823 protein-coding genes, 22 tRNA genes, 3 rRNA genes, 1 other RNA gene, 5 pseudogenes and 1 riboswitch (1 of these 855 only partly in view) are annotated in these 905,337 nt (G+C 68.3%); of the genes and pseudogenes, 318 read left to right on the forward strand and 536 right to left on the reverse strand.

Annotation, left to right across the window (positions count from 1 at the left end; genetic code table 11):
- From ACKI2N_RS10250 to ACKI2N_RS10260, 3 genes and pseudogenes are all read right to left on the reverse strand, one after another.
- On the reverse strand, positions 1-180 hold the 5' end (the start) of the coding sequence (locus ACKI2N_RS10250; RefSeq protein WP_420997977.1) for a glutamine amidotransferase. 534 nt of this gene lie to the left of the window's left edge; only the first 180 of its 714 coding nucleotides appear in the window; it begins with the start codon at positions 178-180; the stop codon falls past the left edge of the window.
- A gap of 100 nt (positions 181-280) precedes the next feature.
- Positions 281-2,746 (reverse strand): annotated as a pseudogene (locus tag ACKI2N_RS10255) (penicillin acylase family protein).
- A gap of 300 nt (positions 2,747-3,046) precedes the next feature.
- A complete protein-coding gene (locus ACKI2N_RS10260; RefSeq protein ID WP_420997978.1) occupies positions 3,047-4,480 on the reverse strand; it encodes an aldehyde dehydrogenase family protein in 1,434 nt (477 codons plus the stop codon).
- A gap of 206 nt (positions 4,481-4,686) precedes the next feature.
- Here ACKI2N_RS10260 and ACKI2N_RS10265 point away from each other — a divergent pair, with 206 nt between their 5' ends.
- On the forward strand, positions 4,687-5,295 hold the full coding sequence (locus ACKI2N_RS10265; RefSeq protein ID WP_420997979.1) for a hypothetical protein: 609 nt from the start codon (positions 4,687-4,689) through the stop codon (positions 5,293-5,295).
- Between the two features lie 109 nt (positions 5,296-5,404).
- Here the strand turns inward: ACKI2N_RS10265 and ACKI2N_RS10270 are convergent, their stop codons facing one another.
- From ACKI2N_RS10270 to ACKI2N_RS10295, 6 genes are all read right to left on the reverse strand, one after another.
- A complete protein-coding gene (locus ACKI2N_RS10270; RefSeq protein WP_420997980.1) occupies positions 5,405-7,027 on the reverse strand; it encodes an ABC-F family ATPase in 1,623 nt (540 codons plus the stop codon).
- 226 nt (positions 7,028-7,253) lie between these two features.
- Positions 7,254-8,249: a muramoyltetrapeptide carboxypeptidase gene (gene ldcA, locus ACKI2N_RS10275; protein WP_420997981.1), complete on the reverse strand. Its 996-nt coding sequence runs from the start codon at positions 8,247-8,249 to the stop codon at positions 7,254-7,256.
- Positions 8,246-8,902, reverse strand: a complete 657-nt coding sequence (gene tadA / locus ACKI2N_RS10280; RefSeq protein WP_420998031.1) for a tRNA adenosine(34) deaminase TadA — start codon at positions 8,900-8,902, stop codon at positions 8,246-8,248. Before tadA ends, ldcA begins: the two co-directional genes overlap by 4 nt.
- A gap of 28 nt (positions 8,903-8,930) precedes the next feature.
- Complete coding sequence (queD, locus tag ACKI2N_RS10285) at positions 8,931-9,407, reverse strand: 6-carboxytetrahydropterin synthase QueD (RefSeq protein ID WP_420997982.1); 477 nt, start codon at positions 9,405-9,407, stop codon at positions 8,931-8,933.
- A 100-nt stretch (positions 9,408-9,507) separates the two neighbouring features.
- Complete coding sequence (queE, locus tag ACKI2N_RS10290) at positions 9,508-10,155, reverse strand: 7-carboxy-7-deazaguanine synthase (RefSeq protein ID WP_420997983.1); 648 nt, start codon at positions 10,153-10,155, stop codon at positions 9,508-9,510.
- A 329-nt stretch (positions 10,156-10,484) separates the two neighbouring features.
- Positions 10,485-11,390, reverse strand: a complete 906-nt coding sequence (locus ACKI2N_RS10295; protein ID WP_420997984.1) for a LysR substrate-binding domain-containing protein — start codon at positions 11,388-11,390, stop codon at positions 10,485-10,487.
- Positions 11,391-11,497: 107 nt separating this feature from the next.
- Here ACKI2N_RS10295 and ACKI2N_RS10300 point away from each other — a divergent pair, with 107 nt between their 5' ends.
- Positions 11,498-12,700 (forward strand): MFS transporter, encoded by a 1,203-nt coding sequence (locus ACKI2N_RS10300; protein ID WP_420997985.1) that lies wholly within the window; start codon positions 11,498-11,500, stop codon positions 12,698-12,700.
- 85 nt (positions 12,701-12,785) lie between these two features.
- Here the strand turns inward: ACKI2N_RS10300 and ACKI2N_RS10305 are convergent, their stop codons facing one another.
- Complete coding sequence (locus tag ACKI2N_RS10305; protein ID WP_420997986.1) at positions 12,786-13,292, reverse strand: DUF1993 domain-containing protein; 507 nt, start codon at positions 13,290-13,292, stop codon at positions 12,786-12,788.
- A gap of 142 nt (positions 13,293-13,434) precedes the next feature.
- The gene (locus tag ACKI2N_RS10310) at positions 13,435-14,424 is read right to left on the reverse strand and encodes an aldo/keto reductase (protein ID WP_420997987.1); all 990 of its coding nucleotides are present in this window, start codon (positions 14,422-14,424) and stop codon (positions 13,435-13,437) included.
- Positions 14,425-14,769: 345 nt separating this feature from the next.
- On the opposite strand from ACKI2N_RS10310, the gene ACKI2N_RS10315 reads away from it, so the two are divergent.
- On the forward strand, positions 14,770-15,171 hold the full coding sequence (locus tag ACKI2N_RS10315; protein ID WP_420997988.1) for a hypothetical protein: 402 nt from the start codon (positions 14,770-14,772) through the stop codon (positions 15,169-15,171).
- A gap of 37 nt (positions 15,172-15,208) precedes the next feature.
- Here ACKI2N_RS10315 and ACKI2N_RS10320 read toward each other — a convergent pair whose 3' ends face one another.
- The gene (locus tag ACKI2N_RS10320; RefSeq protein WP_420997989.1) at positions 15,209-16,213 is read right to left on the reverse strand and encodes an NADP-dependent oxidoreductase; all 1,005 of its coding nucleotides are present in this window, start codon (positions 16,211-16,213) and stop codon (positions 15,209-15,211) included.
- Between the two features lie 152 nt (positions 16,214-16,365).
- Between ACKI2N_RS10320 and ACKI2N_RS10325 the strand changes: the two genes are divergently transcribed.
- Positions 16,366-16,944 (forward strand): TetR/AcrR family transcriptional regulator, encoded by a 579-nt coding sequence (locus tag ACKI2N_RS10325; RefSeq protein ID WP_420997990.1) that lies wholly within the window; start codon positions 16,366-16,368, stop codon positions 16,942-16,944.
- Here the strand turns inward: ACKI2N_RS10325 and ACKI2N_RS10330 are convergent.
- The gene (locus ACKI2N_RS10330) at positions 16,941-17,873 is read right to left on the reverse strand and encodes a LysR substrate-binding domain-containing protein (protein WP_420997991.1); all 933 of its coding nucleotides are present in this window, start codon (positions 17,871-17,873) and stop codon (positions 16,941-16,943) included. The genes ACKI2N_RS10325 and ACKI2N_RS10330 overlap by 4 nt on opposite strands.
- Positions 17,874-18,004: 131 nt before the next feature.
- Here ACKI2N_RS10330 and ACKI2N_RS10335 point away from each other — a divergent pair, with 131 nt between their 5' ends.
- Positions 18,005-18,760 carry an SDR family NAD(P)-dependent oxidoreductase gene (locus tag ACKI2N_RS10335; protein ID WP_420998032.1) on the forward strand — a complete coding sequence of 252 codons (756 nt, stop codon included), beginning with the start codon at positions 18,005-18,007 and terminating at the stop codon, positions 18,758-18,760.
- 80 nt (positions 18,761-18,840) lie between these two features.
- Here ACKI2N_RS10335 and ACKI2N_RS10340 read toward each other — a convergent pair whose 3' ends face one another.
- Positions 18,841-19,431, reverse strand: a complete 591-nt coding sequence (locus ACKI2N_RS10340; protein ID WP_420997992.1) for a TetR/AcrR family transcriptional regulator — start codon at positions 19,429-19,431, stop codon at positions 18,841-18,843.
- 125 nt (positions 19,432-19,556) lie between these two features.
- Between ACKI2N_RS10340 and ACKI2N_RS10345 the strand changes: the two genes are divergently transcribed.
- The 3 genes from ACKI2N_RS10345 to ACKI2N_RS10355 are packed head-to-tail and all read left to right on the forward strand — an operon-like array spanning position 19,557 to position 22,352.
- Positions 19,557-20,789, forward strand: a complete 1,233-nt coding sequence (locus tag ACKI2N_RS10345; protein ID WP_420997993.1) for an MFS transporter — start codon at positions 19,557-19,559, stop codon at positions 20,787-20,789.
- Positions 20,786-21,553 (forward strand): SDR family oxidoreductase, encoded by a 768-nt coding sequence (locus ACKI2N_RS10350; RefSeq protein WP_420997994.1) that lies wholly within the window; start codon positions 20,786-20,788, stop codon positions 21,551-21,553. The genes ACKI2N_RS10345 and ACKI2N_RS10350 overlap by 4 nt, the downstream gene beginning before the upstream one ends.
- 40 nt (positions 21,554-21,593) lie before the next feature.
- Complete coding sequence (locus ACKI2N_RS10355; RefSeq protein ID WP_420997995.1) at positions 21,594-22,352, forward strand: SDR family NAD(P)-dependent oxidoreductase; 759 nt, start codon at positions 21,594-21,596, stop codon at positions 22,350-22,352.
- Here the strand turns inward: ACKI2N_RS10355 and ACKI2N_RS10360 are convergent.
- Entirely contained in the window at positions 22,342-22,809 is a 468-nt protein-coding gene (locus tag ACKI2N_RS10360) for a 2'-5' RNA ligase family protein (RefSeq protein WP_420997996.1), read from the reverse strand. The two genes, ACKI2N_RS10355 and ACKI2N_RS10360, sit on opposite strands and share 11 nt — an antisense overlap.
- An 86-nt stretch (positions 22,810-22,895) precedes the next feature.
- Between ACKI2N_RS10360 and ACKI2N_RS10365 the strand changes: the two genes are divergently transcribed.
- Positions 22,896-23,843 carry a GlxA family transcriptional regulator gene (locus ACKI2N_RS10365; RefSeq protein ID WP_420998033.1) on the forward strand — a complete coding sequence of 316 codons (948 nt, stop codon included), beginning with the start codon at positions 22,896-22,898 and terminating at the stop codon, positions 23,841-23,843.
- A 119-nt stretch (positions 23,844-23,962) separates the two neighbouring features.
- On the opposite strand, the gene ACKI2N_RS10370 is transcribed toward ACKI2N_RS10365, so the two are convergent.
- From ACKI2N_RS10370 to guaB, 7 genes are all read right to left on the reverse strand, one after another.
- Complete coding sequence (locus ACKI2N_RS10370; RefSeq protein ID WP_420997997.1) at positions 23,963-24,664, reverse strand: DJ-1/PfpI family protein; 702 nt, start codon at positions 24,662-24,664, stop codon at positions 23,963-23,965.
- A gap of 143 nt (positions 24,665-24,807) precedes the next feature.
- Positions 24,808-25,272 carry a YybH family protein gene (locus ACKI2N_RS10375; RefSeq protein ID WP_420997998.1) on the reverse strand — a complete coding sequence of 155 codons (465 nt, stop codon included), beginning with the start codon at positions 25,270-25,272 and terminating at the stop codon, positions 24,808-24,810.
- A gap of 129 nt (positions 25,273-25,401) precedes the next feature.
- Complete coding sequence (locus ACKI2N_RS10380; RefSeq protein WP_420997999.1) at positions 25,402-26,256, reverse strand: DJ-1/PfpI family protein; 855 nt, start codon at positions 26,254-26,256, stop codon at positions 25,402-25,404.
- Between the two features lie 151 nt (positions 26,257-26,407).
- A complete protein-coding gene (locus ACKI2N_RS10385; RefSeq protein ID WP_420998000.1) occupies positions 26,408-27,154 on the reverse strand; it encodes an SDR family oxidoreductase in 747 nt (248 codons plus the stop codon).
- Between the two features lie 927 nt (positions 27,155-28,081).
- On the reverse strand, positions 28,082-29,701 hold the full coding sequence (guaA, locus tag ACKI2N_RS10390; RefSeq protein ID WP_420998001.1) for a glutamine-hydrolyzing GMP synthase: 1,620 nt from the start codon (positions 29,699-29,701) through the stop codon (positions 28,082-28,084).
- Positions 29,676-30,287, reverse strand: coding sequence for a hypothetical protein (locus ACKI2N_RS10395; protein ID WP_420998003.1), 612 nt, complete (start codon positions 30,285-30,287; stop codon positions 29,676-29,678). Before ACKI2N_RS10395 ends, guaA begins: the two co-directional genes overlap by 26 nt.
- 152 nt (positions 30,288-30,439) lie before the next feature.
- Positions 30,440-31,903 carry an IMP dehydrogenase gene (gene guaB, locus ACKI2N_RS10400; RefSeq protein WP_420998004.1) on the reverse strand — a complete coding sequence of 488 codons (1,464 nt, stop codon included), beginning with the start codon at positions 31,901-31,903 and terminating at the stop codon, positions 30,440-30,442.
- 122 nt (positions 31,904-32,025) lie between these two features.
- Here guaB and ACKI2N_RS10405 point away from each other — a divergent pair, with 122 nt between their 5' ends.
- Both ACKI2N_RS10405 and ACKI2N_RS10410 read left to right on the forward strand, forming a co-directional pair.
- A complete protein-coding gene (locus tag ACKI2N_RS10405) occupies positions 32,026-32,985 on the forward strand; it encodes a DMT family transporter (protein ID WP_420998005.1) in 960 nt (319 codons plus the stop codon).
- Positions 32,986-33,083: 98 nt separating this feature from the next.
- Positions 33,084-33,665 (forward strand): DUF4124 domain-containing protein, encoded by a 582-nt coding sequence (locus tag ACKI2N_RS10410; protein ID WP_420998006.1) that lies wholly within the window; start codon positions 33,084-33,086, stop codon positions 33,663-33,665.
- 25 nt (positions 33,666-33,690) lie between these two features.
- Here ACKI2N_RS10410 and ACKI2N_RS10415 read toward each other — a convergent pair whose 3' ends face one another.
- Together ACKI2N_RS10415 and ACKI2N_RS10420 are read right to left on the reverse strand one after the other, a co-directional pair.
- Positions 33,691-34,053 carry an RnfH family protein gene (locus ACKI2N_RS10415; RefSeq protein WP_420998007.1) on the reverse strand — a complete coding sequence of 121 codons (363 nt, stop codon included), beginning with the start codon at positions 34,051-34,053 and terminating at the stop codon, positions 33,691-33,693.
- Positions 34,040-34,477 carry a type II toxin-antitoxin system RatA family toxin gene (locus ACKI2N_RS10420; protein ID WP_420998008.1) on the reverse strand — a complete coding sequence of 146 codons (438 nt, stop codon included), beginning with the start codon at positions 34,475-34,477 and terminating at the stop codon, positions 34,040-34,042. The genes ACKI2N_RS10415 and ACKI2N_RS10420 overlap by 14 nt, the downstream gene beginning before the upstream one ends.
- Positions 34,478-34,743: 266 nt before the next feature.
- Between ACKI2N_RS10420 and smpB the strand changes: the two genes are divergently transcribed.
- Entirely contained in the window at positions 34,744-35,196 is a 453-nt protein-coding gene (gene smpB, locus ACKI2N_RS10425) for an SsrA-binding protein SmpB (RefSeq protein ID WP_420998009.1), read from the forward strand.
- Between the two features lie 92 nt (positions 35,197-35,288).
- Here smpB and ACKI2N_RS10430 read toward each other — a convergent pair whose 3' ends face one another.
- The 3 genes from ACKI2N_RS10430 to ppsA all read right to left on the reverse strand — a co-directional run bounded on the left by ACKI2N_RS10430 (position 35,289) and on the right by ppsA (position 39,239).
- The gene (locus ACKI2N_RS10430; RefSeq protein WP_420998010.1) at positions 35,289-36,215 is read right to left on the reverse strand and encodes an SPFH domain-containing protein; all 927 of its coding nucleotides are present in this window, start codon (positions 36,213-36,215) and stop codon (positions 35,289-35,291) included.
- Between the two features lie 68 nt (positions 36,216-36,283).
- On the reverse strand, positions 36,284-36,709 hold the full coding sequence (locus ACKI2N_RS10435) for an NfeD family protein (protein WP_420998011.1): 426 nt from the start codon (positions 36,707-36,709) through the stop codon (positions 36,284-36,286).
- Positions 36,710-36,854: 145 nt separating this feature from the next.
- Entirely contained in the window at positions 36,855-39,239 is a 2,385-nt protein-coding gene (gene ppsA / locus ACKI2N_RS10440) for a phosphoenolpyruvate synthase (RefSeq protein WP_420998012.1), read from the reverse strand.
- A gap of 279 nt (positions 39,240-39,518) precedes the next feature.
- Here ppsA and ppsR point away from each other — a divergent pair, with 279 nt between their 5' ends.
- Positions 39,519-40,412: a posphoenolpyruvate synthetase regulatory kinase/phosphorylase PpsR gene (ppsR, locus tag ACKI2N_RS10445; RefSeq protein ID WP_420998013.1), complete on the forward strand. Its 894-nt coding sequence runs from the start codon at positions 39,519-39,521 to the stop codon at positions 40,410-40,412.
- Between the two features lie 18 nt (positions 40,413-40,430).
- On the opposite strand, the gene ACKI2N_RS10450 is transcribed toward ppsR, so the two are convergent.
- The 16 genes from ACKI2N_RS10450 to rpsB all read right to left on the reverse strand — a co-directional run bounded on the left by ACKI2N_RS10450 (position 40,431) and on the right by rpsB (position 56,800).
- Entirely contained in the window at positions 40,431-41,213 is a 783-nt protein-coding gene (locus tag ACKI2N_RS10450; protein ID WP_420998014.1) for a TrmH family RNA methyltransferase, read from the reverse strand.
- Positions 41,210-41,950, reverse strand: coding sequence for a ribonuclease HII (gene rnhB, locus ACKI2N_RS10455; protein ID WP_420998015.1), 741 nt, complete (start codon positions 41,948-41,950; stop codon positions 41,210-41,212). Before rnhB ends, ACKI2N_RS10450 begins: the two co-directional genes overlap by 4 nt.
- Positions 41,950-43,167, reverse strand: a complete 1,218-nt coding sequence (gene lpxB / locus ACKI2N_RS10460) for a lipid-A-disaccharide synthase (RefSeq protein ID WP_420998016.1) — start codon at positions 43,165-43,167, stop codon at positions 41,950-41,952. The genes rnhB and lpxB overlap by 1 nt, the downstream gene beginning before the upstream one ends.
- 14 nt (positions 43,168-43,181) lie before the next feature.
- Entirely contained in the window at positions 43,182-43,985 is an 804-nt protein-coding gene (gene lpxA / locus ACKI2N_RS10465; protein ID WP_420998017.1) for an acyl-ACP--UDP-N-acetylglucosamine O-acyltransferase, read from the reverse strand.
- A 150-nt stretch (positions 43,986-44,135) separates the two neighbouring features.
- Complete coding sequence (gene fabZ, locus ACKI2N_RS10470; protein ID WP_420998018.1) at positions 44,136-44,585, reverse strand: 3-hydroxyacyl-ACP dehydratase FabZ; 450 nt, start codon at positions 44,583-44,585, stop codon at positions 44,136-44,138.
- The gene (gene lpxD, locus ACKI2N_RS10475; protein WP_420998019.1) at positions 44,582-45,685 is read right to left on the reverse strand and encodes a UDP-3-O-(3-hydroxymyristoyl)glucosamine N-acyltransferase; all 1,104 of its coding nucleotides are present in this window, start codon (positions 45,683-45,685) and stop codon (positions 44,582-44,584) included. Before lpxD ends, fabZ begins: the two co-directional genes overlap by 4 nt.
- Before the next feature lie 40 nt (positions 45,686-45,725).
- Positions 45,726-46,259, reverse strand: a complete 534-nt coding sequence (locus ACKI2N_RS10480; protein WP_420998020.1) for an OmpH family outer membrane protein — start codon at positions 46,257-46,259, stop codon at positions 45,726-45,728.
- Positions 46,260-46,336: 77 nt separating this feature from the next.
- Positions 46,337-48,670 carry an outer membrane protein assembly factor BamA gene (bamA, locus tag ACKI2N_RS10485; protein WP_420998021.1) on the reverse strand — a complete coding sequence of 778 codons (2,334 nt, stop codon included), beginning with the start codon at positions 48,668-48,670 and terminating at the stop codon, positions 46,337-46,339.
- Positions 48,671-48,766: 96 nt separating this feature from the next.
- Positions 48,767-50,158 (reverse strand): RIP metalloprotease RseP, encoded by a 1,392-nt coding sequence (rseP, locus tag ACKI2N_RS10490; RefSeq protein WP_420998022.1) that lies wholly within the window; start codon positions 50,156-50,158, stop codon positions 48,767-48,769.
- A 156-nt stretch (positions 50,159-50,314) separates the two neighbouring features.
- Positions 50,315-51,493, reverse strand: coding sequence for a 1-deoxy-D-xylulose-5-phosphate reductoisomerase (ispC, locus tag ACKI2N_RS10495; protein WP_420998023.1), 1,179 nt, complete (start codon positions 51,491-51,493; stop codon positions 50,315-50,317).
- 11 nt (positions 51,494-51,504) lie between these two features.
- On the reverse strand, positions 51,505-52,326 hold the full coding sequence (locus ACKI2N_RS10500) for a phosphatidate cytidylyltransferase (RefSeq protein WP_420998024.1): 822 nt from the start codon (positions 52,324-52,326) through the stop codon (positions 51,505-51,507).
- 48 nt (positions 52,327-52,374) lie between these two features.
- Positions 52,375-53,148, reverse strand: coding sequence for an isoprenyl transferase (locus ACKI2N_RS10505; protein ID WP_420998025.1), 774 nt, complete (start codon positions 53,146-53,148; stop codon positions 52,375-52,377).
- Between the two features lie 53 nt (positions 53,149-53,201).
- Complete coding sequence (gene frr, locus ACKI2N_RS10510; protein ID WP_420998026.1) at positions 53,202-53,762, reverse strand: ribosome recycling factor; 561 nt, start codon at positions 53,760-53,762, stop codon at positions 53,202-53,204.
- A 124-nt stretch (positions 53,763-53,886) separates the two neighbouring features.
- Positions 53,887-54,597: a UMP kinase gene (gene pyrH / locus ACKI2N_RS10515; RefSeq protein WP_035814253.1), complete on the reverse strand. Its 711-nt coding sequence runs from the start codon at positions 54,595-54,597 to the stop codon at positions 53,887-53,889.
- 328 nt (positions 54,598-54,925) lie between these two features.
- Complete coding sequence (gene tsf / locus ACKI2N_RS10520; protein WP_420998027.1) at positions 54,926-55,804, reverse strand: translation elongation factor Ts; 879 nt, start codon at positions 55,802-55,804, stop codon at positions 54,926-54,928.
- A 252-nt stretch (positions 55,805-56,056) separates the two neighbouring features.
- On the reverse strand, positions 56,057-56,800 hold the full coding sequence (gene rpsB, locus ACKI2N_RS10525; RefSeq protein ID WP_020203946.1) for a 30S ribosomal protein S2: 744 nt from the start codon (positions 56,798-56,800) through the stop codon (positions 56,057-56,059).
- A 423-nt stretch (positions 56,801-57,223) separates the two neighbouring features.
- Here rpsB and map point away from each other — a divergent pair, with 423 nt between their 5' ends.
- From map to ACKI2N_RS10540, 3 genes are all read left to right on the forward strand, one after another.
- Positions 57,224-58,042, forward strand: a complete 819-nt coding sequence (map, locus tag ACKI2N_RS10530) for a type I methionyl aminopeptidase (protein ID WP_426989579.1) — start codon at positions 57,224-57,226, stop codon at positions 58,040-58,042.
- 70 nt (positions 58,043-58,112) lie between these two features.
- Positions 58,113-60,698 (forward strand): [protein-PII] uridylyltransferase, encoded by a 2,586-nt coding sequence (locus tag ACKI2N_RS10535; RefSeq protein WP_420998034.1) that lies wholly within the window; start codon positions 58,113-58,115, stop codon positions 60,696-60,698.
- Between the two features lie 23 nt (positions 60,699-60,721).
- The gene (locus tag ACKI2N_RS10540) at positions 60,722-62,371 is read left to right on the forward strand and encodes a pseudouridine synthase (protein ID WP_426989581.1); all 1,650 of its coding nucleotides are present in this window, start codon (positions 60,722-60,724) and stop codon (positions 62,369-62,371) included.
- A gap of 66 nt (positions 62,372-62,437) precedes the next feature.
- On the opposite strand, the gene ACKI2N_RS10545 is transcribed toward ACKI2N_RS10540, so the two are convergent.
- Both ACKI2N_RS10545 and ACKI2N_RS10550 read right to left on the reverse strand, forming a co-directional pair.
- Positions 62,438-63,496: a Bug family tripartite tricarboxylate transporter substrate binding protein gene (locus ACKI2N_RS10545; protein WP_420998267.1), complete on the reverse strand. Its 1,059-nt coding sequence runs from the start codon at positions 63,494-63,496 to the stop codon at positions 62,438-62,440.
- 143 nt (positions 63,497-63,639) lie between these two features.
- Positions 63,640-64,788, reverse strand: a complete 1,149-nt coding sequence (locus ACKI2N_RS10550) for a hypothetical protein (RefSeq protein WP_420998268.1) — start codon at positions 64,786-64,788, stop codon at positions 63,640-63,642.
- Between the two features lie 169 nt (positions 64,789-64,957).
- On the opposite strand from ACKI2N_RS10550, the gene ACKI2N_RS10555 reads away from it, so the two are divergent.
- Positions 64,958-65,902 carry a LysR family transcriptional regulator gene (locus ACKI2N_RS10555; protein ID WP_420998269.1) on the forward strand — a complete coding sequence of 315 codons (945 nt, stop codon included), beginning with the start codon at positions 64,958-64,960 and terminating at the stop codon, positions 65,900-65,902.
- 52 nt (positions 65,903-65,954) lie between these two features.
- Here ACKI2N_RS10555 and ACKI2N_RS10560 read toward each other — a convergent pair whose 3' ends face one another.
- The 5 genes from ACKI2N_RS10560 to smc form a co-directional block, all read right to left on the reverse strand.
- Positions 65,955-68,642, reverse strand: a complete 2,688-nt coding sequence (locus ACKI2N_RS10560) for a tannase/feruloyl esterase family alpha/beta hydrolase (RefSeq protein WP_420998270.1) — start codon at positions 68,640-68,642, stop codon at positions 65,955-65,957.
- Between the two features lie 360 nt (positions 68,643-69,002).
- Complete coding sequence (gene def, locus ACKI2N_RS10565) at positions 69,003-69,536, reverse strand: peptide deformylase (protein ID WP_420998271.1); 534 nt, start codon at positions 69,534-69,536, stop codon at positions 69,003-69,005.
- Positions 69,533-71,995, reverse strand: a complete 2,463-nt coding sequence (ligA, locus tag ACKI2N_RS10570) for an NAD-dependent DNA ligase LigA (protein WP_420998272.1) — start codon at positions 71,993-71,995, stop codon at positions 69,533-69,535. The genes def and ligA overlap by 4 nt, the downstream gene beginning before the upstream one ends.
- A 39-nt stretch (positions 71,996-72,034) precedes the next feature.
- Complete coding sequence (locus tag ACKI2N_RS10575) at positions 72,035-73,486, reverse strand: cell division protein ZipA C-terminal FtsZ-binding domain-containing protein (RefSeq protein WP_420998273.1); 1,452 nt, start codon at positions 73,484-73,486, stop codon at positions 72,035-72,037.
- On the reverse strand, positions 73,483-76,998 hold the full coding sequence (smc, locus tag ACKI2N_RS10580; RefSeq protein WP_420998274.1) for a chromosome segregation protein SMC: 3,516 nt from the start codon (positions 76,996-76,998) through the stop codon (positions 73,483-73,485). Before smc ends, ACKI2N_RS10575 begins: the two co-directional genes overlap by 4 nt.
- 549 nt (positions 76,999-77,547) lie before the next feature.
- On the opposite strand from smc, the gene ACKI2N_RS10585 reads away from it, so the two are divergent.
- Positions 77,548-78,351 carry a ferritin-like domain-containing protein gene (locus tag ACKI2N_RS10585; protein WP_420998275.1) on the forward strand — a complete coding sequence of 268 codons (804 nt, stop codon included), beginning with the start codon at positions 77,548-77,550 and terminating at the stop codon, positions 78,349-78,351.
- A gap of 59 nt (positions 78,352-78,410) precedes the next feature.
- Here the strand turns inward: ACKI2N_RS10585 and ACKI2N_RS10590 are convergent, their stop codons facing one another.
- The gene (locus ACKI2N_RS10590) at positions 78,411-79,388 is read right to left on the reverse strand and encodes a DMT family transporter (RefSeq protein WP_420998276.1); all 978 of its coding nucleotides are present in this window, start codon (positions 79,386-79,388) and stop codon (positions 78,411-78,413) included.
- Between the two features lie 216 nt (positions 79,389-79,604).
- On the opposite strand from ACKI2N_RS10590, the gene dapC reads away from it, so the two are divergent.
- The 6 genes from dapC (at position 79,605) to prmB (ending at position 84,785) form a co-directional block, all read left to right on the forward strand.
- A complete protein-coding gene (gene dapC, locus ACKI2N_RS10595) occupies positions 79,605-80,822 on the forward strand; it encodes a succinyldiaminopimelate transaminase (RefSeq protein ID WP_420998277.1) in 1,218 nt (405 codons plus the stop codon).
- Positions 80,823-80,877: 55 nt separating this feature from the next.
- Positions 80,878-81,705, forward strand: a complete 828-nt coding sequence (gene dapD / locus ACKI2N_RS10600) for a 2,3,4,5-tetrahydropyridine-2,6-dicarboxylate N-succinyltransferase (RefSeq protein WP_420998278.1) — start codon at positions 80,878-80,880, stop codon at positions 81,703-81,705.
- Between the two features lie 82 nt (positions 81,706-81,787).
- Entirely contained in the window at positions 81,788-82,162 is a 375-nt protein-coding gene (locus ACKI2N_RS10605; RefSeq protein ID WP_420998279.1) for a hypothetical protein, read from the forward strand.
- Between the two features lie 18 nt (positions 82,163-82,180).
- On the forward strand, positions 82,181-82,528 hold the full coding sequence (locus ACKI2N_RS10610) for an arsenate reductase (protein WP_420998280.1): 348 nt from the start codon (positions 82,181-82,183) through the stop codon (positions 82,526-82,528).
- Between the two features lie 162 nt (positions 82,529-82,690).
- The gene (dapE, locus tag ACKI2N_RS10615; protein WP_420998281.1) at positions 82,691-83,842 is read left to right on the forward strand and encodes a succinyl-diaminopimelate desuccinylase; all 1,152 of its coding nucleotides are present in this window, start codon (positions 82,691-82,693) and stop codon (positions 83,840-83,842) included.
- Between the two features lie 49 nt (positions 83,843-83,891).
- Positions 83,892-84,785: a 50S ribosomal protein L3 N(5)-glutamine methyltransferase gene (gene prmB / locus ACKI2N_RS10620; protein ID WP_420998282.1), complete on the forward strand. Its 894-nt coding sequence runs from the start codon at positions 83,892-83,894 to the stop codon at positions 84,783-84,785.
- 13 nt (positions 84,786-84,798) lie between these two features.
- Here the strand turns inward: prmB and ACKI2N_RS10625 are convergent, their stop codons facing one another.
- The 3 genes from ACKI2N_RS10625 to ACKI2N_RS10635 all read right to left on the reverse strand — a co-directional run bounded on the left by ACKI2N_RS10625 (position 84,799) and on the right by ACKI2N_RS10635 (position 86,872).
- Entirely contained in the window at positions 84,799-85,698 is a 900-nt protein-coding gene (locus tag ACKI2N_RS10625; RefSeq protein WP_420998283.1) for an SMP-30/gluconolactonase/LRE family protein, read from the reverse strand.
- Positions 85,699-85,810: 112 nt separating this feature from the next.
- Positions 85,811-86,311: a YybH family protein gene (locus ACKI2N_RS10630; protein ID WP_420998284.1), complete on the reverse strand. Its 501-nt coding sequence runs from the start codon at positions 86,309-86,311 to the stop codon at positions 85,811-85,813.
- Positions 86,312-86,419: 108 nt separating this feature from the next.
- Positions 86,420-86,872, reverse strand: a complete 453-nt coding sequence (locus ACKI2N_RS10635) for a MarR family winged helix-turn-helix transcriptional regulator (RefSeq protein WP_420998285.1) — start codon at positions 86,870-86,872, stop codon at positions 86,420-86,422.
- Between the two features lie 240 nt (positions 86,873-87,112).
- Between ACKI2N_RS10635 and ACKI2N_RS10640 the strand changes: the two genes are divergently transcribed.
- Positions 87,113-87,325 carry a DUF2188 domain-containing protein gene (locus ACKI2N_RS10640; RefSeq protein WP_420998286.1) on the forward strand — a complete coding sequence of 71 codons (213 nt, stop codon included), beginning with the start codon at positions 87,113-87,115 and terminating at the stop codon, positions 87,323-87,325.
- A 25-nt stretch (positions 87,326-87,350) separates the two neighbouring features.
- Here ACKI2N_RS10640 and ACKI2N_RS10645 read toward each other — a convergent pair whose 3' ends face one another.
- A complete protein-coding gene (locus ACKI2N_RS10645) occupies positions 87,351-88,241 on the reverse strand; it encodes a LysR family transcriptional regulator (RefSeq protein WP_420998287.1) in 891 nt (296 codons plus the stop codon).
- Between the two features lie 98 nt (positions 88,242-88,339).
- Here ACKI2N_RS10645 and ACKI2N_RS10650 point away from each other — a divergent pair, with 98 nt between their 5' ends.
- The 4 genes from ACKI2N_RS10650 to ACKI2N_RS10665 all read left to right on the forward strand — a co-directional run bounded on the left by ACKI2N_RS10650 (position 88,340) and on the right by ACKI2N_RS10665 (position 93,338).
- Positions 88,340-89,911: an AMP-binding protein gene (locus tag ACKI2N_RS10650; RefSeq protein WP_420998289.1), complete on the forward strand. Its 1,572-nt coding sequence runs from the start codon at positions 88,340-88,342 to the stop codon at positions 89,909-89,911.
- Positions 89,912-89,929: 18 nt separating this feature from the next.
- Positions 89,930-91,111 (forward strand): acyl-CoA dehydrogenase family protein, encoded by a 1,182-nt coding sequence (locus ACKI2N_RS10655; protein ID WP_420998290.1) that lies wholly within the window; start codon positions 89,930-89,932, stop codon positions 91,109-91,111.
- Positions 91,112-91,176: 65 nt separating this feature from the next.
- Entirely contained in the window at positions 91,177-92,172 is a 996-nt protein-coding gene (locus ACKI2N_RS10660) for a tripartite tricarboxylate transporter substrate-binding protein (RefSeq protein WP_420998291.1), read from the forward strand.
- A gap of 20 nt (positions 92,173-92,192) precedes the next feature.
- Positions 92,193-93,338: a CaiB/BaiF CoA transferase family protein gene (locus ACKI2N_RS10665; protein WP_420998292.1), complete on the forward strand. Its 1,146-nt coding sequence runs from the start codon at positions 92,193-92,195 to the stop codon at positions 93,336-93,338.
- On the opposite strand, the gene ACKI2N_RS10670 is transcribed toward ACKI2N_RS10665, so the two are convergent.
- Positions 93,335-94,039 (reverse strand): Crp/Fnr family transcriptional regulator, encoded by a 705-nt coding sequence (locus ACKI2N_RS10670; protein WP_420998293.1) that lies wholly within the window; start codon positions 94,037-94,039, stop codon positions 93,335-93,337. The two genes, ACKI2N_RS10665 and ACKI2N_RS10670, sit on opposite strands and share 4 nt — an antisense overlap.
- Before the next feature lie 203 nt (positions 94,040-94,242).
- On the opposite strand from ACKI2N_RS10670, the gene ACKI2N_RS10675 reads away from it, so the two are divergent.
- Positions 94,243-94,971: a Coq4 family protein gene (locus tag ACKI2N_RS10675; RefSeq protein WP_420998294.1), complete on the forward strand. Its 729-nt coding sequence runs from the start codon at positions 94,243-94,245 to the stop codon at positions 94,969-94,971.
- Between the two features lie 75 nt (positions 94,972-95,046).
- Here the strand turns inward: ACKI2N_RS10675 and ACKI2N_RS10680 are convergent, their stop codons facing one another.
- From ACKI2N_RS10680 to ACKI2N_RS10695, 4 genes are all read right to left on the reverse strand, one after another.
- On the reverse strand, positions 95,047-96,099 hold the full coding sequence (locus ACKI2N_RS10680) for a methyl-accepting chemotaxis protein (protein ID WP_420998295.1): 1,053 nt from the start codon (positions 96,097-96,099) through the stop codon (positions 95,047-95,049).
- Between the two features lie 223 nt (positions 96,100-96,322).
- Entirely contained in the window at positions 96,323-97,396 is a 1,074-nt protein-coding gene (locus ACKI2N_RS10685; RefSeq protein ID WP_420998296.1) for a phytoene/squalene synthase family protein, read from the reverse strand.
- Between the two features lie 104 nt (positions 97,397-97,500).
- On the reverse strand, positions 97,501-98,580 hold the full coding sequence (locus ACKI2N_RS10690; protein ID WP_420998297.1) for a M14 family metallopeptidase: 1,080 nt from the start codon (positions 98,578-98,580) through the stop codon (positions 97,501-97,503).
- A gap of 132 nt (positions 98,581-98,712) precedes the next feature.
- Complete coding sequence (locus ACKI2N_RS10695; RefSeq protein ID WP_426989593.1) at positions 98,713-99,534, reverse strand: hypothetical protein; 822 nt, start codon at positions 99,532-99,534, stop codon at positions 98,713-98,715.
- Positions 99,535-99,893: 359 nt separating this feature from the next.
- On the opposite strand from ACKI2N_RS10695, the gene ACKI2N_RS10700 reads away from it, so the two are divergent.
- Both ACKI2N_RS10700 and ACKI2N_RS10705 read left to right on the forward strand, forming a co-directional pair.
- Entirely contained in the window at positions 99,894-101,093 is a 1,200-nt protein-coding gene (locus tag ACKI2N_RS10700; protein WP_420998300.1) for a Bcr/CflA family efflux MFS transporter, read from the forward strand.
- A gap of 92 nt (positions 101,094-101,185) precedes the next feature.
- Entirely contained in the window at positions 101,186-101,293 is a 108-nt protein-coding gene (locus ACKI2N_RS10705) for a hypothetical protein (protein WP_426989595.1), read from the forward strand.
- A 30-nt stretch (positions 101,294-101,323) separates the two neighbouring features.
- Here the strand turns inward: ACKI2N_RS10705 and ACKI2N_RS10710 are convergent, their stop codons facing one another.
- From ACKI2N_RS10710 to ACKI2N_RS10745, 8 genes are all read right to left on the reverse strand, one after another.
- A complete protein-coding gene (locus ACKI2N_RS10710; protein WP_420998302.1) occupies positions 101,324-102,136 on the reverse strand; it encodes a M55 family metallopeptidase in 813 nt (270 codons plus the stop codon).
- Positions 102,137-102,148: 12 nt separating this feature from the next.
- Positions 102,149-103,231 carry a P1 family peptidase gene (locus ACKI2N_RS10715; RefSeq protein WP_420998303.1) on the reverse strand — a complete coding sequence of 361 codons (1,083 nt, stop codon included), beginning with the start codon at positions 103,229-103,231 and terminating at the stop codon, positions 102,149-102,151.
- Positions 103,232-103,244: 13 nt separating this feature from the next.
- Positions 103,245-104,156 (reverse strand): glutathione ABC transporter permease GsiD, encoded by a 912-nt coding sequence (gsiD, locus tag ACKI2N_RS10720; protein ID WP_420998304.1) that lies wholly within the window; start codon positions 104,154-104,156, stop codon positions 103,245-103,247.
- A 12-nt stretch (positions 104,157-104,168) separates the two neighbouring features.
- The gene (gene gsiC / locus ACKI2N_RS10725) at positions 104,169-105,089 is read right to left on the reverse strand and encodes a glutathione ABC transporter permease GsiC (protein WP_420998305.1); all 921 of its coding nucleotides are present in this window, start codon (positions 105,087-105,089) and stop codon (positions 104,169-104,171) included.
- 215 nt (positions 105,090-105,304) lie between these two features.
- Complete coding sequence (gene gsiB / locus ACKI2N_RS10730) at positions 105,305-106,864, reverse strand: glutathione ABC transporter substrate-binding protein GsiB (protein ID WP_420998306.1); 1,560 nt, start codon at positions 106,862-106,864, stop codon at positions 105,305-105,307.
- A 25-nt stretch (positions 106,865-106,889) separates the two neighbouring features.
- A complete protein-coding gene (locus ACKI2N_RS10735) occupies positions 106,890-108,794 on the reverse strand; it encodes a dipeptide ABC transporter ATP-binding protein (RefSeq protein ID WP_420998307.1) in 1,905 nt (634 codons plus the stop codon).
- 94 nt (positions 108,795-108,888) lie between these two features.
- Positions 108,889-109,782: an isoaspartyl peptidase/L-asparaginase family protein gene (locus ACKI2N_RS10740; RefSeq protein ID WP_420998312.1), complete on the reverse strand. Its 894-nt coding sequence runs from the start codon at positions 109,780-109,782 to the stop codon at positions 108,889-108,891.
- Positions 109,783-109,844: 62 nt separating this feature from the next.
- On the reverse strand, positions 109,845-110,849 hold the full coding sequence (locus ACKI2N_RS10745) for a MurR/RpiR family transcriptional regulator (RefSeq protein WP_420998308.1): 1,005 nt from the start codon (positions 110,847-110,849) through the stop codon (positions 109,845-109,847).
- A 346-nt stretch (positions 110,850-111,195) separates the two neighbouring features.
- Here ACKI2N_RS10745 and ACKI2N_RS10750 point away from each other — a divergent pair, with 346 nt between their 5' ends.
- Positions 111,196-113,130, forward strand: coding sequence for an ATP-binding cassette domain-containing protein (locus ACKI2N_RS10750; RefSeq protein WP_420998310.1), 1,935 nt, complete (start codon positions 111,196-111,198; stop codon positions 113,128-113,130).
- 52 nt (positions 113,131-113,182) lie between these two features.
- On the opposite strand, the gene ACKI2N_RS10755 is transcribed toward ACKI2N_RS10750, so the two are convergent.
- From ACKI2N_RS10755 to alr, 5 genes are all read right to left on the reverse strand, one after another.
- Complete coding sequence (locus ACKI2N_RS10755; RefSeq protein ID WP_420998311.1) at positions 113,183-113,305, reverse strand: hypothetical protein; 123 nt, start codon at positions 113,303-113,305, stop codon at positions 113,183-113,185.
- Positions 113,306-113,925: 620 nt separating this feature from the next.
- Complete coding sequence (locus ACKI2N_RS10760) at positions 113,926-114,411, reverse strand: disulfide bond formation protein B (RefSeq protein WP_420997111.1); 486 nt, start codon at positions 114,409-114,411, stop codon at positions 113,926-113,928.
- A 219-nt stretch (positions 114,412-114,630) separates the two neighbouring features.
- Positions 114,631-115,209 (reverse strand): GNAT family N-acetyltransferase, encoded by a 579-nt coding sequence (locus ACKI2N_RS10765; RefSeq protein ID WP_420997112.1) that lies wholly within the window; start codon positions 115,207-115,209, stop codon positions 114,631-114,633.
- 24 nt (positions 115,210-115,233) lie between these two features.
- Positions 115,234-116,595: a DNA repair protein RadA gene (gene radA, locus ACKI2N_RS10770; protein WP_420997113.1), complete on the reverse strand. Its 1,362-nt coding sequence runs from the start codon at positions 116,593-116,595 to the stop codon at positions 115,234-115,236.
- 150 nt (positions 116,596-116,745) lie between these two features.
- The gene (alr, locus tag ACKI2N_RS10775) at positions 116,746-117,861 is read right to left on the reverse strand and encodes an alanine racemase (protein WP_420997114.1); all 1,116 of its coding nucleotides are present in this window, start codon (positions 117,859-117,861) and stop codon (positions 116,746-116,748) included.
- A gap of 435 nt (positions 117,862-118,296) precedes the next feature.
- Here alr and lplT point away from each other — a divergent pair, with 435 nt between their 5' ends.
- Entirely contained in the window at positions 118,297-119,616 is a 1,320-nt protein-coding gene (gene lplT, locus ACKI2N_RS10780) for a lysophospholipid transporter LplT (protein WP_420997115.1), read from the forward strand.
- A gap of 22 nt (positions 119,617-119,638) precedes the next feature.
- Here lplT and ACKI2N_RS10785 read toward each other — a convergent pair whose 3' ends face one another.
- From ACKI2N_RS10785 to tsaB, 8 genes are all read right to left on the reverse strand, one after another.
- Positions 119,639-120,733 (reverse strand): fimbrial protein, encoded by a 1,095-nt coding sequence (locus ACKI2N_RS10785; RefSeq protein ID WP_420997116.1) that lies wholly within the window; start codon positions 120,731-120,733, stop codon positions 119,639-119,641.
- A gap of 65 nt (positions 120,734-120,798) precedes the next feature.
- Positions 120,799-123,372, reverse strand: coding sequence for a fimbria/pilus outer membrane usher protein (locus ACKI2N_RS10790; protein ID WP_420997117.1), 2,574 nt, complete (start codon positions 123,370-123,372; stop codon positions 120,799-120,801).
- 113 nt (positions 123,373-123,485) lie between these two features.
- Positions 123,486-124,235, reverse strand: a complete 750-nt coding sequence (locus ACKI2N_RS10795; RefSeq protein ID WP_420997118.1) for a fimbria/pilus periplasmic chaperone — start codon at positions 124,233-124,235, stop codon at positions 123,486-123,488.
- A 117-nt stretch (positions 124,236-124,352) separates the two neighbouring features.
- Positions 124,353-124,904, reverse strand: coding sequence for a fimbrial protein (locus ACKI2N_RS10800; RefSeq protein WP_420997119.1), 552 nt, complete (start codon positions 124,902-124,904; stop codon positions 124,353-124,355).
- 594 nt (positions 124,905-125,498) lie between these two features.
- Complete coding sequence (locus ACKI2N_RS10805; RefSeq protein WP_420997120.1) at positions 125,499-126,731, reverse strand: DUF1853 family protein; 1,233 nt, start codon at positions 126,729-126,731, stop codon at positions 125,499-125,501.
- Positions 126,712-127,647: a uracil-DNA glycosylase gene (locus ACKI2N_RS10810; RefSeq protein WP_420997121.1), complete on the reverse strand. Its 936-nt coding sequence runs from the start codon at positions 127,645-127,647 to the stop codon at positions 126,712-126,714. Before ACKI2N_RS10810 ends, ACKI2N_RS10805 begins: the two co-directional genes overlap by 20 nt.
- Positions 127,644-128,129 carry a ribosomal protein S18-alanine N-acetyltransferase gene (rimI, locus tag ACKI2N_RS10815; protein ID WP_420997214.1) on the reverse strand — a complete coding sequence of 162 codons (486 nt, stop codon included), beginning with the start codon at positions 128,127-128,129 and terminating at the stop codon, positions 127,644-127,646. Before rimI ends, ACKI2N_RS10810 begins: the two co-directional genes overlap by 4 nt.
- 80 nt (positions 128,130-128,209) lie before the next feature.
- Complete coding sequence (gene tsaB, locus ACKI2N_RS10820) at positions 128,210-128,980, reverse strand: tRNA (adenosine(37)-N6)-threonylcarbamoyltransferase complex dimerization subunit type 1 TsaB (protein WP_420997122.1); 771 nt, start codon at positions 128,978-128,980, stop codon at positions 128,210-128,212.
- 204 nt (positions 128,981-129,184) lie between these two features.
- On the opposite strand from tsaB, the gene ACKI2N_RS10825 reads away from it, so the two are divergent.
- A complete protein-coding gene (locus ACKI2N_RS10825) occupies positions 129,185-129,454 on the forward strand; it encodes an acyl-CoA-binding protein (protein ID WP_420997123.1) in 270 nt (89 codons plus the stop codon).
- Positions 129,455-129,473: 19 nt separating this feature from the next.
- Here ACKI2N_RS10825 and ACKI2N_RS10830 read toward each other — a convergent pair whose 3' ends face one another.
- Together ACKI2N_RS10830 and ACKI2N_RS10835 are read right to left on the reverse strand one after the other, a co-directional pair.
- On the reverse strand, positions 129,474-130,877 hold the full coding sequence (locus ACKI2N_RS10830) for a DHA2 family efflux MFS transporter permease subunit (RefSeq protein ID WP_420997215.1): 1,404 nt from the start codon (positions 130,875-130,877) through the stop codon (positions 129,474-129,476).
- Between the two features lie 83 nt (positions 130,878-130,960).
- Positions 130,961-131,431, reverse strand: coding sequence for an SRPBCC family protein (locus tag ACKI2N_RS10835; protein WP_420997124.1), 471 nt, complete (start codon positions 131,429-131,431; stop codon positions 130,961-130,963).
- 111 nt (positions 131,432-131,542) lie between these two features.
- Between ACKI2N_RS10835 and ACKI2N_RS10840 the strand changes: the two genes are divergently transcribed.
- Together ACKI2N_RS10840 and ACKI2N_RS10845 are read left to right on the forward strand one after the other, a co-directional pair.
- Entirely contained in the window at positions 131,543-132,241 is a 699-nt protein-coding gene (locus ACKI2N_RS10840; RefSeq protein WP_420997125.1) for an SGNH/GDSL hydrolase family protein, read from the forward strand.
- 177 nt (positions 132,242-132,418) lie between these two features.
- Positions 132,419-132,907 carry a VOC family protein gene (locus tag ACKI2N_RS10845; RefSeq protein WP_420997126.1) on the forward strand — a complete coding sequence of 163 codons (489 nt, stop codon included), beginning with the start codon at positions 132,419-132,421 and terminating at the stop codon, positions 132,905-132,907.
- Here the strand turns inward: ACKI2N_RS10845 and ACKI2N_RS10850 are convergent.
- The gene (locus ACKI2N_RS10850) at positions 132,882-134,360 is read right to left on the reverse strand and encodes a vWA domain-containing protein (protein ID WP_420997127.1); all 1,479 of its coding nucleotides are present in this window, start codon (positions 134,358-134,360) and stop codon (positions 132,882-132,884) included. The genes ACKI2N_RS10845 and ACKI2N_RS10850 overlap by 26 nt on opposite strands.
- A 26-nt stretch (positions 134,361-134,386) precedes the next feature.
- On the opposite strand from ACKI2N_RS10850, the gene ACKI2N_RS10855 reads away from it, so the two are divergent.
- The 6 genes from ACKI2N_RS10855 (at position 134,387) to ACKI2N_RS10880 (ending at position 141,465) form a co-directional block, all read left to right on the forward strand.
- Entirely contained in the window at positions 134,387-134,647 is a 261-nt protein-coding gene (locus tag ACKI2N_RS10855) for a hypothetical protein (protein WP_420997128.1), read from the forward strand.
- Positions 134,648-134,718: 71 nt separating this feature from the next.
- Positions 134,719-135,906: an acyl-CoA dehydrogenase family protein gene (locus ACKI2N_RS10860; protein ID WP_420997129.1), complete on the forward strand. Its 1,188-nt coding sequence runs from the start codon at positions 134,719-134,721 to the stop codon at positions 135,904-135,906.
- A 73-nt stretch (positions 135,907-135,979) separates the two neighbouring features.
- Entirely contained in the window at positions 135,980-137,227 is a 1,248-nt protein-coding gene (locus ACKI2N_RS10865; RefSeq protein ID WP_420997130.1) for an acyl-CoA dehydrogenase family protein, read from the forward strand.
- Positions 137,224-138,570 carry an LLM class flavin-dependent oxidoreductase gene (locus ACKI2N_RS10870; protein WP_420997131.1) on the forward strand — a complete coding sequence of 449 codons (1,347 nt, stop codon included), beginning with the start codon at positions 137,224-137,226 and terminating at the stop codon, positions 138,568-138,570. The genes ACKI2N_RS10865 and ACKI2N_RS10870 overlap by 4 nt, the downstream gene beginning before the upstream one ends.
- 37 nt (positions 138,571-138,607) lie before the next feature.
- The gene (locus ACKI2N_RS10875) at positions 138,608-139,990 is read left to right on the forward strand and encodes an LLM class flavin-dependent oxidoreductase (RefSeq protein ID WP_420997132.1); all 1,383 of its coding nucleotides are present in this window, start codon (positions 138,608-138,610) and stop codon (positions 139,988-139,990) included.
- Positions 139,987-141,465 carry a SidA/IucD/PvdA family monooxygenase gene (locus tag ACKI2N_RS10880; protein ID WP_420997133.1) on the forward strand — a complete coding sequence of 493 codons (1,479 nt, stop codon included), beginning with the start codon at positions 139,987-139,989 and terminating at the stop codon, positions 141,463-141,465. The genes ACKI2N_RS10875 and ACKI2N_RS10880 overlap by 4 nt, the downstream gene beginning before the upstream one ends.
- Positions 141,466-142,264: 799 nt before the next feature.
- Here the strand turns inward: ACKI2N_RS10880 and ACKI2N_RS10885 are convergent.
- Genes ACKI2N_RS10885 through ACKI2N_RS10920 form a run of 8 tightly spaced genes read right to left on the reverse strand, consistent with a single transcriptional unit; the run spans position 142,265 to position 150,055 of the window.
- Positions 142,265-143,203 (reverse strand): 2-hydroxyacid dehydrogenase, encoded by a 939-nt coding sequence (locus tag ACKI2N_RS10885; protein WP_420997134.1) that lies wholly within the window; start codon positions 143,201-143,203, stop codon positions 142,265-142,267.
- Between the two features lie 19 nt (positions 143,204-143,222).
- Positions 143,223-144,281 carry an extracellular solute-binding protein gene (locus tag ACKI2N_RS10890; RefSeq protein WP_420997135.1) on the reverse strand — a complete coding sequence of 353 codons (1,059 nt, stop codon included), beginning with the start codon at positions 144,279-144,281 and terminating at the stop codon, positions 143,223-143,225.
- The gene (locus ACKI2N_RS10895) at positions 144,281-145,483 is read right to left on the reverse strand and encodes an NAD(P)/FAD-dependent oxidoreductase (protein WP_420997136.1); all 1,203 of its coding nucleotides are present in this window, start codon (positions 145,481-145,483) and stop codon (positions 144,281-144,283) included. Before ACKI2N_RS10895 ends, ACKI2N_RS10890 begins: the two co-directional genes overlap by 1 nt.
- A complete protein-coding gene (locus ACKI2N_RS10900; protein WP_420997137.1) occupies positions 145,476-146,897 on the reverse strand; it encodes an FAD-dependent oxidoreductase in 1,422 nt (473 codons plus the stop codon). Before ACKI2N_RS10900 ends, ACKI2N_RS10895 begins: the two co-directional genes overlap by 8 nt.
- Entirely contained in the window at positions 146,894-147,274 is a 381-nt protein-coding gene (locus ACKI2N_RS10905; RefSeq protein ID WP_420997138.1) for a (2Fe-2S)-binding protein, read from the reverse strand. Before ACKI2N_RS10905 ends, ACKI2N_RS10900 begins: the two co-directional genes overlap by 4 nt.
- Entirely contained in the window at positions 147,271-148,065 is a 795-nt protein-coding gene (locus ACKI2N_RS10910; RefSeq protein ID WP_420997139.1) for an ABC transporter permease, read from the reverse strand. Before ACKI2N_RS10910 ends, ACKI2N_RS10905 begins: the two co-directional genes overlap by 4 nt.
- Before the next feature lie 5 nt (positions 148,066-148,070).
- The gene (locus ACKI2N_RS10915; protein ID WP_420997140.1) at positions 148,071-148,952 is read right to left on the reverse strand and encodes an ABC transporter permease; all 882 of its coding nucleotides are present in this window, start codon (positions 148,950-148,952) and stop codon (positions 148,071-148,073) included.
- Positions 148,949-150,055 carry an ABC transporter ATP-binding protein gene (locus tag ACKI2N_RS10920; RefSeq protein WP_420997141.1) on the reverse strand — a complete coding sequence of 369 codons (1,107 nt, stop codon included), beginning with the start codon at positions 150,053-150,055 and terminating at the stop codon, positions 148,949-148,951. The genes ACKI2N_RS10915 and ACKI2N_RS10920 overlap by 4 nt, the downstream gene beginning before the upstream one ends.
- A gap of 222 nt (positions 150,056-150,277) precedes the next feature.
- Between ACKI2N_RS10920 and ACKI2N_RS10925 the strand changes: the two genes are divergently transcribed.
- Entirely contained in the window at positions 150,278-151,102 is an 825-nt protein-coding gene (locus tag ACKI2N_RS10925; protein ID WP_420997142.1) for an IclR family transcriptional regulator, read from the forward strand.
- 59 nt (positions 151,103-151,161) lie between these two features.
- A complete protein-coding gene (locus tag ACKI2N_RS10930) occupies positions 151,162-151,854 on the forward strand; it encodes a cytochrome b/b6 domain-containing protein (protein WP_420997143.1) in 693 nt (230 codons plus the stop codon).
- An 18-nt stretch (positions 151,855-151,872) separates the two neighbouring features.
- On the opposite strand, the gene ACKI2N_RS10935 is transcribed toward ACKI2N_RS10930, so the two are convergent.
- The 3 genes from ACKI2N_RS10935 to ACKI2N_RS10945 form a co-directional block, all read right to left on the reverse strand.
- Entirely contained in the window at positions 151,873-152,355 is a 483-nt protein-coding gene (locus ACKI2N_RS10935; protein WP_420997216.1) for a CHRD domain-containing protein, read from the reverse strand.
- A 197-nt stretch (positions 152,356-152,552) separates the two neighbouring features.
- On the reverse strand, positions 152,553-153,476 hold the full coding sequence (locus ACKI2N_RS10940; protein WP_420997217.1) for a Bug family tripartite tricarboxylate transporter substrate binding protein: 924 nt from the start codon (positions 153,474-153,476) through the stop codon (positions 152,553-152,555).
- Between the two features lie 164 nt (positions 153,477-153,640).
- On the reverse strand, positions 153,641-154,558 hold the full coding sequence (locus ACKI2N_RS10945) for a dihydrodipicolinate synthase family protein (RefSeq protein WP_420997144.1): 918 nt from the start codon (positions 154,556-154,558) through the stop codon (positions 153,641-153,643).
- Between the two features lie 130 nt (positions 154,559-154,688).
- Here ACKI2N_RS10945 and ACKI2N_RS10950 point away from each other — a divergent pair, with 130 nt between their 5' ends.
- On the forward strand, positions 154,689-155,585 hold the full coding sequence (locus ACKI2N_RS10950) for a LysR family transcriptional regulator (protein ID WP_420997145.1): 897 nt from the start codon (positions 154,689-154,691) through the stop codon (positions 155,583-155,585).
- A gap of 93 nt (positions 155,586-155,678) precedes the next feature.
- Here ACKI2N_RS10950 and aceB read toward each other — a convergent pair whose 3' ends face one another.
- Both aceB and ACKI2N_RS10960 read right to left on the reverse strand, forming a co-directional pair.
- Entirely contained in the window at positions 155,679-157,265 is a 1,587-nt protein-coding gene (gene aceB, locus ACKI2N_RS10955; protein WP_420997146.1) for a malate synthase A, read from the reverse strand.
- 43 nt (positions 157,266-157,308) lie between these two features.
- On the reverse strand, positions 157,309-158,010 hold the full coding sequence (locus ACKI2N_RS10960) for a haloacid dehalogenase type II (protein ID WP_420997147.1): 702 nt from the start codon (positions 158,008-158,010) through the stop codon (positions 157,309-157,311).
- Positions 158,011-158,263: 253 nt separating this feature from the next.
- Here ACKI2N_RS10960 and ACKI2N_RS10965 point away from each other — a divergent pair, with 253 nt between their 5' ends.
- Complete coding sequence (locus ACKI2N_RS10965; RefSeq protein WP_420997148.1) at positions 158,264-159,235, forward strand: LysR substrate-binding domain-containing protein; 972 nt, start codon at positions 158,264-158,266, stop codon at positions 159,233-159,235.
- Between the two features lie 100 nt (positions 159,236-159,335).
- The gene (locus ACKI2N_RS10970) at positions 159,336-159,770 is read left to right on the forward strand and encodes a universal stress protein (RefSeq protein ID WP_420997149.1); all 435 of its coding nucleotides are present in this window, start codon (positions 159,336-159,338) and stop codon (positions 159,768-159,770) included.
- A 108-nt stretch (positions 159,771-159,878) separates the two neighbouring features.
- On the opposite strand, the gene ACKI2N_RS10975 is transcribed toward ACKI2N_RS10970, so the two are convergent.
- The 26 genes from ACKI2N_RS10975 to tam form a co-directional block, all read right to left on the reverse strand.
- A complete protein-coding gene (locus ACKI2N_RS10975; RefSeq protein WP_420997151.1) occupies positions 159,879-160,631 on the reverse strand; it encodes a M48 family metalloprotease in 753 nt (250 codons plus the stop codon).
- Positions 160,632-161,027: 396 nt separating this feature from the next.
- Entirely contained in the window at positions 161,028-162,320 is a 1,293-nt protein-coding gene (aceA, locus tag ACKI2N_RS10980; protein ID WP_420997152.1) for an isocitrate lyase, read from the reverse strand.
- Between the two features lie 384 nt (positions 162,321-162,704).
- Complete coding sequence (locus tag ACKI2N_RS10985; protein WP_420997153.1) at positions 162,705-163,610, reverse strand: alpha/beta fold hydrolase; 906 nt, start codon at positions 163,608-163,610, stop codon at positions 162,705-162,707.
- Between the two features lie 162 nt (positions 163,611-163,772).
- Positions 163,773-164,195 (reverse strand): gamma-glutamylcyclotransferase family protein, encoded by a 423-nt coding sequence (locus ACKI2N_RS10990; protein WP_420997154.1) that lies wholly within the window; start codon positions 164,193-164,195, stop codon positions 163,773-163,775.
- A gap of 2 nt (positions 164,196-164,197) precedes the next feature.
- Entirely contained in the window at positions 164,198-164,695 is a 498-nt protein-coding gene (rraA, locus tag ACKI2N_RS10995; RefSeq protein WP_420997155.1) for a ribonuclease E activity regulator RraA, read from the reverse strand.
- A 112-nt stretch (positions 164,696-164,807) separates the two neighbouring features.
- The gene (locus tag ACKI2N_RS11000; RefSeq protein ID WP_420997156.1) at positions 164,808-165,644 is read right to left on the reverse strand and encodes a LytR/AlgR family response regulator transcription factor; all 837 of its coding nucleotides are present in this window, start codon (positions 165,642-165,644) and stop codon (positions 164,808-164,810) included.
- A gap of 54 nt (positions 165,645-165,698) precedes the next feature.
- Positions 165,699-166,898, reverse strand: a complete 1,200-nt coding sequence (locus ACKI2N_RS11005) for a sensor histidine kinase (RefSeq protein WP_420997157.1) — start codon at positions 166,896-166,898, stop codon at positions 165,699-165,701.
- A 147-nt stretch (positions 166,899-167,045) separates the two neighbouring features.
- The gene (locus ACKI2N_RS11010; protein ID WP_420997158.1) at positions 167,046-167,495 is read right to left on the reverse strand and encodes a terminase; all 450 of its coding nucleotides are present in this window, start codon (positions 167,493-167,495) and stop codon (positions 167,046-167,048) included.
- Positions 167,492-167,710, reverse strand: a complete 219-nt coding sequence (locus ACKI2N_RS11015) for a hypothetical protein (protein WP_420997159.1) — start codon at positions 167,708-167,710, stop codon at positions 167,492-167,494. The genes ACKI2N_RS11010 and ACKI2N_RS11015 overlap by 4 nt, the downstream gene beginning before the upstream one ends.
- Before the next feature lie 300 nt (positions 167,711-168,010).
- Positions 168,011-168,961 (reverse strand): CysB family HTH-type transcriptional regulator, encoded by a 951-nt coding sequence (locus tag ACKI2N_RS11020; protein WP_420997160.1) that lies wholly within the window; start codon positions 168,959-168,961, stop codon positions 168,011-168,013.
- A complete protein-coding gene (locus tag ACKI2N_RS11025) occupies positions 168,958-170,082 on the reverse strand; it encodes a sulfate/molybdate ABC transporter ATP-binding protein (protein WP_420997161.1) in 1,125 nt (374 codons plus the stop codon). Before ACKI2N_RS11025 ends, ACKI2N_RS11020 begins: the two co-directional genes overlap by 4 nt.
- Positions 170,079-171,017, reverse strand: a complete 939-nt coding sequence (gene cysW, locus ACKI2N_RS11030; RefSeq protein ID WP_420997162.1) for a sulfate ABC transporter permease subunit CysW — start codon at positions 171,015-171,017, stop codon at positions 170,079-170,081. The genes ACKI2N_RS11025 and cysW overlap by 4 nt, the downstream gene beginning before the upstream one ends.
- 1 nt (position 171,018) lies before the next feature.
- The gene (gene cysT / locus ACKI2N_RS11035) at positions 171,019-171,963 is read right to left on the reverse strand and encodes a sulfate ABC transporter permease subunit CysT (RefSeq protein ID WP_420997163.1); all 945 of its coding nucleotides are present in this window, start codon (positions 171,961-171,963) and stop codon (positions 171,019-171,021) included.
- Between the two features lie 229 nt (positions 171,964-172,192).
- On the reverse strand, positions 172,193-172,870 hold the full coding sequence (locus ACKI2N_RS11040; RefSeq protein ID WP_420997164.1) for an RBBP9/YdeN family alpha/beta hydrolase: 678 nt from the start codon (positions 172,868-172,870) through the stop codon (positions 172,193-172,195).
- Positions 172,867-173,784: an EAL domain-containing protein gene (locus ACKI2N_RS11045; protein WP_420997165.1), complete on the reverse strand. Its 918-nt coding sequence runs from the start codon at positions 173,782-173,784 to the stop codon at positions 172,867-172,869. Before ACKI2N_RS11045 ends, ACKI2N_RS11040 begins: the two co-directional genes overlap by 4 nt.
- A gap of 42 nt (positions 173,785-173,826) precedes the next feature.
- Positions 173,827-174,042, reverse strand: a complete 216-nt coding sequence (locus ACKI2N_RS11050; RefSeq protein ID WP_006161487.1) for a TOBE domain-containing protein — start codon at positions 174,040-174,042, stop codon at positions 173,827-173,829.
- A gap of 186 nt (positions 174,043-174,228) precedes the next feature.
- Positions 174,229-175,092: an ATP-binding cassette domain-containing protein gene (locus ACKI2N_RS11055; protein ID WP_420997166.1), complete on the reverse strand. Its 864-nt coding sequence runs from the start codon at positions 175,090-175,092 to the stop codon at positions 174,229-174,231.
- A 23-nt stretch (positions 175,093-175,115) separates the two neighbouring features.
- Positions 175,116-175,925 carry an aliphatic sulfonate ABC transporter permease SsuC gene (ssuC, locus tag ACKI2N_RS11060; RefSeq protein ID WP_420997167.1) on the reverse strand — a complete coding sequence of 270 codons (810 nt, stop codon included), beginning with the start codon at positions 175,923-175,925 and terminating at the stop codon, positions 175,116-175,118.
- A 10-nt stretch (positions 175,926-175,935) separates the two neighbouring features.
- Positions 175,936-177,099, reverse strand: coding sequence for an FMNH2-dependent alkanesulfonate monooxygenase (ssuD, locus tag ACKI2N_RS11065; protein ID WP_420997168.1), 1,164 nt, complete (start codon positions 177,097-177,099; stop codon positions 175,936-175,938).
- A gap of 96 nt (positions 177,100-177,195) precedes the next feature.
- Positions 177,196-178,227, reverse strand: coding sequence for a sulfonate ABC transporter substrate-binding protein (locus ACKI2N_RS11070; protein ID WP_420997170.1), 1,032 nt, complete (start codon positions 178,225-178,227; stop codon positions 177,196-177,198).
- 146 nt (positions 178,228-178,373) lie between these two features.
- Entirely contained in the window at positions 178,374-179,015 is a 642-nt protein-coding gene (gene ssuE / locus ACKI2N_RS11075; RefSeq protein ID WP_420997171.1) for an NADPH-dependent FMN reductase, read from the reverse strand.
- A gap of 62 nt (positions 179,016-179,077) precedes the next feature.
- Positions 179,078-180,085, reverse strand: a complete 1,008-nt coding sequence (locus ACKI2N_RS11080; protein ID WP_420997172.1) for a sulfate ABC transporter substrate-binding protein — start codon at positions 180,083-180,085, stop codon at positions 179,078-179,080.
- A 190-nt stretch (positions 180,086-180,275) separates the two neighbouring features.
- The gene (locus ACKI2N_RS11085) at positions 180,276-181,160 is read right to left on the reverse strand and encodes a TIGR03571 family LLM class oxidoreductase (protein ID WP_426990843.1); all 885 of its coding nucleotides are present in this window, start codon (positions 181,158-181,160) and stop codon (positions 180,276-180,278) included.
- 440 nt (positions 181,161-181,600) lie between these two features.
- Positions 181,601-182,503 carry a lysophospholipid acyltransferase family protein gene (locus ACKI2N_RS11090; protein WP_420997174.1) on the reverse strand — a complete coding sequence of 301 codons (903 nt, stop codon included), beginning with the start codon at positions 182,501-182,503 and terminating at the stop codon, positions 181,601-181,603.
- Positions 182,504-182,597: 94 nt separating this feature from the next.
- Positions 182,598-182,978 carry a DUF427 domain-containing protein gene (locus tag ACKI2N_RS11095; protein ID WP_420997175.1) on the reverse strand — a complete coding sequence of 127 codons (381 nt, stop codon included), beginning with the start codon at positions 182,976-182,978 and terminating at the stop codon, positions 182,598-182,600.
- A 112-nt stretch (positions 182,979-183,090) separates the two neighbouring features.
- A complete protein-coding gene (gene tam / locus ACKI2N_RS11100) occupies positions 183,091-183,861 on the reverse strand; it encodes a trans-aconitate 2-methyltransferase (RefSeq protein WP_420997176.1) in 771 nt (256 codons plus the stop codon).
- Positions 183,862-184,055: 194 nt separating this feature from the next.
- Here tam and ACKI2N_RS11105 point away from each other — a divergent pair, with 194 nt between their 5' ends.
- Complete coding sequence (locus ACKI2N_RS11105) at positions 184,056-185,789, forward strand: methyl-accepting chemotaxis protein (RefSeq protein WP_420997177.1); 1,734 nt, start codon at positions 184,056-184,058, stop codon at positions 185,787-185,789.
- 13 nt (positions 185,790-185,802) lie between these two features.
- On the opposite strand, the gene ACKI2N_RS11110 is transcribed toward ACKI2N_RS11105, so the two are convergent.
- Entirely contained in the window at positions 185,803-186,738 is a 936-nt protein-coding gene (locus ACKI2N_RS11110; RefSeq protein WP_420997178.1) for a LysR family transcriptional regulator, read from the reverse strand.
- A gap of 93 nt (positions 186,739-186,831) precedes the next feature.
- Here ACKI2N_RS11110 and ACKI2N_RS11115 point away from each other — a divergent pair, with 93 nt between their 5' ends.
- The 5 genes from ACKI2N_RS11115 to ACKI2N_RS11135 all read left to right on the forward strand — a co-directional run bounded on the left by ACKI2N_RS11115 (position 186,832) and on the right by ACKI2N_RS11135 (position 191,269).
- Positions 186,832-187,668, forward strand: a complete 837-nt coding sequence (locus ACKI2N_RS11115; RefSeq protein ID WP_420997179.1) for an enoyl-CoA hydratase-related protein — start codon at positions 186,832-186,834, stop codon at positions 187,666-187,668.
- A gap of 47 nt (positions 187,669-187,715) precedes the next feature.
- Complete coding sequence (locus ACKI2N_RS11120) at positions 187,716-188,714, forward strand: tripartite tricarboxylate transporter substrate binding protein (protein WP_420997180.1); 999 nt, start codon at positions 187,716-187,718, stop codon at positions 188,712-188,714.
- 24 nt (positions 188,715-188,738) lie between these two features.
- The gene (locus ACKI2N_RS11125; RefSeq protein WP_420997181.1) at positions 188,739-189,935 is read left to right on the forward strand and encodes a CaiB/BaiF CoA transferase family protein; all 1,197 of its coding nucleotides are present in this window, start codon (positions 188,739-188,741) and stop codon (positions 189,933-189,935) included.
- Between the two features lie 77 nt (positions 189,936-190,012).
- Positions 190,013-190,762: a hypothetical protein gene (locus tag ACKI2N_RS11130; protein ID WP_420997182.1), complete on the forward strand. Its 750-nt coding sequence runs from the start codon at positions 190,013-190,015 to the stop codon at positions 190,760-190,762.
- A gap of 177 nt (positions 190,763-190,939) precedes the next feature.
- A complete protein-coding gene (locus ACKI2N_RS11135) occupies positions 190,940-191,269 on the forward strand; it encodes a hypothetical protein (RefSeq protein WP_420997218.1) in 330 nt (109 codons plus the stop codon).
- A gap of 181 nt (positions 191,270-191,450) precedes the next feature.
- Here ACKI2N_RS11135 and clpB read toward each other — a convergent pair whose 3' ends face one another.
- From clpB to ACKI2N_RS11220, 17 genes are all read right to left on the reverse strand, one after another.
- Positions 191,451-194,042 (reverse strand): ATP-dependent chaperone ClpB, encoded by a 2,592-nt coding sequence (gene clpB / locus ACKI2N_RS11140; RefSeq protein WP_420997183.1) that lies wholly within the window; start codon positions 194,040-194,042, stop codon positions 191,451-191,453.
- Between the two features lie 235 nt (positions 194,043-194,277).
- Positions 194,278-195,198, reverse strand: coding sequence for a MaoC/PaaZ C-terminal domain-containing protein (locus tag ACKI2N_RS11145; RefSeq protein ID WP_420997184.1), 921 nt, complete (start codon positions 195,196-195,198; stop codon positions 194,278-194,280).
- The gene (locus ACKI2N_RS11150) at positions 195,198-197,384 is read right to left on the reverse strand and encodes a 3-hydroxybutyrate oligomer hydrolase family protein (RefSeq protein ID WP_420997185.1); all 2,187 of its coding nucleotides are present in this window, start codon (positions 197,382-197,384) and stop codon (positions 195,198-195,200) included. Before ACKI2N_RS11150 ends, ACKI2N_RS11145 begins: the two co-directional genes overlap by 1 nt.
- A 101-nt stretch (positions 197,385-197,485) precedes the next feature.
- Positions 197,486-199,054, reverse strand: a complete 1,569-nt coding sequence (locus tag ACKI2N_RS11155; protein ID WP_420997186.1) for an acyl-CoA synthetase — start codon at positions 199,052-199,054, stop codon at positions 197,486-197,488.
- A gap of 59 nt (positions 199,055-199,113) precedes the next feature.
- Positions 199,114-200,190, reverse strand: a complete 1,077-nt coding sequence (locus ACKI2N_RS11160) for a branched-chain amino acid ABC transporter permease (RefSeq protein ID WP_420997187.1) — start codon at positions 200,188-200,190, stop codon at positions 199,114-199,116.
- A gap of 40 nt (positions 200,191-200,230) precedes the next feature.
- Positions 200,231-201,262: a branched-chain amino acid ABC transporter permease gene (locus tag ACKI2N_RS11165; protein WP_420997188.1), complete on the reverse strand. Its 1,032-nt coding sequence runs from the start codon at positions 201,260-201,262 to the stop codon at positions 200,231-200,233.
- Positions 201,263-201,513: 251 nt separating this feature from the next.
- Entirely contained in the window at positions 201,514-202,251 is a 738-nt protein-coding gene (locus ACKI2N_RS11170) for an ABC transporter ATP-binding protein (protein ID WP_420997189.1), read from the reverse strand.
- On the reverse strand, positions 202,244-203,086 hold the full coding sequence (locus ACKI2N_RS11175) for an ABC transporter ATP-binding protein (RefSeq protein ID WP_420997190.1): 843 nt from the start codon (positions 203,084-203,086) through the stop codon (positions 202,244-202,246). The genes ACKI2N_RS11170 and ACKI2N_RS11175 overlap by 8 nt, the downstream gene beginning before the upstream one ends.
- Positions 203,086-204,270 carry a substrate-binding domain-containing protein gene (locus tag ACKI2N_RS11180; RefSeq protein ID WP_420997191.1) on the reverse strand — a complete coding sequence of 395 codons (1,185 nt, stop codon included), beginning with the start codon at positions 204,268-204,270 and terminating at the stop codon, positions 203,086-203,088. Before ACKI2N_RS11180 ends, ACKI2N_RS11175 begins: the two co-directional genes overlap by 1 nt.
- 67 nt (positions 204,271-204,337) lie before the next feature.
- Positions 204,338-204,973 (reverse strand): TetR/AcrR family transcriptional regulator, encoded by a 636-nt coding sequence (locus tag ACKI2N_RS11185; protein WP_420997192.1) that lies wholly within the window; start codon positions 204,971-204,973, stop codon positions 204,338-204,340.
- Positions 204,974-205,082: 109 nt separating this feature from the next.
- Positions 205,083-205,463 (reverse strand): fluoride efflux transporter CrcB, encoded by a 381-nt coding sequence (gene crcB, locus ACKI2N_RS11190; protein ID WP_420997193.1) that lies wholly within the window; start codon positions 205,461-205,463, stop codon positions 205,083-205,085.
- Positions 205,463-205,978, reverse strand: coding sequence for a molybdopterin synthase catalytic subunit MoaE (gene moaE, locus ACKI2N_RS11195; protein WP_420997194.1), 516 nt, complete (start codon positions 205,976-205,978; stop codon positions 205,463-205,465). Before moaE ends, crcB begins: the two co-directional genes overlap by 1 nt.
- A gap of 1 nt (position 205,979) precedes the next feature.
- Positions 205,980-206,237 carry a molybdopterin converting factor subunit 1 gene (moaD, locus tag ACKI2N_RS11200; protein WP_420997195.1) on the reverse strand — a complete coding sequence of 86 codons (258 nt, stop codon included), beginning with the start codon at positions 206,235-206,237 and terminating at the stop codon, positions 205,980-205,982.
- A gap of 14 nt (positions 206,238-206,251) precedes the next feature.
- Entirely contained in the window at positions 206,252-207,493 is a 1,242-nt protein-coding gene (locus tag ACKI2N_RS11205) for a molybdopterin-binding protein (RefSeq protein ID WP_420997196.1), read from the reverse strand.
- A gap of 214 nt (positions 207,494-207,707) precedes the next feature.
- Entirely contained in the window at positions 207,708-209,153 is a 1,446-nt protein-coding gene (gene thrC / locus ACKI2N_RS11210) for a threonine synthase (RefSeq protein ID WP_420997197.1), read from the reverse strand.
- Positions 209,154-209,160: 7 nt separating this feature from the next.
- Positions 209,161-210,471, reverse strand: coding sequence for a homoserine dehydrogenase (locus ACKI2N_RS11215; RefSeq protein WP_420997198.1), 1,311 nt, complete (start codon positions 210,469-210,471; stop codon positions 209,161-209,163).
- Positions 210,472-210,522: 51 nt separating this feature from the next.
- Positions 210,523-211,758: a pyridoxal phosphate-dependent aminotransferase gene (locus tag ACKI2N_RS11220; RefSeq protein WP_420997199.1), complete on the reverse strand. Its 1,236-nt coding sequence runs from the start codon at positions 211,756-211,758 to the stop codon at positions 210,523-210,525.
- A gap of 337 nt (positions 211,759-212,095) precedes the next feature.
- On the opposite strand from ACKI2N_RS11220, the gene ACKI2N_RS11225 reads away from it, so the two are divergent.
- The 5 genes from ACKI2N_RS11225 to ACKI2N_RS11245 all read left to right on the forward strand — a co-directional run bounded on the left by ACKI2N_RS11225 (position 212,096) and on the right by ACKI2N_RS11245 (position 216,538).
- The gene (locus tag ACKI2N_RS11225) at positions 212,096-212,476 is read left to right on the forward strand and encodes an Mth938-like domain-containing protein (protein WP_420997200.1); all 381 of its coding nucleotides are present in this window, start codon (positions 212,096-212,098) and stop codon (positions 212,474-212,476) included.
- A gap of 165 nt (positions 212,477-212,641) precedes the next feature.
- The gene (locus tag ACKI2N_RS11230; protein ID WP_420997201.1) at positions 212,642-213,103 is read left to right on the forward strand and encodes a peroxiredoxin; all 462 of its coding nucleotides are present in this window, start codon (positions 212,642-212,644) and stop codon (positions 213,101-213,103) included.
- A gap of 351 nt (positions 213,104-213,454) precedes the next feature.
- Positions 213,455-215,176, forward strand: coding sequence for a PhoH family protein (locus ACKI2N_RS11235; RefSeq protein ID WP_420997202.1), 1,722 nt, complete (start codon positions 213,455-213,457; stop codon positions 215,174-215,176).
- 170 nt (positions 215,177-215,346) lie between these two features.
- Complete coding sequence (locus tag ACKI2N_RS11240) at positions 215,347-215,790, forward strand: hypothetical protein (RefSeq protein WP_420997203.1); 444 nt, start codon at positions 215,347-215,349, stop codon at positions 215,788-215,790.
- Between the two features lie 73 nt (positions 215,791-215,863).
- Positions 215,864-216,538, forward strand: coding sequence for a C40 family peptidase (locus tag ACKI2N_RS11245; protein ID WP_420997205.1), 675 nt, complete (start codon positions 215,864-215,866; stop codon positions 216,536-216,538).
- An 84-nt stretch (positions 216,539-216,622) separates the two neighbouring features.
- Here the strand turns inward: ACKI2N_RS11245 and ACKI2N_RS11250 are convergent, their stop codons facing one another.
- The 8 genes from ACKI2N_RS11250 to ACKI2N_RS11285 all read right to left on the reverse strand — a co-directional run bounded on the left by ACKI2N_RS11250 (position 216,623) and on the right by ACKI2N_RS11285 (position 222,743).
- A complete protein-coding gene (locus ACKI2N_RS11250) occupies positions 216,623-217,633 on the reverse strand; it encodes an inorganic phosphate transporter (protein WP_420997206.1) in 1,011 nt (336 codons plus the stop codon).
- Between the two features lie 13 nt (positions 217,634-217,646).
- Positions 217,647-218,273, reverse strand: a complete 627-nt coding sequence (locus tag ACKI2N_RS11255; RefSeq protein ID WP_420997207.1) for a DUF47 domain-containing protein — start codon at positions 218,271-218,273, stop codon at positions 217,647-217,649.
- Between the two features lie 223 nt (positions 218,274-218,496).
- Positions 218,497-219,888, reverse strand: coding sequence for a replicative DNA helicase (locus ACKI2N_RS11260; protein WP_020205694.1), 1,392 nt, complete (start codon positions 219,886-219,888; stop codon positions 218,497-218,499).
- Between the two features lie 219 nt (positions 219,889-220,107).
- Entirely contained in the window at positions 220,108-220,560 is a 453-nt protein-coding gene (gene rplI, locus ACKI2N_RS11265) for a 50S ribosomal protein L9 (protein WP_420997208.1), read from the reverse strand.
- A 31-nt stretch (positions 220,561-220,591) separates the two neighbouring features.
- Complete coding sequence (rpsR, locus tag ACKI2N_RS11270; protein ID WP_006163606.1) at positions 220,592-220,870, reverse strand: 30S ribosomal protein S18; 279 nt, start codon at positions 220,868-220,870, stop codon at positions 220,592-220,594.
- Between the two features lie 3 nt (positions 220,871-220,873).
- Entirely contained in the window at positions 220,874-221,173 is a 300-nt protein-coding gene (gene priB, locus ACKI2N_RS11275; RefSeq protein WP_017228959.1) for a primosomal replication protein N, read from the reverse strand.
- Between the two features lie 95 nt (positions 221,174-221,268).
- Positions 221,269-221,643 carry a 30S ribosomal protein S6 gene (rpsF, locus tag ACKI2N_RS11280; RefSeq protein WP_020205696.1) on the reverse strand — a complete coding sequence of 125 codons (375 nt, stop codon included), beginning with the start codon at positions 221,641-221,643 and terminating at the stop codon, positions 221,269-221,271.
- Positions 221,644-221,744: 101 nt separating this feature from the next.
- Positions 221,745-222,743 carry an asparaginase gene (locus tag ACKI2N_RS11285; RefSeq protein WP_420997210.1) on the reverse strand — a complete coding sequence of 333 codons (999 nt, stop codon included), beginning with the start codon at positions 222,741-222,743 and terminating at the stop codon, positions 221,745-221,747.
- Between the two features lie 246 nt (positions 222,744-222,989).
- Here ACKI2N_RS11285 and lexA point away from each other — a divergent pair, with 246 nt between their 5' ends.
- From lexA to ACKI2N_RS11305, 4 genes are all read left to right on the forward strand, one after another.
- Entirely contained in the window at positions 222,990-223,646 is a 657-nt protein-coding gene (lexA, locus tag ACKI2N_RS11290) for a transcriptional repressor LexA (protein ID WP_420997211.1), read from the forward strand.
- Between the two features lie 120 nt (positions 223,647-223,766).
- On the forward strand, positions 223,767-223,937 hold the full coding sequence (locus ACKI2N_RS11295) for a hypothetical protein (protein ID WP_420997212.1): 171 nt from the start codon (positions 223,767-223,769) through the stop codon (positions 223,935-223,937).
- A 136-nt stretch (positions 223,938-224,073) separates the two neighbouring features.
- Positions 224,074-224,149: transfer RNA gene (locus ACKI2N_RS11300), tRNA-His, on the forward strand.
- A gap of 582 nt (positions 224,150-224,731) precedes the next feature.
- Complete coding sequence (locus ACKI2N_RS11305) at positions 224,732-225,661, forward strand: DUF808 domain-containing protein (protein WP_420997213.1); 930 nt, start codon at positions 224,732-224,734, stop codon at positions 225,659-225,661.
- Positions 225,662-225,791: 130 nt separating this feature from the next.
- Here the strand turns inward: ACKI2N_RS11305 and rrf are convergent.
- The 5 genes from rrf to ACKI2N_RS11330 form a co-directional block, all read right to left on the reverse strand.
- Positions 225,792-225,904, reverse strand: a 5S ribosomal RNA gene (rrf, locus tag ACKI2N_RS11310).
- A 133-nt stretch (positions 225,905-226,037) separates the two neighbouring features.
- Positions 226,038-228,916: ribosomal RNA gene (locus tag ACKI2N_RS11315) — 23S ribosomal RNA — on the reverse strand.
- Positions 228,917-229,199: 283 nt separating this feature from the next.
- Positions 229,200-229,275, reverse strand: a tRNA-Ala gene (locus ACKI2N_RS11320).
- A 7-nt stretch (positions 229,276-229,282) separates the two neighbouring features.
- Positions 229,283-229,359: transfer RNA gene (locus tag ACKI2N_RS11325), tRNA-Ile, on the reverse strand.
- A gap of 61 nt (positions 229,360-229,420) precedes the next feature.
- Positions 229,421-230,952: ribosomal RNA gene (locus ACKI2N_RS11330) — 16S ribosomal RNA — on the reverse strand.
- Together the 16S, 23S and 5S rRNA genes with 2 tRNA genes alongside form the textbook arrangement of a ribosomal RNA operon.
- A gap of 669 nt (positions 230,953-231,621) precedes the next feature.
- Here ACKI2N_RS11330 and ACKI2N_RS11335 point away from each other — a divergent pair.
- The gene (locus tag ACKI2N_RS11335) at positions 231,622-231,936 is read left to right on the forward strand and encodes a hypothetical protein (RefSeq protein WP_420996732.1); all 315 of its coding nucleotides are present in this window, start codon (positions 231,622-231,624) and stop codon (positions 231,934-231,936) included.
- A gap of 91 nt (positions 231,937-232,027) precedes the next feature.
- Entirely contained in the window at positions 232,028-232,174 is a 147-nt protein-coding gene (locus ACKI2N_RS11340; protein WP_420996730.1) for a hypothetical protein, read from the forward strand.
- Between the two features lie 465 nt (positions 232,175-232,639).
- Here the strand turns inward: ACKI2N_RS11340 and dusA are convergent, their stop codons facing one another.
- The 4 genes from dusA to ACKI2N_RS11360 all read right to left on the reverse strand — a co-directional run bounded on the left by dusA (position 232,640) and on the right by ACKI2N_RS11360 (position 235,032).
- Entirely contained in the window at positions 232,640-233,617 is a 978-nt protein-coding gene (gene dusA / locus ACKI2N_RS11345) for a tRNA dihydrouridine(20/20a) synthase DusA (RefSeq protein WP_426990844.1), read from the reverse strand.
- Between the two features lie 345 nt (positions 233,618-233,962).
- Positions 233,963-234,184 (reverse strand): hypothetical protein, encoded by a 222-nt coding sequence (locus ACKI2N_RS11350; protein WP_420996727.1) that lies wholly within the window; start codon positions 234,182-234,184, stop codon positions 233,963-233,965.
- Positions 234,185-234,258: 74 nt separating this feature from the next.
- Positions 234,259-234,480 carry a hypothetical protein gene (locus ACKI2N_RS11355; protein WP_420996726.1) on the reverse strand — a complete coding sequence of 74 codons (222 nt, stop codon included), beginning with the start codon at positions 234,478-234,480 and terminating at the stop codon, positions 234,259-234,261.
- A 54-nt stretch (positions 234,481-234,534) separates the two neighbouring features.
- Positions 234,535-235,032, reverse strand: a complete 498-nt coding sequence (locus ACKI2N_RS11360; protein WP_420996724.1) for a lecithin retinol acyltransferase family protein — start codon at positions 235,030-235,032, stop codon at positions 234,535-234,537.
- A gap of 519 nt (positions 235,033-235,551) precedes the next feature.
- Between ACKI2N_RS11360 and ACKI2N_RS11365 the strand changes: the two genes are divergently transcribed.
- Together ACKI2N_RS11365 and ACKI2N_RS11370 are read left to right on the forward strand one after the other, a co-directional pair.
- Positions 235,552-235,839, forward strand: a complete 288-nt coding sequence (locus ACKI2N_RS11365) for a hypothetical protein (RefSeq protein WP_420996722.1) — start codon at positions 235,552-235,554, stop codon at positions 235,837-235,839.
- Positions 235,840-235,922: 83 nt separating this feature from the next.
- Positions 235,923-236,693, forward strand: coding sequence for a PP2C family protein-serine/threonine phosphatase (locus ACKI2N_RS11370; protein WP_420996721.1), 771 nt, complete (start codon positions 235,923-235,925; stop codon positions 236,691-236,693).
- 44 nt (positions 236,694-236,737) lie between these two features.
- Here the strand turns inward: ACKI2N_RS11370 and ACKI2N_RS11375 are convergent, their stop codons facing one another.
- The 11 genes from ACKI2N_RS11375 to ACKI2N_RS11425 all read right to left on the reverse strand — a co-directional run bounded on the left by ACKI2N_RS11375 (position 236,738) and on the right by ACKI2N_RS11425 (position 250,251).
- Positions 236,738-238,057, reverse strand: coding sequence for a sigma-54 interaction domain-containing protein (locus tag ACKI2N_RS11375; protein WP_420996720.1), 1,320 nt, complete (start codon positions 238,055-238,057; stop codon positions 236,738-236,740).
- 64 nt (positions 238,058-238,121) lie between these two features.
- Positions 238,122-241,181 carry a peptidase domain-containing ABC transporter gene (locus tag ACKI2N_RS11380; protein ID WP_420996719.1) on the reverse strand — a complete coding sequence of 1,020 codons (3,060 nt, stop codon included), beginning with the start codon at positions 241,179-241,181 and terminating at the stop codon, positions 238,122-238,124.
- Positions 241,182-241,206: 25 nt separating this feature from the next.
- Entirely contained in the window at positions 241,207-241,959 is a 753-nt protein-coding gene (locus ACKI2N_RS11385; RefSeq protein WP_420996718.1) for a peptidylprolyl isomerase, read from the reverse strand.
- Between the two features lie 60 nt (positions 241,960-242,019).
- On the reverse strand, positions 242,020-243,402 hold the full coding sequence (locus tag ACKI2N_RS11390; protein WP_420996716.1) for an HlyD family efflux transporter periplasmic adaptor subunit: 1,383 nt from the start codon (positions 243,400-243,402) through the stop codon (positions 242,020-242,022).
- Positions 243,389-246,049 (reverse strand): FHA domain-containing protein, encoded by a 2,661-nt coding sequence (locus ACKI2N_RS11395; RefSeq protein ID WP_420996714.1) that lies wholly within the window; start codon positions 246,047-246,049, stop codon positions 243,389-243,391. Before ACKI2N_RS11395 ends, ACKI2N_RS11390 begins: the two co-directional genes overlap by 14 nt.
- A gap of 169 nt (positions 246,050-246,218) precedes the next feature.
- Positions 246,219-247,745 (reverse strand): efflux transporter outer membrane subunit, encoded by a 1,527-nt coding sequence (locus ACKI2N_RS11400; protein WP_420996712.1) that lies wholly within the window; start codon positions 247,743-247,745, stop codon positions 246,219-246,221.
- 123 nt (positions 247,746-247,868) lie between these two features.
- Positions 247,869-248,135: a hypothetical protein gene (locus ACKI2N_RS11405; RefSeq protein ID WP_420996711.1), complete on the reverse strand. Its 267-nt coding sequence runs from the start codon at positions 248,133-248,135 to the stop codon at positions 247,869-247,871.
- 77 nt (positions 248,136-248,212) lie between these two features.
- Complete coding sequence (locus ACKI2N_RS11410) at positions 248,213-248,473, reverse strand: hypothetical protein (protein WP_420996700.1); 261 nt, start codon at positions 248,471-248,473, stop codon at positions 248,213-248,215.
- Positions 248,474-248,524: 51 nt separating this feature from the next.
- Complete coding sequence (locus ACKI2N_RS11415; protein WP_420996702.1) at positions 248,525-248,791, reverse strand: hypothetical protein; 267 nt, start codon at positions 248,789-248,791, stop codon at positions 248,525-248,527.
- A gap of 402 nt (positions 248,792-249,193) precedes the next feature.
- A complete protein-coding gene (locus tag ACKI2N_RS11420) occupies positions 249,194-249,634 on the reverse strand; it encodes a DUF4399 domain-containing protein (protein ID WP_420996709.1) in 441 nt (146 codons plus the stop codon).
- Between the two features lie 191 nt (positions 249,635-249,825).
- Positions 249,826-250,251 carry a DUF4399 domain-containing protein gene (locus ACKI2N_RS11425; protein WP_420996707.1) on the reverse strand — a complete coding sequence of 142 codons (426 nt, stop codon included), beginning with the start codon at positions 250,249-250,251 and terminating at the stop codon, positions 249,826-249,828.
- A 465-nt stretch (positions 250,252-250,716) separates the two neighbouring features.
- On the opposite strand from ACKI2N_RS11425, the gene ACKI2N_RS11430 reads away from it, so the two are divergent.
- On the forward strand, positions 250,717-252,666 hold the full coding sequence (locus ACKI2N_RS11430) for an SUMF1/EgtB/PvdO family nonheme iron enzyme (protein ID WP_420996705.1): 1,950 nt from the start codon (positions 250,717-250,719) through the stop codon (positions 252,664-252,666).
- A gap of 11 nt (positions 252,667-252,677) precedes the next feature.
- On the opposite strand, the gene ACKI2N_RS11435 is transcribed toward ACKI2N_RS11430, so the two are convergent.
- Complete coding sequence (locus tag ACKI2N_RS11435; protein WP_426989642.1) at positions 252,678-254,816, reverse strand: protein kinase domain-containing protein; 2,139 nt, start codon at positions 254,814-254,816, stop codon at positions 252,678-252,680.
- A gap of 457 nt (positions 254,817-255,273) precedes the next feature.
- Between ACKI2N_RS11435 and ACKI2N_RS11440 the strand changes: the two genes are divergently transcribed.
- From ACKI2N_RS11440 to ACKI2N_RS11455, 4 genes are all read left to right on the forward strand, one after another.
- The gene (locus ACKI2N_RS11440) at positions 255,274-255,540 is read left to right on the forward strand and encodes a hypothetical protein (RefSeq protein WP_420996702.1); all 267 of its coding nucleotides are present in this window, start codon (positions 255,274-255,276) and stop codon (positions 255,538-255,540) included.
- A 51-nt stretch (positions 255,541-255,591) separates the two neighbouring features.
- Positions 255,592-255,852 carry a hypothetical protein gene (locus ACKI2N_RS11445; protein ID WP_420996700.1) on the forward strand — a complete coding sequence of 87 codons (261 nt, stop codon included), beginning with the start codon at positions 255,592-255,594 and terminating at the stop codon, positions 255,850-255,852.
- Between the two features lie 65 nt (positions 255,853-255,917).
- Positions 255,918-256,181, forward strand: coding sequence for a hypothetical protein (locus tag ACKI2N_RS11450; RefSeq protein ID WP_420996699.1), 264 nt, complete (start codon positions 255,918-255,920; stop codon positions 256,179-256,181).
- A gap of 32 nt (positions 256,182-256,213) precedes the next feature.
- Positions 256,214-256,540, forward strand: coding sequence for a hypothetical protein (locus ACKI2N_RS11455; RefSeq protein ID WP_420996698.1), 327 nt, complete (start codon positions 256,214-256,216; stop codon positions 256,538-256,540).
- A 74-nt stretch (positions 256,541-256,614) separates the two neighbouring features.
- Here ACKI2N_RS11455 and ACKI2N_RS11460 read toward each other — a convergent pair whose 3' ends face one another.
- A complete protein-coding gene (locus tag ACKI2N_RS11460) occupies positions 256,615-257,175 on the reverse strand; it encodes an NADPH-dependent FMN reductase (protein ID WP_420996697.1) in 561 nt (186 codons plus the stop codon).
- Between the two features lie 156 nt (positions 257,176-257,331).
- Entirely contained in the window at positions 257,332-258,411 is a 1,080-nt protein-coding gene (locus ACKI2N_RS11465) for an enoyl-CoA hydratase/isomerase family protein (protein WP_420996696.1), read from the reverse strand.
- 210 nt (positions 258,412-258,621) lie between these two features.
- Between ACKI2N_RS11465 and ACKI2N_RS11470 the strand changes: the two genes are divergently transcribed.
- Complete coding sequence (locus tag ACKI2N_RS11470; protein ID WP_420996695.1) at positions 258,622-259,491, forward strand: sterol desaturase family protein; 870 nt, start codon at positions 258,622-258,624, stop codon at positions 259,489-259,491.
- Here ACKI2N_RS11470 and ACKI2N_RS11475 read toward each other — a convergent pair.
- Positions 259,476-260,420 carry a LysR family transcriptional regulator gene (locus tag ACKI2N_RS11475; protein ID WP_420996694.1) on the reverse strand — a complete coding sequence of 315 codons (945 nt, stop codon included), beginning with the start codon at positions 260,418-260,420 and terminating at the stop codon, positions 259,476-259,478. The genes ACKI2N_RS11470 and ACKI2N_RS11475 overlap by 16 nt on opposite strands.
- 112 nt (positions 260,421-260,532) lie before the next feature.
- Between ACKI2N_RS11475 and ACKI2N_RS11480 the strand changes: the two genes are divergently transcribed.
- From ACKI2N_RS11480 to ACKI2N_RS11495, 4 genes are read left to right on the forward strand one after another with little or no spacing between them, the layout of a single operon-like run.
- On the forward strand, positions 260,533-261,000 hold the full coding sequence (locus ACKI2N_RS11480; RefSeq protein WP_420996693.1) for an SRPBCC family protein: 468 nt from the start codon (positions 260,533-260,535) through the stop codon (positions 260,998-261,000).
- A 2-nt stretch (positions 261,001-261,002) separates the two neighbouring features.
- The gene (locus ACKI2N_RS11485; RefSeq protein ID WP_420996692.1) at positions 261,003-262,073 is read left to right on the forward strand and encodes an aldo/keto reductase; all 1,071 of its coding nucleotides are present in this window, start codon (positions 261,003-261,005) and stop codon (positions 262,071-262,073) included.
- A 27-nt stretch (positions 262,074-262,100) separates the two neighbouring features.
- Entirely contained in the window at positions 262,101-262,835 is a 735-nt protein-coding gene (locus ACKI2N_RS11490; RefSeq protein WP_420996691.1) for an SDR family oxidoreductase, read from the forward strand.
- Positions 262,836-262,883: 48 nt separating this feature from the next.
- Positions 262,884-263,783, forward strand: coding sequence for an SDR family oxidoreductase (locus tag ACKI2N_RS11495; RefSeq protein WP_420996690.1), 900 nt, complete (start codon positions 262,884-262,886; stop codon positions 263,781-263,783).
- A 198-nt stretch (positions 263,784-263,981) separates the two neighbouring features.
- On the opposite strand, the gene typA is transcribed toward ACKI2N_RS11495, so the two are convergent.
- Positions 263,982-265,802 (reverse strand): translational GTPase TypA, encoded by a 1,821-nt coding sequence (gene typA / locus ACKI2N_RS11500; protein ID WP_420996689.1) that lies wholly within the window; start codon positions 265,800-265,802, stop codon positions 263,982-263,984.
- A gap of 241 nt (positions 265,803-266,043) precedes the next feature.
- Between typA and ACKI2N_RS11505 the strand changes: the two genes are divergently transcribed.
- The 4 genes from ACKI2N_RS11505 (at position 266,044) to ACKI2N_RS11520 (ending at position 271,109) form a co-directional block, all read left to right on the forward strand.
- Complete coding sequence (locus ACKI2N_RS11505; protein ID WP_420996688.1) at positions 266,044-266,541, forward strand: MarR family winged helix-turn-helix transcriptional regulator; 498 nt, start codon at positions 266,044-266,046, stop codon at positions 266,539-266,541.
- A 94-nt stretch (positions 266,542-266,635) separates the two neighbouring features.
- A complete protein-coding gene (locus ACKI2N_RS11510; RefSeq protein ID WP_420996687.1) occupies positions 266,636-268,156 on the forward strand; it encodes an efflux transporter outer membrane subunit in 1,521 nt (506 codons plus the stop codon).
- Positions 268,157-268,242: 86 nt separating this feature from the next.
- The gene (locus ACKI2N_RS11515; RefSeq protein ID WP_420996686.1) at positions 268,243-269,502 is read left to right on the forward strand and encodes an HlyD family efflux transporter periplasmic adaptor subunit; all 1,260 of its coding nucleotides are present in this window, start codon (positions 268,243-268,245) and stop codon (positions 269,500-269,502) included.
- 2 nt (positions 269,503-269,504) lie between these two features.
- Entirely contained in the window at positions 269,505-271,109 is a 1,605-nt protein-coding gene (locus tag ACKI2N_RS11520; RefSeq protein ID WP_420996685.1) for a DHA2 family efflux MFS transporter permease subunit, read from the forward strand.
- 114 nt (positions 271,110-271,223) lie between these two features.
- Here the strand turns inward: ACKI2N_RS11520 and truB are convergent, their stop codons facing one another.
- From truB to ACKI2N_RS11560, 8 genes are all read right to left on the reverse strand, one after another.
- Positions 271,224-272,171 carry a tRNA pseudouridine(55) synthase TruB gene (gene truB, locus ACKI2N_RS11525; protein WP_420996684.1) on the reverse strand — a complete coding sequence of 316 codons (948 nt, stop codon included), beginning with the start codon at positions 272,169-272,171 and terminating at the stop codon, positions 271,224-271,226.
- Between the two features lie 88 nt (positions 272,172-272,259).
- Entirely contained in the window at positions 272,260-272,628 is a 369-nt protein-coding gene (gene rbfA, locus ACKI2N_RS11530) for a 30S ribosome-binding factor RbfA (protein ID WP_020205923.1), read from the reverse strand.
- 71 nt (positions 272,629-272,699) lie between these two features.
- Entirely contained in the window at positions 272,700-275,603 is a 2,904-nt protein-coding gene (gene infB, locus ACKI2N_RS11535; RefSeq protein WP_420996683.1) for a translation initiation factor IF-2, read from the reverse strand.
- Positions 275,604-275,687: 84 nt separating this feature from the next.
- A complete protein-coding gene (nusA, locus tag ACKI2N_RS11540) occupies positions 275,688-277,163 on the reverse strand; it encodes a transcription termination factor NusA (protein ID WP_420996682.1) in 1,476 nt (491 codons plus the stop codon).
- Positions 277,160-277,648, reverse strand: a complete 489-nt coding sequence (gene rimP / locus ACKI2N_RS11545; protein ID WP_420996681.1) for a ribosome maturation factor RimP — start codon at positions 277,646-277,648, stop codon at positions 277,160-277,162. Before rimP ends, nusA begins: the two co-directional genes overlap by 4 nt.
- Before the next feature lie 354 nt (positions 277,649-278,002).
- A complete protein-coding gene (rluB, locus tag ACKI2N_RS11550) occupies positions 278,003-279,979 on the reverse strand; it encodes a 23S rRNA pseudouridine(2605) synthase RluB (protein WP_420996680.1) in 1,977 nt (658 codons plus the stop codon).
- Positions 279,980-279,984: 5 nt separating this feature from the next.
- Complete coding sequence (gene scpB, locus ACKI2N_RS11555; RefSeq protein ID WP_420996679.1) at positions 279,985-281,100, reverse strand: SMC-Scp complex subunit ScpB; 1,116 nt, start codon at positions 281,098-281,100, stop codon at positions 279,985-279,987.
- Positions 281,101-281,709: 609 nt separating this feature from the next.
- The gene (locus ACKI2N_RS11560; RefSeq protein ID WP_420996736.1) at positions 281,710-282,465 is read right to left on the reverse strand and encodes a sulfite exporter TauE/SafE family protein; all 756 of its coding nucleotides are present in this window, start codon (positions 282,463-282,465) and stop codon (positions 281,710-281,712) included.
- A 290-nt stretch (positions 282,466-282,755) separates the two neighbouring features.
- Between ACKI2N_RS11560 and fnr the strand changes: the two genes are divergently transcribed.
- Positions 282,756-283,481 (forward strand): fumarate/nitrate reduction transcriptional regulator Fnr, encoded by a 726-nt coding sequence (gene fnr, locus ACKI2N_RS11565; protein ID WP_420996678.1) that lies wholly within the window; start codon positions 282,756-282,758, stop codon positions 283,479-283,481.
- A gap of 89 nt (positions 283,482-283,570) precedes the next feature.
- Here fnr and ACKI2N_RS11570 read toward each other — a convergent pair whose 3' ends face one another.
- From ACKI2N_RS11570 to ugpB, 18 genes are all read right to left on the reverse strand, one after another.
- Complete coding sequence (locus ACKI2N_RS11570; protein WP_020206629.1) at positions 283,571-283,816, reverse strand: hypothetical protein; 246 nt, start codon at positions 283,814-283,816, stop codon at positions 283,571-283,573.
- A gap of 2 nt (positions 283,817-283,818) precedes the next feature.
- On the reverse strand, positions 283,819-284,037 hold the full coding sequence (locus ACKI2N_RS11575; protein ID WP_420996676.1) for a hypothetical protein: 219 nt from the start codon (positions 284,035-284,037) through the stop codon (positions 283,819-283,821).
- Between the two features lie 61 nt (positions 284,038-284,098).
- The gene (ccoG, locus tag ACKI2N_RS11580) at positions 284,099-285,598 is read right to left on the reverse strand and encodes a cytochrome c oxidase accessory protein CcoG (RefSeq protein ID WP_420996675.1); all 1,500 of its coding nucleotides are present in this window, start codon (positions 285,596-285,598) and stop codon (positions 284,099-284,101) included.
- 49 nt (positions 285,599-285,647) lie between these two features.
- The gene (gene ccoP, locus ACKI2N_RS11585; protein ID WP_420996674.1) at positions 285,648-286,571 is read right to left on the reverse strand and encodes a cytochrome-c oxidase, cbb3-type subunit III; all 924 of its coding nucleotides are present in this window, start codon (positions 286,569-286,571) and stop codon (positions 285,648-285,650) included.
- 3 nt (positions 286,572-286,574) lie between these two features.
- Entirely contained in the window at positions 286,575-286,772 is a 198-nt protein-coding gene (locus tag ACKI2N_RS11590; RefSeq protein ID WP_420996673.1) for a cbb3-type cytochrome oxidase subunit 3, read from the reverse strand.
- A 3-nt stretch (positions 286,773-286,775) separates the two neighbouring features.
- Complete coding sequence (gene ccoO / locus ACKI2N_RS11595) at positions 286,776-287,471, reverse strand: cytochrome-c oxidase, cbb3-type subunit II (RefSeq protein ID WP_420996672.1); 696 nt, start codon at positions 287,469-287,471, stop codon at positions 286,776-286,778.
- A 19-nt stretch (positions 287,472-287,490) separates the two neighbouring features.
- Positions 287,491-288,942, reverse strand: coding sequence for a cytochrome-c oxidase, cbb3-type subunit I (gene ccoN, locus ACKI2N_RS11600; RefSeq protein ID WP_420996671.1), 1,452 nt, complete (start codon positions 288,940-288,942; stop codon positions 287,491-287,493).
- Between the two features lie 167 nt (positions 288,943-289,109).
- On the reverse strand, positions 289,110-289,256 hold the full coding sequence (gene ccoS, locus ACKI2N_RS11605) for a cbb3-type cytochrome oxidase assembly protein CcoS (protein WP_020206636.1): 147 nt from the start codon (positions 289,254-289,256) through the stop codon (positions 289,110-289,112).
- 3 nt (positions 289,257-289,259) lie between these two features.
- Positions 289,260-291,866, reverse strand: a complete 2,607-nt coding sequence (locus tag ACKI2N_RS11610; RefSeq protein WP_420996670.1) for a heavy metal translocating P-type ATPase — start codon at positions 291,864-291,866, stop codon at positions 289,260-289,262.
- A 122-nt stretch (positions 291,867-291,988) separates the two neighbouring features.
- On the reverse strand, positions 291,989-293,086 hold the full coding sequence (gene zapE, locus ACKI2N_RS11615) for a cell division protein ZapE (protein WP_420996669.1): 1,098 nt from the start codon (positions 293,084-293,086) through the stop codon (positions 291,989-291,991).
- Between the two features lie 212 nt (positions 293,087-293,298).
- Complete coding sequence (lpdA, locus tag ACKI2N_RS11620) at positions 293,299-294,735, reverse strand: dihydrolipoyl dehydrogenase (protein ID WP_420996668.1); 1,437 nt, start codon at positions 294,733-294,735, stop codon at positions 293,299-293,301.
- A gap of 146 nt (positions 294,736-294,881) precedes the next feature.
- Positions 294,882-296,138 (reverse strand): 2-oxoglutarate dehydrogenase complex dihydrolipoyllysine-residue succinyltransferase, encoded by a 1,257-nt coding sequence (odhB, locus tag ACKI2N_RS11625; protein WP_420996667.1) that lies wholly within the window; start codon positions 296,136-296,138, stop codon positions 294,882-294,884.
- 104 nt (positions 296,139-296,242) lie between these two features.
- Positions 296,243-299,098: a 2-oxoglutarate dehydrogenase E1 component gene (locus ACKI2N_RS11630; RefSeq protein ID WP_420996666.1), complete on the reverse strand. Its 2,856-nt coding sequence runs from the start codon at positions 299,096-299,098 to the stop codon at positions 296,243-296,245.
- Positions 299,099-299,414: 316 nt separating this feature from the next.
- Positions 299,415-300,173, reverse strand: a complete 759-nt coding sequence (gene ugpQ / locus ACKI2N_RS11635) for a glycerophosphodiester phosphodiesterase (RefSeq protein ID WP_420996665.1) — start codon at positions 300,171-300,173, stop codon at positions 299,415-299,417.
- Positions 300,174-300,185: 12 nt separating this feature from the next.
- Entirely contained in the window at positions 300,186-301,289 is a 1,104-nt protein-coding gene (locus ACKI2N_RS11640; RefSeq protein WP_420996664.1) for a sn-glycerol-3-phosphate import ATP-binding protein UgpC, read from the reverse strand.
- 68 nt (positions 301,290-301,357) lie between these two features.
- Positions 301,358-302,206 carry a sn-glycerol-3-phosphate ABC transporter permease UgpE gene (gene ugpE, locus ACKI2N_RS11645; protein WP_420996663.1) on the reverse strand — a complete coding sequence of 283 codons (849 nt, stop codon included), beginning with the start codon at positions 302,204-302,206 and terminating at the stop codon, positions 301,358-301,360.
- 12 nt (positions 302,207-302,218) lie between these two features.
- Positions 302,219-303,100 carry a sn-glycerol-3-phosphate ABC transporter permease UgpA gene (gene ugpA / locus ACKI2N_RS11650; RefSeq protein WP_420996662.1) on the reverse strand — a complete coding sequence of 294 codons (882 nt, stop codon included), beginning with the start codon at positions 303,098-303,100 and terminating at the stop codon, positions 302,219-302,221.
- 125 nt (positions 303,101-303,225) lie between these two features.
- A complete protein-coding gene (gene ugpB, locus ACKI2N_RS11655) occupies positions 303,226-304,542 on the reverse strand; it encodes a sn-glycerol-3-phosphate ABC transporter substrate-binding protein UgpB (RefSeq protein ID WP_420996661.1) in 1,317 nt (438 codons plus the stop codon).
- A gap of 177 nt (positions 304,543-304,719) precedes the next feature.
- Here ugpB and ACKI2N_RS11660 point away from each other — a divergent pair, with 177 nt between their 5' ends.
- The gene (locus tag ACKI2N_RS11660; RefSeq protein WP_420996660.1) at positions 304,720-305,511 is read left to right on the forward strand and encodes an HAD-IIB family hydrolase; all 792 of its coding nucleotides are present in this window, start codon (positions 304,720-304,722) and stop codon (positions 305,509-305,511) included.
- Positions 305,512-305,665: 154 nt separating this feature from the next.
- Here the strand turns inward: ACKI2N_RS11660 and ntrC are convergent, their stop codons facing one another.
- From ntrC to ACKI2N_RS11685, 5 genes are all read right to left on the reverse strand, one after another.
- Positions 305,666-307,219, reverse strand: coding sequence for a nitrogen regulation protein NR(I) (gene ntrC / locus ACKI2N_RS11665; protein ID WP_420996659.1), 1,554 nt, complete (start codon positions 307,217-307,219; stop codon positions 305,666-305,668).
- A 110-nt stretch (positions 307,220-307,329) separates the two neighbouring features.
- Complete coding sequence (glnL, locus tag ACKI2N_RS11670; RefSeq protein ID WP_420996658.1) at positions 307,330-308,481, reverse strand: nitrogen regulation protein NR(II); 1,152 nt, start codon at positions 308,479-308,481, stop codon at positions 307,330-307,332.
- A gap of 4 nt (positions 308,482-308,485) precedes the next feature.
- Complete coding sequence (locus tag ACKI2N_RS11675; protein ID WP_420996657.1) at positions 308,486-309,049, reverse strand: DUF4124 domain-containing protein; 564 nt, start codon at positions 309,047-309,049, stop codon at positions 308,486-308,488.
- A 133-nt stretch (positions 309,050-309,182) separates the two neighbouring features.
- On the reverse strand, positions 309,183-310,598 hold the full coding sequence (locus ACKI2N_RS11680) for a 3-hydroxylaminophenol mutase (protein WP_420996656.1): 1,416 nt from the start codon (positions 310,596-310,598) through the stop codon (positions 309,183-309,185).
- A gap of 292 nt (positions 310,599-310,890) precedes the next feature.
- Positions 310,891-311,046 (reverse strand): hypothetical protein, encoded by a 156-nt coding sequence (locus tag ACKI2N_RS11685; RefSeq protein WP_420996655.1) that lies wholly within the window; start codon positions 311,044-311,046, stop codon positions 310,891-310,893.
- Positions 311,047-311,130: 84 nt separating this feature from the next.
- Here ACKI2N_RS11685 and ACKI2N_RS11690 point away from each other — a divergent pair, with 84 nt between their 5' ends.
- The gene (locus ACKI2N_RS11690) at positions 311,131-311,595 is read left to right on the forward strand and encodes a rhodanese-like domain-containing protein (RefSeq protein ID WP_420996654.1); all 465 of its coding nucleotides are present in this window, start codon (positions 311,131-311,133) and stop codon (positions 311,593-311,595) included.
- 96 nt (positions 311,596-311,691) lie between these two features.
- Here ACKI2N_RS11690 and ACKI2N_RS11695 read toward each other — a convergent pair whose 3' ends face one another.
- From ACKI2N_RS11695 to hrpA, 6 genes are all read right to left on the reverse strand, one after another.
- On the reverse strand, positions 311,692-312,525 hold the full coding sequence (locus tag ACKI2N_RS11695) for a competence/damage-inducible protein A (RefSeq protein ID WP_420996653.1): 834 nt from the start codon (positions 312,523-312,525) through the stop codon (positions 311,692-311,694).
- A gap of 12 nt (positions 312,526-312,537) precedes the next feature.
- Positions 312,538-313,410: an EI24 domain-containing protein gene (locus ACKI2N_RS11700; RefSeq protein ID WP_420996652.1), complete on the reverse strand. Its 873-nt coding sequence runs from the start codon at positions 313,408-313,410 to the stop codon at positions 312,538-312,540.
- Between the two features lie 113 nt (positions 313,411-313,523).
- Positions 313,524-314,498, reverse strand: coding sequence for a sterol desaturase family protein (locus ACKI2N_RS11705; protein ID WP_420996651.1), 975 nt, complete (start codon positions 314,496-314,498; stop codon positions 313,524-313,526).
- Positions 314,498-315,418 carry a polysaccharide deacetylase family protein gene (locus ACKI2N_RS11710; protein ID WP_420996650.1) on the reverse strand — a complete coding sequence of 307 codons (921 nt, stop codon included), beginning with the start codon at positions 315,416-315,418 and terminating at the stop codon, positions 314,498-314,500. The genes ACKI2N_RS11705 and ACKI2N_RS11710 overlap by 1 nt, the downstream gene beginning before the upstream one ends.
- 97 nt (positions 315,419-315,515) lie before the next feature.
- On the reverse strand, positions 315,516-316,466 hold the full coding sequence (locus ACKI2N_RS11715; RefSeq protein ID WP_420996649.1) for a beta-propeller fold lactonase family protein: 951 nt from the start codon (positions 316,464-316,466) through the stop codon (positions 315,516-315,518).
- 199 nt (positions 316,467-316,665) lie between these two features.
- Positions 316,666-320,715 (reverse strand): ATP-dependent RNA helicase HrpA, encoded by a 4,050-nt coding sequence (hrpA, locus tag ACKI2N_RS11720; protein WP_420996648.1) that lies wholly within the window; start codon positions 320,713-320,715, stop codon positions 316,666-316,668.
- A 23-nt stretch (positions 320,716-320,738) separates the two neighbouring features.
- Here hrpA and argA point away from each other — a divergent pair, with 23 nt between their 5' ends.
- Complete coding sequence (argA, locus tag ACKI2N_RS11725) at positions 320,739-322,178, forward strand: amino-acid N-acetyltransferase (protein ID WP_420996647.1); 1,440 nt, start codon at positions 320,739-320,741, stop codon at positions 322,176-322,178.
- Positions 322,179-322,289: 111 nt separating this feature from the next.
- A complete protein-coding gene (locus tag ACKI2N_RS11730; RefSeq protein WP_020205310.1) occupies positions 322,290-322,565 on the forward strand; it encodes an oxidative damage protection protein in 276 nt (91 codons plus the stop codon).
- Between the two features lie 108 nt (positions 322,566-322,673).
- Here ACKI2N_RS11730 and rpiA read toward each other — a convergent pair whose 3' ends face one another.
- The gene (rpiA, locus tag ACKI2N_RS11735; RefSeq protein WP_420996646.1) at positions 322,674-323,360 is read right to left on the reverse strand and encodes a ribose-5-phosphate isomerase RpiA; all 687 of its coding nucleotides are present in this window, start codon (positions 323,358-323,360) and stop codon (positions 322,674-322,676) included.
- Between the two features lie 266 nt (positions 323,361-323,626).
- Between rpiA and tal the strand changes: the two genes are divergently transcribed.
- A complete protein-coding gene (gene tal, locus ACKI2N_RS11740) occupies positions 323,627-324,565 on the forward strand; it encodes a transaldolase (protein ID WP_420996645.1) in 939 nt (312 codons plus the stop codon).
- 15 nt (positions 324,566-324,580) lie between these two features.
- On the opposite strand, the gene ACKI2N_RS11745 is transcribed toward tal, so the two are convergent.
- The 3 genes from ACKI2N_RS11745 to rnr form a co-directional block, all read right to left on the reverse strand.
- A complete protein-coding gene (locus ACKI2N_RS11745) occupies positions 324,581-325,270 on the reverse strand; it encodes an SIR2 family NAD-dependent protein deacylase (protein ID WP_426990845.1) in 690 nt (229 codons plus the stop codon).
- A 73-nt stretch (positions 325,271-325,343) separates the two neighbouring features.
- Positions 325,344-326,087 (reverse strand): 23S rRNA (guanosine(2251)-2'-O)-methyltransferase RlmB, encoded by a 744-nt coding sequence (gene rlmB / locus ACKI2N_RS11750; protein WP_420996643.1) that lies wholly within the window; start codon positions 326,085-326,087, stop codon positions 325,344-325,346.
- Positions 326,088-326,159: 72 nt separating this feature from the next.
- A complete protein-coding gene (gene rnr / locus ACKI2N_RS11755; RefSeq protein ID WP_420996642.1) occupies positions 326,160-328,736 on the reverse strand; it encodes a ribonuclease R in 2,577 nt (858 codons plus the stop codon).
- 68 nt (positions 328,737-328,804) lie between these two features.
- Here rnr and ACKI2N_RS11760 point away from each other — a divergent pair.
- From ACKI2N_RS11760 to ACKI2N_RS11770, 3 genes are all read left to right on the forward strand, one after another.
- A tRNA-Leu gene (locus ACKI2N_RS11760) sits at positions 328,805-328,891 on the forward strand.
- 456 nt (positions 328,892-329,347) lie between these two features.
- Positions 329,348-329,785 (forward strand): Rrf2 family transcriptional regulator, encoded by a 438-nt coding sequence (locus tag ACKI2N_RS11765; protein WP_420996641.1) that lies wholly within the window; start codon positions 329,348-329,350, stop codon positions 329,783-329,785.
- Between the two features lie 144 nt (positions 329,786-329,929).
- On the forward strand, positions 329,930-330,541 hold the full coding sequence (locus tag ACKI2N_RS11770) for an NAD(P)-dependent oxidoreductase (protein WP_420996640.1): 612 nt from the start codon (positions 329,930-329,932) through the stop codon (positions 330,539-330,541).
- A gap of 38 nt (positions 330,542-330,579) precedes the next feature.
- On the opposite strand, the gene oxlT is transcribed toward ACKI2N_RS11770, so the two are convergent.
- From oxlT to ndk, 19 genes are all read right to left on the reverse strand, one after another.
- On the reverse strand, positions 330,580-331,872 hold the full coding sequence (oxlT, locus tag ACKI2N_RS11775; protein WP_420996639.1) for an oxalate/formate MFS antiporter: 1,293 nt from the start codon (positions 331,870-331,872) through the stop codon (positions 330,580-330,582).
- Positions 331,873-332,038: 166 nt separating this feature from the next.
- A complete protein-coding gene (locus ACKI2N_RS11780) occupies positions 332,039-333,604 on the reverse strand; it encodes a gamma-glutamyltransferase family protein (protein WP_420996735.1) in 1,566 nt (521 codons plus the stop codon).
- A gap of 276 nt (positions 333,605-333,880) precedes the next feature.
- Positions 333,881-334,630 (reverse strand): GntR family transcriptional regulator, encoded by a 750-nt coding sequence (locus tag ACKI2N_RS11785; RefSeq protein ID WP_420996638.1) that lies wholly within the window; start codon positions 334,628-334,630, stop codon positions 333,881-333,883.
- Positions 334,631-334,649: 19 nt separating this feature from the next.
- A complete protein-coding gene (locus tag ACKI2N_RS11790; RefSeq protein WP_420996637.1) occupies positions 334,650-335,213 on the reverse strand; it encodes a phosphoribosyltransferase in 564 nt (187 codons plus the stop codon).
- A 143-nt stretch (positions 335,214-335,356) separates the two neighbouring features.
- On the reverse strand, positions 335,357-336,697 hold the full coding sequence (locus ACKI2N_RS11795; RefSeq protein ID WP_420996636.1) for an adenylosuccinate synthase: 1,341 nt from the start codon (positions 336,695-336,697) through the stop codon (positions 335,357-335,359).
- 164 nt (positions 336,698-336,861) lie between these two features.
- Entirely contained in the window at positions 336,862-338,016 is a 1,155-nt protein-coding gene (locus ACKI2N_RS11800) for an ATP phosphoribosyltransferase regulatory subunit (RefSeq protein WP_420996635.1), read from the reverse strand.
- 222 nt (positions 338,017-338,238) lie between these two features.
- Complete coding sequence (hflC, locus tag ACKI2N_RS11805; RefSeq protein ID WP_420996634.1) at positions 338,239-339,147, reverse strand: protease modulator HflC; 909 nt, start codon at positions 339,145-339,147, stop codon at positions 338,239-338,241.
- Positions 339,148-339,158: 11 nt separating this feature from the next.
- Entirely contained in the window at positions 339,159-340,550 is a 1,392-nt protein-coding gene (gene hflK / locus ACKI2N_RS11810) for an FtsH protease activity modulator HflK (protein WP_420996633.1), read from the reverse strand.
- 104 nt (positions 340,551-340,654) lie between these two features.
- Positions 340,655-341,899 (reverse strand): GTPase HflX, encoded by a 1,245-nt coding sequence (gene hflX, locus ACKI2N_RS11815; RefSeq protein ID WP_420996631.1) that lies wholly within the window; start codon positions 341,897-341,899, stop codon positions 340,655-340,657.
- Positions 341,900-342,201: 302 nt separating this feature from the next.
- The gene (hfq, locus tag ACKI2N_RS11820) at positions 342,202-342,441 is read right to left on the reverse strand and encodes an RNA chaperone Hfq (protein WP_017229727.1); all 240 of its coding nucleotides are present in this window, start codon (positions 342,439-342,441) and stop codon (positions 342,202-342,204) included.
- A 208-nt stretch (positions 342,442-342,649) separates the two neighbouring features.
- On the reverse strand, positions 342,650-343,993 hold the full coding sequence (gene der / locus ACKI2N_RS11825; RefSeq protein WP_420996630.1) for a ribosome biogenesis GTPase Der: 1,344 nt from the start codon (positions 343,991-343,993) through the stop codon (positions 342,650-342,652).
- A 225-nt stretch (positions 343,994-344,218) separates the two neighbouring features.
- Positions 344,219-345,397 (reverse strand): outer membrane protein assembly factor BamB, encoded by a 1,179-nt coding sequence (bamB, locus tag ACKI2N_RS11830; protein WP_420996629.1) that lies wholly within the window; start codon positions 345,395-345,397, stop codon positions 344,219-344,221.
- A gap of 98 nt (positions 345,398-345,495) precedes the next feature.
- Positions 345,496-346,128, reverse strand: a complete 633-nt coding sequence (locus ACKI2N_RS11835; protein ID WP_420996628.1) for a YfgM family protein — start codon at positions 346,126-346,128, stop codon at positions 345,496-345,498.
- An 87-nt stretch (positions 346,129-346,215) separates the two neighbouring features.
- Entirely contained in the window at positions 346,216-347,607 is a 1,392-nt protein-coding gene (gene hisS, locus ACKI2N_RS11840) for a histidine--tRNA ligase (protein ID WP_420996627.1), read from the reverse strand.
- Between the two features lie 40 nt (positions 347,608-347,647).
- Positions 347,648-348,940, reverse strand: a complete 1,293-nt coding sequence (ispG, locus tag ACKI2N_RS11845) for a flavodoxin-dependent (E)-4-hydroxy-3-methylbut-2-enyl-diphosphate synthase (protein WP_420996626.1) — start codon at positions 348,938-348,940, stop codon at positions 347,648-347,650.
- Between the two features lie 61 nt (positions 348,941-349,001).
- Positions 349,002-350,012, reverse strand: a complete 1,011-nt coding sequence (locus tag ACKI2N_RS11850; protein WP_420996625.1) for a helix-turn-helix domain-containing protein — start codon at positions 350,010-350,012, stop codon at positions 349,002-349,004.
- Positions 350,005-350,784 (reverse strand): type IV pilus biogenesis/stability protein PilW, encoded by a 780-nt coding sequence (pilW, locus tag ACKI2N_RS11855; protein WP_420996624.1) that lies wholly within the window; start codon positions 350,782-350,784, stop codon positions 350,005-350,007. The genes ACKI2N_RS11850 and pilW overlap by 8 nt, the downstream gene beginning before the upstream one ends.
- Positions 350,781-351,950: a 23S rRNA (adenine(2503)-C(2))-methyltransferase RlmN gene (gene rlmN, locus ACKI2N_RS11860; RefSeq protein WP_420996623.1), complete on the reverse strand. Its 1,170-nt coding sequence runs from the start codon at positions 351,948-351,950 to the stop codon at positions 350,781-350,783. The genes pilW and rlmN overlap by 4 nt, the downstream gene beginning before the upstream one ends.
- Before the next feature lie 53 nt (positions 351,951-352,003).
- A complete protein-coding gene (gene ndk / locus ACKI2N_RS11865) occupies positions 352,004-352,429 on the reverse strand; it encodes a nucleoside-diphosphate kinase (RefSeq protein WP_420996622.1) in 426 nt (141 codons plus the stop codon).
- 353 nt (positions 352,430-352,782) lie between these two features.
- Here ndk and ACKI2N_RS11870 point away from each other — a divergent pair, with 353 nt between their 5' ends.
- A complete protein-coding gene (locus ACKI2N_RS11870) occupies positions 352,783-353,484 on the forward strand; it encodes a Bax inhibitor-1/YccA family protein (RefSeq protein ID WP_420996621.1) in 702 nt (233 codons plus the stop codon).
- An 873-nt stretch (positions 353,485-354,357) separates the two neighbouring features.
- On the opposite strand, the gene rlmD is transcribed toward ACKI2N_RS11870, so the two are convergent.
- The gene (rlmD, locus tag ACKI2N_RS11875) at positions 354,358-355,662 is read right to left on the reverse strand and encodes a 23S rRNA (uracil(1939)-C(5))-methyltransferase RlmD (RefSeq protein WP_420998557.1); all 1,305 of its coding nucleotides are present in this window, start codon (positions 355,660-355,662) and stop codon (positions 354,358-354,360) included.
- A 328-nt stretch (positions 355,663-355,990) separates the two neighbouring features.
- Here rlmD and ACKI2N_RS11880 point away from each other — a divergent pair, with 328 nt between their 5' ends.
- Positions 355,991-356,860 carry an endonuclease/exonuclease/phosphatase family protein gene (locus tag ACKI2N_RS11880; protein WP_420998556.1) on the forward strand — a complete coding sequence of 290 codons (870 nt, stop codon included), beginning with the start codon at positions 355,991-355,993 and terminating at the stop codon, positions 356,858-356,860.
- Positions 356,861-356,940: 80 nt separating this feature from the next.
- Here ACKI2N_RS11880 and ACKI2N_RS11885 read toward each other — a convergent pair whose 3' ends face one another.
- Genes ACKI2N_RS11885 through surE form a run of 5 tightly spaced genes read right to left on the reverse strand, consistent with a single transcriptional unit; the run spans position 356,941 to position 361,496 of the window.
- Entirely contained in the window at positions 356,941-357,789 is an 849-nt protein-coding gene (locus ACKI2N_RS11885; protein WP_420998554.1) for a 3'-5' exonuclease, read from the reverse strand.
- Positions 357,786-358,946 carry an RNA polymerase sigma factor RpoS gene (gene rpoS, locus ACKI2N_RS11890; protein ID WP_420998553.1) on the reverse strand — a complete coding sequence of 387 codons (1,161 nt, stop codon included), beginning with the start codon at positions 358,944-358,946 and terminating at the stop codon, positions 357,786-357,788. Before rpoS ends, ACKI2N_RS11885 begins: the two co-directional genes overlap by 4 nt.
- A gap of 6 nt (positions 358,947-358,952) precedes the next feature.
- Positions 358,953-359,807, reverse strand: a complete 855-nt coding sequence (locus ACKI2N_RS11895; RefSeq protein WP_420998552.1) for a peptidoglycan DD-metalloendopeptidase family protein — start codon at positions 359,805-359,807, stop codon at positions 358,953-358,955.
- A gap of 8 nt (positions 359,808-359,815) precedes the next feature.
- Positions 359,816-360,715 (reverse strand): protein-L-isoaspartate(D-aspartate) O-methyltransferase, encoded by a 900-nt coding sequence (locus ACKI2N_RS11900; protein WP_426989673.1) that lies wholly within the window; start codon positions 360,713-360,715, stop codon positions 359,816-359,818.
- Between the two features lie 28 nt (positions 360,716-360,743).
- A complete protein-coding gene (surE, locus tag ACKI2N_RS11905; protein ID WP_420998461.1) occupies positions 360,744-361,496 on the reverse strand; it encodes a 5'/3'-nucleotidase SurE in 753 nt (250 codons plus the stop codon).
- Between the two features lie 262 nt (positions 361,497-361,758).
- On the opposite strand from surE, the gene ACKI2N_RS11910 reads away from it, so the two are divergent.
- Positions 361,759-362,733 (forward strand): NADPH:quinone oxidoreductase family protein, encoded by a 975-nt coding sequence (locus tag ACKI2N_RS11910; RefSeq protein WP_420998478.1) that lies wholly within the window; start codon positions 361,759-361,761, stop codon positions 362,731-362,733.
- Between the two features lie 317 nt (positions 362,734-363,050).
- Complete coding sequence (locus ACKI2N_RS11915) at positions 363,051-365,096, forward strand: alkaline phosphatase D family protein (RefSeq protein ID WP_420998462.1); 2,046 nt, start codon at positions 363,051-363,053, stop codon at positions 365,094-365,096.
- 409 nt (positions 365,097-365,505) lie between these two features.
- On the opposite strand, the gene ACKI2N_RS11920 is transcribed toward ACKI2N_RS11915, so the two are convergent.
- The 12 genes from ACKI2N_RS11920 to ACKI2N_RS11975 form a co-directional block, all read right to left on the reverse strand.
- Positions 365,506-366,297, reverse strand: coding sequence for an ABC transporter permease (locus ACKI2N_RS11920; RefSeq protein WP_420998463.1), 792 nt, complete (start codon positions 366,295-366,297; stop codon positions 365,506-365,508).
- A 60-nt stretch (positions 366,298-366,357) separates the two neighbouring features.
- A complete protein-coding gene (locus tag ACKI2N_RS11925) occupies positions 366,358-367,170 on the reverse strand; it encodes an ABC transporter ATP-binding protein (protein WP_420998464.1) in 813 nt (270 codons plus the stop codon).
- A 158-nt stretch (positions 367,171-367,328) separates the two neighbouring features.
- Entirely contained in the window at positions 367,329-368,375 is a 1,047-nt protein-coding gene (locus ACKI2N_RS11930) for an ABC transporter substrate-binding protein (RefSeq protein ID WP_420998466.1), read from the reverse strand.
- A gap of 221 nt (positions 368,376-368,596) precedes the next feature.
- On the reverse strand, positions 368,597-369,667 hold the full coding sequence (locus tag ACKI2N_RS11935) for a Bug family tripartite tricarboxylate transporter substrate binding protein (RefSeq protein WP_420998467.1): 1,071 nt from the start codon (positions 369,665-369,667) through the stop codon (positions 368,597-368,599).
- A gap of 114 nt (positions 369,668-369,781) precedes the next feature.
- Positions 369,782-370,756, reverse strand: coding sequence for a hydroxymethylglutaryl-CoA lyase (locus ACKI2N_RS11940; protein WP_420998469.1), 975 nt, complete (start codon positions 370,754-370,756; stop codon positions 369,782-369,784).
- Positions 370,753-371,949, reverse strand: coding sequence for a CaiB/BaiF CoA transferase family protein (locus ACKI2N_RS11945; RefSeq protein WP_420998470.1), 1,197 nt, complete (start codon positions 371,947-371,949; stop codon positions 370,753-370,755). The genes ACKI2N_RS11940 and ACKI2N_RS11945 overlap by 4 nt, the downstream gene beginning before the upstream one ends.
- A gap of 151 nt (positions 371,950-372,100) precedes the next feature.
- Entirely contained in the window at positions 372,101-373,006 is a 906-nt protein-coding gene (locus ACKI2N_RS11950) for a LysR family transcriptional regulator (protein ID WP_420998471.1), read from the reverse strand.
- A 21-nt stretch (positions 373,007-373,027) separates the two neighbouring features.
- Positions 373,028-373,642: a recombination mediator RecR gene (recR, locus tag ACKI2N_RS11955; protein WP_420998473.1), complete on the reverse strand. Its 615-nt coding sequence runs from the start codon at positions 373,640-373,642 to the stop codon at positions 373,028-373,030.
- On the reverse strand, positions 373,639-373,974 hold the full coding sequence (locus ACKI2N_RS11960) for an antibiotic biosynthesis monooxygenase family protein (RefSeq protein WP_420998474.1): 336 nt from the start codon (positions 373,972-373,974) through the stop codon (positions 373,639-373,641). The genes recR and ACKI2N_RS11960 overlap by 4 nt, the downstream gene beginning before the upstream one ends.
- 32 nt (positions 373,975-374,006) lie before the next feature.
- Positions 374,007-374,339 carry a YbaB/EbfC family nucleoid-associated protein gene (locus ACKI2N_RS11965; protein WP_420998475.1) on the reverse strand — a complete coding sequence of 111 codons (333 nt, stop codon included), beginning with the start codon at positions 374,337-374,339 and terminating at the stop codon, positions 374,007-374,009.
- A 99-nt stretch (positions 374,340-374,438) separates the two neighbouring features.
- On the reverse strand, positions 374,439-376,802 hold the full coding sequence (locus ACKI2N_RS11970) for a DNA polymerase III subunit gamma/tau (protein ID WP_426989679.1): 2,364 nt from the start codon (positions 376,800-376,802) through the stop codon (positions 374,439-374,441).
- A gap of 117 nt (positions 376,803-376,919) precedes the next feature.
- Positions 376,920-379,442, reverse strand: coding sequence for an adenosylcobalamin-dependent ribonucleoside-diphosphate reductase (locus tag ACKI2N_RS11975; protein WP_420998537.1), 2,523 nt, complete (start codon positions 379,440-379,442; stop codon positions 376,920-376,922).
- 161 nt (positions 379,443-379,603) lie between these two features.
- Between ACKI2N_RS11975 and ffs the strand changes: the two genes are divergently transcribed.
- An RNA gene (gene ffs, locus ACKI2N_RS11980) (signal recognition particle sRNA small type) lies at positions 379,604-379,702 on the forward strand.
- A gap of 188 nt (positions 379,703-379,890) precedes the next feature.
- On the opposite strand, the gene ACKI2N_RS11985 is transcribed toward ffs, so the two are convergent.
- Genes ACKI2N_RS11985 through ACKI2N_RS11995 form a run of 3 tightly spaced genes read right to left on the reverse strand, consistent with a single transcriptional unit; the run spans position 379,891 to position 386,698 of the window.
- Complete coding sequence (locus ACKI2N_RS11985; RefSeq protein ID WP_420998538.1) at positions 379,891-383,508, reverse strand: UvrD-helicase domain-containing protein; 3,618 nt, start codon at positions 383,506-383,508, stop codon at positions 379,891-379,893.
- On the reverse strand, positions 383,505-386,435 hold the full coding sequence (locus tag ACKI2N_RS11990) for a PD-(D/E)XK nuclease family protein (protein WP_426990846.1): 2,931 nt from the start codon (positions 386,433-386,435) through the stop codon (positions 383,505-383,507). Before ACKI2N_RS11990 ends, ACKI2N_RS11985 begins: the two co-directional genes overlap by 4 nt.
- Complete coding sequence (locus tag ACKI2N_RS11995) at positions 386,432-386,698, reverse strand: hypothetical protein (protein WP_420997617.1); 267 nt, start codon at positions 386,696-386,698, stop codon at positions 386,432-386,434. Before ACKI2N_RS11995 ends, ACKI2N_RS11990 begins: the two co-directional genes overlap by 4 nt.
- Before the next feature lie 460 nt (positions 386,699-387,158).
- On the opposite strand from ACKI2N_RS11995, the gene trxA (ACKI2N_RS12000) reads away from it, so the two are divergent.
- The 6 genes from trxA (ACKI2N_RS12000) (at position 387,159) to ACKI2N_RS12025 (ending at position 393,901) form a co-directional block, all read left to right on the forward strand.
- Positions 387,159-387,485, forward strand: coding sequence for a thioredoxin TrxA (gene trxA, locus ACKI2N_RS12000; RefSeq protein WP_010814265.1), 327 nt, complete (start codon positions 387,159-387,161; stop codon positions 387,483-387,485).
- Positions 387,486-387,674: 189 nt separating this feature from the next.
- The gene (gene rho / locus ACKI2N_RS12005) at positions 387,675-388,937 is read left to right on the forward strand and encodes a transcription termination factor Rho (RefSeq protein WP_029043590.1); all 1,263 of its coding nucleotides are present in this window, start codon (positions 387,675-387,677) and stop codon (positions 388,935-388,937) included.
- Between the two features lie 125 nt (positions 388,938-389,062).
- Positions 389,063-389,914: a M90 family metallopeptidase gene (locus ACKI2N_RS12010; RefSeq protein WP_420997544.1), complete on the forward strand. Its 852-nt coding sequence runs from the start codon at positions 389,063-389,065 to the stop codon at positions 389,912-389,914.
- A 233-nt stretch (positions 389,915-390,147) separates the two neighbouring features.
- Complete coding sequence (locus ACKI2N_RS12015; RefSeq protein ID WP_420997545.1) at positions 390,148-390,411, forward strand: type B 50S ribosomal protein L31; 264 nt, start codon at positions 390,148-390,150, stop codon at positions 390,409-390,411.
- 291 nt (positions 390,412-390,702) lie between these two features.
- Positions 390,703-392,487, forward strand: coding sequence for an ArnT family glycosyltransferase (locus tag ACKI2N_RS12020; RefSeq protein ID WP_420997546.1), 1,785 nt, complete (start codon positions 390,703-390,705; stop codon positions 392,485-392,487).
- A gap of 61 nt (positions 392,488-392,548) precedes the next feature.
- Positions 392,549-393,901: an MATE family efflux transporter gene (locus tag ACKI2N_RS12025; protein WP_420997547.1), complete on the forward strand. Its 1,353-nt coding sequence runs from the start codon at positions 392,549-392,551 to the stop codon at positions 393,899-393,901.
- Between the two features lie 220 nt (positions 393,902-394,121).
- Here ACKI2N_RS12025 and ACKI2N_RS12030 read toward each other — a convergent pair.
- From ACKI2N_RS12030 to gltX, 4 genes are all read right to left on the reverse strand, one after another.
- Positions 394,122-394,198: transfer RNA gene (locus ACKI2N_RS12030), tRNA-Asp, on the reverse strand.
- A gap of 69 nt (positions 394,199-394,267) precedes the next feature.
- Positions 394,268-394,343, reverse strand: a tRNA-Glu gene (locus ACKI2N_RS12035).
- Positions 394,344-394,451: 108 nt separating this feature from the next.
- Positions 394,452-394,527, reverse strand: a tRNA-Ala gene (locus ACKI2N_RS12040).
- Positions 394,528-394,807: 280 nt separating this feature from the next.
- Positions 394,808-396,214 (reverse strand): glutamate--tRNA ligase, encoded by a 1,407-nt coding sequence (gltX, locus tag ACKI2N_RS12045; protein ID WP_420997548.1) that lies wholly within the window; start codon positions 396,212-396,214, stop codon positions 394,808-394,810.
- Positions 396,215-396,464: 250 nt separating this feature from the next.
- Here gltX and ACKI2N_RS12050 point away from each other — a divergent pair, with 250 nt between their 5' ends.
- The gene (locus tag ACKI2N_RS12050; protein WP_420997549.1) at positions 396,465-397,415 is read left to right on the forward strand and encodes a patatin-like phospholipase family protein; all 951 of its coding nucleotides are present in this window, start codon (positions 396,465-396,467) and stop codon (positions 397,413-397,415) included.
- A gap of 104 nt (positions 397,416-397,519) precedes the next feature.
- On the opposite strand, the gene ACKI2N_RS12055 is transcribed toward ACKI2N_RS12050, so the two are convergent.
- The 5 genes from ACKI2N_RS12055 to ACKI2N_RS12075 form a co-directional block, all read right to left on the reverse strand.
- Positions 397,520-398,209: a C40 family peptidase gene (locus tag ACKI2N_RS12055; RefSeq protein ID WP_420997550.1), complete on the reverse strand. Its 690-nt coding sequence runs from the start codon at positions 398,207-398,209 to the stop codon at positions 397,520-397,522.
- A 319-nt stretch (positions 398,210-398,528) separates the two neighbouring features.
- Positions 398,529-400,169 (reverse strand): ABC transporter ATP-binding protein, encoded by a 1,641-nt coding sequence (locus ACKI2N_RS12060; protein WP_420997618.1) that lies wholly within the window; start codon positions 400,167-400,169, stop codon positions 398,529-398,531.
- Between the two features lie 83 nt (positions 400,170-400,252).
- On the reverse strand, positions 400,253-401,380 hold the full coding sequence (locus ACKI2N_RS12065; protein ID WP_420997551.1) for an ABC transporter permease: 1,128 nt from the start codon (positions 401,378-401,380) through the stop codon (positions 400,253-400,255).
- Entirely contained in the window at positions 401,377-402,426 is a 1,050-nt protein-coding gene (locus ACKI2N_RS12070; protein WP_420997552.1) for a microcin C ABC transporter permease YejB, read from the reverse strand. Before ACKI2N_RS12070 ends, ACKI2N_RS12065 begins: the two co-directional genes overlap by 4 nt.
- Before the next feature lie 27 nt (positions 402,427-402,453).
- On the reverse strand, positions 402,454-404,334 hold the full coding sequence (locus ACKI2N_RS12075) for an extracellular solute-binding protein (protein ID WP_420997619.1): 1,881 nt from the start codon (positions 404,332-404,334) through the stop codon (positions 402,454-402,456).
- 237 nt (positions 404,335-404,571) lie between these two features.
- Here ACKI2N_RS12075 and fabI point away from each other — a divergent pair, with 237 nt between their 5' ends.
- A complete protein-coding gene (fabI, locus tag ACKI2N_RS12080; RefSeq protein ID WP_420997553.1) occupies positions 404,572-405,360 on the forward strand; it encodes an enoyl-ACP reductase FabI in 789 nt (262 codons plus the stop codon).
- An 85-nt stretch (positions 405,361-405,445) separates the two neighbouring features.
- Here fabI and ACKI2N_RS12085 read toward each other — a convergent pair whose 3' ends face one another.
- The 4 genes from ACKI2N_RS12085 to ACKI2N_RS12100 form a co-directional block, all read right to left on the reverse strand.
- The gene (locus tag ACKI2N_RS12085) at positions 405,446-406,330 is read right to left on the reverse strand and encodes an alpha/beta hydrolase (protein ID WP_420997554.1); all 885 of its coding nucleotides are present in this window, start codon (positions 406,328-406,330) and stop codon (positions 405,446-405,448) included.
- Positions 406,331-406,469: 139 nt separating this feature from the next.
- Positions 406,470-407,378, reverse strand: a complete 909-nt coding sequence (locus ACKI2N_RS12090) for an aspartyl/asparaginyl beta-hydroxylase domain-containing protein (RefSeq protein WP_420997555.1) — start codon at positions 407,376-407,378, stop codon at positions 406,470-406,472.
- 246 nt (positions 407,379-407,624) lie between these two features.
- Positions 407,625-407,701: transfer RNA gene (locus ACKI2N_RS12095), tRNA-Arg, on the reverse strand.
- A 111-nt stretch (positions 407,702-407,812) separates the two neighbouring features.
- Positions 407,813-409,030 (reverse strand): diguanylate cyclase, encoded by a 1,218-nt coding sequence (locus ACKI2N_RS12100; RefSeq protein ID WP_420997556.1) that lies wholly within the window; start codon positions 409,028-409,030, stop codon positions 407,813-407,815.
- A gap of 405 nt (positions 409,031-409,435) precedes the next feature.
- Here ACKI2N_RS12100 and ACKI2N_RS12105 point away from each other — a divergent pair.
- From ACKI2N_RS12105 to ACKI2N_RS12120, 4 genes are all read left to right on the forward strand, one after another.
- Positions 409,436-409,512, forward strand: a tRNA-Pro gene (locus ACKI2N_RS12105).
- A gap of 758 nt (positions 409,513-410,270) precedes the next feature.
- On the forward strand, positions 410,271-410,492 hold the full coding sequence (gene infA / locus ACKI2N_RS12110; protein WP_017230249.1) for a translation initiation factor IF-1: 222 nt from the start codon (positions 410,271-410,273) through the stop codon (positions 410,490-410,492).
- A gap of 373 nt (positions 410,493-410,865) precedes the next feature.
- The gene (locus tag ACKI2N_RS12115; protein ID WP_420997557.1) at positions 410,866-411,342 is read left to right on the forward strand and encodes a SixA phosphatase family protein; all 477 of its coding nucleotides are present in this window, start codon (positions 410,866-410,868) and stop codon (positions 411,340-411,342) included.
- Between the two features lie 179 nt (positions 411,343-411,521).
- A complete protein-coding gene (locus ACKI2N_RS12120; protein ID WP_420997558.1) occupies positions 411,522-412,376 on the forward strand; it encodes a GNAT family N-acetyltransferase in 855 nt (284 codons plus the stop codon).
- Between the two features lie 111 nt (positions 412,377-412,487).
- Here ACKI2N_RS12120 and ppx read toward each other — a convergent pair whose 3' ends face one another.
- Positions 412,488-414,020, reverse strand: coding sequence for an exopolyphosphatase (gene ppx, locus ACKI2N_RS12125; protein WP_420997559.1), 1,533 nt, complete (start codon positions 414,018-414,020; stop codon positions 412,488-412,490).
- Positions 414,021-414,203: 183 nt separating this feature from the next.
- Between ppx and ppk1 the strand changes: the two genes are divergently transcribed.
- Positions 414,204-416,288: a polyphosphate kinase 1 gene (gene ppk1 / locus ACKI2N_RS12130; protein ID WP_426989689.1), complete on the forward strand. Its 2,085-nt coding sequence runs from the start codon at positions 414,204-414,206 to the stop codon at positions 416,286-416,288.
- Positions 416,289-416,371: 83 nt separating this feature from the next.
- Here the strand turns inward: ppk1 and phoR are convergent, their stop codons facing one another.
- The 11 genes from phoR to ACKI2N_RS12185 all read right to left on the reverse strand — a co-directional run bounded on the left by phoR (position 416,372) and on the right by ACKI2N_RS12185 (position 428,946).
- A complete protein-coding gene (phoR, locus tag ACKI2N_RS12135) occupies positions 416,372-417,730 on the reverse strand; it encodes a phosphate regulon sensor histidine kinase PhoR (protein ID WP_420997561.1) in 1,359 nt (452 codons plus the stop codon).
- Positions 417,731-417,953: 223 nt separating this feature from the next.
- Positions 417,954-418,661, reverse strand: coding sequence for a phosphate regulon transcriptional regulator PhoB (phoB, locus tag ACKI2N_RS12140; RefSeq protein ID WP_020202893.1), 708 nt, complete (start codon positions 418,659-418,661; stop codon positions 417,954-417,956).
- Between the two features lie 26 nt (positions 418,662-418,687).
- Complete coding sequence (phoU, locus tag ACKI2N_RS12145; RefSeq protein WP_420997562.1) at positions 418,688-419,392, reverse strand: phosphate signaling complex protein PhoU; 705 nt, start codon at positions 419,390-419,392, stop codon at positions 418,688-418,690.
- Positions 419,393-419,483: 91 nt separating this feature from the next.
- Positions 419,484-420,272, reverse strand: a complete 789-nt coding sequence (pstB, locus tag ACKI2N_RS12150; RefSeq protein ID WP_020202891.1) for a phosphate ABC transporter ATP-binding protein PstB — start codon at positions 420,270-420,272, stop codon at positions 419,484-419,486.
- Positions 420,273-420,346: 74 nt separating this feature from the next.
- A complete protein-coding gene (pstA, locus tag ACKI2N_RS12155) occupies positions 420,347-421,246 on the reverse strand; it encodes a phosphate ABC transporter permease PstA (protein WP_420997563.1) in 900 nt (299 codons plus the stop codon).
- Positions 421,243-422,208, reverse strand: a complete 966-nt coding sequence (pstC, locus tag ACKI2N_RS12160; protein WP_420997564.1) for a phosphate ABC transporter permease PstC — start codon at positions 422,206-422,208, stop codon at positions 421,243-421,245. The genes pstA and pstC overlap by 4 nt, the downstream gene beginning before the upstream one ends.
- A gap of 268 nt (positions 422,209-422,476) precedes the next feature.
- The gene (pstS, locus tag ACKI2N_RS12165) at positions 422,477-423,511 is read right to left on the reverse strand and encodes a phosphate ABC transporter substrate-binding protein PstS (RefSeq protein ID WP_420997565.1); all 1,035 of its coding nucleotides are present in this window, start codon (positions 423,509-423,511) and stop codon (positions 422,477-422,479) included.
- A 336-nt stretch (positions 423,512-423,847) separates the two neighbouring features.
- The gene (gene glmM, locus ACKI2N_RS12170) at positions 423,848-425,194 is read right to left on the reverse strand and encodes a phosphoglucosamine mutase (RefSeq protein ID WP_420997566.1); all 1,347 of its coding nucleotides are present in this window, start codon (positions 425,192-425,194) and stop codon (positions 423,848-423,850) included.
- A gap of 36 nt (positions 425,195-425,230) precedes the next feature.
- Complete coding sequence (gene folP / locus ACKI2N_RS12175; protein ID WP_420997620.1) at positions 425,231-426,037, reverse strand: dihydropteroate synthase; 807 nt, start codon at positions 426,035-426,037, stop codon at positions 425,231-425,233.
- A gap of 243 nt (positions 426,038-426,280) precedes the next feature.
- Positions 426,281-428,164 (reverse strand): ATP-dependent zinc metalloprotease FtsH, encoded by a 1,884-nt coding sequence (ftsH, locus tag ACKI2N_RS12180; protein ID WP_420997567.1) that lies wholly within the window; start codon positions 428,162-428,164, stop codon positions 426,281-426,283.
- A 116-nt stretch (positions 428,165-428,280) separates the two neighbouring features.
- The gene (locus tag ACKI2N_RS12185) at positions 428,281-428,946 is read right to left on the reverse strand and encodes an RlmE family RNA methyltransferase (RefSeq protein ID WP_020202884.1); all 666 of its coding nucleotides are present in this window, start codon (positions 428,944-428,946) and stop codon (positions 428,281-428,283) included.
- Positions 428,947-429,211: 265 nt separating this feature from the next.
- On the opposite strand from ACKI2N_RS12185, the gene ACKI2N_RS12190 reads away from it, so the two are divergent.
- Positions 429,212-429,709: a YhbY family RNA-binding protein gene (locus ACKI2N_RS12190; RefSeq protein WP_420997568.1), complete on the forward strand. Its 498-nt coding sequence runs from the start codon at positions 429,212-429,214 to the stop codon at positions 429,707-429,709.
- Between the two features lie 61 nt (positions 429,710-429,770).
- On the opposite strand, the gene ACKI2N_RS12195 is transcribed toward ACKI2N_RS12190, so the two are convergent.
- The 14 genes from ACKI2N_RS12195 to ACKI2N_RS12260 all read right to left on the reverse strand — a co-directional run bounded on the left by ACKI2N_RS12195 (position 429,771) and on the right by ACKI2N_RS12260 (position 448,325).
- Positions 429,771-430,274, reverse strand: a complete 504-nt coding sequence (locus ACKI2N_RS12195) for a DUF4149 domain-containing protein (protein ID WP_420997569.1) — start codon at positions 430,272-430,274, stop codon at positions 429,771-429,773.
- Between the two features lie 17 nt (positions 430,275-430,291).
- Entirely contained in the window at positions 430,292-430,768 is a 477-nt protein-coding gene (gene greA, locus ACKI2N_RS12200) for a transcription elongation factor GreA (RefSeq protein ID WP_420997570.1), read from the reverse strand.
- Between the two features lie 212 nt (positions 430,769-430,980).
- Complete coding sequence (gene carB / locus ACKI2N_RS12205) at positions 430,981-434,229, reverse strand: carbamoyl-phosphate synthase large subunit (RefSeq protein WP_420997571.1); 3,249 nt, start codon at positions 434,227-434,229, stop codon at positions 430,981-430,983.
- A gap of 64 nt (positions 434,230-434,293) precedes the next feature.
- Positions 434,294-434,971 carry a leucine efflux protein LeuE gene (leuE, locus tag ACKI2N_RS12210; RefSeq protein WP_420997572.1) on the reverse strand — a complete coding sequence of 226 codons (678 nt, stop codon included), beginning with the start codon at positions 434,969-434,971 and terminating at the stop codon, positions 434,294-434,296.
- 96 nt (positions 434,972-435,067) lie between these two features.
- Positions 435,068-436,204 carry a glutamine-hydrolyzing carbamoyl-phosphate synthase small subunit gene (carA, locus tag ACKI2N_RS12215; protein WP_420997573.1) on the reverse strand — a complete coding sequence of 379 codons (1,137 nt, stop codon included), beginning with the start codon at positions 436,202-436,204 and terminating at the stop codon, positions 435,068-435,070.
- Positions 436,205-436,518: 314 nt separating this feature from the next.
- Positions 436,519-436,929 (reverse strand): RidA family protein, encoded by a 411-nt coding sequence (locus ACKI2N_RS12220; RefSeq protein ID WP_420997574.1) that lies wholly within the window; start codon positions 436,927-436,929, stop codon positions 436,519-436,521.
- Positions 436,926-437,420, reverse strand: a complete 495-nt coding sequence (locus ACKI2N_RS12225; protein ID WP_420997575.1) for an acyl-CoA thioesterase — start codon at positions 437,418-437,420, stop codon at positions 436,926-436,928. The genes ACKI2N_RS12220 and ACKI2N_RS12225 overlap by 4 nt, the downstream gene beginning before the upstream one ends.
- Positions 437,417-439,084: an AMP-binding protein gene (locus tag ACKI2N_RS12230; protein WP_420997576.1), complete on the reverse strand. Its 1,668-nt coding sequence runs from the start codon at positions 439,082-439,084 to the stop codon at positions 437,417-437,419. Before ACKI2N_RS12230 ends, ACKI2N_RS12225 begins: the two co-directional genes overlap by 4 nt.
- A 63-nt stretch (positions 439,085-439,147) precedes the next feature.
- On the reverse strand, positions 439,148-440,311 hold the full coding sequence (locus ACKI2N_RS12235) for an acyl-CoA dehydrogenase family protein (protein ID WP_420997577.1): 1,164 nt from the start codon (positions 440,309-440,311) through the stop codon (positions 439,148-439,150).
- Between the two features lie 38 nt (positions 440,312-440,349).
- Positions 440,350-441,201 (reverse strand): enoyl-CoA hydratase family protein, encoded by an 852-nt coding sequence (locus tag ACKI2N_RS12240; protein WP_420997578.1) that lies wholly within the window; start codon positions 441,199-441,201, stop codon positions 440,350-440,352.
- A gap of 61 nt (positions 441,202-441,262) precedes the next feature.
- Positions 441,263-442,081 carry an SDR family NAD(P)-dependent oxidoreductase gene (locus ACKI2N_RS12245; RefSeq protein ID WP_420997579.1) on the reverse strand — a complete coding sequence of 273 codons (819 nt, stop codon included), beginning with the start codon at positions 442,079-442,081 and terminating at the stop codon, positions 441,263-441,265.
- A gap of 2 nt (positions 442,082-442,083) precedes the next feature.
- Positions 442,084-444,501: a bifunctional salicylyl-CoA 5-hydroxylase/oxidoreductase gene (locus tag ACKI2N_RS12250; protein WP_420997580.1), complete on the reverse strand. Its 2,418-nt coding sequence runs from the start codon at positions 444,499-444,501 to the stop codon at positions 442,084-442,086.
- 211 nt (positions 444,502-444,712) lie between these two features.
- Positions 444,713-446,605: a propionate--CoA ligase gene (locus ACKI2N_RS12255; RefSeq protein WP_420997581.1), complete on the reverse strand. Its 1,893-nt coding sequence runs from the start codon at positions 446,603-446,605 to the stop codon at positions 444,713-444,715.
- Between the two features lie 211 nt (positions 446,606-446,816).
- A complete protein-coding gene (locus tag ACKI2N_RS12260) occupies positions 446,817-448,325 on the reverse strand; it encodes a transglycosylase SLT domain-containing protein (protein WP_420997582.1) in 1,509 nt (502 codons plus the stop codon).
- 4 nt (positions 448,326-448,329) lie between these two features.
- Here ACKI2N_RS12260 and ACKI2N_RS12265 point away from each other — a divergent pair, with 4 nt between their 5' ends.
- Positions 448,330-448,569, forward strand: a complete 240-nt coding sequence (locus ACKI2N_RS12265) for a hypothetical protein (RefSeq protein ID WP_420997583.1) — start codon at positions 448,330-448,332, stop codon at positions 448,567-448,569.
- Positions 448,570-448,649: 80 nt separating this feature from the next.
- Here the strand turns inward: ACKI2N_RS12265 and gloB are convergent, their stop codons facing one another.
- On the reverse strand, positions 448,650-449,453 hold the full coding sequence (gene gloB, locus ACKI2N_RS12270) for a hydroxyacylglutathione hydrolase (RefSeq protein ID WP_420997584.1): 804 nt from the start codon (positions 449,451-449,453) through the stop codon (positions 448,650-448,652).
- A gap of 10 nt (positions 449,454-449,463) precedes the next feature.
- Between gloB and ACKI2N_RS12275 the strand changes: the two genes are divergently transcribed.
- The 4 genes from ACKI2N_RS12275 (at position 449,464) to ACKI2N_RS12290 (ending at position 451,794) form a co-directional block, all read left to right on the forward strand.
- A complete protein-coding gene (locus tag ACKI2N_RS12275) occupies positions 449,464-450,252 on the forward strand; it encodes a class I SAM-dependent methyltransferase (RefSeq protein ID WP_420997585.1) in 789 nt (262 codons plus the stop codon).
- A 93-nt stretch (positions 450,253-450,345) separates the two neighbouring features.
- Positions 450,346-450,780, forward strand: a complete 435-nt coding sequence (rnhA, locus tag ACKI2N_RS12280) for a ribonuclease HI (RefSeq protein WP_420997621.1) — start codon at positions 450,346-450,348, stop codon at positions 450,778-450,780.
- A gap of 54 nt (positions 450,781-450,834) precedes the next feature.
- Complete coding sequence (gene dnaQ / locus ACKI2N_RS12285; protein WP_420997586.1) at positions 450,835-451,575, forward strand: DNA polymerase III subunit epsilon; 741 nt, start codon at positions 450,835-450,837, stop codon at positions 451,573-451,575.
- 144 nt (positions 451,576-451,719) lie between these two features.
- A tRNA-Val gene (locus tag ACKI2N_RS12290) sits at positions 451,720-451,794 on the forward strand.
- Positions 451,795-451,902: 108 nt separating this feature from the next.
- Here the strand turns inward: ACKI2N_RS12290 and ACKI2N_RS12295 are convergent.
- The 31 genes from ACKI2N_RS12295 to ACKI2N_RS12445 all read right to left on the reverse strand — a co-directional run bounded on the left by ACKI2N_RS12295 (position 451,903) and on the right by ACKI2N_RS12445 (position 482,536).
- Positions 451,903-452,412 carry a DUF2514 family protein gene (locus ACKI2N_RS12295; RefSeq protein WP_420997587.1) on the reverse strand — a complete coding sequence of 170 codons (510 nt, stop codon included), beginning with the start codon at positions 452,410-452,412 and terminating at the stop codon, positions 451,903-451,905.
- The gene (locus ACKI2N_RS12300) at positions 452,409-452,669 is read right to left on the reverse strand and encodes a hypothetical protein (protein ID WP_420997588.1); all 261 of its coding nucleotides are present in this window, start codon (positions 452,667-452,669) and stop codon (positions 452,409-452,411) included. The genes ACKI2N_RS12295 and ACKI2N_RS12300 overlap by 4 nt, the downstream gene beginning before the upstream one ends.
- 1 nt (position 452,670) lies before the next feature.
- Positions 452,671-452,973 (reverse strand): hypothetical protein, encoded by a 303-nt coding sequence (locus ACKI2N_RS12305; protein ID WP_059413454.1) that lies wholly within the window; start codon positions 452,971-452,973, stop codon positions 452,671-452,673.
- Positions 452,970-453,452 (reverse strand): lysozyme, encoded by a 483-nt coding sequence (locus ACKI2N_RS12310; RefSeq protein WP_420997589.1) that lies wholly within the window; start codon positions 453,450-453,452, stop codon positions 452,970-452,972. The genes ACKI2N_RS12305 and ACKI2N_RS12310 overlap by 4 nt, the downstream gene beginning before the upstream one ends.
- Before the next feature lie 3 nt (positions 453,453-453,455).
- A complete protein-coding gene (locus tag ACKI2N_RS12315) occupies positions 453,456-454,274 on the reverse strand; it encodes a hypothetical protein (RefSeq protein WP_420997590.1) in 819 nt (272 codons plus the stop codon).
- 7 nt (positions 454,275-454,281) lie between these two features.
- On the reverse strand, positions 454,282-456,627 hold the full coding sequence (locus ACKI2N_RS12320) for a glycosyl hydrolase family 28-related protein (protein ID WP_420997591.1): 2,346 nt from the start codon (positions 456,625-456,627) through the stop codon (positions 454,282-454,284).
- Between the two features lie 63 nt (positions 456,628-456,690).
- Positions 456,691-462,633: a hypothetical protein gene (locus tag ACKI2N_RS12325; protein ID WP_420997592.1), complete on the reverse strand. Its 5,943-nt coding sequence runs from the start codon at positions 462,631-462,633 to the stop codon at positions 456,691-456,693.
- Positions 462,626-464,779 carry a transglycosylase SLT domain-containing protein gene (locus ACKI2N_RS12330; RefSeq protein ID WP_420997593.1) on the reverse strand — a complete coding sequence of 718 codons (2,154 nt, stop codon included), beginning with the start codon at positions 464,777-464,779 and terminating at the stop codon, positions 462,626-462,628. The genes ACKI2N_RS12325 and ACKI2N_RS12330 overlap by 8 nt, the downstream gene beginning before the upstream one ends.
- Positions 464,780-464,782: 3 nt before the next feature.
- Positions 464,783-465,448 (reverse strand): virion core protein, T7 gp14 family, encoded by a 666-nt coding sequence (locus ACKI2N_RS12335; RefSeq protein WP_420997594.1) that lies wholly within the window; start codon positions 465,446-465,448, stop codon positions 464,783-464,785.
- Between the two features lie 2 nt (positions 465,449-465,450).
- Complete coding sequence (locus tag ACKI2N_RS12340; RefSeq protein ID WP_420997595.1) at positions 465,451-465,927, reverse strand: hypothetical protein; 477 nt, start codon at positions 465,925-465,927, stop codon at positions 465,451-465,453.
- The gene (locus ACKI2N_RS12345) at positions 465,928-468,009 is read right to left on the reverse strand and encodes a hypothetical protein (protein WP_420997596.1); all 2,082 of its coding nucleotides are present in this window, start codon (positions 468,007-468,009) and stop codon (positions 465,928-465,930) included.
- Positions 468,009-468,692 (reverse strand): hypothetical protein, encoded by a 684-nt coding sequence (locus tag ACKI2N_RS12350; protein WP_420997597.1) that lies wholly within the window; start codon positions 468,690-468,692, stop codon positions 468,009-468,011. Before ACKI2N_RS12350 ends, ACKI2N_RS12345 begins: the two co-directional genes overlap by 1 nt.
- 3 nt (positions 468,693-468,695) lie before the next feature.
- Positions 468,696-468,851, reverse strand: a complete 156-nt coding sequence (locus ACKI2N_RS12355; RefSeq protein ID WP_420997598.1) for a hypothetical protein — start codon at positions 468,849-468,851, stop codon at positions 468,696-468,698.
- Positions 468,848-469,429, reverse strand: a complete 582-nt coding sequence (locus ACKI2N_RS12360) for a hypothetical protein (protein WP_420997599.1) — start codon at positions 469,427-469,429, stop codon at positions 468,848-468,850. Before ACKI2N_RS12360 ends, ACKI2N_RS12355 begins: the two co-directional genes overlap by 4 nt.
- Before the next feature lie 63 nt (positions 469,430-469,492).
- A complete protein-coding gene (locus ACKI2N_RS12365; protein ID WP_156173927.1) occupies positions 469,493-469,666 on the reverse strand; it encodes a hypothetical protein in 174 nt (57 codons plus the stop codon).
- A gap of 12 nt (positions 469,667-469,678) precedes the next feature.
- A complete protein-coding gene (locus ACKI2N_RS12370) occupies positions 469,679-470,116 on the reverse strand; it encodes a Bbp16 family capsid cement protein (protein WP_059413443.1) in 438 nt (145 codons plus the stop codon).
- Positions 470,117-470,145: 29 nt separating this feature from the next.
- The gene (locus ACKI2N_RS12375; RefSeq protein ID WP_420997600.1) at positions 470,146-471,195 is read right to left on the reverse strand and encodes a major capsid protein; all 1,050 of its coding nucleotides are present in this window, start codon (positions 471,193-471,195) and stop codon (positions 470,146-470,148) included.
- Positions 471,196-471,207: 12 nt separating this feature from the next.
- Entirely contained in the window at positions 471,208-471,894 is a 687-nt protein-coding gene (locus ACKI2N_RS12380; RefSeq protein ID WP_420997601.1) for a protease, read from the reverse strand.
- Positions 471,860-472,201 (reverse strand): endopeptidase, encoded by a 342-nt coding sequence (locus ACKI2N_RS12385; protein WP_420997602.1) that lies wholly within the window; start codon positions 472,199-472,201, stop codon positions 471,860-471,862. The genes ACKI2N_RS12380 and ACKI2N_RS12385 overlap by 35 nt, the downstream gene beginning before the upstream one ends.
- Positions 472,202-472,243: 42 nt before the next feature.
- Positions 472,244-472,573, reverse strand: a complete 330-nt coding sequence (gp10, locus tag ACKI2N_RS12390) for a capsid staple protein (RefSeq protein WP_420997603.1) — start codon at positions 472,571-472,573, stop codon at positions 472,244-472,246.
- 8 nt (positions 472,574-472,581) lie between these two features.
- Complete coding sequence (locus ACKI2N_RS12395; RefSeq protein ID WP_420997604.1) at positions 472,582-474,282, reverse strand: portal protein; 1,701 nt, start codon at positions 474,280-474,282, stop codon at positions 472,582-472,584.
- Positions 474,283-474,645 carry a hypothetical protein gene (locus ACKI2N_RS12400; RefSeq protein ID WP_156173926.1) on the reverse strand — a complete coding sequence of 121 codons (363 nt, stop codon included), beginning with the start codon at positions 474,643-474,645 and terminating at the stop codon, positions 474,283-474,285.
- Positions 474,646-474,650: 5 nt separating this feature from the next.
- Complete coding sequence (locus tag ACKI2N_RS12405; protein WP_420997605.1) at positions 474,651-474,980, reverse strand: hypothetical protein; 330 nt, start codon at positions 474,978-474,980, stop codon at positions 474,651-474,653.
- A 1-nt stretch (position 474,981) separates the two neighbouring features.
- Positions 474,982-475,431, reverse strand: coding sequence for a hypothetical protein (locus ACKI2N_RS12410; RefSeq protein ID WP_420997606.1), 450 nt, complete (start codon positions 475,429-475,431; stop codon positions 474,982-474,984).
- Complete coding sequence (locus ACKI2N_RS12415; protein WP_420997607.1) at positions 475,428-475,889, reverse strand: GNAT family N-acetyltransferase; 462 nt, start codon at positions 475,887-475,889, stop codon at positions 475,428-475,430. The genes ACKI2N_RS12410 and ACKI2N_RS12415 overlap by 4 nt, the downstream gene beginning before the upstream one ends.
- A 7-nt stretch (positions 475,890-475,896) precedes the next feature.
- Positions 475,897-477,423 (reverse strand): terminase, encoded by a 1,527-nt coding sequence (locus ACKI2N_RS12420; protein ID WP_420997608.1) that lies wholly within the window; start codon positions 477,421-477,423, stop codon positions 475,897-475,899.
- Between the two features lie 182 nt (positions 477,424-477,605).
- On the reverse strand, positions 477,606-478,175 hold the full coding sequence (locus tag ACKI2N_RS12425; protein WP_420997609.1) for a terminase: 570 nt from the start codon (positions 478,173-478,175) through the stop codon (positions 477,606-477,608).
- Between the two features lie 41 nt (positions 478,176-478,216).
- Complete coding sequence (locus ACKI2N_RS12430; protein ID WP_420997610.1) at positions 478,217-478,546, reverse strand: hypothetical protein; 330 nt, start codon at positions 478,544-478,546, stop codon at positions 478,217-478,219.
- 77 nt (positions 478,547-478,623) lie between these two features.
- Positions 478,624-481,296, reverse strand: a complete 2,673-nt coding sequence (locus ACKI2N_RS12435; protein WP_420997611.1) for a hypothetical protein — start codon at positions 481,294-481,296, stop codon at positions 478,624-478,626.
- A 7-nt stretch (positions 481,297-481,303) separates the two neighbouring features.
- A complete protein-coding gene (locus ACKI2N_RS12440) occupies positions 481,304-482,041 on the reverse strand; it encodes a hypothetical protein (protein WP_420997612.1) in 738 nt (245 codons plus the stop codon).
- A 258-nt stretch (positions 482,042-482,299) separates the two neighbouring features.
- A complete protein-coding gene (locus tag ACKI2N_RS12445) occupies positions 482,300-482,536 on the reverse strand; it encodes a transcriptional regulator (protein WP_420997613.1) in 237 nt (78 codons plus the stop codon).
- A gap of 39 nt (positions 482,537-482,575) precedes the next feature.
- On the opposite strand from ACKI2N_RS12445, the gene ACKI2N_RS12450 reads away from it, so the two are divergent.
- From ACKI2N_RS12450 to ACKI2N_RS12530, 17 genes are all read left to right on the forward strand, one after another.
- The gene (locus ACKI2N_RS12450; protein WP_420997614.1) at positions 482,576-483,316 is read left to right on the forward strand and encodes an XRE family transcriptional regulator; all 741 of its coding nucleotides are present in this window, start codon (positions 482,576-482,578) and stop codon (positions 483,314-483,316) included.
- A gap of 629 nt (positions 483,317-483,945) precedes the next feature.
- The gene (locus tag ACKI2N_RS12455; RefSeq protein ID WP_420997615.1) at positions 483,946-484,422 is read left to right on the forward strand and encodes a hypothetical protein; all 477 of its coding nucleotides are present in this window, start codon (positions 483,946-483,948) and stop codon (positions 484,420-484,422) included.
- 29 nt (positions 484,423-484,451) lie between these two features.
- Positions 484,452-485,516 carry a hypothetical protein gene (locus ACKI2N_RS12460; RefSeq protein WP_426989710.1) on the forward strand — a complete coding sequence of 355 codons (1,065 nt, stop codon included), beginning with the start codon at positions 484,452-484,454 and terminating at the stop codon, positions 485,514-485,516.
- A complete protein-coding gene (locus ACKI2N_RS12465; RefSeq protein ID WP_420996283.1) occupies positions 485,513-486,817 on the forward strand; it encodes a DUF2800 domain-containing protein in 1,305 nt (434 codons plus the stop codon). The genes ACKI2N_RS12460 and ACKI2N_RS12465 overlap by 4 nt, the downstream gene beginning before the upstream one ends.
- Positions 486,814-487,005 carry a hypothetical protein gene (locus tag ACKI2N_RS12470; protein ID WP_420996284.1) on the forward strand — a complete coding sequence of 64 codons (192 nt, stop codon included), beginning with the start codon at positions 486,814-486,816 and terminating at the stop codon, positions 487,003-487,005. Before ACKI2N_RS12465 ends, ACKI2N_RS12470 begins: the two co-directional genes overlap by 4 nt.
- Positions 486,995-487,183 carry a hypothetical protein gene (locus ACKI2N_RS12475; RefSeq protein WP_420996285.1) on the forward strand — a complete coding sequence of 63 codons (189 nt, stop codon included), beginning with the start codon at positions 486,995-486,997 and terminating at the stop codon, positions 487,181-487,183. Before ACKI2N_RS12470 ends, ACKI2N_RS12475 begins: the two co-directional genes overlap by 11 nt.
- A gap of 4 nt (positions 487,184-487,187) precedes the next feature.
- Positions 487,188-487,748: an ssDNA-binding protein gene (locus ACKI2N_RS12480; RefSeq protein ID WP_420996286.1), complete on the forward strand. Its 561-nt coding sequence runs from the start codon at positions 487,188-487,190 to the stop codon at positions 487,746-487,748.
- A 46-nt stretch (positions 487,749-487,794) separates the two neighbouring features.
- Positions 487,795-487,864: transfer RNA gene (locus ACKI2N_RS12485), tRNA-OTHER, on the forward strand.
- Positions 487,865-488,048: 184 nt separating this feature from the next.
- Positions 488,049-488,345 carry a hypothetical protein gene (locus ACKI2N_RS12490; RefSeq protein WP_420996287.1) on the forward strand — a complete coding sequence of 99 codons (297 nt, stop codon included), beginning with the start codon at positions 488,049-488,051 and terminating at the stop codon, positions 488,343-488,345.
- Positions 488,342-490,498 carry a DNA polymerase gene (locus ACKI2N_RS12495; RefSeq protein WP_420996288.1) on the forward strand — a complete coding sequence of 719 codons (2,157 nt, stop codon included), beginning with the start codon at positions 488,342-488,344 and terminating at the stop codon, positions 490,496-490,498. The genes ACKI2N_RS12490 and ACKI2N_RS12495 overlap by 4 nt, the downstream gene beginning before the upstream one ends.
- Before the next feature lie 3 nt (positions 490,499-490,501).
- The gene (locus ACKI2N_RS12500) at positions 490,502-490,780 is read left to right on the forward strand and encodes a VRR-NUC domain-containing protein (RefSeq protein ID WP_420996289.1); all 279 of its coding nucleotides are present in this window, start codon (positions 490,502-490,504) and stop codon (positions 490,778-490,780) included.
- Entirely contained in the window at positions 490,777-490,953 is a 177-nt protein-coding gene (locus tag ACKI2N_RS12505; protein ID WP_420996290.1) for a hypothetical protein, read from the forward strand. The genes ACKI2N_RS12500 and ACKI2N_RS12505 overlap by 4 nt, the downstream gene beginning before the upstream one ends.
- A complete protein-coding gene (locus tag ACKI2N_RS12510) occupies positions 490,950-492,389 on the forward strand; it encodes an SNF2-related protein (protein ID WP_420996291.1) in 1,440 nt (479 codons plus the stop codon). The genes ACKI2N_RS12505 and ACKI2N_RS12510 overlap by 4 nt, the downstream gene beginning before the upstream one ends.
- Positions 492,386-493,078, forward strand: coding sequence for a hypothetical protein (locus ACKI2N_RS12515; protein WP_420996292.1), 693 nt, complete (start codon positions 492,386-492,388; stop codon positions 493,076-493,078). The genes ACKI2N_RS12510 and ACKI2N_RS12515 overlap by 4 nt, the downstream gene beginning before the upstream one ends.
- 364 nt (positions 493,079-493,442) lie before the next feature.
- Positions 493,443-494,210, forward strand: coding sequence for a hypothetical protein (locus ACKI2N_RS12520; RefSeq protein ID WP_420996293.1), 768 nt, complete (start codon positions 493,443-493,445; stop codon positions 494,208-494,210).
- Positions 494,207-494,464 (forward strand): hypothetical protein, encoded by a 258-nt coding sequence (locus ACKI2N_RS12525; protein WP_420996294.1) that lies wholly within the window; start codon positions 494,207-494,209, stop codon positions 494,462-494,464. Before ACKI2N_RS12520 ends, ACKI2N_RS12525 begins: the two co-directional genes overlap by 4 nt.
- A 2-nt stretch (positions 494,465-494,466) precedes the next feature.
- Complete coding sequence (locus ACKI2N_RS12530; RefSeq protein ID WP_420996295.1) at positions 494,467-494,664, forward strand: helix-turn-helix transcriptional regulator; 198 nt, start codon at positions 494,467-494,469, stop codon at positions 494,662-494,664.
- On the opposite strand, the gene ACKI2N_RS12535 is transcribed toward ACKI2N_RS12530, so the two are convergent.
- Positions 494,661-495,836 (reverse strand): tyrosine-type recombinase/integrase, encoded by a 1,176-nt coding sequence (locus ACKI2N_RS12535; RefSeq protein ID WP_420996296.1) that lies wholly within the window; start codon positions 495,834-495,836, stop codon positions 494,661-494,663. The two genes, ACKI2N_RS12530 and ACKI2N_RS12535, sit on opposite strands and share 4 nt — an antisense overlap.
- Before the next feature lie 360 nt (positions 495,837-496,196).
- Here ACKI2N_RS12535 and ACKI2N_RS12540 point away from each other — a divergent pair, with 360 nt between their 5' ends.
- Positions 496,197-496,541, forward strand: a complete 345-nt coding sequence (locus tag ACKI2N_RS12540) for a hypothetical protein (RefSeq protein WP_420996297.1) — start codon at positions 496,197-496,199, stop codon at positions 496,539-496,541.
- 33 nt (positions 496,542-496,574) lie between these two features.
- Here ACKI2N_RS12540 and ACKI2N_RS12545 read toward each other — a convergent pair whose 3' ends face one another.
- The 4 genes from ACKI2N_RS12545 to ACKI2N_RS12560 all read right to left on the reverse strand — a co-directional run bounded on the left by ACKI2N_RS12545 (position 496,575) and on the right by ACKI2N_RS12560 (position 500,271).
- Complete coding sequence (locus ACKI2N_RS12545) at positions 496,575-497,690, reverse strand: NADH:flavin oxidoreductase/NADH oxidase (RefSeq protein ID WP_420996298.1); 1,116 nt, start codon at positions 497,688-497,690, stop codon at positions 496,575-496,577.
- 108 nt (positions 497,691-497,798) lie between these two features.
- Positions 497,799-498,422 carry a TetR/AcrR family transcriptional regulator gene (locus ACKI2N_RS12550; RefSeq protein WP_420996299.1) on the reverse strand — a complete coding sequence of 208 codons (624 nt, stop codon included), beginning with the start codon at positions 498,420-498,422 and terminating at the stop codon, positions 497,799-497,801.
- Positions 498,423-498,567: 145 nt separating this feature from the next.
- Complete coding sequence (gene waaC / locus ACKI2N_RS12555; RefSeq protein WP_420996300.1) at positions 498,568-499,566, reverse strand: lipopolysaccharide heptosyltransferase I; 999 nt, start codon at positions 499,564-499,566, stop codon at positions 498,568-498,570.
- 99 nt (positions 499,567-499,665) lie between these two features.
- On the reverse strand, positions 499,666-500,271 hold the full coding sequence (locus ACKI2N_RS12560) for a cysteine hydrolase family protein (protein ID WP_420996301.1): 606 nt from the start codon (positions 500,269-500,271) through the stop codon (positions 499,666-499,668).
- A 164-nt stretch (positions 500,272-500,435) separates the two neighbouring features.
- Here ACKI2N_RS12560 and ACKI2N_RS12565 point away from each other — a divergent pair, with 164 nt between their 5' ends.
- Positions 500,436-501,308 (forward strand): LysR family transcriptional regulator, encoded by an 873-nt coding sequence (locus ACKI2N_RS12565; protein ID WP_420996302.1) that lies wholly within the window; start codon positions 500,436-500,438, stop codon positions 501,306-501,308.
- A gap of 70 nt (positions 501,309-501,378) precedes the next feature.
- Here ACKI2N_RS12565 and ACKI2N_RS12570 read toward each other — a convergent pair whose 3' ends face one another.
- The 8 genes from ACKI2N_RS12570 to ACKI2N_RS12605 all read right to left on the reverse strand — a co-directional run bounded on the left by ACKI2N_RS12570 (position 501,379) and on the right by ACKI2N_RS12605 (position 509,432).
- Entirely contained in the window at positions 501,379-501,969 is a 591-nt protein-coding gene (locus ACKI2N_RS12570) for a TetR/AcrR family transcriptional regulator (RefSeq protein ID WP_420996303.1), read from the reverse strand.
- 131 nt (positions 501,970-502,100) lie between these two features.
- Positions 502,101-502,808, reverse strand: a complete 708-nt coding sequence (locus ACKI2N_RS12575; protein ID WP_420996304.1) for a copper resistance protein CopQ — start codon at positions 502,806-502,808, stop codon at positions 502,101-502,103.
- A 497-nt stretch (positions 502,809-503,305) separates the two neighbouring features.
- Positions 503,306-505,036, reverse strand: a complete 1,731-nt coding sequence (locus tag ACKI2N_RS12580) for an ABC transporter substrate-binding protein (RefSeq protein WP_420996405.1) — start codon at positions 505,034-505,036, stop codon at positions 503,306-503,308.
- A gap of 152 nt (positions 505,037-505,188) precedes the next feature.
- Positions 505,189-505,497 carry a DUF2160 domain-containing protein gene (locus ACKI2N_RS12585; RefSeq protein WP_420996305.1) on the reverse strand — a complete coding sequence of 103 codons (309 nt, stop codon included), beginning with the start codon at positions 505,495-505,497 and terminating at the stop codon, positions 505,189-505,191.
- A gap of 10 nt (positions 505,498-505,507) precedes the next feature.
- Positions 505,508-506,329 carry a carbohydrate ABC transporter permease gene (locus tag ACKI2N_RS12590; protein ID WP_420996306.1) on the reverse strand — a complete coding sequence of 274 codons (822 nt, stop codon included), beginning with the start codon at positions 506,327-506,329 and terminating at the stop codon, positions 505,508-505,510.
- Entirely contained in the window at positions 506,322-507,215 is an 894-nt protein-coding gene (locus ACKI2N_RS12595) for a carbohydrate ABC transporter permease (protein ID WP_420996406.1), read from the reverse strand. The genes ACKI2N_RS12590 and ACKI2N_RS12595 overlap by 8 nt, the downstream gene beginning before the upstream one ends.
- Before the next feature lie 5 nt (positions 507,216-507,220).
- Positions 507,221-508,327 (reverse strand): ABC transporter ATP-binding protein, encoded by a 1,107-nt coding sequence (locus tag ACKI2N_RS12600; RefSeq protein WP_420996307.1) that lies wholly within the window; start codon positions 508,325-508,327, stop codon positions 507,221-507,223.
- Between the two features lies 1 nt (position 508,328).
- The gene (locus ACKI2N_RS12605; RefSeq protein WP_420996308.1) at positions 508,329-509,432 is read right to left on the reverse strand and encodes an ABC transporter ATP-binding protein; all 1,104 of its coding nucleotides are present in this window, start codon (positions 509,430-509,432) and stop codon (positions 508,329-508,331) included.
- A gap of 157 nt (positions 509,433-509,589) precedes the next feature.
- On the opposite strand from ACKI2N_RS12605, the gene ACKI2N_RS12610 reads away from it, so the two are divergent.
- Positions 509,590-510,357 carry a DeoR/GlpR family DNA-binding transcription regulator gene (locus ACKI2N_RS12610; RefSeq protein WP_420996309.1) on the forward strand — a complete coding sequence of 256 codons (768 nt, stop codon included), beginning with the start codon at positions 509,590-509,592 and terminating at the stop codon, positions 510,355-510,357.
- A 76-nt stretch (positions 510,358-510,433) separates the two neighbouring features.
- Here the strand turns inward: ACKI2N_RS12610 and purU are convergent, their stop codons facing one another.
- Positions 510,434-511,300, reverse strand: coding sequence for a formyltetrahydrofolate deformylase (gene purU / locus ACKI2N_RS12615; protein WP_420996310.1), 867 nt, complete (start codon positions 511,298-511,300; stop codon positions 510,434-510,436).
- A gap of 29 nt (positions 511,301-511,329) precedes the next feature.
- Positions 511,330-512,184: a DUF4743 domain-containing protein gene (locus ACKI2N_RS12620; protein ID WP_420996311.1), complete on the reverse strand. Its 855-nt coding sequence runs from the start codon at positions 512,182-512,184 to the stop codon at positions 511,330-511,332.
- Positions 512,185-512,241: 57 nt separating this feature from the next.
- Between ACKI2N_RS12620 and glpK the strand changes: the two genes are divergently transcribed.
- The 4 genes from glpK (at position 512,242) to ACKI2N_RS12640 (ending at position 516,386) form a co-directional block, all read left to right on the forward strand.
- Positions 512,242-513,828 carry a glycerol kinase GlpK gene (gene glpK / locus ACKI2N_RS12625; RefSeq protein WP_420996312.1) on the forward strand — a complete coding sequence of 529 codons (1,587 nt, stop codon included), beginning with the start codon at positions 512,242-512,244 and terminating at the stop codon, positions 513,826-513,828.
- A gap of 63 nt (positions 513,829-513,891) precedes the next feature.
- On the forward strand, positions 513,892-515,496 hold the full coding sequence (locus ACKI2N_RS12630; RefSeq protein WP_420996313.1) for a glycerol-3-phosphate dehydrogenase/oxidase: 1,605 nt from the start codon (positions 513,892-513,894) through the stop codon (positions 515,494-515,496).
- A 26-nt stretch (positions 515,497-515,522) separates the two neighbouring features.
- The gene (locus ACKI2N_RS12635) at positions 515,523-515,900 is read left to right on the forward strand and encodes an MliC family protein (protein WP_420996314.1); all 378 of its coding nucleotides are present in this window, start codon (positions 515,523-515,525) and stop codon (positions 515,898-515,900) included.
- 99 nt (positions 515,901-515,999) lie between these two features.
- A complete protein-coding gene (locus tag ACKI2N_RS12640) occupies positions 516,000-516,386 on the forward strand; it encodes a hypothetical protein (RefSeq protein ID WP_420996315.1) in 387 nt (128 codons plus the stop codon).
- Positions 516,387-517,011: 625 nt separating this feature from the next.
- Here ACKI2N_RS12640 and ACKI2N_RS12645 read toward each other — a convergent pair.
- The 6 genes from ACKI2N_RS12645 to ACKI2N_RS12670 form a co-directional block, all read right to left on the reverse strand.
- A complete protein-coding gene (locus ACKI2N_RS12645) occupies positions 517,012-517,305 on the reverse strand; it encodes a hypothetical protein (protein ID WP_420996316.1) in 294 nt (97 codons plus the stop codon).
- A gap of 90 nt (positions 517,306-517,395) precedes the next feature.
- Positions 517,396-517,623: a hypothetical protein gene (locus tag ACKI2N_RS12650; RefSeq protein WP_420996317.1), complete on the reverse strand. Its 228-nt coding sequence runs from the start codon at positions 517,621-517,623 to the stop codon at positions 517,396-517,398.
- 95 nt (positions 517,624-517,718) lie between these two features.
- A complete protein-coding gene (locus tag ACKI2N_RS12655; protein WP_420996318.1) occupies positions 517,719-517,937 on the reverse strand; it encodes a hypothetical protein in 219 nt (72 codons plus the stop codon).
- A gap of 82 nt (positions 517,938-518,019) precedes the next feature.
- The gene (locus tag ACKI2N_RS12660) at positions 518,020-518,223 is read right to left on the reverse strand and encodes a hypothetical protein (RefSeq protein ID WP_420996319.1); all 204 of its coding nucleotides are present in this window, start codon (positions 518,221-518,223) and stop codon (positions 518,020-518,022) included.
- 69 nt (positions 518,224-518,292) lie between these two features.
- A complete protein-coding gene (locus ACKI2N_RS12665; protein WP_420996320.1) occupies positions 518,293-518,664 on the reverse strand; it encodes a DUF5594 family protein in 372 nt (123 codons plus the stop codon).
- Positions 518,665-518,869: 205 nt separating this feature from the next.
- Positions 518,870-520,033, reverse strand: a complete 1,164-nt coding sequence (locus ACKI2N_RS12670; RefSeq protein WP_426989723.1) for a hydroxymethylglutaryl-CoA lyase — start codon at positions 520,031-520,033, stop codon at positions 518,870-518,872.
- Between the two features lie 305 nt (positions 520,034-520,338).
- Between ACKI2N_RS12670 and ACKI2N_RS12675 the strand changes: the two genes are divergently transcribed.
- The 8 genes from ACKI2N_RS12675 (at position 520,339) to ACKI2N_RS12710 (ending at position 528,235) form a co-directional block, all read left to right on the forward strand.
- A complete protein-coding gene (locus ACKI2N_RS12675) occupies positions 520,339-521,502 on the forward strand; it encodes a CaiB/BaiF CoA transferase family protein (RefSeq protein ID WP_420996322.1) in 1,164 nt (387 codons plus the stop codon).
- Positions 521,499-522,302, forward strand: a complete 804-nt coding sequence (locus ACKI2N_RS12680) for an enoyl-CoA hydratase/isomerase family protein (protein ID WP_420996323.1) — start codon at positions 521,499-521,501, stop codon at positions 522,300-522,302. The genes ACKI2N_RS12675 and ACKI2N_RS12680 overlap by 4 nt, the downstream gene beginning before the upstream one ends.
- Before the next feature lie 78 nt (positions 522,303-522,380).
- Complete coding sequence (locus tag ACKI2N_RS12685; RefSeq protein ID WP_420996324.1) at positions 522,381-523,574, forward strand: acyl-CoA dehydrogenase family protein; 1,194 nt, start codon at positions 522,381-522,383, stop codon at positions 523,572-523,574.
- A gap of 150 nt (positions 523,575-523,724) precedes the next feature.
- Positions 523,725-524,498 (forward strand): IclR family transcriptional regulator, encoded by a 774-nt coding sequence (locus tag ACKI2N_RS12690; RefSeq protein WP_420996325.1) that lies wholly within the window; start codon positions 523,725-523,727, stop codon positions 524,496-524,498.
- A 137-nt stretch (positions 524,499-524,635) separates the two neighbouring features.
- Positions 524,636-525,634 (forward strand): tripartite tricarboxylate transporter substrate binding protein, encoded by a 999-nt coding sequence (locus ACKI2N_RS12695; protein ID WP_420996326.1) that lies wholly within the window; start codon positions 524,636-524,638, stop codon positions 525,632-525,634.
- A gap of 14 nt (positions 525,635-525,648) precedes the next feature.
- Positions 525,649-527,046 (forward strand): MmgE/PrpD family protein, encoded by a 1,398-nt coding sequence (locus ACKI2N_RS12700; RefSeq protein WP_420996327.1) that lies wholly within the window; start codon positions 525,649-525,651, stop codon positions 527,044-527,046.
- Positions 527,034-527,891 carry a fumarylacetoacetate hydrolase family protein gene (locus ACKI2N_RS12705; RefSeq protein WP_420996328.1) on the forward strand — a complete coding sequence of 286 codons (858 nt, stop codon included), beginning with the start codon at positions 527,034-527,036 and terminating at the stop codon, positions 527,889-527,891. The genes ACKI2N_RS12700 and ACKI2N_RS12705 overlap by 13 nt, the downstream gene beginning before the upstream one ends.
- A complete protein-coding gene (locus ACKI2N_RS12710; protein ID WP_420996329.1) occupies positions 527,888-528,235 on the forward strand; it encodes a hypothetical protein in 348 nt (115 codons plus the stop codon). Before ACKI2N_RS12705 ends, ACKI2N_RS12710 begins: the two co-directional genes overlap by 4 nt.
- Before the next feature lie 23 nt (positions 528,236-528,258).
- Here the strand turns inward: ACKI2N_RS12710 and ACKI2N_RS12715 are convergent.
- Both ACKI2N_RS12715 and ACKI2N_RS12720 read right to left on the reverse strand, forming a co-directional pair.
- A pseudogene (locus tag ACKI2N_RS12715) lies at positions 528,259-528,366 on the reverse strand (AtzH-like domain-containing protein); the annotation flags it as partial.
- Positions 528,367-528,374: 8 nt separating this feature from the next.
- Positions 528,375-528,738 (reverse strand): annotated as a pseudogene (locus ACKI2N_RS12720) (zinc-binding dehydrogenase); the annotation flags it as partial.
- Positions 528,739-528,837: 99 nt separating this feature from the next.
- On the opposite strand from ACKI2N_RS12720, the gene ACKI2N_RS12725 reads away from it, so the two are divergent.
- From ACKI2N_RS12725 to ACKI2N_RS12740, 4 genes are all read left to right on the forward strand, one after another.
- The gene (locus ACKI2N_RS12725; protein WP_420996330.1) at positions 528,838-529,596 is read left to right on the forward strand and encodes a DeoR/GlpR family DNA-binding transcription regulator; all 759 of its coding nucleotides are present in this window, start codon (positions 528,838-528,840) and stop codon (positions 529,594-529,596) included.
- A 116-nt stretch (positions 529,597-529,712) separates the two neighbouring features.
- A complete protein-coding gene (locus ACKI2N_RS12730; RefSeq protein ID WP_420996331.1) occupies positions 529,713-529,853 on the forward strand; it encodes a hypothetical protein in 141 nt (46 codons plus the stop codon).
- Between the two features lie 255 nt (positions 529,854-530,108).
- A complete protein-coding gene (locus ACKI2N_RS12735) occupies positions 530,109-532,370 on the forward strand; it encodes a phosphocholine-specific phospholipase C (protein ID WP_420996332.1) in 2,262 nt (753 codons plus the stop codon).
- Positions 532,371-532,475: 105 nt separating this feature from the next.
- Positions 532,476-534,722: a hypothetical protein gene (locus ACKI2N_RS12740; protein WP_420996333.1), complete on the forward strand. Its 2,247-nt coding sequence runs from the start codon at positions 532,476-532,478 to the stop codon at positions 534,720-534,722.
- A 559-nt stretch (positions 534,723-535,281) separates the two neighbouring features.
- On the opposite strand, the pseudogene ACKI2N_RS12745 reads toward ACKI2N_RS12740, so the two are convergent.
- The 6 genes and pseudogenes from ACKI2N_RS12745 to ACKI2N_RS12770 all read right to left on the reverse strand — a co-directional run.
- Positions 535,282-535,620: pseudogene (locus ACKI2N_RS12745) on the reverse strand (TonB-dependent receptor); the annotation flags it as partial.
- Entirely contained in the window at positions 535,544-535,816 is a 273-nt protein-coding gene (locus tag ACKI2N_RS12750; RefSeq protein ID WP_420996409.1) for a hypothetical protein, read from the reverse strand. The gene ACKI2N_RS12750 and the pseudogene ACKI2N_RS12745, both read right to left, overlap by 77 nt.
- A gap of 90 nt (positions 535,817-535,906) precedes the next feature.
- Positions 535,907-537,229 carry an MmgE/PrpD family protein gene (locus tag ACKI2N_RS12755; protein WP_420996407.1) on the reverse strand — a complete coding sequence of 441 codons (1,323 nt, stop codon included), beginning with the start codon at positions 537,227-537,229 and terminating at the stop codon, positions 535,907-535,909.
- 131 nt (positions 537,230-537,360) lie between these two features.
- Positions 537,361-538,404 carry a Bug family tripartite tricarboxylate transporter substrate binding protein gene (locus tag ACKI2N_RS12760; protein ID WP_420996334.1) on the reverse strand — a complete coding sequence of 348 codons (1,044 nt, stop codon included), beginning with the start codon at positions 538,402-538,404 and terminating at the stop codon, positions 537,361-537,363.
- Positions 538,405-538,469: 65 nt separating this feature from the next.
- Positions 538,470-539,909, reverse strand: a complete 1,440-nt coding sequence (locus ACKI2N_RS12765; protein ID WP_420996335.1) for an NAD-dependent succinate-semialdehyde dehydrogenase — start codon at positions 539,907-539,909, stop codon at positions 538,470-538,472.
- 15 nt (positions 539,910-539,924) lie between these two features.
- The gene (locus ACKI2N_RS12770; RefSeq protein WP_420996408.1) at positions 539,925-540,824 is read right to left on the reverse strand and encodes an NAD(P)-dependent oxidoreductase; all 900 of its coding nucleotides are present in this window, start codon (positions 540,822-540,824) and stop codon (positions 539,925-539,927) included.
- 541 nt (positions 540,825-541,365) lie between these two features.
- Between ACKI2N_RS12770 and ACKI2N_RS12775 the strand changes: the two are divergent.
- A pseudogene (locus ACKI2N_RS12775) lies at positions 541,366-541,682 on the forward strand (transposase); the annotation flags it as partial.
- Between the two features lie 142 nt (positions 541,683-541,824).
- Here ACKI2N_RS12775 and ACKI2N_RS12780 read toward each other — a convergent pair.
- The gene (locus ACKI2N_RS12780) at positions 541,825-542,190 is read right to left on the reverse strand and encodes an HNH endonuclease signature motif containing protein (protein ID WP_420996336.1); all 366 of its coding nucleotides are present in this window, start codon (positions 542,188-542,190) and stop codon (positions 541,825-541,827) included.
- Between ACKI2N_RS12780 and ACKI2N_RS12785 the strand changes: the two genes are divergently transcribed.
- Together ACKI2N_RS12785 and ACKI2N_RS12790 are read left to right on the forward strand one after the other, a co-directional pair.
- On the forward strand, positions 542,189-542,494 hold the full coding sequence (locus ACKI2N_RS12785) for a hypothetical protein (protein ID WP_420996337.1): 306 nt from the start codon (positions 542,189-542,191) through the stop codon (positions 542,492-542,494). The two genes, ACKI2N_RS12780 and ACKI2N_RS12785, sit on opposite strands and share 2 nt — an antisense overlap.
- Positions 542,481-542,906 (forward strand): hypothetical protein, encoded by a 426-nt coding sequence (locus ACKI2N_RS12790; RefSeq protein ID WP_420996338.1) that lies wholly within the window; start codon positions 542,481-542,483, stop codon positions 542,904-542,906. Before ACKI2N_RS12785 ends, ACKI2N_RS12790 begins: the two co-directional genes overlap by 14 nt.
- Positions 542,907-543,927: 1,021 nt before the next feature.
- Here the strand turns inward: ACKI2N_RS12790 and ACKI2N_RS12795 are convergent.
- Complete coding sequence (locus tag ACKI2N_RS12795; RefSeq protein ID WP_420996339.1) at positions 543,928-544,170, reverse strand: hypothetical protein; 243 nt, start codon at positions 544,168-544,170, stop codon at positions 543,928-543,930.
- A 90-nt stretch (positions 544,171-544,260) separates the two neighbouring features.
- On the opposite strand from ACKI2N_RS12795, the gene ACKI2N_RS12800 reads away from it, so the two are divergent.
- The 4 genes from ACKI2N_RS12800 (at position 544,261) to ACKI2N_RS12815 (ending at position 545,523) form a co-directional block, all read left to right on the forward strand.
- Positions 544,261-544,335 (forward strand) — tRNA-Gly (locus tag ACKI2N_RS12800).
- Positions 544,336-544,484: 149 nt separating this feature from the next.
- Positions 544,485-544,757 (forward strand): hypothetical protein, encoded by a 273-nt coding sequence (locus ACKI2N_RS12805; RefSeq protein WP_420996340.1) that lies wholly within the window; start codon positions 544,485-544,487, stop codon positions 544,755-544,757.
- Between the two features lie 120 nt (positions 544,758-544,877).
- Complete coding sequence (locus ACKI2N_RS12810) at positions 544,878-545,318, forward strand: hypothetical protein (RefSeq protein WP_420996341.1); 441 nt, start codon at positions 544,878-544,880, stop codon at positions 545,316-545,318.
- 46 nt (positions 545,319-545,364) lie between these two features.
- Entirely contained in the window at positions 545,365-545,523 is a 159-nt protein-coding gene (locus tag ACKI2N_RS12815) for a helix-turn-helix transcriptional regulator (protein WP_426990847.1), read from the forward strand.
- Between the two features lie 34 nt (positions 545,524-545,557).
- Here the strand turns inward: ACKI2N_RS12815 and ACKI2N_RS12820 are convergent, their stop codons facing one another.
- The 5 genes from ACKI2N_RS12820 to acs all read right to left on the reverse strand — a co-directional run bounded on the left by ACKI2N_RS12820 (position 545,558) and on the right by acs (position 551,625).
- Positions 545,558-546,271: a hypothetical protein gene (locus ACKI2N_RS12820; protein ID WP_420996343.1), complete on the reverse strand. Its 714-nt coding sequence runs from the start codon at positions 546,269-546,271 to the stop codon at positions 545,558-545,560.
- A gap of 188 nt (positions 546,272-546,459) precedes the next feature.
- The gene (locus ACKI2N_RS12825) at positions 546,460-546,924 is read right to left on the reverse strand and encodes a tyrosine-type recombinase/integrase (RefSeq protein ID WP_420996344.1); all 465 of its coding nucleotides are present in this window, start codon (positions 546,922-546,924) and stop codon (positions 546,460-546,462) included.
- A gap of 428 nt (positions 546,925-547,352) precedes the next feature.
- A tRNA-Ser gene (locus ACKI2N_RS12830) sits at positions 547,353-547,443 on the reverse strand.
- Positions 547,444-547,503: 60 nt separating this feature from the next.
- Positions 547,504-549,555, reverse strand: a complete 2,052-nt coding sequence (locus ACKI2N_RS12835) for a VC_2705 family sodium/solute symporter (protein WP_420996345.1) — start codon at positions 549,553-549,555, stop codon at positions 547,504-547,506.
- A gap of 87 nt (positions 549,556-549,642) precedes the next feature.
- Entirely contained in the window at positions 549,643-551,625 is a 1,983-nt protein-coding gene (gene acs / locus ACKI2N_RS12840; RefSeq protein WP_420996346.1) for an acetate--CoA ligase, read from the reverse strand.
- Between the two features lie 343 nt (positions 551,626-551,968).
- Between acs and ACKI2N_RS12845 the strand changes: the two genes are divergently transcribed.
- From ACKI2N_RS12845 to murI, 4 genes are all read left to right on the forward strand, one after another.
- Positions 551,969-552,889, forward strand: a complete 921-nt coding sequence (locus ACKI2N_RS12845) for a DMT family transporter (RefSeq protein WP_426990848.1) — start codon at positions 551,969-551,971, stop codon at positions 552,887-552,889.
- Positions 552,890-553,000: 111 nt separating this feature from the next.
- Positions 553,001-553,540 carry a TIGR00645 family protein gene (locus ACKI2N_RS12850; protein ID WP_420996348.1) on the forward strand — a complete coding sequence of 180 codons (540 nt, stop codon included), beginning with the start codon at positions 553,001-553,003 and terminating at the stop codon, positions 553,538-553,540.
- Between the two features lie 205 nt (positions 553,541-553,745).
- Positions 553,746-555,269: a fumarate hydratase gene (locus tag ACKI2N_RS12855; protein WP_420996349.1), complete on the forward strand. Its 1,524-nt coding sequence runs from the start codon at positions 553,746-553,748 to the stop codon at positions 555,267-555,269.
- Between the two features lie 105 nt (positions 555,270-555,374).
- Positions 555,375-556,187 (forward strand): glutamate racemase, encoded by an 813-nt coding sequence (gene murI, locus ACKI2N_RS12860; RefSeq protein ID WP_420996350.1) that lies wholly within the window; start codon positions 555,375-555,377, stop codon positions 556,185-556,187.
- Between the two features lie 22 nt (positions 556,188-556,209).
- Here murI and ACKI2N_RS12865 read toward each other — a convergent pair whose 3' ends face one another.
- Positions 556,210-558,510 (reverse strand): AAA family ATPase, encoded by a 2,301-nt coding sequence (locus ACKI2N_RS12865; protein WP_420996351.1) that lies wholly within the window; start codon positions 558,508-558,510, stop codon positions 556,210-556,212.
- 526 nt (positions 558,511-559,036) lie between these two features.
- On the opposite strand from ACKI2N_RS12865, the gene ACKI2N_RS12870 reads away from it, so the two are divergent.
- The 4 genes from ACKI2N_RS12870 to ACKI2N_RS12885 all read left to right on the forward strand — a co-directional run bounded on the left by ACKI2N_RS12870 (position 559,037) and on the right by ACKI2N_RS12885 (position 561,477).
- Complete coding sequence (locus ACKI2N_RS12870; RefSeq protein ID WP_420996352.1) at positions 559,037-559,693, forward strand: energy transducer TonB; 657 nt, start codon at positions 559,037-559,039, stop codon at positions 559,691-559,693.
- Positions 559,694-559,722: 29 nt separating this feature from the next.
- Entirely contained in the window at positions 559,723-560,457 is a 735-nt protein-coding gene (locus tag ACKI2N_RS12875; protein WP_420996353.1) for a MotA/TolQ/ExbB proton channel family protein, read from the forward strand.
- Between the two features lie 29 nt (positions 560,458-560,486).
- On the forward strand, positions 560,487-560,900 hold the full coding sequence (locus ACKI2N_RS12880; RefSeq protein WP_420996354.1) for an ExbD/TolR family protein: 414 nt from the start codon (positions 560,487-560,489) through the stop codon (positions 560,898-560,900).
- Between the two features lie 247 nt (positions 560,901-561,147).
- Positions 561,148-561,477, forward strand: a complete 330-nt coding sequence (locus ACKI2N_RS12885; RefSeq protein ID WP_420996355.1) for a hemin uptake protein HemP — start codon at positions 561,148-561,150, stop codon at positions 561,475-561,477.
- Positions 561,478-561,769: 292 nt separating this feature from the next.
- Here ACKI2N_RS12885 and ACKI2N_RS12890 read toward each other — a convergent pair whose 3' ends face one another.
- The 3 genes from ACKI2N_RS12890 to ACKI2N_RS12900 form a co-directional block, all read right to left on the reverse strand.
- On the reverse strand, positions 561,770-562,177 hold the full coding sequence (locus ACKI2N_RS12890) for a heme-binding protein (protein WP_420996356.1): 408 nt from the start codon (positions 562,175-562,177) through the stop codon (positions 561,770-561,772).
- A gap of 180 nt (positions 562,178-562,357) precedes the next feature.
- Positions 562,358-562,585: a hypothetical protein gene (locus tag ACKI2N_RS12895; RefSeq protein WP_420996357.1), complete on the reverse strand. Its 228-nt coding sequence runs from the start codon at positions 562,583-562,585 to the stop codon at positions 562,358-562,360.
- Between the two features lie 281 nt (positions 562,586-562,866).
- Positions 562,867-563,184: a hypothetical protein gene (locus tag ACKI2N_RS12900; RefSeq protein WP_420996359.1), complete on the reverse strand. Its 318-nt coding sequence runs from the start codon at positions 563,182-563,184 to the stop codon at positions 562,867-562,869.
- 206 nt (positions 563,185-563,390) lie between these two features.
- On the opposite strand from ACKI2N_RS12900, the gene ACKI2N_RS12905 reads away from it, so the two are divergent.
- A tRNA-Leu gene (locus tag ACKI2N_RS12905) sits at positions 563,391-563,477 on the forward strand.
- Between the two features lie 29 nt (positions 563,478-563,506).
- Here the strand turns inward: ACKI2N_RS12905 and ACKI2N_RS12910 are convergent.
- The gene (locus tag ACKI2N_RS12910; RefSeq protein ID WP_420996360.1) at positions 563,507-564,610 is read right to left on the reverse strand and encodes a YeiH family protein; all 1,104 of its coding nucleotides are present in this window, start codon (positions 564,608-564,610) and stop codon (positions 563,507-563,509) included.
- Positions 564,611-564,734: 124 nt separating this feature from the next.
- Here ACKI2N_RS12910 and ACKI2N_RS12915 point away from each other — a divergent pair, with 124 nt between their 5' ends.
- Positions 564,735-565,649, forward strand: a complete 915-nt coding sequence (locus tag ACKI2N_RS12915; RefSeq protein ID WP_420996361.1) for a LysR family transcriptional regulator — start codon at positions 564,735-564,737, stop codon at positions 565,647-565,649.
- A gap of 25 nt (positions 565,650-565,674) precedes the next feature.
- On the opposite strand, the gene ybaL is transcribed toward ACKI2N_RS12915, so the two are convergent.
- The 7 genes from ybaL to uvrC all read right to left on the reverse strand — a co-directional run bounded on the left by ybaL (position 565,675) and on the right by uvrC (position 572,747).
- Positions 565,675-566,910 carry a YbaL family putative K(+) efflux transporter gene (gene ybaL / locus ACKI2N_RS12920; protein ID WP_420996362.1) on the reverse strand — a complete coding sequence of 412 codons (1,236 nt, stop codon included), beginning with the start codon at positions 566,908-566,910 and terminating at the stop codon, positions 565,675-565,677.
- A 431-nt stretch (positions 566,911-567,341) separates the two neighbouring features.
- Positions 567,342-568,901 (reverse strand): methyl-accepting chemotaxis protein, encoded by a 1,560-nt coding sequence (locus tag ACKI2N_RS12925; protein ID WP_420996363.1) that lies wholly within the window; start codon positions 568,899-568,901, stop codon positions 567,342-567,344.
- 456 nt (positions 568,902-569,357) lie between these two features.
- A tRNA-Cys gene (locus tag ACKI2N_RS12930) sits at positions 569,358-569,431 on the reverse strand.
- Between the two features lie 107 nt (positions 569,432-569,538).
- Positions 569,539-569,614: transfer RNA gene (locus ACKI2N_RS12935), tRNA-Gly, on the reverse strand.
- 86 nt (positions 569,615-569,700) lie between these two features.
- Positions 569,701-569,776, reverse strand: a tRNA-Gly gene (locus ACKI2N_RS12940).
- A gap of 166 nt (positions 569,777-569,942) precedes the next feature.
- Positions 569,943-570,545 (reverse strand): CDP-diacylglycerol--glycerol-3-phosphate 3-phosphatidyltransferase, encoded by a 603-nt coding sequence (gene pgsA / locus ACKI2N_RS12945; RefSeq protein WP_420996364.1) that lies wholly within the window; start codon positions 570,543-570,545, stop codon positions 569,943-569,945.
- A gap of 105 nt (positions 570,546-570,650) precedes the next feature.
- Positions 570,651-572,747 (reverse strand): excinuclease ABC subunit UvrC, encoded by a 2,097-nt coding sequence (gene uvrC, locus ACKI2N_RS12950; RefSeq protein ID WP_420996365.1) that lies wholly within the window; start codon positions 572,745-572,747, stop codon positions 570,651-570,653.
- Between the two features lie 126 nt (positions 572,748-572,873).
- On the opposite strand from uvrC, the gene earP reads away from it, so the two are divergent.
- Both earP and efp read left to right on the forward strand, forming a co-directional pair.
- The gene (gene earP, locus ACKI2N_RS12955) at positions 572,874-574,076 is read left to right on the forward strand and encodes an elongation factor P maturation arginine rhamnosyltransferase EarP (protein WP_420996366.1); all 1,203 of its coding nucleotides are present in this window, start codon (positions 572,874-572,876) and stop codon (positions 574,074-574,076) included.
- 217 nt (positions 574,077-574,293) lie between these two features.
- Positions 574,294-574,854, forward strand: a complete 561-nt coding sequence (gene efp / locus ACKI2N_RS12960; RefSeq protein ID WP_020205123.1) for an elongation factor P — start codon at positions 574,294-574,296, stop codon at positions 574,852-574,854.
- Between the two features lie 97 nt (positions 574,855-574,951).
- Here the strand turns inward: efp and nagZ are convergent, their stop codons facing one another.
- The 23 genes from nagZ to ACKI2N_RS13075 all read right to left on the reverse strand — a co-directional run bounded on the left by nagZ (position 574,952) and on the right by ACKI2N_RS13075 (position 595,017).
- Complete coding sequence (gene nagZ / locus ACKI2N_RS12965) at positions 574,952-576,001, reverse strand: beta-N-acetylhexosaminidase (protein WP_420996367.1); 1,050 nt, start codon at positions 575,999-576,001, stop codon at positions 574,952-574,954.
- Entirely contained in the window at positions 575,998-576,447 is a 450-nt protein-coding gene (acpS, locus tag ACKI2N_RS12970) for a holo-ACP synthase (RefSeq protein ID WP_420996368.1), read from the reverse strand. The genes nagZ and acpS overlap by 4 nt, the downstream gene beginning before the upstream one ends.
- Entirely contained in the window at positions 576,444-577,226 is a 783-nt protein-coding gene (gene pdxJ / locus ACKI2N_RS12975) for a pyridoxine 5'-phosphate synthase (RefSeq protein WP_420996369.1), read from the reverse strand. The genes acpS and pdxJ overlap by 4 nt, the downstream gene beginning before the upstream one ends.
- Positions 577,227-577,236: 10 nt before the next feature.
- Positions 577,237-578,115, reverse strand: a complete 879-nt coding sequence (recO, locus tag ACKI2N_RS12980; RefSeq protein ID WP_420996370.1) for a DNA repair protein RecO — start codon at positions 578,113-578,115, stop codon at positions 577,237-577,239.
- Entirely contained in the window at positions 578,108-579,043 is a 936-nt protein-coding gene (era, locus tag ACKI2N_RS12985) for a GTPase Era (RefSeq protein WP_420996371.1), read from the reverse strand. Before era ends, recO begins: the two co-directional genes overlap by 8 nt.
- Positions 579,040-579,810 carry a ribonuclease III gene (gene rnc, locus ACKI2N_RS12990; protein ID WP_020205117.1) on the reverse strand — a complete coding sequence of 257 codons (771 nt, stop codon included), beginning with the start codon at positions 579,808-579,810 and terminating at the stop codon, positions 579,040-579,042. The genes era and rnc overlap by 4 nt, the downstream gene beginning before the upstream one ends.
- Position 579,811: 1 nt before the next feature.
- The gene (locus ACKI2N_RS12995; RefSeq protein ID WP_420996372.1) at positions 579,812-580,219 is read right to left on the reverse strand and encodes a DUF4845 domain-containing protein; all 408 of its coding nucleotides are present in this window, start codon (positions 580,217-580,219) and stop codon (positions 579,812-579,814) included.
- Between the two features lie 50 nt (positions 580,220-580,269).
- Positions 580,270-581,169, reverse strand: coding sequence for a signal peptidase I (gene lepB / locus ACKI2N_RS13000; RefSeq protein WP_420996373.1), 900 nt, complete (start codon positions 581,167-581,169; stop codon positions 580,270-580,272).
- A 99-nt stretch (positions 581,170-581,268) separates the two neighbouring features.
- Entirely contained in the window at positions 581,269-583,062 is a 1,794-nt protein-coding gene (lepA, locus tag ACKI2N_RS13005; protein WP_420996374.1) for a translation elongation factor 4, read from the reverse strand.
- Between the two features lie 169 nt (positions 583,063-583,231).
- Entirely contained in the window at positions 583,232-583,510 is a 279-nt protein-coding gene (locus ACKI2N_RS13010; RefSeq protein WP_420996375.1) for a glutaredoxin family protein, read from the reverse strand.
- An 11-nt stretch (positions 583,511-583,521) separates the two neighbouring features.
- Positions 583,522-584,982: a DegQ family serine endoprotease gene (locus ACKI2N_RS13015; RefSeq protein ID WP_420996376.1), complete on the reverse strand. Its 1,461-nt coding sequence runs from the start codon at positions 584,980-584,982 to the stop codon at positions 583,522-583,524.
- Positions 584,983-585,131: 149 nt separating this feature from the next.
- A complete protein-coding gene (locus ACKI2N_RS13020; protein ID WP_420996377.1) occupies positions 585,132-586,208 on the reverse strand; it encodes a MucB/RseB C-terminal domain-containing protein in 1,077 nt (358 codons plus the stop codon).
- A gap of 8 nt (positions 586,209-586,216) precedes the next feature.
- Positions 586,217-586,843 carry a sigma-E factor negative regulatory protein gene (locus tag ACKI2N_RS13025; RefSeq protein ID WP_420996378.1) on the reverse strand — a complete coding sequence of 209 codons (627 nt, stop codon included), beginning with the start codon at positions 586,841-586,843 and terminating at the stop codon, positions 586,217-586,219.
- A 111-nt stretch (positions 586,844-586,954) separates the two neighbouring features.
- Complete coding sequence (rpoE, locus tag ACKI2N_RS13030; protein ID WP_020205109.1) at positions 586,955-587,554, reverse strand: RNA polymerase sigma factor RpoE; 600 nt, start codon at positions 587,552-587,554, stop codon at positions 586,955-586,957.
- A 129-nt stretch (positions 587,555-587,683) separates the two neighbouring features.
- Positions 587,684-588,151 (reverse strand): hypothetical protein, encoded by a 468-nt coding sequence (locus ACKI2N_RS13035; RefSeq protein ID WP_420996379.1) that lies wholly within the window; start codon positions 588,149-588,151, stop codon positions 587,684-587,686.
- A 52-nt stretch (positions 588,152-588,203) separates the two neighbouring features.
- Positions 588,204-589,436: a beta-ketoacyl-ACP synthase II gene (gene fabF / locus ACKI2N_RS13040; protein WP_420996380.1), complete on the reverse strand. Its 1,233-nt coding sequence runs from the start codon at positions 589,434-589,436 to the stop codon at positions 588,204-588,206.
- Between the two features lie 199 nt (positions 589,437-589,635).
- Positions 589,636-589,875: an acyl carrier protein gene (gene acpP, locus ACKI2N_RS13045; protein WP_008644813.1), complete on the reverse strand. Its 240-nt coding sequence runs from the start codon at positions 589,873-589,875 to the stop codon at positions 589,636-589,638.
- A 170-nt stretch (positions 589,876-590,045) separates the two neighbouring features.
- On the reverse strand, positions 590,046-590,795 hold the full coding sequence (gene fabG / locus ACKI2N_RS13050) for a 3-oxoacyl-ACP reductase FabG (RefSeq protein WP_420996381.1): 750 nt from the start codon (positions 590,793-590,795) through the stop codon (positions 590,046-590,048).
- A gap of 27 nt (positions 590,796-590,822) precedes the next feature.
- Complete coding sequence (gene fabD, locus ACKI2N_RS13055) at positions 590,823-591,758, reverse strand: ACP S-malonyltransferase (RefSeq protein ID WP_420996382.1); 936 nt, start codon at positions 591,756-591,758, stop codon at positions 590,823-590,825.
- A gap of 70 nt (positions 591,759-591,828) precedes the next feature.
- Complete coding sequence (locus tag ACKI2N_RS13060) at positions 591,829-592,809, reverse strand: beta-ketoacyl-ACP synthase III (RefSeq protein WP_420996383.1); 981 nt, start codon at positions 592,807-592,809, stop codon at positions 591,829-591,831.
- 59 nt (positions 592,810-592,868) lie between these two features.
- The gene (gene plsX / locus ACKI2N_RS13065; RefSeq protein ID WP_420996384.1) at positions 592,869-593,945 is read right to left on the reverse strand and encodes a phosphate acyltransferase PlsX; all 1,077 of its coding nucleotides are present in this window, start codon (positions 593,943-593,945) and stop codon (positions 592,869-592,871) included.
- A 165-nt stretch (positions 593,946-594,110) separates the two neighbouring features.
- Positions 594,111-594,290, reverse strand: coding sequence for a 50S ribosomal protein L32 (gene rpmF, locus ACKI2N_RS13070; RefSeq protein ID WP_010814675.1), 180 nt, complete (start codon positions 594,288-594,290; stop codon positions 594,111-594,113).
- A 121-nt stretch (positions 594,291-594,411) separates the two neighbouring features.
- The gene (locus ACKI2N_RS13075) at positions 594,412-595,017 is read right to left on the reverse strand and encodes a YceD family protein (protein ID WP_420996385.1); all 606 of its coding nucleotides are present in this window, start codon (positions 595,015-595,017) and stop codon (positions 594,412-594,414) included.
- 247 nt (positions 595,018-595,264) lie between these two features.
- On the opposite strand from ACKI2N_RS13075, the gene ACKI2N_RS13080 reads away from it, so the two are divergent.
- Together ACKI2N_RS13080 and ACKI2N_RS13085 are read left to right on the forward strand one after the other, a co-directional pair.
- Positions 595,265-595,864 carry a Maf-like protein gene (locus ACKI2N_RS13080; protein ID WP_420996386.1) on the forward strand — a complete coding sequence of 200 codons (600 nt, stop codon included), beginning with the start codon at positions 595,265-595,267 and terminating at the stop codon, positions 595,862-595,864.
- A gap of 33 nt (positions 595,865-595,897) precedes the next feature.
- A complete protein-coding gene (locus ACKI2N_RS13085; RefSeq protein WP_420996388.1) occupies positions 595,898-596,629 on the forward strand; it encodes an SAM-dependent methyltransferase in 732 nt (243 codons plus the stop codon).
- 82 nt (positions 596,630-596,711) lie between these two features.
- Here the strand turns inward: ACKI2N_RS13085 and ACKI2N_RS13090 are convergent, their stop codons facing one another.
- The 4 genes from ACKI2N_RS13090 to ACKI2N_RS13105 are packed head-to-tail and all read right to left on the reverse strand — an operon-like array spanning position 596,712 to position 600,012.
- Positions 596,712-597,881, reverse strand: a complete 1,170-nt coding sequence (locus tag ACKI2N_RS13090; protein ID WP_420996389.1) for a S49 family peptidase — start codon at positions 597,879-597,881, stop codon at positions 596,712-596,714.
- Between the two features lie 44 nt (positions 597,882-597,925).
- Entirely contained in the window at positions 597,926-598,336 is a 411-nt protein-coding gene (locus tag ACKI2N_RS13095; RefSeq protein WP_420996390.1) for a Rieske (2Fe-2S) protein, read from the reverse strand.
- Positions 598,329-598,991 (reverse strand): HAD-IA family hydrolase, encoded by a 663-nt coding sequence (locus tag ACKI2N_RS13100; protein WP_420996391.1) that lies wholly within the window; start codon positions 598,989-598,991, stop codon positions 598,329-598,331. The genes ACKI2N_RS13095 and ACKI2N_RS13100 overlap by 8 nt, the downstream gene beginning before the upstream one ends.
- A 19-nt stretch (positions 598,992-599,010) precedes the next feature.
- The gene (locus ACKI2N_RS13105) at positions 599,011-600,012 is read right to left on the reverse strand and encodes an RluA family pseudouridine synthase (protein ID WP_420996392.1); all 1,002 of its coding nucleotides are present in this window, start codon (positions 600,010-600,012) and stop codon (positions 599,011-599,013) included.
- A gap of 771 nt (positions 600,013-600,783) precedes the next feature.
- Between ACKI2N_RS13105 and ACKI2N_RS13110 the strand changes: the two genes are divergently transcribed.
- The 5 genes from ACKI2N_RS13110 (at position 600,784) to ACKI2N_RS13130 (ending at position 607,697) form a co-directional block, all read left to right on the forward strand.
- Positions 600,784-603,969: an Rne/Rng family ribonuclease gene (locus ACKI2N_RS13110; protein WP_420996393.1), complete on the forward strand. Its 3,186-nt coding sequence runs from the start codon at positions 600,784-600,786 to the stop codon at positions 603,967-603,969.
- Positions 603,970-604,177: 208 nt separating this feature from the next.
- Positions 604,178-605,302, forward strand: coding sequence for a GTP 3',8-cyclase MoaA (moaA, locus tag ACKI2N_RS13115; protein ID WP_420996394.1), 1,125 nt, complete (start codon positions 604,178-604,180; stop codon positions 605,300-605,302).
- A 41-nt stretch (positions 605,303-605,343) separates the two neighbouring features.
- Positions 605,344-605,967 carry a molybdenum cofactor guanylyltransferase MobA gene (gene mobA, locus ACKI2N_RS13120; RefSeq protein ID WP_420996395.1) on the forward strand — a complete coding sequence of 208 codons (624 nt, stop codon included), beginning with the start codon at positions 605,344-605,346 and terminating at the stop codon, positions 605,965-605,967.
- 34 nt (positions 605,968-606,001) lie between these two features.
- Positions 606,002-607,279 (forward strand): molybdopterin molybdotransferase MoeA, encoded by a 1,278-nt coding sequence (gene moeA / locus ACKI2N_RS13125; RefSeq protein WP_420996396.1) that lies wholly within the window; start codon positions 606,002-606,004, stop codon positions 607,277-607,279.
- A gap of 151 nt (positions 607,280-607,430) precedes the next feature.
- Positions 607,431-607,697 (forward strand): hypothetical protein, encoded by a 267-nt coding sequence (locus ACKI2N_RS13130; RefSeq protein WP_020206062.1) that lies wholly within the window; start codon positions 607,431-607,433, stop codon positions 607,695-607,697.
- 144 nt (positions 607,698-607,841) lie between these two features.
- Here the strand turns inward: ACKI2N_RS13130 and ACKI2N_RS13135 are convergent, their stop codons facing one another.
- The 6 genes from ACKI2N_RS13135 to ACKI2N_RS13160 form a co-directional block, all read right to left on the reverse strand.
- Complete coding sequence (locus tag ACKI2N_RS13135; protein ID WP_420996397.1) at positions 607,842-609,320, reverse strand: DNA recombination protein RmuC; 1,479 nt, start codon at positions 609,318-609,320, stop codon at positions 607,842-607,844.
- A 61-nt stretch (positions 609,321-609,381) separates the two neighbouring features.
- Positions 609,382-610,389 carry a 2-hydroxyacid dehydrogenase gene (locus ACKI2N_RS13140; RefSeq protein WP_420996398.1) on the reverse strand — a complete coding sequence of 336 codons (1,008 nt, stop codon included), beginning with the start codon at positions 610,387-610,389 and terminating at the stop codon, positions 609,382-609,384.
- Between the two features lie 22 nt (positions 610,390-610,411).
- Complete coding sequence (locus ACKI2N_RS13145) at positions 610,412-611,830, reverse strand: sodium:proton antiporter (protein WP_420996399.1); 1,419 nt, start codon at positions 611,828-611,830, stop codon at positions 610,412-610,414.
- Between the two features lie 195 nt (positions 611,831-612,025).
- Entirely contained in the window at positions 612,026-612,712 is a 687-nt protein-coding gene (locus tag ACKI2N_RS13150) for a LutC/YkgG family protein (RefSeq protein WP_420996400.1), read from the reverse strand.
- A gap of 50 nt (positions 612,713-612,762) precedes the next feature.
- The gene (pncB, locus tag ACKI2N_RS13155) at positions 612,763-613,950 is read right to left on the reverse strand and encodes a nicotinate phosphoribosyltransferase (protein ID WP_420996401.1); all 1,188 of its coding nucleotides are present in this window, start codon (positions 613,948-613,950) and stop codon (positions 612,763-612,765) included.
- A gap of 87 nt (positions 613,951-614,037) precedes the next feature.
- Positions 614,038-614,604, reverse strand: coding sequence for a hypothetical protein (locus tag ACKI2N_RS13160; protein ID WP_420996402.1), 567 nt, complete (start codon positions 614,602-614,604; stop codon positions 614,038-614,040).
- 363 nt (positions 614,605-614,967) lie between these two features.
- On the opposite strand from ACKI2N_RS13160, the gene fdxA reads away from it, so the two are divergent.
- Together fdxA and ACKI2N_RS13170 are read left to right on the forward strand one after the other, a co-directional pair.
- Positions 614,968-615,291 carry a ferredoxin FdxA gene (fdxA, locus tag ACKI2N_RS13165; RefSeq protein ID WP_420996403.1) on the forward strand — a complete coding sequence of 108 codons (324 nt, stop codon included), beginning with the start codon at positions 614,968-614,970 and terminating at the stop codon, positions 615,289-615,291.
- A 113-nt stretch (positions 615,292-615,404) separates the two neighbouring features.
- Positions 615,405-616,511, forward strand: a complete 1,107-nt coding sequence (locus ACKI2N_RS13170; RefSeq protein WP_420996404.1) for an NAD(P)/FAD-dependent oxidoreductase — start codon at positions 615,405-615,407, stop codon at positions 616,509-616,511.
- Positions 616,512-616,576: 65 nt separating this feature from the next.
- On the opposite strand, the gene ACKI2N_RS13175 is transcribed toward ACKI2N_RS13170, so the two are convergent.
- On the reverse strand, positions 616,577-617,890 hold the full coding sequence (locus ACKI2N_RS13175; RefSeq protein ID WP_426989754.1) for an IS4 family transposase: 1,314 nt from the start codon (positions 617,888-617,890) through the stop codon (positions 616,577-616,579).
- Between the two features lie 291 nt (positions 617,891-618,181).
- On the opposite strand from ACKI2N_RS13175, the gene ACKI2N_RS13180 reads away from it, so the two are divergent.
- The 11 genes from ACKI2N_RS13180 (at position 618,182) to ACKI2N_RS13230 (ending at position 626,770) form a co-directional block, all read left to right on the forward strand.
- Positions 618,182-618,257 (forward strand) — tRNA-Asn (locus ACKI2N_RS13180).
- A 277-nt stretch (positions 618,258-618,534) separates the two neighbouring features.
- Complete coding sequence (locus ACKI2N_RS13185; RefSeq protein WP_420997106.1) at positions 618,535-619,398, forward strand: alpha/beta fold hydrolase; 864 nt, start codon at positions 618,535-618,537, stop codon at positions 619,396-619,398.
- 37 nt (positions 619,399-619,435) lie between these two features.
- Positions 619,436-620,185 (forward strand): SDR family NAD(P)-dependent oxidoreductase, encoded by a 750-nt coding sequence (locus tag ACKI2N_RS13190; protein WP_420997105.1) that lies wholly within the window; start codon positions 619,436-619,438, stop codon positions 620,183-620,185.
- 38 nt (positions 620,186-620,223) lie between these two features.
- Entirely contained in the window at positions 620,224-620,625 is a 402-nt protein-coding gene (locus ACKI2N_RS13195; RefSeq protein ID WP_420997104.1) for a nuclear transport factor 2 family protein, read from the forward strand.
- Positions 620,626-620,848: 223 nt separating this feature from the next.
- Entirely contained in the window at positions 620,849-621,751 is a 903-nt protein-coding gene (locus ACKI2N_RS13200) for an SDR family NAD(P)-dependent oxidoreductase (protein WP_420997103.1), read from the forward strand.
- Positions 621,752-621,828: 77 nt separating this feature from the next.
- Positions 621,829-622,239 (forward strand): Zn-ribbon domain-containing OB-fold protein, encoded by a 411-nt coding sequence (locus tag ACKI2N_RS13205; protein ID WP_420997102.1) that lies wholly within the window; start codon positions 621,829-621,831, stop codon positions 622,237-622,239.
- Complete coding sequence (locus ACKI2N_RS13210; protein WP_420997101.1) at positions 622,236-623,405, forward strand: acetyl-CoA acetyltransferase; 1,170 nt, start codon at positions 622,236-622,238, stop codon at positions 623,403-623,405. Before ACKI2N_RS13205 ends, ACKI2N_RS13210 begins: the two co-directional genes overlap by 4 nt.
- A 102-nt stretch (positions 623,406-623,507) precedes the next feature.
- Entirely contained in the window at positions 623,508-624,179 is a 672-nt protein-coding gene (locus ACKI2N_RS13215) for a 3-oxoacid CoA-transferase subunit A (RefSeq protein ID WP_420997100.1), read from the forward strand.
- Positions 624,176-624,856 carry a 3-oxoacid CoA-transferase subunit B gene (locus tag ACKI2N_RS13220; RefSeq protein ID WP_420997099.1) on the forward strand — a complete coding sequence of 227 codons (681 nt, stop codon included), beginning with the start codon at positions 624,176-624,178 and terminating at the stop codon, positions 624,854-624,856. The genes ACKI2N_RS13215 and ACKI2N_RS13220 overlap by 4 nt, the downstream gene beginning before the upstream one ends.
- Positions 624,857-624,882: 26 nt before the next feature.
- Entirely contained in the window at positions 624,883-625,845 is a 963-nt protein-coding gene (locus ACKI2N_RS13225; protein WP_420997098.1) for a Bug family tripartite tricarboxylate transporter substrate binding protein, read from the forward strand.
- Positions 625,846-626,008: 163 nt separating this feature from the next.
- Complete coding sequence (locus ACKI2N_RS13230) at positions 626,009-626,770, forward strand: GntR family transcriptional regulator (RefSeq protein ID WP_420997097.1); 762 nt, start codon at positions 626,009-626,011, stop codon at positions 626,768-626,770.
- Positions 626,771-626,783: 13 nt separating this feature from the next.
- On the opposite strand, the gene ACKI2N_RS13235 is transcribed toward ACKI2N_RS13230, so the two are convergent.
- The 3 genes from ACKI2N_RS13235 to pcaB form a co-directional block, all read right to left on the reverse strand.
- On the reverse strand, positions 626,784-628,178 hold the full coding sequence (locus tag ACKI2N_RS13235) for a class II fumarate hydratase (protein ID WP_420997095.1): 1,395 nt from the start codon (positions 628,176-628,178) through the stop codon (positions 626,784-626,786).
- Positions 628,179-628,258: 80 nt separating this feature from the next.
- Positions 628,259-629,653: a cation:dicarboxylate symporter family transporter gene (locus ACKI2N_RS13240; protein WP_420997094.1), complete on the reverse strand. Its 1,395-nt coding sequence runs from the start codon at positions 629,651-629,653 to the stop codon at positions 628,259-628,261.
- Positions 629,654-629,675: 22 nt separating this feature from the next.
- Positions 629,676-631,052, reverse strand: coding sequence for a 3-carboxy-cis,cis-muconate cycloisomerase (gene pcaB / locus ACKI2N_RS13245; protein ID WP_420997093.1), 1,377 nt, complete (start codon positions 631,050-631,052; stop codon positions 629,676-629,678).
- 147 nt (positions 631,053-631,199) lie between these two features.
- Between pcaB and ACKI2N_RS13250 the strand changes: the two genes are divergently transcribed.
- The gene (locus ACKI2N_RS13250; RefSeq protein WP_420997092.1) at positions 631,200-631,934 is read left to right on the forward strand and encodes a GntR family transcriptional regulator; all 735 of its coding nucleotides are present in this window, start codon (positions 631,200-631,202) and stop codon (positions 631,932-631,934) included.
- A 94-nt stretch (positions 631,935-632,028) separates the two neighbouring features.
- On the opposite strand, the gene ACKI2N_RS13255 is transcribed toward ACKI2N_RS13250, so the two are convergent.
- The 3 genes from ACKI2N_RS13255 to ACKI2N_RS13265 all read right to left on the reverse strand — a co-directional run bounded on the left by ACKI2N_RS13255 (position 632,029) and on the right by ACKI2N_RS13265 (position 634,800).
- A complete protein-coding gene (locus ACKI2N_RS13255; RefSeq protein WP_420997091.1) occupies positions 632,029-632,298 on the reverse strand; it encodes a hypothetical protein in 270 nt (89 codons plus the stop codon).
- A gap of 78 nt (positions 632,299-632,376) precedes the next feature.
- The gene (fusA, locus tag ACKI2N_RS13260; protein ID WP_420997090.1) at positions 632,377-634,485 is read right to left on the reverse strand and encodes an elongation factor G; all 2,109 of its coding nucleotides are present in this window, start codon (positions 634,483-634,485) and stop codon (positions 632,377-632,379) included.
- Positions 634,486-634,724: 239 nt separating this feature from the next.
- Positions 634,725-634,800: transfer RNA gene (locus tag ACKI2N_RS13265), tRNA-Met, on the reverse strand.
- Between the two features lie 128 nt (positions 634,801-634,928).
- Between ACKI2N_RS13265 and ACKI2N_RS13270 the strand changes: the two genes are divergently transcribed.
- Positions 634,929-635,126 carry a cold-shock protein gene (locus ACKI2N_RS13270; RefSeq protein ID WP_006158572.1) on the forward strand — a complete coding sequence of 66 codons (198 nt, stop codon included), beginning with the start codon at positions 634,929-634,931 and terminating at the stop codon, positions 635,124-635,126.
- A 36-nt stretch (positions 635,127-635,162) separates the two neighbouring features.
- On the forward strand, positions 635,163-635,375 hold the full coding sequence (rpsU, locus tag ACKI2N_RS13275) for a 30S ribosomal protein S21 (protein WP_029044331.1): 213 nt from the start codon (positions 635,163-635,165) through the stop codon (positions 635,373-635,375).
- A gap of 338 nt (positions 635,376-635,713) precedes the next feature.
- Here rpsU (ACKI2N_RS13275) and ACKI2N_RS13280 read toward each other — a convergent pair whose 3' ends face one another.
- On the reverse strand, positions 635,714-636,331 hold the full coding sequence (locus ACKI2N_RS13280) for a LysE family translocator (RefSeq protein ID WP_420997089.1): 618 nt from the start codon (positions 636,329-636,331) through the stop codon (positions 635,714-635,716).
- A gap of 27 nt (positions 636,332-636,358) precedes the next feature.
- The gene (locus ACKI2N_RS13285) at positions 636,359-636,892 is read right to left on the reverse strand and encodes a PaaI family thioesterase (RefSeq protein ID WP_420997088.1); all 534 of its coding nucleotides are present in this window, start codon (positions 636,890-636,892) and stop codon (positions 636,359-636,361) included.
- A gap of 174 nt (positions 636,893-637,066) precedes the next feature.
- On the opposite strand from ACKI2N_RS13285, the gene nodI reads away from it, so the two are divergent.
- The 3 genes from nodI (at position 637,067) to ACKI2N_RS13300 (ending at position 639,198) form a co-directional block, all read left to right on the forward strand.
- A complete protein-coding gene (gene nodI / locus ACKI2N_RS13290; protein ID WP_426989762.1) occupies positions 637,067-637,978 on the forward strand; it encodes a nodulation factor ABC transporter ATP-binding protein NodI in 912 nt (303 codons plus the stop codon).
- A 111-nt stretch (positions 637,979-638,089) separates the two neighbouring features.
- Positions 638,090-638,944, forward strand: coding sequence for an ABC transporter permease (locus ACKI2N_RS13295; RefSeq protein WP_420997087.1), 855 nt, complete (start codon positions 638,090-638,092; stop codon positions 638,942-638,944).
- Entirely contained in the window at positions 638,941-639,198 is a 258-nt protein-coding gene (locus tag ACKI2N_RS13300; protein WP_420997086.1) for a hypothetical protein, read from the forward strand. The genes ACKI2N_RS13295 and ACKI2N_RS13300 overlap by 4 nt, the downstream gene beginning before the upstream one ends.
- 27 nt (positions 639,199-639,225) lie before the next feature.
- Here the strand turns inward: ACKI2N_RS13300 and ACKI2N_RS13305 are convergent, their stop codons facing one another.
- The 29 genes from ACKI2N_RS13305 to ACKI2N_RS13445 form a co-directional block, all read right to left on the reverse strand.
- Positions 639,226-640,431, reverse strand: coding sequence for an O-succinylhomoserine sulfhydrylase (locus ACKI2N_RS13305; RefSeq protein WP_420997085.1), 1,206 nt, complete (start codon positions 640,429-640,431; stop codon positions 639,226-639,228).
- A gap of 411 nt (positions 640,432-640,842) precedes the next feature.
- Complete coding sequence (gene purF, locus ACKI2N_RS13310) at positions 640,843-642,375, reverse strand: amidophosphoribosyltransferase (protein WP_420997084.1); 1,533 nt, start codon at positions 642,373-642,375, stop codon at positions 640,843-640,845.
- Between the two features lie 92 nt (positions 642,376-642,467).
- Entirely contained in the window at positions 642,468-642,965 is a 498-nt protein-coding gene (locus ACKI2N_RS13315) for a CvpA family protein (protein ID WP_420997083.1), read from the reverse strand.
- A 50-nt stretch (positions 642,966-643,015) separates the two neighbouring features.
- Entirely contained in the window at positions 643,016-643,795 is a 780-nt protein-coding gene (locus ACKI2N_RS13320; RefSeq protein WP_420997082.1) for an SPOR domain-containing protein, read from the reverse strand.
- Positions 643,796-643,916: 121 nt separating this feature from the next.
- A complete protein-coding gene (gene folC, locus ACKI2N_RS13325) occupies positions 643,917-645,227 on the reverse strand; it encodes a bifunctional tetrahydrofolate synthase/dihydrofolate synthase (protein ID WP_420997081.1) in 1,311 nt (436 codons plus the stop codon).
- Positions 645,228-645,555: 328 nt separating this feature from the next.
- Positions 645,556-646,428, reverse strand: a complete 873-nt coding sequence (gene accD / locus ACKI2N_RS13330; protein ID WP_420997080.1) for an acetyl-CoA carboxylase, carboxyltransferase subunit beta — start codon at positions 646,426-646,428, stop codon at positions 645,556-645,558.
- Positions 646,429-646,609: 181 nt separating this feature from the next.
- Positions 646,610-647,407 (reverse strand): tryptophan synthase subunit alpha, encoded by a 798-nt coding sequence (gene trpA / locus ACKI2N_RS13335; protein WP_420997079.1) that lies wholly within the window; start codon positions 647,405-647,407, stop codon positions 646,610-646,612.
- 2 nt (positions 647,408-647,409) lie between these two features.
- Positions 647,410-648,318: a DNA-methyltransferase gene (locus tag ACKI2N_RS13340; protein WP_420997078.1), complete on the reverse strand. Its 909-nt coding sequence runs from the start codon at positions 648,316-648,318 to the stop codon at positions 647,410-647,412.
- Positions 648,318-649,511 (reverse strand): tryptophan synthase subunit beta, encoded by a 1,194-nt coding sequence (gene trpB / locus ACKI2N_RS13345; RefSeq protein WP_420997077.1) that lies wholly within the window; start codon positions 649,509-649,511, stop codon positions 648,318-648,320. The genes ACKI2N_RS13340 and trpB overlap by 1 nt, the downstream gene beginning before the upstream one ends.
- 113 nt (positions 649,512-649,624) lie before the next feature.
- A complete protein-coding gene (locus ACKI2N_RS13350; protein ID WP_420997076.1) occupies positions 649,625-650,326 on the reverse strand; it encodes a phosphoribosylanthranilate isomerase in 702 nt (233 codons plus the stop codon).
- Complete coding sequence (gene truA, locus ACKI2N_RS13355) at positions 650,310-651,134, reverse strand: tRNA pseudouridine(38-40) synthase TruA (RefSeq protein ID WP_420997075.1); 825 nt, start codon at positions 651,132-651,134, stop codon at positions 650,310-650,312. Before truA ends, ACKI2N_RS13350 begins: the two co-directional genes overlap by 17 nt.
- Before the next feature lie 163 nt (positions 651,135-651,297).
- Positions 651,298-654,174 carry a FimV/HubP family polar landmark protein gene (locus tag ACKI2N_RS13360; RefSeq protein ID WP_420997074.1) on the reverse strand — a complete coding sequence of 959 codons (2,877 nt, stop codon included), beginning with the start codon at positions 654,172-654,174 and terminating at the stop codon, positions 651,298-651,300.
- 328 nt (positions 654,175-654,502) lie between these two features.
- Positions 654,503-655,639, reverse strand: a complete 1,137-nt coding sequence (gene asd, locus ACKI2N_RS13365) for an aspartate-semialdehyde dehydrogenase (protein ID WP_420997073.1) — start codon at positions 655,637-655,639, stop codon at positions 654,503-654,505.
- Between the two features lie 369 nt (positions 655,640-656,008).
- A complete protein-coding gene (leuB, locus tag ACKI2N_RS13370) occupies positions 656,009-657,076 on the reverse strand; it encodes a 3-isopropylmalate dehydrogenase (protein WP_420997072.1) in 1,068 nt (355 codons plus the stop codon).
- Positions 657,077-657,114: 38 nt separating this feature from the next.
- Positions 657,115-657,765 (reverse strand): 3-isopropylmalate dehydratase small subunit, encoded by a 651-nt coding sequence (gene leuD / locus ACKI2N_RS13375; protein ID WP_420997070.1) that lies wholly within the window; start codon positions 657,763-657,765, stop codon positions 657,115-657,117.
- A gap of 10 nt (positions 657,766-657,775) precedes the next feature.
- Positions 657,776-657,904 (reverse strand): entericidin A/B family lipoprotein, encoded by a 129-nt coding sequence (locus ACKI2N_RS13380; RefSeq protein ID WP_420997069.1) that lies wholly within the window; start codon positions 657,902-657,904, stop codon positions 657,776-657,778.
- A 54-nt stretch (positions 657,905-657,958) separates the two neighbouring features.
- Positions 657,959-659,368 (reverse strand): 3-isopropylmalate dehydratase large subunit, encoded by a 1,410-nt coding sequence (leuC, locus tag ACKI2N_RS13385; protein ID WP_420997068.1) that lies wholly within the window; start codon positions 659,366-659,368, stop codon positions 657,959-657,961.
- A gap of 549 nt (positions 659,369-659,917) precedes the next feature.
- Positions 659,918-660,619 (reverse strand): ABC transporter ATP-binding protein, encoded by a 702-nt coding sequence (locus ACKI2N_RS13390; RefSeq protein ID WP_420997067.1) that lies wholly within the window; start codon positions 660,617-660,619, stop codon positions 659,918-659,920.
- Entirely contained in the window at positions 660,620-661,408 is a 789-nt protein-coding gene (gene livG / locus ACKI2N_RS13395) for a high-affinity branched-chain amino acid ABC transporter ATP-binding protein LivG (RefSeq protein ID WP_420997065.1), read from the reverse strand. It lies immediately after the preceding gene.
- Positions 661,405-662,649: a high-affinity branched-chain amino acid ABC transporter permease LivM gene (locus ACKI2N_RS13400; protein WP_420997064.1), complete on the reverse strand. Its 1,245-nt coding sequence runs from the start codon at positions 662,647-662,649 to the stop codon at positions 661,405-661,407. The genes livG and ACKI2N_RS13400 overlap by 4 nt, the downstream gene beginning before the upstream one ends.
- Positions 662,650-662,659: 10 nt before the next feature.
- Positions 662,660-663,586 (reverse strand): high-affinity branched-chain amino acid ABC transporter permease LivH, encoded by a 927-nt coding sequence (gene livH / locus ACKI2N_RS13405; RefSeq protein WP_420997063.1) that lies wholly within the window; start codon positions 663,584-663,586, stop codon positions 662,660-662,662.
- Positions 663,587-663,727: 141 nt separating this feature from the next.
- Complete coding sequence (locus ACKI2N_RS13410; protein ID WP_420997062.1) at positions 663,728-664,843, reverse strand: branched-chain amino acid ABC transporter substrate-binding protein; 1,116 nt, start codon at positions 664,841-664,843, stop codon at positions 663,728-663,730.
- 531 nt (positions 664,844-665,374) lie between these two features.
- Complete coding sequence (gltA, locus tag ACKI2N_RS13415; protein WP_420997061.1) at positions 665,375-666,676, reverse strand: citrate synthase; 1,302 nt, start codon at positions 666,674-666,676, stop codon at positions 665,375-665,377.
- 41 nt (positions 666,677-666,717) lie between these two features.
- Positions 666,718-667,005 (reverse strand): succinate dehydrogenase assembly factor 2, encoded by a 288-nt coding sequence (locus ACKI2N_RS13420; protein WP_420997060.1) that lies wholly within the window; start codon positions 667,003-667,005, stop codon positions 666,718-666,720.
- 84 nt (positions 667,006-667,089) lie between these two features.
- A complete protein-coding gene (locus ACKI2N_RS13425) occupies positions 667,090-667,791 on the reverse strand; it encodes a succinate dehydrogenase iron-sulfur subunit (RefSeq protein ID WP_020200774.1) in 702 nt (233 codons plus the stop codon).
- Positions 667,792-667,826: 35 nt separating this feature from the next.
- Positions 667,827-669,605: a succinate dehydrogenase flavoprotein subunit gene (gene sdhA / locus ACKI2N_RS13430; RefSeq protein WP_420997059.1), complete on the reverse strand. Its 1,779-nt coding sequence runs from the start codon at positions 669,603-669,605 to the stop codon at positions 667,827-667,829.
- A gap of 3 nt (positions 669,606-669,608) precedes the next feature.
- Positions 669,609-669,974 carry a succinate dehydrogenase, hydrophobic membrane anchor protein gene (gene sdhD, locus ACKI2N_RS13435; RefSeq protein ID WP_420997058.1) on the reverse strand — a complete coding sequence of 122 codons (366 nt, stop codon included), beginning with the start codon at positions 669,972-669,974 and terminating at the stop codon, positions 669,609-669,611.
- Between the two features lie 11 nt (positions 669,975-669,985).
- Positions 669,986-670,396 (reverse strand): succinate dehydrogenase, cytochrome b556 subunit, encoded by a 411-nt coding sequence (sdhC, locus tag ACKI2N_RS13440; RefSeq protein WP_420997057.1) that lies wholly within the window; start codon positions 670,394-670,396, stop codon positions 669,986-669,988.
- Between the two features lie 263 nt (positions 670,397-670,659).
- Positions 670,660-671,481 carry a GntR family transcriptional regulator gene (locus ACKI2N_RS13445; RefSeq protein ID WP_420997056.1) on the reverse strand — a complete coding sequence of 274 codons (822 nt, stop codon included), beginning with the start codon at positions 671,479-671,481 and terminating at the stop codon, positions 670,660-670,662.
- A 340-nt stretch (positions 671,482-671,821) separates the two neighbouring features.
- On the opposite strand from ACKI2N_RS13445, the gene ACKI2N_RS13450 reads away from it, so the two are divergent.
- The 8 genes from ACKI2N_RS13450 (at position 671,822) to ACKI2N_RS13485 (ending at position 682,301) form a co-directional block, all read left to right on the forward strand.
- Entirely contained in the window at positions 671,822-672,805 is a 984-nt protein-coding gene (locus tag ACKI2N_RS13450; RefSeq protein WP_420997055.1) for a malate dehydrogenase, read from the forward strand.
- A 135-nt stretch (positions 672,806-672,940) separates the two neighbouring features.
- Positions 672,941-673,921 carry an HpcH/HpaI aldolase/citrate lyase family protein gene (locus ACKI2N_RS13455; RefSeq protein WP_420997109.1) on the forward strand — a complete coding sequence of 327 codons (981 nt, stop codon included), beginning with the start codon at positions 672,941-672,943 and terminating at the stop codon, positions 673,919-673,921.
- A 96-nt stretch (positions 673,922-674,017) separates the two neighbouring features.
- Positions 674,018-675,184: a bifunctional 2-methylcitrate synthase/citrate synthase gene (prpC, locus tag ACKI2N_RS13460; protein ID WP_420997054.1), complete on the forward strand. Its 1,167-nt coding sequence runs from the start codon at positions 674,018-674,020 to the stop codon at positions 675,182-675,184.
- Positions 675,185-675,389: 205 nt separating this feature from the next.
- Entirely contained in the window at positions 675,390-675,944 is a 555-nt protein-coding gene (locus tag ACKI2N_RS13465; protein ID WP_420997053.1) for a hypothetical protein, read from the forward strand.
- Between the two features lie 110 nt (positions 675,945-676,054).
- Positions 676,055-677,506, forward strand: coding sequence for a bifunctional 2-methylcitrate dehydratase/aconitate hydratase (locus ACKI2N_RS13470; protein WP_420997052.1), 1,452 nt, complete (start codon positions 676,055-676,057; stop codon positions 677,504-677,506).
- A gap of 310 nt (positions 677,507-677,816) precedes the next feature.
- The gene (acnA, locus tag ACKI2N_RS13475; RefSeq protein ID WP_420997051.1) at positions 677,817-680,522 is read left to right on the forward strand and encodes an aconitate hydratase AcnA; all 2,706 of its coding nucleotides are present in this window, start codon (positions 677,817-677,819) and stop codon (positions 680,520-680,522) included.
- Between the two features lie 280 nt (positions 680,523-680,802).
- Positions 680,803-680,952: a hypothetical protein gene (locus ACKI2N_RS13480; protein WP_420997050.1), complete on the forward strand. Its 150-nt coding sequence runs from the start codon at positions 680,803-680,805 to the stop codon at positions 680,950-680,952.
- A 146-nt stretch (positions 680,953-681,098) separates the two neighbouring features.
- Positions 681,099-682,301: a DUF2863 family protein gene (locus ACKI2N_RS13485; RefSeq protein WP_420997049.1), complete on the forward strand. Its 1,203-nt coding sequence runs from the start codon at positions 681,099-681,101 to the stop codon at positions 682,299-682,301.
- A gap of 64 nt (positions 682,302-682,365) precedes the next feature.
- Here the strand turns inward: ACKI2N_RS13485 and trmB are convergent, their stop codons facing one another.
- A complete protein-coding gene (gene trmB, locus ACKI2N_RS13490; protein ID WP_420997048.1) occupies positions 682,366-683,037 on the reverse strand; it encodes a tRNA (guanine(46)-N(7))-methyltransferase TrmB in 672 nt (223 codons plus the stop codon).
- A gap of 228 nt (positions 683,038-683,265) precedes the next feature.
- Here trmB and ACKI2N_RS13495 point away from each other — a divergent pair, with 228 nt between their 5' ends.
- The gene (locus ACKI2N_RS13495) at positions 683,266-684,903 is read left to right on the forward strand and encodes an ABC transporter substrate-binding protein (RefSeq protein ID WP_420997047.1); all 1,638 of its coding nucleotides are present in this window, start codon (positions 683,266-683,268) and stop codon (positions 684,901-684,903) included.
- A gap of 62 nt (positions 684,904-684,965) precedes the next feature.
- Here ACKI2N_RS13495 and ACKI2N_RS13500 read toward each other — a convergent pair whose 3' ends face one another.
- The 3 genes from ACKI2N_RS13500 to ACKI2N_RS13510 all read right to left on the reverse strand — a co-directional run bounded on the left by ACKI2N_RS13500 (position 684,966) and on the right by ACKI2N_RS13510 (position 688,294).
- Positions 684,966-685,883 carry a spermidine synthase gene (locus ACKI2N_RS13500; protein ID WP_420997046.1) on the reverse strand — a complete coding sequence of 306 codons (918 nt, stop codon included), beginning with the start codon at positions 685,881-685,883 and terminating at the stop codon, positions 684,966-684,968.
- 99 nt (positions 685,884-685,982) lie between these two features.
- Complete coding sequence (locus tag ACKI2N_RS13505; RefSeq protein WP_420997045.1) at positions 685,983-686,738, reverse strand: tetratricopeptide repeat protein; 756 nt, start codon at positions 686,736-686,738, stop codon at positions 685,983-685,985.
- A gap of 113 nt (positions 686,739-686,851) precedes the next feature.
- Complete coding sequence (locus ACKI2N_RS13510; RefSeq protein ID WP_420997044.1) at positions 686,852-688,294, reverse strand: HD domain-containing phosphohydrolase; 1,443 nt, start codon at positions 688,292-688,294, stop codon at positions 686,852-686,854.
- 242 nt (positions 688,295-688,536) lie between these two features.
- Between ACKI2N_RS13510 and ACKI2N_RS13515 the strand changes: the two genes are divergently transcribed.
- Complete coding sequence (locus ACKI2N_RS13515; RefSeq protein ID WP_420997043.1) at positions 688,537-689,310, forward strand: alpha/beta fold hydrolase; 774 nt, start codon at positions 688,537-688,539, stop codon at positions 689,308-689,310.
- A 248-nt stretch (positions 689,311-689,558) separates the two neighbouring features.
- On the forward strand, positions 689,559-690,254 hold the full coding sequence (locus ACKI2N_RS13520) for a mobilization protein (protein WP_420997042.1): 696 nt from the start codon (positions 689,559-689,561) through the stop codon (positions 690,252-690,254).
- Positions 690,255-690,277: 23 nt separating this feature from the next.
- On the opposite strand, the gene ACKI2N_RS13525 is transcribed toward ACKI2N_RS13520, so the two are convergent.
- The 4 genes from ACKI2N_RS13525 to ACKI2N_RS13540 all read right to left on the reverse strand — a co-directional run bounded on the left by ACKI2N_RS13525 (position 690,278) and on the right by ACKI2N_RS13540 (position 696,127).
- Positions 690,278-691,840, reverse strand: coding sequence for a lyase family protein (locus ACKI2N_RS13525; protein ID WP_420997041.1), 1,563 nt, complete (start codon positions 691,838-691,840; stop codon positions 690,278-690,280).
- Between the two features lie 119 nt (positions 691,841-691,959).
- Positions 691,960-692,490, reverse strand: coding sequence for a DNA-deoxyinosine glycosylase (locus ACKI2N_RS13530; RefSeq protein WP_420997040.1), 531 nt, complete (start codon positions 692,488-692,490; stop codon positions 691,960-691,962).
- A gap of 59 nt (positions 692,491-692,549) precedes the next feature.
- A complete protein-coding gene (htpG, locus tag ACKI2N_RS13535) occupies positions 692,550-694,463 on the reverse strand; it encodes a molecular chaperone HtpG (RefSeq protein WP_420997039.1) in 1,914 nt (637 codons plus the stop codon).
- 125 nt (positions 694,464-694,588) lie between these two features.
- Positions 694,589-696,127 (reverse strand): PLP-dependent aminotransferase family protein, encoded by a 1,539-nt coding sequence (locus tag ACKI2N_RS13540; RefSeq protein ID WP_420997038.1) that lies wholly within the window; start codon positions 696,125-696,127, stop codon positions 694,589-694,591.
- Positions 696,128-696,221: 94 nt separating this feature from the next.
- On the opposite strand from ACKI2N_RS13540, the gene ACKI2N_RS13545 reads away from it, so the two are divergent.
- The 9 genes from ACKI2N_RS13545 (at position 696,222) to ACKI2N_RS13585 (ending at position 704,414) form a co-directional block, all read left to right on the forward strand.
- Entirely contained in the window at positions 696,222-696,902 is a 681-nt protein-coding gene (locus tag ACKI2N_RS13545) for a VOC family protein (RefSeq protein ID WP_420997037.1), read from the forward strand.
- Between the two features lie 80 nt (positions 696,903-696,982).
- Positions 696,983-697,702 carry an alanyl-tRNA editing protein gene (locus tag ACKI2N_RS13550; RefSeq protein ID WP_420997036.1) on the forward strand — a complete coding sequence of 240 codons (720 nt, stop codon included), beginning with the start codon at positions 696,983-696,985 and terminating at the stop codon, positions 697,700-697,702.
- Positions 697,699-698,352: a LysE family translocator gene (locus tag ACKI2N_RS13555; protein ID WP_420997035.1), complete on the forward strand. Its 654-nt coding sequence runs from the start codon at positions 697,699-697,701 to the stop codon at positions 698,350-698,352. Before ACKI2N_RS13550 ends, ACKI2N_RS13555 begins: the two co-directional genes overlap by 4 nt.
- A gap of 87 nt (positions 698,353-698,439) precedes the next feature.
- Complete coding sequence (locus ACKI2N_RS13560) at positions 698,440-699,378, forward strand: DMT family transporter (protein ID WP_420997107.1); 939 nt, start codon at positions 698,440-698,442, stop codon at positions 699,376-699,378.
- Between the two features lie 11 nt (positions 699,379-699,389).
- Complete coding sequence (locus ACKI2N_RS13565; RefSeq protein WP_420997034.1) at positions 699,390-699,845, forward strand: RidA family protein; 456 nt, start codon at positions 699,390-699,392, stop codon at positions 699,843-699,845.
- Between the two features lie 112 nt (positions 699,846-699,957).
- The gene (locus ACKI2N_RS13570) at positions 699,958-700,287 is read left to right on the forward strand and encodes a DHCW motif cupin fold protein (RefSeq protein WP_420997033.1); all 330 of its coding nucleotides are present in this window, start codon (positions 699,958-699,960) and stop codon (positions 700,285-700,287) included.
- A gap of 36 nt (positions 700,288-700,323) precedes the next feature.
- Positions 700,324-701,511 carry a PLP-dependent aminotransferase family protein gene (locus ACKI2N_RS13575; protein WP_420997032.1) on the forward strand — a complete coding sequence of 396 codons (1,188 nt, stop codon included), beginning with the start codon at positions 700,324-700,326 and terminating at the stop codon, positions 701,509-701,511.
- Between the two features lie 114 nt (positions 701,512-701,625).
- On the forward strand, positions 701,626-702,270 hold the full coding sequence (locus ACKI2N_RS13580) for a glutathione S-transferase family protein (protein ID WP_420997031.1): 645 nt from the start codon (positions 701,626-701,628) through the stop codon (positions 702,268-702,270).
- A gap of 467 nt (positions 702,271-702,737) precedes the next feature.
- A complete protein-coding gene (locus ACKI2N_RS13585) occupies positions 702,738-704,414 on the forward strand; it encodes an L-lactate permease (RefSeq protein ID WP_420997030.1) in 1,677 nt (558 codons plus the stop codon).
- A gap of 90 nt (positions 704,415-704,504) precedes the next feature.
- Here ACKI2N_RS13585 and hutG read toward each other — a convergent pair whose 3' ends face one another.
- The 5 genes from hutG to hutU all read right to left on the reverse strand — a co-directional run bounded on the left by hutG (position 704,505) and on the right by hutU (position 711,544).
- Positions 704,505-705,467 (reverse strand): formimidoylglutamase, encoded by a 963-nt coding sequence (gene hutG / locus ACKI2N_RS13590; RefSeq protein WP_420997029.1) that lies wholly within the window; start codon positions 705,465-705,467, stop codon positions 704,505-704,507.
- Positions 705,464-706,771, reverse strand: coding sequence for an MFS transporter (locus ACKI2N_RS13595; protein WP_420997028.1), 1,308 nt, complete (start codon positions 706,769-706,771; stop codon positions 705,464-705,466). The genes hutG and ACKI2N_RS13595 overlap by 4 nt, the downstream gene beginning before the upstream one ends.
- 70 nt (positions 706,772-706,841) lie before the next feature.
- A complete protein-coding gene (locus ACKI2N_RS13600) occupies positions 706,842-708,245 on the reverse strand; it encodes an amino acid permease (RefSeq protein ID WP_420997027.1) in 1,404 nt (467 codons plus the stop codon).
- Positions 708,246-708,317: 72 nt separating this feature from the next.
- On the reverse strand, positions 708,318-709,856 hold the full coding sequence (hutH, locus tag ACKI2N_RS13605; protein ID WP_420997025.1) for a histidine ammonia-lyase: 1,539 nt from the start codon (positions 709,854-709,856) through the stop codon (positions 708,318-708,320).
- A gap of 2 nt (positions 709,857-709,858) precedes the next feature.
- Positions 709,859-711,544 (reverse strand): urocanate hydratase, encoded by a 1,686-nt coding sequence (gene hutU / locus ACKI2N_RS13610; protein WP_426989782.1) that lies wholly within the window; start codon positions 711,542-711,544, stop codon positions 709,859-709,861.
- 296 nt (positions 711,545-711,840) lie between these two features.
- Between hutU and ACKI2N_RS13615 the strand changes: the two genes are divergently transcribed.
- The gene (locus ACKI2N_RS13615; protein ID WP_420997023.1) at positions 711,841-713,673 is read left to right on the forward strand and encodes an ABC transporter ATP-binding protein; all 1,833 of its coding nucleotides are present in this window, start codon (positions 711,841-711,843) and stop codon (positions 713,671-713,673) included.
- Between the two features lie 13 nt (positions 713,674-713,686).
- Here ACKI2N_RS13615 and ACKI2N_RS13620 read toward each other — a convergent pair whose 3' ends face one another.
- The 6 genes from ACKI2N_RS13620 to ACKI2N_RS13645 form a co-directional block, all read right to left on the reverse strand.
- Entirely contained in the window at positions 713,687-714,547 is an 861-nt protein-coding gene (locus ACKI2N_RS13620; protein ID WP_420997022.1) for a transglutaminase-like domain-containing protein, read from the reverse strand.
- A gap of 120 nt (positions 714,548-714,667) precedes the next feature.
- On the reverse strand, positions 714,668-715,198 hold the full coding sequence (locus ACKI2N_RS13625; RefSeq protein ID WP_420997021.1) for a chromate transporter: 531 nt from the start codon (positions 715,196-715,198) through the stop codon (positions 714,668-714,670).
- Positions 715,195-715,842, reverse strand: coding sequence for a chromate transporter (locus ACKI2N_RS13630; protein ID WP_420997020.1), 648 nt, complete (start codon positions 715,840-715,842; stop codon positions 715,195-715,197). Before ACKI2N_RS13630 ends, ACKI2N_RS13625 begins: the two co-directional genes overlap by 4 nt.
- Positions 715,843-715,936: 94 nt before the next feature.
- Positions 715,937-718,282: a DNA topoisomerase IV subunit A gene (gene parC / locus ACKI2N_RS13635; protein ID WP_420997019.1), complete on the reverse strand. Its 2,346-nt coding sequence runs from the start codon at positions 718,280-718,282 to the stop codon at positions 715,937-715,939.
- Between the two features lie 87 nt (positions 718,283-718,369).
- Positions 718,370-719,173, reverse strand: a complete 804-nt coding sequence (locus ACKI2N_RS13640) for a lytic transglycosylase domain-containing protein (protein WP_420997018.1) — start codon at positions 719,171-719,173, stop codon at positions 718,370-718,372.
- A 56-nt stretch (positions 719,174-719,229) separates the two neighbouring features.
- Positions 719,230-721,221: a DNA topoisomerase IV subunit B gene (locus ACKI2N_RS13645; RefSeq protein ID WP_420997017.1), complete on the reverse strand. Its 1,992-nt coding sequence runs from the start codon at positions 721,219-721,221 to the stop codon at positions 719,230-719,232.
- A gap of 304 nt (positions 721,222-721,525) precedes the next feature.
- Between ACKI2N_RS13645 and ACKI2N_RS13650 the strand changes: the two genes are divergently transcribed.
- Positions 721,526-722,749 (forward strand): MFS transporter, encoded by a 1,224-nt coding sequence (locus ACKI2N_RS13650; protein WP_420997016.1) that lies wholly within the window; start codon positions 721,526-721,528, stop codon positions 722,747-722,749.
- Between the two features lie 20 nt (positions 722,750-722,769).
- Entirely contained in the window at positions 722,770-722,907 is a 138-nt protein-coding gene (locus ACKI2N_RS13655) for a hypothetical protein (protein ID WP_420997015.1), read from the forward strand.
- A gap of 25 nt (positions 722,908-722,932) precedes the next feature.
- Here the strand turns inward: ACKI2N_RS13655 and ACKI2N_RS13660 are convergent, their stop codons facing one another.
- Positions 722,933-724,852, reverse strand: a complete 1,920-nt coding sequence (locus ACKI2N_RS13660) for an ATP-binding cassette domain-containing protein (RefSeq protein ID WP_420997014.1) — start codon at positions 724,850-724,852, stop codon at positions 722,933-722,935.
- Positions 724,853-725,478: 626 nt separating this feature from the next.
- Here ACKI2N_RS13660 and ACKI2N_RS13665 point away from each other — a divergent pair.
- Complete coding sequence (locus ACKI2N_RS13665; RefSeq protein WP_420997013.1) at positions 725,479-726,444, forward strand: amino acid ABC transporter substrate-binding protein; 966 nt, start codon at positions 725,479-725,481, stop codon at positions 726,442-726,444.
- 219 nt (positions 726,445-726,663) lie between these two features.
- A complete protein-coding gene (locus ACKI2N_RS13670; RefSeq protein ID WP_420997012.1) occupies positions 726,664-727,857 on the forward strand; it encodes a benzoate/H(+) symporter BenE family transporter in 1,194 nt (397 codons plus the stop codon).
- A 4-nt stretch (positions 727,858-727,861) separates the two neighbouring features.
- Here ACKI2N_RS13670 and ACKI2N_RS13675 read toward each other — a convergent pair whose 3' ends face one another.
- Positions 727,862-728,356, reverse strand: coding sequence for a hypothetical protein (locus tag ACKI2N_RS13675; RefSeq protein WP_420997011.1), 495 nt, complete (start codon positions 728,354-728,356; stop codon positions 727,862-727,864).
- A 263-nt stretch (positions 728,357-728,619) separates the two neighbouring features.
- Here ACKI2N_RS13675 and ACKI2N_RS13680 point away from each other — a divergent pair, with 263 nt between their 5' ends.
- Entirely contained in the window at positions 728,620-728,952 is a 333-nt protein-coding gene (locus tag ACKI2N_RS13680; protein ID WP_420997010.1) for a DMT family transporter, read from the forward strand.
- Between the two features lie 27 nt (positions 728,953-728,979).
- On the opposite strand, the gene ACKI2N_RS13685 is transcribed toward ACKI2N_RS13680, so the two are convergent.
- Together ACKI2N_RS13685 and ACKI2N_RS13690 are read right to left on the reverse strand one after the other, a co-directional pair.
- Positions 728,980-729,300, reverse strand: a complete 321-nt coding sequence (locus ACKI2N_RS13685) for a hypothetical protein (protein ID WP_420997009.1) — start codon at positions 729,298-729,300, stop codon at positions 728,980-728,982.
- 152 nt (positions 729,301-729,452) lie between these two features.
- Positions 729,453-729,527, reverse strand: a tRNA-Arg gene (locus ACKI2N_RS13690).
- A 949-nt stretch (positions 729,528-730,476) separates the two neighbouring features.
- Between ACKI2N_RS13690 and ACKI2N_RS13695 the strand changes: the two genes are divergently transcribed.
- Together ACKI2N_RS13695 and ACKI2N_RS13700 are read left to right on the forward strand one after the other, a co-directional pair.
- On the forward strand, positions 730,477-732,399 hold the full coding sequence (locus tag ACKI2N_RS13695; protein ID WP_420997008.1) for a DEAD/DEAH box helicase: 1,923 nt from the start codon (positions 730,477-730,479) through the stop codon (positions 732,397-732,399).
- 137 nt (positions 732,400-732,536) lie between these two features.
- The gene (locus tag ACKI2N_RS13700; RefSeq protein ID WP_426989789.1) at positions 732,537-733,850 is read left to right on the forward strand and encodes an IS4 family transposase; all 1,314 of its coding nucleotides are present in this window, start codon (positions 732,537-732,539) and stop codon (positions 733,848-733,850) included.
- A gap of 49 nt (positions 733,851-733,899) precedes the next feature.
- Here ACKI2N_RS13700 and ACKI2N_RS13705 read toward each other — a convergent pair whose 3' ends face one another.
- Both ACKI2N_RS13705 and egtD read right to left on the reverse strand, forming a co-directional pair.
- Positions 733,900-735,159, reverse strand: a complete 1,260-nt coding sequence (locus tag ACKI2N_RS13705; RefSeq protein WP_420993198.1) for an SUMF1/EgtB/PvdO family nonheme iron enzyme — start codon at positions 735,157-735,159, stop codon at positions 733,900-733,902.
- 140 nt (positions 735,160-735,299) lie between these two features.
- Positions 735,300-736,391: an L-histidine N(alpha)-methyltransferase gene (egtD, locus tag ACKI2N_RS13710; RefSeq protein WP_420993199.1), complete on the reverse strand. Its 1,092-nt coding sequence runs from the start codon at positions 736,389-736,391 to the stop codon at positions 735,300-735,302.
- Between the two features lie 551 nt (positions 736,392-736,942).
- Between egtD and ACKI2N_RS13715 the strand changes: the two genes are divergently transcribed.
- The 3 genes from ACKI2N_RS13715 (at position 736,943) to ACKI2N_RS13725 (ending at position 739,144) form a co-directional block, all read left to right on the forward strand.
- On the forward strand, positions 736,943-737,641 hold the full coding sequence (locus tag ACKI2N_RS13715; protein WP_420993200.1) for a TerC family protein: 699 nt from the start codon (positions 736,943-736,945) through the stop codon (positions 737,639-737,641).
- Positions 737,642-737,852: 211 nt separating this feature from the next.
- Positions 737,853-738,647, forward strand: coding sequence for a thymidylate synthase (locus tag ACKI2N_RS13720; protein WP_420993201.1), 795 nt, complete (start codon positions 737,853-737,855; stop codon positions 738,645-738,647).
- On the forward strand, positions 738,644-739,144 hold the full coding sequence (locus tag ACKI2N_RS13725; RefSeq protein WP_420993202.1) for a dihydrofolate reductase: 501 nt from the start codon (positions 738,644-738,646) through the stop codon (positions 739,142-739,144). The genes ACKI2N_RS13720 and ACKI2N_RS13725 overlap by 4 nt, the downstream gene beginning before the upstream one ends.
- Before the next feature lie 72 nt (positions 739,145-739,216).
- Here the strand turns inward: ACKI2N_RS13725 and pmbA are convergent, their stop codons facing one another.
- Complete coding sequence (pmbA, locus tag ACKI2N_RS13730) at positions 739,217-740,584, reverse strand: metalloprotease PmbA (protein ID WP_420993203.1); 1,368 nt, start codon at positions 740,582-740,584, stop codon at positions 739,217-739,219.
- A 57-nt stretch (positions 740,585-740,641) separates the two neighbouring features.
- Between pmbA and yjgA the strand changes: the two genes are divergently transcribed.
- Together yjgA and mog are read left to right on the forward strand one after the other, a co-directional pair.
- Positions 740,642-741,268 carry a ribosome biogenesis factor YjgA gene (gene yjgA, locus ACKI2N_RS13735; protein ID WP_420993204.1) on the forward strand — a complete coding sequence of 209 codons (627 nt, stop codon included), beginning with the start codon at positions 740,642-740,644 and terminating at the stop codon, positions 741,266-741,268.
- Between the two features lie 58 nt (positions 741,269-741,326).
- Entirely contained in the window at positions 741,327-741,971 is a 645-nt protein-coding gene (gene mog, locus ACKI2N_RS13740) for a molybdopterin adenylyltransferase (protein ID WP_420993205.1), read from the forward strand.
- Positions 741,972-741,987: 16 nt separating this feature from the next.
- Here the strand turns inward: mog and ACKI2N_RS13745 are convergent, their stop codons facing one another.
- Together ACKI2N_RS13745 and orn are read right to left on the reverse strand one after the other, a co-directional pair.
- Positions 741,988-742,869, reverse strand: a complete 882-nt coding sequence (locus ACKI2N_RS13745; RefSeq protein ID WP_420993206.1) for an AEC family transporter — start codon at positions 742,867-742,869, stop codon at positions 741,988-741,990.
- 88 nt (positions 742,870-742,957) lie between these two features.
- Positions 742,958-743,599, reverse strand: a complete 642-nt coding sequence (gene orn / locus ACKI2N_RS13750; protein WP_420993207.1) for an oligoribonuclease — start codon at positions 743,597-743,599, stop codon at positions 742,958-742,960.
- A gap of 159 nt (positions 743,600-743,758) precedes the next feature.
- On the opposite strand from orn, the gene ACKI2N_RS13755 reads away from it, so the two are divergent.
- Genes ACKI2N_RS13755 through ACKI2N_RS13765 form a run of 3 tightly spaced genes read left to right on the forward strand, consistent with a single transcriptional unit; the run spans position 743,759 to position 746,353 of the window.
- Positions 743,759-745,006: a M48 family metallopeptidase gene (locus ACKI2N_RS13755; protein ID WP_420993208.1), complete on the forward strand. Its 1,248-nt coding sequence runs from the start codon at positions 743,759-743,761 to the stop codon at positions 745,004-745,006.
- Positions 745,003-745,998, forward strand: a complete 996-nt coding sequence (gene rsgA, locus ACKI2N_RS13760; protein ID WP_420993209.1) for a ribosome small subunit-dependent GTPase A — start codon at positions 745,003-745,005, stop codon at positions 745,996-745,998. The genes ACKI2N_RS13755 and rsgA overlap by 4 nt, the downstream gene beginning before the upstream one ends.
- Positions 745,999-746,044: 46 nt before the next feature.
- The gene (locus ACKI2N_RS13765) at positions 746,045-746,353 is read left to right on the forward strand and encodes a putative signal transducing protein (RefSeq protein ID WP_420993210.1); all 309 of its coding nucleotides are present in this window, start codon (positions 746,045-746,047) and stop codon (positions 746,351-746,353) included.
- A gap of 31 nt (positions 746,354-746,384) precedes the next feature.
- On the opposite strand, the gene ACKI2N_RS13770 is transcribed toward ACKI2N_RS13765, so the two are convergent.
- Together ACKI2N_RS13770 and ACKI2N_RS13775 are read right to left on the reverse strand one after the other, a co-directional pair.
- Positions 746,385-747,377, reverse strand: a complete 993-nt coding sequence (locus tag ACKI2N_RS13770) for a CobD/CbiB family protein (protein WP_420993211.1) — start codon at positions 747,375-747,377, stop codon at positions 746,385-746,387.
- 181 nt (positions 747,378-747,558) lie between these two features.
- Complete coding sequence (locus ACKI2N_RS13775) at positions 747,559-748,257, reverse strand: pirin family protein (protein WP_420993212.1); 699 nt, start codon at positions 748,255-748,257, stop codon at positions 747,559-747,561.
- A 150-nt stretch (positions 748,258-748,407) separates the two neighbouring features.
- Here ACKI2N_RS13775 and ACKI2N_RS13780 point away from each other — a divergent pair, with 150 nt between their 5' ends.
- Positions 748,408-749,331 (forward strand): LysR family transcriptional regulator, encoded by a 924-nt coding sequence (locus tag ACKI2N_RS13780; protein WP_420993213.1) that lies wholly within the window; start codon positions 748,408-748,410, stop codon positions 749,329-749,331.
- Between the two features lie 29 nt (positions 749,332-749,360).
- Entirely contained in the window at positions 749,361-750,269 is a 909-nt protein-coding gene (gene gluQRS / locus ACKI2N_RS13785) for a tRNA glutamyl-Q(34) synthetase GluQRS (RefSeq protein ID WP_420993214.1), read from the forward strand.
- Between the two features lie 58 nt (positions 750,270-750,327).
- Here gluQRS and ACKI2N_RS13790 read toward each other — a convergent pair whose 3' ends face one another.
- From ACKI2N_RS13790 to ACKI2N_RS13800, 3 genes are all read right to left on the reverse strand, one after another.
- Positions 750,328-751,866, reverse strand: a complete 1,539-nt coding sequence (locus ACKI2N_RS13790; protein WP_420993215.1) for a DEAD/DEAH box helicase — start codon at positions 751,864-751,866, stop codon at positions 750,328-750,330.
- A gap of 496 nt (positions 751,867-752,362) precedes the next feature.
- Positions 752,363-753,361 (reverse strand): Bug family tripartite tricarboxylate transporter substrate binding protein, encoded by a 999-nt coding sequence (locus tag ACKI2N_RS13795; RefSeq protein ID WP_420993216.1) that lies wholly within the window; start codon positions 753,359-753,361, stop codon positions 752,363-752,365.
- A 204-nt stretch (positions 753,362-753,565) separates the two neighbouring features.
- Positions 753,566-755,215, reverse strand: a complete 1,650-nt coding sequence (locus tag ACKI2N_RS13800; RefSeq protein WP_420993217.1) for an acyl CoA:acetate/3-ketoacid CoA transferase — start codon at positions 755,213-755,215, stop codon at positions 753,566-753,568.
- A gap of 153 nt (positions 755,216-755,368) precedes the next feature.
- On the opposite strand from ACKI2N_RS13800, the gene ACKI2N_RS13805 reads away from it, so the two are divergent.
- The gene (locus ACKI2N_RS13805; protein WP_420993218.1) at positions 755,369-756,172 is read left to right on the forward strand and encodes an IclR family transcriptional regulator domain-containing protein; all 804 of its coding nucleotides are present in this window, start codon (positions 755,369-755,371) and stop codon (positions 756,170-756,172) included.
- A 19-nt stretch (positions 756,173-756,191) separates the two neighbouring features.
- On the opposite strand, the gene ACKI2N_RS13810 is transcribed toward ACKI2N_RS13805, so the two are convergent.
- On the reverse strand, positions 756,192-756,890 hold the full coding sequence (locus tag ACKI2N_RS13810; protein ID WP_420993219.1) for an SDR family oxidoreductase: 699 nt from the start codon (positions 756,888-756,890) through the stop codon (positions 756,192-756,194).
- Positions 756,891-756,945: 55 nt separating this feature from the next.
- A complete protein-coding gene (locus ACKI2N_RS13815; protein WP_420993220.1) occupies positions 756,946-757,812 on the reverse strand; it encodes an NmrA family NAD(P)-binding protein in 867 nt (288 codons plus the stop codon).
- Positions 757,813-757,921: 109 nt separating this feature from the next.
- Here ACKI2N_RS13815 and ACKI2N_RS13820 point away from each other — a divergent pair, with 109 nt between their 5' ends.
- Together ACKI2N_RS13820 and ACKI2N_RS13825 are read left to right on the forward strand one after the other, a co-directional pair.
- The gene (locus ACKI2N_RS13820; RefSeq protein ID WP_420993221.1) at positions 757,922-758,830 is read left to right on the forward strand and encodes a LysR family transcriptional regulator; all 909 of its coding nucleotides are present in this window, start codon (positions 757,922-757,924) and stop codon (positions 758,828-758,830) included.
- 71 nt (positions 758,831-758,901) lie between these two features.
- Entirely contained in the window at positions 758,902-759,369 is a 468-nt protein-coding gene (locus tag ACKI2N_RS13825; RefSeq protein WP_420993222.1) for a hypothetical protein, read from the forward strand.
- Between the two features lie 28 nt (positions 759,370-759,397).
- Here ACKI2N_RS13825 and ACKI2N_RS13830 read toward each other — a convergent pair whose 3' ends face one another.
- Positions 759,398-760,372: a tripartite tricarboxylate transporter substrate-binding protein gene (locus ACKI2N_RS13830; protein WP_420993223.1), complete on the reverse strand. Its 975-nt coding sequence runs from the start codon at positions 760,370-760,372 to the stop codon at positions 759,398-759,400.
- A 128-nt stretch (positions 760,373-760,500) separates the two neighbouring features.
- Positions 760,501-761,967 (reverse strand): alpha/beta hydrolase, encoded by a 1,467-nt coding sequence (locus ACKI2N_RS13835; protein ID WP_420993224.1) that lies wholly within the window; start codon positions 761,965-761,967, stop codon positions 760,501-760,503.
- 239 nt (positions 761,968-762,206) lie between these two features.
- On the opposite strand from ACKI2N_RS13835, the gene ACKI2N_RS13840 reads away from it, so the two are divergent.
- Entirely contained in the window at positions 762,207-763,007 is an 801-nt protein-coding gene (locus tag ACKI2N_RS13840) for an IclR family transcriptional regulator (RefSeq protein ID WP_420993225.1), read from the forward strand.
- A 283-nt stretch (positions 763,008-763,290) separates the two neighbouring features.
- On the opposite strand, the gene ACKI2N_RS13845 is transcribed toward ACKI2N_RS13840, so the two are convergent.
- Positions 763,291-763,369: transfer RNA gene (locus ACKI2N_RS13845), tRNA-Ile, on the reverse strand.
- 35 nt (positions 763,370-763,404) lie between these two features.
- Positions 763,405-765,705, reverse strand: a complete 2,301-nt coding sequence (gene rpoD / locus ACKI2N_RS13850; protein ID WP_420993226.1) for an RNA polymerase sigma factor RpoD — start codon at positions 765,703-765,705, stop codon at positions 763,405-763,407.
- On the opposite strand from rpoD, the gene ACKI2N_RS13855 reads away from it, so the two are divergent.
- Positions 765,704-766,069, forward strand: coding sequence for a hypothetical protein (locus tag ACKI2N_RS13855; RefSeq protein ID WP_420993227.1), 366 nt, complete (start codon positions 765,704-765,706; stop codon positions 766,067-766,069). The two genes, rpoD and ACKI2N_RS13855, sit on opposite strands and share 2 nt — an antisense overlap.
- A gap of 119 nt (positions 766,070-766,188) precedes the next feature.
- On the opposite strand, the gene dnaG is transcribed toward ACKI2N_RS13855, so the two are convergent.
- The 4 genes from dnaG to ACKI2N_RS13875 all read right to left on the reverse strand — a co-directional run bounded on the left by dnaG (position 766,189) and on the right by ACKI2N_RS13875 (position 770,401).
- Entirely contained in the window at positions 766,189-768,003 is a 1,815-nt protein-coding gene (dnaG, locus tag ACKI2N_RS13860) for a DNA primase (RefSeq protein WP_420993228.1), read from the reverse strand.
- Between the two features lie 221 nt (positions 768,004-768,224).
- Entirely contained in the window at positions 768,225-768,674 is a 450-nt protein-coding gene (locus ACKI2N_RS13865) for a GatB/YqeY domain-containing protein (RefSeq protein WP_420993229.1), read from the reverse strand.
- A gap of 107 nt (positions 768,675-768,781) precedes the next feature.
- Positions 768,782-768,994, reverse strand: coding sequence for a 30S ribosomal protein S21 (gene rpsU, locus ACKI2N_RS13870; protein ID WP_017226050.1), 213 nt, complete (start codon positions 768,992-768,994; stop codon positions 768,782-768,784).
- A gap of 132 nt (positions 768,995-769,126) precedes the next feature.
- Positions 769,127-770,401 carry an NAD(P)/FAD-dependent oxidoreductase gene (locus tag ACKI2N_RS13875; RefSeq protein WP_426989802.1) on the reverse strand — a complete coding sequence of 425 codons (1,275 nt, stop codon included), beginning with the start codon at positions 770,399-770,401 and terminating at the stop codon, positions 769,127-769,129.
- Between the two features lie 162 nt (positions 770,402-770,563).
- Here ACKI2N_RS13875 and tsaD point away from each other — a divergent pair, with 162 nt between their 5' ends.
- Positions 770,564-771,592 (forward strand): tRNA (adenosine(37)-N6)-threonylcarbamoyltransferase complex transferase subunit TsaD, encoded by a 1,029-nt coding sequence (gene tsaD / locus ACKI2N_RS13880; protein WP_420993231.1) that lies wholly within the window; start codon positions 770,564-770,566, stop codon positions 771,590-771,592.
- Between the two features lie 43 nt (positions 771,593-771,635).
- On the opposite strand, the gene folE2 is transcribed toward tsaD, so the two are convergent.
- The 4 genes from folE2 to ACKI2N_RS13900 all read right to left on the reverse strand — a co-directional run bounded on the left by folE2 (position 771,636) and on the right by ACKI2N_RS13900 (position 775,889).
- On the reverse strand, positions 771,636-772,439 hold the full coding sequence (gene folE2 / locus ACKI2N_RS13885; protein WP_420993232.1) for a GTP cyclohydrolase FolE2: 804 nt from the start codon (positions 772,437-772,439) through the stop codon (positions 771,636-771,638).
- Positions 772,440-772,704: 265 nt separating this feature from the next.
- Positions 772,705-774,615: a 1-deoxy-D-xylulose-5-phosphate synthase gene (dxs, locus tag ACKI2N_RS13890; protein ID WP_420993233.1), complete on the reverse strand. Its 1,911-nt coding sequence runs from the start codon at positions 774,613-774,615 to the stop codon at positions 772,705-772,707.
- Positions 774,616-774,672: 57 nt separating this feature from the next.
- Positions 774,673-775,593, reverse strand: coding sequence for a polyprenyl synthetase family protein (locus tag ACKI2N_RS13895; protein ID WP_420993234.1), 921 nt, complete (start codon positions 775,591-775,593; stop codon positions 774,673-774,675).
- Positions 775,590-775,889 carry an exodeoxyribonuclease VII small subunit gene (locus ACKI2N_RS13900; protein WP_420993235.1) on the reverse strand — a complete coding sequence of 100 codons (300 nt, stop codon included), beginning with the start codon at positions 775,887-775,889 and terminating at the stop codon, positions 775,590-775,592. Before ACKI2N_RS13900 ends, ACKI2N_RS13895 begins: the two co-directional genes overlap by 4 nt.
- A gap of 356 nt (positions 775,890-776,245) precedes the next feature.
- Here ACKI2N_RS13900 and ACKI2N_RS13905 point away from each other — a divergent pair, with 356 nt between their 5' ends.
- From ACKI2N_RS13905 to ACKI2N_RS13915, 3 genes are all read left to right on the forward strand, one after another.
- Positions 776,246-777,349 (forward strand): aromatic ring-hydroxylating oxygenase subunit alpha, encoded by a 1,104-nt coding sequence (locus ACKI2N_RS13905; protein WP_420993236.1) that lies wholly within the window; start codon positions 776,246-776,248, stop codon positions 777,347-777,349.
- 220 nt (positions 777,350-777,569) lie between these two features.
- Complete coding sequence (locus ACKI2N_RS13910; protein WP_420993237.1) at positions 777,570-778,499, forward strand: DMT family transporter; 930 nt, start codon at positions 777,570-777,572, stop codon at positions 778,497-778,499.
- Between the two features lie 69 nt (positions 778,500-778,568).
- Entirely contained in the window at positions 778,569-779,426 is an 858-nt protein-coding gene (locus ACKI2N_RS13915) for a sulfurtransferase (RefSeq protein WP_420993238.1), read from the forward strand.
- A 25-nt stretch (positions 779,427-779,451) separates the two neighbouring features.
- On the opposite strand, the gene ACKI2N_RS13920 is transcribed toward ACKI2N_RS13915, so the two are convergent.
- The 4 genes from ACKI2N_RS13920 to polA all read right to left on the reverse strand — a co-directional run bounded on the left by ACKI2N_RS13920 (position 779,452) and on the right by polA (position 785,741).
- Positions 779,452-780,234 carry a ZIP family metal transporter gene (locus tag ACKI2N_RS13920; RefSeq protein ID WP_420993465.1) on the reverse strand — a complete coding sequence of 261 codons (783 nt, stop codon included), beginning with the start codon at positions 780,232-780,234 and terminating at the stop codon, positions 779,452-779,454.
- Positions 780,235-780,428: 194 nt separating this feature from the next.
- Positions 780,429-781,301 carry a dienelactone hydrolase family protein gene (locus tag ACKI2N_RS13925; protein WP_420993239.1) on the reverse strand — a complete coding sequence of 291 codons (873 nt, stop codon included), beginning with the start codon at positions 781,299-781,301 and terminating at the stop codon, positions 780,429-780,431.
- 99 nt (positions 781,302-781,400) lie between these two features.
- Positions 781,401-782,729: an NAD(P)/FAD-dependent oxidoreductase gene (locus ACKI2N_RS13930; RefSeq protein ID WP_420993240.1), complete on the reverse strand. Its 1,329-nt coding sequence runs from the start codon at positions 782,727-782,729 to the stop codon at positions 781,401-781,403.
- A 204-nt stretch (positions 782,730-782,933) separates the two neighbouring features.
- On the reverse strand, positions 782,934-785,741 hold the full coding sequence (polA, locus tag ACKI2N_RS13935) for a DNA polymerase I (RefSeq protein ID WP_420993241.1): 2,808 nt from the start codon (positions 785,739-785,741) through the stop codon (positions 782,934-782,936).
- A gap of 4 nt (positions 785,742-785,745) precedes the next feature.
- On the opposite strand from polA, the gene ACKI2N_RS13940 reads away from it, so the two are divergent.
- The 4 genes from ACKI2N_RS13940 (at position 785,746) to ACKI2N_RS13955 (ending at position 789,319) form a co-directional block, all read left to right on the forward strand.
- On the forward strand, positions 785,746-786,684 hold the full coding sequence (locus ACKI2N_RS13940) for a TIGR00730 family Rossman fold protein (RefSeq protein WP_420993242.1): 939 nt from the start codon (positions 785,746-785,748) through the stop codon (positions 786,682-786,684).
- Between the two features lie 183 nt (positions 786,685-786,867).
- The gene (locus tag ACKI2N_RS13945) at positions 786,868-787,293 is read left to right on the forward strand and encodes a DUF2782 domain-containing protein (RefSeq protein WP_420993243.1); all 426 of its coding nucleotides are present in this window, start codon (positions 786,868-786,870) and stop codon (positions 787,291-787,293) included.
- Positions 787,294-787,529: 236 nt separating this feature from the next.
- Positions 787,530-788,513, forward strand: coding sequence for a homoserine kinase (locus ACKI2N_RS13950; RefSeq protein ID WP_420993244.1), 984 nt, complete (start codon positions 787,530-787,532; stop codon positions 788,511-788,513).
- A gap of 5 nt (positions 788,514-788,518) precedes the next feature.
- Positions 788,519-789,319: a BPSS1780 family membrane protein gene (locus ACKI2N_RS13955; protein ID WP_420993245.1), complete on the forward strand. Its 801-nt coding sequence runs from the start codon at positions 788,519-788,521 to the stop codon at positions 789,317-789,319.
- A gap of 78 nt (positions 789,320-789,397) precedes the next feature.
- On the opposite strand, the gene ACKI2N_RS13960 is transcribed toward ACKI2N_RS13955, so the two are convergent.
- A complete protein-coding gene (locus tag ACKI2N_RS13960) occupies positions 789,398-791,752 on the reverse strand; it encodes a UvrD-helicase domain-containing protein (RefSeq protein WP_420993246.1) in 2,355 nt (784 codons plus the stop codon).
- Between the two features lie 349 nt (positions 791,753-792,101).
- On the opposite strand from ACKI2N_RS13960, the gene ACKI2N_RS13965 reads away from it, so the two are divergent.
- Together ACKI2N_RS13965 and galU are read left to right on the forward strand one after the other, a co-directional pair.
- On the forward strand, positions 792,102-794,969 hold the full coding sequence (locus ACKI2N_RS13965) for a valine--tRNA ligase (protein ID WP_420993248.1): 2,868 nt from the start codon (positions 792,102-792,104) through the stop codon (positions 794,967-794,969).
- Positions 794,970-795,022: 53 nt separating this feature from the next.
- A complete protein-coding gene (gene galU, locus ACKI2N_RS13970) occupies positions 795,023-795,892 on the forward strand; it encodes a UTP--glucose-1-phosphate uridylyltransferase GalU (RefSeq protein WP_420993249.1) in 870 nt (289 codons plus the stop codon).
- A gap of 944 nt (positions 795,893-796,836) precedes the next feature.
- On the opposite strand, the gene ACKI2N_RS13975 is transcribed toward galU, so the two are convergent.
- The 6 genes from ACKI2N_RS13975 to ACKI2N_RS14000 all read right to left on the reverse strand — a co-directional run bounded on the left by ACKI2N_RS13975 (position 796,837) and on the right by ACKI2N_RS14000 (position 801,249).
- A complete protein-coding gene (locus ACKI2N_RS13975) occupies positions 796,837-797,064 on the reverse strand; it encodes a sulfurtransferase TusA family protein (protein WP_011297045.1) in 228 nt (75 codons plus the stop codon).
- Positions 797,065-797,089: 25 nt separating this feature from the next.
- A complete protein-coding gene (locus tag ACKI2N_RS13980; protein WP_420993250.1) occupies positions 797,090-797,677 on the reverse strand; it encodes an NUDIX domain-containing protein in 588 nt (195 codons plus the stop codon).
- Positions 797,678-797,801: 124 nt separating this feature from the next.
- Positions 797,802-798,833, reverse strand: a complete 1,032-nt coding sequence (locus tag ACKI2N_RS13985) for a threonine aldolase family protein (protein WP_420993251.1) — start codon at positions 798,831-798,833, stop codon at positions 797,802-797,804.
- A gap of 75 nt (positions 798,834-798,908) precedes the next feature.
- Positions 798,909-799,097 carry a 4-oxalocrotonate tautomerase gene (locus tag ACKI2N_RS13990; protein ID WP_020206523.1) on the reverse strand — a complete coding sequence of 63 codons (189 nt, stop codon included), beginning with the start codon at positions 799,095-799,097 and terminating at the stop codon, positions 798,909-798,911.
- A gap of 68 nt (positions 799,098-799,165) precedes the next feature.
- Positions 799,166-799,939 carry a class II aldolase/adducin family protein gene (locus ACKI2N_RS13995; protein ID WP_420993252.1) on the reverse strand — a complete coding sequence of 258 codons (774 nt, stop codon included), beginning with the start codon at positions 799,937-799,939 and terminating at the stop codon, positions 799,166-799,168.
- Between the two features lie 116 nt (positions 799,940-800,055).
- Positions 800,056-801,249 (reverse strand): YbfB/YjiJ family MFS transporter, encoded by a 1,194-nt coding sequence (locus ACKI2N_RS14000; protein ID WP_420993253.1) that lies wholly within the window; start codon positions 801,247-801,249, stop codon positions 800,056-800,058.
- A 141-nt stretch (positions 801,250-801,390) separates the two neighbouring features.
- On the opposite strand from ACKI2N_RS14000, the gene ACKI2N_RS14005 reads away from it, so the two are divergent.
- The 3 genes from ACKI2N_RS14005 (at position 801,391) to ACKI2N_RS14015 (ending at position 804,648) form a co-directional block, all read left to right on the forward strand.
- A complete protein-coding gene (locus tag ACKI2N_RS14005) occupies positions 801,391-802,254 on the forward strand; it encodes a LysR substrate-binding domain-containing protein (RefSeq protein WP_420993254.1) in 864 nt (287 codons plus the stop codon).
- 154 nt (positions 802,255-802,408) lie between these two features.
- Positions 802,409-803,887, forward strand: coding sequence for an NfeD family protein (locus tag ACKI2N_RS14010; protein ID WP_420993255.1), 1,479 nt, complete (start codon positions 802,409-802,411; stop codon positions 803,885-803,887).
- A 2-nt stretch (positions 803,888-803,889) separates the two neighbouring features.
- Positions 803,890-804,648 carry a slipin family protein gene (locus ACKI2N_RS14015; protein WP_420993257.1) on the forward strand — a complete coding sequence of 253 codons (759 nt, stop codon included), beginning with the start codon at positions 803,890-803,892 and terminating at the stop codon, positions 804,646-804,648.
- Between the two features lie 78 nt (positions 804,649-804,726).
- Here the strand turns inward: ACKI2N_RS14015 and alaS are convergent, their stop codons facing one another.
- Positions 804,727-807,351 carry an alanine--tRNA ligase gene (gene alaS, locus ACKI2N_RS14020; RefSeq protein WP_420993258.1) on the reverse strand — a complete coding sequence of 875 codons (2,625 nt, stop codon included), beginning with the start codon at positions 807,349-807,351 and terminating at the stop codon, positions 804,727-804,729.
- A 344-nt stretch (positions 807,352-807,695) separates the two neighbouring features.
- Between alaS and ACKI2N_RS14025 the strand changes: the two genes are divergently transcribed.
- The 3 genes from ACKI2N_RS14025 to ACKI2N_RS14035 all read left to right on the forward strand — a co-directional run bounded on the left by ACKI2N_RS14025 (position 807,696) and on the right by ACKI2N_RS14035 (position 810,592).
- Positions 807,696-808,916 (forward strand): CaiB/BaiF CoA transferase family protein, encoded by a 1,221-nt coding sequence (locus tag ACKI2N_RS14025; protein ID WP_420993259.1) that lies wholly within the window; start codon positions 807,696-807,698, stop codon positions 808,914-808,916.
- Between the two features lie 130 nt (positions 808,917-809,046).
- Positions 809,047-809,502 (forward strand): DUF2214 family protein, encoded by a 456-nt coding sequence (locus ACKI2N_RS14030; RefSeq protein ID WP_420993260.1) that lies wholly within the window; start codon positions 809,047-809,049, stop codon positions 809,500-809,502.
- A 64-nt stretch (positions 809,503-809,566) separates the two neighbouring features.
- Complete coding sequence (locus ACKI2N_RS14035) at positions 809,567-810,592, forward strand: tripartite tricarboxylate transporter substrate binding protein (RefSeq protein ID WP_420993261.1); 1,026 nt, start codon at positions 809,567-809,569, stop codon at positions 810,590-810,592.
- 27 nt (positions 810,593-810,619) lie between these two features.
- Here the strand turns inward: ACKI2N_RS14035 and ACKI2N_RS14040 are convergent, their stop codons facing one another.
- On the reverse strand, positions 810,620-812,362 hold the full coding sequence (locus ACKI2N_RS14040; RefSeq protein WP_420993262.1) for a potassium/proton antiporter: 1,743 nt from the start codon (positions 812,360-812,362) through the stop codon (positions 810,620-810,622).
- 338 nt (positions 812,363-812,700) lie between these two features.
- Here ACKI2N_RS14040 and ACKI2N_RS14045 point away from each other — a divergent pair, with 338 nt between their 5' ends.
- The gene (locus ACKI2N_RS14045; RefSeq protein ID WP_420993263.1) at positions 812,701-813,162 is read left to right on the forward strand and encodes a tripartite tricarboxylate transporter TctB family protein; all 462 of its coding nucleotides are present in this window, start codon (positions 812,701-812,703) and stop codon (positions 813,160-813,162) included.
- A 12-nt stretch (positions 813,163-813,174) separates the two neighbouring features.
- Positions 813,175-814,677 carry a tripartite tricarboxylate transporter permease gene (locus ACKI2N_RS14050; protein ID WP_420993264.1) on the forward strand — a complete coding sequence of 501 codons (1,503 nt, stop codon included), beginning with the start codon at positions 813,175-813,177 and terminating at the stop codon, positions 814,675-814,677.
- A 67-nt stretch (positions 814,678-814,744) separates the two neighbouring features.
- On the opposite strand, the gene ACKI2N_RS14055 is transcribed toward ACKI2N_RS14050, so the two are convergent.
- Positions 814,745-815,650: a LysR substrate-binding domain-containing protein gene (locus ACKI2N_RS14055; protein ID WP_420993265.1), complete on the reverse strand. Its 906-nt coding sequence runs from the start codon at positions 815,648-815,650 to the stop codon at positions 814,745-814,747.
- A gap of 203 nt (positions 815,651-815,853) precedes the next feature.
- On the opposite strand from ACKI2N_RS14055, the gene ACKI2N_RS14060 reads away from it, so the two are divergent.
- From ACKI2N_RS14060 to ACKI2N_RS14080, 5 genes are all read left to right on the forward strand, one after another.
- Positions 815,854-816,831, forward strand: coding sequence for a Bug family tripartite tricarboxylate transporter substrate binding protein (locus ACKI2N_RS14060; RefSeq protein WP_420993266.1), 978 nt, complete (start codon positions 815,854-815,856; stop codon positions 816,829-816,831).
- 61 nt (positions 816,832-816,892) lie between these two features.
- A complete protein-coding gene (gene ggt / locus ACKI2N_RS14065) occupies positions 816,893-818,518 on the forward strand; it encodes a gamma-glutamyltransferase (RefSeq protein WP_420993267.1) in 1,626 nt (541 codons plus the stop codon).
- A gap of 230 nt (positions 818,519-818,748) precedes the next feature.
- The gene (locus ACKI2N_RS14070) at positions 818,749-819,609 is read left to right on the forward strand and encodes a PhzF family phenazine biosynthesis protein (protein ID WP_420993268.1); all 861 of its coding nucleotides are present in this window, start codon (positions 818,749-818,751) and stop codon (positions 819,607-819,609) included.
- A 117-nt stretch (positions 819,610-819,726) separates the two neighbouring features.
- Positions 819,727-820,344 (forward strand): pyridoxamine 5'-phosphate oxidase family protein, encoded by a 618-nt coding sequence (locus ACKI2N_RS14075; RefSeq protein WP_420993269.1) that lies wholly within the window; start codon positions 819,727-819,729, stop codon positions 820,342-820,344.
- A gap of 25 nt (positions 820,345-820,369) precedes the next feature.
- The gene (locus tag ACKI2N_RS14080; protein WP_420993270.1) at positions 820,370-820,987 is read left to right on the forward strand and encodes an FMN-binding negative transcriptional regulator; all 618 of its coding nucleotides are present in this window, start codon (positions 820,370-820,372) and stop codon (positions 820,985-820,987) included.
- Positions 820,988-821,009: 22 nt separating this feature from the next.
- On the opposite strand, the gene ACKI2N_RS14085 is transcribed toward ACKI2N_RS14080, so the two are convergent.
- Positions 821,010-822,458, reverse strand: coding sequence for a CoA transferase (locus ACKI2N_RS14085; protein ID WP_420993271.1), 1,449 nt, complete (start codon positions 822,456-822,458; stop codon positions 821,010-821,012).
- A 272-nt stretch (positions 822,459-822,730) separates the two neighbouring features.
- On the opposite strand from ACKI2N_RS14085, the gene ACKI2N_RS14090 reads away from it, so the two are divergent.
- From ACKI2N_RS14090 to ACKI2N_RS14125, 8 genes are all read left to right on the forward strand, one after another.
- Positions 822,731-824,506, forward strand: a complete 1,776-nt coding sequence (locus tag ACKI2N_RS14090) for a glutamine--tRNA ligase/YqeY domain fusion protein (protein ID WP_420993272.1) — start codon at positions 822,731-822,733, stop codon at positions 824,504-824,506.
- A 4-nt stretch (positions 824,507-824,510) separates the two neighbouring features.
- Positions 824,511-824,729 (forward strand): RNA-binding S4 domain-containing protein, encoded by a 219-nt coding sequence (locus tag ACKI2N_RS14095; protein WP_420993273.1) that lies wholly within the window; start codon positions 824,511-824,513, stop codon positions 824,727-824,729.
- A 43-nt stretch (positions 824,730-824,772) separates the two neighbouring features.
- Positions 824,773-825,156, forward strand: coding sequence for an MAPEG family protein (locus ACKI2N_RS14100; RefSeq protein ID WP_420993274.1), 384 nt, complete (start codon positions 824,773-824,775; stop codon positions 825,154-825,156).
- A gap of 63 nt (positions 825,157-825,219) precedes the next feature.
- Positions 825,220-825,816, forward strand: coding sequence for a YceI family protein (locus tag ACKI2N_RS14105; protein WP_420993275.1), 597 nt, complete (start codon positions 825,220-825,222; stop codon positions 825,814-825,816).
- Positions 825,817-825,989: 173 nt separating this feature from the next.
- Entirely contained in the window at positions 825,990-826,301 is a 312-nt protein-coding gene (locus tag ACKI2N_RS14110; protein ID WP_420993276.1) for a hypothetical protein, read from the forward strand.
- Complete coding sequence (locus ACKI2N_RS14115) at positions 826,298-827,011, forward strand: alpha/beta hydrolase (protein WP_420993277.1); 714 nt, start codon at positions 826,298-826,300, stop codon at positions 827,009-827,011. Before ACKI2N_RS14110 ends, ACKI2N_RS14115 begins: the two co-directional genes overlap by 4 nt.
- A gap of 113 nt (positions 827,012-827,124) precedes the next feature.
- On the forward strand, positions 827,125-827,673 hold the full coding sequence (locus ACKI2N_RS14120; protein WP_420993278.1) for a YaeQ family protein: 549 nt from the start codon (positions 827,125-827,127) through the stop codon (positions 827,671-827,673).
- Between the two features lie 110 nt (positions 827,674-827,783).
- Complete coding sequence (locus ACKI2N_RS14125; protein WP_020204589.1) at positions 827,784-828,131, forward strand: FKBP-type peptidyl-prolyl cis-trans isomerase; 348 nt, start codon at positions 827,784-827,786, stop codon at positions 828,129-828,131.
- Positions 828,132-828,229: 98 nt separating this feature from the next.
- Here the strand turns inward: ACKI2N_RS14125 and ACKI2N_RS14130 are convergent, their stop codons facing one another.
- Positions 828,230-828,550 (reverse strand): hypothetical protein, encoded by a 321-nt coding sequence (locus ACKI2N_RS14130; RefSeq protein WP_420993279.1) that lies wholly within the window; start codon positions 828,548-828,550, stop codon positions 828,230-828,232.
- Between the two features lie 221 nt (positions 828,551-828,771).
- On the opposite strand from ACKI2N_RS14130, the gene ACKI2N_RS14135 reads away from it, so the two are divergent.
- Together ACKI2N_RS14135 and ACKI2N_RS14140 are read left to right on the forward strand one after the other, a co-directional pair.
- Positions 828,772-829,476, forward strand: a complete 705-nt coding sequence (locus ACKI2N_RS14135; RefSeq protein WP_420993280.1) for a gamma-glutamylcyclotransferase — start codon at positions 828,772-828,774, stop codon at positions 829,474-829,476.
- Positions 829,477-829,502: 26 nt separating this feature from the next.
- On the forward strand, positions 829,503-830,303 hold the full coding sequence (locus tag ACKI2N_RS14140) for an ankyrin repeat domain-containing protein (protein ID WP_420993281.1): 801 nt from the start codon (positions 829,503-829,505) through the stop codon (positions 830,301-830,303).
- A gap of 31 nt (positions 830,304-830,334) precedes the next feature.
- On the opposite strand, the gene ACKI2N_RS14145 is transcribed toward ACKI2N_RS14140, so the two are convergent.
- Positions 830,335-832,050 carry a long-chain fatty acid--CoA ligase gene (locus ACKI2N_RS14145; RefSeq protein WP_420993282.1) on the reverse strand — a complete coding sequence of 572 codons (1,716 nt, stop codon included), beginning with the start codon at positions 832,048-832,050 and terminating at the stop codon, positions 830,335-830,337.
- A 218-nt stretch (positions 832,051-832,268) separates the two neighbouring features.
- Between ACKI2N_RS14145 and trxA (ACKI2N_RS14150) the strand changes: the two genes are divergently transcribed.
- Positions 832,269-833,114, forward strand: a complete 846-nt coding sequence (trxA, locus tag ACKI2N_RS14150) for a thioredoxin (protein ID WP_420993283.1) — start codon at positions 832,269-832,271, stop codon at positions 833,112-833,114.
- A gap of 34 nt (positions 833,115-833,148) precedes the next feature.
- Positions 833,149-833,535: a cupin domain-containing protein gene (locus ACKI2N_RS14155; RefSeq protein ID WP_420993284.1), complete on the forward strand. Its 387-nt coding sequence runs from the start codon at positions 833,149-833,151 to the stop codon at positions 833,533-833,535.
- 22 nt (positions 833,536-833,557) lie between these two features.
- Here ACKI2N_RS14155 and ACKI2N_RS14160 read toward each other — a convergent pair whose 3' ends face one another.
- A complete protein-coding gene (locus ACKI2N_RS14160) occupies positions 833,558-834,010 on the reverse strand; it encodes a bacteriohemerythrin (RefSeq protein WP_420993285.1) in 453 nt (150 codons plus the stop codon).
- Positions 834,011-834,190: 180 nt separating this feature from the next.
- Here ACKI2N_RS14160 and ACKI2N_RS14165 point away from each other — a divergent pair, with 180 nt between their 5' ends.
- A complete protein-coding gene (locus ACKI2N_RS14165) occupies positions 834,191-834,769 on the forward strand; it encodes an AAA family ATPase (RefSeq protein WP_420993286.1) in 579 nt (192 codons plus the stop codon).
- 46 nt (positions 834,770-834,815) lie between these two features.
- Here ACKI2N_RS14165 and tcdA read toward each other — a convergent pair whose 3' ends face one another.
- The gene (tcdA, locus tag ACKI2N_RS14170) at positions 834,816-835,706 is read right to left on the reverse strand and encodes a tRNA cyclic N6-threonylcarbamoyladenosine(37) synthase TcdA (RefSeq protein WP_420993287.1); all 891 of its coding nucleotides are present in this window, start codon (positions 835,704-835,706) and stop codon (positions 834,816-834,818) included.
- A gap of 213 nt (positions 835,707-835,919) precedes the next feature.
- On the opposite strand from tcdA, the gene ACKI2N_RS14175 reads away from it, so the two are divergent.
- From ACKI2N_RS14175 to ACKI2N_RS14195, 5 genes are all read left to right on the forward strand, one after another.
- Complete coding sequence (locus ACKI2N_RS14175) at positions 835,920-838,172, forward strand: AsmA family protein (protein ID WP_420993288.1); 2,253 nt, start codon at positions 835,920-835,922, stop codon at positions 838,170-838,172.
- 280 nt (positions 838,173-838,452) lie between these two features.
- Positions 838,453-839,646 (forward strand): MFS transporter, encoded by a 1,194-nt coding sequence (locus tag ACKI2N_RS14180; protein ID WP_420993289.1) that lies wholly within the window; start codon positions 838,453-838,455, stop codon positions 839,644-839,646.
- 143 nt (positions 839,647-839,789) lie between these two features.
- Positions 839,790-840,428, forward strand: coding sequence for a pyridoxamine 5'-phosphate oxidase (pdxH, locus tag ACKI2N_RS14185; protein WP_420993290.1), 639 nt, complete (start codon positions 839,790-839,792; stop codon positions 840,426-840,428).
- A gap of 167 nt (positions 840,429-840,595) precedes the next feature.
- Positions 840,596-841,828 (forward strand): class I SAM-dependent methyltransferase, encoded by a 1,233-nt coding sequence (locus tag ACKI2N_RS14190; protein WP_420993291.1) that lies wholly within the window; start codon positions 840,596-840,598, stop codon positions 841,826-841,828.
- A gap of 7 nt (positions 841,829-841,835) precedes the next feature.
- Entirely contained in the window at positions 841,836-842,879 is a 1,044-nt protein-coding gene (locus ACKI2N_RS14195) for a DUF72 domain-containing protein (RefSeq protein ID WP_420993292.1), read from the forward strand.
- Between the two features lie 30 nt (positions 842,880-842,909).
- Here ACKI2N_RS14195 and msrA read toward each other — a convergent pair whose 3' ends face one another.
- Positions 842,910-843,464 (reverse strand): peptide-methionine (S)-S-oxide reductase MsrA, encoded by a 555-nt coding sequence (gene msrA / locus ACKI2N_RS14200; protein ID WP_420993293.1) that lies wholly within the window; start codon positions 843,462-843,464, stop codon positions 842,910-842,912.
- Positions 843,465-843,799: 335 nt separating this feature from the next.
- On the opposite strand from msrA, the gene ACKI2N_RS14205 reads away from it, so the two are divergent.
- Complete coding sequence (locus ACKI2N_RS14205) at positions 843,800-844,354, forward strand: flavin reductase family protein (RefSeq protein ID WP_420993294.1); 555 nt, start codon at positions 843,800-843,802, stop codon at positions 844,352-844,354.
- Positions 844,355-844,373: 19 nt separating this feature from the next.
- Positions 844,374-844,838 (forward strand): MarR family winged helix-turn-helix transcriptional regulator, encoded by a 465-nt coding sequence (locus tag ACKI2N_RS14210; protein ID WP_420993295.1) that lies wholly within the window; start codon positions 844,374-844,376, stop codon positions 844,836-844,838.
- 29 nt (positions 844,839-844,867) lie between these two features.
- On the opposite strand, the gene ACKI2N_RS14215 is transcribed toward ACKI2N_RS14210, so the two are convergent.
- Positions 844,868-845,362, reverse strand: a complete 495-nt coding sequence (locus ACKI2N_RS14215) for an Lrp/AsnC family transcriptional regulator (protein WP_420993296.1) — start codon at positions 845,360-845,362, stop codon at positions 844,868-844,870.
- Between the two features lie 170 nt (positions 845,363-845,532).
- Here ACKI2N_RS14215 and kynB point away from each other — a divergent pair, with 170 nt between their 5' ends.
- From kynB to kynA, 3 genes are read left to right on the forward strand one after another with little or no spacing between them, the layout of a single operon-like run.
- On the forward strand, positions 845,533-846,195 hold the full coding sequence (gene kynB, locus ACKI2N_RS14220) for an arylformamidase (protein WP_420993466.1): 663 nt from the start codon (positions 845,533-845,535) through the stop codon (positions 846,193-846,195).
- A 42-nt stretch (positions 846,196-846,237) separates the two neighbouring features.
- Complete coding sequence (gene kynU / locus ACKI2N_RS14225; protein ID WP_420993297.1) at positions 846,238-847,494, forward strand: kynureninase; 1,257 nt, start codon at positions 846,238-846,240, stop codon at positions 847,492-847,494.
- A gap of 13 nt (positions 847,495-847,507) precedes the next feature.
- Positions 847,508-848,398 carry a tryptophan 2,3-dioxygenase gene (gene kynA, locus ACKI2N_RS14230; RefSeq protein ID WP_420993298.1) on the forward strand — a complete coding sequence of 297 codons (891 nt, stop codon included), beginning with the start codon at positions 847,508-847,510 and terminating at the stop codon, positions 848,396-848,398.
- A gap of 22 nt (positions 848,399-848,420) precedes the next feature.
- Here the strand turns inward: kynA and ACKI2N_RS14235 are convergent, their stop codons facing one another.
- The gene (locus ACKI2N_RS14235) at positions 848,421-849,248 is read right to left on the reverse strand and encodes an IclR family transcriptional regulator (protein WP_420993299.1); all 828 of its coding nucleotides are present in this window, start codon (positions 849,246-849,248) and stop codon (positions 848,421-848,423) included.
- Positions 849,249-849,532: 284 nt separating this feature from the next.
- On the opposite strand from ACKI2N_RS14235, the gene ACKI2N_RS14240 reads away from it, so the two are divergent.
- On the forward strand, positions 849,533-850,726 hold the full coding sequence (locus ACKI2N_RS14240; RefSeq protein WP_420993300.1) for an acyl-CoA dehydrogenase: 1,194 nt from the start codon (positions 849,533-849,535) through the stop codon (positions 850,724-850,726).
- Positions 850,727-850,894: 168 nt separating this feature from the next.
- Here the strand turns inward: ACKI2N_RS14240 and ACKI2N_RS14245 are convergent, their stop codons facing one another.
- On the reverse strand, positions 850,895-851,533 hold the full coding sequence (locus ACKI2N_RS14245; RefSeq protein WP_420993301.1) for a peroxiredoxin: 639 nt from the start codon (positions 851,531-851,533) through the stop codon (positions 850,895-850,897).
- A gap of 228 nt (positions 851,534-851,761) precedes the next feature.
- On the opposite strand from ACKI2N_RS14245, the gene ACKI2N_RS14250 reads away from it, so the two are divergent.
- The 5 genes from ACKI2N_RS14250 to ACKI2N_RS14270 all read left to right on the forward strand — a co-directional run bounded on the left by ACKI2N_RS14250 (position 851,762) and on the right by ACKI2N_RS14270 (position 856,381).
- The gene (locus ACKI2N_RS14250; RefSeq protein ID WP_324291756.1) at positions 851,762-852,079 is read left to right on the forward strand and encodes a DUF883 family protein; all 318 of its coding nucleotides are present in this window, start codon (positions 851,762-851,764) and stop codon (positions 852,077-852,079) included.
- 159 nt (positions 852,080-852,238) lie between these two features.
- The gene (locus tag ACKI2N_RS14255) at positions 852,239-852,619 is read left to right on the forward strand and encodes a phage holin family protein (RefSeq protein ID WP_420993302.1); all 381 of its coding nucleotides are present in this window, start codon (positions 852,239-852,241) and stop codon (positions 852,617-852,619) included.
- Complete coding sequence (locus tag ACKI2N_RS14260; RefSeq protein WP_420993303.1) at positions 852,616-853,143, forward strand: DUF3318 domain-containing protein; 528 nt, start codon at positions 852,616-852,618, stop codon at positions 853,141-853,143. Before ACKI2N_RS14255 ends, ACKI2N_RS14260 begins: the two co-directional genes overlap by 4 nt.
- A 141-nt stretch (positions 853,144-853,284) precedes the next feature.
- Positions 853,285-854,460 carry an AI-2E family transporter gene (locus tag ACKI2N_RS14265; RefSeq protein WP_420993304.1) on the forward strand — a complete coding sequence of 392 codons (1,176 nt, stop codon included), beginning with the start codon at positions 853,285-853,287 and terminating at the stop codon, positions 854,458-854,460.
- A 40-nt stretch (positions 854,461-854,500) separates the two neighbouring features.
- Positions 854,501-856,381, forward strand: a complete 1,881-nt coding sequence (locus ACKI2N_RS14270) for a S9 family peptidase (RefSeq protein WP_420993305.1) — start codon at positions 854,501-854,503, stop codon at positions 856,379-856,381.
- Between the two features lie 96 nt (positions 856,382-856,477).
- Here the strand turns inward: ACKI2N_RS14270 and ACKI2N_RS14275 are convergent, their stop codons facing one another.
- From ACKI2N_RS14275 to ACKI2N_RS14285, 3 genes are all read right to left on the reverse strand, one after another.
- Complete coding sequence (locus tag ACKI2N_RS14275) at positions 856,478-857,581, reverse strand: linear amide C-N hydrolase (protein WP_420993306.1); 1,104 nt, start codon at positions 857,579-857,581, stop codon at positions 856,478-856,480.
- A gap of 10 nt (positions 857,582-857,591) precedes the next feature.
- Complete coding sequence (locus tag ACKI2N_RS14280; RefSeq protein WP_420993307.1) at positions 857,592-858,272, reverse strand: MarC family NAAT transporter; 681 nt, start codon at positions 858,270-858,272, stop codon at positions 857,592-857,594.
- A gap of 92 nt (positions 858,273-858,364) precedes the next feature.
- On the reverse strand, positions 858,365-858,604 hold the full coding sequence (locus ACKI2N_RS14285) for a hypothetical protein (RefSeq protein WP_420993308.1): 240 nt from the start codon (positions 858,602-858,604) through the stop codon (positions 858,365-858,367).
- Between the two features lie 255 nt (positions 858,605-858,859).
- Here ACKI2N_RS14285 and ACKI2N_RS14290 point away from each other — a divergent pair, with 255 nt between their 5' ends.
- From ACKI2N_RS14290 to ACKI2N_RS14305, 4 genes are read left to right on the forward strand one after another with little or no spacing between them, the layout of a single operon-like run.
- Positions 858,860-859,177, forward strand: a complete 318-nt coding sequence (locus tag ACKI2N_RS14290; RefSeq protein ID WP_420993467.1) for a YtcA family lipoprotein — start codon at positions 858,860-858,862, stop codon at positions 859,175-859,177.
- Complete coding sequence (gene mdtN, locus ACKI2N_RS14295; protein WP_420993309.1) at positions 859,174-860,223, forward strand: multidrug transporter subunit MdtN; 1,050 nt, start codon at positions 859,174-859,176, stop codon at positions 860,221-860,223. The genes ACKI2N_RS14290 and mdtN overlap by 4 nt, the downstream gene beginning before the upstream one ends.
- Positions 860,204-862,267, forward strand: coding sequence for an FUSC family protein (locus ACKI2N_RS14300; RefSeq protein ID WP_420993310.1), 2,064 nt, complete (start codon positions 860,204-860,206; stop codon positions 862,265-862,267). Before mdtN ends, ACKI2N_RS14300 begins: the two co-directional genes overlap by 20 nt.
- A complete protein-coding gene (locus ACKI2N_RS14305; protein ID WP_420993311.1) occupies positions 862,254-863,843 on the forward strand; it encodes a TolC family protein in 1,590 nt (529 codons plus the stop codon). The genes ACKI2N_RS14300 and ACKI2N_RS14305 overlap by 14 nt, the downstream gene beginning before the upstream one ends.
- A gap of 221 nt (positions 863,844-864,064) precedes the next feature.
- On the opposite strand, the gene ACKI2N_RS14310 is transcribed toward ACKI2N_RS14305, so the two are convergent.
- The 10 genes from ACKI2N_RS14310 to ACKI2N_RS14355 form a co-directional block, all read right to left on the reverse strand.
- A complete protein-coding gene (locus ACKI2N_RS14310) occupies positions 864,065-864,862 on the reverse strand; it encodes a transcriptional regulator (protein ID WP_420993312.1) in 798 nt (265 codons plus the stop codon).
- Positions 864,863-865,574: 712 nt separating this feature from the next.
- Positions 865,575-866,792: an MFS transporter gene (locus tag ACKI2N_RS14315; RefSeq protein WP_420993468.1), complete on the reverse strand. Its 1,218-nt coding sequence runs from the start codon at positions 866,790-866,792 to the stop codon at positions 865,575-865,577.
- 16 nt (positions 866,793-866,808) lie between these two features.
- Positions 866,809-867,282, reverse strand: a complete 474-nt coding sequence (gene arsC, locus ACKI2N_RS14320; RefSeq protein WP_420993469.1) for an arsenate reductase (glutaredoxin) — start codon at positions 867,280-867,282, stop codon at positions 866,809-866,811.
- A gap of 9 nt (positions 867,283-867,291) precedes the next feature.
- Positions 867,292-868,368, reverse strand: a complete 1,077-nt coding sequence (gene arsB / locus ACKI2N_RS14325) for an ACR3 family arsenite efflux transporter (protein WP_420993313.1) — start codon at positions 868,366-868,368, stop codon at positions 867,292-867,294.
- Positions 868,365-868,883: an ArsI/CadI family heavy metal resistance metalloenzyme gene (locus ACKI2N_RS14330; RefSeq protein WP_420993314.1), complete on the reverse strand. Its 519-nt coding sequence runs from the start codon at positions 868,881-868,883 to the stop codon at positions 868,365-868,367. Before ACKI2N_RS14330 ends, arsB begins: the two co-directional genes overlap by 4 nt.
- The gene (locus tag ACKI2N_RS14335; protein ID WP_420993315.1) at positions 868,880-869,215 is read right to left on the reverse strand and encodes an ArsR/SmtB family transcription factor; all 336 of its coding nucleotides are present in this window, start codon (positions 869,213-869,215) and stop codon (positions 868,880-868,882) included. The genes ACKI2N_RS14330 and ACKI2N_RS14335 overlap by 4 nt, the downstream gene beginning before the upstream one ends.
- A 434-nt stretch (positions 869,216-869,649) precedes the next feature.
- Positions 869,650-869,725 (reverse strand) — tRNA-Lys (locus ACKI2N_RS14340).
- A 70-nt stretch (positions 869,726-869,795) separates the two neighbouring features.
- Positions 869,796-870,911, reverse strand: a complete 1,116-nt coding sequence (locus tag ACKI2N_RS14345) for a YeeE/YedE family protein (protein WP_420993316.1) — start codon at positions 870,909-870,911, stop codon at positions 869,796-869,798.
- A 104-nt stretch (positions 870,912-871,015) separates the two neighbouring features.
- Positions 871,016-871,699, reverse strand: coding sequence for a 7-cyano-7-deazaguanine synthase QueC (gene queC, locus ACKI2N_RS14350; protein ID WP_420993317.1), 684 nt, complete (start codon positions 871,697-871,699; stop codon positions 871,016-871,018).
- A gap of 108 nt (positions 871,700-871,807) precedes the next feature.
- Positions 871,808-872,686 carry a LysR family transcriptional regulator gene (locus tag ACKI2N_RS14355; RefSeq protein WP_420993318.1) on the reverse strand — a complete coding sequence of 293 codons (879 nt, stop codon included), beginning with the start codon at positions 872,684-872,686 and terminating at the stop codon, positions 871,808-871,810.
- A 243-nt stretch (positions 872,687-872,929) separates the two neighbouring features.
- Between ACKI2N_RS14355 and leuC (ACKI2N_RS14360) the strand changes: the two genes are divergently transcribed.
- The 3 genes from leuC (ACKI2N_RS14360) to ACKI2N_RS14370 all read left to right on the forward strand — a co-directional run bounded on the left by leuC (ACKI2N_RS14360) (position 872,930) and on the right by ACKI2N_RS14370 (position 876,482).
- Positions 872,930-874,342, forward strand: coding sequence for a 3-isopropylmalate dehydratase large subunit (gene leuC / locus ACKI2N_RS14360; RefSeq protein ID WP_420993319.1), 1,413 nt, complete (start codon positions 872,930-872,932; stop codon positions 874,340-874,342).
- A 13-nt stretch (positions 874,343-874,355) separates the two neighbouring features.
- Positions 874,356-875,012 carry a 3-isopropylmalate dehydratase small subunit gene (leuD, locus tag ACKI2N_RS14365; protein ID WP_420993320.1) on the forward strand — a complete coding sequence of 219 codons (657 nt, stop codon included), beginning with the start codon at positions 874,356-874,358 and terminating at the stop codon, positions 875,010-875,012.
- A gap of 123 nt (positions 875,013-875,135) precedes the next feature.
- The gene (locus tag ACKI2N_RS14370) at positions 875,136-876,482 is read left to right on the forward strand and encodes an MFS transporter (protein WP_420993321.1); all 1,347 of its coding nucleotides are present in this window, start codon (positions 875,136-875,138) and stop codon (positions 876,480-876,482) included.
- A gap of 97 nt (positions 876,483-876,579) precedes the next feature.
- On the opposite strand, the gene ybgF is transcribed toward ACKI2N_RS14370, so the two are convergent.
- From ybgF to ybgC, 7 genes are all read right to left on the reverse strand, one after another.
- Positions 876,580-877,338: a tol-pal system protein YbgF gene (ybgF, locus tag ACKI2N_RS14375; protein ID WP_420993322.1), complete on the reverse strand. Its 759-nt coding sequence runs from the start codon at positions 877,336-877,338 to the stop codon at positions 876,580-876,582.
- Between the two features lie 18 nt (positions 877,339-877,356).
- Entirely contained in the window at positions 877,357-877,869 is a 513-nt protein-coding gene (pal, locus tag ACKI2N_RS14380; RefSeq protein WP_420993323.1) for a peptidoglycan-associated lipoprotein Pal, read from the reverse strand.
- 27 nt (positions 877,870-877,896) lie between these two features.
- A complete protein-coding gene (gene tolB, locus ACKI2N_RS14385; protein ID WP_420993324.1) occupies positions 877,897-879,192 on the reverse strand; it encodes a Tol-Pal system beta propeller repeat protein TolB in 1,296 nt (431 codons plus the stop codon).
- Between the two features lie 120 nt (positions 879,193-879,312).
- A complete protein-coding gene (gene tolA / locus ACKI2N_RS14390) occupies positions 879,313-880,416 on the reverse strand; it encodes a cell envelope integrity protein TolA (protein ID WP_420993325.1) in 1,104 nt (367 codons plus the stop codon).
- 28 nt (positions 880,417-880,444) lie between these two features.
- On the reverse strand, positions 880,445-880,882 hold the full coding sequence (gene tolR / locus ACKI2N_RS14395) for a protein TolR (RefSeq protein WP_420993326.1): 438 nt from the start codon (positions 880,880-880,882) through the stop codon (positions 880,445-880,447).
- 67 nt (positions 880,883-880,949) lie between these two features.
- The gene (gene tolQ, locus ACKI2N_RS14400) at positions 880,950-881,633 is read right to left on the reverse strand and encodes a protein TolQ (protein WP_059411252.1); all 684 of its coding nucleotides are present in this window, start codon (positions 881,631-881,633) and stop codon (positions 880,950-880,952) included.
- Positions 881,630-882,034: a tol-pal system-associated acyl-CoA thioesterase gene (ybgC, locus tag ACKI2N_RS14405; protein ID WP_420993327.1), complete on the reverse strand. Its 405-nt coding sequence runs from the start codon at positions 882,032-882,034 to the stop codon at positions 881,630-881,632. The genes tolQ and ybgC overlap by 4 nt, the downstream gene beginning before the upstream one ends.
- 162 nt (positions 882,035-882,196) lie before the next feature.
- Positions 882,197-882,296: riboswitch (ZMP/ZTP riboswitch) on the forward strand.
- Positions 882,297-882,413: 117 nt separating this feature from the next.
- Between ybgC and glyA the strand changes: the two genes are divergently transcribed.
- From glyA to ACKI2N_RS14510, 21 genes are all read left to right on the forward strand, one after another.
- The gene (gene glyA / locus ACKI2N_RS14410) at positions 882,414-883,661 is read left to right on the forward strand and encodes a serine hydroxymethyltransferase (protein WP_420993328.1); all 1,248 of its coding nucleotides are present in this window, start codon (positions 882,414-882,416) and stop codon (positions 883,659-883,661) included.
- 159 nt (positions 883,662-883,820) lie between these two features.
- Positions 883,821-884,288 (forward strand): transcriptional regulator NrdR, encoded by a 468-nt coding sequence (gene nrdR, locus ACKI2N_RS14415; protein WP_420993329.1) that lies wholly within the window; start codon positions 883,821-883,823, stop codon positions 884,286-884,288.
- Positions 884,289-884,446: 158 nt separating this feature from the next.
- A complete protein-coding gene (locus ACKI2N_RS14420) occupies positions 884,447-885,145 on the forward strand; it encodes a GspH/FimT family pseudopilin (RefSeq protein WP_420993330.1) in 699 nt (232 codons plus the stop codon).
- Positions 885,146-885,149: 4 nt separating this feature from the next.
- The gene (gene pilV, locus ACKI2N_RS14425; RefSeq protein WP_420993331.1) at positions 885,150-885,683 is read left to right on the forward strand and encodes a type IV pilus modification protein PilV; all 534 of its coding nucleotides are present in this window, start codon (positions 885,150-885,152) and stop codon (positions 885,681-885,683) included.
- Positions 885,680-886,534, forward strand: a complete 855-nt coding sequence (locus ACKI2N_RS14430) for a PilW family protein (protein WP_420993332.1) — start codon at positions 885,680-885,682, stop codon at positions 886,532-886,534. The genes pilV and ACKI2N_RS14430 overlap by 4 nt, the downstream gene beginning before the upstream one ends.
- A gap of 8 nt (positions 886,535-886,542) precedes the next feature.
- Positions 886,543-887,145, forward strand: coding sequence for a pilus assembly PilX family protein (locus tag ACKI2N_RS14435; protein WP_420993333.1), 603 nt, complete (start codon positions 886,543-886,545; stop codon positions 887,143-887,145).
- Positions 887,146-887,203: 58 nt separating this feature from the next.
- Positions 887,204-892,021 (forward strand): pilus assembly protein, encoded by a 4,818-nt coding sequence (locus ACKI2N_RS14440; protein WP_420993334.1) that lies wholly within the window; start codon positions 887,204-887,206, stop codon positions 892,019-892,021.
- A 49-nt stretch (positions 892,022-892,070) separates the two neighbouring features.
- The gene (locus ACKI2N_RS14445) at positions 892,071-892,520 is read left to right on the forward strand and encodes a type IV pilin protein (protein ID WP_420993335.1); all 450 of its coding nucleotides are present in this window, start codon (positions 892,071-892,073) and stop codon (positions 892,518-892,520) included.
- Between the two features lie 252 nt (positions 892,521-892,772).
- Entirely contained in the window at positions 892,773-893,165 is a 393-nt protein-coding gene (locus tag ACKI2N_RS14450) for a hypothetical protein (protein ID WP_420993336.1), read from the forward strand.
- Positions 893,162-894,106 (forward strand): PilW family protein, encoded by a 945-nt coding sequence (locus tag ACKI2N_RS14455; protein WP_420993337.1) that lies wholly within the window; start codon positions 893,162-893,164, stop codon positions 894,104-894,106. The genes ACKI2N_RS14450 and ACKI2N_RS14455 overlap by 4 nt, the downstream gene beginning before the upstream one ends.
- Positions 894,100-894,741, forward strand: coding sequence for a pilus assembly protein (locus tag ACKI2N_RS14460; RefSeq protein ID WP_420993338.1), 642 nt, complete (start codon positions 894,100-894,102; stop codon positions 894,739-894,741). The genes ACKI2N_RS14455 and ACKI2N_RS14460 overlap by 7 nt, the downstream gene beginning before the upstream one ends.
- Positions 894,738-896,447: a pilus assembly protein PilY gene (locus tag ACKI2N_RS14465; RefSeq protein ID WP_420993339.1), complete on the forward strand. Its 1,710-nt coding sequence runs from the start codon at positions 894,738-894,740 to the stop codon at positions 896,445-896,447. The genes ACKI2N_RS14460 and ACKI2N_RS14465 overlap by 4 nt, the downstream gene beginning before the upstream one ends.
- A 64-nt stretch (positions 896,448-896,511) precedes the next feature.
- Positions 896,512-896,961, forward strand: a complete 450-nt coding sequence (locus ACKI2N_RS14470) for a type IV pilin protein (protein WP_420993340.1) — start codon at positions 896,512-896,514, stop codon at positions 896,959-896,961.
- Between the two features lie 3 nt (positions 896,962-896,964).
- A complete protein-coding gene (locus ACKI2N_RS14475) occupies positions 896,965-897,528 on the forward strand; it encodes a pilus assembly FimT family protein (RefSeq protein WP_420993341.1) in 564 nt (187 codons plus the stop codon).
- 65 nt (positions 897,529-897,593) lie between these two features.
- Positions 897,594-898,712: a bifunctional diaminohydroxyphosphoribosylaminopyrimidine deaminase/5-amino-6-(5-phosphoribosylamino)uracil reductase RibD gene (gene ribD / locus ACKI2N_RS14480; RefSeq protein WP_420993342.1), complete on the forward strand. Its 1,119-nt coding sequence runs from the start codon at positions 897,594-897,596 to the stop codon at positions 898,710-898,712.
- A 107-nt stretch (positions 898,713-898,819) separates the two neighbouring features.
- On the forward strand, positions 898,820-899,443 hold the full coding sequence (locus ACKI2N_RS14485) for a riboflavin synthase (protein ID WP_420993343.1): 624 nt from the start codon (positions 898,820-898,822) through the stop codon (positions 899,441-899,443).
- 127 nt (positions 899,444-899,570) lie between these two features.
- Entirely contained in the window at positions 899,571-900,065 is a 495-nt protein-coding gene (locus ACKI2N_RS14490; RefSeq protein ID WP_420993344.1) for a hypothetical protein, read from the forward strand.
- A gap of 240 nt (positions 900,066-900,305) precedes the next feature.
- Positions 900,306-901,415: a bifunctional 3,4-dihydroxy-2-butanone-4-phosphate synthase/GTP cyclohydrolase II gene (ribBA, locus tag ACKI2N_RS14495; protein ID WP_420993345.1), complete on the forward strand. Its 1,110-nt coding sequence runs from the start codon at positions 900,306-900,308 to the stop codon at positions 901,413-901,415.
- 85 nt (positions 901,416-901,500) lie between these two features.
- Positions 901,501-902,004, forward strand: coding sequence for a 6,7-dimethyl-8-ribityllumazine synthase (gene ribH / locus ACKI2N_RS14500; protein ID WP_420993346.1), 504 nt, complete (start codon positions 901,501-901,503; stop codon positions 902,002-902,004).
- Entirely contained in the window at positions 901,997-902,503 is a 507-nt protein-coding gene (gene nusB, locus ACKI2N_RS14505) for a transcription antitermination factor NusB (RefSeq protein ID WP_420993347.1), read from the forward strand. The genes ribH and nusB overlap by 8 nt, the downstream gene beginning before the upstream one ends.
- A 138-nt stretch (positions 902,504-902,641) precedes the next feature.
- Entirely contained in the window at positions 902,642-903,823 is a 1,182-nt protein-coding gene (locus tag ACKI2N_RS14510) for a pyridoxal phosphate-dependent aminotransferase (protein WP_420993348.1), read from the forward strand.
- Positions 903,824-903,972: 149 nt separating this feature from the next.
- Here the strand turns inward: ACKI2N_RS14510 and ACKI2N_RS14515 are convergent, their stop codons facing one another.
- Positions 903,973-905,043: a transglycosylase SLT domain-containing protein gene (locus tag ACKI2N_RS14515; protein ID WP_420993349.1), complete on the reverse strand. Its 1,071-nt coding sequence runs from the start codon at positions 905,041-905,043 to the stop codon at positions 903,973-903,975.
- Positions 905,044-905,337: the final 294 nt, after the last annotated feature.

A 905,337-nucleotide genomic window follows, 5' to 3' on the forward strand; every position in this document is an offset into this window, starting at 1 on the left:
CGGGCCGCCGAGCACGACCAGCAGGTCGGCGGGATGGGTGGCGACCACGCTCAGGTCGTCGATGCCGGCGCGCAGCACTTGCAGCGCATGGCCGCGCTCGCGCAGGACGTCTCCCAGCACGCCGGCGTCTTCGAACGCAACGTGCTGGATCACATGGGTGGTGAACCTGGCTTGGGTCATGGCGGGCCTGTCCGGTCGGTGCAAAGCACCGATCTTACTGGTATCCGGGCGCGCCGGGCAATCGATCACGCCATGACATATCCATGCCGCGGCGGCGCGGTCAGCGCGCCCCGCCGCCGGGCTTGAGCACCAGCGTATCGAACGCCTCGTTGCCCGGCGCGCGGCGGTCGGGGGCCATGGTGATGTACTGCACCGCGGCCCACTTGTCGGTCCAGTCGCGGTAGTGCGTGGACATCACGTTGCCGGACTGGCCGGTCGAATCCATGAAGCGCGATTCGGCCAGGTCGGAGAGGTCGTAGATGGCGCGCAGGCCGGCCGCATGCACGCTTTCGAACGGCGCGGCCTCGTCGCGCAGGTTGTTGCGTCCCGCGTTGACCGTATAGGTATCGCCGCCGGTCGGCACTTTCACGTTGAACAGGCCGGACAGGTAGGGCTGCTTGCCGAACGGCTTGTGTTCGGAACGCGCGGCGTGGGCGGTGCCCCAGCGCCAGCGCTCGGGCTTGTCGCCGTAGCGCCGGTCCAGGTCGGCGATGGCGCGGCGCCAGGCCTCGGCGATGGCGTCGTCGCAGTCTTCGCGGGCCGTCGTGGTGCTGTCGTCGCACCAGAACGCGCCGAGCCCGCGGGGATTGCGCAGCACGTTGAGCATGGGCTGCTGCACGTTGCGCTGCTCCCACATGCGGTTGAACAGCGCATCGCCCACCTTGTCCTCGAACAGCACGCGCGACAGTTCGCGCAGCCAGGCGGTGGCCACCAGCGGCTCGGCCAGCCCGGGCTGCATGTCGCCGTCCCACCAGCGCAGCGCGGCGATGAGCGCGCGCTCGCGCTGCGGCTGCGCGGGATCGCTGGCGACCGGGGCCGCCAGCAGCAGCGGCAAGGCATCGCGCACCGCCAGCGAAAGCGTGTCCTTCTGGATCGCGCCGAAGCTGTCCATGGTGTGCCGCGCGGTGGCGTCGAGCAGCGTGCGGATGCGCTGGTAGCGGTACGGCACGGTCCATTCGCTGGTCAGGAAATACGGGTAGTCGTCGCCGACGATCTTCTGGTTGGCCGTGGCGATGACGCCTTCCGGCGGGTTGAAGCTGCGCGGCAGCTGGTCGAACGGGATGAAGCCGTTCCAGTCGTAGCGCGCGTCCCAGCCCGGCGCGGGCGCCAGACCCTTGAGGTCGTTGTCGGCGCGCCGCAGCGGCACGCGGCCGGGCGCGATGAAGCCGATATTGCCGTCCACGTCCGCGTAGACGATGTTCTGCTGGGGCGAATGGAAATCGCGCATGGCCGCCAGGAAACCGGCCCAGTCGGTGGCGCGGTTGAGCGCCAGCCCGGCCTGGAAGGTGCGGTCGTCGGCGCGCAGCGCGGTCCACTGGAAGGACACCACGTACTGCGCGCCGAGCGGCGCGGCGGCCGTGGCGACGGGCTCGGCGGCGTCCGAGATCACCGGGCCGTGGCGGGTTTCGCGCACGGCCAGGGTCACGTCGGGCGCGCCTTTGACGTGGATGGTCTCGCTGCGGGTCTTGAACTCGGCCCAGCCGTCGGGGGTCTGGTAGCGCTGCGTGCTGCCCGGCTGGAGGCGCTCGATATACAGGTCCTGCACGTCAGGCCCGGTATTGGTGAAGCCCCAGGCAATGCGCTGGTTGTGGCCCAGCACCACCAGCGGCGTGCCCGGCAGCGAGGCGCCGCTGACGTCCAGGCCCGGCGCCTGCATCTGCGCGAGATACCAGAGCGTGGGGGCCTGCAGCGCGAGATGCGGATCGTTGGCCAGCAGCGGCTTGCCCGAGCGCGTATGGGCGCCGGACACCACCCAGTTGTTCGAGCCCATGCCCTCGACATGGCCGGACGGCGCCTGCTGCTCGACGCGCGCCATGGCCGTGGCCAGCGGTGCGAGATGCCGGTAGAGGCTGCCGTAGTCCATGGTGCGCGGCGAGCGCTCGCCCGGATAGGGCGCCAGCAACTCGTTGATGCGCGCGACCGGCAGCACCTGGGCCAGCCGCATGCGCAGCGTTTCCTGGGTTCAGTTGCCGCCCAGGTCCCACGCCATCATGGTCTGCCAGGCCAGGGTATCGGCCGGCTCCCAGTGCTCGGGCCTGGTGCGCAGGAGCAGGAATTCGGGCGGCAGCGGCCCCTTGTGCGTATCGATATAGGCGTTGATGCCGTCCGCGTACGCCTGCAGCGCGGCGCGCGCCTCGGGCGTGGAGCGGGCCAGGATGGCCTCGGCGTTGCGCCGCACGCCGAGGGTGCGCAGGAAGCGGTCGGCATCGAGCGCGGGCGGCCCCAGGATCTCGGCCAGCCGGCCCGACGCGATGCGCTTGTTCATCTGCAACTGCCACAGGCGGTCCTGCGCGTGCACGAAGCCAAGCCCAAAGTAGGCATCCGGCACGTTGGCCGCCTTGATGTGCGGCACTTCGTGGCGGTCCCGCACGATGGACACGCGATCGCGCAGCCCCGGCATGCTCAGCGTGCCCGCCGTCTGCGGCTGCGACGCCTGCCGGTACCACACGTAGCCGCCCAGCGCGCCCGCCAGCAGCAGCGCCGCCAGCGTCAGCACCAGCCAGGCCAGCCGTTTGAACCAGCGCATCGATCCCTCTCCCCCGCGTGGCGGCAGGCGCCCGCGGTCTTCTATGTTTTATGTCCCGTACTGCTGTCTCTGTACTGCTGCCTCTGGTTTCCCGCAGGGCCGCGCCGGACCGGATCCGCGTGGCGCAGGCTGCGCGGGATCCCGCATTATCACCGAAGCGCATGCCGTCCGGGCAGTTGCCGCGCCATGCCGCCGCCGCACGAAAAAAATGCCCGGGTTCGCCGGGCATCTTTCTTCGCTGCGGCCAGCGGCGCCCGCTTGCGCGCGCCGCCCTGCGCCACCACGCCAGCCATCCGTGCCTCAGGCGGCCGGCTTCTTCAGTTGCAGCGCCTTGTACTCCAGGAATTCCTCGAGCCCGTACTTGCCGGCCTCGCGCCCGTTGCCGGACTGCTTGTAGCCGCCGAACGGCGCCTGCATGTTGAACGGGCCGCCATTGATGTCGACCTGGCCGGTGCGGATGCGGCGCGCCACGCGGATGGCGCGCGCCTCGTCGCCCGACCACACGCCGCCGCCCAGCCCGTAGATGCTGTCGTTGGCGATGCGCACGGCGTCTTCCTCGGTGTCGTAGCAGATGATCGACAGCACCGGGCCGAAGATCTCCTCCTGCGCCACCGTGGCCTTGGGGTCGACATTGCCGAGCACGGTCGGCTTGACGAAGAACCCTTTCTCCAGCCCTTCCGGCGCTTCTGGGCCGCCCGTCACCAGTTCGGCGCCTTCGTTCAGGCCGCGCTGGATGTAGCTGGTCACGCGCTCGCGCTGCGCGGCGGAGATCAGCGGCCCCAGGCGGCTGGTTTCCTGCAGCGGGTCGCCCACGGTGAACGCATCCGCCACCTGCTTGGCGATGGCCTTGGCCTCCTCGTAGCGGCCGCGCGGCACCAGCATGCGGGTATGGGCAGAGCAGGTCTGGCCGGAGTTCAGGAAGCAGGCGCTGATGGTGCCCTTGACCGCGGCCGGCAGGTCCGCATCGTCGAGGATCACCGAGGCCGACTTGCCGCCCAGCTCCAGCGCCACGCGCTTGACGCTCTGCGCGCCCAGCTCGGAAACCCGCTTGCCGGCCCGCGTGGAGCCGGTAAACGACACCATGTCGACCTCGGCGTGGCTGGCCAGCGTCTCGCCCACCACCGGGCCGTAGCCGGTGACCAGGTTGAACACGCCCGGCGGCAGGCCGGCGGCTTCGATCACTTCGGCCAGCACGAAGGCGTTGAGCGGCGCCACCTCCGACGGCTTGAGCACCACCGTGCAGCCGGCGGCCAGCGCCGGCGCGACCTTCAGCGTGATCTGGTTGAGCGGGTAGTTCCACGGCGTGATGGCCGCCACCACGCCCACCGGCTCGCGCACCACCAGCGAATTGCCGACTTCTTCCTCGAAGGTGAAGTTCTCCACCAGCTTGGCCGCCTGCGCCCAGTTGTAGACCGGTCCGCCGACCTGGATGGCGCGCGCCAGCTTGATCGGCATGCCGACTTCGCCCGCGATCAGCTGCGCCAGTTCCTCGCTGCGCTCCTTGAGGCCGTCCGCGATCTTGCGGATATAGCCGGCGCGCACCGCCGGCGGCGTGGCCGACCAGGCGTCGAAGGCGGCGCGGGCAGCCTGGATGGCATCCTCGGCATCGCGCGCATGCCCTTCGGGGATGCGGCCCATGACGGCTTCGGTGGTGGAGTGGATGACGTCGATCTGGCCGGTGCCGTGGGGCGCGACCCACTTACCGTTGATGAAGAGCTTGTCTCGTTGTTGCATGGCCACAGTTTTCAGTTGGTGAATAGGCGAGTGCAAAATTTTTGTTACTTTTATGGTGCTCCACATTGTAGAGCGGTTTGGCGCCTCGTTTTTTTGCGGTGCGCCAGCCGCCGGAACAACGTGGCGATAATCGGCCGACCACGAGCCGAATCCGGGTACAGCGCGCCACATGCCGCTACCGGCGCGCATAACAAGGGAGCAGAGACATGACGGACCCTGTGTTCCACAAGACCGAGCAAGGCCAGGACGAGATCCGCACGCGCGCGCGCAAGCTGGAACATAGGACGCGCGCCCTGCTGCTGATCGTCAACGGCGAGCGCCGGCGCAGCGAACTGCTGGCGCAGACCAGCGGCATGGGCGTGGGCCCGGAGGCCATCGACGCCTTGCTGGAAGCCGGGCTGATCCGCGCCGGGGCGTCCGCGCAGCCGGACACGCCCGCCGCGGCCGCCGCAAGCCGCCCGGCACCGCAGACGGCCGGCGCCGGCGACACCGGCAGCGTGGTTCCAATCCCCGCCGCGCGCGGCGCGGGCGATGGCAGCAACGGCGGCACCGGGGACGCGGCCAGCCAGGGCCCCGTGACCTACCAGCAGCTCTATCACTTCTACACGGACGTCATCGGCCATCATCTCGGCCTGCGCGGCTACATGCTGCAGGTCAAGGTCGAGAAGGCCGCCGGCACGGCCGAGCTGGCCGCGCTGCGCGGCCAGCTGTACTCGGCCCTGCACAAGGCCAGGGGCGAGATCACGGCAGCCGCCATCATCGACCAGCTCGACAGGATGGTGCGGGGCGAGGGGCAGGGACAGGCGCAGGCCTGAGCGGCGGCGCCGACGCCCCGGCAAAACCGGGGAAAAACCGGGGAAAACCGGACAAAAGAAAAAGGGCCGCGCGTGGCGGCCCTTCCTTGCTCCGGCTGGCTGATGCGGCTCAGCCCGCGATGCCCTGCGACTCCAGGTACTCGTCATAGGTACCCAGGTAATCGACCAGCGTGCCGTCGGTGCGCACTTCGATCACGCGCGTGGCCAGGCCGCTGACGAAGACGCGGTCGTGCGAGACGAAGATCAGCGTGCCGGTGAACTTGTCCAGCGCGATCTGCAGCGATTCGATCGACTCCATGTCCATGTGGTTGGTCGGTTCGTCGAGCGCCAGCACGTTGTGGCGGCCCAGCATCAGCTTGCCCCAGATCATGCGGCCCTTCTCGCCGCCGGACAGCACCTTGACCGACTTCTTGATGTCGTCGGCCGAGAACAGCAGGCGGCCCATGGTGCCGCGCAGCGACTGGTCGTCGTCGCCGGCCTGGGTCCACTGGCCCATCCAGTCCATCAGGTCGCGGTCGTCCGGAAATTCCTCGTAGGTGTCCTGCGGCATGTAGCCGACGTTGGCGTTCTCCGCCCACTTGACCGTGCCGCGATCCACTTCCACGCCGCGCTGCACGCCGTTCTGCACGGCGTTGTTGAGCAGGCTGCGCAGCAGCGTGGTCTTGCCGGCGCCGTTCTCGCCGATGATGGCCACGCGCTCGCCGGCCTGGATCGCCATCGACAGGTTGTTGACGATCTTGCGGTCGTAGGTCTTGGTGATGCCGTCCGCCTCCACCGCGAGGTTGTGCAGCTTCTTCTCGAACTCGAAGCGGATGAACGGGTTCTGGCGCGACGACGGCTTGATGTCCTCGACCTTGATCTTGTCGATCTGCTTGAGGCGCGAGGTGGCCTGGCGCGCCTTGGACTTGTTGGCCGAGAAGCGGCGCACGAAGTCCTGCAGCTCGCCGATGCGCTCCTTGGCGCGCGCGTTGGCCGCCATCTGGCGCTCGCGCGCCTGCATGGAGGCTTCCATGTAGTCGTCGTAGTTGCCCGGGTAGACCTTGAGCGTGCCGTAGTCCATGTCCGCCATGTGGGTGCACACGGAGTTCAGGAAGTGGCGATCGTGGGAAATGATGATCATGGTGGAGTTGCGCTCGTTGAGCACGTCCTCCAGCCAGCGGATGGTGTTGATGTCGAGGTTGTTGGTCGGTTCGTCGAGCAGCAGCACGTCCGGGTTCGAGAACAGGGCCTGGGCCAGCAGCACGCGCAGCTTCCAGCCCGGCGCCACGTCGCTCATCTTGCCCTGGTGCTGGTCGGTGGGGATGCCCACGCCCAGCAGCAGCTCGCCGGCGCGCGCCTCGGCCGTGTAGCCGTCGTACTCGGCGTACTTGGCCTCCAGGTCGGCGGCCTTCATGTAGTCTTCGTCGGTCGCTTCGGGGTTGGCGTAGATCGCGTCGCGCTCGCTGGCGGCGGCCCACATTTCCGCGTGGCCCATCATCACGACGTCCAGCACGCGCATGTCTTCATAGGCGAACTGGTCCTGGCGCAGCTTGCCCAGGCGCACGCCCGGCTCCAGCATCACGGTGCCCGAGGACTGCTCGAGGTCGCCGCCGAGGATCTTCATGAAGGTGGACTTGCCGCAGCCGTTCGCGCCGATCAAGCCGTAGCGGTTGCCCTCGCCGAACTTGACCGAGATATTCTCGAACAACGGCTTGGGGCCGAACTGCATGGTGATGTTTGCGGTAGAAAGCACGTCTGGAACCTTGTGTGAATGAGGGGGCGCGGGCGGCGCGGCACCGGTGCGCACGGAACGGAACCGGCGCGGCAATGCCGACAGACGCGCACACGCGGCCAAGGGCATGGTGCGCGGTCCCGGCTGCGGCCGGGAGCCCGACGGAATCCCGGCCGAAGACCGGGAAATAACCCGCGATTTTACCATCCGCGGGCGTGGGAAAGAAGCGATCAGCCGCCGATGGACATCAGATAGGGGCGCCGGCGGCCGCTTTCAACACCGGATAACCCGACAGCGACAGCGAGAAACCGTCCGCGCGTGCGCTCAACTGCGCCTGGCCGCCCACTGGCAGCGTCAGCTTGCGCACGCAATGGCCGAACGGCAGGCCGGTCAGCACCGGCACCGGCAGGCGCTCCCGCAGGTAGGCCACCACCGCGGGCAGGTCGTAGCCGTTGTCGTAGTCGGTCACCCGGTAGTTGGAGAAGTCGCCCAGCACGACGGCGCGCTGCGCGCGCAGCACCCCGGCCTGGTCGAGCTGCACCAGCATGCGCTCGACCCGGTATGGCGGCTCGTTGACGTCTTCCAGGAACAGGATGCCGCCTTCGACGGCCGGCATGAACGGCGTGCCCAGCAGGCTGCACAGCATGGCCATGTTGCCGCCCCACAGCGTGCCGGACACGGTGTCGCTGAACGGCTGGCCGCCGGCCTGCGGCGCGTCCACGTCGATGGCGTAGGCCGCGTCGTTCAGCACGCCGGTGAAGTGCTCCCACATGAAGGCATCCACCGCTTCAGCGCCGAAGTCCGCCAGCAGCATGGGCCCGGCGAAGGTCACGCCGCCGGCCGCCGCCAGGTAGGCCAGCTGGAACGCGGTGAAGTCGCTGTGGCCGACGATGGGCGTCTGGCTGGCGCGCGCCTGCTCCGCGATGCGGGCAAAGTCCACGCGCTCCAGCAGGCGCGCGATGCCGTAGCCGCCGCGCACCGCCAGCGTCAGCTCGTGCGGCGTGCCGGTGCCGATGGCGTGCAGGTCGGCCAGGCGCTCGTCGTCGGTGCCGCCGAAGCGCAGGTAGCGGCGCGCCAGCACGTCCGGGTTGCCGACGTGGAAGCCGTGCTGCCTGAGCCAGGCGCAGCCGCGCGCGGCGATGGCCACGTCGTGCGGATAGCCCGACGAGGCGATCAGGCGGACCTCGGTCGGCGGCGTGGCGGGATTGGCTTGGCTCGCTGGGTTCGGCGTCGACTGGCTCATGCGTCTGGATCCGGGCTGGGGTCGGGGCGGCTTGGATTGTCGTCGGTGGTTGTACCACAGCGCGCGCATGCCGTGGGCGCGGCATCCTGCGCCGGCGCGGATTGCCGCGCCGTCTTCTGCGCGGCTTTCTGCGCGCGCCGCCTGGCGCCGAAGAACGCCTTGAGCATGCCGCTGCATTCCTCGGCCAGCACGCCGCCGGCGACGGTGGTCTGGTGGTTCAGCTGCGCCTGCCCGAACAGGTCGAGCACACTGCCGGCCGCGCCGGTCTTGGGATCGGCGGCGCCGAACACCACGTGGCGCAGGCGTGCGTGGAGAATCGCGCCGCTGCACATCACGCACGGCTCCAGCGTCACGTACAGCTCGCACTCCGGCATGCGGTAGTTGCCGATCACCTGCGCGGCGGCGCGCAGCGCCTGCATCTCGGCGTGGGCCGACGGGTCGACCGAGCGGATCGGCAGGTTGTGGCCGCGCGCGATGATGGCGTCGTTCCAGACCACCACCGCGCCCACCGGCACTTCGCCGGCGGCCTCGGCCAGGCGCGCTTCTTCCAGCGCGGCCCGCATGTAGCGGCGGTTGCGCTCGGCGGCGGGATCGGCGGCGGGATCGGCTGCCTCGTGCGGCTCCCCGGCTCCGGGCGGCAGCGGCGCGTTCATCGGATCTGGCATGCGCTGGCGGAAGGCGTCAGTCCTGCGCGGGCAGGCTGAACGCCGCGCTGACTTCGGCCCAGCAGTTCGGCGTCTCGAACAGCACCAGGCGGGTGAGCTGCAACTGGTGGCCGAAGCAGTCCTTGAACACCGGCGCGAGGATGTCGAAGGCGGCCTGGGCCAGGTTTTCCACGGTGGGAATGGCGTCCAGCACGACCGTCTTGTGCCCTTCCATGGACTGCAGGAATTTCAGCAGCGCGGTGTCGCCGCGATGGATCAGGAAGGCGTGGTCCCACTTGTCGACCAGGTGCTCGTTGGCCAGCGCCTTGATGTCGCCGAAGTCCAGGATCATGCCCTCGTCCGAGGCGCCCGCGCTGCGCAGCACTTCGCCCGACAGCGTGAGGTCGAGGCGGTAGCGGTGGCCGTGGATGTTGCGGCACTGGCCGCCGTGGTTGGGAATGCGGTGGCCGGAATCGAATTCCAGCCGGCGGGTGATGGAGACTTGCTTGTTCATGGATGCCGGTATGTGCAGGTACGGTGGCCGCAGCGGCCGGAGCGTTCGGGACGAAGGTCGGGGTGAAGGTCGGGGTGAAGGTCGGGGCGATTTGCCGGGATCACCGGATACCTAGCAGCTTGTGGGTCTGCAGCGACAGGCGCCAGCGCGGCCGGCGCTGGCAGAACGCCACCGCCAGCGCGGTATTCTGCCGTGCCAGCGGGCCGTCCATGGCCTGCACCAGGAAATGGCGGAAATCAAGCCGCTCGTATGCGGCGAAATCCTGGCCGTCCTGCGGGATCACCACCTTGAGCTCGTCGCCGCGCGTGACCACCAGCTCGGCGCCCATCTTGGGGCTGACGCAAACCCAGTCCACGCCGTCGGGCACCGGCAGCGTGCCGTTGGTCTCGATGGCGATCTCGAAGCCGCGCGCGTGCAGCGCGCCGATCAGCGGCGCGTCGAGCTGCAGCAGCGGCTCGCCGCCGGTGCAGACCACCAGCGGACGGCCGGCGCCGCTGCCCTCCACGTCCTGCGGCCATTGCGCCGCGACCTTGTCGGCGAGCGCCTCGGCGGTGCGGTACTTGCCGCCCTCGGTGCCGTCGGTGCCGACGAAATCGGTGTCGCAGAACTGGCAGACCGCGCCGGCCCGGTCCTCTTCGCGCCCGCTCCACAGATTGCATCCGGAGAAGCGGCAGAACACCGCGGCGCGGCCGGCGTTGGCGCCCTCGCCCTGCAGTGTGTAGAAGATTTCCTTGACGGCGTAAGTCATGCTGGTGGTAAAGCGGTTGCGAGTCTTTGTGGGTGTGCAGTCATCATGCGCCAGCCGCCATGTGCCGCGGCCATGCGCCGGTGGCGGCATGATGGCGGATACAGGCGGCGGAATGGCCGGCGGACGGATCGGGCCGGCGAGCGGCGATGCCGGGACGGCAATCCCGCGCGGGTGGCCGGCAGGCTGGCGGCCACCCATGATCGATGGCCATTGGTCAGGCTACTGCGGCGAACTCGCTATTTTCGCACAGGTAGCGGATCGGCTCCAGCCGCGCTGCCGGTCAAGCCTGCTTCCGGGTCCCTCCTGGCCCCGTGCTGGCCTGCCCGCGCCTACGTCTTGGCCCACTCCGCCGCGCGCAGCCGCGTGCCGACGAAGTCCAGGAAACAGGCAATGCGCGCCGACAACTGGGTGTTGAGGTAGTAGACCGCGTTGATCGACTGCCGCTCCTCGAAGGTGTCCCGCATCAGCACCTGGACCAGGTCGCCGCGCCGGCGGTCCGCTTCGGTCATGAAATCCGACAGGCACACCAGCCCCTCGCCGGCTAGCGCAAGCTGGCGCAGGGTTTCGCCGCTCGATGCGCTCAAGTGCGGCGTGACCTGCACTTCCTCGCCCATCGCGCCGCGCAGCGGCCAGCGGTTGAGCGACTCCGGCTGGTTGAAGCCGATCAGGCTGTGCTTGCCGAGGTCTTCCACCGATTCGGGGCGCCCGCGCGCCTTCAGATAGGCCGGGCTGGCCAGCACGCGCACGCGGCTGGTGGCCAGCGGGCGCGCGTGCAAGGTGGAGTCGCGCAGCGTGCCGATGCGGATGGCCACGTCGGTGCGGTGCTCGAGCAGGTCGATGATCTGGTCGTTGGTATTGAGCTCCAGCTCGATCTCCGGGTAGGCGCGGCGGAATTCGCTCACCAGCGGCACGATCACATGGAGCATGAAAGGCGACGCCGCGTTCACTCGCAGCCGGCCCGCCGGGCGCTGGCGGCGCACGGCCATCTGCTCCTCGGCCAGCTCCACCGAGGCGAGGATGCTGCGCGCGTGGGCCAGCAGCGCCTCGCCCTCCTCGCTCAGCGCCAGCCGGCGCGTGGTCCGGTGCAGCAAGGTGGTGCCGACCTTGTCTTCCAGCCGGCCGAGCGCCCGGCTGATGCCCGACACGGTCTGCCCCAGCTGCTCGGCGGCGGCGGTGATGGAGCCGCTGTCCACCACGGTGGCAAAGGCCTGCAGTTCTTCGAGTGTGATCTTCATTCTTGAATACTAATCAAATATCTTATCCAGATCACCGTCTTATTCCGCAAGAAAACCACGGGCACACTCCGTCCATTCCAATTTCCCGGATGCTCCAGGAGCCCGCCATGCCCATCGCCCTGCTCGCGCTGACCATCAGCGCGTTCGCCATCGGTACCACCGAGTTCGTCATCGTCGGCCTGATTCCCACCATCGCCGCCGATCTCCACATCACCCTGCCCTCGGCCGGCCTGCTGGTCAGCCTCTATGCGCTGGGCGTCGCGGTGGGCGCGCCGGTGCTGACCGCCCTCACCGGCCGCCTGCCGCGCAAGGCCCTGCTGGTGTCGCTGATGGCGCTGTTTACGCTCGGCAACCTGCTGGCCTGGAAGGCGCCCGGCTATGAATCGCTGATCCTGGCGCGCATCCTGACCGGCCTGGCCCACGGCGTGTTCTTCTCGATCGGCTCGACCATCGCCACCAGCCTGGTGCCGAAGGACAAGGCCGCGAGCGCGATCGCCATCATGTTCACCGGCCTCACCGTGGCCCTGGTCACCGGCGTGCCGCTGGGCACCTTCATCGGCCAGCACTTCGGCTGGCGCGAGACCTTCCTCGCGGTGGCCGCGCTCGGCCTGGTCGCCTTCGTCGGCAGCCTGCTGTTCGTGCCGTCCCATATCCGCGGCAACGCGCCGGCGTCCCTGCTGCAACAGGCCAGGGTGCTGGCCGAGCCGCGCCTGCTGCTGGTCTACGCCAAGACCGCGATCGGCTACGGCGGCTCGTTCATTCCGTTCACGTTCCTCGCGCCGATCCTGCAGGACGTGTCCGGCTTCAGCGCCGGCGCGGTCGGGCTGGTGATGCTGGTGTACGGCGTGTCGGTGGCGGCCGGCAATATCTGGGGCGGCCGCCTGGCCGACCGCCGCGGCCCCATCGCCGCGCTCAAGATCGTCTTCCTGCTGCTGGCGCTGGTGCTGTTCGCGCTGACCTTCACCGCCGCGCACCGCTGGCTGGTGGTGGCCACGGTGCTGGCCTGGGGCGCGGTCGCCTTCGGCAACGTGCCGGGGCTGCAGGTCTACGTGGTCAAGCAGGCCGAGCGCTTCACGCCGGGCGCCGTCGACGTGGCATCGGGCCTGAACATCGCCGCGTTCAACCTCGGCATTGCCGGCGCGGCCTGGGCCGGCGGCCTGATCGTGACCCGCCTGGGGCTGATGCACACGCCGTGGATCGGCGCGCTGGTGGTGCTGGTGGCGCTGGCCTTGACGGCCTGGAGCGGCCGCCTCGACCGCATCGACGAAGCGGCGCCCGCCAGCCGCGGGTTGGCCGCCGGCGGCGCCTGACAAACCCGCGTCCCGGCCCGTTCGACGAGGCCGCCCCGGCAGATGCCGCGGCGGCCTCATTGCATGCCGGCGCTGCCGGAGGCTCTCAGGGCAGGCCAAGAAAATCGCGCTTGCCGATCGGCACGCCCTTGTGGCGCAGGATGTCGTAGGCCGTGGTCACGTGGAAATAGAAGTTCGGCAGCGCGAAGCCGAGCAGATAGGACTTGCCGTCGAACCTGGCCGGCTCGGGCCGCAGCTTGAGCTCGACGATGCGGGTGTCGCTGCCCTCCAGCTGCGCCGGTTCGATGGTCTTCAGGAAAGCCACCGTTTTGGCGATGCGCTCCTGCAGTTCGGGGAAGGTGGTTTCGTTGTCCGCGAACGACGGCATCTCGATGCCGGCCAGCCGCGCGGCGCAGCCCTTGGCGCTGTCGCTGGCGCGCTGCACCTGGGCCGGCAGCGGATCCATGTCCGCCACCAGGCGGGTCTGGATCAGGTCCGACGGATCCATGCCCTGCGCCTGCGCGAACGCGGCGCCCTTGTCCAGGATGGCCGACAGGTTGCCGAAAGCCCGGAGGAATACCGGGATCGAGACTTCATACATGGAAAGCGACATGGGGGTGTCCTTGGCTGAGGTTGGGTGGCGCGTCCGCCCCCGGGGCGGCCGCGCGTCCGCGAGCATAAACCCTTTGCCGCGTTCCCGCTGCTTGCCGTGCCGCCCCGCCTCAGTGCCGCTTCAGGGCCGCCTCAATGCCACCTCAAGGCCGCTTCACCGGCGGCGCCATGTAGGTCGGCGCGATCGGCTCGCGGATGCAGCGTGACAGGATCGCATCGATCTCGGCCATGCCCTGCTCGTCGATATGCCAGCCGAGGATCTCGCCAACCGGGTCGAGCTGATCCGGGCGGCGGGCGCCCCACAGCGCGACGGTCGGTCCCTTGTCGAGCACCCAGCGCACGGCGAGCGCCAGCACCGACTTGCCGAAGCGCTCCCGCGCCAGCGCTTCGAGCGCCTGCACCGCGGCCAGGTATTCCTGGAAGCGCTCGCCCGAGAACTTGGGGTCGATCTTGCGCAGGTCGTCGCCTTCGTACGTGGTCGCGGCGGTGATCCTGCCGGACAGCAGGCCACGGCAGATCGCGCCGTAGCTGAGCACCGTCAGCCCGGTCTTGCCGGCATACGGCAGCACGTCGGCTTCGATGTCGCGCTCGAACAGGTTGTAAGGCGGCTGCACGGCGTCGAGCGTGGCGACGGCGCGGAACGTGTCCATCTGCGCGGGCGAGAAGTTGCTCACGCCGATCGAGCGGATCTTGCCTTCGCGGCGCAGGTCTTCCAGCGTGCGCGCGGTTTCCTCGAGCGGCGTTTCCAGGTCGGGCCAGTGGATCTGGTAGACGTCGAGCACGTCGGTCTGCAGCCGGCGCAGGGAATCCTCGACCTCCTGGCGCAGCCGCGCGGGGCGCGAATCGCGGAAGACCTTGCCATCCTTCCAGTCGAGCCCGGCCTTGGTGGCGATCTGCACCTGGTCGCGCAGGCCGGCTTCCTTCAGCGCCTTGCCCACGATTTCCTCCGAGCGGCCGAAACCGTAGACGGGCGCTGTGTCGATCAGCGTGACGCCGAGCGCGACCGCGCGCTGGATGGTCGCGATGGCCTCGCGCTCGTCGGCGCCGCCCCACATCCAGCCGCCGATGGCCCAGGTGCCGAGGCCAATGCGCGAGGCCTGGAGACCCGACGTACCGATTTCAATGTGTTCCATGTATGACTCCGGGAGATTTCGAAGCATGCCGGCCGCGCTTCGCCGCGCCGGCATGCCAGCAGCCGAACTGCACCATTGCAATATGCCCGCGCCGCGCTTATCTTGCCAATGGAATATGGAAATCCCATTTATCTGCCATTGAGATAAACAGGCGGCCAGGCAAGGAATCCCCATGGAGTCGACGCCGCGCCGAGGGCCTTCCTGGAACGCCTGGTCGGCCGCGGCGCGGCGCGGCGGCATGGACCGTGACGCACAGGGCACCGAAATGGCCGAGGCCCTGCCGGCATCCTGATTTAAGATAAGCGGCTACGCCCCCGGCTGAGGCACGCACTGCCCGACGACGACATGAACGCCCCGTTTCCGATTCGCAAGGAATGTCCGCCCGGCGCCTGCATCTGCAATCGCGAAGCCCTGCTGGACGATCCGCAGGCCGACGCCCGGATCCTGCGGCTCACCCAGGAAGAAGAGAAAAGGCTGGTGGCGCGCCTGGAAAGCCTGACCAGCCTGGCCGAACTGCGGAAAATGGAAGAGCGCATGCAGGCACAACTGGGCCTCGTCGTCACCATCACGCCGAGCATCCATGAAGTGCGCACCACGCGCGGGATCAATATCCGCGTGGAAGACCAGCCCGGCCTGTGCCGCAAGACCCGGCAGGCCATTCCCGCGGCCATCCGCCGCTGCCTCGAAGCCCGGCCCGAGATCGCCTACGCGCTCCTCGACGCGCACGACCTGCTGGGAGGCGCCTGAGCTCCGCCGCGCCGCTCAAACACCGGTCAAACGCCGGTCAAACGCCGGAAATATCGATGACGATCTTCCCCCGCACATGGCCGGCTTCGAGCTCGGCAAACGCCTGGCCCAGATCCCGGAGCGGATAGGTCCGGGCGACGAAGGGCTTGATGATCCCTTTGTCGATCAGGCCGGCAATCGCCGTCAGTTGCTTGCCATCGGGACGCGTGAGAACGCCGTGGTATTCGACGTCCCTGGCACGGGCCAGTTGCCGGTAGCCGCGGATTCTCCTGGCGGCCAGCCAGGCAAACAAGGCCGGGACGCCAAGCTCGCGGAACGCGCGGGCATCGGCAGCCCGCACCAGCCCGACATAGCGGCCCTTGGGCTTGAGAGCGCGAATGGAAGGCGCGATGGCCGCGCCGCCCAGGCCGTCGAGCACCACGTCAAAAGGACCGGAATCGCCGGCAACGGATGCAGCGTAGTCGATGGGATGCTGGGCGCCGAGCGCTTTCAGGAAATCCTGGTTCCTGGCGCTGGCGCTCGCATAGACTTCCGCCCCCATGTGGCGCGCGAGCTGAATCGCAAAGGTGCCGATGCCGCCGGCTCCGGGCTGGATCAGGATCTTTTCGCCACGCTGCAGCTTCGCGCGCTCATGGAACGCCTGCCACACCGTCAGCGCGACCGTCGGCAGCGAAGCGGCCTCGACATGGGACAGCGTCGAGGGCTTCAGCGCCAGGTTCGCGGCGGGCACCAGAACTCTCTGCGCATAACCGCCCTGCTTGCGGCCAGGCAGGACGGCGTAAACCTCGTCGCCGGCCTTGAAACCGGTCACGCCGTCTCCCACCTCGGCCACGACACCCGCGATGTCCAGGCCCATGACGTGGGGGAACCGGTATTTCTGATACTTCCTGAATTCCCCCGAACGCATGGCGATTTCCACGGGATTCACGCCCGCTGCCCGGACCTCGACGACGACATGCCCGGGTTGCAGAACCGGGTCAGGCAATTCCCCATATCGGATGACCTCGGATCCGCCGTAGCCGGTCAAGTAAGCCGCTTTCATTTCCAGTTTCTCCTCAGGTTGCGCGGGCGATCTTCCATGAAACTTCCATAAAAAACGCATGCAGGCAGTGTCGCTCGCGGCAAGTTATGACGTTTGTCCTAGCGGGGGCCAATCTATATTATGACGACTGTCCTAGTCAAGCGGATTCGGCCATGTCACCCAAAGAGCAGATGATTGCCACTGCACTTGCCTTGTTTCGCCACGAGGGCTACCAGGCCACCTCGTGGCGCAAGCTCATCCAGGCGTCGGGCGCGCCGTGGGGCTCGGCACATCACTATTTCCCGGGCGGAAAGGAAGAACTGGGGGTGGCGGCCGTCGAGGTCGCGGCGAGCACCGGCGCCGCCGCCATCGCGAAGTGCTTCGCCGAATGCGCGACGGCGCAGCAAGCCGTGCTGGCGCTGTTCGACATGACCCGCGAGCAATTCGCGGCTCAGGATTTCAAGGCGGGCTGTCCGGTCGCCGTCGTCACGCTGGAAATGGCCCCGAAGTCAGCCGCGCTGACCGCGGCTTGCGACGCCGCCTTCGGCAGTTGGCGCAGGGAGCTGGCGCGTGGCCTCGCCGCGCATCACCATGCCGCGGAGCGCGCCGAGGAGCTCGCATTTGCCATCCTTGCCATGCTCGAAGGGTGTTTCGTGCTGGCCCGCGCCGCGCAATCGCCGCAGGCGTTCGAGATGGGACGCGCGGCGGTCCTGGCTATCCTGCAGCAGGAAGCACAGACGCTCGCAGGCTAGGCCGCGCCCGGCTCCGGACGGGCCGACCGGCAATCGAACGGCGCGAATATCCCGGCCACCCAATCGGCGAAGACGCTCAGCTTGGCGGGCACGTGCCGCCTCGATGGATACAGCAGGTTCAATGGATGCGGCGGACGATTCCACTCTTGCAGCAGCGGCACCAGCGCGCCGCGCGCGATGTGAGGGTGCGCCATGAAGCCATAGGTCTGGCTGATGCCGAGTCCGGCCAGAAGCGCCGTTAGCCGGGCCGTGCTCTCATTGACGGCCACCATGGTGCCGCGGCTGATCTCGAATGCCTCGTCATTGCGGTGAAAGCGCAGCGCGCGCGGCTTGCCGGTCAACGAGGAGAAATAGCTGATCAGGCTGTGCCCCTGCTCCAGTTGGCGCGGATGCGTGGGCAGGCCGCGGGCCGCGAGATACGCCGGGCTGGCGCAGGTGACATAGTCGAATTCGGCGAGGCGTCTTGCCACCAGCGAAGTATCGGCCAGCGCGCCGGCACGGATCACGCAATCGACGCCTTCGCCGATCAGATCCACCGGGCGGTCGCCCACGCCGAGGTGAAGCTGGATGTCCGGGTAGCGGGCACGGAAATCCGGCAGCGCCGGTATCAGGATCAGATTCGCCAGCGACGAGCCGATGTCGATGCGCAGGCGTCCGCGCGGTTGCGCGCGGCTATGCGCGACCAGCGCATCCATGTCCTCCACCTCGCCGACGAGACGCACGGCACGCTCATAGTAGGCCGCCCCCTCGGCAGTCACGGTGACGCGCCGCGTGGAGCGCTGCAGGAGCTTGACGCCGAGATGGGACTCCAGTTCCTGCACCAGTTTCGTGACGGTGGGCCGCGGCATGTTCAGTGCATCCGCCGCCCTGGAAAAGGCGCCGGCCTCGGCGATCCGGATGAACACGCGCAGGGCAAGCAATTGATCCATGTTCGGGCGCCACTATTCACGGTGGGAAAATATCAATTAGGAAACGCTGTCTTTATCGGCGCTGCCGCGCGCCCTATCGTGTCGACTCTTCCATCACGCCATGAAATCGCGCCATGAAAACGGAGATCGACATGCATCGCAAACTGGACGGCAAGGTGGCCGTCGTCACCGGCGGAAGCACAGGCATCGGCCTGGCGACAGCCAAGGTGCTGGCGCAGGCCGGCGCCAGGGTCTTCGTCACGGGCCGCCGCCAGGCGGAACTGGACGCCGCGGTCAGGGAAATCGGCGCCGGTGCCGTCGGGATCCAGGCGGACTCGGCCCGGCTGGAGGACCTCGAAAGGCTGTTCGCGACAGTCAGGTCCGCCGCCGGCCGCGTCGACGTGCTGTTCGCCAACGCCGGCGGCGGCTCCTTTCTTCCGCTCGGCGCGATCACGGAGGCGCAATACGACGACACCTTCGACCGCAACGTGAAAGGCGTGATCTTCACGGTACAGTGCGCGCTGCCGCTGCTGGGGGAAGGCGCCTCGGTCATTCTCACCGGCTCCAACACAGGCATCATGGGCACGCCGTCGTTCAGCGTCTACAGCGCGACCAAGGCGGCTGTCCGCAATCTTGTCCGCAGCTGGATCCTCGATCTCAAGGGACGCGGCATCCGCATCAACACGGTCAGCCCCGGCCCCATCCACACGCCGGGCCTCGTCGGCCTTGCCGGCCCCGACGCCGCCGCCCAGCAAGGACTGCTCGACTATCTGGCGACCCAGATCCCGCTCGGCCGGGTCGGCCAACCCGAAGAGGTCGGCAAGGTCGTCGCGTTCCTCGCCTCCGAAGACGCCAGCTTCATCAATGGCGCCGAAATCTTCGTGGATGGCGGACTCGCACAGGTCTGACGCGCCGCCATGCGAGACCCCGCCGGCCCGGCTGGCCGCGCTGCCGGCCGGGCCGGCGACGAGGCAACGGGATATGCCGGCTACGGCTGCGTCGTGGGCCATGTACCCAGGGCATGGTCGACCAGCCTCTCGAGCGCCTTCCTCGATTCGCCCGCTTTCGCCTGCACCGCCATCCCCTGCGCGACCGCCATGACGAAGGACGCCAGGGCCGCGCAATCGGCCGACGACGGCAGATCGCCCTCGCGCTGCGCGCGCTCCAGGCGCCGGCGCAGCGCCGACTGCGTCGCGGCGCGGCGCCGGACGAGTTCGCGGCGAATGGGCTCGGCGTCCTCCGAGCAGGCAAGCGCGCCATTCATGCCGAGGCAGCCGGGATGCGCGGAACTCAGGGTGTGCAGCGTGACGCAACCGCGCAGGATGCGCTCCGCCACCTTCAGCGCGGTGGGCTCATTCAAGGCCTCGGCCATGAAACCCATGTACTTGGCGTCGTAGAGATCGAGGGCCTTGCGGAAGAGCGCCTCTTTGTTGCCGAACGCGGCGTAGAGGCCGGGGCGAGCCACGCCCGTCGCCTTGGTCAGGTCGTCGAACGATGCCCCTTCATACCCCTTCTGCCAGAAAACCGACAAAGCGGCATCGAGCGCCTCGCCTTCGTCAAACTGCCTGTGTCGCCCCATATCCGATCCGCGGCCGCGTCGCCCGACAAGTTTCAATAACGATCAGTATAAAACACTTGACGCACCACCCCCAATACAATACCGTTCGTTACCATAACGATCAGTATTATATTTGCGAAGCGAGCATGACTTTCGATCCCAAACAAGCAAGCGGCGCCGGACCCGCGCGGAGCGAGTGGCGGGCCGTAGGAGCCGTTGCCGCGGGAACCTTCCTGCTGGTGACCACCGAGTTCCTGCCCATCGGCCTGCTGTCCCGCCTGTCCGCGGATCTCCGGATTTCAGAAGGCATTGCCGGCCTGGCCGTGACGGCGCCAGGCCTGGTGGCCGCCATCGTGGCGCCGGTCCTGGTCCTGCAGGCCGGCGCGGTGGACCGGCGGCTCGTCATCGCCGCATTGACGGCGGCCATCGTCGTCTCCAACGTGGTGGCTGCCGCCGCCGGCAGTTTCCCGGTCTTTCTGCTGGGGCGCCTCATCCTGGGCCTCGCCGTAGGCGGTCTCTGGACCTTTGCCGTGGCCGTCGGCCGCCGGCTCGTGCCGGCCAGCGCGGGCGCCAGAGCGACCTCCATCATCTCCGCCGGCATCTCTGCCGGTACCGTATTCGGCATGCCCGTCGGCGCAGTCCTGGGCGAGTCCATCGGCTGGCGTGCGACGTTCGCGGCAAACGCCGTACTTGGCGTGCTGATCCTGCTCGCGCAACTGCGCGTCCTCCCTCGCCTGGCCCCCACCACGGCGATGGATGCCGGCGGGCTGCTCGCTTTCGCCAGGATCCCGATGGCCCGCATCGGGCTGATCGCCAGCGGCTTCGTCGCCGCCGGCCACTTCATCGCCTACACCTTCCTCGAACCCTATCTGCGCGACGTCCTGCACCTCGGGCAGAGCGGCGTGGCTTTCGCACTTGCCGGCTATGCCGTCGCCGGCATCGCCGGGGCGTTCCTCGGCGAACGGCTCGCCGTCGACAACGTACGCCGGGCATTCATCGCGACATCCGCGTTGCTTGGCGCCGCCGTCCTCGCGGCAACCGCGATGGCGGGAACCATGGCTGGCGCCATTGGCATGGTGATGGTGTGGGGCCTGGCATTCGGCGCCATGCCGGTCTGCGTCCAGATATGGATGTTCACTTCGTCTGCGGGCCTCCATGAAGCGGGCTCCGCGCTGATGGTCAGCGCCTTCCAGGTATCGCTCGCAGCCGGCGCCGCGATTGGCGGCGCGCTGATAGACCACGCAGGCATTGCCGCGGCCTTCGCCGCGAGTGCGGTGCTTGCATTCGGGGGCGCCATGACGGCGCTCCTTTCACGACCCACGCCGGCCCACGCCGGCGAGGTGACTTTGCATTCAGACATCGAAGGAACACCATCATGACAGACACCACAACAGGCTCGCTGACCGGCAAGGTCGCGCTCGTGACCGGCGGCGCGCGCGGCCTCGGCCTGGAAATCAGCCGTCAGCTCGCGGCGCTGGGCGCCCACGTCATCGTCGGCACGCGGGACCACGCGAAAGCCGAAGCCGTCGTCGCCGATCTGCGCGGCCAGGGTCATGAGGCATCCGCCCTCAAGCTCGACGTCACGAGCCAGCAAGACCGGGAGAAGGCCGGCGCCGCCATCGAGAAAGCGCATGGGAAACTCGACATCCTGATCAACAATGCCGGCATCCTGCTCGATAGCCGCGACGGTGGCACCCCGGCCGCCCGGCAGCCCAGCGAAGCGCTGCCGAGCGTGTTGCGGGAGACCTTCGAGGCGAACTTCTTCGCGCCCATCTTCCTGACGCAATTCCTGCTCCCGCTGATCAGGCGGGCGCCCGCGGGCCGCGTGGTGAACGTGTCGAGCATCAGGGGATCGCTCGCGCATCTTTCCGATCCGACCTCGCCGGTCTATCCGGTCCGCGCGCTTGGCTACGACACCTCCAAGGCCGCGCTCAACGCCTTCACCATCCTCATCGCCGAAGAACTGCGCGGCACGCCGATCAAGATCAATGCGATCCACCCCGGCTGGCTGCGGACCGAGATGGGAGGCGCGCAGGCAGACATGGGCGTCGAAGAAGGCGCGCGCATCGCCGTCAAGTACGCCACGCTCGACGCAACCGGCCCCACCGGCGGCTTCTTCTTCGACGAGCGGCTGCCCTGGTAAGCGGCCCGCCCAAAACCCCTTCCAGCCAACAACGGAGTTCATGGTGAACAAGACACTTGCAGGAAAAGTCGCCCTCGTTACCGGCGGCTCGCGCGGTCTCGGCACGGCCACGGCGATCGCCCTCGCGGACCAAGGGGCGGACATCGCGATCAGCTACGTCGCCTCGGAAGAAAAGGCAGCCGCCGTCGTCGGGCAGCTGCAGGCCAAAGGAGTACAGGCCATCGCCATCAAGGCCGATCAAGGCGATCCCTGCGCATCGGAACCGCTGATCCGCCAGGTCGTCGAAAAGCTCGGCAAGCTCGACATCCTGGTCAACAACGCCGCCGTCGCCTGGCAAGGCAAGACCATCGACGACCCCGAAATCGACAATGCGGCGATGGACCGGCAATGGGCCATCAACACGATGGGGGTCATCGCCAACATCCGCGCGGCCGCCCGGGTGCTGCCGGACGGCGGGCGCATCATCTCCGTCGGCTCCGGCCTCGGCACCCGCGTCGCCTTCCCGGGCACCACCGACTACGCGGCCACCAAGGCCGCCATCGTCGGCTACTCCAAAGGCGCGGCACGCGACCTGGGCGCACGAAACATCACCGTCAACGTGGTCCAGGCCGGCATGATGGATACCGACATGGCGGCGGGCTCGAAAGACAAGCTGCCGCCGATCATCATGGCATCGCACGCCATCCAGCGCTACGCGACCGTCGAGGAAGTCGCGGCGGCCATCGTCTTCCTCGCGGGACCGGGCGCGGGCTTCATCACCGGATCGGTCATCGATGTCAGCGGCGGGTTTACCGCCTGACCGAGACCGCCGGGCCGCCGTCTCCCAGCGGCCAGCGCCCTTTCACCTCGTAGCGCGTCTTGCCAAGCCAGCTGTGGATCAGGACAAATTCGCGCACGGTCCAGGTGATCGGTCCGATCGCGCGCCGGTCACACCTGACTTCGTCGTAGAGCAACGTGAGGTGCGGTGTGAAACGCGCGCGCGAGACGCGCAGGCCTGTCCCTCTGAGGGCATCCCCCAGTCTTTGCTCCAAACGGATCAACTCGTCCAGCCCGGCGCTCGCCGTCAACACCAGCGGGTGATGCCCCGGCCGCCCGTTGAAGCTGGAGATCCGATCAAACGTCACGCCGAACGGCGGCACGCCAATGGCCTGGCGATCACATTCACATTGACTCGGAGGAGGTAAGCGATCCGCGAGGCCGCGAATGAAGCGAAGACCGTCGACTGTACGGCTGACTACAGCCGGCGCAAATGACATTTTTCCCTCATTTCAGGACAAATGGCGCCATTCGAGGGTTTTCCGTAGAATACGACTTTCTATGGTTTTCAGTTAACGACTTCATCATGCATCGAATCGGATTCTTCGTCTGCCGTGGCCACGATGCTCTTGATCTTGCCGGACCACTTTCGACTTTTAATCAGGTGGCCACGGCCGCTGGCCATACCCCATATGACCTTCATGTCATCTCGCAGTCCGGAGGACCAGTCCTTGGCAATGCGGGCCTGCCGGTCGAGACAAAGCCGATCGGAAAACGCGCGTTCGACACCGTCGTTTTCGTGGGCGGCGATATCGATCCGATGCAGACATCGGAGAACATCGCCGCGGCCAGAAAACTGGGGGCAAGAGCATCGCGGGTGGCAAGCGTGTGTACGGGGGCGTTCTTGCTTGCGGAAACCGGATTGTTGGACGGCCTGAGAGCAACGACCCACTGGCGATACGCTGCTCAATTGCAGTCGCGCTTCCCTCGCACCAGGGTCGAGGGCGACAGCATCTATATAGCGGACGGCCGCATCTGGACGTCGGCGGGCATCGCCTCCGGCATAGACTTGGCGCTCGCCATGATTGAAAAAGATATGGGCGCGGAAATTGCGCGCGCTGTCTCCAGGCTCCTGGTCGTTCCGTATCGGCGGCCAGGAGGCCAGTCCCAATTCTCCGCCATGTCGCAAATGGAGCCGGAATCGGATCGCATCCGCATCGCTCTGAATTTTGCCAGGGAACATCTGGCTGAAGCGCTGCCGGTCGAACGACTGGCCGACGCCGCAAGACTAAGTCCGCGACAATTCGGACGCGCATTTCGCCGGGAAACCGGTGAAACGCCTGCCAAGGCGGTCGAGCGTTTGCGGGTTGAAGCTGCACGTCTGCGCTTGCAAGATGGCAGCGAACCGATCGAACAGATCGCTCTGGCTGTGGGATTCACCGATCCGGAGCGGATGCGGAGGGCCTTCGTCAAACTGCATGGACATCCGCCGCAATCCATCCGGCGCGAGAGCAGACTCATCGGCAACCGCTGATCGATCGATGGCAGTTGGCGTCGACGGCAACTGGCGGCTACTTAGCCGGCCTCCGTCTGACGACTGACGGATGGCTCTTCTGCGATCCGCGAGCCAGCCACATCGTACACAATGAGCTGTTACGCGGCTCCGCGCGCGTACTTGCGCGCGCTGGCAAGGCGCTGTTCGGTGATTCCTAGCGCGTGCGCACGGACGGTGCTCAAGACATCAGCGGACGCCTTCGCCGGTGACCCCGAATCAAACGGCGGCTGCGGGTCGTAGGCCATGTAGAGTTGAAGCTCTTTTGCTATCTGGTCTCCACGAAGCAGCGCGGCCAGGATGAGCGAACCGTCGATGCCCGATGTAACACCTCCCGCGCTCACGTAATTGCCGTCGACGACGACGCGGTCATTGCTGGGGATGGCGCCATAGAACGGCAGCGCTTCCATTGCTGTCCAGTGAGTCGTCGCCCTTCGGCCGTGCAGCAAGCCAGCGGCGCCGCAGATAAGAGCGCCGGTACATACCGAGTACACGTACAAGGCTCGCTGGGCTTGCTCGCGGATAAATGTGAGAACGTCCGCGTCGGCGGCGGCTTCTTCCTGGCCATACCCTCCCGGAACGAGTAGCACATCGAGTTGAGGCGCCTCTTCGAACGAGGTATCCGGAACCAGTTGCATGCCTCGCATATCCCGCACGACACCTTTGTCTTTCCACAATGTGTGGAACGTTGAGTTCGGAATGCGCGACAGCGCTTCAAAGGGACCGGTGAAATCACATTGGTCCATGTTCGGGAAGATTAAACCCCCAATCTTCAAGTGCCTATTCTCGGGAACCGTCTCCATATCCCCTGCCTTTTGTGTTCGATGCGGTGGCCAAGAAGATCCTGGCGCCGCTGCGTGGCCTTGCCGTACTACTTGTACTGTCTGCAGCCACGCTGCCTGGCCAGGACCGCTTCGCCTCATTTCAAGACAATTTCCAACTCCATTCAGGGAGCGGAATCATTCCAGATGTCACGATGCAGCTTCCAGGCGCCACCCTGCTTCAAGAAGATGAGGGTCTGCTTGCCGCGGTATTTGAGCTTTCCACTTTGGTCATGGATCTCCGCATCCGACACTTCCGCCACGACCTGGTCACTACCGTAAAACTCGTAATTGCTGAACGATACGGTGTCAGGCTTTGATCCGGCAGACGCCTTGGTGAGATATGCAGCGATCGCGCTGGCGCCCGTGATTCTGTCGCCACCAGGCGGCAATAGCGAGCCATCTTTCGTATACAGGTGGCCCACGGCCTCATAGTCCCCGCGCGCATAGGCTTGCGCCCATCGCGCGTTCTCGGCTTTGATAGCCGCTTCGATCTGAGGTTGGGGACGACCCGCAGTTGCTGGCGCGGCAAGCGCGAAAAGAGGGAGATAGGCTGCAAGGACAGCAGCGCAAAGACGAATCTGTCGCATCTATTGATTTCCGGTTTTTGCTTAAATTGAAGAGGGCTGCACCAACTTGGGCAGGTAAGGCAGGCAATGTCGGCTGGGGGCCTCGACCGAGGCCGGCGAATGGCCTCGCACACACTGCGCGCAAGCGTTTCAGCGAACGCCCGGGATCCGCGCGAGCCCCTTCGACGCGCCCGGCAGTTCCTTGTCGACCATCGCGACGACTTCTGGCCGTGCGTCCCGGGGATGGCCGGAACGGAACGGCGGCGCCGGATCGTATTCGATCGCGAGTTGCGTGAATTCCGCGGCCTGTCGACCCCGCATCTTCGCCGCGACGCGAAGTGCGAAGTCGATGCCCGCTGTCACGCCGCCGCCGCTCATGAACCGGCCGTTGTCGTCTTCCACGAAACGATCCGGAACACCGATGGCACCATACTCGGACAGTTTGTTGACGAAGGCCCAATGGCAGGCACTTCGCTTGCCTTTGAGAATGCCCGTTGCGGCGAGCACGAGCGATCCGTTGCAAACCGACGTAACGTGTTTGGCGCCATCAGCCAGACGCCGAATCTGCGCCAGATACTCTGGACGCATAGGCGCCGACAAGTTAGACCCGCCGGGAACCAGGATCAGGTCGGTCTTCTCAATATCGGCCAGCCGTTCGGTCCTGCCATAGACAACCCCGAATTCGAGAGTCACGTCGCCCCCATTGAGACTCGCATAGCGAACGTTCGTATTCGGAAGCCGGTGAAAAATCTCGCTGGGGCCAGCGAAATCAAGAAGCGTCCCGCCGTCGTAGTTCACGATCAGAATATTGAGGGGATCGCTCGGGGCAAGTTCTCCCTGACTGCCTGCCTGCGCAAGAACAGGGGTGGTGCGGCCAAGCAAGGCTCCGCCACCCAAGACGGCGCCGAGCGTGGCGACGCCTCCAAACTTGAGAACACCGCGGCGGGAATGGCCTGCTCCGGTAAGTTGCCCGCCGGAGGCGTTGTTTTTGCTATGGTCGGTCAAGATAATTTTTCCTTGCACTTCGGCCCCTCTGCAAGCGCAGCCAGGTTGGGCCAGGTTGAAGAACCGCCACGACGAAAAGCCTGGCGGGCATTTGATCAAGATTTGGATGAGCCGCGATGGCGTGCCGGGAGCGGAATCGGGAGCCGAAGACTTAAAGCTGAGAAGCGCCCCCATCGACGACCAGTTCGGTGCCGACGACGTAAGAGGATTCATCGCTGGCGAGATAAAGCGCCGCGTAGGCAATGTCCTCGGCCTTGCCCATATGGCCCACCGGAATAGCCTTGGCGAACTCGGCCTTACGGTCGCGAACCCATTCATCGGACATGCCCCACTTGGTAATCAGGGGCGTGTCCATCGCGCCGGGAGCAATCGCGTTAAAGCGGATTCTGCGATCGAGAAACTCGTAAGACCAGCTACGGGCAAGTGATCGCACGGCGGCCTTTGCCGCCGCAGTCAGCGAGATGCCATGCTTGCCGGTCTGAGCGACGAACGATGTATTGAGAATGAATGAGGAACCCTCGCGCAAAACCGGCAGCACCGCCTGAAGCGTGAACACCACGCCCTTGACGTTGATGTCCATGATCTCGTCATAGAGTTTCTCGTCGATGTCGTTGACTGCCGACGGGAAAGCTCGACCAGCGTTGGCGAACACCACATCCAAACCGCCGAACGTCTCTTTCACCTCAGCGGCAATCGCCCGCATGTCCTCGATCGAACGTACATCGCCCTTGAGCACGAGCGCATTCTCGCCAAGCTCATCCTTCACGCGATCGAACACGGCATCGTCGCGACCCGTAACCGCTACTCGGGCGCCCTCTGCAATGAAGAGCCTGGCGGTTGCCAGACCGATGCCACTAGTACCGCCCGTAATCAAAGCTGACTTGTTCTTAAGCCTCATGTTGTTCCTTTCTCTGCTTCGTGGTCGATCAAGTCGAAGGTTCAAGGCGCAATCACGTTTGCACGTGTGTCCCGCCTTGATTTCCCGCCAATTATGGAATGCGAAGCAGATGGCGCAAAGGACGTATAACCCTCAAAAAGCGCCGCCGTCTCGTACGGCTGAGGCCGACACAAGGCCAGCGCGCAGCCAGGCCGATCGCGGTCAGTGTGGCCACGACGATGCGAGCGCTCCCGCGCCAGCGAGAACGTGGCGGGACGGCAGAGATGGAAGTGGTCGTCATGGCAGCGGCCTGCCGGCCGGGCCCGTGCCAACCATTTTCGGTCACGTTGCCGAAGATCTTGGCGGCCGTCGACCGGCGCTTGTCGCGCTGCTTCTTCAGTGTGGGAACTTGCCTGGAGCGACGGCCTTCTTGGCGTCGATCAGCTTTTCGCGGGAGAGCCAGTGAAATACAGGCCGCCCCAGGGGCGACCGAGGGTCAGCGTTTCGCGGCGGCCGTGGGGACGGTAATCGTGGCAGGAAGGTGACGGTACTGGTAGGCGATACCGCCACTTACATCCAATCCCGCTCGGAAGCCTTATAAATCTTGGACTTAGGCTTCAGATTTCGCAGTGCAGCGTCGGTAAGCATCGAGGTTTTCCTCCGGTTTTTTGACGGCTTTTACCGTCAGGGATCGGGAGACCTGCTGATGCCCGGAAAGCCGCGTAAAACAAGCTTTCCCGAGAGGACTTTTACCGTCAAAGACGGTAAAAGTCTGAATAGTGAACGAGAATGTCTTAATCCGGCCTCGATTTTTACCGTCAGCTCTACCGCCAACTTATTTTGCTGGCCGGCGATAGCCACCGATAGATGCCGCGACGCATTTACTTGAAAATCAACACGTTACGGCAGTTTTTCGATAGCTGGCGATAGTCCTCGAAGGACCTAAATTCACTCCCACTCAATCGTAGCCGGCGGCTTCCCCGAAACGTCATACACCACACGGTTCAAGCCACGCACCTCATTAATGATCCGGTTCGAGCAACGCCCCAGCAACGCATACGGCAAATGCGCCCAATGCGCAGTCATGAAGTCGGTGGTCTGCACCGCGCGCAGCGCGACGACGTAGTCGTAGGTGCGGCCGTCGCCCATCACGCCGACGGACTTGACCGGCAGGAACACGGCGAAGGCCTGGCTGGTCAGGTCGTACCAGCTCTTGCCGACTTGCGCGGGTTCGCACAGGCCGGCGGCGGCGTCTTGTTCGGTGGCGACGGTGGCGCGCAGTTCTTCGATGAAGATGGCGTCGGCGCGGCGCAGCAGTTCGGCGTAGTCGCGCTTGACCTCGCCGAGGATGCGCACGCCCAGGCCCGGGCCGGGGAACGGGTGGCGGTAGACCATTTCGGGCGGCAGGCCGAGGGCTACGCCGAGTTCGCGCACTTCGTCCTTGAACAGGTCGCGCAGCGGCTCGAGCAGCTTGAGGCCGAGCGTTTCGGGCAGGCCGCCGACGTTGTGGTGGCTCTTGATGGTGGTGGCTTTCTTGGTCTTGGTGCCGCCGGATTCGACCACGTCGGGGTAGATGGTGCCCTGCGCCAGCCACTTGGCCTTGCTGAGTTTCCTGGCTTCGGCCTGGAACACTTCGACGAATTCGCGGCCGATGATCTTGCGCTTGGCTTCGGGGTCGGTGACGCCGGCGAGGTGGCCGAGGAACTGTTCGGCGGCGTCGATGTGGACGACCTTGGCGTGCAGGCGGCCGGCGAACATTTCCATCACCATCTTGCCTTCGTTCAGGCGCAGCAGGCCGTGATCGACGAACACGCAGGTGAGCTGGTCGCCGATGGCCCGATGGATCAGGGCCGCGGCCACCGACGAGTCGACGCCGCCGGACAGGCCAAGGATCACTTCTTCGTCGCCGACCTGTTCGCGGATCCTGGCCACGGCTTCGGCGATGTGGTCGCGCATCACCCAGTCGGGCCTGGCGGCGGCGATCTTCAGCACGAAGCGTTCGAGGATGTCGCGGCCCTTGGCGGTATGGGTGACTTCGGGGTGGAACTGCACGGCGTAATAGCCGCGCGCTTCGTCGGCCATGCCGGCGATCGGGCAGCTCGGCGTGGAGGCCATCAGCTTGAAGCCGGGCGGCAGCTCGGCGACCTTGTCGCCGTGGCTCATCCAGACCTTGAGCATGCCGTGGCCTTCGGCCGTGGAAAAGTCTTCCAGGTCCTTGAGCAGCGTGGTGTGGCCGTGCGCGCGCACTTCGGCGTAGCCGAATTCGCGGTGGTCGCTCCACTCCACCTTGCCGCCCAGCTGCACGGCCATGGTCTGCATGCCGTAGCAGATGCCGAGCACCGGCACGCCGAGGTCCCACACGGCCTGCGGCGCGCGCAGCTGGTGATCTTCGTAGGTGCTGGCGTGGCTGCCGGACAGGATGATGCCCTTGGGCGCGAACTCGCGCACGAAATCGTCCGACACGTCGTTCGGGTGGATCTCGCAGTAGACGTGCGCTTCGCGCACGCGGCGGGCGATCAGCTGCGTTACCTGCGAGCCGAAGTCAAGGATGAGGATTTTGTCGTGCATGATGGGCGGATGACGTGTCGTCCAGCGCGGGCTCGGGCATCACCTCGGTGCCCGGGCCGTAGCCGGGCGGCGGTGTGATACCTGGCTCGCGCCGGTATTCGGGTGATTGCGGCCGGCGTGCCGCGGGCGGCGTGCCGGCATCTTTGTTTTGCGCGTCTTTCTGCTGTTCGCGCCGCGCGCGCTCTTCACGCTCGCGCACGCGCACGCGCTTGGCGGCCGGCAGCTGCACGGCCGCGAAGAAGGCCAGTACCGCGGCCAGCACCGGCAGCCAGATCTTGCCCGCGCCCTGCACCGGCAGGTCCAGCATGAGCATCCAGGCCACGATCAGGACCGCGCTGACCAGGTTGACCTGTCCCACCGTGCGCGCCACCGCGACCGTGAGCTGGCCGTTGATGGTGGCCTGCCACAGCAGCAGGGCCAGGCCGATCAGCGCCACGCCGAGCAGTTGCCCGTAGAGCGGGGGCTGCGGCTGCGGCAATTGCAGCGCGCTATAGAGCGTCGTGAAAGGCGACAGCAGCAGGACGATGCCGAGCAGCAACTGAAGCAAGGCATCGAGGAACAGCACAGCTCGCAGCAATACTTTCATGAAATCTCCTCCGGTCAGGCTTGGGGCCCGGCCTGGGGGCGCGGCCGGCTTGGCCCGGGAGAAACCTGTACCGGGCCGCGCAGCTGGCGGGGCTTCAGGCCCCGCGCAGCCACTGGATCAAAGCGACTTGGCGATTTAGCCGATGTAACGACTTAGTCGATGTAGTAGTTCGGCGCTTCCTTGGTGATCTGCACGTCGTGCACGTGCGATTCGCGCATGCCGGCGGCCGTGATCTGCACGAACTCGGAGGTTTCGTGCCAGCTGGCGATGGAGCTGCTGCCGCAATAGCCCATGGAAGCGCGCACGCCGCCGCACAGCTGGTGGATGATGGCCGTGACCGAACCCTTGTAGGGCACGCGGCCTTCGATCCCTTCGGGGACCAGCTTGTCGACGTTGGCGGTGTTGTCTTCCTGGAAGTAGCGGTCGGCCGCGCCGTCCTTCATCGCGCCCACCGAGCCCATGCCGCGGTAGCTCTTGAACGAGCGGCCCTGGTACAGGAATACTTCGCCCGGCGCTTCCTCGGTGCCGGAGAACATGCCGCCCATCATGACCACGTGCGCGCCGGCTGCGAGTGCCTTGGCGATGTCGCCCGAGTAGCGGATGCCGCCGTCGGCCACCAGCGGCACGCCGGTGCCCTGGAGCGCTTCGGCCACGTTGGCCACCGCGGTGATCTGCGGCACGCCCACGCCCGCGACGATGCGGGTGGTGCAGATGGAACCCGGGCCGATACCGACCTTGACGCCGTCGGCGCCGTGATCGACCAGCGCGCGCGCGGCGGCGCCGGTGGCGATATTGCCGCCGATCACCTGCACTTGCGGGTAGTTCTGCTTGACCCAGCGCACGCGGTCCAGCACGCCCTGGCTGTGGCCGTGGGCGGTGTCGACCACGATCACGTCCACGCCGGCCTTGACCAGCAGGTCCACACGCTCGTCGTTGTCCGGGCCCACGCCCACCGCCGCGCCCACGCGCAGCTGGCCGCGGTCGTCCTTGCTGGCCAGCGGGTGCTCCACGGCCTTCTGGATGTCCTTGACGGTGATCAGGCCGCGCAGCTCGAAGGCCTGGTTGACTACCAGCACGCGCTCGAGGCGGTGGCGGTTCATCAGGCGCTTGGCGTCTTCCAGCGAGGCATCCTCGCCCACCGTGACGAGCTTCTCGCGCGGCGTCATCTTGGCACGCGCGGGCGCGTCGAGGTCTTCCTCGAAACGCAGGTCGCGGTTGGTGATGATGCCCACCACGCTCTTGCCTTCCAGCACGGGGAAGCCGGAGATGCCGTGTTGATGTGACAACGCAATCACATCGCGGATCTTCATGTCCGGCGGAATGGTGATCGGGTCGCGCAGCACGCCCGACTCGTAGCGCTTGACGCGCGCGACCTCGCGGGCCTGGTCGGCCGGCTTCAGGTTCTTGTGGACGATGCCGATGCCGCCGGCCTGCGCCATGGCAATGGCCAGGCGGGCTTCCGTGACGGTATCCATGGCGGCGGATACCAGCGGAATGTTCAGTTCGATCGAACGGGTCAGGCGGGTACGGAGGGAGACATCACGGGGCAGTACCGACGAATAGGCCGGCACGAGCAGCACGTCATCGAATGTGAGTGCTTTCTGGACAAGACGCATAGCAATTCCTCTAGGCGCAAAACCGAATTATACAGGAATGGCACGTTTCTTGACGCGCCTGTGAGTGCCCTTGTGCCAGTCTGCTATGCTCTTTGTCTTTTTTTCGGCATAGGCGGACCACGATGGGGATCGGCGTACTGTGCGGCCTGCTGGCCGGCGCGTTCTGGGGCATGGTGTTCATCGCGCCCAAGCTGCTGCCGGTTTTCTCGCCGTGGGAGCTGGCCATCGGCCGCTACCTGGCCTACGGGCTGGTGGCGTTCGTCGCCGCGCTGCCGCTGATGAAGCGCATCGCGCGCAAGCTCACCCGCGCCGACTGCGTGGCGCTGCTGCGGCAAGCCTTTACCGGCAACCTGCTTTACTACGTGCTGCTGGCCTTCGGCGTGCAGCTCGCCGGCGTCGGCCCGACCTCGCTGATCATCGGCATCCTGCCCATCTCGGTCACCATCATGGGCCGCCGCGACCATGGCGCGGTGCCGCTCGCGCGGCTGATCTGGCCCCTGCTGGTGGTGGCCGCGGGCATCGCCTGCATCAACATCGACCTGTTCGGCGGCGGCGCAGGCGCGCACGGGCCGGCCGCCGGCGAGGCGGCGCGCACGGTGTGGGAGCGCGTGGCCGGCGTGATGTGCGCGGCCGGCGCGCTGGTGTGCTGGACGCTCTACGCGGTCGACAACGCGCGCTACCTGCAGCGCAACCCCCAGTACAGCGGCAACGAATGGTCGGCGCTGTACGGCATCTCCACCGGCGTGGTATCGGTGGCGCTGGCACTGGCCGGCTGGCTGCTGGCCGGCGACAGCCTGGCCGCCGCCGGCAGCGCGCGCGACTGGCAATGGTTCTGGGCGGTCAACGCGGCGGTGGCGCTGGGCGCGTCGCTGATCGGCAACAACCTGTGGAACATCTCGAGCCGGCGCCTGCCGCTCACGCTGTCGGGCCAGATGATCGTGTTCGAGACGTTGTTCGCGCTGGCCTATGGCTTCGTGTTCGACCATCGCCTGCCGCGCCCGCTGGAGATCGCCGCCATTGTGTTGCTGATGGTCGGCGTGGCCTGGTCGGTGCGCTTGCACGCCGGCGGCAAGTCTGCCTAAACTAGCGCCCAGTCTCGGCGGGCGGCCGGCGGCCCTGCGCGGCCGCGGCTTCCCGCTGCCCCTGCAGGCCGTCATCCCGACCCAAGCCAATGAAATCCATGTTTGCGCGACCGACCGCGCGCCTGAGCGCGACGCTCACGCTTGCCGCCCTGGCTGGCCTCTGCCACTGCGCCGTCGCCCAGGCGCAATGGCAGTGGCGCGATGCCGCGGGGCGCAGCGTGTTCAGCGACACCCCGCCGCCCCCCACGGTGCCGGCCGCCAGCGTGATCAAGGCGCCGGGGCGCTTTGCCAGCATGCTGCGGCCCGTCGACGCGGCCGCGCCGGCGGCGGCCGCCAGCCCGGCAGACATGCCGTCCGCGGCCCCGGTGGAAGCCAACGCGGGAGCCAGGGCGGAGGCAAAAGCGGAAGCCAGGCCGGATGCCACCGCGAGCGCGGAACAGGCCTTCCAGAAACGCCGCGCCGACGCGCTCAAGGCCGAGGCCGATCAGGCTGCCAGGGACAAGGCCGCGCAGGAGCGCCAGGCGCGCTGCGCCGGCATGCGCAACTACGCCACCGCCCTGCAGCAGAACCGCCGCATCGCGGTCTCCGCGCCGGACGGGTCGCCCCAGCACCTGGACGACGACCAGCGCCAGGCGGAGCTGCAGCGCACCAACGAGAGCCTCGCCGCGAATTGCGCCTGAGCGGGCCGGCGTGCGCGCCGTCGCGTCAGCCGCCGCCGCGCAGCCATTTCTGGCCTTCGCGGGTGCCGCCGCGGCGGGTCTTCTGCACGCGCTTGCTGCGCGCCGACTTGGGATCCGCCACCAGCGGGCGGTAGACCTCGATGCGGTCGCCCTCGCGCACCACGGTATCGGGCGTCTTGAGCTTGCTGAAGATGCCCACGCGCAGGGTCGCCGGATCCACTTCCGGGCAGGCCTGCAGCAGCCCGGACGCGCCGATCGCGCCGACGATGGTCGTGCCCGGCGCCACCGCGATTTCCTTCAGGAAGGCGCCGTCCGGCCGCGCGTAGCACACCTGGACACGCACCGTGCCCGCCGCGGCATCGGCGGCCGCGGGATCAGCGGCTGCCATAGACCACCTCGGCGCGCTTGACGAAGGCGTCGACGAACGTGTTGGCGATCATGCTGAACACCGGGCCGATGATCTTTTCCAGCAGGAAGCTGGAAAACTCGTAGTGGAGGTGGAATTCGATCTTGCAGGCGTCCTCGCGCAGCGGCGTGAAGCGCCAGGATCCGCTGAAGGCCTTGAAGGGACCGTCCTCGAACACCATATCGATGCGGGTGGGCGGCTCCTGGGTGTTGCGGGTGTGGAAATACTGCTTGATGCCGTTGAAGTGGATGTGGATCTTGGCGTCGAGCATGGTCTCGGTCTGCTCGAACACCTCCACGCCACCGCACCAGGGGAGGAACTTGGGATAGTCCTCGACTTGCGTGACCAGGTTGTACATCTGCTCGGCGGAGTAGCCGAGCAGCACGGATTTATGGACGTCTGCCATGTATCGAGAATCGGGAATATCGGAAAGCGGACGAGTCCTGCGCAAATCCCGCCTGCGGCATGATGCACTGCGGGATCCACCGGGGGCGGCCGGTTTGCTAGAATCGCAATTTTAGCCCACGCACGGCCCGGCGGCATCCCGGCCGCGCCCATGAGGCGCATGGCAGCCTCCCGGGCTGCCTGCGGCGCGGCTTGCCGGCCCGCCTCCTCCCTTCGTTATCCTGGTTTTTTGTTTTTTCTTACCGCTATTTCCTTTACCCGGACCGCATGACCATCGCAGACAACAAGAAAGCCTTCTTCGACTACTTCATCGAAGAGCGATACGAGGCCGGGATCGTGCTCGAGGGCTGGGAAGTCAAGGCGATCCGCGCCGGGCGCGTGCAGATCAAGGAAGGCTACGTGGTCGTGCGCGACGCCGAGCTGTTCCTGATCGGCGCCCACATCAGCCCCCTGCAGAGCGCTTCCACCCACATCAACCCGGACGCGGTGCGCACCCGCAAGCTGCTGCTCAAGGCGGAAGAAATCAAGCGGCTGATCGGCAAGGTGGAGCAGCGCGGCTTCACCATCGTGCCACTGAATCTGCACTACACGCGCGGCCGCGTCAAATGCGAGATCGGCCTGGCCAAGGGCAAGAAGCAGTTCGACAAGCGCGAGACCGAAAAGAACCGTGACTGGCAGCGCGAGAAGTCCCGCATCATGAAGGGCGCGACCAAGGAATAGGCCGCCCTTGCACGGTCCTTCGCGGCCTTCGCGGCGGTCGGCGCGCCCTGGGGCGCCCCCCAGGGCGCCCCAGGGCGCCCTTTCCCGCGCATCTACGCCTTCTGCGCCTTCACGATCTGCAGCGCCGCGGCCACCATGCTGCTCATGTCGCCGAGGTTGCCCGGCACGATCAACGTATTGCCCTGCTTGGCCAGGTTGCCGAAGGCGCCCACGTATTCCTCGGCCACTTTCAGGTTGACCGCCTCCATGCCGCCTTCGGTGCGGATGGCCCGCCCGATCTTCTCGATGGCCTGCGCATTGGCTTCCGCCACCGCCAGGATCGCCGAGGCCTCGCCCTGCGCGCGGTTGATCGCGGCCTGGCGGTCGCCCTCCGACTTCTGGATGGCCGCCTCGCGCGCGCCTGTGGCCAGGTTGATCTGCTCCTGGCGCTTGCCCTCGGAAGCCGCGATCAGCGCGCGCTTCTCCCGCTCGGCGGTGATCTGCGCCTGCATGGCGTGCAGGATCTCCTTGGGCGGCGTGAGGTCCTTGATCTCGTAGCGCAGCACCTTCACGCCCCAGCTCGCGGCGGCTTCGTCCAGCGCGTTGACCACGCTGTGGTTGATGTAGTCGCGCTCCTCGAAGGTCTTGTCGAGTTCCAGCTTGCCGATCACCGAGCGCAGCGTGGTCTGCGAGAGCTGGGTGATGGCCACCACGAAATTGCTCGAGCCGTAGGACGCCTTCATCGGGTCGGTGACCTGGAAGTACAGCACGCCGTCCACCTGCAGCTGCGTGTTGTCGCGCGTGATGCAGACCTGGCTGGGCACGTCGAGCGGGATTTCCTTCAGCACGTGCTTGTAGGCCACCCGGTCGATGAAAGGCAGCACCACGGTGAGCCCCGGCGTGAGCGTCGCGCGGTACTTGCCCAGGCGCTCCAGCACCCAGGCATGCTGCTGCGGCACGATCTTGAAGCTCTGCGCCACCAGCACGATCACCGCGACCAGGACCAGCAGGGGCAGCAGGCTGCCGAAGAATTCGAACATGAGACCTCCATGACGGGGTTGAAAAAACCGGAAAGACAAAACAAGGCGAAATACGGCGCAGCCGCCAGCTAGCGCGGGCTGACGAACAGCGTGTTGCCGCGCACCTCGACGATGCGGAAGCGCCCGGGCGCCGCGCCGCCGCCGGCCTGCAGCTCGACGTCCCACTCGGTGCCGCGGTAGCGCACCCGCGCACGGCCGCCCGCCTCCCAGGCCGGCACTTCCAGCTCCTGGCCGATATCCGGGTTGACGTTGGGATCGCGCTCGGCGGCGTCGCGCCGCGTGCGGCCGTAGCGGGAACGCCGCAGCACCAGGAAGCCCGCCAGGCCCACCAGCGCGGCAAGCACGGTCTGGCTGGCCGGACCCAGCCCGGCCAGCGCGCCCAGGCCGCCGCACACGGCACCCAGCGCCACCATCAGCAGGTACAAGGTGCCGAGCCCCAGTTCCGCGATCACCAGCACCGCGGCCAGCGCAAACCAGATGTAGTACGGCGCCATCTCGTCCTCCCTTCTTTGCCTGCCGGATGCCGGCGCGCGGGCCGGCAGGCCCAAAAACGAAAAACCCCCGCAGCGCCAGGGCGCCTGCGGGGGTTCGGAACACCTGGCGCAGGGCCGGTGTACCGCTATTGTGACTTCAAATGCCTCAGGAAGCCAGTTGCTTCCAGGTATCGATCACCGAATCGGGGTTCAGCGAGATCGATTTGATGCCTTCCTTGGCCAGCCACGCGGCGAAATCCGGGTGGTCCGAAGGGCCCTGGCCGCAGATGCCGACGTACTTGTCCAGGCGCAGCGCGGTGGAGATCGCGCGCGACAGCATGAACTTGACGGCCGGGTCGCGCTCGTCGAAGTCCTTGGCCAGCAGCTCCATGCCGGAGTCGCGATCCAGGCCCAGCGTGAGCTGGGTCAGGTCGTTCGAGCCGATCGAGAAGCCGTCGAAGAACTGCAGGAATTCCTCGGCCAGGATGGCGTTGGACGGCACTTCGCACATCATGATGATGCGCAGGCCGTTCTCGCCGCGCTTCAGGCCGTGCCTGGCCAGCAGATCGATCACCTTCTCGGCCTGGCCGAGCGTGCGCACGAACGGCACCATGATCTCGACGTTGGTCAGGCCCATGTCGTCGCGCACGCGCTTCATGGCCTTGCATTCCATCTCGAACGCTTCGGCGAAGTCGTCGGAGATGTAGCGCGAGGCGCCGCGGAAGCCCAGCATCGGGTTTTCTTCGTCCGGCTCGTAGCGCGAACCGCCGATCAGCTTCTTGTACTCGTTGGACTTGAAGTCCGACAGGCGCACGATCACGGGCTTCGGGTAGAACGCGGCGCCGATGGTGGCGATGCCTTCGGCCAGCTTGTCCACGTAGAACGCGCGCGGGCTGGCATGGCCGCGGGCCACGCTTTCCACGGCCTTCTTCAGGTCCGCGTCGACCTGCGGATAGTCGAGGATGGCCTTGGGGTGGACGCCGATGTTGTTGTTGATGATGAACTCGAGGCGGGCCAGGCCCACGCCCTGGTTCGGGATCTGGCAGAAGTCGAAGGCCAGTTGCGGGTTGCCGACGTTCATCATGATCTTGACGTCGATCTCCGGCATTTCGCCGCGCTGCACTTCGGTGACCTCGGTCTCCAGCAGGCCGTCGTAGATGCGGCCTTCGTCGCCCTCGGCGCACGACACCGTCACCAGCGTGCCGTCCTTGAGCACGTCGGTGGCATCGCCGCAGCCGACCACGGCCGGCACGCCCAGCTCGCGCGCGATGATGGCCGCGTGGCAGGTGCGGCCGCCGCGGTTGGTGACGATGGCGGCGGCGCGCTTCATCACCGGTTCCCAGTTGGGATCGGTCATGTCGGCGACCAGCACGTCGCCGGGCTGCACGCGCTCCATCTCGGCCGGGTCGTTGATCACGCGCACGCGGCCGGTGCCGATCTTCTGGCCGATCGCGCGGCCGCTGGTCAGCACGGGGGCGGTGCCCTTGAGCTTGAAGCGCTGCTCGGCCTTGCCGGCGGACTGGCTCTTCACGGTCTCCGGGCGCGCCTGCAGGATGTAGATCTTGCCGTCGCGGCCGTCCTTGCCCCACTCGATGTCCATCGGGCGGCCGTAGTGCTTCTCGATGATGACCGCGTACTTGGCCAGCTCGGCCACGTCGGCGTCGGTGATCGAGTAGCGGTTGCGCAGTTCGATGGGCACGTCCACGGTCTTCACGCGGCCGGCTTCGCCCGGCGCGGTGAATTCCATCTTGATCAGCTTGGAGCCGATCGAACGGCGGATGATCGGGTACTTGCCCGCCTGCAGCGTGGGCTTGAAGACGTAGAACTCGTCCGGGTTGACCGCGCCCTGCACCACCGTCTCGCCCAGGCCGTAGCTGGAGGTGATGAAGACCACTTCCTGGAAGCCGGATTCGGTGTCGATGGTGAACATCACGCCCGATGCGCCCACGTCCGAGCGCACCATGCGCTGCACGCCGGCCGACAGCGCCACCACGTCATGGGCAAAGCCCTTGTGCACGCGGTAGGAGATGGCGCGGTCGTTGTACAGCGAGGCGAACACGTGGCGGATCTTGTCCAGCACGTCGTCGATGCCGCTGACGTTGAGGTAGGACTCCTGCTGGCCGGCGAACGACGCGTCGGGCAGGTCTTCGGCGGTGGCCGACGAACGGACCGCGAACGACGCCTCGGCGCCTTCGCGCGCTTCCGCGCGGGCGTAGAACTCGCGGATTTCCTGTTCGAGGCGGGGCTGGAACGGGGCCTTGACGACCCAGTCGCGGATCTCGGCGCCGGCTTCGGCCAGGGCCTTGACGTCGTCGACGTCGAGGGCCTTGAGGCGGTCGGAGATGCGCTGGGTCAGGTTGTTGTGGACGAGGAAGTCGCGGAACGCGAGCGAGGTGGTCGCAAAGCCGCCGGGAACGCGCACGCCGGCCTCGGCCAGCTGGGAAATCATCTCGCCGAGCGACGAGTTCTTGCCCCCCACGGTTTCCACATCTTCCTTGCGCAACTGCTCGAACGGCAGCACATAGGCGCCGTCAATTGCCGGGTTGTTCATAAAAGCCTCAAAAACAAAGTAAGAAACTTGTTGCCGACGCCCGGAATCTTGTTGGAGTTCTGCTACCGGACGGATCGCTTGGCTAAACAGTCCCGCGCATTCCCACGCTGGTGGGGACCGGAGTTCGACCGTGATTGCTGCAGCGCACATTGTCGACAATCCGGGGCCGGATCGTTGTCCCGACAGCGCTGGCGGAATTGCTTAGCGAAAAGATCGCCGCTATTCTACCGTGCCGCACCGCACTTTCGCGGCGCACGGTTTCAAAAAAATTGTCCATACATGTCCCAGCCCGCCGCTCCCGCCGCGCCCCTTGAGCCGCAGCACCCCCAGGAACCGCGCAAGGAGGAGCGCCCCGCCATCCGCACGGTTTTCATCGTCTCGGACGGCACCGGCATCACCGCGGAGACCTTCAGCCACTCCATCCTGGCCCAGTTCGAGATGCGCTTCCGCAAGGTGCGCATGCCGTTCGTGGACACCCCGGAAAAGGCACATATCGCGGTCGGCAAGATCAACGAGGCCTTCTACGCCGAGGGCGTGCCGCCCATCGTCTTCACCACCCTGGTCAACCAGGAGTCGAACAAGGCGATCCGGCGCGCCAAGGCCATGATCCTGGACATGTTCCAGACCTTCATCGAGCCGCTGGAGAAGGAGCTCGGGCTCAAGTCCACCCACGCCATCGGCCGCTTCCACCAGAACGCGGACACCGAGGCCTACCAGAACCGCATCGAGGCGATCAATTTCTCGCTCGCCCACGACGACGGCCAGTCGCACAAGAACCTGGCCGAGGCCGACGTGATCCTGGTGGGCGTGTCGCGCAGCGGCAAGACCCCGACCAGCCTCTACCTGGCGATGCAGTACGGGCTGAAGGCGGCCAACTACCCGCTGATCCCCGACGACTTCGAGCGCGGCAAGCTACCGACCGCCTTGTACCAGTTCAAGTCGAAGATCTTCGGCCTGTCGATCAACCCGCAGCGGCTGGCCGAGATCCGCAACGAGCGCCGCCCCGGCAGCAAGTACGCCGCGCTGGAAAACTGCCGCTACGAGGTCAACGAAGCCGAGGCGATGATGCGCCGCGAAGGCATCAAGTGGCTGTCTTCCACCCACAAGTCGATCGAAGAGATCGCCACCACGATCCTGCAGGAGATCAAGGTGGAGCGCGACAGCAATTATTGAAGTGCGCGGCGGCGCCCGTCAGCCCGCGCGCCGCTGCCGCACCGCCTCGAACAGGCAGATCGCCGTGGCCGCCGCCACGTTGAGCGATTCCAGCCCGCCGGGCTGCGGGATGCCCACGGTGCGGTCGACCCGCGCCATCCATTCCCGGCTCACGCCGCTGCCTTCGTTGCCCACCACCCAGCCGACCGGCATGCGCAGGTCGGTGTCGAACACGTCCGCCTGCGCATGCGAAGAGGTGGCCAGCAGCGGCACCGCCAGGCGCGGCGCCAGCATGTCGAAGGTGCAGTGCTCGACGATGTTCAGGTGGAAATTGGCGCCCATCGCCGCGCGCAGGGTCTTGGTGGACCATGCGAAGGCAGTGCCGGTGACCAGGAACGCATGGCCGATGCCGGCCGCGGCGGCGCTGCGCAGGATGGAGCCGACGTTGCCGGCATCCTGCACGCCGTCGAGGATGATGCAGTCGGTGTCGATGCGCGACGGCAGGTGGCCGGACGGCGTCGCGATCACCAGCATCAGGTCGATGCCGTTGACCACGCCGGCGACCTGCTCGAACAGCGCGTCGGCCAGCAGCACCACGCGCTCGGAGGCGATCTGCGCCAGCAGCGGCGCCACCTCGGCGTGATCGTAATGCCGCTCCGACACCACGCATTGCACCGGCTGGCCCAGCGCGGCCAGGTAAGCCTGCGCCAGGTGCACGCCGTCCAGCACCGATTGCCCGGCCTTGCGGCGCGCGTGCGTCGAGGTGGTCAGCGCCTTCAGGTGCTTGAACAGCGCGTTCTCGCGCGAGGTGACGTGCTTCACGATGCCTGCTCCACGGAGGCGTCCCATGCCGATGCAGGAGCCGGCACAGGAGCCGATGCCGGGACCGACGCCGGGGCCGGCGCGATGCGTCCCAGCGCGATCGCCTCGCGCACGGGCGCGAACGAGCGCCGGTGGTGCGGCGTGGCGCCGAACTCGGCCAGCGCGGCCAGGTGCTGCGGCGTGCCGTAGCCGGCGTGCGCGTCGAAGCCGTACTGCGGGTACGACCCATGCAGTTCCAGCAACTCGCGGTCGCGCGCCACCTTGGCCAGGATCGACGCGGCGGAAATCGCCTGCACCAGGGCATCGCCCTTGACGATGGCCTCCACCGCGAAGCGCACCTGCGGGCAGCGGTTGCCGTCCACCTGCACCAGGTCCGGCTCCAGGCCGGCGTCGGCCAGGCCGTGCACCGCGCGCTGCATGGCCAGCATGGTGGCATGCAGGATATTGATGGTGTCGATCTCCTCCACCGTGGCGAAGGCGATATGCCAGCCCAGCGCGCGCTCGCGGATTTCCTCGAACAGCGCCTCGCGGCGGCGCGCCGTGAGCACCTTGGAGTCGGCCAGGCCCTTGATGGGCCGGGCCGGGTCGAGCACCACCGCCGCGGCATAGACGGGACCGGCCAGCGGTCCCCTGCCCGCCTCGTCCACGCCGCACAGGCGGCGCGCCCGGGCCGCGCTGGCGCTCAGCTCCAGGCCGAGCTGCGGCGAATCGCCCGGGCTAGCCTTTCTGCGCGCCATTACACGTCCCTCCGCTGGCGGATCAGGTCCGCGACCACGGCCGAGGCGATCTCGGCGGTATTGCGCTTGAGGGTCTGGTGCATCTGGGTGAAATGTTCGCGCAGGAACGCGGTGTTGCCTTCGTCGTTGAGCTGCAGCAGCGTCTCGCGCGCCAGCGCCTCGGGCGTGGCGTCGTCCTGCAGCAGCTCGGGCACCACGAAGCGCCCCGACAGGATGTTGGGCAGGCCCACGTACGGCAGGTAGCCCTGCCGCTTCATGATCTGCGCGGTCAGCCAGGGCACCTTGTACGAGATCACCATCGGCTTCTTGTACAGCGCCGCCTCCAGCGTGGCCGTGCCGCTGGCCAGCAGGATCACGTCGGCGGCCTCCATGGCCAGGTGCGACTGCCCGTCGACGATGGTCAGCGGGATCTGCGGATACTGCCGGTGCAGGTTCTCCACGATCTCGCGCAGCGCCGCGCTGGCGGCCGGCAGCACGAAGGCCAGGTTGCCGTCCATGCCGTGCATGCGCGCCATGGCGCCGAAGAAGGTGGGACCGAGGTTGCGCACCTCGGACTGCCGGCTGCCCGGCAGCACCGCCACCACGCGGCACCCGGCGGGCAGGCCGAGCCTGGCGCGCGCGCCCTCCACATCCGGCACCAGCGGGATCACGTCGGCCAGCGGATGGCCCACGTAGGTCGCGGGGATGCCGGCCCGGGCGTAGATCTCGGGCTCGAACGGGAACAGGCACAGGATATGGTCCACCGCGCGCGCGATGGTGCGGATGCGCCCGCCGCGCCAGGCCCAGATCGAGGGGCTGACAAAGTGCACCACGGGAATGCCGGCGCGGCGCAGCGGCACCTCCAGCCCGAAGTTGAAGTCGGGCGCGTCGACGCCGATGAAGCACAGCGGCGGCTGCGCCAGCAGCGATTCACGGATGGCGCGGCGCGTGGCCAGGATCTCGCGCAGCGAGCCCAGCACTTCCACGTAGCCGTTGACCGACAGCGTTTCCATCGGCCACTGCGACGCGAATCCCTGCGCCATCATGCGCGGGCCGCCGATGCCGGTGTAGCGCACGGTGTCGCCCAGGCGCGCCTTGAGGCCGCCCATCAGCAGCGAGGCAAGCAGGTCGCCGGAATTCTCGCCGGCCACCATGGCGATGGTGCCGCGCTTGTCTGCGTCCGCCGCGCCCGCTGCTCGCGGCGCGCCGTCCGGGGCCGGCAGGACACCGTCGACCATGGCGTTGAGCGGCTTCAGCGCACAATGCCGCGCTGGGTGGCGGCAATGAAGTCCAGGAAGCCCTGCAGCGGCGCGCTGGCGCTGCCGTCGGCCTGGGCGATCAGTTGCGCGATCTCGGCGCGCGCGGCCTCGAAGCTCAGGTCCGACTTGTAGAGCACCTTGTAGGCCTGGCGCAGCGCGGCGATCTGCGCGGCGTCGAAACCGCGGCGGCGCATGCCTTCGACGTTGATGCCGTGCGGCGTGGCCTTGTTGCCGCCCTTGTCGCCAGCGGCGATCACGAACGGCGGCAGGTCCTGCACCAGCGCCGAGGCGCCGCCCAGCATGGCGTGCGCGCCGATGCGCACGAACTGGTGCACGCCGCTCATGCCGCCGAGGATGGCCCAGTCGCCCACCTGCACGTGACCGGCGATCTGCGCGTTGCTGGAGAACACCGTGTGGTTGCCCACGCGGCAGTCGTGCGCGATATGCACATAGGCCATGATCCAGTTGTCGTCGCCGATGCTGGTCACGCCCTGGTCCTGCACCGTGCCGGTGTGGATGGTGGTGAATTCGCGGATGGTGTTGCGGTCGCCGATCACGAGCCGGGTCGGCTCGTTGCGGTACTTCATGTCCTGCGGCATGCCGCCGACCGAGGCGTACGGGCCGATGCGGTTGTCCGCGCCCACGGTGGTGTGGCCTTCGACGGTGGTATGCGCGCCCACCTGGGTGCCGCTGCCTAGACGCACGTTGGGACCAATGATCGAGAACGGCCCGACGGTCACGTCGGCGGCGAGCTCGGCCTTGGGGTCGACCAGTGCGCTGGGATGGATTTGCGTCATGCGTCCTGTCCTATGGTCTGGGTGGAAGAGAAGGAACGGTCAATGCAGGGTGCCGGTATCGCCCGGGCCCGGATGGAAGCGCAGAGCATGGAGCGCGGCGCGCGCCCGAGGCCGGCCGGCGCCGGCGTCCCCCGCCTCACCGTGCCGCGATCACTCGGCCTGCTTGACGGTACACATCAGCTCGGCTTCGCAAGCCACCTTGTCGTCCACGGTGGCGAATGCCTTGAACTTCCAGATGCCGCGGATATAGCGTTCGACCGACACGTTCATGTGCAGCTGGTCGCCCGGCGTCACCACCTGCTTGAAGCGGGCGCCGTCGATGCCGACGAAGTAGTACAGCGAGCCTTCCTTGCGCTCCATCTCGGCGCCGAAGGTCAGCAGGCCGGCCGACTGCGCCAGCGCCTCCAGGATCATCACGCCCGGCATCACGGGATGCCCCGGGAAATGCCCCTGGAAATAGGGTTCGTTGATCGAAACGTTCTTGAGCGTCTTGATGCGCTTCTGCGGCTCGAGCTCGAGCACGCGGTCCACCAGCAGGATCGGGTAGCGGTGCGGCAGCAGCTTGAGGATCTTCTGGATATCGATGTCGGCTGCGGTCATGATGATTTCTCTTCGGTATGCTGGATAGGGTTGCCGGCCTGGCCACGCAGGCGCTTCTCGAGCTGCACCACGCGTTCGCGCAGCCTGGTGAGCCCGCGCACGATGGCCGCGTTGCGCTCCCAGTCGCCATGCGGCAGGAACGGGAACACGCTGGTGAAATGGCCGCCGGGCTTGGTAATGGATTTGGTGATCGAAGTGCCGCCGGACACCGTGGTGCGGTCCGCGATATTCAGGTGGCCGGCAAAATTGGCCGAACCCCCGATCACGCAGAAACGGCCCACCTTGGTGCTGCCCGCGATGGCCGCGCAGCCCGCGATCACAGTATGCGCGCCCACCCGTACGTTATGGGCGATCTGGACCTGGTTGTCGAGCTTGCAGCCGTCCTCGATGACGGTGTCGGCCATGGCGCCGCGGTCGATCGCGGTATTGGCGCCGACCTCCACGTCGTTGCCCAGCACGGCGCGGCCGGTCTGGGGGATCTTGACGTACTCGACGCCGGCCGGGCCGATGTCGGGAGCGAAGCCAAAGCCGTCCGCACCGAGCACCACGCCGCTGTGCAGTATGCAGCGCATGCCGACCACGCACTGGTGGTAGACCGAGACATTGGCGTAGATCAGCGTGTCGTCGCCGATCTGCGCGCCGGCGCCGACGAAGCCGTTGGCCAGGATGCGCACGCGCTCGCCCAGCCGCGCCCCGCTCTCGATCACCACATTGGGGCCGATGAAGCACGACGGCGGCACCACGGCGTCGGCCGCCACGCTGGCGCGCGGGTCGATGCCGGTGCGATGGTCGGTGTTGGCGCGGCGCTCGAAGCCCTGCGCGATGCGGGCAAAGCACACGTAGGGATTGCGCGCCACCAGCCAGTTGCGGCCGCCGGCCTGCCCTTCGGCGCGGATGCGCTCGAGGTCGGCCGCCGAGACGATCACGGCGCCGGCCTGCGACGCCAGCGCCTGCGGCAGGTAGAGCGGATTGGAGAGGAACGAGAGCTGGCCGGGACCAGCCTGGTCGAGCGGCGCGAGACCGTGCACGGCCAGGTCGGGATCACCCACAACCTGCGCGCCGGTATCGGTGGCGAGCTGACCCAGTGTGGGTGTTTGCATGGCAGTACTTCCTGGAGCGGCGGTAAAGCGGACAGCCAGCTTACTTGCTGGCGGCGGCGCCGTTGAGCGCCTTCATCACATCGTCGGTAATGTCGATGCGAGGATTGACGTAGACCGCTTCCTGCACGATCAGGTCGTACTTGCGCTGCTCGGCAAGCTGGCGGATCACGCGATTGGCGCGCTCGAGCACCTGGGCCAGCTCCTCGTTGCGGCGCTGGTTCAGGTCTTCGCGGAATTCACGCTGCTTGCGCTGGAATTCGCGGTCGAGGTCGGCCACCTCGCGCTGGCGGCGCTGGCGGTCGGCGTCGGCCAGCACGGCGGTGTCCTTGTCGAGCTTGTCGGCGATGCCCTTGATCTTCTGCGCCATGTCCTGCAGGTCGCGGTCGCGCTTGGAGAATTCCTGCTCCAGCTTGACCTGGGCCTGCTTGGCGGGCACCGAGTCACGCAGGATGCGCTCGGAATTGACGGCCGCGATGCGGGCTTCCTGCGCCATGGCCGGGGCCGCGGCCAGCAGCGCGCCGGCCGCCAGCGCCGCGGCGGCCAGGCTCTTGATCAGTGGGAATGTTGTTTTCATGAATCGGATCCTCAATCCTCTTGGCTCTCTCTATCCTGTCTTGTCGGTTTCTTCTGTCTTTTCGGGCCTGGCCGCTGTCAGAACGCAGTACCGATCTGGAACTGGAAGCGCTGTACCTGGTCGTCCGGCGACTTCTTCAGCGGGAAGCCCACGCTGACCTTGAGCGGACCGATCGGCGACAGCCAGGACATGCCCAGGCCCGTCGAATACTTGAGTTCGCTGAACAGCAGCGGCGCGCCTTCCTCGTACACGTTACCGAAGTCGAAGAAGGTAAACAGGCGCAGCGTGCGGTCCACGCCCGAGCCCGGCAGCGGGAAGATGAACTCGACGTTGCCGATCATCTTGGACGCGCCGCCCACCGGGTTGCCGTTCTGGTCCTTCTTGCCCAGCGTGCTGGTCTGGTAGCCGCGCACCGAGCCGATACCGCCGGCGTAGAAATTCTTGAACACCGGGAACGGCGTGGCGCCGTAGCCGTGGCCGTAGGCGACTTCGCCGTTGAAGGCCAGCGTGAAGGCCTTCGACAGCGGATAGAAGTACTGCTGCTGGACGCTGGCGCGGTAGTACTGCGTATCGCCTCCCGGCACGCCCACTTCGAGGTTGGCCTGCGTGTAGGGGCCCTTGGTCGGGACCAGCGCGCTGTCGCGGCGGTCGCGTGCCCAGCCGATCGTGAACGGGAAGTTGTTGATCGGGTCGCCGCTGCTCTTGCCCACCTTCTGCAGCCACGCCGTGTACTGGCTCGGCGTGTTCTGCGAGGTGTACACCTGCGAGCGCTCGTAGCCGATGCCGAAGAACACGGTGTCGGTTTCCGAGAACGGCACGCCGAACTTGAAGCCGCCGCCCATCGACACGATCTTGTAGTCCTGGTCGCCGGTGTAGTACAGCGGGCGGGACGTACGGTAGAACACGTCGGTCGAGCGGCTGATGCCGTCCACCGTGAAATACGGGTCGTACTGCGTCAGCGAGATGGTGCGGAAGGACTTGGCGGTGTTTACGTCCAGGCCCAGGCTGGTGCCGGAACCGAACACGTTGTCCTGGCGCAGGCCGGCCTGCAACACCAGCTTGTCGGTCGAGGAGAAGCCCAGGCCCAGGCTGATCTGGCCGGTCGGCTTCTCGGTCACGTTGACGTTCACGTCCACCTGGTCGGGCGCGCCGGGCACGTCCTCGGTGGTGATGTTGGTGTCGGTGAAGTAGCCGGTGCGGTTGATGCGGGCCTGCGATTGCGTCAGCTTCTCGCTGTCGAACCACGAGCTTTCCATCTGGCGCATCTCGCGGCGCACCACTTCGTCGCGGGTCTTGCTGTTGCCCACCACGTTGACGCGGCGCACGTAGACGCGGCGGCCCGGATCGACCAGCAGCGTCAGCGCGACTTCGCGCTTTTCCTTGTCGATCGCCGGCTGTGGGTTGATGGTGGTGAAGGCGTAGCCGTAGGTGCCCAGCAGGTCGGTGATGGCCTTGGTGCTCTGGGTCAGCTTCTCGGACGAGAAGATCTCGCCCTTCTTGAGCTGCAGCAGCTTTTCCATCTCGGCCTGCTTGCCGAGCAGCTCGCCGGCCAGGCGCACATCGGACACCTTGTACTGGTCGCCTTCCTTGATGTTCAGCGTCAGGAAGATGTCCTTCTTGTCCGGCGTGATCGAGACCTGGGTGGACTCGATGGCGAACTCGAGGTAGCCGCGGTTCAGGTAGTACGAGCGCAGCGCTTCCAGGTCGGCGGTGAGCTTCTGCTTGGAATAGAGGTCGTTCTTGGTGTACCAGGACAGCCAGTTCGGCGTCGACAGCTGCATCTCGTCGCGCAGCGTGCTTTCCTTGAAAGCCTTGTTGCCGACGATATTGATCTGGCGGATCTTGGCGACCGGGCCTTCGTCCACGTTGAACACCACCGACACGCGATTGCGGTCGACCGGGGTGATCGTGGTCTGGACGTCGGCCGCGTAGTAGCCGCGCGCCACGTACTGGCGCTTGAGCTCCTGCTCGGCCTTGTCGATCAGTGCCTTGTCGTAGTACCGGGCTTCGGCCACGCCGACCGCGCGCAGCGAGCGGCGCAGGGTGTCCTTGTCGAATTCCTTGATGCCGACGAACTCGAGCTGGGAAATGGCCGGGCGCTCCTCGACCTGGACCACCAGCACGCCGTCTTCGGAACGGATCTGGACGTCCTTGAAGAAGCCGGTGTTGTAGAGCGCGCGAATCGCTTCCGCGCCCTTGTCGTCGCTGAAGGTCTCGCCGACCTTGACCGGCAGGTAGCCGAACACCGTGCCCGGCTCGACCCGCTGCAGACCCTCGACACGGATATCCTTGACGACGAACGGCTCCGCGGCCCAACTGACTGGGGTCCAGGCCGCGATGATGGCACTCGCCAGCACGCTCAGCGAGATGCGCTTATGTCTGATCAATCTTGATCCCCTCTTTGATTCCATGCAGGATTGCGCTCCGATGCTTCACGGGGCCGCGCCTTGTCGGCATGCGGGGCGCGGTGTCGGTGACACCCGCGGACCGCCGCCGGCAACGTACGTCTAGCCGCGCGCAAGAAACAGCCGGCTGACGTCGTTGAACAAGGCGAGCGAAGTCAGGAGCAAGACGCAGGCGATGCCGACCTTCTGCAGCACAGCCTGCCAGTGGTCTGGTACGGGCCTGCCAGTCAAAAATTCAACGCAATAATACAGCAAATGCCCCCCATCCAATACCGGAATGGGTAACAAATTCAACACACCGAGGCTGACGCTGACCAGCGCCAGGAAGCCGATGAAGGGCTGCCAGCCGAGGTGGGCGGCGCGTCCCGCATAGTCCGCCACGGTCAGCGGACCGCTCAGGTTCTGCAGCGAAGCCTGCCCCACCAGCATCTTGCCGAGCAGCTTGAGCGACAGCGCGCTGGTGCTCCAGACCTGCCCCACCGCGCGGCCGATCGCCTCCACCGGCTGGTAGCGCACGGTCTCCATTTCCACGGCCTGGCTCAGCGCCGCGCCGAGCTTGCCGGTGGCCGCGGCCGCCGCGCTGGCGCCATCCGGAGCGGGCACCGTATCCAGTTTCACCGGCACGTCGAGGCGCTGGCCGCCGCGCTCGATGCCGAGCACCACCTCGGCGCCGGGCCGGGCCCGCACGCCGCGGATCAGCTCGCCGGCCTGGGTCAGCGGGCTGCCCTGCCAGGCCACCACGCGGTCGTCCTTGCGCAGGCCGGCGCGCTGCGCGGCGGAATCCGGCAGCACTTCGGTGATCGTGACCGGGCCGCCCTTGAGCGCCAGGCCCAGGATGGCCAGCGGGTCTTCCTCGGGCTTGCCGCCGGTATTGGGCAGCCGCGCCAGGCTGACGTCGCGCTCGGCGCCGCCGGGCGCGCGCACGCGCAGCACCGCGCTGGCGTCGCCGAAGCCCTGGGCGAACACCGCCATGCGCAGGTCGTTCCAGGAGCGCACCGGCTCGGTCTCGCCGTTGGCCCGCAGCGACAGGATGCGGTCGCCCTCGCGCAGCCCCGCCTGGGCCGCCGCCGTGCCGGCCGGCGGCGCGGCCACGACCGGCGCCGGCTCGCGCATGCCGCCGGCGAACAGCACGAAATACAGCACCACCGCCAGCGCGAAATTGGCCAGCGGGCCGGCCGCCACGATGATGAAGCGCTTGCCTACCGGCTGGCGGTTGAAGGCGCGCGGCAGGTCGGCGGGATCGATGGCCGGGTCCTGCCCCGGTTCGCACTCGCGCTCGTCGAGCATCTTGACGTAGCCGCCAAGCGGAATCGCGGCGATGGTCCACTCGGTGCGGTCGCGGCCCCTGGAAACCCAGCGCAGCAGCGGCCGGCCGAAGCCGATCGAGAAGCGCAGCACCTTGACGCCGCACAGGCGCGCGGCCAGGTAGTGACCCATTTCATGGAAATAGATCAGGATGCACAGGGCAACGACAAAGGCGATTACGGTTTGCATGGCAGGCAGCTTGTCGTCAGGGGCGCAGGCCCCGAAGGCATAAAGCATACGCCGGGCCCGTGGCCCGGCATCCCGCTGTCCGGCGGCGGCCGGCAGCGGCCGGCAACGGCCGGCGCACCCCTATTGTCGCCGATCCCGCCGGCGCTCCCGCCAAACTCAGCACGAGCCCCGGTTTTCCAGCAGCCCGGCCGCGCGGCGGCGTGCGTCCTGGTCCGCGCCCAGCACGGCTTCCAGCGTGTTGGCATTGCCGCCCGGCGCGCGCTCGAGCACGCCCGCGACGACGCGCGCGATATCGGTAAAGCGGATCTGGCCCTGCAGGAAGGCCTCGACCGCGACCTCGTTGGCGGCGTTCAGCACCGCCGGCGCCAGCCCGCCCGCGCGCAGCGCGTCGAACGCCAGCCCCAGGCACGGGAAGCGCGCGAGGTCGGGGATTTCGAAGGTGAGCGCGCCGGCGGTGGCCAGGTTCAGCGGCGCCACGCCCGAGTCGATGCGCTCGGGATAGGCCATCCCGTAGGCGATCGGCGTGCGCATGTCGGGGTTGCCGAGCTGGGCCAGCACCGAGCCGTCGGCATACGACACCATCGAATGCACGATGCTCTGCGGGTGGATCAGCACCTCGATGCGCTCGGCCGGGGCGGCGAACAGCCAGTGCGCCTCGATGACTTCCAGCCCCTTGTTCATCATGGTGGCGGAGTCGACCGAGATCTTGCGGCCCATCACCCAGTTGGGGTGGGCGCAGGCCTCGTCCGGCGAGATATCGTGCAGCGTGGCCGGGTCGCGCGTGCGGAACGGCCCGCCCGAGGCGGTCAGCACCACCTTGGACACGCCCGCGCGGTAGCGCGGGTCGTCCGTCGGCAGGCACTGGAAGATGGCGTTGTGCTCGCTGTCGATCGGCAGCAGCGTGGCGCCGTGCTCGCGCACGGCATCCATGAAGATGCGCCCGGACATCACCAGCGCTTCCTTGTTGGCGAGCAGCACGCGCTTGCCGGCGCGCGCGGCGGCCAGCGACGGGCGCAGGCCCGCGGCGCCGACGATGGCGGCCATCACCGCGTCCACCGCGGCATCGGTGGCGACCGCTTCCAGCGCGGCCTCGCCATGGCCGACCTCGGTCTTGATGCCGCCGGCGCGCAGCAGCGCCTGCAGCTCGCCCGCGGCCTCGGCCGTACCCATCACGGCCTGCGCCGGGCGGAACTCGCGGCACAGGGCCGCCAGCTTGTCCACTTGCCGGTGCGCCGTCAGCGCATGCACGGCATAGCGCTCGGGATGGCGCCTGATGACATCAAGCGTGCTGTCCCCGATCGAGCCGGTGGCACCCAGGACGGTAATACGACGCATATCAGATCAACTCAAAGATAGATGGCCAGCAACGCGGCCAGCGGGAAAACGGGCAGCAGCGCGTCGATGCGATCGAGCACGCCGCCATGGCCGGGCAGCAGCCGGCTGCTGTCCTTGATGCCGACCTGGCGCTTGAGCAGCGACTCGAACAGGTCGCCCACCACGCTGGCGATCACCAGCAGCGTGGCCAGCAGCGCCACGATGGCAAGGCCACCGTGGCCGGCCACGCGCGAGAACCAGGTCGGGGAAAATGCATGGGTGGCGGCCAGCGCGAGCGAGATCGCCAGCGCCAGCGCCCAGCCGCCGAGCGCGCCTTCCCAGGACTTGCCCGGGCTGATGGCGGGCGCCAGCTTGCGCCGCCCGATGGCCTTGCCGACGAAATAGGCGCCGATGTCGGCCGCCCACACCAGCACCGCCACCGACAGCAGCACGCCGATGCCCAGCTCGCGCAGGATCAGGGTGGCATGGCCGAAGGCCGGCAGCATGAACAGGCCGAGCACCACGCCCAGCACCGTGAAACCCGGCGTGGCGCGGCGCACGCCGCGCGCCAGCAGCACCACGGCCACACCCCAGCAGGCCACGCCGATCTGCAGCAGGCGCGCCAGCGCGTCGGGGCCGGACAGCGCATGCCAGCCGATCAGCGCCAGCAGGCAGGCCACCGCATAGACGTAGGGCCACGCCCCGCGCAACCCTACCAGGCGGCCGAACTCCCAGCCGCCGAGCAGCACGATCACCGCCACCAGGCCGGCCAATGCCGGCGGCGGCGCCAGGAACAGGATCGGCAGGATCAGCAGCAGCAGGCATACGGCGGTGATGACACGGGTAAGGAGCATGCGCTGGGCGGATCCCGGTAGAAGATGGATAAGGTCCGGGCGGCGGCGTCAGGCCGTGCCCGACAACCCGGATGGCGCCACCACCTGCGCGCTGGTGCGGCCGAAGCGGCGTTCGCGCTGGCGGTACGAGGCGAAGGCCTTGTCGAGCTCGGCGGCATCGAAATCGGGCCAAAAGACTTCGGTGAAATAAAGCTCCGAGTAGGCAAGCTGCCACAGCAGGAAATTGCTGATACGCTGCTCGCCGCCGGTACGGATGAACAGGTCCGGCTCGGGCGCGTAGGCCATCGCGAGGTGCGGCGCCAGCACGGACTCGTCGACCGCGTCCGGGTCGAGCATGGGCGAGCGCTGCAGCATCTTGCGCATGGCCTGCAGCAGGTCCCAGCGGCCGCCGTAGTTGGCGGCGATGGTCACGGTCAGGCCGGTATTGCCGGCCGTGCGCGCCTCGGCGTCGGCGATCAGCTGCTGGATGCGCGGGCTGAAGCGGCTCAGGTCGCCCACCACGCGCACGCGGATATTGTTGGCGTGCATCTTGACCACCTCGCGGCGCAGGGCGGTCATGAACAGCCGCATCAGGAACGAGACCTCGTCGGCCGGACGGCGCCAGTTCTCCGAGCTGAAGGCGAACAGGGTCAGGTACTGCACGCCCCGCGCCGCGCACGCCTCGACCACCGCCCGGACTGCATCCAGGCCACGGCTGTGGCCGGCAACGCGCGGCAGGTGCCGCTGGGTCGCCCAGCGGCCGTTGCCATCCATGATGATGGCAACGTGGCGGGGCACATAGGTGGATTCGGGGACGCCGAGCGTGGAACTGATGTGATGCATGGTGGGAAACGGTACCGGACACGGCGGCGGCTGGCAAGCCGCCGCCCTGCGCGTCACACCGTCATGATCTCCTTGTCCTTCTCGGCGACCATCCTGTCGATCTCGGCGACGAACTTGTCGGTCAGCTTCTGCACTTCATCCTGGCCGCGGCGCTCGTCGTCCTCGGAGATGGCCTTGTCCTTGACCAGCTTCTTGAACTGCTCGTTGGCATCGCGGCGCAGGTTGCGCACCGCGACCTTGGCGCTCTCGGCCTCGCCCTTGACGACCTTGGTCAGCTCGCGGCGGCGCTCCTCGGTCAGCATGGGCATCGGCACGCGGATGACGTCGCCCATGGTGGACGGGTTCAGGCCCAGGTCGGCGTCGCGGATCGCCTTCTCGACCGCGCCCACCATCTTCTTTTCCCACGGCTGCACGCTGATGGTGCGGGCATCGGCCAGGCCGACGTTGGCCACCTGGCTGATCGGCACCGGCGAGCCGTAGTAATCGACCTGCACGTGGTCGAGCAGACCCGTGTGCGCGCGACCAGTGCGAATCTTGGCCAGGTCGGCCTTGAACGCTTCGATGGTCTTCTGCATCTTCTGCTCGACGCTCTTCTTGGTGTCGGCGACGCTCATGTTTACCTCCGGAAAACAGGTGTTCGTGACCCCGGATGCCGGGATCGAAAATGAATCATTCTACTCTTTGCCGCGGCCCGCGCCACCCTTTGGCGGCGCCAGGCCGACGGCGCCGGGCCGCCTCTTACACGTGCACCAGCGTGCCTTCGTCCTCGCCCAGGATGACGCGCTTGAGCGCGCTCGGCTTGACGATCGAGAACACCTTGATCGGCAGCTTCTGGTCGCGGCACAGCGCGAACGCGGTGGCGTCCATCACCTGCAGGTTGCGCGAGATGGCCTCGTCGAAGGAAATCGTGGTGTAGCGCGTGGCGCTCGGGTCTTTCTTGGGGTCGGCGGTATAGACGCCGTCCACCTTGGTCGCCTTGAGCACGATCTCCGCGCCGATCTCCGCGCCGCGCAGCGCGGCGGCGGTGTCGGTGGTGAAGAACGGGTTGCCGGTGCCGGCGGCGAAGATCACCACCTTGCCCTCCTCGAGCTGGCGGATGGCGCGCGGGCGGATATAGGGCTCGACCACCTGGTCCATGCGCAGCGCGGACTGCACGCGGCCTTCGATGTTGGCGTGGCGCATGGCGTCCTGCAGCGCCAGCGCGTTCATCATGGTGGCCAGCATGCCCATGTAGTCGGCGGTGGCGCGGTCCATGCCCGCCGCCCCGCCGGCCACGCCGCGGAAGATGTTGCCGCCGCCGATCACTACCGCGACCTGCACGCCGAGCTTCACGATCTCGGCAATGTCGTTGACCATGCCTTCGATGGTGGAGCGGTTGATGCCGAAGGCATCGTCGCCCATCAGGGCCTCGCCGGACAATTTCAGTAGGACGCGCTTATAGGCAGGCATATGGATTCCCGGAGCTGGTTCGGCTCGTTCCCTTGAGCCGGATATTTGAATGCAGGCTTGATGCGGGCGGGCGGCGCCAACCGGCGCGCCACCGCCAGGAAAGCCGGTTTTCGGGGTGGCCTGGGCTGCGGCGCGGCACGGTGGGACGGCGGACGCGGCAGGCCAGACGACTGCGGAAACGGGCTACAACGGACTGCGACTTCGCGGCCGCGCCGCGCGGATGCGCGCGCCGCGGTCATTTGTGCCGAGGGGCACCTCGCGGTGCCCCTCGGCATTATACGGCGGCCCCCGGGCACCCTACCGCGGTGCCGGCCCGGCCGCCAGGACTTCAGCCCTTCTGCGCGGCTGCCACCTGGGCGGCCACTTCGGCGGCGAAATCGTCCTGCTTCTTCTCGATGCCTTCGCCAACCACGTACAGGGTGAAACCCTTGACGGCGGTGTTGGCGGCCTTGAGCATCTGCTCGACGGTCTGCTTGTCGTTCTTCACGAAGGTCTGGTTCAGCAGCGACACTTCCTTCAGGTACTTCTGCACCGAACCGTCCACCATCTTGGCGACGATCTCGGCCGGCTTGCCCGATTCGGCAGCCTTCTGCTCGGCGATGCTGCGCTCCTTGGCGATCAGCTCGGCGGGCACGTCGGCCGACGACAGCGACACCGGCTTCATGGCCGCCACGTGCATGGCCACGTCCTTGGCGGCCACTTCGTCGCCGTCGAACTCGACCATCACGCCGATGCGGGTGCCGTGCAGGTAGGCAGCCAGCTTGCCGCCGTTGGCGTAGCGGGCAAAGCGGCGGATCGCCAGGTTCTCGCCGATCTTGCCGATCAGCGCGGTGCGGGTGGCTTCCACCGACACGCCGTCGATTTCCAGCGCCGACAGCGCGGCCACGTCGGCCGGGTTCTGCTTGGCGACCAGTTCGGCGACCTTGGCCGAGAAGGCCAGGAAGTCGTCGTTCTTCGACACGAAGTCGGTTTCGCAGTTCAGCTCGACCAGGGCGCCGGTGGTGCCGTCGATGAAGGACACGACCACGCCTTCGGCGGTCACGCGCGAAGCGGCCTTGCTGGCCTTGTTGCCGAGCTTGACGCGCAGCAGCTCTTCAGCCTTTTCCAGGTCGCCGTCGGCCTCGGTCAGGGCCTTCTTGCATTCCATCATCGGCGCGTCGGTCTTCGCGCGCAGTTCTGCCACCATGCTTGCGGTAATTGCCGCCATTTGTCACTCCTTGAATGGTTCGCACCGGCCTGCCCCGCTGGGTCTGGCGGGCCCCGGCCGGCGGTATGCTGAAACTTCACCCGCGACAGATCATGCCTGCGGCGGATGACAACAATTCAAAAAAAGGGGGCGTAACTTCCGCCCCCTTGTCTGCCGGAAAGCCCCGGCTGCGCTCCGAACCGGCTCCGGGCCGGTCGGCTAGCGATGATGGTCAGCTACTCTTGCGCGCGGGGGTCCTTTCGGCAGCGGGCTTCAGGCTTCTTCGACTTCGACGAATTCGTCGCCGCCGCGAGCGGCTTCAACCACGTCCTGCACCGCGTTGGCACGGCCTTCCAGGATCGCGTCGGCCACGCCGCGCACGTACAGGGCCACGGCCTTGCTCGAGTCGTCGTTGCCGGGGATCACGTAGTCGATGCCTTCGGGCGAGTGGTTGGTGTCGACCACGCCGATCACGGGGATGCCGAGCTTGTTGGCTTCGGTCACGGCGATCTTGTGGTAGCCGACGTCCACCACGAAGATGGCGTCAGGCACGCCGCCCATGTCCTTGATGCCGCCGATGGACTTCTGCAGCTTGTCCATTTCGCGCTCGAACATCAGCGCTTCCTTCTTGCTCATGGTTTCCAGCGCGCCGGCTTCCTTGGCGGCTTCCATGTCCTTGAGGCGCTTGATCGAGATCTTGACGGTCTTGAAGTTGGTCAGCATGCCGCCGAGCCAGCGGGCGTCGACGTAGGGCATGCCGGCGCGGCCGGCTTCTTCGGCCAGGATTTCGCGCGACTGGCGCTTGGTGCCCACGAACAGCACGGTGCCGCGGTTTGCTGCCAGCTGACGCACGTACTTCAGTGCGTCCTGGAACATCGGCAACGTCTTTTCGAGGTTGATGATGTGGATCTTGTTGCGATGGCCGAAGATGAACGGCGCCATCTTGGGGTTCCAGAAGCGGGTCTGGTGGCCGAAGTGGCAACCGGCTTCCAGCATTTCGCGCATGGTAACGGACATGAAAATTCTCCAAAAGGGTTAGGTCTGAAGTCCGCCCCGACATTCCTCAACAGGAACACCCCGGATGGACGGACTCGCGATTTCAGGATCTCTGGCATTCTCTGGCATCCCGATGCTGCGCAAAAGGCACATCCGGCAAGGCAAGCAGTGGAAACCGCAGCCAAACCGCAGCCATTTGCCGCGCCTGATGGCATTTATGAGAAAGCCAGCCCAAGATTGTAGCAACAAAACCGGGCTTCGCTCAAGTGGTCCGGCACCCTGGCGACGCCGTGCCCGTCCGCGCGGCACGGCCTGCCGCCTTGCTCGCCAAGGCGTCCCCGCCGCCCTTTTTGGCTGCGGCAGGGGCGCGATGGTGCGATAATCCCGTCTTTCAGATTCGACTTGAGGCGCAGCCAGTGGCTTCGCCGCCACTTTGCGAGCAGCATGAGCATCCATATCAAGAACGCCGACGATATCGCCCAGATGCGGGTAGCGTGCCGCCTGGCCTCCGAGGTCCTCGACTACATCACGCCCTTCGTCAAGGCCGGCGTCACCACCGGCGAGCTCGACCGGCTCTGCCACGCCTACATGCGCGACGTGCAGGGCACCGTGCCGGCGCCGCTGAATTATGCGCCGCCCGGCTACCCGCCCTTCCCCGGCGCCATCTGCACCTCCGTCAACGACGTGATCTGCCACGGCATCCCGGGCGAGCGCGTGCTCAAGCCCGGCGACGCCGTCAACCTGGACATCACCGTCATCACCAAGGAGGGCTACTACGGCGACACCAGCCGCATGTTCATCGTCGGCGAGGGCTCGATCCTGGCCAGGCGCCTGGCCCAGGTCACCTTCGAGTGCATGTGGAAGGGCATCATGCAGGTGCGCCCCGGCGCCCGCCTGGGCGACATCGGCCACGTGATCCAGGTCCACGCCGAAGGCGCTGGCTACAGCGTGGTGCGCGAATACTGCGGCCACGGCATCGGCAAGAACTTCCACGAAGACCCGCAGATCCTCCATTACGGCCGCCCCGGCACCGGCATGGAGATCCAGGCCGGCATGATCTTCACGATCGAGCCGATGGTCAACGCCGGCAAGCGCGAGATCCGCACCATGCCCGACCACTGGACCGTCAAGACGCGCGACCGCAGCCTGTCGGCGCAGTGGGAACACACCATCCTGGTGACCGAGACCGGCTACGAAGTGCTCACCGTCTCGGCGGGCACGCAGGCGCCGCCCGCCTTCGTCACCGATTCTGTCGCAGCCTGACGCTACCCTGGGCGCCAAAGTTGGCGCCCTTCTTATTTCAGCCGTCCCACCGATGTCCCAAGCCCAAGCCATGGACGCCACGCCGGAACTCATCCTTGCCACCCGTGTCCGCGATCAGTTGAAAGCGGACAAGCAGGCCGTGTTCGACGACTTCACCGCGCACGGCCATGTCGGCCACCTGCTCACGCGCCTGCGGCGCGCGGTGGATGCCGCGCTGATCGAGGCATGGCGCGGGCTGGCCCTGCCGGCACAGTGCGCGCTGGTGGCCGTCGGCGGCTACGGGCGCGGCGAGCTGTTCCCGTACTCGGACGTGGACGTGCTGCTGCTGCTGCCGGCCGAGCCCGACGACGACACCGCGCGCCGGCTGGAGAAGTTCATCGGGCTGTGCTGGGACCTGGGGCTGGAAATCGGCTCGGCCGTGCGCACCGTGGACGACTGCATCCGCGAATCGCGCCAGGACGTCACCATCCAGACCTCGCTGCTCGAAGCGCGCCTGCTGACCGGCAACCGCAAGCTGTTCGCCGAGCTGCAGACACGCTACCAGGCCGACCTCGACCCGCGCGCCTTCTTCCAGGCCAAGCTGCTGGAAATGCGCCAGCGCCACGCCAAGTACCAGGACACGCCCTACGCGCTCGAGCCCAACAGCAAGGAAAGCCCCGGCGGCCTGCGCGACCTGCAGGTGATCCTGTGGATGACCAAGGCCGCCGGCTTCGGCGACAGCTGGAAGGAACTGTTCGAGCGCGGCCTGCTGAGCGAGCGCGAAGCGCAGGAGCTGCAGCGCAACGAACGCCTGCTCAAGACCATCCGCGCGCGCCTGCACCTGGTGGCCGGGCGCCGCCAGGACGTGCTGGTGTTCGACCTGCAGACCGCGCTGGCCGAATCGTTCGGCTATCGCCAGAACAACAACAAGCGCGCCAGCGAGCAGCTGATGCGGCGCTACTACTGGGCGGCCAAGGCGGTCACCCAGCTCAACAGCGTGCTGCTGCTCAACATCGAGGCCATGCTGTTCCCCGGCGAATCCAAGGTCACACGCGTCATCAACGAGCGCTTCGTGGAACGCCAGGGCATGCTGGAAATCACCAGCGACGATCTCTACGAGCGCGAGCCGCACGCCATCCTGGAAACCTTCCTGGTGTACGAGCGCACGCCCGGGGTCAAGGGCCTGTCGCCGCGCACGCTGCGCGGCCTGTACAACGCGCGCACGGTGATGGACGCGCACTGGCGCAACGACCCCGAGAACCGCCGCCTGTTCCTGGCCATCGTGCAGGAGCCGCAAGGCATCACCCACGCGCTGCGGCTGATGAACCAGACCAGCGTGCTGGGCCGCTACCTGAGCAACTTCCGCCGCATCGTCGGCCAGATGCAGCACGACCTGTTCCACGTCTACACGGTGGACCAGCACATCCTGATGGTGGTGCGCAACATGCGGCGCTTCGCCGTGGTCGAGCACACCCACGAATTCCCGTTCTGCAGCCAGCTGATGGCCACCTTCGACCGCCCCTGGGTGCTGTGGGTGGCGGCGCTGTTCCACGACATCGCCAAGGGCCGCGGCGGCGACCACTCCAAGCTCGGCACCGCCGACGCGCGCCGCTTCTGCAAGCAGCACGGCATCGCCCGCGAAGACGCCGACCTGATCGCCTGGCTGGTCGAGCACCACCTGACCATGAGCCACGTGGCGCAGAAGCAGGACCTGACCGATGCCGACGTGATCCACGCCTTTGCCCGCGTGGTCGGCAACGAACGCTACCTGACCGCGCTCTACCTGCTGACCGTGGCCGACATCCGCGGCACCAGCCCCAAGGTGTGGAACGCGTGGAAGGGCAAGCTGCTCGAAGACCTCTATCGCATCACGCTGCGCGTGCTCGGCGGCGCCCGCGTCGACCCGCATTCGCTGTGGTCGCAGCGCAAGGAAGACACCATCGCGCAGCTGCGCCTGAAGGCCTTCGACCCAGAGCTGGGCAAGCCGCTGTGGGCCCAGCTCGACGTGGCCTTCTTCCTGCGCCACGACGCGCGCGACATCGCCTGGCTCACGCGCCACCTCTACGACAAGGTCGACAGCGCGGCGCCGGTGGTCAAGGCGCGCGTGTCGGCCGCCGGCGAAGGCATGCAGGTGGCGGTCTACGTGAAGGACCAGCCCGACGTCTTCACGCGCATCTGCGGCTACTTCGAACGCAAGAGCTTCTCGATCCAGGAAGCCAAGATCCACACCACGCGGCACGGCTATGCGCTCGACACCTTCCAGGTCACCGATCCCGGCATCGGCAGCGCGGCCGCCGGCAACTACCGCGACATCATCGCGCTGGTCGAGCATGAACTGGCCGAGCGCCTGCGGCCCAACGCCCCGCTGCCGGAACCCTCGCAAGGCCGGCTGTCGCGCCAGTCGCGCAGCTTCCCGATCAAGCCGCGCGTGGACCTGCGCCCCGACGAGCGCGGCCAGTACTACCTGCTGTCGCTCTCGGCCAACGACCGCACCGGCCTGCTGTACGCCATTTCGCGCGTACTGGCCAAGCACCGCATCTCGGTGCACACCGCCCGCATCAACACGCTCGGCGAGCGTGTTGAAGACGTTTTCCTGGTCGACGGCAGCCGCCTCGCCTCGGACAACAAATTGCAGTTACAGCTTGAACAGGACCTGCTGGCGGCGCTGGCCATCTAGGCCGGACGCCCCGCATTGAAGATATGACCGATGACACTTCGCCCAAGCGCAAGACGCTGGGCATCAAGGCCACCCCCGCTGGCAATACCCGCAAGCCCACCCGGCCGGTGCGGGTATCCGACCTGAACCGCCAGCGCGTGCGCGCCGTGGTCGACGGCATCAAGCAGGCCCAGGAACGCGCCGGCGGCAGCCAGCGCAAGAAACCCGACGACGGCGCGCAGCGCCCGCCGCGCGGCCCGCGCACCGGCGAAGGCCAGGACCGGCCACGCCGCTTCGGTGGCGAAGGCGACAGCCGACCACGCAATTTCGGCCCGCGCGAAGGCGACGACCGCCCGCGCCGTTTTGGCCCCGGCGAGGGCCAGGATCGCCCGCGCCGCTTCGGCGGCGACGGCGACAACCGCCAGCGCAGCTTCGCCCCGCGCGAAGGCGACGACCGGCCGCGCCGTTTCGCTCCCGGCGAAGGCCAGGACCGCCCGCGCCGCTTCGGCGGCGACGGCGACAACCGCCAGCGCAGCTTCGCCCCGCGCGAAGGCGACGACCGCCCGCGCCGTTTTGGCCCCGGCGAGGGCCAGGATCGCCCGCGCCGCTTCGGCGGCGACGGCGACAACCGCCAGCGCAGCTTCGCCCCGCGCGAAGGCGACGACCGGCCGCGCCGTTTCGCTCCCGGCGAAGGCCAGGACCGCCCGCGCCGCTTCGGCGGCGACGGCGACAACCGCCAGCGCAATTTCGGCCCGCGCGAAGGTGACGACCGGCCGCGCCGTTTCGCTCCCGGCGAAGGCAGCGACCGCCCGCGCCGCACGCAAGACGGCGGCCAGCGCGACTACCGCTCCGGCCGGCCGGAGCGCGCCGAGCGTCCCGCGCCTGCGCCCGCCCCGCAGGCGCCGCGCGCCGAAGGCGGCGCCGACGGCCTGGTGCGCTTGTCCAAGCGCATGTCGGAAATGGGCCTGTGCTCGCGCCGCGAAGCCGACGAATGGATTCCGCGCGGCTGGGTGCTGGTCGACGGCCAGCCCGTGACCGAACTGGGCTCGCGCGTCAGCCCGGACGCCAATATCGAGATCCACCAGGCCGCGCGCTCCGAGCAAGGCGAGCGTGTGACCGTGCTGCTGCACAAGCCGGTGGGTTATGTGTCGGGCCAGGCCGAGGACGGCTACGAGCCGGCCGCGGTGCTGTTCGCGCCGGAAAACCAGTGGGAGCAGGACCCCACCCACAAGCGCTTCGCGCCGTGGCAGCGCAAGAGCCTGGCCCCCGCCGGCCGGCTCGACATCGACTCCACCGGGCTGCTGGTGCTGACGCAGGACGGCCGCGTGGCGCGCCACCTGATCGGCGAAGACTCTACCGTGGAAAAGGAATACCTGGTGCGCGTGCAGTGGGAATCGCCGCAAGGCCTGGTCGAGCGCAACATCTCGAACCTGTTCCCGGCCGAGCTGATCGAGAAGCTGCGCCACGGCCTGTCGCTTGACGGCGAGGCGCTCAAGCCGGCCAAGGTGAGCTGGCAGAACGAGGAGCAGTTGCGCTTCGTGCTGCGCGAGGGCAAGAAACGCCAGATCCGCCGCATGTGCGAGCAGGTCGGCCTGCGGGTGGTCGGCCTCAAGCGCGTGCGCATGGGCCGCATCGTGCTGGGCGACCTGCCGGTCGGCCAGTGGCGCTTCCTTGGCCCGTTCGAGAAGTTCTGAGCCACGCGTCCTGAACCTCATGCCGGCGGCCGTCCTGGCCGCCGGGAAGATCCCTTCGGAATATCTTCAGCCCAGCCGCGCGCCGACCAGCGCCACGGCCTGCTGCCACACCTCGCGCTGCCGGGCCAGGTAGTCCTGCGCGGCCGCGCCGGTCAGCCCCGCCGGCTCCGCGCCATCCGCACGCAGGCGCTGGCGCAGCGCCGGCGCCGCCAGCACGCGGCCGAGCCGCGCCGCCAGTACCCCGCGCCGCGGCTCCGGCCAGCTGGCCGGCGCGAGCACGCCGTACCAGGCCTGCTGGTCCATGCCGGCGATGCCGAACTCCGCGAAGGTCGCCACCTGCGGCGCCAGCGCGCTGCGCCGGCTGCCGGTCACGGCCAGCGCCTGCAGCCGGCCCTGGCGCATCAGCGGCAGCGCGGCCTGCAGCGTGCTGACCAGCACCGGCACATGGCCACCCTGCAGGTCGGTCATGGCGCGCGCGCTGCCCGGATACGGAATGTGCGTCATCTGCACGCCGGCCTGCCGGCACAGCAGTTCGCCGACCAGGTGCGCGCTCGAACCGACGCCGAGCGAGGCGTAGCCGAGCTGGCCCGGATGCTTGCGCGCCTCGTCGAGCAGGCCGGGCAGGCGCGCGGCCGGCGCCGCGGCCAGCAGCACGTGCGGCGTGCTGGCGACGATGGCCAGCGGCAGCAGCGGCGAGCCCGCGGGAGGCGCCTGCGCCAGCAGCGGCGCGATGCTGACCGAGCCCACCGTGCCGAGCAGCAGCGTGGGCCGCTCGGCGCTCGCGCGGGACGCCTCCTGCAACGCGATCTGCCCGGCCGCGCCGGGGCGGTTCTCCACCACGGTGAGGCAGCCATCCTGGCTGAGGCTGTCGGCCACCAGCCGCGCCACGTGGTCCGCGCCGCCGCCGGCGCCATAGCCCACCAGCAGGCGGCAGGCCGGCTCGGCGGCGTGCGCGGCGTTGCGATAGACGCCCAGCGCAGCCAGCGCCGCCAGGCCGGCCAGCGCGCCGAGCTGGCGCCGCCGCGCCGCGCAAGCCGGCAGCGGGGAGGAGCCGGACGGAAAAGAACAGGACGGGCTGGTACGCGGCAGCGGATCGCCGGCGCCCGGGCCCCTGGAGAAATGCATGACGGCAAGAGAAAAGTGCGTCCGGCAACGGATGCCGGGACGGCGGAATGCGTCATGCTAGCACCACCGGGCCGCCCTGCCCGCCCGGGCAAACCCGGCGGTCAGGCGGCCGGACGGGCGGCCAGGGGCGGCCGGGAGCGGCCTTACAACTGCGGCGCGCGGCAGGCCGCGCCCTTGGCGTTGGCCGACTCCGCCAGCCCGAACACGGCCTTGGCGCCGCACTGCGAGCCGAGCATGCGGCTCTGGTTGTGGCCCACGCCGATCACCTCGAACGCCTGATGCCGCACCGGCGGCTTCTGGCTGCCCAGCTGCGCGCCCAGGTAGTCTTCGTAGCGCAGGTAGCCGCGCGCGCGCTCGAGCCGCGTCGGCCCCTCGGCCTCGGCGCCGCAGGCTTTGTCGAGCACGCGCTGGTTGGGGTCGTTGTCCTCCGAGCCCACCAGGTAGGTCATCTGCCGCTGCAGGTAGCGGCGGAACAGCACGTCGCCCCGGTCGCCGCGCGCATAGGGCACGATGTCGCGCATGCCGTAGCGGTATTTGTCGTAGTCCGCGCAGAGGGCGGTGTCGTAGCGTGCGAAACCCTTGCCGCTCGGACGCTCCGGCGTGAAATAGAGATACGACGAAGGATTGGCCACCACGTAGCGCAGGTCGACGCCGGCCGCGCGAATGCGCTCGTCGATATCGTTGAGCACGGCGTAGCGATGCACCAGCTGGCCACCGCCGGAATGGCCGGCCACGGTGACGCGCGTCACGCCGGGCAGGCGGGTCTTGTCCGTGACCAGGCCCACGAGGTCGTCCAGCACCTGCAGCGAACTGACCGAGAACGGCGGGTTGACCGCATTCTCGCCGCTCATCCAGCCCTGCACGCTCCACACCGGCATGTTGTCGAAACCCTTGTTCTTGTCGGGCGTGCCCGGGAAATTGGGTGCGAGCAGCAGCACCTCGTCCGGGTTGCGCCCGGTCTGCCGGAGCAGCGCCGCGCCGGCCACGAAGTAGTCGTCGCCGTTGCGCTGCAGGCCGTGCTGCACGAAGATGACCTCGCGGATGGCGCGCAGGTCGCCGTCCAGCGCATGGTTGGCGTAGACCGGGAAATCGTAGGCCCGCGCGCCGCTGCCCAGCCGCACGCGCTGCCAGTGCACGGCGGCAGCGGCGGCCTTGTCGACCGGACCCTCGGTTTCTTCTGCGGCGGATGCCGCGGGGGCGGCAGCGCTGCCCGGGCCGGGCGCCGCGCAACCGCACTGGGCGGCAGCCGCCAGCACGCTCAACGCGCAAAGGGCAACCCGCAATCTCTTCATGTTCCTCCCTCCCCGACGCCCCGGCGACCGCGCGCGGTTTCTCGATGTCCTGACTCACATCATCCTAGGCCACGCCATGCCAGATGTAAAATATATGTATTTTTACTAAACCATATTATTAAAATATGAACAGGCATCGGGATTTACGCCTGCCCGCCAGGAGCCGGCCATGGAACTGAGACACCTCCGCTATTTCCTTGCCGTGGCCGAAACCGGCCACATCACGCGCGCCGCCGAGCAGCTCGGCATCCAGCAGCCGCCGCTCTCGCAGCAGCTCAAGGCGCTGGAAACCGAGCTGGGCGTGATCCTGTTCGAACGCCAGCCGCGCGGCGTGGCGCTGACCGCCGCCGGCCGCGCGCTGCGCACCGACGCGCTGGACATCTTCGCGCGCCTGGAGCAGGCGCGCCAGCGCATGCAGCGCATGGCGCGCGGCGAGGAAGGCTCGCTCTCGGTCGGCTTCACCAGCTCGGCCGCGGCCCACAAGCTCACGCCCGAGGTGCTGCGCGCGTGCCGCCGCCAGCATCCCGGCATCGCGCTCAAGCTGGGCGAAAGCAATGCCGCCGAAGTCACTGAGCAGCTCGCCTCGGGCAACCTGGACGTGGCGCTGCTGCGCGCGCCGGTGGAACGCCCGGCCGGCCTGCGCTTCGATCTGCTGCTGGAAGAGGAAATGGTGATCGCGCTGCCGCTGGACCATCCGCTGCTGCGCCAGCGCGGCGCGGCGGCGCAGGGCCCGGTCTCGCTGCGCGCGCTGGCCGCGGACGATTTCATCCTGGTGCGCCGTCCCGGCGCGCCGGGCATGTACGGCGACCTGCTCAACGTGTGCGAGCAGCTCGGCTTCACGCCGCGCATCGGCGCGGAAGTCGAGCGCATGCTGAGCAACCTCAACCTGGTGGCGGCCGGCGCCGGCGTGAGCGTGGTGCCGGCCTCGATGGCCGGGCTCAACCCGCACGGCGTGGCCTACCTGCCGATGCAGGAGACCGACCGCCTGCGCGCGCCGCTCACGCTGGCCTACCGCGAGAACGACGACAATCCCGCCTGCGCAGCGCTGGTCGCGCTGACCCACCGCACCGCGGCGCGCTACCGCCGCCGCGGCAAGCCGGCCGCGAACGCCTGAGGCACCCGGGGCACCCGCGGCGCGGCGCGGCCGGCTTCGGCGCGGGCATGGCTCAGTACAGCAAGCCCAGCTCGAAGCTGCCGGCACCGGTGCCGGACAACACCCCGCCACTCACCGTATAGGCCCCGCTCACCGCGCCGGCCGCGCCGATCACGCCCAGCACCGGCTGGTTGTAGGTCAGCGTGCCGCTGGCGCTGCCGCGCGTGATGGCCAGGCCCGCCAGGTCGGCGTTGAGTTGCGTGCCGTCGCTCACGCTCACGCGATAGGCGCCATCCGCGGCGCCCGCGGCCAGCGGCAAGGTGGGTGGCTGCGGCGCGTAGAAGTGCATGCCGTAGGCGGTGGCCGAGCGCGTCAGCACCAGCGGCACCGGCTTGCCATTGACCATGCCGCTGATCAGCGAGCCGCTCAGCGTGCCGCCGCCCGCGGTGGGCGAGCCGCCGACGAAGTAGTCGAAGGCGTTGCGCCCGCTGTTCCAGGCGATATAGCCCTTGGTGGTCGCGCTGCAGCCCGCGTCGTAGGTGATGAAGCCGCCGGTGACCGGGTCCGCGCAGGTCTGCCAGGTTGCCGCCGACGAGCGCAGCCGGGCCGAACCGTTCACGGCGCTGGCCGCGCCGCCGGCCACAGCGTACTGGATGCCGTTGACGTTGTAGATGTCGGCCACCGCCTTGTAGTCGCTGCTGACGTTCTGGAAGGCCAGTAGCGGCGCGAAGCCCGCGCCCGTGGCATTGGCCACGCCGCCCAGCATGACGCCGCCGCCGGTGAGCGTGAACAAGGCTCCGTTCTCGGCGCTGGAGAAGGTGCAGCCGCCCTGCGCCACCAGCGTGCCGCTGCGCACGGTGCCACCGGCGCGCTGCAGGCTGGCGTCGATGGTCACGGTGTAGGCCAGCGTGGCCGGGTCGAGGCGCACGGTCAGCTCCTCGCCGAGCATGTTGCCGCCCTTGTAGCTGGTCACCGCGGAGGGCAGGTTCAGGCACGACTGCGGCGGCCCGCTGCTGCCGGCGCAACTGTAGTTGATGGCGGCATCGAGGCTGCCCGAGCCCTTGTACTTGGGCCAGGAGGGATACTGGCACAGCGGCCGCGTGCGGCCGTAGGTCTGCGCGTTGGTGTCCATCACCGTGCGCGTGCCCGGGGCCACGCCCTGCTCCACCCAGTTCTCCAGCGCGGTCAGCGAGTTCCATGCCGGCAGGAAGCTGCCGGTGCCGTGGCCCATGCCGGGCACCGTGTAGAAGCGGATGCCCTGGTCCACCGCGGCCTGCCCCACGCGCCCGGTCACCGCCTGGAACCAGGCAATGGTGGAGTTGGGGCTGATCACCTCGTCGGCCAGGCCGTGCAGCAGGATCAGCCGGCCGCCGTGGCCGAGGAAGCCGGACAGGTCCGGGTTGGTGGCGTCGGTCAGCGCCGAGACCTGCTGCACGCGCGCGGTGTAGGCGCCCGGGCTGGCGGGGTCGAAGGTGAGCGAGTCGAAGTTGGCGACGCGCGTGACGAAGTACTTCACCCACTGGTCGCCGGTCAGGTAGACGTTGGCGTCCGCCGTGGTGGCCGGATTGCCCGGCACCGGCCGCGTGCCCAGGTCGCGCGTGGTGAACGGCCCCGCCACCAGCGCGCCCTCGAGCAGGTTGTAGCCGCCCGCCACGGTCACGCCGTTGGCGATCGGGTAGCTCAGCTGCAGCGGGTTCTCGATGGTCTTGACGGTATCGATCTGCGCATCGGACAGGCAGGTGTCGCCGGCATCGGTGCCGCCCGGGCAGCGCAGGCTGGCCAGCACCTGCATGGCGCCCACGCGGCAGCCTTCCACGTTGCTGACCACCTGGTCGGCCGCGCCGTCGAGCCGGTCGCAGGCCGCCATGGCCGCGCCCTGCACCAGCAGCGTCTTGTTGATGTTGAGCCAGCCCGCGCCGCCGTTGAGGTAAAGCGCGCGGCCCACCGCCACGTTCGACAGGCGCGTGCCGGTGTAGTTGAGCGCCGGCTCGTTGGCGATCACGCCATCGTAGTCGGCCGGCCAGCGCTGGATATAGCTCAGCGCGTCGCGCCCGCCGGTGGAGGTGCCGAGGAAATACGCGCGGTCCGGCGCGCGGCCATAGCGCTGCCTGAGCAGCGCCAGCGCGGCGTCGTGGGTCTTCTTGAGGGTGTCGCCGCCGTAGTTGGCCAGCGCCTCGTCATTGGCGGCGAAGGTGCCATCGGTGATGCTGCCGCTCTGGTGGCCGGAGTCGTCGCCCCAGGTGGCGTAGCCGCGCGCCAGCGGCGCCGGGTCGTCCGGCAGCGCGAAGCGCACGGTCTCGGTGCCGTCGATCAGCTTGCCGTCGAAGCCGCCGCCGCCGAACTGGATGGCCTTGCCGTTCCAGGCCGTGGGCAGGTTGAGGGCGAAGTTGATGTTGGGCGCGCTGGCGTCCACGGGCAGGATCTGGCCGCGCACCGCGCAGTACTCGCCCAGCGTGTTGCCGGCGGCGTCGGCGGCGATCAGCGAGGCCGAGGACACCTGCACGCCGCCATTCGACAACGCCAGCGCGGAAGCGGGCAGCGTGGCGCTGGCCAGCGCCGTGCAGGCATCCTGCGGCGACAGCGACGGCGCGCCGGGCTCCACGGGCGTGGCGGGCGAGCCGTTGCCCGGCGCGCCGCCCGGCGTGGCCGCGCCGGCGCTGGCGGCATCGTCCCCGCCGCAGCCGCCCAGCAGCAAGCTGGCCGACAGGGCCGCAATCCATACGGGCCGCGCCAATGCGCGGCCGCAACGAACGGTCTTCATCTTGTCTCCTCCAATGCTCCCGGTTGGAATGGCCCGGGATGTGGAGCGAGACGGTAGCACCGTGCGAGGCGAAGGTAAAATATATGGAAAATAGCATTTCCATATCTATAAAATATGAAAATGCGGCGGGCCGGGGCCTGGCCGGACCGAGGACGTTGGCCCCGCCCATTGTGGTGTCCGGCGCAATGAGCGAAGCCGACAGAGACGCCCGCGCCGCCCGAACTGGCTCAAGCGAACCCGATGGTTTTGTCCAGCACGGCAGCATTCGCCAGCCCCCGGCCCCTCACCCCGGCCCCCTCCCGCGAGCGGGGAGCAAACCTGGGACAAACGGCGGTCTGCGGGGAAGCCGAGATTTTCCGCTCAGTCGTCGCTGTTCGGCGGCAACTCGGGAAACAGCACCTCGGTAAACCCGAAGCGCGTGAAGTCCCGCACCCGCATCGGATACAGGATTCCCTGCAGGTGATCGCATTCGTGCTGCACCACGCGCGCGTGGAAATCCTCGGCCACGCGCTCGATGGGCGCGCCCATCATGTCGAAGCCGGTGTATTTCAGGCGCGTATAGCGCGGTACCACGCCGCGCAGCCCGGGCACGGACAGGCAGCCTTCCCAGCCCTCTTCCTGCTCGTCGCCGAGCGGCGTCAGCACCGGGTTGATCAGCACGGTCTTGGGCACCGTCGGCGCGTCCGGATAGCGTGGATTGCGGTCGAAGCCGAAGATCACCACCTGCAGGTCCACGCCGATCTGCGGCGCGGCCAGGCCGGCGCCGTTGGCGTGGTCCATGGTGTCGAACATGTCGTCGATCAGCGTGCGCAGCTCCGGCGTGTTGAAGCGCGTGACCGGGCGTGCCACCTGCAGCAGCCGCGGATCGCCCATCTTGAGAATGTCGCGGATCATGATTGTTCTCCCTTGGGTTCTGCTGCATTGGCGGCGCCGGGAAGCATCGCCAGCATCGCGGCCTCGTCGAGCACCGTGACGCCGAGCGAAAGCGCTTTCTCCAGCTTGCTGCCGGCTTCGGCGCCGGCCACCACGAAATCGGTCTTCTTCGATACCGAGCCGGACACCTTGGCGCCGGCGGCTTCCAGCATGTCCTTGGCTTCGTCGCGCGACAGCGTCGGCAGCGAGCCGGTCAGCACGAAGGTCTTGCCGGCCAGCGGCGACTGCGCGGCCTCGCCGGGCGCGGGCAGTTCGGCCAGCAGCTCGGCGCGCAGCGCCGACAGCTCGCGCAGCTGCGCGCGCGTGCCCGGGCGCTCGAGGAACTCCTGCAGCGAGGCCAGCGCGTCGGCCGGCAGCTTGCGCTCGGCCAGCCATTCGGGGCTGGCATCGGCAAACTGGTCCAGGCTGTCCAGGTCCTGCGCAAGCTGCTCGGCGCGCAGCGCCGTGAGCTTGGGCACGCCCAGCGCCGCCAGCAAAACCGGCAGCGCGAGCTTGTCGGCCAGCGCGGGCAGCGGGCGGCCGGCTTCGACCGGCACCACGCCATACCGCAACAGCTCGTCGATGACCGTCTCGTTGCGCGGCTCCTTGAAGAACTCGTAGATCGACTCGGCCACCACCTCGCCCACGTCCGGCAGCACGCGCAGCAGCGGCAGCGGCGCGCGCCGCACCCAGGCCAGCCGGCCCAGCCAGTCGGCCAGGGTCTTGGCGGTGGACTCGCCGACATGGCGCGCGCCGAGCGCGAACAGGAAGCGCGCCAGCGGCCGCTCCTTGCTGGCGGCGATGCCTTCCAGGATGTTCTCGGCCCACTTGGTGGCGATCTTGCCCTGCGCCACGGTCTCGGGCACCACGCCGTCGCGCTCGTCGGCCAGGCGCTTGACGTCGAGGAAATCCTCGAGCTTCAGGCGGTACAGGTCGGCCACGCTGGCGATGCGCTCGAACTCGATGAGGTTGTCGATATGGCGCTCGCCCAGGCCTTCGATGTCCATCGCGCGGCGCGCGGCGAAATGCCGGGTCGACTCCTTGCGCTGCGCCTTGCAGGTCAGCCCGCCGGTGCAGCGCGCCACCGCCTCGCCTTCCTCGCGCACCACGTGCGACTGGCACACCGGGCATTTGTCCGGCATGACGAAGCGGCGGTACGGCTCGGGCAGCGGCCCGGCCGCCGGGTCCAGGCCGGGCGGGCGCTGCTCGGCGACCACCGCCACCACCTCGGGAATCACGTCGCCGGCGCGCCGCACGATCACGGTGTCGCCGATCAGCACGCCCAGGCGCTCGATCTCGTCCTGGTTGTGCAGCGTGACGTTGGACACCATGGCGCCGCCGACGAACACCGGCGCCAGCCGCGCCACCGGCGTGATGGCGCCGGTGCGGCCCACCTGCACGTCGATGCCGAGCACGGTGGTGGTGCGCTCCTGCGCCGGGTATTTGTGCGCCACGGCCCAGCGCGGCTCGCGCGAGACGAAGCCGAGCCGGCGCTGCAGGTCGAGGCGGTTGACCTTGTAGACCACGCCGTCGATGTCGAACGGCAGGGCCTCGCGGCGTTCGCCGATTTCCCGATGGAAGGCCACCAGCCCCGCCGCGCCGCGCACCACGCGGCGGTCCTTGTTGACCGGCAGGCCGAACGCCTCGAGCGCGTCCAGCATGCCGCTGTGGGTGGGCGGAATGTCCCAGCCCGCGGTCTCGCCCAGGCCGTAGGCGAAGAAGCGCAGCGGGCGCTGGGCGGTGATGCCCGGGTCGAGCTGGCGGATCGCGCCGGCGGCGGTGTTGCGCGGGTTGACGAAGATCTTCTCGCCGGCCTCGCGCTGGCGCGCGTTGAGACGGTCGAAATCGTCGCGGCGCATATAGGCCTCGCCGCGCACCTCCAGCACCGGCGGCGCATCGCCCTTGAGCCGCATCGGGATGCTCTTGATGGTCCTGACGTTGGCGGTGACGTCCTCGCCGTTGCTGCCGTCGCCGCGCGTGGCGGCGCGCGCCAGCAGGCCGTCCTCGTAGCGCAGGCTCAGCGCCAGGCCGTCGAACTTGAGCTCGGCCATGTATTCCACCGGCGCGTCGCCCTCGCCCAGGCCCAGTTCGCGGCGCACGCGCGCGTCGAAGGCCTCGGCGCCGGTGCTTTCGGTGTCGGTCTCGGTGCGGATCGACAGCATCGGCACCGTGTGGCGCACCGTGGCAAAGGCCGACAGCGGCTGGCCGCCCACGCGCCGGGTGGGCGAGTCGGGCGTCAGCAGGTCGGGGTGTTCGGCCTCGATGGCCTGCAACTCGCGGTACAGCGCGTCGTAGTCCGCATCGGGAATCGACGGCTCGTCGAGCACGTAATACCGGTAGTTGTGGCGCTCGAGCTCGGCGCGCAGCCATGCGGCGCGCGCGGCGGGATCGCCGGCAGGCGCGGGGGCTTGCGCCGCCGCACCGTCTTGCTTGGGACTCATATTGTGTTTCCGGACCCGCTGCCGATCAGCGGACAAATATCACAGGCTGAACAGGCGCAGCGCCACCGGCGAGCCGGCGGGCATGCCGCGCGCGTCGAGCTTGTCGTAGAGCGCCTGCAACTGGCCGAAGATGGCGACGAAGGAGGCCTCGCTCAGCGCACGCATGTTGTCGTCCACCAATTGTGCGCCCATGCGCTGCGCCAGGCTGTAGCCGTATTCGCACACGGTCTTGAACGGCTTGGTGGCCTGTGCCGCGGACGGCACGTCGAGCAGCAGCGTGATCTGGCGCCCGGCCTTGGCCGTGAGATCGTCGCGCAGGAAGTTGGTGTCGCCGAACTGCAGCGTAAACAGCGCGCGCTGCACGCCGTCCGGGCCCGCCTGGTAGCGCGTGAAGCGGGTGCCGTCGCGCGACAGTACCAGGCCGTCCTGGGTGGCCACGGTCTGCACGTAGGCGGCCGACCAGGGCGCCCCGTCGGAAATTACGTTGACGCCGAGCTGCACGTCGCAACTGGCGGCGAAGGCGTCCAGCTCGCGGCCGTTGGCCACGGTCTCGGTCATGTCGGGCAGCTCCGCCGAGGCATCGAGCGCCTCGGCCAGCGCTTCGACCGCATTGACGAACTCGGAGAATTCCAGCGCGTTGAGCGCCCCGCCGCGGTTGGCCAGTTGCACCGCCACCTGCAGGTCTTCGTACTGGTGGCCGGCGGTGACGGCTTCCCAGGCATTGGCCTCGGCGCGCAGGCCTTCGAGGTGCACTTGCTTGGTCCCGGCGCGGCGCAGGCGGCCGGTCAGCGGCAGGATGCGGTCGCCCGATTGCTTGCGCTCCAGGTGCAGCGGCACGATGCAGTCGATCAGCGGGTCGATCACGGCCGGCGCGGGCTGGCCTTCGGGCACCAGCGGCTCGGGCTGGAGCGGCTCGCGCCGGGAACCGGCTTGCGCGTGTGCTTGCACGTCTGCCCGGGCTGCGGCGGACGCTTCGGCCGCTTGCGCCGGTTCGCCCGATGGCGCCGCGTCCGCGGCGTGCCCTTGCGCGCCGGCGTGATCGTCGGCGCGCTCACCTGCGCGCTCACCTGCGCGCTCACCTGCGTGATCACCGGCGCGATCACCGGCGCGATCGGCCGGCTTGCGCTCGGCGGCCTTGCCGGCCGCCGGCGACGCGGCCAGCGCGACTTCGTCCGCCAGGCTCTCGTCGGCGTCGGCCGAACCCGCCGAGGCGGCCGCCATGCCCGCGGCCACCGAGGCCGCGTCCAGCGGCGAGGCCGACAGCGTGGGCTCGCGCCGCTCGGGCGGACGGTCCGCCGCCGGCTCGTGCAGCTTGGCGTGGACTTCCGGCGTCACCGACGGGCTGACCACCGGCTCGCGCATCGGCGGCAGGTCGTCCTCGGGCTGCAGCGCGCGCGGGCGGCGCGCCTTGCGGATCTGCCACTGGTTGTAGGCCACGACCAGCAGCAGCAGGACCACGCCTGCGACGATGAGGGCAGTCTGTAGCGTCATGCTGCCTCCGCCATCGAGATCGCTGCGTCCATGTCCACCGCGACGATGCGCGACACGCCTTGTTCCTGCATCGTCACGCCGATCAGCTGGTGTGCCATTTCCATTGCGATCTTGTTGTGGGAAATGAAGACAAACTGGGTCTTGTCCGACATGCGCGCCACCATGTTGGCGTAGCGCTCGGTGTTGGCGTCGTCCAGCGGCGCGTCCACCTCGTCGAGCAGGCAGAACGGCGCCGGGTTGAGCTGGAACATGGCGAACACCAGCGCGATGGCGGTGAGCGCCTTCTCGCCGCCCGACAGCAGGTGGATGGTGGAGTTCTTCTTGCCCGGGGGCTGCGCCATCACCTGCACGCCGGCGTCGAGGATCTCGTCGCCCGTCATGATGAGCTTGGCCTGGCCGCCGCCGAACAGCGACGGGAACAGCTCGCCGAAGTGGTGGTTGACCTGGTCGAAGGTGCCCTGCAGCATGGCCCGCGTTTCCTGGTCGATCTTGTGGATCGCGTCTTCGAGCGTGGTGATGGCGTCGAGCAGGTCGGCCGACTGCGCATCGAGGAAGGTCTTGCGCTCGCGCGCCGCGGCCAGTTCGTCCAGCGCGGCCATGTTGACGGGCCCGAGCGCGTTGATGGCGTTGTTCAGGCGCGTGACCTCGCCTTGCAGGTAGGACGGCTTGAGGTCCGGCGTGAGCTTCTCGGCCAGCGCGGCTTCGTCGACCTCGGCGGTGGCGAGCTGTTCGCTGAACTGCTCCTGGTTCAGGCGCGCGGCCTGTTCCTTGAGCTGGTATTCGGTGATGCGGTCGCGCAGCGGCTGCAGGCTGCGCTCGGCGGCCAGGCGCTGGTCGTCGAACTGGCGCAGTTGCGCCGACAGCGCATCGAGCTCGGTGCGCGCGGCCTGGAGCTTCTCTTCCTTCTCGGCGCGCCGCTCCAGCGCTTCCTGCAGGCCGGTATGGGCGGTCTGCTCGTTGATGGTCTCCAGCTCGGCGCGCGCGTCCTCGAGCGACTGCTCGAGGCGCTCGGACTGGTCGGCGGCGGTCTGGATATTGCGGCGCAGCTCTTCGATGCGGCTGGCCAGGTTGCGCTCGGCGAACAGCGCTTCCTGCGCGGCGCGCTCGAAATCGCGCAGCTGGTGGCGGGCCGACGACAGCTTGCTGTCGAGCGCCTCGAAGGCCATCTGGTGGTCTTCGTGGGTAGCCTGCATCTCGGCCAGCGCGGCGTCGTGCTGCTCGAAGCTGGCTTCGGATTCGGCGCGGATGGCGCGCTGCTCCTCGATCTGCGCGCGGATTTCTTCCAGTTCCTCGCGGATCTGGCCGCTGCGCGCGGAGTAGCGCTCCATTGCCTGCGATAGCTTGAGCACGTCCATCTGCAGCGCGTGCACGCGGCGCGTGGCCTGCTCGCTGCGGCTGCGGGCGTCGATCAGCAGCGCGCTGGCATGCGTGTAGGCCGCGTCGGCGCGCACCGCCTGGCTCTTGGCCTCGTCGGACAGCAGCATCTGCGCGCGCGCCTGCTTCTGCAGGTTCTCGATCTCCTGCTCGCGCGCCAGCATGCCGGCCTGCTCGGAATCGGCGGCGTACAGCTGCACCGAGCTGCGGCCCACCAGGTGGCCCTCGGCCACCACGAAGCTGGCGCCCTCGGGCAGCGTGGCGCGCGCGGCCATGGCCTGGGCCATGTCGGTGGCGGTGTAGATGTCGGCCAGCCAGTCCTGCATCACGGCGCGGATGCCGGGCTCGGTGATCTGCACCAGCGCCATCAGCGGGCGCAGGCCGGCCGGGGTGTCCTGCGGGCGCGCTGCCGGCGGCGGCGAATAGAAAGCCAGCTTGGCCGGCGGCGCGTCGGACAGGAAGGACTTGATCCAGTCCAGGTTGGAGACTTCCAGCGCGGCGAGCTTTTCGCGCAGCACGGATTCCAGCGCGTTTTCCCAGCCCGGCTCGATATGGAGCTTCTTCCACAGGCGCGGCAGCTCGGCCAGGCCGTGCTTTTCCAGCCACGGCTGCACCTTGCCTTCGGTCTGCACGCTTTCCTGCAGCTGCTTGAGCGCGGACAGGCGCGCTTCCAGCGCGGCGATGGCGGCGGCTTCGCTCTGCACGCGCTCCTGCGCGGCGCGGCGCTCGGCGTCCAGGCGCGGCACGCTTTCCTCGGCGTCGGCCAGGATCGCCTGCGTTTCTTCCTGCACGGCTTCCTGCTCGGCCAGTTCGGCGCGCAGTTCCTCGAGGCGGACTTCGTCGGGGCGGTCCAGGCCCTTTTCCTCGCCGGACAGGCGCTCGCGGCGCTGCTCGAGCTGCTGCAGCATCTGGTCGGCGCTGCGCTGCTGCGCGGCTTCGAGCTTGAGCGCCTGCTCGGCCTGCATGATGCTGGCGCGCTGCTCGTTGGACAGCGCCTGGGCATCGCGCCACTGGGCTTCGAGCGTGGGCAGCTCGTCGGTCTTGTGCGCCACGGCTTCCTGCGCCTCCACCGTGCGGCCCTCGGCCACGGCCAGTTCTTCCTCGGCCTGCGCCAGGCCGTCGGTGGCCTGCTCGGACTTGCCCTGCCACTGCTCGCGCTGCGCGCTCAGCGCGGCGATCTGCGCCTGCACGCGGTTGCGCGACTCGACCACGTAGCGGATCTCGGCCTCGAGCTTGCTGACTTCGCCGTTGGCCTCGTACAACGCGCCCTGCGCGCTGTGCATATTGTCGGATGCCGCGTAATGCGCCGCCCGCATGGTTTCCAGCTCGGCCTCGACGTGGCGCAACTGCGCGGTCTGCGCCTCCAGCTCGATCTGGGCCTGTTCGATGGCGCGCTGGTGGCGTTCCTGCTCGGCCTGCGCCTCGCGCTTGCGCAGCAGCCACAGCAGGTGCTGCTTTTCCTCGCCGTCGGCCTGCAGGGTCTTGAAGCGCTGGGCCACCTCGGCCTGGCCTTCGAGCTTTTCGAGGTTGGCGCCGAGCTCGCGCAGAATGTCCTCGACGCGGGTCAGGTTCTCGCGCGTGTCGGACAGGCGGTTCTCGGTCTCGCGGCGGCGTTCCTTGTACTTGGACACGCCAGCGGCTTCTTCCAGGAAGATGCGCATGTCATCGGGCTTGGCCTCGATGATGCGCGAGATCATGCCCTGCCCGATGATGGCGTAGGCGCGCGGGCCCAGGCCAGTGCCCAGGAAGATGTCCTGGATGTCGCGCCGGCGCACCGCCTGGTTGTTGATGTAGTACGAGGAAGTGCCGTCGCGCGTGAGCACGCGCTTGACGGCGATCTCGGCGTACTGGCTCCATTGCCCGGCGGCGCGGCCGTCCGGATTGTCGAACACCAGCTCCACGCTGGCCCGCCCGGCCTGCTTGCGGGCGGTCGAGCCGTTGAAGATGACGTCCTGCATGGACTCGCCGCGCAGCTCGGAAGCGCGTGACTCGCCCAGCACCCAGCGCACCGCATCGATGATGTTCGATTTGCCGCAGCCGTTGGGACCGACGATGCCGACCAGCTGGCCGGGCACTTGAAAATTGGTGGGATCGACGAAGGACTTGAAGCCCGCCAGTTTGATCGAGGACAGTCGCACGGTTGGTCGTGGGGTATCTAGGGTATTGCAGCGTTCAGGAAAGGCGGGCCAGCGCAGAGGCGGGCGGCGCGTGCCGCGTGGGGCCAGCGCCGGGCTCTTGTGCCCGATAGTTGGCGCTAATCATACCATCGCCCCCCGCGCGCCCGGTCGCTTTCGGGGATGCGCGAAAGGCCGGTTTCCACTGCAACTTTGCGCCCCTTCCGATTCACTTTGTGCGGTCTGCGCCCTACACTCAGAGCAGGCATTGCGCGCCCGGCGCCTGCTTGTCATGGGTTTGCCGCCGGTTTCCTGTAGGCGGCGGCAGCGTACGGCGCGCAAGCGGCGGGAAACTTCTAAGGGTTAGTGCTAGTCTCTCCATAGTCAGCGTGATCCCTGATGCCCATTGCAGCCAACCCCTGTCCCGCGGGCAGGTGACGCAAACGGCGTCTCCGGCCCAATGCGGAGCCCTGCTCCGTGCTTCTCCTGGGAGTGTTCAGCATGACCGCCTCTATTCCGGCGAATTCAGACGAAAGCGTGCCCGGCCCTGCCGCCGGCGATGCCAGGAAACGGATGCCCTGGTCCCTCGGCGAGATCGACTTCGCCGCCATCGACGTGGCGCGCGTGCGCCCGGACCGCGAACTGTTCTACCTGCTGGTGTCCGCCTCCTTCGTCGAAAGCGGCTCCGACACCTACGCCGGCAACCTCGCCAGCTATTACGCCGCCAACCCCGAAGCCTCGGGCTGGCTGGCCGAGCACTGGGAGGCCGAGGAACTGCAGCACGGCCTGGCGCTGCGGCGCTACGTGGAGCACGTGTGGCCGGAATTCGACTGGGAGCGCGGCTACGCGCGCTTCTTCGAGGAATACCGCCATACCTGCTCGGTCGACAACTTCGAGCCGTCCGAGGCGCTGGAAATGGCCGCGCGCTGCGTGGTCGAGACCGGCACCGCCGCGCTTTACCGCTCGCTCGAGCAGGCCAGCGACGAACCGGTGCTGCGCGACCTGACGCGCCGCATCGCCAACGACGAGGTGCGCCACTACAAGCATTTCTACCGCTACTTCAATGCCTTCAACGGCGTCGAGCGGCTTGGCCGCTGGCGCGTGCTGGGCGCGCTGGTGCGGCGCCTGCTGGAAATCAAGAACGAGGACGCGGAGATCGCGCTGCGCAATGTGCTGCGCATCGAGCGCGGCACCGAGGACATTCCGCAGAAGGACGTGCGCCGGCTCAATTCGCGCGTCAGCGCGGTGATCCGGCGCAACCTGCCGATCGAGATGACCGTGAAGATGCTGCTGCGCCCGCTGGACCTGCACGCCGGCATCGAGCGCGCGATCCGCAAGCCGCTGGTGGCGGTGGTGTCGCGCGCGATGCTGCACTGAGCGTAACCGCGCGTAGCCGCGCGTACCCCCCCCCCCCCCCGCGTCCGCCCTGCCGCGCTTTATTGCGGCTGCAAGGCGCAGCCGCCGGCGCCCTCCTCGCCGCGCCGCGCGCGGTGCACCAGCCCCGACAAGGCGCCGGCGGCCACGATGCACAGGCCGCCGGCGGCTTCCTTCCAGCTCAGCGTCTCGGTGGCCAGCCACCATGAGGACACCGCCGCGATCACGATCTCGAACAGCATCAGCAGCGATACGCGATTGGCCGGCAGGCGCTGCAGCCCGTACTGCACCACCGAATTGCTCGCCACCAGGGTGGCCGCCAGGCCCAGCACCAGCGCCAGCCCGCCCCAGCCGATCGCCGGCGCCAGCGCCACGCCGCCGGGCTCCAGCCACAGCGCGCACGGCAGCCCGACCGCGGTGCAGCCCAGGTAGACCATGACCGTGCGCAGGCGCGCGTCCATCTCCGGGTAAAGCTGGCCGGCCCGCCGCGACAGCACGTTGTTGACCGCGAACCCCATGCCGCCCACCAGCCCCGACCACTCCGCCGCCCTGGCCGGCAGCGGCAGGCCGACTTCCGGCGTCCACAGCATCAGGCCCGCGCCGGACAAGGCCAGCGCCACCAGCAGCAGGCCGGCGGCCGACAGCTTCTCGCCCAGGAACAGGCGCGCGAACAGCGCCGTCCACACCGGCGTCAGGTAGAACAGCAGCAGCACGCGCATCACATGGCCGTTGACGCTGCCCCAGACGAAGCCGGCATTGGTCACGCCCGCCGCCAGCCCGATCGCCACGAACAGCCAGGACCAGCGCAGCCCGCCCAGGTGACGGGCAAAGGCCACCAGCGCGATCAGCGCCGCCACCGCGCTCACCAGCGCCGCCGCCGTCATCCCGCCCAGGCCCCAGGCGGCCAGCACGCGGTAGGGAAACCAGGCGATGCCCCATACCGAGGCGCCCAGCAGGATCGACAGCGCGGACTTGAAGCCATGGGTGTCGGCGGGGGCGGAAGCCGCGGCGGAGGCGGAGGAGGCAGGCAGATTGCTCATGGAAACGGAAAAGACCGCCGGCATGGCGGCCGATTGATGACGGCAAAGGAAAAACGGGGCCGGAAAGCCAATGGCGCGGCGGCGGCGCAACGGCTGCGGCCAGCCGGCCCGAAGCGGCCGGAAAGCCCGTCAAACCCGTGCGCAGCGCGCGGGAACGCCCGGCAATCCTCTATAATGTCCGGCTTTGAGCCTTGGCCCTGGCGGCCCGAACTGACCGTGAACCCCCGACTCGACCTGCTCCAGCCCTACCCGTTCGAGAAACTGCGCGTGCTGGTGGCCAACGTGAAGCCGAACGCCGCGTTGCCCGCGATCAGCTTCGGCATCGGCGAGCCCAAGCATCCCACGCCCGCATTCATCAAGCAGGCGCTGGCGGACGCGCTCGGCGGGCTGGCGAATTATCCCACAACGGCCGGTTCCGATGCACTAAGGCAGTGCATCGCCGCCTGGCTCCAGCGCCGCTACAACCTGCCGGCGGTCAACCCGGCCACCGAGGTGCTGCCGGTCACCGGCTCGCGCGAGGCGCTGTTCGCGTTCGCCCAGACCGTGGTCGACGCCAGCCGCCCCGGGGCGCTGGTGCTGTGCCCGAACCCGTTCTACCAGATCTACGAAGGCGCGGCCCTGCTGGCCGGCGCCACCCCGGTGTTCGCCAACAGCGACCCGGCGCGCAACTTCGCCCCGGCCTTCGACCGCATCCCCGCCGAGAGCTGGGCGCGCGTGCAGCTGGTCTATGTGTGCTCGCCCGGCAACCCGACCGGCGCCGTGCTATCGCTCGACGACTGGCGCGAACTGTTCGCGCTGTCGGACCGCCACGGCTTCGTGATCGCCTCCGACGAGTGCTATTCCGAGATCTATTTCAAGGAAGGCGAGCCGCCGCTGGGCGCGCTCGAAGCCGCGCACAAGCTGGGCCGCGCCGAAGGCGCGCATCCGTTCGAGCGGCTGGTGATGTTCTCCAGCCTGTCCAAGCGCTCCAACGTGCCCGGCCTGCGCTCGGGCTTCGTGGCCGGCGACGCCGCCCTGCTGAAGAAATTCCTGCTATACCGTACCTATCACGGCGGCGCCATGAACCCGGCGGTGCAGGCCGCCAGCGTGGTGGCCTGGAACGACGAGGCCCACGTGCGCGACAACCGCGCCGCCTACGTGCGCAAGTTCGCCGAAGTCACGCCGATGCTGGCCGAGGTGCTGGACGTGGCGCTGCCCGACGCCGGCTTCTACCTGTGGGCCGACGTGTCGCGCACCGGCCTGACCGATACCGAGTTCGCCACCCGCCTGCTGGCCGAGCAGAACGTCACCGTGCTGCCCGGCAGCTACCTGGCGCGCGAAGCCGGCGGCGTCAATCCCGGCGCCAACCGCGTGCGCATGGCGCTGGTGGCCACGCCCGAGGAATGCCTGGAAGGCGCGCGCCGCATCGTCGCCTTCTGCAAGTCGCTCGGCTGAGCGCGGCTGCCCCCGATTCCGTTGTAGACAACGATCAACCACTGAAAACACGCATATGACGCAAGCACTGCAAGCCCTGATCGACCAGGCATGGGAAGACCGCGCCAGCCTCTCGCCCAAGTCGGCCCCCAACGACATCCGCGAAGCGGTGGCCAACGTGATCGGCCAGCTCGACACCGGCGCCCTGCGCGTGGCCGAGAAGCAAGGCACGGACTGGGTCGTCAACCAGTGGATCAAGAAGGCCGTGCTGCTGTCGTTCCGCCTGGAAGACAACGCGCCGATGAGCGCCGGCGGCTTCGCCCAGTTCTATGACAAGGTGCCGACCAAGTTCGCCGGCTGGAGCGCCGACGACTTCGCCAAAGGTGGCTTCCGCGTGGTGCCGCCGGCCGTGGCCCGCCGCGGCTCGTTCATCGCCAGGAACGCGGTGCTGATGCCCTCCTACGTCAACATCGGCGCCTACGTCGACGAAGGCACCATGGTCGACACCTGGGCCACCGTCGGCTCGTGCGCGCAGATCGGCAAGAACGTCCACCTGTCCGGCGGCGTCGGCATCGGCGGCGTGCTCGAGCCGCTGCAGGCCAACCCGGTCATCATCGAGGACAACTGCTTCATCGGCGCCCGCTCGGAAGTCGTCGAAGGCGTCATCATCGAGGAAAACTCGGTGATCTCGATGGGCGTGTACCTCGGCCAGTCCACCAAGATCTACGACCGCGAAACCGGCGAGATCCACTATGGCCGCGTGCCGGCGGGCTCGGTCGTGGTGGCCGGCAACCTGCCCTCGAAGGACGGCAAGTACAGCCTCTACTGCGCCGTGATCGTCAAGAAGGTGGACGCGCAGACCCGCGCCAAGACCAGCCTGAACGACCTGCTGCGCGGCGACTGATCGCGCCTTGCCCGGGACGGCGGCGCAATGTTTGCGCCGCCGTCCCGCCGTCAGACCGATGCCCTCCCTCCGCAAGCGACTCATGGCCCTGGATCCCGCCACCGTCAGCACCGTGCTGTCCCTTCTGCCGACCATTCTCGAGCAGGCCAACAAGACCATCGAGAAGATCAAGAAGGGCCGGCGCAAGGACGGCGCGCCGGAGAACGCCGGGCCTGAATCCGCCGAAGCGCGCGACACCTCCACCGCCGCCCGCATCGCCGAGCTCGAAGCCGCCGCCGTGCAGCAGGCCGAAGCCGTCAAGCTGCTGGCCGAGCAGCACGCCATCACCATCGAGGCCCTGCGCAAGGAAGCCGCGCGGCTGGACCGCCGCCTGCGCCTGATGACCAGCGTGGCCATGGCCGGCGTGGCGCTGGGCCTGGGCGGGCTCGTCGTCGCCCTGAACCTGCTGTTCCGCTAAGCGCATACGAGGCACACCATGACCGTCCTGCTTTACGGCATCCCCAACTGCGACACCGTCAAGAAGGCCCGCACCTGGCTCGACGCCAACGGCGTGGCCTACGAATTCCACGACTTCAAGAAGCAAGGCGTGGACGAAACACTGCTGCGCGGCTGGCTCAGGCAGGTGCCGCTGGCCACGCTGCTCAACCGCAAGGGCACCACGTACCGCGCGCTGTCGGACGCCGACAAGGCGCGCGCCGAGAGCGAAGCGGGCGCCATCGCGCTGATGCAGCAGAGCCCGTCGCTGATCAAGCGGCCGGTGCTCGATCGCGGCGGGAAGGTTTCCGTCGGTTTTTCGGCGGATGGTTACGCTGGGTTGTTCTGACGTTCTTGTGGGGCTGGCGGCGGGTTGCGTGCCGGTGGCTTCGGGATACCGCCCGCCAGCACCACCCAACGCAAAAACATCAGCCGCCGCCCCGGAAAGCGTAAACTCCCCGCCCAACACCCCATTCCAGACCGCCGGCCCCAAGGCCGCGGACACGCCACCATGAACCCCACCCTCGCCCTCACCGAAGACCTGATCCGCCGCCGCTCCGTCACGCCCGCCGACGAAGGCTGCCAGGCCGTGCTCGAAACCCGCCTCAAGGCCATCGGCTTCGAATGCGAATGGCTCGTCAGCGGCCCGGACGACTTCCGCGTCACCAACCTGTGGGCCGTCAGGCGCGGCACGCGGGGCAAGGACGGCAAGCTGCTGGCCTTCGCCGGCCACACCGACGTGGTGCCCACCGGCCCGCTCGAGCAATGGGGCTCCGACCCGTTCCAGCCCAGCCACCGCGACGGCAAGCTCTATGGCCGGGGCGCGGCCGACATGAAGACCTCGATCGCCGGCTTCGTGGTGGCGTCGGAAGAATTCGTGCGGCAGCACCCGGACCACGCCGGCTCCATCGCCTTGCTCATCACCAGCGACGAGGAAGGCCCGGCGCACGACGGCACCGTCAAGGTGGTCGAAGCGCTCAAGGCGCGCGGCGAGCGCCTGGACTATTGCGTGATCGGCGAGCCCACCTCGGTCGACACGCTCGGCGACATGGTCAAGAACGGCCGCCGCGGCTCGCTCTCGGGCAAGCTCACCGTCAAGGGCGTGCAAGGCCACATCGCCTACCCGCACCTGGCAAGGAACCCCATCCACCTGGCCGCGCCCGCGCTGGCCGAACTCGTCAACGAGACCTGGGACGCGGGCAACGAGTACTTCCCGCCCACCACCTGGCAGATGTCGAACATCCACGGCGGCACCGGCGCCACCAACGTGATCCCGGGCCACATCACGGTGGACTTCAACTTCCGTTTCTCCACCGCCAGCACGCCCGAGGGCCTGAAGGCGCGCGTGCACGCCATCCTCGACCGCCACGGGCTCGACTATGAGCTGGCCTGGACCCTGGGCGGCGAACCGTTCCTGACCGCGCGCGGCGAACTGTCCGAGGCGCTGTCCGGCGCCATCGAGGCCGAGACCGGCGTCAAGACCGAGCTTTCCACCACCGGCGGCACCTCCGACGGCCGCTTCATCGCCAGGATCTGCCCGCAGGTCATCGAGTTCGGCCCGCCCAACGCCAGCATCCACAAGATCGACGAGCACGTCGAAGTGCGCTTCATCGAGCCGCTCAAGAATGTCTACCGCGGCGTGCTGGAACGACTGATCGCCTGATCGCCTGATCGTCCAACCGCCTGAATGCTGAAATACTAGGACCACCGCAATGGCAACGCCCTCCCCCCTGCAAACCGTGCGCGACCTGCTGCGCCTGGCCGTCTCGCGCTTTACCAAGGCCGGGCTCTCGTTCGGCCACGGCAGCGCCAACGCCTACGACGAGGCCGCCTACCTGGTCCTGCACACGCTCAGCCTGCCGCTCGACACGCTCGACCCGTTCCTCGACGCACGCCTGCTGCCCGAGGAAGTCGACGCCGTGCTCGCCGTCATCGAGCGCCGCGTCACCGAGCGCGTGCCCGCCGCCTATCTCACCAACGAAGCCTTCATGCACGGCCTGCGCTTCTACGTGGACTCCCGCGTGATCGTGCCGCGCAGCTTCCTCGGCGAGCTGCTGCAGGAAGGGCTGGAACCGTGGGTCGGCGACATCGCCGATATCGGCCCGGTGCTCGAGCTGTGCACCGGCTCCGGCTGCCTGCCCATCGTCGCCGCCCACGTCTGGCCGCAGGCCCGCATCGACGCGGTCGACATCTCGCCCGACGCGCTCGAAGTCGCCCGCCGCAACGTGGCCGACTACAAGATGGCCGACCGCATCAGCCTGTACCAGGGCGACCTCTACGCCCCGCTGCCGGCCGGCGCGAAATACAACGTCATCCTCACCAACCCGCCCTACGTCAACGAAACCTCGATGCAGGCGCTGCCGGCCGAATACCAGGCGGAGCCGCGCATCGCGCTGGCCGGCGGCGACGACGGCATGGACGTGGTGCGGCGGATCGTCGCCGGGGCCAAGGCGCACCTCAACCCGGGCGGCGTGCTGGTGGTCGAGATCGGCAACGAACATGCCAACGTGGAAGCGGCGTTCCCCGAGCTGGAACTGATCTGGCTGCCGGTCAGCGCCGGCGAGGAACAGGTGTTCCTGGTGACCTACGAAGGGCTGCCGGGATAAGCCCGCGCGGCGCCTACGGCGCCACCGGATTCCGCATGCGGAACAAGGCGCCCGCGTGGCCAGCCACCGGCGCGCCGTCGGCAATGGTGCCGTAGACGAACTGCCCGTCGGGCGACAGCGCGAGACTGGCATGGTGCTCGCCGGGCAACGGGACGTCCGCCAGCAGGCGGCCGCCGGCATCGAACACGGCGAATCCGCGCCCGTTGTACAGGCCGACGAACAGCCGGCCGGCCGCATCGGTGCGAAGCCCGTCGGGCGTGTGGCGCGCGCCGGGGCCGCCGGCCAGCAGCGCGTCGAGCAAGAGGAAGTCGCGGCGGTTTTTCAGCGAGCCGTCGACGGCGACATCGAACGACAGCACCTTGTCCGTGCCGCTCTCGGCGAGATAGAGCACCCGGCCGTCGGGCGACAAGGCGACGCCGTTCGCGTTCTGGAAGCCGCCGGCGACGACACGCGGCCGCGGCTGCGCGCGCGCCAGGTAGTAGACCTTGCCCGGCGTGCCGCCGTCGCCGCCCGAGGCGGTCAGGTACACCCCGCCGCGGCCGTCGCGGGCAAGGTCGTTCGGGCGGTCGAAGCCGCCGCCCTCGAGATCGCGGTCGATGGTCCGCAGCGCCGCGCCGCCGGGCGCGATGGCCTGGAAGGTGCCGCCGTCATAACAGGCCACCAGCAGGCCATCCCCGTACGGGACCAGGCCATTGGCCCCGCAGCCGGACTGATGCCATACCGGCGCCGCGCGATGGCCGTCGAGCCGGTAGACGGTCGACGCGGTGTAGTCGACGAAGTACAGATCCTGCCCCACGAAAACCGGGCCCTCGGGAAAATCCAGCCCGGTGGCAACGATCTCGGCAGCAGGCCCGGCAAACGCGGCGCGCGGCAGCAGCAGAAGCGCGGCCACGAGGGCATGGAAGATTCGCATGGCATTCCTTGTCCGCCGCGCGGCGCCGATGGCCGCGGCGGCACGCAGCCGCCGTTCCGGCAACGGACGGCAGCTTTCGCTCCAGGCCCCCAAAAAAAAAGGGAAATGGCGCCTACTGCGCCGACACCGGCACGATGGAGGCGATCCGCCAGCCCGCCGCGGTGCGCACGGCCACCTCGTAGACCAGGAACGGCACGGTCTTCGCCGACGCCTCGGAGGCGCCGGACGTGACCTGCGTCGGGGCGTACAGCTCGGCCACGTCCGCGCTCAGGGGCACGATGCGGATGCGCTCGGCGTCAGGCTCGAACTTCCACACGCCCTTGAAGGTTTCCTTGAAATGGTCGACCAGCGCGGGCTTGCCCCAGAACTGGTAGGCGCGCGCCACGAAGGTCACGGGATCGGGCTGGCCGGCTGGCGGCGTGGCCAGCACGCCCTCGAACGCGACGATGTCGTGCGCCGTGGCGGCGGCGGCCTGCCGCAGGAACAGCGCGCGGATCTCCTGCGTATCGCTGGCGCTGACCGTGCCGGCATCGGCATATGCCACGGCGGCCGGCAGCCAGAGGGAAAGCGCGGCCAGCAAGCCGCGGCGCAGGATCGGGAAACGTGTCGTCATGAGAATGGCCTTATATGCCCGTATTGGGGATTTCCTTGCGGCAAGGGCACGGGACATGCTCGCCGCATGCGGGATGCGTGGCGGGGCTGACGCCCTGCCACGGAAAGCCTATGAATCGATGCTCAGTTCGAGCTGCGCGATGCGCGCCATCATACGGCGCATCGCCAGCGCGTCTTCCTTGCCGAATGCCTTTTCGAAACGGGCCTGCGCCTTCTGCCACGCCGGCTTGCCTTGCGCTTCGGCCTCCTCGCCCAGCCTGGACAACGCCACCTCGCGCTCGCGCCGGTCCTCGCGCCCGACCTGGATCGTGACCAGCCCGTCGCGCTCGAGCGGGCGCAGGTTATGCCCCATCGTCGCGCGATCCATCGACAGCAGGTCCGCCAGCGCGGCCACCGTCGTCGGCCCGCGGCTGGCGAGCAGGATCAGGATCGCGTACTGGGTGGCGCGCAAACCCGTTTCCGCCATGCAGGCGTCGTAAAAGCGCGTCACGCGCCGCGCGGCTTTGCGCAGGGCGGTGCTGTTGCAGATGCCGGGGCGGATTTCCGGGCTGGAGGCGCTCATGCTGTATCCGGGCGGTGGAAGCGGGCGGTGGAAAGCGGGCGGTGGAAGCGTCGGCCCATTATTATGGGCATATGAGTCTATTGTCAATGATGACGCCGCGGCATGCGCTTCGCGCCGTTGCCGTCCATGTAGGACTAAGCCCTCTATCGCGCGCCGCGGCCGCCGCCAAGAATAAGGTCAGGCAATGCGCCGACGGGGGCCGCGATGACATGCAGGCGACAAGCAAACGGGGAGGCAAGAATGGGCAAGCGCAACGTGCACGTACTGCAGAAAGGCGAGGGATGGACGGTGGCCCGCGAGGGCTCGCCGTATCTGGGCGCCTACTATCGCAGCTTCGACGCCGCGCTCGACATGGGCGCGTGCCTGGCCGCGCGCGAACGGGTGGAACTGTTCGTGCACGCAGCCGAGGGCACCGAGGGCGCCACCGCCCCGCCGCGCGACCGGGCCATGTGACGAGGGCGGCGGGCGCGCCGCGCGCTCAACGCGAGCGCTCTTCCAGCAGCACGCTCATGCGCTGCGCCAGCGGCGACAGATAGGCGCCGGCGCGGGTGATCACGCCCACGCGCCGGCGCAGGTCGAGTTCCTCGACGCCCACGTCCAGCGCCAGCAGGCCGTTCTTCATGGCCTCCGGCTCCTCGCCCGATATGCTCAGCATCCGCGTGCCGCGCATCAGGTGGAACAGCGACGCGCTGCCGAAATCCGTTTCGATCCGCAGGTTCGGTCCGGCCAGCCCGCGCGCGCGGAAGGCGGCGTCGACCTGTTGCCGCAGCACGATATGCGGCTCGGGCAGCAGCCACTCCTCGCCGGCCAGCTCCGCCAGCGCCAGCTTGCGGCGGCGGTGCAGCGGGTGGGCCCGGTCGGCCACCACGACCAGCCGGTCGTCGAACAATTCCCGTACCGCGAACTCGCCGGCGCGCTGGGTCGGTACCGGGGCGATGGCCAGGTCCAGCTCGCCGGCCAGCAGCAGGTCCATCAGTTCCCGCGCCAGGCGGCGGCGCAGGCGCAGCTTCGCCACCGGCCGTTCCTGGATGAGCTGCCGGCACGCATCCAGCACCAGCGCATTGGGCATGGACGGCGAATAGCCCAGCCGCAGGATGCCCTGCTCGCCGGTGCGGATGCCTTGCATCTCCTTGAGCGCGTCCTCGAACTCCAGCCGGATCCGGCGCGCGCGTTCGATGAACTGCGCGCCGGCCTGGGTCGGCGTCATGCCGTTGGCGGTGCGCTCGAACAGCGGCAGGCCGAGCTGCGCTTCCACGCGCTGCACCGCCTTGGTGAGCGCGGGCTGGCTGATGCCGAGCGCTTCGGCGGCGCGCCCGATGCCGCCATGACCAGCGACGGCCAGCACATATTCCAGGTCCCTCGTCTCCATCCTGGCATTCCCAGTGGTTATGACTTTATAGCCAACACTGCATTGTAGTGATGCCCGCCATCTTACAGACTGTGCCCATCGACTACCAGGAGACACGGATGGGCTTCGCTTTCTTCCTCCGCCGCGCCGCGCGGTATTGGGGGGATCACGCCGCGGTGCTGTACCAGGACCGCGTGCTGACCTACCGCCAGCTCGACGAGCGTTCCTCGCGGCTGGCCAATGCGCTGCTAGGCCTGGGCCTGGCCCGGGGCGACCGGGTGGCGGTGCAGTCGCGCAACCGCACCGAACTCGTCGAGATCGAGTGCGCGCTGTACAAGGCCGGGCTGGTGAAGGCGGCGCTGAACCCGCGCTTCACGGCGGCGGAGGCCGCGGACGTGATCGAGAACTGCACGCCGCGCGTGCTGCTGGCCGGGCCCGGCTACACCCACTATTCGCCGGCGAGCGCGGGCTTCGGCTCGGTCGAGAAATTCATCGCGATCGGCCGGCCGGCGGCCACCCCCGACGACCATGACGACTATGACGACTATGAAGCGTTCCTCGCCACCGGCGCCGCCGATGCGCCGGACATCGTGCCGGCGCCGGACGATCTCGCCGTGCTGCATTTCTCCTCCGGCTCGACCGGCAGGATCAAGGCCGCCATGCAGAGCTACGGCAACCGGCTGGCGGCGCTGCGCAAGATGCTGCTGGGCATGGACCGGCCGGCGCGGCCCGGCGACCGCGTGGCCCTGATCGGGCCGGTCACGCATGCCTCGGGCATGCTGATGCAGCCCTACCTGTACGGCGGCGCCACGCTGGTGCTGTTCGACAAGTTCGAGCCCGCGCATTTCCTGGCGGAAGTGGCGCGGCTGCGCATCACCCACGTGTTCATGGTGCCGGCCATGATCAACATGCTGCTGGCCGAGCCCGCCCTGGCCAGCGCCGACCTGAGCAGCCTCAAGACGCTGGCCTACGGCGCCGCGCCGATGGCGCCAGCGCGCATCCGGGAGGCGTGGGAGCGCATCGGCCCGATCCTGTCGCAGGGTTATGGCGCCAGCGAATCGACTTCCGGCGTCACGCGCCTGTCCACCGCCGACCATGCCGACGCGCTGGCGCGCCGGCCCGGGCGGCTGGCGTCGTGCGGGCGCGCGCTCGGCGAGACCGAGGTGCGCGTGGTCGACGAGCATGGCCGCGAAGTGGCCGGCGACGAGATCGGCGAGCTGGTCATCCGCGGCGAGGATGTGTTCCAGGGCTATTGGGGCGAGCCGGCGCTGACGCGCGAGACCCTGGTCGACGGCTGGCTGCGCACCGGCGACCTGGCCCGCGTCGACGAGGAAGGCTACATCTACCTGGTCGACCGCAAGAAAGACATGATCATCTCCGGCGGCTTCAACGTCTACCCGACCGAGGTCGAGGCCGCGCTGTACCTGCACCCCGACGTGATGGAAGCCTGCGTGATCAGCGTGCCCGACGACACCTGGGGCGAGAGCGTCAAGGCGGTGGTGGCGCTGCGGCCGGGACGGCGGGCCAGCGCCTCGGACCTGATCGCCCATTGCCGCGCGCGCATCGCCGACTACAAGTCGCCGCGCTCGGTCGACTTCGTCGGCGAGCTGCCCAAGAACGCCAGCGGCAAGCTCGCGCGCAAGGTCGTGCGCGAACGGTACTGGCAGGGTGTCGCCCGCCGCGTCAACTGAACGATCGAGGAGAACGGCATGTTCGACCACCTGACCAATCCCGTGCTGGCGCAGACCCGCGCCGGCATCCGCCGCTATATCGACGAGGAACTGCTGCCGCTGGAAAAGGAGCTCGGCCTGGGCCCGGAAGACGCCTGGCCGCGCGAAGTGCTGCGCGGCGTGTGGCGCCGCTCCAGCGAGCTGGGGCTCTACGCGGCCTGCCTGCCGGTGGCGCTGGGCGGCAAGGGCCTGAGCATCGCCGAGCAGTGCGCGCTGAAGGCCGACCTCGCCGCCAGCGGCGCGGCGCTGGCGCCGCACGTGCTGGGCGACCTGGGCGGCCCGCCGCGCGTGGGCAACATGCTCGGGTACGCCACGCCGGACCAGCTCGCGCGCTATTTCGAGCCGGTGATCCGCGGCGAGAAATCGACCTGCTTCGCGCTCACCGAGCCGCACTCGGGCTCGGACGCGCAGAGCATCGCCACCAGCGCCGTCGCCGACGGCGACGAGCTGGTCATCAACGGCCACAAGCACTACATCAGCGGCGCGCCGTTCGCCGATTTCGCCATCGTCATGTGCGTCACCGACGCCACCGCCTCGCCGCCGGCGATCACGGCGGTGCTGGTCGACCTCGACCTGCCCGGCGTCACCGTCAATACCGACTACGTGCCGATGTCCGGCCAGCATATCGACGCCGACATCCGCTTCGCCGGCGTGCGCGTGCCGCGCGCCAACATCTTCGGCGGCGAGGGCAACGGCTTCCGGCTCGGCATGTCGCGCATCAACGTCAACCGGCTGCTGCACTGCCCCACCATGCTGGGGCTGGCGACCAAGGTCTACGCATCGTCGCTGGAATACGCCGGCCAGCGCCGCCAGTTCGGCGGCCCGATCGCGCGCTTCCAGGCCATCCAGCACATGCTGGCCGACATGGCGGCGGCGCTGTGGGCGTGCGAAAGCATGATCGCGCAGACCGCGCTGCTGGCCGACGGCGGCGCGGACCTGCGCATGAAGGCGGCGGCCTGCAAGCTGTTCGTCTCGGAACGCTGCTTCGAGGTGGCCGACAAGGCGGTGCAGATCCACGGCAACGTGGGCGTCACGCGCGGCCATCCGGTCGAGCAGGCCTACCGCAAGCTGCGCATGTTCCGCATCTTCACCGGCACCAGCGAGATCCAGCGCAACACCATTGCCCGCGCCATCCTCGAACCCATGCAGGCCAAGGCCTGAGCGGGCCGCGGCCCGGCCAGCCCGGCGCGGGCGCACCGCGCGGACAACAGACACGGAGAACTTCCATGAATCGCCGATCCTGGCTTGCCAGCGCGAGCGCTGCCGTCCTGGGCAGCTCCCTGGGCACCCTGTGGACGCCCGCGCGCGCCGGCGCGCCCTACCCCGGCCGCCCGATACGGCTGGTCGTCCCCTTCCTCGCCGGCAGCGCGCCCGACAACATCGCCCGCACCCTGTCGGCCGGGCTGGGCGCCAGGCTGGGCCAGCCGCTGGTGGTCGAGAACATGCCCGGCGCGGGCGGCGTGATCGGCGCCCTGGCGCTCAAGCGCGCCGCCGCCGACGGCTACACGCTGGGCATCCTGGCCAACACGCACGTCATCAACGTGCACATGTACCGCAACATGCCTTACGACCCGGCGCGCGACTTCACCTCGATCGCGGCGATCTCCGGCGGCCCGACCGCGCTGGTGGTGCCGGCGCACGCGCCTTACCAGACCGCCGCCGACCTGTTCGCGGCGATCCGGCGCGCGCCCGGCAGCTTCAACTACGGCTCGGGCGGCAAAGGCAGCATCGCCCATCTGGCGGTGGAAGCGCTGCTGCACCAGACCGGCGCCGAGGCCACCCACATCCCCTACAAGGGCGCCACCGAGATCGTCACCGCCATGCTGGGCGGCCAGACCCAGTTCGGCATGCCGGTGCTGGGCACCGCGGCCCCGTACCTGCGCAATGGCCAGCTGCGCGCGCTGGCGGTATCGTCGTCCGCGCGCTCGGCGTACTTCCCCGCGGTGCCGACGCTGGCCGAAGCGCTGCCGCCGGGCCTGGTCATCGACAACTGGAGCGGCCTGTTCGCGCCCGCGCATTTTCCCGCCGAGCTGACCCGGCGGCTGTTCGCGGCGGTCGCCGAACTGCAGGCCGGCGGACGCCTCGACGCGCAGCTCAAGGCCAACGCGGGAGAACTGCGCCGCAGCGACTCGCCCGCGCAATTCAACGGCATGGTGGTGGCCGATACGGCCCGCTACGGCAAGCTGATGCAGGCCATCGGCATGAACGGGGAAGCCAGTTGAACCGCACCGGAGCCAGCCCCATGACCAAGCCCGAATGGTCCTGCCTGCGGGACGTCAAGATCATCGACCTCAGCCAGTTGCTGCCCGGCCCGCACGCAACCAGCCTGCTCATGCAGCTTGGCGCGGACGTCATCAAGGTGGAGCAGCCCGGCGCGGGCGACACCGCGCGCCAGCTCGGGCCGGCGGTGTTCGCGCAGTTCAACCGCGGCAAGCACTCCTGCGCGCTCGACCTGAAATCCGCCGCAGGGCGCGCGGCGTTCCTGCGGCTGGTGCGCGAGGCCGACGCGGTGGTGGAAGGATTCCGGCCCGGCGTCATGGCACGGCTCGGGCTGGACTACGCGGCGCTCGCCGAGGCCAACCCGGCCATCGTGCTGTGCTCGATCTCGGGCTTCGGCCAGACCGGGCCCTACGCGGAGCATGCCGGCCACGACCTGAACTACCTCGCGCTGGCCGGCTACTGGTCGGTGCCGGCGCAGGTCGAGGACAAGGTGTCCCGCCCGCGCGCGCGCATTTCCGACTACGCGGCCTCGGGCTACGCGGCGCTGGCGCTGGCGGTGGCCGTGATGAGCGCGCGCCAGCACGGGCGCGGCCAGCATCTCGATGTCTCCATCCATGACGCCATCCTGTCCTGGACCGCGCACAGCGCCTGGGCCGCGCGCGGCTACGAGGCGCGTCCCCATGACGCGCCGACCGTGATGCCGGAGAACGACCTCTTCGAGACCGGAGACGGGCGCCACCTGGCCCTGGGCATCCTCGAAAACAAGTTCTGGCTGAACCTGCGCGAGGCGCTCGGCGGCGAGTTTGCCGCGCTGCGCGACGACAGGTTCGCCACCCGGGCCGGCCGCCAGCGCCACAAGACGGAAGTGCACGGCCTGCTCGCCGGCATCTTCCGCACCCGCACCCTCGCCGCGTGGGCCGAAGCGTTCGGCGCGCTCGACATCCCGTTCTCGCCCGTGCTGAGCGCGCCGGAGCTGTTCGCCGACCCGCACGTGCAGGCGCGCGGCACGATCCGCCACGTGCCCGGCGAGGACACCATCGCGCTCGGCTTCCCGGTCAGGTTCTCGCTTGGCCTGCCGGCCGGCGGCCAGCATGTGGCGGCGCTCGGCGAGCACAACGCCGCCCATAGCTGCCCGCCCGCCCCGCCGCCGGGCGGGCCGGCGCGCTAGTTCCCCGCGGCGACCGCGCGCAGCCGGTCGAGATCCAGCAGCTCGATGGCGCCGCGCGCGCGGTGCAGCAGGCCCTGCGTCTCGAAATCCTTGAGGATCTGGTTCACGGTCTGCCGGGACACCGAGAGCATCAGGCCAAGCTGCTCCTGCTGCACGGCGATGACGCGCTTGCTGCCGCCGCTGCGCTCGCCGTAGCCGCCGGCGATGGCCAGCAGCCGGCCGGCCAGCCGCGCCGCCACCGGCAGCAGGACCGCGCCTTCGATGGCGCCGAAGGCCAGCCGCAGCTTCTGCGTCAGCAGCAACCCGAACGCCTTCCAGTATGCGGGGTGCTGCGCGAGGAAGCGCGCCACGTCCTGCTGCGGGATGTGCAGCAGCAGCACGTCGCTTTCCACCCAGGCGTCGTGGGTGCGCGGCAGGCCGTCGAACAAGGCGATGTCGCCGAACCACTGCGGCGCCTCCGCGATGGCCAGCAATGCCTGCCTGCCATCGGCGGTGGAGGTGGTCATGCGGATGGCGCCGCTCATCACGAAGTACAGGCCGTCCGCGGCATCGCCGCGCGCGAACAGTCGCGTGCCGGCGGCGGCAGTCCTGGGCCGCGCGTTTTCCGCGATCCACGCCTGCAGCGGCGCGGCAAGGCCGGCGAACCACGCGCTGCCCTTCAGCGCGGCGAGGCGGTCTTCAGCGGTCAGCGGTCGTGACATGGCGACGATCGGGGCCTTATGTCGGGAAGACGACATTGTAATCGGCCCTCCCCTGCAAAGATTGCCTCCTGAGGCTGGAGCGCGCCGATGAAAACCCCAGGACGGGGTATGCGGTCGGGGCGCGCGCATGAAGGCTGCCGTGCCGGCATCTTCAGCGGCGAGACCGCCAGCCCGGCAACGACGACCCGTCACAGGAACGAGGCATGGCGACAGCGACTTCCCCCGACTTCTACCGGCGTGATTTTCCGGCCGCATTCCGCGCGATCCGCAAGCTGCTGGCCAACGGCGACGACACCACGCAGGTCTTCCTCATCATGCGCGCGCTCAACGGACCGGCCGCGCCGAAGAATTTCGCGCGGCTGGTCAGCACGCCACAGGGACGGCGGCTGGCTTACCAGCGCGTCGAACTGGCGGAACGCCTTTCCGACCCGGCATACATCGCCAGCTTCGCGCCGGGCACGGTCGGCGCGGCCTACCGCGCGTTCCTCGAACAGACCGGCTACAGCGCGGCCGGGCTGGCCACGATCTCGAACCTCGACAGCGAACCGCTGGTGGAAGATGTCTACACCTGGTTCGGCCGGCGCACGCGCGACATCCACGATATCTGGCACGTGCTGACCGGCTACCGCGCCAACGAGAACCTGGGCGAGGCGGCGCTGGTGGCGTTCAGCTACGCGCAGTCCGGCGGCCTCGGCTGGGCGTTCATCGCCACCGCGGCGGCGCTGCACAGCCTGCGCCTGACCCGCAGCACCGTGTACGCGCGCGCCGTGATCGAAGGCTATCGCCACGGCCGCAAGGCCAGGTGGCTGATGGGGGAAGACTACGAGGCGCTGCTGAACGAACCGCTCGAGGCGGCGCGCCGCCGGCTGGGCATCGCCGTGCCCGAGGTCTACGTGGCGGCCAGCGCCGCTCTCGCGGCCCGGGCCGGGTAACCGGCCCGGATGACCGGCCTGCATGACCGGCCTGGGTAACCGGCCTCGATGACCGGCCCGACGGCGGCGGCGCGGCTACGCCTTGGCCTCGCGCTGCTCGATGACGCCGTACCAGCCCATGCCGCGATAGGTTTCATAGCCGGGCGTGAGCGCGTAGCCGACCAGCGCATCGTCCTTGGTGCGGTAGTTGCCGGCGGGCGCGGCGCCGGGCGGCAGCTCGAAGCGGGCAGGCTCGCTGCCGGCCTGCCCCGCGCCGGCGATCACCCGGCCGCTGGCGTCGACGATCATGCAGCGGGTCCGCGCCCGTTCTTCGCCGGTCAGGCGCACGCTGCCGACCACGGCCGAGGCCTGCTTGGCCCAGTCGAAGAACACGGCGAGCACGCCGAGCGCCTTGCCGTCGCTGGCGCCGTCCTGCCGCACCGCCGTCGCGTAGGTCGCCACCTGGGCGCCGCCCAGGCCGGCGGCGGTGTCCACGTTGGCGGTCGCGTACTCGTCGCCGGAGCGGGTGCGCAGCGCCGCGGCAAACCAGTCGTGCCGGGCCGCGTTCACGGTGCCGGCGACCGGAAACCGCGCCGGCCGCCCGTTCGCCACCACGCGCCCGTCGAGATCCAGCACCCAGATGTCGAGGTAGACGGTATAGCTGTCCAGGATGACCGACAGGCGCTTCGCCGCATGCTCGGCGGCCGCCGGCGCGCCTGACGTCAGGCAGTCGACGATGGCCGCGTCGGTGGCCCACCAGCGCACGTCGCAGGAACGCTCGTAGAGGTTGCGGTCGATCACGTCGATCATGTTCAGCGCCAGGTCGGTCAGCCGCTGTCCCTGCTGCCGCTCGAGTTCGGCCACGATGCGCTCGATGAGCGTGGTCAGCTCCTTGCCGAGCTCGCCGGTGAGCTGGCCGATGCGGCCCGAGACGTTCTTGACCTGGTTCGCCACCACGGCAAAACCGCGGCCGGCTTCCCCCGCGCGGGCCGCCTCGATCAGCGCATTGATCGCGAGATAGGTCGCCTCGCGGTTGATCAGGTCGATATCCGCGATCTTGTCGCGGGAAATCTTGCGCACTTCGCTGGTTAATTCGGCAATGACTGCGCCTTCCGACTGCGGGCGGAGCGTTGGCGGCTCGATGGACATGATCTGTTGGTTTCCTTGCGCGCGTAGGGACTGAACCCGGCGCTGAGTACGAAGAGGCACACGGGATTAACGGCCCGCCAAATACGCACTTGAGGAAAACAACAAAATAACTGATTTTTCTGTCACATAGCTTACATACACACCATTTTCGTGCGAATTGACGCATTTTCGGTGCAAGCAAACCAACCCGCCGAGCCCCCGTTTGGGGACCGATGCACCACAATCAGTCTCCGGCAGAACGCTGCCGCAGAGCCATCCGCGCCTCGATCCGCGCCATCAGCCCCCCGATCCAGCGCCGCACCAGCCAGTCCGACGCCACCGCCGGCAGCGAATGCGCCATCACCCGGTAGACCGTGTTGCGCCGCACCTTCGAGACCCTGGCCGGGTCCAGCCACGCGGGGTTGTCGACCAGCAGCAGCAAGGTCTCCAGCCCGATGACGATGGGCCAGATGCAGGCCAGCCGCAAGCGCACGGCCGCGCCGGGTATGGTCAGCGTGTAGTCGAGCGCCGCGCGGAAATGGCCGAGCGCATGGCGCACCAGCTCGAACAGCAGCGGCTGCGCGCGCGCGGAATTGCCCGGCGCCAGCAGGTCCTGCGGCGCCAGCCCGTACCGCGCCAGCAGCGCCGACGGCAGATAGCAGCGGCCGATGCGCAGGTCCTTGCCGCAATCGCGCAGCACGTTGGTCATCTGCAGCGCCTTGCCGAAGCGCACGCCCAGCGCCAGCATGGTGTCGGGACCGGCCTTGAGCACGCCCGGCATATGCGCGTAGGTCATGGTGGTCCAGAACTCGCCCACGCAGCCCGCCACCAGGTAGGTGTACCGGTCCAGCTCGTCCATCTCGCGCAGCGCGACGAGGCGGCCCGAGGCCTCGTCGGGAAACGTGCGCAGGTCGAATTCCATGCCGCTGGCCAGCGTCGAGACGATCCCGCGCACGGCCGCGCGGTCGGACTCGCCGAGCTGCGGCAGGATCGCCAGCGCGGGGCCGAGCGATTCGAGCAGGATCTTCTCGTCGGACTGCTGCTGTTGGCCGGCCACCTCCTCGCTCATGCGGCGCATCAGCGCCGGATCGCCGGCGGCGCCGTTGACCTGGTCGCGGAACGACAGCAGCAAGGCAAGCCGCTGGGCCGGCGGGATCAGCGAGGTGTCCGCGATGGTGTCGGCCGCGCGCGCGAGCAGGTAGGCCAGTCCGATGGGATCGCGCATCCCCGCGGGGAGGATGCGCAGCGTGAGATAGAAGGAACGCGATACGCCCTTGAGCAGCGGGCCGAGCAAAAAGGCCCGGGTCGGATTCGGCATGAACGGGAAAGCCGGCGGTACCGGCGAATTTGGCTGTGCCGGATTGTATACGGCAACGGCGGACGGCTGCGGCCAGGCATGCTCGCCGCCCCCGCCGCCGCGCGCTACCAGCCGGCCAGCGCCTTGACGGCGGCCTCGCGCACCTGCTCGACCACGCCTTCGCGCCAGTCGTCGGCGTCGCCGTAGAAGGCGTGCCACATCGCCTGACGGATCAGGTCGCGCTGGCCTTCGTCGGCTTCCGGATGCAGGTGCAGCCAGTGGTCGCCGCGCAGCGCTTCGAGGACCTCGGTCACCGGCAAGGTGCCGAATTCCAGCGCGATGCCGCTGTAGTCGAGCGTGGGCAGCGTTTCCGGCACCGCCAGCCAGGCCATGCCGCTGAGCGCGGCGGACGTCGACGAGCCGTCGTAGATGGAGGTGACGTTGCTGCCCCAGATGGCGCGCGCGCGGCCGATCGGCGCGGGCTGGTCGGGGCCCATGTAGATCGGCTCGCCGTAGCCCCACGGGCCCAGCCCGGTGTGGAGGTCCAGCCAGCGCAGCGCGTCGCGGCCGGCACCGTAGCGGGCCAGGATGCGGCGCAGCGTGTAGTTGCTCCAGGTAGCCTGGTGGCCGCCGAAGAACATCCCGTCCGGCGCATGGTACTGGCCCGCGCTGACGGCGGCCTGGTACCAGGGCAGGCCGCGCTCCATCACCGACTGCATCAGCGCGGCCTGGTCGGCCTCCGAGGGCGGCCATTGCTCGGGCAGCAGCAGCGGCGCGATCTCCGCATACGGTGCGTTCTCCGGCAGGGGCTTGGTGAAATCCATGAAATTGCGGTTGAGGTCGACGTTGTCCTCGTTGACGCGCCGCAGGTGCGAGAAGCCGTAGGGATTGACCGCATGCACCATCATCAGCGCCACGCCCGCCGCGGCGCACGCCGCGAGCAGCGCCGCGTCGCCCAGCAGCGCCACCTGCGCCCCCGAGCCGCAATACCCTTCCACGCCGTGCACGCCCGAGGTCACCAGCAGCACGCGCCGGGCCTGCGCATCGCCGGCCCAGGCGACATCCATCGCCAGTGCTTCGCCGGCGCTGCCGCGCCGGGTGGGATGCGGGAAATCGGCCAGCGTGGCGCCGGCGGCGCGGGCTGCATCGAGGAATTTCTGCCTGGCTTCGGCGTAGCTGCGGGAAAAGCTGGTGTGCAGGGACATGACAGCGGATTTCGCGCTCGGCGAGCAGTGGGGGTGCCGATATTAGACGCCAAGTCGGCGGCTATTGCCATCCGGGGGTTCCGGAGCATCCGGGGCATCCGGGGCATCCGGCCCATGCCGGACCGCAAAGGCTCAGCCCCTGCCCGCCCCCGCGCCGGCCTTGTCCGCGCCGGCCTCGCGCAGCAGCGGCGAGCGGAACGCGTGCGCATGCATCTCGATGCCCGCCGCGGCGATCTGTGCGGCGGACAGCACCAGGTGGCGCGCCAGCCAGTCATGGATGCTGCGCAGGAAGCGCTGCTGCTCCAGCCGGTTGGAGTCGCGGATCACGCGCTCGAGCTTGACGTGCGCGGTGTAGACATCGAGCAGGTTCACGCTCTTGAGCTTGGCCGGCGTGGCGGCGCTGCGCTCGATGGCGAGGATGCGCCGCACCTGCGCCTCGGCCAGCTCGCCGCTGCGCAGGTAGTCCTGGTAGACCTCCTCCAGCGCCGGGAAGCGCACGGTGGGCTGCACGCGCGGCACCGCAGCCACCTTCTCCATGCGCAGCACCAGGTAGCGGATGGCGTCCGCGCGCCGCCGGGCAGCCTCGGCGCCAGCGTCGCGCCTGGCGCCGGCACGGCGCGCGCGCGCCGGGGCCTGGGCCGTCAGCTCGAACTCCTCGGCCGTGGGCGGCGTGGGCGTGGGCGTGGGCGTGGGCGTGGGCGCGGGCGCGGGCGGGCCGGCGTCGCGCTCGGTGTAGTCGGGCACCAGGTCGAGCAGGCCCGGCTCGGCCAGCACGGCGCGCGCGCAAGCCTCGCCGAACGGATGCTCGTGCCCCTGCGCGTCGCGCAGGATGTAGGCCTGTCCGTTGCCGAAACCATGATGCCGCGCGCGCCCCACGTGCTGGTGGCAACGCGTGGCCGGGTCGACGAAATCCTTGCGTACGGGGGTCCAGCTTTCGCTGTTTGGCTGCGTCATGAACCTGAGTGGTGGCTGATTTGCGTGGCCTGCGGTAAGCATTCACCTGCACCACGGTGCCATTGTCCCACGTGGTAAGGGAGCGGGAACTCGGTGAGAGGGGAAATCGAGGACTCAAGATAGATAGTCATGACACGCGTGCCCTATAGGGCCCTCCGCCGCGTTCGCCCAGATTGAGATTTTTCTCATCCCCGGGAGCACGGATGCCTGCCACCATGGAATCGTCGCATCTCTCTTGGCGACGATCCGAAGTAACCCGAACCCTGGCGCCCGTTCGCGTGTGCCAGCACGGTCTTCCGACATGCCAGCCCATCGGCGTTCTTCAACAGCGGACCATTCAAGCCAGGCAGTATCCCCTCATGATGTCCGATCGAACATCTTCCCGAACCCACCTGATCGGCCTGCTCAACATCCTGATCTTGCTCAGCGCGGTGCCGCTTGACGTCATGCTACCGTCGTTTCCCGACCTGGCAGCCCATTTCGGAACCGAGACAAGCGATATTGCATTATCAATCAGCGTATTTGCAGCCGGATTTTCCGTGGCGCAGCTATTCGTCGGCCCGCTCTCTGACCGCTATGGCAGGAGACGCCTGCTGATGGCAGGCTTGCTCCTTGCATTTGCTGGCGCGATTGGGTGCATTTTTTCTCCTGGCTCGAATTTTTTCATCGGCTTCCGGGTTCTGCAGTCCATGGGCTGCGCCTGTTTCCTGCTCGCACAGGCCATCGTGCAGGACGTCTTCAAAGGGAACGAAGGCGTCAACGTACGAATACTTACCACCACCCTTAGCGGGATATACATCGCCTGCTCGCCTCTACTGGGATCCGTACTGCAATCCATTGCGGGATGGCGAGGCAGTTTCATCCTGTTCTCGTCGCTCTCGATCATCCTGCTACTCTACGTTCAGTTCGGATTCCAGGAAACCGCGAAAAAACGCCAAGGGGGAATTTTATTCTATGGCGGCGAATACATGAGAATATTCAGGAATCGCCGCTTCCTCTCATACTCCATGATCGGGGCACTGGCATTCTCGTGCCACCTTGTTTTCGTCATCGTCTCTCCGACCATCTTTCTCGATCAGCTCAATCTGGGGAATTACCAATACTCGCTGATTCTATTGCTGTACGGAGTTGCCTATATCGCGGGCGGCATGGTGGCAACACGGATGGCAAAAAGACACCCGACAAGAAGCCTGATAACAATCGGCGCTTTACTCATGATGTTGTCAGGCGGGATCATGTGGCTCATGCTCGCCCGCGATATTCCGATCTTCGCGACGGTACTTGTCCCCATGTTGATCTGTACTGCCGGGACCGTGCTCGTACGTCCGGCGGCGGCAACTGAAGCGATGGCCTTGTTCGACGAGGTCGCCGGCACGGCGGCTGCGGCCGGCGGCACGATCCGGTTTGCCACTGCGGGCATCACCAGTGCCATTGTGAGCAAGATCACGGCCGATATCGCGCTTAATCTTTCGTGGCTCATTGTGCTGGCGAGTGGTGCAAGCCTGCTCTTATTTCTTCAACTCCAACAATCTCATGCCGCTCACAGGGCAGAACCATAAAGCAATGGTCGAGCTACACGCACTTACCGAAGACGCAAAGGCATGCGACACGAGCTTTATTGGCAATTGACAGTTTCGCCCGGACACACGCCGTGTCGATTCTGCGGCTGCACGTCTTTGGACACAATCGTGCAGCGATAGGCCTCTATCACAAGCTCGGATTCACCGCCAACCACATCGCAATGCACAAGAACCTCTAGCTGGGGACGCCCGACCGGCAGCAATGCAGCCTACTTCAGCATGAACGACATCGCCGACAGGCAGTTGAGCATGCGCACCGCCGCCTGCACCGAGGCGGCTTCGAACACCAGCGTTACGCCGTCCACGCGCTCCAGCGCGGGCCACTGGCAGAACAGGTCGGCGTAGGCCGGGCTCTGCGCCTGCAGGCGGCATTGCACCGGCCCGGGAATGCGCAGCGGGCGGGCGCCGGCGCCGCGCATGGCCTGCCCGGCGGCGGCGGCGATGGCTTCGCGCGCGGCCGCCGGCGACAGCGTGGTGCCGCTGCCGTGGCCGCCGGCTTCCTTGGTCTGCACGTAGCGCACCCACGGCATGAGCGGCTGCGTCTCTTCGACGAATACGTCGTCGCCGCTGGCCATCAGCACCGGCACGCCGAACTCGCCGGCCAGCGCGCCGTAGAGGCCGGCCTCGCCCATTTCCTGCCCGCCCAGCCAGATGCGGGCGAAGGCGCTGCTGTTGATGGTGTGGGCCAGGATGCCGCGGCTCTGCGCGCGGCCGTGGTAGCCGATCATGAACACGCCGTCGCAGCCTTCGACGCCGGCCATCATGCCGAGATAGCGCGGCTTGCCCAACACCAGGCGCGCGCGCGGGTCGAGCTGGTCGGGCAGCAGGTTGCGAAAGCCCCCGTGCGAGTCGTTGACCAGCACCTCGGTGGCGCCGCCGGCGAAGGCGCCCTGCACCGCCGCGTTGGCTTCGGCGGTCATCCAGGCGCGCGCGCGCTCGTATTCGCCGTTGCCGGCGCGCACCTGCTCGGCGTGGAAGACGCCGGCGACGCCTTCGATATCGGTGGAAATCAGGATCTTCATCGCGGTCTTGGATCAGTCGGCCGGCGCCGCGTGGCGCGCCAGCCATTGCGGCAGTTCGGGCATCAGCTCGCGCAGCGCGGTGCGGCGGTGGCCGTCGCGCCCGCTCACGCTCTCGGCCTGCCACAGCGCGTTCAGGATGGCCTGCTCGACGCTGTCGGCGGCGGCCCGGAACAGCGGATCGAGACTGGTTTCGTGCAGCATCGCCAGCGCCGGCATGGGCGCGTCGGCCTGCTGCGGCACGGTGTAGGCGGTGGAGAACGCCAGCGCGATATCGCCCGAGCCGTGGCCGAACACCGAGCCGGTGCGGGCCAGCCCGGCGCCGGCGCGCAGCGACAGGCGGCGCAGCTGGCGCGCGTCGAGCGGAGCATCGGTGGCGACGATCATGATGATCGAGCCTTTCTCGGGGCCGGCCTGCGCTTCCCCGTCCGCCTGCGCCTGCAGCCGCGCGGCCAGCAGCCCGCCCAGGCGCGCGCCGGCCACGGTGAAGTGCGGCAGCACGCCGAAATTGGACTGCACCAGCGCGCCCACGTGGTATTCGCCCACCTTGCGCGAGGCCGAGCCGATGCCGCCCTTGAGCCCGAACGAGGACATGCCGCGCCCCGCCCCGACCGCGCCCTGGGCGAAATCGGCGGCCGCCGCCGCGCAGGCTTGCGCGTAGTGCGCTTCCTGCACGGGCATGGCCTGGATATCGTTCAGGTAGCCGTCGTTGCACTCGAACACGAGCGGATTGACGGTGGGCCAGGCGCGGCCGATCTCCGGGTTGGCGGCGATGGCCTGGCGGATCTGCGCCTGCGCCAGCGCGCCCACCGCGAAGGTGTTGGACAGCGCGACCGGCGTCTCCAGCACGCCGAGCTCTTCCACCTGCACCAGCCCCACGCTCTTGCCGAAGCCGTTGAGCACGGTGGCCGCCGCCGGCACCTTGTCGGCAAACAGGTTGCCGGCGTGCGGCAGCACCACGGTCACGCCGGTCTGGCAGGCGCCCTGCGCCAGCGTGCAGTGGCCCACCGTCACGCCGGGCACGTCGGCGATGGTGCCGCGCGCGCCGGCGGACAGCGCGCCGATATGGGTCGGTTCCGGCATCGGTCGCTCGCTCATGGACACGCCTCGCTCAGCGGCGGTCGATCTTCGGATCGAGCGCGTCGCGCAGGCCGTCGCCCAGCAGGTTGAAGGCCAGCACCGTCAGGAAGATCGCCAGGCTGGGGAAGATCGCCACGTGCGGCGCGGTGACCATGTCGGCGCGCGCCTCGTTGAGCATGGCACCCCATTCCGGCGTGGGCGGCTGCGCGCCCAGGCCCAGGAAGGACAGGCTGGCGGCGGTGATGATCGAGGTGCCGATGCGCATCGAGAAATACACCACGATGGACGAGATGGTGCCCGGCAGGATGTGCCGCATCAGGATGGTCCAGTCGGATGCGCCGATGCTGCGCGCGGCTTCCACGTAGGTCAGGCGCTTGAGCATCAGCGTGTTGCCGCGCACCAGGCGGGCGAAGGCCGGGATGCTGAACACCGCCACCGCGAAGATCACGTTGGTCATGCCGTTGCCGAGGATGGCGACGATGCCGATGGCCAGCAGGATGCCCGGGAAGGCGAACAGCACGTCCGAGATGCGGCTGACGATGCGGTCCCACCAGCCTTCGTAGTAGCCGGCCAGCAGGCCCAGCACGGTGCCGACGATGGCGCCGATGATGACCGAGAAGAAGCCCGCGGCCAGCGAGATGCGGGTGCCGGCCAGGATGCGGCTGAAGATGTCGCGCCCGAGCGAATCCACGCCGAACCAGTGCGCGGCCGAGGGGCCGGCGTTGAGCGCGTCGTAGTCGAAGAAATTCTCCGGGTCGTAGGGCACCAGGTGCGGCGCGAAGACCGCTACCGCCACCAGCAGCAGCACGAACACGCCGGCGCCCAGCGCCAGGTGCTGCTTGCGGAATTTGCGCCAGAACTCGGTCCAGGGCGTGCGCACCGCGTCTTGCGCGGCGGCGGGAGCGGCGGCGTTGCCGTCGGCGGGCGTGGAAAGCTGGGTCATGCCGGCCTCTCTTTACTTGTAGCGGATGGCGGGGTTGATGACGGTATACAGCACGTCGACCACCAGGTTGATCAGGATGAACTCGAGCGAGAACAGCAGCACCTCGGCCTGGATGACCGGGTAGTCGCGCATCTCCACGGCGTCCACCAGCAGGCGGCCGAGGCCGGGCCAGTTGAAGACCTTCTCGACCACGATCGAGCCGCCCAGCAGGAAGCCGAACTGCAGGCCCATCATGGTGACCACGGGAATCATGGCGTTGCGCAGGCAGTGCTTGGCCACCACCAGCAGCTCGCCCACGCCCTTGGCGCGCGCGGTGCGCACGAAATCTTCCTGCAGCACCTCGACAAAGGAAGCGCGCGTGAAGCGGGCCATCACGGCGGCCACCGCGGCGCCCAGCGTAAGCGAGGGCAGGATGTAGTGCTTCCAGGAATCGGCGCCGATCGACGGCAGCCAGCCCAGTTGCACGGAAAACACTTCCATCAGCAGCATGCCGAGCGCGAAGGCCGGGAACGAGATGCCGGACACGGCCAGCGTCATGCCCAGGCGGTCGGGCCAGCGGTTGCGCCACACCGCGGAGGTCACGCCGATCGCCATGCCGAAGATCACCGCCCACACCATCGAGGACAGCGTCAGGTACAGCGTGGGCATGAAGCGGTCGCCGATCTCCTCGCTGACCGGGCGCTTGGTGCGCAGCGAGTTGCCGAACTCCCAGCGCAGGGCGTTCGAGAAGAATTGCACGAACTGCTCGGGCAGGGGCTTGTCCAGGCCGAGATCGCGGCGCACCAGCTCCACCGTGGCCTGGTCGGCCTCGGGGCCGGCCGCGAGCCGGGCAGGATCGCCGGGCAGCAGGTGGACGAACATGAAGACCAGCACGGCCACGATCAGCAGTGTGGGAATCACGCCCAGGAATCGTTTGAGAAAGTAATTCAGCATGAAGCACCGGAAAGAATGAGACCGCGGGCCGCCCGCCCTGCCCCCGCATCTGTGGGCAGGCGGCCATCCACGGCTTACTGCGCTGTACTGCTATGGGTACTGCTCGTGGGTACTGCTTTGGGTACTGCTTTGGGTACTGCTTATGGGTACTGCCTGCTGCCGGGCCAGGCCGCGGGCGCGGCGGCGAGCCGCCCGCGCCCGCCGACCGGCGGCCCTTATTGCTTGATGTCGATCTCGTCGAAATTGAACGAGCCGTCGGGCATCACGTAGGCGCCGGTCAGGCGCTTGGCGCGCGCGAACAGCACCTTCTCGGTCACCAGGAAGGCCCACGGCGCGTCCTTCCAGATCTGCTGCTGCGCGTCCTTGTACAGGCGGGCCTTCTCGGCGCGGTCCGTGGTGCGCAGCGCGTTGGCGATGTCGGCGTCGACCTGGTCGTTCTTGTAGTACGCGGTGTTGAGCAGCTTGGGCGGCATCGACTCGGAAGCCAGCAGCGGGCGCAGCGCCCAGTCCGACTCGCCGGTCGACGACGACCAGCCCACGTAGTACATGCGCACGCCGGCGTCTTCCGGCTTCTGCACGCTTTCCACCTTCTCCACGCGCTGGCCCGCTTCGAGCGCCTGCACCTGCGCCTTGATGCCGACCTGCTGCAGCTGCTGCTGCACGAACTGGATCACCTTCTGCGCGGTGGTGTGGTTATAGGCCGACCACAGCGCGGTCTCGAAGCCGTTCGGGTAGCCGGCTTCCTTGAGCAGCGCGCGCGCCTTGGCCGGGTCGTACGGCCACGGGCCCAGCTTCTCGGCATAGTCCACGCCCGCGGGCACCACGCCGTCGGACGGCGTGGCGTAGCCGGCGAAGGCCACCTTGGCCAGCGCTTCCTTGTTGATGGCGTAGTTGATGGCCTGGCGCACCTTGGGGTCGTTGAACGGCTTGACCGTGGTGTTCAGGCTCAGGTAGCGCTGGATGATCGACGGCGCGTCGATCAGGTCCACCTTGGGATTGCCCTTGAGCACGGCGGCCTGCTCGAACGGGATGCTGAAGGCGAAGTCCGCCTCGCCGGTCTGCATGATGGCCGCGCGCGTGTTGTTGTCCACCACCGGCTTCCAGGTGATGGTGTCGATCTTGGGATAGCCGGTCTTCCAGAAACCGGCGAACTTCTTGCCCTTGAGGTGATCGGGCTGCTTCCACTCGACGAACTCGAACGGGCCGGTGCCGACCGGGTGGAAGGCGATGTCCTTGCCGTACTTCTGCAGCGCCGCGGGCGAGATCATCACCGCCGACGGGTGGGCCAGCACGTTGATGAACGGCGAGAACGGCTCTTTCAGCGTGACCTTGACGGTATTGGCGTCCACCACGTCGGTCCTGGCCACGCGGTTGAACAGCGTGTAGCGCTTGAGCTTGTTGGCCGGGTTGGTCACGCGGTCGAAGTTGGCCTTGACGGCGGCGGCGTCGAAGGTGGTGCCGTCGTGGAACTTCACGCCCTTCTTGAGCTTGATGGTGTAGGTCAGTCCGTCCTTGGTGGCTTCGTAGCTCTCGGCCAGCACGTTGACCAGCTTCATGTCCTTGTCGAAGCCGAACAGGCCCTGGTAGAAGGACTTGGCGGCGGCCTGCGACAGCGTGTCGTTCGAGTCGTACGGGTCGAGCGTGGTGAAGGTGGAGTACACCGCCATCACGGCGTCCTTGGCGGCAAAGGCGGGGCCTGCGCCGAGCGCGGCCAGGGCCAGGCCGCCGGCGATCAGCCGGGAAGGGGCCAAACGGAACATCATCCGGGTCATCATCGATTCTCCTTGGGAAATGCGTCGGTTAGTAGGCACCGCCGATGGCGTGCCGGGCTACGAAATGCTGCGAGGCGGCGCTGCCGCCGACGGCCACCAGCGGCTGCACCAGCGGCTCGTCGCCGAGCAGCCGGATGGGGCTGGGGATCTCGTCGTTGAGCGGCTCGCGCTTGAGGTGGCGGCGCGCCGGATCGGCGATCGGCACCGCCGACATCAGCTTCCTGGTGTACGGGTGCTGCGGGTTCTCGAAGATGGCGCGGCGCGGGCCGATCTCGACGATCTGGCCCAGGTACATCACCGCCACGCGGTGGCTCACGCGCTCCACCACCGCCATGTCGTGCGAGATGAACAGGAAGGCGATGCCCATCTCGCGCTGCAGGTCCAGCATCAGGTTGACGATCTGCGCCTGGATGGAGACGTCGAGCGCGGACACCGACTCGTCGGCCACCACCACCTTGGGGTTCAGCGCCAGCGCGCGCGCGATGCAGATGCGCTGGCGCTGGCCGCCGGAGAACTCGTGCGGGTAGCGCGAGGCGTGCGCCGCGGTCAAGCCCACCTTTTCCAGCAGCCACGCCACGCGCTGCTCGGCTTCCTTGCCGCTGGCCACCTTGTGCACCAGCAGCGGCTCCATGATGGAGTAGCCCACCGGCACGCGCGGGTCGAGCGAGGCGAACGGGTCCTGGAAGATGAACTGGATATTGCGGCGCAGGGTCTGCAGCGCGCCGCCCTTCATCTGGCTGATGTCCTGGCCGTTGAATTCGATGGTGCCGCTCTGGCTGTCGACCAGGCGCAGCAGCGAGCGGCCGGTGGTGGACTTGCCGCAGCCCGATTCGCCCACCAGCGCCAGCGTCTCGCCGGGATAGAGGTCGAAGCTCACGCGCTCGACCGCGTGCACGCGGCGCGCCACGCGGCCCAGCAGGCCGCCCGGCACGTCGAAGCGGGTCACCAGGTCGCGCACGCGCAGGATCGGCGAGGCGTCGGGCGGCACCGTGTCCTGCGGCTGCTCGGGCGCGGGCTGCTCGTCCTGGTCGAGCTGCACCAGCGGGAACTTGGCCGGCCAGTCGGTGCCCTGCATGGCGCCGAGCTTGGGCACGGCGGACAGCAGCGCGCGCGTGTACGGATGCGCCGGCGCGGCAAAGACCTGCTCGGAGGTGCCCTCTTCCACCCGTTCGCCACGGTACATCACCAGCACGCGGTCGGCCACCTCGGCCACCACGCCCATGTCGTGGGTGATGAAGACCACGCCCATGTCCATCTCGGCCTGCAGGTTGCGGATCAGTTGCAGGATCTCGGCCTGGATGGTGACGTCGAGCGCGGTGGTGGGCTCGTCGGCGATCAGCAGCGCGGGCTTGCACGACAGCGCCATGGCGATCATCACGCGCTGGCGCATGCCGCCCGAGAGCTGGTGCGGGAAGCGGTCCAGCACGCGCCGCGCTTCGGGAATGCGCACGATCTCCAGCATGCGCAGCGCTTCGGCGCGCGCCTCGGCGCGGCTCTTGCCCTGGTGCAGGCGGATCGATTCGGCGATCTGCTCGCCCACCGGGAAGACCGGGTTGAGCGAGGTCATCGGCTCCTGGAAGATCATGGCCACGTCGCTGCCGCGCACGCCGCGCATGGTGGCGCCGTCGGCGCGGGCGAGGTCGAGCACCTCGCCGCTGCGCCGGCGCAGCGCCATGCTGCCGCCGGCGATCTTGCCGCCGCCGTGCTCGACCAGCCGCATCAGCGCCAGCGAGGTCACCGACTTGCCCGAGCCGGATTCACCCACCACGGCCAGCGTCTCGCCGCGGTCGACGTGGAAGCTCAGGTTGCGCACGGCCTCCACGGTGCGTTCCGAGGTGGAAAAGCGCACGGTGAGATCGTTGACGGAAACCACCCGCTGCGGTGGCAGGACGATGCCCGCTTGGGACGACCGGGAAGAGGATGCTGCAGCCACTTGGACCCCTTGATGCCTGTTGATGCCTGTTGATGCCTGTTGATGCCCGCCGGCCTTTGCCGATGCCGGGATTGATGCCTCGCGCGCTGCCGGCTCAGCCGTAGATCCACACGTTGACCGCCTCGCCCGCCCGGGCGAAGCCGCGGTACATGCCCTCGGTGTTGAACGGCAGCGTGACGTTGCCCGCGCGGTCCACCGCGATCAGGCCGCCGCGGCCATCGATGGCCGGCAGCTTTTCCATCACCACGCGGCGCGCGGCCTCCTCGAGCGGCAGGCCCGCGTAGCGCATCTGCGCCGCCACGTCGTAGGCCGCCACCGCGCGGATGAACATCTCGCCGGTGCCGGTGGTGGACACCGCCGCCACGTCGTCGGCATAGCAGCCGGCGCCCACGATGGGCGTATCGCCCACGCGGCCCACCTGCTTGTTGGTCACGCCGCCGGTGGAGGTGGCCGCGGCCAGCCGGCCTTGCGCGTCGCAGGCCACCGCGCCCACGGTGCCGAACTTGTTGTCGGGGTCGATGGGCTCGGCCGCGCGGCTGGCCGCATCGTGGTCGAGCACCGTGCCGCCCGTGCCGCGCGCGCGCTCCCATTGCGCGTGGCGCGCCTCGGTGAAGTAGTAATCCGGCTCCACCAGCTCCAGGCCCTGGGCGCGGGCGAAGGCCTCGGCGCCGTCGGCGGCGAACAGCACGTGCTCGCTCTTTTCCATCACCGCGCGCGCGGCCAGCACCGGGTTGCGCAGGCGCTTGACGCAGGCCACCGCGCCGGCGGCACGGGTGGCGCCGTCCATGATGGCGGCATCGAGTTCGTAGGTGCCGGCGCGGGTCAGCACGGCGCCGCGGCCGGCGTTGAACAGCGGGCAGTCCTCGAGCAGGCGCACGGCTTCGGTGACCGCGTCGAGCGCGCTGCCGCCGTCGGCCAGCACGCGCTGGCCGGCTTGCAGCACGGCGGCCAGCGCGGCGGTGTATTCCGCCTCCTTGGCGGGGCTCATGGCGGCACGGGTGATGGTGCCGGCGCCGCCGTGGATGGCGATCACAGGGGTGTGGTTGGTGTTCACGATGCGTCGGGAGTGGTTTTCTTGCGGCGCGCGGGCGCGCCCCTGGCGCGGCCTTCGGCCGCTTCGTCGTAGCGCTCGCGCGCGTCGCGGCCCTGGCCGGGCGGCGCGCCGTGCAGCCACGGCAGCAGGAATTCGGTCATCTCGGCGGCGGCCTTGACGGTGTGCGCGGCGCGGTGCGCCACGGCGCCGCACAGGCCTTCGATCAGGGCCAGCACGGCCGCGTCCGAGTTGGCGGAGAGCTGGCGGCCGGTGTGCGCGTACAGCGCGATGTCGGCCAAGCCCGCCAGCGGCGAGGTGGGCCCGTCGGTCAGCGCCAGGATGCGCGCGCCATGCGCGCGGGCCCGCCGCGCGATGGTCACGGTGTCGAACACGTAGCGCGGAAAGCCGATCACGATCAGCAGGTCGCTGGGCTGGAGCTTGAACAGCGCGCGCGCCGCGGTCGAGGCGCCGCCCGAGCCCGACACCGAGATCACGGTGCGGCAGGACAGGTCCAGCCCGTGCTGCAGCAGCCCGGCCAGGAAGCCGCTCGCGCCAAAGCCCACCACGAAGACACGCTCGGCCGACACGATGGCTTGCACCGCGCGCTCGCAGGATTCGGCATCGAGCCCGCGGCGCGTGGCCTCCAGATTGCGCACATCCTCGTCCAGCGACGCGGCGATGACCGCCGCCACCGTGGCCGGGCGCTCCAGTTCGGTGCGCAGCTTCTCGACCGGCGCCAGCGTGGCCTCGAAACCGCGCACCAGCTCGGTGCGGAATTGCGGATAGCCTTCGAAACCCAGTGCGTGCGCAAAACGGTTGGCGGTGGCGACCGAGACTTCGACCGCGTCCGCCAGTTCGTCGATGCGCATGGTGGCCGCGCGGAACGGATTGCCCAGCACGTATTCGGCCATGCGCTGGTGCGCCGGCGTCAACGCAGGCAGCGCGCGGGCGATGCGCTCGGTGATCGAGCCGTTGCCGTTCTTGCCGGAGATTCCGGGGTTACCGGAGTTGCCAAGGGACATGGGTTACGGTTCTGGTTAGCGGGATGCGCCGCGGTGCAGCCATGCACGAAAAAAAAGCATGCAAGCGATGCGCGTCGATGTAAATGAATTTACACGCAAAACGCGTACCATGAAAATAGAGTTTTACGCGGGCAAGGGTTTATACCTAGACCGATACCCGTTCCAGCCACATGCCAGCCCGGCGCGCGGCGGCCCCGGGCAGCCGCGCCGGCAGGCGCCGCCGTTTCGCCGGCGGCATCATGCGAAGCGGCTACAATGCCGGGTTGACCCGTGCCATGCCGGGCCGGCCCTCGCCGATCCCCAGCGGCTTTGTCTCCAGCGGCTTTATCTCCAGTTTTCCCCTCCCGTGATCCGAATCGACCAGCTAGTCCTCCAGCGCGGCACCAAGGTGCTGTTCGACCACACCAGCGTGACGCTGAACCCCGGCGAGCGCGTCGGCCTCGTCGGCGCCAACGGCAGCGGCAAGTCGACCCTGTTCGCCATGCTGCGCGGCGAACTGCACGCGGACGGCGGCGACGTCTCCATCCCGCCCCAGTGGCGCACCGCGCACGTGGCGCAGGAAACGCCGGCGGTGATGCGCAGCGCGGTGGAATACACCATCGACGGCGACACCCGCCTGCGCGAGATCGAGGCGCGCATCGCCGCGGCCCAGGCCAGCGGCGACGGCACCGCCGAGGGCGATGCCCACGCCGCCTTCGCCGATGCCGACGGCTACACCGCGCCGGCGCGCGCCGAGGCGCTGCTGCTGGGGCTGGGCTTCACGCTGGCGCAGGTGTCGCAGCCGGTGGCATCGTTCTCGGGCGGCTGGCGCATGCGGCTGAACCTGGCGCAGGCGCTGATGTGCCCGTCCGACCTGCTGCTGCTCGACGAACCGACCAACCACCTGGACCTGGACGCCATCGTCTGGCTGGAAGACTGGCTGGCGCGCTACCCGGGCACGCTGGTGATGATCTCGCACGACCGCGAATTCCTCGACGCGATCTGCAACGTCACAGTGCATATCGAAAATCAGCAACTGCGCCGCTACGGCGGCAACTACACCCAGTTCGAGACGCTGCGCCTGCAGCAGATGGCGCTGCAGCAGTCGGCCTACTCGCGCCAGCAGAAAGAGATCGCCCACCTCGAATCCTTCATCACGCGCTTCAAGGCCAAGGCCACCAAGGCGCGCCAGGCACAGAGCCGGGTCAAGGCGCTGGAGAAGATGGAACGGCTGGCGCCGGTGCATATCGCCGCCGGCTTCGCCTTCGAATTCCGCGAGCCGGACGCCGCGCCCAACCCGATGATGGTGCTCGAAGGCGTGGACTGCGGCTATCCGCCGCCCGCGCCGGACGCCCCGCCGGTGACCATCCTGCACAACCTGTCGCTATCGATCCAGACCGGCCAGCGCATCGGCCTGCTGGGCGCCAACGGCCAGGGCAAGTCCACGCTGGTGAAGACGCTGGCGGCCACGCAGGAACCCCTGGCGGGCAAGCTGCGCCAGGGCAAGGGCCTGCAGATCGGCTACTTCGCCCAGCACCAGCTGGAGACCCTGCGCGACCAGGACTCGCCGCTGCAGCACCTGGCGCGCCTGGCGCCGGACACGCGCGAGCAGGAACTGCGCGACTTCCTCGGCAGCTTCAACTTCCGCGGCGACATGGCCACCTCCCCGATCGAGCCGTTCTCCGGCGGCGAGAAGGCACGCCTGGCGCTGTCGCTGATCGTCTGGCAGAAACCCAACCTGCTGCTGCTCGACGAACCGACCAACCACCTGGACCTCGACACCCGCGAGGCGCTCACGATGGCGCTGGCGCAGTTCGAAGGCACCCTGATCGTGGTCTCCCACGACCGCCACCTGCTGCGCGCCACCACCGACCAGTTCATGCTGGTGGGCGACGGCACCATGAAGCCGTTCGACGGCGACCTCGACGACTATCGCGACTGGCTGCTGCAGCAGGCCGCGGCCAAGCGCAATGCCGCCAGCGCCACGCACGCGCCGGCCCCCGGCGACGGCGCAGTCAACCGCCGCGACCAGCGGCGCGCCGAGGCCGACGAGCGCCAGCGCCTGGCGCAGCTGCGCAAGCCGCTCGCCAAGGAACTGGAAAAGGTGGAAAAGCGCATGGCGGTGCTGCAGCAGGCCAAGAGCGAGATCGATGCGTTCATGGCGGATGAAGGCAGTTATGCGGAGGGTAACAAGGGGAAGTTGATGGAGATGCTCAAGCGGCAGGGGGAAGTTGGGGGGGAGTTGGATTTGCTTGAGGAGAGGTGGCTGGAGTTGCAGGAGCAGATTGAGCAGATTATTTGATTTTTTTGGAATTCACTTCAGGATCGGGGGCATTTAAAGTCTAAGACTTTTTTTAAAAATCAAAATCAACTTCAAAGTCAAAGGCTTTCGCTCCCCCGGAGCGACCTACTTTCTTTTTTCCGAAAAGAAAGTAGGCAAAGAAAGCGGACTGCCTGGCCGGCAGGGGCAGAAACATTGGGATTTCTTCTTATGGTGGTTTCGTGGTGGGGCCTGCGGTTCTGCTGGCATCCTGCCGTTACCGGTTCCACTCGCCACGATCTTGCTGGCGGTATTGGTTTCGGGGTCAGACCTATGATGGCTGGCGCACTGCTTGTTCTGCCATCTGCCGTTACCGACTTGGGCGGCCACGACGTAGCACCCTCGTGGTTTCGTGGTGGGCGTGGTGGACCGGGGCGCGAGTGTGCCGGGCTTGTCTCAAGCGGGGGCCACCGCGCCCACCACGAAACCAGTGCCAGTCCTATGACGTGGCATCCGCTCCGGTCGCGGCAGCAGCTTGGACTACCTGGGCCGTCGCCATCATGCAGCGCCACCACGAATCGGACATTATTCGATATAGCACCATGGCTAGCGCCGGTAGCGTCAGCAGTCCAGCCGAAGCCGCCGCGCCCACCACGAAACCCAAATCAGATTTAAAGTCTGAGCGCCCAGCCTTCTGCAAGAATCGCTTTCTTTTGGTTACTTTTCTTTTCGAGAAAAGAAAAGTGACACTTACATGTGTGCGAATGGGCTATCAAGCTCGAGCCGCCAGGCCCACGAAAGCAAGCATGCTCTCAAATACCTAAACAAACCAAACCCTTATCGATAATTCTTCTCCCGCCGAATCATCCCCACCGCCAGCGTCGCCGTCAGGATAAACAACCAGATCAACGACCAGGCCGGAATCGACAATCCAAGAATCGGAGGCAACGGCGTAGTACACATGCCGTCCGAGAAGAACACCTGCGGCAGCAGCTTGGCCGTCGGCAAGCGGTTGACCCAGTTCTCCAGCGGGTCGATGCCGCAACTGGCCTTTGGGTTGAGCAGCAGCGACACGTGATAGCCGGCCACGGCGATGCCGCCGATGCCGGACAGCATGCCCAGCCCCTGCCACAGGCTGCGCGTGTTCTGCGCGAGGGCGGCCAGCAGCGAGAACAGGCCGATGCCGACGAAGGCGAAACGCTGCATCACGCACAGCGGGCAGGGCTGGTAGCCCTCCACGTGCTGGAGGTAGAGGGCATAGCCGACCAGCCCGAACGAGATCGCGGCGATCAGCAGGAAGAAACTGCGGGAATTGGCTTGCATGGCTCAGTAGCGAAAAGGACCCGACGGTGCCGCCGTGGACGATCTGTCGTCATGGCGGCGCCGTGCTTTGGTGCGCCGCCCGGCTGCCGGCCGGACGTGCGCAATGCGAGGCTCATTATTACCGATTTTGCGATGTGCGCCACGGCCTTCCCGCGCCGCCGGCAAGGCGCCGCTTGCGGCGGATTGACGCAGATCAGGAGAGCGTGCCGGCGGGTCAGGTTAACGACGCGCCGGCGCCTGCCAGCGCGCCGCCGGCAACCGGTACAGCCAGTGCGGGCGCAGCGGGCTGCCCGGCGCCACGGCCGGATGTTCGAAGGTGCCGGCGGGCAGCATGCCGAGCCGTTCCATCACCGCGCGCGAGCGGACGTTGGGCAGCGCCGTGAACGAGACGATCTCCGCCAGCCGCAGCCGCGCGAAGCCGAATTGCAGCGCGGCCTGCGCGGCCTCGGTGGCGTAGCCCTGCCCCCAGTACGCATGGGCGAGGCGCCAGCCGATTTCCACGCAGGGCGCGAACGGCAGCGCCGCGGCCGGTTCGTGCAGGCCGACGAAACCGATGAAGGCCTGGTCCGCCTTGCGCTCGGCCGCCCAGAAGCCCCACCCGCGCGCGGCGATCAGGCCCTGGCAGCGCAGTGCCATCGCGTCGCTGGCGGCGCGCTCCAGCGGCGCGGGAAAGCAGGCCATCACCAGCGGGTCGGCATTGAGCGCGGCGAACGGCGCGAAGTCCGCCGCGCGCCACTGGCGCAGGCGCAGGCGCGGGGTCTCCAGCGTGACCGGGTCCGGTGCCGGCGCGTCGCTCATGGGCAGTCGCTCATGGGCTGTCGCTCACTCGAGGTGGCGGACGCGGTCGATGGCCTGCTCCAGCCGCTCCACCGCGATCACCTCGAGCCCGTCGATCGGCTGCTTGGGCGCGTTGGCCTTGGGAATCACCGCCGTGGTGAAACCGAGCTTGGCGGCCTCGCGCAGGCGTTCCTGCCCGCGCGGGCTGGGCCGGATCTCACCGGCCAGGCCGACCTCGCCGAACACCACCAGGCCGCGCGGCAGCGGCTTGTTGCGCATGGAGGAATGGATGGCCAGCAGCACCGCCAGGTCGGCGGCCGGCTCGGCGATCTTGACGCCGCCCACGGCATTGAGGAAGACGTCCTGGTCGAAGCAGGCGATGCCGGCATGGCGATGCAGCACCGCCAGCAGCATGGCCAGCCGGTTCTGCTCCAGCCCCACGGCCAGGCGGCGCGGGTTGGGCACCTGCGCGGCGTCCACCAGCGCCTGCACCTCCACCAGCAGCGGCCGCGTGCCCTCCTGCGTGACCAGCACGCACGATCCCGCCACCTGCTGCTCGTGCTGCGACAGGAACAGCGCGGACGGATTGCTGATGCCGCGCAGGCCGCGCTCGGTCATGGCGAACACGCCCAGCTCGTTGACCGCGCCGAAGCGGTTCTTGAAGGCGCGCACCAGGCGGTGCGAGGAATGGGTGTCGCCCTCGAAGTACAGCACGGTGTCGACGATGTGCTCGAGCACGCGCGGGCCGGCCAGCGCGCCCTCCTTGGTCACGTGGCCGACCAGGATGATGGTGGTGCCGCTGCCCTTGGCGATGCGGGTGAGCTGCGCCGCGCATTCGCGCACCTGCGCCACCGAGCCGGGCGCCGAGGTAAGCGCCTCCGAGTACAGCGTCTGGATCGAGTCGATCACCGCCACCTCGGGCTTTTCCGCCTCCAGCGTGGCCTGGATCTTCTCGAGCTGGATCTCCGCCAGCAAGGCAAGCTGCGGGCTGTCCACGCCCAGGCGCTGCGCGCGCAGCGCGATCTGCGCGCCGGATTCTTCGCCGCTGACATACAGTACGCGGCGCTCGGCGGCCAGGTTGGCCAGCGCCTGCAGCAGCAGCGTGGACTTGCCGATGCCGGGGTCGCCGCCGATCAGCACCACCCCGCCGGCCACCAGCCCGCCGCCCAGCACGCGGTCGAATTCCTCGATGCCGCTGGAAAAGCGCGGCACGTCGGCCGCGTCGATCTCCGACAGGCGCTGCACGCGGGCCGACGCGGCCAGCGGCGCGAAGCGCTTGGCCGACGCGGTTTCCGCCACGGTCTCGACCAGCGTGTTCCATTGCTGGCAGTGCGGGCACTGGCCTTGCCAGCGCGGCGAGGTGCCGCCGCATTCGGTGCAGGTGTAGACGTTTTTTGGCTTGGCCAAGTCGGAGTCCCAGGGCAAACGGTGGAAAAAAGGGAGAGCGCAGCGGGGAAAGCGGCGGGCGAACCGCAGGCTGCCACGGACGGCGGCGCGCGTCGCCGCGGCGGGCGCGGAAGGCGGCGCGCGGGCAGCAGCCGGCCCGCGCGCCCGGGCTCAGGCCAGCGCGGCCTGTTCCGGCGCGGTCAGCGTCGCCACCGTGACCGGCACCCGCGGCGCCAGCGCGCACATCAGTTCATAACCCACGGTGCCGCTGGCGGCGGCCACGTCGTCGATCGGCAGACCCTGGCCCCACAAGGTCACGGGGCTGCCCACGCGGGCCTTGGGGCACGGCGTGAGGTCCACGCAGATCATGTCCATCGAGACCCGGCCCACCAGATGCGTGCGCACGCCGTCGACCAGCACCGGCGCCGGGTTGTCGCCCCAGCCGGCGGCGTGGCGCGGGTAGCCGTCGGCATAGCCGCAGGCCACCACGCCGATGCGCATGGCCCGCTGCGCCGTAAACAGCGAGCCGTAACCGACGGTATCGCCGGGCTGCAGGTCCTGCACGGAGATCAGTTCGCTGTGCAGCGACATGGCCGGCTGCAGGCCGAAGCTGCTCACGTCGGCCGCCACCCCGGAAGGCGAGGCGCCGTACAGCACGATGCCCGGCCGCACCCAGGCACGGTGCGCCAGCGGATGCCACAGCGTGGCGGCGGAGTTGGACAGGCTGGCCTCGCCCGGCAGGTTGGCCGTGGCGGCGTCGAACACCTCGACCTGGTGCGCGATGCCGCGCGGGCCGTCGGCGTCCGAGAAATGGGTCATATGCACGATGCTGCCCACGCAAGGCAAGGTGCGCGCGCGCTCCCAGGCCGTGCGGTACTGGTCGGGACGGAAGCCCAGCCGGTTCATGCCGGTATTGAGCTTGAGCTGGATGCCCAGCGGCCCCCTGGGGCGGGCGACTTCCAGCATGCGCAGCTGTTCTTCGCAATGCACCGCCGTGGTGAGGCGGTATTGTTCCAGCAGCGGCACATCCTGGGGCTGGAAGAAACCTTCCAGCAGCAGGATCGGGCCTTGCCAGCCGAGTTCGCGCAGCAGCACGGCTTCGTTCAGGTCGAGCAGGCCGAAACCGTCGGCGGCGCGCAGGCCGGCAAAGGCACGGCGGATGCCGTGGCCATAGGCGTTGGCCTTGACCACGGCCCATACGCGCGACTCGGGTGCGCAGCGGCGCACGACTTCCAGGTTGTTGGCCAGGGCCGGTTGGTGGATGACGGCGTGAATGGGTCTGGGCATGGGATCGCTGTTGCTTCTAGGGGGCTGCTGTGCGACCGCGCCGCGGGAATCCTGGCCGGCCAGCCGGGCCGCTGCCGGCCCGCGAATGCACCACATAGGGGAAGACCCGGTACGCGCGGCACGTCGCACAGACGTTATTTGAACACACTCGAGCAAACATTTAGGGAATCGCAGCGCGTCTGCGCTGTCCAACCGGCGGCCCGTAGATGCTCGGAATCGCCTTATTTTCGTGTTATAAAGCCGGACGTTCCGACCATGTTTTAAAAGTGATGCAATATGTCAAACACGGTGAGGCAAGCTGCACGGCACTCCCAGACCTGGTCCGGGCATCACTTTGACAACGGCGCCAGCCCAGGTTCCCCGCCGGCAATGACAGCCGCCAGCGCGGCGGTGACCGACTTGCACAGCAATTGCGATGGAGACAGAGTCCAAAGTATGAAGAAGGGTTTTTATACCATCATGGCGGCGCAGTTCTTCTCCTCGCTGGCCGACAACGCGCTGCTGATCGCCGCCATCGCCCTTCTCACCGAACTGCATTCCCCGCAGTGGATGACGCCGCTGCTCAAGCTGTTCTTCGTGCTGTCCTATGTGGTGCTGGCTGCCTTCGTGGGCGCCTTCGCGGACTCCATGCCCAAGGGCAAGGTGATGTTCATCACCAATACCATCAAGATCGCCGGCTGCGCCATCATGATGTTCGGGCTGCACCCGCTGTTCGCGTATGGCATCGTGGGCTTCGGCGCGGCCGCCTACTCGCCGGCCAAGTACGGCATCCTCACCGAGCTGCTGCCGCCGGAAAGGCTGGTGGCCGCCAACGGCTGGATCGAGGGCCTCACGGTCGGCTCGATCATCCTCGGCACGGTGGTGGGCGGCGCGCTGATCTCGGTGCATATGTCCAAGGTGCTGCTTGGCTTCGACATGCCGTTCGTGGACACCGGCATCCATACCCCGGCCGAGGCCGCCATGGTGGTTATCATGCTGTTCTACGTGGTCGCCGCCATCTTCAACCTGTTCATCCCGGAAACCGGCGCGCGCTATCCGCAGCAGGAAAAGAACCCGATCAAGCTGATCGCCGAGTTCGCGGACTGCTTCACCGCGCTGTGGCACGACAAGCTGGGCCAGATCTCGCTGGCCGTGACCACGCTGTTCTGGGGCGCCGGCGCCACCCTGCAGTTCATCGTGCTGAAGTGGGCCGAGAAGTCGCTGGAGCTGAACCTGTCGCAGGGCGCGCTGCTGCAGGCGGTGGTGGCGGTGGGCGTGGCGGTCGGCGCCATCCTGGCCGCGATGCGCATTCCGCTGCGCAAATCGCTGTCGGTGCTGCCCTTCGGCGTGGCGATGGGGGTGGTGGTGATGCTGATGGCGTTCTACACCAAGAACAGCCTGCCGGACCTCTCGCTCGACATCCTCGGCATGCACATGCCGCTGTACATGGCCGTCGCCTACCTGTTCCTGATGGTGGTGGGCGGCATGTCCGGCTACTTCGTGGTGCCGATGAACGCCCTGCTGCAGCACCGCGGCCACGTGCTGCTGTCCGCCGGCCACTCGATCGCCGTGCAGAATTTCAACGAGAACGTGTCGGTGCTGCTGATGCTGTGCCTGTACGCCCTGCTGATCAAGCTCAACGTGCCCATCGGCATCGTCATCGTGGCGTTCGGCATCTTCGTCTGCGTCACCATGCTGCTGGTGATGCGCCAGCACCGCTACAACATGCGCAACTTCAATTCGCTCGCCATGATCGGCGAGGACAAGCACCACTGACCCCGCGCCGCGGCGCCGGCGCCTACTTGTAGTCGATGGTGAACATCACCGATGTGTCGGCCCGCCCGGGCGTGACCGATTCGCCGGTCTGCACGTAGCGCGCCTGCAGCGGGATGGTATAGCTGCCGCCCTCGGCCGCCGCCGGCGCGATGCCGCTGGGCATCACGCTGCCGTACGTTACCGGCGTGCCGGCCTGCGTGGCGATCTGCAGCCCGACCCCGCCCGCCGCCGGCCTGGCCTCGCTGCCGGCGCTCAGCGCCACGATCCCCTTGGCCGCATCCACCACCTGCGTGACCGGCGTCAGCACGAAGCCGAGCTGATTGGCGGTGGTGCCCACGTTGCTCACCCCGTTGTCGTAGGAAACGCTGGCCGCGGCGCCGTGGAAGGCGGGGCAGTCCTGCAGCCGGATGTCGAATCCCTTCCATGGCGTGGCGCTGCCCGCGCCGGAGAAGCCGCCGGCTCCGTGGCTGCCCATGCGGACCGTGACGTCGGGCGTGGCGCAGGTCCGGGAAACGATGCTGAGGCTGCCGGCGAACGAAATCTCGAACGCCTGCAGATACTCGAACGCGCTGCTCTTGCGCCAGTTGGAGATCACCCGCGGCAACGATGCGCCCGCGATCGGGCCGCTGGCGGAAACCTGGCCGGTCTTGATCAGCGAGATCTCGACGTACTGCGGACCCACCGGGTAGATGCAGGTGAACAGGCAACTGGTGGTATCCAGGTCCGGATAGAAGCGGTTGGTGCGGATGTCGCGGATGGCCACGCCGATGCCCGGCAGCCCGGACTCGTACACCTTGCCGGCATAGGGCCCCTGGTTCCAGGCAGCGAGCGGCTGGCTGGTCGTCAGCTCGAGGGCGTTGTTGACCGTGGCGGTCGCGTAGTTCTTGCAATCGATGCTCACCGTCTGCGCGGACACCGTCTGGCTGTAGATGACGGTGCCGTCGGGCACGTCGCGGCCGATCGTGAGCGCGCCGGCGGCCAGCGGCACGGTCAGGGTCGGCGGGGTGGCCGAGCCGCTCCCCACATAGCAATCGGACTGGTCCAGCGCGGCGTTGGCGGCGCCGCTGGCGCCCAGGCCGATCAGCAGGGCGACGATACCGCGGAGATAGTGCTTCATGTCTTGCTCCTTCCTGTCTGGCGCGGCGCCGTCGCCGCAGCCGTTGTCTGTCGTGCCGGGCGCGCTCAGCCGCGCTCGCAGATGCGCTTGAGCCGCAGCAGCGGGCTGCTCTGCGCGCCTTCCACGGCGGGCTCGATCACGCACTGCTGGCCGGCGCCGTCGCCCCAGCGGGCCGTGAGCGGGCCGCCGCCGTCCTTCAGGCGCACATAGATGCGGCCGCCCTGCCCGACCAGCCCGGCGTTGTTGCCGCTGCCGTCGGTGATCTCGGCGCCGAACGGCACCGGCGTGCCGTCGGCCAGCGCCGCGTCGATCAGCGCCGCCTGGCCCGAGTCGGTCGCGTAGCGCAGCATCACCACCGCGCCCGCGCGCGGCGCGACCTGCTGGCTGGTCACCTTGAGCTCGATGTCGTCGGGAATGTTCGCCGGATCGAGCGAGATCTCGTTCTGCCGGTACGGCATCAGGTAAGGCACCACGCCGTAGCCGCGCCCGTCGAGCTTCAGGCCGGGATAGCTGTCGATCCTGGCGCCCGCCGCCGCCGGCGCTTCCAGCACCGCGAAGGTGTCGCCCGTGTATGGCGAGAAGCTGATGCCGCCCGGGTGCGCCACCACCGAGCCGCTCAGGCCAACCGACGCATTGCGGTAGCCCGCGCCCTGGCCATAGGAGCCCTGCACCGACGTATAAGGCGTGCGGTACTGGCCGTTGAGCGCGCCGGACACCTGGCCGGCGGCGCTGCGCGCGGCCGTCACGCCGTAGCTGAGCTGGTTGTCCTCGCCCGCCACGCCGCTGAGCGTGGTCTGCGCGGTGGTGCCGCCGCCGGTCTCGTGGCCCAGGCTGAACGCCAGTTGCGGTGCGCGGGGCTGGCGGCCGAGCGGCAGCGTGAGGTTGAGCATGAACTGGTTGTCGATGGCGCCGTTGCCGCCGCGCACGCGCGCGGCGGTGACCGAGTAGCCCACCGGGCCGATGCGGTTGCTGTAGCCGAGCTGGTACTGCACGTCGCGCTGCCTGCCGTTCCAGTAGTCCTGCGTGAACGCGCTGGCGAAGACCTGTCCCCAGCCGCGCGGCAGCGGCTGGTTGAGCGTCACCGAGGTACGGCTCCTGGGGCGGACCATCGAATCGATGTCCAGCCCGCGCCTGAAGGCTTCCTCCATGCGCGCCGCGCCGGAGAAATCGACATAGCGGTGCGAAGAGAAACGGTGGGTGGCCAGCGAGATGTTGCTGCCGGTCTGCTGGAACAGCTTGCTGTAGGCCAGCCGCGTGCTGGCGCCGCCGAAGGTCCGTCCGCCGATCCTGGCGTAGGCGCCGGTGACGTCCAGCGAGACCGCGCCGAAGCCGGTATCGAAGGCCGCGCCGGCCAGCACCGACGCATAGCGGTCGCTGGCCTGCACGCCGGCATAGCCGGTCAGGCTGTTGGTCAGCCCCCGCTGCACGGTGGCCTGCAGCAGCCTGGGGCGCGACGATAGCGCGGTGTCGTTGAGCACGCCGGCCGTGGCGCTGAAGCGCGTCATGCCGGGACGCAGCAGCATCGGCACCGCGGCATAGGGCACCGTGAAACTGCGCTCGCGCCCGTCGGCTTCCGTCACGGTAACCTGCAGGTCGCCGCCGTAGCCGGCCGGATAGAGGTCGTCGATGGCGAACGGGCCGGGCGCGACCGGCGTGTCGTAGATCACCACGCCGTTCTGCCGGATCGTCACGCGCGCGTTGGTGTCGGCCACGCCGCGCACCACCGGCGCATAGCCGCGCTGCGAGTCGGGCAGCATGCGGTCGTCGCTGGCGACCTGGGCGCCGATGAACGGCAGCGTGTCGAACAGCTCGCCCGAAGTGTTCGCGCCGCCCAGCACGAGCCGGCCCTGGATCGCGGTCAGGTCCTTCTGCACATAGGTGTTGACGTTCTGGTACTTGCTGCCGGCGCCGGCCTGCGCGCCGAGCGAGCCGTTATGGCGGAAATACCACTCGCCGATGTTGAAACCGGCATTGAGCGAGAGAAAGCCGGAAGTACTGGAAATGCCGCCCGACTCGCTGCGGTAGACATTGAGGCCGTAGCCGAGGAAACCGGCCGTCACGCCGCTGTCCCACAGCGCCGGGTTGACGTAGCCGCGCGGCGTGCGCCGCGTCATGTCCTGCGGAATGCCGACCTCCAGGCGCAGCAGGCCCGGGTCCAGCGTGGCGGTGGCGTGCGGCACGATCTCCGGCAGCGTCAGGCACGCGCCCGGCGCCCCGAGCGCCGCCAGCACGCCGGCGTCGAGCCTGGACATGTCGACGCCGAACTGGTCGAGCAAGGACAGCGTCATGCAAACCCGGCCGCGGCCCGGCGCGTCGCCCGCGCTCACCCGCACGTCCGCATAGCCGGCCAGGCGGCCGTTGACCGAAAGCTCGGCCCGGTACTCGCCCGGCAGCAGGGGGTTGCCCTCCTGGTAGCGCGACAGGTCGGCCTTGTGGCCGCCCTGCGGCACCAGGAAGTCGTCGTTGAATTCGACGCTGGCCACCACCGCGGTGGCCGGTGCCGCCGTGCCCGCCACCGTGCCCGCCGGCTGCATTGCCCATGCGCCGCCCATGCCGAACAAGGCCAGCAGCGCCAGGCACAGCGGCTTGCGTTGTGTGGAAAGTGCTTTCTCGGGGCGGAGCGAGGCGTCGGGGCGCATGATTTGCAGGCCGTTGGGCAAAGGGAGTCCCACGGCGGCGAACATGCGGCCGGCCGCGAGAACCGGGGTGACTGGAAGACGATGTGGAAAGTTGCGGCGCGAGGCCGCGCGCCCTACCTGGCGGCGGCGCCAGCCTTGTGGTCGTCGATGGCGCCGTAGTCGTTGACGGTGGTGAAGACCACCTGTGCGTCGCCGGCCGGCTGGGCCAGGCCTTCGACGGGCAGCTCGATGCTGCCCAGCGGCGGCACCATCCTGGCGTCGACCGCGTAGGTCTTGCCGCCGGCTTCCACCGCAGCGGAAGCGATGCTCACGTGATAAGGCGTGGGGTTGCTCGCCTTGGCCACGTAGCCGCCGGCACCGCCCGCGGCCGGCTGGATGGCCCAGGTCAGCCTGGCGGGCGCGCTGTTGGCGTCGCCGGGCAGGCCGCTGGGGCGGAAGAAAATCTTGAGGCGCGAGCGGAACGCCATCTGCAGCACGTTGTCCGGTGCGCCGTCCTTGAGCTTCGGCGGGACCTCGAGCACGTTGAGCCAGTAGACCGATTCGCGGTCCTGCGGCAGCGGCTCCTGCGTATAGACCAGGCGCAGCGACTGCCCCTTGCCGGGGTCGACGCGCGCGATGGGCGGCAGCAGCGTGAACGGCATGCCCGCGGCATTGGCGTCGGCGCGGGCGTTGCCGTCGTCGATCCAGCTTTGCAGCAGCGCCGGCACCTTGCCGTCGTTGGTGACCTTGACCGTGACCTGCTTGGCCTGCGCCGGATAGATGACGCGCGTGCCGGAGATGACCACGCCGGCCCATGCGCTCGCCGAGCCCAGCATGGCGGCGGCGATTGCCGCGGCGGCCAGCTTGCGTGTTCGTTGTCCCATGATTGTTCCCCTTGTTGGTTTCCCGTATCCGATCTTTCCCTCTGTGGCGTGCCTCCTTCTCTGGCACCGCGCCTTCCGGCAGCCCCTACGGGCGAGGCTGCCGGCGCGGCGGCGGGCTTACTTGTAGTCGATCGAGTAGGTCACCTGGCCGGTCACGGCGCCCGGGGCGACTTCGCCGCTCGTCGCGCGGTAGGCGACGACATACGGCAGGTCCACCGCGCCGTTGGACAGTTCATGCTTGGTGGTGCCGCTCTGGTTCTCGCTGCCGATGACGATCGGCGCGCCGCTGACGTCGGCCAGGACCAGTTCGACGTTCTCCGCGGCGTTGCCGACGGCGAGGTTCGTCAGGGCGCCGTTGTCCATGTTCACGCCGGGGCCGGCTTCGAAGAACGCCGAGGCGGAGGTGGCGGGGCCGGTGCAGTCCTTCAGGCCGATCACGAATTGGGTGGTGCCGGCGACGGCATTGGCTTCGCTCAGGGCGCCGGCGGCGACGGAGGGCAGCACCACGGTGGCGGCGGCCGGCGTTTCCGTGCCGTTGACGCTGATGCGGCAGGTCTGCGCGGTCACTTCGCCTTCGAAGTTGATGGTGCCGTCGGCGGCGTGCGCGGCGGTGGCGGCAACGGTCATGGCGGCGGCGGCGAGCAGAGTGCGGAGAATATTCTTGTTCATGGCGATTTCCAGTTTATTAGGTTGATTAAACACCCGTAAAATAGGAAGGATCATTTTCTACGGGGCCTGACCTGTTTGCCGGGCCAGTGAGTGAATTCTAATTTCCGGCGCCCGGCGTGTTAATTTGACCAGTACCAAGATTGGTAATAAATTTATAGTACTTGTACTAATAGGCAGTTTTTGGCATTCCCAAGCGCACCAGGAATCACTAAATCATCAGCAATTCAAAGTCATAAAACCGCACATTCCGGGTTATTTAGAAACAAAGACGACACATTTCGGCAATTTTCATCCAACAAAGCAGCCGAACCCAGCCTATGGGCGGGCAAGCGTTGCCAGGCACCTCGTCCGAACCACGGCATCGTACGAATCCGCTTTGTGACGACACCTGCCCCGAACAGCGAAAATGGCATTTTCGCCGTGAAAAGACCGGATATATTTTCGGCAGCCGGCAGCAAAGCCTGACGGAAAATGAACGCACGCGGAATGCCGGGAAGACGCAGGCGCCGGCCGGCCTGCGCTTCACGACGAAGGGGATTATTCAGGGAAAAATGCGCGAGAAAATCGGGTGCCGGACGGCGCCATGCGCGAAGGCTATGCCGACGCCCCGGCCACGCGCTGCCGCGCGCGCGCTTCCCAGCCGGGCGGCACCACGAAGCCGCGCGTGCGCTCGCGCCAGAGGCCCGGCGCCAGCGGCCCGGCGGGCTCCAGTTCGCACAGCATGACGGGCGCCTCGCGCCGCCAGCTCTTGTCGTGCCGGGTTTCCGCGAAGCGCTGCGCCAGCGCGTCGCGCACGGCCTCCATCAGCTCGGTCTGCGCCTGCGGCACCATGGCCGGCGCCATCCAGGCCGAGCGCGGCAGGCGGAACCAGCGCGAGCCCGTGCGCGTGGCGGCCCAGGCCGACCAGTCCGCCAGCGTCGACCACCAGCCGTGCAGGTGGTCCGGGGCGATGCCGAGGTCGCGCACGCCGGCCGGGACATGGCCGTTGCGGTAGAACAGCCAGCCGAGCAGGTAGACCTCGCTGCGGTCCACGTTCCGTCCCAGCAGCGCGCGCGCCTCCGGGACGCGCGACAGCGCCAGCTGGCGGTGCACGAGATGGCCGAGCTTGTCGCCCAGGCGGTCCACCAGGTTGGGGCCGACGAAATGATGCAGCCGCGGCGGCGCGGCGGCGCCGTGCCCGGCGTCGGGGGCGGGATCGACCAGCAGATAGAACTTGGCCGCCATTTCCCAGTGCACGATGGCGCCGCTGACGGCGTCGCGCCAGACGAAATCGAGTTCGCCCAGGGTCTGGACACCGTGGGCGCTGGCGCGCCGCACCGGCAGGTTGGCCGCCAGCAGTTCCAGCCCCGCGGTGTGTTCCAGCGTGAACTGGAGCAGGCGCTCGGCATGGCGTCCCAGCCGCAGGCTGGGCGCGTGCGCGGGGCCGTGCGGGCGCGCATGCTCGCGGCCCGCCGCCAGTTCGGCGATGGTGGCCGGCAGTGTGTCGGGATCGGCCGCGAGCAGCCAGCGCTGCCAGCCGGCCAGCGCGCCGTCCGGCCAATGCGCCAGGCCCGGGGCAATCTGTGCCGCTCCCGCGGCCGCAGCCGCCCCGCCGACGGCGGGAACCGCGTGGCCGTTGACCGTTTCGCCGGGCTCGCCGCCGTGGGCGGCGGCGCCCGCCCCTGCCGTTCCTACCGCCCCTACCGCCGGCAAGAACGCCAGCAACGGCGGCGACAGCGAGCACCAGGCCAGCTCGCGCAAGCGCTGCGAAGCGGCATGGCGCCACAGCGGCGCCACCTCGATGGCGCCGCCGGGGCCGAGGGCGGACTCAGGCCTCGGCTCCCGCACGGGCATGCACCTCGCGGGCCAGGCAAAGGTCTTCCCAGGCGCGCGCCTTGTCGGTCAGCGTGCGCAGCAGGTAGGCCGGGTGATAGGTCACCACTACCGGAATGCCCTCGTAGCTGTGCACGCTGCCGCGCAGCTTGCCGATCGGCGTGGTGGTGCGCAGCAGCGACTGCGCCGCGAACCGGCCCAGCACCACGATCAGCTTCGGCCGCACCAGCGCGATCTGGCGGCGCAGGTACGGTTCGCACTGCGCCACCTCGTCCGGCTCCGGGTTGCGGTTGCCGGGCGGGCGGCATTTCAGCACGTTGGCAATGAAGACATTGCGTCCGCGCGCCAGCCCGACCGCGGCCAGCATGTTGTCGAGCAGCTTGCCGGCCTGGCCGACGAAGGGCTCGCCCTGCTTGTCCTCGTTCTCGCCGGGGGCTTCGCCCACCAGCATCCACTCGGCCTGGCGGTCGCCGACGCCGAACACGGTCTGGGTGCGGCGGTCGCACAGGCCGCAGTCGGTGCAGCCCGAGACGCGCGCTTCCAGCGCGGCCCAGTCGAGCCCGGCGATGGCGGCCTCGCGCGCGCCGGCGCCAGGCGCCGCATGCGGGATGGCCGGCGCCGCCGGTGCGAGGCCGGTCCGTGGCTGCGCTTCGGGCCGGGCTTCCGGCTGCGGCGCGGCCGCGGGCTCGGCCCAGGCCGCCGCTGGCGCCTCGCCGCCAGTGCCGGCCTCGCCGGCAACAAGCGCCTGAGGCTGCACGGCAACCGCGGCAGCCGCGGCAGGCTCCGCTTCCATGTCCGGAGCCATTTCCGTGGTCACGGACATGGCCACCTCCGCCGCCACTTCCACGGCCTGCGCCAATGCCGGCGCGCGGCGCGGCACCCATTCCTCGTTCACGCCGAGCACCTCGAGAAACCTCGCGCGCCGGCTCATGGCTGGGCCTCCGCGGGCGACCACGCGCGGCGCAGCACCAGCGCATCCTCGCGAGCCTGGCCGGCCGCCGGGTAATATCCCTTGCGCCGGCCGATCTCGGCGAAGCCCGCCTGCCGGTAGAGCTCGATCGCGCCGGTATTGGAGGGCCGCACTTCCAGCAGCATGGTATGCAGGTGATGGGTGTGCGCGGTGGCCAGCGCGGCGGCCAGCATCAGCCGGCCCAGGCCGGTGCGCTGGTGGGCCGGATCCACGGTGATATTGAGCAGGTGCATCTCGTCCACCACCGGCATCAGCACGGCATAGGCGACCAGCGCGCCGGCGGGGTTGCGCAGCGTCATGCCGATATGGCCGGCCTTGACGGAGTTCTCGAAATTGCCGCGCGTCCATGGATGGCTGTAGGCGCGCGCCTCGATCCCGGCCACGGCTTCGACGTCGAGCGCGCTCATGCGCCCGATCGCCCAGCCCGCGCCCAGCGGCGGCATGACCGGCACGTCCGGCCAGGCGGTGGCCGGCGCCGCCGGCTGCGCGTCCTCGGCGGCGGGCGGCACGCTGCGGCGCGCGCTCATGGCCGCTCTCCCGCGGCGGCCAGCGTGGCGCGCTGCTCGGCGATCGCCTGGCGCTCGGCAATGGTCTGGGCGACCTTGTCGCGCAGATAGATCGGCATGGCATCCTCCGGCGCGACGGTTTCGTTGCGCGCCAGCGCGCGCAGCGCGATCGATACCAGCGCGGGCGCGGCGGGCAGCGCGTCCGGCACGCTGTGCTGCGCCAGCGCGCCGGCGGCCAGGCGTTCGCCGAACACGGCGGCGGCGTTGCCGGCCAGCCAGAACGGCGCGCCCGGCAAGGTCACCGCCTCGGGCGGGCATACCTGCATGGCGGTGACGGGCAGCCATTGCTGCGCGGCCTCGTCCCAGGCGAAGGCACCCGCATAGGCTTCGTCCATGCGGGCGTCCAGCGCCACCAGCACCGGCACCCCGGGCGGCAAGGCCGGCGCGCCCGCCTCGCCCAGGCGCACGCGCTCGGCGCAGGCCATCAGCGAATTGACGGGAACCACCGGCAGCCCGGCGCCGAAGGCCAGGCCCTGGGCCACGCCGCAGGCGGTGCGCAGGCCGGTGAAGGAACCGGGCCCGGCGCCGAAGGCGATGGCGCCGCAGTCCGCCAGCGCGATGCCGGCTTCGGCCAGCAGTTCGGCGGCGGCCGGCAGCACGCGCGCGGAAGAGCGCGGGCCGGTGTGCTCATGACGCACCAGGCACGCCAGGGCGCCGCCTTCGGCAAGGCGCCCGAGCGCGACGGAGCACCACTCGGTGGAGGTTTCGACAGCAAGAATCCAGGACATGGCGAGATTGTATCCGTTGCCACCTCAAAAGCTGAACTTGCGCGCCCGCCCGCACGGTCCGGCGCGCCTGCGGCGGCCCGGACCGAGGCCTTCTTCGGTTTCTTTGCACTCAAACGCAGGGCCGCGGGGGATATCATCGCGCAGTCCAGGGCCGTCCCCGCCGGGCCACCCCGCCCTTCCCCACGCATTCACCCAGGAGAACCCATGAGCGACCTGCAGGCCCGCTTCGCCCAAGCCCAGCTCGACGTCAAGCAACTGACCGAGCGCCCCAGCAACATGACCCTGCTGCGCCTCTACGCCCTGTTCAAGCAAGGCAGCGAAGGCGACGCCCACGGCGACAAGCCCGGCATGACCGATTTCGTCGGCCGCTACAAGTTCGAGGCCTGGGAGGCCATCAAGGGCACCAGCCAGGACGAAGCGAAGGAAAAGTACATCGCGCTGGTCGAGGAGCTGCGCGGCGGCACGGCCGCCTGAGGCCAGCCGCCCGCGTCCGCTATGCCGGCAGCGGCCGCGGCCGGATGCGCCACGCCGCCAGGATCGCGGTGGCGATCACCAGCCCGACCGCCAGGAAGGTTTCGTCGAAGGCGCGGATGCGCGCCGCGGCGTCGCCTTCCGGGCCCAGCACCGCGCCCTGCGCCGCCAGCCGCCACTGCAGGCCCACGCCTGCCAGGCTCACGCCGATGGCGCCGCCGAGCTGGCGCAGGAAGTTGATGCAGCTCGAACCCTGCGCGATCAGTGAATAGTCCACGCCGCGCATGGCGCCCAGCGTCAGCGACGGCAGGATGCAGCCCAGCCCGATCCGCCCCACGATCGCCCACGTCACCAGCAGCAGGTAGGGCGTGGCCTGCGAGCCCAGCGCCATCAGCAGGAAGGATGCCGCCAGCAGCGCCAGCCCGAACGAGACCTGCCGGTGCGGCGCGATGCGGTTGGTCAGCCGCCCCGCCGCGGCGATGGTGAAGGCCAGCGCCAGCCCGGCCGGCAGCAGCACCAGCCCCGCGCGCGACGGCGTGTAGGCCAGCGCCATCTGCATGTAGACCGGCAGCAGGTAGGTCGAGCCGAACAGGCCCGCGCCGTAGATGAAGGCCACCACCGCGCCGGCGGCGAACTGGCGGTAGCTGTACAGGCGCATGTTCATCAGCGGATGCGCCGCGCGCAGCTGCCACAGCACGAACACCACCAGCATCAGCACGCCGAAGCCCGCCAGCGCCAGCCCGGCCGCCATGCTCTCGCGCATCTGCACCACCCCGTTGAGCAGGCTCACGGTGGCGATGCCGGCCAGGCCCAGGCCCTGCCAGTCGAGCGGCTTGCGCTCGCCCATCATGGCCGAATCCACCGCCATGAAGCGGCGCGCCATATAGAGGCCGATCAGCGTCAGCGGCACCACCACGAAGAAGATCGAGCGCCAGCCGAACGCCTCCACCAGGAAGCCGCCCACGCTCGGGCCCAGCGCCGGCGCCAGCACCACGCCGAAGCCGAACAGGCCGATGGCGCGGCCCTGCTCGCGCTCCTCGAACACGCGCAGGATCAGGATATTGGGCAGCGGCTGCAGGATGCCCGCGGCAATCCCCTCGGCCACGCGCATGGCGATCATCACCTCGTAGGCCGGCGAAAAGCCGCCCACCAGTCCGCCCGTGCCCAGCAGCAGCAGGCTGCCCACGAAGGTGCGTCGCAGGCCGTAGCGGTTGAGCAGCCAGGGCGTGAGCAGCATCGACAGCGTCATGGCGATCATGAAGCTGGCCGCGACCCACTGCGCGCGCTCCTGCCCGAGCACGAAATGCTTGCTCAGGGCCGGCACGGCCACATTGACGATGGTCGAGGAAACGATCGACGACACCGTGCCGAGCATCAGCGTGAGCAGCACCAGCCAGCGCAGCCGGTCGCCGTAGCGCGCCCGCAGCGCGGCCCGCGTGGGGCCGCTCCCCGCCCTGGCCCGCGCGCCGTCCGTCGGCCCGCCGGCGGCGGGCGGCGAAGGCTGCGCGCTCACCCCAGGCGCCCGGTCGCGGCCAGTTCGCGGATCTTGCGCACGGTGTCGATGTCGGCCTCGTGGTAGGCCGACTTGACGATCTCGGCGTAGCGGTCGTCGCCGCTCTCGTCGATCGCCGGCATGGTGGTCTCGTAGACGAAGCGCAGCAGCAGCGCGCCCGGGCCCGGCGTCTCGATGGCCATGGTCAGGGTGCCGCCGGCATGCTCGGCGGTGGCGGCGGTTTCATAGCGCACCTGGCGGCGCGGCACGAACACCACGCGGTCGCGGATGATCGCCTTGCCGAAATGCAGCAGGCGCACGACATAGTCTCCGCCGCGCTCCACGATCTCGGCCCGGTCCAGGCCCATCACGAACAGCTCGGGCTCGGCGGTGCGCAGCACCAGGCCCTGCCAGAGCTGCTCCGGCGTCAGCGTGTCCAACTGGATATTGCGTGGATCGTTGATCTCCACAAGGTGCTCGAAACGCAACTTCCCTCTCCCGATCGGTGGTTAGCCGATATTATGAAGGCTCCGCGTCAAGGTCTGCAGCAAAACTTCCCCGTCCCCGTCCAGCCTCCATCGCCACCCCGGAGCCCGTTCATGACCGTTCCCCTCATCGAACCCGCCATCGATCCCGCCGATCCGCTGCAGGTCCTGGTCTATGCCGATTCGCTGTCCTGGGGCATCGTGCCCGGCACGCGGCGGCGCCTGCCCTGGCCGGTGCGCTGGCCCGGGCGGCTGGAACTGGCCCTCAACGCCTCGCCCGGCCAGCGCCCGGTGCGCGTGCTGGAGGACTGCCTCAACGGCCGCCGCACGGTCTGGGACGATCCGTTCAAGCCCGGGCGCAACGGCATCCAGGGCCTGGCCCAGCGCATCGAAATGCACTCGCCGCTGGCGCTGGTGATCCTGATGCTGGGCAGCAACGATTTCCAGTCGATGCATCCGCACAACGCCTGGCATGCCGCGCAGGGCATCGGCGCGCTGATCGACGCGATCCGCGCCGCGCCCGTCGAGCCCGGCATGCCCTCGCCGCCGGTGCTGGTGCTGGTGCCGCCGCCGATCACCACGCCGTGCGGGCCGCTGGCGCCCAAGTTCGCCGGCGGCGAGCACAAGTGCGCCGGCCTCGCGCAAGCGTTCGCCGAGGTCTGCAACACGCGCGGCAGCAAGTGGTTCGACACCGGCACGGTGATCCGCAGCAGCGCGGTGGACGGCGTGCACCTCGATGCCGCTGCGCACCTCGCGCTCGGCGACGCGCTGGCACCGGTGATCCACAACCTGCTCGCGCCGCTGCGGGCCTGACGGGGCCTCAAGTGGCAGGAAGGGGCAGGAAGGCGGCAGGAAGGCGGCAGGAAGGCGGCAGGAAGCGTCCGAGGCGCCTCCGGGTGCGCCCCATGCAACACTCCTGACAGCACATGTCAGGAGCGCCGGCGCACAATCGCGGCTCGATCACGCCCCCGATGCGGGCAGGAGACTGCGATGCAATTGCTGATCCAACTCGATGTCGACGACCTCGCGCGCGGCATCGGCTTCTACCGGCATGGCCTGGGCCTCAGCCTGGCGCGCACGCTGTCCGGCGGCACGGTGGCGGAGATGCTGGGCGGCGGCGCACCGATCTATCTGCTGGCCGGCCGCGCCGCGAGCTGGCCCGGCAGCCGCGGCGGCGCGGGCCGCGGCCCGCGCCGGCAATGGGCGCCGGCGCAGCTCGATTTCGTCGTGGCCGGCCTGGAGGCGGCCATCGAACGCGCGCTGGAAGCCGGCGCCGAGCTCGAAGACTGGCCGCAGGAGTTCGCATGGGGCCGCCAGGCGCTGTTGTCCGACCCGTTCGGCCACGGGCTTTGCCTGATCGAATGGCATGCCCGCGAACACGGCACGGGCCCGCGCCCTGCCGTGCTGGCGGCGCCGGACCGCCGGCCGGCAGGCGCGCGCCGGCCGGCCGCTCTCAGCGAATCTGCAGCTCGCGCTTGATTTCCGTGCCGCCCTGCCTGACCGTGATGGTCAGCACGTCGCCCTGCACCGGCGCCGTCGCCAGGCTGGCCAGGTACTGGAAGCGGATGCCGGTCTGGATGCTCTGGAACAGGCCGGCCAGGTCCGTGCCCTCGACCCGCTTGTACTCGCCGCCGGTGTCGGCCGCCATCTTCTGCATGTCAGGCTCGTTGACGGCGCTCTGCTTGCCGAACGCGACCGTGTAGAGCGGCACGCCCCTGGCCTGCGCCGCGCCGATGACGCCGCCGGGCGAATACGGCGAGACATTGTTCTGCCCGTCGGTCATCGCCACCACGATGCGGCGCGCGTTCGCCCCGGCATCGAGCAGGTCGAGGCCGGCCTGCGTGGCCGCATAGAACGCGGTGGTGCCGCCATAGCGGTAGCTGCCGCGGATCTGCCAGTCGCCGGTGGCCGGGTGGACCGGATCGGGACCGTTGCCGCCGTAGATCTGCGATTCGTCGTTGTACAGGTCCACCACCGGCCGCAGCGCGGCGATGTCCTGCGTCAGCCCGCTGGCGCTGAAACTATAGCTGGCCACCGCCGCGCCGCCGCGGTACCAGTTGTAGTTGCGCGCCAGGTTGGCGTCATCGATCTTCTCCACCTTGCTGTCGAAGATCACCACGCCGGCCTCGTCGGCGCCGCTGCGCAGGCCGTCGAGCAGCACGTGGCCGGCCGCGCCGGCGATCCGCAGCGCGCTCTTGCCGGTCGTGCCGACCGTGCCGTACATCGAGCCGCTGGCGTCCATCACCATCGCCACGCTGGCGTTCTGCGCGGCGCTGGCGCCATAGGACAGCGAGCCCAGCGGTAGCGGCGTGCCGGCCACGGCAAAGCCGAAATCCGCCGCGGCCAGGCCCAGCACGGCCTTGCCGGTCTTGTCGTCGGTCACGGTCAGCGCGACCTTGCCGCCGCCCAGGTCCTGGACCACGCTGAGCACATAGGCCGCGTTGGCCGGCAGCGCCGACACCGGCGGCCTGGCGGCGCCCGCCGCGACGATGAACGACGCGACCGGCCGGCTGACCGGGCTCATGCCGCCGGGCTGCGCTGACGCTTGCACCGCGGTGTCGGGCACGTTGCCGGAAAAGCCGCCGCAGGCGTCGGTGGTCAGGGTGCCGACCACCGTGCCGTCGGCGCTGGCAAAGCGCACCTCGAGCGCGGCCAGCGGGTCGTAGCCATCGGGCACCTCGGGACAGGCCACGCTGGCGGGCTTGCGCAGCGCCGTGCCCGCCAGGCGCACGATCGCGATGCCACGCGCGGCGCTGTCCTGCGGCTGCACCAGGATACCGGCCACCGCCACCGTCTTCGGCGTGGCGGGAACGGACGGATCGGGGCTGGCCGGGGCCGTGCCCGCGGGCGTGCCATCGTCGCCGGAGCCGCCGCAGGCAGCCAGTGCCGCCACCGCCAGCAGGCTCAGCACCGCATGTCGAAATTCGTGCATCGATTTTTCCTCAGGAGAATGCAGTCGTGGATCTGGAGCGATGCATTCGCGCCGCCATGCGTGCCGGCAGCGAACCCACTCGCCTGCCGATGATTCCATTGCCGTGGCGGAAAAACACTCAGCCGTATTTGTACGAAATGCCGGAAACGTCTGGCGATGGTGACAAAGGGAACAAAACCGGTCCGCTTGATCTGCCGCAACGAACCGAACCGGAAAATGTGCCGCCGGGGCTGCGCCCCCGTGGCCACGCCAAACGGATAAGCAAGCGCGCTTTGCTTCGTTGGTGACGCGGGCGGCTTGTTCTATCGTCAAGCCTTCGCTGGCCCTACACGACCTTCGCGCCATCCGCGCCTACCGCATGACTTCTTTCGGCCCCGACCTGAACGATCCTCTCGTGGCCCGCGCAGTGAAGCTGCGCGAGGCTTTCCACACCGATGCGGTGGCCCGCGACAAGGCCGGCGGGCGGCCCACGGAACAGATCCGCCTGCTCAAGGAAAGCGGCCTGCTGTCGGCGGGCATTCCGGCCGCGTACGGCGGCGGCGGCGCGCCGTGGCTGTCGCTGCTGCGCGTGGTGCGCGAGTTCGCGCGCACGGACGGCTCGCTGGCCCACCTGTTCGGCTACCACCATCTTCCCGTGCATACCGTGCGCGCGCGCGGCACGCCGGCCCAGCAGGCACGCCTGCTGGGCACCGCCGCCGCGCAACAGTGGCTGTGGAGCAATTCGGGCAACGCCTTGTCGAAGACCTCGGGCGCGCAGCGCGCGCCCGGCGGCGACGGCTGGCTGCTCAGCGGCTTCCGGCCGTTTTCCAGCGGCACGCACGTGGCGGACGTGATCCAGGTGGCCTGGGAGAACGAACTCGGCCAGCGCCTGACCGGCGTGGTGCCGGCGGACCGCGCCGGCATCCGCATCGAGAACGACTGGGACGGCATCGGCCAGCGCCAGACCGGCAGCGGCACGGTGACCTTCGACAATGTGCTGGTGCGCGACGACGAACTGCTGGGCCGGCCCGACGACGTGCTCACGCCGTTCGCCTCGCTGGTCACGCTGCTGCAGCAGAGCGTGCTGCTCAACGTCTTCGTCGGCGCCGCGCAGGGCGCGCTCGACGAAGGCAGCGCCTATACCGCGTCGCAGTCGCGCCCGTGGATCCATTCCGGCGTGGAGCGCCACGTGGACGACCCCTGGGTGCAGCGCAAGTACGGCGAGCTGGCCATCCGCACGCTGGCGGCCACCGAGCTGGCCGACCAGGCCGCGCGCGCGCTCGACGAGATCTACGCCCACGGCCCGGCGCTGACGCCCGAGCAACGCGGCGCGGCCGCCGTCGAGATCGCCGCCGCCAACCTCTATGCCGGCGAGACCGGGCTGGCCGTCTCCAGCGAGATCTTCGAAGTCATGGGCGCGCGCTCGGCCACCAACGCGAACGGCTTCGACCGCTTCTGGCGCAACGTGCGCACGCACACGCTGCACAACCCCGCCGAATACAAGAAGCGCACAGTCGGCACCTGGCTGCTGACCGGCGAATTCCCCGCGCCCGCCATCTACCGCTGATACCACCGATACCGCCGATACCACTGATTGCGCCGATCGCGCCGATGCCGCCGGCGGCGCCAACCGAGTCCTTATGTCCGCCAACGTCGCCTACCTCCATGCGCCGGACGCCGCCGCGCCCGCGCTGTTCGAACCTGACACCAGCAATCCCCATATCGCGCGCGCGGCCGGGCTGCGCGACCGCTTCGCCGAGGACGCCATCGCGCGCGACCAGGCCGGCGGCAGGCCGGCCGAGCAGATCCGCCTGCTCAAGGAGCACGGCCTGCTGACCCTGCTGCTGCCGCGCGAATACGGCGGCCAGGGCGAGAGTTGGTCCACCGTGCTGCGCATCGTGCGCCTGTTCGCGCAGGTGGACGGCTCGCTCGGCCACCTGTTCGGCTATCACTACAGCAGCCTGCTGAGCCCGCGCCTGCGCCGCGCGCCGGAGCAGGCCGCCAGCCTGTGGCGCCGCTCGGCCGAGGGCAACTGGTTCTGGGGCAATACCGCGAACAGCTTCTCGAAAAGCCTGTTCGGCCGGCGCGACGGCGAGCATTTCGTGCTCGACGGCTACCGGCCGTTCACCTCGGGCTCGCACGTGGCGGACTTCCTCGCCATCGCCTGGGAAGACGCCGACACAAACGAGCGCCGCTTCGCCGCGATTCCGGCCGACCGCGCCGGCATCGTGATCGAGGACGACTGGGACGGCATCGGCCAGCGCCAGACCGGCAGCGGCCGCGTCAGCTACCACGGCGTGCGCGTGCATGAAAGCGAGGTGCTGGGGCCGCCCGTGCCGCTCGACCCCACCGGCGCGCCGGCCGAGCCGTGGCGCTCGGTCACGCCGCTGCAGCAGCAGAGCGTGCTGCTCAATGTCTTCGTCGGCACCGCGCAGGGCGCGCTGCGCGCGGGGCGCGAATACACCGTGAACCAGTCGCGCCCGTGGGTCCATTCCGGCGTGGAGCGCCACGTCGACGACCCGTGGGTGAAGCGCCAGTACGGCGAACTGTGGGTCCGGACCCGCGCCGCCACCGCGCTGGCCGACCGCGCGCTGGCCGCGCTCGACCACGTGGCCGCGCGCGGCGAGGCGCTCACCGCGGACGAACGCGGCGCGGCGGCCGTGGCCATCGCCGCGGCCAACGTGCTGGCCGGCGAGGTGGCATTGCAGGTCTCGAGCGAGATCTTCGAGCTGACCGGCGCGCGCTCGGCGGTACGCCAGTACGGGCTGGACCGCTTCTGGCGCAACGCGCGCATCCACACACTGCACAACCCGTCCGAGTACAAGACCCGCAACGTGGGCCGCTGGGTACTGGGCGAAGGCCATCCGCAACCGGGAACATTCCAATGAGCGCCACCGCCCGCCCGCGCCAGCTTCACCTCAACATCAACCTGCTGCACTCGGGTTTCGTGCCGTCCGCCTGGCGGCTGCCCGAGGCCGATCCCTACGCCTTCGCCGACGTGCGCCACTACGTGCGCGTGGCGCAGATCGCCGAGGCCGGCAAGCTCGACGCGGTGTTCCTGGCCGACAGCGCCGCCATCGTCGACCAGATCCACTTCCGTCCGATCACGGCGCTGGAGCCGACCGTGCTGCTGGCCAGCATCGCCGCGGCCACCACGCACATCGGCCTGATCGGCACGGCCTCCACCAGCTACAACGAGCCCTACAACATCGCGCGGCGCTTCGCCACGCTCGACCACGTGAGCGGCGGGCGCGCGGGCTGGAACGCGGTGACCACCGCCGACGTGCCCTCGGCGCGCAACTTCGGGCGCGACGCCGCGCCGGACCACGCCCAGCGCTACGCGCGCGCGGCCGAGTTCACCTCGGTGGTCAAGGCGCTGTGGGACAGCTGGGAAGACGACGCCTTCATCGGCGACAAGGCCAGCGGGCGCTTCGTCGATCCCGCCCGCGTGCAGCCGATCGCCCACCACGGCGAGCACTTCAGCGTGCAGGGGCCGCTCAACCTGCCGCGCTCGCCGCAGGGCCACCCGGTGGTGGTGCAGGCCGGCGGCTCGGCCGACGGGCGCGAGCTGGCCGCGCGCCATGCCGAGGCGGTGTTCTCGGCCTCGCAGTCGTTCGAGGAATCGCTGGCCTACGGGCGCGAGCTCAAGACGCGCGCGCAGGCGCTCGGGCGCGGGCCCGACGCGGTGCAGGTGCTGGCGGGCCTCACCACCATCATCGGCGCCACCGAGGCGCAGGCGCGACAGCGCCGCGACGAACTGGTCGACCTGATTCCGTGGGACTACAGCCTGGCGCGGCTGGCCGGCATCCTCGGCATCGCGCCGGACCGCCTCAGGCTCGACGAGCAACTGCCCGACAACCTCGCGCTGCCCGCGAACGGCAACGGCAACCACACGTTCTTCAACGCCACGCTGGCGACCGCGCGCCGCCACGGCTACACCGTGCGCGAGCTGGTGCGCGAGCTGGCCGGCGGCGGCGGGCACCGCGTGATCGTCGGCACGCCCGAGCAGATCGCCGACGACATCGAGCACTGGTTCCGCCACGGCGCCGCCGACGGCTTCAACCTGATGCCCGACGCCCTGCCCGGCGGGCTGCAGGATTTCGTCGACGGCGTGGTGCCGATCCTGCAGCGGCGCGGCCTGTTCCGCACCGAATACGAAGGCAATACCCTGCGCGACCACCTGGGGCTGGCGCGCCCGCAGGGCCGGCAAGGCGCGCGCAAGGCCGCCTGACGCGCAAGGAACCATCCAAACCAAGGGACAACTCATCATGGCTCAACGCAGCGGCTTCCTCAGCCTGGGCGCCTTCCTCTATCCCAGCGGCCACCACATCGCCGCCTGGCGCCATCCCGACGCCAAGGCCGACGCCGGCATCGACTTCAAGCACTACGTGGCGCTGGCGCAGGCCGCCGAGGCGGCCAAGTTCGACCTGATCTTCCTCGCCGACGGCGTGGGCACGCGCGGCGACGACGTGGAATTCCTCAGCCGCACCGCGCACAGCTACCAGGCGCAGTTCGAGCCGATCACGCTGCTGTCCGCGCTGGCCGCCGTGACCGAGCGCATCGGCCTGGTCGGCACCGCCTCCACCAGCTTCAACGAGCCGTACCACATCGCCCGCAAGTTCGCCTCGCTCGACCATATCTCGGGCGGGCGCGCCGGCTGGAACCTGGTCACCTCGTCGAGCGAGCACGAGGCGCACAACTTCAACCGCGAGCACCACTTCGCCCATGCCGACCGCTATGAGCGCGCCGCCGAGTTCGCCGACGTGGTCGGCGGGCTGTGGAACAGCTGGGAGGACGATGCCTTCCTGCGCGACAAGGCCAGCGGCCGCTACTACGACCCGGCGCGGCGCCACGTGCTCGGGCACAAGGGCAAGCACTTCCAGGTGCAGGGCCCGCTCAACGTCTCGCGCACGCCGCAGGGCCACCCGGTGGTGGTGCAGGCCGGCTCGTCCGAGGCCGGCAAGGAGCTGGCCGCGCGCACCGGCGAAGCCGTGTTCACCGCGCAGCAGACCGTGGACGACGCGGTGGCGTTCTACGCCGACGTGAAAAGCCGCCTGGCCAAATACGGCCGCGAGCCGGACGACCTCAAGATCCTGCCCGGCGTGTTCCCGGTGGTGGGCCACAGCGAAAGCGAGGCGCGCGAGAAGTTCGAGCAGCTGCAGTCGCTGATCGACCCGGTGGTGGGCCTGGCGCTGGTGTCCGGCCTGAGCGGCGGCTTCGACCTGTCCGGCTATCCGCTCGACGGCCCCATCCCCGAACTGCCCGAGACCAACGCCAGCAAGAGCCGCCAGCGCCTGGTGATCGACCTCGCGCGGCGCGAGAACCTGACCATCCGCCAGCTCTACCAGCGCGTGGCCGGCGCGCGCGGCCACTGGCAACTGGTCGGCACGCCGGAACAGATCGCCGACCAGCTCGAAGAACGCTTCCGCAAGTACGGCGCCGACGGCTACAACATCATGTCGCCGGTGCTGCCCGGCGGCCTTACCGATTTCATCGCGCTGGTGCTGCCGGAGCTGCGCCGGCGCGGCCTGTTCCGCACGGAATACGCCGGCGCCACGCTGCGCGACCACCTCGGCCTGAAGCGTCCGCCGCATCCCGCCGCGCAAGCCACCGCGGACCAGACCCACCAGACCACCGCCATCGCCGCATGACCGACCTGTCCTCCCTCGCCCACGCGGGCGCATCGCCCGATCCCGACTTCCTCGCGCGCGAGACGCTGCGCCTGCTCGGCCCCGCGCCCGACGACTGGGTGCCCGCCCATGCCGGCATCGACCACAACGTCGCCATCATCGGCGGCGGCCAGAGCGGCAGCGCCTACGCCTTCGCGCTGCGGCGCGCCGGCATCGGCCGCGTCGCCGTGCTCGACGCCGCGCCGGACGGCGCGCGGGCGGGCGTGTGGCGCACGCGCGCGCGCATGCAGAAGCTGCGCACGCCGAAGAACCTCGTCGGCCCCGAACTCGGCCTGCCGGCGCTCGGCTTCCAGGCCTGGTACGAAGCCCGCCACGGCGCGCAGGCCTATGCCGCCATCGACCGCATTCCGCGCCTGGCCTGGGCCGACTATCTCGACTGGTTCCGCAGCTTCCTCGGCATCGAAGTCCGCTACGGCACGCGCGTGAACCGCATCGAGCCGGTCACCGGCGGCGCCGTGCCGCACTTCCGCCTGCACCTGGAAAGCGGCGGCCAGCCGCGCATCGAAACCGCGCGCAAGGTCATCCTGGCCAACGGCGTGGCCGGCAACGGCGCGCCCTTCGTGCCCGCCGCGCTGTCGGCGGCCGTCGCCGCGGGCCTGGCCGCGCATACCGCCGACGCCATCGACTTCGCCGCGCTGCGCGGCAAGACCGTGGCCGTGCTCGGCGCCGCCGCCTCGGCCTTCGACGCCGCCGCCGTGGCGCTCGAAGCCGGCGCTGCCGCCGTCCACCTGTTCGCGCGCCGCGACCATATCGCCGCCACGCCGGTCTCGCGCATCCGCGCCTATCCCGGCCTCTACGACAACTACCATGCACTGCCCGACGCCACGCGCTGGGAACAGGCCCTGCGCTACCGCCGCGCGGGCTCCACGCCGCCGGCCGACTCGGTGGAGCGCGTGCTCGGGTTCGAACAGTTCCACCTGCACCTGAGCGCACCATGGAGCACCGCCGAGGTGGAGAACGGGCGCATCGCCGCGCGGGTCGGGGGCGAGACGCTGCGCTTCGACTTCGCCATCGCCGGCACCGGCTACCTCGTCGACCTGGCCGCCCGGCCCGAGCTGGCCGACATCGCGCCGCACATCCTGCGCTGGCGCGACCGCTACCAGCCGCCGGCCAGCGCCCGCGACGACGAACTCGGCGCCTCGCCCTATCTCGGCAGCGGGCTGGAATACCTGGAGAAGACGCCCGGCAGCGCGCCGTGGCTGCGCGACATCCATGTGCACAACCCGGGCGGGTTCGCCAGCACCGGCGTGCCGCTCGGCGACGTGCCGAGCATGCGGCGCGATATTCCCGGCGCGGTGGCGCGCATCAGCCGTGATTTGCTGCTGGCGGATTTGCCGCTGCATGAGGAGCGTATCCGGGGTGAGGTGCCGGCGGATTTTGGGAGGGATTTTTATGCGGGGGCATTGTGGAGGGTGGAGGATTTGGAGGTTGAATGATTATTTTTATATATATAATTCACGATCTAAAACTTTAAATTCTTAAGTTCAAAATCTTAAAATCAAAGTCAACGGCTTTCGCTCCCCCGGAGCGACCTACTTTCTTTTTTCCGAAAAGAAAGTAGGCAAAGAAAGCGGACTGCCTGGCCGGCAGGGGCAGAAACGTTGGAATTGCTGATTGTTGGTGGTTTCGTGGTGGGGACTGCGGTTCTGATGGCCTCCTGCCGTTACCGGTGCGGGCGGCCACTAAGCTGCGGGTTTTGTTGGTTTCGGGGTCAGACCTATGATGGCGAGTGCACTGCTTGTTCTGCCATCTGCCGTTACCGGCGCGAGCCACCACGACATAGCACCCTCATGGTTTCGTGGTGGGCGTGGTGGACCGGGGCGCGGGTGTATGCGGCTACGTTTCAAACCGGCGCCACCGCTCCCACCACGAAACCAGTGCCGTGCCCATGACGTGGCATCCGCCCCGGTCGCGGCAGCAGCCTGAACTACCTGGGCCAATGCCATCATGCAGCGCCACCACGAATCCAGCACCGCTTGCAGAATCGTGGCCGCCAAAGCCGGTAACGGCAGGATACTAGCAGAACTACAAACCCCACGACGAAACCATTAACACCAGTAATCCCAATGTTTCTGCCCCTGCCGGCCAGGCAGTCCGCTTTCTTTGCCTACTTTCTTTTCGGAAAAAAGAAAGTAGGTCGCTCCGGGGGAGCGAAAGCCTTTGACTTTGATTTTAAGACTTTGAACTTAATATTTTGACTTTGAGATATTAACCGATATCCCCAATCCCCCTCCCCTAATACCCCCTCCCCACCTCATAAACATCCTCCACCTCCCCCCCGGCCTCCGCCATGCGGATCAGCTCCGCCGCCCGTCGCGCCCGGTCCTGCCGCGAAGGCGTGGACGCGCAATGCGGCGTGACGATGATGTTGGGATGGTCCCACAGCGGCGAGGATTCCGGCAGCGGCTCGGTGTCGAACACGTCGAGCAGCGCGCCGCCCAGCTGGCCGTCGGCGAGCGCGTCGAGCAGGTCCTGCTGCACCACGTGCGCGGCGCGTCCGGCGTTGAGCAGTTGCGCGCCGCGCGGCAGCATGGCGAGGCGCTCGCGGTTGAGCAGGCCGGCCGTGTCGGCGGTCTGCGGCAGCAGGTTGACGAGGATGTCGCTGTGCGCCAGGAACGCCGGCAGTTGCGCCATGCCGTGATACGTGGCCACGCCTTCGATGGTCTTGGCCGAGCGCGACCAGCCTTGCACCTGGAAGCCCATGCCCGCCAGGTAGCGCGCGGCGTGCAGCCCGAGCGCGCCGAGTCCCATCACGCCCACTCGCGTGCGCTGCGCCAGCGCCATGTGCGGCAGCGCGCGCCAGCGGCGCTGCTGCTGGTTGCGCGCGCTTTCCCGCATGCCGCGCATCAGCATCAGGGTACCCATGGCGACGAACTCGGCCATGCCCTGGCGCGTCTGCGGCAGCACCAGGCGGGCCAGCGGCAGGCCGGGCGGCAGCAGGTCGTCGGCCAGCATGTGCTCGAGCCCGGCGCCGGCGCTGATCGCCAGCCGGAGGTTCGGGTAACGCGCCAGCGCGCCGCGCTCGGGCTCCCACACCAGCGCGTAGCGCACCGCGGCGGCCGGCACGCCGGGGTCGCCCCACAGCCGCACCTCGGCCTCGGGCAGCACGCTGGCGAAGGCGTCGCGCCATTCGGGCAGCGCCTGCGCGCCGCCGGACTTGATCAGCAGGATCATGCGCAAACCCCGGCGCCGCTCAACGCTCGACCTGCCGGTTCCATTGCCGGTCCCAGTTGGAGCGGTTCTGGTTGATCTGGCTCCAGTCGACGGTCACGGCGGTCTTGAGGTATTCCTTCATCTGCGCGAGTTCCTGCCCGGCCTTGCCGGTGGCCGTCACCTCGGTGTTGGTGGGGTTGTACGAGCCGCCTTCCAGCGCGGCCTTCTGCGCGGCGGCGGTCAGCAGGTAGGCGGCGAGCTTCTGCGACAGCTCGGGCTCCGAGTTGTTGGCGATCACGCACTGGGCCACCATCAGCACCACGGCGCCTTCCTTGGGCTGGGCATAGGCCACCGGCAGCCCCTTGCCCTGGAAGATGGTGGTCATGCTGGGCGTGAACGGGAAGATCGCCGCCTCGCCGGACTGCACCATCTCCGACAGCTTGGCCGAGTTCGAGACGTATTCCAGCACGTTGGGGCCCACTGTCTGCGGCCAGGCCTTGAAGCCGGGCTCGACGTTGGACTCGTTGCCGCCGCGGATGCGGTTGAGCATCAGGAAGCCGTGCAGGCCGAAGGTGGACGACGGCAGCGACTGGAACACCACCTTGTTCTTGTACTTGGGATCGGCCAGGTCCTGCCAGGAAGTGGGGGGCGCCCAGTTCTTCTCCTTGAACAGGCGCGTGTTGTAGCCCAGGCCGGTCATGCTCATGGTCACGCCGGTGGCCATGTCGCCTTCGATATGGGCCTGCGGATAGAGCGCCTTGCCGGCGGCGGAGGCGGGCTGCTTCTCGCACAGGCCCATGCGGATGGCGCGGTACATCAGGCCGTCGTCGAGGAACATCACGTGCATCTGCGGCTTGGCGCGGCTGGCCAGGGCCTTGGCCATGATGTCGGACGAGGTGCCGGGCACCACCACGATCTTGACGTCGTTGGCCTTCTCGAAGGCCTTGAACACGAAGTCCGTGTAGGTCTTTTCCATCGAGCCGCCGTTCATGCCGACATACAGCGTGCGCGTCGCGGCGTGCGCGCCGGCGGCGAGCAGCAGCGAAGCGGCGGCCATGCCGGCGGCGGCCCGGATCTGTTTAGCGAACGGTCTGGTCATCAATGCACTCCTTTGGCGATGCGGGGTGAGTCAGCGGGGGAATCGGCGAGAGAGCCGGCGGCAGATGGCGCCGCCACGGCCGCGCCCTGCGCGAAGCGGCGCAGGTCGAACGCGGCGATCGGTGTCGCGGTGGCGCCGTCGGCGACCAGTTCGGCCAGCACCGCGCCAGCCGCGGGGCCGACCTCGAAGCCGGCGCCGGAAAAACCGAAGCCGTGGAACAGGCCGGGCGTGCGCGGGCTGGCGCAGATCACCGGCTGGCGGTCCGGCAGGTAGCCTTCGATGCCGCTCCAGGTACGGATGATCTGGGCATGCTCCAGGCGCGGGATCAGGGTGGCGATGCGGCGCATCTGCGCCAGGATCGCGCCGGTGGTGGAGCGGATGGCGTCCACGCCGAGCGCGCCGGGCTCGACCCGGCCGCCGCCCAGCACCACGTTGCCGCGCGCGACCTGGCGGCAATATACGTCGCCGCCTTCCATGCCCAGGCTCAGCGGCAGGAAGAACGGCAGCGGCTCGGTCACCGCCATGGCCGGGTGGCCCTGGGTCAGCGGCACCGCGTCGCCGAAACGCGCGGCCAGCGGCCCGGCCCAGGCGCCGGCGCAGTTGAGCAGGTTGGGCGCGCGCACCGTCAGGCCCGAGGCGGTGGTGGCGACGAAACCGGCGCTGCCGTGTTCCACCTGCAGCACCGCTTCGCGCTCGCGGATGACGGCCCCGGCGGCGGCGGCGGCCCGGGCAAAGGCCGGCGACACCAGGCGCGGATTGGCCTGCCCGTCGTCCGGGCAGAGCGAGGCGCCGGCCAGCCCGGCGCCCAGCCACGGATAGCGCCGGCGCAATTCGTCGGGGCCGAGCAGCTCCAGCGCCAGGCCGTAAGGCTGCGCGCCGTCGCGATAGCGCTCGAGCTTGGCCATGTCGTCCGCCGTGCGCGCCAGTTTCAGGTGGCCGCTGCGCACGTACTCGCCATCGGTGCCGAGCAGCGCCGGCAGGTCCTGCCAGATGCGGTGCGCGCGCTGCGCCAGCGGCAACTGGCCGAAGGCGCGCCCCTGGCGCCGCACGCCGCCGTAGTTGACGCCGCTCGAGCGCGAGCCGCACAGGTCGCGCTCCAGCACCACCACCGACAGGCCGCGCCGGCGCAGCGCCAGCGCGGCGGAGGCCCCGACGATGCCGCCGCCCACGACCAGCGCATCGGCTTCCAGCCGCTCAGCCATGACGGACTCCTTCGCCAGCTACCTGACCAGACTCCAGCCGGGATTCCAGCCCGGCCACCGGCACCGGCTTGACCGGCGCCTGGCCGCGGATGCGGCCCACCAGCTCGACCGGCCGCGCGCAGGCGTGGGCCAGCAGCTCGGCCCCGGCCACGCCGCACATGCGGCCCTGGCAGCGGCCCATGCCGACCCGGCACAGCGCCTTCATGCGGTTCATCTCGTCCGCGCCCTGCTCGCGCGCCGCGCGGCGGATCTCGCCCGCGGTCACCGCTTCGCAGCGGCACACCACGGTGTGGTCGGGCACCTGCGCGGCCCAGTCGCGCGGGAACGGGAACGCGCGCTCCAGCCCCGCGCGGAACGCGGCGATGCGCGCCAGGCGGGCATCGAGCCGGGCCATCCGCGCCATGTCGACGGCGATGCCGCGCTGCGCGAGCAGCTTCAGCGCGGCGCGCTCGCCGGCCAGCTCGGCCGCGTCGGCGCCCAGGATGCGCGCGCCGTCGCCGGCCACGAACACGCCGGGCACGCTCGACTGGCCCTGCTGCTGCGCCACCAGGTGGGCGCGCTGCTGCGGATCGAAGGCAAAGCCGCAGCCCAGCAGGTCCGCCAGCTGGTTCTCCGGGCGCAGGCCGTAGCCGAAACCCAGCGCATCGCAGGCGATGCGGTGCGTCTCGGACGGATCGGTGCGCGAGACCCAGTGCACCGCTTCCACGCCGTATTCGCCCTCGACCCGCGCCAGGCGCGCGCTGGCATGGATGGGCACGCCGTGCAGCCGCAGCCAGGCCACGTAATAAAGCCCCTTGGCCAGCACCGCCGGCAGCCGGCTCATCGGCAGCAGCGCGCCGGCCTGCTCCGCCGTGCTCGCGTAATCGAGCACGGCCCGCACCTCGGCGCCGGCCTTCTTGTACTGGTAGGCCACCAGGTACAGCAGCGGCCCGCTGCCCGCCAGCACCACCTGCTGGCCGATGGCGCAGCCCTGGAACTTCAGCGCGACCTGCGCGCCGCCCAGCGAATACACGCCCGGCGTGGTCCAGCCCGGCACCGGCAGGATGCGGTCGGTCGCGCCGGTGGCCAGGATGAGGTCGCGCCAGGGCAGGCTCGCGTGGCGGCCGGTGGCGGCCTCCCACAGGTCGAGCTGGTGCGCGCCGGCGTTCCAGACCAGCTGGCCGGGCCGGTAGTCGACATGCGGCAGCAAGTCCGCGAAGGCCTCGTGCAGCGCGCGCGCGCGCCCCGCCTCGAAACCGTACAGCTGGCCGGCGGTGCGCCGGAAGCCGTCCGGCTGCTGCCGGTAGATCTGCCCGCCCCAGCGCGGCGCTTCGTCGATCACCACCGGCCGCAGGCCGTGGCCGACCAGCGCCTGCGCCGCGCGCACGCCGGCCGGGCCGGCGCCGACGATGACCGGGTTGCCGTCGCGCGTCATGCCCTGCCCTCCGCCTGCTCCGCTTGCTCGCTTTGCTGCGCCCGCTCCGTCCGCGCCGGCGCGGCGAATACCGGCGCCGTGCGCAGGCGCATGCCGGCTCGCAGCGGAGTCGAGCAGGCGCGCACGCGCTCGCCGCCGTCGAGCCACACCAGGCAGTCCTGGCAGGCGCCCATCAGGCAGAAGCCGGCGCGCGGCGCGCCCGTGAATTCGTTGTCGCGCAGCCGCCGGCGCTGCGTCAGGATGGCGGTCAGCACGGTGTCGCCCTCGAGGCCTTCGCAGAACACGCCGTCGAGCTCGAAGCGCAGCACGGCGCGCTGGAGCTCCTGCAGCCGCCGCAACTGGCCGGCCCCGCGCGCGGAATCGAATGCGGTGCTCATGCGCGCCCCACCAGCATGCGGTCGAGGCCGTAGACCCGGTCGATGACCAGCATGGCCACCGCGGTCAGCGCGATCATCAGCGCGGACACGGCCGCCATCATCGGGTCCAGCGATTCGGTCGCGTACATGTACATGCGCACCGGCAGCGTGACCGTCGAGGGCGAGGTGACGAAGATCGACATGGTCACCTCGTCGAAGCTGTTGATGAAGGCCAGCATCCAGCCGCCGGTGACGCCGGGCAGGATCATCGGCAGCACGATGCGGCGGAACACGGTGGCGCGGCTGGCGCCCAGCGACACCGCGGCCTGCTCGGCGCTGGCATCGAAGCCGGTCAGCGCGGACACCACCTGGCGCAGCACGTAGGGCGTGATGACCATGGTGTGGGCCAGCAGCAGCCAGCCCAGGCTGCCGGCGCCGCCCACCAGCGAGAACATGCGCATCAGCGCCACGCCCAGCACCAGGTGCGGGATCAGCAGCGGCGACAGCAGCAGGCCGTTGACGACATTGCGCCCCGCGAAGGCATGGCGCGTGATGGCGATGCCGGCCGGCACGGCGATCAGGCAGCACAGCGTGGCGCTGGCCGCCGCCAGCCCCAGGCTGATCCAGAACGAGCGCAGGAATTCGTCGTGCCCGAGCAGCGTGCGGAACCAGCGCAGCGAGAAGGCGGTGGTCGGCAGGGTCAGCGTTTCGCCGGGCGTGAAGGCCACCAGGCAGACGACCAGCAGGGGCGCCACGGTGAAGGCGATCACCAGCGCGTTGAAACACAGGGCGAGAGGTCCGTTCTTGTTCATGGCGTTCACCCCAGGCGCTTCTTGTAGCGTTGCTCGAGCAGGCGGTTGTAGCTGAGCATGATGAGCAGGTTGGCCAGCAGCAGCACGATGGCGATGGCCGCGCCGAGCGGCCAGTTGAGGGTGTTGAGGTATTCGTCGTAGACCAGCGTGGCCACCATCTTCAGCCGGCGCCCGCCCAGCAGGCCGGGAATCGCGAACGAGCTGGCGCTCAGGCCGAACACGATCAGGCTGCCGGAGAGAATGCCCGGCGTCATCTGCGGCAGCACGATTCGGCGCAGCGTGGTCAGGAACGAGGCATTGAGCGAGAGCGCGGCATTGGCGGCGCTCGGGTCGATCTTCTGCAGCGTGGTCCAGACCGGGATGATCATGAACGGCAGCATCACGTGCACCAGCCCGATCACGATGGCAAGGTTGGTGTAGAGGATGCGCACCGGCTCGATGCCGAACGCGCCGAGCATCTGGTTCACCAGGCCGGTGTTGCCCAGCAGGATGCTCCAGCCGAACGCGCGCACCACCACCGACACCAGCAGCGGCGCCAGCACCACCACCAGCAGGACCGAGCGCCACGGATTGCCCATGCGGCTCAGGATGAAGGCCTGCGGCACGCCCACCGCCACGCACACCAGCGTCGTCACCAGCGCGATCCAGAAGGTGCGCCAGAGGATCTCGTAGTAATACGCATCCGTGACGATGGCCAGGAAGTTGGCCAGCGTGACGCCGCCGGCCACGCTGCCGGTATCGTGGTCGAACACGCTGAAGGCCAGCATGGCGGTCAGCGCCAGCGGCGTGACCAGCATCACCAGGAACAGGACCAGGCCGGGCGCCGACATCAGCCACGGCCACGGGCGGGCCTTGGGCGGGCCCTGCAATGCGGCGGCGGTGCTCATGCCGGCACCGCCTGCGCCGCCGCCACGGCCGCGCCGGCCGTGGCCGGGGCGGGCAGCAGGCGCGCGCTGTCGTCATGCCAGGTCACGCCGACCCGCTCGCCGTCCTGCGGCGGCGGCGGGCCGTCGTTGCTGCGCATCGCCAGCAGTTCGCCGAGCGGGCTGTCGATGCGGTGCAGCCAGTGGCTGCCCATGAAGAAGCGCTCGATCACGCGGCCGTCGAAGCGGCCCGCGCCGGGCGCCACCAGGTGCACCTTCTCGGGGCGCAGGCTGAACAGCACCGCGGCGCCGGCCTGGCAGGCCGCGCCGGGCACCACGGCCGCCAGCGCCGGCTGGCCCGCCAGCTCGATGCGCGGCAGCGCGCCGCCTTCGAGCACGCGCCCCGGGATCAGGTTGCTTTTGCCGACGAAGGACGAGACGAACTCGGTGCGCGGCTGCTCATAGAGTTCGTAGGGCTTGTCCACCTGCACCAGCACGCCCTGCTCCATCACCACCACGCGGTCGCTGACCGACATCGCTTCGTGCTGGTCGTGCGTGACCATGATGGTGGTGGTGCCCACGGTGCGCTGGATGCGCCTGAGCTCGAACTGCATTTCCTCGCGCAGCTTGGCGTCCAGGTTCGACAGCGGCTCGTCGAGCAGCAGCACCGGCGGCTCGATCACCAGCGCGCGCGCCAGCGCCACGCGCTGGCGCTGGCCGCCCGACAGCTCGCGCGGATAGCGCGCCTCGTAGCCGCGCAGGTGCACCAGTTCCAGCACGCGGGCCACCCTGGCGGCCTGCTCGGCGCGCGGCAGCTTGCGCATCTCCAGGCCGAAACGCACGTTCTCCTCCACGCTCATGTGGGGAAACAGCGCATAGGTCTGGAACACGATGCCAAGGCCCCGCGTATTGGGCCGGGCGTGGGTGATGTCGCGGCCGGCCAGCGCAATGCGCCCGCTGCTCACGGTGGCAAAGCCGGCGATCATCTGCAGCGTGGTGGTCTTGCCGCATCCCGACGGGCCCAGCAGGGAGACGAACTCGCCCTGCTCCACCGACAAGTTCATCGACTTGACGACCTGGTTGTCGCCGTACGACTTGCTCACATTGCTCAAGGTAAGAAAGGACATGCGCTTTTTTCCTGTGTGGCTTCCCTGTGTGGCGGCGGCGCAGCGGCCGCGTTGCGGCGGCGGGACCCGGACCTTTTAGGAGACGCCTTATTTTGAGCAGGAAACATACCCGTTTGGTGGGATAATTCTGTTCAGTGGGATTTTTATTCATAAAATTCCATTGAATGAAATCAAGTGGCCATTGACCACTTTCGCAATTCCGCCGAAAGAGACGCCGACTGTATGGAAGATGTAACGGAACCCGCCGAACCCGCCGCCGGCGGCGCCGCCCGCCTGTTTGCCGTGATGCGCGCGCTGGCGCTGCACCAGCACAGCGCATCGCGCGTCAAGGACGTGGCGCAAGCGGTCGGCCTGACCCAGGCCACCACGCACCGGCTGCTGCAATCGCTGGTCAAGGAAGGCATGGTCGAGCAGGACACGCGCTCCAAGCGCTACCGGCTGAGCATCGAGTTCTTCGCGCTGGCGGCCCAGGCCGGCAACCTGAGCGGGCTGCGCCAGCTCTGCCGCCCCGTGCTGCTGCGGCTTGGGGCGCGCCTCAACGACGCGATCTTCCTGCTGGTGCGCAGCGGCTTCGACGCCGTGTGCCTGGACCGCAACGAAGGGCCCTACGCCATCCGCACCTTTACCGGCGGCATCGGCGGGCGCGTGCCGCTGGGCGTGGGCCAGGCCGCCACGGCCATCCTCGCCTTCCTGCCCGACGAGGAGCGCGAAGCGGTGCTGCAGTTCAACCTGCCGCGGCTGCGCGAGTACGGCCTGCTCGACGAAGTGTCGCTGCGCAGCGAGATCGAGCAGGTCCGCGCGTGCGGCTACGCCTCGCGGCGCGCGGGCCTGCTCGACGGCATGGCGGGCGTGGCGGTGCCGATCCTGGACCGCGAAGGCCGCGCCGTGGCCGCGCTGGGCGTCGGCACGCTGATCGAGCGGCTGAGCCCCGAGCGCCTGCCCATCGTGGTGGACCTGATGCAGCGCGAGACCGCCGAGGTGGGCCGGCAGATCAACCCGTTCGACCCGGCGCTGTGGAATCCTGCGGCGGAACTGACGCAGCGCTAGGCGGCGGCGGCAGGCGGCGCCTAAAGTAAAGGCCGGACGCCCGACAGAAGAGCCGACCGATGAAACCTGACGACCCGAGCGCGCCGCCGGCGCCGCCCGAGGGCCGCCCCGTGACAGTCTGGGACGCGCCGACGCGGCTGTTCCACTGGCTGGTGGTGGTGCTGGTGGCCGCGGCCTACGCGAGCGCGAAACTGAACTGGATGGACTGGCATGTGCGGGCCGGCGAAATGCTGCTCGCGCTGGTCTTGTTCCGGCTGCTGTGGGGCTGCTGCGGCAGCGAGACCGCGCGCTTTCGCAGCTTCGTGGCCTCGCCTCGCGCCGCGTGGCGCCACCTGCGCCATCTATTCCGGCGCGAGGCCGACCTGCAGGTCGGCCACAATCCGGCCGGCGGCTGGATGGTGGTGGCGCTGCTGGCGCTGCTGCTCGGCGAGACGCTCAGCGGGCTCTACATCAACAACGACATCGCGGACGAAGGGCCGTTTACCGAATGGGTGCCCGCCGCGGTCGCCAATGCGATCTCGGCACTGCATGCGCTGCTGTGGGACGTGCTGCTGGCGGCGGTGGTGCTGCACGTGCTGGCCATCGCGCTGTACGCGGCGGCCAAGGGACACAACCTGCTGCGGCCGATGCTGACCGGCCGCAAATGGCTGCCCGCGCGCGTCCGCGCGCCACGTCAAGCACCTGTGATGCTGGCGTTGCTCATGCTGGCCGCGGGCGCCGCGGCAGCGGCGCTGCTCGCGGCGTATCTCTGAAGCGGGCCGCCAGGCCGGTCAGTTGCTCTTGGGCGGCAGCACCTGGCCACGGATCTCGCCGGCGGGATGGTCCTTGGTATGCACGTTGATGTACATCTCGCCGGACACGAACTCCTTCGCCTCGGCCGGCGACAGCGTGGCCTGGCCCTTGACGGGGCTGCTCAGCGCGGCGCCCTTCTCGGCCAGCCAGACCTGGACCCCGGCGTTCTTGCCGGTCACGGCGGGCCCGTGGAAATGCGCCATGGTCGGCGCGCTGGACAAGCCGCTGAAGCTGACCGTCCAGGTGACCACCCGCGTGGCGGGGTCATAGGTGAGGTCGGCGGAACCGCTGCCCGGGGTCTGCACCGGAGGCACCTGCTGCGCGCCGGTGAGCGGCACGTTGAACGAGACGGGGGCGGCCTGCGCCAGGCTCAGGGCGGCGGCAAATGCCAGGCCCGCGAACCCCGCGAGGGTATGCCGCCGCAGGGAGCGCCGCACGGGCCGCCGTATGGAAACACGCATGGAAACATGCATCGGATGGTCTCCTGTCCGCTAAGTACCCTAAGTGCCGGTACCTGCCGTACGTTCCCTACGTTCCGCATGTACCGTACCGTAGGCATCGGTTGAACGGCCGAGCGTGCCGGCTGCACGGCGGCCGCCTGCCGTGCCTCGTTAAATCTAGCATAGCCCCGGCAATTGGCAACCGGCGCGGCCACGCCTTATTCCGGCTTGATGCCAGCCGTCTTGATGATCTGCCCCCAGCGGCCCAGCTCGGCCAGCTGGAAGCGCGCCAGCTCGTCGGGCGTGGACAGCGCCACCTCCATGCCGGTCTGGTCGACCACCTGGCGCACGGCCGGGCTTGCCATCGCCCGGCGCATCAGGTCGCTCAACTGCTGCACCACCGGCGCCGGCGTGTTCGCCGGGGCGTACAGCGCATTCCAGTAGCCGGCTTCGTAGCCGGGCAGCGTTTCGGCGATCGCCGGCACCCCGGGCACCAGCGCCGAGCGCTTGGGGCTGCTGATGCCGAGCGCGCGCAGCTTGCCGGCCTTGACCTGCGGCAGGCTGGCGGCAAGGTCGACGATCATCATGTCGGTCTGCCCGGCGACCAGGTCGATGACGGCCTGCGGATTGGCCTTGTAGGGCACGTAGGTGAACTTGCTGCCGGTGACCTGCTGGAACAGCTCGGCGGCGACCTGCGCGGAGGAGCTGCCGGAGCCGTAGCTCATCTTGCCGGGCTCCTTCTTTGCCAGCGCGACCAGCTCGCCCACGCTGTTGGCCTTGACCTGCGGGTTCACCACCAGCAGCTGGTAGCCCTTGGTCAGCAGCGAGACGGGCGCAAAGTCCTTGATCGGGTCATAGGGCAGCTTCTTCAGCAGGTGCGGGTTGGCGGCCTGCGTGGTGTTGGTGGTCATGAACAGCGTATAGCCGTCCGGCGCGGCGCGCGCCACGGTCTGGGCAGCGATGCCGCCGAAGGCGCCGGCGCGGTTGTCGACCACCACCGCCTGGCCGGTCATCCTGGTCACTTCCATGCCGACCGCGCGCGCCAGGCCGTCGGTGGCGCTGCCGGGGCTGGAGCCGATGACGATGGTGATGGGATGCGTGGGATAGCCCTGCGCCAGCGCGGTGCCGCACAGGAACGGCATGGACGAGAGGGCCAGCAAGGCAAGGACGGAGCGGCGGATGCCGCGGCTAGAGCGGATCGAGCGGATCGAGCGGATGTGGCGGATATTCACGGGTTGTCTCCGATGGGTGTTGTTTTGTTCGCGGGGCCGGGGCGGGAACGCTGCCCGCCGCGCGGCCCCCATGCTCAGCGGGCGAGGCCCCAGCCCGACATCAGCGCGTGCAGCCGCTCGTGCTGGCCCGCGGCCAGCGGCCACGCCGACGGCGGCCGCGTGGCGCCGCAGTCGTTGCCCATCATCTGCAGCGCAGCCTTGACGACCGTGACGTTGGCGCCGTTGTTCTCCTGCGCGCGCAGTTCCTCGAACGGCAGCATCTCGCCGATGAGCCGCATCGCGCCGGCGTAGTCGGCGGCTTCGAGCGCGTCATAGATGGCGACCGAGCGTTCCGGCAGCACATTGATCAGGCCGGAAGTGAAACCGCGCGCCCCGACCGCGTAGAGCGGCGGCGCCCAGACTTCCGCGAGGCCGCCCACCCAGGCCAGCCCGAGGTCGGCGGTGCGGCGCATGGCTTCGGCCAGCACCAGCGGCGTGGGCGAGGCCCACTTCACGCCGATCACGCCGGGGATGCGGCACAGTTCCTCGATCGCCGCCAGCCCGATGTTGTCGTTGCGCAGGTAGAGCACCAGCGGCAGGCCCTCGCCGGCCTCGGCGATCTTGCGCACGTAGGCCGCCACGCCGCGCGGCGCCACGAACGGATCGGGCGGCTGGTGCACCATCAGCGCATCGGCGCCGGCCAGGCGCGAGGCGCGCGCCAGCGCGCAGGCCTCGTGCACGCTGCGGCCCACGCCGGCCAGCAGCGGCACCCGGCCCGCCACGCATTCGGCGGCCACCTGCACCATCCGCACGGCTTCCTGCTCGCGCAGCCCGTAGAACTCGCTGGTATTGCCGTTGGCGACCAGCACATGCACGCCGGCCTCGACCGCCCGGTCCACCACCGGCGCGAGCGGCGCCGGCGAAACGGTATCATCTGCGTCGAACGGCGTGACCAGGATGCCGGAAATGCCGTCAAGCGCCCTGCGCAACGCCGGGCCTTCGAAAGTTGCCACCTGTATCTCCTGCTGGAAAAGTCTGGAAAGACTGTCTGGAAAGACTGAAAAGTCGAGAGGTGCCACTCTAAGAAGGACTGGCCGCAGCGTCCAATTCAAACAGGCGATGCCGCAATACAAGAATTGAATCGTGTTTCAGCTTTCGCATCTCCGCAGTTTCGTCGCGGTGGCGACGGAACTGCATTTCGGCCGGGCGGCAGCCTTGCTGAACATGACGCAGCCGCCGCTCACGCGGCAGATCCAGCTTCTCGAGCACGAGGTGGGCGTCCGCCTGCTGGAACGCTCGGGCGGCACCGTGCGCCTGACCCTGGCGGGCACCACCTTCCTGCGCGAGGCGGAAGACATCCTGCGCCGCAGCCAGGCCGCCGCGCTGGCCGCGCGGCGCGCCATGCGGGCCGACGCGGGCAGCGTGACGATGGGTTTCATCCCCGCCGCCAGCTTCACGCTGCTGCCGCAACTGCTGGGCGCGATCCGGGCGAAGTTCCCGGACGTCCATGTGTCATTGCGTGAGATGCAGACCGACGCGCAACTCGAGGCGATCGGCGCGGACCGCATCGAGCTCGGCGTGGTGCGCCCGTTCGCGCCGCGCAGCTTCGCGCTGTCCGCGCCGCTGCTGCGCGAGCCGTTCGTGCTGGCGGCGCCGGCGGGGCACCCCCTGATGACCTGCCCGTCGCTGACGCTGCAGTCGCTGGAGGCGCAGCCGTTCATCGAATTCTGCCCGTCCGAATCCCGCTACCTGTACGAGGTCGTGGCCGGACGGCTGCGGGCCGAGGGCGTGGCGCCCGAGACGGTGCAGACGCTGAGCCACACGCATTCCATCCTGTCACTGGTGGACGCCGGCATGGGCGTGGCGCTGGTGCCGCAATCCGCGCACCGGCTGGGATACGCCGGCGTGGCCTTCCGCCCGCTCGAGAATGCCGCCGGGCTGGACGTGGAACTGCACCTGGCCTGGCGCCGCGGCAACCAGCACGGCGTGGCCGACACCGTGCGCGCGCTGCTGCAGGACGCGTTCCCGGCGCCGGCCTAGCCGCGGCAAAAAAAAGCCGCCCCTCGACGGGGCGGCGCGGCGAAGCCGGCCAGCCGTGCGCACCGGGATGGCCCCGGCGCGCCGGCCACGGCATCAGATCTCTTCGTACAGCGGCAGCGTCAGGAATTCCGCGAAATCTTCCGAGGTGGACATCTGCTCGAAGATCTCGGCGGCGCGGTCGTAGGTCCTGGTCTCGCCACCGACCACTTCCTTGACCTTGGCCAGTTCTTCCGGAATCAGGCCGCGCACCAGCTCGGCGGTCACCTTGCGGCCGTCTTCCAGCTTGCCCTTGGGCGAGCGGATCCATTGCCACACCTGCGAGCGCGAGATCTCGGCGGTGGCGGCGTCTTCCATCAGGTTGTGGATGGGCACGCAGCCGTTGCCGGCCAGCCAGGAGCCGAGGTAGTGGATGCCGACGTTGATGTTCATGCGCAGGCCGGCTTCGGTGATCGGGGTTTCCGGCTGGAAGTCCAGCAGGTCCTTGGCCGACACGTTGACGTCGTCGCGCTGCTTGTCGAACTGGTTGGGCTTGTCGCCCAGCACCGCCACGAATTCCTTCATGGCCGGCTCGACCAGGCCCGGGTGGGCCACCCAGCCGCCGTCGTAGCCGTCGGTGGCGTCGCGCTTCTTGTCGTTGATGATGCCCTGCATGGCCACCGCGTTCTTCTCCGGATCGTTCTTGATCGGGATCAGCGCGCTCATGCCGCCGATCGCGGGCGCGCCGCGCTTGTGGCAGGTCTTGAGCAGCAGCAGCGCGTACGCGCGCATGAACGGCGAGGTCATGGTGACCTTGGCGCGGTCGGCCAGGCAGAAGTTCTTGTCGACCTTGAACTTCTTGATGCACGAGAAGATGTAGTCCCAGCGGCCGGCGTTCAGGCCGGCGCTGTGCTCGCGCAGTTCGTACAGGATTTCTTCCATCTCGAACGCGGCCAGGATGGTCTCGATCAGCACGGTGGCCTTGATGGTGCCCTGCGGCAGGCCGATCTCGTTCTGCGCCATGACGAAGACGTCGTTCCACAGGCGCGCTTCGAGGTGGCTTTCCATCTTCGGCAGGTAGAAGAACGGGCCGGCGCCGCGGGCGATCTGTTCCTTCGCGTTATGGAACAGGAACAGCGCGAAGTCGAAGATGCCGCCGGAGACGCGCTGGCCGTCGATGGTGACGTGCTTTTCGTCGAGGTGCCAGCCGCGCGGGCGCACCTGCAGCGTGGCGATCTTGTCGTTCAGCTTGTAGTGCTTGCCGTTCGAGTCCAGCGTGAGCGTGCGGCGCACGGCGGCCTTGAGGTTGACCTGGCCCTGCAGCTGGTTGTGCCAGTTGGGGGTGTTGGAGTCCTCGAAGTCGGTCATGTAGCTGTCGGCGCCCGAGTTGAACGCGTTGATGACCATCTTGGCTTCGACCGGGCCGGTGATTTCCACGCGGCGGCAGTGCAGCGCGGGCGGCACCGGGGCGACCTTCCAGTCGCCTTCGCGCACGCTCTTGGTCTGCGGCAGGAAGTCGGGCAGCTCGCCGGCGTCCAGGCGCTTGGTGCGCTCGACGCGCGCGGCCAGCAATTCCTGGCGGCGCGGCTCGAAGGCGCGGTGCAGCTTGTCCACCAGGGCCAGGGCCGCCGGCGAGAGGATGTCTTCGTAGGCCGGCAGGATGTCGCCGGTGATCTTCATGCCCGCAGGCAGCGTGATGGCCATCTGTGTTCTCCTGTGTTCGATGGTTGGTTTGGGTTACCCGCCGTCAGAGCGCCGCGCCGCGGGCGCGGGCGAACTGCAGCAGGTCGTTCATGTCGTGCCCGGTGCCGGCAGGGCTCACGTCGAGCCGCTCCGCCGGGTGACCGGCACGGTTGATCCAGAAAGTGGTGAAGCCATACCAGGCCGCGCCGCATGCGTCCCAGCCGTTGGACGAGACGAACAGGATCTCCGCCGGCGCCACGCCGAAGGCCTGCGGCGCCAGCGCGTAGGCGGCCGGCGCGGTCTTGTACAGGCGCACCGCGTCGACCGACAGCACGTGGTCGAACAGGCCGTGCATGCCGGCGCTCTTGACCGAGATATCGAGCATCTCCGGGTTGCCGTTGGAGAGGATGCCCAGCGGCAGCCCGGCGGCGCGCAGGCGCTTGAGCGCGCCGAGGTTCTCCGGGAACGCCGACAGGCAGGCGTACTCCTTGAGCAGTTGCGCTTCTGCGGCCGGACCCAGGTCCAGCTGCAGCCGCTCGGCGGCGTAGCGCAGCGCGTCCACCGTGATCGGCCAGAACGGCTTGTAGTATGCGCCGTCCGGGCCGGCCAGCGAGCGGATGCGGGTGTAGTCGATCTGGCGCTCGCGCCACAGCAGCGCCAGCGCCTCGCCCTTGCCGGGGAAGAGCTGTTCGGCCCGCGCGGTGACGGAATACACGTCGAACAGCGTGCCGTAGGCATCGAAGACGACTGCGCGGATCTTGTGCATGAGCCAGTGGCTTCCTCGGGCGGTTCCTGCAGGCCTGCCGCCATCGCTCGGCTGCGCGGCGCGGGCCTGTACACCAATGAATGCATGCATTGTAGGTAGGCGCTGCAGTGCGGCAAAGCCGCTGCGGGTCACTTGATCTTTTACTTTTACCCCACTAATCTTCGCTAACGCCATAAAGAATAGGCACCAAATCCACTCCATTGCCTTTTATGCTGGCTACGATGGATGGCATGAGGCACAACCGGCGAGATTCGTGGATCATTTCAAGCAACTGGAGACATTCGTGTCGGTGGCGGCGCGCGGCAGCCTGTCCGCCGCCGCCGCCGCCGAGGGCGTGGCGCCTGCCATCATCGGGCGCCGCATCGATGCGCTGGAAGAGCGCCTGGGCGTGAAGCTGCTGCTGCGCACCACGCGCAAGATCAGCCTGACCTTCGAAGGCTCGGCCTTCCTGGAGGACTGCCAGCGCATCCTCAACGACCTGCACAACGCCGAGGCCAGCGTCTCGGCCGGCGGCGTCAAGGCCAGCGGCCACCTGCGCGTGACCGCGCCGGCCGGCTTCGGGCGCAAGCACGTGGCGCCGCTGGTGCCGCTGTTCATCGAATCGCATCCGGACGTGACCCTCACGCTGGACCTGTCCGACCGCGTGGTCGACCTCGTCAACGAAGGCTTCGACTGCGCCATCCGGCTGGGCGACCTGCCCGACTCCAGCCTGGTCTCCATCCGCCTGGCCGAGAACCGCCGCGTGGTGGTGGCGTCCCCGGCCTACCTGGCGCGCGCCGGCGTGCCGGCCACGCCCGACGAGCTGGCGCGGCACAATTGCCTGGCCTTCGGCGCCAGCGCCAACGTGCAGCGCGGCTGGGCCTTCCAGCAGGAGGGCAAGCCGGTCACGGTCAAGGTGGGCGGCTCCATGGAATGCACCGACGGCGCGGTGCTGCATGCGTGGTGCCTGCAAGGCCACGGGCTGGCATGGCGTTCCTGGTGGGAGGTCGGGCAGGAAATCGCCAGTGGGCGGCTGGTCACGGTGCTGGACGCGTTCCAGGCCCCGCCGATCGGCATCCATGCGGTGTTTCCCCAGCGCAAGCACCTGCCGCTGCGCGTGCGGCTGTTCATCGACCACCTGAAGAACACCTATGGCAATGCCGGCTACTGGCGGCGGGCCGAGCAGGCGCCCGCGCGCGCCGCGCAGGAGGCCTGCGCCGGGCCGGAATTTGATATAAGCCAATGATGCATGCGGCACTCCTGCCTACAATGAATCAAGGCAGGCGCTGCCAGGCCCGCCCCGGCGCATCGCCATCCACTGCCTCTTTGCCCCAAAGGAGTCCAGCATGTTCAAGCACATCCTGCTACCCACCGACGGTTCGGAACTGTCCAAGAAAGCCATCGACGGCGCGCTGGAACTGGCCAAGACAATCAACGCGCGCGTCACCGCCTATGTGTGCCTGGAGGAATACCCGTACACGCCATTCAGCGAGATCGTGGTGGAAGCCCCGCAGGCCTTCAAGGACCGCATCGAGAGCCAGGCCAAGCTGTACCTGAAAGAGGTGGAAACCGCCGCCTCCGCGGACGGCATCTCGTTCGACTGCGACATGACCACCTTCGCCGTGCCCTACCTGGGCATCATCGACGCCGCCGAGCGCCACGGCTGCGACGTGATCTTCATGGCCTCGCACGGCCGGCGCGGCCTGTCCGGCCTGCTGCTGGGCAGCGAGACGCAGAAGGTGCTGACCCACACCGACATTCCGGTGATCGTGTACCGCTGACCGTGCCTTGCTGGTCCGCCGCTGCGGGAAAGCGAAAAAGGCTGGCCGCCCTTTGCGGGGCGGCCAGCCTTTCTTGCATGCGGGGTGCCGGCACGGGCCGGCGCCCGCTCAGCTCGCCTGCTTGATGCGGTCCTCGATATGCTTGGCGCGGTCCGCCGAGCCGGGGTGCGACGAGAACATGCTGGACTTGCCGCCATCGAGCTTGGCCAGCTTCTGGAAGGCCGTGACCAGCCCGCGCGTGTTGGCCTTGTTCTTGGTCAGCACGTCGAAGGAGTAGTCGTCGGCGGCGCTTTCCTGCGTCTGCGAGAACTGCGCGTTGATCAACTGCTCGCCCAGCTCGCCCAGTTGCGAGGACGACAGCGCGGCCACCGCGCCGCTGCCGCTGGCGGCCAGCGCGCCGCGCGCGGCCATGGCGGCGTAGGCCACCTGCATCTTGTTCTTGGTGTGTCCCAGCGCCACGTGGCCGAGCTCGTGGCCCACCACGCCGCGCACTTCGTCGTCGGTCATCATGTCCATCAGGCCGCTGTACACGCGCACGCAGCCGTTGGCCATGGCCCAGGCGTTGACGTCCTTGGTCAGGTAGACCTTGGCATTGATGTTGGAGACGTCCGTCGACTGCAGGCCGGCCATGATCTTGGTCAGGCGCTTGCCATAGGCGCTGTTGGCCGCGGCGATCTTGTTGGTCTTGTCCGATTCGGCGCAAGCCTGGTCCGACATGGACTTGACGTCCGCATCGCTGAGCGAGGCCGCCTTGAACATCGAGGTGCCCGCGCCCACCATGCCGTCGACATTGGTGCCGGCGCAGCCGACCACGAGAGCGGAAAGGCCGGCGACGGCCGCGAGGGAAAGTGTGTGCTTCATGGAATCTTCTTCTTGGGATGTGCACCGGCCAGCTACACCGCCAGTGACTCGAACGGACAGGCGCCGGGCTGGCCGGCGCTTCGCTGCGTGCTCTTGCGGGCACGTGGCGAAATCATATCGCTGAAAGTATCCCAAGTGAATTGGAAATGTCTGAATCGATACACCGCACAATCTTTAACATTTCCACGAAATTTCGCATTCCTCCACCGATCGGTCGGCGCCCGCGCCCGCGCAAGAAAACAAAAAACCGCGCCGTCCCTGAGAGAGACACGGCGCGGCGCCCAATTGAAGGGCACGATGGTCGCGCACCCTTCAAGATGACCAGGTATCGTTCTGGTTATCCTGCGATCCGAAGCCCCGGGGACCGGCGTCCCCGGGAGCCTCGGGCCTCCTTCCTCAAGCCACCTTCTTGTCGAAGAACTGTTCGTCTTCGGTCGAGCCCTTGAGAGCGGTGGTCGACGACTGGCCGCCTTCGATGGTCTGGGTCACGGCGTCGAAGTAGCCGGTACCGACTTCGCGCTGGTGCTTGACGGCGGTGAAGCCCTTCTCCGCGGCGGCGAATTCGTTTTCCTGCAGCTCGACGAAGGCGCTCATCTGGTTGCGGGCGTAGCCGTAGGCCAGGTTGAACATCGAGTAGTTCAGCGAGTGGAAGCCGGCCAGCGTGATGAACTGGAACTTGTAGCCCATCGCGCCCAGTTCCTTCTGGAACTTGGCGATGGTGGCGTCGTCCAGGTTCTTCTTCCAGTTGAACGACGGCGAGCAGTTGTAGGCCAGCAGCTTGCCGGGGAACTTGGCATGCACGGCTTCGGCAAACTTCTTGGCGAATTCCAGATCCGGCTTGCCGGTTTCGCACCACACGAGGTCGGCCACTTCGGCGTAGGCCAGGGCGCGCGAGATCGACTGGTCCAGCCCGTTGCGCACGCGGTAGAAACCCTCCACGGTGCGCTCGCCGGTGCAGAACGGCTTGTCGTTGTCGTCGACGTCCGAGGTCAGCAGGTCGGCCGCTTCGGCGTCGGTACGGGCGATCACCAGGGTCGGCACGCCGGAGACGTCCGCCGCCAGGCGGGCGGCGGTCAGCTTGGCGACGGCTTCGCGCGTCGGCACCAGCACCTTGCCGCCCATGTGGCCGCACTTCTTGACCGAAGCGAGCTGGTCTTCGAAGTGCACGCCGGCCGCGCCCGCTTCGATCATCGACTTCATCAGCTCGAAGGCGTTCAGCACGCCGCCGAAACCGGCTTCGGCGTCAGCCACGATCGGCGCGAAGTAGTCGGTATCGCCCTTGCCTTCGCTCCACTGGATCTGGTCGGCGCGCTGGAAGGTGTTGTTGATGCGCTTGACCACCATCGGCACCGAGTTGGCCGGGTACAGCGACTGGTCGGGGTACATTTCCCCGGCCAGGTTGGCGTCGCCGGCGACTTGCCAGCCCGACAGGTAGATCGCCTTGAGGCCAGCCTTGACCTGCTGCATGGCCTGGTTGCCGGTCAGCGCGCCCAGCGTGTTGACGAACGGCTCGGTGTTCAGCAGGTGCCACAGTTTCTCGGCGCCGCGGCGGGCCAGGGTGTGCTCGATCTGCACGGAGCCGCGCAGGCGCACCACGTCTTCCGCGGTGTAGTTGCGCTTCACGCCCTTCCAGCGCGGGTTGGTTTCCCAGTCCTTCTGCAGCTTCTGGATTTCTTGTTCGCGGGACATTGCACTCTCCTAGTAATTGAGACGGGTATGGCGTAAGAAAACTTGCGACAGGCCTGCCGGACCGTGGTGCCTGGCAGCCGACCGGGACGCTGCGGGTAGCTTCCGGAGACCGCTTCCGGCTGCCTCGCCACCCTTTGTTTTTCGCGTCTCAGGTCATGTGTCTTATATAAGAGTGTAGGGAAACGTCCCGCGTCGCAACAGGCCAGAATGCAGTCCTTGCCTAGTTTTTTTATTCAATAAAATCATTGGCTTGCGAAGTTTATTTCACGATATGGCACGATATCTCCCATCATGAGAAATCGCCGTTGTGCTCCGCAGCCACATTTTTTGCGGCTCAAAACAGCATTCCGCATTGTGAAAAACCAGAAGATGACGTGCTGCCGGTCAGGCCGCTGCGCCGGTACCCTGCCCGTCCGGCCTGCGCGCGCGTTGCAGGTCCCGGGGCTCGGGGCCGCCGTCGACATGCCTGGCCAGGTCCAGGATCATGGCGGCCATGCCGGCCGGATCGGCCAGCGGCAGCCAGTGCCGCGCCGCCACCTCGCGGCGCCACCACCGCCCGACCCAGCGCGACAGGTCCTCCGACAGCGCCGGCCTGACGTAGCGGTCGCGCAGCGGCACGATGACCTGCACCGGCACGTGCGCGTGGCGCTGGCCGGGCGCCAGCAGCCGGCGCAGCATATTGGCCCGGTACAGCGCCAGGCCGTGGCGCCCGTCGGCGGCCCGGGTCGGGCTGGACTCCGCCGCGATGCCTTCCGACAGCTTCAGGTAAAGCGGCCAGGCGCGTCCCATCCACAGCCGCCAGCTCAGTTCCGGCAGCCACGGCAGGTGGAAGACATAGATGTACCAGGACGAGAGGGCCTGCCGCAGCGAGCGCGACAGCGCCGTCCAAGACAGCCGCCGGTTGTCGCGCATCCAGTGGCCGGCATGGTCGAGGCAAGGGCCGGAGCATGAGGTGAACGAGGCGATGCGCCCGCGCAGGCGCGGCTCGGTAGCGAATTCCCAGCACTGGATGGAGCCCCAGTCGTGCCCGGCCAGGTGCACCGGCGCACCGGGAGAGACCGCGTCGATCACGGCGCTGAAGTCCTCCGTCAGGCGCTCCAGGCGGTAGGCGGCCACGCTGCCGGGTGCCGACGAGGCGCCGGCGCCGCGCACGTCGTAGGCCACCACGTAATAGTCGTCGGCGAGCAGCGGCGCCACGCCGTGCCAGACCGCGCTGTTGTCGGGATAGCCATGCACCAGCACGATGGCGCGGCGCGACGGATCGCCCCAGGTCTTGACGGCAAGGCGCACGTCGCCGGACCGGACGGATAGCCGGACGGGAGCCGCCCGGGCGGAAAGCGAGGAAAGAGACATGCGCGGACCATGACATCGGGTGATGGAATGGTTGCCGATGCTACGCCAGCCGCGCCTGCGCGGCGAGCACCGGCCACGCCGTTTCAAACGGCGGCGGGATCAGGCCTGGCGCAGGCCCGCCTCGCGCGCGCGGCGGTGGGCCACCCAGTCTCCCGACGCAATGCGCGGCAGCCCGGCCACGGCGGCCTCGGCCACCGGATACAGCAGGCAGCGGACCGGCCCGCCGGCGGCCAGCGCTTCGCGCGTTTCCCGCACGAACAGCGAGGCCTGGCCCGGATAGACTTCCTCGATCTCGTCGAGCACGGGCAACAGTGCGTCGTCCACCTCGTAGAGATCGCCGGCCACGCCGGGCGCGGCGGCGTCCAGCACGAGGCCGGGATAGGTGCCGAAATCATAGAGCCGGCCCGCGATCGTCGCGCCGCCGAGCAGCGTCGGCGCGGCGATGCCGTGCCTGCGCGCGGCCGCGTTCAGGTCGTTGACTTCGCCGGCGCGCAGCGTGCCATAGACGAATACCACCGGCATGCTCAGCTCCCCAGCTTGCCGTCGGACACCAGCACGCCGTCGGCGTCGGCATAGATCCAGTTGCCGGGGCGCACCACCGCGCCGGGCATCTGCACGGCGACCTCGCGCTCGCCCACGTTGCGCTTCTGGCTTTTCTGCGGATGCAGCGCCAGCGCGCGCACGCCGATATCGCAGACATCCAGCTCGCCGCTGTCGCGCGCGCAGCCGTTGACGATGATGCCGGCCCAGCCGTTCTTCTCGGCCAGCACGCCAAGGTTGCCGCCGACCAGCGCGCAGCGCAGCGAGCCGCCGCCGTCGACCACCAGCACGCGGCCGTTGCCGGAAGATTCCAGCACCTCGCGCACCAGCGAGTTGTCCTCGAATACCTTCAGCGTGGCCGCCGGGCCGGCGAACACCGCGCGCTTGCCGAAATGGCGGAACACCGGCGCCAGCACGCGCAGCGTGCCGTCGGCGAGGCGCCCTTCGTTGGCGTCGCACAGGTCGGTGGTGGCAAAGTTCATGAGCGGCTCCTCGATCGTCAGAGTGGAAGACAGCATGGGAACGCGGGGAAAAGCGTTCGATATCCGCTGGCATCATAGAGGAAAACCGCCCACGGCAGGCATGCCGGGAACGCTACATCTGCTTGAACAGGTAGGCGTACTGGCGCGCCACCGGCAGCGTCTCGGAGCGGTTGCGCAGCTTCAGCGCGAGCCGCCCGAGCGACTGGTTCACGGCGCTGGCCACGCAGTCGATATTGACCACGGTGCCGCGGTGGATCTGCCAGAAGCGCTCGGGGTCGAGCTGCTGCGACAGTTCGCGCAGGCTGGTGCGGATCAGCGCCTCGCCGCTGGTGGAGACCACGTTGACGTACTTGTCGGTGGCTTCGAGGTAGATCACCTCGTCCACCGGGATGATGCGGATCTCCTGCCCCACCAGCGCCTTGATGAAGCGCAGGTAGCCCTGCTGCGCCGGGCTGGCGGGCTGTTGCGCGGCACCGGCGCCGGACTCCAGCGTTTCCAGCCGCGCCAGCAGCTGCGCCAGGCGGGCGGCGTCCAGCGCCGCCCCGGTTGCGCCGGCCTCGTCGCCTGCCTGCGCGTGCTCGGCCAGCCGTCCCTTGAGGCGCTGCACGGTGGCTTCGAGCCGCTCTGGCTGCACCGGCTTGAGCACGTAGTCGACGGCCTCGCGCTCGAAGGCCTCGAGCGCGAACTGGTCATAGGCGGTGACGAACACCACCAGCGGCGGCTGGTCGAATTCCATCAGCTCGCGCGCCACGTCCATGCCGCTCATGCCCGGCATGCGGATATCGAGGAAGGCCACCTGCGGCGCATGCTGGCGGGCCGCCTCCAGCGCTGACACGCCGTCATGGACCACGGAAACGATGCTGGCCTCCGGCCACAGGCTGCTCAGTTCGGCATGCAGCGCGCGCGCAAGCAGCGGCTCGTCGTCGGCGATCAACAAGGTCGGGGACATGGAAACGGTGGTGGACGGTCGGAAACGATGGAGACGGCGGCACCCGGCAGCACGTCAGGAATGCGAGGCCGAAGGCCCCCGCGTGGCGGCGCGCGCCACCGGCGCAAGCCCGAGCCCGGCGCCGGCATTGCCCGCCGGCACCTGTGCCTGTGCCGGCGCGGGCACGGCCGCCGCCGCGCGCATCACCGGCAGCGTCAGGCGCACGATCACGCCGCGCGGCGCGTTCTCTTCCATCTGCATGCTGGCGGCCGCGCCGAAGATGCGCGCCAGGCGCTCGCGCACGTGGGTCAGGCCGAGGCCCGAACCCTTGGTCACCGCATGGCCGAAGCCCACGCCGGTGTCGGCGATCACCACCTGCACCGCCGCGTCGCCGAGCGCGCGCGCGGACAATACGATGCTACCGCCCCGCATGCACGGCTCGATGCCATGGCTGACCGCGTTCTCCACCAGCGGCTGGATCAGCATCGGCGGAATCTCCACTTCGGCCAGTTCCGGCGGCAGGTCGATGCTGTAGTTCAGCCGCGTGCCGAAGCGCAGGCCCTGGATGTCGAGATAGCTGCGCAGCAACTCGAACTCCTGGCGCAGCGTGCACTGCTCGGCGCGCGTGTGCGCCAGCGACATGCGCAGGAAGCCGATCAGCCGCTGCAGCAGGCGCCGCGCGGCCTTCTGGTCGGTGGCGATCAGGCAGTCGAGGTTGGCCAGCGAATTGAACAGGAAATGCGGCTCGATCTGCGCCTGCAGCGCCATCAGCTGCGCGCGCACCAGTTGCTTCTCGGCTTCCTCGCGCTGCAGCGCGTCCAGCGCGGCCTGCCGCTCCAGGTGCGCCAGCTTTTCGCGCGACCAGTAGAAATAGATCATGCTGGCCGCCGCCAGCATGCCCACCACCAGGCACATGCGCAGCATGTCGGTGGCTTCCTGGAAGGACTTGGCCGGTTCGCTCAGCACCATGCGCGTGGCCCAGCTGCCCAGCAGGACCCCGAGCGGCACCGCCACCGCGGCCAGGCAGATGAACGGCCAGCGCGTGGGCCGCTCGTTCCACCAGATCAGCACCCGGGCAACGTCGATCAGCAGCCAGATCGACAGGCCGATCAGGTGGCTGTAGACGAAGTTGTGCAGCAGCGAACCGCCGGTGCGGAAGCCATAGTTCAGGCTCACGGCGATGACGGTATTCATGCACAGCACGAACACCAGGTCGCGCCCGAGGATGGAAACGCGCGAAGGAATGGCGGCGGGACAGCGGCCCAGCGATTTCATGGGGACGGAAGCTCCATACAAGGCTTGGGTGTGGGAAAAATCGGCAAAATCGGCAAAGTCGGCAAAATCGATGAAACCGGCAAGCTCGGCGCCGGCAGGAAACGCTGCCTGCCGGCCTTGGCGGCCCGCAGGCACGCCGGCGAAAGCCTATTGTAATGGCGGCTCATCGGTGCGCGCCGCCAGCGGCCGGCCCGTATGTACGCCCGGCCACGCCCGCGTGCCGCTCCCGTCGGCTGCGCCGGCCGCGCGGCCATGCAGCGCCGCCCACCATTGCCCCGACAGCACGAAGCGTGGAAATGTCACCCATTGCTCCGCCAGGATGCGGCTGGCGACGTCGAGCGGCCCGGCGAACGGCTCGGGCCGCTCGGCCTCGAGCCGGTGCCCCCTGCCCTGCAGCATCAATGACACGGCCATGCACAGCGCGCCCAGACCGACCGCCGGTACCGACAGCGCCAGCACGCCGTAGACCGCCAGCACATTGCCGGCCATGAACATCGGCACGGCAAGCAGATGCAGCAGCAGGCTGCGCGGATGGGCGTGGTTGCGGGCGTAGCCGCGCCATTGCCAGCGCAGCAGTCCTTCCTCGCGCGCGCTCATGGCCGCGGCTGCCGCCGCAGCGCCCGGCATGATGCCTGGCGCAATGCCTGCCGGCGCGCCAGCAGCGCGGCGCCCAGGGTGCCCAGGATCAGAGGCCAGCCCTCGCGGGCGGCATACGCGGGCACGAGGCCGGCGTCGTGCGCCAGGAACAACCCGCCCAGTGCAATCAGGATAATGGGAACCCAGAGTCCCGTGCCGCCACGGCCTTGTGTCATGTTGCGCTCTCCTCGCTCGCCTCTGTGGGTGTTGCCGTTGCGCAGCCGGGCCGGGCATGGCCGCTCGCGGCGGCCGGGGCCCGGCATCACGGCGCGACGGCACTGAAGTGATCCGCCACGTACTGCACGAACTGTACGCCGGCCTCGCACGGGACGGAAGCGGCGTGCGACGAATGGAGAGTAACGGGCGCGAATCGCGAGGATGCGGCGCGACCGGCACCGCCGGATGCGCCGCGGCCGCCAGTGACGGCGGCCGCGGCAGTGCCGGGAAGGCAAGCGCGCCGGGGGCGGCGCGCGGGATCAGGCCTCGACGGCCGCCTGGCCGCCGGCCGGCTCGGACAGCGCGCTGCTGACCGTGTCGCGCGACAGGTGCGGCGCGAACATATTGATGAAGGCGTGCGCGTAGCCGCGCAGGTAGGCGCCGCGGCGCACCGCCACGCTGGTGGTGTTGGCCTCGAACAGGTGGTCGGCCGAAATGCGGACCAGGCCGGCGTCCTTGCGCTCGTCGTAGGCCATCGAGGCGATGATGCCCACGCCCAGGTCCAGCTCGGCATAGGTCTTGATCACGTCGGCGTCCATCGCGGTCAGCACGATCTCCGGCTGCAGCCCGGCGGCGGCGAAGGCGCCGTCGATCCGGCGGCGGCCGGTGAAGCCAGCGTCATAGGTGATGATCGGGAAGCCGGCGATGTCTTCCAGCGTGGGCTCCGGCAGGTGGGTCAGCGGGTGCTCGGGCGACACCACCAGCACGTGCTGCCAGGTGTAGGCTTCGAACGAAGTCAGCCCCGCTTCGCTGGCCACGGCCTCGGTGGCGATGCCGATGTCGGCCTGCCCGGTCAGCAGCAGTTCCACGATATGCGCCGGCGACGCCTCCTGCAGCGCCAGCGTCACATGCGGGTAGGCGCGGCGAAAGCTCTGCACCACCTTGGGCAGCGCGTAGCGCGCCTGGGTGTGGGTGGTCGCCACGGTCAGGCGGCCGGTGTGGCGCCCGGCGAATTCGTCGCCGGCCTGGCGCAGGTTCTCGGCCTCGAGCAGCAGCCGTTCCACGATCCTCACGATCTCGCGGCCCGGCTCGGTCAGCCCGGTCAGGCGCTTGCCGTAGCGCTCGAAGATTTCCACGCCGAGCTCTTCTTCCAGCTCGCGGATCTGGCGCGACACGCCGGGCTGCGAGGTATAGAGGGCGTTGGCCACCTCGGTCAGGTTGAACTGGCGGCGCACCGCCTCGCGGATCGAACGCAGTTGCTGGAAGTTCATTGTGCGGCTCCTGCGGGCGCGGGCTTGGCCGGCGCGCGGGTTGACGATTCGGGTTGGACGAACACGCGCAGCTGGCGCGGCCGCACGGCGAGCAGTTCGCCTTCGCGGAAACCCTGATGGCGGAAGCGCTCCAGCGGCAAAGCCACCTCGATCACTTCCTGGTTGTCCTCGCGCTCCAGTTCGAGCTGGGCCACCGGGCCGAGCGTGAGCGCGCGGCGCAAGGTCACGGCGATGCCCTCGGCGCCCGGCGCGTAGCGCTCCAGGTCCAGGTCATGGGGGCGCACGTAGGCCACCGCGTCGCCGGCCGTTTCATGGCCGCTGCCGATCACCGGCAGCACCGCCTCGCCGGTATGCAGCAGGCCGCCGCGCTCGCCCACTTCCAGGCGGCCGTGGAACAGGTTGACGTTGCCGAGGAAGCCGAACACGAACGGCGTGGCGGGATGGTTGTAGACCGCCTCCGGGGTGCCGGCCTGCTCGACGTGGCCGCGGTTCATCAGCACCACCTGGTCGGCCACTTCCAGCGCCTCCTCCTGGTCGTGCGTGACGAACACGCTGGTCACGTGCAGTTCGTCGTGCAGGCGGCGCAGCCAGCGGCGCAGTTCCTTGCGCACCTTGGCGTCGAGCGCGCCGAACGGCTCGTCGAGCAGCAGCACGCGCGGCTCCACCGCCAGCGCGCGGGCCAGCGCGATGCGCTGGCGCTGCCCGCCCGACAGTTGCGGCGGATAGCGGTCGGCCAGCCAGTCGAGCTGCACCAGCTCCAGCAGCGAGCGCACCTTCTCGCGGATCTGCGCCTCGCCGGGGCGCTCGCCGCGCGGCTTGACGCGCAGGCCGAAGGCCACGTTCTCGAACACGGTCATGTGCTTGAACAGCGCGTAGTGCTGGAACACGAAGCCCACCTGGCGCTGGCGCACGTGCTGGTTGGAGGCATCGCGCCCTTCCAGCAGGACCTGGCCCGCGTCGGCGCGCTCCAGCCCCGCGATGATGCGCAGCAGCGTGGTCTTGCCGCAGCCCGAAGGCCCCAGCAGCGCCGTCAGCTGGCCTTCGTCGAAATCGAGCGAGACGTCGTCGAGCGCGACGAAATTGCCGAAGTGCTTCTGCACGTTCCTGACCTGGATGCTCATGATGCCTGTCCTTGCAAATTGCCCGCGCCCGGGTTTTCCGGCGCAATATTCTCGTCCTCGGCGTGCTCGCGGCGCGCCCGGTATTCCACCAGCGTCTTGATGCCGAGCGTGACCAGGGCCAGCAGCGTCAGCAGCGAGGCCACCGCGAAGGCCGCCGCGAAGTTGTACTCGTTGTAGAGGATCTCCACGTGCAGCGGCATGGTGTTGGTCAGCCCGCGGATATGGCCCGACACCACCGACACCGCGCCGAACTCGCCCATCGCCCGCGCGTTGCACAGGATCACGCCGTACAGCAGGCCCCAGCGGATATTGGGCAGCGTGATGCGGCGGAAGGTCTGCCAGCCGGACGCGCCCAGCACGATGGCGGCCTCTTCCTCCTCGCTGCCCTGCGCCTGCATCAGCGGGATCAGCTCGCGCGCCACGAACGGGAAGGTCACGAAGATGGTGGCCAGCACGATGCCCGGCACGGCGAACATGATCTTGATGTCGTGCGCCTCCAGCCACGGCCCCAGCCAGCCCTGCGCGCCGAACAGCAGCACGTAGACCAGCCCCGAGATCACCGGCGACACCGAGAACGGCAGGTCGATCAGCGTGGTCAGCACGTTCTTGCCGCGGAACTCGAACTTGGCGATGGCCCACGCCGCCGACACGCCGAACACCACGTTGAGCGGCACCGCGATGGCGGCCACCAGCAGCGTGAGCTGGATCGCGGCCACGGCGTCGGGTTCGACCAGCGAATCGAAATAGGTCTGCACGCCCTTGCGCAGCGCCTCGTAGAACACCGAAGCCAGCGGGATGAACAGGAACAGCGCGAGAAACAGGACCGCGACCGTGATCAGCGTGTAGCGCACCCACGGCGCTTCCGCGGTGGCATCCGCGAAGCGCGCGGCGGGCTGTGAGCGGCCGCCCAGGCCTTTGGTGACGATGCCGGCCATTTCAGCTCTCCTTGTCCTGCGCCGCGACGGCGTGCCCGGCCGTGTGATGGCGCCGCGTCCATGCCTGCAGCACGTTGATGAGCAGCAGCAGCGCGAAGGAGATCACCAGCATCACGACGGCCACCGCGGTGGCGCCGGCATAGTCGTATTGCTCCAGCTTCGAATAGATCATCAGGGGCGCGATCTCGGAGACCATCGGCATGTTGCCCGAGATGAACACCACCGAGCCGTACTCGCCGGTGGCGCGCGCGAACGACAGCGCGAAGCCGGTCAGCAGCGCCGGCAGGATGGTCGGCAGGATCACGCGCAGGAAGGTCTGCAGGCGCGTGGCGCCCAGGCTCGCGGCGGCTTCTTCGAGTTCCTGCTCCGCATCTTCCAGCACCGGCTGCACCGTGCGCACCACGAACGGCAGCCCGATGAAGGTCAGCGCCACCACCACGCCCAGCGGGGTGAAGGCCACCTTGATGCCGAGCGGCTCCAGGTAGCGGCCGATCCAGCCGTTGCCGGCGTACAGCGCGGTCAGCGCGATACCGGCCACGGCGGTGGGCAGGGCGAACGGCAGGTCCACCAGCGCGTCGATCAGGCGCTTGCCCGGGAAACGGTAGCGCACCAGCACCCACGCCACCACCAGCCCGAACACGGTATTGACGATGGCGGCGATCAGCGAGGCGCCAAAGCTCAACTGCAAGGAGGCCACCACGCGCGGTGCGGTCACCGCGCCCCAGAACGCTTCCCACGTCATGGTGAAGGTCTTGAGGAAGGTGGCCGACAGCGGGATCAGGACGATCAGCGTCAGGTAGAACACCGTGAAGCCCAGCGACAGGCCGAAGCCGGGCAGCACCGTGAAGCGCTGCTGGCGCGCCTTGCCGGGCGCGCGTTCGCGCGCCTGCGGGGCATCTGGCCTGGCCGGGGGCGGGTTGTCCGCCAGGGAAATCGAGGGAGGCATATCGTCTCGTGAGCGCGGTCTGTGTCCGCCCGTGCCCTGTCCGCCGCTCGCGCATCGACTGCGAAAGCCTGGCAGGCTTGCAGCGCTGCCAGGCTCTTGGCGGGTGGAACAGGGAAAACCGTGGACGGCTTCTTTATGACGCCGGCGCATAACACACCGGCCTACGAGACAAATTCTGCAGATGCGCCCTTATAAACAGAACGAATTTTTACGCATCTTCTTAGACGTTTTAGATATAAGGGAAGGTCGAGGATACTTCCACCTCGGCATCCCACGGCCCGGCGCGGTCCCCAGCCTGGCCCGCGCTGCCCTCCGCCTCGATGCGCTGGATCAAGGTATCGAGCAAAGCCAGGCCGGCCGGCCACTGGTCGAGGCCCGAATCCGCGTTGATGTGACCCAGCATGCCCGCGTCCTGCAGTTCGCTGCCCCACAGCGTGCCCCAGCTGAAGGCGGTGCGCTGCTGCATCCAGGGGTCGTTGCGGCTGGCCACGAGGATGGTGGGAAACGGCAGCCGGTGCGCCGGCAGCAAGCCGGCCACGCCGAACTTGTCCGGATCGGCCGGCGCCACCAGCAGCGCGCCGGCAATGCCTTCGGCGTCGAGCGCGGCCTGGCGCAGCGTGGCCAGGCAGCCGAAGCTGTGCGCCACCAGGATGGCGCCGCGCGGCGCCACTCGCTGCGCCCGCATGATGCTCTCCGAGACGCGCTCGGCCCATAGCGGCAGGCTCGGGCGCGACCAGTCGTGCTGCTCCACACGCTGCCAGTCCGGGAAGCGCTGCTCCCAGCGGCTCTGCCAGTGGCCCGGGCCGCTGCCGTGCAGGCCCGGCACGGTGAGGATCTGCAAGCCTTTCGGCACTTTCAGCCGCACCTCGGCAGCCGGCGCGGCCGCCACTCCCTTGGTTTGCGTCATATCGGCTCCTTGCTGTACTCCAGTGGCGTACGGCCCGGTCCGGAACGCGCGGTCCCCCCTGCCTCGCCGGCCTCGCCCGCGTCGGGTGCCTCCGGGCCCGGTTGCACCTCGTGCAGCCGGCGCGCGCTCACCGCCTCGCCGGTAAACACCCCCTGCCCCAGCACGATCCCGGCGGCCTGCAGCCGCTCGGCGTGCTCGGCGTTCTGCAGCCGGCGCCCGATCAGGGTCACGCCGGCGCTGTCGGCGCTGGCCTGCAGCCCGGCGAGCTGGCGGTCGGTCCAGTTGCGGCGCATGTCGAGCTTGAGCCAGTCGGGCAGCGCGTGCGCCATCAGCGCGCCGGCTTCCGCCGGGTCGGATGCCTGCAGGCTCACGGCGAAGCCGTTGCGCCGGTAGTTGCCCACCACGTGGAGCAGCAGCGGCAGGTCGTCGTTGGCGCTGGCCGGCACCTGGATCACGAAACGGCCGAGCGGCAGGCCGAGCGACTGCAGCGCGCGCCGGAACGCCGCGCCGTGGTCGTCCGCGACCGCGGCCAGCAGCCGGTTGTGCACGTTGAGCACCAGCTTGCGGTCGCCGTCCGCGGCGAAATAGTTGATCGCGTGCACCAGCCGCGAGAGCCGGTCCAGCGAGACCAGCGAGGCATCGTCGGCCGCCATCGCGAACAGCTTCCACGCCGCCAGCCCCAGGCCGTCGCCGGCATAGGTGCGCAGCGTGCCTTCGTGCGCCACCACGTCGCGGCTCGACAAGGTGATGAGCGGCTCGAAGGCGCTGGTCAGCGAACAGTTGTAGAACTGGCCCTGCACCTGGCCATGCTCGTCCCGCCACAGTTGGCGGTCGCTGCCGGGTTGCCGCGGCAGTCCGTCCAGGTAATGCGCGAGAGCTGCCCGTCCCACGCCTGCTTCATCCGCGCTTGCCATGGCGAATTCCTTTGCGTTGCGCTTGCCGCCCGAGGCGGGGCCTCAAAGCTTGGCCAGCGAAACCTCGGTTGCCTTGACCAGGGCAACCACTTCGCTGCCGATGGTGAGGCCGAGATCCTTGACCGAGCGGGTGGTGATGACCGAGGTGACGATGCCGGCCGGCGTCTCGACGTCGACTTCCGAGACCACCGGGCCTTCGATGATGGCGGCGACCTTGCCGCGGAACTGGTTGCGTACGTTGATGGCTTGAATGCTCATGATAGAAGCTCCGTTGTGCGAGTGAAAATGAAGAATGCGTAAAAAATGACGGTGAGTGGCGCCGGCGGCGGTTTGGCGCCCTCCCCTCAAGTCCGGCGCGGGCGTTTGATACGCGCCCTGCCATACCGTGCCGCCTGCTGTGCTCCGTGTGCCGCCGGTATGGTCCCTGTCGTTCCCCGCCGCGCGCTAGATCGCCCAGCGCACCGAATCCACGGTGCGCGCCACCGACCAGTCGGCCGGACCCTCGCCGCGCGGCTCGTCGACGGACGCCTCGCCCGGGCGCTGCATCACCCGGCGCAGCACCGCGTCCTCGAGCTGGGCGAAGGCCGCCGAGCCGCGCTGGCGCGGACGCGGCAGCGCCACGCGCTGGTCCAGCGTGATGCGCCCGTCCTCGATCAGCACCACGCGGTCGGCCAACGCCACCGCTTCCGACACATCGTGCGTCACCAGCAGCGCGGTAAAGCCCAGGCGCTGCCACAGCCCTTCGATCAAACCCTGCATCTCGATGCGCGTGAGCGCGTCGAGCGCGCCCAGCGGCTCGTCGAGCAGCAGCAGGCGCGGATGGTGGACCAGCGCGCGCGCCAGCGCCACGCGCTGGCGCTGCCCGCCCGACAGCCGCGCCGGCCATTCTTCGGCGCGCTCGGCCAGGCCGACCTGCGCCAGCACGCGGGCCGCGTCGGCGCGGCGCGCGCGCGGCAGGCCCAGCGCCACGTTGTCCAGCACCTTCTTCCATGGCAGCAGGCGCGCGTCCTGGAACATCACGCGCACCGCCTCTTGCTGCGCGCGGCCCGGCGCGCCGTCGAGCGTCACGGCGCCGCCGTCGGTGTCTTCGAGGCCGGCCACCAGCCGCAGCAAGGTGCTCTTGCCGCAGCCGCTGCGGCCGACGATGGCGAGGAACTCGCCGGGCGCGGCCTGCAGGTCGATGCCGTGCAGCACCTCGCGGCCGCCGTAGCCCTTGACCACCTGCTGCACGCGCAGCGCCAGGCCCCGGGCCGCCTCGCTGGCGGGAACCTCGGCCAGCGCTGCCTGTTCGATCGGATTGCTTTGCATGTCGTGTTCTCCTTGGCGCGCGCTCAATGCGCCTGGTAGCCGGGATGCCAGCGCAGCCAGAAGCGCTCCAGCGCGCGCGACAGCAGGTCCGCGAACTTGCCCAGCAGCGCGTAGAGCAGGATGCCCACCAGCACCACGTCGGTCTGCAGGAACTCGCGCGCGTTCATGGTCATGTAGCCGATGCCCGATTGCGCCGAGATGGTTTCCGCCACGATCAGGATCACCCACATCAGGCCGAGCGAGAAACGCACGCCCACCAGGATGCTCGGCAAGGCGCCCGGCAGGATCACTTCGCGGTACAGCCGCCAGCCCGACAGGCCGTAGCTGCGGGCCATCTCGATCAGGCCCGGGTCCACCGCGCGGATGCCGTGGTAGGTGTTCAGATAGATCGGGAAGAACACGCCCAGCGAGACCAGGAACAGCTTGGCGGTCTCGTCGATGCCGAACCACAGGATCACCAGCGGGATCAGCGCCAGCGTGGGGATGTTGCGGATCATCTGCAAGGTGCTGTCGAGCAGCGTCGCGGCCGGGCGGAAGGTGCCGGTAAGCAGGCCCAGCGCCAGCCCGAAGCCGCCGCCGATGGCAAAGCCGACCACCGCGCGCCAGCTGCTGACCCACACGTGGCGCCACAGCTCGCCGGTCACGGCCAGGCCCCACGCGGCCTTGAGCACGTCGAGCGGCGCGGGCAGGATGCGGCTGGACAGCCAGCCCGCCTGCGCGGCGATCTGCCAGCCCAGCACCAGCAGCACCGGCACCGCCCACGGCGCGGTGGCGGCGGCGGCCTGTTGCAGCCACGCGATGCGGCGCGGCGGGAGTGTCGAGGGGGCGCTCATGGCCGGCTCCTCAGCTCTGCGACGCGCGCGGCACGATGCCGGTCGCCATCACTTCGCCGAACGGGCCGGACAGCACCTTGCCCGGCAGCTTGTCGCGCACCGACAGCGGCAGCAGCGGGAATACCAGCTCGGCGAAGCGGTAGGCTTCTTCCAGGTGCGGATAGCCGGACAGCACGAAGGTGTCGATGCCCAGCTCGGCGTACTCCTGCATGCGCGCCGCCACGGTCTGCGGATCGCCCACCAGCGCGGTGCCGGCACCGCCGCGCACCAGGCCGACGCCGGCCCACAGGTTGGGGCTGATCTCCAGTTCCGCGCGCGAGCGCTTGCCGCCGCCCGCATGCAGCGCGGCCATGCGGCGCTGGCCTTCGGAATCCATCTTGGCGAACACCGCCTGCGCGCGCGCCACGCTCTCGTCGTCGAGGCGGCTGATCAGGTCGTCGGCGGCGGCCCAGGCGGCGGCCTCGGTTTCGCGCACGATCACATGCAGGCGGATGCCGAACTTCACGGTGCGCCCGTGGCGCGCCGCGCGCTCGCGCACGTCGGCCAGTTTCTTGGCCACGTCCTGCGGCGGCTCGCCCCAGGTCAGGTAGGTCTCCACCTGCTCGGCGGCCAGTTCGTGCGCGGCGGCCGAAGACCCGCCGAAATACACCGGCGGATGCGGCCGCTGCAACGGCGGGTACAGGACCTTGGCGCCCTTGACCTTGAGATGCTTGCCTTCGAAGTCCACCTCGGCGCTCTCGTGGCTGGCGGCCAGCACTTCGCGCCAGATGCGGATGAACTCGGCCGAGGCTTCGTAGCGCTCGGCGTGGTCGAGGAACAGGCCGTCGCCCTCGAGTTCCGACACGTCGCCGCCGGTCACCAGGTTGACCAGCAGCCGCCCGCCGGACAGGCGGTCGAACGTGGCCGCCATGCGCGCGGCCAGCGTGGGCGCCATCAGGCCGGGGCGCACCGCCACCAGGAAGCGCAGGCGGCGCGTGACCGCGGCCAGCATGGACGCCGCCACCCAGGGGTCCTCGCAAGAGCGGCCGGTGGGAATCAGCACGCCTTCGTAGCCGAGGGTGTCGGCGGCGGTGGCGATCTGCTTCAGGTAGTCGAAATTGACCTCGCGCGCCCCTTCCGAGGTGCCAAGGTAGCGGCTGTCGCCGTGTGTCGGGATAAACCAGAAAACCTGCATGTCTTCACCTATTGAGCTTGTCGGGGGCTTTGGAATCCGGGCCGTTCTGGGCGACAGCCTCGTGGAATCGTGCGCGGGCGGCAGCCAGCGCCCTGCTCAGCGCTGCGCCTGCCAGGCAGCATCGGCCACCTTGACCGGCTTGGGAATCAGCTTGAGCGTGTAGAACACGTCGGCGATGCGCTGCTGCTCGCCCAGCACGGCCGGCGTCACCGCCTTGGCGCCGTAGGAAAAGCGCGATACCGCCAGTTCCACCACGGCAGGGTCCAGGCCGAGCTGCGGGACCAGCACGGTCACCGCCTCCTTCGGGTTCTTCTCGGCCCAGCTGCCCAGCGTGGCCAGCTCGTCCAGGATCAGCTTGACCACGTCGGGCCGGGCTTGCGCGTACGGGCGCGACGCCAGGTAGAACTGGTGGTTGCTGACCACATTCTTGCCATCGGCGCCGCGGCCGTCGGCCAGCACGCGCGCGTCGAGCTGCTTCTCGGCGGCGGCCAGGAACGGGTCCCAGATCGCCCAGGCGTCCACCGCGCCGCGCTCGAACGCCGCGCGCGCATCGGCCGGGGCCAGGTAGACCGGCTGGATCTCGCTGTATTGCACGCCGGCCTTTTCCAGCAGGCGCACCAGCAGGTAATGCACGTTCGAGCCCTTGTTCAGCGCCACGCGCTTGCCGCGCAGGTCGGCCACGGACTTGAGCGGCGAGCCCTTCGGCACCACGATGGCCTCGGCCGCCGGCGCGGGCGGCTCGTTGCCGATATAGGCCAGTTGCGCGCCGGCGGCCTGCGCGAAGATCGGCGGGGCTTCGCCCACGGTGCCGAAATCGATGGCGCCCACGTTCAGGCCCTCGAGCAGTTGCGGACCGGCCGGAAACTCCGTCCACCTGACCGCGATGCCCAGCGGCGCAAGGCGCTTTTCCAGCGTGCCGCGCGCCTTGAGCAGGGTCAGCGTGCCGTACTTCTGGTAGCCGATGCGCAGCACCTTGTTGCTGGTGTCCTGCGCCTGCGCGCGGCCGGGCAGCACCGCGTAGGCCAGGCCGGTGGCGGCCACCAGCGCGGCCAGCAGCAGGCGGCGCCGGAGGCTGCCCCCGGCGGGCGCCTTGTGGTGACCGGCAAGCGTGGAAGTGGGTGAAGTCATGTCGAATGTTCCTGTGCGAAACGAAATGGAGCGATGCGTCGTGTGGCGAAGCGGCGGGCGCATGCCCGCCTGCCGGCCCGCAAACGGGCGGCATCGCAATCACGGCGCGGGCAGGCACGCGGGCGGCAGGCGCCGCCCGCTTCAACTCAGGCGGAACATCGCTCGGCCACCGCCGGGCGCGGCGTCGCGCGGGAGAATGCGGCGGAGGTATCGGCGGCGGCGGCCGTGCCGGACAGCGGGTCCAGCGGCACCGCGAGGCGCGCATGGGCCAGCGCTTCGCGCAGGCGCAGCACGCCTTCGGCCAGGCGCGCGTCCAGCGCGGGATCGAGGCTCAGGCCGTGCGTTTCGGAGAATGCGATCTGCTGGTCCACGGCAAAGATGCCGGGCAGGATATGGCGCGCGCCGAGCGCGGACAGCACGGGGCGCAAGGCGTAGTCGATGGCCAGCGTGTGGGCCAGGCTGCCACCCGTGGCGATCGGCAGCACCACCTTGTCGCGCAGGCCGGCCTGCGGCAGCAGGTCCAGGAAGGTCTTGAGCAGGCCGCTATAGGCCGCCTTGTAGACCGGCGTGGCGAGGATCACCACCTGGGCCTCGGCCACCGCGCGCGTGGCGGCGGCAATTTCGGGGTCGTCCACCCTGGCCGCCAGCAGCGCGGCGGGCGGCAACTCCCGCAGCGCCAGGTGGCTGGTACGCTCGCCGGCGGCCTCGAGCACGCCGCGCAGATGCGTCAGCAGGTGCCCGGAGCGCGATGGCGCGGAGGGGCTGCCGGACAGGGTCAGGATGGACATCGGACTTTCCTTGTTGGCTGGTTGGCATGGCGGGCACGGCTCGCGCCATGCCCGCATGCTGCTTACTTCTTGCCAGGCTGGTAGACCTGGTCGAACGAGCCGCCGTCGGCGAAGTGCGCCTTCTGCGCCTTCTGCCAGCCGCCGAATTCCTCGTCGATGGTGAACAGCTTGACCTTCGGGAAGTTGGCCGCGTACTTGGCGGCGATCTTCTCGGAGATCGGGCGGTAGTAGTTCTTGGCCGCGATTTCCTGGCCCTCGTCGGTGTACAGGAACTGCAGGTAGGCTTCGGCCACCTTGCGCGTGCCCTTCTTGTCCACCACCTTGTCGACCACCGCCACCGGCGGCTCGGCCAGGATCGAGATGGACGGCGCGACGATGTCGAACTTGTCCGGGCCCAGTTCCTTGATGGCCAGGATCGCCTCGTTCTCCCAGGCGATCAGCACGTCGCCGAGGCCGCGCTCAACGAAGGTCGTGGTGGCGCCGCGCGCGCCGGAGTCGAGCACCGGCACGTTCTTCAGCAGCGCGCTGACGAATTCCTTGGCCTTCTGGTCATTGCCGCCCGGCTGGCGCAGCGCGTAGCCCCACGCCGCCAGGTAGTTCCAGCGCGCACCGCCCGAGGTCTTCGGGTTGGGGGTGATCACCTGCACGCCGGGCTTGATCAGGTCGTTCCAGTCCTTGATGCCCTTGGGATTGCCCTTGCGCACCAGGAACACGATGGTGGAGGTGTAGGGCGAGGCGTTGTGCGGCAGGCGCTTTTGCCAGTCCGCCTTGAGCAGGCCCTTCTCGGCGATGGCGTCGATGTCGTAGCCCAGCGCCAGCGTGACCACGTCGGCATCCAGCCCGTCGATCACCGAGCGTGCCTGCTTGCCCGAGCCGCCGTGCGACTGGCGGATGGTCAGGGTGTCGCCGCCCTTGGCCTTCCAGGCCTTGGCGAAGGCGGCATTGACGTCCACGTACAGTTCGCGCGTGGGATCGTACGAAACGTTGAGCAGCGTGGTATTGGCCCAGGCGACCTGGGTGGAACCGATTACGGCCAGTGCCGCGAATCCGATGGCCAGCTTGCGAATCATGTGTCTTGCTCCCGTCATCTGTCGTGAAATGGCGCCTTTGCGCCTCGTTTCATAGCCTTCCTTGCGTGGGAAGACCTGTGTCAGGGAAGAAGACTACCGACCGGCCTATCTGAAAGGAACGAATGGTTTCGCCGATCCTTGCACGTTTTCCGCATAAGATTTCGCGGAAATATGAACATGCGCGGCGCCGTCAGCCGCCGTGGAACGCCGGCAGGACTTCCGCCGCGATCTCCTCCATCACCTCGCGCGGCGCGCGCTGCGACGAGCCCAGGTTGAGCGTGACGTGGTGCGTGCCGCTGGCGCGCATGTCGCCCAGCACGGCGGCCAGCCCGCGCCGCCCGGTGCGGTAGCCCAGCGAAATGGCGGTGGGCGGCTCGCCGGCATCGGCGGCCAGGTCAAGCTGCATGGCGACGCCGAACGCGCGGAACTGGCCGGGCACGGCCCGCTCGACCGCGGCGCGCCACATGCGGTAGCGCTCGCGCTGCACCGCCGGCTCGCGGTGATAGGTCATCCAGCCGATGGCATGGCGCGCGATCCAGTCGACGCTCTGCCCGCCCGAGCCGACCGCCAGCAAGGGGACCGGCCGCGCCAGTTCGGGCAGCAGGAAGAACGCCTCGGCGCCGTCGGCCTCGCCTTCCGGAGCGAGGTCCGGCACCACGCGGGAAGGCATGCCCACCGCCGCCGCGACGGTCTGCCAGTGGCGCAGGTAAAGATCGCGCCGCGCCGCCGTGTCCTGCCCGAACGCGGCATATTCGGCGGGCCGGTCCCCCGAGCCGAGCCCGAGGATGAAGCGGCCCCGCGCCAGCGCGGCCATCGACACCGCGGCCTTGGCGACGTGCAGAGGATGGCGCAGCGTCAGGACGATGGCGCCGCTGACCAGCGCGATGCGCGCGGTCCGGCTGGCCAGCGCGCCCAGGAACACCCACGGATCGAGATGCCCGACCGGGTCGGGATAGGCGGCGCTGTTGAGCGGCACGTCGCGCACCCACAGCGCGCGAAAGCCCAGCGCGTCGGCGTGCGCGGCGAGGCTCAGTTGCTCCTGGAAATCCGCGACGATGCGGCCCGCGCCCAGCATGGGCAGGGTCAGGCCGACCGAGAGCCGGTCCGGCGCGAAGAGCTCGTCCGCCACCGTGGCGCCCTCGCCTGCCGCCTCTTGTGCCGCCTCTTGTGCCGCCTCTTGTGCCGTCTCTTGTGCCGTCTCTTGTGCCGTCTCTTCCCGCTGTGCCATGCCTGTGCTCCCCGCCCGGCCGGATGCCGCCCTGCATCTTACGCCGGGCGCCGCCAAAGAAAAAAGCCCGCCCCACTTGCGTGGCGCGGGCTAAGTTTCCGTACTTGGAAACGGGTAGACAAGTCATGAAGAGCGCCCCCGCATCTCCATGACAGAAACCATCTTAGCGGGCCGGCGCGCGGCGGCCCTTGACCCACGTCAAACGCGCGGCGGGAGCAGAAATTTCCGCGCGCGCGGCGATTGCCGCACCTCTCGCATCGCCGATCGCAGCCGTTGCATCGACCGCCCTACAGCGCCTCCGGCACGCCCGGCTGCGCCTCGGCCGGCGCGGGCGGCGCGCCGGGCGGCACCTTGTAGCGGTTGTAGCTCCACAGGTATTGCTGCGGGAAGCGCCGGATCAAGGTCTCCATGGCCGCATTCAGCAGGGCCGCCTGCGCCGGCGCGTCGGCCGGCAGCGGCTCGGGCAGGCGCATGTAGTGCATGCGCCAGCCGCGCCCGTGCGGCAGCCGCTCGCCCGCGGCCAGGATGATCGGCACGCCGGTCTGCACGGCCAGCTTGCCCGGCAGCGTCATGGTGTAGGCCGGGCGGCCGAAGAACGGCACCCATACCCCGTCGCCGAAGCTGGGCGCCTGGTCCGGCAGCAGGCCGACCGCATTGCCCTGGCGCAGCGCCCGCACGAAGGCGCGCACCCCCTGCGAGGTGGCGGGCACCACCTGCAGGCCCGACATGCCGCGCGCGGCGTCCAGCAGCGGCGCCATGATGTCCTTGCGCGGCGGGCGGAACATGACGGTCAGCGGCAGGCGCTGCGCGGTATAGCGGGCGGTGATCTCGAAGCAGCCCAGGTGCGGGGTGAGGAACAGGATGCCGCGGCCGTCGTCGATGGCGTCCTGCACCACCTGCCAGTCATCGGTGGCCACCTGGCCCACGCTCTGCTGGGTGCGGAACCACACGCGCGGCAGCTCCATGATCATGGCCCCGGCTTCGCCGGCGGCGCGGCGGGCGAACGCGGGGTCCGCGTAGCCGGCAATGGCGGCGTTGGCGCGCAGGCGCTCCCGGTACCTGCCCGGGACGGCATAGGCCAGCTTGCCCAGCACGCGGCCGGTGGCTTGCAGCACCGGCAGCGGCAGCCTGGCAAGCAGCCGGAACAAGACGGGCAGCGCACCTGCCCCGTGCCGAAAATGGTCATCCATGTTGTATCAGTTCGTCGGTGCGTGGGCTGTCGCCACGCGCATCATGCCTTCAAGCACTTGCTGCGGGTCATTCTGGGGCGGGCCGGCGCGGCGCTCAGGCCGCCGCGACTTCGATGCTGTCGACCTTGGCCGGGTCGAATGCGAGATAGCCGGCGATCTGCGCCACGGCGGCATACGGATGCTCGTAAGTCCACACCGCGTTGAGCGCGCGCTCGCCGCCCGCGGGAATACTGTAGTAGCTGCAATCGCCCTTGTACGGGCAATAAGTGGCATGGTCCGTGCGCTGCAGGCGCGCCATGTCCACGTCCGCGCGCGGCACGTACTGCACCGCCGGGTAGGACGCCTCTTGCAGCGTCAGCGCCGCGCGGCTATCGGCCACCACCACGCCGCCGATCCTCACGACGACGCGCCGGGGATTGGCCGCGATCGTGATCGGGTGGTCGGGGCCGGGAATCTTGACTGTTTTTGTGTTCATCGGGGCGGTTTCCGGATGCGGGGCTGGCGCTATGTCCGCAATGTTACTTCGATGCGGGAAATAGCGCAGCCCGGCGAGGGTCTAGTCCTTTTTCGCCCGCGCCGCCGCTGCCTCAGCGCGTCGCCACGATGAAGAAGCGCGGGAACGGCAGCAGGACGGAGCCGTCGGGCAAGGCCGGGTAGGCACGCGCGACCTCCGCCGTGTAGCGCTCCAGGTAAGCGGCGCGCCGGGCTTCGTCGAGCGGATCGAGGAAAGGACGCAGCCCGGTGCCCTTGAACCACTCCACGATGGCCGCGGGGCCGCCCGCCAGCGCATGGTAGTAGGTGGTCTGCCAGACGTCGACCGTGCCGCAGTGCGCGCGCAGCAGTTCGTAGTACCAGGCCGGGCGTGCCAGCGTGGTGCGCGCCTGCGCCGCGGCGGCCAGCTGGGCGGCCCACGGGCCGTCGGCGGCGACGTCGCGCATCAGGCGGTGCGCGGGGGTGTCGAGCGTATCCGGCACCTGGATGGCCAGGCTGCCGCCGGGCGCCAGCTTGGCGGCCAGCGCGGGCAGCAGGCTGCCGTGGTCGGGCAGCCATTGCAGCACGGCGTTGGCGAGGATGAGGTCGTAGGGGCCGGGCGCCTGCCAGGTTTCGATGCTGGCCACCTCGAACTGCAGCGCGGGCAGGCGCTTGCGGGCGGCCTCGATCATGTCGGCCGAGCTGTCGAGGCCGGTCACGCTGGCGCCGGGGAAGCTGGCCGCCAGCACCTCGGTCGAATTGCCCGGGCCGCAGCCGATGTCCACGGCCACGCGCGGCGCGCGCCCCGGCACGGCGGCCAGCAGGTCGCGCACCGGGCGGGTGCGCTCGTTCTCGAATTTCACGTACTGCTTGGCTGACCACGTCATTTGCGTTCCTTTGCTGTTCATGCCTGACAAACCGTGAGCATAGGCCCGAACGGTGGCGCCTGGCGAGGCGGCGAGAGCACCTGCCGGCAGCGCAGGCGGTCCTGAGCGGGGAATTATCCGCGCGGCCTTCAGCCTGCATCGCCCCCTGCCGTAAATACGTATTGAGATTTTCCTCAATTCATGGATCACAACAAATGTTATCGAAGCTCACCATCAAGGCCCGGCTCGCCATCGCGATGTTCGTGCTTTCCCTCCTGCTGGTCGTGGTCGGGGCCCTCGGCCTGCTGGGCATGACGCGCAGCAACGCGGCCAACCACGAGACCTACGCCAACCAGTTGCCCAGCACCATCGCCATCGCCGAGGCCGACAGCTGGCTGGGCCGCGTGAGGACTTCGCTGTTCAGCGCCGGCCTGGATCCGGCCTCGCCCCATGCGGCGGAACTGCTGTCGCGCATCGAGCAGTTCAGCAGCAACTCCGAAGCCGCCTGGCAGCGCTACCTGGCCCTGCCGCGCGATGCCGAGGAAGACCGCCTGGCGCAGGAGGTGAGCGAGAAGCGCAAGGCGCTGTACGGCGCGCTCCAGACCTTCGCCGCCGCGGTCAAGACGGGGGACCACCAGAAGATCATCGAGACCGGCGTGGCGCACACGCCGTTCTACGCCGCGCTGCAGTCCAGCGCCGACGCGCTCAGCAAGCTGCAGACGGAGCGCGCCAAGGCCAGCTACGAGGCGGCCGAGGCCTCCTTCTCGCGTTTCCGCGCCATCACGGTGGGCGCGCTGCTCGGCGGCCTGGCGCTGGCCATCTATAGCTGGCTGGCGCTGCGCCGCGCCATCGCGCAGCCGCTCGAGGCCGCGCTGGCGCACTTCGAGCACATCACCGCCGGCGACCTGAGCCGCACCGTCCACATCCGCTCGCAGGACGAAATGGGCCAGTTGCTGTCGGGCATCGCCCGCATGCAGGACGGGCTGGCGCAGACCGTGCTGGCCGTGCGCACCGGCAGCGAGACCATCGCCTCGGCCACCCGGCAGATCGCCGCCGGCAACGTCGACCTGTCGTCGCGCACCGAGCAGCAGGCGGCCTCGCTGGAGCAGACCGCCGCCAGCATGGAAGAACTCACCGGCACCGTGAAGCAGAACGCGGACAACGCGCGCCAGGCCGCCACGCTGGCGGCCACCGCCTCGGAAACGGCCAACCACGGCGGCGAGGTGATCCGCGACGTGGTGTCGACCATGAGCGAGATCAACGAGAGCTCGGCGCGCATCGCCGACATCATCAGCATCATCGAAGGCATTGCTTTCCAGACCAACATCCTGGCGCTCAACGCCGCGGTGGAAGCCGCCCGCGCCGGCGAGCAGGGCCGCGGCTTCGCGGTGGTGGCCGGCGAAGTGCGCACGCTGGCCCAGCGCTCGTCGAGCGCGGCGAAGGAGATCAAGGACCTGATCGACAAGTCGTCGGCGCGCGTCACCGCCGGCACCACGCTGGTCGGCCAGGCCGGCGCCACCATGGACGAGATCATCCGCGGCATCCAGCGCGTGTCCGACATCATGGGCGAGATCTCGGCGGCCTCGGTCGAGCAGACCGGCGGCATCGACCAGGTCGCGCGGGCCGTGAGCCAGATGGACGAAGTCACCCAGCAGAATGCGTCGCTGGTCGAGGAAGCGGCCGCGGCCGCGCAGTCGCTGGAAGAACAGGCCGCCCGGCTGAAGGACACGGTGGCCGTGTTCCGCCTCGGCGACCAGGCCGCGCCGGCGGCTCCCGGCCTCTCCGCGGCCCGTCCCGCTGCCCGGCCTGCCGCCCGCCCCGCCACGCGCCCTGCCGCCGCGCGGCCGCCGGTGACCGCGCGCGCGCCCCGCGGCGCGGCCGGCGCCCCCGCCCCTGTTGCCGCGGCCGCTGCCGCCGCGGCGGGCGGCGCGGAGTGGTCCACGTTCTGAAGCAGGCCCCCGCCTAGCGGCCGGCGCCGCCGCGCGCCGCCGGTTCGCGCGCCCGCAGCACCGGCAGCAGTTCCGCCAGGAAGCTGCGGGCGGCCACCGACGGGCGCGCCGACTTGCGCCGGATCAGGCAGACGCGGTGTATCTGCCGCGGCCGGCTGTCGATATCGACCGCGGCCATGCCCCAGCCGCGCGCGATCTCGGCGGCATAGCCGGGCAATACCACGATGCCGGCCCCGGCGCGCGCCAGCCCCAGCGCCGCGGTCAGCGTGCCGGCCTCGATCTGGCTCGGCAGCGTCACGCCTTCGTGCTCCACCACCATGTCCAGCGTGCGGCGCACGCTGTAGAGGCGCCGCAGGCTGATGTGCTGCCACTGCGCGAGGTCGGCCCACCTGACGGATTTCCCGGATTTCCCGGCGGCCAGGGCATGGCCCGGCGGCACCACGGCCAGCAGGCGGTCGCGGAACACCAGCTCCTCCTCCACGCCGGGCACTTCGCTGTCGAGCGCGCCGAAGCCGAAATCCACGCGGCCGGCGCGCACGCTCTCCACGGCTTCGTCGGTCGACAGCTCATGCAGCTCGAAGCGGATGCCAGGGTAGCGCTCCCGGTAGCGCGCGATGGGCTCGGCCAGCAGCCCGTAGATCATCAGCGGCGAAGCCGCGATGCTGATCTGCCCGCGCGCCAGGCTGGACAGCTCCACCACGCTGCGCGTGGCGGCCTGCATGCTGGCCATGATGTCCTCGGCGTAGCCGCGGAACTCGCGCGCGGCATCGTTGGGCTCCACCCGGCGGCTGGTGCGGTCGAACAGCGCGAAGCCGAGCTGCGCCTCCAGCTCGGCCACCATCTTGCTGACCGCGGACTGGGTCACGTGCATCTGCGCCGCCGTGGCGGTGAAGCTGCGCGACTCGAACAGCGTGAGAAAAACCTGAAGCTGGCGCAGCGTGATATTCATTCCTGTCTGGACTCGGACCATGCGAATAATTCCATTGTTCCATGGATCGGGCGCCCATAAGATCGGGGCAAACCCATTCATGGAGACGCCCGCATGGCCGCCACGCCCGCTTTTGCCCACCCCTCTGCCGATCCTTCCGCCACCCCTTCCGCCCCTTCCGCCCCTGCTACCACGCCCCGCTGCCTCATCGACGCCGGCGCCGGCGGCGTGGTCACCGTGACGCTCGACAACGGCCGCCTCAACCTGCTGACCGGCGAGGCGGCCGGCATCTACACCGAGGCCCTGCGCGAACTCGCGCACGATCCCGCCATCCGCCTGCTGGTGCTGCGCGGCGGCCCCGCGGCCTTCCTCGGCGGCGCGGACATCAAGTTCCTCAAGGACGCGGGCAAGCGCGACATCGACACCTATATCCGCGGCGTGTTCGCGCTGTGCGAGCAGATCCGCGACCTGCCCTTCCCCACCATGTCGGTGATGTCCGGCTATTGCCTCGGTGCCGGCATGGAAGTGGCCGCCATGTGCGACATCAAGATCGCCAGCCACGACGCCCGCTTCGGCATGCCCGAGGTCAAGCTCGGCGTGCCGTCGGTGATCCACGCGGCCATGCTGCCCGGCCTGATCGGCTGGGGCCGCACGCGCGACCTGCTGATCAGCGGGCGCATGATCGGCGCGCAGCATGCCTGCGACTGGGGGCTGGTGACGGACGTGGCGCCCGAAGGCGGGCTGGAGCAGCGCGTCGAGGCCTGGCGGCAGGAACTGCTGGGCGGCGCGCCGGTGGCGATGCGGATCCAGAAAGACCTGATCCGCCAGTGGGAACGGATGCCGCTGCAGGAGGCCATCTCGGTCGGCATCGCCGGGCTGGTGTCGGCCTACGACACCAGCGAGCCGAAGGAATACATGGAGCATTTCCTGCGCGCACGCAAGCGCGCCTGAGGCCGGGCATTCGGGAGACAAGAACACGGAAGGAGGAGACAACACCCATGACGACAAGAACAACGCAAGCCACGAAGACGGCGAAGCGGCGGCTCCTGAAGCTCGCCGCCGGCCTGGCCGTGGCGGCGCTCGCCGGCGCCGGCCAGGCCGCGCCCTGGCCCACGCAGCCGATCCGGCTGGTGGTGCCGTTCGCCGCCGGCGGGCTCACCGACGTGCTGGCGCGGCAACTGTCGCGCACCATGCAGGCCGAGCTGAAGCAGCCGGTGGTGGTGGACAACAAGCCGGGCGCCGGCGGCATCATCGGTGCCGACATCGTCGCCAAGTCCAGCCCGGACGGCTATACCCTGCTGGTCACCACCACCGCCCACGTGGTCAACCCGGCGGTGGCGAAGAGCCTGCCCTACGACACCGAGAAGGATTTCGCCCCGATCGCCAAGCTGGTCAGCACGCCTACCGTGCTGGCGGTGAATCCCGCCGTGCCGGCCACCAACCTCAGGGAACTGATCGCCTACGCGCAGCGCTCCGGCGGCGTGACCTATGGCTCGTCCGGCCCGGGCGGCATCACGCACCTGTCCGGCGAGCTGCTGGCGGCCAGGACCGGCGCGCCGTTCGTGCACGTGCCCTACAAAGGCACCGCGCTGGCCGTCAACGACCTGCTCGGCGGGCAGATCAATGCCTCGTTCATCGACGCGCTGACCGCCACCCGGTTCGTGGAAAGCGGCAAGCTGCGCGCCATCGGCGTCACCACCGCGACCCGCAACGCCGCCCTGCCCGGCGTGCCCACGCTGGCCGAGCAAGGCGTGCCCGGCTACGACACCGAGATCTGGATCGGCTTCTACGCGCCGGCCGGCACCCCGCCCGGGCGGCTCGCGCAGTTGAACCGGCTGGCGGTGGCATCGATGAACGAGCCCGGCTTCCGCGCCACGCTGCAGCAGCAAGGCACCACCGCGGCCACCATGGGGCTGGCCGATTTCCAGGCCTACGTGGCCAGCGAGATCGGCAAGTGGCGCGCGGTGGTGCAGACCGCCCATATCGAGCAGCAATAGGAACAGGCGGCGGGAGCGCACACGATGTCGATGTCACCACTGCAAGGCGTGCGGGTGCTGGACCTGACCAGCGTCATCATGGGGCCCTACGCGACCCAGATGCTGGCGGAATACGGCGCCGACGTGATCAAGGTCGAACCGCCCGAGGGCGACATCATGCGCCGCATGGGACCGTGCGGCGAGGCCGGCATGGGCCCGGTCTTCCTCAACCTGAACCGGGGCAAGCGCAGCCTGTGCCTGGACCTGAAGACGGCCGCCGGGCGCGACGCCATGTACCGCGCCGTGGCCGGCGCCGACGTGTTCGTGACCAACGTCCGGCACAAGGCGCTGGACAAGCTCGGGCTCGGCTGGGAGGCGGTGCGCCAGCGCAATCCGCGCCTGGTGTACCTGTTCCTGTCCGGCTTCGCGCAGGACGGCCCGCATGCCGGGCAGCCGGCCTACGACGACCTGATCCAGGCCATGGTGGGCCTGCCGCACCTGAGCGCGCAGGCCGGCGGCGGCGAGCCGCAGTACGTGCCGCTGAACCTCGCCGACAAGACCATGGGGCTGTTTGCCGCGCAGGCCGTGCTGGCTGCCTTGCTCGAGCGCGCGCGCACCGGCCAGGGGCAGCATGTCGAACTGCCGATGTACGAAACCATGGCGGGCTTCGTGCTGCTGGACCACCTGGCCGGCGCCACCTTCGCCCCGCCGCGCGGCGAGCCGGCCAACCCGCGCCTGGTGTCGCGCTACCGCAAGCCCTACCGCACGCGCGACGGCTGGCTCAGCACCATGATCTATACCGACGCCCACTGGCGGGCGTTCCTGGCCCTGGTGGGCCGCGCCGACCTGTGGGACGGCGACGCGCGCTTCCGCACGGTGGCGGCCCGCACCGAGTCGGTGGACTTCGTCTACGCGTTCATCGAGGAGCAGATCCGTCAGCGCGATACCGCCGCGTGGCTCGACGCGCTGGCGCGCGCGGACATCCCGGTCGCGCCGGTGGCCGACATGGCGGCGCTGCTCGAAGACCTGCGGCGCTCGCCGGCGGGCATTGTGCAGGAATACGAGGGCCACGGCGGCCAGCGCTATCTCGGCGTGTCGCCGCCGCTGCGCCGGGGCGGCCGGTTGCGCGCCGCGCCGGCGCTGGGCGAGCATACCGCCGAGATCCTGGCGGAACTCGCGGAACTCGCGGAACTCGCGGAACCGGCGGAACCGGCAACACAGCCCGGCGCGGCGGCGCGCTGACACCGCGCCCCGGCGAAAGCGCGGGCGCCGCAAACCCGGCATAATCGCGGGACACTCCAGCGCGGGCCGACGGGATCATGAACCACCGGGTCAGTTTCCTCTGCGCGGCCGCCCTGGCCGCCGCGCTTGCCGGCACCGCCCGCGCCGAAGAGGCGGCCGCGCCCGCCGGCTCGCAGCCGGCCATGCAGCCGGCCCCGCAGCCCGGCGTGCAGGCCGGCGCGGCGGCAAGCATGCCAGCCAGCGCGTCGCGCCGGCCGCAGGCGGAACAGCCCGCGCTGGTCGTCGAGCAGCGCGCGGCCATGCCGCCCCAGCTGTTTCCCCCCAGCTACGACGAAGCGATCACCGCGCTGGTGCGCTCGTTCGACCTCGGCGCGCTGCTCGACGCCGGCCTGGACAAGGCCTTCGCCAGGCTGCCGGCAAAGATCGGCCCGATGCCGAAGGCGCGCTACATCGAATGCTCGCGCGCGAAGCTCTCCGTGCAGGCGATCGAGACGGCGGTCAGGCCCGCGCTCAGCGCGCAGATCGGGGATGCCGACCTGGCGATCCGCCTGGCCCGCCTGCTCGATTCGCCGGTCGGCCAGAAGACCAGGCAGGCCGCGCTGGCCGGCACGGAACTGCGCGACGCCGGGATTACCGTGGCCGACACGCTCGAGTTCAACCGCCACATGGAGAATCGCGCCCTGCGGGAATTCATGGAAAGCGGCGGGCTGCGCCGGATGAAGGAGGCCGTTTCGCGGACGCTGGACGCCGAAGGCCGGCGCGCCGCCAACGCCTGCGTCAAGGAGCTGGTGCCGCTGTACCGGCTGCGCAACGAGCGCGCGGCGTGAACGGCCGGGCGCGAATCGCGGCGGGAATGCCAGGGCGCGAACGGGCAGGTCCGGCCGCGGCGGGCGCGGGCATGACACGCTGAAATACCTCGTGAAATACCGTTACAGTTCTATCCCCCCGCCGGGCCGCGGCAGCGCTAGAGTACCGTCATGGCATTGCATGACGAGGACAAGAACATGAAGCAAGGTTTCTACTACGCCCTGAGCATCGGGGCCCTGGCCTGGGCCGTTTCGCAACCCGCGCTGGCGCGCGTGGACGTTGGCGTGAACATCGGCGTGCCCGCGCCGGTGGTGGTGGCGCCGGCACCGGTCTACGCCGCGCCGCCCGCTCCTGTCTATGCGCCGCCGCCCGTCTACGCCGCGCCGCCGGTGTACGGCCCGGCGCCCGTGGTGGTGGCGCCCGCGGTGGTGATCGGCTGGCATGGCGACCGCTACTGGGATGGCCGCCGCTGGTGGGCACGCCGCGACTGGTACGCGTATCACCATCCGCACGGCTATCACCGCTGACCGCAGACGCCCGCGCCGCCGGCATTGACGTTGCGCCGGCGCGACAGCGGTCGCCGTGGCGCCGCCCGCAAAATCGTTAGTTCTTATTACAAAAAAACCGCCCCCGAAACTTCGGGGGCGGTTTTGCTTTGGTGGCGCGGTGCTGCCGCGCCCGGGCCTCGATCCGGCTCCTCGATCCGGCTTATTCCGGCCGGGCCTCGCCGATGACCAGCTCGCCGTCGCGGTAGTCCACCGGCACCACGTCCTTGGCGGCGAACTTGCCTTCCAGGATCGCGCGCGCCACCGGATTCTCGATCTGCTGCTGGATCGCGCGCTTGAGCGGACGCGCCCCGAACACCGGGTCGTAGCCCGCGCTGGCGATCTTGGCGAGCGCCGCCTCGCTGACTTCGAGCGTCATGTCCATGCGTGCCAGCCGTGCCTGCAGCCGTTCGAGCTGGATGCGGGCGATCGACTCGATATGCTTCTGGTCGAGCGCGTGGAACACCACCACCTCGTCGATCCGGTTGAGGAACTCGGGGCGGAAATGCGTCTTCACTTCCTGCCACACAGCACCCTTCACCGCTTCGTGCGGCTCGCCGGACATGGCCTGGATGATCTGCGAACCGAGGTTCGAGGTCATCACGATCACGGTGTTCTTGAAGTCCACCGTGCGGCCCTGGCCGTCGGTCAGGCGGCCGTCGTCGAGCACCTGCAGCAGCACGTTGAAGACGTCCGGGTGGGCCTTCTCGACTTCATCGAGCAGCACCACGCTGTACGGCTTGCGGCGCACCGCCTCGGTCAGGTAGCCGCCTTCCTCGTAGCCCACGTATCCGGGCGGCGCGCCGATCAGCCGGCTCACGCTGTGCTTCTCCATGAACTCGCTCATGTCGATGCGGATCAGGTGGTCCTGCGAATCGAACAGGAACTCGGCCAGCGCCTTGCACAGCTCGGTCTTGCCCACCCCGGTGGGGCCGAGGAACAGGAACGAGCCATAGGGCTTGTTCTCGTCGGCCAGCCCGGCGCGCGAGCGGCGGATCGCGTCGGACACCAGGCGCACGGCCTCGTCCTGCCCCACCACGCGGCGGTGCAGGTAGTCCTCCATCTTGATCAGCTTCTCGCGCTCGCCCTGCATCATGCGCGAGACCGGGATGCCGGTCGCGCGGCTGACCACTTCGGCGATTTCCTCGGCGCCCACCTGCGTGCGCAGCAGCTTGTTGGGCTGCTTCTGCTCGCTGGCCTCGGCCACCGTGGCGGCCTTGAGCTTGCCCTCGAGCTCGGGCAGCTTGCCGTACTGCAGCTCGGCCACCTTGTCGAGCTTGCCTTCGCGCTGCAGGCGCGTGATCTCCAGGCGGATCTTGTCGATCTCTTCCTTGAGCGCGGCCGCGCCCTGGGCGGCACCCTTCTCGGCCTTCCAGATTTCCTCGAGGTCGGCGTACTCCTTCTCCAGGCGCGCGATCTCCTGCTCGATCAGCTCGAGCCGCTTCTTCGAGGCCTCGTCGGTCTCGCGCTTGACGGCCTCGCGCTCGATCTTGAGCTGGATGGTGCGGCGCTCGAGCTTGTCCATCACCTCGGGCTTGGAGTCGATCTCCATCTTGATGCGCGCGCCGGCCTCGTCGATCAGGTCGATGGCCTTGTCGGGCAGGAAGCGGTCGGTGATATAGCGGTGCGACAGCTCCGCCGCGGCGACGATGGCCGGGTCGGTGATCTCCACGCCGTGGTGCAGCTCGTACTTCTCCTGCAGGCCGCGCAGGATGGCGATGGTGGCCTCCACGCTCGGCTCGTCCACCAGCACCTTCTGGAAGCGGCGCTCCAGCGCGGCGTCCTTCTCGATGTACTTGCGGTATTCGTCGAGCGTGGTGGCGCCGATGCAGTGCAGTTCGCCGCGCGCCAGCGCGGGCTTGAGCATGTTGCCGGCGTCGATGGCGCCTTCGGCCTTGCCGGCGCCCACCATGGTGTGGATCTCGTCGATGAAGACGATGGTCTGGCCCTCGTCCTTGGCAATGTCCGACAGCACGGCCTTGAGGCGCTCCTCGAATTCGCCGCGGTACTTGGCGCCGGCCAGCAGGCCGGCCATGTCGAGCACCAGCACGCGCTTGTTCTTCAGGCTCTCGGGCACCTCGCCGTTGACGATGCGCTGGGCCAGGCCCTCCACGATGGCGGTCTTGCCCACGCCCGGCTCGCCGATCAGCACGGGATTGTTCTTGGTGCGGCGCTGCAGGATCTGGATGGCGCGGCGGATCTCGTCGTCGCGGCCGATGACCGGGTCGAGCTTGCCGATGCGGGCGCGCTCGGTAAGGTCCACGGTGTACTTCTTGAGCGCTTCGCGCTGGGTCTCGGCGTCGGCGCTGTTGACCGCGTCGCCGCCGCGCACGGCTTCGATGGCGGATTCGAGCGATTTGCGCGACAGGCCGTGCTCGCGCGCGATGCGGCCGGCTTCGCCCTTGTCGTCCGCCACGGCGAGCAGGAACAGCTCGCTGGCGATGAACTGGTCGCCGCGCTTGATCGCTTCCTTCTCGGTGGCGTTGAACAGCGCGTTCAGCTCGCGTCCGACCTGGACTTCGCTGTTGCCCTGGATCTGCGGCAGGCGCTTGATGGCCGCGTCGAGCGCGCCGGTCAGGCCGCCCACGTTGACGCCGGCGCGCGCCAGCAGCCCGCGCGCGGCGCCGTCGTTCTGCGACAGCAAGGCGCGCAGCACGTGCAGCGGGTCGATGTATTGGTTGTCGTTGCCGATGGCCAGGCTCTGGGCATCGGCCAGCGCTTCCTGGAATCGGGTAGTCAGTTTGTCGAGTCGCATTAAGGATCCCTCTCTCTATCTTGAATGAGTGTCCCGAGGCGGGAGGTGCGGCCAGGCGTACCCGTGCCTACCTGTCCCGGTGCGTTCCGGACACTGGATGTCTTGTCGAAAGATAGGGCTTTGCGACGACATTTCAAGGCCGCGCTGCCGCTATTTAGGGGGCTATTGAAGTGGCGCAGGCGATACTCGGCGATGCCCGGGCAACATCCCGCGGCATCCCGTGCAGGCCGCCGCCTCAGGCCGCCGCCAGGGCCCGCTTGTCCTCCAGGTTCCGCACCAGCACCAGCGCCTCCCCGGCCAGCACCGTGCGCCCGTCGTCACCCGTGACCACGGTGGCGAGATTGACCAGGTCCTTGCCGCCCCGCAGGCGCACGATGCGCACCGAGGCGGTCAGCAGTTCGCCCAGCCGGGCCGGCGAGCGCAGCCGCAGCGACTGCTTCATCCAGCCGGTGCCGCGCCCCGGCAGGCGCGTGCCGAGCAGGTCGGAGAACATCCCGGCCAGCAGCGGCAGCGGCACCATGGCGCCGTCGAAGCCCCGGCTGCGCGCGAACACGGGATCAGTGTAGAACGGGTTGCCGTCGTCGGTCAGGGATACGTATTCGTCGATGTCGCCGGCGCTGAAGGTACGTATCGCGGACGCCTCCTGGCCCACGCTCAGGTGGTAGAGCGTGCGGTCGCCACCGGGCGCGGCGCGGGCGGCGAGGATGGCCTCGTCCGGCTCCTGCAGGCGGGCCTGGGCCAGCGAGCCGGCGCTGGCGTCGACCAGCAGGATGGCGTCGCCCTGTGCCGTCACCTGCTCGTCGGTCGCCGGCGTGCGCACGCGCCCGCGCTGCACGCAGCGGATCGAGGTGTCCAGCGCGATGCGCCCGCGGCCCGGCGTGTCGTTGAGGACCAGCACGGCGGCCACGCCGTCGCCGACGAACGTCGGCCGCGGGAACATCAGCGTCTGCCCGATCGGCAGCACCGGCAGCGGGTTGCTGCGCCGCATCTGCGCGCACAGCAGCGAGAACAGCAGCATGCCGTGCGCCACCGTGGCGCCGAAATGCGTGGTGCGGGCAAACGCCGGATCGCAGTGGATCGGATTGTCGTCGCGCGAGAGCGAGGCGAAGCGGTCGAAGTCTTCCTGCGTCAGTACGCGCGGCCTGGATGCCTTCATCAGTTGGGTACCTCTACAGTGCTGCCGTCGACCGTGATGCGGTCCGCGCTGGCCGGCACGGCGGCGAACGGCGGCAGGTTGGTGGACAGGAGCGCCGGCGCGGGCGACAGCGTGCCGCCGCGCGCGACCGTGCGCACGACCTGCGAAGGCGGCAGCGCGGTGCCGGCGGTCAGGTTGGCGTAGACCGCGTCGAGCGCGCGGTTCAGATAAACGTGCAGCGGGATGAAGCGGTTGTCATAGCCGGCCACCGCGCCGATGAAGCTGTCGAAATGCTGGCCGTTGGTGACCTCGATATAAGACAGCCTGCTGGCGCCGCCCTCCTGCAGGCGGTTATAGCCGAGGTAGGGCCGCGAGGTGTGGTTGACCGGCAGCAGGGCGTCGCTGCGGCCGTGCACGATGATGGCCGGCTTGCCGTGCAGGTTGCCCGAGCGCAGCGTCTGCGCCTGGCCCGCCTGCAGCGCCAGGGACTGCCCGTCGGTGCCGCCCAGCAGCGCGCGCAGGCAGCGCGCGCCGTCGAGGTTGGCGTCCGCCACGCCGTTGCCCGGCGACTTCGAATAGATGTCGCGCAGCGGGCCGCCCGGGTTGTTGTCGTTGATCAGCTGCACGCCGGCCGCCGGCGGCACCCCGTTGCCGGTGGCGTACAGCACGTTGAGCACGTCCGGCGCGATGGCCGCCGGCGTCAGCACCGCGGCGCCGGTGGCGGCGAAGCTGTAGCCGCACAGGCGGTCGGCCACGGCCGCGCGCGCGAGCGCGTTGGCGAAGGTCACCGAGACCGCGCTGGCCACCTCGAACAGCGCCAGCGACGGATGGATCTCGTCCGACTCCGGCTCCCAGCCCGCGTTGCGCAGCGCCTGCAGCGCGTTGGCAGCCTGCGTGGCGGTGTCGGCGCCGGCGATGATGCCGGCGTCCGCGAGCGACTGGCAGCGGTTGAGCGCCGGCTGCGACAGCGCCACGGCGGGCAGCCCGTAGAGGCTGACGGCCGGCGCGTTGACCAGCGCCGTCGCCTGCGAGGTGCACAGCTGCAGCAGGTTCGCCGTGGTGGTGTAGTCGTAGAGCGTGCGGCCCGACGCCGCCACCGGCGTGCCGCCGCGCGTGACGGTCACCCCGATGCCGGCCGGCAGGTTGAGGTTGGGCTCGCCCACGGCCACGCCGTCGATCAGGCCCTGGGTGTCCTGCTCGGCTGCCGCGATGGCCGCGCCGCCGCCGTTGGAAACGCTGGAGGCGATCACCACCACGGTGTCCGGGCTGAAGGTGCGCTGGCGCGTGCCGTCCGGCGCCACCGTGCCGAAGCGGTCGTTGAGCGCCCACAGCGCGAACTGCGCGGCCTGCAGCGTGAAGGCGCCCCAGTCCTTCTCCGGGTTGCGCTGCGAATGCGCATGCTTGAAGGCAAGGCGGTGCGGCGCCAGCGCGTTGAAGGCCGGCAGGCTGGTGCCCGGGAACGGCGCGGCGAACTGCGCGCCGGCGCCGGCCGTGCCGCGCGGGGCGCGCGTGCCGTCGATCAGCGGCACGGTATCGGTCTCCAGGTCGTGCGGCGCGGCGCCGGTGCCCTTGTCGGTATAGGCCACCGCGCAGCCGCGCTTGAGCGCCCATTCGCCGGTGGAGATGGCGCCGTAGACGCCGCGCGAGCCGGACGAGGTGGCGGTGATCAGGCACGGCCGGGTCACGTTGAAGCTGTCCGGGATCTGCACCAGCATCGTCACGTTCTGCTGGCCGCTGCCGTCGTCAGAAAAAGCCAGGTACTCGCGCCCGGCCACCTTGCCCTGGCCGCCGGTGACGTTGCCCTGGGCATCCACGTTGGGGCCGAACAGCGTGCCGTAGCCGCCGCCCGTGGTGGTGTCGACCAGCGCGCGGTAGTTGGTGTAGATGGCGTAGCGGCGCAGCTCGGCCGCGCTGGGCGCCGCCGGGTTCAGCGGCAGCGGCGCGGTGGCCGACGCCAGGCCGTCCTTGCCGAGGCCGGCGGTGAGCAGGTCGTCGGTATTGCCGTCGAAGGTCTTGATCGTCACCGTGCCGATGTTGGACGGCTTGACGTTGGGATTGGCGTTGCCGCCGTTGTTGCCATTGTTGTTGCCGTCGCCGCCGCAGGCGGCCAGCGCCAGGCAGGCCGAGGCCGCCAGCGCCAGGCCCGGCGCGCCGCGCCGGCCGGGTTGAGCCGCACTGCCGATACTCACCGCAAATTCGCGCAACATGTCGTGCCCCTTTTTGCATGCTTGTTTGATCGGATAACGCCAGACGCCGGCAACCAGCCATCCTTCCCTTCCCTGCCTTTCTCCCCGCCGCGCAGCCCCGCCTACGACGGCGCAAAGCGCGCGCGCAGCTTGTGCTTCTCCACCTTGCCCGACGGCGTGCGCGGCAGCGCCTCGATCAGGCGCACGTGCCGCGGCACCTTGTAGCCGGCCAGCGTGGCGCGGCAGTGGGCCAGCACGGCCTCGGCATCGAGCCCCAGTCCGGGCCGGGCCACCACCAGCGCCATGCCGACTTCGCCCCAGCGCGCGTCCGGCACGCCGATGACGGCGGCCTCGGCCACCGCGGCGAGCTGGAACAGCGCGTTCTCCACCTCGGCCGGATAGACGTTCTCGCCGCCGGAGATGAACATGTCCTTGGCGCGGTCGACGATGTAGTAGTCGCCCTCCTCGTCCATGTAGGCGATGTCGCCCGAATGCAGCCAGCCGTCGCGGATGGCGGCGGCGGTGGCCTCGGGCAGGTTCCAGTAGCCGGGCGTGACGCCGGGCCCCTTGATCAGCAGCTCGCCGCGCTCGCCGGGCGCCACGTCGCGCCCGAGCGCGTCCACCACGCGCGCGAGCATCGAGCCGACCGGCTTGCCGATGGTGCCGATCTTGCGGCGCGCGGTAGCCTCGTCGCAGACGAACACGGTCGGCCCGGTCTCGGTCATGCCGAAGCCGAAGCAGATCGTCACGCCCTTGGCGAGGTAAGCCTCCAGCAGCGGGCGCGGCACCGGCGAGCCGCCGGCGGACATGTTGCGGATGCGCGAGAAATCCGCCGCGGCGAAGCCGGGATGCTGGCTCAGGAAGAGATAGACGGCGGGCACCGCGAAGAACATCGTGATGCCCTCGCCCTCGCCCTCGCCCGCGTCGCCGGCGGCCTTCGCGCCGAGCTTGCGCAGCGTCGCCTCGGCATCGAACTGCCGCATGATGTGCACGGTGCCGCCGGCGTGCAGCACCGGGTTGGCATAGAGATTGAGCCCGCCGGTGTGGAAGAACGGCAGCACGTTCAGGAACACGTCGTCGCGCGTGATCCGGTTGGCCAGCATGGCGTTGACCGCGTTGAAGAAGACCATGCCGTAGGTCTGGATCACGCCCTTGGGGCGGCCGGTGGTGCCGGAGGTGTAGAGCAGGTGCCAGATTTCGTGCTCGTCGCGGCAGGGCATCTCGATGAGGCGGCCGGAGGCGCTGGCCAGCACGGCTTCGTACTCGGTCCAGCCGCCCGGCACGTCGGCGCTTTCGTCGTCGGCCAGGTGCAGCACGGCGCGCAGCGGCAAGGCGCGGCTCAGGGCCGCCGCGGTGGCGAGGAAGCCGTCGCCGGCCACCAGCACCGCGGGCGCGCAGTCGCGCAGGATCGGCAGCAGCTCGGCCTCGGGCAGGCGCCAGTTCAGGCACACCATCACCATGCCGGCCTTGGCGCAGCCGTACAGCATCTCGAAGTAGTCCGGGCTGTTGTGCGCCAGCACCGCCACGCGGCTGCCCGGCGCCAGCCCCAGCCCGCCGAGATACTCGGCAAAGCGGCTGGCGCGCTCGTCGAACTGGCGGTAGGTCACCGCGCGGCCGCTCTCGGCATCGACCAGCGCGATCTTGTCCGGCATGTGCCGGGCATGCTTGTGCAGCCAGTCGACGACGTACATGGGGCAAGGTCTCCGCTTTGTCTTCTTGTTGTCTCGTTTTCCCGTCTTGCGCGCAGTGCTCAGGACGCCACTTCATGCCTGGCGCGGTCGCCGCGCAGGCGGCCGACGATGCCCTGGGGAAAGTAGTACACGCTGAGGATGAACAGCAACCCCAGCCACAGCAGCCAGCGGTCCGGATGCAGCAGGCCGGACAGCAGCGGAATGGCGGCGGTGCCTTCGCTGGCCAGCTTCATCACGTCCTGCAGGTAGGTCTGCGCCACCAGGAACAGCGTGGTGCCGATGATAGCGCCGTACAGCGTGCCCATGCCGCCGATCACCACGATCAGCAGGATGTCCACCATGATCTCGAACGACAGCGAGGTGTCGGGCCCGTTGTAGCGCAGCCAGAGCGCCATCAGCACGCCGGCCAGCGTGGCGAAGGCGGCCGACAGCACGGTGGACGCCGTGCGGTAGACCACGGTGCGGTAGCCGATGGCCTCGGCGCGGAAATCGTTCTCGCGGATGGCCTGCAGCACCCGGCCGAACGGCGAGTTCACCACGCGCAGCAGCAACAGGAACAAGGCCAGCGCGCAGGCGAACACGAAGTAGTAGCAGAACAGCTTGCCGTTGAGCGGCACGCCGAACCATTCGGCGCCGCCCGGCGCGAAGCCCGGCGTGAAGGCTTCCGGCACCTTGAAGGTGATGCCGTCCTCGCCGCCGGTCCACTCGGACAACTGGGAAACCAGCGTGGCGAAGGCGGTGGCCACGGCCAGCGTGATCATGGCGAAGAAGATCGCCCGCACCCGCAGCGAGAACAGCCCGATCAGGAAGGCCAGCGCCATCGACACCAGCAGCGCGCCCGCCGTGCCGAGCGCCAGCGCGCCCCAGCCCGGCTCGAGCCGCGACATGGCGATCGCCACGCCGTAGCCGCCGATGCCGAAGAACATGGTGTGGGCGAAGGAAACGATGCCGGTGTAGCCGAGCAGCAGGTCATAGCTGGCCACCAGCACCACGAAGACGCAGATCTTGGCCGCCATGTTGAGCGCGCGCGCGCCGGGAAACAGGAACGGCGCGCAGGCCAGCGCAAGCAGCATCGCCGCCAGGATGACGGCCAGCGCGCGGCTGCGGGGCAGGTCGCCGGAAAGGAGTCGGGTCATGGCTTGGGTGATGGCTTGGGTGATGGCTTTTCCTCGGGGCTCAGCGCCTGGCCACCGGGTACAGGCCCTGCGGGCGCCACAGCAGGATCAGCACCATCAGCAGGATGTTGGAGAACAGCGCCAGCTTGGGGAACAGGAAGCCGGTGTAGTTGGCCATCAGCCCCACCAGCAAGGCGCCGACGAAGCAGCCGGTGGTGGAGCCGAGGCCGCCGATGATGATGACGATGAAGATCAGCACGTTGACCTGCGCGCCGATCGCGGCCGTGATGTTCTGCTGGTACAGCCCCCACAGCACGCCGCCCATGCCGGCCAGGCCCGCTCCCGCCACGAACACGCCGATGAACAGGCGCCGGATGCGGTAGCCGAGCGACTCGACCATCTCGCGGTTCTCCACGCCGGCGCGGATCAGCAGCCCGATGCGCGTGCGGTCGAGCACCAGCACCATCGCCACGAACACCGCCAGCCCCAGCACCACCGCGATCAGGCGGTATTTCTCGATGGCCGCGTCGCCCAGCAGCACCGCGCCGCGGAACGTGGCCGGCACCTGCAGCGCGATGGTCTCCGCGCCCCAGATCGCCTTGATCAGCTGCTCGGCCACGATCATGCCGCCCATGGTGATGAGGATCTGCTTGAGGTGCTGGCCGTAGACCGGGCGCACCACTACGCGCTCGAACAGGAAACCGACGACGCCGGCGGCCACCATGGCCGCCGCGATGGCCAGGCCGAACACCGCGAGATTCAGCGCGAGGCTGTCGGCCTCGACCCATGCCCCCAGCGGCAGCAATACCGACGCCGCCACATAGGCGCCCAGCGCGATGAACGCGCCGTGGCCGAAGTTGAGCACGTCCATCAGGCCGAACACCAGCGTCAGGCCCGACGACACCACGAACACGATCATGCCCATGGCCAGGCCGGCGACGGTCAGCGTCAGCCAGGTCGAGCCGCTGCCCACCAGCGGGTAGGCCAGCAGCATCAGCAGCGGCGCCAGCGCCAGCGGGGTCCAGTCCAGCCGGACCCTGGGCAGGTTGGCCGGCGCCGCCGGGACGGCCGGTAGGGAGCTTGTACTTGGCATGGTCTCAGTCCTGACGATTTTTCCCGATCTTCTCGATTGACATGAAGCGGCGGACGGGCCGCTGTCCCGAAGGCTTTGCCGGCGCCTCTCCTGCTTCGTGGCAGAGGTCCGCGCCGGCTCGGCTTGGCACGCATCGTTTTTGCGGACGCCTGCCCTCTCCCCCGACCCCTCTCCCGCAAGCGGGAGAGGGGAGAAAACACCGCACGGCCAACGCCATGGCCGCCGCCACCGGCGTCACCCGGCCGCGCCAGCTACTGGTGCGCCGCCAGCGAGAGCCCCAGCAGCCGCTGCTGCAGCGCCTCATCCTCGGCCAGCGCCGCCATGCTGCCGGCATGCACCACGCGGCCGTGGTCCATCACGGCCACCGTGTCGCCCACCGACTTCGCCATGTGGAAGTTCTGCTCCACCAGCAGGATCGACACGTCGGTCTGCTTGAGCTCGCGGAACACCGCGATCATGTTCTGGATGATGGCCGGCGCCAGTCCCTTGGTGGGCTCGTCGACGATCAGCAGCTTGCGCGGCTCGATGATGGCGCGCGCCACCGACAGCATCTGCTTCTGCCCGCCGGACAGTACGCCGGCGCGCTGGTGCCAGAAGATCTTCAGCGCGGGGAACATGCGGAACACCCAGTCCAGGCGCTGCGCGTCGATGGCGCCGCTGCGCGCGGCCAGGCGCATGTTTTCCGCCACGGTCAGCTCGGCGAACACGCTCATGTTCTCCGGCACGTAGGCAATGCCGGCCTGGGCGATGGCCGGCGTGCCGCGGCGCGTGATGTCGGCGCCGTCGAAGGCGATGCGCCCCGCGCTGGCCTGCCACAGGTTCATGACGGTGCGCAGCGTGGTGGTCTTGCCGGCGCCGTTGCGCCCCAGCAGCATGGTCACGCCGCCGCGCGGCACGGCGAAGCTCACGCCGTGCAGGATGTGGTATGGCCCGATATGCGTCTGCACGCCCTCCAGGCTCAGGATGGGGGATGCCGCCGTTTCAGCCATGGCTGCCCTCCTGCGGCGAGCTTTCCTCCGCGGCCATGCCGAGATAGGCCTGCTGCACCACCGGCGAGGCGATCACTTCGGCCGGATCGCCGTCGGCCACCAGGTTGCCGTTGTGCAGCACGACGATGCGGTCGGCCAGCGAGCGCACCACGTCCATCTTGTGTTCCACCAGCAGCACGGTCTTGCTCCTGTCGCGCTTGATTTCCCGGATCAGGTCGAGGATCACCGGCACCTCGTCCACGCTCATGCCGGCGGTCGGCTCGTCGAACATGAAGATGCGCGGCTGCAGCGCCAGCAGGATGGCCACCTCCAGCTTGCGCTGGTCGCCGTGCGGCAGCGAGGCCACCGGCAGGTGGCGCTTGCCGGCCATGGCCACGCGCTCCAGGCACGCTTGCGCCTCGGCGCGCACGGCGCGGTTGCCGCTCCATACCGACCACAGGTCCAGCCCCGCGCGCTGGCGCGCCTGTACCGCCAGGCGCACGTTCTCGAACACCGACAGGTTCGGGAACAGGCTGGTGAGCTGGAAGGCGCGGCCGATGCCGCGCCGCGCCTTGTGCGGCACCGGCAGGCGCGTCACGTCCTCCCCGCCCAGCAGGATCTGCCCGGCGGTGGGCGGCAACTGCCCCGAGATCAGGTTGAAATACGTGGTCTTGCCGGCGCCGTTGGGGCCGACGATGCAGGTCAGCTCGCCCGGGCGGAACGCGCACGACACCGCATCGACGGCCACGTGGCCGCCGAAGCGGATGGTCAGGCCGCGCGTCTCCAGCGCGGGCGGCCCGGCAGCCGCGCCCGGCAGCGCTGCCGCGGTGCCGGCGGAAGTGGCCCCCACCGTCATCACCGCTTGTTGCGGACGGGCACGCTCATCTCCTCGGGCCTGATCTCGCGGATCAGCTCGGGCACGCCCCAGGCGAAGGCCGGATCGACCTTGATCTTGAAGTGGTACATCGACTGCAGCGCCTGGTGGTCTTCCTTGCGGAAGGTCATCCTGCCCTTGGGCGTGTCGAACGACATGCCTTCCATCGCGCCGATCAGCTTCTCGGTATTGGTGTCGCCGCCGGTCTTCCTGAGCGCCTCCACCAGCGCGATGCCGGCGGCCATGCCGCCGGCGGTGAAGAAGTCGGGCGGAGTCTTGAACTTGCTGTAGTGGTTGGAGACCAGCCACTCGTTGGCCTTGTTCTTGGGAATGCCGAAGTAGTAGTAGGTCGCGCCCTCCATGCCCGGGAAGTTCTTGTAGCTGGCCATGGCGGGCAGGATGTTGCCGCCGGTGGCGATCTCGATGCCATAGCGCTTCGGGTCGAGGTCGGCGATCTTGAACGGGTTGCCGGCGCCGGCCCAGATGATGAAGATGATCTTGCGCCCGGGCTTGTCCTTGAGCGCGTCGAACAGGCGCTGCGCGCCGGCGGTGAAGTCCGTGGTGCTGGTGGGCAGGTATTCCTCGTGCACGACCCTGGCGTTCCTGAGCGCGCCCTTGAATGCCTTCACGCCGTCGCGGCCGAAGGCATAGTCCTGCGCCAGCGTGGCGATCTGCACGCCGGGCTTGTCCAGCGCCACCGCGTTGGAGATGGCGTCCTGCGAGGAATTGCGGCCGGTGCGGAAGATATAGCGGTTCCACTTCTCGCCGGTGATGGAGTCCGCCACGGCGGGCTCGACCAGCAGGATCTTCTTGTATTCCTCGGCCACCGGCAGCATCGCCAGCGCCGTGCCCGACGACGTGGGGCCGACGGCGATGTCGGCGCGGTCGTCGCTGTAGGCGGCGGCAAGCTGCGCCTTGGCCACGTCGGGCTTGCCCTGGGTGTCTTTCTCCAGCACCACCAGCTTGTTGCCGTCGACGGCCATGGTGCCGTTGGTGGCGTATTCCAGCCCCATCATCAGCCCGGTCTGGGTCTGCCTGGCGTAGGCCTCGAGCGCGCCGGTCTTGTCGTAGACGTGGGCGATGCGGATGTCCTTGGCCTGGACGCCGGCGGCGGCCAGCAGGCCGGCCAGCGCGAGCGCGCCGGCCGCTAGGTGCTTGCGTTGCATTGCTGTCTCCTCTTGGGTGCTTCTTATTGTTGCCGGGGCAAAGGCCGCCGGTTGGTGCTGCCTGCCGTTACTGCCGGCCCTTCTCCAGGCCCGTCTCCGGGGCCGTCTCCAGGCCGTGCGAGATCATGTCGAAGGCGGTCTCCACCACCTTGTCCATCGACGCCGGGCGCTTCCACAGCGCGTAGCGCATGCCGAGGAAATTGCTGATGCCGATCAGGCACCAGGCCCGCACCTCGGCGTCGCCGGGCGAGATCTGGCCCTGCTCCTCGGCCTTGCCCAGGCGCCGGCTGTAGACATCGGCGAAGACCTGGAAATAGCTGCTGTAGATGGTCTCGTCCACCGAGTACGAATCCAGCACGATGCGGTACAGGTTCTTGTGGCGCGAGACGAAGGAAAGGAAGGCCTTGAGGCCGAGCCGCTCGGCCTCGATCTGGTTCTGCGCCGGGCCGACGTGCTTGCGCAGGTGGGCGCGCACCAGTTCCAGCATGTGCTGCACCAGCGCGCGGAAGATGTCTTCCTTGTCCTTGAAGTAGAGGTAGAAGGTGCCCATCGCCACCTGGGCCTCCTGGGTGATCTCGGCGATCGACGCCACGTAGTAGCCCTTCTCGCCGAACACCTTCTCGGCGGCCCGCAGCAGCGCCTCGCGGGTCTTCTGGCCGCGCGCGGTCTTCGGCTGGCTTGCGCCTGGATCGGTCAGGGACATCGCGGCTCCGGGTCGTGAAACATGATATCTGATTCATGTTTCATCGTATAAACCCGGCGCTCGGGATGTCAATAGATCGCTTCCCGTAGAGCCGCGCCGTGCGCCGCGCTCAGGCCAGCAGCCGGTAGGTCCACAGGCCGAGCGCGGTCAGCGCCAGCGAGCCGCCCAGGTGCAGCAGCAGGTGCGCCGCGGCCCAGCCGTAGTCGCCGGCCATCAGGTTGGCCACGACCTCGCTGGAAAACGTGGAGAAGGTGGTGAGCCCGCCGAGGAAACCGGTCACCGCCAGCAGGCGCCATTCGGGCGGCAGTTCCGAGTGCGTGTCGAAATATCCGACCGCGAGGCCGATCAGGTAGCCGCCCACCAGGTTGGCCGCCAGCGTGCCATAAGGCAGCGCCGGATTGGCGGCATTCCACAGCACCGAGAACAGCCAGCGCAGCCACGCGCCCACCGCGGCGCCCACCCCCACCGCGACAAACCCGAGCGGGCCCATCAGCGCGCGGCGTCCGCAGCTTGCGGCGGCGCCAGCGGGGCGTCGCCGCTGGCGTTGAGCGAGCGCACGCCCCAGCGCTGCAGCGCGGCCTCGTCGGCCACGCGCGCGTCGACCCAGCGCGCGCCGTCCGGAGTCTGCTCTTTCTTCCAGAACGGGGCTTCGGACTTGAGATAGTCCATGATGAATTCGCAGGCCGCGAACGCGTTGCCGCGGTGAGCCGAGGCCACCGCCACGAGCACGATCTGGTCCAGCGGCAGCAGCGGGCCGACCCGGTGCACGATGGTCACGCCGAGCAGCGCCCAGCGCTCGCGCGCCACGGCCTCGATGCGGGCCAGCGCCTTTTCGGTCATGCCCGGGTAGTGCTCCAGCTCCATCGCGCTCACGGCGCTGCCGTCGCTGACGTCGCGCACGGTGCCGATGAAGCTGGCCACCGCGCCCACGCCCGGCTGGCCCGCGCGCAGGGCGGCCACCTCGGCGCCCAGGTCGAAATCCTCGCGCTGTACCCTGACGCTCATCTCAGCCTCCCGTGACCGGCGGGAAGAAGGCCACTTCGCAGCCTTCGGCCAGCGCGCTGCCGGCATCCGCCACTTCGTGGTCCACCGCCATGCGCAGCGCGCGGCCTTCGGCCAGGGCCTCGGCCCAGGCGCCGCCGCGCGAGACAAGCCAGCGGCGCAGCTCGCCCACGGTGGCGACCGCGGCCGGCACCTCCGCCCGTTCCTGCCCCACGCCCAGCTGCTCGCGCACGCTGGCAAAGAACCGCAGTTCGATGTGCATCGCAGTCGCTCCCCTCAGCCCAGCAGCCCGTCGAAGGCGATGTACTGCACGATGTCGCCGCGCGCGATCGACTGGCCCGGCGGGTTGTCGACCAGGCCGTCGCCCCACACGGTGGAGGTCAGCACGCCCGAGCTCTGGTTGGGGAACAGCTCCAGGCCGCCCGCCTGGTTGGTGCGCACGCGCAGGAATTCGTTGCGGCGGTCGCCCTTGGGCAGCTCGAAATCGGCGCGCAGCAGCAGGCGGCGCGGCATCACGTCCTGCACGCCCTGCAAGCGCAGGATGAAGGGCCGCACGAACAGCAGGAAGGTCACGAAGCTGGAGACCGGATTGCCCGGCAGCCCGAGGAAATAGGCCGGCGCCTGCCCGTCGCGCGCGACCTCGCCGAAGGCCAGCGGCTTGCCCGGCTTCATGGCGATCTGCCACAGGTTCAGCCGCCCTTCGGCCTGGACCGCCGGCCGGATGTGGTCTTCCTCGCCCACCGAGACGCCGCCCGAGGTGATGATCAGGTCATGCCCGGCCGCGGCGCGGCGCAACGTCTCGCGCGTGGCGACCAGCGAGTCCGGCACGATGCCGAAATCGCTGACCTCGCAGCCGAGCCGCTCCAGCAGGCCGCGCAGCGTGAAGCGGTTGGAGTTGTAGATGGCGCCCGGCCTGAGCGGCTCGCCGGGCATGGCCAGTTCGTCGCCGGTAAAGAAGACCGCCACCTTGACGCGCCGCACCACGTCGAGCGCCGCCTGCCCCACCGAAGCGGCCAGGCCCAGCGCCTGCGGCGTCAGGCGCGTGCCGGCGGGCAGGATCACGCTGCCGGCGCGGATGTCCTCGCCCGCGCGGCGGATCCATTCGCCGGGCTGCGGCGCGTGGCCGACCACCACCTCGTCGCCTTCGGCCGTGCATTGCTCCTGCATGACCACGGCGTCGGCGCCGGGCGGGATCAGGCCGCCGGTGAAGATGCGCGCCGCGGTGCCGGCCGCCAGCGGCATGCCCACATGGCCGGCTGGAATGCGCTGCGCCACGCGCAGGCGCGCGCCGGGCGCCGCCACGTCGGCGCTGCGCACCGCGTAGCCGTCCATCGAGGTGTTGTCCGCGGGCGGCACGTCCAGCGTGCTCGCCACCGGCGCGGCCAGCACGCGGCCGAGCGCGTCGAGCGTGGCGACGCGCTCGGCCTCGGCCAGCGGCGTGGCGCCGGCCAGCAGGGCTTCGAGAGCCTGGGCCGTGGTCAGCATCGGGGAGCGGGCGGGCGCGGCAGCTTGGGTCATGACGGAGACAGGTAAGTGGGGGACGGCAAACCGGGAGCTGGCGACGGCAAGCCCACGGTCGCCCATGGGAAACGGCCCGCGTACTGTTCCCGATACTTGCGGGGCAATACGCGGGCCGTGCGGTTCAGCTCGGCAAGTCCGATTGTAGCGACTTGCCGCGTGGCCGGCCAACCGGGCCGGGCCCGCCACCCGGCCAGCGGGCGGCAGCCCGGCCTTACAGGCCGGTATGGCCGGCGATGTAGGCCTTGATCCGGCCGGCGTCGGCGGGCATGACCTCGAAGCGCTGCGGCAGCTTTTCGATGCCGTCGAAGCTGGCCGGCCGCTCCGGCTCGTGGCCGAGCGCCTCGCGGATGGTGTCGGCGAACTTGGCCGGCAGCGCGGTTTCCAGCACCACCATCGGCACGCCGGGGGCGAGGTGCTCGCGCGCGACCTTGACGCCGTCGGCGGTGTGCGTATCGATGGTGATGCCGTAGCGCGAGGACAGGTCGCGGATGGTGGCGAGGCGGTCCTCGTGCGTGCTGCGCCCGGACACGAAGCCGAAGGCGCGGATACGCTCGAATTCCGCCGTGCCGGACAGGTCGAAGCCGCCCGCGCTGTCGACGTCGCGGAACATCCGCGCCAGCTTGCCGGCGTCGCGGCCGAGCAGGTCGAACACGAAGCGCTCGAAGTTCGACGCCTTGGAAATGTCCATGCTCGGGCTGGAGGTGTGGTACGTCTCGGCCGACTTGCGCACGCGGTAAGTGCCGGTGCGGAAGAACTCGTCGAGCACGTCGTTCTCGTTGGTGGCCACCACCAGCTTGTCGATCGGCAGGCCCATCATGCGCGCGATGTGGCCGGCGCAGACATTGCCGAAGTTGCCCGACGGCACGCAGAACGAGACCTTCTGGCCGGGGCCGTCGGTGGCCAGCAGCCAGCCCTTGAAGTAGTACACCACCTGGGCCACCACGCGCGCCCAGTTGATCGAGTTGACCGTGCCGATCTTCTGGCGGGCCTTGTAGTCGAGGTCGTTCGACACCGCCTTGACGATGTCCTGGCAATCGTCGAACACGCCTTCGACCGCCAGGTTGAAGATGTTCGGGTCCTGCAGGCTGAACATCTGCGCGGTCTGGAACGCGCTCATCTTGCGGTGCGGGCTGAGCATGAACACACGGATGCCGCGCTTGCCGCGCATGGCGTATTCGGCGGCGCTGCCGGTGTCGCCGGAGGTGGCGCCGAGGATGTTCAGCTCCTGGCCGGCACGCGCCAGCGCGTACTCGAACAGGTTGCCGAGCAGCTGCATGGCCATGTCCTTGAACGCCAGCGTGGGGCCGTTGGACAGGCCCAGCAGTTGCAGCGGCGCCCCGCCCTCCTCGCCCAGCGTGCGCAGCGGGGTGATGTCGGCGGTGTTGTCGCCGGGGCGCGCGTTGCAGTACACCTCGGCGGTGTAGGTCTTGCGCGTGAGCGCGCGCAGGTCCTCGGCCGGGATGTCGTCGCAGAAGCGGGACAGCACTTCGAAGGCGAGATCGGCGTAGGACAGCTTGCGCCAGGCTTCCAGCTCGGCAGCGCTGACCTGCGGGTACGCCTGCGGCAGGTACAGGCCGCCGTCCGGCGCCAGGCCGCCCAGCAGGATCTCGGAAAAGGTTTGCGGCATCTCGTGGCCGCGCGTCGACAGGTATTTCATCGCTCGCTCAGTTCAGTTCTTCCATGCGCAGGCGCGTGACCGCCGACAGCACGGTGGGCAGCGCCTCGATCTTGGCGATGGCGGCATTGACCTGCTTCTCGCGCGTGAGGTGCGAGAGCATGATGATGTCGGTTTGCGGCTCGCCTTCGCGCGATTCCTTCTGCAGCATGGCATCGATGGAGATGCCGGCATCGGCCAGGATGCGGGTGATGTCGGCCAGCACGCCGGTCTCGTCGGCCACGCGCATGCGCAGGTAGTACGAGCTGGTGACTTCCTCGATCGGCAGCACCGGCACGCTGGAGAGCTCGTCCGGCTGGAAGGCCAGGTGCGGCACGCGGTGTTCCGGGTCGGCGGTGTGCAGGCGGGTCACGTCGACCAGGTCGGCGATCACGGCCGACGCGGTCGGCTCGGCGCCGGCGCCCTTGCCGTAGTACAGCGTGGCGCCCACGGCGTCGCCCTGCACCAGCACCGCGTTCATGGCGCCTTCCACGTTGGCGATCAGGCGCTTGGCCGGCACCAGGGTCGGATGCACGCGCAGCTCGATGCCGTTCTCGCGGCGGCGCGTCAGGCCCAGCAGCTTGATGCGGTAGCCCAGTTCCTCGGCGTAGCGGATGTCCACGGCCGACAACCTGGTGATGCCCTCCACGTAGGCCTTGTCGAACTGCACCGGCATGCCGAAGGCGATCGAGCTCATCAGCGTGACCTTGTGGGCGGCGTCGATGCCCTCGATGTCGAAGGTGGGGTCGGCCTCGGCATAACCCAGCGCCTGCGCCTCCTTGAGCACGGTGTCGAAGTCCAGGCCCTTGTCGCGCATCTCCGACAGGATGAAGTTGGTGGTGCCGTTGATGATGCCGGCGATCCACTCGATGCGGTTGGCGGTCAGGCCTTCGCGCAGCGCCTTGATGATGGGGATGCCGCCGGCCACCGCGGCTTCGAAGGCCACGATCACGCCCTTGCGGCGCGCGGCTTCGAAGATCTCGTTGCCGTGCACGGCCAGCAGCGCCTTGTTGGCGGTGACCACGTGCTTGCCGTTCTCGATGGCCTTGAGCACCAGTTCGCGCGCGATGCCGTAGCCGCCGATCAGCTCGACGACGATATCGATCTCGGGGCGGGTGACGACCTGGTTGGCGTCGGCCACCACCTCGACCTGCCCACCGGTCAGCTCGCGGGCGCGCTCGGTGTTGAGGTCGGCGACCATGGCAATCTCGATGCCGCGACCTGCGCGGCGGCGGATTTCTTCCTGGTTGCGCTGCAGCACGTTGAACGTGCCGCTACCGACGGTACCGATGCCAAGCAGGCCTACTTTGATGGGATTCATGGACGATCTGACTCTGGGTTGCTGAAAAATGGATTGCGCCGCGGCGCCGGCTCAGGCCGCGAGGCCGTGGTGACGCTTGCGGTAGGACTCGAGGAAGCGGCCCACGCGGCCGATGGCCTCGCGCAGGTCTTCCTCGTGCGGCAGGAATACGATCCGGAAGTGGTCCGGCTTGCCCCAGTTGAAGCCGGTGCCCTGCACCAGCAGCACCTTGGACTCCTGCAGCAGCTCGTAGATGAACTCCTGGTCGTCCTGGATCGGGTACATCGACAGGTCCAGCCGGGGGAACAGGTACAGCGCGGCCTTGGGCTTGACGCAGGTCACGCCCGGGATCTGCGTGATCAGCTCGTGCGCCAGGTCGCGCTGGCGGCGCAGGCGGCCGCCCTCGCCGACCAGGTCGTTGATGCTCTGGTAGCCGCCCAGCGCGGTCTGGATGGCCCACTGGCCCGGCACGTTGGCGCACAGGCGCATCGAGGACAGCATGTTGAGCCCCTCGATGTAGTCCAGCGCGGGGCGCTTGTCGCCCGACACCACCATCCAGCCGGCGCGGTAGCCGCACGAGCGGTAGTTCTTGGACAGGCCGTTGAAGGTCACCGTCAGCACGTCGGTCGACAAGGCGGCGATCGAGGTGTGGGTGTGGCCGTCGTACAGCACCTTGTCGTAGATCTCGTCGGCGAAGATGATCAGGCCGTGCTCGCGCGCGATCGCCACGATGGCCTCGAGCAGCTCGTCCGAATACAGCGCCCCGGTGGGGTTGTTCGGATTGATGACGACGATGGCCTTGGTGTTGGGCGTGATCCTGGCGCGGATGTCGTCCAGGTCGGGCATCCACTCGTTGGCCTCGTCGCACACGTAGTGCACCGGCGTGCCGCCCGACAGGCTCACCGCGGCGGTCCACAGCGGGTAGTCCGGCGCCGGCACCAGCACTTCGTCGCCGCTGTTGAGCAGCGCGTTCATCGACATCACGATCAGCTCCGAGGCGCCGTTGCCCACGTAGATGTCGTCCAGCCCCACGCCTTCGATGTTCTTCTGCTGGGTGTAGTGCATGATCGCCTTGCGCGCGGCGAAGATGCCCTTGGAATCCGAATAGCCCGCCGAGTTGGGCAGGTTGCGCATCATGTCCTGCTGGATCTCTTCGGGGGCGTCGAAACCGAACACGGCCAGGTTGCCGATGTTCAGCTTGATGATCTTGTGGCCTTCCTCTTCCATCTGCTTGGCCTTCTCCAGCACCGGGCCGCGGATGTCATAGCAAACATTGTTGAGCTTGTTGGATTTCTGGATCGGTTTCACGGCGATGTCGGCAGGAGGCAAGGGCCGCCGGGCAAGCGGCGGCTGGCTAGGGAATCCGGGTGGGAAGGAGTGGTCCGCGGGCGCCTGTCCGCTGCGATGCAACGCGAAACGTGGCAGGCAGGGAGGCAAAAGCTATAATTTATCGGATTATGACAGACTTCGGCAGGGATTCTTGCATTGCAGCGTATGCCGCCGGCAGCCGCCGCGCGTGGCGCGTCCTGCCCCGCCGGCCAGCCTGCAGCACCCGCCGGCTGCCGCCGACACCGCCCTCAACCCGCCCCGCGCGGCCCGGCCCAGCCGCCGCGCCCGCGCCGGCGCCGCCCCGAAAGGTTTCCCATTGAAACTCCACGCTGACCAGCCCAATGCCCTCAATACGGTGACCGCCTACGGGCCCGGCTATATCGAAATCAACATGGTGCGCTACACCGAGTCCGTGCTGGTCATGCCCGAGGGCGAGATCCTGCCGTGGCCGGTACGGCGCTTCGAAGACCTGGAGCCGGCTCACTTCGAGGGCTTGCTGGCGCACGGCCCCGAGGTGGTGCTGCTCGGTACCGGCAACCGCCTGCGCTTTCCGCACCCGCGCCTGACCGCGTCGCTCTCGAGCCGGCACGTGGGCGTGGACGCGATGGACCTGCAGGCGGCCTGCCGCACCTACAACATCCTGATGGCGGAAGGCCGCAAGGTGGCGGCGGTGCTGCTGCTGGAAGACCCGGCCTGAGCCCGGCCTGAGCCCGGCCCGGCGCCGCAGGGGCCGTAGGGGCCGCAGCGCAAGTTAAGCGTGCGCCACGCTTGAAGTTTGCCCGGCCGCCCCCATCTGCCGCCACCATGGTGGCAGCACTCGTGCCACCGCCTCCCTTCCTGCCTCTCCCCAGGAGCCATAAGAATGACAATCAGTCTCGACCAGGCCGTACCCGACTTCAGCGCGCCCGCCACCGGCGGTGCCTTCCGCCTCGCCGAGCAGCGCGGCAAGACGGTGGTGCTGTATTTCTATCCCAAGGACAACACGCCGGGCTGCACCACGGAAGCCATGAATTTCCGCGACCAGTACGGCGACTTCCTCGACGCCGACGCGGTGGTGTTCGGCATCTCGCGCGACAGCATGAAGTCGCACGAAAATTTCAAGGCCAAGCTGGAATTGCCGTTCGAGCTCATCTCCGACAGCGACGAGGCGATCTGCACCCTGTTCGATGTCATCAAGATGAAGAAAATGTATGGCAAGGAAGTGCGCGGCATCGAGCGCAGCACCTTCGTGGTCGACCGCAAGGGCATCCTGCGCCACGCCATGCGCGGCATCAAGGTGCCCAACCACGTGGACGAGGTCCTGCAGATCGTGCGCAGCCTCTGAGCGCGCAGGCCCGCGGGGCGGCCGCTGAATCGCCGCAGCAACACCCGCGCGCCCGCAACATATCGACGATTGCAAAACAGAAATCGTTCGGATACATTGACCCGTAATGAGTTCAGAATCCGGATGCCACGCTGTTTCATCGTCCCGTCCCAGGTGCCTCGAGCCCCGGGCCGGTAGCGGACCTGCCGTGTCTCCGGTCCGCAAGAAAGCCGTCAAACCTGCTGCACAGGTCTGGCGGCTTTTTTGTTTGTACGCACAGGACACGATCGGCACCTTCGCGGCCCAGCGCGGCCGCACTCGTGTCCTGCGCGGTTTTCCAGCCGTCTTCTCCCCCTGAAAGGAAAGCCAAGCATGCCGCTGCCGACCATGCCCGCCAAGCCTGCTCAATTGCTTGACCCGAGCGAATTCGCCCCGGTGACCAAGCTGCCCAAGGCCAGATCAGCGACACAGGCCAAGAAACCTGTGCCGGCGCTGGAGCGCGTGGCCTTGCTGGAAACCGGAAATAGCACAGCGGAAGACGCGCCGGCCGTGGTGGCCCGCGCCGACGGCACCACGCGGGCACGCGGCAAGGACGCGCCGGCGCCGCTGACTTCCGTGCCGACCCTGTCCGCGGTACCCAAGGTCCCGGCCAAGACCGCCACCGGCACCACCAGCCGCCGCACGCCCAAGCACACCGGGCCCGCCAAGCTGTTCGTGCTGGACACCAACGTGCTGATGCACGATCCGTCCTCGCTGTTCCGCTTCGAAGAGCACGACGTCTATCTGCCGATGATGACGCTCGAGGAACTGGACAACCACAAGAAGGGCATGAGCGAAGTCGCGCGCAACGCGCGCACGGTCAGCCGCACGCTGGACGCCCTGGTGGGCGGCACCGACGGCGTGCTCGACGACGGCATGCCGCTGGCCAAGCTCGGCAACCGCGACGCCCAGGGCAAACTGTTCCTGCAGACCAAGCTCAACGAGATCAAGCTGCCCGACGGCCTGCCCCAGGGCAAGGCCGACAACCAGATCCTGGGCGTGGTGAGCGCCCTGCAGCAGCAGTTCCCGGACCGCCAGGTGGTGCTGGTGTCGAAAGACATCAACATGCGCATCAAGGCGCGCGCGCTCGGCCTGCCCGCCGAGGACTACTTCAACGACCAGGTCCTCGAGGACAAGGACCTGCTCTACTCGGGCGTGATGGTCCTGCCCAACGATTTCTGGGCCAAGCACGGCAAGGGCGTGGAGAGCTGGCAGGACCCCAAGTCCGGCGCGATGTTCTACCGCCTGACCGGCCCGCTGGTGCCCTCGTTCCTGGTCAACCAGTTCGTCTACCTGGAGCCCAGCGACGGCAGCCTGCCGCTGTACGCCCAGGTCAAGGAGATCAACGGCAAGACCGCGCTGCTGCAGACGCTCAAGGACTTCACGCACCACAAGAACAATGTGTGGAGCGTGACCGCGCGCAACCGCGAGCAGAACTTCGCGCTCAACCTGCTGATGCACCCGGAGATCGACTTCGTCACGCTGCTGGGCCAGGCCGGTACCGGCAAGACCCTGCTGGCGCTGGCCGCGGGCCTGGAGCAGGTGCTTGACCAGAAGCTCTACAACGAGATCATCGTCACCCGCGCCACCGTGCCGGTGGGCGAGGACATCGGCTTCCTGCCCGGCACCGAGGAAGAGAAGATGCAGCCCTGGATGGGCGCCTTCGACGACAACCTGGAGGTGCTGCAGAAGAGCGACGACAGCGCCGGCGAATGGGGCCGCGCGGCCACCCAGGAGCTGATCCGCTCGCGCATCAAGGTCAAGAGCATGAACTTCATGCGCGGGCGCACCTTCGTCAACAAGTTCGTCATCATCGACGAAGCGCAGAACCTGACGCCGAAACAGATGAAGACGCTGGTGACGCGCGCCGGCCCCGGCACCAAGATCATCTGCCTGGGCAACATCGCGCAGATCGACACGCCCTACCTCACCGAAGGATCGTCCGGCCTCACTTATGTGGTCGACCGCTTCAAGGGTTGGAGCCACAGCGGCCACATCACGCTGGCGCGTGGCGAGCGCTCGCGCCTGGCGGACCATGCTGCGGATGTCCTGTAGGCATTGCTCCGAGCCGGCCAGCCCGCGTCCTTTGTAGGACCGCGACCGGCAGCATTGTGCGCCGGCGTGGCCTAGCATCAAGGTAAGCGGAGCGCCCGCCAGTTCGGCACCTTTGGTGCCGGCGCCTGGCGGGCGCTTTCATTTCGGCTTTGGATCGACGGAGGCATTGAATGAATACCCAGCACCCTCGCCTGGCACGCGCCAGGAACGGCACGCCGCAGTATCTCGCCGTGGCCGGCGGCCTTGCTCTTGTCACATGGTCCCTGCTGAGCGGCCCGGCCCTCGCCGCCGACGAAATGGTGATCCGCACCATGGGCCCGGTCAGCTACATCTGCGGCGGCATCGCCACGGACGAACAGCAGCAGCTCGCCGCGCAGCAGAAGAACTTCAATATGGGCGTGCTGTTCACGCAGGGCGAGCGCGGCGAATACCTGGCCGACGTGGCCGTGCGGGTGATGCGCGAAGGCCACGAAGTCGCCAGCTTTACCGCCGGCGGGCCCAAGTGCCTCATCAAGGCCCCGCAGGGCAGCTACAATATCGAAGCGACTTATAAGGGTCAGGCCAAGTCGGTCAATGTGAGCACGGGCACGTACAACGCACAGTTGCGCTGGTAGCGCCCTCGGAAGGCTGCCTTCGCGGCGGCCCGCTCGCGGTTGGCGCCTGGCCCGGGACCGGACCAGAACAAGAATGCCAACGCGCCAGACCGCCAAGCCACCGCGACCCGCGCCATCGTCACCGCTGGCGCGGGTCGCCTGCCGGGCCCGCCTGCCCTTGCTGTGCGCGGCCGCGCTGTTTCTCGCCGCGTGCGCCTCCGCGCCGCCGCCACGCCACGGCGGCCTCCAGCGCTTGCCCGGCACCTCCATGACAGACCCCAGCGCGGGGCTGGAGGAAGTCTCCATCCAGGCCATGTCGCTGGTCGGCACGCCCTACCGCTACGGCGGCAACACCCCCGATTCCGGCTTCGACTGCAGCGGACTGGTGCGCTACGTGGTGCTGCGCGCCGCCAACGTCAACCTGCCACGCACCACCGAGGCGATGGGCGAGCGCGGCGTGCCGCTCGAGCGCAGCCAGGTCGCCTCGGGCGACCTGGTGTTCTTCAACACCACCGGCCGCGCCAACTCGCACGTGGGTATCTACGTGGGCCAGAACCGCTTCGTGCACGCGCCGTCCACCGGCGGCACGGTGCGCCTGGAAGACATGGGCAAGTCGTACTGGGCTTCGCGCTACAACGGCGCGCGGCGCGTGGCCTCGGCCGCCGTGCCGCCGCCGGTGCCGGTCCAGCCGCCGCAGGCGCCGGCGGTCCCCGCCGCGCCGCCGCCGGCCGAAGACGACGATCCGATCGCCGCGTTCGCGAACCGCTAGTCCCGGCGCCGGCGCAAACCCGCCACCGATAAAAAACCAGGCATCGCGCCTGGTTTTTTTATCGGTGGCGGCCGGGTTGCCGGCTCAAAGCAGGTGCATGCCGATCCACCATGCGATCGCCGCCATGAAGGCCGACGCGGGAATCGTCAGCACCCAGGCCCACACGATGTTGCCCGCCACGCCCCAGCGCACCGCCGACATCTTCTGCACCGAACCCACGCCGACGATGGCACCGGTGATGGTATGGGTGGTGGACACCGGCACGCCCAGCGCCGAGGCGATGAACAGCGTGATCGCCCCGCCGGTCTCCGCGCAGAAGCCGCCGACCGGCTTGAGCTTGGTGATCTTCTGGCCCATGGTCCGCACGATGCGCCAGCCGCCGAACATGGTGCCCATGCCGATCGCCACGTAGCAGCAGACGATGACCCACACCGGCGGCTCGGCCCCGCCCTGCGCCACATGGCCGCTGGCGATCAGCAGCATCCAGATGATGCCAATGGTCTTCTGCGCGTCGTTGCCGCCGTGGCCCAGGCTGTAGAGCGAGGCCGACACCAGTTGCAGGCGGCGGAACCAGCGGTCCACGCGCGACGGCGGCGTGCGGAAGAAGGTCCATGCCACGATCACCATCATCAGCGAGCCCAGCAGGAAGCCCAGCAGCGGCGAGATCACGATGAAGGCCACGGTCTTGGCCAGCCCGCCGCCGACCAGGGCGCCAGTGCCGCCCTTGGCCACCGCGGCGCCCACCAGCCCGCCGATCAGCGCATGCGAGGAGGACGAAGGGATGCCGTAGTACCAGGTGATGAGGTTCCACGCGATGGCGCCGACCAGCGCGCCGAAGACCACGTGGTGGTCGACGATATTGACGTCCACGGTGCCGGTGCCCACCGTGGCCGCCACCTTGAGGTGGAAGATGAAGATGGCCACCACGTTGCACATGGCCGCCATCGCCACCGCATGGTGCGGCTTGAGCACGCCCGTCGACACCACCGTGGCGATCGAGTTGGCGGCATCGTGAAAGCCGTTCATGAAGTCGAACAGCAAGGCCAGCACCACCAGCAGGCCGATGACCCACAGGCTCATTTCTATTGTTTGCATGCCGATTCGTGCCTCAGGCGTTTTCCAGGACGATGCCTTCGATGATGTTGGCGACGTCCTCGCACTTGTCGGTGATGGTTTCGAGCTGCTCGTAGATGGCCTTGAGCTTGATCAGCCGTTTCACGTCGGTTTCGTCGCGGAACAGCTTCGACATGGCCGAGCGCATCACGCGGTCGGCTTCGGACTCGAGATGGTCGATCTGCTGCGCCGTCTTGAGGATGGCGCTGGCGTTGCTCATGTCTTCGAGCAGGCCGACCGCGATCTTGACCTGGTCGCAGCACTGCACGCAGATGGAGGCCAGCTTGCGGGCCTCGTCGGTCAGGCTGGTCACGTCGTACAGCGAGATGGTTTCCGCCACGTCCTCCATCAGGTCGAGGATGTCGTCCATGGTGGTGATGAGCTTGTGGATCTCGTCGCGGTCCAGCGGCGTGATGAAGGTCTTGTGCAGCAGGTCGATGGTGTCGTGCGTGATGCGGTCGGCCTTCTTTTCGGTGGCCTGCACGCGGCGCGCATGCGCCTCGGCGTTGGGCAGGTCGTTGACCAGCACTTCCAGCTCGCGGGCGGCGGTCACCGCGCATTCGGCATGCTGGTTGAAGTATTCGAAGAACTTGCCCTCGGTGGGCATGAATCGGCCGAACATGGATTGTTCCTTGTCGGAGCGCGCAAGCGCCCCCGGTTATTGCCTGGGCGACTGGCTCAATCGGCCAGGCATACATTGCAGACAGCCGCCTGGCGGCGGCTGTCATCAAAACGAAATATTTTACAGGTATGCGGGGCGCAGCCGAACCTCTTTCACGTCCGGCGTGGGCGATCGGCCACGGCCGGGCCGCTTCGCCGCCCGCCAGGCCGCGCCAGGACTGGCGTCAGGTGTCGTTGTCGAAGAAGGCCGGGCCGCCGCTGAAGTTGTCGAACTTGGTGAACTGGCCCAGGAATGTCAGGCGCACGGTCCCGATGGGGCCGTTACGCTGCTTGCCGATGATGATCTCGGAAGTGCCCTTGTCCTGCGAGTCCGGGTTGTAGACCTCGTCCCGGTAGATGAACAGGATCACGTCGGCATCCTGCTCGATGGCGCCGGATTCGCGCAGGTCGGACATCACCGGGCGCTTGTTGGGGCGCTGTTCCAGGCTCCGATTCAACTGCGACAGCGCGATCACCGGACAGTTGAGTTCCTTGGCCAGCCCCTTGAGCGAACGGGAAATTTCCGAGATTTCGGTGGCGCGGTTCTCGCCACTGCCGGAACCCGACATCAGCTGCAGGTAGTCGATGATGATCAGGCCGAGCTGTCCGCACTGGCGCGCCAGGCGGCGCGAGCGCGCGCGCAGCTCCATCGGGTTCAGCGCCGGGGTTTCGTCGATGAACAGCTGCGCATCGTTCATGCGCTGGATGGCGTGCGTGAGGCGCGGCCAGTCCTCGTCGAGCAGGCGGCCGGTACGCAGGCGGTGCTGGTCCAGCCGGCCGACCGAGCCCAGCATGCGCATGGCCAGCTGGGTGCCCGCCATTTCCATCGAGAACACGGCCACCGGCAGGCCCTGCTCCACCGCCACGTGCTCGCCGATGTTCAGCGAGAACGCGGTCTTGCCCATCGACGGGCGGCCGGCCACGATGATCAGGTCGCCGGCCTGCATGCCGCTGGTCATGCGGTCCAGGTCGATGAAGCCGGTGGGCACGCCGGTCACGTCGGTGTTGCTGTCGCGGTGGTACAGCTCGTCGATGCGCTCCACCACCTGCGTGAGCAGCGGCTGGATCTCCTGGAAGCCCTTCTGCCCGCGCGAGCCTTCCTCGGCAATCGCAAAGACCTTGGACTCGGCTTCGTCGAGCAGTTCGCGCACCTCGCGCCCCTTGGGCGCGAAGGCGGCCGAGGCAATGTCGTCGGCCACGGTGACCAGCTTGCGCAGCACCGAGCGTTCGCGCACGATCTCCGCGTAGCGGCGGATGTTGGCCGCGCTGGGCGTGTTCTGCGCGAGCGAGTTGAGGTAGGCCAGCCCGCCCACTTCTTCCGCCTTGCCCGCTACCTGCAGCATCTCGTAGACGGTGATGACGTCGGCGGGCTTGGTGGCGGAGATCAGCCGGGCGATGCTCTGGAAGATCATCCGGTGATCGAAGCGGTAGAAGTCCGACTCGGAAAGGAAGTCGGCAATGCGGTCCCAGGCGGCATTGTCCAGCAGCAGGCCGCCCAGCACCGATTGCTCGGCCTCGATGGAGTGCGGAGGTACCTTGAGATTGTCGAGTTGGGGGTCGCTGACAGGCGCGTTCATGGGGAGGGATTATAACGGCGCGCACAGGCGAGCCGGAGGAGAAATCGCGGCGCGTGCGGCGATGTGACGGCAGGACGACCACCCCGGCCGGGCCGGGCCCGAAACCGCGGCTCAAAACAAAAAGGCAGGAGCACCTGGCTCCTGCCTTCTTGTTCTTGCCTGCGGCCGCTGCCGCGCGGAAATCCCTGGCGGGCGCCGCGGCGGCAACCGACTCCGGTCTTAGACGTGCTCGCCCAGGACGGAAATCGTCACGTCGACCACCACGTCCGTGTGCAGCGAAACGCTGACCGGATGATCGCCCACGATCTTCAGCGGGCCGTTCGGCAGGCGCACTTGCGCCTTCTCGACCTTGAAGCCTTGGCCTTCCAGGGCGGCGGCGATGTCGGCGTTGGTGACCGAGCCGAACAGGCGGCCGTCCACACCCGATTTCTGGGTGATCTGCACGGTCAGGCCGCTGAGCTTCTCGCCCTCGCCCTGCGCGGCAGCCAGCTTCTCGGCAGCGGCCTTTTCCAGCTCGGCGCGCTTGACTTCGAACTCGCTGATGGCGGTCTGGGTCGCGCGGCGGGCCTTCTTGTTCGGGATCAGGAAGTTACGGGCGTAGCCGTCCTTCACGCGAACGATGTCACCCAGGTTGCCCAGGTTGATGACTTTTTCCAGCAGAATGATTTGCATCGTGTTTTCTCCTTGACGGACCTAGGGCCGATCAGTTCTTGTGCAGGTCGGTGTAGGGCATCAGCGCGAGGAAACGCGCGCGCTTGATGGCCGTATCGAGCTGACGCTGATAGTGAGCCTTGGTACCGGTCAGGCGGGCCGGCGTGATCTTGCCGTTGTCGCCGATGAAATCCTTCAGGGTGTCCAGATCCTTGTAGTCGATCTGTTCCACGCCGGCCACGGTGAAGCGGCAGAAGCGCTTGCGCTTGAACAGCGGGTTCTGCTGTTGGAAGCGCTTCTTGTTCTTGTTGTCACGTTTGACGAATGCCATGATTCAATCCTTTTCGAATGCTTTACATCCAGTGATGTGAAAGACGAGAGCCTTGCTGTTGCGGTGCTTGCGGGCCAGGAATCCTTCGCAGTCGAGCATGGCGCCGAGCGGTGTGCGCTCGAGCCGTTGTCCGATCTGCCCGATTCCCATGGCGGCGATGGCGAATTCCACCTGCCTGGGCGTTTGCGCCTCGACGGTCTCGCCCGCGTACTGCAGGATGCAGTTGACGACGGGGACACCGGCCGGGGTATAGCGCAGGGCATCGCGTTCGGCGAGGGTTGCGCAGAGCCTCAACTGGTTCAACGCTGCCTCCCTTGGCGGTACCCGTTCCCATGCCCGCTCGTGCCGCCGCGGCGCGCGGAATATCCGGCGCCGTCAGCAACCGCAGCGGTCCGCACTCAGGCGGCCTGGCCTTCAGTGGTTTGTTGCGCGGCCTTGCGGGCTTCTTCGCGCTGCACTTCCTTCATCATCGGGGACGGTGCGGTTTCGGCCTTCTTGGTCTGAACGATGAGGTGGCGCAGCACCGCATCGTTGAACTTGAACGCGTGTTCGAGTTCAGCCAGGGTTTCCTTGCCGCATTCGATGTTCAGGCAAACGTAGTGAGCCTTGGCCAGCTTCTGGATCATGTAGGCCATCTGACGGCGGCCCCAGTCTTCCACGCGATGGATCTGGCCTTCCTGCGAGGTGACCAGCGTCTTGTAACGCTCGATCATGGCCGGGACCTGTTCGCTCTGGTCCGGATGGACGATAAATACGATTTCGTAATGACGCATTGACGCTCCTTTTGGATAAGCCACCCGGGCGCCATGTCCGGTGTAGCAAGGTTGGATAGCCTTAAATTATAGCGCGCTTTCAACGCACAGGGCAAGCTGCTTCAGTTATTGGCGAAGGTGGCCTGCAGCGCCGCCGGATCCGCAGCCAGCCCGGGCGCGGCAGCCAGCGCCAGCAGCAGCAGCACGCGCGCCTTATACGGATTCAGGTCGCCGGCCGACACGAACATGCCGGCCGCAGGCCGCGGAGGGGCCGGTATCGCCACATGCCCCGCCCCGGTACGCGAACTGCGCACGACCGCCACGCCGCCCGCGGCTGCCTCGGCCAGCGCCTCCGCCAGCGACTGGTGGATCGAGCCATTGCCGGCGGCCGCCACCACGAGGCCGTCCACGCCGGCCGCGGCCAGCGCGTCGACCATTACCCGCCCTGGCTGCGCGTAGCTGGCGACGATTTCCACCTGGGGCCATGCCCGTGGCACCGGCATCGGCACGGCGGGCAGCCGCATCGGGGCACGGGTGAAACAGACGAAATCGTCCTGCACATAACCGATGGGGCCGCCCAGCGGCGAAGCAAAGGCGTTCACCGCCGCCGCATGGGCTTTCACGGCATCGCGCGCGGCGTGGATTTCCTGGTTGATCACCACCAGCACGCCCTTCCCCGCCGATTCCGCATGGCTGGCCACGCGCACCGCATCGAGCAGGTTCAGTGGCCCGTCGGCGGACAGCGAGGTCGACGGCCGCATGGCGGCAGTCAGGACGACAGGCAGCGTGGCCGGACAAGCCAGGTGCAGCACCATCGCCGTTTCCTCCAGCGTGTCGGTGCCGTGGGTCACGACAATGCCGGCGACGTCAGGCTGCGCGGACCAGAAACGGATCCGCTCGACCAGCTTAGACCAGAGCGCGAACGACATGTCCTTGCTGTCCACCTGCGCCACCTGCTCCGCCTCGATGCGCGCCACCTCGCCCAGCGCGGGCACGGCCCCGAGCAGCGCCGTCACCGGCACGGTGGCCGCCTGGTACTTGGCGCTGCTGGCGGGATTGGACGAGGAACCGGCAATGGTACCGCCGGTGGCAAGCACAACGACGCGACGCAGTGAGGACATGGCGGGGACGTATTCGGGAAGCCTGGAATCGGAAGACGCTCGATCAGAACGATGGCGCGTGCGCGGATTGTAACCCCGCCGATACCGCCGCCCCGCAAAGCGTTCCGCCGCGCTAGCGCGTTGCGAAGCGCCTGTCCATGAGCGTGTGCCCAAAAATTCCGCTTGCACTTCACTCGATACTGTATAAAATCACAGCATACTGTTTAAACATACAGTGCCCTCTAATAACAGCGAACAACGGCGACCATGGCGACCCTGACACCGCGGCAGCAGCAGATTTTCGACCTGATTCGCAGCACCCTTCAGCACACCGGCTTTCCGCCGACGCGCGCCGAGATCGCCGCCAAGTTCGGCTTCTCTTCGCCCAATGCCGCGGAAGAACATCTTCGCGCGCTGGCCCGCAAGGGCGTGATCGAGCTCACGCCCGGCGCGTCGCGCGGCATCCGCCTCAAGGTGTCGCGCAGCGATTCCGAACTTCCCGACCAGTTCTCCCTGCCCATGGCCGGCGTCATGCAACTGACGCTGCCGCTGGTCGGACGCGTCGCGGCTGGCAGCCCGATCCTGGCCGCGGAACACATCGACCGGCAGTACCAGGTGGATGCCTCCGTCTTCGAGGTCCAGCCTGATTACCTGCTGCGCGTGCGCGGCCTGAGCATGCGCGACGCCGGCATCCTCGACGGCGACCTGCTCGCGGTCAAGCGCGCCAGCGAAGCCGCCAACGGCAAGATCGTGGTGGCCCGCCTCGGCGACGACGTCACCGTCAAACGCCTCAACCGCCGCGGCGACACGATCGAACTGATCGCGGAAAACCCCGATTTCACCAACATCATCGTCGAGCCGGACCGGGAAGAGTTCTCCCTGGAAGGCATTGCCGTCGGCCTGATCCGTACCGGCGCGTTCTGAAAGTCCCAAGCCCCAAGTGCGGCTGGAGCGGGCTCGCCCGCCTCGAGCTGCACCCGATATGCCAACCCCATCCGCCCCGCGGGTGCCGTCAACCGTTGTTGCAAATCATCAGGTGTAGCCATGCTGCCAGCCAACCGCTTCTCGTCCCGCCGCCCCGTCAAGCCCGTGCCGTTCCGCCAGTCCAAAGGCGTGCGCATCTATCAGGGCGCGCAGCGCCGCACCATGGTTGGCAGCATGGCCGCCATCTGCCGCATGCTCGAACTGGAAGACCTGCCCAAGCTTTCCGCATGAGGACGGCGCCAGGATCCTGTCTATGCGGGCCTGCGCCGGCTTCCAGATTTTTTTGAGCGAAGTACTAGCCATCCGTTATTGAAGTTTGTATAATCTTGTTTTTCGTCGATCAGCACTCAGCTGAAAGACAACGACGGTGGCTGTAGCTCAGTTGGTAGAGTCCAGGATTGTGATTCCTGTCGTCGTGGGTTCGAGTCCCATCAGCCACCCCAAGAATTCGTTCTACAAAACAGCGCCTTAGCCAAGGCGCTGTTTTTGTTTTGGGCTTCGGCTTTCCATATCGATCCGCGCCAATTCCCCCGGCGGAAATGCGCCCTTCTTCCACGTCCGTAGTCCTCCAGCGGCATTTCGCCCGCCGTCGATCCGCGTCATTGCCCCAGCCGATACTCCCAGCCGCCCTTCGCGCGGGTCGGACCGTTTGCAATTGTTGACAGCCAGACGATGCATTGCCTCTTATGCTGGTCGTGGCACCTTTCCGCTTGGTGCCCATATTCGACACTTCACGATGCCGCTGCGCCTCTCCCCAGGTCCAGCGGCATTTTTTTCGGTGACATGGGCAGATTGCCACGGTGACAGTTGTTGACAGTCAGCGCCCCTTTGCCCTGCTAGCCTTGAATCTCGCATCGTCGCCCTCCGCTGGGCACGGCGCGGCTTCCTGTCCCCGCCGGGCATCCGTGCCCGGCGGGGTTTTCTTTTTCTGTCTGGGGTTCCGGACCGCTATCCGTGCGCCGCGGCGGCATGTCGTCTACAGGGGATGGCATTATCCTGACGACACCACATCCAGGAGATTGGACATGGCCGGCTCGAGCCTGCTGCTGCTGATCGACGACATCACGTCCATCCTTGACGACGTGGCGACCATGAGCAAGGTCGCCGCCAAGAATACCGCCGGCGTACTCGGCGACGATCTCACTCTCAACGCCCAGCAAGTCAGCGATGTGAAAGCCGACCGCGAGCTGCCGGTAGTGTGGGCGGTGGCGAAGGGCTCGTTGCGGAACAAGGCAATCCTGGTGCCATCGGCACTTGCGATCAGTGCGGCGGTTCCCTGGGCGATCGTGCCTTTGCTGATGGCGGGAGGCACCTTTCTCTGCTACGAGGGATTCGAGAAGGTGACGCACAGTCTTCTGCATCGGAAGGTTTCAGATGCAGGGCCTAGCCATGGCCGGCCTCCGGCAATGGATCCGGCGGCGCTTGAAAAAACCAAGATTCGCGGCGCGGTCCGCACGGACTTCATCCTGTCCGCGGAGATTATCGTGATCTCCCTTGGCACCGTTTCCGAGGCGACGTTCGGCACGCAGGTGGCCGTGTTGTCGGTCATCGCGCTTGTCATGACCGCAGGCGTCTACGGCCTGGTGGCCGGCATCGTCAGACTGGATGACGCCGGGATTTATCTTCGCCAGCGGCAGTCGGCGGCTGCGCGCGCCACCGGCCACGCCATCCTGCGCATGGCGCCATGGTTGATGCGCGCGCTCTCGGTAGCGGGTACGGTGGCCATGTTCCTGGTCGGCGGCGGGATTCTTGTACATGGATTTCCTGGCGCGCACCAGGTGACGGAGTTCGCCCACACGTTGCTGGCAGATTTGCCAGGCCTGGGAGGAGGTATCGGGATATTTGTCCCCCTGCTCGTCAATGGCGCGGCAGGCATTGCGGCAGGCGCGCTGGTCACCGTGGTGGTGATGGCGGTCAAACGCGGGATGCGGATTTTGCGGCAATCGTCCGACTAGACGCCATAGCCGGATCAGGCGCTATCGCACGGCAAGGGGCACGCGGATCTGATTTTATCGTCGCGAGCTTATCGTCGCCGCCCAAAAGCAAAACCCCCCAGTAGGAGGTACTGGGGGGTTTCAAGGGAGAGCCTGGCGATTACCTACTTTCACACGGGTATCCGCACTATCATCGGCGTGGAGTCGTTTCACGGTCCTGTTCGGGATGGGAAGGGGTGGTTCCAACTCGCTATGGTCACCAGGCATAAACGGTGTGCCGTGCTGGCGAACTGGCCAACACAGCAAATAGGGATGTAGTCAGGTTGTGTCTTGTATCGGCCAGGCTGCTGGGCAGCGGCACGCGATACACTCAACCAGGCAGAAACACACTGGTTATAGGATCAAGCCTTACGGGCAATTAGTACTGGTTAGCTTAACGCATTACTGCGCTTCCACACCCAGCCTATCAACGTCCTGGTCTCGAACGACCCTTCAAGGAGGTCAAGCCTCCAGGGAATCCTCATCTTCAGGCGAGTTTCCCGCTTAGATGCTTTCAGCGGTTATCTCTTCCGTACATAGCTACCCTGCGATGCCTCTGGCGAGACAACAGGTACACCAGCGGTACGTCCACTCCGGTCCTCTCGTACTAGGAGCAGCCCCCGTCAAGATTCCAACGCCCACGGCAGATAGGGACCAAACTGTCTCACGACGTTTTAAACCCAGCTCACGTACCTCTTTAAATGGCGAACAGCCATACCCTTGGGACCGGCTACAGCCCCAGGATGAGATGAGCCGACATCGAGGTGCCAAACACCGCCGTCGATATGAACTCTTGGGCGGTATCAGCCTGTTATCCCCAGAGTACCTTTTATCCGTTGAGCGATGGCCCTTCCATTCAGAACCACCGGATCACTATGTCCTGCTTTCGCACCTGCTCGACTTGTCGGTCTCGCAGTTAAGCACGCTTTTGCCATTGCACTTTAGGTACGATGTCCGACCGTACCAAGCGTACCTTCGAACTCCTCCGTTACACTTTGGGAGGAGACCGCCCCAGTCAAACTGCCTACCATGCACTGTCCCCGACCCGGATTCACGGGCCAAGGTTAGAACCTCAAACAAACCAGGGTGGTATTTCAAGGACGGCTCCACGCAGACTAGCGTCCACGCTTCAAAGCCTCCCACCTATCCTACACAGATCGGTTCAAAGTCCAATGCAAAGCTACAGTAAAGGTTCATGGGGTCTTTCCGTCTAGCCGCGGGGAGATTGCATCATCACAAACACTTCAACTTCGCTGAGTCTCGGGAGGAGACAGTGTGGCCATCGTTACGCCATTCGTGCAGGTCGGAACTTACCCGACAAGGAATTTCGCTACCTTAGGACCGTTATAGTTACGGCCGCCGTTTACCGGGACTTCAATCAAGAGCTTGCACCCCATCATTTAATCTTCCGGCACCGGGCAGGCGTCACACCCTATACGTCCACTTTCGTGTTTGCAGAGTGCTGTGTTTTTATTAAACAGTCGCAGCCACCATTTTATTGCAACCCCTTCACCCTCCTGGCGCAGGCCAGTCAAGCTACAAGGGCGTACCTTATCCCGAAGTTACGGTACCAATTTGCCGAGTTCCTTCTCCCGAGTTCTCTCAAGCGCCTTAGAATACTCATCTCGCCCACCTGTGTCGGTTTGCGGTACGGTCTCGTATGACTGAAGCTTAGAGGCTTTTCTTGGAACCACTTCCAATTGCTTCGCAGCACTAGGCCGCTCGCCCCGCATCCTTGAATTCCGCGCCCGGATTTGCCTAAGCGCCTTCTCCAATGCAGGGACCGGGACTTCCAACACCCGGACAACCTTCCGCGATCCGTCCCCCCATCGCATCATACGACGGTGCAGGAATATTAACCTGCTTCCCATCAGCTACGCATCTCTGCCTCGCCTTAGGGGCCGACTCACCCTACGCCGATGAACGTTGCGTAGGAAACCTTGGGCTTACGGCGAGGGGGCTTTTCACCCCCTTTATCGCTACTCATGTCAGCATTCGCACTTCTGATACCTCCAGCATCCTTTACAAGACACCTTCACAGGCTTACAGAACGCTCTCCTACCACGCACTTGCGTGCGTCCGCAGCTTCGGTGACTGGCTTAGCCCCGTTACATCTTCCGCGCAGGACGACTCGATCAGTGAGCTATTACGCTTTCTTTAAAGGGTGGCTGCTTCTAAGCCAACCTCCTGACTGTTTTAGCCTTCCCACTTCGTTTCCCACTTAGCCAATCTTAGGGACCTTAGCTGGCGGTCTGGGTTGTTTCCCTCTTGACACCGGACGTTAGCACCCGATGTCTGTCTCCCGTGATTGCACTCTTCGGTATTCGGAGTTTGCTATGGCGGGGTAATCAGCAATAGACCCCCCAACCATGACAGTGCTCTACCCCCGAAGGTGAGACACGAGGCACTACCTAAATAGTTTTCGGAGAGAACCAGCTATTTCCAGACTTGTTTAGCCTTTCACCCCTATCCACAGCTCATCCCCTAACTTTTCAACGTTAGTGGGTTCGGTCCTCCAGTACGTGTTACCGCACCTTCAACCTGGCCATGGATAGATCGTCTGGTTTCGGGTCTACACCCAGCGACTGAACGCCCTGTTCGGACTCGCTTTCGCTACGCCTTCCCTAATCGGTTAAGCTTGCCACTGAATGTAAGTCGCTGACCCATTATACAAAAGGTACGCCGTCACCCGTTTCCAGGCTCCGACTGTTTGTATGCATGCGGTTTCAGGATCTATTTCACTCCCCTCCCGGGGTTCTTTTCGCCTTTCCCTCACGGTACTGGTTCACTATCGGTCGATCACGAGTATTTAGCCTTGGAGGATGGTCCCCCCATCTTCAGACAGGATTTCACGTGTCCCGCCCTACTTGTCGTACACCTAGTTCCACAACGCTGTTTTCGCATACAGGGCTATCACCTGCTATGGCCGGCCTTTCCAGACCGTTCTGCTAACAACACTGCTAAAGAGTACAAGGCTCTTCCCATTTCGTTCGCCACTACTTTGGGAATCTCGGTTGATTTCTGTTCCTGCAGCTACTTAGATGTTTCAGTTCGCCGCGTTCGCTTCCCTGACCTATGTATTCAGTCAGGGATGACCCATGCGGGCCGGGTTTCCCCATTCGGACATCTCCGGATCAAAGCTTGTTTGCCAGCTCCCCGAAGCTTTTCGCAGGCTACCGCGTCCTTCATCGCCTGTGATCGCCAAGGCATCCACCACATGCACTTGTTCGCTTGACCCTATAACGAGTGTGTCTCAAACTTCGAGCCACGCATCGCTACAGGATGAGTTCTCGCATTTGTGCCGTATTCCAAGTCATCTTTCGATCACTTAAATACATTTCGGTTGATACAATCACAACCCGGTATCGTGTTGTACTGCAGCGTCTCATCAACGCTCACGACACCTTTACTACATCCCATATTGTTAAAGAACAGCCGATGTTTCCATCGTCTTGGCAAAGCCAAAGGCAAACGCTTTTCTCTCAAAGCGCTTGCCTTTGGACTGACCAACCCAAGGTAGTGGTGGAGGATGACGGGATCGAACCGACGACCCCCTGCTTGCAAAGCAGGTGCTCTCCCAGCTGAGCTAATCCCCCGATAACTTGGTGGGTCTGGTAGGACTTGAACCTACGACCCCCGCCTTATCAAGACGGTGCTCTAACCACCTGAGCTACAGACCCTTGGCTGTAACACCAAACAAACCGATAAGTGTGAACGCTCAACAACTTCTGCACGCTCTAGAAAGGAGGTGATCCAGCCGCACCTTCCGATACGGCTACCTTGTTACGACTTCACCCCAGTCATGAACCCTGCCGTGGTAATCGCCCTCCTTGCGGTTAGGCTAACTACTTCTGGCAAAACCCACTCCCATGGTGTGACGGGCGGTGTGTACAAGACCCGGGAACGTATTCACCGCGGCATGCTGATCCGCGATTACTAGCGATTCCAGCTTCACGTAGTCGAGTTGCAGACTACGATCCGGACTACGATGCGTTTTCTGGGATTAGCTCCCCCTCGCGGGTTGGCAACCCTCTGTACGCACCATTGTATGACGTGTGAAGCCCTACCCATAAGGGCCATGAGGACTTGACGTCATCCCCACCTTCCTCCGGTTTGTCACCGGCAGTCTCTCTAGAGTGCCCTTTCGTAGCAACTAGAGACAAGGGTTGCGCTCGTTGCGGGACTTAACCCAACATCTCACGACACGAGCTGACGACAGCCATGCAGCACCTGTGTCCACTTTCTCTTTCGAGCACCTAATGCATCTCTGCTTCGTTAGTGGCATGTCAAGGGTAGGTAAGGTTTTTCGCGTTGCATCGAATTAATCCACATCATCCACCGCTTGTGCGGGTCCCCGTCAATTCCTTTGAGTTTTAATCTTGCGACCGTACTCCCCAGGCGGTCAACTTCACGCGTTAGCTACGTTACTGAAGAAATGAATCCCCAACAACTAGTTGACATCGTTTAGGGCGTGGACTACCAGGGTATCTAATCCTGTTTGCTCCCCACGCTTTCGTGCATGAGCGTCAGTGACGTCCCAGGGGGCTGCCTTCGCCATCGGTATTCCTCCACATCTCTACGCATTTCACTGCTACACGTGGAATTCTACCCCCCTCTGACATACTCTAGCCTTGCAGTCACAAGCGCCATTCCCAAGTTGAGCTCGGGGATTTCACGCCTGTCTTACAAAACCGCCTGCGCACGCTTTACGCCCAGTAATTCCGATTAACGCTCGCACCCTACGTATTACCGCGGCTGCTGGCACGTAGTTAGCCGGTGCTTATTCTTCCGGTACCGTCATCCCCCCGAGGTATTAACCCAGAGGATTTCTTTCCGGACAAAAGTGCTTTACAACCCGAAGGCCTTCTTCACACACGCGGCATTGCTGGATCAGGGTTGCCCCCATTGTCCAAAATTCCCCACTGCTGCCTCCCGTAGGAGTCTGGGCCGTGTCTCAGTCCCAGTGTGGCTGATCGTCCTCTCAGACCAGCTACTGATCGTCGCCTTGGTGAGCCTTTACCTCACCAACTAGCTAATCAGACATCGGCCGCTCCTATCGCGCGAGGCCTTGCGGTCCCCCGCTTTCACCCTCAGGTCGTATGCGGTATTAGCTAATCTTTCGACTAGTTATCCCCCACGACAGGGCACGTTCCGATGTATTACTCACCCGTTCGCCACTCGCCACCAGGATTGCTCCCGTGCTGCCGTTCGACTTGCATGTGTAAGGCATGCCGCCAGCGTTCAATCTGAGCCAGGATCAAACTCTTCAGTTCAATACCTGTGTGACCCAAAAGGGTCTCGCTCTTTCGAGCGGTCGCTCACTCTCAGAAAACTGACTCGATCCCTCCGAAGAAGAACCGAACATGTTTTACTGTGCGAGCACTTTATAACTTGTAAGCTCCGGCGCTGTTACGCACCGGGCATCCGCTATCAAGCGCCCACACTTATCGGTTGTTTGTTTGTTAAAGAACGCACCGCGGTTCGCTTTGCTTACCGCGTCGCTGCTTCGTTGTCAGCAGCAGAGAAACGAGATTATGAAGAACTTTCTACGTTTCGTCAACAGGTTTCGCAATCTTTTTTTGCTCCAGCCAGCCGCGCTTTCCGCACCGCCAACCTCCCCCGTCAACCCCGCAACCCTTGTCCCGTCTGCTTTGCAGCGCGCTTCGTGTTGCGAGGGAGCGAATATTAAGGCCACCCAAACACCTTGGCAAGCGTTTTCTGAAATAATTCTATGTTAGCGCCGAAAGCAATCCATAAGGCACTTCGCATCGACTCGGGGCTCTCGACGGCTTTGCCGCACCATGGCCGGCGCAGGCTTAACTCTGACTTAGAAAAGTCTCAGTTGGAATAGGTGCAGATTGCGCTATTTTTGCAAGCATCGTCGAGACGCGCCAGATGCCATACAACGGCCGCCGGCCCCTCGCCCCCATGGAAGAACAGCGATGCGGCCCATATCCAGCAGCAAGCCCAGCACCAAGCGCACTCTCAAACTGGCAGCGTCCCTCAGTCTCGTAGCCCTCATTTTCGGCAGCGCCTACGGCCTGCTCGGTCCGGCCGGCGCGGCCGACCTGCCGGCAGCGGCAAATGGCGCCAACCCCAACGGCGCGCTGTCGCTGCTGATGCATGTCCTCGGCCCGATCGCCGCGATTCCCGCCCTGATCGGCATCTGGTCGCAGCGCTTCCCGTTGGTCGGTGGCCTGGTACTGGCCTGCCCCGCGATTGCGGTATTGCTGCTGCATCGGTTCGTCATCGGCTGATTCGGTCGGCCGCGCCCCACGCAGGAACCAAACCCCGCCATCGGGCGCCCAAGCAGGAATGCGGCCTTCGCCGCGATCCTGGAAACCGACCATGAAGTATTTCGCGCGGGGCCTGCTGGCCGCGGGTGCCCTCCTCGTCCTGGCCGGCTGTGCCAGCCCGGCCGGCGACGGCAGCGGCCCCAGCATCACCACCTATGGCACCCTGGACGTCGGCATTTCGAGCGAGCGGTCGAAGTGACGCGACAGGCGGCAATCGCAATCGACGCCCCCGACCGGCAAAAAAAGAGCCCGCAGCGCGGGCTCTTCAATTAGCGATCTCAAATGCCCTGAAGGCCTTGGTAATCTAGACGTCATCTGCCATTCGTACTATCAGGGTAAACGGAAGACAGCGCCAGAAACCCAGCGGCGCTATATTGCCCGGTGAATATCGCAGGCATTTGCAAAAGGTCCGCGCAAAAAAAAGCCCGCACACGGCGGGCTTAATAATCAGTTGAAGAAAGCCCTGTATTCGAGGGCAAGCACAGTGTATGAACTTGCTGCGCCCGCACGAATTAGGGGAATCCCTTTGCCGGCGCGGCAAAGCGGGCCGCCAGCGGGTTCAAGTGGCCGTCGCGGCGCGTTCTGTCTTACCCGCATAAAAAGGCCATTCGAAGTTAGAGGAAATCTTCGAGCCGGCGCGGCCAGATATCCAGCCTCGGGGCACTCAGGCTGCCTCCAGCGATGCCTCGCTGCCCGGCCGCAGATGGGCCCGGGCTTCCTCGAACATGGTGTCCACGCCTGCGCGGGTCCGGACCGCATGCATCCGGCGCGCATCCGACAGCACCCGCCGCCATCCGCGCCCGCCGTGGATACCCCGGTGCAGCCCCAGCATATGGCGCGTGACCGCCCCCATATAGCCTCCCTGCTCCACCACGCCCCCGATATAGCGCTGCATGGCCAGCTCCACTTCAAGCCGCGAAGGCGGGGGCGTCTGCGCACCATAGAAGCGCGCATCCATCTCCGCCAGCACATAGGGCTGGTGATAAGCCTCGCGGCCGATCATCACGCCGTCCACGTGCGCGAGATGCTGATCCATCTCGTCATGCGTCACGATGCCGCCGTTGATCAGGATCTCCAGATGCGGGAATTCGCGCTTGAGCTGGTAGGCCACCTCATAACGCAACGGCGGTATCTCGCGGTTCTCCTTCGGGCTCAGCCCCTTCAAGATCGCATTGCGCGCATGCACGATAAAGGTCTCGCAACCGGCCTCGGCAATCTTGCCGACAAAATCGCGCACGAAGTCATAATGCTCGATCGTATCGATGCCGATCCGGTGCTTGACCGTCACCGGAACCGACACCGCGTCGCGCATCGCCTTCACGCTGTCGGCCACCAGGTCCGGCTCGGCCATCAGGCAGGCACCGAATGCGCCGCGCTGCACGCGCTCGGACGGGCAGCCGCAATTGAGATTGACCTCGGCATAACCCCATTGCTCGCCCAGCCGGGCCGCCGCCGCCAGGTCCGCCGGCTCGCTGCCGCCGAGCTGCAGGGCCACGGGCTGCTCGGCCGCGTCGAAATCCAGGTGCCGCGCCACGTCGCCATGCAGGAGCGCGCCGGTGGTGACCATCTCCGTATAGAGCCAGGTATGGCGGCTCAACTGCCGGTGAAACATGCGGCAATGGCGGTCAGTCCAGTCCATCATCGGGGCGACAGATATCCTGCGGCCCGTCGCTTTTGCCTGGATTCCGCTGCCGGCCTCGGTTTGCGGGGAGTTCTGAACGTGTTCCATTTCCTGCGATCAGCGCCGGCCAGCCGGCGTTCCGGTCCAAGGCTACGATGTAGCCCTCATAAGACATGGCTGTTGCGCCATCCCGATGGAACGGCCATGCAGCATGCGCGAAAGGACCGAAGTATAGGGTACGCGGCTGGAACGCGCCCACGACCGCCGGGGCAGCCGCGCCGCGAGACGGCGGGAGCGCATTGACAGGAGATGGTCCGCCTTGCCCGTGGCTGGACCGGGGCCGCGGCATTTGCGGCTGGCAAGGCGCTAGCTGACCTCGCCCGCATCGATGCTGCGCATGGCCGTGGCCTCGGCCAGCGCCAGCGCAGCGCCCGCCGTGGGCACGATGCCCGCCTCTTCTTCGAAGGACGCCTGCGGCGCCTCGCCGAACGCATCGGCGATCACCACGGTTGCCGAGAAGCCGCCGGCATCGGCCGCCACGGCACGCGCCACCACGGCATAGCCGCCATATTCGAACGTACGCTCCATTGCCGCCTCCCCATGCAGTGCATGAGGCAATCATAGATGGTGCGGCGCCGGGCCGGGTAGCCCGCGGCGCGTGTTCAGCCCGCATTCAGCGCCGGCGGAAACACGCACCAGCCGCAGTCGCCATGGCGGAAAAAGAACATCGACAGCTGGCCAGACGGGCCCGACACCTCCACCCGCACGCAGCCGCCCTGCCCGGCGCGCGCCCCGCGCACGCGCGTGATGCGGGCCGGCGCCGCCAGGCGCGCGCCGAGCCATTTGTCGATCAGTCCGCGCAGCGATACCCGGGTCGTTTGCATGTCAGTCTCCTTGCGTATTCGGTTCAGGCCGGTTTAGGCCGGTTCAGGCCGGGTTTAGGCGGCACGGGCGCCAAGGTGGGCGCCGCGCCATTCGGTTTCGATCAGCGTCTTGAGCAGGACCGCCACGGTATGCACGGCCACGGCCGGATGGTGCAGGCAAGCCTCGACTTGTTCGCTGCGGGCTTCGCCCAGCAGGCACCACGAGCAGAAGTGCTCGCAGTTGTTGGTGAGCAGGCGGTAGTTGTCTTCGCCGAGGCGGGAGCGGGCGCGCGCCACGGCTTCCAGGCCGACGTAGCGGGCGCAGGGATTGGCCTTGACGCTGACCGCGTGGCCGGCGGCGAAGCTGGCCACGCTCACTTCTTCCACCGGGCCGCGATGCAGCGAGCCGGCGAAGCCGGCGTAGTGGACCACCTTGCCGGCGCCGACATAGATGCCGTGGTGGGCGTAGCCGCGGCGTTCGGTGACGAGGTGCGCGCCGAGCGGGTAGTCGGCTTCGGCGGCGTCGTCTTGTTGCTGGCCGGCCTGGCATTGGAGTTGGTCTTGGTGGTTCATGGCTGCCTCGGATCTGTTTGCTTGCTGCAGGCATTGCCTGCTGGTTGCAGCCATATCCGCATCAACCGTGCCATCGGCCACGGGCCCAGGCGCGACAAGGGAAAGCGGGGAAAACAGCGGGACCGCGGCGGAGCAAACGTCGTGAGCGAACCAACATCGCGGCGCGCTTTGTGTTGGCCGCGCGCCGTCACCGCGCCCATCCGGGACCCGGCAAGCGGAGGCACCTTGACGACGCGAGTCCACGACGCGGAAAACCGCCTGCGGACAAAAGCGCGGCCAACAAGAAAACAGATGGGCCGCAGCCACCAGATGCGGCGGCAATGTCGGAGAACCACCAACTCGCCCGCCATCGCAGCCACACCCGGCGCACGCGCAAGCGGACCTGCAGGCCGCGCCGGCTCAGGGTTCGAGACTCAGCCTGGGTGCGCGCCGGCCGCGCGCTGCGCACTGGCATGCGCCTTGCTGATGAAAGGGGACGGCAGCACCGCCATCCACGCAATCACGAACCGGAGACCGATCATGGCCTCGCTCACCATCCAAGACCTCTACAACGACCGCACGCTCGACGGGCGCGCCATGTCGGCGATCCGCGGCGGCGGCGCGCCCTGGGTATTCGGCTGGATCCAGCCCTATCAGCCCGCCCGGCAGAGCCTCGGCCCCGTCGTCAACTTTTACGAGATCAACAACAGCTTCTATGCTGATCAGATGGTGAATCAGTTTCAGAACATCGACGTTCGCAATTCGGCACCCGGCGCGAACATCAATGTGCAAGCGGGACAAGGCGCGCGCAACGACGGGCACATGTAGCCAGCCGGGCGCGATGCCGCTCCGTCCCCGCATGATCCGGCCGCGCGGCGCGCGCCAGGCCGGCCCGCACAACGGAGACGATCGTGACCTGTGCATCGCAATTCCGCTGGACTTCAGCCGCGCGCACCGATGTCGGCCTGGTGCGCGAGCGCAACGAAGATGCCTGCCTGGCGCGGCCCGAGCGCGGGCTGTGGGTCGTGGCCGACGGCATGGGCGGCCACGCGGTGGGCGACTATGCCAGCAACCTGGTGGTGCAGACCCTGGACCGGCTGGGCGAGCCGCGCAGCCTCGAGAGCCTGCTCGACGACGCGCGCGCGGCGCTGCTGGAGGTCAACCACGCGCTGCTGATGGAGGCCACGCGCCGGCAGGTGCGGCGCATCGGCAGCACGGTGGTCGTGCTGATGGCCTGCGAGCGCTTCTGCGGCTGCCTGTGGGCCGGCGACAGCCGCATCTACCTGTACCGCGACGCGCACCTGACCCAGCTCACGCGCGACCACAGCCGCGTGGAAGAACTCAAGGCGCGCGGCCTGATCACCGCGGAGGAAGCGCTCCACCATCCGGCGCACAACACCATCACGCGCGCCGTGGGCGCGAATGCCGCGCTGGAGCTGGAACAGACCTGGATGGAAGTGGCCGACGGCGACATGTTCCTGCTGTGCAGCGACGGCATCAGCAACGAACTGCGCGACCCGGAGATCGCCGGCTTCCTGGCCTGCGGCGATTGCGAGCTGGCCGCGCAGGCCCTGCTGACCGCGGCACTGGAACGCGGCGGCCATGACAATATCTCCGTCGTGGTGGCACGCGCGGAAGATCTCTACGCCAACGACAAGACGATGGTGAATCCCGCGCTCTAGGCATCCAGGCATCCAGGCAGCGCGGGGCAGCCTCGGGCAGGCCCCTACCCGGCCTTGCCGCCCTGCGCCGCGGCCTGGTGGCGGAAATCCTTCGAATGGATGCCGTGCTTCTTGAGCAGCATCTGCAGGTGCGAGCGGTTCATGTCGAAACGCCTGGCCAGTTCCGCCACGGTGCCGCCCACCTCGTGCAGGCCGCGCTCGAGAAACGCGCGCTCGGCCTCGTCGCTGGCGGCCCGCTTGGCCTCGCTCAGCGAAGTCGCCGTCGTCGCGTCCACGCCCCCGGCCGCCACCACGCCGCCCGTCGCCAGCGCAGGACCGGCCACCTTGGGCCGCAGGTCCTGCGGCAGGTGCTCGAGATCGGCGGTATCCCCCGCCAGGCACGAAACCCGGTACATCAGGTTGCGCAGTTCGCGGATATTGCCCGGGTAGGCGTAGTTCATGAGGAAATCGCGCAGGCGCGGCGTCAGCTTGACCGGGCGGCGCTTGAGCGAGCCGGCCGCCTCGTCGCCGAAGAACGCCACCAGCAGCGATATCTCGTCGCGCCGCTCGCGCAGCGGCGGCAGCGTGACGTGGATCACGCTGAGGCGGTAGAACAGGTCCTCACGGAACTTGCCTTCCTCGCTCAGGCGCCGCAGGTCGCGGTTGGTCGCCGCCACGATGCGCGTATCCACCGAAATGGTCTCGTCCGAGCCGACCCGCTGGATCTCGTGCGCCTCCAGCACGCGCAGCAGCTTGACCTGCCCGGTGAGCGGCAGCTCGCCGATCTCGTCGAGGAAGATGGTGCCGGTATGCGCGCTTTCGAACTTGCCGCGCCGGTCGCTGGCGGCGCCGGTGAAGGCGCCCTTCTTGTGGCCGAACAGCTCGGACTCGATCAGGTTCTCGGGGATGGCCCCGCAGTTCACCGAGATAAACGGCTTGTCGGTGCGCGAGCCGTTGGCATGGATGACCTTGGCCATCAGTTCCTTGCCGGTGCCGCTCTCGCCGTCGATCAGCACCGGCAGGTGGGTCGGCGCGGCCTTCTCGGCAATCTCCAGCGCCTCCAGCAGCTTGGGGTTGTCGCCGAACGTGCCCTCGAAGATAAAGCTGCGTTCCAGCAGCGCCTGGCGGCGCTCGCGCGGGCCCAGGTCGGCCGCCGGCTCCGGCTCGGCCGGCTCGGCCACCGCCGCCTGCACGAAGCGCTCCTTGTGCGACAGCTGCATCACCTCGTCGCGCAGCGTGGTGGCCTGCTTGAGCAGCTTCTCGATCTCGGCGCGTTCGAGCTTGGAGGCCCAGCGCAGCGTCGAGCGCAGGATCTCGATCTTCTCGATCAGCCCGGCATAGGAGATGGTGCTGCCGACCGCGCCGCCCTGGTTGAACAACTTCATCTTGCCCTCCCCTCGCCGCCCCCGCGCGCCCGGCCCGCTCCGGTCCGCCCCATGCGCCCCGCCCTCAGGCCGCGCTCAACTGCTTCTGCACCAGCTGGTAATACATGCCCTTGCGCTCGAGCAGCTCCTCGTGCCGCCCCTGCTCCACGATGCCGCCCTCGTACAGGACCAGGATCTTGTCGGCGCGCATGATCGTGCTCAGCCGGTGCGCGATGATCACCGCGGTGCGCCCGCGCAGGATGTCCTGCATATTGCCGAGGATATTGCTCTCGGACTGCGTGTCCAGCGCCGAGGTGGCCTCGTCGAACACCAGCAGGCGCGGGTCGTGGTACAGCGCCCGCGCGATGCACAGGCGCTGGATCTGTCCGCCGGACAAGCCCATGCCGCGCTCGCCCACCACCTGCTCGTAGCCCAGCGGCAGCTTGCTGATGAAGGCGTGCGCGTCGGCCATCTTGGCCACTTCCTCGATGTGGCGGCGGTCCGGGCTGTCGTCGCCGCAGGCGATGTTCTCGGCGATGGTGCCGGAGAACAGCAGGTTGCTCTGCATCACGTAGCCGATCTGCGCCCGGTAATACTCCTTGTCGATCACGCCGAGGTCGTAGCCGTCCACCGTGATCTTGCCCTCGGTGGGCACATAGAAGCCCACCAGCATCTTGGCCAGCGTGGTCTTGCCCGAGCCGCTGCGCCCCACGATGGCCAGCAGCTCGCCCGGCTTGATGCTGAAGCTGATGTTCTCCAGCACGTAGGGGGTGTCGCTGCCGCCGTAGCGGAAGTACACGCCGTCCAGGCTGATCTCGCCCTGCAGGTCGGGCAGCATCACGCGCGAGGGCAGGTCCTGCGGCTTCTGCTCGGGGTCCAGGTCGAGCACGTCGCCCAGGCGCTCCATCGCCACGCCGGCGTCGTTGAGCTGGCCCCACAGCGACACCAGCCCCATCAGCGGCGCCAGCACGCTGCCCATGAAGGCGTTGAAGGCGATCAGCTGGCCGATGGTCAGCTCCCGCTGCAGCACCAGGTTGGCGCCCACCCACAGCACGGCGATGGTGGTGGCGGCATTGAGCAACTGGCTGGCCAGGCCCACCAGGATGTGGAAGGTCTGCGCCCTGTACTGCAGCTCGAGCGCCTTGGCGTACTTCTTCTCCCACTTGAGCCGCACCGCGCGCTCGATGCCCATGCCCTTGACCGTCTCCACGCCGCCCAGCGTCTCCATCAGGTAGGAGCGGGCCTCGGTGGAGGTGGTGAACACCTCGCGCGCGTAGGCCTTGACCCTCGGCGTGGCCAGCACGGTGAGCGCCGCGATCGGCACCACGAAGGCCAGCAGCACCAGCGTCATCTTGACGTTGTAGAGGAACATGATGGTGAAGTAGATGAACACCATCAGCAGGTTGAGCGCCGTGGTCACCGTCGATTCGGTGAGGAAGGCGCGAATGGTCTGGTTCTCCTGGAAGCGCGCGAAGATGTCGCCGGTCTTGCGCTTGGCGAAGAACGAGAACGGCAGCGACATGGTGTGCCGGAAGAAATGCGACATCATGGCGAAGTCCATGTTGCGCACCATGAAATTGGCGAGATAGGCGCGCACGGTGGACATCAGCTGCGAGAACACATTGGAGACGATCAGGCCCATGATCAGCAGGTTCAGCAGGCCCACGTTCTGGTGCACCACCACGCCGTCGAGGATGTTCTGGATGATCAGCGGCGGCACCACGCCCAGCACCTGGATCACGAAGGTCGCCATGAACAGGTGGACCAGGATGCGCTTGTAGGGCGCCAGGTAGCCGATGAAGCGCAGCCACGGCGAGCGCGCCACCGCCAGCTGCGTCATGCTCTCGCCGGCGGTAAACAGCAGGCAGGTACCGCTCCAGCCGCGCTCGAACTCGTCCACGCGCATCTTGCGGAATCCCAGCGCCGGGTCCGCCACCCACACCCAGCGCCTGGACACGCCGTAGACCACCACGTAGTGGTAGCCCTCCCAGTGCACGACGAACGGCAGCGTGAAGCCCAGCAGCGAGTCGTGCGTGCACTGCACCCCCCGCGTGGTGAAGCCGAGCGACTCCCCCGCGCGCGCCAGGCTGTCCAGCGTAGCGCCCTGGGTGGTCACGTTGGCCAGCTCGCGCAGCTTGCCGAGCGTCATGGGAATGCCGTAATGGCGGCAGATCATCGCCAGGCACGCCGCGCCGCAATCCATTTCCTCGGCCTGCTCCACCAGCGCGAAGCGGCGGATCACCCGCTCGCCCAGTTCCGGCTTGGAGGCCAGGTCCAGCATCACCGGATGCTTGCGGCGCTCGGCCAGCTTCTTCTGGCGGTGCAGCTCCCGGTCGACAAAGCGGATACGCTCTTCCAGCACCTCGCGCAGCTTGGGGTTGCGCTCGAGGATCAGCTGCACGGTCTTTTCCGGGATCACCAGCAGCCGCGCATCGGTGACGGCGACGGCCGAGGCGATCTGCTCCTGCCGCATCACGCAGGCCCGCTCGCCGAAGATGTCGCCCTGGCGCAGCGTGGCCAGCGGGAACTCCACGCCGTCCTCGGCGCGCACGATGCGCACCTCGCCCTGCCGCACCACGTAGAGGCGGCGGTCCTCGCGCGCGTCCTGCCGCAGGATCTCCTTGCCGGCCGACACGCGCTTGACGCCCACGCTGCGCACCGCTTCCTCCAGCTCGGCCTTGTCGAGCTTGCCGCGCAGGTCGAACAGGCGCGCCACGAAGCCGCCGGCCGAGCTGATCGCCACATAGCTGGCGATAAACGCCATGGCCGCCGGGTTCTGCGCCGCCAGCGGCTCGGCCACGCCGCGCGGGATGAACAGCAGCTCGGTCTTGCCCGACGAGCGCACCGAGGATTCGTGCCGGTACTCGCGCAGCATGGCGACGTCGGCGAACACCTCGCGCGCCTTGCGCACGCCCAGGCTCACCTCCTTGCCGTTGTCCTCGTTGAACACGCGCACCGAGCCCGCCTTGACGATGAACAGCCCGCCCGCCGCGTCGCCCGCGTTGCAGATGGTCTCGCCGAAGCCGTAGGTCAGCGATTGGGCGTGCTCCGCCAGCCGCTCCAGTTCCTCGCGCGAGAACGGCGAGAGGATCTCCACGCCGGCCAGGAACTCGGCAAGCGGCTGCAGTTCGGAGCTGGCTTCCATCGCTTGGGGCTCCCGGGCCGGCGCGCTAGCGCGCTTCGATCACGTGTTCCTGCGCCCTGGCCATCAGCCAGTCCTCGCGCAGCAGCCTGCGCACCTCGGCCGCCACCTCCGCGTCGAGCACGGCCGGGTGCTTGGCGCTCACCATGAAGATCTCGAAGACGGCGCGGTCCGCCGACGGGAACGGCCCCAGCAGGTCGCCGGCGGCGGCGTTGAACACCTTGGCCTCGATGTCGGAGCGCAGCGAGCCGCGCAGCACCTTGCCGATGGCGCCGCCCTGCTCGCGCGTGTCGGCGACGGAGTGCTCGCGCGCCATCTCGGCGAAGCTGTCGGGGTCGTCGCGCAGGTAGGAGATGAGTTCCTTGGCCTTGCCTTCCGCATCCACCACGATGTGGCTGATCTCGATGCTGTCGAACTTCGGCGAATGGAGCTTGAAGTAGTCGTCGACCGCGCGCTCGCTGGTCACCTCGGCCATCATCTTTTCCTGGTAGAGGCTCTCGGTGATGAAGGTCTCGAACTCGTCCAGGCTGACGTTGAGGACGTCGAGATAGTGGTTCATCTCCGCCGCGCGATGCAGCCCCTGCACGCGGCGGAACTGGTCGGCGCGCTCCTGCACCTCCTCGGGGGTCACCGCGATGCGCTGCTTGCGCGCCGCGTGCACGGTCAGCTTGTCGCGCACGATCTGCTCGATCAGCCCCTCGAACTGCCCCGTGAGCTTCAGCACCCGGATGAACTCCTCGACGCCGATGATCTCGTCGTCGACCCGCACAATCGCTGTCATGTTCCGTGCTCCTCGCTCGTTGCCGCAGGCGCCGTGCCGGGCACGCCGCCCCGCTCCCCGTCAGCCGGCCACCTGCCGGAACGGGTCCAGCCCCAGGTCGATCAGGCGCCGCTCGCGCACCACGATTTCCGCCGTGGCGGTCATACCGTAGCGCAACGGATATTTGCTGTCCGCCACTGCGTAGTACGTCTGCGCCAGCCTGACGCGGCCTTCATACACCGGCTGCTTGTTCGGCCCCGCCAGCTTGGTCGCCGGCGAGATGTATTCGAGCGTGCCGTTGATCAGCCCGTAGCGCTGGTAGGGAAAGGCATTGAACTTGAGCTTGACCGGCAGCCCTTCGCGCAGGAAGGCGCGGTCGCGCTCGGCGATCTCGATCTTCAGCACCGGGCGCGCATCCTTGGGCGCGATGCCGCCCAGCGGCGCGTTGGCCTGCACCTTGTCGCCGCGCTGCGTGGAGCTCACATCGGTGATGACACCGGCCACCGGGGCCAGGATCAGCAGGAAGTTGTCCTTGTCGATGTTCTCGAAGCGGATGCGCGCCGCCGCCTCGGCCACCAGGCGCGCGGTCTGCACCTGCAGGCGCAGCTTGTCCTCGGTATTGCTGATCTCGCGCAGGGCGGCGTCGTACTGGATGCGCAGGTTGGTCAGTTCCTGGCTGCTGCCCTCGAGCTGCACGGTGGCCTGGTTGAGCTCCTGGCTCAGGCGCGAATCCAGCTCGGTCAGGCGCGACTGCGCGATGCGCAGCGCGTTCTCGGCCTCCACCGCGGCGTTGCGCTTGGCCTCCACCTGCGACTGCGACACCCCGCCGCCGCCCGGCAGCGCGAACAGGCGCGCGTACCGGTCCTGTTCCTGCCGCGTGAACTCGCGCTGGCGGCGCGCGTTGTCCAGGTTGCTGCGCGCTTCCTGCAACTGCGCGCGCTGCTGCTCCGCCAGGCGCGTGGTGCCCTCCGCGGTGCGGTTCTCGTGCAGCCGCTCGGCCACTTCGATCTGCTGCTTGAGCGCGGCCGCCTTGCGCTCCATCAGCAGCTTCTTGTCGGGGAACTGCTTCCACTCGCGCTCGGAGTCCTGCAGCTTGAGCTGGGCCTCCAGCGCATTGGTGGCCGCCTCGATCGCACCGCGCGCGTTGAGCCGCGCCAGCACGTCGTCCTTCGACACCGGCTGCCCTTCCGCCACGTAGAGATCGGCCAGTTCGCCGTCCACCGGCGCGTAGAAGCGCCGCACTTCCGACTCGGGCGCCAGCGTGCCGTCCGCCGTGACGATCACATCCGCATGGCCGACGAAGGACCACACCAGCGCGCACAGCACCAGCAGCACCATCACCAGCACCGAGACCTGCATGATCTTCAGCGGCTCGGCGCTGAGGATCGCGATGCCCTCGGCGCTGTGGTCCTCGAGCGCCTCGTGCAGCGGCTTGAGGCGGTTGTCGCGGCTATCGTCCTTCATTGCCCGCTCCCGCACTCACTCCCGCATTCACTCCCGCACCCGCTCCTGCGCCCCCGCCCGCCCCCTCCGCCCCGATCAGCGCCAGCTTGCCCTTGAGCACGGCGGGATTCAGCACCATGCGCAACTCCTGCAGCGAGCGGCGCTGCAGTTCGGCTTCCGCCTCGATATCGTCGCGCACCTGACTCCATTGGGCGGTGTCGCCCACCTTGAGCTGCCCATAGATACGCATGCCCTGGCGCGCCTGCGCGCTGGCGCCGGACAGCAGCCGCGCCTGCGCGCGGAACTTGGCCGATATCTCCGGCTCCAGGCGCTGCTCGCCGCCGATCGCGCCGTCGCGCCGGTACTGGCGCCAGCTTGCCAGCGCGCCGTTCATCAGCGCCTGCGCGCGCCGCAGCGCGGTGTCGTGGATGGCGGCCACGTCCGGCTCGATGGCCTTGACGAAGTAGCCGTCCTGGGACGGATCGAGCATGGCGTAGAAGGACAGCAGGCGCTCGTCGTAGCCGTTGCCGCCACGCCCCTTCTGCAGCTCGCCGAACTGGGCCGCCACGGCCTGCCGGCGCGCCAGCTCCTTGGCGGCCGCCTCGGCCCAGGGGCCGCTCTTGATCTGCTGCAGGGCCGTGAAGGTGGCGGCGGCATCCCCCGCGCGCCAGGCCTTGTCGGCGTCGCCGTACAGGCGCGCCACCTCGGGTGCCGGCAGGCGGCTGGCGGCCAGTTCGCGGTAACGCGCCTGGAACGGCGGCGTGGCAAAACCCGCGCCTGCCATCTGCGCCACCACCGGCCCGAGCGCCATCGCGCGCAAGGCGGCGTCGAGTTCCAGGTAGCGCCGCAGGTCCTCCTTGAGGCTGTCCATGCCGGCGAGGCGGGGATACTTCTCGGCGTAGTCCGCCAGCACGGACTGCAGCGCCTGCGGCGCGTCGCCGGCCAGCCCGGTGGCCAGCGACGCATTGAGGCGGTCGATGGCGGCCAGGTAGACCGAGTCGTCGCTCTGCAGCTTGCGCACATAGCTCAGCGCCTCCGCATAGCGGTCCTTGAACGCGGGCACGTAGGCGGAGATGCGGTCGAGCGCGCGCTGGTGCGCGGGGACGTCGGCGTTCCAGTCGCGCAGCAGGCCGCGAATGGAGGCCTCGTCGGCATACATGCGGATCGGCGCTTCCACGCCGCCGCGTCCCGCCACGAAGCGGTCGAGCCGGCCCAGCCACGCCAGCTCGTCGAGCAACGCGCGCGCGTCGGCGTTGTGCGCGCCAAGCGTCTTCATCTGCGCCAGCGCCGCGTCGGCGCCGCCGAAATCGCGCGCCTGCAGCTTGCCCATCCATGCGGGCACATACGCGCGCAGCAGCGCCTCGGTGCCGGCCGCCCTGAATTGCGCATTGTCCGGGTGCCGCGCGAGGTACGCGTCGGCCACGGCGGCGGCGCGCGCGAAGTTCCCGCTCGCCATCAGCGCCTTCATCTCGCGCTCGGGCGCGCCGCGGAAATAGAGCACCAGCAGCAGCGCCACCGCCGCCAGCGCCACCGCCGCGCCCCAGCGCGCCGCGCGCCTGAGCTGCGCCCGCTCGCCGGCGCCGAAGCTGCCGGCCAGCCGGGCCATCACCAGCGCGTACCTGCCCTGCGCGCGCGGCTTGTCGGCAGCGCCGCCGGGCTCCGGCTGCGGCACCGCCTCCTGGTTGACTTCGTCCTCCTGCTGCGCGGCGTAGTCGACGCAGAAGATATCGAGAAAGGAACCCGGCGCCGCCACGAAAGTGGTCTTGTCCGGATCTTGCGCCGGCATCGGCATCGGCATCGGCGCATCGGCCGCCGGCGGCGGCTCCGGCGCGGCGGCGTGCGCCGCTGGCGGGCCGGCGCTAACGTCTGGCGGCGCCGGCAAGGCCGAGCTGGTGACGGTGGCATCCGGCGCGGGTTCGCTGCGCATGCCGACGCGGTAGACGAAATGATTGCCGCCGAACGCAAGCAGGTCGTTCCCGGCCAGCGCCACCGCGTGTTCCTCCACGCGCGTGCCGTTGACGAAGGTACCGTTGGTGCTGCCCAGGTCCTCGACGAAGGGCTGCCCGCCCTTGAGGAAAATGTGCGCGTGCCGGCGCGAGACGTAGTTCACCTGGTGCGGATAGACCTCGCGGTAGCGCGCGAAAGTCTGGTCGGCCTTGCTGACGAGGAACGGAAAGCCGGTGATCTCGACGGGCTGCAGGCCGAGGTCGCCGCGCTCCGGCGTCAGCGTGAGCACCACCGGCGCGCAGGCGGGCGGCTGCGCCGCCGCGCGCGGGCGCAACTGCACGCGGTAGGCCAGCGCGCTGCCGAAGCGCAGCTCGTCGCCGTCGCGCAGGCGCGCCGGCTGCTGCGCCACGGCCGCGCCGTTGACGGTGGTGCCGTTCTTGCTGCCGAGGTCGGCGATGTAGGCCGCGCCGTCCTCGCTGAAGATGCGCGCATGGCGGCGCGACAGCACCGCCGCCACCTCGGCGGGATAGGTGGCGAACGGCGCCTCCGCGCGTCCCACCGCAAACAGGCTGTCCTCGATGCGGATCTCGCCGAGGGCAGGATGCGTGACCGGCGCGAGCACGATGTCGAGCATCGGCGCCGGCACGGACGCAGGCCCAGGCGCGGCGCCCTGCCCCACCCGCGCCCGCGCCTCGTCGATCAGAGCTTCGTCTGGAGCCATGTTTCGCTACCACCAACAGCGCTTGGGGCCATGCGCATGCGCCGGCGGCAAGCCATTTTCCATGGCGGCGGGGCGGGCCCGCGGGCCGCTGCGCCGGGAACGTGCTGACAAGGACATAGTAGGCCACGGCCGCCGGTAGTCAATCGCGCGGGCGCGGCGCGCGGCGCGGCTATTTCGCATCCTGCTGCGACACCTGCCGCGGCACTTCCTTCGCTGCGTTGGCCACGTCCACGCTCGGCCACCCGCCGCCCAGTGCCTTGTAGAGGGTGACAGTGTCGGCCAGGATTTGTTGGTGGTTGGCCAACAAGTCGAGCTGCGCGCTGAGCAGCGAGCGCTCGGTCTCGAACACGTCGAGCTGCGACACCACGCCTTCCTTGAGCTGCGCCTCGATCTGCGCCGACACCACGCGCAGCTGCGCCACCTGCTGCTGCAGCTCCACGCGCTGCTTCTTGTGCGCTTCCACGTTGACCAGCGCATTCTCCACTTCCTCGAACGCGGTGATCACGGTGCGTCCATATTCGCTCTCCGCCACCTTGGTCTGCGCCTCGGAGGTCTTCACGCGCGCGCGCACGCCCGGGTCCAGCATCGGCAGGTTGATGCTGGGCATGAAGCCGAAGGTGAAGGACTTGAGCAGGTCGGTCAGCGCAAAGCTGGAAGTGCCACCGCGCCCGGTAAGGCTGAGGCTGGGCAGTTGCGCCAGCCGCGCCTGGCCGACCAGGTCATACGACTCGAGCACGCGGTACTCCGCCGCCACGATGTCCGGGCGGCGCGACAGCAGTTGCGAAGGCAGCCCGGCCGGCACCGGCGGCAACTGCACGCGCTCCTGCAGGCGGCCGGACGGCACCTTGAACACGCCCGCCGGCACGCCCACCAGCGTGCCCAGCGCGTTCTCCGAGATATCGCGCCCGCGGCGCAGCTCCAGCAGGTCCTTGGTCAGGCGGTTGATCTCGGCCTGCTGCTGCATTACGCGGACCTGCGGAATCAGGCCGTTCTGGAACATGGCCCGGTAGGTGGCGAGGATGTCCTTGTTCCTGGCCAGCGTCTGCGCCTGCTGCTCGGCCTGCTCGTCGAGCTGCAGGATCTGGAAGTAAGTGGTCGACACCGCCGAGACCAGCGTGAGGTAGCCCGCACGCCAGTCCGCCTCGGTGGCGTTGAACTCCGCCTTCTGCGCCTGCACGCCCTTTTCCACCTTGCCCCAGATATCGATGTCCCAGTTGACCTGGGTGCCGAGGTTGTAGGTCCTGGACAGGGACTGCCCGGTGCTCTTGTCGAAACTCACGCCCGCGCCCACGTCGAAGACCGGCAGCGCGCCGGCCCTGACCTCGGCGATCTGCGCGCCCGCGACCTTGATGCGCGCGGCCAGCACCTTGATGTCGTAGTTGCCGGCGATGGCCTTGTCGACCAGGCCGTCGAGATAGGTATCGCCAAAGGCCTGCCACCAGTTCGGCACGATGGTGTCCGCCGGCGAGACCGTGATCGAACCCTGGCGCGACCAGTCCGGCTTGGCGGGCGTCTCGGGGCGCTGGTACACCGGCGGCCGGAAATCCGCGCAGCCGCCCAGCGCCAGCAGGCACGCGCCGGTCAGCAAGCAGCGCCGCAGGGTGGCGCGCGCGGCGCGCGCGACGGACGGAGTAAGCAAACAAGGCACGATCGTCTCCCGCGAGGATCCACGCTGGTCTCGCCATACGCTGTGCATTCATTGTGTATCCGCCCGCGGCGCGATCCAACCCGAAATTTGCAGGCTGGCGGCCTTGCCCGGCGGCGGCGCAAAACACGTTGCGCGCGTCCCGCCCGGCATGCCGGGCGGGACGCGGCGGCATCAGCGATAGATGTTGTTGGTGCCGTTCTGCGTGCTGTCGACATGCGAGCGGATGCCGTCGACGAACGCCGCGTTGTTGCCGTTCATGTTGACCACGTTCTGGGTCTGGCCGACCAGTTGCGAGGCGTTGAAGGTGGAGTCGACCTTGACCGCGCTGAACACGGGCAGCACGGGCAGGAAGACGGTGCCGCCGCGCACGGCGCGCATGGCGCGGGCGTCGAGTTCTTCGGTGGCGGACAGGTCCTTGATGGCGAGGGTGGCTTGCATGGTGGTTCTCCGGTATTCAGTGATTGGCGAATTCAGCCTGGCGGGTCTCGGCCGCGCGCTGGCGGCCGGGCGCCCGCTCAGCGATAGATGTTGTTGGTGGCGTTCTGGTTGGAGTCGACGTTCGACTTGATGCCGTCGGCGAAGGCGGTGTTGTTGCCGTTCATGTTGACCACGTTCTGGGTCTGGCCGATGAGCTGCGAGGCGTTGAAGGTCGAGTCGAGCTTGACCGCGCTGAACACGGGCAGGAAGGGGACGAAGCCGCCGCGCACGGCGCGCATGGCGCGGGCGTCGAGTTGTTCGGTGACGGACAGGTCCTTGATGGCGAGGGTGGTAGTCATGGCAGTGCTCCTGGGTTCGGTGAGGGTGTGGTTGCGTGGGCCGGGGCTGGCTTAGCGGTAGATGTTGTTGGTGGCGTTCTGGTTGGAGTCGACGTGCGAGCGGATGCCGTCGACGAAGGCGGCGTTGTTGCCGTTCATGTTGGTGACGTTCTGGGTCTGGCCGATGAGTTGCGAGGCGTTGAAGGTGGAGTCGACCTTGACCGCGCTGAACACGGGCAGCACGGGCAGGAAGACGGTGCCGCCGCGCACGGCGCGCATGGCGCGGGCGTCGAGTTCTTCGGTGACGGACAGGTCCTTGATGGCGAGGGTGGTTTGCATGGCAGTTCTCCTGAGAGCGGTTGGCTGGTTGGGCCGGTTAGCGATTGGGACTTCGGTGGTTTGGTGTTGAGCATCGTTGCTGCGCTCGGGAGGTACAAACGCATGGAGTGTGCCAAGCCGGGCCAGGCCCGTGAAAATCGTCCGCAAAGCCAGGCAGGGCCTCGTTTTTTTCTTTTACGAAGCACATGGAAGGGGCTGGCATGCGCGGCGGCGCGGTGCCCTGCTGGCGGGTGCGCGCCAACACAATCGCGCGCGTGTGTCTGCGGCCGGCAGACAGCCACCGGCGCGCGGCGCGCAGAGGCCGCGCATGGCAGTCATGCGAAGGAAAAAACGCGGGAGGAAAACACGCAGAGGAAGGCAAGGCGGCCGGCCCTGGCGGGCCGGCCGGCGCGCGCGGCGCGCTTACTTCACGTAGATCGTGATCTTCTTGGAATAGATCGGCGGGTTGTGCGGGATGTGCTTGTCGTCGGCCATCAGCAACTGCAGCGTGTGCTTGCCCGGCGGCAGCTCGATCGTGGTTTCGGTCTCGCCCGCGCCGAAGTGCAGGTGGTTGCGGTCGTTGGGGATTTCCTTGTCCATCGGCGGCAGGTCGGTATCGATCAGCAGGTGATGATGGCCGCTGTTGGGAAACTTCACGCCGCGCGGGGCGACGCCCATGCCGCGCAGGCCGAACCACACCTTGATCGGCTTGCCGGCCGGCAGCACCTGGTTGTTGTTGGGAAAGCCGATGTACAGGTAGGCATTGGGCGGCGCCGGCGTCGGACCCGCCACCGCATGGCCCGGCATGCCGCCGTTCAGAAGCAGGCTGGCTGCGAGCGCAGCGCCCAGGATGAGCTTACGCATGAACTTTCTCCCGACTTCCCCCGACTTTTTCCCCGACTTTTTCCCGTCTTGCGCCGCCAGGACGGCGGCCCGGGCCTTGGAGATGCCGTCGAAATGAAGCGAAGCGGTCCTGGCCAGGCGCGCGGACGCAGGCAGCACAGGTGGTACGGCGAGGCCGCGCAACGACGCCAGGATCATATTGATAGCGTCTCTTATCGAACGGTGATGGTGATCTTCTTGGAATACACCGGCGGATCGTGGGGCTTGTGGTTCGCATCGCCGAGCAGCAGCTGCAGCGTATGCTTGCCCGGCGGCAGCTCGATGCGCGCCTCGGTCTCGCCGGCACCGAAATGCAGGTGATTGCGGTCGTTGGGGATTTCCTTGTCCATCGGCGGCAGGTCGGTGTCGATCAGCAGGTGATGATGGCCGACGTTCGCCATGTCCACGCCCTTGGGCGCGACGCCCATGTTGCGCAGCCCCATGCGCACCCAGAACTTGCCGCCGTCGATCACGGCGCCGTCGGGCGGCCAGATGATGTAGACCTCGGCGTTGGGCGGGGCGGGCGTGGAGAAAGAGATCGAGGGCAGCGGCGCCAGCAGCGATGCTGCCACGGTGCCGAGCACGGTTCGCCTGTGCATCTGAAAGCCCTCCCCTGCGACGGTCCGGGCCGCGTGCGTGCGCGCGTCGCACAGGCATTGGCGGCATGGATGCTTGTTCGTTGTTGTCCGTTGTTGCTTGTTATTACTTGTTATGGCTCGTGGTTGCTGTTGACCCGGCGCCTGTGCATTTTCGTCCTTCAGCTTAGAACGGAAAAACGCAAAAAGATACTCGGCGCTACCTGTGCCGCGGCACGCGCGGCGGGCGGCGGGGCCGCGGCGCCACCCGCCGCTGCAAAGCACCTCCGGATTCACAATCGCTGTGCTATGGTGGATTGAGCCGGCGCGGTGCCGCCAGCGCTGCATCTTGCCGTTGCGCCGCGGGGCTGCGCGATCCGCCGCGACGGTCCGGCATCCGTGTGTTTCGCCTGTCGCGCGATACCGTCGGCGCGCAGCGCGGCGATGCCCCGGCGACGATCTTCCGCACCGTACGAACAAGGCCTGCATATGTGGCGAACCCTCCTTGTCGTGTGCCTGGTCGGCCTGGGCGCGATCCTTCGCGCCGAAGCCGCGACCACGCAAACTCCCGGCACGCCGGCGCGCGTGGCGCTGGTGATCGGCAACGCCACCTATGCCGGTGCGCCCCTGCCGAATGCCCGCGGAGACGCGCGCGCGATGCGCGACACCCTGGCCGCGCTGGGCTTCGACGTCATGCTGCGCGAGGACCTCGACCACGCCGGCATGGCGCAGGCACTGGCCGAATTCCGCCAGCGCCTCGCCAACGGCGGGGTGGGCCTGTTCTACTTCGCCGGGCACGGCATCGAAGCCGGCGCCACGCCGGTCCTGCTGCCCGTCGACGCGGACGGCAGCGCGCCGCACCGCCTGCTGACGGCGGGCACGGAACTGGGCGCGGTGCTGGCCAGCATGCCGGCCGCGCGGCCCGGCGCGCGCAATGTGCTGATCCTCGACACCTGCCTGGACAACCCCTATCGTGGCGCCGCCGTCACGCCGCCGGCCGCGCCCGCCGGCACCGTGATCGCCTATGCCACGGCACCGGGCGGCACCGCCGCCGACGGCGCTCGGCATGGCGTGTTCACCGCGGCGCTGCTGCGCACGCTGCCGGCGCCGGGCGCCGACGCCGAATCCGCGCTGCGCGAGGCAGGCCGCATCGTCCGCGCGCAGACCGGGCACGCGCAGCGGCCATGGATATCGTCGGCGCTGGCGGCGCCCTTGCCGCTCGGCACGGCGCCGCGCGCCGCCGCCGGCACGGCGGCCAGCGTGGCCACGGCCGACGCCGCCGGGCCGGCGCGGATCGACCCGGCATTGCAGGCGCAGCGTGGCATCCTGCCCAAGGACAGCGACGAGCAATACGAGCTGACCTTCTGGGAATCAATCAAGAACAGCAACTTCGCCAGCGACTACGAGGCTTACCTCAAGGCCTATCCCAACGGCCGCTTCGCGCCGCTGGCGCGGGCGCGCATCGAGCGCCTGCGCGCCGGCGCGCCCAAGACCGACGCGGGCACCCCGGCTGCCGCCCCGGCCGAGCGCGCGCGCCCGGCACCTGCCTCGACGGGACAAGCCACCTCGCAGGGCGCCATCACGCCACCGCCGGCGCGCGCGCAGAGCGGCAAGGTCCAGACGGCCCCCGCCGCGGGCGCGTCGGCGGGCGCATCGGCGGGCGGCGCGCAGCGGGACGTGGCGAGGGAAGTGGCGAGCGGCGCCGTCACGGTCGACGTCAAGCCGGGCGAACTGAAGGACTGCCCGGCCTGCCCCGTGCTGCACAGCGTGCCGGCGGGCGGCTTCACCATGGGCAGCAACGGCGGCGACCCGACCGAGAAGCCGCCTCACCACGTGGCCATCGGCCAGCCCTTCGCCATCGGCAAGTACGAAGTCACGGTCGAGCAATGGAACGCCTGCGCGGAGGCCGGCGGCTGCCCGCGCATCGCCACCGTGGCCGGCGCGGCGCGCAACGCGCCCATGCGCGACGTCAGCTGGGACGATGCCCAGCAATACCTGGCATGGCTGAGCAAGACCAGCGGCAAGCGCTACCGCCTGCCCACCGAGGCCGAATGGGAATACGCCGCGCGCGGCGGCAGCGCCACGCTCTACTGGTGGGGCGACCAGATGCGCAAGGGCGCCGCCAACTGCAAGGACTGCGGCGAGCCCTGGAGCGCCGATGCGCCGTCCAGCGTGGGCTCGTTCGCCGCCAACGGCTTCGGCCTGCACGACATGAACGGCAGCGTATGGGAGTGGGTGGCCGACTGCTGGCACGTCTCCTACAAGAGCGCGCCGGCCGACGGCCGCGCCTGGGACGAGCCCGGCTGCAGCGTGCGCGTGATCCGGGGCGGCTCGTGGCAGGAAGGCGCCAGCTACATGCTGTCTTCCACCCGCTTCAAGTACAGCGCCAGCGTGCGCCAGTCGCAGAACGGCTTTCGCGTCGTGCGCGACCTGAAATAGCCGCCGCGCGCTCAGCGCGCGTGCGTGGAGATCTGGACCATGTCCGCGCCGATGTGGTCTTCGCCGTACCTGGCCGCCATCGGCCCGAGCTGCCGGTCGAGCGCGCGCAGGTAGTCCTGGCGCGGCTCCGCTTCGGGCCGCAGCGCGTCGAACAGCGGCGCCGGCGTGGTCAGCAGCACAATCAGCTCGGTGCCGAACGGCCGGCCGATCACCCAGTCGCCCAGGCTGCCCACGCTCGCCTTGTAGCCGGGCGGAGCCTGGTTGGCCCGGGAGCGGCTGCTCGGCACCATGTGCACCACCTTGCCGTCGGCCATGTAGTAGTCGACGTAGACGTAGGTGTCGAGCGGCGGCGTGGTGATGTCGACGATCAGCGGCGTGCCTTCGGCGAGCTGCCCGTTCTGCGCGCGCGTGCGGATGGTGGCCAGCGCGTCGCCGGTGCGGCGCCCGGACCAGTAAGGCGACACCAGCCGGGCCACGTCGCATTTGTCGTCGCCGAGCGGCTGCACGTCCAGGTTCACCGCCTGCACGCCGGGTACCGCGCCGAGGTCTTCCTGCAGCCGCCTGGAGCCGACGCGCTCGGCGATGAAGCCGCGCACCTGCAGCGCGTGCTCGCCGCGCGCCGTGGCCGCCAGCAGCGAGCACGGCTGGCGCGCCAGCAGCGCCGCCACGGCCTGCATCGACACGGCCCGCGGCGCGGGGGCCTCCGGCTGCGGTGGCGCTGGCTGTGGCGGCGCCGGCGCGGCGCGACCGGCCGTGCCGGTGGCGGCCTGCACCGGCGGCTCGGGCCGGATACCGGTATCGGCGCCGCCGCGCATGCGCCAGGCGAAATAGCCGAGCCCGCCCACCACCAGCACGCCGGCAAGCGACGCCGCGCCGATCCTGGCCAGCGGCATGCCCGAACGCTCGGCGCCGAGGTCCGCCAGGAAGCGCGCCACGGTGGGCGTGCGCGTGGCGCGGTCGAACGACAGCGCGGCGCGCAGCGCGCGCCACTGGCCGCGCGCGAGCATCTTCGGCCGCTGCAGCTTGAGGCCGCCGCTGCGCGCCTGGTTGGCCGAGAGCCGCTCGTACGGATGGCGCCCGGTGAGCAGTTCGTAGGTCACGCAGGCCAGCGCATAGATGTCGTCGCGCGGGTCCGGCTCGCGGTGCTCGAACATCTCGGGGCTGGCGTAGGCCGGCGTCATGCCGCCGAGCGTGCCGGGATCGAAGACGGTGGGATCGGCGTCGTCGGCCGGCTGCTGGAACACGCGCGCGATGCCGAAGTCGATCACCTTCACTTCGCCGGCATCGGTGATGAAGACGTTCGCGGGCTTGAAATCGCAGTGCACGAAGCCGCGCTCGTGCGCGTACGACAGCGCGCGCGCCATGCCGGTGATGATGGGCAGCGCCTTGGCGTAAGGCATGCCGGCGAAGTCCGGCGCGCGCAGGATGCGGTTGAGCGACTTGCCCTGCAGGTACTCCATGGTCAGGTAGACCACCGAGCCGTCGCGGTCGAAGTCGTAGACGGTGACGATGTTCCGGTGCGCCAGCGTCTGCGCCTTGCGCGCCTCGCGCTGCAGCGCGATCAGCGACTTCGGGTGCCCGCGGAACTGTACGTTGAGGACCTTGATGGCGATGTAGGGCCGGCGGTCCGAGGCTTCCAGCTTGCGCAGGTCGAGCGCCTTGTAGACCGTGCCCATGCCGCCCACGCCGAGGCATTCTTCGAGCACGAAGCGGCCGTTGAGCGTGTCGCCCACGCCTTTGGTCGGCTCGCCCGCGGGCATCTCCTGGCCGCCGGGCGGCATGCCCGGCACGAAGGCGGCCGGCGCGGAAGGCTGGGAAGATGAAGAAGACGAGGCGGACGAGGCGGACGAGGCCGGCGAGGCGGACGACAGCGGCGGCATGAAAGGCACGCCCGCCGGGCCGGTCTCCATGCGGGTCTCTTCGCCGCCTTCCTCGAACTGCGTGGCGCCGCGGCGCTCGATGCGGCGCAGCACTTCTTCGTAGACGCCGGGCGGCAGCGGCACGCGCGTGTTTTCCTCGCTGAGCATTTCCGCCAACTGCGTCGCGCTGGCCTGGTCGGCGGCCAGGGTGCGGTCGATGCGGGCAAATAGCTCTTCGTGCGAAAGACCACCGCTCTGGAAGGTTCGTATCAGGTCCGGAATGCTAGCCATCGGTGCAGCCGCGACGTGGTAGCGCGAAGTTGCGCATTGAGCGCCCACCCGCCATCGTCCGGCGAGTACCTGCCCACGATGGATACTAGTGCGCACTCATGCCAATCGCAAACCCCCCGTGCATCGCATCGGCGGCGCGCAGGCGGCGCAAGCGCCGCGCGCCGCGCGCATGCATGGCGGCGTGTCGCGCGCGAGCCAACACGTTGCGCCGCGGTGTTGGCCTGGGCCCGCCAGGCAGCAGGGCCGCCGCGCCGCGCGGCAGCGCGCCGCAAGTGCGGCGCGAAACCGCAAACCCGGTCCCCGCCTGGCTTTGCGGACGATTTTCGCGAGCCTGGCCCGGCTTGGCACACTCCATGCGTTTGTACCTCCCGAGCGCAGCAACGATGCTCAACACCAAACCACCGAAGTCCCAATCGCTAACCGGCCCAACCAGCCAACCGCTCTCAGGAGAACTGCCATGCAAACCACCCTCGCCATCAAGGACCTGTCCGTCACCGAAGAACTCGACGCCCGCGCCATGCGCGCCGTGCGCGGCGGCACCGTCTTCCTGCCCGTGCTGCCCGTGTTCAGCGCGGTCAAGGTCGACTCCACCTTCAACGCCTCGCAACTCATCGGCCAGACCCAGAACGTCACCAACATGAACGGCAACAACGCCGCCTTCGTCGACGGCATCCGCTCGCACGTCGACTCCAACCAGAACGCCACCAACAACATCTATCGCTAAGCCAGCCCCGGCCCACGCAACCACACCCTCACCGAACCCAGGAGCACTGCCATGACTACCACCCTCGCCATCAAGGACCTGTCCGTCACCGAACAACTCGACGCCCGCGCCATGCGCGCCGTGCGCGGCGGCTTCGTCCCCTTCCTGCCCGTGTTCAGCGCGGTCAAGCTCGACTCGACCTTCAACGCCTCGCAGCTCATCGGCCAGACCCAGAACGTGGTCAACATGAACGGCAACAACACCGCCTTCGCCGACGGCATCAAGTCGAACGTCGACTCCAACCAGAACGCCACCAACAACATCTATCGCTGAGCGGGCGCCCGGCCGCCAGCGCGGCCGATACCCCGGGACACCAACACCATCAAGGAGCAAACATCATGTCATCCATCATCGTGCGCGACCTCGCGCTGAACCAAGAACTCGACAGCAAGTCCCTGGCCAAGGTGCGCGGCGGCACCAACAGCTGGATGCAAGGGCTGGGCCCGGTGGCCAACGTCAATGTCAACGTCAGCCAGAACATCGCCCAGCTGCAGAGCATCAACGTCAACACGCTCAACAATGTCGGCGTGATCGGCTCGGGCCTCGGACTGGCGGTCAACGTCAATCCGGCGCAATGGGCCGCCACGCACGCCGCGGTCTGAGCGGCACACCAGCGGCCGCGGAGCCCGCACCCGTGGCCTATACTGACCAGGACGGTACCGCGGCCGCAAGGCCGCCCGTCCGGCGCACGCCGGCCTTGCCGGTGCGCGCGCCCATGCAGGAGGAAGTCATGGCCGTTATCGTCATCAAGGATTTGCCGGACAGCGTGGATCTCGACAGGGAAGCCATGACGGCAATCACCGGCGGCGCGAGAACCGGCGCCCGTCATGCATGGCCGTTGCGCAGGGCCGTCGCGGGCCTGCGCATCATCAGCTATCCGGAGGGCTTTCCAGGCCAGCCGCCGGCAGGCACGCACGAGCGGCCGGCCGGGGACCTCAAGCGCAGGAAAGTAGAACGATAAGCGCGCGGCAGCGATAATCCGCCCTCCCGCCCGCTGCCCTTCCGGCAGCGGGCGTCAGCATTTTGGCGCGGCGCTCAGCGCGGCGCGTTGCGCTCGATCCAGCCGGCGAAGGTGGCCAGGTACTTGCCGAGGAAGCCGCGCGTGGACTCGCTGGCGATGCCGCCGTGCTCGTCGAAGAGCTTGTCGACGCCGCTGATATAGGCTTCCGGCTGCTGCAGGACCGGGATGTTGAGGAACACCAGCGACTGGCGCAGGTGATGGTTGGCGCCGAAGCCCCCGATGGCGCCCGGCGAAGCGCTGATCACGCCGCCCGGCTTGCCGTCCCACGCGCTCTGCCCGTAGGGGCGCGAACCCACGTCGATGGCATTCTTGAGCGCGGCCGGCACCGAGCGGTTGTATTCGGGGGTCACGAACAGCACGGCGTCGGCGCGGCGGATGCGGTCGCGGAACGCGGCCCACGGCGCGGGCGGGCTGGTGTCCTCGTCCTGGTTGTACAAGGGCAGCTGGCCGATCTCCACGATCTCCAGCTTCAGGCCGGCCGGCGCCATCGCGGCCAGCGCGAGCGCCAGCTTGCGGTTGAAGGATTCCTTGCGCAGGCTGCCTACCAGTACGGCTACGTCACGGGGATTGCTCATCGCGGTTCCTTTCACGTTCACTGCAGGATGGATGTCGGAGTGATGCGGGCGGACCCGGCAGCCGCGCGCGGCGCGCGTCGGCCGCCGCCAGTCCAGCCGCCACTCTAATCCAATTGCGCGGACGCAAGCGCAGGAAAGGGCCGCGGCGTGCCCCGCCTAGAGCGCCGCGAGCGGATGCTCGCCGTGCGCCCACGGGCTGTCGAAGAAGGCGCGCACGCGCTCGCGCGGCACCTCGTCCAGGCGCGGCGGCTGCCACTTGGGCGCGTGGTCCTTGTCGACCGCCAGCGCGCGGATGCCTTCCACGCCGTCGCCATGGCGGAACACGTAGTACATCAGGTCCAGCTCCATGCGCAGCTCGTCTTCCAGCGTCATGGTGCGCGCGCGGCGGATCTGCTCGAGCGTGACGTTGAGCATCAGCGGCGAGCGCCCGCGCAGCATGGCGGCGGTCTGCGCGGCCCAGTCGGAGCCGGCGTCGCTGACCGCGGCTACGATGTCGGCCACGGTGGCGCCGGCGAACAGGCGGTCGATGTCGTCCTGCAGCGCCGCCAGCTGGCTTTGCGCCGGCACGCAGGCGTCGCGGTGCGCCGCGGTGGCGGCATCGATGCAGGCCAGCACGGCATCGCCGTCGGCGAACTCGCGCGAGCGCAGCGTGTCGACCAGCTCGGCCATGGCGTTGCCGGGCAGGAACGCATCGGCCAGCCCGGCGTGCAGCGCGTCGGCGGCGTGGATCACGGACCCGGTCAGGCCCAGGTATTCGCCGAGCCGGCCGGGCGTGCGCGACAGGAACCAGCCGCCGCCCACGTCGGGAAACAGGCCGATATTGGTCTCGGGCATCGCCATCCTGGTCCGCTCGGTCACCAGGCGGCGGCGCGCGCCTTGCGAGATGCCCATGCCGCCGCCCATCACCACGCCGTCCATCAGCGCGATATAGGGCTTGGCGTAGCGGTGGATCAGGTGGTTGAGCGCGTACTCCTCGACGAAGAACTGATCGAGCGTGGCCAGGTCGCCGGCCAGCGCGGCCTTGTGGAAGAAGCGGATGTCGCCGCCGGCGCAGAAGGCCTTGCCGCCCGCGCCGGCGATCACCACGGCCGCGACTTCGGGCGCCGCGGCCCAGGTGTTGAGCGCCTCGGTAATGGCGCGGATCATCTCGAGCGAGAGCGCGTTGAGCGCCTGCGGGCGATTCAGCGTGAGGTAGCCGATACCGCCGTGGATCTCTCTGGTGACCAGGTCTGTCATTGTCTCTTTCTCCACGAATGCAACCCTCGACTTTACACCAGCAAGACTGCGCGGCGCGGCGGGCAACATGAAGCGCAAGGCGCCCGCCGCGGGCACACGCCCGTAGCACACCCGTGACATGCCCATAACACGCTCATAACACGCTCATAACACGCCCGTATAGAGGGCCGCCTCCAGGCAAGAACGCCGGAAACCGGCAACACTTGGCGGATGACACAGTCGACCCTCGATCCCGGCCTGATCCTGCTGGCGTTCGCGCCGGTGTTCCTGCTCACCATCGGCGCGGAGGCCTGGTACTGGGCGCGCCGCGACCCGAGCGTGTACAGCCTGCGCGATTCGGCCTCGAACGCCGCGCTGGCGCTGATGCACCAGGCCTCGGACGCATTTTTTCTGTGGCTGATGGTGCGCACCGTCTACGACTGGTGCTACCGGCACGGCTGGCAGGCGGTGCCGCAGACGTGGTGGTCGTTCCTGCTCTTGCTGCTGTTGCAGGATTTCCTCTATTACTGGTTCCACCGCGCCAGCCACCGCGTGCGCTGGATGTGGGCCTCGCACGTCACGCACCATTCGTCGGAGGGCATGAATTTCTCGACGGCGTTCCGCCAGAGCCTGACCTACCCGCTCTCGGGCATGTGGCTGTTCTGGATACCGCTGGCGCTGGTCGGCTTCACGCCGGACTGGGTGATCCTGGCGGTGGGGCTGAACCTGGCGTTCCAGTTCTTCGTGCATACGCGCCTGGGCCGGCGCTGGCCCCGGATCGAATGGCTGTTCAACACGCCCTCGGTCCACCGCGTGCATCACGCCAGGAACCCGCGCTACATCGACCGCAACTACGCCGGCGTGCTGACCGTGTGGGACCGCCTGTTCGGCTCCTTCGTGCCGGAGGAGGAAGCGCCCGAGTACGGCATCACGCGCCGCATCGCCAGCCACAACCCGCTCACCCTCACCTTCCACGAATGGCGCGACATGTTCGCCGATGCCTGGCGCCATCGCGACCCGCGCCACCTGTGGATGCCGCCGGAATGGCGCAGCCCGCGCAGTCGTGCCGTAGCGGGGCGCGAAAGTCACGCAAAGTTGTAGGCGGTCGATGGCGGCGTCTCGCTCATCGCAGGCGCGCGTTCACGCAGGAAACCGACGAGGGCCCTCACCGCGGCGGAGGGATGCGGCTGCTTCAGGTAGTACACATACCAACCCGGGAACTGGGGAGACCAATTTTCCAGAATGGGTATCAGCTGGCCGGATTCGATGTAGGGGGCCAGCATCCGCTGGTTCCACATTGCAATGCCGACGCCCTGCAATGCCGCCGCCAGCCCAACGTAACGATGCGACACGATAAGCGGGCCGTCGACGGCAACCGCTACTTGATGGCCATCTTTCACAAACTCCCATTCGTAGAGTCCATAGCCACCCGGTTGGTGCCAGCGCCAATTGATGCATTGATGCTGCTGCAGATCTGCCGGTTCTGTTGGCGTACCGTATTTGGCGAGATAGCCGGGAGAAGCCACAGCCAACTGGCACATCTGCCCGCCGAGCGGTGCCGCCACCATGTTCGGTTCCAGGTATTCGCCTAGTCGAACCCCGACATCGAACCCTTCCTGAACGATATTGATCGCCGCGTCGTCGGCTGAGATATCCAGCACGATGCGGGGATAGCTGTTGTGGAATTCGCCCAGCAAGGGGAGGAGATACTGCTCCAGGGCGGCGTGCGGAATGTGCAGGCGCACCGTTCCTGACGGCCGATCGTCCGCTCCCTGTACCTCCGCCAATGCGTCGTCGAGAGCCGCCATCGCTGGCTTCAGTTTCGCCAGCAGCCGTGCGCCCGCCTCCGTTAGCGAGACGCTGCGCGTAGTCCGGTGAAACAGCCGCGCGCCCAGTTCCTTCTCCAGATCCTGGATGACCTGGCTGAGGGTGGACGGTGACAGGCGCAGCTCGCCGGCGGCACGCGCAAAGTTTCCCTGTTCCGCCACCGCCATGAATGCCCGCAATCGCGCGTACTCGGCCCGCCTCATTATGTGTCTCAGTCGAATAGATAGTTTGGTTTATGCAGTATAGACCGCATTATCTGCGCTCTCTACCATACGGCAACTAGCCCGCAACCCGCGACAGACCAGGGGAGACCGAATGACTCGCGTGTATTACAGCAAGGTGATCGCCGCTCCTGCCGACAGGGTGTGGCCTGTCATCCGCGATTTTGGTGCGCTGCCCGTCTGGTTCCCGTTCGTCGAAAGCTGCGTGCTCAGCGACGGGGCCGCTGCCGGCCAGGTCGGTGTGGTCCGGACGAACACCGTGACCGGAGGAAACGTCATTCGGGAACGACTTCTCGAACTCTCCGATCGCGACCGGCGCATCGTCTACGCTGTCGTCGGCGGCGATGTTCCGGTCATCGACTACACGGCAACGCTTACGGTCCATCCGGTCACCGGAGACAATTGCTCATTTGTCGCGTGGTCGGCGGACTTCGACGTCGCCGGCGACATCGCTCCCGTCGCCGGGTGGGTCCGCTCGGGGATCTTCGAAACCTGCCTGAAAGAACTGGAACGCGTCCTGAAAGACCGGCAAGCGTCGGCGGGCCGCGCCGAAGGAGCCTGACCATGGCCGATGCTCTCACGCTCGATTCCTATCGTCTTCTCGGCCGGTCCGGCCTGCGCGTTTCGCCGCTGTCGCTCGGGACGATGACCTTCGGCGCCGACTGGGGCTGGGGTGCCGGCGCCGACGACGCGCGCCGCATGTTCGACCTGTATGTCGATCGGGGCGGCAACTTCGTCGACACCTCGGTCAATTACACCAATGGCACGGCCGAGCGATTGGTGGGCACCTTCATGAAGGGCAAGCGCGATCGGATCGTGGTCGCGACCAAATTCACCATGGCGCGCGAGCCCGGCAATCCCAATTCGGGCGGCAACCATCGCCTGAATATGATCCGCTCGGTCGAGACCAGCTTGCGCCAACTCGACACCGATCGCATCGAGCTGCTCTACCTGCACGGCTGGGACTTCACCACCGCGCCGGACGAGGTGATGCGCGCGTTCGACGACCTCGTGCGCAGCGGCAAGGTCGTCTACGTCGGCATTTCGAACACGCCCGCCTGGCGCATCGCGCAGATGCAGACGTTGGCGGACCTGCGCGGCTGGGCGCCGTTCGTGGCGCTCGAAGTCGAATACAGCCTCATCCAGCGCACCGTCGAGCACGAGCTGCTTCCCATGGCGCAGGCCCTGGGCCTGGGCGTGACGCCCTGGTCCCCGCTCGGCGGCGGCGTGCTCACGGGCAAATATACGCGCGCCGACCTCGCCCAGCAGGGCGAGGCCGGCGTTTCGGGTTCGCGAAAAGGCGTCAACGCCTCTTCGGGCAATCTCACCGAGCGCGCACTGGCCATTGCCGAGGCTGTGCGCGCCATCGCCGGCGAGACCGGCGCGACGTCGGCACAGGTCGCGCTAGCCTGGACGCTTGTCAATCCTGTCGTCGCGTCCCCGATCATCGGCGCGCGCACGGTCGCCCAGCTCGAAGACAATCTCGGCGCGCTCGCCGTCACGCTCAGCGCCGATCAGCTGGCGCGCCTGGAGGCGGCAAGCAAGCCCGAGCCGATTTTTCCCGCCGCCTTCATGAGCCGCCCCATGGTCCAGGGCCTCATCTTCGGCGGCGCGAACGTCACGCCCCGGGCGTGACCCTCAACCGTCAATCAGGAGGAAGCCATGCCAAACCACAGAGTGGCAATCGTCACGGGCGCATCGCGCGGAATCGGCGCGGCAGTGGCCGAGCGCCTTGCCCGGGACGGCTTCACGGTCGCCATCAATTACGCCGGCGGTGCACGCGAGGCGGACGCGGTAGCGGCCAAGATCATTGGCGCCGGGGGCAAAGCGCTCACGGCGCAGGCCGATGTCAGCGATCCTGCGGCGGTGCTGCGCATGTGGGACAGGGTCGAAAGCGAAGTCGGCAAGGTCGATGTTCTGGTCAACAATGCCGGCATCATGAAGCTGGCGAAGATCGCCGACGGCGATGACGCGCTGATCGACAGCCAGATCGCCATCAACCTGAAGGGAAGTATCAACATGATGCGCGAGGCGGCCAGGCGCCTTCGCGACGGCGGCCGGATCGTGAACTTCTCGACCAGCGTGGTCGGGCTCAAGCTCGAAACCTACGGCGTGTACGCCGCCACCAAGGCGGCGATCGAAGCGCTCACGGGAATCCTCGCCAAAGAGATGCGCGGCCGCCGCATCACCGTGAATGCGGTGGCACCCGGGCCGACCGCGACCGCGCTTTTCCTCAACGGCAAATCGCCCGAGCTCATCGAGCACATGGCGAAGATGAACCCGCTTGAGCGCCTGGGCACCCCCGAGGACATCGCCAACGCCGTGGCCTTCCTGGCCGGCCCGGACGGCGGCTGGATCAACGGGCAGGTCCTGCGCGCCAATGGCGGCATGATCTGAAGCGAAAGACCGATCACGTCAGACTCCCAGCGGGAAGGATCGCAGCTCATGAGCAATCGAATCATCCTCGTCACCGGCTCGTCCAGCGGGTTCGGCCGGCTGACCGCCGAAGCCCTGGGCCGTGCCGGCCACACCGTCTACGCCTCCATGCGCGACGTCGCGGGCCGCAACGCTCGGAACGCCGCAGCGCTGTCGGCCATCGCCGGCAGCGACATCCGCCCGATCGAACTCGACGTGCAGTCCGAACCGTCGGTCAATGCCGCGGTCGAGAAGATCATCGCGGAAAGCGGCCAGATCGATGTAGTCGTGCATAACGCCGGCCACATGATGTTCGGCCCCGCCGAAGCCTTCACGCCCGAGCAGTTCGCCCAGCAATACGACGTGAATGTGCTCGGCACGCAGCGCGTCAACCGTGCGGCGCTGCCGCATATGCGCGGCCGCCGCGAGGGCCTGCTGGTGTGGGTGTCCAGCTCCAGCTCGGCCGGTGGCACACCGCCCTACCTGTCGCCCTATTTCGCGGCAAAGGCCGCCATGGATTCGCTCGCGGTCCTCTATGCCCGCGAACTCGCCCGCTGGGGCATCGAGACGACGATCGTCGTGCCCGGCGCCTTCACCAGGGGCACCAACCACTTCGCCCATTCCGGCCGTCCCGCCGACGAAGCGCGCGCCGCCGAGTATGAGGCGGGCCCCTACGCCGGCTTCGGCGAGGCGGTGCAGAAGGCGTTCGCCGAGATCGTCCCCGACGACGCCGATCCCGCGCCGGTTGCCGAGATGATCGCCGAGATCGTCGACACGCCGTTCGGAAAACGGCCGTTCCGTGTGCACTACGACCCGACCCAGGACGGCGCCGATGTCGGCTTCGCGGTCCTCGACCGCCTGCGCGCCGAGATGCTCCACCGCGTCGGCCTGTCCGACCTGCTCAAGCCACGGGTAGTGCGACAGGACTGAGCGCCGCCGCATCACCCGGCACGGGCCGCGGACGCCATCGTCCGCGCCGTGGAGGCCAGCGAGCCGCGCTGCATCTCGTTCTATGGCGCAGTCCGGCGAAGTACCGGGCCGGAGTCAGCGTCAAACAAAAAACCGCGCACGAGGCGCGGTTTTTTGTTGCTGCCGGACTGCGGCGAAGCACGCTGTCCTGCGAGGCGCTTAGGCGTTCTCGCGCGAAGCACGCTTGCGTTCGTGCTCCTTCAGGTGCCGCTTGCGCAGGCGGATGCTCTTCGGCGTGATTTCCACCAGCTCGTCGTCGGCGATGAATTCCACCGCGTATTCGAGCGACATCTGGATCGGCGGCACCAGGCGCACGGCTTCGTCGGTACCCGAGGCGCGCACGTTGGTCAGCTGCTTGCCCTTGATCGGATTGACGACCAGGTCGTTGTCGCGGCTGTGGATGCCGATGATCATGCCTTCGTACAGCGCATCGCCCGGCTTGACGAACATGCGGCCGCGGTCCTGCAGCTTCCACAGTGCGTAGGCCACGGCGTCGCCGTCGTCCTGCGAGATCAGCACGCCGTTGTGGCGCTCGCCCAGGCCGCCTTCGCGCAGCGGCGCGTAGTCGTCGAAGATGTGGCTGATCAGGCCGGTGCCGCGCGTCAGCGTCAGGAACTCGCCCTGGAAGCCGATCAGGCCACGCGCCGGCACGCGGTATTCGAGGCGGGTGCGGCCCTTGCCGTCCGACGCCATGTCGAGCAGTTCGCCCTTGCGGCGGCCCAGCTCTTCCATCACGCTGCCCTGGTGGCCGTCTTCGACGTCCACTGTCAGCAGCTCGAACGGCTCGTGCTTGACGCCGTCGATTTCCTTGAACACCACGCGCGGGCGCGACACGGCCAGCTCGTAGCCTTCGCGGCGCATGTTTTCCAGCAGGATGGTCAGGTGCAGTTCGCCGCGGCCCGACACCTCGAAGATGGTGTCGTCGCCGGTCTCGGCCACGCGCAGCGCCACGTTCGACTTCAGTTCGCGGTCCAGGCGCTCGCGCAGCTGGCGGCTGGTCACGAACTTGCCTTCGCGGCCGGCCAGCGGCGAGGTGTTGACGCAGAAATTCATCGTCAGCGTGGGCTCGTCCACCTTCAGCATCGGCAGCGCGTCCTGGGCGTCCGGCGCGCACACGGTGCAGCCGATGCCCAGCTCTTCGATGCCGTTGATCAGCACGATGTCGCCGGCCTCGGCTTCGGGCACGATCTCGCGCTCGAGGCCCTGGAACTTCAGCACCTGGTTGATGCGGCCCTTGATCGGGTTGCCTTCGGGGCCGAACTTGACCACCACGTCCTGCAGCGCGCGCACGCGGCCGCGCGAAATGCGGCCGACGCCGATCTTGCCGACGTAGCTGGAGTAGTCCAGCGAGATGATCTGCAACTGCAGCGGGCCGTCGGGGTTGTCGTCGCGCACCGGCACCTTGGCCAGCACGGTCTCGAACAGCGGCTTCATGTCGCCCTCGCGCACGTCGTCGGTCAGGCCGGCGTAGCCGTTCAGGCCGGAGGCGTAGATCACCGGGAAGTCGAGCTGCTCGTCGGTGGCGCCGAGCTTGTCGAACAGGTCGAAGGTCTGGTTGATCACCCATTCCGGACGCGCGCCGGGGCGGTCCACCTTGTTGATCACCACGATGGGCTTCAGGCCCAGCGCCAGCGCCTTGCGCGTGACGAAGCGGGTCTGCGGCATCGGGCCTTCGACGGCGTCGACCAGCAGCAGCACGCCGTCGACCATCGACAGCACGCGCTCCACTTCACCGCCGAAGTCGGCGTGGCCCGGGGTGTCGACGATATTGATATGGGTACCGTTGTATTCGACAGCGCAATTCTTCGCCAGGATGGTGATCCCGCGTTCCTTTTCGATGTCGTTCGAATCCATCACGCGCTCGACCACTTGCTGGTTGTCGCGGAAGGTCCCTGCCTGGCGCAGGAGTTGGTCGACCAGAGTGGTCTTGCCATGATCGACGTGGGCGATGATGGCGATATTGCGGATGGCGCGGGTCATTGCAGCGTCTCGCTTGTGGGGCTGAGCATCAAAAGATAACCCGACATTATAGCATGTTGCGGCGCAAAACCCGACTCTCCTGTCCGCGACGATTCGCGGGGTCCGAAGCCGCCGGCCGGGACAGCCTTGCAGATCACAATTATTGCGTATATCGCAATAGCCAATTGCGATCCTTGCGGATCCCCATTCGTGAACATATAGTTGCCACGGCAAACATTGCAGCGACAAACACCTGCCCGACATGCCCGAGCACCCCCTGCCCCAGCCGGCCGACCAGCCCGACCGCTTCGACACCCATCCCTTCGACCCGGCGAATTACCGCATGGGAGAAAGCGTGGGCTACCTCATGGCGCGCGCCAAGAACATGCTGTCGCACGAGGTCGAGCTGGAGGTCAACGGCCTGGACATCACCCACGCGCAGGCCACCTGCCTGATGATGCTGGCCGCGGGGCGCGGCAGCACGGTGACGGACCTGGGCCGCGAGCTCAGCACCGACATGGGCTCGGTGACGCGCCTGCTCGGCCGCATGGAAAAGCGCGGCCTGATCGAGCGCCAGCGCAGCGACGCGGACCGCCGCGTGGTGGACGTGTCGATCACCGCCGCCGGCCACGCGCTGGTGCAAGCGCTGCCGCGCATCTACTGCCGCGTACTGAACCGGCATTTCCGCGATTTCTCGGAGGCCGAGCTGCAGACGTTCCGCTCGATGCTGCACCGGATCATCGGCAACAACAGCGGGTAGGCGCAGCGGCGGCCGCGCGGTGGTCAGCCGGCCGGACCGACTCACGTTCTTCAACGACAAAAACAACATTGACGCTCTCTCGCAGGGCACCAAGATGAACCAAGCTCTCACCTCTCTTTCCGCACTGTCGCCCCGCGCCAACGCGGCCGGCCGCCGTGCCGGCGCGCTGGCGCTGAGCGCGCTGGCGGCCGCGCTGCTGGCCGGCTGCGCCGCCTTCGGCAACTCGCACAGCACGCAGACGGTCACCGCGCCGGCTGCCCTGGCCAGCGCCAGGACCTTGCCCGGCGAGCACGGCCAGTGGCCCACGCTCGACTGGGTCGACCAGTTCAACGACCCGCAGCTGCGCAGCCTCGTCGACGAGGCGGTCAAGGACAGCCCCAGCCTGCAGGCCGCGTTCGCGCGCGTGGCGGCATCCCGCGCGATGGCCGACGTCACCCGCAGCGCGCTCTACCCGCACGTGGATTTCGAGGGCAGCCTGGTGCGCCAGCGCTTCTCCGCGACCGACCTGTTCGCGGGCACGCCGCTGGCCGGCTCGTGGGAAAACCAGTCGCGCCTGCAGGCCGGGCTGTCGTATGACTTCGACTTCTGGGGCAAGAACCGCGCCGCGCTCGAGGCCGCGCTGTCCGACGACCGCGCGCTGGAAGCCGAGAGCCAGGCCTCGCGCCTGATCCTGACCACCGCCGTGGCGCGCACCTATGCCCGCCTGGCCGCGCTGTACGCGCAGCGCGACGTGGCCGAGCGCGCCATCGCCCAGCGCCGCGACCTGGCCCAGCTTTCCGGCGACCGCCTGCGCGCGGGGCTCGACACGCAGGTGGAAACCACCCAGGCGCGCGGCACCGTGGCCTCGGCGCAGACCGACCTGCTGCGCGTGGACGAAGACATCCTGCTGGCGCGCAACCAGATCGCCGCCCTGCTCGGCAAGGGCCCGGACCGCGGACAGGAGATCCAGCGCCCGACCGTGCTGGCGCACGACACGCCGCAATTGCCGGACAACCTCACCATCGAACTGGTGGGCCGCCGGCCGGACCTGGTGGCCGCGCGCTGGCGCGTGGAGGCCTCCAGCAAGGACATCACGGTGGCCAAGGCCGAGTTCCTGCCCGCGGTCAGCCTGACGGCCTTTGCCGGCGTGGCCTCGCTGGACACCACCAACCTGCTGATGGGCATCAGCCGCACCTTCGGCTTCGGCCCGGCCGTGACCCTGCCGATCTTCGAAGGCGGCAAGCTGCGCGCCAACCTGCGGGGCAAGTACGCGCAGTACGACCTCGCCGTGGCCGACTACAACCAGACGCTGGTCGACGCGCTGCGCGAGACCGCCGACACGGTGGCCAGCATCCGCAGCGTGGATACGCAGATCGCCGCGCAGCGCGAGGCGCTCGCCCTGTCCGAGCGGGCCTACTCGCTCGCCATCATCCGCTACAAGGCGGGCCTCGGCACGCAGCTCACGGTGCTCAACGCCGAAAGCACCGTGCTGCAGCAGCGCCGCCTGGCCACCGACCTGCAGGCGCGCCGGCTGGACCTGCAGATGGGCCTGATGAAGGCGCTCGGCGGCGGCTACCAGGAGCCGGCCGAAAGCGCCGGCATGGCCGGAGAAAAGCCTGGCGGCGCGCACGGCTGAGTGCCCCGCCACATACATGCACGCACGATAGCCCGGATGGCCGCGGCCTCCGCACAGCACCGAGACAGCATTCTTAGAAACCGATCATGAGCGACAACAAGCAAGCGTCCCAGACTCCCGCCGCGCCGGCGGCCCCCGTGAACAACAACGGCAAGCGCAAGCGCCTGCTGCTTTCCCTGACCGCCGCGGTAGTGGTGGCGGGCGTGGCGTACGGCATCTACTGGGGCCTGTACGCGCGCCACTTCGAGAACACCGACGACGCCTACGTCGCCGGCAACGTGGTGCAGGTCACGCCGCTGGTCGGCGGCACCGTGATCTCGATCGCGGCCGACGACACCCAGCTGGTCACCGCCGGCCAGCCGCTGATCCAGCTCGACCGGGCCGACTCGCAGGTCAACCTGGAGCAGGCCGAGGCGCAGCTGGCGCAGGCCGTGCGCGAAGTGCGCACGCTCTACGTCAACAACGGCTCGCTGGCGGCCAACGTGGCGATGCGCGAGGCCGACGTGGCCAAGGCGCGCGAGGACCTCAGGCGCCGCCAGGCCATTGCCGGCTCCGGCGCGGTCTCGGGCGAGGAGATCTCGCATGCGCAGACCGCGCTGCAGGCCGCGCTGTCGGCGCTGTCCTCGATGCGCGAGCAGCTCGCCTCCAACAAAGTGCTGACCGACCAGACCACGGTGGAAAAGCATCCCAACGTGCAGCGCGCCGCCGCCAGCCTGCGCGCGGCCTACCTTGCCTTCGCGCGCTCCACGCTGCCGGCGCCGGTGACCGGCTACGTCGCCAAGCGCTCGGTGCAGGTGGGCCAGCGCGTGGCGCCCGGCACGCCGCTGATGGCGGTGGTGCCGCTGGAGCAGGTGTGGGTCGACGCCAACTTCAAGGAAGTGCAGATCACGCATATGCGCGTGGGCCAGCCGGTGACGCTCGAAGCCGACGTGTACGGCTCGAAGGTGACCTACAACGGCAAGGTGGAAGGTTTCTCGGCCGGCACCGGCTCGGCCTTCTCGCTGCTGCCGGCGCAGAACGCCACCGGCAACTGGATCAAGGTGGTGCAGCGCCTGCCGGTGCGCATCGCGCTGGACCCGCAGCAGCTCAAGGACCATCCGCTGCGCGTGGGGCTGTCGATGAACGTGACGGTCGACGTGCGCAAGGAAGAAGGCGCGTCGATGACCCAGACCGCCGCGTCGCGCCCGATGCAGACCGACGTCTATGACAAGGTCGCCCAGGACGCCGACGCGCTGATCGCCCGCATCATTTCCCTGAACAACGGCGGCCGCCAGGCTGCCGAGCCCATGGCCGCCCCGATGGCGGCGCCGGTCGCGGCACCGGCGGCCAAGCCGGCCAACACCTGAACATGGCGACCTCCCTCCCCGTGCGCGACGGCGCCGCGCCGGCCCCGCGCGCGCCGGCGGCCCGCCCGGCCGGACCGGCGCCGCTGACGGGCGGCAAGCTGGTGATCGGCACCATCGCGCTGTCGCTGGCGACGTTCATGAACGTGCTGGACTCGTCCATCGCCAACGTGTCGATCCCCGCCATCTCGGGCGACCTGGGCGTGGCGCCCAACCAGGGCACCTGGGTGATCACCTCGTTCGCGGTGGCCAATGCCATTTCCGTGCCGCTTACGGGCTGGCTGACCACCCGCTTCGGCGCGGTGCGGCTGTTCGTCACCTCGATCCTGCTGTTCGTGCTGTCGTCGTGGCTGTGCGGCGTGGCCCCCAACCTGGAAGTGCTGCTGGCCGCGCGCGTGCTGCAGGGCGCGGTGGCCGGGCCGATGATCCCGCTGTCGCAGGCGCTGCTGCTGTCGAGCTACCCGCCGCAGAAAAGCACCATGGCGCTGGCGCTGTGGGGCATGACCACGCTGGTGGCGCCCATCATGGGACCGCTGCTGGGCGGCTGGATCTCGGACAACATGACCTGGCCGTGGATCTTCTACATCAACATCCCGGTCGGGCTCGGCGCGGCCTATGCCACCTGGGCGATCTACCGCGAGCGCGAGACGCCCACCAGGATCCTGCCGATCGACCGCATCGGGCTGGCGCTGCTGGTGATCTGGGTCGGCTCGATGCAGCTGATGCTCGACAAGGGCAAGGAGCTGGACTGGTTCCACTCCACCGCGATCGTGGTGCTGGGCGTGGTGGCCGTGGTCGGGTTCCTGTTCTTCCTGGTCTGGGAGAGCTACGAGAAGCATCCCGTGGTGGACATCCACCTGTTCAAGGGACGCAACTTCAGCGCCGGCGTGGTGGCCATCTCGGTGGCCTACGGGCTGTTCTTCGGCAACCTGGTGATCCTGCCGCTGTGGCTGCAGACCATCGTGGGCTATACCGCGACCGACGCCGGCATCGTGATGGCGCCGGTGGGCATCTTCGCCATCCTGCTGTCGCCGCTGATCGGCAAGAACCTGCCTAAGATGGACGCGCGCTGGGTCGCCACGCTGGCCTTCGTCACCTTCGGCGTGGTCAGCCTGATGCGCTCGGGCTTCACGCTGCAGGTGGACAGCCGCACGCTGATGATCCCCACGCTGATCCAGGGCGCGGCGATGGCGATGTTCTTCATCCCGCTGACTTCCATCATCCTGTCGGGCCAGCCGCCGGAGAAGATGCCGTCGGCCTCGGGCGTGTCCAACTTCGTGCGGATCACCTTCGGCGCGATCGGCGCCTCGGTCTCGACCACCATCTGGGAAAACCGCTCGGCGCTGCATCACGCGCAGCTGGCCGAGCAGGTCAACCCGTTCAATCCGGCCTACATCGACCAGATCAACCACCTGATGCAGATGGGCATGACCCGGGCCCAGGCCGATGGCTTCATCGAGCGCGGCATCTCGCAGCAGGCGGCCATGCTCGGCGCCAACGACATCTTCTGGATCTCGGGGGTGCTGTTCTTCGTGCTGATCGGCTTCGTCTGGCTGACCAAGCCGAAGAAGGGCGGCGACATGGATGCGTCGGCTGCCGGCGCGCACTAGGCGCGCACTAGGCGCGGCGCGATCTCGTGCGCGCAATGAAAAAGGCCGATGCCATCGCTGGCACCGGCCTTTTTTTCGGGGCTGCCGGCAGCGACGGCCAGCCCGATTGCGGGCTCAAAGCCTGACCAGCCGCTCCGGCCGCAGCGCCCCTTCGCGCATGCGCGCCACGCCCAGCAGGCGTTGCGGCTCGCCGCCATAGACGCGCGCGAGTTCGCCCTCGGCCGGCACGGTGCCCGCCGGCAGGTCGCGCTGCGCGATGCGCTGGCCCTGCAGGAAGCGCCCCGTCGCGGCCTCGTCCAGCGTCACCGGCGCGCAGCGCTGCAGCAGCGCGTCCACCGGCGCCAGCATCGCGGGGCGCGCGGCGTCTTCATGGGCGTCGATCTGCTCCAGCGTGACGGCGCCGGCCAGGGTCAGGTCGCCCACGGCGGTGCGGCGCAGGCCGGTGAGGTGCGCGCCGCAGCCCAGCGCTTCGCCGATATCCTCGGCCAGCGTGCGGATATAGGTACCCTTGCTGCAGGTCACGCGCATGGTGAAGGCCGGCGCCTGCGGCAGGCCGCAGTCGAGCAGCGCGATCTCGTGGATGGTCACGCGGCGCGCGGCACGCTCCACGGTCTGGCCCGCGCGGGCGTACTCGTACAGCGGCTTGCCGTCTTTCTTGAGCGCCGAGTGCATCGGCGGCACCTGCTCGATCTCCCCGGTGAAGCGCGCGATGGCCGCGCGCAGCGCGTCGACGCCGCATGTCACCGCGCGCTCGGCGATCACCTCCCCTTCGGCGTCGCCGGTGGCGGTGCGGATGCCCAGGCGGACCGCGGCCTCATAGGTCTTGTCGGCTTCGAGCAGGTCCTGCGAGAACTTGGTGGCCTCGCCGAAGCACAGCGGCAACAGGCCGGTGGCGAGCGGGTCGAGCGTGCCGGTGTGGCCGGCCTTGAGCGCGCGCAGCATGCGCTTGGCGCGTACCAGCGCGTCGTTGGACGACAGGCCGAGCGGCTTGTCGAGCAGCAGCACGCCGTGCACCTCGCGGCGCGGCTGCCGGGGCGGGCGGTTGGTTTTCGGATCGGTCATGACGGGGAAGGCGGGCGAAGCGGATGCGGCTGGCAGCCAGGCAGAGGCGCGAAGATGGAAAAACGGCCCGTTGCAACGGGCCGCCGGTTCAGTCTTCCTTCGCGCGCGTCGAGTTGGCTTCGCTGATCAGCTTGGACATCTCGATGGCTTGTTCGACCGAGGTGTCGTGATGGAAGTGCAGCGTCGGCACGGTGTGGATATGCAGTTGCTTGAACAGCAGCGAATGCAGGTAGCCGGCCTTTTCGTTGAGGATGCCTTCGGCCACCGCGGCGTCGGCGCCCAGCACGGTGAAGTACACCTTGGCATGCGCGTAGTCAGGCGTCATGGTGACCGACTGCAGCGTGACGAGCCCCAGGCGGGGATCGCGCAGCTCGCGCTGGATCATCGCGGCCAGGTCACGCTGGATCTGGTCGGAAATCCGGAGATTGCGAGAGGAGATATTGCCTTTCTTGGCCATTCAATAGGGTTTTGTCGAGACGGCTGCGGCGGGCCCCGTCCGTGAACGGAGCCTGCCGCGCGCGCCACGCCTTACAGCGTGCGCGCCACCTCGGTGATTTCATACACTTCGAGCTGGTCGCCTTCCTGAACGTCGTTGAAGTTCTTGATCGACAGACCGCACTCGAAGCCTTGCTTGACTTCCTTGACGTCGTCCTTGAAGCGCTTGAGCGAATCGAGCTCGCCGGTATGGATGACCACGTTGTTGCGCAGCACCCGCACCAGGGAGGTCCGCTTGACCAGGCCGTCGGTGACCATACAGCCGGCCACCGCGCCGATCTTCGGCACGCGGAACACCTGGCGCACCTCGACCGTGCCGAGCATGACTTCGCGCTTTTCCGGCGCCAGCATGCCCGACATCGCCGCCTTGATCTCGTCTACCGCATCGTAAATGATGTTGTAGTAGCGGATGTCGATGCCGTTGTTCTCGGCCAGCTTGCGCGCGCCGGCGTCGGCACGCACGTTGAAGCCGATGATGACCGCCTTCGAGGCCGTGGCCAGGTTGACGTCCGACTCCGAGATGCCGCCCACGCCGCCGTGCACGATCTGCACGCGCACTTCGTCGGTGGAGAGCTTCTGCAGCGACTGCACCAGCGCTTCCTGCGAACCCTGCACGTCGGCCTTGACGATCAGCGGCAGCGTCTGCACTTCGCCTTCGCTCATCTGCTCCAGCATGGTTTCCAGCTTGGCAGCCTGCTGCTTGGCCAGCTTGACGTCGCGGAACTTGCCCTGGCGGAACAGCGCGATTTCGCGCGCCTTGCGCTCGTCGGGCAGCACCAGCACTTCCTCGCCGGCGGCCGGCACTTCGGACAGGCCCTGGATCTCGACCGGAATCGAGGGGCCGGCTTCCTTGGTCGGCTTGCCGGTTTCGTCCAGCATGGCGCGCACGCGGCCGTAGGCGCTGCCAGCCAGCACCACGTCGCCACGCTTGAGCGTGCCGCTGGTGACCAGGATGGTCGCGATCGGGCCCTTGCCCTTGTCGAGCTGGGCTTCCACCACCAGGCCCTTGGCCGGAGCGTCCACCGGTGCCTTCAGTTCCAGCACTTCGGCCTGCAGCAGCACCTGCTCGAGCAGCTCGTCGATGCCGGCGCCGGTCTTGGCGGACACCGGCACGAACGGCGAGTCGCCGCCGTATTCTTCCGGCAGCACCTGCTCGGCCACCAGTTCCTGCTTGACGCGGTCCGGGTTGGCTTCGGGCTTGTCGATCTTGTTGATCGCCACCACGATGGGCACGCCCGCCGCCTTGGCGTGGGCGATGGCTTCCTTGGTCTGCGGCATCACGCCGTCGTCCGCGGCCACCACCAGGATGACGATGTCGGTCGCCTTGGCACCGCGCGCACGCATGGCCGTGAAGGCCTCGTGACCCGGGGTGTCGAGGAAGGTGATCACGCCGCGCTCGGTTTCCACGTGGTAGGCACCGATGTGCTGCGTAATGCCGCCGGCTTCGCCGGCCGCGACCTTGGCGCGGCGGATGTAGTCCAGCAGCGAGGTCTTGCCGTGGTCGACGTGGCCCATCACGGTCACCACCGGCGGGCGCGGCAACTGCTCGGCGTCGGTATGTTCCTCCCCGTCCACCACCAGCAGCGCTTCCGGATCGTCCAGCTTGGCGGCAAACGCCTTGTGGCCCATTTCTTCCACCACGATCATGGCGGTTTCCTGGTCCAGCACCTGGTTGATGGTCACCATCTGGCCGAGCTTCATCATCTGCTTGATGACCTCGGATGCCTTGACGGCCATCTTGTGGGCGAGATCCGCCACCGAAATGGTTTCGGGAACGTGCACTTCACGCACCACCGGTTCGGTCGGCGCCTGGAAGTTGGTGCCGCGGTCGTCCTGCTGGTGGCGGTTGCCACGGCCGCGCGGACCACCGCGCCAGCCGCCCACGCCACCCGACGAGTCGCCGCGGGTCTTCAGGCCGCTGCCCTTCTTCTTCGAGCCTTCGTCCTGCCAGGTCGAGGAAGTGCCCGCCTTCACCACCTTGCCGGTCTTCTTGTCGACCGTGGTGGTGGTGGCGGCGGCCGTGGTGGCCGGCTTCTTCTCTTCCTTCTTGGTTTCGGTGCCAGGCGCCTTGACCGGCTTGTGCAGCGTGCCGGTCTGCTCGGCCTTCTTTTCCTCGGCCTTGCGTTCGGACGGCGCCTTGAGCACGCGTGCCGGCGCATTCAGCATCTGCTGGATGGCGCGGGCCTCGGCCTCGGCGGCTTCGCGGCGCTTGCGCGCGGCGTCCTGCTCGGCGCGGGCCTTGTCGGCAGCCTGCTTGGCTTCGTCGGCAGCCTTCTGGGCGGCGGCGCGCTCGGCGGCGAGGCGATTCTTGTCGTCCTCGGCCTTCTTGCGCGAATCGTCGTCCTCGGGCGCAGCCGTGGCGGCCGCGGCGCGCAGCGCGGCGGCTTCCTCTTCCGCCTTGCGGGCGGCGAGCTCGGCCTGGCGGCGCTCCTCGGCTTCGAGTGCTTCCTGCTTGGCGCGGCGTTCGGCTTCCTCGCGTTCGGCCGCTTCCTGGCGGGCCTTCAGCTCGGCTTCCTGGCGCGCCAGCTGCTCTGCCTGCAGACGGGCTTCCTCTTCCTGACGCGCCTGTTCGGCGGCGTCGGCCTGCTGGTCGGCACCATCGTGGCCGTCGGCGGCACCCTCGGGCGCTGCCTCGTCACGCTTGATCAGGACACGCTTCTTGCGCACCTCGACCTGCACCGTACGCGTCTTGCCGGTGGAATCGGCCTGGCGGATCTCGGAAGTCTCGCGCTTGGTCAGCGTGATCTTCTTGCGCGCGCTGTCGTCGGCCTGCCCGTGCGAACGCTTGAGGTAGTCCAGCAACCTGGTCTTGTCGGATTCGGTGATGATGTCTTCAGGCGTCACCTTGCCCACCCCAGCTGCCTGCAATTGTTCCAGCAGGGCAGCTGCGCTGCGGCTCAGTTCTGCGGCCAGTTGGGCAACTGTTGTGCTTGCCATTCAAACCCTTTCAATGCTCGGTTTATACGTCGGGACAGTCGTGTGCGGAATACGCGCCCAGGCCTGTCGGCCCGGGCGTGTCCCTCAGTTAAACCAATGTTCCCGTGCTTTCATGATCAACGCGCGGGCCTCTTCTTCGCCCAGGCCGACCATCTCGACCAGTTCGTCGACTGCCAGTTCGGCGAGTTCGTCACGCGTGTGGATATTGCCTTCGGCCAGCTTGCCGATCAGTTCCGGGGTCAGGCCGTCGAGCGAGCGCAGGTCCTGCGACACCTCTTCCACCTTTTCTTCCCGGGCCAGTTCCATCGTCAGGAGCGCGTCGCGTGCGCGGTTGCGCAGCTCGTTGACGGTGTCTTCGTCGAAGGCATCGATCTCCAGCATCTCGCTGATGGGCACATAGGCCACTTCTTCCAGCGTGGAGAATCCTTCGTCGATCAGGATGTCGGCCACTTCTTCGTCCACGTCCAGCTTGGCCATGAACAACTTGCGCACCACGTCGCTTTCCTCGGCCTGCTTCTGCGCCGATTCTTCCTGCGTCATGATGTTGATCTGCCAGCCGGTCAGCTCGGACGCCAGGCGTACGTTCTGACCGCTGCGGCCGATGGCGACGGCGAGGTTTTCCTCGTCGACCACCACGTCCATGCTGTGCTTTTCCTCGTCCACCACGATGGACTGTACCTGCGCCGGGGCCAGCGCGCCGATCACGAACTGCGCCGGGTCTTCCGACCACAGCACGATGTCGACCGCCTCGCCGCCGATCTCGTTGCGCACCGCGGTCACCCGCGTGCCGCGCACGCCGACGCAGGTGCCGATCGGGTCGATGCGCTTGTCATGCGCCACCACGGCGATCTTGGCGCGCACGCCGGGGTCGCGGGCGGCCGCCTTGATTTCCAGCAGGCCCTGTTCCATCTCCGGCACTTCGTTCTCGAACAGCTTGATCAGGAACTCGGGCGCGGTGCGCGAGAGCTCGATCTGCGGGCCGCGCGCGGTGCGGTCCACATTCAGAATATAGGCGCGCACGCGGTCGCCGGTGCGCAGATTTTCCTTCGGGATGATCTGATCGCGGGCCAGCAGCGCTTCCACGCGGCCGGACTCCACGATCAGGCCCTTCTTGTCGGCACGCTTGACCGTGCCGGTCATGACCTTTTCGCCGCGGTCGAGGTAATCGTTGAGGATCTGCTCGCGCTCGGCGTCGCGGATCTTCTGCAGGATCACCTGCTTGGCGGCCTGCGCGCCGATACGGCCGAACTCGACCGACTCGATCTGTTCTTCGATGTATTCGTCGAGCTGGATGTCCGGATTCTGCTCGCGCGCTTCGAACATCAGGATCTGCTTGTCCGGCTCCTGCAGGCCCTGTTCATCGGGGACCACGAGCCAGCGGCGGAACGTTTCATGCTCGCCGGATTCGCGATCGATGGCGACGCGAATGTCCACGTCTTCCTCGAAACGCTTCTTGGTTGCCGAAGCGAGTGCCGCTTCCAGCGCACCGAATACCACATCCTTGTCGACGTTCTTCTCACGCGCAAGCGCATCGACGAGCAACAGAACTTCGCGGCTCATTGCTTGTTCCCTTTTTTCTGATTTCCTTTGAAGTCGATCACCGGCACCAGGCGTGCGCGATCGACATCGGATATGGCGAATTGCAGCAGTGCCGTGCCGTCCTTGCCCTCGAACTCCAGGCCGATCTGCTCCGCCCCCGGCTCGCCGGTGGGTGCCTGCAGGATGCCGACAAAGTTCTTCTGGCCGTCGACCGGGAGGCGCAGCGTGACCCTGGCTTCCTGGCCCGCGAAGCGGACGTAGTCAGCCAGTTTCTTGAGCGGCCGGTCCAGCCCCGGCGAGGACACTTCGAGGCGCTCGTAGTCGATGTTCTCGACGGTAAGCACGTGCGTAAGCTGACGGCTTACCTTCTCGCAATCCTCGATGACGATCCCGGTTTCAGGCTGATCGATGTAGACGCGCATCAGTCCGCCCGGAGCGCGCTCGAGCTCAACCAGCTCGTACCCCATGCCGTTCAGGGTGGTTTCGATCAAATCTGCCAGATGCACTGTATTCCCGAATAATGGCCATCAATACCGTGGCAGACCCAGCCCACCGGCACTGCCGCCTTTCTTTCCGAAGGCGGCTTCGCAGCCTGCTTGCCTGCCCGCCATCCCGACCGGCGCGCCGCTGCGCAATGGCGCAGGCGGCATGCATGCGGAACGGGCGAACCAAAAAAAAATGGGCGCAATGCCCATCATTCGCCCATCCTTTTTCAGGATGACTTTTGAATAGACTTGGATTATACGCCGTTGCGGTGCAAAAGGCAAAGAGATAGCCGGGAGAAACCCGGACGGCAGGCGGCGCGCAGGGCGCTTCGCCCCGGCCCGGCCGCCACGCCGGCCATCCTGCACCATAAAGCGTCAGCGGTTGCCGTCCCGGCCACCGCCGCGCGGACGGCGATTGCCGCCCGGCTTGCCTGCCTGCGGCATCACATTGCCGTTGACTTCGCCGCCACCGCCACGGCGCGGGCCGCGGTTCTGGCCGCCACCCATGCCGCCCATGCCGCCGAGACCGCCCATGCCACCCATGCCCCCGCTGCGGGCACCGCGGCCGCCGCGGCCGCCGCCCATGCCGCCGGGACCGCGCGGCGCGCCGGCCGCGCCGCCCCCGAGCTTGGTGGTGTGCGAGGTCAGCAGGGTCGGGCCGCCGATGTAGCCCATCGAGGTCTGCATCGGGTCGGGCTGGCCGCGGCCCGCGCCGCTGCCGCGCGGGCCGTTGCTGCGATTCACGCGCGGCAGGCCGTCCATGCCGGTCGGCATCGGCATGCCGGCAATGGCCGCCTCGGTGCGCGCCTTGCGCCCGGTGACCTTGCTGGTGCCGCCCTTGGGCTGGCCGTCGCCCTTCGAGGGCGCCTTCAGGCCGATCGAAGCCATCAGCGCGCGCACGTCGTCGGCGGCGAGTTCCTGCCAGCGGCCGCGCTTGAGGCCGCGCGGCAGCAGGAACTGGCCGTAGCGCGTGCGGATCAGGCGCGACACGGTCAGGCCCACGGCCTCGAACATGCGGCGCACTTCGCGGTTGCGGCCTTCGGTCAGCGCCACGTGGTACCAGTGGTTGATGCCCTCGCCGCCGCCGTCGGCGATGCGCAGGAAGTTGGCTTCGCCGTCGTCGAGCTTGATGCCGTGCAGCAGGCGCTGGCGGTCGGCCTCGGCCAGTTCGCCGAGCGTGCGCACCGCGTATTCGCGCTCCACGCCGTAGCGCGGGTGCATGAACTTGTTAGCGATGTCGCCCGAGGACGTGAAGATCAGCAGGCCTTCGGTGTTGAAGTCGAGGCGGCCCACGGCCACCCACTTCCCTGCCTTGATGCGCGGCAGGCTGTCGAACACGGTCGGACGGCCTTCCGGATCCGACTGGCTGACGATCTCGCCGGCCGGCTTGTGGTACAGCAGCACGCGCGGCGGCTTGGTCGACACGCGGCGGTGAATCAGCTTGCCGTTGACGCGGACCTGGTCGGCCGGCAGGATGCGCTGGCCGATATGGGCCGGCAGGCCGTTGACCGAGACGCGCCCTTGCAGGATCAGTTCTTCCATCTCGCGGCGCGAGCCGAGGCCGCCCTCGGCCAGCACCTTGTGCAGCTTGGGCGCGTCGTCGTCGGCCGACAGTTCCCGCACCGGCTTGGCCTTGGCGCGCGCGCCGCTGGCGTCTTCCTGGTCGTACTGCCCGGAAATCACGAAGCGGAACAGGTCCTCGCCGCTGACCGCGGCAGCCGCGGGAGCCTTGTCGGCCGCACCCGGCGCCTGGCGCTGCGCGCCGCCGCCCTTGCCCTTGCCGCCCTTGCCCGCCTGGCGCGGGCCGCCCTGCTGCTGGCCTTCGGCGCCGCCGCGGCGGCCCGCGCCCTGCGCTGGCTGCCCTTGACCCTGGCCCTGCTGCGGCTTGCGCTTGCGCGCGCCGTTCGCATTGGCGCGCGCGCCGTCGCGCGGACGCTCGCCAGCGGCTTCGCCGCCGGGCTCGCCAGCACCGGCAGCATCGCCGCCGGGCGCGCGGCGGGCGCGCGGAGCCGGGCGCTCGCCCTGCTCGCCGGCCTGCACTGCTTCGCCGTCGGCGGGCTTGCGCTTGCCGCGGGTGCGCCCCTTCCGAACGCCGTCGCCGCGCGGCTGGCCATCGGCCGCGCCTGCTTCGGCGCCGGCCGGCTCGCCGTCCGCGGGACGGCCGCCTTCGCGGTCCTGCGCGGCCTGGCGGCGCGTGGCCACCAGGTTGCGCAACCCCCGGCGCAGGCCCTTGCGGCGCGGTGCGCCGTCGGCGCCATTGCCGGCGTCACCGGCCTCGCCGGCCGGCGCATCCGCCGGGCGGACGTCTTGATCAACAGAATCGGACAAGGTATTCACATTCGGATGTTGCATGGTGTTCAGTTGGACACGCGCTCGTCGTGCTCATCGTGCTCGCTAGGGTGCGCCGGATTCGCCGGGTTCGTGCCCGGTGACACCGGGGCTTCGGGCTCCTGCTCGCCGGAGGCCACTTGCACGTGGTAACCGTTGGCCGGGGCTCGCGCTTCCGTTTCTTCATCTTCTTCGCCGCCGCTCGCGGCGGGCGCCGCCTCGCCGGCGGGTTCCTCTTCCCCGGCGGCCGGCGCAGCGCCGGATGCCGGGATGGCGAGCCCGGCGGCCTGCTCGCCGGCCGGTTCCGCGTCCGCCCCGGGAATGGCCGGGACTTCGCGTTCCACTGCGGCTTCATCGCCGGCCGGCAGGCCGGCCTGCCCGGCCTGCGGGGCGGCATCCGCCTGCGCGGCCACCGGCGTTTCAGGTACTTCCTGCGCTTCCGCCCCTTCCACCTCGCTATCGGCGGCCACCTCGGCAGCCGCCGCTTCCGCGGCGGGCACGGCTTCGCCGGCATCGGATCCGTCAGGCGCGGCCTGCTGCGCGAAGGCTTCCTCGTCGCTGCCGGCGGGCACGCCGCCGAGCGCCTCGAAATCGATCGGCGCCTGGTTCAGCAAGGCCTCCTGCGACTGCGCCTGGATGTCCTCCAGCGGCGGCAGCTCGTCCAGCGTGCGCAGGCCAAGATCGTCCAGAAAGGCCTTGGTGGTGGCGTACAGCGCCGGGCGCCCGGGCACGTCGCGGTGGCCGATGACCTCGATCCAGCTGCGATCCTCGAGCTTCTTCACTACTTCGGTGCTCACCGTGACGCCACGGATTTCTTCGATATCGCCCCGCGTCACCGGCTGGCGGTAAGCAATGATCGCCAGCGTTTCCATCACCGCGCGGGAATACTTGGGCGGCTTCTCGGGGTTGAGCCGGTCGAGGTATTCGCGCATCGCCGGGCGGCTCTGGAAGCGCCAGCCGCTGGCCAGCGCCACCAGCTCCACGCCTCTCTGATCCCAGTCGCGGCGCAGCTCTTCGAGCAGGACACGGATGGTATCGGCACCGACGTCGTCGGCGAACAGCCGCCGCATGTCATGGACGCGCAAGGGTTCCTGCGCACAGATCAGCGCGGTCTCGAGGACGATCTTCGCCTCTTGGGTATTCATGTTGATTGCGTGCAGCCTGTCTTTGCACCTGCGTCCCGGACTGGCCCGGACGCACTGGAGATTGCGGGTTCAGCGGTGGGGATTGCCACCGCCATCTGTCCGCGCAGCCAACCGCATGCTCGTTGCAGCTCGTTGCATGCCGGCCGTGCGCTTTCCTGTCTTGCATCGGATGCCGGACTTGCCCGGCAGGAGATCGTCCGGCCACCAGCATGATCTGCCGGTCGACGGAGCCCTTGCGTCGCGCCTTTCCCCCTGATGTGGCGGACCTGTCCGGCGCGACGCAGGTCGCACCGGGTGCAAGAAAAAATGGATATCGGCCCTGCTTGGCCTACTCTGCTTGGCCTAATTCACCCCGCCCTGCCGAGGCTGGTCTTTTGAACCGAATCTTTTAAACCGGACGGCGGGTGGGGAACGGTCCCTGGCGGTCATACTGCCTGGGGAGTTCCTGGCATGCATCCCTGAGAGCGGATGCCAACCTGCGATGCCACGATGAAATACGCTGCGCGATATCGCTGTTCTTGCGATTGTATGGCATTCCCCGCCCAACCTGCAACCGCTTCCCTCGCGCGGCCTGCGCCGCGGGTGCGCGGCACGCCACCGGGCCACGCCTCAGAACACCAGGCAGAAACCGTGCGCGGCCAGCGATTCCGGCAAAAGCAGCGCGCGCGCCACCCCCGCGATGCCGAAGCCGATCACGGCGAGCCCCGCCACGGCGCGCACCGCCGGGCGGCGCGTCAGTTGCCGCAGATAGCCCGACAGTCCCGAGATGACCAGCAGGTTGGGCAAGGTGCCGAGGCCGAACACCGCCATCACCAGCGCGCCGGAGGCGGCGTTGCCGGCCAGCAGCGCCAGCGCCAGCGCGCCGTACACCATGCCGCACGGCACCAGCCCCCACGCCAGGCCCATGCCGTAGCGCCGCAGCAGCCGCGCCTGCGGCAAGGCCATGCCGGACCGCCGCCCGGCGGCGCCCAGGCCCCGCAGCAGGCCGCCCGCGCCGCGCGCCGCCAGGCGCTCCAGCCAGGCCGTGCCCAGCATGCGCCCGCGCAGCATCCACAGGCCCGACACCACCAGCATCACGCTGCCGGCGCCGAACAGCCAGCGCTGCAGCGGCAGGTACTGCGCCTTCCACACGCCGGCGCCGAGCGCGCCCAGCAGGGCGCCGAGCACCGCGTAGGTGCTGAGGCGGCCGGCATGCATGACCAGCAGCTCGACCAGCCAGTGGCCGGGCCGCCGCAGGATGGCCGCCGGTACCCGGGCCACGCCGCCCTGCTCGGCCGCCAGCGCGATCCCGCCGCACATCGCCGCGCAGTGCACGCCCCCCAGCAACGCCAGGGTAAATACGCTGAAAAGCACACCTATGGTCAACATCCACTCCCTGTCCTGACGTTTGGCGCGGTAAAATGCGACCGACGCGCCCCCGCAGCTTCCAGAGGCGCTGTCGATTTCCGGTCCGGCGCCCGCGCCTTCGCGCGTATCGCAGACATGACGACGAGCAGCGGCGCGCAGCACCCCGACAGAGGGTGCGGACATGCCGGACTCGCGCCCCGGGCTTGAGGTCGATAGTGCCTGAAACCGACGTTTTTCACGTCAAGCTCTCGACGCCATGCGCCTGCTCCACCGCGCTGGGTCGACTGCGCTAAACCGGACAGGCCCAATTGCTCACCACCATTCCCATCACCGAGATGTCGCCCCGATGCTCCACGTGCTCGCTGGGCCAGCTCTGCCTGCCGGTCGGCATGTCGCAGCAGGACCTCGATAAAATGGACACGCTGGTGCAGGAGCGGGTGCGCGTACACAAGGGCGAGACCCTGTACCGCCTCGGCGACCCGCTCACCGCCGTCTATGCGATCCGCTTCGGCACGCTCAAGACCCACCTGACGATGGAAGACGGCCGCTCGCAGATCACCGGCTTCCACCTGCCCGGCGAAGTTGTCGGGCTGGACGGACTCGGCGAGATGCAACACGCCTCCGACGCCACCGCGCTCGAGGATACCGAAGTCTGCGTGGTGCGCTTCGGCGATCTCGAATCGCTGTCCGGCGCGCTGCCGTCGCTCCAGCACCAGTTCATGCGCCTGATGAGCCGCGAGATCTCGCAGGACCAGGTCATGCTGATCACGCTCGGCTCGATGCGCGCGGAAGAGCGCCTCGCGGCCTTCCTGATGAATTTGTCCGAGCGGCTTTCCGCGCGCGGCTACTCGTCCTCCGAGTTCGTGCTGCGCATGAGCCGCGAGGAAATCGGCAGCTATCTCGGACTCAAGCTCGAAACGGTCAGCCGGCTGTTCTCGCGCTTTGCCGAGGCCGGCCTGATCCAGATCCGCCAGCGCCACGTCAAGCTGGTCGACATGCCCGGCATCAAGCAGATCGTCAACAAGTCCTGCTGAATCTCCCGCCGGGCCGCCGGGGCCGGCGCCATCCGGATGATGCGCCCGCCGGGCGGCGCGGGCGCGCTTGGCCGCGCCGCTCATCTCGTCTATTCCAGTTCGTCCGTGTCGGCCAGCCGCGTCGGCATGGTGTACAGCGTGAGCCCGCTCGACAGCGAGCAGAGCACCCACGCGAACAGGAACCCCACCGTGTAGACCGCCTCGCGCGAGGCTTCCACCTGCTGCCCGAAAAAACGCAGCTCGCCCGGGTCGACCATCGAGAACACCAGCGCGGTCGCCAGCCCGCCCACCAGGAAACCGGGCCACAGCACCCACATCAGCCAGCGCAGCCTCATGGTCACCTCGCCTGCGCCGCGGGCGGCGCCGTGGGATGGGCGGCGAGGCCTGCCTTCTCGACCACCAGCCCGTGCCGCGCCACGCCTTCCACGATCGGCTGGTCGGGGTGCGACATCGCCAGCCAGATGGTGAACCCGCAGGCCACCATCGCCACCAGCGGGCCGCTCATCAGCAGCCACGGCCAGGGCTCTTTCCACCAGGGGTTGCTTTGCTGCGTCATCTGGCCTCCTCTATGTTGTCTGTCCGGTTTCTGATCCGCGAATCCGGCGCGGCCGCCCGCGTCAGAGATTGCGCGGCACGATAAAGCTCGTGCTCTGGCTGATCTGCGCGCCGCGCGCGCCGGCGGCCTCGTCGCCTTCCGCGGTCACCGTCACCTGGATCTTGTGGGTACCCTGCCCCGCGGCTTCGATCGGCACGCGCACGCGCACGGGGATCAGGCGGTTCGACGTGGGCTCGAGGTTGCCGGCGCCGTGGTCGTACTCCACCGACAGGCCCTTGAGCTCGCCGCTGTCCGCGCTGATCGCGACCCGCATCGGCGCCTCGGTGGTGTTGATCAGCTGCAGCCGGTACACGTTCTCGATCCAGCGGCCCTCCACTTCGCGGCCGAGCGCGCCGCGGTCGCGGATGATGTCGACCTTGAGCGGCGTGCGCATGGCCAGCGACGCCATGAAGCCGGCCACCAGCGCCAGCCAGATCACCGAGTACACCACCGTGCGCGGACGCACCAGGCGCTTGCGCGCCACGGCTTCCGAGAGCGCGCGGCGCATGGCGTTTTCCGAGGTGTAGCGAATCAGCCCGCGCGGGTATGCCATCTTGTCCATGACCTGGTTGCAGGCGTCGATGCAGGCGCCGCAGCCGATGCAGTCGTACTGCAGGCCGTCGCGGATATCGATGCCGGTCGGGCACACCTGCACGCAGATGCTGCAGTTGACGCAGTCGCCGAGGCCCGCGGCCTTGTAGTCGGCCTTGCGCGAGCGGCTGCCGCGCGGCTCGCCGCGGCCCACGTCATAGGTCACCACATAGGTGTCGCGGTCCACCATCACGCTCTGGAAACGCGCGTACGGGCACATGTACTTGCAGACCTGCTCGCGCATGAAGCCCGCGTTGCCCCAGGTGGCGAACGCGTAGAACAGCATCCAGAAGGTCTGCCACGGCCCCAGCGACAGGCTCAGCACCTGGCCGCCGAGCGCGCGGATCGGCGAGAAGTAGCCGACGAAGGTGAAGCCGGTCCACAGCGCGATCAGGATCCACAGCGAGTGCTTGGTGGCCTTGAGCCGCAGCTTGCGCGCGCTCCACGGATCGCCGTCGAGGCGGATGCGGGCGAAGCGGTCGCCTTCCACATGCCGCTCGATCCACATGAAAATCTCGGTATAGACCGTCTGCGGACACGCGTAGCCGCAGAACAATCGCCCGGCGATGGCCGTGAACAGGAACAGCGAGAGCGCCGAGATCACCAGCAGCACCGCGAGGTAGATCACGTCCTGCGGCCACAGCACCAGGCCGAAGATATAGAACTTGCGCGCGCCGAGGTCGAACAGCATGGCCTGGCGGCCGTTCCATTGCAGCCAGGGCATGCCGTAGAAGAACAGCTGGGTCAGGAAGACGACCCACACCCGCCAGCGCGAGAACGCGCCGGACACCGAGCGCGGATAGATCTTGCGGCGGACTTCGTACAGGGTTTCATCGGAGCCCTGCGCATCCGCCGGGGCGGATGCGGGCTCGCGCTGGGCCGCGGGCAAGCTGCGAGCCCTGGCAAGCGGCTCCGGTTCGGGGGCATTCATGGGTGATTGTCTCCGCCTGCGCGCAGGCCGCGCAGGCATGCGGCCAGACTCATTGCCCGCTCCCGGTGCCTGCCCCGCTGTTGGACAGGCCCCAGACATAGGCGGTCAGCATGCGGATGCGCTCCGGCGTCAGGATCTCCTCGTGCGCGGGCATGTGGTTGTTGTGGCCCTTCTGGATGGCGTCGACGATGCTCGCCTCCGAACTGCCGTACAGCCACACGTTATCCGACAGGTTGGGCGCGCCGAGCGCCTGGTTGCCCTTGCCGGTGGAGCCGTGGCAGGCCGCGCAGGTCGACTTGAAGGTGCTCTCGCCGCGTGCGGCGCGGATCGGGTCGGACGCCAGGCCCGACAGCGAACGCACGTACTGCGCCACGTCGCCGGCCAGCCTGGCGTCGATGGCCGCGCCCAGCGGCGGCATCACGCCGTTGCGGCCCTTGGTGATGGTCTGGGTGATGGTGGCGGGGTCGCCGCCGTACAGCCAGTCGCCGTCGGTCAGGTTGGGAAAGCCGCGGCTGCCGCGCGCGTCCGAGCCGTGGCATTGCGCGCAGTAGTTGAGGAACAGCCGCTGGCCGATCTCGCGCGCCTGCGGGTCCGCCGCCACTTGCTTGACGTCCATCTTCATGTACTTGGCGTAGATCTCGTTCTGCACCTGCTCGGCGGCCTTGCGGTGCGCCGCCAGCTCGCCCTGCGTGGAGAACTTGAGCACGCCGGCGTACGAGCCGAGGCCCGGATACAGCACCAGGTAGACCAGGCCGAAGATGCACGCCAGCAGGAACATCCACATCCACCAGCGCGGCAGCGGGTTGTTCAGTTCGCGCAGGTCGCCGTCCCAGACATGGCCGGTGTCCTGCGTGGCGTCCGCGACCTTGGCCACCCGGCGCTGCGAGAACAGCAGCCACACGCACCAGACGATGCCGACCAGCGCGATGGCGGCAATGTAGTAGCTCCAGAAATCCGTGAAGAAGTCGCTCATGACTCAGTGTTCCTGCTTGGTGTTGTTGGCGCCGCCGGGGCTGCGCTCTTGGCTGGCAGCCAGCGGCTCGTCGGGCAGGGCGAACGGCAGCATGGCCGACTCCGCGTTGGCGGGCTGGCGGCCGGCCGACCAGGCCCACCAGCAGATCGCGAGGAACGCGGCCATCGAAACCACGGTGGAAAACGCAGTGAGGATCGCCATGGCTTACTCCTTGGCCGGCGCGGCCGGTGCCGCGGCCGCGACCGGTTCGGCCGCCGCCGCCGCGGTATCCACGCGGACATTGCGCTTGCTGATGCCGAGTTCCTGCAGGTAGGCCACCAGCGCGTCTTCCTCGGTCTTGCCTTCCAGCGCGGCGGGCGCCTGCTCGATCTCGGCCTCGGTGTAGGGCACGCCGAGACGCTTGAGCGCGCGCATGCGGTCGCGGATATCGCCGCCCTGCAGCGCGGCCTTCTCCAGCCACGGGTAGGACGGCATCACCGACTCGGGCACCACGTCGCGCGGATTGCGCAGGTGGATGCGCTGCCAGTCCTCGGAGTAGCGGCCGCCCACGCGCGCCAGGTCCGGGCCGGTACGCTTGGAGCCCCACAGGAACGGGTGGTCGTAGACCGATTCGCCCGCCGTCGAGTAGTGGCCGTAGCGCTCGGTCTCGGCCTGCAGCGTGCGCACCTGCTGCGAGTGGCAGCCCACGCAGCCTTCGCGGATATAGATATCGCGGCCCATCAGGCGCAGCGGCGAATACGGCTTGATGCCCGGATCCGGCTCGGTGGTGGAGTGCTGGAAGAACAGCGGCACGATCTGGACCAGCCCGGCGATGCTGACCACCAGGATGGTGCAGATGATCAGCCAGCCGATGTTCTTCTCCAGGGTCTCGTGCGAAAAGAAGCTTTGTTTCTGCGACATCGTTTCTGTCCTGGCGTAATCAGTGGGCGGAGGCGGCGGCAGCCGTCGCCGGGATCGGCGCGTCCACGGCAGGCTTGCCGATGATGGTCTTGGCCACGTTGTAGGCCATCAGCAGCATGCCGGAGAGGAAGCACAGGCCGCCCAGCAGACGGATCAGGTAGAACGGATACTTGGCCTTGACCGCTTCCACGAAGGCGTAGGTGAGCGTGCCGTCGGGCTGCGTGGCGCGCCACATCAGGCCTTCCATCACGCCGGCGATCCACATCGAGGCGATGTACAGCACCACGCCGATGGTGGCGATCCAGAAGTGCAGCTCGATCAGGCGCACGCTGTACATCTCCTTCTCGCCGAACAGCCGCGGGATCAGGTAGTAAAGCGAGCCGATCGAGATCATCGCGACCCAGCCCAGCGCGCCCGAATGCACGTGGCCGATGGTCCAGTCCGTGTAGTGCGACAGCGCGTTGACGGTCTTGATCGACATCATCGAGCCCTCGAAGGTCGCCATGCCGTAGAACGACAGCGCCACCACCAGGAACTTGAGGATCGGGTCGGTGCGCAGCTTGTGCCAGGCGCCCGACAGGGTCATGATGCCGTTGATCATCCCGCCCCACGACGGCGCCAGCAGGATCAGCGAGAACACCATGCCCAGCGACTGCGCCCAGTCCGGCAGCGAGGTGTATTGCAGGTGGTGCGGGCCGGCCCACATGTAGGTGAAGTTGAGCGCCCAGAAGTGGACGATCGACAAGCGGTACGAGTAGATCGGGCGGCCGGCCTGCTTGGGAATGAAGTAGTACATCATCCCGAGGAAGCTGGTGGTCAGGAAGAAGCCCACCGCGTTATGGCCGTACCACCACTGCACCATGGCGTCCTGCACGCCGGCGTAGGCCGAGTAGGACTTCCACATCGACACCGGCATCTCGATGTTGTTAACGATGTGGAGGATGGCGATGGTCAGGATGTAGGCGCCGAAGAACCAGTTGGCCACGTAGATATGGCGGGTCTTGCGCTTGACGATGGTGCCGAAGAACACGATCGCGTAGGCCACCCACACCAGCGTGATGAGGATGTCGATCGGCCATTCGAGCTCGGCGTATTCCTTCGAGCTGGTGATGCCCATCGGCAGCGTGATGGCCGCGGCCACGATCACCAGTTGCCAGCCCCAGAACGTGAAGGCCGCGAGCGGGCCGCAGAACAGGCGCGCCTGGCAGGTACGCTGCACCACGTAGTAGGAGGTGGCGAACAGCGCGCTGCCGCCGAAGGCGAAGATCACCGCATTGGTATGCAGCGGGCGCAGGCGCCCGAACGACAGCCACGGCGTATTGAAGTTGAGCTCAGGCCAGATCAGCTGTGCTGCGAGCAGCACGCCGACGGCCATGCCGACGATTCCCCACACCACGGTCATGACGGCAAATTGCCGCACTACGCCGTAATTGAAGGTGTCGGCGCGAGAGTGCGCGGCGGTGACATCCATTCAGACCCCCAGATTGTAGAAACAAGAATTTGATGCTGTGACTGTAGAAAAACGCGGCATCGGTTGCGTTGATCTGTATCAAGCACACCGGAATGCCCGGGAACTCGCCCGCCCGCGCCAGTGCGGCAAGGCCGCGCAACGGCGCCAGATCGTTTTGAAACGACGTCTCAGGGCTTGTCGTTGTCGAGCAGGATGGCCTCGGCGGGACGATCGAGATCGTCGTACTGGCCGGCGTGCAGCGCCCACCAGAGCGCGCCGGCGATCACCGCCACCAGCACCAGGCTCATCGGCACCAGCAGGTAAAGCATGTCCATGCGTCAGTCTCCCCTCTTGCCCGTGCGCAGCAGGCGCCAGGCGTTGGCCACCACCAGCAGCGACGACACCGACATGCCGATGCCCGCCATCCAGGCGGTGACATGGCCGGTGGCCGCCAGCGGAATGGCGACGACGTTGTAGGCGAAGGCCCAGCCGAGGTTCTGGCGCACCACGCGGCGCGTGCGGCGGGCCGTGCGCAGCGCCTGCGCGATCTCGTCGATGCGGCCGTGCGCGAGCACCGCGTCGGCGCCGGCCTGCGCCAGCGGCGCGCCGCTGCCGATGGCGACGGAGACCTGCGCCTGCGCCAGCACCGGCGCATCGTTGATGCCGTCGCCGACGGCCAGCACCACCGCGCCAGCGCGCTGCAGGGCGGCCACGTATTCGCGCTTGCCCTCGGGCGTGACGCCGCCGGCGCGGCGCGCGATGCCGAAGTGGTCGGCCCACCAGTTCACCGCCGCCGGCGTGTCGCCGGAAACCAGGTGGGTGGTCACGCCGAGCCGGCGCAGTTGCGCCAGCAGCGGCGCCGCCCGCGCGCGCGCGGTATCGGCCAGCGCGAAGACGGCCACGGCGCCGGCGGCGTCGCCAAGCCATACCAGGGTGGCGCCGCGGCGGTCGCTGGCGGCCAGCGTGGCGGCAACGGCATCGGCATGGCCCGCGCCTGGCATGTCGCGGCCGCGGCCGCGGCCCTCGCCATCGCCATCGCCGCGCTCGCCGGCCAGCGCTGCCACGAACTCGCGCCGCCCCAGCCGCAGGCGCCGGCCGTCCACCTCGGCCTCGAGCCCCTGCCCCGGCACGTTGCGCACGGCGCCGACCGCGTGCGCAGCGCCGGCCAGTCCTTGCGCCTGCGCCGCCTCGACGATGCCGCGCGCGATCGGGTGTTCGCCGGAGCGTTCGATGGCGGCGGCCAGGCTCAGGCTGGCCGCGGCGTCGGCTTCGCCGAACACATGCACCTGGGCCAGCGCGAAGCGGCCTTCGGTCAGCGTGCCGGTCTTGTCGAGCATCACATCGGTAACGCCGGCCAGCGCCTCCAGCGCATGGCCGCGCGTGAGCAGCACGCCGCGCCGCGACAACGCGGCGCCGGCGGCGGCCAGCGCCGCCGGCGTGGCCAGCGAGAGCGCGCACGGGCAACTCACCACCAGCACCGCCACCGTCACCAGCAAGGCCCGCGAGGGATCGATCCAGGCCCACCAGACCGCGCCGGCCAGCGCGGCCAGCACCAGCAGCACGGCCACGAACCAGCCCGCCACGCGGTCGGCCAGCGTGGCCAGGCGCGGCTTCTCGGCCAGGGCCCGGTCCAGCACGGCGACGATCTCGGCCAGCCGGGTGGCGGCGCCCACCCTGGCCACGCGCAGCTCGAGCGGGCTGGCGGTGTTGAAGCAGCCGGCCAGCACCGCGTCGCCCGCGGCGCGCGCCACCGGCCGGCTCTCGCCGGTCAGCATGGATTCGTCCAGCTCGCTGGCGCCGGCGACCACCGTGGCGTCGGCAGGCACCACCTCGCCGGCCTTGACCCGGATCAGGTCGCCCGCGCGCAGGCGCGCCACCGGCACGCGCTCGCCCACCCCGCCTTCGGCCTGCAGGCGCTCGCAGGTGGACGGCAGCTGGCGCGCCAGCATCTCGGCGCCGCTGCGCGAGGCCTGGCGCACGCGCAGCTCCAGGTAGCGCGCCAGCAGCAGGAAGGCCACGAACATGGTGACCGAATCGAAGTACACCTCGCCGCTGCCGCGCAGCGTGGCCACGGTGCTGGCGAGAAAACCCGCGCCGATGCCGATCGCCACCGGCACGTCCATGCCGAGGTGCCGCCGGCGCAGGCCGCGCCAGGCGCCGGCGAAGATCGGCGAGGCCGAGTACAGCACCACCGGCAATGTCAGCACCAGGCTGGCCCAGCGCATGAGCTGGAGCTGGCCGGGATCGATGGTGGCCTCGTGGGTGTAGATGGGCCACGCGTACATCATCACCTGCATCATGCCGAGCATGGCCACCGCCATGCGCATCAGCAGGCCGCGGCGCGCGTGGCGGTCCTGGCGGTCCGAGCGCGACACCTCGAACGGCCACGCCAGGTAGCCGATCCCGGCCAGCGCGGCGAGCAGCGCGGACACCGGCTGCTCGGCGGCGCGCCAGCGCACCACCACGCGGCGCGTGGCCACGTTGGCGATCACGGATTCGACCCCGGGCAGGCTGCCCAGGTGCCGCTCGATCAGCCAGGCGCAGGCGGCGCAGCGGATGTTCTCGGGTGCAAGGGTGATTTCGGCGCGCGCGGCGTCGAGCGGGCGCACGAACTGCGCCCGCAATTCCTCGGTGTCGTAGGCGGCCCAGACCGGCTCCGCCTCGCGCCGGGCGGCGTCGTCGATGGGACGCGCGAAACGGGCCTGGTCGCCGTACAGATGGCCGAAGCCGGCGGCATGGAGGGTCTGCGCCAGCGCCTGGCAGCCGCCGCAGCAGAAAGCCTGCTCCTTGCCGCCGATGGCGGCGTGCAGCACCGGCTCGCCGGCAACGAAATCCCGCCCGCAGTGGAAGCAGCCGCCGTGCGCGGCGGCAGCCGGCGCGGCCGCGCCGCCGGCGGGCGGCGTAGTCGCGATGGATGCGGACAGGGATGCGGCGGAAGGGGGCATTGGGACTCTTTTTTTACCATTGGCATGGTATGAGTCCCCCAGGCAAGGCGCCTTGATACAGATCAAGCGTGCCGCGCGGCGGCGGCACGCCGGGCGGCCGTGGCGGCCGTGACGGCGACGCCTCAGGTCAGCGAGGTATCCACGGTGCGGCGCGGCGATTCGAGGTATTCGCGCGACTGCATCTCGATGATGCGCGACACCGTGCGGTGGAATTCGCTCGACATCTGGCCCTCGGTGTAGAGCTCGTCGGCGGGCACCTCGGCCGAGATCAGCAGCTTGACCTTGTGGTCGTAGAACACGTCGATCAGCCAGGTGAAGCGGCGCGCCTCGGACGACATGCGCGGCGTCATCTTCGGCACGTCGGACAGCACCACGGTATGGAACTGGGTGGCCAGCTCCAGGTAGTCGTTCTGCGAGCGCGGCCCGCCGCACAGCGTGGCGAAGTCGAACCACACCGCCCCGCCCGCCTTGCGCAGCGCGCGCAGCTCGCGGTGCTCGATATGCAGGATGGGCGATTCGTCGGCCACCCCGGCGATGCTGGTGAAGGCCTGGCGCAGCGCCGCGCTGGCCTCGGGGCCGAGCGGCGTGTGATAGGCCTGCACCTGTTCCAGCGCGCGCTTGCGGTAGTCGATGCCGGCATCGACGTTGAGCACGTCGAGCTTTTGCTGCAGCAGGGCGATGGCCGGCAGCACGCGGTCGCGGTGCAGGCCGTCCGGGTAGAGCAGGTCGGGCCGGTAGTTGGAGGTCATGACGAACTGCACGCCGTTCTCGAACAGCTGCTGGAGCAGGCGGTGCAGGATCATGGCGTCGGCCACGTCGTTGACGTGGAACTCGTCGAAGCAGATCAGGCGGAAACGCCGCGCGATGCGCCTGGCCAGCTCGTCGAGCGGGTCCGGGCGGCCACGCAGTTCCTCGAGCTGGCGGTGCACCTCGCGCATGAATTCGTGGAAATGCAGGCGCGTCTTGCGCACCACCGGCACGCAGGTATAGAAGCTGTCCATCAGGAAGGACTTGCCGCGCCCCACCCCGCCCCACAGGTACACGCCCTTGGGCACTTCCGGGTGGACCAGCAGCTTCTTGAGCGCGCTGCTGCGGCGGCTCTTGTAGGCGACCCACTCGTCGTAGCACTGCTGCAGCCGCTCGACGGCGCGCAGTTGCGCCTCGTCCGAGGTGTAGCCGCGTTGCTTCAGTTCCTGCTCGTAGTACTCACGGACATTCATGCTGACTGCTTGCGCTGGTGCCGGCGTGGATGGTGACAGGCCGGCCGGGAGGTGGAACGGGGATCGGGAGATCGGAGGACCAGGGCGCGGAACCCGCGGCGACGGCGCCTCAGCGCCCTGCCGCCCCGAAAGCGAAAACGGCGCGCCGCTGGAGCGGCGCGCCGGTACTCAACAATACGCTGGCCAATAGGCAGGATATGCAGGCATGCGCCTTACATATTGAGCTGGCGCTTGTCCACGGCGAGCGCGGCTTCGCGCATGACTTCCGACATCGACGGATGCGGGTGGCAGGTGCGGCCGATGTCCTCGCTGGCGGCCTTGAACTCCATCGCCACCACGGCTTCGGCGATCAGGTCCGAGGCGTTCGCGGCAACCACGTGCACGCCCAGGATCTCGTCGGTCTTGGCATCGGCCAGCATCTTGACGAAGCCTTCCGGATGGCCCATGCCCAGCGCGCGGCCGTTGGCCAGGAACGGGAACTGGCCGGACTTGTACTCGCGGCCTTCGGCCTTGAGCTGCTGCTCGGTCTTGCCCACCCAGGCGATTTCCGGGAAGGTGTAGATCACCCACGGGATGCAGTTGTAGTCGATGTGCGGCTTCTGGCCGACGATGCGCTCGGCCACGGCCACGCCTTCGTCTTCCGCCTTGTGCGCGAGCATCGGGCCGCGCACCACGTCGCCGATGGCCCACAGGCCGGGCACCTTGGTGGCGCAGTGGTCGTCCACCTCGATGAAGCCGCGCTGGTCCACCGCCAGGCCGACTGCGTCCAGGCCCAGGTTGTCGGTGTTGGGCACGCGGCCGACCGACACGATCAGGCGGTCCACTTCCAGGGTCTGGGCAGCGCCGTCCTTGTCGGTGTAGCTGACGGTGACGCTGTCGGCGCCGGTCTTGACCGCGTCGACCTTCACGCCGAGGCTGAACTTCAGGCCTTGCTTGGTCAGCAGCTTCTGCGCTTCCTTGGCCACGCCTTCGTCGGCGGCGCCCAGGAACGACGGCAGCGCTTCGAGCACGGTCACGTCCGCGCCCAGGCGGCGCCATACCGAGCCCAGCTCCAGGCCGATCACGCCGGCGCCGATCACGCCCAGCTTCCTGGGCACGCTGTCGAACTTGAGCGCGCCTTCGTTGTCGCTGACCAGCTTGTTGTCGACGGTGATGCCCGGCAGGTGGCGTGCCTTGGAACCGGTGGCGACGATGACCTGCTTGGCCGTCACGACCTCGGTGCCGGCCTTGCCGGCGATCTCGACCTGGAAGCCCTCGGCGGTCTTGCCGGTGAACTTGCCGTAGCCCTTGAGCAGCGTGACCTTGTTCTTGCGGAACAGGAACTCGATGCCCTTGGTCATCTTGCCGACCACGTCGTCCTTGCGCTTGAGCATCTTGGCGATGTCGACCTTGACGTCGCCCACGGTGATGCCGTGGTCGCCCAGGTGGTGCTGCACGTTCTCGAATTCTTCCGAGGAGGCCAGCAGCGCCTTGGAGGGGATGCAGCCCACGTTCAGGCAGGTGCCGCCCAGGCGCACTTCGTCCTTGGGATCGTCGTAGGGGTTGCCTTCGCAGCAGGCCACGTTCAGGCCGAGCTGGCCGGCGCGGATGGCGGCGATGTAGCCGCCGGGGCCGGCGCCGATCACCAGTACGTCGAATTGTTTGCTCATGGAAATTCCTTTTGCGGCGCGGGCGGGGCAACGTCGCCCGCCACGCCGCGATCAACTCTTCGGTCCGCCCTGCCCGCCCGCGCCGCGCGGGGCACGCGGGGCAACGGGACAGGCGCGGCTTCGGTCACTGCGGATGCAGCAAAGGCTTACAGGTCCAGCAGCAGGCGTGCCGGATCTTCCAGCGCGTCCTTCATCGCGACCAGGCCCAGCACGGCTTCGCGGCCGTCGATGATGCGGTGGTCGTAGGACATCGCCAGGTAGTTCATCGGGCGGATCACGATCTGGCCGTCTTCCACCACCGGGCGGTCCTTGGTGGCGTGCACGCCCAGGATGGCCGACTGCGGCGGGTTGATGATCGGGGTCGACAGCATCGAGCCGAACACGCCGCCGTTGGAGATCGAGAAGGTGCCGCCGGTCATTTCTTCGATCGACAGCTTGCCGTCCTTGGCCTTCTGGCCGAATTCGGCGATCTTCTTCTCGATGTCGGCCAGGCTGAGCTGGTCGGCGTTGCGCAGGATCGGCACCACCAGGCCGCGCGGCGAACCGACCGCGATGCCGATGTCGAAGTAGCCGTGGTAGACGATGTCGTTGCCGTCGATCGAGGCGTTGATCAGCGGGAACTTCTTCAGCGCGTGGACCGCGGCCTTGACGAAGAACGACATGAAGCCCAGCTTGACGCCGTGTTCCTTCTCGAACTTGTCCTTGTACTTGTTGCGCAGGTCCATCACCGGCTTCATGTTCACTTCATTGAAGGTGGTGAGGATGGCGTTGGTGGCTTGCGATTGCAGCAGGCGCTCGGCGATGCGCGCGCGCAGGCGGCTCATCGGCACGCGCTCTTCCGGACGGTCGCCCAGGGCGGCGAAGTCGACCGGCGCGGCCACTTGCTGCAGCGCGGGCTTGGCGGCGGGTGCCGGCGCGGCCTTGGCGGCGGGCGCGGCGGCCGGAGCAGCGGCGGCGCCCAGCACGTCGCCCTTGGTGATGCGGCCATCGCGGCCGGTGCCGGTGACCTGGCTGGCCGACAGGCCGCCTTCGGCCATCAGCTTGGCGGCCGAAGGCATGGCCACGGCGCCTGCGGCGGCGGGCGCGGCAGCCGGAGCCGCGGCGGGCGCGGGGGCAGCGGCCGGGGCAGGAGCGGCGGCGGGCGCGGGGGCACCGGCGGTGGCTTCGGTGTCGATCTTGGCGATCACTTCGTCGGCGACCACGGTATCGCCGTCGTTGCGGATGATCTGCGACAGCACGCCGGCCGACGGGGCCGGCACTTCGAGCACGACCTTGTCGGTCTCGATTTCAATCAGGATTTCGTCTTGGGCAACGGCTTCGCCCGGCTTCTTCTTCCAGTTCAGCATGGTTGCTTCTGCAACCGATTCGGACAGCTGCGGAACCTTGACGTCAACAATAGCCATGGTTTTTTATTTCCTTTGGTATTCGTATGTGCGTATGTGCTTCGAGCATGCGGCAAAAACAAAGCGGTGCGCGCCCGTTGCGCGCACCGCCATTCAGGCCACGGTCATTTGGTCAGGACAAAGCCCTTGAGCTTGGCGAAAGCGGCTTCGAGCAGTGCCTTCTGTTGCTCGTTGTGCTTGGCGTAGTAGCCCACTGCCGGCGATGCCGAGGCCGGACGGCCGGCGTAGCCGAGCTTCTGGCCTTCGGCCATGTTTTCCATGATGTAGTGCTGCACGAAGAACCAGGCGCCCTGGTTCTGCGGCTCGTCCTGGCACCACACGATCTCGTTGGCGTTGGGATACTTCTTCAGCTCGGCGGCCACGGCCTTGTGCGGGAACGGATAGAGCTGTTCCATGCGGATGATGGCCGTGTCGCTGGCGCCGCGTTCCTTGCGGGCGTTGACCAGGTCGTAGTAGACCTTGCCCGAGCACATGACGATGCGCTTGACCTTGCTGGCGTTCAGTTCTTCGTGGTCGGGGATGACCGTCTCGAAGTGACCCTTGGCCAGGTCGGACAGCGGCGATACCGCATCCTTGTTGCGCAGCAGCGACTTCGGCGTCATGATCACCAGCGGCTTGCGGAACAGACGGATCATCTGGCGGCGCAGCAGGTGGAAGATCTGGGCCGGAGTGGTCGGCTGGCAGACCTGCATGTTGTGGTCCGCGCACAGCTGCAGGAAGCGCTCGATGCGCGCCGAGCTGTGTTCCGGGCCCTGGCCTTCGTAGCCGTGCGGCAGCATCAGGGTCAGGCCCGAGGCGCGGCCCCACTTCACTTCGCCGGACGAGATGAACTGGTCGATCACCACCTGGGCGCCGTTGACGAAGTCGCCGAACTGGGCTTCCCAGATCACCAGCGCGTTCGGCTCGGCCGTGGAGAAGCCGTATTCGAAGCCGAGCACGGCCTCCTCGGACAGCACCGAGTCGATCACCGTGAACGGTGCCTGGTTTTCCGACACGTTCTGCAGCGGCACGTAGCTGCCCGCATCCCAGCGCTCGCGGTTCTGGTCATGCAGCACGGCGTGGCGGTGGGTGAAGGTGCCGCGGCCGGCGTCCTGGCCGGTGATGCGCACCGGATAGCCCGAGGCCACCAGCGAGGCGAAAGCCAGGTGCTCGCCCATGCCCCAGTCCAGCGACTGGTCGCCGCGGCCCATGTTGGCGCGGTCCTTGACGACCTTCTCGACCAGCGGATGCAGCTTGAAGTGCTCGGGGATGGTGGTGATGCGCTCGGCCAGGCGCTTGAGCTCGGTCACCGGCACGGCGGTGTCGGCGGCGTCGGTCCACTTGCGGTTCAGGAACGGCATCCAGTCCACGGCGAACTTGTTCTTGAAGTTCGACAGGACGGGGTCGACCGTGTGCTTGCCGGCATCCATGGCGGCGCGGTATTCCTTGACCAGTTCGTCGCCGAAGTCGGCGCCGACCAGGTTCTGCGCGGCCAGCTTGTCGGCGTACAGCTTGCGCGTGCCCGGATGCTGGCTGATCTTCTTGTACATCAGCGGCTGGGTGACGGCCGGGGTGTCCTGCTCGTTGTGGCCCAGCTTGCGGAAGCAGATGATGTCGACCACGACGTCGCGCTTGAACTCCATGCGGAAATCCACGGCGAGCTGCATGGCGAACACCACGGCTTCGGGATCGTCGCCGTTGACGTGCAGCACCGGCGCCTCGATCATCTTGACCACGTCCGTGCAGTACAGCGTCGAACGCGCGTCGCGCGGGTCGGAGGTGGTGAAGCCGATCTGGTTGTTGATCACGATGTGCATCGTGCCGCCCGTGCCGTAGCCGCGGGTCTGCGCCAGGTTCAGCGTTTCCATCACCACGCCCTGGCCGGCGAAGGCCGCGTCGCCGTGCACCTGCACCGGCAGCACTTCGGCGTGGCCGGCGGGCTCGCCGCGGCGTTCCTGGCGGGCCTTGACCGAGCCTTCCACGACCGGGTTGACGATTTCCAGGTGCGACGGGTTGAACGCCAGCGACAGGTGGACCGGGCCGCCTTCGGTGGAGACGTCGCTGGAGAAGCCCTTGTGGTACTTCACGTCGCCGGCCGGCAGGTCGTCGACGTGCTTGCCTTCGAACTCGGCGAACAGGTCGGCCGGCATCTTGCCCAGCGTATTGACCAGCACGTTGAGGCGGCCGCGGTGGGCCATGCCGATGACGATTTCCTGCACGCCCTTGCTGCCGGCGCGCTGGATCAGTTCGTCCATCGCGGCGATGAACGATTCGCCGCCTTCGAGCGAGAAGCGCTTCTGGCCGACGAACTTGGTGTGGAGGAAGCGCTCCAGGCCTTCGGCCGCGGTCAGGCGGTCGAGGACGTGCTTCTTCTTCTCGAGCGTGAACACCGGCTTGGAACGCGTCGTTTCCAGGCGCTCCTGCCACCAGCGCTTCTGCGCCTGGTCGCTGATGTACATGAACTCGGCGCCGATGCTGCTGCAGTACGTTTCGCGCAGGTTGTTGAGCAGCTCGCGCAGGCTCATCGATTCCTTGCCGAAATACGTGTTGCTGGCGTTGAAGACGATGTCGAGGTCGCTTTCGGAGAAGCCGTAGAAAGCGGGGTCGAGATCCGGCAGGGGCGGACGTTCCTGGCGCTTGAGCGGATCGAGGTCGGCCCAGTGCGAGCCGATGTTGCGGTAGGCGGCGATCAGCTGCGTGGCAGCGACGCGCTTGCGCCCCATGTCCGAATCGGCGGACGCGACGATGGTCCTGATGGGGCCAGCCTTGGCGCGCTCGGCGAACGAGGCGACGATCGGCGCGTGCGGAATGTCGCGCGCGCTGGAGCCGTCGACGGCAGGCACGTTCTGCATCGCGTCGAAATACGCGCGCCAGTTGTCGGGGACCGAGGTGGGATTCTGGAGGTAGGCCTCGTACAGCTCTTCCACATAGGGGGCATTGCCGCCGAAGAGGTACGAATTGCTTTGATACTGCTGCATCATGGGGCGCTCACTATTCTCCGGGAATGCCGGAGTAAAGCGGGTTCATCAACCTTCCGCGACACGGCTTGACCGGTTAGCGGATTGCAAACAACTCTTCAGGTCAACCGGAACACCTTATGCAAACGGCACCGCGATGGGTGCCGGTTCTTTCAGCGCTGCGATTGCCCTGCAAGGGCAAGTTGTGCGGGGAAGGACCTAAGTCTTCACTGCGCATAAGCATAGCACGTTTGCCAAAAGCCGCCGGGGTCTTTTCGCAATACGGAACGTATTTGCAACAATGCCGGCGCGGGCCGCCGCCGCCCTCCCGCGGCAGGCTTCAGGCCGCGTCGGGCGCGATCCGGTCGACCGCGTCGGTGATCAGCGAATCGAGCCCCCAGCCCAGCAACTCGGCGGCGCGCGCCGGATCGTTGACGGTGTAGCAGGCCACGCGGAATCCCGCTGCGTGCGCAGCGTCAATCACTTTCGCCGTGAGTTCGCGGTGGTTCGCATCGAGCGCCACGCAGTCCAGCCGGCGCAGCCGCGCCAGCCAGTCGGGCGGCAGCTTGTCCAGCAGCAGCGCGCGCGGCAGCGCCGGCGCGGCCTCGCGCGCGGCCTCCAGCGCCTGCTCGGAGAACGACGACAGCAGCGGCGGCACCTCGCTGCCGGCCCACAGCGCCAGCGCGTCCAGCGCCACCGCCGCGCCCGTGCGCCATTCCGCGCCCGGCACCGGCTTGATCTCGATATTGACGTGCAGGCCGTTGGCGCGCGTGTAGCGCGCGATGGCGGCCAGCGTGGGAATCGGCTCGCCGGCGTACACCGGGCTGTGCCAGCTGCCGGCATCGAGCGTGGCCAGCTCGCCCAGCGTCAGCGCGTCGGCGCGGCCGTGGCCATTGGTGGTGCGGTCGAGCATGGCGTCGTGCAGCAGCACGGCGCGGCCGTCGCCGGACAGCTTCACGTCGAACTCGAACATGCGGTAGCCGAACGAAGCGCCGTGGCGGAACGCCGCCAGCGTGTTCTCGGGCGCCAGCTTGCCGGCGCCGCGGTGGGCGACGTGGCGCGGATAGGGCCACGCGGGCAGCGAGGTGGACTGGGTCATGGCAGGACTCCGTCAGGCTTCGATCCGCTTGCCGGTCTCGGTGTCGAAGAAATGCAGGTGATCGGCCGAGGCCGTGACCGGCAGGCGGTCGCCGCCGCGCACGTGCATGCTGCTGTCGAGCCGCACCACCACCGGCTGGCCGCCCAGCGTGCCATAGGCGAACGAGTCCGCGCCGAGCGCCTCGACCAGGCGCACGTCGATCTGCGCGATGGCGTCGGCCGCCGCGCACGGCTCGATGTGCTCGGGACGCAGGCCCAGCAGCGCGCGCTGCGGCAGGTGCAGGCCCATCGGCAAATGGCCGAGCGTGGCCTCGGGCTGCGCCGGGGCGCCCTCCTTCGGCTCCACGCGCATCTGCGCCCCGCCCGCGCCATCGAGGCGAGCCACCGGCACCAGGTTCATCGGCGGCGAGCCGATGAAGCTCGCCACGAAGGTGCTGGCCGGGCGCGCATACACTTCCAGCGGCGTGCCGATCTGCTCCACGCGCCCGCCGTTGAGCACCATCATGCGGTCGGCCAGCGTCATGGCCTCGACCTGGTCGTGCGTCACGTACATGCTGGTGGTGCGCAGGCGGCGGTGCAGCTCCTTGAGCTCCAGCCGCATCTGCACGCGCAGCTTGGCGTCCAGGTTGGAGAGCGGCTCGTCGAACAGGAACACCGCCGGCTCGCGCACGATGGCGCGACCCATGGCCACGCGCTGGCGCTGGCCGCCCGAGAGCTGGCGCGGCTTGCGCTCGAGCAGCGGCGCCAGCTCGAGGATGCCGGCGGCATGGCGCACCCGCTGCTCGATCTCGGCCTTGGCCATGCCGCGGATCTTCAGCCCGTAGGCCATGTTGTCGTAGACGCTCATGTGCGGATAGAGCGCGTAGTTCTGGAACACCATGGCGATGTCCCGCTCGGCCGGCTCGAGCTTGTTGACGACCTTGTCGCCGATATGGACCTCGCCGCCGCTGATGGCCTCCAGCCCGGCCACCATGCGCAGCAGGGTGGACTTGCCGCAGCCCGAGGGGCCGACGATGACGATGAACTCGCCATCGCCGATTTCCATGTCGATGCCGTGCACGACCTTGACGTTGCCGGCGTAGGTTTTCTGTACGTTGCGAAGCGACAGTTTTGCCATTGCTATTTCTTTCCCGCTGCTTGTTCGCCGGGCCGGCGGGGCGCGTCCTGGCGCCCCGCCCCGCCCGCCTATTTTTCGGTTTCGACCAGGCCCTTGACGAACCACTTCTGCATCAGCATCACCACCACCGCCGGCGGGATCATGGCCAGCATCACGGTGGCCATCACCAGGTTCCAGTCGGTCGCGGCGTCGCCCGAGCGCGAGATCATCTGCGTCACGCCCACCACCACCGGCGTCATCGACTTCTGCGTGGTGATCAGCAGCGGCCACAGGTACTGGTTCCAGCCATAGATGAACTGGATCACGAACAGCGCCGCGATGCTGGTCCGGGACAGCGGCAGCACCACGTCCTTGAAGAAGCGCAGCGGCCCGGCGCCGTCGATGCGCGCCGCCTCGGCCAGCTCGTCCGGGATGGTCAGGAAGAACTGGCGAAACAGGAAGGTCGCGGTGGCCGAGGCGATGATGGGAATGGTCAGGCCGAAATAGCTGTCCAGCATGCCCAGGTCCGACACCACCTTGTAGGTCGGCAGGATGCGCACCTCCACCGGCAGCATCAGCGTCATGAAGATCATCCAGAAGAAGAGCTTGCGCAGCGGGAAGCGGAAGTACACCACCGCGAAAGCCGAGATGATCGAGATCGCGATCTTGCCCAGCGCGATGCCGAGCGCCATGATCAGGCTGTTGAGCATCATCGTCGAGACCGGCGAGGCGGCGTTGCCCACGCCGTCGGCCAGCACGGTGCGGTAGTTCTCCAGCAGGTGGCTGCCCGGCAGCAGCGTCATGGGCGCCTGCAGCACCTCGTCGGCGGTGAGCGTCGAGGCGACGAACGTGACGTAGACCGGGAAGGCCACCACCAGCACGCCGAGCATCAGCACCAGGTGCGAAAGAAAATCAAGAAAAGGGCGTCGTTCTACCATTTTTGCAATCCCTCAGTACTGCACCTTGCGTTCGACGTAACGGAACTGCACCACCGTGAGCACCATCACGATTCCCATCAGCACGACGGACTGCGCGGCCGAGCCGCCGATGTCGAGCCCGCGGAAGCCATCCTGGTAGACCTTGTACACCAGCGTGTTGGTGGCGTTCACCGGGCCGCCGTGGGTCACCGCGTCGATGATGGCGAAGGTGTCGAAAAACGCGTAGACCACGTTGATGACCATCAGGAAGAAGGTGGTCGGCGACAGCAGCGGGAACACGATCGACCAGAAGCGCCGCCACGGCCCCGCGCCGTCGATGGCGGCGGCCTCGATCAGCGACTTGGGGATGCTCTGGAGGCCCGCCAGGAAGAACAGGAAGTTGTAGCTGATCTGCTTCCAGGCCGCGATCAGCACCACCAGCAGCATGGCCTGGTTGCTGTTGAGCAGGAAGTCCCAGCTCACGCCGAGCGCGTGCAGGGCGTAGGAGACCACGCCCAGGGTCGGGTTGAACAGGAACATCCACAGCACGCCCGCCACCGCCGGCGCCACCGCGTACGGCCAGATCAGCAGCAGCTTGTAGCCGCCGGCGCCGCGCACCACGCGGTCGGCGAAATAGGCCAGCATCAGCGACACCGACAGCCCGACCAGCGTCACGCCGACGGCGAACACCGCCGTCACGCGGAAGGAGTTCAGGTACTGCGCATCGGCGAACAGGTCCCTGAAGTTCTCCAGGCCGACGTACTGCAGGTCGATGCCGAAGGCGTCCTGCCTCAGCACGGACTGGTACAGGGCCTGCCCCGCCGGCCAGAAGAAGAACACCAGCGTCACCGCCATCTGCGGCAACACCAGCAGATAGGGCAACCATGAAGATTGGAATACGACCCGTTTTTCCATCACGCATCCAGACCGCCGCCAGCGGCGGGGAGTCATCCGTCGGGAACAGCGCGGCCCCGGCGGGCCGCCCAAACCAAAGACGGAGGCAACGCCTCCGCCTTCCATCCACTCGATACCGCGGGCGCTTATTCGCGGACCGTCTTCTGGAAACGCTCGAGCAGTTCGTTGCCGCGCGCCACGGCCGAGTCCAGCGCTTCCTTCGGCTGCTTCTTGCCGGTCCACACGGCTTCGAGCTCTTCGTCGATCACGGTGCGGATCTGCGGGAAGTTGCCCAGGCGGATGCCGCGCGACTTGTCGGTGGTCTTGACGATCATCTGCTTGACCGCGACGTCGGCGCCGGGGTTCTGCTCATAGAAGCCCGACTTCTTGGTCAGCTCGTAGGCCGCCGTGGTCACCGGCAGGTAGCCGGTCGACTGGTGCCAGTCGGCCTGCACCTCGGGGCGCGACAGGTACGTGAAGAACTTGGCCACGCCCTTGTACTCCTCGGGCTTCTTGCCGCCCATCACCCACAGCGACGCGCCGCCGATGATGGTGTTCTGCGGCGCGCCCGGCACGCCCTGCTCGTAGGGCAGCTGCGCCGCGGTGAAGTCGAACTTGGCATTCTTGCGGATGTTCGCCAGCGCGGCCGAGGAGCCGGTCAGCATCGCGCACTGGCCGGCGATGAACTTGGCCTTGGGCTCGTCCTTGCGGCCGCCGTACACGAAGTAGCCCTTCTGCTGCATGTCGAGCAGGTTGGCGATGTGCTTGACGTGCAGCGGCGAATTGAACGCCAGGCGCGCGCCGGTGCCGCCGAAGCCGTTGTTCTCGGTGGCGAACAGCGTGTTGTGCCAGGCCGAGAAGCTCTCCAGGTGCACCCACGACTGCCAGTCGGTGGTGTAGCCGCAGGAGATGCCGGCAGCCTTGAGCTTGGCGGAGTCGGCCGCCACTTCCTGCCAGGTCACGGGCGGCTTGTTCGGATCCAGCCCGGCCTTCTTGAAGGCGTCCTTGTTATAGAACATGATGGTGGTCGAGCTGTTGAACGGGAACGACAGCATCTCGCCCTTGTTCGACGTGTAGTAGCCAGCCACCGCGGGAATGTAGATCTTGGGGTCGAACTTCTCGCCGGCGTCCTTCATGACCGCCGCCACCGGCTTGATGGCGCCCTTGGCGCTCATCATGGTGGCCGTGCCCACCTCGAAGACCTGCAGGATCGCCGGGGCGTTGCCCGAACGGTAGGCCGCGATGCCCGCCGCCAGCGATTCGTCGTACTGGCCCTTGTAGATCGGCACGACCTTGTAGTCGGACTGGCTGTTGTTGAACTGCGTGGCGATCGCGTTCACCTTGTCGTTGAGCGCGCCTTCCATCGAATGCCACCACTGGATCTCCACGGCGGCATGGGCGGTGCCCGCGACGGCGAGCATGGCGAAGGCGGCGAGGGTCAGCGCGGTACGTTTGACGGTCATGGGAAACTCTCCTGTTTTTCTATCGCGGCATGGGACAAAAATCGTCCGACTGTATGCAGTTTTTATGACAGCGGGATGTTACTCCCCCTGCCTCGATTGGAAAACCGGGCAATTCCACTAAATGACAATAATATGACAACGTTTTGCCGATGGCTTGACAGGGTAGAATCCGGCACCATGCAAGCCATCCAGACCCTTCCCGCCCCGGCGCTGCGCCGGATCCGCGGCGTGCTGACCGACATCGACGGCACCCTCACCACCGACGGCAGGCTGCCGGCGGCGACCTACCTGACGCTGGACCGCCTCAAGCAGGCCGGCCTGCACGTGATCCCGGTGACCGGCCGCTGCATCGCCTGGGCCGAGATCCTGACGCGCCTGTGGCCGGTGGATGCCATCATCGGCGAGAACGGCGCCTTCTATTCCCACCTGCGCGCCGGCAAGCTGGTGACGCGCTACCTGGACGACGACGCCACGCGCGCCGCCAACCTCGCGCGCATCCACGCGCTGGGCGAGCGCATCCTGCAGGCGGTGCCGGGCTGCGCGCTGGCTTCCGACCAGGCCTGGCACGCGGCCGACCTCGCCATCGACCACGCCGAGGACGTCGCCCCGCTGCCTCCGCAGGCGGTCGCCCGGATCGCCGCGCTGATGCGCGGCGCCGGCATGACTGCCACGGTCAGCTCGATCCACGTCAACGGCTGGTTCGGCGCGCACGACAAGCTCAGCATGAGCAAGCTCTGCGCGGCCGAGCTGCTGGGCGAAGATCTCGACGCCGGACGCGATCAGTGGCTGTTCATCGGCGACTCGGCGAACGACGCCACCATGTTCGCGCACTTCCCCCTGTCGGTGGGCGTGGCCAATATCCGGGACATCCTGCCGCAGTTGCCCGCCCTGCCCGCCTACGTGACCGAGGCCGCCGGCGGTGAGGGATTCGCCGAAATGGCGGAACTGCTGCTGGCCGCGCGCGGCTGAGGCGCGCCGGCGCCACAGGCAAAACGGGCGGGCCGGCTGCCGATCCTGTGCGATCGGCGGCCAGCCCGCCCGTCTCTTTTCCTGCTTCCCGCTCTCCGGCGGACCGGCGGACCGGCGCGTGGCCGGTGCCGGTCCCGGCGGCCGGTCGAACCTTTCAGTCGAACCCCAGCTCCTGCAGCTTGCGGGTAATCGTGTTGCGCCCGATGCCCAGGCGCGTGGCCGCCTCGACCCGGCGCCCGCGCGTCACGCCCAGCGCCGCCTCCAGCACCGCCTTCTCGAAGCGGCGCGTCAACGCATCCATCACCTCCGGCTGGCCCGATTCGAGCATGGCGCGCGCTTCGCCCGCCAGCAGGTTTTCCCAGCCCGCCATGGCGCCCGTCGCCGCCACGCGGCCGGCGAACGACAACGCGCCATCGGGCTCGCCGGCCAGCACCGAAGGCGCGGCGCCGTAGTCCACCGCCTCGTGGCCGTCGGCGTCGTCCGCGCGGCCTTCGCTGCGCGCCTCGAGCGGCCGCGCGGCGCCGGCCGTGCCGCCCGCGCCGTTGCTGCCCGAGCCGCCGCCGATCATCTCGCGCGGCAGGTCCTTGACCTCGATGGTCTGCGCCGGCGCCATCACGGTCAGCCAGTTGCACAGGTTCTCGAGCTGGCGCACGTTGCCGGGGAACGGCAGCGTGCTGACGTAGGTCAGCGCCTCGTCCGACATGCGCTTGGGCTCCACGCCCAGTTCCTTGGCGCTTTTCTGCAGGAAATGACGGGCCAGCAGCGTGATGTCCTCCGGCCGCTCGCGCAGCGGCGGCAGGCGCAGGCGGATCACGTTGAGGCGGTGGAACAAGTCCTCGCGGAACAGCCCTTCCTTGACGCGCGTCTCCAGGTTCTGGTGGGTGGCGGCGATCACGCGCACGTTGGCGCGCAACGGGTTGTGGCCGCCCACGCGGTAGAAATTGCCGTCGGACAGCACGCGCAGCAGGCGCGTCTGCAGGTCGAACGGCATGTCGCCGATTTCGTCGAGGAACAGCGTGCCGCCCTCGGCCTGCTCGAAGCGGCCGCGGCGCATGGTCTGCGCGCCGGTGAAGGCGCCGCGCTCGTGGCCGAACAGCTCGGATTCGAGCAGGTCCTTGGGAATGGCCGCGGTGTTGAGCGCGATGAACGGGCCGTTGGCGCGCGGGCTGTGCTTGTGCAGCGCCTGGGCCACCAGTTCCTTGCCGGTCCCGGACTCGCCGGTGATCAGCACCGTCACGTTGGACTGCGACAGCCGGCCGATGGCGCGGAACACGTCCTGCATGGCCGGCGCCTGGCCGAGGATCTCGGGCGCGTCGACCAGGCGGTCTTCCATCTCCTCCTCGCGCAGGCTTTCCTGCAGCGCGCGGCGGATCAGCTCGACCGCCTTGTCGACGTCGAACGGCTTGGCCAGGTATTCGAAGGCGCCGCCCTGGAACGCCGCTACCGCGCTGTCCAGGTCGGAATAGGCCGTCATCACGATGACCGGCAGCCCCGGATGGCGCGCCTTGAGGGCCTGCAGCAGGTCGAGGCCCGAGCCACCCGGCATGCGGATATCGGAGATCAGGACCTGTGGTTCGTCGTCTTCCAGCGCGGCGAGTACATCGCGCACGTTGGTAAAGCTGCGCGAGAGCAGGCTTTCACGGGCAAGGGCTTTTTCAAGAACCCAGCGGATTGATTGATCGTCGTCGACTATCCAGATCGGCTTCATGTGCGTCGCTTGTCTGCTCGGTGTCATTTGGTCTTCCGATCCTGCTTGCGCGCCGCCGGGGGAGCCGGTCGGCAGCAATCGTTGTGGCAAAGCCGCTTGCTGGCGCCGGGTCAATGCAGGGGCAGCAGGATACGGAAGTCGGTACAGCCAGGCCGGCTCTCGCATTCGATCAAGCCCTCGTGCTGCTGCACGAAGGTTTGAGCGAGTGTGAGACCGAGGCCGCTGCCGCCGTCCCTACCCGACACCAGCGGATAGAAGATGCGTTCGCGAATATCCTCGGGGATGCCCGGACCGTTATCGATGACATGCAAGTCCAATGCCAGCTTGAACAAACGCTTGGCAATCGTCACCTGCCGCGCCACCCGCGTGCGCAGCACGATCTGCGCGTCGCCGCGCGCGATGCGCTCGGCCAGCGCCTGGGCCGCGTTGTGGACGATGTTGAGCACGGCCTGGATCAGCTGCTCCATGTCGCCGCGCAGGTCGGGCAGGCTGGCGTCGTAGTCGCGCACGATGTCCAGCCCGGTGGGGAATTCGGCCAGCACCACCGAGCGCACGCGCTCCAGCACCTCGTGGATATTGAGGTCGGACACGATGTGCGGATGGCGGTGCGGCTCCAGCAGGCGGTCCACCAGGGTCTGCAGGCGATCCGACTCCTTGATGATGACCTGGGTGTACTCGCGCAGCGAGCGGTCCGGCAGCTCGAACTCCAGCAACTGCGCGGCCCCGCGGATGCCGCCGAGCGGGTTCTTGATCTCGTGGGCGAGGTTGCGGATCAGTTCCTTGTTGGCGGAGGTCAGGTCGAGGATGCGTTCCTCGCGGTCGCTGCGCACCTTCTGCTCGTTGGGCAGCATCTCCACCAGCACGGTGTCGGTATTGGCTTCCAGCGCGCCGATCACCACGTGCACGTGCATCGGCTCCTGCAGCGGCGGGTGCAGCACCACGTCCTGGCGGCGCGCGTCGAACTGCCGCGACAGCACGGTATCGATCATGCTGTCGAGTTCTTCCGAGGCGCCGAACAGATCGCTCAGGGACAGCTCCACCATGGCCTTGCGCGAGAGCGCGAAGCTGGCCTCGGCGGCGGGGTTGGCGTAGACCACGCGCATGCCCGGCTGGCGAATCAGCAGGACCGGGTTGGCGATGACGTCCAGGCCCTGATGGTAGGACACGTCGCCCAGGGGCAGCACCACGGCCTCGCCCTCGGGCGGGTTGCCGGCTCCGGCCGAAGCCACTTTGCGGGAGACGCTGCGGATCAGGCGACGCATGAGACTAGTCCTTCAGGTTGGAGAGTTCGCGCCGCAGCGAGGCGGCATTGGCCTCGCCGCGCGCGATGTCGTCGCGCAGCGAGGCGGTACGGTCGAGGTACTTCTGGTAATTGCGCTCGTTGCCCTGGCGCTCCGGCTGGCCGTTGTTGTACTCGGCGCGCAGCGCGGCCAGCTTGGCTTCCTCGCTCTGCAGCTCCTGCTCGAGCACCGCGCGGCGCTCGCCGTCGCGGCTCTTCTGCGTGGCGCTGTCCACGCGCGGGAACGCGGCCGGCGCGGCGGCCGGCGCGGCGCCCCTGGCGGCGGCGCCGGATACGCGCGTGCCCGGCACCGTGGTCACCTCGGGCAGGCTGAGCCGCTTGCAGTTCTTGCCGCCGTTGCCGTTGCGGTACTCCGGCACGCCGTTGGCGCCGGTGCACATGTAGATGTCGCCCGACTGCGCCGGCGCCGGCCGGCTCCAGCCGAGCAGGCCGAGCGCCAACATGGCGCACAAGGCCGCCGATGCGTGCCGGCGGGCACCGGAACGGGGCACGGGATGGTGCGGTGAGAGCGAGAAATCGAGCGCGTCCATTGACATCAGCAAGGCAGGTGGGAAAGGAGCCTCATTCTAGCCATCAATGCAGGCATCAAAACAAAAAGGGACAGCCGAGGCCGCCCCTTCCTGGTGCAACTGTTGCCCGGTCACAACCTGGCAACGCCCCGCTTTACAGCGAGTAGTACATCTCGAACTCGACCGGGTGCGTGGTCATGCGGAAGCGGGTCACTTCTTCCATCTTCAGCTCGATGTAGGCATCGATCATGGAGTTGGAGAACACGCCGCCGCGCGTCAGGAACTCGCGGTCGTTGTCGAGGTATTCCAGGGCCTGGTCGAGGCTCGAGCAGACGGTCGGGATCTTTGCATCCTCTTCCGGCGGCAGGTCGTACAGGTTCTTGTCGGCGGCTTCGCCCGGGTGGATCTTGTTCTGCACGCCGTCCAGGCCGGCCATCAGCAGCGCCGAGAAGCCCAGGTACGGGTTGCACAGGGGATCGGGGAAGCGGGTTTCGATACGGCGGCCCTTCGGGTTGGCGACGTACGGAATGCGGATCGAGGCCGAACGGTTGCGGGCCGAGTAGGCCAGCTTGACCGGGGCTTCGAAGCCCGGCACCAGGCGCTTGTACGAGTTCGTGCCCGGGTTGGTGATGGCGTTCAGCGCGCGCGCGTGCTTGATGATGCCGCCGATGTAGTACAGCGCGAATTCCGACAGGCCGGCGTAGCCGTTGCCCGCGAACAGGTTCTGGCCGTCCTTCCACACGGACTGGTGCACGTGCATGCCCGAACCGTTGTCGCCCACGACCGGCTTCGGCATGAAGGTGGCGGTCTTGCCGTAGGTGTGGGCCACGTTCTGGATCACGTACTTCTGCAGCTGGGTCCAGTCGGCGCGCTGCACCAGCGTGCTGAACTTGGTGCCGATTTCGTTCTGGCCCTGGCCAGCCACTTCGTGGTGGTGGACTTCGACGGGAATGCCCAGCGATTCCAGGATCAGGCACATTTCCGAACGGATGTCCTGGAACGTGTCGATCGGGGCGACCGGGAAGTAGCCGCCCTTCTTGCCCGGGCGGTGGCCGCTGTTGCCATGCTCGAATTCCTTGCCCGACGACCACGGTGCCTCTTCCGAATTGATGCGGACCGAGCAGCCTTGCATGTCGACGTTCCACGTCACGCCGTCGAAGATGAAGAATTCGGGTTCCGGGCCGAAATAAGCCGCGTCGCCCAGGCCGGTGCTCTTCAGGTAGGCCTCGGCGCGCTTGGCGATCGAGCGCGGGTCGCGGTCGTAGCCCTTGCCGTCCGACGGCTCGATCACGTCGCAGGTCAGCACCAGCGTCGGCTCTTCGTAGAACGGATCGATGTTGGCGGTAACCGGATCCGGCATCAGCAGCATGTCCGAAGCTTCGATACCCTTCCAGCCGGCGATCGACGAGCCGTCGAAAGCGTGGCCGCTTTCAAACTTGTCTTCGTCGAAGTGCGACACGGGTACCGACACGTGTTGCTCCTTGCCTTTGGTATCGGTGAAACGGAAATCGACGAACTTGACGTCGTTTTCCTTCACAAGCTTCATCACATCTGCAACGCTGTGGGCCATGCCTATCTCCTGGAAATTCGGCTGAAGTCTAGAAAGCCATTCTTGCGTCGATCTTGCCTGCCCACGCTTGCATAGCGGGGAGCAGCGCAAAGACCGGCCGCGAAAGGGACGAGGAATGTTAGCAGAAAGCATGCCAAGGGAAGACCCCAATTCCACCCGTGTTCCCGAAAAAAGTGCACCCCGGCAGCCGCTTGCGCCGCTTGTCGCTGCCAAGGGGTGGCGCATATGGCATATGCACTGCACCGCGGCCACGCATGGCCCGCCGGCGCCCCGCGGACGCGCATGCGGCGTGTCAGATGGAAACACCAAAACGGTGCTGGCGACATGCCGAATGCACCGTTTTCGTGCCAATGGTTGATAACGCCTTGATTTGGTGCATGCGCGACTCGGCCGCATGCTCGCGGTGCATGCGCTGCGCGCCGCCCGCGCCGGCGTCCGGCATGCTCAAACCCGCCGGCGCCGGGCCGCGGCGCGCTAGAATAGCCGGTGGCGTCCCGAGGCGCCTTCCATCCCTAGAATCCTGTCACCCCCGATGACCACCCGAGACGACCTCCTCCAAGCCGCGCGCCAGCGCCAGCAGCAAGACCAGCTTCCCTATTTCGGCGCCCTCTCCCCGCAGGAAGCCTTTGCCCTGCTGCAGAACGACCCCAGCGCCGTGATGGTCGACGTGCGCACGCAGGCGGAGCTGGACTGGATCGGCGGGCCGGACGTGCCGGAAGCCCAGTCCGCGCACGTGGAATGGATGAGCTACCCGGGCGGCGCGCAGAACGCGGCATTCATCGACCAGCTCAAGGCGCGCGTGGCGCCCGACGTCCCCGTGCTGTTCCTGTGCCGCAGCGCGGCGCGCTCCAAGCATGCCGCGCGCGTGGCGACCCAGGCCGGCTACCAGTTCGCCATGGACGTGCTCGAAGGCTTCGAAGGCAACCGCGACGAGCATCATCACCGCAAGACGGTGGAAGGCTGGTGCGTGCGCGGCCTGCCGTGGCACGGCGCGTGATGGCGCCTGAATGATGGCAGAACGCCGGCCAAATAAGAAAACGGGACAACATGGTTGTCCCGTTTTTTATGCCACGAACGCCCCGCGGCCCCGCGCCTAGTCCCCAGCCGGATCCCCCGGCCGCCGCGAGCCCACCTCGACCAGTTCAAACCCCATCGCGCGCACGCCGTCGCGCAGCATCGCATAGGCCGGCTCGACGAGGTCGACCGAGCCTTTCACGCCGAGGTCGATGTGCCGGCGCGCATAAAGCTCGCCGCGCTTGGCGTCTCCCACCGACGGCAGGCTGAACACGCGCACGCCGTCGAAGGCCGCCTCGACCCGCTCCATCAGCGGGGTCAGCGTCGACTCGGGCGCCTCGAACACCAGGAACGAGCGCTCTTCCTGCACCGAGGTGTGGAACAGGTGCGGATAGTAGTGGTCCAGCACCCATTCCATCATCGGCCACGCCATCACCGGGAAGCCCGGCATGAAGTGGTGGTCGGCCACGGAGAAGCCGGGAATGCGGTTGTAGCTGTTCGGGATGATGCGCGCGCCGGCCGGGAATTCGCCCATCTTGAAGCGGTGCTGGTTCTCGGGCAGGTTCAGGTCGCCCTTGACCGGGTCGCCGGCGGCGGTCTCGGCGATGCGCTGGGCGATCAGCTCGCGCGCCTCGGGATGCAATTCCAGCGGCACGCCGAGCGCGGCCGCCGCGCACTGCCGGGTGTGGTCGTCCGGCGTGGCGCCGATGCCGCCCGTGCAGAACACCACGTCGCTGCCGGCGAAGGTACGGCGCAGCGTGGCGGTGATGCGCGCGCGCTCGTCGCCGACGTACTCGGCCCAGTCCAGCGCCAGGCCGCGCGCGGCCAGCAGTTCGATGGCGCGGCGCATATGCTTGTCTTCGCGCCGCCCCGACAGAATCTCGTCACCAATGACGACCAGGCCGAAACCCATGATGCCCTCGCTTCAGGAATGTTCAATGCGCCGCACGTCGGACGGCGCGAGATCGATGACGTCCAGCGCCGGCGCGGCCGCTGCCGCGGCGGCGCGCTCGGCGCGCAATTGCTCCAGCGCGCGCAGGCAGAAATGCCCGAACCACAGCGCCGAGAAGATGAAGATCAGCACGTACAGCCACAGCGTGCCCGCCAGCACGAACGGAAACAGGAAGATCAGCGCCGCCGAGGAAACCCAGATCAGCGTCGGCGCCGAGCCCAGCAGCCCGACCGCCACGCCGATGGCCAGCAGCGGCGCGCGGTGCCGCTTCATCAGGGTCTTGCGCTCCTCGGCGGTGGCATGCTCGGCCAGCGCGTCGTAGGTCATGACGCGGTAGGTCAGCCAGCCCCACAGCAGCGGCGGGATCAGCGCGAAGAACAGCGGGACCAGCCACAGCGGCAGGGTCACGATCACCAGCACCAGGAACAGGCAGGTGCTGCCGAGGGTCTGCAGCACGCTGCCGGCCAGGCTGCCGCCCTTGGCCCGCGCCAGGCCGGGATAGCTGCGCTCGAGATGCCGCACCACCGCCGGCACCGAGAACAGGCTGATGAAGATCAGCATGGAAGCGATCACCAGCGGCACCATCAGCGCGATCACGAACAGCGGCGCCACCACCGCGTGCAGCGACTGCATGCCCAGCCAGGCCAGCGCGGCATAGATCCAGCTGGTCAGCACCGAGGCCTCGAGGATGCCGCGCGCGGTCGCCATGATGGCTTCCCAGCCCCACAGCAGCAGGCCGCCCCACAGCGCCGTGGCGAGCACGAAGGGGATGACGGTAAGCATCAGCATGCGCGGATGGAGCTGGCTCATCAGGGCACGGCCAAACGCGCGGAAAATGTCGTTCATGCAGGCAAGTGGATACCGCGAAAGGATTGCCGCGAAAGCGGGGACGGATAGACTAGCACACGTCACCGGCGCAGGCAGGGGCGCCGCGCCGCGGCGCCCTGCCGGGCAGGCGCTCAGCCGAGCCGCAGCAGGCGCTTGATGCCGTACCACTGCTGCGACAGGAAGCCCGCGCCGTAGTCGCGCCCCTTGCCGGCGGGCGGCGGCATCTGGTCGCGCACGCCGGTGGGATAGTAGGCGTCGCTGAACACCGCGGTGCGGAACAGCATGTCCCACCAGGGGAAGATCACGCCGTAGTTGCAGCCGCCGAGCCGCCCGGGATGGCCGATCGCCTCGTGCCCGACGCCGACCGCGTGATGGGTGCGGTGAAAGCGCGGCGACACCAGCAGGCGCTCGCCGAGCGCGCCGAAGTGCAGGCGCAGGTTGGCATGCTGCAGGCTCTGCAAGAGCTGCGACAGCGCCACCAGCAGCACGTACTGCGACGGCTCCACGCCCACCGCCAGCGCCGCCACGGCGAACACCAGGTCGCGCAGCATGTCGTCCAGCAGGTGGTTGCGGTTGTCGCTCCACAGCGTCATCTGGCGCTGGCTGTGGTGCAGCGAATGCAGGCTCCACCACCAGCGGTAGCTGTGGGAAAACCGGTGATACCAGTAGTCGAGCAGGTCGAACAGCAGCAGGTAGACCAGGAAGCTCACCAGCGGGATCGACGTCACGCCCGGCCACCAGTCCTCCACGTTGATGCGCTGCCAGCCGAACAGCCTGAGATGGCCCTCCAGCGCGTCCATGACCGGGTCGAGCAGGAAGAACATGGCCAGGCGGAACAGGCCGAGCCGGTGGATGACCGTGTACAGGATGTCGGTGCGGATCGCGGCGCGGTCGGTCACGGCCTCGACCGGGCGCAGCTTTTCCAGCGGGCCGAGAATCAGCACCATCACCACGATCTGCACCAGCCCCACCAGCAGCCACTCGGTGCCCGTGAACGCATCCTCGGCATAGCCGCCCAGGCCAAGCTGGTACACCACCGGCAGGATCACGTCCTGGAACAGCGTGGCTTCGACCTGGCCGACCCAGGCGTTGAACATGTCGAGCATCACGGCCTCCCGGCGCCGCCCGCGGCGCTGGCCGCGCTGGTGGCCGCCTGGCTGCGGAACCACTCGCGGTAGGCCGGATGCTCGCGCAGCGTGGCGAAGCAGAAGCCTTTGCGCTCCAGCCCGCCGATGAGCGGCTCCAGCACGCCCGGTGCCCACGGATCCTTGCGCGACCAGATGCCGAGGTGGGCCATGGCGATGTCGCCGTCGCGCAGGTCGCGCAGCGCGCGCGCCAGCAGCACCTTGTTCGGGAAACGCTCGGACGACAGCTCATCGCCGAGGAAACCGGCCGGCGCCCAGCCCACATGCTTGAAGCCGCACTGCTCGGCCCACTGCAGCGTCTGCGGCGCGGTATGGCCGCCCGGCGCGCGCCACAGCGGCGACATGGTGGCGCCGCTCAGGCTGTGCAGCGCCTGCGCGCTGCGCCTGAGTTCGCTGCAGAAGCCCTGCTGGTCCATCGCCACGTCCTGCCCGGCCCGCTCGCCGAACTGCGGGCGCATCGTCACCTTGCCGTCGCGCGCGCCGCGCAGGTAGACGTGGTCGAAGGTGTGGCTGCCGAACACGTGGCCGTCGGCCGCCAGCGTCTTCCAGTACGCGGCCCAGCCGGGGTCGAGCGAGCTGTCCTTGTTGACGGTGGGTTCGTTGGCGAGGAAGAAGGTGGCCTTGATATGGTGGCGGCGCAGCGTGTCGGCGATCAGCGCGGCCTGGCTCATGCTGCCGGTATCGAAGGTCAGGTAGAGCGTGCCGGCACGGCAGGATTGCGCGGTGCCGGGAGCCGGCGCGGCAATGCCGGACGGAGCGGACGGAGCGGACGGACCCGTCGAACGGGCCGGCCCCGTGGCCAGCGCCAGCCCGGCGGCGGCAAGCCCCAAGGCCGCGCGCAGCGCGGCGCGGGCCGGCCGGGGCCGCGAAATCTTGCTCATGATGCCTGTCCTGATGACCTGTGACTGCATTGGAGTGGCGACAGCCATACTAGTTCGATTGCCCTGCCCGCCGCCGCGTTCCCGCGCGCCGCGGCGCTCAATACAGCGGCGCGCGCGTGCGGAAGTAGATGCCGTGCGGCGAGCGGCCCACGCGGATGGTCTTGACCAGCTTGCGGCTGGCCACGTCGATCAGGCCGACCGAGCGCGCCCAGCGGAAGCTCACCCACAGCGTCTTGCCGTCGGCGGTCAGTTCCATGTCGTCCGGTCCGGCCGGCAGGCCCGTGATGTCGCCGACCTTGGTGAGGGTCTGCTGGTCCACGATGCTGATGGTGCCGGACACGCGGTTGGACAGGAACAGGTGGCGCTTGTCGCCCACCGCGCGGAAATTGTGCGCGCCCTTGCCGGTCGGGATCTGCTTGACCAGGGTGCGGGTATGCCAGTCGATCACCGCCACGTAGTCGGCGCCGGTCATGCCCACCAGCAGGTACTTCTGGTCGGGCGTGACCCACACGCCGGCCGGCGCGGAGCCGGCGTCCATGCGCCACATCACGCTCTGCGTGGGCAGGTCGATGGCGACCACCTCGTTGGAATCCTGCAGCGTGACGAAGGCCACGCGGCTGTCGGCGGTGAAGGCGATGTGGCTCGGCGTCTTGGCCAGCGGCAACTGCTTGGCCAGCTTCAGCGCCTTGCCGTCCCAGCGGTACACGTCGACGCGGTCGAGGCGGTTGCCGGTGGTGACGAACCACTTCTGGTCGGGCGAAAAGCCGATCTGGTACGGGTCGTCGATATTGGGAACGCGCTGCTGGACCTTGCCGGTGACCGGATCGAGGAAGACCAGGTCGTTGCCCACCGCGTTGGCGACGATCAGGGACTTGTCGTCGGGCGTGGCGATCAGGTGGTGCGGCTCCTTGCCGACCGGGAAGGTCTCCAGCACCTTCTGCGTGTCCTTGTCGATCAGGGTGACGGTAGCATCACCCGAATTGAGCACCACCACCACTTCCGCCGAGGCCGGCGCCGCTGCCATCCCCAGGGCCAGGGTGCCGAGCATGGCAACCCCGGAAACTACACGACGCAATGCGAGCATAAGACCGTTAGGCAAAAGACTGAATCGAACATTCTAACGTTTCGGGCACGAGATACGATGACCTGGGACAACAAACTAACACTTCGTCACACTCTCGGCGCAGGTGCCGCCACGCGCCGCCGAAGGGGCTCCGGCAACCAGGGGCTTCCGGCGCCGCTTTCCCTCAGCGCTGCATGGACTCCCACACCTTCTGCAGCCGTTTCACCGACATCGGCACCGGCGTGCGCAACTCCTGCGCGAACAGCGCCACGCGCAGCTCTTCCAGCATCCAGCGGAATTCGTCCAGGCGCGCATCCTCCACGCCCCGGCCCTGCTGGCGCAACTGCTTCTCGGCGCGCTGCCACTGCTGCAGCAGCGGCGTCATTTCCTGCAGGCGCTGGGTGTCGCGCGCCGGGTCGCCCTTGATCTTGTCGATGCGCATGGCGATGCCCTTCAGGTAGCGCGGGAAATGCACCAGTTGCTGGTAAGGCGTGTCGGTCACGAACTGCTTGCCCATCAGCCGCGCCAGCTGCGCCTCCATGTCGGCGTGCGCGGCGGCGAACGGCTTGGCCTGCACCAGCTTGCGCGGCAGCGTGGCGTACTCGGCCAGCACCGCGCCCACCAGCCGGGCGATTTCCTGCGCCAGCAGGTTCAGGCGCGAGCGCCCTTCTTCCTTGCGCGCGGCGAACTCCGCCTCGTTGCGCGGCAGCGGCGCCTGCAGGCAAGCGCGCTCCAGCGCCACCGTGACGATCTGGTCGCGCAGCATTTCCTGCGTGCCCAGCGTCATGTACTGCATCGCCATCTGCTGCAGGCCGGGGATGTTCTTTTCCAGGAACTTCACCTGCTCGCGCAGCTGCAGCGCGAACAGGCGGCGCAGGCCGACGTGGTGCACGCGCACCGCTTCCTGCGGGTCGTCGAACACTTCCACGTCGCAATGCGCGCCGCGGTCGACCAGCGCCGGGTAGCCGAACAGCGTCTGGTTGCCCTTGCGGATCTCCAGCAGCTCCGGCAGCTCGCCGAACGACCAGCCGGTCAAGCCCTCGTACTGGCCGGGCTCGGCCGCCGGCGCCTGCGAGGCGGACTGCGCGGCGATGCTCTGGAACGACTGCTGCGCCTGCCCGCCCAGCTCGGCGCGCAGCTGCGCCAGGTTGCGGCCCATGTCGAGCTGGCGGCCGTGCTCGTCCACCACCTTGAAGTTCATGGTGTGGTGGGCCGGCAGCGTTTCCAGCTTGAAGTCCGCGCGCCTGACCAGCGTGCCGGTCTGCGCGCGGATATCGGCGATCAGCACGTCGAGCAGCTCGCCCTCGCCGAACGGGTTGCGCTCGACGAAGCCGGCGGCGTAGTCGGGCAGCGGCACGCAATGCCGGCGCAGCTTCTGCGGCAGCGACTTGAGCAGCAGGTGCACCTTCTCCTTGACCATGCCCGGCACCAGCCAGTCGGCCCGCTCGGGGCGCACCTGGTTGAGCGCGTACAGCGGCACGGTCAGCGTCACGCCGTCACGGTGGCTGCCGGGCTCGAAGTGATAGGTCAGCGCCATGTCCACGCCGGCCACCGGCAGGATCTTGGGGAACAGGTCGGTGGTGATGCCGGCCGCCTCGTGGCGCATCAGCTCTTCGCGGTTCAGGTAGAGCAGCTTGCGGTCACGCGCGCTCTCGCTCTGATACCACTGCTCGAACGTGGCCTGCTGGTGGATCTCGGCCGGGATCAGGCGGTCGTAGAACGCGAAGATCAGCTCGTCGTCGACCAGCACGTCCTGGCGGCGCGACTTGTGCTCGAGGTTCTCGATCTCGCGCGTGAGGCGCTGGTTGTGCGCGAAGAACGGCAGCCTGGTGTCGAATTCGCCCTCCACCAGCGCGCGGCGGATGAACAGCTCGCGCGCCTCCTGCGGGTTCATCGGCCCGTAGTGCACGCGCCGGTGCTGGTAGACCACCAGCCCGTACAGCGTGGCGCGCTCCATCGCCATCACCTGGCCGGATTTCTTCTCCCAGTGCGGGTCGCTCCAGCTCACCTTGAGCAGGTGGCGGCCCACCTGCTCCAGCCATTCGGGCTCGATGCGGGCCAGCGTGCGCGCGAACAGGCGGCTGGTCTCGACCAGCTCGGCGGCGATGATCCAGCGGCCCACCTTGCGCGCGATCAGCGAGCCGGGCCACAGGTGGAACTTGATGCCGCGCGCGCCCAGGTATTCGCGCCCGCGGCCGTCGGCCTCTTCCAGCTTGCAGCCGACGTTGCCCAGCAGCCCGGTCAGCAGTGCCTTGTGCACCTGCTCGTAGGTGGGCTCGCTCTCGTTGAGGCGCCAACCCTGCTCGGTCACCGTGGTCAGCAGCTGCGAATGGACGTCGCGCCATTCGCGCAGGCGCACGTGCGAGAGGAAGCTGGCGCGGCACTGGTCCTGCAGCTGGCGGTTGGTCTTCTTGTGCGCCACCGCCTCCTCGAACCACTTCCACAGCTTGACCCAGCCCAGGAACTCGGACTTCTCGTCCATGAACTTGCGGTGGGCCTGGTCGGCCGCTTCCTGCGCCTCCTGCGGGCGGTCGCGCGGGTCCTGCACCGACAGCGCGCTGGCGATGATCAGCACCTCGCGCAGGCACTGGTGCTCGCGCGCGGCCAGGATCATGCGGGCCACGCGCGGGTCCAGCGGCAGGCGCGCGAGCTGGCGGCCGGTCTGGGTCAGCGCGTTGGCGTCGTCGCCCACGCTGTCCACCGCGCCGAGTTCCTGCAGCAACTGGTAGCCGTCGGCGATGGCACGGCCCAGCGGCGGCTCGATGAACGGGAACGCCTCGATCGCCGTCAGCTTGAGCGCCTTCATGCGCAGGATCACCGCAGCCAGCGACGAGCGCAGGATTTCCGGATCGGTGAAGCGCGCGCGGCCGGCGAAATCCGCCTCTTCGTAGAGCCGGATGCAGACGCCGTCCGCCACCCGGCCGCAACGGCCGGCGCGCTGGTTGGCCGCAGCCTGCGAGATCGCCTCGATCTGCAGCTGCTCGACCTTGTTGCGGTAGGAGTAGCGCTTGACGCGCGCCAGCCCGGTATCCACCACGTAGCGGATGCCGGGCACGGTCAGCGAGGTCTCGGCCACGTTGGTGGCCAGCACGATGCGCCGCGCGTTGGACGGGCGGAACACGCGCTCCTGCTCCTGCACCGACAGGCGCGCGAACAGCGGCAGGATCTCGGTATGCGGCGGATGGTGCTTGCGCAGCGCCTCGGCCGCCTCGCGGATCTCGCGCTCGCCCGGCAGGAACACCAGCACGTCGCCGGGGCCGAGCCGGCACAGCTCGTCGACCGCCTCGACGATGCCGTCGAACAGGTCGCGGTCCTTGCCCTGCGCCGACCTGGGCGCGCCGTCGGCGGGCGCGTCCTTCTCGATCGGCCGGTAGCGGATCTCCACCGGATACAGCCGCCCGCTCACCTCGATCACCGGCGCGGGCTTGCCGCGCTGCGCGAAATGCTCGGCGAAGCGGTTGGCGTCGATGGTGGCCGAGGTGATGATCAGCTTGAGGTCCGGGCGCTTCGGCAGGATCTCCTTGAGGTAGCCGATCAGGAAATCGATGTTGAGGCTGCGTTCGTGCGCCTCGTCGATGATGATGGTGTCGTAGGCGCGCAGCAGCGGATCGGTCTGGGTCTCCGCCAGCAGGATGCCGTCGGTCATCAGCTTGACCGAGGCGCCCGGCGACATGGTGTCGTTGAAGCGCACCTGGTAGCCCACGTGCTCGCCCAGCGGCGTGCCGATCTCCTGCGCGATGCGCTTGGCGGTCGAGGTGGCGGCGATGCGGCGCGGCTGGGTGTGGCCGATCAGGCCGCCGCTGCCGTCCGTGCCCGGGCCGCGCCCGACCGACAGGCAGATCTTGGGCAGCTGGGTGGTCTTGCCGGAGCCGGTCTCGCCCGAGACGATCACCACCTGGTGGTCGCGCAGCGCCTGCGCGATCTCCTCGCGGCGCGCCGATACCGGCAGCGCCTCGGGGAAGGTGAGCGGCGGCAGCGGGCTGGCGACGCGGCGCGCACGGGCGGCGCCCGCTTCGGCGCGCGGCCGGCCCGGCCGGCCCTCGCCCGGCGGCCCGGGCCGGCGCCCCGGGCGGGGGGCTGGCTTGGCGGCAGGCCGGGCGGGCGCCTGGACGGCGGTTGGGACGGCGGCCTGGACGGCGGCCGGGACGGAAGCGGGGGCGGCCTTGGGCGCGCGCCGGCCGGCATCGGTTTTCCGATCCGGCGGCAAAGGTTTGGCGGGGCGTTGTGCTGACATTGGCCGGGATTATAATCCGCGGCATGAATGCAAGAACCGACTCGCTAGCCGACGCGCCCGCGCCGTCTGAAAAGGACGAGCCCCTGCCCGTCCCCGCCCCCGCAGCGCCCCTGGCTGCGCCCGTCCATGCAGCCGAAGCGTCCGAGCGCGGCGGCCCGGACCACCAGCAGTTCGTCGACTGGCTGCGCGCCGTCGCCCCGTATATCCACGCGTTCCGCGGCAAGACCTTCGTGATCGCCTTCGGCGGCGAGCTGGTCAAGGCCGGCACGCTCAACGCCCTGGTCAACGACGTGGCCCTGCTGCACGCCATGGGCATGCAGATCGTACTGGTGCACGGCTCGCGCCCGCAGGTGGAAGAACAGCTGGCGCTGCGCCACGTCGAATCGCAGTTCGCCGCCGGCGTGCGCATCACCGACAACGCGGCGCTCGAATGCGCCAAGGAAGCCGCCGGCGAGCTGCGCCTGGACATCGAGGCCGCCTTCAGCCAGGGCCTGCCCAACACGCCGATGGCCGGCGCCCAGCTTTCGGTGATTTCCGGCAACTTCGTCACCGCGCGCCCGGTGGGCATCGTCGAAGGCGTGGATTACCAGCACACCGGCCTGGTGCGCAAGATCGACGGCGAATCGGTGCGCATGTCGCTCTCGCACGGCAAGGTCGTGCTGCTTTCGCCGCTCGGCTTCTCGCCCACCGGCCAGGCCTTCAACCTGTCGATGGAAGACGTGGCCAGCGCCACCGCCACCGCCATCAAGGCCGACAAGCTGGTCTTCATCACCGAAGTGCCCGGCGTGCAGGACGCGTCCGGCAGGCTGATGCCGGAAATGTCGCTGCGCACCGCCGTCGAGCGCCTGCAGAACAACCACCTGCCGCCCGAGGTCGCCTATTACCTGGAACACCTGGTCAAGGCCCTCAAGGGCGGCGTGCCGCGCGCCCACCTGATTCCGTTCGACCTGGACGGCTCGGTGCTGCTGGAGCTGTTCCTGCACGACGGCGTCGGCACCATGATCTCGGACACCGACCTCGAAAGCCTGCGCGAAGCCACGCTCGACGACGTCGGCGGCATCGTCCAGCTGATCGCCCCGCTCGAGCAGGACGGCACGCTGGTGCCGCGCGGGCGTCACCTGATCGAGCGCGACATCGCCAATTTCTCGGTGATCGAGCACGACGGCGTGCTGTTCGGCTGCGCCGCGCTCTACCCCTACCCGCGCGAGGGCATGGCCGAGATGGCCTGCCTGACGGTCTCGTCCGAGGCGCAGGGCACCGGCGACGGCGAGCGCCTGCTCAAGCGCATCGAGCGCCGCGCGCGCAGCCTGGGCCTGGACCGCCTGTTCGTGCTCACCACGCGCACGGAACACTGGTTCCTCAAGCGCGGGTTCGTCCACGCCACCGTGGACGACCTGCCCGAAGACAAGCGCAAGCTCTACAACTGGCAGCGCAAGTCGATGGTGCTGATGAAAAAACTGTGATGCCCGTGGGGGTAGCCGGAAGGCTTCGCCCCGCTTCGTTACAATAGCGGCCTGCCATGGCGCGCCGCGTTCGCCGCGCCGGCCACATCACACGACTACAAGGAGTTCCCCATGGCCCGCATGGTCCAATGCGTCAAGCTCAACAAGGAAGCCGAAGGGCTCGACCTGCCGCCGCTGCCGGGCGAGCTCGGCAAGAAGATCTGGCAAAGCGTGTCCAAGGAAGCCTGGGCCGGCTGGCTCAAGCACCAGACCATGCTGATCAACGAAAACCGCCTCAACATGGCCGACACGCGCGCGCGCCAGTACCTGCTCAAGCAGACCGAGAAGTATTTCTTCGGCGACGGCGCCGACCAGGCCCAGGGCTACGTGCCCCCGCCGCAGGCGTGACGGCGGCTGCCCGCGGCCGCGCGCCGCGAGGATGGGCCAGGTCATGAAAACAAAAAGGGTGCCGCGAGAGGCACCCTTTTTCGTCGGCCGGGAATCCGGGCGCGCGGCTCAGAAATCGGTGCGCCTGACGCCTTCCGGCGTGCCCAGCAGCAGCACGTCGGCGCCGCGCAAGGCGAACAGCCCCACCGTCACCACGCCAGGCACGTGGTTGATCACCTCTTCCAGGCCCTTCGGATCGGCGATCCGCAGGCCGGCCACGTCCAGGATCACATTGCCGTTGTCGGTCTTGTAGATGCCGCCTTCCCTGGTCATGCGCAGGCGCGGCTGGCCGCCCAGCGCCGCGAGCTTGCGCGCCACCGCCGCGCGTGCCATCGGAATCACTTCCACCGGCAGCGGGAACGTGCCCATGATCTCGACCAGCTTGCTGCCGTCGGCGATGCAGACGAAGCGCTGCGCCACCGAAGCCACGATCTTCTCGCGCGTCAGCGCGCCGCCACCGCCCTTGATCATGGCGCCGCTGGCGTCGATTTCGTCGGCCCCGTCCACGTACACGGGGATTTCGTCGACCTCGTTCAGGTCCAGGACATTGAAGCCATGCTGCTGCAGGCGGCGGGTGGAAGCCTCCGAGCTGGAGACCGCGCCGGCAAAGCGTTCCTTGAACGCGGCCACCGCATCGATAAAGAGATTGGCCGTGGAGCCCGTGCCCACGCCCAGCACCGCGCCGGCCGGCACTTCCTTCTCGACATAGTCCGCGGCGGCTTGCGCCACCAGCGCCTTGAGTTCATCCTGAGTCATGACAACAGCCCGTCTGCTTTTGGGGGAAACCGCATAGTGTACCGGAATGCCGTGGCATCGCCGGAGGCGGCGCGGGCCGGCGGTACAATGGCTGCGAGGCCGGCATCCGGGCCCCGCGCGACGGTCCCGGGCAGCGGCCGCGGCATTGCGCGTCGCGCCGACCCGCTCCCTTCTCCCGGCGGGAACGGCAACGATGTACGGCGGCAACGCGGCCCGGCATGCCGGCCGCGCTGCCATCACCAACCTCTAACAGCGACTCACCGACCATGAACCAGCTCGATCAGCTCAAGCAGTTCACCACCGTCGTGGCGGACACCGGCGATTTCCAGTTGATGAAGCAGTACACGCCGCAAGACGCCACCACCAACCCCTCACTGATCCTCAAGGCCGTGCAGAAGGCCGAGTACCGCCCGCTGCTGGACCGCGCCGTGCGCGACAACGACGGCATCGAGGCCGTCATGGATGCGCTGCTGATCGGCTTCGGCTGCGAGATCCTCGCCATCGTGCCCGGCCGCGTCTCCACCGAGGTCGACGCCCGCCTGTCCTTCGACACCGACGCCACCCTGGCCAAGGCCCGCCACCTGATCGCGCTCTACGAGCAGCGCGGCGTGGCGCGCGAACGCGTGCTGATCAAGATCGCTTCCACCTGGGAAGGCATCCGCGCCGCCGAGGTGCTGCAGCGCGAAGGCATCCACTGCAACATGACGCTGCTGTTCTCGCTGGCCCAGGCCGTGGCCTGCGCCGAAGCCGGCGCGCAGCTCATCTCGCCCTTCGTCGGCCGCATCCTCGACTGGCACAAGCAGAAGGCCGGCGACAAATGGGACGCCGCCGCCAACGCGGGCGACGACGATCCTGGCGTGCGCTCGGTGCGCCAGATCTACGACTACTACAAGAAATTCGGCTATCCGACCGAGGTGATGGGGGCCAGCTTCCGCAGCACCGAGCAGATTCTCGCGCTGGCCGGCTGCGACCTGCTGACCATCAGCCCGGACCTGCTGGAAAAGCTCGCCGCCGCCGAAGGCAAGGTCGAGCGCAAGCTGTCGGTCGACCAGGCCCAGGCCGCGAACATCGCGCGCATCGAATGCAGCGAAGCGGCCTTCCGCTGGCAGCTGAACGAGGACCAGATGGCCACCGAGAAGCTGTCCGACGGCATCCGCCTGTTCGCCGCGGATGCGGTCAAGCTGGAGGCGCTGATCGCGGCATAGGCCGTCCAGGCCCGCTCAGGCCGGCGCCTCCGCGGCGCCGGCCCACAACTGCGGCAGCACCACGCCCGCCGGCCCGCGCAGCACGATGTCGGCGGTCCGGTCCAGCGCGGAGGGCTCGGGGTTGACCACGATGACGCGCGCGCCGTGGTCCTTGGCGATGCCGGGCAGGCCCGCGGCCGGGTAGACCAGGCCCGAGGTGCCCACCACCAGGCAGAGATCGCAGGTTTCGGCGGCGTGTTCGGCGCGATAGCGCGCCACGCGCGGCAGTTCCTCGCCGAACCACACCACGCCCGGGCGCATCATGGCGCCGCACAGGCCGCAGCGCGGCGGCGTGCCGGGAATCGCGGTGGCCGGGTCGCAGCGGCCGCAGCCGTCGAGCCATTTGTTGGCGAACAGGTTGCCGTGCAGCTCGATCACGTCGCGGCTGCCGGCGCGCTGGTGCAGGCCGTCGACGTTCTGGGTGACCAGCGTGACGTTCTTCCGCGCGGCGAGCGCGGCCAGCGCGATATGCGCGGGATTGGGATGGGTGGCGGCGACCAGCTCGCGCCGGTGCAGATACCATTGCCAGACCAGCGCGGGCTGGCGCCGGTAGGCGTCTTCCTGCGCGAGTTCTTCCGGATTGAAGCGCGACCAGAGGCCGGTCATGGCATCGCGGAAGGTCGGCACGCCGGACTCCGCCGACACGCCGGCGCCGGTCAGCACCATGATGTTGCCGGCCGCGGCGATCAGGCCGCGCGCGGCGGCCCGCGACGACGCATCGAGTTCCGCCGCCACGGAATCAGCGCGGCAGGCGGCGCTGGCGCACCGCTTCGTACAGGCACACGCCGCTGGCCACCGAGACGTTGAGGCTTTCCACGCCGCCGGCCATCGGGATGCCGACCAGCTCGTCGCAGGTCTCGCGCGTGAGGCGGCGCATGCCTTCGCCTTCGGCGCCCATCACCAGGGCGATCGGGCCCTTGAGATCGACGTCGTAGACGGTCTTGTCGGCGCCATCGGCGGTGCCGATCACCCAGATGCCGCGTTCCTGCAGCTCGCGCAGGGTGCGCGCGAGGTTGGTGACGGTGATGTAGGGCACGGTTTCGGCCGCGCCGCTGGCGACCTTGGCCACGGTGGTGTTGAGGCCGACGCTGCGGTCCTTGGGCGCGATCACGGCATGCGCGCCGGCGCCGTCGGCCACGCGCAGGCAGGCGCCAAGGTTGTGCGGGTCGGTGACGCCGTCGAGCACCAGCAGCAGCGGCGTGCCTTCGATGCCGTCGAGCAGTTCGTCGAGATTGAGCGCGAGCGCCACGTCTTCGGCGCGGGCCACCACGCCCTGGTGGCGGTCGGTGCCGGCCATGCCGCGCAGGCGCTCGGCATCGACCGGATGCAGGCGCACCTTGAGGCTCTCGGCCAGGCGGATGAAGTCCTGCATGCGGCGGTCGCGCCGCGCGGATTCAACGTAGACATCGGTGACGCCGGCGGCGTCCTGGCGCAGGCGCGCGGTGACGGCGTGAAAGCCGATCAGGAGTTTTTGTTTAGCCATGGCGGGATTGTACCCGCCGGGCCTTGCCAGGTGTCCGCGGCGGGGGAGCCGGTGGCGGCTCCCCCCGGCGCGTCAGCGCTTGCGCGCGGCGCGGCTGCTTTTGCCGGCCGGCTTGCCGCCGCCCTTCGGACCCGAGCCGAGATGGGCCGGCTTGGGCTTGGCGGCGCGCTTGGCCGGCTTGGCGCCCTGCCCCGGGCGCGCCTTCACGGGTGTGATGACGGCCTCGAACACCGGCTGCTCCTCGATCACGCGGTCGAGCGTTTCGTCGAACGATTCTTCCGGCTTGGAGGTGCCGCCAAGCAGCGCCGCCAGCTGGCGGCCCTTCTTGCGCGCCGGCACGGCGTGCGCGGCCGGCACGCGCGGCTGGGCCTCGGTGACCGGCGCGCGGGCGCGCAGGTTCTTGGCCGACGGCTCCTGCACCAGGCGGAAGTCGATCTTGCGCGCGTCCAGGTCCACGCGCGAGACCTGCACGCGCACGCGGTCGGTCAGGCGGTAGCGGATGCCGGTGCGCTCGCCGCGCAGTTCGTTGCGCGCCTCGTCGTACTGGAAGTAGTCGCTGCCCAGTTCGGTGACGTGCACCAGGCCCTCCACGTAGAGCTCGTCGAGCTGCACGAAGATGCCGAACGAGGTGACCGAACTGACCGTGCCCGAGAACTCGCTGCCGAGCTTGTCGCGCATGAAGTAGCACTTGAGCCAGGCTTCGACGTCGCGCGAGGCTTCGTCGGCGCGGCGCTCGTTGGCCGAGCAGTGCAGGCCGAGCTCGTCCCAGATGGCTTCGTTGCGCTTGGCGCGCGCCGCGCTGAGCTCGGCCTTGGCGGCCGCGTCCTTGGCCTGCATGCGGCGCGCCTTGGGCGCGATGGCGGTGTTCAGCGCCGTGCCGGGCGCGAACGCCGGCTGGTACTTGGTATGCGCCAGCACGGCCTTGATGGCGCGGTGGACCAGCAGGTCGGGGTAGCGGCGGATCGGGCTGGTGAAGTGGGCATAGGCCTCGTAGGCCAGGCCGAAGTGGCCGATATTGTCCGGGCTGTAGACCGCCTGCTGCATCGAGCGCAGCAGCATGGTCTGCAGCATGGGCGCGTCGGGACGGCTCTTGATCTTGTCCATCACGTCGGCGTAGTCGGCCGCCTGCGGCTTGTCGCCGCCGGCCAGCGACAGCCCCACCGTCTTGAGGAACTCGCGCAGGTTCTTGAGCTTTTCCTCGCTCGGGCCCGCGTGGATGCGGTACAGCGTGGGATGCTTGAAACGCTCGAGGAAATCGGCGGCGCACACGTTGGCGGCCAGCATGCATTCCTCGATCAGGCGGTGCGCGTCGTTGCGGGTGCGCGGCAGGATCTGCTCGATCTTGCCCTGCGCGTTGCAGACGATATAGGTCTCGGTGGTGTCGAAGTCGATCGCGCCGCGCTCGCGGCGGGACTTGAGCAGGACCTGGAACAGCTCGTACAGGTTCTGCAGGTGCGGCACCAGCTCGGCGCGCTTGTGCGCCTCCGGCCCCTTGGTATTGGACAGCACCGCCCAGACCTCGTTATAGGTCAGGCGTGCCGCCGAGTGCATCACGGCCGGATAGAACTGGTAGGCCTTGAGCTCGCCCTTGGCGGTGATGACCGCGTCGCACACCATGCACAGGCGGTCCACCTGCGGGTTGAGCGAGCACAGGCCGTTGGAGAGCTTCTCCGGCAGCATCGGGATCACGCGGCGCGGGAAATACACCGAGGTGGCGCGGTCGAGCGCGTCGGCGTCCAGCGGCGTGCCCGGGCGCACGTAGTGCGACACGTCGGCGATCGCCACCACCAGGCGCCAGCCCTTGGCGCGGCCGATCTTGACCGGCTCGCAGTAGACCGCGTCGTCGAAGTCGCGCGCGTCCTCGCCGTCGATGGTGACCAGCGGCACATCGCGCAGGTCGATGCGGTGGTCGAGGTCCGACTCGCGCACGGTGTCCGGCAGCGCGGCGGCTTCCTTGGCGCACGCATCGGAGAACTCGTGCGGCACGCCGTACTTGCGCACGGCGATCTCGATCTCCATGCCGGGATCGTCGATGTCGCCCAGCACTTCCACCACGCGACCCACCGGCTGCACGTAGCGGTCCGGGTAGTCGATGATTTCCACGCTGACCACCTGCCCCACGCGCGCCTTGCCTTGCGACTTGGGCGGGATCAGGATGTCCTGGCTGATGCGCTTGTCTTCCGGCGCCACCACCAGCACGCCGCCCTCGCTGAGCAGGCGGCCGATCACGTAGCGGTTGGCGCGCTCGATGATCTCGACGATCTGGCCTTCGGGCCGGCCGCGCCGGTCATAGCCGATCACGCGCACCTGGGCGCGGTCGTTGTGCATCGCCTTCTGCAGTTCGCGCTCGGGCAGGAAGATGTCGTCGTCGCCGTCGTCGCGGATCAGGAAGCCGAAGCCGTCGCGGTGGCCCTGCACGCGCCCGACCACGAAGTTGGGCTGGTGGGCCAGCTCGTAGCGGCCCTTGCGGTTGAGTTCGATCTGGCCGTCGCGCTCCATGGCGGCGAGGCGCTTCTGGAATCCGTCGTGCTCCTTGCGCGTGACGGCCAGCGCCTTGGCAATGTCGCCAGCCGACAGGGGCGACCCGGACGTCCTCAGGACGCCGAGGATTTCTTCCCGGCTAGGGATCGGATAGTTATTTTGATTCAATTTTATAGATAGTATTTGACAAACGTATTGCGGTCGCTATAATGAGCGCTTCGGTTGTTTCGACGCCCGCCCAGGTGGCGAAATTGGTAGACGCACTAGGTTCAGGTCCTAGCGGTGGCAACACTGTGGAGGTTCGAGTCCTCTCCTGGGCACCAGATCAAACGGAAAACCCGCAGCGCTTTCGAGCCTTGCGGGTTTTTTGTTTTCCGTCTTGTTCTCCGGCGTCTGAACTGACAACTTGCTTGCTCCCGATTCGATTTTTTCGATTTCTGCGCGACCGCGCGACTTGATAAAAACAATAAGCACAGCGGCGGTTCCGGCCTGCGCCTTGCCGCCCTCGGGCGGGCCCCTCGGCGGGGACTGGCGTTCACATGAACGGCCAGCGCGCGGCCCGGACAACCTGCCGCCTGGCGCCGACTGCTGCGCTGCGGGTGAGTGTATCAGTTTCAGTGCCGATACCGGCATTCTTCCGCCGCCCGCGGGCCAGAATGTCGCGTTTTCCGCAGGTTTCCCGCGATTTTCAATCTGCACGCCACTGTCTTGCCCGGGACCGGACGCTTGACAGCCGGCCACATCTGTAACTATGATGGTTTCATATTGAATCCCCGACCATGACCACCAGCAGCCGCTTCGCCGTCGCCGTTCATATCCTCACCTTGCTGGCCAGCGCCGACGCGCCGCTGCCGTCGTCGCTGATCGCCGGCAGCGTGGGCACCAACCCCGCGCTGATCCGGCGGCTGGTCGGGCAACTGGCCGAGGCGGGCCTGGTGAACACGGCGATGGGCAGCACCGGCGGCGCGTCGCTGGCGCGCGCGGCGGCGTCGATCACGCTGCTCGACGTGTTCCGCGCGGTGGAGTCGACCGCGCTGATCGCCCTGCACCACAGCGCGCCCAACCCGGCGTGCATGGTGGGCCGGGAAATCACCGGCGCGCTCAAGCACGCCGCCGACCGCGCGCAGGCGGCAATGGACGGCGCGCTGGCGCAGATCACCATCGCCGGCATGCTGGCCGATGTGGAGCGCGCGTCCGCCGAGCGCCGCAAGCGCTGATTTTTTTACCTCGATATGTAACCATATTGGTTTCATATCGACAAATGGTGCCCGCGCGTGCCGCGGGCATGACTATGCTGTGAACACCGAGCGGTGAAGCAGCCTGAGCAACAAGCAACCAAGCAGACAAGCAAGGAGCTGGACATGAAGATCGCAATCATCGGCGCCACCGGACGCGTCGGCACCCGCCTGATCGACGAAGCGCTGCGCCGCGGCCACACCGTGACCGCCATCGCGCGGCAGGCCGACAAGCTGCCGGCGCAGCCGGACCTGACCACCCGCAACGCCGACGTGGCGGACACCGAGGCGCTGGCCGCCGCCATTGCCGGCAACGACGTGGCCATCAGCACGGTGCGCTTCGAACAGACGAAGGCCGCGCAGATCGTCGGCGCGGTCAAGGCCGCCGGCGTGCCGCGCCTGCTGGTGGTGGGCGGCGCCGGCAGCCTCTACGTGGCGCCCGGCGTGCAGCTGGTGGACACGCCGGGATTCCCCGACGCGTACAAGCCGGAAGCGCTGGCCGGCCGCGACTTCCTCGACGCCCTGCGCGCCGAAACCGAGCTCGACTGGACCTTCCTGTCCCCGGCCGCGCTGTTCGAGCCGGGCACCCGCACCGGCACCTGGCGCACGGGCGGGGAAACCCTGCTGTCCGACGCCTCGGGCAAGAGCTGGATCTCGATGGAGGACTACGCCATCGCCATGCTCGACGAGGTGGAAAAGCCCGCGCACCCGCGCCAGCGCTATTCGGTGGCTTACTGAGCAAGCCGCCGGGGGCGGCAGGCTGCCGCCCCGCCCGCTCAGCCGGCCGGCCGCGCCAGGTAGCTGCGCCGCGCGGGCTTGAGCACCGCGATGGCCAGCAGCGCGGTCGCGATGTCGAGCGTGATGGCCACGCCGAAGACCGGCATCCAGCTGCCCAGCCGCTCATGCATCAGCGCGGCCAGCGGGCCGCCGAAGATCGAGCCGATGCCCTGCGAGATATACAGCCAGCCGTAGTTGGTGGTGGCGAAGCGCGTGCCGAACGTATCGGTCAGCGTGGAGGGAAACAGCGAGAAGATCTCGCCCCAGCCCAGGAACACCACGCCCGACAGCAGCACGAAGAGCACCGCGTTCTCGCGCGTCAGCAGCCACAGCGCCATCGCCACGCCTTCCAGCGCGAAGGCGAAGCACATCGTGTTCTCGCGTCCCCAGCGGTCCGAGACCCAGCCGAACAGCGGCCGCGTGAGCCCGTTGGTGAAGCGGTCGAGCGTCAGCGCCAGCGGCAGCGCCGCCATGCCGAGCACGGTGGCGCCGGTCACGCCGAAATCCTTGGCGAAGGCAGCCATCTGCGAAGTCACCATCAGGCCCGAGGTGGACATCATGGTCATCATGCCGAACAGCAGCCAGAACAGCGGCGTGCGCAGCATTTGGCGCGTCGGCACGTCGGCGACGGCGTGCGCCGCGCGTCCTTCCTGGCCATGCGCGGGCGCTGCCGGCGCGTGCGCGGCCGGCGCGCGCAGCCCTTGCGAGGCAAGGAAGCCGATCACCGCGAACAGCAGGCCGAACTGCCACAGCGTGGACTCCAGCCCCTTGCCGGCGAGCGCCGCGGCAATCGGGAACGTGGTGACGATCGCGCCCATGCCGTAGCCGGCCGCGACCATGCCCACCGCGAAGCCGCGGCGGTCCGGGAACCAGCGCACCATCTGGCCCACCACGCCGACATAGACGATGCCGGTGCCCAGGCCGCCCACCACGCCGTAGCACAGATAGAGCATGCCCAGGCTCTGCACCTGCGACGCCAGCACCCAGCTCAGCCCCGACAGCACCGTGCCAAGCGCGATCAGCCGACGCGGCCCGAAGCGCTCGATCAGCGCGCCCTGGAACGGCGAGAAAAACGTCTGCAGCACGATCAGCAGCGAGAAGGTGACCTGCAGCTCGGACAGCGGCACGCCCAGCTTGGCGGCCAGCGGCTTGGTAAACAGGGTCCAGACATATTGCGGGCTGGAGATCGCCATCATGCACGCCACGCCCAGCGCGAGCTGGATCCAGCGCGTGCGCGCCGATGGCAAGGCGGGCGACAAGCCGAGTACTGCGTTATCTGCAACGGAACGCATCGAACCACTCCTTGAAACGGACTTCGGGAAAACCGGGGGCGCGCCTGCCGCGCTCGCCCCGGGACAGCAGGCCCGGGAAAACCGGCGCAAGCACAGACGCCGGCGGCCGGGACCTGCAGGAAAACGAAGGGGTGCCGCGGCACCCCGCTCATCTGCCGAGGCGCGCCTACCAGCCGGCCACGCTGCCGTCGCTGCGCGGATCGGAGCCGCCCTCGTAGAGGCCATCCGGCTGCAGCAGGATCGCGCCCGCATGCCCCATGGTCTCGTCGTACGGCTTGAGGATTTCGACCTCGTGGCCGAGCTGGCGCAGCGCGTCGCAGGTCGCCGCGGGAAAGCGCGCCTCGAGCTTCAGGGTGTCGCTGGTCTGGCCCCAGGTACGCCCCAGCAGCCAGCGCGGCGCATCGATGGCGGCCTGCGGGTTCATGCCGAAATGCGCGATGCGCGAGAACACCGCGCTCTGCGACTGCGGCTGGCCGTCGCCGCCCATGTTGCCGTAGACCAGCGTGCGGCCGTCGGCCAGGCGCGCCAGCGCCGGATTGAGCGTATGGAACGGCTTGCGGCCCGGCGCCAGCGGATTGCGCGCGGCGGGATCCAGCGAGAAGCTGCAGCCCCGGTTCTGCCAGTTGACGCCGGAGGCCGGCAGCACCACCCCGCTGCCGAACTCGTGGTAGATGCTCTGGATGAAGCTGACCGCCACGCCGTCGCCGTCGATCACGCCCATCCAGACGGTGTCGGCGGGCCCCAGGCCGTTGCCCCAGGGCAGCACGGCGTCCGGGCGGATGCGCGCCGCGGCCGCGTCCAGCCAGGGCGGCGCCAGCAGATCGCGCGGATCGATCTCCATATGAAGCGGATCGGTGATGTGGCGGTCGCGCACGCCGAAAGCCTGCTTGGTCGACTCCACGCAGGCGTGGACGAACGGCGCGCCGAGCGGATCCATGCCGCTGTCCAGCAGGCGGTCGAGCTGGCCCAGGATCAGCAGCGAGACCAGGCCCTGCGTCGGCGGCGGCATGTTGTAGACGGTGCCGCGCGAATGCGCCAGCGCCAGCGGGGTCTTCCACACGGCCCGGTGGGACTGCAGGTCGCCGAGCGTGAGCGGGCTGCCGACGGCGGCGAGGTCGCGCGCCATGCCGTGCGCAAGGTCGCCCTGGTAGAAGTCGTCCAGCCCCGCGCGCGCGAGCTGTTCCAGCGTGGCGGCCAGGCGCGGTTGCCGAAAGCGGCTGCCGGGCGCCGGCACGCCGTCGGCGAGGAAGGTTTCGGCAAAGCCCGGGATGCCCGCCAGCTCGGCTTGCTTGGCCGCCACGCAGGCCGACTGGCTGTGGGTGACGGGCACGCCCTCGCGGGCATAGACGATGGCGTCGGCCAGCAGGCGCGACAGCGGCAGGCGCCCGCCGAGGGCCTCCTGCGACCAAGCCCGGGCGGCATTCCAGCCGGAGATGGTGCCCGCTACGGTGTTGGCCGCCAGGCCGCCGCGGAACGGGATCGCGGCCAGGCCTGCGTCGCGGTAGCGCGCGATGGTGGCCGCGCCGGCCGCCGCGCCGCAGGCTTCGAGCCCGCGCGGCGCCTCGCCCGGCCGGGCGATCAGCCAGAAGCTGTCGCCGCCGATGCTGTTCATGTGGGGATAGGCCACCGCGATGGTGGCCGCCGCGGCGATCATCGCCTCGACCGCATTGCCGCCTTCGCGCAGCACGGCGAGCGCGCTCTGGGATGCCAGTGCATGTGGCGCCACGGCCATGCCGCGGCTGCCGCGGATCGGATTCAGGTGAAAACTCATCGTGCCCTGCGATTTATGTATACATAAACGGATTCGCAGGAAGCATCGCAACATGCGTGCCACGGCCCGGCCGGAATGGGCCAGGCGCGCGGCGACGGCCCGGCCGCGGCCATGAGCGCGGCCCGGAAAGCGTTTGCCGGCGCGCCAATCGCGCCTGGCGGGGGTGTCGGGGAAGGTGTCGGGCAGGAGGCCAGCGGCTGGCTGTCCCCCCCGATCAGAGGCGGGGAAAGGCCGGCGTCAGCCGAAACGCCTGCGCCGCGGCGGTGCGCCTGGCGATACCGGCAGCACAAGGCTGGTGCGGATCTGCTCGAGGCGCTCGGCGGTCAGGCGGCTCACTTCGGCGCGGCCGTCTTCGATATGCGAAGCCAGCAAGGCAACGGCGCGCGCGCCGTCGCGCGCGGCCACGGCATCCAGGATGCCGGCGTGCTCGTCATAAGTCAGCTCGACCCGGTCGCCGTAGGCGAAATCCAGCCGGCGGATGATGCGGATGCGGTCGGTCACCTGCTGGTGGACCGCGGCGGCCTCCGGGTTGCCGGCCGCGTGCATCAGGGCGAGGTGGAAGCCCTCGTCGAGCCGCGCCACCTCGTTGCCGTCGGCCAGGCGCTCGGCGCGCGGCACGCGCCAGATGGCGTCCTGCCGCGCCAGCGCGGCGAGATCGGTCTGCCGCGCGGCGGGCTGCTGGCACAGGCGTGTGACCGCGTGGGTTTCGAGCACGGTGCGCAGTTCATAGAGCGCTTCGAAGCGGCCCAGGTCGAGCGGCACGACTTCCCAGCCGTTGCGGTAGTAGCCGCGCACCAGGCCGTCGCTCTGCAAGCGCTGCAGCGCCTCGCGCACGGGCGTGCGCGAAATGCCGAGCCGCTCGGCGACGTCGTTTTCCGTGAAGCGGTCGCCCGGCAGCAGGCGGAAGGCAAAGATATCGTCGCGCAGGCTGTGATAAGCCGCTTGCGAACGCGATGCCCGTGCGGCGACGGCGCCCTGCCCGCTCATGTCCGCGGCGCTCCCGGCGTCAGGCCTGCGAGCCGCCGTCGGCCGCGCGCTTGCCGCGCTTGAGCCAGGCCGCGAGGTTGTGCGGGCGCAGCGTGTCGTACTCTTCGAACGGCTGGTGGATCCAGGGATTGGTCGGCAGGAAGGTCACGTGGTAGTCCGGCTTGACCTTGGAGCAGGCCTTGTACCAGAGCACCGAGGAGCGGACTTCGGTCACGGCGGGATAGCGCTCCTTCAGGTGGCGGCCGACGCGCTCGAGCGTGACGCCGGAATCCACCAGGTCGTCGACCAGCAGGATCTTGCCGGACAAGTCGCCGCGGGTCATGGTGATGTATTGCGCGATATCGAGTTCGCCCTGCTGCGTGCCGGCCGCCTCGCGGTAGCTGCTGGTGGCCAGGATGGCCAGCGGCACGTCGAAGATGCGCGACATCTGGTCGCCCACGCGCAGGCCGCCGCGCGCCAGGCACAGGATCTTGTCGAACTTCCAGCCCGACTCATGGACGTTCAGGGCGAGGCGCGCGATCAGGCTGTGGTATTCGTCCCAGGAAATCCACAGGTTTTCGTCGTCGTTCGATGGCAGGGTCATGGTTCTGGTAGCCTCTTCCGGCTCTTCGGCTTGGGGTCTGTCGACCGATAATGTTTCGGCCCGCTTGCGCGGGCCGATTTGCTATTGTGCTGCGGGCGCCTTGCCGGCGCCCTGCCACCGCGCCCTCCCGGGCGCGCGCGGCGTCAGGCCACGTACGGGTGGCGCAGCAGGATGGTTTCGTCGCGGTCCGGACCGGTCGAGATCATGTCGATCGGGATGCCGACCACTTCCTCGATGCGCTTGAGGTAGACGCGCGCCTGTTCCGGCAGCGCATCCCAGGTCTTCACGCCGAAGGTGGACTCGTTCCAGCCCGGGAATTCCTCGTACACCGGCACGCAGCGCGCCACCGCATCCGAGCCGCGCGGCAGGATGTCGACGGTCTTGCCGTCGAGTTCGTAGCCCACGCACAGCTTGATGGTCTCGAGGCCGTCCAGCACGTCGAGCTTGGTCATGCACAGGCCCGACACGCCGTTGATCTGCACCGAGCGCTTGAGCGCGGCGGCGTCGAGCCAGCCGGTGCGGCGCGGGCGGCCGGTGACCGAGCCGAATTCCTTGCCGACGTTGGCCAGGCGCACGCCGACCGCATCCTGGCGGGCGGGATTGTCGTTGTCGTACAGCTCGCTGGGGAACGGGCCCGCACCCACGCGGGTGCAGTAGGCCTTGGTGATGCCCAGGATGTAGTTCAGGCGGCCCGGGCCGACGCCGGCGCCGGCGGCGGCCGCGCCGGCCACGCAGTTGCTGGAGGTGACGAACGGATAGGTGCCGTGGTCGACGTCGAGCAGCGTGCCTTGCGCGCCTTCGAACATCAGGTTGTCGCCGGCGGCGTTGACCGCGTAGAGTTCCGCGGACACGTCGGCCACCATCGGCGCCAGGCGCGGCGCGTAGGCCAGCATCTCGTCCAGGGTCTGCTGGAAGTCCACCGCTTCGGCGCCCAGGTACTGGGTCAGCATGAAGTTGTGCAGGTCCAGGTTTTCGCGCAGGCGCTCGGCGAAGGCCTTCGGATCGAACAGGTCCTGCACGCGCAGCGCGCGGCGGGCCACCTTGTCTTCGTAGGCCGGGCCGATGCCGCGGCCGGTGGTGCCGATCTTGCCGGCGCCGCGGCGCGTTTCGCGCGCCTTGTCGATGGCGACGTGGTACGGCAGGATCAGCGTGGTCGCTTCGGAGATGCGCAGGCGGTTCTGCACCTGCAGGCCGGCGCTTTCCAGCTCCTCGATCTCGCGGAACAGCGCCTCGGGCGACAGCACCACGCCGTTGCCGATGTAGCAGACCGTGCCGGCGCGCATGATGCCCGAGGGAATCAGCCGCAGGATGGTCTTCTTGCCGCCGATGATGAGGGTGTGGCCCGCATTGTGGCCACCCTGGAACCGCACCACGCCCTTTGCATGATCGGTAAGCCAATCGACGATTTTCCCTTTGCCTTCGTCACCCCACTGGGTGCCGATCACGACGACATTGCGTCCCTGGCTTACTGCAGAAGCGGACATGTTGATTTGGTCAGAAGGTTAAAAACGTATTTTACTCTCGTTGCCGGACAACTCCCCGTTTTTGGGAATCCGGCCGACAACGGGCTTGAAACCGCGCCGGAACGCTGTTAAAGCGCCCGGCGCGCGCGATATGGTTGCACCAGGACGAGGCGAAGCGGCCTGGCTCAGGCGCGTGGCACCACCGTCCAGCCGCCGTCCTGGCGCACCAGTTGGCGGTCGCAGTTGAACTCGTCGAGCTGGTGCGTATGGCCTGGCAGCGACTGGATCACGATCTCGCCCTGGGCGCGCAGCGCGGCGATCTTGCCGCGCAGCTCGGGATCCGCGTCCCATGGCGCAAAGATGGCGAAAGCCCGCACTTCCAGCGGCGACAGCGCGGCGACTTCACGCAGATCGAGCGAGAATCCGGTGGCCGGCCGCGCGCGGCCGAACGCTTCGCCGACCTTGTCGTAGCGCCCGCCGCGGGCCACGTAGTTGGGCAGGCCGGCCACGTAGGCGGTGAACATCACGCCGCTGTGGTAGTGGTAGCCGCGCAGGTCGGACAGGTCGATATTGACGCTGGCCCCGCTTACCTCGGCGGCCAGCGCGGCCAGTTCGTCCAGCGCGCGCGCGATGGCCGGGCTGGCCGGCAGCGTGGCGCGGGCGCGCTCCAGCACCTCCACCCCGCCATACAGCGTGGGCAGCGCCAGCAGCGCCTCGCGCTCGGCCTGCGGCATGCCTTCGGTCAGCTCGCGCAGCGCCGACACGTCCTTGGTCTCGAGCGCGGCGAACAGTGCGTCCTCGATCTTGCGGCTGGACGGCAGGCCGTCGAGCAGCGCCTCGAGGATGCCGGCGTGGCACAGGTCCAGGCGCACGTCGGTCAGCCCCGCCACCTGCAGCGCGGCCAGCATCAGCGCCTGGATTTCCACGTCGGCCTCGAGGCCGGCATGGCCGTAGATCTCCGCGCCGACCTGGATCGGCTCGCGCGTGGCGCGGAAGCCCGCCGGGCGCGCGTGCAGCACGTTGCCGGCGTAGCACAGGCGGGTCACGCCGGAGCGGTTGAGCAGGTGGGCGTCGATGCGGGCCACCTGGGGCGTGATGTCGGCGCGCAGGCCCATGGTGCGCCCGGACAGCTGGTCCACCAGCTTGAGCGTGCGCAGGTCGAGATCGTGGCCGGTGCCGGTCAGCAGGGACTCGAGGTACTCCAGCATCGGCGGCATCACGAGCTCGTAGCCGTAGGTGCGGAACAGGTCCAGCATGCGGCGGCGCAGCTCTTCGATCTTGCGGGCCTCCGACGGCAGCACGTCGGCGATGTTTTCAGGCAGAAGCCAGTGGTTGGACATGGTAAATCTCTTCACGTCGGTTGCCGGGCCCCCTGCGGGGCGCCCGTTGAATGTCGTTGGCGCTGGCGCGCGTGCCGGCTGCCGGTCACCCGGCGCAGGCGCCGTGCGGCGGCCGAGGCGCCCGGCCAGGGCTCGCATCGCGGCCCTCCAGCCGGACAAAACCCCGGCAAGCCGGGGTTTTGTCCTCGCGCCCGGCGGCCGTGGCCGCCCAGCGTGGCCCTGCTAGCGGCGCCCCGCGGCGGGCGCCGGGGCCGGCGCCGGCGCGCCTCCGGGCGAGCGCATGTAGCGGAAGAAGTCCGAATTGGGCTCCAGCACCAGCACGTCGCGCTTGTCGCGGAAGGTATTGCGGTAGGCCTCCATGCTGCGCCAGAACTGCGCGAACTGCGGATCGCGGCCGAATGCGTCGGCGTAGATCTGCGAAGCCTGGGCATCGCCGTCGCCCTTGATCTTCTGCGCGTCGCGGTAGGCCTCGGCCAGCACGACCTCGCGCTGGCGGTCGGCGTCGGCGCGGATCTTCTCGCCCTCGGCCGCGCCGGTGGAACGCAGCTCGTTGGCCACGCGCTTGCGCTCGGCTTCCATGCGGCGGTACACCGATTCGCTGATCGCGGGCAGCAGGTCCACCCGCTTGAGGCGCACGTCGATGATCTCCACGCCCACGGACTGGGCGTAGTCGGCCATCGCCGAACGGATGTTCTGCATGACCTTGTCGCGCTCGCCGGCGACCACGTCGGCCACCGTGCGCTTGCCGAATTCCTCGCGGGCGACGGAGTCGATGCGCTGGGTCATGCGGTCCTGCGCGCTGCGGATATTGCCGTTGAAGGCCACGAAGAACTTGCGCGGATCGGTGATGCGCCATTTGACGAACCAGTCCACCACCATGCTCTTCTTCTCGGCGGTCAGGAAACGCTCGGACGCGGCCACGTCGATGGTCAGCAGGCGGCGGTCCATGAAGACCACGTTCTGCAGCGGCGGCGGCAGCTTGAAGTGCAGGCCGGGCTCGCGCACCACCTGCTTGATCTCGCCGAAGGCGAAGACCACCGCGTATTGGCGCTGGTCCACCACGTACACCATCGAGGAGCCGATCGCCAGCACGATGAAAAGGCCGATGACAATCGAAATCAGTCGGTTCATGTCGGGGCTCCTCAGCGCGAATCGCGGTCGCGGCTGCGCAGCAACTCGCGCGACCGGTTGTCGCCGTTGGCGTCGGGCACCGGCGCGGGAGCGCTGCCGGTGGCGGGAGCCGGCGCGGCGCCGGCGGCCGCGGCGCGCGGATCGGACTGCGCCTGCGACATCAGCTTGTCCAGCGGCAGGTAGAGAAGATTGTTGCCCTGGCGCACGTCCACCAGCACCTTGGTCGAATTGGTATAGATCTGCTGCATGGTTTCAATGTAGAGGCGGTCGCGCGTGACTTGCGGCGCCTTGGCGTATTGCGTCTGGACCTGCTGGAAGCGCGCCGCGTCGCCCTCGGCCTGGTTGACCACGCGCGACTTGTAGGCCAGCGCCTCCTCGTTCAGGCGCGCGGCCGTGCCCTTGGCGCGCGGGATCACGTCGTTGGCGTAGGCCTGGCCTTCGCTGATGGCGCGCTCGCGGTCCTGGCTGGCCTTGTTGACGTCGTCGAAGGCGGCCTGCACCTGCTCGGGCGGCTGCACGCTCTGCACGTTGACCGAGATCACGCGGATGCCGGTCTTGTAGGCGGACAGGATGGACTGGATCGACTTGGCGAGGTTCTGCGCGATCTGCTCGCGGTTCTCGTACAGGACGGAGTCCATCTTGTTGCGGCCGACGATCTCGCGCACCGAGGTCTCGGCGGCCTGCGTCACCAGTTCTTCGTCGCCGCCGCGGTCGGTCTTGTTGAAGAACAGGAATTCCTGGGCGTCCTGGATGTCGTACTGCACCGTGAAGCGGACGTCGATGATGTTCTCGTCCTGCGTCAGCATCGACGCATCCTTCAGGTTGCTGTCCTTGATCGAGGTCGAGCGGCCCACTTCCACCGAGCGCACGCTCGACAGGTTGACGATCTCGGCCGACTGGATCGGGTACGGCAGGCGCCAGTTGATGCCGGGGCCGGTGGTGTACTTGAACTTGCCGAACTGCAGGATCACCGCGGTCTGGCCTTCCTGCACCATGAAGAAGCCGCTCGCCAGCCAGATGCCGATGGCGGCGATCACCACCACCCCGGCGCCCACGCCCGAGCCCTTGCCCGGCGTGCGCGCGCCGCCGCCAAAACCCTGGTTGCCGCCGCCACCGTTGTCCTTGCGGCCGAGCAGGCCGTTCAGGCGGCGGTTGAAGTCGCGCCAGAGCTCGTCGAGGTCGGGCGGGCCGTCCTGGGGAGGCCGCTGTTGCTGCTGGCGGTTGTTGTCCTTGTCCTTATCCTTGTCTTCATCATCGCCCCGACCCCAACGTGGATCGTTCAACGACAGGATCGCGCGCAGACGCTGCCACGCCGACCGCCCAGGGGCGGCGTTGCCGGCGCGGCCACCAGCGTGGCCGCCGAAGGCATGGCTCGATTCAGGATTCCGGGGAAACTGGGGCATGAAGTGCACGGGTCCGGGATAGTTGGAACAGAGGGATTCTAACAGTCATCGACGCCACATTTTCCTATTTGGGGCAATCTGGCGCCGATTTCCGCCGAACCGGCTTACAGCGTGTCGGGTTCTTCCCGGCCGGCGCCGGCTTCGGCGTCGTCCGGGATATCGTCCGCGTCGTCCAGGCGCTCATGCCCGTCGGCGAAGCGCGGGTCCAGCGGCGCGCGCTCGGGCGGCTGCTCGGCCAGCCAGCGCGCCGCTTCCACGATCGCCTCGCGCAGGGCCTCCAGGCCGACGCCTTCGCGCGCGCTGACGAACACGCGCACCGGCACGCCTTCTTCATTGCGCTCCACGCGCGGGCCCTGTTCCAGCAGCTCCGGCGCGGCATCGATCTTGTTCATCACGACGATCTGCGGGATGTCGTCGGCATTGATTTCAGCCAGCACGCGGTTGACCTGCTCGACCTGCTCGTGGCGCACCGGGCTGGAGGCATCCACCACATGCAGCAGCAGGTCGGCGTGCACGGTTTCTTCCAGCGTGGCGCGGAACGCCGCCACCAGCTGGGTGGGCAGGTCGCGGATGAAGCCGACCGTGTCGGACAGCACCACGTTGCCCAGGCCTTCCAGGTAAAGCCGGCGCGAGGTGGTATCGAGCGTGGCGAAGAGCTGGTCGGCGGCGTAGGCGCGCGCCTTGGTCAGCGCGTTGAACAGGGTCGACTTGCCGGCATTGGTATAGCCGACCAGCGAGATGCTCAGCGTCTCGTTGCGCGCCCGCGCGCGGCGCTGGGTGCTGTGCTGGCGCTGCAGCCGGGACAGGTCCGACTTCAGGCGCTTGGCGCGTTCGTCCAGCAGGCGGCGGTCCAGTTCGAGCTGGCGCTCGCCCGGGCCGCCGCGCATGCCGATCCCGCCCTTCTGCCGCTCCAGGTGGCTCCAGGCGCGGACCAGCCGCGAAGCCTGGTACTGGACCTGGGCCAGCTCGACCTGCACCTTGCCGACGTGGCTCTGCGCGCGCTGGGCGAAGATATCGAGGATCAGGCCGGTGCGGTCGATCACGTGGCGCTTGAGGAAGCGCTCGAGGTTGCGCTGCTGCGCCGGGCTCAGGGTGTGGTTGAACACCACCACGTCCGCGTCGAGCGCGTCGGCGGCCTCCTTGAGTTCTTCCGCCTTGCCGGAGCCGATGAACAGCGCCGGATCCGGGCGCGAGCGCCGGCCGGTCAGCATGTGCACAGGCGTCGAGCCGGCGGTGGACGTCAGCAGCGCCAGCTCGCTCAGGCTTTCCTGGAAATCATGCTTGCCGAAATCGACGCCGACGAGGATGGCGCGGGAAGACTCGGAATTGGAGGTAGCTCTAGATTGCAAACGGGAGGATCGCGAAGCGCGAAAAGGAAAACGGTGGAAACCGGCCGGGGGCGTGGCTGGTGCCGCGAGGCAAGGACCTGCCCCGGGATGCGCGAGACGGCGGAAGACGATCCGCGGCAGCCTGCACCAGGGTAAGGCATCGTCCGTGGCATATCCATATGCATGCCTGCGGAGCGACCGGATGGCCGGTGTCGTTTTTGGTGTCGCGCCAGGATTTCAGGCCCCGGCGCGGCACCGGTTTGCGGTGGCCGTGCCGCAATTGCGGCGAGCCAGCCGGAAACATCGGAAATAACGGTAAAGGATCAGCCCTCGGCCGTATCGTCCACGCGGAAATTCACGGCACGTGCGGGCACGACGGTGGAGATCGCATGCTTGTAAACCATCTGCGTCACGGTGTTGCGCAACAGGACGACGTACTGGTCGAACGACTCGATATTGCCTTGCAGCTTGATGCCATTGACGAGGTAGATTGAAACCGGCACGTGCTCTTTGCGCAGCGCGTTCAGGAACGGGTCTTGTAGCAATTGCCCTTTGTTGCTCATGGCACACTCCAAAATTATAGATTTAGTGATGGATGATGGGGACGATCGTCCCCGATTCAAGTCGAGCGGCGCAAACCGCGCCAAAAAAAGATCAAAACGGTACCAAGCTAGCATCGTCTCGCAGGGAACCCCCTGCTACCGAGAATTTAGCCTCAGTTCCAAACGAACGCAAACGAAACTTGCCCGCCCGGCTGCCCCGCTGCCCGACTCAATCCTTCGAGTCCGCATATGGGTTTTTGTTCGTGCGAAATTCGATGCGCAGCGGCGTGCCCTTGAGCTTGAAGGCCGTGCGGAAGCGATTTTCGAGATAGCGCCGGTAGCTGTCGGCGATGCCCGACAACGAGTTGCCGTGCACCACGATGATCGGCGGGTTGGAGCCACCCTGGTGCGCATAGCGCAGCTTGGGGCGGGTCGCGCCGACGCGCCGCGGCTGCTGGAACTCCACCGCTTCCTGCAGGATCCGCGTGAGCTGCGGGGTGGGCAGCTTGACCATCGCCGCGGCGTAGGCCTCGTCCACCGAGCGCAGCAGCGCGCCGATGCCGGTGCGCTCGCGCGCCGACACGAAGTGGAAATTGGCGAAGTCGAGGAACTGCAGCTTGCGCTCGAGGTCGTGCTTGATGCGGTCGCGCGCATGGCCGTCGAGGCCGTCCCACTTGTTCACGCCCACCACCAGCGCGCGGCCCGATTCCACGATGAAGCCGGCGATATGCGCGTCCTGCTCGGAGACGTCCTGCTGGGCGTCGAGCAGCAGCACCACCACGTTGGCGTCGGCGATGGACTGCAGCGTCTTGACCACCGAGAACTTCTCGATCGCCTCGAACACCTTGCCGCGCTTGCGCAGCCCGGCGGTGTCGATCAGCGTGTAGGGCTTGCCGCCGCGCTCGAACTCCACATAGATGGCGTCGCGCGTGGTGCCGGGCATGTCGAAGGCGATCACGCGCTCTTCGCCGATCAGCGTGTTGACCAGCGTGGACTTGCCCACGTTGGGGCGGCCCACGATGGCGATCTTGACACCGCGCTGCGCGTTCTCGTCTTCCTCGGCCAGCTCCGGGCGCTCCTTGACCGCCAGTTCCAGCGCCTCGTCGACCAGTTCGCGCACGCCGTCGCCGTGCGTGGAGGAGATGGCATAGGGGTCACCCATGCCGAGCTCGTAGAACTCCGCCGCCACGGTGGTGTACTTCATGCCCTCGGCCTTGTTCACCGCCAGCATGACGCGGCGCCCGGTCTTGCGCAGGTAGTCCGCGATCACGCGGTCCTGCGGCGCCAGCCCGAGGCGGCCGTCGACGAGGAAGATCACCACGTCGGCCTCGACCACCGCCTGGCGGGTCTGCTTGGCCATCTCGGCCACGATGCCGTCCTTGGCCACCGGCTCGAAGCCGCCGGTATCGATGGCGATGAACGGCCGGTCGCCGATGCGGCCTTCGCCGTAGTGGCGGTCGCGCGTGAGCCCGGGCAGGTCGGCGACGAGGGCGTCGCGCGAGCGGGTCATGCGGTTGAATAGCGTCGACTTGCCCACATTGGGGCGGCCGACCAGAGCGATAACTGGTTTCATGCAATAAACGGAAATGGGGGCCGGCTGGTGCCGCCCCCCAGGAACTCCGGAGTGATGTGGGTCCGACGGCCGGGCGCCGCGCGCCTGGCCACGTTTCCTGTCGGGCAACCGGGCTGGCCTTGCAGCCCGGCCTCGTTCACCTGCATGATCCGCCGGATCATGCTACCGGATCGGCGCGGCCCGTGCCGACAGGTGCACGGGCCGCGCCTTCATTGTCGCGGCGCCTCAGTCCGGCACGAAGCCGTAGAGGTTGCCGTCGCGCGTCTGTATCACCATGGACGCGCCCGCCACCACCGGCGCGGCGGTAATCTCGCTGCCGTCGGTCTTCAGGCGGGCCAGGAACTGGCCATCCTCGCGCGAAAGGAAATGCACGTAGCCTTCATAGTCGCCCATCACCACCGAGCGGCCCAGCGCCAGCGGCGCGCCGAGACGGCGGTACAGCAACTGGTCGTTCTTCCAGCGCTCGTTGCCGTTCTGGCGGTCGAAGGCATGCACGACCGAGCGCTCGTCGCTGGCATACAGCGAGGTGTCGTCCTGCGTCGGGCCGGTGGGCGACGAGAAATCCTTGCCCCACTGCGGCTGGCCGTTGGCCAGTTCGAGGCAGGCCACGCGGCCCTGGAAGGTGGTGGCGCACACCTGGCGGCCATTGACCATCGGCTGGCCGGTGACGTCGTTGAGACGCTCGATCTCCGACACGCCCTTCGGGTAGGACACCGTGCTTTCCCAGCGCAGCACGCCGTTGCCCGGGGCCAGCACGCCGAGCTTGCCGCCCGGGAAGCCCATCACGATGCCGTCGCCGGCGAACACCATCCCCATCGCCGCGCGCAGGTTGAGCGGGGTCTGCGAGCGCTGGTAGATCCAGCGGCGCTCGCCGGTCTGCGCGTCCAGGCCCAGCACGCGGGTATCGGTAGTGCGCACCACCACCAGGCCGTTGCCGACCAGCGGCGCGGACAGGACCTCGCCGTTGACCTGCTTCTTCCAGATCTGCTTGCCGCTGTTGTCGAAGGCGAACACGGCGCCCTTCTCGCCCGCCACCGCGGTCACCGAGCCGTCGCTGCCGGGGCCGCTGGTCAGGTCGATGTCGGTCCTGGCTTCCCACAGCGTGCGACCGGTGTTGCCGTCGAACGCCATCACCTTGCCGCCGTTGGATGACGCGTAGACGGTGGTGCCGGCCACGATCGGCTGCAGCGAGTACGGGCCGCTCTTGCCGACGCTGGCCTTCCAGGCCTGGCGCACCGACAGGGTCTGGGTGACCGGCTTGAGTTCGACCGGCGTGCGCTTGTCACTCTTGCTGAACAGCGAGCAGCCGCCAAGGGTGGCGGCACAAGCGGCGGCCACCACCAGGGCGCGGACGAAATTGCCGTGTTGCTGGTTCCTGGCCGTGCCGGAAAACGATGACGTCATGAGGTTCCGATCCTGAATTGGGTTGAAACGCAAAACCGCGGACACGCCGCACGGGCCGGCGGCATGTCCGCGCGCCCGTGCGCCGCGCAGCGCCGCCCTCAGGCGGTGCCCAGCGCGTCGAGCTTGAACTGGATGATCTGGCGCATGGCGGCGTCGTTGGCGCTGAGCTTGTCGAGCGCCTGCCGGTACGCCGCGCGCGCATCGGCGCGCTTGTCCTGCGCGGCCAGCAGGTCGCCGCGGCGGTCGGCGTACAACGCCACGAACGGTGCGGGCGGCTCGTCCTTGAGCAGCGCCAGGCCCTGGTCATAGGCCTTTTCGTCGAGCAGCACGCCGGCCAGGCGCACGCGCGCCAGGTGGGCGTATTCGCTGTCGCCATGGTCGACCGCCCACTGCAGCTGGGTCTTGGCGCCGGCCAGGTCGCCCGCATCGTACAGCACCTTGGCCGCCACCAGCGCGGACATGGGGCCGTAGGCGGTCTTGCCGAACTTCTGCTCGAGGTCGCCGGCGGCGCGCTTGATGCGCTCCGTGTCGCGGCCTTCGGCGGCCTTGATGACCTGTTCGTACAACAGCGCGGCTTCGCCCGACTGCTTGCGCTGCCAGTAATTCCAGCCGCTCCAGGCGGCAAAGGCCAGCAAGCCGGCAATCAGCGCCCAGGTCACGGTATTGCCGTACTGGCGCCACCAGGCCTTGAGGCTCTCAAGCTGTTCCTGTTCTTCTAGATCGTAAGCCATGTCGAGGGATCCACCCGCGTGTGTTTGTCTGAGCGGGGCCGCGCCGCGGCCCCTGGTCGTGCTGCCTCGTGCTGCCGGGACGGCGCCTTATTCGCTCGCGCCAACCATGGCGTCGATGATGTGGCTGACCAGATCCTGCGCCGGCACGGTCGCCTGCGCGCCGCCGCCTTCGCCCTGCGCGCCCTGGCGCAGGTCCTTGACCTGGGCGGTGCCGGCCGCCACTTCGTCGTCGCCAATGATAACGGCATAGGCCGCGCCACTGGCATCGGCGCGCTTCATCTGCGACTTGAAGCTGCCGCTCTTGCCGTCCGGCGTGGCGTGCAGCAGCACGTCCAGGCCGGCATCGCGCAGGCGCTCGGCGGCGATCATGGCCTGCTCGGCGGCCGCCTCGCCCTGGTGCACCAGGTAGACGTCGCAGCCCTCGGCCTCGGGCACCAGGCCTTCCTCGCGGATCAGCTCGATGATGCGCTCGATGCCCATCGCCCAGCCGCAGGCCGGCGCCGGCTTGCCGCCCATCTGCGCGATCAGCGGGTCGTAGCGCCCGCCGCCGGCGATGGTGCCCTGCGCGCCGAGCTTGTCGGTGATCCACTCGAACACCGTCAGGTTGTAGTAGTCCAGCCCGCGCACCAGGCGCGGGTTGATCTTGAACGGGATGTTGTTGGCCTTGAGCAGGCGCTGCACGCCTTCGAAGTGGGCCAGCGACTCCTCGCCCAGGAAATCGATCAGCTTGGGCGCGCCGGCGGCCATTTCCTGCAGCGCGGGGTTCTTGGTGTCGAGCACGCGCAGCGGGTTGGTGTACAGGCGGCGCTTGCTGTCCTCGTCGAGGATGTCCTGGAAGCCTTCCAGGTACTTGATCAGCTCCTCGCGGTGGGCGGCGCGCTCATGCGCCTGGCCCAGCGAGTTCAGCTCCAGCCGCACCCCGACCAGGCCCAGGTCGTCCCACAGGCGCTGGCACATCAGGATGATCTCGGCGTCCACGTCCGGGCCGGCAAAGCCGAGGGCTTCGGCGCCGAGCTGGTGGAACTGGCGGTAGCGGCCGCGCTGCGGGCGCTCGTGGCGGAACATCGGGCCGGTGTACCACAGGCGCTTGGGGCCGTCGTACAGCAGGTTGTGCTCGATGGTGGCGCGCACCGCCGCGGCCGTGCCCTCGGGGCGCAGCGTGAGCTGCTCGCCGTTGAGGGAGTCGGTGAAGGAATACATTTCCTTCTCGACGATGTCGGTCACCTCGCCGATGCCGCGCACGAACAGCTGCGTATGCTCGACGATGGGCGTGCGGATCTGCTGGTAGCCGTAGGCGCGCAGCATGGCGCGCGCGGCGTTCTCGAAATGCTCCCACAGCGGCGCGTCGGCGGGCAGCATGTCGTTCATGCCCTTGACGCCCTGCAGGGCCTTGGCGGCCTTGCCCTTGCCGTCGGCCCTGCTCTCTGCCTTGTTGTCGGCCTTGCTTGCGCCGGCCGCCGGATTCACGGGTTGATTCATGTTCTGTTGTCTTTCCCTGTGGTGTCCTGTCCGCGACGGATCAGGCCGCCACCTCATTGCCTGCGCGCCCGGCGTTGCTGCCGTAGTGGGAGCGCACGTAGTCGTCGACGATCGCCTGGAACTCCTCGGCGATGCGCTCGCCGCGCAGGGTCTTGACCTTGACGCCGTCGACGAACACCGGCGCGGCCGGCGATTCGCCAGAGCCCGGCAGCGAGATGCCGATGTTGGCATGCTTGCTTTCGCCCGGACCGTTCACGATGCAGCCCATCACGGCCACGTCCATCTCTTCCACGCCGGGGTATTCGGTCTTCCACACCGGCATCTGCTCGCGCAGGTAACCCTGGATGCTGGCCGCCAGTTCCTGGAACGTGGTGCTGGTGGTGCGGCCGCAGCCCGGGCAGGCGATCACCATCGGGGTGAAATTGCGCAGGCCCATGGTCTGCAGGATTTCCTGCCCCACGTAGACTTCCTTCTCGCGCGGCGCGCCGGGCTCCGGCGTCAGCGAGATGCGGATGGTGTCGCCGATGCCTTCCTGCAGCAGCACCGACAGCGCCGCGGTCGAGGCGACGATGCCCTTGCTGCCCATGCCGGCCTCGGTCAGGCCCAGGTGCAGCGCGTAGTCGCAGCGCCTGGCCAGCTCGCGGTACACCGCGATCAGCTCCTGCACCTGCGAGACCTTGCACGACAGGATGATCTGGTCGCCCGACAGGCCGATCTCCTCGGCCTTCTTCGCCGACTCGATGGCGGAGGTGATCAGCGCCTCGACCATCACGTTCTGCGCGGGCCACGGCTGCGCGCGCTGCGCGTTCTCGTCCATGATGCGCGCCAGCAGCGACTGGTCCAGGCTGCCCCAGTTCACGCCGATGCGCACCGGCTTGTCGTAGCGGATGGCCATCTCGATCATCTGCGCGAACTGCGTGTCGCGCTTCGCGCCCTGCCCCACGTTGCCGGGGTTGATGCGGTACTTCGACAGCGCCGCGGCGCACTCGGGATAATCCTGCAGCAGCTTGTGGCCGTTGTAGTGGAAATCGCCCACCAGCGGCACGTTCACGCCCATGCGGTCGAGCTGCTCGCGCACGGCGGGCACCGCGGCCGCGGCCTCGGGAGTGTTGACCGTGATGCGCACGATCTCGGAGCCGGCGCGCGCCAGTTCCTTGATCTGGATCGCGGTACCGATGGCGTCCACCGTGTCGGTATTGGTCATCGACTGCACGCGCACGGGCGCGCCGCCGCCGATGGTGACCACGTTGTCGCCCCACACCACGCGCGCCTGGCGCGTCATGCGGCGGGGCAGCGGGCCGGGCAGTACCGGCATACAGTCCTGTTGATTCATAGCATTACCACCTTCACCTTGCCTCGCCCCGCGCGCCGCGCAGGGCTGGGAGAAACGGTATTCAGGGCAGCGTCAGGCGCGCCACGTTGTTACGGTTCGAGGCCGCCAGATCGACCGGCGAGCCATTGCGGGTGAGCGATTCGACGCCCTTCACATTGCCGATCACCACCTTGTAGGGGGGCGTGCCGCCGCCGCTCAGGTCCTGGCCGGCACGCGCGGTGCCGCCCAGGATGACCTTGCCGCTGCGGTCGCGGATCTCGTACCAGGTATCGGCGGCGAAGCGGATGCGCAACTCGCCGCTGCCTGCCGCGGCCGGTTCCGCGGGCGCGGCAGTCGCGGCAGGTGCCGCGGTCGCCGCCGGAGCCGGGCTCGCGCTGACAGGCGCGGCTGCCGGCGCGGGCGCCACGGGCGTTGCCGCCTCGGCTGCCGCCGGGCCGCTGGCAGCTGGCGCCTCGGAAGGCGCGGGAGAATCGGAAGCCGACATCACCGGCGGCAGCGCCGCCGTGACGGTGCCGGGTTCGCCGCCCTGCTGCGCCGTGGCCTCCACCGCGGGCGGCGCGCTCAGGCCGTCCTTGCGCGCTTCGAGCCATTGCTTGAAATGATCCACGCCGAACAGGGCGCCGCCGCCGATCAGGGCCACCACCAGGGCCAGCCAGATCCAGCGCCCGCCGGAGCCGCTCGAGCCGAAGCGGTTGCGGTCGTCGAAGCTCTCGTTGAGGCCGCCCTCGCGGCGCATGCCGATCTCCACCACCGGCACCGCCTGGGCGTGGAAACGCGCGAGCAGCGCGTCGATATCGATATGGAGCATGCGGGCATAAGCGCGCATCACGCCCTTGGCGAAGGTCACGTCCGGCAGCGCGGCGACGTCGCCCTGCTCGATGGCGGCCAGCTTGTGCGCGGCCACCTTCAGCCGCGCGCTGACGTCTTCCAGCGAGAAACGCTGATCCTTGCGCGCCTGCGCCAGGCGTTCGCCGATCTCGCGCGCCACCGCCTCGCGGCCGGCGCCGGCGGCAATGCCGCCCGCGTGCCCGGTCGCCGCAGTCTGGCCTTCGGCGCGCTCTTGCTCACTCATCCCATGCTCCTTGTTCGTATGCGGTCAACTCACGCGAGTCGGGGAAACGGCTGCGCAACTGGCCCACCAGGGCATTCTGCGCCGCGACGTCGCCCTGGCGGCGGGCAATGCGCGCACCCAGCCAGAGGGATTGCGCGCTGACGAAACTGCTGTTGTTGACGCGCGCGGCATATTCCTGCGCCCGCGCGTAGTCGCCGCGCTGGTAGTAAAGCAGCGCGAGGTTGCTGTTTACTTCGGGGTTGTTGCGGTCGTAGCGCAACGCGCCGAACAAGCTCTTTTCCGCGGCCTCGCCGTCGCCGTTGCGCAGCTGGCAGGCGCCGAGGCTGGTCAGCGGCTTGACCGGGCCGCTCGCCGACGGCGCCGACATCGCGCGCTGCAGGTAAGGCACCGCCTCCCGGTAGCGCCCGTTCAGGCACAGGAACCAGCCGTAGTTGTTGAGCACGTCGCCGTCGTCGGGGCGCATCGACAGCGCGCTGCGGAAGCTGTCCTCGGCCAGCGCGCGCTCGTTCATGTTCATGTAGACCAGCGCGCGGATATGGTACGCGTCGACCAGCGTCGGGTCGAGGGCGATGGCCTGCCTGGCTTCTTCCAGCGCGACACTGTACTGGCCCGCCGACAGGTAGCTGGTGGCCAGCTGCAGGCGGATGGTGGCGCGCCGCGTGAGATCGGTCTGGTCAGACGTGGGCTGCTGGTCCGGCTTCGCCTGGGGCGGCAGCTGGCAGGCAGACAACATCATCAGTCCCGTCAGGACTGCGACTATCAGACGCGTCATGCAGGGCGAGCCTCCCGCGGCTGGCCGCCACCGGACGCACCGGCCACCGGCGCGGCGACGATCGGCGTGATCTTGCCGAACTTGCCGCGCTCGGCCAGGCGGGTGCGGTCCTTGACCTCGCCGGCGAGCTGGCCGCAGGCCGCGTCGATGTCGTCGCCGCGCGTCTTGCGGATGGTGGTGACGATGCCGGCATCCATCAGGACCTGGGCAAAACGGCGGATCTGCTCGTTGTTCGAGCGCTTGAGACCCGATTCCGGGAACGGGTTGAACGGGATCAGGTTGAACTTGCAAGGCACGTCGGCCACAAGCTTCAGCAGTTCCCGGGCATGCTCGACGCCGTCGTTGACGCCGTCCAGCATGCAGTATTCGAAGGTGATGAAATCGCGCGGGGCGAACTCGAGGTAGCGGCGGCAGGCCGCCATCAGCTCGGCCAGCGGATACTTCTTGTTGAGCGGCACCAGCATGTCGCGCAACGGATCGTTCGATGCGTGCAGCGAAACCGCCAGCGCCACCGGCAGGTCTTTCGAGAGCCGGTCCATCATCGGCACCACGCCGGAAGTGGACAGCGTCACGCGCCGGCGCGACAGCCCGTAGGCATTGTCGTCCAGCATCAGGCGCATGGCCGGGACCACCTGGTCATAGTTCAGCAGCGGCTCGCCCATGCCCATCATCACCACGTTGGAGATGACGCGGTCGTCCTTGGGGCCGCGGCCGAGCTGGGCGCGCATGGCGAACTCGGCCATCCATAGCTGGCCGATGATCTCGCCGGTGGTCAGGTTGCGCGAGAAACCCTGCTTGCCGGTCGAGCAGAAACGGCAGTTGACGGCGCAGCCGGCCTGCGAGGACACGCACAGCGTGCCGCGCGTCTCCTCGGGGATGTACACCGTCTCCACCGCGTTGCCGGCGCCGACGTCGAGCAGCCACTTGCGCGTGCCGTCGGCCGACAGGTGGTCGGTGATGACGGCGGGCGAGCGGATCTCGGCGCGCGTGGCGAGCTTTTCGCGCAGCGACTTGGCGAGATCCGACATGGCGTCGAAGCGGCTGGCGCCGAACTGGTGGATCCAGCGCTGCAGTTGCCGCGCACGAAACGGCTTCTCGCCGAGCTCGCCGCAATAAGCGGTGAGCGCGTCCGCATCCAGATCGAGCAGGTTGACGAGATCGTTCATGACGGCAGTATCGACTTCAAGGTCAGTCTAGTCCGGGGGAATAAACCAGACAATCAGCGGCTGTAAACGTTCATGCCGGGGAAGAAGAAGGCGATCTCCGCGGCAGCCGTTTCGGCGGCGTCCGAGCCGTGCACGGCGTTGGCGTCGATGCTGTCGGCGAAGTCGGCGCGGATGGTGCCCTTGTCGGCCTTCTTGGGGTCGGTGGCGCCCATCAGGTCGCGGTTGGTCAGGATGGCGTTCTCGCCTTCCAGGGCCTGGATCATGACCGGGCCCGAAACCATGAAGTCCACCAGGTCCTTGAAGAACGGGCGGGCCTTGTGCACGGCGTAGAACTGCTCGGCTTCGCCGCGCGACAGGTGAACCATCTTGGCAGCCACGATCTTCAGGCCGGCGGCCTCGAAGCGAGCGTAGATCTGACCGATGACGTTCTTCGCCACGGCATCCGGCTTGATAATGGACAGGGTGCGTTCGATCGCCATAAAAACTCCGAAAAATGAAGGGGTTACAATTGGAATAAACGTGCAATTCTAGCACGAGACAGTTATGGTTTCGAGAGCACCGCTGCCACCTGCGCGCCGCCACCGCCCGCTGGCGACGCCATCCGCCCCATGTGGCAGTCGCACCACTTTATTTCTCTTCAGCGTGCAGGGAACGCCTGGCGTGGCCGATAATCGAATGAACGTTGGCCACGCGCGAGGCGAGATTACACCTTGATGACAAAGTGGCGATTACGTTTCACAAGCCCTTGCAATTCGCCCGGTGCGATGCCACATTGGCGTTGTGCCCGCCTGGGTCAGCCCGGCGCCTCACCGTTTTTGAAACAGGAGTCACCATGGACAACAAGCTGAACACCTACAGTTTCGGCAGCGGCACCGCAACCAGCGACGTTGTGGTCCGCAATCGGGTAATGCGCAACACCTACTGGCTGCTGGCCATCTCGATGATCCCCACCGTGCTAGGTGCCTGGATCGGCGTGACCAGCGGCTTCAGCCTGATGCGGGGCAGCCCCGGCCTGTCGCTGATCCTGTTCCTGGGCATCGCGTTCGGCTTCTTCTACGCCATCGAGAAGACCAAGAACAGCAGCATGGGCGTGGTCCTGCTGCTGGCCTTCACGTTCTTCATGGGCCTGATGCTGTCGCGCCTGATCGGCTCCGTGCTGCAGTTCTCCAACGGACCCGCGCTGATCATGTATGCCTTTGGCGGCACCGCGGCGGTATTCGGCGCCATGGCGACCGTCGCCACCGTCAGCAAGCGCGATTTCTCCGGCCTGAGCAAATTCCTGTTCGTCGGCGTGATCCTGCTCATCCTGGCCAGCGTCGCCAATATCTGGCTGCAGTTGCCGTCGCTGATGATCACCGTGTCGGTGATCGCCATCGGGATCTTCTCGGCCTACATCCTGTTCGACGTGCAGCGCGTGCTCAACGGCGGCGAGACCAACTACATCACGGCCACGCTGGCGATTTACCTGGACGTGTACAACGTGTTTGCCAATCTGCTGGCATTGCTTGGCATCTTTGGCGGCAATCGCGACTGAGGTGGGCGGCTTTGCCGCCCTGTCCCTGCCCTCGAAATGAAAAAGCCAGCGCATCCGCGCTGGCTTTTTTGCTGTGGCTTTTGGTGGCCTTGGCGGCTTTGGCCTTTTGGGTCCGTCAGGCGCATGCACATGCGCTTGCCTCCCTGGGCCTGGCGGCTCGAGCTTGATAGCCCATTCGCACACATGTAAGTGTCACTTTTCTTTTCTCGAAAAGAAAAGTAACCAAAAGAAAGCGATTCTTGCAGAAGGCTGGGCGCTCAGACTTTAAATCTGATTGTGGTTTCGTGGTGGGCGAGACGGCTTCGATAAGACTGCTGACGCTACCGGCGCTAGCCACAGCGACATCTCGGGTGGTGTCCGATTCGTGGTGGCGCTGCATGATGGCGTAGGCCCCGATGGTTCAAGCTGCTGCCGCGACCGGAGCGGATGCCACGTCATAGGCACGACACCGGTTTCGTGGTGGGCGCGGTGGCACCAGTTTGAAACGTAGCCGCATACACCCGCGCCCCGGTCCACGACGCCCACCACGAAACCATGAGGGTGCTACGTCGTGGCCGCCAAAACCGGTAGCGGCAGATGGCAGAACAAGCAGTGCGCCCGCCATCATAGGTCTGACCCCGAAACCAACAAAACCCGCAGCTTAGTGGCCGCCCGCACCGGTAACGGCAGGATGCGAGCAGAACCACAGGCCCCACCACGAAACCACCAACAACCAGAAATCCCAACGTTTCTGCCCCTGCCGGCCAGGCAGTCCGCTTTCTTTGCCTACTTTCTTTTCGGAAAAAAGAAAGTAGGTCGCTCCGGGGGAGCGAAAGCCTTTGACTTTAAGACTTTGACTTTGACTTTGAAAACCAAAACCTACCCCCCATCCCCCTAATCCCGATCAAACACCGCAATAGACTCCACATGCGAAGTATGCGGAAACATATTGACCACCCCCGCCCCCGACAACCGATAACCCGCCTCATGCACCAGCAGCCCGGCATCGCGTGCCAGCGTCGCCGGGCTGCATGACACATAGACGATACGCCGCGGCAGCACGTCGCTGCCGGCCTGGGCCAGTTCGCCCAGCGCCTTGCACACCGCCAGCGCCCCCTCGCGCGGCGGGTCGACCAGCCAGCGGTCGAAGCGGCCCAGCGCGGCGATGTCCTCCGCGCTGACCTCGAACAGGTTGCGGCAGGCGAATTCGGTCTTGTGGTCCAGCCCGTTGCGGGCGGCATTGGCCAGCGCCCGGGAGGTCAGCAGTTCGCTGCCTTCGATGCCCATCACCGAGCGGCCGCGCGTGGCCAGCGGCAGCGTGAAATTGCCGATGCCGCAAAACAGGTCGAGCAGGCGGTCTTCGGGCCGCGCGTCCAGCAGGCGCAGCGCGCGGCCGATCAGCACGCGGTTGATCTGGTGGTTGACCTGGGTGAAGTCGGTCGGCTTGAACGGCATGCGGATGCCGAACTCGGGCAACGTGTAGGCCAGCTCGCGGTCCAGCGGGTAGAACGGCACCACCGTGTCCGGGCCCTTGGACTGCAGCCAGAACTGCACGCCATGCCGGTCGGCGAAGGCGCGCAGCAGGTCTTCGTCCGCGGCGGTGAGCGGCTCCAGGATGCGCAGCACCAGCACGGTCACGTCCTGCCCCACGGCCAGTTCGATCTGGGGCATGCGGTCACGGATCGACAGCCCCATCACCAGTTCGCGCAGCGGCACCAGCATGGCCGAGACATGCGGCGGCAGGACTTCGCAGCGCGTCATGTCGGCCACGAAGCTGCTCTTGCGCTCGTGAAAGCCCACCAGCACCCCGCCCTTCTTGGCCACGTAGCGCACCGTCAGGCGGGCGCGGTAGCGGTAGCCCCAGTCGGGGCCGGCGATCGGGCGGAACACCACGTCCGGGCGCAGCTTGGACAGATGCCAGAGATCGTCTTCCAGCACGCGCTGCTTGATCGCCAGCTGCGCGCGCGAGTCCAGGTGCTGCATCGAGCAGCCGCCGCACACGCCGAAATGCTGGCAGCCCGGCTTCACGCGCATGGGCGTGGCCTGCTTGATCTCGACCAGCGACGCCTGCTCGAAGCTGGCCTTGCGCTTGAAGCTGCGGTAGCTGACGGTCTCGCCCGGCAGCGCGCCCTCGACGAAGATGACCTTGCCGGGCGTGCCGTCCTCGTTGACCAGCCGGCCGACGCCGCGCGCCTCCATGTCGAGGCTGTGGATCTGCACCACCGGCTGCGCACCGGCCGCGGCAGGAACGGTGGAGACGGCGGCGGGAGAAACGGGAGCGGAAGCGGGCGAGGCGGCATTGACGCCACTTTCTGGCGCCGGTTGGGCTTGCGGTCGAGTCACGGCTTGGGACACCTGGGGAGCTGTCGTATTGTTTTGCGAAAGCGCGATTGTAGTCCAGACGCGGCCGCGGCCGGCTACGGCGGCGGCGGCCGGCCGCCTTGAAACCAGAACGGGACAAGCGCTCCCGATTGGCGCAACATGGAGCAGCGCGCAAACCCAGGCCGGCAGGCGAGCAGGAGACGACATGGAACTGATCTCGTGGAATATCCAGTGGGGCCGCGGCGCCGACGGACGCGTCGACCTGGCCCGCACGGTGCAGGCCCTGCACGCCATCGCCGATGCCGACGTGCTGTGCCTGCAGGAGGTGACGCGCGGGTATGCCGAGCTCGCCGGCGCTCCCGGCGCCGACCAGGTGGCCGAGCTGGCGGCCCTGCTGCCCGGCTACCGCATCCTCTATGCGCCCGGCGTGGACCGCGTGGCCGCCGACGGCTCGCCGCGCCAGTTCGGCAACCTGATCGCCACCCGGCTGCCGGTACGCGAAGTGTTCCGCCACACCCTGCCCTGGCCCGCCGACCCGACCGTGCCGTCGATGCCGCGCGTGGCGCTGGAGGCCACCGTGATGGCCGGCGAGCGCAACCTGCGCGTGATCTGCACCCACCTGGAGTATTACTCCCCCCACCAGCGCGCGGCGCAGGCCGACGCACTGCGCGTCTGGCACCGCGAGGCGTGCGAGCATGCCAGCCAGCCCGGCCTGCGCGAGACCAGACCCGGCCCGTTCACGCCCGAGCCGCGCCCCGTTTCCGCGGTGCTGTGCGGGGACTTCAACAGCGCGCCGGACGATATCGCCTACCTGCGCATGCTGGCCCCCTACGACAGCCCGCACGAACCCGCCACCGTGCCCTGGCACGATGCCTGGATGCGCGCCCACCCGGGCCAGCCGCACGCGCCCACCTGCGCGCTGCACGACAAGGAGCAGTGGCCGCAGCCGCCCTTTGCCTGCGACTTCGTCTTCATCACCGAAGACCTGCTGCCGCAGTTGCTGTGCTGCGAGGTGGACGGCGAGACCCAGGCTTCGGACCACCAGCCGCTCTACCTGTCGCTATCGGACGAATGACCGCCGGCGGCCGGACGGCAAACGCCCCGGTGCGGCATGGCCGGACCGGGGCGCGACAAGGCCGCCGCAGCTACGCGGCCTCAGATCTCGGGTTCTTCCTCGTCATCGCCGCCCGCATAGACCGGCTTGATGCGGAAGGCACGCAGGTAATCCATCCACTGCGCGCCGGGCAGCTCGGCCAGCGACTGCTGCACGAACTCGACCTCGGTATCGAACTGCCGCGGCGTGAGGCCGCCGCGCATCAGCTGGAAGCGGCAATACACCAGGTAGGTGTTGACGACGTCGGTCTCGCAGTAATCGCGGATCGCGCCCAGCTGGCCGTCCTGGTAGGCCTGCCAGACCTTGCTGCCGTCCATGCCCATCTTGCCGGGGAAGCCGCACAGCTTGGCGAGGTCGTCGAGCGGCGCGCTGGCGCGCGGCTGGTACATCGCCAGCAGGTCCATCAGGTCCAGGTGCCGCATGTGATAGCGGCTGATGTAGTTGTTCCACTTGAAGTCGCGGCTGTCGGACTCGCTGCCCTCGCCCATCTCCCAGTAGCGCGGCGCCACGATGCCGTGGACCAGGCCACGGTAGTGCAGCACCGGCAGGTCGAAGCCGCCGCCGTTCCACGACACCAGCTGCGGCGAATAGCGCGCCACGAGATCGTAGAACTTCTGGATCAGGACAGCCTCGCCGTCCTCCGGCGTGCCGAGCGAGCCGACGTGGAAGACCGGGCTGCCGTCGCGCTGGTTGCGCCGCAGGACGCAGGAGATCGCGGCGATGCGCTGCAGGTAGTGGGGCAGGAAATCGCTGCCGGTCTTGTCGCGCCGGGCCGCGAAGGCATGCTCCGCGACCTCGGCGTCGGTCATTGAATCGGGGTGGTCGTGAAGACGACGCAAACCATCGACATCGGGAATCGTCTCGATGTCGAATACCAGCACAGGTGTCATAGAACGGCGTCCTTGCGCACGCCTTGGGAAGCGAAATGGCGCTTGAGCTTGACCAGCGCCTCTTGCTGGATCTGGCGCACGCGCTCGCGCGTCAGGCCCATTTCCTCGGCAAGTTCTTCCAGCGTGGCCGGCTCGATGTGGTTAAGGCCGAAACGGCGCTCGACGACATAGCGGTGTTTCTCCGACAGCCGCGCGAGCCACTGCTTCATCAGGTTTTCCAGCTCGCGGTGCGCGACTTCCTGGTCGGGCGCGGCATTGTGCTCGTCCGAGAGGAAATCCAGCAGGCTGGAGCCGGGGTCGAGGTCGAAAGGCGTGTCCAGCGAGGTGGTGTGCTCGTTGAGCGCGAGCACGTCCTGCACTTCGTCCGGGGTCTTGCCCAGCAGGTGGGCGATGTCTTCCAGGCTGGCGTCGCGCCCGTCCGTGCCGCCCTTCTCCAGATGGCGCTTGGCGCGCAGCACCTGGTTGAGCTCGCGGATCACATGGACCGGCAGGCGCACGGTGCGCGCCTGGTTCATGATGGCGCGCTCGATGCTCTGGCGGATCCACCACGTGGCGTAGGTCGAAAAGCGGAAGCCGCGCGAGGGATCGAATTTCTCGATGGCGTGCATCAGCCCGAGATTGCCTTCCTCGATCAGGTCCAGCAGCGGCACGCCGCGGTTGAGGTAGCCCTTGGCGATGCTGACCACCAGCCGCAGGTTGCGCTCGATCATGACCTGGCGCGCGGAGAAATCGCCGCCCTTGGCCAGCGTGGAGAAATGCAGCTCCTCGGGCGCGGACAGCAGCGGCTTGATGCTGATGCGGTTCAGGTAGTGCTGGACGGTATCGGCTGCCAGCTCGGTGTGCAGCACGGTGCGGAAGTCGTCGTGGTCCGGCGCGGCGGCCTCGCTCTCGGCCTCCTCTTCCTCCTCGGCTTCTTCCTCGTCCTCGTCGCGCGCCTGGCGCTCGACTTCCTCGACCATCAGGTCGGCCTCGCGCAGGCCCGCCGCGTTGCCCGCGGTGATCGGTTCATCGGTCAGCGGAACCAGTTCGGCGGCGGGATCCTGGTCGTAGGCATCGGCATCGGCCTGGGCCACGCCAGCGGTCTGCTGCATCTCCGGCTGCTTGGAACGCCGGGTCCGGCTGGTGCTTCCGGTTGAGACAGTTTTCTGGCGTGGCATGAATCCTCACTGTGGCGGCAGATACCGCATCGGATCGACTGGCTTCCCGTTCTTTCTGACCTCGAAATGCAGTTTCACGCGATCGGTGTCACTGTTGCCCATCTCTGCAATCTTTTGTCCCTTGCGGACCGTTGCCTGCTCCGTCACCAGCACCTTGTCGTTGTGGCCGTACGCAGTGAGATATGTATCGTTGTGTTTGATGATGACAAGATTCCCGTAGCCGCGCAAGGGGCCAACGTGAATCACGCGGCCATCGTCCGCCGCCTGCACCGGATCGCCTTTCTTGCCCGCAATATCGATGCCTTTGTTGCCTTTTTCGTCGAACCGGCCGATCAGCTGGCCGGTCACCGGCCATGCCAGCTTGATGCCGTTGTCGGCGGCCGCGGCCGAGGCGGGCGCCGCCGGCGTGGCGGCCGCGCCGGAAGCCGCGGTGGACGGCAACGGCACCGGCACGGGGCGCGCCTGGTCGATCGGCTGGCCCTGCACCGCGCCCGGCGTGACCGGCATGGTGGCCACGCCGGTGCCGGCGTTGACGTCCGCTCCCGGCGGCGCCACGCGCAACAATTGACCCACTTCGATCTGGTTGGGATTGGTGAGCTGGTTCCAGGCGGCGACGTCGCGATAGGATTGGCCGTTCTCGAGCGCGATTCGATAAAGCGTATCGCCGCGCTTGACGCGATAGTACCCGGGCGGCGCGGGCTCCAGCGGCGCCACCCCGGCCACGCCGGCGCCGGAGGTGCGGTCCACCACCGGCGCCGGCATCGGCGAGGAGGCGCAGGCCGCCAGCAGGGACAGCAGCAAGGAGGCGGTGGCAAGCTGCCCGGCGCGGGCAAAACGTTCCGTATTCACGATATTGTGCATAGTTCGACTCAGATAGTGCCCGATTTTAATGGCACAAAGAAAACGGCTTCAAGCGCGGTCCGGTGAAATCGATGGCGGTTGCGCCGCTCGATCAACAACAACTGCTGCGTGATGGTCTGCCCTGGCCCGCCGGCGGTGGGCGCCACCGCCACCGGGGCGATCAGGCGCCCGCCGATGGCGAGCTGCTCCAGCAGCGCCTGCGGCACCTCCATGCCGGCGGCGGCCAGGATAATGGCGGAAAACGGCGCCGCCTGCGGCAGGCCCAGCATGCCGTCGCCATAGTGCAGGCGCAGGTTGGGCACGCGCAACGGCCGCAAGTTCGCCTTGGCCTGTTCGTGCAGCGGACGGATCCGCTCGATGGAGAACACTTCGCTGGCCACCAGGCTCAGCACCGCCGCCTGGTAGCCGCAGCCGGTGCCGATCTCCAGCACGCGCGCCAGCGGTTCGTCGGCGGCCAGGCCATCGCGCAGCAGCTCGATCATGCGCGCCACCACCGACGGCTTGGAAATGGTCTGCTGGTGCCCGATCGGCAGGGCCGCATCCTCATAGGCCTGCGAAGCCAGGCCCGGCTCCACGAACAGGTGGCGCGGCACCGTGGCGATGGCGTCGAGCACGCGCTCGTCGCGGATGCCGGCGGCGCGCAGCCGTGCCGCCAGCGCGCCGCGCGCGCGTTCGGAGGCCATGCCGCCACCGCCCGCGGTGGCCGCGCTGGCGCGTGCCTGCACCGCGCTGGCGGGCGGCACCGGCGCGGGCACGCCCGGCGCGCGCGCCGCGGCCTTGGCGGCGATGGCCGCGCCGCGCGCGCCGCCCACGGCGGGCAGGCCCGCGGTGCGCGCCGGCGCAGGCTTGCGCTCGACGACGGCGTCGAGGGAGAGCGGAAATTTCGGGCGGCGCGGGGCAGTGCTCATGTCGGCCGGGGACTGCGAGGGAAAGGGCTTATGCCAGCCACTGGTTGATCTGGTCGAGCTGGCCGCGGTGCGTCAGGTCCAGCTGCAAAGGGGTCAGCGAGACATAGCCTTCGCCGGTGGCATGGAAATCCGTGCCCTCGCTCGCGTCGCGCGCGTCGCCGGCGGCGCCGATCCAGTAGTTGGTATCGCCGCGCGGGTTGACCTGCATGATCACCGGCTGGGAGGGATGGCGCTTGCCGAGCCGCGTGGCGCGGTAGCCGCGGATATGCTCGAACGGCAGGCTGGGAATATTGACGTTGAGCAGGAACGGCTCGGCCGCGGGCCTGGCGATATAGCGCTCGACAATGTCGCGCGCCACGCGCGCCGCGGCGTCAAGATGCGTCCAGCCCTTGTCCACCTGGGAAAACGCGATCGACGGAATGCCCAGCAGGAAACCTTCGATGGCCGCGGCGACGGTGCCCGAATACAACACGTCCTCGCCCATGTTCTGGCCCTGGTTGATGCCGGACACCACCAGGTCGGGCTTTTCCTCGAGCAGGCCGGTCAGCGCGATATGCACGCAGTCGGTCGGCGTGCCGTTGACGAAGCGGAAACCCTTCTGCACGCCCTCGCGCGCCTCGTAGATCGACAGCGGGCGTTGCAGGGTCAGCGAATTCGAAGCGCCGCTGTGGTTCTGCTCGGGCGCGATCACCGTGATGCGCGCCAGCGGCGCCAGCGCGGCATGGAGCGCGGCAAGGCCCGGCGCCAGGTAACCGTCGTCGTTTGCGAGAAGGATATGCATGGCCGCGATTGTACCTGACAAGAATGCCGCGCAAGCCGCGTGCGCGCCGCAAAAAACGGCGGCTGGCGCGGGGCGGCCGGCATGTCTGTGCGGCAGCTAACAGAACGATCGTGCTATTTTTGCGCTACACTTGGCCGGGCCCGTTGCAGGACCTGTTTGGCGCCGCAGGCACGGCGCGCGCGCACCCGTGGCCGCACCAACTTGCGCCACCGCCGCCAGGCAAGGGACATGACGAAGCCGACGAACATATACCGGAGACATGATGAAAGCCGTACTGTGCAAAGCCTGGGGCCCGCCCGATTCGCTGGTGCTCGAAACCCTGCCCGACCTCGTGCCCGCCGCGGGCGAGGTAGTGATAGACGTGAAGGCCGCCGGCGTGAACTTCCCCGACGTCCTCATCATCCAGAACAAATACCAGGCCAAGCCGCAACTGCCCTTCTCCCCGGGCTCGGAACTGGCCGGCGTGGTCAATGCCGTCGGCGAGGGCGTGACCCACGTCAAGCCCGGCGACAAAGTCATCGCCTATCTCGGCAACGGCGCCTTCGCCTCGCAGGCCAGGGCCCCCGCCAGCGCCGTGGTGCCGATGCCGCCGGGCATCGACTTCGAGACCGCCGCCGCGTTCACGCTGACCTACGGCACCTCCCACCACGCCGTGGTGGACCGCGGCGAGCTCAAGGCCGGCCAGACCATGCTGGTGCTCGGCGCGGCCGGCGGCGTGGGCCTGGCGGCCATCGAGATCGGCAAGGCCATCGGCGCGCGCGTGATCGCGGCCGCGTCCACCGACGACAAGCTGGCGGTGTGCAAGGAACACGGCGCCGACGCGCTGATCAACTACACCACCGAAGACCTGCGCGAGCGCGTCAAGGCCCTGACCGACGGCAAGGGCCCCGACGTCATCTATGACCCGGTCGGCGGCATCTATGCCGAACCGGCCTTCCGCTCGATCGGCTGGCGCGGCCGCTACCTGGTGGTGGGCTTCGCCAACGGCGAGATCCCCAGGATCCCGCTGAACCTGGCGCTGCTCAAGGGCGCCTCGCTGGTGGGCGTGTTCTGGGGCGACTTCGCGCGGCGCGAGCCCAAGGCCAACCAGGCCAACATGGCGCAGATGCTGGGCTGGATGAAGGAAGGCAAGATCCGCCCGCATATCTCCGCGCGCTATCCGCTCGAGCAGGCGCCGCAGGCATTGAAGGACATGGAAGCGCGCAAGGTGACCGGCAAGATCGTCATCGTGCCCTGACCCGCCCAAACACGCGCCTCGCGGCGCCGCGCAACCCAGCGCAGAGCAGGACACCGAGGCCAGGCACAGCGCCCGGATGCGTCGAGCATCCGGGCGCTTTCCGTTCCGGGGCGCGGCGCGGCGCGGCGCCGGACAGGGTCGGGCCACGCCGGAAGCGCTGCACGGCGATTTCGCGGAAACCCCTTTCGTGGAAACCCTCTAGATTTCAAGTGTCTCCAGACACACAGCAGTCACGCGACGGAGCAAGAATGCCGGGCTGAGCCTGGGCGCGCGCGTGCGCGGCAGCCCACGCATCCACCTATAAGGAGAAACAAGCCATGGATCGCCGCCGATTCTTGAAATGGGGAAGCTTCATCACTGTCTCGGTCGCCACCACCGGCCTCGCCGGCTGCGGCGGCGATGACAACAGCGCCACGCCCGCCCCGGCGCCGGCTCCGGGGACCGACCCCGCGCCGGGCTCCGCGGACAAATTCAGCTTCCAGCACGGCGTGGCCTCGGGCGACCCCAAGCCGGACAGCATCGTGCTGTGGACCCGCGTGGAAGGCGACAACGGCAAGCAGCCGGTGTCCGTCCAGCTGCAGGTATCGGCCCGGTCCGACTTCTCCACGCTGCTCGTCAACGACACGCTGACCGCCCTGCCCGACTGGGACTACACGCTGCGCAACAAGGTCACCAACCTGGCCGCGGCCACCACCTACTACTATCGCTTCGTGGTCGGCAGCCAGACCAGCCCGGTGGGCCGCACGCGCACCGCGCCGGCCGCCGGCACGCCGCTCACGCAGCTCAAGTTCGCCTTCGTGAGCTGCCAGGACTGGAGCGTGAACCACTGGGCCGGCATGGAAGAACTGGCCGCGCAGGACCTGGATTTCATCATCCACGTGGGCGACTACATCTACGAGACCGTGGGCGCCAGTTTCCAGAGCGGCGCGGTGGAAAGCCGCCACGCCCAGCTCAAGCTGCCGGACGGCACCCCGCGCGACGACGGCGCCACCTACGCCACCACCGTCAACGACTATCGCTACCTGTACAAGTCCTACCGCACCGACGCGCGCCTGCAGGCGCTGCATGCGCGCTTCCCGGTGATCGCCATCTGGGACGACCACGAGTTCTCCGACGACTGCTGGCAGGACCGCCAGACCTACAGCGCCACCGACGACGCCACCCCGCGCACCGCGCGCCGGCGCAGCGCCAACCAGGCCTGGTTCGAGTTCATGCCGGCCGACGTCAGCCTGGACCTGAACAACCCGTCGTTCCAGAACATCCAGATCTACCGCGCCTTCACCTTCGGCAACCTGGCCACGCTGGTGATGACCGACGAGCGCCTCTACCGCGCCGACCACGTGATCCCCGAGCAGGCGGCCGGCAGCGAGATCGGCAGCCGCTACTTCGTGCCCAAGGCCACGCTGGCCGCGGTGGAAGGCGCGAAGATCGCCGGCGCCGGCAACGCGCTGACGCCGGTCTCGATCCTGGGCGACACCCAGCGCGCCTGGTGGCAGACCCAGATGAGCAGCGCCGCCACCACCTGGAAGCTGTGGGGCAACGAGGTCTCGCTGCTGCGCATGCAGATCGACGGCACGCAAGCCATCGCCGGCATGTTCGCCGCCGCGCTGGTCCAGGCCAATCCCGCGCTGGCGCCGCTGCAGGCCGCCATGACCGCGGCGCTGGCCGCCGACCTGAGCGATGCCAAGACCGGTGGCACCTACCCCGGCGCCGTGGCCTACGCCAACCTCAAGGCACTGCTGGGAGCGCCGCCCGTCAGCCTGCCTGGCCCGGCCTTCGACGCGGGCATCAAGCCCCTGCTGGATGCCCAGTTGCCGCCGGTGGCGCTGCTCGACCAGTACATCCTCAACGCCGACCAGTGGGACGGCTACAACGCCGAGCGCAAGAGCCTGATGGCCTTCATCAAGGCGCAGGGCATCGCCAACGTGGTGGCGCTGACCGGCGACATCCACGCCTTCTTCGCCGGCCCGGTGATGGACGACTATGACGCCGCCACGCCGGTGCCGGTGATGGTGGACCTGGTCACCGCCGGGCTGTCGAGCAATTCCTTCCAGAGCTACTTCAAGAGCGTGGTGGATACCGACCCGGCCTTCGCCGCCGCCAAGCCGCTGGTCTACGTCACCCAGGGCGGCACCGTGGTCAACACCTTCAACGACACGCTGAAGGCCTTCAACCCCTGGCTCAAGCATGTGGATTCCGACGCCCAGGGCTACGCGGTGGTGACGCTGACCGCGGCCAAGCTGAGCTGCGAGTTCCACAAGCTCAAGACCCAGTCCAACGGCACCGCGCCGGCCCAGCCGGCCACGGCCAGCACCCAGGTGATGGAGGTGGCGGCCGGCACGCCGGCGGTCACGCTGGTCTAGTCCGGCGGCTTGCTGGCTTGCTGGCTTGCTGGCTTGCTGGCTTGCTGGCTTGCTGGCTTGCTGGCGGCGCGACCGTCGCCGGCAGGCTTGCTCCCCTCTCCCGCTGGCGGGAGAGGGGCAGGGGGAGAGGGCCAGCGCTGGCGAATGCCGCCGTGCCGGACAACGCAATCGGCTTCGTTGCTTGCCTCTATGCCGGACAACACCGTTGGCCTTCGTTTCCGGGCACGATGCCGGACAACACCGTTGGCCCCGCTTGATGTGGCTCCTGGCCGAACCGCCCCTCTCCCCGGCCCTCTCCCCGTGAGGGGAGAGGGAGAACACCTTGCTTGGGCTAGCGCTGACGGCGTGGGCGTATCTGGCGGCTTCGTTCATTGCCCTGGGCCTGCAATTTCTTCCGGGCAGGCTCCCCTTACAGCTTCTCCGTTTCCCCCGTGCGCGGCTGCCACTTCATCAGCCGCTTTTCCACGCTGCCCACCAGCGTGTCCAGCACCAGCGCCGCGGCGGTCAACACCACGATGCCGGCGAACACGGTGTTGATGTCGAAGGTGCCTTCGGCCTGCAGGATCAGGTAGCCCACGCCGCGCGCCGAGCCCAGGTACTCGCCCACCACCGCGCCCACGAAGGCCAGGCCCACCGAGGTATGCAGCGACGAGAACACCCAGCTGGTCGCGCTCGGCAGGTAGACATGGCGCAGCAGTTGCTGCCGGTTCGCGCCCAGCATGCGCACGTTGGCCAGCACCACCGGGCTGACTTCCTTGACGCCCTGGTAGACGTTGAAGAACACGATGAAGAACACCAGCGTCACGGCCAGCGCCACCTTGGACCAGATGCCCAGGCCGAACCACACGGCGAAGATCGGCGCCAGGATCACGCGCGGCATCGAGTTGGCGGCCTTGATGTACGGATCGAGGATCGCCGACGTGAGCGGGCTCAGCGCCAGCCACAGGCCCACGCCCAGCCCCGCCGCGGTGCCGATGCCGAAGGCCAGCAGCGTCTCGACCAGGGTCACGCCGAGGTGGACGTAGATATCGCGCTCGACCACGAACCAGCTCCAGATGCGCTGGGCCACCATCAGCGGTTCGCCGAAGAAGAATGCAACCTGCTGCGAGCGCGTGGCGATATGCCAGGCGCCGAGGATCACAACGAGGACGAGCAGCTGCCAGAAGCGCAGCATGCCCTTGGAGTCGGGACGGAATGCCATGGAAATCGAAATAGAGTCTGACCGGATTGGAGGAAAGCTACCTGCGCCGCGGCGGCCGGGTCAGGCCGCCTTGCGCTGCTGCGCGTAGCCCTTCAGGACTTCCTCGCGCAGCACATCCCAGATGGCCGCGTGCAGCTCGACGAAGCGCGGATGGTTGCGGATCTCGGCCACGTCGCGCGGGCGCGGCAGGTCGATGGCGAACTCGCCGATCGGGTGCGTGCCGGGCCCCGCCGACAGCACCACCACGCGGTCGCTCATGGCAATGGCCTCGTCGAGGTCGTGGGTGATGAACAGCACCGCCTTGCGCTTGGCCGCCCACAGCTCCAGCACTTCGTTTTCCATCAACTGGCGGGTCTGGATGTCGAGCGCGGAGAACGGCTCGTCCATCAGGATGATGTCCGGGTCCAGCACCAGCGTCTGCGCCAGGCTCACGCGCTTGCGCATGCCGCCCGAGAGCTGGTGCGGATAGCGGTCGCCAAAGCCGCCCAGGCCCACGCGGCGCAGCCAGGCCTCGCCCTGCTGCTCGGCGTCGGCGCGCGGCACGCCGCGGAACTCGAGCCCGGCGATCACGTTGTCGAGCGCGCTGCGCCACGGCATCAGCGCCTCGGCCTGGAACATGTAGCCGGCGCGCTCGTTGATGCCGCGCAGCGGCTCGCCGAACACGCGCACCTCGCCGGCGGACGGCTGCAGCAGGCCCGCGCCGACGTTGAGCAGGGTGGATTTGCCGCAGCCGGTCGGCCCCACCACGGAGACGAACTCGCCGGGCTGGATGGCGAGGGTGACGTCCTTGACGGCGGTATAGCGCTGGCTGCGGTCTTCGCGCGAGACGAAGGTACAGGTAACGTTGTCGAGGGAAAGTGCGGCAGTGCTCATGGCTGGCTCTGTGCCGGCCCGGGGCGCTGGCGGTGCCCGGCACCGCCGCGCGGCCCCGGGCCGCGATGGAATACTGGAACTGCGGATGGTCCGCGGCGCAAAATGCAAAGGCCCGCTGCGTGCAGCGGGCCGCCGGCTCCCGTGGCGCGGGCGGTGGCTTACTTGTACTTGGCGTTGGCCTTCAGCACGAAGGCGTTGGTGAAGGTGTTTTCCAGCTTGATGGTCTTGCCCTTGAGTTCGGGGTCGAACTGCTGCAGCGTGTTGAGCGCGGTCCTGGGGCCGTCGGCCGGCATCACGCCGTCCGGCGAGATGGCTTCCTTCACCTTGTCCCACGCCGCCAGGTACAGCGCGCGGTCGCCCAGCAGGTAGCTCTCGGGCACGGTCTTGACGATGTCCGACGGGCCGGCCTTCTGCAGCCACTTGAGCGCGCGCACCATGGCGTTGGCCAGGGCCTGCGTGGTGTTCGGGTTCTGCTGGATGAAGGCGGCCGACGCGTACAGGCAGCCCGACGGCATGTTGCCGCCGAACACGGCCTGCGTGTCCTTGAGCGTGCGGGTGTCCGAGGCGATGCGCACTTCGTTCTTCTGCGTCAGCATCGACACCACGGGGTCGAGGTTGGCCATCGCGTCGATCTGGCCCGAGCGCATCGCGGCCACCGCGCCGGCGCTGGCGCCCACGCCGATGAACGACACGTCGGACGGCTTCAGGCCGGCCTTGGCCAGCACGAAGTTGGCCATCATGTTGGTCGACGAGCCGGGCGCGGTGACGCCGATCTTCTTGCCCTTCAGGTCGGCGATGGACTTGAAATTGGGCAGGTTCTTGTTCGAGACCATCAGCACGATCTGCGGGGCGCGGCCCTGCAGCACGAATTCCTGGTACTGCTGGCCCTTGGCCTGCAGGTTGAGGGTGTGCTCGTAGGCGCCGGAAACCACGTCCGCGCTGCCGCCCACCACGGCCTGCAGCGCCTTGGCGCCGCCGGCGAAATCGACGATCTCGACGTCGAGGCCTTCGTCCTTGAAGTAGCCAAGGCGCTCGGCGATGGTCAGCGGCAGGTAGTAGAACAGGTTCTTGCCGCCCACGGCGATGGTGACCTTGGTCTTCTCGGGCTTGCCCTGGGCCTGCGCCTGGCCGCCGAAGGTGAACCAGCCCGCCAGGAACAGCGCCAGCGCGATCAGCGCCTGCTTCCAGAATTTCTTGTTATACATTGCTCTCTCCTACCTGTTGTCTGCGCGGCGCTGTGCCGCGAAGCGGCAAGTTGCGATGCTAGCGGATGCGGTGCGTGCCCGCATCGGGATCAACACCTATGCCACGCGTGGCGCCGCGCGCAGCGGGCAGCATACAGGGCGTGCCTTTCGGCGGGCTTTCGGCGGGCTTCCGGCTTTCGGCAGCCCGCCGCGGCCCCGCCCTGCCTCACCCGCTCACCCGCTCACTCGGCGTGGATGTCGGCGGACTTGATCACCTTGCCCCAGCGCGCCAGCTCGCCACGCTGGTAGGCATCGAGCTGCTTCGGCCCCATGAACTTCGCCTCGGCGCCGAGTTCCTCGGCCTTCTTGCGGAAGGCGTCGGTCTGCATGATGCGTTCGATCTCGCCGGCCAGCTTGTCGACGACGGGCCTCGGCGTGCCGGCCGGCGCGTACATGGCGAACCAGGACGAGACGTCGAGGTCGGGATAACCGGCCTCGGGCGCGGACGGCACGTCCTTCAGGCTCGGCAGGCGCTGCTTGCTGGTCACCACCAGCGGGCGCAGCTTGCCGCCCTGGATATGCCCCATCAGCGGCGGCGGCGTGGTGATGGTGAGATCGACCGAGCCGCCCAGCAGGTCGGTCATGGCCGGGCCCGTGCCCTTGTACGGGACATGGGTGATCTGGATGCCGGCCATCTGGTTGAGCAGCTCGGTCGAGACATGCTGCAGCGAGCCGTTGCCCGACGACGCGTAGTTGAGCTTGTCGGGATTGGCCTTGGCGTAGGCCACCAGTTCCTTGAGCGACTTGACCGGCAGGCTCGGCCGCACCACCAGCACCTGCGGCGCCGACAGCAGGTTGGCCACCGGCGCGAAGTCCTTGACCGGATCCCACGAAGTCTTGGTCAGCAGCGGCGTGATGACCTGATAGCCCGAGTACTGCACCATCAGGGTGTAGCCGTCCGGCCTGGCTCGCGCCACGGTCTGCGCGGCGATGCCGCCCGAGCCGCCGGGCCGGTTGTCCACCACCACCGGCTGGCCGAGCGCCTTGGCCAGCGGCTCGGAAATCATGCGCGCGGCCAGGTCGGTGGTGCCGCCGGCCGCGGCCGAGACCACCAGCGTGACCGGCCGCTGCGGCCAGGTGCTGTCCTGCGCCCGGGCCGCGCCGCCGGCCAGGCCCGCCAGCCCGGAGGCCAGCGCCACTACGGCGGCCACCGTCCTGCGGCGCGCCGGCGACGGCACGCGCCGCGGGTGGGAATGCGGGTGGGAATGCGAAGAATGCGAACGTGCGTCGGCGGATGCCGGGGTGCTGGGCATGGATGTCTCCTGCTTGGTGCTGGTTGGTCTTGGTCTTGTCTTGCGCCCGCGGCGGCCCTCGCCGCGCGGTGCGCGCCCGTGGTCGCCACGGGCCGATGCGGCCAGCCGCGCCGGTCAGGGCTGCGGGCCGGCCTGTGCTGCGAAATGCGCCGCCATCCACGCCGGCGGCTGGTGCGTGCGCAGGCGCGGGCCCGCGCGCAGCAGCTGGCTGGCGGTATCGCGCTGGACCAGGGCCGGCAAACCCGCCACCACGTCGAGCAGCCGCGCCAGGTCCACGCCGGTGTCCACGCCCATGGTGGCGAACATGTGCACCAGCTCCTCGGTGCTCACGTTGCCGCTCGCGCCCGGCGCGTAGGGACAGCCGCCGAGGCCGCCGGCGGCGGCGTCGAAGCGCGCCACGCCCGCCTGCCAGGCGGCCAGCGCGTTGGCCAGGCCCATGCCGCGCGTGTTGTGCAGGTGGATGGTCAGGCCGGCCTGCGGCAGCTCGCGCCGGAAGCGTTCGCACAACGCCGCCACCTGGGTGGGATAGGCCATGCCGGTGGTGTCGCACAGCGTGATGCCGGCCGCGCCGGCAGCCGCGAACGACGCCGCGAGCGCCATCACCTCGTCCGCATCGACCTCGCCCTCGAACGGGCAGCCGAACACCGTGGACAGCGAGACGTTGACCGGCACGCCGGCCTCGCCCGCCGCCGCAGTCATCGCCAGCAACTGCGCCTGCGACTGCGCGCGCGTCATGCGCAGGTTGGCGCGGTTGTGGGTCTCGCTGGCCGACATCACCAGGTTGAGCTCGTCGGGCCGGCACGACAGCGCGCGCTCCAGGCCACGCAGGTTGGGCACCAGCGCGGTGTAGCGCACGCCCGCGCCGCGCCGCATGCGGTGCATGACGGCCTCGGCGTCGGCCAGCGCGGGAATCGCCTTGGCGGAGGTGAAGGAGGTTGCCTCGATGCGGGCAAAGCCGCAGGCGGACAACGCGTCGAGGAAGGCCACCTTGGCATCGGTCGGCACCACCACCGGCTCGATCTGCAGACCGTCGCGCGGCGCCACCTCGTTGATCTCGATGCGGGCCGGGCCGCGCAGGCCGGCGCTCATGCCACCACCCCGCGCGCGCGCAGGTCGGCGACGGTGGCGGCATCGAAGCCCGCCCGCGCCAGCACCGCGTCGGTATGCTCGCCCAGGGTGGGCGCGCGGTCGTGGATGGCGCCGGGGCTGGCCGACAGCTTGGGCATGATGCCCGGCACCTCCACGGTCAGCCCGGCGGCCGAGGTCACGCTCTCGATCACGCCGCGCGCGCGGTAATGCGGGTCTTCGGCGATGTCCTTGACGGTATAGATGCGGCCCGACGGCACCTCGGCCTGCCTGAGCACGGCCAGCGCGTCTTCCACGCTGTGGGCGCGGGTCCAGGCCGCGATGGCGGCGTCGATTTCCTCGACGCGCAGCACGCGCCCGTCGTTGCGCGCGAGCGCCGGGTCCTCGGCCAGGTCAGCGCGGCCCAGCGCATGCATCAGGCGCTTGAAGATGGCGTCGCCGTTGGCGGCGACCAGCACGTACTCGCCGCTGGCGCACGGATAGGCATTGGACGGCGCGATGCCCGGCAGCGCGCCGCCGGCCGGCTGGCGCACCGCGCCGAACGCGGAGTATTCCGGCAGCAGGCTCTCGCTCAGGTTGAACAGCGATTCATACAGGGCCACGTCGACGACCTGCCCTTGCCCGCCGCGCGCGTCGCGCTCGTACAGCGCCAGCAGCACGCCCAGCGCCCCGTGCAGGCCGGCGATGGTGTCGCCCAGCGACAAGCCCGCGCGCACCGGCGCGCGGCCGGGCTCGGCGGTCAGGTGGCGCAGCCCGCTCATGGCCTCGGCCACCGCGGCAAAGCCGGGTTCGTCCTTCCTGGGGCCGGTCTGGCCGTAGCCCGAGACCCGCACCATGATCAGGCCGGGATTGTCGGCGCTCAGCGTGTCGTAGCCCAGCCCCCACTTCTCCATGGTGCCGGGGCGGAAGTTCTCGATCAGCACGTCGGCCTCGGCGGCCAGGCGGCGCACCACCGCCTGGCCCTCGGCCTGGCGCAGGTCGATGCAGACCGACTGCTTGTTGCGCGACTGCGCTTCCCACCATACCGACGTGTCGCCATGCAGCATGCGCCATTTGCGCAGCGGGTCGCCCTGTCCGGGCGGCTCCACCTTGACCACCTGGGCGCCGAAATCGGCCAGGGTCTTGGCGGCAAAGGGGCCGGCAATCAGTTGTCCGAGTTCCAGGACCCGGATGCCCTCTAGAATCTGTCGCGCCATGTGCGGGGGTCTCCATGCCATTTCGATCGTGGCGGGCGGACCATCGGGGCGGCGCCACGCCTTGTTTCGACGCAGTGTGCCCCAGCCGCGCGCATGGCGGAATCGGCATTCGGAGAAGCGGGTTTTCTTGGAACGCGAAAGCCCGCGGGCTTCAGAAGGGGGCGCGGTCGCCGCACAGGTGCGTGATGAGCAAGCGGGCCGACACCGTCAGCCCGGCCGGGTCGCGCATGCCGATCAGCAGCGTGCGGCGCGCCCAGGCATCCTGCAGCGCCACCAGCGACAGGCCCATCGACTGCACGTGCGGCTCGGCGGCGATGCGCGGCAGCACCCCCACGCCGAGGCCCGCCATCACCATGCGGCACATGGCGTCGAAGCTGCGCACCTGGATGCGCAGGCGGAACGGCCGCTCCAGCCGGCTGCTCTCCTCCAGCAGGCGCGCGGCCAGCGAGGTCACCTGCGGCAGGCTGACGAAGTCGTATTCGAGGGTGTCGGCATAGCGCACCGGGCCGCGCTCGGAGAGCGGATGGCCCGGCGGCGTCACCAGCACCAGTTCGTCCTGGCGGTACTCCACGGTGACCAGCCCGGCGCTCGGCGTGCGGTCGGCGAAGATGCCGACGTCGGCGCGGTTTTCCACCAGCGCGGCCACGATCTCGCTGCTGTTCTGCTCTTCGAGCTCGATGCGGATGGTGGGATGCAGCGCCATGAAGGCCGCCAGGTCGTCCGGCAGGAACTGCGTGATGGCCGAGGTGTTGGCGCACACGCGCACCTGGCCGCGCACGCCGCTGGCGTAGTCCGACATCACGCCGGCCATGCGCTCGACGTCCTGCAGGATGGTGAGCGCGTGGTGGAAGCAGGCCTGCCCGGCTTCGGTCAGCTGCACGCCGGCGGCATGGCGGAAGAACAGCGGCGCGCCGACCGCGGCCTCCAGGTCGGAAATGCGCTTGCTGGCCGCAGCCACCGCCAGGTGGGACTGGCGCGCGCCCGCGGAGATGCTGCCCTGGCGCGCCACGGCGACGAACAGGCCCAGCGTGACGAGATCGAAACGGGCGAGATTCATGCGCATGCGCCGGCCGCGCGCTTATACCGAGCGGCGGTCCATCACCGCGCGGGCAATGGTGCCGGCATCGACGTACTCCAGCTCGCCGCCCACCGGCACGCCGCGCGCCAGGCGCGAGACCTTGAGCCCGCGCGCCTTGAGCATCTCGCCGACATAGTGCGCGGTGGCCTCGCCCTCGCTGGTGAAATTGGTGGCGACGATCACCTCGGACACCGGCCCGCCCAGCGCCGGGTCGGTGGCGCGCGCCAGCAGCCGGTCGAGGTGGATCTCGCGCGGCCCCACCCCGTCCAGCGGCGAGAGCCGGCCCATCAGCACGAAATACTGGCCGCGGTAGGTCAGCGTCTGCTCGATCATGGCCTGGTCGGACGGCGTCTCCACCACGCACAGCAGCGAGGCGTCGCGCCGCTCGTCCAGGCAGGTCGAGCAGATTTCCTGCTCGGTGAAGGTGTTGCAGCGCGAGCAGTGCTTGATGCCGTCGGCCGCGCCGCGCAGCGCGTCGCCGAGCTTGCGCGCGCCGTCGCGGTCGTGCTGCAGCAGGTGGTAGGCCATGCGCTGCGCGGACTTGGGGCCCACGCCGGGCAGGACCCGCAGCGCTTCGATCAGCGCCTGCAGCGAAGTCGGGGGAGCGTTCTTCAAGCGGCGCCCCCGTCGACGGGCACCGCGCCGGGCGCGCCCATGCTCACCACCGGCGCGTGATGCAGCACGGTGGGGAACGGATCGTAGAAATGGTGCAGCAGGGCCTTCCACTGCTGGTACTCGGGCGAGCCGCGAAAGCCTTGCGTGTGGTCTTCGAGCGTGCGCCAGCGGACCGTCAGCAGGTAGTCGGACGGCTGCTCGATGCCACGATGCAGTTCCAGCCCGAGGAAGCCAGGCATGGCCGCGATGACATGGCGCGCGCGCCCGAAGGCCGCCTCGAAGGCGGCTTCCTGGCCGGGACGCACCGGCAGCACTGCGGATTCGAGGATCATGCCCGGTTCCGTTCGCCTGGTTTGCGTCAAGCTCAGAACGGCATCTTGAAGCCCGGCGGCAGCGGCAGGCCGGACGTCATCGAGCCCATCTTTTCCTGCGTGGTGGCCTCGGCCTTGCGCACGGCGTCGTTGAAGGCGGCCGCCACCAGGTCTTCCAGCAGTTCCTTGTCCTCGCCCTCGGCCAGCAGGCTGGGGTCGATGGAGACGCGCTTGACGTCGTTCTTGCAGGTCATGGTCACCTTGACCAGGCCGGCGCCGGACTGGCCCTCGACCTCGATCAGGGCAAGCTGCTCCTGCATCTTCTTCATGTTCTCTTGCATCTGCTGGGCTTGCTTCATCAGCCCGGCCAGTTGGCCCTTCATCATGGAAAGCTCCTGATTAGCGTGTTGGATGGAAACCACGGGCCGCCGCGCGTCATGGGCGCGGCGGCCCGTCATGAAAGACGGTAGCGGGGCGGCCAGCGCTCAGGCGGCGCGCGGCTGGATCGATCCCGGCAGGATATGGCCGCCGAACTCGCGCAGCAAGCCTTGCACGAACGGATCTCCCTCGATGGTGACCTCGGCCTCGCGCTGGCGCTCGGCGCGGGCCTGGGCATCCGCCGCCGCCGCGGTATCGGCCACCGCGCCGATCTCGCATTGGACCCGCACCTCGGTGCCGAGCTGTTCCGACAGCGTCTGCTGCAGGCGCTCGACCACGCCGGCCTCGGTGATCGGCGCCACCGGCGCGCGCAGGTGGAAGGTACGGCCCACCACCTGCACCAGCTCGCTCTGGCAAGCCAGTTGCTGCGCCAGGCCTTTCAGCGGCAAGCTGGCGGCCAGCGCCGGCCAGGCACCGGTGAACACCGGCGGCGTGCCGTCTTCGCCGGCCACCGGCGGCTTGGGCGGCGTCAGGCGCACGGGCGCGGCGGGTTCCGCCGGCGCCTGCGCGACGGGCGCGGACTGGGCGGACTGGGCGGACTGCGGGGCCTGCCGGGCCGGCTCGCGGCGCGGTGCGGATTGCCGCGCGGGCATGGGTTCGGGGTCGCTGTCGTAGGGACCGATGACCGGCAGGTCCGGCGGCAGGTCTTCCCACGGCGGCACGTCGCTGCTGCCGGCGAATTCCCACGGCGGGACTTCGTCCGGCGGGTCGTTGTCGGCAGGCCTGGCGGGCGCGGCGGCCGGCGCGCGCCGTTCCGGCGGCGCGGAACGCGCCGCCGCCTGGACTGCCGGGGCCGGCGGTGCGGGCCGCACCGCGGCGGCGGCCGGGCCGGGCGGGCGCAGCGGCTGGGCCGCGGGCGCACGCGCGGCGGGCGCGGCCGGCACGGCAGCGGGCGTCATGCGCGGGCCGCCGCCGCGCGCGGCGGAAGCCTGGCGCGCAGCGGCCAGCGCGGCACGCGCCGGCGACAGCGGCGCCGTGGCGGCGGGCGCCGCGGCAGCCGGAGCCGCCGCCGGCGTTGCCGCAGCAGGCTGGGCGGCGGCCGGCTCCGGCTGGCGCGCGGGAGCGGGCTGGCCGGCAGCGGGAGCCTGCGGCGCGCTCTGCGCCGGGGCCGTGGCGGCAGGCGGACGCAGCGAGTGCACCGGGGCGGCAGCGGGCGCCGACGCCGGCGCCAAGGTCGGCGTCGATGCCGGGGCAACGGCAGCAGCCGTGGCGGCGGCCGCATCGGCGGCCACGCGCCCGGCCGGCGCGGCGGCGCGGGAAGCCGGCCGGGCCTGCTGCCCGCCGCCGCCCTGCGCCGGCGCCGCCGGGCTGGCCGACGGGCGGAAGGCCAGCATGCGCAGCAGCGTCATGGTGAAGCCGGCGTATTCGTCCGGCGCCAGCGCCAGCTCGCCGCGGCCCAGGTTGGCGATCTGGTAGAACAACTGCACTTCCTGCGCGTCGAAGACGCCGGCGAAGCGGCGCACGTCGGCGGCTTCCGGCCATTCTTCCTGCACCGCGGCGGGCACCGCCTGGGCCAGCGCGATCTTGTGCAGCAGCGAGGCGAGATCCTGCAGCGCGCCGGCGAAGGACAGGCTGCGGTCGGCCATGCCGTCGGCCACCGCCAGCATGGCGGCGCCGTCCTCGGCGGCCAGCGCATCCAGCAATTGCACCAGGTAGCTTTGATCGATCGCGCCGAGCATGCCGCGCACGGCGGCCTCGGATACCTGTCCGGCGCTGTAGGCGATGGCCTGGTCGGTCAGCGACAGCGCGTCGCGCATCGAGCCATGCGCGGCCTGGGCCAGCAGGCGCAGCGCGTTGGCCTCGCGCGCGATGCCCTCCTCGCCCAGGATGTGGTCGAGGTGGCTGACGATATGGCCCGGCGGCATCTGCTTGAGGTTGAACTGCAGGCAGCGCGAGAGCACCGTGACCGGGATCTTCTGCGGGTCGGTGGTGGCGAGGATGAACTTGACGTGCGCGGGCGGCTCTTCCAGCGTCTTCAGCATGGCGTTGAAGGCGTGGTTGGTCAGCATGTGCACTTCGTCGATCATGTAGACCTTGAAGCGCCCCGCGGTCGGCGCGTAGACCGCCTTGTCCAGCAAGGACGCCATCTCGTCGACGCCGCGGTTGGAGGCCGCGTCCATCTCGATGTAGTCGACGAAGCGCCCGCTGTCGATCTCGGTGCAGGCCTTGCACACCCCGCACGGCTGCGCGGTGATGTCGCCGTTGCCGTCAGGCCCGATGCAATTGAGCGCCTTGGCCAGGATCCGCGACAGCGTGGTCTTGCCGACGCCGCGCGTGCCGGTGAACAGGTAGGCATGGTGCAGCCGCTGTTGCTCCAGCGCGTGCGTGAGCGCGCGGACCACGTGCTCCTGGCCGACCAGCGTGGTGAAATCCCGGGGGCGCCATTTGCGCGCTAGCACTTGATAACTCATGGCGGCGATTGTAGCAAAAGGCGGCCGCCCTTCAGGGACGATCGGCGGCGAACGGACGCGCGGCGGGCACGCCCGGGCCGGATTCGGCGGCCCCGGGCGCCGCCCGGGGCGATCGGGCTAGCCGCACTCGCCCACGTAGCCGCAGTTGGCGCACTTGGCGCAGCCGTCGACCTTGTGCAGCGCATGGGCGCCGCATTCGGGGCAGGTCTTGCCCGAACCCAGGCCCAGCCCCAGGCCGGCCGCCGCTCCGGCGCCAGCGCCGGCGGGCCGGCCCGCCGCGGCGGCCGGTCCGCCGATGCCGCCGAAGCCGCCGCCGCCCTCCTGCGCGGCCAGGCGCGCGGCAAGCGCCGCCACCGGCACCTGCACGCCATCGGCATCGAGGAAACCGCGCTTGATCAGGATGCGCTGCAGGGCGTAGCCGATCGCCGCCACCTCGGAGTCGTGGAAGCGCGGCGCCTCGCTGCCGTCCTGGCGCGCCAGCGTGCCGTAGCGCACCGTGCCCTTGTCCCACACCACGTTGCGCATGTCGGCCAGCGCCTTGGCGATGGAGCCGCCCGAGCGCGCCACCATCGACAGCAGGCGCATGGTGGAGGTGATCCACTGCTGGCCGTCGTTGCGCTGGCCGGCCGGCATGAAGAATTCCACCGGCCGCTCCACCGCCACCGGCTTGCCGTCCAGCACGCCGGCCACGCGCATGAAGTTGACGGTGAGGTAGACCGTCTTGTGCCCTTCGTAGGTCATGTACTCGACCTTGGACGTCACCCCTTCCAGGTCGCCCACCGGGCGGCTCTCGAACGGCTTGCGCAGCGGGTCGTCGGCCTGCGCCGCCGCCGACGGCGCGGGCAGCGCGGCGGCGTCCGGGGCCACCGACAACACCGCGCCCAGCACGCTGTTGGGGCGGTAGGTCGCGAGCCCCTTGAGGCCGGCGCGCCAGGCTTCCAGGTAGAGGTTGCGGAAGGCCTCGTAGGGATAGTCCTCCGGCACGTTGACGGTCTTGCTGATGCTGGTGTCGATATAGGGCTGCACCGCCTGGAGCATCTTCATGTGGTCGAGCGCGGACATCTGCAGCGCGGTGACGAAGCTGTCCGGCAACCGGGCCATGTCGCCGCCGAGGTGGCGGTAGAGCCGCCAGGCATGGTCGGCCACCTCGAACACCTGGTAGCTGTCGTCCGGCATGCGCTTGCGGCGGTTGTAGGTCCACGAGAAGGCCGGCTCGATGCCGTTCGAGGCATTGTCGGCAAAGGCCAGCGTGATGGTGCCGGTGGGCGCGATCGACAACAGGTGCGAATTGCGGATGCCGTCGCGCGCGATGGCCTCGCGCACCGCCGGCGGCAGCCGCCGCGCGAAGCCGCTGGCCAGGTATTCGCCGGCCTTGAACAGCGGGAAAGCGCCCTTCTCGCGCGCCAGCGCCGCGGAAGCCAGGTAGGCGGTGTCGCGCAGGACTTCGGCGATGCGCGCGGCCAGCGCGCGGCCGGCGTCCGCGTCATAGCGGATGCCCAGCATCACCAGCGCGCTGCCCAGCCCCAGGAACCCCAGGCCGACGCGGCGCTTGGCATGGGCCTCGGCCTGCTGCTCGGGCAGCGGCCAGAAGGTGACGTCGAGCACGTTGTCGAGCATGCGCACCGCCAGCCGCACGACGTCGCCAAAGGCGTCGAAGTCGAAGCGGCTGTCCGCGCCGAAGGGCTGGCGCACGAAGCGGGTCAGGTCGATCGAGCCCAGGTCGCAGCAGCCATACGCGGGCAGCGGCTGCTCGGCGCACGGGTTGGTGGCCTCGATGCGCTCGCAGTAATGGAGGTTGTTGTCGTCGTTGATGCGCGAGAGGAACAGGATGCCGGGCTCGGCGTGGTCATAGGTGGCCTGCATCACCTGGTCCCACAACTGCCGGGCCGGCACGCGGCGGTAGACCCACTGGCCGTCGTCGCGCCGGTAGGCGCCGGCGGCGATGACTTCGGCGGCGGGCTCGGCCTCGTGGATCAGCTCGACCTCGCCGCCGGCCTCGACCGCGCGCATGAAGTCGTCGCTCACGCCGATCGACATATTGAAATTGGTCAGCTCGCCGCGGTCCTTGGCGTGGATGAAGGTCTCGATGTCGGGGTGGTCGCAGCGCAGCACGCCCATCTGCGCGCCGCGGCGCGAGCCGGCCGATTCCACGGTGGCGCAGGACGCGTCGAACACCTTCATGAACGAGACCGGCCCCGAGGCGCGCGAATGCGTGCCGCGCACCAGCGCGCCGGCCGGCCGTATCGCGGAGAAATCGTAGCCCACCCCGCCGCCGCGCCGCATGGTCTCGGCCGCCTGCGCCACTGCGGTGTAGATGCTGGGCTTGCCGTCGCGCGCGTCCGACACCGAGTCGCCCACCGGCTGCACGAAGCAGTTGATCAGCGTGGCCTCGATGCGCGTGCCGGCCGCCGAGGCGATGCGCCCGGCCGGCACGAAGCCCTGCTCCTGCGCCCACAGGAAGCGCTCGGCCCACTGCCCGCGCTCGGCCGGGGCCTCGGCCTCGGCCAGCGCGCGCGCCACGCGCAGGCGCACGTCGGCAATGGTGGCCTCCTCGCCCTTGGCATATTTCTCCCGCAGGACCTCGGTGGAGATGTCTTGCGGCGGCAAGCTGGCGCGGAGCATCTGGTCGTTGGCGTTCATGGTCGGTCTCGTTGGTCTCGCAGGTCCGGCGGGTTCACGGCGGCGATGCCCGCCCGGGCGGCAAGGTTGCATTCCAATATAGTGCGGCTGCCACGCGCTTTACCCGACCAATTTCACGGGAAATCGGCGGACCCGCCCGCACTGGGTTACAATGCGCACCGGACGGGCCTCCTCGCATGGCGGCGCGGTCAACCTGGTCAGGTCGGGAACGAAGCAGCCACAGCCGTTTTCCGCCAGTGCCGAGGGTCAGGCTCGTCCACCTTATTCCTTTTTGCCAGGTTCTTCCTGCCAGGTCCTTCCTGCAGGATCGCAGGATCTGCGCCGCAGAACTTCCCTGCAAATCCACGCCCTTCCCCGGTAGTAACCAAGGCCTTCCCTGCCGCATCCGCGCACCGGTCCGCCCATTGTGCCGCGCGTGGCGGGCCACGAGTCCTGATCCAGGACAAGTCTAGAACAAGGCTCCCTGGCGCGGAACCTGCAGCGCCTGCGCCGCGATCCACTCTCCGTCCGCCGTGGCCACGCCGGCCTCGACGGCCCGCCCCGGGAACATCGGCCTGACCGCCGCCACGTAGCGCGCGAGCTGCTGCGCATAGGCCGCGTGCTCCTGCGGCAGCAGGCGCAGCTTGTAGTCGATGATCACCACGCGCTCGTCGAACTCCACCAGGCGGTCGATGCGCAGCAGGCGGCCGCGCGCGTCGTACAGCTCGACCTCGTTGCGGGCGCTGCGCGCGCCTTGCGGGAACAGCAACGGGCGCAGCGCGGGCGCGTCGAGCATGCGCCGCGCCGCGGCGATGGCGGCTTCGGCCTGGACCCGCCATTGCGCGCGCGCCTGCGCGTTGCCGCCGCCGGCCAGCGGGAACCAGCGCATCACCACTTCGGCATCGGGCAAGGCCTCGAACGCTTCCGGATAGCGCGTGATGCGCTCGACCAGCGCGTGGATCAGTTCGCCGTGGCGCGCCGCCTCGGCGTCGAAGACGATGGCGTGGCCGTCGTCTTCGACGGCATCCCGCTGCGCGTCTTCGTCCTCCCATTCGTAGGCCGGCACCAGCGTGTCCGCCGCCTCGCGATAGCGCTGGCGGAAATCCGCATAGCGCACGCGCGCGTCGTCGCCGGGCCGGCGCCAGCCGTCGTCGCCCGGCGTGGAGGGCGGGAAGGCTTCCACCGGCGTGCCGGTGCCGGCCGACTGCAGGCGCACGTACCAGCTGCCGGCGATCTCGCGGTTGCCTTCGGCGCCCTCGGCGCCGCGCGCCGCGCGCCCTTTCACGCCGCTGACCAGCAACCCCTGGCGCGCGCGCGTCATGGCCACGTAGAGCAGGTTCCAGTTCTCGCGCTCGGCCAGCGCGGCCTCCGCCTCGAACAGCGGCGCGCGCGCCAGCCCGCGCGTGCTGCGCTTGCCGTAGGCGGAGAAATGCACCGGCACCGGCGACGACGGCGGCCAGTCGATCAGGATGCCGCCGTTGTCGGCGGCGGGCTCGCTGTGGTTGGCGTCGAGCAGTACCACGAACGGCGCTTCCAGGCCCTTGGCCGCATGCACGGTGAGAATGTGCACGGCGTCCATGGCGCTGTCCGCCGCCCCGGCGTCGGCATCGCCGGCTTCCGCGGCGTCCGCCATGCCGCCCTCGTCGGGGCTTTCGCCTTCTTCGCCGCGGCGGATTTCCTGCAGCTCGTCGATGAACTTGGGCAGGCTCGGATAGCGGCCGCCGTCGAGATCGAGCGAGAGCTTGAGGAAAGCGTCGAGGTTGGCCAGCACCTGGTCGCGGATCTCGGCCGGCGCGGCCTCGGCATAGCGCCGGCGCACCTCGCCGCCGTGGTAGATGTGGTCGATCAGGTCATGCACCGGCCGGTGCGGCGCCACTTCCAGCCAGTGCCGCAGGCGCGCCACGCCGTCGCGCAGCGCCGCGCTGGCGAACTCGGGCAGGCCCTGCTCGCGCAGGCAGGCCCACCAGCCCGGGCGCGGCTCCTGCGCCTGCACGCGCTGCGCGATGGCGATCAGGTCTTCGTCGGTGGCGCCCACCAGCGGGCTCTTGAGCACGTGGGCCAGGTCCAGGTCGGACTCGGGCGTCATCAGGAACGCGAGCAGCGCCGACAGGTCGAGCGCCTCGAGCGTGGCCAGCAGGCCGCCGCGGCGCGGGCTCAGGCACGGAATGCCGGCCTCGCGGAAGGCGCGCTCGTATTCGGCCAGGTAGGTCTTGCGGCGCACCAGCAGGTGGAAATCGCTCCAGCGCGCCGGGCGCGTGCCGCCGCCGTCGGCCACCGGCACGGTGGCGCGGACATGGCGCAGCCACGCCGCCACGCGCCGGCCTTCCTCCAGGCGCAGCGAATCGCCCTCGTGCTGGCGCGGCTGGGTCAGCGTGTCGCGGTGGGTGGCGGGCGCCGCGCTGGCGGCTTCGTCCGCGGCGTCTCCGGTGTCGCCGGTGTCTTCTGTCTCGTCCCCGGCTTGCGCCTCGGGCTCGACCAGCGGCAGCAGCCAGACCGGGCCGCCGGGCTCTTCGAGCGCGGTGGTCTGCGTTTCAAACAGCGGATAGCGGCCGTCGGCGCGCGCGGCATCGAACACCGCGTTGACCCAGTCGAGCACCTCGGGCCGGTTGCGGCGGGTGCGGTTGGTGCGCAGCACGGTGGCGCCGAAGGCGTCCTGCAGCATGTCGCTGGCGGTCTGGAACAGGCGCGCGTCGGCGCGGCGGAAGCGGTAGATCGACTGCTTGGGGTCGCCCACCAGGAACACCGTGGGCCGCTCGCCGAGGCCCGCGTAGCCGGCCAGCCAGCCTTGCAGGATGCGCCACTGCAGCGGGTTGGTGTCCTGGAATTCGTCGAGCAGCAGGTGGCGGTAGCGCGCATCGAGCCGCACCTGCAGGTAGGTGGCGGTTTCCTCGTCGCGCATCAGCCGCGCGGCCAGCCATTCGAGGTCGGCGAAGTCCATCGCGCGCTGCTCGGACTTGTGGTGCTGGTAACGCGTCAGCAACGCGTCGCCCAGGCGATAGAGCGCGAGGTTGACGGCCAGCACGGCCGCCTCGCAGCGGCGCTGCGCCACCTGCTCCAGCGCCGCGCAGCACGCGCCGTGCCCGGCCACGAACGCCTCGACCGCCGCCTCGCCGCCGAGCGCCTTGGTCAGCGCGGCGGTGGCGCGCAGCGAGCGCGGCTTGCCGGCGGCGGTGAAGAACGCATCGCGCAGGAGCGCGAAGGCGCGCTCGGCCGGCTCGCCGCCCGCCGCCCCGCCCTCGCGCCACGCGCGGATCGCCATGACGGCATCCGCCAGGCGCGTGGCGTGGGCCTGCTCGGTCTTGCCGCCGCGGCCCAGTTGCGCGGCCATGCCCTGGCAGGCGTCGAGCCAGCTGTCGTCGGCCAGCACTTCGAGCAGCACGTCGGTGCGCGCGTCGTCGCCGAGATCGGCGGCCAGCGCCTCGGCGGGATCGGCGCTTTCCTTGAAGGCAAGCCATTCGCTGCGCGCGTGGAACATCGCGTCCAGCAAGGCGCGCGCCTGGAACTCGCCGATGGCGTCCACCAGTAGCTCGAAGGCGGCACGCAGCTCGGCATACGGCGGCGTGGCCAGTGCCTGCCAGAACGGCGCCCAGGCCTCGCGCTTCATGCGCAATGCGTCCTCGCGCAGCGTGGCGCCGGGCACGATGCCCGAGGCCAGCGGCGCGCCGCGCAGCAGCGTGCCGAACCAGCCGTGGAAGGTGTCGATGGCCATGCGGCCCGGCGCGGCCAGCACCTGCGCATGCAGGCCGCGCGCGCGCGGCAGCGCGGCGCGCGCGGCGCCGGGCGAGAGCCCACGCTGGACCAGCGCGGCGATCACCGCGTCGTCATCGTCGCGCGCGAGCTGCGCCAGCACTTCCAGCAAGCGTTCCCGCATTTCCTCGGCGGCCTTGCGCGTGAAGGTGATGGCGAGGATCTCGTGCGGCGCCGCGCCGGCCAGCAGCAGGCGCAGCAGCCGCGCCACCAGCAGCCAGGTCTTGCCGCTGCCGGCGCAGGCTTCCACCACCACCGAGGCGGCGGGATCGCAGGCCGCGCGCGTGAACTCGGCTTCGGCGACCGGCTCGCCGTCGCGCAGATAGGCATGCGCGCTCATGCGCGGCCTCCCACCTGCGGCGGCAGTGCCGTGCTTTCCCAGAAGCCCTTGCGGCACAGCCCGCGCGCGGTGCAATAGACGCACGCGCCGGCGTCGCCGAAGGCCGGCAGCGGCGCGTCCTGGCGCAGGCGCATCACGTCCTCGCGCAACTGGCGCTCCAGCCATGCCACCGCGGCGTCGAAATCGGGCAGGCCGACTTCGCGCTGCGCCGCGGGCGGGCCGTCCCTGGTGCCTTCGAGCGCCACCCAGCTGCCCACGCGCACATCGGCACGCAGCAGGCCATAGAACGGCAGCTGGCAGTCCTCTTCCACGTCGCCCACCTTGCGCTTGAGGCGCAGCACGCTTTGCGTCTTGTAGTCCAGCACGGCGCGGCTGCCGTCGCGCGCGCGGTCGAGCCGGTCGATGCGGCCGTTGACGCGCAGCGGCTGGCCGTCGGGCATGGGCAGGTCGACGGTGGCGTCGATCTCGCCGCCGTCCCAGAACCAGCCCTGCGCCTCGCGCTCGGCCTGCCACGCCACGTAGGACGGCAGCACCTCGCACCAGCGGCGGTAGTAGCCGATGGCGTTGCCGTCCTCGCGCATCAGCGCGCCGAACTCGTGGTCGGAGATCTCGCGCAGCCGCGCCAGGCGCGCGTCGTCGTGGCGCAGCCCCTCTTCGGCGGCGTCGCGGTGATAGCGCAGCAGGATGCGGTGCAGCAGCTCGCCGATGTCGCGTTTTTCGAGATCGTCGCTGACCACTTCCAGCCCGGCCAGGCCGAGCATGCGGCCCGCGAAGAACTGGTAGGGACAGCGGCGCAGCATGTTGTACGCCTGCGCGCTCCAGCGCGCGGGCACCAGCTCCGCGGCGGCGGGAGCCGGCATGCCACCCACCTCGGCGAAGGTTTCGTGCAGCACCGGCAGCGCGCTGGCTTCGATCGGCGCGCCGGCGCGCGAGCACAGCGCGCTGAGCCGCTCGATCCAGCCCGACACGTGCCTGGGCTCGCCGCGCGCGCCCAGGCGCTGCCAGGTCAGCACCACGTCGTCGTTGTTGAGCAGCACTTCGGCCAGGTCGCGCGCCTGCTGGGCGAAGCGGATCTCGCGGTCTTCCAGCGCCAGCTCGCGGCGCATCTGGTTGGAGAAGAACATCAGCTCGGCCGCGCTCGACGGCAGTTGCGCGTCGTCGCAGCCGACCACCACCACGCCGTCGAAGCGGCGCATGCGCGCGCCGTTGAGCGGCAGGATGGTGATGCGCGCCGCGCCGCTGGCCGAGGGCTCCTTGTAGGCGACCGATTCGAGCAGCGCCGAGAGCATCGAGCGGAATTCGGCCAGGTCGAGCGTGGCGGCCGCGCCGGTTTCGTCGTGCGGCAGCTCGGCCAGGCGCGCCAGCGCGTCGAGCAGCTGGCGGCCGGCGTCGTCGGCCGCCAGCGCCGCGCGCATGGCCAGCGCGTCGAGCGTGGCGTCGAGCCGTTCGAGCCAGGTGGACACCGGCTTCTGCGTCCTGCCGCGCGGCCATGCGCCGGCTTCGGCGGCGAGCCGCTGCACCAGCTCGCAGGCGGCCAGCCGCGCGGCCTGGCCAGCGTCCCGGGCGTCCTCGCCGGCGGCATCGTCGGGCCGGGTCTCGCGCCGGGCGTCCGGCGAGAAACGCTGCTGCAGGCGGCGCCAGCCGCCGCTGATGCCATCGCGGCGGATCTGCCGCTCGAGCGCGGCAATGGCGGCGCCGCGCCCGGGGAAGTCCGGCAGGCAGAACGGACTCTTGAGCAGGTCGAGCAGCGCCGCGGTGTCGCCGTCCTGGTTGAGCAGGTCGAACCAGCGCATCAGCGCCGCGGCGGCGCGCGTGGTGGAGAGCTTCCAGCCGGTCTCGTCGCGCACCGGCGCGCCGGCGCGCGCGAGCAAGGCGCGCGCGCGCCGCGCCACCACGCGGTCGTGCGCGACCAGCGCCACGTGGCGCCGGCCTTCGTTGAGCCACTGCACCAGTTGGCTGGCCGCGGCCGCGGCTTCGTCCTCGAAGCGCGCGCTGCCGATCACCCGCACGCGCGGGCGCGCCGCGGGCAGCGCGCGCGGCGGCGCGCGGCGCGCGGCGGAATCGGCGGGCCCGGCGCGCTCGGCGGAATCGGCGGCGCCGGGCAGGCGCGCTTCGGGCCAGAGCGCGAGCAGCGTGTCGTACCAGTCCCCGGCCGGCAGGTCCTCTTCTGCCAGACCCGTCGCGGCGTCGTCGGCCTGCGCGGTCCAGTCGTAGCCGATGCGCATCACCGGCACCAGCTCCGCGGCCTGCCGCAGGAAGGCTTCGTCGATGGGCGTGGGCGGCGTGGGCCCGAGCCAGATGACGGGTCCGCCGGCGTGCATGGCCAGCCGCTGCAGCATGCGGCGGCGCGCCGGCAGCGGATCGTCGGGACCGGACAAGGCTTGCCAGAAGGCCATCACGATGCGCGCTTCCTCGCCGAGGAAGCGCGTGGACAGATGGGCGTAGGTCCGCTCCAGCGCGCCCTGCAGCAGCGCCGCGCGGTCGTCGCCGTCGATCTCGTCGTCGCGGATGGCGTCGTCGTCGAGCCAGCGCGCGCTCAACTCGTCGCTGACGGTAAGCAGCGTCTGCGCCAGGCCCCAGGCGGCGGCCTCGGTCTGCGCGCCGAACGCGCGCCGCAGCCAGTTCTGCGCGCGGATGGCCTGCTGCACGGCGAGCAGGCGCGCCGCGTGGCTACGCACCGGCTGCGTCTCGGGCGGCAGGTCCAGCAGCCAGTGGCCGAGCGTGAGCACCCGCGGCAGCAGGCGCGGCGCGCCGGCCGCGCGCGCGGCGGCGTCGAGCGCCTGGCGCACGCCGGGAATCTGCGCCGCGGTCGGCACCACCACGTGCGCGGCGGCCTGCTGCGCGCCGCAGCGGTCGAGGAAGTACCACGCCGCCGCGGCGGCCTGCGGCAGGAAGTCCGGGCCGGGACGGAATTGCAGCGAGGTCAGTTGCTGCCGCCTTCGAGGCGCGCGCGGATCTCGCGCGCGGTTTCGAGCAGTCCCTGGTAGCCGGAGCGGGCATGCTCGGGCAGGTCGGGATCGCCGATCAGCGCGCCGAGCGTCTCGATCACGCTGAACAGCAGGCCCCTGGCCGCCCCGCCGGCAATGCTGTTCTGCTCGACCGCGCTGTTGATGTGGTCCAGCGCGTCGCTCAGGTGTTCGACGGTAGGCGACTGCTGCGGATCGGGCTTGGAAGAATTCTCGGACGTCATGGTCGATGGCCTTGTGTGGTGCGCGTGATTCTATTCTACGCGCCACCCCGTCCGCGACTTTGTCCCAGGACAGCGAAAAGCCGGACCGCAGGCACTTTTTCGATGTGCCCGATAAAGCTCATGCGGAGTGCCTGGCGCGATTGAGAAAAGCTCTTGCGCCCATTAATACAATCACTCCACGAACCTGGCATTCGCGGGCAGAATGCTCTGCAAGTGCCGCGCCGCCAGCCACGCTTTACGCCGTGTTCGGCAGCGCACCGCCAGCTTGCGGGGGCCGCTATTGAATTCCCTGCAACTGGTAACATATCAGAAACATCCGCCTTTACCGGCCATCCCGTCGCTCGGGACAGCCGGCACCGGGTAAGGCGCCCGCCCACGGGCATGCGCAAACTCGTGTAATGTAGCGGTTCGGCAAATCCCGCCTTCAAAGCCAACAGAGCGAAACCAGAGGTTTTCCGCCATGAGTGAACAAATCAAGTATGTGAGCGACGCCTCGTTCGACGCCGACGTGCTCCAGTCCGACAAGCCGGTCCTGCTCGACTTCTGGGCCGAATGGTGCGGCCCCTGCAAGATGATCGCCCCGATCCTGGACGAAGTGGCCAAGGACTACGGCGACAAGCTGCAGATCGCCAAGATCAACGTCGACGAGAACCAGCAAGTGCCGGCCAAGTTCGGCATCCGCGGTATCCCCACGCTGATCCTGTTCAAGAATGGCGCGGTTGCCGCGCAGAAGGTCGGCGCACTGTCCAAGTCGCAACTGACCGCATTCCTCGACGGCAATCTGTAAGACGATTGCGCGGGGCGCGGCGCCGCCGGGCGCGGCCCCGTTTGTAGCCACAATCCGACGTGCGTGCGCCAGCTCTGGCGCACCGGCCGGATTGTGCTAAGATGGCACCAACAACTTCCCCGAGCGTCCGCTCATTTCTTCCCCCCTCTTTAGGTCCAGCCCGTCCGGGCGCCTCTGTACCCCTCGTCTATGCACCTGACAGAACTCAAATCGCTTCACGTGTCTGCGCTTCTCGAAATGGCCGCGACCCTCGAGATCGACAACGCACAACGGATGCGCAAACAGGAGCTGATGTTTGCCATCCTGAAGAAGCGCGCCAAGCTGGGCGAAACCATCTTTGGCGACGGCACGCTGGAAGTCCTGCCTGACGGATTTGGTTTCCTGCGCTCGCCCGAGACGTCGTACCTGGCGAGCACGGACGACATCTACATCAGCCCTTCGCAGATCCGCCGCTTCAACCTGCATACCGGCGACACCATCGAAGGCGAGGTGCGGACTCCCAAGGACGGCGAGCGCTACTTCGCGCTGGTCAAGGTGGACAAGGTCAACGGCCAGGCGCCCGAAGCGGTGAAGAACCGCATCATGTTCGAGAACCTGACGCCGCTGCACCCGAACCGGCCGCTCACGCTCGAACGCGAGATCCGCGCCGAGGAAAACATCACCGGCCGCATCATCGACATGATCGCGCCGATCGGCCGCGGCCAGCGCGCGCTGCTGGTGGCCTCGCCGAAGTCCGGCAAGACCGTGATGCTGCAGCACATCGCCCACGCGATCGCCAACAACCATCCGGAAGCCGACCTGTTCGTGCTGCTGATCGACGAGCGCCCGGAAGAAGTGACCGAAATGCTGCGCTCGGTGCGCGGCGAAGTGGTGGCGTCGACCTTCGACGAACCCGCCATCCGCCACGTGCAGGTTGCCGAAATGGTGATCGAGAAGGCCAAGCGCCTGGTCGAGCTCAAGCGCGACGTGGTGATCCTGCTTGACTCCATCACGCGCCTGGCGCGCGCCTACAACACGGTGGTGCCGGCCTCGGGCAAGGTGCTGACCGGCGGTGTGGACGCCAACGCCCTGCAGCGCCCGAAGCGCTTCTTCGGCGCCGCGCGCAACCTGGAAGAAGGCGGCTCGCTGACCATCATCGCCACCGCGCTGATCGAAACCGGCAGCCGCATGGACGACGTGATCTACGAAGAGTTCAAGGGTACCGGCAACATGGAAGTGCACCTCGAGCGCCGCCTGGCCGAGAAGCGCGTCTATCCGTCGATCAACCTGAACAAGTCGGGCACGCGCCGCGAGGAACTGCTGATCAAGCCGGAAATCCTGCAGAAGGTGTGGGTGCTGCGCAAGTTCATCTCCGACATGGACGAAGTGCAGGCCATGGAGTTCATCCTCGACAAGATGAAGGCGACCAAGAACAACGCCGAGTTTTTCGATATGATGCGCAGAGGCGGCTGACCGCTGGCCGTACCGCGCGCCGCGGCGCGCGCGTACGCACGGAAGGGCGTGCCACGGCACGCCCTTCTTGCTTTCCGGCTTCCGTCCTGCGGCCCGGCGCGCCCACCCCTATCGGCAGGAGAACCATGTTCGGCAGACTCAGCCACTTCCTGCGGGGCCGCTCGCGCGAACGCAAGCTCGAGCACTACGCCATCCCCGACGCCTTGTGGGAGCACACGGTAGCGACGCTGCCGTTCGTGCAGCGCTATGGCGCCGATGACCTCGCCGCGCTGCGCGAACTCGCCACGCTGTTCATTGCCGAGAAGGAGTTCTCCACCGCGCACGAGCTGCCGCTGGCCGACGAGATGGTGACGAGCGTGGCGGTGCAGGCCTGCGTGCCCATCCTCAGGCTCGGCATCGAGTGGTACCGTGGCTGGCGCGGCATCGTGCTGTATCCGGGAGAGTTCATCATCCGGCGCACCGTGGAGGACGACATCGGCCTCGTGCACGGCGTGGTAGAGGAAGCCAGCGGCGAGGCGTGGGAACACGGCCCGGTGATCCTGTCGTGGCCCGACGTGCAGACCCCGGGCGCGGGTACCGGCGCGCCCCACGCGCACCCCGACGACACCTACAACGTGGTCATCCACGAGTTCGCCCACAAGCTCGACATGCTCGACGGCGAACCCGACGGCGTACCGCCGTTCTCGCGCGTGCTGCACGCCGGCGTGGACCGCGAGCAGTGGGCCGAGACCCTGCTGACCGAATACGACCGCTTCGCCGATGCCTGCGACCGCCAGTCCGACCATGCCTGGGACCATCCCGAGCGGCTGCCGCCGGCGCTGCGCGTGATCGATCCCTACGGCTGCGAGGCGCCGAGCGAGTTCTTCGCGGTGGCGTCGGAGACCTTCTTCGTCGAACCGGCCGGGCTACGCAGGCACTGGCCCGCCCTGTATGGCGTATTGGCCACGTTCTACCGGCAGGACCCGGCTTCGATGTGATCCGCCCGGCCTGTTTGCGGGCGCCCCGTCGGCGCCTGGCCATCCACGCCGGCGTGCTCGCAAATCTTGCCCATGTTTTTGTTTTTCTGCGATAATCCCGGTTTGTCCGTTATCGGCAAGTGGTTCGTTCGCCGCAACACTGCCATCACCCCCGCCAACCCGGTTCCGCCGGGGCCCTGGCAACGGCAGCGCGGCATGCAGCGGACTGGCTACCCAACCTGAAAGGAAGCACCATGAAAGAAGGCATTCACCCGAATTACCGCGAAGTCCTGTTCCACGACGTGTCGAACGACTTCAAGTTCGTGACTCGCTCGACGATCCAGACCAGGGACACGATCGTTCACGAAGGCAAGGAATACCCGCTGGCCAAGATCGAAGTCTCGTCGGAATCGCACCCGTTCTACACCGGCACCCAGAAGATCATGGACACGGCCGGCCGCGTCGAGAAGTTCCGCCAGAAGTTCGGCAGCAAGCTGGGCAAGGCCGCGGCGAAGTAATTCGCTGCGCGAGCCCGCTCGCAGCGCGGCCCCGGACGATGCTCCGGCGCCGTGCACCCAAGCAAAGAGGCAGCATCGGCTGCCTCTTTGCTTTTGCGGTTTCCACGACTTTTGCGGTTTCCACGGCTTTTGCAGCTTTCACGGCATTGGCGGCGCTTGCAGCTTTGCCGTTCTTGCCCGCTGCCGTTTGTTTGCAGTTCCGCTTCCCGCAGTCTTCGCGCGCCGCGCGCCGGCGCCAGACGTAGCCAACCGGAGGCGCCCAGCCCGGCCGCCACCCAGCCCGACCCATCGATGAGCGCAGCCAAGACCTCCCGAGTCCACCTCACCGCAGCCGCCACCGGCACGCTTCCGCGCGCGCTGCTGCTGGCCATCTGCATCATCTACGGCCTGGCCGGCCTGTTCGGCCGCGACCCGTGGAAGAACGAAGACGCGGCGGGCTTCGGCGTGATGTGGCAACTGGCTACCGGGGGCGCCCAGGACTGGCTGATGCCGAACATCGTGGGCCGCCCGTATAGCGACGATGGCCCGCTGGTGTTCTGGGTCGGCGCCGCCATGATCCGCCTGTTCGGCGGCTGGCTGGGCGCGCCCGACGCCTCGCGCCTGGCCACGGCGCTGTTCTATTTCGGCACCTGCGCGCTGATCTGGTACGCCACCTACCTGCTCGGCCGCCGCGCGGAGGTACAGCCCTTCGCCTACGTCTTCGGCGGCCAGCCCAATGCGCGCGACTACGGCCGCACGCTGGCCGACGGCGCGCTGCTGATCTTCCTGGCCTGCGTGGGCCTGGCCATGCGCAGCCACGAAACCACGCCGCAGGTCGGCCAGGTCTGCTTCGTCGCCATGAGCCTGTACGGCCTGGTGCGCAGCCTGGACAAGCCGCTGCAGGGCGGGCTCTGGCTCGGCGCCGGGCTTGGCGCGCTGACCCTGTCAAGCGGGCCGATGCTGCCGGTGGTGCTGCTGGCGGCCATCGTCGTCTGCGGGCTGGCCTGCAAGCCCCTGCCCCTGCCGCGCCTGCTGCTGGCCAGCGTGCCGCTGGCGCTGGCCATGGTTGCCGCGTGGATGGCGGCGGCCTACCTGGGCGCCACCGACCACAACGATGCGGTGACCTTCATCCGCGAATGGTCGCGCGACGACCGCCGCACCTATGGCGCGCCCAACGCGCTGGCGCTCAATTTCATCGCGCGCAACCTGTTGCTGTTTACCTGGCCGGTGTGGCCCATCGCCGGCTGGGCGTGGCTGAGCTGGTCGGGCATGCGCCGCGCCCCGCATGTGGCGCTGCCGCTGGCGCTGCTGGTGCCGCCGCTGCTGCTGCTGTTCCTGCTGCGCCAGCCCGGCGACGTCCAGTTCATCCTGCTGCTGCCGCCGATGGCGGTGCTGGCGGCCTTCGGCCTGCCCACGCTGACGCGCGCCGCCATCAATGGGATCGACTGGTTCGCGCTGCTGTTCTTCACGATCTTCGGCGGCTTCGTCTGGTTCATGTGGATCGCCCACACGACCGGCCAGCCGCCGCGCATCGCCGCCAACATCTATCGGCTGCTGCCGGGCTTCCAGCAGGACTTCACCGTCAGCGCGGTGGTCTACGCGCTGATCGTCACGGCGGCATGGGTGCTGATCGTGCGCTGGCGGCTGTCGCGCGCGCCCAAGCAGATCTGGCGCCCGGTGGTGATCTCGGCCGCCGGCACCACGCTGATGTGGGTGCTGGCCATGACGCTGTGGATGCCGTCGATCAACTACGGCAAGACCTACCGGGACGTGGCCCAGGCCGCGTCGATGGCGCTGCCCGCCACCTACAACTGCGTGCAGCCCATCCGCATGGGCAACGCGCAGCTGGCCTCGTTCGCGTACTTCGGCCATATCCGCTTCGGCGGCCCCACCGATGGCTGCGACATCCTGCTGCGCCACGATTCGGTCGACTACGGCGAGCCGACCAGCATCTCGCATTTCGAATGGCGCCTGATCTGGGAAGGCCGGCGGCCGTCCGACCGCGACGAGCGCTTCCGCATGTACCGCCTGGTCGATATGTCGAAGGTGCCGCCGGCCAAGCCTGCCTTGCCGCAGCGCCGCCTGCCCCGCCACTAGAACGAAAACCGGAACGAACCCAACAGCTATCCGGCAGCGCCGCGGCGCGCCGGCCCATCGGATGAAACTGCTGCAGGATATCCGCCGCATCGGCGAGCTGGCCGCGCCGGTCCTGGTCGGCCAGCTCGCGGTGATCGCGTTCGGCGTGATCGACACCATCATGGCCGGGCGCGCCTCGGCCGCCGACCTCGCCGCCGTGGGACTCGGCGGCTCGATCTACGTGACCGTCTATATCAGCCTGATGGGCGTGCTGCAGGCGCTCGCGCCGATCGCCGGGCAGCTGCACGGCGCCGGCCGCGCGGCGGAGATCGGCAGCGAAGTCCGGCAGGCGGCCTGGCTGGGCGTGGCGCTGGCCGTGCCGGGCATGCTGCTGCTGGCCTTTCCCGGGCCCCTGCTGCATTTCGCCCAGGCACCGCCCGAACTGGTGGAAAAAGCGACCCGCTACCTCCACATCCAGGCCTTCGGCCTGCCGGCGGCGCTGGGTTTTCGCATCTACTCGGCGCTGAACAATGCGCTGTCGCGGCCGGTGATGGTGACCGTGCTACAGATCGTCGGGCTGGGCGTGAAGATTCCGCTCAATGCCTGGTTCATCGGCGGCGGCCTGGGCCTGGCGGCGATGGGCGGCCCCGGCTGCGCGCTGGCCTCGGCGCTGATCAGCTGGATGTGGTGCATTTCCGGCGTGATGATCCTGCGGCGCAACGCGGCCTACCGGCCGCTGCAGATCTTTTCGAGCTGGGCCTGGCCGCAGGCGCGGCCGATCCGCGCGCTGCTGCGCCTGGGCGTGCCGATGGGCCTGACCTACCTGATCGAGATCACGTCGTTTACGCTGATGTCGATCTTCATCACGCGCATGGGCACGGTGGTGCTGGCGGGCCACCAGATCATCGCCAACCTCGGCGCGGTGGCCTACATGCTGCCGCTGTCGCTGGCGATCGCCACCTCCACGCTGGTGGCCCAGTCGATCGGCGCGCGCGATCATCTCGCGGCGCGCCGCATCGCGCGGCGCGGCATCTGCCTGGCGGCGCTGCTTGCAATCCTGGTCGGCAGCCTGCTGTGGATACTGCGCGAGCCGCTGCTGCATGCCTACGCCAAGGATCCGGCAGTGGTGCGGGCAGCCCTCCCCCTGATGCTGTTCATCGCCTTCTACCAGGCCTTCGACGCGGTGCAGGTGATGACCGCCTTTATTCTGCGCGCCTACAAGATCGCGCTGGTGCCGACGCTGATCTACGCCTTGTCGCTGTGGGGCGTCGGGCTGGGCGGCGGCTATGTGCTGGGCTTCGGCCTGATCGGCTCGCTGCCGGCCTTCACGCGCGGGGCGGCGGGCTTCTGGCTGGCCAACAGCGTGAGCCTGGCGCTGGCCGGTTCGCTGCTGGTGCGCTATTTCGTCACCGTGAGCCGGCGCCGGCCGGACTGAAAACCCGGCACCGGATAATCGCACGCCGCCGGGGCGCCGATAATGCGCCGCACCGGTACCGGCGATATCGCTCCTCGCGCCGGGGGATTATCGAACCGCGCCGGGAAGCGTGGCGGCAGCGACGAATATCGCGCGATGAAAACGGCAGGCGGGGAAACGAAAGGGGAAACTCGGGCGGAAAAAGAAAAACCCGCATGGCATAACCATGCGGGTCTTGATTTGGCGGAGTGGACGGGGCTCGAACCCGCGACCCCCGGCGTGACAGGCCGGTATTCTAACCAACTGAACTACCACTCCAGTACTTCTACCTGCCACCGGCAGCGATGCCACCGACGACAAACCGGACGTTTGGTTACGTCCGCAATCTGGCGTCCCCTAGGGGATTCGAACCCCTGTACTCACCGTGAAAGGGTGATGTCCTAGGCCTCTAGACGAAGGGGACAGAAACTTGTCTTTCGACTTGTTCCGTCTGGCGTGGCAAATACCGGTTTAATCCGATTTCACCACACCGGGAAGCTTCGCATTACCACACTCGAAACTTCCGGCATTTTGGTGGAGCTAAGCGGGATCGAACCGCTGACCTCTTGCATGCCATGCAAGCGCTCTCCCAGCTGAGCTATAGCCCCATGGTACTACGTTACTGCTTATTTACCGCTCCAGCTTGCTGCTGCTGTCGTTTCGCGTTTGTTTCTTCGTTTCAGCGAAAACAAGATTATATAAACAACCTTGCTTTTTGACAACCCCTTTTTTTAACTTTTTTTAGCGATCCGCATTACTGCGGAATTACTACTGATCGCTGCCATCCGTTAAGCCCGCTTGGTTTTTGTCCGCGCTGCAGGGAGAACGAGATTATGCTCAAGTCTCGACAGGAGTGCAAGCCCCTTTCGAGACTTTCTGTAAAAAAATTCAGGCGAGGCCGGCTTGCAGCCGGCGCAGCACCGTATCGCGCCCGAACAGCTCCAGCACCGCGTCGATGGCGGGCGTCTGCAACTGCCCCGCCACCAGCAGGCGCACCGGCATGGCCAGCTTGGGCATCTTCAGGCCGAACTCGGCCAGCACGGCCTTGAAGGCAGCGCTGATGTCCTCGCGCTTCCACTCGGCCAGCGCTCCCAGGCGCGCCGCCAGGGCCAGCAGTGCCGGCAGGGTCTCCGCGTTGAGATGCTCGGCCTTGAGCGCGGCGTCCGGCTGCGGCTCGCCGCGGTAGAACAGCAAGGCGGCCTGGGCCACTTCCTTGAGCGTATTCGCGCGGTCCTTGACCAGCGCGATCACGCCTTCCAGGCTGGCGCCGCCCTCCACCTTGCCGCCCAGCGCTTCGACGAACGGCAGGGTCAGCGTGGCCAGGCGCGCGTTGTCGCCCACCTTGATGTAGTGGTTGTTGAGCCAGGCCAGCTTTTCCGGGTTGTACTGCGCCGGCGACTTGCCGAGGTGCTCGAGATCGAACCACTCGACGAACTGCTCGCGCGAGAAGATCTCGGCGTCGCCGTGAGCCCAGCCCAGGCGGGCCAGGTAGTTGAGCACCGCCTCGGGCAGATAGCCTTCGTCGCGGTAGCCGGTCACAGCCATGGCGCCGTGGCGCTTGCTCATCTTCTCGCCCTGCTCGTTGAGCACGGTCGGCAGGTGGGCGTAGACCGGCGGCGTGCCGCCCAGCGCGCGGATGATGTTGATCTGGCGCGGCGTGTTGTTGACGTGGTCGTCGCCGCGGATGACGTGGGTGATCTTCATGTCGAGGTCGTCGACCACCACGCAGAAGTTATAGGTGGGCGTGCCGTCGGGCCGCGCGATCACCAGGTCGTCCAGCTCGTCGTTGGCGATCTCGATGCGGCCCTTGACCGCGTCGTCCCACGCCACGCTGCCGCCGATCGGGTTCTTGAAGCGGATCACCGGCTGCACGCCGGCCGGCGGCTCGGGCAGCACCTTGCCCGGCTCGGGGCGCCAGAAGCCGTTGTAGCGCGGCTTCTCGCCGCGCTCGCGCTGGGCCTCGCGCAGCGCGTCGAGCTCCTCGGTGCTCATGTAGCACGGATAGGCCAGTTCGCTCTCCAGCATCTGCCTGACCACTTCGCGGTAGCGGTCCATGCGCTGCATCTGGTAGTAGGGGCCTTCGTCGATGTCCAGCTCGAGCCAGGCCATGCCTTCCAGGATGACGTCCACCGACTCCTGGGACGAACGCTCGACGTCGGTGTCCTCGATGCGCAGGATGAAATCGCCCTTCATGCGGCGCGCGAAGGCCCAGGGGTAGAGCGCGGAGCGGATGTTGCCGAGGTGGATGAAGCCGGTCGGGCTCGGCGCGAAGCGGGTGCGGACGCGTTGTGTCATGTCGGAGCGAAACAAAAAAGCCCGCGCGCGGATGCTGGCGCAGGCCGGGGTGTAGGATCGCGGCATTATAGCAAGCGGGGCGCCCCGCCCGGCCCCGCCGCGCCCGGGATGCCGCCGCGCGCGGAATCATTTATCCTCTGCCCGGTCTGAAATGCTGCCGCGCGGACGCGGGGCTGGCGCCGGCCGCACATTCATGCCGGCACGGCGCCGGCTGTGCCGGCCGCGGCATTTCCCCTTCCCTCACGGATCCATGCAACGACGCCACTTTCTCGGCGCGGGCGCGGCAGCGCTGCTCGCCGCCTGCTCCTTCGGGCCCAAGCCCGGCACCCTGACTGCCCAGCCGCAGGCGCCGGCCGTCACGCCCGCGGTGCCGCCGCTGCCGCCCCGCCCGCTCAAGATCGGCCTGGCCCTGGGCGGCGGCGCCGCGCGCGGCTTCGCCCATATCGGGGTGATCAAGGCGCTGGAGGCCCAGGGCATCCACCCCGACCTGGTCACGGGCACCAGCGCCGGCGCGGTGGTCGCCGCGCTCTATGCCTCGGGCATGAGCGGCTTCCAGCTCAACAAGCTGGCGCTGACCATGGACGAAGCCGCGATCGCCGACTGGGCGCTGCCCTTCGGCACCCGCTTCGGCGGCTGGCTCAAGGGCGAGGCGCTGCAGAACTACGTGAACAAGCTGGTCGGCAACCGCCCCATCGAGGCCATGAAGTTGCCGCTGGGCATCGTCGCCACCGACCTCAAGACCGGCCACGGCATCCTGTTCCGGCGCGGCAACACGGGCCAGGCAGTGCGTGCGTCCAGCAGCGTGCCCGGGGTGTTCCAGCCGGTCTCGATCCAGGGCCACGACTACGTCGACGGCGGGCTGGTGGAACCGGTGCCGGTGGATTCCGCGCGCACCATGGGCGCGGACTTCGTGATCGCGGTGAATATCTCCGCCGATCCGTCCAGCCAGAACAACGGCGGCCAGAGCGGCGTGCTGCTGCAGACCACCGCCATCATGGGGCAGTCGATCAACAAGATGGCGCTGGCGCGCGCCGACGTGGTGATCCGCCCCGACCTGCCCGACATGGGCGGCAGCGACTTCACCGCGCGCAACCGCGCCATCCTGGCCGGCGAGCAGGCCACCGCGGCCGTCCTCGCCAGCCTGCGCGACAAGCTCGCGCAGGCGCGCCTGAGGCCCGCCGGCACCATGGCCGCGCAATAGCCCAACAGCGCGACGGCCGCCCGCCGGACCGGCTTCGGGCGGCGTCAGGCAAATGAAAAAGGACTGCCGCGGCAGTCCTTTCTCCATCTGGAACGGCGCCGGAATCAGCCGCCGTACAGCGCGCGGTTGCCGGCGTTCGGATCGAAGCGCTTGAGCGTCTCGACCATGTTGCCGAGATTGTCCGCGCCGACGCCATTCTGCGGCTTGTCGTCGATGCGGCGGGCGCCGTTGTAGCGCGTCACCCAGTACGAGGCACGCATGTCGTCCACGCGGATCTTGCTGCCGGTGGACGGCGCGTGCACGAACTTGTTGTCGCCGATATAGATGCCGACGTGCGAGAACGTATGGCGCATGGTGTTGAAGAACACCAGGTCGCCGGGACGCAGGTCGCTGGCCGCCACCGTGGTGCCGACCTGGCTCATTTCCACCGAACGGCGCGGCAGCATGAAGCCGAACGTGTCATTGAAGACGTAGCGGACGAAACCGCTGCAGTCCAGGCCCGATTCCGGGCTGTTGCCGCCGAAGCGGTAGCGCACGCCGATCAGCCCGAGGGCGTTCATGACGAGGTCGCCGGCCTTGCTGGCAACGTGGCTGGTGGAGCTCATCATCGAGGACAGCAAGCCGCGCTTGCCTTCCGGATGCGGGTCCGAGCTCAGCTCGCTACGCGCATCGATGCGGGCGTCGGGGTCCTTGAACACCGTATCGGCCAGCACTCCATTCGACAGAGCAGCACCGCAGGCAATGGCAATTCCAACGGCGGCGCGCGCCAGGGAATGAAGTACCGTTCGCTGCATTGGTTCTCCTGATCAATCGGTCTTTGCCCGGCCCGGGACAACACGCCGGGCTGGCTCGAATTCAACGTGGGTGAATTTCACCCGAGGGCGGTATGCAATAAGCAGACCATCGGCAGACCCTTCGGTCATGTGCCGCAAAATGCTCGCGCCGCTCATAAGCGGCGCGCGAACCACCCCTGAAAATACTTCTCGCCGGATGGTATAAGGTTGTCATGCACATGTCAAAGTGCGTTACAAAATCCCCCTAAAAGACTTTGGAATCAAGCCCATACGTCAGAAGTCGCATCTGCTTTCTCGTTTATCTTATGTCAGTCCCGCGTCAATCCGGTGACACCCCGATTTCCGCCGCACCAATTTGCGGCTCGGCCGGCGCCGGCGCACCAATTTCGGCCGCCAGCATCAGCTTGCGCGTATAAGCGTGCTGCGGCGCACCGAGCACGGCCTCGGTATCGCCGGCTTCCACCACCTCGCCGGACTTCATCACGATGACGCGATGCGCCATGGCGCGGATCACCGCTAGGTCGTGGCTGATGAACAGGTAGCTGAGGTTGTACTTGCGCTGCAGCTGCGTGAGCAGCGCCAGCACCTGCTGCTGGATCGACACGTCCAGCGCCGAGGTGGGCTCGTCCAGCACCAGTACCTGCGGCTTGAGGATCAGCACGCGCGCGATCGCCACGCGCTGGCGCTGGCCGCCCGAGAACTCGTGCGGATAGCGCCCCAGCGCGGTGCGGTCCATGCCGACCTCGCGCAGCGCCTCGGTGACGCGCTGGCGCATGGCATCGCCCGACAGTCCCGGCTGGTGCAGCGCCAGCCCCTCGCCGACGATCTGCTCAATGGTCATGCGCGGCGACAGCGAGCCGAACGGATCCTGGAACACCACCTGCAAGCGCGACCGCAGCGTGCTGCGCTCGCGGCGCGAGACCTCGTCGAGGCTGCGGCCGAGGAAGCGGATGTCGCCGCCGCTGTGCCGGGTCAGGTTCAGCACGGCATGGGCGAGCGTGGTCTTGCCGGAGCCCGACTCGCCCACGATGCCGACGGTTTCGCCCTCGCGCAGCGTGAAGTCCACGCCCTTGACCGCGGCAAACTGCTCGCGACCGAACCAGCCGGCCATGCCGCGCTTCTTGCGCGCGTAGTTCACGCAGAGCTGCCGGGCCTCGAGCAGCACCGGCGCCAGCGGCACCAGCGGCAGCACCTCGCGGCGCGGCCGGCTGTCGATCAGCTTGCGGGTATAGGGATGCCGCGGCGCGGCGAACACCTCGGCGGTCTCGCCCACCTCCACCAGCACGCCTTTTTCCATCACGCCCACGCGCTGGGCGAACGCACGCACCAGGTTGAGGTCGTGCGTGATCAGCATGACCGCCATGCCGAACTCGGCCTGCAGGTCGCGCAGCAGGTCCAGTATCTGCACGCGGATGGTGACGTCGAGCGCCGTGGTGGGCTCGTCGGCCAACAGCAGCTTGGGCCGGCAGGCCAGCGCCATGGCGATCATGGCGCGCTGGCGCTGGCCGCCCGAGAGCTGGTGCGGAAAGCTGTCGAAACGGTGCGCGGCGTCGCTGATGCCGGTGCGCTCGAGCAGCGCCACGGCGCGCTCGCGCGCGGCGCGGCGGTCCAGGCCCTCATGCAGCGCCAGCGTCTCCACGATCTGGTTGCCGATCGTGTAGAGCGGGTTGAGCGCGGTCATCGGCTCCTGGAAGATCATGGCGATCTCGGCGCCGCGGATGCCGCGCATCTCGCGCTCGGACACCTGCAGCAGGTCGCGCCCCTCGAAGCGCACCGCGCCCTGGTAGCGCGCGTCCTCCACCAGCCGCAGCATGGCCAGCGCGGTCACGGTCTTGCCCGAGCCGGATTCCCCCACCAGCGCGAAGCGCTCGCCGGCGCGCAGGTCGAAGCTGACGTCGCGCACCGCGCGGGTCGCATCCTCGCCGTGGCCGAAGGTCACCGACAAGCGCTCGATGCACATCAGCGGACCTTCGCCGCCGTCGCGCGGCGCGCGGGACTTGCCCCCTTTCACCTTGCCGGCCCCGCCGGCTTGCGGCAGCATGCTCACGGGGTCACCTCCGCGGCGGGCGAGCCTTCCGGCGTCTTGGGCTCGGCGCGGCCGCGCAGCTGCGCCAGTCCCAGGCGGGTATCGAAGGCATCGCGCAGCGCGTCGCCCATGAAGGTCAGCAGCAGCAAGGTCAGCACCAGCACGGCGAAGGTCGACAGGGAGATCCACCAGGCATCCAGGTTGGCCTTGCCCTGCGCCAGCAGCTCGCCCAGGCTGGGCGTGGTGGGCGGCACGCCCAGGCCGAGGAAGTCGAGGCTGGTCAGCGCCAGGATGGCCGCGCTCATGCGGAACGGCAGGAACGTGATGACCGGCGTCAGGCTGTTGGGCAGGATATGGCGCCACATGATCTGCACGTTAGACAGGCCCAGCGCGCGCGCCGCCTTGACGTAGTCGAGCGAGCGGTTGCGGTAGAACTCGGCGCGCACGTAGTCGGACAGCCCCATCCAGCCGAACAGCGACAGCAGGATGATCAGCAGCGCCAGGCTGGGCGTGAAGATCGAGGCAAAGATGATGAGCAGGTAAAGCTCCGGCATCGAGCTCCAGATCTCGATGGCGCGCTGGGAGACCAGGTCGAAGCGCCCGCCGAAGAAGCCCATCAGCGCGCCCGTGAGCGTGCCGATCACCACGCCGATCAGCGTCAGCGCCAGGCTGAACAGCACCGAGACGCGAAAGCCGTAGAGCAGCCGCGCCAGCACGTCGCGCCCGCGGTCGTCGGTGCCAAGCCAGTTCTCCGACGAAGGCGGCGCCGGGTTGGGCTCCTTGGAGAAGTAGTTGAGCGTGTCGTACGAGTAGCGGTTGGGCGGGAAGATGGCGAAATTGCCGTTGCTGGTGATGCGCTCCTGGATGAACGGGTCGAGATAGTCGGTGCGCGTGGGAAAGTCGCCGTCGAAGGTGGTCTCCGGGTAGACCTTGACGATGGGGAAATACCACTCGCCCTTGTACTTCACCACCAGCGGCCGGTCGCTCGACAGGGCCTCCGCGAACAGGCTCAGCACGAAGATGCCGATGAACAGGATCAGGCTCCAGTAGCCCAGCCGGTTGCGGCGAAAACGCTGCCAGGCGCGCTGGCGCGGCGACGGCGAATGCGGCAGGCCGTTGGGCAGCGTGCGCGAGCGGAATTTCATCGGTGCACCGCCTCGAAGTGGATGCGCGGGTCGACCATCACATAGCAGACGTCGGAGATCAGCCGGGTGACCAGGCCGATCAGGGTGAACAGGTAAAGCGTGCCCAGCACGACCGGGTAGTCGCGCCGCAGCACCGCCTCATAGGACAGCAGGCCCAGGCCGTCGAGCGAGAACAGCGTCTCGATCAGCAGCGAGCCGGTGAAGAAGGCGCCGATGAAGGCGGCCGGGAAACCGGTCACCAGCGGGATCAGCGCGTTGCGGAAGATATGCTTCCACAGCACGCGGCGCTCGGCCAGGCCCTTGGCGCGCGCGGTCAGCACGTACTGCTTGCGGATTTCCTCGAGGAAGGCATTCTTGGTCAGCATGGTGATCACCGCGAAACTGCCCACCACGGAAGCGGTGATCGGCAGCACCAGGTGCCACAGGTAGTCCATCACCTTGCCCATCATCGAAAGCTGGTCCCAGTCGTCGGAGGTCAGCCCGCGCAGCGGGAACCACTGCACGAAGGTGCCGCCGCCGAACAGCACCAGCAGCAGCACGCCCAGCACGAAGCCGGGAATGGCGTAGCCCACCAGCACCACCATGCTGGTCACCACGTCGAAGCGGCTGCCCGCCCGGATCGCCTTGGAGATGCCGAGCGGCACCGATATCAGGTAAGTCAGGAAGAAGGTCCACAAACCCAGGCTGATCGACACCGGCATCTTGGACTTCACCAGCTCCCACACGCTGCGGTGCTGGAAATAGCTCTGGCCCAGGTCGAAGCGGGCAAAGCGCTTGAGCATGATGAAGTAGCGCTCGAGCGGCGGCTTGTCGAAGCCGTAGAGCGCCTGGATTTCCTTGATCTTGTCCGGGTCCACGCCGCGGCGGCCACGGTATTCCGCGCCGCCGCCGCTGGCCTCGCCGCCGCCGCCCCGCCCTTTCATCTCCATCATCATCTGCTCGACCGGGCCGCCGGGCACGAACTGGATCACCACGAACGTCAGGGTGATGACGCCGATCAGGGTCGGGATCATCAGCAGCACGCGCTTGAACAGGTAGGTGAGCATCTTGGTTCCTTCGATTCCGCGCAGCGCTCAGCGGGCGGCTGTCTTGGCGTCGGCGCGCCACCAGTTGCTCAGGATCCATCCTTCGGCCGTGTAGTAGTACGGCAGGCGTTGCGGATAGACCAGTTCCTTGCGGTACGCCACGCGATGCGACGCGCTGTACCAGTTGGGCACGATGTAGTAGCCGTGCATCAGCACGCGGTCCAGCGCGCGCCCCGCGTTGACCAGTTCCTCGCGCGTGTGGGCATGCAGCACATTATCGACCAGGCGGTCGACCGCCGGCGACTTGAGGCCGAACAGGTTGTCGGAGCCGGCCACGCCGGCGGCCTCGCTGTTGAAGCGGTCGCGCAGCTCGTTGCCGGGGCTTTGCGAATCCGGGAAGCGGATCGACACCATGTCGAAATCGAAGTCTTCGAGGCGTTTCTGGTACAGCGCGAAATCCGTGGTGCGCTGGTTCACCTCGATGCCCAGCTTCTCCAGGTTGCGCACATAGGTGGTGATGACCCGGCTCATCGCGCCGCCGTCGTCCAGGAACTCGAACACGAAGGGCTCGCCCTTGGCGTTGCGCAGCGCGCCGTCCTCGTAGGTCCAGCCCGCCTGCGCCAGCAGCCTGCGCGCGGCCCGCAGGTTGTCGCGCAGCGAATGCGGCGGGTTGGTGGTGGGCTGCGCGACGATGGGGCCGAACACCTCGGGCGCCAGTTGCGCGCGCAGCGGCTCCAGCAAGGCCAGCTCGCCGGGGCCCGGGCGGCCGTCGAAGGCGGCGCTGGCGGCCAGCTCGCTGTTGGAGAACCAGCTGTCGAGCCGCCGGTAGGCGCCGTAGAAGAGCTGGCGGTTGAGCCACTCGAAGTCCAGTGCCAGGATCAGCGCCTGCCTGACGCGCACATCCTGGAACATCGGCTTGCGCATGTTCATCACGAAGCCCTGCATGCCGGCCCCATTGCGGTGCGGGAAGTCGGTCTTGAGCAGTTCGCCGCTGGAGAAGCGCTTGCCTTCGTAGCTCTTGGCCCAGCTCTTGGCCTTGTACTCGACGATGGCGTCGAACTCGCCGGCCTTGAACGCTTCGAGCTTGGCGGTTTCGTCCTTGTAGAGGCGGTAGACCACGCGGTCGAAGTTGAAGGTGCCGCGCCGCACGGCCAGCTCGTTGCCCCAGTACGCCGGATTGCGCTTGAACGTGATGCCGCGCCCGGCGTCGTAGCGCTCGATCAGGTACGGGCCGCTGGCCACCGGCTCCTCGAAGGTCAGCTTCTCGAACGGCACCGTGGCGGTCCATTTCTTCGAGAACACCGGCAGCGAGCCGACGATCAGCGGCAGCTCGATATTGCGCTGGCGGAAATCGAAGCGCACCGTGTGCGGGTCCACCACGGTGACCGCCTTCACGTCCGTGCACATGCTGCGGTAGCCGGGGCTGGAAGCCTTGCTCATCAGCATGTCGTACGAGTACTTGACGTCGCTGGCCAGCACCGGGTCGCCGTTGCTGAAGCGCGCCCGCGGCCGCAGGCGGAAGGTCACCGACAGTTCGTCCGGCGCCACCGTCACGTCCTCGGCCAGCAGGCCGTAGGCGCTGGCGGTCTCGTCGGCGCTGGCGATCAGCAGCGATTCGAACATCAGCGTGTTCACGCCCGGGGCCGAAGTGCCCTTGAGCGTGAACGGGTTGAACTTGTCGAAGCTGGTGCGGCGGTCGGGATTGGCCAGCGTCAGCGTGCCGCCGCGCGGGGCATCGGGATTGGCGTAGTCGAAATGGGTGAAATCGGCGGGGTACTTGAGCTCGCCGTACTGCGCAAAGCCGTGGGCCGCGCCGGCGGATAGGGGAAAACCCGCGGCAGCCAGGGCAAAGAGTCCGCAACCCAGCACCGCAAACGTGCGCAAGCGCTGCCATGCCGCCTGAAGCGGTCTACGTGCGCGAATATACATCCGGTTGGAAACCTCCACCTGAATCGGACAAGCCACGGCCGTCGGCGGCGCGGTCAAGTTATGAGACAATTTTACATTGGATCGGATGACAACCAGCCATCCGGACATTCCAGTACGCGGCGCAGCAAACACATCGCCCCCGGCTGCCGCGACGCGGCCATCGCGCGGCGCGCGCCGCAACCCCGGACCTCGTTGCACGAATCGTGCCCGTCCGCCCCGAACATCATTGGAGAATTTATGGGATTTCTGGCAGGTAAGCGAATCCTGATCACCGGCTTGCTGTCCAACCGCTCGATTGCCTACGGCATCGCATCGGCCTGCAAGCGCGAAGGCGCGGAACTCGCCTTCACCTATGTCGGCGAGCGCTTCAAGGACCGCATCAACGACTTCGCCAAGGAATTCGACAGCCAACTCGTGTTCGAGTGCGACGTCGCCAGCGACGAGCAGATCGCCGCCACCTTCGCCGAACTGGGCAAGAGCTGGGACAAGCTCGACGGCCTGGTCCACTCGATCGGCTTCGCGCCGCGCGAGGCGATCGCCGGCGACTTCCTCGAAGGCCTCTCGCGCGAAGCGTTCCGCGTGGCCCACGATATTTCCGCCTACAGCTTCCCCGCGCTGGCCAAGGCCGCGCTGCCGCTGCTCTCCGACAAGGCCTCGCTGCTGACGCTGACCTACCTCGGCGCGGAACGCACGGTGCCCAACTACAACACGATGGGCCTGGCCAAGGCATCGCTGGAAGCCAGCGTGCGCTACCTGGCCGCCTCGGTCGGCCCGCGCGGCATCCGCGCCAACGGCATCTCCGCCGGCCCGATCAAGACGCTGGCCGCGTCCGGCATCAAGGGCTTCGGCAAGCTGCTGGGCCATTTCGAGGAAGCCGCGCCGCTGCGCCGCAACGTCACCATCGAGGAAGTCGGCAACGTGGCCGCGTTCCTGCTGTCCGACCTGGCCAGCGGCGTGACCGGCGAGATCACCTACGTGGATGCCGGCTTCAACACGGTTGGCGCGAGCCTGCCGGCGGAAGCCTGATCCGCGCGGCGCCGCCGCCGCGAATCAAAAAAGGGCGCCAGGCTACTGCCGGCGCCCTTTTTTCGTTTGCCGCGGCCCTGGCCGCCTAGTTCCCGGCCGCGCCGCCGAGGCGGCCCGAACGCAGGTAGTCCACGATCGGCGCCCAGAAAGCCGCCTGCCCCGCCGGCTCGATCGCCGCGTCGTGCGGCAGCGCCGCCAGCGCCACCAGCCGCCTGGCGCCCGCGGCGGCCTGTGCCAGGCGCTCGGCATGGGCAAAGGGAATCACCTCGTCATCGCGGCTGTGGACAAACAGCACGGGCAGCCGGGAATTGCGCAGGCGGTCCTCGTTGTCCCACGGCTCGGGCAGCAGGCGCGCTATCCAGGCCGGCACGCGGCCCGTGACCACCGCGGCTTCCCGCGCCGAGGTGAAACCCGCCGCGATCACCATGCCCGCGGGGGCGGGACGCAGCGCCCCCGCCACGTCGAGCAAGGCGCCGGAACCCAGCGAGAAACCCATCACGTAGCGGCGCGCGGCATGGGGCGTGGCAGCCACGAACTGGCCGTAGGCCGCCATGCCGTCCTCGCGCAGATTGCGCACGCCGGGCTTGCCCCCGCTGGCGCCGTAGCCACTGTAGTCGAACACGCAGGAAGCAATGCCCTGGCGAAACAGCAGCGCCTGGGCGCCGGCCCAGTCCGAGAGGTTCTCCTCGTCGCCGTGGTAGATCAGCAGCGCGGGCGCATCGGCACGCTGCGCCTGCACGCACGAGGCGCGCAGCATGCGCGCGCCGCTGGCGAACGCGAACTGGCGCGACGGCGCACCCAGCTGGTCGGGCGTGAGCGCACCGGCGGCGCTGGCCGGCTTCGGCTCGAACGCGCCGCTCTCCACGGCCAGGAACAGAGCATGGCGCGCCGCGGCGGCGGCCAGCAGCACGCAGGCACCGCCAGCCAGCCAGTAATGCACCTTGCTGGTGCCTCCGCGTAGATTCAGCATGAGCTCGCCTGGGAAGGACACCGCCGCATCTTAATCCACGCCGGCGGCCGGCGCCGCCCGGAAGGGGCGCCGGTCATGGCGCGCGCCGCGCGCCCGCCGAGTCGGCACTTCGGCAGACGCATCGCGTCCCCTGTTCCGGCTAATTGCTCCTGGGCCACCAGATCGCCAGCACGACGGCGGCGATCAGCGCCCACTTCACACAGTAATAGACGCGCCGGTTCCAGGCCTTGAGGCGTTTGCCGACGCTGCGCACGGCGTAGATGTGCCGGAATATCCGGTTGAGCTGGCCGGTGGTGTCGCCCGCTTCGTTGGGCGAGGTGGCGGTGCGCATCAGCGCGTCGCTGATCGCCCGGTTGAGGCGCCGTGCCCAGCCGAAGCGCAGCGGCCGCTCTATGTCGCAGAACAGGATGATGCGGTCGTGCTCCGAATCGTTGCGCGCATGGTGAAGATAGGTCTCGTCGAATACCACGTCCTCGCCGTCGCGCCAGGAATAGCACACGCCGTCCACCCAGATCGCGCACCTGTCGTCGTTGGGCGTGACCAGTCCCAGGTGATAGCGCAGCGAGCCCGCATACGGATCGCGGTGGGGAAACAGCCGCCCTCCCGGCGGCAACCGGGCGAACATGGCGGCCTTCACCGAAGGCAGCCGGCTCAGTATCTCCAGCGTGCGCGGGCAGGCGCCGAGCGCCGACGGGTGCGGCGCCCCGTACCATTTCAGGTAGAAACGCTGCCAGCCCTGGCGAAAGAACGAGTTGAAGCCGATGTCGTTGTAGGCGCCCGCCGCCCGGATGCGGCGCTCCCCGGCCAGGGCCAGGGCTTCGTCCCGTATGGTGCGCCACTCCTGCCGGATGACGTCCATCTCCGGGAAATAGTCGCGGGAAACGAAGGGCGTGCGCGGCACCGCGGAGAAGAGGTAGGCGAAGCCGTTGAGCGGCGCCATGAAGGTGGAATGATCGAACAGCTGGCGGAAGAACCCGTGCCTGGCCTTGCCCCGAAAATGCGTGCAGACAGCACTCGCCACGAATATCGAAAGAAATACCCAGCGCATTTGACCGCCCCTCGACTCCTTGTCCGACGTACGGGAATCCGGCCGGCGGGACCGCCTGGCCGATGTCAAATACTCTAGCAATTCCTGCCCGCCGACGAAACGGCCCGCACCTGCGCGACACGGGGAAAACAGTGTCCCACCGCACGTACCGGCTCATGCCGCCGGAGCGCCGTGACAGGCGCAGCGCGGGGAAGGGAAAACCGCAAGGGCAAACCGGAGAGGAGCCGCGCGGAGGGCGGCAGTGAGTGGCCCGCCCTACACGACTCGAACGTGTGACCGCTCGCTTAGAAGGCGAGTGCTCTATCCAGCTGAGCTAAGGGCGGATCGCGGGGCGCCGCGGCATTGCCATGCCGGGCCCGGTGCGGTGGCCGGTATTCTACCCTAGCCGCGCGCCGCGTCACATATGCCGCCGGCCTGCGGCGCGATGGGCTGCGTCAGGAGGTCTGGGAAATCCGCATGCGCGGCGCCGCGCCGAGGCCGCCGACGCGGTCGGTGGGCTGCGTGGACACGCAGTTGCGCCCCATGGTCTTGGCGTCGTAGAGCGCGTTGTCGGCCCGGCGCATGAGGCCGTCCGCGCCCTCTCCGGGCAACCGTTCCGCCATGCCGATGCTGACCGTGTACGAGATCGCGTCGGGCTCCGACGGGCACGGCGTGGAGCGCACCAGCGTGTTCAGGCGCAGGCTGAGCGCACGCCCCTGCTCGAGCGAGGTGCCGGGCATGACGATGCCGAATTCCTCGCCGCCCAGGCGACCGGCGAAATCGCCCGCGCGCACGGTCTTGCGCAGCAGGCCGCCGAAGTGGCGCAGCACGCTGTCGCCCGCCAGGTGTCCGTAGAGATCGTTGATGGCCTTGAAATGATCGAGGTCGATGAAGGCGACCGTCAGCGGCTGGCGCAGCCGGTCCGCCTCCTGGCAGGCCTCCTCCAGCGCCGCCCAGTAAGGCCCGCGCGACAGCACGTCGGTCAGGTCGTCGTAGCTGGCGCGGCGCTCCAGCCGGCGGCGCAGGCGGTCGTGGGCCATCAGCGCGAAGCTGACCGACAGGCTGACGATGCCGAAGGCATGCAGGATGGTGAAGGTCTCCTGCGGCGCGCGCTTGGGCAGGGTGAGCAGCCCGGCCGGCACCAGCGTCAGGTCGGCCGCCTGGTAGAGTCCCATGCCCGCGCAGGCCAGCGCGATCAGGCCGAGCGACAGCGCCGCCAGGCGGCCCGTGCCGCGCCGGGCGGGCACCTGGGGCACCACCACGCGCAGCAAGGCCAGCGGAAGATAGAGATTGGCCAGCGCGGACAGCAGCGCGGGGCCGGCCGGCGGCGCGCCGGTCAGGTCGAAGTAAGCGGTGCCGCCCAATACCGCGAGGTTCAGCACGCAGAGCGAGGCAGCGGCCCCGTTCATGTCGTAGAAACGGCGGGTGCCGTACACCATCAGCGAGAGCGCCGCGGTCATCAGCGCGTCGACGAGACTGACCACCGGCCAGCCCGGCAGATAATCCTGCGCGGCGAACAGCGCGGCGGCGGCCGTCACCAGCAGCTCGCCGGCCACCCAGGCGCTGAGGCCGGCACGGCCCATGCCCGGCGTGCGCCGCAATACGGCGAATACCACCGCCATCTGCAGCCCGAATAGGGCCGCGACCAGCACACTGACCTGCGACTGAAACATGATTTCCCCGTCCAACTTGGCAGGCGGCGCCACGTCGCGCCGCCATGCGCCCCCGGGGACCCGCAGCCCAGGAGGTTTGCGCCATTCTTGTCACATCGGTCCGCCTGCTTGCGCCCCGGCGGCCTGGGGCGGGCCCCGCTATCGTGGCGGGATGCCCTTCTATTGGTTGCGGCAGTCCTGTCTTCAGACCGCGCCGATCCGCCAGCGGCCCGCCCGCCTTGCGCCTGACCGGGCGCGGGGGCGTGGCCTCCGGGGTGTGCGGATTATGTCAGCGCTCGCGCTCAAGTCAAGCAGCCCTTGTCTCTCCGATGGCGGCACCGGCCGCAACCGCGGCGGCGGGTGGCGTGCCCGGCAATCCAAACAAAGTTTGACCCCCGCCCCTGCCCCGGCTACAATTCGCCGCTTCGGGGCGTAGCGCAGCCTGGTAGCGCATCTGATTTGGGATCAGAGGGTCGCATGTTCGAATCATGTCGCCCCGACCAGTTTTAGGCAATGAGATCAAAGGCTTAGACCATCGGGTCTAAGCCTTTTTTTCGTTCTCGCGCAGCGCTGGCGAAGGATCGGCAAAGGGCTCTCAGGCCGCTTTTTCGGGGGCTCGACCGCAGGCATTGCGACGCAACAATCCGCCCTGCCGGCAGGCATCGCAGATGCCGTGCAGACCACAAGGCCGACCCCCGCGCGGGTGCGTTCATGCACCGCCCGGATCACTTTTCGACCTCGTCGCCCCACCCGCCGCAAGCGTTTTTCGCATCCGGACAAACCCCCGGACAGGCTGGCGCATGGGTGCATTGGCGCGCCTCGATAGCATGCCCATGGTATAATCGCGCGTTAGCCCGGGGTGAATGCAGCATGCCCTGTAACCGGGCGCCCCTGCCGGATGCCGCTTTGCAGCACGCTTTGCGGCGCAGTGCCGGCGAGCCACCGGAAGCATCCTGCCCACGCATCGCCCCGCGCCCACCACGGTAGCACGGCCGCCTTCGCACGCGGCCGCAACCGGCAAGGCAATCGGCCGGGCCTGACGCGCCCCCTGGCGATTCCCTAACGTGGACCATCTAGCACGCGCGCTTGCCGCGTGCCGGTCCGGGTCAGCTTGCCTCTTCGCAACTTCGGCGCACCCAAGCAGCCGGCGCTTGTCACTGCCGGCACCCGGACCTTGCGGCAACCGCCGGCGACGAGCCGGCACCCGCCTCACCGGATTTACCGACATTCATGCAGCCCCGGCTGCAGTAAAGGAAAGAGATTGGCTAAGGAAGAACTGATTGAATTTGGCGGTGTTGTCTCGGAAGCCCTGCCCGACAACCGTTACCGCGTCACGCTGGAAAACGGCGTGGAGATCTGGGCCTACGCTTCGGGCAAGATGCAGAAGCACCGCATCCGCATCCTGGCCGGCGACCGCGTGACGCTGGAAATGTCGCCCTATGACCTGACCAAGGGCCGCATCAACTTCCGCCACAAAGCCTGATGCTCTCCAGCGCCCGCCGCACCGGCGGGCGCTGCGCCGTCACTGCTTCCCGAGGGCGCCGCGCCACTGCGGTCCTGCCCGGGGAAACATCGTGCCGCCGCAGTCCGGACGCGCGGATTTTCCGCGCAGGCCGGGCTCCGGCGGCACCGCCCCGCCCGATGCTCCCGCACATTCGCAGCGCCGCCGGGCATGCGTGACCCATGCCCCAGCAGTCACATGCCCGTCAGGCCGGCATGCCACGCTCGCGCACGCGTGGCCGGTATCCCCGCGTAGTTGCCCGCCTTGCGCGCCGCCGCGCCCGTCGCCATACTCGTCATCGTCCGCTCCGTCTCCGGCCTCTCCCCCCTCATTTTCGCGCAAGCTCCCCGTTTCCATGAACCTGATCCTGTGGCGCCACGCCGAAGCCGAGGAACTGCCCGCCGCGCTTGGCCTGACCCGCAATGCCGACCTGCAGCGCCCGCTGACGCGCCGCGGCCACAAGCAGGCCGATGCGTCGGCCGCCTGGCTGCGCGCGCACCTGCCCGCCGGTGCGCGCGTGGTGTGCAGCCCGGCCCTGCGCACGCGCGAAACCGCCGCCGCCCTGCGCGAGAACGCCGAAGTGCTTCCCGACCTGGCCCCGGGCGCGGACGTCAGCGCCGTGCTGGCCGCCGTCGACTGGCCGCAGGGTGCCGAGCACACCGTGCTGGTCGGGCACCAGCCCTGGATCGGCCGCGTGGCCAGCCTGCTGCTGGCCGGCTCGGAAATGAACTGGAGCGTGCGCAAGAGCGGCATCTGGTGGCTGTCCGGCCGCACCCGCGAAAGCGAATCGCAGGTCGTGCTGCGCGCGGTGATCAATCCCGAATTCCTCTAGCGGCGCGGCGGCATGCGCCGCGCCGCGCGCCGCCCCAAGTGCCATCCGGGCAACAGTGCCGTTGCGAAAGGGGCGCGGGCCGTTGTACAGTCATTGAACCGTCATGACCGCTTCACGGCACTGTCACCTGCCCTATCTACATTCGGTTGCAACAGTTTCGTCACCGAAAGGACATACTGATGCGAGAGCTCCCGACGCCCACCCAGCCGCTGTTCGATTCCTTGCCCAATGGCCAAGCCGGCCATTCGGCGCGGAGGCGTCTTCATCGCCCGCCACCTGCACAAGCACATGCCCAAGCGCATGAACAGCCTGCTTTCAGCGTGGCGTGGGCGCGCCACCAGGATGAAGTAGTCGAGGCCCAGCGCCTGCGCTACAAGGTCTTCGCCGAGGAAATGGGCGCGCGGCTGAACCCGTCCGCGCACGAACTCGACGTGGACATGTTCGATGCCTATTGCGACCACCTGATCGTGCGCGACCTCGCCACGCTCAAGGTCGTCGGCACCTACCGCGTGATGGCGCCGCACCAGGCCAAGCGCATCGGCTGCCTGTACGCCGAGTCGGAATTCGACCTCGTGCGCCTGGCCCACCTGAAGCCCAAGATGGTCGAACTGGGCCGCTCGTGCGTGCACCGCGACTACCGTTCGGGCAGCGTCATCATGGCGCTGTGGGGCGGCCTGGGCGAGTACCTGCAACGCTGGGGCATCGAGTCGATGCTGGGCTGCGCCAGCGTGCCGATGAGCGACGGCGGCCACTACGCGGCCAGCCTGTACCGCCTGTTCGCCGAGCGCGCGCTGGCGCCGATCGAATACCATGCGTTCCCGCGCCTGCCGCTGCCGATCGACGAGCTGAACCAGACGCTCGACGTGGAGCCGCCCGCGCTCATCAAGGGCTACCTGCGCCTTGGCGCCCGCATCTGCGGCATGCCGGCATGGGACCCCGACTTCAACGTGGCGGACTTCCTCACGCTGCTGCGCGTCAACGACATGAACCCGCGCTACGCGCGCCACTTCCTCGGCCTGAACCGCGACGCCTGAACCGGGCGCCGCGGCGCGCGGACGGTTGCCGTTCGCGCCAGCCGGGCAGTGGCCGGCAGATCTCCGGCAGATCTCCGGCAGATCTCCTGCGCCGCCTCGCCCCGCCCCCCTTCAGGCGTACACCACCTTGTAGCGCTTGCCGATGCGCTCCCACTCGTCGGACTCCTGCGCCAGGCTGTACTCGACCAGCGGATTGGCCTCGATCCAGGCCTTGGGCAGGCGCACCTCGAAGCCGTCGTCCAGCGCGTCGGAGCGCTGGCCCACGGTAATCTCGGGCAGCGGCTCGTCGGCACGGCGGCGGCACAGCACGAAAGCCAGGCGCAGGCTGAACAGCATGCGCCAGTCCACGAACTTGCCGCTGCCCGACAGCTTGCCCAGCTTGCCGGCATGGCCGAGCAGCAGCGTGGCCAGGCGCGCCTGGTCGGTCTTCGAGAAGCCCGGCATGTCGGCGTGGGTGGCGATATAGGCCGAGTGCTTGTGATAGCCGCTGTGCGAGATGGTCATGCCGATCTCGTGCAGGCCCGCGGCCCAGCCCAGCAGCGCCAGGTTGTCGTCGCGCCGTTCGTGGCGCGGCTCGGGGAACTGCGCCAGCAGGCCCAGCGCGGCCTGCTGCACGCGCAGCGCCTGCGCGCGGTCGACGCCGTAGCGGCGCATGAACTGGTCCACCGTGATGGTGCGCATGTCCTCGTGGTGCGTGCGGCCCAGCAGGTCGTACAGCACACCCAGGCGCAGCGCGCCGTCGGTGACGTCCATGCGGTCGATGTCCAGCTCGGCGAACACGCCGAGCATGATCGACAGGCCGCCCGGCAGCACCGGGATGCGGTCCGCCTTGAGGCCCACCAGCTTCACGCGGTTGGCGTTCTCGGCCTTGACCAGCGCGCGCTTGAGCCGCTCCAGGCCCTCGCGCGTGATGCCGTGCTCGGCCGGGTTGTCGTTCATGCCGTTGAGCTCGATCAGCTCGGCCAGCGCGCGCGCGGTGCCGGACGAGCCCACCGCCTGCTGCCAGCCGGCGGCGCGGTACTGGCGCACCAGCACCTGGATCTCGCGGCGCGCGGCCAGCTCGGCCTGCTTCATCGCGTACTCGTCGACGTTGCCGCTGGGGAAGAACTGGCGGCTGTGCGAGACGCAGCCGATGTAGAGGCTCTCCATCAGCTTGGACGAATAGCCGCTGCCGATGATGAACTCGGTGGAGCCGCCGCCGATGTCCACCACCAGCCGGTTGCCGGTGCAGGCCGGCGCATCGTGCGAGGCGCCCAGGTAGATCAGCCGCGCTTCTTCGCGCCCGGCGATCACTTCGATGGGAAACCCGAGCGCGTTCTCGGCCTCGATCAGGAACTCCGAGGCATTCTTGGCCACGCGCAGGGTATTGGTCGCCACCGCGCGCACGTGGTCGGCGGAGAAATCGCGCAGGCGGTCGCCGAAGCGCCGCAGGGCATCGATGCCGCGCCGGCGGGCCGGCTGGTCGAGGTACTTGTCGGGCGTCAGACCCGCCGCCAGGCGCACCGGCTCGCGCAATGCATCGACCTGGAAGATCTGGCTGGCCGTGCCGGACGCGGTCTGGCTCTCGTCGACCCTCCCGATCATCAGGCGGAAGCTGTTGGAGCCCATGTCGACGGCGGCCAGCAAGCGTGGGTTTTGATTCATCGCTGTAGGGAATCTGGGTAATCGCCGCACGGCGCGGCGCAGTTAGCAGTGTCGCGGGACGCCAGGCGCCCGGGAACAGAAAATATGTCCTTATCGTGTCGGCATCATGACAAAATCACTTTGTCATCAATCTGACACGATTCTATGAAAAAGTCGCCGCATTACCAAAAGAAGGTCATGCCAATGTCGACAAGCCCACCCGGCGCGCTGCTCAACCGCGAGCTGGGCCTCCTGGAATTCAATTCGCGCGTGATGGCGCAGGCCGCTGACCCCAAGGTACCGCTGCTGGAGCGGCTCAAATTCATCTGCATCGTTTCAAGCAATCTGGACGAGTTCTTCGAGATCCGCATGGCCGGGCTCAAGGAGCAGATGCGCGACAACCCTTCCGGCATCACGCCCGACGGACTTTCGCTGCAGCAGGCCTACCAGGTCGTTACCGAGCGCGTGCAGAAACTCGTGGCCTTGCAGTATGACATGCTGCAGAACGTGATTTTCCCCCTCCTGGAGAAGGAGGGCGTGTTCTTCCACCTGGCCTCGACCTGGAACGACGCGCAGCGCGAATGGGCGCGCAGCTTCTTCCTGCGCGAACTGGGCCCGGTGCTCACGCCGATCGCGCTCGATCCCGCCCATCCCTTCCCCCGTGTGCTCAACAAGAGCCTGAACTTCGTGGTCGAGCTGTCGGGCAAGGATGCCTTCGGCCGCGAGGCCGACCTCGCCATCGTGCAGGCCCCGCGCGCGCTGCCGCGCATGGTGCGCATGCCCGAGGAACTGTCGGGCTTCCCGTACGGCTTCGTGCTGCTGTCGTCCTTCATGCAAGGCTTCGTGCACGAGCTGTTCCCGGCCATCAAGGTCAACGGCTGCTACCAGTTCCGCGTGACCCGCAACTCGGACCTGTTCGTCTCCGAGGACGATATCACCGACCTGCGCGAAGCGCTGCAGGGCGAACTGCCCGCGCGCCACTTCGGCGACACCGTGCGCCTGGAGATCTCCTCCGACACGCCGCCGGCGATCGCGCGCCGCCTGCTGCTCGAATCCGGGCTCGGCGAGCAGGATGTCTACCGCGTGAGCGGCCCGGTCAATCTGGTGCGGCTCATGCAGATCCCGGACCTGGTGGACCGCCCTGCCCTCAAGTTCCCGCCGCACGTGCCCGCGCCGGTCAAGGTCTTCACGCCGGGCGTGCCGATGTTCGACGCGATCCGCCAGCAAGACGTGCTGCTGCACCATCCCTACGAGAGCTTCAGCTCGGTGCTGGATCTGCTGCAGCAGGCCGCCGTCGACCCCGCCGTGGTGGCCATCAAGCAGACCGTCTACCGCACCGGCAACGAGTCGCCGGTGATGGAGGCGCTGATGACCGCGGCACGCAACGGCAAGGAAGTCACGGTGGTGGTGGAACTGCTGGCGCGCTTCGACGAAGAGACCAACATCAACTGGGCCGAGCGGCTCGAATCCGCCGGCGCGCACGTGGTCTACGGCGTGGTGGGCCACAAGTGCCACGCGAAGATGCTGCTGATCGTGCGGCGCGAGCTGGCCGGCGCCAAGAGCAAGCAGTTCAAGCTGCGCCGCTACGCGCATCTCGGCACCGGCAACTACCATCCGCGCACCGCGCGCCTGTACACCGACTTCGGCCTGCTGACCGCCAACGAGGAAATCTGCGAGGACGTGCAGCATGTGTTCCAGCTGCTCACCGGCACCGCGGGCACGATCCGGCTGAACCACCTGTGGCAGTCGCCCTTCACCATGCACAGCAACCTGGTGGAGCATATCCGCGCCGAGGCCCGCAATGCCCGCGCCGGCAAGCGCGCGCGCATCATCGCCAAGATGAACGCGCTGCTCGAACCCTCCATCATCGATGAGCTGTACAAGGCCTCGCGCGCCGGCGTGAAGATCGACCTGATCGTGCGCGGCGTGTGCGCGCTGCGGCCCGGCGTGCCGGGCATGTCGGAGAACATCTCGGTGCGCTCGATCATCGGGCGTTTCCTGGAGCATCACCGCGTCTATTACTTCCTGGCCGACGGCGCCGAAGTCACCTACCTGTCCAGCGCCGACTGGATGGACCGCAACCTGTTCCGCCGCGTGGAAGTGGCGTTCCCGGTGCTGGACAAGGCCCTCAAGGCGCGCGTGATCAAGGAAAGCCTGCGCGTGCACCTGGACGACAATGCCTCGGCCTGGATCATGCAGTCCGACGGCAGCTACCTGCGCAAGCACACCAAATCGAAGCAGCCGCACGTCAGCCAGAACGACCTGCTGGCGATGTTCGCCGCGGCCTGAATCCAGCAGCGGAACGCGGCACGCGAAGCGTGCCGCCGCGCGCCACGGGCCGGGACATCCGGCGCGGCGCGCTGCCTTGCCGTTCAGGCAGCCTTCTGCGGCGGCTGGCCGGGCCGCTCCGGCTGCGCGAGCGCGGCGGGAACGGGCGCATGCCCGCTGCGGTCCGACGGAAACACCACGCGGAACACGCTGCCGCGCCCCACTTCGCTGGTGATGCGCAGGTCGGCATGGTGGCGCGACAGCACATGCTTGACGATCGCCAGTCCCAGGCCGGTGCCGCCGGTGTCGCGCGAACGGCTGCGGTCGACGCGGTAGAAACGCTCGGTCAGGCGCGGGATGTGGTCGGCCGCGATGCCCAGGCCGGTATCGCTGACCGCGAAGATGGCATGGCCGTTCTCGTAGGTCAGCCGGATGCCGATGCGCCCGCCGTCCGGCGTATAGCGCACCGCGTTCGAGACCAGGTTGCCGAAGGCCGAGAACAGCTCGGTCTCGGCGCCGCGGATCTGCACCTCGGCATCGATGTCGGCGGTGATCTGGTGGCGCCCCTGCGACAGCGCCTCGGCGTCGTGCACGAGGTGGGCCGCCAGGCTGGCCATGTCGACGCGCTCGTGGCTCGGCGGCAGCGCGTCGCTCTCGAGCTTGGCCAGCACCAGCAGGTCTTCCACCAGATGCTGCATGCGCATCGACTGCACCAGCATCATGTCCAGGTAGCGGTTGCGGTCCTGCTCCGACACTGGCAGGTCGCGCACCGTTTCCAGGAAGCCGGTCAGCACGGTCAGCGGCGTCTTCAGTTCGTGCGAGACGTTGGCGACGAAATCGCGCCGCATGGCTTCGGTATTTTCCAGCTTGGTGATGTCGTTGGTCAGCACCAGCTTGCGGTTCTCGCCGTAGGGCAGGATCTGCACGGCGATCACGCTGCGCTTGTGCTCGCCGAGGTCGCGCATCAGCAGCGGATCGTCGAAGCGCTGCAGCGTCAGGTACTGGACGAACTCCGGACGGCGGATCAGGTGGGTGATGCGCTGGCGCACGTCGCGCCGCGCGTTGAGGCCGAAATGCTGCTCGGCCACGTCGTTGCACCATTCGATCTGGTCGGCGTCGTCGAGCATCAGCACGCCGTTGGGCGAAGCCTGGATGGCCTGGATGAAGCGCGTGTGCTGCTGCTCGACCTGCAGCACCTGCATGCGCCAGCGCTTGACCAGGCGGTGCAGGCGGTAATACACCTCGCCCCACAGCCCGAGCGCGCTGGGAATCTCGCCGTAGGCCGGCGCGTCGAGCACCCGCCACAGGCGGTTGATCTGGTACAGGTAATACAGCAGCTGGCCGAGCAGCGCGGCGCACAGGAAGGCCAGCGCCGGCAGCGGGCCGGAGAGGAAATACAGCCCGGCGGACGCCAGGCCAAGGACAATCAGGATGGCCGCCGAACGGGCCCAGATGACGTTCATGAAGAAGGGGGAAGGTCAGGCAGGCGGCAGGCCCGCGCGCGATGCGGTGGAGTGTGCCACGAAACCGGCAACAAGCGCATGACAGGCTGGTGAAGCGGGAATGACAGGACCGGCCGGGCGCGCACAGCGCGCGGGCCGCCCGGCTGGCGGCTGGGCGCACCGGCCGCCGCGCGGACGCCGCCGGGCGCGCGGCCACGCCGGCGCCGGCATGGCTGGCTTGGCCTCAGTGGCTCGGGCCCCGCGCCAGGCGGTAGCCGCTGCCGCGTACCGTCTCGATCATATTGCTGTAGCCGCCCGGCGTGAGGGCCGCGCGCAGGCGCTTGATGTGCACGTCGACGGTGCGCTCCTCGACGAACACATGGTCGCCCCACACCTGGTCGAGCAGCTGCGAGCGGCTGTGCACGCGCTCCGGATGCGTCATCAGGAAGTGCAGCAGGCGGAACTCGGTCGGGCCGAGGTCCAGCTTGAGCAGGCCCGATTCGTCGTGGCCGGTGACGCGGTGCGTGGCCGGGTCCAGGCGCAGGCCATTGATGGCGACCACGTCGTCGGTCAGCTGCGGCGCGCGGCGCCGCAGCACCGCCTTGATGCGCGCCAGCAGTTCCTTGGGCGAGAACGGCTTGGTGACGTAGTCGTCGGCGCCGGCCTCGAGCCCCATCACCTTGTCCTGCTCCTCGCTGCGCGCGGTGAGCATGATGATCGGGATCTGCTTGGTGCGGTCGTTGTTGCGCAGTTCCTTGGCGAAGGTTGCCCCCGACTTGCCCGGAAGCATCCAGTCGAGCAGGACCAGGTCGGGCAGCACGTCGCTCATCAGCGACAGTGCCTGCTCCGCGTTGTAGGCCCGGATCGGATAGTGTCCAGCGTGTTGCAGGTTGACCGCGATCAGTTCTGCGATCGCGGGTTCGTCTTCGACGACAAGAATGCTGCTTGGCATGTATTTTCTCTCCGCTATGGCGCCCGTCAACTCAGCGCTTCGCGCTCCATGTCCTCACGCGAGGCGTGGCGCACGTCGGTACCCTTGACGATGTAAATGATGAACTCGGCAATGTTCTTGGCATGATCGCCGATGCGCTCGATCGCCTTGGCGATGAAGAGGAAGTCCAGCGCGACCGAGATGGTACGCGGGTCCTCCATCATGTAGGTGATGAGCTTGCGCACGAAGGCCCGGAATTCGTCGTCGATGGCCTTGTCGTCCTTGACGATGCGGGCCGCGGCCACAGTGTCCAGGCGCGCGAAGGCGTCCAGCGCCTGGCGCAGCAGCGCGATGGCCAGGTCGCCCGAGAGCTTCACCTCCGAGTAGTTGATCTGGTGCGCACCGGCATCTTCCATGATGTGCTTGGTGCGCTTGGCGATCTTCTCGGCCTCGTCGCCGGCGCGCTCGAGGTTGGTGATGGTCTTGGAAATCGCCATCACCAGGCGCAGGTCGCGCGCGGTCGGCTGGCGGCGCGCGATGATGTTGCCGCAGTCGGCGTCGATCTCGAGCTCCAGCGCGTTAAGACGCTGCTCGCGCTCCACCACCTGGTCCGCCAGGGAGGCGTCGAATTCGGAGAGCGCGCGCATGGCGGTCTCGATCTGCGATTCGACCAGCCCGCCCATCTGCAGCAGCTTCGTGCTGATGGCGTTGAGGTCGGCGTCGAATTGGGTCGACAGATGCTTGTCAGACATGTTGTTCTCCTGGCCTCTGGTCCTGCAAATGTTCCGCAAATTCCACTGATGCCGTTGTTCGTATGCTGTGCATTATGCGCGCAGCGCTCGATCAGCCGAAGCGGCCGGTGATGTAGTCTTCCGTTTCCTTGCGGTGCGGCTTGATGAAGATCTTCTCGGTCTCGCCGAACTCGATCAGCTCGCCCAGGTACATGTACGCGGTGTAGTCCGAGCAGCGCGCGGCCTGCTGCATGTTGTGGGTGACGATCACCACCGTGTAGTCGTCCTTCAGCTCGGCGATCAGCTCTTCGATGCGGCCCGTCGAGATCGGGTCCAGCGCCGAGCAAGGCTCGTCGAGCAGCAGCACTTCGGGGCGGATGGCGATGCCGCGCGCGATGCACAGGCGCTGCTGCTGGCCGCCCGACAGGCCGTAGCCGGACTGGTTGAGCTTGTCCTTGACTTCATTCCACAGCGCCGCCTTGGACAGCGCCCATTCGACGCGGTCGTCCATCTCCGAGCGCGACAGCTTCTCGAACAGGCGCACGCCGAAGGCGATGTTGTCGTAGATCGACATCGGGAACGGCGTGGGCTTCTGGAACACCATGCCGACCTTGGCGCGCAGCAGGGCGATGTCCTGCTTGGCGGTCAGCAGGTTGTCGCCGTCCATGTTGATCTCGCCCTCGGCGCGCTGCTCCGGATAGAGCGCGTACATCTTGTTGAAGGTGCGCAGCAGCGTCGACTTGCCGCAGCCGGACGGACCGATAAAGGCCGTCACCTTGCGCTCGGGGATCGACATGTTCACGTTCTTCAGCGCATGGAACTGGCCGTAGTAGAAGTTCAGGTTGCGCACGTCGATCTTGGCGCGGGTCGTATCGGGAATGTCGATGACGGTCGAGGTCATGCTCGTCTCTCGCAGGAAATTTTCGGGTTACCGGGTCGGGCGTCTGTGGCGATGCAGGCGATATTGGCCGCCGGTCACTTCTTGAACAGCATGCGTGCCGCGATGTTGAGCGCCAGCACCCCGATGGTGATCAGGAACACGCCGGCCCAGGCCAGCTGCTGCCACTCCACGAACGGGCTCATGGCAAAGCGGAAGATCGTCACCGGCAGGTTCGCCATCGGCTTGTTCAGGTCGCTGGTCCAGAACTGGTTGGACAAGGCGGTGAACAGCAGCGGCGCGGTCTCGCCGGCGATGCGCGCCACCGCCAGCAGCACGCCGGTGACGATGCCCGCGTACGACGACTTCACGGTGATCGACAGCACCATCTTCCACTTGGGCGTGCCCAGGGCGAAGGCGGCCTCGCGCAGTGCGTTGGGCACCAGGTTCAGCATGTTTTCCGTGGTGCGCACCACGATCGGCACCTGCAGCAGCGCCAGCGCGCACACCCCTGCCCAGCCGGAGAAATGGCCCATGCGGGTCACCACCAGCGCGTAGACGAACAGGCCGATCACGATCGACGGCGCCGACAGCAGGATGTCGTTGATGAAGCGGATGAAGCTAGCCAGCGGCGACTTCTTGCCGTACTCGGCCAGGTAGATGCCCGCCAGGATGCCCAGCGGCGTGCCGAGCAGCGTGGCCAGGCCGACCATCACGAAGCTGCCGTAGATGGCATTGGCCAGGCCGCCGCCGGCGGTGTTCGGCGCCGGCGTCATCTGCGTGAACAGGTCGAGCGACAGGCCGCCCACGCCCAGCGTGATGGTGGTCCACAGGATCCATGCCAGCCAGAACAGGCCGAAGCACATGGCGCCCAGCGAGGCGGTCAGCGCGTAGACGTTGGTGCGGCGGCGGCGCGCCTGCAGGCGCGCGCGCACGGCATCCGCGTCCTGGCTCACGGCCGGCATCGACGAAGAAGAAGACATCGAGGCTTGGTTCATTTGGCGCCCTCGCTCTTGGCCAGGCGCAGCAGCAGGATCTTGGACAGCGCGAGGACCACGAAAGTGATGAAGAACAGGATCAGGCCGAGTTCCATCAGCGCGGCCGTATGGAGGCCGGCGCCGGCTTCGGCGAATTCGTTGGCGAGCGCCGAGGTGATGCTGTTGCCCGGTGAGAACAGCGACGGGTTGTCCAGCAGGTTCGTGTTGCCGATCACGAAGGTGACCGCCATGGTCTCGCCCAGCGCGCGGCCCAGGCCCAGCATCACGCCGCCGATCACGCCCGCACGGGTGTAGGGCAGCACCACGCGCCACATCACTTCCCAGGTGGTGCAGCCGACGCCGTAGGCCGATTCCTTCAGCAGCACGGGGGTCACTTCGAACACATCGCGCATCACCGAGGCGATGTAGGGAATGATCATGATGGCCAGGATCACGCCCGCGCACAGCAGGCCGATGCCCAGCGGCGCGCCCTGGAACAGCTTGCCGATCAGCGGCAGCTGCCCCACGGTGGCGGCCAGCGGCTTCTGGAAGTATTCGCCGAAGATCGGCGCGAACACCAGCAGGCCCCACATGCCGTAGACGATCGAGGGCACTGCTGCGAGCAGTTCGATGGCGGTGCCGAGCGGGCGGCGCAGCCACGCCGGCGACAGCTCGGTGAGGAACAGCGCGATGCCGAAGCTGATGGGCACCGCGATGATCAGGGCGATCAGCGACGTGACGAGGGTGCCGTAGATCGGCACCAGCGCGCCGTAGACGTCCGCGGGTGGATCCCACTCGGCCGTCCACAGGAAGCGCAGGCCGAAGGTCTGGATCGACGGCCAGGCGCTGATCGCGAGCGACACGATGATGCCGCCGAGCAGCAGCAGCGTCACGATGGCTGCGCCGCGCGTCAGGCCACCGAACAGGACGTCACCGGTACGGCTGGGCGGCCGCACTGCGGATAGATCGGATGTAGTCGCCATGATGTGATATTGGGGTTCGTTTAGGTGGCGTACCGCCGGCTGCTTGCGCGGCCGCGGCCATCAGGGCCTGCGTCGTTCTCGCGCAGGCACGGCGGATGCCTTGGTACTCGGGTATTCGGGTATTCGGTACAGCGGGTACGGCAGGTACAGCGCCAATGCGGCGGGATGCAGCGTCCGCCGCAGTCCTGCCTGTCCGGCGCCACGCCGGCGCCCGACAGGCAAAACCGCCAGGCCCGGCAGATGCCAGGCGCTGGCGGTCAGTCCATCATCAGTTGTACAGCGCCTTGCCCGAACCATCCTTCACCGAGGTCTTCCAGGTGGTGCGGATCTGGTTGACGACGCTTTCCGGCAGCGGCACGTAGTCCAGGTCGCTGGCCATGCCCGAGCCGCTCTTGTAGGCCCAGTCGAAGAACTTCAGCACTTCGGCGCCCTGCGCTGCCTTTTCCTGGCTCTTGTGCACCAGGATGAAGGTGGCGCCGGCGATCGGCCATGCGCTCTTGCCCGGCTGGTTGGTCAGGATCTGGTAGTAGGTCTTGCTCCAGTCGGCGCCGGCGGCGGCGGCCTTGAAGCCGTCGTCGCCCGGCTGGACAACCGCGCCCGAAGCATTCTTCATGTTCAGGTAGGTCATCTTGTTCTGCTTGGCGTAGGCGTACTCGACGTAGCCGATGGCGCCGTTCAGGCGCTGCACGAAGGCGGCCACGCCTTCATTGCCCTTGCCGCCCGTGCCGCCGCCCGGCCAGTTGACCGTGGTGCCTTCGCCGACCGCGCTCTTCCACTCCGGGCTGACCTTGGTCAGGTAGTTGGTGAAGATGAAGGTCGTGCCCGAGCCGTCGGCGCGGCGCACCGGCAGGATGTCCTGGCTCGGCAGCTTGGCGTGCGGGTTCAGCGCCTTGATGGCGGGATCGTCCCACTTCTTGATCTTGCCCAGGTAGATGCTGGCCAGCACGTCGCCCGTGATGGTCAGTTCGCCCGGCTTGATGCCTTGCAGGTTGATCACCGGCACCACGCCGCCGATCACCGTCGGGAATTGCACCAGACCTTGCTTGGACAGTTCGTCGTCCGTGAGGGGCGCGTCCGAAGCACCGAAATCGACGGTCTTGGCGCCGATCTGCTTGATGCCGCCGGACGAGCCGATGGATTGATAGTTGACCTTGTTACCCGTTGCCTTTTGGTATGCGTCGGCCCACTTGGAATACACGGGCGCCGGGAAAGATGCGCCAGCACCGGTAATTTCCGCCGCGAACGCAGTGCCCGCCACCACCAACGACACGATGCCTGCTACGGCAGTCTTGACCAGCTTCATATGTCCTCCAGAGACATGGTTGGGGAATGACAATTTTTTGACACGTCGAACTTTATGCTTCGTATATGACAATTCCATGACATCACGAGATCTTCTTCTAAGCACGCGGCAGGCCTCCCCGGCCACCCCCAGGTGGATGACATGCGCATGACGGAATGCGCCTTCTTATTCACTATTTCGCCGCACAATGCCCACTCATGCCGGCTGCAAAGCGTCTTGAGACTGACATATTCATGCCGTTAATTGCGGTGTGAAGATGAAAAAAGGCCGGGTTCTCACCCGGCCTTTCGTTCTCCTTCTGCCTTCCGGACCGCTCTTCGCGGCACGCGCCTCGCGTCAGGCGCGCAGGGAATCGGCCAGCGTCTGCGCTGCCCGTTCCGCCATTTCCACCTGTTCGGCCTCGACCATTACCCGCACCACAGGCTCCGTCCCCGAGGCGCGGATCAGTACCCGCCCTTTGCCTTCGAGCTGCGGCTCGATGGCGGCGCGCGCCGCGTTCAGGCCGGCGTGCGACTGCCAGTCGAAACCCTTCTCCACGCGCACGTTGATGAGCGTCTGCGGGAACAGCGAGACGCCCTCGAGCAGTTGCGCCAGCGTCTTGCCGCTGCGCCGCAGCGCCGCCAGCACCTGCAGCGCGGAGACGATGCCGTCGCCGGTGGTGTGCCGGTCCAGGCAAAGCAGGTGGCCCGAGCCCTCGCCGCCCAGCACCCACTTGCGCTTGTTCAGTTCCTCCAGCACATAGCGGTCGCCCACCTTGGCCCGGACGAATTCGACGCCCTGGCGCTTGAAGGCCAGCTCGACCGCCATGTTGGTCATCAGCGTGCCGACCGCGCCTTCCACGCTCTGGCCGGCCTGCAGGCGGTCCTGCACGATCAGGTAGAGCAGCTCGTCGCCGTTGAACAGGCGGCCGTCGCGGTCCACCACCTGGAGGCGGTCGGCATCGCCGTCGAAGGCCAGGCCGAGATCCGCGCCATTGGCCTTGACCGCCTCGATCAGCTTCTCCGGCGCGGTGGCGCCGTAGCCGGCGTTGATGTTGCGCCCGTCCGGCTGGTTGCCGATCGACACCACGTCGGCCCCCAGTTCGTGGAAGACGTGGGGCGCGATGTGATAGGCCGCGCCGTGGGCGCAATCCACCACCAGCTTGAGCTTGTGCAGGTCCTGCTCGTAGGGGAAGGTGCTCTTGCAGAACTCGATATAGCGGCCGGCGGCATCGTCGATGCGGCGGGCGCGGCCGAGGTCGTCGGAGCGCACGCATACCATCGGCTCTTCCAGGGCCTGCTCGATGGCCAGCTCCACGTCGTCGGGCAGCTTGTCGCCGTCCGCGGAGAAGAACTTGATGCCGTTGTCGTAATAAGGGTTGTGGCTGGCCGAGATCACCACCCCGGCCGACAGCCGCAGCGCGCGCGTGAGGTAAGCCACGCCCGGCGTGGGCAGCGGCCCCGTCAGCAATACGTGGACGCCGGCCGAAGTGAAACCGGCCTCCAGCGCGGCTTCCAGCATGTAGCCGGAAATGCGCGTGTCCTTGCCGATCAGCACGGTCGGGCGCCCCTGCGCCTGCTGGCGCGCGCCGTGGGCCAGCACCATGCCGGCCGCGTAACCGAGGCGCATGACGAAATCCGGCGTGATGGGCGCCTCGCCCACACGGCCGCGCACGCCGTCGGTGCCGAAATATTTGCGTGTCATCAGATTTTTCTCCCGTCGTTCTGTTTTTCAGGGATGCTAGCTTGCATCCGCTATGACCGTTTCGTGCCGGATCGCCCACCAGGTCTTGATGGCATCCACGGTCTGTTCCACGTCGTGCACCCGGACGATATACGCGCCGCGCTCCACCGCGCAGACCGCCGCGGCCAGGCTGGCGGCGACGCGCTGCTGCGGCGCCCGCCCGCCCAGAATGGCGCCCAGCGTCGACTTGCGCGACAAGCCTACCAGCAGCGGCAGCCCCGCTACCGCGAGTTGCGGCAGGCGGGCCAGCAACTGCAGATTATGATCCGGTGTCTTGCCAAAGCCAAAGCCCGGATCGAGGGTGAGGCGCGCCTGGTCGACACCGGCGGCGCGCAGCGCGTCCACCCGCTCGCGCAGGAAATCGGCCACCTCGCGCACCACGTCGTCGTAATGCGGATCTTCCTGCATGGTCTGCGGGTCGCGCTGCATGTGCATGATGCACAGGCCGGCCTGCCCGGCCGCCGCCTCGCTCACGGCCTCGACCGCGCCGGGCAGGCGAAAGCCCCAGATGTCGTTGATCAGGTCCGCACCCGCGGCCAGCGCGGCGCGCATGACTTCGGGCTTGTAGGTGTCGATCGACAAGGGCCGGCCGCAGTCGCGCAGCGCCTCCACCACCGGCAGCACGCGCGCCAGTTCCTGCTCCAGCGGCAACGCCGCCGAGCCCGGCCGGCTGGACTCGCCGCCGATGTCGATGATGTCGGCACCCTCGGCGATCATGCGCTCGGCATGGCGCAGCGCGGCGTCGCGCCCGGCATGCTGGCCGCCATCGGAGAACGAGTCGGGCGTGACGTTGAGGATGCCCATCACCAATGGGCGCCGGTTGCGTGCGAAGCGGAAACGTCCGCACTGGAAATACGGATCAGCGGAGAGCGGGGACAAGATGGGAAGAGCGCAAATGGGAAAAGCGGGAACGCCGGGAAACGCCAGGAAGCCGGAGCCGGCCGCGCGCGGCCGGCAGCAATGAAAAAGCCGGCGCACAGGGCGCCGGCTTCAGGCTCGGTGGACGGGCAGGCAAACGACTGCAGCCGTTGCCGCCGAGCCGGACGCTCAGGCCGTGGCGGGGGCGGCGGCGGGCGCCACCGGCGAACCGCCCGACGGGGTGTTGCCACCACCGTTCTGGCCGGACGCGCCGCGCGGCGGGCGCGGCGGCTTGCCCGCCATGATGTCGTTGACCTGGTCGGCGTCGATGGTCTCCCACTCCATCAGCGCGGCCGTCATGGCTTCGACCTTGTCGCGGTTTTCCTCGAGCAGGCGCTTGGCCAGGCCGTATTGCTCGTCGACGATGCGGCGGATTTCCGCGTCGACCTTCTGCTGCGTGGCTTCCGACACGGTCTTCGAGGACATCTTGCCGAACATGCCGTCCTGCTCGGTGTCGACGTAGACCATGGTGCCCAGCGTGTCGCTCATGCCGAAGCGGGTCACCATGTCCCGCGCGGTCTTGGTGGCGCGCTCGAAGTCGTTCGAAGCACCGGTGCTCATGGCGTTGAGGAACACCTCTTCCGCCGCGCGGCCGCCAAACAGGATGGCGATCTCGTCGAGCATGTTGTCCTTGTACTTCGAGTACTTGTCGTGCTCCGGCAGTTGCCAGGTCACGCCCAGCGCCCAGCCGCGCGGCATGATGGTGACCTTGTGCACCGGGTCGGCCTTCGGCAGCAGCTTGGCCACGACCGCGTGGCCGGACTCGTGGTACGCGGTGGCGCGGCGTTCTTCCTCGCGCATGACCGTGGACTTGCGCTCCGGACCCATGTAGATCTTGTCCTTGGCGTCCTCGAAGTCCTGCATGTCGACCACGCGCTTGCTGCGGCGGGCGGCGAACAGCGCGGCCTCGTTGACCAGGTTGGCCAGGTCGGCGCCCGAGAAGCCGGGCGTGCCGCGCGCGATCACGGACGCGTCGACGTCGTTGCCGATCGGCACCTTGCGCATATGGACCTTGAGGATCTGCTCGCGGCCGCGGATGTCCGGCAGGCCCACGTAGACCTGGCGGTCGAAGCGGCCCGGACGCAGCAGCGCCTTGTCCAGCACGTCGGAGCGGTTGGTCGCGGCGATCACGATCACGCCGGAGTTGGCCTCGAAGCCGTCCATCTCGACCAGCATCTGGTTGAGGGTCTGCTCGCGCTCGTCGTTGCCGCCGCCCATGCCGGCGCCGCGATGGCGGCCGACCGCGTCGATTTCGTCGATGAACACGATGCAGGGTGCCTGCTTCTTGGCGTTCTCGAACATGTCGCGCACGCGGGCCGCGCCCACGCCGACGAACATTTCAACGAAGTCCGAGCCGGAGATGCTGAAGAACGGCACCTTGGCCTCGCCGGCGATGGCGCGCGCCAGCAGCGTCTTGCCGGTACCCGGAGGGCCGACCAGCAGCACGCCGCGCGGGATGCGCCCGCCCAGCTTCTGGAATTTCTGCGGATCCTTGAGGAAGTCCACCAGCTCGACCACTTCTTCCTTGGATTCGTCGCACCCGGCAACGTCCTGGAAGGTGACCGCATTCTGGTTTTCGTCGATCAGGCGCGCGCGGGACTTGCCGAACGAGAAGGCGCCGCCTTTGCCGCCGCCCTGCATCTGCCGCATCATGTAGAACCAGAACACGATGATCAGCAGGGTCGGTCCGAGGTAGTACAGGGCCTGGACCAGCACGTTGGGTTCGTCGTCGGCCTTGCCGGTCACCTGGACGCCGTACTTCATCAGGTCGCCGACCATCCAGATGTCGCCCGGCGAGATGATGGTGTACTTCTGCCCTTCCTTGGGCGTCACCACCAGGTTGCGGCCCTGCACGTCGACCCGGCCCACCTTGCCGTTCTTGGCGTCATCCATGAACTGCGAATAGGTGACGCCCTCCTGCGTGCGGGGCTTGTCGAACTGCTTGAAGACGGTAAACAACACCAGCGCGATCACGAGCCAGATTGCCGCCTTTTGAAACAGGTTGTTATTCAAGGCCAAACTCCTTTACGAACGCCTTGCCAACGGGATAGCTGCATTGTAATGCAGTGCCCGGTGCCGGGGGGAAAAGCAAATTCATCGATGCGATAGGCCCGTCCCGCGGGCCCATCTCACCCCACCGACTTGAGGTAACGCCCAAGAATGAAGGTCTCGGAAGACTTGTCGCGCGACGCCTTGGGCTTGCGTTTGGCGACCACCTTGAACTGGCGCTTGAATTTCTCCACGATCTGGCTGTAACCGCTGCCATGGAAACACTTTACCAGCAATGAGCCCTCCGGCTTCAAATGGGCCTGCGCAAATTCCAGCGCGAGGTCGCAAAGGTAATCGATGCGCGCAGCGTCGGCGAAGGCTACTCCCGACAGATTGGGGGCCATATCGGACAAAACAAGGTCAATCTTCGCGCCGCCGGAAGCGGCCAGCACGATTTCTTCCAGCTGGCGGAAAACCGGCTCCTCGCGGAAGTCCCCCTGGATGAATGTGACGTCGGCGACAGCTTCCATCGGCAGGATATCGATGGCCACCACCGCGCCGTCGATGCCGCCGTCCTTGGCGCGCGGCGACGCCGCCAGCTTGTTGCGCGCGTACTGGCTCCAGCTGCCGGGCGCCGCGCCGAGATCGACGATGACCTGGCCGGGACGGATCAGCTTGTCCTGCTCGTCGATCTCTTTGAGCTTGTACGCGGCGCGGGCGCGGTAGCCTTCGCGCTGCGCCAGCTTCACATACGGATCGTTGATATGGTCGTGCAGCCACGACTGATTGAATTTGTTCTTGGCCATTTGCCTGACACTTGCCTGAAACTTGCCTGAGACGCCCGCAAGCGGGCCGCCTGTCCGGAAAAAATCGCCGCCGCGCCGGGCCGGTCCGGCGCCGGCAGCGCGTTTTTCACTCGTTTTGCTGTTTTTGCAGCCCGACCGCGCCAGTTTGACGGATAATACGCGCCGATTCGTTTTTTCGGCACTTCGGTGCCCTGGCCTGCGCACCTGGCTGCGCGGCCGTTCGCACCAATCCGCGCCCATTTGCGCCCTCGCCTGCGCTTTATCTATGCCCGCTCTTCAACTCATCGCCGCCCAGCGTTCCGAACTCCGCTCCCGCGCCCACGGCCTCAACCCGGTCGTGATGATCGGCGCCGAAGGCCTGACGCGCTCGGTCCTGGCGGAAATCGACCGCAGCCTGGCCTCGCACGACCTGATCAAGATCCGCGTGTTCGGCGACGACCGCGAAAACCGCATCGCCATCTACGAAGCCATCTGCGAGGATCTCGACGCCGCCCCGATCCAGCACATCGGCAAGCTGCTGGTGGTGTGGCGCCCGGGTCCGGCCACCCTCAAGGAAAACCGTCCGCAGGAACTGGGCCGGCTGGCCCCGCGCGGTGGCGCCGCCCCGCGCACCGTGACGGTCCGCAAGCCCAGCGCGGCGCCCAACCGCCGCCCGAAGCGCTCGCAGGTGACGGTGCTCGGCAACGAGCGCGTGACCGCCGGCGGCAACGTCAAGCGCGCGCGCGCGCGCCCGACCAGCCAGAAGAAGAAGGCGCTCGACTGAGAGCGCTGCCCGGCGCGGCCACGCCGCGCCCATTTTGGCTTTGTGGGCTTACTTTGTGGGCTTATTCGCCCGCCGAACGCGGCGCGGCCGCGCGCCACACCATGACCAGGGCCAGCAGGCTCTGCACCAGATAGATCACGCTCGAGACGCCGTGCAGCATGCCGAACTGGCCCTTGTACGGCGACTCCGACACGCCCACGCCGAGCGCGGACGCCTTGTCCTTCAGGTTTTCCATGAAGGGCTGGATGCCGAAATAGCCGGCCAGCACGCACAGCAGCATGCCCAGCACCAGCCAGCGCAGGCCCCGGTAGCGGCCCGCGCCGCGGCGGATCATCAGGTTGCACAGCGCCAGCTGCAGCACGCCCACCACGATGCCGAGGATGGCCTCGGTCCGGAACAGCTGGCCGGCGATCAGGCCCGCGGTTTCCCGGCTGGGCAGCACCGCGAACAGGGTCGGGGCCACCATGTAGCCCACGGTCCACAGGCTGCCGGCCCACACCACGGTCAGCAGGAGAAAAATCCGGTGCGGCAGGGGCGGCAGGCTGGAATAGGAAGAAGAGAACACGAAGCCTCGTTGATCGTTCAGATGTAGCGAACCGTGATGACTTCGTATTCGCGCTCGCCGCCGGGGGCCAGCACGGTCGCCACGTCGCCCTCGAACTTGCCGATCAGGGCGCGCGCGATGGGCGAGCTGACCGAGATCTTGCCGCTGTCGAGGTCGGCCTCGTCGTCGCCGACGATCTGGTAGCTCACCGGCTTGCCGGACTCCAGGTCTTCCAGGTCCACGGTGGCGCCGAACACGATGCGGCCATCGGTGTCGAGCTGGGTCGGGTCGATGACCTGCGCGGCCGACAGCTTGGACTCCACTTCCAGGATGCGGCCCTCGATGAAGGCCTGCTTTTCCTTGGCCGCGTCATATTCGGCGTTTTCCGAGAGATCGCCCTGGGCTCGCGCTTCGGAAATGGCATTGATCACGGCGGGACGCTCGACCGCCTTCAGGCGCTGCAGCTCTTCTTTCAGCAATTCGGCGCCACGCTTGGTAATCGGAATCGTGCTCATGTCTTTCGTTCTGCAAAAAAATGAGCCGCAGCGGAGCGGGGAACCATGCACCGGCAACGTGCCCGGGCACTTCCGCTCAACCGCGGCTTTTCAGGTTGTTCTCAGTTGGGTCGTCGGCCTGACCGACCAGATTGCCGTAGTTTAGGCCAAGACAGCCGCCCGCAGCAACTGCGGGCGGCCGGCCCGGCCGGCGGGCCTGGCGACCCCGGCGCTCAGGCCAGCGAGGCGTGCAGGCCTTGCAGGTCGTAGACCTCCAGGCTCTGCATGTGCTTGAGACCCTCCACGGCGGCGCGCGCGCCGGCCATGGTGGTGTAGTACGGCACCCGGTTGGCCAGGGCCGAGATGCGGATCGAGCGCGAGTCGCCGATGGCGGTGCGGGTCTCGTCCACGGTGGTGAACACCAGCGCCAGCTCGCCGTTCTTGATCATGTCGACGATGTGCGGGCGGCCGTCCTTCACCTTGTTGACCACGCGCACCGGAATGCCGGCGGCTTCGATCGCCGAGGCGGTGCCGCGCGTGGCCACCAGCGGGTAGCCCATGTCGTGCAGCATGCGGGCCACGCTCACGGCGTGCGGCTTGTCGCTGTCCTTCACGGTCAGCAGCACGGTGCCCTTTTCCGGCAGGCGCGAACCGGCGGCGAGCTGGCTCTTGAAGAGCGCTTCGCCGAAGGTCTTGCCCACGCCCATCACCTCGCCGGTGGAGCGCATCTCGGGTCCGAGCACCGGGTCCACGCCCGGGAACTTGTTGAACGGGAACACCGCTTCCTTGACGCTGAAATACGGCGGCACCACTTCGTCGTGGATGCCTTGCGAGTCCAGCGACTGGCCGGCCATGCAGCGCGCGGCGATCTTCGCCAGCGACAGGCCGGTGGCCTTGGACACGTACGGCACCGTGCGCGAGGCGCGCGGGTTCACTTCCAGCACGTAGACCACGTCTTCGCCGTTGGTCTGCTGGATGGCGAACTGCACGTTCATCAGGCCGATCACATTGAGCGCGCGCGCCATCGCCGCGGTCTGGCGCTTGAGCTCGTCCACGGTGGCCTGGGCCAGCGAGTACGGCGGCAGCGAACAGGCGGAGTCGCCCGAGTGCACGCCGGCCTGCTCGATGTGCTCCATCACGCCGCCGATGAACACGCGCTGGCCGTCGCTCAGGGCGTCGACGTCGCATTCGATGGCGTCGTTGAGGAAGCGGTCCAGCAGCACCGGGGAGTCGTGCGACACCTTCACGGCCTCGCGCATGTAGCGCTCGAGGTCGCGCGGCTCATGCACGATTTCCATGGCGCGGCCGCCCAGCACGTAGGACGGGCGCACCACCAGCGGGTAGCCGATTTCCTCGGCCAGGCGCAGCGCCTCGTCCTCGGCGCGCGCGGTGCGGTTGGGCGGCTGGCGCAGGCCGAGTTCCTGCAGCAGCTTCTGGAAGCGCTCGCGGTCCTCGGCGGCGTCGATCATGTCCGGGCTGGTGCCGATGATGGGCACGCCGTTGGCTTCCAGGTCCAGCGCCAGCTTCAGCGGGGTCTGGCCGCCGTACTGCACGATCACGCCGACCGGCTTTTCCTTGTCGACGATTTCCAGCACGTCTTCGAGCGTCAGCGGCTCGAAGTACAGGCGGTCCGAGGTGTCGTAGTCGGTCGACACGGTTTCCGGGTTGCAGTTGACCATGATGGTCTCGTACCCGTCTTCGCGCAGTGCCAGCGCGGCATGCACGCAGCAGTAGTCGAACTCGATGCCCTGGCCGATCCGGTTCGGGCCGCCGCCCAGCACCATGATCTTCTTGTTGGCGGTGGGCTGCGCCTCGCACTCGCCATGCTCGGCTTCGTACGTGCCGTACATGTAGGCGGTGTTGGTGGCGAACTCGGCCGCGCAGGTGTCCACGCGCTTGTAGACCGGGCGCACGCCGGCGGCGTGGCGCGCGGCGCGCACCTCGGCCGGCTTGGCGCCGAGCAGCTTGGCCAGGCGGCGGTCGGAGAAGCCCTTCTGCTTCAGGTGGCGCAGCTCGGCCGCCGACAGGCTGTCGAGCTTGCGCGCCTTGACCAGGGCCTCGGTCTTGACGATGTCCTCGATCTGGGCCAGGAACCACGGGTCGATGTCGGTCTCGGCGTGCACTTCCTCGAGCGACATGCCGATGCGGAACGCGTCGCCCACGTACCAGATGCGGTCCGGGCCCGCCTCGCCGATTTCCTCGACGATCTCGTCGCGGTCGGTGGACTTGTCGTCCAGGCCGTCCACGCCGACTTCCAGGCCGCGCAGCGCCTTCTGGAACGATTCCTGGAAGGTGCGGCCCATGGCCATCACCTCGCCCACCGACTTCATCTGCGTGGTGAGGTGGCTGTCGGCCTGCGGGAATTTCTCGAAGGCGAAACGCGGCACCTTGGTGACCACGTAGTCGATCGACGGCTCGAACGAAGCCGGGGTCTGGCCGCCGGTGATCTCGTTCTTCAGCTCGTCCAGCGTGTAGCCCACCGCCAGCTTGGCGGCGACCTTGGCGATCGGGAAGCCGGTGGCCTTGGAGGCCAGCGCCGACGAACGCGACACGCGCGGATTCATCTCGATCACGATCATGCGGCCGTCGGCCGGGTTGATCGAGAACTGCACGTTGGAGCCGCCGGTGTCCACGCCGATCTCGCGCAGCACGGCCAGCGAGGCGTTGCGCAGGATCTGGTATTCCTTGTCGGTCAGGGTCTGCGCGGGCGCCACGGTGATCGAGTCGCCGGTGTGGATGCCCATCGGGTCCAGGTTCTCGATCGAGCAGATGATGATGCAGTTGTCCGCCTTGTCGCGGACCACTTCCATCTCGTACTCCTTCCAGCCCAGCAGCGATTCCTCGATCAGCAGCTCGCGCGTGGGCGAGAGGTCCAGGCCGCGCTTGCAGATTTCCTCGAATTCCTCGCGGTTGTAGGCGATGCCGCCGCCCGAGCCGCCCAGCGTGAAGGACGGGCGGATCACGATCGGGTAGCCGCCGGTGCTGGTTTCCCTGGCGATCTGCGACTGCACGGCCAGCGCTTCGTCCATCGAGTGGGCGATGCCGGACTTGGCCGAGCCGAGGCCGATCTTGGTCATCGCCTCCTTGAACTTCTGGCGGTCCTCGGCCTTGTCGATGGCCTCGGGCGAGGCGCCGATCAGCTCCACCTTGTACTTGTCCAGCACGCCGTGGCGATGCAGGTCCAGCGCGCAGTTCAGCGCGGTCTGGCCGCCCATGGTCGGCAGGATGGCGTCGGGGCGCTCCTTCTCGATGATGCGTTCGACCACTTCCCAGGTGATCGGCTCGATGTAGGTCACGTCGGCCGTGTTGGGGTCGGTCATGATCGTGGCCGGATTGGAGTTGACCAGGATGACCTTGAAGCCTTCCTCGCGCAGCGCCTTGCAGGCCTGGGCGCCGGAATAGTCGAACTCGCACGCCTGCCCGATGATGATGGGGCCGGCGCCGATGATCAGGATGCTCTTAATGTCTGTGCGCTTTGGCATTGCACGCTCTCTTTGTTGGCCGGCCGCGCGCTCGCGCGGGCCGCGCCGGATATCAGGATTCGATTCAGTTCAGGGTGGCCGTGGCCAGCTTGGCGCCGAAGCCGATGAACATGGCGCCCACCCCGCTGGCCATGCCCGCCGACAGGCGGCGGCGCCGGCGGAACATCTCCGCCAGCCTGGCGCCGGCGAAGATGATCGCGGTGAGGTAGGCGAAGCTGAACACCTGGCACACCAGGCCCAGCGCGGCGAACGACAGCGCCGGATGGCCGAACTGCGGATCGACGAACTGGATGAAGAAGGAGATGAAGAACAGGATGGCCTTGGGATTGAGCAGGCTCACCACCAGCGCCTTGCGGAACGGGTTGGCGCGGTCCGCGGGCACGGCCGCGGGCGCCTCGCGCCCGGCCTCGGCGCCGCGCTGCGACCAGCTGCGCAGCGCGCCGCGCAGCATCTGCAGGCCGATCCAGCCCAGGTAGGCCGCGCCGATGTACTTCACCACGTAGAACAGGGCCGGGCTGGCCTGCAGCAGCGAAGCCACGCCCGCCGCCGACAGCACCATCAGGACCGCGTCGCCCAGGAACACCCCGCAGGCGCCCTTGTAGCCCGCGCGCACGCCGCGCTGGGCGGCGACCGACAGCACGTACATCGAGTTCGGCCCCGGCAGCAGCACGATGAAGATCGTGCCGAGCACATAGGTCCAGAAATCGGTGATGCCGAGCGTGGCGTGCATGAAGGCGTTCATGGGGATGGTTCCTGCTGGTCCTGGGTATTGCTGTCTTCGTTGCTTCTTCGGTTCTGCTTCGGTTCCGCTGCGCTGCCGGTCCGCTGCGCCGTGCGCTTACTTGCGTGCGTCCGCCATCATCTTGGTGAAGCGGTCGAACAGGTAAGCCACGTCGTGCGGGCCCGGCGACGCTTCCGGGTGGCCCTGGAAGCAGAACGCCGGCTTGTCGGTCAGCGCGAAGCCCTGCAGCGAACCGTCGAACAGCGACACATGCGTGGTGCGCACGTTGGCCGGCAGCGTGGCGGCATCCACCGCGAAGCCGTGGTTCTGCGAGGTGATCACCACGCGGCCGTCGTCCAGGTCCTTGACCGGGTGGTTGGCGCCGTGGTGGCCGAACTTCATCTTGAGCGTCTTCGCGCCCACGGCCAGGGCCATGATCTGGTGGCCCAGGCAGATGCCGAAGGTGGGAATGCCGCGCGCGATGAACTCGCGCGTGGCGGCGATGGCGTAGTCGCACGGTTCCGGGTCGCCGGGGCCGTTGGACAGGAAGATGCCGTCCGGGTTGAGCGCGAGCGCGTCCGCGGCGCTGGCCTGGGCCGGCAGCACGGTCACCTTGCAGCCGCGCTGGGCCAGCATGCGCAGGATGTTGAACTTGACGCCGTAGTCATAGGCCACCACGTGGAACTGCGGCTGGTCCTGCTTGCCGTAGCCTGCGCCGAGCTTCCACTCGGACTGGGTCCACTCGTAGGGCTCCCTGGCCGACACCACCTTGGCCAGGTCCATGCCGGCCAGGCCGGGGAACGAGCGGGCCAGGTCGATGGCCTTCTGCACATTGTCCTCGCCGGCCAGGATGCAGCCGTTCTGCGCGCCCTTCTCGCGCAGGATGCGGGTCAGCTTGCGGGTATCGATGCCGGCGATCGCCACCACCTTTTCCTGCTTGAGGTAATGCGCGAGCGTGTGCTCCTTGCGGAAGCTGGAGGCCAGAATCGGCAGATCTTTGATGATCAGGCCGGCGGCATGGACTTTCGTTGCTTCGACATCCTCACTGTTGACGCCGTAATTGCCGATATGCGGATACGTCAGCGTGACGATCTGCCGCGAATAGCTCGGGTCGGTAAGGATTTCCTGGTATCCGGTGATGGCGGTGTTGAACACCACTTCGCCAATGGTATGACCGGATGCGCCGATGGAATAGCCACGAAAGACCGTGCCGTCTGCAAGCGCGAGAATGGCGGACGGAAAAGACGGTAACACGGGTAGGCTCCTGCTGGATTCACCCCGTGACCGACCTGCTCAACGCCTCTTGCCCCGTTGTCCGGCTTGGCAGCAGGCATGGCGCCGGAGGCGCCGCCTGTTGCCCGGACCGTTCGCCAGGCGCTCGAAACGCCACACGAAAACATGCGGCGGAGCCAGGGCGAAATGGGGGCGGCGGAAGGTGGAATTCGGTAGGCGCTAGGGTGAGGGGTTCTGAAAGCGAAACTTTCGGATTATACCCTGCCGCGCCCATTTTCTCAAGTTATCAAGGACTTGCAGCCCGCAGGGGGACGCCGCGCCGGCGCCGCGCGGGCTTATGCCGGCGGCGGCACAACCGCCGTCACCTCGATCTCCACCTTGGCGCGCGCCTCCACCAGATCGGACACTTCCACCGCCGTCATGGCCGGGAAATGGCGCCCGATGGTGGCGCGGTAATGCTCGCCGATGGCGCGGTAGGCCGCCACGTAGGCGGCCTTGTCCTTCACATACCAGGTCATGCGCACGATGTGCTCCGGGCGCGCCCCGCCCTCGGCCAGCACCGCCACCACATTGCGCAGTGCCTGTCCCACCTGTGCGGCGAAATCGTCGGTCTCGAACTCGCACTTGCCGTTCCAGCCGATCTGGCCGCCGACGAACAGCAGGCGGCTGCCCGCCCGCATCTCCGTCATCACGCCGTTGGCGTAGCCGCGCGGCGGCGTCCAGTCTGGTGGTTGCAGAATCTTCATGATGGTGTTTTCCGGTCGTCTCTCGTTGGGTTGAATTCCAGGTCGCGCGCGGCGGCCTCGCCGGCCGGCGCCAGGAAGCGCGCCATTGCCGCGCGCACCGCGCAGGGCAGCGCGCGCGGCGCCAGTTCGCCCGCATCGACGCACACCAGCCGCTGCGCGATCTCCAGCCGCAGGTCGCCGTCCCCGCCGGCGGGCCCGCAAAAGCGCACCAGCAGTGAAAAGCTGCTGTGCCCGATGTGCGTCACCCGCAGCTCGCGCGCGAGCACTTCGCCGAGCCGGCTCGGCGCCACGAAGCGGCACGACAGCGCCGCGGTCGGCACCCCGGCCTGGCCGGCGCCGTGCATCTCGCCGAAGGACCAGCCCAGCGCCTCGCGGAACCAGTCCTCCACTAGGTCGTTGAGCATCTCGAAGTAGCGCGGGAAGAACACGATGCCGGCGGCATCGCAGTCCTTGAAGCGCACGCGCCGGGCGCGGGCGAAGACCTCGCTCACGGCGTCTGCCCGCCCGCGCCGTGCTGCTGCGCCATCTGCCGCAGGCGGAAGCGCTGCAGCTTGCCGGTTTCGGTGCGCGGCAGCGCGTCGACGAAGATCACGCGGCGCGGATACTTGTACGGCGCGATCTCGGCCTTGACGTAGGCCTGCAGCGCCGCGCGCGTCTCTTCGCCGGCAGGCACGCCGGGGCGTAGCACCACGTAGGCCGCCACCACCTGCCCGCGCTCCGGGTCGGCCATGCCCACCACGCCGCATTCGGCCACCGCCTCGTGGCGCATCAGCGCGCTCTCCACCTCGGGGCCGGCGATGTTATAGCCCGCCGAGACGATCATGTCGTCCGAGCGCGCCTGGTAGTAGTAATAGCCGTCGGCATCGGCCATGAAGGTGTCGCCCGGCAGGTTCCAGCCGTTCTTCACGTAGGCCGCCTGGCGCGGGTCGTCAAGGTAGCGGCAGCCGGTGGGGCCGCGCACCGCGAGCTTGCCGACCGTGCCCGGCGGCACCGGCTGCATGGCCTCGTCGACGATGCGCGCGACGTAGCCCGGCACCACCTTGCCGATCGCGCCGGGCCGCACGTCCGCGCCGGCGCTGGAGATGAAGATGTGCATCATCTCGGTGCCGCCGATGCCGTCGGTCATCTCGATGCCGGTGGCGGCCTTCCAGCTCTGGCGCGTGGCGTCGGGCAGCGCCTCGCCGGCCGACACGCTCTTCTTCAGGCTGGCGATGTCGTAGCCCGGCGCCAGCGCCGCCATCTGCCGGTAAAAGGTCGGCGCGGTGAAGACGATGGTGGCGCGCCATCGCTGGATCAGCGCCAGCAGGCTCTCCGGCGTGAGCCGCTCGGCCAGCACGGTGGACGCGCCCACGCGCAGCGGGAAGCACAGCACGCCGCCCAGGCCGAAGGTGAAGGCCAGCGGCGGCGTGCCGCAGAAGATGTCGTCCGGTCCCGGCTTGAGCACATGGCGCGGGAACAGGTCGCACATGGCGATCACGTCGCGGTGGAAATGCACCGTGCCCTTGGGCTGGCCGGTGGTGCCGCTGGTGAAGGCGATCAGGCAGATGTCGTCGGTGGCGGTGTCGCAGGCTGCGTAGGCATCCGGCTTGCCGGCCATGGCCGCTTCCAGCGAATCGGCGCCGCTGCCGTTGAAGTAGCGCACCTGCGCGAGGCTCGGGCAATGCTGCTCGCCGCCGGGCGCGAGGTTGGCTTCGAGCTCCTCGCGCAGGCGCTCGTCGCACAGCGCCGCGCCGACGTTGGCGCGGTCGATGACCTGCTTGAGTTCCTTGGCGCGCAGCAGCGGCATGGTCGGCACCGCGATCAGGCCGGCCTTGACCACCGCCAGCCAGCACGCCGCCATCATCAGGTTGTTGGGGCCGCGCAGCAGCACGCGGTTGCCCGGCACCAGCTTCATGTCGCCGGTCAGCACGTGGGCGATGCGGTTGGACAGCGCGGCCAGCTCCGCATAGGTGACCGCGCGCGGCGCGCCGTCCTGCTCGTAGCGGATCGCCACGCGCGCGCCGCGCCCCTCGCGCACGTGGCGCTCCACCAGCTCCAGCGCGCAGTTCATGCGCGCCGGGTATCGCGTGTCTTCGCTGAACAGCAGCTCGGGCCACTGCTCCGGGGGCGGCAGCCGGTCGCGCGCAAAGGTATCGAGGTGGGCTGTGCTAACCATGGTTGTCTCCGCTTCCTTCATTCTGATGATGCCGGTAAGGGTGTTGCCGCCCGGTCCGGCGGGCTAGGCGCGCCGCTGCGCCAGCGTCTCGCGCGCGATGATCAGCTTCTGCACTTCGGTGGCGCCTTCGTAGATGCGCAGCGCGCGGATCTCGCGGTACAGGCTTTCCACGCGCGTGCCGACCTTGACGCCGAGTCCGCCGAACATCTGCACGGCGCGGTCGATCACCTGCTGCGCGTTCTCGGTGGCCACCATCTTGGCCATCGCCGCCTCGCGCGTGGTACGCACGCCGGCCACGTCGCGCAGCCACGCCGCGCGGTAGGTCAGCAGCGCCGCCGAGTCGATGGCGGTGGCCATGTCGCCGAGCGCGGCCTGCGTGAGCTGCAGGTCGGCCAGCACGCCGCCGAACATCGGCCGCGAAGTGGCGCGCGCCAGCGCCTCGTCCAACGCGGCGCGGCCGAAGCCGAGCGCCGCCGCGGCTACCGAGGCGCGGAAGATGTCGAGCGTCATCATCGCCACCTTGAAGCCCTGCCCCGCCTCGCCCAGGCGCGCGCCGGCCGGCACGCGGCAATTGTCGAAGCGCAGCGTGGCCAGCGGATGCGGCGCCATCACGTCGATGCGCCCGGCAATCGTCAGCCCGGGCGTATCGGCGTCGACCACGAAGGCCGAGATGCCGCGCGCGCCGGGCGCCTCGCCGGTGCGCGCGAACACGCAGTAGAAATCGGCGATGCCGCCGTTGGAGATCCAGGTCTTGGTGCCGTCGAGCACGTAGTGGTCGCCATCGCGCACGGCACGGCACTGCATGGCCGCCACGTCGGAGCCGGCCTCCGGCTCCGACAGCGCGAACGCGGCGATGGCCTCGCCGCGCGCCACGCGCGGCAGGTAGCGCTCGCGCACGGCCTCGCTGCCGGCCAGCGAAATCGCGCCGCTGCCCAGGCCCTGCATGGCGAAGGCGAAGTCGGCCAGGCCGTCGTGGCGGGCCAGCGTCTCGCGCAGCAGGCACAGCGAGCGCGAATCCAGCTTGTCGAGCGCGCCGCCGTAGGCGGCCGGCACGCAATAGCGCAGCCAGCCGGCCGCGCCAAGCTGGCGCACCAGCGCGCGGCAGGCGGCATCGGTATCGCCGTGGTCGACCGCGAGCGAGGCCGCGGCCCAGGCGTCGAGGCGCTGTTCCAGCGCGCGGTGCGCGTCGTCGAAGAACGGCAGCGAGAGATAACTCTTGTCGGACATGGCGTGGGATTTCCTCAGGTTCGGCCTTGCGCGGGGATTCAGTCGCCTTCGAACACGGGGCGCGCCTTGGCCACGAAGGCGTCGTAGGCGCGGCGGAAGTCCCGCGTCTGCATGCAGATCGCCTGCGCCTGGGCCTCGGCCTCGATGGCTTCGTCCAGGCCCATGGTCCATTCCTGGTGCAGCAGTTTCTTGGTCACGCCGTGGGCGAAGGTCGGGCCGGCGGCGATCTGCGCGGCCAGCGCCTGCGCGTCGGCCAGCAGCGTGTCCGGCGCGTGCAGCGCGTTGAAGAAGCCCCATTGCAGGCCCTCTTCGGCGCTCATCGCGCGGCCGGTGTAGAGCAGCTCGCTGGCGCGGCCCTGGCCGATCACGCGCGGCAGCAGCGAGCACGCGCCCATGTCGGCGCCGGCCAGGCCCACGCGCACGAACAGGAAGGCGGTCCTGGCCTGCGCCGTGCCCAGCCGCATGTCGGAAGCCAGCGCCATCATCGCGCCGGCGCCGGCGCAGATGCCGTCCACGGCGCTGACGACGGGCTGCGGGCAGGCCCGCATGGCCTTGACCAGGTCGCCGGTCATGCGGGTGAAGTCCAGCAGCTCCGGCATGGTCATGCGCGTGAGCGGGCCGATGATCTCGTGCACGTCGCCGCCCGAGCAGTAATTGCCGCCGGCGCCGGTGACCACCACGGCCTTGATGTCGGTGGCGTGGCACAGGCCGCGGAACAGGTCGCGCAGCTCGGCGTAGGAATCGAAGGTCAGCGGGTTCTTGCGCTCGGGGCGGTTCAGCGTCACGGTGCCGACCTTGCCGTCGGCCGAGACCGACCACAGGAAGTGCCGGGACTGGTAGCCGGCGAAGCTGCGCTTGTGGTGGCGCATGTCCAGTGCGATTTCGCTCATCTCGTCTCTCTCGCTTGCGGGTGTTCGTTGGATTGCGTGGGTCGTGTCCCGGCGCGCGCGGCTAGCCGGCCATGACTTCGCCGCCGGCCACCGGCACCGCCTGCCCGGTGATGGCGCCGGCAGTCGGCTGGCACAGCCACGCCACCGCGTCGGCCACTTCCTCGGGCTGCACCAGCCGGCCCTGCGGGTTGCCCCTGGCCAGCTCCGCGCGCGCCTCGGCTTCGCTGCGGCCGGTCTTGCGCACGATATTGGCCACCGCGTCGCGCACGATGCCGGTCTCGGTGTAGCCCGGGCAGACCGCGTTGACGGTCACGCCGCTGCGCGCGGTTTCCAGCGCCAGCGCGCGCGTCAGGCCGATCACACCGTGCTTGGCCGCGCAATAGGCGCTGACGTAGCCGTAGCCGGCCAGCCCGGCGGTGCTGGCGACGTTGACGATGCGGCCCCAGCCGTGTTCCAGCATGCCGGGCAGCGCTGCCTGCGTGCACAGGAAGGTGCCGGTCAGGTTGACCTCGAGCATGCCCTGCCACAGCGCCAGGTCGGTCTTCATGAACGGCGCGCTGCGCGCCTGCCCGGCGTTGTTCACCAGGATGTCGATGCGGCCCGCCCGTTCCGCCGCCGCGCCGAATGCCGCCGCCACGCTGGCGGCGCCGGCGATGTCCGCGCTCACCGTGCCGAGCGTGGCGGGCGGCACCACCGCGCCGGCCAGCGCATCGGCAGTGGCGGCCAGCGTGGCCGCGTCGCGCCCGAGCAGGGTGACGCTGGCGCCGTGCGCGAGCAGGCGCCGCGCGATCGCCGCGCCGATGCCGCGGCCGCCGCCGGTGACGAGCGCGTGCCGGCCCTGCAATGAAAGCTGTGCGCCCATGTTCATCATGCTCGCCATGCTCAAAGCCCCTGCGCCTGGCGCGCATGCAGTGCCGCCTGTGCTGCCTGTGCTGCCTGCTGTTGCGCCATCTGCGCGGCGCGCTCCAGGTTGGTCTCGAGCTGGCGCTTGCCGGCCTGGTATTGCTTCGGCCACGCCAGTTCGCGGTGGCCGATGCGCGCGGCCTCATGCAGCGTCCAGGCCGGGTCCGCCAGGTGCGGCCGCGCGATCGCGCACAGGTCCGCGCGGCCGGCGGCGATGATGCTGTCGACGTGGTCGGCCTCGAAGATCGCGCCCACGGCGATGGTGGCGATGCCCGCTTCGTTGCGCACGCGGTCGGCGAACGGCGTCTGGTACATGCGGCCATACACGGGCGCCTGGTCCGGGCTGACCTGGCCCGAAGAGCAGTCGATCATGTCGGCGCCGGCGGCCTTGAACGCGCGCGCGATCTCGACCGCGTCGTCGGGCGTGATGCCGCCCTCGACCCAGTCGTGCGCCGAGATGCGCACCGACATCGGCCGCGCCTGCGGCCACACGGCGCGCACCGCGGCAAAGACCTCGAGCGGATAGCGCAGCCGCGCGGCCAGCGAGCCGCCGTATTCGTCGCCGCGCCGGTTGGTCAGCGGCGAGATGAAGCTCGACAGCAGGTAGCCGTGCGCGCAATGCAGCTCCAGCCAGTCGAAGCCGGCTTCGGCGGCGCGCCGCGCCGCGGCCGTGAAATCGTCGCGCACGCGGTCCATGTCGGCGCGCGTCATTTCGCGCGGCACCTGCGAGATGCCGGGCATGTAGGGCAGCGGCGAGGCCGACAGCAGCGGCCAGTTGCCGCTGGCCAGCGGGTAGTCCATCTGCTCCCAGCCGAGCTGGGTCGAGCCCTTGCGCCCGGCGTGGCCGATCTGGATGGCGATGCGCGCGTCGCTGCTGGCGTGCACCAGGTCCACGATGCGGCGCCACGCGTCGCGCTGCGTGTCGTTCCACAAACCCGGGCAGCCCGGCGTGATGCGCGCGTCCGGCGAGGTGCAGGTCATCTCCGCCACCACCATGGCCGCGCCGCCGAGCGCGCGCGCGCCGAGGTGGGCCAGGTGGAAATCGCCGGGCACGCCGTCCTCGCACGAGTACATCGCCATCGGCGAGACCACCACGCGGTTCTTCAGCGTCACGCCGCGCACGCGCAATGGCGTGAACATCGGCGGCACGGGGCGCGCGTCCGGCGCGGCGGCTTCCGTCCCGGCCACGATGGCGGCGGCCTGCCCCGCCAGCCAGCGCTCGAAGCCTTCCACATAAGCCGCGTCGCGCACGCGCAGGTTCTCGTGCGAGATGCGCTGCGAGCGCGTCAGCAGAGAGTAGGCGAATTGCTCGGGCGCCAGCCCGGCGTAGCGCTCCACGTTCTCGAACCATTCGGTGGAATTGCGCGCGGCGTTCTGGATCTTGAGCACTTCCACGCTGCGGCTGGCCTGGTAGCGCTCGAGCGCCCGCGGCAGCAGGTCGGCGCCGGCGGCGCCGGCATCGCGGATATTGTCGGCCAGCTCGATGGCGTCTTCCAGCGCCAGCTTGGTGCCCGAGCCGATGGAGAAATGCGCGGTGTGCGCGGCGTCGCCCATCAGCACCACCGGCACCCGGCAGCCGTCTGCCAGCGTGTTCCAGTGCACCCAGGTATGGCAGATCACGCGCGGGAAGCGGATCCAGCTGGCCGAGCCGCGCAGGTGCGTGGCGTTGCTGATCAGGCGGTTGCCGTCGAGGTAGCGCGCGAACAGGCGCTCGCAGTACGCCACGCCTTCCTCCTGGCTCATCTGCTCGATGCCCGCCGCGCGCCACACCGGCTCGGGCGCCTCCACGATGAAGGTGGAGGTGTCGTCGTCGAAGCGGTAGGCGTGAGCCTGGAACCAGCCGTGCTCGGTCTTCTCGAAGGCGAAGGTGAAGGCGTCGAACAGCTTGTGCGTGCCGAGCCAGACGAAGCGGCACCGGCGCGTGTCGATGTCGGGCCGGAACGTATCCGCATAGCGGGTGCGCACGCGGCTGTTGATGCCGTCCGAGGCAATGACGAGGTCCGCCCGGTACTGCAATGCGAGCGCCTGGTCGTCGGCCACGTCGGTCTCGAACACCAGGTGCACGCCGAGCGCTTCGCAGCGCGCCTGCAGGATGTTGAGCAGGCGCTTGCGGCCGATGCCGATGAAGCCGTGCCCGCCGGAGCGGACGGTGCGCCCGCCGACGTGGATGTCGATATCGTCCCAGTGGTTGAACGCGGCGTCGATCTGGCGCGCGCTGACCGGGTCGGCCTGCTTGAGGTTATCCATGGTGGCATCCGAGAACACCACGCCCCAGCCGAAGGTATCGTAGGGGCGGTTGCGCTCCACCACCCAGACCTCGTTGGCGGGGTCCTGCAGCTTCATCAACAAGCCGAAATACAGGCCCGCGGGGCCACCGCCGATACACAGCACTCGCATCTTCTGTCTCCTGCGTGCCGGCACGGCGAATGCCGCGACCAGGCGAACCCGGCACATGCGATGCGCAGCCGCGCATCTAGATCATGCCTAAATATTTTATGCTTAAAATATTAGACCGCATGCGGGCGCCTGGCAAGCACAATCTCTGCGGCGGCGCAGCGGCGCCGCCGTCACCGCAGCGGCAGGCGCCCCCTCCCCCCCCCCGCCCCTTTCAGCCCTGCATCGCCTCCTGCAACTGGGCCAGCGCGGTGGGGTCCTCGATGGTGGTGAGGTCGCCGGGGTCGCGCCCCTCGGCCACGGCCTGCATGGCGCGCCGCAGCAGCTTGCCCGAGCGGGTCTTGGGCAGCGCGCCGACGAAGAACACGCGTGCCGGGCGCGCCACCGCGCCGAGCTGCTGGTCCACGGTCTTCATCAAGTCGCCTTCGAAGGCCTGGCGGTCGGCCCGGGTAGCCGTGCGGCTGGCGTCGCGCGCAACCACGAAGGCCATCGCCACCTGGCCCTTGAGCGCGTCGTGCACCCCCACCACGGCCACCTCGGCCACTCCCGCATGCGAGGAAATGCTCTCCTCGATCTCGCGCGTGCCGAGGCGGTGGCCGGCCACGTTGATGACGTCGTCGGTGCGCCCGAGGATAAAGATATAGCCGTCCTCGTCCTGCACGCCCCAGTCGAAGGTGGAATAGCAGTTGCGTCCCGGCACGCCGCGCCAGTAGGTCTTGACGAAGCGCTCGTCGTCGCCCCACACGGTGGTCATGCAGCCCGGCGGCAGCGGGCCGTCGATGGCCACCACGCCCTTGTGCCCGGGCGGGCAGTCGGCGCCGGTGGTCTCGTCGACGATCTTCAGGTCGTAGCCATACACCGGCACGCCCGGCGAGCCCAGCTTGGCCGGCAGCGGGTCGATGCCGCGCTGGATGGCGATGATCGGCCAGCCGGTCTCGGTCTGCCAGTAGTTGTCCACCACCGGCTTGCCGATGCCCTGCTGGATCCAGCTCGCGGTGGGCTCGTCGAGCGGCTCGCCGGCCAGGAACAGCAGGCGCAGGCTGGACAGGTCGTAGCGCGTGAGCCAGGCCGGGTCCTGCTTCTTGAGCACGCGGATGGCGGTGGGCGCGCTGAACATCAGGTTCACGCGGTACTGCTCCACCAGTTGCCACAGGATGCCGCCGTCCGGGCGCACCGGCGTGCCCTCGTACATCAGCGTGGTCATGCCGGCCAGCAGCGGGCCGTAGATGATGTAGCTGTGCCCCACCACCCAGCCGATGTCGGAGCTGGAGAACATGGTGTCGCCGGCCTTGCCGCAGAAGATGTAGTCCATCGAGGCGGCCAGCGCCACCGCGTAGCCGCCGGTATCGCGCTGCACGCCCTTGGGCTTGCCGGTGGTGCCGGAGGTGTAGAGCACGTAGGACGGCTCGTTCGACTCCAGCCACACGCACGGCACCTGCGCCGCGCCCACGCGTTCGCGCCAGGCGGCGTAGTCCTCGTCGCGGCCGGCGGCCAGCGTCATGGGCGCCAGCTGGCGGTCCACCAGCAGCACGCGCTCGGGCTTGTGCGCCGCCAGCTCCAGCGCCGCGTCCAGCAGCGGCTTGTAGGGCACCACCTTGCCCGCGCGCGAGCCGGCGTCGGCGCTGATGACCACGCGCGGCTGCGCGTCGTCGATGCGCGCGGCCAGGCTGACCGAGGCGAAGCCGCCGAACACCACCGAATGGATCGCGCCGATGCGCACGCAGGCCAGCATGGCAAACGCGGCCTCGGGAATCATCGGCATGTAGATCAGCACGCGGTCACCCTTGGCCACGCCCATCTGCTGCAGGATCGCCGCCATGCGGTTGACCTCGTCGTGCAGCTGCGCGTAGCTGTAGCTGCGGTGCTGGCCGGTTTCGGTGGAGACGTAGACCAGCGCCGGCTGGGCGGCGCGCGCCGCCAGGTGGCGGTCGACGGCGTTGTGGCAGAGATTGGTGCGCCCGCCCACGAACCAGCGGGTAAACGGCGCGCGGCTGTCGTCCAGCACGGTGTCGAACGGCGTCTGCCATTCGATGCGGCGGGCCTGCTCGGCCCAGAAACCTGCGGGATCGCTCACGGACCGGGCGTGAAAGGCACGGGTTGCCGTCATGGCTTGTCTCCTCCGCTTTGTCGCGGGTTGTCTGATATCTTGCCGGCGGCCGCCGGCCGTCCGGGGCGGCGGCACGGTGCTAGTTTGCCACCACCGCGGCGCTTGCAGTCTGGCCACGCCGCCTTACGCAGGACTTACCGGCCGCCGCGCGCAAAGCAAAAAGGGCGCGCCAGCGGCACGCCCTTGATCTGGCTCAAACTCCCGGGCGCCGTCAGCGCGTGCGCGCCTTGCCGGATGCCTTGGCCGGGCCCGCCGTCCTGGCGGCCGGCTTGGCGCCGCCCTTGGCCGCCGCCACCGCGGGCGCGGCCTTGGCCGACGATGCCCTGGCAGGCGCCTTTGCCGCCACGGCGCCGCCCTTGCGCGGCACCGCCTCCACCTCCACGCGCTGGCGCGCGCCGCGGCCCTTGCCCGAGACGCGCACCGGCTCGGCACGCACCGGCACCAGCGCCGACGCGGTCGACGGCTCGGCCGGCGCGCTCGCGAAGCGGCTGCGGGCCGGCACCATCACCACCAGGCTTTGCCCCGCCACCAGCTTGGTGCCGGACAGCTTGTTCCAGGATTGCACCTGCCCCGCCGACACGCCGTAGCGGTGCGCCACCGACGCCACCGTGTCGCGCCGCCCGGCGCGCACCACGATGCGGCGCGCGTCCGGCACGTCCGGCTCCACCGCCATCATGGCGCTCTCCGCCAGCGTGGCGCTGATGTCCTGGTTGTGCTCGCCGGAGCGCGGCACCACCACCGTCGAGCCGGCCTTGAGCCGCATGCCCTTGGGAATGCGATTGATGTCGCGGATGGTGTCGGCGTCGATGTTCAGCCGCGCCGCCAGCGATTCGATGCGCTCGCGGTTGTCCACCGTCACCGCGGTCCAGCTCGACAGGCCGCCCCGGTAGGTGTTGAGGTTGTACTGGAAGCGCTCGGCGTTGTCGAACGGCAGCAGGATCTGCGGGTTGGCCGCGCCCAGGATCACCGGCCGGTTGAACGACGGATTGAGCGCCTTGAATTCGTCGAGCGGCAGGTTGGCCAGCTTGGCCGCCAGCGAGACGTCGATGTCGCGCGAGGTGGTCACCGTGACGAAATACGGGTGGTCCGGGATGTCCGGCAGCTTGACCCCGTACATCTGCGGGTTGGCGATGATGTTCTTCACCGCCTGCAGCTTGGGCACGTAGTAGCGCGTCTCGTTGGGCATGCTCAGGCTGGCGTAGTCGGTCGGCAGCCCGCGCGCCTGGTTGCGCGCGATGGCGCGCGAGACCGCGCCCTCGCCCCAGTTGTAGGCAGCCAGCGCGAGCTGCCAGTCGCCGAACATGTCGTACAGCCGCGCCAGGTAGTCCAGCGCGGCGTCGGTGGAAGCCAGCACGTCGCGCCGCTCGTCGCGGAACATGTTCTGCTTCAGGTTGTAGGTCTTGCCGGTGCTGGGGATGAACTGCCACATGCCGGCGGCCTTGGCGGTCGACTCCGCCTGCGGGTTGAAGGCGCTCTCCACGAACGGCAGCAGCGCCAGCTCGGTGGGCATCCTGCGCCGTTCCAGCTCCTCGACGATGTGATACAGGTAGCGGCTCGAGCGCCCCACCATCCGTTCCATGTAGTCCGGCCGCTGCGCGTACCACTGCGTGCGATCGTCAACCAGCGTGCCTTCCAGGTCGGGCATGGCGAAACCGCGGCGGATGCGGTCCCAGATGTCGCTCGACGGGCCACGCAGCCAGTCCAGGCTGTCGCTGTCCACGTTGATGACGGAAGTGCTGTTGATCGAATTGAGCGGATCCGGCTTCGAGACAGCCGGTTTGGATGCGGAGGCGGTCGCGGTGCCGCCGTCGGCGGCTTCAGGCGGCGTTGGCGTGCTGGCGCACGCTGCTAGCAGCGTGGCACACGCAAATACCGCCAGTAATCGACCAATTTTCATTAAGTTCTCAAATCGTGACGCTAAAAATTTGCCTGATGCTAAAAAAATCCGGCTTTCGCGTCAATGAAATTCTCCCTGCCGCGGCGGCTGGCCGGCGCGGCAGGGGATGCTCGGAACCGATGCTGGCCGGCATGCGCCGGCAGCGAATCAGCGGAAATTGTCCTTCCAGCCGCGCAGCGCGCCGAAGGCCGCCGCGTCGTCGCCGGCCGGGCCGCCCGCATGCGCGGCCACGGCCCGGCGCACGGCCGGCTCGCGCGAACGCAGGAAGGGATTGACCTCGCGCTCCTGCGCCACCGTGGTCGGCACGGTCGGCGTGCCGGCCGCGCGCAGCGCTTCCACGCGCGCCTCCCAGGCCGCCAGCGCGGCATTGTCCGGCTCCACCGCGCGGGCAAAGCGGACATTGCTGCGAGTGTACTCGTGCGCGCAATAGACGCGCGTATCGCCGGGCAGCGCGGCCAGCTTGTCCAGCGAAGCCAGCATCTGCGCCGGCGAGCCCTCGAACAGGCGGCCGCAGCCGCTGGCGAACAGCGTATCGCCGCAGAACACCGCGCGGCCGGCGCCCGGCAGGTCGGCCACATAGGCGACGTGGCCGGCGGTATGGCCGGGCACGTCCAGCACGCGCAACTGCATGGCGGGACAGGCCACGCCGACGGTGTCGCCCTCGCGCACCGCCACGGTACGGCCGCCGATGCGCTCGCCGGCCGGCCCGATCACCGGCAGCGGCGCGCCGTCCGGGGCCGCCGGGTGTGCCGCCAGCAACGCCGCGACGCCGCCCTGGTGATCGCCGTGGTGGTGGGTGATTACAATAGCGCCCAGGGCCAGGCCGCTGCGCGCCAGGTAATCCTCCACCGGCGCAGCCTCGCCCGGGTCCACCACGGCGGCGCAGTGACCGTCGTGGATGGCCCAGATATAGTTATCCTGGAATGCGGGAATCGGCTCCACCTTCAACATGCGTGCTCCTATGTCCAAGCGTCCGATTATAAGTTGGGAAGACTGGCTTGCCTCGCCACCCGGGCAGTACATGCTGCAATGGGAACAGGCCCAGTACGACCGGACCGTGGCGGACATCTTCGGCTACCACGCCGTGCAGCTCGGCCTGCCCCACATCGACACCTTGCGCGAGAACCGCATGCCGTTCTCCGCACTCGCGCTCGCGCCCGGCAGCGGCCCCCACGGCCCGCGCGCCCAGGCCGACGCGCGCCAGCTGCTGTGCCGCTTCGACGAACTGCCGTTCGAGACGCAAAGCATCGATCTCGTCACCCTCCCGCACGTGCTGGAATTCTCCGAAGACCCGCACGAAGTGCTGCGCGAGGTATCCCGCGTGCTGATGCCCGAAGGCCGCGTGGTGGTCACCTGCTTCAACCCCATGAGCCTGTGGGGCGCGCGCCAGGGCCTCAAGCGGCTCGGCGCCGACCCGTTCCTGCCGCACGACAGCCAGTCGATCGGCTTCGTGCGCATCAAGGACTGGCTCAAGCTGCTCGGTTTCGATATCATCCGCGGCCGCTTCGGCTGCTATTGCCCGCCCTACCGCACCGAGCGCTGGCTGCAGCGCGCCGCCTTCATGGAAAAGGCCGGCGACCGCTGGTGGCCGATCTTCGGCTCCGTCTATATGATCTCGGCGGTCAAGCGCGTGCGCAACATCCGCCTGGTCGGCCCCGCGTGGAAGACCAAGCCCGCGCTGTCGCCCGTCGCCGCGCCCGTGGCCAGCCCCACCGGCACCCACGGCAAGGCGCCCGGCGACGAGCGCTGAACGCCACCGATTCCTCACCGGACAACCCGGCGGGCGCCGCCCCAGGCTGCCCGCCCCTTCTGCCAACTCCCCGACTCCATGCCAAGCAACGAAATCGAAGACGTCATCATCTACTCGGACGGCGCCTGCAAGGGCAACCCCGGCCGCGGCGGCTGGGGCGCCGTGCTGATCGCCGGCGCCAATGAAAAAGAACTGTTCGGCGGCGAGCACAACACCACCAACAACCGCATGGAGATGACCGCCGTCATCGAAGCGCTGCGCGCCCTCAAGCGGCCCTGCCGCGTGGCCGTCTACACCGACTCGCAATACGTGCAGAAAGGCATCGGCGAATGGCTGCCGGGCTGGAAGGCGCGCGGCTGGAAGACCGCCGACAAGAAACCGGTGAAAAACGCCGACCTCTGGCAGGAAATGGACAAGCTCGCCCAGGGCCACGACATCTCCTGGCACTGGGTGCGCGGCCACAACGGCCACCCCGGCAACGAACGCGCCGACGCCCTCGCCAACCGCGGCGTAGCCTCGCTCAAGTAACCAGCGCCGCGGCGGCCCGCCGGCCGCCGCGCCCCACCGGTTAGAATGCCCGCCATGCGACAGATCGTACTCGACACCGAAACCACCGGCCTCAACGCCGCCGGCGGCGACCGCCTGATTGAAATCGGCTGCGTGGAGCTGCTCAACCGCCGCCTCACGGGCCGCCACCTGCACTTCTACGTCCACCCCGAGCGCGACATCGACGAAGGCGCGATCGCCGTGCACGGCATCACCCTCGAATTCCTGGCCGACAAGCCCAAGTTCGCCGAAGTCGCCCACGAAATCCGCGACTTCATCCAGGACGCCGAGCTGATCATCCACAACGCGCCGTTCGACCTTGGCTTCCTCGACATGGAATTCAAGCTGGTCGGCCTGCCGCCGTTCCGCGAACACGCCGGCAGCGTGATCGACACGCTGCGTGAAGCGCGCCAGATGTTCCCCGGCAAGCGCAACTCGCTCGACGCCCTGTGCGACCGCCTCGGCGTGAGCAACGCGCACCGCACCCTGCACGGCGCGCTGCTCGACGCGGAGCTGCTGGCCGAGGTCTACCTCGCCATGACGCGCGGCCAGAACTCGCTGGTGATCGACATGCTCGAAGGCGGCGGCGAGGAAAGCGGCGCGGTGGCCGCCGCCGACCTCTCCCGCCTGGCCCTGCCCGTGCTGATGGCCAGCGACGAAGAAGTCGAAGCCCACCTCGGCGTGCTCAAGCAGCTCGACAAGGCCAGCGGCGGCAAGGTGGTGTGGCAGGAACCGCCGCCCGCCGCCGACGCCGGCCCCGCCGCGCAGGCTGCATAAGCGGCCCGCGCAAGGGCAGCCGCGGGCCCGTGGATGTGCCGCACCACTTTTTTGAAGAAATTTCCAAGAAAGGGCTTTACAAGATACAGAGGTACCGGCATAATTTCGTTTCTCTGCAGCACGGCAGCAACAACGCAGCAGCAGGGGTGGTTAGCTCAGCGGTAGAGCACTGCCTTCACACGGCAGGGGTCACAGGTTCAATCCCTGTACCACCCACCATATAAATCAAGGACTTACAGAGTCTTTGAGGCCGAAGCGGCAACACGGTATGCAATAAGTATGCAAATCCGGGTTGCCGCTTTTGCTTTTCTGGCGGCCAGATGACGCTCACTTCGCGCCGGTAGTCAGTGCGTCGTAGGCCCGCTCACAGGCTTGGCCAGCGATCCGGGCGCTGTCGGCGTATTCAGCCAGGAGTCCCGCGCGCTGGTCAGCGCGGCTGAGCACGTCGGCAAGCACTCCGAGGGGGTCGCCGGCTGCCGGGCCTGCGCTGGCAGCGGCGGGATTGCCGGCGGTGCGACCGGTGGCAAGTAGCTCGTTGACGCGCTGGCGCAGGCGCCCAGCAGCATCGTTGGCAGCAGCAGCGTCAGCGCGCGCGCCGACCATTTCTTTCGTTGCAGCATTGGCGATCTCCGTTTGCGCGGCTGTGCGGCGCTGTTCCTCGATGCGGGCATCATCCACCGCCTTGACCTGAACGCGGGCGGCATCCAGTGCCGCGGCAGTCGTCCTGGCCTGATAGGTGGCCGCGTCAGCTCGGGATTGCTGCCAGCGGCCACCGCCATAGGCCATCAGCAGCGCCAGCGCGCAAGCGATCCACACACGCGGGTCGATGATGCTCATGCATGCCCCCGCTTCACCAAATGGCGTAGCTCCAGCCGCCAGAAGGCCCACAGCACGCCCATCGCGACGGCGACATTGAGCCCGATCTCCGGGCCGCTGTGGCAAGCCTGTGGCGCGCTCATATTGCCCAGTGCGCCAAGGGACAGCAGCGCAAGCACCACGGCGCCGCCGGTACGGGTCGGCACCTTCTGGGTGTAGAGCGCCCAGAACGAGCCGAGGAAGATGATGGCGTTGGCCACCAGGTTGATGGTTTGCATATCAGCTCCCGAGGAAGCGCCGCATCAGTGCCTTCAACGCCTCCGGAATTTGCTGCATGGCGTTGATGGCCACAGCAAAGCCGAAAGCGGTAGAGGTGGCCACAGCGAGCACTGCGGTCCAGCTGCGCATGTCGAGGTGGAAGTATTCGATAGCGGCCAGGCCGATGATTGTGCCGAGGGCAATGCTCAGGATGAACGATCCCGCGCGCTGCCACCTGTTCCCCGGAAGATTGCGAAGCGAAAGCAGGCCGCCAACAAGGACACCTGCCCCAAGCTTGAGCCAGGTGGTCTGATCGTCTGTCATGGTTTCCCCGTCAAAAATTGAGATTGCTCGCTGGCGCGCCGGGCGACCAACCCGGGGAGCACCCGCCCAGCGGCGCGATTCCACTTCGGAAACTCAGACGCCGCGCCGATCAGGTCGTTCGCATTGATCTTGCGCAGCATGGTTGAAGGTTGGCCGTTCTTGAGCATTACGAAGCCATCTTTCACGCCCTTGGCACCGGCCCCCACGTTCAGCACGAACGACACCAGGGCGTCGAACTGATCCTGGGTGAGATCCACAGTCACCACCCGATTGATCACTCCTTCAGCATCAGCCACATCCGTAGCGAGATAGGAACATGCCTGGGGTTCGTTGATGCGCAGTCCCTTGTACACATCGCGGCCCGTGTGGCCGTAGCCGATAGTCCACGGAGCGCCTTTAGTTCCAGGATCGGGGTATGCCTCAAGCCGCAGCCCCTCGCGCATCTTGATTCTTCCGACACCTGCTGCAGACGTTTTCATGGCCTATCGCACCCGTCGCGCACGGATAGTGCCACCTGCCGTCAGCGTCGAAACTTGGTAGTTCACCGACGTAATCAGGAAAACCGTGGTGGTGGTGGAAAGCGAAATACGACGCGTGGGCGCCAGTAGAGCGACGCCAAAACCGGCGCTGGCTTGGTTGACGATGGCTTGGTACATCCCATCCCCGGGAAGCGTGGCGCTCACCGTATTGACTGCAGCGAAGACGGAGGTCGTCGTCGTCGTGCCGGCTGCAGTGAGGTTCACCACGCCGCTCACATCCCAATCGCCGGCAGTGAGCGAGATCGATGTGACATTGGTCAGTGTGCTGCTGGCGATGGCAACGCCAGTAGCACTGTTCGATACATACTCGCCAAACGCGCCCGCGTTTGCATTGTTGTTGGTTGTCGTACCGACGATGCCAGCCGTCTGAGATGGCGTGATTGCTCCCGTGGCAGTGAGCGCAGCCGTCTGCACCGTACCAGTAAAGGTGGGCGATGCCAACTGCGCGTACCCCGTGGCGCACGTGAAGCCGGTGCCACTGGTGTATTGGAGGTTGTTGCCCGCAGCGCTGCAGCTCGGCATGGCGAACGCACTCGGCGCCGCGGTGCTGCCCGTCACGTTGGCGATCACTGTATTGGCTGCGACCGGCGACAGGCTGCCGGCTACCACCGTGGCCCAGCCTGGCGCTGTGCTGGCGCCAGTCGAAACGATGGCCTGCCCAGCGGTCGATCCAGATGGATTCAGCAACTGGATCGGACTGAGGGTGGCGGCGCTGGCAGTTGCGACAATGGCGAGCAGCAAGATAGAGATACGTCGGATCATATTTTCCTCACGGGTTGTGGTAGACCGCGACCATGAATCCTGCGCTATCCGTCAGCGCGGCACTCGCGTTACGCGTGTCCACGTTGAAGACGGTAGCTGTCTGAGGATCGCAGTTGATCATCGGCGTGTTCGGATCCATCGACGTCAGCACCACGTAGTAACTCGTGGCCGAATCCATGCTTGCTGCCAACTGAAGGCGATAGATGCCGGTTCCGGTGCGCGTCAGGGATGAGAACGGCGAACCCACCAGCATGCCGCGCTGGAAAACGAACGCCGGTGTGGCACCGCCCTGCACGTACCCGACTGCGAACGGTCGCGAGCCGTCGAGAGGCCACGTCACCCTGCCATCCTGCGGTTCGGACGCCGCGAAGATGTACGGGCGAGCGGTGTCGACAATCATGGCGTTGGCAGCGCCAAGGCGGCAACCAGTGATAGCCAGCGAGCCGGTCCAGCCGCCTGCGATGTTGAACACGGCTGCCATGTTTGCGCCGCCGTTGACGCCAGCACCATTGACAGATGCTGCAGTGCTTAGCACGAAGCCATTCGTGACGCCTTCGAAGTGCAATGCATCGCACACCACATTGACGCGCCCGCTGGCCTTGACGCCGCTGATGTTGGTAGGAGAAGCCGCGCCGGTGCCAATCGTCGTGCGCACCAAGTGCAGGTTCATCCATGCTTGTGTGAAGTCGTTCGTTATAAAGATGCCGTTTGATCCGGTAGAGGCGTTGGCCGGGAAGATCTCGCAGTCTTCGACCATCAGCACGGCCGCGCCACCATCACCGACCTCGTAGTAGAGACCGCTGTTCATGAAGTCGAGCATCAGAACGTTGCGCAGGCCGCAGCTTTCCTGCCATGCCGTCGAGTAGACGAAATACGTGATCGCGGTAATGTTGGACGCCGAGATCCGCATGTTCTCGATGCGCGAATCGAACATGGGTTGGCCGCCATTCGTCGCGTTGAACATCAGGTTGCCAGACCAGGTGGCAGGATTTGCCTTCAGGACCGTATAGCCCTTCTGGTTGCCAACCAGCGAAACGTAGTTCGGAATGTTTATGCCACCGGACAGCAGGAACCAGCCCCGGCCAAGGCGAACGCGACCATTTGCAACGCCAGTACCGCCGGTAGCCGTAGCGCCAACCGCCGTCAGCGCCTGCTGAATCGGCACCTCGTTGTTCGTCTTGACTGCATCGCCCTTCGCACCCCACCACTCGCCCCATGCTTCTGTCATGTTGTACGGCAGCGAGATCAGCGCATTGGCGTTGCTTAGGTCGAAGATCTGGTAGCTCGATGCCGCGACGAAGTTCTGCGCGAACGTCACCGTAACACCAGCATCCGGCTTCAGCACGGCACCCGGCATGAATGTGACCTTGCCGGCCAGCGTGATGCTCGAACCGATACGGAATATGCCGGCAGGAACCGTGTAAGGCTTGCCAGTCAGTTCCGCGGCAGCAAACGCGGCATGGTCATCGGACACACCATTCCCGACTGCACCAAAATCCTTCACATCCACAATGTCCGTGATGCGGTTGTAGAGTTTCGTGCCCTGCGCCACCGAGGCATCCACAATCGAGCCGTCCGGCGGAATCTGCGTCGAGAGCGTGGTGCCCAGTCGCACAAACACCTTCGATACGCCAACCGGGATTGCCCCGGAAAACGTCAGGAGATTACCCGCGACGGACCACTGGTCCGGGCCTTGGAAACTCGAATCGAAGAACACCTCGGCGTTGGCGGGCGTCCCAGGCGCACGCGATAGCGCAAGTTGCGTGGTAAGGCCCGGTACGAAATCGGCGCCGGCAGTAAAGACATCAACCCGCATGTCGCCGGCGCCAAGCGATGCCGGGATGGGGTAGAGGACAAGGTTGCCCATCGCGTCGAAACCGATGACCTCGTTGGCGCGCGCGGCTGCGGCGGGCAGCGGATTCAATGGGGTATCGCTCACGCTGATCTTGATGGCTCGGTCAGACTGCTCTTGCAGCTGCTGGATCAGGATCGTGGCGCGGTCGAGCCCGTCTTCCACCACCTGCGGAAAGAACGGGCTGAGGTTCGGAATGTCGGTCGGCTGGGTTTCCGGCAGCGCTCCCGTGAGCGTGAGCCGTTCGCCCGGCGCCATGACCGCGAGAGGACTGCCGGTGCGCGGATACTGGACCGTGCCACCGGGGTTATTGTCCTGATCCGGATTCAACGTGACGGTATAGTCCGAATCCAGTACGAGTACCCCATCGATGCCGATGGCATTGGTAAAAGTTACCAATACGTCCTGTTTCTTGAACACCTTATAGGCGAAAGGAAACAACGTGGTAACACCGTCCCCGAAATAGGGGCCGGCTTTGCGGGTGGTGCTGGAAATGGTCAAGGTACGCCCCCGTGCATGCTTGGCGTAATTCTCGGACCCGTCCTGCCGGGCAAGTGCACCCGGCTAGTTCTTCTGGTAGCCGAACACCAGGGCGGCGGGGTTGCTGGTCTTGTCGTCGGCCAGGGCCTGCGCGCCGGTGATCGTGCGGTTCACCTGCGCCGACGGCAGCCCCAGCAAATCCCCCACCACATTGACAGCCGACTTGCGGAAAGCGTCATCGAATTCACCCTGGTGCGCCTGCTTGGCGAAGGTGATGGAATCAGCCACCATACGCAGGCCGGCTGGGCCGGTGTAATCGCGGCCGCGGTCGTTGGCACCAGTCACCGTCTTGGCCGCCTCGCCGAACTCGCGCACTACCACCATCAGGCCCATCAGGTAGTCGATCTGCGCGGCCAGCAGTTTGCGGGCCAGCTTCTCCCAATCATCGCCCCCGCCGCCGGGGGTCAGCGCCTCCTTGAGGAAGAAACCGAGTACGGCCGGCGCGACATAGAGCAGCGCGTAGTCCACGGCGAGCCGCGCGCGCTTGGCCGGCGTGTCTGCCGTCATGGTCTGCGCCACGCCAGCATTGAGCGTGGTGTTCATGAAGGAATAGAAGACCGTGAAGAGCTTTTGCGCGGGGCCGCCGCGCTCGATGGCCGACAGGTCTTTCGTCTGGCCGCCGCCCTGGGCGTCGATCACGGCCTGGTCAGCCAGTCCAATGGCGCGGTCCTCCGCGTTGCCGTCGGCGATGGCCTTCTCGTAGGCCCCCAACCAGGTCGGCATGTCGACCATCTGCTGCGCGCGCATCATCAGGAAGTAGGCATAGCGCCCCACGCGCTCCTTGGCGGCGCTCTGGTCCTGCACCTGGTTGCGCAGCTCGTTGAGTTCGCGGAAGCGCGTGCGGGCACGGTTTGCCATGAAGTCCGATTTTGCGTTGACCTCCCGCGTTGAAGCGATCGGGCTGGCGATATACGACGCCACGCCGCGCGCGATCCACGGCGCGCCCACGCGTACGATGGACTGCGTGATGCCGAGCGGCTGCATGGCGGCGCTCATGACGTTGAAGCCCAGCCCGGACACGCTCACGCCCTGGCGCAGACGGGACAGCGCCTGGTCGACAGCGGCGTCGGTGCCTTGCTCGCCCTCGGCGATTGCCGCTGCCCAGGTCTTCAGCTGCTGCTTGGCCTCAGGCCCGTAATGCCGCCGGATGGCGCCGTCGATCGACTTGGAGCGCAGCAGCCGGTTGGCGTCGATCAGCCACTCATGCCATGCCAGGTCGTGAATGACATCGTTGACGCCTGAATACAGCCCGGCCAGCGAATACAGCAACGGCCGGCCAGTGACCTCGTCGACACGCGCCTTGGTGAAGCTGCGCCGCGTGGTGGCGGAGGTGTAGGCGCCCTGCAGCTGGCGCTTGGCGGATTCGGCATCCGCGTGCTCTTCGGCGCGCTGGCTGGCGGCCGGATCGTACTTGATCGGGTAGTAGCCGCCGCGCAGGTCGACTACCTGCCCGTCCGCCGTCTGCATCTGGAACGGCTGCGGCTCGACCCACTCGGGTTCCTTGCCGTAGACGCGCTTTTCCTTTTCGGCGATGCGCGGGCGATAGGACTCGAAGTGGTCCCATATCGCCTGCACGGCGCGCCACTCCTGCGCAGTCAGGGACTGCAGCACCGGCTGGATCTGTGCCAGCGTCCACCCTTCTCCGCCCAGCAGGCGCTGCAAGTTGCTGGCGTTGCCGGTATTGAGCGCGATGGCCAACCGCGCCTCGCGGTTCAGGCTGCGGTCGATGGACGGGAAATAAACACCCTTGCCGCCCATGCGCCCGAGCTTGAAGACCGGCGACAGGATGGCCGAGAGCGCGGCGGTGGCGTCGGCGCGCATGGTCGTCTCCGAATCGCCGCGGATGTTGGCGCTGCGCACGAAGTACTCCCACACCGGGCCGCCATCCCGGCCGCCGTCCAGCACCCGAGCCCAGGTGGCGGCCTTGATGTGCGCCGACCAGAAGCGTTTCAGCCCGGCAGCCGCGCGGCCGAGGTTGGTCGTCGGAGTACGGGTGTTCGCCGCGCGGCTGCCGGCGTGCTGTTCGATGCTGGCGGCAATCTCATCCCGGATGGCCTCGTAGCTGCGCTGGTCCTGCGCGGTCAGCAGTCGGTGCTTGAGCCGCCCCAGATGCTCGATCTGCTTCACGGTATCGACCAGGCCGCGAAACTCGTCCACGGTCATGTCCTTGAACGACTTGCGGAAGGCCTCGTTTTGCAGCGCCTGCGGCACATCCGGCTCTAACCCCTGCTCACGCTGCGCGGTCAGCCATTCGGCGAGCGACGTGCTCCGGTCGATGTCCTTGAGCGTGCGTTGGCGCAGGTCGAAGCGCTCCAGCAGCGTGTCGATCTGATCGGTGTAGTCGGCATCCAGCCCCTTGCGCGTGCCCTCGTTGGCGAACTTGCGCAGGTAGCGCAGGCCGGATTCAACCTGCTCCTGCGCATTGAACGCCGCGCGGGTGGCGTATGCGTTCACCAACTGGTTCCGCTTCTCGGCCACGGCACGTTGCAGATCGCCGGCGCGGCTGGCCTCCTGCGCCGCGCGCGCGGCGCGCGTCTCGGCGGCGCTGTACTGGCTCGGACGGATCTCGCGTACCTTCAGCCGCGCGATCATGCTCTCGGCGAACTGGCGCGCCGCCTGCGGCAGGATGGCGCGAGTGATCGGGCGCCCCTTGCGGTCCGCCCGGCCAGTGGCCTCGCGCTCGCCCAGCGCCTTCGCCAGGGCGTTGGCCTCGGTGGCGATCATGCGCGCGCGCGCGTCATTGTGGACCGCCTCGTCAGCCGCGCGCTCGATGGCTTCCTGGTCGGCCATCTCGCCGTAGCGTTCCAGCATGCGCTGGTCGGTCAGCGCGTTGATCTCGTCGCGCGGGGGCAGCGCCGCCGCGAGAGAGCGCACCAGCTCATCGCCGGACGAGAAGGCAGGCGAGCCGTCCTCGTTGCGGATCATGTCGGATACCACATCGGGATGCAGGCCGTCCTTACCGGTCATGCGCAAGGTCTTGATGCGTTCGGACACCTCTTTCGGGACGCCGATCGCGCGCACCAGTTCCAGATCGAACTTGCCGTAATGCTGGTCATCCGGCGTCTCTTCGGCCGGGGTCTCGGGGCGCTCCGGCTTCGGGTTGGCGCGCTCCCAGTCCAGTACCGCGCGCGCGACAACCAGATCGATATCCTTCTTCATGCGCGCCAGCAACTGGCCTTTGGCCATACCGCGCGCGCGGCCGCTATCGTATTCCGCCTTGGCCTCGGCGGATTGCTCCCAGGCTTGGCGCTTGGCTTCCTGTCGCGCCGAATCGGCGGCCTCGGTGTGCTGCTTTTCCCACTCGGCGACAGCTTCCTTGTAGGCGACCTGTTCCGGTGTCGGCTCGGTGGGCGCCGCCTGCGGCTTGCCGGTCAGGAACTGCCAGGCGCGGTAGATAGGCTGGCTCATCACCTCGCGGCGCACCTCCATCTGGATCTCGGCCCGGCGCGCCGCGGCCTCCTTCTGCAGGCGCTTAATCTCCCGGCCGCGAGCGTTGTGCAGCCAGCGCATGTCGCGCAGACCGCGCGCCTGCAGTTCCTGGATGGCGGTGTTGCTGGCGTCCACGCCCAGGTTCTGGTAGGCAGCGAATTCCTCTTCGGTCATGCCGGCCTGCGCCGCTGAGGCGAACAGCGGCAGCATGGAGCGGCCCTGCTCGAGCAGTTTGATCTCGTCGGCCGATGCCAGCATGCGGTCGAACACGCCGCGCACCGAGTCGTCGAGCTCGACGTTCAGGGCCTTTAGGTTTTGGTAGACGTTGAGCAGCCACGCGCGGAAACGCTGGAAGACGCCCTGCAGCTGGATGTTCGGCGCCTTGCCCTCGAACAGGTAGGCTTCAAAGCCGCGCGCGAAGCGCTCGTGGTAGCTGCGCTTTTCCTCAAAGTCGAGATTGGACCACTCGTCCAGATCGCGGATGCCGAACCATTTCAGGAGGGTGGCCGCGTCGTCTAGCACTGCTTGCTGGCCGGGCGTGCGCTCAGCTGCCGGCGTCTGCAGCATCTTGGCCGCGAGATCGAATTGCACCTCGAGGTAGAAGTGGCCGGACTCGTGCAGGAACGTCGACAGATCGGCGTTCTTGAGCAGCGTGATGGTGTTGGTCGCCGGGTTGAACGAACCGCGCTGGCCGCCGGCTTCCTGCTCAAGGGTAGCAGGCGGCGCGACAGCGGCGGGTTGCGCGCCCGGCGCGGCGGCGGCGAGGGCATCGCTGAAAATCCTGCCCGGGCTGGCGACATTCTCCGCGCGGATCTGCACGGGGTACTGCTGGAATAGCGTCTCGGGCGTGACGCCGGCGCGCGCGGCCTGGACGGCGTAGAAGCTGCCCATCAGCGTGGCGTATGCCTGGTTCACCGATTCGGTGAAGCGCTTCGTCTGGTTGAGCTGATCGAGGACCTGTTGCTCCACCGCGGCGCGGGAGGTCTGGAAAGCCGCGCCCCCGTCGCGCTCGGTCAGCGTCTGCTCCACCTCGCGCTTGAGCTCGTCCGCGCGGCCTTGCATGAACTGCTCCGCCTCGGCGCGCGACATACCGGCCGGGTCGGTCTTGAGATGTGGCAGCAGTGCAGTACCGGTCTCGGTGCCGGCCACGTAGGTCGCGTAGTCCTCCACCGGGATGCGCACCGAGCCGCCCGTCTGGACAGCCTCCGCGATCTGCTCGGCCACGCTCGGCGAGGCCGCCACCAGCGGCGAAAGGTCGACACCTGACTGCGCCAGCTCCTGCAGCTGGTTGGCGTCGATGAACACGTCCTGGACCGCGCCATCCTGCGCTGCCTGGGCCACGAACTCGCGGAACGACTCCGGCGCGCGCTCGCGCAGCTTGGATGCCGCGGCCAACTGGTCGACCTCCGCCAGTGCGTCTGCGGCCTGCACCGCCCGCTGCGCCTGGGCCGTGCGACCCTGCACGCGGTCGGCGGCCGACTGCACGGCCTTGGTCGTCGTGATAGCGCCGCCGGACGCCACCAGCGTGGCAATCAGCGTCTGCGCGGCGGCGCTGGGGCGCTCCTGCAGGTAGGACGAGAACGGCTTGTCCGGGTTGAGCACGGCCCACTCGTTCAGATCCTGCAGCACCGTGGCCACCTGCTCGCCCGGGATCTCGGCCGCCATGTTGCGCGCCAGCATGGACAAGAACGGCGTGCCGGCCTTGAAGTCGGTCAGGAAGCGCGCCACCGGCAGATGCTCGGTGGCGTACTCGATGGCCGCCTGGGAGACAGCGAACGGGATGGCGACCTGCGGCGCCACGCCCTTGTCGCGCGCCTCGCCGTAGGCCTGGCCTCCGGCCGTGCCGGACAGCATGCCGAGTGCGGCGGTGGGGTTGCCCGTCAGCATGGCCGGCACCGCCAGGCCCATCTGGCCCAGCGACTGCATGCCCGAGTACCAGCCCGATTCCAGCACGCCTTCCGCGCGCGGCATCATGCTCTGCCGCACCGCGGCCTGCCGCTGGCGCAGACCGGCGACACCCGCGGCGACGCGCTCGAACGGGTTCTCCGGCAGCACCGTGCCGGCCAGCGGGCTGGCGAGCATCGCCAGGGTGTCGGCGCCAGCCTGCGCGACGCCCCAGAACGCTTCGTTGGCGCCGGGCACCGCAGCGCCCAGCGCGCGCGCCGAGTTCGCCAGGAACCGCACCCCCTTCTCGATGGCCGACAGGTTCGGCGTGTCGTCGTAGGAGATGGCCGCCTTTTGTGGGTCGGACACCATGCCGGCCGTCGCAGGATAGTCACGCGCCAGCGTGGCGTAGTCGATACTGTCGATGGTAGCGCGGCGCTCGAAGTCGGGTTGCTCGAGCCGGATGGCTTCGGTCGGCACGCTGTATTGCTTGGCTAGGGCCTGCAGCCGCGCCTCCGTATCCGGGTTGCGGCCCGCGACCTGCATCATCGATAGCCGCGCAGGCGTCACGTCCGGCGCCTCTGCGGTCGCCGCGGCGTAGGGATTGCTCTCGTCGGTCTGGACGAGGCTCAGGTAGGGGTTCTGGTCAGCCATTGGTCTTGAGCGGCAACACGCCCTTGGCGCGGCGGTAGAGATCCTGGATGGCCTGGTCCGTCACCGGCTTGCCGGCGGCGCGCAGGGCCTGCGTGATCTGGTCGCGGTCACGGTCCGGCACAACGAGTGCCTGGTCCGCCGCCACCGCGGCAGCCGGCAGTGTCTTGTTCCAGAAGGTGCGGTTGACCTCCACGGCGGTGAACAGCGCGGCGGCCTCCTGTTTCATCTCTTCCGGCCGGAGCTTGCGCCCGAGGTTCGTTTCCTGGGCGCGCACGCGCTGCTCGAACGAGTTCCAGATGCGCCCGACCACCGCGGCACCGGCCTTGTCGTCGTCCTTCGGCGTCGGGTCGATGCCCGCCTCGCGCATAAACTGGTTGAGGTAGTCGCGCCCCGTGCGCAGGTTGGTGGTGTCCTGCGTCTTGCCCTGGCGCACGTCCTGCTGTTCGTTCGTGAGCTGCTTGAATTCGCTGTCGGCCAGCTTGTCGCGCAGCGCCATCAGGTTGACACCCCCCAGCACGGCCGGGTCGTTCTTCAGGGTGTAGTAGAGCGACCAGTCGGTCTGCGGTGCCTGCCCCTTGGCGATTCGATCCGCGAACCCCATCACGTCGTCATACTTGCCGGGCGGCAGCTTCGAGCGGATTGCCAGCGGCAGGTCGCTGAACTGGCCGCCGTTGGCAATCAGCGCCGACTGCGCCGCGGCGACAGCCTCGTCCTCGCGCTGCCTGGTCGCCTGCTGATATTCGGTGAACTGCTTCGAGATGACGTTCTCGGCCGCCTTGATGCGGTCGGTCTGCCATTCGGGAATGGTCGCGCGCACCTGTGCCTTCAGTTCCGCCTCGGTCGGCTTCTGCGGCGCGCCGCCGCCGGCGCTGTAGGACCTCATGATGCCGCCCACATACTTCTGCGTCTCCTGCGGCAGGTAGGCCAGCCAGTCCCCCTGCTGGGCGGCTCGGAAACGGTCCCCCGCGCCGGCCGCCTGCTGGATGGCCTTGTCCACGGCGCCGGGGCCGGCATTGTAGGCGGCCAGCGCCTGCCCCACGTTGCCGTTGTACTTCTGCAGCATCGCCTGCAGGTAGTCGCGCCCGACGCGCGCGCGCTCGTCCGGGCTGTCGTCCTGCGCCGGCCGCACGCCGAAACCCGGGTCCTTGTTCGTGGTGTCGAGCACCTGCATCTCGCCCTTGGCGCCTTTCGGGGACGTGAGCAGTTGCCCGTCGGCGCCGTAGCGCTGACCGCGCGACTCGGCGCCCATCACGAGGTTGGTCAGCCGCGCGGCATCGGTGGGTTGCAGGCTCGGCATGGCTTTCGCCATCACGGTCGCGCCGGTGGCGGTGCCGATCTGCGCATCGAGCTGCTTGGTGATCAGGCCATTGGCGCGCAGGATGTCATTCGCATCCATGTCCTTGGCGTACTTTTTCAGGTAGGCGTCGGCGTATACCGGGTCGTTGTTCTCCAGCGCGGCGCCCAGGGCGATGAGGTGGGCGTTGCTCGCAGCCGCGCGCGCCTGCGTCTCCGCCCACTCGGCCGACTTCCCGGTCAGCTTGGCGATGTTGTAGGCCTGCGCGCGGATCGAGGTCACGGCGTCGTTGACCAGCGCCGGGTTGTTGTAGTTCAACCCGATCTCACGCTGGCGCGTGGCGATGATCCCCTCGCCGGTCGACAGCGCGTAGGTCTTGAATTCCTGGTTCTCGTGCTGCATGACCTGGCCGCGGAACTGCGTGGCTAGGTCGTTGGCGCGCTGCTGGAACGCCAGCCGTTGCGCATCGTTACCCAGGCCGGCCGAGATGTCGGAAAAGGCCTTGTTCAGGTTGGTGCTGTACTCGTCGGACAGCGGCTGGCCGCTCGCGCGTTCCAGCGCGTCGCGCCCCTTGATGTTGGTGTAGCCGTCGGTCTTGTCGAAGGTAAGCCGCATGGCGGCTTCGCGCGCCTGGTTCAGCGCATCGTCCACGCGCAACGCGTTGGCCTGCCGCTGCATGTCCAGGCCGATATTGAACGTCGTGTCCGCCAACTGCGAGGTGGCGCGGTTGAGCTGCGCCGCCTGGTCGTTGGCCGCGTTCACGGCCAGCTGCACCGGCGCCGCTTCCACGCGCGCGCCGGGCAGCCCCTGCGGCTGCACCTGGGGGGAATCGTAGGTCGGGACGCGAGGCATGGCTTATTCCTGGTCCGGGTACTGAGTATCCATCGTGTAAGTACCGCGCCCGCCACCAGAAACCGCCGGCGCGCCATTGCTGAAGGCCCCGTTCTTGTAGAGGTCGTACCACTTCGACGCCACGCCGCTGGCGCTGCCCAGCAACGACGTGGCGGCCGAGCCTGTGGGGCTGACCGCATCCGCGCCGGCGCGGTACGCGCTCGCGTTGGCGCGGTAGTTGTCGGCCTGGACCCGGTAGCCCCACGCGGCGCGCGCGGCGTTGTTGCGGATCGTGTCGATGTCCACGTCGCGCATGTACTCGGTCGACGCGGCGATGTTCACTGGCGAGCCTTCCGCCAGCGAGACGCCATTGGCGGCCGTGGCCGCGCGCTGCTTGCCGCGCAACTGCGCGGTCTGCTGGCGCAAGCGCATCTCCTGCGTCACGCCCTGCCGTTCGGCGTCCTGCGCCTGCAGTTCGGCCAGGCCGGCGTTGCGATCGGCGACGGACGCGTTGTACCGCGCCACGGTCTGCTGGCCGGCTGTGGCGTTCCCCGCGCTGGCCGCGCTGCCGGCGGCGCCAACCACGGCCGGCAACAGGGAAGCCCAGCTACCGCCGCCACCGGCGGAGGCGCCACCCAGCAGCGATGCGCCTCCCGCGCCAGCGGTGGCGCCCCCGGTAGCGAAACACATGATCAGGCGTCCATATCAAAGGGGTGGAATGGCAGGCCGTAGGGGCCCATCGGAACGGTGCGGGCGTGCACGGTGAAACCGAGTCGCTTCAGCCAGCGGATGCTTTTCGCGTTGCGCGCATCCACGTAGTTGGCCAGGCGCGGATAGCAGCCCTTCATGATGGCAAGGTACCGAATGCCGACCTTGGTAAGTGCACCCGGCCGGCGTTCCATGTCGGTGGTGCCCATCATCCACGGCTGCGCTTCGGCGCCGCCCAGCAGGGTCGAGGTAGGCACCAGGCCGCCGATCATCCCAAGCCTGCCGTCAACCAGGATCGTCCACGCGTGCGAAGACCGCTGCAGGATCTCGCGCATGGCGGCATGGAAATCGGCGTCCTCACCAAGCGTGGCCTGCAGTTCGGCCAGATCGTCGGGCCGCAGCCGGTCTATCAGGTCGCGGCCGTCCTGCTCGGTCGGCCACCGCGTTTCGATCAGCGCCATTCAGCCTCCGATTGCCACTTCCATCGACATGGCCGCCAGCGTCACCGGCAACGGCGCCGTCTGCCGAATGCAGACCGAGCCGTCCTGCCCCCACGAGGGGTACAGCACCTGCTCCAGTTCGCCTGTCTGCAGCCCCGGCGGCATACCGTATGGTTCGGTGGTGCGCACCTTGAGTTCGGCCAGCTGCTTCTCGTCGAAGCTGGGCCCCACACGCAGGCCGAGCGTGTCGACCACGCGCAACCACACCTTGTTCACGTTCTTGGCGCGGCCCTGCCCGAGGGCCTGCGTCTCGAAGGACAGCGGCACCGTCTGCAGGTCCGCGGTGATCGGCAGGCCGACGGTGATCACGCTGGCCGGGTTGTCGAGCGTGATCGCGCCGCCGCTGACGACCTGCTGCGGCAGCACCGCGCCGTCGGCGAGGATGCTCACGGTCTGCCCTTCGAGGTGCGCCAGCCCGGTCACGACACCACTGATCGGCGCGCCATCGTAGCGCGCACCGGCATCGACGAAGAACGCATGCGCCTGGTCGCTGAGCTGGCGCGTCTGGAAGCGCTCCACGTAGCGCACCGTCTGCCCGTTGATCGTGCGCCGCACCACCACGTAGATAGCGTCCTCGTCACCCTCGCCCACGGCGCACACCGACTCGAAGGCGCCGGCCAGCGTGTCGTGGTGGTGCCAGCCGCTGACTTGCTGCTCCGGCACGTAGGTCAGCGCCACCAGGTCGCCGTCGGACGACACGGCCCACATGACCTGATACGGGGCCTTGGCCAGGGCCATGTCCACGATCTGCTTGCCCTGGAACAGGTGCGGCGCCACCAGCGACAGGTCGGCCGAGACGTAGCGGTAGCCGCCCTGGGCGTCGTAGGCGTAGGAGAACTCGTTGACGCGCCCGCCGCGCGCGCGGGCGTAGAGGATGTTGTTGCCGACCACGGCCGGCTGCACGCTGTTGGCGCCGATGTAGCTCTGCGGGCGCGCCGAGACCGTGCTCGGCGTGAGCGGGCCCGAGTCGGTGGATTGGATCCGCCATTCCGCGTTGGCGGTCAGCAGCACCAGCGTCGCCAGCGGCACCAGGTGGCGGATGGCGTTGACCTCGCGCGCGGCGATGCGGAACACGATAGCGTCGTCGTCGCGCGTCGGCAGGGACTGCGTGAGGTTGCTCTCGGTCGCCGAGCGGGTCATCCACACCGTCTGCGGCCGGTTCACAGTGGCGGCGAACGCACGGCGCTGCTCGTAGTAGGAGACCGCGGCCGGGTAGTTGCCGGCGCCCACGAATGGGTTGACGCCGCTGGGCGGCGTGCGCGACGTGTCGGGCGTGATGTTGTCGTCGATGAACGTCGTGCCCACCGCCTGCCCGATGTAGCCGAATACCCCGTTCTGGCTCTTGTAGACGTTGTACCGGTCGGCGCCGCCACCGGGCGCGGCCCAGTTCAGGGTGATAATGTTGCCGACGATGTTCAGGTCGATGGCCGCCGTGGCAGTGCCCGAGGCGATGGACTCGTCGAACAGGTTGCCGTCGAGCTTGCCGGCCGTCACCGCATAGGTCTGCGCCACCGGCGTGCCGCCGCCCGGGCCACTCGCCACCGCGGCCAGGGCCGTGGGCGGCCCGACGTTGGGCTGGAACGTGATATCGGTCAGGGTCCAGTTGAGCGCGCCGAGCCGGCGCAGTTCCTTGGGCGGGTAGCCCGGGTGCACCAGCGTGAGCACGTCCGCCGACTGCACGTAGTGGATATCGAACAGGTCGGTTTCCGCGTAGGGCGTGGCGACCTCGTACGGCACGCCGGGGGACGACTCGAGCGTGGCGCCCATCGTATGGAAGCGGATCGCGCCGGGGCTGAACTCGAGCGCGAAAGTCTGCTCGGTATTGAACGAGAACGGCACCAGGCGCGTGCGCTTCGTGCTGTCCTTCACCTCACGCACGAACTCCGTGCCCGGCCGGTTCACGGCGGGGCCGTGCGGCAGCACGATGAAATTGCGGCAGATGGCAAGCCCGGTCTGGAACTTGGCGAGGTCCACGCGCCCGAACATCTCCGGGCTGATCTCGCCGCCTGCGAACGACCGGTCGAGGGTGCGGACGTTGGGCATCAGCGCCTCGCCATCCAGGGCACCACCTGCACCGGGGTGTTCTGCCGCGAATTGGCGTTCGACGTGGTGGCACGCGAAAGCGCGCCCTGGAATGCCTGATACGCGGTCTGCGCCGCCTGCGCGCCGGCGTCGCCCTTGATGATCGGGCCAGCCAGATACGACGCCAGCAGCCAGCCGAAGGCATCGACGAACAGCGGGGTGAACTTCGTGGGGTCCGTCACCTGCTTGGTGTAGCGCAGGATCGCGTTTTTCTGGTTCGTGTAGATGACGGTCGTGCCGTCGTCCGCCGACTCCACGCTGAAATCCTGCGGCACGTAAGCCGCGCCGGCGCCGACCACCCGATCTTCGGGCAGCGGGAAGAACCCGACGTCCGCTGTGGGGAAGCGCACGGCATAGTCGTTGAGCGCGTCGGGCGGCAGCACCGCCCACGGCTTGATGCAGTCGGCCGGCGCGGCGTAGGTGAAGCGCCACGAAGGCCAGTCCGAATTCAGCAGCGCGAGCGCGACGCGCGTGGTGGCGAACGACCACGTGTGCATCTCCAGCAGCAGGTCGCGGCAGATCGGATACCACTGCGCGCAGTGGCCGGCCTGCGGGCTGCCCTCCGGCGGGTCGATGCTGGAGACCGTGGCCTGGTCGCCCAGCCGGGACAGCGCCATGTTGCAGATGTCGACTTCGGAGGCCATGACTTATTCCGTGGCGGGAATCTCGTCCCCGCGCTGATACACCGTGTACTGCTGCCCGTCGCAGACGATAGCAATGGCGTCTGCGGGAAAGGGTTGCGCCGGGGCCAGAAGCAGGTCATCGCCCTTCGCGCCGATGTTCACTACCGGGATCGTCATCATGGGTTCAGCAGCTCCACGGTGTAGGCTTCGAGGGTGATCGTGTCGGCGGCGTTGGCGGGTTGTGCACTGAAAATCAGATTCTGTGCAACCGATGTATCTACCGCCATAGGGCTCATGCCATTGGCGCCAGATCCGTAAGGGAACGGAGAAACTGGACGAACCTGCGAGTTTTGTAATCCACGGTTGATGAGCGATAGCAACCAATAGTCCGAAGCAAATGTAGTCCGCCCCACGCTGACGACAGACACACCTCCTAGAGTGACTTTCAGGTTCTTTGTGTTGGCGTTGTTCGGGTAACTCCAGTAGGCGGTAATCCGCAGCGCGCCGTTCGGCCCCATCGCCCCGGCCGGGATCGGGATCGTAGCGAGGACCGTCTCGGACGTGGTGCCCGTCACCGAGACCGGCGCGCCCGACTGCCACAGGCGCTGATTGGTCAGGAACGCGCCGGGCGCCGGACGGTAGCCACCCGGCAACAGGTTGCCTGCCAGATCACGCTCCCGGCCAAACCGATCGACATAGCCAACCACGCAGCCTTGCGCATCGATCAGCGAGCTGACCACCATACCGCCATTGGTCATCTGTTTCTCCTTGTGCGAACGGGGGCGCGAGGCCCCCGTCGGTTCGTGCCTGCGGCGCGGGCGTTACGCCAGGTCTTCGGCCTTGCCGCGGCGCGTGGCTTGCTGCTTCTCGTCCTTCTCGACGGGGACGAACCACGTTGCCTTGGCGCCGTCCTCGACCTCGAAGACGTCGCCCGGTTCGCGGAGCTGGTGGCCGTCCTTGCCGGCATAGCCTTGTGCGGTTGCGCGTACCAACATGCTGGTGTCTCCTTACTGAACGGTGAAGCCCGAGGCGTAGGGCTTGTTGGCCTGCACGTCCTTGGTCAGGAACGCATCGGCGGCGCCGGCCGTGGTGGTGGCCGTACCGATGCGATAGACCACGCGCAGGTAACGCTCCAGGCCGATGGGCAGACGCGACTTGACGATTTCCGCGCCGGCCGACAGCGCCGCGAGGGCCAGCGCGCTGGACATCGGGTACTCGGTCGGGCTGGAAAACGACACGTTGTCGTCGGTCTGCAGCACCACCTGCACGGTGGCCGCGCCGCCGGAAGTGACCGTGGTGCCGATGCGGACGTAGAGGTACATCTCTTCGCCGATGCCCACATCCGCCGGCGCGCCGGTGTCGTAGACATTGGTGGAGACCACATCGCCGGCCGCCGCCGCGATCGACTGCGCCAGCGAGAACGTTTCTTGGGTATCGAGAATCATGGTGTCGACTCCGTATTTTCGGTTGGCGCTTAGACCACGCGGCCTTCGGTGGACAGCAGTTGGTCAACCGTGCGGATGGGCACGCCCTGGAACGTCAGCGTGCCGTTGCCCAGGCTGCCCGGCACGACCTGGCCGAACTGGTCGATGGCTGGGCGGATGGCGAGCGCGTTCTGCGACTTGTCCAGCGCGGCGATCGACAGCCATTCCTTGACCGTGCGGTTGGCGTAGAACACCGGCTTGCCCATGCCCATCATCGGGATGCGCGCCATCGCGCGGATCAGCAGCTTGAGCAGCGCGGTGGCCGCGGTCGGCGCCTGCGTGCCGGTCTGGCCCACGAGGTCAGAGATGTCGATATTGGCGATGCGCACCGCGTAGCGCCAGTCGCGCACCGTGATGCCGCACTTCCACTTCCACAGGTCCGCGTACGCGCGGAAGCGCGCCGGCGGGGTCTGCTGATCGAAGGCGTCGATCTCGCCCAGGTCCTGGTGCTGCAGCCCGGCTTGCGAGCCCTTGGGATAGATGCCGGTGACGGTGTTCTCGCCCCACACCACGAGCCATACGGAAGCGTTGTCCGAGCCGGTGCCGCCGCCGTCGACGATGTTGCCGCCGTTGAGCGCGGTCAGCGACGAGTAGCGCGGCGCGAGGCCGGTGAAGCGCTCCGGGGTCACGGTGGTGTCACCGTAGAACAGCGCCTGGCTCAGGGCCTGGTTCATGCCTTCGACCTCGGCCTGGGCTTCGGACAGGCGGAACGCGCTGCTGTTGCCATTGAGGTCGGCCAGGTCCCTGTCGACCTCGTTGCGCGCTTCCAGCATGCCGCAGGCGTCGTCCACCTGCGCGCGCTTGGACTTGGTGGGCTGCACGCCCTGGTACAGCTTGCGCCACGTCGGGGTGGGCAGGCCGGTGCGGACCGTGGTGCGGTGGCCAGTGGGCAGGTTGCCCTCCTTCCACGTCATGTCCAGCAGCGCTTCGTTCGATTGCGTCAGCAGCTCGATCACGTCCGCGACGGAACCGTCGGGGTTGATCGACTTGGCGAAGTCGGTCAGGGTGACTGCGCCGCCATTGCTCGGAAGGGTCGCCATGTCGAAGGCTCCTTATTTCGATGTCGTTTTCGAATACAGACGGTCTGCAGTCGAGCGTGGCGCCGCAGCACCCTTCCCGCCCACGAACCGGTCTTGACTGATCGCCTTGCCGATCTTGACGAACGTCCGGATGAACTCCGGGTGGTTGCCGAGACCGGTCTCGTTCAGCATCGTTTTCAGCGCAGGGCTCACGAACTGGTCGACGGCCGTCTTGGCCACCGCGATGTTCGCGTCGAACTCGGCACCGCCGAATTCCTTGTCGGACCGGGCTTCCTCGGCCCACGTCTCGCGGGCGCGGGCCAGTGCCTCGGTCTGCGCGCCGGTGATCTTCTGCGCGTGCTTCGCGCCGAGGTCCGCCAGCTTCTGCGCCTGCTCCTGCGTGAGGTCCAGTTCCTTGGCGATGGTCTTCAGCTCGCCCGTGAGTTCCGCGTCCATCTCCACGCCCTCGGGCGCGGCGAAGTCCTCGTACTGCTCGGGTGCCTTGGCTGCGGGGGTTTCCTCGCCCTCCTTGGGCTTGGCCTCCCCTTCCTTGGCACCGGGCTGCTGGCCGTCGCCCGGCTGGGCCTCGGTCTGCGATGCTGCTTGCTGCTCGCCGCTGGGTGCCGCGGCGCCGTCCGTGAGGACAGTCGTCGCGGCCGCGCCGTCGGCGGGGGTTGCGCCGGGATCAGTTTGCGTTTGACCGGTCGTTGCTTCGCTCATGCTTCATATGCTCCGAAAGCATTTCCAAATAGCGGTCCGGGCAGACTGCTTCGATCAGCGCCTGGAGCTTCAACCCCACGTTGCGCTCCCCCTCCATCCGCGCCATCTGCAGCGCATTGGGGTCGAAACAGGAGCGGTAGGTGCCCGCCAGATTCAGCAGGTGGAGCACGAACCGCCGGCCCGATTTGTTGCTCATGATCCGGTTGAGGTCATCCGAAAGGGCACGCTCCATCTGCTGGGCTTGCTTCGCCCGCTCCTGGGAGGCGCGCTCTTGCGCCCGCGTGTCCATAGGGTTGTAGCCGGTCATGTGTTCGGAGAATAAGGGCCGCGGGCGGAGGTATGTGCACCCTTAGCCGTAGAGGCTGGTGGCGATATCGCTGGCGCTGCGCGCGGCCGGCGCCGCGGGCTCCAGGGCCATGTCGGTGATCTGCAACCCGAGGCAGGCGTCGGCGCCCTCCTGGTTCTCGTACTGCGAGATGCGTGTCACGCGCACGCGGGCGATCAGCTGCATGGTGCTGCCCACGGCAGGCATGTCGGTGATGCCGAGCTTCTTGAGCGTTTCGTCGTCCAGGTCCAGGCACAGGCCGTACGGATAGCCCGGCGCGTCTTCTGCGGACGGCGCGATGCCGCTCTCTTCCTTCGCCTCGGCCGGGCTGAGTTTCATCGACACGAGCTGCATGGCTGCCTCTACTGGTAGGACTGCGGCAGGGTGTAGCCGCTGGTCAGGTTCATCAGGTCGCTGAGGCCGTTCGGCTGCGCGGTATCGATCGAGCCCAGATCCTTGGCCGTGGCCGCCATCTGCTGCGTGGCGGCGGCCATCGCGGCGGCCTGCTGCTGCTGAGCGCGCTGCTGGCGGATCAGGGCCACCTTTTCGTTGCCGACGATGATGCGAGGGTCGACGCCGAGCTGGTCGGCGTAGAGGTCGACGTACTGGTCGGCGTCCACCTTGTCGAGTGCTTCGGGCTTCATCTGCGCGATGGTGCCCAGGCCCATGACGAACCGATCGGTGCTGTTCACGCCCACGGCGCGCTGCGCCTGCGCCAGCATGGAGATGAACTCCACGTTCAGTTCCTGCCCCTGCATCTCCTGCGGCGGCGGCGGCAGCAGGCCCAGCGACAGCATGCGGGCGAAAGCGCGCTCCACCAGCGGGTTCAGGGCCTCGTCGTGCAGCCGCTCAAGCGTAGGGCCGAGCATGAGCAGTTTTTCCTCGTGGCGCTCAGCCACCTCGGTGGCGGTCATCTGCGTCTGGTCCTGGCCCTGCAGCATCAGGAACAGGTCCACGAAGAAGCATGCATTGATGCGCTGGCGCACGTCCTGGATGTCGGCCTGCAGGTAGGACAGGTTGAGGTTCACGTCGAACATCGTGCGGATGCTCGACTGCGTGCCGGCGCCGTCGTAGTAGGTCACGCCGCCGGGCAGCATCTGCACGTCGCGGTTCTTGAGCGCGGCCGGCACCTGCAGGGGCGGCTTGGTCTGGAAGTCGATGGCCTCAGCCTTGCGCAGCTGCTCATGCTGCAGCTGCTTGATGTCGCCCAGCGCCACCATGCCCGGCGAGTTGCCGTAGATGTCGCTGCCGAACAGCTGCCAGCGTGGGCAGATCGCGGGGAAGGTCTTGAACCCCGATTCACGCAGGTAGGACTTGTCGCTCTCGGCGCCCTCTTCCCAGTACCAGGACGCGAACGGCATGTTGGCCGCGTCACCCTTGCGCGTGTCGCGGTCCGCGCGCGGCTCGATCAGGTGGTAGATCGTCACCCACGCATCGTAGTTGCCGGCGGCGTGCAGGCTCTTCACCGCCTGGCTGCAGTTGGCCAGGCCGAATTCGCGCACCATCTGCGCCACCGTCTTCTGGAACTTGCGGGCTAGCGTGTCGACCTCGCCGCGGTAATTCGCGCTGATCCGGTACTCGCCACAGGTCAGCGGGTAGCCGTACAGCACGCTGTCGAAGTCGTCGGCCAGGAACGTGGCGGCTGTGCCGTACAGGCCCAGCTCGAGGTAGGCCGAGTGCAGGAACTGGTAAACGTTGGTGCGCTGGAACAGGTCCAGCATGCGGCGCTGCACATCGTTGAGCCACAGCTTCACCGGCTGGAAGCTGGCCAGATCCGGATCGGCGGTGCCCAGCCGGAACCACGGCCGCGCCGGGCTCGACATGCCGGACATCAGCCCGGCGCCGAGCACGTTGAGCGCGCGGGTGGCCGTCGAATCGTAGATCGACCCATACCTGCGATTACCTAGATTCCGGTCTGTTTCCTCGAAGCGGCCAGCGAACGGCAACACGAAGTCGGACAGCTGGCCGTACACGTCGCGCCACGAGGTCCACTCGGTATCGAGCGCACCGTAGCGGCGGCGCAGGTTCGGGATGGTCGGTGCGGTGGGCGAGTAGTCGGCCATTTACGCTCCGAGCAGGGTGTTGCCGCCCAGCGCGAGTGCATTGCGCGCGAGCTGGTTGGGGTCCAGCTGCACGCCGCCGGGGCCAGTGAGCAGCGTGCTGCCGGCGCTGGCAGAGGCGCCAGCAGCGTTGCCGGCAGTGGCTGCGCCTGCGTACTTGGGCGCCTGGGCGGCGCTGGTGGCGGTCTGTGTGGTCGCGCCGGTGGTGGCGTCCTTCGGCTTGTTGACCGCATCGGACTCGGCCCAGGTGCTCTTCATGAGCCCAAGCGGATCGCCCACCCGGGTGCGCGAGAGCCCCAGCGGGTCAGCGATCTGCGGCGCCGATTTGAAGATGCCGGCCGGGTCCATGATGGCGGGCGTGCACATGCGCATCAGCCTCCCAGCAGCGTGTTGGCGCCGAGCGTGTTGCGCCCGAGGCCGAGCTGGTTGGGGTCCACGCCCGTGGCACCGGTCAGCAGGGTGTTGCCCGCGCCCGTGTTCACGGCCGAGTTGTCGATGCCGGCAGCATTGTTCTGCGCCTGCGTGCTGGGCGCCTTGGCCGACTGCGTGGCGCTGGGCGCCGCCGTCGCGGCTTGCTGGCTGGCCTTGGCCGCGCTCTCCGCTGCCTTGCGCTGCTGGTTTGAGGAATAGACCGTGGCCCCTGCAGAGATGGCAGCAGCAGCCAGGCCAGCGATAGCGGTAGCGGAAGTAACCCCGGACATATCAGTCTCCTGCCAATGCAAAGGACGAACTGCGCGGCTGCAGCAAGTCGGCTTCGTCGGTGAATTCGGATTCGGCTTCCTCGACTGTGCTGGCGCGACTGGACAGCACCATCGTGAGATCCGTTGCCGTGTGGGCGAGGAATGCCTGCTTGCGCCCGGCGCAGGCCGGAATGACGTGATAGCCCTGCAACCGCACGGTCTCCGTGCCGATGAACACGCTTACGTCCCCGTTGACGACCAGAATGGTGGCCAGCTTGATCAGCGCGCCGGTGATGACGACGCCGGCCGGAATGCGGACCGTGCGCGCGTACATGCCGGCGTGGAGCACATGGTGGTACTGCAGATCCACCTGTGGCTCCGCGAGCAGCGCGCGCTCCAGGCGACGTACCTGTTCAATGTCCTCCGCGCGCATTGGCGCGATACGAGCGGGTGGCGCAATCGCGGGGATCACATCAGCTCCCGAAAGAACACGCGGCCAGTCTCGCGGTACCCGACGCCCGGCAGCACCCTTTCCAGGCGCCCACCGGCCGGCGCGCTGACAAGGAGAGCTTCCGCACCCTGTTCGCGCGCCAAGGACTCCGCCGAATGCAACAGCGCCAGCCCGGCGCCCGTACTGCGCGCCTCGCTGGTCACGAACAGGGATTCGGTGATCGCAACTTGCCGACCGAAATGCGGCAGCGTGGCCTTGAGCACGGTCACGAAGCCCACCAGCTTCTCGCCCTGAAAGGCACCCAAGACGCTGAAGACGCCTGCGGCTTCGAGCTGTCGGTAGGTCTGCATCTGGGCCATCGGGGGGCCCAGTTCAGGAACGCCAGATTCCGCACCGTACTCGGCAAGCAGCCCGCCCAGATCGGGCGACGACTCAACGTCAGAGACGCTGCAGTGGCGGACAACAGTGGCGGGAGACATGGGGTTCCTAGCGATGGATCAACGTGGCATAGGGATCGTATGGCGGCGCGCCGAAGGTATGTGCACCCGGCAGATCCTCGCGCCGCGGCGTGTCGATCAGGGCCAGGATCAGCGCACTGGCGTAGTCCGGGCTGCGCTGGATGCGCTTGATGATCTCGTCGCGGCTCTCCACGCAGATCGCCTTGCCCTGCAGACGCCACCGCGGCGCGCACAGGTCAGCTAGCAGCCGCTGGTCGGGCGGCAGCGCGATGCCATTGTTCGCGGCCGGGTCCAGCGCTTCGCGGATCTGCCACCAGTACTGGGATCGCAGGTTGGGGAACGTGAGCCGGCCGGACTTGTCGGTCGCGGTCGAGCCTTCGGCCACGTTCACACCGATCGTGGTCTGGCCCGCCTGCTGCAGGAAGTCGTAGGGGCTCGCGCCCACGCCGATCACGTCGATGTGGATCGGGGCATTGTCCCGGCGCGCCGCGATCACCAGGCCGGCCACGGTGGGGCCGTCCGGGGTCTGCGTGCCGGGATAGGCCAGCAGCTCGTCGAACCACATGCCGTGCCGCCGCGAGATGATCGTGTTGTCCTTGCCGCCGCGCGCCACATCGACGCCCATCGAGTCCATGCGCGGCTTTACCTCGCGGCGCTTCCAGCGGGCCATCGCCGCCTCCACCCACGCGGTGGGGATGACCTGCATGGCGTCGTCTTCCATGCCCGCATGGAAGTCGCCGTACAGCATCTGGGAGCGCAGCGGCTCGGGGAGTGCTTGCAGGGTTGCCATGTAGCCGGTCCCCATCAGGTAAGGGTTGTCCGCGATGCGCGAGGGGATGAAGGTGCGCGACTCGGGCGTGATCGTCTCGCCGTCGTGCTGGAACGGCGTGCCGTCCACGACCTCGATCTCCTTGCCGCCCACCATCGCGAACCAGCGCAGCTCGCCGGGCTCGGCCGGGCATGGGTGCTTGGGGTCGAGCCAGGGCGCGAAGAAATCGATGATCCAGCGCCCTTCCGCGCTTGTGGGCGGGTTGAACGTGAGCAGGGCCTGGCACTGCTGGTTGGGGTCCACGGACCGCAGCCAGCCCAGCAGGAACCGCACCTGGCCCTCGAGGAAGTTGGCCGCCTCATCGAACACGAGCAGGTCATGTGGCCGGCCCTGATAGCCGCGCTCGTCTCCCGGGTTGGGCAGGCTGGCGAACTCGATCTGCAGGGGGCGGCCATCGGGGCGCTGGGTGCGCCAGATCTTCTTCTGGCCGTTGTAGCCGAGCTTGTTGCCGATCAGCTCTTCGAGCCGATCCTCGATGCCCGTGAGCTCGGTGCCCACGCGGCGCAGCATCATGGCCTTGCGGTGGCGCGTGAGCGCCTTGCCGCAGGCCAGATCCGTCTTGCCGCCGCCGGCCGCGCCGCCGTAGCCGATGATCTTGGCTTGCGACTGGTAGGCCATCGTCTGCGGGCCTGGCAGCGGGATCCACGGCTGGCGCCGCTTGAGCTCGCGCGCCAGCTGCAGGGCGCGCTCCAGGCGCGCCCGCTCGCTACGCGAGGTCGCTCCCATCGCTCGTCACACCAGCTTTCGCGCTTTCACCCGTTCGAGCACGGTGGCGCGATTCTTGGCGTAGTAGCTCGCGTTGGCTTTACTCACGCACATCTTGCAGGTCGTCGTGCGCGCGGTACCCCCGCGTTTGCGAGGGTAAAAGTCAGCGGAGGGGCGGTTCTTGCCGCATCGTTGGCAGACCATTACGCGAGGTCGCTCCCATCGTCGGCATGGGCGGCGCCCGGCAGCACGCCGGCGACACCCAACGCGGCAATCTCGGCGCGGATCTCGTCGTCGCTCATCTCGTTGAGCGCGAGGTGGCCACTGAGCTCGACCTTGCTGTTTTCGCGGTACTTCTCGGGGTCGTGGGCCTTGAGCAGGAAAATGGCCAGCGTGTCGCTGTACTCGCGCACCGCGGCCACCTTGTGGTTGCCGTGCTCGTCGAGCACGGGTTCCATCTTCGGCAGGCCGTGGTCGTCGAGAGCCGGATTGCCGTCCGCGTCCTTGACCTCGCGGAACAGGTAGGTGAAGCGGCCCTGGTGGGCCAGGGGTTTATCGACACCCTCGAAGGCGCGACGATGCGCTTCGTCCTCGAGGGCGGTGACACCGACCTTCATTGCGCTGTCCCAGGCGGCCGCGAAGTCGGGCATCTCGGATCGCCACTGGTACGCGGTCTGCCGCGAAATGTCGACAGCCCTGCACGCCTTGCCGACTTGGCAAGTCTCGGCAAGGGCGGCGCAAAAGGCGGTCAGCTTTTCCGGGGTAAGTTTCATACCACGCAGTATCCGACACCCTTCGCGGGGTATGTGCACCCCTACCCGCTCTCGACGACACGCCACCCCATTGCGGGCTGCCCGCGGCGCAGACCCTTGACGATGTAGCGCACGCAGGACGGCGAGCACTCGAAGATCGCGGCCAGGCGTTTGTACCCGATCCCCTCAGCGCGAAGTTGCAGCATGCGCTCGACGTCGGCGTCGGTCAGCTTGGCCCGTGGATGGTCCTCGCCGATACGCATGCCCTGATCGTTGACCGCTACCGTGCGCTTGGTCATGGTGAACTCCTTTCCTGCAAGAAATTGCGGATTGGGCTGGTTGCGGGTGTTGCGGGTGTTGCGGGTGTTGCGGGTATCTTTTTGGTCGTACATACGTAACTGTCACACTGACAGTTTCCACACATCAGCTAAAACAACACCCGCAACACCCGCGACACCCGCAAATCAAACTAGCCGAGGATCGTTTTAACCCTCCACTTGAGCACCTTTTCGTGCGAATCTTGCGAATTCGCAAAAAACTGTCCGTTTACCACCTCGTCGCGGTGCTTGTTCAAATACGCAGTAAAACGCCGAGCGCTGAAATTGCGGTCTCCGTCCGATAGCTCCTCCACCGCTCCCCGCAATTTTTCGCGTGCTGGCGATTCCTCAAGGCTGTCCGTCTCCCCGCGCAGCGCCTCCGCCGCCGTCACCGCCCGGTCCCCGAACACCCCAAGCCATGCTTCCATCACGCGCCCCAGCAGCACTTTCTCGGGGTTCTCGTCCGCCGCGCGCAGGGTGGACGCCGCCGGGTCCTTGAGCCCCACCGCGCCGCCGACGCCCATGTCGGCGCACCACACCACGCACTGGCGCACCAGCTGGTCCCACACCTCGAACGAAGCCAGCTCCCCTTCGCCCATCGGCACGCCCAGGGTCTGGTAGCCCCGTAGGACCGTGAGCGCGGCCCGCACCAGCACCTGGCGGCTGTCGCGCACCTTTACCAGGGGGTCGAACGGGAACGAGCGCAGGAACGGCGTCTCGCTGGCCGCGTCGATGCGGCAGCGCAGGATGCGCCGGCACGCGTCGCCGCGCACGGTCAGGTTGTTGCCGCTGGCGATGAACATGGCGCGGTTGGGGACCGTCTTGTTGCTGCTGGCCCCCAGCACGCGGTCGCTGAACTCGGCCGCGGTCAGGAAGGCGTTGAGCACGGCGCCCTCGAGCGGGCGCACCAGGTTGTCCCAGATCACGCAGCCCGCGCCGCCCAGCAGCAGCGAAAACAGCGCCTTGGAGGCCTCGGGCTCGTCGCGCGGCGGCGCGTACACGGCGGCGCTGTTGCCGCCGAGCACGGCCACGCACTGGGCCAGCTTGGTCTTGCCGGTGCCCGCCGCCGGCGCGTCGAAGGCAAAGCCCGGCGCGGTCGGGATCGCGCGGCGCAGCACCGCCGTCAAGAGCGCGGCCAGCATGACGCCGCGCGACTCGTCGTCGGCGAACGGGAACATGGCGAACGGGGCCCACAGCTCGGCGAAGGCCTCCTGCACCTGGCCGAAGGTCGGCGCCACCGGCACGCGCAGCGGGTCGCGTTCCTCGGACAGGAACAGCAGGCCCGTGGCCTCGTCGTAGCCCGGCATGTCCAGCGCCGTGCCGTCCGGGCGCAGCGTGGGCGCCGTGATGACCGCGGTCAGCTTGGGCAGGCCGCGCTCGCCGGTGCGGTCGCAGATGAACTTGGCCAGTTTCTCGGGCGCGTCGGCCGGCACCCAGTCCTTGGCGCGGCCGTCGAAGCGCTCGAAGCGGATGACGCGGCCCAGGTAGTCCAGCATCCAGGTGGGGGTGGCGATGTGCACCCGGCCCTCGGCCACCCGCGCGATGGCGCCGTCGCCGAAGTCGAAGACCTCGCCCTGCGCGCGCAGGATGTCGAGCGAGTCGTCGGCGAGCCGCGACATCTCGCCCGCCTGCAGCTTGAGCAACCGCGGCTGGCGCACCAGGTCATAGCGGATGCCGCCATGCGCCCAGCTCCACAGGTACGGTCGCCCGCCGCTGCGCAGGTTGAGCCAGGCCACGCGCCGGTCGTTGCGGTAGCCCGGCTCGCAGGGGTCCGCGAAGCGCTTGTTGTGCCAGCGGGCCGGGTTGTCCAGCACCTCGCCCACGGTCACGGGCCGGCCTTCCTCGGGCATGAGCACGAACTCGGCGTAGAGCGTCTCGTCCTCCAGGGCCGCGCGCACGATCTCCCGCGCGCGGTCGATATCGATGTCCTGGGTGACGGCCAGCCCCTGGGCCTCGTCCTCGATGTAGGCCGCGCGCACGCGGTCCGCTTCGGGCTTGACGCGCGCGCGCGCCGCGGCCTGCATCTCGCTCAGCTGGATGCGCTGCTGCGCGTCGAGGTCGGGGATAAGCCGGGAATCGAATGCCTCGGCGCCGCCGTTCCAGATCTTCGGGTCCGGCCGGCGCTGCACCAGGGGCGGGTGGCACATGGCGCCGGCGGCGAAGTCGATGCGCTCGGGCTGGTAGACCGAGCCGTCTATGATCGAGCGGTCGAGCAGCCGGCCGTTCTTCGATACCAGGTAGTGGCCGTAGCCGGCCAGCCACGTGTAGGCGTAGAGCGCGGCGCCCGCGCGCTCGATGTCGGTGCCCTGCAGGAACGGGATGTACATGCGCTGGCCGCGCAGCCCCGTCACCGGCGCGCCGCCGTCGTTGCGCTCGATGAACGACGAGCTGCTGGCGCACCACAGCATCGGCGCGCCGGCCAGCGCCGGGCACGCCTTGATGAGCGCGTCGCGCAGCGCGTCGGCGCTGTTGAGCGGGTCGGAAGCGTGGTCCGCGTCGTGGTCGCACATGAACATGGCCGGGCCCGCGGCGAACGAGAAGTAGTCCCGGCTGCGCGCGATGGCGCCGGGGTGCTCATGCATCACGTCTTTGGTCACGACCGTGGCGCGCGGCTTGACGGTCAGGCCATAGGCCAGCGCCTGGTTGTGCTTGAGGGACTGCAGCAGCGCGGCGAAGCCGTGGAGGTCGGCCACCTCGATGCGCTCGACCTCGCCGTGCGCGAGGAAAGCCTTGGTGTGCTTGACCACACGGCCGTCGGCGTCGAGCGAGAAGACTTTGGTGAGCTGCGCGCGGTCGTTGGTCAGACGGGTAAGGGAGATGGTCATAGCGTCCTTAGGAAGCGAAATAGCACGCCCACTCCTCGTCCGTGCGTTCGAAATGACCGGCGCTGCTAAATCGCTCGACTCGGTCGGCAATAATCGCGGCGCGCTGTGCAGCCGTCGGCGGCACATAAATGCCGTACCGATCAAGCTGGTTGCAGTTGCGGCCCGCGTTAGTACTGTCCGCACTGGACAAGGGGAGTTTCGAAAATACGTCTGGATTGAGCATTCGCAGACCGTGCAGCTTGCATAGAGGGCGCCCCTGGTCATCGCAGATCGCGTTAATGGCTTCGCGCATGCGCACCCACCAGGCGCGGGTGCCGGGCGTGGCCCACTCGCCGGAGCTACCCAGCGCCACAACGCGCCACCCTTGAGCCAGGCGAGCCAGCCGGTCGGTGGACTCATGCAGGTGCCAGACCGGTACGCCATGCGGCACAAGATCCGCCGGCCACGCATCGAGTAGCGCGTCGTTCTCACCCTCGGTACCGCCAATCACGTCGGGGATCAGTGCCCAATCAAAGCCCGGATGTCGGTACCACTGGCGGACCCAGGCCGTGTAGCCCTCGACGTCCAACGTGCCACCCTTGCGCCAGATGGAAAACGCGCCATTGTCGAGAACAAATGACTGGCACACCTCAGCCACCACCCCCATGTCGTCCTGTCGCGGGTACGGCACGAGCGCGTGCCGCCCCATCAGGAACCGTGCAACGTCCTGCCGCGTGCCACCGATCGGTGTGCCGTGGTAGTGCATCAAAGCGCACCCCGGTGCGTCTCAATATCCACGCCGTGGTGGTGGTGCGCGCAGAATTTGATGTCCACCGAAACGCTGGTACAAGTCATCCGCGATGGCCTCGTGGTAGCTTTCGATGCATCGCGCACGCGGACACGATGTGCTCGGCGTAGATCAATTTCGAAGATTGGATCTCGAGCTGGTACACGATGGTCTGCCCATTGCTGGGGCAGGCACAGACAAACTGGTGCCGGTAGATATTGAAGGTATCGCCCACGCTCAGCCCTCCTGCTCGGGCGCGACCGGGGCGGCGTGCTCGGGCGGGTACAAATCGGGACGCAGGTCATGTCGCGACACCCCCGTTGCCCTCTCGATCGGCAGGACGTATTCGCCTGGCACTTTCCCTTTGGAGCGATTCAGCCAGTTCCATACGTGCATCTGGCGCACTCCGATGCGCCGGGCCAGTTCAGACTGGGACCCGGCTACTTCAACTGCTCGCTGGAGGGACGTGTTCATCTGCTGCTCCTTGTGGTCTAGACACAAAGAATAAAACAAATGTTTTTACACGTCAAAAACACTTGTTTTTTGACCCCCTACAACAAGTGTTTTAATCTGTACCTCATGGCACTCGGAAAAAACGTAAAACGACTCCGCGAAGCGAAAGGGCTCACCCAGGAACAGCTTTCCACCTTGACAGGCGGCAACGTTTCTCAGGGAGCTATCGCTGCACTCGAAAAGCGAGATAGCTTGTCCTCTCGCTTTGCCTCAGCACTCGCGGTCGCGCTAGAGGTACCGTTGGCGGATCTGGTAGGCGCGCCTAGCGTCATCGCGCTACACCCAGATGATGGGGCACCAGAGGGCGGCATCCTGGTGCCGGAGTATCGAGTCAGCTTTAGCGCGGGGGATGGGCAACAGATTGCTTATGACATCATCGAAGAAAGCGAACCTGCCTCGTATCGACTCTCATGGTTTCAAAAAGCTGGAATCAAGCCCAAGCACGCCCGGCGTTTCAAGATCACGGGCGACAGCATGGAACCGTTGTTGTACGCTGGAGATACCGTCTTGGTGGATACCGGAGAAGATGACCCGACGCGCATTGTCGACGGAAAGGTGTACGCCATCCGTTACGGGAATGATCTCCGCGTGAAGCGACTTTTCCGACAACTTGACGGCACTCTGATTTTGCGCAGCGAGAACCCGGCGTACCGTGACGAAGAAGTAGCCCCAGAACTCGCTGAAGAGCACATCACTCTTCTTGGCCGAGTCCGGGATAAAAGTGGCGCAGGCGGCCTATGATGACCTTTTCACTAGTGGAACTGGCAGCAGGACTCGTACCAGGGTTCTTAATCGGGCTGGCCACCATTCCTTGGATGCGCTCACTGAGCGGTGAGAAATCCGTGGCCATGCACATAGCGAGCTGGACTTGCTTCTGGCCCTACCTAATGCTCTTTGTCATCTGGCGCGGGGGCACATCCTACCGGCTTGCGTGGCAGCGATACCTAGATCAGCGCGCTGCCAAGCGCCACATCGCTAAACGCGAAACAGAGTAACCCTCTCTGACCCCGAAGAACCCCGCCCCTGGCGGGGTTTTTTATTGTTCTCAACAAGAACATTGCATCCTGCCTCGACCTCGGTTACAACTTTTGTTGTTGCATGTTGGAAAACATTTGTTTTATAGTGTCTCTACACAACGAACCGCACGGGGCAGGACGATGAGCACCACCAACCTTCAGGCCGAGGATTCCGCTACTGCGCGAATCCCGCGCGCACCGACTACCGCTGGCTGCCTGCCGCGGTGCTGCGCCAGTGCTACCCCGGCTGGACCGACGTCACCGATCTGGACGACGCGCAGTTCGAAGCCTTCGTGCTGACCCACCCCGATACCCCGCAGTAACCCTCCCACATCCCGCCAAGGAGAACCACCCATGTCCGCAGTTCCCAGCATCAAGGAAGTTGCCGTGCGCGTCCGTCGTGTCTTCAGCGACGGTTCGGAAGCCACCTTCGACACCCAGGCCCCGAACCTGCAGGACGCGCTCACCGCCGCGCAGTACCTGGCCGGTCACAGCACGCCCGCCGCCGCATCATCGGAGCCCGCGGGAAACGCGCAGGCCTCCGACTCGGGTACGACCCCGAAGTCGTCGCCAGCGTCTGCGTCGATCACGTCGAAATCTTCCGACGAGTCGAAGTCCGACGCCGCGCCGGCGCTGGACTACGAGAAGGACATCAAGCCGCGCGTGCTGTTGCTGTCGAAGGACAAGGGCCGTGAAGCGACCATCGCCACGCTCTCCCGCTTCGGCGTGACCAAGGCCACCGAGCTCAGCAAGGAGCAGTGGCCGGAGTTCCTGGTCTTCGTCAACAAGGTCATCGACGGCGAAGTGAATCCCGAGGACGCGCTGGCCTGACCACGAAACCCACCTAGGAGGACACCACGATGGCGAAGAACAACACCGCGCTGGTCATTCGTACCAGCGACAAGAACCGGGTTTCGCGCAACGGCTTCCAGTGGCCCGAGAGCGGCCCCGTGAAGTGCCCCGACTGGGATCCGAAGCCGGTCTGCGGCCAGGGACTGCACGGTCTGCTGGACGGGATCGGCTACTACGGACTGCTGAGCAGTGCGCACGACGCAGTGTGGCAGCTCGTCGAGGTCGATCGCACCAAGGTCGTCGATCTGGACGGCGAAAAAGTCAAGTTCGAAGAAGGCAACGTGGTGTTCACCGGCGGTATGGCCGGCGCGCTCACGCGGATCAGCAAGGAATGGCTGCGCATCGCGCTCGAGGCCAGCAAGGAAGCCGCGACCTCGGGCGCCGTCGCCCACGCCGCGACCTCGGGCGCCGTCGCCCACGCCGCGACCTCGGGCGCCGGCGCCCACGCCGCGACCTCGGGCTACGGCGCCCACGCCGCGACCTCGGGAGTCCGCGCCCACGCCGCGACCTCGGGCTACGGCGCCCACGCCGCGACCTCGGGAGACCGCGCCCACGCCGCGACCTCGGGCTACGGCGCCCACGCCGCGACCTCGGGAGTCCGCGCCCACGCCGCGACCTCGGGCTACGGCGCCCACGCCGCGACCTCGGGAGACCGCGCCCACGCCGCGACCTCGGGCTACGGCGCCCACGCCGCGACCTCGGGCTACGGCGCCCACGCCGCGACCTCGGGCGCCGTCGCCCACGCCGCGACCTCGGGCGCCGTCGCCCACGCCGCGACCTCGGGCTACGGCGCCCACGCCGCGACCTCGGGCGACGGCGCCCACGCCGCGACCTCGGGCGACGGCGCCCACGCCGCGACCTCGGGCTACGGCGCCATAGCGGCAAGCATTGGCCGGAATGGTCTCGCGAAAGCCGGTCCCGATGGTGCAGTCGTCATCGCCTGGTGGGATTCCACCGCAAAGCGTCCGCGGGTCGCTGTCGGGTATGTGGGCGAGGACGGCATCGAAGCCAACACGTGGTATCGCGCCGACGACAAGGGGACCCTGGTCGTTGTGCCGGAGGACGAGGTATGACCGAGCCCTCCCACGCTCGCCTCTCGCCCTCCGGGGCGGACCGCTGGTCCGTCTGCCCCGGTTCGGTGATCCTTGAAGCCGGCGAGCCCGACAACAGCAACGAGCACAGCGACTGGGGTACGGCTGCGCATGCCGTGTCCGCGATGTGCCTGATCGAGAAGACCGATGCTGCGGTCTACCTCGGCCAGCGCATCGATGTCGGCAACTGCCGCACGGTCGAATGCGATCGCGAGATGGCCGAAGCGGTTCAGCAGTATATCGATTACGTCCGCCAGGTCTCCGAAGGCGCCGAGCTGCTGGTCGAACAGCGCTTCGATATCAGCCATGTGGTGCCCGAGTGCTTCGGCACCTCGGATGCGGTCGTGATCCGACCCGACGAACTGCACATCATCGATGCGAAGTTCGGGCGCGGCGTGCCGGTCTACGCCAGCTATGTGGTGGACCCCGCCGACCCCAGCAGCCCGCGCAAGCCCAACAAGCAGATGGCGCTCTACGCGCTCGGCGCGCTGCGCGAGCTCGAACTGGTGAACGAGTTCAAGCGCGTGCGCATGACGATCCACCAGCCGCGTTTGAACAGCGTGGACGAGTGGGATTGCTCGGTCGCGGATCTGCTCGAGGCCGCCGAAGAACTCCGCATGGCCGCCGCGCGCGCATATCGCTACGTCGACAGCACCACGCCGCTCGTGGAAAGCGATCTGGCGCCGGGCGACAAGCAATGCAAGTTCTGCAAGGCCAAGGCCACGTGCCCGGCGCTCGCCCGGCGCGTGCAGGACGAGGTGGGCAGTGACTTCGAGAATCTGGCCACGTTCACCCAGTCGGATGAGCAGAAAGCCATGACGCTCAAGGCGCTGACCCCGAAGACCGGCGAGACGCTGGGCAAGGCCATGCGCGCCATCGATCTGATCGAGTCCTGGTGCAAGGCCGTGCGCGGCAGTGTCGAGGTCGAGCTGCTGAACGGCCGCGAGGTGCCTGGCTACAAGCTCGTGCAGGGCCGCAAGGGTGCGCGAGCCTGGACCAGCGAAGCCGAAGCCGAAGCCGCGCTCAAGGCCATGCGGCTCAAGGTGGACGAGATGTACAGCTTCAAGCTGATCACGCCGCCGGCGGCCGAGAAACTCGTCAAGGCTGGCCGTCTCGGTGATCGCCAGTGGAAGAAGCTGCAGCAGATGATCGGGCAAGCCGAAGGCGGCAAGTCGGTGGCCCCGGCCAGCGATCCGCGTCCCGCCATCGTCGCAACGCCACCCGAGGACGACTTCGCCAATGTGGCCAACAGCCCGGCACCGGCCAGTGAGGATTTCGCATGAAAACGATCCTCCCCAGCATCGTGCTGGTCGCCTACTGCATCTTCTGGTTTGCCATCGCCCTGGCAGCCGGCACCCGCGACGGCTCTCCGTGGTGGATGCCATTCGCGATTCTGGTACTGGTCGCGCTCCCGGGCGCGGTCGGTATCGCTCTGGGCCACGCGCTCGCGGAGCACGACGATGAAACGTAGCCAGCCAACCCCGCAGCGCACTGTCGCGCTGTCGACCCTGCTCCCGGCCGAAGCGAGCGCGATGCTCGCGGCGGCCGCGACGATCTACCCCAACGATCCGTTCGCCCGCCAGAAGGCGGTCGATGCTGCGATCAAGCGTGTGAAAACGCAGTACCCCACCTATTTCCGCCAGGAGTAACGCCATGAAAGTCATTCTCAAGGACGTGCGCATTGCCTTCATCGAAGCGCTGTGGACCCCCAAGCAGTACCAGGGCACTGGCCCGTTCCGCCGCAGCGCGACGTTCCTCGTCGTGCCGGGCAGCGAGAACGACAAGCTGATCGAAGCCGCGATCGAGAAGGTGGCAGCCGAGAAGTTCGGCAAGAAGGCTGCATCGGTGCTGGCAGGCGTGCGCGGCAACAGCAACAAGTGCTGCTACATGGACGGCAATACCAAGGCCGACTACGACGGCTTCCAGGGCATGAAGTACCTCGCCAGCCATCGCAAGGATGCCGATGGCCCTGTGCTGGTGCTGGACACCAACAAGGCGCCGCTGACCGAGGGCGTCGGGCGCCCCTACGCCGGCTGCTACGTCAATGCGAGCGTGGACATCTACGCGCAGGACGGCACGAACACTGGCGTGCGCAGTGGTCTGATCGGCGTGCAGTTCTTCCGTGACGGCGACAGCTTCGGTGGCGCGAGCCGGTCGGACGGTAGCGAGTTCGACGACCTCGGCGCCGGCGCGCAGGTGGAGGACTTCGCCTGACAAGACAACCTCCGTTTGCCTGGCCTGCAGGCCAGGCCTTTTTGATGTGGGTGTAGCTCAGCGGCAGAGCACGTGAGTCACGCATGTCGTGGGTTCGAACCCCACCGCCCACACCAAAAAGCGGGAACGTCCGTCCTCCCAAGTCGCGAATGGCCGCGCGACAAAACGGCCGGGATCGCTACCGCTCGGTGCCCGATACACGCCTCACACCGAACGCATGCGCAAACCGCGGGACGTTGGCAACAGACAACGCGGAAATCCCGGCAAAGGCCTTTGAGAACGACCAACCAGGAAACAGCCATGTTGATTTCGCAGAAAAAAGCCATTGACAGTGTGGAGCGCAGCCGCAAGGCGTCACGCAGGTCTGACCCTAGAAAAAAATATTGGATTGACGGAACAAAATTCTATCTAGCCATTCCATCTTCGCTTGGTGCACCAGGCGCGACTTTCACCATCGGACCGGTTGTCTTCGAGTTGAACCATACCAAGAAGATTGCTAAACCGCGCAGCGCTATGCCGGACTCGTGGCGAGTCGAGTTGCAGGAAATGCCCGTTGGCGTCGAAGATATCATCGAAGATTTCGCGGACCTCGTATGACCGCGCGCCGCTTCTGGTGGGATATGGAAACGTACTCCCCGGTCCCCATCAAGCACGGCACGCACGCCTACGCCGAGCAGGCCGAGGTGATGCTGTTCGCCTACGCGCTGGAAGACGGTGATGTGTTCGTGTGGGATCGCACGGCGGATCAGGTATGGCGGCTGGCCGGGGATGACGTTGCGCTGGCCGAGACGCTGGCAGCCGGCGCCGTGCCGCTGGCCGTGCTCGAAGCCGCGGACGAGCCGGACGTGCATTGGTGGGGCCACAACACGGGCATGTTCGACTGGGTAGTGTCCTCGCACACCCTGCCGTGGCTCTCGCGCATGGTGCTGCAGGAACGCCGCCGCGACACGATGGTACAGGCGTACTGCCATTCCCTGCCTGGCTCGCTCGGCGCGCTATGCGAGGTCATGACGGTGGACGCAGCCGACGCCAAGGACAAGCGCGGCCGCGACCTCATCAACCTGTTCTGCAAGCCGCCAGCCAAGAACCTGAAGCGCGGCCGCGCCACGCGGCACACGCACCCGGTCGAGTGGCGCGAGTTCATCCTCTACGCCGGCAAGGACATCACGTCGATGCGCGCGGCGTCCAAGAAGATGCCCATGTGGAACTATGGCGGTGATGAACTGGCGCTGTGGCACCTGGACCAGACCATCAACATGCGCGGCGTGGCGATGGATCTAGATCTAGCCGAAGCTGCTGTGGCGGCCGTGGACCGTGCCCAGGTGGATCTGGCCAACCGCACGCAGCAGCTGACCGACGGTGAAGTCGAATCGGCCCGCAAGCGCGACAAGCTGCTGGCCTACCTGCTGGCCGAGTTCGGCGTCGATCTCCCCGACATGCAAAAGTCGACGCTCGAGCGGCGCGTCGACGACGCCAACCTGCCGTGGGCGCTGCGCGAACTGCTGGCTATCCGCCTGCAGGCCAGCACCACCAGCACCAGCAAGTACAAGACGCTCCTGCGCGGCGCCAGCAGTGACGGGCGGCTGCGCGGCACGCTGCAGTTCTGCGGCGCCGCGCGCACCGGGCGCTGGGCCGGCCGGCTGTTCCAGCCACAGAACCTGCCGCGGCCGGCCATCGGCTCGCTGCGCGACGAGGCGCTGCAGGAAGCGATCGACCAAGGGATCGACGCGCTCAAGCTGGGCGTGGCCGATCTGATCGCGGACAACGTGATGGAGCTGACCAGCGCGGCCATCCGGGGGTGCATCGTGGCACCGCCCGGCAAAAAACTGGTGGTGGCCGACCTCTCGAACATCGAGGGCCGCATGCTGGCCTGGCTGGCCGGCGAGAACTGGAAGCTGCAGGCGTTCCGTGACTATGACGCCGGCACCGGCCATGACCTCTATGTGCTGGCCTATGCCAAGGCGTTCGGCGTGAAGCCCGAGGACGTCGACAAGTTCATGCGCCAAATCGGCAAGGTGATGGAGCTGGCGCTCGGCTACGAGGGCGGCGTCGGCGCGTTCCTGACGTTCGCCGCGGCCTACAACATCGACCTCGAGGAAATGGCCGAGAAGGCGTTCGACTCGATCCCGGCCGATATCCTGGACGAGGCCCGAGGCATGTATGACTGGACGCTCAAGAAGCGTCGCAGCACCTTCGGCCTGTCCGAGCGTGCCTGGCTGGTGTGCGAGTCGTTCAAGCGCAGCTGGCGCTACGCCCACGCCGAGACAACGGCATTCTGGAAGGAACTCGGGCGCGCCGCAGTCGAGGCTACCCAGTACCTAGGCAAGACCTTCACCTGCCGCATGCTCAAAGTGCGCCGCGATGGCGCCTGGCTGCGCATCCGCCTGCCGTCCGGCCGCTTCCTGTGCTATCCGGCCCCGCAGGTCGACGACCGCGGGCAGTTCTCGTACATGGGCGTGAACCAGTACAGCCGGCAGTGGAGCCGGATCAAGTCCTATGGCGGCAAGCTCGCCGAGAACGTGACCCAGGCCGCCGCGCGCGATGTGCTGGGTTCGAGCATGCCGACCATCGAACGGTCGGGGTACGACATCGTGCTGACCGTCCACGACGAGGACATCACGGAAGCCCCGGACTCACCCGAATTCAATGCCGACCATCTGGCGCAGCTCATGAGCACGAATCCGCCGTGGGCCGCCGGCCTTCCGCTGGCCGCTGCCGGCTTCGAAGCGTACCGGTATCGCAAGGAGTAACACATGCTCGAATCGAAGATCGAGGCCCACCTCGTCAAGCGCGTGAAGGACGCGGGCGGCGTTGCCTACAAGTTCACCAGCCCGCAGCGCCGCGCGGTGCCTGACCGACTGGTGCTGCTGCCCGGCGGGCGCGCCGCGTTCGTGGAATGCAAGGCCACCGGCCAGAAGCCCACAGATGCCCAAGCGCGCGAGCACGCACGCTTGCGGGCGCTGGGTTTTCCGGTGCTGGTTCTCGACAGCATCGCCGGCGTGGAAAGATTCATCGGAGGTATCCAGCCATGACCCCCACTCAAGCCGCGGCCCGCCAGGCGGACCATGAAAACCTGATCAGCGAACTCGTGGCGGTGGTCGAGCGCTACGTCATGGCCGATGACCTGTACGGCGAAAGTGCGCCCGCCACGACTCTGTACCGTGACGCCAAGGCCGTACTTGCGAAGGCCAAAGACAAAGTATGAGCCGGCTTTCCTTCACCCCACGTCCCTACGGCAAGCTGATCCAGGACCATATCCTGGACACGCCGCGCTGCGGTGTGTGGGCCGGCATGGGCATGGGCAAGACCGTATCCACGCTCAACGCGCTGGACATCCTGGAACTGGTCGAGCCTGGCCCCACCCTGGTCTGCGCGCCGCTACGTGTGGCGCAGTCCACCTGGCCGGACGAGGCGAGAAAGTGGGCACACCTGCGCAACGTCGAGGTGGTACCCATCGTAGGCGACGCCAAGGCGCGCACCCGGGCGCTGGCCCGCGCCTGGGGGGCGTCGGCCAGCATCTTCACCATCAACTATGAGAACCTGCCCTGGCTGGAAGAGACGCTGCGCGCGCAGCGGCGCGCCTGGCCATTCCGGCGCATCGTCAGCGACGAGTCGACGAAGCTCAAGGGCTGGCGCGGCAGCCAGCAAACGAACGCCAACGGTACTGAGTTCGTGCGGGGCGCCGGCGCACAGCGCTCGCGCTCCCTCGCGCGGGTGGCGTTCACGCATGCCCGGCGCTTTATCGAGCTGACCGGTACTCCCTCGCCCAACGGTCTGCAGGACCTGTGGGGCCAGGCCTGGTTCCTCGATCAGGGCGCGCGGCTGGGACGCACCTTCAAGGCCTTCTCCCAGCGCTGGTTCCGCACCAAGCATCAGGGCTTTGGCACGGAGCCATACGACCATGCCCAGGCCGAGATCGAAGACCGCATGCGCGACCTGTGCATGTCCCTGAACGCTGCCGACTGGTTCGACCTGCGCGAGCCGATCAAGAACCTGATCCGCGTGGAGATGCCCACCAAAGCACGCGCGCTGTACCAGGACATGGAACGCAAGATGTTCATGCAGATCGACGGCCACGAGATCGAGGCCTTCAACGCGGCGGCCAAGACCATGAAGTGCCTGCAACTTGCCAACGGCGCGGCCTACGTGGACGAGAACGCCGAGCAGTGGGCCGAGGTGCACGACGTGAAGTTGCAGGCGCTGGAGTCGGTCATCGAGGAAGCGGCCGGCATGCCGGTGCTGGTGGCCTACCACTTCCGATCGGACCTCTCGCGCCTGCAGAAAGCGTTCCCCCAGGGACGCCACCTGGACAAGGACCCGCAGACGATCCGCGACTGGAATGCCGGCCGGATACCAGTGCTGTTCGCCCACCCGGCCAGCGCCGGTCACGGCCTGAGCCTGCAGGATGGCGGCAACATTCTGGTGTTCTTCTCCCTGAACTGGAACCTGGAAGAGCACCTGCAGATCACCGAACGCATCGGCCCTACGCGCCAGATGCAAGCCGGACATGACCGGCCGGTCTTCATTCATTACCTGGTCGCGCGCGGCACCATCGACGAACTGGTGCTGGCGCGCATTGAAACGAAACGCGAGGTGCAGGACCTGCTTCTCGAAACCATGAAACGAAAGGGGTACGCATGAAAAACGACGAACAGGACCGCGGCTCGATCGACGACGCCACTCCTGAGGAATGGGATCGGGCCAGCGCGGCTGTGCGCGCGGGGGTCGAAGAGAACGCACCGCAGGCCGGAGAGGATGCCCTGACCGCAATCGAGCGCCAGGCGCTGGTGGCCCTGGTCGAGTGCGCGAGCTTCGCATTCCACGTCGCAGACGACGGCGAGGACGATGGCAGCGACACGATCAAGGTGCCGCGCAGCACGATGCTCGATCTGGAAGCGGCGCTCGACAAGCTGGACGACCTGCCAGACGACCGCCCCGGATGCACGATGGGGCCTTCGGGGCGCGCTGAATGGGCGCTGCGGCGACTCTTCGGCGGCACCACCGTCATGGGCCAGGAAAATGGCATGGTGGAAGTCTGCAAGCACGATGCCGACGCCTACTGCCGCATCCTGCATGTGCTGGGCATGGAGGAAGAAGGCGACGCCGTGGCCGAGGTAGAGCGGCTGGTGAGGGACGGAGAGGATGCGCGGCCGGTGGGAAAGCTGGTCGTTAGTGGACCGCTCCATGAATGGCATCCCGAGAGCGCAGCTTTCGATATGCCGAGCGGCACGCATCCGCTCTACGCCACCCCGCAGCCAGCAGCCCAAGCTGTGCTGGAAGATAGCTTGCGCGTGCACTGGCCGAATGGCACGAGGATGACGGCCCAGTGATGTGGTGGGCCTGGTGCGGCCGCGACTGGGCCGGTGAGCCGGCATGGTGCGGGCAGCCCGGTGACAGCGACTGGCCCGGCTATCACACGCACTGGACGCCGCACCCGGCGATGCCGGCCGCGCTCACCACCCAAGGAGCCGGCGATGCCCGATAAATGCCAATCCTACATCCCGGGAAGCATCTGCCGCGATGGGTTCCCGCTGGGCTACCCGGCCAGCAGCGCCTGCACCGGCCGTACCTGCATGTCCTGCGGCCGGCCCAACGATGTGCTACCGCCCTGCCAGAACGAAGCCCTCGGCGCGCACTGGCTGAACGACGACGGCTCGCCTCGGCACTACCGTGGCACCACCCAAGGAGACAGCCATGCTGAATGACGAAAAGGATATGCAGAGCGAGCCGAGCGCCAGCGCGCAACAGGCAGGGCCGATGGGGGTGCCTGATGCCGTGTACTGCGCTCTGCAATACGTTGAGCATTCCCTCGCAGCCATCGCCAACCGCCAGGAAATAGTTGGCGATGTGATCCAGCGCATCGACAGCATCGGTGCTGCATCGAAGCGGGCAAAGGCGGCGCTCAACCGATTGCAGGCCGTGGCCCATCACTTCGAGGACCCCGCCCCTGCGCTGAGTGCATCGCCTGCCGCGCCGGCACCCGCTGCGCAGGCGAAAGACGATTTCCTCGCAGGAATATGCGTCGCGCTGGCTTGCGTGCAAGCGCAGGATCACGGAACGTTGTGGCGTGAAATTGTCCGCACTGTAGGCGAAGAAGACCTGTTGCAGTATGCGGCCCACGTTGAGCCCGAAGAATGGGAGTTGGCCGGCTTCGCTAACTACGCCAAGTTGGAGCTTAACCGCAATAAGCCGAGAAAACTGGCTGTATCTCGCCAGCAACCCACCACCCCGGCAGAGCCCGCCGCTTCGCAACCGAGCGCCAAGGCGCTGACGGCTGACGCGATCCGCCTCGCCGCGATTCAAGCCGGCTTCGTCGGTGACAAGATGGGACTGTCCACCCTGCTGTTTGCATCCGAGCCACACTGCACCGTGGATGTGACAGAGCGCCTTCATGCTTTTGCCTGCACCCTCCTGGCGGCAGAGCAGCCCAGCGAGGACAAGCGTGATGGAGGAGCGGCATGATGGGCTATCTCAATCCACTATTGCGCCTTCCAGCAGCACGCAATCTCCTACACCTACCCCTGGAACAGCGCAAAGCAATGGCCCTAGTCCTGCGCCAACTTCGTGACCAGGCGAACACCGAAGCGGAGCAAGCCTGGCGGCGGCGAAAGGGTCCGATGGCGGCTTACTGGCGGGCCGTCTCAACCTACGCCCGCCACCTCGCCCACGCATTGGAGCAAACCGCCACCGACGCCGCAATCGCCAAGGAGCCCTAACCATGCGAGAGATCCTCCGTATCGATCGTGTGTCCCAGGTTACTGGGCTGCCGAAAAAGTCGATCTACAACCTCATGAACAAAGGGCAGTTCCCCCGCCCCATCAAGCTGGCGGCGAAGGCGGTCGGTTGGCCCAGCGACGACATCGAGGCGTGGATCGAGGCGCGCATTGCCGCCTCGCGCGCCGAGCAGCCGGCCTAGACCGAGAGCCGCGCCAGCGCCTCCGTGGCGAGGTCCTGGCGCAGATGGCCGTAGTGCGTCTCGATCATCGCCACCGACGTGCCGCTGATCTGCGCCACGGTCAGCAAGTCCAGGCCGCCAGCCACCAAGTCGGTGATGGTGCTGTGGCGCAACGTATAGGCCGAGGTGGCCTGCGGCAGCCCCGCCGCTGCAGCGGCGCTCTTGATCGGCCCGCCCCAGCTGTCCTTGGTCCATGGTCGCCCATCCGCCCGCCCGACGAGCGGCGCCAGCGGCAGCTTGTCGGCGCCCTGCGTGGTAAAGAACGCCACCGTGGCCGGTGGCAGCTTGATGTGCCGCACCGCACCACCCTTGTCCCGCCCGATGGCCAGCGCGCCGCGCCGCGCATCGAAGTGCTCGACGCACAGGGCAGCCAGCGCGCCGGGCCGCAGTGGCAACCGCGCCAGCCCCTCAAGAAACGGACGGATCTCGGCGTCGGCATGCCCGACCAGCGCTGCGCGCTGCGCAGCGTCCAGGTAGAGGTTGCGCCGAGCGCCCACCTTCTTGTGCGGCCGCAGCGCGATCTCCCACACTGCGGCCGTTGCGTAGCCGCGCTCCCGCGCAAGGTTCAGCGCCGCGCGCATCGGAACCATGTCACGGTTCGCGGTCGACTTCGAGCGCGGGCGGGTATCGTCCTTGAGCGGGCTGCGCGATACCCGCGCCGGCCGCCTCTCCAGCACCTCGCGCCACGCGACCACATCGCGCTTGGAAAGCTGGTCCAGCTCGATGGTAGCGATGGGTTCGCCATACACCAGGCGCGCGAAGCGCTTGTCGGCGTCGTCAGCTATCACGTCCCCGCGTTCCAGCCGCAGTTTGGCGACATACTGTTCACATGCCTTGCGCACGGTGATGGCGCGAGGCGCGCCACCGGCGCCGAGATGGTCAAACCAGTCCTCGGCCGCCTGCCGCGCCGCGTCGTAGCGGTCCGCGTCGGGCAGGTCATCGAACTTGCCCAGAGGCTTGCGCGACTGCTCGCCAGTGCGCGGATCTCGATAGCGCGCCAGCCAGGTGCCAGAGCTGGCGGCGGAGACCTTGCGGAACCCCAGATAACGCCCCTCACGAACGGTGGTCCAGTAGGGCTCCCGGCGCGCCGGCAGCGCGGAGCGGTCCTTGACGCGTTGAATCTGGTTCGCCATGCAGTCCTCCGGAAAAAGTATGCAAGGAGTATGCAATAACTACTGGGAACCATCAAGAATTCCGAGTGCCGTTCTCCTTTGAAAACAAGCACTTGAAATACTACGGGGAACTACAAGGAATACGTAACTCGTCCTTCACACGGCAGGGGTCACAGGTTCAATCCCTGTACCACCCACCAGAATTCGGTGAAGAACGAAGGACTTGAGGCGACAGCCCAAGTCCTTTTTTCTTTGGCGCATGCGCGTACGGTATTTGCCCTGCTCCCGTCTTTCCGGAAATCCCCTGCCCCCGGTTCAGATTTTTCTGCCTGAATCCACCCGCCACCTGCCGTAAATCTGGAACCGTCGCGCCGAAGGCGCATGCATGACGACGATTCCAGAATGAAAAAAACATCACGATGGCTGCTCGGGGCCAGATGGCTGCTGACGCTGGTCCTTGGCTTTGTCAGCCTCCTGATGATCAGCGAGCTCTGGAGCAGCGCCTTTGCGCCGGACCACGCCAGTAGCGCGCAGGGGCCGGTGGGCGCGCTCCACGCCCACCGGGCGCGGGAGCATTACTTCGCCGCCTGCGCGATCATCCTCGCCGCCGCCTTGTCGGCGTTGTGGGCGCTGTGGGCCACGCGGCGCGACCTGTGGCTGCGCTGCCTGGCCGGCGCGCCCATTCTCACGATCTGGATACTGGCGTTCCTCAACAGCCTGGATTGAACGCCGCCGCGGCCAAACGCTGGCGCCGCCTCGTCAACGCTGCCCAAAACTCGCATCGATGAACAAGTCCTTGTACTCGCGCGGCTGCGAGCGCCAGTACTGCTTGGGCGCATGGACCTGCGCGCCGAGCCTGGCGGCGGCATGCCACGGCCAGCGCGGGTCGTAGAGCATGGCGCGCGCCAGCGATACGGCGTCCGCCTCGCCGTTGGCGATGATGGCTTCGGCCTGCTCGGGTTCGGTGATCAGGCCCACGGCGATGGTGGGCAAACCCACTTCGGCCTTGACCCGCTGGGCGTAGGGCACCTGGTAGCCAGGCCCGAGCTTGATGGCCTGCGCCGGCGAGACGCCGCCGGTGGTGACGTGGATGGCCGCGCAGCCGCGCGCCTTGAGCACCTGGGACAGCGCCACCGTGCCTTCGATGTCCCAGCCGCCCGGCACCCAGTCGGTGGCGGAGATGCGCGCCCACACGGGCTTGTCCGCGGGGAAGGCGGCGCGCACCGCGTCGAACACTTCGACCGGGAAGCGCATGCGGTTTTCCAGGCTGCCGCCATATTCGTCGTCGCGCTTGTTGGCCAGCGGCGAGAGGAACTGGTGCAGCAGGTAGCCGTGCGCGGCGTGGATCTCGATGCCGTCCAGGCCCAGGCGCGCGGCGCGCCTGGCGGCGGCGGCGAAGTCGTCGCGGACCTTGTCCATGCCGGCGCGGTCGAGCGCGTGCGGCGGGTCTTCGCCTTCGGCGTGCGGCACGGCGGAGGGCGCCACCGTCTTCCAGCCGCGCGGCTGGTCCGGGCGGATCTGCAGGCCGCCGTCCCACGGGGCGTGGCTGGAGGCCTTGCGCCCGGCGTGGGCGAGCTGGATGGCGATGGCGATCGGCGCGTGCGCGCGGGCGGCGGCGAGCACCTTGCCCAGCGCGGCTTCGTTGGCGTCCGAGTAGAGGCCGAGGTCCTGCGGCGTGATGCGTCCCTCCGGCGAGACCGCGGAGGCTTCGATGATCAGCAGCCCCGCGCCGGAGATGGCGAGCTGGCCGAGGTGGATCATGTGCCAGTCGCCGGCACAGCCGTCTTCGGCCGAGTACTGGCACATGGGGGCGATGGCGATGCGGTTTTCGAGCCGCAGGTTGCCGATGGAGAGCGGCTGGAATAGTTGACTCATGGGATGGGTCCTTACGGGCTGGAGCATGCACGGCGGGCGCGTGCGGGAATGCCGACCATTCTAGGACGGCTGCGCGTTTCGCGCCGGACGCGGCCGCGTGCCGTGCCGCTATTGCGGGCGCTGCGCGCCGCTGGCGGCCGGCAGCGGCGGCAGGCCCAGCAGCGCGAGCGTCGGCCTGACCGCGCCCTCGAGCAGCGCGCGCTGCGGATCGATGCGCGCCAGCACGCGCAGCCCGAGCAGCACGGCCAGCAGGTGGGTGGCCGCGTCGGCGGGCGGCAGCACCCGCGGGATCTCGCCGCTGCCCTGCCCCGCCGCCATGCAGCGCCGGAAGAAGGCGCGCGTCTGGTCCAGTTCGGCGACGATGGCGGCCTGCAGATCCTCGTCGTCGGGCGTCGATTCCACCGCGGCGTTGACCAGCATGCAGCCGCGATGCTGTTCGTCCGAGAGCGAACGCTCGATCACCTCGGCCATGAAGGCCGTGATGGCCCCGCCCGGCGGCAGCACGGACTCGAGGCGGCGCATGCGCTCGTGCAGGGTGGTGGTGAGATAGTGCTCCAGCGCGCGCCGGTAGAGCCCGCGCTTGTCGCCGAAGGCGTTGTAGAGGCTGGGCTGCGTCAGGCCCGTGGCCCGGACCAGGTCGCGCATGGAGGTGGCTTCGAAGCCTCTGGCCCAGAAGGCGTCTCCCGCGGCTTCCAGCACCTGCCGTTCATCGAATTCGCGGGGTCGCGCCATGGTGGCTCCTTGCCGTCTGCATCGTTCGCATCGTCTGCTTCATCTGCGCCAGGAAACGATCGTTTCCCCGGCGCCCAGCACGAGATGATTATATATCGGACGATACACAATGCAAGGCGCGGGGCCGGGGCGGCCCGGCGGACGGTCAGGCCGTGTGCACGGCGTCTGCCTGCGGGCTGCGTTCGCCGGCCGTGACACGGCCAATGGCGTCCAGCACTTCCGCGACTTCCGGCACCACGCCCTTCGCGCCCACGGAGACGGACTGTCCCGGCGTATTGATGCCGAAGTGCTGGCTGTCGGTCACCGTGAACAGCATCACCGAGGGCTTGCCCAGCGCATCGGCGAGGTGGACGAAGCCGGTATCGGTGCCGACCACCAGCGCGGCGGCGTCCACGCGCTGCGCGCATTCGGTGATGGTCATGCGCGGCAGCACTTCCGCGCCCGGGATCTCGGCGGCCAGCGCCTCGGATTCCGCGCGCTCGGCCGGCGAGCCCCACGGCAGCTGGATCTTGTAGCCGCGCGCGGTCAGTTCCTTGCCGACCGCGATCCAGCGCTGCGCCGGCCACTTCTTGGCTTCGACCGAGGTGGCGTGAAACAGCATCGCGCGCGGCTGGCCGTCGGCGTTGAGCGGCGTGGCGGGCGCGGGCACGCGCAGGGCATAGTGCTCGGCCGGCTCGATCGGGTAGCCGAGCGCGTTGGCCACCACCATGCGCATCTTGTAGCGGGCCGTGGCGTCGCCGTGCGGGCCGAAGATCTGGGTGTAGGCGAACACGGCGCGCGCCTCGCCGAGGTACTCGGCGGCGTAGCCGAGCCGGCGGCCCGAGCGCGCCAGCCACGCCACGATGGCGCTCTTGTAGACGCCGTGCACGTCCACCACCACGTCATACTTTTCGCGGCGCAGTTGCCACAGCGCGCCGATGATGGCGCGCAGGTCGGCCCAGCTGCGCGACTTCTTGAAGCCCCGCAGCGGCGGCGCGATCACGCGGTCCACGCCCACCGCCCAGCGCGGGATGTCGGCGCAGGAGGCATCCGCCACCCAGTCGATCTTGGCCTCGGGATAGGCGCGGCGCAGGTCGGACACCAATGGCAATGTGTGGACCATGTCACCCAGCGAGGTGATCTTGATGACGAGAATGCGTTTCATGGGGCGGTCGGGGTAACGGTGGAACGGGCCGGATGCGGCGAGGGCGTAGTATGCACCAGGCCGCCCCGCCGGCGCACCTGCGCCGCCCGCGCGCCGCGTTCAGCGCCAGGCCGCCGGGCTGGCCACCACGGTGGCAAAGCGGTCATGCAGCGCGGCCAGCGCCGCGCGGTGCACCTCGGCGGCCGCCAGCGGCACGCCGCCGAGCGGGTCGGGCAGGTCGCGCGTGGCGCACGCGGCGGCGACCACGGTGCTGCGATATCCGTGGTCGAGCGCCGAGCGCACCGTCGCGCTGATGCACATATGGGTCTGGAAGCCGCCCACGATCAGTTCCTTGCGGCCGAGCTGCGCGAGCAGCGCGGCCAGCGTGGTGCCGGCGAAGCTGTTGGGCAGCCCCTTGACCACGGTGTGCTCGCCGTCGCGCGCCTCCAGGCCTTCGATCAGCGCGGCATGCCGGCCTTCCGGATCGAAGGCGCCGCCGCTGCCGGCGCGGCCGTGATGCACCACGTGCACGACCGGGCTGCCGTGGCGGCGCGCCAGCGCCAGCAGTTCGGCGCAGGCCGCGATGGCGGCCGGCATGCCGGCCAGCGGCAGCTTGCCGTCCACGTATTCGCGCTGGTGGTCGACCAGCACCAGCGTGGCGGCCTCCCAGGCCGAAGGGGCGCGGCTGGCGCCGGCGAGGTCGAGCAGGGTGAAGGGTGCGGGCATCGTGGCTCCTTTTGTCCTTTTGGTGTGGAAGCGCCGGGAATCCCGTCGCGGGTCCGGTCGCGGCGGAGTTGAGGCGGGTTGCCGGCATCGCCGGGCGGTCAGTGTGCTGGCGATGATAGGACGCGCTATCCTGTCCGGCAATTCTCAATCCGCTCACATCCGCTGTGCAAAAACGTTCACTGCATTGGGACGACCTGCTGACCTTGTCCACGCTGATCCGCACCGGCAATTACTCGGCCTGCGCGCGCGAGCTGGGCGTGACGCACGCCACCGCGATCCGCCGCGTCCGGCGGCTGGAAAGCGCGCTCGGCAAGCCGGTGGCGACGCGCACGGACGGCGCTTTCGCGCTGTCTGCCGCCGGCCGCGCGGCGCTGGCGGCGGCGCAGCAGATGGAAAACTCGGCCGAGCGCCTGCTGCGCGCGGTGGAGGACACCGGCGCCGGTGTCTCGGGAGTGGTCGGCATTGCGTGCACGGCGGCGCTCGGCAGCCATTTCCTCACGCCGCGCCTGCCCGCGCTGTACCGCGCGCATCCGCAACTGGAAGTCCGGCTCGAGACCGGCAACCGCGTGGCCAGCCTGGCACGGCGGCGCGCGCACGTGGCGGTGCGGCTGGGACGGCCGCAGGAAAGCGACGTCATCGCGCAGCGCGCGGGCAGCATGGGGTTCGGCCTTTATGCGCCGGCGCGGCCGCCGGGCAGCGGGCCTTGGCCGGCGGAGGAACTAGCCGCGGCGCCGCTCTGCGGCCTGCTCGACGAAGGGCTCGCGCTGCCGGAATCGGAATGGACGCGCCGCGCCGGCGCGCGCACCGGCTTCCAGTCCAACAATATGCTGGCCGTGCACGAGGCGGTCTGCGGCGGGCTGGGCATCGGGCTGCTGCCGCACCATCTGGCGCGCGGCGATGCGCGGCTGGTGCAGGTGCGCGACGTGCCGGAAGTGGTCCGGGAGATCTGGCTGGCCTATCCGCGCGAGTTACGCGGCGCGTCGCGCTTCCGGCCGGTGATCGACTGGCTGGCGCGCACGCTCGCGCAATGCCCGTGAACGCCGCGACGGCGCGTCACGGCCGACGCCCGCCAGGCGGCGGGCGTCGGGCCTGCGCCGAGGCCGGGCTTCAGGCCGGCACGGGTTCGGCCACGGTGCCCGACACCGCCACGGTCAGCAGGTCGGCCGCGGCCTTGATGCGCTGCGGCGCACCGAACAGCCGCGCCACCACCAGGCCGTTCTGCAGGGCGCCGAGCACGGCCTGCGCCATCGTCTGCGGCGCCAGCACGGCGGGCTTGCGCTGCGTGGCCTGCGCGCTTTCCAGCAGGCGCGTGAGCCACGACTCGTTGACGCGGTAGAACTCCTTGAGCACGCGGTGCACCGGTTCGGGCAGCAGCAGCGCCTCGGTCGACAGCATGCCGACCAGGCAGACGCGGTCGCCGTCCGCCGAGTCCAGCCACGGCTTGAGGAATTCGCGGGCCTGCTCTTCCGGTGGCAGGGCGGTATCGATATGGCGCACATGGTCGCAGATGCGGGCGCTGTATTCCGTCACCGCCGCCTGGACCAGGTCTTCCTTGGTCGGGAAGTAGTAGTGGATGCTGGATGTCTTGACGCCCACGTGCTCGGCCAGGTCGCGATAGCTGAAACCATTGAAACCCCGCTGCCGGACCAGCACCAGGGTGTGCTCGAGCAGTTGTTCGCGTACGGATAGGGTTCTCATCTGGCATGCATCCGCCGTTGGGCGGACCCTCTCGACTGTCAAAGCCAATCGCGCAGCGAAAGACCGCGGGTGGCGGCCCCTTGCTGCGCCCTTCCCCGCCCCGGGTTGCGGGCGCGGGGAACCGTCATGCCTCAGGCGTTGGCGCCTTCGGTGAAGACGTCGAACTTGCCGGTGCGGGCGCCATCGGTGAAGGCGTCGCGGTTGCCGCTGCGCGCCGGGGTTGCCGATACGCCGCTGCGGTCCAGGCCGGCGACCAGCGCGCCATCGGTGAACGGATCGGCCTTGCCGCTGCGGGCGCCGTCGGTGTAGCCGTCGCGGTTGCTGATACGGGCGCCGTCGGTATAGGCATCGCGGCTACCGTTGCGCGCCGGGCTGGCCGACACGCCGCTGCGATCCAGGCCGGCGACCAGCGCGCCATCGGTGAACGGGTCGGCCTTGCCGCTGCGGGCGCCGTCGGTATAACCGTCGCGGTTGCTGATGCGGGCACCGTCGGTGTAGGCATCGCGGCTACCGTTGCGCGCCGGGGTTGCCGATACGCCGCTGCGGTCCAGGCCGGCGACCAGCGCGCCGTCGGTGAACGGGTCGGCCTTGCCGCTGCGCGCGCCGTCGGTGTAGCCGTCGCGGTTGCTGATGCGGGCGCCGTCGGTAAAGGCGTTGCGGTTGCCGATGCGCGCGCCGTCGGTATAGGCATCGCGGGCGTCGGTGCGGAACACATAGCCGTACTTGTCGCCGGCGATGCTGCTGTCCTTGGGGCCCGAGGCTTGTGCCTGGCCGGCCACGAAGGCGGCGGCGAGGGTGGCGGCGGTGATGACGGTCTTGGCGATGAGCTTGGCGTTCATGATCTTCTCCATTTCACATTGAGGATCCGCGCTGGGGGCGGAATCGAATCGGTAAGGCGCTCTGGAGTCCGGCGTTTCTCTTGCTGTTATCTACTAGTAGATAGATGATCTGGGCAAAAAAAACGGGGAGTCCCCGGGTACTGCGCTGGATCCTCTTTCCTGCTTCAGCGTTCTGGCTGGGGCGGAGCAGCGGCTTCCATGACCCGAATATTATCTACTGGTAGATAGATAGTCAAGGAGTTTTCTGAAAAATCGTTGGGAAACCTTGCATGTCGGCATTGCCGCACTTGAGGGACATGCCGGCGGCGCTGGCACCTGGACCCCAGGAAAAACAACAGAGAAGCGGGTGCGTTCAGGCTGCCGGTGAAGCCGGCTTGCTGCCTGTGGCCTCCGCTCCCCCACAAGCGGGAGAGCGGAGCAAACCCCGCGCGACACGGAAACGGGACGCGCGGCGGAACGTGCCCGGCAATCCCGCGCGAGACGCGTCCCGCACGCGCTCAGCGCACCTTGCCCTCCTTCCACGCCTGCAGCAGCTTGTCGTAGGCGATGGTTTCGCCCTTCGGCTTTTCGTTGGCCAGCTTCTTCCATGGCGCGTGGTCGTCCGACAGCCACTTGGCCGGATCGCTCTTGGGGTTCAGCTTGGGCGCGCAGTTGGTCATGCCGGCGCGCTGCAGCCGCGCCATCACCTGGTCCATCTCCTCGGCGAGGTTGTCCATGGCGGCCTGCGGCGTCTTCTCCCCGGTCACCGCGGTAGCCACGTTCTTCCACCAGAGCTGCGCCAGCTTCGGGTAGTCCGGCACGTTGGTCCCGGTCGGCGTCCAGGCCACGCGGGCCGGGCTGCGGTAGAACTCGATCAGGCCGCCGTACTGCGCCGCGTTCTTGGTCAGGTAGTCGTGGTGGATGTCGCTGTCGCGGATGAAGGTCAGGCCGGTGAGCGACTTCTTCAGCGACACCGTCTTCGAGGTCACGAACTGCGCGTACAGCCACGCCGCCGCGAGCCGGTTGGAATCGGTGTTCTTGAAGAAGGTCCACGAGCCCACGTCCTGGTAGCCGTTCTGCATGCCCTGCTTCCAGTACGGGCCGTAGGGCGACGGCGCCATGCGCCACTTGGGCGTGCCGTCGGCGTTGACCACCGGCAGGCCCTTCTTGGTCATGTCGGCGGTAAACGCCGTGTACCAGAAGATCTGCTGCGCCACCTGCCCCTGCGCCGGCACCGGGCCTGCTTCCGAGAAGGTCATGCCCATGGCCTGCGGCGGCGCGTACTTCTTCATCCAGTCGATGTACTTGGTGAGCGCGTAGACCGCGGCCGGGCTGTTGGTGGCGCCGCCGCGCGACACCGAGGCGCCTTCGGGCGTGCACTTGTCCGCGCCGACGCGGATGCCCCACTCGTCCACCGGCATGCCGTTGGGCAGGCCCTTGTCGGCGGCGCCGGCCATGGACAGCCACGCATCGGTGAAGCGCCAGCCCAGCGACGGGTCCTTCTTGCCGTAGTCCATGTGGCCGTAGACCTTCTTGCCGTCGAGTTCCTTGACGTCGTTGGAGAAGAAGTTGGCGATGTCCTCGTAGGCCGACCAGTTGGTGGGCACGCCGAGGTCGTAGCCGTACTTGGCCTTGAACTTGTCCTGCAGGTCCTTGCGCGCGAACCAGTCGGCGCGGAACCAGTACAGGTTGGCGAACTGCTGGTCGGGCAACTGGTAAAGCTTGCCGTCCGGCGCGGTGGTGAACTTGGTGCCGATGAAGTCCTTCACGTCCAGGCCCGGGTTGGTCCATTCCTTGCCGGCGCCGGCCATGTAGTCGGTCAGCGGCAGGATGGCGCCATAGCGGTAGTGCGTGCCGATCAGGTCGGAGTCGGAGATCCAGCCGTCGTAGATGGACTTGCCCGACTGCATCGAGGTCTGCAGCTTCTCCACCACGTCGCCTTCCTGGATGATGTCGTGGTTGACCTTGATGCCGGTGATTTCCTCGAAGGCCTTGGCCAGCGTCTTGGATTCGTACTCGTGGGTGGTGATGGTCTCCGAGACCACGTTCACCTGCGTGACGCCCCTGGCCTTGAGCTTGGCCGCGGCGTCGATGAACCATTTCATTTCGGCGAGCTGCTTGTCCTTGGAAAGCGACGACGGCTGGAACTCGCTGTCGACCCATTTCTTCGCCTCCGCCTCGCCGGCCCATGCGGCATGGCCGCAGGCCAGCGCGGCCGCACAGGCCATGGCCGTCATGCCCAATTTCACGTGCACCTTCATGAACGTCTCCTCGAGAATCCCCCTCCCTGCTCTTTGTCTGGGGTGCGGCCCGGGGAAGGTGCAGGCCGCCATGCCCATTGACGAGATTTCCGTCGCTTTATTCCTTGCGCCGTGCCGCGCGGCGCCAGCCCCGGCCAGCCTCAGCCCTTGCGCATCACCAGGGCCAGCACCAGCATCGACGCCACGAAGCTGATCCAGATCGAAGGCTCCTCGGCCAGCGAGAACCACGCCATCATCTTCTCGCCCAGCCCCACCCATGCCAGGTTGATCCACGCGGCGCACATCAGGCCGATGAACAGGCGGTCGCCGCGCGTGGTGGCGATCGGCAGGAAGCCCTTGCGCTCGAGCGTGGGCGCGCGCGTTTCCCACACGGTCATGCCGATCAGCATCAGCGCCACGCAGATGAAGAACACGGCCACCGGGGTGGTCCAGACCATCCAGTTGAGCATTTGTCTCTCCCTAGACGCGTCCCATCGCGAAGCCCTTCGCGATGTAGTGCCGCACGAACCAGATCACGATGCCGCCGGGCACGATGGTCAGCACGCCCGCCGCTGCCAGCACGCCCCAGTCCATGCCCGAGGCCGACACCGTGCGCGTCATGGTGGCGACGATCGGCTTGGCGTTGACCGAGGTCAGCGTGCGCGCCAGCAGCAGTTCCACCCAGCTGAACATGAAGCAGAAGAACGCCGCCACGCCGACCCCCGCCTTGATCAGCGGCAGGAAGATGGTCAGGAAGAAGCGCGGGAACGAGTAGCCGTCCACATAGGCGGTCTCGTCGATCTCGCGCGGCACGCCGGACATGAAGCCCTCCAGGATCCACACCGCGAGCGGCACGTTGAACACCAGGTGCGCCAGCGCCACGCCCAGGTGCGTGTCCATCAGGCCGATGGTGGTGTAGAGCTGGAAGAACGGCAGCAGGAACACCGCCGGCGGCGTCATGCGGTTGGTCAGCAGCCAGAAGAAGACGTGCTTGTCGCCGATGAACCGGTAGCGCGAGAAGGCATAGGCCGCGGGCAGGGCCACCGTGATCGAGATCACGGTGTTCAGGGCCACGTAGATCATCGAGTTGATGTAGCCCGAGTACCACGACGCATCGGTGAAGATGGTCTTGTAGTGGTCCAGCGTGAAGTCGTTCGGCCACAGCGACAGCGTGGAGACGATCTCCTCGTTGGACTTGAACGACATGTTCAGCATCCAGTAGATCGGCAGGACGGCGAACACCAGGTAGGCCGCGAGGAAGATCGCGCGGCCGTAGGTGGCGCGCTGCTGGGTGTCACGCATGGGGCATGTCCTCGCTGCCGGCGCTGCCGGCGGTACCCGCGCGCTGCATCCAGTTATAGAGGATGAAGCACATGAGCAGGATGATGAGGAAGTAGACGATCGAGAACGCCGCCGCCGGGCCCAGGTCGAACTGGCCCACGGCCTTCTGCGTGAGGTACTGCGACAGGAAGGTGGTGGCGTTGCCCGGGCCGCCGCCGGTCAGCACGAAGGGCTCGGTGTAGATCATGAAGCTGTCCATGAAGCGCAGCAGCACCGCGATCATCAGCACGCCGCGCAGCTTGGGCAGCTGGATGTGGCGGAACACCGCCAGGCGCGAGGCGCCGTCGATCTGCGCGGCCTGGTAGTAGGCGTCGGGGATGGCGCGCAGGCCGGCATAGCACAGCAGCGCCACCAGCGGCGTCCAGTGCCACACGTCCATCACCAGCACCGTGACCCAGGCATCGACCGCGCTGCCGGTGTAGTTGTAGTCGAAACCCATGCCGTCGAGCGCGGCGCCGAGCAGGCCGATGTCGGTGCGCCCGAAGATCTGCCAGATGGTGCCCACCACGTTCCACGGGATCAGCAGCGACAGCGCGATCACCACCAGCACCGCCGACGCCTTCCACCCTTTCGCCGGCATCGACAGCGCCAGCAGGATGCCCAGCGGGATCTCCACCGCCAGCACCGCGAGCGAAAAGCCGAGCTGGCGCAGCAGCGCGTCGTGCAGCTCGCCGTCGCGCAGCACGGTGCGGAACCACTCGGTGCCGACGAACACCCGCCGCTCCGGCGAGATGATGTCCTGCACCGAGTAGTTGACGATGGTCATCAGCGGCAGGACGGCGGAGAACGCCACGCACAGCACCACCGGGATCACCAGCAGCCAGGCCTTCTGGTTGACGGGCTTCAGCGTGCTCATGCCACCAGCTCCTCGTTGACGTAGTAACAGGTATGACGGTTGAACACGGACAGCCACACGGTCTGGCCCTGCGCCAGGCCCGCGGCCTCGTTGCCGAGCCGCGCGCGCACCAGCGCGGTCGCGCCGCCGGCGCCCTGCACGGTGGCGGTGACCAGCCAGTAGGTGCCGATGTCCTGCGCGCGCTCCACGCGCGCGGGCAGCGCCTGCGGATCGGTGCCGGCGGCCAGCCGCAGGTATTCCGGGCGCACGCCCACCTTGAAGCCGCCGGCGGCCTGCAGCGCGGCCGCCGCCGGCGCGGCCAGCCCGGGCATGTAGCGCCGCCCGGCGATCTCGATGGCGCCGTCGCGCCACTGCCCGGCCAGGAAGTTCATGCCGGGCGAGCCGATGAAGTTGCCGACGAAGGTATGCGCGGGCCGCTCGAACAGCGCATCGGCCGAACCCACCTGCACCGCCTTGCCGCGCGACATCACCAGCACCTGCTCGGCGAAGGTGAGCGCCTCGGTCTGGTCATGGGTGACGTAGATCAGCGTGAGGCGGAACTCGTGGTGGATTTCCTTGAGCTTGCGCCGCAGCTGCCATTTGAGGTGCGGGTCGATCACCGTGAGCGGCTCGTCGAACAGGATCGCCGAGACGTCCTGCCGCACCAGCCCGCGGCCCAGCGAGATCTTCTGCTTGGCGTCGGCGGACAACCCGCTGGCGCGCCGGTCCAGCGCGGCGGACAGGTCCAGCATCTCGGCCACGCGGCCCACGCGCTCCCTGACCTGGGCCGGCGCCACGCCGCGGTTGCGCAGCGGGAAGGCCAGGTTCTCGCCCACGGTCATGGTGTCGTAGATCACCGGGAACTGGAACACCTGGGCGATATTGCGCGCCTGCGGCGTGGCCGCGGTGACGTCGCGCCCGTCGAAGGCGATGGTGCCGTGCGAGGGCCGCAGCAAGCCGGAGATGCAGTTGAGCAGCGTGGTCTTGCCGCAGCCGGACGGCCCCAGCAAGGCATACGCGCCGCCGTCGTCGAAGGTGAACTTCAGCGGCAGCAGCGCGTAGTCTTCGTCGGACTGCGGATCCAGGCGGTAGGAATGGGACAGGTCGAGATCGATGCGCGCCATGTCAGGCCCCCTGCCCCGCGGCAACCGGCGCCGCCGCGTGCCCGGGCCGCGCGGGCGCGTGGATGCGCTTGCCGGCGGCATCGAACAGGTACAGCTGCGACGGGTCGAGGTGCAGCGTGAGCGGCGCGCCCAGCTGCAGGTCGACCACGCCGGGGAACTGCGCCACCAGGTTGCCCACCGGCGAGTCCATGTGCACGTAGGTGTCCGAGCCCGACAGTTCGGCCAGCGCGACCCGGCCGGAGACCGGCACCATGCCGGGCGCGGCTTCCAGCCGCAGCACGCCGGCGCGCACGCCCACCGTCACCGGGCCGGCGTGGCCCGCGGCCTCCGGCAGCGGCACGGCGATGCCGCCCTGCAAGGTCACGGCCCCGTCCAGCAGGTCGCCGGCCATCAGGTTCATCGGCGGATCGCTGAAGGCGCGCGCCACGCGCAGCGAGTCGGGATAGTGGAAGACCTCGGGCGTGGGGCCGTATTGCAGCAGCTCGCCGGCATCCAGCACGGCGGTATGGCCACCCAGCAGCAGCGCCTCGCCCGGCTCGGTGGTGGCGTAGATCACGGTGGCGTCGCCATGCGCGAACAGTTGCGTGAGTTCCTCGCGCAGTTCCTCGCGCAGCTTGTAGTCCAGGTTCACCAGCGGCTCGTCCAGCAGCATCAGCGGCGCGCCCTTGGCCAGCGCGCGCGCCAGCGCCACGCGCTGCTGCTGCCCGCCGGACAGCTCGGCCGGCAGGCGCTCGAGCAGGTGGTCGATGTGCAGCCGCGCCGCCAGCGCCCGCACCTGGCCGCCGATGTCCTTCGCGCGGCGCAGCTTGAGCGGCGAGGCGATGTTGTCGAACACGGTCAGCGAGGGGTAGTTGATGAACTGCTGGTAGACCATGGAGACATTGCGCTCGCGCACCGGCACGCCGGTCACGTCCACGCCGTCCACTTCCACGCGCCCGGCGCTGGGCCGGTCCAGCCCCGCCATGACCCGCATCAGCGAGGTCTTGCCGGCCTGCGTGGCCCCCAGCAAGATGGTCACGGCGCCCGGCACGGGCGCCAGCGACATGGGATACAGATACGCCTGCGAACCAGCCTGCTGGGCGATGCCTTCCAATCTGAGCTGCATCGGGTCTCCGGGATTCGAATGCTCACTGCATCACATGGACAGCGATGATGCAGACGCACAAACTCTTGCTTTCCGCTCGTTTTAGTGCAAAAACGAAAACAAAACAATCATGCACTGCATCATTTGTTTTCGTTTGTGTTTGAACTAGAATGCCCGCATGACGCTCAATCCACGCCAGACCGCCCTGCTCGAAGAGGTACGCAGCCAGGGCTTCGCCTCCATCGACGAACTTGCCCGCAAGTTCGGGGTGACCCTGCAGACGGTTCGCCGCGACGTCAACCTGCTGGCCGAGAACGGCATGCTGGCGCGCTTCCACGGCGGCGTGCGCATGGAAGGCTCCACGGTGGAGAACATCGCCTACCGGCAGCGGCAGGTGCTCAATGCCGAGGGCAAGGCGCGCATCGCGCGCGCGGTGGCCGGCGCGGTGCCGGAGGGCTGCTCACTGATCCTGAACATCGGCACCACGGTGGAGGAAATCGCGCGCGAGCTGATCCATCACCGCGGCCTGCGCGTGATCACCAACAACCTGAACGTGGCCGGCATCCTGGCCGACAACCCCGATTGCGAGGTCATCGTGGCCGGCGGCGTGCTGCGCTCGCGCGACCGCGGCATCGTGGGCGAGGCCACGGTGGAGTTCATCAGCCAGTTCAAGGTGGACATCGGCCTGATCGGCATCTCGGGCATCGAGGCCGACGGCACGCTGCGCGACTACGATTTCCGCGAAGTGAAGGTGGCGCGGACCATCATCGAGCATTCGCGCGAGATCTGGCTGGCGGCGGACGCCAGCAAGTTCAACCGCCAGGCCATGGTGGAACTGGCGCACCTGTCGGAAATCGACCGGCTGTTCACCGACGAGCCCCTCAAGCCCGCGTTCGAGCGCATGCTGGAAGACAGCGGAGTGAATTGTGTGGTCGCGCAGGACTGAACGCGGCCGCAGGCCGCGCCTGCCGGGCAGCGCCGGCGCCGGCGGCGCCGCGCACCCGCCGGGAGGCTTACTTGACTTACTTGAAGACGACGGTCTTGTGGCCGTTGACCAGGATGCGGTGCTCGGCGTGCCATTTGACGGCACGCGCCAGCGCCACGCATTCCACGTCGCGGCCCACCGCGGTGAGCTGCTCCGGGGCCATGCTGTGGTCCACGCGCTCGATCTCCTGCTCGATGATCGGGCCTTCGTCCAGGTCCGCCGTGACGTAGTGGGCGGTGGCGCCGATCAGCTTCACGCCGCGGTCGTGGGCCTGGTAGTAGGGCTTGGCGCCCTTGAAGCTGGGCAGGAACGAGTGGTGGATGTTGATGGCGCGGCCGGCCAGCTTGCGGCACAGGTCGTCGCTGAGCACCTGCATGTAGCGCGCCAGCACCACCAGGTCGATGTTCTGGTCGCGCACGACCTCGAACACCTTGGCCTCCTGCGCGGCCTTCTGCTCGGCCGAGGCGTTCATCAGCGGCAGGTGGAAGAACGGGATGTCGTAGGACGCGGCCAGCTGGTAGAAATCGCGGTGGTTCGACACGATGGCGGCGATCTCGACCGGCAGGCCGCTGGCCTTGGCGCGGAACAGCAGGTCGTTGAGGCAGTGGCCGATCTTGGACACCATGATCATCACGCGCGGCTTGACGCTGGCGTCGAACAGATCCCACTGCATGCCGAACTGGTCGCCGACCGGGGCGAACGCGGCCTTCAGCGTGGCCAGGTCGGGGCCGCCCGCGGCGGGCGTGAAATGCACGCGCATGAAGAAGCGGCCGGTGAATTCATCGCCGAACTGGTCGGAGTCGACGATGTTGCAGCCGTGCTGGAACAGCAGGCCCGAAACGGCGTGGACGATGCCCGGCTGGTCCGGGCAGGAAATGGTCAGAATGAATCCGGTATTGCTCATCGTGTGTTGTTCTGTCGAGTGCGCGCCGATCATGCGCGGCGGGTGCCGGGGCCGCTGCCGGCGCGGCTCCAGCCGCGCCGTTCGAGCGTATCCAGCGTCACCAGCGTCGCATCGACGGTCATGGCGCCATCCGCCATGATAGCAAGCAATGCCTCGGGCTCGATACGGCGGTGCTCGGCCACTTCGCCGTCGCGGTTGTGCGGCGTGAAGCCCGCGGGCAGCATCAGGTCGTACACGTACACCGCTTCCCACTGCACGCCTTCGGGGATTTCGCGCAGCACCTCGATCACGCCGTGCCCCTCGGCGCGCCGCGCCAGCGCGGGCGGGATGCCGGATTCCTCGTCGCACTCGCGCACCAGCGTGGCGAGCGGATCGCTGCCGGCCGGCATGCCGCCGGCCACCAGGTTGTCCCACATGCCGGGGTCGACCGCCTTGGCCGCGCTGCGCCGCGAGATCCACAGCGCGCGCTCGCCCTCGATCACGCCGTTCATGTGCGAGGCAAAGGTCAGCAGGCCGAGGAAGCGCGCCGCCGCCCGCTCGATCACCGCGAACGCGGGCGCCTCCAGCGCCGGCGTGACCGCGAACAGCTCGTCGCGCCAGCCGCGCACGTGGCCGGCATCCGCCAGCCAGCGCGCCAGCGCGGCCAGCGCTTCGCTGCGCGCGGCAGGCTCCGCGCAGCCCGGCAGCAGCGCAACCGTGCCGGCCGCCTCGTCGGCCAGGACGGCCGGCACCGCGTCCTGCGCGCGCAGGATCCGCGCATGCGCGCGCGGCAGCCAGCCGACCTGCCGGCCGTCCACGGTCAGCTTCAGGTGGGTGCCGGCATCGAAGCGGCTGCGCGCTGCCAGCGAGGCGGTAATGCGGGAGAGAAACGAAGTATCGGACATGAATATTGCGGGCCGCCGCGGTGGCGCGCCCGTCGAATGGAATCCAGGAAAAAAGGCATGACGCAAATCCGCCCTGCGGGCCAGCCCCGCGGCCAGTCCCCCGGCCAGCCCCGCTACGTGCTCGCGCTGGACCAGGGCACCAGCAGCTCGCGCGCCATCCTGTTCGACCACGCCGGCAACGTGGTGCGGGTCGCCCAGCGCGAGTTCCGGCAATATTACCCGCACCCCGGCCACGTCGAGCACGATCCCTACGAGATCTGGCAGTCGCAGCTGGCGGTGGCGCACGAGGTGCTGGGCGACGCCGGCGTCGCCGCCAGCCAGGTGCAGGCCATCGGCATCACCAACCAGCGCGAGACCACCGTGCTGTGGGACCGCAAGACCGGCGAGCCGGTCGGCCGCGCGCTGGTCTGGCAGGACCGCCGCACCGCGCCGATGTGCGAGGCGCTGCAGGCCCAGGGCCACGGCGAGCTGTTCCGCGAGCGCACCGGGCTGATCGTCGACGCCTACTTCTCCGGCACCAAGCTGCGCTGGATGCTGGACAACATCGAGGGCGCGCGCGAACGCGCCGCGCGCGGCGAGCTCGCCTTCGGCACCGTCGACAGCTGGCTGATCTGGCAGCTCACCGACGGCAAGCGCCATGTCACCGACGTCTCCAACGCCTCGCGCACGCTGCTGTTCAACATCCATACCTTCGCCTGGGACGACGCCCTGCTCGGCGTGCTGGACATCCCGCGCAGCCTGCTGCCCGAGGTGGCGCCGTCCAGCGGCGAGGTGGCGCGCACGGCCCTGCGCTGGTTCGGCGCCGAGATCCCGGTGGCCGGCATCGCCGGCGACCAGCAGGCCGCCACCTATGGCCAGGCCTGCCTGTCGCCCGGCATGGCCAAGAACACCTATGGCACCGGCTGCTTCCTGCTGATGAACACCGGCGCGCAGCCGGTCGCCTCGCACAACCGCCTGCTCACCACCATCGGCTGGCAGCTCGGCGGCGCCGCGCCGGCGGCCAGCCGCACGCAATACTGCCTCGAAGGCGGCGTGTTCATGGGCGGCGCCACCATCCAGTGGCTGCGCGACGGGCTGCAGATCATCAACAGCGCGCCCGAGGCGGAACCGCTCGCGCGCCAGTGCGAGGATACCGATGGCGTGGTGCTGGTGCCGGCCTTCGCCGGCCTCGGCGCGCCGCACTGGGACCCGTTCGCGCGCGGCACGCTGGTGGGCATCACGCGCGGCACCGGGCGAGCGCACATCGCGCGCGCGGCGCTGGAATCGATCGCGCTGCAGAGCGTGGACGTGCTGGACGCCATGCAGAAGGACGCCGGCATCTCGCTGGCCGAGCTGCGCGTGGACGGCGGCGCCTCGCGCAGCGACCTGCTGATGCAGATGCAGGCCGACCTGCTCGGCACGGCCGTGGTGCGCCCACGCGTGACCGAGACCACGGCGCTGGGCGCCGCCTACCTGGCCGGCCTGGCCACCGGCTACTGGAGCGGCGAGGAAGAAATCGCCAGCCAGTGGCAGGTGGAACACCGCTTCGAACCCAACCTGTCCGCCGACGCGCGCGCCTACCGGCTGTGGCGCTGGCGCCGCGCGGTGGAACGCGCGCGCGACTGGGCGCGCGAAGACGGCGCGCCGCCGCACGCGTCCAGCTGACGGCCCCGCGCACCGCCGCACCGGGCCGCAACCGCTCCAGGCATTCGCTTCAGACAAGGAATCATGCAGAAACTGTCCTCCCCCACCCTGCCGCCGGACCGCGCCGCGCTGCTCGCCACGCTCGAGCGCGAGCCCAAGTGGGACGTGATCGTCATCGGCGGCGGCGCCACCGGCCTCGGCACCGCGGTGGACGCCGCCTCGCGCGGCTACCGCACGCTGCTGGTGGAAGCCGCAGACTTCGCCAAGGGCACCTCGAGCAAGGCCACCAAGCTGGTCCATGGCGGCGTGCGCTACCTGGCGCAGGGCAATATCAGCCTGGTGCGCGAGGCGCTGCACGAGCGCGGGCTGCTGGCGCGCAACGCGCCGCACCTGGTGTGGCCGCTCGGCTTCGTGGTGCCGGCCTACCAGCTGTTCGACCAGCCGTTCTACGGCATCGGCCTGAAGGTCTACGACCTGCTGGCCGGCGGGCTCAACCTGTCCGGCAGCCGCTGGCTGAACCACCGCGAGACGCTGGCCGCCGCGCCCACGCTGGCCGAACACGTGGGCGGACGGCCGCTGCGCGGCGGCAACCTGTACTTCGACGGCCAGTTCGACGACGCCCGCCTGGCCATCGCGCTGATGCGCACGCTGTTCGACGTCGGCGGCACCGCCGTCAATTACCTGCGCGTCACCGGCCTGTCGCAGAAGCACGGCGTGATCGATGGCGTCACCGTCCAGGACGCGCTCGGCGACGCCACCTTCGCGCTCAAGGCCGATTGCGTGATCAACGCCACCGGGGTGTGGGTGGACGCCATCCGCCAGATGGAAGACGGCCAGGCGCGCAGCATGGTGGCGCCGAGCCAGGGCGTGCACCTGACCCTGCCGCGCAGCTTCCTGCCGGGCGAGCGCGCCATCCTGATCCCCAAGACCGACGACGGCCGCGTGCTGTTCGTGGTGCCGTGGAACGGCCACACCATCGTCGGCACCACCGACACGCCGCGCAAGGACCTGCCGCTGGAGCCGCGCGCCGGCGCCGACGACGTCGACTTCATCCTCGAAACGGCGGCGCGCTACCTGTGCCGCACGCCGACCCGCGCCGACGTGACCAGCGTGTGGGCCGGCCTGCGCCCGCTGGTCAAGGCCACCGGCGAGGCCTCCACCGCCTCGCTCTCGCGCGAGCACACCATCCTGGTGTCCAGGGGCGGCCTGATCACCGTCACCGGCGGCAAATGGACCACCTACCGCCGCATGGCGCAGGACGTGGTCGGCACCGCCATCGAGCGCAAGATGCTGCCGGCCGCCCCCTGCGTGACCGCCGACCTGCCGTTGCACGGCGCGCAGGGCCTGCCCGCCGACCTGCCCGCGGCCGGCAGCGGCTCGCCCGACCGCTACTACGGCAACGAACTCGCCATGCTGCGCGCGCTGCCCGGCCAGGAGGAAATCCTCGTGCCCGGCTCCGGCCTGAGCGCCGCCCATGTGCGCTTTGCCGCGCGCTTCGAGCTGGCGCGGCGCGTGGAAGACGTGCTGGCGCGGCGCAACCGCGCGCTGTTCCTGGAAGCGGGCGCCGCCAGCGCGGCCGCGCCGCGCGTGGCGCAGATCCTGGCCGAGGAACACGGCCACGACGCCGCCTGGCAGGCCGCCGAGGTGGAGAGCTTCCGTTCCCTGGCCAGCGGTTATATGCTGTCCTGATGCCCGCACGCGAACCAGGAGCCTCCATGCCGCCGCGCTTTCCGCAGCACTGCCTCCCCGCCGCCGCCCTGGCCGGCACCCTCGCCCTGGCGGCGTTCCCGGCGCAGGCCAGGCCCGGCATCGACGGCGTGCGCTTCGATGCGCCGCAGACGGTGCGCTACCGCTGCGACGGCGGCAAGCAGCTCACCGCGCGCTACTTCAACAGCCCCGACAACCAGATCGCCATCCTGCGCCTCGACGGCAAGGCGCCGCTGCTGTTCGTCAGCGTGCTGACCGGCTCCGGCGCGCGCTACTCGCACGGCATCCACCAATGGATCACCAAGGGCGACGAGGGCCGGCTCCAGGACCTGACGCAGGGCGACGACGCGCCCCCCGTCTACGCCAACTGCAAGGCCGCGAAATAAGCCGCCCACGGGCCGCCCGCGGCCGGCCCGCGGCATAACATTTGGTCGCGCAGGCTCCCGCTGAGCGATAATGCGGCTTATCGAATCAGGGAGAACACCATGGACGAGATTGACGATCTGTCCGATCTGCCGATGCCCCGCTTCATCTGGGGCTTCGCCATCTTCACGCCCAAGGGCGGCGAGGTGATGCATGACGAGTTTGAATATCTGACCCACACCCGCGCCCCGCGCTTCACCTGCCGGGTAGTCGAGCTGGAAGACATGCCGGCCGACAGCGAGGAAAACGGCATCGACGGGCGCATCGTGCACTACGACGAGCCGGGCCGCCTGTTCTACATCACCGACGCCGGGCTGGCGCTGGTGAACTTCGAGCTGTTCGACAGCCTGCCGGACAAGAACAAGCTCAAGAAGGTCTGCGACGAAGCCATCACGAACTGGCTGCTGCGCCGCGATTTCCTCGAATCGGAAGAAGGCGAGGAAGACTGAGGACCCCGGCCCCGCTGCGCCAACGGTCTTTTGCCGAATCCCGCAATGACGGCCGCCGCGCCGTCATTGCCCTGGCCCCGCCTCCCGTCCCGCCTCCCGTCCCGCTTCCCACCTCCCGCTTCCCGCCTCCCACTTCCCGCCTCATCTTCCCGCACCGCCCCTTCGCCGCCACCGCACCGGCTTGCGCCGCATGGCGGCTGCCTCCGCCGGCCATTTCTCCGCCGCCGGGCAGGTCAGCCCCGTCCTACATGGCAAGGGGAGACCGCCGGACACCGCGCACAAGGCCCGCTCCCTATAGTGGAACCGTGGAAAACAGCGAAAGAAAGGAAGGAAATCATGCCCTACATTCTCGCCTGGCTGCTCGGTGTCCCGGCCTTCGTGCTGCTGCTGATCTGGCTGTTCGTGCATTGACGCGCAGCTGCCCGACCGGCTGCCCGGCTGGAGGGCGGCACCGGGCCCCCGCAGGCGCCGCGCGGCCTGCCTGAAACGAAAACGCCCGCTGGGATCCCAGCGGGCGTTCTTCTTTCTGCTTGTCGGCAGCCACTTGCCGCCTTGCCAGCCGACGGCCAGGCGCGATCAATGCATCACACCACCCGGCGCGTGCGGCAAGCGCCGCGCAACCGCATCAGGCCGAAGCGGCCGCCGCAGCCTGCTGCGGCAGCCCGCGCTCCAGCGCTTCCTTCAGCAGGGCGCTCATGCCGCCCGGGTGATCCACCGCCAGCGTCTGCAGGCGCTTGACCAGTTCGCCGTCGAGCTTGCATGCGAACGGCACCAGGCCCTGCTCCTGGTCGAGGCGGCGCTGCTCGCGGCGATCGACTTTCGGCTGGGCGCCTTCGCGCGCGGCGCGCACGGCGGCACTATGCTTCAGGCTGTTGGCGAGCTTCAGCCCTTTGTTCTTTTCGAGGTCGGTCTTTTTCACGGCTTGTTCCGCTAGAGTCAGTCTGGGGCGGTATTGTACGCAGGTCCGCGCCGGCCACCGGCGGCAGCCCCCGAGCCCGCGGCGGCAACGCTATTCCTCGCCCCGTACCTCGATCAGCTCGGCCGCCACGCGCTCGATCTCCACGTACACGGGCAGCGCGGCATCGGGACCCGTGCAACCCACCCCGCTCGCATCGGCCGCGCTAGCGCCGGGCGGCAGGAACACGAAGGCCATGCCGGGCTGCCAGCGCGGATCGTTCTTCAGGCTTTCATTGAGGATCGCCAAGTACTGGCTGCGGGTGAACACGTGCTTTGCCATCTTCGCCTCCGATACGTTGTCCGGATCGTAGCATGGCCCGCAAGTGCCTCAATGGCTCGACGGATCGACGGCCCGATGGGCGCGCGACCGGCCGCTCAGCCGGCCGGCTCCATGGACCAGCCCGGCCCCTTGCCGTTCTTGTCGCTCTCGTGGCGCCAGCGGCAGCCGCAGTCCGCGCAGGTATAGGTGGCGAAGGTGATCGCGGGCTCCCCGCGCGGCTTGATGCGCTGCGTATCGGTCAGCAATAGCCGCGGATGCCCGGTGCCGCCGGTCGAGCCGGGCCGGATCTGCGCGCACGCGTCGCAAAGAATCATCGTCGCTCCCGCGCCCAGTGCGCGTGGCCGATGCGGCCGGCGCGACCGATGCGGGCACGATTGCCCGTATCGCGGACGGCCGCTATTTGTCTGCCGCCATCGCTTTGAGCTGGGCATCGCCAGCCACGCGCGCGGCGTCCGAAGTGGTGAAGGTATCGTCGGAAACGATATTGCGCCTGACCAGGCGCGCATCGAAATCGACCAGCGTGATCACCCATACGTAACGCCCGGCCTGCGGCGCGGTCTGGACGAAGGCCTGCAGATGCGGCGTGGAATCCTTGGACATGATGCTCCTCCGGAGAACGCATCGGGCCACTGTAGCACGAGCGCGCGCCCGGCGGCAGCGGCGCGCGGCTCAATGCTCGAAGTCCAGGCCGCCCAGCAGCACCGTGGCATCGGCCTGCGAGCGCGTGCCGAAATCGATCTGCCGCGGCGCCTGCCACGCGCGCAGCTTGCCCGGCAAGGCCGCCAGGTACTGCGCGAATTTCTCTTCGCCGCCGGCCGCGAACAGAGCCCCGATCTCGAGGCCGTCCCAGGACAGGTAGATATTCAGCGGATGCGCGAAGCGCCGCGCCCCCTCGAGCGGCTCGCCGTGGATATGGACCCGCGCGGGACTCTCGCCGCGCACCAGCTCGACGTGGACGCGGTGCCGGAACAGCCCGGCGAGCGCCTCGGCGATGCGGGGGGCGAACTCGGCATCGAAGCGTGCCGCAATGTCATGACTCACGTTTGTCTCTTCCCGGTTTTTACCGGGATCGTAGCACGCAGGACCGGGGGCGCCGGCGCCCCCGGCACCGGCCGAAACTCCGGTTGACCCTTGCGGCTGCCGGCCTATACTGAAGTCCTGCCGACTGAGACACGCCGTAGCAAAGCGAAGGTAGGTCGCAGAATGGCCCGCTGGCCGGCAAGGCGGCGAGGCCGAGCAAGCCGATTCAGGCCTGCACGTCCGAACCGGACCCCAGCGCGTTTGCGGACCCGGTTCGGATCCCCTTTCCCTGGCTCGCGCGGCCTGGCTGGCGCGGCGCGGCACAAGCAACACCGGCAGGAAACCAGGCACCTTCGCAGGCTCCTTCGGAGACACTTCGCGAAGGTGCCTTTTTGCTGCCTCTTTTTATTCGCCACGCCCGGCGCCGGCGCAGCCGCTCCAGCGAGCCGCCCTTCATGACCTTGCCGGGCAAGGCATGGCCGACCAGTTGCTCGGCCAGCTGCGCGGCCGCGACCAGCTTGTCGAGATCCAGGCCGGTCTCGATGCCCATCTCCTCGCACAGCGCCACCAGGTCCTCGGTGCAGACGTTGCCCACCGCCGGCGGCACGCCGCCGCTGGCGCTGCCGAAGCCGGCGAACGGGCAACCGCCCAGGCCGCCGATGGCGGCGTCGAACTGGCGCACGCCCATCTCCAGCGCCGCCACGGCATTGGCCAGCGCCGCGCCGCGCGTGTCGTGCAGGTGGAGCTTGATCTCGACCTCGGGCCAGCGCTCGCGCACCGCGCCGACCAGGCGCCGCACGTGCAGCGGATTGGCCCAGCCCATGGTGTCCGCAAGCCGCAGCGCGGCAAGGCGGCTGCCGTGCTCGGCCAGCAGCTGGGCGGTGCGCTCGATCAGGCCGACCACGTGCTCCACGGGCACGTCGCCCTCGAAGTTGCAGCCGAACGCCGCCATCACGCCGAGGCTGTCCGGCACCATGCCGGCCGCGCGGTAGGCCTCGATCCAGCGCGGCATGTCCGCGAAGGCATCCTCGATGCCGCGGTTGGTATTGCGCCGGATGAAGGTCTCGCTGGCCGTGATCGTCAGGCGGCCTTCCATCGCGATCCGGCCGCTGGCGCGCGCGCGTTCCAGGCCGCGCGTATTCAGCCACAAGGCGCGCCACGTCATGCCGGGGATGTCGGGTAGCGCGGCGATCACCTCGGCCGAGTTCGCCATCTGCGGCACCGCGTCCGGCTTGACGAACGACCCGACCTCGATCTCGCGCAGGCCGGCGGCGGCCAGCGCCGCGATGAGCTCGAGCTTCTCGGCGACGGTGAGCACCTTCGGCTCGATCTGCAGGCCGTCGCGCGGGCCGACTTCGATGATGTGGACGGAGCGGGGATAAGTCGTCATGCGGATTCAATGTGGGCAGGATGGGCGCGCCGCAGGGCAGCCGGCGGGCTGGCGAAGCGGCGCGCGATGCCTGCATGCTAGGCATCCGCGCACGCGCTGGCAACGCATGGAACGGTGCTGCCCGCCGATATCCGCCCGCTGATATGTGCGCGCCGCGCCGCCGGCCGGCCGCAAATATCACCAGCGTGATATCGCGCCCGGCTGGCCGCCGAATGCTTGCGACGCCGCAACGCGGTGGCTATTCTGGCCCTCGAACTTGTCCTGCCATGCCCGCCGTCGCGGCATGCCCCCGGAAACGACTCACGATGCCAAGCAACCAACCCTTATCCGGCTACACGATTGTCGAGATCGGCCACAGCGTGGCCGCGCCCTACACGGGGCTGATCCTCGCCAACCTCGGCGCCACTGTCATCAAGGTGGAAAACCCCGGCGCGGGCGACCATGCGCGCGGCTGGGGCCCCCCGTTCTTCGACGAGGCCGGGCCGCACTTCGTCGCCATGAACCGCAACAAGCGCAGCGCCGCCATCGACCTGGCCGACGACACGCAGCGCGAAGCGCTGCGCCGCCTGATCCTGGAAGAGGCCGACGGCGTCATCTGCAACCTGCGCGCCGGCGTGGCCGACCAGTTCGGCGTCGGCCCGGCCTCGCTGCTGGAAGAGAATCCCGCGCTGGTCTATTGCGAGATCGGCGCCTTCGGCAGCGGCGGGCCGATGTCGCACAAGCCCGGCTACGACCCGCTGATGCAGGCCTACGGCGGCATGATGAGCATCACCGGCGAAAGCGCCGAGCGCCCGCCGATCCGCGTCGGCGTGTCGATCATCGACATGGGCGCCGGCCTGTGGGGCGCGGTCGGCATGCTGTCCGCGCTGCTCGAGCGCGAGCGCACCGGCCTGGGCGGCCTGGTCGAGACCTCGCTGTTCGAAACGGCGCTGGCCTGGACCACGGTACCGGTCACGCGCGCGCTGATGAAAGGCGGCCCGCAGCAGCCGCAGGGCTCCGGCGCGGCCGGCATCGTGCCCTACCAGGCCTTCCGCACCCAGGACGGCTGGCTGGTGATCGGCGCCGGCAACGACAAGCTGTTCGCCAAGCTGGCCGGCGCGCTGGACCTGCCCGAGCTGGCCGGCGACGAGCGCTTCCGCACCAACCGCGGCCGCGTGCAGAACAAGGACGCGCTGATCCCCGTGCTCGAGGCGCGCGCGCTCGCGCACACCAACGCCAGCCTCGGCGCGCTGCTCGACGCCCACGGCGTGCCGAACGCGCCGGTGCAGACCATCGAGCAGGTCGTCGACGATCCGCAGACGCAGGCGCTCGGCATGATCCAGGCCGGCCCCGAAGGCTCGATGCCGACCGTCGGCCTGCCACTGCGGTTCGACGGCAAGCGAACCGCCTACCACAGCGCCGCGCCGCGGCTCGGCGCGCATACCGGCGACGTGCTGGACAACCCCGCCGGCGAAGAGGACCGCGCATGACCGCAACCCACGAAACCTACGAAACCATCGAGACCGCGCTGTCCGACAACGGCACGCTGGTGGTGACGCTGAACCGCCCGCAGGCGAGCAACGCCACCAACACGCAGATGGGGCGCGAGATGCGCGACATGTGGGCGCGCGTGGCGGCGCCCGGCAGCGGCGTGCATTGCGTCATCCTGACCGGCGCCGGCCGCGCCTTCAGCGCCGGCGGCGACCTCAAGGAACGCAACGGCATGACCAACGAGCAATGGCAGCAGCAGCACGCCATCTTCGAGGCCAGCCGGCGCGGCCTGATCGAATGCCCGGTGCCGGTCATCGCCGCCGTCAACGGGCATGCCTACGCGGGCGGCTGCGAGACCGTGCTCGCGTGCGACTTCGCCTACGCCGTGCGCTCGGCGCGTTTCGCGCTGACCGAGGTCACGCTCGGCATCATGCCCGGCTCGGGCGGCACGCAATACCTGCCGCGCGTGGTCGGCCAGCCGCGCGCGATGGAGATCATCCTGACGGGCCTGCCGTTCTCGGCCGAGCAGGCACGCGAGTGGGGCATGGTCAACGAGCTGTTCGACGATGCGCCGTCCATGCTGCAGGCCGCGCTGGCGACCGCCGCGCGCATCGCGCAGAACGCGCCGCTGTCGATCCGCCAGGCCAAGAAGTCGATCCGCACCGGCCTGCAGCTCGACATCCGCAGCGCGCTGCAGTTCGAGGTGGAGGCGTATAACAGGCTGGTCGGCACCGAAGACCGGCGCGAAGGCGTGAAGGCCTTCCAGGAAAAGCGCAAGCCCGTGTTCACCGGGCGCTGATGCGCCGGTGCGCGCCCGCGCGCACCGGAACATGCCGAAGAATGTGAAAGCGCAAGACAGAAAGAGAGAGACGACACGATGCAAGACGTACAGCCGAACGACCACGCCGTCACGCTTGAGCTTGGCGAAGACTACAAGGAGATCCGCGAAGCCGTGCGCCGCGTATGCGCCGACTTCCCCGACACCTACTGGCGCCAGATCGACGAGGCGGAAGCCTATCCCACCAAGTTCATCGAGGCGCTGACCGAGGCCGGCTTCCTCGCCGCCCTGATTCCGGAGGAATACGGCGGCACCGGCATGCCGCTGCGCGCGGCCGCGGTCATCATGGAAGAAATCTGCGCGGCCGGCTGCCACGCCGCCGCCGGCCACGCGCAGATGTACATCATGGGCACGATCCTGCGCCACGGCAGCCCCGAGCAGAAGCGCAAGTACCTGCCGCAGATCGCGGCCGGCAAGCTGCGCCTGCAGGCCTTCGGCGTGACCGAGCCGACCACCGGCTCCGACACCACGCAACTGAAGACGCGCGCCACGCGCACCGCCAGCGGCTACGTGCTCAACGGCCAGAAGGTGTGGACCTCGCGCGCGCTGCATTCGGACCTGATGCTGGTGCTGGCGCGCACCACGCCGGCCAGCGAGGTCAAGAACAAGGTCGAGGGCATCTCGACCTTCCTGATCGACATCCGCACCTCGCTCGGCAAGGGCCTCGACATCCGCCCGATCCCGACCATGGTCAACCACCACGCCACCGAAGTCTTCTTCCAGGACCTCGAGATCCCCGCGGACAGCCTGGTCGGCGAAGAAGGCAAGGGCTTCCGCTACATCCTCGACGGCATGAACGCCGAGCGCATGATCACCGCCGCCGAGGCGCTCGGCTCGACGCGCTGGTTCGTGCGCACCGCCACCGCCTATGCCAAGGAGCGCAAGGTGTTCAACCGCCCGATCGGCGCCAACCAGGCGATCCAGTTCCCGATCGCGCAGGCGCACATCCAGTCCGAGGCGGCCGACCTGATGATCCGCCGCGCCACCGCGCTGTTCGAGGCCGGCCTGCCGTGCGGCTCGGAGGCCAACATGGCGCGCTACCTCGCCGCGGAGTGCCTGTGGAACGCGGCCGAGGCATGCATGCAGACGCACGGCGGCTTCGGCTTCGCGCGCGAATACAACATCGAGCGCAAATGGCGCGAGGCGCGCCTGGCGCGGATCGCGCCGGTATCGACCAACCTGATCCTCGCCAACGTCGCCCAGCACGTGCTCGGGCTGCCGCGCTCCTACTGACGGCGCTGACGGCGCGCACCGCGCGCGGCGGGACCGGGCGGGCACCAGACCCGGCCGCCGCGCACGCAGGACAGGAACGGGAACCGGGGTGGGAACCAGGACGGGGACAAGGACGGGGACAAGGCAGGAACGGGAACATGGAACGCAGACATGGCAGGACCTGACAGCCAGGAGAAGAAGATGCGCGACGGCGCGGGCTCGTTCAGCCGCTCGCTCGAGGTGCTGGAGCTGTTCTCGATCGAACAGCGCCCGCTGACCGTGGGCACCGTGGCGGCCCGGCTCGGCTATCCGCAGTCGAGCACCTCGGTGCTGCTGAACCAGCTCGCGCAGCGCGGCTACCTGACCCACCAGCGCGCCGACCGGACCTATTTTCCGACCGCGCGCGTGATGTTCCTCGGCATGTGGATGCAGCACCATTTCCGCCACGGCGAGAACCTCGGGCGCATGGTCGAGGCGATTGCCACGGCTACCGGGCGCATCGTGCGGCTGGGCATGCAGAACGGACTGCAGGTGCAGTACGTGCGCACGGAAGCCGGGCGGCCGGTCAACCTGGACCTGCTGCCGGGCCAGCTGCGCCCGCTGTGCCGCTCGGCGGTGGGCAAGATGCTGCTCAGCACCAAGACGCGCGACGAGGTGCAGCGGCTGGTGCGCCATATCAACGCGGTGGAGACCGATTACGAAGAACCCGTCGATTTCGAGACGCTGTGGGCCGAGCTGGAAACCAGCCGGCGCACCGGATTCGCCGAGAGCGTGGACGGCGTGCTGCGCGGCAATTCCGCCGTGGCGATGCTGATTCCCTCGCAGGGCTGGGACGTGCCGCTGTCCATCAGCGTGGTGCTGCCCACCAGCAAGCTCGAAGCGCTGCGCGAACCGACGCTGGCGGCGATGCACGACGCGATCCGCCGCTTCCTGTTCGGCACCTGATTTCACAGAACGCCGGCCGAGGCCGGAATCCGACCCGCGCGGGCAGGACCGCCCGCGCCGGCCGCGCCTTTGTCTTGCCGCTTGCAAGGGTCGCGTCGTCGGAAGCAGTGGAAGCGGCATCAATGCAAGGAGACACCATGACACGCACGCACCCGACCCGGGCCCTCCGATTCCTGCGGCTCGGCCTCGCCCTCGGCGCGGCCCTGCTCGCGCTGCCGGGCGCCGCTCAGGCGCAGAGCGGCAACTATCCCCGCCAGCCGATCCGGCTGGTGGTGCCCTACCCGCCCGGCGGCGGCGCCGACTCGCTGGCGCGGCTGGTGGCGGCCAAGGTGGGCGAGAACCTGGGCCAGACCATCATCATCGACAACCGCCCGGGCGCCAACACCTCGCTGGCCACCGAGATCGTGGCGCGCCAGCCCGCCGACGGCTACACGCTGCTCTACGTGGCCAGCTCGTTCGCCATCAACCCGAGCCTCTACAAGCTGAACTATTCGGCCGAGAAGAACTTCACGCCGGTGGCGTTCGTGGCGCGCGTGCCGCTGATCGTGCTGGCCAACAACGCCTACCCGGTGCGCACCGTGCATGACATGATCGCCGCGGCCAAGGCCAAGCCCGGCGCCATCACGTTCGCCTCCTACGGCGCCGGCAGTCCCGCCCACCTGGCCGGCGAGCTGTTCGAGCAGATGACCAACACGGCGATGCTGCACGTGCCCTACAAGGGCAGCTCGCCCGCGCTGACCGACCTGATGGCCGGGCAGGTCAACCTCGCCTTCAGCAGCATCGAGCCCGCGCTGCAGCTGCTGCGCGCCGAGAAGGTGCGCCCGATCGCGGTCACCACCGCCAAGCGCATCCAGGCGCTGCCCGACGTGCCGACCATCGCCGAGGCCGGCGTGCCCGGCTTCGAGGCGATCGGCTGGAACGGCATCGTGGCGCCGGCTGGCACGCCGCGCGACATCGTCAAGCAGCTCAATACGGCGGTCAACGCCGCGCTGCAGTCGGCCGACCTGAAGGAGAAGTTCGGCACGCAAGGCGTGGAGATCGACCCCAAGACGCCCGAGGCATTCGGCGCGATGATCCGCAGCGAGACCGCCAAGTGGGCGGCCGTGGTGAAGAAGGCCGACGTCAAGCTCGACTGAGGCGGGGAGCCATCATGGCATTGACGCAAGAACTCGGCGAATTCGTCGCCGGCGTGGCCGCGCGCGGCGCGCCGCCGGCCACGCACGCGGTGGCGAAGACCGGCTTCATCGACAGCATCGCGACCATGATCGCCGGCCGGCGCGAGGACGCGGTGCGCACCGCCCATGCCGCGCTCTCGCCGCTGGCCGGCGGGCCGGCGCGGCTGTGGTTCGGCGACGCGCAGGCCGGCGCCGCCGACGCGGCGCTGCTCAACGGCATGGCCGCGCACGCGCTCGACTTCGACGACGTGTCGCTGCGCGGCCATCCCAGCGCAGTGCTGATGCCCGCCATCGTGGCGCTGGCGCAGGAGCGCGGCGCCACGGGCCGCGCCATGCTGGACGCCTACGTGGCCGGCTTCGAGACCTGGGGCGAACTGGTCGACCGCGAGTCCGGCATCCACCATATGAAGGGCTGGCATCCGACCGGCGTGTTCGGCGCCGTGGGCGCGGCGGCCGCATGCGCCTGCCTGCTGGGACTCGACGCGCGGCGGGCCAGCCACGCGCTGGGCCTGGCCGCGTCGCAAAGCGCCGGGCTGATGTCCAACTTCGGCTCGATGGCCAAGCCGTTCCACGCCGGGCGCGCGGCGCAGGCCGGCGTGCTGTCGGCGCGCCTGGCCGCGGCTGGCTTCACCGCCTCGCCCGACGCGCTCGAACACCCGCAGGGCTTCCTGGCGGCGATTTCCCCGGCCGGGAACGTCGACCGGGAAAGCCCGGCCGACACGCTCGGGCGGCAATGGCGGATCGAGGCGCGCGGCCTCAACCTCAAGAAATACCCGACCTGCTACTACACGCACCGCGCCATCGACGCGCTGCTCGCGCTGCTCGCGCGCCAGCCGGTCGACGCGGGCGAAGTGGCGAGCGTCGAGGTGACCATGAGCCGCGAGCACGCCACCGTGCTGCGCAATCACCGCCCCGGGGATGCGCTGGCGGCCAAGTTCAGCATCGAGTTCGCGATGGCCTCGGCGCTGGTCGCGGGCAAGGTCGGCATGGCGCAGCTCGACGACGGCTTCGTGCGCAGCGCGCCGGTGCAGGACCTGTTCGCGCGCGTGCACGTCTCGTTCGCGGCTGCCTACGACCCCGACACGCCGGGCGCCGCCTTCGCCGACCAGGTAGTGGTGCGCACCCGCGGCGGCGCCGTGCATGCCAGCGAGCCGGTCCACCACGCGCTCGGCCACGCGCAGCGCCCGTTGCCGGCCGCCATGCTGCGCGAGAAATTCCTCGACTGCCTGCACGCGGGCGGCGCCACGCAGGGCGGCGAGGCGCTCTTCACGCAACTGCTGTCGCTCGAACACCAGTCCGCCAACGGCCTGCAAGTGCTGCAGTTGCCGGACGCAAATCACGATTCATCAACGGAGATCCCATGCGGTTCCTGAGCTTTACCCGCGGCACGGCCGCGGGCTTCGGCGCGCTCGCCGGCGACGGCGTCGTCGATCTTTCGGCCCGCCTCGGCGGCATCGAGTTCGGCGCGGCGCTGCGCACCCACGGCGCCGACGCGCTGCGCGACCTGGCCGCGCGGCACGGCGCCGATTTCCCGCTGGCCGGCGCCGACGGCATCGGCGCGTACCGGCCGGTGGTGGCCGATCCGGGGCAGATCTTCTGCGCCGGCCTCAACTATCACGAGCACCGCGTCGAGGCCGGCCGCGCCGAGACGGCGTTTCCCACCATCTTCCTGCGCCTGGCCGGCTCGCAGACCGGGCACGGCCAGCCGCTGGTGATCCCGCGCGAGAGCGAGCGCTTCGACTACGAAGGCGAGATCGCCATCGTGATCGGGCGCGGCGGGCGCCGCATCGCGCCCGAGCGGGCGTTCTCGCACGTCCTCGGCTTTTCCTGCTACAACGACGGCTCGGTGCGCGACTGGCAGGCTCACACCACGCAATGGGCACCGGGCAAGAACTTCCCCGACACCGGCGCGTTCGGGCCCTGGCTGGCCGACACCGCCGAGATCGGCGAGAGCGACGTGCTGACGCTGGAGACGCGCATCAACGGCGAGGTCCTGCAGCAGGCCGACACCAGTATGCTGATCTTCCCGATCCCGGAACTCATCGCCTATGTCTCGACCTTCACCGCGCTGCAGCCCGGCGACGTGATCGTGACCGGCACGCCCGGCGGCGTCGGCTTCAAGCGCCAGCCGCCGCGCTTCATGCGCGCGGGCGACGTGGTCGAGGTCGAGGTCGGCGGCGTCGGCACGCTGTCCAACCCGGTACGCCGCGAAGCGTGAGCGGCGCGCGGGACTCCCTCGCCAGCGAACTGGCGGCGCTGCGGCGCGAGGTCAGGGCGTCCGGCGCGCAGGCCAGCCGCGCGGCGCGCGCCGCCGCCTGCGGCCACGGCGACTACGGCGCGGCGCTGTCGCGCGTGCTGGAAAGCTGGATCGCCAGCACCGACGCGCGCCAGAAGGTGGTTTGCTTTGCCTGCGCGGCCGAGTTCGGCCTGCTGCTGGACATGGCGTACGAGCAGGAATGCATGCGCGTGGCGCGCGGCTCGTCCGCGCTCAACGCGCTGTTCTGGGCGGCCATGCGGCGCACCGGCAGGATCCGGCGGCGGCCGGCGCCGCACCGCCGCTGAGGCTATTCTCCCTTCCCCCGGATTCACATATCCATCCAGCTGACATGCGCGGCGACCACGCGCCAGCCCTGCGCATGCCGCACCCAGCTCTGGGTCTGCCGCCCGACCCGCGCCTCGCCGTCGCGGCGGAAGGTCTGGCAGGCCGGTCCAGCCCGTGCGCACCCGACTCCAGCATCACGGTTTGCTTGATCCGGTCATACATCGAGTCGAGCGATCCCGTGGCGTGGGCTTCCAGGCCCACCGCATCGATGCACTTGTCCGGCCCGTTGCCCCCGGTCACTCATTGAGCACCTCGACGACCTTCGACGATTCGAAGTTCAGGGGCGTGGCGCCAAGCATTTCCGCCATGGCAAGGCACTCCGGTACGAGTCGATCGCCACTACCTGGCTCGCGCCCATCAGGATCGCGCTGAGTATCGCGAACTGCCCGACCGGGCCGGCCCCCCAGACCGCCACGATGTCTTCGGGCTGAATGTCGCATGCGGCGGCCTGCCAGCCGGCCGGCTGCACGGCGTTGTCCGCGCTTTCGTGGCAGATATCATTTTGTCGTCACATTCACCAAGTACATTTTCATTCGAACATAAATCTTGAGCGAATGAACACATGGAACTGAGCCGCCGACAGCGGGAAATCCTCGACTGGCTGCACGAAGTCGACCGGCTGAGCACGGAGCAACTGGCCGACCGCTTCAACGTCAGCAGCCAGACGATCCGTCGCGACATCAACGATCTCGATGAACAAGGCCTGGTCAGGCGCGTGCACGGCGGGCTGAGCCTGCCGAAGAACCAGCACAACAAGAGTTTCCTGCAAAGAAGCAATGTCCAGATCGAACGCAAGCGCCGTATCGCGCAGGCGGCCGTCGGTCTCATGCAGGACGACGCGACGATCTTTCTGGGCTATGGCACGACGGTGGCGGAATTCGCGCGCGCCCTTCCTCCGGACCGGCCGCTACGCGTGGTGACGAACAACATCGATGCCGTACGGGCCCTGGCCGACAAACCCGGGATAGAGACCTGGGTGGCCGGCGGCAAGCTGCGGCCAGCCGACCGCGACGTGATGGGAAGCATCACGCTCGACTTCCTGCGCAGGTTTCGCGCGCACTTCGCGATCTGCGGGGTAGGCGGCGTGAGCGCCGACGGCACGCTTTACGAATTCCAGCCGGACGAAGCGGAACTGTCGCAGGTCCTTCTCACGCATAGCCATCGCAGGCTGCTCCTTGCCGACAGCAGCAAGTTCCTGCGCGAGGCGCCCTGCAGGGTGGCGGGGCTCGAACAGGTCGACCACTTCTTCACCGATGCCGACGCCTCCGCGGAACTGCAGGCGCTCTGCGAGCGCGCGGGCGTGGAGACGCACCTTTGCTGAATGCCGAATGCCACGGCATGCCGGAACGCGCTCGACGATCCGCGTGCCGCCATGCCCGGCGTACCGACGGACATACCAGATGCAAACGCCCTCGCGCGGCGTCGGAAACGAACCCCATGAAGCGTACCGGAACGGTTTTCCCCTCGCAGCCGAGCCTGCTCCAGGTACGCCCGCGGTTGTCGCAGGACTCGTGCATTGCGCGCCGCTCGATTGACCACGAAGCCCATCACAACGATTCGTGCTCGGACTGCAACTGACCAATCTCATGACTAGACCGATCCCTACACATCAAGAAACAGGCCGATCCATGCTGGGCATTGGTGCGCTCTGCATCGTGTTGTTGCTGGGCGGCTGCGGTGGCGATGACAACGCGGCGACGCCAGCCACCCCGGCCAACCCTGGCAACACCGGCGGCACTACGCCGGCGGCCTGCACCACGGTGCACTGCGCGCCGGCACCCTGACCGAGGCGCGTCCACGCTTGTCCGAGTCACCCACACTCCTTGATCCGGTATGACCTTCAATCCTTCCAAACGCAAGTTCCTGCGCTCGTCCCTCGGCACCGCTGCCGCTGCCGCGACGCTCTCCGCCTTCCCGCCGAGCATCCGGCGCGCGCTGGCCATCGAGGCCAACAACGCCACCGGCACCATCCAGGACATCAAGTACGTGGTAATGGTGATGCTGGAGAACCGCTCGTTCGACAGCTATTTCGGCACGCACAAGGGCGTGCGCGGTTATGGGGACCGCTTCCCGGTTCCTTCTGCGAACACCCCCAATGTCTTCTACCAGAACTACGGCGCCGGCACGCTCATCCCGTATCACCTCGACGGGACCGAGGGCAATGCACAGCGCGCCGGCGGCACGCCGCACACGTGGAACGATGCGCAGGCCGCCTGGGACCATGGCCGGATGGCATCCTGGCCGAACGCGAAGACGGCGCTCTCGATGGGCTACTACGACACCGCGGAAGTGCCGTTCCAGCGCGCGCTCGCCGATGCCTTCACGCTGTGCGATGCCTATCACTGCGGCATGCACACCGGCACGATCGCCAACCGCCTGTTCTACTGGACCGGCACCAACGGCCCGAACGGACTGGACCCGGCCACCAACACGCCCGTCGCGGTCGCCGGGCTGAACAACGAATTCAACGGCGGCAACGATATCGGCGCCTCCACCTCGGGCTGGACGTGGACCACGTACGCCGACCGCCTGGAGCGCGCCGGCGTCAGCTGGAAGGTCTATCAAAGCCTGATCGACAATTTCGGCTGCAATGAAATGATGGGCTTTCGCCATTGGCGCAAGGCCATCGAGCAGATGCCCTCCACGCGCCGGCCGGTGTACGTGGCGACGGAGAGCCTGGCGCAGTCGCCGACGGCCGCCGGTCCGGTCTACAACCCGGAGATCGACGATGCGCTAAGCCCGCTGGCCAAGGGCTTTGGCAACACGATGCCGGAAGGCCTGCTCGAGACGTTCCGCAACGATGTCCAGAACGGCACGCTGCCGTCGGTTTCCTGGATCATTCCGCCATCGCAATATAGCGAGCATCCAGGCCCCTCCAGCCCGGCGCAGGGCGGCTGGTACGTGCAACAGGTACTGGATGCCCTGACCGCGAACCCGGAGATCTGGAGCCAGACCGTGCTGCTGGTCAACTACGACGAGAACGATGGCTTCTTCGACCACCTGCCCCCGCCCAGCGCGCCGTCGCGCAATACGGACGGCACGCTGGCGGGCGGCAGCACGCTCTCCGACAGCGACATGGCGCCGGAGTATCACACCTACACGCCTGCCACGAGCAACCAGCCCGCGATAGACGGCCGTCCGTACGGCCCCGGACCGCGCGTGCCGATGTTCGTGATTTCTCCGTGGAGCCGCGGCGGGTTCGTCAACTCGCAGGTCTTCGATCACACGTCGACGCTGATGTTCCTCGAAAAACGCTTCGGCGTCATCGAGCCCCAGATCAGCAATTACCGCCGCACCGTTTGCGGCGACCTGACCTCGTGCTTCGACTTTGTGAACCCGAACGCCGCCCCGGCGCCCGCCCTGCCCGGCCGCATGACCAAGGTCAGCGCCGACGCGCTGGCAATCGCGCAGAGCGCCAAGACCGCCATTCCCGTGCCCAGCGTCACGCCCGGTTCCGCTCTGCCGGCGCAGGCGACCGGCACGCGGCCGTCGCGCGCGCTGCCTTACGAGCTGCATACCACCATGCATCCGAATGCGCAGGCAAGCACCGTCACGCTGGAATTCGTCAATGCCAGCACCAACGGCGTGGGCGCGCTGTTCCACGTCTACGACCAGCTGCACCTGGACCTCATCCCGCGCCGCTACCTGGTCGAAGCCAACAAGTCGCTGACGGGCAACTGGACGCTGCCCGTTGCCGACAACGGCAAGTATCACCTCTGGGTGCTCGGCCCCAACGGTTACCACCGCGAATTCGTCGGCGACCTGAACGAGACGACGGGCGCGGTGAATCCGGAAATCCAGGTCTGCTACCAGCCGTGCGACAACGCGTCGGTCAGCGTCAAGCTGCACAACAAGGGCGACCAGGCCTGCACCTTCACCGTCGCCGCGAACGCGTATCGCACCGACGGCCCGTGGACGGCCACGGTAGCGCCGAACTCGGCGGGCGAACTGAGCTGGCCGGTCGCCGAGAGCGGCAACTGGTACGACTTCAGCGTCAGCGCCAGCGTGGCGCCGACGTTCAAGCGCCGCTTCGCCGGCCGCATCGAAACCGGCAAGGACTCCGTCTCGGACCCGGCGATGGGCGCGGGCGCATAGCAACGATGCGGGCCGGCGCATCGCCCGTGCCGTGGCGGGCCGGCCTGGCGGGACACGGCAGACACCAGGGTTCAGACATCCATCCCCAATTCGCCATTCCTCGACATGACCATCCAATACGATTCTTTACGGGCGGGCGGCAGTCCGCTACCGTCGGCCGCGGCGCGCGACAACGCCGCCACCGTGCGCCAACGCTCGACATACCGGCGCTGGCCGCTGGCCAAGCTCGCCGGCACCCTGGCCCTGGCCGGGCTCATGGGTAGCGCCCTGACCGGTTGCGGCAGCAGCGACGACTCGGCCGTCCCGGCCGACACGCCGCCGCCCGGCACCGGCACCCCCGCACCGTCCACCACCTTGGCCAAGCGCACGCTGTTCGTCGATCTTGACGGCGTCACGTACGAAGCCGTGCGCCAGGGCATCGCATCGGGCCAACTGCCGAATCTCGCCAAGCTCCAGCCGCAGCTCGCCTACAGCGGCGGCGTACTCAACGACGTCAGCCAGCAGCCCAACCTGGACGCGCCCGGATGGGCGACCCTGCTGACGGGAACGTGGGCGAGCCGGCATCGGATCTTCGCGATCGCGTCCGGCCAGAAACCCGCCGTGCAGACCCTGTTCGGCAGGGCCAAGGCAGCCAGCACGGACCTGACCGGGGCGACGGTCGCCTCGTCGCCCCTGGCGACCCTGCTGGCTTCCGATCATGCCGCGGGCGCGCTGGACACGCTGGCCGACTGTTCCAAGGACGCCACCCCCGACGACTGCGTCACGCGCAACGCCATCCAGATGATCGGCAATGGCGACTACGCGACCATCGTCGCCCAATATCATTCCGCCGAGGATGTGGCGCTGGACGATGGCCTGGCCTCGTCCCGGTACGCGCAGACGCTTGCGCAACTGGACGCGGCCGTCGGCACGCTTCTGTCGGAAACCGCCAAGAATCCTGACAGCAAATGGCTGGTCGTCGTGGCCTCGAGCCACGGCCTGAACGCCAACGGCCGTGCCGACGGGCTGCCCCAGGTGCCGCAATCTGCCGCGTTCATCGCCGTCAACCAGGATGAAAACAATGGCCAGCGCGGATCGACCCCGGCGCTGCCGGCGACCCTCGCGGGACTGTATCAATATGCCAGCATCGCGGACGTGACCCCCACGATGCTCGCCTACCTGGACAAGACGCCGGCCAATCAGGACTACGCGATGGACGGCAGCCAGCTGATCGGCGCGCAACCTCCCGCGCTTACCGTCCAGGTGGCCGAGGACACCACGACGCGGGCCCGCGTCGTGCTCAACTGGAGCGCCCCCGCCGGCGCCGCCATCGTCGTCATGCGCGACGGCACGGAAATCGCCCGGCTGCCCGCGGGCACGACGACGTACACCGACCCGCTCGCCGACCGGGACGAACTAAAGACCGGCAAGTACCAGTTCAGCTACACCGTGGTCGCGGGCACGGCGGCCCGCGCCGTGCTCACGCCCCAGATCTCGTATATCAAGGCGCAGCCCCCGGTGCCCCTGGCCGCCACCCTGGCCAACGGGCTGACGGTCTACTACCCCTTCGGTGAAGACCCGCAGCTCACGGCGCCCGTCGACGCGCTGGGTCACAGCACGATGGGACCGTGGGCGGCCAATGCCAACGGCGGTGCCACGACCGCCGACCCGCTTGGCGGCCATGGCCTGTTCATCGACACCAATATCGCCAACGCCGCCGGCTACGACGGCTACCGGCTGACGCCGCAGTCCTCTTCGCAGGACGTGGTGAACAGCGCAGTGGCCAGCAATGGCGCCTTCACCATCGGCTTCTGGTACAAGGCCCCAGCGTGCAGTACCAACACCGTCGGCGAGCCCATCTTCAGCAACAAGACAGGCTACGCTACCAGCGGCGCCACCGCGGGCATCATCATCAGCATGTTCGGATGCGGCGCTGAGTTCAACGTCGCCGACGGCTCCCGCCGCACCGACACCAACAGCCCGTACATCCCGTTCAGCGAGAACCAGTGGGTGTACTTCGCGTTGGTGGTCGATGTCGGCGGGAAGACCATGTCGGGCTACGTGTTCGATCCCATCCTGGGCACCCAATCGCAAACCCACGCGTTCGCCGCCGGCATGAATGTCGCGGCCCTGGCCGGCGTGAACCAGGCGAGCGAGGTCGGCTTCGGGTTGGGAGAGGACGGAACCGGCAAGTTCTACATGGTCAAGAACGGGCAGACCGCCGGATCCTATGATCCCAGCCGCGCGACGACCGACAAGCCCATGCAGATGGCCTTCTCTGATCTGGCAATGTGGAATCGCGCCTTGACGCAGGATGAGATGAGTTCCATGTTCCTGTCGCAGAAACCGCTGTCCGGCCTGCTGCCAAGGTAGGCGCGCTTCCGGGCGGCGCCGTATTGCCAGGCCCGGCCGGCCGCCCGGGAAGGCTTGGAAGGTCAGGGCCCCGTAGATCTTGTTTCTGCGGGGCCTTTCATTTTTTGCGGGCAGACGGGGCGCATTCTTGTGCATGCAGGCTCGCGCACGTTGGCCGAAGGATGGGCCAAAAAGCAAAAGCCCTTTAAGTCCAAAACGCCCGATGCAATGGCGGTTCGCAGGCGAACCGTCGAGCATGTCTTCGGGACCTTCAAACATTGGATGGGCTACACGCACCATGCGCCTGGTGGGTGCGTAAGCACCCATTTGCGCCAAAAAATGGGTTGAAGATCGTCCTCGGGGGCGCATTAGCGCGCTTAGCACCTGTTGCGACGTGGTCCAACGACCGGATTGACCGAAAATTCGATAAGGCAGGTCCGCCCAGGAGGAGTCGCGCATTGGCGCGATTCGGGAGACGTTTCCACACGGCCTCGACCAACAGCGGTCATCAGTGCGATGAATGCGAATGACCGCTATGCGCCAACCGTGCGTCAGCCGTGCTAGCCCGTGGATCAATATCTCAGAAATTCCACAGCACGCCGACACGCACCGTACGCGGCGCGGCCGGGTGAATGTTGTGATCGTTGATGCCGGTCGCTACGCCATCCGCATTGAGTGACGATGTCTCGCCCTTCAATAGCGACGCGTAGTAGTAGTCCATGTCGTTCACGCGTTTGCCGAATAGGTTGAGCACTTCGGCAAAGACGCGTACGTCCTTCACGATGCAGTAGCCCAACTTCAGGTTAACGAGGAACGACGAGGTCGAGCGTACGCTGTTGTCCTCAATCAGCGGTCGCGGACCGAAGTAGCGGCCACGCGCGCCTACCGACCAGCGCCCCCAGTTGTACGACACACCAGCCAACCGTCGTCACGATCGACAGCACCCGCAGGAGCAGCGTTCGTTTCCTTGCGTCACGCTCGGAAAACGGCTGGGAAAGTGTAAAAAGCCGCTGCTCGGAGGCCGCTTTCTTGCCGATGGCACCCTGCGCCTTAACCCCTGCGTACAGGAAAGCGTCACGGGATATTTTTTGCCGGGACAGGCGCAGATTACGCATCTCTGCTCCCGACCCACAGCAATTGGGGCCGCTCCACGCTGTCGCGGATGTGGCCTCGCGCCAACCTCGCGTCAGATCTCGGCCCCCCCCTCACATCGCGATGACGGAATCAAGAGACCATATGCGAGCAAGCAGATCGCCGGCCTCCCGATTACCTATGACAGGAGCAACCAGTTCCCGGAACTTGCCCTCCAGTTCTCGATCACTCAAGGGAAGTTCGGGATCTCCCTTCCGGTCCTTCTGCAACCAGACATGACGGCGGCCATCCATTGTCTCGATCTCAACACGGGCCGAACGTTGTTTGGGAAAAGCAAGATCCAGTTCAGGATCAACGACGGCCGTTACCCGCGCCATCATTGCTCGCATTTCAGCATCAGCCAACCTACCTGAGGAATACGCCGCCTGGCGAACGCTACCGTGCAATATCGCCGTGGCAATCACGAAAGGGATGCTGAATCGCGCCTCATTCTCGGTGCGCGGTTGTGCATAGCAGGCAATGTCGAGCGCGGGACCATATGTCGCCACGCTGACGGTCCTGATATCGGACGCCTGAAGGTGATGCTCGGCCATCAGTGCCAGCGTTGCATCAATCGCAGGAAAAGCATGGCCGCAACCGATGTGATTCTTGAATGTGAGCCGCGTGATGTTGAAGATCTCACCGAGCGTCGACCCCACCCCGCTCCAGTCTGGTCCATCGCTCATTGCCCGTCCAAAGCCGGCATCGCCGTCGAGGATGTCCAGGGAACCGGTGGTACCGTGGCGCGCCATGTCCGCTGCAAACACGCCCGCCTCGGCTGCACGCCCTGCATGAAGAGGCTTGGACATCGAATCCATACGAAAGGCTTGCTGAAGTCCCGCCGAGAATGTCCCGACCGTTGCCAGCGCATGCGCAAACTGTATCCGCGACAGTCCGAATCCCAAGCCCGCGGCTGCGGCCGCGCCAAAAGCGCCGACCGTTCCCGTGTTGTGCCAGTATTTGTAATGCGCTCGCCCTAGTACTACACCAATGCGGGTAGATATCTCGTAGCCGAGAATGACGCTACGCAGAAAGTCACTTCCCGATCGTTTGCGAGCCTGAGCAACCGCCAGCGCCGCGGCAATTGTCGCGGCGCCAGGGTGATACATCGCATCCTTGAAGCTATCGTCGACTTCAGCCGCATGGGCGGCCGTACCATTGAAAAGCGCAGCGGTACGCGCGGATGCATGGCGGCCATCCGGCAGTGTGGCACTACCACGGCCGATATCCTCTTCCAGGATGGTCGACAACTGAGCAAGCGGCGGCGTCGACAAGCCGGAATAGAGCGCTGCATACCAGTCTACGACCGCCCTCTTCGCATGATGAAGAACCTCGTGGGGCAACGTCTGTTTCTCGAAACTCTCGGCATACGCGCCGAACACCTCTGTAGCATGCATCTCCACCTCGCCGCCTTGCATCCCAGGTCGCATGCTCTCGCCAACGACATGGCATAGAGCATCCCGAAGTCATTCCATCCGATGATGTACCGGCATATCCGCCTCGACCAGGCAATTGCCGGTACCCGACGTCAATCTATCTTGATACCCAGTTTTCGAATCAACGGATGCCAGCGATCGATTTCCTTCTGGACGAACTGGTTGAAAGCATCCGCTGACCCGACCATCGGCTCGACCCCAGCGCTCAACAGCGACTTTGTCGTGGAAGGCTGCGACATACCGCTGGTAATGGACTGGCTCAGTGTTGCAATAAGATTGGCTGGTGTTCGCGCGGGCGCCACAACGCCGAACCAGGAGCTTGCCGCGGAATCCGGATACCCGAGCTCAAATGTCGTCGGCACTTCAGGCAACACTTGCAGCCGCTTCGGATTCATCACGGCCAGCGCCTTCAGCTTGCCGCTCTTGACATAAGGTAGCGCAGCGCTGACTGCCGCCATGCATATATCAACGTGTCCACCTATATTTGCCGTCAGGGCAGGCGACTCTCCGGGGAATGGAATATGTGCAAACTTCACACCCATCCGGCTGGCCAGAAGCTCACCGCCCAGGTGAGTCGCAGCGCCGACACCTGCCGATCCCATGGTGACCCCCTCGGGCTTGCGCGAAGCAAGCGCGGCAAGCTTTCCCAGCGTATCGGCACCCAGATCCGGACGCGCCAGCACTAGCAAGGGGGCATTCGCAAGCGAGCCAACCGCTACGAAATCACGTTGGGCGTCATAGCTCATCGAGGTTCGCAATGCGCTATTGAGCACGAGCGTGGCGTTGGATCCCAGCAGAAGCGTATGCCCGTCCGGAGCGCCTCTCGCCGCCTGCTCGGCAGCAATCATTCCACCTGCGCCGGTCTTGTTCTCTACAACGACATTGCCATGCAGTTGCTCGGACATCGCCTTCGCGGCAATGCGCGCAACGATATCCGATGTCCCCCCGGCATTGAATCCGCATAACAATCTGACGGCGGCACTTCCCAAAGCGGCGTTGCCCTGCCCGCGTGCGGCGAACGATGGCGCGAGCAACGCCGCCGTCAAACCGGATACGAAAGCACGACGGCTCACGCTCCTCGGTTGGGCGTCTTCCGCACCCATACTCATCTCGATTTCATCCGCGTGTGATCGCATGTCATCCTCCACTGGGCGCCGATACGGGCGACGCCAACGTTGATCGTCAATATTGTTCTCGCAGCCTAGATCTGGCTGACATACTTCACATTCATGAACTCGCGAAGCCCCTCCACCCCGCCCTCCAGACCAAAGCCACTATCCTTGATGCCACCAAACGGCGTCTCGGGCAACGAGGCCTGGCAGTGGTTGATGCATACGCCGCCACTCTGGATACCCTCGACGGCGGCCTGAATCTTCCGGGCGTCGTTGCTGAATACGTAAGACGCCAGGCCAAACGGCAACCGGTTTGCCTGCGCCAGGACATCGTCAATGCTCGAGAACTGCCGTACCAGCGCAATCGGGCCAAATGGCTCGACATTCGCGGCGGCACAGTCATTGTTGACGTCCGCGATCACCGTCGGCGCCCAATACCAGCCACGGTCATGCAGCCGCTTGCCGCCCGCGGTAATGCGCGCGCCCTTGTCTCTTGCATCAGCTGTCATGCTGGCCATTGCATCGAGCCGCCGTGGATTGCCGAGGGGACCCATCTGGGTCTCGCGATCCATACCGTTTCCAACGCGGATTTCCGATGCACGCGCCGACAGGCTGTCGACAAATTTCGTGTAGATCGACTCATGCACGTACATGCGTGTCGGGGACGTGCATACTTGCCCCGCATTCCGATACTTCGCCGCGGCAAGCGTGCCGACTGCCTGTTCGACATCCGCGTCCCCGAACACCAGTACTGGCGCATGTCCTCCCAGTTCCAGCGTGATTCGCTTCAGCGAGCGCGCAGCGGCCTCGGCCAGAGAGCGACCAATCGCAGTCGATCCCGTAAAAGTCGCGCAACGGGTAATCGGCGATTCCATCAACTGCCGGGAAATTGCGGCCGGATCCCCGAACACCACGTTGACCACGCCGGGAGGCACGCCAGCGTCATGCAACGCGCGGGCAATCTCCAATGCCACGGCAGGAGTCTCCTCAGCGGGCTTGATGACGATGGAACACCCGGCAGCGAGTGCGCTGGAAATCTTCCGCGACGGGGTAAGGGCTGGAGCGTTCCACCCGGCGAAAGCCGCCACCGGACCGATAGGCTCCAGCGTTGCATGGTGTCGCGCGCCCATTACCCTGCCCGGGATGATGCGTCCATAGGTGCGTCGCCCCTCTTCGGCTGCCCATTCGAACATTTCCGCGGCGAGAATCACCTCCCTCTCCGATTCAACCAGTGGCTTTCCGAGCTCCCGGGTGATCAGCACAGCAATGCGTCCGATTCTCTCCCGCATTAGGGAAGCAGTCTTACGCAGCAAGTCGGAACGTTCCAATGGAGATGTCCGGCTCCACCCCTTGAATGCGCGCTCGGCCGCCTCCAAAGCTTGCGCAACGTCTTCCGGGCTTGCCTTCGGCAAGGTACCCAGAATCTGTTCCGTCGCGGGTTCCACCACGTTCAGCGTATCCCGGCCATCTCGATGCCATTGGCCATCGATATAGAGACCAAGCGCTGGGTATTCAAAATTCGCTTCCATGGGACTCCTTTGCTATCAAATACTGGCGGGGACGACGCCCTGCTCGATCAGCTTGATCATGATTGGGTAGTAGTGCGTGGCGAAACCCGCATCACGCGTCTGCTCCAGGATTGAGTGCGTCTGCTCTGCGCCGCGAGCGTAGACCTGAGCGTTCCGGGCCAGCTCCAGTGCAAGCCCCACATCCTTGATGGCATACGTCGTCGGGAAGATGCCCTCCGGAAATGCATCGGGCAAAAGGGCGGTACGTGCCTGGTTCTGCAGTACAAAGCTGTTGGCCGAACCCAGACCAAACACCTTGAAGAGGGTTTCGCCATCGACACCGCTTTTGCGGCCAATGGCGAGCGCCTCCGCGAGCGCGTTCACGGTCATGATCATGACCATGTTGTTCAGAATCTTTGTTGCCTGACCATTGCCCACCGCTCCGCAGGGCACGATGTCGGTTCCCATGCATTGCAGCAGCGACTGAATGTCCTGCAAACCGCTCTGGTCACTGCCAACCATGAACAGCAGCGTTCCTTCCACGGCGCCCTTGCGAAGCCGTGCAACGGGCGCATCGATAAATCGGATTCCACGCTCACGCAAACGACTCGCCAGCAGGCGGCTCCGTTGCACATCGCTGGTCGACGTATCGACAATGATGCGTACGCTCGCCCCCGGGGAAGCCAACCCGTCCTCGCCAAAGCAAACAGCTTCCACCTCGGCAATACTGGGCAGCGACAGAAACACAATCTCGACGTTGCCTGCCAGGTTTTTGATAGCCAGGCTGGGAACACCACCAATGCCCGCAATCCGCTCGACCGGTGCGGAATTCATGTCGTAGACATGAACGGTGCGACCCGATTTCCTGATCAAATTGCTACACATCGGCTCGCCCATGACGCCAAGCCCAATGAAGCCCAAATTTGCATTAGTCATGCTCAAGCAAGTCTCCTTTTCAGTTGATCCGGCAAAGCGGCACGTAGTGGATCGCTCTCGTTACGGTGCCCGGATTGGTTCCCTCGTGACGCGCAGCCAACCCGGTAATCCCCGGCAGCGGCGTCGCCGAACAATCAAGCGCAACATGGACGCCCGCTGCATGTCCGCGTAACAGCGGACTTGGCCTTCGGTAAAAGAGGTGAACATCCACGGCGCAATCGCATGGCACTGCGATGCATGATGATCACGGGTAGACGATTGCACGTGCTCCGGGCCCGCTCATCGAGCCGCAAAAGCCCTTCGGCTCATCCAGCCCCGATTCGAGAAGCTCGGTCCTGTAGTGGCTAATGCCTTGCCAGCCGTTAGCGATAGCTGTGCTGCAGCATGCAATTGCGCCGAACATTTCTTGTCTCCGTGTCGATTTTTGTTTCGTTGAACTCTATGGCGCGACGAAAATAGAGTCAACGGATCGATTCCACTGTATGGAATGAAATCACAGAGGTCGGATTCGGTTGACGGGACCGGATAACTAGCCACGACGGATGTCCCGGCCTGGCAAACGGTGTATTGGTGGTTTCGCCGACTGATGCGCAGGCTCCTGTTTGGCACGCGCCACGATGTTGTACTGATGCTCGACAGGGAGTTGGAAGGCCACCAGCTTTACCCCAGCGCTGGTGTCGTGGATAGCCGATCGGTGAAGGCGCCAGCGGCGAAAGAGCGCGGCTACGATGCTGCAAAGAAGATCGTCTGGCGCAGGCGGCATATTGCCGTGGATACAAATGGCGGCTGCTGATGGTGAACCTGACGCCTGCAGACATTGCCGACAGTACAGGGGCAGTGACGGTACTGGAGGCCTTGCCGTGATGCCGGTGGTCTACCAGAACGGCGCCGTGCAGCCGCTGCTTTTTGGGGATGAGCATGACCGAGCCGCTCTATCCAGACCGCGGTGGCATCCCCTCGCTTGATCCGGTCACCCCAATCGGGGCACGAAGTTTTCCATTCAGGCATGACGCAGAACCGGTTGAAACGTGTGCAGCTCCGCCTTTGCTCTGGCATATGCCGCGGTCGCATCCGCTTTCGTATCGAACAGGCCCAGGTGAATCTTCTTGCAATCCTTGAAGATGTACGCGCACCACCTACTCCTGGGACGGTGCCATGAAACCCCGGTGTGCCCGCTTGTGTTGGTCTTCCTCAGCCCAAAGTTCTGACAGTTTTCTGCGTGACTCCCTACCCGAAGGTTCTCGATTGCATTGTTCGAAGGATTCCCATCGATATGATCAATCGTGTCAGACGGCCACGCGCCATGGCATAGCAACCAGGCCAAGTGGTGCTCGTAGATGCAGGCTTCCAGGAATGCGCGTTTCATGCGTTGGGTGGCCCCGGCTTTCACGGCGGGTGGGGTTCTTGGCGTAATCGCATCCCCCGCGGCCGCCGGCACGAATGGCGGCCAGCGCCTAGCGTTCGATTTCTTCGTACTGCGCTGCTTCCCCAGTCGGAAGATGGAGGCCGGCGAGCGCGCGGACATTGCGGAGCGCCTGGGCCTGAAGCCGAAGTCCTCGGCCGCCTACGTGCGCACGGCCCGCCGGCGCATCAAGGAACTGACGGAGCGCGCGGAAAAGCGCATGCAGGAGGTATTCATGGAAGGAGGGTTGGTCGATGCGACTGCCTAAGATCGCCGCCGACGGCCTGTTGTGGCGGGTGAACCCATCGGCGCAAGAGGCCGGGCCGGCCGACAGCGCGAGCGAGCCGGATGCTGCCTTCCTGGTGAAACGGATGGTTGAGAAGGGGATGGCTAAGCGCGCACCGCTGAAATCGCGCCGGGTGTCACGGTACTCGAGCAAGCGGGCCGAGCGCGACCGTCAGGAGGCCGAAGAGGCGGCGCGCATCGTGATCCGCCACCGGGTGGAAGCCAACGAGAGGCGCTATCCAGAGATCATCGCCAAGGTGCGCACCGCCGAGTTTCTGGACTGGTACGCTCGCGCGGCCGGTGAGCCATGGGATACGAACTTTGAAGCGGACGTGGAAGAGATCCGGTATCGCGTCCTGCTGGCCCAACAACGAGAAAAATCCCGAGGGGCTTGACACAGCGAATAAATTTGCGAAATATTGATTTCGTCAAAAAGTCCGTTAAACGACTTTCGTCCGAAGCCCGCCCGGTGCAGACCGCGCGGGTTTTTTGTATGTGACCGCGCGTGCTTGCGCTGTCCTTCGAGTTCTTGCCCCGGCGTGAAGGGCTAAACCATCGCAGTAGCAACCAGATTACGCAATCTGCTATCCGATTGTGATAACAGGCTTCTGGCTCGGCCAAGTGCTCGTAGGCAGAAGGCTGGGCCAATTGTGAGGATCGTCAAGGGCGAAGATCCTCTCGGGCGCTATGTTGCACCGCGCGGCGATTTTGCCGGCCGGGTTGAATGGCCTCCAGTCGTTCGACCTGTCACACGAGGAAGAATAGAGAGCGACGAAGAGCCGTCCGGGCAAACCAAGGGAGATTGCATCGTTCATGTGATCGTGGATCCTCCACATTGCTACATCGCAACCTTCCACTTCGATAGCCGCCTCAATGGTCCACTTTGAGCAAGTGTCAGGATTGCCAATGGGTTTTACCCAGACCAGATCCACGACTTTTATTCGGTTGTTGTCGATGCGCAGACGGCACTCTGGGATTACATCGTAGCCGCGCTGGAATCCAAGTTTGGTTAAGGCGGCGTAAGTCTCGTTTTTCGTAGGCATGTTTTTCCATTAGGGGCGAGCGACACAGAGCATAACTCGTCGCAGTGAATACTGGTTTAGTCGGATGTGTGAACAGTGCTTAGGCGGGCACTCTGGTGCGGCGCAGGTGAAAGCCCAGCGAACCCAATTCTCGGAGTCGATCATGAAGAGTCTGTACGCGAGATTCGTGCTGTGGCTTATCCGGCCGGCATTGGAGGTGAATGTCAATGCCGCCAGGCCGCGACTACACAGTCGCTTCACTTGGCCATGGATGCGGCCAAGAATGCGGCCAAGGAAGAGATCCGGCAATCAATGATGCGCGGCGGGTCCTTCTGCCAGGTGCACGCCAACCGGGAAAGGTTGATGCAAGCCGTCCTTGCCAAAGATGCCCAGGTCAGACCGCAGCAAGAGGCTGCCGATCGTGGAGATCGAGCATAACCCGCAACTCCACATTGTCGCGGTCGATGCCCTGCCATACGCGTCCTGCCACGACGAAGAAAATGCCCAGTCCCGGGAATCGGACCAGATCCCCCGTTACTGGGATGTGTGCCCCGAAGTATGGGGCCAAGTCTAGAGCGATGTCTTTGGCAGCGACCTCGGCCTGCGGTGTGAATTCGATAGAAATGTCCAGTTTCATGCATCCCCCTTTCGCGGGCAGTTGAGAAGGTCAGAGATCTCGATTGTTCCATGGTCAAGGAGTACGCAACCTAATTCGTTCGTAGGGTACGCGGGCTTGGCCGAGCTGGTCAGGCTGCGGCCTTCCAAGCCGCCTACGCCGGTTCGAACCCGGCAGCCCGCTCCAGTTGTCTCCTCCATCGCTTGGTGGATTCGCCCGCCTGGCTCACGCCCCGCGGGCTTTTCTCATTTGAAGGCAGTCATGGCGAAACTGATGGTTACTCCAGATCCGTTCGTGAGCGCATTACTGGATGCATGGGATTGCCTAAGCGCACCATGTGGTTCGAACTGCGCTGCGTGGCCGGCGAAGCGGTGACCGTGAAGTGCGAGTACTACCCGGATGCCGATACCGCCGCCGGCTTCGAAGGCGCTGCTGGCATCGATGATGACGCAGTGACCTCCATCATGGTCACCGCCGCCAACACCATGCGCAATGCTGCGTCGATGTGCTTCATCGCAGGCGAGGCGAAGCACATCATCGAGAACTTCGGCACCTACCATCCCGAGTTAGCCACGGCCGGCACGGCAAAGAAGGGAGGCACCAAGTGAGTCCCGTGCACCTTCGCCGCAGCGCGCTGGGCGGCTTCGTGGCCTCGCGCTACTACAACCGCCGACGCGCCGCCCTGCGCCGCCTGGCCGCTGCCTTCTGGCGCTTCCTGGGAGCCTGACATGAAGACTGTCGCGAAGAGGTCGTGCGACATCGCCCCACGTGGCCCCGAGACCGAAGAATGGTGGACTGAGTTGAGCGCCGAACTGGATCTGTTCGACGCAGCGCTTACGCGCCTGGCCGAAGCGCAGAAGGCTGCGGCCCAAGCCGTAGCTGAGCAGCGCAAGATCGTCACACAGGTAGGCCCCGGAGATTCCATCATCGACGATCGCGAGATCGATGAGATAGCTGTCCAGATGCCCGGGGGCCTGGCTGGATTCCAGATCGGCTGGGACTGGCGGCAGTTCGCGCGCGCGGTTGAAAAGGCCACGCTGTCGCGAGTCCTGCCGAGCGACAGCGTGGCTGAAATCCTGCGCTTGCGCCACGAGATGGCAGGCCTGTGTCAAACGCTGGACGCCGAACATCGGCGCGCGGATGCGACCAGGGAGACTCGCGATGAGTAGTGACACCACGCAGCGCCGGATCCTTCGGCTGCCCGACGTTCGCAAGATGGTGGGCCTCAGCCGCAGCGGCATCTATGCGCGGATCCAGGCCGGCACCTTTCCTTCTCCCATTAAGATGGGGCACTCAAGCGGATGGATCGAGGCTGAGGTTCAGGCTTGGAGTGAGAGTCAGATTGCTGGCACTCGCAATACGACAAGTCGCTAGCTGCGCGAGGGGGCTCCGAATACCTGAGCCCTTTTCATTGCACGCTGCGTATCGGGACGTAAGCGCGCGCGAATAGCCTAGTTTGCCCGGTCGCCCTTGGACCGCACTCTCCGACACCGCCAATACCAAACATCTTCCGGCAGGAACGCGGAGGCATGAAGTCCTCCGGAATCACGGCGATGCCATCAAACAGCGATGGCTGCAGCCTTACCGCGCGCTCTGCGCGCACTACGCGTCTGCGTAAGGTACATGCCGCAATCGCCAGGTGCCCAGAGATGGCCAGTCGGTCGTTCTTCATGTTAGAGAAGACACGAACATAGGCAACCGCCTCGGCGAAACAGGCCCGCAACTCCCGTTCCTGCGTACGCTCCTCTTCACGCGCTTCTAGCGCCTGCGTCGGCTCGTATCCGTCGGGGGCGGCCAGGGCCGCCGCAACAGCGTTCACTCGCGAGTCACCATCTTCGTCTTCACGCTGTTCATCTAGGCGCACAGCGAATCGCAACCGCTTGTCCGCAAACTTGACGAAGCGGTTGTAGAGCCTGGCAAGAATCTGCTGGTGAAATCTCTTGTCAGCCGGATCCGGTGGCACGTTGCTTCCGCGTCCGATCTCATCGGCCACAAGCCATGCCTCCGACTGGAGGTCTTCCACAGTGACCTCGCCATTGGATCGACCCGCGATACGTCGTAGATCAGAAAAGATCGACGGGATGAGTTTTGCGAAGAAGGTACCTGCCGAGCGACGTGGCATGCCGGAAACCGAATCAGCGGAAAAGGGCACCCTACTGCAAAATCCGCTCTACGTGCTTGATTAGGCACAAATACTTAGCTACCCTCCCCACTTCCGCAGAGAGTAATCTCTTACATCAATGCATGCATCGTTCGACTCTCATTTGCTTGGCCTCATCCTTTGGGGTGCCGCCGCGACAAAAGAAGACATCACTGATTCTCCTTCGTCCTGGCCAGGGTCAGCATCAGCAAGCGAAGCGCCAGGCGAACCACAATGCTCGGGTACGCGTTCATGACCTGCAGGAGAGCAGGCAGTTCGTCACGGTTGATGCAGGCAAACGACTCGCTGGGATTGAGCTTCAGCGCCTGGGCCCTGAGCTTCGTGAATTCCTTCGCAACAAGCGGCACCGGATCACGGTCAAGATACTCACGCAGCACAGCGAACTGGAAGATCCCGGCCAGGCGCTGCCGGACACGGCGCGCGGTCTCGGCTTTGCCCTCCACCAGCAATGCCTGCAGGATGCCCAGAATGTCGGCCGTACCGATGGTGCGAATGGGGCGGGAGCCGATGACCGGATAGACGTGATCGCGCAAGGACTGGTGGTTCTGGTGGGCATGCTTGATTGACCAGCTCGAGCCATACGATTCCAGCCACTCCTCGGCGACCACGCGCACGGTTCGCCTCGTCATCCGCGGCGATCTTCTTCGCAGCAGCCTCGGCCCGCCTGGCCTCGCGCACTTCGCGAGCTGCCGCCCTGGATTGTTCCGCCTCCAGCTTCAGCCGAGCGGACTCTGCCTGGCGATGAGCGGCCGGATCAAGGCCGCGGCTCGGGATCTCGCGCAATTCGTTGAACTTCGGTGAGTCGCGGCATTGCCCTCGTCCTTGGGGTACGCGGCGAGCAAAACGAGGCTCATGGGGTACCCCAGTCATCGCTGAGGATGTCAGTCTACCCCACTATGTACCCAGCTTTTTTGCTGGCTGCGGACGGACGCTCATGGACGCGGCCGGACGATCAATCGGCCGCAAACCCTTACTGGACAAGGGATTGAAAAGAAAAAAGCCGCCCATTTGGACGGCTTCGGACTGCTTTGGAAGGTATTCTTGGCGGAGAGAGGGGGATTCGAACCCCCGATAGGCTATTAACCTATACACGCTTTCCAGGCGTGCGACTTAAACCACTCATCCATCTCTCCGGGAAGTCGACGATTATAACAGACTTGTCCGGCAATTCCAGTGTTTCGTGAAGCGACCCGTCAGCCGCGCCGCAGGTAGGTCACGAGCCGGTCGATCACGGGGGCGTTGCGCGGGGTCAGCAGGCTGACCAGGATGGCGACGGCAAAGCCGGCCGGAACGCCGAACGCGCCTGACGCGATGGGGTCGACGCCGAACCAGCGGTTGCCGAAGATGCCGGTCATGCGGGTGAAGAACGGATAGTTGACGAAGATGTAGTAGACCGCGACGCCGAGCCCTGCGGTCATGCCGGCGACCGCGCCGGCGGCGGTGGTGCGGCGCCAGAAGATGGCGAGCACGAGTACCGGGAAGAAGCTGGAGGCGGCCAGCGAGAAGGCGGCGCCGACCAGGAAGAGGATGTTGCCGGGCCGCAGCGAGGTGACGTAGGAGGCGAACAGCGCCACGCCGAGCAGGACGATCTTGGCGGTGGTGACGCGCCGCTGGTGGCTCGCGGTGCGGTCGATCATGTGATAGAAGACGTCGTGCGAGAGCGCGTTGGCGATAGTGAGCAGCAGGCCGTCGGCGGTGGAGAGCGCCGCGGCGAGCGCGCCGGCGGCGACCAGTCCGGAGATGACGTAGGGCAAGCCGGCGATCTCGGGCGCGGCGAGCACGATCATGTCGGGCTGGATCAGGATCTCGGCCCACTGCACGATGCCGTCGCCGTTGACGTCGCGGATGCCGAACACGGGCGGGTCGACCTTGCGCCATTGCACCACCCACTGCGGCAGTTCGGCGTAGGGCGTGCCGACCAGGTGCTGGAAGAATTCGTACTTCACGAGCGCGGCGAGCGTCGGCGCGGAGACGTAGAGCAGCGCGATGCAGAACACGGCCCAGGCCACGGAGTTGCGCGTTTCCTTGACCGATGGCGTGGTGTAGAGGCGCGTGAGGATGTGCGGCAGGCTGGCGGTGCCGAGCATCAGGCAGAACACGAGCAGCACGAAGTTGAGGCGCTTGGTCTTGCGCTCCTGCTCGGAGGCGGAGGGATAGGGCTCGGTGGAGGGCGTGGACGGCTGGCTGCGCGCGAGCGCTTCTTCGCGCTGCTGGCTCCATTGCTGTTGCGCCGCGGTGGCGTCGCGCGGGAACTCGATGCGCTCGCGCTCGACGGTCTTGATCTCGCGCAGCGGGGCGTTGCGCAGGCGCAGTTCCTGCAGCCTTGCGGACAGCGCGTCGCGCTCTTCGGCGAACGATTGCGGCAGCCTGGCGATGCGTTCCTGCAGCCGGATGGCCTGCTGGCGGTAGAACTCGCGCACGGCCTGCTCGGCCGGGTCGCGCTCTATCTCGCGCTCGCGCGTATCGAGCTGCGAGAGCAGCGTGCCGTAGCTGAGCTGGGGCAGCGCGTCGTGATGATGCTTCCACGCGATCATCGACACGGTGACCAGGAAGGCGACGATCAGCATGATGTATTGCGCGACCTGGGTCCACGTCACCGCGCGCATGCCGCCGAGGAAGGAGCAGACCAGGATGCCGGCGAGGCCGAAGAACACGCCGACGGCGAACTCGACGCCGATGAAGCGCGTGACGATCAGCCCTACCCCCTGGATCTGTGCCACCAGGTAGACGAAGGAGCAGAGCGAGGCGGCCAGCACGGCGATCGCGCGCACCGGCAGGTTGCCGCCCGGCTTGCCGTTGCCGTAGCGCGCGGCGAGGAAGTCGGGGATAGTGTAGCCGCCGTACTTGCGCAGGTAGGGCGCGAGCAGGAAGGCGACCAGGCAATAGCCGCCGGTCCAGCCCATCACGTAGGCCAGCCCTTCGTAGCCCGAGGCGAACAGGATGCCGGCCAGGCCGATGAAGGACGCGGCGCTCATCCAGTCGGCGGCGATCGCCATGCCGTTGAACATGGCGGGCACGCGCCGCCCCGCCACATAGTATTCGTTGAGGTCTGAGGTACGGCAGATCAGCCCGATGCACGCGTAGATGGCGATGGTGACGAACAGGAAGACGTAGCCGAGCCAGAGCGTGTCGCCGCTGGAATGCTCCAGCAGGCCCATCATGCCGATGAACGTGAAGAGGCCGACGGTAAACAAGCCGTAGTACAGCAGCAGCCGGCAGCGGAAGCGCGACTGTTCGTCGGGCATGGGAGGCGTGGTTGGACTGGCGCCGCGGATGCGGCAACGGCCGGCCGGCACGCGCGTGGCGTACCGGCCGGCCGGCGGGTGCCCTGCTTACTGGGCCTGTTTGAGCTGGTCCAGGATCGCGGGGTTTTCCAGGGTGGAGGTGTCCTGGGTGATTTCTTCGTTCTTGGCCAGCGAGCGCAACAGGCGCCGCATGATCTTGCCGGAGCGCGTCTTGGGCAGGTTGTCGCCGAAGCGGATGTCCTTGGGCTTGGCGATCGGGCCGATCTCCTTGCCCACCCAGTTGCGCAGTTCGGTGGCGATCTGCCTGGCCTCTTCTTCTGTCGGGCGGGAACGCTTGAGCACCACGAAAGCGCAGATAGCCTCGCCGGTCATGTCGTCGGGGCGGCCCACCACGGCGGCCTCGGCCACGATCGGGTTGGACACCAGCGCCGACTCGATCTCCATGGTGCCCATGCGGTGGCCCGAGACGTTGAGCACATCGTCGATGCGGCCCATGATGGTGAAGTAGCCGGTGTCCTTGTCGCGGATCGAACCGTCGCCGGCAAGGTAGAGCTTGCCGCCGAGCTCTTCGGGGAAGTAGCTCTTCTTGAAGCGTTCCGGGTCGCCCCAGATGGTGCGGATCATCGACGGCCACGGGCGCTTGATCACCAGGATGCCGCCGCTGCCGTTGGGCACGTCCTGCCCGGTCTCGTCGACGATGGCGGCCATGATGCCGGGCAGCGGCAAGGTGCACGAACCCGGCACCAGCGGCGTGGCGCCCGGCAGCGGCGTGATCATGTGGCCGCCTGTCTCGGTCTGCCAGAAGGTGTCCACGATCGGGCAGCGCTCGTTGCCGATATGGCGGTGATACCACATCCAGGCTTCCGGGTTGATCGGCTCGCCCACGGTGCCGAGCAGGCGCAGGCTGGACAGGTCGTACTGCCTGGGATGGATTTTCTCGTCGGCTTCGGCGGCCTTGATCAGCGAGCGGATCGCGGTGGGCGCCGTGTAGAAGATGCTGACCTTGTGGCGCGCGATCATGTCCCAGAAGCGGCCCGCGTTGGGATAGGTGGGCACGCCTTCGAACACCACCTGGGTGGCGCCGGCGGCCAGCGGGCCGTAGGCGATGTAGGTATGGCCGGTGACCCAGCCGATGTCGGCGGTACACCAGAACAGGTCGTCGGGCTTGATGTCGAAGGTCCACTTCATCGTCATCAGCGCCCACAGCAGGTAGCCGCCGGTGCTGTGCTGCACGCCCTTGGGCTTGCCGGTCGAGCCGGAGGTGTAGAGCACGAACAGCGGATGCTCGGCGCTGACCGGTTCGGCCTCGCAGGTCTCGGGCTGGCCCTTGGCCACGTCGTCCATCGCGAGGTCGCGGCCTTCGGTCCAGTTCACCTTGCCGCCGGTGCGGCGATAGACGATGACGTTCTTCACCGCTTCGCAGCCGCCCAGCGCCAGCGCCTCGTCGGCGATGGCCTTGAGCGGCAGCGCCTTGCCGCCGCGCATCTGCTCGTCGGCGGTGATCAGCGCGACCGCGCCCACGTCGACCAGCCGCTCCTGCAGCGACTTGGCGGAGAAGCCGCCGAACACCACCGAGTGGGTGGCGCCGATGCGCGCGCAGGCCTGCATGGCCACCACGCCTTCGACCGACATCGGCATGTAGATGACGACGCGGTCGCCTTTCCTCACGCCAAGCGACTTGAGGCCGTTGGCGAACTGGCAGACCCGGGCATGCAACTGGCGGTAGGTGACCTTGCTGACGGCGCCGTCGTCGGCCTCGAAGACGATCGCCACCTTGTCGGCGTTGCCATTGCCGAGGTTGCGGTCCAGGCAGTTGTAGGAGGCATTGAGCTCGCCGTCCTCGAACCATTTGTAGAACGGCGCGTTGCTCTCGTCGAGCACCTTGGTGAAGGGCTTGCTCCACTGCAACTGCTCGCGCGCATGCCGCGCCCAGAAACCCTCGTAGTCACGCGCGGCCTCGTCGCACAGCGCCTGGTAGGCCTCCATGCTGGGCACCGCGGCCTGCTTGGCGAACGACTCGGGGGGATTGAAAACGCGATGCTCCTGCATCACCGATTCGATGGCGGACATTTGCTTGTCTCCTGATATGGTGTGGCTGCTTGGCTGCAAACTTACGCGCGACGGCTTACTTAAACCTGACGTGCTGCCAGGGGTTTTCAGGTCCGGCCGGGCCCGCGCCGGGTGCTGCAACGCAGCATGCCAGGCCGCGCGCAAGCCGCGTCGGCGGGCGCAGCGCCGGCGCGCGGCGAAGGTGCCGCGTGCCGATGTGCAGCCTTCTCCATTAGGCTAGCACAGCTATAATGCGGCGAGCCCCTATTCCGAACATGGCGCTGCGGCATTCGCGGGTTCGCGCGTGCCGCCCGCCACCCGCCAAGCCGACTTGCCCGTCCACTCCCTCCTCCTGATCGCCGCGATGGCCCTGGTCGGCAGCAATGTCGGCCTCGGCAAGGCCATCGTGGCTTACGTGCCGATCCTGCTGTTCGCGCTGCTGCGCTTTGCCATCGCCATCGTGTGCCTGGCGCCGTGGTACCGGCCCGCGCGCATGCGCGCGGTGTCGCGCGGCGAGTGGCTCAACCTGTTCCTGCAGGCGTTCTTCGGCACCTTCCTGTTCACGCTGCTGATGCTCGGCGGCGTGCGCCTGACCAGCGCGATGGCCGCGGGCGTGATCACCAGCACCATCCCCGCCACGGTGGCGCTGCTGTCATGGCTGGTCCTGCGCGAGCGGTTGTCGCGCCGCACCGTGCTCTCGGTCCTGCTGGCGGTGGCGGGCATCGCGGTGCTGAACGTGGCGCGCGGCACGGAGCACGGCGCCGGCGCCGCGGACGGCGGCGGGCAGGCGCTGCTCGGCAACCTGATGATCATGGGCGCGGTGATCTGCGAGTCGATCTACGTGATCCTGTCGCGGCGGCTGGCGCAAACGCTGGCCGCGATCGAGATCTGCGCCTATACGCATCTGATCGGCGGCCTGCTGATGCTGCCGCTGGGACTGGTGCCGCTGCTGACCTTCGACATGTCCTCGGTGCCCGCCGGCATCTGGCTGATGCTGCTGTGGTACGCCCTGTCGGCCAGCATCTTCTCGTTCTGGCTGTGGATGAAGGGCGTGCGCCATGTGCCCGCGCAACTGGCCGGCGTGTTCACGGCGGTGCTGCCGGTCGCGGCGGCCACCTACGGCATCGTCTTCCTCGGGGAGAAGCCAGGCTGGGCGCACGGCGTGGCGCTGGCCTGCGTGCTGGCCGGCATCGGGCTGGCGAGCTGGCCCGGCCCGCTCGCCCGGCGCGCGTGGCGGGACGGCGCGGGCGCGGCGGCAGGCGCCGGGCAGGATCGCCGCGGCTGAGCGGATTGAACGCAGGCCGGGGAGCAAAACGCGCGATTCGCGAAATATGCGCAATGTACAATTGCAACCTTCTCCTTACAGTCTGCTTTCAACCCAATGGCATCGAATCCCATGTCGAACCAGCCCCGGCGGCTCGGCCCGCTGGCCAGCGTGATCTTTTCCTCGCGCTGGCTGCAGTTGCCGCTTTACCTCGGCCTGATCGTGGCGCAGGCGGTCTACGTCTATCACTTCGGCGTGGAGGTCTGGCACCTGGTCGCGCACGCCACCGAGTATGACGAAACCAAGTTCATGCTGGTGGTGCTGGGCCTGATCGACGTGGTGATGATCTCCAACCTGCTGATCATGGTGATCGTGGGCGGCTACGAGACCTTCGTCTCGCGCCTGGGGCTGGACAACCACCCGGACGAGCCGGAGTGGCTCGATCACGTCAATGCCGGCGTGCTCAAGGTCAAGCTGTCGATGGCGCTGATCAGCATCTCGTCGATCCACCTGCTCAAGACGTTCATCGACGCCGACCAGCGCGCACCCAACACCATCATGTGGCAGGTCATCATCCATCTCGCCTTCCTGCTGTCGGCGGTGGCGATGGCCTACGTGGACAAGCTGGTGTCGCATGGCGCGCCCGGCGGCGCGCCGGGGAAGGCGCACTAAGCCACGCCGCCCGACCACGGAACCGCAGCCCCGGCTGCGGTTTTTTTTGACCTGCCGCCGGAGCCGACGGGCCGCCCCGGCGCGCCCCGCGATGCGGCCCCGGCATCACCCGAGGCGTTGTCGACACGCGCATGCAGCGCCGCGCCGGCCGCCGCGTCGGTGTATCATCGCGGGTTGAATTTCCCCTCGCCTGTCCCCCATAAAAATGACCGTCATCAAACAAGAAGACCTCATACAGAGCGTCGCCGACTCCCTGCAGTACATCAGCTACTACCATCCGATGGACTACATCACCAGCCTGGGCCGTGCCTACGAGCTGGAACAGAGTCCGGCCGCCAAGGATGCGATCGCGCAGATCCTGACCAACAGCCGCATGTGCGCGGAAGGCAAGCGCCCCATCTGCCAGGACACCGGCATCGTCACGATCTTCGTCAAGGTGGGCATGGACGTGCGCTGGGATGGCGCCACCATGGGGCTGTCCGACATGATCAACGAAGGCGTGCGCCGCGGCTACACCCATCCGGACAACGTGCTGCGCGCGTCCATCGTCAACCCGCCCGAAGGCGGCCGCAAGAACACCAAGGACAACACCCCGGCCGTGATCCACTACGAAGTGGTGCCGGGCAACACGGTGGACATCCAGGTCGCGGCCAAGGGCGGCGGCTCGGAAAACAAGTCGAAGTTCGTCATGCTCAACCCGTCGGACTCGATCGTCGACTGGGTGCTCAAGACCGTGCCGACCATGGGCGCCGGCTGGTGCCCGCCCGGCATGCTGGGCATCGGCATCGGCGGCACCGCCGAGAAGGCCATGGTCATGGCCAAGGAGTCGCTGATGGACCCGATCGACATCCAGGACGTGATCGCCCGCGGTCCGCAGGACTGGATCGAGGAAATGCGCGTCGAGCTGTACGAGAAGGTCAACGCGCTGGGCATCGGCGCGCAGGGCCTGGGCGGCCTGGCCACCGTGCTGGACGTCAAGATCATGGGCTACCCGACCCACGCGGCCTCCAAGCCGGTGGCGATGATCCCGAACTGCGCGGCCACGCGCCACGTGCACTTCACGCTGGACGGCAGCGGTCCGGCCAAGCTGGAAGCCCCCGACCTGTCGCAATGGCCGAAGGTGGAATGGGCGCCCAACACCGAGACCTCCAAGCGCGTCGACCTGAACACGCTCACGCCCGCGGAAGTGGCCTCGTGGAAGCCGGGCCAGACCCTGCTGCTCAACGGCAAGATGCTGACCGGCCGCGACGCCGCGCACAAGCGCATCGCCGACATGCTGGCCAAGGGCGAGAAGCTGCCGGTCGACTTCACCAACCGCGTGATCTACTACGTGGGCCCGGTGGATCCGGTGCGCGACGAAGCCGTGGGCCCGGCCGGCCCGACCACCGCCACGCGCATGGACAAGTTCACCGAGATGATGCTGGCCGAGACTGGCCTGATCTCGATGATCGGCAAGGCCGAGCGCGGCCCGGTGGCGATCGAGGCGATCAAGAAGCACAAGTCGGCCTATCTGATGGCGGTCGGCGGCGCGGCCTACCTGGTGGCCAAGGCGATCAAGGAAGCCAAGGTGGTCGGCTTTGCGGACCTGGGCATGGAAGCCATCTACGAGTTCGACGTCAAGGACATGCCCGTGACGGTGGCCGTGGACAGCGAAGGCACCTCGGTGCACAAGACCGGCCCCGCCGAATGGCAGGCCAAGATCGGCAAGATCCCGGTCGCCGCGGCATAATCCAGGCTGCCTCCGCGACAGCCAGGCTGTGGTAGAGAGCCGGGTCGCTGACCCGGCTTTTTACATGCGGGCTGCCGATTTTTTCTCATACGCCACACGCCATCCGTGAACAACGCACCCATCGGCATCTTCGACTCCGGGCTCGGCGGCCTGTCCGTGCTGCGCGAGGTCCGCGCGCTGCTGCCGCATGAGTCGCTGCTCTACCTGGCCGACTCCAAGTACAACCCGTACGGCGAGAAGCCCGAGCGCTTCGTCGAGGCGCGCACGCTGCAGGTGTGCGAATGGCTGGTGGCGCAAGGCTGCAAGGCGCTGGTGATCGCCTGCAACACGGCCACCATGCACGCGGTGCACACGCTGCGCGAGCGGCTGGCATTGCCGATCATCGGCGTCGAGCCCGGCCTCAAGCCCGCGGCCGCGGCCAGCCGCAGCAAGGTGGTCGGTGTGCTGGCCACCGGCAATACCTTGAAGAGCGCAAAGTTCGCGCGACTGCTGGCCTCGCTCGATGGCGAGAGCCGCTTTCTCTGCCAGGCAGGCAGCGGCCTGGTCGCGCTGATCGAGGAAGGCGATGTCGCCGGCCCAGCCGTGCGCGAGAAGCTCGAAGCGTATCTCACGCCGATGCTCGCAGCCGGCGCCGACACGCTGGTGCTGGGCTGCACCCACTACCCGTTCCTGGCCCAGGCGATTCGCGGCATGGTGGGAGACCGGCTGGCGCTGGTCGATACCGGCAGCGCCATCGCGCGCCAGCTGCAGCGCAAGCTTGGCGAGCACGGCCTGGCGGCCGATGCCGGCGCGGTGCCGTGCGACCGCTATGCCTCGACCAAGGACGCCGCGCACCTGCGCACGATGGCTGCCGCGCTGCTGCACGTGGATGCCTGCGCGGAAACCGTGTCGATAGAGCCCTCGCCGCCCCTCGCCTGAGCCGGGCCCTTGCGCAGCCTGGCTACTGGATGAAACCCAGCGGCCGGCGTTGCCGCACGTCGGGCTTGACCGCGTGCTCCTGGCGCAGCTGCGCGAGGAATTCGTCCGGCGTCAGCGATTCCCCCAGCAGCACGCACTGGCGCTTCACCGTGGCGAAGTCGCCCGGCGTCAGGCAATCCAGGCGCGCCAGTTCCTCGCGCATGGCGCGGTCCAGGCGCGTGGCATCGCCGTCGAGCGCCTCTTCGACGAACATCGCCGCGCGCTGTTCGGGCTTGAGCGGCAGGAAGCGGATCTTGAACGAGAAGCGCCGCAACGCGGCCTCGTCGATGCGTTCGAACAGATTGGTGGTGCACACGAAGATGCCGTTGAAGCGCTCCATGCCCTGCAGCATCTCGTTGACCTCGGACACCTCGTAATTGCGCACGGCATTCTGGCGGCTCTGCATGAAGCTGTCGGCCTCGTCGAGCAACAGCACCGCGCCGTCTTCCTCGGCGCGCGCGAACATCGCGGCGATCTGCTGCTCGGTCTCGCCCACGTACTTGCTCATCAGGTCGGAGGCGCGCCGGATCATCAGCGGCTGCTCGAGCGCCGCGGCGATATGCTCGGCCAGCGCGGTCTTGCCGGTGCCCGGCGGCCCGTAGAAGCACAGCGTGCCGCGCTCGCGCGCCTTGAGCGCCTGCACGATCTTGCCGACGTCGTAGCGCGTTTCCAGGTTGAGATAGTCGAGCCGGTAATGGGTCACCAGCGGCCGCCCTTCCATTTCCGGGCGCAGCCCCATGGCGCGGTCGGCATGGTCGAGCTGGCGCAGGATCAGCGCCTCCACCGGCTCGGCCACGCCCGGGCGCGCCAGCTGCACGAAGCGCGCGGCCGACTGCACCTGCGCCGGCGTGAGCGTCTTGCGCGCGGCCAGCGCCGCGATGAAGGCATCGCTCACGTCGAGCGAGCCGAGATGCTTGCGGATGATGTTTTCGCGCACCAGCGGCGGCGGGATCTTCAGTTCGAGGTGGAACTGGAAGCGGCGCAGGTAGGCCGGATCGATCTGCCGGATCGAGTTGGAGATCCAGATCACCGGCACCGGGTTCTGCTCCAGCGTCTGGTTGACCCAGGCCTTGCCGTTTACCGAGCCGCGCGGGTCTTCCTGGCCGAACAAGCTGGTCAGCTCGCGCGCGCTGCCCGGAAACACGTCCTCCACTTCGTCGAACAGCAGCGCCGTGCGCGGGCGGCCGCGCAGGAAGGCCTGCGACACCTGCAGCGAACGGTAGCGGTCCTTGCCCGAGAGGCTGTTGCCGTCGCGGTCGAGGCAATCCACTTCGTACAGCTCGCAGCCGGCCTCGCGCGCCAGCAGCCTGGCAAATTCGGTCTTGCCGGTGCCGGGCGGACCGTAGATCAGCACATTGACGCCGCAGGCGTGCTGGCTGGTGGCGTTGGACAGCAGCGCCGAGAGATAACGCGCGTCGGTCTCCACGTGCGGATAGTCGCCGGTGCCCAGCGTGGGAGCGGCGGCCGGCCGCGTGAACACCGCCATCATCTCCGCCTCGTTGGCGTAGTTGCCCAGCAGCACGTGCAGCAGGCGGTCCGACAGCCGCATCAGGTCGCCGAGGTCGGTCACGCTGTTCTCGGGTAGCGGCTGCTCGATCAGGTTGAGCGTCTCCAGGCGCGAGCCGGGCCGCAGCGAGGCGGCTACCGCCGCCGGGCTGGCGCCGGTCAGCCCGGCCAGGATCTGGAAAGCCTCCTGGCTGTGCGCCACCTTGCAGTCCACCATCACGGCGCGCAGGTCGCGCTTGTACTTGGCCAGCGCGGCATAGAGCAGCAGCTTGCGCTCGTGCTCCGGCAGGTCCAGCACATGGCTGAGCATGTCGATATTGCGCACCAGCAGCACGCGCTCGCCGTCCAGGCGCGCGGCCAGCGCGGCCGCGGAGACGTCGAACACGGCGAACATGTCCTTGGCGTGGTGCTTGACGTATTCGTCGAGGTAGTAGAACAGCGCGCTTTCGTCGAAGGCGCTGTTCCATTGCCCGTGCCGCTCCAGGAACTCCTCCGGCGTCAGGCGCGCGGCGCCCTTCCAGGCTGGCATGTCGGCGCAGCGCGCGGCCAGGAAGCGCTGCACGCGCAGCACCACGCCATAGGGCCACACCATGTCCTGGGCGCTGACGGTCAGGATGTCGTTGATATTGCTGCGCAGGTTAAAGCGCGGCCCCAACGCGCACACCACGCGCAGGGCGAACTGGGCGCACATCCAGTCGAGCGCGGAAGTGCCGGGCGAGCCGGCGGCGGCACGCAGCAGCGTCGAGCGGTCATCATCGGCGAAACGGGTAAAGTCCATGGCCTGATCCTTTCGCACGGGGGGCGCCGTGGGCGGCGCGGCGAATTGCTCGTCTTTTTCCTATGCTAGCGCGCTTTGTGGCAGATCGGGCATTGCCGGCAACCCTGTGCCGTGCGGGCGCGCGCATTTTGCGGCGATGGATGCACGGATGGCGGGGCCGGCCGGAAATCCGGCGCGAGAGGAACGCGAAATCGGCACGAAATCGGCGTATAAAGACGACTGCGAGATTGCGAATGGGACTCGGAATCGGTTGCAGTACGGACGCGAAACCCGCATGCTGGGACCGTCGGCGCATTGCACAAAATCCCAACAAATAAGAATCATTATCGTTTATACTAATGGTCTGACACGCTGCCCCTAGAGCGGCGCTCCCACCGGCATACCTGTTGAAGGAGCGTTTATCATGGAATTGCTGCTTAGCTTGCTGGTCGGTTGTGGCATCTCGCTGATCCTGTTCTATCGCAAATAGGCCCTATCGCTAATAAAGCCGGCGCCGCGCCAGACCGCCGACATCCGTTGTTTTCACATGTTCGATCAACGTTTTTTCAAGATCACGCTCGCCGTCCTGCTGTTCCACGTCGGCTTGCTTTACCTGATCCAGAGCGGGCTGGGGCGCAAAATCACGGAAGCCGTGATCGCACCCGAGATCATCGCCCGCATCATTCCGCTCGAGCCCCCGCAGAAGCCCGCGGTCGAGACGCCCAAGCCCAAACCGGAAACCCCGCCCAAGCAGGTCAAGGTCACCACACCCAAGCCGACGCCGCCGCAGCCGGCGCCGACCCCGCTGCCCGTGGCGTCGCTGCCGCCTACCCCCAACGCCATCGAAGTGCCGCCGGCTCCTCCCGCGCCGCCGGCACCGCCGGCTCCCGCGCCCGAGCCGCCGGCGCCGGTATCGTCCGCGCCGCGCGCCGTCGGCATCGGCGAGATCCAGTGCACGCCGCCGCAGCCGGCCTATCCGTCGCAATCGCGCCGCATGGGTGAAACCGGCAAGGCCGTTGTCCGGCTGACCACCGACGAAACCGGCAAGGTGGTGAAGACCGCCATCGTCAACTCGAGCGGTTCGTCGCGGCTGGACCAGGCCGCCGTGGACGCGGTCATGCGCATGCGCTGCAAGCCATATTTGGACAACGGTCGCGCCGTGGCGGTCACCGCCCAGCAGCCGATCGGCTTCGAACTCAACTGATTTCAATACCGACCTCACCAGGAACCATCATGCAGGACCTCGGACTCTCGCACCTCTGGACGCAAGGCGATTTCGTCATGCGCGCCACCGCCATCATTCTGCTCATCATGTCGCTGGCTTCGTGGATCGTCATCCTTACCAAGGCATGGGATCTGCTTCGCCTGAAGAAGATGGCGCACGGCGCCGAGAAGCGCTTCTGGCACTCCGACGATTTCGACCACGCGCTCGAGACGCTCGGCGGCAACGACGCCAACCCGTTCCGCACGCTGGCCGTGACCGGCAAGGAAGCCACCCAGCACCATCGCGCCAGCCAGCCCCAGCTGCATGACGTGATGGACATCTCCGACTGGCTGACCCGCTCGCTCAAGAGCGCCATCGACGAAGCCGTCGCGCGCATGCAGTCCGGCCTGGCCGTGCTGGCGTCGGTCGGCTCGACCGCGCCTTTCGTCGGCCTGTTCGGCACCGTGTGGGGCATCTATCACGCGCTGATCAACATCGGCGCCTCGGGCGTGCCGACCATCGACAAGGTGGCCGGCCCGGTCGGCGAAGCACTGATCATGACCGCCTTCGGCCTGGCCGTGGCCATTCCGGCGGTGCTGGGCTACAACGCGCTGAGCCGCGGCAACAAGGGCGTGATCTCCAAGCTCAACCGCTTTGCCCACGACCTGCACTCTTACTTCGTGACCGGCGCGCGCGTGCGCCCGAGCAACGCCCGCGGCGCTACCGACGACAATGGTATGCGCCTCGCCGTCAAGAACCAGTAAGGCCGCAGCAAGGCAAGAAGGAAGTCATCATGGCATTCGGTACCCTCGACTCAGACGATGACGAAGTGATGAGCGAAATCAACATGACGCCGCTGGTCGACGTCATGCTGGTGCTGCTGATCATCTTCATCATCACCATTCCCGTGATCAATCACGCGGTCAAGATCGACCTGCCGCGCGCGACCAACACGCCCAACGATCCGAAGCCGCAGAACATCAATGTGTCGATCGACGCGGACGGCAAGGTTTTCTGGAACCAGGCAGAGGTCGACGAGCAGACGCTCGATGCCAACATCGCCGAGGCCGCGCAGCAGGAGCCCCAGCCGGAGCTGCACCTGCGCGCCGACCGCGACGTGCGCTACGAGCGCGTGGCCGAAGTCATGGCCGCCGCGCAGCACGGCGGGCTCGGCAAGATCGGCTTCATCACCGAGCCGAAGCATTGAGCGGTTGACTCAGGCTGAACCAGTCAGCAAGAAGGGCACTCCATCGGGGTGCCCTTTTTACTTGGCCGCCGCCCTTGCATCACACGGCGAAAACCTGTCCGGCGGATGCGATATTTTCCGTGCGCGCCATCGAAAAACACTATTGTAATGATAACTGTTCTCATTTAAGATAAGGACAACTTGAACCCCGCTGATGCCGGCGCGCAGCCTGCGCCGCCGTCGCCAGCCAACGGACCGGAGCCCACCGATGAGCACTCTGACCCTGCCGATGTCGCAACCCGCCGTGACTCGCCGCCGCCTGTCCCTGCGCCGGATCGAAGTCAATCCGAGCTCGCGCGCGCCGTCGCGGCGCGAAACCTCGGCCAGCACGGCGATCGAATCGATGAAGTCCGCCGTGGCCGCCCTGCCCGCCCGCCTCGAAGCGCTCGTGCGCGACAGCCTGCCGGTGGCGCAAGCCAGCGAAGCGGTACCGCTGGATACGCTGATGCGCGGCAACAACGTGCTGCCGATCCTGCATAACGGCGAGGTCTACACGCTGCGCATCACGCGCTACGGCAAGCTGATCCTGACGAAGTAGCAGCGTGCTTGCGGCCTCGCGCTTGGCGCGCGAGCGTGCGAGCGCATGCCTGCGCGGACATGAGGGCCGTGGCGGGCATCGATGGGAATCAGGGGATGGATGCCTGCCGGAACCGGCAGGCAGCGTGCAGGGGGCGCAACGGGCCCCGGCACAGGCAGGACAACGGCAAGGTACCGGCGAAATACCGGCGAAATACCGGCGAAATACCGGCAAACGAGCCGCGGCCTTCGCGGTCACCGGCGGCGAGCATGCTCGCCGCCGGTGACCGCTTCTACTGCATGAAGCGCAAGGCTCAGACGCCCAGCGCGGCAATGCCCGCGCGCGCGATCTGCGCGTCTTCGGTCGACTTCACGCCGGACACCCCGACGGCGCCCACCACCTGGTCATTGACGACGATGGGCACGCCGCCTTCCAGCATGCCTTGCAGCACCGGCGCGGTCATGAACGAGTGGCGGCCGTTGTTGATCATGTCTTCGTAGACCTTCGACTCGCGGCGGCCCAGCGACGCCGTACGTGCCTTTTCGGTGGCGATATAGCTGGAGATCGGCGCGGCACCATCCAGGCGCAGCAGGCCCAGCAAGTGGCCGCCATCGTCGACGATGGTGATCGACACAGCCCACTGGTGATTCTTGGCTTCGACCTCTGCCGCGGCCAGCACCTTTTTCACATCGTCTGCCGTCAGCACGGTTTTTTGCTGCATACCACTCTCCTCGAAATTCGGTTCTTGAATCAGTTCAATGAGCCGGAAGTATAGCGCCCCGGCATGCGGCATTGCCACGGCCCCGGCGCACACGCGCCCGCACGCGCGCCAAAAGCAAAAAACCCGCCGAAGCGGGTTTCCTGCGTACTGTCGCGTTGCTGCGCGTGAACCTGCGAAGCCTCAGGCTCCGTCGGTGAACTGGTCGCGGCGATCGCCAACCTTGGCGCCGTCCGTGTAGGGGTCGACCTTGCCCAGCTTGGCACCGTCGGTGAACGGGTCCACCTTGCTCATCTTGGCGCCGTCGGTGTACGGATCGGCCTTGCTGGTGCCGGCGGCGAACGCGGAAGCGGAGAGTGCGGAAAGTGCGGTCAATGCTGCGATCGCTACCAGGCTGTTTTTGATCTTCATGGTCGGATCCTTCGGGTAGTTACTGTGCTGGAGGGGCACCACGGCGACAAAATCTTGCGGAATCGTCATCGCGGTGCAACACAAGCAGTGTAGGTGAAAACCCTAATAACGATACTACCAGCCGTTTGATGCGTCCGTTCAAATAATTTGACCCCTTCACCGACGCGGGAACCACTTGGCGCTGTGGCGCGTCGCCCGTGGCTTTGCAGGCCGCCACGGCAAATGACAAAGGGCCCCGGAAGGGCCCTTTGGCAACGCTGCGCACGGCAGATCGTTCATGCTTATCGCCAGTGGCGATGGTCGTGCCCCCAGCGCCCCGGCGGGCCGTAATAGCCGCGGCCGTAGTAACGCGGGCCATAGTAGCCGGGGCCGTAATAGACCGGGGCCGGACGCACCACGACGGGCGGCGGGCCATAGTAGACCGGAGCGGGCGCCACCACGACGGGAGGCGCGACATAGGCGGGCGCCGGATAGTACGCCGGGCCGCCAACCACCACGCCCGGAACACCGACCGACAAGCCGACGCTGACATGCGCCATTGCCGCACCCGATGAAAGCGCCCCGAGCATTGCAAGTCCTGCGAGCAGCCAACGTTTCATGATCCTTGCCTCTGCAAGTCGTTAATCGATAAGCCATATTGTAGAGTCTGGCGCCAAGGCAGGTGAAACCGCCGGTTCTACATTGTTACCAGGCGTAACAAGCGGCACATATCGACGGCATCCTGCGGCGTGCGGCACGCATGTCCGCCGTCCCGCGCGGAGCTTGCATCACCGCGCCCAACCGACCACAATACCGGGCTTGCCGTGCGGCCGTGGAGAAATTGGTAGACTCAGCAGACTTAAAATCTGCCGCCTTTACGGGCTTACGGGTTCGACCCCCGTCGGCCGCACCAGCAGCAGCAGCAGCGCCAGCAGCGCCAGGTCAGGCCGCCGCCGCGCAGAGCACGGCGCCACCGGCCATCAGGAACAGGAACAGCGCGCCCGCCAGCACCAGCGGCTTGCGCCCGGCGCGCAGCAAGGTGCCGATGCGCGTGTGCAGCCCGATCGCCAGCATTGCGCAGGCAAGCAGCCAGTTGTCGAAGGACAGCAGGCCCGGCTTCCAGTCCGGCGGCACCAGGCCGGCGGAATGCACCGCCATCACCGCCACGAATCCCACCGCGAACCACGGCACGGCCTTCAGGATCGCACGCCACGGGCGCGCACCTTGCGCGCCCTCGCCTTGCCCCTCGCCTTCTCCCTCGGCATGCAGCTTCGGCAACAACGCCAGCACCAGCAGCAGTGGCCCCAGGGCGAGTACCCGCACCATCTTCGCCACCACGGCGGCGTCCGCGGTCGCATCACTGACCATCTTGCCCGACGCGATGACCTGCGCCACTTCGTGCAGCGTGGCCCCCGTATAGATGCCGAACGTGCGCTCGCTGACCGCCCAGTGCAGATGCTGCGTGGCCACTTCGAACAGGTAGGGATAGAGCAGCATGCCGGCCGTGCCGAACAGCACCACGGTCGCGACGGCGACGGCGGTCTGGCGGTCGTCGGTGCGCACCACGGACGCCACCGCGATGGCCGCGGCGGCACCGCACACCGCGCTGCCTGCGCTCACCAGGATTGCCTCGCGGCGGCTCAGGCCCAGCAGCGAGGTACCGATCCACACGCCGACCAGCAGCGTCGCCACCAGCATGGCCAGCGGCACCAGCACGCCCGCCGCGCCAAGATCGACGATGGCGCCAAACGTCAGCCGCAGCCCGTAGAGCGCGACGCCGAGCCGCAGCAACTGCTGGCGGGCCAGCTGCATGCCCGGAGCCAGCGGGATCAGCCAGCGCTGCGGCAGCGTATTGCCGGCCACCATGCCAGCGAACATCGCCAGTGTCAGCGCGCTCATGCCTAGGTGCGAAACCGCCGGATGCGCCGAGAAGACCATCGCCAGCCACGCGGTGAACCCGAGCGGCACCAGTGTCAGCAAGCGGGCGGCCCAGGACGGCGGCTCCGCGCCGAGATTGGCAACTGTGGTCGAGGGCGTGGGGGACATGGCGGGCTCTCTGCCCCCGCGGCCTGGCGGCGTCGGGGCGCTGATGGATGATGTCCGCAGAGTACTCAGGCGCCACAAATCTGTAAAACGGGTAATATCGTTATACGTTACCTGAATTTCAGATATGGACCAGCGCCCGCTCCGGCTGACCTTGCGCCAGCTCTCCGTCTTCGTCGCCGTCGCCCAGCACGGCAGCACCGTGGCCGCCGCCGAAGCGCTGGCCATGTCCCAGTCGGCCGTCAGCGCCGCGCTGGCCGACCTGGAGGCCGCCCTGGGCGGCGCCCTGTTCGACCGCGTGGCGCGCAGGCTCAGCATCAACGAATCGGGCCGGCTGTTCTTCCCGCGCGCGCTCTCGTTGCTGGACCAGGCGCATGAACTGGAGCACTTCACCGTCCAGCCCGGCGTGCAGTTGCGCATCGCGGCCAGCAACACCATCGGCAGCTACATCCTGCCCGGCCTGCTGGCCGGTTTCCGCCATGCGCAAAGCGGGCCGTGCGCGCTGGACATGCGCATCGGCAACACGCGCGACGTGCTGCAGGCGCTGCTGCATTTCGAAGCGGATATCGGCCTGATCGAAGGCACCTGCCACGAGCGCGACCTGCGCAGCGCGCACTGGCGCGACGATGAAATGGTGGTGGTGGTAAGCCCGGCGCATCCGCTGGCCGGCAAGCCCGGCGACCTGGCCGCGCTGCGCGATGCCGACTGGGTAGTGCGCGAGCCCGGTTCGGGCACGCGCGAGATCATCGAGCAGCGCCTGGCGCCATTGCTCGGCGAGCTGCGCTTTGCGCTGGAGCTGGGCAATACCGAGGCAATCAAGCGCGCCGTGATGAGCGGCTACGGCGTGAGCTGCCTGTCGCTGCAGGTGGTGGAAGACGAATTGAAGCGCGGCACGCTGGTGGCGCTGCGCGAAGGCCTGCCTGACGTGGTCAGGCCTCTGCAACTGGTGGTCCACCAGGACAAGTACCCGACGCAGGGCCTGCTGGCCTTCACCGAATACCTGCGCCGCGAAGCTGCCCTGGGAGAGCCTGGCGCAGGATAGCCAACGCCCACAACACCCACAAGGCTCAGGCCGGCTGCGGGTCGCCCTCGCCCTGCTGCTTGGCGGTGTAGCGGTCGAGCAGGTGGAACAGCAGCGGATTGAGCACGATCGACAGCAGCGCGCCGGCCAGGATCAGCGCCTGGCCGCGCTCCGGCAGGATCTTCAGATAGACGCCGAGGCCGGCGAGGATGAAGGAGAACTCGCCGATCTGCGCCAGGCTGACCGCGATAGTCATGCCGGTGCGCGTGGAATGCCCGAACACGCGCACGATGCACAGCGCCGCCACGGACTTGCCCACCACGATGATGAACAGGGTGGCCAGCACGCCCCATGGATCGTTGATCAGGACCATCGGATCGAACAGCATGCCGACCGAGACGAAGAACAGCACCGCGAACGCGTCGCGCAGCGGCAGCGACTCCTCGGCCGCGCGATGGCTGAATTCCGATTCGGCCAGCACCATGCCGGCGAAGAACGCGCCCAGCGCGAACGACACGCCGAACAGCGAGTAGGCGCCGAACGCCACGCCCAGCGCCGTGGCCAGCACCGCGAGTCGGAACAATTCGCGGCTGCCGGTCCAGACGATGCGCTCCAGCATCCACGGAATGAAACGGCGGCCGATCACCAGCATCACCGCGACGAAGGCCGCGACCTTGCCCAGCGTGGAAAACACGGTGAACAGGATCTCGCCCGAGTCCGGCGCGGCGGCGGCACCGGCCCCCTCTCCCGTTGGCATGAGCAGCCCGGCAACTGCGGGCAGCAGCACCAGCGTCAGCACCATCGCCAGGTCTTCCACGATCAGCCAGCCCACCGCGATGCGCCCCTGCGGCGACTCCACCAGGTCACGCTCCTGCAACGCCTTGAGCAGCACCACCGTGCTGGCCACCGAGAGTGCCAGCCCGAACACCAGCCCCGGCCCCCACTGCCAGCCGAAGCCCCAGGCCGCGCCCATGCCGAGCACGGTAGCGATGGCAATCTGCACCACCGCGCCGGGGATGGCGATCTTCTTCACCGCCATCAGGTCCTTGAGCGAAAAATGCAGGCCGACCCCGAACATCAGCAGGATCACCCCCAGCTCCGCCAGTTCCGGCGCGAGCGCCTGGTCGGCGGTGTAGCCGGGCGTGTGCGGCCCCACCACGATCCCGGCGCACAGGTAGCCGATCAGCGGAGGCAGCTTGAGCCGGTTGGCCAGGGCGCCAAGAATGAATGCCAGGACAAGACCGCCGACGATGGTGCTGATGAGCGGGGTAGCGTGATGCATGCGTGGTGGGTTCCTCGTGGGTTGCCATGACGGCACTGACCGGGCAGCCCGCCCACCCCCGAGCGGCGCAAACGCCGGGGACCACGAGGCATCCCCGCGTGCCGCAACGGCGTCGGCGCCGGGAGGCCAGGGAAATACCACGCTGATCGAGGGAGAACGGGAACGGAAGTCTTGCAGCAGCCCAGGGGCGCCAATGCGGCGCTGCTCCATGCGGACGACAACGGCGCTCGGTCCGGCCCGGACAACGTCCGGGCACCCCGTGAAGACTACGCATGCAATGTAACACGATCATCCGCGCGGCAAAGCGCGGAATCGAAGTGCAATGTGGCCCTATAAGGCGGTCATCGACGGCCATCACCAAGGCCGGCTGCCATCTCCGGCCGCGGTCGCGGCCGGACGGAGGGAAAAAAACGCTGCCGGAATCTCTGCCGCTAAGCCGCCCGGGCAACCACCAGCGACAGACGGAACGTCGCCACCGTATCGCGCAGCTTGTGCGACTGTTCTTCCAGCGACTGCGCCGCCGCCGCGGCCTCCTCCACCAGCGCGGCGTTCTGCTGCGTGACCTCGTCCATCTGCCCGACGGCCTGGTTGACCTGCTCGATGCCGGTACTCTGCTCGCGCGACGCCGCGGCGATCTCGCCGATGATATCGGACACGCGCCGCACGGCCTGGCGCAGCTCTGTCATGGTCCGGCCGGCATCCTCCGCCTGCGACGAACCCTTGCGCACGGTGTCCACCGAGGTATCGATCAGGTCCTTGATCTCCTTGGCGGCGCTCGACGAGCGCTGGGCCAGGCTGCGCACCTCGCCTGCCACCACCGCGAAGCCGCGCCCCTGCTCGCCGGCGCGCGCCGCCTCCACCGCGGCATTGAGCGCCAGGATATTGGTCTGGAAGGCGATGCCCTCGATCAGGGTGGTGATCTCGGCGATGCGCGCCGAGCTGCTGCTGATCGCGCCCATGGTATCGACCATCTGCTGCACGGCGGTGGCGCCATGCTCGGCCACCTCGGCGGCGCTGTCCGCCAGCCCGCTGGCCTGGCGGGCGTTGTCGGCATTCTGCCGCACCGTCGCGGTCAGCTCCTCCATGCTGGCCGCCGATTCCTGCAGCGCCGCCGCCTGCTGTTCGGTGCGCGACGACAGGTCCGAGTTGCCGGCGGCAATCTGCTGCGCGGCCGTGCTGACGGAGTCGGTCGACAGCCGCACCTCGCGCAGCGCCGACGCGACGCGCTCGATCAGCTGGTTGAAGGCCACGGCGGTGCGCCCGATCTCGTCCTTGTGCCGCACCAGCGCGCGGCGGTCGAGGTCGAGCGAATCGCTGACGTAGCGCAGGGTCTCCTCGATCTCGGCGAGGCTGCCGTGGATGCGCCGGTAGAGCGAGTAGCCCATCGCGCCGCACAGCAGGAAAGCCAGCGCGATGATGGCCGAGAACACCAGCAGGGCCATCTCGTACGCCCCGCCGCTGCGGACCACCACCTGCTCGCCCAGGCTGGCGTTGTAGGCGACGTGCTCGTTGATGGCGGCGCGCAAGGCCACGGCGGCATCGTAAAGCGAACCGCCCATGATCATGCCGAGCGCGGCCGCGGTGTCGCCGGCCGCGAAGCGCGCGAGGAAGCGCTCGCGTTCCGCGCGGTACTGCTTGGCCGCGGCACGGTCGGCATCGAGCAGCTTGCGGTCGGCGTCGTCGGAAATGTTCTTGCGCTGATAGGCATCGACCGACTCGTCGAAGGCCTTGTCCGCCTCCGCCAGCGAGGCCATCGCCTCGGCCCGCCCGGCGTCGGTCGGCGACAGCGCATAGAGATAGGCGGCCAGCCGCATGCTGTTGACGACGTCGCGCAGGTCGCTCAGCGCCCGCACGCTGGCCAGCGTGTTGTCATTGAAATAGGAAAACCGCTCCTGCGCGGCGCGCAGTTGCCAGATGCCGCCCAGTCCCACGGCAAGCATGGCGAACAGGACCAGCGACAAGGTGGCTAGCAGACGTTGAGTGATATTCATGGCGCATGGTCGGCGCGCCGTGCGGCGGACGCCGATTCCCAGAGAAGGACAATGAAAGGAACGCCCGCAGGAAGACATGGCCCGGCGTACGCCGGGCCCACGTTCACGCGGGACCAGGACTTCTGCTTTCAAAGCGCTTTGACATCGTCAGATCTGGCGGAGCGTCTTTTGAACGACTCTGCATGCCTTTACGGCAGGTAGTTCGCGGCCTGAAGGGCTGATCGCACGAAAAGAGAGAAATTAATCGACGATGATAGGATTATTCCTATTTTTATCCGACGATCATGAAAAATGAACGACAAAGAGAGGGCGCGTCAAGCGTACCGGGAAAATCAAACACGCCGCGATGGCGCGCAGGAAGCGAGGAGAACGGCCGGACCGGCGGCGAAATGGGCCACGGGTGCCCGGAAAGCAAAAAGCGCCACCGGTGAGGGTAGCGCTCTTGTGCTTGACTGCTGGAGGCGGGGGTCGGAATCGAACCGGCGTACACGGCTTTGCAGGCCGCTGCATGACCACTCTGCCACCCCGCCGGGTGACTTTGCTGCTGGATTGTAGCCGCAATCGCCTGGCCCTGCCGGGGCCGCGCTGCGCACCACCATCACAAACAAAAAGGGAAGCGGCGCTTCCCTTTGGGACCTGGAGCGGGAGACGAGTCTCGAACTCGCGACCTCAACCTTGGCAAGGTTGCGCTCTACCAACTGAGCTACTCCCGCATTGGATTACTGCTGTTACTGCTGCACCGCCGAAGCCTGCCGACCATCGCGCGGCACACACCCACGCTGGCGAACATGGCAAAAACTGGAGCGGGAGACGAGTCTCGAACTCGCGACCTCAACCTTGGCAAGGTTGCGCTCTACCAACTGAGCTACTCCCGCATGTTCCTGCCGACTTCCTGGCTAAAACGCAACTTCTGCGCCGATACCGCTGCCATCTCGATGCGTTCTTGCCGTATTTCGCTTCGTTCGGTTTGTTTCGTCAGAAGCGAGAACAGGATTATTGCAAACCGGAACATCCTCGTCAAGCATATTTTTCACCGAAACATCATTTTTGCGCCGTGGCCTGCCCACCCAGGCCGCTGCGCTCGCGGATCTGCGGCCAGGCCAGCTTCATGTAGTAGAACATCGACCACAGCGTCATGAACGCCGCCACATAGATCATCCAGGCGCCGAGCACGGAAGCATCGACGATGCCGAGCAGGCTGTCGTTGAACAGCAGCAGCGGAATGGCGATCATCTGGAAAGTGGTCTTGAGCTTGCCGAGGAAATTGACGGCCACGCTCTTGGACGCGCCGATCTGGGCCATCCATTCGCGCAGGGCCGAGATGGTGATCTCGCGCCCGATGATCACCAGCGCGATCAGGTCGGCGACCCGGCCCAGTGCCAGCAGCGAAAGCAGCGCTGCGGCCACCATCAGCTTGTCGGCCACGGGATCGAGGAAGGCGCCGAAAGACGAAGTCTGGTTCCAGCGCCTTGCCAGGAAGCCGTCCAGCCAGTCGGTGACCGCCGCCACGATGAAGAAACCGGCGGCCGTCATGTTCTTGGCGTGCATCGGCAGCCATGCCTCGGGCAGGTAGTACACCCCCACCACGAGAGGAATCATGGCAACGCGGAGCCAGGTGAGCAGGATCGGTATATTCAGCGGCATTGGGGGGCTCGGGACGAGACAACGGCGGTAGCAATTCCGCGATTGTCGCTTATTTCAAGGACGGCCGATCATTTCCCGCCGCGCGGGCCGGCGCGCATGCCCGCGTCAATGCAGCTGGCGGTAGATTTCCTCGGCCAGCGCGTGCGAGATGCCGTCCACGCTGGCGATCTCGTCGATGCTGGCCGCCATCACGCCGCGCAGCCCGCCAAAGCGGGTCAGCAGCTTCTGGCGTCGGCGCGCGCCGACGCCCTCGATCTCTTCCAGCCGCGAGGTGGTGCGCACCTTGGCGCGGCGCGCGCGCATGCCGGTGATGGCGAAGCGGTGCGCCTCGTCGCGGATCTGCGCGACCAGCATCAGGGCCGCGCTGCCCTGCCCCAGCTCCAGCGACGGGCGCCCGTCGGCAAACACCAGGGTCTCCAGCCCGACCTTGCGGCCTTCGCCCTTGGCCACGCCGACCAGCAGGCCGGTATCGAGGCCAAGCTCCTCGAATACCTGGCGCGCCACCTCGACCTGGCCCTTGCCGCCGTCGATCAGCACGATATTGGGCACCAGCGCCAGCGCGCCCGCGGCTGCCCCCTGCCCTTCCCCGGCGCCGGGCTCCTGCGCCTGCTCCAGCATCTCCACCAGCTTCTGGTAGCGCCGCGTCAGCACCTGGCGCATGGCGGCGTAGTCGTCGCCGGGCGTGATGTCCTGGATGTTGTAGCGGCGGTATTCGGCGTTCTGCATCTCGTGGCGATGGAAAACCACGCAGGACGCCTGCGTCGCCTCGCCGGCGGTGTGGCTGATGTCGAAGCACTCCACGCGCAGCAGCGCCAGGTCTTCCAGGTCGAGCCCGATGGTCTCGGCCAGCGCCCGGGTGCGGGCCTGCTGGCTGCCCTGTTCGGCAAGCCGGCGCGACAGCGCGAGCGCGGCGCCCTGCTGCGCCATCTCGAGCCAGGCGCGCCGCTGCCCTTGGGGCTGGCGCACCAGCGAGACCTTGCGCCCGGCCTGCATCGAGAGCGCCTGCAGCAGCGTCTGGTCCGGCGGCAGGTGGCTCACCACCAGGATCGGCGGCACCGCCTGGTCGAGGTAGTGCTGCGCCATGAAGGCGGCCAGCACTTCGGCGGCAATGCGCTCGGCCGCGATGCCCGCGGCGGCTTCGCCCTCGGCCGGCACGCCCGCATCCTGGTCCGCATCCTCGTCCGCGACGATCATTGCGCCCTCTTCCACGTGGGCGGGGAAATAGGCCTTGTCGCCCAGATGCCGGCCGCCACGCACCATCGCCAGGTTGACGCAGGCGCGGCCGCCTTCCACCGCCACCGCCAGCACGTCGATATCGCTGGTCTGGCCGACCTCTTCCACCGCCTGCCGGCTGAGCACGGTGGACAAGGCGCCGATCTGGTCGCGCACCGCCGCGGCCTGCTCGAACTCCAGCCGGCCGGCATGCTCTTCCATCTTGGCCTGCAGCCCATCCAGCACTTCGCTCTGGCGGCCTTGCAGGAAGCGGGCGGCATTGCCGACGTCGCGTGCGTAATCCTCTTCGCTGATGGCGTTGACGCAGGGCGCGGTGCAGCGATGGATCTGGTGCAGCAGGCAGGGCCGCGTGCGGTTGGCGAAGACGGTGTCCTCGCAGGTGCGCAGCTGGAACACGCGTTGCAGGATCTGCATGCTCTCGCGCACCGCGTGCGCGCTCGGGAACGGCCCGAAATACTGGTGCTTGCGGTCGGTCGAGCCGCGGTAGTAGGCCATGCGCGGGAAGCGATGGCTGGTCAGCTTGAGGAAGGGATAGGACTTGTCGTCGCGGAACAGGATGTTGTAGCGCGGCGCCAGTGCCTTGATCAGGTTGTTTTCCAGCAGCAGCGCCTCGGCCTCGGTGCGCACCACGGTGGTCTCGATGCGCACGATCTTGGCCACCATCATGGCGATGCGCGGCGACGGCAGGTTCTTGTTGAAGTAGCTCGATACCCGCTTCTTCAGGTCGCGCGCCTTGCCTACGTAGAGCACGCTGCCCTGCGCGTCGAAATAGCGGTAGACCCCCGGCAGCCCGGGCAACTGGGCGATCACCGCCTTGGGATCGAACGGCGGCGCGGCTTCGGGGCCCGGCCCGGGGCCGGGTTCAGCGCTGGGTGCAGGGCCGGGTTCAGGGCCGGGTCCAAGACCCGCGCCGGCGGCCACCGGCGCGGGCGCGCCCGGGTTCTGGGTTTCGGGTTCCGGCTGAGGCATCGGGGAGGAATCGCGGGAGGGCATCGACCGTGTGGGAGCGGCCAGTCCGCGCTCGGCCGGCGGGCGGCGGCGCGACAGGCTCTAAAATCGCAAGTTTAGAGCAAATCCTTGCCGACTCGCGCCGCCATGCCCGCCACCCCTGCCCGCACCGTCCGCTCCTGGGACATCTTCTGCACCGTCATCGACAATTTCGGCGACATCGGTGTCTGCTGGCGCCTGGCACGGCAGCTGGCGCAGGAACACGGCCATGCCGTGCGCCTGTGGGTAGACGACCTGCACAGCTTCGCGCGCCTGGCCCCCGGGCTCGACGCGGACGCCGCGCGGCAGGTGCTGGCTGGCGTGGAGGTCCGCACCTGGCGCCGCCCCGACCAGGAGAGCGAGCAGGACAGCGCCGCGCGCTTCGCCGGCATCGCGCCGCACGATGCGGTCGTCGAGTCCTTTGCCTGCGACCTGCCGGCGCCCTTCCTGGCCGCGATGGCGGCACGCGCGCCGCGGCCGGTCTGGATCAACCTCGAATACCTGAGCGCCGAACCGTGGGTGCGGGAGCACCACCGCATGAGCTCGCCCCATCCGCGCCTGCCGCTGGTGAAGCACTTCTTCTTCCCGGGCTTCGAGGGCGGCACGGGCGGGCTGCTGCGCGAGTCCATGCTGGGCATGCAGCGCGCGCACCTGCGCGAAAGCCCCGCGGCGCAGGCGGCGCTGTGGCACCGGCTCGGCGCGCGGCCCATCGAAGGCGCGCTGAAGGCCAGCCTGTTCGCCTATCCCAACCCCGCCCTGCCGTCGCTGCTGGCGCAGTGGCGCGACGGCGCCGGGCCGGTGCAGTGCCTGGTTCCGGCGGGCCTCGCCGCGCAACAGGCAAGTGAATGGTTCGGGGCACCCCACGCGACGCCGGGCGATGTCTTCGCGGCCGGCAACCTGACGATGCACGTGGTGCCGTTCGTGCGCCAGGAGCACTACGACGAACTCCTGTGGCTGTGCGACATCAACTTCGTGCGCGGCGAGGACTCCTTCGTGCGCGCCCAATGGGCCGGGCGCCCGCTGGTCTGGCACATCTATCCGCAGGAGGACGCCGCGCACCTGGTCAAGCTCGATGCCTTCCTCGATTTGTTCGTGAAGCGGCTGGAGCACACCGGGCAGGCGCCGGCCGCCGCCGCGCTCGCCGCCTTCTGGCATGCCTGGAACGAGCCGGGCAAACCGCTCGACTGGGCGGCCCTGCGGGCACACCTGCCGGCGCTGCGCGAGGCCACCGAGCGATGGCAGCGCAGCCTGCAGCACCTCGGCGATCTGGCGGCAAATCTCGTGGCCTTCTGCGAAAATCAGGTAAAATAGTGGGTTGATTTGATGGCGACCGGGCCGGAAAACGGCGGTGGCGCGGCAGGATCCTGCAGGGCATGCCCGACGGCGTGCGGCACGGCATCCGCCGCGGTACCCGGGCGTAACTGGACGGGCCGCGTGCGCATGGCCGATGCCATGTGCCGGCAGCGCGCCTTCGCCATACTTCGCCACACCGAATTCCGAGACATTCTTTTTCAGGAAAACAGTTCAGATGAAAACCGCACAAGAACTCCGCGTCGGCAACGTATTCATGATCGGCACCGACCCGATGGTCGTGCAGAAGGCCGAGTACAACAAGTCGGGCCGCAACTCCGCCGTGGTCAAGATGAAGTACAAGAACCTGCTGACCGAAGCCCCGGGCGAATCGGTCTTCAAGGCCGACGACAAGTTCGAAGTCGTGATGCTGGATCGCAAGGAGTGCACCTACTCGTACTTCGCCGACCCGATGTACGTGTTCATGGACGCCGACTACAACCAGTACGAAGTCGAGCAGGACAGCATGGGCGACTCGCTGAACTACCTCGAAGACGGCATGAACGTCGAAGTGGTGTTCTACAACGACAAGGCCATCTCGGTGGAAATGCCCACCACGCTGGTGCGCGAGATCATCTATACCGAGCCGGCCGTCAAGGGCGACACCTCGTCGGGCAAGGTGCTCAAGGGCGCCAAGATCAACACCGGCTTCGAGCTGCAAGTGCCGCTGTTCTGCAACATCGGCGACAAGATCGAAATCGACACCCGTACCGGCGAATACCGCAGCCGCGCCAACTGAGCGCGATCGGTCCGCTGCCGCCCGCCACGGGTGGCGCAACGGGAAAAAGGGCAGCCTCGGCTGCCCTTTTCCTTTTGCCTGCCCGGCGGGCGCATCGTCACGCGATCAGGCCGTGCCCTTTCAGCTCGCGCAGCGCGCCCGCGTAGTCCGGGTCCTGCACCAGCTTGTTCCACGCCAGCGGCTTGCGGCGGCCGAACAGCTTGCGGATGCGGCGCTGCGACGCCTTGCCGGCGTCGACATCGAGCTCGTTGAGCAACTGGTCGGCGCGCTCCGGGCTGTTGCAGATCAGCACCATGTCGCAGCCCGCGCCGAGCGCCGCGCGCGCGGCCTCGGTGACGGTGCCCGCCACGCTGGCGCCTTCCATGCTCAGGTCGTCGCTGAATATCACGCCCTCGAAGCCGAGCTGGGTGCGCAGGATGTCCTGCAGCCAGAAACGCGAGAAGCCGGCCGGGCTCGGGTCGACCTTGGGGTAGATCACGTGCGCCGGCATCACCGACGCCAGCGCCATGCCCATCCATTCGTAAGGCCGCGCATCCTGCGCCAGGATCTCGTCGAGGCTGCGCTCGTCCACCGGCACCGCCACGTGCGAGTCGGCGGCGACGAAGCCGTGGCCGGGGAAATGCTTGCCGCAGTTCGCCATGCCGGCCAGCAGCAGGCCGTGGGTCAGGTGGTTGGCCAGCATGGTCACCACGCGCGGGTCGGCGTGGAAGGCGCGGTCGCCGATCACCGCGCTGCGGCCATAGTCCAGGTCCAGCACCGGCGTGAAGCTCAGGTCGATGTCGCAGGCGCGCAGCTCGGCCGCCAGCACGTAGCCGCACTGCACGGCGGCCTTGGTCGCGGCCAGCACGTCGCGGTCCCACAACTCGCCCAGGCGGGCCATCGCCGGCAGGTGGGTAAAGCCGTCGGTCCGGGCGCGCTGCACGCGCCCGCCCTCGTGATCGATGCAGATCAGCACGTCGTCGCGCACGGCACGGATGTCATGGGTGAGCGCCTGCAGCTGCGCGCGCGACTCGAAGTTGCGCGCGAACAGGATCACGCCGCCGGTCAGCGGATGGGAAATGCGCCGGATGTCTTCCGCGTCGAGCTGCTTGCCTTTGACGTCGAGCACGACGGGACCCGGGCGCTTGCCGGAAATCTTGTGGATCATTTGGGTTCTTCACTAGGCTGGGAAGCGAGCGGCGCGCCGCCGCCGGGAGCGGCGCCGCCAAGCTCGGCGATCGCAAAGGCGACCGCGTAATCGTGTTCATCGCTGACCGTGACCCGCACCGCGACGCCGCGCGCGCGCAGCCACGCATCGAGCTCGCCGTGGCAGAGCGGATACGGCTCGCCGGACGGCAGGTTCAGCAACTCCATGGCGCGCCACGTCATGGGCCAGCGCATGCCCAGCCCGATGGCCTTGGAGAAAGCTTCCTTGGCGGCGAAGCGGGTGGCCAGGAAGGCCAGCCCGCGCTTCTCGGAGCGCGCGCGGCGCGCGTGGTACTTCAGCAGTTCCTGCGGCCCGAGCACCTTCTCGGCAAAGCGCCCGCGCGTGCGCTCCATCACGCCCTGCACGCGGTCGATCTGGATGATGTCGGTGCCGATGCCGTAGATCACGCTGCGGCGTCCGGGCGCGGATAAGTGGTGCCGAGGCGCGCCGCCACCATGATGGCCTTCATCTCTCGCACCGCGTTCTGCCAGCCGGCGAAGACCGCGTGCGCGACGATGGCGTGGCCGATATTGAGTTCCTTGATGCCATGCAGGGCCGCCACCGGCTGCACGTTGGTGTAGTGCAGGCCGTGCCCGGCATTGACCACCAGCCCGAGCCGCACGCCGGTGTCGACGCCGTCGGCGACGCGCTGCAGTTCCGTGGCCTGCTCGGCCGGCGTATGCGCATCGGCATAGCGGCCCGTGTGCAGCTCGACCACGGGAGCGCCGCAGGCGGCGGCGGCCTCGATCTGCTCGGCCTGCGCATCGATGAACAGCGACACGCGGATGCCGGCATCGGCCAGCTGGCGGCAGGCGGCCTTGACCTGCTCGAAGCGCCCGGCCACGTCCAGCCCGCCTTCGGTGGTGACTTCCTCGCGGCGCTCGGGCACCAGGCAGACGTCCTGCGGGCGGATCGTGCAGGCGATGTCGAGCATCTCCTGGGTGATCGCGCACTCCAGGTTCATGCGCGTGGCCAGCAGCGGGCGCAGCGCGTGCACGTCGGCATCGCGGATATGGCGGCGGTCTTCGCGCAGGTGCAGGGTAATCAGGTCGGCGCCGGCCTGCTCGGCCTGCAACGCGGCCTGGATGGGATCGGGGTAGACCGTGCCGCGCGCGTTGCGCAGCGTGGCCACGTGGTCGATGTTGACGCCAAGGTCGATGACGCCGGGATGCGCGTGGAAAATCATGCGGGCGAGCTCAGAGATAGTGCAGGTCGATCAGGATCTGGCGCGTCTTCAGCGGCGCGCCTTGCAGATAATAATGCAGCAGGAAGCGCATCAGCGCACGGCTTTGCGTCACGGTCTGGGGCCGGCGGTAGTCGTCCTGCGACATGTCGAGCAGGGTCTGCCCGGACACCACCGGCCACGAGGACGGATCGCTCGGCTGGGCCCGGCGCACGCCGCGCTCCGGCTGGTACACGTAGTCATGCCCGGGCTCCACCGCTTCGCCCGAGTTCGCGCATTCGTCGAAGGCCACCGCAAAGCCGGTCTCCTGCAGCAGCACGCGCTCGAAGCTGCGCAGCACCAGGCCGGCCTGCTCGCCGTGCGCGAGCCGCGTGAGCGTGGCCATGTACTGGCGGAACAGCGCCACGTGGGCATCTTCGCGCGGGCAGAAGCGCAGCAGCAATTCATTGAGGTAGAAGCCCGACAGCAAGGCGTCGCTGGCCAGCGGCAGCAGGCCGCCGACCCACTCCGCGCGCGTGAGCGTCTTGACCTCGCCGCGCCCGCTCCATGACAGCGAGATCGGCTGGAAGTGCTGCAGCACCGGGCGCAGCGCGGAATGCGGCCGCTTGGCGCCCTTGGCGACCATCGCCACGCGGCCGTGGTCGCGCGTGAACACGTCGAGGATCAGGCTGGTCTCGCGGTAGGGCCACGCATGCAGCACGAAGCCGGGCTGGTTGGCCACGCGCAGCTCGGTGCGCGGCGGCACGATGCGCAGCGCGCGGTCCATCATGGCGCGCTGCTCGGCCACCTCCATGCCGGGCACGGCATGACTGTCCAGCAGCTCGGCGGCCTCTTCCGCCACCGGATCGACGCGGCGGGCCTTCAGTGCCGGCCCGCCCGCTCTGTCATTCATAGCCGTAGGCGCGCAGTCCGGCTTCGTTGTCGGCCCAGCCGCTCTTGACCTTGATGAACATCTCCAGGTAGACCTTGCCGTCGAACAGCTTTTCCATGTCGATGCGGGCTTCGGTGGAGATGGTCTTGAGCTTGGCGCCCTTGTTGCCGATGATCATGGCCTTGTGGCCTTCGCGCTCGACCAGGATGGTGGCGAAGATGCGCCGCAGCCGGCCTTCGGTCTCGAACTTCTCGATGATTACCGTGCTGGTGTAGGGCAGTTCGTCGCCGGTCCAGCGGAACACCTTCTCGCGGATGATCTCGGAGGCGAGGAAGCGCTCGCTGCGGTCGGTCATGGAATCGGCGTCGTACATCGGCTCGCCTTCCGGCAGGTAGGGCCGGATGATGCCGAGCAGGCGCTCGATATGGTCATGCGTCTTGGCCGACATCGGCACCACTTCCGCGAACTGGAACTGGTGGCCCATCTTTTCCAGGAACGGCATCATCACCTCGGCGCGGTCCGCGCCGAGGCGGTCGAGCTTGTTGGTGACCAGCAGCACCGGCACCTTCTTGGGCAGCAGCGACAGCACCTTCTCGTCGTCGGGGCCGTAGTGGCCGGCCTCGACCACGAACAGCACCAGGTCCACACTCGACAGCGTGGACGTGACGGCGCGGTTGAGCGAGCGGTTCAGCGCGCTGGCGTGGCGCGTCTGGAAGCCCGGCGTGTCGACGAAGACATACTGCGCGTCATCGGTGGTCTGGATGCCGACGATGCGATGGCGCGTGGTCTGCGCCTTGCGCGAGGTGATGCTGATCTTCTGGCCGACCAGCGCATTCATCAGCGTGGACTTGCCGACGTTGGGACGCCCGACGATGGCCACGGTGCCGCAGCGGAACGCCGCGGAGGGGGTACCCGCGGCATCTGGCCGCGGATCGAGTGATTCGGTCATTCCTTCAACCTGAGAGACAACTGGGGATCGGGTGGCACCGGCTGCTTGCGGGTCTTGCCGGTACGCTCGGCCCGACTGCGCTTGAGCAACTGGGGCACGAGCTTCTGCACCTCGTCGAGCGCCAGCTTGGCGGCGGCCTGCTCCGCGGCGCGGCGCGACGCGCCGGTACCGAACACCCGCACTTCCAGTTTAGGCACGGTGCACTCGACTTCAAACTGCTGGTTGTGCGCCGCGCCGTGGGTGGCGATCACGTTGTATTGCGGCAGCGCTATCTTGTGGCCTTGCAGGTACTCCTGCAGCAGCGTCTTGGCATCCTTGCCGAGCGTGCGCGGATCGACCTGCTCGAGGATAGGGATGTACAACTTGCGGATCAGGGTGCGCGCGCCCTCGAAGCCGGCGTCGAGGAACACCGCCCCGACGATGGCCTCGAGCGCGTCGGCCAGGATCGAGGGGCGGCGGAAACCGCCGCTCTTGAGCTCGCCCTCGCCCAGGCGCAGCGCCTCGGACAGCTGCAGCATCTGCGCGATCTCGTACAGCGCCTGCTGCTTGACCAGGTTGGCGCGCACGCGGGACAGGTCGCCCTCGTCGAGCTTGCTGAACATGCCGTACAGCATATCGGCCACGGCGCAGTTGAGCACCGAATCGCCGAGGAACTCCAGGCGTTCGTTGTGCAAGGCGCTGTGGCTGCGGTGCGTCAGCGCCTGCTGCAGCAGTTCTGGCTTGCTGAAGCGGTAGCCGAGGCGTTGCTGCAAGGCGTCGAGGTTCATGTCAGTACTGCGTTCCCGAGTAGGTAATCAAAAGGCTCAGAGGGCCGTATAGCGGCACCTCGTTGCGGTAGGAAAACCCCACCGAGCGGATCGTGCCATTGTCATCCTCGTGGATATCCAGATCGTCGCTGCGCACGGCGGTGATACGGTCGATCTGTGCCTGCTTGTTGAAATAGTCGGCCACCTCGCGCCGGTTGGATGCCTGCTGCTTGGCATAGCTGACCGCGCGCTTGACCGAAAAATACTCCAGCACGCTCGGTATCGCCCTGATCGCGGGAATGACCACGCCCCCCACCACCAGGATGACCACCAGCAGGCTGCCCAGCGAAAAACCGCGCTGCCTGCCGTTCCCCGCCAGCCGTGCCCGCCGCCCCGCGGCAGCGCCGGCTGTTCGTCCCGATTGACCCATAATGCGCTTTCCCTCGCTTGAACGGAGTGGTTATACGCGCCGCGGGGAGGCTACTTGAACGATCCCACGCGTCCGATATTGCCGAGGTTCATCCAGATCAGGAACGCCTTGCCGACGATGTTCTGATCGGGAACGAAGCCCCAGTAACGTGAATCCAGGCTGTTGTCGCGGTTGTCGCCCATCACGAAATAGTGACCTTGCGGTACCTTGCAGATCAGCCCCTGCTGATTGTAAGTGCAGTTCTCGTGGAACGGAAAATCCGGATCGGCACCGGCGATGAAGGCCGGCCGGTCGGCATCGTTGAGGATACCGTGGGTCGGGCCGTCCGGCAGTTTCTCGTCGAAATGCTTGGAGTACGACAGGCGCTCCTCGTCGAGGTAGTCCGGCAGCGGCGCATATTCCGCCGGCTTGCCGTTGATGGTCAGGCGCTTGTTCTGGTAGCTCACCACGTCGCCCGGCACGCCGATCACGCGCTTGATGTAGTCGAGCGACTGGTCCTTCGGGTAGCGGAACACCATCACGTCGCCGCGCTGCGGCTCGCCGACCGGGATGATCTTCTTGTTCACCACCGGCAGGCGGATACCGTAGTCGAACTTGTTGACCAGGATGAAATCGCCGATCAGCAGGGTCGGGATCATCGAGCCGGACGGGATCTTGAAGGGCTCCACCACGAACGAGCGCAGCACGAACACCGCCAGGATCACCGGGAAGAAACTCGCCGAGTATTCCAGCCACCAGGGCTGGCGCAGCTTTTCCTCGGCCAGGCGGCTGCGCGAGGTGTCGATCTCGCCGGTGCCGTAGCGGCCCTGGAGATCGGCCCTGCGCGAATCGAACTCGGCCAGCGCGGCCTGGGCGGACAAGCGCCGCTGTTTTTCGAACACCAGCTTGTCGGCCACCCAGGCAATGCCCGTGATGACCACCAGCACAAAAAGGATCAGTGCAAAATTCATGACGGCTAGATCGTGGTGATGTTTTGTTAGAGTCCGCTTCGCCCGCGGCCGGGCGCAAGCCCGGCCCCGTCGTCCTGCTGCCTTACAGCCCGGTTCGTCTTACTTGTCGCTCACCTGCAGGATCGCCAGGAAGGCTTCCTGGGGAATTTCCACCGTGCCCACCTGCTTCATGCGCTTCTTGCCCGCCTTCTGCTTCTCGAGCAGCTTCTTCTTGCGCGAGATATCGCCGCCGTAGCACTTGGCCAGCACGTTCTTGCGCAGCGCCTTGACGTTCTCGCGCGCAATGATGTTCGAGCCGATGGTGGCCTGGATGGCCACGTCGTACATCTGGCGCGGGATGATCTCGCGCATCTTGGCCACCACCTCGCGGCCGCGGTACTGCGAGTTGCTCCGGTGCACGATCACCGACAGCGCGTCGACCTTGTCGCCGTTGATCAGGATGTCGACCTTGACCACGTCGGCGGCGCGGTACTCCTTGAACTCGTAGTCCATCGAGGCGTAGCCGCGCGACACCGACTTGAGCCGGTCGAAGAAATCCATGACGATCTCCGCCATGGGGATCTCGTAGGTGAGCTGCACCTGCTTGCCGTGGTAGCTCATGTTGATCTGCGTGCCGCGCTTCTGCGTGCACAGCGTGATCACCGAGCCGACGTAGTCCTGCGGCATGTACAGGTTGACCGTGACGATCGGCTCGAGGATGTCCTCGATGCGGCTCGGGTCCGGCATCTTGGCCGGGTTTTCCACGGTCAGCATGGTGCCGTCGCGCATCTTGACCTGGTACACCACCGTCGGCGCGGTGGTGATCAGGTCCATGTCGAACTCGCGCTCCAGGCGCTCCTGCACGATCTCCATGTGCAGCAGGCCCAGGAAGCCGCAGCGGAAGCCGAAGCCCAGCGCCTGCGACACTTCGGGCTCGTACTGCAGCGAGGCGTCGTTGAGCTTGAGCTTCTCGAGCGATTCGCGCAGTGCCTCGTACTGGTTGGCCTCGACCGGATACAGGCCGGCGAACACCTGCGGCTTGACTTCCTTGAAGCCCGGCAGCGGCTCGGCGGCCTTGCGCGCCATGGTGGTGATGGTGTCGCCCACCTTGGCGGCCTTCAGCTCCTTGATGCCGGCGATGACGAAGCCCACCTGCCCGGCCGTCAGCGACTCGCGCTGCAGCGACTTGGGCGAGAACACGCCGACCTGCTCGACCAGATGCTGCGAGCCGGTGGCCATCAGCAGCACCTTGTCCTTGGGCTTGAGGGTGCCGTTGACCACGCGCACCAGCATCACCACGCCGACATAGTTGTCGAACCACGAGTCGATGATCAGCGCCTGCAGCGGCGCGCTGGCGTCGCCCTTGGGCGCGGGCACGCGGGCGATCATGGCCTCGATCACGTCCTGCACGCCGACGCCGGTCTTGGCCGAGCACGGCGTGGCGTCCTGCGCGTCGATCCCGATCACTTCCTCGATCTCGCGGATGGCGTTTTCCGGGTCGGCCTGCGGCAGGTCGATCTTGTTGAGCACCGGCACCACTTCCACGCCGAGCTCGATCGCGGTGTAGCAGTTGGCGACGGTCTGCGCCTCCACGCCCTGCGAGGCGTCCACCACCAGCAGCGCGCCTTCGCATGCGGACAGCGAGCGGCTCACTTCATAGCTGAAGTCGACGTGCCCCGGCGTGTCGATCAGGTTCAGGTTGTAGATCTGGCCGTCGCGCGCCTTGTAGTTCAGCGCCGCGGTCTGGGCCTTGATGGTGATGCCACGTTCCTTCTCGATGTCCATCGAGTCGAGCACCTGCGCCTCCATCTCGCGATCGGACAGGCCTCCGCAGAGTTGGATGATACGGTCGGCCAGGGTCGATTTGCCGTGGTCGATGTGGGCGATGATCGAGAAGTTGCGGATATGGTCCATCGGATGTTCAGGGGTGCGCCTTTTCTCGCCTGGAGGTGCCCGCCAGGGCACGCCGGGCGGCGCAGCGACTATGAACGGCCTGGAACCGGCACCCTGCCGGGCGCGCGCCGCTCCGGGCCGCAAGGTTGGTGACGCGGAATTTGCGCCAAAGCGCGATTTTACCGTACTTTCAAGGACTTCCGTATTGCGAAATGGCCTGCGCCGCCAGCCACGCCCGCACGCGCGGGACGTCGAGGAAATAGTGGCACAGCTCGTCGCCGGCACCGGCAGGCGTGCCGGTCGTCAGCACCGGCACCCGCTCGCCGAAGCGGGCCTCGGTGGCGGCGTCGCCATCGACGTCCACCTCGTGCAGGACAAAGGAAAAATCGCGCCGGAGCGGCTCCAGCGCGATTTTCATGTCCTCGCACAGATGGCAATAACTGCGGCCATACAGTGTGAGATCCGCCACGGGAACCCGCGCTAGCGCGAGGAAACCGTGCTCGGCCGCAGCGTCAGCACCTGGGTGGCGTCGCCGCGCCGGACGAAGACGGCGGCGATCTTGCCCTTGTCCAGGCCCTTGACCAGCTCGTTGAACTGGCGCGGGCTGGTCACGTCGCTGTCGCCCACGCGCAGGATGATGTCGCCCGGACGGATGCCGGCGCGCTGGGCCGGACCGTCGGCCTGCTCGACTTCCACCCCGGACTTGATCTTCAGCTCCTTGAGCTTGGCCTCCGGGATCTCGTTGACGATCAGCCCCAGCGCGTTGGGCTTGGCCGCCTGCGCGGTGCCGTCGTCGCGCGGCGCATTGCCGTTGCGCGCCTTGACCTTGGTGTCGGCATCCAGCTCGGCCACGGTGATATTGACGTCGCGCGTCGCGCCCTTGCGCCACAGCTGCAGCGGCACGCGCGTGCCCGGCTTGATGTCGCCGACCATGCGCGGCAGGTCTGAGGCTTTTTCGATATCGCGGCCGTTGAACTTGAGGATGATGTCGCCGGCCTCGATGCCTGCCTTCTCGGCGGGACCGCCCGGCTCCACGCTGCCTACCAGCGCGCCGCGCGCGCGGCCCATGCCGAGCGAGTCGGCGACTTCCTTGGTCACGTCGCCGATCGCCACGGCGATGCGCCCGCGCGTGACCTTGCCGCTCGCCTTGAGCTGCTCGGTCACGCGCATCGCTTCGTCGATGGGAATCGCGAAGGAAATCCCCATGTAGCCGCCGCTGCGGCTGTAGATCTGCGAATTGATGCCGATCACTTCGCCGCGCAGGTTGATCAGCGGGCCGCCCGAATTGCCCGGGTTGACGGCCACGTCGGTCTGGATGAACGGCAGGTAGTCGCCGGTGTCGCGCCCCTTGGCGGAGACGATGCCGGCGGTCACGCTGTTGTCCAGGCCGAACGGCGAGCCGATCGCCAGCACCCACTCGCCCGCGCGCACCTTGTCGGAATCGCCCAGCGTGAGCTTGGGCAGGCCGGTGGCGTCCACCTTGAGCAGCGCCACGTCGGTGCGCTTGTCCGAGCCGATCAGCTTGGCCTTGAATTCGCGCTTGTCCGGCAGCGTGACGTAGATGGTTTCCGCGTCGGCGACCACGTGCGCGTTGGTCATCACATAGCCGTCCTGGCTGATGACGAAGCCCGAGCCCACCCCGCGGCTCTGCTCCTCGCCCTGCGGCGGCTGGCCGCGGCGCGGCGCGCCCGGGGGCGTGGGCGTGCCGGGCGCGCCCGGCATCGGCACGCCGAAGAAGCGACGGAAGAACTCGGCCATCTCGTCGTCATCGGGGCCGGAATTGCCGCGCGCGCGCACCCGCTCGGTGGTACGGATATTCACGACGGCCGGCCCGGTCTTGTCGACCAGATCGGTGAAATCGGGCAGCCCGTAGGATGGCGCGGCAGCCTGCGCATGGCTCACTTCTGCGACCATCGGCGCAAACGCGAGAATGGCAGCCATGAGCACGGTCCGAGCCAAGGCTGGAGATCTTGGTGACATCATCGACTCCCGGAAATCAGCAAAAAGGAAGGAAACTGGGCTTCGGAGGGGCCGGATCGCGGCGCGCCAGCGGCGGGAAACGCCGTCGGCGGCCAGGATTGCGGGCCAGCTCAGTGCGCCTTCGGCGGCGGCTTATATTCTACTGCCGAGGCAAACTGGCGGACGGTGGCCGGCGGTACTTCGCCCACCACGGTGATCCAGAAATCGGCAACCCGCCGCACCACCACCTGGGTGGCGCCCAGCGAGGCGACGCCTTCGCGGCGCACGCGCTGCTCGGAAACGGGCTCGATGAATACCGACAGCCCGGTCAGCCCGTCGCTGTAGACGACCTGGAGCACCTCGAAGACCTGCCCGCGCGGATTGGCTTGCGGCGAACGCAGTTCGCCGAGCGGACGGCGGACCTCGCGGATCTTCAGGAAGCCCTTGACCGGAATCCCGATGCTCCAGCCTTCGTCGGCGATATTGGCCGGCTGATTGGTGACTTCGTAATGATTCCAGGAAGCGGAGTTCTTGATGGCGGTGAGAATGCGCTGCTTTTCCGAAGGCACGCCGATCTCGACCTGCGAGAAGGCAACCTGTTCGAGCACCTTGCCGCCCTCGCCCACGGTCTGGGCACGCATCAGCAGCCCGGAATTCCTGTCGGCCCACAACCGCACGCCATAGCGCGACGCATCGTGCGGATCCAGCGAGAACACCTCGCACTCGACCCCCGCCACGCGCTCGCCGGGCAGCTTGCGCATCTCGTAGATATCGAGAACATCGCTCTTGTTGGTGGCCAGCAAGGCCGGGAAGCGGTCCTTCGCCTCCTGCTTCTCCACCACCACCAGCTTGGCTTCGGGGATCAGGCTGTGGACGACGTCGTTCTGGCGCAGCACTTCGCGCGGCTTGCCATCCAGCGTTTCCAGCCGCTCGTATTCGTTGTTGGCCAGGTCGGTGTAATGCTGGATGCGCGAAGCATGCATCACGCTGCCGCGCTGGTAGATCAGCGTGCCGACATAATTCTCGCGCTGGGCCGCGCGGTGGATCTTGTTGAGCCAGGCCGTCGCGTCGCGCCGGGCCAGGGTATTGTCCGGCGGCTGCGCGCTTGCCGCAGCCGCAGTCAGACACAAGGCCAGAAAAAAGGACCTGCGAAGGGCCCTTATTCTGCGTGCGCCCGCTACATTGGCGGGCGACCATCCTTTATGCATGTCCGGCATTATTCCTGCGAATTGTCCTGAGAGAAGTTTGCACCGTTGACAACGGTACGCATGGTCGGGACGACCGCGTCGGTGGCAACCGATACCCGGTGGGCACGCAGGTATTCGTCAAGGCGCGGGTCGCGGATCATCTGCGCGCTGTCGGCGGAAACCGTCACGATGCCGCCGGCCTTCGGCACGGCGGGCTGTTCGGCGCGGGCGACCACGGCATCGGGCGTGCCGACGTCGGCGGCACCGCGCATTTGCGGCACCACCACCCAGCTCACGGCCGCCACGGCGGCGGCGATCGCCGTGCCGGGCATGACCCGCCGCACCCACGAGGGCTTGAACAGCAGGCGGTGCGCCGATGCCTGGGCCACCGCGGGCACCAGCACATGCGGTTCGCTGTCGAGACGCGCGGAAAAACGGGAGAGGAAATCGTCGGTCGAGCCGGCGTGCGTCAGTTCTTCCGAGCGCAGGGCGTCGCCGATCAGCTGGAACGTGGTCCAGCTCGCCATGCCGGCCTCGCTCTTGGCCAGATCCAGTACTGCGTTGACTTCGTGCGGCGCCAGCTCGCCATCCATCAGCACGGAGATCTGCTCCGCTGCTTCCACTACATGAACCGACTGCTTATGAGCCTGACCCATTTCCCACCCCTAGAAAAACCATTGAACACCGACAATCCCGTCTACCGCTTTGTCGTTTATCGATGCAGGAATAGGCTGCAACGCTGGCCGCACGACATTTTTCTTTACCACTTACCACCGCTTGCCCTCTGCCGTTCCCAGCAGCGGACGCAATTTCTCGGCAATCGCCTCGCGGGCCCGGAAGATGCGTGACCGGACCGTTCCGATCGGGCATCCCATCGCTTCCGAGATCTCCTCGTAGCTGAGACCTTCGATTTCGCGAAGCGTGATCGCCGTGCGCAACTCCTCCGGCAGCGCTTCCATCGCCCGGTTGACCGTTTCGGCCACCTGGCGGGTGTGAAGCATCGACTCCGGCGTATTGATATCTCTTAGTTGTTCGCCATCCGCAAAAGTTTCAGCCTCTTCGGCATCAATATCGCTGGTGGCTTCGGGCCGGCGCCCCTGGGTCGCCAGGTAGTTCTTTGCCGTGTTCACCGCAATCCGGTACAACCAGGTGTAGAACGCCGACTCGCCGCGGAATTGCGGCAAGGCACGATACGCCTTGATAAAGGCGTCCTGTGCCACATCCTCCACTTCCGCCGAATCCCGCACCAAGCGCGAAATGAGCCTGATGATCTTGCGGTGGTATTTCGCCACCAACAATTCAAAGGCCCGCTTGTCGCCCTTCTGGACGCGTTCAACGAGGAGCTGATCGGCTTCGCGTTCGCTCACGAATGGTTCACCTGCAGTGTATCTCTTGGTATCGTCTTCACGACAAACGTTGTATTTTACCTACGTAGCCCGGTGCACGGTCAGTGCGGCGCAACGCATTTTGTGACGAATACTTGCAAGGGGCCCCCATCACGCTGCCTCGCGCGCCGCGGCTTGTTCCCGCCGCGCGACGCCAAGTGCGCGCCGCAGCGCCCGCAAGGAATCCGGGGCCGCCACGCCAGGGCCAATGATCAACATCCGCGGCGGCCGGCCGCTTGCCGGCTCCAGCGCGACCACCAGCGCCAAGCTGCCCAGTTCCCAGCACGAAACCACCCGTGCCAGCGCGTTCGCCCCGTCATGCCCGCGGACCTGGATGGCCGGCCGCCCGGCGCCGTCGCGCCCTGGCGCCAGTCCGGCATAGGTGCAGCCGGCAACCCGCCAGAGCGCGGGCCAGTGGCTCAAGAGCCAGACGCAAGCAGCAGCAAGAAGGAGCCACGGCAGCCATTGCGCCGGATCCCGGCCTTCGGGGGACCGGCCCAGGCTCCATGCGGCCTCGCGCGCGAGCAGCGCGAACGCCGCCAGTTCGCAAGCCAGGAACAGCACCAGAACCCATCGCAAGCGATGGGTCCCGAGCGAAGTCCAGGGGAACGTCACCCGGCGGCTGCCGGGCTCAGACGCGGCGGAAGACAAGCGTGCCGTTGGTGCCGCCGAAACCGAAGTTGTTCTTCACCGCCACATCGATCTTCAGGTCGCGTGCCGTGTTGGCCACGTAGTCCAGGTCGCATTCGGGATCCTGGTTGACGATATTGATGGTGGGAGGCGAAACCTGCTGGTGCAGTGCCAGCACGGTAACCACGGATTCGAGGCCGCCGGCGCCGCCCAGCAGGTGGCCCGTCATCGACTTGGTCGAATTCACGGCCATCTTGTAGGCATGGTCGCCGAAAGCCAGCTTGATGGCTTCGCTTTCGTTCTTGTCTCCGAGCGGGGTCGAGGTGCCGTGCGCGTTCAGGTAGCCCACCTCGTCGGCGTTGATGCGGGCGTCCTTGAGCGCATTGACCATGCAGCGGCGCGGACCGTCCATATTGGGCGCGGTCATGTGGTAAGCGTCGCCGCTCATGCCGAATCCGATCAGTTCCGCATAGATCCTGGCGCCGCGCGCCTTGGCCGATTCGTACTCCTCGAGCATCATCACGCCGGCGCCTTCGCCCAGCACGAAACCGTCGCGGTCCTTGTCCCACGGGCGGGAGGCGGCGGCGGGATCGTCATTGCGGGTCGACAGCGCGCGCGCGGCGGCGAAACCGCCGATGCCGAGCGGCGAAACGGTGGATTCCGCGCCGCCCGCCACCATGGCGTCGGCATCGCCGGCCTGGATCAGGCGGGCTGCCAGGCCGATGCTGTGCAGGCCGGTGGTGCAAGCGGTCACCGCAGCCAGGTTCGGGCCCTTGAGTCCGTGGTAGATGGACAGATGGCCCGAGATCATGTTGATGATCGAACCCGGCACGAAGAACGGCGAGATCCGGCGCGGACCGCGGTTGGTCAGCTCGGCATGGGTATCCTCGATCATCGGCAGGCCGCCGATGCCCGAGCCGACCAGCACGCCGATGCGGTCGGCATTGGCTTCGGTCACGACGTAGCCGCTGTCCTTCAGCGCCTGCGTACCCGCTGCGATGCCATAGTGGATGAACGTATCCATATGGCGGGCTTCCTTGGCCGGGATGTAGTCCTCGGCCTTGAAACCCTTCACTTCGCCGGCGAAGTGCACGGCAAGCGCGGAATGATCGAATTTGGTGATGGTGGCGATGCCAGACTGACCGGCAACCAGATTGGCCCAGCCCTCGGCAACCGTGTTTCCGACCGGAGACACAAGGCCAAGCCCAGTGACGACGACGCGACGACGGCTCACTATGATTTCCTACGGGTACGTGAAGCAGAACCGGAACGGTAACCGGAGCCGGCCGCAGGCCGGTGCCAGGCCACGCCGGTCACGGCGGGGCATATCCGATTGTGCTTCTTCGAACAGACGAAAGCCACAGAAAACAGCGCGGTCGGCCCTGCGGCCAGCCCGCCTGTTTTCTGTGGCTCGGAATCCAGATACGACAGGCTTAGGCCTTGACGTGTGCGGTGGCGTAATCGATAGCCTGTTGCACGGTCGTGATCTTTTCGGCTTCCTCATCGGGAATTTCCATGCCGAATTCATCTTCCAACGCCATCACGAGCTCAACCGTGTCCAGCGAATCCGCACCGAGATCGTTCACGAACGAGGATTCGTTCTTGATGTCAGCCTCGGCCACGCCGAGTTGCTCTGCCACGATTTTCTTGACGCGTTGTTCGATATTGTCCATGTAACCCTCCAGGGAAGTTCGACAAAAAGTGGGCGCATTTTAGCAGGTTTGGACCATAAAAATCCCACCCGCCTTCCATTGCAAGAATCGCGCCCGTTCAGTTCAAAAAACAACCACTTCACACGGCATCTGCCGGCTTCTCCCTCGAAACCGGCCGCCGCGAAACGTGATCAATTCATGTACATGCCACCATTCACATGGAGCGTAGTACCGGTGATGTAAGCCGCCTGGGGGCCGGCCAGGAATGCCACCGCGTGCGCGATGTCTTCCGGCTGGCCCAGGCGGCCCAGGGGGATCTGGGTCTTCAGTGCCGCGTGCTGCTCATCCGACAGCACCTTGGTCATGTCGGTGTCGATGAAGCCCGGCGCCACGCAGTTCACGGTCACGCTGCGGCTGCCGATCTCGCGCGCCAGCGCGCGGCTCATGCCTTCCACGCCGGCCTTGGCGGCCGCGTAGTTCATCTGCCCCGGGTTGCCGGTCGAGCCGACCACCGAGGTGATATTGATGATACGGCCGCCACGCGCCTTCATCATCGGCCGCAGCACGGCGCGCGACAGGCGGAACACGGCGCTCAGGTTGGTCTCGATCACCGCGCTCCAGTCCTCGTCCTTCATGCGCATGGCAAGCTGGTCCTGCGTGATGCCGGCATTGTTGACCAGGATGCCGAGGCCGCCGTGCGCCTTGACCACTTCGTCGATCAGCGCCTCGGACGCCGCGGCATCGTTGACGTTGAGCACGGCGCCGCGGCCTTTGCCGCCGGCTGCCGCCAGGTATTCGCTGATGGCGGCCGCGCCCGCTTCGCTGGTGGCGGTGCCGATCACGGTGGCGCCCTGGGCGGCCAGCTCCAGCGCGATGGCGCGGCCGATGCCGCGCGATGCGCCCGTTACCAGCGCGGTCTGGTTTTCCAGAGTTTTCGTCATTGCGTTGGTCCTTGTCTTGTCCTTGCCTTACTTGAGCAGCGCCAGCGTGTCCTGCAGCGAGGCCGGATCGAAGATCGCGCCGCCGGTCAGGTTGCCGTCGATGCGCTTGGTCATGCCAGCGAGCACCTTGCCGGGGCCGCATTCGATCACGTGGGTGACGCCTTCGGCAGCCATCTTCTGCACGCACTCGACCCAGCGCACCGGCGCCGCGGCCTGGCGCACCAGCGCATCCTTGATCGCCAGCGGATCGTCGACGATGGCCACGTCCACGTTGTTGACCAGCGGAATGGCCGGCGCGGCGAAGGCCATGCCGGCCATGCGTTCGCGCAGGCGGTCCGACGCCGGCTTGAGCAGCGAGGAGTGGAACGGGGCCGACACCGGCAGCGGCAGCGCGCGCTTGGCGCCGCGCGCCTTGGCCATTTCGCAGGCCTTCTCCACGGCCGCCTTGTTGCCGGCGATCACCACCTGCGAAGGCGCGTTGAAATTCACCGCTTCCACCACACCGGCGCCCGCGGCCGAAGCCTCGGCGCAGGCAGCGCGCACGTCGTCGTCGGACAGCCCAAGGATGGCGGCCATGGCGCCCTCGCCCACCGGCACGGCTTCCTGCATGGCCTGCGCGCGGAAGCGCACCAGCGGCACCGCGTCGGCAAACGGGATCACGCCGGCGGCCACCAGCGCGGAATACTCGCCCAGGCTGTGGCCGGCGACCAGTGCGGGGGCCGCGCCGCCGGCATCGATCCACGCGCGGTAGATCGCCACGGCGGCGGTCAGCATGACCGGCTGGGTATTGGTGGTGAGGTTCAGTTCCTCGGCCGGGCCTTCGGCAATCAGGCGGCCCAGGTCCTGCCCGAGCGCCGCCGAGGCTTCATCCAGCGTGGCGCGCACGACGGCGTTGTCGGCGAAGGCGTTGAGCATGCCGACAGCCTGCGAACCCTGGCCGGGGAATACAAAGGAAAATTTCATCGCAATCGAATCTTAAAGATGAATACCGCGCAAGCGCAGCGGTGTGGCGGCGCCGGGGCGCCGCCGGATGTCACATGCGCGCCAGCACGGCGCCCCAGGTGAAGCCGCCGCCCACGCCTTCCATCAGCACGTGATGGCCCGGGCGGATGCGCCCGTCGCGTACCGCGACGTCCAGCGCCAGCGGGATCGAGGCGGCCGAAGTATTGCCGTGCTCGTGCACGGTCGCCACCATGCGCTCGGCCGGCAGACCGAGCTTCCGGCCGGTGCTCTGCATGATGCGGATATTGGCCTGGTGCGGCACCAGCCAGTCGATCTTCTCGGCCGGGAAGCGCGCGGCGGCGAGCGCCTCGCGGGCAACCTTGTCGAGCACCGTCACCGCCAGCTTGAATACCGCCTGGCCGTCCATGTGCAGGAACGCATTGCCGGTGATGTTGCCGCCCGCCACGTTGCCCGGCACGCACAGGATGTCGACATGGCTGCCATCGGCATGCATCGCCGCGGACAGGATGCCGGGTTCCTCGGAGGCCGACAGGACCACCGCGCCGGCGCCGTCGCCGAACAGCACGCAGGTGGTGCGGTCATTGAAATCGAGAATGCGCGAGAACACTTCCGCGCCGATCACCAGCGCATTGCGGTGCGAGCCGCTGCGGATGAATTTCTCGGCCGTGGACAGCGCATAGACGAAGCCAGAGCACACGGCCTGCATGTCGAACGCGGCGCAGCCGTTGGTGATGCCAAGCTTCTGCTGCACCAGGCAGGCGGTGCTGGGGAAGACGAAATCCGGCGTGGACGTCGCCACGATGATCAGGTCGATGCTCTGGCGGTCGATGCCGGCCGCTTCCAGCGCGCGCTCCGCGGCCTTGACCGCCAGGTCGCTGCTGGTGACGTCCGGCTCCGCCCAGTGGCGCGCCGAGATGCCGCTGCGCGAGAATATCCATTCGTCGCTGGTCTCGATGCCCTTCTCCGCCAGTTGCGCCGCGAGTTCTTGATTGGTGACACGCCGCGGAGGCAGATAGCTCCCGGTCCCGATGATTTTTGCGTAGCTTGTCATGTAATGTCGGATCGATCGTGTGGCCGCGGGTCGTCGCCCGCGGCATCTTCATCAGAACCTCAGGCGGCGTACGGGCTTGGACTAGGATCCTGGGCGCCTGACTGCGGGCCGGAAGCCGGAGTGCTGTTACCTGACTTGTTGGCGAAAGCCTGAATGGTGCGAGCGATCACACCATTACTGGCCGCATCATACCCGCGTTTGATAGCCCATTCAAAAGCGTGCGCGTCGGCCGAACCGTGGCTCTTGATCACCAGCCCGCGCAGGCCCAGCAACGATGCGCCGTTGTAGCGCGCGGGGTCCAGCCGCCGGGACAGGCGCTTGAGCACCGGCATGGCGAAGCCCGCCAGCAGCCTGGTGAACCACGAACGCGTGAATTCTTCCTTGATCATGTTGCCGATCATCTTGGCCAGGCCTTCGCTGCTCTTGAGCGCGACGTTGCCGACGAAACCGTCGCACACCACGATGTCGGTGGTGCCCTTGAAGATGTCGTTGCCTTCCACGTTGCCGTAGAAATTGAGCTCGGAAGCGCGCAGCAGCTCGCCGGCGCGTTTGACCACGTCGTTGCCCTTGATCACTTCCTCGCCGATGTTGAGCAGGCCGACGCTGGGGCGCTCCTTGTGGTCCACCACCGCGACCATGGCCTCGGCCATGCGCGCGAACTGCAGCAGGTGCTCGGGCTCGCAGTCGGCATTGGCGCCGAGGTCGAGCACCGTGGTGCCCCAGCCCTGCTCGTTGGGAATCGACGTGGCGATCGCCGGGCGCTCGATGCCCTCGAGCGTCTTGAGCACGTAGCGCGACACCGCCATCAGCGCGCCGGTGTTGCCCGCCGAGATGCACGCGTCGGCCAGGCCCTCTTTCACCTGGGTCACCGCCACGCGCATCGAAGAATCCTTCTTCTTGCGCAGCGCCACCTCGACCGGATCGTCCATGGTGATGACTTCGGTCGCGGCCACGATGTGCACGCGCGGATGATCGAGCGCCTGCAGCTTCCTGAGCTGGGCCTCGATGCTGTCGCGCAAGCCGACCAGTACCACTTCGGCGTCGCCATGGCTGGAGAGAAAACTGATCGCTGCCGGGATCGTCACGCTGACGCCGTGATCGCCACCCATGCAGTCGATAGCTAGTTTGATCGTCATTGTTTCCTGGTGCACAAGCGCCTATCGGCATGACTTGAAGGCCGGAAGCCTGCACTGCGGTGCGCTGCGAGCGCGCAACAAAAAAGCGGCAACGATTTTGCCGCTTTTTTGTTTTTGACCTACCAACGTGCGCGTACGAGACGCAAAGTCACGCCGAACGATCTGTCAGTCGTTCTTGGTCTTGATGACCTTGCGGCCACGATAGTAGCCGTTCGGGCTCACGTGGTGACGCAGGTGGGTCTCGCCCGTGGTCGGTTCCACCGCCAGCGGCGCGGCCGACAGGTGATCGTGCGAACGGTGCATGCCGCGCTTGGACGGCGACTTCTTGTTCTGTTGAACTGCCATGATGACTCCTTCGAGAATTTTTCAATGGTAACACACGCATCCCGCACGAGGCGTAGCCGGGCCCGGCCGGATGCTGATCCTGGTGCCTTGCGGACATTGCCTGAATACCGGCGAACCGGCGTCAGTGCTTCGTCTTCAGGCCGGCCAGCGCCGCAAAGGGCGAAGGCCGTTTTTCTTCCTCCGGCGGCTCCTCTGGTTCGGGCTCCGCCAGACCGTCCGCCCCGGTCACGAGGCTTTCGTGCACCTCCGGGCAGACGTCGTGCTTGGGTGCAACCGGCAATGCCAGCAGCACTTCATCTTCAATCAGCGACAACAGGTCGAAGCGCCTGGAGCCGACGATCACGTCGACTTCGTCGTCGTCCATGGACGCCGCATCGGCCTCTTCCTCGCTGGCCACCACCTCGAAACACATGTCCGTGGCGATGGTCTCGGCAAACACGCGCAGGCAGCGCTGGCAATCCAGCCATACCCGCCCGTCCACGGTCAGGTCGACGAACAGGCGCTGCGTCGCCGGCGCGCCGGGTTCGCCCTCTTCTTCCTCGACAAAGCCGGAAAGCGCATAGGCAAACACTTCGTCCGGCGCCGAGGCTGGCGCTTGCGCCGAGGTCTCGGCTATGATGCGCGGCAAATCGCGCGCCGCGACTTCACCTGCTGCCTCGCCGCCAGCGCGGCAGAACGCGAAGAGATCGAGCGCGCGCGGGTCAATCGGCTGGGTCGGCTGGGTCATGTCTTGTCGTGCCGTTCGTCGTGCCTCGCGGGGCGCGCCCCGCGGGCCGGTTCCGGCGCAGCGCCGGGCGAACCGGCTGGCGCGAAACATGACCCTGGAGCCGCAAACCCCCGGCATGCCGCCGGTATACACACAGCGATGCGCCGGACTTGCTCGGCTAAACACGCGATTATACGTCGATTTTTCGTCCGCGGTCAAAAATTTGGAAGACGGCAATAAGCCGCTTTCCCTTTCCACTCAATCACTTATGTCGCAACCACCTCGCCCCGCCCTGATCCTCGGCTCCAGTTCGCCTTACCGCCGCGAACTGCTGGAGCGCCTGCGCATTCCCTTCGCGGTGGCAGTGCCGGACATCGACGAAACCCCGCTCGCCGGCGAAAGCCCCGAGGCCACCGCGCTGCGGCTGTCGCGCGCCAAGGCGCAGGAGATCGCCGGGCGCCATCCAGGCGCGCTGGTGATCGGCTCCGACCAGGTCGCCACACTCGACGGCGCGCAGATCGGCAAGCCCGGCTCGCACGAAAAGGCCCTCGCGCAGCTGCAGCGCATGCGCGGCCGCACCGTCACCTTCCATTCCGCCCTGTGCCTGCTCGACGGCCGCACCGGCGAAGCGCAACTGGCCGACGTGCAGACGCGCGCCACCTTCCGCGACCTGCCGGACCACGAGCTGGAAGCCTACCTGCGCCTCGAGCGCCCGTATGACGTGGCCGGCAGCGCCAAGTCCGAAGGCCTCGGCATCGCCCTGCTGTCGCACATGGAGTCCGACGACCCTACCGCGCTGGTGGGCCTGCCGCTGATCGCGCTGACCACCATGCTGCGCCAGGCCGGCTATCCGCTCTTCCAGCACTGAGCGCGCCAACCAAGACATCGACGGAAACCAAGCATGAGCGGCATCCTTTACCTGATCCCCAACACGCTGGGCAAGCGCGACGAGACCGACCCGCTGCCGGACGTGATCCCGGCCGGCGTGCAGCAGATCGCGGCGCGGCTCGACTACCTGGTGGCGGAAAACGCCAAGACCGCCCGCGCCTTCCTGAAAAAGCTCGGGGAGACCTGCCCGCTGGCCAGGCCGATCCAGCAGATCGAAATCCGCGAGCTCAACGTCAACACGCGCGACGATGCCCTGGCCGCCCTGCTCGCCCCGCTCCGCGCGGGCCGCGACGGCGGCCTGCTGTCCGAGGCGGGCGTGCCGGCGGTGGCCGACCCCGGCGCCAACCTGGTGCGCCTGGCGCATGCCAGGGGCGTGCGCGTGCGCCCACTGGTGGGCCCCAGCTCGATCCTGCTGGCGGTGATGGGCTCCGGCCTGAACGGCCAGAGCTTTGCCTTCAACGGTTACCTGCCCGTCGACGCGGGCGAGCGCGCCCAGCGCCTGCGCGAGCTGGAACAGCTCTCGCGCAAGGCCCACCAGACCCAGGTCTGGATCGAGACGCCCTACCGCAACGGCCAGTTGCTCGAAGCGCTGCGCCAGCACTGCGCGGGCACCACCATGCTGTCGATCGCGGTGGACCTGACCTTGCCGGGCGAAACCATCGTCACGCTGCCGATCTCCGAATGGCGCCCCGAGCGGCTGGCGCTGCACAAGCGTCCGGCCATCTTCTCGCTGCTGGCCGGCTGACCGGCTGACCGGCTGACCGGCATGCGGAAACGAAAAAACGGGGCGTCGCCGCCCCGTTTTCGTTCCGCGCGCCTTCGCTGGCTCAGTGGATCGCCTGCAGCCGCGTGCCGAACAGCATGGTCTTCATCGCCGCGGTGCCCATCGCCGCGCCGAAGCGCTTGGCAACGCGTTCCGCGATGTTCTCCTTGACCGTGTAGTCGACGATATCCTCGGCCTTGAACAGGTCGCGCGCCACGTAGTCGGCATTGCCGAGGCCGTCGGCCAGGCCCAGCTCGACGCTGCGCTCGCCGGACCAGAACAGGCCGGAGAACAGGTCCGGATCGTCCTTGAGACGGTCGCCGCGCCCTTCCTTGACCACGTCGATGAACTGCTGGTGGATCTGCTTGAGCATGGTCTCGGCGTACTGCTTCTGCCGCGGCACCTGCGGCGAGAACGGGTCGAGCATGCCTTTGTTGGCGCCCGAGGTATAGAGCCGGCGCTCCACGCCGAGCTTGTCCATCAGGCCGGTAAAGCCGAAGCCGTCCATCAGCACGCCGATGGAGCCCACGATGCTGGCCTTGTCCACGTAGATCTTGTCGGCCGCCGCCGCCACGTAATAGCCTCCCGAGGCGCAGATTTCCTCCACCACCACGTAGAACGGCTTGCTCGGGTAAAGCGTGCGCAGGCGGTGGATCTCGTCGTTGATCATGCCGGCCTGCACCGGCGAGCCGCCCGGCGAGTTGATCTTGAGGATGATGCCGGCGGCGTTGTTGTCGGCGAACGCCGCCTGCAGGGCCGCGTTGACCGATTCGGCGCTGGCCGGCGTGCCGGCGGCGATCTCGCCGTCCAGCGACACCATCGCCGTGTGGCGGCCCGAGGTGGAGATGCTGCCGTCCCCCTTGAAATCGAAGATGGCGAAGAAGACCAGGGCGAACAAGGCAACGCCCACGAAGCGGAAGAAGATGCGCCAGCGGCGCGCGGCGCGCTGCTCGCGCAGGGTGGCCATCAGCACCTTCTCCAGCACGTCGCGCTCCCAGCCGGTGCCGGTGGGCACCGGACCGGCGCCACTGCCCGCCAGGCGCGCGCGGCGCTCGCCGGCTTCGCGCTGGGCCGCCGCATCGCCGGCGCGCAGGTCCTGCTCCAGCGGAAAATCGGCGCGCGCGGCGGTTTCCAGCCGCTCATCCGTGGAACCGGGCGCCCCGGCGCTGGCTGAAGCGGCCGGTTCCTGCGGCTTGCCAGTTTCGTCCTGGGGCGGTTTTTGCTGTTCAGTCATGCAGTTGGCTCTTGGTTCGCTCTTGGTTGTCGGTAACGGACGAGCTAGACGGGCTCGACGGATGATGCGGCGGGCGCCTCGTACGGGCTTTGCGGCACCCAGTAGACGCTGCCGCCATGTTCTTCCATGCGCAACTTCGACAGCGACGCGCCGCGGCAAGGACCGCCCACGCATAGTCCGCTGTCCGGCGCATAAATCGCGCCATGTGTCGCGCACATCAAGTATAGGCCCGAGGACTCGAAAAACTGGCCTTCCTGCCAGTCGAGCTCCATCGGCACGTGCGCGCACCGGTTCAGGTAGCCGTGCACGGCGCCGTCGAAGCGCACCGCGAAGGCCCCCACCTGCCGGCCGCCGATCTCGACCACGAAGCGCACGCCGGCGCCACCCTCGGCCAGGTCCGCGGCCGCGCACAGCCGGCGCGCGCCCGCCGCCAGGGAAGCCGGCGTCTCAGGCATGCGTCAGCAGCCAGTCTTTGAGGTCGGCGATCGACGCCGCGCAATGCAGCGGCGCCATCGCGCGCAGCGAATCCGCCGGATGGGCGCCGTAGCCCACGCCGATGCCGGCGGCCCCGGCATTGGCCGCCATCTGCAGGTCGTGCGTGGTGTCGCCGATCATCACGGTGCGCTCCATCTCCTGGCCCAGCTCGCGGGTCAGCTCCTGCAGCATGGCCGGGTGCGGCTTGGAGAAGGTTTCGTCGGCGCAGCGGGTGCCGTCGAACAGCGGCCCGAGGCCGGTGGCCTCCAGGGCGCGCTGCAGGCCCACCCGTGTCTTGCCGGTGGCCACGCCGAGGAAGTAGTGCCGGCCATGCAGCTCCTCCAGCATCTCGCGCACGCCGTCGAACAGCACCAGTTCCGCATCGCGGGTCAGGAAATGGAAACGGTAGCGCTCGGCCAGCCGCGGGTAGTCGGCCGGGTCCAGCGTCGGCACGGCGTAGGACAGCGCATCCTTCAGGCCCAGCCCGATCACGTGGCTGGCGGCGCTGTCGTCGGGCACCGGCAGGCCGAGGTCGCGGCTGGCCAGTTGTATGCATTTGGCGATGGTCGGGGTGGAATCCATCAGGGTGCCATCCCAGTCGAACACGATCAGGTCGAAACGTTGCTGCCTGGCCATTGATATCCTTGTGGGCGCCTCAGTCGTGGGCGCGCTGGTTGCGGGCTTGCTGCAGGAAGGCTTCGCATTCCGGCGGCATGGGGGCGGTGACCGTGACGCTTTCGCCACTGGCCGGATGCGTGAAGGTCAGGCTGTGCGCGTGCAGGAACATGCGCTTGAGCCCGGGATTGGCGCCGCTGCGGGCCAGCGCCTTGTTCAGGCCGTAGTCGCCGTATTTCTCGTCGCCGAGGATGGGAAAGCCCGAATGCGCCAGATGGACCCGGATCTGGTGGGTACGGCCGGTCTTCAGCTCGGCTTCAAGCAGGGTAAAGCCCGGCAGCGCCTCGATGCGGTTGAAGATGGTGTGCGACGCCAGGCCGTCTTCCTGGACCCGCACCCGGCGCTCCCCGTCGGCGGTGGTGTATTTATATAGAGGCAGCTTCACGTGCTGCCGGGCATTCTCGAAATGTCCCGCCACGCAGGCGAAGTAGCGCTTGTCCAGCGCGTTGCCACGGATCTGCTCGTGCAGGCCGACCAGCGCGCTGCGCTTCTTGGCCAGCATCAGCAGGCCGGAGGTTTCGCGGTCGAGGCGGTGCACCAGCTCGAGGAACCTGGCCTGCGGGCGCGCGCGGCGCAACTGCTCGATCACCCCGAACGCCACGCCCGAGCCGCCGTGCACGGCCACGCCGGCCGGCTTGTCGATCACCAGCAGGTGTTCGTCCTCGAATACCACCGGGAAACTGGCCGCGGGCACGAAGCGCGCGGTATCGGATGCCTTTTCCGCCACACGCATGGGCGGAATGCGCACCACGTCGCCGGAACAAAGGCGATAGGTCGCGTCCACCCGGCCTTTGTTGACGCGCACTTCCCCGGACCGCAGGATGCGGTAAACATGGCTCTTGGGCACGCCTTTGGACAGCTTGAGCAGGAAGTTGTCGATGCGCTGGCCTTCCGCCTCTTCGCCGATGGTTACGTACGCCACCTGGGGCGCGGCCGCGGCGGGCCGCACCTCTTTTTCAATTTGATGGCGTAACTCATTCATTTTCAATATAATTTCCTCGCTGTTCCGGCCAAAGACCGGCAGCGCAAGTCAGGTGTAGGCGATTCGTCGTATTTTACACTTTGGGTTGCCGCCAGCCCTGCCAGCCTCCCGCTTCTTTGCGTACCCCGCGAGCCCGCGGCTGGTGAATGGCAGCAAAAACGCAGCACGCACGGTATCGCCCGCGCAGGAAGTTGCCCAAAGGCGACTTCGGCGCTGACGGCGGTCACGTGGGAAGAGTGTTCAGGTAGAACAGAATTTGATCGCGGATGCCCTGTTGGCATCCGCTCTGGTGAGAGAAGTCCCGCCCGCACCGGGAAACGGTGCCGCCGGCATGCTTCAGACGCCGCCTGACTGGTTTATTACCGGCGCCCGGTCGCAGAACTCCAAGAAGTAGTAGGTGCGCCCGCCAGGAGATGTCAGGTAGCGAAGCAGCATTGCCGTGTCGACAAACTTGCTCTTTGACGCGTCCTAGGCCTTCCGCGGCCGGCCGCGGTGCGACCGGCGCCCCTTGCGCCCGCACCGCCGCCCATGCCAGCCGGAAACCCGCCGGAAACGCTGCGCAGAGCAGCACGCCGGCGTTCTCTCCGACCATGCGGACGGCGCTTCGACGTCGTTACCTCTCTTTCACCCGCGCCCAGCCGGGCCGCGCCTGCCGGCGCGCCGGCGCTTTCGGCAATTCTCGCGCCCTCGCTCGCTCCCTTCGCGTGCTCCACGGAACGCCGCGGGCACCGCATGCCGGTGCAATCCGCAGCATTGGAGTGAGGTAATGCGATGAAACGCATGTTGTTCAACGCGACGCAGCAGGAAGAATTGCGCGTCGCCATTGTCGATGGTCAGAAACTGATCGACATCGACATCGAGGCGGCCGGGCGCGAACAGCGCAAGGGCAATATCTACAAGGGTGTCATCACCCGCATCGAGCCGTCGCTCGAGGCCTGCTTCGTCAACTACGGCGAAGAGCGCCACGGCTTCCTGCCGTTCAAGGAAGTCGCGCGGGCCTTCTTCAAGGAAGGCGTGGACGTGCGCAACGCGCGCATCCAGGACGCGCTGCACGAAGGCCAGGAACTGATCGTCCAGGTGGAAAAGGAAGAGCGCGGCAACAAGGGCGCCGCGCTGACCACCTTTATCTCGCTGGCCGGCCGCTACCTGGTGCTGATGCCCAACAACCCGCGCGGCGGCGGCGTGTCGCGCCGCATCGAGGGCGAGGACCGCCAGGAACTGCGCGAAACCATGGGCCAGCTGACCGTGCCCGACGGCATGAGCATTATCGCCCGCACCGCCGGCATCGGCCGCTCGGCCGAGGAACTGCAGTGGGACCTGAACTACCTGCTGCAACTGTGGAAGGCCATCGACGGCGCCGCCGGCGACAACAAGGCCCCGCTGCTGATCTATCTCGAATCCAGCCTGGTGATTCGCGCCATCCGCGACTACTTCCAGCCGGACATCGGCGAGATCCTGATCGACACCGACGAAATCTACGAGCAGGCCCGCGCCTTCATGAGCGTGGTCATGCCCGACAACATGAACCGCGTGAAGAAGTACCGGGACGACGTCCCGCTCTTCTCGCGCTTCCAGATCGAGCACCAGATCGAATCGGCCTACTCGCGTATGGTGATGCTGCCCTCGGGCGGCGCCATCGTGATCGACCACACCGAAGCGCTGGTCTCGGTGGACGTGAACTCGGCCCGCGCCACCAAGGGCGCGGACATCGAGGAAACGGCGCTGCGCACCAACCTCGAAGCCGCCGACGAGATCGCCCGCCAGCTGCGCCTGCGCGACCTGGGCGGCCTGATCGTGATCGACTTCATCGACATGGAAGCCAGCAAGGCCCAGAAGGACGTGGAAACGCGCCTGAAGGACGCCCTGCGCCATGACCGCGCGCGCGTGCAGATGGGCAAGATCAGCCGCTTCGGCCTGATGGAGCTGTCGCGCCAGCGCCTGCGCCCGTCGCTGTCCGAGGGCTCGCACATCACCTGCCCGCGCTGCAACGGCACCGGCCATATCCGCGACACCGAATCCTCCGCCCTGCAGGTCCTGCGCATCATCCAGGAAGAAGGGATGAAGGAAAACACGGCCGCCATCCACTGCCAGGTGCCGGTGGAAGTGGCCGCGTTCCTGCTCAACGAGAAGCGCCAGGACATCAACCTGATCGAGATGCGCTTCAAGGTCAACGTGCTGCTGATCCCGAACAAGCACCTCGAGACCCCGCACTACAAGCTCGAGCGCCTGCGCCACGACGATCCGCGCCTGGAAGACAGCACCGCCAGCTACAAGATGGCCGAGGCCGCCGCCAAGGAACTGGAAGCCGACACCAGCTACAGCAGCCGCAAGAAGGAAGACGCCAAGCCGCGCCAGGAAGCGGCCGTCAAGGGCATCACGCCGGAACAGCCGGCGCCCGTGTCGGTGCCGCGCGCCGAGCGCCCCGCGCGCCCCGAGGTGCCGGTGGCCCGTCCGGTGCCGGCCACCCAGCCGGTGGCCAGCGGCGGCTTCATGGGCTGGCTCAAGAGCCTGTTCGGCGCCAAGCCGGCGGCCCCCGCCGCTGAACCGGCCAAGCCGGCCGAGACGGAACAGCGCAACGGCGAAAACCGCCGCGAACGCGGCCAGCGTGGCGAACGCGGCGAAGGCCGCGGCGAGCGCGGCCAGCGTGCCGAGCGCGGCGAACGTGGCGACCGCCAGGGCCGCGGCCAGCGCGGCGAGCGCGCGCCGCAGGAGCGTGGCGAACGCGCTGAACGTGCCGAGCGCGGCGAACGCGTCGAGGCCCGCGGCGAACGTGGCGAGCGCACGGAACGCGCCGAGCGCGGTGAGCGCGGCGAGCGCAACGGCCGCGCCCCGCGCCAGGCCGCCCTCGAAGTCCAGCCGGCCCGCCAGCCCGAAGGCGCGTCAGCCGAGCGCGCCGAAGGCCGTGGCGAAGGCCGCCGCGACCGCAACCAGGAGCGCCGCGAGCGCCAGCGCGAACGCCAGCGCGACCGCGGCGAGACCTCGCGTGAAGACGAAGCCGGCGAAGGCCTGGCAGCCGAAGCCGCCGCCACGGCCGCCACGGCCGCCACGGCCACGGTAGCCGTCGCTGCCGCCCCGGTGGCCCAGCGCGACGAAGCCGACAACGCACGCGCCGATCTGCCGGAAGGCGCCGAAGGCGCCGCGAACGGCGAAGGCGCCGAAGGCGAAGAACGCCGCCGCCGCAACCGCCGTGGCCGTAACCGCTATCGCCGCGAACGCGACGACAGCGTGCAGGCCGGCGACGGCGCCGAAGGCGAAGACGCGGCGGAGCCGCGCGAAGCGGCAGCCGCTGCCGCCACGCCCGCCGCCCAGACCGTCGAGGTTGTGGAGACCGTCGAAGCCGTGGTGACCGAGTCCGTGGCCGCCGTGGCCGCCGAACCGGCACCCGCTGCCCCGGCCTACCAGCCGGCCGAAGCCTTCGCCGCCTCGCCCGCGCCGACGGTGCTGCCGGCCGAAACGCTGGCCGCGCCGGTGACGGCGCCCGCCGCGGAGCCGGTCGAAGCCGCAGTGGCCGAGGTGGCCGCGCCGGCGGAAGAAACGGCAGCAGTGGAAACCGTGGCCGCCAGCCCGGCCGCCTACGCCCCGCAGCCCGTGGCACCGGCACCCGTAGCACAAGCCGTGGAGCAGGCTCCCGCCCCGGTGCAAGCGCCGGTGCAAGCGCCGACCCAAGCGCCCGTTGCGGCACCTGCCCCGCTGGCCGCCGCCGTACCGGCACCGGCACCGGCGTTCGTGCCGGCCCCGGTCGCCATGGAAAACCTGCAGCCGATGCTGGCTTCCGCCGGCCTGGAGTGGGTGAACACCGACAGCGACAAGCTGCGCGCGGCGCAGGAAGCCGCCGCCAGCATCCCGCCGGCACCGCGCGCGGTGCGCGAGCGCAAGCCGCTGCCGCCGCTGCCGGAAGGCCCGATGGTGCTGGTCGAGACGGCCCCCGCCGTCAAGGAAACGACGCCGCAGGAATAAGCGGCCTCGTCAGGAAGCAGAAAAAGGGACGGCGATTGCCGTCCCTTTTTTCATATCCGCACGCTGCGTTCGCGCGCCGGCCGCCCGGCGGCGACGGCGCAGGCACAGGCTCGGCTAGAATGACAGCATGATGGCGCCCCGATAAGGTGCCCGAGGACAGCTCCCCCGCAACGCGCCGCCTGTCCGCCCTCGCCCCCAACCCCAGGCCATGACCGAATCCGTCATTCCCATCTTCGACCTGCGCGATCACCGCTACCGCTCGATGACCCCCGTCATCCCGCGCGTGCTTGCCGCGCCGTCGGGGCTGGTGGCCGACACCCGCGGCAGGCCGCTGCACGACCTGCGCATCTCGGTCACCGACCGCTGCAACTTCCGCTGCGTGTATTGCATGCCCAAGGAGGTGTTCGACAAGGACTACACCTTCCTGCCGCACTCGGAACTGCTCAGCTTCGAGGAAATCGAGCGCGCCGCCCGCCTCTTCGTGGCGCACGGCGTGGAGAAGATCCGGCTGACCGGCGGCGAGCCGCTGCTGCGCAAGAACATCGAGAAGCTGGTCGAAATGCTGGCGCGCATCGAGACCCCCGCCGGCAAGCCGCTCGACCTGACCCTCACCACCAATGCCTCGCTGCTCGCGCGCAAGGCCCGCCCGCTGCGCGACGCCGGCCTGACCCGCGTGAGCGTGAGCCTGGACGCCATCGACGACGCCACCTTCCGCCGCATGAACGATGTCGATTTCGCCGTGGCCGACGTGCTCGACGGCATCGAGACCGCCCAGGCCGTGGGCCTGGCGCCGATCAAGGTCAACATGGTGGTCAAGCGCGGCACCAACGATGCCCAGATCGTGCCGATGGCGGCGCATTTCCGCGGCAGCGGCATCATCGTGCGCTTTATCGAATTCATGGACGTCGGCGCCAGCAATCACTGGCAGATGGGCGAAGTCCTGCCCTCGGCCGAGGTGGTGCGCCGCATCCACGAGGCCTTCCCGCTCGAAGCCGTCGCCGCCAACTACAGCGGCGAAACCGCCGAGCGCTGGCGCTACCGCGACGGCGCCGGCGAGATCGGCGTGATCTCCAGCGTGACCCACGCCTTCTGCGGCGACTGCAGCCGCATCCGGCTGTCGACCGAAGGCAAGCTCTACCTGTGCCTGTTCGCCACCGAAGGCCACGACCTGCGCGCGCTGCTGCGCGGCCCGCACAGCGACCTGGAGATCGCCAGCGCCATCGCCGAGGTCTGGCGGGCCCGCACCGACCACTACTCCGAACAGCGCAGCGATCCCGCCGTGCGGCGGGCGCGCGCCGACAGCAAGATCGAGATGTCCTATATCGGCGGCTGAAGGCGCATCCGCGCCGCAGCCTGCCAACCGGCTTCCATCCGATGATTCCACGCGACGACATCACCGGCCTCATCCTCGCCGGCGGCAGAGGCAGCCGCATGGGCGGGACCGACAAGGGCCTGCAGCCGTTGCGCGGCGCGCCCATGGCCCTGCATACGCTGCGGCGCCTGGCGCCGCAGACCGGCAGCGTGCTGATCAGCGCCAACCGCAACCTGGCGGCTTATGCCGCCTTCGGGATGCCGGTGGTGACCGACCCGGCCAGCGACCCGGCCAGCGAGCCGGCGCCGGAATTCGCCGGGCCGCTGGCCGGGATGCTGGCCGGCCTGCGACAATGCCGCACCGGCTGGCTGCTGACCGCTCCCTGCGACTCGCCGTTCCTCCCGGCCGACCTGGCCGCGCGGCTGGCGGCGGCGGTCGAAGCCCAGGGCGCCGAGATGGCCATCCCGGTCACCGTCGACGCGGCGGGCCGCCGGCAAACCCAGCCGGTGTTCTGCCTGATGCCGGCGGCGGCGCTCGACAGCCTGGCGGCGTACCTCGCCGGCGGCAGGCGCAAGATCGAAACCTGGGCGGCCTCGCACCGCCTTGCCGAAGTGCTGTTCGAAGACGCCGGCGCCTTCGCCAATATCAATACCCTGGACGAACTGCGCGCGCTGGAAGCGCGCTGACGATCCGGGCCGCCGCCTCTTCCGGGACCGAGCCATGCCATCTCTGCAAACCGTCATTTCCTGCCTGTCCGACTACGATCCCGACGCCCTGCCGGTAGCGCAGGCCAGCCGCATCATCGGCGAGGTGGTCGAGCCCGTGCGCGGCACCGAGCAGCTCGCCCTGCGCGCGGCGCTCGGCCGCGTGCTGGCCGCGGACGTCGTCTCCACGCTGGACGTGCCCGCCCACGACAACGCGGCCATGGACGGCTACGCCTTCGCCGGCAGCGAGCTGGCCGCCGGCGGCGAAATCGCCCTGGCGGTCGCCGGCAGCGCTTTCGCGGGCGGCACCGGCTGCGCGCCCATCGCGCCGGGCACGGCGGCGCGCATCATGACCGGCGCCATCATGCCGGCCGGCTGCGATACCGTGATCCCCCAGGAATTCGTGCAGGTGCAGGGCGAGCGGATCCGCTTCGACGCGGGCGCGGTGCGCGCCGGCGACAACCGCCGCCTGCGCGGCGAGGATCTCGCGGTGGGCCAGCCCGCGCTGGCCGCGGGACGCATCCTGCGCCCGGCGGACCTGGGCCTGCTGGCCTCGCTGGGCGTGGCCGAGGTCAAGGTGCGGCGGCGCCTGCGCGTCGCCTTCTTCTCCACCGGCGACGAGCTGCGCTCGATCGGCGAGCCGCTCGACCCCGGCTGCGTCTATGACTCCAACCGCTACACCTTGCACGGCATGCTGCGGCGGCTGGACGTGGATCTGCTCGACATGGGCGTGGTGCGCGACGATCCCGAAGCGCTCGAAGCCGCGTTCCGCTCCGCCTGCGAAAACGCCGATGCCGTCATCACCTCGGGCGGCGTGTCGGTGGGCGAGGCGGACTACACCAAGCGGATCATGGCGCGGCTGGGCGACGTCACGTTCTGGAAGATCGCCATGCGCCCGGGGCGGCCGATGGCGTTCGGCCGCATCGCCTCGCACGGCCGCGAGGCGCTGCTGTTCGGGCTGCCCGGCAACCCGGTGGCGGTGATGGTGACCTTCTATCACTTCGTGCGCGCGGCGCTGCACCGGCAGATGGGCGCGCAGGTGCGGCCGCTGCCCCTGATGCGCGTGCGCAGCGCGCAGCCGATCCGCAAGAAGCCGGGCCGCACCGAATACCAGCGCGGCATCCTGGCGCAGGCCGCCGACGGCAGCTGGCGGGTGAGCCTGACCGGCCAGCAGGGCTCCGGCGTGCTGCGCTCGATGAGCGAAGCCAACTGCTTCATCGTGCTCGGCCACGAGCAGGGCATGGTGGGGGCCGGCGACGAAGTCGAGGTGATGCTGTTCGACGGGCTGATGTAGGCTGCCCCGGTGTCGTTTTTGCGCAGCAGTTTTGCCACCGTTTAGCGGCCAGATCGGGGCTTTTCCGTACCCTGCGGGTGGCGGACTATGCGCCGCAGCACCCATTCGATACACTTGCGCAACATTACTCTGCTTATTGCCCCAAGCTGTCATGAATCAGGAGATTGCGTACCTCCACCCGGTCAAAACCGCCCGCGCGCTGGTGCTCGTGTACCTGTGCTTTTCGGTACCTATCGTCTTGCTCGGCCTGTTCGTGGCCTTCATCCGCTACGGCGACCTGCCGGGCATCACCGTGTTCACGGCGCTGATCCTCAACGCGCTGGTCGGCTTCGGCCTGCTGTGGCTGGCCTGCAAGGCCTATAACTGGGTCGCGGCGCGCTTCGGCGGCATCGAGGTCACGGTCCGCGACCTGCCCTGATGCCCTGATGCCCTGACGGCTGCCCCGCCGGGCCGCAAGACGAAAAAGCGCATCGGGTCCGGTGCGTTTTTTTATTGCCCGCGGGCGCAGGCCGTGCCGGACATCCTGCCGGAACCGCGTGCTCGATCGGCGCTCGATCGGCGCTCAGCCGGCCTCCCCTTCCTCGCTTTCCCGCTCCGGCGCCGCTTCCAGGCCCAGCAGTTCCTGCGCGGCGTCGCCGGGCAGCGCCTCCACCGCGCGCAGCTTGCGTTCCATCTGGCGCGTGCGCACCTCGGCCAGCTCGATGTTGCGCGCGGCCCGCTCCAGCGTGTCGCGCGTCTTGGACAGCACCACGCCGAACTTGCCGAACTCGGTCTTGACCGCGCCCAGCACGCTCCACACTTCGCTCGAGCGCCGCTCCAGCGCCAGCGTGCGGAACCCCATCTGCAGGCTGTTGAGCAGCGCCATCAGCGTGGTCGGCCCGGCCACCGTGATGCGGTGGTCCCGCTGCAGCAGGTCGACCAGGCCGGGGCGGCGCAGCACCTCGGCGTACAGCCCTTCGGTCGGCAGGAACAGGATGGCGAAGTCGGTGGTGGCCGGCGGCGACACGTACTTCTCGGAGATGGTCTGGGCCTCGCGCCGGATCGCCACTTCAAGCTCGCGCCCGGCCGTGGCCACGCCATCCGCGTCGCCCCGTTCCTGCGCGTCGAGCAGGCGCTCGTATTGCTCCTTCGGGAACTTGGCGTCGATCGGCAGCCAGACCTCGCCGCCGTCGGGATCCTTGCCCGGCAGGCGGATGGCGAACTCCACGCGCGCGCCGGTGTTGCGCACGGTCTCCACGTTCTTGGCGTATTGCTCGGTGGTCAGCACCTGCTCGAGCAGCATCTCGAGCTGCACCTCGCCCCAGGTGCCGCGCGACTTCACGTTGGTCAGCACGCGCTTGAGGTCGCCCACGCCCTGCGCCAGCGCCTGCATCTCGCCGAGCCCGCGGTGCACCTGCTCGAGCCGCTCGGACACCAGCTTGAACGATTCGCCCAGGCGCTGCTCCAGCGTGGCGTGCAGCTTCTCGTCGACGGTGCGGCGCATCTCCTCGAGCTTGGTGGCGTTGTTGGCCTCGATCTCCTTGAGCTTCTGCTCGAGCGTGGCGCGCACCTCGCCCAGGCGCCGCTCGTTGCCCTCGGACATCTGCCCCAGCTGCTGCTGCAGCACGTCGCCGAAGCGGCGCAGCGCCAGGCCTTGCTCCTCGCGCGCCTGCAGGCCCTGCGCGAGCAGGTTCTGCCTGACCTGGTCGAGCTGCGCGGCGTTGGATTCGGTCAGCTTGGCAAGCTGCTGCGCGAACATGTCGATCTGGTTGTTCTGCAGCGTGGCGATGCTGGTGAGCTGCGACGAGAGCGTCTGCTGGAAACGCATCATCTGCTGGCCGGCCTCGCCGCGGCCGGTGCGCGCGCTCTCGGCGATCTCGGTGCGCAGTTCGCGCTCGAGCCGCTCGCTGCCGCGCGCGCCTTCCGCGCGCAGCTCGGCGAGCAGGCGCACCAGTTCAGGGCCGGCGCCGTCGGCGCGCCCGCGCCCGCGCAGCAGCAAGACCGTCAGCAGCAGCACCGCGGCCGCCGCCAGGGCAAGCGTCAGGAGGGGAATCAGGTTCATGTAGGTCGGGAATATCCAGGAGGCGCCGTGGCGGCAGGCGCGCCACGGCAGCGGGAAAACCTCAGCGGCGGCGCGCCATCACGTCGGGATTGATCACCGACCGCGGGTGCCCCGCCTGCGGCCCCGCGTCCAGCGCGGCGATCAGGTTGTCGGCGGCGAGGTCGGCCATGGCGCGCCGGGTCTTTTCCGAAGCGCTGGCGATGTGCGGGGTCAGCACCACGTTGGGCACCGCCAGCAGGCCCGGATGCACCTGGGGCTCGCCCTCGAACACATCGAGCCCGGCAGCGAACAGGCGGCGCTCGCGCAGCGCTTCGGCCAGCGCGGCATCGTCGACGATGCCGCCGCGCGCCAGGTTGACCAGCGTGGCGGACGGCTTCATCTGCGCCAGTTCCGCCGCGCCGATGCTGTGGTGGCTCTGCGCACTGTAGGGCAGCACCAGTATCAGGTGGTCGGACTGCGCCAGCAGCTCGGCCTTGCCGACATAGCGCGCGTTGAGCGCGCGCTCGGTGTCCTCGGGCAGGCGGCTGCGGTTGTGATAGATCACCGGCATGCCGAAGCCCGCCGCGCGCCGCGCCAGCGCCTGGCCGATGCGGCCCATGCCGAGGATGCCGAGCGTGCTGCCGTGCAGGTCCATGCCGAGGAACATGTCGAAGCTCCAGCGCTCCCACTTGCCGGCGCGCAGCCAGTGCTCGGACTCGGTCACGCGGCGCGCGGTGGCCATCAGCAGGGCCCAGCCGAAATCGGCGGTGGTTTCCGTCAGCACGTCGGGCGTGTTGGTCGCCACGATGCCGGCGGCGCTCAGGGCCGCCACGTCGAGGTTGTTGTAGCCCACGGCCATGTTGCAGACCGCCCGCAGTTCAGGCAGCGCCGCCACCAGCGCGCCGTCGATGCGGTCCGCCGCGTTGGCCAGCACGCCGGCCTTGCCCGCCAGGCGCGCCTTCAGCGCGGCGGCATCGAGCGCCTCGTCCTGCTGGTTGCTGTCGACGTCGAAATATTGCGCGAGCCGGTCGATCACTTCGGGAAAGACGGCGCGGGTCACGAGAATGGATGGCTTGCTCATCTTGGGCATGGGTTGCGTATCTTGCTCGGGGCTATACGTGGAAGAAGATAAAGGTCATCGCCAGGAACAGCGGCACCAGCACGCACAGCGACCACAGCATATAGCCGAAGAAGCTGGGCATGCGCACGCCGCGGCTCTCCGCGATGGCCTTGACCATCAGGTTGGGCGCGTTGCCGATATAGGTGTTGGCGCCCATGAACACGGCGCCGGCCGAGATCGCCGCCAGCGTCGAGGCGTTGCGCGTCATCAGCGTGGCGGGGTCGCCGCCGGCGGTATTGAAGAACACCAGGTAGGTCGGCGCATTGTCGAGGAACGACGACAGAACGCCGGTGGCCCAGAAATACATGCTGTCGACGGGCTGCCCGCCGGCATCGCTGACCATGCGGATCACGCCGGCGAAGGCGCCGTCCGTGCCCGCCTTGAGCATGGCGATGACCGGGATGATGGTCAGGAAGATGCCGGCGAACAGCTTGCCCACTTCGAGGATCGGTTCCCAGCCGAATTCGTTGCCGCTGCGCGCCGTGGCCGGCGTGATCCACAGCGACAGCAGCGCCACCGCCACCAGCAGCACGTCGCGCGCGGCCATCTGCAGGCCGACCGGCGTGCCCATCACGTCGAACTCGATGCCGGGCTTCCACAGTCCGCTCATCAGCACCAGCCCGACCACCGCCAGCAGCAGCACGAAATTGCGCTTGCCCTCGATGCGGATGCCCGCCGAGTCGGGCGTGGGGTCGGCGGCCGCCGGCAACTCTTCTTCCTTGTTGAGGTAGTAGTGCCGGTCGACGAAGTAGAAGATCACCAGCAGCGCGCCGCAGATGAACAGGGTCTCGGGCAGGATGTTGCGCAGGGTCCAGAAGAAATCCACGCCCTTGAGGAAACCCAGGAACAGCGGCGGGTCGCCGAGCGGCGTGAGCGAGCCGCCCGCGTTGGCCACCAGGAAGATGAAGAACACCACCACGTGGGCCACGTGGCGCCGGTTGTCGTTGGCGCGCAGCAGCGGCCGGATCAGCAGCATGGCGGCGCCGGTGGTGCCCATCAGGCTGGCCAGCGCCGTGCCGAGCGCGAGCAGGCCGGTGTTCAGGCGCGGTGTGCCGTGCAGGTTGCCGCGCACGCAGATGCCGCCCGCCACGATGTAGAGCGAGGCAATCAGCGCAATGAACGGAATGTACTCGGACAGCAGCGCATGCACGGCGCTGGCGATGGCCGCATGCGTGCCGAAGACCTGCGCGAACGGCACCAGGAACAGCAGCGCCCAGGCCGCGGCGACCTTGCCGTAGTGGCGATGCCAGAAACGCGGCGCGAGCAGCGGGAACAAGGCGATCGACAGCAGCGTGCCGGCGAACGGCAAGGCCCACGCCGGCGACAGCGCCGCGCCGTCGAGTCCGGCGGCGCCGGCCAGGCCGGGCATCAGCGCGAGCAGCGGTAAAAGCAATGCGAGGGCACGACGCATCGGCGGGATCTCCTGGTTCCTGGATTGCGGCACCCGCGCCAGGCGCGGGCGGCGGGCGGAGACAGCGCACTGGTCGGCAAGGCCCGGCACGGCGGGCCGCCGGCGCGCGGCGAGGCCCTCAAGTGTAAAGCAATCGCCGCGGCTTCCCGGCGGCGTCCCGGCGACTTCCCGGCAAAACAGCCGGCGGCGCCGCGCTCAGTCCTGCTCGACCAGGATCACGTGCACGCGGTACGGCCCGTGCGCGCCGAGCACGATGGTCTGCTCGATGTCGCCGGTGCGCGAAGGACCGCTGATGATATTGGTGGCGCGCGGCAGTTCGCCGCGCTCGCTGCGCACCAGCGCGAAGGCATCCTCCAGCCCGTCGACCACGCGCGCAGCGGGCACCACCGCGATATGCGTCTCCGGCAACAGCGCGGCCGAGGCAAAGGTCTGCGGGCCGGACAGCAGCATCAGCGAGCCGGTCTCGGCGATGGCGCAGAAGCAGCCGGTGATGCCGACCAGGTCGCCGTGGTCGTGGTCGCCCTGCACGTCGCGCACGGGCGGCCGGCATTCCACCGCCAGGCCGTGCGCCTGCCAGTCGAGCGCGCCGAAACTGTCCCAGGCGATGGCGCGGCGCACCAGCCCCAGGCTGTCGAGGTAACGCGCCACCTCGGCCGGCACCCCGGCGAGCGTCGCCACGCGCTCCACCGTGGAAGCCAGCTTCAGCGCCTGCGCCTGGAACGCGGCGAGGCGGTCCGGCGGCGCGGGCGGGCGCGGGCCCGCCGGATGGCGCGCGAGATAGTCGGACACCGCCGCGCGTTCGCCGTTGCTGACGCCGGCGGCGCGGCCCTGGGCAGCGCGGATGCGGGCAAAGATGCGGTCGCGGGCGGAGGTGGTGTCCATGGGGTGCTTTCCGGTGAGGGGTACGGGGATGCCTGGATGCGGCGCTCGGCTCAGGCCGGCGCCTTGATGCCGAACACCTGCCGCAGGTAGGCCAGGTAGGCGGGATCGTCGCACATGGTCTTCTCGGGCGTGTCCGACAGCTTGGCCACGGGTTGTCCGTTGCAGCGCGTCATCTTGATGACGATCTGCAGCGGCGTGTAGCCGAGGTCGTTGGTCAGGTTGGTGCCCACCCCGAAGGCCAGCCGGCAGCGCCCGCCGAAGCGCTCGTACAGCTCGATCACGCGCGGGATGTCGAGGCTGTCGCTGAAGATCAGCGTCTTGCCGAGCGGGTCGACGCGGCCCGCCGCGTAATGGGCCAGCATGCGCTCGCCCCAGGCGAAAGGATCGCCGGAATCGTGGCGCACGCCGTCGAAGAGCTTGCAGAAGTAGAGGTCGAAATCGCGCAGGAAGGCGTCGAAGCCATAGGTGTCCGACAAGGCGATGCCGAGGTCGCCGCGGTATTCCTTGGCCCACACCTCGAGCGCGAACACCTGGGAGTCGCGCAGCCGCGGGCCGAGCGCCTGGCAGGCCTGCAGGTATTCGTGCGCCATGGTGCCGAGCGGGATCAGGTTATGCATGTGCGCGAAGTGCACGTTGCTGGTGCCGGCCAGCTGGGGCCCGAGCACACGGCGCATGGTCTGCAGCACCTCTTCCTGCCAGTCGCGCGAGAAGCGGCGCCGCGAGCCATAGTCGGCGATCACGCAATCGGCGTGGCCCGGCATCTTCAGCAGGGCCAGCTTCTCTTCCAGGCGGCGGCGCCCTTCGCTCCAGTCCGGCCGCGGCTGCGTGTTGCGGAAGTAGACCTCGTTGACGATGGCCAGCAGCGGCACCTCGAACAGGATGGTGTGCAGCCACGGGCCGCGGATGGTGATCTCGATCTCGCCGCTGCCCGATGCGGCGGATGCGGCCGGCGCCACCGTCACGTACTTCTCGTTGAGGTGGAACAGGCCGAGGAAGTCGACGAAGTCGCTCTTGATGAAACGCAGGCCGCGCAGGTAGTCGAGTTCGTCCTCGGTGAAGCGCACCTGGCACAGCTGGGCGATCTCGTCGCGGATCTCGTCCACGTAGGGCGTCAGGTCCACGCCCGCGTTGCGGCACTTGAAGCGGTACTCGACCTGCGCCGCCGGGAAATGATGCAACACGACCTGCATCATGGTGAATTTGTACAGGTCGGTGTCGAGCAGGGAGGTGATGATCATGTCAGGCCGGACGGCAGAGCCAAGTCAGTGCGACATGCTAACCGAAAGCGAGGCCGGCGGCCCGGCTGGCGGCAGGCCGCCGGCAGCTCAGCCGCCATCGAGGAAGCGGTCCGGCTGGCGGCCGCGCGCGCTGCCGCGCAGGCACCACAGCATTTCGCCGTCGTAGCCGGGACATCCGATCAGCGTGGCCTGGGCGCGCGGCACTGCGCTCGGCAGCGGCTCGGCAAAGGTGGCCGAGCGCACCGTGATGCGCTCGCGGTAGATCGGCGTGGCCGCGCGGCGGAACACCAGCACTTGGACCGGCGTGCCGCGCGCCGGCTGCAGGCTGGCGTCGCACGGCATGAAGCCGTTCTGGCCGCAATTGGCCATGGCGTCGCCGGCGGGCTCGACCACCACGCCGAAATCGTCCCATTCGAAACGGGTCAGCGCCGCCAGCGAGACCGGCCGGTCGGTCTCCATGCGCCACGCCATCAGCCGCGCCACCACGCTTTCGGGCGAGCCACCGGCCTGCGCCAGCGTCTGTGCCTGCGCCGCCGGCGCGCCCAGGAAGCCCGTTGCAGCCAGGACAAGCAGCGCCGCCGGCCGGGCAAGCCAGGCCGCGGCATGGAAACGCCGGGCGCCGCTGGCAGGCGGCGGGCGGACGGACACGGGCATGGCGCTCTCCTCGGAAGGTCGCGCGGGGACACCGCGCAGGCAGGCTCCGGCAGCATACAACGGCGCCGTGCCGGGAGCCAGCAATGCACCCCGGGCGCCGCCGCCGGGACTGCGCAGGATCAAACGCGCATAAAGAAATAAGAAAACTATCTGACCTGGCTATATAGGAGGATTACCCTAGGTTTGCGGCTCGGCTACAATATCGGTCTTTGAAAGGCCACGGCCTGCGCTCGCGCCGCGCACGGTAAACGTATGGTTGACCCCACGGGAAATGCCATCTGACCCGCCTGGCGGCGTGATCCGCAACGCACAGCAAGCCTGATTCTCCCCCATCGAAGCCGACCCCGTTTTTCTGGAACCGAAATGACTCACGTTGTCACCGAATCCTGCATCCGCTGCAAATACACCGACTGCGTTGACGTGTGTCCGGTCGATTGCTTCCGCGAAGGTCCGAATTTCCTCACCATCGACCCGGACGAATGTATCGATTGCGCGGTGTGCGTGGCGGAATGCCCGGTGAACGCGATCTACGCCGAGGAAGACGTGCCCGGCGACCAGCAGCAGTACATCGACCTGAACGCCGAACTCGCGCGCAACTGGCCTTCCATCACCAAGACCAAGTCGCCGCTGGCCGATGCCGACCAGTGGAAGGACGTCGGCGACAAGCTGCAGTACCTCGAGCGCTGATCCGCGAGATCCGGCCCGGACAAGAGAAGAAAAGCAGGCCAGGAAGCCGTCCCCACATGCGCGCTTTCCCGTAATGCCGGGCACGCCAGTGCCCACAACGTATCAGGACGAATATGGACTTGAGTATCCCTAACCCCGTCGCCGACACCAGCCTCAACCTGGCCACCGGCAACGCCGGCGGCCAGCCGCTGGAAATCGACGCGCTGATCGTCGGCGCCGGACCGGTCGGACTCTTCCAGGTCTTCGAACTGGGCCTGCTCGAAATCAAGGCGCACGTGATCGACTCGCTGAAGGTGGTGGGCGGCCAGTGCGTGGAACTGTATCCGGACAAGCCCATCTACGACATCCCGGCGGTGCCCATCTGCACCGGCCAGGAGCTGACCGACAACCTGCTCAAGCAGATCGAGCCGTTCGAGCCGACCTTCCACCTGGGCCAGGAAGTCTCGGTGGTGGAGCGCCGCGAAGACGGCCGCTTCTTCGTCGAGACCTCGCTCGGCACGCGCTTCGTCACCAAGACCATCTTCATCGCCGCCGGGGTGGGCTCGTTCCAGCCGCGCACGGTCAAGGTCGAGGGCATCGACAAGTTCGACGGCAAGCAACTGTTCTACCGCGTCAAGGACCCGAGCCGCTTCCACGGCCGCAACCTCGTCATCGTCGGCGGCGGCGACTCCGCGCTCGACTGGACGCTGGACCTGGTCGGCAAGGCCGAGTCGGTGGTGATGATCCACCGCCGCGACGGCTTCCGCGCCGCGCCGGCCTCGGTGGCCAGGATGAAGGCGCTGTGCGAGCAGCTGGAAATGCAGTTCGTGGTCGGCCAGATCAGCGGCTACGAGGAAAAGGAAGGCCTGCTCACCGAGATCAAGGTGACCGGCGCCGACGGCGTGACGCGCCGCCTGCCGCTGGACGACCTGCTGGTGTTCTTCGGCCTGTCGCCCAAGCTCGGCCCGATCGCCGAGTGGGGCCTTGACCTGGAGCGCAAGCAGATCAAGGTGGACACGGAGAAGTTCGAGACCAACATCCCGGGCATCTTCGCGGTGGGCGACATCAACACCTACCCCGGCAAGAAGAAGCTGATCCTCTCGGGCTTCCATGAAGCCGCGCTGGCCGCGTTCGGCGCCGCGCCCTACATCTTCCCCGAGAAGAAAATCCACATGCAGTACACCACCACCTCGCCGAAGCTGCACAAGATCCTGGGCGTCGATTCGCCCGTGTTCGACTGAGCGGCGCCGGCAACGTCCGGGCAGCCGGACGGACATGAAAAAACCGCCCTTCCGGGCAATGCCAGTCAGTTAGCCCGCTGACTGGCATTTTTTGTTGGGAACTTGCTGCGAGAGCGCTTAACCTCGCGCGGGAATGAGCGCCCGGTGCGGCGAGGCGGGAGCACGAAGTAGCGGGCTTGTTCCAGCAGCCGCTGCAAGAGTTCAGGCAAGGCACCAGCGCGCGCCAGATGGACCGTGTTGATCGCCCCCGTGATGGCGTGGCGCGCCGTGTGGAAGCTGATGCGGCTCGGCTCGACACCCGCGTGCTGGGCCATCAGGCGCATCCATCGGCGCAGCAGTGTGTAGGCAATCAGCACGCCCCAGACTTCCTGCTTGACCAACTCGGGCTGTTTGCTGCGCAACACGGCTCGACCTTGTTGCAGTGATTGCTTGATTTCCCGAAACCCCAACTCGACCTCCCAGCGCTGGCGGTACAACTGCGCCAGTGGCACGGCGGCAAACCGCTCAGAATCCAGCATCGAGGTGATGAAGCGCCTGATCTTGCCACCAACGCTCACCTCGATCAGCCGGGCCTGCCAATGGCTGGGCAGTTCTGGATGCATCTTCCTGGCGCGTGGCGACACGGGCATGCGGATCAGCCAATCACCCTGGCCCAATACCTGCACCACCTCGTGGCGCAGATTGTCCCTGGCGCGCATGAGCCAGTGGCGCTGCTCGCCCACTTGCTGCCAGCGCAGCAGGAACGCGGCGCTGAAGTAGGCACGGTCGAACAAGGTGATCGAGTGATCCAGGCCGCGCAGATCGGCCGCCAACGTCAGCTCGCCACAGCCGTAGCCCCCCAATTGGGCATCGAGCAGTTCATGGCTGTCGGTGTCCAGCAGGCATACGGCGCGCACCATGGGCCAGGGCTGGGGGCCATATTGCGTCTGGCCGCTGCCCAACTCCTGGCGGTTGTCCTTGCTGTCCGGGGCTGACCAGACCACGCCATCGGCCGCCAGCACGCGCAACTCTCCCGCGTGCACCGCATGGGCGCGGCCCCAGGCGTTGGCGAGCAGGGCAAACAAGTGCGCCATGGGCTGCGCCCCCAACCGCTGGCGAACCTGCACGCTGGCGCTGGGCGCGGGCAGTTCCTTGCTGTCCAGCGTCAGCGCCATCTCCTGCACCACTTGCCACAGCGGCATGTGACGAAACAGCGCCAGACCGATTACCAGCCACACGGCGTGTTCGGCGGGCAGCTTGCGTCGGCGTATCGATGCCTTGCCCGTGGCTTCAAGCGCTTGTTCTATCCAGGCCGGATCCAGCAGCGCGCTCAACTCGGCTATCCCGTTGGCAGGCAGTGCTTCCAACGTCTCGTTCAGGGTGGTCTGCAGCAGGTTCAAAGCAAAAAAGGGAGCGTGGTCAACACGCTCCCTTTTTACTCCAAGTCACATTCGCTCTGGCTTAACTAACTGGCATTGCCCTTCCGGGCGGTTTTTTATGGCAAGAATCAAAAACATTGCCTATAATGTGGCCCTCGTCACCGAACACCGGCGGCACATGGCCAGCAACACCGGCCGGCGCACCCGGATCGTTCCGACGGAACCAGAAGTTTCGCAGTGCCGGCGGTAAAAACTACCGCGTAGGTGTTGACGAATAAAAGAGAAACTGGTTATAATCCTTTTCTCAGCTGTTCCCTGATAGCTCAGTTGGTAGAGCGACGGACTGTTAATCCGCAGGTCGCTGGTTCGAGCCCAGCTCGGGGAGCCAAAAGTATCGTAGAAAAGCCCGCAAGCAATTGCGGGCTTTTTTGCTTCTGTGCGTCCGGGTTCGCCCAGGCACCTGAAGCACGGCAAGCACCGCCGCCCTGCTTCCATCGCGCGCTGCCATCCCTTCCCTGCGTCGTTTCCTCCCCGCCTGCCGCGCGCGGCGCCGTTTCCTCGGCAGGCACCATGCCTTGCAGGCATGCCTCCCAGCTTATTAAGTCTTTTTCCGACGTGCCGCGGTGGCCTAGATTTCGTTGCACACCGCCACCGAGGAAACCGACATGTCCGCCTACACGCACCAGACCGCGCCCACGCAATACGTGGAGGCCAACGGCATCCGCTTCGCCTATCGCCGCTTCGGCAAGGCCGGCGGCGTGCCGCTTGTCTTCAACATGCATTTCACCGGCACCATGGACCACTGGGACCCGCTGGTGACCGACGGGATCGCGCGGCAGCGCGAGGTCATCCTGTTCAACAACGCCGGTATCTCGAGCACGTCGGGAACCGTGCCGGACACCATCGAAGGCATGGCCGCCAACGCCGCGGCCTTCGTGCGGGCGCTCGGCCTGGAACAGGTGGACGTGCTCGGCTTCTCGCTGGGCGGCCTGGTGGCCCAGGCGCTGGCGCTGGCCGAACCGCCCCTGGTGCGCCGCCTGATCCTGGTGGGCACGGGCCCGCGCAGCGGCGAAGGCATGGCGTCGCTGACGCCCGAGGCGCAGGAGATCTTCGGCGCGGCCTACGACGACCCCGACCATCTTTGGCTCAGGGTGTTCTTCACGCCGTCCGCGGCGAGCCAGGCGGCCGGGCGCGCGTGGCTGCGGCGCTTCCGCCAGCGCACCGCCGGGCGCGACCCCGAGGCCGGCCCCGCGGTCGCGCCAGCGCAGCTTGCCGCGCTGGCCCGCTGGGGCGCGCCGCGCCCGGCCCCGTTCGACTACCTCAAGGCGATCGTACAGCCTACGCTGGTGGTGAACGGCGACCGCGACGTCATCATCTATTCGGTGAATTCGTCGATCCTGCAGCAGCACATTCCCGACGCGCAACTGATCCTGTATCCCGACGCCAGCCACGGCTCGCAGTACCAATACCCCGGGCGCTTCGCCGCCCACGTGAACCAGTTCCTGTCCGAGGACGAAGCGCGCCAGTGATGGCGCGCCCGCCCCGGCCCCATCCAGGAGACCGAAGATGCAAACCCGACCCGTTGTTCTCATCACCGGCGCATTGACCGGCATCGGCCGCGCGGCGGCCCTGGCCTTCGCCCGCGCAGGCGCCCGCGTCGTCGTCTCCGGGCGGCGCGAGGAAGCCGGGCTGCGGCTGGCCGCCGAATTGCGCGCGCTGGGCGCCGAAGCGGAATTCCGCCAGTCGGACGTGCGCCACGAAGACGAGGTGCGCAGCCTGGTGGATGCCACGGTGGTGCGCTTCGGCCGGCTCGATATCGCCGTCAACGCCGCCGGCACCGAAGGCCCGTCCCTGCCGGTGACCGACGTCACGCCTGAAAGCTATGCGGCCGTATTCGACACCAACGTGCTTGGCTCCTTCCTCAGCGTGAAGCACGAGATGCGCGTGATGGCGGCGCAAGGCAGCGGCAGCATCGTCAACATTTCCTCCACCATGGGCGAGCGCGGCGCCGCCAATGTCTCGCTCTATACCGCCAGCAAGCACGCGGTGGAAGGCCTGACCAAATCGGCCGCGCTCGAGGGCGCCGCGTCCGGCGTGCGGGTCAACGCCATCGCCCCGGGGCCGGTGCAGACCGCCATGCTCGACCGGCTCACCGGCACCGCCGAGCGCAAGGCCGCCTTCCTCGCCAACGTCCCGCTCAAGCGCGCGGGAGCGCCCGAGGAAATCGCCGACGCCATCGTGTTCGTCGCCTCGGACAAGGCGACCTTCATCACCGGCCAGATCATCCGGGTCAACGGCGGCAAGACCGCCTCGTGACGGCCCGCCCATCCGCACATCACGAACAGGAGCGCATCTTGGACGACACACAGGCATCCCACAACAAGGCGCTGGTACTCGCCGCGTTCGACACCCTTTTCAACCAGCGCGACTACGCCGCCGCCGAGCGCTTCTGGTCGCCCGCCTACATCCAGCACAGCGCGCATATCGCGCCCGGCCGCGAAGGGCTGTTCGACCTCATCAGAAACGCGCCCGCCACGCTGAAATACGAGCCCGGCCTGATCGTCGCGGAAGGCGACTACGTCATCGTGCACGGGCGCTTCTCCGGGCATGGCCGGCCGCGCAGCTGGATTGCCGCGGACATCCTGCGCATCGCCGGCGGCGTGCTGGCCGAGCACTGGGACGTGCTGCAGGACGAAGCCGCCCGCGCCGACTCGAAGAGCGGCCTGCCCATGTTCGGCGAGCGTTTCCCCGACTGACGCTTTCCCCGCCCGCCGGCTCGCCGCCGCACCGCGCGCTCGCGCATCCAGCTTTCCTCCCTCCTCCGCATTGCCTCCGCACTGCCTCCGCACCCTGCCCGCCGTCCCCACGGGCGGCGTGCGCGCGCCTCGCGGGCTTGACATCAATATGTCCAGCATACACAATATGTTCGAACATAAACAAGCCGGCGCGCAGAACGCCGCCGCACACCGAGGCTGAAGGATGGAAGACAAGGTTGTCGTATTGACGGGCGCGAGCGGCGGCATCGGCCGCGGCATCGCCATGGCGCTGGCGCAGGCCGGCGCGAAAGTGGTCGTGAACGATGTGGGCGTGTCCCTCACCGGGCAAGGCGGAGACAGCAGCGCGGCCGAGCGCCTGGCCACCGAGATCGTGCAGGCCGGCGGCTCCGCCACGCCCAATGCCGACAGCGTGGCGAGCTGGCAGGGGGCGGCCAACGTGGTCGCATGCGCGCTCGACACCTACGGCCGCATCGATGCGGTCATCAACAACGCGGGCAATCTGCGCGACCGCTTCTTCCACAACATGAACGAAGAAGAGTGGCGCGCCGTGATCGACGTGCACCTGCATGGCAGCTTCTTCGTCAGCCGCGCCGCCGCGCCGTACTTCAAGGCGCAGAACGGCGGCGCCTATGTCCACATGACGTCGACTTCCGGGCTGATCGGCAATTTCGGCCAGGCCAACTATTCCGCCGCCAAGCTGGGCATCGTGGCGCTGTCGAAGTCGATCGCGCTGGACATGCAGAAGTTCGGCGTGCGCTCGAACTGCATCGCGCCGTTCGCGTGGAGCCGGATGACGGATTCCATCCCGGCCAACACGCCGGAAGAAGCCGCGCGCGTCGACAAGCTCAAGCGCATGGAAGCCGGCAAGATCGCGCCGATGGCCGTGTATCTCGCCAGCGACGCGGCCAGCGCCGTGACCGGACAGATCTTCGGCGTGCGCGCCAACGAGATCCTCCTGTTCAGCCAGCCGCGCCCGATCCGCTCGGTGCACCGCAGCGACGGCTGGACGCCGGAGACCATCGCCGAAGTCGCCATTCCCGCCATGCGCACCAGCTTCCACGACCTCGAGCGCTCGCCCGACGTGGTGTGCTGGGACCCGATCTGAGTTTCCGCCACGCGGGCGGCAAGACAACCAGACGATAAAACGACAAGACGACAGGACGACAGGACAACAAGACGACCATGTCAAAGCCAGAGATGAGGGACGGCGCGGCACCCGCGTCCGGACCCGAGCAGACCTATTTCCGCTACCTGGACGGCGGCGAGTGGCGGGTGCCGCAATGCCGCGCCTGCGGCACCGTGGTGTTCTACCCGCGCGTGCATTGCCTGAACTGCGGCGCCGGCGAGTTCGACTGGATCGCCCCGGCCGGCGGCGGCACGGTGCATTCGACCACCGTCATGCGGCGCCCGGCCGAAGCCGGCGGCGACCGCAACCTGTGCCTGGTCGACCTCGACGAAGGATTCCGCATGATGAGCCAGATCGAAGCCCGCGACCCGGCCGCCCCGAAGATCGGCGACCGCGTGCGCGCGCGCCTGCGCCCGGAGGGCGAGACGCATCTCGTGGTCTTCACGCTGGCGGAGGACGCGGCATGAGCACGTCGGCATTGCGCGGCGCGACGGCCATCGTCGGCGTCGGACAGGCGGGCCTGGGCAACGCCCGCGGCTATACGGAAATGGAAATCCTGGCACAGGCAGCCGCGCGCGCGGTGGCCGATGCCGGCATGACCATGGCGGACATCGACGGCCTGTGCACGTGCAGCGCGTCGGCCACCATGTGGGCCATGCCGGTGGCCGAATACCTCGGCATCCGCCCGGCCTTCGTCGACAGCACCATGCTCGGCGGCTCGAGCTTCGTCGCCCACCTGCTGCCGGCCATGCACGCGCTGGCCGCCGGCGAATGCAACGCCGTGCTGGTCTGCTACGGCAGCACGCAGCGCAGCGGCGCGGTCGACCGCGCCGCGGTGGGCAAGATGCGGCAGGTGCTGGACCCGCAGCCTTATGAGACGCCATACCAGCCGATGCAGCCCATCAGCGCCTACGCGCTTGCCGCGGCGCGCCACATGGCCAAGTTCGGCACCACGCGCGAGCAGCTCGCGGAAGTGGCGGTCGCCGCGCGGGCATGGGCGCGCCTGAACCCCGAGGCCTATTCCCGCGACCCGCTCGGCGTCGCGGACGTGCTGGCCTCGCGCATGATCTGCGACCCGCTCACGGTGCGCGACTGCTGCCTGCTGACCGACGGCGCCGGCGCCTTCGTGCTGGTGCGCAGCGAGCGCGCGCGCGACACGCCGAAGCCGCCGGCCTACGTGCTCGGCAATGCCTCGGCACTGTGGCACCGCCAGATTTCCTCGATGCATGACCTGACCGTGACGGCCGCGACCGAATCGGGGCAGCGCGCCTACCGCATGGCGGGCGTGACCAAGGACGACATCGACCTGCTGTGCCTGTACGACGCGTTCACCATCAACACCATCCTGTTTCTCGAAGACCTCGGTTTCTGCCCCAAGGGCGAAGGGGGGAATTTCGTCAGCGGCGGCGCCATCGCGCCGGGCGGCGCGCTGCCGGTCAACACCAACGGCGGCGGCCTGTCGTTCGGGCACCCGGGCATGTACGGCATTTTCCTCGTCATCGAGGCCGTGCGCCAGCTGCGCGGTGAAGCCGGCGCGCGGCAGCAGAAGGCCGAGGTGGCGCTGGTGCACGGCAACGGCGCCACGCTGTCGAGCCAGTCGACCGCGATCCTCGGCACCGCCGCCGCGCTGTAGGGCCCGGCAGGAAGCCGGCGGGATCGCCGGCGGAAACACAGACGGGAAAATCGGACAGGCGCTCACGCCTGTCGCCCAGGAAGAGCCAAGGAAGAGACCTTCATGATCAACAAGATTTCGCCCAGCCTGCTCGACGCCGTGTCGGGCATCGGCGACGGCGCCTCGGTAATGGTGACCGGCTTCGGCGACTCGGGCCTGCCGCGCGAGCTGCTGCACGCGCTCATCGAGCACGGCGCCACCGGCCTGACCATCATCAGCAACAACGCCGGCACCGGCACCACGGGCCTGGCCGCGCTGCTCGCCGCCGGGCGCGTGCGCAAGATGATCTGCACCTACCCCAAGTCGTCCGGCGCCGACGTCTTCCGCGACCTGTACAAGAACAGGAAGATCGCGCTGGAGCTGGTGCCGCAAGGCACGCTGATCGAACGCATGCGCGCCGCCGGCGCCGGGCTCGGCCCGTTCTACACGCCGACCGGCTACGGCACGCCGCTGGCCGAAGGCAAGCAGCAATGCGTCTACAACGGGCGCGGCTACGTGCTCGAGGAGCCGCTGCATGCCGACTTCGCGCTGGTCAAGGCGTATCACGGCGACCGCTGGGGCAACCTCACCTACCGCCTGGCCGCGCGCGGCTTCGGCCCGGTGATGTGCACCGCGGCCCGGACCACCATCGCCCAGGTCGACGACATCCTGCCGCTCGGATTCATGCCGCCCGAGACGGTGGTCACCCCGGGCATCTTCGTCAGCAAGATCGTGCGCAAGGACGGCAAGCAATGAGCGACACCATGAGCCACAGCAGGAAACTGAGCCGCGACCGCGTCGCGCAGCTGGTCGCCGCCGACATCCGGCCCGGCAGCTACGTCAATATCGGCCTGGGCATGCCCACGCTGGTGGCGCGCCACCTCGACCCGCGGAAGGAAATCGTGCTCCACAGCGAGAACGGCATCCTCGGCATCGAGGACGTGACTGCCGGCGACCCCGGCGACGAAGACCTGATCAATGCCAGCAAGGCGCACGTGCAGCTGATCCCGGGCGCGTCCATCTGCGACCAGTCGCTGTCGTTTTCCATGATGCGCGGCGGCCACCTCGACGCCACCATCCTCGGCGCCTTCCAGGTTTCGTGCGAAGGCGACATCGCCAGCTGGGCCACCGACGACGCGGACGCCGTGCCCGGCATCGGCGGCGCCATGGACCTGGTGGCCGGGGCGCGCAAGGTCATCGTGGTGATGGAACACACCACGCGCGACGGCAAGCCCCGCCTGCTGCGCAACTGCACCTTCCCGCTCACCGGCAAGGGCGCGGTCGACACCGTGTACACCGACATGGCGATCATCGACGTCGACGCGCAGCGCGGATTCGTCGTGCGGGCCCTGGCCGAAGGCGTGTCCAGGGCCGAGCTGCAGGCCGCCACCGCGGCGCCGCTCACGTTCCCGGACAACCTTATCCTGATCTGAAAATCAATACGTACGGAGAGAGACAAATGCATACCAGAATCACCCGCCTGCTCGGCGCCGCGCTGTTGTTTGCCGCCACCGCCGCCGGCGCGGCGGCCTTCCCCGACCGCCCCGTCGAGCTGATCATCCCCTACCCGCCCGGCGGCACCGCCGACGTGGTGGCGCGGCCGCTGTCGGCGGGCCTGCAGAAATACCTGGGCGTGCCGGTGGTGGTGCAGTACAAGGCCGGCGCCAGCGGCGCGATCGCCACGCAGTACGTGGCGCGCGCCACGCCGGACGGCTACACGCTGGTGATGGTGCTGGCCGCGCACGCGATCAACCCCAGCTTGTACCCCAACCTGCCGTACGACTCGGTGAAGGACTTCAAGCCGGTGTCGATGGTGGCCAAGCTGCCGCTGGTGCTCTACACCAACCCGAAGTTCGGGCCCAAGACCATCCCCGAGTTCATCCAATACGCCAGGGAGCATCCGGGCGCGGTCTCGGTCGGGTCGGCGGGCAACGGCAACACCAGCCACCTGGCGCTGGAGCTGTTCTCGAACATGGCCGGCGTGAAGCTGCTCCACGTGCCCTACAAGGGCGGCGGCCCCTCCATCGCCGCGGCCATGGGCGGCGAGGTCAACGCCGTGTTCGCCGGCCCGGACAGCCTGAACCAGGCGCAGGCCGGCAAGCTGCGCGCGCTGGCGGTCACCAGCTCCACGCGCCTGGCGCTGACGCCCAATACGCCGACCGTGCAGGAAGGCGGCCTGAAAGGCTACGAAGTGCAGGGATGGTATGGCCTGCTCGCGCCGGCCGGCACGCCGGACAACGTGGTCGCCGTGCTCAACAAGGCGGTCGCCGAGACGCTGGCCGACGCGCAGTTCCGCAAGACCGTGGGCGACCTCGGCTACATCCCCGCGCCCTCCACGCCGTCCGCGTTCATGGACTACATCAAGCAGGAGATGACGCGCTGGTCCAAGGTGGTCAAGGACGCCAACATCAAGCTCGAGTGAGGACCGGGACGCGACATCGCCGGCCTGCCTTTCCTGCCGGACTGCCCCGCGCCCGCCTGCGCCCGCGGGGCTTTGCCCCGGGCCCGGACGGCGCCGGCCCAGCGGAACGCGCCGGGCGCGGCGATATAATCCGCTGGTCAACCAACCTGGGGTCGCAAAAGCTGTGAGCGTTATCAAGCCGCGTTACGTCGAGCTGACGGAGATGTTGTTGAACGACATCTCCTCCGGCGCCTATCCCGTGGGCAGCTGCCTGCCCGGCGAACTCGAACTCGCGGAGAAGTACGGTGTCGGCCGGGGCACGGTGCGCGCGGCGCTCGACCAGATCCAGGCGCTCGGGCTGATCTCGCGCCGCAAGCGCGCCGGCACGCGGGTGGAAGCATCGGCGCCGCCCGCCACCGGCTACGCGCCCACCATCTCCACCGTCGAAGAACTGATGCAGTACAGCGCCAACACGCAGCGCGTGATACACAGCATCAAGAACATCGTGGTGGACGTGGAAATGGCCGCGCGCCTGGGCTGCGCGCCCGGCACGCACTGGATGGAGGTGCAGGCGGCGCGCGCCGACCCGCTCACGCACGCCTACCCGGTCGCGTGGTTCCATGTGTACGTGCGGGCGGCCGACGGCAACAAGATCCGCCGCCAGCTGCGCCATACGCAGGAACTGATCTGCGACCTCATCAACGACGTGACCGGCAGCGTGGTCATGGAGATCCGGCAGACCGCCAGGGCCGTGGGCGTGCCGGAAGCGCTGGCGGCCAAGCTCGGCGTGGAGCCCGGCGCCCACGCGCTCGAATTCGTGCGACAGTACTACGACCAGTCGAACACACTGATGGAAGTCTCCATCAGCATCCAGCCCGCCGACCGCTTCAGCTACACGACGGTGCTGCAGCGGCGGATGCAACCCGCCGGCACGGCGCCGGCCTGATCCCGCCGGCGCGCTAGGCCTGCCCGCGCGCCATCTTCGCGGGATCGACCAGGCGGTCGTACTCTTCCCCGCTCAGCAGCCCCAGCTCGATCGCCGCCGCGCGCGGCGCGATGCCGCGCTCGAGCGCGGTGCGCGTGATGCGCGCGGCGCGGTCGTAGCCGATCACCGGATTGAGCGCGGTCACGGCCAGCAGCGCGCCGTCCACGTTGGCCGCCAGCCGCTCGCGGTTCACCTCCAGCCCCGCCACCAGCTTGCGCGCCAGCACGCCCATGCTGTCCGACAAGACGCGGATCGACTGCAGCACGTTGTGGATCAGCACCGGCTTGGCGACATTGAGCTCGAAGTTGCCCGACGCGCCCGCCATGGTGACCGTGACGTGGTTGCCCATGACCTGCATGGCGGCCTGGACCGCCACCTCCGCAATGGTCGGATTGCGCTTGCCGGGCATGATCGACGAGGTCAGCCCATCGTCCGGGATGGCCAGCTCGCCGAGGCCGCAGCGCGGGCCCGAGCCCAGCCAGCGCAGGTCGTTGGCGATCTTGGCCAGCGAGGTGGCGATGACGTTGAGCACGCCCGACAGCTCGACCAGCGCGTCGTGCGCGGCCATGCCCTCGACCTTGCAGGGGCTGGGGCTGAACGCGAGGCCGGCAAGCTGGCTGGCTTCTTCGCAGAAGGCCCGGTCGAAACCGCGCGGCGCATTGAGGCCGGTCCCCGCCGCCGTGCCGCCCTGGGGCAGCACCAGCAGGCGCGGCAGGACGCTGTCCAGCCGCGCGAGTCCGTTGGCCGCCTGCGCGGCGAAGCTGTCGAACGCCTGCGCCATCGTCATCGGCACGGCGTCCATCAGGTGCGTGCGCGCCACCTTGAGCACGCCCGCGAAGGCGCGCGCGCGCTCCTGCAGCGTGTCGCGCAGCAGGACCAGCGCCGGCTGCAGGCGCTCGCGCGTCTCCAGCGCCGCGGCCATCTGCATCACGGTCGGGAAGCTGTCGTTGGAGGACTGCGACGCGTTCACGTGGTCGTTCGGATGCACCGGAGATTTGGTGCCGAGCGGCTGGCCGAGCAGCTCGTTGGCGCGGTTGGCGATCACCTCGTTGGCGTTCATGTTGGTCTGGGTGCCCGAGCCGGTCTGCCAGATGGTGAGCGGAAAATGCGCGTCGAAACGGCCGCCGCGCAATTCCGCCGCGGCCGCCTCGATGCTTTGCGCCAGCGCGGGATCCAGCGCGGCGCAGCGCACGTTGGCGCGCGCCGCCGCCATCTTGTGCAGGCCGAAGGCGTGGATCAGGCAGGCCGGGAAGCGCTCCTCGCCGACCTCGAATACGCCGAGCGCGCGCTGCGTCTGCGCGCCCCAGTAGCGGTCGGCCGGAATCTCGACCGGGCCGAAGGCGTCATGCTCGACGCGGGTAGCCGTCATGGTGTTCACTTGGGTTGATTCGGTTCGATGCGATATTCGGTTCGATGCGATGGAAGCGGCCTGCCGGAGCGGCGCGCAGGTCAGAGCGTGGGCGCCTTGGGCAGCGCGATGCCGCCCTCGCGCGGAAGGCCGGCGCCGTGCGGATCGGCCTCGACCACCGCATCGTCCGCGGCGAAGCCGGGATAGCGCTCGGGATAGAAGTACGGTTCGGCCACCTTGGCGTCGAACGTGCCCGACCACTTCGCCACCACCACCGTCGCCACGCCGTTGCCGATGGTGTTGCAGGTGGAGATGGCCATCGAAAGGAAGCGGTAGACACCAAAGATCACCGCCAGCCCTTCCACCGGCAGCAGGCCGGTGGAAGTCACGGTCGCGGCGAACACCACGAACGAGCCGCCCGATACGGTCGCGGCGCCCTTCGAGGTCAGCAGCATCAGCAGCAGGATGCCGATCTGGTGGTCCAGCGTCAGCGGCACGCCGTAGGCATGCGAGATGAACATCACGCCCATCGCCATGAAGATGGAGGTGCCGTCGAGGTTGAACGCGTAGCCCGTCGGCAGCACCAGCCCGACCGTCTGCTTGGCGCAGCCCAGGCGCTGCAGCTTGATCAGCAGGCGCGGCAGCGCGCTCTCGGACGACGCCGTGCCGAGCACGATCAGGATCTCGTCCTTGATGTAGCGCAGGAAACGCCAGAGGCTGAAGCCCGCCAGCCGGGCAGCCAGCCCCATGACCACCGCGATGAACAGCACCACCACCGCGTAGAAGCTCAGCACCAGCTGGGCCAGCGCGACCAGCACGGCGGCGCCGTTGCTGCCCACCGAGTAGGCCACCGCGCCGAACGTGCCGATCGGCGCGAGCTTCATCACCAGGTTGATGAAGGAGAACAGCACCTCGGAGATGGTCTCGAGGCCGTCGTTGACCTTGGCGCGCCGCGACTCCGGGATCGCCAGGATGCCGATGCCGACCATCACCGCGAGCACCACCACCTGCAGCAGCTCGCCCTTGGCGAAGGCGCCGACGAAGTTGTCCGGCACGATGTGGAGCATGAACTCCAGGAAGCCCTGCGGCGGCGCCGCCTTGGCCGCGGCCACGGGCGCGGCGCCGGTGGCGGCCGCCGCCATGCCCTTGCCGGTCTGCAGCAGGTTGCCGGCGAACAGGCCGAACACGAGCGCGATGGTGGAAATCACCTCGAAGTAGACGATCGAGCGCCAGCCCACGCGCCCGGCGCTGCGCACGTCGCCGGCCGAGGCGATGCCGTGCACGATGGTGAGGAACACCAGCGGCGCCACGCCCGCCTTGATCAGCGACAGGAACATGTCGCCCAGCAGCTTGAGCTGCGGCGCGAGCTTCGGAAAGGCAAAGCCGACCGCGATGCCGAGTATCAGGGCCAGCAGCACCTGCATGCCGAGCTTGCGGTACCAGGGCAGGCGCCTGGGCGGCGCCGTCGTGGCGGCGCCGGCGGATTCGTTGTGCATGATGTCTTCCTCCACCTCTGTTTCAGGCCCCGGCCTGCGCCGACAGCGCGAGGGCGCGGTCCACCATCTGCGGCGCGAGGCCCAGGTAGTTGGCGGGGTCGGTCATGCGCTCGATGGCGGCGCGGTCGAAGTGCGCGGTGACCGCGGGCAGCGCGGCCAGCGCCTCGGCCAGCGTGCCGCCCTGCTCGTTGACGGTGCGGCAGGCGTCGTAGACCACATCGTGCGCCTGCTGGCGGCCGATGTACGGCGCCATGCCCATCATCACCGCCTCGGCCACGATCAGGCCGCGCGAGATGCCCAGGTTGTGCTTCATGCGCGCCTCGTCGACGATCAGTCCGCCGAGCGCGAACTTGGCCTGGTGCAGCGCGCCGGAGGCGAGGATGAAGCTCTCCGGGATGGCGATCCACTCGGCGTGCCACGGGCCGGTGGCGCGCTCGAAATCCTGCACCATGGCATCCACCATCAGCCCCGCATGCTGGCGCACCGCCTTGGCGGCGGCGAGCATCAGCTCGCTGGAGATGGGATTGCGCTTCTGCGGCATGGTGCTGCTCGCGCCGCGGCCCTTGACGAACGGCTCGTAGACCTCGGCGAACTCGGTCGACGCCATGATCATGATGTCGAGCGCGATCTTGCCCAGCGAGCCGGTCACCAGCGCCAGCAGGTTGACGGCTTCGGCGAAGCCGTCGCGCGCCACGTGCCAGGTGGTGGCCGGCACGCCGAGGCCCAGCTCTTCGGCCAGCGCCTGCTGCACCTCGAAGCCCTTGTCGCCGAGCGAGGCGAGCGTGCCCGCCGCGCCGCCGAACTCGACCACCGCGACGCGCGGCCGCAGCTCGGCGATGCGCTGCTGGTGGCGGTCGAACATCGCCAGCCAGATCGCGACCTTGTAGCCGAAGGTCACCGGCAACGCTTGCTGGAGATGGGTGCGCCCGGCCATCGGCGTGTCGCGGTGCTTGCGCGCCAGCGCGGCCAGCACGCCGCGCAGCTCGCGCACGTCCGCGTCGATGCTGTCGAGCGCGTCGCGCACCTGCAGCGCGACCGCGGTGTCCATGATGTCCTGCGTGGTGGCGCCCCAGTGCACGTAGCGCCCGGCCTCGCCGCACATGCCCACCAGCTGGTGCACCAGCGGCAGGATCGGGTAGCCGACGATGTCGGTTTCCTCGCGCATGTGGTCGAAGTCGATGCGCTCGATCTTCGCTTCCCGCGCGATCACCTCGGCCGCGTCCGCGGGGATCACGCCGGCGCGCGCCTCGGCCCGCGCCAGCGCCACCTCGACCTCGATGTAGCGCTGGATCAGCGCGCCGTCGGAAAATACCTGCCGCATCTTCTGCGTGCCGAACGCGTCGCGAAACAGGATGGAATCAACGACGGTGCTTGCCGCCGGAAGGGAGGAAGTTAGCATGTGGCCTGGTGTGCAAGTGAGCAAGTGAGCAAGTGAGAGAGCGGACCCATATGTCCGGACATATGCATAGTGTAATATGTCCGGACAAACCTCTCAACCAAGCGTTAACCCTTATCCATCCCGCTTATCCGAATAAAGTGCCTTTGCATGAGCAAGCCTAATTACGCCGACATCGCCCGCCAGTTGATCGAAGGCATCACCAGCGGCCGCTTCGCGGTCGGCTCGCTACTGCCGACCGAGTTCGAGCTGTGCGAGCAGTACCAGACCAGCCGCCATACGATCCGCGCCGCGCTGCAGGAAGTGCAGCAGCTCGGCCTGGTCTCGCGGCGCAAGAACGTCGGCACGCGGGTCGAGGCGGCGAAGCCGAAGAATGTCTTCCGGCCAACGCTGGCCTCGGTCGATGATCTGGTGCAGTTCGGCGAGGAACACCTGCGCGTGGTGCAGTCGGTCGGCGAGGTGACGGCCAGCGGCGCGCTGGCCAAGGAGCTGGGCTGCGAGAGCGGCAGCCGCTGGCTGCGCGTTTCCAGCCTGCGCCTGACCGGCGATGCCGCCGGCGCGCCGATCGGCTGGACCGACGTCTACGTGGACCCGGCGTATGCGGAGATCGGCGAACTGGTGCGGGCGTCCCCGGACACGCTCATCAGCGCCTTGATCGAGACGCGCTACGGGCGCCAGATCGCCGAGATCCACCAGGACGTGCGCGCCTGCACGGTGACCAGCGCGGCCATGGCGCGCGCGCTGCGGCTCGATCCCGGCGCGGCCGCGCTGAAGATCGTGCGCCGCTATCTCGACAAGGCGGGCGAGACGTTCGAGGTATCCGTCTCCGTGCATCCGGCGGAGCGCTTTTCCGTATCGATGCGGCTGCAGCGGTCGGGCGCCTGACGCTGCGCGCGGACCGGCCCAGGCGCGGCTGTCGCCACCAACGACAAGCCGGCAAGGCAGTTGCCGGCCCCTGGCATGGCGCCGCCGGGCGCCGCTACGCCGAGGCGCTGCGCGACGGCTGCCCGTACAGGCCGCACTCCAGGTCGCTCTCCAGCTCTTCTATCCACGCCAGCCCGGGCGGCGCCTCGTAGGCGCTTTGCGCATTGGTGGACAACCGGCGCACGCCGAGGCGGCGCGGCTGGCCCGCGTCGGCCTGTTCCTGCGCGATCTCGAAATCGTCGGGTGCGAAGCCCAGCCGCTCGCACAAGACCTGGACCTCGTGCTGCTCATCGGCAGGCAAATGGGGATATAGCTGCTCGGCCATCGCACTCTCCTTTCGAGTCGAAGCGGCGCCGCGCGGCGCGCCGGCCGCCGGCACCTTCGCCCTGCCGCTCAGGGCACGCTAGCGCGTCTGCCGGCTGTTGATGACGGCCTCCGCCACGCTCGCCGGCGCTTCCGTGTAGTGCTTGAATTCCATCGTATAGGTGGCGCGTCCCTGGGTCAGCGAGCGCAGCGAGGTCGAGTAGCCGAACATGGTGGCCAGCGGCACCTCGGCGCGCACCAGCTTGCCGCCGCCGCCCGCGATGTCCTCCATGCCGTGCACGATGCCGCGCCGCGACGACAGGTCGCCCATCACGTTGCCGGTGAACTCCTCGGGCGTCTCGACTTCCACCGCCATCATCGGCTCGAGCAGGATCGGCTTGGCGCGGCGCATGCCTTCCTTGAACGCCATCGAGCCGGCCATGCGGAACGCGTTCTCGTTCGAATCCACGTCGTGGTACGAGCCGAACACCAGCGTGGCCTTGACGTCCACCACCGGATAGCCGGCCAGCACGCCGGTCTCCAGCGTTTCGCGGATGCCCTTGTCCACGGCGGGAATGAATTCGCGCGGCACCACGCCGCCCTTGATCGCATCGACGAACTCGTAGCCCTTGCCGGCCGGCTGCGGCTCGAGGTCGAGCACCACGTGGCCGTACTGGCCGCGCCCGCCGGACTGCTTGACGAACTTGCCTTCGATGTCCTTGACAGCCTGCTTGATGGTTTCGCGGTACGCCACCTGCGGCTTGCCCACCGACGCATCCACGTTGAACTCGCGCTTCATGCGGTCCACCAGGATTTCCAGGTGCAGCTCGCCCATGCCGGAGATGATGGTCTGGCCCGACTCCTCGTCGGTATGCACGCGGAACGACGGGTCCTCCTGCGCCAGCCGGTTCAGCGCCAGGCCCATCTTTTCCTGGTCGGCCTTGGTCTTGGGCTCGACCGCCTGCGAGATCACCGGCTCGGGGAAGCTCATGCGCTCGAGGATGATCACGTTGGCCGGATCGCACAGCGTGTCGCCGGTGGTCGCCTCCTTGAGGCCGACCGCCGCGGCGATGTCGCCGGCGCGCACTTCCTTGATCTCGCTGCGCACGTTGGCGTGCATCTGCAGGATGCGCCCGAGGCGTTCCTTCTTGTCCTTGACCGGGTTGTAGACCGTGTCGCCGGAGTTCACCACGCCGGAGTAGACGCGGAAGAAGATCAGTTGCCCGACGAACGGGTCGGTCATGATCTTGAAGGCCAGCGCGGAGAACGGCTCGTCGTCGCTGGGGTGGCGCTCGGCTTCCTTGTCGTCCGGGGTATGGCCGAGGATGGCGGGCACGTCGACCGGCGACGGCAGGTAATCGATGACCGCGTCGAGCAGCGTCTGCACGCCCTTGTTCTTGAACGCGCTGCCGCACAGCATCGGCACGATCTCGTTGGCGACCGTGCGCTGGCGCAGCGCCGCCTTGATTTCCGCTTCGCTCAGCGGCTCGCCGCCCAGGTATTTGTGCAGCAGCTCGTCGTTGGCCTCGGCCGCGGCTTCCACCATCTTTTCGCGCCATTCGGTGGCCAGCTCCAGCAGTTCGGCGGGCACCTCGCGATACTCGAAATGCAGGCCCTGGCTGGTGTCGTCCCACACGGTGGCCTTCATCTTGACCAGGTCGATCACGCCCTGGAAGCCGTCCTCGGCGCCGATCGGGATCTGCACCGGCACCGGGTTGCCCTTGAGGCGGTCGGCGATCTGCGCGCGCACGCGGAAGAAGTCCGCGCCCACGCGGTCCATCTTGTTGACGAAGGCGATGCGCGGCACCTTGTACTTGTTGGCCTGGCGCCAGACCGTCTCGGACTGCGGCTGCACGCCGCCCACCGCGTCGTAGACCATGCAGGCGCCGTCGAGCACGCGCATCGAGCGCTCCACCTCGATGGTGAAGTCCACGTGGCCCGGGGTGTCGATGATGTTGATGCGGTGCTCGGGATAGTTGCCGGCCATGCCCTTCCAGAAGGCGGTGGTGGCGGCCGAGGTGATGGTGATGCCGCGTTCCTGCTCCTGCTCCATCCAGTCCATGGTGGCTGCGCCATCGTGCACTTCGCCGATCTTGTGATTGACCCCGGTGTAGAACAGGATGCGCTCGGTGGTGGTGGTCTTGCCGGCGTCAATGTGCGCGCTGATACCGATGTTCCGGTAGCGCTCGATGGGGGTTTTGCGGCTCACGGTGATCTCCTGGTAGGCATCGCCCAAAAGAGTAGCACTTCTGCGGACGGCGCATCGGGGGCCTTGTGCGGCGCGGGCTGGCGGGGAGCCGGGAGCGTTTCGGGGGGCGCCGGGGCTGCCGCCGGAAGCATGCCGCGCGGGCGCCAGGCGCCGAGGCGGCGCAAGAATGGCGGCAGGCGGAGGTAAAAAACAGAAAAGCCCACCTGATAAGAGGCGGGCTTTTTAGTAGAATACCGGTCTGGTTGCGGGGGCAGGACTTGAACCTGCGACCTTCGGGTTATGAGCCCGACGAGCTGCCAACTGCTCCACCCCGCGTCAGAGGGGCGTACTATACGCCACTGATGCGAATTTGTGAAGCGTTTTCAGCAACTTTCCTTGACAGCGTTTACGTAAACATGTAAAAGCAAGTGGGCGCATTTTATGCGCTCTAAAGAGGAATCTTCATGGAAACTGGTACCGTCAAGTTCTTCAACGCCCAGAAGGGTTTTGGCTTCATTACCCCCGACGCCGGTGGCAAGGACTTGTTCGTCCACATCTCTCAGGTTCGCGGGGGTGCTCCGCTGCAAGATAACCAGCGAGTGCAATACCAGTCGCAACAGGGCAAGAAAGGCCCTGAAGCGGCCAATGTTTCCCCCGTTTGAACCCGCCGCCTCGCGCGGCAATGCTAAAGGACAGAATTGACTAAGATCGTCTTGAAACCCGGTGAGCCCGTTGAAGTTGCAATGCGGCGTTTCCGTAGGGCCATCCTCCAGACCGGCCTGATCGTTGAACTCAAGAGCCGTACCGCTTACGAGAAGCCCACGACCGAGCGCAAGCGCAAGAAGAAGGCAGCGGAATCGCGCCTTCGCAAGCGTCTGCGCATGCAAATGCTGCCGAAGAAGCTGTACTGATTCAGGCACTGCAAGAAGCGGCCAGCGCGCTCCGGCGCGAATAGCCGCAGCCCGCGCGGGCCGCATAAATCCGCCAAGCATCACCTGGCGGATTTTTCCATTTGCGTTGCGCGCGCGTTCCCTGCGCGCGGCACCGGCGGTAGTCCGGCCCTCCGGGGCCAGGCTTCCGCTCATCCCCCGCCCACCTCCGGATTCCAGCCCGCCATCCCGCCAGGATCGATGCGGCCGGCGTCTCGCATGCGCTCGCCCGCTCACCGGCGCGCCGCGCCTTTCCCCGGCAGTCCCGCCCGCCGGCACGCAGCCGCGCCAGGGTATCCGCTCGCCCGCCGTCCGCGCGCCTAGCTGCGTGCTGCAATCAATGCGCCCGCGCCGATCAGCGTGATGCCGCCGGCACGCTGCACATTGGCCTGCGCACGCCGCGTGGTCAGCCGGCCGGCCAGCACGCGCGCCAGCATGGCGTAGACCGCGGCATTGGCCGTGGCCATCACCACGAAGGTCGGGATCAGCACCGCCGCCTGCGGCCAGAATGCCTGGCGGGCATCGAGGAATTGCGGCACGAAAGCCACGAAGAAGACGATGCTCTTGGGGTTGAGCGCCGTCACCAGCCAGGCCTTGGCAAAGCGCTGCCGGCTGCTGCCGGCCTGCGCCGCGACCTCCGTCGCGCCGGCGCGCGAGGCGCCGCGCAGAGCCTGGATGCCCAGGTAGACCAGGTAGGCCGCGCCGGCCCACTTCAGCGCCGTGAACAGGGCCGCCGACGTGGCGAGCACCGCGCCCAGCCCGGCCATCGACAAGGTGAAGGCGGTCAGGTCGCCGGCGGCCACGCCGGCCACCGTCGCATAGGCGGAGCGGCCGCGATGGGCCAGCGCATCGCCGATCACCAGCAGGATGGTCGGCCCCGGGATGATGAGCAGCACGATGCTTGTCAGCACGAATGCCAGCCAGTGTTGGAAAGACATGGGAAGCTCCTTTGGTCGATTCAGGATTCAGGCGGCCGGCATCGGGAAGACCAGGCAGGTGGTGGTGGCGAACGCGTAGAGCTTGCCCTGCGCATCGACGATGCGGCCCTCGGCGATGCCGATCTGCGTGGTCAGGCTGATCACCTTGCCCTCGGCGCGGATGGGGCCGGTGCGCGTGGTCAGCGGGCGCACGTAGTTCACCTTGAGCTCGAGCGTGGTGTAGCCCTTGCCCGCCGGCAGCATGGTGTGCACGGCGCAGCCCACGCAGGAGTCGAGCAGTGTGGCGGCGTAGCCGCCGTGCACGGTCCCGATCGGGTTGTAGTGCTGCGGCCCGGGCGTGCCCTGGAACACGAAGCGGCCGGACCCGAACTCCACCGGCACGAAATCCATCAGCTGCCCGATCGGCGCGCCAGGCAGCTTGCCCGCCATCATGTCCTCGAAGAACTGCAGGCCCGCGCGCTCGGCCAGCTGCGCCGTCGTCGCCACGCCCGGCTCGCTCAGCCTTGCACGTGCCCGGCGTTCGTCTTCCCGCCACTGGGCCAGTACGTCCTCTGCGCTCATCGTATCGATCTCCTTGTTGTCCTTGTATTGTTCTTCTGCCGGGCTGCGCCTGGCGCGAACCAGCAAGATAACCGGTTCCGGCTTTCCTTGCTGCGCCGCGCCACAAGACATCCGCCGCCTTGCCTGCATAATGGCGGGATTGCGCCCGCGGCGCGCCCCGATCCGGCTCCTGCCTTGACTGCCATCCTAGAACTACGCAACGTAAGCAAGCAATACGGCGACACCATGGTGGTGAACGACCTGAGCCTGAGCGTGCAGCGCGGCCAGTGCTTCGGCCTGCTGGGGCCCAACGGTGCCGGCAAGACCACCACGCTGCGCCTGCTGCTGGGGCTGACCACGCCGGCCTCCGGCTCGCTCACGCTGTGCGGCGAGCCGATCCCGCAGCGCGCGCCGCAGGCGCGCATGCGAGTGGGCGTGGTGCCGCAGTTCGACAACCTCGACCCGGATTTCACGGTGGTCGAGAACCTGCGCATCTTCGGCCGCTACTTTGGCCTGCAGCGCGCCGAGATCGAGCGCCGCGTGCCGGCGCTGCTGGAGTTCGCCCGCCTGGAGAGCCGCGCCGGCGCGCAGGTGCGCGACCTGTCGGGCGGCATGCGGCGGCGCCTCACGGTAGCGCGCGCGCTGATCAACGACCCCGACCTGCTGGTCATGGACGAGCCCACCACCGGCCTCGACCCGCAGGCGCGCCACCTGATCTGGGAGCGGCTGAAATCGCTGCTGGCCGGCGGCAAGACCATCCTGCTGACCACCCATTTCATGGAGGAGGCCGAGCGCCTGTGCAACTACCTGTGCGTGATCGACGGCGGCAGCAAGATCGCCGAGGGCAAGCCGCATGAGCTGATCGACAGCCAGATCGGCTGCGACGTGGTGGAAGTCTACGGCGACCACCTGGAGCCGCTGCGCGGCGAGCTGCAGCCGCTGGCCACGCGCACCGAGATCAGCGGCGAGACGCTGTTCTGCTACGTGAAGGAGCCGGCCCCGCTGCTGGCCGCGCTGCATGGCCGCGCCGGCGTGCGCTACCTGCACCGGCCCGCCAACCTGGAGGACGTCTTTCTCAAGCTGACCGGGCGCGAGATGCGCGACTGAGGCGCAAGCAGGGCACAACAGGGCGCAAGCAGGCACGAGCTGCCGGCACGGGCACCCGCCACGCCGGGACACCGGCAACGAGACACAGCCGAACGGACCGAACCATTGAACATGAGCGAACAGGACCCCCGCCACGCCGGCACGCCGGCCGCCACCGCGCCGCCGCGCGCGGCGGCCGCGCAGCATTACCCGCAGCCGCTGCTGCCCATGAACGCGCGCAACTGGACCATGGTCTGGTACCGCAACTTCATGGTGTGGAAGAAGCTGGCGATCCCCTCCATGATCGGCAACCTGGCCGATCCGATGATCTATCTGTTCGGCCTGGGCCTGGGCCTCGGCCTGCTGGTCGGCCAGGTCCACGGCGTGCCCTACATCGCCTTCCTCGCGGCCGGCACCACGGCATCGAGCGTGATGATGTCGGCCAGCTTCGAGTCGATGTACTCGGCCTTCTCGCGCATGCATGTGCAGCGCACCTGGGAGGCCATCATGCACGCGCCGCTGACGCTGGGCGACGTGGTGCTGGGCGAGATCATGTGGGCCGCCAGCAAGGCGGTGCTGTCGGGCCTGGCCATCATGCTGGTGGCCGGCGCGCTGGGCTATGCGCACATGCCGGGCGCGCTGCTGGCGCTGCCGGTGATCGTGCTGGCGGGCATCGCCTTCGCCAGCCTGGCGATGATCGTCACCGCGCTCGCGCCGAGCTATGACTTCTTCATGTTCTACCAGACCCTGGTGATGACGCCGATGCTGCTGCTGTCCGGCGTGTTCTTCCCGCTCGAGCAACTGCCCGCGCAGGCGCAGGCGGCCACGCAGCTCCTGCCGCTCGCGCACGCGGTGGCGCTGATCCGCCCCATCATGCTGGGGCGCCCGATCGACAACCTGGCGCTGCACGCGGCGGTACTGGGCGCCTACGCGGCGGTGGCGCTGGTACTGGCGCTGGTGCTGCTGCGCCGCAGGCTGCTGCGATGAGCGGCCGCGCGGAGGATGGCGGCGGCGCAGCGGCCGGACCGGGCGCCAGCCACGCGGCCTGGCTGGCGGCGCTTGCCGCCAGCGCCCTGCTGGGCGCCTGCAGCGTGGTCGGCGCCACGGTGGCGGTAGGCAGCGCGGCGGTGTCCGCCGCGGCCACGGTCGGCTCGGCCGCGGTCAGCGTGACGTCGACGGCGGTGGAGGCCACCTACGACGTCACCAGGGCCGGCGTGAAGGCCGTGGCCGGCAGCGACTGAGCGGCCGAGCGGCCGGCCACGGCGCGGTCAGCCCTGCAGGCCGCGCAGCAGGTCGGCCTTCAGGTCGGCCACCGACTCCAGCCCCACCGCCATGCGGATCAGCCCTTCGCCGATGCCGGCCGCGGCCTTGGCTTCCGGGCTGACGCGCGCATGCGTGGTGGTGTAGGGATGCGTGACGGTGGTGCGCGTGTCGCCCAGGTTGCCGGTGATCGAGCACACGCGGGTGCTGTCGATCACGCGCCAGGCGTTGGCGCGCTGCTGCTCGGGCGTGCCGCCCTTGAGCTCGAACGAGACGATGGCGCCGCCGCCGCTCTGCTGGCGGGCGGCCACGTCGAATTGCGGATGCGACTTCAGCGCCGGGTGATAGACGCGCGCGACCGCCGGGTGCGACTCCAGGAATTCCGCCAGCGCCAGCGCGCTCTGGCTGTGGCGCTCCATGCGGATCGCCAGCGTTTCCATGCCCTTGAGCAGCACCCACGCGTTGAAGGCCGACAGCGTCGGGCCCGCGGTGCGCACGAAGGGAAAGACCTTGCCCATGATGAAGTCGTGCGAGCCGAGCACCGCGCCGCCCAGCACGCGGCCCTGCCCGTCGATATGCTTGGTGGCCGAATGGACCACGATGTCGGCGCCGAACTTCATCGGCTGCTGCAGCGCGGGCGAGCAGAAGCAGTTGTCCACCACCAGCAGCGCGCCGGCGTTGTGGGCGATGTCCGCCACCGCGGCGATGTCGGCCACTTCGGTAAGCGGGTTGGACGGCGTCTCGAGGAAGAACAGCTTCGTGCCGGGCCTGACCGCGGCGCGCCACGCTGCCAGGTCGGTGCCGTCGACGAAGGTGGTCTCGACGCCGAACTTGGCGAAGATGCTGGAGAACAGCGTCATGGTCGAGCCGAAGATGGCGCGCGAGCTGACCAGGTGGTCGCCCGCCTGCATCGACGACATCACGATCGACATGATCGCGCTCATGCCCGAGGCCGTGGCCATGCAGGCCTCGGCGCCTTCCAGCGCGGCCAGGCGCGTCTGGAACATCGCCACGGTGGGATTGGTGAAGCGCGAATAGGTAAAGCCGGTTTCCGAATTGGCAAAGCGCTCGGCAGCCTCGGCGGCGCTGTTGAAGCAGAAGCTGGAGGTCAGGTACATCGCCTCCGAGTGCTCCATGAACTCGCTGCGCATGGTGCCGGCGCGCACGCCGAGCGTATCGATGCCAAGGGAGTCGAGAGGAAGCGGTTCGTTCATGATGGGGAGGCGGCGAGACCCGCGCGGTTATCGGTGAAAGCGTTGAATGTCGTGCGTGCGCCGGCCGGGCCGGGGCGCGCGGCAACAAAAAAGCCCGTGCGATCCATTGGCCTGGCTGGCCGAATCGACGGGCTGCTTGTGTCTGGGGATGTGCCTGGGGAAAATGGGCTCCGCGCTGCGGCGGGATGCCGCTTCGCCTTCGTGCCGTTGCCGCGCACGACCGGGAAGCCGGCCTTCCGCTTTAGCTGTTTCGGGCATTTCCCTGTGACGGGCCATTTCCTGTTCCGGGGGTGCATGCCCCGCCAGGACCCGCGTCCGCAAGCTGACAATCAAATCGACGCCCGGCCATGGTACGGCCGGGCCCCGGTCCGCGTCAACTGCGCGGCGCGGTTCCGCGCGGGCGGTCCGGCGTTACTCGTTGCCGCCCGAGCGCTGCAGGTGCAGCTGCGAGCGCTCCGTGTCGCCGCCGCCGGTGCCTTCGCGGTCGGCCTGGCTGCGCGCCGTTTCCAGGCGCTCGAGGTAGGCCTCGTCGATGTCGCCGGTGATGTAGCGGCCGTCGAAGCACGAGGCGTCGAAGTCCTTGAGCGCGGGGTTGATGTCGCGCACGGCCTGCTTCATCGCTTCCACGTCCTGGTACACCAGCTTGTCGGCGCCGATGATGCGCGCGATTTCCTCATGCGTGCGGCCGTGGGCGACCAGCTCGCTGCGGGTGGGCATGTCGATGCCGTAGACGTTGGGGAACTTCACCGGCGGCGCGGCCGAGGCGAAGATCACCTTGTTGGCGCCGGCGTCGCGCGCCATCTGCACGATCTCGAACGAGGTGGTGCCGCGCACGATGGAGTCGTCCACGATCAGCACGTTCTTGCCCTTGAACTCCACGCCCATGGCGTTGAGCTTCTGGCGCACCGACTTCTTGCGCACGGCCTGGCCCGGCATGATGAAGGTGCGGCCCACGTAGCGGTTCTTGAAGAAGCCCTCGCGGTAGCCCACGCCCAGCTTGTTGGCCACCTGCATGGCGGCCGGGCGGCTGGAGTCGGGGATCGGCATCACCACGTCGATGTCGCCGGCGGAGACTTCGCTGCGGATCTTCTCGGCCAGGTAGTCGCCCATGCGCAGGCGCGCGTCGTACACGGGCACGCCGTCGATGCACGAATCGGGGCGCGCCAGGTAGACGTACTCGAAGATGCAGGGCGTGAGCACCGGGTTGTCGGCGCACTGCTGGGTGTAGAGCTTGCCGTCGAGGTCGATGAAGATGGCCTCGCCGGGCGCCACGTCGCGCTCGAGCTTGTAGCCGATGCCTTCGAGCGCCACCGATTCCGAGGCGACCATCCACTCCTTGCCGGTCGGCGTTTCCACGCTGCCCAGGCACAGCGGGCGGATGCCGAACGGGTCGCGCACGGCCAGCATGCCGTAGCCGGCGATCTGCGCGGCGATGGCGTACGAGCCGCGCACGCGGCGGTGCATGCCGGACACGGCCTTGAAGATGGTGGCCGGGTCCAGCGCGAGGCCGCTGCTGGCGCGCTGCAGTTCGTCGGCCAGCACGTTGAGCAGCACTTCGGTGTCGGAGTGCGTGTTGATGTGGCGGCGGTCGCGGCTGAACAGCTCCTCGTGCAACTGCTTCCAGTTGGTCAGGTTGCCGTTGTGGGCCAGGATCACGCCATAGGGCGCGTTGACGTAGAACGGCTGGGCTTCTTCCTCGCTGGAAGCCGAGCCGGCAGTGGGGTAACGCACCTGGCCGATGCCGGCGGCACCGGGCAGGCCGCGCATGTTGCGCGTGCGGAACACGTCTCGCACCAGGCCGTTGGCCTTGTGCATGTGGAAGGTGCTGCCATTCGCGGTAGCGATGCCGGCTGCATCCTGTCCGCGATGTTGCAACAGCAGCAGGCTGTCGTAAATCAATTGGTTGACGGGCGTGGAGGAAACCACACCGACGATACCGCACATGCCAAGCTCCCAGGAAAGGCGTTTGAATCGGGGGGCGGCCCTGCCCGGTGGGACGGGGCCCGCGAACTACCGGCCGGGGGATCTGCCCGGCCTCATGTCTTGACGTACCTGGCGACTTCCGGCGGCAGCCACGGCCGCAGCGACTCCATCGCCTGCATCACGTAGGGCCGGGACAGCGCATCGCGCCAGAACGCCTCTTCAGGCAGTTTGGTGAGCCCGGCCAGGGTCACCACGAACATCACCACCAGCGCGCCGCGCAGCAGGCCGAACACCAGCCCCAGGCCGCGGTCGGCGGGCTTGAGCCCGGTGCTTTCCAGCAACTGGCCCAGCACCGTGCCGGCCAGCGCCGCGGCGATCACGGTGCCGATGAACAGCACGCCGAAACCGAGCGCGCTGCGGGCCAGCTCGCCGCCCGGCACCGACTCCGGTATCCAGTGCGCCGCCGTGCCCGCGAAATGGTATGCCACCCAGAACGCTACCACCCAGCCGATCAGCGACAGCACCTCGCGCACCAGGCCGCGCAGCACGCCGATCAGGCCGGAGGCAACCAGGATGAAGGCAACGCTGTAATCGAAGAAAGTCGGCTGCATGCAAATACGCTGTCGCGGCGCGGGCCCGGTTCCCGGGGCCGCCGCCGTCATTACTGTTCGACCACCTTGGCGGTCAGGCCCGCGTCGCGCACGCGCTTCTCGGCGGCATCGGCCGCGTCGCGGTCGGAGAACGGGCCCGCCCGCAGCAGCACGCGCTCGCCGTCGGCCAGCACTTTCTTCTCGATGTAGGCCGGCACCTTGCTGGCCTTGAGCTTGGCCAGCCAGCCCTTGGCCTTGTCTTCCGAGGAGAAGGCGCCGATCAGCACCAGGAACTTGCCGCTGCCGGGCTTGGCCTCGGCGCGGGCGGCGGGCTTGTCGGCCGCTTTGTCGGCGGGCTTGTCCGTTGCCTTGTCCGTTGCCTTGTCCGCCGCCTTGGCGCTGGCGGGTGGCGCATCGGCGGCCGGCCGGGCAGTGCCGGCATCGGCCACCAGCTCCTCGCCCGCGTCCAGCCCCTGCGTATCGGCCCGGGACTGCGGCGCCGGCGGCAGCGGGTCCGCCTTGCGCGCATCGGCGCGGGCCTTGCCTGCGCCAGTGCTGCCCGGGCCGCCGTCGACCCGCACCGCGATATTCTCGACCAGCGGGCGCGGCTGCGTTTCGAACACGATCGGCAGCACGATGATGGCGGCGGCCATCAGCACCACCGCACCGATCAGGCGGCGGCGCGCGCGCTGCTTCTGCGGGAATTCCGGGTCGAGCGTATCGTCCGCGTACTCCTCGGCCAGGCGCCGCGACGAGGCGATGCCTGCGCCCGGGTCCGAACGCGAGCGGCGCCCGCGCTCCGGTGCCGGGGCGTTGCCCTTGCGGGAAGAAAACAGCGAAAGCAGGCCCATAGATTGGTTCGGTGCGCCGGCCATGATTCCGGCCGTGGTAAATGTCGCTCAGTCCGTGGCAGCTTGCCCCCGGGTCGGCCGCGGCGCCGGGGGCGGGAAGCTCGCCCGGCGCCGGTGCAACTCAATTTGCCTGGGTGGCACGATACGCCATCACGCCTGCCACGGTGAAGAACGATCCGAAGACCAGAATTCTATCATTCTCGGTCGCCCTGCCGAGGGCGTCCCGGTAAGCCGCCTCCGGACTGGGAAAGCAGGCCGCGGTGGCATCCGGGCCGGGCTGGAAACCGCCCTCTTCCAGCTTTTCCAGCAGGTCCGCCGCGCTGGCGGCGCGCGGCGTGGGCAGGTCGCACAGGCACCAGTGGTCCACCTTGTCGGCCAGGTGGCGCAGCACGCCCGCGATGTCCTTGTCCTCCATCGCGCCGAACACCGCGTAGGTGTAGCGGAAGAAGCCCATGTTTTCCAGGTTCTGGCCCAGCGTGGCCGCCGCGTGCGGGTTGTGCGCCACATCGAGGATCACCGTGGGTCGCCCCGGCATGACCTGGAAGCGGCCCGGCAGCTCGACGAAGGCCAGCCCGTTGCGCACTTCCTGCGCGCTCACCGGCAGGCGCGGGCGCATGGCCTGCAGCGCCGCCAGCGCCGCCGAGGCGTTGAGCAGCTGGTTGGCGCCGCGCAGCGCCGGATAGCCCAGCCCGCTGAGCCTGCGCCCGCGCCCGCTCCAGTCCCACTGCTGGCGCTCCTGGCCCTTGGCGGCCTGGTACTGGAAATCGCGGCCCACCAGCCACAGGTCGGCGCCGATGGCCTGCGCGTGGTCGATCACCGACTGCGGCGGCAGCGGGTCGCCCACGATGGCGGGCACGCCGGGGCGGAAAATGCCGGCCTTCTCGTAGCCGATCTTCTCGCGCGTGTCGCCCAGATAATGGGTATGGTCGATGTCCACGCTGGTCACGATGGCGCAGTCGGCATCGATCACGTTGACCGCGTCCAGCCGGCCGCCCAGGCCCACTTCCAGGATCATGGCGTCGAGCCCGGCCGCGGCGAAGGCATGGATGATGGCCAGCGTGGTGAATTCGAAATAGGTCAGGCTGACCGGATCGGCAAAGCTGGTGCGCGCGCGCTCCACCGCCTCGAAATGCGGCAGCAGCTGCGCGTCGGTGGCGAACTCGCCATTGATGCGCGCGCGCTCGTTGAACGAGATCAGGTGCGGCGAGGTGTGGCAGCCCACCTTGTAGCCGGCCTGCAGCAGGATGCGCTCCAGCATGGCGCAGGTGGAGCCTTTGCCGTTGGTGCCGCCCACGGTGAACACCACCGCATCGATGCGCAGCCCCAGGGCTTCCTTGACGCGGGTGATGCGCGCCAGGCCCATGTCGATGCCGACCGGATGGGCGGATTCGAGATGGGTAAGCCATTCGGGGAGCGAGGAAAAGATCGGCATGATGGGTATGGTCTGGTTCAGGGTTTCGCCCGGGCTCGCCGGCGCGCGGGGCGCGTGCGGGGACGGGCGGTCTGCATGTAGCTTAGCGGCTGGCTTTCGCTCTCGCGAAGGGGCCCGTGAGCGGGCGCACAGGTGAACGCACAGGCGGGCGCGCGACGGGTCGAGTGGGTGAGAGTGGGTGATGCAGGGCGTATGTGGGGGCGTTTTCGCCAAGTCAAAGGGCCGCCCGCGCGGCCGCGCGGCCGCGGCCCGCGCCAGCCCGGCGCCCACAAAACGAAAAAGCGCGAACCGGCGTCCGCGCTTTTCCCTTCCACCGCCGCCGGCGGCCTCAGGCCACCGCGTCCGCCGGCTGCTTCTGCAGCAGGGCCAGCAGCTGCGCCAGTTCGTCGCGCATCTTGCGGCGGTCGACGATCATGTCGATGGCGCCCTTCTGCAGCAGGAACTCGGCACGCTGGAAGCCTTCCGGCAGCTTCTCGCGCACGGTCTGCTCGATCACGCGCGGGCCGGCAAAGCCGATCAGCGCCTTGGGCTCGGCGATCACCACGTCGCCCAGGAAGGCGAAGCTGGCGGACACGCCGCCCATGGTCGGGTCGGTGAGCACGCTGATGAACGGCAGCCTGGCGGCCGACAGCTGGTTCAGCATCGAGGTGGTCTTGGCCATCTGCAGCAGCGACAGCAGGCTTTCCTGCATGCGCGCGCCGCCGGTGGCGGTGATGCAGATGAACGGCACCTTCTGCTCCAGCGCCGACTGGGCCCCGCGCACGAAGCGCTCGCCCACCACGGAGCCCATCGAGCCGCCCATGAATTCGAACTCGAAGCAGCTCACCACCACCGGGATGGTGTGGATGGCGCCGCCGATGACGACCATGGCATCGGTCTCGCCGGTGTCTTCCATGGCGGCCTTGATGCGGTCCGGGTACTTCTTGGTGTCCTTGAACTTGAGCGCGTCGACCGGCACGATCTCCTGGCCGATCTCATAGCGGCCCTCGGCGTCCAGCAGCCCGTCCAGGCGCTCGCGCGCGCGGATGCGCATATGGTGGTCGCACTTCGGGCAGACGTGCAGATTGGCCTCGACGTCGGTGCGGTACAGGACCGACTCGCACGACGGGCACTTGACCCACAGCCCTTCCGGAATGCCCTTGCGGGTGGAGGGGTCGGTCTGTTGAATCTTGGGAGGGAGGAGTTTATCCAACCAGCTCATGAAAGGCTCCTTTCGGCACATGCGCGGAACATGTCAGGCCGCGAATTTACCACGCCTGCCGTTCGCAGTCCCCGTTCCGCCGGGTTGATGCGCCGGTTGCGGCACATGGCCGCCAAATTCGATGTTGCGGCGCGGCACCGCGCGCGCATTGCCGCGCCCCGCGGTGCCGCCCGAATCACGTTCAGGCGTCGAGCGCCTGGCGGATTTCCGCGATGAAGGCACGCAGCGATTCTACCGCCTGCGCGCGCGGCGCATCTTCGAGCAACTGCACCAGGCGGCTGCCGATCACCACCGCGTCGGCCACGCTGCCGATCGCGCGCGCGGTCTGCGCGTCGCGGATGCCGAAGCCCACGCCCACCGGCAGGTTGGCATGGCGCTTGATCAGCGGAATACGCGCGGCCACGCTGTCGAGGTCCAGCGTGGCGGACCCGGTCACGCCCTTGAGCGAGACGTAGTACAGGTAGCCGCTGGCCACCTTGGCCACCGCCTCGATGCGGTCGTCGGTGGAGGTCGGCGCCAGCAGGAAGATCGGGTCCATGCCGCTGGCGCGCATCAGCGCGGCGAAGGACTCGCATTCCTCGGGCGGGTAGTCCACCACCAGCACGCCGTCCACGCCGGCCGCGCGCGCGGCGCGGGCGAAGGTTTCCTCGCCCATGCGCTCGATCGGGTTGGCATAGCCCATCAGCACCACCGGGGTGGCGTTGTCGGTCTGGCGGAATTCGGCCACCCAGGCCAGCACCTGGGTCAGCGACACGCCCTGCGCCAGCGCGCGCTCGGAGGCGCGCTGGATCACCGGGCCGTCGGCCATGGGGTCGGAGAACGGCACGCCAAGCTCGATCACGTCGGCGCCGCCGGCCACCAGCGCGTGCATCAGCGCCACGGTCAGGCCGGGCTCGGGATCGCCGGCGGTGATGAACGGAATCAGGCCCTTCTTGTTGCGCGCGGCCAGCGCCGCGAAAGTCGATTGGATCCGGGACATGGTCATTGAGCGAAGTTGGGCGACTGCGTGGACGAAGACGGCAGCAGGGGCTCGTCGTTCGCAGCGGCGATGATCAGGGTGGCAGGCTCGGCCTGCGGCGCGGTGATGGCCCTGGCGACGCGCTCGCGCGCCACGCCGGCGTACTCGGGGTTCATCTCGAAGCCGACGAAACGCCGCCCGTGGCGGGCGCATGCCACCGCGGTGGTGCCGCTGCCGGTAAACGGATCGAGCACCAGCCCGCCGGGCGGGCAGCTGGCCAGCACCATGCGCTGCACGATGTCGAGCGGCTTCTGGGTCGGGTGGGCGGCGCGCTCCGGGTCCTGGCGGTGGATGCGCGGCACGCTCCACAGGTCCTTCGGGTTGTAGCCCACTTCCAGCCACTTCTTGCCCTCGAAGCGCGGACGGCTGCGCGCTTTCTTGGTCTCGGCGTCGTACGGCACGCGCACCGGGTCGAGATCGAAGTAGTAGTCGCGCGCCCGCGCGAAGAAGCCGATGTTGTCGTGCACCGAGGAAAACTTGCGCGTGGTGCCGCCCATGCTCGGCACGCGCCGGTCCCAGATGATCTCGTTGATCATGGTCAGGCGCTGCTTGAGCATCACGAACAGCTCGGGCGAATACTGCCAGGTGCAGAACAGGTAGAGCGAGCCGCGCGGCGCCAGCTTGGGCACCACGGCATCGATCCACGCGGCCGACCATTCCAGGTAGGCCGGCCCCGAGAGGCGGTCGGAATCGTTGCCGTAGTCCTTGCCCAGGCCATAGGGCGGGTCGGCCACGATCAGGTCGATCGAGTCGTCGGGAATGCGCTTGATGCCTTCGAGCACGTCTTCCTGGTACAGCAGCAGTTGCGGCGCCGCGCTCGCTGCGGGCGCGGCGCCACCCTCGGTGGCGTCCGGCGTGAAGAGATCGCGCATCAGAGCTTCAGCCCCGCGCGCTCGGCCACGGTGTGCATGTCCTTGTCGCCGCGGCCGGACAGGTTTACCAGCAGCAGCTGGTCCTTGGGCAGCGTCGGCGCCAGCTTGCAGGCGTAGGCGATGGCATGGCTCGACTCCAGAGCGGGGATGATGCCCTCGATGCGGCAGCAGTCGTGGAAGGCCTTGAGCGCTTCCTCGTCGGTGATGGGCACGTATTCGGCGCGGCCGATGTCCTTGAGCCAGGCGTGCTCGGGGCCCACGCCCGGGTAGTCCAGGCCGGCCGAAACCGAATGGGTCTCGATGATCTGCCCGTTATCGTCCTGCAGCAGGTAGGTGCGGTTGCCGTGCAGCACGCCCGGCGAGCCGCCGATCAGCGAGCAGGCGTGGCGGCCGCTCTCGATGCCGTCGCCGGCGGCCTCCACGCCGATCAGGCGCACGTCCTCGTGCTCGATGTACGGGTAGAAGATGCCCATCGCGTTGGAGCCGCCGCCCACGCAGGCGATCACCGCGTCGGGCTGGCGCCCGGCCAGCTCGGGCATCTGCACCTTGGCCTCTTCGCCGATCACGCACTGGAAGTCGCGCACCATCATCGGATAGGGATGCGGGCCGGCCACGGTGCCGATGATGTAGAAGGTGTTCTCGACATTGGTGACCCAGTCGCGCATGGCTTCGTTGAGCGCGTCCTTGAGGGTCCTGGAGCCGCTTTCCACCGGCACCACGGTGGCGCCCAGCAGCTTCATGCGGTAGACGTTGGCGGCCTGGCGCCGGATGTCTTCCGAGCCCATGTAGACCACGCATTCCATGCCGAAGCGCGCGGCGATGGTGGCGGTGGCCACGCCGTGCTGGCCGGCGCCGGTCTCCGCGATCACGCGCGGCTTGCCCATGCGCCTGGCCAGCAGCGCCTGGCCGATCACGTTGTTGATCTTGTGCGCGCCGGTGTGGTTCAGGTCCTCGCGCTTGAAGTAGATCTGCGCGCCGCCGAGCGTCTCGCTCCAGCGCTGCGCGTGGTAGACCGGCGAGGGCCGGCCGACGAAATGCTTCAGTTCGCGGCGGTATTCCGCGTCGAACTCGGGATCCTTCTGGAAGTGAGCGTAGGCTTCGCGCAGTTCGTCCAGCGCGTGCACCAGCGTCTCGGACACGAAGGAACCACCATAGGGGCCGAAATGGCCACGGGAATCGGGCAGGTCGTACATGAGTCAGCTCTTCTGATCAGGACCCCGGGCCGGTCTGGCGGGGTCCGATGAAATGGGGTCGTGCGCCTGTCAGGCGCAGCGCATGCGGAAAGCCGGCGGACCGGAGTCCTGTCTCACCCGGCATCCGCGCTGCGCACGGCGCGCACGAACGCGGCAATCCTGGCGTGGTCTTTCACGCCCTTGGCAGCCTCCACGCCGCTGCTTACATCGACAGCGTAGGGCCGCACGCGCTCAATCGCGCCAGCGACGTTTTGCGCGTTCAACCCACCACTCAAAACGATCCGAGGAGCGGCGCTTGCGGTCGGGTTGTGGATAGGCGGAAGCCATGCGGGGGGTATCAGGGTCCAGTCGAAGACGTGGCCGCCGCCGCCGTAGCCTTCGACGAAGGCATCGAGCAGCAAGGCAGCGGCATCGCGGTGCAGATCGGCGAATTCTACCAAATCGAGGCCGGCCCGGACGCGCGCCGCGCGCATAAAAGGCAGCCGGCAGCGCTGCGCCGCCAGCGTACACGCCTCCGGCGTCTCGTCGCCGTGGAACTGGAGTAGCGTAAGCGGCACCCGCTCGGCGACATGGGCGATCTCTTCGGCGTCCGCGTTGACGAACAGCCCGACCACCGAGACAAAGGGGCCGGCCGCCTCGGCCAGCGCGGCCGCGCGCGCCACGTCGACGTAGCGCGGGCTGGCCGGATAGAACACCATGCCGATCGCGTCGACGCCGGCGTCCACCGCGGCGCGCACGTCCTCCTCGCGCGTCAGGCCGCAGATCTTGACGCGGGTGCGGTGCGGCTGGGCAACCGGCTCAGGCAACGGGTTCATCGGCGAACACTCCATGGAACAGGCTGCCCGACGCATCGGCGGCGGGCAGGCGGTAGGGCTCAGGATACTTCACCGCGGCCAGGTAGAGGCCGTCGGGCATGAAGGTGGGCGCCGCCTTGGCGCGGCTGCGCCCGGCCAGCACTTCGGCCAGCCACGCGGGCGGATAGCGCCCGCGCCCGACCGCCACCAGGCAGCCCATCAGGTTGCGCACCATGTGGTGCAGGAAGGCGCTGGCGCGAAAGCGCACGAAGACCCAGTTGCCGTCCGCCTTGAGCGTGACGTCGTACATGGTCTTCACCGGCGACCTGGCCTGGCATTCGGCCGCGCGGAACGCCGAGAAGTCGTGCTCGCCGAGCAGGCAGCCGGCCGCCGCGCGCATCGCATCGAGGTCCAGCCCCTGTCCCGGCGGCAGCATCAGGTAGCCGGCCCGGCCGTGCACCAGCGGCACGCGGTGCGGCCCCACGTAGAGCGCGTAGTAATACATGCGCTCGAAGGCCAGGAAGCGCGCGTGGAAACCCTCGTCGACCGGCTGCGCCCATTGCAGGGCGATGGACGGCGGCAGGAACGCGTTGATGCCACGCACCCACGAGAACGGCTCGCGCGCCAGTTCGGTATCGATGTGGATGACCTGCCCGAGCGCGTGCACGCCGGTATCGGTGCGGCCGGCCACGGTGGTGAGCAGGCGCGTGCCGGCGAACTGCTCGATCGCATCCTCGAGGCGGTCCTGCACCGTATTGCGGTGCGGTTGCGACTGCCAGCCTGAGAAGCTGGCACCGTCGTAGTGGAGGCCGAGGGCGATGCGCGTCATGTAGCGGAAACCGGGCGGAGCGGGAGTGAGTGTGGATGAAGGCGTAAGGCGCGGCGTCCGGGCCGGACGCCAGAAAGCAAAATGCGCCGGCAGCCAGGCTCCGGCGCATTGGCGGCGGGCCGGCGCACCCTGCGCCCGGCCCGCCATGATACAGGCTCGCTCGTCAGGCCACCTCGCGCAGCAGGGAGCGGGCCTCGGTCTGCAGGGGTTCCTGCGACTGGTCGACCACTTCCTGCAGCAGCTCGCGTGCGCCTTCCTTGTCGCCGATCTCGATATAGGCGCGCGCCAGATCGAACTTGATCTGCATGTCGCGGCTGCCATCGAGCGGATCGGCGGACAGGGTGCTCGGCGAAATGCCGCGCGCCGTGTCCAGCCCGCTCTCCGCGCTCACGCGCGACAGGTCGATCGGCTCGGCCAGCTTGCCGTCGCGCAGCATGGTGGGCGCCGGCAGCGACACGCCTTGCACCGGCACGTCATGCACGGCCGACAGATGGTCCGCATTGGCGCTGGCCGGCGCCGACGGGTTGAGGTCGAGCGAGATGCCGGACATGTCGAAGTCCAGCGGGCGGCTGCGCGTGGGCGTATCCAGCGGCGGCACGCCGTGGCTGCCGGGGCGGGCGTCGCCGGCCGGCAGCGGCAGGTCCAGGCCATCGTCCAGGCCGTGGTCCAGGCCGTCGTCGAGGCGCGTGGCCAGCACCGACGGCTCCTCGGCATTGCCGAACACCATGGCGGCGGACTCCGGCGCGGTGATCGGCGTGCCTGCGGCGGGCGCCGGGAAGCCGTCGAGCGGGAGCGCCAGATCGCCGAGGTCGCCCAGCGCCGTCTCGCGCGGCGGCGCCGCGGGGTCCTGCGAGGGATCGTGGGTGCGCCACTGATCGCCCGGCAGGGTCGTGGTGTCGCTCATGACATCGGGCGCCACCGTGAGGTACAAGGCATTGTCCGGCTCCAGGCGGCGCCCCATCTCGGCCGCCTGTGCCCACTCCGCCCCCTGCCCGCCCGTCTGGGCGAACATTTCTTCTGCAATCACGCGAAAACCTTCCACATCCTGACGATTGTTGTAAATCTCCATGAGCTTGAGGCGGATCGCCTGCCGCTCAGGGTCTTGCTCCAGGGCTTCGCGCAGGATTTCCTCGGCCTGCACATCGCGCCCGTAGGCGATATAGACGTCGGCCTCGGCGATCGGATCGACTTCGTTGGCTTCCGCGGCATTGTTGCCGATGCGGAAATCGGCGCCGAACACGCTGTGCTGCGAGGTGTCGACGCTCTGCCCGCCGGCCGTGCCGAACAGCGAGTGGGCGCCGGCCATGACGGTGCTTTCCTGCGACAGGATGCTGTCCTGGAAGGCGGCATTCTCGCCGGCCTTCTGCTGCTGGCGGCGGCGGTAGATGGCATAGCCGCCCAGCAGCGCGATCAGCAGGCCGCCACCCGGCAGCAGCATCGGGTTGGCGAGCAGGTCCTCGAGGAAGGACGGCTGTGCCACCGGCTGGGGCTGCGCCACCAGCGGCGGGCGCCTGGCCGCCGGCGCCGAAGCGGCGGACGGCCTGGCGGCAGCCGCCGCAGGCTGGGCACCGGCGCCGCTGGCGGCGGTGGCCGCAACCGGGGCCGGGGCCGGCGCGGCAGGCGCCGAAGCCGCCGCGGCTGGGGCCGTGGCGGCAGCCGCGGTTGCCGTGGCGGCGCTGGCAGCCTGGGCAGCCTGGGCGGCCGGCGCGGGCGTGGCGTCCGCGCTGGCGGCATCCGCCTTGGCCGCCGGCACCACGGCCGGGGCCGCAGCGGTTCCCGTGGCCGGGGCCTTGGCGGCCTGGGCCTGGCCCAGCTTGGCGATCTCGGCGTTCTTCAGCTCGACCAGCCGCTGCATGTCGGTCACGTTCTTCTCGAGCTGCGCGAGACGTGCCTCGGCTTCCTTGAGCTGGCGTTCCTTGGCGATATTGGCTTCGGCCGCAGCAGCGGCCGCCGCCGTGCTGCCCTGCTCGGGCTTGCTGAGCTTGAGCTCGTCGCGCGGGCCGGCGGCCGGCGCGGCCTGCTCCTGCACGCGCGCGGTGACATTGCCCGATTGCGAGCGCCCGCTCTCGGCTTCCACCGAACGCGCCGCGGCCGCGCTGGCCAGGCGGCCGCGATAGGCTTCGAATCCTTGCGTGCGCGCCACCACTTCGCGGCGCGCCGCGCGCGGCGCGACCGCCTGCGCTTCCTGCTGGCTCGGCACCTTGAGCACCACGCCCGCCTTGAGGCGGTTCATGTTGCCGCCGACGAAGGCATTGGGATTGTTGCGATAGAGCGCGACCAGCATCTGGTCGAGCGAGACCGAATCCTGGCCTTGCAGGGCCTCGCCGGCGATCGAGGAAAGATTGTCGCCACGCTGCACGGTGTACGAACCGCCGGCAGCCTCGGCCACCTGCGGCGCCGCGCGGCGCTGCGGTGGCGCGGGCACCCTGGCCGGCGGGCGGGCGGCCGGCGCGGGCGCCGCGGCCACGGGAGCCGGTGCCGGTGCCGGTGCTGCCACGGCGCTGGGCGCCGGCGCGGGAGCGGCGCCGGCGGCGCCCGACTCGTCGGGCGTGCCGGCCTGCACCACCGTGGTGGGCGAGAACGTCTGGTTGGTCGGCCTGGCGCCGGCCGGATCCAGCAGGAACGTATACGCGCGCGATACCTTGCCGCTGGCCCACGTCATGTCGACGAGGATGTCGACGAAGGGCTCGCTGATCGGCTGGTTGGAACGCACCCGCGCCACGTAGCTGCCGTTGGGACGGCGCTCGACCTGCAGGCGCAGGCTGCTGACCGCCGGCAGGTAGGTCAGGCCGGCCTTGGCATATGCGTCCGGCGAAGCCAGCTTGACGGCAAGGCCGTCCGCTTCTTCCGCACTGACGCCACTGATATCGATTTCCGCCTGCAGCGGCTGACCCAGATTCGACTGTACCCGTAATTGCCCGAACCCCGCGGCGTACGCAGCCGGCTGCGCGAGCAGCAAGCCGAGTGCCGTGAAGGCCAGCGTTGACCAGCGCTGGCGGGCGATAGGCGCATCTTTCCGGCGATGTTGGCTCACACTCACCTTGTGCTCCGTTGTGTTCTAGTAGTGAAATTAACTTAACATCAATGGTTTAGCGCAGCAAGTTAGCGTCCCGACTGAGCCCCGCGCCAACTCTTGCGGGCGTGCGGACAACCGCCTCCGCAGCCCGGCATATGCCGGCTGTATTGTGACCCAACGCTGGAAGAAATAGGCAGCCGCTCGCGACAACGCCGCGCACAGGCGCGGCGTTGTCATCAAAGCGGCAGTTTTTTGTTGCCTGTCAGCAACGAAACTCCGGCGTGCCGCGGCAGCCGCGGAACACCTTGTTTCAAGACATGGCTGCGCGGGCCGCCGGGCGGCCCGCCACCGGTCAGGCTTCGATCAGGATGCGCAGCATGCGGCGCAGCGGCTCGGCCGCGCCCCACAGCAACTGGTCGCCCACGGTGAAGGCCGAGAGGTACTCGCCGCCCATCTGCATCTTGCGCAGGCGGCCGACCGGGATGGTCAGCGTGCCGGTGACGGCGGCCGGCGTGAGGTCGGTCATGCTCGCCTCGCGCGTGTTCGGCACCACCTTGGCCCACTGGTTGTTGGCGGCCAGCATGCCTTCGATCTCGTCGAGCGGCACGTCGCGGCGCAGCTTGATGGTCAGCGCCTGCGAGTGGCAGCGCATCGCGCCGATACGCACGCACAGGCCATCCACGGCGATCGGCGCGGCGCCGGTGGCGCCCACGAAGCCTTCGCCGCGGCCCAGGATCTTGTTGGTCTCGGCGCCGCCCTTCCACTCTTCGCGCGACACGCCGTTGCCCAGGTCCTTGTCGATCCAGGGAATCAGGTTGCCGGCCAGCGGCACGCCGAATTGCCTGGTTTCACCGGCCGACAGGCCATGCTGGGTCGCCAGGATGGTGCGGTCGATCTCGAGGATCGCCGAAGCCGGGTCATCCAGCAGCGGCTTGACCGAGGCGTTGAGCGTGCCGAACTGGGTCAGCAGTTCGCGCATGTGCTGCGCGCCGCCGCCCGACGCGGCCTGGTACGTCATGGAGGTCATCCATTCGATCAGGTCGTGCTGGAACAGGCCGCCCAGGCCCATCATCATGCAGCTGACCGTGCAGTTGCCGCCGATGAAATTCTTCACGCCCTTGGACAGCGCATCCTTGATCACGCCGAGGTTGACCGGGTCGAGCACGATGATCGCATCGTCCTTCATGCGCAGCGAAGACGCCGCGTCGATCCAGTAGCCCTTCCAGCCCGCCGCGCGCAGCTTCGGGAATATCTCGGTGGTGTAGTCGCCGCCCTGCGCCGTGAGAACGACATCGCACTTGCGCAGCGCTTCGATATCGTTGGCGTCTTTCAGCGTGGTTTCGTTCCGGGCCATGGCCGGGGCCTGGCCGCCGGCGTTGGACGTGCTGAAGAATACGGGCTCGATATGGTCGAAATCGCCTTCTTCCTGCATGCGTTGCATCAGGACGCTGCCGACCATTCCTCGCCAACCGACGAGACCTACAATCATGACTTACCTCGGATGTGATTTGAACTTCTTCCCCGCGCTTTCCTCGCCCGGCGTGACTGCGCGGGGAAGACGAGCAGGCACGACGAACGATCTAGCCGATCGCTTTGGTGGTAATGGTTTTAATCGTCGTTGCGGTAAGCGGGTGGCCGTGCGAACCCAGGCCGGCCGGGCTGCTGGTGGCAGTCAGGAGGAGGCTGGCAGTCGAGGGGGACTGGAAGATTCGGACCATCCGCAAAGTCTACACGATTTTGTGGCAGCGCCGCACGCGCGAAATCGGGGACAAATTAAAGAAAAACGGCAGGAAACAGAAGAAAAGGCGCCCCGTGGGACGCCTTTTCGACTTGCCGGCCGGCAGCCGCGCGGTGGCGCTTACAGCGCCGCCAGCACCGCCTCGCCCATCTCGCGCGTGCCGACCTGCTTGCAGCCCGGGGTCAGGATGTCGCCGGTGCGGTAGCCCTGCGCCAGCACTTTCTTGACGGCATTCTCGATGCGGTCGGCCTGCTCGGCGCGGCCCAGCGAGTAGCGCAGCATCATCGCCGCCGACAGGATGGTGGCCAGCGGATTGGCCACGCCCTTGCCGGCGATGTCCGGCGCCGAGCCGTGCGACGGTTCGTACAGGCCCTTGTTGCTGGCGTCCAGCGAGGCCGACGGCAGCATGCCGATCGAGCCGGTCAGCATGGCGGCCTCGTCCGACAGGATGTCGCCGAACATATTGCCGGTGACGATCACGTCGAAGCTCTTGGGCGCCTTGACCAGTTGCATGGCCGCGTTGTCCACGTACATGTGCGACAGCTCGACTTCCGGGTATTCCTTGTGCACGTCGATCACGACGTCCTTCCAGAACTGGAAGGTCTCGAGCACGTTGGCCTTGTCCACGCTGCACAGCTTCTTGCCGCGCTTGGCCGCGGCCTGGAACGCCACGTGGGCGATGCGGCGGATTTCCGGCTCGCTGTAGCGCATGGTGTCGAAGCCTTCGCGCGCGCCCTGGAAGGGGCCGTCCGGCGCCTCGCGCATGCCGCGCGGCTGGCCGAAGTAGATGTCGCCGTTGAGTTCGCGCACGATCAGGATATCCAGGCCGGCCACCAGCTCGGGCTTCAGGCTCGACGCGCCGGTCAGCTCGGGATAGCAGATCGCCGGACGGAAGTTGGCGAACAGCTGCAGGTGCTTGCGCAGGCCGAGAATCGCCTGCTCGGGGCGCAGCGGGCGCTCCAGCTTGTCGTATTTCCAGTCGCCCACGGCGCCGAACAGGATGGCGTCGGCTTCCTTGGCCAGCTTGAGCGTGGCGTCGGGCAGCGGATGGCCGCTGGCCTCGTAGCCGGCGCCGCCCACGGGCGCGGTTTCCAGCTCGAACTTTTCGTCGAGCGCGTTGAGGACCTTGACGGCTTCCGCCACGATCTCGGGACCGATGCCGTCACCCGGCAGGACTGCGATTTTCATGCTGTGTCTTCCTAGTACCTAGTATTGTCCTGGCCGGCTCAGCCGACCACGCGGTTGTTCAGCCACGGCATCCGGGTCACGCGCTCGGCCTCGTATGCCTTGATCTTGTCGGCATGGCGCAGGGTCAGGCCGATGTCGTCGAAGCCGTTGAGCATGCAGTACTTGCGGAACGGCGCGATGTCGAACGCATAGGCGTCGCCGCCCGGCGTGAGCACCACCTGCTTGTCGAGGTCGATGGTCAGCTTGTAGCCGTTGAACGCGTTGGTCTCGTTGAACAGGTGGTCGACCTGCAGCTCGGTCAGCACCACCGGCAGCAGGCCGTTCTTGTAGCAGTTGTTGAAGAAGATGTCGGCGAAGCTCGGCGCGATCACGGCGCGGAAGCCGTATTGCGTGAGCGCCCACGGCGCGTGCTCGCGCGAACTGCCGCAGCCGAAGTTGCGGCGCGCCAGCAGGATCGAGCCGCCCTGGTAGCGCGGCTGGTTCAGCACGAAGTCCGGGTTGAGGGGGCGGCGGCTGTTGTCCTGGCCGGGCTGGCCCACGTCCTTGTAGCGCCACTCGTCGAACAGGTTGGGGCCGAAGCCGGTGCGCTTGATCGACTTGAGGAATTGCTTGGGGATGATGGCGTCGGTGTCGACGTTCTCGCGGTCCAGGGGCACCGTGAGCCCGCTGTGTACAGTGAACTTGTCCATGGTCTGTTCCTTACTTGCGGGCCGCGCTTTCGAGCGAGCGGCCCGCTGCCTGGGTGTCCTTGCCGATGCCGGCCATGGTGTTGCAGCCGGCAAGTTGCAGCATGCCGAGGCATGCGAGGGCGATCAGGGCGTATTTCATGATGAAACGGCGTGTATCGGTGTATCTGCGTATCTGCGTATATCGGGCAACGCTTCAGCCGAGCTGGCGGATATCGACGAAATGGCCCTCGATGGCGGCCGCGGCGGCCATCGCCGGGCTCACCAGGTGGGTGCGCCCGCCCGCGCCCTGCCGGCCCTCGAAGTTGCGGTTCGAGGTGGAAGCGCAGCGCTCGCCCGGATCGAGGCGGTCGGCATTCATGGCCAGGCACATCGAGCAGCCCGGCTCGCGCCATTCGAAGCCGGCGGCCTTGAAGACCTTGTCCAGCCCTTCGCGCTCGGCCTGTTCCTTGACCAGCCCGGAGCCCGGCACCACCATCGCCAGCTTGACGTTGCCGGCCACGCGGCGGCCCAGCTTCTGCACCACCCACGCGGCGGCGCGCATGTCCTCGATGCGGCTGTTGGTGCAGGAACCGATGAAGACCTTGTCGATCTTGATGCTGCTTACCGGCACGTTGGGCTGCAGTCCCATGTACTCGAGCGCGCGCTCCATGGCGTTGCGCTTGTTCGGGTCCTTTTCCTTCTCGGGATCCGGCACGCGGTCTTCGATGCTGACCACCATCTCGGGCGAGGTGCCCCAGGTCACCTGCGGGCGCACGTCTTCCGCGCGCAGCTCGACCACCTGGTCGAAATGCGCGCCGGCATCGGAATGCAGCGTGCGCCAGTACGCCACGGCATGCTCCCACTCCACGCCCTGCGGCGAGAACGGACGGCCCTTGACGTAGTCGAGCGTGACGTCGTCCACCGCCACCAGGCCGGCGCGGGCGCCCGCTTCGATGGCCATGTTGCACACCGTCATGCGCCCTTCCATGGTCAGGTCGCGGATGGCCGAGCCGGCGAACTCGATGGTGTAGCCGGTGCCGCCGGCGGTGCCGATCCGGCCGATGACGGCCAGCACGATGTCCTTGGCGGTGCAGCCGCGCGGCAGCTTGCCTTCCACGCGCACCAGCATGTTCTTGGCCTTCTTGCCCAGCAGCGTCTGCGTGGCCAGCACGTGCTCCACCTCGGAGGTGCCGATGCCGTGCGCCAGCGCGCCGAACGCGCCGTGCGTGCTGGTATGCGAGTCGCCGCACACCACCGTCATGCCCGGCAGCGTGGCGCCCTGCTCCGGCCCGATCACGTGCACGATGCCCTGGCGCAGGTCGTTCATCTTGAACTGGGTGATGCCGTAGGCGTCGCAGTTGGCGTCCAGCGTGTCCACCTGCAGCTTCGAGACCGGATCGGCGATGCCTTCGCTGCGGTCGGTGGTCGGCACGTTGTGGTCCGACACGGCCAGGTTGGCGCTGATGCGCCAGACCGGACGCTGCGCGAGCTTCAGGCCTTCGAACGCCTGCGGGCTGGTGACTTCGTGCAGCAGGTGGCGGTCGATGTACAGCATCGTCGTGCCGTCGTCCTCGACGTGCACGGTGTGGTCATCCCAGAGTTTGTCGTAAAGCGTCTTGGCCATGATGCAGGGGGCGGGCCGGGACCGTTCGGTACAGCACGGTTGGCGGCGTCGCGCGGTAGTTTGCGGGGAGGTTTTGTGCGGCAAATCGTGCAGGAAATACAGCTTGCAGCGATGCTTGACATCACAATCGATTATGCCACAGCGATAGCGCGCGGCCGGACCCCGCCCGGGCGGATCGGGCCTGCCGATGTAATGTGATTGGCGAAAGGGGGATTTCGCCGATGGCGAAAAGGGAGATGGGAAATGGGGAAAGCGCCGCGGCGCGCGCGCGGTGTTTCGGCTGCCGGGGCCGGCTTGCTCCCCTCTCCCGCCTGCGGGAGGGGCCGGGGGAGAGGGCGGGAGCTTGCGAATGCTGCCGTGCCGGAAACAACCGGCGGCTGTGTCGGTGGCCACCAAGCCGGACAACACCGTTGGCCCCGCTTGATGTGGCTCCTGGCCAAACCGCCCCTCTCCCCGTGAGGGGAGAGGGAGAACACCTTGCCTGGGCCAGCTCTCGCGGCGTGGGCCCATTCCCGGGCTTCGGCTGGCGCGCGTGGGGGATTGTGCCGTTCAGCCGCCCAGGTAGGCGCTCCGGATGCGGTCGTTCGCCAGCAGGTTGGCACCGCTGTCCGCCAGCACCACGCGCCCCGTTTCCAGCACATAGCCGCGGTCGGCCACGCCGAGCGCCTTGTTGGCGTTCTGCTCGACCAGGAACACCGTGACGCCTTCGTCGCGGATGGCGCGGATGATGTCGAAGATCTGCGCGATCACCAGCGGCGCCAGGCCGAGCGTGGGCTCGTCGAGCAGCAGCAGGCGCGGGCGGCTCATCAGCGCGCGGCCGATGGCCAGCATCTGCTGCTCGCCGCCGGACATGGTGCCGGCGCGCTGGCCCGAACGCTGCTTCAGGCGCGGGAACAGCGTGTAGACGTGCTCGATGCCCGCCTCGACCTCGTCGCGCTTGCCGAAGAAGCCGCCCATCTTGAGGTTTTCGAGCACGGTCAGGCTGGGAAACACGCGCCGCCCTTCCGGCGAGATCGCCATGCCCAGGCGCATGATCTCGTGGGTGGGCAGGCGCGTGATGTCCTGCCCCTCGAACAGCACGCGCCCGCTGGAGGCGCGCGGCGAGCCGCACACGGTCATCATCAGGGTGGTCTTGCCGGCGCCGTTGCTGCCGATCAGCGTGACGATCTCGCCCTTGTTCACTTCGATCGATACGCCGCACAGCGCCTCGACGGCGCCGTAGTGGGTATGGACCTGTTCCAGCTTCAGCATTTAGTCCTCTCCCAGGTAGGCCTTGATCACGCGCGGGTCGTTGCGCACCTCGTCCGGCTTCGCCGTCACGATCGGGCGGCCGTGCTCCATCACCAGGATGCGGTCGGACACGCCCATCACCAGGCTCATGTCGTGCTCGATCAGCAGCACCGAGATGCCGAACTCGCGGCGCAGCTGGTCGATCAGCTGCGACAGTTCGGCCTTTTCCTGCGGGTTGAGGCCGGCGGCCGGCTCGTCGAGCATCAGCAGGCGCGGGTTGGTGATCATGCAGCGCGCGATCTCCAGCCGGCGCTGATGGCCGTACGACAGCGTGCCCGCCTCGCGGTTGGCCACGTTGCGCAGGCCCATGCGCTCGAGCCACACCCCGGCGCGCTCCAGCGCCGCGCGTTCGGCGCGGCGGTAGGCCGGCGTGGCGAACAGGCCGTGCAGGAGGCCGGAGCGCACCTGCAGGTGCTGCGCCACCAGCAGGTTCTCGACCACCGTGAGCTGCTTGAACAGCCGGATGTTCTGGAAGGTGCGCACCAGGCCGCGGCGCGCCACCTGGTGGCTGGGCAGGCGGGCGATCGAGTGCCCGTCCAGCGTGACCTCGCCGGCGGTGGGCTTGTAGAAGCCGCCCACGCAGTTGAACACCGTGGTCTTGCCGGCGCCGTTCGGGCCGATGATGGCGAAGACCTCGTCGCGGCGCACGTCGAAATCGATGCCGTCCACCGCCAGCAGGCCGCCGAAGCGCATCTGCAGGCCGGAAACCTTCAGCAGTTCCGCGTCTTGTACTTGGTGTGCCAGGCTCATTGCGGCAACTCCACATGGGGGCGGCTCGCGGGCAGCAGGCCCTGCGGACGCCACATCATCATCAGCACCATCACCAGGCCGAAGATCAGCATGCGGTACTCGGCAAAGCCGCGCGCCACTTCCGGCAGCACGGTCAGCAGGATCGCGGCCAGGATCACGCCCAGCTGCGAGCCCATGCCGCCCAGCACCACCACCGCCAGGATCAGCGCGGACTCGATGAAGGTGAACGATTCGGGATTGACCAGGCCCTGGCGCGCCGCGAAGAACGCGCCGCCGAGGCCGGCGAAGGCCGCGCCCAGCGTGAACGCCGACAGCTTGATGCGGGTCGGGTTCAGGCCCAGCGAGCGGCACGCGATCTCGTCCTCGCGCAGCGCTTCCCACGCGCGCCCCATCGGCATGCGGATCAGCCGGCTGGTGACGAACAGCGTGAAGGCCACCAGCAGCAGCGCCAGCAGGTACAGGAAGATCACCATGTGCTCGCCGCTGTATTCCCAGCCCAGCAGCTCGTGGAAGGTCCTGGCGCCCTCCACGCTCGCGCTACGCGCCATCTCGATGCCGAACACGGTCGGCTTGGGAATGCCCGAGACGCCGTCCGGGCCGCCGGTGAGGCTGGTCAGGTTGTTGAGCAGCAGGCGGATGATCTCGCCGAAGCCCAGCGTGACGATGGCCAGGTAGTCGCCGCGCAGCCGCAGCACCGGGAAGCCCAGCAGGAAGCCGAAGGTCGCCGACATGCCGGCGGCGATCGGCAGGCATTCCCAGAAGGTCAGGCCGAAGTACTGGTTGAGCAGCGCGTAGGTGTAGCCGCCCACCGCGTAGAAGCCCACGTAGCCCAGGTCGAGCAGCCCGGCGTAGCCCACCACGATGTTCAGGCCCAGGCCGAGGATCACGTAGATCAGCGCCAGCGTGGCCACGTCCACCGCGCCGCGCGAGCCGAAGAACGGCCACACCAGCCCGACGGCCAGCAGCAGCCAGATCACCTTGCGCTGGCGGTCCGCGCCAAGCGCCGGCAGGGCCGGCAGCCTGACGCCGGCGCTGGCGCGCTGGAACAGCGGCTTGAACAGCTGGAACAGGAACACCGCGCCGACCGCCAGCCAGACCGGCTGCCAGTGCGGCTCGAGCACCACCTTGTAGCCTTCGAGCTTGAGCTGCAGCCCGAGCACCGGCACGGTGAGGATGGCGGTCATGACCGCCGCGGTGATGGCGTTCTTGAGGGATTGCCCCATGGATGCGTCGTTTCTCATCGCGCGCTCCTCAGACTTTTTCCACGTCCGGCTTGCCGAGCAGGCCGGTCGGGCGGAACAGCAGGATCAGCACCAGCAGGCCGAAGGCCACCACGTCCTTGTACTCGGCCGGCATGTAGCCCGAGGCGAAGGTCTCGGCCAGGCCCAGCAGCACGCCGCCCAGCATGGCGCCGGGAATGCTGCCGATGCCGCCCAGCACCGCCGCGGTGAAGGCCTTGATGCCCGCCACGAAGCCGATGAAAGGATTGAGCTTGCCGATGCTCAGCCCGATCAGCACGCCGCCCACCGCCGCCAGCATCGCGCCGAGCACGAAGGTAAACGAGATCACGCGGTTGGTGTCGATGCCGAGCAGGTTGGCCATGCGCATGTCCTCGGCGCAGGCACGGCACGCGCGGCCCATGCGCGAGTGGCCGATGAACAGCGTCAGCGCCACCATCAGCACCAGCGTCACGCCGACGATCAGCAGGCGCGAGTACGGCACGGTCACGGTGAAGTCGCCGCCCATCTGGAATTCGATGGCGCCGGAGATCAGCACGGGCACCGAGACATCGCGCGCGCCCTGCCCGATCTGCACGTAGTTCTGCAGGAAGATGGACATGCCGATGGCGGAGATCAGCGGCACCAGCCGCGGCCCGCCGCGCAGCGGCCGGTAGGCCACGCGCTCGACGGCGAAGCCGTACATGCCGGTGACCAGCACCGATACCAGCAAGGCGGCGCCCAGCACCAGCGGCAGCGGATAGCCCGCCTGCGCGCCGATCGCGGTGAGCGTCACCAGGCCCACGTAGGCGCCGATCATGTAGATCTCGCCGTGGGCGAAGTTGATCATGCCGATGATGCCGTAGACCATGGTGTAGCCGATGGCGATCAGCGCATAGATCGCACCCAGCGTGAGGCCGTTGACCAGCTGCTGGGTGAACTGTGGAAGGAACTCGTTCATGCGGGAAGCCCCATAACTTTGAAACCGGAAGCCCCGCCGCGCCGCGGTCATGCCGCGGCGCGCGGGCCGGCCGGGCCGGCAGCCCGATGCCAAAGCGCCCCGCCGGCATGCCGGGCGGGGCGCGCGAAGCCGGTGTGCGGCTTAGTTGGCTGCGGTCTTGGTGGCGTCCTTGTGCCAGGTGAAGACGACGAACTTGAACGACTTGAGGTCGCCCTGGGCGTCGTACTCGACCTTGCCGATCGGGGTCTGGAAGGCGTTCTTGTGCATGTACGCGGCAACCTTGGCCGGATCGGTGCTCTTGGCGCCGGCGATGGCGTCGCCGATGATCTGCACGGCGGCGTACGACGGCATCTGGAACGGGCCGTTGGCGTCGCGCTTCTTGTCGGCGAAGGCCTTGACCAGCGCCGCGTTGGCCGGGTCGGCCGAGAAGTCGGCCGGCAGCGTGACCAGCATGCCTTCGGACGACGGGCCGGCGATGGCCGTCACGTCCTTGTTGCCTACGCCTTCGGGACCCATGAAGGTGGCCTTGACGCCCTGCTCGCGCGCCTGGCGCAGCAGCAGGCCCATCTCGGGGTGGTAGCCGCCGAAGTAGACGAAGTCCACGCCCTGCGACTTGAGCTTGGTGATCACGGCGGAGTAGTCGGAGTCGCCGGCGTTGATGCCTTCGAACACCGCCACCGGGATCTTGGCGGCTTCCAGGTCTTTCTTCACCGACGAGGCGATGCCCTGGCCGTAGGACTGCTTGTCGTGCAGCACGGCGACCTTCCTGGGCTTGACCTTGGCGATGATGTACTGGGCGGCGGCCGGGCCTTGCTGGTCGTCGCGGCCGATGGTGCGGAAGATGAACTTGCGCTTCTTGTTCTCGGTCAGCTGCGGCGCCGTGGCCGACGGCGTCACCATCACGATGCCTTCGTTCTCGTAGATGTCGGAGGCCGGGATGGTCGAGCCCGAGCACACGTGGCCGATCACGTACCTGATCTTCTGGCTGACGATCTTGTTGGCGACGGCGACGGCCTGCTTCGGTTCGCAGGCATCGTCCATCAGCACCACCTCGAACTTGTTGCCGCCGGCGCCGCCTGCAGCGTTGATCTGTTCGATGGCGGTCAGCGCGCCGGCCTTCACCATGTCGCCGTACTGGGCAACCGAGCCGCTCATGGGGCCGGCGATGGCGATCTTGACGGTTTCCGCGTGGGCGGCGGCGCCGAAGGCCACCAGTGCGGTGGCCAGGGAGATGGACGTAAGACGGGACAGCGTCATCAGGAGCTCCTCGATTATGTAGTGGTCATCCGGGCTTACGGCGGCATGACCTGCGCAATCGAACAACACCCGCGAGCTACTACCGAGAAAGACGCCCGAGACGCGGAAGACGGGCCGACGATGACAATGAAAACGTGTGCGGGGCCCGGCATGTGTCAGCCCTGCGCCCGTGGCGAAGGACCTTGGTTCGGAAAGACAACGTTGATGCGTTCTCTATTGCGCAGGTGATTCGCCTGCCCCGCTCGCCGCGGCGCAGTCCGGAAGGGTGGCCCGGCTGCTGTCGGCAAAGCAGCCCGCATTATAGGGTCAAATTCCCCGTCCGGCGCCAAATCTGCACAACTAATGAGGATCTTATCCGTTCAACCACGGCACAAATCGCCGTGAATTGCCGGTTTCGCCACCTTTATGGCATCGATTCTCCCGCAACGCACAAACGGTGCCGGCCTTGAATGACAAACGCCCCGGCAAGCCGGGGCGTCTGGTATTGCTGCACTGCTACAGGCGGCCGCGCGGGCCGCCCGCCGGGGAAAATCAGCGCTTGCCGATTTCCGGCACGTCGCGGCTGGCCGCGCCGTTGAACAGCTGGCGCGGACGGCCGATCTTGTATTCCGGATCGGTGATCATCTCTTCCCACTGCGAGATCCAGCCCGGGGTGCGGGCCAGCGCGAAGATGCAGGTAAACAGCGAGGTCGGGATGCCCAGCGCGCGCTGCACGATGCCCGAGTAGAAGTCGACGTTCGGGTACAGCTTGCGGCTGACGAAGTATTCGTCTTCCAGCGCGATCTTTTCCAGCTCCATCGCCAGCTTGAACAGCGGGTCGTTGTGCAGGCCCAGTTCGTTCAGCACTTCGTGGCAGGTTTCGCGCATCAGCTTGGCGCGCGGGTCGTAGTTCTTGTACACGCGGTGGCCAAAGCCCATCAGGCGCACGCCCGAGTTCTTGTCCTTGACCTGCTTGATGAACTCGGTGATGTTGTCGACGCTGCCGATTTCCTCGAGCATCTTCAGCGCTGCCTCGTTGGCGCCGCCGTGGGCCGGACCCCACAGGCAGGCCACGCCGGCGGCGATGGCCGCGAACGGGTTGGTGCCCGACGAGCCGGCCAGGCGCACGGTCGAGGTCGAGGCATTCTGTTCGTGGTCGGCGTGCAGGATGAAGATGCGGTCCAGCGCGCGTTCGAGCACCGGGTTCACCTTGTACGGCGCGCACGGCGTGCCGAACATCATCTGCATGAAGTTGCCCGAGTACGACAGGTCGTTCTGCGGATAGATGTACGGCTGGCCGATGTTGTACTTGTAGGCCATCGCGACCAGGGTCGGCATCTTGGCGATCAGGCGGATCGCGGAGATTTCGCGCTGGTGCGGATCGTCGATGTCCATGGCGTCGTGGTAGAACGCGCTCATGGCGCCCACCAGGCCGGTCAGCACGGCCATCGGGTGGGCATCGCGGCGGAAGCCGCGCAGGAAGAACTGCATCTGCTCGTGGACCATGGTGTGGTTCATCACGGCGCCGACGAATTCTTCCTTCTGCTTGGCGTTGGGCAGCTCGCCCTTGAGCAGCAGGTAGCAGGTTTCCAGGTGATCGCACTTGGTGGCCAGTTGCTCGATCGGGTAGCCGCGGTACAGCAGCTCGCCCTTGTCGCCGTCGATATAGGTGATCTTCGAATTGCACGAAGCCGTCGACATGAAACCGGGGTCGTAAGTGAACTTACCGGTTTGACCGTACAGCTTGCGAATATCGATCACGTCCGGACCTACGGTACCGGTGTAAATCGGCAGCTCGACGCTGGGGGAACCATCGGAAAACGATAGCGTGGCTTTCACATCGGACGGTGTCATGTCGGTTCCTTCAAATGCTTGACTAATGATGTTGACGATACTCAGACCGAACGCAGCAGGGAGATCACGTGCCGCATCGGGGGCGTGTCGAGCTCACCGTCCAGCTCCTTGCGGGCAAGCAGCAGGTCCATCAACTCGTTGTCGCTCAGCTCGAACAGCTGGGAGAGCGACGCCACGTCCTCATCGGACAGGCTTTGTTCGTAACGGTTGAAAAAACGTTCGACGATGATGTCGTTCTCCAGGAGGCCGCGCCGCGCGCGCCAGCGCAGTCGCGCACGCCGGTGCGGATCGGCCTGGTGGGAGAAACTGGGGGAAATACTTTCGGTCATAGGTCCCTACCTACTTCCGGCGCGCCGGCCGGGCCCTGCATATTGCTGGCCCGGGCTGACGCGCCGCTTACAACCACCGTGCGGTCAGACCGAGCGGCGAACCATCAGCTCCTTGATCTTGCCGATGGCCTTGGTCGGGTTCAGCCCCTTCGGGCAGACGTCGACGCAGTTCATGATGCTGTGGCAGCGGAACAGGCGGTACGGGTCGTTCAGGTCGTCCAGACGCTGGCCGGTGGCCTGGTCGCGGCTGTCCGCGATGAAGCGGTAGGCCTGCAACAGGCCGGCCGGGCCGACGAACTTGTCCGGGTTCCACCAGAACGACGGGCACGACGTCGAGCAGCTCGCGCACAGGATGCACTCGTACAGGCCATCGAGCTCGTCGCGTTCCTCGGGCGACTGCAGGCGCTCTTTCTCGGGCGGCGGCTCGTCGTTGATGAGGTACGGCTTGATCGAATCATACTGCTTGAAGAACTGCGTCATGTCGACGATCAGGTCGCGCACCACCGGCAGGCCGGGAAGCGGGCGCAGCACGATGCGGTCGGGCAGCTCGCGCATGTTCGTCAGGCACGCCAGGCCGTTCTTGCCGTTGATGTTCATTGCGTCCGAACCGCACACGCCTTCGCGGCAGGAACGGCGGAACGAGATCGACTCGTCGAGCTTCTTCAGCTTGACCAGCGCGTCCAGCAGCATGCGCTCGTGACCGTCCAGCTCGACCTCGTAGGTCTGCATGCGGGGGGCCGCATCCTTGTCCGGATCGTAGCGGTAGACTTCGAAAATACGCTTCATTTCTGTGGGTCCTGTTTAGCTCTTCGACGCGGTGCTTAGAAGGTCCGGGCCTTGGGCGGAACGCTTTCCACCGTCAGCGGTTCCATCTTCACCGGCTTGTAGTCGAGGCGATTGCCTTCGCTGTAGAACAGCGTGTGCTTGAGCCAGTTCTGGTCGTCGCGATTGGGGAAATCGCTGTGGGCGTGCGCGCCGCGCGACTCTTTGCGGGCAGCGGCCGAGATCATGGTCGCCTTGGCCACTTCCACCAGGTTGGCCACTTCCAGGGCTTCCACCAGCGCGGTGTTGAAGACCTTGGACTTGTCCTTGAGGTGGATGTTGGCGGCGCGCTCGGTCACTTCCAGGATGCGCTCGACACCTTCGTCCATCAGCTTCTGCGTGCGGAACACGCCCGCATGCGACTGCATGTTGCGGCGGATGTCGTTGGCCACGTCCTGGGTGTACTCGCCCGACGACGACGACTCCAGCTTGGCCAGGCGCGACAGGGCGCGGTCGGCGGCGTCGGCCGGCAGCGGCTTGTGCTCTTTCTGCTTGATCGCGGTGGCGGCGATGTGGTTGCCGGCCGCGCGGCCGAACACCACCAGGTCCAGCAGCGAGTTGGTGCCCAGGCGGTTGGCGCCGTGCACCGACACGCACGAGCATTCGCCGATCGCGTAGAAACCGTTGATGACCTCGTTGGGGTTGCCGTTCTTGGGCGCCACCACCTGGCCGTTGAAGTTCGTCGGGATGCCGCCCATCTGGTAATGGATGGTCGGGACCACGGGAATCGGTTCCTTGATCGCGTCGACGTTGGCGAACTTCAGGCCGATTTCGCGGATCGACGGCAGGCGCTTCATGATGGTGTCCGCACCGACGTGGGTGAGGTCCAGCAGCACGTAGTCGCCGTTCGGGCCGCAGCCGCGCCCTTCCTTGATTTCCTGGTCCATCGAGCGCGAGACGAAGTCGCGCGGCGCCAGGTCCTTCAGCGTCGGCGCGTAGCGCTCCATGAAGCGCTCGCCGTCCTTGTTGCGCAGGATGCCGCCTTCGCCGCGCACGCCTTCGGTGATCAGCACGCCCGCGCCGGCCACGCCGGTCGGGTGGAACTGCCAGAACTCCATGTCTTCCAGCGGCACGCCGGCGCGCGCCGCCATGCCCAGGCCGTCACCGGTGTTGATGAAGGCGTTGGTGGAAGCGGCGTAGATGCGGCCCGCGCCGCCGGTGGCGAACAGCGTGGTCTTGGCTTCGAGGATATAGACTTCGCCGGTTTCCATTTCCAGCGCGGTCACGCCCAGCACGTCGCCGTCCTGGTCGCGGATCAGGTCCAGCGCCATCCATTCGACGAAGAAGTGGGTCTTGGCCCGCACGTTGCGCTGGTACAGCGTGTGCAGCAGCGCGTGGCCGGTCCGGTCGGCCGCGGCGCAGGCGCGCTGGACCGGCTTCTCGCCATAGTTCGAGGTATGGCCGCCGAACGGGCGCTGGTAGATGGTGCCGTCGGGGTTGCGGTCGAACGGCATGCCGAAGTGTTCGAGCTCGTAGACCACCTTGGGCGCTTCACGGCACATGAATTCGATCGCGTCCTGGTCGCCCAGCCAATCGGAACCCTTGATGGTGTCGTAGAAGTGATAGTGCCAGTTGTCCTCGCTCATGTTGCCGAGCGAGGCACCGATGCCGCCCTGCGCCGCCACCGTGTGCGAGCGCGTGGGGAACACCTTGGAGAGCACGGCCACGTTCAGGCCGGCTTCCGCGAGCTGGAGGGATGCGCGCATCCCGGCGCCGCCCGCCCCGACGATGACCACGTCAAAGCGACGACGCGGCAATCCTGTCTTGACTGCGACCATTTATTACACCCTCCAGAGAATCTGAGCAGCGTAGCCCGCGCAACCGACGAGCCACAGAATCGTAAGAACTTGCAGCACGAGGCGCACGGCCATCGGCTTCACATAGTCCATCCAGATATCGCGTACGCCGATCCAGGCGTGGAACAGCAGCGACAGGACGGTGAGGAACGTGATGATCTTCATCCATTGATTGGCGAAGAGACCTGCCCACGCTTCGTAGGAAGCGCCGTTCGAGAGCAGGAAGGAAACTGCCAGCACGACGGTGAAGACCACCATGATGACAGCGGTGACGCGCTGCGCGAGCCAGTCTTTCAGACCGTAGTGCGCACCGACGACAAGACGCTTGGGACCGATATTATTATTTGCCACCTTGACTCTCCTCAAAACAGGCCGAACAGCTTCAGGCCGAAAATCGCGGTGAGCAACAGGCTGATGACCAGCACGGCGACTGCGGACTTGGCCGAGGCGGGCTTGGTCACGCCGACGTGCACGTCGAGCAGCAGGAAACGGATGCCGGCGCAGAAATGGTGCAGATAACCCCAGATCAGGACCAGCAGAACCAGCTTGACGAAGCCGCCGGACAGGAGCGCCGAGAACTTTGCGAAGCTCAGTTCCGAGGTGACGCTCTGCTCGAACAGATAGAGCACGAAAGGAAGGAGGAGGAACATCAGGGCACCGCTTGCGCGATGCAGGATGGACACCTTGCCGGCCCAGGGCAACCTGTAACGCGCTAGCTGCGTGACATGGATGTTCCGGAACTCCGGCCTGGCTTGTTTGACGGCTTCAGCCATGCGAGACCCCATTTTGCGGTAAACAAAAAACGAAACTACTCGATGCCCTGCATGCAAATGAATGCAGCTGGAGCAAATCCACATAATTTTAGCGCCTTTGTTGCGCGGCGCACCAATAATTTTCAGCTATCGCGCACCAACATGGCGTGCCCGACAATCGCACGCGGCTACGCCACGGCGTAATATTTCCGTGCTCCGGCGCAACGGCGGGCAGCCATCATCGCTACGGCAGCAATAATCATCCGGAATTACCATTCGGCAGCTCAGCTCAAATCGTTCTGATAATAGTGCCGGGTGGTGACATACAAGCCGCGCCGGACCTCGACGGGGCGGTCGCCGTAGGTAAACGAGACACGCTCGACGGACAGCAGCGGCGTGCCGGCCTCCACGGACAGCAAGGCGGCGGTGGCGGCATCGGCGGCCACCGCGCGGATCTTTTCCGAGGCCCGGATCATGCGGGTTCCGAACTCGGCCTCGAACAACGCGTACATCGGGCCCTTCCATTCGGTCAGCTTCTCCGCGGTCAGGCCTTTGAAATTGGTGCCCAGCAGCCAGATCTCGTCCAGCACGGTGGGCTCGCCGGAGAAGAACAGCACGCGGCGGATCTGCACCACGCTGTCGCCGGTGCGGATGTCGAGCAGGCGGGCGATCTCGGCCGGGGCGCGCAGGCGCTTGCACTCGAGCACCTGGCTTGCGCCATAATGCGGCTCGCCCTCGTCGGGCACCAGCCGCAGGAAACGGAACTTGACGCCATCCTCGTGATGGGTCGTGACGAAGGTGCCCTTGCCCTGGCGGCGCGCCACCAGGTTTTCGGCGGCGAGTTCGTCGATGGCCTTGCGCACGGTGCCCTGGCTGACCTTGTAGCGGGCCGCCAGGTCCATCTCGCTGGGGATCATCTCGCCCGGCTTCCATTCGCCGGACTGCAGGCTCTGCGTAATGAGGGCCTTGATCTGCTGGTAAAGGGGGCTGAACGTGGGCGAAGCCGCCGCGGCGGGCGGCGGCGCTGCGGCACCGGACGTGGCGGCGCCATTATCCTGCGCTGCAGCAACGGCAGTACCGACGAGGGGCGTGGGCAGGGATGACATAGGCGAATTTCACCACAAAACGGCAAAGGGCGTCCAGCCCGGCATCAAATGTCTTATGTCTTATATAAGACATATGAATTGACATTGCAGATATGGCCGCCTACACTCCCGCTGGTTTCGACGCCGGCACCGCTCTGGATACGGCACCCCTCTTCGCAGTAGACTTACGCTTTGTCGCACCCCATGACCCGTTGTGGCTCCTTCCCGTCGGCATCGCTCCCAGCGCGCCGGCGGATTGCCGCCTGCCGCCGTGGCGACGAACCCGCACCCGGTGACGTCCGGACCCCCGTCCGGCGCGACACCGTCCAGTTTCCCCCTCTTTTCGTTTGGAGATCTACTCATGGCTAAAGCCCCAATGCGCGTCGCAGTGACCGGCGCCGCTGGCCAGATCGGCTATTCCCTGCTGTTCCGTATCGCTAACGGCGACATGCTGGGCAAGGACCAGCCGGTCATCCTCCAACTGCTCGACCTCCCGCAAGCACAGGCCGCCGTCAAGGGCGTCGTGATGGAACTGGAAGACTGCGCGTTCCCGCTGCTGGCCGGCGTCGTCATCACCGACGACCCCAAGGTCGCCTTCAAGGATGCCGACGTGGCCCTGCTGGTCGGCGCCCGTCCGCGCAGCAAGGGCATGGAACGCAAGGACCTGCTCGAAGCCAACGCCCAGATCTTCACGGTGCAGGGCAAGGCACTGGACGAAGTCGCCAGCCGCGACGTCAAGGTGCTGGTGGTCGGCAACCCGGCCAACACCAACGCCTACATCGCCATGAAGTCCGCGCCGAACCTGCCGCGCGAGAACTTCACCGCCATGCTGCGCCTGGATCACAACCGTGCCCTGTCGCAGATCGCCGCCAAGACCGGCAAGCCGGTGGCGTCGATCGAGAAGATGTTCGTGTGGGGCAACCACAGCCCGACCATGTACGCCGACTACCGCTACGCGACCGTCGACGGCCAGAGCGTCAAGGACCTGATCAACGACCACGCCTGGAACAACGACGTGTTCCTGCCGACCGTCGGCAAGCGCGGCGCCGCCATCATCGAAGCGCGCGGCCTGTCGTCGGCTGCCTCGGCCGCCAACGCCGCCATCGACCACGTGCACGACTGGGTCCTGGGCAGCAACGGCAAGATCGTCACGATGGGCATCCCGTCGAACGGCGAGTACGGCATCCCGGCCGACACCATGTTCGGCTACCCGGTGACCACCGCCAACGGCAAGTACGAAATCGTCAAGGGTCTGGAGATCGACGCCTACAGCCAGGAAAAGATCAACATCACCCTGAAGGAACTGGAAGAAGAAAAGGCCGGCGTGCAGCACCTGCTCGGCTGATCCGCTGTAGATCCAGTCCCAGGCAAGCGCCGATGACCAGGCCGGAGCCCCGCAACGATTCACGGATCGGCGCGGGCTCCGGTTTTTTTCATGCGCGCGCGGCCTGGCCCCGCCACCCCGACCACCACCGATAACGTGCATCCTTCCGAGGTCTTGTTCCAGGGCGAAGCCATGGCGGCCCAACTGCCGGTCTGCGACCACTACGCCGGCAACGAAAAGCTGATGCTCAAATCGCTTGCCCTGCAGCAAGAGCTTGGGCCGGTCTTCGATATCACCCTCGATTGCGAGGACGGTGCCGCCGTCGGCCTCGAGCGCGAGCACGCCGAATTGTGCGCGCGCCTCGTCAACGGCCCGCAGAACCGCTTCAACCGCGTCGGCGTGCGCATCCACGACCCGGCCCACCCGAGCTGGCGCGCGGACGTCGATGCCCTGGTCGGCAGCGCCGGCGCCCGCCTGGCCTACGTGGTCATCCCCAAGGTGGCCGACGTGGTCGAGGTCGCCCGCGTGACCGACCATGTCAACCAAGTGGCGCGCGCCGCCGGCATTGCCCGCCATATACCGATCCATGTGCTGATCGAGACACACGCAGCGCTCGAACAGGTCTTCGACATCGCCCGCCTGGTGCAGGTCGAATGCCTGAGCTTCGGCCTGATGGATTTCGTCTCGGCCCACCACGGCGCCATCCCCGGCGAGGCCATGCGCTCGCCGCAGCAGTTCGAGCAGCCGCTGATCCGGCGCGCCATGCTGGAGATCTCCGCCGCCTGCCACCGCTACGGCAAGGTGCCCTCGCACAACGTCAGCACCGACATCGCGCAGCCCGAACGCGCCGGCGAAGACGCCCTGCGCGCGCGCACCGAATTCGGCTACCTGCGCAAGTGGAGCATCCACCCGAGCCAGATCGAGCCGATCGTGGCGGCTTTCCGCCCGAGCGGCGCGGAGATCGGCGCGGCCAGCGAGATCCTGCTGGCCGCCTACGAAAACAACTGGGCACCGATCCGGCACCAGGGCCAGCTTCATGACCGCGCCAGCTACCGCTATTACTGGTCGCTGCTGCAGCGCGCCCACGCCACCGGCGCGCGGCTGCCGGGCACGGTGCTGGACCGCTTCTTCGCATGACCACGGCGCCGTAGCCAGGCGCCGGCACGCATAAGAGATACCCGCCGCATACCCCGCCGGGATACCCGCCCGGTCCGCGAACAGACAGGAGACGCGATGCCAGAGCAGCAGCAGCCCGCCCCGCAGCAAACCCCGAAGCCGAAGAAATCCGTCGCCCTGTCGGGCGTGGCCGCCGGCAACACCGCGCTGTGCACGGTCGGCCGCACCGGCAACGACCTGCACTACCGCGGCTACGACATCCTCGACATCGCCGAGACCTGCGAATTCGAGGAAATCGCCCACCTGCTGGTGCACGGCAAGCTCCCCACCCGCGCCGAACTCGCCGCCTACAAGGCCAAGCTCAAGGCCTTGCGCGGCCTGCCCGCCAACGTCAAGGCCGCCCTCGAATGGGTGCCCGCCAGCGCCCATCCGATGGACGTCATGCGCACCGGCGTGTCCGTGCTCGGCACCGTGCTGCCCGAGAAGGAAGACCACAACACCCCGGGCGCGCGCGACATCGCCGACCGCCTCATGGCCAGCCTCGGCTCCATGCTGCTGTACTGGTACCACTACAGCCACAACGGCCGGCGCATCGAGGTCGAGACCGACGACGACTCCATCGGCGCGCACTTCCTGCACCTGCTGCACGGCCAGAAGCCGTCGGCGCTGTGGGAACGCGCCATGCAGACCTCGCTGAACCTGTACGCCGAGCACGAGTTCAACGCCTCGACCTTCACCGCGCGCGTGATCGCCGGCACCGGCTCGGACATGTATTCGTCGATCGCCGGGGCCATCGGCGCGCTGCGCGGCCCCAAGCACGGCGGCGCCAACGAGGTGGCCTTCGAGATCCAGAAGCGCTACGACAGCCCGGCCGAGGCCGAGGCCGACATCAAGCGCCGCGTGGAGAACAAGGAAGTGGTGATCGGCTTCGGCCACCCGGTGTACACCACCGGCGACCCGCGCAACCAGGTCATCAAGGAAGTGGCCAGGCGCCTGTCGAAGGACGCCGGCGCGATGAAGATGTTCGACATCGCCGAGCGGCTGGAGACGGTCATGTGGGACGCCAAGAAGATGTTCCCCAACCTGGACTGGTTCAGCGCGGTGAGCTACCACATGATGGGCGTGCCCACGGCCATGTTCACGCCGCTGTTCGTGATCGCGCGCACCTCGGGCTGGGCCGCGCACATCATCGAGCAGCGCATCGACAACAAGATCATCCGCCCCAGCGCCAACTACACCGGGCCGGAGAACCTGAAGTTCGTGCCGATCGGCAGGCGCAAATAGGCCACTGGCCGGCCCCGCAAGCGGCATGCCGCCCGCCCGCAGTGCACGGCAAGCCGCGTGGGGCGGCTCCGGCGGCCGAATTGTGTAACCAATGGATGGGGTACTACGCCCCGACTTTCAAATCGTAGAGAATAGCGGCGGAATGTGATGACCGGCCTTTGCCCCGTCACCTGCCTTTGACTCAACTCCAGAAGGAACCCACAGAATGAAGCATCTCGTCCTCGCCGCCTGCATCGGCGCCTTTTCGCTGACCTCCGCCGGTGTTGCGATGGCCCAGGAACCGGCCAAGAAGGCCGCTCCCGCCAAGAAGGCCCCGGCCAAGAAGAACACCAAGAAGACGGTCGCCGCCAAGGAAGTCCCGCCCGAGCCGACCGGTGAAAAGTGGCAGTGCGAACTGGGCCACGCCATCTATATCAGCGGCAACATGCTGCGCGACGAAGTCATCGTCGTGAACTGGGAAGGCAAGGAATACCGCCTGCCCCGCCAGTCCACCGTGACCGGCGCCGACCGCTACTTCGACGCCCGCTCGGGCATGGACCTGGTCGTCATCCCGAGCAAGGCCATGCTGTTCAACAAGACGGCCGGCCAGCGCCTGGCCGACGAATGCCAGACCGCCGACATGCTGGCCGGCGGCTCCGCCCCGACCCAGGCAGGCGCGCTGCGCGCACCTGTCGCCACGCCGCTGCTGGTGGCGCCGTCCGCGCCGCCGGCGCCCGCCACCGCCGATGCCGGCCAGGCTCCCGCCGCGCAGAAGCAGTAAGGCGCGACGCGGCGTCACGGGCGTCACGGGCATCACAGGCATCACAAGGACCGGCAGCACCAGAAAGGCATAAAAAAGGCACCAGGCAGCACAAATTCCCGAGGGGACCCATGTCTGCACATATTGCGAATGTCCGGCCGGAACCTGACCAGGTGCTGGCCGATATCGTCGACTACGTCGCTGGCTACCAGATCAAGAGCGCGCTGGCCTACGACACGGCCCGCAACTGCCTGATCGACACCCTCGGCTGCGGCCTGGAAGCCTTGTCCTACCCCGCCTGCACCAAGCTGCTGGGCCCCATCGTGCCGGGCACGGTGGTTCCCCACGGCGCCAAGGTGCCGGGCACCCAATTCCAGCTCGACCCGGTCCAGGCCGCCTTCAACATCGGCGCCATGATCCGCTGGCTCGACTTCAACGACACCTGGCTGGCCGCCGAATGGGGCCACCCGTCGGACAACCTCGGCGGCATCCTCGCCACCGCCGACTGGCTCTCGCGCAACCACGTGGCCGCCGGCCGCAAGCCGCTGGCCATGAAGCAGGTACTCGCGGCCATGATCAAGGCCCACGAGATCCAGGGCTGCATCGCGCTGGAAAACTCGTTCAACAAGGTCGGCCTGGACCATGTGGTGCTGGTCAAGGTGGCCACCACCGCCGTGGTGGCGCACATGCTGGGCCTGGCCCGCGAGGAGATCATCAACGCGGTCTCGCTGGCGTGGGTCGACGGCCAGTCGCTGCGCACCTACCGCCACGCCCCCAACACCGGCAGCCGCAAGAGCTGGGCCGCCGGCGACGCCACCAGCCGCGCCGTGCGCCTGGCCCTGATCGCCCGCACCGGCGAGATGGGCTACCCCTCGGTGCTCACGGCCAGGGGCTGGGGCTTCTACGACGTGCTGTTCAAGGGCCAGCCGTTCCGCTTCCAGCGCCCCTACGGCACCTACGTGATGGAGAACGTGCTGTTCAAGATCTCCTTCCCGGCGGAGTTCCACGCGCAGACCGCGGCGGAGGCGGCAATGACCCTGCACGGACAGCTCGCCGCCGCCGGCAAAACGGCCGCCGACATCCGCCGGGTCACCATCCGCACCCACGAAGCCTGCATCCGCATCATCGACAAGACCGGCCCGCTGGCCAATCCGGCCGACCGCGACCACTGCATCCAGTACATGGTCGCGGTGCCGCTGCTGTTCGGCCGCCTGACGGCCGGCGACTACGAGGACAGGATCGCCGCCGACCCGCGCATCGACGCGCTGCGCGCCCGCATCGCCTGCGTGGAAGACCCCGCCTTCACCGCCGACTACCATGACCCGGACAAACGCTCGATCGCCAATGCGCTGACCGTCGAGCTGGACGACGGCACGGTGCTGCCCGAGGTGGTGGTGGAATACCCGATCGGCCACCGGCGCCGGCGCGAGGACGGCATCCCGCTGCTGGTGGAGAAATTCAGGACCAACCTGGCGCGCCGCTTCCCGGACCGGCAGCAGCAGGCCATCCTGGCGGTGTCGCTGGACCAGGCGCGCCTGGAGGCGATGCCGGTCCACGAGTATGTGGATCTGTACGTCATCTGAGCAAGGCGCGCGCGCGCCGGCCGCCGGCTTGCCCTACAATCGACGCGGTGCAAGCATTGGCAAGGCCTCGTCCGCGCAAGACAGCATGCGGTCGTCGGCAATAGAATCACCACCGGGGTCAGCAGCAGGATCGGGAAACCAGAAGCAAAAAAAGCAGCAAGGCATGAAGCATCAGCAAGCATGAACACGGCGCCCCACCGGCGCCCGCGCCGCGCGGCAGGCTGGCTCCGGCGCCGCCGGCGGCCGCAGCACGAATGACAGATTCACGAGTCCAAGCCAGTCCGCACCATCTTTCGAATGGAGTAAGGCAATGCCCCACAATCTCAATAAAACTCTGAAAGAATTCAAGATCAGCCCGGGTCTCAAGGGCCAGTACTATTCCCTGCCGCAACTGGGCAAGGCGCTGGGCGTGGCCGTCGAGCGCCTGCCGGTATCGATCCGCCTCGTGCTCGAATCGGTGCTGCGCAACTGCGACGGCAAGAAGGTCACCGAGGAACACGTCAGGCAGCTCGCCAACTGGAAGCCGGTGGCCGAGCGCGTGGACGAGATCCCCTTCGTGGTGGCGCGCGTGGTGCTGCAGGACTTCACCGGCGTGCCGCTGCTGGCCGATCTGGCCGCCATGCGCAACGTGGCCGAGAAGATGGGCAAGAACCCCAAGAAGATCGAGCCGCTGGTCCCGGTGGACCTGGTGGTCGACCACTCGGTGCAGATCGACCACTTCCGCGAAAAGAAAGCGCTCGACCTCAACATGCAGCTGGAATTCCAGCGCAACAACGAGCGCTACCAGTTCATGAAGTGGGGCATGCAGGCGTTCGACACCTTCGGCGTGGTGCAGCCGGGCTTCGGCATCGTGCACCAGGTCAACCTGGAATACCTGGCGCGCGGCGTGCACAAGAAGGACGGCGTGTACTACCCCGACACCCTGGTCGGCACCGACAGCCACACCACCATGATCAACGGCATCGGCGTGGTGGGCTGGGGCGTGGGCGGCATCGAGGCGGAAGCCGGCATGCTGGGCCAGCCGGTCTACTTCCTGACGCCGGACGTGGTGGGCGTGGAGCTGAAGGGCCGCCTGCGCGAAGGCGTCACGGCCACCGACCTGGTGCTCACCATCACCGAAATGCTGCGCCGCGAAAAAGTGGTCGGCAAGTTCGTCGAGTTCTTCGGCGAAGGCACCGCGAGCCTGGCGCTGCCGGACCGCGCCACCATCGGCAACATGGCGCCGGAATACGGCGCCACCATGGGCTTCTTCCCGGTCGACGAGAAGACCATCGACTACTTCAAGGGCACCGGCCGCACGGAAGAGGAAATCGCCGCCTTCGAAGGCTATTTCCGCGCCCAGAACCTGTTCGGCGTGCCCAAGGCCGGCGAGATCGACTACACCAGCGTGGTCACGCTCGACCTCGGCACCGTGGCCCCCTCGCTGGCCGGCCCGAAGCGCCCGCAGGACCGCATCGAGATCGGCAACGTCAAGACCACCTTCGCCTCGCTGTTCGCCAAGCCGACCGCCGAGAACGGCTTCAACAAGGACATCGCCGAGCTGGACAAGACCTACACCACCACCAACGGCGTGAACGTGAAGAGCGGCGACGTGCTGATCGCCGCCATCACCTCCTGCACCAACACCTCCAACCCGAGCGTGCTGCTGGCCGCCGGCCTGCTGGCCAAGAAGGCGGTGGAAGCCGGCCTGACGGTGGCGCCGCACATCAAGACCTCGCTCGCCCCCGGCAGCCGCGTGGTGACGGAATACCTGCAGGCCACCGGCCTGCTGCCCTACCTGGAAAAGCTCGGCTTCGGCGTGACCGCCTACGGCTGCACCACCTGCATCGGCAACGCCGGCGACCTGACGCCGGAACTGAACGAGGCCATCACCAAGAACGACCTCGTGGCCGCCGCCGTGCTGTCCGGCAACCGCAACTTCGAGGCGCGCATCCACCCGAACATCCGCGCCAACTTCCTGGCCTCGCCGCCGCTGGTGGTGGCCTACGCCATCGCCGGCAACGTCACGCGCGACCTGATGACCGAGCCGGTGGGCACCGGCAAGGGCGGCCGCGAGATCTACCTGGGCGACATCTGGCCGAGCTCGGAGGAAATCCACGCCCTGCTCAAGTTCGCCATGAACGCCGACGTGTTCCGCACCAACTACGAACAGGTCAAGAAGCCGAGCAAGCTGTGGGCCAAGGTCAAGGGCACCAAGGGCCAGGTCTACGACTGGCCCAAGTCCACCTACATCGCCGAGCCGCCCTTCTTCCAGGACTTCGGCATGGAACCGGCCGCCACCCAGTCGAGCGTGCGCAACGCGCGCGCGCTCGGCGTGTTCGGCGACTCGGTGACCACCGACCACATCTCGCCGGCCGGCTCGATCAAGGAATCCTCGCCCGCGGGCAAGTACCTGCAGGCCAACGGCGTGCTCAAGGCCGACTTCAACAGCTACGGCTCGCGCCGCGGCAACCATGAAGTCATGATGCGCGGCACCTTCGCCAACGTGCGCATCAAGAACCTGATGCTGCCGGTCAAGCCCGACGGCTCGCGCGTGGAGGGCGGCGTCACGCTGCACCAGCCCTCCGGCGAGGAAATGTCGATCTACGACGCCGCCATGAAGTACATCGCCGAAGGCACGCCCACCGTGGTGTTCGGCGGCGAGGAGTACGGCACCGGCTCGTCGCGCGACTGGGCGGCCAAGGGCACCCAGCTGCTCGGCGTGAAGGCCGTGATCACGCGCAGCTTCGAGCGCATCCACCGCTCCAACCTGGTCGGCATGGGCGTGCTGCCGCTGCAGTTCAAGGGCAACGACAGCGTGCAGACGCTCGGCATCGTCGGCAACGAGACCTTCGACATCGAAGGCATCGAGGGCGAGCTGAAGCCGCAGCAGGACGTCACGCTGGTGATCAAGCGCGCCAACGGCGACGTGCAGCGCGTGCCGGTGCTGCTGCGCATCGACACCCCGATCGAGGTCGACTACTACAACCACGGCGGCATCCTGCCGTTCGTGCTGCGCCAGCTGCTGGCCGCCTGAGCGGGCCGCCCCCGCGCGGGGGTTGCCGGCAGGACACCGAAGCCGCTGGCCGCGCCTCCCCGGGAGGACGCGGCCAGCGGCTTTTTCCATGGGAAAAGCGCCGCCCGCGCCGCCTGCCGGGCACTGGCGCGGAAGCCGGCGCGGGCGCCGGCCTGTGTAAGTTCCACGCAAGCCTGCCCTGCGACACTGCCGTCAACAACAAGAAAGCAGCGTGCGCGGCGGCCGGTCCGGCCAGCCATGCCACGCCGGCTTCCGACGCTCACCTCATATCGGAGACAACATGGCAAAGATCTTCATCGCATTCGTCGTCATCGCCGGCGCGGCCCTCTACCTGCTCACCAAGGGCGGCGGAGACATCTCCATCGGCGGCGAGCAGCACGGCGTGGAAAGCCACGCGCCCGAAACCCCGCAGCCGGCCGCGCAGAAATAGGCGGCCGGCGGGCCCGGCACCGGGCAGGCGCGCGGGCGGCACTGCCCCGCCCCGCGCCGCGCGGAACCCATGCGGCACCGCACGCCATGTTTTGTCAACGTAGCGAGTAGAATACCGTTTTACCGAAAAACGGATGATCTCGACTTATGGCAGGTTTTCGCCCCAAGGCTTCCCAACGTCTTTCGCCTGACGCCGAGCGTCTGGTGGCCGATGCGCTCGCGCTCGATGCCTCGGGCAGCCGCATGGAGGACGGGTACTGGGAGCGGCGGCTCTCGCAACGCCTGGGCCGGCTGCTGAAGAACGGCAGCCAGTCCGCGCTCGACGCGGCGCTCGAACACCTGTTCAAGCACAACGCCGACGCCTCCGACGTGCTGGCCGAGCAAGCCGAGACCCTGGCCGAATCCGCCACCGTCGACATCGACGGTGTCAGCTACGACGCCCTGCTGATCGCCGCGCCCATCCTGGCCCACACGCGCTACGCCATCCCCTCGGGCGCGCTCAAGCCCGAGCTGGCGCAGACGCTCTCGGTGCACATGCAGGCGCATGTGCTGGCGGCCGGCACGCGCATGGCGCTGTCGCCCTACCTGTACAGCATCGACCAGCTCCCGCGCACGCATAGCGACACCTTCGCGCTGACCTACAAGCTGGTGTCGGCGGCGATGTCCGGCACCACGCCCAAGGTCGACCTGCGCGACCTGCCGGAAACCGCGCCGATCCTGGCCGACCCGCGCTACCTGCTGGCGGTGGTGGTAGCGCCGCACGAACAGGCCCTGTTCCGCTGGCAGGAAGACGCCAAGGACCACCACGCCGAGCGCTCCATGTGCCTCGAGCAGTGGCGCACCCAGGTGCAGCCTTCGATCGCGCTGCTGCTGCCGGGCTGCGAGTTCGAGCTGCTGCTGCCGGACGCCTTCTTCCTGTCCTGCCGCGAATCGGACAAGAGCATCCGTCCGCTCACGGTGCGCGCCGCCGTCAACTACCTGTGCGGCACGCTCGACGTGCCGGCCGGCCAGATGGCCGCGGTGGTGGCCGCCTTCGGCGAGGAAGAAGTCGAGGAATATCGCGTGGGCTTCACCATGCGCGGCGAGAAGGACGTGATCTACGGCATCGTCTGGCCGGTCTATGGCCGCGAGTCCGGCGAGATCGACGCCACCGACAAGGACAACCCGCTCGAGCAGATCTGCGAGGAACTGCGCAATGCCGGCGTGGAAGACATCTTCCGCCACGCCGCGCTGTTCGACCCCGAGTATTGCGAGGACTGCGGCACGCCGCTCTACGCCGACCGCTCGGGCGAGATCGTCCACGCCGAACTGCCCGAGGACGCGCCGACGCAGCAGCCGCTGTTCCACTGAGCGCGCCCCGCCACGGATTGCCGACGGCCCGCCTTGCGCGGGCCGTTTTCGTCGGCGGGCCCGCTCAGGCCGGCGGCGGGCTCACGCAGCGCCACAAGGCATGGCCCGAGGCGGCGTACTTGCGCTCGAACGGCGTGATGGCCGCGACCGGCTGCCACGGCCCGGCCGCGGCCGGGCGCCCCACCAGCGCCAGCGCCTGGGCGAATTCGTCGATATAGACCCGCCAGTTGCTGCGGCACTCCAGGTAGTCGCCGCAGGCAGCCAGCGCCGGGAACACGGCGTGGCCCTGCCAGCGCCGCCCCAGGTGGCCGATCTTGGGCCACGGATTGGGATAGAGCACATAGTGGCGCGCCACCGGGACGCACTCGGCCTGCAACATGCGCCAGATGTCGACCAGGTCGGCCCGCGCCCAGGCGAAGTTGGCGGGCATCGGCCCGTCCCACCAGTCCTTGCCGCCCGCCAGCCGCTTCTCGGACTGGTCCACGCCGATGACGAAGTGGCCGGGGAATGCCGTGGCCAGCCGCAGCGTGCTCTCCCCCACCCCGCAGCCGGCGTCGAGGATCAGCGGCGCCGCCCCGGCCCGCTGCCATTGCTGCAACGCAAGATCGAGCGCGCGCCGGCTGGGCTCGCCGATCGGCTTGCGGAACGGCTCGGCCAGGTGGCGGGCCACGCGCGCGGCGAGATGGTCGTGGACATCGGCCTGCGCCGAAGTGATGGTGCGGGAGTTGGCGAACATGGGCGCGATTCTACCGGCTGCGCAGCCGGGGTGGACAGGCGCGGCGCCGGCGGCGAGCATAAGGATATGACGCGGCTATCGCACATCGATGTCGTTTTGGCGGCACAATGCGGGCAGCCGGGTCGGCCGGACGCCCGCTTGCCGCGCGCCGCCACCCCCTTCTGAGAACCCGCCGCCGCCAGCACGCACGCACGCGCGCCACGGCGGCCCGTGCTAGGAGCGCATCCGATGACCGCCAACCGCCGCATCCACCACCCGACCAGCCGCCTGCAGACCCTGATGCCGCGCCGCGCCGCGCTGCGCGCCGGCGCGGCGCTGGCGCTCGGCGCCGCCGCGCTGCTGATGCTGCCCGCCGGCGCGGCCCGCGCCGAGGACCTGCGCATCGGCCTGTCCGCCGACGTGACCTCGATGGACCCGCAGTGGAACAATTCCGGGCCCAACAACGCCATCGCGCTGCATATCTTCGAGTCGCTGGTGTTCATGGACAAGAACGCCCGCTACATCCCGGGCCTGGCGCTGTCGTGGAAGCCGGTCAACGCCATCACCTGGGAGATCAAGCTGCGTCCCAACGTGAAATGGCACGACGGCTCGCCGTTTACCAGCGAAGACGTCAAGGCCTCGCTCGAACGCCCCGAGAAACTGGTCAACAGCCCCGGCTCCTTCACCAGCTACACCAAGCCGATCGCGCGCATCGACACGCCCGACCCGCTCACCGTGCGCCTGACCATGAGCGTGCCCAACTACGCCAACCTCGCCAACGACCTCAACAGCGTGCCGATCATGCCGAAGAAGGTGGCGGCCACGCTGAGCCAGGCCGACTTCGACTCCGGCAAGGCCATGATCGGCACCGGGCCGTTCAAGTTCGTGCGCTTCGCGCGCGGGCAGGAAATCGTGATGGCCAGGAACCCCGACTACTGGGGGCCCAAGCCCGAATGGGACCGCGCCATCTTCCGCATCCTCACCGACAACGGCGCGCGCAGCGCGGCGCTGCTGGCCGGCGACGTGGACGTGATCGAAAGCGTGCCGTCGGCCGACGTCGCCCGGCTCAGGCAGAACCCCAAGTTCCGCATCGAGCAGCAGGTCTCGTGGCGCACCATCTTCTGGCAGATGGACCAGTCGCGCGACAACCCGCCGTTCGTCACCGACAAGGCCGGCAAGCCGCTCGGCAAGAATCCGTTCAAGGACGCGCGCGTGCGCGCCGCCATCAGCCACGCGCTCAACCGCGACGCCATCGTCAGCCGCATCATGGAAGGGCTGGCGGTGCCGGCCTCGTCGATCGTCTCGCCGCAGATCTTCGGCCATCCGGGCACCAAGCCCGATGCCTACGACCCCGAAGGCGCCAGGAAGCTGCTGGCCGCGGCGGGCTACCCGGACGGCTTCGGCCTGACCCTGCACGCCACCAACAACCGCTACCTGAACGACGCCGCCGTGGCGCAGGCCACCGCCAGCATGCTCACCCGCATCGGCATCCAGACCAAGGTGGAAACGCTGCCCGTGGCCGCCTACTTCACGCGCGCGCGCCAGGGCGACTTCGCCTTCGAGATGCTGGGCTGGGGCTCGGCGGCCGCCGACGTGGCGCTGCGCTCGATCACCGGCACGCCCAACCCCAAGACCGGCTATGGCACCTGGAACTGGGGCAAGTACAGCAACGCGCAGCTCGACCAGCTGATCGAGAAGTCGCTCACCACCGTGAGCAGCGACAAGGCGCGCGAGGAAAACGCCCGCGCCGCCGCGAAGTTCGCGCTGGCCGACCACGCCATCATTCCCTCGCACAGCCAGCTGGCGATGTGGGCGATGCGCAAGGACCTGAAGTACGAAGCCCGCACCGACGAGTGGTCGCTGGCGCAGTTCTTCCACAAGCAGTAAGCAGCGGAACGCGGCAAAGCGGCAAAGCGGCAGGCGGGCATTGCATGCCGGGCGGCCGGGGCTCAGATCCTGAGCCGCTCCTCCTGGCGGGCGTTCGCCGCCCGCAGCCCCTTCACCCACGAGCGCGCCGGCAGTCCGGTGGCGTCTTCCACCACCTTCGCGCGCAGTTCCAGCACTTCCCACGACACGTCGATCGCCGGGCCGTTGAAGGCCAGCGCGATCACGTTGCCGTCGTGCACTTCCGGGAACACCAGCACGCGGTCCTCGAAGGCCTCGCAGATGCGCACGATGTTCTTGGGGAAGCTGTCGTGGTCGCCGAACAGGTTGATGGTCATCACCCCGGGCGCCTTCAGCACGCGGCGGCATGCCTTGTAGAACGCCGTGGTGTCCAGCACCGGGCCGCGCGCGGTGGCGTCGTACAGGTCGACCTGCAGCACGTCGAGCGCGGCGGTGTGGGCGCTGTCCATCACGTAGTCCCAGGCGTCCTGCTCGCGCACGGTCAGGCGTGCGTCGTCCTCGCGCAGGCCGAACATGCTGCGCCCGGCCACGATCACGGCCGGGTTCAGCTCCACCGCGGTGACGCGCGCGCGGCTGAACTGGCGGTGGCAGAACTTGGTCAGCGCCGCCGCGCCCAGGCCCAGCTGCGCGACGTGGAAGTCCGGCGCCGAGGGCGACAGGAACAGCAGCCACGCCATCATCTGCTGGGCGTACTCCAGCTCGATGGCGTCCGGCTTGCGCAGGCGCATCGCGCCCTGCACCCATTCCGTGCCGAAGTGCAGGTAGCGCACGCCGTCCATCTCGGAGAAGGTCACCGGCGCGAAGCGCGGAGTCATGCGCTTTTCTTCGCGCTCGGTCCGGCGCGCTTCGCGGCGCTGGTCTTCTTGCCGGTCTTCGCGCTGCGCGCCGGCGCGGCCGCGCTCGCCGCGCGCGGGGCGGCGCGAGGCCACGGCTTCGATGGATTTGCGTTTCAGGAGAGTCATGTCGGTCGGGGAAAGGCGGGAATACGGACAGGCGTGCCGCCTTACGGGGCGGCGCGCGGCTTCATGCGACGGCAGGCGGCAGCGGCCGGCGTCAGGGCATCAGGACTTGCCGAGCGCGCCTTGCGCGCGCTGCAGCCATTCCCGGTTGTGCTCGCGCGCGTGGCGCGGCCAGTGCTTGCCGTCGTGCACGATCTCGGCATACAGGGCCTGCGCGCGCTCGCGGTCGGCGCCGTCCTGCCGCGCCGCGAGCCAGTCGGCGAACAGGCAGCGCGCGGCGGCATCGCTGGCGCAGCTCAACGCCTGCTCGAACGCGGCGCGCGTGCCGGGCGCATCGGTGGCGGCCAGCGCGCGCGCATACAGCAAGGCGGGATCGGCCTGCTGGCGCGCCTGCGGCTGGGCTTCGAACAGGCGCTCCAGCGTGGCCGCGGCGGCGGCGTGCGCGCCGGTGGCGAACTGCGCGCGCGCCAGCCCCAGCAGCAGCGCGGGATCGCTGGCGAACGGGCCGCTCGCGGCGGCCTCGTAGTGCTGCAGCGCCTCCTTGGGCTCGTCCGCGTCCAGCAGGGCGGCCCCCAGGCGCATGCGGTGGTCGACCGTCGGCGCGCGGTCGAAGGCGGCGCGCGCTTCGCGCACGGCGCGGTTGGGGTCCACCAGTTGCCCGATCGCGCGCGTGGCGGCGCGCGCGCCGCGCGTCTGGCGCAGCGCCGGCAGGTAGATGGCGAAGAAATACACCACGCTGCCCAGCCCCGGGAACAGGAACAGGATCAGCAGCCAGTACATGTTCTGGTGGGTGCGCACCGCGTGGACGGCGAAATACAGCGCCACGATGACGTGAAAACCAATTCCGAGATAGGGCATCGTCGTTCAATCCTGTATGGCACGCGCCGGCGGGCAGGCCGCCGGCGCTCACAGGCAGGATTGTGACAGATGCGCGCGGCCGGCAGCAGGTAGCCGGCCGCCGGCGCGGCGGCTCACAGCAGTCCGAGCGTGAACGCCTTCAGCGTCGCCGCCGCGCGCGTGGAGCATTCGAGCTTGCGGAAGATGCTCTCCACGTGGGTGCGCACCGTGCTCGGGCTGATCGACAGCGTGCGCGCGACCTCCTTGTTGCTCTCGCCCTGGCTGATGCGCCGCAGCACGTCGGTCTCGCGCTCGGACAGCACCACGGCCGTGCGCGGCGCGGCGGGCGCCTGCCGGCCGCCGGCCGCGGCCAGCGTGGCCTCGACCGCGTCGGCGTCGAAGCGGCCGCGCGCGGCTTCCTCGCGCAGCAGCGCCGCCGCCGCGTCCGGCGCCATCGCCTCGCGCCACGGACGGCGCGCGCGCAGCGCGGCCCAGGCCGCCGCCACCGCCAGCGTGCGGTGCGCGGCCGACAGCGCGTCGCCGCCGAGGCCGCGGAAATAGCCGCTGCCGTCGAGCCGCTCGTAGGCATACGAGGCCAGCTCCGCCTCCGCGCCCAGCGTGCCGATCTGGCGGGCCGCGCGCGAGGTCCAGTACGGCACCAGGCGGATGCGCTCCCAGTCCGCCGCGGGCAGCCGGCCCGGCGTGTTCCACAGGCGGTTGGGCAGCGCGGCGCGGCCCATGCCATGGATCAGGCCGGCGCGGTGCAGGCGCGCCTGCAGCACCGCATCGAGCCCCTGCAGCGCGGCGCTCGCGCGCGCCAGCTCCGCGACCTGCCGCGAATACCCGGCCATCCACGGCAGCTTGAGATCGATGACGTCGGCGATCACGGTCAGCGGGACGTCTTCCTCGCCGCGCGCGGCCGGCATGCCGCCGCCCGCCGGCGCCTGCTCGTCCAGCGCGGCCAGCCAGTCGCGCGCGTGGCGGCGCAACGGCCCGACCAGCGCATCCGGATACTTGCGGTTGCCGGCGGCCGCGATGCGCGCGAGCGCGCCTTCCAGCCCGTGGACGCGCCCGAGGATCTCCAGGTCGCTGGCCAGCGTCACGTGATAGACCAGCTCCGGCACCGCCGGATGCCGCAGCCGGCCGGGCATGCCGGTGCCGTCGTAGGTCTCGAAGATGTTGCGCAGGCCCTGCTCCACCGCGTTGCCCATGCCGAGCATGGCGGCAATCTCGCCCGACACCTCGCAATGGATCTCCGCCAGCGGGAAGATGCCGCGCTGCTGCGCCTGGCTGAGCGCGGGCAAGGTCTGCGACATCAGGGCCTCGCGCCCGCCCACGTCGTCGCCGAGCAGCGCCTCGAAGCCGGCCGCGTTGGCGGTGCAGCCCGACCAGCGCAGCAGCGCCACCTGCCGCGCGGCGCGGCAGTCCTGCGCGCCGCAGCCGGCCCGCTCGGCGAGCTGCGCGGCCAGCCACGCCGTGCGCAGCGAATGGTCGGTCGGCCGGCCCATGCTGAGGTCGCCGATGAAAGCCAGTGCCAGGATGGCGTCGAGGACCGGCACGGTATCTGGGTTTTGCATGCGGCGTTCGTTCGGTTGCGGTTGCGGTTGCGGTTGCGGTTGCGGTGCGGTTGCGGGCCGGCCGCGGGCGCACGGCATGCCGCGGCGGCCAATGAGAACACAAAAGCGCACGGACCTGGCGGCAAGGGCCGCGGCAGCGGCCGGGCGGGGTCGGATAATCGACCGATTCCGGCGGCGGCCGCGATTGCCGATACTCGGTTCCAGTCACGAACCCGTGCCGAACCCTCAACCGGAGATCCATCATGTCGCATCGTAAGACCATTTCGCTCGCCCTGGGCGCCCTTACTCTGGCCGCCAGCTCCTTCGCCCACGCCGCCGCGCCCGCCGCCGACGCACCCTCGGTCGTCCTCGTGCACGGCGCCTTCGCCGACGGCTCGGACTGGGCCAAGGTGATCCCGCTGCTGCAGGCCAAGGGCATCAAGGTGCAGTCCGTGCAGAACGGCCTGAACTCGCTGCAGGACGACGTGGCCGTCGCGCGCCGCGCCATCGACAACCAGAAAGGCAAGGTGGTGCTGGTCGGCCACTCGTGGGGCGGCACCGTGATCACCGAAGCCGGCAACGACGACAAGGTCGCGGCGCTGGTGTACGTCGCCGCGTTCGCGCCCGACGCCGGCCAGTCCACCGAGGAACTCGGCAAGGGCTACCCCACGCCGCCGGGCATCGGCAAGCTGGTGGCCGACGCGCAAGGCTACCTGTCGCTGCCGCCCGAGGCCATGGCCCACGACTTCGCCCAGGACGTGCCCGCCGCGCAGGCGCGCGTCATGGCCGTCACGCAAGGCCCCATCCAGGCGAAATCGTTCGGCGAGAAGGTCACCGCCGCCGCGTGGTCCACGCGCCCGTCCTGGTACATCGTGAGCGAGAAGGACCGCATGATCCAGCCCGACCTGGAACGCGCGATGGCGAAGAAGATCGGCGCCAAGGTCACCAGCCTGCCGACCAGCCACGTGCCGCAGCAATCGCGGCCCGCCGAGGTGGCCAAGGTCATCATCGACGCGGTGCAGGCCAGCACGAAGTAAGGCCGCGCGCGAAATCGGCGCGAGGAGGCAAGGCGCGGGCGGACGTTGAGCCTGCGCCTTGCCATTCGCGGCGGGTCGCCCGCTTCTGCGGGAGACCGCGGACGGCGGCGACCGGCGTCCCGCCCGCTCCGGCCCGCCCGCCGGCGATGCGGCATGTTACTTGCTACTGTCATGTTTCGCAGTCACCTTAGCGAAACCCGGGACTGCCCTTGCGGCCAGGCCCTTTCCATGACAAAGGAACCGCAGACATGAGCCACATCCACTTCATCGGCGGTGAGAAGGGCGGCGTGGGCAAATCGCTCGTCGCGCGCCTGCTGGCCCAGCATTTCATCGACCAGGGCATGCCGTTCCTGGGCTTCGACACCGACAAATCGCACGGCGCGCTGCTGCGCTTCTATGCCGATTTCGCCTCGCCCGCCGTGCTGGACCAGCACGACAGCCTGGACCCCATCATCGAGCAGGCGGTCGAGGACCCGCAGCGGCGCATCCTGGTCGACCTCGCGGCGCAGACCCAGCCAGCGCTGGCCAGGTGGCTCGACGATGCCGACGTGCTCGGCCTTGCCGGGGAACACGGCCTGACGCTCACATGGTGGCACGTGATGGACGCGGGCCGCGATTCGGTCGACCTGCTGCGGCAATGGCTCGACCAGTTCGGCGGACGCATCAAACTGGTGCTCGTCCTCAACGAAATCCGCGGCGACCGCTTCGACATCCTGGAAGCCTCGGGCGAGCGCGAGCGGGCCGAGGCGCTCGGCGCCAGCGTGATGACCCTGCGCCACCTGCCCGACACCACGATGCAGAAGATCGACCGGCACAGCGCCAGCTTCTGGGCCGCGGTCAATCACCCGGACCGCGCCGCCACCGGGCTCGGCCTGCTGGAGCGGCAGCGCGTCAAGGTATGGCTGCAGCGCGCCCATGCGGAGATGGCGCGGCTGCCCTTGTAAGCACGCCGGCGCCGCCGGCTGCCCTACTTGCCCGCGGCGGGGACCATCTTGGCGAAATCGGCGTCCAGCCGCGCGAGCGCCCCGTCGATCCTGCCGCGCCGCGCCTGGATCCAGGCGTCCTGCTGCACCAGCCGCTGCCGGGCGGCGGCCAGCATGCGCTTCATCTCCGCCGGCTGCGGCCCGCCGCTGGTGGCGCGCGCGTTGGTGATGGCCAGCGGGTTGAGCGCCGCGCGGAATTCCGCCTCGCTCATCGGCAGCTCGCCGGCGTCGTACGCCTTGCCGGCCTCGCGGTAGATGTCCCGGGCCTTCGCATACGGGAAGTCGCTCGGGCGGATATCGCTGGCGCGCGCGTACTCGACGATTTCCGAGGCAAAGTGATGGCCCACGCGGAACGGCACCTTGTACTTGCGCATCAGCACGTCGGCCAGTTCCTGCGAGGCGGTCCAGTCGCTGTTCAGTTCATCGAGCGCGCGTTCCGGACTGATCACCAGCGCGCCGAGAATGCGGTCCCAGTCCTTCAGCACCTTGATCGCGCTGCCCACCATCTCGCTGTTGGGCTTGACCTCCTTGGCGTCGGGCATGCCCGGCGGGATGTTGTGCGCCTCGATCACCGGACCCATCGCCAGCGTGATGGCCATCGACGCATCGTGGCGCGCGCCGTTGAGCAGGCCCGGATTGCGCTTTTGCGGCATCGCGCTCGACACATAGGTATTGCCGCCGCCTTCGGCCAGCAGGATCCACGGCCGCGACTGCGCGTACTGCGTCATCACGTCCTCGATGAAGTTGCCGGCCTGCAGCGCGATGGTGGTGACGATGGCGCCCACTTCGACCGGGTATTCCGCCGACGAGATCTGCGCGGCGTCGTAGGCGTTCTCGACGATGGCGTCGAAGCCGAGGTAGCCCGCCATGCGCTGGCGGTCCAGCGGCCAGCTGGTGCCGTTGAGCACCGTGGTGCCCATCGGCGAGCGGTCGACCCGCGCGTAGGTCTCGCGGATGCGCTGCGCGTCGCGGTCCAGCGCGGCGGCAAACCCCAGCAGGTAGTGGCCGTAGCTGTTGGCCTGCGCGGCCACGCCGTTGGTGTAGTTCGGCACGATGGTGGCGCTGTGCTTGTCCGCCAGCGCCACCAGCGTCGTGGCCGTGCGGTTCAGCTGGTCGGCCAGGGCCAGCAGGTTGTCGCGCATGATGGCCGCGCGATAGGTGGCGTGCATGTCCTGGCTCGAGCGGCCCGCGTGCAGCAGCGTCACCTCCACGCCCGCCGCCTGGATCAGCAGCGGCTCGAACGTGATCACGCTGGACGGCCGCTTGCCGCCGGGCTGGTTGCCGTCCTGGATCACCTTGGCGACGCCCGCCGCGACGCGCGGCGCCACCGCCTTGTCGAGCAGTCCCTGCTCCGTGTTGATGACCGCCGACGCCTTGTTGATCTCGCCCAGCCAGAAGAACTCGTCGCGCTTCGGCGCCTGCTGCGCGCCGGCGCAGGTCGCATACAAGGCGGCCAGCAAAGCGATGGCGCGGATGCGCAGGGCCTTTGGCTTGCCGGCCTGCGCGGAAAACGGGCGCGCGGGAACGCGCATGTTGCAATGCATCATGTTGCGGATCTTCCTGATCGGGTTTGTCGTCGTCCTGGCTGCCCGGTCTCGATCCGCGCCTGCGGTCCCCCGTGCCAGCTGGCCGTGATTCTACGCGCCCGGCCGTGCGGGCATCGCGCCTAACGCGGCGGCCCGGGCAACCAGGCACGCAACGCTTGCCAGGCGCTGAGTTTCTCCGCGTACGGCAGCGTGTAGGCGGGACTGCTGGAAGGCAGCCTGACGATCTGGTGGCGGTCGCCCATGGCGCCGAGCGCTTTCATGCCGATCCGCGCCGCGGTTCCGCCATTGAACGCGATCGCCGCCAGGCCGGGCAGCGACGCGATCAACCCGGGCAGGTCGTTGCCGGCGTGGTCGCGGATGTTGCTGTCGAGGCTGCCATCGCGGCGCGCCTCGGCCACCACGTCCCACAGGCCCACGCGGTGCGCCAGCAGCGTCCGCAGCCGCGCGGGGTAGTCCATGCCTGCCAGGTCCTCGCCGATGACCTCGCCGGTCAGGTGCCAGAAGCGATTCTGCCGGTGCGCGTAATACTGGCTCTGCGCCAGCGACACCTCGCCCGGCAGGCTGCCCAGGATCAGCACGCGCGTGTCGGCGTCGACCACGGGCGGGAAGCAGCGCTTGAGCGCCGCCGTCTGTTGCGGGAGTGCTGTCATCGCGAATTGCCAATGCCGCCCTCCCGCGCGGACGAGGGAGGGCGGCCGGGGGCCGGCGCTCAGGCCAGCAGCTTGTTGATGCGGCGCACGTAGGCCGACGGGTCTTCCAGCGTGCCGCCTTCGGCCAGCAGGGCCTGGTCGAACAGCACGTGGACGCGGTCGCCGAACGCATCGTCGGTGGTGCCGGACTCGGCCAGCGCGCGCAGCTTGCGCACCAGCGCGTGGTCCGGGTTCAGCTCCAGGATGGGCTGGGCGTCGGGCGCCTTCTGGCCGGCCTGCTTGAGCAGGCGCTGCAGGTAGCCGCTCATGTCGCCTTCGTCCGACACCAGGCACGAGGCCGACTCGGTCAGGCGCAGCGTCACGCGCACGTCCTTGGCCTTGCCTTCGAGCACGGTCTTGGCGCGTTCGAGCACGTCCTTCCAGTCGCCTTCGGCCTTCTCCTGCTCGGCCTTCTCGTCGGCATCGGCCAGCGCGCCGAGCTCGAGGTCGCCGCGCGCCACGGACACCAGTTCCTTGCCGTCGAATTCGCGCAGGAAGGACAGCATCCATTCGTCCACGCGGTCGGTCAGCAGCAGCACTTCGATGCCCTTCTTGCGGAACACTTCCAGGTGCGGGCTCGACTTGGCCGCGGCCCAGCTGTCGGCCGTGACGTAGTAGATCTTGTCCTGGCCTTCCTTCATGCGGCCCACGTAGGCGGCCAGCGCGACATTCTGCTCGGCGCTGTCCTGGTGCGTGGAGGCGAAGCGCAGGAGCTTGGCGATGCGCTCGAGGTTGCCGGCGTCCTCGCCCAGGCCTTCCTTGAGCACCTGGCCGAACTGCTCCCAGAAGGTGGCGTACTTGGCGCGTTCGGCTTCGTCGTCGCTGTCGGCCAGCGCCTCCAGCATCGACAGCACGCGCTTGGTGCAGCCTTCGCGGATGGCCTTGACGTCGCGGCTTTCCTGCAGCAGTTCGCGCGACACGTTGAGCGGCAGGTCGGCCGAATCCACCACGCCCTTGACGAAGCGCAGGTAGGACGGCAGCAGCTGCTCGGCCTCGTCCATGATGAAGACGCGCTTGACGTAGAGCTTGAGGCCGCCCTTGTGGTTGCGGTCGAACATGTCGAACGGCGCGCGCGCCGGCACGTACAGCAGCTGGGTGTATTCGCTGCGGCCTTCGACGCGGTTGTGGGTCCACGCCAGCGGGGCCTGGTTGTCGTGCGAGATGTGCTGGTAGAAGGCGGTGTACTGCTCGTCGGTGATGTCCGACTTGGAACGCGTCCACAGGGCGCTGGCCTGGTTGACGCTTTCCCACTCGCCGGTTTCCTTGTACGCGCTGGTGTCGGCATCCCACACTTCCTTGGGCATGCGGATCGGCAGCGAGATGTGGTCCGAGTATTTCTGGATGATGCCCTTGAGCTTCCACGCGGAGAGGAAATCGTCCTCGCCTTCGCGCAGGTGCAGCGTGATGGTGGAGCCGCGCTCGGCGCGCTCGATGGCGTCCACGCTGAACTCGCCGTCGCCGGCGCTTTCCCAGCGCACCGCCTCGCTGGCCGGCAGGCCGGCGCGGCGCGTTTCCACGGTGACCTTGTCGGCGACGATGAAGGCCGAGTAGAAGCCCACGCCGAACTGGCCGATCAGCGCGGCATCCTTCTGCTGGTCGCCGGAGAGCTGCTGGAAGAATTCCTTGGTGCCCGAGCGCGCGATGGTGCCCAGGTTGCGGATGGCCTCGTCGCGGCTCATGCCGATGCCGTTGTCGGTGATCTTCAGCGTGCGGGCCTTGGCGTCCGCCTCGATGCGGATGGCGAGGTCGGCGTCGTTCTCGAGCAGGGCCGGGTTGGCAATCGCCTCGAAGCGCAGCTTGTCGGTGGCGTCGGAAGCATTGGAGATCAGCTCGCGCAGGAAGATTTCCTTGTTGCTGTACAGCGAGTGGATCATCAGGTGCAGCAATTGCTTCACTTCCGCCTGGAAGCTCATCGTCTCGTGCGGTGCGGTCATGGTTCTCCTCTTGGCAAACTTGGAAAATCTGGCTGAAACGGGAATCTGGTGTCCTGGCCGCGGCGCCGTGGCGCCCGGCCGGTGTCCCGGAACATGAGGCCCGGGACACGATTTTCAAGATGCGGCTAGCGCCGCTCGAGCTGGCGCGCCAGGAAAGCCAGCATGGCCGGATCCTGGCTGCTGGCGACGTTGAAGCGCATCCAGCTCGACGGCATCTGGGACGGCGAGAACAGGCTGCCCGGCGCGAACAGGTAGCCCTCCTCGTACCCGGCGGTGGCGATGGCGTTGGTATCGCGCCCGGTATCGGCCCACAGGTACAGGCCGGCGTGCTGGCCCGGGAACAGCGCCAGGCCCATGCGTTCCAGCGTGCGGCGGGTGTCGTCGCGGGCGCGGTCCAGCCGCGTGCGCACGCGCTCCACGTGCTTGCGGTAGTGGCCCTCGGTAAGCACCTTGTAGAGCACACGCTCGTTGATTTCCGGCGAGGCCAGGCCGGCCAGCAGCTTGCTGTCGGTCAGGCCGGCGGCGGTTTCCGGATGCGCGGCGATGAAGCCCACGCGCAGGTTGGCGGCCAGTGTCTTGGAAAAGCTGCCCAGGTAGATCACCCGGCGCAGCTGGTCGAGGCTGGCCAGGCGCGTGGCGGGGTGGCCGGGCGGGCACAGGTCGCAGTAGATGTCGTCCTCGACGATCAGCAGGTCGTACTGCTCGGCCAGCCGCAGCAGCTGGAAGGCCTTGGCGGCCGACAGCGAGGTGCCGGTGGGGTTGTGCAGCACCGAGTTGATCACCATCAGGCGCGGGCGGCGCGCCTGCAGGATGCGCTCCAGCGCGTCCAGGTCGGGGCCCTCGGCGGTATAGGGCATGCCGATCAGCTGCGCGCCCTGCGCGGCGAAGCGGCCGAACATCACGAACCAGGCCGGGTCGCCCACCAGCACGGCGTCGCCGGCGCGCAGGTAGAGCCGGGCGATCAGGTCGATCGCCTGGGTGATGCCCGAGGTCAGCACGATCTGCTCGGGCGCGGCGCCGATCTCCAGCTCGGCCAGGCGGTTGCGCAACTGCTGGCGCAGCGGCAGGAAGCCCTGCGGCGTGCCGCTGACCAGGAAATGGCTGCCCGGCTGGCGGCCCAGCCCGCGCAAGGCGCTGGCCACGAGCTCGCCGTCCAGCCAGTCGTTCGGCAGGAAACCCAGGCCGGGCGACTTGTGCGGCTCGCTCGAGTGGAACATGCTGCGCAGCAGCCAGGTCACGTCGATATTGCGCGAGCCGGTCGCCACCGGCGCCACCGCCGGCGCCTGCGGGGTGCGCTCGCGCACGTAGAAACCCGAGCCGCGGCGCGACTCCAGGTAGCCCAGCGCCACCAGCCGCTCGTAGGCCTCCACCACGGTGAAGCGGGAAATGCCCTTGTCCTGCGCCAGCTGGCGGATCGACGGCATGCGCATGCCGGCGCGGAAGATGCGCTCGTCGATGCGCAGCCGGGCCCACTCGGTCAACTGCTCCACCAGCGTCATCTGCGCCGACGGCACCGGGCTGGGCATGCGCTCGGTGGGCGGCGGCACCAGGCGCAGCGGGCGCGCGGGCTCGGCCGCACTACCGACCGCACTACTGGCCGCCCCCCCTGCTTTATTCTTGAGGCCCGGCGCGGCCCCCGGCGCCACCAGATCGTCGCTGCTCATGTCCTGCTTCCTCCTGCTCCCGCCACTGTACCGTGAATGATCTGCATAACTGTATAGGTACTGTACCGACAACCTTCACTACCATCAACACACAATGACGCTAGCTCTCGACCATCTCGTGATTGCCGCCGCCACGCTCGAGGCCGGCGCGCGGCATGTCGCCGAGGCGCTGGGCGTGCCGCCGCAGCCGGGCGGCGCCCACCCCGGCATGGGCACGCACAACAGCCTGCTCAACCTGTCCGGCGGGGCCTACCTGGAAGTCATCGCCATCGACCCGGCAGCGCCGGCGCCCGCGCGCCCGCGCTGGTTCGGCCTGGACAGCGAGGCCATCCGGGCGCGCCTGCGCGAAGGCCCGTTCCTGCTGCACTGGGCCGCGCGCGTGGCGCGCCCCGTCGACCTGTCGCTGTGGCAATCGCAATACCCCGCGCGCATCGCCCCGGTGATCCCGATGACGCGCGGCGACCTGCGCTGGCGCATCGCGGTGCCCGGGGACGGCAGCCTGCCCGGCTGGCCGGCCGACGAGCAGGGCCCGGCCGTGGCCGGCGACGGCGTGCTGCCTACCCTGATCCAGTGGGACGTGCCGGTCCACCCGTCGGCGCGGCTGCCCGGCCAGGGCCTGGCCCTGCGCGCGCTGCGCGGCCGCCATCCGCAGGCGGCGCGGCTCGGACGCGCGCTGCAATGGCTGGGCGGCGGGCTGATCGCGCTGGAGCCCGGCGACGAGGCCGGGCTGAGCGCCGAGATCGAGACGCCCGACGGGGTGCGCACGCTGCGCTGAGCGGCGCCCGAGGAAAGAAAGAAAAGCCGAAAGCCGTACCGCATTCACCACAAGAACAACGACCGCAGGAGACTTCAGCCATGCCCCCCATCACCCGCAAGCGCTTCGACGACGACGCCTATCTGGGCAACTGCACCGCCACCGTGGTGGCCGTGCACGCCGAGGGCATCGAACTCGACCAGACCGTTTGCTACGCCCGCAGCGGCGGCCAGGCAGGGGATACCGGCACGCTCAGGCTGGCCGACGGCGCCACCATCGCGCTGCTCGAAACCGTCTACTCGCCGGACCGCGGCCGTATCCTGCACGTGCCGGCGCCTGGCGCCGCGCTGCCCGGGCCCGGCGACATCGTCGCCGTCGCCATCGACTGGGAGCGCCGCCACCGCCTGATGCGCCTGCACACCTGCCTGCACCTGCTGGGCTCGCTGATCCCGGTGCCGGTGACCGGCTGCGGCATTTCGCCCGACTCGGCGCGCATCGACTTCGACCTGCCCGAATCCACGCTCGACAAGGCCGTGCTGACCGAGCAGCTCAACGCCCTGATCGGCGCCGACAGCCGCGTGCGCGTCGACCTCATCACGCCCGCGGAACTGGCCGCGCAGCCGGAACTGGTGCGCACCGTGGGCGCCGCGCCGCCGGCCGGCAGCGGCGCCATCCGCATCATCGAGATCCCCGGCGTGGACCGCCAGCCCTGCGGCGGCACGCACGTGGCCGCCACCGGCGAGATCGGCGCGGTGCTGGTGACCAAGATCGAGAAGAAAAGCCGCACCAACCGCCGCGTGGTGGTGCAGTTCGCGGCATGACGGGCGCGCTCGCGGGCCCGGACCTGCTGGCCGGGCTGTCGATGGCGCAGTTCGCCGCGCTGCTCACGCTGCTGGCGGTGGGCGCCTTCACGCCCGGCCCCAACACCACCATCGCCGCCGTCACCGGCGCCAATTTCGGCCTGCGCGCCACGCTGCCGCATTGCGTGGGCGTGGCCTTCGGCTTTGCCAGCATCGTGGCGCTGTGCGCCACCGGCGTGGGCGCGCTGGTGCTGGCCAGCCCGGCGCTGGGGCTGCTGGTGCACGCGGCGGGCGTGCTGTACCTGCTGTGGCTGGCGCTGCGGCTGGCGCGCAGCACCGTGCTGAGCGACAAGCAGGTGCTGCGGCCGCTGTCGGTGTGGCAGTCGGTGATCCTGCAGTACGCCAACATCAAGGCGTGGATGCTGGCGCTGGCCACCGCCGCTTCCTACATGGCCGGCGCGCCGTCGCCGCTGCAGCGCGTGCTGCTGATGTGCGCGGTGTTCGGCGTGTTCGGCTTCGTCAGCAACGGGGTGTACGGCGCGCTCGGCGCCGGCCTGCGGCACTGGCTGCAGGTGGGCAACCGCATCCGCTGGTTCAACCGCGCGATGGGGCTGTCGCTGGCGCTGACCGCGCTGTGGATCGCCCTGTCCGGCGGCCCGGCGTCCCGCTGAGGCATGACGATGACGACCCGACCCGCTTCCCGACCCGCTTCCCGGCCGCGTCCCGGCCCGGCCACCCAGGCCAGCCACGGCGGCGGCATGCTGCTGGGCTTCATCGGCGTGGCCGTGTTCAGCCAGACCCTGCCCTTCACCCGCATGGCGGTGGCGGAGCTCGATGCCACCCTGGTGGCGCTGGGCCGCGCCGTGGTGGCCGGCCTGCTGGCGCTGTTGCTGCTGTGGCAGCGCGGCGCCTTCGCCGCGGCGCGACGGCCGCGCGGCAGCCAGTGGCGGCGGCTGGCCGTGACCGCGCTGGGCGTGGTGGTGGGCTTTCCGCTGTTTTCCTCGCTGGCCATGCGCGAGGTGCCGTCCGGGCACGGCGCCATCATCACCGGCCTGCTGCCGCTGGCCACCGCCGTGTTCGCCGCCTGGTTCGGCCGCGAGCGCCCCTCGGCAAGATTCTGGCTGTCGGCCGCGGCAGGCAGCGCGCTGGTGGTGGCCTTTGCCCTGTGGCAGGGCGCCGGCGGCCTGCAGCACGCGGACTGGCTGCTGTTTGCCGCGATGGTGCTCGGCGCGCTGGGCTACGCCGAAGGCGGCAAGCTGTCGCGCGAGCTGGGCGGGCTGGAAACCATCAGCTGGGCGCTGGCGGTGTCGATGCCGGTGCTGCTGCCGGTGGTGGGCTGGCTGGCGCTGGCGCATGCCGGCCAGCTCGCCGCGGCCACGCCGCGCGCATGGCTCGGCGTGGCCTATGTGTCGGTGTTCTCGATGTTCATCGGCTTCCTGTTCTGGTATGCCGGGCTCGCAAAAGGCGGCGTGGCCCGCGTGGGACAGATACAATTGCTGCAGCCGTTCCTCACGCTGGCGGGCGGCGCCCTGATGCTGGCCGAGCCGCTCGACGCCGCCACCCTCGCTTTCGCGGTGGCGGTGATCGGCGTGGTGGCCGCGGGCCGCCGGACCGCCGTGCGCAGCGCCCCCGCCGGCTCCGTGCCAGCGCCCGCCGCCGAAGAACCCCACCCCATCCCTCAGGGACGACCCCACTGACAGGAGACTTTATGTCCGTCTACGACACCCTTGCCCGCCTCGGTATCGAACTGCCCACCGCCGGCGCCCCCGCCGCCGCCTATGTGATGGCCGCCCAGACCGGCAACACCGTGTTCCTCTCCGGCCACATCGCGCGCAAGGACGGCAAGCCCTGGGTCGGCAAGCTGGGCCGGGACCTCGCCACCGAAGACGGCAAGGCCGCCGCGCGCGCCATCGCCATCGACCTGCTGGCCACGCTGCACGCCCACGTCGGCGACCTGAACCGCGTCACCCGCATCGTCAAGGTGATGAGCCTGGTCAACTCCACGCTGGAATTCACCGAGCAGCACCTGGTGACCAACGGCGCCTCGGAATTCCTCGTGGAAGTCTTCGGCGACGCCGGCAAGCATGCCCGCAGCGCCTTCGGCGTGGCGCAGATCCCGATGGGCGCCTGCGTCGAGATCGAGATGATCGTCGAGGTCAAGTAAGCCGCCGCAGCAGGCAAGCCCCGCGGCCCTGCATGGCCGCACCGGCGCAATCCGCGCAGCCGGCCCGCCGGCTGCCGGGCCGCCCCCACAAGACAAGAACCCCGCCCCACCGATGCGCATCGACAACCTGCCCTTCGGCACCACCGACTGGTCCGACATCGCCCCCACCCGCCACCCGGGCGAAACCGGCGAAGCCCTCTGGCGCACCCGCCAGTTCGGCGACATCCGGGTGCGCATGGTGGAGTATTCTGCCGGTTACCTCGCCGACCATTGGTGCACCAAGGGTCACATTTTGTTCGTGCTGGACGGCGAGCTGCATACCGAGCTGGAAGACGGCCGGCAGTTCGTGCTCGGCGCGGGCACGAGCTACCAGGTAGCCGACCATGCCGAGCCGCACCGTTCGTCCACGCCGACCGGCGCGCGGCTTTTTATCGTTGACTGAGTCGAGACCGTTCGACTCCCATACCAAGAGACCATCATGAACTGGGCCATCTCCCGCCGGGCACAACAGCTGACCAGCTCGGCCATCCGCGAAATCCTGAAAGTCACCGAGCGCCCGGAAGTCATTTCCTTCGCCGGCGGCCTGCCCTCCCCGGCCACGTTCCCGGTAGCGGCCATGGAACAGGCGGTAGCCCGGATCTTCGCCGACAACCCGCAGGCCGCGCTGCAGTATGCCGCCACCGAAGGCTACATGCCGCTGCGCGAATTCGTCGCCGCGCGCCACCACGTGAGCGCCGAACGCGTGCTGATCACCACCGGCTCGCAACAGGCGCTGGACCTGATCGCCAAGGTGATGATCGACCCGGGCAGCCCGGTGCTGGTGGAGACGCCCAGCTACCTCGGCGCGCTGCAGGCGTTCTCGCTGTTCGAGCCGGAGTTCGTCTCGGTGCCGGGCGACGACAAGAGCCTGCTGCCCGAAGCGCTCACGCCCGAGCTGACCGCCGGCGCGCGCTTCCTGTACGCCCTGCCCAATTTCCAGAACCCGACCGGCCGCCGCATGCCGCTGGAGCGCCGCCAGGCGCTGGTGGCGCGCGCGCGCGAACTGGGCCTGCTGCTGATCGAGGACGATCCCTACGGCGAGCTGAGCTACCGCGGCGACCAATTGCCGAGCCTGCTGTCGATGAACCCGGACGGCGTGATCTACATGGGCTCGTTCTCCAAGATCCTCGCCCCCGGCCTGCGCCTGGGCTACGTGATCGCCCCGCCCGAGCTGCACTTCAAGCTGTGCCAGGCCAAGCAGGCATCGGACCTGCACACGCCGAGCTTCACGCAGCGCCTGGCCTATGAAGTGGTGCGCGACGGCCTGCTGGACACGCACATCCCCACCATCCGCGCGCTCTATGCCGCGCAATGCCAGGCCATGCTGGACTCGCTCGCGCGCCACATGCCCGCGGGCGTGACCTGGAATGCGCCGGAAGGCGGCATGTTCATCTGGATGGAGCTGCCCGAAGGGCTGGACAGCATGGAGATCCTGCAGGAGGCGGTCAAGCGCAACGTGGCCTATGTGCCGGGTGCGCCGTTCTACGCCAGCAACCCACGCCGCAACGCGCTGCGCCTGGCCTTCGTGACGGTCGCGCCGGAGCGCATCGAGCAAGGCGTGGCCATCCTCGGCACGCTGTTCCGCGAGGCCATCGCCGGGCAGGCGCCGCAGGCCCGGGCAGCCTGAACGGAGCGCGGCGCGACTCCACCTCCTGGCTGATACCTGCGCGGCGGGCTTCATGGCAAGATAGCGGCCATCGCCCGTCCGCACGGGCCTCGCACAGCCAGGGGAGACGTGTTCGTGCTGCGTATCTGGGGTCGACTCTCATCGATCAACGTGCAGAAAGTGGTCTGGTGCGCGCGCGAGCTGCACCTGGACCACGAGCGCATCGACATCGGCATCCGCGAGGGCGACCTCGACACCGAGGCCTACGTGCGCCTCAACCCGAACCGGCAGATCCCGGTGATCGAGGATTTCCGCGGCACCGACGTGGGCGGCGAGCCCTTCGTGCTGTGGGAGTCCAACGCCATCGTGCGCTATCTGTGCGCGCATGACGGCGAAGACACCCTGTGGCCCGGCAACGTCAAGGCGCGCGCGCTGGCCGACCGCTGGATGGACTGGCAGACCAACGCCTTCAGCCCGGCCATGGTCGACGCGTTCGTCCAGCTCGTGCGGGTGCCGGCCGAGCAGCGCGACCAGGCCCTGATCACCCGCTCGCTGGAGCGCACCGAACCGCTCGCGGCCCGGCTCGACGAAGCGCTGGCCGACCGCGAATTCATCTGTGGCGACCGCTTCACCATGGCCGACATCCCGCTGGCCTGCTCCGCCCACCGCTGGCTGGGCATGCCGGCGCCGCGCCAGCCGCGCCCGCACCTCGAACGCTGGGTGGCCGCCATGCGCGCGCGCCCGGCCGCGGCCGGCATCCTCGTGCTGCCGCTGGTCTGACCGCCCCCCGGGGCGCCATGTTTCCCGGGCCTGCTGCCGGGCGCGGGGTCCACTCGACACTGCCGCCAGCACGCCCCAGCCCGGCCAGCGCCCCGCCGGTGACCTACCGCCCCGCCGCCGCCACCGAGGCGCCGCCCCGGGGCCGGCATGCATTTGCGGATCGGCGAGTTTGGAGTAACCTCCGGGAGGCGCCCGGTGTGCGCCCGCCTGCCCCCAGGCAAACCCTGATCCGTGAATCCGGCTCATGTTGGTGATGATCCGATTTTGGGCAGCGCGGCGGGAACCTATCCTTAGAATCCGAAGCTTGCCCGAGCGGCGCTCCCGCGGGAGCGCCAGGGCAAAAGCCAGAAGCGCCGTAAAAAGAAGCGCGGCAAGACAAGCGCAAGAACAGCGACAAGAAGCCGAGACATGGCAGGCCGGAGCCAAAGCAGAGAAAACCTGCCGCCCAACCCGAGGAGAAATCAATCATGTGGAGTCAAATCTATGACCCGCTAGGCAGCATGGCGCTATCCACGCTGTCGGCCGCGGTTCCCGTGGTGGTGCTGCTGGCCGCGCTGGCCTTCTTCCATCTGCAGGCCCACCTGGCCGCCGGGCTGGCGCTGGTGGTGGGCGTGGTCATCGCCTCGGCGGTGTTCGGCATGCCGGCCGCCATGGCCGGCAAGGCGGCCGGCCTGGGCATCGTCTCGGGCCTGTTCCCGATCGGCTGGATCGTCCTCAACATCATCTTCCTGCACCGCCTGACCACCCTCAACGGCTCGTTCCGGGTGCTGCAGAACTCCATCTCCGGCATCACCGAGGACCGCCGCCTGCAACTGCTGCTGGTGGCGTTCAGCTTCGGCGCGTTCTTCGAGGGCGCGGCCGGCTTTGGCACGCCGGTGGCGGTGACCGGCGCCATCCTGATCGGCCTGGGCTTCTCGCCGCTGGCCGCCTCGGGCCTGGCGCTGATCGCCAATACCGCGCCGGTGGCCTTCGGCGCGCTCGGCGCGCCGCTGATCGGCCTGGCCTCCGTCACCGGCCTGGACCTGCTGCACCTGTCCGCGATGGTCGGCCGCCAGTTGCCGTTCTTCTCGGTGCTGGTGCCGTTCTGGCTGATCTGGGCCTTCGCCGGGTTCCGCGGCATGCTGGCGATCTGGCCCGCCATCCTGGTGGCCGGCGTCTCCTTCGCCATCCCGCAGTTCCTGGTGTCGAACTACCACGGGCCGTGGCTGGTGGACGTGATCGCCGCGCTGGTGTCGATGGGATCGCTGACGCTGTTCCTGAAGGTCTGGAAGCCGAAGGAGGTCTGGACCTCCACGCGCATCCTGGGCCGCCATGACGACTCCAAGGTCGACGACCCCGAAGCCGTGGCCGCCGAGGCGCGCGCCAACGCCGCCTCCGTGGGCATCTCCGTGGTCAAGGCGTGGATGCCGTGGGTGATCCTGACGGTGTTCGTCTTCGTCTGGGGCATCCCGGAATTCAAGAAGCTGATGGACGGCCTCTGGCAGTGGCGCTTCCCCATTCCGGGCCTCGACAAGGCCGTGCTCAAGGTGCCGCCGGTGGTGCCCAAGCCCACCGCCGAAGGCGCCGTGTTCGCCTTCAACGTGCTGTCGATGGCGGGCACCGGCATCCTGGCCTCGGCCGTGCTGGGCGGCCTGCTGATGGGCTACTCGGTGCCGCGCCTGATCAAGGAATACTGGGAAACCATCAAGCTGGTGAAGTATTCCCTGCTGACCATCTGCGCCATGTTCGGCATCGGCTACCTGACCCGCTATTCGGGCCTGGATGCCACCATGGGCCTGGCCTTCGCCCACACCGGCGTGCTCTACCCGCTGTTCGGCACCATGCTGGGCTGGCTGGGCGTGGCGCTGACCGGCTCGGACACCGCCTCCAACGTCCTGTTCGGCGGCCTGCAGAAGACCACGGCGGAGCAGCTCGGCCTGTCGCCGGTGCTGATGGCCGCGGCCAACAGCTCGGGCGGCGTGATGGGCAAGATGATCGATGCGCAGTCCATCGTGGTGGCGTCCACCGCGACCAAGTGGTACGGCCACGAGGGCGAGATCCTGCGCTACGTGTTCTTCCACTCGATCTCGCTGGCGATCCTGGTGGGCCTGTTCATCACGCTGCAGGCGTACGTGCATCCGTTCACGCAGATGGTGATCCACTAGTCTTTCGCTGGATTTGCCAGCTGTCGCAATGGAAAACCCCCGCTTCGAAGGCGGGGGTTTTTGCTTTGCCGGCCACCTGCCAGCGAGGGCTCAGGCCAGCAGCCGGTACGCCAGCCGCGCCGCCGCGCGGGCGCCACAGGCATCGCGGTCGTACAGCGGATTGAACTCCGCCAGGTCCGCCACCCGCAGCTTGCCGCTGGCGCGCACCAGTTCCACCACCGCCTCCACCACCGGCAGCGGCACGCCGTACGCCGCCGGCGCCGACACCGCCGGCATCGCCGCCGCGGGCAGCACGTCGAGATCGATGGTGAGGTAGACGTGGTCCACCGCATCGATGCGCGCCTGCAGTTCGGCCAGCCGCGCGTCGAGGTGCCGCTCCTGCATCCGCACGTCCTCCACGTAGTGCGCGCCGAGCGCGTCGGCATGCGCGAACAGCGCCGCGGTATTGCCGAGCCGGCTCACGCCGAGGCAGCTGTATTCGAAGCGCTGGCCGCGCGCGCGGCAGGCCTCGGCGATCTGGTCGAACGGCGTGCCCGAGCTGCCGGGACGGCCCGTGCGCAGGTCGAAGTGCGCATCCAGGTTGACCACCAGCACGCGGCCGCCGTCGCCGCGCGCGTCGAGATGCGCGCGCAGGCCCTGCCACGTGCCCCAGGCGATCTCGTGGCCGCCGCCGAGCACCAGCGGGAAGGCACCCTGCGCCAGCTCCGCGGCCACGGCGCGGGCCAGCGCCTGCTGTGCCGCTTCGAGATCGCCGTCGGCGCACACGATGTCGCCGCCATCGTGGAAGACCTCGAGACCGTGCGCCGGCACGCCGGCCAGCGCGCGGCGGATCTCGTGCGGGCCGCCGGCGGCGCCGGCGCGGCCCTGGTTGCGCAGCACGCCGGCGTCGCAGCAGAAGCCGAGCAGCACCGGCGCGCCCGGCACGCGCGCGGCGCCCGTGCGCACCACGTTGAACAGCCGCCGCGTGTCGCCGCGCTCGTTGCTGTCGGTGCGGCCGCGCCACACGGGGTTCGCGGCTTCGTGCGCGGCAGGCGACGTCACCGGCTCGCTCATGACAGACGGCGGCCCAGCGTTTCCGGCACCATCGCCAGCCCGGCCAGCGAGACCAGGCCGCAGCCGATCACGTAGAAGGCCGGCGCGTTCGGGCTGGCGGTGAGGTGGATCAGCTCGGCCGAGAAGAACTGCGCGAAGCCGCCGAAGATGGCGATGGCCACGCAATACGCGATCGACAGCCCGGTGGCGCGCAGGCGCTGCGGCAGCACTTCGCTGACCAGCACCATCGAGGCCGGCGAGGTCATCGACATCGGCACCGACAGGCAGCCCACCACCAGCAGCAGGCGTGCCAGGCCCGGCTCGGCATTGATCAGCACGAAGGCCGGGTAGATCATGACCAGCAGGGCCACGCGCGACCACAGCACCACCGGGCGGCGGCCGAAGCGGTCGGCCAGCCGCCCCGCGAACGGCGACAGCACCACCTGCACGCCGGCCGCCACGCAGGCCGCCCAGATGCCCAGCGACAGCGGCATGTGCAACTGCGACACGGCGTAGTTGCTGAGGTAGTAGACCACGATATAGGTCGACGAAGCCACGCCGATCATCAGCAGCACGCTGGCCGCCAGCGCGCGGCGGTGCTCGCGCAGCAACCGCATGGACGAGCCCCGCTGCGTCGCGTGGGCCGCGGGCGCGGTCTCCTCCAGCCGGCGGCGGATCACCAGCCCCACCGGGATCACGAGGATGCCGAGCGCGAACGCCACGCGCCAGCCCCAGGCCTGCAGCTCGGCCGGCGCGAGCAGGTTGCTCAGCAGCAGCCCCACCAGCGCGCCCAGCAGCGCCGCCAGGCCCTGGCTGAACGGCTGCCAGCTGGTGTAGAAGCCGCGCGAGCGGTCGTCGGCGTACTCCAGCAGCAGCGCGGTGGACGCGCCCATCTCGCCGCCGATGGCGAAACCCTGCACCAGCCGCGCGAGCAGGATCAGCACCGGCGCGGCGATGCCGATCTGGGCGTAGGTGGGCGTGATCACGAAGATCACCGCGCTCAGGCCCATCAGCCACAGCGTGAGCGCCACCGCCGGCTTGCGGCCCGCGCGGTCGGCGTACATGCCGATCAGCAGGCCGCCGAGCGGACGCATCAGGAAACCCACGCCGAAGGTGGCGAAGGACAGCAGCAACTGGCCGGTGGCGTCGGCCACCGGGAAATACAGGCGGCCGATCAGCGTGGCGAAGAAGCTGTAGACCACGAAGTCGTAGAACTCCAGGCCGTTGCCGATGGTGATCGCGGCAATGGCCTTGAAGCGGGACAGCGGCGCGGGCGCGGCGCCTTGCAGGGCCACGGCACCGGGGGCGGTGTTGTCGATGAGCATGTGTCTATCCGGAAGAATGTCGTCGTGGCGCCCATGCGGGCACCCGGGGGCTTTGGATTGCGGAGCGATGTCAGTCCGGCGCCAGCGCGGGCGCGGCGCCGCCGCGCGGGTCGCGCCGTGGCCGCACCCACAGCCACCACGCCGCCACCAGCAGCGCCAGCCAGGCCGCGCCCACCACCAGCGCGGCGCGGGTCTGCGGGAACCAGCCCAGCACGCCGAAGATGAACAGCATGAAGCCGATGGCCGCGAGCGGCGCCAGCGGCCAGAACGGCACCGGGAACTGGAGCGCGGCCGCCTCGGCGCGGCTCATGCGCCGGCGCATGGCGAACTGCGAGAGCAGGATCATCAGCCACACCCACACCGTGGCGAAGGTGGCGATGGAGGCGATCAGCACGAACACGTCCTCCGGCATCACGTAGTTCAGCACCACCCCGGCCAGCAGGGCCAGCGCCATCACCACCACCGTCATCCACGGCACGCCGTTGCGCGAGACGCGCCCGAACGCGCGCGGCGCGTGGCGCAGCACGGCCATGCCATACAGCATGCGGCCGGCGCCGAAGATGTCGCTGTTGATGGCGGACACCGCCGCCGAGATCACCACCACGTTGAGCACCGCCGCGGCCGAGCCGATGCCCAGGCGGCTGAAGATCTGCACGAAGGGGCTGCCTTCGCTGCCGACCCGGTGCCACGGATACAGCGACATCAGCACCCCCAGCGTGAGCACGTAGAACAGCAGGATGCGCAGCGGCACCGCGTTGACCGCGCGCGGGATCACGCGCTGCGGGTCGCGCGCCTCGCCGGCCGTGATGCCGATGATCTCGATGCCGCCGAAGGCGAACATCACCACCGCGAACGAAGCGATCACGCCGGCCACGCCGTTGGGCATGAAACCGCCATGGGCCCACAGGTTGTGGATGCCGGTGGCGGCGCCCCCGTCGGCCATGCCGACGCCGAACAGCATGATGGCCACGCCGCCGCCGATCATGGCGACGATGGCGCCGACCTTGAGCAGCGACAGCCAGAACTCCAGCTCGCCGAAGACCTTCACGCTGAGCAGGTTGAGCCCGCCGATCAGGAACACGATGCCGAGCACCCAGATCCAGCGCGGCACGTCCGGGAACCAGAAGCCCATGTAGATGCCGAACGCGGTCACGTCCGCCAGGCAGACGATGACCATCTCGAAGGTGTAGGTCCAGCCGAGCAGGAAGCCCGCCAGCGGCCCCAGCGCGGTATTGGCGTACTGGCCGAAGGAGCCGGCCACCGGGTTGCGCACCGCCATCTCGCCCAGCGCGCGCATCACCATGTAGACCGCGGCGCCGCCGATCAGGTAAGCCACCAGCACGGCCGGGCCGGCGGCCTGGATGGCCGAGGCCGAGCCGTAGAAGAGTCCGGTGCCGATCGCCGAACCGAGCGCCATGAAGCGGATATGGCGCGCGCCCAGGCTGCGCTGCAGGCCTTGCGACTGCTGTTGCATCTGTTCTGTCTCCGAGTCATTGTTATGTCGCGCCCGTGTGCGCCGGGTTGTTCCCGTTCGCGCGCCGCGGCGTCACAGGCTGGGCAGCAGCCCCGCCGGCAGCAGCGCGTTGAGCCCGCCCGCGGCCAGCAGGCGGCTGGCCGCCTCGATGTCGGGCGCGAAGAAGCGGTCCTTCTCGTAGTACGGCACCTCGGCGCGCAGCTGCGCGCGCGCCTGCTCCAGCCGGGGCGAGCTCTTGAGCCCTTCGCGGAAGTCCAGCCCCTGGCAGGCGCCCAGCCATTCCACCGCGAGAATGCCGCGCACGTTCTCGGCCATCGCCCACAGCCGCTTGCCGGCGTTGGGCGCCATCGACACGTGGTCTTCCTGGTTGGCCGAGGTCGGCAGGCTGTCGACGCTGTGCGGATGCGCGAGCGCCTTGTTGTCGCTGGCCAGCGCGGCGGCGGTGACCTGGGCGATCATGAAGCCGGAGTTGACGCCGCCGTTGGCGACCAGGAACGGCGGCAGCTGCGACATGTGGCGGTCCATCATCAGCGAGATGCGGCGCTCGGACAGCGAGCCGATCTCGGCGATGGCCAGCGCCAGGTTGTCGGCCGCCATCGCCACCGGCTCGGCGTGGAAATTGCCGCCCGAGATGACGTCGCCCTCGGCGGCGAACACCAGCGGGTTGTCGGACACGGCGTTGGCCTCCACCTGCAGCACTTCGGCGGCCTGGCGCAGCTGCGTCAGGCAGGCGCCCATCACCTGCGGCTGGCAGCGCAGCGAGTACGGGTCCTGCACCTTGTCGCAATCCGCGTGCGAGCGCGCCAGCTCGCTGGTCTCGCCGAGCAGCGCGCGGTAAGCCGCGGCCGCGTCGATCTGGCCGCGCTGGCCGCGCACGGCATGCACGCGCGCATCGAACGGCGCGCGCGAGCCGAGCATGGCCTCCACGCTCAGGCCGCCGCACACCAGCGCGGCGCCGAACAGGTCCTCGGCCTCGAACAGGCCGCGCAGCGCGTAGGCGGTCGACACCTGCGTGCCGTTGAGCAGCGCCAGCCCTTCCTTGGCCGCCAGCGTCAGCGGGCGCAGGCCGGCCACTTCCAGCGCCTGCCGCGCCGGCAGCCACTGGCCGCGGTGGCGCGCCTGGCTCTCGCCCAGCAGCACCAGCGACATGTGCGCCAGCGGCGCCAGGTCGCCGGAGGCGCCGACCGAGCCCTTGAGCGGAATGTGCGGATAGACCTCGGCGTTGACCAGCGCGATGAGCGCCTCGATCACCTCGCGGCGGATGCCGGAGAAGCCGCGCGCCAGGCTGTTGACCTTGAGCAGCATGATCAGGCGCACCATGGCGTCGTCGAGCGGCTCGCCCACGCCGGCGGCGTGCGACAGCACCAGCGAGCGCTGCAGGTTCTCCAGGTCCTCGCTGGCGATGCGGGTCTGCGCCAGCAGGCCGAAGCCGGTGTTGATGCCGTAGGCCGTGCGGCCCTGCGCCACGATGGATTCGACGCAGGCCACGCTGGCGTCGATGGCGGCGCCGGCGCTGTCGTCCAGGCGCAGGCGCAGCGGCTGGCGCCAGGCTGCGCGCAATTGGGCGAGGCTCAGCTGGCCGGGCTGCAGGTTCAGGTCGGATGCGGTCATGTTCAGGCTCCCTTGTGGCCGGTGATCATCGGCAGGTTCAGGCCCTGCTCGCGGGCGCAGTCGATGGCGATCTCGTAGCCGGCATCGGCATGGCGCATCACGCCGGTGGCCGGGTCGTTGTGCAGCACGCGGGCGATGCGCGCGGCGGCCTCGTCGGTGCCGTCGCACACGATCACCACGCCGGAATGCTGCGAGAAGCCCATGCCGACGCCGCCGCCGTGGTGCAGCGAGACCCAGGTGGCGCCGCTGGCGGTGTTGAGCAGCGCGTTGAGCAGCGGCCAGTCGGACACCGCGTCCGAGCCGTCGCGCATGCTTTCGGTTTCGCGGTTGGGGCTGGCCACCGAGCCGGAGTCGAGGTGGTCGCGGCCGATCACCACCGGCGCCGACAGCTCGCCGCTGCGCACCATCTCGTTGAAGGCCAGGCCGAGCTTGGCGCGCAGTCCCAGACCGACCCAGCAGATGCGCGCCGGCAGGCCCTGGAAGCTGATGCGCTGGCGCGCCATGTCGAGCCAGCGGTGCAGGTGCGCGTCGTCGGGAATCAGTTCCTTGACCTTGGCGTCGGTCTTGTAGATGTCCTGCGGGTCGCCGGACAGCGCGGCCCAGCGGAACGGGCCCACGCCGCGGCAGAACAGCGGGCGGATGTAGGCCGGCACGAAACCGGGGAAGTCGAAGGCGTTGGCCACGCCCTCTTCCTTGGCCATCTGGCGGATGTTGTTGCCGTAGTCGAAGGTGGGCACGCCCATCTTCTGGAAGTCCAGCATGGCCTGCACGTGGCGCGCCATCGACTGCTTGGCGGCCTTGACCACGCCGGCCGGGTCGGTCTGCGCGCGGTCGCGGTACTGGCCCCAGGTCCAGCCGGCCGGCAGGTAGCCGTTGAGCGGATCGTGGGCGCTGGTCTGGTCAGTCACCAGGTCCGGGCGCACGCCGCGGCGCACCAGCTCGGGCAGCACCTCGGCGGCGTTGGCGCACAGCGCGATGGAGACGGCCTTGCCCTCGGCCGTGTAGCGGGCGATGCGCGCCAGCGCGTCGTCGAGGTCGGCGGCCTGCTCGTCCACGTAGCGCGTGCGCAGGCGGAAATCGATGCTGCTCTGCTGGCATTCGATGTTGAGCGAGCAGGCGCCGGCCAGCGTGGCGGCCAGCGGCTGCGCGCCGCCCATGCCGCCCAGGCCGGCGGTCAGCACCCAGCGGCCCTTGAGGCTGCCGCCGTAGTGCTGGCGGCCGGCTTCGACGAAGGTCTCGTAGGTGCCCTGCACGATGCCCTGGCTACCGATGTAGATCCAGCTGCCGGCGGTCATCTGGCCGTACATGGCGAGGCCCCGGGCATCGAGCTCGTTGAAATGCTCCCAGGTGGCCCAGTGCGGCACCAGGTTGGAATTGGCGATCAGCACGCGCGGGGCGTTGGCGTGGGTCTTGAACACGCCGACCGGCTTGCCCGACTGCACCAGCAGGGTCTCGTCGTCGCCGAGCGTCTTGAGCGTGGCGACGATCTTGTCGTAGCACTCCCAGTTGCGCGCGGCGCGGCCGATGCCGCCGTACACCACCAGCTCCCTGGGGTTCTCCGCCACTTCCGGATCGAGGTTGTTCATCAGCATGCGCAGCGGCGCCTCGGTCTGCCAGCTCCTGGCGTTCAGCTGGCTGCCGCGCGGGGCGCGGATCTCTACATCGCGGAAACGGAGGTTGTCGCTCACGGGGGAACTCCTTGGTACCTTGGTCATGACATGAAGACGCCCGAAGGCGCCTGGATGAGGCTGCACGTGCCGCCGGGCGAACGTGCCGTGCGTGTATAGTGTTGTATATACAAGTATAGCTGTATTGGGAGTTTCCCGGATATGGCGAGGCGAGGCGCGCAAAAAAAGGGAAGGCGGCGCCGCCGGCGCCACTCCACGGGAACGAAAGGGGCGTCCGGTCGCGCCGGCCGATCTCGGTATGATGGCGGTCTGCCGCGCCCTTCGCGGTCGCAGGCACCCCAGACCACAGGAGATCCATGCTGGTGCGTTTGCTGGAACGAATGATCGACCCGTTTCGCGGCCTGCCCGACACCGAGCCGCCGCGCCGGATCTGGCGCTTCTATGCCTATTACCTGCGCGAGGTGTGGCCGGTCTTTGTCTTCCTGCTGGCGGTAGGGCTGGGCGGCGCGCTGATCGAGGTGGCGCTGTTCGGCTTCCTGGGCCGGCTGGTGGACCTGGCGCAGGCCACCCCGGGCCCCGAATTCTTCCGCCGCCACGCCGGCGAGCTGGCCTGGATGGCGGCGGTGGCGCTGGTGCTGCGCCCGCTCTTCAATGGCCTGCACGACATCCTCGTGCACCAGGTCATCAACCCCAGCCTCGGCAACATGGTGCGCTGGCAGAACCACCGCTACGTGCTCAAGCAGAGCATGTGGTTCTTCCAGAACGACTTCGCCGGACGCATCGCCCAGCGCATCATGCAGACCGGCTTCTCGCTGCGCGACTCCGCGGTGCAGGCGGTGGACGCGCTCTGGCACGTGCTGATCTACGCCATCAGCTCGCTCTACCTGTTCGCCGAGGCCGACTGGCGCCTGATGATCCCGCTGCTGCTATGGATCGCGGGCTACACGGGCGCCATGCTCTACTTCACGCCGCGCGTGAAGGCGCGCTCGGTGGACGCCACCGGCGCGCGCTCGCGGCTGATGGGGCGCATCGTCGACGGCTACACCAACATCGCCACGCTCAAGCTGTTCGCCCACACGCGCCTGGAGGAAGAGTACGCGCGCGAGGCCATGGCCGACCTGACCGACAAGGCGCGCCGCTCGGGCCGCATGGTCAGCGCGATGGACTTCACCGTCACCGCGCTCAACGGCGCGCTGATCGCCGCCACCACCGGGCTGGCGCTGTGGCTGTGGAGCGAGGGCCGCGTCAGCGTGGGCGCGATCGCGCTGTCGGCCGGGCTGGTGATCCGCATCGTCAACATGTCGGGCTGGATCATGTGGGTGATCAACGGCATCTTCGAGAACGTGGGCCAGGTGCAGGACGGCATGCAGACCATCTCGGTGCCGCGCAAGGTGACCGACCGCGCGGGCGCCCCGCCGCTGCGCGTGACGCACGGCGAGGTGCGCTTCGAGGGCGTGGGCTTCCACTACGGCAAGGGCTCGGGCGTGATCGAGAACATCGACCTGACGGTGCGGCCCGGCGAGAAGATCGGCCTGGTGGGGCCATCCGGCGCGGGCAAGTCGACGCTGGTCAACCTGCTGCTGCGGCTCTACGACGTCGAGCGCGGCCGCATCCTGATCGACGGCCAGGACATCGCCGGAGTCACGCAGGAAAGCCTGCGCGCGCAGATCGGCATGGTCACGCAGGACACCTCGCTGCTGCACCGCTCGATCCGCGACAACCTGCGCTACGGCCGCCCCGGCGCCAGCGAGGCCGAACTGATGGCCGCCGCCGGCGACGCCCACGCCGCCGGTTTCATCCCGCAATTGCGCGACGCCAGCGGCGCCGCCGGCCTCGACGCGCAGGTCGGCGAGCGCGGCGTCAAGCTCTCCGGCGGACAGCGCCAGCGCATCGCGGTGGCGCGCGTGCTGCTCAAGGACGCGCCCATCCTGATCCTCGACGAAGCCACCTCGGCGCTCGACTCGGAGGTGGAAGCCGCGATCCAGGAGAACCTGGAAACGCTGATGCGCGGCAAGACCGTGATCGCCATCGCGCACCGGCTGTCCACCATCGCGCGCATGGACCGGCTGGTGGTGCTGGACGGCGGGCGCATCGCGGAAAGCGGCACGCACGCCGAGCTGCTGGCGCGCGGCGGCCTGTACGCGCGCCTGTGGGCGCACCAGACCGGCGGCTTCGTCGGCGTGGCGTAGCGCGCCGCCGGCGCTACCAGGTGGAAACCGCCTTCGCGGTGCAGGACGGCGCGACGAGGCCGGCGGCGGCATCCGTCACGGCCTGGACTTCGACGAAGGGGCGCTCGGATTTCACCGCGCCGAAGATCGCCGCGAACGGGATGTCGCCGGCATCCCGTCCCGTGCCGATGCGGATCAGGCCCGTCGGGACCGAGATGCCGGAGGGGTCGACGAGATACCAGCCATGCGACAGGTAGACCTCGACCACGGCATGAAAATCCGGCGCGCCGCCCTCGGGATCCGCCCCGTAGTCGAGGGTGCTGGAAATGCGTGCGGGGATGCTGAGCGCGCGGCACAGCGCGATCATCAGGTGGGCGAAATCCCGGCACACGCCCGTGCGGTCGACGATCGTATTGGTCGCCGAGGTGCGCTCGTTGGTGGAGCGCGAGAGAAACCGCACATGGTTGCGCACCCACGCCTGTATCGCGGCGATGCGCGCGTAGCCGGTCGGCATCTTGCCGAATTCGCGCATGGCGAACTCCATCAGGCGGTCGGATTCGCAATACCGGCTCGGCGCAAGGAAGGGCAAGACGTCGAAGGGCAGCCTGGAAACCGGCACCTCCGACAGCCCGCCGGGCTCGTCCAGCCGGTGGTCGATCTCCACTTCCGCCTCGTAGTAGATCGCGACGTGCCCCGCCGGCACCCGCATCCGGGCCAGGCGATTGCCCAACACCGGGTCCGTGTGGCAGTCGACATCGGCGGCGGGCGAAATCGCCAGCCGCTCGGCGACGACGGTTTGCCGTGCGGTGCGCGCGGCTTCGATGTTGAGCACGAAGTCGGCCGACGGGTCCATGACTTCGTATGACAGGCGAACGACGTATCGCAGGCGATGCACGGTGGTCTCCTGGGCAGCGAGGCGCGTGGGGCTGACAGTGTCGTCAGCATGGCTTCCTGAGTGTAGCCGCGCGGATGCGCGCCGTCTGCCGCCAACGGGACCGATGCGCCGGAAACGGCGCTAGACCAGGCCCAGCAGCCCGGCGCCCGCGCCCAGCGCCACCAGCACCAGCGGATGCACGCGCGTCTTGAGCATCAGGAAGATGGTCAGCACCGTCACCGCGACGGCGCCCCAGCGGTGATCCACGCTGACCGCCAGCACCCAGCCGGTGGAGAACAGCAGGCCGATGGTGAGCGCGGCCAGGCCGCGCCGGATCAGGCCCGGCCAGCGCGCCTGCGGCGAGCGCCCGGCGAAATACTCGAACGCCAGCGCGATCATGCTCGACGGCCCGCAGATGGCGATCATGCCCACCACCGCGCCGGTCAGCCCGGCCAGCTGCCAGCCGAACAGCGCCACGAACAGCACGTTGGGCCCGGGCGAGGCCTGGGAAATGGCGTACATGGCGGAGAACTGCGCATCGCTGAGCCAGCCGTGCGACTCCACCAGGAAGCGATGCATGTCCGGGATGGTGGTGGCGGCGCCGCCGATGGACAGGAAGGACAGCAGGAAGAAGTGGGCAAAGAAGCTGCCGAGGACGCTGGAGTGGCTCATGCGCGCGGCTCCCCGGCAGTGTCGCTCCGCGCGCTCCCGGCGGCGGGCGCGGCCTGCGCGGCGGCGCGCAGCGCCTGCCCCTCGGCGCGCCATTCGAACAGCAGGCCAAGCGGCACCAGCACCGCCATCACCGGCACCAGCGGCCAGCGCAGCAGGCCGATGCCGGCGAAGGCCGCCACGCCCACCAGCACGCCGCGCACGGTGGGCGACTGGCTCTGCGCCAGCTTGATGCCGGTGGCCAGCACCAGCCCGGCCGAGACCGCCGTCATGCCGGCCAGCATGCGCTGCACCGCCGCCACGTCGCGATAGTGCTCATACAGCAGCATGGCCGACAGCACCACCACCATCGGCACCATCACCAGCCCGGCGAACGCGGCCAGCGCGCCGCGCAGGCCGGCGAAGCGCAGGCCCATCATCAGCGCCACGTTGATCACGTTGGGGCCGGGCAGCACCTGGCCCATGCTCAGCAGCTCGACGAACTCGCGGTCGTCGAGCCAGCGGTTGCGCTCGACCACCGCGCGCCGCACGAAGGGCAGCACGCCGCCGAAGCCGGACAAGCCCATGCGGGCGAACTCGACGAACAGGCGGCGCGGCGTGGGTGGCGGGGCGAGGGTGTCGCTGCGGGGGGGCAGGGAAGCTGGCATGTCATGGACCAGGCAATAAGACCGACGAACGGCGGGTTGCTCCCAGCTCCCGTGCAACGGGAGCGGGGAGACTGCATGCGGCAGGCTGGCGCGCTCAGCCGGCCGGCGGCTCGATCTTCACCGGATCGATGCGCGGCTCCTTGAGCCTGGCCTCGAGCGCGCGGCCCTTGCGGGCGCGCTTGCCCACATACGGCAGCAGGTTCTGCCCCGCCACCTTCTGCGCGGCCGGCTTGCCGCCGCGCCCGGTGCCGGACAGCATCAGCCCCGGCGCGCCCACCGCGATGGCCTGCAGCAGCGTTTCCTTGGGCTCGAGTTCCATCAGGATCACGCCGCGGCCGCCGGCCGAGAGCGACTTGATCTCGTCGAGCGCCACCAGCAGCAGGCGGCCGTTGGCGGACAGGCAGGCAATGTGCGTGGCATCCTCGCCGATGGGCGCCGGCTCCAGCGGGGCGTCGCCCTCGTCCAGCGTGAGGTAGGCGCGGCCGCCCTTCTGCCGGCTCACCATGTCGCCGACCTTGGTCTGGAAGCCGTTGCCGCCGCGCGTGGCGATCAGCATGCGCTGGTCGAGCCCGCCGGCGAAGGTGTGGGCGATCTGGCTGCCCGCCTGCAGTTCGATCAGCGTGGTCACCGGCACGCCGTCGCCGCGCCCGCCGGGCAGGCCGGCCACCGGCACGGTGTAGACGCGGCCGTTGGTGCCGAACACCAGCATCACGTCGACGGTGCGGCACTCGAAGGTGCCGTACAGCGCGTCGCCGGCCTTGAAGGTGAACTGCTGCGCGTCGTGGCCGTGGCCCTGGCGCGTGCGCACCCAGCCCTTCTGCGACATCACCACGGTGACCGGCTCGTCCACCACGCGCACCTCGGCGGCGGCGCGGCGCTCTTCCTGGATCAGCGTGCGGCGCGGGTCCTTGTCCTCGGGGCTGAACTGCCTGGCGTCGGTCTCGATCTCCTTGATGATGCGCCGGCGCATCATGGTCTCGGACTTGAGCAGCACGTCGAGGTCGGCCTGCTCTTCGCGCAGCTCCTGCAGCTCCTTCTCGATGCGCAGGGCTTCGAGCCGGGCCAGCTGGCGCAGGCGGATTTCCAGGATGTCCTCGGCCTGGCGGTCGGACAGGCCGAAGGCCTGCATCAGCGCCGGCTTGGGCTCGTCGCTCTCGCGGATGATGCGGATCACCTCGTCGATGTTGAGCAGCACCAGCATGCGGCCTTCGAGGATGTGGATGCGGTCCTCGACCTTGCCCAGGCGGTGGCGCGTGCGGCGCGTGACGGTGTCGAAGCGGAACGCGATCCACTCGCGCAGGATCTCCGGCAGGCCCTTCTGGCGCGGCCGGCCGTCGGTGCCGATCATCACCAGGTTGATCGACGCGCCCGACTCCAGGCTGGTATGCGCGAGCAGCGTCTGGATGAACTCCTGCTGCTCGATGTTCTTGCTCTTGGGCTCGAACACCAGGCGCACCGGCGCGTCCTTGCCCGATTCGTCGCGCACCGCGTCGAGCACGGCCAGCATGCCCTGCTTGAGCTGCAGCTGCTCGGGCGTGAGCGACTTCTTGCCGGCGCGCACCTTGGGGTTGGTGATTTCCTCGATTTCCTCGAGCACCTTCTGCGCCGAGGTGCTCGGCGGCAGCTCGGTCACCACCAGTTGCCACTGGCCGCGCGCCATGTCCTCGATGATCCAGCGCGCGCGCACCTTGAGGCTGCCGCGCCCGCTCTCGTAGATCTGCGCGATGTCCGACGCCGGAGAGATGATCTGGCCGCCGCCCGGATAGTCGGGCCCCGGCATCAGCGCCAGCAGCTCGGCCAGCGTGATGCCGGGGTTGCGGATCATCGCCACGGTGGCCGCGGCCACTTCGCGCAGGTTGTGCGGCGGCACTTCGGTGGCCATGCCCACGGCGATGCCCGAGGCGCCGTTGAGCAGCACGAACGGCAGCCGCGCGGGCATCAGCTTCGGCTCCTCCATCGAGCCGTCGTAGTTGGGGATGAAGTCCACCGTGCCCTGGTCGATCTCGTCGAGCAGCAGGCGCGCGATCGGCGTGAGGCGCGCTTCGGTGTAGCGCATGGCCGCCGCGCCGTCGCCGTCGCGCGAGCCGAAGTTGCCCTGGCCGTCGATCAGCGGGTAGCGCAGCGAGAAGTCCTGCGCCAGGCGCACCAGCGCGTCGTAGGCGGACTGGTCGCCGTGCGGGTGGTACTTGCCCAGCACGTCGCCCACCACGCGCGCGGACTTGACCGGCTTGGCGTCGGCGCGCAGGCCCATCTCGTGCATGGCGAACAGGATGCGGCGCTGCACCGGCTTCTGGCCGTCGGCCACTTCCGGCAGCGCGCGCCCCTTGACCACGCTGATGGCGTAGTCGAGATAGGCGCGCTCGGCGTAGTGCGCCAGCGTCAGCGAGTCGGCGCCGCCATCGGGCGGGCCCGGGTCAAACAGAGAGTCTTGTTGTTCCATGGATTGGCAAGAAGACGGCGCGCCTGTCTGCGGCGTGGCGCGCCGGTTGCATGTTGTGCGCGATCGTTCGGGTTGTTCGGGTGGCGGTCAGGGCATGTTGCGGCGTCCGCCGATCACCATCTTCACGCGGCTCACGCCGCCGGCGGCGGCCGCGTCCGCCGGCATGCCGCCGGGCCGGTAGAAGCGGTAGAACTGCAGCACCGTGCTGACATACTGCCGGGTCTCCGGGAACGGCGGGATGGCGTTGTTGTAGCGCTGCACCGCGCCCTCGCCCGCGTTGTACGCGGCCAGCACCAGCTCCAGGTTGCCGGGGAACAGCTCCATCAGCCAGCGCAGGTAGCGCACGCCGGCCGAGATGTTGGTGCGCGGATCGGCCAGCTTCTGCTCCACCGTGCGGCGCGCGTCGGCGGCCACGCCGAAGCGCGCCCCGGTATCCGGGATCACCTGCATCAGCCCGATCGCGCCCTTGGGGGAGACCGCGCCCGGGTTGAAGCCGGACTCCACCGCCATCACCGCCTTGACCAGCGCCGGGTCCACGTTCTGCGCCTGCGCCACCTGGCGGATGATCGGCTCGACCGTGGCGATGTTCGGGTGGTTGACGACATAGCGGTACAGCTTGTGCGTCTCCAGGTCGATGGCGCCCGCCCCGTTCCCCGCGCCTGCGGTTGCCGGGCGGCCCAGCGACGGGCTGCGCAGCTCGCCGCCGTTCTTCATGAACAGCGTGTAGCGCTCGTCGAGCTTCTCGTCGGAGAAATGCGCCACGCCGTCGTCGTCGATATAGCCGTACAGCGCCGCGTTCGCCGCCGGGGCGCACGCCAGGCCGGCCAGCAGCAGGCCGGCGGCCAGCCGGCGCCGCCATCCGCTGTCGTCAGGTCTGCTTGTGTTCGCCATCGGCTTTCCTCATGTGTTGCGGGTATCGAAGGGACTGTCGGCCCGGGCGGAGCGCTTCAGATGTCGGCCACCACCTCGTTGCCGCGCTCCTCGAGCCAGGTGCGGCGCTGCGCGGCCTCGCCCTTGCCCATCAGCATGTTCATCACGCCCACGGTCTGCGGCAGGTCGAAGCTGCCCAGCGCCACCGGCAGCAGGCGGCGCGTGTCGGGGTTCATGGTGGTTTCCCACAGTTGCTCGGCGTTCATCTCGCCCAGGCCCTTGAAGCGGGAGATCTGCCAGCTGTTTTCCTTGACGCCGTCCTTGAGCAGCTTGTCCTGGATCGCCACCAGCTCGCCGTCGTCGAGCGCGTAGAGCTTCTGCGCCGGCTTCTTGCCGCGCGCGGGCGCGTCCACGCGGTACAGCGGCGGGCGCGCCACGCACACGTTGCCGTTGTCGATCAGCTTGGGGAAGTGGCGGAAGAACAGCGTGAGCAGCAGCACCTGGATGTGCGCGCCGTCCACGTCCGCGTCGGACAGGATGCAGATCTTGCCGTAGCGCAGGTTGGACAGGTCGGGCTCGTCGTTGGGGCCGTGCGGGTCCACGCCGATCGCCACCGCGATGTCGTGCACCTCGTTGTTGGCGAACAGGCGATCGCGCTCGGTTTCCCAGGTGTTGAGCACCTTGCCGCGCAGCGGCAGGATGGCCTGGAATTCCTTGTCGCGCCCCATCTTGGCCGAGCCTCCGGCGGAGTCGCCCTCGACCAGGAACAGTTCGTTGCGGGTGACGTCGGTGGATTCGCAGTCGGTCAGCTTGCCCGGCAGCACGGCCACGCCCGAGCCCTTCTTCTTCTCCACCTTCTGCGCGGCGCGCGTGCGCGCCTGGGCCTGGCGGATCACCAGCTCGGCCAGCTTCTTGCCGTACTCGACGTGGTGGTTGAGCCACAGCTCCAGCGCCGGGCGGCTGAAGGTGGACACCAGGCGCACCGCGTCGCGGCTGTTCAGGCGCTCCTTGATCTGGCCCTGGAACTGCGGGTCCAGCACCTTGGCCGACAGCACGAACGAGGCGCGCGCGAACACGTCCTCGCTCATCAGCTTGACGCCCTTGGGCTGCAGCGCGTGCATCTCGATGAAGCTCTTGACGGCCTGGAACAGGCCTTCGCGCAGGCCGGACTCGTGCGTGCCGCCGGCCGGCGTGGGAATCAGGTTGACGTAGGACTCGCGCACCGGCGCGCCGTCCTCGGTCCAGGCCACCACCCAGGAGGCGCCCTCGCCTTCGGCGAAGCCCTCTTCGGCCGGGTTGGCGTCGGGGTCGGCGAAATGCTCGCCTTCGAACATCGGCACCACCAGTTCGGCGCCGCTGCCTTGCGCCAGCGCTTCCACCAGGTAGCCCTTGAGGCCCTGGTCGTACTGCCAGGTCTGGCGCTCGCCGTTCTTCTCGTTGAGCAGCGTGACCTTCACGCCCGGCAGCAGCACGGCCTTGCTGCGCAGCAGCCGCTGCAGCTCGGCCAGCGGGATCGTGGCCGAATCGAAATACCTGGCGTCCGGCCACACCTGCACGCGGGTGCCGTTCTTCTTCTCGCCGCGCTCGAGCTTGCGCGTGGCCAGCGGCACGGTGACGTCGCCGCCCGAGAAGGTCAGCGTGGAATGGCTGCCGTCGCGCCAGACCGCCACGTCCAGCCGCGTCGACAGCGCGTTGGTCACCGACACACCGACGCCATGCAGGCCGCCCGAGAACGCGTAGGCGCCGCCCTTGCCCTTGTCGAACTTGCCGCCCGCGTGCAGGCGCGTGAAAACGATCTCCACCACCGGCACCTTCTCTTCCGGGTGGATGCCCACCGGGATGCCGCGGCCGTCGTCCTCCACGCTGACGCTGCCGTCGCGGTGCAGGGTCACCATGATTTCGGAGCCATGCCCGCCGAGGGCTTCGTCCGAGGCGTTGTCGATCACCTCCTGCACGATATGCAGGGGGTTGTCGGTACGGGTGTACATGCCGGGCCGTTGCTTGACCGGCTCCAGGCCCTTGAGGACCCGGATGGAAGATTCGCTGTACTGACTGGTTTTGCTCGCCATGGAGTCGCTTGCTTAGTGGGATTCTCGGCCAGCCCGGCGCGGCGGCGCTTTGCCGCGCGCCAGCCAGGTGGCCGGGCAGCCTGCATTGTAATGGAAGCGCGCGGCGGCCCTGGCGCCATTCTCGCCGCCCGTGCGCGCCCACGGCCGTGGCCCCGGCGGCACATTGCCCGACACCGCGTGCCACGCGGCGCGCGGATGCGCGGTAAACTCGCCCGCACCGCTTCGGTGCAGCCGCAGACATGCCGGGCGCCGGCGGAGAAAACCAGAACAACACAACACACAGAGCCAAGGGACGCACGCCAAGATGCAGAACGCCACGCAGACCAAACCCCTTACCCTCACCGCCGTGCTGATATGCGGCGGCCTGCTGGTCACCCTGTCGATGGGCATCCGGCACGGCTTCGGGCTGTTCAACCTGCCGATCACCCAGGCCCACGGCTGGAGCCGCGAGACCTTCGCCTTTGCGCTGGCGCTGCAGAACCTGATGTGGGGCCTGACGCAGCCGTTCACCGGCGCGCTGGCCGACAAGTTCGGCGCCGTGCGCATCATGCTGGCCGGCGTGGCGCTTTATGTCGCCGGCCTGCTGGTCATGGCCCTGGCCGGCTCCGGCGCCGCGTTCGCCTCGGGCGCCGGCATCCTGATCGGCATCGCCCAGTCGGGCACCACCTACAGCGTGGTGTACGGCGTGATCGGGCGCGTGGCCAGCGCCGAGAAGCGGGTGTGGGCGATGGGCATCGCCGCGGCGGCGGGCTCGTTCGGGCAGTTCCTGATGATCCCGGTGGAGCAGACGCTGATTTCCACCGTCGGCTGGCAAAACGCGCTGTTCGTGCTGGCGGTGCTGGCGTGCCTGATGCTGCCGCTGGCCTTCAGCCTGCGCGAGCCGCGGGCCGCGGCGCATGCGGGCGGCTTCCAGCAGAGCATCGGCCAGGCGGTGCGCGAGGCCTTCGGCAACCGCAGCTTCCAGCTGCTGACGCTGGGCTACTTCGTGTGCGGCTTCCAGGTGGTGTTCATCGGCGTGCACCTGGCGCCCTACCTCAAGGACCGCGGGCTGACCGACCCGAAGGTCGCCACCGTGGCGCTGGCGCTGATCGGCCTGTTCAACGTGTTCGGCACCTACAGCGCCGGCGCGCTGGGCCAGCGCATGCCCAAGCGCTACCTGCTGTCGGCCATCTACCTCGCGCGCTCGGTGGTGATCGCCGCCTACCTGCTGCTGCCGCTCACCGCGGCCAGCACCTGGGTGTTCGCCGCGCTGATGGGCTTCCTGTGGCTGTCCACGGTGCCGCTGACCAACGGCATCATCGCGCAGGTGTTCGGCGTGCAGTATCTGTCGATGCTGTCGGGCGTGGTGTTCTTCTCGCACCAGATCGGCAGCTTCCTGGGGGCGTGGCTGGGCGGCTTTCTCTACGACCGCACCGGCAACTACGACACCGTGTGGCTGATCGCCATCGGGCTGGGCGTGATGGCGGCGCTGGTCAACCTGCCGATCCGCGAGCACGCCATCGCGCGCCCGCGCGCGGCGGCGGCGTGAGGGGCGGCATGGGGGGCGGCATGAGGACGCGCGCGCCGGTCCTGCGCGCCGCGGCTCTCGCGGCAGCCGCCGCGCTGCTGGCGCTGGCCTTCCTGGCCTACCTGCGGCCGGGATTCATGGTGGACCTGGCCAATATGGTGCTGGCGTGGTGCGGGTAAGCACCACCAGGGAGAACACAGGCGCTTACTGCGCCTCGCCCTTGGTCTTGGCTTCCAGCACTTCCCAGCGCTCCAGCGCCTCCAGCAGTTCCGTCTCGATCTCGTCGTGGCGGGTGCCGAGCTGCGCCGCCCTGGCGGGATCGCTGGCGTAGAGCGTGCCGTCGGCGAGTTGCGCGGACACGGTCTGCTGCTCGGTCTCGAGCGCCGCGATGCGCCCGGGCAGGCCGTCCAGTTCGCGCTGCTCCTTGTACGACAGCTTGACGCGGGCGGGGGCGCGGGTTTCGCGCGGCTTGGCCGCCGCCTCGGCGGGCTTGCGCTCGCCGGACCGGGCTTCCTGCATGGCCGCGCTGCGCCGGGACTGCACCTGCCAGTCGGAATAGCCGCCCACGTATTCGCGCCAGCGGCCGTCGCCTTCGGCGGCGATGGTGGAGGTCACCACGTTGTCGAGGAAGGCGCGGTCGTGCGAGACCAGGAACACGGTGCCGCTGTAGTCCTGCAGCAGTTCCTCGAGCAGCTCCAGCGTGTCGATGTCGAGGTCGTTGGTCGGTTCGTCTAGCACCAGCACGTTGGCCGGACGCGCGAACAGGCGCGCCAGCAGCAGCCGGTTGCGCTCGCCGCCGGACAGCGACTTGACCGGCGAGCGCGCGCGCTCGGGCGCGAACAGGAAGTCGCCCAGGTAGCTCATCACGTGCTTGCGCTGGCCGTTGATCTCGACCCAGTCGCTGCCCGGGCTGATGGTGTCGGCCAGCGAGCGCTCCAGGTCGAGCTGGGCGCGCATCTGGTCGAAGTAGGCCACCTGCATGTTGCTGCCGTTCTTGACGGTGCCGCTGTCCGGCGCGAGCTCGCCCAGGATCAGCCGCAGCAGCGTGGTCTTGCCGGCGCCGTTGGGGCCGATCAGGCCGACCTTGTCGCCGCGCATGATGGCGCCGGTGAAGTCGCGCACCACCACCTTGTCGCCAAACGCCTTGCTGACGTCGGTCAGCTCGGCCACGATCTTGCCGGAGCGCTCGCCCTGCGACACCTCCAGCTTGACGTTGCCCTGCACGTCGCGCCGCGAGGCGCGCTCGCCGCGCATCGTCTCCAGGCGCTGGATGCGCGCCACGCTGCGCGTGCGGCGCGCTTCCACGCCCTTGCGGATCCACACTTCTTCCTGCGCCAGCAGCTTGTCGAACTTGGCCTGCTCGACCTGCTCGGCGGCCAGTTGCTCGGCCTTGCGCGCCTGGTAGGCGGCGAAGTTGCCGGGGAAGGAAACCAGCCGGCCGCGGTCGAGCTCGACGATGCGGGTGGCCACGCGGTCGAGGAAGGCGCGGTCGTGGGTGATCAGCAGCACGCTGCCGCGGAAGGCCAGCAGCAGGTCTTCGAGCCAGCGGATGGCTTCCACGTCGAGGTGGTTGGTGGGCTCGTCGAGCAGCAGGATGTCGGGCTCGGCCACCAGCGCCTGCGCCAGCGCCACGCGCTTCTGCATCCCGCCGGAAAGCGAGTCGACGCGCACATCGGCCTGCAGGCCGAGCTGCGCCAGCGTGGTTTCCACGCGCGTGCGCAATTGCCATGCGCCGGCGGCGTCGACTTCGGACTGCAGGCGGTGCAGTTCGGCCAGCGCGGCTTCGTCGTGGTTGTCGTCCAGCGCGGCCAGCGCGGCTTCATAGGCGGCCAGCAGGTCGTGGACCTGGCCCAGGCCCTGGGACACCGCGTCGAACACCGCCTGGCCGGGCGAGAACTGCGGCTCCTGCGGCACATAGGCCGAGGTCACCCCGCTCTGGCGCGCGATCAGGCCATCGTCCGGCGCCGACAGGCCCGCCACGATCTTGAGCAGGGACGACTTGCCCGAGCCGTTGCGGCCAATCAGGCCGACGCGCTCGCCGGCTTCGAGCGAGAAGTCGGCATGGTCGAGCAAGGCCACATGCCCGAAGGCGAGCTGGGCGTCGGAAATCGAAAACAGGGCCATGGGAGCAGCAATACGAAAAGGGAGACAGGGGGTGCCAGCGCCGGCGCGGCACGGGCGCGGCGGCATGGCGGGCCGCGCGGCCGCGCGCGCCGCGGGGGCCGCCGGGATACCGAGTAGCCGGCATTGTAGACCAGCGCGGCCGCGCGCCCGGCCACGGGCACCGCCGGCCGGTCCCGCGCGGACCCCGGAAAAAAAGAAGGGCCCGCGCTTGCGCGGGCCCAAGAGTCTCTCCTCGGTGCCCTGCTCGCAAGGCACGAATGCAGGATAGCAAGGCCCCTGCTGGCGCTCCAGTCGGACAAATCCGTAAGGGAAAGCCCCTCCAAGGGAAAGCCCCGTTAGTGTGCAGAGTCCGCGCGCAGCGTTCGCGGACACGGTGCGCGCGGCGCCGACGGCCGCCTCCAGACCCCCGTTTCAGTGCGCTGTTGCTCGCCACGCAACACTCCGCGCGGCGCGTATTGTCGACCCGCGTACGGCCATGAAACAATGGCCGCCGGTCATGCAAGCCGCGGCAAGACGGCAGCAAAAACAGAGAAGAGCCGGCCAGAACCGGTACGGGCGACCCAACGCCAACCAGTGCTTCTTCCAGCGAGAGCTGGTTCCAGTAGCTTTTTTGCACGGGGAATACCATGATCCATCCGCGTTCGCAGTCCCTGCGCGACGCCCGGCCGGCGCGCGCGCCGGCCCGGGGCCGCGCGCTGCCCCTCCTGCCGGCCCTCCTGTTGACGCTATGCCTGGCCACGGGCGCGCGTCCCGCCGCGGCCCAGTCCTCCGCCTCGCCGGTGCTGCAGCGCATCCAGCAGACCGGCGTGCTGCGCCTGGCCCACCGCGAAAGCTCGGTGCCGTTCTCGTTCGTGGCCGACGGCAAGCCCTACGGCTACGCCATCGACCTCTGCCTGCGCGTGGCCGACGCGCTGCGCACCGCGCTGAAGTTGCCGGGCCTGAAGGTGGAATACGTGCCGGTCACGCCGGCCAACCGCATCGCCGCCATCGTCGACGGCAAGGCCGACCTCGAATGCGGCTCCACCACCAACACGCGCGAGCGGCGCGAACAGGTGGCCTTCACCATCCCGCACTACATCGCCGGCATCCGCATGCTGGTCAGGACCGATTCCGGCATCCGCAAGCTCGCCGACCTGCGCGGCAAGACCCTGGTCTCCACCACCGGCACCACCTCGCTGGTGGTGATCCGCCAGATCAACGGCTCGGGCGCGATGCAGCTGAAGGTGGTGGAAGCCAAGGACCACGCCGAGGCCTTCGGCATGGTCGAGCAAGGCAAGGCCGACGCCTTCGTCATGGACGACGTGCTGCTCTACGGCCTGCGCGCCAACGCCAGGAACCCGGCCAGCTATACCGTCACCAACGAACTGCTGACGATCGAGCCCTACGCCATCATGCTGTCGCGCCACGACGCCGAGTTCAAGCGGCTGGTGGACAAGGCGATGGTCGACTCGATCTATTCGCAGGACACGCAGAAGCTCTACAAGAAATGGTTCCAGTCGCCGATCCCGCCGCAGGGGGTCAACCTGGACATACCGATGAGCTACCTGCTGCGCGATTCGTTCAAGTTCCCGAGCGACAAGGTGGCCGACTGACCAGGCCCGGGCAGCCGCGCCGGGACGGCGCCGGGTAGCGGCAACGGCACGCCGCGGACAAAAAAGGCGGGACTCGTGCGAAGATGTCGGCCCCGGGTGCTTTCTTCCCGGCGCTTTTTTGGGTCCGCTTCCCTGTTCCGCTTTCCTGGCTCGTTTCTGCTGCCGCCGCGCGCGCCGGAGGTTCACCGACCTCCGTGCGCGCGGGCGGCATTCCTGCCCATGACCACCACCGCCCCGCTGAAGTTCTCCGATCTTTCCGTCTCCGCCTTCGTCGCCGGCCTGATCGCCACGCTGACCGGCTACACCAGCTCGCTGGTGCTGATGATCCAGGCGGGCCAGGCCGCGCACCTGTCCGACGCGCAGGTCGCCTCGTGGATCTGGGCGCTGTCGGTCGGCATGGGCGTGACCACCATCGGGCTGTCGCTGCTCACGCGCGCGCCGATCGTGATCGCCTGGTCCACGCCCGGGGCCGCGCTGCTGATCGCCAGCCTGCCCGGCGTGCCCTATCCCGAGGCCGTCGGCGCTTTCCTGATGGCGGCGCTGCTGATGACCGCGGCGGGCCTGACCGGCTGGTTCGACAAGCTGATGCGCGCGCTGCCGGCCAGCATCGCCGCCGCGCTGCTGGCCGGCATCCTGTTCCGCATCAGCGTCGACGTCTTCGTGCAGGCCCAGCACCAGACCGTGCTGCTGCTGGCGATGTTCGCGCTCTACCTGATCGGCAAGCGCTGGTGGCCGCGCTATGCGGTGCCCGGCGTGCTGGTGGGCGGCGTGGCGCTGGCAGGCGCGCTCGGCCAGCTGCACTTCGAGTCCTTCCATTTCGCGCTGGCGACCCCGGTGTGGACCACGCCCGCGTTCTCGCTGCAGGCCTTCGTCAGCATCGCGGTGCCGCTGTTCATCGTGGCGCTGGCCTCGCAGAACGTACCCGGGCTGGCAGTGCTGCGCGCGGACGGCTATCACGTGGCGGCCTCGCCGCTGATCACCGTGACCGGCATCGCCTCCGCCCTGCTCGCGCCGTTCGGCTCGCACGGCATCAACCTGGCGGCGATCACCGCCGCGATCTGCACCGGCGCGCAGGCGGATCCCGACCGCAACCGCCGCTACACGGCGGCGGTGGTGTGCGGCATCGGCTACCTGGTGGCGGGTGCGCTGGCCGCCAGCATCGCGGCGCTGTTCGCGGCCTTTCCGAAGGCGCTGGTGGTCGCGGTGGCGGCCTTCGCCCTGCTCGGCTCCATCGCCAGCGGCCTGACCGCGGCCATGCAGACGCCGGCCGAGCGCGAAGCCGCCTTGCTGACCTTCATGATCACCGCCTCGGGCATGACGCTGGCCGGGGTGGGCTCGGCCTTCTGGGGCGTGGTGGGCGGCATGCTGGCGCTGCTAGTGCTGCGCCCGCGCGCGGCCGCGGCAGGCGGCTGAGCCCTTACAACAGCAGGAAACCGATGTCGGCGGCGCAGATGCCGGACAGCGGCGCGCCCTTGCGGCGCTGGAACAGGATGTGCTGCAGCACGCGGTCGCGGTGCTCGGCGAAGACGGCGGGATCGAAACGCAGCGCGGTCAGCGCGTAATGCTCGGCCAGCAGCTTGTAGACCCGGTGGCGCACCATCAGCATCTCGCTCTCGGCGCGCAGCCGGCTGACCTCGCCGGCGTTGTCCTCCTCGAGCTGGCGCATGCCCACCACCACGCGCGCGTGCATGCCGCGGTAGCGGTCGAGCTCGGCATGCGCCTTGCGCAGCTCTTCGCGCAGGGCGCGGACCTCCTGCTGCAGGCGCAGGTTGTGCTGCACGCCGCGCTGGATGCGCGACGCCTCTTCCAGGGCGACGTCCGCCGCGGCAATCGTGTTCTGCCATACCCCTTGCCCCGCCGACGCGCCCTCGCCTTGCGGCCAGACGGTCTGCAACTCCTCGTCGCCTTTCATGGCGCTCCCCCAAGAAACTACCCGAAATTCACTCGCCGCCGGCTTTGTCACGCTGCCGGCTGTTCGAGAACTGCCGCGACCTGCAGACCCTCTGAGGGGCTTTACCAGCGATTGAAGGCCCCAGGCCGGCGTCGGGCAACCACCCTAAAGGGGGGTATCGCGGCGCCGGCGCGCAATGGGGCACCGCCCTGCCGCCGGCGGGCGCGCGCCGCCCGTGTGGGAAAATGCGCACCCGGCGACAGCCAACGCAGGAACAACCAACGATGAACAGCTACGCGCTCCTGGCCCTTGCCATCGTGGCCGAAGTCATTGCCACCAGCAGCCTCAAGGCCTCCGAGAATTTCACCCGCCTGTGGCCCAGCCTGCTGGTGGTGGCCGGCTACATCGCCGCCTTCGTGCTGCTGATGCAGGTCATGAAGACCGTGCCGGTCGGCATCGCCTATGCCATCTGGTGCGGCGCCGGCATCGTGCTGGTCACGCTGATCGCCAGCGTGCTGTACCGGCAGATCCCCGACCTCGCCGCGTGGCTCGGCATCGGCCTGATCGTGGCGGGCGTGGCGGTGATCCAGCTGTTTTCGAAGACGGGGGCGCATTGAGCGGCATGGCCTGCCGCCTCGCGCGGCTCACAGGTTGGCGATTTCCAGCACTTCCTGGCCCATCAGCGTGCAACCGGCCGGCGCGTAGATGAAGTGCATGCGGTAAGTGCCCTTGTAGATATAGCCATACACTTCCAGCACGTCGTATTTGTCCTTGCCCGCGGGGTTCTTCAGCGGCGCGAGCACCTTGACCCCGGTGTCGATCTCGATGCGGTCGTCGGGGCCGGCGTGGAATGCCAGCAGCTTGCCGGCCTGCTTCAGCGCGGCGGGCGCGCAGGCATGCTGAGGCGCCGCGGCGGCGGCCGCGCACAGCGCCATGAGAGCGAAACTGAGGAGGGTGTTTCTCATCGGGCGGACCTGGTTTGCATTTGTTTGTCGCGCCGGGCAGGCGTCGCCTCTCGCCGGCTTCTCTGTTCTCTGTAAACGGGGAAAGCGGGAGGCCGGCAAGCGGCATGGCGGGGAAAACACCTCTGGTGGACCGCGTAGAACCAGCGTTGCGCTGGTCCCGCCGACAGGAATCGAACCTGTATCTAGCGCTTAGGAGGCGCTCGTTCTATCCATTGAACTACGGCGAGCGGATAGACCCCGCGGAAGCAAGCGCGGCGCCTCGACGGCACCGCTCCGGGAGCAGGCCCGGAGTATATCAAAAACCGCACGGCGCAAGACGGGCGCGGCGTGGCGAATGCGCGCCCGCAAACGAAAAAGCCCGCCAGTCTGCTGGCGGGCCGGTTGCGGACGGTCCGGACCTTCCTGGTCACATCGGCGTTATCCCGGCAAACAGTCGTGCAAGCAGGATCCCCATGATTCCGCCCATGACGCGGACGTCCCTCCGGACCACCCGGAGAGCCGAAGGAATACTGGCAGTGACGCCGATTGCCGCGATACCAGCGGCGAGCAGCGCTTAAAGGAAAGCGCCGAGGAAGGTCAGCGGTATGCTCGGGTCCGCTACCTTGCCGGGCTTCGGAGTGCCCGACGGATTCAGTATAGGCAGGCGGCCGGCGGATGCAACTGCCGGGCGCGCGCGGCCGTACCGGGCGGATTGCCGGGCGGAAAGTGCGAGGGGAGGCACCCGTGCCGGCCTGCCCGCCTGGAAGATTCCTATCGCAGCGCAACAAATTTCTTTTCGTTCTGCTATAATCCGCGCCGTGAGTTCGCACTGTGAGTTGTGCAACCAGCCCGCCGCACCATCCGGCGGGCGATACGCCCCCCTCTCAAGCTCTGCTCCCCGGTCCGCCGGCTGGCCTGTTCCGAATGGCCAAGTGGTGATACCCGACAGAACGCATTTCTCACCGACGTCGCCTCGTCTCCGATCCTGTTGAACAGCTTATCTGAAGCTGTTTGCCTGCCAGGGATTGCGCGCCCGGCCTTGTGCCGATGCCGCCCTGCCTGCCGCCGTACTGTCAGCTGTGTCTGTCGTAACGGCCTCACCGATTGGCGCCGAAGCCTTTTTTAAGACTTTGCACTGCGCCCGCCCCTGTTCGCTAGTTCGGCATGGGGTGCCATGCATTTAAAGAAAACCACGACATGACCCAGCACGACATTCGTGCGGAGCACGATTTTGCCTCCGCCGCCGACGTATCGACCGAAGCCGCCGCCATCGCCACGCCCGCCATCCAGGAACCGAGCCCGCTCGACAAGCTCGACGCCATGCTCAGCCCCGAAGCCGCCGTGACGCCTGCCGCCCCGGCGGTCGCCGCCGACAACGGCTTTGCCAAGCTCGGCCTGGATGAAGCCATCCTGCGCGCCCTGGCCGAACTGAACTACACCACGCCGACCCCGGTGCAGGCACAAGCGATCCCCGCCTTCCTGGCTGGCCGCGACCTGCTGGTCTCGAGCCAGACCGGCTCGGGCAAGACCGGCGCCTTCATCCTGCCGGCCATCCAGCGCATCAGCGAAAAGGCTTCGCCGAACCGCCCGCGCTCCGACGATCCGGTCAAGCGCATGAAGGGCAAGCGCCCCCGTCCGGCGCCGGCGCAGCCCGCGCTGCTGGTGCTGACGCCCACGCGCGAACTGGCCCTGCAGGTAACCGAGGCCACCGCCAAGTACGGCCGCCATCTGCGCCGCATCGTGTGCGCCAGCATCCTGGGCGGCATGCCCTACCCGAAGCAGCTCGCCGCGCTGTCCAAGATGCCTGACATCCTGGTCGCCACGCCGGGCCGCCTGCTCGACCACGTCGAAGCCGGCCGCATCGACCTGTCCGCGCTGGACATGCTGGTGTTCGACGAAGCCGACCGCATGCTCGACATGGGCTTCGCCGACGATATCGACGCCATCGTCGCCGCCACCCCGGCCAGCCGCCAGACGCTGATGTTCTCGGCCACGCTGGACGGCCGCATCGCCCAGCTCGCCTCGCGCCAGCTGCGCGATCCGCAACGCATCGAGATCGCCGCGACCCGCGCCGACCAGAGCAACATCGAGCAGCGCCTGCACTTCACCGACGACATGTCGCACAAGGAAAAGCTGCTCGACCACCTGCTGCGCGACGTCAGCCTCAAGCAGGCGATCGTCTTCACCGCCACCAAGCGCGATGCCGATTCGCTGGCCGAGCGCCTGTCGGACACCGGCTTCGCCGCCGGCGCGCTGCACGGCGACATGACCCAGGGCGCGCGCAACCGCACCCTGACCTCGCTGCGCCGCGGCAACCTGCGCATCCTGGTGGCCACCGACGTGGCCGCGCGCGGCATCGACGTGCCGGACATCACCCACGTGGTCAACTTCGACCTGCCCAAGCAGGCCGAGGACTACGTGCACCGCATCGGCCGCACCGGCCGCGCGGGCCGCTCGGGCGTGGCCATCAACCTGGTGAACCACGGCGACATGTTCCAGTGGAAGCGCATCGAGCGCTTCACCAACAACCGCGTCGACGCTTCGGTGATCGAAGGCCTGGAACCGCGCCGCTCGCCCAAGCCGCGCTCCGGCTTCGGCGGCAAGCCGGGCGGTGACCGCGGCGGCTATCGTGGCAACAGCAGCGGCGGCGGCTACCGTGGCGGCGACAACCGCACCTTCGGCGACCGCAAGTTCGGCGGCGGCGAAAGCCGTGGCTACGGCAACCGCGACGGCGCGCCGCGTCCGGCCGGCGACCGCCCGGCGGGCGACCGTCCGTTCGGCGACCGCGACGGCAACCGCGGCTTCGGCGACCGCGGCGGCTTCGGCTACCGTGGCCAGAGCAACGGCAACACCGGTGGCAATGGCGGCCAGCGCAGCTTCGGCAACAGCGAAGGCGGCTACCACGGCGGCGACAACCGTGGCTTCGGCAACCGTGACGGCGCCGCGCCGCGCAGCTTCGGCGGCGCGCCGGCCGGCAACGGCGGCGGCTACCGTGGCGGCGAAGGCCGCAGCTTCGGCAACCGCGACGGTGCCGCGCCGCGCAGCTTCGGCGACGGCAACCGTGGCGGCTTCGGCGGCCAGCGCAGCGGCAACGGCGGTCGCTCGCGCTTCGAGCGCTGATCGCAGGAAAGGCTGGCCGCTTGCAGCGGCCCCTTGTCAAAGAAAAAGGCCCCGTGGGGCAATGCCAGTTAGTTAAGCCAGAGCGAATGTGACTTGGAGTAAAAAGGGAGCGTGTTGACCACGCTCCCTTTTTTGCTTTGAACCTGCTGCAGACCACCCTGAACGAGACGTTGGAAGCACTGCCTGCCAACGGGATAGCCGAGTTGAGCGCGCTGCTGGATCCGGCCTGGATAGAACAAGCGCTTGAAGCCACGGGCAAGGCATCGATACGCCGACGCAAGCTGCCCGCCGAACACGCCGTGTGGCTGGTAATCGGTCTGGCGCTGTTTCGTCACATGCCGCTGTGGCAAGTGGTGCAGGAGATGGCGCTGACGCTGGACAGCAAGGAACTGCCCGCGCCCAGCGCCAGCGTGCAGGTTCGCCAGCGGTTGGGGGCGCAGCCCATGGCGCACTTGTTTGCCCTGCTCGCCAACGCCTGGGGCCGCGCCCATGCGGTGCACGCGGGAAAGTTGCGCGTGCTGGCGGCCGATGGCGTGGTCTGGTCAGCCCCGGACAGCAAGGACAACCGCCAGGAGTTGGGCAGCGGCCAGACGCAATATGGCCCCCAGCCCTGGCCCATGGTGCGCGCCGTATGCCTGCTGGACACCGACAGCCATGAACTGCTCGATGCCCAATTGGGGGGCTACGGCTGTGGCGAGCTGACGTTGGCGGCCGATCTGCGCGGCCTGGATCACTCGATCACCTTGTTCGACCGTGCCTACTTCAGCGCCGCGTTCCTGCTGCGCTGGCAGCAAGTGGGCGAGCAGCGCCACTGGCTCATGCGCGCCAAGGACAATCTGCGCCACGAGGTGGTGCAGGTATTGGGCCAGGGTGATTGGCTGATCCGCATGCCCGTGTCGCCACGCGCCAGGAAGATGCATCCAGAACTGCCCAGCCATTGGCAGGCCCGGCTGATCGAGGTGAGCGTTGGTGGCAAGATCAGGCGCTTCATCACCTCGATGCTGGATTCTGAGCGGTTTGCCGCCGTGCCACTGGCGCAGTTGTACCGCCAGCGCTGGGAGGTCGAGTTGGGGTTTCGGGAAATCAAGCAATCACTGCAACAAGGTCGAGCCGTGTTGCGCAGCAAACAGCCCGAGTTGGTCAAGCAGGAAGTCTGGGGCGTGCTGATTGCCTACACACTGCTGCGCCGATGGATGCGCCTGATGGCCCAGCACGCGGGTGTCGAGCCGAGCCGCATCAGCTTCCACACGGCGCGCCACGCCATCACGGGGGCGATCAACACGGTCCATCTGGCGCGCGCTGGTGCCTTGCCTGAACTCTTGCAGCGGCTGCTGGAGCAAGCCCGCTACTTCGTGCTCCCGCCTCGCCGCACCGGGCGCTCATTCCCGCGCGAGGTTAAGCGCTCTCGCAGCAAGTTCCCAACAAAAAATGCCAGTCAGCGGGCTAACTGACTGGCATTGACCTTCGGGTGCCTTTTTCTTTGGTCCTGCGCCGGAAGGCCTAGATGGGGCAGCTACGAAACCCGACGAAGGCGAAATCGTCGTCGGGCAGCAGCGCCATCCGCGCGCGCGGATGGTGTTGCCGCGCCGGGCTCGCGAACGAGGCGCCGCGCACTGCCTGGTGCGTGGCGAAGCTGGCGGCGAAATCGGCGTCGCCCGGGCCGGCCTCGAACCCCGCGTAGGGCTCGTACGGCGTCGCGGTCCACTCGCGCACCATGCCCCAGCGCAGCCCGCCCCGGTTCTGCGCGGCGGCCAGTTCCCATTCGGATTCCATCGGCAGGCGCCGGCCGGCCCAGGCACACCAGGCCTGCGCCTCGAACAGGCTGACGTGGCGCACCGCTTCGTCGGGATTCAGCGTGCGCAGGCTGCCGAAGCGCAGCGCCATCCAGGCCCGCGATTCCGGGTGGCGCGTCCAGTAACGCGGCGCCGAGCGCTCCTGCGCCATCAGCCACTGGCGGCCGGCCGGCGTCCACCACTGGCCGCGCTCGTAGCCGGCGTCCTCGACGAACTCGAGGAACTGCGCATTGCTGACCGGCGCGGCATCCATCTCGAAGGCGGGCACGTAGGTGGGCTGCGGCGGCAGTTCGTCGGGCAGCGCGAAGCCGTCCGCCTCGGTCCAGCCCTGCACGAAGCGCCCGCCGGGAAACTGCAGCGTGCCGCCGTGCGGCATCGACAGCGAGGGCAGCGCCACCGCGGGCTCCACCGGCGCCACGCCGAGCGCCTGCAGCAAGGCGGCGATGGCCTCGCCCTGGCGGTCCTCATGGAACAGCGCGCGGCGCCAGGCGTAGAGCGTGGCGTCGCCGTCGTCGGGCAGGATGGCAAGGCGGCGCAGGGTGGCATCGAGCACGTCGGCGGCGTAGCGCTTGACCACGGCGACGTCGGGCAGCGCGACTTCCCAGCGTGCGTCGGGATCGATGCGCTCGGGATCGAACCATTCGTCGGCGCCGGCCAGCAGCGAAGGAACGCCGGCCACCTGCAGCGGCAGCCCGTCGAGCTCGCGCACGCGCACTTCGCGCAGGCACCACCATTCGGCGTGCCAGGCGACGTGGCCCAGCGTCCATAACGGCGGATCGGCGAAGGCCTCGCGCGGCACCTCCCAGCCCCGGCGCGTCTGGCCGAACGCGGCCAGCCAGGCCAGGGTCCGGCTGCGCGTCTCCACCAGCGCCTGCGCGAGGCCTTCGCGCGGCAGCCGGCGGGCATCGGCCCAGACCGTCGTGCCGCCGTTGAAATGCAGATCGGGAAGCATGGAAAAGCCGCTCATCGAGAACCCTGCCGTCTATGGGATCAACCCCGGTTGCACGGCCCCCGGGCGGGCGCGCGGCGCGCGTGCCCGCTGCCGCACCCCTGCCGGAGGGATGCGGGCATTATGACACCGGCCCCGCCCGGGCTCCGCGGCGGCGCTCAGGCGCGCGCGTGGAACACGGCGAACCAGCCGCGCGGGTCGGTCCACCAGACCGGATCGTGGAAGCCGGCAGCGCGCAGCAGGTCGGCGAAGCCGTGCGGATGGTACTTGTAGGAATCCTCGGTGTGGATCGACTCGCCCGCGCGGAACGCGCGGCTGCCCTCGGCCCAGCGCACGGTGGCGTCGCGCTCGGCGCGCAGGTGCATCTGGATGCGCGAGCCGGCGCGGTCGAAGCTGGCGGCGTGGCGCCAGTCCTCCAGCGCGAAGTCGCTGCCGACGATGCGGTTCAGGTTGCGCAGGACATTGCGGTTGAACGCCGCGGTCACGCCGAGCGGATCGTCATAGGCCGCCACCAGCGCCTGCTCGTCCTTGAGCAGGTCCACGCCGATCAGCACGCCGTCGCCGCGCCCCGCTGCCGCGTGCAGGCGCCGCAGCAGGGCCTGCGCCTGCGCGGGCGCGAAGTTGCCGATGCTGGAGCCCGGGTAGAAGAACAGCCGGCGCCCGTGCCTGACCTCGGGCGGCAGGTCCAGCGGCGCGCACAGGTCGGCGCCCAGGCCCAGCATGGGAATCTGCGGATGCTGCTGCTGCAGGCAGAACAGGGTGCCGCGCAGGAATTCCACCGAGATGTCGAGCGCGACGTATTGCGAAGGCTGCAGGCTGCCGAACAGCCGCGCCGCCTTCTGGCAGTTGCCGGCGCCGAGATCGATCAGCACGCAGCCGCTGCCCGCGCGCGCGGCCATGGCCGGCGCGAAGGCGGAGAACACGGCGGCCTCGGTGCGGGTAGGGTAATACTCGGGCAGGTCGGTGATGGCCTCGAACAGGCGCGAGCCGAGCACGTCGTAGAAGAACTTGGGGCTGATGCTGGCGGCCTCGGCCAGCAGGCCGCGCGTGATTTCGCCGCGCAGCGCGCCGTTGTCTTCGTGGTACTGCTGGATGAAGTCCAGCCGCGGCACCGGATTGGGCAGCGCGATGCCGGTAGTGGTGGCGGTGGCGGCGGCCTGGGTGCCGTTGGGCTTGAGCGGTGCGTTGGAGGTGCGTTTGGCTTGAGGGTGATCGTGGCGCGGGTGCAGCGGGGTCGGGACAGCCGGCATGACGTTTCCTTATTGGTCTATGGGCGATGCGTAAAACCCCCAGGCCCGCACGTCACGGCATTGCGCGGGACCGGCATGGAACGCGCCTCCGGTGACGTCTGGGGCGCATCGGCCGATGCCGGTCTTCTAGGATAGATCGCAAACTGTGACGCCAAGCGGAAAAAATGGCCGCGGCGCCGGCCGCGGCGCATGCGTGTGCATCAATGGGCATATTTATTTGCTGCACGAAAATTCCGCCTTCGTTTATAATCCCCGTCAGCGTATTCGCCGAGGGGGCAACCCCGGGCGGAACGTCCCTCAAAGGGGAGTAGCTCCGGGGCCCAGCCCTTAGCACAATCGTCATTCCGAGACCTGGCAGTCCCTGACAAGTCTCCGGTTGTGCTGACCGCCAACGCAATAACAATGCACAATGGCTGTCGAGCAAGACCTTTGCAACCTGGTTTCATGGTTTGCAAAGGCGCCCCCAAGCTCCCGAACTTCATGTCTCCAGGCGAACACTGTGCGCAAGCGCAACCTTTGGCTTACGGCTATTCGTTTTTCGAGGAGAGTTCATGGAATGGTTCACCGATCTGTTCACGATGCAGTTCCTGACGGCGCTGCTGTCCATCGTCGTCATTGACCTGGTGCTCGCGGGCGACAACGCCATCGTGATCGCGCTGGCGGCGCGCAACCTGCCGCCCCACCTGCAGAAGAAAGCCATCATCTGGGGTACCGTCGGCGCGGTGGTGGTGCGCTCGGCGATGACCATCGGCGTGGTCTGGCTGCTCAAGATCCCCGGCCTGCTGCTGATCGGCGGCCTGGCCCTGGTGTGGATCGCCTACAAGCTGCTTTCCGACGACGGCGAAGGCGACGAGCACGGCGCCGGCGCGACCACGCTGGTGGGCGCCATGAAGACCATCATCATCGCCGACGCGGTGATGGGCGTGGACAACGTGCTGGCCGTGGCGGGCGCCGCGCACGGCAGCTTCCTGCTGGTGGTGCTGGGCCTGCTGATCAGCATCCCGATCGTGGTGTGGGGCTCGAGCCTGGTGCTCAAGCTGATGAGCCGCTTCCCCGCCATCATCTACGTGGGCGCGGGCGTGCTGGCCTTCACGGCGGTGAAAATGATCGTGAGCGAACCGATGGTCAAGGCGTTCTTCGACGCCAACGACATCGTCCACTACGGCCTGTTCGTGCTGATCATCGGCGGCGTGCTGGGCGCCGGCTACCTGAAGCAGAAGCGCCGCGCTCCCGAGACGGCCAGCCAGTAAGGCGCGCTTTCGGCACCCCCACGGCGCCCACGCGGCGCCCGTGCGGCGCCGGACCCGGCCGGCGGGAACGGGCCGCCGCGAGGCGGCCCGTTTCATTTCTTTCCTTTGCGATAAAATGCCAACCCTCCGGCAGTGTTGCGCGCCTCGCCGCGCGGATTGCCGTTCCACGCGAAAAGCCGCTGCCGCATCACTTTCCCCAACACCCGCGCCGATGAAACAGTACCTCGACTTCATGCGCCATGTGCAAGAGCATGGCACCGAAAAGGCCGACCGCACCGGCACCGGCACGCGCTCCGTGTTCGGCTACCAGATGCGCTTCGACCTGCGCGAAGGCTTCCCGGTGGTGACCACCAAGAAGCTGCACATCAAGTCGATCATCCACGAGCTGCTGTGGTTCCTGCAGGGCTCGACCAACATCAAGTACCTGAAGGACAACGGCGTCAGCATCTGGGACGAATGGGCCGACGAGAACGGCGAGCTGGGCCCCGTCTACGGCTCGCAGTGGCGCGCGTGGCCGACGCCGGACGGCCGCCATATCGACCAGATCAGCGAGCTGATGGCGCAGATCCGCAGCAACCCGGATTCGCGCCGCCTGATCGTGTCGGCCTGGAACGTGGGCGAGATCCCGCAGATGAAGCTGCCGCCCTGCCATGCGTTCTTCCAGTTCTACGTGGCCGAAGGCCGCCTGTCCTGCCAGCTCTACCAGCGCAGCGCCGACATCTTCCTCGGCGTGCCGTTCAATATCGCCAGCTACGCGCTGCTGACGCACATGATCGCGCAGCAGACCGGGCTGGACGTGGGCGACTTCGTCTGGACCGGTGGCGACTGCCATATCTACAGCAACCACGCCGAACAGGTGCAGACCCAGTTGTCGCGCGAGCCGCTGCCGCTGCCGCGGCTGAAGATCCTGCGCAAGCCGGACAGCATCTTCGGCTACCGGTACGAAGACTTCGAGCTGGCCGGCTACGAGTCGCACCCGGCCATCAAGGCGCCGGTGGCCGTATGACGCTGCTGACGCTGATCGTGGCCAAGGCCCGCAACAACGTGATCGGCCGCGACAACGCGCTGCCCTGGCGCCTGCCCGAGGATCTCGCGCACTTCAAGCGCACCACCATGGGCGCGCCCATCATCATGGGCCGCAAGACGTGGGAATCGATCGGCAGGCCGCTGCCGGGCCGCCGCAATATCGTGGTGAGCCGCAACCGCGACCTGCGCATCGACGGCTGCGACGTGGCGGGCTCGCTGGAAGACGCGCAACGGCTGTGCGCCGGCGCGGCCCAGGTGTTCCTGATCGGCGGCGCGCAGTTGTACGCCGAGGCCCTGCCCAGCGCCGACCGGCTGGTGGTGACGGAGATCGACGCGGACATCGAGGGCGACGCGGTCTTCCCGCCGATCGACCCGCGCCGGTGGCTGGCCGCCAGCCGCGAATCGCACCACTCCGAGGCCAACGGCTTCGACTACGCGTTCGTGACCTACGCGCGGCCGCCCTCTGGCGAAGAGTAAGACAGGCCGCAAGGCAAAGACCGCGCGGCGGCCCTGGCGACAGGCCGCCGCGCGGTCGTCTGAAACCCTGGCTCAGTTGCCGGCGATGGTCATCTGCTCGAGCAGGATCGAGCCGGTTTCCTTGGTGCCGCGCACCAGCGTGTCGGCGCCGATGGCGACGATCTGCCGGAACATCTCGGCCATGTTGCCGGCGATCGTGATTTCCTCCACCGGGAACTGGATCACGCCGTTTTCCACCCAGTAGCCCGACGCGCCGCGCGAATAGTCGCCGGTGACGTAGTTCACGCCCTGCCCCATCAGTTCGGTGACCAGCAGGCCCGTGCCGAGCTTGCGCAGCATGCCCGCGAAATCGTCGTCCGGCGTGGTCAGCTTGCTGGACAGCGTCAGGTTGTGCGAGCCGCCGGCGTTGCCGGTGGTCTTCATGCCCAGCTTGCGCGCCGAATAGGTGGACAGGAAATAGCCTTCCACCACGCCGCCGCGCACCACGTCGCGCGCGTGGGTCCGCACGCCTTCCTCGTCGAACGGCGCGCTGCCCATCGCGCCCGGCAGGTGCGGCTGCTCGTGGATGTGGATGTGCGGGGCGAACACGGCCTTGCCGAGCGTGTCGTGGAGGAAGGTGGACTTGCGGTACAGCGCGCCGCCCGACACCGCCTGCACGAACGCGCCGAGCAGGCCCGCCGCCAGCGGCGCCTCGAACAGCACCGGGCAGCGGCGCGTGGAAAGCTTGCGCGAGTTCAGCCGGGCCAGCGCGCGCTCGGCGGCATAGCGGCCGATGTCCTCGGGCGCGGCCAGCGCGCCGGGCGCGCGCTTGGACGAATACCAGTCGTCGCGCTGCATGCCGCTGCCGGTGCCGGCGATGGGCGCGCACGAGATGAAGTGGCGCGAATACGGGTAGCCGCCCGTGAAGCCGCGCGAGGTGGCCAGCACGAACTGCGAATGCTGGGCCGAGACGCTGGCGCCGTCGCTGTTGCGGATGCGCGGCGAGACGGCGAAGGCGGCGGCCTCGCCGCGGCAGGCCAGCTCGATGGCCTGCGCGGCATCGATGTCCCACGGATGGAACAGGTCCAGGTCGCGTGGGTTGCGCTCGAGCAACTCTTCCTCGGCCAGCCCGGCGCAATCGTCCTCCGCCGTGAAGCGGGCGATGTTGTAGGCGGCCTCGGCGGTGGCGCGCAGCGCCGCGGGCGAGAAATCCGAAGTGCTGGCGTTGCCGCGCCGCTTGCCGATCATCACGGTGACGCCGACCACCTTGTCGCGGTTCTGCTCGATGGTCTCGACCTCGCCCTTGCGCACGGTGACCGACAGCCCGCTGCCTTCCGAGATCTCGGTGGCCGCATCGGTGGCCCCCAGCTCGCGTGCCACCCGCAGCACATCGGCGGCCATCTCGCTGAGCTGGGCCTGGGTATAGGTGAAATGGGCGGTCTGGTCTGCGGATTGATCCATTGTGGGCGCGGTCATCAAAAGTCCAAACAGGAATCATAGCAAGATAAAATGCTACCCATGACGCGAAACTCCCGCACCTCCCCCCGGAATGCCTCCGGCTTCCCCGGCCAGTTCGCCCCCGAACCGGACGAAGACGACCTGCCCAAGAGCAAGTCGCAGAAAAAACGCGACATGCTCGCGCTGCAGGACCTCGGCGTGGAGCTCGAAGCGCTGCCCCGCGACCGCCTGGCGCGCGTGCCCATGCCCGAAGCGCTGGCCGACGCCATCCGCGACGCGCGCCGCATCACCAACCACGAAGGCAAGCGCCGCCAGATGCAGTTCGTCGGCAAGGTCATGCGCAAGCTCGACGAGGCCGAGGTCGAAGCCATCCAGCGCGTGCTGGAAGCCTTCAAGGGCGCCAGCAAGGCCGAGACCGCCCGGCTGCACCTGGTCGAGCGCTGGCGCGAGCTGCTGCTGGCCGACGACGCCGCGCTGACGAAATTTCTCTCCGAGCACCCCGCCACCGACGTGCAGGCGCTGCGCAACATCATCCGCAATGCCCGCAAGGAGCGCGAGATGAGCAAGCCGCCGCGCTATTTCCGCGAGCTGTTCCAGGCCATCAAGGATGCGCTGGACGGCACTCGCGCCGCCGCCAGCGAAGATCAGGCGCAGGCGCAGGCGGACAGGGACGCCGCCGGCGAGTGACGGCGCCACAGGCAGCAACGGCAAAACGCAACGGCAACACCGACCAACCGGAGCCCACATGACGCAGCCCGCGATGACCCACCCCGTTGCCCGCCGGCATCCGGACGAACTGCTGGTCGGTTTCGTCTCGATCTCCGACCGCGCCTCGGCCGGCACTTACCAGGACGAAGGCATCCCGGCGCTGCGCGACTGGTTCGGGCGCGCCCTGACCTCGCCCTGGCAGGCCGTCGAGCGGCTGATCCCGGACGAGCAGGCGCTGATCTCGCGCACGCTGATCGAACTGGTCGACGTGGCCGGCTGCGACCTGGTGCTGACCACCGGCGGCACCGGGCCGGCGCGCCGCGACGTCACGCCGGAAGCCACGCTGGCCGCCGGCACCAAGGAAATGCCCGGCTTCGGCGAGCAGATGCGCCAGATCAGCCTGCATTTCGTGCCGACCGCGATCCTGTCGCGCCAGGTGGCGGTGATCCGCGAGACCGCCAGCCGCGCGGCGCTGATCGTCAACCTGCCGGGGCAGCCGCGCGCCATCCGCGAAACGCTGGAGGGCCTGCGCGGCGAAGACGGCAAGACCATCGTGCAAGGCATCTTTGCCGCGATCCCCTATTGCGTGGACCTGATCGGCGGGCCGTATATCGAGACCGACGCGGCGGTCGCGACGTCATGGCGGCCCAAGAACGCCGTGCGCGCCAGGCCCGCGGCCTGAGCGGGGCCCGCGCGCCTCAGCGCAGGCCCAGGTAGAGCCCCAGCGGCACGAACACCACCGCGCCGATATTGCCGAGCAGCACGATCGAGGCCACCTGGTCCGGCTCCTGGCGGAAATGGTCGGCCACCAGGAAATTGAGCACCGCCGGCGGCAGCGAGGCGAACACGAACAGCAAACCCCGCTGCAACTGGCTCAGCGGCACCACCTGCACCAGCAGCAGCGCGCAGGCGATGCCCGTGAGCGGGCACACCACGGCGCCGATCGCGCCCATGCTCCAGTTGCGCAGGTTCACGTCCTTCATGCGCACGCCCAGCGCGAACAGCATCAGCGGCACGGTGGCGTCGCCCAGCAGCTTGACCGACTCCAGCACCGGCTCCGGCAGCGCGAACCATGGCCGCGCCAGCGACAGGCCCACGCCCGCCACGGTCGCCAGCACCATCGGGTTGCGGGCGATCTGCGCGATCCGCGCGTGGCGGTTGACGATCTTCATGCCGATGGTGAAATGCATCAGGTTGGAGGCCGCGAACAGCGCCACCGCGGGCGCCAGCCCTACCGGACCGAACGCGAATACCGACAGCGGCAGGCCCATGTTGCCGGAGTTGTTGAACATCATGGGCGGCACGAAAGTGCGCGGGTCCACCCGCATCAGGCGCGCGGCCAGCCATGCCAGCGCGCCCGAGCCGAGCACCACCGCCACCGCGCAGCCGAGCAGCTCCAGCTGGTCGGCCAGCACGAAATCCTTGCTGACGAAGGCCGACACCACCAGCAGCGGCGCGATCACGTCGAGCGTGGCGCGGTTGATGCCTGCCATGTCGGGATGCGCGCGGCGCCCGTACAGCCACCCTATCAGGATGATCAGGATGACCGGGGTGATGATCGAGACGATGCGCGCGAACATGGCTGGGCTGCGAGTGGGCTGCGAAGGGCTGCGGTAATGGCACGAGGCGCCCCGCGGGGCGCCTCGTGCGTGGCATGGGGCTGGCGCGTCAGGCTGCCGGCGCGGCGGGGGCGGCGGGGGCGGCCGGCGCTTCGGCCGCGACCGCCGGATGGCGGATGAAGTGCGTGCGGTAGTAGCGCAGCTCTTCCACCGATTCCAGGATGTCGGCCAGCGCCGTGTGCAGCTGGCGCTTGACGAAGCCCTTGTGGATGGCCGGCTCCCAGCGCTTGCACAATTCCTTGAGCGTCGACACGTCGAGGTTGCGATAGTGGAAGAACGCCTCCAGCTTGGGCATGTGGCGCGCCATGAAACGGCGGTCCTGGCAGATCGAGTTGCCGCACATGGGCGACTTGCCGGCCGGCACCCAGCGCTTGACGAAGGCCAGCAGCTCGGCCTCGGCCTGGGCCTCGCTCAGGGTCGACGCCTTGACCTTGTCGATCAGGCCGGAGCGGCCGTGGGTGCCCTTGTTCCAGTTGTCCATGCCGTCGAGCACGGCGTCTTCCTGGTGGATCACCAGCACCGGGCCTTCGGCCAGGATATTGAGTTCCGAGTCGGTCACCACGACCGCGACCTCGATGATGCGGTCCTGGTCCGGCATCAGGCCGGTCATCTCCATGTCGAGCCAGATCAGGTTGTTTTCGCTCTTGACGGACTTGGCGCCGGCGCCGGTGTGGGTATTTTGGCTGGTCATCTGGACTGCAATCGAAGGAGGGGCGGAAAAGGGGCGCGCCCGGCCCCGGATCAGGAACACGGGGCGGCAGGCACGAACAACTTATAATTCTCGCATATCCGCCGCCGCGGGCCGCCTCCGGCCCGGCGCGCAATGCTTCATCCGACAAGGCCCCGCCCGATGTTCACGTACCTGTTTCTCGCCGCACTGATGCTGATGGTGCTGACCAAGCTCTGGCTGGCTGCCCGCCAGGTGCGCCATGTGGCGCGGCACCGCCATGCGGTGCCCGGCCGTTTCGCCGACACCATCACGCTGGACTCGCACCAGAAGGCGGCCGACTACACCATCGCGCGCACCCGCCTGTCGATGCTCGAGGTGCTGGCCGGCGCCGCGCTGCTGATCGTCCTGACCATGCTGGGCGGCCTGCAGTGGCTCAACCTGTTCTGGCTGGAGGCCTTCGGGCCCGGCTATCGCTACGGCGTCGCGCTGATCGCCAGCGTGGCGGTGCTCGGCGGCCTGGTCGACCTGCCTTTCTCGCTCTACGGACAGTTCGTCATCGAGCAGCGCTTCGGCTTCAATCGCATGACTTGGCAGTTGTATGTCGTGGACATGCTCAAGATGGCCGGCGTCGGCATCGCGCTGGGCCTGCCCCTGCTGCTCGCTGTGCTGTGGCTGATGGAGCATATGGGGCAGTTCTGGTGGGTCTGGACGTGGCTCACCTGGATGGCGTTCACGATCTTCGTGCAGATGATCGCGCCGTCGGTGATCATGCCGCTGTTCAACAGCTTCGAGCCGCTGGCCAATGCCACGCTGGAAGCGCGCATCACGCGCCTGCTGCAGAAGTGCGGTTTTCGCAGCCGCGGCCTGTTCGTGATGGACGGCAGCAAGCGCAGCGCGCATGGCAACGCCTACTTCACCGGCTTCGGCGCGGCCAAGCGCATCGTCTTCTTCGACACGCTGATGGAGCGCCTGGCCGACGACGAGATCGAAGCGGTGCTGGCGCACGAGCTCGGCCACTTCAAGCGCCGCCACATCCTCAAGGGCATGCTGGTCAGCTTCGCGCTGAGCCTGGCCTTCCTCGCGGTGCTGGGCTGGCTGGCTGGCCGCACCTGGTTCTATACCGGCCTGGGCGTGCTGCCCAACCTTGGCGCCAGCAACCATGCGCTGGCGCTGGTGCTGTTCTTCCTGACCCTGCCGGTGTTCACCTTCCTGCTCGGGCCGCTGGCCAGCCAGACCTCGCGCCGCCACGAGTTCGAGGCGGACGCCTTCGCCGCGGGGCAGACCGATGCCGGCCGCCTGGTGTCGGCGCTGGTCAAGCTGTACAAGGACAACGCCTCGACCCTGACTCCCGACCCGCTCTACAGCGCGTTCTACTACTCGCATCCGCCCGCGGCACAGCGGATCGACCGCCTGCTGGCGCACGCATGAGCCGCGCCGGCAGGACAGGCCCGCAGCGCGCCGCAAGCGCTGGCAAAGGCAATGGCGCGGCCACGGCCGACGCGCTGGTGGTCGCCGCGCACGGCCGCCACTACGTGATCGAGCTCGACGACGGCAGCCGCCTGCACGCCTTCCCGCGCGGCAAGCGCAGCGAATGCGCGGTGGGCGACCGCGTCGCCGTCGAGTACGCCTCGGCGGACCAGTGCGTGATCGCCGGCGTCAAGCCGCGCAAGAACCTGCTGCACCGCTCGGACCAGTTCAAGTCCAAGCTGCTGGCCGCCAATATCGACCAGGTGGTGATCGTGCTGGCGACCGAGCCGGGCTTCTCGGAAGACCTGCTCGGCCGCGCGCTGGTGTCGGCCGAGGCGATGGAAATCAAGCCGCTGATCGTGCTCAACAAGGTCGACCTGACCGCGCGCCTGGACGAATCCCGCGCCCGCCTGGCGCCGTACCAGGCGCTGGGCTACGAGGTCCTGTTCCTGTCCGTGCACGGCGCCCCGGACGACGCGCTCGCGCAGTTGCGCCCGCGCCTGGCGCAGCGCGCCAGCATCCTGATCGGCCAGTCGGGCATGGGCAAGTCTTCCATGCTGAACCTGCTGATCCCGGGCGTGGAAGCGCAGACGCGCGAGATCTCCGCCAAGCTCGATTCCGGCAAGCACACCACCACCTTCACGCGGCTGTATCACCTGCCGGCCAGCATCGACGGCGACGGCCCCGCGCATGGCGAGCGCCAGCGCGGCTGCCTGATCGACTCGCCCGGCTTCCAGGAATTCGGCCTGCACCATCTCAGCGAAGGCATGCTGGAGCGCGCCTTCCCCGAATTCCGCGCGCGCCTGACCGAGTGCCGCTTCTACAACTGCCACCATGTCAACGAGCCGGGCTGCGGCGTGCTGGCGGCCATCGAGGCCGGCGAGATATCCGAGCGGCGCCACCAGCTCTACACGCAGCTGCTGCACGAATCCCGCCAGCAAAAGCCGTGGTGAGCCGTGGTAAGGTGGCCGGGTGCCCACTCCGGCGCGCCCGGCTGCCATGAAACTACTGCTCTCGACTCCTTCGCTGGTGCACGCGGCGCATTGCCGGAACCTGCTGCAGGCCGCCGGCATCCGCGCCGACCTGCGCAATACCTGGCTGGCCGGCGCGATGGGCGACATCCCGTTGCGCGAAAGCGCGCCGCAGGTCTGGCTGATCGATGACGAGATGGAAGCCCAGGCGTGGGCGGTATTGCGCGCGGCCGACAACCCGGTGGCCGGGCCGGGCTGGCAATGCGCTTCCTGCGCAGAGCGGCACGAGGCGCAGTTCGACTCGTGCTGGCAGTGCGGCGCGCCGCGCCAGCCCTGAGCGGGCCGGGGCGGCGGCGCGGGCGGCGGGCTCAGCCCACCCAGAGCGCCAGCGACAGCATCGCCAGCAACAGCATCCACAGCACCACCGCGCGCCACACCAGGCCGATGGCCGACTGCAGCGTGCGCACGCCGGGTTCGGCGCCGAACTCGGGGGCGACCGGTTCCGGCTCGCTGTCGTCTTCCATGCCGGGCGCGTAGTCCACCGCCGGGCCGGCCATGCTGATGCGCAGCACCACGGTGGAATCCTCTTCCGCCAGCGGCACGCCCAGGCGCACGCCGAGCGCGCCGCCGCCGCTGGCCAGCAGGATGCCGTTGACCGCGTCGTTCCATTTGCGCGCGTGGTTGCGCCAGGCGTACACCGCGTCCTCGAAATTGCCGACGATGGCAAAGCCCACCGCGGTCAGCCGCGACGGAATCCAGTCGAGCACATAGAACGCGCGCGCCGCGAAGCGCCCCAGCGCCGGGCTGCGCTCCGTGGACGGCAGGTTCCAGTGGCGCGCCAGGTATTCGGCGATGCGGTACAGCACCACGCCGCCCGGGCCGATCGGCACCAGGAACCAGAAGAACACGCCGAACACATGCCGGTGCACCGCCACGATGGCGGCTTCCAGCGTGTGGCGCACGATCTCGGTGACCGGCATTTCCACGGTGTCGAGCCCGGTCCACTGGTGCAGCAGCGCGCGGGCGCGCGGCAGGTCGTCGCGGTTCAGGGCCTCGTGGATGTCGGTGAAGAAATGGCTGAACTGGCGGAAACCCAGCGTCAGATAGAGCAGCAGGACGTTCCACGCCAGCGTCAGCGCGACGCTGATGGAAGCCAGCAGGTAGTGCACGATCACCACCGCCAGCGTGAGCGGCAGCACCACGGTGAACCAGGCCAGCGCGGCATCGCGCGGGCGGCCGGTGTCGAACGCATGCTCGGCGCGCTCGGCAAGCACGCGCACGATGTCGTAGATCGGATTGTTGCGGCCCAGGGCACGGAACTGCTCGGCGATCAGCGCGAGGAGAACGGATACAAAAGTCATCTGTGGTCTGGGGGATCGTAGGCCTGGACGCGCCCGGACGGGCATGTGCCGGCCCGGTCGCTTATCTATAGCGAGAAGATAGCACACGGCCAACCCGCCAAGACAAAGCCCCGCAGGGCCGCCGGGAGGCCGGCGGGCTGCGGGGCTTGCCAGGGGCGGCTTGCCAGGCGCGGGGCGCGCCTCAGGGCAGGTCGAAGACCAGCACTTCGGCGCCGTCGCCAGCCGACAGCGTCACGGCATCGACGCCTTCGATCCTGGCGGCGTCGCCGGCCTCGAGCGCGCGCCCGTTGACCGTGACGCGGCCGCGCGCGACCTGCACATAGGCGCGCCGCTGCGGCGCCAGCGCCAGGGTGGCGGACTCGTCGCCGTCGAACAGGCCGGCATAGAGGCGCACATCCTGATGGATCACCACCGAGCCGTCGGCACCGTCGCGGCTGCCCACCAGGCGCAGGCGGCCACGCTTGTCGGCGGCCTCGAAGTGCTTTTCTTCATAGCCGGGCTGCAGGTTGGCCTGTTCCGGCAGGATCCAGATCTGCAGGAAGTGCGTGGTGTCGTGCGCCGCGTGGTTGTACTCCGAATGCCGCACGCCGGTGCCGGCGCTCATGCGCTGCACGTCGCCGGGGCGGATCACGCTGCCGTTGCCCATGCTGTCCTTGTGGGCCAGCTCGCCCTCCAGCACGTAGCTGATGATCTCCATGTCGCGGTGGCCGTGCGTGCCGAAGCCCATGCCCGGCGCGACGCGGTCCTCGTTGATCACGCGCAGCGGCCCGAACTGGACGTGGTCCGGGTCGTAGTAGTCGGCGAAGGAAAAGCTGTGATAAGACTTGAGCCAGCCGTGATCGGCATATCCGCGTTCGCCCGCCTTTCTGATTTCAATCATTTTGACGGCCCTCCTTCAGGCCCTGTCGGCACGCGGACCCGCATAAACTGAGTCCCGGCCTTGCGCTACGTTTCGATGCTAGGCAGTTTAGGACGGCAGGAGTATATTGGGCGGGACGATCTCAGTAGCATTCATTCAGAATTTCTGAACATGGCTCTCTCACTCGAATCCCTCGAAGTCCTCGACGCCATCGAGCGCAAAGGCAGCTTCGCCGCGGCCGCCCACGAGATGGGCAAAGTGCCTTCCGCGCTGACCTACGTGGTGCGCAAGCTCGAGGAAGACCTCGACGTGCTGTTGTTCGACCGCCGCCGCCACCGCGCCGAGCTGACGCCGGCCGGGCGCGCCCTGCTCGACGAAGGCCGCCACCTGCTGCACGCCGCCGACGACCTCGCGCGCCGCGTCAAGCGCCTGGCCACGGGCTGGGAAGCCACGCTGACCATCGTGGTGGACGATCTCATCAATTTCCGCGCGCTGCTGCCGGTGATCCAGGACTTCTACGCCGAGAACACCGCCACCCGGCTGCGCTTCGCCAAGGAAGTGCTGGGCGGCGCCTGGGACGCGCTGGTCAGCAACCGCGCCGACCTGGTGATCGGCGGCGCCTACGACGCGCCCAGCACGCAAGGCTTCCAGGTGCGGCCGCTGGGCTCCATGCCGTTCGTCTTCGCGGTGGCGGCGCACCACCCGCTGGCCACCGAGGCCGGCCCGCTCACCACCATCCAGATCGCCAAGCACCGCATCGTGGCCGTGGGCGACACCTCGCGCAACCTGCCCGCGCGCACCCACGGCGTGCTGGCCGGGCAGGACGTGCTGGTGGTGCCCACCATGCGCGACAAGCTCGAGGCGCAGATCCGCGGCCTGGGCTGCGGCTGGCTGCCGGCGCCGATGGCGCAGCCCTTCATCGAGAGCGGCGTGCTGCAGGCGCGCGAGACGCTCGAAGTGCGGGCGCCCGGCAACTTCAAGGTGGCCTGGCGCACCAGCACGCGCGGCAAGGCGCTGCAATGGTGGGCCAGCAAGCTCGAAGACCCGCGCCTGGCGCAGGCGCTGCTGCAGCAGCAGCCGGGACAGCCCGACTGACGCCGCCACCGCTTCGCGACGACGTTCCGATGACGTTCCACGTTCCGGACCCGGCGCCCGGCTACCGCGGCCGCTTCGCGCCCTCGCCCACCGGCCCGCTGCACATGGGCTCGCTGGTCACCGCGCTGGCCAGCTGGCTCGACGCGCGCGCGCACCGCGGCCGCTGGCTGGTGCGCATCGAAGACATCGACTACCCGCGCTGCGTGCGCGGCGCCGACCAGCAGATCCTGCACACGCTGGCGCGCCTCGGCCTGCATGCCGACGAGCCGCCGCAGTGGCAAAGCCGCCGCGAGATGCTGTACGCCGAGGCGCTGCGCCGGCTCGACGCCGGCCACCATACCTACCCGTGCGGCTGCTCGCGCAAGGAGATCGCCGACTCGCTGCTGCACGCGCGCGAGCGCCACCAGACGCTCGGCTATCCCGGCACCTGCCGCGACGGCCTGCACGGCAAGCCGCCGCGCGCCTGGCGCGTGCGCGTGCCCGATGGCGAGGCCGCCGTGATCTGCTTCGACGACCGCTGGCAGGGACGGCAATGCCAGGACCTGGCGACCGAACTGGGCGATTTCGTGCTGCGCCGCGCCGATGGCCTGTGGGCCTACCAGCTCGCGGTGGTGGTGGACGACGGGCAGCAGGGCATCACCCACGTCGTGCGCGGCGCCGACCTGCTCGACTCCACGCCGCGCCAGATCTACCTGCAGCGCCTGCTGGAACTGCCCACCCCGTCATACCTGCACGTGCCAGTGGTGACCAACGCGGACGGGGAAAAGCTCAGCAAGCAAAGCGGCGCGCAAGCCATCGACGCGATGGCGCCGCTGGACGCGCTGCGCGCGGCGGGCGCGCACCTGGGCCTGGCGAGCGGGGCGGAATCGGTGGAGAGCTGGCTGGCGGAGACGACCGCCGCATGGCAGGCGCTGCCAGAACGGCGGCGCCGGGAGTGAGGCTTGGCGGCGGCCCGCCGGCGCGCGCCGCCGCTCAGCGGATCAACGGATCAGCGGATCAGGACTTGCGCGGCACGCCGCCCAGCAGGGCCGCGAGCGGGCGCTTCGGCGCGGGACGGCCGCGGCCGAAGGCGGCGGCGTTGTTGTCCGACGCCTCGGGCTGCGCGGCGGCAGCGCCGCCGCTGGGTTCGTAGGGCCGCGAGAAGAACGGATCGTCGGACGGACGGAACGCATTGCGCGAACTGGCCGGATCGTGCCGGCGCGGACGCGGCTCCTCGTCGCCGCCGTTGCGCGAGCGGCGCACATCGGAGCGGGAGTCGGCGCGCGAGTCGGTGCGGCCGCGGCGGCGTTCGCCTTCCTCGGCGCGGGCATGCGCGCCGGTGGGATCGAACCCCTCCAGCGCGCCGCGCGGAATGCTGCGCTTGAGCAGCTTCTCGATATCCACCAGCAGGCGCTCGTCGCTGGGAACATAGATCGACAGCGCGTCGCCGGTGGCGCCGGCGCGGCCGGTGCGGCCGATGCGGTGCACATAGTCTTCGGCGCTGAACGGCAGGTCGAAGTTGATCACGCACGGCATGTCGGGGATGTCCAGGCCGCGCGCCGCCACGTCGGTGGCGACCAGCGCGTCGATGGTGCCCTGCTTGAAACCTTCGAGCGTCTGCATGCGCTCGGTCTGGGTCTTGTCGCCGTGGATGGCGGCGGCGTTGATGCCTTCGCGCTCGAGGTGGCGGGCCAGCCGCGAGCAGCCGATCTTGCTGTTGACGAAGACGATGCACTGGCGCGACAGGCCTTCGCCGGCGCGCTTCTTCAGCAGGTGCACCACGGCGGCCTGCTTGTGGCCGTCCTCGACCTGGAACACGGACTGGCGCACGTTCTCGTTGGCCGAGTTGCTGCGCGCCACTTCGATCGTGACCGGCTGGCGCAGGTAGCTCGAAGCCAGGCGCTTGATCTCGGCGGAGAAGGTGGCCGAGAACAGCAGCGTCTGGCGCTGCGCCGGCAGCAGGTTGATGATGCGCTGCAGGTCCGGCAGGAAGCCCATGTCGAGCATGCGGTCGGCTTCGTCGAGCACCAGCATCTGCACCTGCGACAGGTTCACCGACTTCTGCTGCACGTGGTCGAGCAGGCGGCCCGGGGTGGCCACCAGGATTTCCACGCCGCGGCGCAGGGCCTCGGTCTGCGGATTCATGTCGACGCCGCCGAACACCACCGTGCTGCGCAGGTCGGTGTGCTTGGCGTAGCGGGCCACGTTGTCGTAGACCTGGTCGGCCAGCTCGCGCGTGGGCGTCAGCATCAGCGCGCGCACCGGGTGGCGGGCCGGCGACGCGCTGGCGCTGGACAGCGGCAGCAGGCGCTGGATGATCGGCAGCGCGAAGCCGGCGGTCTTGCCGGTGCCGGTCTGGGCCGCGCCCATCACGTCCTTGCCCAGCAGCACCACCGGGATCGCCTGCGCCTGGATCGGCGTGGGCTTGGTGTAGCCCTGCTCGGTCAGCGCGCGCAGGATGCGCGCGTCGAGCCCGAAGCTGTCGAAGGTGATCTCTGGGGTGGTCTGGTCGGCGGAGGTGGTCTGGCCGGCGGTCTCGGTGGTCGTAGTCGTCATGGTTTCCGTGTCTTGCAGTAGGCGAACCCGGCGCCAACGGACACGCGTCTTGAACCGAGCGGGGAAGATCTGCGCATGGATTGGGGACCCGGCTGGACGACCTGATTCGCCGCCGCTTGCCGCGCTGCCAGTGCCTTTCGCGGGCGAATTCTCCCGCGAGATCAATAGCTCATGTAAATCAAAGACTTAGATTGTAGCACCAGAGCCCCTCCGATGGGTAGTGCAGGAGTGGCGCATCAGGCAGTCTAGGCAACGTGGATTTCAGATGCGTGTCAGCGGGCCAGGCAACCTTGCGGTATGCGTGCAGATGCGCACGGATATCCGGACGCCGGCGGCGCGCATGGCAAACAAGGCACTTTGGTGGCCATCGCCGCCGGCGGGGAGCGGAAATGAAAAAGCCGCCGGGATCTCGTCCGGCGGCCTGCGGCTGCTTCGATTTGCTTCAATGGCGCCGATCGCTCCAGCCCAGGCGGCAACCCGGGCCGCATCGCGGCGCTCAGTCGCCCTTGATGCCGTTGTCCTGGATCACCTTGCCCCACTTCTTGTAGTCGTTGCGCATGCGCGCGGCCAGTTGCTCGGGCGGCATGTAGGCGGCCACCGTGCCCGCGCCGAGCATCTTCTCCTGCACCACCGGATCGGCCAGCGCCGCCTTGAGTTCGGCCGACAGCCTGGCGATCACGTCCTTGGGCGTGCCGGCGGGGGCCAGCAGGCCACCCCAGGCGGTCGCCTCGAAGCCGGGAAAGCCCTGCTCCGCCACGGTCTTCACGTCGGGCGTGAAGCTCACCCGCCTGGCCGAACCGACCGCGATGGGGCGCAGCTTGCCGGCCTTGATCTGCGGCAGCGCCGCGATCATGTCCGAGAACATCATCGGCACCTGGCCCGCCAGCAGGTCGGAGATCGCCGGCGCGCTGCCCTTGTACGGCACGTGCTGCACGTCGAAATGCCCGAGGCTCTTGAGCAGCTCGGTGGAAAGGTGGCCGAAGCTGCCGTTGCCGGCGCTGGTGTAGTTGAGCGCGCCGGGCCTGACCTTGGCGCGCGCGATGTACTGCTGCAGGTCGGTCACGTCGGGCATGGCCTGCGGATTGACCACCATGACGATGGGCAGGTCGTAGGCGGCGCCGACCGGCGTGAAGTCCTTGAAAATGTCGTAGCCCTTGCGGGCGATCAGGTGCGGCGCCAGCAGCGTGGGCGTGGCCAGCACCATCAGCGTGTAGCCGTCGGGCGCGCTCTTGGCCACGGCTTCGGCGCCGATCGTGCCCGAAGCGCCGGGGCGGTTGTCCACCACCACGGTCTGCTTGAGCGCTTCGCCCATCTTCTGGCCGATGATGCGCGCGGCGGTGTCGGTGGGCCCGCCCGGCGGGAACGGCACCACCAGCCGGATCGGCTTGGAGGGATAGGCGTCGGCGAATGCCTGCGATGCGCACAGCGGCAAGGCGGCGGCCAGGATGGCCGCGCCCGCGCGGCGCGTGAAAGTACGGCGGCTTGTCTTCTGCATGATAGATAGGAAACGTAATCCGGCAATGGCGCGGCCGGCCCCAGGGCCCGCGCGCGTCGGCGATCCAGCAAACTGCTGACAGGAAAGACAGGACAAGGCTTCGATGGTCTCCTCCATGGCCGGTCATGGCCGGCCCTTGTTTTTTCCGGTGACTTTTCCGGTGATGGCGGACGGGGCCAAGGCCCGCTCGCCATCCGTGTGCCTTCAGAGCTTCAGCGGACCGGGACGGAACAGGCAGGCATCCATCACGCGCAGGTCGGACGCCACCGCGATCCCGGTGGCGCACTGGTCCAGCACGTCGCGCTGCAGATCGATGCCGGGGGCGATCTCGACCAGCGTCAGGCGCTCGGCGCCGATCGCGTCGGGACGCATCTCGAACACCGCGCGCTCGGTGATGTAGAGCACGGGCACGCCCATCGACGCCACGTAGGGGCCGTTGAAGCTGAGATGCGAGACATGCGGCACGATCTTCTTGACGCGGCCTTCGCGCGCGATGCGCAGCGCGCCGTCCTCGACGCGCACGTCGAGCCCGCCGGCCGTGAGCGTGCCGACGAAGATCACCGCCTTGGCACTCTGCGTGATATTGATGAAGCCGCCGACGCCGGCGATCAGCGCTTCGCCGCCCTCGCCGAACTTGCTGACGTTGACGTTGCCCTGGCCATCCAGCTCGGCCAGGCCAAGGATGGCCAGGTCGATGCCGCCGCCCTCGTAGAAGTCGAACTGCGACGGCTGGTCGATCACCGCCTCCGGATAGGCGGAGGCGCCGAAGCTCAGGCCGTCGGCCGGCGTGCCGCCGACGGGGCCCGCTTCCACCGTCAGCGTGAAGCCGTCGAGGCCGGCCTCGGCCGCCAGCATGCCGACCGCGGCCGGCATGCCCACGCCGAGGTTGACCACGCGCGGCTGGCGGCGCGCCAGCTCGAGCGCCGCGCGCCGCTGCACGATGGTGCGCGCGTCGGGCGCCACATCGGGCGCCGCATCGGGCGCCGCATCGGCCGGCGCGGCGGGGGCGGCCGCGCTGGCCGCCTCGCCCCGCCAGGGCATCACGTAGGCCGGATTGAAGGTTTCCGCGAAGGTCATCTGGTGATGCGCGGGGTCTTCGCTCACCACCACGTAGTCGACCAGGATGCCGGGCACGTGGATGGCCTGCAGGTTGTCATGGTGGTCCACCAGCGACTCCACCTGCGCGATCACGATGCCGCCCGAATTGTGCGCGGCCTGCGCCATCGCCAGCAGTTCGTGGTGGAAGGCTTCGCGGTGCGTGCTGAGGTTGCCGCGGCTGTCGGCGGCAGTGCAGCGGATCAGCGCGCAATCGAGGCGGAAGCTCGGGTAGAACAGGTATTCGTCGCCGCGGAACTCGATCGCCTCGACCCAGTTGGCGCGGTTCTGCGCGATGGCCCGCTGCGCGCTGCGGTTGATGGCGCCGCCGTGGTAGCGGCTGTCCTGCGCCGTGCGCGGATCGACGAAGGTGTGCAGGCCGATCTTGCTCATCACGCCGGGCTTGCCGCCCGCGATGGCGCGATACAGGTGCGTGAGCACGCCCTGCGGCAGGTTGTAGCCCTCGCATTGCTCGGCCAGCGCCAGCGCGGCCAGCCGCGTGGCCGAACGCCAGTGCCCGCCGACGATGCTGCGCGTCATGCCGGCGTTGCCGAAGTGATTGACGCCGCGCGCGCCGCGGTCGCCCTGCCCCGCCGAGTACACCAGCGTCAGGTCGCGCGGCAGGCCGCTTTCCAGGAAGCGCCGCTCGAGCGCGCTGGTCACGGCTTCGGCATGGCCGGCGCCCACGAAACCGGCGCTTGCCACGGTCCACTGCGATTGCACGAGCGCAGCAGCCTGCTGCGCGCTGATGACCTTCATGGCTGTCTCCGTCTGTTCTTTCCGCCCGCTCTTCGCCGGGCGTCGATCCTGCGAACAAATGTTCGCAAAACGCATATCATACGGAGTCATGCCCGCATCGCGCAAGTGCGTGCAAGGCACTAGAATCCCCCTGTTTCCGCTTTTTGCCCGCCCATGACCCGATCCGACCCGGCGCCCGCGCCCGCCGCCGACCCGCAAGAAAAGAGCGAACTGCTCGATTCCCTGACCAAGGGACTGGCGCTGCTGCGGCTGTTCGCCTCGGGCGCCGGCAGCCTGACCATGCAGGAAGTGGCCGAGCAGCTCGACGTTACCCGCGCGGCGGCGCGCCGCCTGCTGCTCACGCTGCAGCACAACGGCTACCTCGCGCAGGACGGCCGCGAGTTCTTCATCACGCCGCGCGTGATGGACCTGGGTTATGCATATTTCGCCTCGATGGACCTGCCGCGGCTGGCCGGCCCCTACCTGAAGGCGCTCGCCGAGCAGGCCGGCGAAACCTGCTCGCTGGGCGTGCTCGACGGCGAATCGGTGGCGCTGGTGGCGCGCGAAGAGCCGCAGCAGATGCTGCGCGTGGACATGGGCGTCGGCCGCCGCATGCCCGCCTATGCGCATTCGCTCGGGCGCGTGCTGCTGGCCGGGCTGGACGACGATGCGCTCGAGGCGTACCTCGCCGGCGCGCAGCTGCGCAAGCTCACGCCGTTTACCGTCAGCTCGCGCGCGGCGCTGGCGCGTACCCTCAGGCAGGTGCGCAGCCGCGGCTACTGCACGCTGGTCAGCGAGCTCGTGGACGGCTACGCCGGCATCTCGGTGCCGCTGCGCACGGCCTCGGGCAAGGTGGTGGCGGGCCTGGGCTTCAGCATGGTGCTGGGCAGCCGCGACGAGGCCCATCTCGAACAGCGCTACCTGCCGGCGCTGCAGCGCGCGGCGCAGGAGATCGAGGCCGTGCTGCGCACGCGCTGAGGCCCCGGGAACCGGCACGCTACCAGGGCAGGATCTCGTTCCTGTAGTTGACGTACACCAGTCCCGGCGTGCCGCGCCGGAACTCGATCGCGTCGGCCACGCCTGGCATGCTGGTCTCGATGTCGAGCGGCGCGTCCGCCCCGCCCATGTCGGTGCGCACCCAGCCCGGCGCCACGACGTAGTGCGTGCGCGTGTCGCCGGCACGCCGCGCCACCAGGCTGCGCATCAGGGTGTTGAGCGCGGCCTTGCTGGCGCGGTAGACCTCCCAGCCGCCGTCGTCGTTCAACGCCACGCTGCCCAGCTCGGACGACATCACCGCGATGCGTCCGTCGGGCGCCACCAGCGGCGCGAGCGCCTCGACCACGCGCACCGGGCTCAGCGCATTGGTCACCATCACCCGGTTGAACTCGTCCGTCGATACCGCGCCGGCCGGCGCGGCGGGGTCGTTGGAGACGCCGGCATTGACGAACAGCAGATCCAGCCGCCGGCCGTCCAGGCGCGTGGCGAGCCTCGCCACCGCCTCGGGCCGGGTGATGTCGACCTGCTCGATCTCCAGCGCGCCGCCGGCCTCGGCGCGCAGGCGGTGCAGCGGCGTATCGCCGCCGCCGTCGCGCACGGTGCCGATCACGCGCCAGCCGCGGCGCAGGTATTCACGCGCCAGGCCCCAGCCGAGACCGCGCGAAGCGCCCACGATCAGGGCGGTGGAAGTTGTCTTCATGGCATGACTCCGGAAAGAAAGGAAAGCAAGTCAGGTGACGCCGGTGGGCCGGCTCTCACTGCGCGCGCTCCACCAGCGACGCGAGCGCCGTCTGCAGCGGCACGATGCCCTTGCGCGTCTGCGCCTCGGCGGCTTCGAAGCGGATCCAGCCGGCATTGAAGCCGTCCAGCATCTGCATGCGCGGCACGGGATTGTTCATGCCTTGCGCACGGAACAGCGCCTCCCATTCGCCGCGCGGCAGCGCCCGCGCCTTGACCTCGCGGCCCAGCGCCACCGACAGCGCGGCGGCAAGTTCCAGCGGCGTGACGCGGCGCGGGCCTTCCAGCTCCACCACCCGGGTGCCCTCCCACGACTGCTGCAGCAGTTCCGCCGCGACGCGGCCGACGTCGGCCGTCGCCACCATCGGCACCGGCTGGTCCAGCGGCTGCAGGAAGCTGGCCATCACGCCGGTCGCGCGCGCCTGCTCGATGTCCCACAGCGTGTTTTCCACGAACCAGCCCGCGCGCAGGAACGCCACCGGCATCGGCAGCGTGCCCAGCTCGCGCTCCATATGGGAAAGCTGCTGCAGCAGGTTGGGCTCGGCCGCCTGCGCGCCGATGGTCGACAGGCACACCACGCGCGGCGGGCGCGCGGCCAGCAGCGCTGCGCGCAGCGCGGCCACCACGCGGCGCGACTCCGACAGGTCCGGCGAGGGATCGTAGACCGGAGGCAGCAGCACGAACACGCCCTCGGCGCCGCTGAACGCACGCTGCAGCGCCTGCGCATCGTTCATGTCGGCCAGCGCCACCTCGCAGCCCTGCGCGGCCCACCCGGCACCCTTATGCTGCGAACGCACCACCGCGCGCACATCCTTGCCCGCGGACAACAGCGCGCGCGCCAGCACGCCACCCACTTGCCCGGTAATCCCAGTCAACGCAAACATCGTCATCTCCGCTCGGTTGCGGCACATGCCGCGGTGACTGGATTGTGGTTGCCGGCGCGGGATTTCGCGATAACATGTCCGTCACTTGACTGATGACTGCGAGGCATCGATGAGCTTCGATGAGCGCATCCTGGACGGTGTCGGCGTACTGCTGGCCGTGATCGACAACGGCAGCTTCGCGCGCGCCTCCGAGACGCTGGACATGACGCAATCCGGCGTGAGCCGCGCCATCGCGCGGCTCGAGGCGCGGCTCGGCATCCGCCTGTTCGACCGCACCACGCGCGCCGTCACGCTGACCGACGACGGCCGCCGCTTCTACGAGGAAATGCTGCCGCTGCTGGCGCAGCTGGAAGAAACCACCGCCTCGGCGGCAAAAGGCGTGAGCGCCGTGCGCGGCCGGCTGCGCGTCAACATCGACCCGCTCTTCTCGCGGCTGGTGATTGCTCCGCGCCTGGGCGCGTTCGTCGAGGACCACCCCGACCTCACGCTCGACCTGGTCACGCGCGACAACCTCGGCGACATGATCGGCGACGGCTTCGACCTGGCGTTCCGCTTCGGCTTTCCGCGCGCCTCCACGCTGGTGGCGCGCAAGCTGCTCGACATCCCGGTGCTGACCGTGGCGGCGCCCTCGTACCTCAAGCGGCACGGCGCGCCCGCCGCCCCGGCCGATCTCGAAAGCGGCGCCCATGCCTGCATCCACTTCCGCGACCCGGAAACGGGGCGGCCCTTCCCGTGGGAATTCCATCGCGGCGACGAGCGCATCCTCGTGCAGGCCAGGGGGCGGCTGATCGTCAACGATGTCGGCACCATGCACAGCGTCTGCATGGCCGGCTACGGCATCGCGCAGATCCTCCAGCTCGGCGCCGAAAGCCTGCTGGCCGACGGCCGGCTGGTGCCGGTGCTGACCGACTGGCCCGAGGAGCGCTTCCCGCTGTACGCGCTCTATCCCTCGCGGCACCATCTGCCGGCCAAGGTGCGGGCCTTCATCGACTTCGTGGCGTCATTGTGCGAACGCTAGCGGGCTGCAGGCGCGGCGCGCCGGCGGCATAATCGACGTCCCGGCTCCCGCCGCTCCAGAAGGACAAGAACGTGCCATTCATCATTGCCGGCTTCGCCCTGCTCGGCGCCCTCATCTACGGCGCGGTCCGGCTCTACGCAGCCGTGGACGCCATGTCCGGCCCGCTGGCCGGCGCGGCGGCGGTGGCCGCGGGCGTGGCGCTGCTGGCCGCGCTGGCCGCCGGCCTGCTGCGGCGCTACCGCGCCATCCACGGCAAGACGGTCGACGGGGCACGCGTCGTGTCGCTGGCCGGCCCGTGGGGCAGCGTCCGCATCGATGCCGACAACAAGCGCGGCTATCTCGATGTCGGCGGGCAGCAGGCGAAATTCCTGTTCGCCGATATCGCCGGCGCCCAGGCCACGGACAACGGCGGCAGGTGGACGCTCGCACTGCGCCTCGAGCACAACGCGCAAGCCAGCTGGGAGATACCGGTGGCGAACCGCAAGGAAGCACGGCGCTGGGAAAAGATTCTCGGGCTGGCGGCAGCGCAGAAGCTTTAGGCGGCGGGCGGGGCCGCGGCTGTCCGGCCTACCGGCCCAGTCCCAGCTTCTCCACCACGGCCTTTTCCTGCCGCATCGTTTCCGCCGCGTACTTCTGGTAGCTCGCGCCGTCCATGTAGTAGGTCTCCATGTCGAAGCGGGCCAGCGATTCGCGGTAGTTCGGCATTTCCATCGCCTTCTTGAACGCGTCGTGCAGCACCTTCACGACCTTCGGATCGGTGCCCTTCGGCGCCGCCAGCCCGAACGGGGAGTTCTGCGCGAAGTCGATGCCGGACTCCTTGAGCGTCGGCACGCCGGGATACCGCGCCGAGCGCTTCTCGCCCCAGGTCGACAGCAGACGCAGCTTGCCCTGGTCCACATAGGGCGCCCATCCCGGCGTGTCGGCCACGGACATCACGTGGCCGCCGAGCACCGCCTGCAGCGACTCCGAATTCCCCTTGTAGGGAATATGGCTCAGTTCCACCCCGGTGCTCATCGCGATCTGCTCCATGGTCAGGTGCAGCGTGGTCAGCGGGCCGGGCGTGCCGTAGGTCAGCTTGCCCGGATTGGCGCGCGCGTAGGCGATGTAGTCCTGCATGGTCTTGATGGGCGAGTCGGCCGGCACCACCAGCCCGAACGAGTAGCCGGCCAGGTTGATGACGTAGGTGAGGTCCTTGACCGGATCCCAGTTGATCTTGGTGGTGAACGGCAGCCGGAATACCGGCAGCGGCACCTGCGCCAGCGTGTAGCCGTCGGCGGGCGTGCTCTGCATGATCTGGGCCGGCAGCACGCCGCCGGCGCCGGGCTTGTTTTCGATGATGACGGGCTGCCCCAGGATCTTCGAGGCGTTTTCCGCGAGCACGCGGAACGGGACGTCCGTCGAGCCGCCGGCGGTGTAGCCGATCAGCACCCGGACCGGCTTGCCGGGAAAGGCCTCGGTCTGCGCGTGCGAGGCGAAGGCCGCGATGCCGAGGCCCAGCGCCAGCCCGCGGGCCAGCTGTGCAATGCGTTGGTGTGCGCTCATGAGAAGGGAGAAGAGAAGGAAGAAGGTGGCAACCTCAAGTGGATGACGGCGGCGAGGCGGAAGCGCCCGGCGCCTGCCGGCGCTCTCCCGCGCGCGCCGGGCCGCACGACACGGCCCGGCGCCGCCGGTCAGATCGGCCCGCAGGTGCCGACGCGCGGCGTGCTGGAGAACCTGCAGCCGAAATTCGGATCGGCAACCGCCGTGGCGTCCAGCACGTCGTCGCCGTCCGGCTTGACGCCGTTCTGCTCCCAGTTGGTCATCGCCTGGAACGCGTCGGTCTGCTCGGCATCGGTGAAATCGCAGTGGCTGAAGCCCCGGATCGCGCGCTGCACCAGCCATTGCGAGGTGCCCGCGGCGAGCGCGCGGCGCTTGTAGATCTGCTCCATGCTGAACGGCACGTACATGTCGCCGAGCGTGTGGATGGTCACCACCGGCACGCCGATGCGCGCGTTGGTCTTCGGGAACCAGCGCAGGCCGTCGCGCCGCAGGCGGTTGGACTCCGGATCTGCGGCCAGGCGGTAAGCGGCATCGTTGAAGACCTGCTCCTGCGGCGAGAGCGCCGGGTCGCTGTCGAACTGGTAGACGATGCCGCGCGTGTCGTAGCCGTCGCGGTTGAGAATGCCGTTGATGGTGCCGTCGCGCCCGAACGTACCCCACGCGGTGTTGGTCATGCTGCCGGCAAAACCCTCGTTGAACATCGGCCGCTCGCCGCCGGTGAGGTTCTTGACGATGGCCTTGAGCTTGTCGCCCTGCGCGGTGGTCGTTGCCGGGAAGGCGGTAAACAGCGCGGCCTGCACGATCGGCGCGATCTGTGCCCAGTTGGCGGCGGGCCAGCTCGTGACGGGCAGGCCCGCGAGCTGCTGCGCCGCGATCTGGTACGCGCCGAAGTAGTTGTAGAGCTCGGTGTCGCCGAGCACGCCGCACATCGGCACGGCGCCGTCGTAGCGGACCTTGTGGTTGGCGGTCTCCACGGCTTCGGCATCGACCGCCGCGGCGGCGACGTGCCCGCCCATCGAGGTGCCGATGATGTACGTCTTGGTGGGCGCGGCCAGCACGCGGCCGTTCTTGCCGGCGATGTCGCGGAACGCCAGCGCGAGCGCGTTGGTGTCCTCGATGCCCGCGCGCACGTCGTAGTAGTTGCGCGAGAAGCTCGACGCCGCCCACGCATATCCCTGGGCGATCAGGTGAGCCCGAATGGTCGGGCTGGCCCCCGTCAGCGTGGTGCCGGTGCCGGCATAGCCGTGCGCGTACATCACCAGCATGCCGTTCCAGTTGCGCGGCACCTCGATGCGATAGCCGGCCCCTTCCAGCACGCCCCACCAGCGGTCGGTGTCGGGCGCGGCGGGGAGCGCGGCGAACGGCAGCGTGGCTTCGTCGACCGTGAAGACGCGGCTGTCCTGCGCCCGGACTTCCTCCGGCTTGACGGTGGGAGGTGCCTCGGGTTGCGGCGCGGCGGGACCGGCCGGCGCCGGCGCGGGGCCTTGCGCGACGGTATCGTCGCCGCCGCAGCCGCCCAGCGCCAGCACACTCGCCGAGGCAATGCCGATCAAAGCGCAAAGCGCGGCCTTACGGCCCGCCTGAAGGGGTCGTTTCATAATGTCTCCTCATTTGTTTTATTGAATTCACCGAGATATTCCGCCGTGCGGAATTTTTTCTTAATCTGGGCCGGCGTCTCTCTCGATTTCCGATAGTCTAGGTTTCCCCGATTAAAAGTAAAGCGTGTTGTGCCTAACATAGCGCAATCCCGTATAAGAACGGAATTACTTGTTCCGCTGCGCGAAATTTCCAGTTCCATGGGCGCCGCATTCCGCCGCGCAATGCCAGGAGGACCATCGTGGGCCGCACCAAACAACTCGATTTCGAGCAGGGCGAATCCAATCGCCGCTTCGTCACGGCGCTGGCGCGCGGCCTCGACGTGCTCACCTGCTTCAAGGTCGACGAGAAGTGGCTGACCAATACGGAAATCGCGCGCCGCACCGGCCTGCCCAAGGCGACCATCGCGCGCCTGGCCTACACGCTCTGCGTGCTGGGCTACCTGCGCTACTCCACCGACAGCGGCAAATACGCGCTCGGCGACAGCATGGCGGCGCTGGGCATCACCATGGCCGCCAATATCAAGCTGCGCCGCATCGCGCGGCCTTACATGCAGGAGCTTGCCGAACAGTGCAATGCCTCGGTATCGCTCGGCGTGCGGCACGGCCTGACCGTGGTCTACGTGGAAAACTGCCGCTCCACCGCCCCGCTTTCGCTGGGGCTCGACATCGGCGCGCAGATCCCCATCGCCAGCACGGCGATGGGCCGCGCCCTGCTATGCGTGCTGGATACGCGCGAGCGCGAGCGGCTGCTGCACCAGCTGCGCGCGAACGAGCCCGGCGAATGGACGGCCCAGCAAGGCGCGCTCGACGCCGCGTTCTCGCATTGGCGCCAGCGCGGCTTCACGATGTCCGTGCGTGAATGGGAGAGCGACATCAGCGCCGTCGGCGCGGCCATCCGGCTCGCCGATGGCAATGTGGTCGCGTTCAATGTCGGCGGCCCGGCGGCCAAGCTCAGGCGCAGCGTGCTGGAACAGGACATCGGCCCGCGGCTGGCGCGGATGGTGCGGGGGCTGGAGGGGCTGGTGCGCAACGAGGAATAGCCAGTGCCCGGATATGATCCGCATTTTCGGCTGGCGGTGCACACCGGCATAATCAATTGATGCGCAATTTCGGTCAATGCGATTTCGCCTTTATCCTGGCGGAACTCCATTCACCCCGATTAAAAGATAATCCACCATGCAAGGGGCCCGGCTTCAGACCGGCTTGCGGGCCGGTGCGGGACAATTCTCGAATCAGGAGCGCCCGCCGCCGCCCTGCCAGGCAGAGAACTTGCCAGCGCACAAAAGAAAAGGCCCCACGAAAATCCGTGGGGCCTTTCAACATTGGTGGGCCTCCCGTGAGTCGAACACGGCACCAACGGATTATGAGTCCGCTGCTCTAACCAGGCATGAGCTAGAGGCCCTGGAAAGTCAGACCGGCGCGCAATCCGCGCTCCGGTCAGCTACCTTCGAGGAAACTCTTCAGCTTGTCGGAGCGGCTCGGGTGGCGCAGCTTGCGCAGTGCCTTGGCTTCGATCTGGCGGATCCGTTCGCGGGTGACGTCGAACTGCTTGCCGACTTCTTCCAGCGTGTGGTCCGTGCTCATTTCGATGCCGAAGCGCATGCGCAGGACCTTGGCTTCGCGCGGCGTGAGCGAGTCCAGCACGTCCTTGACGACGTCGCGCATGGAGCCGTGCAGCGCCGCTTCGGCCGGGGCCAGCGTGTTGGTGTCTTCGATGAAGTCGCCCAGGTGGGAGTCGTCGTCGTCGCCGATCGGCGTTTCCATGGAGATCGGCTCCTTGGCGATCTTCATGATCTTGCGGATCTTGTCTTCCGGCATCTCCATCTTCTCGGCCAGCGTTGCCGGATCCGGCTCGTTGCCGGTTTCCTGCAGGATCTGGCGCGAGATGCGGTTCATCTTGTTGATCGTTTCGATCATGTGCACCGGGATGCGGATGGTGCGCGCCTGGTCGGCGATCGAACGCGTGATGGCCTGGCGGATCCACCACGTGGCGTACGTCGAGAACTTGTAGCCGCGGCGGTATTCGAACTTGTCCACCGCCTTCATCAGGCCGATGTTGCCTTCCTGGATCAGGTCGAGGAACTGCAGGCCGCGGTTGGTGTACTTCTTGGCGATCGAGATCACGAGGCGCAGGTTGGCCTCGGTCATTTCACGCTTGGCTTCGCGGGCGCGCTTCTCGCCTTCGGACATCTTGCGGTTGACGTCCTTCAGTTCCTTGAGCGGCAGCACCACGCGCGCCTGCAGGTCGATCAGCTTCTGCTGCAGCTCGTGCACGGCCGGCACGTTGCGCTCGACGATGGTGCTGTACCCCTTGCCGTCGTCGATGATGGTCTGGATCCAGTCGAGGTTGGTCTCGTTGCCCGGGAAGCGGGCGACGAAGTCCGCGCGCGGCATGCCGCACTTGTCGACCACGATCTTGAGGATGGAGCGCTCGAGCTTGCGCACTTCGTCCACCTGGCCGCGCAGCGTGTCGCACAGGCGCTCGACGTTGCGCGCGGTGAAGCGGATGCTCATCAGCTCGGCCTGGATGGCTTCCTGGGCCTTGACGTAGGCCTTGGACTTGTAGCCTTCCTTCTCGAACGAGCGGCGCATCTTGTCGAACTGCTCGGCGATCACGCGGAATTTCTCCAGCGCGGCCTGCTTCAGTTCTTCGAGCTGGCGGGCCGAGGCGGCCAGGCCGCCGGCATCGTCGTCCTCGTCCTCGTCGCCTTCCTCGTCGTCGTCCGACTCCACGTCTTCCTCGTCGGACGCAGCGGCGGCGACCGGGGCGCTGGCGGCGGCGGGCACGTCTTCCGCATTGGGATCGATCAGGCCGTCGACGAATTCGTCGATCTTGATCTCGTCGTTGGCGACGCGCTCGGCCAGGGCCAGGATTTCGGAGATGGTGACCGGGCAAGCCGAGATCGCCATGACCATGTCCTTCAGGCCGGCCTCGATGCGCTTGGCGATTTCGATTTCGCCTTCGCGCGTGAGCAGCTCCACCGTGCCCATCTCGCGCATGTACATGCGCACGGGGTCGGTGGTGCGGCCGAACTCGGAGTCCACCGTCGACAGCGCGGCCTCGGCTTCTTCCTCGGCTTCTTCCTCGCTGGTGGCCGACGGTGCGTTGTCGTTGAGCAGCAGGGTTTCCGCGTCGGGCGCCTGTTCGTAGACAGCGATGCCGATGTCGTTGAGCGTGGCGACCAGGGTGTCGATCGTTTCCGAATCGACCATGTCGTCCGGCAGGTGATCGTTGATTTCCGCGTAGGTCAGGTAACCGCGCGACTTGCCCAGCTTGATCAGCGCCTTGAGCTTCTGGCGGCGCGCTTCCAACTCTTCCTCGGTGCCCTGCTGGGTCGAGGCGAATTCCTTGAGCAGCGCCTTTTCCTTGGCCTTGCGGTCACGGGCTTTCTGCTTTTCGGTCTTGGGCGCCGCGGCGGCGGGTGCTGCCGCGGGCATATCGTCTTCGTAAAGCTCTTCAGTCACGTCGTCTGTGGTGCTGTCGTCGTGCTGCATGCCGGCCTTGGGCTTGCGGCCACGCTTCTTCGGCTCCGGCTTGACTGCCGGAGCGGCGGGACGCTCGGATGCAACGGGGGCGGAAGTGGTGACAGGCGCCTCGGCCTCGGACGCGGCGGCGGCCGTCCTGGCCCCTCCGGTCTTGGCGCTGGTCGCTGCCGTTCGCTTGCTCTCGACTTCGGTAATCTGCTGTTTCGCCACGGTGATACTCTTGCCTTTCACTGGTACAGATGCGGCGTGCATGCCGCTTGCATTGGCGCTATTGCCGCTCTCGCGTGCCGAAGTCGAGGGCCTCAAATTTTCGGATATGCGGGTTCCGGAGGAAGTGCTCGCCACGGGCGCCTTGGCGCTGCGGGCGGTCTTAGCTGGCACAGGCTGGGCTGGCGTCTTGACTGACGCGGCTGACTTCGCAGCCGCCGTTGATTTCACGGACGCCTTGCCGCTCCCCGCTTGGGGAGCTTTAGTGGAAACCTTTTCGGTTGCTTTGGCCTTTGCCATTGGCACGCTCACTTTCACCAGAACTGGAGAGAAAGATTTCGCTATCCAAACCGGCTATTGTAGCACGTTGCAGCTAGCCGGCTTCCCATCAGGTGAGGTTTTCACCTGAAAAATCAAGGCTTAAGCTCAGTACTGCCTCGCCCAGCCTTCACATGCCCTTCACAAATCCGCCGCCGGACCCACTACGGCGCACCTTGCCTGGCGCGCCGCGCGGGGCCCCGCGGGCCCTCATCCCAACTGCCGCCGGCGATTGATCTCGCTGACCAGCCAGCGCATGCGGCTCTTGGCCGCATCGTCGGCCGTGCCGGCGATCACCGCCGCCTGCAGGCCGTCGAGCTCGCGCCGCAGCGGCTCGGCCAGCAGCTTGGCGATGGCCGCCTCGAATTCCTGCCCCGCCGGCTCCTCTTCGATCTCTTCGCGCAGCACGGCAGCCCGCACATTGGCGTAGACCTCCGCATACGGCGACTGCGCCAGATGCTCGCTGAAGGCCGCGAAGTTCACTTCGCCGCGCAGCTCGTCGCAGGCGGACACCAGGTGCGCCAGCACTTCGGCGCCGGCCTGCTCGTCTTCCAGCAGCAGGGCGCGGCTGTCGGCGTCGAGCCGGACCGAAAGCTGCGGATAGCACATCAGCAACTGCAGCACGCGCTGTTCCAGGCCGGTCGGCGCCTGGCGCTTGGCGCGCGGCCGCGGCTGCGCGAAGCGGCCCACCCGCGCCGGGTCGCTGGCCAGGCCGCAGACCGCCTCGATCTCGGCCGGCGTGGTGCCGGTGGCGTCGGCCAGCTCGCGCACGATCTGCAGCCGCAGCCCGCCGGCCGGCATGGCCTGCAGCAGCGGCTTGGCCTCGTACTGGGCGCGCGCGCGGCCTTCGGGCTGGCGCAGGTCCTGGCCTTCGGCCACCACCTGCAGCAAGAAGCGCGACAGCGGCATGGCGTCGCGCACCTGCGCGGCAAAGGCATCGGTGCCCTGCTCGCGCACATAGCTGTCCGGGTCGTGCTCGGCGGGCAGGAACAGGAAGCGGATGGTCTTGTTGTCCGCGATATAGGGCAGGCAGGCCTCCAGCGCGCGCCGCGCGGCGCGGCGCCCCGCGGCGTCGCCGTCGAACGAGAACACCACGGCGTCGGTCTGGCGCAGCAGCTTCTGCACGTGCACCGGCGTGCACGCGGTGCCCAGCGTGGCCACCGCGTTGGCAAAGCCGAGCTGGGCCAGCGCAACCACGTCCATATAGCCTTCGACCACCAAAACGTAGCCGGTTTCCCGGATCGCGTGGCGCGCCTCGAATAAGCCATACAGTTCGGTGCCCTTGCTGAACAAGGGCGTTTCGGGCGAATTCAGGTATTTGGGCTCGCCCTGCCCCATCACCCGCCCGCCGAAGCCGATGACCTGGCCCTTGGTGCTGCGGATGGGGAACATGATGCGGTCGCGGAAGCGGTCGTAGCGGCGCGGCTTGCCGTCGGCATCGCGCTTGTCGCTGCTTTCGATCAGCAGGCCGGCCTCGACCAGCGGGCCGGCGATGGCGTCGTCGCGATAGCTGCCGAACACGGCCTCCAGGCCCTGCCAGTCGTCGGGCGCGTAGCCGAGCCCGAAATTCGCCGCGATCTCGCCGGTCAGCCCGCGCCCCTTGAGGTACTGGACCGCCTGCGGGGCGCCACGCAGCTGCTTGCGGTAGAAGTCGGTGGCGCGGGTCATGGCCTCGGACAGCGCCAGCGAGCGCGCCTGCTGCTCGGCGCGCTGGGCCGGCGGCAGGCGGTCGCGCTCCTCGGGCACCGACAGGCCGACCGACTGCGCCAGCTCGCGCACGGCATCGGGGTAGGACTGGCCGGAATACTCCATCAGGAAACCGATGGCGGAGCCATGCGCCCCGCACCCGAAGCAGTGATAGAACTGCTTGGTCGGCGACACGGTAAAGGACGGTGACTTCTCGTTGTGGAAGGGGCACAGCCCCATGAAGTTGGCGCCGCCCTTCTTCAACTGCACGTATTTGCCCACCACATCGACAATGTCGACACGGTTGAGCAGGTCCTGAATGAAGGATTGCGGAATCACCCGGCTTGTCGTCCTCGTGCCGGCGGCCCGTCGGGAGCGGGCGGCAGCGGTATGATCGTGTTGGAAGGCGTGACCGGCAGTGCGCTTTTCCGGTCCTTAACAATATATTGTAGTGCAGACGCAACGGATTGCAGGCAGTTCCGGCGTGGGGTGTCTGCCGAATGAGACGCAAAGCAGACTTTCTCCCGCGCCCGCGCGCCGCCGGCAACGCCCGCCGGCGCTCAGCGCGGCGCCAGCGCTGCCTTGACGAGGCCGGACACCGCGGTCATGTCGGCGCGCCCGGCCAGGCGGGGCTTGAGCACGGCCATGACCTTGCCCATGTCCTGCGGGCCGGCCGCGCCGCTCTCGGCCACGGCCTTCCGGACTTCCGCCGCCACTTCGTCGTCGGACAGGGCCGCCGGCATGTAGACCTTCAGCACTTCCACTTCCGCGCTTTCCTTGTCCGCCAGATCGGTGCGGCCGGCCTGCTGGAACTGGCTGATGGAATCCTTGCGCTGCTTGATCAGCTTGTCGATCACGGCCTGCACGGCGGCGTCGTCGAGCTCGATGCGCTCATCCACTTCCCGTTGCTTGATGGCTGCGAGCAGCAGGCGGATGGTGCCGAGGCGCTCGGACTCGCGGGCGCGCATGGCGGCCTTCATGTCTTCGCTGATACGGGCTTTGAGGGACATGGCTATCTTCCAGAAATGAGTGAGGCGGGGCGCTGTGCGGCCGCCAATGCAAAAACCCGCCGGAGCCTTGCCCACAGCGGGTTCTGATGCGAAAAACGAAGGAGCGCTCAGTACAGCTTCTTCGGCAGCATCTGGCTGCGGATGCGCTTGTAGTGGCGCTTCTCGGCAGCGGCCTTCTTGCGCTTGCGCTCGGCCGTCGGCTTTTCGTAGAACTCGCGAGCCCGCAACTCGGTGATCAAGCCATTCTTCTCGATGGTGCGCTTGAAACGGCGCATGGCGACTTCAAACGGCTCATTGTCTTTAAGGCGGATGGTAGTCATTGCTGAAATAAGTAGCAGTGGCAGTGCAGCGGTTGAACGCGCGGTTAGGCGGTCTTGCGAGGATTTTACGAAAACGCCAAGTATATCACAGCCTTTGTCAAGCCCGCATTGCACGAAATCCCCCTATCGGGGCTATGGCGCCCCCTGCGGAGCTGCCCGTGCCATTTCCGCGACGGACTGCCCCGCGGCCACGCCCGACGCCCATGCCCACTGGAAGTTGTAGCCGCCCAGCCAGCCGGTCACGTCGACCACTTCGCCGATGAAATAGAGGTTCGGCACCGCGCGCGCCATCATGCTCGTCGACGACAGCGACCGCGTATCCACGCCGCCCAGCGTCACCTCGGCCTTGCGGTAGCCCTCGGTGCCGGACGGCACCAGTTCCCAGCGGTTGAGGGCCGCGCCGAGCCGGCGTAGGGCCTTGTCGGGCATGTCGTGCAGCGGCTGGGCGCCGTTCAGGCCCGCCGCCGCGCACCAGGCATCGGCCAGCCGCGCCGGCAGGCGCTCGGCCAGCAGGTTGGCCAGGTGCTTGCGGCTGCTGCCCTTGTGCTCGAGCAGCCAGTCGCCGGCGTCGGCGCCGTCGAACAGGTCGATGGCGATGGGCGTGCCCGGGCGCCAGAAGCTGGAAATCTGCAGCACGGCGGGTCCGGACAGGCCCCGGTGGGTCCACAGCAGGTCTTCGCGGAAGGCGCCGGCCGCCTTGCCGCTGCCGGTGGCGATATCGACTTCCATCGAGACCCCGGCCAGCGGCGCGAACGGCGCCCAGCCCTGGCCGTCGAAGGTCAGCGGCACCAGCGCCGGGCGCGTGTCGACCATGCCCAGCCCGAACTGGCGCGCAATGCGGTAGCCCAGGTCGGTGGCGCCGATCTTGGGGATGGACAGGCCGCCGGTGGCCACCACCAGCGCGCCGGCGCGGATCGTCCCCTGCGTGGTCGCCAGCAGGAAATCGTCGCCTTCGCGGCGCACTTCTTCCACGCTGCAGCCGGTGCGCCAGGCCACGTTGCCGGCGCCGCATTCTGCGCGCAGCATCTCGATGACCTGCTCGGCGCTGTCATTGCAGAACAGCTGGCCGCGGTGCTTCTCATGCCAGTCGATCTCGTGGCGCCGCATCAGGCCGAGGAAGTCCTGCGGCGTGTAGCGCGCCAGCGCCGAGCGGCAAAAGTGCGGGTTGGCGGACAGGTAGTTGGCCGGCCCGGCCTGCAGGTTGGTGAAATTGCAGCGACCGCCGCCGGAGATGCGGATCTTCTCCGCCAGCTTCGTGGCATGGTCGACCAGCACCACGCTGGCGCCGCCCTGGCCCGCCACCGCGGCGCACATCATGCCCGCGGCGCCGGCGCCGAGCACCGCCACATCGAAGCGCCCGGCGCGCGCGCCGGCCGGCGCGGCTCCCGTGGTGTGCCTGCTGCTCATGTCCGTCCTGCCTGCTGAAGAAGCGGCGATTGTAGCGAAAAGCGGGGCCCGCGCCGCTGTGCTACCCTGCTGGCCTTGCGCCAGCGCGCCGGCCGGATGGCCCGCGGCCCGCGCCAACCCATTGATTTGCCGGCCCGATCGGGGCCGGCGCTGCCTGTTCCCATGCTTGTCCTCGGCATCGAATCCTCCTGCGACGAAACCGGCCTGGCCCTCTACGACACCGGGGCCGGTTTGCTCGCGCACGCGCTCCATTCGCAGATCGCCATGCACCGCGACTACGGCGGCGTGGTGCCCGAGCTCGCCTCGCGCGACCATATCCGCCGCGTGCTGCCGCTGCTGCGGCAGATCCTCGGCGAGGCCGGCCGCACCCCCGCCGATATCGACGCGATCGCGTTCACGCAGGGCCCCGGGCTGGCCGGCGCGCTGCTGGTTGGCGCCTCGGTCGCCAACGCGCTCGGTTTTGCCCTCAACGTGCCGATGCTGGGCGTGCACCATCTCGAAGGCCATCTGCTGTCGCCGCTGCTCACGCGCGATCCGCCGCCCTTCCCCTTCGTCGCGCTGCTGGTCTCCGGCGGCCACACGCAATTGATGGAGGTGCGCGGCATCGGCGACTACGCGCTGCTGGGCGAAACGCTCGACGACGCCGCCGGCGAGGCCTTCGACAAGACCGCCAAACTGCTCGGCCTGAGCTATCCGGGCGGCCCGGAAGTCTCGCGCCTGGCCGAGTTCGGCACGCCCGGCGCCTACGCGCTACCGCGGCCGATGCTGCATTCGGGCAACCTGGATTTTTCGTTTGCCGGGCTCAAGACCGCGGTGCTGACGCAAACCCGCAAGCTCGGCAATGTCTGCGAGCAGGACCGCGCCAACCTGGCGCGCTCGTTCGTCGACGCCATCGTCGACGTGCTGGCCGCCAAGTCGATGGCCGCGCTCAAGCAGACCGGGCACCGCAGGCTGGTGGTGGCCGGCGGCGTGGGCGCCAACCGGCAGTTGCGCGAGCGGCTGAACCAGCTCGCCGCGCAGAGGAAGATCGAGGTGCATTACCCCGACCTGGCGTTCTGCACCGACAACGGCGCGATGATCGCCTTCGCCGGCGCCATGCGCCTGCAGGCCGCGCCGGAACTGGCCCGGCACGACTATGGCTACGGCGTGACGCCGCGCTGGGACCTGTCGGACATCCGCCTGCCGGCGTAGCCGGGGCGGCAGGCTGCCGGCCCGCGCCGGCAGCAGCGCGGGATCAGGCGGCGCGCTTGTCCCGTTCGATCACGGCATAGGCGCTGTGATTGTGGATGGACTCGAAGTTCTCCGCTTCGAGCACGTAGGCCACGATGCGCTCGTCCGCATTGAGGCGCATGGCGATGTCGCGCACCAGGTCCTCGACGAACTTCGGGTTTTCGTAGGCGCGCTCGGTGACGAACTTCTCGTCCGGGCGCTTGAGCAGGCCCCACAGCTCGCACGAGGCCTCTTCCTCGGCCATGCGCACCAGCGCTTCCACCGGCAGGTCGCCCGCCAGCTCGACGTTCATGGTGATATGCGAGCGCTGGTTGTGCGCGCCGTACTGCGAGATCTTCTTCGAGCACGGGCACAGGCTGGTGACCGGCACCAGCGCCTTGAGGAACACCTTGGCGGCGCCGTTGCGCACTTCGCCCACCAGCGTGACCTCGTAGTCCATCAGCGACTGCACGCCCGAGACCGGCGCGACCTTGTTGATGAAATACGGGAAGGTGACCTCGATGCGGCCGGCCTCGGCTTCGAGCTTGAGCAGCATCTTGTCGAGCAGGCGGCGGAAAGTGGCAAGCTCGAGCGGCTCGCGCTCTTCCTCGAGCAAGGCCACGAAGCGCGACATGTGCGTGCCCTTCTGGTCCGCCGGCAGGTGCACGTCGAGATTGAAGATGCCGACGGTGGCCTGCACGCCGGCCGGCGTCTTCAGCGACAGGGGATAACGCACGCCTTTCACGCCGACCCGCTGGATGGGGATCTGGCGGGTGTCCAGGCTCGACTGCACGTCGGGCATCACGAAGGCGGGATTGATGTCATTCATACCGGATTCCTAGGTTTCCTCTACGGTCGCGGCATTTTTCGCAGACAACACTGCCGCGCAACGAGTGTGAAACCGCGGGCGACGGCAACCGATGCCTCCCGCAGCTGCGAACACAGAACGTGGGATTTTAAGTGAAATCGCCCGGGGCTGCCGGGAGGGCGGCGATACCCGCACACGAAGCGCGGGATGCCCGAAAGACGCACGGCGGACTGCGCGCGAACCAACGCCGCATGCCCGCCGGCGGCGGGCATGCGTGGCCGGCGGGTCAGGCCGCGCGCGTGGCGACCGTGGCCTGGGCCAGCTTGAAGCGCTCGCGCACCGAGCGCTCGATGCCCGCGGCGTCCAGCCCGCACTGCGAGAGCAGGAAGGCGGGGTCGCCGTGGTCGATGAAGCGGTCGGGCAGGCCAAGCTGCAGCACCGGCATGGCGATGCCGGCGGCAGCCAGCGCTTCGAGCACCGCGCTGCCCGCGCCGCCCATCACGCTGCCTTCCTCGACCGTGACGAGGTAGTCGTGCTCGCGCGCCAGCGTCTTGACCAGCTCTTCGTCGAGCGGCTTGACGAAGCGCATGTTGGCCACCGAGGCGTCCAGCGCCTCGGCCGCGGCCAGCGCCGGATGCAGCATCGAGCCGAAGGCCAGGATGGCCACGCGCTGGCCGGCGCGCGCGCCGCCGCTGCGGCGCATCTCGCCCTTGCCGACCGGCAGCGCGGTCAGCGCCGCCTCGGTCGCCACGCCGGCGCCGGCGCCGCGCGGATAACGCACGGCGGTCGGGCAATCCTGCTGGAAGGCGGTGGTCAGCAGCTGGCGGCATTCGTTCTCGTCGGCCGGCGCCATCACCATCATGTTGGGGATGCAGCGCAGGAAGGCGATGTCGTAGGCACCGGCGTGGGTGGCGCCGTCGGCGCCCACCAGGCCGGCGCGGTCGAGCGCGAACACCACCGGCAGGTTCTGCAGCGCCACGTCGTGGATGAGCTGGTCGTAGCCGCGCTGCAGGAAGGTCGAGTAGATCGCCACCACCGGCTTGAGGCCTTCGCAGGCCAGCCCGCCGGCAAAGGTCACCGCGTGCTGTTCGGCGATGCCCACGTCGTAGTAGCGGTCCGGGAAGCGCTTCTCGAATTCCACCATGCCCGAGCCTTCGCGCATGGCCGGCGTCACGCCCACCAGGCGCGGATCGGCCGCGGCCATGTCGCACAGCCAGTCGCCGAAGACCTGGGTGTAGGTCTTGCGCGCGGGCTTGGCCGAGGGACGGATGCCTTCGGCCGGGTTGAACTTGCCCGGGCCGTGGTACAGGATCGGGTCGGCTTCGGCCAGCTTGTAGCCCTGGCCCTTCTTGGTGACCACGTGCAGGAACTGCGGGCCGCCGCCCTCGAGGGCGCGCTTGCGGATGTTCTGCAGCGTCGGCACCAGCGACTCGAGGTCGTGGCCGTCGATCGGGCCGATGTAGTTGAAGCCGAATTCCTCGAACAGGGTGGCCGGGACCATCATGCCCTTGGCATGTTCCTCGAAGCGCTTGGCGAATTCCAGCACCGGCGGCGCCACCGACAGCACGCGCTCGATATGCTTCTTGGTCGAGGCGTAGAACTGGCCGCTCATCAGGCGCGCGAGGTGGCGGTTGAGCATGCCGACCGGGGGCGAGATCGACATGTCGTTGTCGTTGAGCACCACCAGCAGCGGCAGGTCCTTGTAGACGCCGGCATTGTTCATGGCCTCGAAGGCCATGCCCGCGGTCATCGCGCCGTCGCCGATCACGGCGATGCCCACGCGCTTCTCGCCCTGCGTGCGCGCGCCCAGCGCCATGCCGAGCGCGGCCGAGATCGAGGTGGAGGAGTGCGCGGTGCCGAAGGTGTCGTACTCGCTTTCGGCGCGGCGCGGAAAGCCCGAGATGCCGCCCCACTGGCGCAGCGAATGCATGCGGTCGCGCCGCCCGGTCAGGATCTTGTGCGGGTAGCTCTGGTGGCCCACGTCCCATACCACGCGGTCTTCCGGGGTATCGAACACATAGTGCAGCGCGATGGTCAGCTCGACCGTGCCGAGATTGGACGACAGGTGGCCGCCGGTCTGCGACACGGATTCGAGCACGTAGGCGCGAAGTTCCTCGGCCAGCGTCTGGAGCTGGCGCCGGTCCAGCCGGCGGAGGGCTGCGGGGTCGTCTATGGTTTTAAGCAGTGCGTAGGTCATGATGTCCGTTCGGCGGCCGGATTCTTGTGCCCGGTTATCGGTTTTCTACTTATCATTTCAGTTCGAGCGCAGCACGATCAGATCGGCCAGTTCGCCCAGGCGTTTGGCGCGCGCGCCGAACACCGCCAGCGCCTCGTGCGCCGAGGCGCGCAGTTTCGCCGCCAGCTCGCGGGCGGGCTCGAGGCCCATCAGCGAGACATAGGTCGGCTTGTCGTTGGCGGCATCCTTGCCGGCGGTCTTGCCCAGCGTGGCGGTATCCGCGGTCACGTCGAGGATATCGTCCACCACCTGGAACGCCAGCCCAACAGCCGCGGCATAGCGGTCGAGCGCGGCCAGGCCGGCTTCGTCCACCTTGCCGCAGCAGGCGCCCATGCGCACGCTGGCGCGCAGCAGGGCACCGGTCTTCATGCGGTGCATCGCCTCGAGTTCGTCGAGCGACATGGCCAGGCCCACGTGCTGCAGGTCGATGGCCTGCCCGCCCGCCATGCCGACCGAGCCCGAGGCCCGGGCCAGCTCCGCCACCAGGCGCATGCGCGCGGCGGCGTCGAGCGTGGCCAGCGAAGCCGATTCGGCCAGCACCGTGAATGCCTGGGTCTGCAGCGCGTCGCCCACCAGCAGCGCCGTCGCCTCATCATAAGCCTTGTGCACGGTGGGGCGGCCGCGGCGCAGGTCGTCGTCGTCCATGCAGGGCATGTCGTCGTGCACCAGCGAGTACGCGTGGATCATCTCCACCGCGCAGGCCGCCGCGTCGCAAGCCTCGGGCGCCGCGCCGGCCACTTCGCCGGCCGCATGCACCAGCAGCGGCCGCACGCGCTTGCCGCCGCCGAGCACAGCATACCGCATCGCCTCGTGCAGCCTGGCCGGCACGATGCCGGCGGCCGGCAGCTCGGCGTCCAGGGCCTTTTCGGTGCGGGCGCCCTGGGCGCGCATCCAGCCGGCGAAATCGCCGGCGTCGAGATTCTGCCTGGATTCGCTCATTCCTGCTCTCCCGGCATGGCGGCTTCGGCGGGGGCGGTCTTGAGGACATCGCCATCCAGCACCTTGACCTGCTGCTCCACGCGCTCCAGCGTCTGCTGGCAATACTTCACCAGTTCCGCGCCGCGCTTGTACGCCGCCAGCGAATCTTCCAGCGGCAGCGCGCCGCCTTCCATGCTGGCCACCAGCGCCTCCAGTTCGGCCATGGCGGCCTCGTAGGATGCTGGCGTCGCGGTGGCGGACCGCTGGTCGGCCGAGGCCGTTTCGGCCTGGGCCGGGGAGCTCGTAGTCTTGGGCATTGCGGACATTAAATCTGGGGAAGCTGGGATTTTACGCCAAAGCGCGACATTGGCCCCATCCCCTGCTCACGCGCATGCAGGGGGCGTTGCCGGAAAGTGACTTGTGCGCTTGGGTCGTCTTTCCGAATGCGCCCGGAACGGCACCTCCATGACGACCCGGGTCGACTTTTTCGCTAAAAAGGCCAAATAATCAGTCCCTTAACTTTTTGGCTCGGGTACAATCCGCGGTTCGTCAGCGCGATCCGAACCCACGGCCGGGAAGCAGGCCTGGGGGTCGCTGACTGTCTTTCCCAAATCGATTTCTTTTCGATGGTTGGGTTGTTCACTGCTTTCGCCTGTCATAGGGAGTGGGGATAATGTCCAATCTCAGCACCGCGCTGAAACTGGTGCCGGCTGATTCGCAACTGCCCGTCAACGTCTACTTCGACGAGGCGCTGCATCAACAAGAACTGGAACTGCTGTTCAAGAAGGGCCCGGGCTACGTCGGCCATGAACTGATGGTCCCCGAAACGGGCGACTACCAGGCGCTCGCGGCCGAGGAAGAAGGCCGCATCCTGGTCCGGAACCCCGGCGGGATCGAGCTGCTCTCCAATGTCTGCCGCCACCGGCAGGCCATCATGCTCAACGGCCGCGGCAACGCGCAGAACATCGTCTGTCCGCTGCACCGCTGGACCTACGACCTGAAGGGCGAACTGCTCGGGGCGCCGCATTTCGACAAGCAGCCGTGCGTGCACCTGAACCGCTCGCCGCTGCAGAACTGGAACGGGCTGCTGTTCGAGGGCGAGCGCGACGTGCGCGCCGACCTGGCGCGCCTGGGCGTGGCCGCGGACCTGAACTTCGACGGCTACATGCTCGACCACGTCGAGATCCACGAGTGCGACTACAACTGGAAGACCTTCATCGAGGTCTACCTGGAGGACTACCACGTCGTGCCGTTCCACCCCGGCCTGGGCAGCTTCGTCTCGTGCGACGACCTGAGCTGGGAGTTCGGCGACTGGCACAGCGTCCAGACGGTCGGCCTGCACGCCGGCCTGAAACGGCCCGGCAGCCCCACGTACCAGAAATGGCACGAGGCGGTGCTGCGCTTCAACAACGGCGTGCTGCCGAAGTACGGCGCGATCTGGCTGACCTACTACCCCAACATCATGGTGGAGTGGTATCCGCACGTGCTGGTGGTGTCCACGCTGCATCCGCTCGGCCCGAACAAGACCCGCAACGTGGTCGAGTTCTACTACCCCGAGGAGATCGTGCTGTTCGAGCGCGAGTTCGTCGAGGCCGAGCGCGCCGCCTACATGGAAACCTGCATCGAGGACGACGAGATCGCCGAGCGCATGGATGCCGGGCGCCGCGCCCTGCTCAAGCGCGGCGTCAGCGAGACCGGCCCCTACCAGTCGCCGATGGAAGACGGCATGCAGCATTTCCACGAGTGGTATCGCCGCGCCATGTCCTTCACGGACTGAGTCAGGGATCGAAAGCCAACGAAACGGATCGCCCAGGCGGTCCGTTTTGCCTTTGTTGCGGCGCACTCGCGCTGCTACAATCTCCGCTTCCCGTGTGCGCCCGGCATCTCGCCGCGCCACGCGGGCCATTCGCCGCCGCGAAGCCTTTCGCGGGCATGGCCGCTCCGCTTTGGAGCAGGCCGGACCCGCGCGCTGTCCATTCCTTCCTTGTCGCCCCGCCATGCAATCGCTCTGGATGCTGTTCGCCGCCTTCGCCTTTTCTCTGATGGGGGTGGGCGTCAAGCTGGCATCCGAGCTGTACACCACCGGCGAGATCGTGTTCTACCGCAGCGCGGTCAGCGTGGTCATCATGTGGGTGGTGCTGGCCTCGTCGGGCGTCTCCGTGCGCACGCCGCACATGGTGATGCACATCAAGCGCAGCCTGTTCGGCGTGACCGCGCTGCTGCTGTGGTTCACCTCGATCACGCTGCTGCCGCTGGCCACCGCGATGACGCTGAACTACATGTCGCCGGTGTGGATCGCCCTGATCCTGGGTGCCGGCGCCGCGCTGGCGGGCACCCGCGGGGCCGGCGCCGACCGCAAGCTGATCGGCGCCATCCTGATGTCCTTCGCCGGCGTGCTGTGCCTGTTGCAGCCGTCGGTCGGCCAGGACCAGCTCACCGGCGGCCTGATCGGACTGATCTCCGGCATCTTCACCGCGCTGGCCTACGTGGAGGTGCGCCAGCTCGGGCAGCTGGGCGAGCCGGAAGGCCGCATCGTGTTCTATTTCTCGGCGGTGGGCATGGTGGTGGGCCTGGCCTGGATGCTGGCCAGCGGCGTCAGCACCCATAGCTGGCACGGCGCGGCGCTGCTGCTGGGCATCGGCATCCTCGCCACGCTGGGGCAGACCGCCATGACGCGCGCCTACAAGCGCGGCAACACGCTGCTCACGGCCAACCTGCAGTACGCGGGCATCGTGTTTTCCAGCCTGTGGGGCATGCTGGTCTGGAGCGACAAGCTCAACTGGCTGTCGTGGCTGGGCATGGCGCTGATCATCGCCAGCGGCATCGCCACCACGCTGACGCGCGCGCGCGAGGGCGCCGCCGGCAGGCAACCCACGCGCGCCACCCCGCTGCGCTCGCCGGAGGCGGAAGTCCATCCCGAGGTGTAGCATCGACCGTGGCGCCCCAAGCCCCGCGCGCCGGCGCGCCACGGTGCTTTCCCAACCAGAGGCCATTCCATGTTCACCACCCTGATTTCCAGCCAGGACCTGCGCGCGCTGCGCGAAGACAGCGGCCGCCACAGCGTCGTGATCGACTGCACCTTCGACCTGGCAAACCCGGCCGCCGGCCGCGAGGCCTACCACGCCAACCACCTGCCGGGCGCGTTCTACCTGCACCTGGACAATGAGTTGTCCGGCCCCAAGACCGGCAGCAACGGCCGCCACCCGCTGCCCGATCCCGACACGCTGACCGCGCGCCTGCGCGCGCTCGGCGTCGGCGCGGACAGCCAGGTCATTGCCTACGATGCCCAGGGCGGCATGTTCGCGGCGCGCCTGTGGTGGCTGCTGCGCTGGCTGGGCCACGAGGCCGTGGCGGTGCTCGACGGCGGCAAGAACGCCTGGGTGGCGGCCGGCCTGCCGCTGGAGGCGGGCACCACGCCCGAGCCCGAGACGCCGGGCACCTTCACCCGCAAGGCCTCGCTGGTGGCCACGGTGGATGCGGCCCTGGTGCTGGCCAACCTCGACGAGCCGCGCCGGCTGGTGGTGGACGCGCGCGCGCCCGACCGCTTCCGCGGCGAGAACGAGACGCTGGATCCGGTCGGCGGGCATATCCCGGGCGCGGTCAACCGCTTCTTCAAGGACAACCTGCGGGCCGACGGCAGCTTCAAGCCCGCGGCGGCGCTGCGCGAGGAATTCGCGCAGGTGCTGGGCGCCACCCCGCCGGGCGCCGCCATCATGCAGTGCGGCTCGGGCGTCACCGCCTGCCACAACGTGCTGGCGCTGGAAGTGGCGGGCCTGCGCGGCGCCGCCTTGTACCCGGGTTCCTGGAGCGAGTGGTGCGCCGACCCGGCCAGGCCGGTCGCCAGCGGCGCCTGAGCCGGCTTGCCGGGGGCCTGTGCGCCTACTTGCCGGCCGCCGCCGCGCGCGCGGGGCGGTGGCCGTGCCCCTCGTGCACGCCGTTGGTGATGAAGAAGATGGCGCAGATGCCGGCCGCCACCAGCACCATCTGGATGATCGACTCGCGCCAGCGCGGCTTGCGCTGCATCTGCGGCATCAGGTCGCTCACGGCGATATAGACGAAGCTGCTCGAGGCGATCACCAGCACGTAGGGGATCCAGCCGCTCATCTGGTCCAGCAGGTAGTACCCCACCAGCCCGCCGGCGATGGCCGCCAGGCTCGACAGCAGGTTGAAGGCGAACGCGCGCACCTTCGAGAAACCCGCATTGAGCAGCACGATGAAGTCGCCCACTTCCTGCGGGATCTCGTGCGCCGCGATCGCCAGCGCGGTGACCAGGCCGATATGCGGATCCGCCAGGAAAGCCGCCGCGATCACGATGCCGTCGGCGAAATTGTGGAAGGTGTCGCCGACCAGGATGGTCAGGCCGCTGCGCCCGGCTTCCTCGCGGTCGTGGCCATGGTGGTGATGGTGCCCGTCGCCCTCGTGATGGTGCGAATGGCGCAGCAGCGCGATCTTTTCCAGCAGGAAGAAGCCCAGCAGGCCGGCCAGCAGCGTGCCGAACAGCGCCCGCGGGTCGGCGCCCGACTCGAACGCCTCCGGCAGCGAATGCAGCAGCGCGGTGGCCAGCAGCACTCCCACCGAGAAGCTCACCATGCGCTCCACCACGCGCGAGGCCACCGTCAGCGACAGCAGCGCCGCTCCGAAGATACTGCCCACCCCGGAGATCGTGGCGGCCAGCAGGATGTAGGCAAGGGTGGAATCGATGATGGGCTCCCGGGGCCGGCCATGCCCCGGCGGGGAGCGGCACCGACCTCAAACGCAACAGTGTTGCAATAAACGAAGCCCGCATTGTACGTAGATTGGCGCCGACTTTGCAAATGCTGCGCCAGCCGGCCGCCTTTACACGCGATTACACGCGATTACGCGCCGTGCTGCCTGAACCAGGCCAGGCAGCGCTGCCAGCCGTCCTTTGCGTCCGCGGCGACGTAGCTCGGCCGGTAGTCCGCGTTGAAGGCGTGGCCGGCGTCCGGATACACCACGAACACCGACGCCCTGGCGTCGGCATTGTCCGCGGCGGCCAGCGCCGCCTTCATCCGGGCCACATGTTCCTGCGTGATGCCGGTGTCCTTGGCGCCATACAGGCCCAGCACCGGCACGTTGAGCTGGCCCGCCACGTCGACCGGATTCCTGGGCTTGAGCTGGCTGGGCTCGCCCACCAGCTGGCCGTACCAGGCCACGGCGGCCTTGAGCCGCTTGCTGTGCGCGGCATACAGCCAGGTGATGCGACCGCCCCAGCAAAAGCCGGTGATGGCCAGCCGGCCGAGGTCGCCGCCATTGGCGCCGGCCCAGGCCACGGCCGCATCGAGGTCGCCGAGCACCTGTTCGTCGGGCACCTTGGCGACCAGCTGGGTCTGCAGCTCCTGCAAGGTGCCGAAGCTGGCCGGGTCGCCCTGGCGCGCGAACAGTTCCGGCGCGATGGCGAGGTAGCCGAGCTTGGCGAAGCGGCGGCAGATATCGGCGATATGCTCGTGCACGCCGAAGATCTCGCTGATCACCAGCACCACCGGCAGGTTGGTCTTGCCTTCCGGCTGCGCGCGGTAGACCGGCATGTTGAAGCCGCCGGAGACCACGGTGACCTCGCCGGCGGTGAGGCCCGCGAAGTCGGTCTTGATGGTCTGCGCGGACACCGGCAGGACGGCCGCGGCGAATGCCGAGCCCAGCGCGGTCCTGACGAACGCCCGGCGGTCGAAGGACTGTCCGGGTACGAGGCTTTCCACTTCGGGCTTCAGCATGCGGTCTCCTGCTTGGCGGGTTGGGGAGACCGATTCTAAGCAAACATGGCGCCCGGCGCACGCGGGCGGCCCAAATCGCGCGCGGCGCGCGCGGCGCCCTCAGTGCAGCTTGACGCGCGGGCTGGTCTTGCTGCGCAGCCAGTGGGTCACGGTGTCCAGCGCCATGCGCACGGCGCCGTGCAGCGCCAGCACGTGCATGCGGTACAGCGAGCTGTACATCACCCGCGCCATCAGCCCCTCGATGAACATCGAGCCGCCGATCAGGCCGCCCATCAGGCTGCCGACCGCGCTGAAATGCCCGAGCGACACCAGCGAGCCCAGGTCCTTGAAGCGGAACTCGGGCAGCGGCTTGCCTGCGAGCCGCGCGCGCAGGGCACCGTAGAGGAAGGTGGCCTGCTGGTGCGCCGCCTGCGCGCGCGGCGGCACGGCGGTCTGCTTCTCCGGCCACGGGCAGCTGGCGCAGTCGCCGAAGGCGAAGATGTCCGGGTCGGTCTCGCTCTGCAAGGTGGGCCCCACCACGATCTGCCCCATGCGGCTGACCGGCAGGCCGAGCGTGGCCAGCACCGGCGGCGCGGTGATGCCGGCGGCCCATACGGTCAGGTCGGCGTCGATGCGCTTGCCGCTGGCGGTCAGCACGGCGTCGGCGGTGACCTCGGTGACGCGCTCGGCGGTGAAGACGTCGATGCCGAGCTTGTGCAGCAGCTTGGTGGTTTCGGTGGAGACGCGCTCGGACAGCGCCGGCAGGATGCGCGGTCCGGCCTCGATCACGTGGATGCGCACGTCGCGGCGCGGATCGAGCTGGTGCAGCCCGTAGGCGCTCAGCACGTGCGCGGTATTGCGCAGCTCCGCCGACAGCTCGACGCCGGTGGCGCCGGCCCCGATGATGGCCACGTCCACGCGCGGCCGCCCGTCCTCGCCGACGCGCCCGCGCCCGTTCTGCGCGCGCACGCAGGCCGCGATCAGCCGGCGGCGGAAGCGCTCGGCCTGCTCCACGGTATCGAGCGCGATGGCGTTCTCGGCGGCGCCCGGCACGCCGAAGAAATGCGTGACGCAGCCGATCGCCAGCACCAGGGTGTCGTAGGGCAATTCGCGCGCGGGCAGCAGCTCCAAGCCGTCGAGATCGAGGCAGGCGGCCACCGAGATGGTCTTGCGGGCGCGGTCGATGCCGGTCAGCTCGCCCTGCTGGAACTCGAAGTCGTGCCAGCGCGCCTGCGCCACGTATTCGAGTTGATGGGTGTTGGGATCCATGCTGCCGGCGGCGACTTCATGCAGCAGCGGTTTCCAGATATGGGTCGGCGAGCGGTCCACCAGCACCACCTGCGCGGCCCCGCTCTTGCCGAGCTTGTCGCCCAGCCGCGTGACCAGCTCCAGCCCGCCTGCCCCTCCTCCGACCACGATGATGCGATGCGCCCTTTCCTCTGTGCTCATGATCTACCCAGTGTCGTCGATATGTTTTTCTTGCCGCGGGCCGGCGCGCATGAGCCGGCGAGGCTTTGCGCCAGTCTGCTGCACGGCAACAAGACTGGCAAGCCGCCATTCACCGATTCAGCGGTCGCTTCAATCGAAACCAGGATGCAGGAATCACGCCGCGCCGGCAATGCCGGCGCGCGCAGGGACGGCGCCCGGCGCGCCTCAGTGCGCCTCCTCCCAGTTGCTGCCGCTACCCACTTCCGCCACCAGCGGCACGCGCAGCTGCGCCACGCCGCACATCAGTTCCGGCAGCTTGACGCGGACCAGTTCCAGCTCGGCCTCGGGCACTTCCAGCACCAGTTCGTCGTGCACCTGCATGACCTGGCGCGTGCCGAGCGCGTCGCGCTCCAGCCAGCCCTGCACGGCGATCATCGACAGCTTGATCAGGTCGGCCGCGGTGCCCTGCATCGGCGCGTTGATGGCCGCGCGCTCGGCGCCCTGGCGGCGCGGGCCGTTGCCGCCGTTGATGTCCGGCAGCCACAGGCGGCGGCCGAACACGGTCTCGACGAAACCCTGCTCGCGCGCGGTCTGGCGCGTTTCTTCCATGTAGCGCGCCACGCCCGGATAGCGCATGAAATAGCGGTCGATGTAGTGCTTGGCGGCCTCGCGCTCGATGCCCAGGTTGCTGGCCAGGCCGAACGCGCTCATGCCGTAGATCAGGCCGAAGTTGATGACCTTGGCATAGCGGCGCTGCTCGCTGCTGACCGCGGCGGGGTCCACGCCGAAGATCTCGGCGGCGGTGGCGCGGTGCACGTCGGCGCCCTCGGCGAACGCGCGCAGCAGGTTCTCGTCGCCCGAGATATGGGCCATGATGCGCAGCTCGATCTGCGAGTAGTCGGCCGAGACGATGACGTTGCCCGGCGCGGCGATGAACGCCTCGCGGATGCGCCGGCCTTCCTCGGTGCGCACCGGGATGTTCTGCAGGTTGGGGTCGGTGGAGGCGAGGCGCCCGGTCACCGCGGTGGCCTGCCCGTAGCTGGTATGCACGCGCCCGGTGGCCGCGTTGACCATCTTCGGCAGCTTGTCGGTGTAGGTGGACTTGAGCTTGGCCAGGCCGCGGTAGTCCAGCAGCAGCTTGGGCAGCGGATAGTCCTCGGCCAGCTTCTGCAGCACCTCTTCGTCGGTGGACGGCGCGCCGCTGGCGGTCTTCTTGACCACCGGCAGCTTCATCTGGCCGAACAGGATCTCGCCGATCTGCTTGGGCGAGCCGAGGTTGAACGGCTGCCCGGCGGCGTCGTAGGCGGCCTGCTCCAGCTCCAGCATGCGCTGGCCGAGCTGCGCGCTCTGCGCGGCCAGGCGCTCCGCATCGATCAGCACGCCGTTGCGCTCGACCTTCTGCAGCACCACCGAGACCGGCATCTCGATCTGCTCGTAGACGTAGCGCAGCCCGCGCAGGGCCTCCACCTGCGGGTACATGTTGCGGTGCAGGCGCAGCGTGACGTCGGCGTCCTCGGCGGCGTACTCGGTGGCGCGCGCGATGTCGATCTGGTCGAAGCAGATCTGGCTCGCGCCCTTGCCGCACACTTCCTCGTAGGTGATGGTCTTGAGGCCGAGCAGGCGCTCGGCCAGGCTGTCCATGCCGTGGTTGCGGTGCGAGGCCAGCACGTAGCTCTGCAGCATGGTGTCGTGCCTCACCCCGCGCAGCGCCACGCCGTGGTTGGCGAACACGTGAACGTCGTACTTGAGGTGCTGGCCGAGCTTGTCGCGCGACGGATCCTCCAGCCACGCGCGCATGCGCCCGAGCACGAACTCGCGCGAAAGCTGCCCATGCCCTTCCAGGCCCACCACGTCGGGACCGACGTGGGCCACGGGAATGTAGACCGCCTCGCCCGGCTCGATCGACATCGAGATGCCGACCAGCTGCGCCTGCATCGGGTCGAGCGAAGTGGTCTCGGTATCGATGGCCACCAGCGGCGCGGTTTCCACGCGGCGCATGAAGGCTTCGAGCGCGGCCTCGGTGGTGATGGCTTCGTAGCGGATCTGCGCCGGCGCGGGCGCGGCGTCGAACAGGCCGCCCTGGGCCGGGCCGGCGGCCTGGCCGTTGCCCTGCGGCAGCGGCTCGCCGGCGCGCGCGCGCGCCTGGGCGCGCGGGTCGGGCAGGCTCTCGCCGGTGGCTTCGCGCAGCCAGGTCTTGAAGCCGTAGCGCGAGAAGAACTCGACCAGTTTTTCCTTGTCCTCGCCGGCGTCCTTGAGCTGGTGGAAATCGGCCAGCGCGCTCTTGAGGTCGCAGTCGGTCTTGACCGTCACCAGCTCGCGCGCCTTGGGCAGCCAGTCCAGCGTGTTGCGCAGGTTCTCGCCCACCACGCCCTTGATGCCGGCGGCATTGGCCATGATGTCGTCGAGCGTGCCGTATTCGGTCAGCCATTTGACCGCGGTCTTGGGGCCGACCTTGGGCACGCCGGGCACGTTGTCCACCGCGTCGCCGATCAGCGAGAGATAGTCGACGATGCGCTGCGGCGGCACGCCGAACTTGGCCGCCACGCCGGGCGGGTCCAGGATCTCGCCGCTCATGGTGTTGACCAGCGTGACGTGCTCGTCCACCAGTTGCGCGAGGTCCTTGTCGCCGGTGGAGACCACCGTGCGCATGCCTTCGGCGGTGGCCTGGCGCGCCAGCGTGCCGATCACGTCGTCGGCCTCCACGCCCTCCACCACCACGATGGGCCAGCCCAGCGCGCGCACCGCGTCGTGGATCGGCTCGATCTGCTTTGCCAGGTCCTCGGGCATCGAGGGACGATGCTCCTTGTAGGCGGGATAGAGATCGTCGCGGAAGGTCTTGCCCTTGGCGTCGAACACGCAGGCGCTATACTCTGCCGGGAAATCGCTGCGCAGCTTGCGCAGCATATTGATCATGCCGTAGATTGCCCCTGTGGGCAGCCCCTCCGCGTTCCTCAGGTCCGGCAGGGCGTGATACGCGCGATACAAATAGCTCGACCCATCGACGAGCAAGAGTGTTTTTGGACTATCCGACATTCCCATGGACTCAAAATTGACTGGTGCCGCCGCAGGCGGTGCGAACGCCGCTCCCCGTCCGGACGCGGCAGGCGCCGCCGACCCGGCCGCGGCACTCAAGCAGGCCGCGCAAGGCAGCATTACCACCGCGGCCGATATGGATGTGAACGTGACGGTCAGCGCCGCGGCCGACGGCCCGGGAGACACGTCCCCCGCCGCCGGCATCCGCGCCAACCCGCGCAAGATGATTCCCAGCCTGCGCGCACTGGCCGACGAAGACCGTGCCACCGCAAAGAAAGCGCGCGCTTCGTGGCAAATGTTCACGATTATGGCAGAGTTCATCGAGGCCACCGAGTACCTATCCGAGATCCGGCCGGCCGTGTCGATCTACGGCAGCGCGCGCCTGCGCGAGGATTCGCCGTACTACCAGCGCACCATCGAGATCGCCCGCCTGTTCTCGGACGCCGGCTTCGCGGTGATCTCGGGCGGCGGCCCGGGCATCATGGAGGCGGCCAACAAGGGCGCCCATGCCGGCAAGTCGGCCAGCGTCGGCCTGAACATCGAGCTCCCGCACGAGCAGCAAGGCAATCCGTACCAGGACATCGCCATGCGCTTTCGCCACTTCTTCACGCGCAAGGTCACCTTCGTCAAGAACTCGGACGCCTTCATCGTGATGCCGGGCGGCTTCGGCACGCTCGACGAACTGGCCGAGGTGCTGACCCTGGTGCAGACCGGCAAGTCCCGCGCGGTGCCGGTGGTGCTGTTCGGCAGCCGCTTCTGGAAAGGCCTGCTCGACTGGTTCCGCTTCACGCTGCTGCCGATGGGCCTGATCGCCGAGCACGACCTCGACCTGATGAAGATCGTGGACGAGCCCCACGAAGTGCTCGAAGCGGTATATGAGTACTACGAACAGCGCGGCGGCGACAACCCGATCCCGCCCAAGGAAGAGATGTTCTACCTGTAATTCCGTGCGCACCCGCGCCCCGCGCCGCGCGCGCCAGGGTGCCCGCCGGGTCACCGCGAGGCCCGGCGCGGGCAGGAATTGCTAGAATGGAAGCCTGACACACTGCCAAAGCCCGGCGCCGCCGGGCTGCAGCGCCATTCGCGATGCAGCATGCCTCACGGCTGCCTCGCACAGGAGCCTTGAATGACCTCCCCCTCCCTCCTGGCCGCCGCGAACGCGGACGAGCCGGAGCCGTTCCCCGCATCCGCCCGGGTGCTGGCAATTGCAGCGCTGCTGGCGCTCGGCGCGCCGCTCGCGGCAATGGCCCAGCAAGGCACCGAACAGGTCGGCGGCGCCCTCACGCAGCAAGAACTGAACCAGATCAACAACAGCCCGATCGCCCCGCCCGCCAAGACGCAGCTCAACCAGCCGCGCGAACCGAGCTTCCAGCTCAACGAGCCGGACGGCACGCAGATCCGCGAGTACCGCAACAAGGGCCAGGCCACGGACATCGAGGTCAAGTCCGGGGTGGGCACCAAGTACCAGATGAGCAAGCCGGAGGACAGCTCGCCGAAGATCCGCGACCGCGACATGAATCGCGTGCCGTCGGTCAACGTGCTGCAGTTCTGAGCGGTGCGCCGGCCGGATGGCACAATCCGGCCCAGGGGTATCGCATCCGGGCAATGAGTCCGGGCTGCCGCGGCGGGCGCCAGCGCCCGCCGCGGGTTCCGGTTCCCGCTTTTCCGTTTTCCCACGACCCCGCCAGGCCAGCGCGGCGGGGCCGCGCCGGCGCTTCCGGCATCCATGCCGCGGCGATGCGCAGCTTGTTGCGCGCGCCGCCATCCGTTTCGATTCACACAAAGAGTATGGCCGTATTCACCACGGTCTCGCCCGACGAGATCGCCAGTTGGCTCCTTGACTACGACCTGGGCGACATGCGCGAACTGCGCGGCATCGCCTCGGGCATCGAGAACAGCAATTTCTTCCTGACCATGGAGCAGGACGGCGGCACGCGCGAGTACGTGCTGACCATCTTCGAGCGGCTGACCTTCGCGCAGTTGCCGTATTACCTGCACCTGATGGCCCACCTGGCCGGGCACGGCATCCGCGTGCCCGCCCCGATCCCGGGCCGCGACGGCGAGATCCTGCGCGCGCTCAAGGGCAAGCCGGCCACCATCGTCACGCGCCTGCCGGGCAGCTCGCAGCTCGCGCCCGCGGCCGAGCATTGCGCCGAGGTGGGCGACATGCTGGCCCGCATGCACCTGGCCGGCCAGAGCTACCCGCGCCAGCAGCCCAACCTGCGCAGCCTGCCGTGGTGGCAGCAGACCGAGGCCGAGATCCTGCCCTTCCTGGACGCCGGCCAGCGCGCGCTGCTGCAGCAGGAGCTGGCCCACCAGGCCGCCTTCTTCCACAGCGCCGACTACGCCGCGCTGCCGGGCGGCCCGTGCCACTGCGACCTGTTCCGCGACAATGCCCTGTTCGAGAACGATGCGCACGGCCACTACAAGCTGGGCGGCTTCTTCGACTTCTACTTCGCCGGCAACGACAAGTGGCTGTTCGACCTGGCCGTCACCGTCAACGACTGGTGCATCGACCTGGCCAGCGGCACACTGGACGACGCGCGCGCCCGGGCGCTGCTGCGGGCCTATCATGCGGTAAGGCCGCTGGGCCCGGTGGAGGCGGCACGCTGGCGCGACATGCTGCGCGCCGGCGCGCTGCGCTTCTGGGTCTCGCGCCTGTGGGACTTCTACCTGCCGCGCGAAGCCGACATGCTGCAGCCGCACGATCCGACCCATTTCGAACGCATCCTGCGCCGGCGCATCGAAGCCGCCGCGCTGCCCTGGACCTGAGCACCATGCAATTACTGGAAGTTTCCGCCAAGGAAGGCTATGTCTGGTTCCGCCAGGGCGTCTGGCTGTTCCGCAAGAACCCGCTCGCCTTCCTGATGCTGCTGTTCATCTACCTGATCGCCGCGCAGTTGGCCGTGTTCGTGCCGCTGATCGGCATCATCGCGCTGCTGGTGATCACGCCGGGCCTGTCGGTCGGCATCATGACCGCGTGCCGGGAGGTGATCCAGAACAAGCGGGTGCTGCCCACCGTGCTGCTGGCGGGGTTCCGCGCCAACGGCAAGCCGGCCAGCCGCAACCTGCTGGTGCTGGGCGGCATCTACGCCGCGCTGGTGTTCGTGCTGAGCCTGATCGCCGGCAGCCTGGTGGACATCAGCACGCTGGTGCCGATCCTGCTCAAGGAAGAAGCGCCCTCGGCCGACGCCGTGCGCCAGCTCTACTTCGCGCTGATGATCGGCGCCGCGCTGTACACGCCGATCGCCATGATGTTCTGGTTCGCCCCGCTGCTGACGGCCTGGCACAACGTGCCGCCGGTCAAGGCGCTGTTCTTCAGCTGGACCGCCTGCTGGCGCAACCGCGGCGCCTTCCTCGCCTACGCCGTGGTGTTCGCGGTGCTGCTGGTGGCGGTGCCGTTCTTCCTCGAGGCGCTGTTCGGCGCGCTCGGCGCGGAGACGCTGCTCTCCTTCCTGGTCACGCCGTATTCGCTGCTGATGCTGGCCATCATGTACTGCTCGTTCTACGCCACCTACCGCGGCTGCTTCAACGTGGTCCCGGAAAATCCAGAAGGCAGCCTGGACACCGCGGCATAAGGATCCGGAGATGCGGGGATCCGCGCGCGCCGGTGGCCGGATGCGCCGGCGCGCGCGTCGAGCAGCCGCTCCGGCCGCTCAGTCGATCGGGTCCAGCTTGGCCACCGACAGCGCCAGCCACTTGGCGCCGTGGCGCTTGAACTCGATGTTGGCGCGCGCGTCCGCGCCGTCCCCCTCGAGCGCCTTGATGACACCCTCGCCGAACTTGTTGTGGAACACGCTCTGGCCGATGCGCAGGCCGGAGCCGGCCTCTCGCTTGGCGTCGGCGTAGCCGTTGCCGGTATCCATGCCGCCGGTGGGCTTGGTGCCCGAGTAAGGCACGTCCTCCGGCTTCTTGAACCAGTCGCGGCCCCAGCCGCCTTCGTTCTGCTGGCGGCGCTGGGCGCCGTAGGACGGCGCCTGCGGCTGCAGCCACTTGAGCGCTTCCTCGGGCAGCTCCTCGAAGAAGCGCGAGCGCACGTGATAGCGCATCTGCCCGTGCAGCACGCGGCTCTGGGCGAACGACAGGTAGAGCCGCTCGCGCGCGCGGGTGATGGCCACGTACATCAGGCGGCGCTCTTCTTCGAGCCCGTCGGCCTCGTTGGCGCTGTTCTCGTGCGGGAACAGGCCCTCCTCCAGGCCGGTGATGAACACCGCGTTGAATTCGAGCCCCTTGGCGGCGTGCACGGTCATCATCTGCACCGCGTCCTGGCCGGCCTGCGCCTGGTTGTCGCCGGCCTCCAGCGAGGCGTGGGTCAGGAAGGCCACCAGCGGCGTCATCACCACCGGCAGCGCCTCGGGGTCGAGCACCTGCTGCGCCTGGTCGCCGTCGGCCAGCGCCGGCAGCGCCTGCGCGCCGTCGCGCCCGACCGGGATCGCGCTGGCCAGCGCGTCCAGGCCGTAGCCTTCTTCCATCACGAAGGCCTGCGCCGCGGTCACCAGTTCCTGCAAGTTCTCGATGCGGTCCTGGCCTTCCTTCTCGCCGCGGTAGTAGTTGATCAGGCCGCTGGTGTTGGTCACGTACTCGACCGTCTCCGGCAGCGTCAGGCGGCGCGTCTCGGCGCGCATCTGCTCGATCAGTCGCACGAAGGCGCCGAGCGTGCTGCCGGCCTTGCCGGGCACGTAGGCCACCGCCTCGGCCAGCGAGCAGTCGTACTGGCGCGCGGCGTCCTGCAGCGCTTCCAGCGAGCGCGCGCCGATGCCGCGCGCGGGGAAGTTCACCACGCGCCCGAAGGCGGCGTCGTTGCGCGGGTTCTCCAGCAGTTGCAGGTAGGCCAGCGCGTGCTTGACTTCGGCGCGCTCGAAGAAGCGCAGGCCGCCGTACACGCGGTACGGGATGCCCGACGAGAACAGCGCATGCTCGATCACGCGCGACTGCGCGTTGCTGCGATAAAGGATGGCGATCTCCGAGCGGCTCATGCCCTGCGCCGCCAGGTCGCGGATCTCCTCCACCATCCAGGCCGCTTCCTGGCCGTCCGAGCCGGCCTGGAACACGCGCACCGGCTCGCCGTGGCCGGCGTCGGTGCGCAGGTTCTTGCCCAGCCGGCGCGCGTTGTGCGCGATCAGGTGGTTGGCCGAATCCAGGATGTGGCCGTGCGAGCGGTAGTTCTGCTCGAGCTTGATCATGTGGCGCACGCGGAATTCATGCTCGAAATCGCGCATGTTGCCCACGTTGGCGCCGCGGAACGCATAGATGCTCTGGTCGTCGTCGCCCACCGCGAACACCGCGGCCGGGTTCTGCGTGCCGAAGCCCGCCAGCAGCTTGAGCCAGCGGTATTGCAGCACGTTGGTGTCCTGGAACTCGTCCACCAGGATATGGCGGAAGCGGTGCTGGTAATGCTGGCGGATGGCGTCGTTGTAGCGCAGCAGCTCGTAGCAGCGCAGCAGCAACTCGGCGAAGTCGACCACGCCTTCGCGCTGGCATTGCTGGTCGTAGGCGGCGTAGAGGTCGACGAAGCGGCGGTTGAAATCGTCGTTGGCCTCCACGTCGGCCGGGCGCAGGCCCTGCTCCTTGGCGTTGTTGATGAAGTACTGCAGGCTCTTGGGCGGGTACTTCTCGTCGTCCACGTTGAGCGACTTGAGCAGGCGCTTGAGCGCCGAGAGCTGGTCCTGGCTGTCGAGGATAGCGAAGGTCTGCGGCAGGCCGGCGTCGCGGAAATGCGCGCGCAGCATGCGGTTGCACAGGCCGTGGAAGGTGCCGATCCACATGCCGCGGGTATTGATCGGCAGCATCGCGGTCAGCCGCGCGGTCATTTCCTTGGCCGCCTTGTTGGTGAAGGTCACCGCCAGCAGGCCGGCCGGCGACACCCGCCCGTTCTGGATCAGCCAGGCGATGCGCGTGGTCAGCACGCGGGTCTTGCCGCTGCCCGCGCCCGCCAGGATCAGTGCCGGTTCGTCAGGCAGGGTGACGGCGGCAAGTTGTTCGGCGTTGAGATTGGCAAGCAGGTCGGACATCGGGAGGCCTTGTGGAATGCCGGGAATTATACCGGGGCGCCTCCCCCGCCCGCGCCCGCGGCGCCGCCGCCGCGGTATCCCCTCGCAGGAAGTAGCCGGAAATCCACCTGCGGGGCGCGGAACAGCGGCAAAATGGCGCCCGGATTGCGCGGGCATCGTGGCCCGATGCCCGCGGATCGCGCCCGGATCGGCGTCCCAGCGTGCCCCCGGGGGCGGCGCGGCACCGGCCTGCGCGGGGCCTTTTCCCGCACCGGCATCCCGCCTCCCCTATAATTTGATGTTTTCCCCGGCGTGTTTGCCCCTGTCCGCCCGGGCCGCAGAATCCGACGCAATCATCGACACCCCGAGCATGACCGCCCAAGACCAGTCCCTTGCCAAGAGCTTCGAACCCGCCGCCATTGAGGCCAAGTGGGGCCCAGAGTGGGAGAAGCGCGGCATCGCGAAGCCGACCCTAGACTCGGACCGCCCCGATTTCTGCATCCAGTTGCCGCCGCCCAATGTGACCGGCACGCTGCACATGGGCCACGCCTTCAACCAGACCATCATGGACGGCCTGGCCCGCCACGCCCGCATGTCCGGCGCCAACACGCTGTGGGTGCCGGGCACCGACCATGCCGGCATCGCCACCCAGATCGTGGTGGAGCGCCAGCTCGAGGCGCAGGGCGTATCGCGCCACGAGCTCGGCCGCGAGAAGTTCACCGAGAAGGTGTGGGCCTGGAAGGAAGAGTCCGGCTCGACCATCACGCGCCAGATCCGCCGCATGGGCGCCTCGATCGACTGGAGCCACGAGTACTTCACCATGTCGCCGGAGATGTCGAAGGCGGTCACCGAAGTGTTCGTGCGCCTGTACGAGCAGGGCCTGATCTACCGCGGCAAGCGCCTGGTCAACTGGGACCCGGTGCTGGGCACCGCGGTGTCCGACCTGGAAGTGGACAACGTCGAGGAAGAAGGCTCGATGTGGCACATCCGCTATCCGCTCACCGAGGCCGACGCCCTGCGCGGCCTGACCCACCTGACCGTGGCCACCACCCGCCCGGAAACGATGCTGGGCGACGTGGCCGTGATGGTGCACCCGGAAGACGAGCGCTATGCGCACCTGATCGGCAAGTCGGTGCGCCTGCCGCTGACCGGCCGCGACATCCCGGTCATCGCCGACGAATACGTCGACCGCGAGTTCGGCACCGGCGTGGTCAAGGTGACCCCGGGCCACGACTTCAACGACTACGCGGTGGGCCAGCGCCACGGCCTGCCGCAGCTGTCCATCCTCACGCTCGACGCGAAGATCGTCGCCGAGGCTCCGGCCGCCTACGCCGGGCTGGACCGCTTCGACGCGCGCAAGCGCATCGTCGACGACCTCGACGCGCAAGGCCTGCTGGCCGAGGTCAAGAAGCACAAGCTGATGACCCCGCGCAGCGAGCGCACCGGCAGCGCCATCGAGCCGATGCTGACCGACCAGTGGTTCGTCGCCATGAGCAAGCCGGCGCCCGAAGGCACCTTCTACCCGGGCCGCTCGATCGCCGAGGTGGCGCTGGACGCCGTGCGCAGCGGCGAGATCAAGCTGATCCCCGAGAACTGGAACAGCACCTACAACCAGTGGCTGGAGAACATCCAGGACTGGTGCATCTCGCGCCAGCTGTGGTGGGGCCACCAGATCCCGGCCTGGTACGACGAGAGCGGCAAGTGCTTCGTCGCGCGCACCGAGGAAGAGGCGCTGGCGCAGGCCGCGGCCGCCGGCAGCACCGGCGCGCTGCGCCGCGAGGACGACGTGCTGGACACCTGGTTCTCGTCGGCGCTGGTCCCGTTCTCCTCGCTCGGCTGGCCCGCCGAGACGCCCGAGCTGCAGCATTTTCTGCCGTCGTCGGCACTGGTTACCGGCTACGACATCATCTTCTTCTGGGTGGCGCGCATGGTCATGATGACCAAGCATTTCACCGGCAAGGTGCCTTTCCACACCGTTTATGTGCACGGGCTGGTGCGCGACTCGGAAGGCAAGAAGATGAGCAAGTCCGAAGGCAACACGCTGGACCCGGTCGACCTGATCGACGGCATCGAGCTCGAGCCGCTGCTCAAGAAGCGCACCACCGGCCTGCGCCGCCCCAAGGACGCGCCGAAGATCGAGAAGAAGACCCGCAGGGAATTCCCCGAAGGCATCCCGGCCTTCGGCGCGGACGCGCTGCGCTTCACCTTCGCCTCGCTGGCCACGCTCGGGCGCAACATCAATTTCGACACCGGCCGCTGCGAGGGCTACCGCAACTTCTGCAACAAGCTGTGGAACGCCACCCGCTTCGTGCTGATGAACACCGAAGGCCATGACTGCGGCATGGGCCCGTGCAACAACGACTGCGGCCCGGACGGCTACCTGGACTTCTCGCAGGCCGACCGCTGGATCGTGTCGCTGCTGCAGCGCGTGGAAGCCGAGGTGGAGAAGGGCTTCGCCGAGTACCGCTTCGACAATATCGCCAGCGCCATCTACAAGTTCGTCTGGGACGAATACTGCGACTGGTACCTGGAACTGGCCAAGGTGCAGATCCAGAACGGCACGCCCGCGCAGCAGCGCGCCACCCGCCGCACGCTGCTGCGCGTGCTCGAGACGGTGCTGCGCCTGGCCCATCCGGTCATCCCGTTCATCACCGAAGAGCTGTGGCAGAAGGTGGCGCCGCTCGCCGGCCGCGCCAAGGGCGACGGCAGCGAGACGCTGGCGCTGCAGGCCTACCCGCTGCCGGCCGCGGCCAAGATCGACGAAGCCGCCGAGCAGTGGACCGCGCAGCTCAAGGCCGTGGTCGACGCCTGCCGCAACCTGCGCGGCGAGATGAACATCTCCCCGGCCCAGCGCATCCCGCTCTACGCGCAGGGCGACAGCGCCTTCCTGGCCTCGGCCCAGGCTTATGTGCAGGCGCTGGCGAAACTTTCCGAGGTCAAGGTATTCGAAGATGAGAATGCCCTGATGACGGAAGGCACCGGCGCGCCGGTGGCGATCGTGGGCGGCAACCGCCTGCTGCTGAAGATCGAGATCGACGTGGCCGCCGAGCGCGCGCGCCTGTCCAAGGAAATAGAGCGCCTCAGCGCCGAGATCGGCAAGTGCCGCGGCAAGCTTTCCAACGAAAGCTTCGTCGCCAAGGCACCGCCGGCCGTGGTCGCGCAGGAAAACCAGCGTCTGTCCGATTTCGAACAGACACTGGGCAAGCTCCAGGATCAACTGGAACGTCTGCCGGCATGAGCTTTGCGTCACCAGCAGGGTTGTCTACACCGAAACGATAAGGAATACCTGATATGGAAACCCGTGTCACCAAGGCTGTCTTCCCCGTAGCAGGTCTCGGCACCCGCTTTTTGCCCGCTACCAAGGCCAGCCCCAAGGAAATGCTGCCGGTGGTCGACAAGCCTTTGATCCAGTACGCGGTGGAAGAAGCGATGGCGGCCGGCATCACCGAGATGATCTTCGTGACCGGCCGCTCCAAGCGCGCCATCGAGGACCACTTCGACAAGGCCTACGAACTCGAGGCCGAGCTGGAAGCCAAGAACAAGCAGGCCCTGCTGTCGCTGGTGCGCTCGATCAAGCCGTCGCACGTGGAATTCTTCTACGTGCGCCAGCCCGAGGCGCTGGGGCTCGGCCATGCCGTGCTGTGCGCGGAAAAGCTGGTCGGCGACGCACCGTTCGCGGTGATGCTGGCCGACGACCTGCTGGACGGCGATCCGCCCGTGATGAAGCAGATGACGGACCTGTACGGCCACTACAACTGCTCGGTGCTGGGCGTGGAAGAAATCGCGCCGGAGCAGAGCCGCTCCTACGGCGTCATCGACGGCCGCGAGTGGGACGAGGACGTGATCAAGGTCTCGGGCATCGTCGAAAAGCCCGCCCCCGAGGACGCGCCCTCCAACCTCGGCGTGGTCGGCCGCTACATCCTGACGCCGCGCATCTTCGACCACATCCGCAACCTCAAGCCGGGCGCCGGCGGCGAGTTCCAGCTCACCGACGCGATCGGCTCGCTGCTCGGCCAGGAACAGGTGCTGGCCTACCGCTACAAGGGCGTGCGCTACGACTGCGGCAGCAAGCTGGGCTACCTCAAGGCTACCGTGGAGTTCGCGCTCAAGCACCCGGAGGTGATGGACGAATTCAGCACTTACCTGCGCACGCGCGGGTGATTGTTGTTGTCGGTCTTGCTGGATGAGGGGAGCCCTGCAGGGTGGCCGGTTGGTGGTGGCTTTGTGGGGTTTTTTTATTGGTTTTACTGGGTTGGGGGCGAGTGGTTTAGCTTTTAAAGCTTAGGATCAACGTCAAAGGCTTAACTTCAAAATCTTAAAGTCAAAATCTTAACGTCAAAGTCAACGGCTTTCGCTCCCCCGGAGCGACCTACTTTCTTTTTTCCGAAAAGAAAGTAGGCAAAGAAAGCGGACTGCCTGGCCGGCAGGGGCAGAAACATTGGGATTATTAATGTTAATGGTTTCGTCGTGGGGTTTGTAGTTCTGCTGGCATCCTGCCGTTACCGGGTTTAATGGCCACTATTCTGCAAGCGGTGCTGGATTCGTGGTGGCGCTGCATGATGGCGTAGGCCCAGGTAGTTCAGGCTGCTGCCGCGACCGGGGCGGATGCCACGTCATAGGCACGGCCCTGGTTTCGTGGTGGGCGCGGTGGCCCCAGTTTGAACGTAGCCCCATACACCCGCGCCCCGGTCCACCACGCCCACCACGAAACCATGAGGGTGCTACGTCGTGGCCGCCAAAACCGGTAACGGTAGATGGCAGAACAAGCAGTGCGCCCGCCATCATAGGTCTGACCCCGAAACCAACAAAACCCGCAGCTTAGTGGCCGCCCGCACCGGTAACGGCAGGATGCCAGCAGAACCACAGTCCCCACCACGAAACCACGAACAATCAGAAACCCCAACGTTTCTGCCCCTGCCGGCCAGGCAGTCCGCTTTCTTTGCCTACTTTCTTTTCGGAAAAAAGAAAGTAGGTCGCTCCGGGGGAGCGAAAGCCTTTGACTTTGAAGTTGACTTTGACTTTAAGATTTTGACTTTAAAGACTTTGACTTTGACGTTGAATTTAGGCCTTTAAAGCCAAACCCAACACCCTCTCCCCCTACCCCCTCACCGCCTCCGCATATAAAAAACAAAAACCTTATCCACCTCCTGATGCGACAGCAATTCATTCCCAGTCTGCTTGGCAAACGCCTGGAAATCACGCGTCGCACCCGGATCGGTGGCCAGCACCTTGAGCACGTCACCGCTGGCCATGTCGGCCAGCGCCTTCTTGGTACGCAGGATCGGCAGCGGGCAGTTCAGGCCCCGCGCGTCCACTTCTTTCTGGAACTCCATTCCGCTCTTCCTTGGTTCTAGGTATTCACGGCCTGTATTGTAGCGAAGCGCCGGGCAGGCCGAAGGCGTCGCGCCGGCGCGGGTCGGGGATGTCCTCGCCGGTGCTGCGGTCGAAGAAGCGCACCGGGTGGCCGCGCGAGGCCAGCCAGTCGGCCACCGCGAAGCCGGTGCCGGCGGACCAGATCCGCATGTCCTCGGGCGCGACCAGCTTGTAGTCGGCCAGTTCCTCCGACAGCGCGATCGTGCCGCTGGCCTGCACGTGGTAGGCGATGATCAGCTCGTTCTTGCGCATGAACTCGTAGACGCCGATCAGCGAAACCGCGTGCGCGTCCAGGTTGGTCTCTTCCTTGAGCTCGCGCGCCACGCCCTGCTCGGGGGTTTCGTCGCGCTCCAGGAAGCCCGTCACCAGGGCGAACATCTTCTCGGGCCAGGCGGCATTGCGCGCCAGCAGCAGCTTGCCTTCGTACTCCACCACGGCGGCCAGCACCGGCAGCGGGTTGTTCCAGTGCACGAAGCCGCAGTCGGGCTGGATGCAGGCGTCGCGGTCGCGGCCGGAATGCGGCAGCACTTCCAGCGGCGAGCCGCACTGGGGACAGTAGCGGTAATGGGACATTGCGGAGCTCCTTGTCTTTCGGCCTTGCCGGCCTTGTTGTCTCTTTGTGGCCCGTTCGCCGGGCCGTCAGCTGGTCACGATGCCTGCTTTTCCGCGTTCCTGCCTGCCGGCGCGCGGATGACGCTCAGGCGCCGCAGGCGGCGCGCATGTCGGCGGCCAGCGCCTCCACGGTTTCCGGCTGCAGGTCCCACGAGCACATGAAGCGGCAGCCGCCCGCGCCGATGAAGGTGTAGAAGCGCCAGCCCTTGGCGCGCAGCGCCTCGATGGCCGCCAGCGGCAGCTCGGCGAAGACCGCGTTGGACTCGGTCGGGAACATGATGCGCACGCCCGGGATGGCGGCGATGCGCTCGTGCAGCAGCCGGGCCATGGCGTTGGCGTGGCGCGCGTTGCCCAGCCACACGTCGTTCTCCAGCAGGCCCAGCCACGGCGCCGAGATGAAGCGCATCTTGGAGGCCAGCTGGCCGGCCTGCTTGACGCGGTAGGCGAAGTCCTCGGCCAGCTTGCGGTCGAAGAACACCACCGCCTCGCCCACCGGCAGGCCGTTCTTGGTGCCGCCGAAGCACAGCACGTCGACGCCGGCGCGCCAGGTGATTTCCGACGGGTGCACGCCCAGCGAGGCCACCGCGTTGGCGAAGCGCGCGCCGTCCATGTGCACGCGCAGCTGGCGGCGCTTGGCGATGGCGGCGATGGCGCGCACCTCCTCCACCGTGTACACCGTGCCGACCTCGGTCGACTGCGTCAGCGACACCACCTTGGGCTTGGGGTAGTGGATGTCGGAGCGGCGCGTGACCAGCGCCTCCACGGCGTCCGGCGTGAGCTTGCCGTTGGCGCCCGGCGCGGTCAGCAGCTTGGAGCCGTTGGAGAAGAATTCCGGGCCGCCGCATTCGTCGGTCTCGATATGCGCCAGCTCGTGGCAGATCACCGAGTGGTAGGACTGGCACAGCGCCGACAGCGCCAGCGAGTTCGCCGCGGTGCCGTTGAAGACGAAGAAGACTTCGCAGTCGGTCTGGAACAGGTCGCGGATGCGGTCGCAGACCTTCTGGGTCCAGGAGTCGTCGCCATAGGCCTGCTCGTGGCCGCTGCCGTTGGCTTCGAGGAAATACTTGAGCGATTCCGGACAGAAGCCGGCGTAGTTGTCGGAGGCGAAATGCTGCATGGAAAAGGGGGAATCCGTGACGGGTGGAATGCGTGCGAGGTCAGTGCGGCGGGCGCCGGGGGGACTGGCCGGAACCTACTTCTTGTCGGCCCACAGTTCGCCGCCGGTGGCCCAGTTCTCGCGCTTGACCTCGGTGATGACGATGTCCACCGCCGAGGCCGAGCAGCCCAGGGTTTCGCAGGTGACGCGGGTGACTTCCTCGACCAGCTTGCGCTTTTGCTCGATGGAGCGGCCTTCGAAAAGTTCTACGTGGTAAGTCGGCATGGCTGGGTTCCTGTTGTCTTGAAGTCGCCGGGGCCGGCGCGCGCGGGGCGCGCGTCGGTCACGGCAGGTCAGTCGCGGTAAGAAGCATCGATTCTATCGAGTTTGCGCAGCAGCGACGGCCATTCCAGCTCGCCTTCCAGCGCGCCGCCGTCGTGGAGCTGCTCCGAGGCACGCGCGGCCAGCGCGGGCGGCGGCTGCACGACCTCGCCGCCGGCCTGGGCGGCGATCTGGATCTCGCAGGCCTTGATCAGCGTGGCCATCAGCACATAGGCCTCGGCCACGGTGCGGCCGACCGTCAGGGTGCCGTGGTTGCGCAGCAGCATGGCGGGCTGCTGCCCGAGCGAAGCGGTCAGGCGGCTCCCTTCGGCGGGGCTGAAGGCCAGGCCCTCGTAGTCGTGGTAGGCCAGCCGGCCATGAAAGCGCATGGCATGCTGCGACAGCGCCAGCAGGCCGCGCGCCTGGGCCGATACCGCCACGCCGGCGGTGTTGTGGAGGTGCATCACGCAGACCGCGTCCGGCCGCGCGGCATGCACCGCGCCGTGCAGCGCGAAGCCGGTGACGTTGACCGGATGGGCGCTGGCGCCCACCACTTCGCCGCGGCCGTTGATCTTGACCAGGTCGCTGGCGTGGATCTCGTCGAAGGCGAAACCGAAGGGGTTGATCAGGAAATGGTCCGGCTCGCCGGGCACGGCGGCGGAGATGTGCGTGTAGATCAGGTCGTCCCAGCCCTGCAGCGCGCACAGGCGGTAGGCCGCCGCCAGGTCGGCGCGCAGGCGCGCCTCGAGCGGCGTGGCGGGCTGGGGGGCACCCGCGGCGCGGGCGGGCTGCAAGGCGAATGACATGGGAATCGGCTCCTGCGCCACGCGCGCGACGCGCCCGTGCGGGCGGCGCTGCGGCGCAGCGAAGGCGATACTGTAGCGCATGCCCGTGGCGCCGTCAGGCACCGCCCGGCGCGGGGCTAGCGCGCCGGCGCGCGCGCCATCCAGGCGAATACCGCGCCGCCCAGCAGCAGCGCCGCCACGGCGCAGCACAGCGAGGCGGCAAAGCCGCCGGTGCGCGCCACCAGCGCGGTGGCCAGCGGCGGCCCGACGATCTGGCCCAGGCCGTAGCTGGCCGTCATCAGGCCCATCAGGCGCTGCGCCTGCCCGCCCCACAGCCGCCGGGCCTCGCGCATGGCGAACGACACCAGCGCGTTGAACGGCAGTCCCGCCAGCAGGCTGCTCAGCGCGAAACCGGTCACCGTGGGCCAGGCCACCGCGATCGCCACGCCCGCGGCCTGCATGGCGTAGGTGAAGGCCAGCAGCTTGCGGTTGTCGCGCTCCGCCCGCACGCGCGACGCGGCGAAAGCGCCGATCGTCACGCCGACGCCGAAGATGGGCCAGAACAGGTCGGCCCAGACCGAGCCGGGCATGGCCTGGCGCGCGATCACCGGCAGGAAGGTGGCGGTAATGATGTAGCCGAAGCCGGCCAGCCCGTAGGCAAACGTCAGCAGCCAGGCCGCGCGGTCCAGCCGCGGCACGGCCGGCGCCGCGGCGGCCGCGCCGGCGGCGGCGCGCGGCGCCGGCCGGAACACATGCCAGACCGCCGCGACCAGCGCCGCGCCCAGCACCCCGAAGGCCAGCCAGGCCCAGCCGGCCTGCCAGCCGGCCCCGACCATGCCGAAGGCCGAGAGCCCCGTGAAGACGATGCCGATGCCGGGCCCGCAGAAGATCAGGCCGCCCAGCGGGGCCCGGCCCAGTTCGGCCAGCCGGTGCATGCACCACGCCGTGCCGTAGACCATGACCAGCGCGCTGGCCACGCCGGCGGCGGCGCGCCATACGCCCCAGGCCGCCATGCCGCCGGGCGCGGCCATGCCCAGCGTCAGCAGCACGGTGGCGGCCAGGCCCAGCCTGACCATGCGCGCCGGCTCGGGATGGATGAACAGGCAGGCCGCGGCGCCCGCGAAGTAACCGAAGTAGTTCAGCGTGGCCAGCCAGCCGCCCTCGCCCAGCGTGACGCTGCCGTCATGCAGCATCATCGGCAGCAGCGGCGTGAAGGCGAAGCGGCCGATGCCCATCGCCACGCCCAGCGCGGCCAGGCCGGCCAGCGCGACGGTCCAGGTGCCGGCCCGGGCGGGCGTGCGGACGGCATGGGGCGGGAAGGTGGAATCCATCGCTGCATGCTACGCTGCCGGAACGCCGCCGAAAAATGAATAATCGAGAACACAATGATCTTTCCACGAGATGGAAGGCGGATGGAAACCGGGCCCTCCCCCGCCGGCGGCGTGCCGGCAACCCGGGCAAGGACATCGCAAATGGATCTGGCTTCCCTGGAAATCTTCCGCTCCGTGGTCGAGGAAGGCGGCGTCACGCGCGCCGCCGCGCGCCTGCACCGCGTGCAATCCAACGTCACCACCCGCATCCGCCAGCTGGAAAAGTCGCTCGGCGTGGCGCTGTTCCTGCGCGACGGCAAGCGCATGGTGCTGACGCCGGCCGGGCAGACCCTGTTCGACTACGCGCGGCGCGTGCTGGACCTGGCCGAGGAAGCCCGCCACGCCGTGCTGCCCGCCAGGCCGCAGGGGCGCCTGCGCATCGCCTCGATGGAAAGCACCGCGGCCAGCCGCCTGCCCGCGCTGCTGGCCGCCTATCACCAGGCCTGGCCCGAAGTGCAGCTCGAACTGGTGACGCTGCCCACGCGCCAGGCGCTGCAGGCGCTGGGCCGCTTCGAGGTGGACTGCGCCTTCGTGGCGGAGCCGCTCGACGATCCCGCGCTGGCCTGGCTGCCGGCCTTCCAGGAAGAACTGGTGCTGGTCGCGCGCGAGCACCATCCGCCCATCCGCGGCGCCGCCGACCTGGAAAGCCGCACCATGCTGGCCTTCGAACCCGGCTGCAACTACCGCATGCGCCTGGAGACCTGGCTGGCCGCGGAGGACAGCCCGCCGCGCCGCGTGATGGAACTGGGCTCGTACCATGCCATCATTGCCTGCGCGGCGGCCGGCATCGGCGTGGCCATCGTGCCGCGCTCGGTGCTTGGCCTCTATCGCGACCTGCCGCGGGTCAGCCTGCACCCGATGGGCGCGGCGGGCAAGGCCGACACCTTGCTGGCCTGGCATCCCGCCATGGCGAACACGGCGCTGGCGGCCCTGGCCGAGCGGCTGCGCCCGCCCGCGGCGCCCTGAGCGCCCTGAGCGCCCTGAGCGCCCTGAGCGCCCTTCAGCCATGACAGCCGGGGCAGCGCGGCGCGCCCGGCAGGATGTGGCCGTTCGCCTACACTGGAAGTGGCGCCGCGTTTGCACTCCCTGTGCCGGCGTCCTTGCCATGATGCATGCCCCGATGTTCTTGCGATGGCTTGCCGCCGCTGTCCGGCCCGGCCTCGCCGCCGCCGCCGCCCTCGCTCTCCTCGCTGCCGTCGTTCTTGCCGCCGTCCTTGCCGCGCTGGTGCCGCACGGAACCGCTTTCGCGGCGCCCCCCGCCGCCGCGCCGGCCGCCGCCCCGGTCGTCGTGATTCCGCTCAAGGGAGCCATCGGCCCGGCCAGCGCCAGCTTCATCGTGCGCGGCATGGCGCACGCGCGCGGCAGCGGCGCGCAACTGATCGTGCTGGAAATGGACACGCCCGGCGGGCTGGACCTGTCGATGCGCGAGATCATCCAGGCCATCCTGGCCTCGCCGGTGCCGGTGGCCAGCTACGTCTACCCGGGCGGCGCGCGCGCGGCCAGCGCCGGCACCTACATCCTCTACGCCAGCCATATCGCGGCGATGGCGCCCGGCACCAACCTCGGGGCGGCCAGTCCGGTGCAGATCGGGATTGGCGGCCCGGGCGGCGCGCCGAAGCCGGAGGCCACCCCCGCCTCGGCGCCGGCCGGCGCGCCGCCGCAGGACACCATGGAGCGCAAGCAGATGCACGATGCCTCGGCCTACATCCGCGGCCTGGCGCAGCTGCGCGGGCGCAATGCCGAATGGGGCGAGCGCGCGGTGCGCGAGGCGGTCAGCCTGTCGGCCAGCGAAGCGGTCGCGCAGCATGTGGCCGACCTGCTCGCGCCGGACCTGCCGGCGCTGCTGCGCGCGCTGGACGGCAGGCGCGTGCAGGCCGCCGGCGCCGAGCGCGTGCTGCACACCGCGCAGGCGCCGGTGCAGGTGCTGGAGCCGGACTGGCGCAACAGCTTCCTGGCGGTCATCACCGAGCCGAGCGTGGCGCTGATCCTGATGATGATCGGCATCTACGGCCTGATCTTCGAGTTCTCCACGCCGGGCATGGTGGTGCCCGGCGTGGCCGGCGCGATCTGCCTGCTGCTGGCGCTGTTCGCGCTGCAGATGCTGCCGGTCAGCTACGCGGGGCTGGGCCTGATCGCGCTGGGCGTGGGCTGCATGGTGGCGGAGCTGTTCCTGCCCGCCTTCGGCGCGCTCGGCGTGGGCGGCATCGTCGCCTTCGTGTTCGGCGCGGTGATGCTGATCGACACCGACGTGCCCGGCTTCGGCATCCCGCTGTGGCTGATCGGCGCGCTGGCGCTGGTGAGCGCGGCCTTCCTGCTGGCCATCTGGACGCTGTTGTGGCGCGCCCGGCGCATGCCCACGGTCACCGGCGGCGACGCCATGCTCGGCATGTCCGGCGTGGTGCTGGAGATGCGCGACGACTCGCGCGAAGACGGCTGGGCCGAGGTGCGCGGCGAGCGCTGGCGCGTGCACAGCGCGCTGCCGCTCGCGCCCGGCCAGCGCGTGCTGGTCACCGGGCGCAGCGGCCTGCTGCTGGAGGTGCGCGCCAGCGACGCGGCGGGCCCGCCAGCCACCATCCACCCATCCACTCGAGGAGCATGATCATGGCATTCGGATTCAGCGCAGGCGGTCTGGTCTTCCTGGTCGCCCTGCTCATCGTCTCGTCCATCCGCGTGCTGCGCGAATACGAGCGCGGCGTGGTGTTCATGCTCGGGCGCTTCTGGAAGGTGAAAGGCCCGGGGCTGGTGATCCTGATCCCGGCGGTGCAGCAGATGGTGCGCGTGGACCTGCGCACGGTGGTGATGGACGTGCCGCCGCAGGACGTGATCTCGCGCGACAACGTCTCGGTCAAGGTCAACGCGGTGGTGTACTTCCGCGTGATCGACCCCGAGCGCGCCATCATCCAGGTGGCGAACTTCCTCGAAGCCACCAGCCAGCTCGCGCAGACCACACTGCGCTCGGTGCTGGGCAAGCACGAGCTGGACGAGATGCTGGCCGAGCGCGAACAGCTCAATATCGACATCCAGAAGGCGCTCGACACCCAGACCGACAGCTGGGGCATCAAGGTCTCGAACGTGGAGATCAAGCACGTCGACATCAACGAGACCATGATCCGCGCCATCGCGCGCCAGGCCGAGGCCGAGCGCGAGCGGCGCGCCAAGGTGATCCACGCCGAAGGCGAGCTGCAGGCCTCGGTCAAGCTGCTGGAGGCCGCGCAGATGCTGGCCCGGGAGCCGCAGGCGATGCAGCTGCGCTACCTGCAGACGCTCACGCAGATCGCCGGCGACAAGAGCTCGACCATCGTATTCCCGCTGCCGATCGACATTCTCACGGTGGTGGGGAAGCTGAGCCGGGGAACGTAGAACAGAACATAAGGGCATGAGGACGTGAGGACGTGAAAAAAGGCGCCGAAGCGCCTTTCTTCCTTGCGGCCTGGAACGTCAGACCTTCGCCGCCACCCATTCGCCGACGCCCGCCAGCGCCTTCGGCAGGTTGGCCGGCTCGGTGCCGCCGGCCTGGGCCATGTCCGGCCGGCCGCCGCCCTTGCCGCCGACCTGCTGGGCGACGAAGTTGACCAGTTCGCCGGCCTTGACGCGGCCGGTGGCGTCCGCCGTCACGCCGGCGATCAGGCTGACCTTGCCGTCGGCCACGGCGCCCAGCACGATGGCGGCGCTGCCCAGCTTGTCCTTGAGCTTGTCCATGGTCTCGCGCAGCGTCTTGACGTCGGCGCCGTCGAGCTGGGCGGCCAGCACCTTGATGCCCTTGACGTCGATGGCCTGCGCGGCCAGCTCGTCGCCCTGCGAGGCGGCCAGCTTGCTCTTGAGGCGCTCCAGCTCCTTCTCCAGCGCGCGCACCTGCTCCTGCACCTGGCCGATGCGCGGCACCAGCTCGGACGGCTGGGCCTTGAGCGCGGCGGCGGCTTCGTTGAGCTTGGCGTCGAGCGCCTGCAGGTAATGCAGCGCGTTGTCGCCGGTGATGGCTTCCACGCGGCGGATGCCGGCGGCCACGCCGCCTTCCATCACGATCTTGAACAGGCCGATGTCGCCGGTGCGCGTCACGTGGGTGCCGCCGCACAGTTCCTTGGAGCTGCCGATCGACAGCACGCGCACGTCGTCGGCGTACTTCTCGCCGAACAGCGCCATGGCGCCGCTCTTGACGGCATCGTCGAACGGCATCACCTCGGCGCCGGTGGCGGCGTTCTGCAGGATCTCGGCGTTGACGATCTCCTCGACGCGGCGGATCTGCTCGTCGGTCATGGGCGCGTTGTGCGAGAAGTCGAAGCGGGTCTTGTCGGCATCCACCAGCGAGCCCTTCTGCTGCACGTGGGTGCCCAGCACTTCGCGCAGGGCCTTGTGCATCAGGTGGGTGGCCGAGTGGTTGCGCACGGTGCGCGCGCGGCGCTGCGCGTCGACCTGCGCGGTCACGCTGTCGCCCACCTTGAGCGCGCCGCCCGCCAGGGTGCCCTGGTGGCCGAACACGTCGGCCTGCACCTTGGTGGTATCGGCCACGCTGAACACGGCGGCGCCGCTCCTGAGCTCGCCCTGGTCGCCGGCCTGGCCGCCGGACTCGGCGTAGAACGGCGTGTTGTCGAGCACCACCACGCCGGTCTGGCCGGGCTGCATGGTGTCGACGGCGGCGCCGTCCACGTACAGCGCGGTGATCTTCGCGCCGTCCACGCCCAGCTTCTCGTAGCCGTGGAAGGTGGTCTTGTCGCCGTGGTATTCGAGGCCGGCGGCCATCTTGAACTTGCCGGCGGCGCGGGCCTGCTCGCGCTGGCGGTTCATGGCCGCGTCGAAGGCGGCTTCGTCCACGGTCATTTCCTGCTCGCGGCACACGTCCTGCGTCAGGTCCAGCGGGAAGCCGAAGGTGTCGTGCAGCTTGAACGCGAGTTCGCCGTCGAGCACGGTGCCGCCCTTGGCCTTGACCTCGGCCAGCGCCGCGTCGAGGATGGCCATGCCGTTCTCGATGGTCTCGAAGAAGCGCTCTTCCTCGGCCTTGAGCACTTCGGTCACGCGCGGCTCGGCCTCGGCCAGCTCGGGGTAGGCCTGGCCCATCTGCGCCACCAGGTCGGGCACCAGCTTGTGGAAGAACGGCGTCTTGCGGCCCAGCTTGTAGCCGTGGCGGATGGCGCGGCGCACGATGCGGCGCAGCACGTAGCCGCGGCCTTCGTTGCCGGGGATCACGCCGTCGACGATCAGGAACGAGCAGGCGCGGATATGGTCGGCGATGACCTTGAGCGAGTTGTTGTCCAGGTCGGTGGTGCCGGTTTCGCGCGCGGCGGCCTTGATGAGCGCCTGGAACAGGTCGATCTCATAGTTGCTGTGCACGTGCTGCAGCACCGCCGCGATGCGCTCCAGGCCCATGCCGGTGTCGACGCAGGGCTTGGGCAGGCGCGGCATGTTGCCTTGCTCGTCCCGGTTGAACTGCATGAACACCAGGTTCCAGATCTCGATGTAGCGGTCGCCGTCTTCCTCGGGGGATCCCGGCGGGCCGCCCCACACTTCCGGGCCGTGGTCGTAGAAGATCTCCGAGCACGGGCCGCACGGGCCGGTGTCGGCCATCTGCCAGAAGTTGTCCGAGGCATAGCGCGCGCCCTTGTTGTCGCCGATGCGCACGATGCGCTCGGCCGGCACGCCCACTTCCCTGGACCAGATGTCATAGGCTTCGTCGTCTTCCGCGTACACCGTGACCCACAGCTTCTCGGCCGGCAGGTGGTAGACCTTGGTCAGCAGTTCCCACGCGTACTGGATGGCTTCGCGCTTGAAATAGTCGCCGAACGAGAAGTTGCCCAGCATTTCGAAGAACGTGTGGTGGCGCGCGGTGTAGCCCACGTTCTCCAGGTCGTTGTGCTTGCCGCCGGCGCGCACCGAGCGCTGCGACGAGGTGGCGCGCGTGTACGGGCGCTTGTCGGTGCCGAGGAACACGTCCTTGAACTGCACCATGCCGGAGTTGGTGAACAGCAGCGTCGGATCGTTCCCCGGCACCAGGCTGGACGAGCGGACCACGGTGTGGCCCTTCGATTCGAAGTACTGCAGGAACTTGCTGCGGATGTCGGAGACTTTCATGTTCTGGGCAGGGCGTCCCGCGGCATGGCAGGTCGCTGTCGGTCAGTGTGGATTTGCAAACCATTGATTATACGGGGAAGCCTGCCGCCGCGGCGCGCCGCCGGGGCTTTGGCGGGCCGGGCGCGCCGCGGGCGGCCCCGCGCGCGGCGCGCGGCCCCGCGATGTGCCTCCGGCGGCCTTGCCGGTGGTAAAGTGCTGGCTGTCCGAGCCGGACGCCCCGGGGCCGGCCCCTTGCCGCTCCCGGTTGCCCCCAGAAAGCCGCCCCCGCCCCCCGCGGGAGCCAGACGGCGGGGCCGCCCGGCCTTCCCTTGCCCACCCCCTTCTCCGGATCCGCATCACACCCAATGGGAGCCTTAAGCCACCTCCGCGTCCTCGACCTGACCCGCGTCCTCGCCGGGCCATGGTGCGCCCAGAACCTTGCCGACTTCGGCGCCGACGTGATCAAGATCGAGCGCCCCGGCGCCGGCGACGACACCCGCACCTGGGGCCCGCCCTGGCTGCAGGACGCCGATGGCCGCGACACCGCGGAAGCCGCCTACTACCTGGCCGCCAATCGCAACAAGCGCTCGGTCACCTGCGACATCAGCACGCCGGAGGGCCAGGCGGTGGTGCGCGCGCTGGCCGCGCAGAGCGACGTGGTGCTGGAGAACTACAAGGTCGGCCAGCTCAGGAAGTACGGCCTGGACTACGACTCGCTCAAGGCGTTCAAGCCCGACCTGATCTATTGCTCGGTGACCGGCTTCGGCCAGACCGGCCCCTACGCGGCGCGCCCCGGCTACGACTTCATCGTCCAGGGCATGGGCGGCTTCATGAGCCTGACCGGCGAGCGCGACGACCTGCCCGGCGGCGGCCCGCAGAAAGCCGGCATCGCCATTTCCGACCTGATGACCGGCCAGTACGCCACCATCGCCGTGCTGGCGGCGCTGGCGCACCGCGAGCGCACCGGCGAGGGCCAGTACATCGACATGGCCCTGCTCGACGTGCAGGTCGCCATGCTGGCCAACATGAACACCAACTACCTGGCCAGCGGCGTGGCGCCCAAGCGCTGGGGCAACGCCCATCCGAACATCGTCCCCTACCAGACCTTCCAGGCGGCCGACGGCTGGATCATCGTGGCGGTGGGCAACGACGGCCAGTTCCGCAAGTTCGTGAGCGCGGGCGGGCGGCCCGAGCTGGCCGACGACCCGCGCTTCGCCACCAACCCGCAACGCGTGGCCCAGCGCGACGTGCTGGTGCCGATCCTGGCCGAGATGGTGCGCCCGCGCACGCGCGCCCAGTGGATCCTCGACCTGGAAAGCGCCGGCGTGCCGTGCGGCCCCATCAACACGCTGGACGACGTCTTCGAGGACGCCCAGGTCAAGGCGCGCGGCCTGCGCGTGGACCTGCCGCACCCGAGCGCCGGCGAAGTCAAGCTGGTCGGCAGCCCGATCAAGATGAGCGCGACCCCGCCCGAAGCCGTGCGCCACCCGCCGCTGCTGGGCGAGCACACCGACGCCGTGCTGGCGGAGATGCTGGGCTACGGCCCCGCGCAGATCGCCGCGCTGCGCGCCAAGGGCGTGCTGTAGCGGCAGCCCCGCGCTCGCGGCAGCAAAGCAGCAACCGAAGCGAGAACGAAGCAAGAACGGAGCGAAAAGCAAGAGCCCCGACCCGCGGGCGCCGCCGGCCGGCGCCCGCCTACCCACGAAAGGAGTTTGGATGCTGACCGACGCCCTGCTGGCCTTCCTGCACTTTGCCTTCATCTTCCTGCTGGTCGCACTGCTCACGGCCGAGGCCGTGGTGATGCGCCCCGGCCTCACGCCCGCCACGCTCCGGCGGCTCTCGGTCTACGACCTGGTCTACTTCCTGGCCGCCATGGCGGTGCTGGCCAGCGGCCTGCTGCGCCTGTTCTTCGGCGCCAAGGGGGTGCAGTTCTACCTGCACAATCCATGGTTCCACGCCAAGATAACCGTGTTCGTGGTGATCGCGCTGTGCTCGCTGCCGCCCACCTTCGCCATCCGGCGCTGGCGCAGCCAGGCCCGCGCGCAGCCGGATTTCCTGCCGGCGCAGGGCGAGCTGAAGAAGGCGCGGCGCTGGGTCATGATCGAAGCCCACCTGCTGATCCTGCTGCCCCTGTGCGCCGTGATGATGGCCCGCGGCATCGGCCTCCGGTAAGCCTTCCATCAGGCAAGCCTTCCAACCCCTATCCCGCAATCCCGCAATCCCGATGCGCATTTCCATGTTCAGGCAACGATGCGCCGCCGCGCTGCTCGCGGCCGGCGCGCTTGCCACCAGCGCCACCAGCGCCGCGCTCGCCGCGGCGCCGGCCGCGGCTTCCCCCGCCTATCCCGTCAAGCCGCTGAAGTTCGTGGTGCCCTACCCCGCCGGCGGCCCGCTCGACACCGTGGCACGCGCCATCGGCGACAAGCTCAAGGACAGCCTGGGCCAGCCCGTGGTGGTGGAAAACCGCCCCGGCGCCGGCGGCAACATCGGCGCCGACTACGCCGCCAGGCAGCCGGCGGACGGCTACACCATCGTGATGGGAGCGGTGGCCACGCACGCCATCAACCCGGCGCTGTTCGCGAAGATGCCGTACGACCCGGTCAAGGACTTCAGCCCGGTCACGCTGGTGGCCGACGTGCCCAACGTGCTGGCGATGCACCCCGGCAAGGCCGCCAGCCTGCACATCGCCAACCTGCGCGAGCTGGTCGAATACGCGCGCAGGAACCCGGGCAAGCTGGACTACGCCTCGGGCGGCAACGGCAGCGCGGGTCACCTGTCGGGCGAGCTGTTCAAGAGCATGGCCAGGGTCAGCATGGTCCATATCCCGTACAACGGCGCATCGCCGGCGCAGTTGTCGGTGCTGTCCGGCCAGACCGACATGATCTTCGACAACCTCGCCTCGGCCTCGGCCAACATCAAGGCCGGCAAGCTCAAGGCCTTCGCCGTGACCACCGCGGCGCGCGCCGCCGCCTTCCCCGACTTGCCCACCGTTGCCGAGGCCGGCAAGGGGCTGGGACTGGAAGGCTTCGATATCTCGACGTGGTTCGGCGTGTTCGCGCCGGCCAATACGCCGCGCGAGATCGTCGAGCGGCTCAACCACGACATCGTGGCCATCCTCGGGACCGACGACATGAAGGCCCGCCTGGCGCGCATCGGCGCGCAGCCGGCGCCGACCACGCCGGAGCAGTTCGGCGCGCTGGTGCAGCGCGAGCTGAAGAAGTACGCGCAGATCGTCAAGGTGTCGGGCGCGAAGGTGGACTGAGCGCAACCGGCGGCGCCCGCGGCGCCTTCAGTCCTCCGCCGCCACGGCGCCGCTGCCGGCGCGCGGCAGCAGCAGCCCGACCTGGATGATGCGCGGGCCGTCCATGCGCGTCACGGTCAGCTTCAGGCCCGCGATGGCCACCGCATCCCCCTCCACCGGCGGCGACGTGAACGCCGCCTGCATGGCGGCCTCCAGCGTCATGGCCGCCTGCGCGGGGCTCAGCTCGCGCGTGCCGTAGAGCCCCGCCACGTCGCGCAGCAGGGCCTCGCCGCTCAGCAGGAAATCGTGGCTGGCCTTGCCCCAGGCCGGCGCCGGCGCGGGCTTGTGGAACAGCAGCGCGAGCATCGGCACGCTGGTGCCGGGGGCCAGGATGGAAACCGCGTCGCCGGCGCGCAGCACGGTCTGCTCCGGCACCGCCAGCGCCTTTTCGCGCACCACGGTAAGCAGGCGGCAGCGCGGCGGCAGTTCGAGCTGGTCGGCACGCAGGTGCTCTGCGGGCGAGCCGGCCTGCACCGCGAACTGCATCACTTCGAGGGCCGGCCCATGCGTGCCGTGCAGGCGCGCCCGCGCCAGCGGCTCGGGGTAGGCTGGCCGCAGCACGCGGGCCAGGCGCGCCGCGAACGGCACGGTGGTGCCCTGGAGCAGCAGGCTGGCCAGCACCACCGCGAAGGCGACCCGGAACAGCAGGCCGGATTCGGGCAAGCCTTGCAGCATCGGGAACAGTGCCAGCACGATCGGCACCGCGCCGCGCAGGCCCATCCACGCCACGAAACCCTTCTCGCGCGCGCTGAAGCGAAACGGCAGCAGCGCCAGCCAGACCGCCGCCGGGCGCGCCACCAGCATCAGGAAGGCCGCCACCGCGGCGGCCGGCCCGGCCACTTCCCAGATCCGGTGCGGCGCCACCAGCAGGCCCAGCAGCAGGAACATCGCCGACTGCGACAGCCACGCCATGCCGTCCATCGCGCGCATGGTGTCGGCGCTGACCGCGCGGTCGCGGTTGCCGACCAGGATGCCGGTCAGGTAGACCGCCAGGAAACCGCTGCCGCCGGCGCTTTGCACGATCGCGAACACCATCGCGCCGCCCGAGCACAGCAGGATGGCCTGCAGGCCCTCGGCCACGCGGATGCGCTCCATCACGTTGGCCAGGCAGTAGCCCAGCCCCGCGCCCAGCAGGCCGCCCACGCCGAACTGCACCACCAGCCGCCACGCCAGCGCGCCCAGGCTCAGGCCGGCGGGCGCAGCCATCCATTCGATCAGGGTCAGGGTCAGGAAGATCGCCATCGGGTCGTTGATGCCCGACTCGATCTCCAGCACGCTGGCCACCCGCTCCTTGAGGCGGATGCCGCTGGTGTTGAGCAGCGAGAACACCGCGGCGGCATCGGTCGAGCCGACGATGGCGCCCAGCAGCAGGCCCAGCTTCCAGTCGATCTCCAGCACCCACGCCGCGAACAGCCCCACCATGCCGGTGGTCACCAGCACGCCCACGGTAGCCAGCGACAGCGATGGCTTGAGCGCCACGCGGAACGTGGCCAGCCGCGTGCGCAGGCCGCCGTCGAGCAGGATCACCGCCAGCGCCAGGTTGCCGACCAGGAAGCTGAGCCAGGTATTGGAAAAGCGGATGCCGCCGGGGCCGTCGACGCCGGCCAGCATGCCGACCGACAGGAAGACCAGCAGGAACGGCACGCCGATGCGCGCCGAGAAGGCGCCCACCACAATGCCCAGGGACATCACGACGGCGCCGATCAGGATGACATGGTCGATGCTTTCCAAAGCGGCTTTCCTTTCAGTGCGGTGCCGCATCGCTCACACGCCAAGGACGGGCGCGCCACGGCAAGGACGGCGGACGATGATAGCGCAGCGCCGCCGCTGCCTTACCGCGCGAGGCCTGGCGCGAGGCAGGGCGCGGCATCCGCGGCAAGCCCTTCATATGTCGCCTAGGGAGATACCCGCAGATTGACCATTTCACAAGACATCCGAAAGGTAACTGAAAGGTATTCCCCTTACTTTCCTCCCTGCCTGTGGCAGGCCGGCTTGCGCGCACTGTTCTTGTGCGACGCAGCATGCGCCAGCTGCCCGGATTTCAAGCAGATTTATCGAGGAGAATCATTTTGCGCATACGTAGCCAAAAGGACTTTGCCTCCGGCCTGATGTTCATCCTGGTCGGATTCGGCTTTTCCTGGGTCGCACGCGGCTATTCCATGGGGACCGCGGCAAAGATGGGACCGGGATACTTCCCGTTCTGGCTCGGCATCGTGCTCGCCCTGCTGGGCGCGCTGGTGCTGTGGGGCTCGCTGTCTTCCAAGACGGAAGACGACCAGCTGGCCCGCTGGGACATCAAGACGCTGCTGTGGATCCTGGGTTCGGTGGTGCTGTTCGGGCTGCTGCTCAAGCCGCTCGGCATGGTGCTGTCGGTGCTGGTGCTGGTGCTGGTTTCCTCGATGGCCAGCCATGAATTCAGCTGGAAGGGCGCGGTGCTCAACGCCATCGTGCTGGTGCTGATCAGCGTGGGCGCCTTCGTCTACGGCATCAATCTTCAGATGCCGGTGTGGCCGGCATTCTTGGCAGGTTAAGGAGACGGCCATATGGAACTACTCGCCAACCTGGGCCTGGGCTTCTCGACCGCCCTGACCCTGCAAAACCTGGCCTACGCCTTCCTCGGCTGCGTGCTGGGCACCCTGATCGGCGTGCTGCCGGGCCTGGGGCCGCTGGCCACCATCGCCATGCTGCTGCCGGTGACCTACACGCTGCCCCCGGTGGCCGCGCTGATCATGCTGGCCGGTATTTACTACGGCGCGCAGTACGGCGGCTCCACCACCGCCATCCTGGTCAACCTGCCCGGCGAATCGTCGTCGGTGGTGACCACCATCGACGGCTACCAGATGGCGCGGCGAGGGCGAGCGGGGGTGGCGCTGGCCACTGCCGGCCTCGGCTCGTTCTTCGCCGGCTGCGTGGCCACCCTGATCCTGGCGGCTTTTGCCGCCCCGCTGTCGGAGCTGGCCTTCAAGTTCGGCCCGGCCGAATACTTCTCGCTGATGGTGCTGGGCCTGATCGGCGCCGTGGTGCTGGCCTCGGGCTCGCTGGTCAAGGCCATCGCCATGATCGTGCTGGGGCTGCTGCTGGGCCTGGTCGGCACCGACGTGAACTCGGGCGCCGCGCGCTTCTCGTTCGACGTGCCCGAGCTCACCGACGGCCTGAACTTCGTCTCGGTGGCCATGGGCGTGTTCGGCTTCGCGGAAATCATCGCCAACCTGGAGCAGAAGGAAAACCGCGAGACCTTCACCGACCACATCACCAACCTGTTCCCGACCAAGGCCGACTTCAAGCGCATGATCCCGGCGGTGCTGCGCGGCACCATGCTGGGCTCGGCGCTGGGCATCCTGCCCGGCGGCGGCGCGGCGCTGGCCTCGTTCGCGGCGTACTCGCTGGAAAAGAAGACCTCCAAGTACGCGCATGAATTCGGCAAGGGCGCCATCGAAGGCGTGGCCGGTCCGGAATCGGCCAACAACGCGGCCGCGCAGACCTCCTTCATCCCGCTGCTGACGCTGGGCATTCCGCCCAACGCCGTGATGGCGCTGATGGTCGGCGCGATGACCATCCACAACATCCAGCCGGGCCCGCAGGTCATGACCAGCAACCCCGCGCTGTTCTGGGGCCTGATCGCCTCGATGTGGATCGGCAACTTCATGCTGATCATCCTGAACCTGCCGATGATCGGCATCTGGGTGAAGCTGCTCAAGGTGCCTTACCGCTACCTGTTCCCGGCCATCCTGACGTTCTGCTGCATCGGCGTGTACTCGGTCCAGAACACCACCTTCGACGTGTTCCAGACCGCGGCCTTCGGCGTGATCGGCTACCTGTTCATCAAGCTCAAGTGCGAGCCGGCGCCGCTGCTGCTGGGCTTCGTGCTGGGACCGATGATGGAAGAGAACTTCCGCCGCTCCCTGCTGCTGTCGCGCGGCGACTTCAGCGTGTTCGTGACGCGCCCGCTGTCGCTGGGGCTGCTGATCGCCGCCGCCGTGCTGGTGCTGATCGTGGCGCTGCCGTCGATCAAGAACAAGCGCGAGGAAGCGTTCCAGGAAGAATAAACCGGCAACGGCGCGCCATGGCGCGCCCTGCAGGACTTTCGAAAGGGTGCCGCGAGGCACCCTTTTTTCATGGCGCCCGGGCCCCGGCTTCGCCGCCGAACAGCGCCGCGCACGCATCGCGCACCGCCGCCGTGATACGCCGGCGCGCGTGGTCGCGCCGCTCCAGCATGCCGATGGTGCGCAACACCGGCGCGCCGCCGGCCTCCAGCGGCAGGATGCGTAGCGCGTCGTCGTCGCGCCAGCGCGCGCGCTGCAGCAGCGGCACCACGGTCACGCCGACGTCCTGGCGCACCAGTTCGACCAGCGCCTCGATCGAGTTCAGCTCGAGGAACTCGTTGACGCGCAGGTGGGCGCGGCGCAGCGCGCGCTCGACCAGCATGCCGGTGCGCTGGCCGCGGTCGAAGCGCAGGAAGGGGTTGGCCGCGAGCGCCTCGCGCGTGGTGGCGCCGGGCGTGGCGAGGCCGGCGATGGCCACCAGCGGCTCGCGGTAGAGCGGCGTCCACACCAGCGTGCCGGGCAGCCGGCCGGCGCCTTCCACCAGCATGGCGGCATCGAGCTCGCCGGCTTCCACCTGCGCGGCCAGGTCGATCGACTTGGCGCCCACCAGGCGCACGTCCAGCGCGGGGTATTCGCGCTTCATGCGCGCCACCACGTGCGACAGCCCGCCCATCACCGAGACCACGGCGCCCACCGCCACCGCGCCCGCCATGGCGTCGGGCGCCTCGGGCGGCAGCCGCATCTCGTCGTAGAGCGCCAGCATGCGGCGCGCCTGCGGCAGCAGCTCGCGCCCGCCCGCGTTGAGCGCCACCACCCTGCCGCCGCGGTCGAACAGCTCGCGGCGCAGCTCCATCTCCAGCGCGCGCATCTGCAGGCTGACGGCGGCCTGGGTCAGCGCCACCTGCTCGGCGGCGGCGGCGAAGGAGCCGTGGTCGGCCACGGCGACGAAGGTACGCAGGAAACGGATGGTGCTCATGGAACAGGCCCTCGGCAGGCACCTTGGCCGCCACGCTGATACTTAAGGAAATCTTGAGACACAAGAAAGAAATATTAGCTTTCATTACGATGACGCGCACGGAATAATGTTGCGACACACCATCGAAACATGGACGGTGTAGCTGCCCGAAAGGCCACATCGGCCCTGTGCATTGCCCCGCTTTTCCCGATCCGGAGATCACCATGAAACACTGGCTGCGCCTGCTGGGCACGAGCCTCGCCACGAGCCTGGCGCTGAGCGCCGTCCCGGCTTTTGCCGACACGTTCCCGAACAAGCCGATCCGCCTGATCGTGCCGTTCCCGGCCAGCGGCGCCACCGACCTGCTGGCGCGCGCGATCGCGCAGAAGGTCGGCGCCAACATCGGCCAGCAGATCGTGGTGGACAACCGCCCCGGCGCGGGCGGCGCGATCGGCTCCGACATGGCGGCCAAGGCGCCGGCGGACGGCTACACGCTGCTGATCGCCACCACCAGCACGCACTCGATCGGGCCGTACATCAACACCCACCTGCCCTACAACACCGAAACCGACTTCACGCCGATCGGCGAGGTGGCCATCGCCACCAACGTGCTGGTGGTGCCGAACAGCCTGCCGGTGAAGAACGTCAAGGAACTGATCGACTACGCCAAGAAGCATCCGGGCGAGCTGAACTATGCCTCCAGCGGCAACGGCACCGTGGTGCACCTGACCGCCGAGGCTTTCAAGGCGCAGGCCGGCGTGTTCATCACGCACATTCCCTACCGCGGCACCGCGCTGGCCGTGCCCGACCTGATCTCCAACAAGGTGCAGGTGCTGTTCGACAGCATCGTGTCGGGCCTGCCGCACGTGAAGGACGGCAAGCTCAAGGCGCTGGCCGTGACCAGCCTGAAGCGCTCGCCGCTGGCGCCCGAGATCCCGACCGCCAGCGAATCGGGCCTGCCGGGCTTCGAGTCCGACACGTGGTTCGGCATCTATGGCCCGAAGGGCATGCCGGCCGACCTGGTGAACCGCCTCAATGCCGAGTTCAACAAGGCGATCCAGGCGCAGGACGTCAAGGACCGCCTGGCCAAGCTGGGCGCCGAGCCGGTCGGCGGCACGCCGGCGCAGTTCGCCGCCATGGTCAGGAAGGACAGCGCGCGCTGGGGTAAGCTGATCAAGGATCGCAAGATCACCGTCGAATAAGAAAGACACACAAGAAGCGGCGGCGCGCCCATGCGCGCCGCGCAGGCAACCGAGACAACCCATGCAGAATTTCAACTGGACCAACCCCTACCCTTCCGTGCGCATCCCGCTGTTCGCGCGCAACGTGGTATCCACTTCGCACCCGCTGGCCGCGCAGGCCGGCCTGCGCATGCTGCTCAAGGGCGGCAACGCGGTGGACGCGGCCATCGCCGCGGCGGCGGCCATCACCATCGTCGAGCCGGTCTCGTGCGGCCTGGGCAGCGACGCCTTCGCCATCCTGTGGGACGGCAAGGAACTGCACGGCCTGAACGCGTCCGGCGTGGCGCCGGCGGCGTGGAACCCCGAGTACTTCAAGAACAAGTACGGCGTGGATGCCAACGGCATCGCCAACCGCCCGGTGCGCGGCTGGGACGCCGTCACGGTGCCGGGCGTGATCGCCGGCTGGGCCGCGCTGCACGAGCGCTTCGGCAAGCTGCCGTTCGCCGACCTGATGGAGCCCGCCATCGAGATCGCCGAGCGCGGCTACGCGGTGCCGCCGGTGGTGGCGCGCAAGTGGGCCGCCGCCGTGCCCGAACTGAAGGACCAGCCCGGCTACGCCGAGGCCTTCATGCCCAACGGCCGCGCGCCCGCCGTGGGCGAGAAGTTCACGCTCAAGGCCGCCGCCGACACGCTGCGCAAGATCGGCGCCACCAAGGGCCGCGCCTACTATGAAGGCGAGATCGCCGAGCGCATCGCCGCCTTCAGCAAGGAATGCGGCGGCGCCATGACGGCCGCCGACCTGCGCGGCTACAAGCCCGACTGGGTCAAGCCCATCAGCAAGTCCTACCGCGGCTACGAGATGCACGAGATCCCGCCCAACGGCCAGGGCATCGCCGCCCTGATGGCGCTGGGCATCCTCGACCAGTTCGACCTGGCCTCGCTGCCGGTGGACTCGGTCGAGTCGCAGCACCTGCAGATCGAGGCGATGAAGCTGGCCTTCGCCGACCTCTACCGCTACGTGGCCGACCCGCGCAGCATGGAAGTCACGCCCGAGCAGATGCTGGACGACGCCTACCTCAAGTCGCGCGCCAGGCTGATCGACATGCAGCGCGCCACGCATTTCGACTTCGGCATGCCCAAGGTGGGCGGCACCATCTACCTGAGCGCGGCCGACGAAAACGGCATGATGATCTCGTTCATCCAGTCGAACTACATGGGCTTCGGCTCCGGCGTGGTGGTGCCCGGCACCGGCATCAGCCTGCAGAACCGCGGCGTGGGCTTCTCGATGGACCCGAAGTCCGCCAACGTGGTGGCCGGCGGCAAGCGCCCGTTCCACACCATCATCCCGGCCTTCCTGACCAAGGGCGGCCAGCCGGTGATGAGCTTCGGCGTGATGGGCGGCGACATGCAGCCGCAGGGCCACCTGCAGACCGTGGTGCGCATGGTGGACTACAACCAGCAGCCACAGGCCGCCTGCTGCGCGCCGCGCTGGAAGGTCAACCGCGATTTCACGCTGGACGTGGAATCGACCATGGACCCCGCCGTGGTCGCCGGCCTCAAGGCGCGCGGCCACCAGCTCAAGTCGGTCGACGACCCGTACATGGACTTCGGCTCCGGCCAGTTCATCTGGCGCCTGTCCGACGACGCCGAGCACGGCTACGTGGCCGCCAGCGACAGCCGGCGCGACGGGCAGGCCGTGGGGTTCTGAGTCTGCGCGGGTCGGCTTGCTCCCCTCTCCCATGTGAAATGGATGAGGGGAGAACACAAGCGGCATGCTGACTTTGGCGGCAACCTGCCAGCCCTAGCGCACGGCGCCGGCGCGGAAGTGTCCGCAACTGGCCCGGCCGGCTCCGGCATGACTGTGCATGGCGTACGCGCGCCGGCGCCGTAGACTGTGATGTCCGCCATCCATGGCCCGGCGCCTTCCCCGGGAACAGCATGACCACCTACGCCTACCGCCTGCTCAACGTGTTCGCCGAATCGACCTTCGGCGGCAATCCGCTGTGCGTGTTCGAAGACGCGCGCGGGCTCGACGACGCCACCATGCAGGCGCTGGCGCTGCAGTTCAACCTGTCGGAGACCACCTTCATCCTGCCGTCGGAGCGGGCTGCCGCCCAGGTGCGCATCTTCACCACCGGCTACGAGATGCGCTTCGCCGGCCATCCCACGCTCGGCACCGCCCACGTGGTGCGCGAGCTGGCCGCCGCCGGCGATGCGTTCTCGCTGGAATTCAAGGCGGGGGTGGTGCCGGTCACCGCGCAGGGCGACGTCTGGACCTTCACCGCGCCGCACGCGGGCGCGCCGCGCACCGCGCCGGCCGGCCTGCCGGACGCGCAGATGGCCGGCCTGCTCGGCCTGACCGCAGCGGACCTGCTGGCGCCGCCGGTGTGGGTCGATACCGGCGCCGACCAGTTGCTGGTGCCGCTGCGCAGCGTGGACGCCGTGCGCCGCGCCCAGCCCGACGGCAGCCGGCTCGATGCGTGGCCGCAGAGCAGCCTGGGCCGCAAGACCGCTTATGTGTTCGCCTTCGATCCCGCGCAGCCCGGCCAGGTCGTGGCGCGCTACTTCTTCACCAAGCAGGGCGGCGGCGTGGCGGAGGACCCGGGCACCGGCTCGGCCTGCGCCAACCTGGGCGGCTGGATCGTCGCCAGCGGCCGCGCCCTGCCCGCCACCTGCCGCATCGCCCAGGGCGAGGCCGTGGGCCGTCCGTGCGCGCTGCACCTGGAAGTCACGGCCGCCCGGGCCATCCGCGTGGGCGGGCGCGTGATCGAGATCGGCCGCGGCACCGTCACGCTGTAGCGCCGCGCACCCGCGCGCCCGCGCGGGAAGTATTGCGGTACAGTGAGGCACGTCCCGCAACAGAACATGCCCACTCCCCCGCAAACGCGCGCGCGCCCGCCCGCCCGCGCCCTCGCCATGAGCCAATACGCCATCACCACGCTGGCCGATCTGGAGGCCCGCTACGCCGATGCCGGCGAAGCCTCGCTCGCCAAGGAAGTCAGCTACCTGCACCCGCACTACCGCGCCTTCGTCGAGGCCGCGCCGCTGTGCCTGCTGTCCACCGTGGGCGGCAGATATGCCGAATGCTCGCCGCGCGGCGACGCGCCCGGCTTCGTGCAGGTGCTGGACGAACGCACCCTGCTGCTGCCCGACCGCCGCGGCAACAACCGCATCGACAGCCTGCGCAATATCGTGGCCGATCCGCGCGTGGGCCTGCTGTTCGTTATCCCCGGCGTCAACGAGACCATCCGCGTGGCCGGCACCGCCACCATCTCGGTGGACCCAGCGCTGATCGCGCGCTGCGTGGTGGACGGCAAGGCGCCGGCCACGGTGCTGGTGATCGCCATCGAATCGGTCTTCTTCCAGTGCGCCCGCGCGCTGGTGCGCTCGAAGCTGTGGGCGCCCGAGACGCAGGTGGCGCGCAGCAGCCTGCCCAGCAACGGCACCATCCTGGCCACGCTGACGCGCGACGCCATCGACGGCGCCGCCTACGACGCAACCCAGCCCGCGCGCATGCGGCAAACCCTGTACTGACGCATCACCCGACGGTCACACCCACATGTACCTGCCTTCCCACTTCGCCAGCACCGAAGCCGACGCCATCGACGACGTCATGCGCGGCTACCCGTTCGCCACCCTGGCCGGCAACGATGCCGATGGCATCCCCTTCGCCACCCACCTGCCGGTGGTGGCCGAACGCACCGGCGACAGCTGGCGCATCGAAGGACATATGGCGCGCGCCAATCCGCACTGGCGCTGGCTGGAACAGACCCCGCGCGCGCTGCTGGTGTTCCAGGGCCCGCATGGCTATGTCTCGCCGGCGCTGTACGACCAGAAGCTGTCGGTGCCGACCTGGAACTACGTGGCGGTGCACGTCTACGCGGAAGTCACCACGCTCCACGACGCCGCCGACAAGGACGCGCTGCTCAAGCGCCTGATCGCGCAGCACGAGCCGGCTTACGCCGCGCAGTGGCGCGGCCTGCCGGAGGACTTCCAGCAGAAGATGCTGGGCGCCATCGTCGGCCTGCGCATCGTGCCCACGCGCGTGGAGGCCAAGTTCAAGCTCAGCCAGAACCGGCCCGCCGCCGACCGCGCGCGCATCCTGGCGGCCCAGCGCGAGGGCGCGCCGCTCGAGCGCGACATGGCGCAGTGGATGGCGCGCATGACGGGCGCCTGAGCAAGGGGCGCCTGAGCCCGGGCTAGGCGCGCGGCAGCCATTCGGGCGCGTGCGTGCCGAGCGGCACCGCCGGCAGGGACCAGCGCGCCGGGGTCCGCGACAGGCGCGCCGCGTGCGACACCGCCGTCAGTTCGCCGAAGCCGGACGGCAACGTCTGCAGCAAGTCCGACACATCCTCGAAGCGCTGCTCGGGCTGGCGCAGGCCGCCCTCGACGCGGCCCAGGCCGCGCAGCCACTGGCCGGTCTGCGCCAGCGACACGCGCACGTGCCAGCTGCCGCCCTCGGTGGCGCGGCGGTATAGCGCGGCCATCGCGCCGAGCGCCAGCAGGTAGCCGGCGGCATGGTCCAGCGCCTGGGCCGGCAGTGGCCGCGGTTCCGCGCTGCCGGCCGCCTGCGCCTCGGCATGGTTGAAGCCGGTCGCGGTCTGCACCAGCGAGTCGAAGCCGCGCCTGCCGGCCCATGGCCCCACGTGGCCGTAAGCGCTCAGCGTCACATAGACGATCCCGGGGCGCGCCCGCGCCGCGGCTTCGGGCCCCACCCCGAGTTCGGCCAGCCCTTGCGGGCGGTAGCCCTGGACCAGCATGTCGGCGCCATGCAGCAGCTTGTGCAGGGTGCGCTTGTCGTCGGCGTCGCGCAGGTCCAGCTGGCAGGACCGCTTGCCGCGCCCGGTGTCGACGACCAGCGGCGCAATGAACGGCAGGTGGGCCGCCGTGACCAGCAGCACGTCGGCGCCGTGCGCGGCCAGCGTGCGCCCGGCCACCGGCCCGGCGATGATGCGGGTGAAGTCGAGCACGCGCACGCCGGCCAGCGGACGGGCGCCCTCGCCACGCGGGGACGGCAAGCCCGGCAAGGGCTGCGCGGGCGCCTCGCCGATGCGCTCGAGCGTCAGCGGCGGCAGCCCGCGCAGGGCCTGGCCCTGGGGATGGCGGTCCCAGGCCTCGAAGCTGCGCAGGGCCGCCACCACCAGCCCGGCCTCGGCGGCGGCGATCTCGAACGCCTCGGCCTCCCATTTCGACAGCGCCGCGCCGATCGCGGCCGGGTCGGGGCCGCAGCCGAGCAGGCGCAGCACGCCGTCGCGATGGTGGGGGAAATTGGTGTGCAGCCGCACCCAGCCGCCATCGCCGCAGCGGTAGAGGCCACCGGTCTTGTCGCGGAATTCCGGCGCCGGCGCGCCGTCCACCCGCAGGTAGCGCTCGCTGCGGAACTCGGCCGCGGCATGGCGCATGTCCACCGCGACCTGCTGCGCGCCGCCGCCGCGCAACTGCCACAAGGCCGCCGCGGCCAGCCCCGCGGCGCCGATGCTGGCCGCGGCGGCGGTACCCACGGCGAACGACGAGGGCAGCACCGGATCGGCGCCGGACAGCCGCAGCGAAGCCAGCGCGGCGGCCGGCAGCCCGGCGGCCTGCCACAGCCCGGCCGCGGCCTCCTGCGGGGTCGGGCGGGCGGCTGGAGTGACGGTCGAGGCAGGCATGGCGGCAAAGCTCCCCAAAAGTGGATGGCGTTGACTCCATGCTAGGCCGCGCCGGCCATTCTGGCGTCTTCCGGCGTCATTTGCCGCCCGCTCCGGCATCGCCGCGGCCGTCTTCCCCCGCCCGCGCAGCGACTTTCCACGACGCGCGGCGCAGGCACGGTAAAATCACGCGATCCGGCATTCCGCCATGCAATCGAGCAGCGCGGCAGGCTGCGCGCCGCGTCACGGTGCGCCGCCTGCGCCTGCTGACGTAACCGCCCTCCGGCGCAACCATGAGCCACGACCCCAAAGCCAACGACAGCACCCCCGCCGCATCCAATTTCCTGCGCAGCATCATCGACCAGGACAACAACGCCGGTACCTATGCCGGCCGCCAGGATGCGCAGGGCCAGCCGTTGCCCACCGTCATCACCCGCTTCCCGCCGGAGCCCAACGGCTACCTGCATATCGGCCACGCCAAGAGCATCTGCGTGAACTTCGGCCTGGCGCGCGACTACGGCGGCCGCTGCCACCTGCGCTTCGACGACACCAACCCGGTCAAGGAAGACACCGAATACGTCGATTCCATCATCGACGCGGTGCACTGGCTCGGCTTCAGCTGGGACGCCACCGGCGCGGACGGCGGCAGGCAGCAGCACCTGTACTATGCCAGCGACTACTTCGACCGGCTCTACGCCTTCGCCGAAAAGCTGATCGAGCGCGGCGTGGCCTACGTGGACAGCCAGAGCGCCGAGCAGATCGCCGCCAGCCGCGGCGACTTCTCGCGCCCGGGCACGCCCTCGCCGTACCGCGACCGCAGCGCGGCGGAAAACCTGCAGCTGTTCCGCGACATGCGCGACGGCAAGTACGCCGACGGCGAGCACGTGCTGCGCGCCAAGATCGACATGAACGCGCCCAATATCGTGATGCGCGACCCGGTGATCTACCGTATCCGCCATGCGCATCACCACCGCACAGGCGACAAGTGGTGCATCTACCCGATGTACGACTTCACGCACTGCATCTCGGATGCGATCGAGAACATCACCCACTCGCTGTGCACGCTGGAGTTCGAGAACAACCGCCCGCTCTACGACTGGGTGCTGGCCCAGCTGCGCGAATGCGGCGTGTTCCGCGAGCCGCTGCCGCACCAGTACGAGTTCGCGCGCCTGAACCTGACCTACGCCATCACCAGCAAGCGCCGCCTGCTGCAACTGGTCAACGAGAACCGCGTGGACGGCTGGGACGATCCGCGCATGCCGACCATCGTGGGCGTGCGCCGCCGCGGCTACACGCCGGAATCGATCCAGCTGTTCTGCGACCGCATCGGCGTGGCCAAGTCCGACAGCTGGATCGACATGAGCACGCTCGAAGGCGCCGTGCGCGACGACCTCGACGCGCGCGCGCCGCGCAGCGTGGGCGTGCTGGACCCGCTCAAGCTGATCCTCGACAACTACCCCGAAGGCCAGAGCGAGGAATGCTCGGCCCCGGTGCACCCGAAGCAGCCCGAGCTGGGCCGCCGCGTGTTCCCGCTCTCGCGCGAGCTGTGGATCGAGCGCGACGACTTCAGCGAAGCGCCGCCCAAGGGCTATTTCCGCCTGTTCGCGCCGAAGGACGGCAACCCGGGCAGCAAGGTGCGCCTGCGCTACGGCTACGTGATCGAATGCACGGGCGTGGACCGCGACGCCGACGGCAAGGTCGTCGCCGTGCATGCCAACTACCTGCCGGACACCAAGAGCGGCACGCCGGGCGCGGACAGCGTCAAGGTCAAGGGCAACATCCACTGGGTCAGCGCGCCGCACGCCTACGAGGCCGAGGTGCGCCTGTACGACCGCCTGTTCAGCGACCCCAACCCGGACGCGGGCGGCAAGAATTTCCTCGACGCGCTGAACCCGGACTCCAAGAAAGTGGTCACAGCCTATCTGGAGCCGGGCCTGCGGCAGGCCGCCGCGGAAGACCGCTTCCAGTTCGAGCGCCATGGCTACTTCGTCGCCGACCGGGTGGATTCGAAGCCGGGCAAGCCGGTCTTCAACCGCATCGTCGGCCTCAAGGACAGCTGGGGCAAATAAGCGCATGCAGACCATTACCTTCCCGCTCGAGGGCGAGCATATCGCCCTCAACGACCTGCTCAAGGTGGCCGGCGTGTGCGACAGCGGCGGCGCCGGCAAGGCCCTGGTGGCCGCCGGCGAAGTCTCGGTCGACGGCGCCGTGGAATCGCGCAAGACCGCCAAGATCCGCGCCGGCCAGGTGGTCAGCGTGGCCGGCGTGAGGATCCGCGTGGTGGCCGCCTGAGGCGCGCCCCGGCGCGGGACATGACGACTTCTCGGGAAATACCATGCCGATCGCGTTCTGGTGCGTACTGCTGGCGGGCATCCTGCCCGTCGTGACGGTGGCCATCGCCAAGGCGGGCGGGCGCGGTTTCGACAACCACGACCCGCGCGGCTGGCTGGAACGGCAGGCCGGGCGCGCGCGCCGCGCCGACCTCGCCCACCGCAACCACTTCGAAGCCTTTCCCTTCTTCGCCGCGGCGGTGCTGTCGGCCACCTACCTGCATGCGCCGGCGGCGCGCATCGACGAACTGGCGCTGGTCTTCATCGCCGCGCGCGTGCTCTACACTGGGTGTTACCTGGCGGACCGCGCCACCCTGCGCACGCTGTGCTGGACCGTGGGCTTCCTCTCGGTGATCGGCATCTTCCTGCTGCCGGTGTTCGTCCACTAGCCCGTAGTCCGGCAGCCCGGTCGTCCGCCGGTTCGCCGGCTCACCCGAGGAGACGCCCGCGACATGCACACACTTCCCGCCCTCAAGCGCCGCGCGCTGTACCTGCTGGCCGCGGCGCTGCCCTGCGCGGCGCAGGCCGCCCCCGCCAACTACACGGTGGACCCCACCCACACCGCGGTCTACTTCGCCGCCAGCCACTTCGACCGCACTTCCGTGCGCGGGCGCTTCGACAAGATCGACGGCCGCATCAACTATGACGAGGCCACCGGCGCCGGCGGCATCGATTTCACGGTAAACGCCGATTCGCTCGACACGGGCAACCGCTCGCTCGACGGCGTGCTGCAGTCGGCGCAGTTCCTCGACGCGCAGAATTTCCCGGTGGTGCGGCTCAGCGCCAACCGCTTTATCCTCGACGGCCAGCGCCTGGCGGCGGTGGAAGGCCAGTTGACGCTGCATGGCGTCACCCAGCCGGTGCGGCTCGAAGCGCAGCGCTTCAGCTGCGGCGATATCTCGCTGTTCGGCATCAAGCGCCATGTGTGCGGCGGCGACTTCCGCGCCGTGATCTCGCGCAGCGCGTTCGGCATGACGCGCTTCCTGCCCGACGTCGGCGACGCCGTGACGCTCACCATCTCGGTGGAGGCCTCCCCCGGCAACCCGTGACAGGGCCGCCGCCGTTCGCGCGGCCGCCGTTTCCGCCGCCCCGGCAGCCCTCGGATGTCGGCCACAGGACACCTGTGCCCACGATTTCTTCTGTAAAATCAGCGGTTTGCATTTTTGGCCGGCCCCGCATCCCGGGCGTTCCGGCCCTTGCCTGACACGGGGACGACAACAAGATGACGATGATTCACGCCGGCGACGTGGTGGCCGCCGCGCTGGCCGCGGCGGGCGCCTGCCTGGCCTGCAGCATTCCCGCGGCCTTCGTGCGCCGCTTCCCGGCGTGGGCGCTGCGCACCTACGGCCGCCGCGCGCTGCTGGTGCCGCTGCTGGCGCTGGCGGCGACGAGCTGGCTGGCCGGACTGGCCATGTCCGGCCAGCTCGACAGCCCGGCCGGCCACGCCATGGTGGTCGCGGCGGCCTTCCTCGGCCTGACGCTGGCCGCGGCGCTGCTGCGCTTCTACCTGAGCGAATACCGCAAGACGCGTTGAGCGCGCCGCAACGCTTCGACATCGAAGCCGGCCCCGAGACGCTGGCGGCCGACCGCATCGAAGCCGGCCACGGCGAAGGCGTGGGCTGCCTGCTGCTGCACGGCGCGGGCAATGGCCACCGCGCGCGCTGGCTGCCGCTGCGCCAGGCGCTGGCCGCGCATGGCGTGGGCAGCATCGCCATCGATTTTTCCGGCCACGGCGACAGCCCGGCGCGCACGCCCGGCTCGCTGGCCAAGCGCCTGCGCGAGGCGCGCGCCGCGCTGGCGCACCTGGACCGCGGCGCGCCGCGCGCCGTGATCGGCATCAGCATGAGCGGCGAGATCGCGGTGCGGCTGGCCGCCGACGCGGACAACCGCATCGAGCGCCTGCTGACGCTGGTCGGCGCGGCCTATCATCCCGACGCGTTCGAACTGCCCTTCGGCCCGGCCTTCACGGCCGTGCTGCGCACGCCGGGGAGCTGGCAGGCCTCGCACGCCTTCGAGCAGATCGCGCGCTTCCGCGGCCGCCTGACGCTGGTGCGCGGCGCCGACGACACGGTGATCCCGCCCGGCGTGGCGCGGACGCTGGCCGCGCGCGCCGGCCGGGCCGCGCGCGTGGAGGTGGTGGACCTGCCCGGCACCGGCCACCAGTTGAGCGAAGCATGGCGGACGCAGCCCGGATTCGCCGCCACGCTGACCCGCATCGCCCTGCGCGCGGTGGGCCCGTCCTGAGCGGCCCGGCCGCTGCCCCGGGGGTACGCCGCCGGATTCACGTATCATGCGGCCTTTCGCCTCTGTTCGCATCACGCGGCTGCGTTTTCAGCCGCATACCGCAGCGTCTTCCCATGGCTCTCAAATCCACCATCTACAAGGCCGAGCTTTCGGTGTCCGACATGGACCGGCCCTACTACGGCAGCCACGCGCTGACCATCGCCAAGCACCCGTCGGAGAACGACGCGCGCATGATGGTGCGCCTGCTGGCCTTTGCCTGCGAAGCCAGCGAAGCGCTCACCTTCACCCGCGGCCTGGACGAGCCCGACGAGCCGGACCTGTGGGAAAAGACCCTGACCGACGAGATCGCGCACTGGATCGAGCTGGGCCAGCCCGACGAGTCCCGCCTCAAGCGCGCCGCCGCGCGCGCGCGCCGCGTGACCGTGTTCACCTACAATGGCGCAAGCGCGCGCGAATGGTGGAAGGGCATGGCGGGCAAGGCCGGCAAGCTGCGCAACGTGACCATCTACAATGTGCCGGCCGAGGCGGTGGACGCGCTCGCGGCGCTGGCCCAGCGCGCCATGCGGCTGTCGGTGACGATCCAGGACGGCGAGATCTGGGTCAGCGACGACGACCACAACGTGCGCATCACCCTCGATATCCTGCAGCGCGCCGCGGGCTGAGCCCGGCGCGCCGCGCGGGTGCGGCAGTACCCCGTTTGTCCGAGGCCGCCCGCCCCGCGCGGGCAGCTCCGGTACCGAGACCCTCCTGACAGAACACAAGGAAGCCAATCATGAACACCACTCCCTCCGGCCTGCAGTACGAAGATACCGTCACCGGCGAAGGCGCCGAAGCCACCGCGGGCAAGCACGTCACGGTGCACTACACCGGCTGGCTCTACGACAACGGCCAGGCTGGCCGCAAGTTCGACTCGAGCAAGGACCGCAACGACCCCTTCGTGTTCCCGCTGGGTGCCGGCCACGTCATCCGCGGCTGGGACGAAGGCGTGCAAGGCATGAAGGTCGGCGGCACGCGCCGCCTGGTGATCCCGGCCGAGCTGGGCTACGGCGCGCGCGGCGCCGGCGGCGTGATCCCGCCGAACGCCACGCTGCTGTTCGAAGTGGAACTGCTGGCGGTCTGAGCGCCGGCCCGGGCGATGCCCGGCACGGCAGCACAAGGCAAAAAGGCAAAAAGGGACGCCCGCGGGCGTCCCTTTTTGCGTCCCGGCGCCGGCCGGCGTCAGAAGCTGATGGCGGCGTTGCCCACGTCGACCCGTACCTTGTCGCGGTCGAGCAGGCGCGCGGCATGGCGCGCGTAGTCCTGGGCCCAGGCGGTGTCGTCGGTAAAGCGCTGTTCGCCGGAGAACTTGGCCACATTGAGGATCTTGTCGATCACCAGCACCTTGCCCACCGGGCTGGAGGCCTGGCAGTCGAGTTCGGCGTACTCGCGGTCGAACCAGCGCCAGCCGGCTTCCTCGGTGACGGCGGCCAGCTCGGCGTCGCCGATGGTGAAGCCGAATTCCTTGCCGGTGCCGAAGGCCACCGTGAGCGTGCGCGCCATAGCCTGTTCTCCTGGGTTGATGCGGTATTGTAAGGACTTGTCCGGTGCCGCCGCCACCTCGCGCGGTCAACTCCGCGCGATTTTCCTTGTGTCCGTCATGCCCCCCGCCATGCCGCCCACCGTTGTCTGCCGCACACAGCCGGATAAACGATTCAGAGATTTCTGCTTGCCATGTGGTTTCGGTGCCGCCTGAAACGCAGCTTTGGATTATGCTTGCAGGCATGGCCATCACCCGACAAGATCTCGAAACGGATCGGCTTCGTGCTTCTCTTTGCAGCACGCCGGTGGCTTCCTCGCTACTCCCGGACGAAGCTTTCGAAGGCTCCCTGCGCGCCACGCTGGACCAGCGGCCCGATACGCCCGAGCTGGCCGGCGATGTGTGGGTGTTCGGCTATGGCTCGCTGATCTGGAACCCGATGGTGGTGCACACCGCCCGCCAGCTGGCGACCGTGCACGGCTACCACCGCGGCTTCTACCTCTATTCGCGCATCAACCGCGGCACCTGGGACCACCCCGGCCTGGTGCTGGGGCTGGACCGCGGCGGTTCCTGCCACGGCATGGTGTTCCGCATTCCCCATGACATGATCGAGCCGGAATTCCGCCTGCTGTGGCGCCGCGAAATGCTGACCGGCGCCTACCATCCGCGCTGGCTCAACGTGAAGCTGGCCGGCAGCGCGCCGCAGCCGGCGCTGGCCTTCGTCATGAACCGCGGCCACGAAGCCTACGCCGGGCGCCTGCCCGACGAGCGCGTGGTGGCTTGCCTGCGCCACGCCACCGGCCTGTACGGCCCGGCGCGCGAATACCTGCAGCAGACCTTGCTGGGCCTGGCCACCAACGGCGTCGACGATCCTTATCTGGGCCGGCTGTGGCGCCAGCTGCAGGACACCGACGCGGCCGGCGGGCCTGCCGCCGGCGAAGCCGCCTGATCCGGACCTACCCAGGAACCATCCCGATGCCGCGCCCCGCCGCCCGCCCCCGCCGACTGGTGCTTGCCGAAGTGCTGGGGCTGACCGGGCTGCTGATGGGCGGCGCGCTGCTGGCCAGCCCGGGCGGATCCAGCCTGGCCGCGCGCCCGGCCGGGAGCAGCCAGCCGCACGCCGCGTCGCGCTCCCAGGCCCCGGGCAGCACCTCGGTTTCCACACCGCGCGAGGGCGTGGGCGCGCTGGACCGCAACCTGATCGGCGCGGCCATGCTGGGCGACCTCGAGCTGGTCAAGCGCCTGCTCGCGGCCGGCGCCTCCGCGCAGGCCACCGACGAGCGCGGCCGCAGCGCGCTGCTGGTGGCGGTGGACAGCCGCCACACCGAGGTCGCCAAGACCCTGGTGGGGGCCGGCGCCAATGTGAACCGCAAGGACATCGACGCCAACAGCCCCTTCCTGCTGGCCGCCGCCACCGGGCAGCTCGAAGTGGTGCAGCTTTCGCTGGCGCACGGGGCCGACCTCGCCAGCACCGACAGCAACGACAGCACGGCGCTGATCCTGGCCAGCCAGCATGGCAACACGGAAGTGGTGAAAGTGCTGCTGAAGGCGGGCGTGCCGGTCGACCACGTCAACAAGCAGGGCTGGACCGCGCTGCTGGAAACCATCGTCATGGGCGACGGCAGCGCGCGCTACGAGGACACGGTGCAACTGCTGCTGGACGCCGGCGCGGACGCCAACCTGGCCGACCGCGACGGCACCAGCCCGACGCGGCACGCGCGCGAGCGCAGCTACAAGACCATGGTGAAGATGCTGATGCGCGCGCGCGGGCACTGAGCCTTGCCCGCGCGCGCGCCGGAGGGCGGCGTCAGGCGGCCGGCTTCGCCGCGGCGCTGCGCGCGTTCTCGCCTTCCTGCAGCTGGCGCCACATCACCTTGCCGGTGCCCGACTTGGGCAGCGCGTCGACGAACTCCACCACGCGCGGGTACTTGTAGGCCGCCATGTTCTCCTTGGCCCACTCGATGATGTCCTCGGGCGTGGTCTTGCCGCGCGCGTCGGTCTTGAGCACCACCACCGCCTTCACGGTCTCGCCGCGGTAGGCGTCGCGCGTGCCGATGATGCAGGCTTCCTGCACGGCCGGGTGCTTGTACAGCAGGTTCTCCACCTCGGCCGGCCACACCTTGAAGCCCGAGGCATTGATCATGCGCTTGAGGCGGTCGGTGAGGAAGTAATAGCCGTCCTCGTCCATGCGGCCCAGGTCGCCGGTGCGGAAGAAGGTCTTGCCGTCGAACTCGATGAAGGCGTCGCGCGTGGCCTCGGGCTTGCCCCAGTAGCCCTTGAACACCTGCGGGCCGCTCACGATGATCTCGCCCACTTCGCCGGGCGGCAGCTCGGCCAGCGTGACCGGGTCGATCACGCGCGCGTCGGTATTGAAGGTGGGCACGCCCAGGCATTGCAGCTTGGGGCGGTCGCTGGGGTTGCCGTGGGTCGGCGCCATCGTTTCCGACAGGCCATAGCCCTCCAGGTAGCTCAGGCCGAACTGCTGCTGCAGGCGCTCGGCCACCGCCTGCGGCATGGCCGCGCCGCCGCCGCCGATGTAGCGCAGGCTCGACAGGTCGAACTGGGCCAGGTTCGGGCTGCCGAGGAAGTCGATCACCATGGTCGGGATATTGGTCCAGTGCGAGACCTTGTAGCGCGAGATCAGGCGGCCCGCCACCTCGCGGTCCCAGCGCGGCAGCATCACCACGGTGGCGCCGGTGTAGATCGGGCCGTTCATGCCGTACTGCATGCCGGTGACGTGGAACAGCGGCAGCACCGAGAGGATGGTCGACTCGGCGCCGCTGCCGCTCCAGGTACTGCCGCCGACCACGTTGTGCATGACCGAGCGGTGCGTATGGATGCAGCCCTTGGGAAAGCCGGTGGTGCCCGAGGTGTACGGCATCACCGCCATGTCGTCGGGGCCGGCGGTATGCGGCGACGGCACCAGCTGCGCGGCCAGCGCCTGCGACCACGGCGTGGCGCCGGCCGGCAGCGGATGCCGGGCGGTGAGCCAGGCGGCGGGCGCGTCCTCGGGGTTGTCGTAGCTGGACGGCAGCGCGTCGCCGTATTGCGTGACCAGCATGTGCTGCAGGCGCTGCGCCTCCGGCAGCTCGGCGTTGGCCTGTTCCGCGCCGGCGGCGAGGTCGGCGCTGCAGATCGCCACGCGGGCCTGCGCGTCGCTGATGTAGTGCTTGAATTCCTCGCTGCGGTTCATCGGGTTGACCGGCACCACCACCGCATCGGCGCGCAGGATGGCGTAGTAGCCGATGATGAACTGCGGGCAGTTCTGCATGTAGAGCAGCACGCGGTCGCCCTTCTTCACGCCCGCCGCCTGCTGCAGCCAGCCGGCCACGGCGCTGGCCTGCGCCTCGAGCTGGCGAAACGTGATGGCGTTGCCGAAGTAGCGGATGGCGGCCTTGTCGGCGTAGCGGTGCGCGGAGACCACCAGGTTGTACCAGAGCGAGGTTTCCGGCAGCACGATCTCGGTAGGGATGCGCTTGGGCCAGAACTGGAAATGCGGGCGCGCGGGCTGGTGGGTCTGCATGGAACGTCTCCTGTGCGGTCTGTCCGACCTGATCTTCGATACGAGTCAGGCAATATAACTGAACGACCGTTCTATTTTCAATCCATCGCTTACCCTTGTCCACCTTCCGGGGCCGCTCTGCTTTATCCGCGCGCCCGTTGTAATCGGCGCCATCCGCCCCCAACTAGGCCTCGTACGGCCCCGGCATGCGCGGGGCTTCCCTTCTAGCGAGACAAGTCATGAGCGACGTAACCCTGCAGAATTTCGAGGCGGACGTGATCGAGACATCGCGTCATATCCCGGTGCTGGTGGATTTCTGGGCGCCCTGGTGCGGCCCGTGCAAGACGCTGGGCCCGATGCTGGAGAAACTGGAAGCGGAGGCCGGCGGCAAGTGGCGGCTGGCCAAGGTCAACGTGGACGAGAACCAGGACCTGGCCGCGCATTTCGGCGTGCGCAGCATTCCGCACGTGGTGGCCTTCGCCGACGGCCAGGCGGTGGACCAGTTCACCGGCGTGCTGCCGGAGTCGGGCCTGCGCGCGTTCCTCGCGCGCGTGATGCCCAACCCGGGCCAGACCGCGCTGCGGGCGGCGCGCGACGCGCTCGCCGCCGGCGACCGCGAGGCCGCGCGGGCGGCGTTCCAGGCGGCGCTGGCCTTCGATCCTGGCTTCGACGCGGCGCGGCTGGAGTACATCGGCTTCCTGCTCGACGCCGATGCGCTGGACCAGGCCGAGACCGAGTTCGGCATGCTGTCGCCGGGCGCGCCGCAGGAAGACGGGTTCGCGGCGCTGCGCACCCGCCTCGAAGCCATGCGCGGCCTTGCCGGCCTGCCCGACACGGCCACCCTGACGGCGCGCGTGGCGGCGGCGCCCGGCGACCTGCGCGCGCGCCTGGACCTGGCCCGCGCGCTGATCGCGCACCGGCAGTACGAGCCCGCGCTGGAGCAGTTGCTGGCCATCGTGCGGGCCGACCGTGGCTTCGAGGAGGACATCGGGCGCACCACCATGCTGTCGGTGTTCGCGCTGATGAGCGACCGGCCCGAGGTGGTTTCGCGCTGGCGCCGGCAACTGGCCTCGGCGCTGAATTAAACTGGCGGGCCCGACGTTCCTGCCCGCCCGAGCCGTGACCGCTTCTTCCCTGCCCCGCCTGGCCGATTTCCGCGCCGACCCGACCCCCAGCCACGACCGTCCGCGCCCGGACCGGCTCGTGGCGGGCAATCCCGACCGCACTACCTGGACGCACTACAGCGCCGGCCAGGGCGATTTCGACTGCGGGGTGTGGGCCTGCGAACCAGGCGCGTGGCGCATTGCCTTCCCGGCCGGCAAGGAAGAGTTCTTCCACGTCATCAGCGGACGCATCCGCATCAGCGACGAGGCGGGCAACGCCCGCGAATTCGGCCCGGGCGACGCCTGCGTGATCCCGGCCGGCTTCACCGGGCTGTTCGAGGTGCTGGAAACGGTGCGCAAGCACTTCGTGGTGCTCGACCGCGCCGCGGCCGAAGGCGCCTGAAGCGCGGCGCTGCCGAACCGGCTCAGGCGGCCTGCCCGGCGGGCGCCTCGATCAGGGTGAAGCCGTTCTCGCGCATGTGGCTGACCATCATCGCGTCCATCGACTTCACGTGCTGGTCGAACCAGCCGGACAGTTCCGACACCAGCCGCCGGCCCAGCGCCAGGTCGCCCGCGGCCACCTTGGCGCGCACCGCGTCGGCCACCGCCAGCACCTGCTGGTGCTCGCCGCGGTGACAGTGCTGCGGGCCGAAGGCCATCGCTTCCATCCATGCTTCTTCCTGGCCGAAATGGTGGCGCGTGTGGTCGATCCACTCGTCCAGCGCCGCCAGGAAGCCGGCGTCGCCGGCGCGCGCGGCGGCATCCAGCAATTGCACGAATTCTTCATGGGTGGCGTCGGTCACCGGCTCGCCGAGCAGCAGCTCGGGAGCAAGGGTGACGCGGCTCGGCGCAGGGACATCCGTGGTGCGGTCGGTCATGTCTGGGAAGCGAGGAAACGAAGAAATGGGCGGGCTGGCCGGACGTTGCCCGCGGCACACGTCCGGCGCCAGCCGAGAGGATACCGAATCCGGCGCGACGCGGTCTGATCCAGGACAAACCCTCGCGCGGGTTATGCTGGCGGCTGGATTTCCATCGCCGCGGGCCGCGCCCGCCGTCCCATGCCCCGACTGCTCTTCTTCTGCGGCCATGCCGGCACCGGCAAGACCACCCTGGCCCACCGCCTGATCGGCCCGCTCATGCAGGCCACCGGCGAGCCGTTCTGCCTGCTCGACAAGGACACCTTGTACGGCGGCTACAGCGCCGCCGCGATGGGCGCGCTGACCGGCGACCCGAACGACCGCGACAGCCCCACCTACCTGAAGCACCTGCGCGACGCCGAGTACCACGGCCTGCTCGATACCGCGCGCGAGAACCTGGCGCTGGGCATCAGCGTGATCGTGATCGGCCCGCTGTCGCGCGAGGTGCGCGACCACCGGCTGCACGATCCGGCGTGGCTGCGCGTGCCGGCGGGCACCACGGTGCGCGCCTTGTGGGTGCACCTGCCGGAGGACGAGGCGCATGCCCGCATCATCCGGCGCGGCAACCCCAACGATGCCTACAAGCTGGCCCACTGGGAGGACTACCGCACGCGCCGCTTCATGCCGGCGCCGGAGCAGCATCCCGAGCTGAGCTATTTCGACAATTCCGCGCCGGACGAAACCGACTTGTCGGCCTTGCTGGCGAGACTGGCCGCCTAGCGCGGCGGGCCGCGCCAGGTCCGGCCGCCCTGGCCGCTCCGGCCGCTCACTCCGGCGCGGTCAGCGCGCCCAGCACTCTGGCGGCCGCCACCATGCCGAACACCGCGGTCACCGCCACCGACGAGCCGAAGCCGGCGCAGGCCAGGCCCTGCGGGCCGGCGGGCGCGAGCGCGGGCGCGTCGGCCGGCGCCTCGTCGAGCTCGCAGGCCTGCTGTTCGGGTTCCGGATAGCGCAGGGGCTCGTCGGAGAAGACCGCGTCGACGCCGAACTTGCGCTTGGGATTGCGCGGCCAGCCCCAGTCCTGGCGCAGGCGGGAGCGCACCTTGGCCAGCAGCGGGTCCTGCACGGTGCGGGAGAAATCGACCACGCGCACGCGGGTGGGATCGAGCTGGCCGCCGGCGCCGCCGCAGGTGATGATGCGCCGCCCGGTGCGGCGCGCCCAGCCCAGCATGGCGACCTTGACCTTGACCGAATCGATCGCGTCGATGATGTAGTCGTGCCCGCCCAGCAGCTCGGCGACGTTGTCCTCGGTGACGAAGTCGTCGACCTCGGTCACGCGGCAGCGCGGGTTGATCTGCACCATGCGCGCGGCCATGGCCTGGACCTTGGCGCGTCCGTAGTCGTCGCCGAGCGCGTGGATCTGGCGGTTGGTGTTGGACAGCGCGATATGGTCGAGGTCGATCAGCGTGACGCGGCCCACCGCGTTGCGCGCGAGCGCCTCGGCCGCCCAGCTGCCCACGCCGCCGATGCCGACCACGCACACGCTCGCCGCTTCCAGCCGCGCCAGGCCGGCCGCGCCGTACAGCCGCGCCACGCCGCCGAAGCGGCGGTGGTAATCGTCGTCGGCCGGGCTCTCGTGCGTCAGCGCCGGCGGCAGTTGCGCCAGTTCCGGGGAGGCGGAGGAGGCCGGGGAGGTTTCCGGGACGAGGTTGCTCATAGGTCGGATCAAGGCTTGCGAAGGGAAGGCCGCCGGGGGCGAGCGCGGGCGGGGGGCCGGAAAAGCGCCGCCCGCGTCACCCTGTCAGCCAAGCGCCGACAGGAGAACGCGGCGCGCAACTATACAATACCTAACAGTAGTGGTTCGACCGCCGCCTCGCCCCGTGCCACGGCAAGCGTGCGGCGGCGGCCCGCCCCACCAGGACACCGACCCATGCCCGTGCGCCGCAAGGCTGTTCTCTGGAGTGTACTGACGCCGCTGGTGCTGGTGGCGGTGCTGGTCGTGGTCATCCTGACCTTCGACTGGAACCGCCTCAAGCCGTGGCTCAACCAGCGCGTGACCGAAGCCATCGGCCGGCCCTTCGCCGTCAACGGCGACCTGACGCTGACCTGGCGCAGCGCGCAGGGCGAGACCGGCTGGCACACCTGGGTGCCGTGGCCGCGGCTGTCCGCCGCCGACATCACCATCGGCAACCCGGCGTGGGCGCGCGAGCCGAACTTCGCCACCGTGCGCGAACTGATCTTCGTGCTGCGCCCGCTGCCGCTGCTGTCGCACCAGATCTCGATCCCCACCATCGTGGTCGACAGCCCGGCGGTGTGGCTGGAGCGCCTGGCCGACCAGCGCAACAACTGGACCTTCGCCACGCCGGCCGGCAAGAAGCCGTCCGAGTGGCGGCTCGACATCGGCGAAGTGGCGCTCGCGCAGGGCGACCTGAGCCTGTCGGACCAGGTCCTGAAGATCGAGATGCAGGCGCGCCTCGACACCATCGGCGACAGCCCCCTCTATGACAAGGCCCGCGACGGCACGCTCACCGGCGCGGCTTCGGGCACGGCGGGCGCCAGCGCCGCGGCGGGAACGGCCGCCGGCACCGCCAGCCAGCGCTATGGCCTGCGCTGGAAGGCCACCGGCCGCTACAACGACGCCACCATCAGCGCCAGCGGCAAGGCCGGCACGGTGCTGAGCCTGCGTGACGCCAACGTGCCGTTCCCGGTGCAGGCCGACGCGCGCGTGGGCAACACGCGCGCGGTGGTGGAAGGCACGCTCACCAACCCGGCCCACCTCGGCGCGCTCGACGTCAACCTGCAACTGTCCGGCGACAACATGGCCAAGCTGTATGCGCTCACCGGCATCGTGCTGCCCAGCACGCCGCCCTACGAGACGCGCGGGCGGCTGGTCGCCACCTTGCGCAAGGGCGCCTCGGTGTACCGCTACGACAAGTTCAGCGGGCGCGTGGGCGGCAGCGACCTGAGCGGCACGCTCAGCTACGCCCAGCGCCAGCCGCGCCCGCTGCTGTCGGGCGAGCTGGAATCCAGCCAGCTGCGCTTCGAAGACCTGGCGCCGCTGATCGGCGCCGACGCCAAGCCCGGCAGCGCGGCCTCGGACAGCGCGGTGCGCCAGCCCGCCGACAAGGCGCTGCCGGTGGCGCCGTTCCGCACCGAGCGCTGGGACAGCATCGACGCCGACGTGAAGTTCACCGGCAAGCGCATCGTGCGCACCGCCGACCTGCCGATCACCGACCTCGTCACCCACCTCAAGCTCGACGACGGCGTGCTGACGCTGGACCCGCTCGACTTCGGCATCGCCGGCGGCAACCTGGTGTCGACGCTGCAGCTCAACGGCAAGCGCGCGCCGATGGGCGCCATGATCGACATGAAGGCGCGCCACCTCAAGCTCAGGCAACTGTTCCCGAAGCTCGAATCGATGCGCGCCAGCATCGGCGAGCTCAACGGCAGCGCGAAGCTCAGCGCCACCGGCAACTCGGTGGCGGCCCTGCTCGGCAGTGCCAACGGCGAAGCCAAGGTGCTGGTGGAAAACGGCACGGTGAGCAAGTTCATCCTGGAAGCGATGGGGCTGAACGTGGGCAGCGTGGTGATCTCCAAGCTGTTCGGCGACAAGCCGGTGCAGATCAATTGCGGCGTCAGCGACGTCAGCTTCACCAATGGCCTGGCCCGCGCGCGCACCTTCGTGCTCGATACGCAGGACGCCGTGATCGACACCAGCGGCGCCGTCGACCTGGCCAGCGAGCGGCTCGCGCTGACCATCCGGCCGGATTCGAAGGGCCTGCGCATCTTCTCGCTGCGCTCGCCGCTCTACGTGGGCGGCACGCTGAAGAAGCCGACGGTCAGCCCCGACATCGGCGTGCTGGCCTTGCGCGCGGGCGGCGCGGTGGCGCTGGCGCTGGTGGCGCCGGTCGGCGCCGCGGTGCTGCCGCTGATCGACCTGTCCACCGGCAGCGAAGACTCCCAGTGCGGCAAGCTGCTGGCGCAGATGCGCAAGCGCCCCGTGGCGCCGCCGCCGGGCACGGCCTACCGCGACCCGCAGGGCGGCGCCACCGGCCAGGCCGCCGGGCCCGCGCCCTCGCCCGACGGCGCGCCCGCGGCGCCGGCCAGCGCCAAGGCCGCGCCGGCACGTCCCGCCGCGCCGGTGCGGCCGTCGCCCTCCGCCTCGCTGCACGAGGGCGGCTGAACGCCGCGGCCTGCCGGTCGCGGCGCGGGCGTTGCCTGGGCGCGACACCCGGCCGGCCGCCGACGCAATTTCGCAACACTTTCGCCAGTCTGGTGCAGAGAATCGGTGGCAATCGTTGTCTATCGCACACGCCGCTTGCATAATTAAACGGCCATTTACAACGAAGTCTTCAATAGATGGCGCATTGCGGACCTCCGCGAGCGATCGCGGCGTCCTTCCCAGGGTGCGGTTTCGGCCGCACTTGTTTTTCCTCCGGATTCTCCCAGGCCCCCGCCCGCGCATGACGCCGCTACACGCCACCGTTCCGCCGATCAGCTGCCTGATCGCGCTCACGGTGTGCAACCACGTAGCCTTCAATGCCAGCCGCGTGGTGGTGTCGCTGTTCGCGCTGTCCCTCAAGGCTTCCACCGTCACGCTCGGCATCCTGATGTCGCTCTATGCGCTGCTGCCGATGCTGCTGGCCATCCATGCCGGCAAGCGCATCGACGAGATCGGCCCGCGCAAGCCGCTGACGGCGGGCTCGCTGATGGTGCTGACCGGCACGCTGCTGCCGGCGCTGTGGCCGGGCATCGCGGCGCTCTATCTTTCGTGCGCGCTGATCGGCGTGGGCTTCATGCTGGTCCAGGTCGCCATGCAATTGCTGATCGGCCAGATTTCCAGCGACGGCACGCGGCTGCGCAACTACACGCTGCATGCGCTCGGGCTGTCCTTCTCCGGCACGCTGGGGCCGGTGGTGATGGGCTACATGATCGAGCACGCGGGCTTCCGCCCGGCCTTCTTCACGCTGGTCGCGGTGGCCGGCGCGGGGCTGGCGGGCCTGCAACTGGTGCGCCACCGCCTGCCCGCGCGCGGTGCCCGTGCCGCGCGCAATGCCATCGTCGACGGCAGCCGCAATTCCACGCTGGGCCTGCTGGCGCATCCCGAACTGCGCGCGGTGTTCATCGCCAGCGCGGTGCTGTCGGCCGCATGGGACCTGCATGCCTTCCTCATCCCGATCCAGGGCACGCGCGTCGGCCTGTCGCCGTCGGCGATCGGCTGGGTGCTGGGCGCGTTCGCCATCGCCACCTTCGCCATCCGCGTGGCGATGCCGCTGGTATCGCGCCGGCTGTCGGAGTGGAAGGTGATCCGCGGCGCGCTGCTGGTCGGCGCGGTGGCTTACCTGCTCTATCCGTTCGTCTCGCAATTCTGGCTGATGTGCTGCCTGGCGTTCCTGCTGGGGCTGGCGCTCGGCAGCGCGCAGCCCAATGTGATGAACATCCTGCACGCGGCCTCGCCGAGCGGGCGCGCCGGCGAAGCGCTGGGCCTGCGCTCGGCCGTGCTCAACACCAGCCAGGTGGTATGGCCGCTGACCTTCGGCGTGGTCGGCACCGCGCTTGGCATGCTGCCGATCTTCCTGTCGATGGCGGGCGCGATGGGCGTGGCCGGCTACTACTCGCGCGGGCATGCGCGCAAGCTGCCGCCACCCCCGGCGTGACGATGGCGGCGGCATGGCAGCGGCAGGCTTGCGCGTGCGCAAATGCGCCCTGGTGCGCTTTCGCTATACTCAAATCAGGCGCGCCGCCGGTGCCGGGCAGGCTTGCCCGGCGCGCGGCCCGCAGACTTGATACCTGATCCGACATGACCCAACTTGCCGACCTCCGCCGCACTTATGTGCTGGGCTCGCTCTCCGAGTCCGACGTGGCGCCCGATCCCATCAGCCAGTTCCAGCGCTGGTTCGACGAAGCCATCAACGCCAAGCTGCCCGAACCCAACGCGATGACGCTGGCTACCGTCGACGCCGACGGCCAGCCGTCCGCGCGCATCGTGCTGCTCAAGGGCATGGATGCCAGGGGCTTCACCTTCTTCACCAACTACGAAAGCCGCAAAGGGCTGGACATGGCGTCCAATCCGCGCGCGGCGCTGCTGTTCCACTGGGTGCAGCTGGAGCGCCAGGTGCGCGTGGAAGGCACCGTGGAAAAAGTGAGCGAGGCCGAGAGCGATACCTATTACGCGTCGCGTCCGCTCGGCTCCCGCCTGGGCGCGTGGGCCTCGGAGCAGAGCCGCGAGGTCGCGGACCGCGCGGTGCTCGAGCAGCGCGAAGCGGACTTCCGCGCCAGGTTCGGCGATAACCCGCCGCGGCCGGCCCACTGGGGCGGCTATCGCCTGGTGCCGGCGCGCATCGAGTTCTGGCAGGGCCGGCCTTCGCGCCTGCATGACCGCATCGCCTACCGGCTGCATGCAGACGGCGCATGGCAGATCGTGCGCCTGTCGCCGTGACCCTCGGAGGCTCCCGCGCACCGGGGCCGCCCAGAGCACAAAATTGGGAATTGTCGTAAAGTGAGTCATGAGCGCTTCCGCGAGGAAGCCGCCGCAAGGAGCAGGCTCCAGCCTGCCCGCTGCTGAGGTTCGAGGAGTGTGCCGCAACCGCCAATTTGGGAGGCCGCATGTTTTTCAAGCAAGCATTGGACAAGCAACTGGATCACTGGATCGCCGATCTGCGCGAGCGGGCCAACCTGCCGGTGAAGTTGCGCTTATGGAACGGCAACGAGTACCCACTCGGCCGTTTTGAACAGCCGGCCGTCACGCTGACGGTGCGCGAGGCGGGCGCCCTGCCGCTGCTGCTCACGCCGAGCCTGGACAATCTCGGCGAAGCCTACGTGCAGGAGAAGATCGACCTGGACGGCAAGCTCAGCGACATCATTTCCGTGGCCTACCGCTTCTCCGCCGCCGCCAGCGCGCAGGCCGGCGGCGCGCTGGCCCGGGTGGCGCAGCACTTCGCCCACACCAAGGCCGACGACAAAGCCTCGATCCAGTATCACTACGACGTTTCCAACGAGTTCTACGCGCTCTGGCTCGACCCGGCGATGGTCTATTCCTGCGCGTACTTCGAGCACGGCAACGAAGATCTCGCCACCGCGCAGCGCAAGAAGATCGACCACATCCTGACCAAGATCCGGCTGCAGCCCGGGCAGACCCTGCTCGACATCGGCTGCGGCTGGGGCGCGCTGGTGCTGCGCGCGGCGCAGAAGTTCGGCGCGCGCTGCGTGGGCATCACGCTGTCGCAGAACCAGTTCGACCTGGCCACCGAGCGGGTCAGGCAGGCGGGGTTGTCGGACCGCATCGAGATCCGCCTGCAGGACTACCGCGACACCGCCGGCACGTTCGACCGCATCACCAGCGTCGGCATGTTCGAGCACGTGGGCAAGGACAACCTGCCCGGCTACTTCAAGCGCATGCGCGAGCTGCTGGCCGACGACGGCTTCGCCATGAACCACGGCATCACCTCGCCCGACCCGGAGAGCGGCGCCACGCCGATGGACGGCTCCGAGTTCATGGACCGCTACGTGTTCCCGCAGGGCGAGCTGCCGCACATCGGCATGGTGCTCAACACGCTCCAGCGCGGCGGCCTCGAGGCCACCGACGTGGAGCTGATGCGCGGCCACTACAACCGCACGCTGCGCCACTGGGCGGACAACTTCGAAGCCCAGGGTGATACCATCCGCGCCATGGTGGGCGAGAAGAAATACCGCATCTGGCGCGTCTACCTGGCGGGCTGCGCGCATGCCTTCGACACCGACCAGATGTCGATCTACCAGGTGGTCTGCCACAAGGCCGGCCTGCCGGCGCAGAGCCTGCCCTGGTCGCGCCGCTATATCTACGACAAATCGCTGGACTGAAGACTGCTTGACTGAAGACCTGTTCGGCGGCCTGCCGGAAACACCCACGCCGGCCGCCGCCCCGGCCGCGCGCCCCGCGCGCGGAAAAAGCGTGCAGGCGCCGCCGCCCGATGCCGCCCTGCTCGCGCTGGCCGAACGCCTTCCCGCCGGCCTGCATCTCGGCACCTCATCGTGGTCCTACGGCGGCTGGAACGGCCTGGTCTACCACGGCGAGTACAGCGACAGCCTGCTCTCGCGCAAGGGCCTGGCCGCCTATTCGCAGCATCCGCTGCTGCGTGCGGCCGGCATCGACCGCGGCTTCTACGCGCCGATCCCGCTGGCCGACTACATTGCCTACGCGGCCCAGGTACCCGCGCACTTCCGCTTCCTGATCAAGGCGCCCGCCAGCATCTGCGATCCCTGGCTGCGCAGCGCCGAAGGCGCGGGCCGGCTGGCCAATGCCAGCTTCCTCGATGCGGGCATCGCCGCACGCGATTTCATCGAGCCGGCCACCGCGGGGCTCGCGGAGAAATGCGGCCCGCTGCTGTTCCAGCTTTCGCCGCTGGGCGCCATGGCCGCGGACAGCGCCGGCTTCCTGTCGCGGCTCGACGCCTTCCTCGGCGCGCTGCCGGCGCTCGATGCCGGCGCCAATCCGAATGCCTGCTATGCGGTGGAACTGCGCGATGCGTCCCTGCTCACGCCGCGCTTCATCAAGCTGCTGCGCGCGCGCGGCGTGCGCTTCTGCCTGTCGGCGCGCGAACGCATGCCGCCGGCCGAACGCCAGTTGCCGGCGCAGGCGCTGATGGACGAAGGCATGCCGGGGCCGCTGGTGCTGCGCTGGATGCTGCATGCAGGCTTTGCGTACGAGCAGGCCGAATCGCGCTATGCGCCGTTCGACCGGCTGCTCGACGAAGACCCGAACACACGCGCCGTGATCGCCGAGCAGGTGGTACGCACGCTGCGCGCGGGACAGCCCGCCTACGTGATCGTGAGCAACAAGGCCGAAGGCTGCGCGCCGCTGAGCTGCGTGCGGCTGGCGGAAGCCATCGCCGAGCGGCTCGCCGGGGGCTGAGCGGCGCCCGGCAGTGCGCGCCCCGGCGGATCAGCGGATCAGCAGGTGCGCGAACTTCTGCCTGAACTTGGCCAGCTTGGGCGAGATCACGAACGAGCAATAACCCTGGTTCGGATGGGTCTGGTAATAGTTCTGGTGGCTTTCCTCGGCGCGCCAGTACGGCTGGGCCGGCTCGATATGCGTCACCAGCGGGGCGTCGTACAGCTTTTGCGCGGTCACTTCGCGCATCACGTACTCGGCCGTCGCGCGCTGGGGTTCCGAGTGGGTGAAGATGACCGAGCGGTATTGGGGACCGACGTCGTTGCCTTGCCGGTTGAGCGTGGTCGGGTCGTGGATGGCGAAAAAGATCTCCAGGATCTCGCGGTACTTGATCACGGACGGGTCGAACGTCACGCGCACCACTTCGGCATGCCCCGTATCGCCGTCGCAGACCTGCTCGTAAGTCGGATGGTTCACGTGGCCGCCGGTATAACCCGATTCCACGGCCCGCACGCCCTTGACCTGCTGGTAGACCGCCTCCAGGCACCAGAAACACCCCCCGCCCAGGGTGGCAACCTCGCGCTCGCTTTCCAACTCGTTTTCCATTTTGTTTTCTCCGGCCCCGACGCTTGATTCTAACTAGCATACTCGTTCGGCGCGCCTCATGCCGCCACGGCGCGCATGGCACGGCCGCCGTGGCCTGACCTGTCCCGCGCCCGCGCGCGCGTGCCCGCCCGCTCGGCCAAAGCCGCGTCGACAGGGCGGGATCGGGACTCCGCTACAATCCCCACGACCTGTCCGGTCCGCCCGGCGCGCCCCTCGTCTGCTTGGTGCGCCAGCCCACCGATGCCCCGCGCCGGACGCCTTAGCTTGTACTTGTGCTTGTCGTCGCGGGCGCAAATAATATATGAAATTTCATGGATTCAAGTGGAGCCCGCGCTATGGGCATGCCTGAGGCCACGCCGCGCATCAGCGGCAAGGCTGCTTCTCCCGATTTCGATACGCTGCACTTCCGGCGCACGCTGTCGCAGTTCGCCACCGGAGTGACGGTGATCACCACGCGCGCGGGCCCGGGCTCGCCGCCGGGCGTGCCGTTCGTGGGCATTACCGCCAGTTCGTTCAACTCGGTGTCGCTCGATCCGCCGCTGGTGCTGTGGAGCATGGCCACGCGCGCCAACAGCCTGCCGATGTTCCGCGACGGTTCGCACTACATCATCAATGTGCTGTCGGCCTCGCAACTGGACCTGTGCCAGCGCTTCGCCACGCTCAAGGGCGACCGCTTCGCCGGCGTGGACTACCGCCTGTCCGAGAATGGCCTGCCGATCCTGGCCAATGCGCTGGCCTGGTTCGAATGCCACAACCGCAGCCGCTACGACGAAGGCGACCATGTGATCTTCGTGGGCGAAGTGGAGCGCTGCGGGGTGCATGGACTCGCCGGCGGCCCGCTGGTGTTCCACGACGGGCGCTTCGCCACCTCCGTCCCGCTCGGCGACTGAAAGCGCCCAGCGCGCGGCCATGGCGCAACCGTCCCGCTCGTCTCCATCGCCGCAGGCCGCCTTCGTGGACGGCTACCTGCCCTATCTGCTCGCGCGCGCCAGCCATCTGGTGTCGTGCGAATTCCACCGCGAGGTGGAAGCCGCCGGCTTGTCGATCCCCGAGTGGCGCGTGCTGGCCGCGCTGGCCGACCGCTCCGAGTGCACCATCGGCGCGCTGGCCGACCTTACCCTTGCCAAGCAGCCCACGCTGACCAAGCTGGTCGACCGCATGGCGGCCGGCGGGCTGGTCGCGCGCCGCAATGGCGCGCACGACCGCCGCCACGCCATGGTGTCCATCACCGCGCGCGGCCGTGCGCGCGTGCGCGCCCTGCTCGGCCAGGCGGCCCTGCACGAACGGCGGGTGCTGGACGGCTTCGGCCCGGCGCAGGCCGACCAGCTCAAGGACACGCTGCGCCGCCTGATCGCGCTGCACGCGCCGCGCTAGGCAGCGCCCGGGCCACGCTCAGGCAGCGCTCAGGCGGCCGGCGCGCCCTTGATCACCGCCAGCGGCGAGCCATCGGTCTTGATCTTCTGCAGCACGATATTGGAGCGGATGTCCATCACGCCCGGCGTGCGGTACAGCCGGTTGACGATGAAATCCGAGTAGTGCTTGAGGTTGCGCGCCTGCACCTTGAGGATGTAGTTGCTGTCGCCGGTGATGATGTAGGCCGACACCACTTCCGGCCAGGCCTGCACGGCCGCATTGAAGGTGTCGTGCCAGCCCTCCACATCGTGCCGCATCGACACCTGCACGATGGCCTCGATCTCCAGCCCGAGCCGCTCGGCGTCGAACCAGGCGCGGTAGCCGCCGATCACGCCGCTGTCTTCCAGCAGCCGCACGCGGCGCAGGCAGGCCGACGGCGACAGCGCCACGCGGTCCGCCAGGTCCTGGTTGCTGATGCGCCCGTTCTCCTGGAGGCAGGCCAGGATGCGCAGGTCGGTGGGGTCCAGGTTCGGGTCCAGGCTCATTTCGCAGATTCTTTCCATATTCCGGCATCAAACGAAATTCTATGCGAATTTGAGGCCGCCATGCGGGGTATTTAGCAAGCCTCTTGCCTGGAATATTGACTATCATGCCGTCATCGCTCCTCGCCGAGCCCGGCAACGCCGGACCCTGGCGCCACCGGCCCGCCCCGCCCATGACGAACCGCCCCGCCTCCGCTTCCAGCCCCGAGCGCCAGCTTTGGGACATCAGCCCGCCGCTGTCGCCCGACACGCCCGTGTGGCCCGGCGACACGCCGTTCCAGCAGGAGCGCGCGTGGCAGATGGACGCGCACTGCCCGGTGAACGTGGGCCGCATCACGCTGTCGCCGCATACCGGCGCGCACGCCGACGCGCCGCTGCACTATGCCGCCGACGGCGCGCCCATCGGCGCGGTCGACCTCGCGCCCTACCTCGGCCCCTGCCGCGTGATCCATTGCCTGGGCGCCGCTCCGCTGGTCGAGCCGCGCCACGTCGAACACGCGCTGGCCGGCACGCCGCCGCGCGTGCTGCTGCGGACCTACCGGGCCGCCCCGCTGGCGCAGTGGGACCCGGCGTTCTGCGCGGTGGCGCCCGCGACCATCGCGCTGCTGGCCGCCCGCGGCGTCACGCTGGTGGGCATCGACACGCCGTCGCTGGACCCGCAGGAATCCAAGACCATGGACGCGCACCGCATGGTGCGCCAGCACCGGCTGGCCATCCTCGAAGGCCTGGTGCTCGACGCCGTCGCCGCCGGCGACTATGAACTGATCGCGCTGCCGCTGCGCCTGGCCGGGCTCGACGCCAGCCCGGTGCGCGCCGTGCTGCGCAGCCTGGCCTGACGCGCCAGCCCGACCGACTCTTTTTTCCAGGAAGCGCTTCCCATGACCGCACAAAGCCGCGAGCAATGCCTCGCACTCGACCAGCAGGACCCGCTGCGCCACCTGCGCGAGCAATTCGCGCTGCCCGCGGGCGTGATCTACCTCGACGGCAACTCGCTGGGCGCGCGCCCGCGCAGCGCCGCCGCGCGCGCCGCCGCCGTGGTGAGCGAGGAATGGGGCACGGGCCTGATCCGCAGCTGGAACACGGCCGGCTGGTTCGAGCTGCCGCAGCGCCTGGGCAACAAGCTGGCCCCGCTGATCGGCGCCGGCGCGGATGAAGTGGTGGTGACGGACACCACCTCGATCAACCTGTTCAAGGTCCTGGCCGCGGCGCTGCGCGTGCAGCAGGCGCGCGACCCGAAGCGCAGGGTCATCGTCTCCGAGGCCAGCAACTTCCCCACCGATCTCTATATCGCGCAGGGCCTGGCCGACCTGCTGCAGCAAGGTTATTCGCTGCGCCTGGTCAATGCGCCGGAGGAGATCGATGCCGCGGTCGGCGCCGATACCGCGGTGCTGATGCTGACCCACGTGAACTACAAGAGCGGCGAGATGCTGGACATGGCCGCCGTGACCGGCATGGCGCACGCGCGCGGCGCGCTCACGGTGTGGGACCTGGCCCATTCGGCCGGCGCGGTGCCGGTGGCGCTGAAGGCCTCGGGCGCGGACTACGCGGTGGGCTGCACCTACAAGTACCTCAACGGCGGCCCGGGCTCGCCGGCCTTCCTGTGGGTCGCGCCCGCGCTGCGCGATGCGTTCTGGCAGCCGCTGTCGGGCTGGTGGGGCCACGCCGCGCCGTTCGCCATGGAGCCCGGCTACCGGCCGCGCGCCGGCGTCGGCCGCTTCCTGTGCGGCACCCAGCCGGTGACCTCGCTGGCGATGGTCGAATGCGGCCTCGACATCTTCGCCCAGACCGACATGCAGGCGCTGCGCGCCAAGTCGCTGCTGCTGACCGACCTCTTCATCGCGCTGGTGGAACAGCGCTGCGGCCACCATCCGCTCGAGCTGGCCACGCCGCGCGCGCATGCGCGCCGCGGCAGCCACGTCAGCTTCGCCCATCCCGACGGCTTTGCCCTGGTGCAGGCGCTGATCGAGCGCGGCGTGATCGGCGACTACCGCGAGCCGCGCATCGCGCGCTTCGGCTTCACGCCGCTGTATCTCGGCTTTGCCGACGTATGGGATGCGGTGGAGGTGCTGCGCGACGTGCTCGACAGCGGCAGCTACAAGCAGGCGCGCCACCAGGCCCGCGGCCAGGTGACCTGAGGAGGAACGCGACATGACCGCCAACAAGGGATGCCCGATGTCGGGCACGGGCAATGCCGCGCAGGCCGCGGCAGCGGACGGCGACGCCGCCTGGCACGACGCGCAGATGGACTTCGCCAAGGACATGAGCTACGGCGACTACCTGGCGCTGGACCAGATCCTCAACGCCCAGCATCCGCTCTCGCCCGAGCACAACGAGATGCTGTTCATCGTGCAGCACCAGACCAGCGAGCTGTGGATGAAGCTGGCGCTGCACGAGCTGCGCGCGGCGCGCGAGTGCGTGCGCTGCGACCGCTTGCCGCCGGCCTTCAAGATGCTCACGCGCGTGTCGCGCATCATGGAGCAGCTGGTGCAGGCGTGGAGCGTGCTGGCCACCATGACGCCGCCGGAGTATTCGGCGATGCGCCCCTACCTGGGGATGTCGTCGGGCTTCCAGTCCTACCAGTACCGCGAGATCGAGTTCATCCTCGGCAACAAGAACGCCGCCATGCTGCGCCCGCATGCGCACCGGCCCGAGCATCTGGCGCTGGTGGAAACGGCGCTGCGCACGCCGTCGCTCTACGACGAGGCGATCCGCCTGATGGCGCGGCGCGGCTTCGCCATCGACGCGGCGTGCGTCGAGCGCGACTGGACCCGGCCTGCGGGAGAAAACGCCTCGGTGGAGGCGGCGTGGCTGGAGGTCTACCGCCAGCCCGACGCGCACTGGGAACTGTATGAGCTGGGCGAGAAGTTCGTCGACCTGGAGGATGCGTTCCGCCAATGGCGCTTCCGCCATGTCACCACGGTGGAGCGCGTGATCGGCTTCAAGCGCGGCACCGGCGGCACCGAGGGCGTGAGCTATCTGCGCAAGATGCTCGACGTGGTGCTGTTTCCCGAACTGTGGAAACTGCGCACCGATCTCTGAGGCAGGCAGGCCCGGCGCGGGCTCAGAGCGCCGGGTCCGACAGCCGCGCGGCCAGCGCGCGCAGCGCCGGCGCCAGCTTGTCGTGGAACACGGCTTCCTCCACCGAGCCGTACGAGGCGCTGCAGCTCAGCATGTGCAGCTCCTTCTCCCCCACCGGCCGGAACGCCACCGCGCAGGCGTGGATGGCCGGATGCCAGTCGCGGAACGAGGCCGCGTAGCCCTGCTCCGATGCCTGCGCCACCGCCGCGCGCATCGGCGCTTCCTGCATCTTCCATTGCTCCGGGAACGCCTGCGCGAATTCCGCCAGCACGCGCTCGCGCTTGGCCGCCGGCAACGCCGCCAGGTAGGCGCGGCCCATCGAACTCGACACCAGCGACAGGCGCGACCCCACGCCCAGCCCGAGCATCACGCCGGCATCGTTGCGGATCGACTCCAGGTAGATCACCTCCATGCGCTCGCGCTTGCCGAGCGAGACCGACACGCCGTAGGACTGCGCGAACGCCAGCATGTGCGGCCGTGCCAGCGCCACCACGCCCGAAGCCGACAAGTACGCATAACCGAGCGCCAGCACGCCCGCGTCGAGCGCGTACTTGCCCAGGCTGTCGTCGTAGCGCAGGTAGCCGAGCTGCACCAGCGTGCCGGCCAGCCGGCTGACCGTCGCCTTGGGAAAGCCCGTGCGGCGCACGAAATCCTGGTTGCCCAGCATCGCTTCGCCGGTGCGGAAGCAACGCAGCAGCTCCAGGCCACGCGCCAGCGCGGCGACGAAGTTGGGATCGCTTTCGCGGGGCGCGGGCCCGGGGGCGGCATCCGCGTCCGGCGCGGCGGGCGGGGCTTGCGGTTCAGTGGCCAAGAGAGGGCTCCGGCTGGGGGATGGGAAGGCGCTGCCGCTTCCGCGGGGAAGGGCCGCGCCGGTCATGCCGATTCCGGCTATTGCACGGACCGCGCATTGCGCTATACTACATCATCGGAACAAAGTTCCGCAATGCGGAACTAAAAAGTCACGACAGACTGCGGAATGCGCCGATGCTTTCGACCCCGGGCCACCCGCGAGACTGCCCGGCCCGACCCGCAGGACCACCCTGGTGGCGCCTGCCAACACCTGCACCACACACTGCACTACCGAAGGAGACCTACATGGCTGCCAACGCCGAATTCAACTGGGCCGACCCGCTGCTGCTGGACCAGCAACTGAGCGCCGACGAGCGCATGGTGCGCGAGGCCGCCCAGGCCTATTGCCAGGACAAGCTCGCCCCGCGCGTGCTGCAATCGTTCCGCAACGAGAAGACCGATGTCGAGATCTTCCGCGAGATGGGTGAACTCGGCCTGCTCGGCCCGACCATTCCCGAGCAATACGGCGGCCCGGGCCTGAACTACGTGGCCTACGGCCTGATCGCGCGCGAAGTCGAGCGCGTGGACTCGGGCTACCGCTCGATGATGAGCGTGCAGTCCTCGCTGGTGATGGTGCCGATCTACGAATTCGGCAGCGAAGCGCAGAAGCAGAAGTACCTGCCCAAGCTGGCCAGCGGCGAGTGGATCGGCTGCTTCGGCCTGACCGAGCCGAATCACGGCTCGGACCCGGGCTCGATGGTCACGCGCGCCAGGAAGGTGGCCGGCGGCTATGAGCTGAGCGGCGCCAAGATGTGGATCACCAACTCGCCGATCGCCGACGTCTTCGTGGTGTGGGGCAAGCTGGTTGGCGACGACGGCAAGGAAGCCATCCGCGGCTTCATCCTGGAAAAGGGCTGGAAGGGCCTGTCGGCACCCGCCATCCACGGCAAGGTAGGCCTGCGCACCTCGATCACCGGCGAAATCGTCATGGACCAGGTGTTCGTGCCGGAAGAAAACCTGATGCCGGGCGTGTCCGGCCTGAAGGGTCCCTTCACCTGCCTGAACTCGGCCCGCTACGGCATCGCCTGGGGCGCGCTGGGCGCCGCCGAATTCTGCTGGCACACCGCGCGCCAGTACACCCTGGACCGCAAGCAGTTCGGCCGCCCGCTGGCCGCCAACCAGCTGGTGCAGAAGAAGCTGGCCGACATGCAGACCGAGATCACGCTGGGCCTGCAAGGCTGCCTGCGCCTGGGCCGCATGAAGGACGAAGGCACCGCGGCGGTCGAGATCACCTCGATCATGAAGCGCAATTCCTGCGGCAAGTCGCTCGACATTGCCCGCGTGGCGCGCGACATGCTCGGCGGCAACGGCATCTCGGACGAGTTCGGCGTGATCCGCCACGTGGTCAACCTCGAGGTGGTCAACACCTACGAAGGCACCCACGACATCCACGCGCTGATCCTGGGCCGCGCCCAGACCGGCATCCAGGCTTTCTACTGAAGCCTGCGCCCGCCCGTCTCCGAAGCCAGAAGCAAAAAAGCAAAAAGGCCCGGCTGCGAAGCCGGGCCAAGCACACTACCAAGGAGAGACGACGGGCGAGCCCATCGTGTTACTACACCGTGACACACCGGCCCGGCGCCGCGCGCCGGCCGGCCCGCCGCCAGGCCCCTACCGGTTGGGCTGCGGCGTCAGGCGAAGGTAAGGCCGCACGGCCTTGTAGCCCTTCGGGAATTTCTGCCTGATCACTTCCTCGTCCTTCAGCGAAGGCACGATCACCACGTCCTCGCCATCCTGCCAGTTGCCCGGCGTGGCCACGCTGTGGTTGTCGGTCAGCTGCAGCGAGTCGATCACGCGCAGGATCTCGTTGAAATTGCGCCCCGTGCTGGCCGGGTAGGTGATGATGAGGCGCACCTTCTTCTTCGGATCGATCACGAACAGCGAACGCACCGTCAGGGTCTCGTTCGCATTGGGATGGATCATGTCGTAGAGCTGCGAGACCTTGCGGTCGCCATCGGCGATGATGGGGAAATTGACCGTGGTGCCCTGCGTCTCGTTGATGTCCTTGATCCACTCGCGGTGGGATTCGACCGGGTCGACCGACAGCGCGATGACCTTCACATTGCGCTTGGCAAAATCGCCCTTGAGCTTGGCGGTCAGCCCGAGCTCGGTGGTGCAGACCGGCGTGAAGTCGGCCGGATGCGAGAACAGGACGCCCCAGCTGTCGCCAAGCCATTGATGGAAGCGAATCGGGCCCTCGCTGGAATCCTGTTCGAAATCCGGCGCAATATCGCCTAGACGTAGTGCCATCTCTGTCTCCTTACGGGCAAATTCGGGTTGAACCAGTTTAGTCCGATTGCGATCCAACCCAAACAAATATAAAGTCACTACAAAATCACCTTTTCGTCTTAAGACTTTTGCTTTACGTCACTGTCCTACACGAAGTGTCGGACTCGTGGTGTTGAAACCACGGCGTCTCCCCGCATATGCTAAGAAAGAAGGCATGAAAGCTGCCCGACAGCGTGCGAGGAAGGCAAAATGTCACAATCCGAAACCACCGCCCGCAAACAGGAGAAACTGATGAGCGATGTCAAGACCGTTTTGTCCGATGCCGAAGAACTGCTTAAGCAAGCGGCCTCGACCACCGGCGAGAAAGCTGCCGAACTGCGCGAGCGCGGCATGGGCCTGCTGAAGCAGGCCAAGGAAAAGGCCCAGGACCTCCAGGACGCCGTCGTCACCAAGAGCAAGGCGGCCGCACGCGCCACCGACGACTATGTGCACGATCATCCGTGGCGCGCCGTCGGCGTGGCGGCCGGTGTCGGCCTGCTGATCGGCCTGCTGCTCAACCGCAAGTAATCCGGATTCATTTCGAATCTGCCGGGCCGGCTGGCCCGGCGCCTGAAACGAGCGCCCTGCGCCGCGCAGGGCAAACGCCCTCCGGCGGCATGTTCCGCCGGCCCGGCTTCCCGTGCGCAACCGGTGCAGCCTCGCGCTGCACGCCCTTGCCGGAATTGCATGAGCGACCCGACCTCCTCTCCCAAGTTCATGGACGCCCTGCGCAGCCTGGCAGGATCGCTGGTGGCGATGGTGCAGACGCGCCTCGAGCTCGCCAGCGTCGAACTCGCGGAAGAACGATCGCGCCTGATGAAGATGGCCCTGCTGGCCTGCTTCGGGCTGGTGTTCTTCGGCCTGTCCATGGTCACGCTGACGTTCCTGATCGCCGTCCTGTTCTGGGACACCTACCGCTGGCAGGCCCTGGGCGCGCTGGTCCTGTTCTATCTGCTGGCCTGCGCGGTCTGCCTGGCGACGGCCCGCCACCTCGTGCGGCATGCCCCGCCGCTGTTCGAGGCCACCCTGGCCGAGATCGACAAAGACCGGGAGATCCTGCGCCGATGAGCACGCCATCCACCCCCAGCGGCGCGCCCGGTGACAGCGCCGACGACCGCGCCGACACCGCCGCGGCCCGCGATACCGGCCAGCCGCGCGCGCATCCGCGCCCGGTGCGCTATTCGCGCGAAGTGCGCCTGCCGCTGGCGATCCGCAAGGAATTGCTGATCACCCGCGCCGCGCTGGAGCGCTATGACTGCGCCCAGGCCCTGCATCAGGTGCGCGGCAGCGCGGCCCGCTTCGGCCGGCTGGGCACCTGGCTGCCGCGCATGACGCGGCCGGCCTCCTGGTTCAAGCTGCTTGGACTGGCCAGGGACTACCCCATCCTCAGCTCGACGGTATCCCTGGCGCTGCCCTTGCTGCGCAAGACCCCGGTGCTGCGCTGGGGCTGGAAGCTGGCCAAGCTCGGCAGCCTCGCCGCGGCGGGCTTCTGGGTCTACGACACCTGGCAAAAAGGTACCGCGGAAGCAAGCCGGAGCGGCGCCACCCCCGCCACCGTCGATACCGGCTTCCGCGATCCGCTGGTACGCTAGCCGGATGCAGGCCGGCCGGGCCGCCGCCGCGCGGCCCGCCCCGCCGCCAGCCCCGCGCATGGCGCGCCCGGCACGGTGTCATTCCAGGACGGGATGATCTTGCAACGCCCCCGGGATTTTCCACGCAAGGTGACCGCGCAAATGACCCAACCAGCAGATATGCAGCAGAAGGCGTTCTACCTGCTGCTGGCCGCAGTCTCGATCGCATTCTGCTTCGTGCTGTGGCCTTTCTTCGGCGCCGTGTTCTGGGGCGCCATCCTCGCCATCATCTTCACGCCGCCCAACAACTGGCTCACGCGCCGCATGGGCGGGCGCCGCAATCTCGCCGCGCTGACCACGCTGGCGCTGTGCCTGCTGATCGTGGTGCTGCCGCTGATCTTCGTGACCGGCGCGCTGATCCAGGAGATCAGCACCGTCTACCAGCAGATCAAGAGCGGGCAGCTCAATTTCGGCGCCTACTTCCAGCAGGCCGTGCACGCGCTGCCGCCGTCCGTGAACCGGGTGCTGGACCGCTTCGGCATGGCCGACATCGCCGGCGTGCAGGAGAAACTCACCGCGGGCGCGGCGCAGGGCAGCCAGCTGATCGCCACGCAGGCGCTCAGCATCGGCCAGAACACGTTCCAGTTCGTCATCAGCTTCGGCGTGATGCTGTACCTGCTGTTCTTCCTGCTGCGCGACGGCCCGCAGATCTCGCGCCGCATCGTGCAGGCCATCCCGCTGAGCGAGCCGCACAAGCAGCACCTGCTGCGCAAGTTCACCACGGTGGCGCGCGCCACCGTCAAGGGCAATATCGTGGTGGCCGCGGTGCAGGGCGCGCTGGGCGGGCTGATCTTCTGGTTCCTCGGCATCCAGGGCTCGCTGCTGTGGGGCGTGCTGATGGCCTTCCTCTCGCTGCTGCCGGCGGTCGGCGCGGCGCTGATCTGGGGGCCCGTGGCGATCTACTTCCTGCTCACCGGCGCCGTCGGCAAGGGCGCGATCCTGATCGGCTTCTGCGTGGTGGTGATCGGCACGGTGGACAACGTGCTGCGCCCGCTCCTGGTCGGCAAGGACACCCGCATGCCGGACTGGGTGGTGCTGATCTCCACGCTGGGCGGCATGGCGCTGTTCGGCCTGAACGGCTTCGTCATCGGGCCCCTGATCGCCGCCCTGTTCATCGCCAGCTGGGACCTATCCACCTCCACGCGCGACGAGATCGAACGCCGCGAGGCCGCGCAGGACCAGGCCGCGGCAACCCCGCCGGCGCCGGACGCGGCGGCCGGCCCCGCCGCCCCGCCCGCCCCGCGGGACCGCCGCGCGGCCGCGGAACGCACCGAGTAAGCGCGCCGCGGGCCTCCCCGAATCCCTTCAGGAGCAAGCCTTGAACCAGAGCAACGCAACACCCAGGCACTACACGGTGCGCGAGCTGTTCCGCAAGCCGGACCGCTCCCAGTTCTCGATCTCGCCGGACGGGCGCCACCTTTCCTTCCTGGCGCGCCACCAGGGCCGCCAGAACATCTTCGTGCAGGCCATCGATGCCGATGGCAACCTGCTCGGCGAAGCGCGCCCGCTGACCGGCGAGACCGAGCGCGACCTGCCCTTCCACACCTGGAAGGGCAATGCGCACATCCTCTACATCAAGGACTTCGGCGGCGACGAGAATTTCCACGTGCTGTCGGTGCCGGTCGACGGCGGCGAGCCGCTGGACCTGACGCCGTACCCGGGTGTGCGCGCGGAAGTCCTCGACGACCTCGAGGACGACGAGCGCCACATCCTGCTGTCCCACAACAAGCGCGACCCGCAGGTCTTCGACGTGCTGCGCGTGGACGTGGTGACCGGCGAGTCCGTGCAGATCGCCGAGAACCCCGGCAACGTGATGAGCTGGGGCACCGACCACGCCGGGCGCCTGCGCGTGGCCTCGGCCAGCGACGGCGTCAACACCACCCTGCTCTACCGCGACACCGAGGACGAGCCGTTCCGCCCGATCCTCACCACGGACTTCCGCGACACGGTCTCGCCGCTGTTCTTCACCTTCGACGACGCTCGGCTCTACGTGCAGTCGAACCGTGGCCGCGACAAGCTCGCCATCTTCGAGTTCGACCCGCACACCGCGCAGGAAGGCAAGCTGGTATTCGAGCACGGCGAAGTCGACGTCGGCGGCCTCGGGTATTCGCGCCGGCGCCGCGTGCTGACGGCGGCCTGGTACACCGACTGGAAGACGCGCCGCCATTTCTTCGACGCGCGCAGCGAGCAGATCCACGCCGACCTGGAGCGCCAGTTGCCCGGCTACGAGCATCACGTCACCAGCATCACGCGCGACGAGACCCGCATGATCGTCTCGGCGTCGAGCGACCGCACCACCGGCACGCGCTACCTGTACGACAGCAACACCGGCAAGCTGGTCTCGCTCGGCCAGATCCTGCCGTGGCTCGACGAGGCCGACATGGCGCCGATGCAGCCGGTCAGCTTCACCTCGCGCGACGGCCTGCAGCTGCATGGCTACCTCACGCTGCCGCCGGGAGCCGAGGCCCGTGACCTGCCGCTGGTGGTCAACCCGCACGGCGGCCCATGGACGCGCGACGTGTGGGGCTTCAACCCCGAAGTGCAGCTGCTGGCCAACCGCGGCTACGCCGTGCTGCAGATCAACTTCCGCGGCTCCACCGGCTACGGGCGCAAGTTCTGGGAAGCCAGCTTCAAGCAGTGGGGCCGGACCATGCAGAACGACATCGACGACGGCGTCGACTGGCTGGTCGCCCAGGGCATCGCCGACCCGCGCCGCGTGGCGATCTACGGCGGCAGCTACGGCGGCTATGCCGTGCTCGCGGGCGTGGCCTTCACGCCGGAGCGCTACGCCGCGGCCATCGACTACGTGGGTGTGTCGAACCTGTTCACGCTGCTCGAGACCATTCCCGCCTACTGGAAGCCGATGCTCGACATGCTCTACGAGATGATCGGCAACCCCAACGACGAGAACGACCGCAAGGCCATGCACGATGCCTCGCCGGTGTTCTTCGCCGACCGCATCCGCACGCCGCTGCTGGTGGCCCAGGGCGCCAACGACCCGCGCGTCAAGCAGGCCGAGAGCGACCAGATCGTCGAGGCGCTACGCAAGCGCGGCGTGGACGTGGCCTACCTGCTCAAGGAAAACGAAGGGCACGGCTTCCACAACGAGGAAAACCGCTTCGATTTCTACGAGGCGATGGAGGCGTTCCTGGCCAAGCATCTCGCCAAGCCCCCCGCCCAGGCCGGCGGCCAGCCATGAGCGCAGGCGCGCGGACCCGGTCCCGGTCCGCGCAGGCAGGCACGAAGGCGTAGCGCTTGCCCGCTACGCCTTTTTTCATTTCATTGCCCCTGCGCTTCAGGGCGCCGGCGCCGGCATGAACGCGAATGACGGCGTCGGCACGAACGACGCCGACACCTCTCCCGAATAGACCTGCCCCTTGTCCATCGTGAGCTTCAGCACCGGCGCGCCGGCCCTCAGGTTGAGCTTGTTCAACGATACCCAGAACGTGTCCGGGCGCGTGGCCGAGTCGAAGTAGTAGACCAGGTTCTTGTGGTCGGACGCGGTGCGCCAGATGGTCGAGGACAGGTTGGGCTGGTCCGGCGTGCTGATGCCGAGCGGCACGCTGACGGAACGCATCACGCTCATCACGCCGGCCACGGCCTGGAACGCGTACGACCGGTTGGGCACGCCGGCGATGTAGTTCGGATCGAGCTGCTTCGGAATCGCGTCGAGCAGGAACGACGCGCGCACGAAGCGGTCCGCGGCGCGATTGGTGCCCGGCAGGAACGTCAGGCCGCCGACGCCTTTCCAGTAGGTGTCGAGCGCCAGCTGCTCGCTGTAGACCGGTGAGTTCGTCATGACCTTGAACGCCTTGCCGTGATGGATGACGAGCTTGCCGCCGAGATACTCGAGGATGGCCGAATCGCCTTGCGCGTCCGAGAGCGAAAGATGGATCGTCAGCGGCTTGCCGTTGGGCAACGGCGGCGCGATGACCTGGAAGGGATTCTGGCCCAGTACGCCGACCGCTTCGGCGACGGTGGCGAAATTGTCGAGCGCATACTGCGCCCACAAGCTGATGGCGATCCCCGCGCGGCGCGCATCGGGCTTGCCGTAGTCGGTCTCCGCGAGATACAGCGCATTGGCGACCAGCCCGCGCTCGTTCATGCCGTCGACGCTGCCGATCTCGTAACCCGACACGATCACGCTGCCGTATTTCGACGTCCAGCGCGGCGAGCGCGGCCCGGCGGCACCCTCGCGTTCGATGCCGGCGGGAAACGCCCAGAGATTGGAGCCCATGTCCTCGGACCAGTCCATCGAGCGTCCGGTGATCACCTGGCCGTCCGCGCCGACGTACAGCACGCGCGTGCAGCCGTACGCGAACGAGGCGCCCAGCACGGTCAGCACGATGGCGGCCGCGCCCAGCGCCGCGAGCCGGAACTTCCGAAGATGCCGCAACATGATGTTCTCCTCAGCGCGCCGCAGCGGCGACTTCCAGCGTGCCGTCGATCACGAACTGCACGCCCATGCAGACCAGCAGGAAACCCATCACGCGCGAAATGGCTTCGACGCTGCCATTGCCGAGAAAGCGCACGAGTTGCGTGGACGAGCGCAGGCAGATCCAGAACAGCAGCCCCAGCAGCACCGCGACGATCACCGGGGCCGCCGCCAGGACCCATTCGGCATACGCGTCCTGCTTGCCGCTGAGCTTGGACGCGAGGCTGATGACGATCGCAATGGAACCGGGCCCGGCGGTACCCGGAAATGCCAGCGGCACGAAGGCGATATCGGCGGAATTCTCCTGGCTTTGCTCGGCTTTTTTCTTGCCGGTTTCCGGAATTTCCGTCACCGGCGCCGATGGAAAAAGCATCTTGAAACCAAGAAAGGAAACGATCAGGCCACCCGCGATGCGCATGCCCGGAATCGATATGTCAAAGGTGCGCATGATCCACGTGCCGGAGTAATAGGCCACCAGCATGATCGATGTCACGTAGCAGGCGCCGAGCCAGATCTGGCGCTTGCGCCTGGCGTCCGGCATATGCGCGCCCAGCGCCAGCAGCAGGGACATGGATGTCAGCGGGTTGGCCAGCGGAAGCATCAGCGTCAAGCCGATGCCCACCAGCCTGAACAGCTGGAGAATCTCTGCGCTCATATGGAGCCACTCCCGAAGTCAGCGATGCGGATTCTTGGCCGGAACGAATGCGTTCATGATAGCGCAGTTCAATTTCTTATCGCATATAAAAATTAAATCCCGGAATTATCTAAAAAAAATTTACCCGACGATTGATAAGACTCCACGGCTGTTTTATTCCGAATCGTCCTGTTAAATCCGGTGCGCATGCGCATAGTACTAACCACGGCCATCGCCATCGGGCGGAACGGATCGGACCGGCTGCCGGCCGCAACCATGGCCGGCGGCTCGCCGGCACCGCCGCGGATTTCCCCCGTGCGCCACCGCCGCAGCAACCCTTGGACAAGGCGCATTCCGTGCTGCTATATTGCCTGCATTGTTTCCGACATGGCGGCATGGAAGCGAGCTGGCAGATCCTTGAAACCGATCATTGCACTGACGATGTTTCAGACAGAAAGCAGCGCACTCACGCCCTTCGGGCAATGGACTTGCGGCCGCCGCGGCGTCCGGCCATTCCGCCGGCCGCGGCTGGCATGGCGGACGCGCGCCGCGCGCATGCATGGCGTGGCAACGTCCGCGTGCCACGCGCCCGGCCCGGATGCCCGGCAATGACGGCGGACAAATCCGGCCCGCGGCCGTTTCAACGCGTATCCGCGCCGGCCGCGCTCGCTGCGCTCGCCGCGTTGTGTAGCCCCCTGCAGGGCTGCGCCTTTGCCGGCGCCCCCGCCTTTGACCTGTTCGGCGCGTACTTTCCGCTCTGGCTGCTGAGCGCGCTGGCCGGCGCGCTCGGCGCGGCGATCGCGTACCGGGTATTCGTCGCCACGGGATGGGCGCAGATCGTGCCTTGCCAGTTGCTGGTCAACACCGCAATCGGCGTGACGGTCGCCGTGTTCGTCTGGTTGCTCGGAACGGGACAATTTCCATGAAGCTGGCCGGCGCACGCCACACCGCCATCCGCGGCCGCCTGATTGCCGCGGCCATCGTCGCGCTGAGCATCGGCATGGCGCTCTACGCGTATCACCGCATCACGCGCTTCCCGTCCTCGGACGACGCGACGCTCGACGCCGACGTGGTCCACATGGCGTCGCCGGTGGGCGGCAGGATTGCCCGGCTCTGGGTCACGGAAAACCAGCAGGTCGCCAAGGGCGCGCCGCTGTTCCAGATCGACCCCGAGCCTTACCGGCTGGCCGTCGCCCAGGCGCAGGCGGACCTGGAACTGGCACAGGCGGCGCTCGGCACCCGGCGCCGCACCATCGCCAGCGAACAGGCCGCCGCGTCGATCGCCTCCGAGCAGGCGGCGCGCGCCGCGCAGAACTATGCGCTGACAGCGCGCACGGTGGAACGCCTGCGCCCGCTGGAGGCGGACGGCTACGTGCCGACCCAGCAACTGGACCAGGCCCAGGTCACGCAGCGCGATGCGGCGATCTCGCTCAAGCAGGCCAAGGTGCAGCGCTCCGCGTCGGCCCAGGCGGTGGGCGACGCGGCCGATGCGGTGGCGGCAGTGCACGCGCGCCAGGCCGCGCTGGCCATCGCGCAGCGCGCGCTGGACGACACGCTGGTGCGCGCGCCCCACGACGGCCGCGTCACCGGGCTGACGGTCTTGTCCGGCGAAGTCGTGGTGCCCAACCAGTCCATCTTCGTGCTGATCCATACCGGCGAATGGTTCGCCGTGGCCAATTTCCGCGAAACCGTGCTCTCCGAGATCAAGGCCGGCGACTGCGCGACGGTCTACTCCCTGATCGACCGCAGCCGCGCCATCCGCGGCACGGTGACCGGCATCGGCGCCGGCGTGGTCGACACCGACCGCGTCAACCTGCCGCGCTCGCTGCCCTACGTGCAGGCCTCGGTGAACTGGGTGCGCGTGGCGCAGCGCTTCCCGGTGCGCATCCACCTGGAGGAGGCGCCCGAGGCGCTCGCCAGGATCGGCGCGAGCGCGACCGTCGAGATCCGGCATGGCGCGGCCTGCCGCTGACGGGATGCGGCTGCGCGCGGGCGACATCGCCCGGCTGCTCGCGCCCGCGCCGGGGCGCGCGCAGGCGAGCGCCCGCATCGCGCTGACCTGCACGCTGGTGGTGCTGGTGACCTGCATCTACCGCACGCCCGAGGCCGCGATCTCGGCCTATGTGGTGTTCTTCATCAACCGGCCCGACCGCACCAGCAGCATCCTGATGAGCGTCGCCGCGCTGGTGCTGCTCAGCTTCGTGATCGGGCTGGTGATACTGGTCGCGGTCTTCTGCATCGACAGCCCGGGGCTGCGGGTGGCCTGCATCGTGCTGCTGTCGGCCGGCCTGCTGTTCCTGACCTCGGCCAGCAAGCTGCGCCCCATCGGCGCCATCGTGGCCATGATCACCGGCTTCGCGCTCGACGAACTCGGCGTGGCCCCCATCGGCGAGGCGGCCACGCGCGGCCTGCTCTATGCGTGGCTGATGGTGGCGATTCCCATCGGCGTCAACGTGGCGGTCAACCTGGCGTGCGGCCGCTCGCCGCGCCGCCTGGCCTGCGGCCGGCTGGCGCAATGCCTGCGCGCCGCCGCGGGCAGCCTGCGCGCGCCGGCGGCCGAAGCCAGCCGCGCCGCGCTCGACGCGTGCCTGCGGGAAGCCGTGCCGCCGGTGGCCGGCTGGCTGTCGCTGGCCAAGCTCGAAGGCACGCTGCCGCCCGCCGACCTGGCGGCATTGCGCCACGCCGCGGCCTCCACCACCGCGATCCTGCTGGCGACCGACGCCGTCACCCGCGCACCGTGCGATCGCCTGCCGGCCGCGCTGGCGGCGGCGATCGCCGACACCCTGGACGAGATGGCCAGCATGCTCGACCAGGGCGGCTATCCGGTCGACATCGCACTGATGCTGCCGCCGGCGCAACGGCTCCCGGCCGCGGCGGAAACGGTCGCGGCGAATCTGGTGTCGGCCATCAACGGCTACGCGCAAGTCCCGGCGCCGGCGCCTGCCGCGCCGGACGGCAAGGCAGCAGACAATGCGGCAGGCAAAGCCCCAGACCAGGCAACCGACAAGGCAGGCGACAAAGCGCACGCGTCCTCCTTCTTCCTGCCCGACGCGTTCTCGAATCCCGACCACGTCCGCTATGCGCTGAAGACCACGGCCGCGGCCACGTTCTGCTATCTGCTCTACATGCAGCTCGACTGGCCCGGCATCCACACCTGCTTCATCACCTGCTACCTGGTATCGCTGGGCACCGCGGCCGAGACCGTGGAGAAGCTGACGCTGCGGCTGGCCGGCTGCGCGGCCGGCGCGCTGCTCGGCACCGCCGCGCTCGTGTTCGTGGTTCCATCGCTCACGTCGGTCGGCGCGCTGCTGGCGCTGGTGTTTGCCGGCACGCTGGTGTCGGCGTGGATCGGGCAAGGCTCGCCGCGCATCGCCTACGCCGGCTTCCAGGTCGCCTTCGCCTTCTTCCTGTGCGTCCTGCAGGGCGCCGCGCCGGGCTTCGACCTGACCATCGCGCGCGACCGCATCGTCGGCGTGATGCTCGGCAACGTCGTGGTCTATCTCGTCTTCACGCGGGTCTGGCCGGTCAGCATCGCCGGCCGCATCGACGCCGCGCTGGCGAACCTTGCCGCGCAATGGGAAAGACTGGCCGCGACCCGGCATGCCGACACGCGGCGGCAGCAAGCGGCCGCCGCGCTGGCGCTGCAGGGCACCATCCGGGAAGACCTTGCGCTGGCCCGTTACGAGCCCGCCTCGATCGGGCCCGCGCCGGCGTGGCTCGGTGACAGGCATCAGGCCCTCGACAGGCTCGGCGCGATGGCCGGCCCGCTATTCGTGCTGGCCGAGACATGCCCTGGCGATCCCGAGATCGTGCGCAGGCTGCGCCGCGCGGGCATCGGGCCCGCCGGCGACACCGCCGGCCCGGTGCCGCCCGCCACGGAGCAGCCCGCGCAGGACACGCGCGCAGCCACGGCGCGCTCGGCGCTGCTCGGGCTCATCGACACACGCCTGGCCGAGAGCGGCCGGGCCGCACCGCACGAAGCCGCAAAGGAATCTCCTCTTCATGCACCCACCTAGTTTGCCGGCGGCCCTCGCGATGCTGGCCGCAGTGGCCGTGGCCGGCTGCGCCACCTCGTCCCTGGAGATGGCCCCCGCGCGGCCGGACCGCCCCTGGCAACCGCCAACCGCCGCCGGCGGGGAAATCGTGCCGGGCCCGCCGAAGCCGGCTTCCACGCCCTCGTCCACCTACGTCCTGCCCGCCAATAGCGCGCTCGCGGCGCTGCCGCAGCCGCCGGACCTCGATGCCGCGCACGCCTACACGCTCACCGAACTGATCGACATGGCGGAATCCGCCAACCCGCTGACCCGCATCGCCTGGAACGACGCGCGCACCGCGGCGCTCGCGGCCGGCATCGCGAAGAGCGCCTATCTTCCGCAGATCTCCGCCACCGCCATGGGCGGCTACCAGAGCGGCCATGGCTCCACCTCGACCGTGCTCGGGCAAGCGTCGGCCAATGCCTCGGCGCACGGCGCGATCTCGGTACTGTCGCTGCAATGGCTGCTGTTCGATTTCGGCGAGCGCGCGAACCTCGTCGACGCCGTGGAGCAGACGTCGGTGGCGGCGAACATCGCCTTTTCAGCCGCGCACCAGCTCGTGATCCACGATGTCAGCGTGGCCTTCTACCTCTACCAGGCCGCGCGCTCGCGCGCCGGCACGGCGCAGCAGGCGCTGCACAACGCGGACGCCGTCCTCGCCGCGGCCCAGGCGCGCCGCCAGCAAGGCATCGGCACCGTGGTCGAGGTCGCCCAGGCCACCCAGAACCGCGCCCAGGCCAACCTGGCCCTGGTGCAGGCGCGGGGCGCGGAAAGCAACGCCTATCTCAGCCTGGTCTCGGCCATCGGCGTCTCGCCGCTCGCCAAGCCAAGGATCGCCGAGCTGCCGGTCCGTCCCCTGTCGCCCGCGCTGCGCAGCTCGGTCGAACAGATCGTCGAAACCGCCATTGCCAGGCGGCCGGATATCCTCGGCGCCTACGCCGTCGAAAAAGCCAGCCAGGCGAAGGTCAAGGCGGCCGAGGCGGAATTCCTGCCCAAGGTCTTCGTTTCCGCCTTCACCTCCTACGCTTCGGGCGGAACGGCGATCAGCGCCCTGCCCGCGGTCGGCCAGCAGGCACCGACCGTGAACCTCAACGGCAGCCGCTACGGCGGCAGCGTGTTCCTCGGCATCACCATTCCGCTCTACGACGGCGGGCTGCGGTCCGCCGTGCTCGCGCAGGCGCGCAACAACGCCGAGAACGCCTCGACCAAGCTGACGCGGGCCAAGGAAGACGCGGTCCGGCAGGTCGTCATGAGCCAGAATGCCCTGGAAACCAGCCTCGCCGCGCATGAAGCGGCCCAGGCGCTGGCCGCGGCCGCCCAGACCACGTTCGATGCGGCCTTCGCCGCCTATCGCAAGGGCGTGGGCACGATCACCGATGCCACGCTGGCGCAAACTCAGCTGCTGCTGGCCAGGAATGCCGCCGTGGACAGCTATAGCGGCGCCTTGTCCGCGGCGGCCTCGCTGGCGCTGGCCACGGGTGCCATCGGCGCGATACGTGACGAATCCGACCCGACCGGCCGCCCGGTCTTCGCGCCCTCCCCCGGCCGCAACGGCTGACCTGCCGGGCGGGCGGACCGACGCGGCCAGCATCCACGCCACCTCTGTGCTCATCGAGCACGGTCGAATCGCATCGACGGACCCAGCCGGATGCCTTGCCTCGCAATTTGCGCTGTACATCGAGAACAGATAAATTCCCGGCCGATCATCGGGCACCGGCAACGCGCTTACCCTTTGATGCCGGTATTCAAGACAACGCCGGCGGAGATCAGTTGATCCCCCTAGGCGTACTGCAAGGCCGCCTCGGCCGGCACGCCGAAGTCGGCGGGCCCGAGCCGCGCGCCCAGCAGCCGGCCAAACGCGTTGAGTAGCACATCGGAGGTCAGGCCGTCCGTACCCGCCAGGGCCGGGCAGTTGATCCACGTCGTACCGTCGTTGACGAACACCCGGAGGATCTTGACCAGGTCCGCAGGCTGCAGCGGCAGGTCGGTGCCGGCCACGTGCTCCAAGCCGAAGGCGCGCAGGTAGTCGTCGGCATGGCGGTAGCCGAGGCACACCACCAGCTTGGGCCGCCAGCGCGCGCGTGCCTGCTGCAGGAAGCGAAAGCGCCCGCCCTGCCGGCACAGGGTCAGGTAGCGCTCCTTGGGCACCAGTTCCGGCTGGCCGCGGAACACCCTGGACCAGGGCGTCAGGCCGTCGAGCTGCGCGGGCAGCGGGAACAGGTTCAGCTTGAACTCGCTGCCGCCGGGCGCGTACAGCCGGTCCCGATAATAGGACTTCCAGTCATCGTCGCCCAGCCGCTCCCCGAGCGCTTGCGCGCGGGCCGCCGCCATGATGCGCGCGATGCGCTGATGATGCAGCCAGCGCTCCATATCGCCCTGGTGCCGCAGGCGGAACGCCGCATCCCATGCGGGCGGCTCGGTGCGTGGCTGCAGCGGCCGGACCAGCGGCTCGCACCACGGATGCGGGCTGCGGTCGCAGATCCAGACGGACGCCCGCGGGTTGCCGCCTTCCATGCCGACGAAGGATGAAAAATAATCGTCCAGTTCTTGACTCGTGAATACCTGTGGGTACCGCATCCACTCCCCCGACTTCGAGAATTCGACCCCATTTACCCATGCCAAGGCGTGCCGCGCAGACGCCTTCCGGCATTCGCGTACCGCTGTGGTCATTTCTCGAACGCAGTCCGATGCAGTGCGTGCCGCGTGGCGGGTTCGGCCCGCTCTGCCCGGCATGCCCTCGCGCCCGGCGAGCCCTGCTTTCTCCGGACGGCTTGATCCTCGATCACGATGAGTGGGGGCATCGCCAAGGAGATGAAGGTATTTCTCGATGCTAAATCGTCTTCGGATAACCGCCGCGACGCCGCCGGTTTTACCGGGCAGGCGCAATCAAGGCGGATCGCGCCACGTCGGCCTGGGAAGCCGCCAGCACAGAGGAACCGCGCGAACTATAACTCAGCGCATTCTTACTGAAAATATTATATTTTTAATTTCTGACATAAAAGAATGGCGATTTTGCGAATACCAATTTTCTATCCCCACCTATGGGGGAATCTGTTCTCTGCCTCTCCCGGACGTCGGCGTGTCAGGCCCGGGTAGCCTGTCAAGGACAGGCCGGGCTGCGCACCGGCGGGCAGACATCCTGCGATAACGGAAGGGTAAAGCCGATAAGCAGGATGGAAAACCGGCTCATGGAAAATGGCGGAGGGAAACGGCGCGCGCCGGCCAGGCGTAGCTGTTGCGCTGCTCTTCGGTCAGTGCTGGAGCGGGCCCTTGCGAATCGTGGAGCCTGCTAGCTGGACAAACCGGTACGCATTCTTGCCTCGACCGGCTGGTCGACTTGCCGGATGCACATGAGCATCGACATCGCCGCGATGCCGAGGCCCGACGAAAGCCACAGCGCCTTCGCCCCAAACGCGTCCAGGCACATGCCGAACAGCCACGGCGCCAATGCTTGCGCCATGCGCGCGGGGACCATCAGCACACCCTGCCTGCGACCGTAGCCATCCGGGCCGAAGATAACCAGCGGGAGTGTGCCCTTCGCGATCGTGAGAATACCGTTGCCCGCGCCATGCAGCACCCCGAACAGCGCCGCCGCCGGGGCCCCGAAGACGCCGAAGGCCAGTGCCCCGGCCGGATGAAGCGCCGCGGCGATGCGGGCAGAAAACAGTGGATGGAGTTTGCGCAGGAAGCCAAACTCCAGAAGGCGCGCGCCGACCTGCGCAGGCCCGATCAGGGCGCCCACCATCACTGCCGTCGCCAGGCTCGCGCCGCCCGCCTGCAGCAGGCGCGGCAGATGGGCTGCCATCGCCGTGCTGGTGAACCAGGTGGCGGCAAAGACAAAAGCCAGTGCAACAGAGGCGAGCCGCTGCGAAGGCACCCCCGGCGAGACCGGTTGCCGGGGCGTTGAGGGCAAACTTGCAGCTTCTTCGGGCGCGCGGGCGAGCGTGCCGCCCGGCATGCTCAGGTTCAGGGCAAGGCCAAGCGTGAGGTGTAGCGCGGCCCAGGCCAGGCAAGCCCCGCGCCAGCCGATATGCGCCTCCATGAACGTCGAGAGCGGCCAGCCGACAGTGCTGGCGAAGCCGGCGATCAGCGTGATGCCCGTGATGGCGCCGCGCGAGCGGTTGCCGTAGAAGGCGACGAGTGTGGCGAACGCTGCCTCATACAACCCGGCGCCCATGCCGACACCGAGCACCAGCCACGCCGCGAACAGCCCGATTGCGCCGTGGGCGAGGCCCAGTCCGGCCAGCCCGATCGCAAACACGATGCTGGTGGCCGCCAGCACCGGCCGGCCGCCCGCGCGATCTATCATCCTGCCGGCGGATGGGCCAAGAAGCGCCGAGACAATGAGTGCCGCGCTGAATGCCGCAAAGATCGTGGGCGTCGACACGCCGAGATCGTGCGCCATCGGCGTGGCGAGCATCGCCGGCAAATAGTACGTCGACCCCCACGCCAACGTCTGGGCTATCCCCAGCCTGGCGATCACGCCGCCATTCGGCTCCCTGGCCATACCCTTCCTTCGATGATTATTCGACTTCGCCGCTGCCGGTATCGCCAGCCCGGGCGTCTTGTTCGCGGTCCATGGCCCGCCGGCCTTGCGCATCGATCACCACCTCGCCGTCTTCCTTGGCGAAAGGCCCCTGCTGCGGCGCGGGCAATATATCGAGCACCACTTCGGATGGCCGGCACAGCCGCACGCCGAGTTCCGTCATGACGAACGGCCGGTTGATCAGGATAGGGTGCCGGAGCATCGCATCCAGCAACCGGGCATCCGTGAGCGCGGGATCGGCAAGACCCATCTCCGCATAAGGCGTGCCTTTCTCGCGCAGGGCCTGGCGCACGGTGAGCCCCGCTTGTCGGATCATGTCCTGCAACTGTGTCCGCGACGGCGGCGCATTCAGGTACTCGATCACCTGCGGTTCGATGCCGGCGTTGCGGATCATCGCGAGCGTGTTGCGCGACGTGCCGCAGTCCGGGTTGTGATAGATCGTGACAGGCATCATGTTTTCTCAGTGGGCCCTGGCCTCGTACCATCCCTGCGAGCGGTTGACGATGCCGACGACGAGCAGCATCACGGGAACCTCGATCAGCACGCCGACCACGGTCGCCAGCGCGGCGCCCGACCGGAACCCGAAGAGACTGATCGCGGTGGCCACGGCAAGCTCGAAGAAGTTGCTCGCGCCGATCAGGCTGGACGGACCCGCCACGCAATGCGCGACGCCGAGCTTGCGGTTCAGCAGGTAGGCCAGCCCCGAGTTGAAGAAGACCTGGATGAGGATCGGCACCGCCAGCAGCGCGATCACGAGCGGCTGCTCGATGATCGCCCGGCCCTGGAACGCAAACAGCAGGACCAGCGTCAGCAGCAGCGCGGAAATGGAGTACGGGCCCAGGCGCTGCGCGACGCGCTGGAAATGCGCGGCGCCGCGAGCCAGGAGCACTTTCCGAAGCAGTTGCGAGATGATGACCGGCACCACGATGTACAGCCCGACGGACGTAAGCAACGTGTCCCACGGCACCATGATCGATGACAGGCCGAGCAGCAGCGCGACGACCGGGGCGAACGCGACGACCATGATGGCGTCGTTCAACGCCACTTGCGACAGCGTGAAATAGGGGTCGCCCTTGCACAGCTGGCTCCAGACGAACACCATCGCCGTGCAAGGTGCCGCCGCCAGCAGAATGAGGCCGGCCACGTAGCTGTCGAGCTGGCCGGCCGGAAGTAGCGGCGCGAACAGGTGACGGACGAAGATCCAGCCCAGCAGGGCCATCGAGAACGGCTTGACGGCCCAGTTGATGAACAAGGTCACGCCGATGCCCCGCCAGTGCGACTTGACCTGGCCGAGCGCGCCGAAATCGATCTTCAGCAGCATGGGAATGATCATGACCCAGATCAGGAGTCCCACGGGAAGGTTGACCTGGGCGTACTCCATGCGGCCGATCGCATGGAAGACCTCCGGCAAAGCCTGCCCCGACGCAATGCCGGCGACGATGCAAAGCGCGACCCAGACGGTAAGGTAGCGCTCGAAGAATCCGATGGCCGGTTTGGCGGGCGCCCGCCCGGCGGCGGCGGCGCGTGGACGGCTCATGGTTCCGCCCCCTGCGAAGCGCTGCAGGGTCTCTCGCAGTGCGAAATCTCTTGCTGCGAAGCAATGCCGACCGGCCTGCCCCTGGCCGCGCGCGGAGCGCAGCACGCCGAATTTTCCCGCTCCCGCTGCGCCGGGCGAGACTCGCCATAGACAGGCACATTGCCCAGCGTGTGGAAGTGCTCCCAGGCGATGCCTTGCGGATCCGTGACCCAGTACTTCTCGCTGCGCGCATAGCAGCAGGTAGCCTCTCCTTCATCGAGCAGCGCCATGTCGGCGGCCTCGGCGTGCTCCTTCAGTTCCGCCAGCTCGCTGGGGTCGTCGGTCTGAAACCCGAGATGGTCCACCCCGACTTCGGCGCCCCGCGCCGAGATCGCAAAGTTCACGCGCGGGTCCTCGAGCATCCATTTGGCGTAGTCGTCCTTCACTACGCTGGGCTGCGCGGCGAAGAGCGCCGAGTAGTAACGGATGCTGGCTGGCAGGTCTGCCACGCTGACGTGGACGTGAAAGCGCTTCATGATTGCGACTCCGGGGCAACGGCACAACTGGACACGGGCGAGCACGGATTGCCGCCACAGCAGTTCTCGGTGAGATAGCCAAGCAATGCGTTCATGGTGTCGAAGCGAGCCATGTAGATGATGGAACGCCCGTCCTGCCGGCTCGACAGAAGGCCGGCCCGGTGCAGTTCCTTGAGATGAAAGGAGAGCGACGAGGCGGGCATCTCCATCAGTTCGGCAATCCGGCCGGCCGCAAGCCCCGCGGGCCCGGCCTGGACCAGCAGGCGGAAGACGGACAGGCGGATCGAGTGAGCGAGCGCGCCGAGTGCTTCAAGGGCGTGATTGGTTTCCATGATTCGACTATAGTCGAATCATGGAAACCAGGCAACAAACTTCGTGCAGGCCGTGGCGACTTCGGCAGTCGGCTTTTGCCCTCCTCCATCCTCCCTTTTGGAGCTACCGGTTTCGGCGTGCGCCGCACGCCCGATGGCGCCGCGCTCGCAGCGGATCGGGGTAGCGCTTGCCGTGTGCCGCGCGCCACGACGACGCGCCGACGCGACGACGCTCGTCATCGAGACGCATGGCGGCACGTTGGCGGAAATAGTCGAACCGTCGGGTGTAAGCGGCGAGAGGCGCGGCCGGAGAGGGAAAGAAACGGAACCGGGAACCGGAATCCGGCACGAATGCGGTGGCCACGCGCTGTGTCCCTGGCGTGCCCCCGAATCCGTGAACAACGTCGGAAACAGAAAGGGCCTACAAGCAGAAACGCTGTAAGCCCTTGATGTGCTGGTGGGTCGTGCGTGACTCGAACACGCGACCAACGGATTAAAAGTCCGCTGCTCTACCGACTGAGCTAACGACCCGGAAAAACAGAAGCCGCGATTATAGGGAGATCATGGCTTCAATGTCAACTTTGAACGCGCAGCACCTGTGCTAGGCCATGCGCTCAAGGCGCCATATCTGGTAGCGGAAGGCCAGCACCGCGCCGGCCATGATGCCGGCCAGTGCAATGAACGAGCCGATCGCCAGCGTCGACACGCCCGACAGGCCCTGTCCGATGGTGCAGCCCAGCGCGGTCACGCCGCCGGCGCCCATCAGGATGCCGCCCACCATGTGGTTGCCGACGTCCTCGGCATTGCCGAAACCTTCCCAGCGGAACGTGCGCGTGACCAGCGCATAGACGGCGGCCCCGGCCACCACGCCGAACACGCTGACGATACCGATCGTCAGCACCTTGCTCTTGTCGCTGAACATCATCAGCCAGTCGAGCGTGTAGGCATACGGCGCGACGAAACTCAGGCTTTCCATGCGGCCGCTGTTGGTGCCGACGAACAGTTCTTCGAGCGTGTTGGGATCTTCGGCGACATAACCGAGATGCCCCGACACGTACCACATCGCCACGATGATCAAGCCGACGGCGAAGCCGCCGAGCAGGTTGTCGAACGTGCGGAAGCCGCGCCCGGCCAGCGCCCAGATCACCAGCGCGCCGCCCAGCACCAGCGCCAGGCCGAGCTGCAGCGTGGCGCGCGCGATGCCGCTGGCATGCGCGAGCACGGACGGCAGATCCTGCGTGGTGGGCAGCGTGAACGCTACCGCGTCGACGGTGTTGACGCGGATCACGCCGAACAGGCCGCGCAGCGTCATGTAGGCCGACAGGCCGAGGAAGACGAACACCACCAGCGATTTCAGGTTGCCCGCGCCGATGCGCACCAGCGTCTTGCTGCCGCAGCCCGAGGCCAGCACCATGCCGAAGCCGAACAGCAGCCCGCCCGCCAGCGCGGAAAGCCAGCTCAGCTTGCTGGCGGCGTAGATGGTCTTGGTGGGATCGATGAGGCCGCCCGCGGCCAGCGCGGCGGTGCCGATCATGGCCACGCCGATGGCCAGCCCCCACATGCGCATGCGGCTCCAGTCGCCCATGTTGACGACGTCGGACACCGCGCCCATGGTGCAGAAGTGCGTGCGCTGCAGTATCGCGCCGAACAGGAAGGTCAGGAGGAATGTGCTGGCCAGTACGGTGCGGCTGAGCGCGGCAAGGTCGATATCGGGCATGGCATGTCCGGCGGGGGAACGGAACGAGTGGAAACGGGGAAACGGAAAAGGCAGCGGTGCCGGCAGGCGCCGCGCGCGTTGGCGCGGCGCCTGCCGGGCGGTCTTCAGGCAGCGCCCTGGTAGCGCGTGGGATCGGGCACGCCGGCGGCCTCGAAGCCGGCGCGGCGGATACGGCAGGAATCGCACACGCCGCAGGCGCGGCCGTCGTCGTCGGCCTGGTAGCACGACACGGTCATGCCGTAGTCCACGCCGAGCCGCACGCCGGCGCGGATGATCTCGCTCTTGGTCATGTCGATGATGGGCGCGTGCACGCGGATGCGCTCGCCTTCCACGCCGGCCTTGGTGGCGAGGTTGGCCAGCGCCTCGTAGGCGCAGACGTACTCGGGGCGGCAGTCCGGATAGCCCGAGTAGTCCACCGCGTTGGCGCCGAAGAACAGGTCGCGCCCGCCCACGGCCTCGGCCCAGCCCAGCGCGAGCGACAGCATGATGGTATTGCGCGCCGGCACGTAGGTGACCGGGATGCCGCCGACGACGCCGTCGGTGGGCACGTCGAGGCTGTCGTCGGTCAGCGCGGAGCCGCCGAAGCGGCGCAGGTCCAGGTCGATGATCTCGTGGCGCACCGCGCCGAGGGCCGCGGCCACGCGCTTCGCGGCCTCCAGCTCGGAAGAGTGGCGCTGGCCGTAGCGCATCGACAGGGCGTAGGTCTCGAAGTCCTGCGCATTGGCCATGGCGAGGACGGTGGCGGAATCCAGGCCGCCGGAGAGCAGGACGATAGCGCGTTTTTTCATGATGGCGGGGCGCGGCGCCTGGCGGCGGCGCGCAAAAAAAGATCGGGGCGGAAATCGGGGCGAATCGCGTATTTTAGCGCGAGCCCGGCCAGGGCCCGCCGATGTGCGTCACGGCGAAGTCAGCTGTTCGATCAGCAGCCTGGCCGCCGCCGGCAGGTCGTCGATGTCGCGGAACACGATCTTCAGCTCGCGCTCGGCCCAGGGCTCGTCCAGCGCGACCTTCACCAGGCCCGGCATGCGCTCCGGGATGCCGACCTCGGGCAGCAGCCCGATGCCCAGGCCGACGGCCACCATGTTGCGCACGGCCTCGAAATTGGTGACCTGGATGCGCAGCTTCAGGCGCCGGCCGCTGGCCGCGGCGGCGCGCTGGCACAGCGTGTAGATCGATGCGCCGTCCTGCATGCCGACGAAATCCTCGTCCAGCGCCTCCTCGAAGCGCAGGCTCGCGCGGCCGGCGTAGCGATGGTGCTCGGGCACGATGAAGAACAGCCTGTCGACGCGGTACGGCAGCGTCGACAGGCGCTCCGGCGGCGCGGTCAGCGCGCAGATGCCGAAGTCCACCGTGCCGCTTTCCACCATGCGCACGATCACGTCGCTGGTCTTCTCGATCAGGTCGATCTTGATGGCGCCATTGGCCGACAGGAAGCGGTGCAGCGCCTGCGGCAGGTAGTGCACCATGGCCGTGAAATTGACCGACATGCGCACGTGGCCGCGCACGCCCTTGGTGTATTCATCCAGTTCGCCCTCGGCCTGCTGGAACTGCTCGAAGATGCGCCGGGCGTGGCGGTACAGCGTCTGGCCCGCCGGAGTGGGCCGCACGCCGCGGCTGTGGCGCTCGAACAATGGCGTGCCGGCGTCGCTTTCCAGCTCGGAGACGCGGCGGCTGACCGCGGAGGCCACGATGTGGGTGGCCTGGGCGGCGGCCGCGATGCTGCCCTGCTCCACCACGGCGGCGAAGACCCGCAGGGATTCGAGGTCGAAGCGCATGGGTTCCTCCGTTGCCGGTGCCGGCCAGCCATCTCGCACCGCGATGGCTGAATTGTCGAAAAAGAAATAGCGGCGCGCCGGCGCGGGCGCTAGCATGCCCTTCTGGACCGCTGTCCGGGCGCCGGATGAGCGCCGCACAGCCGCGCCGGCCCTGGAACACGGCCATCCCCGGCGGCCTGGCCGCAAATCCTAGCACAGGCCCGCGTGGCCGCGCCCCGCCCAACGCCCACTTGCCGATTCGCGATGCCTCAGACACTATTCGAAAAACTCTGGCGGCGCCACGCCGTCCGCGAGAACGACGACGGCACCACGCTGCTCTACATCGACCGCCACCTCGTCAACGAAGTCACCAGCCCGCAGGCCTTCGACGGGCTGCGCCTGGCCGGGCGGGCGCCGCGGCGCCCCGCGTCGGTGCTGGCCATGTCGGACCACAATGTGCCGACCACGGACCGCAGCCAGGGCATGGCCGCCATCGCCGACCCCGTGGCGCGCGCCCAGGTGCAGGCGCTGCAGGCCAATTGCCGCGAGTTCGGCCTGACCGAATACCCGCTGAACGACGCCCGCCAGGGCATCCTGCACGTGGTCGCGCCCGAGCAGGGCATGACGCTGCCCGGCACCACGCTGATCTGCGGCGACTCGCACACCAGCACGCACGGGGCCTTCGCGGTGCTGGCCTTTGGCGTCGGCACCTCCGACATCGAGCACGTGCTGGCCACGCAGTGCCTGCGCCTGCCTCGCATGAAGACCATGCGGGTGGCCATCGAGGGCAAGCTGGGCGCCGGCGTCACCGCCAAGGATGCGGCGCTGGCCTTCATCGGCCGCTTCGGCACCGACTTCGGCACCGGCTACGCGCTGGAATTCTGCGGCAGCGCGGTGCGGGCCATGAGCATGGAAGCCCGCATGACGCTGTGCAACCTGACCATCGAGGCCGGCGCGCGCTGCGGCATGGTGGCCGTTGACGACACCACGCTGCGATACCTGCGCGAGCGTCCGCACGCCCCCGGCGGCGCGCAGTGGGACGCGGCCGCGGCCTACTGGCGCACCCTGGCCAGCGACCCCGGCGCGGCCTTCGACCGCGAGGTGACGCTCGACGCGGCCGCGATCCGGCCCCAGGTAACGTGGGGCACCACGCCTGGCATGACCTGCGCGGTCGACGGCGCGGTGCCCGACCCCGAGCATGAGGCCGACCCCGTCAGGCGCGCCGGCCTGCGCAACGCGCTGGCCTACATGGACCTGGCGCCCGGCACGGCGATCCGCGACATCGCGCTGGACAAGGTGTTCATCGGCTCGTGCACCAACGCGCGCATCGAAGACCTGCGCGCCGCGGCCCACGTCGTGCGCGGCCGCAAGGTGGCCGGGCGCATCGTGCAGGCGCTGGTGGTGCCGGGCTCGGGACTGGTGAAGCGCCAGGCCGAGCAGGAAGGGCTCGACGAGATCTTCCGCGAGGCCGGCTTCGAGTGGCGCGAGCCCGGCTGCTCGATGTGCCTGGGCATGAACGCGGACCGGCTCAACCCCGGCGAGCGCTGCGCCTCGACCTCGAACCGCAACTTCGAGGGCCGCCAGGGACGCGGCGGCCGCACCCACCTGGTCAGCCCGGCGATGGCCGCGGCCGCCGCCATCGCCGGCCATTTCGTCGACGTTTCCACTTTCCGCTAGGCCCGCCGCAATCATGCAGCCCTTCACCTTCCTCGACGCGCTCGTCGTTCCCGTGGACCGCCCCAGCGTCGACACCGATGCGATCCTGCCCAAGCAGTACATGAAGATGATCGGGCGCACCGGCTTCGGGCCGTACCTGTTCGACGAGTGGCGCTACCTGGATGCGGCCGAGCCCGGCGACGACTGCGCGCAGCGCCGCCTGGTGCCCGGCTTCGCGCTGAACCAGCCGCGCTACCAGGGCGCCGGCATCCTGCTGGGGCGCGCCAATTTCGGCTGCGGGTCCAGCCGCGAGCACGCCGTGTGGGCGCTGGCCGAATGGGGCGTGCGCGCGCTGGTGGCGCCGAGCTTCGCCGAGATCTTTCGCGGCAACTGCCTCAAGAACGGGCTGCTGCCGATCGTCCTGCCCGAAGCGGCGGTGGATGCGCTGTTCGCGGCCGTGCAGGCGCAGCCGGGCTACCGCCTCGCCATCGACCTGCCATCGCAGACCGTGCGCGAGCCGGGCGGCGCCGCGCACCCGTTCGCCATCAACCCGTTCAACAAGGCCATGCTGCTCGACGGCCTGGACGAGATCGGCGACACGCTGCGCCACGCCGCCGCGATCGACGCCTTCGAGCGCGGGCGGCTGGCGCTCGAACCGTGGCTCGCGGGCGGCGCCGGCGCCCTGCCCTGAAGCGCGCCGTGGTTCGATATCCGCGCCGATATCCGCGTCGATATCCGCCTCGATATCCGCCTCGATATCGGCTTCGACATCCCAATGCAACGACCCAAATACAACGACATGCAGGAGATCCCCATGCAGACTGAAAACACACTCGCCGCGCCACGCGTCTCGTGGCGCGCCAACCTCACGGCCAAGCACTGGCGCACGCTCAACGGCGCCTTCATGGGCTGGATCTTCGACGGTTACGAGGCGCTGGCGCTGATCGTCATCCTGCCCTCGCTGATGCAGTCGGTGCTGACGCCCGAGCAGATGGGCTCGCGCCCCATCTACAGCGGCCTGGTCATCGGCATCACGCTGCTGGGCTGGGGCATCGGCGGGCTGATCGGCGGCACCATGGCGGACTACGTCGGCCGCAAGCGCATGATGATGTGGTCGGTCTTTCTGTACGCGGTGCTGACCGGCTTTACCGCGCTGGTGCATGACGTCTGGCAGCTGAGCGCGCTGCGCTTCGTGACGGGCCTGGCCATGGGCAGCGAATGGAGCACCGGCATCGCGCTGGTGGCCGAGACCTGGCCCAAGGAGGCGCGCTCCAAGGGCGCGGGTTTCCTGCAGTCGGGCTTCGGCTGGGGCACGCTGATCGCCGCGGTGATCTGGTACTTCCTGGGCGAGTTTAACCCGTTCGGCGCAGACAACTGGCGCGTGATGTTCCTGGTGGGCGCGCTGCCGGCGTTCTTCGTGCTTTACCTGCGCCGCGGCGTGGACGAGTCGGAGAAATGGATCGAGGCCGTGCGCAACAAGCGCTGGGGCGCCACCGAAGGCAGCACCGCGCCCGCCGGCGAAGCGGGCAAGCGTCCCTTCACGCTGACCCAGATCTTCCGCGAGCGCGAGGCCGCGCGCCGCATCGCGCTGACCACGGCGCTGTCGATCGTGACCATCGTCGGCTGGTGGGCGGTTTCCAGCTGGCTGCCGGTCTACACCGGAGCGCTGGCCGCGGCAGGCCACGTCGAGAACCCGCAGCGCTGGATCTCCTCGGTCAACATCACCTATACCATCGGTGCCATCGTGGCCTACATGGCATCGGGCTTCATCATCGATGCGGTGGGCAGGCGCTGGTTCCTGTTCTTCACGTTCGCGGGCTCGCTGCTGACCACGGTCATGGCCTACGCCTGGGTCGGCACCGTGCAGCAGATGCAGATCGTCGCGCCCATCAACGGCTTCTTCACGCTGGGCTGCGCGTTCGCCTGGCTGGCGATCTACCCGGCCGAACTGTTCACCGCCTCGGTGCGCTCGACCTCGGTCAGCTTCGTCTTCAACTCGGCGCGCCTGATCGCGTGGTTCTTCCCGATCCTGTCGGGCACGCTCATCAAGTCGTTCGGCGGCGTGGCGCAGGCCGCCCTGATCTTCGGCTCGGTCTACGTGCTGGGCATGGTGCTGCCGTGGTTCCTGCCCGAAACCAAGGACCAGGACCTGCCCGAATAGGCGCGGCGCCCGCGCGCGGAGCGCGGACATGGAAAAGGCCGCCAGTGTCGCCACTGGCGGCCTTTCGCCGTTCTTCTTCCCGCCGGCTGCCGGCGTCTTACTTCAGCGTCTTGAGGCGATTGCTCGCCGCCTGCGCGCCCTCGGTGCCGGGGTACTTCGCCACCACCTGTTCCAGGGTCTTGCGGGCCGCGGGCTTCTGGCCGGACTCGAGCTGGTTGTTGGCGATGGCGATCAGCGCGTCGGGCACCTTGGGGTGGTCCGGATACGCCTGCACCATGTTCTGCAGCACCGTGGTGGAGCCGCGGTAATCGCGCTGCGCGTACAGCGAGTTGCCGAGCCAGAACTGCGCCAGCGGCACGTACGGGCTCTGCGGGTACTTCTTGATGAAGCCCGCGAAGACGTTGCCGGCGCCCTTGAAGTCCCCGGTCTGGAACTGCTTGAGCGCGGCATCGTACTCGGTCTTCTCGCCAGGCTGGGACAAGCCCTCGCGGCCATCCACGGTGACCTGCTGCGGCTCGAATTTCTTCAGGCGCGCATCGAGGTCGGCGTAGTAGTCCTTCTGCTGCTTCTGCAGGGTGGCCACCTCGTTCTGCAGCATCTCGTTCTGGCCGCGCAGCCGCGCCACTTCCTGGCGCAGGCCTTCCAGCTGGTTCTGCATGTCCAGCTGGGCGCGGCTGTTCTGGTCGATGCGCTGCGACGCCGTTGCCTGGAAGCCGTTGAACTGATCGCGCATGGTGACGATGGCGCGGCGCGCCTCGTCATCGTCGAATACGCCGGCCCGTGCCTGCGCGGCCGGCAGCAGGCCGGCGCAGGACATCGCAGTGAGCAATACCAATTTGGAGACGCGTGCGTTCATGAGGTGCCTGTGCGCGGATTAGTACGTGATGTCCGCGCGGCGGTTCTCCGCCCAGGCGGCTTCGTCGTGGCCGGTGGCCTTGGGCTTTTCCTTGCCCAGGCTGACGGCTTCCATCTGGGTGTCGGGCACGCCCAGCGAGGACAGCGAGCGGCGCACGGCCTCGGCGCGCTTCTGGCCCAGCGCCAGGTTGTATTCGCTGGTGCCGCGTTCGTCGGTGTTGCCCTGGATCAGGATGCGGCGGCCCTTGTTGGCGGCCAGGTACTTGGCGTGCTCCGACAGCAGGCCCTGGTAGTCCGACTTGACGCTGTAGCTGTCGAAGTCGAAGTACACGCTGCGCTTGGCCAGCGGGCTGTTCGGATCGTTCAGCGGATCGCGCGAGACGTCCACCGGCGCCACGGCGCGGGCATCGGTGGTCGGCGCGCCCTTGTTGGCGCCGGCGTTGGCGGTGTCGTCCAGCTTGACGCCGGAGCTGCAGGCGCCCAGCGCCAGCAGGGCGGCTACGGCAAGGGTCTTGCTCATCATTTGGGTCATGGCGTGATACTCCTCGTTATTGCATCGTTATTGCATGAATGGACCCCAGGACGGCTCGCGAACCTCGCCGGACTGGAGGGACAGAACCTGCCGGGTGCGCCCGTCAGTGGATACCGCCGCCAGCACCGAGCGACCTCCCACCCGGGTGGCATAGAGAATGTACTTGCCGTTCGCGGCGAAGCTGGGGGCCTCGTCGTTGGCGGTGTCGGTCAGCGAGGTGACGTCGCCGCTGCCCAGGTCCATCAGCTGCAGCTTGAAGCCGCCGCTGCGGGTGATGAAGGCCAGTTGCTTGCCGTCGGGCGAAATGCGAGGGCTGACGTTGTAGCTGCCCTTGAAGGTCACGCGCTGGGCCGCGCCGGCGTCTTCGCCGCCCGCGGGCATGCGGTAGATCTGCGGCGCGCCGCCGCGGTCGCTGGTGAAATAGATGCTGCGGCCGTCCGGCGCGTATTGCGGCTCGGTGTCGATGGCGCTGCTACGCGTCAGGCGCTTGAGGCCGGAGCCGTCGGCATTGACCTGGTAGACCTGGGTATTGCCGTCGCGCGACAGCGCCACCGCCAGACGCTGGCCGTCGGGAGACCACGACGGCGCGCTGTTGTTGCCCTTCTGGTTCGACACCAGCGTGCGGCGCCCGGAGGCCAGGTCATGCACGTAGACCACCGGCTTCTTGGCCTCGAAGGAAACGTAGGCGACCTTGGTGCCGTCCGGCGACCACGACGGCGAGATGATCGGCTCGTTGCTGGTCAGCGCGACCTGCGAGTTCTGGCCGTCCGAATCGGAAATCAGCAGCTGGTAGCGGCCGCCGACGCGCGCCACGTAGGACAGGCGCGTGGCGAACACGCCGCGCTCGCCGAGCAGTTTCTCGTAGATGTAGTCGGCGATCTTGTGGCCGGTGACGCGCAGCTGGCCGGCGCTGACCGTGAAGGCCAGGCCGCCGAGGCTCTGCCCCTTCTGCGTGTCGTAGAGGCGGAAGCGCACGTCGTACTGGCCGTTGCCGGTCGGGGTCACGCTGCCGGCCACGAAGGCATCGGCGCCGCGCGACTTCCAGCTGCCCAGGTCGACGCTGGCCGATTCGGCCACGGTGGCGCCCGCCACGTCGACGTTGCGGAAGCGGCCGCTGCGCTGCAGGTCGCTGCGGATGATGGCGGTCAGGTTCTGCGGGGCTTGCGCCTCGCCCTGGAAATTGGCGGTGGCAATCGGGAACTGGGTGGGGCCCACGCCGGTGACTTCCACCGTGAACTGGGCCTGGGCGCCGGATGCCAGCAGCAGCAGGCCGCCGAGCAGCAGTCCCTTGATCCAGGCTATGTTCCGTTTGCAGAATCGCATATGGTTTCCTAACGAATGGTTTAACTCGCCGGCCTCGCCGTCAGGCCCGGCCATGACCGCTAGATAGTAGCCGCATCGCCGCCGGGCTTCCCTTCACTATGCATATTGTTACGTTCGGCCTCAATTGGCATGCGGGCGCAGCCGGATGTCGAAGCTCGGAGGTGCCTTGCCGTTCTCATCCTTGGGCAGCGGATCCGAGTTCTGCACCGCCTTGAGCGCGGCCTCGTCCCAGGCCGCGTTGCCGCTCGACGTCTTGACCCGGGCCGACAGCAGCGCCCCGTCCGGCGCCAGCCGGACCGCGATCACGGCCGCCAGGCTGGCCGGGAAATCTTCCGAATACCTGACGTTGGGCTGCACGCGGCGCTGCACGCGGTCCGAGTAGCCGGGCGACGCCTTGCCGCCGCTGCCGGCGCCGCTGCCCGCGCTGTTGCCGACCCCGCCCGCCCCGCCCGGCACGCCGGCGCCGCCGGCCAGGGCCTGCAGGCGCGCCAGCTCGGCATGGCGCTGCGCGTTGGCCGCGGCGCTGGCCTTCGCCTTCGCATCGGCATCCGCCTTGGCCTTCGCGTTGGCCGCGGCCTTGGCGTCCGCGCTGGCACGGGCCTTCGCGTCGGCATCGGCGCGCGCCCTGGCGTCCGCGTCGGCGCGGGCCTTGGCATCGGCGCGGGCCTTCGCGTCGGCCTCCTTGCGGTCGCGCTCGGCCTGGTCGCGGCGCTGCTGTTCCTGCTGCGCGGCCAGCTTGCGCGCGTCTTCCTTGCGCTGGGCCTCCTTGCGCAGGTCGTCCTTGCGTTGATCTTCCTTGCGCAGGTCTTCCTTGCGCTGCGCCTCCTTGCGGGCTTCCTCCTGGCGCTCGGCTTCCTGGCGCGCGCGCAGGTCGGCCTGCCGGCGCGCCTCGTCGCGGGCGGCGGCCTCGGCCTGCCGGCGCTTCTGCTGTTCGAGCGCGATGTCGGCATCCTCTTCGGCGCGCGACTTGACCGCGGGCGCGGGCGGCGCCGGGCGCGGCTGCGCCACCGGCTCGGGCGGCGCAGGCGGGGGCGGCGGCGCGACCGCCGTGTCGGGGATTTCGTCCCACAGTTCGGCTTCGGCGCCGACCGGCGTGCTGCTCTGCCAGTGCACGCCGTAATACAGCACGATGCCCAGCAGCACGTGCATGAAGAGCGCGAGCAGGAAGGAACGCAGGGTTCCCCGCTCCTTGACCGGCTGGTATGGATAGGCGGCGGTCTTCATCTCGCGCTGCGGTGTCTGTTCAACCTGCTTACTTCGACTTGACCATGAGGCCGACGCGCTTGACGCCGTCGGCCTTGAGCACCGACATCACGTCGAGCACGGACTCGTACTTGACCGAGCGGTCGGCGGCGATCACCACGGGCTGGTCGGGATTTTCGTCCTGGCGCTGGTGCACGAACGCCAGCAGGCCGTCCTTGTCGACCTTGCGGTCGAAGGCGTTGCCGGCATTGTCCTTGCCGCGCGCGGTCAGCTGGCCGTCCTCATGCACGGTCACCACGATCGGCGGCGCCTTCTGCTGCGGCGTGGCGTTGGCCACGGTAGGCAGGTCGACCACCGCCGGACTAACGATCGGTGCCGCCACCATGAAGATGACCAGCAGCACCAGCATCACGTCGATGTAGGGCACGACGTTGATCTCGGCGCTGGCCCGGCGGCGCGAGCCGCCGCGGCGCTGTATCGCTGCCATATGCGGGTTTCTCCTTGACCTTGACTATGTAACTGCGTGGACTTGTGCAAGCCGGCGAACCGGCGGGTCAGCGGGTCTGGCGCTGCAGGATATTCAGGAACTCTTCCATGAAGCTTTCGAAACGGATGGCCAGGCGATCGATCTCGGTGGCATATCGGTTGTAGGCGATCACGGCGGGAATGGCGGCGAACAGGCCGATGGCGGTGGCGACCAGCGCCTCGGCGATCCCGGGCGCCACCGATGCCAGCGTCGCCTGCTGCACGTTCGACAGGCCGCGGAATGCATTCATGATCCCCCACACGGTACCGAACAGGCCGATGTACGGGCTGACCGAACCGACCGAGGCCAGGAACGGGAGATGCGATTCCAGCACATCCATCTCGCGCTGGTAGGCCGCGCGCATGGCGCGGCGGGCGGCGTCGAGCAGCGCGCCGGCTTCGTGGTTGCGCTCGCGCGCCTTCAGGTACTCGCCCATGCCGGACTCGAAGATGCGTTCCAGCGCGCCGGTGCTGTGGCGGTTGTTGGCCGCGCTCTGGTACAGCGCCTGCAGGTCGCCGCCGGCCCAGAAGTCCCGCTCGAAGCCTTCGGTCTGGGTGCGCGCGGCGCGCAGCGCCAGGTGCTTGCGGAAAATGTATGTCCACGAGAACAGGGACATGACGAGCAGCAGCGCCATGACGGCCTGCGCCAGCAGACTGGCGTGCAGCACCAGCGAAATGATCGACAGGTCTTGCGTGACGGTCACGGGGTTCATCGGGCGGTCTTGATGGTTGCGAGGACGGGGGCGGGGATGGGGGTCGGGCGGAACGTGCTGCGGTCGACACATCCGACACGGATGGCGCCGGTGGCCAGCAATTGCTCCCCACGCCAGGCTTCCTGGGCGAATTGGACAGATGCCGGCCCGACCCGTTCAATCCGTGTGCGGATCTCGAGCAGGTCGTCCAGGCGGGCGGGGGCATTGTAGTCCACCGCCGTGCTCCTGACGATAAAGACCACGCCCGTTTCGTCCGCGAGCGCCTGCTGCCCGATGCCGAGCGAGCGCAGCCACTCGGTCCGGGCGCGCTCGAAGAATTTCAGGTAATTGGCGTAGAAAACCACGCCGCCCGCGTCGGTGTCTTCCCAGTACACCCGCAGGGCCCACACATTGTTACTCATGGCCGCGATTGTAGCGGAGAGCCGGCCCGACCCGGTGTAAACCCTTGTCTGACTTTACAACAATTACATTGTCTGACAGACAAGCCATTGATTTTATGGCGGGCCGGCCGTCTGCACCGTCTTGCAGCAAGCCAGCGCCTCGCGTAAACTGCCGCCAACCATTCCATCTTGCGCGACTGGCGAAGTCAGTGGGTACTACCACGAGGAAGCGCAAGCTCTCTGGCGCGAAGTTCGGCGCCTGCCGCTCGCCTGGGCAGCGAATGGGAAGCAGGGTGCGCCCTGTGCCGGTGCGTTTGCGCCGGCGCCGGTCGCCTGTGCCTTCCCCGCGCGCCCTACCCCGAAGCCATTCGGATCCCAATTTTTCAGACGAGTTTTCGCCATGTTCGAACGCAGCCGCTATACGATCGACCAGATCGACCCCGAGCTTTTTGCCGCCATCCAGAAGGAAGACCAGCGCCAGGAAGAACACATCGAGCTGATCGCCTCGGAAAACTACACCTCGCCGGCCGTGATGGCCGCGCAGGGCTCGCAACTGACCAACAAGTACGCCGAGGGCTATCCCGGCAAGCGCTACTACGGCGGCTGCGAGTATGTCGACATCGTCGAGCAGCTCGCCATCGACCGCGTCAAGCAGCTGTTCGGCGCAGAAGCCGCCAACGTGCAGCCCAACTCCGGCTCGCAGGCCAACCAGGGCGTGTTCTTCGCCGCGCTCAAGCCGGGCGACACCATCATGGGCATGAGCCTGGCCGAAGGCGGCCACCTGACCCACGGCATGGCGCTGAACATGAGCGGCAAGTGGTTCAACGTGGTCAGCTACGGCCTGGACGCCAACGAAGACATCGACTACGACGCGCTGGAAAAGCTGGCCCGCGAAAAGCAGCCCAAGCTGATCATCGCCGGCGCCTCGGCCTTCGCCCTGCGCATCGACTTCGAGCGCATCGCCCGCGTGGCCAAGTCGGTCGGCGCGCTGTTCATGGTCGACATGGCCCACTACGCCGGCCTGATCGCCGCCGGCGAGTACCCCAACCCGGTGCCGCACGCCGACTTCGTCACCACCACCACCCACAAGAGCCTGCGCGGCCCGCGTGGCGGCGTGATCCTGATGAAGGCCGAGCACGAGAAGGCCATCAACTCGGCCATCTTCCCCGGCATCCAGGGCGGCCCGCTGATGCACGTCATCGCCGGCAAGGCCGTGGCCTTCAAGGAAGCGCTCTCGCCGGAGTTCAAGACCTACCAGCAGCAAGTGGTCAAGAACGCCCGCGTGCTGGCCGAGACCCTGATCGAGCGCGGCCTGCGCATCGTCTCCGGCCGCACCGAAAGCCACGTGATGCTGGTCGACCTGCGCGCCAAGAAGATCACCGGCAAGGAAGCCGAGAAGGTGCTGGGCGAGGCCCACATCACGGTCAACAAGAACGCCATCCCCAACGACCCGGAAAAGCCGTTCGTCACCTCGGGCATCCGCCTGGGCTCGCCGGCCATGACCACGCGCGGCTTCAAGGAAGACGAAGCGCGCCTGGTGGCCAACCTGGTGGCCGACGTGCTGGACAACCCGCACGACGCGGCCAACATCGCCAGCGTGCGCGAGCAGGTGGCAGCCCTGACCAAGCGTTTCCCGGTCTACGGCTGACGCACTGCGCCGCCCGCCGCGCGCGGGCGGCCGGCAACCCCGTGCCGCCGCGCGGCACGGGCCTTGCCAACCCGGCCCGGCGTCTCACAGAATGACAAGATGACGAGACGCTGCCCCGCGCAGCCTGCGCCCAGGCTCAAACTTTGAAGGTGGTCAGGCATGAAATGCCCCTTTTGCGCCCATCCCAACACGCAGGTCCTGGACACGCGCATGTCGGAAGAAGGCGATACCGTGCGCCGCCGCCGCCGCTGCGAATCCTGCGACCGCCGCTTCACCACCTATGAGCGGATCGAGCGCTCCTTCCCCGCCATCGTCAAGAAGAACGGCTCGCGCGCCGACTACGTGCGCGACAAGCTGAAGGACTCCATGCGCCTGGCGCTGCGCAAGCGCCCGGTCTCGGCCGAAGCCATCGACGACGCCATTTCCCGCATCGAGGAACGGCTGCTCGGCCTGGGGGAAAAGGAAATCCCCAGCAGCCAGGTGGGCGAACTGGTCATGCGCGAGCTGCGCCGGCTCGACAAGATTGCCTATATCCGCTTCGCCTCCGTGTACCGGAGTTTCGAGGACGTGTCTGAATTCCGCGACATGCTCGACGAGTTTTCCGCGTCTACCCCTCGGAAGGGGTAGCCGAACTCCGAGGAAAGCTGTTTAATCTGCACTACCTTTAATCTGCGCCGGATATCATCTGGCGCGGTGTGGAAGGTACGGTCGACTCGCCCGCAGAGGCGAGGTACGCCAGCTAAGAATAAGAACAGATAAGAACAGTTTTTCGGACGGGAGTCACTATGGGTCAGCCTTCCTGCCAGGCGGCAGCGGGCTTGGCGACGCGTGCGCGCGCCAGGCCATTGTGGGCACCGGGGAAAGCGCCGTGCGGCAAGCGGACGGCGCTGGCCGGCTCACGCCCCTGTTTCCGGGATGCGGCTGCCGCGCCCTCTGCCCTGCGTCATCCGCGCAATCGGCCCGCTCCCTGCCGCCCGGGCGGCTTCACCCTCATCGAACTGATGGTGGCGTTGTCCGTGCTGGCCATCCTGGCGGCGGCGGCCATACCGAACTTCAGCTCCTTTCTTCATCGCAGCCGGATAACGAGCGAGTCGTCCAGGCTGGTCAGCGATATCGAGACCGCGCGCAGCGAGGCGGCACGGCGCAACGCCACCGTCACCATCTGCCCGACCATGGACGGCGCCAGCTGCACGGACGACTGGTCCAGGCGCCGCGTCATCTTCGTGGACGCCGACAACGACGGCCAGATCGGCGCCGGCGAAGAGGTCATCCGCAACAGCGATGCGCCGACCGCCCGGACCGCGATCGTCGCCAGCAACATTCCTTCCGGCACCGTGGTGCGGTTCCGCTCGTTCGGTGCGTCGACGCCGCCCAATGCCGCCTGGCAATTCTGCGAGCACGGCTCGGCAAACGACGGGCTGACGGTGTCGCTGACCGGCACCGGCCGCGCCGGCTCCCGGCAAGCCGCCTGCAGTGCGTCGTGACGCCATGAGCCGGAACGCTTTCCCCGCCGCCATGCGCCCGACGCGCCGCCAGCCCGGCCGGACCCGCGGCTTCACGCTGATCGAGGCGCTGGTCACGCTGGTCATCCTGTCGATCGGCGTGCTGGCCCTGACCGTGCTCCAGATGCACACGCTGATCGACAACCGCACGGCCTCGATGCGCAACATCGCCACCGTGATGGCCTACAACCTCGCCGACCAGATCCGCAGCAACGAGATCGCGACCAAGGCCGGCACGTACAACCTGCCGACGGCGCAGAGCACGCCCGCCTGCTATACGGCGGCGGGCTGCTCGACGGACGCGATGGCCCGCAGCAGCTTCCAGGACTGGACCGAGGACGTCGCCGCCGCGCTGCCGGGGGGCACCGGCACCGTCTGCGTCGACAGCACGCCCAACGACGGCACCGGGCCGGCCGCGCCGGCCTGCGACAACCAGCCCGGCGCGCCCTATGTCATCAAGATCTGGTGGCACGAGGACAAGGGCGCCAGCCAACTCTTCGTCACCGCGCTCGTGCCATGACCCCATCGACCCCGCGCCCGCGCCGCCATCCCCGGCCCGCCAGCACCGGCGGCTTCACGCTGGTGGAGCTGATGGTCGGCCTCGTCATCGCGATGCTGCTGATGATCGCCACCAGTTCGGTCTACCTGGCGCAACGGCGCTCCTACGACACGCAGGGCGACGTGGCCGACATCCAGGCCAACGCGCGCGCCATCGGCCAGCTCCTGCAGCGCGAGGCGCGGCAGGCCGGCTACAGCGACTTCACCTATTACAGCAACGACTTCGGCGCGGCGAATCCGCTCGACGCCACCAACGACGACGGCGTCAACACCAGCGACAGCGTGACGTTCCGCTACTTCGGCTCGTCCAAGGCCGGCGGCGACCCTGCCAAGAGCGCTTCGGAAGCCGGCGCCCCCGTGGCCGACGGCTCGGCGGTGAATTGCCTGGGCGAGAACGTCAACGGCAACTTCGAAACCGTGGAAACCTTCTCCGTGGTCAACGATGCCGCCGGCACGCCGTGGCTGCAATGCACGGTCAACGGCGCCGCCACGCCGCTGTTCTCCGGGGTCGAGTTCTTCCAGGTGCTGCTGGGCGAGGACACCGACGGCGACGAGACCATCAACCGCTACGTCCCGCCCGGCGCCGCGACCATGGGCAACGTGCGGGCCCTGCGCATCTCGATGGTGCTGCGCGGCGCCGCGCGCTCCAACCCCAAGCCGGCCTCGTTCACGCTGAACCACTTCGGCAAGGGCTACGCCGCCGCCGACAACGCGCCGGCCGGCGACGCCGGCAGCGTCGCCGTGCTGCCGGACGACGGCCGCCTGCGCAAGCACATCAGCTTCTACATCGCTGTCCGCAACCGACTGAACTAGGCACCGAGATGCGTCTCCCCACCCCGCTCCGCCGCTCCGCTCCTGCCCCACTGCCAGCACGCCGGGCGCAGCGCGGCATCTCGCTGGTGATGGTGCTGCTGTTTCTCATCATCCTGACGCTGCTCGGCGTGGCAGCCAGCCTGACGAGCCTGTCTTCCGAACGCATGGCCCGCAACTCGCGCGACCAGAACATCGCGCTGCAGGCCGCCGAAGCCGCGCTGCGGGACGCGCGCAACGACATCAGCACGGTGCGCAGCCTGTCCGGGCGCACGGGCGCCTCGCCGACCTGCGACATCCAGGGCTACAAGGGCTTCTGCGTCCCCGCCGACAGCGGCAGCCAGGTCTGGGACCTGTACCTGGAGGACACCAGCCGCTCGGTCGCGCTCGGCGAGATCACCAACCTGAGCGCGAGCCAGAAGATGCCGCTGGCGGCCGACAACAAGTCGGGCGGCGTGTCGCAGCAGCCGCGCTACATCATCGAATCGATCCCGGACATCGCAGAAGGCAGCCTGCGCGCCGGTGCTACGCAATATGTCTTCCGCGTGACCGCGCTTGGCTATGGCGCCAATCCCGCCACCAAGGTCACGGTGCAGGAAGTTGTCCGTTTCTGAGCAGTACCCGCGACCCTTACGTGTCTCCTTACCTGTCACCTTACCTGTCGGGCCCACCATGACCCAGCACATCCTTGGCAGCCTCCTCGGCCGTCCCGTCGGCCGCCTGCAGCGCGTGCTGCTGGCAGTGTCGTTCCTGCTCGCGCTCGCCTCGGCGTCCGCCGCCCAGCTGAACCTGGCCGCGCGCCCGCTCTATGCCGGCGGCAACGTCCCGCCGATGGTGATGATCGACCTGTCCAAGGACCATTCGCTGCACCAGAAGGCGTACAACGACTACACCGACCTGAACAACGACGGCGCGCTCGACACCACGTACAACAACGCCATCGACTACGCGGGGTACTTCGACTCGTACAAGTGCTACGGCTACGACAACAGCACGATCAAGGGCTTCGTGCCCAGCGCCGTCACCACCACCAAGTACTGCGACGGCACCACCTGGAGCGGCAATTTCCTGAACTGGGCCACCATGAGCCGGATCGACGAGGTGCGCAAGATCCTCTATGGCGGCACGCGCTCGACCGACACCGCCAGCGCCACCGTGCTCGAACGCGCCTTCCTGCCGATGGACGCGCACGCCTGGGCCAAGTACTACAACAACGACGCCGACATCCGGAAGCTGGTGCCGTTCAGCGACGTGGAACTGATGTCCGACATCGGCACCGTGACGTCGGGAAGCAACATCCAGATGCGGGCCAACGTCATCACCGTCAGCCTGAACTCCAACACCGGCATACAGAAGGGCGACCAGCTCCAGTTCACGGCGAAGGACTCCGGGGCCCAGGCCAACACCACGCTGACCGGCTGGGTGACCGCCACCAGCGGCAGCCAGCAGGTCAGCGTGGCCATCTACCCGGACGGCGTGTCCGATCCCAAGGGCACCGGCGCCACCTATTCGTCGTGGTCGGTCAAGAACCTGACCCGCGGCGGCCTGACCATCTGCAACGTCACGCCCGGATCCGGCAGCACCAACTCGCAGACCAACACGCAGGCGCCGGTGCTGCGCGTGGTCAAGGGCAACTATGCCACGTGGGGCGCCAGCGAGAAGTACCAGTGCAACTGGTTCAGCGAGGCCAGCAACACGCAGGGATCGTTCCTGCCGTCGATCAAGGTCGGCAACAACAACGTCTCCGTCACCGGCTCCTCCAACGGCAACCGGGCCGCGGTCTCGGGCATCAACTCGTCCGCCGAGAATCCCGATCAAACGGCGCGCGGCCTCGGCTCCGGCCAGGCCACCGGCACCTTCAACGCGCGCGTGCAGGTCTGCGTGGCGGGCCTGATCGGCACCGAGAACTGCAAGCAGTACGGCACCACCTACAAGCCCTACGGGCTGCTGCAGAAGTACGGCGAGACCGGGCAGATGCTGTTCGGCCTGATGACCGGCACCTACGACAAGAACATCTCGGGCGGCGTGCTGCGCCGGAACGTGACCAATTTCGCGCAGGAGATCAACCCGGACAACGGCACCTTCCTGTTCTCCGGCAACAACGCCGTCAAGGGCATCGTCTGGAACATCGACCACCTGCGCCCGTACGGGTACAACTACGGCGACGGCAGCTACGTCAACGCGGACAAGTGCAACTACCAGCAGACCGGCATCGTCTCGAGCGGCGGCAGCACCTCGCAGAACCAGCCTGCCAATGAAGGCAACTGCTCCACCTGGGGCAACCCGATCTCCGAGATCTATCTCGAAACGTTGCGCTACTTCGCGGGCAAGTCGCCGGACAGCCGCTTTGCCGCCAGCGGCAATGGCAAGGACGCCACGCTCAACCTCACCAATCCGGGCTGGGCGAACCCGCTCGACCTGCCCGCCACCAACCCCGGCAAGGCGCCCTACTGCTCGCCGCTGAACGCGCTCGTGTTCAACTCCAGCGTCACCTCCTACGACGGCGACCAGCTCGACAAGTTCTCCGACCTCAACACCACCGGCAGCGTCAGCCCCTGGACCGACAAGGTGGGCGCCGGCGAAGGCGTCGACGGCACTGCGACATGGTTCGCCGGCGGCGTGGGCTCGGTGATCGACAACATGTGCTCGGCCAAGGCGGTCTCCAAGTTCAGCGACGTGCTCGGCATCTGCCCCGAAGGCCCGTCGCAGAAAGGCACGTTCCAGATCGCCGGCGCCGCGCTGTTCGCCCACATGAACCGGATCCGCGACGGAAAGGCGCTGGGCGTGCCGGACGGCGACCAGAAATCGCTGAAGGTCTCGACCTACGCGGTGCAGCTTGCCACCACCACGCCCAAGATCAGCGTCAACGTGAACGGCAAGACGGTCACCATCATGCCGTCCTACCAGTTGCACCCGAGCGGCGTCACGCCCAGCAACGGCACGCTGGTGGACTTCAAGGTCATCTACCAGACCGCCACCAGCGGCAAGTTCTACGTCAACTGGGAAGACTCCATCGCGGGCGGCGACTACGACCAGGACGTGTGGGGCACGCTGACCTACAGCGTCAGCGGCGACACCATCAAGATCTCGACCAAGGTGGTCTCCGCGTCCACCTCCAACGGGCAGGGCTTCGGCTACGCGGTCTCCGGCACCAACAAGGACGGCACGCACTTCCACTCCGGCATCCTGGGCTTCAGCTACACCGATCCGGCCAACGTCACGGTGACGCCGTCCGGCTCGCAGCTCAACGCCAGCGGCGGCTGCAGCAACTGCGTGCTGGGCGACCCGGAAACCAGCGTCACCTACACCGCCAACGGCAAGAGCGGCTCGCAGTTCCTGGACCCGCTGTACTACGCGGCGAAGTGGGGCGGCTTCAAGGACCTGAACGGCTCGAACACGCCGGACCAGGTCTCCGAGTGGGACGTGCGGCTGTCCGACGGCAGCGGCGGTGCCGACGGCCTGCCCGACAACTACTTCTACGCCACCAACCCGGGCGCGCTCTCGGCGGCGCTGGAGCGCGCGTTCCTGTCCATCCTCCAGACCTCGTCGGCCGCGTCGGTGGCGACCAACTCGTCGTCGCTGACCACGGGCTCGCGCATCTACCAGGCCCGCTTCAACGGCACCGACTGGTCCGGCCAGCTGCTGGCCTACGCGGTCGACCTGAATGGCGTGCTGCAGAATCCCGCGCTGTGGGACGCGGGGCTGCTGCTCAAGGGCGCCGTCGCCAACAACCGCAAGATCCTGTCCTACGACAGCGCGGCCGGCAGCGGCATCCCGTTCCGCTGGGGCAATCTGCCTTCGGCATACCAGACCGCGCTCAACCTCACCGACGCCCAGGGCCAGGCGCGCCTGAACTGGCTGCGCGGCGACCAGAGCAACGAAGGCGACGCCCAGGGCAAGTTCCGCGTGCGGCCCAACACGCTGCTGGGCGACATCGTCAACTCCAGCCCGCAGTATGTCGGCGCGCCCAATGCCGGCCTGGCCGACATCGGCTACGCGGCCTTCGTCGCCAACAAGCGCAACCGCAAGCCGATGCTGTACGTCGGCGCCAACGACGGCATGCTGCACGCCTTCTCCGCCAACCCCAGCACGGACGCCGGCTCCGACGCCGGCAAGGAACTGTTCGCCTACGTGCCGTCGCCGCTGTACGGCACGCTGGCCAAACTGACCGATACCGGCTACACCCACGCCTACTACGTCGACGGCACCCCCGCCGCCGGCGACGCGCTGGTCAACAACAGCTGGAAGACAGTGCTGGTGGGCGGCCTGGGCGCGGGCGGCAAGGGCATCTACGCGCTGGACGTGACCGATCCCGAAGCGATCGCCGAAGGCACGGCGGCCAGCACCGTGCTGTGGGAGTTCACCAGCAACAGCGACGCCGACCTCGGCTACACATTCGGCCAGCCCGCCATCGTCAAGCTGGCCAACGGCAAGTGGGCGGCAGTGTTCGGCAACGGCTTCAACAGCACCGCCGGCAAGGGGCACATCTACATCGTGTTCCTGGACCGCCCGGCCGGCTCCAAAAGCTGGGTGCAGGGCACCGACTACCTGAAGCTGTCGGTCGACGACGGCACCGCCACCGCGGCCAACGGCATCGCGCAGGTCTTCCCGGCCGACGTCAACGGCGACGGCATCACGGACATCCTCTATGCCGGCGACCTGCTCGGCAACCTGTGGAAGTTCGACCTGCGCAAGGCCGGCGGTCCGGCCGCCTGGGCCCAGGACAGCTCCCGCTCGCTGCTGTTCGTGGCCACCGACGACGGCGGCAAGCGCCAGCCGATCACCTCGTCGGTGGACGTGATGCGCAATCCGGCCGGCGGCTACATGGTGCTGTTCGGCACCGGCCGCTACGTGGACACCAGCGACCCGGCCGACATGAGCCTGCAGAGCTTCTACGGCATCTGGGACCGCGACAGCGCGAGCCCCGCCACCGTGTCGCGCACCAACCTGGTCGCGCAGGCCATCACCCAGGAGATCTCGCTCAACGGCTATGCGTACCGGCTCGTCAGCCAGAATTCCGTGACGTACTCCCCGTCGGGCGCGACCAGCGGCTGGTACCTGAACCTGCTCTCCCCGGCGCTGCCCGCCCAGGGCGAGCGCGTGGTCTACAACCCGCAGATCCGCGGCAACCGCATCGTGTTCTCCACGCTGATCCCGTCCGGCGACCTGTGCGCCAACGGCGGCACGAGCTGGCTGATGGAACTCAGCGCGATATCCGGCGGCCGGCTTCCCGTCTCGCCGTTCGACGTCAACAACGATGGCTACTTCGACCCGCGCGACATGGTGAACGGCAGCGCCGGCAACGGCGGCCAGCAATACGTCGGCGGGCGCCAGTCCACCGTCGGCGTCACGCCCACGCCGACCGTGACCCGATGCGGACAGAACAAGGAATGCAAGTTCCTGACCGGCACCAGCGGCAACCAGGAAACGGTGTCCGAAAGCGCGGGCAGCCCCACCGGCCGCCTGACGTGGCGCGAAATCCTGCATTGACGCGCAGCATGGCAATACGAGCACCAGGAGCAACAGGAGCAACAAGCACATGACCCACTCGACCCTGCCGCGGCGGCGCCATGGCTTCACGCTGATAGAGCTGATGGCGACGGTGGCCATCGTCGGCATCCTGGCCGCGGTCGCCATCCCCAACTACTCGCAATACGTGCTGCGCGCGCGGCGCACCGAGGGCAAGGCCGCGCTGCTGCGGGTACAGGGCGCGCTGGAGCGGTACTTCACCGTCAACAACGCGTACACCACCGATCCGGCCGCATTGCAGTTGCCGACCTGCCCCGGCACCAGCACCGTACTGTCCGGCGACAGCTGCGGATCCAGCGCCTACCTCATCTCGATCGCCGCGGGCGGAGCGGGCATCGGCAGCTCCTACGCGCTGACCGCGAACGCGGTGAAGGCCGACGCGGCATGCGGCCAGATGACGATCGACTCTCTCAACAACAAGTCGCCCGCCAGCACGGGGAGCACGCAGGACTGCTGGTAGGACGGCGTCCCGTCCGGATGGAGCGAAGTACGCCGGCGGCGGTACACGGGTATCGGTTCGGCACCGGCGCGTCGGGCGCGGCCGGCGTGGATCGGCGATTTTGAGAATTCTCCACCGCCGGTCTCCACAATCTGGAACATTTCCGGCCCCGCGGCGCGGCTATCGTCAGGCAATCCCCTGCCACGCGAGATTGCCATGCCGCCGCGACCAGGCCGTTCAGGCCGCCAAGCCCACCGCCCGCCTCCGCGCGCCATGCGCCGCGGCTACCTCCTGATCGAAGCCCTCGCCGCGCTCGCGGTGCTGGGCATCGGGCTCCTTCCGCTCGCCGCGCTCGCACCCCTGGCGCTGGGGACCGTGCGCCACTACGAAGCGCTGGGCCATGCCACGCGCGCGGGCGCCGAGCTGGCGGAACTGGAGGCGCCGGGACAAGTGCTGGCCCTGCAGCAGGCGCGCGCCGACGCGGGGCGGCTACACCTGCGCCTGTGCGATTCGCTCGCTTCCGCGGCCGGCGAAGACGGCGCGCCGGCCTGCGTGGGGGGCCCGAGGCTGGCGGTGGCCGGCCCGCTGCCCGCCTGGCCCGGGCGCGCCGGCGACGCTGGCGGCAGCGCCGCCCTGCGCACCATTGCCCTGTGGATCCGGCCATGAGAAGCGCGGGTAGCGGTACTGCCCGGCGCCGGCGCGGGCAAGGCTTCACGCTGGTCGAGCTGATGACCGGCCTCGTGCTGGGCCTGCTCGTGAGCGCGCTGGCGGCTTCGTCCTTTCATGCGGTCCACGCCGCCTACCGCACCGCCGTCGATCTTGTGCTGCTGGAGGAGCGGGGGCAGCACGCGCTCGCGGTGGTCACGCGGCTGATCCGCCATGGCGGCTGGCTGCCGGCCGCGGCGGCCATGCCGGCGCAGGCGCCGCCCGCCGTATCGGGCCGCGACGACTGCGGGCAGCCGGGCATCGGCGCGGCCCCGACCTGCGCGCGCCGCGGCGTCAACGGCAGCGATGCGCTGCTGGTGCGCTTCAGCGGCAGCGGGCGCGAGCAGCAGCCCGCGCTGCCGGACCGGACCATGGTGGACTGCAGCGGCTATGCGCTGGCAGCGCAAGGCGCGGGCGATGCCGGCGCCGGGGCGGACACGCCGTATGCGGGCACCAACTTGCTCTACGTGGCCAGCGGCGCCGACGGCGAGCCGCAGTTGCTGTGCCGCTATGCCAGCCGGCGCGACGGACAGGCGCAGGCAGGAAGCTGGACCTCCGGCACGCTGGTGCGGGGCGTGGAGACGATGCAGTTGCGCTACGGCATCGACACCACCGGCGACGGCAGGCCCGACACGTTCCTGCCCGCCGACGAGATAAACCGGCGCGGGATGCCGGCATGGCACGGCGTGCTGGCCGTGCAGGTGGCGCTGGTCCTGCGCGGCGAACGCCCCTTGCCGCAGCGCGCGCCGGTGCCGGGCCTCGTGCTGTTCCCGCCCGCGTCTCCCGCGCAGGACGGCGGCGAGATATTCGAACCCACGGAGCGGCCTGCGCTACCGCGCCGCGTGTTCGCCGCCTCGGTGCGGCTGCGCAATCCGGCGCCCTGCACGGAGACGCTATGCTGACAGCCTCCCCGCTCTCTCCACTCTCCCCGCTCTGCGCGCGTCAGCGCGCGGCGGGCAGCACGACGCTGCTGCTGGTCGGCACGATGCTGCTGCTGGTTGCCGCCACCACCGCGGCCGGCTTCCATTTCCTGCTCTCGGCACGGCAGATCGGGGCTTACCAGCTCGAGCGCGAGATCGCCTTTCGCGCGGCGGAGGCGGCATTGCTGGACGCCGAAGCCGACCTGCTGCTGGCGCTGCGCGCCGGCGCCACGGGAGCCGACGCGCGCCTTGCCGCGTGGCCGCCGCCCGGGCGCTGCGCCGACGGCGCGCAGCGGGGGCTTTGCCGGCCGGCGCCGGGCGTGCCGCCGGTGTGGAACGACTGGCTCGATGCGCGCGGGTCCGAGGCGGATACCGGCATCGTCGTCGGGACATTCACGGGCGCCGCCCTGCCGGTGCTTCCGGCCGGCGTCGCCGGCACGGCGGCCTTGCCGCGCTACGTGGTCGAACTGCGGCATGAACGCCCGCCCGGGGAATGGCTGACGCCCGTCTACGGCGGCGCGGGCAAGGACACCTCGCCCCGCTTTCGCATCACCGCGCTGGGCACCGGACGCGACCGCGCGGTGCGCGCGCTGCTGCAGACCGAGTTCCAGCCATGAGGCGCCCTGTCCTGCACGGCCACCTGCTGGCCGGCCTCTTCGCCAGCCTGCTGTCGGGCCCGCTTTGCGCCGGCGGCGCCGACGGCACCGGCGCGCCCCCGCAGGCACTCACTTACGTGGCGCAGCCGGGCCGGCAACCCGGCACCGGCAGGCTGCTCGCACTTGCCTTGCCGGCCACCGCGCCGGCGCAAGCCACGCTGCTGCCGGCCCCGATCTGGGAAGCCGGCGCCCGCCTCGCCGTGCGCGACCCCGATTCGCGCACGCTGCTCGCGGCACGCGCCGGCACCGACGAGCCCCTGGCCACGCGCCTGGCGCGGCTGCGCCGCGCGCCGCTCGCGCGCAGCCCCGCCGGCGCCGCGCCCGTCCTCGTGCCGCCGCCGGCGTGGATGCCCGGGCGGCCCGGCCATGCCGGCTTCGCGCTGAAGCATGCGGCGCGCCCCTCCCTCGTCTGGCTGGGCACGCTCGACGGCCTGCTGCACGCGTTCCACGCGAGCACCGGCGAGGAAGTGCTGGCTTACCTGCCGGGCATTGCGCCGCGCCAGGCCGCGGCCCGGCCGGGCGACCGCCAGCTGGCCGGACCGGCCGTGCAGGCGGTGCCCGTCAGCGGGCCCGCCAGCCCTCCCTGCCCGTATCCCGAAGCGGCCGACGTGCGGCTCGAAGCGGGACGCTGGCGCACGGTTCTGCTATGCGGCGTGGCAGCGGGGCCAGGGAGCCCAGAGGCGAAATCCCCGGCTGCCGTGTTCGCCCTCGACATCACGGATACGGCGGCGGAACCGCCGCCCGGGCCGCTATGGGAAACCGCCGCCTCCGCCGAGATCCCGCTCGCGCCTTCGGGACCGGTCCGTGCGCTGGCCTTGCCCGCGCCGCACGGACAGCGCTGGTATGCGCTGGTGCCGCTGGCCGCGCAAGGCCTTGCCCTGCTGCCGCTGGACAAACCCGCCGACGCGCCGTGGCGCGGGCAGTACGCCGCGCAGCGCCTGCGCTTGCCCGCGGCCGGCTGCGGGGGCGATGCCACCGGCACGGCGCTGCTCGCCGCGACCGTGCTGTCCGACGCGGCCGGCCTCGCCGTGGCGGCCTATGCGGTGGACGACGCGGGCCGGCTCTGGTGCTTCGATCTGCGCGGCGCGGCGCCGTGGCGCGCGGATGGCCAATGCCTGCATGGCCCCGGCACGGCCTCCGGGCAGTCCGGCATGGCGGCCATTCCCGCCGCGCCGGAGATATTCAGCGCGGCAGGCGGCCACCTGGTGGTCTACGGCAACGGCCGCGAGGTGGCCGCCGTGCCCGGCCTCGCCGCCCCGGCGAAGGCGCGGCTCCCGGCCGGCTGGCGCCTGCCGCTTCATGATCCGGGCGAGCGGCTCGAACGGATCCTTCCGGCCGACCCGGGCCACCTGGCGCTGGTCACGCGCACGCCGGATGCACGCCGGCGGGCCTACCTGATCCGCGCGGCGGACGGCGCCCCGGCCTCCGCCGTCAAATCCCCGGGACATCCGCCGGCCGCGGTCGGCGCGGGGACCGGCATCGTCCTTGCCCGCGCGCCGCTCGCTTCCGGGCCGTTACCGCGCCCCGGCCTCGCCACGCGCGAGACCGTGGCGCTGACGCTCTGGTCCGTCGAAGCCGGCCGCGCCACGCCGCTCGACGGCACCGTGGCCAGCCGCCGTACCGGCCGCCTGCGCTGGCGGGAACTGATCCGCGCGGGCGTGCCCTGAGACAGCGCGCCGCGCCCGCTTCCGACCATCGCCCGCCGCGCCGGGCAGCACCTGGAGACCGCCCATGACATGCCGGCCACATCCTTCCGGCTTCACCCTGCTCGAATTGCTGGTGACCCTGACCGTCGCCGCCATCCTCGCCGCCATGGTCGTCCCGGCCTGGCACCGGCATGTCGAGCGCGGCTGGCGCGCCGAAGCGCGCAGCGCCCTGATCGGCGGCATGCTGGAACTGGAGCGCCACGCGCTGGCCGCCATGACCTTTGCGGCAGAGCCCGGCGGCGGGCTGGTGGCCGGCCAGTGGCCGCGCCCGGTGCCGGCGCCGCCGGTGCGCACGCGCCACCTGATCAGCGCCGGCGCATGCCCTGGCGCCGGGCTGGAGCACTGCGTCGAACTGCGCGCCGTGCCGCAGCGGCCCGATGCGCCGTGCGGCACGCTGATCCTGCGCAGCACCGGGGAATGGCTCGCGCAACCCCCGTTCGCCGCGACGCCGGTGCCGCTGCCGGCGGCCTGCTGAACGATGGCACCGTACCGGCCGCGGCGCGCATGGCGCGGCGCCACGCTGGCCGAGCTGCTGACCTGCCTGGCCGTGCTGGCCATCCTGGCGGCAGCGGCCTGGCCGTCCTGGCAGCGGCTGCTGGCCCGGCATCAGGTCGAACTAGCGACCGACCGGCTGGCCGGCTCGCTCGCGCTGGCGCGCGCCACCGCCGTGGCCCGGCGCGAGGACGTCATCCTGTCGCCGTTGCCGGGCGGCGCCGCGCTGGACCGCGGCTGGCGCCTGAGCCTGGCATCGGCGCAGGCCCCGGCGGGCGGGCACGCCGGCCATGCCTTCGCCGTGGTGGAGATGCGCGACGCCTGCCTGCGCATCGGGCTGCGCTCCACCGCGCCAGGCAACCATACGCTGCGCATGACAGCTGTGGGATACTCTCGCTCAGAGCAAGGCGGTTTCCTTGCCGCCACCTTCGCCGTGACCTGCCGTGGCGAACAACGGCTGCTGAAGCTCGGCGCGCACGGCCGCGTCCGCATCTGCACGCCGGGGCAGGACGCCGACTGCGACGGCCCGCCCCAGGCCGAACCGCCATGAGCTCCGGAACCCGTTACCGATTCCCACCCAACGCGCCGCGCGCGGCAAGACATCCACCCAGCCTCATGTTCTCAGATACCGACCACGCAGCCATGGCACAGGCTCTCGCGCTAGCCGCGCGAGGCATGTACACCACCACGCCCAATCCGCGCGTCGGCTGCGTCCTGTCGAAGGACGGCAAGGTCATCGGCCAGGGCTTCACCCAGCCCGCCGGGCAGGACCACGCGGAAATCCAGGCGCTCAAGGACGCGGCGGCGCACGGCCACGATCCGGCCGGCGCGACCGCCTATGTCACGCTCGAGCCATGCAGCCACTTCGGCCGCACGCCGCCATGCGCGGATGCGCTGGTGCGCGCCGGCATCGCGCGCGTGGTCGCCGCCATGGAAGACCCCAACCCCGCGGTGTCCGGGCGCGGCCTGCAGCGCCTGCGCGAAGCCGGCATCGACGTGCGCTGCGGCCTGCTGGAGAAGGAAGCGCGCGAACTCAATATCGGCTTTGTCTCGCGCATGACGCGCGGCCTGCCATGGGTGCGCGTCAAGGTGGCGGCCTCGCTCGACGGCGGCACCGCGCTGCACGACGGCACCAGCCAGTGGATCACCGGGCAGGCGGCGCGCGACGATGGCCATGCCTGGCGCGCGCGCGCCAGCGCCATCCTCACCGGCATCGGCACGGTGCGCGACGACAATCCGCAACTGAACGTGCGCGCCGTCGAGACGCCGCGCCAGCCGCAGCGCGTGGTGGTGGACTCGCGGCTTGAAATCCCGCTGGATGCGCGCCTGCTGATCCCGGACACCGGCGATTTCGCCAAGCCGGTGCTGGTGTTCTGCGCCTTCGACGACGCCGCCCGCCGGCGCGCGCTGGAAGCCCGCGGCGCCGAGGTGGTGCTGCTGCCCAACCCGCACGGCAAGGTGGAGCTGCGCCGCATGCTGGAGGAACTGGGCCGGCGCGGCATCAACGAGCTGCACGTGGAGGCCGGCTTCAAGCTCAACGGCTCGCTGATCCGCGAACACTGCGTCGACGAGCTGCTGGTCTACCTCGCGCCCAAGCTGCTGGGCGATGCGCAAGGCATGTTCAACCTGCCGCCGCTGGCGCGCCTGCAGGATGCCGCCGCCTTCCGCTGGCACGACGTGCGCATGGTCGGCGAAGACCTGCGCCTGATCGCCCGCCGCGCCGACCATCCGTAGCGGCCAGCGCCGGCCTGCATGGCAGGCATGGGTGGACGGGAGCGGGAACACGCATCGGCCGCGCACCTGCTAGCATGCGTGTTTTCCCATCGCCTCTCCCACCGACCATGTTTACTGGCATTGTCGCGGCCGTCGGCCGCATCGAAACCGTTTCCCCGCTGGCCGCCGGCGCAGCCGCCGGGGTGCGTCTGCGGGTGCGCGCCGCCGGGCTGGACCTGTCCGACGTCGTCCTCGGCGACAGCATCGCCATCCAGGGCGCCTGCATGACGGTGATCGCACTGGAAGGCGACGCCTTCGACGTGGATGTGTCGCGCGAATCGCTCGACAAGACCGCCGGCCTGGACCGCCCGGGCCGCGTCAACCTGGAAAAGGCGCTGCGCCTGGCCGACCGCCTCGGCGGCCACCTGGTGTCCGGCCACGTCGACGGCCTCGGCGAAGTCACCCACTTCGCCCCGGTGGGCGAGTCCCACGAACTGCGCATCCGCGCCCCGCGCGAACTGGGCCGCTACCTGGCCTACAAGGGTTCGGTGGTGGTCAACGGCGTCTCGCTGACGGTCAACAAGGTCAGCGACGACGAGCAGGGCTGCACTTTCTCCATCAACCTGATCCCGCACACCATCGAGGTCACCACGCTGCAGGACCTCAAGGCCGGCGCGCGCGTGAACCTGGAGATCGACCTGATCGCGCGCTACGTGGAGCGGATGATGAGCGCGCCCAGGGACGCCGCGTAGCCGTCCCGCCGGCGCCCTTCGCCCACCGCGGGGGCGCCATCATTTTCGGCTCATTTTCCCTTTCTACGATGGTTTCCATCGCGGCAGCGCACCGGCTTCCGCAACAACCAGCCACGAGGAAGAGATCATGACGCCCACCCAACTCCTGATTATCGTTGCACTGTGCTGCTATGCGGTGTATCGCCAGACCGTCCGCTGCCAGGTGGACGGGAAGACACGTTTCAAGCTCGCCATCATCTATGCCGTCGTCGGCTTCATGGCCGGCGGCTTCCACGCGCCGGCGTCGCCGGCCGCCTGGGCCCTGCTGCTGGGCGGCCTGGCACTGAGCGCCGTGGTCGGTTATGCGCGTGGCCGGCTGACCACGCTGTGGGTAGAGCAAGACGTGGTCTACTCGCAAGGCACGCGGCTCACGATCGCGCTGTTCCTGGGCCTGGTCATCGTGAAGTTCGCGCTCGGCGCGGTCGCGTTCATGGCCGGCGGCGCCGTGGCCTCCCACGGCGGCTTTGGCGAAGTGATGGTGCTGATTGCCGTCATGGTCGCCTTCCAGGCCGAGATCGTCTGGCAACGGGCGCAGAAGCTGCTTGGCGCCGAGGCCGGCGCGCCGGCCACGCAGAGCGCCTGAAAGCCCGCCGCCGGCGCCTGGCGCACCGGCGGCCGGCCCGGAAATCGCCGCCGCGCGCCTTGGGGCGCGCGGTTGACGTACAATATCGGGCCAGACCGCTGCCGCGGCCCGCCGGTTTTCCTCCCGGAAGCCAGCCCGTGGCGCGTCGGCCGGCCGGCACCGGCCTTCCCCGCCCGAATCCCGAAAGCACTCGCGCACCCGCACTCCGCCCCAACCCCTGCCCGCTTCCAGCCCGTACCCATGACAATCGCCCGTACCGAAGAAATCATTGCCGAAATCCGTGCCGGTCGCATGGTCATCCTGGTCGACGAAGAAGACCGCGAGAATGAAGGCGACCTGGTGCTGGCTGCCGATTTCGTCACACCGGAAGCCATCAACTTCATGGCCAAGTACGGGCGCGGCCTGATCTGCCTGACGCTGACCGCTGAGCGCTGCCGCCAGCTGGACCTGCAGCCCATGGTCAGCCGCAACGGCACCGTGCACGGCACCAACTTCACGGTGTCGATCGAGGCGGCCGAGGGCGTGACCACCGGCATCTCCGCGGCCGACCGCGCGCGCACCGTGCAGGCCGCGGTGGCCAAGGATGCGCGCCCGGCCGATCTGGTGCAGCCGGGCCACATCTTCCCGCTCACGGCGCAGCCCGGCGGCGTGCTGATCCGCGCCGGCCACACCGAGGCCGGCTGCGACCTGGGCGCGCTGGCGGGCCTGACGCCGGCCGCCGTGATCTGCGAGATCATGAAGGACGACGGCACCATGGCGCGCCTGCCCGACCTGATCGAGTTCGCCCGCGAGCATCACATCAAGATCGGCACCATTGCCGACCTGATCCATTACCGCAGCCGCACCGAGAGCATCGTCGAGCGTGCCGGCGAGCGCAGCATGCAGACGCCCTACGGCACCTTCCACAGCATCATCTACCGCGACAAGCCGAGCGGCCGCGCCCACCTCGCGCTGGTCAAGGGCACGCCGCAGCCGGACCGCGAGACGCTGGTGCGCGTGCACGAGCCGCTGTCCACGCTGGACCTGCTGGAAGTGTCGCGCACCACGCATTCGTGGAGCGTGCCCGCCGCGCTCGAAGCCATTGCCGAAGCCGAGCACGGCGTGATGGTGCTGCTGAACTGCGGCGACTGCTCCGAGCAGCTGTTCGCGCAGTTCTGCGCGCTGGACGCGCCGCAGGACCGCCCGCGCCACAAGCCGGACCTGCGCACCTACGGCACCGGCGCGCAGATCCTCAAGGATGTCGGCGTGGGCAAGATGCGCGTGCTGGCTTCGCCGCTGAAGATGCCGAGCATGACCGGCTACGACCTGGAAGTGACCGGCTACCAGCCCATGCGCGGCCAGGCAGACTGATACACCGACCCCCGACATACCGAATACCGGCGGCCGCGCCTTTCCCGATCGCGCCGGCCGCGAACCGAACCCAGGAGAATACAAGATGGATCACGGTTTCTACCCCAGCAACCTCGAAGGCGAAGGCCTGCGTATCGGCATCGTGCAGGCCCGCTTCAACGAGCCGGTCTGCGACGAGCTGCGCGAAGCCTGCGTGGCCGAGCTGGAAAAGCTGGGCATCGAAGGCGAAGACACCCTCGTGGTGACCGTGCCCGGCGCACTGGAAGTGCCGCTGGCGCTGCAGAAGATGGCCGAAAGCGGCCAGTTCGACGCGCTGATCGCGCTCGGCGCCGTGGTGCGCGGCGAGACCTATCACTTCGAGCTGGTTTCGAACGAATCGGGCGCCGGCATCACCCGCGTGGGCCTGGACTTCAACGTGCCCATCGCCAACGGCATCCTGACCGTCGACACCGACGCCCAGGCGCATGCCCGCACCCGCGAGAAGGGCCGCGACTGCGCCCGTGCCGCGGTGGAAATGGCCAACCTGGTGTCCGCGCTGGATTCGCTGCGCAGCCAGGAAGAGGACGAAGACGAGGACGACGATGAGTGACGCGCCCGAGAGCAGCATCCCGGCCGGCAAGCCCGCGGCCCCCGCAGGCAAGTCCGAGCCCAAGGCAGCGCCCAAGAGCGCGCGCCGCCGCTCGCGCGAGCTCGCCCTGCAGGGCCTGTACCAGTGGCTGCTGAACCGCAACGATACCGGCGCCATCCAGGCCCACCTGCATGACGCGCAAGGCTTCAACAAGGCCGACCGCGAGCATTTCGACGCGCTGCTCAACGGCGCGATCCGCGAGGAAAGCACGCTGACCGGCGTGTTCGCGCCGTTCCTCGACCGCCCGGTGGACGAACTGTCGCCGGTCGAGCGCGCCGCGCTGCTGATCGGCAGCTACGAACTGGTCCACTGCATCGACATCCCCTACAAGGTGGTCATCAACGAGGCGGTGGAACTGACCAAGACCTTCGGCGGCGTGGAAGGCTACAAGTACGTCAACGGCGTGCTGGACAAGCTGGCCGCCCAGGTGCGCGCGCCCGAACTGGCCGCGCGACGCTGAGCACGGCAGCCGGCGCCGCCCGCGCGGCGGCGCCCCTGCCGCGACGACACCCGCTTCCGGCGGGTGTTTTTACTTGCGCCGGCGCCCGCGCGCCGGCGCCAACCCCTGACCAACGGGCCGACCGGGCCCCAATCCGCCATGGACCTGCAGCGCCTCGCCACCGCCTCCCGCCTCGCCCACATCGACGCCTTCCACGTGATGGAACTGGCCAAGCAAGCCGCCGAACTGGAGCGCGCCGGGCGGCACATCATCCACATGGGCATCGGCGAGCCTGACTTCACCGCGGCCGAGCCCGTGATCAGGGCGGCCGAAGCGGCCATGCGCCGCGGCGCCACCCAGTACACCGGGGCGCTCGGCATCGCCCCGCTGCGCGAGGCCATCGCCGGCTATTACAAGACCGCGTACGGGATCGACGTGCCGGCGCGCCGCGTGATCGTCACCGCGGGCGCCTCGGGCGCGCTGCTGCTGGCCTGCGCCGTGCTGGTGGAGATCGGCGCCGAGATATTGATGCCGGACCCCAGCTACCCCTGCAACCGCCATTTCGTGGCCGCCTTCGACGGCCGCGCGAAGATGATCCCGAGCGGCCCGGCCGAGCGCTTCCAGCTCACCGCCGAGCAGGTCGAGGCCAACTGGCACGAGCAGACCCGCGGCGTGCTGCTGGCCTCGCCCTCGAATCCGACCGGCACCTCGATCCTGCCGGACGAGCTCGCGCGCATCCTGCAGGCCGTGCGTGCCCGCCAGGGCTTCGCCATCGTCGACGAGATCTACCAGGGCCTGTCGTACGACGCGCCGCCGGTGTCGGCGCTGAGCCTCGACGACAACGTGGTCACCGTCAACAGCTTCTCCAAGTACTTCAACATGACGGGATGGCGCCTGGGCTGGCTGGTGGTGCCCGACGCGCTGGTCGACGCCTTCGAGAAGGTGGCGCAGAACCTGTTCATCTGCGCCTCGGCCGTCGCCCAGCATGCGGCGCTGGCGTGCTTCACGCCCGAGGCGCTGGCCATCTACGACGAGCGCAAGGCGGAGTTCCGCCGCCGCCGCGACGCCATCGTGCCGGCGCTGGAGTCGCTCGGCCTGCACGTGCCGGTCAAGCCGGATGGCGCCTTCTATGTGTATGCCGATTGCCGCGGCGTCAACCACGCGGCCGCCGGCGATGCCGACAGCCTGACCCAGGCCATGCTGCACGAGGCCGGCGTGGTCCTGGTGCCGGGCCAGGATTTCGGCCCGTACACGGCCAGCGACTACATCCGCATCTCCTACGCGACCTCGATGGAGAACATCGAGGAAGCCATGGCGCGGCTGCGGAAGTTCTTCGCCTGACCTGGCCCCGGGCCCGGCTGCGGCCCGGAGCCCCGCGCCGGACCGCCGCAAGCAAAAAAGCACCCCGAGAGGTGCTTTTTTTGCTGGCGCGTGACCGGCAGGGACCACGCATGCCGCACCGGCGCGGCCGGGCCGCGCGGCGCGATGTCTCAGGCGCTCTTCGGCACGTTGCCGGCAGCTTCCAGCTTGTCGCCGCCGGTGCCCTGGCGATGCACGGCCTGGGCCTGCGCCTTGGCGTCGGCCTCGGCTTCCGGCTTGGCCGCGACCGGCTCGGGTGCGCTGTGCACGCCCGGCAGCTGGCGCAGGCGGGCCCGCTCGGCTAGCACCTTGGCGCCATAGCCGCCGTCGGTATTGCTGGACGCGCCCACGTAGAACTTCAGGCCGCCTTCGAGCGAACCGGCACGGGCGATGCAGTCCTTGAGCACCAGCGCACCGATCTTGATGTTGGCATACGGGTTGAGCGCGGCTGCCACGCCGCCCACGGCCTCGTACTTGTCCTGGTGGACCTTGGTCATGACCTGCATCAGGCCCTGCGCGCCCACGCCGCTCTCGGCGTACGGGTTGAAGCTGGACTCGATGGCGATCACGCCCAGGATCAGCAGCGGGTCGATGCCGACCTCGCGCCCGGTCAGGTACGCGGCCTTCACCAGTTGCGCGGTGGCCTGCGCCGCCACGCGGTACTTGCGGGCGATGTAGTCCGCCACCACGGCCTGCTCGCGCGCGCTGCCGAGCGTGGCCGGGTTGCGGGCGTCGAGCGCCACGCGCTGCGCCGGGATCTGCGCGGCCAGGTGGGCCACGGAGGGCACCTTGCCGGCCGGCTGGCTCCAGTCGTCGGTGCCGGACACCGTCGGCAGGCCCGCAGCCTTGGCCAGCACGGGCGCCGGCGCCAGGCCGAGCTTGGCCGCGGTCACGTCGGCCGAGGCGGCAGGCACCGCGGCCTCCATGAGCACCGCCGGCGCTTCTTCCCCGGCCAGCGCACCGGCCAGGGCCGTGCGCCATTCCTGGCTGACCGCCAGCGAGACCGCCGCGACCACCGACACCACCCCGAGACTGTTCAGGGCATATTTCACTGTTGCGCGGCCGCCCCGGAAAGCGCGACCCGCTACCCGGTGCGCGAGGCGGACTTGCACCGCCCCGCTCACGCCGGGAACCGGTTGTCTGAGACGGACCTGCAATGCCCGTCCGACACCGGGAAGATGAAGGGTTTTCCAACCACTCATACTTACCTCCATCCGCCGTTCGCATCGTGCTGCGCCGAAACGCCTCACGCCGATGACCGCGTACTCAAGTAAGGATGCTGCACTGCCTAGCAAAGGCTGCCAGCACCTGTTGGGTGGGCGCTCCCCGTGCGCCCAACGAGAAACAAGGTAGGCTCTTGGGGAAACCTGCCTTGCCGCGAACTACTCAATGCACCCGGCCAGCGCCGGGACAATCGATCGGGACCCGCCCTTGCTCAGGCGAATCCGCTCAATGATCAGAAATGGATGAATTTTTGCCAGACCCTTGACAGGGAG

Origin of the sequence: Cupriavidus sp. 30B13 (assembly GCF_049059565.2) — a bacterium.
Taxonomy (GTDB): Bacteria; Pseudomonadota; Gammaproteobacteria; order Burkholderiales; family Burkholderiaceae; genus Cupriavidus.

Coding starts and splice junctions, on each gene's coding strand:
- ACKI2N_RS10630 (WP_420998284.1), bottom strand. CDS start 86,311: ATGACGACACGTTTCCCGATCCTGCGCCGCGGCTTGCTGGCCGCGCTT.
- ACKI2N_RS13745 (WP_420993206.1), bottom strand. CDS start 742,869: ATGTTCGCGCGCATCGTCTCGATCATCACCCCGGTCATCCTGATCATC.
- ACKI2N_RS11240 (WP_420997203.1), top strand. CDS start 215,347: ATGAATACCCAGCACCCTCGCCTGGCACGCGCCAGGAACGGCACGCCG.
- ACKI2N_RS13530 (WP_420997040.1), bottom strand. CDS start 692,490: ATGACAGCACTCCCGCAACAGACGGCGGCGCTCAAGCGCTGCTTCCCG.
- ACKI2N_RS10680 (WP_420998295.1), bottom strand. CDS start 96,099: ATGTCCATCGAGCCGCCAACGCTCCGCCCGCAGTCGGAAGGCGCAGTC.
- ACKI2N_RS14460 (WP_420993338.1), top strand. CDS start 894,100: ATGCTGACAGCCTCCCCGCTCTCTCCACTCTCCCCGCTCTGCGCGCGT.
- rpoS (WP_420998553.1), bottom strand. CDS start 358,946: ATGCCACGCCAGAAAACTGTCTCAACCGGAAGCACCAGCCGGACCCGG.
- ACKI2N_RS13190 (WP_420997105.1), top strand. CDS start 619,436: ATGCAAACCCGACCCGTTGTTCTCATCACCGGCGCATTGACCGGCATC.
- ACKI2N_RS11285 (WP_420997210.1), bottom strand. CDS start 222,743: ATGTCCTCACTGCGTCGCGTCGTTGTGCTTGCCACCGGCGGTACCATT.
- ACKI2N_RS12835 (WP_420996345.1), bottom strand. CDS start 549,555: ATGCCCGACGAACAGTCGCGCTTCCGCTGCCGGCTGCTGCTGTACTAC.
- ACKI2N_RS11590 (WP_420996673.1), bottom strand. CDS start 286,772: ATGGCGATCCTCACTGCGTTTTCCACCGTGGTTTCGATGGCCGCGTTC.
- ACKI2N_RS11460 (WP_420996697.1), bottom strand. CDS start 257,175: ATGAGCAATCCCCGTGACGTAGCCGTACTGGTAGGCAGCCTGCGCAAG.
- tsaB (WP_420997122.1), bottom strand. CDS start 128,980: ATGTCCTGGATTCTTGCTGTCGAAACCTCCACCGAGTGGTGCTCCGTC.
- hflC (WP_420996634.1), bottom strand. CDS start 339,147: ATGAACCGACTGATTTCGATTGTCATCGGCCTTTTCATCGTGCTGGCG.
- ACKI2N_RS14145 (WP_420993282.1), bottom strand. CDS start 832,050: ATGCAGACCCACCAGCCCGCGCGCCCGCATTTCCAGTTCTGGCCCAAG.
- ispG (WP_420996626.1), bottom strand. CDS start 348,940: ATGAATCAACAGGACTGTATGCCGGTACTGCCCGGCCCGCTGCCCCGC.
- ACKI2N_RS13450 (WP_420997055.1), top strand. CDS start 671,822: ATGGCTAAAGCCCCAATGCGCGTCGCAGTGACCGGCGCCGCTGGCCAG.
- ACKI2N_RS10415 (WP_420998007.1), bottom strand. CDS start 34,053: ATGGCAGCCGCTGATCCCGCGGCCGCCGATGCCGCGGCGGGCACGGTG.
- ACKI2N_RS11570 (WP_020206629.1), bottom strand. CDS start 283,816: ATGAGGCTGCGCTGGCTGATGTGGGTGCTGTGGCCCGGTTTCCTGGTG.
- ACKI2N_RS13515 (WP_420997043.1), top strand. CDS start 688,537: ATGTCGCATCGTAAGACCATTTCGCTCGCCCTGGGCGCCCTTACTCTG.
- ACKI2N_RS10360 (WP_420997996.1), bottom strand. CDS start 22,809: ATGTCATTTGCGCCGGCTGTAGTCAGCCGTACAGTCGACGGTCTTCGC.
- ACKI2N_RS11005 (WP_420997157.1), bottom strand. CDS start 166,898: ATGAAATCGCTGGGCCGCTGTCCCGCCGCCATTCCTTCGCGCGTTTCC.
- ACKI2N_RS11055 (WP_420997166.1), bottom strand. CDS start 175,092: ATGCAAAGCAATCCGATCGAACAGGCAGCGCTGGCCGAGGTTCCCGCC.
- ACKI2N_RS10500 (WP_420998024.1), bottom strand. CDS start 52,326: ATGCTCCTTACCCGTGTCATCACCGCCGTATGCCTGCTGCTGCTGATC.
- earP (WP_420996366.1), top strand. CDS start 572,874: ATGCCCGCCACCCCTGCCCGCACCGTCCGCTCCTGGGACATCTTCTGC.
- fabZ (WP_420998018.1), bottom strand. CDS start 44,585: ATGACCGCAGCCGACATCGATATCCAGAAGATCCTCAAGCTGCTGCCG.
- lpdA (WP_420996668.1), bottom strand. CDS start 294,735: ATGAGCAAACAATTCGACGTACTGGTGATCGGCGCCGGCCCCGGCGGC.
- ACKI2N_RS11175 (WP_420997190.1), bottom strand. CDS start 203,086: ATGACGGTGGGGGCCACTTCCGCCGGCACCGCGGCAGCGCTGCCGGGC.
- ACKI2N_RS11490 (WP_420996691.1), top strand. CDS start 262,101: ATGCCAAACCACAGAGTGGCAATCGTCACGGGCGCATCGCGCGGAATC.
- ACKI2N_RS12400 (WP_156173926.1), bottom strand. CDS start 474,645: ATGTGCACGCCCGCCATCATGGACCCGGCCGGCATCTTCAAATCGGCG.
- glpK (WP_420996312.1), top strand. CDS start 512,242: ATGACGCAAATCCGCCCTGCGGGCCAGCCCCGCGGCCAGTCCCCCGGC.
- moaA (WP_420996394.1), top strand. CDS start 604,178: ATGACCGAATCCGTCATTCCCATCTTCGACCTGCGCGATCACCGCTAC.
- queC (WP_420993317.1), bottom strand. CDS start 871,699: ATGAAAAAACGCGCTATCGTCCTGCTCTCCGGCGGCCTGGATTCCGCC.
- ACKI2N_RS11050 (WP_006161487.1), bottom strand. CDS start 174,042: ATGAGCATTCAAGCCATCAACGTACGCAACCAGTTCCGCGGCAAGGTC.
- ACKI2N_RS10300 (WP_420997985.1), top strand. CDS start 11,498: ATGCCCATCGCCCTGCTCGCGCTGACCATCAGCGCGTTCGCCATCGGT.
- ACKI2N_RS12550 (WP_420996299.1), bottom strand. CDS start 498,422: ATGGCGCGACCCCGCGAATTCGATGAACGGCAGGTGCTGGAAGCCGCG.
- tolQ (WP_059411252.1), bottom strand. CDS start 881,633: ATGAACCCCGTGACCGTCACGCAAGACCTGTCGATCATTTCGCTGGTG.
- ACKI2N_RS10860 (WP_420997129.1), top strand. CDS start 134,719: ATGACTTCTTTCGGCCCCGACCTGAACGATCCTCTCGTGGCCCGCGCA.
- ACKI2N_RS11360 (WP_420996724.1), bottom strand. CDS start 235,032: ATGAACCACCAAGACCAACTCCAATGCCAGGCCGGCCAGCAACAAGAC.
- ACKI2N_RS12015 (WP_420997545.1), top strand. CDS start 390,148: ATGAAAGAAGGCATTCACCCGAATTACCGCGAAGTCCTGTTCCACGAC.
- ACKI2N_RS11080 (WP_420997172.1), bottom strand. CDS start 180,085: ATGATTCGCAAGCTGGCCATCGGATTCGCGGCACTGGCCGTAATCGGT.
- ACKI2N_RS12790 (WP_420996338.1), top strand. CDS start 542,481: ATGCGACTGCCTAAGATCGCCGCCGACGGCCTGTTGTGGCGGGTGAAC.
- folC (WP_420997081.1), bottom strand. CDS start 645,227: ATGCCGATCTTTTCCTCGCTCCCCGAATGGCTTACCCATCTCGAATCC.
- tam (WP_420997176.1), bottom strand. CDS start 183,861: ATGACGTGGTCAGCCAAGCAGTACGTGAAATTCGAGAACGAGCGCACC.
- ACKI2N_RS12780 (WP_420996336.1), bottom strand. CDS start 542,190: ATGAAACGCGCATTCCTGGAAGCCTGCATCTACGAGCACCACTTGGCC.
- ACKI2N_RS11185 (WP_420997192.1), bottom strand. CDS start 204,973: ATGTCCCTGACCGATCCAGGCGCAAGCCAGCCGAAGACCGCGCGCGGC.
- ACKI2N_RS10405 (WP_420998005.1), top strand. CDS start 32,026: ATGGGGATCGGCGTACTGTGCGGCCTGCTGGCCGGCGCGTTCTGGGGC.
- ACKI2N_RS13720 (WP_420993201.1), top strand. CDS start 737,853: ATGAAACAGTACCTCGACTTCATGCGCCATGTGCAAGAGCATGGCACC.
- plsX (WP_420996384.1), bottom strand. CDS start 593,945: ATGACGATCAAACTAGCTATCGACTGCATGGGTGGCGATCACGGCGTC.
- pncB (WP_420996401.1), bottom strand. CDS start 613,950: ATGATCATCACCTCCCTGCTCGACACCGACCTGTACAAATTCACCATG.
- ispC (WP_420998023.1), bottom strand. CDS start 51,493: ATGCGTCGTATTACCGTCCTGGGTGCCACCGGCTCGATCGGGGACAGC.
- ACKI2N_RS10345 (WP_420997993.1), top strand. CDS start 19,557: ATGACTTTCGATCCCAAACAAGCAAGCGGCGCCGGACCCGCGCGGAGC.
- ACKI2N_RS12060 (WP_420997618.1), bottom strand. CDS start 400,169: ATGTGCATCGAGCGCTTGTCGGTGACCTTCGGCCACGGCGAGGATGCG.
- ACKI2N_RS10905 (WP_420997138.1), bottom strand. CDS start 147,274: ATGAGCACCGCATTCGATTCCGCGCGCGGGGCCGGCCAGTTGCGGCGG.
- hrpA (WP_420996648.1), bottom strand. CDS start 320,715: ATGTCAGCACAACGCCCCGCCAAACCTTTGCCGCCGGATCGGAAAACC.
- ACKI2N_RS13595 (WP_420997028.1), bottom strand. CDS start 706,771: ATGCTCATCGACAACACCGCCCCCGGTGCCGTGGCCCTGCAAGGCGCC.
- ACKI2N_RS10930 (WP_420997143.1), top strand. CDS start 151,162: ATGAAACCTGACGACCCGAGCGCGCCGCCGGCGCCGCCCGAGGGCCGC.
- rpoD (WP_420993226.1), bottom strand. CDS start 765,705: ATGCACGCCGCATCTGTACCAGTGAAAGGCAAGAGTATCACCGTGGCG.
- ACKI2N_RS12675 (WP_420996322.1), top strand. CDS start 520,339: ATGCCAAGCAACCAACCCTTATCCGGCTACACGATTGTCGAGATCGGC.
- ACKI2N_RS12685 (WP_420996324.1), top strand. CDS start 522,381: ATGCAAGACGTACAGCCGAACGACCACGCCGTCACGCTTGAGCTTGGC.
- ACKI2N_RS12445 (WP_420997613.1), bottom strand. CDS start 482,536: ATGAACACGTCCCTCCAGCGAGCAGTTGAAGTAGCCGGGTCCCAGTCT.
- ACKI2N_RS13755 (WP_420993208.1), top strand. CDS start 743,759: ATGTTCACGTACCTGTTTCTCGCCGCACTGATGCTGATGGTGCTGACC.
- ACKI2N_RS11305 (WP_420997213.1), top strand. CDS start 224,732: ATGGCCGGCTCGAGCCTGCTGCTGCTGATCGACGACATCACGTCCATC.
- ACKI2N_RS13250 (WP_420997092.1), top strand. CDS start 631,200: ATGAGCAAGCCTAATTACGCCGACATCGCCCGCCAGTTGATCGAAGGC.
- ACKI2N_RS12245 (WP_420997579.1), bottom strand. CDS start 442,081: ATGGCGAGCATGATGAACATGGGCGCACAGCTTTCATTGCAGGGCCGG.
- ACKI2N_RS11450 (WP_420996699.1), top strand. CDS start 255,918: ATGTCATCCATCATCGTGCGCGACCTCGCGCTGAACCAAGAACTCGAC.
- gsiD (WP_420998304.1), bottom strand. CDS start 104,156: ATGACCCAGCTTTCCACGCCCGCCGACGGCAACGCCGCCGCTCCCGCC.
- ACKI2N_RS13980 (WP_420993250.1), bottom strand. CDS start 797,677: ATGTCCCATTACCGCTACTGTCCCCAGTGCGGCTCGCCGCTGGAAGTG.
- ACKI2N_RS12600 (WP_420996307.1), bottom strand. CDS start 508,327: ATGGCGCGCATCGATCTCGACCTGTCCCATTCCTACCGCCTGGATCCG.
- def (WP_420998271.1), bottom strand. CDS start 69,536: ATGATCCGCGACATTCTCAAGATGGGCGATCCGCGGCTGCTGCAGGTG.
- ACKI2N_RS12385 (WP_420997602.1), bottom strand. CDS start 472,201: ATGACCGGCTACAACCCTATGGACACGCGGGCGCAAGAGCGCGCCTCC.
- ACKI2N_RS13015 (WP_420996376.1), bottom strand. CDS start 584,982: ATGGCTGCCATTCTCGCGTTTGCGCCGATGGTCGCAGAAGTGAGCCAT.
- ACKI2N_RS14445 (WP_420993335.1), top strand. CDS start 892,071: ATGACCCACTCGACCCTGCCGCGGCGGCGCCATGGCTTCACGCTGATA.
- ACKI2N_RS10840 (WP_420997125.1), top strand. CDS start 131,543: ATGACCGTTCCCCTCATCGAACCCGCCATCGATCCCGCCGATCCGCTG.
- ACKI2N_RS12705 (WP_420996328.1), top strand. CDS start 527,034: ATGCGGTTCCTGAGCTTTACCCGCGGCACGGCCGCGGGCTTCGGCGCG.
- egtD (WP_420993199.1), bottom strand. CDS start 736,391: ATGCCGGCTGTCCCGACCCCGCTGCACCCGCGCCACGATCACCCTCAA.
- ACKI2N_RS13675 (WP_420997011.1), bottom strand. CDS start 728,356: ATGAAAGGCGACGAGGAGTTGCAGACCGTCTGGCCGCAAGGCGAGGGC.
- ACKI2N_RS11675 (WP_420996657.1), bottom strand. CDS start 309,049: ATGGACGCGCTCGATTTCTCGCTCTCACCGCACCATCCCGTGCCCCGT.
- hutH (WP_420997025.1), bottom strand. CDS start 709,856: ATGACCGCATCCGACCTGAACCTGCAGCCCGGCCAGCTGAGCCTCGCC.
- ACKI2N_RS12805 (WP_420996340.1), top strand. CDS start 544,485: ATGTGGTTCGAACTGCGCTGCGTGGCCGGCGAAGCGGTGACCGTGAAG.
- yjgA (WP_420993204.1), top strand. CDS start 740,642: ATGACGCGAAACTCCCGCACCTCCCCCCGGAATGCCTCCGGCTTCCCC.
- ppx (WP_420997559.1), bottom strand. CDS start 414,020: ATGAATCAAAACCCACGCTTGCTGGCCGCCGTCGACATGGGCTCCAAC.
- queE (WP_420997983.1), bottom strand. CDS start 10,155: ATGACTTACGCCGTCAAGGAAATCTTCTACACACTGCAGGGCGAGGGC.
- kynA (WP_420993298.1), top strand. CDS start 847,508: ATGACCGCCAACAAGGGATGCCCGATGTCGGGCACGGGCAATGCCGCG.
- ACKI2N_RS13585 (WP_420997030.1), top strand. CDS start 702,738: ATGTGGAGTCAAATCTATGACCCGCTAGGCAGCATGGCGCTATCCACG.
- ACKI2N_RS10265 (WP_420997979.1), top strand. CDS start 4,687: ATGACGGACCCTGTGTTCCACAAGACCGAGCAAGGCCAGGACGAGATC.
- ACKI2N_RS10975 (WP_420997151.1), bottom strand. CDS start 160,631: ATGAAGCACACACTTTCCCTCGCGGCCGTCGCCGGCCTTTCCGCTCTC.
- ACKI2N_RS11235 (WP_420997202.1), top strand. CDS start 213,455: ATGCCGCTGCCGACCATGCCCGCCAAGCCTGCTCAATTGCTTGACCCG.
- ACKI2N_RS10870 (WP_420997131.1), top strand. CDS start 137,224: ATGAGCGCCACCGCCCGCCCGCGCCAGCTTCACCTCAACATCAACCTG.
- ACKI2N_RS10825 (WP_420997123.1), top strand. CDS start 129,185: ATGAGCGACCTGCAGGCCCGCTTCGCCCAAGCCCAGCTCGACGTCAAG.
- ACKI2N_RS13470 (WP_420997052.1), top strand. CDS start 676,055: ATGTCTGCACATATTGCGAATGTCCGGCCGGAACCTGACCAGGTGCTG.
- sdhC (WP_420997057.1), bottom strand. CDS start 670,396: ATGGCTGAAGCCGTCAAACAAGCCAGGCCGGAGTTCCGGAACATCCAT.
- nusB (WP_420993347.1), top strand. CDS start 901,997: ATGAGTGACGCGCCCGAGAGCAGCATCCCGGCCGGCAAGCCCGCGGCC.
- ACKI2N_RS11085 (WP_426990843.1), bottom strand. CDS start 181,160: ATGCTGGGCGCGGGCCGCATCGTCGCGGATTTCCAGGAGCAACTGAGC.
- ACKI2N_RS12335 (WP_420997594.1), bottom strand. CDS start 465,448: ATGTGTTTCGCTACCGGGGGCGCCACCGCTGGCGCGGGAGGCGCATCG.
- ACKI2N_RS13705 (WP_420993198.1), bottom strand. CDS start 735,159: ATGAGCGGCTTTTCCATGCTTCCCGATCTGCATTTCAACGGCGGCACG.
- ACKI2N_RS13990 (WP_020206523.1), bottom strand. CDS start 799,097: ATGCCGACTTACCACGTAGAACTTTTCGAAGGCCGCTCCATCGAGCAA.
- lepB (WP_420996373.1), bottom strand. CDS start 581,169: ATGAATTTTGCACTGATCCTTTTTGTGCTGGTGGTCATCACGGGCATT.
- ACKI2N_RS12730 (WP_420996331.1), top strand. CDS start 529,713: ATGAAGCGTACCGGAACGGTTTTCCCCTCGCAGCCGAGCCTGCTCCAG.
- ACKI2N_RS12545 (WP_420996298.1), bottom strand. CDS start 497,690: ATGAGTCAACTATTCCAGCCGCTCTCCATCGGCAACCTGCGGCTCGAA.
- ACKI2N_RS10435 (WP_420998011.1), bottom strand. CDS start 36,709: ATGGCGCCGTACTACATCTGGTTTGCGCTGGCCGCGGTGCTGGTGATC.
- ACKI2N_RS11070 (WP_420997170.1), bottom strand. CDS start 178,227: ATGACTTCACCCACTTCCACGCTTGCCGGTCACCACAAGGCGCCCGCC.
- ACKI2N_RS13655 (WP_420997015.1), top strand. CDS start 722,770: ATGAGGACGCGCGCGCCGGTCCTGCGCGCCGCGGCTCTCGCGGCAGCC.
- ACKI2N_RS12340 (WP_420997595.1), bottom strand. CDS start 465,927: ATGGCGCTGATCGAAACGCGGTGGCCGACCGAGCAGGACGGCCGCGAC.
- bamB (WP_420996629.1), bottom strand. CDS start 345,397: ATGACGTCATCGTTTTCCGGCACGGCCAGGAACCAGCAACACGGCAAT.
- ACKI2N_RS13695 (WP_420997008.1), top strand. CDS start 730,477: ATGACCCAGCACGACATTCGTGCGGAGCACGATTTTGCCTCCGCCGCC.
- ACKI2N_RS11630 (WP_420996666.1), bottom strand. CDS start 299,098: ATGATGCAGCAGTATCAAAGCAATTCGTACCTCTTCGGCGGCAATGCC.
- ACKI2N_RS14315 (WP_420993468.1), bottom strand. CDS start 866,792: ATGGCCAGGGAGCCGAATGGCGGCGTGATCGCCAGGCTGGGGATAGCC.
- asd (WP_420997073.1), bottom strand. CDS start 655,639: ATGATTGTAGGTCTCGTCGGTTGGCGAGGAATGGTCGGCAGCGTCCTG.
- ACKI2N_RS11935 (WP_420998467.1), bottom strand. CDS start 369,667: ATGCCCAGCACCCCGGCATCCGCCGACGCACGTTCGCATTCTTCGCAT.
- ccoS (WP_020206636.1), bottom strand. CDS start 289,256: ATGGACATGCTTTACCTGCTGGTGCCGATGAGCCTGGTGCTGGTGGCG.
- ACKI2N_RS13060 (WP_420996383.1), bottom strand. CDS start 592,809: ATGACAAGCTACGCAAAAATCATCGGGACCGGGAGCTATCTGCCTCCG.
- ACKI2N_RS10715 (WP_420998303.1), bottom strand. CDS start 103,231: ATGAGCGAGCGACCGATGCCGGAACCGACCCATATCGGCGCGCTGTCC.
- ACKI2N_RS14255 (WP_420993302.1), top strand. CDS start 852,239: ATGAGCGACCCGACCTCCTCTCCCAAGTTCATGGACGCCCTGCGCAGC.
- ACKI2N_RS13855 (WP_420993227.1), top strand. CDS start 765,704: ATGCCGCTTGCATTGGCGCTATTGCCGCTCTCGCGTGCCGAAGTCGAG.
- ACKI2N_RS12585 (WP_420996305.1), bottom strand. CDS start 505,497: ATGCTCAACTGGATGGTCTGGACCACCCCGGTGGCCGTGTTCTTCATC.
- ACKI2N_RS12560 (WP_420996301.1), bottom strand. CDS start 500,271: ATGCCCGCACCCTTCACCCTGCTCGACCTCGCCGGCGCCAGCCGCGCC.
- ACKI2N_RS12575 (WP_420996304.1), bottom strand. CDS start 502,808: ATGAACGCCAAGCTCATCGCCAAGACCGTCATCACCGCCGCCACCCTC.
- ACKI2N_RS11255 (WP_420997207.1), bottom strand. CDS start 218,273: ATGTTCGGCCGATTCATGCCCACCGAGGGCAAGTTCTTCGAATACTTC.
- ACKI2N_RS13995 (WP_420993252.1), bottom strand. CDS start 799,939: ATGTCATTCGCCTTGCAGCCCGCCCGCGCCGCGGGTGCCCCCCAGCCC.
- rplI (WP_420997208.1), bottom strand. CDS start 220,560: ATGCAAATCATTCTGCTGGAAAAAGTCATCAACCTGGGCAACCTGGGT.
- thrC (WP_420997197.1), bottom strand. CDS start 209,153: ATGAAATACCTGTCGACGCGCGGCCACGAGATGCCGCAAACCTTTTCC.
- ACKI2N_RS13725 (WP_420993202.1), top strand. CDS start 738,644: ATGACGCTGCTGACGCTGATCGTGGCCAAGGCCCGCAACAACGTGATC.
- ACKI2N_RS13445 (WP_420997056.1), bottom strand. CDS start 671,481: ATGTCATCCCTGCCCACGCCCCTCGTCGGTACTGCCGTTGCTGCAGCG.
- rnhB (WP_420998015.1), bottom strand. CDS start 41,950: ATGGCGCGCAGAAAGGCTAGCCCGGGCGATTCGCCGCAGCTCGGCCTG.
- phoR (WP_420997561.1), bottom strand. CDS start 417,730: ATGAACGTCATCTGGGCCCGTTCGGCGGCCATCCTGATTGTCCTTGGC.
- ACKI2N_RS12020 (WP_420997546.1), top strand. CDS start 390,703: ATGAGCGCAGCCAAGACCTCCCGAGTCCACCTCACCGCAGCCGCCACC.
- era (WP_420996371.1), bottom strand. CDS start 579,043: ATGACCGAATCACTCGATCCGCGGCCAGATGCCGCGGGTACCCCCTCC.
- ACKI2N_RS12315 (WP_420997590.1), bottom strand. CDS start 454,274: ATGATCCGACGTATCTCTATCTTGCTGCTCGCCATTGTCGCAACTGCC.
- arsB (WP_420993313.1), bottom strand. CDS start 868,368: ATGAGCCGTCCACGCGCCGCCGCCGCCGGGCGGGCGCCCGCCAAACCG.
- ACKI2N_RS14280 (WP_420993307.1), bottom strand. CDS start 858,272: ATGAGCGCAGAGATTCTCCAGCTGTTCAGGCTGGTGGGCATCGGCTTG.
- ACKI2N_RS13545 (WP_420997037.1), top strand. CDS start 696,222: ATGACGCTAGCTCTCGACCATCTCGTGATTGCCGCCGCCACGCTCGAG.
- ACKI2N_RS12380 (WP_420997601.1), bottom strand. CDS start 471,894: ATGAGCGAAGCAACGACCGGTCAAACGCAAACTGATCCCGGCGCAACC.
- ACKI2N_RS12350 (WP_420997597.1), bottom strand. CDS start 468,692: ATGGCCTCCGAAGTCGACATCTGCAACATGGCGCTGTCCCGGCTGGGC.
- ACKI2N_RS10560 (WP_420998270.1), bottom strand. CDS start 68,642: ATGAAGACCGTTCGTTGCGGCCGCGCATTGGCGCGGCCCGTATGGATT.
- ACKI2N_RS14090 (WP_420993272.1), top strand. CDS start 822,731: ATGAGCCACGACCCCAAAGCCAACGACAGCACCCCCGCCGCATCCAAT.
- ACKI2N_RS11470 (WP_420996695.1), top strand. CDS start 258,622: ATGACACAGTCGACCCTCGATCCCGGCCTGATCCTGCTGGCGTTCGCG.
- map (WP_426989579.1), top strand. CDS start 57,224: ATGAGCATCCATATCAAGAACGCCGACGATATCGCCCAGATGCGGGTA.
- ACKI2N_RS11480 (WP_420996693.1), top strand. CDS start 260,533: ATGACTCGCGTGTATTACAGCAAGGTGATCGCCGCTCCTGCCGACAGG.
- ACKI2N_RS12735 (WP_420996332.1), top strand. CDS start 530,109: ATGACCTTCAATCCTTCCAAACGCAAGTTCCTGCGCTCGTCCCTCGGC.
- ACKI2N_RS11090 (WP_420997174.1), bottom strand. CDS start 182,503: ATGGATGACCATTTTCGGCACGGGGCAGGTGCGCTGCCCGTCTTGTTC.
- ACKI2N_RS10310 (WP_420997987.1), bottom strand. CDS start 14,424: ATGGAACACATTGAAATCGGTACGTCGGGTCTCCAGGCCTCGCGCATT.
- ACKI2N_RS11230 (WP_420997201.1), top strand. CDS start 212,642: ATGACAATCAGTCTCGACCAGGCCGTACCCGACTTCAGCGCGCCCGCC.
- ACKI2N_RS13960 (WP_420993246.1), bottom strand. CDS start 791,752: ATGTCCGACCTGCTTGCCAATCTCAACGCCGAACAACTTGCCGCCGTC.
- ACKI2N_RS13685 (WP_420997009.1), bottom strand. CDS start 729,300: ATGAGAAACACCCTCCTCAGTTTCGCTCTCATGGCGCTGTGCGCGGCC.
- ACKI2N_RS10375 (WP_420997998.1), bottom strand. CDS start 25,272: ATGCGACAGATTCGTCTTTGCGCTGCTGTCCTTGCAGCCTATCTCCCT.
- fabD (WP_420996382.1), bottom strand. CDS start 591,758: ATGAAATTTTCCTTTGTATTCCCCGGCCAGGGTTCGCAGGCTGTCGGC.
- ACKI2N_RS13085 (WP_420996388.1), top strand. CDS start 595,898: ATGAGCGGCATCCTTTACCTGATCCCCAACACGCTGGGCAAGCGCGAC.
- ACKI2N_RS12055 (WP_420997550.1), bottom strand. CDS start 398,209: ATGCAGCGAACGGTACTTCATTCCCTGGCGCGCGCCGCCGTTGGAATT.
- oxlT (WP_420996639.1), bottom strand. CDS start 331,872: ATGCGTTCCGTTGCAGATAACGCAGTACTCGGCTTGTCGCCCGCCTTG.
- smpB (WP_420998009.1), top strand. CDS start 34,744: ATGACCATCGCAGACAACAAGAAAGCCTTCTTCGACTACTTCATCGAA.
- ACKI2N_RS14120 (WP_420993278.1), top strand. CDS start 827,125: ATGGCTCTCAAATCCACCATCTACAAGGCCGAGCTTTCGGTGTCCGAC.
- ACKI2N_RS13950 (WP_420993244.1), top strand. CDS start 787,530: ATGGCCGTATTCACCACGGTCTCGCCCGACGAGATCGCCAGTTGGCTC.
- ACKI2N_RS11715 (WP_420996649.1), bottom strand. CDS start 316,466: ATGCTCGGCACCCTGGCCCTGGGGATGGCAGCGGCGCCGGCCTCGGCG.
- ACKI2N_RS14290 (WP_420993467.1), top strand. CDS start 858,860: ATGACGGCGGACAAATCCGGCCCGCGGCCGTTTCAACGCGTATCCGCG.
- ACKI2N_RS11170 (WP_420997189.1), bottom strand. CDS start 202,251: ATGGCTGAAACGGCGGCATCCCCCATCCTGAGCCTGGAGGGCGTGCAG.
- ACKI2N_RS13105 (WP_420996392.1), bottom strand. CDS start 600,012: ATGAATGAGTTACGCCATCAAATTGAAAAAGAGGTGCGGCCCGCCGCG.
- ACKI2N_RS10925 (WP_420997142.1), top strand. CDS start 150,278: ATGGAAGATGTAACGGAACCCGCCGAACCCGCCGCCGGCGGCGCCGCC.
- livG (WP_420997065.1), bottom strand. CDS start 661,408: ATGAGCCTGGCACACCAAGTACAAGACGCGGAACTGCTGAAGGTTTCC.
- ACKI2N_RS10800 (WP_420997119.1), bottom strand. CDS start 124,904: ATGAACAAGAATATTCTCCGCACTCTGCTCGCCGCCGCCGCCATGACC.
- ACKI2N_RS13255 (WP_420997091.1), bottom strand. CDS start 632,298: ATGGCCGAGCAGCTATATCCCCATTTGCCTGCCGATGAGCAGCACGAG.
- ACKI2N_RS13900 (WP_420993235.1), bottom strand. CDS start 775,889: ATGCCCAAGACTACGAGCTCCCCGGCCCAGGCCGAAACGGCCTCGGCC.
- ntrC (WP_420996659.1), bottom strand. CDS start 307,219: ATGAAGCCGATCTGGATAGTCGACGACGATCAATCAATCCGCTGGGTT.
- clpB (WP_420997183.1), bottom strand. CDS start 194,042: ATGCGACTCGACAAACTGACTACCCGATTCCAGGAAGCGCTGGCCGAT.
- tolA (WP_420993325.1), bottom strand. CDS start 880,416: ATGAAGACCGCCGCCTATCCATACCAGCCGGTCAAGGAGCGGGGAACC.
- accD (WP_420997080.1), bottom strand. CDS start 646,428: ATGAGCTGGTTGGATAAACTCCTCCCTCCCAAGATTCAACAGACCGAC.
- ACKI2N_RS10755 (WP_420998311.1), bottom strand. CDS start 113,305: ATGTTTCTGCCCCTGCCGGCCAGGCAGTCCGCTTTCTTTGCCTACTTT.
- ACKI2N_RS11440 (WP_420996702.1), top strand. CDS start 255,274: ATGCAAACCACCCTCGCCATCAAGGACCTGTCCGTCACCGAAGAACTC.
- ACKI2N_RS11785 (WP_420996638.1), bottom strand. CDS start 334,630: ATGAGCGGGCAGGGCGCCGTCGCCGCACGGGCATCGCGTTCGCAAGCG.
- ACKI2N_RS11260 (WP_020205694.1), bottom strand. CDS start 219,888: ATGAACGCGCCTGTCAGCGACCCCCAACTCGACAATCTCAAGGTACCT.
- ACKI2N_RS11365 (WP_420996722.1), top strand. CDS start 235,552: ATGGCCTCGCTCACCATCCAAGACCTCTACAACGACCGCACGCTCGAC.
- ACKI2N_RS12655 (WP_420996318.1), bottom strand. CDS start 517,937: ATGATTCTTTGCGACGCGTGCGCGCAGATCCGGCCCGGCTCGACCGGC.
- ACKI2N_RS11780 (WP_420996735.1), bottom strand. CDS start 333,604: ATGGCCGTGGCGCCACATGCACTGGCATCCCAGAGCGCGCTCGCCGTG.
- ACKI2N_RS11880 (WP_420998556.1), top strand. CDS start 355,991: ATGGAACTGATCTCGTGGAATATCCAGTGGGGCCGCGGCGCCGACGGA.
- pal (WP_420993323.1), bottom strand. CDS start 877,869: ATGACCCAAATGATGAGCAAGACCCTTGCCGTAGCCGCCCTGCTGGCG.
- ACKI2N_RS11335 (WP_420996732.1), top strand. CDS start 231,622: ATGCGGCCCATATCCAGCAGCAAGCCCAGCACCAAGCGCACTCTCAAA.
- ACKI2N_RS12810 (WP_420996341.1), top strand. CDS start 544,878: ATGAAGACTGTCGCGAAGAGGTCGTGCGACATCGCCCCACGTGGCCCC.
- ACKI2N_RS12815 (WP_426990847.1), top strand. CDS start 545,365: ATGGTGGGCCTCAGCCGCAGCGGCATCTATGCGCGGATCCAGGCCGGC.
- ppsR (WP_420998013.1), top strand. CDS start 39,519: ATGTCCCAGCCCGCCGCTCCCGCCGCGCCCCTTGAGCCGCAGCACCCC.
- ACKI2N_RS11390 (WP_420996716.1), bottom strand. CDS start 243,402: ATGAAGGACGATAGCCGCGACAACCGCCTCAAGCCGCTGCACGAGGCG.
- ACKI2N_RS13915 (WP_420993238.1), top strand. CDS start 778,569: ATGTTCACCACCCTGATTTCCAGCCAGGACCTGCGCGCGCTGCGCGAA.
- ACKI2N_RS10505 (WP_420998025.1), bottom strand. CDS start 53,148: ATGCATCACATCAGTTCCACGCTCGGCGTCCCCGAATCCACCTATGTG.
- gltX (WP_420997548.1), bottom strand. CDS start 396,214: ATGACACAACGCGTCCGCACCCGCTTCGCGCCGAGCCCGACCGGCTTC.
- ACKI2N_RS14080 (WP_420993270.1), top strand. CDS start 820,370: ATGTACCTGCCTTCCCACTTCGCCAGCACCGAAGCCGACGCCATCGAC.
- ACKI2N_RS14130 (WP_420993279.1), bottom strand. CDS start 828,550: ATGGCGCGCACGCTCACGGTGGCCTTCGGCACCGGCAAGGAATTCGGC.
- ACKI2N_RS10610 (WP_420998280.1), top strand. CDS start 82,181: ATGACCGTCCTGCTTTACGGCATCCCCAACTGCGACACCGTCAAGAAG.
- ACKI2N_RS13100 (WP_420996391.1), bottom strand. CDS start 598,991: ATGGCCAGGCAGCAACGTTTCGACCTGATCGTGTTCGACTGGGATGGC.
- ACKI2N_RS11415 (WP_420996702.1), bottom strand. CDS start 248,791: ATGCAAACCACCCTCGCCATCAAGGACCTGTCCGTCACCGAAGAACTC.
- leuD (WP_420993320.1), top strand. CDS start 874,356: ATGCAGCCCTTCACCTTCCTCGACGCGCTCGTCGTTCCCGTGGACCGC.
- ACKI2N_RS10370 (WP_420997997.1), bottom strand. CDS start 24,664: ATGGAGACGGTTCCCGAGAATAGGCACTTGAAGATTGGGGGTTTAATC.
- ACKI2N_RS13495 (WP_420997047.1), top strand. CDS start 683,266: ATGACCGCCAACCGCCGCATCCACCACCCGACCAGCCGCCTGCAGACC.
- ACKI2N_RS10660 (WP_420998291.1), top strand. CDS start 91,177: ATGAATCGCCGATCCTGGCTTGCCAGCGCGAGCGCTGCCGTCCTGGGC.
- truA (WP_420997075.1), bottom strand. CDS start 651,134: ATGACGCGCATCGCCCTCGGCCTCCACTACGACGGTGCCAGCTTCTCA.
- ACKI2N_RS12670 (WP_426989723.1), bottom strand. CDS start 520,033: ATGACGACTTATCCCCGCTCCGTCCACATCATCGAAGTCGGCCCGCGC.
- ACKI2N_RS12355 (WP_420997598.1), bottom strand. CDS start 468,851: ATGATGACGATCCCGGTAGTGAACATCGGCGCGAAGGGCGATGACCTG.
- rlmN (WP_420996623.1), bottom strand. CDS start 351,950: ATGAACGATCTCGTCAACCTGCTCGATCTGGATGCGGACGCGCTCACC.
- ACKI2N_RS13400 (WP_420997064.1), bottom strand. CDS start 662,649: ATGAGAAACGACGCATCCATGGGGCAATCCCTCAAGAACGCCATCACC.
- ACKI2N_RS14205 (WP_420993294.1), top strand. CDS start 843,800: ATGGGCATGCCTGAGGCCACGCCGCGCATCAGCGGCAAGGCTGCTTCT.
- ACKI2N_RS12850 (WP_420996348.1), top strand. CDS start 553,001: ATGTCGAACCAGCCCCGGCGGCTCGGCCCGCTGGCCAGCGTGATCTTT.
- ACKI2N_RS11700 (WP_420996652.1), bottom strand. CDS start 313,410: ATGAACGACATTTTCCGCGCGTTTGGCCGTGCCCTGATGAGCCAGCTC.
- ACKI2N_RS14305 (WP_420993311.1), top strand. CDS start 862,254: ATGCACCCACCTAGTTTGCCGGCGGCCCTCGCGATGCTGGCCGCAGTG.
- ACKI2N_RS14475 (WP_420993341.1), top strand. CDS start 896,965: ATGGCACCGTACCGGCCGCGGCGCGCATGGCGCGGCGCCACGCTGGCC.
- carB (WP_420997571.1), bottom strand. CDS start 434,229: ATGCCAAAGCGCACAGACATTAAGAGCATCCTGATCATCGGCGCCGGC.
- ACKI2N_RS11025 (WP_420997161.1), bottom strand. CDS start 170,082: ATGAGCATCCAGGTCAGGAACGTGCAGAAGCACTTCGGCAATTTCGTC.
- dapE (WP_420998281.1), top strand. CDS start 82,691: ATGAACCCCACCCTCGCCCTCACCGAAGACCTGATCCGCCGCCGCTCC.
- ACKI2N_RS14215 (WP_420993296.1), bottom strand. CDS start 845,362: ATGAGCCTGGACCCGAACCTGGACCCCACCGACCTGCGCATCCTGGCC.
- ACKI2N_RS12530 (WP_420996295.1), top strand. CDS start 494,467: ATGCGAGAGATCCTCCGTATCGATCGTGTGTCCCAGGTTACTGGGCTG.
- ACKI2N_RS14105 (WP_420993275.1), top strand. CDS start 825,220: ATGCACACACTTCCCGCCCTCAAGCGCCGCGCGCTGTACCTGCTGGCC.
- ACKI2N_RS12295 (WP_420997587.1), bottom strand. CDS start 452,412: ATGAGCATCATCGACCCGCGTGTGTGGATCGCTTGCGCGCTGGCGCTG.
- ACKI2N_RS14450 (WP_420993336.1), top strand. CDS start 892,773: ATGCGCCGCGGCTACCTCCTGATCGAAGCCCTCGCCGCGCTCGCGGTG.
- ACKI2N_RS12620 (WP_420996311.1), bottom strand. CDS start 512,184: ATGTCCGATACTTCGTTTCTCTCCCGCATTACCGCCTCGCTGGCAGCG.
- ACKI2N_RS13480 (WP_420997050.1), top strand. CDS start 680,803: ATGGCAAAGATCTTCATCGCATTCGTCGTCATCGCCGGCGCGGCCCTC.
- ACKI2N_RS12250 (WP_420997580.1), bottom strand. CDS start 444,501: ATGCGAGTGCTGTGTATCGGCGGTGGCCCCGCGGGCCTGTATTTCGGC.
- ACKI2N_RS12750 (WP_420996409.1), bottom strand. CDS start 535,816: ATGCGTAATCTGCGCCTGTCCCGGCAAAAAATATCCCGTGACGCTTTC.
- ACKI2N_RS12660 (WP_420996319.1), bottom strand. CDS start 518,223: ATGTCCAAGGATTCCACGCCGCATCTGCAGGCCTTCGTCCAGACCGCG.
- ACKI2N_RS11895 (WP_420998552.1), bottom strand. CDS start 359,807: ATGCACAATATCGTGAATACGGAACGTTTTGCCCGCGCCGGGCAGCTT.
- ACKI2N_RS12330 (WP_420997593.1), bottom strand. CDS start 464,779: ATGCCTCGCGTCCCGACCTACGATTCCCCCCAGGTGCAGCCGCAGGGG.
- ACKI2N_RS11095 (WP_420997175.1), bottom strand. CDS start 182,978: ATGAACACAAAAACAGTCAAGATTCCCGGCCCCGACCACCCGATCACG.
- ACKI2N_RS11695 (WP_420996653.1), bottom strand. CDS start 312,525: ATGGGTTTCGGCCTGGTCGTCATTGGTGACGAGATTCTGTCGGGGCGG.
- ACKI2N_RS13220 (WP_420997099.1), top strand. CDS start 624,176: ATGAGCGACACCATGAGCCACAGCAGGAAACTGAGCCGCGACCGCGTC.
- ACKI2N_RS11420 (WP_420996709.1), bottom strand. CDS start 249,634: ATGCGTAAGCTCATCCTGGGCGCTGCGCTCGCAGCCAGCCTGCTTCTG.
- ACKI2N_RS13410 (WP_420997062.1), bottom strand. CDS start 664,843: ATGACGCTGTCCCGTCTTACGTCCATCTCCCTGGCCACCGCACTGGTG.
- ACKI2N_RS12120 (WP_420997558.1), top strand. CDS start 411,522: ATGCGAGAGCTCCCGACGCCCACCCAGCCGCTGTTCGATTCCTTGCCC.
- ACKI2N_RS12700 (WP_420996327.1), top strand. CDS start 525,649: ATGGCATTGACGCAAGAACTCGGCGAATTCGTCGCCGGCGTGGCCGCG.
- rpsF (WP_020205696.1), bottom strand. CDS start 221,643: ATGCGTCATTACGAAATCGTATTTATCGTCCATCCGGACCAGAGCGAA.
- ACKI2N_RS14490 (WP_420993344.1), top strand. CDS start 899,571: ATGACGCCCACCCAACTCCTGATTATCGTTGCACTGTGCTGCTATGCG.
- ACKI2N_RS11295 (WP_420997212.1), top strand. CDS start 223,767: ATGCTGCCAGCCAACCGCTTCTCGTCCCGCCGCCCCGTCAAGCCCGTG.
- alaS (WP_420993258.1), bottom strand. CDS start 807,351: ATGAAAGTCTCCGACATCCGCAGCAAGTTCCTGCAGTACTTCGAATCG.
- ACKI2N_RS14135 (WP_420993280.1), top strand. CDS start 828,772: ATGGCCATCACCCGACAAGATCTCGAAACGGATCGGCTTCGTGCTTCT.
- ACKI2N_RS11430 (WP_420996705.1), top strand. CDS start 250,717: ATGTGGCGAACCCTCCTTGTCGTGTGCCTGGTCGGCCTGGGCGCGATC.
- ACKI2N_RS13140 (WP_420996398.1), bottom strand. CDS start 610,389: ATGCCCAAGATGAGCAAGCCATCCATTCTCGTGACCCGCGCCGTCTTT.
- ACKI2N_RS12995 (WP_420996372.1), bottom strand. CDS start 580,219: ATGGGTCAATCGGGACGAACAGCCGGCGCTGCCGCGGGGCGGCGGGCA.
- lpxB (WP_420998016.1), bottom strand. CDS start 43,167: ATGGTCGACGGTGTCCTGCCGGCCCCGGACGGCGCGCCGCGAGCAGCG.
- ACKI2N_RS14160 (WP_420993285.1), bottom strand. CDS start 834,010: ATGACCGACCGCACCACGGATGTCCCTGCGCCGAGCCGCGTCACCCTT.
- ACKI2N_RS11435 (WP_426989642.1), bottom strand. CDS start 254,816: ATGGCTAGCATTCCGGACCTGATACGAACCTTCCAGAGCGGTGGTCTT.
- gsiC (WP_420998305.1), bottom strand. CDS start 105,089: ATGCTGAATTACTTTCTCAAACGATTCCTGGGCGTGATTCCCACACTG.
- ACKI2N_RS12305 (WP_059413454.1), bottom strand. CDS start 452,973: ATGACAGACGATCAGACCACCTGGCTCAAGCTTGGGGCAGGTGTCCTT.
- guaB (WP_420998004.1), bottom strand. CDS start 31,903: ATGCGTCTTGTCCAGAAAGCACTCACATTCGATGACGTGCTGCTCGTG.
- ACKI2N_RS13500 (WP_420997046.1), bottom strand. CDS start 685,883: ATGACTCTCCTGAAACGCAAATCCATCGAAGCCGTGGCCTCGCGCCGC.
- mog (WP_420993205.1), top strand. CDS start 741,327: ATGACGCAGCCCGCGATGACCCACCCCGTTGCCCGCCGGCATCCGGAC.
- rraA (WP_420997155.1), bottom strand. CDS start 164,695: ATGAACTTTGCCACCACCGACCTGTGCGACGCCAACGAAGGGCGCCTC.
- ACKI2N_RS11925 (WP_420998464.1), bottom strand. CDS start 367,170: ATGAGCACTGCCGCACTTTCCCTCGACAACGTTACCTGTACCTTCGTC.
- ACKI2N_RS13300 (WP_420997086.1), top strand. CDS start 638,941: ATGAGCGGCCGCGCGGAGGATGGCGGCGGCGCAGCGGCCGGACCGGGC.
- ACKI2N_RS12900 (WP_420996359.1), bottom strand. CDS start 563,184: ATGAAACGTTGGCTGCTCGCAGGACTTGCAATGCTCGGGGCGCTTTCA.
- ppsA (WP_420998012.1), bottom strand. CDS start 39,239: ATGAACAACCCGGCAATTGACGGCGCCTATGTGCTGCCGTTCGAGCAG.
- tal (WP_420996645.1), top strand. CDS start 323,627: ATGAACCAGCTCGATCAGCTCAAGCAGTTCACCACCGTCGTGGCGGAC.
- ACKI2N_RS13130 (WP_020206062.1), top strand. CDS start 607,431: ATGAATCAGGAGATTGCGTACCTCCACCCGGTCAAAACCGCCCGCGCG.
- ccoG (WP_420996675.1), bottom strand. CDS start 285,598: ATGAATGCCCCCGAACCGGAGCCGCTTGCCAGGGCTCGCAGCTTGCCC.
- ACKI2N_RS11930 (WP_420998466.1), bottom strand. CDS start 368,375: ATGTATAACAAGAAATTCTGGAAGCAGGCGCTGATCGCGCTGGCGCTG.
- ACKI2N_RS12230 (WP_420997576.1), bottom strand. CDS start 439,084: ATGGTTAGCACAGCCCACCTCGATACCTTTGCGCGCGACCGGCTGCCG.
- ACKI2N_RS13600 (WP_420997027.1), bottom strand. CDS start 708,245: ATGCAACAGCAGTCGCAAGGCCTGCAGCGCAGCCTGGGCGCGCGCCAT.
- ACKI2N_RS13320 (WP_420997082.1), bottom strand. CDS start 643,795: ATGGGCCTGCTTTCGCTGTTTTCTTCCCGCAAGGGCAACGCCCCGGCA.
- ACKI2N_RS10350 (WP_420997994.1), top strand. CDS start 20,786: ATGACAGACACCACAACAGGCTCGCTGACCGGCAAGGTCGCGCTCGTG.
- ACKI2N_RS11135 (WP_420997218.1), top strand. CDS start 190,940: ATGAAGCAAGGTTTCTACTACGCCCTGAGCATCGGGGCCCTGGCCTGG.
- ACKI2N_RS10590 (WP_420998276.1), bottom strand. CDS start 79,388: ATGAGCAATCTGCCTGCCTCCTCCGCCTCCGCCGCGGCTTCCGCCCCC.
- ACKI2N_RS14210 (WP_420993295.1), top strand. CDS start 844,374: ATGGCGCAACCGTCCCGCTCGTCTCCATCGCCGCAGGCCGCCTTCGTG.
- ACKI2N_RS12425 (WP_420997609.1), bottom strand. CDS start 478,175: ATGAAACTTACCCCGGAAAAGCTGACCGCCTTTTGCGCCGCCCTTGCC.
- ACKI2N_RS13305 (WP_420997085.1), bottom strand. CDS start 640,431: ATGAACGAACCGCTTCCTCTCGACTCCCTTGGCATCGATACGCTCGGC.
- ACKI2N_RS12765 (WP_420996335.1), bottom strand. CDS start 539,909: ATGGAAGCGAATTTTGAATACCCAGCGCTTGGTCTCTATATCGATGGC.
- ACKI2N_RS11410 (WP_420996700.1), bottom strand. CDS start 248,473: ATGACTACCACCCTCGCCATCAAGGACCTGTCCGTCACCGAACAACTC.
- ACKI2N_RS11245 (WP_420997205.1), top strand. CDS start 215,864: ATGCCAACGCGCCAGACCGCCAAGCCACCGCGACCCGCGCCATCGTCA.
- alr (WP_420997114.1), bottom strand. CDS start 117,861: ATGCCCAGACCCATTCACGCCGTCATCCACCAACCGGCCCTGGCCAAC.
- ACKI2N_RS10640 (WP_420998286.1), top strand. CDS start 87,113: ATGGGCAAGCGCAACGTGCACGTACTGCAGAAAGGCGAGGGATGGACG.
- ACKI2N_RS14355 (WP_420993318.1), bottom strand. CDS start 872,686: ATGCGCTTCGACCTCGAATCCCTGCGGGTCTTCGCCGCCGTGGTGGAG.
- ACKI2N_RS10260 (WP_420997978.1), bottom strand. CDS start 4,480: ATGCAACAACGAGACAAGCTCTTCATCAACGGTAAGTGGGTCGCGCCC.
- ACKI2N_RS12325 (WP_420997592.1), bottom strand. CDS start 462,633: ATGGCTGACCAGAACCCCTACCTGAGCCTCGTCCAGACCGACGAGAGC.
- ACKI2N_RS12690 (WP_420996325.1), top strand. CDS start 523,725: ATGGCAGGACCTGACAGCCAGGAGAAGAAGATGCGCGACGGCGCGGGC.
- ACKI2N_RS11945 (WP_420998470.1), bottom strand. CDS start 371,949: ATGGCGCGACAGATTCTAGAGGGCATCCGGGTCCTGGAACTCGGACAA.
- ACKI2N_RS10655 (WP_420998290.1), top strand. CDS start 89,930: ATGTTCGACCACCTGACCAATCCCGTGCTGGCGCAGACCCGCGCCGGC.
- ACKI2N_RS12680 (WP_420996323.1), top strand. CDS start 521,499: ATGACCGCAACCCACGAAACCTACGAAACCATCGAGACCGCGCTGTCC.
- ACKI2N_RS13815 (WP_420993220.1), bottom strand. CDS start 757,812: ATGTTTGCGTTGACTGGGATTACCGGGCAAGTGGGTGGCGTGCTGGCG.
- ACKI2N_RS12375 (WP_420997600.1), bottom strand. CDS start 471,195: ATGGCGACCCTTCCGAGCAATGGCGGCGCAGTCACCCTGACCGACTTC.
- ACKI2N_RS11790 (WP_420996637.1), bottom strand. CDS start 335,213: ATGACCCTGCCATCGAACGACGACGAAAACCTGTGGATTTCCTGGGAC.
- ACKI2N_RS10785 (WP_420997116.1), bottom strand. CDS start 120,733: ATGAAGCACTATCTCCGCGGTATCGTCGCCCTGCTGATCGGCCTGGGC.
- pilW (WP_420996624.1), bottom strand. CDS start 350,784: ATGACGCGTCTGATAGTCGCAGTCCTGACGGGACTGATGATGTTGTCT.
- pyrH (WP_035814253.1), bottom strand. CDS start 54,597: ATGCCTGCCTATAAGCGCGTCCTACTGAAATTGTCCGGCGAGGCCCTG.
- ACKI2N_RS10795 (WP_420997118.1), bottom strand. CDS start 124,235: ATGGGACAACGAACACGCAAGCTGGCCGCCGCGGCAATCGCCGCCGCC.
- ACKI2N_RS13025 (WP_420996378.1), bottom strand. CDS start 586,843: ATGGGTCAGGCTCATAAGCAGTCGGTTCATGTAGTGGAAGCAGCGGAG.
- ligA (WP_420998272.1), bottom strand. CDS start 71,995: ATGAGTCCCAAGCAAGACGGTGCGGCGGCGCAAGCCCCCGCGCCTGCC.
- rpsU (WP_017226050.1), bottom strand. CDS start 768,994: ATGACTACCATCCGCCTTAAAGACAATGAGCCGTTTGAAGTCGCCATG.
- ACKI2N_RS12725 (WP_420996330.1), top strand. CDS start 528,838: ATGGAACTGAGCCGCCGACAGCGGGAAATCCTCGACTGGCTGCACGAA.
- ACKI2N_RS10535 (WP_420998034.1), top strand. CDS start 58,113: ATGGACGCCACGCCGGAACTCATCCTTGCCACCCGTGTCCGCGATCAG.
- rho (WP_029043590.1), top strand. CDS start 387,675: ATGCACCTGACAGAACTCAAATCGCTTCACGTGTCTGCGCTTCTCGAA.
- tolB (WP_420993324.1), bottom strand. CDS start 879,192: ATGCGATTCTGCAAACGGAACATAGCCTGGATCAAGGGACTGCTGCTC.
- ACKI2N_RS10410 (WP_420998006.1), top strand. CDS start 33,084: ATGTTTGCGCGACCGACCGCGCGCCTGAGCGCGACGCTCACGCTTGCC.
- odhB (WP_420996667.1), bottom strand. CDS start 296,138: ATGGCTATTGTTGACGTCAAGGTTCCGCAGCTGTCCGAATCGGTTGCA.
- ACKI2N_RS10305 (WP_420997986.1), bottom strand. CDS start 13,292: ATGTCGCTTTCCATGTATGAAGTCTCGATCCCGGTATTCCTCCGGGCT.
- ACKI2N_RS14180 (WP_420993289.1), top strand. CDS start 838,453: ATGACGCCGCTACACGCCACCGTTCCGCCGATCAGCTGCCTGATCGCG.
- ACKI2N_RS11475 (WP_420996694.1), bottom strand. CDS start 260,420: ATGAGGCGGGCCGAGTACGCGCGATTGCGGGCATTCATGGCGGTGGCG.
- ACKI2N_RS12770 (WP_420996408.1), bottom strand. CDS start 540,824: ATGACTAATGCAAATTTGGGCTTCATTGGGCTTGGCGTCATGGGCGAG.
- ACKI2N_RS13110 (WP_420996393.1), top strand. CDS start 600,784: ATGAAACGCATGTTGTTCAACGCGACGCAGCAGGAAGAATTGCGCGTC.
- ACKI2N_RS13205 (WP_420997102.1), top strand. CDS start 621,829: ATGTCAAAGCCAGAGATGAGGGACGGCGCGGCACCCGCGTCCGGACCC.
- mobA (WP_420996395.1), top strand. CDS start 605,344: ATGATTCCACGCGACGACATCACCGGCCTCATCCTCGCCGGCGGCAGA.
- ACKI2N_RS13965 (WP_420993248.1), top strand. CDS start 792,102: ATGACCGCCCAAGACCAGTCCCTTGCCAAGAGCTTCGAACCCGCCGCC.
- ACKI2N_RS14110 (WP_420993276.1), top strand. CDS start 825,990: ATGACGATGATTCACGCCGGCGACGTGGTGGCCGCCGCGCTGGCCGCG.
- ACKI2N_RS12300 (WP_420997588.1), bottom strand. CDS start 452,669: ATGCAAACCATCAACCTGGTGGCCAACGCCATCATCTTCCTCGGCTCG.
- ACKI2N_RS11120 (WP_420997180.1), top strand. CDS start 187,716: ATGACGACAAGAACAACGCAAGCCACGAAGACGGCGAAGCGGCGGCTC.
- msrA (WP_420993293.1), bottom strand. CDS start 843,464: ATGGAAAACGAGTTGGAAAGCGAGCGCGAGGTTGCCACCCTGGGCGGG.
- ACKI2N_RS11915 (WP_420998462.1), top strand. CDS start 363,051: ATGGATCGCCGCCGATTCTTGAAATGGGGAAGCTTCATCACTGTCTCG.
- ACKI2N_RS12065 (WP_420997551.1), bottom strand. CDS start 401,380: ATGAAATTCCGCTCGCGCACGCTGCCCAACGGCCTGCCGCATTCGCCG.
- ACKI2N_RS10315 (WP_420997988.1), top strand. CDS start 14,770: ATGAACGCCCCGTTTCCGATTCGCAAGGAATGTCCGCCCGGCGCCTGC.
- ACKI2N_RS13835 (WP_420993224.1), bottom strand. CDS start 761,967: ATGAAACGACCCCTTCAGGCGGGCCGTAAGGCCGCGCTTTGCGCTTTG.
- glyA (WP_420993328.1), top strand. CDS start 882,414: ATGTTCGAACGCAGCCGCTATACGATCGACCAGATCGACCCCGAGCTT.
- ACKI2N_RS12405 (WP_420997605.1), bottom strand. CDS start 474,980: ATGTCCGGGGTTACTTCCGCTACCGCTATCGCTGGCCTGGCTGCTGCT.
- ACKI2N_RS14035 (WP_420993261.1), top strand. CDS start 809,567: ATGTTCAGGCAACGATGCGCCGCCGCGCTGCTCGCGGCCGGCGCGCTT.
- ACKI2N_RS14085 (WP_420993271.1), bottom strand. CDS start 822,458: ATGCCTGCCTCGACCGTCACTCCAGCCGCCCGCCCGACCCCGCAGGAG.
- ACKI2N_RS12115 (WP_420997557.1), top strand. CDS start 410,866: ATGAACCTGATCCTGTGGCGCCACGCCGAAGCCGAGGAACTGCCCGCC.
- pstA (WP_420997563.1), bottom strand. CDS start 421,246: ATGAACCAAGCCTCGATGTCTTCTTCTTCGTCGATGCCGGCCGTGAGC.
- ugpQ (WP_420996665.1), bottom strand. CDS start 300,173: ATGACCCAGTCCACCTCGCTGCCCGCGTGGCCCTATCCGCGCCACGTC.
- ACKI2N_RS14140 (WP_420993281.1), top strand. CDS start 829,503: ATGCCGCGCCCCGCCGCCCGCCCCCGCCGACTGGTGCTTGCCGAAGTG.
- ACKI2N_RS11710 (WP_420996650.1), bottom strand. CDS start 315,418: ATGAGCAAGATTTCGCGGCCCCGGCCGGCCCGCGCCGCGCTGCGCGCG.
- parC (WP_420997019.1), bottom strand. CDS start 718,282: ATGGAACAACAAGACTCTCTGTTTGACCCGGGCCCGCCCGATGGCGGC.
- pilV (WP_420993331.1), top strand. CDS start 885,150: ATGAGCCGGAACGCTTTCCCCGCCGCCATGCGCCCGACGCGCCGCCAG.
- ACKI2N_RS10765 (WP_420997112.1), bottom strand. CDS start 115,209: ATGAGCGACGCGCCGGCACCGGACCCGGTCACGCTGGAGACCCCGCGC.
- ldcA (WP_420997981.1), bottom strand. CDS start 8,249: ATGAGCCAGTCGACGCCGAACCCAGCGAGCCAAGCCAATCCCGCCACG.
- rpsR (WP_006163606.1), bottom strand. CDS start 220,870: ATGGCATTCGTCAAACGTGACAACAAGAACAAGAAGCGCTTCCAACAG.
- rimI (WP_420997214.1), bottom strand. CDS start 128,129: ATGCCGCCGCTGGGCGCGGGCTGGGCGATCGGGCGCATGAGCGCGCTC.
- uvrC (WP_420996365.1), bottom strand. CDS start 572,747: ATGCCTCAGCCGGAACCCGAAACCCAGAACCCGGGCGCGCCCGCGCCG.
- ACKI2N_RS12635 (WP_420996314.1), top strand. CDS start 515,523: ATGCCGCCGCGCTTTCCGCAGCACTGCCTCCCCGCCGCCGCCCTGGCC.
- glmM (WP_420997566.1), bottom strand. CDS start 425,194: ATGACACGCAAATATTTCGGCACCGACGGCGTGCGCGGCCGTGTGGGC.
- ACKI2N_RS11680 (WP_420996656.1), bottom strand. CDS start 310,598: ATGGCCCACAGCGTTGCAGATGTGATGAAGCTTGTGAAGGAAAACGAC.
- gltA (WP_420997061.1), bottom strand. CDS start 666,676: ATGACACCGTCCGATGTGAAAGCCACGCTATCGTTTTCCGATGGTTCC.
- ACKI2N_RS14515 (WP_420993349.1), bottom strand. CDS start 905,043: ATGAGTGGTTGGAAAACCCTTCATCTTCCCGGTGTCGGACGGGCATTG.
- ACKI2N_RS10295 (WP_420997984.1), bottom strand. CDS start 11,390: ATGAAGATCACACTCGAAGAACTGCAGGCCTTTGCCACCGTGGTGGAC.
- ACKI2N_RS11165 (WP_420997188.1), bottom strand. CDS start 201,262: ATGCCAAGTACAAGCTCCCTACCGGCCGTCCCGGCGGCGCCGGCCAAC.
- hutG (WP_420997029.1), bottom strand. CDS start 705,467: ATGAGCGAGCCGGTGACGTCGCCTGCCGCGCACGAAGCCGCGAACCCC.
- ACKI2N_RS12395 (WP_420997604.1), bottom strand. CDS start 474,282: ATGGCCGACTACTCGCCCACCGCACCGACCATCCCGAACCTGCGCCGC.
- hfq (WP_017229727.1), bottom strand. CDS start 342,441: ATGAGCAACAAAGGGCAATTGCTACAAGACCCGTTCCTGAACGCGCTG.
- glnL (WP_420996658.1), bottom strand. CDS start 308,481: ATGCGTCGCCTGATCCGCAGCGTCTCCCGCAAAGTGGCTTCGGCCGGA.
- acpP (WP_008644813.1), bottom strand. CDS start 589,875: ATGGACAATATCGAACAACGCGTCAAGAAAATCGTGGCAGAGCAACTC.
- ACKI2N_RS11155 (WP_420997186.1), bottom strand. CDS start 199,054: ATGTACGTCGTCGACTGGCTGCACAAGCATGCCCGGCACATGCCGGAC.
- ACKI2N_RS13150 (WP_420996400.1), bottom strand. CDS start 612,712: ATGGACACCACCTCCGCCCGCGACCGCATCTTTGCCCGCATCCGCGCT.
- ACKI2N_RS12650 (WP_420996317.1), bottom strand. CDS start 517,623: ATGGCAAAGCACGTGTTCACCCGCAGCCAGTACTTGGCGATCCTCAAT.
- nrdR (WP_420993329.1), top strand. CDS start 883,821: ATGAAATGCCCCTTTTGCGCCCATCCCAACACGCAGGTCCTGGACACG.
- ACKI2N_RS10845 (WP_420997126.1), top strand. CDS start 132,419: ATGCAATTGCTGATCCAACTCGATGTCGACGACCTCGCGCGCGGCATC.
- kynB (WP_420993466.1), top strand. CDS start 845,533: ATGACGAACCGCCCCGCCTCCGCTTCCAGCCCCGAGCGCCAGCTTTGG.
- ACKI2N_RS10385 (WP_420998000.1), bottom strand. CDS start 27,154: ATGAGGCTTAAGAACAAGTCAGCTTTGATTACGGGCGGTACTAGTGGC.
- moaE (WP_420997194.1), bottom strand. CDS start 205,978: ATGAGCGTCAGGGTACAGCGCGAGGATTTCGACCTGGGCGCCGAGGTG.
- ACKI2N_RS13795 (WP_420993216.1), bottom strand. CDS start 753,361: ATGCAGAAGACAAGCCGCCGTACTTTCACGCGCCGCGCGGGCGCGGCC.
- tolR (WP_420993326.1), bottom strand. CDS start 880,882: ATGGCAGCGATACAGCGCCGCGGCGGCTCGCGCCGCCGGGCCAGCGCC.
- lplT (WP_420997115.1), top strand. CDS start 118,297: ATGAAGAAGGGTTTTTATACCATCATGGCGGCGCAGTTCTTCTCCTCG.
- phoU (WP_420997562.1), bottom strand. CDS start 419,392: ATGTCTGACAAGCATCTGTCGACCCAATTCGACGCCGACCTCAACGCC.
- purF (WP_420997084.1), bottom strand. CDS start 642,375: ATGTGCGGTATCGTCGGTGTGGTTTCCTCCACGCCCGTCAACCAATTG.
- ugpE (WP_420996663.1), bottom strand. CDS start 302,206: ATGGTAGAACGACGCCCTTTTCTTGATTTTCTTTCGCACCTGGTGCTG.
- greA (WP_420997570.1), bottom strand. CDS start 430,768: ATGAGCACGATTCCGATTACCAAGCGTGGCGCCGAATTGCTGAAAGAA.
- ACKI2N_RS14260 (WP_420993303.1), top strand. CDS start 852,616: ATGAGCACGCCATCCACCCCCAGCGGCGCGCCCGGTGACAGCGCCGAC.
- ACKI2N_RS12895 (WP_420996357.1), bottom strand. CDS start 562,585: ATGAAGATCAAAAACAGCCTGGTAGCGATCGCAGCATTGACCGCACTT.
- ccoP (WP_420996674.1), bottom strand. CDS start 286,571: ATGAGCGACTTCTTCACGGATTTCTGGAGCTACTACATTGCCGCCATC.
- aceA (WP_420997152.1), bottom strand. CDS start 162,320: ATGTCCCGCGAACAAGAAATCCAGAAGCTGCAGAAGGACTGGGAAACC.
- ACKI2N_RS10710 (WP_420998302.1), bottom strand. CDS start 102,136: ATGAAGATCCTGATTTCCACCGATATCGAAGGCGTCGCCGGCGTCTTC.
- ACKI2N_RS12085 (WP_420997554.1), bottom strand. CDS start 406,330: ATGCTGAATCTACGCGGAGGCACCAGCAAGGTGCATTACTGGCTGGCT.
- ACKI2N_RS14310 (WP_420993312.1), bottom strand. CDS start 864,862: ATGCGGTACCCACAGGTATTCACGAGTCAAGAACTGGACGATTATTTT.
- ACKI2N_RS10790 (WP_420997117.1), bottom strand. CDS start 123,372: ATGCGCCCCGACGCCTCGCTCCGCCCCGAGAAAGCACTTTCCACACAA.
- ACKI2N_RS13665 (WP_420997013.1), top strand. CDS start 725,479: ATGATCCATCCGCGTTCGCAGTCCCTGCGCGACGCCCGGCCGGCGCGC.
- ACKI2N_RS13420 (WP_420997060.1), bottom strand. CDS start 667,005: ATGACCGAAAGTATTTCCCCCAGTTTCTCCCACCAGGCCGATCCGCAC.
- ACKI2N_RS12430 (WP_420997610.1), bottom strand. CDS start 478,546: ATGTACGACCAAAAAGATACCCGCAACACCCGCAACACCCGCAACACC.
- ACKI2N_RS14420 (WP_420993330.1), top strand. CDS start 884,447: ATGGGTCAGCCTTCCTGCCAGGCGGCAGCGGGCTTGGCGACGCGTGCG.
- ACKI2N_RS10625 (WP_420998283.1), bottom strand. CDS start 85,698: ATGCGAATCTTCCATGCCCTCGTGGCCGCGCTTCTGCTGCTGCCGCGC.
- ACKI2N_RS13020 (WP_420996377.1), bottom strand. CDS start 586,208: ATGCATAAAGGATGGTCGCCCGCCAATGTAGCGGGCGCACGCAGAATA.
- ACKI2N_RS13805 (WP_420993218.1), top strand. CDS start 755,369: ATGACCCGATCCGACCCGGCGCCCGCGCCCGCCGCCGACCCGCAAGAA.
- ACKI2N_RS13160 (WP_420996402.1), bottom strand. CDS start 614,604: ATGCCCGTGTCCGTCCGCCCGCCGCCTGCCAGCGGCGCCCGGCGTTTC.
- rnc (WP_020205117.1), bottom strand. CDS start 579,810: ATGAACCTCGACGCCTTGCAGCAACGCCTCGGCTACCGCTTCAGCAAG.
- ACKI2N_RS11425 (WP_420996707.1), bottom strand. CDS start 250,251: ATGCACAGGCGAACCGTGCTCGGCACCGTGGCAGCATCGCTGCTGGCG.
- ACKI2N_RS14275 (WP_420993306.1), bottom strand. CDS start 857,581: ATGTTGCGGCATCTTCGGAAGTTCCGGCTCGCGGCGCTGGGCGCGGCC.
- ACKI2N_RS12090 (WP_420997555.1), bottom strand. CDS start 407,378: ATGCGCTGGGTATTTCTTTCGATATTCGTGGCGAGTGCTGTCTGCACG.
- leuE (WP_420997572.1), bottom strand. CDS start 434,971: ATGAACGCCTTCATGCACGCCACGCTCGGCATCACCGATTTCTGGACC.
- ACKI2N_RS10650 (WP_420998289.1), top strand. CDS start 88,340: ATGGGCTTCGCTTTCTTCCTCCGCCGCGCCGCGCGGTATTGGGGGGAT.
- ACKI2N_RS10670 (WP_420998293.1), bottom strand. CDS start 94,039: ATGTCACGACCGCTGACCGCTGAAGACCGCCTCGCCGCGCTGAAGGGC.
- rbfA (WP_020205923.1), bottom strand. CDS start 272,628: ATGGCCAAGAAAGGCAATATCTCCTCTCGCAATCTCCGGATTTCCGAC.
- ACKI2N_RS11520 (WP_420996685.1), top strand. CDS start 269,505: ATGGCGACCTCCCTCCCCGTGCGCGACGGCGCCGCGCCGGCCCCGCGC.
- ACKI2N_RS12480 (WP_420996286.1), top strand. CDS start 487,188: ATGAAAGTCATTCTCAAGGACGTGCGCATTGCCTTCATCGAAGCGCTG.
- ACKI2N_RS12310 (WP_420997589.1), bottom strand. CDS start 453,452: ATGAAAACGTCTGCAGCAGGTGTCGGAAGAATCAAGATGCGCGAGGGG.
- ACKI2N_RS13865 (WP_420993229.1), bottom strand. CDS start 768,674: ATGTCCCTCAAAGCCCGTATCAGCGAAGACATGAAGGCCGCCATGCGC.
- ACKI2N_RS14175 (WP_420993288.1), top strand. CDS start 835,920: ATGCCCGTGCGCCGCAAGGCTGTTCTCTGGAGTGTACTGACGCCGCTG.
- ACKI2N_RS12520 (WP_420996293.1), top strand. CDS start 493,443: ATGCTGAATGACGAAAAGGATATGCAGAGCGAGCCGAGCGCCAGCGCG.
- ACKI2N_RS11355 (WP_420996726.1), bottom strand. CDS start 234,480: ATGCAAACGACCCGGGTATCGCTGCGCGGACTGATCGACAAATGGCTC.
- ACKI2N_RS10915 (WP_420997140.1), bottom strand. CDS start 148,952: ATGAGCACCGCCGCCGCATTGCAGGGCCCGCCCAAGGCCCGCCCGTGG.
- ACKI2N_RS13670 (WP_420997012.1), top strand. CDS start 726,664: ATGACCACCACCGCCCCGCTGAAGTTCTCCGATCTTTCCGTCTCCGCC.
- ACKI2N_RS11835 (WP_420996628.1), bottom strand. CDS start 346,128: ATGGCTTACGATCTAGAAGAACAGGAACAGCTTGAGAGCCTCAAGGCC.
- ACKI2N_RS10340 (WP_420997992.1), bottom strand. CDS start 19,431: ATGGGGCGACACAGGCAGTTTGACGAAGGCGAGGCGCTCGATGCCGCT.
- pcaB (WP_420997093.1), bottom strand. CDS start 631,052: ATGCTAACTTCCTCCCTTCCGGCGGCAAGCACCGTCGTTGATTCCATC.
- ACKI2N_RS13540 (WP_420997038.1), bottom strand. CDS start 696,127: ATGAGCAGCGACGATCTGGTGGCGCCGGGGGCCGCGCCGGGCCTCAAG.
- livH (WP_420997063.1), bottom strand. CDS start 663,586: ATGAACGAGTTCCTTCCACAGTTCACCCAGCAGCTGGTCAACGGCCTC.
- ACKI2N_RS13560 (WP_420997107.1), top strand. CDS start 698,440: ATGCTGCTGGGCTTCATCGGCGTGGCCGTGTTCAGCCAGACCCTGCCC.
- leuD (WP_420997070.1), bottom strand. CDS start 657,765: ATGGACAAGTTCACTGTACACAGCGGGCTCACGGTGCCCCTGGACCGC.
- acs (WP_420996346.1), bottom strand. CDS start 551,625: ATGTCCGCCATCGAATCGGTGATGCAGGAGCATCGCGTTTTCAATCCC.
- ACKI2N_RS14265 (WP_420993304.1), top strand. CDS start 853,285: ATGACCCAACCAGCAGATATGCAGCAGAAGGCGTTCTACCTGCTGCTG.
- purU (WP_420996310.1), bottom strand. CDS start 511,300: ATGAGCAATACCGGATTCATTCTGACCATTTCCTGCCCGGACCAGCCG.
- ACKI2N_RS11745 (WP_426990845.1), bottom strand. CDS start 325,270: ATGGTGCTGACCGGCGCCGGCGTGTCGGCGGAGTCCGGCGTGCCGACC.
- ybgC (WP_420993327.1), bottom strand. CDS start 882,034: ATGAGTAACAATGTGTGGGCCCTGCGGGTGTACTGGGAAGACACCGAC.
- ACKI2N_RS14240 (WP_420993300.1), top strand. CDS start 849,533: ATGGCTGCCAACGCCGAATTCAACTGGGCCGACCCGCTGCTGCTGGAC.
- ACKI2N_RS11850 (WP_420996625.1), bottom strand. CDS start 350,012: ATGAGTGAGCAAGAGCGCGCCGAAGGCCAGACTGCGGCGACCGGGCAC.
- ACKI2N_RS11250 (WP_420997206.1), bottom strand. CDS start 217,633: ATGCAAACAATAGAAATGAGCCTGTGGGTCATCGGCCTGCTGGTGGTG.
- ACKI2N_RS11950 (WP_420998471.1), bottom strand. CDS start 373,006: ATGAATCTCGCCCGTTTCGATCTCGTCACGCTGGGCCTGTTCGTCGCC.
- ACKI2N_RS11960 (WP_420998474.1), bottom strand. CDS start 373,974: ATGATCCTCGAATCCGCAGTGCTGCCGGTGCGTCCCGGCCAGGAAGCC.
- ssuE (WP_420997171.1), bottom strand. CDS start 179,015: ATGTCCATCCTGACCCTGTCCGGCAGCCCCTCCGCGCCATCGCGCTCC.
- ACKI2N_RS14100 (WP_420993274.1), top strand. CDS start 824,773: ATGCCGATCGCGTTCTGGTGCGTACTGCTGGCGGGCATCCTGCCCGTC.
- ACKI2N_RS13650 (WP_420997016.1), top strand. CDS start 721,526: ATGCAGAACGCCACGCAGACCAAACCCCTTACCCTCACCGCCGTGCTG.
- infB (WP_420996683.1), bottom strand. CDS start 275,603: ATGGCAAGCACAACAGTTGCCCAACTGGCCGCAGAACTGAGCCGCAGC.
- hflK (WP_420996633.1), bottom strand. CDS start 340,550: ATGCCCCAGTTTCCCCGGAATCCTGAATCGAGCCATGCCTTCGGCGGC.
- ugpB (WP_420996661.1), bottom strand. CDS start 304,542: ATGACCGTCAAACGTACCGCGCTGACCCTCGCCGCCTTCGCCATGCTC.
- ACKI2N_RS13095 (WP_420996390.1), bottom strand. CDS start 598,336: ATGCCTGAGACGCCGGCTTCCCTGGCGGCGGGCGCGCGCCGGCTGTGC.
- ACKI2N_RS11510 (WP_420996687.1), top strand. CDS start 266,636: ATGAACCAAGCTCTCACCTCTCTTTCCGCACTGTCGCCCCGCGCCAAC.
- ppk1 (WP_426989689.1), top strand. CDS start 414,204: ATGTCGACAAGCCCACCCGGCGCGCTGCTCAACCGCGAGCTGGGCCTC.
- lepA (WP_420996374.1), bottom strand. CDS start 583,062: ATGGACCATATCCGCAACTTCTCGATCATCGCCCACATCGACCACGGC.
- efp (WP_020205123.1), top strand. CDS start 574,294: ATGAAAACCGCACAAGAACTCCGCGTCGGCAACGTATTCATGATCGGC.
- ACKI2N_RS13680 (WP_420997010.1), top strand. CDS start 728,620: ATGAACAGCTACGCGCTCCTGGCCCTTGCCATCGTGGCCGAAGTCATT.
- ACKI2N_RS10365 (WP_420998033.1), top strand. CDS start 22,896: ATGCATCGAATCGGATTCTTCGTCTGCCGTGGCCACGATGCTCTTGAT.
- ACKI2N_RS13940 (WP_420993242.1), top strand. CDS start 785,746: ATGGACTCAAAATTGACTGGTGCCGCCGCAGGCGGTGCGAACGCCGCT.
- ACKI2N_RS13820 (WP_420993221.1), top strand. CDS start 757,922: ATGAGCTTCGATGAGCGCATCCTGGACGGTGTCGGCGTACTGCTGGCC.
- ACKI2N_RS11885 (WP_420998554.1), bottom strand. CDS start 357,789: ATGACACCTGTGCTGGTATTCGACATCGAGACGATTCCCGATGTCGAT.
- ACKI2N_RS11150 (WP_420997185.1), bottom strand. CDS start 197,384: ATGTTGCGCGAATTTGCGGTGAGTATCGGCAGTGCGGCTCAACCCGGC.
- ACKI2N_RS12795 (WP_420996339.1), bottom strand. CDS start 544,170: ATGAAACTGGACATTTCTATCGAATTCACACCGCAGGCCGAGGTCGCT.
- ACKI2N_RS13295 (WP_420997087.1), top strand. CDS start 638,090: ATGAGCGAACAGGACCCCCGCCACGCCGGCACGCCGGCCGCCACCGCG.
- ACKI2N_RS12420 (WP_420997608.1), bottom strand. CDS start 477,423: ATGGGAGCGACCTCGCGTAGCGAGCGGGCGCGCCTGGAGCGCGCCCTG.
- ACKI2N_RS11395 (WP_420996714.1), bottom strand. CDS start 246,049: ATGGCTCCAGACGAAGCTCTGATCGACGAGGCGCGGGCGCGGGTGGGG.
- ACKI2N_RS13465 (WP_420997053.1), top strand. CDS start 675,390: ATGAAGCATCTCGTCCTCGCCGCCTGCATCGGCGCCTTTTCGCTGACC.
- prmB (WP_420998282.1), top strand. CDS start 83,892: ATGGCAACGCCCTCCCCCCTGCAAACCGTGCGCGACCTGCTGCGCCTG.
- ACKI2N_RS12070 (WP_420997552.1), bottom strand. CDS start 402,426: ATGCTCACCTACCTGTTCAAGCGCGTGCTGCTGATGATCCCGACCCTG.
- ACKI2N_RS11690 (WP_420996654.1), top strand. CDS start 311,131: ATGACCACCCGAGACGACCTCCTCCAAGCCGCGCGCCAGCGCCAGCAG.
- dapD (WP_420998278.1), top strand. CDS start 80,878: ATGACGCAAGCACTGCAAGCCCTGATCGACCAGGCATGGGAAGACCGC.
- ACKI2N_RS12025 (WP_420997547.1), top strand. CDS start 392,549: ATGAAACTGCTGCAGGATATCCGCCGCATCGGCGAGCTGGCCGCGCCG.
- surE (WP_420998461.1), bottom strand. CDS start 361,496: ATGCATATCCTTCTCGCAAACGACGACGGTTACCTGGCGCCGGGCCTT.
- guaA (WP_420998001.1), bottom strand. CDS start 29,701: ATGCACGACAAAATCCTCATCCTTGACTTCGGCTCGCAGGTAACGCAG.
- ACKI2N_RS12755 (WP_420996407.1), bottom strand. CDS start 537,229: ATGCATGCTACAGAGGTGTTCGGCGCGTATGCCGAGAGTTTCGAGAAA.
- ACKI2N_RS13225 (WP_420997098.1), top strand. CDS start 624,883: ATGCATACCAGAATCACCCGCCTGCTCGGCGCCGCGCTGTTGTTTGCC.
- dxs (WP_420993233.1), bottom strand. CDS start 774,615: ATGACCTACGCACTGCTTAAAACCATAGACGACCCCGCAGCCCTCCGC.
- ACKI2N_RS13280 (WP_420997089.1), bottom strand. CDS start 636,331: ATGTCTTTCCAACACTGGCTGGCATTCGTGCTGACAAGCATCGTGCTG.
- ACKI2N_RS14330 (WP_420993314.1), bottom strand. CDS start 868,883: ATGAAGCGCTTTCACGTCCACGTCAGCGTGGCAGACCTGCCAGCCAGC.
- rlmD (WP_420998557.1), bottom strand. CDS start 355,662: ATGGAGGCGCGCGGCGTCGGCCGGCTGGTCAACGAGGACGGCACGCCC.
- ACKI2N_RS10940 (WP_420997217.1), bottom strand. CDS start 153,476: ATGCCGTTCCTGTGCGGCACCGCGCTGGCGCAGGGCTATCCCACGCAT.
- ACKI2N_RS12610 (WP_420996309.1), top strand. CDS start 509,590: ATGACGCTCAATCCACGCCAGACCGCCCTGCTCGAAGAGGTACGCAGC.
- ACKI2N_RS13555 (WP_420997035.1), top strand. CDS start 697,699: ATGACGGGCGCGCTCGCGGGCCCGGACCTGCTGGCCGGGCTGTCGATG.
- rsgA (WP_420993209.1), top strand. CDS start 745,003: ATGAGCCGCGCCGGCAGGACAGGCCCGCAGCGCGCCGCAAGCGCTGGC.
- ACKI2N_RS11010 (WP_420997158.1), bottom strand. CDS start 167,495: ATGAGCGCGCGCGAGGAAGGACTGCTGCGCTGGCAATGGCGCGGCTAC.
- ACKI2N_RS13625 (WP_420997021.1), bottom strand. CDS start 715,198: ATGAGCCACTCCAGCGTCCTCGGCAGCTTCTTTGCCCACTTCTTCCTG.
- ACKI2N_RS10555 (WP_420998269.1), top strand. CDS start 64,958: ATGGAACTGAGACACCTCCGCTATTTCCTTGCCGTGGCCGAAACCGGC.
- tcdA (WP_420993287.1), bottom strand. CDS start 835,706: ATGAGCAACCTCGTCCCGGAAACCTCCCCGGCCTCCTCCGCCTCCCCG.
- fdxA (WP_420996403.1), top strand. CDS start 614,968: ATGACTCACGTTGTCACCGAATCCTGCATCCGCTGCAAATACACCGAC.
- ACKI2N_RS13510 (WP_420997044.1), bottom strand. CDS start 688,294: ATGCAAAACCCAGATACCGTGCCGGTCCTCGACGCCATCCTGGCACTG.
- pstC (WP_420997564.1), bottom strand. CDS start 422,208: ATGGCGACTACATCCGATCTATCCGCAGTGCGGCCGCCCAGCCGTACC.
- ACKI2N_RS11385 (WP_420996718.1), bottom strand. CDS start 241,959: ATGACAGCGATTGTGCGGGTCGACGACGAGATCATCGGCGTCGAGGAG.
- ACKI2N_RS14165 (WP_420993286.1), top strand. CDS start 834,191: ATGCCCCGACTGCTCTTCTTCTGCGGCCATGCCGGCACCGGCAAGACC.
- ACKI2N_RS13615 (WP_420997023.1), top strand. CDS start 711,841: ATGCTGGTGCGTTTGCTGGAACGAATGATCGACCCGTTTCGCGGCCTG.
- ACKI2N_RS11940 (WP_420998469.1), bottom strand. CDS start 370,756: ATGAGCGCCGGCCTGCGCGGCCCGGCCCGCATCGAGATCAACGAGGTG.
- zapE (WP_420996669.1), bottom strand. CDS start 293,086: ATGAATGTCCGTGAGTACTACGAGCAGGAACTGAAGCAACGCGGCTAC.
- ACKI2N_RS12855 (WP_420996349.1), top strand. CDS start 553,746: ATGACCGTCATCAAACAAGAAGACCTCATACAGAGCGTCGCCGACTCC.
- ACKI2N_RS12590 (WP_420996306.1), bottom strand. CDS start 506,329: ATGCGTGACACCCAGCAGCGCGCCACCTACGGCCGCGCGATCTTCCTC.
- ACKI2N_RS12915 (WP_420996361.1), top strand. CDS start 564,735: ATGGACCAGCGCCCGCTCCGGCTGACCTTGCGCCAGCTCTCCGTCTTC.
- ACKI2N_RS14455 (WP_420993337.1), top strand. CDS start 893,162: ATGAGAAGCGCGGGTAGCGGTACTGCCCGGCGCCGGCGCGGGCAAGGC.
- ACKI2N_RS12500 (WP_420996289.1), top strand. CDS start 490,502: ATGCTCGAATCGAAGATCGAGGCCCACCTCGTCAAGCGCGTGAAGGAC.
- argA (WP_420996647.1), top strand. CDS start 320,739: ATGAATGCAAGAACCGACTCGCTAGCCGACGCGCCCGCGCCGTCTGAA.
- sdhA (WP_420997059.1), bottom strand. CDS start 669,605: ATGGTCGCAGTCAAGACAGGATTGCCGCGTCGTCGCTTTGACGTGGTC.
- ACKI2N_RS10865 (WP_420997130.1), top strand. CDS start 135,980: ATGTCCGCCAACGTCGCCTACCTCCATGCGCCGGACGCCGCCGCGCCC.
- ACKI2N_RS14010 (WP_420993255.1), top strand. CDS start 802,409: ATGTTCTTGCGATGGCTTGCCGCCGCTGTCCGGCCCGGCCTCGCCGCC.
- ACKI2N_RS12455 (WP_420997615.1), top strand. CDS start 483,946: ATGTCCGCAGTTCCCAGCATCAAGGAAGTTGCCGTGCGCGTCCGTCGT.
- ccoO (WP_420996672.1), bottom strand. CDS start 287,471: ATGTCGCAGAAACAAAGCTTCTTTTCGCACGAGACCCTGGAGAAGAAC.
- rpmF (WP_010814675.1), bottom strand. CDS start 594,290: ATGGCAGTTCAACAGAACAAGAAGTCGCCGTCCAAGCGCGGCATGCAC.
- ybaL (WP_420996362.1), bottom strand. CDS start 566,910: ATGCATCACGCTACCCCGCTCATCAGCACCATCGTCGGCGGTCTTGTC.
- ACKI2N_RS12370 (WP_059413443.1), bottom strand. CDS start 470,116: ATGATTCTCGATACCCAAGAAACGTTCTCGCTGGCGCAGTCGATCGCG.
- arsC (WP_420993469.1), bottom strand. CDS start 867,282: ATGCCTGTCACGATCTATCACAACCCGGACTGCGGCACGTCGCGCAAC.
- leuB (WP_420997072.1), bottom strand. CDS start 657,076: ATGAAAATCGCAGTCCTGCCGGGTGACGGCATCGGTCCCGAGATCGTG.
- ACKI2N_RS14285 (WP_420993308.1), bottom strand. CDS start 858,604: ATGCGCCTTGTCCAAGGGTTGCTGCGGCGGTGGCGCACGGGGGAAATC.
- ACKI2N_RS14435 (WP_420993333.1), top strand. CDS start 886,543: ATGCGTCTCCCCACCCCGCTCCGCCGCTCCGCTCCTGCCCCACTGCCA.
- tsaD (WP_420993231.1), top strand. CDS start 770,564: ATGCTTGTCCTCGGCATCGAATCCTCCTGCGACGAAACCGGCCTGGCC.
- ACKI2N_RS11485 (WP_420996692.1), top strand. CDS start 261,003: ATGGCCGATGCTCTCACGCTCGATTCCTATCGTCTTCTCGGCCGGTCC.
- ACKI2N_RS11640 (WP_420996664.1), bottom strand. CDS start 301,289: ATGGCAAAACTGTCGCTTCGCAACGTACAGAAAACCTACGCCGGCAAC.
- ACKI2N_RS11610 (WP_420996670.1), bottom strand. CDS start 291,866: ATGCCCCCTTCCGCCGCATCCCTGTCCGCATCCATCGCGACTACGCCG.
- ACKI2N_RS11920 (WP_420998463.1), bottom strand. CDS start 366,297: ATGGCATTCCGTCCCGACTCCAAGGGCATGCTGCGCTTCTGGCAGCTG.
- ACKI2N_RS11770 (WP_420996640.1), top strand. CDS start 329,930: ATGAAGATCGCAATCATCGGCGCCACCGGACGCGTCGGCACCCGCCTG.
- ribBA (WP_420993345.1), top strand. CDS start 900,306: ATGACAATCGCCCGTACCGAAGAAATCATTGCCGAAATCCGTGCCGGT.
- ACKI2N_RS12470 (WP_420996284.1), top strand. CDS start 486,814: ATGAAAACGATCCTCCCCAGCATCGTGCTGGTCGCCTACTGCATCTTC.
- ACKI2N_RS10545 (WP_420998267.1), bottom strand. CDS start 63,496: ATGCATTTCTCCAGGGGCCCGGGCGCCGGCGATCCGCTGCCGCGTACC.
- lpxD (WP_420998019.1), bottom strand. CDS start 45,685: ATGCAAACACCCACACTGGGTCAGCTCGCCACCGATACCGGCGCGCAG.
- ACKI2N_RS11020 (WP_420997160.1), bottom strand. CDS start 168,961: ATGAACTTCCAGCAACTGCGTTCGATCCGCGAGGCGGTGCGCCGCCAG.
- mdtN (WP_420993309.1), top strand. CDS start 859,174: ATGAAGCTGGCCGGCGCACGCCACACCGCCATCCGCGGCCGCCTGATT.
- ACKI2N_RS10740 (WP_420998312.1), bottom strand. CDS start 109,782: ATGAGCCCCGCCAAGGAGGCGGAATACACCGCCGCGCTGGCCGCCGTG.
- ACKI2N_RS14075 (WP_420993269.1), top strand. CDS start 819,727: ATGAGCCAATACGCCATCACCACGCTGGCCGATCTGGAGGCCCGCTAC.
- ACKI2N_RS11045 (WP_420997165.1), bottom strand. CDS start 173,784: ATGGCAAGCGCGGATGAAGCAGGCGTGGGACGGGCAGCTCTCGCGCAT.
- ACKI2N_RS13525 (WP_420997041.1), bottom strand. CDS start 691,840: ATGATGCATTGCAACATGCGCGTTCCCGCGCGCCCGTTTTCCGCGCAG.
- ACKI2N_RS10575 (WP_420998273.1), bottom strand. CDS start 73,486: ATGACGCTACAGACTGCCCTCATCGTCGCAGGCGTGGTCCTGCTGCTG.
- ACKI2N_RS10885 (WP_420997134.1), bottom strand. CDS start 143,203: ATGATCCTGCTGATCAAGTCCGGCGGCGCGCAGGCGCTGCCCGAATGG.
- ACKI2N_RS11985 (WP_420998538.1), bottom strand. CDS start 383,508: ATGAGCGCGCATGCCTATCTGCGCGACGGCGAGCCGGTCGCCGAAGCC.
- ACKI2N_RS12190 (WP_420997568.1), top strand. CDS start 429,212: ATGCCCGCTCTTCAACTCATCGCCGCCCAGCGTTCCGAACTCCGCTCC.
- ACKI2N_RS10880 (WP_420997133.1), top strand. CDS start 139,987: ATGACCGACCTGTCCTCCCTCGCCCACGCGGGCGCATCGCCCGATCCC.
- ACKI2N_RS13080 (WP_420996386.1), top strand. CDS start 595,265: ATGTCGCAACCACCTCGCCCCGCCCTGATCCTCGGCTCCAGTTCGCCT.
- ybgF (WP_420993322.1), bottom strand. CDS start 877,338: ATGAACGCACGCGTCTCCAAATTGGTATTGCTCACTGCGATGTCCTGC.
- ACKI2N_RS13240 (WP_420997094.1), bottom strand. CDS start 629,653: ATGCACAACGAATCCGCCGGCGCCGCCACGACGGCGCCGCCCAGGCGC.
- ACKI2N_RS13770 (WP_420993211.1), bottom strand. CDS start 747,377: ATGACTTTTGTATCCGTTCTCCTCGCGCTGATCGCCGAGCAGTTCCGT.
- ACKI2N_RS13185 (WP_420997106.1), top strand. CDS start 618,535: ATGTCCGCCTACACGCACCAGACCGCGCCCACGCAATACGTGGAGGCC.
- ACKI2N_RS14190 (WP_420993291.1), top strand. CDS start 840,596: ATGTTTTTCAAGCAAGCATTGGACAAGCAACTGGATCACTGGATCGCC.
- ACKI2N_RS10605 (WP_420998279.1), top strand. CDS start 81,788: ATGGCCCTGGATCCCGCCACCGTCAGCACCGTGCTGTCCCTTCTGCCG.
- ACKI2N_RS14000 (WP_420993253.1), bottom strand. CDS start 801,249: ATGGATTCCACCTTCCCGCCCCATGCCGTCCGCACGCCCGCCCGGGCC.
- trpA (WP_420997079.1), bottom strand. CDS start 647,407: ATGTCCCGGATCCAATCGACTTTCGCGGCGCTGGCCGCGCGCAACAAG.
- ACKI2N_RS14465 (WP_420993339.1), top strand. CDS start 894,738: ATGAGGCGCCCTGTCCTGCACGGCCACCTGCTGGCCGGCCTCTTCGCC.
- ACKI2N_RS11730 (WP_020205310.1), top strand. CDS start 322,290: ATGGCCCGCATGGTCCAATGCGTCAAGCTCAACAAGGAAGCCGAAGGG.
- dnaQ (WP_420997586.1), top strand. CDS start 450,835: ATGCGACAGATCGTACTCGACACCGAAACCACCGGCCTCAACGCCGCC.
- ACKI2N_RS11445 (WP_420996700.1), top strand. CDS start 255,592: ATGACTACCACCCTCGCCATCAAGGACCTGTCCGTCACCGAACAACTC.
- ggt (WP_420993267.1), top strand. CDS start 816,893: ATGCAGAATTTCAACTGGACCAACCCCTACCCTTCCGTGCGCATCCCG.
- ACKI2N_RS12495 (WP_420996288.1), top strand. CDS start 488,342: ATGACCGCGCGCCGCTTCTGGTGGGATATGGAAACGTACTCCCCGGTC.
- ACKI2N_RS11380 (WP_420996719.1), bottom strand. CDS start 241,181: ATGGAAGCCAGCTCCGAACTGCAGCCGCTTGCCGAGTTCCTGGCCGGC.
- ACKI2N_RS12570 (WP_420996303.1), bottom strand. CDS start 501,969: ATGAGAACCCTATCCGTACGCGAACAACTGCTCGAGCACACCCTGGTG.
- waaC (WP_420996300.1), bottom strand. CDS start 499,566: ATGAAACGCATTCTCGTCATCAAGATCACCTCGCTGGGTGACATGGTC.
- ACKI2N_RS13930 (WP_420993240.1), bottom strand. CDS start 782,729: ATGAGCACAGAGGAAAGGGCGCATCGCATCATCGTGGTCGGAGGAGGG.
- ACKI2N_RS12490 (WP_420996287.1), top strand. CDS start 488,049: ATGTTGATTTCGCAGAAAAAAGCCATTGACAGTGTGGAGCGCAGCCGC.
- gloB (WP_420997584.1), bottom strand. CDS start 449,453: ATGTTGAAGGTGGAGCCGATTCCCGCATTCCAGGATAACTATATCTGG.
- ACKI2N_RS13905 (WP_420993236.1), top strand. CDS start 776,246: ATGTCCAATCTCAGCACCGCGCTGAAACTGGTGCCGGCTGATTCGCAA.
- ribD (WP_420993342.1), top strand. CDS start 897,594: ATGTTCTCAGATACCGACCACGCAGCCATGGCACAGGCTCTCGCGCTA.
- ACKI2N_RS12075 (WP_420997619.1), bottom strand. CDS start 404,334: ATGTATATTCGCGCACGTAGACCGCTTCAGGCGGCATGGCAGCGCTTG.
- folP (WP_420997620.1), bottom strand. CDS start 426,037: ATGGGCATCCTCAACGTCACGCCCGACTCGTTCTCCGATGGCGGCCAG.
- ACKI2N_RS11350 (WP_420996727.1), bottom strand. CDS start 234,184: ATGGAGCGTACGTTCGAATATGGCGGCTATGCCGTGGTGGCGCGTGCC.
- ACKI2N_RS11765 (WP_420996641.1), top strand. CDS start 329,348: ATGACCACCAGCAGCCGCTTCGCCGTCGCCGTTCATATCCTCACCTTG.
- ACKI2N_RS11660 (WP_420996660.1), top strand. CDS start 304,720: ATGCAAGCCATCCAGACCCTTCCCGCCCCGGCGCTGCGCCGGATCCGC.
- ACKI2N_RS12845 (WP_426990848.1), top strand. CDS start 551,969: ATGGCCCTGGTCGGCAGCAATGTCGGCCTCGGCAAGGCCATCGTGGCT.
- ssuD (WP_420997168.1), bottom strand. CDS start 177,099: ATGCAGGTTTTCTGGTTTATCCCGACACACGGCGACAGCCGCTACCTT.
- rpsB (WP_020203946.1), bottom strand. CDS start 56,800: ATGTCCGTTACCATGCGCGAAATGCTGGAAGCCGGTTGCCACTTCGGC.
- ACKI2N_RS10540 (WP_426989581.1), top strand. CDS start 60,722: ATGACCGATGACACTTCGCCCAAGCGCAAGACGCTGGGCATCAAGGCC.
- ACKI2N_RS11870 (WP_420996621.1), top strand. CDS start 352,783: ATGGACAACAAGCTGAACACCTACAGTTTCGGCAGCGGCACCGCAACC.
- ACKI2N_RS10910 (WP_420997139.1), bottom strand. CDS start 148,065: ATGAACAAGAACGGACCTCTCGCCCTGTGTTTCAACGCGCTGGTGATC.
- ACKI2N_RS14125 (WP_020204589.1), top strand. CDS start 827,784: ATGAACACCACTCCCTCCGGCCTGCAGTACGAAGATACCGTCACCGGC.
- ACKI2N_RS10395 (WP_420998003.1), bottom strand. CDS start 30,287: ATGAAAGTATTGCTGCGAGCTGTGCTGTTCCTCGATGCCTTGCTTCAG.
- ACKI2N_RS12505 (WP_420996290.1), top strand. CDS start 490,777: ATGACCCCCACTCAAGCCGCGGCCCGCCAGGCGGACCATGAAAACCTG.
- cysT (WP_420997163.1), bottom strand. CDS start 171,963: ATGCCTCCCTCGATTTCCCTGGCGGACAACCCGCCCCCGGCCAGGCCA.
- nusA (WP_420996682.1), bottom strand. CDS start 277,163: ATGAGCCGCGAAGTTCTGTTGCTCGTCGATGCGCTTGCGCGTGAGAAG.
- tadA (WP_420998031.1), bottom strand. CDS start 8,902: ATGAACGCGCCGCTGCCGCCCGGAGCCGGGGAGCCGCACGAGGCAGCC.
- lpxA (WP_420998017.1), bottom strand. CDS start 43,985: ATGACGCAAATCCATCCCAGCGCACTGGTCGACCCCAAGGCCGAGCTC.
- orn (WP_420993207.1), bottom strand. CDS start 743,599: ATGACCAGCCAAAATACCCACACCGGCGCCGGCGCCAAGTCCGTCAAG.
- moaD (WP_420997195.1), bottom strand. CDS start 206,237: ATGCACATCGAACTGCGGTTCTTTGCCAGCGTGCGCGAGCAGCTGGGC.
- ACKI2N_RS13715 (WP_420993200.1), top strand. CDS start 736,943: ATGGAATGGTTCACCGATCTGTTCACGATGCAGTTCCTGACGGCGCTG.
- pdxH (WP_420993290.1), top strand. CDS start 839,790: ATGACCCAACTTGCCGACCTCCGCCGCACTTATGTGCTGGGCTCGCTC.
- ACKI2N_RS10685 (WP_420998296.1), bottom strand. CDS start 97,396: ATGCCGAATCCGACCCGGGCCTTTTTGCTCGGCCCGCTGCTCAAGGGC.
- ACKI2N_RS14335 (WP_420993315.1), bottom strand. CDS start 869,215: ATGGAAACCAATCACGCCCTTGAAGCACTCGGCGCGCTCGCTCACTCG.
- ACKI2N_RS11125 (WP_420997181.1), top strand. CDS start 188,739: ATGTCGATGTCACCACTGCAAGGCGTGCGGGTGCTGGACCTGACCAGC.
- ACKI2N_RS11000 (WP_420997156.1), bottom strand. CDS start 165,644: ATGTCCCCGACCTTGTTGATCGCCGACGACGAGCCGCTGCTTGCGCGC.
- queD (WP_420997982.1), bottom strand. CDS start 9,407: ATGAACAAGCAAGTCTCCATCACCCGCCGGCTGGAATTCGATTCCGGC.
- fabI (WP_420997553.1), top strand. CDS start 404,572: ATGGGATTTCTGGCAGGTAAGCGAATCCTGATCACCGGCTTGCTGTCC.
- ACKI2N_RS12540 (WP_420996297.1), top strand. CDS start 496,197: ATGCATGACGACGATTCCAGAATGAAAAAAACATCACGATGGCTGCTC.
- ACKI2N_RS12820 (WP_420996343.1), bottom strand. CDS start 546,271: ATGCCACGTCGCTCGGCAGGTACCTTCTTCGCAAAACTCATCCCGTCG.
- ACKI2N_RS10325 (WP_420997990.1), top strand. CDS start 16,366: ATGTCACCCAAAGAGCAGATGATTGCCACTGCACTTGCCTTGTTTCGC.
- acnA (WP_420997051.1), top strand. CDS start 677,817: ATGCCCCACAATCTCAATAAAACTCTGAAAGAATTCAAGATCAGCCCG.
- pmbA (WP_420993203.1), bottom strand. CDS start 740,584: ATGGATCAATCCGCAGACCAGACCGCCCATTTCACCTATACCCAGGCC.
- ACKI2N_RS13910 (WP_420993237.1), top strand. CDS start 777,570: ATGCAATCGCTCTGGATGCTGTTCGCCGCCTTCGCCTTTTCTCTGATG.
- ACKI2N_RS13485 (WP_420997049.1), top strand. CDS start 681,099: ATGGCAGGTTTTCGCCCCAAGGCTTCCCAACGTCTTTCGCCTGACGCC.
- ACKI2N_RS11180 (WP_420997191.1), bottom strand. CDS start 204,270: ATGCAACGCAAGCACCTAGCGGCCGGCGCGCTCGCGCTGGCCGGCCTG.
- ACKI2N_RS14510 (WP_420993348.1), top strand. CDS start 902,642: ATGGACCTGCAGCGCCTCGCCACCGCCTCCCGCCTCGCCCACATCGAC.
- ACKI2N_RS10330 (WP_420997991.1), bottom strand. CDS start 17,873: ATGGATCAATTGCTTGCCCTGCGCGTGTTCATCCGGATCGCCGAGGCC.
- ACKI2N_RS10850 (WP_420997127.1), bottom strand. CDS start 134,360: ATGCACGAATTTCGACATGCGGTGCTGAGCCTGCTGGCGGTGGCGGCA.
- ACKI2N_RS14430 (WP_420993332.1), top strand. CDS start 885,680: ATGACCCCATCGACCCCGCGCCCGCGCCGCCATCCCCGGCCCGCCAGC.
- ACKI2N_RS11800 (WP_420996635.1), bottom strand. CDS start 338,016: ATGTCCAACCACTGGCTTCTGCCTGAAAACATCGCCGACGTGCTGCCG.
- ACKI2N_RS13895 (WP_420993234.1), bottom strand. CDS start 775,593: ATGAGCGAATCCAGGCAGAATCTCGACGCCGGCGATTTCGCCGGCTGG.
- ribH (WP_420993346.1), top strand. CDS start 901,501: ATGGATCACGGTTTCTACCCCAGCAACCTCGAAGGCGAAGGCCTGCGT.
- ACKI2N_RS12535 (WP_420996296.1), bottom strand. CDS start 495,836: ATGGCGAACCAGATTCAACGCGTCAAGGACCGCTCCGCGCTGCCGGCG.
- ACKI2N_RS13285 (WP_420997088.1), bottom strand. CDS start 636,892: ATGAGCGCAGAGGACGTACTGGCCCAGTGGCGGGAAGACGAACGCCGG.
- moeA (WP_420996396.1), top strand. CDS start 606,002: ATGCCATCTCTGCAAACCGTCATTTCCTGCCTGTCCGACTACGATCCC.
- ACKI2N_RS14030 (WP_420993260.1), top strand. CDS start 809,047: ATGCTGACCGACGCCCTGCTGGCCTTCCTGCACTTTGCCTTCATCTTC.
- ACKI2N_RS11215 (WP_420997198.1), bottom strand. CDS start 210,471: ATGAATCCCATCAAAGTAGGCCTGCTTGGCATCGGTACCGTCGGTAGC.
- ACKI2N_RS11705 (WP_420996651.1), bottom strand. CDS start 314,498: ATGCTCGACATGTTCAACGCCTGGGTCGGCCAGGTCGAAGCCACGCTG.
- ACKI2N_RS14300 (WP_420993310.1), top strand. CDS start 860,204: ATGGCGCGGCCTGCCGCTGACGGGATGCGGCTGCGCGCGGGCGACATC.
- ugpA (WP_420996662.1), bottom strand. CDS start 303,100: ATGGAAAAACGGGTCGTATTCCAATCTTCATGGTTGCCCTATCTGCTG.
- ACKI2N_RS12235 (WP_420997577.1), bottom strand. CDS start 440,311: ATGTCCGACAAGAGTTATCTCTCGCTGCCGTTCTTCGACGACGCGCAC.
- kynU (WP_420993297.1), top strand. CDS start 846,238: ATGACCGCACAAAGCCGCGAGCAATGCCTCGCACTCGACCAGCAGGAC.
- ACKI2N_RS13765 (WP_420993210.1), top strand. CDS start 746,045: ATGAAACTACTGCTCTCGACTCCTTCGCTGGTGCACGCGGCGCATTGC.
- aceB (WP_420997146.1), bottom strand. CDS start 157,265: ATGGCCATCACGCTGCCTGCGGGCATGAAGATCACCGGCGACATCCTG.
- ACKI2N_RS13520 (WP_420997042.1), top strand. CDS start 689,559: ATGAGCCACATCCACTTCATCGGCGGTGAGAAGGGCGGCGTGGGCAAA.
- ACKI2N_RS14005 (WP_420993254.1), top strand. CDS start 801,391: ATGGATCTGGCTTCCCTGGAAATCTTCCGCTCCGTGGTCGAGGAAGGC.
- ACKI2N_RS10585 (WP_420998275.1), top strand. CDS start 77,548: ATGCCCTGGTCCCTCGGCGAGATCGACTTCGCCGCCATCGACGTGGCG.
- ACKI2N_RS12525 (WP_420996294.1), top strand. CDS start 494,207: ATGATGGGCTATCTCAATCCACTATTGCGCCTTCCAGCAGCACGCAAT.
- ACKI2N_RS11340 (WP_420996730.1), top strand. CDS start 232,028: ATGAAGTATTTCGCGCGGGGCCTGCTGGCCGCGGGTGCCCTCCTCGTC.
- fabG (WP_420996381.1), bottom strand. CDS start 590,795: ATGACGAAAACTCTGGAAAACCAGACCGCGCTGGTAACGGGCGCATCG.
- ACKI2N_RS13780 (WP_420993213.1), top strand. CDS start 748,408: ATGGCTCTCTCACTCGAATCCCTCGAAGTCCTCGACGCCATCGAGCGC.
- ACKI2N_RS10645 (WP_420998287.1), bottom strand. CDS start 88,241: ATGGAGACGAGGGACCTGGAATATGTGCTGGCCGTCGCTGGTCATGGC.
- lexA (WP_420997211.1), top strand. CDS start 222,990: ATGGCGACCCTGACACCGCGGCAGCAGCAGATTTTCGACCTGATTCGC.
- ACKI2N_RS12885 (WP_420996355.1), top strand. CDS start 561,148: ATGAGCACTCTGACCCTGCCGATGTCGCAACCCGCCGTGACTCGCCGC.
- ACKI2N_RS11015 (WP_420997159.1), bottom strand. CDS start 167,710: ATGACACAAGGCCGTGGCGGCACGGGACTCTGGGTTCCCATTATCCTG.
- crcB (WP_420997193.1), bottom strand. CDS start 205,463: ATGGGCCCGCTCGGGTTTGTCGCGGTGGGGGTGGGCGCCGCGGTGGGC.
- ACKI2N_RS12640 (WP_420996315.1), top strand. CDS start 516,000: ATGGACGAGATTGACGATCTGTCCGATCTGCCGATGCCCCGCTTCATC.
- ACKI2N_RS12875 (WP_420996353.1), top strand. CDS start 559,723: ATGCAGGACCTCGGACTCTCGCACCTCTGGACGCAAGGCGATTTCGTC.
- ACKI2N_RS10550 (WP_420998268.1), bottom strand. CDS start 64,788: ATGAAGAGATTGCGGGTTGCCCTTTGCGCGTTGAGCGTGCTGGCGGCT.
- ACKI2N_RS11145 (WP_420997184.1), bottom strand. CDS start 195,198: ATGAAGGCATCCAGGCCGCGCGTACTGACGCAGGAAGACTTCGACCGC.
- ACKI2N_RS12100 (WP_420997556.1), bottom strand. CDS start 409,030: ATGTTTCAGTCGCAGGTCAGTGTGCTGGTCGCGGCCCTATTCGGGCTG.
- ACKI2N_RS13955 (WP_420993245.1), top strand. CDS start 788,519: ATGCAATTACTGGAAGTTTCCGCCAAGGAAGGCTATGTCTGGTTCCGC.
- ACKI2N_RS13660 (WP_420997014.1), bottom strand. CDS start 724,852: ATGGCCCTGTTTTCGATTTCCGACGCCCAGCTCGCCTTCGGGCATGTG.
- folE2 (WP_420993232.1), bottom strand. CDS start 772,439: ATGAATGACATCAATCCCGCCTTCGTGATGCCCGACGTGCAGTCGAGC.
- ACKI2N_RS12865 (WP_420996351.1), bottom strand. CDS start 558,510: ATGGACTTTACCCGTTTCGCCGATGATGACCGCTCGACGCTGCTGCGT.
- hisS (WP_420996627.1), bottom strand. CDS start 347,607: ATGAATCAACCCGTGAATCCGGCGGCCGGCGCAAGCAAGGCCGACAAC.
- ACKI2N_RS11995 (WP_420997617.1), bottom strand. CDS start 386,698: ATGACGTCCGAGAATTCTTCCAAGCCCGATCCGCAGCAGTCGCCTACC.
- ACKI2N_RS12240 (WP_420997578.1), bottom strand. CDS start 441,201: ATGAGCGAAATCGCACTGGACATGCGCCACCACAAGCGCAGCTTCGCC.
- scpB (WP_420996679.1), bottom strand. CDS start 281,100: ATGAATACCCAAGAGGCGAAGATCGTCCTCGAGACCGCGCTGATCTGT.
- ACKI2N_RS14250 (WP_324291756.1), top strand. CDS start 851,762: ATGTCACAATCCGAAACCACCGCCCGCAAACAGGAGAAACTGATGAGC.
- ACKI2N_RS13925 (WP_420993239.1), bottom strand. CDS start 781,301: ATGCTGAAGCCCGAAGTGGAAAGCCTCGTACCCGGACAGTCCTTCGAC.
- ACKI2N_RS12740 (WP_420996333.1), top strand. CDS start 532,476: ATGACCATCCAATACGATTCTTTACGGGCGGGCGGCAGTCCGCTACCG.
- ACKI2N_RS10320 (WP_420997989.1), bottom strand. CDS start 16,213: ATGAAAGCGGCTTACTTGACCGGCTACGGCGGATCCGAGGTCATCCGA.
- trmB (WP_420997048.1), bottom strand. CDS start 683,037: ATGTTCGCCAACTCCCGCACCATCACTTCGGCGCAGGCCGATGTCCAC.
- ACKI2N_RS13425 (WP_020200774.1), bottom strand. CDS start 667,791: ATGAAGCGTATTTTCGAAGTCTACCGCTACGATCCGGACAAGGATGCG.
- ACKI2N_RS10760 (WP_420997111.1), bottom strand. CDS start 114,411: ATGCAAGCCAATTCCCGCAGTTTCTTCCTGCTGATCGCCGCGATCTCG.
- pstS (WP_420997565.1), bottom strand. CDS start 423,511: ATGAAGCTGGTCAAGACTGCCGTAGCAGGCATCGTGTCGTTGGTGGTG.
- ACKI2N_RS12475 (WP_420996285.1), top strand. CDS start 486,995: ATGAAACGTAGCCAGCCAACCCCGCAGCGCACTGTCGCGCTGTCGACC.
- ACKI2N_RS13270 (WP_006158572.1), top strand. CDS start 634,929: ATGGAAACTGGTACCGTCAAGTTCTTCAACGCCCAGAAGGGTTTTGGC.
- ndk (WP_420996622.1), bottom strand. CDS start 352,429: ATGGCGATCGAACGCACCCTGTCCATTATCAAGCCGGATGCCGTGGCG.
- ACKI2N_RS11965 (WP_420998475.1), bottom strand. CDS start 374,339: ATGATGAAGGGCCAACTGGCCGGGCTGATGAAGCAAGCCCAGCAGATG.
- ACKI2N_RS10480 (WP_420998020.1), bottom strand. CDS start 46,259: ATGAAAACAACATTCCCACTGATCAAGAGCCTGGCCGCCGCGGCGCTG.
- ACKI2N_RS11910 (WP_420998478.1), top strand. CDS start 361,759: ATGAAAGCCGTACTGTGCAAAGCCTGGGGCCCGCCCGATTCGCTGGTG.
- ACKI2N_RS13645 (WP_420997017.1), bottom strand. CDS start 721,221: ATGGCGAGCAAAACCAGTCAGTACAGCGAATCTTCCATCCGGGTCCTC.
- pgsA (WP_420996364.1), bottom strand. CDS start 570,545: ATGCCGCTGAATATACCGATCCTGCTCACCTGGCTCCGCGTTGCCATG.
- ACKI2N_RS12695 (WP_420996326.1), top strand. CDS start 524,636: ATGACACGCACGCACCCGACCCGGGCCCTCCGATTCCTGCGGCTCGGC.
- ACKI2N_RS11795 (WP_420996636.1), bottom strand. CDS start 336,697: ATGTCCGCTTCTGCAGTAAGCCAGGGACGCAATGTCGTCGTGATCGGC.
- ACKI2N_RS10990 (WP_420997154.1), bottom strand. CDS start 164,195: ATGCCGGTGGTATTCGTCTATGGCACGCTGCGCGCCGGCGAAGTCAAC.
- ACKI2N_RS13810 (WP_420993219.1), bottom strand. CDS start 756,890: ATGAAGACAACTTCCACCGCCCTGATCGTGGGCGCTTCGCGCGGTCTC.
- ACKI2N_RS10900 (WP_420997137.1), bottom strand. CDS start 146,897: ATGACGCGCGACGGCAACCCGGTCATCGTCGGCGCCGGCCCGGCCGGC.
- ACKI2N_RS14245 (WP_420993301.1), bottom strand. CDS start 851,533: ATGGCACTACGTCTAGGCGATATTGCGCCGGATTTCGAACAGGATTCC.
- gluQRS (WP_420993214.1), top strand. CDS start 749,361: ATGACGTTCCACGTTCCGGACCCGGCGCCCGGCTACCGCGGCCGCTTC.
- ACKI2N_RS10635 (WP_420998285.1), bottom strand. CDS start 86,872: ATGAGCGCCTCCAGCCCGGAAATCCGCCCCGGCATCTGCAACAGCACC.
- ACKI2N_RS12050 (WP_420997549.1), top strand. CDS start 396,465: ATGCAACGACGCCACTTTCTCGGCGCGGGCGCGGCAGCGCTGCTCGCC.
- ACKI2N_RS12345 (WP_420997596.1), bottom strand. CDS start 468,009: ATGCCCAACGTCCGCACCCTCGACCGGTCGTTCGCAGGCGGCGAGATC.
- ACKI2N_RS12275 (WP_420997585.1), top strand. CDS start 449,464: ATGTCCAAGCGTCCGATTATAAGTTGGGAAGACTGGCTTGCCTCGCCA.
- ACKI2N_RS13565 (WP_420997034.1), top strand. CDS start 699,390: ATGTCCGTCTACGACACCCTTGCCCGCCTCGGTATCGAACTGCCCACC.
- ACKI2N_RS11110 (WP_420997178.1), bottom strand. CDS start 186,738: ATGAATATCACGCTGCGCCAGCTTCAGGTTTTTCTCACGCTGTTCGAG.
- ACKI2N_RS11495 (WP_420996690.1), top strand. CDS start 262,884: ATGAGCAATCGAATCATCCTCGTCACCGGCTCGTCCAGCGGGTTCGGC.
- ACKI2N_RS12365 (WP_156173927.1), bottom strand. CDS start 469,666: ATGTTGGTACGCGCAACCGCACAAGGCTATGCCGGCAAGGACGGCCAC.
- ACKI2N_RS14050 (WP_420993264.1), top strand. CDS start 813,175: ATGGAACTACTCGCCAACCTGGGCCTGGGCTTCTCGACCGCCCTGACC.
- ACKI2N_RS13340 (WP_420997078.1), bottom strand. CDS start 648,318: ATGCGCGATCTCTTCACGCCGGACGCCACCGAGGGTGGCGCCGCGCCC.
- ACKI2N_RS10430 (WP_420998010.1), bottom strand. CDS start 36,215: ATGTTCGAATTCTTCGGCAGCCTGCTGCCCCTGCTGGTCCTGGTCGCG.
- htpG (WP_420997039.1), bottom strand. CDS start 694,463: ATGACCGCACCGCACGAGACGATGAGCTTCCAGGCGGAAGTGAAGCAA.
- polA (WP_420993241.1), bottom strand. CDS start 785,741: ATGTCGGATAGTCCAAAAACACTCTTGCTCGTCGATGGGTCGAGCTAT.
- ACKI2N_RS11115 (WP_420997179.1), top strand. CDS start 186,832: ATGGCCGCCACGCCCGCTTTTGCCCACCCCTCTGCCGATCCTTCCGCC.
- ACKI2N_RS13210 (WP_420997101.1), top strand. CDS start 622,236: ATGAGCACGTCGGCATTGCGCGGCGCGACGGCCATCGTCGGCGTCGGA.
- ACKI2N_RS12870 (WP_420996352.1), top strand. CDS start 559,037: ATGTTCGATCAACGTTTTTTCAAGATCACGCTCGCCGTCCTGCTGTTC.
- ACKI2N_RS12435 (WP_420997611.1), bottom strand. CDS start 481,296: ATGACCATCTCCCTTACCCGTCTGACCAACGACCGCGCGCAGCTCACC.
- ACKI2N_RS12605 (WP_420996308.1), bottom strand. CDS start 509,432: ATGCAGCTCAGATTGGAAGGCATCGCCCAGCAGGCTGGTTCGCAGGCG.
- ACKI2N_RS13170 (WP_420996404.1), top strand. CDS start 615,405: ATGGACTTGAGTATCCCTAACCCCGTCGCCGACACCAGCCTCAACCTG.
- ACKI2N_RS10355 (WP_420997995.1), top strand. CDS start 21,594: ATGGTGAACAAGACACTTGCAGGAAAAGTCGCCCTCGTTACCGGCGGC.
- ACKI2N_RS12925 (WP_420996363.1), bottom strand. CDS start 568,901: ATGAATATCACTCAACGTCTGCTAGCCACCTTGTCGCTGGTCCTGTTC.
- ACKI2N_RS12220 (WP_420997574.1), bottom strand. CDS start 436,929: ATGAAGATTCTGCAACCACCAGACTGGACGCCGCCGCGCGGCTACGCC.
- ACKI2N_RS10675 (WP_420998294.1), top strand. CDS start 94,243: ATGGCGACAGCGACTTCCCCCGACTTCTACCGGCGTGATTTTCCGGCC.
- leuC (WP_420993319.1), top strand. CDS start 872,930: ATGCCTCAGACACTATTCGAAAAACTCTGGCGGCGCCACGCCGTCCGC.
- ACKI2N_RS12185 (WP_020202884.1), bottom strand. CDS start 428,946: ATGGCCAAGAACAAATTCAATCAGTCGTGGCTGCACGACCATATCAAC.
- prpC (WP_420997054.1), top strand. CDS start 674,018: ATGCCAGAGCAGCAGCAGCCCGCCCCGCAGCAAACCCCGAAGCCGAAG.
- ACKI2N_RS12450 (WP_420997614.1), top strand. CDS start 482,576: ATGTTTTTACACGTCAAAAACACTTGTTTTTTGACCCCCTACAACAAG.
- ACKI2N_RS12515 (WP_420996292.1), top strand. CDS start 492,386: ATGAAAAACGACGAACAGGACCGCGGCTCGATCGACGACGCCACTCCT.
- ACKI2N_RS10935 (WP_420997216.1), bottom strand. CDS start 152,355: ATGCGTGTTTCCATACGGCGGCCCGTGCGGCGCTCCCTGCGGCGGCAT.
- ACKI2N_RS12415 (WP_420997607.1), bottom strand. CDS start 475,889: ATGTCTCCCGCCACTGTTGTCCGCCACTGCAGCGTCTCTGACGTTGAG.
- ACKI2N_RS11400 (WP_420996712.1), bottom strand. CDS start 247,745: ATGCACAGCGTATGGCGAGACCAGCGTGGATCCTCGCGGGAGACGATC.
- pdxJ (WP_420996369.1), bottom strand. CDS start 577,226: ATGATTTTCCACGCGCATCCCGGCGTCATCGACCTTGGCGTCAACATC.
- ACKI2N_RS13215 (WP_420997100.1), top strand. CDS start 623,508: ATGATCAACAAGATTTCGCCCAGCCTGCTCGACGCCGTGTCGGGCATC.
- ACKI2N_RS10695 (WP_426989593.1), bottom strand. CDS start 99,534: ATGACGCAGCCAAACAGCGAAAGCTGGACCCCCGTACGCAAGGATTTC.
- leuC (WP_420997068.1), bottom strand. CDS start 659,368: ATGGCCAAGACGCTTTACGACAAACTCTGGGATGACCACACCGTGCAC.
- ACKI2N_RS14095 (WP_420993273.1), top strand. CDS start 824,511: ATGCAGACCATTACCTTCCCGCTCGAGGGCGAGCATATCGCCCTCAAC.
- ACKI2N_RS13640 (WP_420997018.1), bottom strand. CDS start 719,173: ATGGCGAACACAAGCAGACCTGACGACAGCGGATGGCGGCGCCGGCTG.
- ACKI2N_RS13145 (WP_420996399.1), bottom strand. CDS start 611,830: ATGCGTCGTGCCCTCGCATTGCTTTTACCGCTGCTCGCGCTGATGCCC.
- ACKI2N_RS10665 (WP_420998292.1), top strand. CDS start 92,193: ATGACCAAGCCCGAATGGTCCTGCCTGCGGGACGTCAAGATCATCGAC.
- ACKI2N_RS13390 (WP_420997067.1), bottom strand. CDS start 660,619: ATGCTGAAGCTGGAACAGGTCCATACCCACTACGGCGCCGTCGAGGCG.
- ACKI2N_RS13790 (WP_420993215.1), bottom strand. CDS start 751,866: ATGACGACTACGACCACCGAGACCGCCGGCCAGACCACCTCCGCCGAC.
- ACKI2N_RS12760 (WP_420996334.1), bottom strand. CDS start 538,404: ATGCGATCACACGCGGATGAAATCGAGATGAGTATGGGTGCGGAAGAC.
- ACKI2N_RS13775 (WP_420993212.1), bottom strand. CDS start 748,257: ATGATTGAAATCAGAAAGGCGGGCGAACGCGGATATGCCGATCACGGC.
- ACKI2N_RS13800 (WP_420993217.1), bottom strand. CDS start 755,215: ATGAAGGTCATCAGCGCGCAGCAGGCTGCTGCGCTCGTGCAATCGCAG.
- ACKI2N_RS14060 (WP_420993266.1), top strand. CDS start 815,854: ATGAAACACTGGCTGCGCCTGCTGGGCACGAGCCTCGCCACGAGCCTG.
- ACKI2N_RS13975 (WP_011297045.1), bottom strand. CDS start 797,064: ATGGAGTTCCAGAAAGAAGTGGACGCGCGGGGCCTGAACTGCCCGCTG.
- trpB (WP_420997077.1), bottom strand. CDS start 649,511: ATGTACGACCTGCCCGATTCCCGTGGCCATTTCGGCCCCTATGGTGGT.
- trxA (WP_010814265.1), top strand. CDS start 387,159: ATGAGTGAACAAATCAAGTATGTGAGCGACGCCTCGTTCGACGCCGAC.
- ACKI2N_RS13350 (WP_420997076.1), bottom strand. CDS start 650,326: ATGAACCCGTTGCCTGAGCCGGTTGCCCAGCCGCACCGCACCCGCGTC.
- ACKI2N_RS10970 (WP_420997149.1), top strand. CDS start 159,336: ATGTTCAAGCACATCCTGCTACCCACCGACGGTTCGGAACTGTCCAAG.
- ACKI2N_RS14470 (WP_420993340.1), top strand. CDS start 896,512: ATGACATGCCGGCCACATCCTTCCGGCTTCACCCTGCTCGAATTGCTG.
- rluB (WP_420996680.1), bottom strand. CDS start 279,979: ATGCAACATCCGAATGTGAATACCTTGTCCGATTCTGTTGATCAAGAC.
- ACKI2N_RS12465 (WP_420996283.1), top strand. CDS start 485,513: ATGACCGAGCCCTCCCACGCTCGCCTCTCGCCCTCCGGGGCGGACCGC.
- ACKI2N_RS10890 (WP_420997135.1), bottom strand. CDS start 144,281: ATGACCAGACCGTTCGCTAAACAGATCCGGGCCGCCGCCGGCATGGCC.
- ACKI2N_RS14015 (WP_420993257.1), top strand. CDS start 803,890: ATGGCATTCGGATTCAGCGCAGGCGGTCTGGTCTTCCTGGTCGCCCTG.
- ACKI2N_RS14025 (WP_420993259.1), top strand. CDS start 807,696: ATGGGAGCCTTAAGCCACCTCCGCGTCCTCGACCTGACCCGCGTCCTC.
- ACKI2N_RS11900 (WP_426989673.1), bottom strand. CDS start 360,715: ATGAGCACTGCCCCGCGCCGCCCGAAATTTCCGCTCTCCCTCGACGCC.
- ACKI2N_RS13090 (WP_420996389.1), bottom strand. CDS start 597,881: ATGACTGAACAGCAAAAACCGCCCCAGGACGAAACTGGCAAGCCGCAG.
- ACKI2N_RS13575 (WP_420997032.1), top strand. CDS start 700,324: ATGAACTGGGCCATCTCCCGCCGGGCACAACAGCTGACCAGCTCGGCC.
- ACKI2N_RS10895 (WP_420997136.1), bottom strand. CDS start 145,483: ATGGCTGAGCGGCTGGAAGCCGATGCGCTGGTCGTGGGCGGCGGCATC.
- ACKI2N_RS14485 (WP_420993343.1), top strand. CDS start 898,820: ATGTTTACTGGCATTGTCGCGGCCGTCGGCCGCATCGAAACCGTTTCC.
- recO (WP_420996370.1), bottom strand. CDS start 578,115: ATGAATGACAGAGCGGGCGGGCCGGCACTGAAGGCCCGCCGCGTCGAT.
- ACKI2N_RS12010 (WP_420997544.1), top strand. CDS start 389,063: ATGTTCGGCAGACTCAGCCACTTCCTGCGGGGCCGCTCGCGCGAACGC.
- ACKI2N_RS11505 (WP_420996688.1), top strand. CDS start 266,044: ATGCCCGAGCACCCCCTGCCCCAGCCGGCCGACCAGCCCGACCGCTTC.
- ACKI2N_RS10690 (WP_420998297.1), bottom strand. CDS start 98,580: ATGTCCCTGCACACCAGCTTTTCCCGCAGCTACGCCGAAGCCAGGCAG.
- ACKI2N_RS10745 (WP_420998308.1), bottom strand. CDS start 110,849: ATGTCCCTTGGCAACTCCGGTAACCCCGGAATCTCCGGCAAGAACGGC.
- typA (WP_420996689.1), bottom strand. CDS start 265,802: ATGACCCGCGCCATCCGCAATATCGCCATCATCGCCCACGTCGATCAT.
- ACKI2N_RS11970 (WP_426989679.1), bottom strand. CDS start 376,802: ATGAGTTATCAAGTGCTAGCGCGCAAATGGCGCCCCCGGGATTTCACC.
- gp10 (WP_420997603.1), bottom strand. CDS start 472,573: ATGCAGCTCGTGTCGATGAAACTCAGCCCGGCCGAGGCGAAGGAAGAG.
- ACKI2N_RS13200 (WP_420997103.1), top strand. CDS start 620,849: ATGGAAGACAAGGTTGTCGTATTGACGGGCGCGAGCGGCGGCATCGGC.
- ACKI2N_RS14440 (WP_420993334.1), top strand. CDS start 887,204: ATGACCCAGCACATCCTTGGCAGCCTCCTCGGCCGTCCCGTCGGCCGC.
- ACKI2N_RS12785 (WP_420996337.1), top strand. CDS start 542,189: ATGCGTTGGGTGGCCCCGGCTTTCACGGCGGGTGGGGTTCTTGGCGTA.
- galU (WP_420993249.1), top strand. CDS start 795,023: ATGGAAACCCGTGTCACCAAGGCTGTCTTCCCCGTAGCAGGTCTCGGC.
- ccoN (WP_420996671.1), bottom strand. CDS start 288,942: ATGGATGTCACCGCCGCGCACTCTCGCGCCGACACCTTCAATTACGGC.
- ACKI2N_RS13875 (WP_426989802.1), bottom strand. CDS start 770,401: ATGAGCAGCAGGCACACCACGGGAGCCGCGCCGGCCGGCGCGCGCGCC.
- ACKI2N_RS14055 (WP_420993265.1), bottom strand. CDS start 815,650: ATGAGCACCATCCGTTTCCTGCGTACCTTCGTCGCCGTGGCCGACCAC.
- ACKI2N_RS13630 (WP_420997020.1), bottom strand. CDS start 715,842: ATGCCAGCTTCCCTGCCCCCCCGCAGCGACACCCTCGCCCCGCCACCC.
- frr (WP_420998026.1), bottom strand. CDS start 53,762: ATGAGCGTCGCCGACACCAAGAAGAGCGTCGAGCAGAAGATGCAGAAG.
- ACKI2N_RS11975 (WP_420998537.1), bottom strand. CDS start 379,442: ATGAACGCCAACGACCAGATGCTCCGCGCCAGCTTGCCGCCGCAAGAC.
- ACKI2N_RS10875 (WP_420997132.1), top strand. CDS start 138,608: ATGGCTCAACGCAGCGGCTTCCTCAGCCTGGGCGCCTTCCTCTATCCC.
- ACKI2N_RS10960 (WP_420997147.1), bottom strand. CDS start 158,010: ATGCACAAGATCCGCGCAGTCGTCTTCGATGCCTACGGCACGCTGTTC.
- ACKI2N_RS11515 (WP_420996686.1), top strand. CDS start 268,243: ATGAGCGACAACAAGCAAGCGTCCCAGACTCCCGCCGCGCCGGCGGCC.
- ACKI2N_RS12890 (WP_420996356.1), bottom strand. CDS start 562,177: ATGCAGCAAAAAACCGTGCTGACGGCAGACGATGTGAAAAAGGTGCTG.
- ACKI2N_RS14370 (WP_420993321.1), top strand. CDS start 875,136: ATGCAGACTGAAAACACACTCGCCGCGCCACGCGTCTCGTGGCGCGCC.
- ACKI2N_RS13830 (WP_420993223.1), bottom strand. CDS start 760,372: ATGAGCGCACACCAACGCATTGCACAGCTGGCCCGCGGGCTGGCGCTG.
- pstB (WP_020202891.1), bottom strand. CDS start 420,272: ATGACCTCGACCGTCATCGACATTCCCGATACGACCCGCGCCAAGATC.
- ACKI2N_RS13135 (WP_420996397.1), bottom strand. CDS start 609,320: ATGAACCTGATTCCCCTCCTGACGCTTGCCCTGGCGGCGGCCGCGGTG.
- ACKI2N_RS11465 (WP_420996696.1), bottom strand. CDS start 258,411: ATGACAGACCTGGTCACCAGAGAGATCCACGGCGGTATCGGCTACCTC.
- ACKI2N_RS13315 (WP_420997083.1), bottom strand. CDS start 642,965: ATGCAGCCGACTTTCTTCGATTACAGCGTTGCCTTCATCCTGGTTGCC.
- ACKI2N_RS12440 (WP_420997612.1), bottom strand. CDS start 482,041: ATGCACTACCACGGCACACCGATCGGTGGCACGCGGCAGGACGTTGCA.
- ACKI2N_RS11130 (WP_420997182.1), top strand. CDS start 190,013: ATGAACCACCGGGTCAGTTTCCTCTGCGCGGCCGCCCTGGCCGCCGCG.
- ACKI2N_RS12360 (WP_420997599.1), bottom strand. CDS start 469,429: ATGACCAATGGCGGTATGGTGGTCAGCTCGCTGATCGATGCGCAAGGC.
- ACKI2N_RS11575 (WP_420996676.1), bottom strand. CDS start 284,037: ATGACGCAGCAAAGCAACCCCTGGTGGAAAGAGCCCTGGCCGTGGCTG.
- ACKI2N_RS13570 (WP_420997033.1), top strand. CDS start 699,958: ATGCGCATCGACAACCTGCCCTTCGGCACCACCGACTGGTCCGACATC.
- bamA (WP_420998021.1), bottom strand. CDS start 48,670: ATGGAATCAAAGAGGGGATCAAGATTGATCAGACATAAGCGCATCTCG.
- ACKI2N_RS12910 (WP_420996360.1), bottom strand. CDS start 564,610: ATGTCCCCCACGCCCTCGACCACAGTTGCCAATCTCGGCGCGGAGCCG.
- ACKI2N_RS11040 (WP_420997164.1), bottom strand. CDS start 172,870: ATGACGCAAACCAAGGGAGTGGCGGCCGCGCCGGCTGCCGAGGTGCGG.
- rseP (WP_420998022.1), bottom strand. CDS start 50,158: ATGCAAACCGTAATCGCCTTTGTCGTTGCCCTGTGCATCCTGATCTAT.
- ACKI2N_RS13505 (WP_420997045.1), bottom strand. CDS start 686,738: ATGCCCTATCTCGGAATTGGTTTTCACGTCATCGTGGCGCTGTATTTC.
- rlmB (WP_420996643.1), bottom strand. CDS start 326,087: ATGGCTAAACAAAAACTCCTGATCGGCTTTCACGCCGTCACCGCGCGC.
- ACKI2N_RS11105 (WP_420997177.1), top strand. CDS start 184,056: ATGTTATCGAAGCTCACCATCAAGGCCCGGCTCGCCATCGCGATGTTC.
- ACKI2N_RS13985 (WP_420993251.1), bottom strand. CDS start 798,833: ATGCAGCATTTCGCCTCCGACAACTACGCCGGCTTCTGTCCGGAATCG.
- trxA (WP_420993283.1), top strand. CDS start 832,269: ATGAGCGACGTAACCCTGCAGAATTTCGAGGCGGACGTGATCGAGACA.
- ACKI2N_RS12255 (WP_420997581.1), bottom strand. CDS start 446,605: ATGACGGCAACCCGTGCCTTTCACGCCCGGTCCGTGAGCGATCCCGCA.
- ACKI2N_RS12510 (WP_420996291.1), top strand. CDS start 490,950: ATGAGCCGGCTTTCCTTCACCCCACGTCCCTACGGCAAGCTGATCCAG.
- rpiA (WP_420996646.1), bottom strand. CDS start 323,360: ATGACTCAGGATGAACTCAAGGCGCTGGTGGCGCAAGCCGCCGCGGAC.
- ACKI2N_RS11405 (WP_420996711.1), bottom strand. CDS start 248,135: ATGCAAGCCACCCTCGCCATCAAGGACCTGTCCGCCACCGAAGAACTC.
- nagZ (WP_420996367.1), bottom strand. CDS start 576,001: ATGATCCACAAGATTTCCGGCAAGCGCCCGGGTCCCGTCGTGCTCGAC.
- ssuC (WP_420997167.1), bottom strand. CDS start 175,925: ATGAGCGCCCCCTCGACACTCCCGCCGCGCCGCATCGCGTGGCTGCAA.
- ACKI2N_RS13380 (WP_420997069.1), bottom strand. CDS start 657,904: ATGAAATACGCCCTGATCGCCCTCGCATGCCTCGGCATGCTGCAACTT.
- ACKI2N_RS11160 (WP_420997187.1), bottom strand. CDS start 200,190: ATGACCCGACTCCTTTCCGGCGACCTGCCCCGCAGCCGCGCGCTGGCC.
- ACKI2N_RS13235 (WP_420997095.1), bottom strand. CDS start 628,178: ATGACGGCTACCCGCGTCGAGCATGACGCCTTCGGCCCGGTCGAGATT.
- ACKI2N_RS10335 (WP_420998032.1), top strand. CDS start 18,005: ATGCATCGCAAACTGGACGGCAAGGTGGCCGTCGTCACCGGCGGAAGC.
- der (WP_420996630.1), bottom strand. CDS start 343,993: ATGAAACCAGTTATCGCTCTGGTCGGCCGCCCCAATGTGGGCAAGTCG.
- ACKI2N_RS13550 (WP_420997036.1), top strand. CDS start 696,983: ATGCCCCCCATCACCCGCAAGCGCTTCGACGACGACGCCTATCTGGGC.
- dusA (WP_426990844.1), bottom strand. CDS start 233,617: ATGATGGACTGGACTGACCGCCATTGCCGCATGTTTCACCGGCAGTTG.
- phoB (WP_020202893.1), bottom strand. CDS start 418,661: ATGCCAAGCAGCATTCTTGTCGTCGAAGACGAACCCGCGATCGCAGAA.
- ACKI2N_RS12265 (WP_420997583.1), top strand. CDS start 448,330: ATGACGGAAGTGCTGTTGATCGAATTGAGCGGATCCGGCTTCGAGACA.
- ACKI2N_RS14345 (WP_420993316.1), bottom strand. CDS start 870,911: ATGCCCGATATCGACCTTGCCGCGCTCAGCCGCACCGTACTGGCCAGC.
- ACKI2N_RS12630 (WP_420996313.1), top strand. CDS start 513,892: ATGCAGAAACTGTCCTCCCCCACCCTGCCGCCGGACCGCGCCGCGCTG.
- ACKI2N_RS13945 (WP_420993243.1), top strand. CDS start 786,868: ATGACCTCCCCCTCCCTCCTGGCCGCCGCGAACGCGGACGAGCCGGAG.
- ACKI2N_RS14070 (WP_420993268.1), top strand. CDS start 818,749: ATGACCACCTACGCCTACCGCCTGCTCAACGTGTTCGCCGAATCGACC.
- ACKI2N_RS13075 (WP_420996385.1), bottom strand. CDS start 595,017: ATGACCCAGCCGACCCAGCCGATTGACCCGCGCGCGCTCGATCTCTTC.
- ACKI2N_RS11375 (WP_420996720.1), bottom strand. CDS start 238,057: ATGAAGTTGTTCAACCAGGGCGGCGCGGTCGGCAGCACCATCTCCTAT.
- cysW (WP_420997162.1), bottom strand. CDS start 171,017: ATGGCCGGCATCGTCACCAAAGGCCTGGGCGGCCGCTCACAGCCCGCC.
- ACKI2N_RS11205 (WP_420997196.1), bottom strand. CDS start 207,493: ATGACCCAAGCTGCCGCGCCCGCCCGCTCCCCGATGCTGACCACGGCC.
- ACKI2N_RS10420 (WP_420998008.1), bottom strand. CDS start 34,477: ATGGCAGACGTCCATAAATCCGTGCTGCTCGGCTACTCCGCCGAGCAG.
- truB (WP_420996684.1), bottom strand. CDS start 272,171: ATGACCGATCCGAAAACCAACCGCCCGCCCCGGCAGCCGCGCCGCGAG.
- ACKI2N_RS10810 (WP_420997121.1), bottom strand. CDS start 127,647: ATGAGCCGGCGCGCGAGGTTTCTCGAGGTGCTCGGCGTGAACGAGGAA.
- ACKI2N_RS12460 (WP_426989710.1), top strand. CDS start 484,452: ATGGCGAAGAACAACACCGCGCTGGTCATTCGTACCAGCGACAAGAAC.
- ACKI2N_RS12880 (WP_420996354.1), top strand. CDS start 560,487: ATGGCATTCGGTACCCTCGACTCAGACGATGACGAAGTGATGAGCGAA.
- gsiB (WP_420998306.1), bottom strand. CDS start 106,864: ATGATGACCCGGATGATGTTCCGTTTGGCCCCTTCCCGGCTGATCGCC.
- tsf (WP_420998027.1), bottom strand. CDS start 55,804: ATGGCGGCAATTACCGCAAGCATGGTGGCAGAACTGCGCGCGAAGACC.
- ACKI2N_RS10920 (WP_420997141.1), bottom strand. CDS start 150,055: ATGTCCTTTCTTACCTTGAGCAATGTGAGCAAGTCGTACGGCGACAAC.
- ACKI2N_RS10700 (WP_420998300.1), top strand. CDS start 99,894: ATGATGTCCGATCGAACATCTTCCCGAACCCACCTGATCGGCCTGCTC.